The organism is Pseudomonas sp. GCEP-101, from assembly GCF_025133575.1.
GTDB lineage: Bacteria > Pseudomonadota > Gammaproteobacteria > Pseudomonadales > Pseudomonadaceae > Pseudomonas > Pseudomonas nitroreducens_B.
In genome coordinates this window covers 2,038,128-2,939,654 of the sequence record NZ_CP104011.1, presented here as the reverse complement: position 1 = coordinate 2,939,654, position 901,527 = coordinate 2,038,128, and the positions used below count along the sequence as shown (strand labels likewise).

At 66.5% G+C, this 901,527-nt stretch carries 833 protein-coding genes, 13 tRNA genes, 3 rRNA genes, 1 other RNA gene, 4 pseudogenes and 5 riboswitches (2 of these 859 running past the window's edge); of the genes and pseudogenes, 387 read left to right on the top strand and 467 right to left on the bottom strand.

From position 1 onward, the window contains the following. The 3 genes from N0B71_RS13460 to N0B71_RS13450 form a co-directional block, all read left to right on the top strand. Positions 1 to 873 carry the 3' portion of an ABC transporter ATP-binding protein gene (locus tag N0B71_RS13460; RefSeq protein WP_259759329.1) on the top strand. It extends 105 nt beyond the left edge of the window, so 873 of the gene's 978 nt are visible here — the last part of the coding sequence; its start codon lies beyond the left edge, outside the window; the stop codon is at positions 871 to 873. After that, positions 870 to 1,841: a peptide ABC transporter ATP-binding protein gene (locus N0B71_RS13455; RefSeq protein ID WP_259759328.1), complete on the top strand. Its 972-nt coding sequence runs from the start codon at positions 870 to 872 to the stop codon at positions 1,839 to 1,841. Before N0B71_RS13460 ends, N0B71_RS13455 begins: the two co-directional genes overlap by 4 nt. Positions 1,842 to 2,001: 160 nt before the next feature. Further along, the gene (locus N0B71_RS13450; RefSeq protein WP_259759327.1) at positions 2,002 to 2,664 is read left to right on the top strand and encodes a hypothetical protein; all 663 of its coding nucleotides are present in this window, start codon (positions 2,002 to 2,004) and stop codon (positions 2,662 to 2,664) included. Positions 2,665 to 2,751: 87 nt separating this feature from the next. On the opposite strand, the gene N0B71_RS13445 is transcribed toward N0B71_RS13450, so the two are convergent. Then, on the bottom strand, positions 2,752 to 3,345 hold the full coding sequence (locus N0B71_RS13445; RefSeq protein ID WP_259759559.1) for a LysE family translocator: 594 nt from the start codon (positions 3,343 to 3,345) through the stop codon (positions 2,752 to 2,754). Between the two features lie 166 nt (positions 3,346 to 3,511). On the opposite strand from N0B71_RS13445, the gene N0B71_RS13440 reads away from it, so the two are divergent. From N0B71_RS13440 to prfH, 3 genes are all read left to right on the top strand, one after another. Further along, positions 3,512 to 3,994, top strand: a complete 483-nt coding sequence (locus N0B71_RS13440; RefSeq protein WP_259759326.1) for an Lrp/AsnC family transcriptional regulator — start codon at positions 3,512 to 3,514, stop codon at positions 3,992 to 3,994. A gap of 210 nt (positions 3,995 to 4,204) precedes the next feature. After that, positions 4,205 to 5,341, top strand: a complete 1,137-nt coding sequence (locus N0B71_RS13435) for an RNA ligase RtcB family protein (RefSeq protein WP_259759325.1) — start codon at positions 4,205 to 4,207, stop codon at positions 5,339 to 5,341. After that, on the top strand, positions 5,341 to 5,952 hold the full coding sequence (gene prfH / locus N0B71_RS13430; RefSeq protein ID WP_259759324.1) for a peptide chain release factor H: 612 nt from the start codon (positions 5,341 to 5,343) through the stop codon (positions 5,950 to 5,952). Before N0B71_RS13435 ends, prfH begins: the two co-directional genes overlap by 1 nt. A gap of 2 nt (positions 5,953 to 5,954) precedes the next feature. Here prfH and N0B71_RS13425 read toward each other — a convergent pair whose 3' ends face one another. From N0B71_RS13425 to N0B71_RS13415, 3 genes are read right to left on the bottom strand one after another with little or no spacing between them, the layout of a single operon-like run. After that, a complete protein-coding gene (locus tag N0B71_RS13425; protein ID WP_259759323.1) occupies positions 5,955 to 6,872 on the bottom strand; it encodes a biotin-dependent carboxyltransferase family protein in 918 nt (305 codons plus the stop codon). Then, positions 6,869 to 7,546 carry a 5-oxoprolinase subunit PxpB gene (gene pxpB, locus N0B71_RS13420; protein ID WP_259759322.1) on the bottom strand — a complete coding sequence of 226 codons (678 nt, stop codon included), beginning with the start codon at positions 7,544 to 7,546 and terminating at the stop codon, positions 6,869 to 6,871. The genes N0B71_RS13425 and pxpB overlap by 4 nt, the downstream gene beginning before the upstream one ends. Further along, a complete protein-coding gene (locus N0B71_RS13415; RefSeq protein WP_259759321.1) occupies positions 7,543 to 8,298 on the bottom strand; it encodes a 5-oxoprolinase subunit PxpA in 756 nt (251 codons plus the stop codon). The genes pxpB and N0B71_RS13415 overlap by 4 nt, the downstream gene beginning before the upstream one ends. A 132-nt stretch (positions 8,299 to 8,430) precedes the next feature. Here N0B71_RS13415 and lpxO point away from each other — a divergent pair, with 132 nt between their 5' ends. After that, complete coding sequence (gene lpxO / locus N0B71_RS13410; protein WP_259759558.1) at positions 8,431 to 9,330, top strand: lipid A hydroxylase LpxO; 900 nt, start codon at positions 8,431 to 8,433, stop codon at positions 9,328 to 9,330. A 388-nt stretch (positions 9,331 to 9,718) separates the two neighbouring features. Here the strand turns inward: lpxO and N0B71_RS13405 are convergent, their stop codons facing one another. Beyond that, positions 9,719 to 12,268 (bottom strand): sulfite reductase flavoprotein subunit alpha, encoded by a 2,550-nt coding sequence (locus N0B71_RS13405; protein WP_259759556.1) that lies wholly within the window; start codon positions 12,266 to 12,268, stop codon positions 9,719 to 9,721. 185 nt (positions 12,269 to 12,453) lie between these two features. Continuing rightward, on the bottom strand, positions 12,454 to 14,715 hold the full coding sequence (locus N0B71_RS13400) for a TonB-dependent receptor (protein WP_259759320.1): 2,262 nt from the start codon (positions 14,713 to 14,715) through the stop codon (positions 12,454 to 12,456). Positions 14,716 to 14,916: 201 nt separating this feature from the next. On the opposite strand from N0B71_RS13400, the gene N0B71_RS13395 reads away from it, so the two are divergent. The 3 genes from N0B71_RS13395 (at position 14,917) to N0B71_RS13385 (ending at position 18,296) form a co-directional block, all read left to right on the top strand. Further along, positions 14,917 to 15,597, top strand: a complete 681-nt coding sequence (locus N0B71_RS13395) for a Fe2+-dependent dioxygenase (protein WP_259759319.1) — start codon at positions 14,917 to 14,919, stop codon at positions 15,595 to 15,597. Positions 15,598 to 15,603: 6 nt separating this feature from the next. Beyond that, positions 15,604 to 16,398 carry a tetratricopeptide repeat protein gene (locus tag N0B71_RS13390; RefSeq protein ID WP_259759318.1) on the top strand — a complete coding sequence of 265 codons (795 nt, stop codon included), beginning with the start codon at positions 15,604 to 15,606 and terminating at the stop codon, positions 16,396 to 16,398. Positions 16,399 to 16,496: 98 nt separating this feature from the next. Further along, on the top strand, positions 16,497 to 18,296 hold the full coding sequence (locus N0B71_RS13385; RefSeq protein ID WP_259759317.1) for a phosphoethanolamine transferase CptA: 1,800 nt from the start codon (positions 16,497 to 16,499) through the stop codon (positions 18,294 to 18,296). 900 nt (positions 18,297 to 19,196) lie between these two features. On the opposite strand, the gene N0B71_RS13380 is transcribed toward N0B71_RS13385, so the two are convergent. The 5 genes from N0B71_RS13380 to N0B71_RS13360 form a co-directional block, all read right to left on the bottom strand. Continuing rightward, positions 19,197 to 20,360, bottom strand: coding sequence for a type III PLP-dependent enzyme (locus N0B71_RS13380; RefSeq protein ID WP_088421176.1), 1,164 nt, complete (start codon positions 20,358 to 20,360; stop codon positions 19,197 to 19,199). 604 nt (positions 20,361 to 20,964) lie between these two features. Beyond that, complete coding sequence (locus N0B71_RS13375; protein ID WP_259759316.1) at positions 20,965 to 22,131, bottom strand: osmoprotectant ABC transporter ATP-binding protein OsmV; 1,167 nt, start codon at positions 22,129 to 22,131, stop codon at positions 20,965 to 20,967. A gap of 2 nt (positions 22,132 to 22,133) precedes the next feature. Continuing rightward, positions 22,134 to 22,799: an ABC transporter permease gene (locus N0B71_RS13370; RefSeq protein WP_259759315.1), complete on the bottom strand. Its 666-nt coding sequence runs from the start codon at positions 22,797 to 22,799 to the stop codon at positions 22,134 to 22,136. A 1-nt stretch (position 22,800) separates the two neighbouring features. Further along, the gene (locus N0B71_RS13365; protein ID WP_259759314.1) at positions 22,801 to 23,739 is read right to left on the bottom strand and encodes a glycine betaine ABC transporter substrate-binding protein; all 939 of its coding nucleotides are present in this window, start codon (positions 23,737 to 23,739) and stop codon (positions 22,801 to 22,803) included. Positions 23,740 to 23,750: 11 nt separating this feature from the next. After that, the gene (locus N0B71_RS13360; protein WP_259759313.1) at positions 23,751 to 24,467 is read right to left on the bottom strand and encodes an ABC transporter permease; all 717 of its coding nucleotides are present in this window, start codon (positions 24,465 to 24,467) and stop codon (positions 23,751 to 23,753) included. Between the two features lie 424 nt (positions 24,468 to 24,891). On the opposite strand from N0B71_RS13360, the gene N0B71_RS13355 reads away from it, so the two are divergent. From N0B71_RS13355 to N0B71_RS13345, 3 genes are all read left to right on the top strand, one after another. After that, entirely contained in the window at positions 24,892 to 26,163 is a 1,272-nt protein-coding gene (locus tag N0B71_RS13355; RefSeq protein ID WP_259759312.1) for a cation:proton antiporter, read from the top strand. Between the two features lie 128 nt (positions 26,164 to 26,291). After that, positions 26,292 to 27,875: a peptide chain release factor 3 gene (locus tag N0B71_RS13350; RefSeq protein ID WP_259759311.1), complete on the top strand. Its 1,584-nt coding sequence runs from the start codon at positions 26,292 to 26,294 to the stop codon at positions 27,873 to 27,875. Positions 27,876 to 28,054: 179 nt separating this feature from the next. Continuing rightward, positions 28,055 to 28,498, top strand: coding sequence for an REP-associated tyrosine transposase (locus N0B71_RS13345; protein ID WP_259759310.1), 444 nt, complete (start codon positions 28,055 to 28,057; stop codon positions 28,496 to 28,498). A 107-nt stretch (positions 28,499 to 28,605) separates the two neighbouring features. Here the strand turns inward: N0B71_RS13345 and N0B71_RS13340 are convergent, their stop codons facing one another. Continuing rightward, entirely contained in the window at positions 28,606 to 29,619 is a 1,014-nt protein-coding gene (locus tag N0B71_RS13340) for a succinylglutamate desuccinylase/aspartoacylase domain-containing protein (RefSeq protein ID WP_259759309.1), read from the bottom strand. Between the two features lie 104 nt (positions 29,620 to 29,723). Between N0B71_RS13340 and N0B71_RS13335 the strand changes: the two genes are divergently transcribed. After that, positions 29,724 to 30,347, top strand: a complete 624-nt coding sequence (locus N0B71_RS13335; RefSeq protein WP_259759308.1) for a TetR/AcrR family transcriptional regulator — start codon at positions 29,724 to 29,726, stop codon at positions 30,345 to 30,347. Positions 30,348 to 30,419: 72 nt separating this feature from the next. Here the strand turns inward: N0B71_RS13335 and N0B71_RS13330 are convergent, their stop codons facing one another. From N0B71_RS13330 to N0B71_RS28160, 4 genes are all read right to left on the bottom strand, one after another. Beyond that, positions 30,420 to 31,169: an ABC transporter permease gene (locus N0B71_RS13330; protein ID WP_259759307.1), complete on the bottom strand. Its 750-nt coding sequence runs from the start codon at positions 31,167 to 31,169 to the stop codon at positions 30,420 to 30,422. Positions 31,170 to 31,182: 13 nt separating this feature from the next. Next, the gene (locus N0B71_RS13325) at positions 31,183 to 31,893 is read right to left on the bottom strand and encodes an ABC transporter permease (protein WP_259759306.1); all 711 of its coding nucleotides are present in this window, start codon (positions 31,891 to 31,893) and stop codon (positions 31,183 to 31,185) included. An 84-nt stretch (positions 31,894 to 31,977) separates the two neighbouring features. Further along, positions 31,978 to 32,763 (bottom strand): transporter substrate-binding domain-containing protein, encoded by a 786-nt coding sequence (locus tag N0B71_RS13320; protein WP_259759305.1) that lies wholly within the window; start codon positions 32,761 to 32,763, stop codon positions 31,978 to 31,980. Between the two features lie 68 nt (positions 32,764 to 32,831). After that, positions 32,832 to 34,874 carry an aminotransferase class I/II-fold pyridoxal phosphate-dependent enzyme gene (locus tag N0B71_RS28160; RefSeq protein ID WP_311197239.1) on the bottom strand — a complete coding sequence of 681 codons (2,043 nt, stop codon included), beginning with the start codon at positions 34,872 to 34,874 and terminating at the stop codon, positions 32,832 to 32,834. A gap of 278 nt (positions 34,875 to 35,152) precedes the next feature. On the opposite strand from N0B71_RS28160, the gene arnB reads away from it, so the two are divergent. Genes arnB through N0B71_RS13270 form a run of 8 tightly spaced genes read left to right on the top strand, consistent with a single transcriptional unit; the run spans position 35,153 to position 44,036 of the window. Further along, positions 35,153 to 36,292, top strand: coding sequence for a UDP-4-amino-4-deoxy-L-arabinose aminotransferase (gene arnB / locus N0B71_RS13305; RefSeq protein WP_259759304.1), 1,140 nt, complete (start codon positions 35,153 to 35,155; stop codon positions 36,290 to 36,292). A 7-nt stretch (positions 36,293 to 36,299) separates the two neighbouring features. Next, the gene (gene arnC / locus N0B71_RS13300) at positions 36,300 to 37,304 is read left to right on the top strand and encodes an undecaprenyl-phosphate 4-deoxy-4-formamido-L-arabinose transferase (RefSeq protein ID WP_259759303.1); all 1,005 of its coding nucleotides are present in this window, start codon (positions 36,300 to 36,302) and stop codon (positions 37,302 to 37,304) included. After that, a complete protein-coding gene (arnA, locus tag N0B71_RS13295; protein ID WP_259759302.1) occupies positions 37,301 to 39,319 on the top strand; it encodes a bifunctional UDP-4-amino-4-deoxy-L-arabinose formyltransferase/UDP-glucuronic acid oxidase ArnA in 2,019 nt (672 codons plus the stop codon). Before arnC ends, arnA begins: the two co-directional genes overlap by 4 nt. Then, positions 39,316 to 40,203 carry a 4-deoxy-4-formamido-L-arabinose-phosphoundecaprenol deformylase gene (gene arnD / locus N0B71_RS13290; RefSeq protein WP_259759553.1) on the top strand — a complete coding sequence of 296 codons (888 nt, stop codon included), beginning with the start codon at positions 39,316 to 39,318 and terminating at the stop codon, positions 40,201 to 40,203. Before arnA ends, arnD begins: the two co-directional genes overlap by 4 nt. Next, positions 40,200 to 41,846: a lipid IV(A) 4-amino-4-deoxy-L-arabinosyltransferase gene (gene arnT / locus N0B71_RS13285; RefSeq protein WP_259759301.1), complete on the top strand. Its 1,647-nt coding sequence runs from the start codon at positions 40,200 to 40,202 to the stop codon at positions 41,844 to 41,846. Before arnD ends, arnT begins: the two co-directional genes overlap by 4 nt. Further along, positions 41,843 to 42,187, top strand: coding sequence for a 4-amino-4-deoxy-L-arabinose-phosphoundecaprenol flippase subunit ArnE (gene arnE / locus N0B71_RS13280; protein ID WP_259759300.1), 345 nt, complete (start codon positions 41,843 to 41,845; stop codon positions 42,185 to 42,187). Before arnT ends, arnE begins: the two co-directional genes overlap by 4 nt. Further along, positions 42,184 to 42,612: a 4-amino-4-deoxy-L-arabinose-phosphoundecaprenol flippase subunit ArnF gene (gene arnF, locus N0B71_RS13275; RefSeq protein ID WP_169888331.1), complete on the top strand. Its 429-nt coding sequence runs from the start codon at positions 42,184 to 42,186 to the stop codon at positions 42,610 to 42,612. Before arnE ends, arnF begins: the two co-directional genes overlap by 4 nt. 41 nt (positions 42,613 to 42,653) lie before the next feature. Beyond that, entirely contained in the window at positions 42,654 to 44,036 is a 1,383-nt protein-coding gene (locus N0B71_RS13270; protein WP_259759299.1) for a UDP-glucose dehydrogenase family protein, read from the top strand. 304 nt (positions 44,037 to 44,340) lie between these two features. Here the strand turns inward: N0B71_RS13270 and N0B71_RS13265 are convergent, their stop codons facing one another. From N0B71_RS13265 to ptsP, 3 genes are read right to left on the bottom strand one after another with little or no spacing between them, the layout of a single operon-like run. Beyond that, a complete protein-coding gene (locus N0B71_RS13265; RefSeq protein ID WP_259759298.1) occupies positions 44,341 to 46,068 on the bottom strand; it encodes a PTS fructose-like transporter subunit IIB in 1,728 nt (575 codons plus the stop codon). A gap of 26 nt (positions 46,069 to 46,094) precedes the next feature. Further along, positions 46,095 to 47,030 carry a 1-phosphofructokinase gene (gene pfkB / locus N0B71_RS13260; protein WP_259759297.1) on the bottom strand — a complete coding sequence of 312 codons (936 nt, stop codon included), beginning with the start codon at positions 47,028 to 47,030 and terminating at the stop codon, positions 46,095 to 46,097. Next, positions 47,030 to 49,924: a phosphoenolpyruvate--protein phosphotransferase gene (gene ptsP, locus N0B71_RS13255; RefSeq protein WP_259759296.1), complete on the bottom strand. Its 2,895-nt coding sequence runs from the start codon at positions 49,922 to 49,924 to the stop codon at positions 47,030 to 47,032. Before ptsP ends, pfkB begins: the two co-directional genes overlap by 1 nt. A gap of 203 nt (positions 49,925 to 50,127) precedes the next feature. On the opposite strand from ptsP, the gene cra reads away from it, so the two are divergent. Then, the gene (gene cra, locus N0B71_RS13250; protein ID WP_169888347.1) at positions 50,128 to 51,120 is read left to right on the top strand and encodes a catabolite repressor/activator; all 993 of its coding nucleotides are present in this window, start codon (positions 50,128 to 50,130) and stop codon (positions 51,118 to 51,120) included. 4 nt (positions 51,121 to 51,124) lie between these two features. Then, positions 51,125 to 51,904, top strand: a complete 780-nt coding sequence (locus N0B71_RS13245) for a TatD family hydrolase (RefSeq protein ID WP_259759295.1) — start codon at positions 51,125 to 51,127, stop codon at positions 51,902 to 51,904. A gap of 436 nt (positions 51,905 to 52,340) precedes the next feature. Here N0B71_RS13245 and N0B71_RS28275 read toward each other — a convergent pair whose 3' ends face one another. From N0B71_RS28275 to N0B71_RS13225, 4 genes are all read right to left on the bottom strand, one after another. Then, complete coding sequence (locus N0B71_RS28275; RefSeq protein ID WP_416376160.1) at positions 52,341 to 53,045, bottom strand: methyl-accepting chemotaxis protein; 705 nt, start codon at positions 53,043 to 53,045, stop codon at positions 52,341 to 52,343. Between the two features lie 1,551 nt (positions 53,046 to 54,596). Then, positions 54,597 to 55,439, bottom strand: coding sequence for a regulatory signaling modulator protein AmpE (gene ampE, locus N0B71_RS13235; protein ID WP_259759294.1), 843 nt, complete (start codon positions 55,437 to 55,439; stop codon positions 54,597 to 54,599). After that, positions 55,436 to 56,008 carry a 1,6-anhydro-N-acetylmuramyl-L-alanine amidase AmpD gene (gene ampD, locus N0B71_RS13230; protein ID WP_259759293.1) on the bottom strand — a complete coding sequence of 191 codons (573 nt, stop codon included), beginning with the start codon at positions 56,006 to 56,008 and terminating at the stop codon, positions 55,436 to 55,438. Before ampD ends, ampE begins: the two co-directional genes overlap by 4 nt. Positions 56,009 to 56,177: 169 nt before the next feature. Further along, the gene (locus N0B71_RS13225; protein ID WP_259759292.1) at positions 56,178 to 58,469 is read right to left on the bottom strand and encodes a DUF1631 domain-containing protein; all 2,292 of its coding nucleotides are present in this window, start codon (positions 58,467 to 58,469) and stop codon (positions 56,178 to 56,180) included. Positions 58,470 to 58,748: 279 nt separating this feature from the next. Here N0B71_RS13225 and nadC point away from each other — a divergent pair, with 279 nt between their 5' ends. After that, positions 58,749 to 59,597 carry a carboxylating nicotinate-nucleotide diphosphorylase gene (gene nadC, locus N0B71_RS13220; RefSeq protein ID WP_259759291.1) on the top strand — a complete coding sequence of 283 codons (849 nt, stop codon included), beginning with the start codon at positions 58,749 to 58,751 and terminating at the stop codon, positions 59,595 to 59,597. 126 nt (positions 59,598 to 59,723) lie between these two features. Next, complete coding sequence (galE, locus tag N0B71_RS13215; protein WP_259759290.1) at positions 59,724 to 60,740, top strand: UDP-glucose 4-epimerase GalE; 1,017 nt, start codon at positions 59,724 to 59,726, stop codon at positions 60,738 to 60,740. A gap of 59 nt (positions 60,741 to 60,799) precedes the next feature. Here the strand turns inward: galE and N0B71_RS13210 are convergent. Both N0B71_RS13210 and N0B71_RS13205 read right to left on the bottom strand, forming a co-directional pair. Further along, a tRNA-Thr gene (locus tag N0B71_RS13210) sits at positions 60,800 to 60,875 on the bottom strand. 96 nt (positions 60,876 to 60,971) lie between these two features. After that, a complete protein-coding gene (locus N0B71_RS13205) occupies positions 60,972 to 61,373 on the bottom strand; it encodes a pilin (protein WP_259759289.1) in 402 nt (133 codons plus the stop codon). A 226-nt stretch (positions 61,374 to 61,599) separates the two neighbouring features. On the opposite strand from N0B71_RS13205, the gene pilB reads away from it, so the two are divergent. From pilB to yacG, 5 genes are all read left to right on the top strand, one after another. After that, the gene (gene pilB / locus N0B71_RS13200; RefSeq protein ID WP_259759288.1) at positions 61,600 to 63,300 is read left to right on the top strand and encodes a type IV-A pilus assembly ATPase PilB; all 1,701 of its coding nucleotides are present in this window, start codon (positions 61,600 to 61,602) and stop codon (positions 63,298 to 63,300) included. Positions 63,301 to 63,303: 3 nt separating this feature from the next. After that, entirely contained in the window at positions 63,304 to 64,521 is a 1,218-nt protein-coding gene (locus N0B71_RS13195; protein WP_259759287.1) for a type II secretion system F family protein, read from the top strand. Between the two features lie 2 nt (positions 64,522 to 64,523). Further along, positions 64,524 to 65,396 (top strand): prepilin peptidase, encoded by an 873-nt coding sequence (locus N0B71_RS13190; protein WP_259759286.1) that lies wholly within the window; start codon positions 64,524 to 64,526, stop codon positions 65,394 to 65,396. A gap of 61 nt (positions 65,397 to 65,457) precedes the next feature. Continuing rightward, positions 65,458 to 66,069: a dephospho-CoA kinase gene (gene coaE / locus N0B71_RS13185; protein ID WP_259759285.1), complete on the top strand. Its 612-nt coding sequence runs from the start codon at positions 65,458 to 65,460 to the stop codon at positions 66,067 to 66,069. Next, entirely contained in the window at positions 66,066 to 66,269 is a 204-nt protein-coding gene (gene yacG / locus N0B71_RS13180; protein ID WP_226046023.1) for a DNA gyrase inhibitor YacG, read from the top strand. Before coaE ends, yacG begins: the two co-directional genes overlap by 4 nt. Before the next feature lie 165 nt (positions 66,270 to 66,434). On the opposite strand, the gene N0B71_RS13175 is transcribed toward yacG, so the two are convergent. From N0B71_RS13175 to N0B71_RS13165, 3 genes are all read right to left on the bottom strand, one after another. Further along, positions 66,435 to 66,650 (bottom strand): hypothetical protein, encoded by a 216-nt coding sequence (locus N0B71_RS13175; protein ID WP_226046022.1) that lies wholly within the window; start codon positions 66,648 to 66,650, stop codon positions 66,435 to 66,437. 106 nt (positions 66,651 to 66,756) lie between these two features. Then, positions 66,757 to 67,446 (bottom strand): energy-coupling factor ABC transporter permease, encoded by a 690-nt coding sequence (locus tag N0B71_RS13170; protein ID WP_226046021.1) that lies wholly within the window; start codon positions 67,444 to 67,446, stop codon positions 66,757 to 66,759. Then, the gene (locus tag N0B71_RS13165) at positions 67,443 to 67,907 is read right to left on the bottom strand and encodes an FAD/FMN-containing dehydrogenase (protein WP_442964659.1); all 465 of its coding nucleotides are present in this window, start codon (positions 67,905 to 67,907) and stop codon (positions 67,443 to 67,445) included. Before N0B71_RS13165 ends, N0B71_RS13170 begins: the two co-directional genes overlap by 4 nt. 91 nt (positions 67,908 to 67,998) lie before the next feature. Here N0B71_RS13165 and N0B71_RS13160 point away from each other — a divergent pair, with 91 nt between their 5' ends. From N0B71_RS13160 to N0B71_RS13150, 3 genes are all read left to right on the top strand, one after another. Further along, positions 67,999 to 68,628, top strand: coding sequence for a DUF1780 domain-containing protein (locus tag N0B71_RS13160; protein ID WP_259759284.1), 630 nt, complete (start codon positions 67,999 to 68,001; stop codon positions 68,626 to 68,628). A gap of 94 nt (positions 68,629 to 68,722) precedes the next feature. Next, a complete protein-coding gene (locus N0B71_RS13155; protein ID WP_065084249.1) occupies positions 68,723 to 68,893 on the top strand; it encodes a DUF3094 domain-containing protein in 171 nt (56 codons plus the stop codon). A 53-nt stretch (positions 68,894 to 68,946) separates the two neighbouring features. Beyond that, positions 68,947 to 70,245: an NAD(P)/FAD-dependent oxidoreductase gene (locus tag N0B71_RS13150; RefSeq protein ID WP_259759283.1), complete on the top strand. Its 1,299-nt coding sequence runs from the start codon at positions 68,947 to 68,949 to the stop codon at positions 70,243 to 70,245. Between the two features lie 301 nt (positions 70,246 to 70,546). Here N0B71_RS13150 and cyoE read toward each other — a convergent pair whose 3' ends face one another. The 9 genes from cyoE to N0B71_RS13100 form a co-directional block, all read right to left on the bottom strand. Further along, positions 70,547 to 71,434, bottom strand: a complete 888-nt coding sequence (gene cyoE, locus N0B71_RS13145) for a heme o synthase (RefSeq protein WP_065084247.1) — start codon at positions 71,432 to 71,434, stop codon at positions 70,547 to 70,549. An 11-nt stretch (positions 71,435 to 71,445) separates the two neighbouring features. Further along, positions 71,446 to 71,808: a cytochrome o ubiquinol oxidase subunit IV gene (gene cyoD / locus N0B71_RS13140; RefSeq protein WP_169890160.1), complete on the bottom strand. Its 363-nt coding sequence runs from the start codon at positions 71,806 to 71,808 to the stop codon at positions 71,446 to 71,448. Then, the gene (cyoC, locus tag N0B71_RS13135) at positions 71,808 to 72,437 is read right to left on the bottom strand and encodes a cytochrome o ubiquinol oxidase subunit III (RefSeq protein ID WP_015475724.1); all 630 of its coding nucleotides are present in this window, start codon (positions 72,435 to 72,437) and stop codon (positions 71,808 to 71,810) included. Before cyoC ends, cyoD begins: the two co-directional genes overlap by 1 nt. Positions 72,438 to 72,440: 3 nt before the next feature. Then, entirely contained in the window at positions 72,441 to 74,420 is a 1,980-nt protein-coding gene (gene cyoB / locus N0B71_RS13130; RefSeq protein WP_169890159.1) for a cytochrome o ubiquinol oxidase subunit I, read from the bottom strand. 6 nt (positions 74,421 to 74,426) lie between these two features. After that, positions 74,427 to 75,407, bottom strand: coding sequence for a ubiquinol oxidase subunit II (cyoA, locus tag N0B71_RS13125; protein ID WP_169890157.1), 981 nt, complete (start codon positions 75,405 to 75,407; stop codon positions 74,427 to 74,429). 922 nt (positions 75,408 to 76,329) lie between these two features. Next, a complete protein-coding gene (locus N0B71_RS28270; RefSeq protein WP_442964658.1) occupies positions 76,330 to 78,498 on the bottom strand; it encodes an Ig-like domain-containing protein in 2,169 nt (722 codons plus the stop codon). Between the two features lie 585 nt (positions 78,499 to 79,083). Further along, positions 79,084 to 79,159, bottom strand: a tRNA-Lys gene (locus tag N0B71_RS13110). Positions 79,160 to 79,165: 6 nt separating this feature from the next. Then, a tRNA-Pro gene (locus N0B71_RS13105) sits at positions 79,166 to 79,242 on the bottom strand. 9 nt (positions 79,243 to 79,251) lie between these two features. Then, positions 79,252 to 79,327, bottom strand: a tRNA-Asn gene (locus tag N0B71_RS13100). Between the two features lie 215 nt (positions 79,328 to 79,542). On the opposite strand from N0B71_RS13100, the gene N0B71_RS13095 reads away from it, so the two are divergent. Beyond that, on the top strand, positions 79,543 to 81,843 hold the full coding sequence (locus N0B71_RS13095) for a DUF1631 domain-containing protein (protein WP_259759282.1): 2,301 nt from the start codon (positions 79,543 to 79,545) through the stop codon (positions 81,841 to 81,843). An 11-nt stretch (positions 81,844 to 81,854) separates the two neighbouring features. Further along, positions 81,855 to 82,208 carry a PilZ domain-containing protein gene (locus tag N0B71_RS13090; RefSeq protein ID WP_169888755.1) on the top strand — a complete coding sequence of 118 codons (354 nt, stop codon included), beginning with the start codon at positions 81,855 to 81,857 and terminating at the stop codon, positions 82,206 to 82,208. Positions 82,209 to 82,321: 113 nt separating this feature from the next. Here N0B71_RS13090 and clpB read toward each other — a convergent pair whose 3' ends face one another. The 3 genes from clpB to rluD all read right to left on the bottom strand — a co-directional run bounded on the left by clpB (position 82,322) and on the right by rluD (position 86,832). After that, a complete protein-coding gene (gene clpB, locus N0B71_RS13085; RefSeq protein ID WP_259759281.1) occupies positions 82,322 to 84,886 on the bottom strand; it encodes an ATP-dependent chaperone ClpB in 2,565 nt (854 codons plus the stop codon). 264 nt (positions 84,887 to 85,150) lie between these two features. After that, a complete protein-coding gene (pgeF, locus tag N0B71_RS13080; RefSeq protein ID WP_259759280.1) occupies positions 85,151 to 85,876 on the bottom strand; it encodes a peptidoglycan editing factor PgeF in 726 nt (241 codons plus the stop codon). Then, positions 85,873 to 86,832: a 23S rRNA pseudouridine(1911/1915/1917) synthase RluD gene (rluD, locus tag N0B71_RS13075; RefSeq protein WP_259759279.1), complete on the bottom strand. Its 960-nt coding sequence runs from the start codon at positions 86,830 to 86,832 to the stop codon at positions 85,873 to 85,875. The genes pgeF and rluD overlap by 4 nt, the downstream gene beginning before the upstream one ends. 147 nt (positions 86,833 to 86,979) lie before the next feature. Here rluD and N0B71_RS13070 point away from each other — a divergent pair, with 147 nt between their 5' ends. From N0B71_RS13070 to N0B71_RS13055, 4 genes are all read left to right on the top strand, one after another. Further along, complete coding sequence (locus tag N0B71_RS13070) at positions 86,980 to 88,005, top strand: outer membrane protein assembly factor BamD (protein WP_259759278.1); 1,026 nt, start codon at positions 86,980 to 86,982, stop codon at positions 88,003 to 88,005. 139 nt (positions 88,006 to 88,144) lie between these two features. Further along, positions 88,145 to 88,381, top strand: coding sequence for a PP0621 family protein (locus N0B71_RS13065; protein WP_259759277.1), 237 nt, complete (start codon positions 88,145 to 88,147; stop codon positions 88,379 to 88,381). Beyond that, positions 88,371 to 89,960 carry a sensor histidine kinase gene (locus tag N0B71_RS13060; protein ID WP_259759276.1) on the top strand — a complete coding sequence of 530 codons (1,590 nt, stop codon included), beginning with the start codon at positions 88,371 to 88,373 and terminating at the stop codon, positions 89,958 to 89,960. Before N0B71_RS13065 ends, N0B71_RS13060 begins: the two co-directional genes overlap by 11 nt. 15 nt (positions 89,961 to 89,975) lie before the next feature. Then, the gene (locus N0B71_RS13055; protein WP_259759275.1) at positions 89,976 to 91,313 is read left to right on the top strand and encodes a sigma-54-dependent transcriptional regulator; all 1,338 of its coding nucleotides are present in this window, start codon (positions 89,976 to 89,978) and stop codon (positions 91,311 to 91,313) included. A 13-nt stretch (positions 91,314 to 91,326) separates the two neighbouring features. Here the strand turns inward: N0B71_RS13055 and thiO are convergent, their stop codons facing one another. Then, positions 91,327 to 92,436 (bottom strand): glycine oxidase ThiO, encoded by a 1,110-nt coding sequence (gene thiO, locus N0B71_RS13050; RefSeq protein WP_259759274.1) that lies wholly within the window; start codon positions 92,434 to 92,436, stop codon positions 91,327 to 91,329. Positions 92,437 to 92,630: 194 nt separating this feature from the next. Here thiO and N0B71_RS13045 point away from each other — a divergent pair, with 194 nt between their 5' ends. From N0B71_RS13045 to N0B71_RS13010, 7 genes are all read left to right on the top strand, one after another. Further along, entirely contained in the window at positions 92,631 to 93,143 is a 513-nt protein-coding gene (locus N0B71_RS13045) for a GspH/FimT family pseudopilin (protein WP_259759273.1), read from the top strand. Between the two features lie 151 nt (positions 93,144 to 93,294). Beyond that, positions 93,295 to 93,822: a GspH/FimT family pseudopilin gene (locus tag N0B71_RS13040; RefSeq protein ID WP_259759272.1), complete on the top strand. Its 528-nt coding sequence runs from the start codon at positions 93,295 to 93,297 to the stop codon at positions 93,820 to 93,822. Further along, a complete protein-coding gene (pilV, locus tag N0B71_RS13035; RefSeq protein ID WP_259759271.1) occupies positions 93,813 to 94,301 on the top strand; it encodes a type IV pilus modification protein PilV in 489 nt (162 codons plus the stop codon). Before N0B71_RS13040 ends, pilV (N0B71_RS13035) begins: the two co-directional genes overlap by 10 nt. After that, positions 94,298 to 94,975 (top strand): PilW family protein, encoded by a 678-nt coding sequence (locus N0B71_RS13030; protein ID WP_259759270.1) that lies wholly within the window; start codon positions 94,298 to 94,300, stop codon positions 94,973 to 94,975. The genes pilV (N0B71_RS13035) and N0B71_RS13030 overlap by 4 nt, the downstream gene beginning before the upstream one ends. Further along, on the top strand, positions 94,972 to 95,451 hold the full coding sequence (locus N0B71_RS13025; protein WP_259759269.1) for a pilus assembly PilX family protein: 480 nt from the start codon (positions 94,972 to 94,974) through the stop codon (positions 95,449 to 95,451). The genes N0B71_RS13030 and N0B71_RS13025 overlap by 4 nt, the downstream gene beginning before the upstream one ends. 18 nt (positions 95,452 to 95,469) lie before the next feature. Next, positions 95,470 to 100,188, top strand: coding sequence for a PilC/PilY family type IV pilus protein (locus N0B71_RS13020; protein ID WP_259759268.1), 4,719 nt, complete (start codon positions 95,470 to 95,472; stop codon positions 100,186 to 100,188). Continuing rightward, positions 100,185 to 100,613, top strand: a complete 429-nt coding sequence (locus tag N0B71_RS13010; protein WP_311197237.1) for a type IV pilin protein — start codon at positions 100,185 to 100,187, stop codon at positions 100,611 to 100,613. The genes N0B71_RS13020 and N0B71_RS13010 overlap by 4 nt, the downstream gene beginning before the upstream one ends. Before the next feature lie 66 nt (positions 100,614 to 100,679). Here the strand turns inward: N0B71_RS13010 and ispH are convergent, their stop codons facing one another. The 6 genes from ispH to murJ form a co-directional block, all read right to left on the bottom strand. Then, positions 100,680 to 101,624, bottom strand: a complete 945-nt coding sequence (gene ispH, locus N0B71_RS13005) for a 4-hydroxy-3-methylbut-2-enyl diphosphate reductase (RefSeq protein WP_259759267.1) — start codon at positions 101,622 to 101,624, stop codon at positions 100,680 to 100,682. Between the two features lie 97 nt (positions 101,625 to 101,721). Continuing rightward, positions 101,722 to 102,174, bottom strand: coding sequence for an FKBP-type peptidyl-prolyl cis-trans isomerase (gene fkpB, locus N0B71_RS13000; protein WP_259759266.1), 453 nt, complete (start codon positions 102,172 to 102,174; stop codon positions 101,722 to 101,724). Next, positions 102,167 to 102,676: a signal peptidase II gene (lspA, locus tag N0B71_RS12995; protein WP_259759265.1), complete on the bottom strand. Its 510-nt coding sequence runs from the start codon at positions 102,674 to 102,676 to the stop codon at positions 102,167 to 102,169. Before lspA ends, fkpB begins: the two co-directional genes overlap by 8 nt. Continuing rightward, entirely contained in the window at positions 102,669 to 105,503 is a 2,835-nt protein-coding gene (gene ileS / locus N0B71_RS12990; protein ID WP_259759264.1) for an isoleucine--tRNA ligase, read from the bottom strand. Before ileS ends, lspA begins: the two co-directional genes overlap by 8 nt. A 21-nt stretch (positions 105,504 to 105,524) precedes the next feature. Further along, the gene (gene ribF, locus N0B71_RS12985) at positions 105,525 to 106,463 is read right to left on the bottom strand and encodes a bifunctional riboflavin kinase/FAD synthetase (RefSeq protein ID WP_259759263.1); all 939 of its coding nucleotides are present in this window, start codon (positions 106,461 to 106,463) and stop codon (positions 105,525 to 105,527) included. A 106-nt stretch (positions 106,464 to 106,569) separates the two neighbouring features. Then, positions 106,570 to 108,108, bottom strand: a complete 1,539-nt coding sequence (gene murJ / locus N0B71_RS12980; protein ID WP_259759262.1) for a murein biosynthesis integral membrane protein MurJ — start codon at positions 108,106 to 108,108, stop codon at positions 106,570 to 106,572. Positions 108,109 to 108,360: 252 nt separating this feature from the next. Between murJ and rpsT the strand changes: the two genes are divergently transcribed. After that, positions 108,361 to 108,630: a 30S ribosomal protein S20 gene (gene rpsT, locus N0B71_RS12975; protein WP_009617555.1), complete on the top strand. Its 270-nt coding sequence runs from the start codon at positions 108,361 to 108,363 to the stop codon at positions 108,628 to 108,630. A gap of 145 nt (positions 108,631 to 108,775) precedes the next feature. On the opposite strand, the gene N0B71_RS12970 is transcribed toward rpsT, so the two are convergent. The 5 genes from N0B71_RS12970 to rplU form a co-directional block, all read right to left on the bottom strand. Next, a complete protein-coding gene (locus N0B71_RS12970) occupies positions 108,776 to 109,231 on the bottom strand; it encodes a CreA family protein (RefSeq protein WP_236175519.1) in 456 nt (151 codons plus the stop codon). Between the two features lie 11 nt (positions 109,232 to 109,242). After that, complete coding sequence (proB, locus tag N0B71_RS12965; RefSeq protein WP_259759261.1) at positions 109,243 to 110,361, bottom strand: glutamate 5-kinase; 1,119 nt, start codon at positions 110,359 to 110,361, stop codon at positions 109,243 to 109,245. A gap of 122 nt (positions 110,362 to 110,483) precedes the next feature. After that, entirely contained in the window at positions 110,484 to 111,704 is a 1,221-nt protein-coding gene (gene cgtA, locus N0B71_RS12960; RefSeq protein WP_259759260.1) for an Obg family GTPase CgtA, read from the bottom strand. Positions 111,705 to 111,863: 159 nt separating this feature from the next. After that, positions 111,864 to 112,121: a 50S ribosomal protein L27 gene (gene rpmA, locus N0B71_RS12955; protein WP_017521622.1), complete on the bottom strand. Its 258-nt coding sequence runs from the start codon at positions 112,119 to 112,121 to the stop codon at positions 111,864 to 111,866. 22 nt (positions 112,122 to 112,143) lie between these two features. Further along, on the bottom strand, positions 112,144 to 112,455 hold the full coding sequence (gene rplU, locus N0B71_RS12950; RefSeq protein WP_017521623.1) for a 50S ribosomal protein L21: 312 nt from the start codon (positions 112,453 to 112,455) through the stop codon (positions 112,144 to 112,146). A gap of 242 nt (positions 112,456 to 112,697) precedes the next feature. On the opposite strand from rplU, the gene N0B71_RS12945 reads away from it, so the two are divergent. Both N0B71_RS12945 and N0B71_RS12940 read left to right on the top strand, forming a co-directional pair. Then, positions 112,698 to 113,666: a polyprenyl synthetase family protein gene (locus N0B71_RS12945; protein WP_259759259.1), complete on the top strand. Its 969-nt coding sequence runs from the start codon at positions 112,698 to 112,700 to the stop codon at positions 113,664 to 113,666. A gap of 170 nt (positions 113,667 to 113,836) precedes the next feature. After that, positions 113,837 to 114,061: a PA4570 family protein gene (locus N0B71_RS12940; RefSeq protein ID WP_015475681.1), complete on the top strand. Its 225-nt coding sequence runs from the start codon at positions 113,837 to 113,839 to the stop codon at positions 114,059 to 114,061. 243 nt (positions 114,062 to 114,304) lie between these two features. On the opposite strand, the gene N0B71_RS12935 is transcribed toward N0B71_RS12940, so the two are convergent. From N0B71_RS12935 to N0B71_RS12910, 6 genes are all read right to left on the bottom strand, one after another. Further along, on the bottom strand, positions 114,305 to 114,922 hold the full coding sequence (locus N0B71_RS12935) for an FKBP-type peptidyl-prolyl cis-trans isomerase (protein WP_259759258.1): 618 nt from the start codon (positions 114,920 to 114,922) through the stop codon (positions 114,305 to 114,307). A gap of 102 nt (positions 114,923 to 115,024) precedes the next feature. Continuing rightward, positions 115,025 to 115,321, bottom strand: coding sequence for a DUF6482 family protein (locus N0B71_RS12930; protein ID WP_259759257.1), 297 nt, complete (start codon positions 115,319 to 115,321; stop codon positions 115,025 to 115,027). A gap of 125 nt (positions 115,322 to 115,446) precedes the next feature. Continuing rightward, positions 115,447 to 115,941, bottom strand: coding sequence for a TIGR00645 family protein (locus N0B71_RS12925; protein WP_259759256.1), 495 nt, complete (start codon positions 115,939 to 115,941; stop codon positions 115,447 to 115,449). Positions 115,942 to 116,112: 171 nt separating this feature from the next. After that, positions 116,113 to 116,454: a PA4575 family protein gene (locus tag N0B71_RS12920; protein ID WP_233300022.1), complete on the bottom strand. Its 342-nt coding sequence runs from the start codon at positions 116,452 to 116,454 to the stop codon at positions 116,113 to 116,115. A 148-nt stretch (positions 116,455 to 116,602) separates the two neighbouring features. Further along, on the bottom strand, positions 116,603 to 119,110 hold the full coding sequence (locus N0B71_RS12915) for a Lon protease family protein (protein WP_259759255.1): 2,508 nt from the start codon (positions 119,108 to 119,110) through the stop codon (positions 116,603 to 116,605). Between the two features lie 96 nt (positions 119,111 to 119,206). Next, positions 119,207 to 119,530 carry a TraR/DksA family transcriptional regulator gene (locus N0B71_RS12910; RefSeq protein WP_259759254.1) on the bottom strand — a complete coding sequence of 108 codons (324 nt, stop codon included), beginning with the start codon at positions 119,528 to 119,530 and terminating at the stop codon, positions 119,207 to 119,209. Positions 119,531 to 119,760: 230 nt separating this feature from the next. On the opposite strand from N0B71_RS12910, the gene N0B71_RS12905 reads away from it, so the two are divergent. Further along, complete coding sequence (locus N0B71_RS12905) at positions 119,761 to 120,249, top strand: DUF3015 domain-containing protein (protein ID WP_259759253.1); 489 nt, start codon at positions 119,761 to 119,763, stop codon at positions 120,247 to 120,249. Positions 120,250 to 120,310: 61 nt separating this feature from the next. Further along, positions 120,311 to 122,176: an Lnb N-terminal periplasmic domain-containing protein gene (locus tag N0B71_RS12900; RefSeq protein ID WP_259759252.1), complete on the top strand. Its 1,866-nt coding sequence runs from the start codon at positions 120,311 to 120,313 to the stop codon at positions 122,174 to 122,176. Positions 122,177 to 122,189: 13 nt separating this feature from the next. On the opposite strand, the gene rtcR is transcribed toward N0B71_RS12900, so the two are convergent. Continuing rightward, complete coding sequence (rtcR, locus tag N0B71_RS12895) at positions 122,190 to 123,791, bottom strand: RNA repair transcriptional activator RtcR (RefSeq protein ID WP_259759251.1); 1,602 nt, start codon at positions 123,789 to 123,791, stop codon at positions 122,190 to 122,192. A gap of 284 nt (positions 123,792 to 124,075) precedes the next feature. On the opposite strand from rtcR, the gene N0B71_RS12890 reads away from it, so the two are divergent. From N0B71_RS12890 to N0B71_RS12855, 8 genes and pseudogenes are all read left to right on the top strand, one after another. Further along, positions 124,076 to 124,148: transfer RNA gene (locus tag N0B71_RS12890), tRNA-OTHER, on the top strand. Between the two features lie 348 nt (positions 124,149 to 124,496). Further along, positions 124,497 to 125,639, top strand: a pseudogene (locus N0B71_RS12885) (slipin family protein). A 31-nt stretch (positions 125,640 to 125,670) separates the two neighbouring features. Next, the gene (locus tag N0B71_RS12880; RefSeq protein WP_259759250.1) at positions 125,671 to 126,069 is read left to right on the top strand and encodes a zinc-ribbon domain-containing protein; all 399 of its coding nucleotides are present in this window, start codon (positions 125,671 to 125,673) and stop codon (positions 126,067 to 126,069) included. Beyond that, entirely contained in the window at positions 126,066 to 127,286 is a 1,221-nt protein-coding gene (locus N0B71_RS12875; RefSeq protein ID WP_259759249.1) for an RtcB family protein, read from the top strand. The genes N0B71_RS12880 and N0B71_RS12875 overlap by 4 nt, the downstream gene beginning before the upstream one ends. Positions 127,287 to 127,338: 52 nt before the next feature. Beyond that, complete coding sequence (locus N0B71_RS12870; RefSeq protein ID WP_259759248.1) at positions 127,339 to 128,139, top strand: nucleotidyltransferase domain-containing protein; 801 nt, start codon at positions 127,339 to 127,341, stop codon at positions 128,137 to 128,139. Next, a complete protein-coding gene (rtcA, locus tag N0B71_RS12865) occupies positions 128,136 to 129,161 on the top strand; it encodes an RNA 3'-terminal phosphate cyclase (RefSeq protein WP_259759247.1) in 1,026 nt (341 codons plus the stop codon). Before N0B71_RS12870 ends, rtcA begins: the two co-directional genes overlap by 4 nt. 102 nt (positions 129,162 to 129,263) lie before the next feature. Then, positions 129,264 to 129,623 carry a hypothetical protein gene (locus N0B71_RS12860; RefSeq protein ID WP_259759246.1) on the top strand — a complete coding sequence of 120 codons (360 nt, stop codon included), beginning with the start codon at positions 129,264 to 129,266 and terminating at the stop codon, positions 129,621 to 129,623. Positions 129,624 to 129,747: 124 nt separating this feature from the next. Then, positions 129,748 to 130,782: a cytochrome-c peroxidase gene (locus N0B71_RS12855; protein ID WP_259759245.1), complete on the top strand. Its 1,035-nt coding sequence runs from the start codon at positions 129,748 to 129,750 to the stop codon at positions 130,780 to 130,782. 163 nt (positions 130,783 to 130,945) lie between these two features. Here the strand turns inward: N0B71_RS12855 and gdhA are convergent, their stop codons facing one another. Continuing rightward, positions 130,946 to 132,280 carry an NADP-specific glutamate dehydrogenase gene (gene gdhA, locus N0B71_RS12850; RefSeq protein ID WP_259759244.1) on the bottom strand — a complete coding sequence of 445 codons (1,335 nt, stop codon included), beginning with the start codon at positions 132,278 to 132,280 and terminating at the stop codon, positions 130,946 to 130,948. Between the two features lie 219 nt (positions 132,281 to 132,499). Between gdhA and N0B71_RS12845 the strand changes: the two genes are divergently transcribed. Further along, positions 132,500 to 132,796, top strand: a complete 297-nt coding sequence (locus N0B71_RS12845) for a hypothetical protein (protein WP_259759243.1) — start codon at positions 132,500 to 132,502, stop codon at positions 132,794 to 132,796. 68 nt (positions 132,797 to 132,864) lie between these two features. Here the strand turns inward: N0B71_RS12845 and ettA are convergent, their stop codons facing one another. Beyond that, positions 132,865 to 134,529, bottom strand: a complete 1,665-nt coding sequence (gene ettA, locus N0B71_RS12840; RefSeq protein WP_259759242.1) for an energy-dependent translational throttle protein EttA — start codon at positions 134,527 to 134,529, stop codon at positions 132,865 to 132,867. A 396-nt stretch (positions 134,530 to 134,925) separates the two neighbouring features. Here ettA and N0B71_RS12835 point away from each other — a divergent pair, with 396 nt between their 5' ends. After that, a complete protein-coding gene (locus N0B71_RS12835; RefSeq protein ID WP_442964657.1) occupies positions 134,926 to 139,128 on the top strand; it encodes an EAL domain-containing protein in 4,203 nt (1,400 codons plus the stop codon). Positions 139,129 to 139,573: 445 nt separating this feature from the next. Further along, positions 139,574 to 140,827, top strand: a complete 1,254-nt coding sequence (glyA, locus tag N0B71_RS12830) for a serine hydroxymethyltransferase (protein ID WP_259759241.1) — start codon at positions 139,574 to 139,576, stop codon at positions 140,825 to 140,827. 375 nt (positions 140,828 to 141,202) lie between these two features. Here the strand turns inward: glyA and N0B71_RS12825 are convergent, their stop codons facing one another. Next, positions 141,203 to 141,709 (bottom strand): SecDF P1 head subdomain-containing protein, encoded by a 507-nt coding sequence (locus tag N0B71_RS12825; protein WP_259759240.1) that lies wholly within the window; start codon positions 141,707 to 141,709, stop codon positions 141,203 to 141,205. Between the two features lie 278 nt (positions 141,710 to 141,987). On the opposite strand from N0B71_RS12825, the gene N0B71_RS12820 reads away from it, so the two are divergent. From N0B71_RS12820 to N0B71_RS12810, 3 genes are all read left to right on the top strand, one after another. After that, positions 141,988 to 143,283 carry an NCS2 family permease gene (locus N0B71_RS12820; protein ID WP_045217177.1) on the top strand — a complete coding sequence of 432 codons (1,296 nt, stop codon included), beginning with the start codon at positions 141,988 to 141,990 and terminating at the stop codon, positions 143,281 to 143,283. A gap of 124 nt (positions 143,284 to 143,407) precedes the next feature. Next, the gene (gene trmA / locus N0B71_RS12815; protein WP_259759239.1) at positions 143,408 to 144,493 is read left to right on the top strand and encodes a tRNA (uridine(54)-C5)-methyltransferase TrmA; all 1,086 of its coding nucleotides are present in this window, start codon (positions 143,408 to 143,410) and stop codon (positions 144,491 to 144,493) included. Positions 144,494 to 144,575: 82 nt separating this feature from the next. After that, a complete protein-coding gene (locus N0B71_RS12810; RefSeq protein ID WP_259759238.1) occupies positions 144,576 to 145,073 on the top strand; it encodes a DUF4136 domain-containing protein in 498 nt (165 codons plus the stop codon). Positions 145,074 to 145,076: 3 nt separating this feature from the next. On the opposite strand, the gene N0B71_RS12805 is transcribed toward N0B71_RS12810, so the two are convergent. Together N0B71_RS12805 and N0B71_RS12800 are read right to left on the bottom strand one after the other, a co-directional pair. Continuing rightward, positions 145,077 to 145,379 carry a DUF1883 domain-containing protein gene (locus N0B71_RS12805; protein ID WP_259759237.1) on the bottom strand — a complete coding sequence of 101 codons (303 nt, stop codon included), beginning with the start codon at positions 145,377 to 145,379 and terminating at the stop codon, positions 145,077 to 145,079. A gap of 101 nt (positions 145,380 to 145,480) precedes the next feature. After that, positions 145,481 to 145,939 (bottom strand): DUF4345 domain-containing protein, encoded by a 459-nt coding sequence (locus N0B71_RS12800; protein ID WP_259759236.1) that lies wholly within the window; start codon positions 145,937 to 145,939, stop codon positions 145,481 to 145,483. Between the two features lie 204 nt (positions 145,940 to 146,143). Here N0B71_RS12800 and N0B71_RS12795 point away from each other — a divergent pair, with 204 nt between their 5' ends. Next, the gene (locus N0B71_RS12795) at positions 146,144 to 146,578 is read left to right on the top strand and encodes a DUF411 domain-containing protein (protein ID WP_259759235.1); all 435 of its coding nucleotides are present in this window, start codon (positions 146,144 to 146,146) and stop codon (positions 146,576 to 146,578) included. Between the two features lie 156 nt (positions 146,579 to 146,734). Here N0B71_RS12795 and alaC read toward each other — a convergent pair whose 3' ends face one another. Further along, on the bottom strand, positions 146,735 to 147,952 hold the full coding sequence (gene alaC / locus N0B71_RS12790; protein ID WP_259759234.1) for an alanine transaminase: 1,218 nt from the start codon (positions 147,950 to 147,952) through the stop codon (positions 146,735 to 146,737). 172 nt (positions 147,953 to 148,124) lie between these two features. On the opposite strand from alaC, the gene N0B71_RS12785 reads away from it, so the two are divergent. Both N0B71_RS12785 and ypfJ read left to right on the top strand, forming a co-directional pair. After that, complete coding sequence (locus N0B71_RS12785) at positions 148,125 to 148,985, top strand: PhzF family phenazine biosynthesis protein (protein WP_259759233.1); 861 nt, start codon at positions 148,125 to 148,127, stop codon at positions 148,983 to 148,985. A gap of 67 nt (positions 148,986 to 149,052) precedes the next feature. After that, positions 149,053 to 149,952, top strand: a complete 900-nt coding sequence (gene ypfJ / locus N0B71_RS12780; RefSeq protein ID WP_259759232.1) for a KPN_02809 family neutral zinc metallopeptidase — start codon at positions 149,053 to 149,055, stop codon at positions 149,950 to 149,952. Positions 149,953 to 150,055: 103 nt separating this feature from the next. Here the strand turns inward: ypfJ and N0B71_RS12775 are convergent, their stop codons facing one another. Together N0B71_RS12775 and N0B71_RS12770 are read right to left on the bottom strand one after the other, a co-directional pair. Then, on the bottom strand, positions 150,056 to 150,490 hold the full coding sequence (locus N0B71_RS12775) for a response regulator (RefSeq protein ID WP_259759231.1): 435 nt from the start codon (positions 150,488 to 150,490) through the stop codon (positions 150,056 to 150,058). Positions 150,491 to 150,639: 149 nt separating this feature from the next. After that, the gene (locus tag N0B71_RS12770) at positions 150,640 to 152,535 is read right to left on the bottom strand and encodes a propionyl-CoA synthetase (protein WP_259759230.1); all 1,896 of its coding nucleotides are present in this window, start codon (positions 152,533 to 152,535) and stop codon (positions 150,640 to 150,642) included. Between the two features lie 304 nt (positions 152,536 to 152,839). Here N0B71_RS12770 and N0B71_RS12765 point away from each other — a divergent pair, with 304 nt between their 5' ends. Further along, a complete protein-coding gene (locus N0B71_RS12765; RefSeq protein WP_259759229.1) occupies positions 152,840 to 153,019 on the top strand; it encodes a hypothetical protein in 180 nt (59 codons plus the stop codon). Here N0B71_RS12765 and N0B71_RS12760 read toward each other — a convergent pair whose 3' ends face one another. The 3 genes from N0B71_RS12760 to N0B71_RS12750 all read right to left on the bottom strand — a co-directional run bounded on the left by N0B71_RS12760 (position 153,020) and on the right by N0B71_RS12750 (position 158,743). Beyond that, the gene (locus tag N0B71_RS12760) at positions 153,020 to 154,195 is read right to left on the bottom strand and encodes a multidrug effflux MFS transporter (RefSeq protein WP_259759228.1); all 1,176 of its coding nucleotides are present in this window, start codon (positions 154,193 to 154,195) and stop codon (positions 153,020 to 153,022) included. Between the two features lie 198 nt (positions 154,196 to 154,393). Continuing rightward, positions 154,394 to 157,546, bottom strand: a complete 3,153-nt coding sequence (locus N0B71_RS12755; RefSeq protein WP_311197235.1) for an efflux RND transporter permease subunit — start codon at positions 157,544 to 157,546, stop codon at positions 154,394 to 154,396. 12 nt (positions 157,547 to 157,558) lie between these two features. Then, positions 157,559 to 158,743: an efflux RND transporter periplasmic adaptor subunit gene (locus tag N0B71_RS12750; RefSeq protein ID WP_259759227.1), complete on the bottom strand. Its 1,185-nt coding sequence runs from the start codon at positions 158,741 to 158,743 to the stop codon at positions 157,559 to 157,561. A 154-nt stretch (positions 158,744 to 158,897) separates the two neighbouring features. On the opposite strand from N0B71_RS12750, the gene N0B71_RS12745 reads away from it, so the two are divergent. Next, positions 158,898 to 159,530 carry a TetR family transcriptional regulator gene (locus N0B71_RS12745; protein WP_259759226.1) on the top strand — a complete coding sequence of 211 codons (633 nt, stop codon included), beginning with the start codon at positions 158,898 to 158,900 and terminating at the stop codon, positions 159,528 to 159,530. 36 nt (positions 159,531 to 159,566) lie between these two features. Here the strand turns inward: N0B71_RS12745 and N0B71_RS12740 are convergent, their stop codons facing one another. After that, positions 159,567 to 159,764: a heavy-metal-associated domain-containing protein gene (locus tag N0B71_RS12740; RefSeq protein ID WP_259759225.1), complete on the bottom strand. Its 198-nt coding sequence runs from the start codon at positions 159,762 to 159,764 to the stop codon at positions 159,567 to 159,569. 153 nt (positions 159,765 to 159,917) lie between these two features. Between N0B71_RS12740 and N0B71_RS12735 the strand changes: the two genes are divergently transcribed. From N0B71_RS12735 to N0B71_RS12720, 4 genes are all read left to right on the top strand, one after another. Continuing rightward, positions 159,918 to 160,400, top strand: a complete 483-nt coding sequence (locus N0B71_RS12735) for a hypothetical protein (protein ID WP_259759224.1) — start codon at positions 159,918 to 159,920, stop codon at positions 160,398 to 160,400. Positions 160,401 to 160,503: 103 nt separating this feature from the next. Further along, entirely contained in the window at positions 160,504 to 162,906 is a 2,403-nt protein-coding gene (locus N0B71_RS12730) for a heavy metal translocating P-type ATPase (protein ID WP_259759223.1), read from the top strand. Positions 162,907 to 162,951: 45 nt separating this feature from the next. Next, positions 162,952 to 163,353, top strand: coding sequence for a Cu(I)-responsive transcriptional regulator (gene cueR / locus N0B71_RS12725; RefSeq protein ID WP_024763041.1), 402 nt, complete (start codon positions 162,952 to 162,954; stop codon positions 163,351 to 163,353). Between the two features lie 28 nt (positions 163,354 to 163,381). Beyond that, positions 163,382 to 163,699, top strand: a complete 318-nt coding sequence (locus N0B71_RS12720; protein WP_259759222.1) for a type II toxin-antitoxin system HicB family antitoxin — start codon at positions 163,382 to 163,384, stop codon at positions 163,697 to 163,699. A 97-nt stretch (positions 163,700 to 163,796) separates the two neighbouring features. On the opposite strand, the gene N0B71_RS12715 is transcribed toward N0B71_RS12720, so the two are convergent. The 5 genes from N0B71_RS12715 to N0B71_RS12695 form a co-directional block, all read right to left on the bottom strand. Then, entirely contained in the window at positions 163,797 to 164,687 is an 891-nt protein-coding gene (locus N0B71_RS12715; protein WP_259759221.1) for an EamA family transporter, read from the bottom strand. 603 nt (positions 164,688 to 165,290) lie between these two features. Continuing rightward, the gene (locus tag N0B71_RS12710; RefSeq protein ID WP_259759220.1) at positions 165,291 to 165,791 is read right to left on the bottom strand and encodes a nucleotidyltransferase family protein; all 501 of its coding nucleotides are present in this window, start codon (positions 165,789 to 165,791) and stop codon (positions 165,291 to 165,293) included. A 56-nt stretch (positions 165,792 to 165,847) separates the two neighbouring features. Further along, positions 165,848 to 166,744 carry a PA4780 family RIO1-like protein kinase gene (locus N0B71_RS12705; protein WP_259759219.1) on the bottom strand — a complete coding sequence of 299 codons (897 nt, stop codon included), beginning with the start codon at positions 166,742 to 166,744 and terminating at the stop codon, positions 165,848 to 165,850. Positions 166,745 to 166,816: 72 nt separating this feature from the next. Next, positions 166,817 to 167,998, bottom strand: a complete 1,182-nt coding sequence (locus N0B71_RS12700; RefSeq protein WP_259759218.1) for a two-component system response regulator — start codon at positions 167,996 to 167,998, stop codon at positions 166,817 to 166,819. A gap of 86 nt (positions 167,999 to 168,084) precedes the next feature. After that, on the bottom strand, positions 168,085 to 170,436 hold the full coding sequence (locus N0B71_RS12695; RefSeq protein WP_259759217.1) for an ATP-binding protein: 2,352 nt from the start codon (positions 170,434 to 170,436) through the stop codon (positions 168,085 to 168,087). A gap of 135 nt (positions 170,437 to 170,571) precedes the next feature. Here N0B71_RS12695 and ada point away from each other — a divergent pair, with 135 nt between their 5' ends. The 12 genes from ada to N0B71_RS12635 all read left to right on the top strand — a co-directional run bounded on the left by ada (position 170,572) and on the right by N0B71_RS12635 (position 182,457). After that, entirely contained in the window at positions 170,572 to 171,633 is a 1,062-nt protein-coding gene (ada, locus tag N0B71_RS12690) for a bifunctional DNA-binding transcriptional regulator/O6-methylguanine-DNA methyltransferase Ada (RefSeq protein WP_259759216.1), read from the top strand. Between the two features lie 70 nt (positions 171,634 to 171,703). After that, entirely contained in the window at positions 171,704 to 172,318 is a 615-nt protein-coding gene (locus N0B71_RS12685; protein WP_259759215.1) for a phosphatase PAP2 family protein, read from the top strand. A 239-nt stretch (positions 172,319 to 172,557) separates the two neighbouring features. Then, the gene (locus N0B71_RS12680; protein WP_259759214.1) at positions 172,558 to 173,466 is read left to right on the top strand and encodes a glutamate/aspartate ABC transporter substrate-binding protein; all 909 of its coding nucleotides are present in this window, start codon (positions 172,558 to 172,560) and stop codon (positions 173,464 to 173,466) included. A gap of 329 nt (positions 173,467 to 173,795) precedes the next feature. Then, positions 173,796 to 174,542: an amino acid ABC transporter permease gene (locus N0B71_RS12675; protein ID WP_259759213.1), complete on the top strand. Its 747-nt coding sequence runs from the start codon at positions 173,796 to 173,798 to the stop codon at positions 174,540 to 174,542. Further along, positions 174,539 to 175,207 (top strand): amino acid ABC transporter permease, encoded by a 669-nt coding sequence (locus tag N0B71_RS12670; protein ID WP_259759212.1) that lies wholly within the window; start codon positions 174,539 to 174,541, stop codon positions 175,205 to 175,207. Before N0B71_RS12675 ends, N0B71_RS12670 begins: the two co-directional genes overlap by 4 nt. Beyond that, complete coding sequence (locus tag N0B71_RS12665) at positions 175,204 to 175,938, top strand: amino acid ABC transporter ATP-binding protein (RefSeq protein ID WP_259759211.1); 735 nt, start codon at positions 175,204 to 175,206, stop codon at positions 175,936 to 175,938. The genes N0B71_RS12670 and N0B71_RS12665 overlap by 4 nt, the downstream gene beginning before the upstream one ends. A 93-nt stretch (positions 175,939 to 176,031) precedes the next feature. After that, positions 176,032 to 177,705, top strand: coding sequence for a gamma-glutamyltransferase (ggt, locus tag N0B71_RS12660; RefSeq protein WP_259759210.1), 1,674 nt, complete (start codon positions 176,032 to 176,034; stop codon positions 177,703 to 177,705). Positions 177,706 to 177,785: 80 nt separating this feature from the next. After that, complete coding sequence (locus N0B71_RS12655; RefSeq protein WP_259759546.1) at positions 177,786 to 179,687, top strand: sensor histidine kinase; 1,902 nt, start codon at positions 177,786 to 177,788, stop codon at positions 179,685 to 179,687. Beyond that, positions 179,684 to 181,018 carry a sigma-54-dependent transcriptional regulator gene (locus N0B71_RS12650; protein WP_259759209.1) on the top strand — a complete coding sequence of 445 codons (1,335 nt, stop codon included), beginning with the start codon at positions 179,684 to 179,686 and terminating at the stop codon, positions 181,016 to 181,018. The genes N0B71_RS12655 and N0B71_RS12650 overlap by 4 nt, the downstream gene beginning before the upstream one ends. A gap of 175 nt (positions 181,019 to 181,193) precedes the next feature. After that, positions 181,194 to 181,643, top strand: coding sequence for a hypothetical protein (locus tag N0B71_RS12645; RefSeq protein ID WP_259759208.1), 450 nt, complete (start codon positions 181,194 to 181,196; stop codon positions 181,641 to 181,643). 207 nt (positions 181,644 to 181,850) lie between these two features. Continuing rightward, positions 181,851 to 182,093, top strand: a complete 243-nt coding sequence (locus N0B71_RS12640; protein ID WP_259759207.1) for a hypothetical protein — start codon at positions 181,851 to 181,853, stop codon at positions 182,091 to 182,093. 106 nt (positions 182,094 to 182,199) lie between these two features. Further along, positions 182,200 to 182,457 carry a hypothetical protein gene (locus N0B71_RS12635; RefSeq protein ID WP_259759206.1) on the top strand — a complete coding sequence of 86 codons (258 nt, stop codon included), beginning with the start codon at positions 182,200 to 182,202 and terminating at the stop codon, positions 182,455 to 182,457. Here the strand turns inward: N0B71_RS12635 and N0B71_RS12630 are convergent. Further along, positions 182,436 to 183,047, bottom strand: coding sequence for a class I SAM-dependent methyltransferase (locus N0B71_RS12630; protein ID WP_259759205.1), 612 nt, complete (start codon positions 183,045 to 183,047; stop codon positions 182,436 to 182,438). The genes N0B71_RS12635 and N0B71_RS12630 overlap by 22 nt on opposite strands. Positions 183,048 to 183,276: 229 nt before the next feature. On the opposite strand from N0B71_RS12630, the gene N0B71_RS12625 reads away from it, so the two are divergent. The 5 genes from N0B71_RS12625 to prpF all read left to right on the top strand — a co-directional run bounded on the left by N0B71_RS12625 (position 183,277) and on the right by prpF (position 190,229). Then, positions 183,277 to 183,999, top strand: coding sequence for a GntR family transcriptional regulator (locus N0B71_RS12625; RefSeq protein ID WP_259759204.1), 723 nt, complete (start codon positions 183,277 to 183,279; stop codon positions 183,997 to 183,999). Further along, entirely contained in the window at positions 183,996 to 184,883 is an 888-nt protein-coding gene (prpB, locus tag N0B71_RS12620; protein ID WP_259759203.1) for a methylisocitrate lyase, read from the top strand. The genes N0B71_RS12625 and prpB overlap by 4 nt, the downstream gene beginning before the upstream one ends. 196 nt (positions 184,884 to 185,079) lie before the next feature. Further along, positions 185,080 to 186,240 (top strand): bifunctional 2-methylcitrate synthase/citrate synthase, encoded by a 1,161-nt coding sequence (gene prpC / locus N0B71_RS12615; RefSeq protein WP_259759202.1) that lies wholly within the window; start codon positions 185,080 to 185,082, stop codon positions 186,238 to 186,240. Then, the gene (acnD, locus tag N0B71_RS12610; protein WP_259759201.1) at positions 186,240 to 188,849 is read left to right on the top strand and encodes a Fe/S-dependent 2-methylisocitrate dehydratase AcnD; all 2,610 of its coding nucleotides are present in this window, start codon (positions 186,240 to 186,242) and stop codon (positions 188,847 to 188,849) included. Before prpC ends, acnD begins: the two co-directional genes overlap by 1 nt. 192 nt (positions 188,850 to 189,041) lie before the next feature. Next, the gene (gene prpF, locus N0B71_RS12605) at positions 189,042 to 190,229 is read left to right on the top strand and encodes a 2-methylaconitate cis-trans isomerase PrpF (RefSeq protein ID WP_259759200.1); all 1,188 of its coding nucleotides are present in this window, start codon (positions 189,042 to 189,044) and stop codon (positions 190,227 to 190,229) included. 358 nt (positions 190,230 to 190,587) lie between these two features. Here the strand turns inward: prpF and N0B71_RS12600 are convergent, their stop codons facing one another. From N0B71_RS12600 to N0B71_RS12590, 3 genes are read right to left on the bottom strand one after another with little or no spacing between them, the layout of a single operon-like run. Further along, the gene (locus N0B71_RS12600) at positions 190,588 to 191,178 is read right to left on the bottom strand and encodes an LON peptidase substrate-binding domain-containing protein (protein ID WP_259759199.1); all 591 of its coding nucleotides are present in this window, start codon (positions 191,176 to 191,178) and stop codon (positions 190,588 to 190,590) included. 18 nt (positions 191,179 to 191,196) lie between these two features. Then, positions 191,197 to 191,910 (bottom strand): LrgB family protein, encoded by a 714-nt coding sequence (locus N0B71_RS12595; RefSeq protein ID WP_259759198.1) that lies wholly within the window; start codon positions 191,908 to 191,910, stop codon positions 191,197 to 191,199. After that, positions 191,910 to 192,272 (bottom strand): CidA/LrgA family protein, encoded by a 363-nt coding sequence (locus N0B71_RS12590; RefSeq protein WP_045217069.1) that lies wholly within the window; start codon positions 192,270 to 192,272, stop codon positions 191,910 to 191,912. Before N0B71_RS12590 ends, N0B71_RS12595 begins: the two co-directional genes overlap by 1 nt. A gap of 179 nt (positions 192,273 to 192,451) precedes the next feature. Here N0B71_RS12590 and N0B71_RS12585 point away from each other — a divergent pair, with 179 nt between their 5' ends. The 3 genes from N0B71_RS12585 to N0B71_RS12575 all read left to right on the top strand — a co-directional run bounded on the left by N0B71_RS12585 (position 192,452) and on the right by N0B71_RS12575 (position 195,400). Continuing rightward, positions 192,452 to 192,907 (top strand): MaoC family dehydratase, encoded by a 456-nt coding sequence (locus N0B71_RS12585; RefSeq protein WP_045217066.1) that lies wholly within the window; start codon positions 192,452 to 192,454, stop codon positions 192,905 to 192,907. A 90-nt stretch (positions 192,908 to 192,997) separates the two neighbouring features. Then, positions 192,998 to 194,728 (top strand): C13 family peptidase, encoded by a 1,731-nt coding sequence (locus N0B71_RS12580; protein ID WP_259759197.1) that lies wholly within the window; start codon positions 192,998 to 193,000, stop codon positions 194,726 to 194,728. Between the two features lie 30 nt (positions 194,729 to 194,758). Then, positions 194,759 to 195,400 (top strand): oxidoreductase, encoded by a 642-nt coding sequence (locus tag N0B71_RS12575; RefSeq protein WP_259759196.1) that lies wholly within the window; start codon positions 194,759 to 194,761, stop codon positions 195,398 to 195,400. Between the two features lie 786 nt (positions 195,401 to 196,186). Here the strand turns inward: N0B71_RS12575 and N0B71_RS12570 are convergent. From N0B71_RS12570 to N0B71_RS12555, 4 genes are all read right to left on the bottom strand, one after another. Next, positions 196,187 to 196,474 carry a YceK/YidQ family lipoprotein gene (locus N0B71_RS12570; protein ID WP_259759544.1) on the bottom strand — a complete coding sequence of 96 codons (288 nt, stop codon included), beginning with the start codon at positions 196,472 to 196,474 and terminating at the stop codon, positions 196,187 to 196,189. Then, complete coding sequence (gene ubiX / locus N0B71_RS12565) at positions 196,464 to 197,093, bottom strand: flavin prenyltransferase UbiX (protein WP_017521701.1); 630 nt, start codon at positions 197,091 to 197,093, stop codon at positions 196,464 to 196,466. The genes N0B71_RS12570 and ubiX overlap by 11 nt, the downstream gene beginning before the upstream one ends. 2 nt (positions 197,094 to 197,095) lie before the next feature. Beyond that, positions 197,096 to 198,448: a UDP-N-acetylmuramate:L-alanyl-gamma-D-glutamyl-meso-diaminopimelate ligase gene (gene mpl / locus N0B71_RS12560; RefSeq protein ID WP_259759195.1), complete on the bottom strand. Its 1,353-nt coding sequence runs from the start codon at positions 198,446 to 198,448 to the stop codon at positions 197,096 to 197,098. Between the two features lie 1,006 nt (positions 198,449 to 199,454). Further along, positions 199,455 to 201,371 carry a sigma-54-dependent Fis family transcriptional regulator gene (locus N0B71_RS12555; protein WP_259759194.1) on the bottom strand — a complete coding sequence of 639 codons (1,917 nt, stop codon included), beginning with the start codon at positions 201,369 to 201,371 and terminating at the stop codon, positions 199,455 to 199,457. 324 nt (positions 201,372 to 201,695) lie between these two features. Here N0B71_RS12555 and exaC point away from each other — a divergent pair, with 324 nt between their 5' ends. Beyond that, complete coding sequence (exaC, locus tag N0B71_RS12550; RefSeq protein WP_259759193.1) at positions 201,696 to 203,216, top strand: acetaldehyde dehydrogenase ExaC; 1,521 nt, start codon at positions 201,696 to 201,698, stop codon at positions 203,214 to 203,216. Positions 203,217 to 203,670: 454 nt separating this feature from the next. Here the strand turns inward: exaC and qhpR are convergent, their stop codons facing one another. Continuing rightward, positions 203,671 to 204,723 carry an AraC-like transcriptional regulator QhpR gene (gene qhpR / locus N0B71_RS12545; RefSeq protein WP_259759192.1) on the bottom strand — a complete coding sequence of 351 codons (1,053 nt, stop codon included), beginning with the start codon at positions 204,721 to 204,723 and terminating at the stop codon, positions 203,671 to 203,673. A gap of 361 nt (positions 204,724 to 205,084) precedes the next feature. On the opposite strand from qhpR, the gene eat reads away from it, so the two are divergent. The 31 genes from eat (at position 205,085) to N0B71_RS12390 (ending at position 235,935) form a co-directional block, all read left to right on the top strand. Next, positions 205,085 to 206,449, top strand: coding sequence for an ethanolamine permease (gene eat, locus N0B71_RS12540; protein ID WP_259759191.1), 1,365 nt, complete (start codon positions 205,085 to 205,087; stop codon positions 206,447 to 206,449). A gap of 11 nt (positions 206,450 to 206,460) precedes the next feature. Further along, a complete protein-coding gene (locus N0B71_RS12535) occupies positions 206,461 to 207,855 on the top strand; it encodes an ethanolamine ammonia-lyase subunit EutB (protein ID WP_259759190.1) in 1,395 nt (464 codons plus the stop codon). 15 nt (positions 207,856 to 207,870) lie between these two features. Beyond that, complete coding sequence (eutC, locus tag N0B71_RS12530; protein WP_259759189.1) at positions 207,871 to 208,677, top strand: ethanolamine ammonia-lyase subunit EutC; 807 nt, start codon at positions 207,871 to 207,873, stop codon at positions 208,675 to 208,677. Positions 208,678 to 208,941: 264 nt separating this feature from the next. Beyond that, positions 208,942 to 209,379, top strand: a complete 438-nt coding sequence (locus tag N0B71_RS12525) for a GspH/FimT family pseudopilin (RefSeq protein WP_259759188.1) — start codon at positions 208,942 to 208,944, stop codon at positions 209,377 to 209,379. Beyond that, positions 209,370 to 209,975 carry a type IV pilus modification protein PilV gene (gene pilV, locus N0B71_RS12520; RefSeq protein ID WP_259759187.1) on the top strand — a complete coding sequence of 202 codons (606 nt, stop codon included), beginning with the start codon at positions 209,370 to 209,372 and terminating at the stop codon, positions 209,973 to 209,975. The genes N0B71_RS12525 and pilV (N0B71_RS12520) overlap by 10 nt, the downstream gene beginning before the upstream one ends. Further along, on the top strand, positions 209,972 to 210,718 hold the full coding sequence (locus N0B71_RS12515; RefSeq protein WP_259759186.1) for a PilW family protein: 747 nt from the start codon (positions 209,972 to 209,974) through the stop codon (positions 210,716 to 210,718). Before pilV (N0B71_RS12520) ends, N0B71_RS12515 begins: the two co-directional genes overlap by 4 nt. Next, positions 210,715 to 211,260 (top strand): hypothetical protein, encoded by a 546-nt coding sequence (locus N0B71_RS12510; RefSeq protein ID WP_259759185.1) that lies wholly within the window; start codon positions 210,715 to 210,717, stop codon positions 211,258 to 211,260. Before N0B71_RS12515 ends, N0B71_RS12510 begins: the two co-directional genes overlap by 4 nt. Then, positions 211,247 to 214,684 (top strand): pilus assembly protein, encoded by a 3,438-nt coding sequence (locus N0B71_RS12505; RefSeq protein WP_259759184.1) that lies wholly within the window; start codon positions 211,247 to 211,249, stop codon positions 214,682 to 214,684. Before N0B71_RS12510 ends, N0B71_RS12505 begins: the two co-directional genes overlap by 14 nt. Then, a complete protein-coding gene (locus N0B71_RS12500) occupies positions 214,681 to 215,142 on the top strand; it encodes a type IV pilin protein (RefSeq protein ID WP_259759183.1) in 462 nt (153 codons plus the stop codon). The genes N0B71_RS12505 and N0B71_RS12500 overlap by 4 nt, the downstream gene beginning before the upstream one ends. 122 nt (positions 215,143 to 215,264) lie before the next feature. After that, positions 215,265 to 215,729 carry a GNAT family N-acetyltransferase gene (locus tag N0B71_RS12495; protein WP_017521716.1) on the top strand — a complete coding sequence of 155 codons (465 nt, stop codon included), beginning with the start codon at positions 215,265 to 215,267 and terminating at the stop codon, positions 215,727 to 215,729. An 88-nt stretch (positions 215,730 to 215,817) separates the two neighbouring features. After that, positions 215,818 to 216,702 carry a substrate-binding periplasmic protein gene (locus N0B71_RS12490; protein WP_259759182.1) on the top strand — a complete coding sequence of 295 codons (885 nt, stop codon included), beginning with the start codon at positions 215,818 to 215,820 and terminating at the stop codon, positions 216,700 to 216,702. A 196-nt stretch (positions 216,703 to 216,898) separates the two neighbouring features. Further along, positions 216,899 to 217,558 carry a DedA family protein gene (locus N0B71_RS12485; RefSeq protein WP_259759181.1) on the top strand — a complete coding sequence of 220 codons (660 nt, stop codon included), beginning with the start codon at positions 216,899 to 216,901 and terminating at the stop codon, positions 217,556 to 217,558. Positions 217,559 to 217,565: 7 nt separating this feature from the next. Next, the gene (locus N0B71_RS12480) at positions 217,566 to 218,384 is read left to right on the top strand and encodes a zinc-dependent peptidase (protein ID WP_259759180.1); all 819 of its coding nucleotides are present in this window, start codon (positions 217,566 to 217,568) and stop codon (positions 218,382 to 218,384) included. An 80-nt stretch (positions 218,385 to 218,464) separates the two neighbouring features. Continuing rightward, a complete protein-coding gene (gene ppa, locus N0B71_RS12475) occupies positions 218,465 to 218,995 on the top strand; it encodes an inorganic diphosphatase (protein WP_017521720.1) in 531 nt (176 codons plus the stop codon). Between the two features lie 323 nt (positions 218,996 to 219,318). Next, positions 219,319 to 219,948, top strand: a complete 630-nt coding sequence (locus N0B71_RS12470; protein ID WP_259759179.1) for an START domain-containing protein — start codon at positions 219,319 to 219,321, stop codon at positions 219,946 to 219,948. 127 nt (positions 219,949 to 220,075) lie between these two features. Continuing rightward, complete coding sequence (locus N0B71_RS12465; protein WP_259759178.1) at positions 220,076 to 220,321, top strand: exodeoxyribonuclease VII small subunit; 246 nt, start codon at positions 220,076 to 220,078, stop codon at positions 220,319 to 220,321. Next, entirely contained in the window at positions 220,318 to 221,205 is an 888-nt protein-coding gene (gene ispA, locus N0B71_RS12460) for a (2E,6E)-farnesyl diphosphate synthase (protein WP_259759177.1), read from the top strand. Before N0B71_RS12465 ends, ispA begins: the two co-directional genes overlap by 4 nt. Before the next feature lie 131 nt (positions 221,206 to 221,336). After that, positions 221,337 to 222,011 (top strand): GntR family transcriptional regulator, encoded by a 675-nt coding sequence (locus N0B71_RS12455; protein ID WP_259759176.1) that lies wholly within the window; start codon positions 221,337 to 221,339, stop codon positions 222,009 to 222,011. Between the two features lie 112 nt (positions 222,012 to 222,123). Next, positions 222,124 to 223,068: a 4-hydroxyproline epimerase gene (locus N0B71_RS12450; protein WP_259759175.1), complete on the top strand. Its 945-nt coding sequence runs from the start codon at positions 222,124 to 222,126 to the stop codon at positions 223,066 to 223,068. Then, a complete protein-coding gene (locus N0B71_RS12445) occupies positions 223,065 to 224,177 on the top strand; it encodes an NAD(P)/FAD-dependent oxidoreductase (protein WP_259759174.1) in 1,113 nt (370 codons plus the stop codon). Before N0B71_RS12450 ends, N0B71_RS12445 begins: the two co-directional genes overlap by 4 nt. Further along, positions 224,170 to 224,406 (top strand): (2Fe-2S)-binding protein, encoded by a 237-nt coding sequence (locus tag N0B71_RS12440; protein WP_259759173.1) that lies wholly within the window; start codon positions 224,170 to 224,172, stop codon positions 224,404 to 224,406. Before N0B71_RS12445 ends, N0B71_RS12440 begins: the two co-directional genes overlap by 8 nt. After that, positions 224,403 to 225,650 (top strand): NAD(P)/FAD-dependent oxidoreductase, encoded by a 1,248-nt coding sequence (locus tag N0B71_RS12435; protein WP_259759172.1) that lies wholly within the window; start codon positions 224,403 to 224,405, stop codon positions 225,648 to 225,650. Before N0B71_RS12440 ends, N0B71_RS12435 begins: the two co-directional genes overlap by 4 nt. A gap of 166 nt (positions 225,651 to 225,816) precedes the next feature. Then, the gene (locus N0B71_RS12430; RefSeq protein WP_259759171.1) at positions 225,817 to 226,596 is read left to right on the top strand and encodes an AraC family transcriptional regulator; all 780 of its coding nucleotides are present in this window, start codon (positions 225,817 to 225,819) and stop codon (positions 226,594 to 226,596) included. Between the two features lie 531 nt (positions 226,597 to 227,127). Further along, positions 227,128 to 227,934 (top strand): ABC transporter substrate-binding protein, encoded by an 807-nt coding sequence (locus N0B71_RS12425; protein ID WP_259759170.1) that lies wholly within the window; start codon positions 227,128 to 227,130, stop codon positions 227,932 to 227,934. A gap of 70 nt (positions 227,935 to 228,004) precedes the next feature. Next, entirely contained in the window at positions 228,005 to 229,723 is a 1,719-nt protein-coding gene (gene lhpI / locus N0B71_RS12420; RefSeq protein WP_259759169.1) for a cis-3-hydroxy-L-proline dehydratase, read from the top strand. Beyond that, a complete protein-coding gene (locus N0B71_RS12415; RefSeq protein WP_259759168.1) occupies positions 229,723 to 230,388 on the top strand; it encodes an amino acid ABC transporter permease in 666 nt (221 codons plus the stop codon). The genes lhpI and N0B71_RS12415 overlap by 1 nt, the downstream gene beginning before the upstream one ends. Positions 230,389 to 230,399: 11 nt before the next feature. Beyond that, entirely contained in the window at positions 230,400 to 231,050 is a 651-nt protein-coding gene (locus tag N0B71_RS12410; protein WP_259759167.1) for an amino acid ABC transporter permease, read from the top strand. Next, complete coding sequence (locus N0B71_RS12405; RefSeq protein ID WP_259759166.1) at positions 231,043 to 231,765, top strand: amino acid ABC transporter ATP-binding protein; 723 nt, start codon at positions 231,043 to 231,045, stop codon at positions 231,763 to 231,765. Before N0B71_RS12410 ends, N0B71_RS12405 begins: the two co-directional genes overlap by 8 nt. A gap of 160 nt (positions 231,766 to 231,925) precedes the next feature. Next, on the top strand, positions 231,926 to 232,957 hold the full coding sequence (locus N0B71_RS12400) for a trans-3-hydroxy-L-proline dehydratase (RefSeq protein WP_259759165.1): 1,032 nt from the start codon (positions 231,926 to 231,928) through the stop codon (positions 232,955 to 232,957). A gap of 95 nt (positions 232,958 to 233,052) precedes the next feature. Further along, entirely contained in the window at positions 233,053 to 233,970 is a 918-nt protein-coding gene (locus N0B71_RS12395) for a dihydrodipicolinate synthase family protein (protein ID WP_259759164.1), read from the top strand. Positions 233,971 to 234,354: 384 nt separating this feature from the next. Further along, complete coding sequence (locus tag N0B71_RS12390; protein WP_259759163.1) at positions 234,355 to 235,935, top strand: aldehyde dehydrogenase (NADP(+)); 1,581 nt, start codon at positions 234,355 to 234,357, stop codon at positions 235,933 to 235,935. A gap of 181 nt (positions 235,936 to 236,116) precedes the next feature. On the opposite strand, the gene N0B71_RS12385 is transcribed toward N0B71_RS12390, so the two are convergent. Beyond that, complete coding sequence (locus N0B71_RS12385; RefSeq protein WP_259759162.1) at positions 236,117 to 237,121, bottom strand: Ldh family oxidoreductase; 1,005 nt, start codon at positions 237,119 to 237,121, stop codon at positions 236,117 to 236,119. A gap of 247 nt (positions 237,122 to 237,368) precedes the next feature. On the opposite strand from N0B71_RS12385, the gene dxs reads away from it, so the two are divergent. After that, complete coding sequence (gene dxs / locus N0B71_RS12380; RefSeq protein WP_259759161.1) at positions 237,369 to 239,279, top strand: 1-deoxy-D-xylulose-5-phosphate synthase; 1,911 nt, start codon at positions 237,369 to 237,371, stop codon at positions 239,277 to 239,279. Between the two features lie 54 nt (positions 239,280 to 239,333). Beyond that, positions 239,334 to 239,497, top strand: a riboswitch (cobalamin riboswitch). Positions 239,498 to 239,602: 105 nt separating this feature from the next. After that, positions 239,603 to 241,459 carry a TonB-dependent receptor domain-containing protein gene (locus N0B71_RS12375; protein ID WP_259759160.1) on the top strand — a complete coding sequence of 619 codons (1,857 nt, stop codon included), beginning with the start codon at positions 239,603 to 239,605 and terminating at the stop codon, positions 241,457 to 241,459. Between the two features lie 285 nt (positions 241,460 to 241,744). On the opposite strand, the gene N0B71_RS12370 is transcribed toward N0B71_RS12375, so the two are convergent. Genes N0B71_RS12370 through N0B71_RS12355 form a run of 4 tightly spaced genes read right to left on the bottom strand, consistent with a single transcriptional unit; the run spans position 241,745 to position 245,400 of the window. Continuing rightward, positions 241,745 to 242,353, bottom strand: a complete 609-nt coding sequence (locus N0B71_RS12370) for an HAD family hydrolase (protein ID WP_259759542.1) — start codon at positions 242,351 to 242,353, stop codon at positions 241,745 to 241,747. Between the two features lie 8 nt (positions 242,354 to 242,361). Beyond that, the gene (gene tesB, locus N0B71_RS12365) at positions 242,362 to 243,231 is read right to left on the bottom strand and encodes an acyl-CoA thioesterase II (RefSeq protein ID WP_259759159.1); all 870 of its coding nucleotides are present in this window, start codon (positions 243,229 to 243,231) and stop codon (positions 242,362 to 242,364) included. Between the two features lie 13 nt (positions 243,232 to 243,244). Then, entirely contained in the window at positions 243,245 to 244,861 is a 1,617-nt protein-coding gene (locus tag N0B71_RS12360) for a nitroreductase family protein (protein WP_259759158.1), read from the bottom strand. Then, positions 244,858 to 245,400, bottom strand: a complete 543-nt coding sequence (locus tag N0B71_RS12355) for a GNAT family N-acetyltransferase (protein ID WP_259759157.1) — start codon at positions 245,398 to 245,400, stop codon at positions 244,858 to 244,860. The genes N0B71_RS12360 and N0B71_RS12355 overlap by 4 nt, the downstream gene beginning before the upstream one ends. Before the next feature lie 209 nt (positions 245,401 to 245,609). Between N0B71_RS12355 and N0B71_RS12350 the strand changes: the two genes are divergently transcribed. Further along, complete coding sequence (locus tag N0B71_RS12350) at positions 245,610 to 246,815, top strand: MFS transporter (protein WP_259759156.1); 1,206 nt, start codon at positions 245,610 to 245,612, stop codon at positions 246,813 to 246,815. 77 nt (positions 246,816 to 246,892) lie between these two features. Continuing rightward, positions 246,893 to 247,816 (top strand): histone deacetylase family protein, encoded by a 924-nt coding sequence (locus N0B71_RS12345; RefSeq protein WP_259759155.1) that lies wholly within the window; start codon positions 246,893 to 246,895, stop codon positions 247,814 to 247,816. On the opposite strand, the gene N0B71_RS12340 is transcribed toward N0B71_RS12345, so the two are convergent. Further along, the gene (locus tag N0B71_RS12340) at positions 247,801 to 248,301 is read right to left on the bottom strand and encodes a hypothetical protein (RefSeq protein ID WP_259759154.1); all 501 of its coding nucleotides are present in this window, start codon (positions 248,299 to 248,301) and stop codon (positions 247,801 to 247,803) included. The genes N0B71_RS12345 and N0B71_RS12340 overlap by 16 nt on opposite strands. A 207-nt stretch (positions 248,302 to 248,508) precedes the next feature. Between N0B71_RS12340 and N0B71_RS12335 the strand changes: the two genes are divergently transcribed. From N0B71_RS12335 to N0B71_RS12325, 3 genes are all read left to right on the top strand, one after another. Then, positions 248,509 to 249,750, top strand: coding sequence for a TIGR03862 family flavoprotein (locus tag N0B71_RS12335; RefSeq protein WP_259759153.1), 1,242 nt, complete (start codon positions 248,509 to 248,511; stop codon positions 249,748 to 249,750). A 60-nt stretch (positions 249,751 to 249,810) separates the two neighbouring features. Then, complete coding sequence (locus N0B71_RS12330; RefSeq protein WP_259759152.1) at positions 249,811 to 250,416, top strand: GNAT family N-acetyltransferase; 606 nt, start codon at positions 249,811 to 249,813, stop codon at positions 250,414 to 250,416. A gap of 88 nt (positions 250,417 to 250,504) precedes the next feature. Continuing rightward, positions 250,505 to 250,873, top strand: a complete 369-nt coding sequence (locus N0B71_RS12325) for a VOC family protein (protein ID WP_259759151.1) — start codon at positions 250,505 to 250,507, stop codon at positions 250,871 to 250,873. Positions 250,874 to 251,183: 310 nt separating this feature from the next. Here N0B71_RS12325 and N0B71_RS12320 read toward each other — a convergent pair whose 3' ends face one another. The 9 genes from N0B71_RS12320 to N0B71_RS12280 form a co-directional block, all read right to left on the bottom strand. Beyond that, positions 251,184 to 252,656, bottom strand: a complete 1,473-nt coding sequence (locus N0B71_RS12320) for an aldehyde dehydrogenase family protein (RefSeq protein ID WP_259759150.1) — start codon at positions 252,654 to 252,656, stop codon at positions 251,184 to 251,186. Positions 252,657 to 252,681: 25 nt separating this feature from the next. After that, on the bottom strand, positions 252,682 to 253,500 hold the full coding sequence (locus N0B71_RS12315) for an ABC transporter permease (protein ID WP_259759149.1): 819 nt from the start codon (positions 253,498 to 253,500) through the stop codon (positions 252,682 to 252,684). Position 253,501: 1 nt separating this feature from the next. Next, entirely contained in the window at positions 253,502 to 254,413 is a 912-nt protein-coding gene (locus N0B71_RS12310; protein ID WP_259759148.1) for an ABC transporter permease, read from the bottom strand. A gap of 139 nt (positions 254,414 to 254,552) precedes the next feature. Then, on the bottom strand, positions 254,553 to 255,695 hold the full coding sequence (locus tag N0B71_RS12305; RefSeq protein WP_259759147.1) for an ABC transporter substrate-binding protein: 1,143 nt from the start codon (positions 255,693 to 255,695) through the stop codon (positions 254,553 to 254,555). Between the two features lie 50 nt (positions 255,696 to 255,745). Next, complete coding sequence (locus tag N0B71_RS12300) at positions 255,746 to 256,861, bottom strand: ABC transporter ATP-binding protein (protein ID WP_259759146.1); 1,116 nt, start codon at positions 256,859 to 256,861, stop codon at positions 255,746 to 255,748. 759 nt (positions 256,862 to 257,620) lie between these two features. Next, entirely contained in the window at positions 257,621 to 258,439 is an 819-nt protein-coding gene (locus tag N0B71_RS12295; protein WP_259759145.1) for a helix-turn-helix transcriptional regulator, read from the bottom strand. Positions 258,440 to 258,608: 169 nt separating this feature from the next. Further along, positions 258,609 to 259,988 (bottom strand): DEAD/DEAH box helicase, encoded by a 1,380-nt coding sequence (locus tag N0B71_RS12290; RefSeq protein WP_259759144.1) that lies wholly within the window; start codon positions 259,986 to 259,988, stop codon positions 258,609 to 258,611. Positions 259,989 to 260,038: 50 nt separating this feature from the next. Further along, complete coding sequence (locus tag N0B71_RS12285) at positions 260,039 to 260,515, bottom strand: LabA-like NYN domain-containing protein (RefSeq protein WP_259759143.1); 477 nt, start codon at positions 260,513 to 260,515, stop codon at positions 260,039 to 260,041. A gap of 93 nt (positions 260,516 to 260,608) precedes the next feature. After that, positions 260,609 to 261,349 carry a DUF2076 domain-containing protein gene (locus N0B71_RS12280; protein WP_259759142.1) on the bottom strand — a complete coding sequence of 247 codons (741 nt, stop codon included), beginning with the start codon at positions 261,347 to 261,349 and terminating at the stop codon, positions 260,609 to 260,611. A gap of 154 nt (positions 261,350 to 261,503) precedes the next feature. On the opposite strand from N0B71_RS12280, the gene N0B71_RS12275 reads away from it, so the two are divergent. Together N0B71_RS12275 and N0B71_RS12270 are read left to right on the top strand one after the other, a co-directional pair. Next, positions 261,504 to 262,154, top strand: coding sequence for a YciC family protein (locus N0B71_RS12275; RefSeq protein WP_259759141.1), 651 nt, complete (start codon positions 261,504 to 261,506; stop codon positions 262,152 to 262,154). An 87-nt stretch (positions 262,155 to 262,241) separates the two neighbouring features. Further along, on the top strand, positions 262,242 to 262,673 hold the full coding sequence (locus N0B71_RS12270; protein ID WP_259759140.1) for a VOC family protein: 432 nt from the start codon (positions 262,242 to 262,244) through the stop codon (positions 262,671 to 262,673). Positions 262,674 to 262,950: 277 nt separating this feature from the next. On the opposite strand, the gene N0B71_RS12265 is transcribed toward N0B71_RS12270, so the two are convergent. After that, positions 262,951 to 263,787, bottom strand: coding sequence for an SDR family oxidoreductase (locus N0B71_RS12265; protein ID WP_259759139.1), 837 nt, complete (start codon positions 263,785 to 263,787; stop codon positions 262,951 to 262,953). Between the two features lie 152 nt (positions 263,788 to 263,939). On the opposite strand from N0B71_RS12265, the gene N0B71_RS12260 reads away from it, so the two are divergent. Both N0B71_RS12260 and N0B71_RS12255 read left to right on the top strand, forming a co-directional pair. Next, positions 263,940 to 265,022 (top strand): endonuclease/exonuclease/phosphatase family protein, encoded by a 1,083-nt coding sequence (locus N0B71_RS12260; RefSeq protein WP_259759138.1) that lies wholly within the window; start codon positions 263,940 to 263,942, stop codon positions 265,020 to 265,022. Between the two features lie 103 nt (positions 265,023 to 265,125). Further along, positions 265,126 to 265,890 carry a substrate-binding periplasmic protein gene (locus N0B71_RS12255; RefSeq protein WP_259759137.1) on the top strand — a complete coding sequence of 255 codons (765 nt, stop codon included), beginning with the start codon at positions 265,126 to 265,128 and terminating at the stop codon, positions 265,888 to 265,890. Between the two features lie 494 nt (positions 265,891 to 266,384). On the opposite strand, the gene hrpB is transcribed toward N0B71_RS12255, so the two are convergent. Next, on the bottom strand, positions 266,385 to 268,916 hold the full coding sequence (gene hrpB / locus N0B71_RS12250) for an ATP-dependent helicase HrpB (RefSeq protein ID WP_259759136.1): 2,532 nt from the start codon (positions 268,914 to 268,916) through the stop codon (positions 266,385 to 266,387). A gap of 192 nt (positions 268,917 to 269,108) precedes the next feature. Here hrpB and N0B71_RS12245 point away from each other — a divergent pair, with 192 nt between their 5' ends. From N0B71_RS12245 to N0B71_RS12235, 3 genes are read left to right on the top strand one after another with little or no spacing between them, the layout of a single operon-like run. Next, positions 269,109 to 269,525 carry a polyribonucleotide nucleotidyltransferase gene (locus tag N0B71_RS12245; protein WP_259759135.1) on the top strand — a complete coding sequence of 139 codons (417 nt, stop codon included), beginning with the start codon at positions 269,109 to 269,111 and terminating at the stop codon, positions 269,523 to 269,525. Position 269,526: 1 nt separating this feature from the next. Next, complete coding sequence (locus tag N0B71_RS12240) at positions 269,527 to 270,039, top strand: DinB family protein (RefSeq protein WP_259759134.1); 513 nt, start codon at positions 269,527 to 269,529, stop codon at positions 270,037 to 270,039. Then, positions 270,039 to 270,935 carry a cation diffusion facilitator family transporter gene (locus N0B71_RS12235; protein ID WP_259759133.1) on the top strand — a complete coding sequence of 299 codons (897 nt, stop codon included), beginning with the start codon at positions 270,039 to 270,041 and terminating at the stop codon, positions 270,933 to 270,935. The genes N0B71_RS12240 and N0B71_RS12235 overlap by 1 nt, the downstream gene beginning before the upstream one ends. On the opposite strand, the gene N0B71_RS12230 is transcribed toward N0B71_RS12235, so the two are convergent. Then, positions 270,928 to 272,034 carry a DUF6515 family protein gene (locus N0B71_RS12230; protein WP_259759132.1) on the bottom strand — a complete coding sequence of 369 codons (1,107 nt, stop codon included), beginning with the start codon at positions 272,032 to 272,034 and terminating at the stop codon, positions 270,928 to 270,930. The genes N0B71_RS12235 and N0B71_RS12230 overlap by 8 nt on opposite strands. Before the next feature lie 441 nt (positions 272,035 to 272,475). Here N0B71_RS12230 and N0B71_RS12225 point away from each other — a divergent pair, with 441 nt between their 5' ends. Both N0B71_RS12225 and N0B71_RS12220 read left to right on the top strand, forming a co-directional pair. Then, positions 272,476 to 272,955: an Lrp/AsnC family transcriptional regulator gene (locus N0B71_RS12225; protein ID WP_259759131.1), complete on the top strand. Its 480-nt coding sequence runs from the start codon at positions 272,476 to 272,478 to the stop codon at positions 272,953 to 272,955. 797 nt (positions 272,956 to 273,752) lie between these two features. Next, entirely contained in the window at positions 273,753 to 273,956 is a 204-nt protein-coding gene (locus tag N0B71_RS12220) for a DUF2788 domain-containing protein (RefSeq protein WP_015475469.1), read from the top strand. A gap of 20 nt (positions 273,957 to 273,976) precedes the next feature. Here the strand turns inward: N0B71_RS12220 and N0B71_RS12215 are convergent, their stop codons facing one another. After that, complete coding sequence (locus N0B71_RS12215) at positions 273,977 to 274,543, bottom strand: pseudouridine synthase (protein ID WP_259759541.1); 567 nt, start codon at positions 274,541 to 274,543, stop codon at positions 273,977 to 273,979. 156 nt (positions 274,544 to 274,699) lie between these two features. Here N0B71_RS12215 and N0B71_RS12210 point away from each other — a divergent pair, with 156 nt between their 5' ends. After that, on the top strand, positions 274,700 to 275,746 hold the full coding sequence (locus tag N0B71_RS12210; protein WP_259759130.1) for an MBL fold metallo-hydrolase: 1,047 nt from the start codon (positions 274,700 to 274,702) through the stop codon (positions 275,744 to 275,746). Positions 275,747 to 276,130: 384 nt separating this feature from the next. On the opposite strand, the gene N0B71_RS12205 is transcribed toward N0B71_RS12210, so the two are convergent. The 3 genes from N0B71_RS12205 to amn all read right to left on the bottom strand — a co-directional run bounded on the left by N0B71_RS12205 (position 276,131) and on the right by amn (position 279,246). Continuing rightward, positions 276,131 to 276,694, bottom strand: a complete 564-nt coding sequence (locus N0B71_RS12205) for a hypothetical protein (RefSeq protein ID WP_259759129.1) — start codon at positions 276,692 to 276,694, stop codon at positions 276,131 to 276,133. Between the two features lie 116 nt (positions 276,695 to 276,810). Next, positions 276,811 to 277,587 carry a deoxyribose-phosphate aldolase gene (gene deoC, locus N0B71_RS12200; RefSeq protein WP_259759128.1) on the bottom strand — a complete coding sequence of 259 codons (777 nt, stop codon included), beginning with the start codon at positions 277,585 to 277,587 and terminating at the stop codon, positions 276,811 to 276,813. Positions 277,588 to 277,761: 174 nt separating this feature from the next. Beyond that, a complete protein-coding gene (gene amn, locus N0B71_RS12195; protein ID WP_416789190.1) occupies positions 277,762 to 279,246 on the bottom strand; it encodes an AMP nucleosidase in 1,485 nt (494 codons plus the stop codon). Positions 279,247 to 279,394: 148 nt separating this feature from the next. Here amn and N0B71_RS12190 point away from each other — a divergent pair, with 148 nt between their 5' ends. Together N0B71_RS12190 and N0B71_RS12185 are read left to right on the top strand one after the other, a co-directional pair. Further along, positions 279,395 to 279,670: a type II toxin-antitoxin system Phd/YefM family antitoxin gene (locus tag N0B71_RS12190; RefSeq protein ID WP_259759540.1), complete on the top strand. Its 276-nt coding sequence runs from the start codon at positions 279,395 to 279,397 to the stop codon at positions 279,668 to 279,670. Continuing rightward, a complete protein-coding gene (locus N0B71_RS12185; RefSeq protein ID WP_259759126.1) occupies positions 279,667 to 279,999 on the top strand; it encodes a type II toxin-antitoxin system RelE/ParE family toxin in 333 nt (110 codons plus the stop codon). The genes N0B71_RS12190 and N0B71_RS12185 overlap by 4 nt, the downstream gene beginning before the upstream one ends. A gap of 31 nt (positions 280,000 to 280,030) precedes the next feature. Here the strand turns inward: N0B71_RS12185 and N0B71_RS12180 are convergent, their stop codons facing one another. Together N0B71_RS12180 and N0B71_RS12175 are read right to left on the bottom strand one after the other, a co-directional pair. Then, positions 280,031 to 281,680: an acyl-CoA dehydrogenase family protein gene (locus N0B71_RS12180; RefSeq protein ID WP_259759125.1), complete on the bottom strand. Its 1,650-nt coding sequence runs from the start codon at positions 281,678 to 281,680 to the stop codon at positions 280,031 to 280,033. After that, a complete protein-coding gene (locus tag N0B71_RS12175; RefSeq protein ID WP_259759124.1) occupies positions 281,677 to 282,339 on the bottom strand; it encodes a TetR/AcrR family transcriptional regulator in 663 nt (220 codons plus the stop codon). Before N0B71_RS12175 ends, N0B71_RS12180 begins: the two co-directional genes overlap by 4 nt. A 386-nt stretch (positions 282,340 to 282,725) precedes the next feature. Between N0B71_RS12175 and N0B71_RS12170 the strand changes: the two genes are divergently transcribed. After that, the gene (locus tag N0B71_RS12170; protein WP_017521793.1) at positions 282,726 to 283,748 is read left to right on the top strand and encodes a branched-chain amino acid aminotransferase; all 1,023 of its coding nucleotides are present in this window, start codon (positions 282,726 to 282,728) and stop codon (positions 283,746 to 283,748) included. A 365-nt stretch (positions 283,749 to 284,113) separates the two neighbouring features. Here N0B71_RS12170 and N0B71_RS12165 read toward each other — a convergent pair whose 3' ends face one another. After that, a complete protein-coding gene (locus N0B71_RS12165) occupies positions 284,114 to 286,504 on the bottom strand; it encodes a hybrid sensor histidine kinase/response regulator (RefSeq protein WP_259759123.1) in 2,391 nt (796 codons plus the stop codon). Positions 286,505 to 286,711: 207 nt separating this feature from the next. On the opposite strand from N0B71_RS12165, the gene N0B71_RS12160 reads away from it, so the two are divergent. From N0B71_RS12160 to N0B71_RS12145, 4 genes are all read left to right on the top strand, one after another. Next, positions 286,712 to 287,509, top strand: a complete 798-nt coding sequence (locus N0B71_RS12160) for a hydroxymethylpyrimidine/phosphomethylpyrimidine kinase (protein WP_259759122.1) — start codon at positions 286,712 to 286,714, stop codon at positions 287,507 to 287,509. 16 nt (positions 287,510 to 287,525) lie between these two features. After that, complete coding sequence (thiE, locus tag N0B71_RS12155; protein WP_259759121.1) at positions 287,526 to 288,155, top strand: thiamine phosphate synthase; 630 nt, start codon at positions 287,526 to 287,528, stop codon at positions 288,153 to 288,155. A gap of 42 nt (positions 288,156 to 288,197) precedes the next feature. Further along, entirely contained in the window at positions 288,198 to 289,484 is a 1,287-nt protein-coding gene (hemL, locus tag N0B71_RS12150) for a glutamate-1-semialdehyde 2,1-aminomutase (protein ID WP_259759120.1), read from the top strand. Between the two features lie 228 nt (positions 289,485 to 289,712). Next, positions 289,713 to 290,255, top strand: a complete 543-nt coding sequence (locus N0B71_RS12145) for a tetratricopeptide repeat protein (RefSeq protein ID WP_017521798.1) — start codon at positions 289,713 to 289,715, stop codon at positions 290,253 to 290,255. Positions 290,256 to 290,372: 117 nt separating this feature from the next. Here the strand turns inward: N0B71_RS12145 and N0B71_RS12140 are convergent, their stop codons facing one another. Beyond that, a complete protein-coding gene (locus N0B71_RS12140) occupies positions 290,373 to 290,702 on the bottom strand; it encodes a DUF1820 family protein (RefSeq protein WP_088421405.1) in 330 nt (109 codons plus the stop codon). A gap of 137 nt (positions 290,703 to 290,839) precedes the next feature. Between N0B71_RS12140 and miaB the strand changes: the two genes are divergently transcribed. From miaB to lnt, 5 genes are all read left to right on the top strand, one after another. After that, positions 290,840 to 292,177: a tRNA (N6-isopentenyl adenosine(37)-C2)-methylthiotransferase MiaB gene (miaB, locus tag N0B71_RS12135; protein WP_259759119.1), complete on the top strand. Its 1,338-nt coding sequence runs from the start codon at positions 290,840 to 290,842 to the stop codon at positions 292,175 to 292,177. Positions 292,178 to 292,281: 104 nt separating this feature from the next. Next, entirely contained in the window at positions 292,282 to 293,283 is a 1,002-nt protein-coding gene (locus N0B71_RS12130) for a PhoH family protein (protein ID WP_259759118.1), read from the top strand. Next, a complete protein-coding gene (ybeY, locus tag N0B71_RS12125) occupies positions 293,276 to 293,737 on the top strand; it encodes an rRNA maturation RNase YbeY (protein ID WP_259759117.1) in 462 nt (153 codons plus the stop codon). The genes N0B71_RS12130 and ybeY overlap by 8 nt, the downstream gene beginning before the upstream one ends. A 21-nt stretch (positions 293,738 to 293,758) precedes the next feature. After that, the gene (locus N0B71_RS12120; RefSeq protein WP_015475436.1) at positions 293,759 to 294,598 is read left to right on the top strand and encodes an HlyC/CorC family transporter; all 840 of its coding nucleotides are present in this window, start codon (positions 293,759 to 293,761) and stop codon (positions 294,596 to 294,598) included. Between the two features lie 261 nt (positions 294,599 to 294,859). Further along, complete coding sequence (gene lnt / locus N0B71_RS12115; protein WP_259759116.1) at positions 294,860 to 296,392, top strand: apolipoprotein N-acyltransferase; 1,533 nt, start codon at positions 294,860 to 294,862, stop codon at positions 296,390 to 296,392. A gap of 192 nt (positions 296,393 to 296,584) precedes the next feature. On the opposite strand, the gene N0B71_RS12110 is transcribed toward lnt, so the two are convergent. Together N0B71_RS12110 and N0B71_RS12105 are read right to left on the bottom strand one after the other, a co-directional pair. After that, positions 296,585 to 297,346 carry a YdcF family protein gene (locus N0B71_RS12110; RefSeq protein ID WP_259759115.1) on the bottom strand — a complete coding sequence of 254 codons (762 nt, stop codon included), beginning with the start codon at positions 297,344 to 297,346 and terminating at the stop codon, positions 296,585 to 296,587. A gap of 45 nt (positions 297,347 to 297,391) precedes the next feature. Next, positions 297,392 to 297,823, bottom strand: coding sequence for a hypothetical protein (locus tag N0B71_RS12105; RefSeq protein WP_259759114.1), 432 nt, complete (start codon positions 297,821 to 297,823; stop codon positions 297,392 to 297,394). A 235-nt stretch (positions 297,824 to 298,058) separates the two neighbouring features. Between N0B71_RS12105 and leuS the strand changes: the two genes are divergently transcribed. The 3 genes from leuS to holA all read left to right on the top strand — a co-directional run bounded on the left by leuS (position 298,059) and on the right by holA (position 302,449). Continuing rightward, positions 298,059 to 300,680, top strand: coding sequence for a leucine--tRNA ligase (gene leuS, locus N0B71_RS12100; protein WP_259759113.1), 2,622 nt, complete (start codon positions 298,059 to 298,061; stop codon positions 300,678 to 300,680). An 80-nt stretch (positions 300,681 to 300,760) separates the two neighbouring features. Continuing rightward, positions 300,761 to 301,375, top strand: a complete 615-nt coding sequence (locus tag N0B71_RS12095; RefSeq protein WP_259759112.1) for an LPS-assembly lipoprotein LptE — start codon at positions 300,761 to 300,763, stop codon at positions 301,373 to 301,375. 36 nt (positions 301,376 to 301,411) lie between these two features. Next, positions 301,412 to 302,449 carry a DNA polymerase III subunit delta gene (holA, locus tag N0B71_RS12090; protein ID WP_259759111.1) on the top strand — a complete coding sequence of 346 codons (1,038 nt, stop codon included), beginning with the start codon at positions 301,412 to 301,414 and terminating at the stop codon, positions 302,447 to 302,449. Positions 302,450 to 302,489: 40 nt separating this feature from the next. Here holA and N0B71_RS12085 read toward each other — a convergent pair whose 3' ends face one another. Continuing rightward, positions 302,490 to 303,722 (bottom strand): MFS transporter, encoded by a 1,233-nt coding sequence (locus N0B71_RS12085; RefSeq protein WP_259759110.1) that lies wholly within the window; start codon positions 303,720 to 303,722, stop codon positions 302,490 to 302,492. Positions 303,723 to 304,169: 447 nt separating this feature from the next. After that, the gene (locus N0B71_RS12080) at positions 304,170 to 304,520 is read right to left on the bottom strand and encodes a YciI family protein (protein WP_259759109.1); all 351 of its coding nucleotides are present in this window, start codon (positions 304,518 to 304,520) and stop codon (positions 304,170 to 304,172) included. A gap of 177 nt (positions 304,521 to 304,697) precedes the next feature. Between N0B71_RS12080 and arfA the strand changes: the two genes are divergently transcribed. The 3 genes from arfA to N0B71_RS12065 all read left to right on the top strand — a co-directional run bounded on the left by arfA (position 304,698) and on the right by N0B71_RS12065 (position 306,738). After that, complete coding sequence (gene arfA / locus N0B71_RS12075; RefSeq protein ID WP_045215115.1) at positions 304,698 to 304,850, top strand: alternative ribosome rescue factor ArfA; 153 nt, start codon at positions 304,698 to 304,700, stop codon at positions 304,848 to 304,850. 71 nt (positions 304,851 to 304,921) lie between these two features. After that, positions 304,922 to 305,221: a hypothetical protein gene (locus tag N0B71_RS12070; RefSeq protein WP_259759108.1), complete on the top strand. Its 300-nt coding sequence runs from the start codon at positions 304,922 to 304,924 to the stop codon at positions 305,219 to 305,221. A gap of 257 nt (positions 305,222 to 305,478) precedes the next feature. Continuing rightward, the gene (locus tag N0B71_RS12065; protein ID WP_259759107.1) at positions 305,479 to 306,738 is read left to right on the top strand and encodes a lytic murein transglycosylase; all 1,260 of its coding nucleotides are present in this window, start codon (positions 305,479 to 305,481) and stop codon (positions 306,736 to 306,738) included. An 89-nt stretch (positions 306,739 to 306,827) separates the two neighbouring features. On the opposite strand, the gene lipA is transcribed toward N0B71_RS12065, so the two are convergent. From lipA to N0B71_RS12005, 12 genes are all read right to left on the bottom strand, one after another. Continuing rightward, positions 306,828 to 307,823, bottom strand: coding sequence for a lipoyl synthase (gene lipA, locus N0B71_RS12060; protein ID WP_259759106.1), 996 nt, complete (start codon positions 307,821 to 307,823; stop codon positions 306,828 to 306,830). 5 nt (positions 307,824 to 307,828) lie between these two features. Further along, positions 307,829 to 308,473, bottom strand: coding sequence for a lipoyl(octanoyl) transferase LipB (gene lipB / locus N0B71_RS12055; RefSeq protein ID WP_259759105.1), 645 nt, complete (start codon positions 308,471 to 308,473; stop codon positions 307,829 to 307,831). Then, on the bottom strand, positions 308,473 to 308,784 hold the full coding sequence (locus N0B71_RS12050; RefSeq protein ID WP_259759104.1) for a DUF493 domain-containing protein: 312 nt from the start codon (positions 308,782 to 308,784) through the stop codon (positions 308,473 to 308,475). The genes lipB and N0B71_RS12050 overlap by 1 nt, the downstream gene beginning before the upstream one ends. A 190-nt stretch (positions 308,785 to 308,974) precedes the next feature. Beyond that, entirely contained in the window at positions 308,975 to 310,132 is a 1,158-nt protein-coding gene (locus tag N0B71_RS12045; protein WP_259759103.1) for a D-alanyl-D-alanine carboxypeptidase family protein, read from the bottom strand. Between the two features lie 98 nt (positions 310,133 to 310,230). Next, positions 310,231 to 311,259: a septal ring lytic transglycosylase RlpA family protein gene (locus tag N0B71_RS12040; protein ID WP_259759102.1), complete on the bottom strand. Its 1,029-nt coding sequence runs from the start codon at positions 311,257 to 311,259 to the stop codon at positions 310,231 to 310,233. Continuing rightward, entirely contained in the window at positions 311,256 to 312,278 is a 1,023-nt protein-coding gene (gene mltB / locus N0B71_RS12035; protein ID WP_259759101.1) for a lytic murein transglycosylase B, read from the bottom strand. The genes N0B71_RS12040 and mltB overlap by 4 nt, the downstream gene beginning before the upstream one ends. An 8-nt stretch (positions 312,279 to 312,286) precedes the next feature. Further along, positions 312,287 to 313,390: a rod shape-determining protein RodA gene (rodA, locus tag N0B71_RS12030; RefSeq protein WP_259759539.1), complete on the bottom strand. Its 1,104-nt coding sequence runs from the start codon at positions 313,388 to 313,390 to the stop codon at positions 312,287 to 312,289. A 44-nt stretch (positions 313,391 to 313,434) separates the two neighbouring features. Further along, positions 313,435 to 315,324, bottom strand: a complete 1,890-nt coding sequence (gene mrdA / locus N0B71_RS12025) for a penicillin-binding protein 2 (protein WP_259759100.1) — start codon at positions 315,322 to 315,324, stop codon at positions 313,435 to 313,437. A gap of 15 nt (positions 315,325 to 315,339) precedes the next feature. Continuing rightward, a complete protein-coding gene (gene rlmH / locus N0B71_RS12020) occupies positions 315,340 to 315,807 on the bottom strand; it encodes a 23S rRNA (pseudouridine(1915)-N(3))-methyltransferase RlmH (RefSeq protein WP_015475414.1) in 468 nt (155 codons plus the stop codon). Between the two features lie 7 nt (positions 315,808 to 315,814). After that, the gene (gene rsfS, locus N0B71_RS12015; RefSeq protein WP_259759099.1) at positions 315,815 to 316,168 is read right to left on the bottom strand and encodes a ribosome silencing factor; all 354 of its coding nucleotides are present in this window, start codon (positions 316,166 to 316,168) and stop codon (positions 315,815 to 315,817) included. 20 nt (positions 316,169 to 316,188) lie between these two features. After that, complete coding sequence (gene nadD / locus N0B71_RS12010) at positions 316,189 to 316,845, bottom strand: nicotinate-nucleotide adenylyltransferase (RefSeq protein WP_259759098.1); 657 nt, start codon at positions 316,843 to 316,845, stop codon at positions 316,189 to 316,191. Then, positions 316,845 to 318,110, bottom strand: coding sequence for a glutamate-5-semialdehyde dehydrogenase (locus N0B71_RS12005; protein ID WP_259759097.1), 1,266 nt, complete (start codon positions 318,108 to 318,110; stop codon positions 316,845 to 316,847). Before N0B71_RS12005 ends, nadD begins: the two co-directional genes overlap by 1 nt. Before the next feature lie 345 nt (positions 318,111 to 318,455). Here N0B71_RS12005 and N0B71_RS12000 point away from each other — a divergent pair, with 345 nt between their 5' ends. After that, complete coding sequence (locus N0B71_RS12000) at positions 318,456 to 319,682, top strand: alpha/beta fold hydrolase (protein WP_259759096.1); 1,227 nt, start codon at positions 318,456 to 318,458, stop codon at positions 319,680 to 319,682. A gap of 277 nt (positions 319,683 to 319,959) precedes the next feature. Here the strand turns inward: N0B71_RS12000 and N0B71_RS11995 are convergent, their stop codons facing one another. Then, entirely contained in the window at positions 319,960 to 320,826 is an 867-nt protein-coding gene (locus N0B71_RS11995) for a class I SAM-dependent methyltransferase (RefSeq protein WP_259759095.1), read from the bottom strand. Positions 320,827 to 320,889: 63 nt separating this feature from the next. Here N0B71_RS11995 and N0B71_RS11990 point away from each other — a divergent pair, with 63 nt between their 5' ends. Together N0B71_RS11990 and N0B71_RS11985 are read left to right on the top strand one after the other, a co-directional pair. Beyond that, positions 320,890 to 321,609: a DNA-3-methyladenine glycosylase gene (locus tag N0B71_RS11990; RefSeq protein WP_259759094.1), complete on the top strand. Its 720-nt coding sequence runs from the start codon at positions 320,890 to 320,892 to the stop codon at positions 321,607 to 321,609. Then, positions 321,609 to 322,922, top strand: coding sequence for a bifunctional DedA family/phosphatase PAP2 family protein (locus N0B71_RS11985; RefSeq protein WP_442964679.1), 1,314 nt, complete (start codon positions 321,609 to 321,611; stop codon positions 322,920 to 322,922). The genes N0B71_RS11990 and N0B71_RS11985 overlap by 1 nt, the downstream gene beginning before the upstream one ends. Here N0B71_RS11985 and N0B71_RS11980 read toward each other — a convergent pair whose 3' ends face one another. Beyond that, complete coding sequence (locus N0B71_RS11980; protein WP_259759092.1) at positions 322,923 to 323,837, bottom strand: LysR family transcriptional regulator; 915 nt, start codon at positions 323,835 to 323,837, stop codon at positions 322,923 to 322,925. A 104-nt stretch (positions 323,838 to 323,941) separates the two neighbouring features. Here N0B71_RS11980 and N0B71_RS11975 point away from each other — a divergent pair, with 104 nt between their 5' ends. Both N0B71_RS11975 and N0B71_RS11970 read left to right on the top strand, forming a co-directional pair. Next, positions 323,942 to 324,229 carry a putative quinol monooxygenase gene (locus N0B71_RS11975; protein WP_259759091.1) on the top strand — a complete coding sequence of 96 codons (288 nt, stop codon included), beginning with the start codon at positions 323,942 to 323,944 and terminating at the stop codon, positions 324,227 to 324,229. A gap of 27 nt (positions 324,230 to 324,256) precedes the next feature. Further along, positions 324,257 to 325,270 (top strand): zinc-binding alcohol dehydrogenase family protein, encoded by a 1,014-nt coding sequence (locus tag N0B71_RS11970; RefSeq protein ID WP_259759090.1) that lies wholly within the window; start codon positions 324,257 to 324,259, stop codon positions 325,268 to 325,270. Between the two features lie 168 nt (positions 325,271 to 325,438). On the opposite strand, the gene N0B71_RS11965 is transcribed toward N0B71_RS11970, so the two are convergent. The 13 genes from N0B71_RS11965 to nrdR all read right to left on the bottom strand — a co-directional run bounded on the left by N0B71_RS11965 (position 325,439) and on the right by nrdR (position 335,293). Next, positions 325,439 to 326,245 carry a cobalamin-binding protein gene (locus tag N0B71_RS11965; protein ID WP_259759089.1) on the bottom strand — a complete coding sequence of 269 codons (807 nt, stop codon included), beginning with the start codon at positions 326,243 to 326,245 and terminating at the stop codon, positions 325,439 to 325,441. Beyond that, positions 326,245 to 326,661 carry an MFS transporter gene (locus tag N0B71_RS11960; RefSeq protein ID WP_259759088.1) on the bottom strand — a complete coding sequence of 139 codons (417 nt, stop codon included), beginning with the start codon at positions 326,659 to 326,661 and terminating at the stop codon, positions 326,245 to 326,247. The genes N0B71_RS11965 and N0B71_RS11960 overlap by 1 nt, the downstream gene beginning before the upstream one ends. Beyond that, a complete protein-coding gene (gene ribA / locus N0B71_RS11955) occupies positions 326,658 to 327,287 on the bottom strand; it encodes a GTP cyclohydrolase II (RefSeq protein ID WP_259759087.1) in 630 nt (209 codons plus the stop codon). The genes N0B71_RS11960 and ribA overlap by 4 nt, the downstream gene beginning before the upstream one ends. 121 nt (positions 327,288 to 327,408) lie before the next feature. Continuing rightward, a complete protein-coding gene (locus N0B71_RS11950; protein ID WP_259759086.1) occupies positions 327,409 to 328,053 on the bottom strand; it encodes a retropepsin-like aspartic protease family protein in 645 nt (214 codons plus the stop codon). 4 nt (positions 328,054 to 328,057) lie between these two features. After that, the gene (locus tag N0B71_RS11945; protein ID WP_259759085.1) at positions 328,058 to 328,831 is read right to left on the bottom strand and encodes a substrate-binding periplasmic protein; all 774 of its coding nucleotides are present in this window, start codon (positions 328,829 to 328,831) and stop codon (positions 328,058 to 328,060) included. A gap of 9 nt (positions 328,832 to 328,840) precedes the next feature. Then, complete coding sequence (locus N0B71_RS11940; RefSeq protein WP_259759084.1) at positions 328,841 to 329,356, bottom strand: phosphatidylglycerophosphatase A family protein; 516 nt, start codon at positions 329,354 to 329,356, stop codon at positions 328,841 to 328,843. Positions 329,357 to 329,358: 2 nt separating this feature from the next. Then, complete coding sequence (gene thiL, locus N0B71_RS11935; protein ID WP_259759083.1) at positions 329,359 to 330,318, bottom strand: thiamine-phosphate kinase; 960 nt, start codon at positions 330,316 to 330,318, stop codon at positions 329,359 to 329,361. Positions 330,319 to 330,420: 102 nt separating this feature from the next. Continuing rightward, positions 330,421 to 330,843 (bottom strand): transcription antitermination factor NusB, encoded by a 423-nt coding sequence (gene nusB / locus N0B71_RS11930; RefSeq protein WP_259759537.1) that lies wholly within the window; start codon positions 330,841 to 330,843, stop codon positions 330,421 to 330,423. Between the two features lie 50 nt (positions 330,844 to 330,893). Continuing rightward, positions 330,894 to 331,370 (bottom strand): 6,7-dimethyl-8-ribityllumazine synthase, encoded by a 477-nt coding sequence (gene ribH, locus N0B71_RS11925; RefSeq protein ID WP_259759082.1) that lies wholly within the window; start codon positions 331,368 to 331,370, stop codon positions 330,894 to 330,896. Between the two features lie 130 nt (positions 331,371 to 331,500). Then, positions 331,501 to 332,607, bottom strand: coding sequence for a bifunctional 3,4-dihydroxy-2-butanone-4-phosphate synthase/GTP cyclohydrolase II (gene ribBA / locus N0B71_RS11920; RefSeq protein ID WP_259759081.1), 1,107 nt, complete (start codon positions 332,605 to 332,607; stop codon positions 331,501 to 331,503). 16 nt (positions 332,608 to 332,623) lie between these two features. Further along, a complete protein-coding gene (locus N0B71_RS11915) occupies positions 332,624 to 333,292 on the bottom strand; it encodes a riboflavin synthase (RefSeq protein ID WP_259759080.1) in 669 nt (222 codons plus the stop codon). 154 nt (positions 333,293 to 333,446) lie between these two features. Beyond that, positions 333,447 to 333,609, bottom strand: a riboswitch (FMN riboswitch). 122 nt (positions 333,610 to 333,731) lie between these two features. After that, on the bottom strand, positions 333,732 to 334,832 hold the full coding sequence (gene ribD, locus N0B71_RS11910; RefSeq protein WP_259759079.1) for a bifunctional diaminohydroxyphosphoribosylaminopyrimidine deaminase/5-amino-6-(5-phosphoribosylamino)uracil reductase RibD: 1,101 nt from the start codon (positions 334,830 to 334,832) through the stop codon (positions 333,732 to 333,734). After that, positions 334,829 to 335,293 carry a transcriptional regulator NrdR gene (gene nrdR / locus N0B71_RS11905; RefSeq protein WP_259759078.1) on the bottom strand — a complete coding sequence of 155 codons (465 nt, stop codon included), beginning with the start codon at positions 335,291 to 335,293 and terminating at the stop codon, positions 334,829 to 334,831. Before nrdR ends, ribD begins: the two co-directional genes overlap by 4 nt. 149 nt (positions 335,294 to 335,442) lie before the next feature. Here nrdR and N0B71_RS11900 point away from each other — a divergent pair, with 149 nt between their 5' ends. The 3 genes from N0B71_RS11900 (at position 335,443) to trxA (N0B71_RS11890) (ending at position 337,638) form a co-directional block, all read left to right on the top strand. Then, a complete protein-coding gene (locus N0B71_RS11900; protein ID WP_416789268.1) occupies positions 335,443 to 335,898 on the top strand; it encodes a YbaY family lipoprotein in 456 nt (151 codons plus the stop codon). Further along, positions 335,895 to 336,551, top strand: coding sequence for a class I SAM-dependent methyltransferase (locus N0B71_RS11895; protein ID WP_259759076.1), 657 nt, complete (start codon positions 335,895 to 335,897; stop codon positions 336,549 to 336,551). The genes N0B71_RS11900 and N0B71_RS11895 overlap by 4 nt, the downstream gene beginning before the upstream one ends. A 217-nt stretch (positions 336,552 to 336,768) precedes the next feature. Next, positions 336,769 to 337,638: a thioredoxin gene (gene trxA, locus N0B71_RS11890; RefSeq protein ID WP_259759075.1), complete on the top strand. Its 870-nt coding sequence runs from the start codon at positions 336,769 to 336,771 to the stop codon at positions 337,636 to 337,638. 110 nt (positions 337,639 to 337,748) lie between these two features. Here the strand turns inward: trxA (N0B71_RS11890) and N0B71_RS11885 are convergent, their stop codons facing one another. After that, positions 337,749 to 338,102, bottom strand: coding sequence for a hypothetical protein (locus N0B71_RS11885; RefSeq protein WP_259759074.1), 354 nt, complete (start codon positions 338,100 to 338,102; stop codon positions 337,749 to 337,751). A gap of 130 nt (positions 338,103 to 338,232) precedes the next feature. Between N0B71_RS11885 and N0B71_RS11880 the strand changes: the two genes are divergently transcribed. From N0B71_RS11880 to N0B71_RS11855, 6 genes are all read left to right on the top strand, one after another. After that, a complete protein-coding gene (locus N0B71_RS11880; protein WP_259759073.1) occupies positions 338,233 to 338,811 on the top strand; it encodes a DUF2796 domain-containing protein in 579 nt (192 codons plus the stop codon). Between the two features lie 15 nt (positions 338,812 to 338,826). After that, positions 338,827 to 339,534, top strand: a complete 708-nt coding sequence (locus N0B71_RS11875) for an ABC transporter ATP-binding protein (RefSeq protein WP_259759072.1) — start codon at positions 338,827 to 338,829, stop codon at positions 339,532 to 339,534. Between the two features lie 2 nt (positions 339,535 to 339,536). Further along, positions 339,537 to 340,802, top strand: coding sequence for an ABC transporter permease (locus N0B71_RS11870; RefSeq protein ID WP_259759071.1), 1,266 nt, complete (start codon positions 339,537 to 339,539; stop codon positions 340,800 to 340,802). A 23-nt stretch (positions 340,803 to 340,825) separates the two neighbouring features. After that, positions 340,826 to 341,344, top strand: a complete 519-nt coding sequence (locus N0B71_RS11865) for a DUF3299 domain-containing protein (RefSeq protein ID WP_259759070.1) — start codon at positions 340,826 to 340,828, stop codon at positions 341,342 to 341,344. Positions 341,345 to 341,479: 135 nt separating this feature from the next. Further along, positions 341,480 to 342,199 carry an OmpW/AlkL family protein gene (locus N0B71_RS11860; RefSeq protein WP_259759069.1) on the top strand — a complete coding sequence of 240 codons (720 nt, stop codon included), beginning with the start codon at positions 341,480 to 341,482 and terminating at the stop codon, positions 342,197 to 342,199. Between the two features lie 57 nt (positions 342,200 to 342,256). Next, the gene (locus tag N0B71_RS11855; RefSeq protein ID WP_259759068.1) at positions 342,257 to 342,613 is read left to right on the top strand and encodes a SirB2 family protein; all 357 of its coding nucleotides are present in this window, start codon (positions 342,257 to 342,259) and stop codon (positions 342,611 to 342,613) included. Here N0B71_RS11855 and N0B71_RS11850 read toward each other — a convergent pair. The 4 genes from N0B71_RS11850 to N0B71_RS11835 form a co-directional block, all read right to left on the bottom strand. Then, on the bottom strand, positions 342,594 to 343,541 hold the full coding sequence (locus N0B71_RS11850; RefSeq protein ID WP_259759067.1) for an NAD-dependent epimerase/dehydratase family protein: 948 nt from the start codon (positions 343,539 to 343,541) through the stop codon (positions 342,594 to 342,596). The two genes, N0B71_RS11855 and N0B71_RS11850, sit on opposite strands and share 20 nt — an antisense overlap. Then, a complete protein-coding gene (locus tag N0B71_RS11845) occupies positions 343,534 to 344,418 on the bottom strand; it encodes an NAD(P)-dependent oxidoreductase (RefSeq protein WP_259759066.1) in 885 nt (294 codons plus the stop codon). Before N0B71_RS11845 ends, N0B71_RS11850 begins: the two co-directional genes overlap by 8 nt. A 140-nt stretch (positions 344,419 to 344,558) precedes the next feature. Then, a complete protein-coding gene (locus N0B71_RS11840; RefSeq protein ID WP_259759065.1) occupies positions 344,559 to 345,137 on the bottom strand; it encodes a DUF934 domain-containing protein in 579 nt (192 codons plus the stop codon). After that, entirely contained in the window at positions 345,134 to 346,798 is a 1,665-nt protein-coding gene (locus N0B71_RS11835; protein WP_259759064.1) for a nitrite/sulfite reductase, read from the bottom strand. The genes N0B71_RS11840 and N0B71_RS11835 overlap by 4 nt, the downstream gene beginning before the upstream one ends. Before the next feature lie 345 nt (positions 346,799 to 347,143). Here N0B71_RS11835 and ccoG point away from each other — a divergent pair, with 345 nt between their 5' ends. Both ccoG and mapR read left to right on the top strand, forming a co-directional pair. Continuing rightward, complete coding sequence (ccoG, locus tag N0B71_RS11830; RefSeq protein ID WP_259759063.1) at positions 347,144 to 348,553, top strand: cytochrome c oxidase accessory protein CcoG; 1,410 nt, start codon at positions 347,144 to 347,146, stop codon at positions 348,551 to 348,553. 86 nt (positions 348,554 to 348,639) lie between these two features. Next, the gene (gene mapR, locus N0B71_RS11825; protein ID WP_259759536.1) at positions 348,640 to 350,049 is read left to right on the top strand and encodes a GntR family transcriptional regulator MpaR; all 1,410 of its coding nucleotides are present in this window, start codon (positions 348,640 to 348,642) and stop codon (positions 350,047 to 350,049) included. Between the two features lie 268 nt (positions 350,050 to 350,317). Here the strand turns inward: mapR and N0B71_RS11820 are convergent, their stop codons facing one another. From N0B71_RS11820 to N0B71_RS11780, 9 genes are all read right to left on the bottom strand, one after another. Next, on the bottom strand, positions 350,318 to 351,568 hold the full coding sequence (locus N0B71_RS11820) for an OprD family porin (RefSeq protein WP_259759062.1): 1,251 nt from the start codon (positions 351,566 to 351,568) through the stop codon (positions 350,318 to 350,320). 170 nt (positions 351,569 to 351,738) lie between these two features. Then, a complete protein-coding gene (gene mhpT / locus N0B71_RS11815) occupies positions 351,739 to 352,983 on the bottom strand; it encodes a 3-(3-hydroxy-phenyl)propionate transporter MhpT (RefSeq protein ID WP_259759061.1) in 1,245 nt (414 codons plus the stop codon). A 71-nt stretch (positions 352,984 to 353,054) separates the two neighbouring features. Beyond that, positions 353,055 to 354,062 (bottom strand): 4-hydroxy-2-oxovalerate aldolase, encoded by a 1,008-nt coding sequence (gene mhpE, locus N0B71_RS11810; protein ID WP_259759060.1) that lies wholly within the window; start codon positions 354,060 to 354,062, stop codon positions 353,055 to 353,057. Beyond that, positions 354,059 to 354,991 carry an acetaldehyde dehydrogenase (acetylating) gene (locus N0B71_RS11805; protein WP_259759059.1) on the bottom strand — a complete coding sequence of 311 codons (933 nt, stop codon included), beginning with the start codon at positions 354,989 to 354,991 and terminating at the stop codon, positions 354,059 to 354,061. Before N0B71_RS11805 ends, mhpE begins: the two co-directional genes overlap by 4 nt. Positions 354,992 to 355,002: 11 nt before the next feature. Next, positions 355,003 to 355,824, bottom strand: coding sequence for a 2-keto-4-pentenoate hydratase (mhpD, locus tag N0B71_RS11800; RefSeq protein ID WP_259759058.1), 822 nt, complete (start codon positions 355,822 to 355,824; stop codon positions 355,003 to 355,005). Positions 355,825 to 355,839: 15 nt separating this feature from the next. Continuing rightward, entirely contained in the window at positions 355,840 to 356,700 is an 861-nt protein-coding gene (locus tag N0B71_RS11795) for an alpha/beta fold hydrolase (RefSeq protein WP_259759057.1), read from the bottom strand. Between the two features lie 4 nt (positions 356,701 to 356,704). Beyond that, positions 356,705 to 357,262: a flavin reductase family protein gene (locus tag N0B71_RS11790; RefSeq protein WP_259759056.1), complete on the bottom strand. Its 558-nt coding sequence runs from the start codon at positions 357,260 to 357,262 to the stop codon at positions 356,705 to 356,707. Between the two features lie 16 nt (positions 357,263 to 357,278). After that, positions 357,279 to 358,472 (bottom strand): acyl-CoA dehydrogenase family protein, encoded by a 1,194-nt coding sequence (locus N0B71_RS11785; RefSeq protein WP_259759055.1) that lies wholly within the window; start codon positions 358,470 to 358,472, stop codon positions 357,279 to 357,281. Between the two features lie 43 nt (positions 358,473 to 358,515). After that, the gene (locus tag N0B71_RS11780) at positions 358,516 to 359,454 is read right to left on the bottom strand and encodes a 3-carboxyethylcatechol 2,3-dioxygenase (RefSeq protein WP_259759054.1); all 939 of its coding nucleotides are present in this window, start codon (positions 359,452 to 359,454) and stop codon (positions 358,516 to 358,518) included. 380 nt (positions 359,455 to 359,834) lie between these two features. Here N0B71_RS11780 and N0B71_RS11775 point away from each other — a divergent pair, with 380 nt between their 5' ends. Then, entirely contained in the window at positions 359,835 to 360,725 is an 891-nt protein-coding gene (locus tag N0B71_RS11775; protein WP_259759535.1) for a DNA-binding transcriptional regulator, read from the top strand. Positions 360,726 to 360,845: 120 nt separating this feature from the next. Continuing rightward, complete coding sequence (locus N0B71_RS11770) at positions 360,846 to 362,627, top strand: ATP-binding response regulator (RefSeq protein WP_259759053.1); 1,782 nt, start codon at positions 360,846 to 360,848, stop codon at positions 362,625 to 362,627. 185 nt (positions 362,628 to 362,812) lie between these two features. On the opposite strand, the gene cobM is transcribed toward N0B71_RS11770, so the two are convergent. The 4 genes from cobM to N0B71_RS11750 all read right to left on the bottom strand — a co-directional run bounded on the left by cobM (position 362,813) and on the right by N0B71_RS11750 (position 365,107). Then, positions 362,813 to 363,559 (bottom strand): precorrin-4 C(11)-methyltransferase, encoded by a 747-nt coding sequence (gene cobM / locus N0B71_RS11765; RefSeq protein WP_259759052.1) that lies wholly within the window; start codon positions 363,557 to 363,559, stop codon positions 362,813 to 362,815. Next, entirely contained in the window at positions 363,556 to 363,972 is a 417-nt protein-coding gene (locus N0B71_RS11760) for a cobalamin biosynthesis protein (RefSeq protein WP_259759051.1), read from the bottom strand. Before N0B71_RS11760 ends, cobM begins: the two co-directional genes overlap by 4 nt. A 76-nt stretch (positions 363,973 to 364,048) precedes the next feature. Then, on the bottom strand, positions 364,049 to 364,753 hold the full coding sequence (locus N0B71_RS11755; RefSeq protein ID WP_259759050.1) for a CbtA family protein: 705 nt from the start codon (positions 364,751 to 364,753) through the stop codon (positions 364,049 to 364,051). A 165-nt stretch (positions 364,754 to 364,918) separates the two neighbouring features. Continuing rightward, the gene (locus N0B71_RS11750) at positions 364,919 to 365,107 is read right to left on the bottom strand and encodes a CbtB-domain containing protein (protein WP_259759049.1); all 189 of its coding nucleotides are present in this window, start codon (positions 365,105 to 365,107) and stop codon (positions 364,919 to 364,921) included. 104 nt (positions 365,108 to 365,211) lie between these two features. Next, a riboswitch (cobalamin riboswitch) is annotated at positions 365,212 to 365,425 on the bottom strand. A gap of 71 nt (positions 365,426 to 365,496) precedes the next feature. Next, a riboswitch (cobalamin riboswitch) is annotated at positions 365,497 to 365,691 on the top strand. Positions 365,692 to 365,926: 235 nt separating this feature from the next. On the opposite strand from N0B71_RS11750, the gene cobW reads away from it, so the two are divergent. Together cobW and cobN are read left to right on the top strand one after the other, a co-directional pair. After that, entirely contained in the window at positions 365,927 to 366,979 is a 1,053-nt protein-coding gene (gene cobW / locus N0B71_RS11745) for a cobalamin biosynthesis protein CobW (protein WP_259759048.1), read from the top strand. A gap of 189 nt (positions 366,980 to 367,168) precedes the next feature. Next, the gene (gene cobN / locus N0B71_RS11740) at positions 367,169 to 370,900 is read left to right on the top strand and encodes a cobaltochelatase subunit CobN (RefSeq protein WP_259759047.1); all 3,732 of its coding nucleotides are present in this window, start codon (positions 367,169 to 367,171) and stop codon (positions 370,898 to 370,900) included. A 212-nt stretch (positions 370,901 to 371,112) separates the two neighbouring features. On the opposite strand, the gene N0B71_RS11735 is transcribed toward cobN, so the two are convergent. Together N0B71_RS11735 and N0B71_RS11730 are read right to left on the bottom strand one after the other, a co-directional pair. Further along, positions 371,113 to 372,210 (bottom strand): 3-deoxy-7-phosphoheptulonate synthase, encoded by a 1,098-nt coding sequence (locus N0B71_RS11735; protein WP_259759046.1) that lies wholly within the window; start codon positions 372,208 to 372,210, stop codon positions 371,113 to 371,115. A 305-nt stretch (positions 372,211 to 372,515) separates the two neighbouring features. Next, the gene (locus N0B71_RS11730) at positions 372,516 to 372,650 is read right to left on the bottom strand and encodes a hypothetical protein (protein ID WP_259759045.1); all 135 of its coding nucleotides are present in this window, start codon (positions 372,648 to 372,650) and stop codon (positions 372,516 to 372,518) included. Positions 372,651 to 372,793: 143 nt separating this feature from the next. On the opposite strand from N0B71_RS11730, the gene N0B71_RS11725 reads away from it, so the two are divergent. Beyond that, a complete protein-coding gene (locus N0B71_RS11725; RefSeq protein WP_259759044.1) occupies positions 372,794 to 373,801 on the top strand; it encodes an ATP-binding protein in 1,008 nt (335 codons plus the stop codon). Beyond that, entirely contained in the window at positions 373,783 to 374,472 is a 690-nt protein-coding gene (locus tag N0B71_RS11720; protein ID WP_259759534.1) for a vWA domain-containing protein, read from the top strand. The genes N0B71_RS11725 and N0B71_RS11720 overlap by 19 nt, the downstream gene beginning before the upstream one ends. A gap of 215 nt (positions 374,473 to 374,687) precedes the next feature. Here the strand turns inward: N0B71_RS11720 and N0B71_RS11715 are convergent, their stop codons facing one another. The 4 genes from N0B71_RS11715 to cbiE form a co-directional block, all read right to left on the bottom strand. After that, positions 374,688 to 375,311 (bottom strand): glutathione S-transferase family protein, encoded by a 624-nt coding sequence (locus N0B71_RS11715; RefSeq protein ID WP_259759043.1) that lies wholly within the window; start codon positions 375,309 to 375,311, stop codon positions 374,688 to 374,690. Between the two features lie 349 nt (positions 375,312 to 375,660). Beyond that, entirely contained in the window at positions 375,661 to 376,386 is a 726-nt protein-coding gene (locus tag N0B71_RS11710; protein ID WP_259759042.1) for a cobalt-precorrin-6A reductase, read from the bottom strand. Beyond that, a complete protein-coding gene (locus N0B71_RS11705; RefSeq protein WP_259759041.1) occupies positions 376,383 to 377,480 on the bottom strand; it encodes a cobalt-precorrin-5B (C(1))-methyltransferase in 1,098 nt (365 codons plus the stop codon). Before N0B71_RS11705 ends, N0B71_RS11710 begins: the two co-directional genes overlap by 4 nt. A 2-nt stretch (positions 377,481 to 377,482) precedes the next feature. After that, positions 377,483 to 378,694 (bottom strand): precorrin-6y C5,15-methyltransferase (decarboxylating) subunit CbiE, encoded by a 1,212-nt coding sequence (gene cbiE / locus N0B71_RS11700; protein WP_259759040.1) that lies wholly within the window; start codon positions 378,692 to 378,694, stop codon positions 377,483 to 377,485. 67 nt (positions 378,695 to 378,761) lie between these two features. Then, positions 378,762 to 379,001, top strand: a riboswitch (cobalamin riboswitch). Between the two features lie 86 nt (positions 379,002 to 379,087). Here cbiE and cobG point away from each other — a divergent pair. Genes cobG through cobJ form a run of 4 tightly spaced genes read left to right on the top strand, consistent with a single transcriptional unit; the run spans position 379,088 to position 383,442 of the window. Further along, positions 379,088 to 380,434 carry a precorrin-3B synthase gene (gene cobG / locus N0B71_RS11695; protein ID WP_259759039.1) on the top strand — a complete coding sequence of 449 codons (1,347 nt, stop codon included), beginning with the start codon at positions 379,088 to 379,090 and terminating at the stop codon, positions 380,432 to 380,434. Then, the gene (locus N0B71_RS11690) at positions 380,427 to 381,053 is read left to right on the top strand and encodes a precorrin-8X methylmutase (RefSeq protein ID WP_259759038.1); all 627 of its coding nucleotides are present in this window, start codon (positions 380,427 to 380,429) and stop codon (positions 381,051 to 381,053) included. The genes cobG and N0B71_RS11690 overlap by 8 nt, the downstream gene beginning before the upstream one ends. Next, positions 381,053 to 381,793, top strand: coding sequence for a precorrin-2 C(20)-methyltransferase (locus tag N0B71_RS11685; protein WP_259759037.1), 741 nt, complete (start codon positions 381,053 to 381,055; stop codon positions 381,791 to 381,793). Before N0B71_RS11690 ends, N0B71_RS11685 begins: the two co-directional genes overlap by 1 nt. After that, entirely contained in the window at positions 381,793 to 383,442 is a 1,650-nt protein-coding gene (gene cobJ / locus N0B71_RS11680; RefSeq protein ID WP_259759036.1) for a precorrin-3B C(17)-methyltransferase, read from the top strand. The genes N0B71_RS11685 and cobJ overlap by 1 nt, the downstream gene beginning before the upstream one ends. A gap of 131 nt (positions 383,443 to 383,573) precedes the next feature. On the opposite strand, the gene N0B71_RS11675 is transcribed toward cobJ, so the two are convergent. From N0B71_RS11675 to N0B71_RS11665, 3 genes are all read right to left on the bottom strand, one after another. After that, positions 383,574 to 383,762, bottom strand: coding sequence for a hypothetical protein (locus tag N0B71_RS11675; protein ID WP_259759035.1), 189 nt, complete (start codon positions 383,760 to 383,762; stop codon positions 383,574 to 383,576). A gap of 175 nt (positions 383,763 to 383,937) precedes the next feature. Beyond that, positions 383,938 to 384,435: a single-stranded DNA-binding protein gene (gene ssb, locus N0B71_RS11670; protein WP_259759034.1), complete on the bottom strand. Its 498-nt coding sequence runs from the start codon at positions 384,433 to 384,435 to the stop codon at positions 383,938 to 383,940. An 18-nt stretch (positions 384,436 to 384,453) separates the two neighbouring features. Continuing rightward, complete coding sequence (locus tag N0B71_RS11665) at positions 384,454 to 385,842, bottom strand: MFS transporter (RefSeq protein WP_259759033.1); 1,389 nt, start codon at positions 385,840 to 385,842, stop codon at positions 384,454 to 384,456. 213 nt (positions 385,843 to 386,055) lie between these two features. On the opposite strand from N0B71_RS11665, the gene uvrA reads away from it, so the two are divergent. Further along, positions 386,056 to 388,890 carry an excinuclease ABC subunit UvrA gene (uvrA, locus tag N0B71_RS11660; RefSeq protein WP_259759032.1) on the top strand — a complete coding sequence of 945 codons (2,835 nt, stop codon included), beginning with the start codon at positions 386,056 to 386,058 and terminating at the stop codon, positions 388,888 to 388,890. Positions 388,891 to 389,085: 195 nt separating this feature from the next. On the opposite strand, the gene bfr is transcribed toward uvrA, so the two are convergent. From bfr to tyrS, 56 genes are all read right to left on the bottom strand, one after another. Next, entirely contained in the window at positions 389,086 to 389,550 is a 465-nt protein-coding gene (gene bfr / locus N0B71_RS11655; protein ID WP_259759031.1) for a bacterioferritin, read from the bottom strand. 134 nt (positions 389,551 to 389,684) lie between these two features. Continuing rightward, entirely contained in the window at positions 389,685 to 391,133 is a 1,449-nt protein-coding gene (gene katA, locus N0B71_RS11650) for a catalase KatA (protein WP_259759030.1), read from the bottom strand. 272 nt (positions 391,134 to 391,405) lie between these two features. Next, on the bottom strand, positions 391,406 to 391,795 hold the full coding sequence (gene rplQ / locus N0B71_RS11645; RefSeq protein ID WP_015475338.1) for a 50S ribosomal protein L17: 390 nt from the start codon (positions 391,793 to 391,795) through the stop codon (positions 391,406 to 391,408). Between the two features lie 43 nt (positions 391,796 to 391,838). Beyond that, entirely contained in the window at positions 391,839 to 392,840 is a 1,002-nt protein-coding gene (locus tag N0B71_RS11640; RefSeq protein WP_009617182.1) for a DNA-directed RNA polymerase subunit alpha, read from the bottom strand. Positions 392,841 to 392,862: 22 nt separating this feature from the next. Beyond that, complete coding sequence (gene rpsD, locus N0B71_RS11635) at positions 392,863 to 393,483, bottom strand: 30S ribosomal protein S4 (protein WP_259759029.1); 621 nt, start codon at positions 393,481 to 393,483, stop codon at positions 392,863 to 392,865. Between the two features lie 16 nt (positions 393,484 to 393,499). Further along, entirely contained in the window at positions 393,500 to 393,889 is a 390-nt protein-coding gene (gene rpsK, locus N0B71_RS11630; RefSeq protein WP_003093689.1) for a 30S ribosomal protein S11, read from the bottom strand. Positions 393,890 to 393,907: 18 nt separating this feature from the next. Next, positions 393,908 to 394,264: a 30S ribosomal protein S13 gene (gene rpsM / locus N0B71_RS11625; protein WP_015475336.1), complete on the bottom strand. Its 357-nt coding sequence runs from the start codon at positions 394,262 to 394,264 to the stop codon at positions 393,908 to 393,910. A gap of 130 nt (positions 394,265 to 394,394) precedes the next feature. After that, the gene (gene rpmJ / locus N0B71_RS11620; protein ID WP_002555468.1) at positions 394,395 to 394,511 is read right to left on the bottom strand and encodes a 50S ribosomal protein L36; all 117 of its coding nucleotides are present in this window, start codon (positions 394,509 to 394,511) and stop codon (positions 394,395 to 394,397) included. A gap of 24 nt (positions 394,512 to 394,535) precedes the next feature. Continuing rightward, positions 394,536 to 395,867: a preprotein translocase subunit SecY gene (secY, locus tag N0B71_RS11615; RefSeq protein ID WP_017521895.1), complete on the bottom strand. Its 1,332-nt coding sequence runs from the start codon at positions 395,865 to 395,867 to the stop codon at positions 394,536 to 394,538. Next, positions 395,868 to 396,302 carry a 50S ribosomal protein L15 gene (gene rplO, locus N0B71_RS11610; protein ID WP_017521896.1) on the bottom strand — a complete coding sequence of 145 codons (435 nt, stop codon included), beginning with the start codon at positions 396,300 to 396,302 and terminating at the stop codon, positions 395,868 to 395,870. Positions 396,303 to 396,305: 3 nt separating this feature from the next. Continuing rightward, a complete protein-coding gene (gene rpmD / locus N0B71_RS11605) occupies positions 396,306 to 396,482 on the bottom strand; it encodes a 50S ribosomal protein L30 (protein WP_009617174.1) in 177 nt (58 codons plus the stop codon). A gap of 2 nt (positions 396,483 to 396,484) precedes the next feature. After that, positions 396,485 to 396,985: a 30S ribosomal protein S5 gene (gene rpsE / locus N0B71_RS11600; protein WP_009617173.1), complete on the bottom strand. Its 501-nt coding sequence runs from the start codon at positions 396,983 to 396,985 to the stop codon at positions 396,485 to 396,487. A 3-nt stretch (positions 396,986 to 396,988) separates the two neighbouring features. Continuing rightward, positions 396,989 to 397,339, bottom strand: coding sequence for a 50S ribosomal protein L18 (gene rplR / locus N0B71_RS11595; protein WP_259759028.1), 351 nt, complete (start codon positions 397,337 to 397,339; stop codon positions 396,989 to 396,991). 10 nt (positions 397,340 to 397,349) lie between these two features. Further along, positions 397,350 to 397,883, bottom strand: coding sequence for a 50S ribosomal protein L6 (gene rplF, locus N0B71_RS11590; RefSeq protein WP_259759027.1), 534 nt, complete (start codon positions 397,881 to 397,883; stop codon positions 397,350 to 397,352). An 11-nt stretch (positions 397,884 to 397,894) separates the two neighbouring features. Next, entirely contained in the window at positions 397,895 to 398,287 is a 393-nt protein-coding gene (gene rpsH, locus N0B71_RS11585; RefSeq protein WP_015475331.1) for a 30S ribosomal protein S8, read from the bottom strand. Positions 398,288 to 398,476: 189 nt separating this feature from the next. Next, on the bottom strand, positions 398,477 to 398,782 hold the full coding sequence (gene rpsN, locus N0B71_RS11580; protein ID WP_259759026.1) for a 30S ribosomal protein S14: 306 nt from the start codon (positions 398,780 to 398,782) through the stop codon (positions 398,477 to 398,479). 13 nt (positions 398,783 to 398,795) lie between these two features. Further along, positions 398,796 to 399,335 (bottom strand): 50S ribosomal protein L5, encoded by a 540-nt coding sequence (gene rplE / locus N0B71_RS11575; RefSeq protein WP_017521899.1) that lies wholly within the window; start codon positions 399,333 to 399,335, stop codon positions 398,796 to 398,798. 19 nt (positions 399,336 to 399,354) lie between these two features. Beyond that, positions 399,355 to 399,669 (bottom strand): 50S ribosomal protein L24, encoded by a 315-nt coding sequence (rplX, locus tag N0B71_RS11570; protein WP_045215317.1) that lies wholly within the window; start codon positions 399,667 to 399,669, stop codon positions 399,355 to 399,357. Positions 399,670 to 399,681: 12 nt separating this feature from the next. After that, positions 399,682 to 400,050, bottom strand: a complete 369-nt coding sequence (gene rplN, locus N0B71_RS11565; protein WP_017521901.1) for a 50S ribosomal protein L14 — start codon at positions 400,048 to 400,050, stop codon at positions 399,682 to 399,684. A gap of 16 nt (positions 400,051 to 400,066) precedes the next feature. Then, the gene (gene rpsQ, locus N0B71_RS11560; RefSeq protein WP_009617165.1) at positions 400,067 to 400,333 is read right to left on the bottom strand and encodes a 30S ribosomal protein S17; all 267 of its coding nucleotides are present in this window, start codon (positions 400,331 to 400,333) and stop codon (positions 400,067 to 400,069) included. Between the two features lie 2 nt (positions 400,334 to 400,335). Beyond that, a complete protein-coding gene (gene rpmC, locus N0B71_RS11555; protein WP_003093720.1) occupies positions 400,336 to 400,527 on the bottom strand; it encodes a 50S ribosomal protein L29 in 192 nt (63 codons plus the stop codon). Next, positions 400,527 to 400,940: a 50S ribosomal protein L16 gene (gene rplP / locus N0B71_RS11550; protein ID WP_009617163.1), complete on the bottom strand. Its 414-nt coding sequence runs from the start codon at positions 400,938 to 400,940 to the stop codon at positions 400,527 to 400,529. Before rplP ends, rpmC begins: the two co-directional genes overlap by 1 nt. A gap of 11 nt (positions 400,941 to 400,951) precedes the next feature. Further along, positions 400,952 to 401,638: a 30S ribosomal protein S3 gene (gene rpsC / locus N0B71_RS11545; protein WP_015475326.1), complete on the bottom strand. Its 687-nt coding sequence runs from the start codon at positions 401,636 to 401,638 to the stop codon at positions 400,952 to 400,954. A gap of 13 nt (positions 401,639 to 401,651) precedes the next feature. After that, the gene (rplV, locus tag N0B71_RS11540) at positions 401,652 to 401,984 is read right to left on the bottom strand and encodes a 50S ribosomal protein L22 (RefSeq protein WP_015475325.1); all 333 of its coding nucleotides are present in this window, start codon (positions 401,982 to 401,984) and stop codon (positions 401,652 to 401,654) included. A gap of 12 nt (positions 401,985 to 401,996) precedes the next feature. Continuing rightward, on the bottom strand, positions 401,997 to 402,272 hold the full coding sequence (gene rpsS / locus N0B71_RS11535) for a 30S ribosomal protein S19 (RefSeq protein WP_015475324.1): 276 nt from the start codon (positions 402,270 to 402,272) through the stop codon (positions 401,997 to 401,999). Between the two features lie 16 nt (positions 402,273 to 402,288). Further along, the gene (gene rplB, locus N0B71_RS11530) at positions 402,289 to 403,110 is read right to left on the bottom strand and encodes a 50S ribosomal protein L2 (RefSeq protein ID WP_024767388.1); all 822 of its coding nucleotides are present in this window, start codon (positions 403,108 to 403,110) and stop codon (positions 402,289 to 402,291) included. An 11-nt stretch (positions 403,111 to 403,121) separates the two neighbouring features. Next, positions 403,122 to 403,421, bottom strand: coding sequence for a 50S ribosomal protein L23 (gene rplW, locus N0B71_RS11525; protein WP_015475322.1), 300 nt, complete (start codon positions 403,419 to 403,421; stop codon positions 403,122 to 403,124). Continuing rightward, the gene (gene rplD, locus N0B71_RS11520) at positions 403,418 to 404,020 is read right to left on the bottom strand and encodes a 50S ribosomal protein L4 (protein WP_017521904.1); all 603 of its coding nucleotides are present in this window, start codon (positions 404,018 to 404,020) and stop codon (positions 403,418 to 403,420) included. Before rplD ends, rplW begins: the two co-directional genes overlap by 4 nt. Positions 404,021 to 404,034: 14 nt before the next feature. After that, complete coding sequence (gene rplC / locus N0B71_RS11515; protein WP_254471383.1) at positions 404,035 to 404,670, bottom strand: 50S ribosomal protein L3; 636 nt, start codon at positions 404,668 to 404,670, stop codon at positions 404,035 to 404,037. An 82-nt stretch (positions 404,671 to 404,752) separates the two neighbouring features. Further along, a complete protein-coding gene (rpsJ, locus tag N0B71_RS11510) occupies positions 404,753 to 405,064 on the bottom strand; it encodes a 30S ribosomal protein S10 (protein WP_003243886.1) in 312 nt (103 codons plus the stop codon). A gap of 155 nt (positions 405,065 to 405,219) precedes the next feature. Further along, entirely contained in the window at positions 405,220 to 406,413 is a 1,194-nt protein-coding gene (gene tuf / locus N0B71_RS11505) for an elongation factor Tu (RefSeq protein WP_065327628.1), read from the bottom strand. 29 nt (positions 406,414 to 406,442) lie between these two features. Then, positions 406,443 to 408,572: an elongation factor G gene (gene fusA, locus N0B71_RS11500; protein WP_259759025.1), complete on the bottom strand. Its 2,130-nt coding sequence runs from the start codon at positions 408,570 to 408,572 to the stop codon at positions 406,443 to 406,445. A gap of 30 nt (positions 408,573 to 408,602) precedes the next feature. Next, complete coding sequence (gene rpsG / locus N0B71_RS11495; protein WP_138526794.1) at positions 408,603 to 409,073, bottom strand: 30S ribosomal protein S7; 471 nt, start codon at positions 409,071 to 409,073, stop codon at positions 408,603 to 408,605. Positions 409,074 to 409,157: 84 nt separating this feature from the next. After that, positions 409,158 to 409,529 (bottom strand): 30S ribosomal protein S12, encoded by a 372-nt coding sequence (rpsL, locus tag N0B71_RS11490; protein ID WP_015475317.1) that lies wholly within the window; start codon positions 409,527 to 409,529, stop codon positions 409,158 to 409,160. 154 nt (positions 409,530 to 409,683) lie between these two features. Next, positions 409,684 to 413,883, bottom strand: a complete 4,200-nt coding sequence (gene rpoC / locus N0B71_RS11485; RefSeq protein WP_259759024.1) for a DNA-directed RNA polymerase subunit beta' — start codon at positions 413,881 to 413,883, stop codon at positions 409,684 to 409,686. 65 nt (positions 413,884 to 413,948) lie between these two features. Beyond that, positions 413,949 to 418,022, bottom strand: a complete 4,074-nt coding sequence (gene rpoB, locus N0B71_RS11480) for a DNA-directed RNA polymerase subunit beta (RefSeq protein WP_259759023.1) — start codon at positions 418,020 to 418,022, stop codon at positions 413,949 to 413,951. Positions 418,023 to 418,245: 223 nt separating this feature from the next. Next, positions 418,246 to 418,614 (bottom strand): 50S ribosomal protein L7/L12, encoded by a 369-nt coding sequence (gene rplL / locus N0B71_RS11475; RefSeq protein ID WP_015475314.1) that lies wholly within the window; start codon positions 418,612 to 418,614, stop codon positions 418,246 to 418,248. Positions 418,615 to 418,690: 76 nt separating this feature from the next. Continuing rightward, positions 418,691 to 419,191: a 50S ribosomal protein L10 gene (gene rplJ / locus N0B71_RS11470; protein ID WP_017516429.1), complete on the bottom strand. Its 501-nt coding sequence runs from the start codon at positions 419,189 to 419,191 to the stop codon at positions 418,691 to 418,693. Positions 419,192 to 419,393: 202 nt separating this feature from the next. Further along, positions 419,394 to 420,089, bottom strand: coding sequence for a 50S ribosomal protein L1 (gene rplA, locus N0B71_RS11465; protein ID WP_017516428.1), 696 nt, complete (start codon positions 420,087 to 420,089; stop codon positions 419,394 to 419,396). Beyond that, positions 420,089 to 420,520, bottom strand: coding sequence for a 50S ribosomal protein L11 (gene rplK / locus N0B71_RS11460; RefSeq protein ID WP_017516427.1), 432 nt, complete (start codon positions 420,518 to 420,520; stop codon positions 420,089 to 420,091). Before rplK ends, rplA begins: the two co-directional genes overlap by 1 nt. Positions 420,521 to 420,639: 119 nt before the next feature. Next, positions 420,640 to 421,173 carry a transcription termination/antitermination protein NusG gene (nusG, locus tag N0B71_RS11455; protein WP_015475310.1) on the bottom strand — a complete coding sequence of 178 codons (534 nt, stop codon included), beginning with the start codon at positions 421,171 to 421,173 and terminating at the stop codon, positions 420,640 to 420,642. A 9-nt stretch (positions 421,174 to 421,182) separates the two neighbouring features. Further along, positions 421,183 to 421,551, bottom strand: a complete 369-nt coding sequence (gene secE, locus N0B71_RS11450) for a preprotein translocase subunit SecE (RefSeq protein WP_088421640.1) — start codon at positions 421,549 to 421,551, stop codon at positions 421,183 to 421,185. A gap of 44 nt (positions 421,552 to 421,595) precedes the next feature. Next, positions 421,596 to 421,671: transfer RNA gene (locus N0B71_RS11445), tRNA-Trp, on the bottom strand. A gap of 53 nt (positions 421,672 to 421,724) precedes the next feature. Further along, entirely contained in the window at positions 421,725 to 422,918 is a 1,194-nt protein-coding gene (tuf, locus tag N0B71_RS11440; RefSeq protein WP_065327628.1) for an elongation factor Tu, read from the bottom strand. 83 nt (positions 422,919 to 423,001) lie between these two features. Then, positions 423,002 to 423,077, bottom strand: a tRNA-Thr gene (locus N0B71_RS11435). A 19-nt stretch (positions 423,078 to 423,096) separates the two neighbouring features. After that, positions 423,097 to 423,170, bottom strand: a tRNA-Gly gene (locus tag N0B71_RS11430). 25 nt (positions 423,171 to 423,195) lie between these two features. Further along, a tRNA-Tyr gene (locus N0B71_RS11425) sits at positions 423,196 to 423,280 on the bottom strand. Positions 423,281 to 423,421: 141 nt separating this feature from the next. Beyond that, on the bottom strand, positions 423,422 to 424,102 hold the full coding sequence (locus N0B71_RS11420; protein WP_259759022.1) for an SPOR domain-containing protein: 681 nt from the start codon (positions 424,100 to 424,102) through the stop codon (positions 423,422 to 423,424). Between the two features lie 9 nt (positions 424,103 to 424,111). Beyond that, positions 424,112 to 424,861 carry a pantothenate kinase gene (locus tag N0B71_RS11415; RefSeq protein ID WP_259759021.1) on the bottom strand — a complete coding sequence of 250 codons (750 nt, stop codon included), beginning with the start codon at positions 424,859 to 424,861 and terminating at the stop codon, positions 424,112 to 424,114. Next, positions 424,851 to 425,795 (bottom strand): bifunctional biotin--[acetyl-CoA-carboxylase] ligase/biotin operon repressor BirA, encoded by a 945-nt coding sequence (birA, locus tag N0B71_RS11410; protein ID WP_259759020.1) that lies wholly within the window; start codon positions 425,793 to 425,795, stop codon positions 424,851 to 424,853. Before birA ends, N0B71_RS11415 begins: the two co-directional genes overlap by 11 nt. A gap of 134 nt (positions 425,796 to 425,929) precedes the next feature. Next, positions 425,930 to 426,045, bottom strand: a 5S ribosomal RNA gene (gene rrf, locus N0B71_RS11405). Between the two features lie 133 nt (positions 426,046 to 426,178). Further along, a 23S ribosomal RNA gene (locus tag N0B71_RS11400) occupies positions 426,179 to 429,070 on the bottom strand. A 229-nt stretch (positions 429,071 to 429,299) separates the two neighbouring features. Continuing rightward, a tRNA-Ala gene (locus tag N0B71_RS11395) sits at positions 429,300 to 429,375 on the bottom strand. Positions 429,376 to 429,404: 29 nt separating this feature from the next. Continuing rightward, positions 429,405 to 429,481: transfer RNA gene (locus N0B71_RS11390), tRNA-Ile, on the bottom strand. Between the two features lie 64 nt (positions 429,482 to 429,545). Continuing rightward, positions 429,546 to 431,081, bottom strand: a 16S ribosomal RNA gene (locus N0B71_RS11385). Together the 16S, 23S and 5S rRNA genes with 2 tRNA genes alongside form the textbook arrangement of a ribosomal RNA operon. A 545-nt stretch (positions 431,082 to 431,626) precedes the next feature. Continuing rightward, positions 431,627 to 432,826 carry a tyrosine--tRNA ligase gene (gene tyrS / locus N0B71_RS11380; protein ID WP_259759019.1) on the bottom strand — a complete coding sequence of 400 codons (1,200 nt, stop codon included), beginning with the start codon at positions 432,824 to 432,826 and terminating at the stop codon, positions 431,627 to 431,629. Between the two features lie 182 nt (positions 432,827 to 433,008). Here tyrS and N0B71_RS11375 point away from each other — a divergent pair, with 182 nt between their 5' ends. Together N0B71_RS11375 and N0B71_RS11370 are read left to right on the top strand one after the other, a co-directional pair. Then, the gene (locus N0B71_RS11375) at positions 433,009 to 434,454 is read left to right on the top strand and encodes a peptidoglycan DD-metalloendopeptidase family protein (protein WP_259759018.1); all 1,446 of its coding nucleotides are present in this window, start codon (positions 433,009 to 433,011) and stop codon (positions 434,452 to 434,454) included. Positions 434,455 to 434,457: 3 nt separating this feature from the next. Further along, positions 434,458 to 435,549 carry an anhydro-N-acetylmuramic acid kinase gene (locus N0B71_RS11370; RefSeq protein ID WP_259759017.1) on the top strand — a complete coding sequence of 364 codons (1,092 nt, stop codon included), beginning with the start codon at positions 434,458 to 434,460 and terminating at the stop codon, positions 435,547 to 435,549. A gap of 57 nt (positions 435,550 to 435,606) precedes the next feature. On the opposite strand, the gene erpA is transcribed toward N0B71_RS11370, so the two are convergent. The 3 genes from erpA to N0B71_RS11355 form a co-directional block, all read right to left on the bottom strand. Beyond that, complete coding sequence (gene erpA / locus N0B71_RS11365) at positions 435,607 to 435,957, bottom strand: iron-sulfur cluster insertion protein ErpA (protein ID WP_236172588.1); 351 nt, start codon at positions 435,955 to 435,957, stop codon at positions 435,607 to 435,609. Between the two features lie 135 nt (positions 435,958 to 436,092). After that, positions 436,093 to 437,127 carry an N-acetyl-gamma-glutamyl-phosphate reductase gene (gene argC, locus N0B71_RS11360; protein WP_259759016.1) on the bottom strand — a complete coding sequence of 345 codons (1,035 nt, stop codon included), beginning with the start codon at positions 437,125 to 437,127 and terminating at the stop codon, positions 436,093 to 436,095. A gap of 89 nt (positions 437,128 to 437,216) precedes the next feature. After that, positions 437,217 to 438,581, bottom strand: a complete 1,365-nt coding sequence (locus tag N0B71_RS11355) for a chloride channel protein (RefSeq protein WP_442964656.1) — start codon at positions 438,579 to 438,581, stop codon at positions 437,217 to 437,219. 158 nt (positions 438,582 to 438,739) lie between these two features. Between N0B71_RS11355 and hemJ the strand changes: the two genes are divergently transcribed. The 7 genes from hemJ (at position 438,740) to N0B71_RS11320 (ending at position 444,268) form a co-directional block, all read left to right on the top strand. Further along, on the top strand, positions 438,740 to 439,165 hold the full coding sequence (gene hemJ / locus N0B71_RS11350) for a protoporphyrinogen oxidase HemJ (protein WP_259759015.1): 426 nt from the start codon (positions 438,740 to 438,742) through the stop codon (positions 439,163 to 439,165). 19 nt (positions 439,166 to 439,184) lie between these two features. Continuing rightward, on the top strand, positions 439,185 to 440,153 hold the full coding sequence (locus N0B71_RS11345; RefSeq protein WP_259759014.1) for an NAD(P)H-dependent flavin oxidoreductase: 969 nt from the start codon (positions 439,185 to 439,187) through the stop codon (positions 440,151 to 440,153). Positions 440,154 to 440,258: 105 nt separating this feature from the next. After that, the gene (locus N0B71_RS11340) at positions 440,259 to 441,371 is read left to right on the top strand and encodes a DUF805 domain-containing protein (protein ID WP_259759013.1); all 1,113 of its coding nucleotides are present in this window, start codon (positions 440,259 to 440,261) and stop codon (positions 441,369 to 441,371) included. Positions 441,372 to 441,426: 55 nt separating this feature from the next. Then, positions 441,427 to 442,215, top strand: a complete 789-nt coding sequence (locus tag N0B71_RS11335; protein ID WP_259759012.1) for an SDR family NAD(P)-dependent oxidoreductase — start codon at positions 441,427 to 441,429, stop codon at positions 442,213 to 442,215. A gap of 71 nt (positions 442,216 to 442,286) precedes the next feature. Then, positions 442,287 to 442,625 (top strand): histidine triad nucleotide-binding protein, encoded by a 339-nt coding sequence (locus N0B71_RS11330; RefSeq protein WP_259759011.1) that lies wholly within the window; start codon positions 442,287 to 442,289, stop codon positions 442,623 to 442,625. Positions 442,626 to 442,722: 97 nt separating this feature from the next. Next, entirely contained in the window at positions 442,723 to 443,370 is a 648-nt protein-coding gene (gene coq7 / locus N0B71_RS11325) for a 2-polyprenyl-3-methyl-6-methoxy-1,4-benzoquinone monooxygenase (protein ID WP_259759010.1), read from the top strand. Positions 443,371 to 443,512: 142 nt separating this feature from the next. After that, positions 443,513 to 444,268 (top strand): carbonic anhydrase, encoded by a 756-nt coding sequence (locus tag N0B71_RS11320; protein ID WP_259759009.1) that lies wholly within the window; start codon positions 443,513 to 443,515, stop codon positions 444,266 to 444,268. A gap of 67 nt (positions 444,269 to 444,335) precedes the next feature. Here N0B71_RS11320 and speD read toward each other — a convergent pair whose 3' ends face one another. Together speD and N0B71_RS11310 are read right to left on the bottom strand one after the other, a co-directional pair. After that, positions 444,336 to 445,130, bottom strand: a complete 795-nt coding sequence (gene speD, locus N0B71_RS11315; protein WP_259759008.1) for an adenosylmethionine decarboxylase — start codon at positions 445,128 to 445,130, stop codon at positions 444,336 to 444,338. 226 nt (positions 445,131 to 445,356) lie between these two features. Next, a complete protein-coding gene (locus N0B71_RS11310) occupies positions 445,357 to 445,779 on the bottom strand; it encodes an OsmC family protein (RefSeq protein WP_015475289.1) in 423 nt (140 codons plus the stop codon). Between the two features lie 373 nt (positions 445,780 to 446,152). On the opposite strand from N0B71_RS11310, the gene crp reads away from it, so the two are divergent. Further along, positions 446,153 to 446,800 carry a cAMP-activated global transcriptional regulator CRP gene (crp, locus tag N0B71_RS11305; RefSeq protein ID WP_024763566.1) on the top strand — a complete coding sequence of 216 codons (648 nt, stop codon included), beginning with the start codon at positions 446,153 to 446,155 and terminating at the stop codon, positions 446,798 to 446,800. Positions 446,801 to 446,938: 138 nt separating this feature from the next. On the opposite strand, the gene trpC is transcribed toward crp, so the two are convergent. From trpC to N0B71_RS11185, 24 genes are all read right to left on the bottom strand, one after another. Further along, on the bottom strand, positions 446,939 to 447,775 hold the full coding sequence (gene trpC, locus N0B71_RS11300) for an indole-3-glycerol phosphate synthase TrpC (protein ID WP_259759007.1): 837 nt from the start codon (positions 447,773 to 447,775) through the stop codon (positions 446,939 to 446,941). Beyond that, positions 447,772 to 448,821, bottom strand: coding sequence for an anthranilate phosphoribosyltransferase (trpD, locus tag N0B71_RS11295; RefSeq protein WP_259759006.1), 1,050 nt, complete (start codon positions 448,819 to 448,821; stop codon positions 447,772 to 447,774). Before trpD ends, trpC begins: the two co-directional genes overlap by 4 nt. Beyond that, a complete protein-coding gene (locus tag N0B71_RS11290; protein ID WP_259759005.1) occupies positions 448,818 to 449,414 on the bottom strand; it encodes an aminodeoxychorismate/anthranilate synthase component II in 597 nt (198 codons plus the stop codon). Before N0B71_RS11290 ends, trpD begins: the two co-directional genes overlap by 4 nt. Before the next feature lie 317 nt (positions 449,415 to 449,731). Continuing rightward, entirely contained in the window at positions 449,732 to 449,983 is a 252-nt protein-coding gene (locus N0B71_RS11285; protein WP_259759004.1) for a hypothetical protein, read from the bottom strand. Continuing rightward, positions 449,980 to 450,336, bottom strand: a complete 357-nt coding sequence (locus N0B71_RS11280) for a hypothetical protein (protein ID WP_259759003.1) — start codon at positions 450,334 to 450,336, stop codon at positions 449,980 to 449,982. The genes N0B71_RS11285 and N0B71_RS11280 overlap by 4 nt, the downstream gene beginning before the upstream one ends. Beyond that, positions 450,333 to 450,962, bottom strand: a complete 630-nt coding sequence (locus tag N0B71_RS11275; protein WP_259759002.1) for a glycoside hydrolase family 19 protein — start codon at positions 450,960 to 450,962, stop codon at positions 450,333 to 450,335. Before N0B71_RS11275 ends, N0B71_RS11280 begins: the two co-directional genes overlap by 4 nt. A 1-nt stretch (position 450,963) precedes the next feature. Further along, positions 450,964 to 451,968, bottom strand: a complete 1,005-nt coding sequence (locus N0B71_RS11270; protein ID WP_259759001.1) for a phage late control D family protein — start codon at positions 451,966 to 451,968, stop codon at positions 450,964 to 450,966. Positions 451,969 to 452,023: 55 nt separating this feature from the next. Next, the gene (locus tag N0B71_RS11265) at positions 452,024 to 452,233 is read right to left on the bottom strand and encodes a tail protein X (RefSeq protein ID WP_259759000.1); all 210 of its coding nucleotides are present in this window, start codon (positions 452,231 to 452,233) and stop codon (positions 452,024 to 452,026) included. Further along, positions 452,205 to 453,071, bottom strand: coding sequence for a phage tail protein (locus N0B71_RS11260; protein ID WP_259758999.1), 867 nt, complete (start codon positions 453,069 to 453,071; stop codon positions 452,205 to 452,207). The genes N0B71_RS11265 and N0B71_RS11260 overlap by 29 nt, the downstream gene beginning before the upstream one ends. A gap of 9 nt (positions 453,072 to 453,080) precedes the next feature. Continuing rightward, positions 453,081 to 455,186: a hypothetical protein gene (locus N0B71_RS11255; protein ID WP_259758998.1), complete on the bottom strand. Its 2,106-nt coding sequence runs from the start codon at positions 455,184 to 455,186 to the stop codon at positions 453,081 to 453,083. A gap of 146 nt (positions 455,187 to 455,332) precedes the next feature. Then, positions 455,333 to 455,674, bottom strand: a complete 342-nt coding sequence (locus N0B71_RS11250) for a phage tail assembly protein (protein ID WP_259758997.1) — start codon at positions 455,672 to 455,674, stop codon at positions 455,333 to 455,335. Between the two features lie 11 nt (positions 455,675 to 455,685). Beyond that, a complete protein-coding gene (locus N0B71_RS11245) occupies positions 455,686 to 456,189 on the bottom strand; it encodes a phage major tail tube protein (RefSeq protein ID WP_017517328.1) in 504 nt (167 codons plus the stop codon). A gap of 12 nt (positions 456,190 to 456,201) precedes the next feature. Next, positions 456,202 to 457,362 carry a phage tail sheath family protein gene (locus tag N0B71_RS11240; protein ID WP_259758996.1) on the bottom strand — a complete coding sequence of 387 codons (1,161 nt, stop codon included), beginning with the start codon at positions 457,360 to 457,362 and terminating at the stop codon, positions 456,202 to 456,204. 91 nt (positions 457,363 to 457,453) lie between these two features. Beyond that, entirely contained in the window at positions 457,454 to 457,975 is a 522-nt protein-coding gene (locus N0B71_RS11235) for a DUF4376 domain-containing protein (RefSeq protein WP_259758995.1), read from the bottom strand. An 8-nt stretch (positions 457,976 to 457,983) separates the two neighbouring features. After that, positions 457,984 to 459,762 (bottom strand): phage tail-collar fiber domain-containing protein, encoded by a 1,779-nt coding sequence (locus N0B71_RS11230; RefSeq protein ID WP_259758994.1) that lies wholly within the window; start codon positions 459,760 to 459,762, stop codon positions 457,984 to 457,986. Beyond that, positions 459,753 to 460,367, bottom strand: a complete 615-nt coding sequence (locus N0B71_RS11225; RefSeq protein ID WP_017517325.1) for a phage tail protein I — start codon at positions 460,365 to 460,367, stop codon at positions 459,753 to 459,755. The genes N0B71_RS11230 and N0B71_RS11225 overlap by 10 nt, the downstream gene beginning before the upstream one ends. Next, positions 460,360 to 461,250, bottom strand: a complete 891-nt coding sequence (locus N0B71_RS11220; protein ID WP_259758993.1) for a baseplate assembly protein — start codon at positions 461,248 to 461,250, stop codon at positions 460,360 to 460,362. The genes N0B71_RS11225 and N0B71_RS11220 overlap by 8 nt, the downstream gene beginning before the upstream one ends. Then, positions 461,247 to 461,573: a GPW/gp25 family protein gene (locus tag N0B71_RS11215; protein WP_259758992.1), complete on the bottom strand. Its 327-nt coding sequence runs from the start codon at positions 461,571 to 461,573 to the stop codon at positions 461,247 to 461,249. The genes N0B71_RS11220 and N0B71_RS11215 overlap by 4 nt, the downstream gene beginning before the upstream one ends. A gap of 110 nt (positions 461,574 to 461,683) precedes the next feature. Then, positions 461,684 to 462,247 carry a phage baseplate assembly protein V gene (locus tag N0B71_RS11210; RefSeq protein WP_259758991.1) on the bottom strand — a complete coding sequence of 188 codons (564 nt, stop codon included), beginning with the start codon at positions 462,245 to 462,247 and terminating at the stop codon, positions 461,684 to 461,686. Then, a complete protein-coding gene (locus N0B71_RS11205) occupies positions 462,244 to 462,774 on the bottom strand; it encodes a hypothetical protein (protein WP_259758990.1) in 531 nt (176 codons plus the stop codon). The genes N0B71_RS11210 and N0B71_RS11205 overlap by 4 nt, the downstream gene beginning before the upstream one ends. A gap of 17 nt (positions 462,775 to 462,791) precedes the next feature. Beyond that, positions 462,792 to 463,136, bottom strand: coding sequence for a phage holin family protein (locus N0B71_RS11200; protein ID WP_169942383.1), 345 nt, complete (start codon positions 463,134 to 463,136; stop codon positions 462,792 to 462,794). A gap of 316 nt (positions 463,137 to 463,452) precedes the next feature. Beyond that, entirely contained in the window at positions 463,453 to 463,926 is a 474-nt protein-coding gene (locus N0B71_RS11195) for a GNAT family N-acetyltransferase (protein WP_259758989.1), read from the bottom strand. Positions 463,927 to 464,008: 82 nt separating this feature from the next. Beyond that, complete coding sequence (locus tag N0B71_RS11190) at positions 464,009 to 464,368, bottom strand: PA0613 family protein (RefSeq protein ID WP_259758988.1); 360 nt, start codon at positions 464,366 to 464,368, stop codon at positions 464,009 to 464,011. Between the two features lie 19 nt (positions 464,369 to 464,387). Then, a complete protein-coding gene (locus tag N0B71_RS11185) occupies positions 464,388 to 464,597 on the bottom strand; it encodes a TraR/DksA C4-type zinc finger protein (protein WP_259758987.1) in 210 nt (69 codons plus the stop codon). Positions 464,598 to 464,992: 395 nt separating this feature from the next. Here N0B71_RS11185 and N0B71_RS11180 point away from each other — a divergent pair, with 395 nt between their 5' ends. After that, positions 464,993 to 465,763 carry an XRE family transcriptional regulator gene (locus tag N0B71_RS11180; protein WP_259758986.1) on the top strand — a complete coding sequence of 257 codons (771 nt, stop codon included), beginning with the start codon at positions 464,993 to 464,995 and terminating at the stop codon, positions 465,761 to 465,763. 121 nt (positions 465,764 to 465,884) lie between these two features. Continuing rightward, on the top strand, positions 465,885 to 466,211 hold the full coding sequence (locus N0B71_RS11175; protein ID WP_259758985.1) for a pyocin activator PrtN family protein: 327 nt from the start codon (positions 465,885 to 465,887) through the stop codon (positions 466,209 to 466,211). 444 nt (positions 466,212 to 466,655) lie between these two features. Here the strand turns inward: N0B71_RS11175 and trpE are convergent, their stop codons facing one another. The 10 genes from trpE to N0B71_RS11125 all read right to left on the bottom strand — a co-directional run bounded on the left by trpE (position 466,656) and on the right by N0B71_RS11125 (position 478,886). Next, positions 466,656 to 468,149 carry an anthranilate synthase component I gene (gene trpE, locus N0B71_RS11170; RefSeq protein WP_259758984.1) on the bottom strand — a complete coding sequence of 498 codons (1,494 nt, stop codon included), beginning with the start codon at positions 468,147 to 468,149 and terminating at the stop codon, positions 466,656 to 466,658. Positions 468,150 to 468,265: 116 nt separating this feature from the next. After that, on the bottom strand, positions 468,266 to 469,084 hold the full coding sequence (locus N0B71_RS11165) for a phosphoglycolate phosphatase (RefSeq protein ID WP_259758983.1): 819 nt from the start codon (positions 469,082 to 469,084) through the stop codon (positions 468,266 to 468,268). Continuing rightward, positions 469,084 to 469,758: a ribulose-phosphate 3-epimerase gene (gene rpe, locus N0B71_RS11160; protein ID WP_259758982.1), complete on the bottom strand. Its 675-nt coding sequence runs from the start codon at positions 469,756 to 469,758 to the stop codon at positions 469,084 to 469,086. The genes N0B71_RS11165 and rpe overlap by 1 nt, the downstream gene beginning before the upstream one ends. Before the next feature lie 190 nt (positions 469,759 to 469,948). After that, a complete protein-coding gene (locus tag N0B71_RS11155; protein WP_054908041.1) occupies positions 469,949 to 470,776 on the bottom strand; it encodes an ABC transporter permease in 828 nt (275 codons plus the stop codon). 13 nt (positions 470,777 to 470,789) lie between these two features. Further along, positions 470,790 to 472,037 carry an ABC transporter permease gene (locus N0B71_RS11150; RefSeq protein WP_259758981.1) on the bottom strand — a complete coding sequence of 416 codons (1,248 nt, stop codon included), beginning with the start codon at positions 472,035 to 472,037 and terminating at the stop codon, positions 470,790 to 470,792. Positions 472,038 to 472,158: 121 nt separating this feature from the next. Next, entirely contained in the window at positions 472,159 to 473,208 is a 1,050-nt protein-coding gene (locus N0B71_RS11145; RefSeq protein ID WP_259758980.1) for an ABC transporter substrate-binding protein, read from the bottom strand. A gap of 69 nt (positions 473,209 to 473,277) precedes the next feature. Next, entirely contained in the window at positions 473,278 to 474,387 is a 1,110-nt protein-coding gene (locus N0B71_RS11140) for an ABC transporter ATP-binding protein (RefSeq protein ID WP_259758979.1), read from the bottom strand. A 180-nt stretch (positions 474,388 to 474,567) separates the two neighbouring features. Further along, entirely contained in the window at positions 474,568 to 475,605 is a 1,038-nt protein-coding gene (locus tag N0B71_RS11135) for an ABC transporter substrate-binding protein (protein WP_259758978.1), read from the bottom strand. Between the two features lie 164 nt (positions 475,606 to 475,769). Then, complete coding sequence (locus tag N0B71_RS11130; RefSeq protein ID WP_081520786.1) at positions 475,770 to 476,399, bottom strand: response regulator; 630 nt, start codon at positions 476,397 to 476,399, stop codon at positions 475,770 to 475,772. Positions 476,400 to 476,474: 75 nt separating this feature from the next. After that, positions 476,475 to 478,886 (bottom strand): PAS domain-containing sensor histidine kinase, encoded by a 2,412-nt coding sequence (locus N0B71_RS11125; protein WP_259758977.1) that lies wholly within the window; start codon positions 478,884 to 478,886, stop codon positions 476,475 to 476,477. A gap of 156 nt (positions 478,887 to 479,042) precedes the next feature. Here N0B71_RS11125 and N0B71_RS11120 point away from each other — a divergent pair, with 156 nt between their 5' ends. Next, entirely contained in the window at positions 479,043 to 480,095 is a 1,053-nt protein-coding gene (locus N0B71_RS11120) for an alpha/beta hydrolase family protein (protein WP_259758976.1), read from the top strand. A gap of 10 nt (positions 480,096 to 480,105) precedes the next feature. On the opposite strand, the gene N0B71_RS11115 is transcribed toward N0B71_RS11120, so the two are convergent. Genes N0B71_RS11115 through N0B71_RS11105 form a run of 3 tightly spaced genes read right to left on the bottom strand, consistent with a single transcriptional unit; the run spans position 480,106 to position 482,574 of the window. Beyond that, positions 480,106 to 480,879, bottom strand: coding sequence for a DnaJ domain-containing protein (locus N0B71_RS11115; protein ID WP_259758975.1), 774 nt, complete (start codon positions 480,877 to 480,879; stop codon positions 480,106 to 480,108). Position 480,880: 1 nt separating this feature from the next. Then, positions 480,881 to 481,555 (bottom strand): N-acetylmuramate alpha-1-phosphate uridylyltransferase MurU, encoded by a 675-nt coding sequence (gene murU / locus N0B71_RS11110; RefSeq protein WP_259758974.1) that lies wholly within the window; start codon positions 481,553 to 481,555, stop codon positions 480,881 to 480,883. Then, entirely contained in the window at positions 481,552 to 482,574 is a 1,023-nt protein-coding gene (locus tag N0B71_RS11105) for an aminoglycoside phosphotransferase family protein (RefSeq protein WP_259758973.1), read from the bottom strand. Before N0B71_RS11105 ends, murU begins: the two co-directional genes overlap by 4 nt. A gap of 129 nt (positions 482,575 to 482,703) precedes the next feature. On the opposite strand from N0B71_RS11105, the gene N0B71_RS11100 reads away from it, so the two are divergent. From N0B71_RS11100 to N0B71_RS11045, 12 genes are all read left to right on the top strand, one after another. Next, positions 482,704 to 485,472 (top strand): LPS-assembly protein LptD, encoded by a 2,769-nt coding sequence (locus tag N0B71_RS11100; RefSeq protein WP_259758972.1) that lies wholly within the window; start codon positions 482,704 to 482,706, stop codon positions 485,470 to 485,472. Then, the gene (locus N0B71_RS11095; protein ID WP_259758971.1) at positions 485,453 to 486,745 is read left to right on the top strand and encodes a peptidylprolyl isomerase; all 1,293 of its coding nucleotides are present in this window, start codon (positions 485,453 to 485,455) and stop codon (positions 486,743 to 486,745) included. Before N0B71_RS11100 ends, N0B71_RS11095 begins: the two co-directional genes overlap by 20 nt. A gap of 132 nt (positions 486,746 to 486,877) precedes the next feature. Then, positions 486,878 to 487,876: a 4-hydroxythreonine-4-phosphate dehydrogenase PdxA gene (gene pdxA / locus N0B71_RS11090; RefSeq protein ID WP_259758970.1), complete on the top strand. Its 999-nt coding sequence runs from the start codon at positions 486,878 to 486,880 to the stop codon at positions 487,874 to 487,876. 106 nt (positions 487,877 to 487,982) lie between these two features. Next, a complete protein-coding gene (gene rsmA, locus N0B71_RS11085) occupies positions 487,983 to 488,813 on the top strand; it encodes a 16S rRNA (adenine(1518)-N(6)/adenine(1519)-N(6))-dimethyltransferase RsmA (protein ID WP_259758969.1) in 831 nt (276 codons plus the stop codon). Beyond that, positions 488,810 to 489,190 carry a Co2+/Mg2+ efflux protein ApaG gene (gene apaG / locus N0B71_RS11080; protein WP_259758968.1) on the top strand — a complete coding sequence of 127 codons (381 nt, stop codon included), beginning with the start codon at positions 488,810 to 488,812 and terminating at the stop codon, positions 489,188 to 489,190. The genes rsmA and apaG overlap by 4 nt, the downstream gene beginning before the upstream one ends. Continuing rightward, positions 489,190 to 490,014, top strand: coding sequence for a symmetrical bis(5'-nucleosyl)-tetraphosphatase (locus N0B71_RS11075; protein WP_259758967.1), 825 nt, complete (start codon positions 489,190 to 489,192; stop codon positions 490,012 to 490,014). The genes apaG and N0B71_RS11075 overlap by 1 nt, the downstream gene beginning before the upstream one ends. A 41-nt stretch (positions 490,015 to 490,055) precedes the next feature. Continuing rightward, positions 490,056 to 490,385, top strand: coding sequence for a thiosulfate sulfurtransferase GlpE (gene glpE, locus N0B71_RS11070; RefSeq protein WP_259758966.1), 330 nt, complete (start codon positions 490,056 to 490,058; stop codon positions 490,383 to 490,385). Between the two features lie 288 nt (positions 490,386 to 490,673). Next, complete coding sequence (locus N0B71_RS11065) at positions 490,674 to 492,596, top strand: PrkA family serine protein kinase (protein ID WP_259758965.1); 1,923 nt, start codon at positions 490,674 to 490,676, stop codon at positions 492,594 to 492,596. A gap of 105 nt (positions 492,597 to 492,701) precedes the next feature. After that, positions 492,702 to 493,973: a YeaH/YhbH family protein gene (locus N0B71_RS11060; protein ID WP_259758964.1), complete on the top strand. Its 1,272-nt coding sequence runs from the start codon at positions 492,702 to 492,704 to the stop codon at positions 493,971 to 493,973. Further along, the gene (locus N0B71_RS11055) at positions 493,970 to 495,523 is read left to right on the top strand and encodes a SpoVR family protein (protein WP_259758963.1); all 1,554 of its coding nucleotides are present in this window, start codon (positions 493,970 to 493,972) and stop codon (positions 495,521 to 495,523) included. The genes N0B71_RS11060 and N0B71_RS11055 overlap by 4 nt, the downstream gene beginning before the upstream one ends. A gap of 59 nt (positions 495,524 to 495,582) precedes the next feature. Further along, positions 495,583 to 496,092: a DUF4136 domain-containing protein gene (locus N0B71_RS11050; protein ID WP_259759532.1), complete on the top strand. Its 510-nt coding sequence runs from the start codon at positions 495,583 to 495,585 to the stop codon at positions 496,090 to 496,092. Between the two features lie 338 nt (positions 496,093 to 496,430). Continuing rightward, on the top strand, positions 496,431 to 497,672 hold the full coding sequence (locus N0B71_RS11045) for a multifunctional CCA addition/repair protein (protein WP_259758962.1): 1,242 nt from the start codon (positions 496,431 to 496,433) through the stop codon (positions 497,670 to 497,672). Positions 497,673 to 497,787: 115 nt separating this feature from the next. On the opposite strand, the gene folK is transcribed toward N0B71_RS11045, so the two are convergent. After that, positions 497,788 to 498,324 (bottom strand): 2-amino-4-hydroxy-6-hydroxymethyldihydropteridine diphosphokinase, encoded by a 537-nt coding sequence (gene folK, locus N0B71_RS11040; protein ID WP_259758961.1) that lies wholly within the window; start codon positions 498,322 to 498,324, stop codon positions 497,788 to 497,790. Then, positions 498,315 to 498,668, bottom strand: coding sequence for a dihydroneopterin aldolase (gene folB / locus N0B71_RS11035; protein WP_138525588.1), 354 nt, complete (start codon positions 498,666 to 498,668; stop codon positions 498,315 to 498,317). The genes folK and folB overlap by 10 nt, the downstream gene beginning before the upstream one ends. Positions 498,669 to 498,748: 80 nt before the next feature. Between folB and plsY the strand changes: the two genes are divergently transcribed. Continuing rightward, positions 498,749 to 499,318 carry a glycerol-3-phosphate 1-O-acyltransferase PlsY gene (plsY, locus tag N0B71_RS11030; RefSeq protein ID WP_259758960.1) on the top strand — a complete coding sequence of 190 codons (570 nt, stop codon included), beginning with the start codon at positions 498,749 to 498,751 and terminating at the stop codon, positions 499,316 to 499,318. A gap of 93 nt (positions 499,319 to 499,411) precedes the next feature. Here plsY and tsaD read toward each other — a convergent pair whose 3' ends face one another. Then, entirely contained in the window at positions 499,412 to 500,437 is a 1,026-nt protein-coding gene (gene tsaD, locus N0B71_RS11025) for a tRNA (adenosine(37)-N6)-threonylcarbamoyltransferase complex transferase subunit TsaD (RefSeq protein WP_259758959.1), read from the bottom strand. A gap of 200 nt (positions 500,438 to 500,637) precedes the next feature. On the opposite strand from tsaD, the gene rpsU reads away from it, so the two are divergent. The 5 genes from rpsU to N0B71_RS11000 all read left to right on the top strand — a co-directional run bounded on the left by rpsU (position 500,638) and on the right by N0B71_RS11000 (position 508,950). Beyond that, entirely contained in the window at positions 500,638 to 500,853 is a 216-nt protein-coding gene (gene rpsU / locus N0B71_RS11020; protein WP_003085057.1) for a 30S ribosomal protein S21, read from the top strand. A 199-nt stretch (positions 500,854 to 501,052) separates the two neighbouring features. Next, entirely contained in the window at positions 501,053 to 503,089 is a 2,037-nt protein-coding gene (dnaG, locus tag N0B71_RS11015) for a DNA primase (protein WP_259758958.1), read from the top strand. 78 nt (positions 503,090 to 503,167) lie between these two features. Then, positions 503,168 to 505,018: an RNA polymerase sigma factor RpoD gene (gene rpoD, locus N0B71_RS11010; protein WP_259758957.1), complete on the top strand. Its 1,851-nt coding sequence runs from the start codon at positions 503,168 to 503,170 to the stop codon at positions 505,016 to 505,018. A gap of 104 nt (positions 505,019 to 505,122) precedes the next feature. Further along, complete coding sequence (locus N0B71_RS11005; RefSeq protein ID WP_259758956.1) at positions 505,123 to 508,857, top strand: bifunctional diguanylate cyclase/phosphodiesterase; 3,735 nt, start codon at positions 505,123 to 505,125, stop codon at positions 508,855 to 508,857. 16 nt (positions 508,858 to 508,873) lie between these two features. Further along, positions 508,874 to 508,950 (top strand) — tRNA-Ile (locus N0B71_RS11000). Positions 508,951 to 508,987: 37 nt separating this feature from the next. Here N0B71_RS11000 and N0B71_RS10995 read toward each other — a convergent pair. Continuing rightward, positions 508,988 to 509,776 (bottom strand): hypothetical protein, encoded by a 789-nt coding sequence (locus tag N0B71_RS10995; protein WP_259758955.1) that lies wholly within the window; start codon positions 509,774 to 509,776, stop codon positions 508,988 to 508,990. Between the two features lie 134 nt (positions 509,777 to 509,910). Here N0B71_RS10995 and hsdR point away from each other — a divergent pair, with 134 nt between their 5' ends. The 9 genes from hsdR (at position 509,911) to N0B71_RS10950 (ending at position 523,535) form a co-directional block, all read left to right on the top strand. Beyond that, positions 509,911 to 513,387, top strand: coding sequence for a type I restriction-modification system endonuclease (gene hsdR / locus N0B71_RS10990; protein ID WP_259758954.1), 3,477 nt, complete (start codon positions 509,911 to 509,913; stop codon positions 513,385 to 513,387). A gap of 86 nt (positions 513,388 to 513,473) precedes the next feature. Further along, positions 513,474 to 514,634: a Fic family protein gene (locus tag N0B71_RS10985; protein WP_259758953.1), complete on the top strand. Its 1,161-nt coding sequence runs from the start codon at positions 513,474 to 513,476 to the stop codon at positions 514,632 to 514,634. After that, the gene (locus tag N0B71_RS10980; protein WP_259758952.1) at positions 514,631 to 516,178 is read left to right on the top strand and encodes a class I SAM-dependent DNA methyltransferase; all 1,548 of its coding nucleotides are present in this window, start codon (positions 514,631 to 514,633) and stop codon (positions 516,176 to 516,178) included. Before N0B71_RS10985 ends, N0B71_RS10980 begins: the two co-directional genes overlap by 4 nt. Then, on the top strand, positions 516,171 to 517,520 hold the full coding sequence (locus tag N0B71_RS10975; protein WP_259758951.1) for a restriction endonuclease subunit S: 1,350 nt from the start codon (positions 516,171 to 516,173) through the stop codon (positions 517,518 to 517,520). The genes N0B71_RS10980 and N0B71_RS10975 overlap by 8 nt, the downstream gene beginning before the upstream one ends. Positions 517,521 to 517,606: 86 nt before the next feature. Further along, entirely contained in the window at positions 517,607 to 518,536 is a 930-nt protein-coding gene (locus tag N0B71_RS10970; RefSeq protein ID WP_259758950.1) for a restriction endonuclease, read from the top strand. Positions 518,537 to 518,705: 169 nt separating this feature from the next. Beyond that, positions 518,706 to 519,029, top strand: coding sequence for a hypothetical protein (locus N0B71_RS10965; RefSeq protein WP_259758949.1), 324 nt, complete (start codon positions 518,706 to 518,708; stop codon positions 519,027 to 519,029). A 165-nt stretch (positions 519,030 to 519,194) separates the two neighbouring features. Beyond that, positions 519,195 to 521,375, top strand: a complete 2,181-nt coding sequence (locus N0B71_RS10960; protein WP_259758948.1) for a putative bifunctional diguanylate cyclase/phosphodiesterase — start codon at positions 519,195 to 519,197, stop codon at positions 521,373 to 521,375. Further along, positions 521,372 to 522,940 carry a methyl-accepting chemotaxis protein gene (locus N0B71_RS10955; protein ID WP_259758947.1) on the top strand — a complete coding sequence of 523 codons (1,569 nt, stop codon included), beginning with the start codon at positions 521,372 to 521,374 and terminating at the stop codon, positions 522,938 to 522,940. The genes N0B71_RS10960 and N0B71_RS10955 overlap by 4 nt, the downstream gene beginning before the upstream one ends. 124 nt (positions 522,941 to 523,064) lie before the next feature. Next, positions 523,065 to 523,535, top strand: coding sequence for a hypothetical protein (locus N0B71_RS10950; RefSeq protein WP_259758946.1), 471 nt, complete (start codon positions 523,065 to 523,067; stop codon positions 523,533 to 523,535). A gap of 12 nt (positions 523,536 to 523,547) precedes the next feature. Here the strand turns inward: N0B71_RS10950 and N0B71_RS10945 are convergent, their stop codons facing one another. The 5 genes from N0B71_RS10945 to N0B71_RS10925 form a co-directional block, all read right to left on the bottom strand. Next, positions 523,548 to 523,706: a YqaE/Pmp3 family membrane protein gene (locus tag N0B71_RS10945; protein WP_259758945.1), complete on the bottom strand. Its 159-nt coding sequence runs from the start codon at positions 523,704 to 523,706 to the stop codon at positions 523,548 to 523,550. Between the two features lie 323 nt (positions 523,707 to 524,029). Next, positions 524,030 to 525,379, bottom strand: coding sequence for a glutamine synthetase family protein (locus tag N0B71_RS10940; RefSeq protein ID WP_259758944.1), 1,350 nt, complete (start codon positions 525,377 to 525,379; stop codon positions 524,030 to 524,032). Between the two features lie 172 nt (positions 525,380 to 525,551). After that, positions 525,552 to 526,103: a helix-turn-helix domain-containing protein gene (locus N0B71_RS10935; protein WP_259758943.1), complete on the bottom strand. Its 552-nt coding sequence runs from the start codon at positions 526,101 to 526,103 to the stop codon at positions 525,552 to 525,554. A gap of 13 nt (positions 526,104 to 526,116) precedes the next feature. Beyond that, on the bottom strand, positions 526,117 to 527,406 hold the full coding sequence (locus tag N0B71_RS10930; protein ID WP_259758942.1) for an NAD(P)/FAD-dependent oxidoreductase: 1,290 nt from the start codon (positions 527,404 to 527,406) through the stop codon (positions 526,117 to 526,119). A gap of 105 nt (positions 527,407 to 527,511) precedes the next feature. Beyond that, positions 527,512 to 528,231 carry a COG4705 family protein gene (locus tag N0B71_RS10925; protein WP_259759531.1) on the bottom strand — a complete coding sequence of 240 codons (720 nt, stop codon included), beginning with the start codon at positions 528,229 to 528,231 and terminating at the stop codon, positions 527,512 to 527,514. Between the two features lie 325 nt (positions 528,232 to 528,556). Here N0B71_RS10925 and fnr point away from each other — a divergent pair, with 325 nt between their 5' ends. Further along, on the top strand, positions 528,557 to 529,258 hold the full coding sequence (gene fnr / locus N0B71_RS10920; protein ID WP_416782509.1) for a fumarate/nitrate reduction transcriptional regulator Fnr: 702 nt from the start codon (positions 528,557 to 528,559) through the stop codon (positions 529,256 to 529,258). Between the two features lie 374 nt (positions 529,259 to 529,632). On the opposite strand, the gene N0B71_RS10915 is transcribed toward fnr, so the two are convergent. Both N0B71_RS10915 and N0B71_RS10910 read right to left on the bottom strand, forming a co-directional pair. After that, a complete protein-coding gene (locus tag N0B71_RS10915) occupies positions 529,633 to 531,606 on the bottom strand; it encodes a PhoX family protein (RefSeq protein ID WP_259758940.1) in 1,974 nt (657 codons plus the stop codon). A 208-nt stretch (positions 531,607 to 531,814) separates the two neighbouring features. Beyond that, a complete protein-coding gene (locus tag N0B71_RS10910) occupies positions 531,815 to 532,522 on the bottom strand; it encodes an MOSC domain-containing protein (protein ID WP_259758939.1) in 708 nt (235 codons plus the stop codon). A gap of 100 nt (positions 532,523 to 532,622) precedes the next feature. On the opposite strand from N0B71_RS10910, the gene N0B71_RS10905 reads away from it, so the two are divergent. Continuing rightward, entirely contained in the window at positions 532,623 to 533,501 is an 879-nt protein-coding gene (locus N0B71_RS10905; protein WP_259758938.1) for a LysR family transcriptional regulator, read from the top strand. 541 nt (positions 533,502 to 534,042) lie between these two features. Here N0B71_RS10905 and N0B71_RS10900 read toward each other — a convergent pair. From N0B71_RS10900 to bioB, 10 genes are all read right to left on the bottom strand, one after another. Beyond that, entirely contained in the window at positions 534,043 to 535,821 is a 1,779-nt protein-coding gene (locus tag N0B71_RS10900; protein ID WP_259758937.1) for an acyl-CoA dehydrogenase C-terminal domain-containing protein, read from the bottom strand. Positions 535,822 to 536,123: 302 nt separating this feature from the next. Further along, positions 536,124 to 537,920 (bottom strand): acyl-CoA dehydrogenase C-terminal domain-containing protein, encoded by a 1,797-nt coding sequence (locus tag N0B71_RS10895; protein ID WP_259758936.1) that lies wholly within the window; start codon positions 537,918 to 537,920, stop codon positions 536,124 to 536,126. A gap of 117 nt (positions 537,921 to 538,037) precedes the next feature. Then, entirely contained in the window at positions 538,038 to 539,318 is a 1,281-nt protein-coding gene (locus tag N0B71_RS10890; protein WP_259758935.1) for a GGDEF domain-containing protein, read from the bottom strand. Positions 539,319 to 539,483: 165 nt separating this feature from the next. Further along, entirely contained in the window at positions 539,484 to 541,289 is a 1,806-nt protein-coding gene (locus tag N0B71_RS10885) for a phenylacyl-CoA dehydrogenase (RefSeq protein ID WP_259758934.1), read from the bottom strand. Between the two features lie 311 nt (positions 541,290 to 541,600). Beyond that, positions 541,601 to 541,831, bottom strand: coding sequence for a hypothetical protein (locus tag N0B71_RS10880; RefSeq protein WP_259758933.1), 231 nt, complete (start codon positions 541,829 to 541,831; stop codon positions 541,601 to 541,603). A 74-nt stretch (positions 541,832 to 541,905) separates the two neighbouring features. Continuing rightward, positions 541,906 to 542,589, bottom strand: a complete 684-nt coding sequence (gene bioD, locus N0B71_RS10875; RefSeq protein ID WP_259758932.1) for a dethiobiotin synthase — start codon at positions 542,587 to 542,589, stop codon at positions 541,906 to 541,908. A gap of 96 nt (positions 542,590 to 542,685) precedes the next feature. After that, on the bottom strand, positions 542,686 to 543,489 hold the full coding sequence (bioC, locus tag N0B71_RS10870) for a malonyl-ACP O-methyltransferase BioC (protein ID WP_259758931.1): 804 nt from the start codon (positions 543,487 to 543,489) through the stop codon (positions 542,686 to 542,688). Further along, entirely contained in the window at positions 543,482 to 544,207 is a 726-nt protein-coding gene (locus tag N0B71_RS10865) for an alpha/beta fold hydrolase (RefSeq protein ID WP_259758930.1), read from the bottom strand. Before N0B71_RS10865 ends, bioC begins: the two co-directional genes overlap by 8 nt. Next, positions 544,200 to 545,405 carry an 8-amino-7-oxononanoate synthase gene (bioF, locus tag N0B71_RS10860; protein ID WP_259758929.1) on the bottom strand — a complete coding sequence of 402 codons (1,206 nt, stop codon included), beginning with the start codon at positions 545,403 to 545,405 and terminating at the stop codon, positions 544,200 to 544,202. The genes N0B71_RS10865 and bioF overlap by 8 nt, the downstream gene beginning before the upstream one ends. Positions 545,406 to 545,529: 124 nt before the next feature. Continuing rightward, a complete protein-coding gene (gene bioB / locus N0B71_RS10855; protein ID WP_259758928.1) occupies positions 545,530 to 546,588 on the bottom strand; it encodes a biotin synthase BioB in 1,059 nt (352 codons plus the stop codon). Positions 546,589 to 546,830: 242 nt separating this feature from the next. On the opposite strand from bioB, the gene N0B71_RS10850 reads away from it, so the two are divergent. The 6 genes from N0B71_RS10850 (at position 546,831) to rarD (ending at position 551,476) form a co-directional block, all read left to right on the top strand. Next, on the top strand, positions 546,831 to 547,124 hold the full coding sequence (locus tag N0B71_RS10850; protein ID WP_081519671.1) for a hypothetical protein: 294 nt from the start codon (positions 546,831 to 546,833) through the stop codon (positions 547,122 to 547,124). Positions 547,125 to 547,163: 39 nt separating this feature from the next. Continuing rightward, positions 547,164 to 547,886, top strand: coding sequence for a ComF family protein (locus N0B71_RS10845; protein ID WP_259758927.1), 723 nt, complete (start codon positions 547,164 to 547,166; stop codon positions 547,884 to 547,886). 94 nt (positions 547,887 to 547,980) lie between these two features. Then, on the top strand, positions 547,981 to 548,745 hold the full coding sequence (locus tag N0B71_RS10840) for a TOBE domain-containing protein (protein WP_259758926.1): 765 nt from the start codon (positions 547,981 to 547,983) through the stop codon (positions 548,743 to 548,745). A gap of 120 nt (positions 548,746 to 548,865) precedes the next feature. Next, positions 548,866 to 549,246, top strand: a complete 381-nt coding sequence (locus N0B71_RS10835) for a hypothetical protein (RefSeq protein ID WP_259758925.1) — start codon at positions 548,866 to 548,868, stop codon at positions 549,244 to 549,246. Positions 549,247 to 549,314: 68 nt separating this feature from the next. Continuing rightward, positions 549,315 to 550,289, top strand: coding sequence for a serine/threonine protein kinase (locus tag N0B71_RS10830; protein WP_259758924.1), 975 nt, complete (start codon positions 549,315 to 549,317; stop codon positions 550,287 to 550,289). 299 nt (positions 550,290 to 550,588) lie between these two features. Then, on the top strand, positions 550,589 to 551,476 hold the full coding sequence (gene rarD, locus N0B71_RS10825; protein ID WP_259758923.1) for an EamA family transporter RarD: 888 nt from the start codon (positions 550,589 to 550,591) through the stop codon (positions 551,474 to 551,476). Between the two features lie 646 nt (positions 551,477 to 552,122). Here the strand turns inward: rarD and N0B71_RS10820 are convergent. Together N0B71_RS10820 and N0B71_RS10815 are read right to left on the bottom strand one after the other, a co-directional pair. Beyond that, positions 552,123 to 552,641 (bottom strand): glycine cleavage system protein R, encoded by a 519-nt coding sequence (locus N0B71_RS10820; RefSeq protein ID WP_259758922.1) that lies wholly within the window; start codon positions 552,639 to 552,641, stop codon positions 552,123 to 552,125. A 19-nt stretch (positions 552,642 to 552,660) separates the two neighbouring features. Next, the gene (locus tag N0B71_RS10815) at positions 552,661 to 553,110 is read right to left on the bottom strand and encodes a GNAT family N-acetyltransferase (RefSeq protein WP_259758921.1); all 450 of its coding nucleotides are present in this window, start codon (positions 553,108 to 553,110) and stop codon (positions 552,661 to 552,663) included. A gap of 294 nt (positions 553,111 to 553,404) precedes the next feature. Between N0B71_RS10815 and N0B71_RS10810 the strand changes: the two genes are divergently transcribed. Together N0B71_RS10810 and N0B71_RS10805 are read left to right on the top strand one after the other, a co-directional pair. Next, positions 553,405 to 555,582, top strand: coding sequence for a malate synthase G (locus N0B71_RS10810; protein WP_259758920.1), 2,178 nt, complete (start codon positions 553,405 to 553,407; stop codon positions 555,580 to 555,582). Positions 555,583 to 556,026: 444 nt separating this feature from the next. Beyond that, positions 556,027 to 557,556, top strand: coding sequence for an NCS1 family nucleobase:cation symporter-1 (locus N0B71_RS10805; RefSeq protein WP_259758919.1), 1,530 nt, complete (start codon positions 556,027 to 556,029; stop codon positions 557,554 to 557,556). Positions 557,557 to 557,591: 35 nt separating this feature from the next. Here N0B71_RS10805 and pcaD read toward each other — a convergent pair whose 3' ends face one another. Then, positions 557,592 to 558,389, bottom strand: coding sequence for a 3-oxoadipate enol-lactonase (gene pcaD, locus N0B71_RS10800; RefSeq protein WP_259758918.1), 798 nt, complete (start codon positions 558,387 to 558,389; stop codon positions 557,592 to 557,594). A gap of 94 nt (positions 558,390 to 558,483) precedes the next feature. Between pcaD and N0B71_RS10795 the strand changes: the two genes are divergently transcribed. Next, the gene (locus N0B71_RS10795; RefSeq protein ID WP_259758917.1) at positions 558,484 to 559,359 is read left to right on the top strand and encodes a LysR family transcriptional regulator; all 876 of its coding nucleotides are present in this window, start codon (positions 558,484 to 558,486) and stop codon (positions 559,357 to 559,359) included. Here the strand turns inward: N0B71_RS10795 and N0B71_RS10790 are convergent, their stop codons facing one another. Further along, entirely contained in the window at positions 559,360 to 560,112 is a 753-nt protein-coding gene (locus tag N0B71_RS10790) for a glutathione S-transferase family protein (RefSeq protein WP_259758916.1), read from the bottom strand. A gap of 185 nt (positions 560,113 to 560,297) precedes the next feature. On the opposite strand from N0B71_RS10790, the gene N0B71_RS10785 reads away from it, so the two are divergent. From N0B71_RS10785 to N0B71_RS10775, 3 genes are all read left to right on the top strand, one after another. Beyond that, positions 560,298 to 560,801 carry an RNA polymerase sigma factor gene (locus N0B71_RS10785; RefSeq protein WP_416782989.1) on the top strand — a complete coding sequence of 168 codons (504 nt, stop codon included), beginning with the start codon at positions 560,298 to 560,300 and terminating at the stop codon, positions 560,799 to 560,801. Next, positions 560,798 to 561,760 (top strand): FecR domain-containing protein, encoded by a 963-nt coding sequence (locus N0B71_RS10780; protein ID WP_259758914.1) that lies wholly within the window; start codon positions 560,798 to 560,800, stop codon positions 561,758 to 561,760. Before N0B71_RS10785 ends, N0B71_RS10780 begins: the two co-directional genes overlap by 4 nt. A 191-nt stretch (positions 561,761 to 561,951) precedes the next feature. Beyond that, positions 561,952 to 564,360: a TonB-dependent siderophore receptor gene (locus N0B71_RS10775; protein WP_259758913.1), complete on the top strand. Its 2,409-nt coding sequence runs from the start codon at positions 561,952 to 561,954 to the stop codon at positions 564,358 to 564,360. A 565-nt stretch (positions 564,361 to 564,925) separates the two neighbouring features. Here the strand turns inward: N0B71_RS10775 and N0B71_RS10770 are convergent. Beyond that, on the bottom strand, positions 564,926 to 565,792 hold the full coding sequence (locus N0B71_RS10770; protein WP_259758912.1) for a protein phosphatase 2C domain-containing protein: 867 nt from the start codon (positions 565,790 to 565,792) through the stop codon (positions 564,926 to 564,928). An 81-nt stretch (positions 565,793 to 565,873) separates the two neighbouring features. Here N0B71_RS10770 and N0B71_RS10765 point away from each other — a divergent pair, with 81 nt between their 5' ends. Further along, positions 565,874 to 566,824: a Vgb family protein gene (locus N0B71_RS10765; protein WP_259758911.1), complete on the top strand. Its 951-nt coding sequence runs from the start codon at positions 565,874 to 565,876 to the stop codon at positions 566,822 to 566,824. A 31-nt stretch (positions 566,825 to 566,855) separates the two neighbouring features. Beyond that, positions 566,856 to 567,479, top strand: coding sequence for a glutathione S-transferase family protein (locus tag N0B71_RS10760; RefSeq protein WP_259758909.1), 624 nt, complete (start codon positions 566,856 to 566,858; stop codon positions 567,477 to 567,479). Between the two features lie 314 nt (positions 567,480 to 567,793). Here N0B71_RS10760 and N0B71_RS10755 read toward each other — a convergent pair whose 3' ends face one another. The 5 genes from N0B71_RS10755 to rloA2 form a co-directional block, all read right to left on the bottom strand. Beyond that, a complete protein-coding gene (locus tag N0B71_RS10755; RefSeq protein ID WP_259758907.1) occupies positions 567,794 to 568,093 on the bottom strand; it encodes a hypothetical protein in 300 nt (99 codons plus the stop codon). A gap of 11 nt (positions 568,094 to 568,104) precedes the next feature. After that, on the bottom strand, positions 568,105 to 569,547 hold the full coding sequence (creD, locus tag N0B71_RS10750; RefSeq protein ID WP_259758905.1) for a cell envelope integrity protein CreD: 1,443 nt from the start codon (positions 569,545 to 569,547) through the stop codon (positions 568,105 to 568,107). A 646-nt stretch (positions 569,548 to 570,193) separates the two neighbouring features. Continuing rightward, entirely contained in the window at positions 570,194 to 571,609 is a 1,416-nt protein-coding gene (creC, locus tag N0B71_RS10745) for a two-component system sensor histidine kinase CreC (protein ID WP_259758903.1), read from the bottom strand. Beyond that, entirely contained in the window at positions 571,609 to 572,298 is a 690-nt protein-coding gene (creB, locus tag N0B71_RS10740) for a two-component system response regulator CreB (protein ID WP_259758901.1), read from the bottom strand. The genes creC and creB overlap by 1 nt, the downstream gene beginning before the upstream one ends. A 65-nt stretch (positions 572,299 to 572,363) precedes the next feature. Then, positions 572,364 to 572,900 (bottom strand): retropepsin-like aspartic peptidase RloA2, encoded by a 537-nt coding sequence (gene rloA2 / locus N0B71_RS10735; RefSeq protein WP_259758899.1) that lies wholly within the window; start codon positions 572,898 to 572,900, stop codon positions 572,364 to 572,366. Between the two features lie 135 nt (positions 572,901 to 573,035). Between rloA2 and N0B71_RS10730 the strand changes: the two genes are divergently transcribed. After that, entirely contained in the window at positions 573,036 to 573,935 is a 900-nt protein-coding gene (locus N0B71_RS10730; protein WP_259758897.1) for an acyltransferase, read from the top strand. Between the two features lie 5 nt (positions 573,936 to 573,940). Here the strand turns inward: N0B71_RS10730 and N0B71_RS10725 are convergent, their stop codons facing one another. After that, positions 573,941 to 574,501, bottom strand: coding sequence for a DUF2780 domain-containing protein (locus N0B71_RS10725; protein ID WP_259758895.1), 561 nt, complete (start codon positions 574,499 to 574,501; stop codon positions 573,941 to 573,943). A gap of 97 nt (positions 574,502 to 574,598) precedes the next feature. Beyond that, complete coding sequence (locus N0B71_RS10720) at positions 574,599 to 575,141, bottom strand: DUF2780 domain-containing protein (protein ID WP_259758893.1); 543 nt, start codon at positions 575,139 to 575,141, stop codon at positions 574,599 to 574,601. A gap of 287 nt (positions 575,142 to 575,428) precedes the next feature. On the opposite strand from N0B71_RS10720, the gene mdtD reads away from it, so the two are divergent. Further along, positions 575,429 to 576,865 carry a multidrug transporter subunit MdtD gene (gene mdtD / locus N0B71_RS10715; protein WP_259758891.1) on the top strand — a complete coding sequence of 479 codons (1,437 nt, stop codon included), beginning with the start codon at positions 575,429 to 575,431 and terminating at the stop codon, positions 576,863 to 576,865. Here the strand turns inward: mdtD and rloA3 are convergent, their stop codons facing one another. Then, positions 576,866 to 577,378 (bottom strand): retropepsin-like aspartic peptidase RloA3, encoded by a 513-nt coding sequence (gene rloA3, locus N0B71_RS10710; protein WP_259758889.1) that lies wholly within the window; start codon positions 577,376 to 577,378, stop codon positions 576,866 to 576,868. Positions 577,379 to 577,483: 105 nt separating this feature from the next. Continuing rightward, positions 577,484 to 577,696 (bottom strand): cold-shock protein, encoded by a 213-nt coding sequence (locus tag N0B71_RS10705; protein ID WP_015475193.1) that lies wholly within the window; start codon positions 577,694 to 577,696, stop codon positions 577,484 to 577,486. A 322-nt stretch (positions 577,697 to 578,018) separates the two neighbouring features. Here N0B71_RS10705 and dbpA point away from each other — a divergent pair, with 322 nt between their 5' ends. Both dbpA and yccS read left to right on the top strand, forming a co-directional pair. Continuing rightward, the gene (gene dbpA, locus N0B71_RS10700) at positions 578,019 to 579,395 is read left to right on the top strand and encodes an ATP-dependent RNA helicase DbpA (protein ID WP_259758888.1); all 1,377 of its coding nucleotides are present in this window, start codon (positions 578,019 to 578,021) and stop codon (positions 579,393 to 579,395) included. Between the two features lie 325 nt (positions 579,396 to 579,720). Next, positions 579,721 to 581,916: a YccS family putative transporter gene (gene yccS, locus N0B71_RS10695; RefSeq protein WP_259758886.1), complete on the top strand. Its 2,196-nt coding sequence runs from the start codon at positions 579,721 to 579,723 to the stop codon at positions 581,914 to 581,916. A 93-nt stretch (positions 581,917 to 582,009) separates the two neighbouring features. On the opposite strand, the gene N0B71_RS10690 is transcribed toward yccS, so the two are convergent. The 6 genes from N0B71_RS10690 to rpmE form a co-directional block, all read right to left on the bottom strand. Next, entirely contained in the window at positions 582,010 to 582,744 is a 735-nt protein-coding gene (locus tag N0B71_RS10690; RefSeq protein ID WP_259758885.1) for a substrate-binding periplasmic protein, read from the bottom strand. Between the two features lie 62 nt (positions 582,745 to 582,806). Further along, positions 582,807 to 583,580, bottom strand: a complete 774-nt coding sequence (locus N0B71_RS10685) for a phosphatase PAP2 family protein (protein ID WP_259758883.1) — start codon at positions 583,578 to 583,580, stop codon at positions 582,807 to 582,809. Positions 583,581 to 583,757: 177 nt separating this feature from the next. After that, positions 583,758 to 585,026 (bottom strand): malic enzyme-like NAD(P)-binding protein, encoded by a 1,269-nt coding sequence (locus N0B71_RS10680; RefSeq protein WP_259758882.1) that lies wholly within the window; start codon positions 585,024 to 585,026, stop codon positions 583,758 to 583,760. Between the two features lie 103 nt (positions 585,027 to 585,129). Then, complete coding sequence (locus N0B71_RS10675; protein WP_442964655.1) at positions 585,130 to 586,581, bottom strand: M48 family metalloprotease; 1,452 nt, start codon at positions 586,579 to 586,581, stop codon at positions 585,130 to 585,132. Further along, complete coding sequence (locus N0B71_RS10670; RefSeq protein WP_259758880.1) at positions 586,578 to 587,330, bottom strand: thermonuclease family protein; 753 nt, start codon at positions 587,328 to 587,330, stop codon at positions 586,578 to 586,580. Before N0B71_RS10670 ends, N0B71_RS10675 begins: the two co-directional genes overlap by 4 nt. A gap of 75 nt (positions 587,331 to 587,405) precedes the next feature. Continuing rightward, positions 587,406 to 587,621, bottom strand: coding sequence for a 50S ribosomal protein L31 (gene rpmE / locus N0B71_RS10665; RefSeq protein ID WP_017520174.1), 216 nt, complete (start codon positions 587,619 to 587,621; stop codon positions 587,406 to 587,408). Positions 587,622 to 587,795: 174 nt separating this feature from the next. Between rpmE and N0B71_RS10660 the strand changes: the two genes are divergently transcribed. The 10 genes from N0B71_RS10660 (at position 587,796) to N0B71_RS10615 (ending at position 601,558) form a co-directional block, all read left to right on the top strand. Further along, complete coding sequence (locus tag N0B71_RS10660) at positions 587,796 to 590,057, top strand: primosomal protein N' (protein ID WP_259758878.1); 2,262 nt, start codon at positions 587,796 to 587,798, stop codon at positions 590,055 to 590,057. Between the two features lie 203 nt (positions 590,058 to 590,260). Beyond that, a complete protein-coding gene (argS, locus tag N0B71_RS10655; RefSeq protein ID WP_259758877.1) occupies positions 590,261 to 592,000 on the top strand; it encodes an arginine--tRNA ligase in 1,740 nt (579 codons plus the stop codon). Positions 592,001 to 592,006: 6 nt separating this feature from the next. Next, the gene (locus N0B71_RS10650) at positions 592,007 to 592,828 is read left to right on the top strand and encodes an SPOR domain-containing protein (RefSeq protein ID WP_259758876.1); all 822 of its coding nucleotides are present in this window, start codon (positions 592,007 to 592,009) and stop codon (positions 592,826 to 592,828) included. A gap of 144 nt (positions 592,829 to 592,972) precedes the next feature. Further along, positions 592,973 to 593,509 (top strand): ATP-dependent protease subunit HslV, encoded by a 537-nt coding sequence (hslV, locus tag N0B71_RS10645; protein WP_259758874.1) that lies wholly within the window; start codon positions 592,973 to 592,975, stop codon positions 593,507 to 593,509. 29 nt (positions 593,510 to 593,538) lie between these two features. Continuing rightward, the gene (hslU, locus tag N0B71_RS10640) at positions 593,539 to 594,879 is read left to right on the top strand and encodes an ATP-dependent protease ATPase subunit HslU (protein WP_259758873.1); all 1,341 of its coding nucleotides are present in this window, start codon (positions 593,539 to 593,541) and stop codon (positions 594,877 to 594,879) included. Positions 594,880 to 594,969: 90 nt separating this feature from the next. Next, a complete protein-coding gene (locus N0B71_RS10635; protein ID WP_259758871.1) occupies positions 594,970 to 595,341 on the top strand; it encodes a DUF971 domain-containing protein in 372 nt (123 codons plus the stop codon). 693 nt (positions 595,342 to 596,034) lie between these two features. Continuing rightward, positions 596,035 to 597,714 (top strand): class II poly(R)-hydroxyalkanoic acid synthase, encoded by a 1,680-nt coding sequence (gene phaC / locus N0B71_RS10630; RefSeq protein WP_259758869.1) that lies wholly within the window; start codon positions 596,035 to 596,037, stop codon positions 597,712 to 597,714. Beyond that, positions 597,711 to 598,715 (top strand): poly(3-hydroxyalkanoate) depolymerase, encoded by a 1,005-nt coding sequence (gene phaZ / locus N0B71_RS10625; RefSeq protein ID WP_259758867.1) that lies wholly within the window; start codon positions 597,711 to 597,713, stop codon positions 598,713 to 598,715. Before phaC (N0B71_RS10630) ends, phaZ begins: the two co-directional genes overlap by 4 nt. A gap of 334 nt (positions 598,716 to 599,049) precedes the next feature. Next, entirely contained in the window at positions 599,050 to 600,732 is a 1,683-nt protein-coding gene (gene phaC, locus N0B71_RS10620) for a class II poly(R)-hydroxyalkanoic acid synthase (protein ID WP_259758865.1), read from the top strand. A 211-nt stretch (positions 600,733 to 600,943) separates the two neighbouring features. After that, positions 600,944 to 601,558, top strand: coding sequence for a TetR/AcrR family transcriptional regulator (locus N0B71_RS10615; RefSeq protein ID WP_259758863.1), 615 nt, complete (start codon positions 600,944 to 600,946; stop codon positions 601,556 to 601,558). A 78-nt stretch (positions 601,559 to 601,636) separates the two neighbouring features. On the opposite strand, the gene N0B71_RS10610 is transcribed toward N0B71_RS10615, so the two are convergent. From N0B71_RS10610 to N0B71_RS10600, 3 genes are all read right to left on the bottom strand, one after another. After that, the gene (locus tag N0B71_RS10610) at positions 601,637 to 602,608 is read right to left on the bottom strand and encodes a phasin family protein (RefSeq protein WP_259759528.1); all 972 of its coding nucleotides are present in this window, start codon (positions 602,606 to 602,608) and stop codon (positions 601,637 to 601,639) included. Positions 602,609 to 602,618: 10 nt separating this feature from the next. Then, a complete protein-coding gene (locus N0B71_RS10605) occupies positions 602,619 to 603,029 on the bottom strand; it encodes a phasin family protein (protein WP_259758861.1) in 411 nt (136 codons plus the stop codon). Between the two features lie 166 nt (positions 603,030 to 603,195). After that, on the bottom strand, positions 603,196 to 603,471 hold the full coding sequence (locus N0B71_RS10600; RefSeq protein ID WP_259758860.1) for a polyhydroxyalkanoic acid system family protein: 276 nt from the start codon (positions 603,469 to 603,471) through the stop codon (positions 603,196 to 603,198). Positions 603,472 to 603,621: 150 nt separating this feature from the next. Between N0B71_RS10600 and ubiE the strand changes: the two genes are divergently transcribed. From ubiE to N0B71_RS10540, 14 genes and pseudogenes are all read left to right on the top strand, one after another. Further along, complete coding sequence (ubiE, locus tag N0B71_RS10595; RefSeq protein ID WP_259758858.1) at positions 603,622 to 604,404, top strand: bifunctional demethylmenaquinone methyltransferase/2-methoxy-6-polyprenyl-1,4-benzoquinol methylase UbiE; 783 nt, start codon at positions 603,622 to 603,624, stop codon at positions 604,402 to 604,404. Further along, entirely contained in the window at positions 604,401 to 605,027 is a 627-nt protein-coding gene (locus tag N0B71_RS10590; protein ID WP_259759526.1) for a ubiquinone biosynthesis accessory factor UbiJ, read from the top strand. Before ubiE ends, N0B71_RS10590 begins: the two co-directional genes overlap by 4 nt. Beyond that, complete coding sequence (gene ubiB, locus N0B71_RS10585; protein WP_259758857.1) at positions 605,024 to 606,634, top strand: ubiquinone biosynthesis regulatory protein kinase UbiB; 1,611 nt, start codon at positions 605,024 to 605,026, stop codon at positions 606,632 to 606,634. Before N0B71_RS10590 ends, ubiB begins: the two co-directional genes overlap by 4 nt. A gap of 95 nt (positions 606,635 to 606,729) precedes the next feature. Then, entirely contained in the window at positions 606,730 to 607,143 is a 414-nt protein-coding gene (hisI, locus tag N0B71_RS10580) for a phosphoribosyl-AMP cyclohydrolase (RefSeq protein ID WP_259758855.1), read from the top strand. Then, a complete protein-coding gene (locus N0B71_RS10575; RefSeq protein WP_065086256.1) occupies positions 607,133 to 607,471 on the top strand; it encodes a phosphoribosyl-ATP diphosphatase in 339 nt (112 codons plus the stop codon). Before hisI ends, N0B71_RS10575 begins: the two co-directional genes overlap by 11 nt. A 27-nt stretch (positions 607,472 to 607,498) precedes the next feature. Further along, positions 607,499 to 607,747 (top strand): twin-arginine translocase TatA/TatE family subunit, encoded by a 249-nt coding sequence (locus N0B71_RS10570; RefSeq protein WP_259758851.1) that lies wholly within the window; start codon positions 607,499 to 607,501, stop codon positions 607,745 to 607,747. Positions 607,748 to 607,758: 11 nt separating this feature from the next. Beyond that, a complete protein-coding gene (tatB, locus tag N0B71_RS10565) occupies positions 607,759 to 608,274 on the top strand; it encodes a Sec-independent protein translocase protein TatB (protein WP_259758849.1) in 516 nt (171 codons plus the stop codon). Then, positions 608,271 to 609,065 (top strand): twin-arginine translocase subunit TatC, encoded by a 795-nt coding sequence (tatC, locus tag N0B71_RS10560; RefSeq protein ID WP_259758847.1) that lies wholly within the window; start codon positions 608,271 to 608,273, stop codon positions 609,063 to 609,065. The genes tatB and tatC overlap by 4 nt, the downstream gene beginning before the upstream one ends. After that, positions 609,062 to 609,769, top strand: a complete 708-nt coding sequence (locus N0B71_RS10555) for a 16S rRNA (uracil(1498)-N(3))-methyltransferase (RefSeq protein WP_259758845.1) — start codon at positions 609,062 to 609,064, stop codon at positions 609,767 to 609,769. Before tatC ends, N0B71_RS10555 begins: the two co-directional genes overlap by 4 nt. Positions 609,770 to 609,952: 183 nt before the next feature. Continuing rightward, positions 609,953 to 610,945 (top strand): annotated as a pseudogene (locus N0B71_RS28265) (methyl-accepting chemotaxis protein); the annotation flags it as partial. 48 nt (positions 610,946 to 610,993) lie between these two features. Further along, positions 610,994 to 611,866, top strand: coding sequence for a methyl-accepting chemotaxis protein (locus N0B71_RS28260; RefSeq protein ID WP_442964678.1), 873 nt, complete (start codon positions 610,994 to 610,996; stop codon positions 611,864 to 611,866). Positions 611,867 to 612,172: 306 nt separating this feature from the next. Further along, positions 612,173 to 613,213 (top strand): annotated as a pseudogene (locus N0B71_RS28255) (methyl-accepting chemotaxis protein); the annotation flags it as partial. Between the two features lie 33 nt (positions 613,214 to 613,246). Beyond that, positions 613,247 to 614,119 (top strand): methyl-accepting chemotaxis protein, encoded by an 873-nt coding sequence (locus tag N0B71_RS28250; RefSeq protein WP_442964677.1) that lies wholly within the window; start codon positions 613,247 to 613,249, stop codon positions 614,117 to 614,119. A gap of 100 nt (positions 614,120 to 614,219) precedes the next feature. Continuing rightward, the gene (locus N0B71_RS10540) at positions 614,220 to 614,648 is read left to right on the top strand and encodes a UPF0158 family protein (RefSeq protein WP_259758839.1); all 429 of its coding nucleotides are present in this window, start codon (positions 614,220 to 614,222) and stop codon (positions 614,646 to 614,648) included. Positions 614,649 to 614,983: 335 nt separating this feature from the next. On the opposite strand, the gene N0B71_RS10535 is transcribed toward N0B71_RS10540, so the two are convergent. The 3 genes from N0B71_RS10535 to mexA are packed head-to-tail and all read right to left on the bottom strand — an operon-like array spanning position 614,984 to position 620,747. Further along, positions 614,984 to 616,432 (bottom strand): AdeC/AdeK/OprM family multidrug efflux complex outer membrane factor, encoded by a 1,449-nt coding sequence (locus N0B71_RS10535; RefSeq protein WP_259758837.1) that lies wholly within the window; start codon positions 616,430 to 616,432, stop codon positions 614,984 to 614,986. A gap of 1 nt (position 616,433) precedes the next feature. Continuing rightward, positions 616,434 to 619,574, bottom strand: coding sequence for an efflux RND transporter permease subunit (locus tag N0B71_RS10530; protein WP_259758835.1), 3,141 nt, complete (start codon positions 619,572 to 619,574; stop codon positions 616,434 to 616,436). Between the two features lie 15 nt (positions 619,575 to 619,589). Next, positions 619,590 to 620,747, bottom strand: a complete 1,158-nt coding sequence (gene mexA, locus N0B71_RS10525) for a multidrug efflux RND transporter periplasmic adaptor subunit MexA (protein WP_259758833.1) — start codon at positions 620,745 to 620,747, stop codon at positions 619,590 to 619,592. A gap of 269 nt (positions 620,748 to 621,016) precedes the next feature. On the opposite strand from mexA, the gene N0B71_RS10520 reads away from it, so the two are divergent. Beyond that, positions 621,017 to 621,451 (top strand): MarR family winged helix-turn-helix transcriptional regulator, encoded by a 435-nt coding sequence (locus tag N0B71_RS10520; protein ID WP_259758830.1) that lies wholly within the window; start codon positions 621,017 to 621,019, stop codon positions 621,449 to 621,451. Between the two features lie 51 nt (positions 621,452 to 621,502). On the opposite strand, the gene N0B71_RS10515 is transcribed toward N0B71_RS10520, so the two are convergent. From N0B71_RS10515 to N0B71_RS10505, 3 genes are all read right to left on the bottom strand, one after another. Next, positions 621,503 to 622,078 (bottom strand): YceI family protein, encoded by a 576-nt coding sequence (locus tag N0B71_RS10515; protein WP_259758828.1) that lies wholly within the window; start codon positions 622,076 to 622,078, stop codon positions 621,503 to 621,505. Positions 622,079 to 622,106: 28 nt separating this feature from the next. Then, positions 622,107 to 622,661 (bottom strand): cytochrome b, encoded by a 555-nt coding sequence (locus N0B71_RS10510; protein ID WP_259758826.1) that lies wholly within the window; start codon positions 622,659 to 622,661, stop codon positions 622,107 to 622,109. A 177-nt stretch (positions 622,662 to 622,838) separates the two neighbouring features. Next, on the bottom strand, positions 622,839 to 624,326 hold the full coding sequence (locus N0B71_RS10505; RefSeq protein WP_259758824.1) for a flavin monoamine oxidase family protein: 1,488 nt from the start codon (positions 624,324 to 624,326) through the stop codon (positions 622,839 to 622,841). 180 nt (positions 624,327 to 624,506) lie between these two features. Here N0B71_RS10505 and N0B71_RS10500 point away from each other — a divergent pair, with 180 nt between their 5' ends. Together N0B71_RS10500 and N0B71_RS10495 are read left to right on the top strand one after the other, a co-directional pair. Further along, positions 624,507 to 625,910, top strand: coding sequence for an adenosylmethionine--8-amino-7-oxononanoate transaminase (locus tag N0B71_RS10500; RefSeq protein ID WP_259758822.1), 1,404 nt, complete (start codon positions 624,507 to 624,509; stop codon positions 625,908 to 625,910). 114 nt (positions 625,911 to 626,024) lie between these two features. Further along, complete coding sequence (locus N0B71_RS10495) at positions 626,025 to 626,744, top strand: 16S rRNA (uracil(1498)-N(3))-methyltransferase (RefSeq protein ID WP_259758821.1); 720 nt, start codon at positions 626,025 to 626,027, stop codon at positions 626,742 to 626,744. Positions 626,745 to 626,945: 201 nt separating this feature from the next. On the opposite strand, the gene N0B71_RS10490 is transcribed toward N0B71_RS10495, so the two are convergent. The 10 genes from N0B71_RS10490 to pilG form a co-directional block, all read right to left on the bottom strand. Beyond that, complete coding sequence (locus N0B71_RS10490; RefSeq protein ID WP_259758819.1) at positions 626,946 to 627,557, bottom strand: LysE family translocator; 612 nt, start codon at positions 627,555 to 627,557, stop codon at positions 626,946 to 626,948. A 73-nt stretch (positions 627,558 to 627,630) separates the two neighbouring features. After that, positions 627,631 to 628,431, bottom strand: coding sequence for an AraC family transcriptional regulator (locus N0B71_RS10485; protein WP_259758817.1), 801 nt, complete (start codon positions 628,429 to 628,431; stop codon positions 627,631 to 627,633). A gap of 7 nt (positions 628,432 to 628,438) precedes the next feature. Beyond that, complete coding sequence (locus N0B71_RS10480; RefSeq protein ID WP_259758815.1) at positions 628,439 to 628,945, bottom strand: chemotaxis protein CheW; 507 nt, start codon at positions 628,943 to 628,945, stop codon at positions 628,439 to 628,441. Positions 628,946 to 628,956: 11 nt separating this feature from the next. Further along, positions 628,957 to 629,991 carry a chemotaxis protein CheB gene (locus N0B71_RS10475; RefSeq protein ID WP_259758813.1) on the bottom strand — a complete coding sequence of 345 codons (1,035 nt, stop codon included), beginning with the start codon at positions 629,989 to 629,991 and terminating at the stop codon, positions 628,957 to 628,959. Then, positions 629,984 to 638,326, bottom strand: a complete 8,343-nt coding sequence (locus tag N0B71_RS10470) for a hybrid sensor histidine kinase/response regulator (RefSeq protein ID WP_259758811.1) — start codon at positions 638,324 to 638,326, stop codon at positions 629,984 to 629,986. The genes N0B71_RS10475 and N0B71_RS10470 overlap by 8 nt, the downstream gene beginning before the upstream one ends. A gap of 24 nt (positions 638,327 to 638,350) precedes the next feature. After that, the gene (locus N0B71_RS10465; protein ID WP_259759525.1) at positions 638,351 to 639,214 is read right to left on the bottom strand and encodes a protein-glutamate O-methyltransferase; all 864 of its coding nucleotides are present in this window, start codon (positions 639,212 to 639,214) and stop codon (positions 638,351 to 638,353) included. A gap of 62 nt (positions 639,215 to 639,276) precedes the next feature. After that, positions 639,277 to 641,325: a methyl-accepting chemotaxis protein gene (locus N0B71_RS10460; protein ID WP_259758809.1), complete on the bottom strand. Its 2,049-nt coding sequence runs from the start codon at positions 641,323 to 641,325 to the stop codon at positions 639,277 to 639,279. An 83-nt stretch (positions 641,326 to 641,408) separates the two neighbouring features. After that, on the bottom strand, positions 641,409 to 641,945 hold the full coding sequence (locus tag N0B71_RS10455) for a chemotaxis protein CheW (protein ID WP_259758808.1): 537 nt from the start codon (positions 641,943 to 641,945) through the stop codon (positions 641,409 to 641,411). Between the two features lie 53 nt (positions 641,946 to 641,998). Continuing rightward, positions 641,999 to 642,364, bottom strand: a complete 366-nt coding sequence (gene pilH / locus N0B71_RS10450; RefSeq protein WP_024766237.1) for a twitching motility response regulator PilH — start codon at positions 642,362 to 642,364, stop codon at positions 641,999 to 642,001. A 45-nt stretch (positions 642,365 to 642,409) separates the two neighbouring features. Then, positions 642,410 to 642,817: a twitching motility response regulator PilG gene (gene pilG / locus N0B71_RS10445; RefSeq protein WP_015475142.1), complete on the bottom strand. Its 408-nt coding sequence runs from the start codon at positions 642,815 to 642,817 to the stop codon at positions 642,410 to 642,412. A gap of 282 nt (positions 642,818 to 643,099) precedes the next feature. Between pilG and gshB the strand changes: the two genes are divergently transcribed. From gshB to N0B71_RS10410, 7 genes are all read left to right on the top strand, one after another. Next, positions 643,100 to 644,062 (top strand): glutathione synthase, encoded by a 963-nt coding sequence (gene gshB / locus N0B71_RS10440; protein WP_259758807.1) that lies wholly within the window; start codon positions 643,100 to 643,102, stop codon positions 644,060 to 644,062. A 56-nt stretch (positions 644,063 to 644,118) separates the two neighbouring features. After that, a complete protein-coding gene (locus N0B71_RS10435; RefSeq protein WP_259758806.1) occupies positions 644,119 to 645,012 on the top strand; it encodes an energy transducer TonB in 894 nt (297 codons plus the stop codon). Positions 645,013 to 645,086: 74 nt separating this feature from the next. Next, on the top strand, positions 645,087 to 645,656 hold the full coding sequence (locus N0B71_RS10430) for a YqgE/AlgH family protein (protein WP_259758805.1): 570 nt from the start codon (positions 645,087 to 645,089) through the stop codon (positions 645,654 to 645,656). Further along, positions 645,653 to 646,090: a Holliday junction resolvase RuvX gene (gene ruvX / locus N0B71_RS10425; protein WP_259759523.1), complete on the top strand. Its 438-nt coding sequence runs from the start codon at positions 645,653 to 645,655 to the stop codon at positions 646,088 to 646,090. Before N0B71_RS10430 ends, ruvX begins: the two co-directional genes overlap by 4 nt. A 151-nt stretch (positions 646,091 to 646,241) precedes the next feature. Beyond that, a complete protein-coding gene (pyrR, locus tag N0B71_RS10420) occupies positions 646,242 to 646,754 on the top strand; it encodes a bifunctional pyr operon transcriptional regulator/uracil phosphoribosyltransferase PyrR (RefSeq protein ID WP_259758804.1) in 513 nt (170 codons plus the stop codon). Positions 646,755 to 646,799: 45 nt separating this feature from the next. Then, positions 646,800 to 647,804: an aspartate carbamoyltransferase catalytic subunit gene (locus tag N0B71_RS10415; RefSeq protein ID WP_259758803.1), complete on the top strand. Its 1,005-nt coding sequence runs from the start codon at positions 646,800 to 646,802 to the stop codon at positions 647,802 to 647,804. Then, positions 647,801 to 649,072, top strand: a complete 1,272-nt coding sequence (locus N0B71_RS10410) for a dihydroorotase (protein ID WP_259758802.1) — start codon at positions 647,801 to 647,803, stop codon at positions 649,070 to 649,072. Before N0B71_RS10415 ends, N0B71_RS10410 begins: the two co-directional genes overlap by 4 nt. A gap of 381 nt (positions 649,073 to 649,453) precedes the next feature. Here N0B71_RS10410 and N0B71_RS10405 read toward each other — a convergent pair whose 3' ends face one another. From N0B71_RS10405 to pilT, 5 genes are all read right to left on the bottom strand, one after another. Next, positions 649,454 to 650,623 (bottom strand): trans-sulfuration enzyme family protein, encoded by a 1,170-nt coding sequence (locus N0B71_RS10405; protein ID WP_259758801.1) that lies wholly within the window; start codon positions 650,621 to 650,623, stop codon positions 649,454 to 649,456. Beyond that, positions 650,620 to 651,993, bottom strand: coding sequence for a cystathionine beta-synthase (locus N0B71_RS10400; RefSeq protein WP_259758800.1), 1,374 nt, complete (start codon positions 651,991 to 651,993; stop codon positions 650,620 to 650,622). The genes N0B71_RS10405 and N0B71_RS10400 overlap by 4 nt, the downstream gene beginning before the upstream one ends. A gap of 217 nt (positions 651,994 to 652,210) precedes the next feature. After that, positions 652,211 to 652,615 (bottom strand): NINE protein, encoded by a 405-nt coding sequence (locus N0B71_RS10395; protein ID WP_259758799.1) that lies wholly within the window; start codon positions 652,613 to 652,615, stop codon positions 652,211 to 652,213. 78 nt (positions 652,616 to 652,693) lie between these two features. Next, positions 652,694 to 653,839, bottom strand: coding sequence for a type IV pilus ATPase PilU (pilU, locus tag N0B71_RS10390; RefSeq protein WP_259758797.1), 1,146 nt, complete (start codon positions 653,837 to 653,839; stop codon positions 652,694 to 652,696). A gap of 306 nt (positions 653,840 to 654,145) precedes the next feature. After that, on the bottom strand, positions 654,146 to 655,180 hold the full coding sequence (pilT, locus tag N0B71_RS10385) for a type IV pilus twitching motility protein PilT (protein ID WP_017520118.1): 1,035 nt from the start codon (positions 655,178 to 655,180) through the stop codon (positions 654,146 to 654,148). A gap of 73 nt (positions 655,181 to 655,253) precedes the next feature. Here pilT and N0B71_RS10380 point away from each other — a divergent pair, with 73 nt between their 5' ends. The 13 genes from N0B71_RS10380 to N0B71_RS10320 all read left to right on the top strand — a co-directional run bounded on the left by N0B71_RS10380 (position 655,254) and on the right by N0B71_RS10320 (position 666,089). Further along, positions 655,254 to 655,943: a YggS family pyridoxal phosphate-dependent enzyme gene (locus tag N0B71_RS10380; RefSeq protein WP_259758794.1), complete on the top strand. Its 690-nt coding sequence runs from the start codon at positions 655,254 to 655,256 to the stop codon at positions 655,941 to 655,943. Between the two features lie 17 nt (positions 655,944 to 655,960). Then, positions 655,961 to 656,794: a pyrroline-5-carboxylate reductase gene (gene proC / locus N0B71_RS10375; protein WP_259758792.1), complete on the top strand. Its 834-nt coding sequence runs from the start codon at positions 655,961 to 655,963 to the stop codon at positions 656,792 to 656,794. Positions 656,795 to 656,799: 5 nt separating this feature from the next. Then, on the top strand, positions 656,800 to 658,014 hold the full coding sequence (locus tag N0B71_RS10370; RefSeq protein WP_259758790.1) for a hypothetical protein: 1,215 nt from the start codon (positions 656,800 to 656,802) through the stop codon (positions 658,012 to 658,014). A 142-nt stretch (positions 658,015 to 658,156) separates the two neighbouring features. Continuing rightward, positions 658,157 to 658,750, top strand: coding sequence for a YggT family protein (locus N0B71_RS10365; protein WP_259758788.1), 594 nt, complete (start codon positions 658,157 to 658,159; stop codon positions 658,748 to 658,750). Between the two features lie 142 nt (positions 658,751 to 658,892). Further along, a complete protein-coding gene (locus N0B71_RS10360; protein WP_259758786.1) occupies positions 658,893 to 659,183 on the top strand; it encodes a DUF167 domain-containing protein in 291 nt (96 codons plus the stop codon). Between the two features lie 119 nt (positions 659,184 to 659,302). Next, entirely contained in the window at positions 659,303 to 661,270 is a 1,968-nt protein-coding gene (locus N0B71_RS10355; RefSeq protein ID WP_259758784.1) for a dynamin-like GTPase family protein, read from the top strand. 88 nt (positions 661,271 to 661,358) lie between these two features. Continuing rightward, on the top strand, positions 661,359 to 662,498 hold the full coding sequence (gene metX, locus N0B71_RS10350) for a homoserine O-succinyltransferase MetX (RefSeq protein WP_259758781.1): 1,140 nt from the start codon (positions 661,359 to 661,361) through the stop codon (positions 662,496 to 662,498). 8 nt (positions 662,499 to 662,506) lie between these two features. After that, positions 662,507 to 663,127 (top strand): methionine biosynthesis protein MetW, encoded by a 621-nt coding sequence (metW, locus tag N0B71_RS10345; protein ID WP_259758780.1) that lies wholly within the window; start codon positions 662,507 to 662,509, stop codon positions 663,125 to 663,127. 34 nt (positions 663,128 to 663,161) lie between these two features. Beyond that, positions 663,162 to 663,584 carry a DUF4426 domain-containing protein gene (locus N0B71_RS10340; protein ID WP_259758778.1) on the top strand — a complete coding sequence of 141 codons (423 nt, stop codon included), beginning with the start codon at positions 663,162 to 663,164 and terminating at the stop codon, positions 663,582 to 663,584. After that, on the top strand, positions 663,581 to 664,174 hold the full coding sequence (gene rdgB / locus N0B71_RS10335) for an RdgB/HAM1 family non-canonical purine NTP pyrophosphatase (protein WP_138519705.1): 594 nt from the start codon (positions 663,581 to 663,583) through the stop codon (positions 664,172 to 664,174). Before N0B71_RS10340 ends, rdgB begins: the two co-directional genes overlap by 4 nt. Then, a complete protein-coding gene (gene hemW, locus N0B71_RS10330) occupies positions 664,171 to 665,382 on the top strand; it encodes a radical SAM family heme chaperone HemW (protein WP_442964654.1) in 1,212 nt (403 codons plus the stop codon). The genes rdgB and hemW overlap by 4 nt, the downstream gene beginning before the upstream one ends. A gap of 84 nt (positions 665,383 to 665,466) precedes the next feature. Further along, a complete protein-coding gene (locus N0B71_RS10325; RefSeq protein WP_017520106.1) occupies positions 665,467 to 665,790 on the top strand; it encodes a DUF3392 domain-containing protein in 324 nt (107 codons plus the stop codon). Between the two features lie 44 nt (positions 665,791 to 665,834). After that, entirely contained in the window at positions 665,835 to 666,089 is a 255-nt protein-coding gene (locus tag N0B71_RS10320) for a hypothetical protein (protein ID WP_017520105.1), read from the top strand. Between the two features lie 181 nt (positions 666,090 to 666,270). Here N0B71_RS10320 and N0B71_RS10315 read toward each other — a convergent pair whose 3' ends face one another. From N0B71_RS10315 to N0B71_RS10295, 5 genes are all read right to left on the bottom strand, one after another. Further along, complete coding sequence (locus N0B71_RS10315) at positions 666,271 to 667,617, bottom strand: DUF1329 domain-containing protein (RefSeq protein ID WP_259758774.1); 1,347 nt, start codon at positions 667,615 to 667,617, stop codon at positions 666,271 to 666,273. A gap of 168 nt (positions 667,618 to 667,785) precedes the next feature. Further along, positions 667,786 to 668,457, bottom strand: coding sequence for a tRNA (guanosine(46)-N7)-methyltransferase TrmB (gene trmB, locus N0B71_RS10310; protein WP_259759522.1), 672 nt, complete (start codon positions 668,455 to 668,457; stop codon positions 667,786 to 667,788). Positions 668,458 to 668,720: 263 nt separating this feature from the next. Then, positions 668,721 to 669,527 carry a thiazole synthase gene (locus N0B71_RS10305; protein WP_259758772.1) on the bottom strand — a complete coding sequence of 269 codons (807 nt, stop codon included), beginning with the start codon at positions 669,525 to 669,527 and terminating at the stop codon, positions 668,721 to 668,723. A gap of 54 nt (positions 669,528 to 669,581) precedes the next feature. Then, a complete protein-coding gene (gene thiS, locus N0B71_RS10300) occupies positions 669,582 to 669,782 on the bottom strand; it encodes a sulfur carrier protein ThiS (protein ID WP_205338666.1) in 201 nt (66 codons plus the stop codon). A gap of 101 nt (positions 669,783 to 669,883) precedes the next feature. After that, positions 669,884 to 670,252 carry a DUF423 domain-containing protein gene (locus N0B71_RS10295; protein ID WP_259758769.1) on the bottom strand — a complete coding sequence of 123 codons (369 nt, stop codon included), beginning with the start codon at positions 670,250 to 670,252 and terminating at the stop codon, positions 669,884 to 669,886. A 66-nt stretch (positions 670,253 to 670,318) separates the two neighbouring features. Between N0B71_RS10295 and mtgA the strand changes: the two genes are divergently transcribed. After that, a complete protein-coding gene (gene mtgA, locus N0B71_RS10290; RefSeq protein ID WP_259758767.1) occupies positions 670,319 to 671,005 on the top strand; it encodes a monofunctional biosynthetic peptidoglycan transglycosylase in 687 nt (228 codons plus the stop codon). A gap of 105 nt (positions 671,006 to 671,110) precedes the next feature. On the opposite strand, the gene N0B71_RS10285 is transcribed toward mtgA, so the two are convergent. The 5 genes from N0B71_RS10285 to ftsY form a co-directional block, all read right to left on the bottom strand. Further along, positions 671,111 to 671,725, bottom strand: coding sequence for a hypothetical protein (locus tag N0B71_RS10285; protein ID WP_259758765.1), 615 nt, complete (start codon positions 671,723 to 671,725; stop codon positions 671,111 to 671,113). Between the two features lie 82 nt (positions 671,726 to 671,807). Then, entirely contained in the window at positions 671,808 to 672,662 is an 855-nt protein-coding gene (gene rpoH / locus N0B71_RS10280; RefSeq protein WP_259758763.1) for an RNA polymerase sigma factor RpoH, read from the bottom strand. Between the two features lie 111 nt (positions 672,663 to 672,773). After that, the gene (ftsX, locus tag N0B71_RS10275; protein ID WP_259758761.1) at positions 672,774 to 673,784 is read right to left on the bottom strand and encodes a permease-like cell division protein FtsX; all 1,011 of its coding nucleotides are present in this window, start codon (positions 673,782 to 673,784) and stop codon (positions 672,774 to 672,776) included. After that, positions 673,784 to 674,455: a cell division ATP-binding protein FtsE gene (gene ftsE, locus N0B71_RS10270; RefSeq protein WP_259758759.1), complete on the bottom strand. Its 672-nt coding sequence runs from the start codon at positions 674,453 to 674,455 to the stop codon at positions 673,784 to 673,786. Before ftsE ends, ftsX begins: the two co-directional genes overlap by 1 nt. Next, entirely contained in the window at positions 674,452 to 675,942 is a 1,491-nt protein-coding gene (ftsY, locus tag N0B71_RS10265; RefSeq protein WP_259758757.1) for a signal recognition particle-docking protein FtsY, read from the bottom strand. The genes ftsE and ftsY overlap by 4 nt, the downstream gene beginning before the upstream one ends. 191 nt (positions 675,943 to 676,133) lie before the next feature. Here ftsY and N0B71_RS10260 point away from each other — a divergent pair, with 191 nt between their 5' ends. The 4 genes from N0B71_RS10260 to N0B71_RS10245 all read left to right on the top strand — a co-directional run bounded on the left by N0B71_RS10260 (position 676,134) and on the right by N0B71_RS10245 (position 680,289). Continuing rightward, positions 676,134 to 677,504, top strand: coding sequence for a M16 family metallopeptidase (locus N0B71_RS10260; protein ID WP_259758755.1), 1,371 nt, complete (start codon positions 676,134 to 676,136; stop codon positions 677,502 to 677,504). Continuing rightward, the gene (locus tag N0B71_RS10255) at positions 677,497 to 679,008 is read left to right on the top strand and encodes a M16 family metallopeptidase (RefSeq protein ID WP_259758753.1); all 1,512 of its coding nucleotides are present in this window, start codon (positions 677,497 to 677,499) and stop codon (positions 679,006 to 679,008) included. The genes N0B71_RS10260 and N0B71_RS10255 overlap by 8 nt, the downstream gene beginning before the upstream one ends. Next, complete coding sequence (rsmD, locus tag N0B71_RS10250; RefSeq protein WP_259758752.1) at positions 679,008 to 679,619, top strand: 16S rRNA (guanine(966)-N(2))-methyltransferase RsmD; 612 nt, start codon at positions 679,008 to 679,010, stop codon at positions 679,617 to 679,619. Before N0B71_RS10255 ends, rsmD begins: the two co-directional genes overlap by 1 nt. A gap of 106 nt (positions 679,620 to 679,725) precedes the next feature. Then, positions 679,726 to 680,289: a hypothetical protein gene (locus N0B71_RS10245; protein WP_259758749.1), complete on the top strand. Its 564-nt coding sequence runs from the start codon at positions 679,726 to 679,728 to the stop codon at positions 680,287 to 680,289. 6 nt (positions 680,290 to 680,295) lie between these two features. Here the strand turns inward: N0B71_RS10245 and N0B71_RS10240 are convergent, their stop codons facing one another. Beyond that, positions 680,296 to 680,649 carry a hypothetical protein gene (locus N0B71_RS10240; RefSeq protein WP_259758747.1) on the bottom strand — a complete coding sequence of 118 codons (354 nt, stop codon included), beginning with the start codon at positions 680,647 to 680,649 and terminating at the stop codon, positions 680,296 to 680,298. Between the two features lie 101 nt (positions 680,650 to 680,750). Between N0B71_RS10240 and N0B71_RS10235 the strand changes: the two genes are divergently transcribed. Next, a complete protein-coding gene (locus N0B71_RS10235) occupies positions 680,751 to 681,746 on the top strand; it encodes a hydrolase (protein WP_259758745.1) in 996 nt (331 codons plus the stop codon). Between the two features lie 82 nt (positions 681,747 to 681,828). Then, a complete protein-coding gene (locus N0B71_RS10230; protein WP_259758743.1) occupies positions 681,829 to 682,245 on the top strand; it encodes a GNAT family N-acetyltransferase in 417 nt (138 codons plus the stop codon). 258 nt (positions 682,246 to 682,503) lie between these two features. On the opposite strand, the gene N0B71_RS10225 is transcribed toward N0B71_RS10230, so the two are convergent. After that, positions 682,504 to 683,157 (bottom strand): TetR/AcrR family transcriptional regulator, encoded by a 654-nt coding sequence (locus N0B71_RS10225; protein ID WP_259758741.1) that lies wholly within the window; start codon positions 683,155 to 683,157, stop codon positions 682,504 to 682,506. A 231-nt stretch (positions 683,158 to 683,388) separates the two neighbouring features. On the opposite strand from N0B71_RS10225, the gene N0B71_RS10220 reads away from it, so the two are divergent. The 6 genes from N0B71_RS10220 (at position 683,389) to N0B71_RS10195 (ending at position 690,094) form a co-directional block, all read left to right on the top strand. After that, positions 683,389 to 684,819, top strand: coding sequence for a coniferyl aldehyde dehydrogenase (locus N0B71_RS10220; protein WP_259758739.1), 1,431 nt, complete (start codon positions 683,389 to 683,391; stop codon positions 684,817 to 684,819). A gap of 48 nt (positions 684,820 to 684,867) precedes the next feature. Then, positions 684,868 to 685,413: a twin-arginine translocation pathway signal protein gene (locus N0B71_RS10215; RefSeq protein WP_259758738.1), complete on the top strand. Its 546-nt coding sequence runs from the start codon at positions 684,868 to 684,870 to the stop codon at positions 685,411 to 685,413. A 40-nt stretch (positions 685,414 to 685,453) separates the two neighbouring features. Then, the gene (locus tag N0B71_RS10210) at positions 685,454 to 687,049 is read left to right on the top strand and encodes a GMC family oxidoreductase (RefSeq protein WP_259758736.1); all 1,596 of its coding nucleotides are present in this window, start codon (positions 685,454 to 685,456) and stop codon (positions 687,047 to 687,049) included. 347 nt (positions 687,050 to 687,396) lie between these two features. Further along, positions 687,397 to 687,876 carry a pantetheine-phosphate adenylyltransferase gene (coaD, locus tag N0B71_RS10205; RefSeq protein ID WP_024767001.1) on the top strand — a complete coding sequence of 160 codons (480 nt, stop codon included), beginning with the start codon at positions 687,397 to 687,399 and terminating at the stop codon, positions 687,874 to 687,876. Between the two features lie 139 nt (positions 687,877 to 688,015). Continuing rightward, a complete protein-coding gene (locus N0B71_RS10200; protein ID WP_207885708.1) occupies positions 688,016 to 688,267 on the top strand; it encodes a YfhL family 4Fe-4S dicluster ferredoxin in 252 nt (83 codons plus the stop codon). 123 nt (positions 688,268 to 688,390) lie between these two features. Next, a complete protein-coding gene (locus N0B71_RS10195; RefSeq protein WP_259758732.1) occupies positions 688,391 to 690,094 on the top strand; it encodes a gamma-glutamyltransferase family protein in 1,704 nt (567 codons plus the stop codon). 28 nt (positions 690,095 to 690,122) lie between these two features. On the opposite strand, the gene N0B71_RS10190 is transcribed toward N0B71_RS10195, so the two are convergent. The 6 genes from N0B71_RS10190 to nudE form a co-directional block, all read right to left on the bottom strand. Beyond that, positions 690,123 to 691,970 (bottom strand): Na/Pi cotransporter family protein, encoded by a 1,848-nt coding sequence (locus N0B71_RS10190; RefSeq protein WP_259758730.1) that lies wholly within the window; start codon positions 691,968 to 691,970, stop codon positions 690,123 to 690,125. A 64-nt stretch (positions 691,971 to 692,034) separates the two neighbouring features. After that, a complete protein-coding gene (locus N0B71_RS10185) occupies positions 692,035 to 692,373 on the bottom strand; it encodes a multidrug transporter (RefSeq protein WP_192432261.1) in 339 nt (112 codons plus the stop codon). 84 nt (positions 692,374 to 692,457) lie between these two features. Beyond that, positions 692,458 to 693,036: a lysophospholipid acyltransferase family protein gene (locus N0B71_RS10180; RefSeq protein WP_259758727.1), complete on the bottom strand. Its 579-nt coding sequence runs from the start codon at positions 693,034 to 693,036 to the stop codon at positions 692,458 to 692,460. Positions 693,037 to 693,120: 84 nt separating this feature from the next. Then, positions 693,121 to 693,933: a bifunctional DNA-formamidopyrimidine glycosylase/DNA-(apurinic or apyrimidinic site) lyase gene (gene mutM, locus N0B71_RS10175; RefSeq protein ID WP_259758726.1), complete on the bottom strand. Its 813-nt coding sequence runs from the start codon at positions 693,931 to 693,933 to the stop codon at positions 693,121 to 693,123. 119 nt (positions 693,934 to 694,052) lie between these two features. Beyond that, positions 694,053 to 694,871 carry a 3'(2'),5'-bisphosphate nucleotidase CysQ gene (gene cysQ / locus N0B71_RS10170; protein ID WP_259758724.1) on the bottom strand — a complete coding sequence of 273 codons (819 nt, stop codon included), beginning with the start codon at positions 694,869 to 694,871 and terminating at the stop codon, positions 694,053 to 694,055. Beyond that, positions 694,871 to 695,437: an ADP compounds hydrolase NudE gene (gene nudE, locus N0B71_RS10165; RefSeq protein ID WP_253442314.1), complete on the bottom strand. Its 567-nt coding sequence runs from the start codon at positions 695,435 to 695,437 to the stop codon at positions 694,871 to 694,873. Before nudE ends, cysQ begins: the two co-directional genes overlap by 1 nt. Positions 695,438 to 695,563: 126 nt before the next feature. Between nudE and yrfG the strand changes: the two genes are divergently transcribed. Further along, positions 695,564 to 696,226, top strand: coding sequence for a GMP/IMP nucleotidase (gene yrfG, locus N0B71_RS10160; protein ID WP_259758721.1), 663 nt, complete (start codon positions 695,564 to 695,566; stop codon positions 696,224 to 696,226). A gap of 52 nt (positions 696,227 to 696,278) precedes the next feature. Here the strand turns inward: yrfG and lysM are convergent, their stop codons facing one another. Next, positions 696,279 to 696,725, bottom strand: coding sequence for a peptidoglycan-binding protein LysM (gene lysM, locus N0B71_RS10155; RefSeq protein WP_259758719.1), 447 nt, complete (start codon positions 696,723 to 696,725; stop codon positions 696,279 to 696,281). 146 nt (positions 696,726 to 696,871) lie between these two features. Here lysM and N0B71_RS10150 point away from each other — a divergent pair, with 146 nt between their 5' ends. The 5 genes from N0B71_RS10150 (at position 696,872) to N0B71_RS10130 (ending at position 702,542) form a co-directional block, all read left to right on the top strand. Beyond that, positions 696,872 to 697,771, top strand: a complete 900-nt coding sequence (locus tag N0B71_RS10150) for a LysR family transcriptional regulator (RefSeq protein ID WP_259758717.1) — start codon at positions 696,872 to 696,874, stop codon at positions 697,769 to 697,771. 93 nt (positions 697,772 to 697,864) lie between these two features. Further along, on the top strand, positions 697,865 to 698,701 hold the full coding sequence (gene fdhD, locus N0B71_RS10145; protein WP_259758715.1) for a formate dehydrogenase accessory sulfurtransferase FdhD: 837 nt from the start codon (positions 697,865 to 697,867) through the stop codon (positions 698,699 to 698,701). Positions 698,702 to 698,727: 26 nt separating this feature from the next. Then, positions 698,728 to 701,049, top strand: a complete 2,322-nt coding sequence (locus N0B71_RS10140) for an FdhF/YdeP family oxidoreductase (protein WP_259758713.1) — start codon at positions 698,728 to 698,730, stop codon at positions 701,047 to 701,049. Between the two features lie 439 nt (positions 701,050 to 701,488). After that, on the top strand, positions 701,489 to 701,986 hold the full coding sequence (locus tag N0B71_RS10135; RefSeq protein ID WP_259758711.1) for a glycine zipper domain-containing protein: 498 nt from the start codon (positions 701,489 to 701,491) through the stop codon (positions 701,984 to 701,986). A gap of 121 nt (positions 701,987 to 702,107) precedes the next feature. Continuing rightward, a complete protein-coding gene (locus N0B71_RS10130) occupies positions 702,108 to 702,542 on the top strand; it encodes a glycine zipper domain-containing protein (protein ID WP_259758710.1) in 435 nt (144 codons plus the stop codon). A 59-nt stretch (positions 702,543 to 702,601) separates the two neighbouring features. On the opposite strand, the gene N0B71_RS10125 is transcribed toward N0B71_RS10130, so the two are convergent. Beyond that, a complete protein-coding gene (locus N0B71_RS10125; protein WP_259758708.1) occupies positions 702,602 to 703,141 on the bottom strand; it encodes a DUF2087 domain-containing protein in 540 nt (179 codons plus the stop codon). Positions 703,142 to 703,412: 271 nt separating this feature from the next. On the opposite strand from N0B71_RS10125, the gene N0B71_RS10120 reads away from it, so the two are divergent. After that, positions 703,413 to 703,769: a hypothetical protein gene (locus N0B71_RS10120; protein ID WP_259758706.1), complete on the top strand. Its 357-nt coding sequence runs from the start codon at positions 703,413 to 703,415 to the stop codon at positions 703,767 to 703,769. Positions 703,770 to 704,125: 356 nt separating this feature from the next. Here N0B71_RS10120 and N0B71_RS10115 read toward each other — a convergent pair whose 3' ends face one another. The 3 genes from N0B71_RS10115 to N0B71_RS10105 all read right to left on the bottom strand — a co-directional run bounded on the left by N0B71_RS10115 (position 704,126) and on the right by N0B71_RS10105 (position 706,824). Next, entirely contained in the window at positions 704,126 to 704,560 is a 435-nt protein-coding gene (locus N0B71_RS10115) for an acyl-CoA thioesterase (protein ID WP_259758704.1), read from the bottom strand. A gap of 7 nt (positions 704,561 to 704,567) precedes the next feature. After that, positions 704,568 to 705,725 carry an iron-containing alcohol dehydrogenase gene (locus N0B71_RS10110; RefSeq protein ID WP_259758702.1) on the bottom strand — a complete coding sequence of 386 codons (1,158 nt, stop codon included), beginning with the start codon at positions 705,723 to 705,725 and terminating at the stop codon, positions 704,568 to 704,570. Between the two features lie 304 nt (positions 705,726 to 706,029). Further along, the gene (locus N0B71_RS10105) at positions 706,030 to 706,824 is read right to left on the bottom strand and encodes a thymidylate synthase (protein WP_259758700.1); all 795 of its coding nucleotides are present in this window, start codon (positions 706,822 to 706,824) and stop codon (positions 706,030 to 706,032) included. Positions 706,825 to 707,034: 210 nt separating this feature from the next. On the opposite strand from N0B71_RS10105, the gene N0B71_RS10100 reads away from it, so the two are divergent. The 6 genes from N0B71_RS10100 (at position 707,035) to N0B71_RS10075 (ending at position 713,793) form a co-directional block, all read left to right on the top strand. Further along, a complete protein-coding gene (locus tag N0B71_RS10100; RefSeq protein WP_259758698.1) occupies positions 707,035 to 707,541 on the top strand; it encodes a sorbitol dehydrogenase family protein in 507 nt (168 codons plus the stop codon). A gap of 2 nt (positions 707,542 to 707,543) precedes the next feature. Next, entirely contained in the window at positions 707,544 to 709,133 is a 1,590-nt protein-coding gene (locus N0B71_RS10095; protein WP_259758696.1) for a GMC family oxidoreductase, read from the top strand. Then, positions 709,130 to 710,410 carry a cytochrome c gene (locus N0B71_RS10090; RefSeq protein WP_259758694.1) on the top strand — a complete coding sequence of 427 codons (1,281 nt, stop codon included), beginning with the start codon at positions 709,130 to 709,132 and terminating at the stop codon, positions 710,408 to 710,410. The genes N0B71_RS10095 and N0B71_RS10090 overlap by 4 nt, the downstream gene beginning before the upstream one ends. 169 nt (positions 710,411 to 710,579) lie before the next feature. Next, positions 710,580 to 712,964 (top strand): tetratricopeptide repeat protein, encoded by a 2,385-nt coding sequence (locus tag N0B71_RS10085; RefSeq protein WP_259758692.1) that lies wholly within the window; start codon positions 710,580 to 710,582, stop codon positions 712,962 to 712,964. Positions 712,965 to 713,038: 74 nt separating this feature from the next. After that, entirely contained in the window at positions 713,039 to 713,356 is a 318-nt protein-coding gene (locus N0B71_RS10080) for a DUF2388 domain-containing protein (RefSeq protein WP_259758690.1), read from the top strand. Positions 713,357 to 713,466: 110 nt separating this feature from the next. Then, on the top strand, positions 713,467 to 713,793 hold the full coding sequence (locus N0B71_RS10075) for a DUF2388 domain-containing protein (RefSeq protein ID WP_259758688.1): 327 nt from the start codon (positions 713,467 to 713,469) through the stop codon (positions 713,791 to 713,793). 498 nt (positions 713,794 to 714,291) lie between these two features. Here N0B71_RS10075 and gcvP read toward each other — a convergent pair whose 3' ends face one another. From gcvP to N0B71_RS10055, 4 genes are all read right to left on the bottom strand, one after another. Then, on the bottom strand, positions 714,292 to 717,168 hold the full coding sequence (gene gcvP / locus N0B71_RS10070) for an aminomethyl-transferring glycine dehydrogenase (protein WP_259758686.1): 2,877 nt from the start codon (positions 717,166 to 717,168) through the stop codon (positions 714,292 to 714,294). Positions 717,169 to 717,255: 87 nt separating this feature from the next. After that, on the bottom strand, positions 717,256 to 717,645 hold the full coding sequence (gene gcvH, locus N0B71_RS10065) for a glycine cleavage system protein GcvH (protein ID WP_259758684.1): 390 nt from the start codon (positions 717,643 to 717,645) through the stop codon (positions 717,256 to 717,258). A 67-nt stretch (positions 717,646 to 717,712) separates the two neighbouring features. Further along, the gene (gene gcvT / locus N0B71_RS10060; RefSeq protein ID WP_259758682.1) at positions 717,713 to 718,795 is read right to left on the bottom strand and encodes a glycine cleavage system aminomethyltransferase GcvT; all 1,083 of its coding nucleotides are present in this window, start codon (positions 718,793 to 718,795) and stop codon (positions 717,713 to 717,715) included. A gap of 112 nt (positions 718,796 to 718,907) precedes the next feature. Further along, positions 718,908 to 720,527, bottom strand: a complete 1,620-nt coding sequence (locus N0B71_RS10055) for an ABC transporter permease (RefSeq protein WP_259758680.1) — start codon at positions 720,525 to 720,527, stop codon at positions 718,908 to 718,910. 176 nt (positions 720,528 to 720,703) lie between these two features. Between N0B71_RS10055 and N0B71_RS10050 the strand changes: the two genes are divergently transcribed. Beyond that, positions 720,704 to 721,042 carry a hypothetical protein gene (locus tag N0B71_RS10050; RefSeq protein ID WP_259758678.1) on the top strand — a complete coding sequence of 113 codons (339 nt, stop codon included), beginning with the start codon at positions 720,704 to 720,706 and terminating at the stop codon, positions 721,040 to 721,042. Positions 721,043 to 721,057: 15 nt separating this feature from the next. Here N0B71_RS10050 and N0B71_RS10045 read toward each other — a convergent pair whose 3' ends face one another. The 5 genes from N0B71_RS10045 to N0B71_RS10025 all read right to left on the bottom strand — a co-directional run bounded on the left by N0B71_RS10045 (position 721,058) and on the right by N0B71_RS10025 (position 726,681). Further along, complete coding sequence (locus N0B71_RS10045; protein ID WP_259758676.1) at positions 721,058 to 722,059, bottom strand: Fe(3+) ABC transporter substrate-binding protein; 1,002 nt, start codon at positions 722,057 to 722,059, stop codon at positions 721,058 to 721,060. A gap of 295 nt (positions 722,060 to 722,354) precedes the next feature. Next, a complete protein-coding gene (locus tag N0B71_RS10040; RefSeq protein WP_259758674.1) occupies positions 722,355 to 723,572 on the bottom strand; it encodes a 2-octaprenyl-3-methyl-6-methoxy-1,4-benzoquinol hydroxylase in 1,218 nt (405 codons plus the stop codon). A 25-nt stretch (positions 723,573 to 723,597) separates the two neighbouring features. Beyond that, positions 723,598 to 724,782, bottom strand: a complete 1,185-nt coding sequence (gene ubiH / locus N0B71_RS10035; protein ID WP_259758672.1) for a 2-octaprenyl-6-methoxyphenyl hydroxylase — start codon at positions 724,780 to 724,782, stop codon at positions 723,598 to 723,600. A gap of 1 nt (position 724,783) precedes the next feature. Beyond that, positions 724,784 to 726,118, bottom strand: a complete 1,335-nt coding sequence (gene pepP, locus N0B71_RS10030; RefSeq protein ID WP_259758670.1) for a Xaa-Pro aminopeptidase — start codon at positions 726,116 to 726,118, stop codon at positions 724,784 to 724,786. 8 nt (positions 726,119 to 726,126) lie between these two features. Then, entirely contained in the window at positions 726,127 to 726,681 is a 555-nt protein-coding gene (locus N0B71_RS10025) for a UPF0149 family protein (RefSeq protein ID WP_259758668.1), read from the bottom strand. Positions 726,682 to 726,864: 183 nt separating this feature from the next. Between N0B71_RS10025 and N0B71_RS10020 the strand changes: the two genes are divergently transcribed. The 4 genes from N0B71_RS10020 to N0B71_RS10005 all read left to right on the top strand — a co-directional run bounded on the left by N0B71_RS10020 (position 726,865) and on the right by N0B71_RS10005 (position 728,250). After that, positions 726,865 to 727,074 carry a TIGR02449 family protein gene (locus tag N0B71_RS10020; protein WP_017521390.1) on the top strand — a complete coding sequence of 70 codons (210 nt, stop codon included), beginning with the start codon at positions 726,865 to 726,867 and terminating at the stop codon, positions 727,072 to 727,074. Further along, positions 727,071 to 727,400: a cell division protein ZapA gene (locus N0B71_RS10015; protein ID WP_259758665.1), complete on the top strand. Its 330-nt coding sequence runs from the start codon at positions 727,071 to 727,073 to the stop codon at positions 727,398 to 727,400. Before N0B71_RS10020 ends, N0B71_RS10015 begins: the two co-directional genes overlap by 4 nt. 32 nt (positions 727,401 to 727,432) lie before the next feature. Beyond that, positions 727,433 to 727,611, top strand: a non-coding RNA gene (ssrS, locus tag N0B71_RS10010) — 6S RNA. 9 nt (positions 727,612 to 727,620) lie between these two features. After that, the gene (locus tag N0B71_RS10005) at positions 727,621 to 728,250 is read left to right on the top strand and encodes a 5-formyltetrahydrofolate cyclo-ligase (protein ID WP_259758664.1); all 630 of its coding nucleotides are present in this window, start codon (positions 727,621 to 727,623) and stop codon (positions 728,248 to 728,250) included. Positions 728,251 to 728,274: 24 nt separating this feature from the next. On the opposite strand, the gene N0B71_RS10000 is transcribed toward N0B71_RS10005, so the two are convergent. Further along, positions 728,275 to 728,409 (bottom strand): hypothetical protein, encoded by a 135-nt coding sequence (locus N0B71_RS10000; RefSeq protein ID WP_128082560.1) that lies wholly within the window; start codon positions 728,407 to 728,409, stop codon positions 728,275 to 728,277. Positions 728,410 to 728,715: 306 nt separating this feature from the next. Here N0B71_RS10000 and N0B71_RS09995 point away from each other — a divergent pair, with 306 nt between their 5' ends. After that, entirely contained in the window at positions 728,716 to 729,177 is a 462-nt protein-coding gene (locus N0B71_RS09995; protein WP_259758662.1) for an EVE domain-containing protein, read from the top strand. A gap of 44 nt (positions 729,178 to 729,221) precedes the next feature. Continuing rightward, positions 729,222 to 731,081, top strand: coding sequence for a sensor domain-containing diguanylate cyclase (locus tag N0B71_RS09990; RefSeq protein ID WP_259758660.1), 1,860 nt, complete (start codon positions 729,222 to 729,224; stop codon positions 731,079 to 731,081). A 262-nt stretch (positions 731,082 to 731,343) separates the two neighbouring features. On the opposite strand, the gene N0B71_RS09985 is transcribed toward N0B71_RS09990, so the two are convergent. The 4 genes from N0B71_RS09985 to N0B71_RS09970 all read right to left on the bottom strand — a co-directional run bounded on the left by N0B71_RS09985 (position 731,344) and on the right by N0B71_RS09970 (position 736,864). Beyond that, positions 731,344 to 732,468, bottom strand: a complete 1,125-nt coding sequence (locus tag N0B71_RS09985) for an ABC transporter permease (protein ID WP_259758658.1) — start codon at positions 732,466 to 732,468, stop codon at positions 731,344 to 731,346. 1 nt (position 732,469) lies between these two features. Continuing rightward, a complete protein-coding gene (gene rbbA, locus N0B71_RS09980; RefSeq protein WP_259758656.1) occupies positions 732,470 to 735,205 on the bottom strand; it encodes a ribosome-associated ATPase/putative transporter RbbA in 2,736 nt (911 codons plus the stop codon). Then, a complete protein-coding gene (locus N0B71_RS09975; protein ID WP_259758654.1) occupies positions 735,202 to 736,275 on the bottom strand; it encodes an HlyD family secretion protein in 1,074 nt (357 codons plus the stop codon). Before N0B71_RS09975 ends, rbbA begins: the two co-directional genes overlap by 4 nt. Before the next feature lie 226 nt (positions 736,276 to 736,501). Next, a complete protein-coding gene (locus N0B71_RS09970; RefSeq protein ID WP_259759521.1) occupies positions 736,502 to 736,864 on the bottom strand; it encodes a flagellar basal body-associated protein FliL in 363 nt (120 codons plus the stop codon). A 213-nt stretch (positions 736,865 to 737,077) separates the two neighbouring features. Between N0B71_RS09970 and N0B71_RS09965 the strand changes: the two genes are divergently transcribed. Beyond that, the gene (locus tag N0B71_RS09965) at positions 737,078 to 738,055 is read left to right on the top strand and encodes an NADPH:quinone oxidoreductase family protein (protein WP_259758652.1); all 978 of its coding nucleotides are present in this window, start codon (positions 737,078 to 737,080) and stop codon (positions 738,053 to 738,055) included. A gap of 270 nt (positions 738,056 to 738,325) precedes the next feature. Here N0B71_RS09965 and N0B71_RS09960 read toward each other — a convergent pair whose 3' ends face one another. The 7 genes from N0B71_RS09960 to N0B71_RS09930 all read right to left on the bottom strand — a co-directional run bounded on the left by N0B71_RS09960 (position 738,326) and on the right by N0B71_RS09930 (position 746,854). After that, positions 738,326 to 739,849, bottom strand: a complete 1,524-nt coding sequence (locus tag N0B71_RS09960) for a malonate--CoA ligase (protein WP_259758650.1) — start codon at positions 739,847 to 739,849, stop codon at positions 738,326 to 738,328. Between the two features lie 9 nt (positions 739,850 to 739,858). Next, entirely contained in the window at positions 739,859 to 741,178 is a 1,320-nt protein-coding gene (locus N0B71_RS09955; protein WP_259758648.1) for a malonyl-CoA decarboxylase, read from the bottom strand. 29 nt (positions 741,179 to 741,207) lie between these two features. After that, positions 741,208 to 742,668, bottom strand: a complete 1,461-nt coding sequence (locus tag N0B71_RS09950) for an amidase (protein WP_259759520.1) — start codon at positions 742,666 to 742,668, stop codon at positions 741,208 to 741,210. 174 nt (positions 742,669 to 742,842) lie between these two features. Beyond that, positions 742,843 to 743,838 (bottom strand): ABC transporter substrate-binding protein, encoded by a 996-nt coding sequence (locus tag N0B71_RS09945; RefSeq protein WP_442964676.1) that lies wholly within the window; start codon positions 743,836 to 743,838, stop codon positions 742,843 to 742,845. Positions 743,839 to 743,990: 152 nt separating this feature from the next. Then, positions 743,991 to 744,797, bottom strand: a complete 807-nt coding sequence (locus N0B71_RS09940; protein WP_259758645.1) for an ABC transporter permease — start codon at positions 744,795 to 744,797, stop codon at positions 743,991 to 743,993. Further along, positions 744,797 to 745,723: an ABC transporter permease gene (locus tag N0B71_RS09935; RefSeq protein ID WP_259758644.1), complete on the bottom strand. Its 927-nt coding sequence runs from the start codon at positions 745,721 to 745,723 to the stop codon at positions 744,797 to 744,799. The genes N0B71_RS09940 and N0B71_RS09935 overlap by 1 nt, the downstream gene beginning before the upstream one ends. Positions 745,724 to 745,735: 12 nt before the next feature. Further along, on the bottom strand, positions 745,736 to 746,854 hold the full coding sequence (locus N0B71_RS09930) for an ABC transporter ATP-binding protein (RefSeq protein WP_259758643.1): 1,119 nt from the start codon (positions 746,852 to 746,854) through the stop codon (positions 745,736 to 745,738). Between the two features lie 232 nt (positions 746,855 to 747,086). On the opposite strand from N0B71_RS09930, the gene N0B71_RS09925 reads away from it, so the two are divergent. Further along, a complete protein-coding gene (locus N0B71_RS09925; protein ID WP_259758642.1) occupies positions 747,087 to 747,992 on the top strand; it encodes a LysR substrate-binding domain-containing protein in 906 nt (301 codons plus the stop codon). An 89-nt stretch (positions 747,993 to 748,081) separates the two neighbouring features. On the opposite strand, the gene N0B71_RS09920 is transcribed toward N0B71_RS09925, so the two are convergent. The 4 genes from N0B71_RS09920 to trxA (N0B71_RS09905) all read right to left on the bottom strand — a co-directional run bounded on the left by N0B71_RS09920 (position 748,082) and on the right by trxA (N0B71_RS09905) (position 752,781). Then, on the bottom strand, positions 748,082 to 749,050 hold the full coding sequence (locus N0B71_RS09920) for a CDP-6-deoxy-delta-3,4-glucoseen reductase (protein ID WP_259758641.1): 969 nt from the start codon (positions 749,048 to 749,050) through the stop codon (positions 748,082 to 748,084). 257 nt (positions 749,051 to 749,307) lie between these two features. Then, a complete protein-coding gene (gene ubiD / locus N0B71_RS09915) occupies positions 749,308 to 750,774 on the bottom strand; it encodes a 4-hydroxy-3-polyprenylbenzoate decarboxylase (protein WP_259758640.1) in 1,467 nt (488 codons plus the stop codon). A gap of 179 nt (positions 750,775 to 750,953) precedes the next feature. Next, positions 750,954 to 752,216, bottom strand: coding sequence for a transcription termination factor Rho (rho, locus tag N0B71_RS09910; protein ID WP_138519777.1), 1,263 nt, complete (start codon positions 752,214 to 752,216; stop codon positions 750,954 to 750,956). Between the two features lie 238 nt (positions 752,217 to 752,454). Next, on the bottom strand, positions 752,455 to 752,781 hold the full coding sequence (trxA, locus tag N0B71_RS09905; protein WP_259758639.1) for a thioredoxin TrxA: 327 nt from the start codon (positions 752,779 to 752,781) through the stop codon (positions 752,455 to 752,457). Positions 752,782 to 752,971: 190 nt separating this feature from the next. Here trxA (N0B71_RS09905) and ppx point away from each other — a divergent pair, with 190 nt between their 5' ends. Continuing rightward, on the top strand, positions 752,972 to 754,474 hold the full coding sequence (gene ppx, locus N0B71_RS09900) for an exopolyphosphatase (RefSeq protein WP_259758638.1): 1,503 nt from the start codon (positions 752,972 to 752,974) through the stop codon (positions 754,472 to 754,474). Between the two features lie 358 nt (positions 754,475 to 754,832). Here the strand turns inward: ppx and ppk1 are convergent, their stop codons facing one another. Then, positions 754,833 to 757,037 (bottom strand): polyphosphate kinase 1, encoded by a 2,205-nt coding sequence (gene ppk1, locus N0B71_RS09895; RefSeq protein ID WP_259758637.1) that lies wholly within the window; start codon positions 757,035 to 757,037, stop codon positions 754,833 to 754,835. 20 nt (positions 757,038 to 757,057) lie between these two features. Further along, positions 757,058 to 758,071 (bottom strand): porphobilinogen synthase, encoded by a 1,014-nt coding sequence (gene hemB / locus N0B71_RS09890; RefSeq protein ID WP_259758636.1) that lies wholly within the window; start codon positions 758,069 to 758,071, stop codon positions 757,058 to 757,060. 233 nt (positions 758,072 to 758,304) lie between these two features. Here hemB and N0B71_RS09885 point away from each other — a divergent pair, with 233 nt between their 5' ends. After that, positions 758,305 to 758,865 carry a DedA family protein gene (locus N0B71_RS09885; RefSeq protein ID WP_259759519.1) on the top strand — a complete coding sequence of 187 codons (561 nt, stop codon included), beginning with the start codon at positions 758,305 to 758,307 and terminating at the stop codon, positions 758,863 to 758,865. Here the strand turns inward: N0B71_RS09885 and N0B71_RS09880 are convergent, their stop codons facing one another. After that, positions 758,866 to 760,104 carry a sterol desaturase family protein gene (locus N0B71_RS09880; RefSeq protein ID WP_259758635.1) on the bottom strand — a complete coding sequence of 413 codons (1,239 nt, stop codon included), beginning with the start codon at positions 760,102 to 760,104 and terminating at the stop codon, positions 758,866 to 758,868. A 153-nt stretch (positions 760,105 to 760,257) separates the two neighbouring features. Here N0B71_RS09880 and elbB point away from each other — a divergent pair, with 153 nt between their 5' ends. Further along, complete coding sequence (gene elbB / locus N0B71_RS09875) at positions 760,258 to 760,911, top strand: isoprenoid biosynthesis glyoxalase ElbB (protein WP_259758634.1); 654 nt, start codon at positions 760,258 to 760,260, stop codon at positions 760,909 to 760,911. A gap of 311 nt (positions 760,912 to 761,222) precedes the next feature. Here elbB and N0B71_RS09870 read toward each other — a convergent pair whose 3' ends face one another. From N0B71_RS09870 to N0B71_RS09845, 6 genes are all read right to left on the bottom strand, one after another. After that, the gene (locus tag N0B71_RS09870; RefSeq protein WP_259758633.1) at positions 761,223 to 761,693 is read right to left on the bottom strand and encodes a YaiI/YqxD family protein; all 471 of its coding nucleotides are present in this window, start codon (positions 761,691 to 761,693) and stop codon (positions 761,223 to 761,225) included. 74 nt (positions 761,694 to 761,767) lie between these two features. Further along, positions 761,768 to 763,669, bottom strand: a complete 1,902-nt coding sequence (locus N0B71_RS09865; RefSeq protein ID WP_259758632.1) for a cytochrome c/FTR1 family iron permease — start codon at positions 763,667 to 763,669, stop codon at positions 761,768 to 761,770. A 128-nt stretch (positions 763,670 to 763,797) separates the two neighbouring features. After that, positions 763,798 to 764,427: a LysE family transporter gene (locus N0B71_RS09860; protein ID WP_259758631.1), complete on the bottom strand. Its 630-nt coding sequence runs from the start codon at positions 764,425 to 764,427 to the stop codon at positions 763,798 to 763,800. A 242-nt stretch (positions 764,428 to 764,669) separates the two neighbouring features. Then, positions 764,670 to 765,428: a TerC family protein gene (locus N0B71_RS09855; protein ID WP_259758630.1), complete on the bottom strand. Its 759-nt coding sequence runs from the start codon at positions 765,426 to 765,428 to the stop codon at positions 764,670 to 764,672. 16 nt (positions 765,429 to 765,444) lie between these two features. Next, positions 765,445 to 766,005 (bottom strand): mechanosensitive ion channel family protein, encoded by a 561-nt coding sequence (locus N0B71_RS09850; RefSeq protein ID WP_259758629.1) that lies wholly within the window; start codon positions 766,003 to 766,005, stop codon positions 765,445 to 765,447. Further along, positions 766,005 to 767,915, bottom strand: a complete 1,911-nt coding sequence (locus N0B71_RS09845) for an ATP-binding cassette domain-containing protein (RefSeq protein WP_259758628.1) — start codon at positions 767,913 to 767,915, stop codon at positions 766,005 to 766,007. The genes N0B71_RS09850 and N0B71_RS09845 overlap by 1 nt, the downstream gene beginning before the upstream one ends. A 47-nt stretch (positions 767,916 to 767,962) precedes the next feature. On the opposite strand from N0B71_RS09845, the gene N0B71_RS09840 reads away from it, so the two are divergent. After that, positions 767,963 to 768,427, top strand: coding sequence for a TIGR02444 family protein (locus tag N0B71_RS09840; protein ID WP_259758627.1), 465 nt, complete (start codon positions 767,963 to 767,965; stop codon positions 768,425 to 768,427). Between the two features lie 180 nt (positions 768,428 to 768,607). On the opposite strand, the pseudogene N0B71_RS09835 reads toward N0B71_RS09840, so the two are convergent. The 3 genes and pseudogenes from N0B71_RS09835 to N0B71_RS09825 form a co-directional block, all read right to left on the bottom strand. Next, positions 768,608 to 769,633, bottom strand: a pseudogene (locus N0B71_RS09835) (AlgP family protein); the annotation flags it as partial. A 667-nt stretch (positions 769,634 to 770,300) separates the two neighbouring features. Then, positions 770,301 to 770,768, bottom strand: coding sequence for a sigma D regulator (gene rsd, locus N0B71_RS09830; protein ID WP_259758624.1), 468 nt, complete (start codon positions 770,766 to 770,768; stop codon positions 770,301 to 770,303). Between the two features lie 255 nt (positions 770,769 to 771,023). Next, positions 771,024 to 771,509 carry a disulfide bond formation protein B gene (locus N0B71_RS09825; RefSeq protein WP_169935081.1) on the bottom strand — a complete coding sequence of 162 codons (486 nt, stop codon included), beginning with the start codon at positions 771,507 to 771,509 and terminating at the stop codon, positions 771,024 to 771,026. Positions 771,510 to 771,625: 116 nt separating this feature from the next. Here N0B71_RS09825 and N0B71_RS09820 point away from each other — a divergent pair, with 116 nt between their 5' ends. Continuing rightward, entirely contained in the window at positions 771,626 to 772,711 is a 1,086-nt protein-coding gene (locus N0B71_RS09820) for a PQQ-dependent sugar dehydrogenase (protein WP_259758623.1), read from the top strand. 48 nt (positions 772,712 to 772,759) lie between these two features. Here N0B71_RS09820 and N0B71_RS09815 read toward each other — a convergent pair whose 3' ends face one another. The 6 genes from N0B71_RS09815 to N0B71_RS09790 all read right to left on the bottom strand — a co-directional run bounded on the left by N0B71_RS09815 (position 772,760) and on the right by N0B71_RS09790 (position 778,757). Continuing rightward, positions 772,760 to 773,992 carry a heme biosynthesis HemY N-terminal domain-containing protein gene (locus tag N0B71_RS09815; RefSeq protein WP_259758622.1) on the bottom strand — a complete coding sequence of 411 codons (1,233 nt, stop codon included), beginning with the start codon at positions 773,990 to 773,992 and terminating at the stop codon, positions 772,760 to 772,762. Further along, positions 773,989 to 775,101 (bottom strand): uroporphyrinogen-III C-methyltransferase, encoded by a 1,113-nt coding sequence (locus N0B71_RS09810; RefSeq protein WP_259758621.1) that lies wholly within the window; start codon positions 775,099 to 775,101, stop codon positions 773,989 to 773,991. The genes N0B71_RS09815 and N0B71_RS09810 overlap by 4 nt, the downstream gene beginning before the upstream one ends. 27 nt (positions 775,102 to 775,128) lie before the next feature. Next, entirely contained in the window at positions 775,129 to 775,887 is a 759-nt protein-coding gene (locus tag N0B71_RS09805) for a uroporphyrinogen-III synthase (RefSeq protein WP_259758620.1), read from the bottom strand. After that, entirely contained in the window at positions 775,884 to 776,822 is a 939-nt protein-coding gene (gene hemC / locus N0B71_RS09800; RefSeq protein WP_259758618.1) for a hydroxymethylbilane synthase, read from the bottom strand. The genes N0B71_RS09805 and hemC overlap by 4 nt, the downstream gene beginning before the upstream one ends. A 113-nt stretch (positions 776,823 to 776,935) precedes the next feature. Continuing rightward, the gene (gene algR / locus N0B71_RS09795) at positions 776,936 to 777,682 is read right to left on the bottom strand and encodes an alginate biosynthesis regulator AlgR (RefSeq protein ID WP_259758616.1); all 747 of its coding nucleotides are present in this window, start codon (positions 777,680 to 777,682) and stop codon (positions 776,936 to 776,938) included. Between the two features lie 4 nt (positions 777,683 to 777,686). Further along, complete coding sequence (locus N0B71_RS09790) at positions 777,687 to 778,757, bottom strand: sensor histidine kinase (RefSeq protein ID WP_259758615.1); 1,071 nt, start codon at positions 778,755 to 778,757, stop codon at positions 777,687 to 777,689. A gap of 234 nt (positions 778,758 to 778,991) precedes the next feature. On the opposite strand from N0B71_RS09790, the gene argH reads away from it, so the two are divergent. Both argH and N0B71_RS09780 read left to right on the top strand, forming a co-directional pair. Next, positions 778,992 to 780,386 (top strand): argininosuccinate lyase, encoded by a 1,395-nt coding sequence (argH, locus tag N0B71_RS09785; protein WP_259758613.1) that lies wholly within the window; start codon positions 778,992 to 778,994, stop codon positions 780,384 to 780,386. 12 nt (positions 780,387 to 780,398) lie between these two features. Further along, a complete protein-coding gene (locus N0B71_RS09780; protein ID WP_259758612.1) occupies positions 780,399 to 781,109 on the top strand; it encodes a hypothetical protein in 711 nt (236 codons plus the stop codon). 4 nt (positions 781,110 to 781,113) lie between these two features. Here N0B71_RS09780 and N0B71_RS09775 read toward each other — a convergent pair whose 3' ends face one another. The 3 genes from N0B71_RS09775 to gabD all read right to left on the bottom strand — a co-directional run bounded on the left by N0B71_RS09775 (position 781,114) and on the right by gabD (position 785,488). Continuing rightward, positions 781,114 to 782,310, bottom strand: coding sequence for a response regulator (locus N0B71_RS09775; protein ID WP_259758610.1), 1,197 nt, complete (start codon positions 782,308 to 782,310; stop codon positions 781,114 to 781,116). Between the two features lie 243 nt (positions 782,311 to 782,553). Continuing rightward, the gene (gene gabT, locus N0B71_RS09770) at positions 782,554 to 783,834 is read right to left on the bottom strand and encodes a 4-aminobutyrate--2-oxoglutarate transaminase (RefSeq protein WP_259758609.1); all 1,281 of its coding nucleotides are present in this window, start codon (positions 783,832 to 783,834) and stop codon (positions 782,554 to 782,556) included. A 202-nt stretch (positions 783,835 to 784,036) separates the two neighbouring features. Next, a complete protein-coding gene (gene gabD, locus N0B71_RS09765; protein WP_259758608.1) occupies positions 784,037 to 785,488 on the bottom strand; it encodes an NADP-dependent succinate-semialdehyde dehydrogenase in 1,452 nt (483 codons plus the stop codon). Between the two features lie 658 nt (positions 785,489 to 786,146). On the opposite strand from gabD, the gene N0B71_RS09760 reads away from it, so the two are divergent. Both N0B71_RS09760 and N0B71_RS09755 read left to right on the top strand, forming a co-directional pair. Then, positions 786,147 to 786,223: transfer RNA gene (locus tag N0B71_RS09760), tRNA-Arg, on the top strand. Between the two features lie 204 nt (positions 786,224 to 786,427). Beyond that, the gene (locus N0B71_RS09755) at positions 786,428 to 787,021 is read left to right on the top strand and encodes a transglycosylase SLT domain-containing protein (RefSeq protein ID WP_259758607.1); all 594 of its coding nucleotides are present in this window, start codon (positions 786,428 to 786,430) and stop codon (positions 787,019 to 787,021) included. 23 nt (positions 787,022 to 787,044) lie between these two features. On the opposite strand, the gene N0B71_RS09750 is transcribed toward N0B71_RS09755, so the two are convergent. Continuing rightward, the gene (locus tag N0B71_RS09750; RefSeq protein WP_259758606.1) at positions 787,045 to 787,770 is read right to left on the bottom strand and encodes a hypothetical protein; all 726 of its coding nucleotides are present in this window, start codon (positions 787,768 to 787,770) and stop codon (positions 787,045 to 787,047) included. Between the two features lie 75 nt (positions 787,771 to 787,845). Further along, positions 787,846 to 788,031, bottom strand: a complete 186-nt coding sequence (locus N0B71_RS09745) for a hypothetical protein (RefSeq protein ID WP_259758605.1) — start codon at positions 788,029 to 788,031, stop codon at positions 787,846 to 787,848. A gap of 175 nt (positions 788,032 to 788,206) precedes the next feature. On the opposite strand from N0B71_RS09745, the gene N0B71_RS09740 reads away from it, so the two are divergent. Further along, the gene (locus N0B71_RS09740) at positions 788,207 to 788,641 is read left to right on the top strand and encodes a CBS domain-containing protein (RefSeq protein ID WP_259758603.1); all 435 of its coding nucleotides are present in this window, start codon (positions 788,207 to 788,209) and stop codon (positions 788,639 to 788,641) included. Between the two features lie 16 nt (positions 788,642 to 788,657). Here the strand turns inward: N0B71_RS09740 and N0B71_RS09735 are convergent, their stop codons facing one another. Continuing rightward, positions 788,658 to 789,395 carry a metallophosphoesterase gene (locus N0B71_RS09735; protein WP_259758602.1) on the bottom strand — a complete coding sequence of 246 codons (738 nt, stop codon included), beginning with the start codon at positions 789,393 to 789,395 and terminating at the stop codon, positions 788,658 to 788,660. A 368-nt stretch (positions 789,396 to 789,763) separates the two neighbouring features. Here N0B71_RS09735 and N0B71_RS09730 point away from each other — a divergent pair, with 368 nt between their 5' ends. From N0B71_RS09730 to N0B71_RS09715, 4 genes are all read left to right on the top strand, one after another. Continuing rightward, on the top strand, positions 789,764 to 791,980 hold the full coding sequence (locus N0B71_RS09730) for a TonB-dependent receptor (RefSeq protein WP_259758600.1): 2,217 nt from the start codon (positions 789,764 to 789,766) through the stop codon (positions 791,978 to 791,980). Between the two features lie 14 nt (positions 791,981 to 791,994). Then, entirely contained in the window at positions 791,995 to 793,071 is a 1,077-nt protein-coding gene (locus N0B71_RS09725) for an ABC transporter substrate-binding protein (protein ID WP_259758598.1), read from the top strand. Positions 793,072 to 793,268: 197 nt separating this feature from the next. Continuing rightward, positions 793,269 to 793,493: a type II toxin-antitoxin system HicA family toxin gene (locus N0B71_RS09720; RefSeq protein ID WP_259758587.1), complete on the top strand. Its 225-nt coding sequence runs from the start codon at positions 793,269 to 793,271 to the stop codon at positions 793,491 to 793,493. Then, a complete protein-coding gene (locus N0B71_RS09715; RefSeq protein ID WP_259758585.1) occupies positions 793,490 to 793,834 on the top strand; it encodes a type II toxin-antitoxin system HicB family antitoxin in 345 nt (114 codons plus the stop codon). The genes N0B71_RS09720 and N0B71_RS09715 overlap by 4 nt, the downstream gene beginning before the upstream one ends. Before the next feature lie 525 nt (positions 793,835 to 794,359). Here N0B71_RS09715 and N0B71_RS09710 read toward each other — a convergent pair. Then, entirely contained in the window at positions 794,360 to 795,091 is a 732-nt protein-coding gene (locus N0B71_RS09710; RefSeq protein WP_259758584.1) for a class II aldolase/adducin family protein, read from the bottom strand. 339 nt (positions 795,092 to 795,430) lie between these two features. Here N0B71_RS09710 and N0B71_RS09705 point away from each other — a divergent pair, with 339 nt between their 5' ends. From N0B71_RS09705 to N0B71_RS09675, 7 genes are all read left to right on the top strand, one after another. Next, positions 795,431 to 796,585 (top strand): LLM class flavin-dependent oxidoreductase, encoded by a 1,155-nt coding sequence (locus N0B71_RS09705; protein WP_259758583.1) that lies wholly within the window; start codon positions 795,431 to 795,433, stop codon positions 796,583 to 796,585. 17 nt (positions 796,586 to 796,602) lie between these two features. Next, on the top strand, positions 796,603 to 797,658 hold the full coding sequence (locus N0B71_RS09700) for an ABC transporter substrate-binding protein (protein WP_259758582.1): 1,056 nt from the start codon (positions 796,603 to 796,605) through the stop codon (positions 797,656 to 797,658). 86 nt (positions 797,659 to 797,744) lie between these two features. Further along, positions 797,745 to 798,800, top strand: coding sequence for an ABC transporter substrate-binding protein (locus N0B71_RS09695; protein ID WP_259758581.1), 1,056 nt, complete (start codon positions 797,745 to 797,747; stop codon positions 798,798 to 798,800). After that, the gene (locus tag N0B71_RS09690) at positions 798,787 to 799,998 is read left to right on the top strand and encodes an MFS transporter (RefSeq protein WP_259758580.1); all 1,212 of its coding nucleotides are present in this window, start codon (positions 798,787 to 798,789) and stop codon (positions 799,996 to 799,998) included. The genes N0B71_RS09695 and N0B71_RS09690 overlap by 14 nt, the downstream gene beginning before the upstream one ends. A gap of 3 nt (positions 799,999 to 800,001) precedes the next feature. Continuing rightward, positions 800,002 to 800,760 (top strand): ABC transporter permease, encoded by a 759-nt coding sequence (locus tag N0B71_RS09685; RefSeq protein ID WP_259758579.1) that lies wholly within the window; start codon positions 800,002 to 800,004, stop codon positions 800,758 to 800,760. Continuing rightward, the gene (locus N0B71_RS09680; protein WP_259758578.1) at positions 800,757 to 801,518 is read left to right on the top strand and encodes an ABC transporter permease; all 762 of its coding nucleotides are present in this window, start codon (positions 800,757 to 800,759) and stop codon (positions 801,516 to 801,518) included. The genes N0B71_RS09685 and N0B71_RS09680 overlap by 4 nt, the downstream gene beginning before the upstream one ends. 26 nt (positions 801,519 to 801,544) lie before the next feature. Beyond that, entirely contained in the window at positions 801,545 to 802,339 is a 795-nt protein-coding gene (locus N0B71_RS09675; protein WP_259759518.1) for an ABC transporter ATP-binding protein, read from the top strand. A gap of 338 nt (positions 802,340 to 802,677) precedes the next feature. On the opposite strand, the gene N0B71_RS09670 is transcribed toward N0B71_RS09675, so the two are convergent. Beyond that, positions 802,678 to 804,315: a SulP family inorganic anion transporter gene (locus tag N0B71_RS09670; protein ID WP_259758576.1), complete on the bottom strand. Its 1,638-nt coding sequence runs from the start codon at positions 804,313 to 804,315 to the stop codon at positions 802,678 to 802,680. A gap of 473 nt (positions 804,316 to 804,788) precedes the next feature. Here N0B71_RS09670 and N0B71_RS09665 point away from each other — a divergent pair, with 473 nt between their 5' ends. Together N0B71_RS09665 and mdtI are read left to right on the top strand one after the other, a co-directional pair. Then, entirely contained in the window at positions 804,789 to 805,160 is a 372-nt protein-coding gene (locus N0B71_RS09665) for an SMR family transporter (RefSeq protein ID WP_259758575.1), read from the top strand. Beyond that, positions 805,154 to 805,483 (top strand): multidrug/spermidine efflux SMR transporter subunit MdtI, encoded by a 330-nt coding sequence (mdtI, locus tag N0B71_RS09660; RefSeq protein ID WP_024766311.1) that lies wholly within the window; start codon positions 805,154 to 805,156, stop codon positions 805,481 to 805,483. The genes N0B71_RS09665 and mdtI overlap by 7 nt, the downstream gene beginning before the upstream one ends. Before the next feature lie 687 nt (positions 805,484 to 806,170). On the opposite strand, the gene N0B71_RS09655 is transcribed toward mdtI, so the two are convergent. The 12 genes from N0B71_RS09655 to flgB all read right to left on the bottom strand — a co-directional run bounded on the left by N0B71_RS09655 (position 806,171) and on the right by flgB (position 816,724). Next, the gene (locus tag N0B71_RS09655) at positions 806,171 to 807,217 is read right to left on the bottom strand and encodes a hypothetical protein (protein ID WP_259758574.1); all 1,047 of its coding nucleotides are present in this window, start codon (positions 807,215 to 807,217) and stop codon (positions 806,171 to 806,173) included. Positions 807,218 to 807,358: 141 nt separating this feature from the next. Further along, positions 807,359 to 808,273 carry a flagellar hook-associated protein FlgL gene (gene flgL, locus N0B71_RS09650; RefSeq protein WP_259758573.1) on the bottom strand — a complete coding sequence of 305 codons (915 nt, stop codon included), beginning with the start codon at positions 808,271 to 808,273 and terminating at the stop codon, positions 807,359 to 807,361. A gap of 17 nt (positions 808,274 to 808,290) precedes the next feature. Then, on the bottom strand, positions 808,291 to 809,658 hold the full coding sequence (gene flgK / locus N0B71_RS09645; RefSeq protein WP_259758572.1) for a flagellar hook-associated protein FlgK: 1,368 nt from the start codon (positions 809,656 to 809,658) through the stop codon (positions 808,291 to 808,293). Beyond that, positions 809,655 to 810,695, bottom strand: a complete 1,041-nt coding sequence (locus tag N0B71_RS09640; RefSeq protein ID WP_259758570.1) for a lytic transglycosylase domain-containing protein — start codon at positions 810,693 to 810,695, stop codon at positions 809,655 to 809,657. Before N0B71_RS09640 ends, flgK begins: the two co-directional genes overlap by 4 nt. Positions 810,696 to 810,698: 3 nt before the next feature. Beyond that, a complete protein-coding gene (locus N0B71_RS09635; protein ID WP_259758568.1) occupies positions 810,699 to 811,802 on the bottom strand; it encodes a flagellar basal body P-ring protein FlgI in 1,104 nt (367 codons plus the stop codon). Positions 811,803 to 811,817: 15 nt separating this feature from the next. Next, positions 811,818 to 812,480, bottom strand: a complete 663-nt coding sequence (gene flgH, locus N0B71_RS09630; RefSeq protein WP_259758566.1) for a flagellar basal body L-ring protein FlgH — start codon at positions 812,478 to 812,480, stop codon at positions 811,818 to 811,820. Positions 812,481 to 812,482: 2 nt separating this feature from the next. Continuing rightward, a complete protein-coding gene (flgG, locus tag N0B71_RS09625; RefSeq protein ID WP_259758564.1) occupies positions 812,483 to 813,268 on the bottom strand; it encodes a flagellar basal-body rod protein FlgG in 786 nt (261 codons plus the stop codon). A gap of 27 nt (positions 813,269 to 813,295) precedes the next feature. Beyond that, a complete protein-coding gene (gene flgF / locus N0B71_RS09620; RefSeq protein ID WP_259758563.1) occupies positions 813,296 to 814,024 on the bottom strand; it encodes a flagellar basal-body rod protein FlgF in 729 nt (242 codons plus the stop codon). A gap of 9 nt (positions 814,025 to 814,033) precedes the next feature. Continuing rightward, positions 814,034 to 815,221 carry a flagellar hook protein FlgE gene (gene flgE / locus N0B71_RS09615; protein WP_259758562.1) on the bottom strand — a complete coding sequence of 396 codons (1,188 nt, stop codon included), beginning with the start codon at positions 815,219 to 815,221 and terminating at the stop codon, positions 814,034 to 814,036. 36 nt (positions 815,222 to 815,257) lie between these two features. Then, complete coding sequence (locus tag N0B71_RS09610) at positions 815,258 to 815,926, bottom strand: flagellar hook capping FlgD N-terminal domain-containing protein (RefSeq protein ID WP_259758561.1); 669 nt, start codon at positions 815,924 to 815,926, stop codon at positions 815,258 to 815,260. Continuing rightward, positions 815,926 to 816,354 carry a flagellar basal body rod protein FlgC gene (gene flgC, locus N0B71_RS09605; RefSeq protein WP_259758560.1) on the bottom strand — a complete coding sequence of 143 codons (429 nt, stop codon included), beginning with the start codon at positions 816,352 to 816,354 and terminating at the stop codon, positions 815,926 to 815,928. Before flgC ends, N0B71_RS09610 begins: the two co-directional genes overlap by 1 nt. A 4-nt stretch (positions 816,355 to 816,358) precedes the next feature. Continuing rightward, positions 816,359 to 816,724: a flagellar basal body rod protein FlgB gene (gene flgB / locus N0B71_RS09600; RefSeq protein ID WP_259758559.1), complete on the bottom strand. Its 366-nt coding sequence runs from the start codon at positions 816,722 to 816,724 to the stop codon at positions 816,359 to 816,361. 262 nt (positions 816,725 to 816,986) lie between these two features. Here flgB and flgA point away from each other — a divergent pair, with 262 nt between their 5' ends. Further along, positions 816,987 to 817,598 carry a flagellar basal body P-ring formation chaperone FlgA gene (gene flgA, locus N0B71_RS09595; RefSeq protein WP_259758558.1) on the top strand — a complete coding sequence of 204 codons (612 nt, stop codon included), beginning with the start codon at positions 816,987 to 816,989 and terminating at the stop codon, positions 817,596 to 817,598. A gap of 104 nt (positions 817,599 to 817,702) precedes the next feature. Here flgA and N0B71_RS09590 read toward each other — a convergent pair whose 3' ends face one another. The 7 genes from N0B71_RS09590 to N0B71_RS09560 form a co-directional block, all read right to left on the bottom strand. Next, a complete protein-coding gene (locus N0B71_RS09590; RefSeq protein ID WP_259758557.1) occupies positions 817,703 to 818,743 on the bottom strand; it encodes an ATP-grasp domain-containing protein in 1,041 nt (346 codons plus the stop codon). 203 nt (positions 818,744 to 818,946) lie between these two features. Next, complete coding sequence (locus N0B71_RS09585) at positions 818,947 to 819,876, bottom strand: phosphatidate cytidylyltransferase (protein WP_259758554.1); 930 nt, start codon at positions 819,874 to 819,876, stop codon at positions 818,947 to 818,949. Position 819,877: 1 nt separating this feature from the next. Further along, the gene (locus N0B71_RS09580) at positions 819,878 to 820,507 is read right to left on the bottom strand and encodes a lysophospholipid acyltransferase family protein (RefSeq protein WP_259758552.1); all 630 of its coding nucleotides are present in this window, start codon (positions 820,505 to 820,507) and stop codon (positions 819,878 to 819,880) included. A gap of 14 nt (positions 820,508 to 820,521) precedes the next feature. Further along, positions 820,522 to 820,968 carry a hypothetical protein gene (locus N0B71_RS09575; RefSeq protein ID WP_259758550.1) on the bottom strand — a complete coding sequence of 149 codons (447 nt, stop codon included), beginning with the start codon at positions 820,966 to 820,968 and terminating at the stop codon, positions 820,522 to 820,524. Beyond that, the gene (locus tag N0B71_RS09570; RefSeq protein ID WP_259759517.1) at positions 820,958 to 822,298 is read right to left on the bottom strand and encodes a phosphatase PAP2/dual specificity phosphatase family protein; all 1,341 of its coding nucleotides are present in this window, start codon (positions 822,296 to 822,298) and stop codon (positions 820,958 to 820,960) included. The genes N0B71_RS09575 and N0B71_RS09570 overlap by 11 nt, the downstream gene beginning before the upstream one ends. 11 nt (positions 822,299 to 822,309) lie before the next feature. Then, a complete protein-coding gene (locus N0B71_RS09565; protein WP_259758548.1) occupies positions 822,310 to 824,067 on the bottom strand; it encodes a bifunctional alpha/beta hydrolase/class I SAM-dependent methyltransferase in 1,758 nt (585 codons plus the stop codon). A 63-nt stretch (positions 824,068 to 824,130) separates the two neighbouring features. After that, positions 824,131 to 824,751, bottom strand: coding sequence for a CDP-alcohol phosphatidyltransferase family protein (locus tag N0B71_RS09560; RefSeq protein WP_259758547.1), 621 nt, complete (start codon positions 824,749 to 824,751; stop codon positions 824,131 to 824,133). Positions 824,752 to 825,056: 305 nt separating this feature from the next. Here N0B71_RS09560 and lafA point away from each other — a divergent pair, with 305 nt between their 5' ends. The 3 genes from lafA to N0B71_RS09545 all read left to right on the top strand — a co-directional run bounded on the left by lafA (position 825,057) and on the right by N0B71_RS09545 (position 827,546). Continuing rightward, entirely contained in the window at positions 825,057 to 825,938 is an 882-nt protein-coding gene (lafA, locus tag N0B71_RS09555) for a lateral flagellin LafA (protein WP_259758545.1), read from the top strand. Positions 825,939 to 826,230: 292 nt separating this feature from the next. Beyond that, positions 826,231 to 827,070: a winged helix-turn-helix domain-containing protein gene (locus N0B71_RS09550; protein ID WP_259758543.1), complete on the top strand. Its 840-nt coding sequence runs from the start codon at positions 826,231 to 826,233 to the stop codon at positions 827,068 to 827,070. Next, positions 827,058 to 827,546 carry a hypothetical protein gene (locus N0B71_RS09545; protein WP_259758541.1) on the top strand — a complete coding sequence of 163 codons (489 nt, stop codon included), beginning with the start codon at positions 827,058 to 827,060 and terminating at the stop codon, positions 827,544 to 827,546. Before N0B71_RS09550 ends, N0B71_RS09545 begins: the two co-directional genes overlap by 13 nt. A 5-nt stretch (positions 827,547 to 827,551) precedes the next feature. On the opposite strand, the gene N0B71_RS09540 is transcribed toward N0B71_RS09545, so the two are convergent. From N0B71_RS09540 to N0B71_RS09460, 17 genes are all read right to left on the bottom strand, one after another. Continuing rightward, complete coding sequence (locus tag N0B71_RS09540; RefSeq protein WP_259758539.1) at positions 827,552 to 828,607, bottom strand: OmpA family protein; 1,056 nt, start codon at positions 828,605 to 828,607, stop codon at positions 827,552 to 827,554. Beyond that, positions 828,604 to 829,476, bottom strand: a complete 873-nt coding sequence (gene motA, locus N0B71_RS09535; protein WP_017521297.1) for a flagellar motor stator protein MotA — start codon at positions 829,474 to 829,476, stop codon at positions 828,604 to 828,606. The genes N0B71_RS09540 and motA overlap by 4 nt, the downstream gene beginning before the upstream one ends. Before the next feature lie 13 nt (positions 829,477 to 829,489). Next, positions 829,490 to 830,242, bottom strand: coding sequence for a FliA/WhiG family RNA polymerase sigma factor (locus N0B71_RS09530; RefSeq protein ID WP_259758538.1), 753 nt, complete (start codon positions 830,240 to 830,242; stop codon positions 829,490 to 829,492). A 6-nt stretch (positions 830,243 to 830,248) separates the two neighbouring features. Further along, entirely contained in the window at positions 830,249 to 830,737 is a 489-nt protein-coding gene (locus N0B71_RS09525; RefSeq protein WP_259758536.1) for a flagellar basal body-associated FliL family protein, read from the bottom strand. 44 nt (positions 830,738 to 830,781) lie between these two features. Continuing rightward, the gene (locus tag N0B71_RS09520) at positions 830,782 to 831,939 is read right to left on the bottom strand and encodes a flagellar hook-length control protein FliK (protein ID WP_259758535.1); all 1,158 of its coding nucleotides are present in this window, start codon (positions 831,937 to 831,939) and stop codon (positions 830,782 to 830,784) included. Positions 831,940 to 831,942: 3 nt separating this feature from the next. Then, complete coding sequence (locus tag N0B71_RS09515) at positions 831,943 to 832,260, bottom strand: hypothetical protein (RefSeq protein ID WP_259758534.1); 318 nt, start codon at positions 832,258 to 832,260, stop codon at positions 831,943 to 831,945. After that, complete coding sequence (gene fliS / locus N0B71_RS09510) at positions 832,244 to 832,642, bottom strand: flagellar export chaperone FliS (RefSeq protein WP_184586270.1); 399 nt, start codon at positions 832,640 to 832,642, stop codon at positions 832,244 to 832,246. Before fliS ends, N0B71_RS09515 begins: the two co-directional genes overlap by 17 nt. Then, positions 832,639 to 833,988 carry a flagellar filament capping protein FliD gene (gene fliD, locus N0B71_RS09505; RefSeq protein ID WP_259758533.1) on the bottom strand — a complete coding sequence of 450 codons (1,350 nt, stop codon included), beginning with the start codon at positions 833,986 to 833,988 and terminating at the stop codon, positions 832,639 to 832,641. Before fliD ends, fliS begins: the two co-directional genes overlap by 4 nt. A gap of 348 nt (positions 833,989 to 834,336) precedes the next feature. Continuing rightward, a complete protein-coding gene (gene flgN, locus N0B71_RS09500) occupies positions 834,337 to 834,777 on the bottom strand; it encodes a flagellar protein FlgN (protein WP_259758532.1) in 441 nt (146 codons plus the stop codon). Beyond that, positions 834,774 to 835,058, bottom strand: a complete 285-nt coding sequence (gene flgM / locus N0B71_RS09495) for a flagellar biosynthesis anti-sigma factor FlgM (RefSeq protein WP_259758531.1) — start codon at positions 835,056 to 835,058, stop codon at positions 834,774 to 834,776. The genes flgN and flgM overlap by 4 nt, the downstream gene beginning before the upstream one ends. 177 nt (positions 835,059 to 835,235) lie before the next feature. Then, positions 835,236 to 835,658 carry a flagellar FliJ family protein gene (locus tag N0B71_RS09490; RefSeq protein ID WP_259758529.1) on the bottom strand — a complete coding sequence of 141 codons (423 nt, stop codon included), beginning with the start codon at positions 835,656 to 835,658 and terminating at the stop codon, positions 835,236 to 835,238. Continuing rightward, the gene (gene fliI, locus N0B71_RS09485; protein ID WP_259758527.1) at positions 835,658 to 836,989 is read right to left on the bottom strand and encodes a flagellar protein export ATPase FliI; all 1,332 of its coding nucleotides are present in this window, start codon (positions 836,987 to 836,989) and stop codon (positions 835,658 to 835,660) included. The genes N0B71_RS09490 and fliI overlap by 1 nt, the downstream gene beginning before the upstream one ends. A gap of 1 nt (position 836,990) precedes the next feature. Then, a complete protein-coding gene (fliH, locus tag N0B71_RS09480) occupies positions 836,991 to 837,689 on the bottom strand; it encodes a flagellar assembly protein FliH (RefSeq protein ID WP_259758525.1) in 699 nt (232 codons plus the stop codon). A 6-nt stretch (positions 837,690 to 837,695) separates the two neighbouring features. After that, positions 837,696 to 838,736, bottom strand: coding sequence for a FliG C-terminal domain-containing protein (locus N0B71_RS09475; protein ID WP_259758524.1), 1,041 nt, complete (start codon positions 838,734 to 838,736; stop codon positions 837,696 to 837,698). After that, complete coding sequence (gene fliF / locus N0B71_RS09470) at positions 838,714 to 840,414, bottom strand: flagellar basal-body MS-ring/collar protein FliF (RefSeq protein ID WP_259758523.1); 1,701 nt, start codon at positions 840,412 to 840,414, stop codon at positions 838,714 to 838,716. The genes N0B71_RS09475 and fliF overlap by 23 nt, the downstream gene beginning before the upstream one ends. 9 nt (positions 840,415 to 840,423) lie before the next feature. Then, positions 840,424 to 840,759 carry a flagellar hook-basal body complex protein FliE gene (locus N0B71_RS09465; RefSeq protein ID WP_259758522.1) on the bottom strand — a complete coding sequence of 112 codons (336 nt, stop codon included), beginning with the start codon at positions 840,757 to 840,759 and terminating at the stop codon, positions 840,424 to 840,426. A gap of 23 nt (positions 840,760 to 840,782) precedes the next feature. Then, positions 840,783 to 842,162, bottom strand: a complete 1,380-nt coding sequence (locus tag N0B71_RS09460) for a sigma-54-dependent transcriptional regulator (protein ID WP_259759516.1) — start codon at positions 842,160 to 842,162, stop codon at positions 840,783 to 840,785. 485 nt (positions 842,163 to 842,647) lie between these two features. On the opposite strand from N0B71_RS09460, the gene N0B71_RS09455 reads away from it, so the two are divergent. Genes N0B71_RS09455 through N0B71_RS09425 form a run of 7 tightly spaced genes read left to right on the top strand, consistent with a single transcriptional unit; the run spans position 842,648 to position 848,929 of the window. After that, on the top strand, positions 842,648 to 843,487 hold the full coding sequence (locus tag N0B71_RS09455) for a FliM/FliN family flagellar motor switch protein (protein WP_259758521.1): 840 nt from the start codon (positions 842,648 to 842,650) through the stop codon (positions 843,485 to 843,487). Further along, positions 843,484 to 843,855, top strand: coding sequence for a FliM/FliN family flagellar motor switch protein (locus N0B71_RS09450; RefSeq protein WP_259758520.1), 372 nt, complete (start codon positions 843,484 to 843,486; stop codon positions 843,853 to 843,855). Before N0B71_RS09455 ends, N0B71_RS09450 begins: the two co-directional genes overlap by 4 nt. Beyond that, positions 843,855 to 844,604, top strand: a complete 750-nt coding sequence (fliP, locus tag N0B71_RS09445; protein ID WP_259758519.1) for a flagellar type III secretion system pore protein FliP — start codon at positions 843,855 to 843,857, stop codon at positions 844,602 to 844,604. Before N0B71_RS09450 ends, fliP begins: the two co-directional genes overlap by 1 nt. Positions 844,605 to 844,626: 22 nt before the next feature. Beyond that, entirely contained in the window at positions 844,627 to 844,899 is a 273-nt protein-coding gene (locus N0B71_RS09440) for a flagellar biosynthetic protein FliQ (RefSeq protein ID WP_045213351.1), read from the top strand. Between the two features lie 4 nt (positions 844,900 to 844,903). Next, positions 844,904 to 845,704 carry a flagellar biosynthetic protein FliR gene (gene fliR / locus N0B71_RS09435; RefSeq protein ID WP_259758517.1) on the top strand — a complete coding sequence of 267 codons (801 nt, stop codon included), beginning with the start codon at positions 844,904 to 844,906 and terminating at the stop codon, positions 845,702 to 845,704. Then, the gene (flhB, locus tag N0B71_RS09430) at positions 845,697 to 846,830 is read left to right on the top strand and encodes a flagellar biosynthesis protein FlhB (protein WP_259758515.1); all 1,134 of its coding nucleotides are present in this window, start codon (positions 845,697 to 845,699) and stop codon (positions 846,828 to 846,830) included. The genes fliR and flhB overlap by 8 nt, the downstream gene beginning before the upstream one ends. A 2-nt stretch (positions 846,831 to 846,832) precedes the next feature. Next, a complete protein-coding gene (locus N0B71_RS09425; RefSeq protein WP_259758513.1) occupies positions 846,833 to 848,929 on the top strand; it encodes a flagellar biosynthesis protein FlhA in 2,097 nt (698 codons plus the stop codon). 212 nt (positions 848,930 to 849,141) lie between these two features. Here N0B71_RS09425 and N0B71_RS09420 read toward each other — a convergent pair whose 3' ends face one another. Further along, entirely contained in the window at positions 849,142 to 849,504 is a 363-nt protein-coding gene (locus N0B71_RS09420; RefSeq protein ID WP_259758511.1) for a PilZ domain-containing protein, read from the bottom strand. A 353-nt stretch (positions 849,505 to 849,857) separates the two neighbouring features. Between N0B71_RS09420 and N0B71_RS09415 the strand changes: the two genes are divergently transcribed. The 6 genes from N0B71_RS09415 to N0B71_RS09390 all read left to right on the top strand — a co-directional run bounded on the left by N0B71_RS09415 (position 849,858) and on the right by N0B71_RS09390 (position 857,042). Continuing rightward, entirely contained in the window at positions 849,858 to 850,979 is a 1,122-nt protein-coding gene (locus N0B71_RS09415) for a PAS domain-containing protein (protein ID WP_259758509.1), read from the top strand. Between the two features lie 10 nt (positions 850,980 to 850,989). Next, positions 850,990 to 852,432: a sigma-54 interaction domain-containing protein gene (locus N0B71_RS09410; protein ID WP_259758508.1), complete on the top strand. Its 1,443-nt coding sequence runs from the start codon at positions 850,990 to 850,992 to the stop codon at positions 852,430 to 852,432. 360 nt (positions 852,433 to 852,792) lie between these two features. Beyond that, the gene (locus N0B71_RS09405; protein WP_259758506.1) at positions 852,793 to 853,392 is read left to right on the top strand and encodes a dimethylamine monooxygenase subunit DmmA family protein; all 600 of its coding nucleotides are present in this window, start codon (positions 852,793 to 852,795) and stop codon (positions 853,390 to 853,392) included. Further along, complete coding sequence (locus N0B71_RS09400) at positions 853,389 to 854,357, top strand: PDR/VanB family oxidoreductase (RefSeq protein ID WP_259758504.1); 969 nt, start codon at positions 853,389 to 853,391, stop codon at positions 854,355 to 854,357. The genes N0B71_RS09405 and N0B71_RS09400 overlap by 4 nt, the downstream gene beginning before the upstream one ends. Before the next feature lie 14 nt (positions 854,358 to 854,371). After that, positions 854,372 to 855,388, top strand: a complete 1,017-nt coding sequence (locus N0B71_RS09395) for a heme-dependent oxidative N-demethylase family protein (protein WP_259758502.1) — start codon at positions 854,372 to 854,374, stop codon at positions 855,386 to 855,388. 124 nt (positions 855,389 to 855,512) lie between these two features. Further along, on the top strand, positions 855,513 to 857,042 hold the full coding sequence (locus N0B71_RS09390; RefSeq protein ID WP_259758501.1) for an APC family permease: 1,530 nt from the start codon (positions 855,513 to 855,515) through the stop codon (positions 857,040 to 857,042). A gap of 288 nt (positions 857,043 to 857,330) precedes the next feature. Here N0B71_RS09390 and N0B71_RS09385 read toward each other — a convergent pair whose 3' ends face one another. The 3 genes from N0B71_RS09385 to N0B71_RS09375 all read right to left on the bottom strand — a co-directional run bounded on the left by N0B71_RS09385 (position 857,331) and on the right by N0B71_RS09375 (position 860,284). Beyond that, positions 857,331 to 858,266: an AEC family transporter gene (locus N0B71_RS09385; RefSeq protein ID WP_259758499.1), complete on the bottom strand. Its 936-nt coding sequence runs from the start codon at positions 858,264 to 858,266 to the stop codon at positions 857,331 to 857,333. A 79-nt stretch (positions 858,267 to 858,345) separates the two neighbouring features. Continuing rightward, positions 858,346 to 859,026, bottom strand: a complete 681-nt coding sequence (locus tag N0B71_RS09380; RefSeq protein ID WP_259758497.1) for an SDR family NAD(P)-dependent oxidoreductase — start codon at positions 859,024 to 859,026, stop codon at positions 858,346 to 858,348. Between the two features lie 307 nt (positions 859,027 to 859,333). Then, positions 859,334 to 860,284: an adenosine deaminase gene (locus N0B71_RS09375; RefSeq protein WP_259758496.1), complete on the bottom strand. Its 951-nt coding sequence runs from the start codon at positions 860,282 to 860,284 to the stop codon at positions 859,334 to 859,336. Between the two features lie 180 nt (positions 860,285 to 860,464). Here N0B71_RS09375 and N0B71_RS09370 point away from each other — a divergent pair, with 180 nt between their 5' ends. Together N0B71_RS09370 and N0B71_RS09365 are read left to right on the top strand one after the other, a co-directional pair. Beyond that, positions 860,465 to 861,547 carry a calcium:proton antiporter gene (locus tag N0B71_RS09370; RefSeq protein WP_259758495.1) on the top strand — a complete coding sequence of 361 codons (1,083 nt, stop codon included), beginning with the start codon at positions 860,465 to 860,467 and terminating at the stop codon, positions 861,545 to 861,547. 2 nt (positions 861,548 to 861,549) lie between these two features. Then, positions 861,550 to 862,059, top strand: a complete 510-nt coding sequence (locus N0B71_RS09365) for a nucleoside 2-deoxyribosyltransferase (RefSeq protein ID WP_259758494.1) — start codon at positions 861,550 to 861,552, stop codon at positions 862,057 to 862,059. A 139-nt stretch (positions 862,060 to 862,198) separates the two neighbouring features. On the opposite strand, the gene N0B71_RS09360 is transcribed toward N0B71_RS09365, so the two are convergent. Both N0B71_RS09360 and N0B71_RS09355 read right to left on the bottom strand, forming a co-directional pair. After that, on the bottom strand, positions 862,199 to 863,221 hold the full coding sequence (locus N0B71_RS09360) for an energy transducer TonB (RefSeq protein WP_259758493.1): 1,023 nt from the start codon (positions 863,219 to 863,221) through the stop codon (positions 862,199 to 862,201). An 85-nt stretch (positions 863,222 to 863,306) separates the two neighbouring features. Further along, on the bottom strand, positions 863,307 to 864,269 hold the full coding sequence (locus tag N0B71_RS09355; protein WP_259758492.1) for a CobW family GTP-binding protein: 963 nt from the start codon (positions 864,267 to 864,269) through the stop codon (positions 863,307 to 863,309). A gap of 76 nt (positions 864,270 to 864,345) precedes the next feature. Here N0B71_RS09355 and N0B71_RS09350 point away from each other — a divergent pair, with 76 nt between their 5' ends. Next, positions 864,346 to 864,702 carry an NADH:ubiquinone oxidoreductase gene (locus N0B71_RS09350; protein ID WP_259758490.1) on the top strand — a complete coding sequence of 119 codons (357 nt, stop codon included), beginning with the start codon at positions 864,346 to 864,348 and terminating at the stop codon, positions 864,700 to 864,702. Between the two features lie 176 nt (positions 864,703 to 864,878). On the opposite strand, the gene N0B71_RS09345 is transcribed toward N0B71_RS09350, so the two are convergent. The 3 genes from N0B71_RS09345 to dksA form a co-directional block, all read right to left on the bottom strand. Then, entirely contained in the window at positions 864,879 to 865,358 is a 480-nt protein-coding gene (locus N0B71_RS09345; RefSeq protein WP_259758488.1) for an REP-associated tyrosine transposase, read from the bottom strand. Positions 865,359 to 865,455: 97 nt separating this feature from the next. Then, entirely contained in the window at positions 865,456 to 866,658 is a 1,203-nt protein-coding gene (gene zigA / locus N0B71_RS09340) for a zinc metallochaperone GTPase ZigA (RefSeq protein ID WP_259758487.1), read from the bottom strand. Between the two features lie 15 nt (positions 866,659 to 866,673). Continuing rightward, a complete protein-coding gene (gene dksA, locus N0B71_RS09335) occupies positions 866,674 to 867,078 on the bottom strand; it encodes an RNA polymerase-binding protein DksA (protein ID WP_259758485.1) in 405 nt (134 codons plus the stop codon). A gap of 77 nt (positions 867,079 to 867,155) precedes the next feature. Between dksA and N0B71_RS09330 the strand changes: the two genes are divergently transcribed. Next, entirely contained in the window at positions 867,156 to 867,608 is a 453-nt protein-coding gene (locus N0B71_RS09330) for a hypothetical protein (protein WP_442964653.1), read from the top strand. Positions 867,609 to 867,685: 77 nt separating this feature from the next. Continuing rightward, positions 867,686 to 868,573, top strand: a complete 888-nt coding sequence (gene folE2, locus N0B71_RS09325; RefSeq protein ID WP_259758483.1) for a GTP cyclohydrolase FolE2 — start codon at positions 867,686 to 867,688, stop codon at positions 868,571 to 868,573. Here the strand turns inward: folE2 and N0B71_RS09320 are convergent. Beyond that, entirely contained in the window at positions 868,570 to 869,028 is a 459-nt protein-coding gene (locus N0B71_RS09320) for a GNAT family N-acetyltransferase (RefSeq protein ID WP_259758482.1), read from the bottom strand. The two genes, folE2 and N0B71_RS09320, sit on opposite strands and share 4 nt — an antisense overlap. Positions 869,029 to 869,180: 152 nt before the next feature. Next, on the bottom strand, positions 869,181 to 870,365 hold the full coding sequence (cfaB, locus tag N0B71_RS09315; protein WP_259758481.1) for a C17 cyclopropane fatty acid synthase CfaB: 1,185 nt from the start codon (positions 870,363 to 870,365) through the stop codon (positions 869,181 to 869,183). 448 nt (positions 870,366 to 870,813) lie between these two features. Between cfaB and N0B71_RS09310 the strand changes: the two genes are divergently transcribed. Beyond that, positions 870,814 to 872,232, top strand: coding sequence for an MDR family MFS transporter (locus N0B71_RS09310; protein ID WP_442964675.1), 1,419 nt, complete (start codon positions 870,814 to 870,816; stop codon positions 872,230 to 872,232). Between the two features lie 13 nt (positions 872,233 to 872,245). Here N0B71_RS09310 and N0B71_RS09305 read toward each other — a convergent pair whose 3' ends face one another. The 3 genes from N0B71_RS09305 to N0B71_RS09295 form a co-directional block, all read right to left on the bottom strand. After that, entirely contained in the window at positions 872,246 to 873,550 is a 1,305-nt protein-coding gene (locus tag N0B71_RS09305) for an MFS family transporter (RefSeq protein ID WP_259758479.1), read from the bottom strand. A 648-nt stretch (positions 873,551 to 874,198) separates the two neighbouring features. Next, positions 874,199 to 875,245 (bottom strand): fimbrial protein, encoded by a 1,047-nt coding sequence (locus N0B71_RS09300; RefSeq protein ID WP_259758478.1) that lies wholly within the window; start codon positions 875,243 to 875,245, stop codon positions 874,199 to 874,201. Positions 875,246 to 875,259: 14 nt separating this feature from the next. Further along, positions 875,260 to 879,039: an Ig-like domain-containing protein gene (locus N0B71_RS09295; protein WP_311197248.1), complete on the bottom strand. Its 3,780-nt coding sequence runs from the start codon at positions 879,037 to 879,039 to the stop codon at positions 875,260 to 875,262. Here N0B71_RS09295 and N0B71_RS09290 point away from each other — a divergent pair. Next, the gene (locus tag N0B71_RS09290) at positions 878,969 to 879,331 is read left to right on the top strand and encodes a hypothetical protein (protein ID WP_259758477.1); all 363 of its coding nucleotides are present in this window, start codon (positions 878,969 to 878,971) and stop codon (positions 879,329 to 879,331) included. The genes N0B71_RS09295 and N0B71_RS09290 overlap by 71 nt on opposite strands. A gap of 293 nt (positions 879,332 to 879,624) precedes the next feature. Here N0B71_RS09290 and glmS read toward each other — a convergent pair whose 3' ends face one another. The 7 genes from glmS to N0B71_RS09255 all read right to left on the bottom strand — a co-directional run bounded on the left by glmS (position 879,625) and on the right by N0B71_RS09255 (position 887,178). Then, the gene (gene glmS, locus N0B71_RS09285) at positions 879,625 to 881,460 is read right to left on the bottom strand and encodes a glutamine--fructose-6-phosphate transaminase (isomerizing) (RefSeq protein ID WP_259758476.1); all 1,836 of its coding nucleotides are present in this window, start codon (positions 881,458 to 881,460) and stop codon (positions 879,625 to 879,627) included. Between the two features lie 15 nt (positions 881,461 to 881,475). After that, positions 881,476 to 882,246, bottom strand: coding sequence for a DeoR/GlpR family DNA-binding transcription regulator (locus N0B71_RS09280; RefSeq protein WP_045213398.1), 771 nt, complete (start codon positions 882,244 to 882,246; stop codon positions 881,476 to 881,478). Positions 882,247 to 882,578: 332 nt separating this feature from the next. Beyond that, positions 882,579 to 884,531: a diguanylate cyclase gene (locus N0B71_RS09275; RefSeq protein WP_259758475.1), complete on the bottom strand. Its 1,953-nt coding sequence runs from the start codon at positions 884,529 to 884,531 to the stop codon at positions 882,579 to 882,581. Continuing rightward, the gene (locus N0B71_RS09270; RefSeq protein WP_259758474.1) at positions 884,528 to 885,400 is read right to left on the bottom strand and encodes an endonuclease/exonuclease/phosphatase family protein; all 873 of its coding nucleotides are present in this window, start codon (positions 885,398 to 885,400) and stop codon (positions 884,528 to 884,530) included. The genes N0B71_RS09275 and N0B71_RS09270 overlap by 4 nt, the downstream gene beginning before the upstream one ends. 12 nt (positions 885,401 to 885,412) lie before the next feature. Further along, positions 885,413 to 886,054: a thiol:disulfide interchange protein DsbA/DsbL gene (locus N0B71_RS09265; protein WP_259758472.1), complete on the bottom strand. Its 642-nt coding sequence runs from the start codon at positions 886,052 to 886,054 to the stop codon at positions 885,413 to 885,415. Positions 886,055 to 886,236: 182 nt separating this feature from the next. Continuing rightward, complete coding sequence (locus N0B71_RS09260) at positions 886,237 to 886,842, bottom strand: c-type cytochrome (protein ID WP_017521245.1); 606 nt, start codon at positions 886,840 to 886,842, stop codon at positions 886,237 to 886,239. Positions 886,843 to 886,887: 45 nt separating this feature from the next. Further along, complete coding sequence (locus tag N0B71_RS09255; protein WP_259758471.1) at positions 886,888 to 887,178, bottom strand: c-type cytochrome; 291 nt, start codon at positions 887,176 to 887,178, stop codon at positions 886,888 to 886,890. 180 nt (positions 887,179 to 887,358) lie between these two features. On the opposite strand from N0B71_RS09255, the gene yihA reads away from it, so the two are divergent. Continuing rightward, entirely contained in the window at positions 887,359 to 888,021 is a 663-nt protein-coding gene (gene yihA, locus N0B71_RS09250; protein ID WP_259758470.1) for a ribosome biogenesis GTP-binding protein YihA/YsxC, read from the top strand. A gap of 420 nt (positions 888,022 to 888,441) precedes the next feature. Here yihA and polA read toward each other — a convergent pair whose 3' ends face one another. Continuing rightward, complete coding sequence (gene polA, locus N0B71_RS09245) at positions 888,442 to 891,183, bottom strand: DNA polymerase I (RefSeq protein WP_259758469.1); 2,742 nt, start codon at positions 891,181 to 891,183, stop codon at positions 888,442 to 888,444. Between the two features lie 74 nt (positions 891,184 to 891,257). Here polA and N0B71_RS09240 point away from each other — a divergent pair, with 74 nt between their 5' ends. Continuing rightward, on the top strand, positions 891,258 to 891,545 hold the full coding sequence (locus tag N0B71_RS09240) for a DUF2782 domain-containing protein (RefSeq protein WP_259758468.1): 288 nt from the start codon (positions 891,258 to 891,260) through the stop codon (positions 891,543 to 891,545). Between the two features lie 34 nt (positions 891,546 to 891,579). After that, positions 891,580 to 892,530: a homoserine kinase gene (locus tag N0B71_RS09235; protein WP_259758467.1), complete on the top strand. Its 951-nt coding sequence runs from the start codon at positions 891,580 to 891,582 to the stop codon at positions 892,528 to 892,530. Between the two features lie 679 nt (positions 892,531 to 893,209). On the opposite strand, the gene N0B71_RS09230 is transcribed toward N0B71_RS09235, so the two are convergent. From N0B71_RS09230 to N0B71_RS09220, 3 genes are all read right to left on the bottom strand, one after another. Then, entirely contained in the window at positions 893,210 to 893,896 is a 687-nt protein-coding gene (locus N0B71_RS09230) for a TSCPD domain-containing protein (RefSeq protein ID WP_017521239.1), read from the bottom strand. 17 nt (positions 893,897 to 893,913) lie between these two features. Further along, on the bottom strand, positions 893,914 to 896,061 hold the full coding sequence (locus N0B71_RS09225) for an adenosylcobalamin-dependent ribonucleoside-diphosphate reductase (RefSeq protein WP_259758466.1): 2,148 nt from the start codon (positions 896,059 to 896,061) through the stop codon (positions 893,914 to 893,916). 464 nt (positions 896,062 to 896,525) lie between these two features. Further along, a complete protein-coding gene (locus tag N0B71_RS09220) occupies positions 896,526 to 897,455 on the bottom strand; it encodes a zinc ABC transporter substrate-binding protein (protein ID WP_259758465.1) in 930 nt (309 codons plus the stop codon). A 70-nt stretch (positions 897,456 to 897,525) separates the two neighbouring features. Between N0B71_RS09220 and zur the strand changes: the two genes are divergently transcribed. From zur to N0B71_RS09190, 6 genes are all read left to right on the top strand, one after another. After that, the gene (zur, locus tag N0B71_RS09215) at positions 897,526 to 898,032 is read left to right on the top strand and encodes a zinc uptake transcriptional repressor Zur (RefSeq protein WP_259758464.1); all 507 of its coding nucleotides are present in this window, start codon (positions 897,526 to 897,528) and stop codon (positions 898,030 to 898,032) included. Next, positions 898,032 to 898,832: a zinc ABC transporter ATP-binding protein ZnuC gene (gene znuC, locus N0B71_RS09210; protein WP_259758463.1), complete on the top strand. Its 801-nt coding sequence runs from the start codon at positions 898,032 to 898,034 to the stop codon at positions 898,830 to 898,832. Before zur ends, znuC begins: the two co-directional genes overlap by 1 nt. Next, a complete protein-coding gene (gene znuB / locus N0B71_RS09205) occupies positions 898,825 to 899,613 on the top strand; it encodes a zinc ABC transporter permease subunit ZnuB (protein ID WP_169935180.1) in 789 nt (262 codons plus the stop codon). The genes znuC and znuB overlap by 8 nt, the downstream gene beginning before the upstream one ends. Before the next feature lie 37 nt (positions 899,614 to 899,650). Then, complete coding sequence (locus tag N0B71_RS09200) at positions 899,651 to 900,034, top strand: hypothetical protein (RefSeq protein ID WP_259758462.1); 384 nt, start codon at positions 899,651 to 899,653, stop codon at positions 900,032 to 900,034. A 193-nt stretch (positions 900,035 to 900,227) separates the two neighbouring features. Continuing rightward, positions 900,228 to 901,238: a methionine ABC transporter ATP-binding protein gene (locus N0B71_RS09195; RefSeq protein ID WP_259758461.1), complete on the top strand. Its 1,011-nt coding sequence runs from the start codon at positions 900,228 to 900,230 to the stop codon at positions 901,236 to 901,238. Beyond that, positions 901,235 to 901,527 carry the beginning of a methionine ABC transporter permease gene (locus tag N0B71_RS09190; protein ID WP_259758460.1) on the top strand. The gene runs 373 nt beyond the window's last position, so the window shows 293 of its 666 coding nt (coding positions 1-293); its start codon is at positions 901,235 to 901,237; its stop codon lies beyond the right edge, outside the window. The genes N0B71_RS09195 and N0B71_RS09190 overlap by 4 nt, the downstream gene beginning before the upstream one ends.

The window sequence follows — 901,527 nt, the reverse complement described above, 5'->3', positions numbered from 1 at the left end:
GCCATCGTCGGCGAATCCGGCTCCGGCAAGTCGGTGACCATGATGGCCCTGATGGGCCTGATCGACGCCCCCGGCATCATCACCGCCGACACCATGCAGTTCGACGGAACCGACATGCTGCGTCTCAAGGGCCGCGACCGGCGGCGCATCGTCGGCAAGGACATCGCCATGGTCTTCCAGGACCCGATGACCGCCCTCAACCCCAGCTACACCGTCGGCTACCAGATCGAGGAAGTGCTCAAGCTGCACCTCGGCCTGCGCGGCAAGGCCCTGCGCCAGCGCGCGCTGGAGCTGCTCGAACGGGTGGAAATCCCCGGCGCCGCCCAGCGCCTGGACGCCTACCCGCACCAGCTCTCCGGCGGCATGAGCCAGCGCGTCGCCATCGCCATGGCGATCGCCGGCGAGCCCAAGCTGCTGATCGCCGACGAACCCACCACCGCGCTGGACGTGACCATCCAGGCGCAGATCATGGAGCTGCTGCTGAACCTGCAGCGCGACCAGGGCATGGCGCTGATCCTCATCACCCACGACCTCGCCGTGGTTGCCGAGACCGCCCAGCGGGTCTGCGTGATGTATGCCGGGCAAGCCGTGGAGATCGGCCAGGTGCCGGCATTGTTCGACCTGCCGACCCACCCCTATACCGAGGCGCTGCTCAAGGCGATCCCCGAACACAGCGCCGGCGAGGAACGCCTGGCCACCCTGCCCGGCATCGTCCCGGGCAAGTACGACCGCCCGCAGGGCTGCCTGCTGTCGCCACGCTGCCCCTACGTGCAGGACAACTGCCGCGCCGTGCGGCCAACCCTGGACGCCCATGAGCGCGGCGCGGTGCGCTGCTTCTACCCGCTCAACCTGAACACCGAGGTGGCCCGATGAACGCCGTTCTGACCGCCCGCGACCTGACCCGTCACTACGAAATCTCCCAGGGCCTGTTCAAGCCGCACGCCCTGGTCCGCGCGCTCAACGGCGTGTCCTTCGAATTGCAGGCCGGCAAGACCCTGGCCGTGGTCGGTGAATCCGGCTGCGGCAAGTCCACCCTCGCCCGTGCGCTGACGCTGATCGAGGAGCCCACCTCCGGCTCCCTGCAGATCGCCGGGCACGAGGTGAAAGGCGCCGACCACGACACCCGCAAGCAGCTGCGCCGCGACGTGCAGATGGTCTTCCAGAACCCCTATGCCTCGCTCAACCCGCGGCAGAAGATCGGTGACCAACTGGCCGAACCGCTGCTGATCAACACCGACCTGTCGCGCGCCGAGCGCCGCGAGCGTGTGCAGGCGATGATGAAGCAGGTCGGCCTGCGTCCCGAGCATTACCAGCGCTACCCGCACATGTTCTCCGGCGGCCAGCGCCAGCGCATCGCCCTGGCCCGCGCCATGATGTTGCGACCCAAGGTGCTGGTGGCGGACGAGCCGACCTCGGCGCTGGACGTGTCGATCCAGGCCCAGGTGCTCAACCTGTTCATGGACCTGCAGCAGGAGTTCGGCACGGCCTACGTGTTCATCTCGCACAACCTCGCCGTGGTCCGCCACGTCGCCGACGACGTGCTGGTGATGTACCTCGGCCGCCCGGCGGAAATGGGCCCGGCGGACAAGCTCTACGAACGCCCGCTGCACCCCTACACCCAGGCGTTGCTGTCGGCGACCCCGGCCATCCACCCCGATCCGGACAAGCCCAAGATCAAGATCCAGGGCGAACTCCCCAACCCGCTCAACCCGCCCAGCGGCTGCGCCTTCCACAAGCGCTGCCCCTATGCGACCGAGCGTTGCAGGAGCGAGGTGCCGGCACTGCGCCTGCTCGACGAACGCCAGGTGGCCTGCCACCACGCGGAGCAGTTCCTGAACTGATGCGAAACGGGCCGGTCATAGGCCGGCCCTCTTTCGGATACAGCTGCGTCCTACAACGCAGCCGGAACAGGCCTATCGCCTGATCCCCCGTTTTCCGACAGGGTGGCGTCCCGCCACTGCCTGCGCGCCGTGGCCGTTATCCACAGGGCCACGGTCTTCCATGCTGCTGTTCTTCCTCCTGCTCATCCTCGTCGCCGCCATCATCGCCAACATCCAGCTGCACCGGTGGAAACGCCAGCGGCGGATGGACGTGCGCGCCGCGGTGACGTCATCGAGAAGACCCGCGCGGCGAAAGAGGGCGGCGGAGCCGGCGGACCTCGACGAGATAGACTGGGACGGTCTCGACCTGGACGAAGCGGACGTCAGCGCGCCCGCACCGGCCCCGCTACCGCCCCCTGAACAGCCTCGCGCCAAGGCGCCCGCCGCGCCGCCTGCGGCCAAGCCGAAAGCCGAGCGGAAGGCCGAGCCGACCGACGAATTCTTCCCGCTGGAACGGGCCCTGCCGCCAGGCCAGCTGTCCGCCGCCCAGCGCGATGCCGCCATGGCGCACCTGCTCAAGGCCCGCCTGCACCTCCCCGCCCCCGAACCGGGCGAGACGCACGTCGTGCTGGACATGGACGACGGCAGCTACGTGCCCGTCGCCACCCATCCGGCAGCAGCGACCATCGCCCTCGGGCACCTCGCCGACAACCTGCAACAGCGCCAGGGCGCGCAATTGCTGCGCGAACTGCGCGGCAAGGAACTGGGCCTGCTGGTGGTCGCCCGCAACCCGCAGAAACCCTCGGTGGCGCGCCTGTGGAAGATCCAGCCGGAAGACCTCTGAAGCTTCTCACTGTGCGTATGGCATACAACGCGGCGGAGCAGACCTGTAGGAGCGGGCCATGCCCGCGATCGCGCGCAAAGCGCGCTGCTACACGTCGCGTATCAGCGCCAGGCGCACGCCAAAGCCCAGCAGAATCCCGCCGAAGCCCCACTGCTGCATGCGCTGCATCGCCCGGTGCCGCGCCAGCCAGCGGCCCATGCGCTCGCCACTGACCGCGTAGCAGCTGTCGAAGCCCAGCCCGACCACCACCAGCAGGCCGCCCAGCAGCGCGAACTGCAGCGCCAGCGGGCCGTTCTGCGGATGGATGAACTGCGGCAGCAGCACCGAGCAGAACAACAGCGCCTTCGGGTTGAGCAGATTGGTCAGCAGCCCACGACGGAACGCACGCCCGTAGCTGACCGTGGAAACCGGCGCCTCGCCCGTGGCCACCGGCAACCCCGCCGGCGCCCGCAGCAGGTGCAGGCCAATCCACGCCAGGTAGAGCCCACCGCCAATGCGCACCACGTCGAAGGTCCACGGCGCGCTGCGGAACAGCAACGCCAGCCCGGTCGCCGCCAGCACGACGTGGCAACCCCGCGCGACACCCAGCCCCAGGGCCGTGGCCAACGCCGCACGCGAGCCGTCGCGGGCACCGGTGTGCAGCAGGAGAATCATGTCCGGCCCCGGCAGCAGGTAGACCATCGCCAGGGCGCAGGAACACACCCATATCCACAAGCACTACTCCACAGCAGTCATTGCGGATAGGGATTCTATGCCTGAAGGCCGAGGCAGGTGCTTGCGTATTCGACCAGCAATCAGCGCTGAACTGGCATACCCTGCCAATAAGATCACCGCAGAGACTTCACTCATGCCAATTCCGAAACTCGACGCCTACGACCACCGCATCCTCGCCGCCCTGCAACGCGATGGCCGCCTGACCAACGTACAGCTCGCCGAGGAGATCGGCCTATCGCCCTCCCCCTGCCTGCGCCGCGTGCGCCTGCTGGAGGAAGCCGGGATGATTCGCGGCTACCACGCGGCGCTGGGCCGCGACGAAGTCGGCCTGGGCCTGACCGTGTTCGTCGGGGTGAAGGTGGAGCGCCACAGCGACACCAGTGCCGCCGCCTTCCGCCAGGCGGTGATCGACCTGCCGGAAGTCATCTCGGTGCACCTGGTCAGCGGCGAGTCGGATTTCCTCCTGCAAGTCGTATTGCCCGACCTGCGTGCCTACGAGCAGTTCCTCACCGGTACCCTGCTCAAGCTGCCGGGCGTCAGCGATATCCGCAGCAACTTCGCGATCCAGACGGTGAAGGAGTCGGCTCCGCTGCCGTTGCGCCACCTGCCGAAATAGCAGGATTGCGCGCGGGCCACCGTGCGCCGATCATTCGCCACCTTCCCACCCACCGACAGCAAAGGAGAGACATCATGCAAGCACTGATCACCCTTTGCAGGTCGCGTCTGGCGTAATCGCTTCCCCGCCGCCCCTCTGGCGGCATCGCATTGCCCGGCTCCGGCCTGCCCCCATCCTCTTTTTTCGTTTCATTCCTCCTGGGATTGGACAATGGGCAATTGCATCCAAAATCTGTCCGACGGCATCACCCTGATCGCCGCGGACGACACCTGGATCGAAGGTAAAGCGATCCAGCAACTTGAAACCACCGCCCGCCTGCCGGGCATGCAGCGTGTCGCCGGCATGCCGGACCTGCACCCCGGCCGGGGCTACCCGATCGGCGCGGCGTTCTTCTCCACCGGTCGCCTGTATCCGGCGCTGGTGGGCAACGACATCGGTTGCGGCATGGCGCTGTGGCGCACCGATATCGCCACCGCCAAGCTGAACCTGGACAAGCTGGAAAAGCGCCTGGGCAACCTCGACGGCCCGCTGGACGACGACTGGAGCGAGCGCATCGCCGGCTTCGGCCTGCCGCCCTGCGGCCACGAGCATTCGCTGGGCACCATCGGCGGCGGCAACCACTTCGCCGAGCTGCAGCAACTCGATCAGCTCTACGACGAAGCCGCCGTAGCAGCCCTCGGCCTCGACCGCCGTCACCTGCTCCTGCTGGTGCACAGCGGCTCGCGCGGCCTGGGCGAAGCCATCCTGCGCGAGCAGGTCGATCGTTTCAGCCACCAGGGCCTGGCACAAGGCACCGACGACTGCGCGTACTACCTGGCCCGCCACGATGGCGCGCTGCGTTTCGCCGAAGCCAACCGCCAGCTGATCGCCCTGCGCATGCTCGAGCGCCTGCGGGCGGACGGTGGGCAGGTGCTGGACGTGAACCACAACCTGGTCAGCCCGGCCCAGGTCGACGGCGTCGACGGCTGGCTGCACCGCAAGGGCGCGACGCCGGCGGACCGCGGGGTGATGGTCATCCCCGGCTCGCGCGGCGACTTCAGCTACCTGGTGGAACCGGTCGCCGATCCGCGCAGCCTCTTCTCCCTCGCCCATGGCGCGGGGCGCAAGTGGATGCGCAGCGAGTGCAAGGACCGTCTCTCGGCGCGCTACCGCGTCGAGCAGCTGGCGCGCACGGCGCTGGGCAGCCGGGTGATCTGCGGTGATCGCGCGCTGATCTACGAGGAGGCGCCGGAAGCCTACAAGGCCATCGACTCGGTGGTCGGCGCGCTGCGTGAAGCGGGGCTGCTGCGGGTGCTGGCGCGACTGAAGCCGGTGCTGACCTACAAGACCCGCGGGGAGTGCTGCTGATGATCCTGCTGCAACTGTCTGCGGCCCAGGGGCCGGACGAATGTGCGCTGGCCGTGGCCAAGGCCCTGCAGCGTCTGCTGCGTGAAGCGGAGGCCAGCGGCACCGAGGCGCGCGTGATCGAGGAGGAAGCCGGCCCGCGCCGGGGCACGCTGCTCTCGGTGCTGCTGGCACTGGAGGGCGACTCGGCGGCAAGGCTGGCCGAGGGCTGGAACGGCACCCTGCAATGGGTCTGCGCCAGCCCTTACCGGCCCAACCACGGGCGCAAGAACTGGTACTTCGGCGGCGCACGATTCAGCGCGCCGCCGGCCAGCCTCGAAGGTGAAGTGCGCTTCGAAACCCTGCGCTCTTCCGGCCCCGGCGGGCAACACGTCAACACCACCGATTCGGCGGTGCGCGCCACTCACCTCGCCAGCGGGCTGAGCGTGAAGGTCCAGAGCGAACGCAGCCAGCACGCCAACAAGCGCCTGGCGCTGCTGCTGATCGCCCGCAAGCTGGAGGAACGCGCGGAGCAGGCGAGCAGCGAATTGCGCGCCGAACGCCGACTGGCCCATCACCATCTGCAACGCGGCAATCCGCGCCGGGTGTTTCGCGGTGAACGCTTCGAAGGTTGAGATCAGCCTGAGAAAAACTGCAGGAACGCGCGCAGGTTCGCCTGCGCCTGTTCCACGCTTGCCGGGGCGAATTGCACTTCGCTGTGCGCCGGGCATTGCGCCAGGCGGCCGATGTCCAGCGGGTGCAGCACGCCCAGCAGCGGATAGCCGCCCATGCTCTGGCGGTCGGCCAGCAGGACAATCGGCTGGCCGTCCGGCGGCACCTGGATGGCGCCTTCGACGATCCCCAGTGACCATTGCCGGCACGGGGCGCTCAGCGCCGCGCCGCGCAGTCGCATGCCCATGCGGTCGGATTGCGGGCTGACCTGCCAGCGCTGCGCGAAGAAGGCCCGCCGCTGTTCCTCGCTGAAAGCATCCGGGCCGGGCAGCACGCGCAGGGTCGGGATCGCGCGGTAGTCCGGCCGATACGGCCAGGGCACGCTGGCGCCACGCGCGAAGCGCTGGCCGTCGGCTGCGCATTCCAGCCGATCGTTGACGGCCAGGGGCAGGCCATTGCCGCCAGGACCACCGAGCTTTTCCCGCGTCTGGGTCGCGACGCTACCCAATACCGAATTCGCCCGGAAGCCGCCCGCCGCGGCCAGATAGGCCCGTTGCCCGGCACGGGCGAAGCCCAGCTTCAGGCGCTGGCCGACCCGCACGGGAAAGCGTGACCAGCTCGGCAATGCCTCGCCATCCAGGGTCGCCGGCAGCTCGGCGCCGGTCAGCGCCAGCCAGGTGTCCACCTGCGCTTGCAGCTCCAGCCCGCCCAGCGCGATTTCCAGCAGCGGCAAGCCCTGCGCGTTGTGCAGCAGGCGATTGGCCCAGGCCGCCGCGTGTTTATCCACCGGGCCACCGGGCGAGACGCCCAGATGCTGCCAGCCCAGGCGGCCGCCATCCTGCAGCAGGCACAAGGGCCCGCAGGCGATGACCTTCAGGCTCATGGCTGGCCCCCGGCCGCACGATAAGCCGCCTCATCGATGGGTACGAAGCGCACACGGTCGCCCACCGCCAGCGGGCACGGCGGCTGCCGATGGGGATCGAACAGGCGTTGCGCGGTGCGGCCGAGCAGATGCCAGCCCCCGGGCGAGGCCTGTGGATAAACCGCCGTCTGCCGCTCGGCAATCGCCACGCTGCCGGCGGGCACTTGCGTGCGCGGCGTGGCCCGGCGCGGCAGGGCGAGGCCTTCGTGCAGTTCGCCGAGGTAGGCGAAGCCAGGGGAGAAACCGATGGCGCCGACGCGATAGTCGCGGCCGGTGTGCAGGTCGATCACCTGGGCAGACGTCAGCCCGCAGTGCCGGGCGACGTCGCTGAGGTCTTCGCCGGCGTACCACACGGCGATTTCATGCAGGCGCCCGGCCTCGTTCGCCGGGTAATCGCCGGGCCAATCCTGCAGCGCAGCCTGCACGCGTTTATGCAACTGCGGCAGGTCGATGCGCATCAGGTCGTAATGCAGCAACAGCGTGGTCCAGCCGGGGACGCAATCCGTCAGCGCCTCCCCCAGCTCGACGCGCAGGCGCTCGGCCAGTTGGGCGATGCGCAACGGCAGGGCGTCGTCGGGTTGCTCCGCGAGCGTGATCAGCAGCGCCGTGGCGCCGAAGGGTTCGACACGGATCATGCCTGGTCCAGCAGGCCACGCAGGCGCCGCAGCACCGCCAGGGATTCGGGGTTGTCGCCATGCACGCAGAGGCTGTCGGCGCGCAGGCGCAGGGGGTTGCCGTCGATATCCGGGAAGGCTTCGCCACGGGCGATGGCCAGGGCCTGGTCGAGGATGCGCTGGGGATCGTGGTGCACGGCGTTGGGCAGGCGTCGCGGGGCGAGCTGGCCGTCGGGCAGGTAGGCGCGGTCGGCGAAGGCCTCGAACATCAGCGGCACGTCGGCGACGTCGGCCAGCTGTAGTTCGCGGGTGTTGTCGGCCAGCGCCAGCACCATCAGCGGCAGGCGTTTGCGGTAGGCGGCGCAGGCGTCGAGCACCGCGGCGAGCAGCGCGTCATCGCGCACCAGGTCGTTGTACAGCGCGCCGTGGGGTTTGACGTAGGCCACCTGGGTACCGGCGGCGCGGCAGAAGGCGTCCAGCGCGCCGATCTGGTAAAGCACCAGTGCATGCACCTCTTCCGGCGAGCAGCTCATGTGCCGACGACCGAAGCCGGCGAGGTCCGGGTAGGCCGGGTGCGCGCCGATGCTGACGCCCTGCTCCACCGCCAGGCGCACGGTGCGCTGCATGGTCAGCGGGTCGCCCGCGTGGTAGCCGCAGGCGAGGTTGGCCTGGTCGATCAGGGGCATGGCGTGGGTGTCGTCGCCCATGCGCCAGGCGCCGAAGCTTTCGCCCATATCGCAGTTGAGCAGGATTCGCGCGGTGGGCTCGGTCATCTATTTCGCCGTCCTTTCCAGATTTCCTACAGGTTAAGGCAGCAACAGGCCTTTGGCCTTTGGAGAATACTCAGTCCCGCCCAGGAGGAGTACCATTGCGCCATTAGACCCGTGGAAATATCCCCCCGAATGATCAAAGCTGCCATCCTGGCCGCCTTCGGCCTGAGCATCGTTTACGTCCACCTGCGTGGGCGGGTGCGCCACAAGTTCATGCGCCAGTTGAGCGACCACTCCAGCTTCCTGGCGCCGATCAACTGCATCATGTACCTGTTCTCCAAGGTGCCGAGCCGCCCCTACCTGGCGACCGACGAGTTCCCCGAGATGCGTCTGCTCAGCGACAACTGGGAGACGATCCGCAGCGAAGCCCTGCACCTGCGCGACGCCGGCAGCATCAAACGCTCCGAGCAGCTCAACGACGTGGGGTTCAATTCGTTCTTCAAGACCGGCTGGAAGCGCTTCTACCTGAAATGGTACGACGACAGCCACCCGTCCGCCGACGCCCTGTGCCCCAGGACGACCGAGCTGCTGCGGCAGATTCCGTCGGTGAAGGCGGCGATGTTCGCCGAGCTGCCGCCGGGCTCGCGCCTGGTGCGCCACCGCGACCCCTACGCCGGCTCGCTGCGCTACCACCTGGGCCTGCTGACGCCGAACGATCCGGGCTGCTTCATCGAGGTGGACGGCGAGCGCTACCACTGGCGCGACGGCGAGGCGGTGGTGTTCGACGAGACGTACATCCACTATGCCGAGAACACCACGGCGCATGACCGGGTGATCCTCTTCTGCGACATCGAGCGGCCGCTGAAGTACCGCTGGGCGACGGCATTCAACCGCTGGTTCAGCCGCAACGTGATGGCCGCGGCGGCTTCGCCCAACGACGACGGCGACAAGACCGGCGGCATCAACCGCGCCTTCGCCTCGCTGTACAAGATCCGCCTGCAGGGCAAGGCCCTGAAGAAGCGCAACCGTACCCTGTATTACCTGCAGAAGTGGGGCTTCTTCGCGGCGGTACTGGCGCTGTTCCTGTGGATCTGAGCTACTCCTGAATCCGGGCTGCACCGGAAACCGAAAAGGCCTCCGCATTCGCGGGGGCCTTTTTGTTTTGGGTCAGTGGAAGCGTTGCAGGCGGCGGTAGGAGCGGACCTTGTCCGCGAAATCCCGTGCGGCGGATTCCGTTGCTGCCGGTCATCGCTGCTCGCGACGCCAACGCCGGCCCTGCCGGCGGATCGCGGGCAGGGCCCGCACGTACAGGAGAAAGCCCGCGCGAGGCTCTTGACCTTGTAGGAGCGAGCTTGCTCGCGAACCCGCCCAGCTGTTGAGCCGACGGGGAGTTCGTTCGCGAGCAAGCTCGCTCCTACGAAAGGCCTGTCACACCGAGCGTAGGAGCGGACTCCGTCCGCGATCAGCTACGCCCGACTCCCGATCAATACACATCGCGCCGATAGCGCCCGCTCTCCAGCAGCGCTTCGACCTCGGCATCGCCGAGCATCTCCCGCAAGGCGCGGTCGACGCCTTCGGCCATGCCCTGCAGGCTGCCGCAGACGTAAATCGCCGCGCCGTCGTCGAGCCACTGGGCGAGGACTTCGCCGCTGGCGCGCAGGCGGTCCTGCACGTAGACCTTCTGCGCCTGGTCGCGGGAGAAGGCGACGTCCAGGCGCTGCAGTTCGCCACGCGCCAGCAGGCCTTCCAGCTCCTCGCGGCAGTAGAAGTCGTGGGCGATGTTGCGCTCGCCGAACAGCAGCCAGTTGCGCGAGCGCCCCTCGGCCACGCTCGCCTGCAGCAAGGCGCGCAGGCCGGCGATGCCGGTGCCGTTGCCGATCAGGATCAGCGGGCGATCATCCTCGGGGAGGTGGAAGCTGCGGTTGCGGCGCAGGCGCAGCAGCAGGCTGCCGCCCTCGGGCAGGTACTCGGTCAGCCAGCCGGAGCAGATGCCCAGCGAGCCGTCGGCGTGTTGCTCCTGGCGCACGATCAGCTCCAGGGCGCCTGCGCTGCGCAGCGAGGCGATGGAATACTGGCGCACCGAGAGTTTGATCAGCGCATCCACCACCGCCTGGCCGTGCTGGCCGACCAGGTGCTCCAGGTTGCCCGGCAGCAGGCAACCGGCGAGCGCATCCTTCAGCGGCAGGGTCAGGCCATCCACCTGGACCTTGGTCGCGCCATCGAGGCCGAGGCGTTCCAGCCAGCGGGCCACGAGGAAGTCCGGTTGGCGTGGGACGATTTCCACCAGATCGCCGGCGGCCCAGTCGATCTGCGACTGGCTCGGCGCGGTCAGGCGCAACAGCCAGGTGGATTCGCCCTGGCTGCCGGGGTTGAGGTGGATGCGCTCGCTCAGCGTCCAGACCTCGAAGGCCGGCGCGCTGAAGGCCACCTGCGGCGCCGTACCGGAGAGTTCGGCCAGGCGCACCTGCCAGTCATGCAGCGCGGCGGCGTCGCCGTTGTCGACTTCCACGCCATCGAACAGCGGGCGCGCGCCCTGCCCTTGCAGCCAGCCCTGCATGCGCCGGGCGAAGCCGCAGAAGTGCTCGTACTGGCGATCGCCCAGGGCAAGGATGGCGAAGCGCAGATCGTTCAGGCCCAGCGTCTGGCCAAGCACCTGGCGCTCGAAGCCGCGGGCGCTGTCCGGCGCTTCGCCTTCGCCGAAGGTACTGACCACGAACAGCGCATTGCGGGCCTGCTCCAGCTGCGCGCGGTCCAGCTTGCCCAGCGGCTCGACACGCACCGGCAGCCCGGCGGCCTGCAACTGGCCGGCGCTCTGCCAGGCCAGTTGCTCGGCGAAGCCGCTCTGGCTGGCATAGCCGATCAGCCAGGCGTCGGCGCCACCGGCGCTGTTGTCCAGTTCACCGCGGGCGGCCTGCGCAGCGCGCTTCTTGCGCCGGCGGTCGAGGTAGAGCAGCCAGCCGGTGATGAAGAACAGCGGCATGGCGAGGCTGGCGAGCATCATCAGGATGCGCCCGGTGAGGCCGAAGTAGCTGCCCACGTGCAGGGCGTAGACGCTGGTGAGCAGTTGCTTGCCGGCGCTGCTGTCGTTGTAGCGGCGGTCCTTGAGCAGCTTGCCACTGGCCGGGTCGATGGTCATCTCGTTGAAGGCGCGCTCGTGGGCGGCGTCATCAAGGAGGTAGAACACGGTGGCCGGCTGGCCCTGCACCGGCGGCAGGCGCAGGTTGTAGGCGGTCATGGCGGCGCCCCCGGTCTGCTGGATGGTGCTCCAGATGGCCGTGGCGTCCACCACCGGCAGCGGGCCTTGCGGCGCCGGGCCACGCTTGCCGCCGCCGCGCTGGCCACTCTTGGCCTGGCCGGCAGGGGCGTCGTCGAGCAGCCTGAACAGGCCGTTGCGGTACCACTCGTAGGACCAGTACAGGCCGGTCAGCGCGGCGAGCAGATAGAACACCAGGCACCAGGTGCCGGCCACCGCGTGCAGGTCCCAGTTGAAGGCGCGGCCTTGCTTGCGCCAGTCGAAGGTCAGCCAGGTGCGCCAGCTCAGCGCCTTGCGCGGCCAGCGCAGGTAGAGCCCGGAGAGGCAGAAGAAAATCAGGATCAGGGTGCAGGCGCCGGTGATCTGCTGCCCGGTTTCGCCGGCAGCGAGGAAGCGGTGCAGTTGCATGATGAACTGGAAGGCGCCCTCGCCCACCGGCGCGGGCAGCGCCTGGGCGGTGTACGGGTCGACATAGCGCGATTCGCCACGGCGCTGGCCCGGCGGCGGGGTGAAGAAGATCCGCGCGGATTCCACGCCTTCGGTCTTCAGCCAGAGAAAGGCGACCTTCTTGCCCGGCTCGGCGCTTTCCACCCGGCGGATCAACTCGTCCATCGGCAGCACGGCGCCAGCGCGCTTTTCCACCACCAGGCTCTCGGGGTTGATGGCGCGCAGGATTTCATCCTGGAACGACAGCATCGCCCCGGTGATGCCCATCAGCGCCAGCACCAGACCTGCGCTGATGCCGAACAGCCAATGCAACTGGAACAGGACTTTCTTCAACACCGCAGCTTCACCTTCGACCAGCCATCACGCAGGGCGGGCATTTTAATGAGAATTGATCGCAAGCGCAGCCAATTTAACACTCTTAACCCTGGGCCCGACTTCGCCGGAGCGGCCAGGCCCGGATATTGAAAAACCCCGGCCGAGGAGCATCGGCCGGGGCGGGTCGCCAGCGGGGCGCGACCTCAGAAGTGGACGTTGACGCCCAGCAGCGCGGTACGGCCTGGGGCCACATGCGCCATGTGGGTGCTGAAGACCTGGTCGAAGTAGCGCTTGTCGGTCAGGTTCTGCACGTTGAGCTGCAGGTCGACGTTCTTGCTGATCACGTACTTGGCCATGGCGTCGTAGCGCCAGTAGGACGGGATCATGGTGCTGTTGGCGGTGTTGCCGAACTGCTCGTCGACGTAGGTGGCGCCGCCGCCCACGGTGAAGTTCTGCAGCACGTCGTAGGTCGACCAGAGGGTGAAGTTGTTCTGCGCGGTCTGCGGCATGCGGTTGCCTTCGTCGCTGGCCACGCTGGACTTGAGGATCTCGCTGTCCAGGTAGGTGTAGCCGCCGAAGACCTTCCATTGGGGCGTCAGTGCACCGCTGAAGCCCAGCTCGATGCCCTGCACGCGCTGCTCGCCGTCGAGCACCTGCACGGTGGAATCATCCGGCGAGGCGACCCGGGCATTGGTCTTGTCGGTGCGGAAGATCGCCGCGTTGAGCGACAGCGCTTCGTCGAAGAACGCCCACTTGGTGCCGATCTCGTAGTTGCGGTTGCGTTCCGGATCGAGGTTCTCGTTGGCCAGGGCGAGGTCGCCGCCGCCTTCACCGGCGGTCTCGCCACTGGGGTTGCTGGAGGTGGACCAGGCGGCGTAGACGCTGCCGTTGGGCGCCGGCTTGTAGACCACGCCGACCTGGTAGTTCCAGAAGTGGCTGTTGTTCTGGCGGTCGAAATCGCCGGCGGGCGAGCCGCGGCCGCCGGTGGAGTAGCCGCTGGAGCGGGTCTCGAAGTCGTCGTAGCGCAGGCCGAGGTTCAGGTCCCACTGCTCGCTGAGCTTCAGGGTGTCGAACACGTAGGCCGAGGCGGTCTTGGTGTCGGTGTCGGTGAAGGCGGCGCTGTCGGTGATGCGGCCGGTCCAGTGGTCACTGGGGGTGGGCCTGTTCAGGCTGGTGCAGTCACCGCTGGCGATCAGCGACGGGGTGCAGAGGTTGCCGCTGCCGCCGCCCGGGGTGATCACATAGGGACGGTTGTGCACGTCCTCGTAGCTGAACTCCATGCCGGTCACCAGGGTGTGGCCGACGAAGCCGGTGTCGAAGCTGGCCTTCAGGTCGGTCTGGTTGACCCAGCCCTTGGAAGTGGAGTTGCGGTTCTTCGAGGAGCGATACACCAGCCCGTTGGCGACGTTGCCGCGGCTGTCGTCGGGGTTGGTGGCAATGTAGTCGAGGGTGGTGCGCACCAGACGGAAGCTGTTGGACAGGGTCAGGTTGTCGTTCAGGTCGTGCTCGATGCGGAAGGTGCCGGTATCGGTGGTGCTCTTGCGGTAGTCGCGGTCGTTCAGGCCGTAGAAGTTGCTCTTGTCCACGGACACCGGCTTGCTCGGGTTGCGCTCGCTGCGCCCGGCCAGGGTCAGCGGGATGCCGTAGTCGGGCATGTCGTCGGTGGACAGGTGGTAATACGACAGCGTCGCGCGGGTCGGCGTGTCGAAGCCGAAGGTGACGGTCGGCGCGACGCCCCAGCGGCTGACGTTGACCTCGTCGCGGCCGGCGACGTTGGCGTCGTGCTTCATCAGGTTCAGGCGGAAGGCCGCGTTGTCACCCAGGCGGTGGTTGACGTCCAGCGTGGTGCGACGGGTCTGGTCGGAGCCCAGCACGATGCTGGCGTCGTTGAAGTCGGCCTGCTTGGCGGTCTTGCTGATCAGGTTCAGGCTGCCACCGGTGGAACCGGCGCCGGTGTAGGCGGAGCCCGGCCCCTTGCTGACTTCGATCTGCTCGATGTTGAAGACTTCGCGGGTCTGCGAAGCCACGTCGCGCATCCCGTCGAGGAAGGTATCGCTCTCGGCGTTGAAGCCGCGGATGAACGGACGATCGCCCGCCGGGTTGCCGCCCTCGCCCGCGCCGAAGGTGATGCCGGGCGTCGTGCGCAGGGTGTCCTGCAGGGTCAGCGCGCCGGTGTCCTTGATCACCTGCTGCGGGATCACGGTCACGGTCTTGGGCGTGTCCAGCAGCGGCGCGGTGTATTTCTCGTTGGAGGACGTCTCGACGTTGTAGGTAGTCGGGTCCTGCTGCTGCGTCCCCACGACGGTATCGGCCTCCAGGGACAGCACGTCCTCGCCGGACTTCTTCGGCGACGCCTCGGCAGCGTGGGCCAGGTGAGTGCCCGACATGGCGGTGATCGCCACGCCGACGGCGGAAACCAGCAGGCGCGGCGTGCTGCCGGCGAACTCGGTGGATTGACGCGACATCGAGACTCCCTCCCCAGGGGTTCATGAAGGCCGCGCAATTTATTGCAATTGAGAACTTGTATCAATTCACATTCATTACCATACGCACATGATTTACAACTTTTACATTTTCCCCCGGTCGGAAGCGGGAACAGGCCGGTTGTGCCGCCATGTTGCAAATCATTATCATTGGCAAACTATCGAAGCTGTTGGAATCGGCCCATGCTGCTGCACATCCCTGGCGTGTTCACCCGCGATGAAGTGACGCGCATCCGCGTCGCGCTGGAACAGGCCGAGTGGGCCGACGGCAAGGTCACCGCCGGCTACCAGTCGTCGCGCGCCAAGCACAACCTGCAACTGCCGCAGGACCATCCGCTGGCCCGCGAGATCGGCGAGGCCATGCTGCAGCGCCTGTGGAGCAACCCACTGTTCCAGTCCGCCGCGCTGCCGAACAAGGTGTTCCCACCGCTGTTCAACTGCTACACCGGCGGCGGCTCGTTCGACTTCCACATCGACAACGCCGTGCGCGACGCCCAGGGTGGCCGCGAACGCGTGCGCACCGACGTCTCCTCGACGCTGTTCTTCAGTGACCCGCAGGACTACGACGGCGGCGAGCTGGTGATCCAGGACACCTACGGCACCCAGCAGGTGAAGCTGCCGGCCGGCGACCTGGTGCTCTACCCCGCCACCAGCCTGCACAAGGTCAACCCGGTGACCCGCGGCGCGCGCCTCGCCGCGTTCTTCTGGACCCAGAGCCTGGTGCGCGAGGACAGCCAGCGCGCCCTGCTGTTCCAGATGGACCAGTCGATCCAGGCGCTGACCCGCGACGTGCCGGACCACCCGGCGCTGGTCGAGCTGACCGGCACTTACCACAACCTGCTGCGCCGCTGGGTGGATGTCTGATTCGCCATGAGTTTCATCCTGCGTCGCACCGAAGAAATCCACGTCGAGGACCTCACCGGCCAGCTTGCCGATGACCCGCGGCAAACCGCCCGTCTGATCGTCGCCGGCGCCCGCGACGGCGACCTGGAAGCCCAGGCGCTGCTCGGCCAGATTCTCCTCGACGGCCACGGCATCGAGCAGGACGAACGCCTTGCCCTGGCCTGGTTCGGCATCGCCGCCGAGCGCGGCCACGCCATGGCCCGCAACATGCTCGGGCGCTGCCTGGAACACGGCTGGGGCTGCCCGCAGGACGAAGCCGGCGCCGCCCGCCATTACGCGCAGGCCGCCGGGCAGAAGCTCGACTGGGCCATGTACAACCTCGCCAACCTGCTCGCCACCGGCCGCGGCGTGCCGCGCGACGACGCCCGCGCCCTGGCGCTGTACCAGAGTGCCGCGGCGCTGGGGCATGCCAAGTCGATGAACCTGGTCGGGCGCTTCCATGAGGAAGGCCGGGCAGTGCCGCGCGACCTGGCCCTGGCGCACCAGTGGTACCGCCGGTCCGCCGAGGCCGGCGACTTCCGCGGCCAGTTCAGCCACGCCACGGTGCTCGCCGAACGCGGCGACCTGGCGGGCGCGCGTATCTGGCTGGAACGCGCGCTGGAAGGCGGCAACCTCAACTTCCTGCGTGTGGCCCGCCAGCAACTCGCCGCCTCCCTGCCCCCCAGCCTGAACGAGCTGACCCTGGCCTACTTCCAGCGCGCCGCCGAACTGGGCGATGAGTCGGACCTGCGTCACCTCGCCGAACACCTGGGCGCCGCATGAAGCTCATTTGACGTAATTTTCACGCGCGTCCTGCTACCTTTGCCGGCTACCCTGGCTGCCGGAGTGTTCGGCAGCCGCCTGGCAACGACGAGGCGCAAGTGTCGAACACCACACCCCCCGCAGCGCGCAAACGCGTGGACTGGGCCGCCCTGGGCTGGCTCCTGCTGTTCTTCTGGTACTTCTCCGGCGTTACCCAGGCGCTGATCCTGTTCAGCGGCACCACCGGCTTCGCCGGCTTCCGTGATGCCTTCTTCCTCAGCAGCCTGTGGCTCGCGCCGCCGCTGCTGCTGCCGCGTTTCACCAAGGGCATCGCCGCCATCATCGGCCTGGTGCTGTGGGGCGCCTCGCTGGTAGGCCTGAGCTACTTCGGCATCTACCACCAGGAATTCTCGCAGAGCGTCATCTTCGTGATGTTCGAGTCGAACACCGCCGAGGCCGGCGAGTACTTCAGCCAGTACTTCAGCCTCTGGCTGTGCCTGGCGCTGCTGGCCTACAGCGTGGTCGCGGTGCTGCTGTGGAAGCGCATCCGCCCCATCAACATGCCGGCCTACGCCCGCGTGCCGCTGGCCGTGCTGCTGGTGGTGATGAACCTGTTCTACCCCTTCTACAAGCAGATGGTCACCCAGGAGCGCACCTTCGCCCAGGCGCTGGAAAAGGTGCAGTCGCGCATGGAGCCGGCGGTACCGTGGCAACTGGTGGTGGGCTACGTCCAGTACCGCCAGCAGCTGGACAACATGCAGAAGCTGCTGCAACAGAACGCCTCCCTGCCGCCCCTGCAGAACCTCAAGGACAGCAGCGGCGACGAACCGCGCACCCTGGTGCTGGTACTGGGCGAATCCACCACCCGCCAGCACATGCACCTGTACGGCTACGGCCGCGATACCACGCCGAACCTCGACGCCCTCGCCGCCAGCGGCCAGGGCCTGACGGTGTTCCAGAACGTGGTGGCGCCGCGTCCCTACACCATCGAGGTGATGCAGCAGATCCTCACCTTCGGCGATGAGCAGAACCCGGACAGGTTCCTCACCGATCCGTCGCTGATCAACCTGATGAAACAGGCGGGCTACAAGACCTTCTGGATCACCAACCAGCAGACGATGACCAAGCGCAACACCATGCTCACCACCTTCTCCCAGCAGACGGACGAGCAGGCGTACCTGAACAACCAGCGCAACCAGAACGCCAGCCAGTACGACGGCGTAGTGCTGGACCCGTTCGAGAAGGCCCTGAAGGACCCGGCGCAGAAGAAGTTCATCGTGGTCCACCTGCTGGGCACGCACATGGACTACCGCTACCGCTACCCCGAAGAGTTCGCCTACTTCAAGGACCGCCAGGGCGTGCCCTCGGCGCTGTCGGATGACCAGGTGGAGACTTACAACTTCTACGACAACGCGGTGCGCTACAACGACTTCGTGGTGTCGAGCCTGATCAAGCGTTACGCCGAGTCCAGCGCCAACGGCTTCATGGTCTACCTCTCCGACCACGGCGAGGACGTCTACAGCTCGGGCAACCACGACCGCCTGGGCCGCAACGAAATGGCCCCGACCCGGCCGATGTACACCATTCCGTTCATGGTCTGGACCTCGCCGAGCTGGCAAGCCGCCCACCCGCGCGACCTGAAGGCGGTAGCCGACCGGGCGTACAGCAGCTCGCACCTGATCCACACCCTGTCCGACCTCGCCGGCCTGAGCTACGACCGTTACGAGCCGGCCAAGAGCCTGGTGAGCCCGCAGTTCGTCGTCGCCCCGCGCTGGATCGGCGACCCGTACAAGAAAGACGGCCTGCACGAGTTCGACAAACTGCCGCAGGACCAGCCCGCGCCGCAGGAAATCGCCAAGGACGCCAAGGCCCCGGCCACCGCACAGACACCGGAACCGGCGCAACCCAAAGAGGGTTGAGTCGGCCCGGATGTCCTGAAAAACGCCCCGCCATTGCGGGGCGTTTTTCATTGGGCCCGACGGTGCAGTGACAGCCTCGGTATCACCAGGGTAAAGGCGGCAGAGTGCGGTTCGCGAGCAAGCTCGCTCCTACGGGTGGCGTGCTACCTCGATGGATTCCTGATACTCCGTGGGCCGCCGCGTGGGGTTTCGCGGACAAGGTCCGCTCCTACGCGTACCGGAAAGCCGGAGTTGACCTGTAGGAGCGCGCCATGCGCGCGATCGCGGGCATGGCCCGCTCCGACACCGCAACGCCGGTGCCTGGGAATGCCCGGCTTACACCTGAAACCTCGGCGTCAGTGCGGTGGATTTCGCGGACAAGGTCCGCTCCTACGACGAGCCGTCCGTCGTTGGCTTTGGCTTTGGCTTTGGCTTTGGCTCATTAAGGTTTCCAGAGAAACGTCCGCGCGCTCCGCATCGCCCCGTTCAGGAGGCCGAGTGGAAGCGGAGTTTAAGGGGTTGAGCGGCATGGATGCCGCAAGAGCCGCGATGGGCCAGGGATGGCCCACCGCGGCGTGCCCCTGGAACTTCGCTGGAGCGAGGGAATTTTTCGCCTGAGCGAAAAACCGGATGTCCGGGGCAAGACCTTTGGTTACTTTCTGTCGTTTGAGAAAGTAACTCGCCCGAGGGGGCGAAACAGGAAGCCCGCGCGCACGCCGAAGCGGCGCTGGAGCCCCCACGCCAACGCAGCAAGCAGCAAGCAGCCCCAAAACGCCAGTAAAAAAGAAAGCGCCGGCCTTGCCGGCGGATCGCGGGCATGGCCCGCTCCTACAGGGGGACCGCGCGGGTTTCGCGGACAAGGTCCGCTCCTACCCAAATAAAAAGCCCCGCGGATGCGGGGCTTTTTCAGTGCAGCAAGGCTTACAGGTAGAACGCCTTCAGCGGCGGGAAGCCGTTGAACTCCACCGCGCTGTAGCTGGTGGTGTAGGCGCCGGTGGACAGCCAGTACAGGCGGTCGCCGGCAGCCAGGTTCAGCGGCAGGCCGTACTTGTAGTGCTCGTACATGATGTCCGCGCTGTCGCAGGTGGGGCCGGCGATGACCACTTCTTCCAGCTCGCCCGCCTTCTCCACGTGGATCGGGAACTTGATGGACTCGTCCATGGTTTCGATCAGGCCGGAGAACTTGCCCACGTCGGTGAACACCCAGCGCTCCACCGCGGTGCGCGACTTGCGCGCCACCAGCACGACTTCGCTGACCAGGATGCCGGCGTTGGCGATCAGCGAGCGGCCCGGCTCGAGGATGATTTCCGGCAGGTCGTCACCGAAGTCCTCCTTGAGGAAGCGGATGATTTCCTCGGCGTAGGTTTCCAGGCTGTTGGTCTTGGCGATGTAGTTGGCCGGGAAGCCGCCACCCATGTTGATCAGCTTCAGCTCGATGCCGTCTTCTTCCTTCAGGCGCTCGAAGATGACCTTGACCTTGGCGATGGCCGCATCCCACACGCCGATGTCGCGCTGCTGCGAACCCACGTGGAAGGACACACCGTAGGGCACCAGGCCCAGGTCGCGGGCCAGCACCAGCAGGTCCATGGCCATGTCGGACTGGCAGCCGAACTTGCGCGACAACGGCCAGTCGGCCGAGGTGGAGCCTTCGGTGAGGATGCGCACGTAGACCTTGGAGCCCGGCGCGGCCTTGGCGATGTTGCGCAGGTCGGCTTCGGAGTCGGTGGCGAACAGGCGCACGCCCTTCTCGTAGAAGTAGCGAATGTCGCGGGCTTTCTTGATGGTGTTGCCGTAGCTGATCTGCTCGGCGCGCACGCCGGTCTTCATCACCTTGTCCAGCTCATAGATGGAGGCGATGTCGAAGTTCGACCCCTTGTCGCGCAGCAGCTCGGTGATCTCGGTGGCGGGGTTGGCCTTCACCGCGTAGTAGATCTTGGCGAAGGGGAAGCAGTCGGTCAGCTGGTCGTAGGCGTCGGCGATGGTCTGCTTGTCGATGACGACGAAGGGGGTTTCCTGCTTGTCGGCAAAAGCCTTCATGCGCTGGAAGGTTTCGGGGGCGAAGTAATCCTCGACCTTGATGGACATGGTTGGGACTCCAAATGGCAGAACAGGTTATTCGTAGGGGTGAAGCTGAACGTCGAATCCGTTTCCCCACTTTGGTTCGCCTACTTCCCAAGGCATGTCGCCGAGTATCACCTGAGCTCAATAGTCAGGCTGACTCTCGTCGTCAGTACTTGAGCCGGATGGATCGTTTCCAGCATGGACGTTCGGGCGCGAACTTTAGGACCTGAAGTTCATGAGTTCAACCCTGGATTGCCGCTTTTTTACATCCCTTTGTCGCACTGCCGGTTGACTGTTTCGGATACTCAACAAAATGCACGGAATACCGCACAGGACGGGGCTTTCGACGATCTTTTGCATCATCGTCCTACTGGGTTAACGACCGGTGACAGAGGGGGGAGTTCAGCTGATAAGGATGGGTGGGGCGGGAGAGGATTTTTTCGGGAATTTCGGAGCGGACGCCATCCCCTCACCCCTGCCCTCTCCCAAAGGGAGAGGGGGTAACCCGAGCAGGCCGGAAGTCTGTCGCGGATGGACAGGCTGACGCTGGCCCGCCAACAAACTCCGGACGGTCCCTTCTCCCTCCGGGAGAGGGTTAGGGTGAGGGGCACGCGCCCACAGGAAACCCTCAGGAAGCCTGCGCCACCTCCGCCGGCGACACGATGATTCCCTTGCTGCCGCGCGAGCGCCCCGAACTCAGGTAATCGGCAATCGACTCCTGCGTCACCTCGCCAAGGAATTGCCCCTCGGCATCCAGCACCGGAAGCCAGGAGCTGTTGAACTCGTACATGCGCGACAACAGGATGCGCAAATGCTCGTCGTGGCTGGCGGTGACGCGGAACTCGTTGAGGAAGTTGCCGCACACACCGTCCTGCCGACGCAGCTCCTTGCGGCGCACATAGCCCAGCCCCTTGCCGTTGGCGTCCACCACCACCAGGTAGCGGCGGTCGTCTTCCTCCATCTTCTCCAGCGCCTCGGCCACCGGCGTCTCCGGGCTGGCGGTGACGATGCTGCTGTCGGCGGCATCCTCGGCGCGCACCAGCAGCAGGCGCTTCAGGGTGCTGTCCTGGCCGGTGAAGGCGCTGACGAATTCGTCCGCCGGGTGCGCCAGCAGGGTGTCCGGATGGTCGAACTGGAGCAGCCGGCCGCTCTTGAACACCGCCACCTTGTCACCGAGCTTGATCGCCTCGTCGATGTCGTGGCTGACCATGATCACGGTCATGCCCAGCTTGCGCTGCAGCTCGAAGAACTCGTTCTGGATCGACTCGCGGTTGATCGGGTCCACCGCGCCGAACGGCTCGTCCATCAGCAGCAGCGGCGCGTCGGCCGCCAGCGCGCGGATCACGCCGATGCGCTGTTGCTGCCCGCCGGAAAGCTCGCGCGGGTAGCGCGACAGGTACTGCTTGGGTTCGAGCTTGACCATGGCCATCAGCTCGCGGGCCTTGTCCTTGCACTTCTGCTTGTCCCAGCCGAGCAGGCGCGGCACGACCATGATGTTCTCCTCGATGGTCATGTTGGGGAACAGGCCGATCTGCTGGATCACGTAGCCGATGTGCCGGCGCAGGGTCACCTCGTCCAGCTCGCGGGTGTCCTGCCCATCGATCAGCACGCGGCCGGACGTGGGCTGGATGATGCGGTTGATCATCTTCAGCGTGGTGGTCTTGCCGCAACCGGAGGGCCCGAGGAACACGCAGATCTCGCCCTTCTCCACGGTCAGGCTGACCTTGTCCACGGCGCGGAACTCCTTGCCGTCCTTGAGGGTGAAGGTCTTGGTCAGTTGGTCGAGTTCGATCATGTTCAGTCTCCTGTCTGCGGGCGCAGGCCCTTGGGGGTGAGCGCACGCTGCAGCCATTGCAGCAGCAGGTCGGCGGCGATCGCCAGGAGGCTCACCAGCACGGCGCCGACCACCAGCATGGGCATGTTGGATTGGCTGATGGAATTGAGGATGAGCACGCCCAGGCCGCCGGCGCCGATCACTGCGGCGATGGTCATCACGCCGATGTTCATCACCACGGCGGTGCGCACGCCGGCGAGGATCACCGGCACGGCGATGGGAATGTCGACCATCCGCAGGCGCTGCCAGAAGGTCATGCCGATGCCCTTGCCGGCTTCGCGGATGCCGGGCTCGACGTTGGTCAGCGCCAGGTAGGTGTTGCGCAGGATCGGCAGCAGTGAATAGAGGAATACCGCGGTGATCGCCGGCAACGGGCCCAGGCCCTGGCCGATCTTCGAATACAGCGGCAGCATCAGGCCGAACAGCGCGATGGACGGGATGGTCAGCACCACGGTGGCGGCGCCCTGCAGCGGCCCGGCGAGCCACTTGAAGCGCGTCATCAGCACGCCCAGCGGCACGCCGACGAGGATGGCCAGGCCCACGGCGATGGACACCAGCATCAGGTGCTCAAGAGTGAGTTGGCCGACCTGGGACCAGTCCAGGCGCGAGATCACGGTCATGAAGTCCATGTCAGTTCTCCTCCTGTGCAGGTTGTTCCTCGACAGGCCTGGCCTTCTCGCCCAGCAGGCCATGCTCGCGCAGGAACTTCCGGGCGACGCGCTGCGGCGGCTCCTGCTCGATGTCGACCTGGGCGTTGAGCGCCTGCATGGTCTTGTCGTCGAGCAGGTCGGAGAGGGGCTCGAACAGGGTCTTCAGTTCCGGATGCTTCTCCACCAGGTCGGCGCGCATTACCGGGGCGGCGTTGTAGAAGGGGAAGTACTGCTTGTCGTCCTTGAGCACGCGCAGCTTGAAGTCCTTCAGGCGGCCATCGGTGGTGTAGACAAGGCCGACGAACACCTGGCGATTCTTCAGCGCGGTGTAGACCAACCCGGCATCCATCTGGCGCACGTCGTCGCGGGTGAAGTGGAAGCCATACAGCTGGCTCATCGGTCCCAGGCCGTCGGGGCGCCCGGCGAATTCCGGGTCCATGGCGAACAGGTGGGTCTTGCCCTCGCCCTGCTCCTTCATCACCCGGGCCAGATCGCTCAGGGTGTGGACGCCGAGTTCCTCGGCCTTCTCCTCAGGCATCGCCAGCGCGTAGGTGTTGTTGAACGGGGCGGGCTTGGGCCAGACCAGGCCCTTCTTGGCGTCCAGCTCGCGCACCTTGGCCAGGGACTGCTGGGCATCGAGCTTCTCGGTGACCTTGTTGTAGACGATCAGCGACGAGCCGGTGTACTCCCAGACCAGGTCCAGCTGGCCGCTCTCCTGGGCACTGCGCGCCAGGGTGCTGCCCAGGCCGTTAGTGACCTTCACCGCGTAGCCCTTGCTCTGCAGGTACTGCGCGGTCAGGGCCGTGAGGATGCGCTGTTCGGTGAACGGCTTGCCGCCGATGCGGATCACATCGGCCGCGTGGGCAGTGGCGGTGGCGGCGAGAAGCAGCACGCCCAGCGCGCCGAGTAATGGTTTCATGGCGAGTCCTTTCATCGTGTCAGCCCCCGCTCCAGCAGCGTGCGGCTGAACAGCACCACCAGGCCGTCGAGCACCAGCGCCAGCAGCGCGGTGCACACGGCGCCGAGCAGCAGCTTGGATTGGTCGTCCAGGGCGATGCCGGGGAAGATCAGGCTGCCGAGGCTGTTGGCGCCGATCAGGAAGGCCAGCGGTGCCGAGCCGACGTTCAGCGCCAGGGCGATGCGCACGCCGCCCATGATCAGCGGCACCGCGTTGGGCAGTTCGACGCGCAGCAGCACCTGGCGCGGTGTCATGCCGATGCCGGTGGCGGCTTCCTTCAGCGAGGCGGGCACGGCGCGCAGGCCTTCGTAGGTGTTGCGCACGATGGGCAGCAGCGAGGCGAGGAACAGCGCGAGGATGGCCGGGCCGTTGCCGATCCCGACGATCGCCAGGGCGATGGCCAGCACGGCCAGCGGCGGGATGGTGTTGCCGACGTTGAACACCTGCATCAGGCGCTCGGCCTGCCCCTGCAGCGCGGGCCGGCTGAGCAGGATGCCGGCGGGAATACCGACCGCGACGGCGGCCAGCATGGACGCGAACACCAGCACCAGGTGCGCCTGCAGGTAGAACAGCAGGTCTTCGCGGTACTGCCACAGGGTGGCGGGGGTGATCCAGTGGATCAGCAGGGCCAGCACAACGACTGCGAAGCAGACGCCGAACAGGGCCTTGCCCGTGGTGGTTTTCACCATGGTTGGGGGACTCCCTTCGGGTGCGCGGCGACTGGCATCGCCACGCTCACTTGACGCTCGATCCCGTCCAGAATGCTAGTGGGGACCGTGATTAAAGGTGACGGGAATCAAGCACTTGCGGATTGCCGACACGAAGGGATGGACCCTCCTGCGTGCCGTTGCGTTCAATAAAACTGCCATCCTTCTGCCATTGCGCAGCGGCTGAATCGGCGGCAGCGCCCGTGATCCGGGGGCTGTGGGCGACACGTTTTCTTTCAAAAAAAACGCGGATGGCGCTGAACCATCGGCATTCGCGCCTTGCCCAACGCCGAATGCGCCCGGCGGCCGCCCCCAGCGGTTATCATCGGGCTTCCTTTCGCGTGCCCCCGACCCATGGATAGGTCACTCGGGGCCGGCGTCTTGCCTACCAAGGAGATTCATCGCCATGCTCGATCTGGCCGCGGCGTTCATCGCGCTGACCACCCTGCTCACCTACGTCAACTACCGCTTCATCCGCCTGCCGCCGACCATCGGCGTCATGGCCACCGCCCTGGTGTTCTCCTTCATCGCCCAGGGCATGTCGCTCTTGGGCTATCCGGTGCTGGAGGTCGAGATGCAGCAGATCATCAGCCGCATCGACTTCTCCGACGTGCTGATGACCTGGTTCCTGCCCGCCCTGCTGTTCGCCGGCGCGCTGCACGTGAACCTCGCCGACCTGCGCAACTACAAGTGGCCCATCGGCCTGCTGGCCACCTTCGGCGTGCTGATCGCCACCACCGTGATCGGCTACCTGGCGTACTACACCTTCGCCCTGTTCGGCTGGCACGTGGACTTCATCTACTGCCTGCTGTTCGGCGCACTGATCTCGCCCACCGACCCCATCGCCGTGCTGGGCATCCTCAAGTCCGCCGGCGCGCCCAAGCCGCTGGCCACCACCATCGTCGGCGAGTCGCTGTTCAACGACGGCACCGCCGTGGTGGTGTTCACCATCCTGCTGGGCATCCTGCTGGCCGGCGAGACGCCCACCGTGTCCTCCATCGCCTGGCTGTTCGTGCAGGAAGCCATCGGTGGCGTGCTGTTCGGCGCGGCGCTGGGCTATGGGGTATTCCTGATGATGCGCGGCATCGACCAGTACCAGGTGGAGGTGATGCTCACCCTGGCCCTGGTGATCGGCGGCGCGGCGCTGGCGGCGCGGCTGCACGTGTCCGCGCCGATCGCCATGGTGGTGGCCGGCCTGATCATCGGCAACCAGGCGCGCCACTACGCCATGTCCGACGAGACGCGGCGCTACATCGACAAGTTCTGGGAGCTGATCGACGAGATCCTCAACGCCCTGCTGTTCGCCCTGATCGGCCTGGAGCTGCTCCTGCTGCCGTTCAACTGGCTGCACGTGGTGGCCGCCTTCGCCCTCGGCGGCGCGGTGCTGATCTCGCGCCTGCTCACCGTGGCCCCGGCCATCCTAGTGCTGCGCCAGCGGGAGAACGGCCGCCGCCAGGTGCCCGCCGGCACCATCCGCATCCTCGTCTGGGGCGGCCTGCGCGGCGGCGTGTCGGTGGCACTGGCGCTGTCCCTGCCCCTGGGCGAGCAGCGCGACCTGATCCTCAGCCTGACCTACGTCGTGGTGCTGGTGTCCATCCTGTTCCAGGGCCTGTCCATCGGCCCCCTCGTGCGGCGCCTCTACCAGGGCACCGAGCCGGCCGCCGACAGCCAGCACTGACGGCGCCCGACAGGGTCCGCAAGCCTTGCGTCGCCGGGTCTGCCGGCGACGCTGCGGTTTACGCTATAATCCCGCGCTTTTCGGGCCGCTTGCCGCCCGTCTTCACCGAATCGACCAGGCACCCATCCATGAGCATCCAAGCCGCCGAAGTCGCGAAGCGCCGCACGTTCGCGATCATTTCCCACCCCGACGCCGGTAAGACCACCATTACCGAGAAGCTCCTGCTGATGGGCAAGGCGATTGCCGTCGCCGGTACCGTGAAGTCGCGCAAATCCGACCGCCACGCCACCTCCGACTGGATGGAAATGGAGAAGCAGCGCGGCATCTCCATCACCACCTCGGTGATGCAGTTCCCCTACCGCGAGCACATGATCAACCTGCTCGACACCCCCGGCCACGAAGACTTCTCCGAAGACACCTACCGCACCCTGACCGCGGTGGACTCGGCGCTGATGGTCCTCGACGGTGGTAAGGGTGTAGAGCCGCGCACCATCGCCCTGATGGAAGTCTGCCGCCTGCGCGACACGCCCATCGTCAGCTTCATCAACAAACTCGACCGCGACATCCGCGACCCCATCGAGCTGCTCGACGAGATCGAAGCGGTGCTGAAGATCAAGGCCGCGCCGATCACCTGGCCGATCGGCTGCTACCGCGACTTCAAGGGCGTGTACCACCTCGCCCAGGACAAGATCATCGTCTACGTGCCGGGCCACGGCCACGAGCGCATCGAGACGAAGATCATCGACAAACTCGACTCGGACGAGGCGCGCGCGCACCTGGGCGACCTCTACGACAACTTCCTCGAAGAGCTGGAACTGGTGCAGGGCGCCTGCCACGAGTTCGACAAGGACGCCTTCCTGAAGGGCGAGATGACCCCGGTGTTCTTCGGTACCGCGCTGGGCAACTTCGGTGTCGACCAGGTGCTCGACTGCATCGTCGACTGGGCCCCACAACCGCTGGAGCGCGGCGCCCACGAACGCACCGTGGCACCGACCGAGGAGAAGTTCTCAGGCTTCGTGTTCAAGATCCAGGCGAACATGGACCCCAAGCACCGCGACCGCATCGCCTTCATGCGCATCTGCTCGGGCAAGTACGAGAAGGGCATGAAGATGCGCCACGTGCGCCTGGGCAAGGACGTGAAGATCGCCGATGCGCTGACCTTCTTCTCCAGCGAGCGTGAGCAACTGGAAGAAGCCTATGCCGGCGACATCATCGGCCTGCACAACCACGGCACCATCCAGATCGGCGACACCTTCACCGAAGGCGAGGCGCTGGGCTTCACCGGCATCCCGCACTTCGCCCCGGAACTGTTCCGCCGCGTACGCCTGAAGGACCCGCTCAAGTCCAAGCAGCTGCGCCAGGGCCTGCAGGAACTGGCAGAGGAAGGCGCCACCCAGGTGTTCTTCCCCGAGCGCAACAACGACATCATCCTCGGCGCCGTCGGCGTGCTGCAGTTCGACGTCGTCGCCAGCCGCCTGAAGGAGGAATACAAGGTCGAGTGCGCCTACGAACAGATCAACGTCTGGTCCGCGCGCTGGATCGAGTGCAAGGACGAGAAGAAGCTCAAGGAGTTCAAGGACAAGGCGTTCGAGAACCTCTCCGTGGACGGCGGCGGCCACCTCACCTACCTGGCCCCGACCCGCGTCAACCTGAGCCTGATGGAAGAGCGCTGGCCGGACATCACCTTCCGCGCCACCCGCGAACACCACTGAGTTCGCCGCTCACCGAAACGCCCGCCTTGTGCGGGCGTTTTCATTTGCGCCGCACTGCTTTTCGTAGGAGCGAGCTTGCTCGCGAACAGGACCCCGCAAGTTCGCGAGCAAGCTCGCTCCTACAGTCAGCCCCTGCCTCCTCTGCAAACCTTGGCGCTGGTTTGCGAGAGGGTTTGGCGATGGGATTTCACGGCAAGCATTTGCGCAACGGACGTCATTCGCTCGAAGGGCAGATATATCTGGTGACCACCGTTACCTATCAACGTGAACCGCTATTCGTGCAATGGAACGCATGCTGTTCGGTCGCCCGCGGGCTTCACCAGCTGACACACGCCAAACTCCTCGCCTGGGTGTTGATGCCAGATCATCTGCATTGCCTGGTCCAACTCGAGAGCGGCTCATTGAGCGACTTCATGCAACAGCTGAAATCCCTCACTGCCGTCTCGTTCAACAGAGCCCTGAAGCGCACAGGCAAAGTCTGGCAATCCGGCTATCACGATCACGCCTTGCGCCGTGACGAAGATCTGAAAACCGCAGCCCGCTACCTGGTCGCCAATCCCGTTCGCGCTGGACTTGTCCGCTCTGTTCGAGACTATCCCTTCTGGAACGCCGCCTGGCTGTGACGTATAGCCTTGTAGGAGCGAGGGGGACGCCGTCGTTATTGCTCGCGAACAGTCCCTGCCGCGGAGCCTGGGTTCGCGAGCAAGCTCGCTCCTACGAAAAGCAGCCCTCACGGATCGAGCGCCCCCGAACTCCAGGTGCTGGACATCGTGCCGCCCGTCAACTTGGCGGCGATGGCGCCCTGGGGGATCAGCCGGTCGCGATAGCGGGTGGCGAGCAGCCCGCTCTGCGGCGCGCGCAGGATGTGCTCGCTGCCGGCATCGCCGGGACGGGCGATGATCCGGGCGAAGCGTTCGCCCGCCTCGATCCACTCGCCCAGCTCCCGCTCGAACACCAGCACGCCCGCCGCCGGGGCGAACACGGTTTCCATGAAGCCCATGGGCGTGGCGACACCTTTCCACTCCGGCAACGGCCCCGCGTCGCTGACCACGCCGCGGGCGCCAAGAAAGCGATAGAGCCCATCGGCATCCTGCTGCGCCAGCGCATCGCTGACGTCGCCCTGCCCGCGCAGTTCCACCGTCGCCACCAGGCGCCCGGCGAAACGCTGCTCGGCCAGCCACGGCGCAATCACCACCTCTTCGAAGGCGCCGTCGCCGTCGCCTTCCCAGATGATCGCCAGCTCCGCGCGCAGCGCCGCGGCCAGGTCCTGGGCGGCGGGCCAGAAGCACTCGTGCACGTACAGGTATTGCAGCGCCTCGTCGTCGGTGTGCAGGTCGAGCACGATGTCCGCCGGCGCGGCCAGTTCGGCCAGGCGCTTCTGCCACAGTGTGAGGTTGTCCAGCGTGCCGCTCGCGGCCGCCGAAGCGATGAAGCCGCGATTGAAATTGCGCGCGGTCGCGTCGTGATGTCGGCCGAGAATCCGTCCCTGGCGGAACTGCCCGGTGCCCAGGGGATTGGCCTGCGGCACCACCGTCACACTGCCGTTGAGCACACCGCGCGAGGCGGCATCGCGCAGGCGCGGCAGCAGTTCGTGAAGCACCAGCATCCCGGCGATTTCATCGGCGTGCACGCCGGCCTGCAGGTGCACCGCCGGCCCCGGCTTGCCGCCGTCGATACGCCAGGCGCGCACGCGAAGCTCAGCGCCGGAATCACCGGGCACGCTGAACGATACGTCATCGATCATCCATCCTCTCCTCTGTCCGAATCGCCCGTGGAAATCTTCCCCCACGCCTCCTAGTATCGAAGCCGTTCGCCGCACACCGGCCCCGCCACACAGGACAACCGCCCGTGGATATCCCCCGCCAGAAAGCCCAGCGCGCCACACCCGAGGAACGCCGCGACCATCTCGTGCGCGCCTGCCTCAAGTGCCTGGTCGCCGATGGCCACGCGGGCATCTCGGTGCGCCGCATCGCCAAGGAGGCCGGCGTCGCCGTGGGCCTGGTGAACCACCATTTCGGCAGCATCGACGCGCTGGTCGCCCAGGCTTACGAGACCCTCGCCAGCGAGGTCACCCAGGCGCTCTACCAGCAGGTCGACGCCGTCGGCAACGACCCGGCCGCGCGCATGGAAGCCTTCCTCACCGGCTCCTTTTCGCCCCAGGTGCTGGACCCCGACCTGCTTAGCCCCTGGGTGGTGTTCTGGAGCCTGATCCGCCACTCGCCGCCGGTGAACGAGGCGCACGAACGCGGGTACCACAGCTACCTCGCCATCCTGGAAAAACTCATCAGCGAGCTCGCCCACGCCGAAGGCTTCAGCGTGGCGCGCCCGCGCCTGGCCGCCATCGGCCTCTCCGCCATGCTCGACGGCCTGTGGCTGGAGTGGTGCCTGAACCCGACCAACTTCAGCGCCGCCGACGGCCTAGAACTCAGCCGCTGCTGGGTGGAAGGGCTGCGCCGCGGCGCCTATGCATGAGGCACGGCAACGATCTGCGGCGCGTCGGTGGGATGCCGTTGGGCGCCGCTCCAGCACGCGAGCCCTGAAATCTCAAACTGCCGTCCTCGCACGGCGCCTGGCCAGCCATGAGCGCTGCGTCGGCTTCTGCGCCTCGCGGCGCACCGGCGTGGCGCGCTCCAGCACGGCGAACAACGCCTCGATGATGAAGGTCAGGCAGATGTAGATGGCCGCCACCAGCAGCAGCGGCTGGTAGACCTGGAAGGTCTGCGCGCGCACCACGTTGGCGGCGCCGAGCAGGTCGACCACGGCGATGGTGGAGGCCAGCGCGGTGGACTTGAGCAGCATCACGCTCTCCCCCGCCAGGGTCGGCAGCAACAGGCGGATCGCCCGTGGCAGCCACACCCGGTAGAGCACCAGCGTGCGATTCATGCCGAACGCCGAGGCGGCCTCCAGTTCGCCGCGCGGCACGGCCTTCAGGCCACCGCGCACCACCTCGCCGACGTAGGCGCCGACCGAAAGCACCAGGGCGATGACGATGTACCAGAAGCCATCGCGCAGGTAGGGCCAGAGGAAGCTGCCGCGGATCAGCGGGAACTGCGCGAACAGGCTGCCCAGGCCATAGTAGAAGATGTAGATCTGCACCAGCAGCGGCGTGCCACGGATCACGCTGGTGTACGCCAGCGCCAGGCGCGAGACCAGGAAGTTGCGCGACATCCGCGCCAGCGCTACCCCCAGCGCCAGCACGAAGCCCAGCGAGGCGGAAATCAGCAGGATGATCAACGTGGTGCCCAGGCCCTTGAGCAGCAGGGCACCGTAGACGAATAGCCAGTGTTCGTTCATTGCCGCGCCTCGCTCAAACCGCCGGAATCCAGCGGCGGAAACGCCGCTCCAGGTAGCCCGCGAACAGGTTGGACAGCACGGTGAGCACGTAATAGAGCGCCGCCGCGGTGAGGTAGAAGGTCAGGTAGTGGCGGGTCGAACCGGCGGCCTGCTTGGCGGTGTAGAGCAACTCGTTGGTGCCCACCACGCTGATCAGCGCGCTGTCCTTGATCAGGTTGACCCACAGGTTGGCCATGCCCGCCAGGGCGTTGGGCGCCATCATCGGCAGGGTCACCCGGCGGAACAGGCCGAAGCCGTGCATGCCATAGGCGCGCGCCGCTTCGATCTGGCCGTAGGGAATCGACTGGATGGCGCCGCGGAAGATCTCCGACGCGTAGGCGCCCTGCACCAGGCCCAGCACGACGATGGCCACCATCATGCCGTTGAGCTTCACCTGGCCGTAGCCGAGCCATTCGAAGAACTGGTTCAGGCCCATGGAGCCGACGTAGAACAGCAGCAGGATCAGCAGCAGCTCCGGCACCGCGCGGCACAGCGTGGTGTAGCCGCGCGCCAGCGCCGCCAATGGCCGCGGCCCGCTGATCTTGGCGCTGGCGGCGGCCAGGCCGATGAGCAGGCCAACGAGGAAGGCGCCGACGGAAATCTGCAGGGTCACCAGCAGTCCCTTGAGCAGGGCCGGGCCCCAGCCGGTAGGGCCGAAGCCGATCAGGTCGAAGATGCTTTGCATGGCCGTCTCCGGGATGGGAGGCTCAGGGTCGTACCCGCGCGCCTGTTCAGCGGCGCGCGGGCGCGGGAGTGGCTCGCGCCGGGGTCACTGCTTGGGCGCGACGCTCATGCCGAAGTACTTGTCCGACAGCGCCTTGTAGTCATCGCTGGCGAGCAGCTTGCCGATGGCCGCGTCCATCTTCGCCTTCAGCTGCGTATCGTCCTTGCGCAGGCCGGCACCGACGCCGCGCCCGAAGATCGGGTCGTACTTCACCTCGCCCTTGTTGACGATGCCGGCGGCCTGGGCATCCGGGGATTTGACGAAGGACGCCACGGCGATGCCGTCGGCCATCATCAGGTCGATGCGCCCGGCCACCAGGTCGGCGTTCACCGAATCCTGGGTGTCGTAGTAGCGCACGTCGGCGATCTTCTCGTAGTACTTCTTCAGGTAGTTGGAGCTGACGGTGGAGATCTGCACGCCGATGGTCTTGCCCTTCAGGCCCTCGGGGCTGACCTGCACGTCCACCGCCTGCGGCGCGGCGATGGCCACTGGGGTGTCGTAGTAGGGGCGGCTGAAGGCGATCTGCTTCTCGCGCTCCTCGGTGATCGACAGGGAGTTGAAGATCACGTCGATCTTCTTCGCCAGCAGCGCCGGGATGATGCCGTCCCAGGCCACTTCGTCGATCTCGCAGGTGGCCTTCATCTCGGTGCAGACCTTGCGGATCAGGTCCGGCTCGAAGCCGACCCAGCTGCCGTCAGGCTGCTTCTGCGAGAACGGCGGATAGGGTTCGGCGGCCAGGGCGAAGCGGATCGTCTCGGCCTGGGCGCTCGCCACGCCGGCCATCAGCATCGCCGCACCCACCATCAGATTGCACAGACCTTTCTTGTTCATCGTGATCCCCTGCCTTGTTTTAGTCGTGTTGGGTCACGCTCATCGATGCGCCGATTGCGCGGCATCGGTCAGCGATTCTGGTGCGCGTTGACGAACTGCCGGCAGCGCTCGCTGCGCGGCCGCTGGAAGACGTCCTCGGCGGTGCCCTCCTCCTCGATCAGCCCCTTGTGGAGGAACGCCACATGGCTGGACACATCGCGGGCGAAGGCCATTTCGTGGGTCACCAGGATCATGGTGCGCCCCTCTTCGGCCAGCGAGCGGATCACCTTCAGCACTTCGCCCACCAGTTCCGGGTCCAGCGCCGAGGTCGGCTCGTCGAACAGCATGACTTTCGGCCGCACGGCCAGCGCCCGGGCAATGGCCACGCGCTGCTGCTGGCCACCGGAGAGGAAGGCCGGGTACTCGTGGCGCTTCTCGGCCAGGCCGACGCGCTCCAGCAGCGCCTCGGCGCGCTCGCGGGCCTCGGCCTTGCTCTCGTGGAGGACGAAGGTCGGCGCCTCGATCAGGTTTTCCAGCACGGTACGGTGCGGCCACAGGTTGAAGCTCTGGAACACCATGCCCAGCTGCGAGCGGATGCGGGTGAGTTGCTTCTGGTCGGCCACCGCCGGCTCGCCGTGACGGTTGCGGGTCAGCGCGATGGTTTCGCCGCTGACGGTGACCGAGCCCTGGTTGGGAATCTCCAGCATGTTGATGCAGCGCAGCAGGGTGCTCTTGCCCGAGCCGCTGGCGCCGATCAGCGAGATCACCTCGCCCTCGCGCGCCGACAGCGACACGCCCTTGAGCACCTCGAACTCACCGAAGCGCTTGTGGATGTCGCGCACTTCGATGACCGGCTTGTTCGTGGGCTGCGTCGGCTCTTGTAGGAGCGGGCCACGCCCGCGACCCGCCGCGGTTGGTGAGATATCGCGGACGGAGTCCGCTCCTACGCTACTGGCCTTCGCCGGAAGGGATTCGACGAAGCGGATGATCCGCGCACACGCCTCCGCCATGCTCTCGTCGCTCAGGCCGAACGACAGCCGCACGAAGCCCTCCGCCTGCGGGCCGAAGGCCGCCGCGTCGAGCACCGACACGCCGGTGGCGTGGAACAGTTGCCAGGAAAACTCCAGCGAACTGAGGCCGGTGGCGCGCACATCGACCATGACGAACATGCCGGCTTCGGGCGACAGCACCCTCAAGCGCGGGCAATCGCTCAGCGCGGCGACCACCAGGTCACGTCGGCGCCGGTAGATCTCGCGCATCGCCGCCACCACCTCGTCGTGGCGTTGCACCGCCGCGAGCGCCGCCTCCTGCACGAAACCCGGCAGGCCGTAGAACATGTTCAGGGCAAGATTTTCCAGGTGCCCGACCAGGGTTTCGTTGGCGACGATCCAGCCGGCGCGCCAGCCGGTCATGGCGTGGGATTTCGACAGGCTGCCGATGCTCAGGGTGCGCTCGGCCATCCCCGGCAGCGCGGCGAAGCTGTGGTGTTCGCGCTCGAAGGTCAGGCCCTCGTAGACCTCGTCCACCACGACCCAGAGATCATGGGCGCGGGCCAGCTCGGCGATACCGAGCAACTCGTCGCGGCTGAGCACCACGCCGGTGGGGTTGCTCGGGTTGGCGAGGAAGATCGCCTTGCTGCGCGGGGTGATGGCCGCGGCAATGTCGGCGGCCAGCGGACGAAAGCCGTTTTCCGGGCGGGTCGGCACGCCGACCAGCACCGCGCCGGTGGCCTTAAGCGTGGCTTCGTAGGTGACGTAGATGGGATCGAAGGTGATGACCTCGTCGCCCTTCTCCAGCAGGCACATCGCGGCGGCGAACAGGCCGTTCTGCGCCCCGGCGACGACGATGACGTTCCCGGCACCGACCTGCTGGCCGAAACGCCGCTCATGCAGGGCGGCTATCGCCTGGCGCAAAGCGGGTTTGCCAGCTACATCACTGTAATGGGTGTCGCCGTCGCGCAAGGCGGAAACGGCGGCCTCGGTGATGAAGTCCGGAGTTGCGAAATCGGGGTCGCCGACGCTGAGCACGATAACGTCGCGGCCGGCACGCTGGGCGGCGATGGCGGCGTAGTGAATGTCCCAGGCGGCAACGCCGGGTCCGACCATCCTGTCCACAAGCGACGAATAACGCATGCAAGGGCCTCATCCGAATGACGGAGTGTCCTGCGAAGGGTGCGCAGGAGCGTTGGGCCACCATAGCCAAGGATGAACGAGTGTTCAACAGCGATTCGCGACAACTCCTACGTCGTTTTCAGACAGTTCGTCCACCACTCCACCCATCTTCGGGTGCTTCATGTCGCATGTTCGGCCGACCAACGGAAACCCGACATCCACTTAACGCCTTCTTAACGAACTTCCCAGTAGCGTTCTCTTACCCCCTGACAGAGCCGGCACGGCCTTTGGAACACCACATGGAAATGCCCTTCCTTCCCTTCTCCCGCCCCAGCATCGGCGACGAGGAGATCCAGGCAGTCAACGACGTCCTGCGCTCGGGCTGGATCACCACCGGGCCGAAGAACGCGGAACTGGAACAGCAATTCGCCCAGTCCATCGGCTGCCGCCACGCCGTGGCGCTGTCGTCGGCCACCGGCGGCATGCACCTGGCGCTGATGGCCCTGGGCATCGGCCCGGGCGACGAGGTGATCACCCCGTCGCAGACCTGGGTGTCCACCGTCAACATGATCACCCTGCTGGGCGCCACGCCGGTGTTCGTCGATGTCGACCGCGACACCCTGATGACCGACGCCGCGCGCATCGAGGCCGCGATCACCCCGCGCACCCGCGCGATCATCCCGGTGCACTACGCCGGCGCCGCCTGCGACATGGACCCGATCGACGAACTCGCCCTGCGCCATGGCATCGCCGTGATCGAGGACGCCGCCCACGCCGCCGGCACCTTCTACCGTGGTCGTCCGGTAGGCCAGCGCGGCACCGCGATCTTCTCGTTCCACGCCATCAAGAACCTCACCTGCGCCGAAGGCGCCATGTTCGTCACCGACGACGAACTCCTCGCCAACCGCGTGCGCACCCTGAAGTTCCACGGCCTGGGCGTCGACGCCTACGACCGCCTGACCCACGGCCGCAAGCCGCAGGCCCAGGTGGTGGAGCCGGGCTTCAAGTACAACCTCACCGACATCAACGCCGCCATCGCCCTGGTGCAGTTGCCGAAGCTGAAAGCGATCAACGCCCGCCGCGCCGAGCTGGCCGGCGCCTACGCCCAGCGCCTGGCGCACCTGCCGGTGCAACCGCTGGCACTGCCGGACTACCCGCAGCACCACGCCTGGCACCTGTACATCCTGCGCATCGACGAAGAGCGCTGCGGCATCGACCGCGACGCCTTCATGCAGGGCCTGCAGCAACGCGGCATCGGCACCGGCATCCACTTCATCGGCAGCCATCTGCACAGCTACTACCGCCAGCGCTACCCGCACGTGCAGCTGCCCAACACGGAATGGAACTCCTCGCGAATCGTGTCCATTCCGCTGTTCCCCGACATGACCCAGGCCGACCAGGACCGTGTGGTCGACGCCATCGAAACCCTGATTCGGTAAGCCTCTCGTGAAACCCTATCCGATCCATCGCGTGTCCATCGTCATCCCGGTGTACAACGAACAGGCCAGCCTGCCCGAGCTGCTGCGCCGCACCACCGCGGCCTGCGAGCAGCTGGGCCGCGACTACGAGATCGTGCTGATCGACGACGGCAGTCGCGACAGCTCCGCCGACCTGCTGCAGGAAGCCGCCGAGGCGCCGGGCAGCCACGTGGTGGCGGTGATCCTCAACCGCAACTACGGCCAGCACGCCGCGATCATGGCCGGTTTCGAGCAGTGCCAGGGCGACCTGGTAATCACCCTCGACGCCGACCTGCAGAACCCGCCCGAAGAAATCCCGCGCCTGGTCGCCGAGGCCGCCAAGGGCTACGACGTGGTCGGCACCGTGCGCCAGCAACGCCAGGATTCGGCCCTGCGCCGCTGGCCGTCGAAGCTGATCAACCTCGCCGTGCAGCGCTCCACCGGCGTCGCCATGAGCGACTACGGCTGCATGCTGCGCGCCTACCGCGCGAGCATCGTCAAGGCGATGCTGGCCTGCCGCGAGCGCAGCACCTTCATCCCGATCCTGGCCAACAGCTTCGCCCGGCACACCAGCGAGATCATGGTCGCCCACGCCGAGCGCGAGCACGGTGAGTCCAAGTACGACTTCCTGCGCCTGATCAACCTGATGTTCGACCTGGTCACCTGCATGACCACCTCGCCGCTGCGCCTGCTGTCCTTCGTCGGCGGCGGCATGGCGGCGGCCGGCTTCGCCTTCGCCCTGATGCTGCTGGTGCTGCGCCTGCTGTTCGGCGCCGCCTGGGCCGGCCACGGGGTGTTCGTGCTGTTCGCCGTGCTGTTCATGTTCACCGGCGTGCAGCTGGTCGGCATGGGCCTGCTCGGCGAGTACCTGGGCCGCATGTACAACGACGTCCGTGCCCGCCCCCGCTTCTTCATCGAGCGCATCGTCCGCAACGAGGCGCCGCTCGCGTCGATTCCCTCTTCCTCCCCTTCTTTCGAGTCCATCCAGCCATGACCCAGCAGACCATCGTCTTCGCCTATCACGACTTCGGCTGCGCCGGCATCGAAGCGCTGCTCGCCGCCGGTTACCAGATCGACGCCGTCTTCACCCATGCCGACGATCCCAAGGAAAACCGCTTCTACGGCTCCGTCGCCCAGCTCTGCGCCCGCCGTGGCATCCCGGTGCATGCGCCGGAAGACGTCAACCACCCGCTGTGGGTCGCGCGCATCCGCGAACTGCAGCCGCAGTACATCTTCTCCTTCTACTACCGCCACCTGCTCAGCGAAGAGCTGCTGGCCTGCGCCGCCAAGGGCGCCTACAACCTGCATGGCTCGCTGCTGCCGCGCTACCGCGGCCGCGCCCCGGCGAACTGGGTGCTGGTCAACGGCGAGACCGAGACCGGCGTGACCCTGCACCGCATGGTCAAGCGCGCCGATGCCGGCGGCATCCTCGCCCAGCAGAGCGTCGCCATCGGCGCCGACGACACCGCCCTGGAGCTGCACGGCAAGCTGCGCGAGGCCACCCGCGAGCTGCTCGCCGCCGCCCTGCCGCGCCTGGCGCGCGGTGAGCTGCAGGAAGTCGCCCAGGACGAATCCCGCGCCAGCTATTTCGGCCGCCGCACCCCGGCCGACGGCCTGCTCGACTGGAAGCGCCCGGCCCGCGAACTGCACAACCTGGTGCGCGCCGTGACCCAGCCCTACCCCGGCGCCTTCGCCCCGGTGGGTGATCGCAAGCTGATCGTCTGGAGCTCGCGCGTCGCCGCCGGCAACAACGGCAAGGCGCCCGGCTCGGTGCTCTCGGTCGATCCGCTGCGCATCGCCTGTGGTGAAGACTCGCTGGAAATCCTCTCCGGCCAGCAGGGCGACAGCGGCCTGTTCCTCGCCGGCCCGCAGCTGGCCCGTGAAATGGGCCTGGTGGAGGGCTCGCGCCTGCACGGCGCCACCGGCAAGCCCAAGCGCAAGACCCGCGTGCTGATCCTCGGCGTCAACGGCTTCATCGGCAACCATCTCTCCGAGCGCCTGCTGCGTGACGGCAACTACGAGGTCTACGGCCTGGACATCGGCTCAGACGCCATCGAGCGCCTGAAGGGCAACCCGGACTTCCACTTCGTCGAAGGCGATATCAGCATCCACACCGAATGGATCGAGTACCACATCAAGAAGTGCGACGTGGTCCTGCCGCTGGTGGCCATCGCCACCCCGATCGAATACACCCGCAACCCGCTGCGCGTGTTCGAGCTGGACTTCGAGGAAAACCTCAAGCTGGTCCGCTACTGCGTCAAATACAACAAGCGCGTGATCTTCCCGTCCACCTCCGAGGTGTACGGCATGTGCACCGACGCCAGCTTCGACGAGGACACCTCCAACCTCATCGTCGGCCCGATCAACAAGCAGCGCTGGATCTACTCGGTTTCCAAGCAACTGCTCGACCGCGTCATCTGGGCCTACGGCCAGAAGGGCCTGAAGTTCAGCCTGTTCCGTCCGTTCAACTGGATGGGCCCGCGCCTGGACCGCCTGGACTCCGCGCGCATCGGCAGCTCCCGCGCCATCACCCAGCTGATCCTGCACCTCGTGGAAGGCACGCCGATCCGCCTGGTCGACGGCGGCGAGCAGAAGCGCTGCTTCACCGACGTGGACGACGGCATCGAAGCGCTGGCGCGCATCATCGACAACGAAGGCGGCCGCTGCGACGGGCAGATCATCAACATCGGCAACCCGGACAACGAAGCCAGCATCCGCCAGCTGGGCCAGGAGCTGCTGCGCCAGTTCGAGGCCCACCCGCTGCGCGACCAGTTCCCGCCCTTTGCCGGCTTCCGCGAAGTGGAGAGCCGCAGCTTCTACGGCGACGGCTACCAGGACGTGTCGCACCGCAAGCCGAGCATCGAGAACGCCCGCCGCCTGCTGGACTGGCAGCCCACCGTCGAGCTGTCCGAGACCATCGGCAAGACGCTGGACTTCTTCCTGCGCGAAGCCCTGGCCGAGCGTGTCGGCGGCCAACCGCATGCCGTCCCGCTGAAAAGCATCGCCTGATGCGGGCAGGACTGCGCATCGACGTGGACACCTACCGCGGCACCCGTGACGGTGTGCCGCGGCTGCTGGACATGCTCGAGGAAGCCGACGTCAAGGCGACCTTCTTCTTCAGTGTCGGCCCGGACAACATGGGCCGCCACCTGTGGCGCCTGATCCGTCCGCAGTTCCTGTGGAAGATGCTGCGCTCCAACGCCGCCGGGCTCTACGGCTGGGACATCCTCCTGGCCGGCACCGCCTGGCCGGGCAAGCCGATCGGCCGCGACCTGGGCCACCTGATGCGGCGCGCCCAGGACGCCGGCCACGAAGTCGGCCTGCACGCCTGGGATCACCACGGCTGGCAGGCCAACGCCGGTCGCTGGAGCGCGCCGCAACTGGAGCAGCAGATCCGCCGCGGGGTCGACACCCTCGCCGACATCCTCGGCAACCCCGTGGAATGCTCGGCCGTGGCCGGCTGGCGCGCCGACGAGCGCACCGTGGAGGCCAAGGAGCGCTTCGGCTTCCGCTACAACAGCGACTGCCGCGGCCGCTCGCTGTTCCGCCCGCGCCTGGCCGACGGCCGCGCCGGCACCCCGCAGATTCCGGTGGACATGCCCACCTTCGATGAAGTGGTCGGCCCGCAGGTGGCGCCGTCCGCCTTCAACGACTACATCCTTTCCCGCTTCGACATGGACGCCTTGAACGTGTACACCATCCACGCCGAGGTCGAGGGCATTCTCATGGCCCACGACTTCCGCCGCTTGCTGGCCCAGGCACGGGCCGGCGGCATCCGCTTCGTCCCGCTGGGCCGGCTGCTGCCGGACGACCCGACCTCTCTGCCCGTTGCCCGCCTGGTGCGCGGCGAACTGGCCGGCCGCGAAGGCTGGCTGGGGGTGCAGCACGCATGAAGCGCCTGGCCTACCCGTCGCTGCTCGCCGCCCTGGTGCTGTGCATCCTGCTGCCGACGGCCTTCCACGGCCTGTGGATTCCCGATGAGTCGCGCAACGCGCAGATCGCCCAGGCCATGCTGCAGAGCGGCGACTGGGTGTCCCCGCACCTGCTCGGCCTGCGCTATTTCGAGAAGCCCACCGGCGGCTACTGGCTGACCGCAATCAGCCAGGCGGTGTTCGGCCAGAACCTGTTCGGCGTGCGCGCCGGCTCCGCGCTGGTGACGGCGCTGAGCACCCTGCTGGTGATCCTGGTGGCGCGCCGGCTGTGGAACGATCCGCGCCGCACCTGGGCCGCGGGCGCGCTGTACCTGAGTTTCGGGCTGATCGCGGGCCAAGCCGGCTATGCCAACCTCGACCCGCAGTTCACCCTGTGCGTGAACCTCAGCCTCGGCGCGCTGTGGTTCGCCTTCGACGCCAGCACCGCGCGGGGGCGCTTCGCCGCCTGGAGCCTGCTCGGCGCAGCCTGCGCCTTCGGCCTGATGACCAAGGGCTTCCTCGCCTTCCTGCTGCCGGTGATCGTCGGCGTGCCCTACGCGCTGCTGCAGAAACGCCTGGGCGACCTGCTGCGCTACGGGCCGCTGGCGGTGCTGGTGGCGGTGCTGGTCAGCGCGCCCTGGGCACTGCTGATCCACGCCCGCGAACCGGAGTTCTGGGACTTCTTCTTCTGGAACGAACACATCCGCCGCTTCGCCGCCGAGGACGCCCAGCACGGCCGGCCGATCTGGTTCTTCGTGCCGCTGCTGTTCGCCAGCGCCCTGCCCTGGGCGGTGCTGATCTTCCCGGCGCTGCGCAACGGGGTGAAAGGCTGGCGCGACTCGAAGCAGCTGTTCCTGGTGCTGTGGTTCGCCATGCCCTTCCTGTTCTTCAGCCTGTCCAAGGGCAAGCTGCCGACCTACATCATGCCCTGCTTCGCCCCGCTGGCCCTGCTGATGGCCGACGCCATCGGCCGCGCCCTGCAACAGGGCAAGCCGCTCGCCCTGAAACTCAACGGCGCGCTCAACCTGCTGCTGGGCAGCAGCGCGCTGGCCGGCCTGCTGTTCCTGCAGGCGCGCCACCCGCAGTACCACGACGAACTGCCCAGCGTGCTGATGGTCGCCCTGGTCTGCGTCGTCTGGCTGCTCACAGGACTGCTGCAACTGCTGCAGCCCACTCGCTACTGGGCCGCCCCGGCCTTCGCCGCCTGGCTGCTGGTGGCGCTGGTGCCCAACGCGATGCCGAACAAGATGGTCAACAGCAAGATGCCCGACCAGTTCATTGCCGAGCACCTGGAGCAACTCAAGGGCGCGCGCAGCCTGCTGAGCAACGACCTGGGCGCCGCCACTGCCCTGGCCTGGCGCACCCAGCGCAGCGACATCACCCTGTTCAACACCGAAGGCGAGCTGAAGTTCGGCCTGGGTTACCCCGAAGGCCAGGGCCGCAGCATCGCGCCCAAGGACATCCATGCCTGGCTCGAACGCAACCGCGCCGCGGGCACCATCGGCGTGGTCATGCGCGTCAACAGCGCCAGCGACGAAGCGGAACTGGCGATGCTGCCCAGCGACGCCATCAGCTACCGGCAGAACCACCTGGTGGTCCTGCTGATCCCGCAGGCCTCGCCATGACCGCCCTGCTGCTGGCCGGCGTCTGCCTGCTCACCTGCCTGGGCCAGCTGGCGCAGAAGTTCGCCGTGGAGAGCTGGCGCGATGGGCCGGCCGGCATCGCGGCGAAACTCTTCTCGCCCTGGTTGCTGCTGGCCATCGCCAGCCTGGGCGGCGGCCTGCTGCTCTGGCTGTTGGTGCTGCAACGCCTGGAAGTGGGCGTCGCCTACCCCATGCTGAGCCTGAATTTCGTCCTGGTGACGCTGCTGGCCAGCCGCCTGTTCGGCGAGCGCATCGACGCCCGCCACTGGTTCGGCGTGGCGCTGATCGTCGGCGGCGTCGCCCTGCTGGGGATGCACGCATGAAGCGCGGCATCGCCTTCGCCCTGGGCAGCGTCCTGCTGGTCAGCAGCGCGCAGCTGGGCATGCGCTGGAGCATGACGCGCCTGCCCGCGCACTGGCCCTTCGACCTGGCGCAGCTCGACCTCGCCGCCCTGCTGGCACTGGCCGGCGCGGTGCTGGCCTACGCCCTGTCGATGCTCTGCTGGCTGCTCGCGCTCAACCACCTGCCGCTCAGCCGCGCCTATTCGCTGCTGAGTCTCAGCTATGCCCTCGTCTACCTCGGCGCCGCCGTGCTGCCGGGCTTCGGCGAACCCCTGAGCCTGCCGCGCACCCTGGGCGTCGCCCTGGTGATCGCCGGCGTGATCGCGATCAACGCGCCCCGCCGTCCCGACAGAACAACCGTCATCAAACCCAGTGACGCTCCCTCCGAGCGCGCGCAGTTCGACTGACTCCATCTCGTTTCACGTCCCTTTGCGGGAGAGCGAACACCATGAAAATCAGCGTATTCGGAATCGGTTATGTCGGCCTGGTGCAGGCCGCGGTGATGGCCGAAGTGGGCCACGACGTCCTGTGCATGGACATCGACGAGGACAAGATCGCCAAGCTCAAGCGCGGCCAGATCAGCATCTTCGAACCGGGCCTGGCCGAGCTGGTGAAGGACAACCTCGAAGCCGGACGCCTGCGCTTCACCAGCGACGTCGCCGAGGCGGCCGCCCATGGTCGCGTACAGTTCATCGCCGTGGGCACGCCCCCGCAGGCCGACGGCTCCGCCGACCTGCGCGCCGTGCTGGCCGTGGCGGAAGGCATCGCCCGCCACCGCACGCAGCCGGTGATCCTGGTCGAGAAGTCCACGGTGCCCGTGGGCACCGGCGATCGCGTGCGCGCACGGGTGCAGCAGGTGCTCGCCGAAGAAGGCCGCAGCCTGGACTTCGATATCGTCTCCAACCCCGAATTCCTCAAGGAAGGCTCAGCCCTGGCCGACTGCCGCAAGCCCGACCGCATCGTCATCGGCTGCGAACGCCCGGACAGCATGGCGCTGATGCGCGAGATCTACGAGCCGTTCAACCGCAACCATGACCGCATCATCGCGATGAACCTGCGCAGCGCCGAACTGACCAAGTACGCCGCCAACTGCATGCTCGCCACCAAGATCAGCTTCATCAACCAGATGGCCGAGCTGGCCGAGCACCTGGGCGCCGACATCGAGGCGGTGCGCCAGGGCATGGGCGCCGACCCGCGCATCGGCTACCACTTCATCTACCCGGGCTGCGGCTACGGCGGCTCGTGCTTCCCCAAGGACGTGCAGGCGCTGATCCAGAGTGCCGAGGAAGCGCACTGCTCGAACGACCTGCTGCGCGCCGTGGAAGCGGTCAACCAGCGGCAGAAGAACAAGCTCTTCGAGCGCATCCACAGCTACTACGGCGGCAACCTGAAGGGCCGCACGTTCGCGCTCTGGGGCCTGTCGTTCAAGCCCAACACCGACGACATGCGCGACGCACCCAGTCGCACGCTGATGGAAGCCCTGTGGGCGGCCGGCGCGCAGGTGCGTGCGTTCGACCCCGAGGCCATGCCCGAAGCGCAGCGCTTGTACGGCCATGATGAACGCCTGACCCTGATGGGCACGCCGGAAGCCACCCTGGGTGGCTCCGACGCGCTGGTGATCTGCACCGAGTGGCGGCAATTCAAGGCGCCGGACTTCGAGCTGCTGGCCAGCCGCCTGAAAGCCCCGGTGATCTTCGACGGGCGCAACCTGTTCGATCCCGAGCGCGTGGCGCGCTACGGCTTCGAGTACTTCCCCATGGGCCGCGGCGACTCGCACCGCCTGCCGGTACCGGCGCAGGCCGTCGAAGAACGTCACCGACGCAGCGCCTGATTGCAGCCTTGAGCTGTAGGAGCGCGCCGGTTTCGGAGAGGCATGGGGCGCGCTCGCGGGCATGGCCCGCCTCTGCGCTGGGCGGTTCGCGAGCATGGCTCGCTCCTACAGGCGAACTCCGCTGTCTTCCTGTAGGAGCGAGCCATGCTCGCGAACATCGACCCACGGCCCCGTAGGGCGCATAACCCGGAACGGGTTATCCGCCACCTCGGTGCTGAGGATGCGCAGGAGCGGACTCCGTCCGCGATAGGTCCGCATCGCGCCGGTGCCACTCGCGGAGTCCACAGCCACGGCAAATCCCGCTCTACACCTGCCCCATCGCCATCATCGGCGCCGCCTCGCCGCGCTTGAGCAGCGCATACAGCACCCCGGTCACCACGCTGCCGGCGGCAATCGCCAGCAGGTACAGCAGCGCGTGGTTCATCGCGTTGGGGATCAGCAGCACGAACAGCCCGCCATGGGGCGCCAGCAGCTTGCAGCCGAACAGCATCGACAGCGCGCCAGTCAGTGCGCCACCGGCGATGCTCGCCGGGATCACCCGCAGCGGGTCCTTGGCGGCAAAGGGGATCGCGCCCTCGGAGATGAAACACAGCCCCAGCACCAGCGCGGCCTTGCCGGCCTCGCGCTCGCTCTGGGCGAACTTGCGTCGCGCCAGCAGCGTGGCGATGCCCATGCCGATGGGCGGCACCATGCCGCCGGCCATCACCGCCGCCATCGGCGCATAGCTCTGCGAAGCGAGCAAGCCGACGGAGAAGGCGTAGGCCGCCTTGTTGATCGGCCCGCCGAGGTCCACGCACATCATCCCGCCCAACAGCAGGCCGAGCAGGATGGCATTGGTGGTGCCCATGCCAGCGAGGAAGTCGGTGAGCGAACTCATCATCGCCGCCACCGGCGAACCCACCACGTAGATCATCACCAGCCCGGTGAACAGGCTGGCCAGCAGCGGAATGATCAGGATCGGCTTGAGCGCCGCAACGCTGGCCGGCAGCGGCAGCCACTGGGCAATCGCCCGCGCCGAGTAGCCCGCGAGCAGGCCGGCCACGATGCCGCCGAGGAACCCCGCGCCCAGCGTACTGGCCAGCAGGCCGCCGATCATCCCCGGCGCCAGGCCCGGGCGGTCGGCGATGGACCAGGCGATGTAGCCCGCGAGCATCGGCACCATTAGCTTGAAAGCCGCGTCGCCGCCGATCTGCATCAGCGCCGCCGCCAGGGTGCCCGGCTGCTTGAAGGCCTCGATGCCGAAGACGAACGACAGCGCGATCAGCAGGCCGCCCGCCACCACCATCGGCAACATGAACGACACGCCGGTGAGCAGGTGCTTGTAGACGCCGCGCGCTTCATTTTTTGTCGGCGCCGCGCCGCCGCCAGCAGAAGAGGCGGACTCGGTCGTCGCTTCCTTCAACGCCCGCTCGAGGGTCGCCTGCGGCTGCTTCAGCGCAACGCCCGTGCCGCAGCGGAAGATGCGCTTGCCAGCGAAGCGCTCGGGATTCACCTCGATGTCCGCCGCCAGCAGCACCACGTCCGCCGCGGCGATTTCTGCCGCGCTCAACGGCTGGCGCGCGCCTACCGAGCCCTGGGTTTCCACCCGCAACGCGATGCCCATCTGCTGCGCCGCCTGCTGCAGTGCTTCGGCGGCCATGAAGGTATGCGCCACGCCGGTCGGGCAGGCCGTCACCGCGACGATCTTCGCCGCGCGCGGCGCCTCCGATGGCTCGCCGGGCTGCCAGAGCGTCGCCTCCTGCGCGGCACGCTGGAGGAACACCGCCGGCTCGGCCAGCGCCTCGGCCGGGCGCGCCTGCACCAGGCGCTTGCCGGCGAAGCGCGACAGCTCCAGCGGCTGCGTGCTCACCACCAGTACCCAGTCGGCGGCGGCGATCTGGCCGTCGCTCAGGCGGCGTTCCGGATGTTGCGGGTCGATCTGTTCGACACACACCGACCAGCCCAGGCGCTCGGCCGCCGCACGCAGCAGGCGGGCGCTGAGCACGCTGGAAATCTGGCCGTTGGGGCAGGCCGTGATCAAGGCAAGGTTCATCGTCATACCTCGTAGTGTTCTGTCGCTCAGGCCAGGGCCCGAACCTGCACCGCGTCCTCGATGCGCTGCAGCCGCTGCGCGTCGCCGATGCCGAACTGGAATTGAGTCACCGCCAACGCCGCCACGGCCGTGGCCTGGCGCAGCACACGCTCGGGCGGCCAACCGGCCAGCAGGCCGTGGACCATGCCGGCCAGCAGCGAGTCGCCGGCGCCCACCGTGCTGGCCACTTCCACCGTCGGCGGCACCGCCTGCCAGACACCCTGCGGGCCGAACCAGCGCACCCCCTCGGCGCCCTGGGACAGCACCACCTGCTCGATGCCACGGTCCCGCAGCGATCGGACCTGCGCGGTCAGTTCCCCGGCGCTGCCGGCCAGTTGTCCACAGGCTTCGCCCAGTTCCTGGTCGTTGGGCTTGATCAGCCAGGGCGCGGCCTCGATGCCTGCGCGCAACGCCGCGCCGCTACAGTCGAAGGCCACCTTCAGGCCATGGCCCTGCAGGCGCAGCAGGAGTTCGCGCAGCCATTGCGGGTCGACGCCACGCGGCAGGCTGCCGGCCACCACGGCGATCTCGACATCGGTGGCGATCCGGTCGAGGCGATCCAGCAGCGCGTCCTGCTGCGCCTCGCCCACCTCGGGGCCGGGTCCGTTGATATCGGTGATGCGCCCGCTGCCCTCGGCGAGCTTGAGGTTGCTGCGGGTTTCCCCGGGCACGCGGACGAAGGCATCGGCGAAGCCGCGATGGCGGAACAGCGCGTCGAAGGGTTGCGCGTTGTCCGCCCCGAGAAAGCCGGCGACGGTGAGCGAGTGGCCGAGGTCCGCCAGCACCTGGGCGACATTCAGCCCCTTGCCGGCCGCCTGGCTGAGCACCGACTCGCTGCGGTTCACCTCGCCCAGCACCAGCTGCGGCAGGCGCACGGTGAGGTCCAGCGCGGGGTTCAGGGTCAGGGTCAGGATGCGGGCCATCAGTGCACCTCCGGCAGCGCGAGGGCGACGCTCTGGCGCACGTCCGCCGCCGAGCACAGGGTCAGGGCGGCCTGCGCCAGCGCGCGGGCCGTCGGCAGGTCGAGTTCGCGCACCCGCGCCTTGACCAGGGGAATGCTGCGCGCCGAGACGCTCAATTCATCCACACCCAACCCCACCAGCAGCGGCACGGCCAGCGGGTCGGCCGCCAGTTCGCCGCACACGCCCACCCACTTGCCATGGGCATGGGCGGCGCGCACGGTCATGTCGATCAGTTGCAACACCGCCGGGTGCAGGCCGTCGGCCTGGGCGGACAGGCTCGGGTGGCCACGGTCGATGGCCAGCGCGTACTGGGTCAGGTCGTTGGTGCCGACGCTGAAGAAGTCCACCTCGCGCGCCAGCACCGGCGCGAGCAGCGCGGCCGACGGCACCTCGACCATGATGCCCAGTTGCAGGTCATGCTCGCCGCCCAGTTCGGCGCAGAGTTCCAGGGTGAGGTCGCGGGCCTGGCGCCACTCCTCCACCTGCCCGACCATGGGGAACATGATGCGCAGCGGGCGGCCGGCGGCAGCGGTGAGCAAGGCGCGCAGCTGGGTGCGGAAGATCTGCGGCCGCTGCAGCGTGAGACGCACGCCGCGGATGCCCAGGTAGGGGTTGGTTTCCTCGGGGATCGGCCAGTACGGCAGCGGTTTGTCGCCGCCCACATCGAGGGTGCGCGCCACCAGCGGGCGGCCTTGCAGTGCATCGAGCACGCGGCGGTACTCGATCTCCTGGGTCGCCTGGTCGGGCGCCTGAGGGTTGTCCATGAAGACGAACTCGGTCCGCAGCAGGCCGACGCCTTCCGCCCCCAGCTCCACGGCTTTCGCCGCTCCGGCGGTGTCGCCCAGGTTGGCGCAGACTTCCACGGCATGGCCGTCGCGGGTTACCGCGGGTTCATGGCGGCGCGCCTCGGCCTGCTCGGCGCGGCGCTGGCGCAGGTCGCGCTGACGCTGGGCGTCCTGCAGCGTTTGCGCATCCGGCGCGACGGTCAGCTCGCCCTTCTCGCCATCGATCAGCAGGGCAGTGCCGGAGGCCAGCGCCAGCACGCTCTCCCCAGCGCCCACCAACGCGGGAATGCCCAGCGCGCGGGCGATGATCGCGCTGTGGGAGGTGGCGCCGCCGCGTGCGGTGACGATGCCGGCCACGCGCGCCGGGTCCAGCCGCGCCACATCCGACGGGCCGACTTCATCCATCACCAGGATGTAGGGCTCCGCCGGCTCCACGGCGCTCTCGACGCCACACAGCCGCGCCAGCACGCGCCGGCCGACGTCGCGCAGGTCCGCCGCGCGCTCGGCCAGCAGCGCGTCGCGCAGGGCCTCCTGCTGGCCAGCCACGCGCTCGATCACCTGGCTCCAGGCGGCTTCCGCGCTGGCGCCTTCGACCAGGCGCGCCTGCACCTCGTCGAGCAACTCCGGGTCATCCAGCAGCGCCTGGTGCGTGACGAAGATGTCGCGGATCGCCTTGACCTGGCTGCGCGCCACCAGCGCGTCGATTTCCCGGCTGATGGCGGTGCGCGCCTCGTCCAGGCGCGGGCGCTCGGCTTCGGGCGATTCGCCGCGGGCGGCGAACTCGAAGGCGCGGGCCACCTGCACATAGGCCGGACCATGGGCGATGCCCGGCGACGCCGGGATGGCCTGGAGCTGCGCGCCTGCGTCGGGTGCCCGCACGGCCTGCAGTTCCTGCTCGTCCGGCTGGACGCTTTCGACGACCAGCTCGACGGCGTCCGGCAGCGGCTCGACCTCCTCGCCCAGTCCTTGCTCCACCGCTGCCCGCACGGCGGCCAGCGCGGCCTCGGCGATCTCCGGTTCGGCGAAGAACTCGAGGGTCTGCCCGCGCCGCGCGCCGAGGCTGAGCAGCTTGCTGAGGCTGCGGATCGACACCGGCGCGCTGTCGCCCTCGGCGATGCGCACGCGAATCTCCCCGCTGAAGTCCCGCGCCAGCACCATCAGCACCTGGGCCGGGCGCGCATGCAGGCCATGGGGGTTGGCCAGCGGCACGCGGATGCTCGGCCAGTCCACCGGCAGTTCGCCGCCCAGGGCCTCCAGCACCGCACGCACGGAGGTGGCGCTCGCCAGCTCGCCGGCGCGGCCATCCACCAGCAGGTCGCCCAGGCGCGCCACCAGCTCGGCCTGCGCATCGCCCTGGCGAGCCAGGCAGAACAGGCCGCGCACCGGCTGGCCGGCATGGCTCAGCTCGCGGGCTGGGGTGACGAACACCAGGCCGGGGCGGGTGACGCACTGCGTGCTGTCCTGCCACCAGAGGCCGGCGCCCAGCGGCAGGGCTTCCTGGTCATGCAGCGCGGCGGCGAAGCCGGGGACGACGCAGCCGGCCTTCTTCAGCCGGCGCGCGCCCGCCAGCGCCAGCTCGTCGAAATCTTCGGCAGCGACGCCCAGCCCCACCAGGCGCTCATCGAACAGCAAGGGCTGCGGCGCGCCGCCCTGCAGCAATTGCAGCAGGTCCTCGGGCTTTTGCGCCGTACGCAGCGCCGCGCCCACCTCGCCGTCACCCAACGCGCGGGTGAGCAGTTGCAACAGGCGCAGGTGTTCGTCGGACTTGGCGGCAATGGCGATGGCCAGATGCACGGTCTGCCCGTCGCCCCAGTGCACGCCGTCGGGGAAGTGCATCAGGCGCACGCCGGTGCGCTGCACCAGGTGGCGCGTGTCCGGCGTGCCATGGGGGATGGCGATGCCCTGCCCGAGGTAGGTGGAGCCCTGCGCCTCGCGGGCCTGGATGCCGGCGAGGTAGCCCGGTGCGACCAGGCCGTCGTCTTCGAGGGCGGCGCCGAGCATGGCCAGGGCGGCCTGCTTGTCGGCAGCGCGCTGGCCCATGCGGACCTGCTGCGCGTTGAATTCGAGCATCGCGTTCTCCTCACCGGCGTTCGCGCGCGCCGGCGCTGGGGCGGTTATCCGCTTGTACGGTGATCAGCTTAGAAGTTGCGGCGCAGGTACAGGGTTCAGGCAAGACTGCGCATGCAATGCTGAATCGTTTCACCTATTGAGACTGGCACGTTACTCGATAATGCGTGATCCTTGAAGCCCCCAATTGTCGGCAGCATCCCGCGTTGAAACTCAGTGATATCGCCCGCCTGGCCGGTGTTTCGGTCACCACCGCCAGCTACGTGATCAATGGCAAGGCCGTCCAGCGCCGCATCAGCGCCGCCACGGTGGAGCGCGTGCGCGCGGTGATCGAGGAGCACGGCTACCACCCCGACCAGCAGGCCGCCAGCCTGCGCCGCGGGCAGACCCGCACCCTGGGCTTCGTCCTGCCGGACCTGGAGAACCCCAGCTACGCCAAGCTGGCCAAGCTGCTCGAACAGGGCGCCCGGGCGCGCGGCTACCAGTTGCTGATCGCCTGCTCCGACGACGAGCCGGACACCGAGCGCCAGGTACTCAACCTGTTCCGCGGGCGACGCTGTGACGCGCTGATCGTCGCCAGCTGCCTGCCCGCCGGCGACGACAGCCATGCGCGCCTGCAGGCCGACGGCGTGCCGATCATCGCCGTGGACCGCCAGCTCGATCCGCAACGCTTCTGCTCAGTGGTCAGCGACGACCGCGACGCCAGCCAGCGGCTCACCGCCAGCCTGCTCAAGCCGGCGCCGCGCAGCATTGCCCTGCTCGGCGCGCGGCCGGAGCTGATCATCTCCCAGGAGCGCGCCGCGGGCTTCCGCAGCGCCCTGCGCGAGTTCAAGGGCCAGGTGCTGATCGAGCACGGCGAGACCTTCAGCCGCCCCTGCGGCCGTCGCCTGATGGAGGAGCTGCTGGCCGGCCAGGGCCAACTGCCCGACGCGCTGATCACCACCTCCTACGTGCTGCTCGAAGGGGTATTCGACGTGCTCCAGGCGCTGCCCAGCGGTTGGCCGGCGGACCTGCGCATCGCCACCTTCGGCGATACCCAGTTGCTGGACTTCGTGCCGCTGAAGGTCAATGCGATTTCCCAGCAGCACGCGCTGATCGCCGAGCGCGCGCTTGACCTGGCGCTGGCCGCCATCGAGCGCAACGACTACACCCCGGGCGTGCACCCGATCCCGCGCAACCTCACGCTGCGCACGGAGTGAGCCGATGCGCCTGATCGACACCCACAACCACCTCGACTGCGCGGACTTCGCCCAGGACCGCGCCGCCGTGCTGCAACGCAGCCGCGCGCGGGGGGTGGAGCGCCAGGTGCTGCTGGGGGTGTTCCGCGAGAACTGGGAGGACGTCTGGGCGCTGGTCGAGCAGGAGCCGGACCTCTACGCCGCCCTGGGCCTGCACCCGATCTACCTGGCGCGGCACAGGCCGGAACATCTGCAGGCGCTGCGCGCGTGGCTGGAGCGCCTGGCCGGCCACCCGAAACTCTGCGCGGTGGGCGAGATCGGCCTGGACTATTACCTGGAAGACCTCGACCGCGACGGCCAGCAGGCCATCTTCGAGGAACAGCTGCGCATCGCCATCGATTTCGAGCTGCCGGTGCTGCTGCACGTGCGCCGCGCCCATGCCGCGATGATCGCCACGCTCAAGCGCTACAAGCCCACGCGCCAGGGCATCGTCCACGCCTTCGCCGGCAGCCGCGAGGAGGCCCGCGAATACCTCAAGCTGGGCTTCCGCCTGGGCCTGGGCGGCGCGCCGACCTGGCCGCAGGCCAACCGCCTGCGCAAGGTGGTGCCGGAGATTCCGCTGGAAGCCATCGTGCTGGAAACTGACTCGCCGGACATGGCGCCGTCTATGTACCCCGGCGTACGCAACAGCCCCGAGCACCTGCCGGAAATCTGCACGGCGCTGGCGGAGCTCAAGGGCATCAGCCCGCAGGAGCTGGCCAGCGCCAGCACGCGCAATGCGATGGAGTTGTTCGGCTGGCGCTGAGCCGTGCCTTTTCGTAGGAGCGGACTCCGTCCGCGATTGGCGTCCGGCTGGCACCTGATCGCGGAGGAATCCGCTCCTACGTGAAATTCTGCGCAGGGGCAGCCCTCTCCCTAACCCTCTCCCTGAAGGGAGAGGGAAGTCTCCGGCACAAACTCTCAGGGAAAGGCAATTGCTCCTACAAGATCATGCTCGGCTGGGAGAGCTTTTCGTAGGAGCGAGCTTGCTCGCGAACAGAGGTAGCCGATTAACGCGTTCGTGGGACGTTCGCGAGCAAGCTCGCTCCTACAGGGAGGGGTAGCTGCGCCGTCGCGATCGTGAGTTCACCGACAAACCGATGCCCGTGAGATGGGGTGCTTCCGTGCGACCCACGGACATCGGTCTGCTGGCGAAAACCCGGTGAGGGGCGGACCGCAGCGTCCGCCCCGGGTCCTGCGGATCAGACGCGGAACGCGCCGATCAGTCGTTTCAGCTCCACCACCTGCCCGGCCAGTTCGCGGCTGGCGCGCTCGGTCTCGCTGGCCCCTTCGGAAGTACGCTCGCCGGCCTGGTTGATCTCGACGATGTTCTGGTCGATATCATGGGCCACGGCGGTCTGCTGCTCGGCGGCGGCGGCGATCTGCTGGTTCTGGTCGACGATGGCGCCCACCGCCTGGAGGATGTTCTCCAGCGCCTGCTGCACCTGGGCCGACTGGCTGACGGTGCCATCGGCGGTCTGGTGGCTGCTGCCCATGGCCTTCACCGCGGCGCCCACGCCGTTCTGCAGGCGCGCGATCATCTGCTCGATCTCTTCGGTGGACTGCTGGGTGCGCTTGGCCAGGGTCCGCACTTCGTCGGCCACGACCGCGAAGCCCCTGCCCTGCTCGCCGGCGCGCGCGGCCTCGATGGCGGCGTTGAGCGCCAGCAGGTTGGTCTGTTCGGCGATGCCCTTGATCACGTCCAGCACGCGGCTGATGGAAGCGCTGTCGGCGGCCAGCTGGTTGATCACCGCCACCGACTCGTCGATCTCGCCGGCCAGGCGCTGGATGCTGCCCACCTGGGACTCCACCAGGGCACGGCCGCTGGTGGTTTCCTGGTTCACGTTGCGCGCGCTGCCCACTGCCACGGCAGCGCTGCGCGCGACCTCCTGGGCGGTCGCGGCCATCTGGTTCATGGCCGTGGCGACCTGCTCGATCTGGTTGCGCTGGCCGGCCACCGCCTGGTTGCTCTCGGCGGACACCGACTCCACGCGCACGGTCTGCCGCTCCACTTCGCTGACGGTGCGGCCGACCTGCTCGATCAGGTCGTGGATCTTCGACACGGTCTGGTTGAAGGCATCGCCCAGTTCGCCCAGTTCGTCGCGGCTCTGGGCCTGGAAGTTGACGGTCATGTCGCCGGACGCGACGCGCTCCATCATCTTGCCCAGGCTCTTCAGCGTGGTGCGGGTGGAAACGTAGAAGCCGCCGTAGAGGTAGACGATGCCGAGGAACACCACCAGCAGCGCCACCACCAGCAGCACCATCTGCCGCTGCTTGCTGGCCAGGCGCCCCTGCAGCTCGCCATCGACGAACTGCAGAACGTGGTCATCCAGCCGATAGGTCTGTTCCATCGCCTTGCTGACCTGGTCGAAGAATTCCGCCCAAGGCATGTCGAGGGTGTCGGCCATCACCACCTTGTCCTCGAACAGCTTGCCCATGCTCTTGATGGTGTCGCGGCTGGCCTGGGCATCGGCGGACAAGGCGCTCTGCGCGGCCGGGCTGGCGCCCAGCGCGTCCTGCAACTTGAGGCCGTACTCGGCGTGGAGTTTCTCCAGGTCCTGCAGCAGGTCATCCAGCTTGCCGCTGGTGGAGGAATTGAGGAACCCCTGCCCCAGCGCGCCGGCGCCCATGGTGCGGCCCTGGCTGAGGGTCTGGGTGACATGCGGGGTGCCGGCGGTGATCAGCTCGGCGAGCTGGCGCAGGTCGCGGGCGTCGTCCTGGCTCAGGCCGGACTGGGACACCAGCAGCTTGATGAACACCTGCACTTCGCTGAGCAGGCGCCCGGCCATGGCCGACTTGCTTTGCAGCGAACCCTCGGCGTCGACGCCCTTCAGGCTGGCCAGCAGCTCATCGCGCTTGGCGTTGAATTCGGCGATCTGCTCGGCATCCTGGGTGACCGGCTGCAGCGCACCGATGCGCGCCTGCAGGTCCTTGTGCAATTGACCGATGCGCGCGTCGATGCCGGCGGATTTACTCGACTGGCCGAGAATCCCGTTGATCTGCAACAGGTCGTTGTAGGACTCGAGGTGACGGCGCACCTGCAGACCATCGCCGATCAGCTGCAGGCTCTGCAGTTCGGCGCGCGTGCTGACGAACTGCCCGTAGGAGTCGCGCACGAGGTAGAAGTTGGTGATCAGCATCGGCAGAAAGAACAGCACGCTGATCAGGCTGAACTTCATACCGAAGCTCAGACGGTTCATCAGCGCGATGGCCGGATAGAGCACGGTCCTCACAAAGACGTCTCCTGTTCCCGTTATTGTTATGTCGCTTGTCGGGGATGGTGCGGCGCGCCCCTGGACGGGTCGTCGCCCTGCGCGCTCAGCGGCGCGGCCACTGTCGGGTAGCAGCCGTCGCCTTGCACTTCAGGTTCGATGTGTACCTGATATCGGCGGGGAGTTCTGTAACTTAAGGTTAAAATGCCATCATCGGACCGGCGGTCGCCGGCCCGATCGTCTGCCTCAGAGCAGCAGCGTCCAGATGGCGAAGACGGCGTACCAGAGCACCGCGGAGCGCACCAGCAGCTGCCAGAGCGCGTCGAGGCTGGCGACGCCCTTGGCGCCCAGGCCGCCTTCGTTGAAGTCTTCGGCGACGTAGCCGGCACGGGCCAGCAGACGAGCGGCAGGCACGTCCCAGGCCAGCAGGTCGTGCAGCAGCATGCGGGTCACCGCGACGAAGTTGCCGACCAGGGCGAAGCTCAGCACCAGCGCACGCGAGGGCAGCCAGTCGAAGGCGTGCCGCAGCTGCGCGGCGCGCTCGCGCAGTTCCGGCTGGCGGCTCTGTTCGGCAGCGATGGCCAGCAGCCGATAGGCCAGCGCAGCCACCGGGCCGAGCAGCGCGTACCAGAAGATCACCGCGAAGAAGGCCTGGTAGGCCTCCCACACCAGCGTGCCCTGCACCACGGCGAGCAGGTCGTCGTCGCCATCGGCCTGCACCTGCACGCCCAGGTCGCGCTCGGCGACGTGATAGGCGGCCTGCGCGTCCTCGCGGCGCCAGGCGTCGCGGAAGGGCCCGATGGCGCGCAGCACGTCGCCGCGCCCCAGGCTCCAGACCACCACCAGCAGTTGCACCGGCAGCGCCAGCAGGCCGTAGGCCACCGGTTCCAGCACGGTCAGCAACAGCGCCAGCAGTAGCAACGGCGGCAGGATCGCCACCAGCAGGCCGAGCCAGGGCTGCGCCATCAGCGACTGGATGCCGCCCACGGTATCTAGCCAGCCCAGCCACCAACCATCACGCTGCACCTTGGCACGCCAGCTGGAAAACTTCTCGACCAGCAGGACCAGCAACAGCACCAGGAAACTCATGTCGACTCCTTCTTCACGCCGGCGCCGATATCGGCCAGGTAGCGCGCCCAGTCGAAGGCCTCGCCGGGGTCGGTCTTGCGCTCGGGGGCGATGTCGCAGTGACCCTGGATGCGCTCAGCAGTGATCGCCGGGTACACCTTGCGCAATTGCCGGGTCAGCTCCGCCAGCACTTCATACTGCCGCTCGCTGTAGGGTTCGGTATCGGTACCCTCCAGCTCGATGCCGATGGAGAAATCATTGCAGTTTTCGCGCCCGTCGAAGCGCGACACGCCGGCATGCCAGGCGCGCGCGTTGCACGAGACGAACTGGAACAGCGAACCGTCGCGCTCGATGAGGAAATGCGCGGACACCGTCAGGCTGCAGATGCTGGCGAAGTAGGGATGCTCGTCGGCGTCCAGGCGGTTCTGGAAGAACTCCTGCACCTTGCACGTGCCGAACCGGCCGGGCGGCAGGCTGATGTTGTGGATGACCAGCAGCGAGACTTCCTCGCCCTCGGGGCGGGCGTTGAAGTTCGGCGAGGGACAGCGCTGGGCGTCGAGGCACCAGCCGGATTCGGGGTCGATCTGCATGGAAGCTCCTTGGCAGAGCCCCACTCTAAAGCAGGCGACGGGGGAAATGAACTCGCTGGCGAGCGGCCAGCGGGCTCGGCATCGGCTTAGGATTTCGCGACCTAGCGCAGGACAAGGCGAAATCGGATGAGGCAGCGGCGTTTACGCGCAGCGGATCGTAAGCAGATTCTCAGGCGTTCTTCAGGCGGCGCAGGTTGCCGATCACCGACTCCAGCGCGCGGTCGAACAGCAGCGCGTCGTCCAGCAGGCGCACGGCGTTGCGGCGGAACTCCACGGCCAGGCTCATGCGGGTCTTTTCCAGCACCTTCATGCCGGTGCGGTTGACGAAGATGTAGCGGCCGCTGGGGCGGATCACCGCGGCCAGCTTGCAGCGCAGCTTGTGCTCTTCGTCTTCCTGGATTTCCACCCAGCTGCCGACGCGCAGTTCATCGACCTTGCGCAGCGACTCGTCATCCTCGGCGAAGACCTCTTCGGGCTCCACGGCGCGGCCCTGCTCCGGCGAGGCGAGGACGATTTCCTCGACCACCGCGACCATGGCCGGCTGCGCGGCCGACGGGGCCACGGCCGCCGGCGCTTCCAGCGGATCGTCCAGCAGGGGCAACTCGTCGTCCGGGTCGAGCAGCGGGGCTTCCTCTACCTGCTTGTAGCGCTGGAAGGCCTGCACATGCAGCCCTTCCAGGCGGCTGAAGAATTCACCGGTGGAGAACGGATCGAAGGCGGCGGAGGCCAGGCCTTCACGCAGCGACTTGAGAAGTTGCGGCACCATCTCCAGCAGGCGCAGGCGGGAATCCGGGTCTTCGTGGGGTTCCACGCTCCAGATCAGGTCGTCCATGGTCGCCAGGGCGGCTTCCCACTCGGCGGAGTGCGTGCCGTGCTTCAGGCAGGTGAGCAGCAGGACCTGGCTCCAGGCCTCCTGCAGCAGGCGCACGACCACTTCGGGCAGGGTGCGGCCGAGCAGGCGCTCGTTGAGCACGCCTTCCACGTCCTGGCGGGCCAGTTCGGCGCGGGCGCGGCCTTCCTCGGCATCGCGGGTGCGCTGTTCCAGCAGGTCGCTGCGACGGCGCTCGTCACCGGTGAAGGCAATGAATTCGTCGAGCAGCTCGGAGAAGATCGCCGGATCGTCGACGAAGTCGTTCAGCAGGCGCATCACTACCTGCTCGATCTTCTGGTACAGGTGGTCGCGCTGGCCGTCGGACTGCTCGGCCCAGCCCAGGGCGGCCGAGGCGATCTCGTTGAGCAGGCGACGCGCCGGGTGGCTGCCGCGGCTGAAGAAGGTCTTGTCGAGCACTGCGACCTTGAGCATTGGGATCTGCATGCGGCCGATCAGGGCCTTGAGCGAATCCGGCAGGGTGCGGTCATCGAGGATGAATTCGAAGAGCATGGAGACGAGGTTGATGACGTCCTCGTCCACCTGGCCGACCACGCGGGAGCGGCCGCTCTTGCTGCTGACGCGGGTCAGCAGGTGATCCAGGTGCTGGCGCACGTCGATCTCGTCGATGCTCTGCGCCGGCAGGTGCGACTGCAGATGGGAAAGCAGGCGCATCAGATCATTGCTGGAAATCGGTACCGCGTCGGCCGGCAGGGTGCGAGCCGGGGCGGCGCTGCCGCGCACCTGGGAGAGCAGATCGCGCAGGGCGGCGAAGGCGGCCTGGCTGTCGGCGTCCATGTACTGGCCGCCGCCCTGCTCGCCGACGTCGGCGGCAGTTGCGGCAGGGGCCGTGCCCTGGCTGGCGGCGACGGTGCGTTGCGGCGGGCGGCGCAGCGGAACGGATTTGAGCTCCGGCAGCACGCCCAGGGCGATCAGGGTCTGGTTGGCTTCCGCGTAGAGGTGCTCGGCGTCGGCCAGCACATACTTCTCGAACAGCTTGAGGATGATCAGCTTGACCTTGATCTCCACGCCCAGGCCACGGCAGGCCTCGAGGAAGGCCTCGCACAGCTGGCGCGGACCGAGCGGGTTGCTCTTGTCCTCGACCTTCTTGCTGACCAGGGTGTTGAAACGGGTGGTGAGGTGCGTGAGGGCGACGCCGTCGCGGCTCATCACCTTGGCGACCATGGCGTCCAGGGCGACGGCTTCTTCCAGCTCGTCGTTCTGCACCAGGGTCAGGTTCTCGTAGGAGACCGTGTCCAGCGCCGGCGCACGGCCGATTTCATACTGGTTCAGGTTGGCGAAGTTCTCGAAGACCTTCTGCAGGAAGCCGCGCTCGATGCCCTTGCGCTTGAGGCGCAGGTCGCGCATGGCTTCGAAGTAGGCGCTCTGCTCGGCGTTGTTGGCGGCGCGATCGGCCATCTCGAACAGGGTGTCGTCGGCGTTGTCGAACAGGGCCTGCATGGCGTGACGCAGTTGGACGGCGACCTTGTCGCGGACAGCGACGAGCCCCGCCGGAACGCGTCCAGCGAACGAAGTCTGCGAGGTTTGCGTGGCCGACTTGTTCAGCGGCACTACGTTCGCGTCGTTCTGCATCGCAAGTCTCCTGCCGACAGACCCAAGCTGGCGGCACCAACAGTCATCGAGGCGTCATCCGTAACGTCAATTTAGTGGCGTCAAAAAGTGGAAAGGTTCAACGTCATTATAGGGAAGCTTCTTACACAACCAAGAGACATTTCACGCATTCTTGAAGAAATTCACAGCGAAGTACCCGCCGTCCGTCCGACAGAGCGCACGACGGTCCAAAAACCTGCCCGCCCTGCACGTCACCCGCCGTCGCCCGTATAATCGCGCCACTGCGAACAGGAGCTTTCCATGCCCAACCTCAACCTCGCCGAGCTTTCCGGGGAAATCCAGGCCAACGTCCGCGCCGCGCTGGCCGAAGACGTCGGCAGCGGCGACATCACCGCCCAACTGATCCCCGCCGAGCGCGTCGCCAGCGCTCGCATCATCACCCGCGAGAACGCCACGCTCGCCGGCACCGCCTGGGTCGACGAAGTGTTCCGCCAGGTCGATCCGCGCGTGCAGGTGAAATGGCAGGTGCGCGACGGCGAGCAGGTCAGCGCCGACCAGACCCTGTTCACCCTGGAAGGCCCCGCCCGCGCCCTGCTCACCGGGGAGCGCAGCGCACTGAACTTCCTGCAGTTGCTCTCCGGCACCGCCACCCGTGCCCGTCACTACGCCGACCTGGTGGACGGCACCGGCGTGAAGCTGCTCGACACCCGCAAGACCCTGCCCGGCCTGCGCCTGGCGCAGAAATACGCCATCACCTGCGGCGGCTGCCATAACCACCGCATCGGCCTGTACGACGCCTTCCTCATCAAGGAAAACCACATCGCCGCCTGCGGCGGCATCGCCCTGGCCATCGCCGCCGCCCACCAGATCGCCCCTGGCAAGCCGGTGGAGATCGAGGTGGAAGACCTCGACGAGCTGCGCCAGGCCCTGGACGCCGGCGCCGACATCGTCATGCTCGACGAGCTGAGCCTGGACGACATGCGCACCGCCGTCGCCCTCACCGCCGGCCGCGCCAAGCTGGAAGCCTCGGGCGGCATCACCGAGGCCACCCTGCGCACCATCGCAGAGACCGGCGTGGACTACATCTCCATCGGCACCCTGACCAAGGACGTCAAGGCGCTGGACCTGTCGATGCGCCTGAGCCTGTAAACCGGCGTACGACGCTTCGGACCTGCCGACACGGTCACGCCGCCCTCGATAGTGCCGATTCGTGCGCCTCTGACATACTCAGACGCTCACGAATCGGCGAACAGCGAAGGGAGCAAAGGCGCGATCATGACGAAAAGGATTCTGTTGACCGGCGGCTGCGGCTACATCGGCTCCCACATCTGCCTGGAACTGATCGAGCAGGGCTTCCATCCCGTCGTCCTCGATAACCTCAGCAACAGCTCGCCTATCCCGCTCCAGCGCATCGAGCAACTCACCGGCCAGGCGATCCCCTTCATGGAAGGCGACGTCCGTGACGAGGCAGCACTCGACCGCCTGTTCCGCGAGCATGACATCGACGCCACCATTCACCTGGCCGGGCTGAAATCCGTCGCCGAATCGGTGGCCGACCCCATCGCCTACTACCAGACCAACTTCGCCGGCACCGTCACCCTCTGCCAGGTCATGCAGCGCCATGGCGTGAAGCGCTTCATTTATAGCTCCTCGGCGACCGTTTACGGCCTGGCGGCACAGAGCCCGATCCGCGAAGACGCCCCCACCGGCCCGGCCAGCCCCTACGGCCAGTCCAAGCTGATGGCGGAAATCGCCCTGCGCGACATCGCCCAGGCCGATCCGCAGTGGACCATGGCCATCCTGCGCTACTTCAACCCCGTGGGCGCCCACGCCAGCGGCCGCATCGGCGAAGACCCCAACGGCATCCCCAACAACCTGATGCCGTACGTGTCGCAGGTCGCCACCGGCAAGCAGCCGTTCATCCGCGTATTCGGCAACGACTACCCCACCCCGGACGGCACCGGCGTGCGCGACTACCTGCACGTCGTCGACCTGGCCAACGCCCACCTCAGCGCCCTGCGCTGGCTGGACGGCGCCAGCGGCGCAAAGACCTTCAACATCGGCACCGGCCGCGGCTACAGCGTGCTGGAAATCATCCGCGCCTATGAAAGGGCCTGCGGCCGCGAACTGCCCTTCCAGTTCCTCCCCCGCCGCGACGGCGACATCGCCAGCTACCACGCCGACCCGACCCTGGCCGGCCAGGAACTGCACTGGACCGCCACCCGCGACATCGAAGACATGTGCCGCGACGCCTGGAACTGGCAGAGCCAGAACCCTGGGGGGTACGCCTGACGTTTCTTCGACTCGGAAAACAAAAAGCCCCGCTCGAAAGCGGGGCTTTTTGCTGAAGATGGTGCCGGTAAGAGGAATCGAACCCCCGACCTTCTCATTACGAATGAGCTGCTCTACCGACTGAGCTACACCGGCGGCGGGGGCGAATCTAGCACCGCGAGGCAATAAGTTGCAACACGGCCACCCACTCCCACCGTCTTTAAGAAGCTCATGCAGGCATGAGTTTGATTGTTACTTGCAGTAGCCTGCGGCCAGGCAAGTGCCAGTCTGCGGGAAGCGAGTCGCACCACCGTCTACAACCGGCGCTACGCTCCAAGTGTAGCCACCAGCGGCGGCAGTACCGGTAACGAGAATCACACCATCAGTCACGGACATGGAAGCGATGTTTGCAGGCAGAGTTGCCGGAATAGCAGGAATGCCATTCGCACCAGCGGTGCAGCCAGTCGCGCCGTTGTTTTCCTGAATGCATTGGGCAACCGGAGTCTTATAGCCTTCGCCAACCGACATGACTTCGGAGAAACGGGCCTTTTTGGTGTAATCGTTGTAGGCCGGCAGGGCGATGGCGGCCAGGATGCCGATGATGGCAACCACGATCATCAGTTCGATCAGGGTGAAGCCTTTTTGAGCCTTCATAATTCTCTCCAGAATTTTTAGGAAAGGTCTTAGGACCTGACTGTGATAAAGCAGATTCCATGCCAGATTCCCTTACCACTGCAGAAAGCCTGTTTAGTGGGCTGATGAAAAAGCTCAACGCATAAAACCGCAGGAAGTGACATTTTTGGGCAGCTTCAATTTGTCAATTTGGCTCGCAGGAGCAACTACGATATAAGGCACGTAACTCCTATTTCGGCCTATATCGATGAACGATCAAGTCATCCTGTCCGGGCTTGCCCGCCAATTGGTGCTTTCGCAGTTGCTTGATGAGAAAAGCGCTCAGCAAGCCCAACAGCAGGCCCAGCGCAACAAGCTTTCGCTGGTGACCTATCTGGTGCAGAACAAGCTGGTCAAAAGCAGGCCTCTGACTGAGCTGGCGGCCGAGCAGTTCGGCGTAGCTTTCTGTGACTTGGGTAGCCTGGATCGCGATGCTTTTCCCAAGGAGCTAATCAGCGAAAAGCTGGTTCGCCAGCATCGGGTAATTCCCCTATGGCGGCGTGGAAACAAGCTGTTCGTGGGAGTTTCCGATCCAACCAATCACCAGGCCATCACCGACGTCCAATTCAGCACAGGGCTGACCACGGAAGCCATTCTGGTCGAGGACGATAAGCTCGGCGAAGCCATCGAGAAGTTGTTCGAAAGCGCCAACGATGCGCTGAGTGAATTGGGCGATGTCGACCTTGATGGTCTCGACATCGAAAGCGCCTCCGAACAAAAGGATGAAGCAGCTTCTAACGACGCCGATGACGCTCCCGTCGTTCGCTTCGTCAATAAGATGCTGCTGGACGCTATCAAGGGCGGATCCTCGGACTTGCACTTCGAACCATATGAGAAAGTCTACCGAGTGCGTTTCCGCACCGACGGCATGCTCCATGAGGTGGCCAAACCACCTATCCAGTTGGCCAGCCGTATTTCTGCGCGCCTGAAGGTCATGGCGGGCCTGGATATTTCCGAGCGCCGCAAACCTCAGGACGGCCGCATTAAAATGCGTGTGTCGAAAACCAAATCTATCGATTTCCGCGTGAACACCATGCCCACCCTGTGGGGTGAAAAGATTGTCATGCGAATCCTCGATTCCGCCAGCGCGCAGATGGGAATTGACGCGTTGGGGTACGAGGACGCGCAGAAGCAGCTGTACCTCGATGCCCTTAAGCAACCTCAGGGCATGATTTTGGTGACCGGCCCCACGGGGTCAGGCAAGACAGTATCCCTGTATACAGGTCTGAACATCCTCAACACCCCCGATATCAATATCTCCACAGCCGAAGATCCGGTAGAGATCAATCTCGAGGGCATTAACCAAGTCAATGTAAACCCTCGTCAGGGAATGGACTTCTCTCAGGCGCTTCGCGCGTTTCTCCGCCAGGACCCCGATGTGATCATGGTCGGGGAAATCCGCGACTTGGAAACCGCGGAAATTGCCATCAAGGCGGCGCAAACCGGACACATGGTGATGTCGACGCTGCACACCAACAGCGCAGCGGAAACTCTTACTCGTCTGCTCAATATGGGTGTAGCCGCGTTCAACCTCGCAACCTCGGTCAACCTGATCATCGCTCAACGACTTGCCCGTAAACTTTGCCCCCACTGCAAGAAGGAGCACGATGTTCCCCGAGAAGCATTGCTGCATGAGGGCTTCCCGGCCGAGCGGATTGGCTCCTTCAAGCTTTACTCCCCGGTCGGATGCGAAAATTGCAAGGGCGGTTACAAAGGACGTGTGGGCATTTATGAAGTAGTTAAAAACACGCCCAGCCTGCAGCGCATTATCATGGAGGAAGGCAACTCCATTCAGATCGCCGATCAAGCCCGCAAAGAAGGCTTCAACGATCTGCGCACTTCGGGACTGATGAAGGCAATGCAAGGCATCACCAGTCTCGAAGAAGTCAACCGCGTGACCAAGGATTAATCCATGGCGGACAAAGCATTAAAGACGAGTGTCTTTCTCTGGGAAGGCACCGACAGAAAGGGCGGGAAGATCAAAGGGGAGTTGTCAGGAGCCAGTACTGCACTGATCAAGGCGCAACTGCGTAAGCAGGGCATCAACCCGACTAAGGTCCGAAAGAAGGGCATATCCCTGTTCAGCAAGGGCAAGAAGATCAAGCCTCTGGACATCGCCCTGTTTACTCGCCAAATGGCGACTATGATGGGCTCGGGCGTCCCGCTGCTCCAGTCCTTCGATATCATCGCGGAAGGCTTCGAAAACCCGAACATGCGCAAGCTGGTCGAGGAAGTCAAACAGGAAGTTGCAGCGGGTAATAGCTTGGCGAACTCACTGCGCAAAAAGCCGCAATACTTCGATGACCTGTATTGCAACCTCGTCGACGCTGGTGAGCAATCAGGTGCATTGGAAACCTTGCTCGACCGGGTTGCGACCTACAAGGAAAAGACCGAGTCGCTCAAAGCCAAGATTAAGAAGGCAATGACCTACCCTATTGCCGTCATCATCGTCGCAATCGTGGTTTCCGCAATCCTTCTAATCAAGGTTGTTCCCCAGTTTCAGTCAGTATTCGAAGGGTTCGGCGCCGAGCTCCCCGCGTTTACCAGAATGGTCGTTAGCCTTTCCGAAGTGCTCACTGCATGGTGGTTCATCGTGCTGCTAGGACTTTTTGGCGTCGCCTTTGGTTTTCGCGAGTTCCACCGTCGCTCGGAAAACTTCCGAAACTCTGTCGATCGCGGCCTGCTGAAAATCCCGGTTGTCGGGGACATCATTTACAAAGCGGCAGTCGCAAGATATGCACGTACGCTATCGACGACTTTTGCTGCGGGTGTACCACTCGTCGAAGCTCTGGACTCGGTTTCCGGAGCAACGGGCAACGTGGTTTTTCGTAATGCCGTCTCCCGTATCAAGCAGGACGTATCTAGCGGGACCCAATTGAACTTCTCGATGCGCACCACTGGGGTTTTTCCGAGCATGGCAGTGCAAATGGCAGCCATCGGAGAAGAGTCAGGCTCACTGGATGCCATGCTCGATAAGGTCGCAACATACTACGAAGAAGAAGTGGATAACGCCGTCGATAATCTGACCACCCTGATGGAGCCGATGATCATGGCGGTCCTAGGTGTACTGGTCGGCGGCTTGGTCATCGCCATGTACCTTCCCATTTTCCAGCTCGGCAAAGTCGTCTAAGCATGCCAGTGCTCGATTTCCTGGCCAGCACCCCGCTGGCCTTTGTTTTATGCGTCACCCTCCTCGGCCTGCTGGTGGGCAGCTTCCTCAACGTGGTGATCCATCGCCTGCCGCGGATGATGCAGCTCGATTGGCAGCAGCAGGCGCGGGAAACATTGGGGCTGCCGGAGGGCGAGAAGCAGCCGACGTATAACCTGGTATTGCCGAACTCCCGGTGCCCGCACTGCGCCCACGAGATCAAGCCCTGGGAGAATGTCCCGGTGGTCAGTTGGCTGGTTTTGGGCGGAAAGTGTTCGGCCTGCAAGGCGCCGATCAGCAAGCGTTATCCGCTGGTGGAGCTCGCTTGCGGTGCGCTGTCAGCCTTCATTGCCTGGCATTACGGCTTTGGCTGGCAGGCGGGGGCGATGCTGTTGCTGACCTGGGGCTTGCTGGCGATGAGCATGATCGATATCGATCATCAGCTGCTGCCGGACGACTTGGTGTTGCCGTTGCTGTGGCTCGGTCTCATCGTCAACCACTTCGGCCTCTTCACCAACCTGGGCGACGCGCTCTGGGGCGCGGTGTTCGGTTACCTGAGCCTGTGGTCGGTGTACTGGTTGTTCAAGCTGATCACCGGCAAGGAAGGCATGGGCTACGGCGACTTCAAGCTGCTGGCCATGCTCGGCGCCTGGGGGGGCTGGCAGGTGCTGCCGCTGACCATCCTGCTGTCGTCGCTGGTGGGCGCGGTGCTGGGCGTGATCATGCTGCGCCTGCGCAACGCGGAAACCAGTACCCCTATCCCCTTCGGCCCCTATCTGGCCATCGCCGGCTGGATTGCATTGCTCTGGGGTGATCAAATAACCGCGACCTATCTGCAGTTCGCCGGTTTCCGCTAGCCTTCTCCTGCGCCGAGTTTCATCGGCGCTTCTGGACGGCCACCGGGCCGGCTGAAGGAGAATGATGAAACCCTGGATTCTGGGCCTCACCGGCGGCATCGGCAGCGGCAAGAGCGCCGCTGCCGAGCATTTCGCCTCGCTGGGCATCCATACGGTCGACGCCGACCACGCCGCGCGCTGGGTGGTGGAACCCGGCCGCCCTGCCCTGGCGAAGATAGTCGAGCGCTTCGGCGACGCCATGCTGCTGCCGGACGGCCAGCTCAACCGCGCCGCCCTGCGCGAGCGCATCTTCAAGGCCGAGGACGAGCGCCGCTGGCTGGAGCAACTGCTGCACCCGCTCATCGGCCAGGAAATCGCCAGCAACCTGGCGCAGGCGCAATCGCCCTACGCCATCCTGGTCTCGCCGCTGCTGGTGGAGTCCGGGCAGCACCGCATGACCCAGCGCGTACTGGTGGTGGATACCCCCGAACACCTGCAACTGGAGCGCACCATGAGCCGCGACCAGGTGTCGGAAGATCACGTCCGTTCGATTCTCAAGGCCCAGGCCTTGCGCGACGACCGGCTCAAGCACGCGGACGACGTGCTGCTCAACGATGGCGACCTCGGCCACCTGCATCAGCAGGTCGAGCGTCTGCATCAGTTCTATCTCGGCCTGCGTGGAGGACAACCATGAGCCAACCCCTGACCGTGGAATGCCCCACCTGCGGCGCGCCCGTGGAGTGGAGCGCCAAGAGCGAGTACCGCCCCTTCTGCTCGCACCGCTGCAAGCTGATCGACCTGGGCGCCTGGGCGGCGGAAGAGCACGCCATTCCCGGCGACAATCTGGAAGACGAGCTGTTCTCCGGCGATCTCGAGAAGCCGCGCGGGCATTGAGCCCCCCCCCCTCGAGGTGGCTTTTTCTGCGCCAAGGATTGGCTTTTCGTAGGAGCGAGCTTGCTCGCGAACCGCCCGAGCTGCGGGTTTCCCTACGAAAGAGCGTTCGCGAGCAAGCTCGCTCCTACAGAAGAGAAAAGGCCCGCGGATGCGGGCCTTTTTCGTTCAGGGACGCATGAAGGTGTAGTCCCGATCCTCGTCCAGGTTATCGGCGAGGAAGTGCAGTTCGTGCTCCAGATCCTCCTGCGTGCGCACTTGCGCATTGGCCCGCACCACCGCGCTGAGCAGTGCGCGCACGACCAGTTGCGGGTCCTGCCCGCCGGCTTCGGCTTCGATCAGCAGCTCTGAAAGACGCTGCTCGGCCCAGCTGTGAATGCTCATAGGCAATCTCCTGCGAATGGGGGAGAAAGCTTCCCTGATCGCCCGAGCTTCGCGAACTGACCTGGATCAATCGACGGCGGCGATGCACCTGGACGATGTACGAACATCAACGCGGCTCATCGTCGTCCTTCCACGGCGCCTGCAGGTAGCGCGTGCGGTTGAAGGTTTCCAGCCAGTCCGGGTAGAAGACCACCAGCCCGGTGACGATGGTGCCGTTGATGAAGGCCTCGGGGAACATGATCAGCCAGAGGTAGCCGATGAAGTCCTCGATCCACGGCGGCATGGGGAACAGCCCGTCCATCCACAGCAGGCCTAGGCCCAGCAGCAGGCTGCACACGGCCGCCAGCGCCGCCGGGAAGAAGCCCGAGCAGAAGATGTAGACGAACAGGTTTCGAGGCTGGCGGCGCTCGACGAAGATCGCCGCCAGTTCGGTGATGACCACCGGAATCAGCACCAGCAGGATGCCGTTGACGCCGAGGGCGGCCCAGTCCTGTCGGCCGATGGCGCACAGGCCGAGCTGCGCCACGAGGCCGACCAGAATTGCCAGTGGCCAGTCCAGCAGCAGGGTCACGGCGGTCATGCCGATGAAGTGGAAGGACACGCCAGAGGCGAAGTCCCGCCGCACCAGCCATAGCAGGAATAGCCCGAGCATGGTGCCGAACACCAGGTGCTGGCGGCGAAAGTCGCTGACCAGTTCCAGCCACGGCGCGCGCCAGATGGCCCAGGCGACGATGGGCAGGTAGATCGCCCAGCCGATCTCCAGGGTTTCGGCCGACAGCAGCTGTGCGGCGATCACGGCGTGCCCCGCTCCAACACCTGGCGCAGGGCCTGCACCGAGTCGAACTGATGGGTCGAGACGACCTTGCCCTGGTCCAGCTGCAGCCAGGTCACCGCATCGGCCTGGCCGGGGAAGCGGCTGGCCACGCGCGGCCCGCGGTCGAGCAGCACGCGGTAGGGGTAGTCGCGCATGGCGGGGATGGCGAACAGCTTGGAGATGGCGGCCGGCATGCGGCTGATGTCGGCGACGAAGGCGGCGTGCCGCGCTTCGAGATAGCCCTGCGGACGATCGGCCAGCGCTGCCTTGACCAGCTTGGAGCCGGCCATGTCGTGGGCGATCAGCAGGACGTTCAGGTCAGCGTCTGCGGTATAGGGTTTGTCGAACTGGTCCAGCAGCGTCCAGCCGATGGCGGGCGACTCCTGCGCCACCGCCGCGCTTGCCAGCACCATCAACAGCCATCCGCCCAGCAATCGTTTCACGCGTCCCCCTTGCCTGGACCCGACAATGATTGGCAACAGTCTACACCGCCATCGGCGCTCGCCTCCGGCCGCCAGCAACTATGCTTGAGTCATGAACGAGACCGACTATCTGCGCCTGCTGACGCGCCAGGCGGAACAAGCCAATGACTTCCTCTCCAACGCCCGCAAATGGGAGCGGGAGTGCTGGGCCTGCCAGCGGCTGCTGCAGGCGCTGAAGGTGCCGTATCGCCAGGAAGATTTCATCGCGCCCACGCAGCAGCCACCGGACGTGCTGTTCCGCGATGCCGCCTTCGAGGTCTTCTTCGTGCTCGACCAAGGGCGCCGGCTCAACGAGGAATGGAAGGAGGAGCTGCTGCGCCGGCGCATGGCCCAGAGCCTCAACCAGTTGATCCGCCGTGAGCAGCGACCGCGCCGGATTCCCTGCGCGGAACTGCAGGCGCGCCTGGCGCCGACGCTGCGCAAGAAAGCGCACAACTACACCGAGCGCGGCATCGACCCGCGCGAGCTGGACCTGCTGGCGTTCGTCAGCCTCAAGCGCGAGACGCCGGACTTCAATACGCCCTTCCCACCCCCCACCGAATACCTGCGCCAGGGGTGGCGCTCGTTGTCGGTGGTCGGCCCGACCTTCGCCCGCGTGCTCTTCGCCCACAGTGACGCGCCGGACTTTCTGCGCGGCAGCCTGGGCCGCAGCATCCTCTTCGACATGGGCGTCGGCCTGTAAATAGGCGCCGGTGCAATGCGGCATTGATCGGCGGCGCATTGAGAGGCCGCCCGAGCCCTACTAGAATGCAGGACATTATAAACGGAGGCCGCCCATGCCCAGTCGCCTGAGCCCCGAAGACCAGCAGAAGGTCGATCAGTACCTCAGCTCCCCCGTCCACCAGGTCCAGCGTGCGCCGTTCAAGCCCTGGCTGATGATGGGTGGCTTGCTCGCTGTGGTCATCGCCCTGGGTTTGCTGAGCCGCCTCCTGGCCTACCTTGCGTGAGCGCCGTGCCGCCACGGGCCGATACAGGATTCCTTAAGCTATGAGAATGCACCATGTCCCATCGTATCGTGATCGTCGGCGGCGGCGCCGGCGGGCTGGAGCTCGCGACCCGTCTCGGCCGCACCCTGGGTAAACAAGGCAAGGCGCGTATTACGCTCGTCGACGCCAACCTCACCCACATCTGGAAACCCCTGCTGCACGAAGTGGCCGCCGGCTCGCTCAACTCTTACGAGGATGAGCTGAACTACGTCGCCCAGGCGAAATGGAACCACTTCGAATTCCAGCTCGGCCGCCTCACCGGCCTGGACCGCGCGAGCCAGCGCATCCAGCTCGCCGCCACGCTCGACGAGCAGGGCGAGGAGCTGATGCCGGCGCGCGCGCTGGACTACGACACGCTGGTCCTGGCCATCGGCAGCACCACCAATGACTTCGGCACCCAGGGCGCTGCGGATCATTGCATCTTCCTGGATACCCGCGAGCAGGCCGAGCGCTTCCACAAGCTGCTGCTGACCCATTATCTGCGCGCCCACGCCGGGCAGGACAAGGACGATCAGATCAGCGTCGCCATCGTCGGCGCCGGTGCCACGGGGGTCGAGCTGTCGGCGGAACTGCACCACGCCGCGCAGGAGCTGGCGGCCTACGGCCTGACCGGCATCCAGCCGCAGAACATGCGCATCACCCTGATCGAGGCTGGCCCGCGCGTACTGCCGGCGCTGCCCGAGCGCATCAGCCGCCCGGTGCACCAGACGCTGGAGAAGCTCGGCGTGCGCGTGCTCACCGGTTCGGCGGTGCAGGAGGTGACTGCGGACGGGCTGCGCACGGCGGTGGGCGAGTTCATTCCGGCGAGCCTGAAAGTGTGGGCGGCGGGCATCCGCGCGCCGAGCCTGCTCAAGGAGATCGACGGCCTGGAAACCAACCGCATCAACCAGTTGGTGGTCCGCCCTACCCTGCAAACCACTCGCGACGACAACATCTTCGCCTTCGGCGATTGCGCCGCCTGCCCGCTGGGCGATGGCAGCGAACGCAACGTGCCGCCACGCGCCCAGGCGGCGCACCAGCAGGCGTCGCTGCTGGCCAAGGCCATCGTCGCGCGCTTGGAGGGCGAGCCGCTGCCGGAGTATCGCTACACCGACTATGGCTCGCTGATCTCGCTGTCGCGCTTCAGCGCGGTGGGCAACCTGATGGGTAACCTGATGGGCAGCGTGAAGCTCGAGGGCTGGCTGGCGCGGATGTTCTACGTGTCGCTCTACCGCATGCACCAGATGGCGCTGTACGGGCCGTTCCGCACCGCGCTGCTGATGATCGCGGACCGCATCGGGCGGAGCACCGAGCCGCGCCTGAAGTTGCACTGAAGCTTGAACACATCGGCGGATAACGGCCTCGCCGTTATGCTCCCTACGCCAGGGCTGATCTCAGTGTAGGGCGCATAACGCGCAGCGTTATCCGCCATGATGGGTATCGCTTCGCTCCACGCCATCCTACGGACCTGCGCAGCGGTGCCCCCTGTAGGAGCGAGCTTGCTCGCGAACCACCCTGGCACTGGAGCCGCCGGAAAGTACCGTTCGCGAGCAAGCTCGCTCCTACGAAAAACCCATCCGACAGGCACAAAAAAGCCGCCCCGAAGGGCGGCTTTTTCGTTGCAGCGAAGCAGCCTTACAGCGCCGCCAGCATCGACTGGGCCGGGATGGCCTGGAAGTCGATGGACATCATCAGGCTCAGCACGCTGATCGCGATGATGGAGAAGGCGAACAACTGGCGGGCCCAGCGGCGGTCGTCTTCGGCGCTGAAGCCTTTCACCGCGATGAATAGCCACCAGGCGCTGACGGCCAGCGCCACCACCAGGTATCCGTAGCCGGCGAAGCCGGTCACGGTCAGCAGCAGGGTCGCAAGACCAAAGGCCAGCACGTAGTAGAGGATCTGCTTCTTGGTCGCTTCGATGCCCCGCTCCACCGGCAGCACGGGAATCCCGGCGGCGCGGTAGTCATTGAGGCGGAAGATCGCGATGGCATAGCTGTGCGGCATCTGCCAGAGGCAGAAGATCAGCAGCAGCACCGCCGCGCCCATGTCGAAGTGACCACTGGCGGCGCAGTAACCCACCACCGGCGGCATGGCTCCGGAGAGACTGCCGACCAGCGTGCCGTAGACCGAGCTGCGCTTGAGCCAGAGGCTGTAGAGCACGACGTAGACGAAGAAGCCGAACGCGGCGAGCAGGGTCGCCTGCACGTTGGTTTTCCACGCCAGCAGGCCGAAGCCCGCCGCGCCGAGCACCACACCGTGGGCCAGGGCGGCCTTCAGCGAGATCTGCCCGGTCACGGTGACACGGCTACGGGTACGCTCCATGAAGCGATCGATGTCGCGGTCGATGCAGTTGTTGAACACACAACCGCTGGCAACGACCAGGGACAGGCCGATCACGGTAGCCAGCAGCAGCATCGGGTCAACGCTGCCGCGGGCGGCGAGGAAGTATCCCCCCGCCACCGCGATCAGGTTGCCGAAGATGATGCCCGGCTTGGCGACCAGGAGATAACGCTTGAGTTTCACGGCATCGGCCCTCAGGGCATCGGCATCATCAGGCTGTCTGCGGTGTAGATGATCCACAGCGACAGGCCGACCACCAGCAGGATGATGATGGCGGTGAAGATGAATGCCATCACGTTCCAGCGGCCTTCGGAGCTGAAGTTCATGTGCAGGAAGCAGATCAGGTGCACGACGACCTGGACCAGGCCCAGGATCACCATGGTCAGCAGGGTGGCGTGACGCGAGAAGCCGCCGTCGATGACCATGTAGAACGGAATCGCGGTCAGGATCACCGAGAGCACGAAGCCGATGGCGTACGAACCCAGGCTGCCGTGACCGGCGCCGTGGTTGTCGTGGCCGGCACCGTGGGAGTCGTGATGATGTGCAGCAGCGGTCATTACAGAGCCCCCATCAGGTAGACGACGGTGAAGACGCAGATCCAGACGATGTCCAGGAAGTGCCAGAACAGGCTCAGGCACATCATGCGGGTGTTGTTCTGCGCGGTCAGGCCACGGGTGCCGATCTGCGCCATCAGCACCAGCATCCACAGCAGGCCTGCGGACACGTGCAGGCCGTGCATGCCGACCAGGGTGAAGAAGGACGACAGGAAGGCGCTGCGGCTCGGGCCGAAGCCTTCGACGATCAGGTGATGGAACTCGTTGAGTTCCATGCCGATGAACGCGGCGCCGCACAGGAAGGTCACGCCCAGCCAGGCGATGGCCTTGCCCTTGGCACCCTTGTGCGCAGCCAGCATGGCCAGGCCGTAGGTGCAGGAGGAGATCAGCAGGATCGCGGTTTCGACGGCCACGTAGGGCAGCTCGAAGATGTCCTTGCCGCTCGGGCCGCCGGCCGTGTGGTTGACCAGCACGGCGTAGGTGGCGAAGACGCTCGCGAACAGAATGCAGTCGGTCATCAGGTACAGCCAGAAGCCGAAGACCGTCATGCCGCCGCTGTCGTGGGCGTGGTCATGGTCGTGCGCCGCTTCGTGCGTATCGACCAGGTGTTGATTCAGTACTGCCGTAGACATCGCTTATACCTGCGCAGTGGCGAGTTTCTGGAAGTTGGCGTTTTCGATGCGCTCGATCTCATCGGGCTGGACGTAGTAGTCCAGGTCGGTGACGTAGCTGCGCACGATGACCGAGGCGATCATGCCGACGAAGCCAACGCCCACCAGCCACCAGATGTGCCAGATGGCGGCGAAGCCGAAGATGAAGGCGAACAGCGCGATGGAGAAACCAGCGGCGGTGTTCTTCGGCATATGGATCGGTGCATAGGCCGGCAGCTTGCGGTACGCGGTACCGGTCTGCTTCATCTCGTGGAACGCGTCGATGTCGTTGACCTTCGGCAGTTCGGCGAAGTTGTAGTACGGCGGCGGCGAGGAAGTGGACCACTCCAGGGTACGGCCGCCCCACGGGTCGCCGGTCACGTCGGCCAGCTGCTTGCGGTTCTTGATCGACACGAGCAGCTGGATCAGCTGGCAGGCGATACCGAAGAAGATCAGCACGGCGCCGAAGAACGCCACCACCAGGTACGGCTTCCACATCGGGTTGTCGTAGTGGTTCAGGCGACGGGTCATGCCCATGAAGCCGAGGATGTACAGCGGCATGAAGGCCATGTAGAAGCCGACCAGCCAGCACCAGAAGGAACGCTTGCCCCACTTCTCGTCCAGGGTGAAGCCGAAGGCTTTCGGGAACCAGAAGACGAAGCCGGCCAGGTAGCCGAACACCGCGCCACCGATGATGGTGTTGTGGAAGTGGGCGATCAGGAACAGGCTGTTGTGCAGCAGGTAGTCAGCGCCCGGGATGGCCAGCAGAACGCCGGTCATGCCACCGATGGTGAAGGTGACGATGAAGCCCAGGGTCCACAGGATCGGGGTGTTGAAGCGCAGGCGGCCACGGTAGATGGTGAACAGCCAGTTGAACAGCTTCACCCCGGTCGGGATGGAGATCAGCATGGTCGCAACGCCGAAGAAGCCGTTGACGTCGCCGCCCGAACCCATGGTGAAGAAGTGGTGCAGCCACACGGTGAAGCCGAGGAAGGTGATCGCGGCGCTCGCCCACACCATCGAGGTGTAGCCGAACATGCGCTTGCCGGCGAAGGTGGCGGTGACTTCGGAGAAGATACCGAAGGCCGGCAGGATCAGGATGTACACCTCAGGATGGCCCCAGGCCCAGAAGAGGTTGATGTACATCATGGCGTTGCCGCCCAGCTCGTTGGTGAAGAAGTGCATGTCGAAGTAGCGGTCCAGCGACAGCAGGCCCAGGGCCGCGGTCAGGATCGGGAACGACGCAACGATCAGGATGTTGGCGAAGGTGCAGGTCCAGGTGAAGATCGGCATCTGCATCAGCTTCATGCCGGGGGTGCGCATCTTGAACACGGTCACCAGGAAGTTGATACCCGTGAGCAAGGTACCCATACCCGATATCTGTAGCGCCCAGATGTAGTAGTCCACACCCACGCCCGGGCTGTAGGCCAGCTCGGACAGCGGCGGGTAGGCGACCCAGCCGGTACGGGCGAATTCGCCCAGGCCCAGCGAGACGTTCACCAGCATGGCGCTGACGACCAGCAGCCAGAAGCTCAGGGAGTTCAGGAACGGGAACGCCACGTCGCGCGCTCCGATCTGCAGCGGCACGGCCAGGTTCATCAGACCGGTCATGAAGGGCATGGCCATGAAGATGATCATGATCACGCCGTGAGCGGTGAAGATCTGGTCGTAGTGTTCCGGCGGCAGGTAGCCGTGGTTGGCGCCTTCAGCCAGCGCGAGCTGGCCGCGCATCATGATGGCGTCGGCGAAGCCGCGCAGGAGCATGACCAGAGCGACGATGATGTACATCACGCCGATTTTCTTGTGGTCGATGGACGTCAGCCATTCGGTCCACAGGTAGGTCCACTTGCGGTAGTAGGTGATCGCGCCGACTACGCCGAGGCCCAACAGGGCGACGACGGCCAGCGTGATGACGATGATCGGCTCGTGATACGGCACGGCCGACAGTGTCAGTTTCCCGAACATCTGCGGTTACTCCTGGCTCGGATTCATTTGCATGCCCTGCATGCCTTGCATGTTGCTCATGTCGTGGCCCGCCATGGCGGCCTCGTCATGGGCTGCTTCGCCGTGCTCGCCCTTGGCCTGCTCGGCTTTCGCCATGGCGTGGCCGGCGTGTTCCCACTTGTTCAGCACGTGGGAGAACAGCTCGGGGCTGACGGTTGCGAAGTAGGTCGCCGGGACGTTCTCGGTCGGCTTCACCAGCTCCGGGTACTGATCCAGGTTCAGGGTCTGCGGCGAAGCCTTGACCTTCGCAACCCACTCCTGGAAGCCCTGCTCGGAGGTGGAGATGGCCTTGAACTTCATGCCCGAGAAGCCGCCGCCGCTGTAGTTCGCGGAGATGCCGTCGAACACGCCTTCTTCGTTGGCGATCAGGTGCAGCTTGGTGAGCATCCCGGCCATGGAGTAGATCTGGCTACCCAGCTGCGGGATGAAGAACGAGTTCATCACCGAATCCGAGGTGATCTGGAAGTTCACCGGGGTATCTTTCGGGAAGGCGATTTCGTTGACGGTGGCGATGCCCTGTTCCGGGTAGATGAACAGCCACTTCCAGTCCAGCGAGATGGCCTGGATGGTCACCGGCTTGACCTCGGAGTCCAGCGGACGGTACGGATCCAGCTTGTGGGTGCTCTCCCAGGTGATCCAGCCGAGCACGGCGATGATCAGGCAGGGAACCAGCCATACCACCAGCTCGATCTTGGTCGAGTGCGACCAGTCCGGCATGTAGGTGGCCTTGGTGTTCGAAGCCCGGTATTTCCAGGCGAACCCGAGGGTCATCAGGATCACCGGCACCACCACGATCAGCATCAGCAGGGTTGCCGTGATGATCAGGGACTTCTCGTCGGCGCCAACCTGCCCTTTCGGGTCGAACAGCGCCATGTTGCAACCACCGAGCATCAGCATCGGCAGCAGCGCAAGTCTCTTCAAAATTCCTGTGTACTGCTCTTTTTTCATCTTGCGGCCTTAGTGGATGAAAATCGCCTCACCGCCCATGAGCCTTCGCCACGCATTGCTCGACGACTCGTTACCCGCGACTTTTCCAAGCCGCCTGCCAGGGCTGTCATGGATTCACGAACGCGGCCGCAAGGATTCCAGGCAAAGGGAGGTCGCCCGGTCTTCGCGATGCGAAACCGATTTCGTCAGCTGATTCGTTCCGTGTTATTCAGCGTGTGGTGTCTGGACTGGCGGCTCGTTGAAGCGCGCGCGTCGCACACCGGATGCACGAGCGGATTGCCCGACTCGTCTTATGACAGGAGCCCACCGATGGCAGCCCCCTGTTGTTATGCCGCTGCACCACAGGGTGAACACTGGCAATGATCTGCGTCAGTGCGACTCAGCGATTTGGGGGTAGGAAATGGACGGCGGATATTACAAAGCATTTCAGAAACCCCTTTCAAGGCCCCGCCCTTTCATTTTTAACAAGATATTTTCTCAGCCCACGAAACAGTCACAGTTCTGACTGGTCGCAAAATGATCAATTCACCGAGTCTTTGTGAGGCTAAGTCCTGCCGTCCGGTGCTCCCATCGGCGAGCCATCTGGCAGCGTCGAAGCGGCGAAGGACGCGGCTTACAGCCAGCCACGGGTAGCCCGAGACAGACCGCCAACACCTTCGGCAAAGACCTTGCCATGATGGTGATCAAGAACCCTTGCGAATGTGACGAACTGCCGCTGCGCACCCTGCGACACATCGACGCACAGGAGCATTCGCAAGAGAGAAAGTCATTCAATTTATGACGCGCGTGCAGGAAAAATCGGCGTCTTCTCGGCATGCCCGCCCTGGCTTCAGGGACGAGTTCCACCACCATGACCGCCAGGGCGGGCATGCCGGAAGTAACGCAATGGATCAAGCGGGAACGGTCACAGGACCGCGAACGATCAGCGAGCGCTGGCCTCGCTGCCCGGCGCCAGCCAGGCCATCAGGCCGCTGGTTTCCGCGCGGATGCGCAGATCGCTGGCCTTGGCGTTGTAGTAGGTATCGCACGCGGCGATCTGGGCGGAGTAGTACTCGTTCTCGGCGATCAGCACATCCAGCAGGGTGCGCTTGCCCAGGTGGTACCACTGGTCATAGAACATCTTGCGCACGCGGTCGGACTCCACCAGCAGCGACTTGTAGTCATCGACGCGCGAGGCGGACAAATCGCGTTGCTCGACCAGGTTGCGGATGAGGTATTCGGACTCGCGACGCGTCGACTCCATCTTCTCTTCTGCCGCGTTGGCCCGCGCATACGCCGCGCGCTGAACCGCCTGCACGTCCGGCGGGAAGCTCAGCGGTTTGCCATAGGCTTCCGAGCGCAGGCGAGCCAGTTGGCCCTTGAGCGCCAGCACCTTGGACTCGGTCTCGCGGAAGCTCGCTCCAGCGCGGGTCGGGTCGATCTTCAGCAGCACCTGCCCGGCCTCGACCACGTCGCCCTCGCGCACATTCATCTGTTCGAGGATGCCGCCTTCCAGGCTTTGAATGACCTGCTCGCGGCTGGACGGGATGACCTTGCCCTCGCCGCGGGTACCGGTGCCGCTGATCACCGGGTGGGCATCATCGGTTTCGCCGCCATTGGCGATATTGCCGGTGATCTCGCCGACGCTGTCGAGCACGCCGGTAATGGCGAGGTCATGGTAGTTCGGCGGGGTGGTGTCGATGGTCAGGTCGAGGGTGCCCGGCTGGCTGGTGTTGCCGGCGGCGTCAGTGGCGACGGCCTCGATATGGATCGGGCCTTCGGGCAGTACGCGGGTGGGCATCACGGACCAGTCGCCATTCTGGTCGGCTTTCACCTGGATGACTTCGCCGGTTTCCTTGATGGTGACGGTGACCTGCGAGTTCGCCTCGGCCTTGCCGACGATCTTCGGCTTGGTGTCGTTGGTAATGTTGTCGCCCTTCACGCCACTGTCGGAGGCTGGATCCAGCCATACCTGCGGCGCATCCGGGGCGATGGTGTCGACGATGGCCGGTAGCTTGACGGTGGTTTCGTTACCGGCCGGGTCACGCTCGGTAATGATGATGTCCACCGGGCCCTCGGGCAGCCCCTGGCTGGGCGGGTTGGCCGTCCACTTGCCATCCGGGCCGACCGTGGTGGTGACCTTCTCGCCAGTGGGGAACTCGATGATGATGGTGTCGCCCGGTTCACCGGTGCCGGTCAGGGTCGGCGTATTGCTCGGCGAATAGAGATCGCCACCGTTTTCGACGCCGCCGACGATGGTGGCGACCGGGTCGGCAGGCGGGACCGTATCGACGGAGAAGTCGAGCACATCCACCGGCGCGCTCGGCTTGCGCCCGGAGACTTCCTGGATCACGGTGAACTTGTGCTCACCATCGGGCAGATCAGCGGTGGGCGTGAAGGACCAGGTGCCATCCGCGCCGACCTGGGTGCTGCCGATCTCGGTGCCGTTGTCGTAGAGGCGGATCACCGCGCCGGCCATGCCGCTGCCGGTAACGGTCGGGCGGGCGTCGTCGGTCACGTCACCGTTGGCCAGTTGCCCCTGGATCGGGCCGACGTCGTCGATCACCTTGATATTGGTGGGTGCAGGGCTGGTGCGGGTCTTATGGTCGTCGGGCCGGTTGTGCTCGATGATCGCGGCCGTGGCGGCGCCAATGCCTGCCAGGCCGAGCAGCCAGGGCCACAGTACGAAACCCGCGGTCTCATCGAAATTGGAGGCCAGATAGGGGGCACCATCGCCCAGGGAATCCCCGCCCAGAGCGATGGGCGCCGACTCGCCTTCATTCAGCAACAGCGGGCCGTAGTAGCCTTCGCCGTCGGTACGCACGTAGGCGTACAACTGACCGTCTTCCGCGACGCCGTAGAGCTGGCTGTCCATGCCCTCGGCGAAGAAGTCCTGGATGGTCAGGTCGGGTTTATCGCTGCCCTCGAAGAAGACCTGCAGGTCCTTGCCGTCCCGCTGGACGGTAGCGTTCTCGGGCGAGACATCGCTGTTGATCACCTGCAGCAGGTACTTGGTGCCCGCTGCCGCCTTGATCTTGCCCCCCGTCTTGACCGTCACTTTCTCGGCTGCATTCGCGGTAACTGCGACCAGAGCGACTTTTTCGACTTCCATATGGATCTCCCCCTCAAGTAACTCAATGTGAGAGGGGCAGAGTAAATTTCCTAAACGCGCGGGAAGATCGGACCACGCCGACGAAGCCAGGGCACGTTGCGCTAAAAAAAGTAAAAATTTCCTAGGCTCGGAAATGGCTCAGGAAAAATGCCGTTGAATGTGAGAAATCGGCGCGGAAAACCGTTCACTTACATCAACTGGACATCCAGACGTTGGCCATCACGCCTGTTGTTTTTTCTGAGGAAGAACGACAAAACCCGAAACCGTCTGACGGGTTTTCCGAGCGGTACCGCAGATATCTACCGCCCGAACCATGGCTTTTCCCACCGAATCGCCTGACTGAACAGATGCCGCTACGCCCATATCGGTCTGGGCGCCACGGCCAGCCTGCCCACAGCGGCAGTTCGCTCTCCGCAGGTCAGCGTCACCGGAGGAGAATGGCGCCCTCCAAATGAGGGAGTGTTAGCGGGGAGGAAGGCATCGGCCGAAAAATGAGCAAAAAAAAGCCCACCATGAAGGCGGGCTTTTTTACTGAAGTGGCATTGCGTCCACTTCCTGCATCGGGCGAACCAGACGTCTTGAATATGGTGGGTCGTGTAGGATTCGAACCTACGACCAATTGGTTAAAAGCCAACTGCTCTACCGACTGAGCTAACGACCCAAATTTTGGTCGGGGTAGAGAGATTCGAACTCCCGACATCCTGCTCCCAAAGCAGGCGCGCTACCGGACTGCGCTATACCCCGCTTGGAAGTTGGCTCCGCGACCTGGACTCGAACCAGGGACCCAATGATTAACAGTCATTTGCTCTACCGACTGAGCTATCGCGGAACGACGAGCCTTCCAATCTCCTCTACTTTCTTCCGGCTTCACCGGATTCCCGTATCAGAGGCGCGCCATTTTACGTATATCGAAACGCCTGTCAACACTCTGATCCAAAAAGTTTTTCTCTGCTTTGCAGGCGACCGGGCTGGTTGCTATATCTGCATGGAAACCATGAGTGATCCACCGCGGGTGCAGACGGGGCGATCACGCACAGGATGGCCATGAGCAACAAGGACACCCCACCGCCCTCCCCGATCGCCAGCCGGGTCATACAGCCCCGCTTCGGCGAACTGGTGCAGGGTTGCCGCCAGTTGGCGATGAATCATCTCGCCGAACTGCTGGGGCATGTCTTCGCGCAGGTGGACGACACGTTGTTCGAATGCGCCGAGAAGGCCGAGAACAATCAGGTCCAGGCGTTGTTCTTCGACGCCATGCGCGAAGTCCGCCGCGAGCGGCCGAATCTCGAACGCTCCTATCACCAACGCATCGCCAAGGGCCTGAACGACTTCCTCGAGGGCAAGCTGCCGGCAGTGGCGCCGCTGGAGGAGCTGGACGTAGACCAGTTGACCCTGGTCGGCAACGATGAATACGAAGAGACGCTGCTGGTGACCAACATGGTCAACCAGGTGCGCGCCCAGTGCGCTCAACTGCTCTTCGCCCTTGATCAGCGCCTGGCACTGCTGAACAACGGCAGCAAGCTGGGCGAGGAGCGCAACCCGTTCGGCCCGCAGGCGATTGCCCAGGCGTTCCGCGACACCCTGGCAGGCAGCGCCTTTGCCCTACGGGTCAAGACCATCCTGTATGTGCTTTTCGATCAGCAGGTCATGCAGCATCTGCAGCCCTTGTATGAGCAGCTGAACAAACGCCTGGCCGACGGCGGCATCCTGCCGAACCTGAAATACCGGCCCCAGGGCCAACGCCAGGCGGCCGCGCCCGCGCCGCGCACGACCGAGGCCCGGGAAAGCCCTTCGGCGGCAGACGGCGGCCGCTTCGCGCCATCGCCCTATACCGCCAGCGACCTGCCGGACATGCCTCCCGGCGACCGTAATGCGCTGTTCAGCGGCCTCGCCGTATTGCTTGCCGAGCACCGCCGGCGGGGCAACAAGGCCACGCTGTTCGGCAACACCCAGAGCATTGTCAGCTTCGGCCCGAGTTCTGCCAGCACGACCTACAGCGCCAATGAACTGCTCGAGGCGCTGAACCGGCTGCAACGGGAGTCCGCCCAGGAGCTAGCCCAGCGTCTGCGCCGGCCGCAGCCGGTCGATGCGCTGAAGGCCGACCTGCAGCGCCAGCTCGAAGCCGGCAGCGCACAGCCGAAAAGCACTCGCCTTACCGACCAGGAAGCCGACGTCATCGACTTGGTGGGCATGGTCTTCGACTTCATCCTGGATGACGAGAACCTGCCCGACAGCTGCAAGACCACCCTCTCCCACCTGCACACGCCGTTCCTCAAGGTGGCGCTGCTGGACAAGCAATTGTTCACCCAGCACCACCACCCCGCGCGCAAGCTGCTCAACGCCATGGCCCAGGCCGGCGTGCTGTATGGCGGCGAGGGCGAGGAGCGCGCGCTGCTGGCGAAGATGCACTGGGTGGTCGAGCGGGTGATCCAGGATTTCGCCGGCGACCTGTCGTTGTTCGACAACCTGCTGGGCGAGTTCAACGAGTACGTCGCCAACCTGCGGCAGAAGGTCGAGCTGCGCGAGCGCCGCGCCATGGAGGCCGCCCGCGGCCGCGACCGTCTGCTGGCCGCACGGGAACAAGCGCTGGAAGCCATCGCCCGCGTGACCCAGGGCCGCGAGCTGCCGGAACTGGTACGCCACTTCCTGGAAATGAGCTGGTGCGATGCCCTCACCTTTATCGTGCTGCGCAGCGGTGAGCACAGCGACGAATGGAAGCGCGCCTGCGAAGTGGCCGAACAACTGGCCTGGAGCGTGACGCCGCTGGACCCAGCCGGCCGTGAACACCTGCAAGCGATCCGCCTGGCCCTGCTGGAAGAGTTGCGCAAGGGCCTGGAGGTCCTGGGCGGCTACCACGAGGCCGGCATCCGCCGCCTGCTGCAGGATCTGGTGGCCTGCCAGCAGGCGATCCAGGCGCAGCAGCCGCAGATCGCGGCCCAGTTCAAGCAGGAACTACCGCAGAGCCCGCTGGGCGCAATGCTCGGGGCAGAGGGCCATACCCTGGTCAAGCCCGACGGCGAAGTCCTGTCAGAACGTGCGAAGAGCTTGATGAAAGAGCTGAGCCACCTGGAGTTCGGCGCCTGGTTCGAGTTTCACGACACCACGCCGGCGCGCCGGCTCAAGCTGTCGTGGTTCAGCCCCACCACCCACAACTACATGTTCGTCGACCACACCGGGCAACGGGTGGCGGTCAAGCCGCTCGTGCAATTGGCTCAGGAGATGGAAGCGGGCAAGGTCCGCCTGGTGCCGCCGGAACAGTCCGCCCCGCTGATGGATCGCGCACTGGGCGCGATCTACCGGGTTCTGCAACGCTTGATGACCGGGCGCACCCCGGCACAGACCTGAAGGAGCCGTCGATGAGTGAGCGTCGCCAGCATAGCCGGCAGCAGACCGGGCTGACCGTGGAAGTCTTCGACCGCCACTCCGGGCGCAGCCTGGGCCGGCTCGCCGACCTGTCCGCCGAGGGCTTCATGCTCTGCGGTGTGGACGTGCCGGACGCCGATTCCGTCTGGGACTGCCAACTGGTGCCGGCGCCGCCGCTGGACGAGATCGGCGAAATCCACCTGGGTGCGGACTGTCTGTGGAGCCGCGCCGGCGCGGATGGGCAGCTGGGCTGGGCGGGATTCCACATCATCGATATCGCCGAGGACCAGGCGGAGTTGATCGAACAACTGCTGGTCCTGCTGGGTGGAGCCCGCGACACCGGCTGACCGCCGAAACATCTGTAGGAGCGGGCCATGCGCGCGATCGCGGGCATGGCCCGCTCCTACAAGGAGCCAACGAAAAAGCCCGCCGATTGGCGGGCTTTTTCGTGGAGCATGGATCAGGCGAAGACGATCTCGTCGTTCTCGACCTTGGCGTGGATCTTCGCGCCTGGGTTGAACCTGCCGGCCAGGATCAGCTGCGCCAGCGGGTTCTCGATCCAGCGCTGGATCGCGCGCTTGAGCGGCCGCGCGCCATACACCGGATCGAAACCGACGGCGATCAGCTTGTCCATGGCGTCGTCGCTCAGCTCCAGGCTCAGCTCGCGCTCGGCCAGGCGCTTGCGCAGGCGGCCCATCTGGATCTGCGCGATGCCGGCGATCTGCTCGCGGGCCAGCGGTTCGAAGACCACGACTTCGTCGATCCGGTTGATGAATTCCGGACGGAAGTGGGAATTCACCGCATCCATGACCGCCGCATGCTGGGCTTCACGATCACCGACCAGCTCCTGGATCTGCGCCGAACCGAGGTTCGAGGTCATCACCACCACGGTGTTGCGGAAGTCCACGGTACGCCCGTGGCTGTCGGTCAGACGGCCATCCTCGAGCACCTGCAGCAGCACGTTGAACACGTCCGGGTGGGCCTTCTCCACTTCGTCCAGCAGCACCACGGAGTATGGCTTGCGGCGCACGGCTTCGGTCAGGTAACCGCCCTCTTCATAGCCGACGTAGCCCGGCGGCGCGCCGATCAGGCGAGCCACGGAGTGCTTCTCCATGAACTCGGACATGTCGATGCGCACCAGCGCTTCCTCGGTGTCGAACAGGAACTCGGCCAGGGCCTTGCACAGCTCGGTCTTGCCCACCCCGGTCGGGCCGAGGAAGAGGAACGAGCCGCTGGGGCGATTGGGGTCCGCCAGGCCTGCACGGGAGCGGCGCACGGCGTTGGAAACCGCCACCACGGCCTCGTTCTGGCCGATGACGCGCTTGTGCAATTCGTCTTCCATGCGCAGCAGCTTCTCGCGCTCGCCTTCGAGCATCTTGGACACCGGGATGCCGGTCCACTTGGCGACGACCTCGGCGATTTCCTCGTCGGTCACCTTGTTGCGCAGCAGCTGCTTCTCGGTCTGGCCGTGCTGGTCGACCATCTGCAGGCTGCGCTCCAGGTCCGGAATGGTCTGGTACTGGATGCGCGCCATGGTTTCCAGGTCGCCCTTGCGCCGCGCGGTTTCCATTTCCTGCTTGGCCTGCTCGATCTTCTGCTGGATCTGCGCGGAACCCTGGACCTCGGCTTTCTCCGACTTCCAGATCTCCTCGAGATCGGCGTACTCACGCTCGAGCTTGGCGATGTCTTCTTCCAGCTTGGCGAGGCGCTTCTTGGTGGCCTCGTCGTCTTCCTTCTTCAGCGCCTCGCGCTCGATCTTCAGCTGGATCAGGCGGCGGTCCAGGCGATCGAGTTCCTCCGGCTTGGAGTCGATCTCCATGCGGATGCGGCTGGCGGCCTCGTCGATCAGGTCAATGGCTTTGTCCGGCAGCTGGCGGTCGGTGATGTAGCGGTGGCTGAGCTTGGCCGCGGCGATGATCGCGCCGTCGGTGATGGTGACGCCGTGGTGCACCTCGTAGCGCTCTTTCAGGCCACGCAGGATGGCGATGGTGTCTTCCTCGCTCGGCTCGTCCACCAGGACTTTCTGGAAGCGGCGCTCCAGGGCGGCGTCCTTCTCGATGTACTGGCGGTATTCGTCCAGCGTGGTGGCGCCGACGCAGTGCAACTCGCCACGGGCCAGGGCCGGCTTGAGCATGTTGCCGGCGTCCATGGCGCCTTCGGCCTTGCCGGCGCCGACCATGGTGTGCAGTTCGTCGATGAACAGGATGATCCGCCCTTCCTGCTTGGACAGCTCGTTGAGGACCGCCTTCAGGCGTTCCTCGAACTCGCCGCGGAACTTGGCGCCGGCGATCAGCGCGCCCATGTCCAGCGCCAGCAGGCGCTTGTCCTTCAGGCCGTCGGGCACTTCGCCATTGACGATGCGCTGGGCCAGGCCTTCGACGATGGCGGTCTTGCCGACACCGGGCTCGCCGATCAGCACGGGGTTGTTCTTGGTACGGCGCTGCAGGACCTGGATGGTCCGGCGGATTTCGTCGTCACGGCCGATCACCGGGTCGAGCTTGCCGTCCTCGGCGCGCTTGGTCATGTCGACGGTGTACTTGTCCAGCGCCTGGCGCGAGTCCTCGGCGTTCGGGTCGTTCACCGCTTCGCCGCCGCGCAGGTTGGCCACGGCGTTTTCCAGGGCCTTCTTGGAAACGCCCTGGCTGGTCAGCAGCTTGCCGAGCTTGGTGCTGTCGTCCATGGCCGCCAGCAGCACGAGCTCGCTGGAGATGAACTGGTCGCCTTTCTGCTGGGCCAGGCGGTCGGCCTGGTTGAGCAGACGGGCCAGGTCCTGCGACAGGTTAACGTCGCCGGTGGGGTTCTGGATCTTCGGCAGCGCGTCCATCTCCTTGTTGAGCGAGGCGCGCAGCGCAGGGATGTCGAAGCCGACCTGCATCAGCAGGGGCTTGATGGAGCCGCCCTGCTGCTCGATGAGCGCGGACAGCAGGTGCACCGGCTCGATGGCCGGGTGGTCATGTCCAACGGCCAGGGACTGGGCATCGGAGAGTGCAAGCTGGAGCTTGCTGGTCAAACGGTCGATTCGCATGAGGGTCGTCCTTCCTTTCTATAGCGGGCCGGAGCGATGAGTGCCCCTGGTCACGACTAACCCGCCGGGATGCCAGATAGATAAGGACGATTTTGGTCGGTTCAAGCCATTTGGCCATGACACCCGTCAGTTAGTGCCTACAGAAAGGCCATAAGGAGCGAGTCTCGGACCTCGACGGTGGAAGGACTTTGTAGGAGCGAGCTTGCTCGCGAACCGCTTATGACCGTGAGGTTCGCGAGCAAGCTCGCTCCTACGAAAAGCCGATCAGCTCAGCCAGATGAGGCTGGCCAGGCGGCCGGTGCGGGAACTACGGCGGTAGGAATAGAAGCGCTCGGTATCGCTGAAGGTGCAGAAATCGCCGCCGTAGACGGCCGTCACGCCCTTCGCCGCAAGACGGATGCGCGCCAGCGCATAGATGTCGGCCATGTACTTGCCAGCATTGGCGCTCGGCACGAAGGCGCGCTCGGCTTCGGCATGGTCCGCCAGGAAGGCTTCGCGCACTTCCGGGCCGACCTCGAAGGCCTGCGGGCCGATGGACGGGCCGAGCCAGACCAGCAGTTCGGCCGGCGCGACGCCCAAGGCGTCCACGGTCGCCTCCAGCACGCCGCCAGCCAGCCCGCGCCAACCGGCGTGGGCGGCGCCGACGCGAGTGCCGGCGCGGTCGCAGAACAGCGCCGGCAGGCAGTCGGCGGTCATGATGGTGCAGGCGACGCCCGGCGTGGCGCTCCAGCTGGCATCGGCGGTGGCGACGCTGGCGGGGTCGGCCTGGACCACGTCGATTCCGTGCACCTGGCTCAGCCAGGCCGGGCGGCAGCCCAGCGCCTCGGTCAGGCGGCGGCGGTTCTCGGCCACGGCGGCCGGCTCGTCGCCGACATGGTCACCGAGGTTGAAGCTGTCGAACGGCGGAGCGCTGACGCCACCGGCACGGGTGGTCACGCAGGCGCGGACATTCGCCGGGGCCGGCCAGTCGGGCGTCAGCCAGGAGGTCATACGAAAGACTCGTTGTCCTGCCGCAGCAGGCTCAGCAGCCAGGTGAAGTCGTCCGGCAGCGGCGATTCCCACTTCATGCGCACGCCGGTGGCCGGGTGGTCCAGCTCCAGGAAACGCGCGTGCAGCGCCTGGCGCGGGAAGTCGCGCAGGGACTCGACGAGGGTCGGGCTGGCCCCCGGCGGAATGCGGAAACGCCCGCCGTAGGTCGGGTCGCCCACCAGCGGATGGCCGATATGCGTCATATGGACGCGGATCTGGTGGGTGCGGCCGGTTTCCAGCTTCACCCGGGTGTGGGTGTGCGCACGGAAGCGCTCCAGCACGCGGTAATGGCTGATGGCGACCTTGCCGGTCTCGATCACCGCCATTTTCTGCCGCTGCACGCCGTGGCGACCGATGGGCGCGTCGACGGTGCCACCGGCAACGATCACGCCGGTGACGATGGCCTCATAGATGCGGCTGACGCTGCGCGCCTGCAACTGGGCGACCAGGTTGGTGTGGGCTTCCAGGGTCTTGGCCACCACCATCAGGCCGGTGGTGTCCTTGTCCAGCCGGTGGACGATGCCGGCGCGCGGCACGTTGGCCAGGTGCGGCACGTGGTGCAGCAGCGCATTGAGCAGCGTGCCGTCCTGGTGACCGGCGGCGGGGTGAACCACCAGGCCGGTCGGTTTGTCGATGACCAGGATGTGATCGTCTTCATAGACGATGTCCAGCTCGATGTCCTGGGCGACCCATTCGCCCTGGGCCTCCAGCTCGACGGCAAGCTCCAGGCGCGAGCCGGTGTGGACGATGTCGCGCGGGCGCAGCACGGCGCCATCGACCTTGAGACGGCCGTCCTTGATCCAGCCCGCCAGGCGGGACCGGGAGTGGTCGGAGAAGAGCTGGGCGGCGACCTGGTCGAGACGCTGACCACCGAGGTCGAACGGCACTTCTGCCGCGAGTTGGATGATATCGGACATGACGGGACACGAAGGGCGCACGGCCTTTTGGTTCGGCTGCGCGCTGTGGTTAAATACGGGGCCTTTGTCCCAGGGGTATCCCTGGGGCGCCAATCATAACAGACGGTTGCGGCCGCGACAGCCGACCGTCCAGGGACGCAAGCCGCCATGCAAGTGAAACACCTGCTGCTGATCGCCATCCTCGCCTTCGTCACCGCCTGCTCCTCCAAGGGCGAGAAGGTGGATGAGAACCTGAGCGAAAGCCAGCTGTACCAGCAGGCACAGGATGACCTCAACAACAAGAGCTACACCAACGCCGTCGCCAAGCTGAAAGCGTTGGAGTCCCGCTATCCGTTCGGCCGCTACGCCGAGCAGGCCCAGTTGGAGCTGATCTACGCCAACTACAAGAACATGGAGCCCGAGGCAGCCCGCGCCGCCGCCGAGCGCTTCATCCGCCTGCACCCGCAGCATCCGAACGTCGACTACGCCTACTACCTCAAGGGCCTGGCCTCCTTCGACCAGGACCGCGGCCTGCTGGCGCGCTTCCTGCCGCTGGACATGACCAAGCGTGACCCGGGCGCCGCCCGCGACTCCTTCAACGAGTTCGCCCAGCTGGTCAGCCGCTACCCCAACAGCCGCTACGCACCGGACGCCAAGGCGCGCATGATCTACCTGCGCAACCTGCTGGCCGCCTACGAAGTGCACGTCGGCCACTACTACCTCAAGCGCCAGGCCTACGTCGCCGCCGCCAACCGCGGCCGCTACGTGGTCGAGAACTTCCAGGAAACCCCGGCCGTCGGCGATGGCCTGGCAATCATGGTCGAGGCCTACCAGCGCCTGGGCCTGAACGACCTGGCCGATTCCAGCCTGGAAACCCTGAAGGCGAACTACCCGGACAACCCCAGCCTCAAGGATGGCCAGTTCGTTCCGCGTGAAGACGAAGCCGACAACCGCTCCTGGCTGGCCAAGGCCACCCTGGGCCTGATCGAAACCAACGATGCCCCGCCGCACATGGAAACCCAGGCATCCAAGGACGTGATCAAGCAGTACGAAGACGCCGAGCAGCAGATCCCGGCCGAACTCAAGCCGGAAAACCAGAGCGACGTGCAGGAAGAACAGCACGAGTCCGAAGGCAACGCCGGCGGCAGCGACCGCTCCTGGTTCAGCTACATGACCTTCGGCATCTTCGACTGATCCCGACAGACGGGCTCGATAAAAGGGAGGCTTCGGCCTCCCTTTTTATTGGGACGCTGATGGGGACTCGCGTACCGGCTCACTGTGCGGCACCGCGCGGCTTGGATAAACTGCCGCTCTTTATGCAAAAGGGATTGCCATGACCCGTCTGCTGTTCTGGATCGCTCTCTTCGCCTTCGGCTGGTGGTTGTGGCGCAAGGCCACCCGCCCGGCACGCCCCGTGGAGAAGCCCAAGGGCGACGATCAGGCTGCGCCGATGGTGCGCTGCGCCCAGTGCGGCGTGCATGTACCGCAGACGCACGCCCTGCAGCACGAGAACCAGTGGTACTGCAGCCGGGCGCACCTCGAACAGGACCGCACCGACCGTGATCGCTGAAGGCATCTCGCTCACGGGCCAGGGCCTGCGGGTCCTGCGCCTGTATCACCTGTACCGCCTGGCCATCGGGCTGGTGCTGGTGCTGCTGATCTCCAGCAGCCTGGACGATGATCTGCTCAAGCTCGCCCACCCCGAACTGTTCCACATCGGCTGCTGGGTCTACCTGATCCTCAATATCCTCATCGCAGTGCTGATGCCCACGCCGCGCCAGCTGCTGCCGCTGTTCATCCTGGCGGCGCTGGATGTGCTGCTGCTCAGCGCGCTGTTCTATACCGCCGGCGGCATCCCCAGCGGCATCGGCAACCTGATGGTGGTCGCCGTCGCCATCGCCAACATCCTGCTGCGCGGACGCATCGGCCTGCTGATCGCGGCCATTGCCGCCATCGGCCTGATCTACCTGACCTTCTACCTCAGCCTCAGCCAGCCCACCGCCCTCAACCACTACGTACAGGCCGGCGGCCTGGGCGCCCTGAGCTTCGCCTCGGCACTGCTGATCCAGGCCCTCGCCCGGCGCCAGCAAATCGTTGAGAGCATTGCCGAGCAGCGCGCTACCACGGTCGCCAACCTCGAAGAACTCAACGCGCTGATCCTGCAGCGCATGCGCACCGGTATCCTCGTTCTGGGCGACCGTCACCGCGTGCTGCTGGCCAACCAGAGCGCCACCACCCTGCTGGGCGGCCATGAATTGCCCGGCCACTCGCTGGCCGAATACAGCCCGCAACTGGTCTCCAGCCTGCAGCAGTGGCAACAGAACCCCGCCCTGCGCCCGCCGAGCCTGCAGCCGACGGAGTCCGGCCCGACCGTGCAACCGAGCTTCATCCCGCTGCGGCGCGACAACGAGCAACACATCCTGATGTTCCTCGAGGACATCTCGCAGATCGCCCAGCAAGCGCAGCAACTCAAGCTGGTCGCCCTCGGCCGGCTGACCGCCGGCATCGCCCACGAAATCCGCAACCCGCTCGGCGCCATCAGCCACGCGGCGCAACTGCTGCTGGAATCCGAGGAGCTGGACAAACCCGACCGACGCCTGGCGCAGATCATCCAGGACCAGTCGCGGCGCATGAACCTGGTCATCGAGAACGTCCTCCAGCTCTCGCGCCGGCGCCAGTCCGAGCCGCAGCTGCTCGACCTGAAGTACTGGCTGCACCGCTATGCCGGCGAAATGCGCGAGAGTCTGCGCGAGGGCCAGCAGATCCACGTCGAGACCGGCCAGGGCACGGTGCAGACGCGCATGGACCCGCACCAGTTGACCCAGGTACTGACCAACCTCGTGCAGAATGGGTTACGGTACAGCACTCAGAAAAACGGCACTGGCCAGGTCTGGCTGCGCCTGTTCCGCGACAGCGAAACGGACCTCCCCGTGCTGGAAGTACTCGATGACGGCCCCGGCGTCGCCGCTGAACAGCGCAGCAAGCTGTTCGAGCCGTTCTTCACCACCGAAAGCAAGGGCACCGGCCTTGGCCTGTACATCTCCCGCGAACTGTGCGAAAGCAACCAGGCTCGGCTGGACTACAAGACGCGTGACGAAGGCGGCAGCTGCTTCCGCATCACCTTCGCCCACCCGCGCAAACAAAGCTAAGAAGACGCAAACACCATGAGCCGTCAAAAAGCCCTGATCGTCGACGACGAACCCGACATCCGCGAGCTGCTGGAAATCACCCTCGGCCGCATGAAGCTGGACACTCGCAGCGCCCGCAACGTCAAGGAAGCCCGCGACTTCCTGGCCCGCGAGCCCTTCGACTTCTGCCTCACCGACATGCGCCTGCCCGACGGCACCGGCCTGGACCTGGTGCAGTACATCCAGCAACGCCATCCGCAGATGCCGGTGGCGATGATCACCGCCTTCGGCAGCCTGGACACCGCGGTGCAGGCGCTCAAGGCCGGCGCCTTCGACTTCCTGACCAAGCCGGTGGACCTCGCGCGCCTGCGCGAACTGGTGAACTCCGCCCTGCGCCTGCGCTCGCCCGACGCCGAGGAAGCACCGGTGGACAGCCGCCTGCTCGGCGACTCGCCGCCCATGCGCAACCTGCGCAACCAGGTAGCCAAGCTCGCCCGCAGCCAGGCCCCGGTGTACATCAGCGGCGAATCCGGCAGCGGCAAGGAACTGGTCGCGCGGCTGATCCACGAGCAAGGCCCGCGGGAGAGCCAGACCTTCGTCCCGGTGAACTGCGGGGCGATCCCTTCCGAGCTGATGGAAAGCGAATTCTTCGGCCACAAGAAAGGCAGCTTCACCGGCGCCGTGGAGGACAAGCTCGGCCTGTTCCAGGCAGCCAACGGCGGCACCCTGTTCCTCGACGAAGTGGCCGACCTGCCGCTGCCGATGCAGGTCAAGCTGCTGCGCGTCATCCAGGAAAAAGCCGTACGTGCCGTGGGCGGCCAGCAGGAAGTGGCAGTGGACGTGCGCATCCTCTGCGCGACCCACAAGGACCTGGCCGCCGAAGTGGCCGCCGGGCGCTTCCGCCAGGACCTCTACTACCGCCTGAACGTCATCGAACTGCGGGTTCCACCGCTGCGCGAACGCCGTGAAGACATCCCACTGCTGACCGACCGCGTGCTCAAGCGCCTTGCCGGCGACAGCGGGCTGGCGGCCGCCTCGGTCAGCCCCGAGGCCCTGGAGAAGCTCAAGAGCTACCGCTTCCCCGGCAACGTGCGCGAGCTGGAAAACATGCTGGAGCGTGCCTACACGCTCTGCGAAAACGACGTCATCCAGCCCCACGACCTGCGCCTGGCCGAAACCAGTACCCCGGACAGCGGCGGCGAAGCCAGCCTGGCGCAGATCGACAACCTCGAGGACTACCTCGAAGACATCGAACGCAAGCTGATCATGCAGGCCCTGGAGGAGACCCGCTGGAACCGCACCGCAGCGGCGCAGCGCCTGGGCCTGACCTTCCGCTCCATGCGCTACCGTCTGAAGAAACTGGGGATCGACTGATCCCCAGCCCGACCTAGACGATCGGCGTCGCCACCAGCCGCCCTTCCGGCGCATAGGGCGCCGCCTCGATGATCGGCTGACGCTTCCGCATCAGGTCCGCCAGCAACTGGCAGGATGCCGGCGCCAGCACCAAGCCGTTGCGGTAGTGCCCGGTGTTCAGCCACAGCCCCCGATGGCCCGGTACCTCGCCGATGAAGGGAATACCCTGGGGCGACCCCGGACGCAACCCGGCCCAGTGCTTCACCGGCTCCATGCCCTTGAGCGCGGGGAGCAGCTCTTCGGCCGACGCACGCAGACTACTCAGCGCCTCATCCGACGGGGTCTTGTCGAACCCGGCATGTTCCAGTGTGCTGCCCACCAGGATGTGCCCATCCCGACGCGGAATCGCGTAGCGACCTTTCGCCAGCACCATGCTGGAGAGGAAGTCCGGCGCACAGCGATACAGAATCATCTGGCCCTTCACCGGCTCCACCGGCAACTCCAGGCCCAGTTTTGCCAGCAATTGGCCGCTCCAGGCGCCGGCGGCCAGCACCACCGAGTCGGCGGTTACATCGCCCTGTGCCGTGCGGACACCTTTCACGGCGTCGCCGTCGCGCAGGAATCCCGTCACTTCGACCTGCTCCCGCACCTGGACGTTGGGCAGGCGCACCAGCGCCTCCCGCAGCGACTTGGCCAGGCGCGGGTTGCGCACATTGGCCACGCCGGACATGTATACCGCCCGCTCGAAGCCCTGCCCCAGCGCCGGAACAGCCTCGTGCACCGCACCGATATCCACGGCCGAAAGCGGGCGGCCATGGGCCTTGGCCCACGCCAGGGCCTCGTCCTGGTCGTCGAGGTCGAGCCAGTAAAGCCCGGTGACGTGTACTTCCGGGTCGAGCCCGGTATCGGCGAGCAGGCGCTCGCCCAGTTGCGGATAGAAATCCTGCGACCAGTGGGCCAGGTTGGCGACCGCCGCGCTGTAGCGCCACGGATAGAGCGGCGAGACGATGCCGCCTCCGGCCCAGGACGCCTCGCGCCCCGTTTCGCCCCGCTCCAGCAGCAGCACCTCGGCGCCCGCCTGCCCCAGAGTCCAGGCAGTCAGCATCCCGACCACCCCTCCGCCCACCACGATCATGTCCGGCATACCACGCCCCACATCCCAGGAAAATCAACGGCCCATCGCCGGCCGCACACTATACCGGGCCTCGGCCGACGACGGAGCAAGACAGAAGTCGATGCGGCATCGGACCGCTCCTACGGACCTCATCCAACTTGACGACAAGCGTGCCGCCGTTGCCGGCCAATACTTCCTGCACCTCCACTGCATGGAAGCCAGGCATGGCCAGGGAATCGGGCTTTACCCTCGTCGAATTGCTGTTCACCCTCGCTTTGGTCGCCGTCGCGCTGTCCATCGCGGCACCGTCCTTCAGCGAACTGCTGCACAACCAGCGAACGACTATCGCGGCCCAGGAACTGCGCAATGCGCTCGACTTCGCCCGCGAATCGGCCGCGCACAGCGGACAACCGATCAGCATCGCCGCGACCAACAGCGACTGGGCCATGGGCTGGGAGGTCTTCGTCGACCCGACCAATCGAGGCGTGCGCGACCCGCAACAACCACCCCTCGTCGCCCGCGGCGCCCTGAACGACGTCAGCATCCGCACCGACAGCACCTCGCGCCGCTACATCCACTTCACCCCGCGCGGCAATGCCATCCAACCCAACGGCGCGTTCCACGCCGCCACGCTGACGCTCTGCGGCGAGGGCCGGACGAGTTACCGCGTCGTGTTCAACAAGATTGGGCGCATCCGCAGCGAATCCGGCAATACCGCGGATTTCTGCCCCCGCTGACCGACTTCTCACCCCCGGCGCGACAGGGTTCACAGAACCCCGAAAGGCATGACCGAACATCCCCTTAATACGAACGGTCATCCATAGAAAAAAGACATTTCCTACACAGCTAGGCAGCATTGCCGCCATCGAAAATGTGAGGAATGCGTCTATGTCGCGCCCCAGGGAATCGGCGGGGTTTACGCTGGTCGAGTTGATGGTCGTAGTGGCGGTCGCCGCCATCCTGGCGACCATCGCCATACCCAGTTTCCGCACCTTGATGTTGAACAACCAGATCTCCAGCCAGACCAACATGGTGATCGGGTTGCTCCAATCAGCGCGCAGCGAAGCCATTACCCAGCGCAGCATCGTACGCGTCTGCGGAAGCAGTGACGCTGGCTCGAGCCAGGCCAACTACAGCTGCAACAGCAATAACTGGGAAGCCGGCGCCATCGTTTTCCGCAGCCCGGACGCCACCACGACGTCAGTCGCACAAGCTGCCGTGATCCGGGTGCTGCCCCCCAACACCAGCGGTCTGACCCTGCGCAGCAGCGGCACCCTGACCTTCAACCCCAACGGGACCTTGACCACAGCGGGGACACTTCGGGTCTGCGACTCGCGCGGCGCCGACAGTTCGCGCGCCGTCACCCTGAATATTGCTGGCGTTGCCACGAGTGGAGCGAACGGAACATGCCCATGATCCCGCGTCGCCAGGGCGGCTTCACCCTTATCGAAGTCCTTATTGCCCTGCTGGTCCTGGCCATCGGCCTGCTCGGCATGGCCTCACTGACCATGACCAGCCTGCAGGGCAACCAGGGAGCCTACCTGCGCGGCCAGGCCAGCATGCTCGCCTACGACTATGTGGAGCGGATGCGCGGCAACTCGGCTCAAGCGCTGCTGGCGACCTCGCCCTATGTGATCAGCCTGACACCCGGCTCCACCCGGACCAACCCGGATTGCCGCACCAAGACTGCCGGCTGCACGGCCACGGAGCTGGCCAACCAGGACATCTTCGATTGGTGGGGCAACCTGCAGGCCGCGATCCCTGGCTCCAGCGTCACCGTCACAAAGGCGAACACCAACGAGTATCAGGTCGTCATCAGTTGGACCGAATCGGATGCGCAGCAACGCAGCACCGGCACTCAGGCTCAGGACTTCACGCTGCGGGTAAACCTATGACTACCAGCCACTACTTCTATCGGCAGCGTGGCCTGTCGATGATCGAGCTGATGATCGCACTGCTCCTGAGCACCCTGTTGCTGCTGGGGGTACTGCAGATGTTCAGCAACAGTTCCGCCTCGGACAAGACCAGCAGCGCGCTGACCCGGGTGCAGGATAGTGGCCGTGTCGTCCTCGACCTGGTGGCCACGGATGCCCGCCGTGCGGGCTATCAGGGCTGCCAGTTGCCAAGCAGCGTCGTGACCGTCAGCAACGGCGTCAAATTCCCCCGCGACGCTGTCACGACAACCAATGGCGTGAACACCAGCGTGACCTTCAACTACGCCACCACGACAACAACCTCGGTGGCCATGCCCGGCATCAACAAGACCTGTACCAACCAAACGCTGTACCTCTATTCGGTCACCTACAGCAACTGTGCCAACGGCACCTCGATCTGCATGAACTCCAGCACCAGCGGTGGCAACCAGACGGTGGTCGACAACGCGACCATCAACGCCATCACCCTGGGCTTCGAGTCGGCAGGCAAGACCGTCTGGAAAACAGCCGGCAGCATCAGTGCCGCAGAGGCCCAGAGCGCGGATCGCGTGCAACTGAGCATTACGGCGCGCGACGCCGCACAGAACATTTCCCGCAACTTCACCGGCACCGTCGAGCTGAGGAACCGGCTATGACTTCATCCAAGACCCAGCGCGGCATGGCGCTGCTCGTGAGCCTCGTGCTGCTGCTGATCCTGACCGTGCTGGCCATTGCCATGGCCAGCAACTCGACCCTGCAGCAGCGCATCTCGGCCAACGCCCAGCAACAGAACATCGCCTTCCAGGCGGCGGAAAGCGGGCTGCAGTTCTGGGTGAACCGATTCGCCCAGAGCGGCACAGCTCCCACCAACGGCACCTCCATCACAGTGGCGCCAACGTCGGGAAGCTCCGGTTCAGCACAGGTGAGTCTGAACGCCAGCTTCATCGAGTGCGCCAAGTTCATTCCGGCACAGAGCCTGAGCGTCGCTGCCGGCACCCTCACTTATACCTGCTACCAGGTGAGCAGCCAGGCCAAGGCTTGCAAGAACCTGAACAGTTGCAACGTCACCAGCTCGGATGGCCAAGCGCGGGCACTGCATCGTCGCAGCTACATCCAGGCCACCCACCTCTAATTGCATCAGGTGCAAAGAATGAATCGTCCCCAGCCCTTCCTTCGCAGCCTGATGAGCGGTGCCCTGCTGACCACGGGCATTGCCTGTGCGACGCACAGTTACGCCGACGACACCGAGATTTTCTTCGGCGGCCAGTCCATCGACCAGAACGTGCGCCCCAACGTACTGTTCGTGCTCGATAACTCCGGCTCCATGGCGTGGCGCACCGATAGCAACAGCAACCCCTCGAGGGGGCAGCAATCCCGGATGACCCTGCTCAAGCAGGCGTTCTCCGACATCATCCAGAACACCAGCGGCATCAACGCCGGCCTGATGGTGCTCAATGGCGACAACCGGCTGCTCTATCCGGTGACCAACATCGACTCGGTGCTGCCCAGCTCCGCGACCCAGTACGCCGGCAATCCAGAAATCGCCCAAGGTAGCGACGACGCTACCCAGAACATTGCCAACAGCACTGGCGATATCGGCGAGTCCAGCCTGCCCATGGGCTACACCAGCACCACTACCACCGTCGTCGGCACGCCCAGCTCGACCCTTGCCCAGAACGATGCCTTCTTCATCGTCACGCAGAACGGCACCGACTACTCATGCCGCATGCGCACCAATGGCCTCAATCGTCCGAGCAAGCCGGTCTGCACCAACGGCAGCATCACCGAGTTGAACATCAACTCGACCAACAACAGTAACTACCAGACAGCACTTTTCGACTTCCGCTCGCTGGGCGTCCCGGCCAGCGCAACGATCCAGAGTGCATACCTGACCTTGCTGCCCACCAACGGCAACAGCAGGACGACGCCCCCGACGCTCAATGTAAAAATGGAGCTGTCGAAAACGCCAGCCGCGCTCAATGACAACAGTCCGGTAGGTACCCGCACCTTCAATACCGCGTCGGCCACCGCTTCGAGCTGGATCAACGGCTACACGACCCAGATCGACATCACCAACCAACTAAAGGCGCTGCAAAGAGTCGCCCCCACCACCAGCGACATCGGTGACGTGGTGATGAGCTTCCGCGCGACCCAGGCGGCGGACTACACCTTCTGTGCCCGCAGCTGCGGCAGCAATGCCCCCGCCCTGGTGGTGAACTACTCCACCACCTCGACCGTGGCACAGACCCGCGTCGGCGCCCTGCGTTTCCAGAACCTGGGCATTCCGCAAGGAGCCACCGTCACCAAGGCAGTGCTGTCCTTCGTTCCGGCGACCTCCAACAGCGACCCGGTGACCTTCCGGATCAAGGGCCAGTTGGTGAGCGATGCCTCGACCTTCTCCGCCACCGAGAATCTCCCGGCACGCGCCACCACATCGGCCTACTTCGACTGGGTAGCTCCCGAATGGACGGCACAGAACCCGCCCGTACCAGTGGAAGGCCCGGACATCAAGAACGTGGTGCAGCAAATCGTCAACCAGGGCGGCTGGTGCGGCAACAACGCCGCCGCCATCATCCTCACGCCTTTGAGTGGCTCCGGCTCACGGACGGCCACCAGCATCGAGGGTGGCGTAGGTCTGCAACCGTCGCTGTCAGTGACCTATACCGGTGGCAGCGGCGGATGCCTCAACCCGATCATCGAAACCCGTGTCTCCGACGCCAAGAACGACGGTTTCGAAACCGCCCCGGGGCGCAACTACTACACACCGACCTTGGGTGACAGCACGCTGCCGCTGAACTCGGGCTCCATCGCCGCGCGCTACGAGAACCTGCCGGTCGTCCAGGGCGCGACCGTGCTGGATGCCAGGCTGTACGTTACCCCGAACAACACCGTTGCCGGCCCGAACGTCAGCACATCGATCAGCTTCGAGAACACCGACAGCTCGGCGGCCCTGCAGGCCACCAGTGGCAACATCGGATCACGCAGCAGTACTTCCGGGGTCAGTTGCACCATCAACAATGCCAATGGTGGCTGGGCCGCCGGCACCAGCTTCGCCTGCGGCGGCCTCGCCTCCTCGCTGCAGACGGTGTTCAACCGCAGTGGCTGGGCGCCCGGCAATGCGCTGACGGTGTTCATGACCCAAAGCGCGAACTCCAGCCTCAACGCCCAGGCCTATGAGACCAACCCGGCGCAATCCCTGCGCCTGCGCATCAAGCTGGCCAACGGTGGCTTGACCACCAGCCCGTTCACCGTGCGCAACCAACTCAACAGCCTGGCACAAACCATGACGCCGTCGGGCAACACACCCATCGTGCCGACTCTGTACGACGCGGTGCAGTACCTGCGTAACGGTGCCGATGGCTATGCCAGCCCGATCAACAGCGCCTGCCAGACCACTCACCTGGTGCTGCTGACCGACGGACAGGCCAACCAGAACACCACGGCAGCCAAGAATGGCATCGCCGCATTGGCCGGCGCCTGCACCAGCGACGCTACCGACGACGGCGAGAAGTGCGCCCGCACCCTTGCCGGCTGGATGGCTGCCAACGACCAGGCCTCCAGCATCGACGGCGACAACGAGGTGACTACTCACACCGTGGGCTTCGCGCTCGATGCCAGCAGTGCGACCGATAGCGCCAACATCAAGAAATTCCTCGCCGACCTGGCTTCCCGCGGCGGCGGCTCGACCTACACCGCGACCACTGCCGGTGACCTGTCCAAAGCGTTCAACGACATCATTCAGCAGGTTCTGGCGACCGACAGCACCTTCGTCAGTGCCAGCGCCCCGGTGAATACCTTCAACCGCCAGGACAACAAGGACGAGCTGTACTTCTCGGTGTTCAAGCCGCAGGAGACCGATACGTGGCCGGGCAACCTGAAGCGTTATCGTCTGGACACTGCCACCGCGCAGATCGTCGATGCGGACAATACCGCCGCCGTGGATCCGCTGACCGGCTTCTTCAAGAGCTCCGCCCGCAGCTTCTGGAGCTCCAGCGCCGATGGCAACAACACCGCCAATGGTGGCGCGGCCTCGAACCTTCCGGACGCGGCAGCTCGCTCGCTCTATACCTTCATCGGCGCCTCGCCCAGCGCAGCAGTGAACCTGAATCAGAACAACTACCTGCTCAACACGGCGAACACCAACATCACCAACGCCAAGCTGGGTATCAGTGACGCAAACGACACCGCTGCACGCACTGCGGCTATCAACTACATCCGCGGCCTCACTGCGGCCGGAGCTCAGCGCAAGGGTCTGGGCGACCCGCTGCACTCTTCGCCGCGCCTGGTCACCTATGCATGCAACACCTACACCGACAGCACCTACAAGACCTGCAGCAGCGAAGACCAGAGCGTGGTCATGTCGACCAACGAGGGTTACCTGCACCTGTTCGGTACCAGTAATGGCCAGGAGCAACTGGCCTTCATGCCCGAGCCTCTGCTGGCGCACGTCCCGCAACTGGCTGCCAACCAGAAGTCGACCAGCGCCAAGCCTCGCTCCTACGGCATGGATAACACCGTGACCCTGTGGGTGAACGACGCCAACAAGAACGGCGTACTCTACGGCGGCCTCGACACCAGCGCCGCCACGCCGACCCTGCTCTCCGGGCTGAACACCGGTGAGTTCGTCTACGCCTACGGCACCATGGGCCGGGGTGGTCGCGATATCTACGCGCTGGATCTCACCGACCGCTCCAATCCGAAACTGCTGTGGCTGATCAAGGGTGGTACCACCGCTGGTTTCGAGCAGCTGGGGCAAACCTGGTCGCCGCCTGTGAAAACCCGCATCGATGTGGGCGGCACCATTACCGACGTGCTGATCTTTGCCGGCGGCTATGATCCGAACCAGGACAGCGTCAGCGTGCAGACCGCCGACACGATGGGCAACGCCATCTACATCGTCAACGCCCGCACCGGCCAGCGCATCTGGTCCGCCAGCAGGACCAGCGGCACGCTGCAACTGAGCAAGATGAAGTACAGCATCCCGTCTGCCGTGCGCGTCATCGACCTGCAGCAGAACTCCGACGGCACCCTGGCCAACGACGCCAACCAGTTGGCAGACCAGTTCTTCGTCGGCGACATGGGCGGCCAGGTGTGGCGCTTCTACATCAACAACGGCAGCAGCGGCGCCGGCCTGGTAACTGCGGCGGGCAGCAGCAACGACGGCGTGTTTGCCAACGTGGTCCCCGCGGATACCGCAGACACCACGGATGCACAGCGCAAGGCCAAGATCCGCCGGTTCTACAACGAACCGGACGTGGCGATCCTCAACGTCAACGGCACCCTGGTCCTGACGGTCAACATCGGCTCCGGCTATCGCGGCCACCCGCTCAACAAGCTGACGGAGGACCGCTTCTACTCCTTCCGTACGCCGGTGCTGACCAAGCCGTCGACCAGCGAGACCACGCTGACTGAAAGTAGCCTCTACGACGCGACCAACAACCTGCTGCAAGCAGGTACCGACACCGAGAAGGCCGACGCTACCACCGCCTTCAGCGCTACCACTGGCGGCTGGATGATCAAGATGAACAGTTCGGGCGGGGAAAAGGTCCTGACCCGCTCGCTGACGGTGAACGGTTACCTTTACTTCAACACCTACGAGCCCACGGCGGCAGCGAACTCCTGCCAGGCCAGCGTCGGCGTGAACCGCTCCTATGTCGTGCACCTGGCGGATGCAACGCCAGTCAGCACCACTGGCAGCTCCACTTCGCCGTCCGCCCGCTACAACGTGGTCAAGACCACCGGCTTGCTGCCCGACCCGACCCTGGTCAGCATCGGCGGCACCAGCTTCGTGATCAATGGCACCCAGGTGAGCAAGCCACCGCAACTGGATCTCAACGAATACTACTGGATTGATGAGGACAACCTTTGAGCATCGAGGCCAAGAAATCCCAGCAGGGCTTCACCCTGCTGGAACTGATGATCGCGGTCGTGGTGGTGGGGATACTCGCTGCCATTGCCCTTCCTTCCTATTCAGCCTATGTGCGGCGAGCAGCTTGCGAAGACGGCAAAGGAACCCTGACCGGTGCCGCCGGCTTACTGGAAAGGTACCGTGCCCAGCAGAACACCTACACTGGCGCAACCCTGGGAGCCTACGCACAGAGCCCCGTCGACGGCAGTGCGGTCCTCACCATCGCCGCCAACATCGACGCATCCGGCACTAGCTATACGCTTACCGCCACTCCGGTGAACGGCGGTGTCCTGGCTGGCCGAGGCACTATCACCCTCACTTCCACCGGCGTACGCGGCGGTTCCGGAGCCTTGGCCGGTGCCTGGGGTAGTTGCCGAGGTATTTAGGTCGACGTTCTGACGTAAAAAAACCCGCCTTGGCGGGTTTTTTATTAGTGGCTCATCACGGTGAGGTCAAACCGCCTTCACCCGCAACTCCTTGGGCATCGAGAAGGTGATGTTCTCCTCCCGCCCATCCAGCTCGACCTCGGGCTCGGCGCCCCACTCGCGCAGTTGCTCGATCACCCCGCGCACCAGCACTTCCGGGGCCGAGGCGCCGGCCGTGATGCCGATGCGCTGCACGCCATCGAACCACTCCTTCTGCAGGTCTTCGGCGCCGTCGATCAGGTAGCCGGGAGTGCCCATGCGCTCGGCCAGCTCGCGCAGGCGGTTGGAGTTGGAGCTGTTCGGGCTGCCGACCACCAGCACCAGGTCGCACTGGTCCGCCAATTCCTTCACCGCGTCCTGGCGGTTCTGGGTGGCGTAGCAGATATCGTTCTTGCGCGGGCCCTGGATGTGCGGGAATTTCGCGCGCAGGGCGTCGATCACCTTGGAGGTGTCGTCCATCGACAGGGTGGTCTGGGTGACGAAGTGCAGCGCCTCGGGGTTGCGCACCGCCAGCGCGGCGACGTCGGCCTCGTCTTCCACCAGGTAGATGTCGCCGCCATTGGAGGCGTCGTACTGGCCCATGGTGCCTTCGACTTCCGGGTGGCCTTCGTGGCCGATGAGGATGCACTCGTGGCCGTCGCGGCTGTAGCGCACGACTTCCATGTGGACTTTGGTCACCAGCGGGCAGGTGGCGTCGAACACCTTCAGGCCGCGGTTCTCGGCTTCCTTGCGCACGGCCTGGGATACGCCGTGGGCACTGAAGATGACGATGGTGTCGTCCGGCACCTGGTCGAGCTCCTCGACGAACACGGCGCCGCGGTTGCGCAGGTTCTCCACCACGAACTTGTTGTGCACCACTTCATGGCGCACGTAGATCGGCGGGCCGAAGACGTCGAGGGCGCGGTTGACGATCTCGATCGCCCGGTCGACGCCGGCGCAGAAGCCACGGGGATTGGCGAGTTTGATTTGCATGGTGGCCTCGAGTGCTACGCAAGCCGGCCCACGAGGGGCCGGTAGGAATACAGTGCCAGGCGCTGGCGGCCCGAACGAATCCGGGCCATCAGCAAGATCAGGCTTGTGTCACATCAATGATATCGACTTCGAAGGCGAGCGTTTTGCCAGCCAGCGGATGGTTGAAGTCGATGGTGACGTGCTGCTCGTCGAATTCCTTCACGATGCCCGGCAGCTCGGTCTTGGCGGCGTCGTTGAAGATCACCAGCAGCCCTTCGGCCAGTTCCATGCCGTCGAACTGGTCGCGCGGCATCACTTGGACGTTGGCCGGGTTCGGCTGGCCGAAGCCCTGCTCCGGCTCGATGGTCAGGGTGCACTTGTCGCCGGCCTTGAGGCCGAACAGCGCCTGCTCGAAGCCCGGCAGCAGGTTGCCGTCGCCAACCGTGAAGGTGGCCGGCTGCTTGTCGAAGGTGCTGTCGACGACGTTGCCGTCGTCGAGCTTCAGGGCGAAATGCAGGGTGACCTTCGAGTCGCCGCCGATGCGCTGAATGGTGTCAGAGGAATCAACCATTGGCGGTCTCTCCGGAGTTCTTCGATTTGAACATGTCCAGCGCCAGCATGATGGCGCCGACGGTGATGGCGCTGTCGGCCAGGTTGAAGGCCGGGAAGCGCCAGCGGTCCTGCCAGTGCACGAGGATGAAGTCCACCACGTGCCCCAGGACCATGCGGTCGTACAGGTTGCCCAGCGCGCCGCCCAGCACCAGGGCCAGGGCGATGGCCAGCCAGGTCTCGCCGCGCTTGAGGCGCTTGAGCCAGACCACCAGCACGACGCTGACCACGATGGCGATCAGGGCGAACAGCCAGCGCTGCCAGCCGGAGCTGTCGGCCAGGAAGCTGAACGCGGCGCCGGTGTTGTAGGCCAGCGTCCAGCTGAACAGGTCGGGGATGACCACGATCTGCTGGTACATGGTCAGCTCGGACTGGAAGAAGGCCTTGCTGATCTGATCCAGCACGAACACGACCACGGTGATCCACAGCCAGGGCAGGCGGCCGAAACGATCGGCGTTAGGCATAGTGACGCACCTCACCCGCGCCATCGATGTTCTCGACGCAACGGCCACACAGTTCCGGATGCGCGGCATGGCTGCCGACGTCCGCGCGGAAGTGCCAGCAACGGCCGCACTTGGCGTGGGCGGACTTGACCACTTTCAGCTTCAGGCCCGGCAGTTCGCTCTCGACCGCATCGGCCGGCGCATCGGCCAGCGGCGCGACGGTGGCGGCGGAGGTGATCAGCACGAAGCGCAGCTCGTTGCCCAGTTTCTCCAGGCGCTTGGCCAGGGAGTCTTCGGCGTAGAGGGTGATCTCGGCCTGCAGGTTGCCGCCGATGGTCTTGGCGCTGCGCTGGTTCTCCAGCTCCTTGTTCACGGCAGCCTTGGCGGCCATGACTTCGTCCCAGTAGGCGCGGTCCAGTTCGGCATCGGCCGGCAGTTCGGCGAGGCCGTCGTACCAGGTGCTGAGCATCACGGACTCGGCGCGCTCGCCCGGCATGAAGCTCCAGATTTCCTCGGCGGTGAACGCCAGGATCGGCGCGATCCAGCGCACCAGGGCCTCGGCGATGTGGAACAGCGCGGTCTGGCAGGAACGGCGGGCGACGCTGTCCGCCTGGGTGGTGTACTGGCGGTCCTTGATGATGTCCAGGTAGAAGCCGCCCAGCTCCTGCACGCAGAAGTTGTGCACCTTGGAGTAGACGTTCCAGAAGCGGTAGTCGCGGTAGGCTTCTTCCAGCTCGCGTTGCAGTTGCAGCGCGCGGTCGATGGCCCAGCGGTCCAGGGCGAGCAGCTGGTCGTTGGGCAGCAGGTCCTTGGCCGGGTCGAAGCCGGACAGGTTGGACAGCAGGAAGCGCGTGGTATTGCGGATACGCCGGTAGGCGTCGGCGCTGCGCTGCAGGATGGTCTGGGAAACCGCGATCTCGCCGGAATAGTCGGTGGACGCGACCCACAGGCGCAGGATGTCGGCGCCCATGCTGTCGATCACGGTCTGCGGCACCACGGTGTTGCCCAGGGACTTGGACATCTTGCGGCCGGACTCGTCCACGGTGAAGCCGTGGGTCAGCAGCTGGCGGTACGGCGCATGGCCGTCGATGGCGCAACCGGTCAGCAGCGACGAGTGGAACCAGCCGCGGTGCTGGTCGGAGCCTTCCAGGTAGAGGTCGGCGGCCGGGCCGCTGGCATGACCCAGCTCGGCGTGGGAGCCGCGCAGCACGTGCCAGTGGGTGGTACCGGAGTCGAACCAGACGTCCAGGGTGTCGTTGATCTTGTCGTACTGCGCGGCTTCGTCGCCCAGCAGTGCGGCGGCGTCGAGCTTGAACCAGGCCTCGATGCCTTCCTGCTCGACGCGCTGGGCGACGGCTTCCATCAGCTCGACGGTGCGCGGGTGCAACTCGCCGGTGGCCTTGTGCAGGAAGAACGGGATCGGTACGCCCCAGTTGCGCTGACGCGAGATGCACCAGTCCGGACGGCCGGCGATCATGCCGTGCAGGCGCGCCTGGCCCCAGCTGGGGACGAATTCGGTCTGGGTAATGGCTTCCAGCGCACGTTCGCGCAGGGTGGCGCCGCTCTGCGGCTGCTTGTCCATGCCGACGAACCACTGCGCGGTGGCGCGGTAGATCAGCGGGGTCTTGTGACGCCAGCAGTGCATGTAGCTATGGCTGATGCTGGTGTGCTTGAGCAGCGCGCCGACTTCATCGAGCTTGGCGACGATGGCCGGGTTGGCCTTCCAGATGAACTGGCCGCCGAAGAACGGCAGGTCGGTGACGTAGACGCCATTGCTCTGCACGGGGCTGAGGATGTCGTCGTTGCTCATGCCGTACTGCTTGCAGGTACGGAAGTCGTCCTCGCCGTAGGCCGGGGCGGAGTGAACCACGCCGGTGCCGGCGCCCAGCTCGACGTACTCGGCCAGGTAGACCGGCGAGAAGCGCTCGTAGAACGGGTGGCGGAAGCGGATCAGGTCCAGCGACTCGCCCTGGGCGGTAGCGATGACCTGGCCTTCCAGGCCGTAGCGTGCAAGGCAGGACTCGACCAGCTCCTCGGCCAGCACCAGCAGGCGCTCGCCGGTATCGACCAGCGCGTAGGTGAACTCGGGGTGGACGTTCAGCGCCTGGTTGGCCGGGATGGTCCAGGGGGTGGTGGTCCAGATAACGATGGCGGCGGGCTTGGGCAGGCTGGCCAGGCCGAAGGCGGCGGCCAGCTTGTCGGCGTCTTCCACCGGGAAGGCGACGTCGATGGCGTCGGACTTCTTGTCGGCGTACTCGACCTCGGCTTCGGCCAGGGCGGAGCCGCAATCGAAGCACCAGTTCACCGGCTTCAGCCCCTTGAACACGAAGCCCTGCTTGACCATCTCGGCGAGGGCGCGGATTTCACCGGCCTCGTTGGAGAAGTTCATGGTCTTGTAGGGGTTGTCCCAGTCGCCCAGCACGCCCAGGCGGATGAAGTCGGCCTTCTGCCCTTCGATCTGCTCGGCGGCGTATTCACGGCACAGTTCGCGGGTCTTGTCCGCCGGCAGGTTCTTGCCGTGGGTGGTCTCGACCTTGTGCTCGATGGGCAGGCCGTGGCAGTCCCAGCCCGGCACGTAGGGGGCGTCGTAGCCGGCCAGGGTCTTGGAGCGGACGATGATGTCCTTGAGGATCTTATTGACCGCGTGACCGATGTGGATGCTGCCGTTGGCGTAGGGCGGGCCATCGTGCAGGATGAATGTCGGGCGACCTTCGCCAATCTTCCGCAGCTTCTGGTACAGGCCAATGTCGTTCCACAGCTTCAGGGTCTGCGGCTCGCGCTGGGGCAGGCCGGCTTTCATCGGGAAGTCGGTTTCGGGAAGGTTCAGAGTGGCTTTGTAATCGGTCATCTCAGGGCCTGTTCAGGATCTTCAATCAAGCGGTTGGCCCAGCCAGTAGGCCCGGGCGGCGGCGATGTCGGCGAGGATGGCCGCCTTGAGTGCCTCGAGCGAGGCGAAACGCTGCTCATCGCGCAGCTTCTGGTGGAAGGTGATGTCCAGATGCTGGCCGTAGAGGTCGCCAGCGAAATCCAGCAGATGCACTTCCAGGTGGGGCCGGCCGTCGCCATTCACAGACGGTCGGGTGCCGATGTTGGCAACCCCGTTTTGGTGCTGGCCAGCCACCATCGTGCTGACCAGGTACACGCCATTGAGCGGCGCCTTGCGGCGCTTGAGCTGGATGTTCGCGGTGGGCGAACCCAGCGTGCGCCCCAGCTTCTGCCCGTGCAGCACGCGGCCGCTCAGGCGATACGGACGGCCCAGCAGGCGCTCGACCCGGTGCAGGTCGCCGTCGGCCAGATCCTTGCGGATGCGCGAGCTGCTCACGCGCATGCCGTCGACTTCCACGGTGGTGGCGGCTTCGACGGTGAACCCCTGCTCCGCGCTGGCATTGACCAGGAAGGCGAAGTCGCCGGAGCGATCGCAGCCGAAGCGGAAGTCGTCGCCCACTTCCAGATGGCGGACCCGCAGGCCTTCCACCAGCACCTGGCGGACGAACTCGGCGGCCGACAGCTCGCGCAGACGGCGGTTGAAGGCCAGGCAGAGGACGAAATCGACCCCGTACTGGCGCAACAGTTCGAGCTTCTCGCGCAGGCGGGTCAGGCGCACCGGGGCGGCATCGGGCGCGAAGTACTCGCGCGGCTGCGGCTCGAAGATCACCACGCAGCTGGGCACGCCCAGCTCCAGCGAACGCTCGCGCAGACGCCCCAGGATCGCCTGGTGGCCAAGATGGACGCCGTCGAAGTTACCGATGGTGGCGACACAGCCCCCGGACAGGGGCCGCAGGTTGTGAAGGCCTCGAAGCAGCTGCATAGCGCGCGTATTGCTCAGAAAGTGGTCGATTATACCTGCACCCGTTGCCGTGCGACAGGCAAAATGCCGTCGCCGCAAACGGATGCAATGCTTTGCCCGGCGAAGGTTACAGCACCGCGCGACGGGAGAAGTCCCGCAAGCGGAAGCCCAGAAGCGCCAGCATACCGAAATAGGCCACCACACCGGCCACCACCAGCGCGCCCAGGCGCACCAGACGGATCGGCATGCCGCCCTGGTCCCAGGCCGGCATGAAGTGCATCATGCCGATCAGCACGGCGCACATCACCAGTACAGAGACGACTAATTTGGCGACGAACGTGCCCCAGCCCGGCTGCGGCTCGAACAGCCGGTGCTTGCGCAACTGCCAATACAGCAGCCCGGCGTTCAGGCAGGCCGCCAGGCTGATCGCCAGGGCCAGCCCGGCATGCTTGAGCGGGCCGATGAACACCAGGTTCATCAGCTGGGTGGAAACCAGGGTGAACAGCGCGATCTTCACCGGGGTCTTGATGTTCTGCCGCGCGTAGAAGCCCGGCGCCAGCACCTTCACCAGGATGATGCCGAGCAGGCCGACCGCATAGGCTACCAGCGCATGCTGGGTCATCAACGCGTCGTGGGCGTCGAACTTGCCGTACTGGAACAACGCGACGGTCAGCGGCTCGGCGATCACCGCCAGGGCCAGCGAGCACGGCAGCACCAGCAGGAAGCACAGGCGCAGGCCCCAGTCCAGCAGCCGCGAATATTCGTGGCGGTCATCGCTGGCGTAGGTCTTGGCCAGCGATGGCAGCAGGATGGTGCCCAGCGCCACGCCCAGCACGCCGGACGGCAGCTCCATCAGGCGATCCGCGTAGTACATCCAGGACACGGAGCCGGCCACCAGGAAGGACGCGAAGATGGTGTTGATGATCAGCGAAATCTGGCTGACCGAGACACCGAGGATCGCCGGGCCCATCTGCTTGAGCACGCGCCAGACACCGGAATCGCGCAGATTGAGGCGCGGCAGCACCAGCATGCCGATCTTCTTCAAGTGCGGCAGCTGGTAGAGCAGCTGCGCCAAGCCGCCGGCCAGCACCGCCCAGCCCAGTGCCATGATGGGCGGGTCGAAGTAGGGAGTGAGGAACAGCGCGAAGACAATCATGCTGACGTTCAGCAGCGTCGGCACGAAGGCCGGCACCGAGAAGCGGTTCCACGTATTGAGGATCGCCCCTGCCAGGGATGCCAGCGAAATCAGCAGGATATAAGGAAAGGTCACCCGCAGCAGGGAGCTGGTGAGCGCGAACTTCTCCGGCGAATCGACGAAGCCGGGGGCCGTCACCCAGATCACCCAGGGCGCGGCGAGCATGCCCAGCGCCGTCACCAGCGCCAGGATCAGGGTCAGCAGGCCGGACACATAGGCGATGAAGGTACGGGTCGCCTCCTCGCCCTGCTGGGTCTTGTACTCGGCCAGGATCGGGACGAACGCCTGGGAGAACGCGCCCTCGGCGAAGATGCGGCGCAGCAGGTTGGGCAGCTTGAAGGCGACGAAGAAGGCGTCGGTCGCCATACCGGCGCCGAACATGCGCGCGACAATGGTGTCGCGCACGAAGCCGAGCACCCGCGAGATCATGGTCATCGAGCTGACCGCGGCCAGCGACTTGAGTAGGTTCATAGCGTCCAGAGCTGGTAGAATGGCCGCCCTGCCGGGCGCGGCACTGGCCTGCAGCGATTGCTCGACCGCCAGGCGAAGCGCAGCAGTGTAGGGCCGCAGGGGGAATAAATCACCCCATCCCGCGGAGAGCGTGCGCCCGTCGCACCACTCGTCGGCAGCCGCTCATACCCTTGACAAGGCCTTGATGCAACGGCATTATTCGCGGCCTTAATTTATTCGCAACATCCCAAGTTTTTTTCGAGGAGCTCGACGGTGGCCAACACACCTTCCGCCAAAAAACGCGCCAAACAGGCTGAGAAGCGTCGCAGCCACAACGCCAGCCTGCGTTCCATGGTTCGTACCTACATCAAGAACGTAGTCAAAGCAGTCGACGCCAAGGACCTGCCGAAGGCCCAGGCCGCTCTGGTTGCCGCCGTACCGGTCATCGACCGCATGGCTGACAAAGGCATCATCCACAAGAACAAGGCCGCTCGCCACAAGAGCCGCCTGAACGCCCACGTGAAGGCCCTGGCCACCGCGTAAGCGTTCCGTTCTTGAAAAACCGGCCCCAGGGCCGGTTTTTTATTGCCTGCAATTTACCCTTCGAATGAGTTATCCACAGACTCACCTTCTCTGCCGGTGAAAACTTGCAGGCAAAAAGAAAGGGCGGTCACCCGCCCTTCTCTTTCTACTTCTCAGGCCACGGCATGATCGGAATCGCCGTCACCGCATTCTGCGGACTGCCCTCGATCACGCGATCGCTGTAGACGAGATAGACCAGCGCATTGCGCTTCTTGTCGAAGAAGCGCACCACCTGCATGGTCTTGAAGACCAGCGAGGTGCGCTGCTGGAACACCACCTCGCCATCCTTGAGGTCGCCGGTAAACTGAATCGGCCCGACCTGACGACAGGAGATCGACGCCTCGGCGCGATCCTCCGCCAAGCCCAGACCACCTTTCACACCGCCGGTCTTGGCGCGGGACAGGTAGCAGCTGACGCCTGCCACCTTCGGATCATCGAAGGCCTCGACGACGATCTTGTCGTTCGGCCCTACCCACTTGAACACGGTGGACACCTCGCCGACCACATCGGCCCGGGCCAGCGCCGGCAGCAGCATCAACGCCGCCATCCATCCCTTACGCATGAACACTCTCCTCAGACGAGCACCAGGTTGTCGCGGTGCACCAGCTCCGGACCATCGACATAGCCCAGCAGGCCTTCGATGGCGTCGGTCGGCTGACCAATGATCTTCTGCGCTTCCAGAGCACTGTAATTGGCCAGGCCGCGGGCGATTTCGCGACCCTGCTGATCCACGCACACCACCATTTCGCCGCGACGGAAGCTGCCCTGTACGGCCTTCACGCCGACCGGCAGCAGACTCTTGTGATCCTGGGCAACCGCCTTCACCGCACCATCGTCCAGCACCAGGGTGCCGCGCATCTGCAGGTGCCCCGCCAGCCATTGCTTGCGCGCCGCCTTGCGGCTCTGCTCAGGGGTCAGCAACGTGCCGAGGCGCTCGCCGACACGCAGGCGATCCAGCACACGCTCGATACGGCCACCCACGATGACGGTGTGCGCACCGGAGCGCGCCGCCAGGCGCGCCGCGCGCAGCTTGGTCTGCATGCCACCACGCCCCAGCGCACCACCGGTGCCGCCAGCGACGGCATCCAGAGCAGGATCATCGGCGCGCGCTTCGAAGATCAGCTCGGCGTCCGGATTGTGGCGCGGGTCGGCGTCGAACATGCCGTCGCGATCGGTGAGGATCACCAGCAGGTCCGCCTCGACCAGGTTGGCCACCAGCGCCGCCAGGGTGTCGTTGTCGCCGAAGCGAATCTCGTCAGTGACCACGGTGTCGTTCTCGTTGATCACCGGGATCACGCCCAGATCCACCAGCGTGCGCAGGGTGTTGCGCCCATTCAGGTAGCGCTTGCGGTCGGACAGGTCATCATGGGTCAGCAGCACTTGCGCAGTCTGCAGGCCATGCACGCCGAAGCTGGACTCCCAGGCCTGGACCAGGCCCATCTGCCCCACCGCGGCAGCCGCCTGCAGCTCATGCATGTCACTCGGCCGGGAAACCCAACCCAGGCGACTCATGCCCGCCGCCACGGCGCCCGAGGACACCAGCACCAGCTCGACGCCCGCGCAATGCAGCGCGACCATCTGCTCGACCCACACCGCCATGGCGTCACGATCCAGACCGCGCCCATCGGCGGTCAGCAACGCACTGCCAATCTTGACTACCCAGCGCTTGGCGCCAGTGACCTTCTCACGCATAGCCTCAACCTTAACAATCAGGCGGTTCGGTTCATCCCCGCATCCACGGGGAACACTGGAGGACCCGGCAGCCTGGGCCGCCGGGCTACACGCTACAAACAGAGAACTGACCACGCGCCCTATCAGGGCACGTAGAAGATTTCCGGACCGTCGCCGTCGTCTTCGTCATCCTCGAAATCATCGTCATCCGCATCGTCGGCATTCCTCAGGCCGGCGCGACGCAGGGCGCGAGCATCGTCCAGCGCCTGCAGACGGGCGCGGGCCTCATCTTCGATGCGCTGATCCAGCGCCGCCAGGGCTTCGCCATAGGCCGGATCTTCTTCGATGCGCAGGGTGCGCTCGTCGAGGTATTTCATGATGTCCTGGCTCAGGGCCTCGGTGCCCTCGCGCTCCAGGGCGGAAATCACGTAGACCGGACCTTCCCAGCCCAGGCGATCCACCACTTCCTGCTTGCGGCGCTCCTGCTCCTCGGGCTCGAGGATCTGGTCCATCTTGTTCAGCACCAGCCAGCGATCGCGCTCGGTCAGCGCCGGGCTGAACTTCTCCAGCTCGTGGACGATGGTTTCCGCGGCATCGGCCGGGTCGCTCTCATCCAGCGGCGCCATGTCGACGATGTGCAGCAGCAGGCGGGTGCGCGCCAGGTGCTTGAGGAAGCGAATACCCAGGCCGGCGCCCTCGGCGGCACCTTCGATCAGGCCGGGAATATCAGCGACCACGAAGCTCTTGAAGCGGCCGACACTGACCACGCCCAGGTTCGGCACCAGGGTGGTGAAGGGGTAGTCGGCCACCTTCGGCTTGGCGGCGGACACCGCGCGGATGAAGGTGCTCTTGCCGGCGTTCGGCAGCCCCAGCAGACCGACGTCCGCCAGCACTTTCAGCTCCAGCTTGAGGTCGCGCGCCTCGCCCGGCTTGCCCGGCGTGGTCTGGCGCGGCGCACGGTTGGTGCTGGATTTGAAGCGGGTATTACCCAGACCGTGCCAGCCGCCCTGGGCCACCATGATGCGCTGACCGGCAGTGGTCAGGTCGCCGATGATTTCCTGGGTGTTGGCATCGATGATGGTGGTACCGACCGGCACCGGCAGGACGAGATCCTCGCCCTTAGCGCCGGTGCAGTCCTTGCTGCCGCCGTTCTCGCCGCGCTGGGCGTCGAAACGGCGGGTGTAGCGGTAGTCCACCAGGGTATTGAGGTTCTCGTCGGCCTCGAGGAACACCGAGCCGCCGTCGCCACCGTCACCGCCGTTGGGACCGCCTTTCTCGATGAACTTCTCGCGGCGGAAGCTCATGAGGCCGTTGCCGCCGTCACCGGCTTTCACGTGGATGGATACTTCGTCGACGAATTTCATTGCGAACGCCTCCCGCCGAGCCGGCGGGTTGAAAATAAGAAAAGGAGCATAGGATACAGCCAAGTCCGCGCAAACGCCCGAACCGACGGCACCTCGCCTGGAAACGCCAGAAACAAAAAAGCCCCGTCGCGAGACAGGGCTTTTTCAGTGAGAGCTCGCTTAGGCAGCGACGACGCTTACATAGCGACGGCCAAAGGCGCCTTTCACTTCGAACTTGATCACGCCGTCGACTTTAGCGAACAGGGTGTGATCCTTGCCCATGCCAACGCCGTAGCCAGCGTGGAACTGGGTGCCGCGCTGACGCACGATGATGTTGCCTGCTTTGACAGCCTGGCTACCGAACAGCTTCACGCCAAGGCGTTTGCTTTCTGAGTCGCGGCCGTTGCGGGTACTACCGCCAGCTTTTTTGTGTGCCATGAGTCAATTCTCCTAAAAGGAATTAGGCCTGGATGCCGGTGATTTTGATTTCAGTGAACCACTGGCGGTGGCCCTGGCGCTTCATGTGGTGCTTGCGGCGGCGGAACTTGATGATGCGCACTTTGTCGTGACGACCGTGGGAAACCACTTCTGCGGTCACTTTCGCGCCTTCTACCACCGGCAGGCCGATCTTGACGTCATCGCCGTTGGCGACCAGCAGAACGCGATCCAGGTTGATCGCTTCGCCGGTGGCGACGTCGAGTTTCTCGACCTTGAGGAATTCGCCTTCGGTGACTTTGTATTGCTTGCCACCAGTAACAATTACTGCGTACATCTGGATGTCTCCGTTAGACCTGCTCACCCGACGCTTTATAGAAAGAGGAATCGGTCGGCATGGCTGCATGGGGCCGGAAAGGACGCCCGTGCAATTGCGTAAGGCAGGATATGCCAGGGAAGTTCGGGGCCGCGATTGTACGCAAAGCCCCGGTGCGGATCAAGCCCCATGGGGCCTTGCCTTGACAGCCCAAACAGCGGCACCTAGCATGCCGCGGCAATCTACGAGGAGCGCTGTCTTTAATGCAACCCCAGGCTTTCTATCGCGTGGTGGCGGACGACTTCACCGCCGTCGACGGCATCATCCGTCGCCAACTCACTTCCCGCGTTCCCCTGGTGGAAAAGATCGGCGACTACATCATCTCCGCGGGGGGCAAGCGCCTGCGCCCGCTGCTGGTGCTCCTCTCCGGCAAGGCCCTGGGCTATTCGGGCGACGACCTGAAGCTGCTGGCCGCCACCATCGAATTCCTGCACACCTCCACCCTGCTGCACGACGACGTGGTCGACGCCTCCGGCCTGCGCCGCGGCCGCGCCACCGCCAATGCCCAGTGGGGTAACGCGCCGAGCGTGCTGGTGGGCGACTTCCTTTATGCGCGCTCCTTCGAAATGATGGTCGAGCTGGGCTCCATGCCGGTCATGCGCATCATTTCCCAGGCCACCCGCGTGATCGCCGAAGGCGAAGTGCTGCAGCTGTCCAAGGTCCGTGACGCCAGCACCACCGAAGAAACCTACATGGAAGTCATCCGCGGCAAGACCGCGATGCTCTTCGAGGCCTCCACCCACAGCGCCGCCGCGCTGGCCAACGCCCAGCCGGAACAATCCGAAGCGCTGCGCCTGTTCGGTGACGCCCTGGGGATCGCCTTCCAACTGGTGGACGACCTGCTCGACTACCGTGGCGACGCCGCCAGCCTGGGCAAGAACGTCGGCGACGACCTCGCCGAAGGCAAGCCCACCCTGCCGCTGATCGCCACCATGCGCGATGGCACCCCGGAACAGGCCGCGCTGGTGCGCAAGGCCATCCAGCAGGGCGGCAGCCAGGACCTGGAAGGCATCCGCGCCGCCGTGGAAGCCGCCGGCGCCCTGGACTACACCGCCAACCTGGCCCGCGAGTACGCCGCCCGCGCCATCGACTGCCTCAAGGCGCTGCCGGACAACGAGTACAAGGCCGCACTGATCGAGCTGGCCGAGTTCGCCGTCGCCCGCACGCACTGATCTGCCGTTTCGCAAGAGCCCGCCCCGGTCCGCCGCGGCGGGCTTTTTGTTGCCGCTCCATTGACCGGGGACAACAGATCGTCGCCTGCGCGAAAAATTATCCCATTAAGGCTTGCTATTGAGATAATAGGAATTATTCTCATTAAACGGTCTGCACGGAGGAACTCGCCATGACCTACATGATCGACGCCTGGCTGGATCGCCCGCACCCCTACCTGCGCATCCTGCACCGGGACACCGGGGAAGTCTGCGCGGTGCTGGAGGAGGACGCGCTGGACGAGCTGCGCGAACAGGGCGGCCTCGAGCTGTCCGAGCTCAGCACCAGCGAGCCGCTGGTGCTCAAGGAGCTGGTGCGCAACCTGTTCCTGTTCTGTTACGCCCGCGCGCTGCGCTGAGAGCGACGCAGCCGACGGTAAGGGTAGGAGCGAGCTTGCTCGCGAACAGCACAGCGCCAGAGCTGAGAGGTTCGCGAGCAAGCTCGCTCCTACAAGAGCCGATACGCCTGAGTGATTGTGGCGGTGCAGGATGCGCCGCCGGTGCTCCGCCGCCCGGGAGGCGGATGCACAAAGGGGCGCCTGAGCGCCCCTTTCTTCCTGCGCAGTCGCCAGGGATGGCGCTGCGCAGCGAACCGTCGGGAATCAGAGGATATCCAGCAGCTCGACGTCGAACACCAGCACGCTGTGCGGCGGGATGCTACCGACGGCCTGGCCGCCGTAGGCCAGCTCGCTCGGCACGTGCAGGCGCCACTTGCTGCCGGCGTTCATCAGTTGCAGGGCCTCGACCCAGCCGGCAATCACGCCACCGACCGGGAATTCCGCCGGCTGGCCACGCTCGTAGGAGCTGTCGAACACGGTGCCGTCGACCAGGGTACCGTGGTAGTGGGTGCGCACGGTGTCCTCGCGGGACGGCTTGGCGCCTTCGCCGGTGGTCAGCACTTCGTACTGCAGGCCGGACGGCAGGACGGTCACGCCTTCGCGCTTGGCGTTTTCCACCAGGTAGTCACGGCCAACGGCGGCGGCGGCTTCGGCTTTCGCCTGGGCTTCGGCCTGCATGCGCTCGCGGATCACCTGGAAACTGGCGGACAGGGCTTCGCCCGGCACGCGGCTTTCGGCACCGGCGTAGGCGTCGGACAGGCCAGCCAGGATGGCGTCGAGGGTCATGCCCGGAACGGGGTTCTCGCGCAGCTGGTCGCCCAGCTGACGGCCGATGCCGTAGCTGACGCGGGCTTCGTCGGTGGAAAGGTTGAGTTCGCTCATGGCGGGCGCTCCGCTGGGGGTTCGAAAAAGGGCCGCCAGCCTAGCACAGATGCTCCGCCTCCCCCACCGCGCATGCCTCGCGCGGCGGGAGTCCTGGCCACGCTAGTGCAGCGGGATGGTCACGCCCGCGCCGATGTCGCGCTCATCGTCCATGCCGCACATCTCGTCATGCACCACCGCATGCACCAGATGGAACGGAACGCTGGGCAGCGCCTTGAGCACCTCCCGCGCGTGGGCGACCGAACGCACGCTGATGACGTGCCCGGCCTCGTCCTGCACCGGGTAGAAGCGCGCGCCCATTCGCGCCTCCAGCACATAGATATCGCCTTCCAGCGACACCAGGTTGATTTCGTCGATGTCACCGGCGACGGAACGTCTGGTCAGTTCCTGCAGATTCATATGCTGCACCTCCTGCGGGTTGATCCACGCAGAAGTCTTGACCAGCCGGGGCCCACCGCAAGCCGAAAACGCAACCGCCCGTCCGTTTTGCAACGGCCGGGCGGAGGGGATAGCGCGGGGGAACCTCAGTGATCGTGGCGCGTGGCCTTGTCCAGGTAACCCATGGCAAACGCCGAGAGGACGAACGTGAGGTGCATGATCACGTACCACATCAGCTTGTTGTCATCGATGTTCTTGGCATCCATGAAGATGCGCAGCAGGTGGATCGAGGAAATCGCCACGATGGAAGCAGCCACCTTGTTCTTCAGCGAACTGGCGTCCATCTTGCCCAGCCAGCTGAGCTTTTCCTTGCCTTCGTCGATGTCCAGCTGCGACACGAAGTTCTCGTAGCCGGAGAACATCACCATCACCAGCAGGCCGCCGACCAGCGCCATGTCGATCAGCGACAGCAGCACCAGGATCAGGTCCGCTTCGGCAATCGTGAAGATGCTCGGCAGGATGTGGAAGATTTCCTGGAAGAATTTGATGGTCAGCGCCAGCAGGGCCAGCGACAGGCCGATGTAGATCGGCGCCAGCAGCCAGCGCGCCGCGTACAGGGAGTTTTCGACGAATCGTTCCATGGTGTTCGTAGGAAAGGTCTTGGGAAAAGGGCGGCCGCAGTATAACGGATGAGGTTTACAAGTTATCCCGGATTTCTGTGGATAAATATGTGGGCGGCCACGGTATGAAACCGCAGCGTCCAGGCGCCCCGCGGGCTTCAGCGGATTGTGCAGGGGCTGCGCAATCGACCGTCAACCTTCCGGGCGGAACTGGAAATTGCCCACATGGCGCGAGCGTTCGCCGTTCAGGCGGCGCAGTTCGCCTTGCAGGTGCAACTGCCAGATGGGCGGGTCGTCTGCCACGATGTAGCCCTGCTGGGCCAGGCAGTCGGAGATCGCGTCGAGCACGCCTTCCGCCACGAAAGGCCCGCAGAACGGGCCCTGCGCCTTGATGGCGGTGGGCTGCGCGCCGGACATGCCGGCAGCGCACAACAAGGTCCAGAGTCCATTCTCTCCGGCCAGCGGCCTGATCTCGCACTCGATGCGCGTGGTCAGCCCCAGACAGGGGCGGATGAGGCAGAGGTTACGCGGCATGGCGGCACCCTCGCGGTTGTCCTGAGTTCGAGACTACACCCAGGTTCCGACACGCGAAAGCGCGGATTTATCCCCGTATGTTGCAGGCAACGGTGTGTAAAACCAGCGGACAGGAGCGCCGCGGCGGCGCCCCTGCCCCGCCCGACGGTCAGTCGGCGTCCTTCTTCCGGCGGGCGCGTTCTTTTTCCACTGGCGGCTTCTCCGCCGGCACCTTCTCGGTTTTCGGCTTGCTGGCCGGCTTGGCGGCGGCAGGCTCCTTGGCCGGCTTTTCCTTGTCCTCCTCGTCCATGCCCAGCTCGGAGATTTCCTTCAGGCGCTCCACCACGCGGGCGTTGACGCTGCCCGTGGGGAAATGGCCCTTGGCGTCCGGCGCACCGGCCGGCTCGCCGACCAGCAGGCTCAGCGCCTCGTCGGCCTGGCGCACGGCGTAGATGTGGAACTGGCCGTTGCGCACCGCCTGCAGCACGCGCTCGTCGAGCATCAGGGTGGCGACGTTGGCGCGCGGAATGATCACCCCCTGCTCGCCGGTCAGGCCACGGGCCTCGCAGAGGCGGAAGAAGCCTTCGATCTTCTCGTTGACCCCGCCCACGGCCTGCACTTCACCGAACTGGTTGATCGAGCCGGTGATGGCGAAGCACTGCCGCAGCGGCGTGCGCGACAGGGCGGAGATCAGCGTGCAGACCTCGCCCAGCGAGGCGCTGTCGCCGTCCACGTAGCCGTAGGACTGCTCCAGGGCGATGCTGGCGGAGATCTCCAGGGGGAATTCCTGGGCGTAACGGCTGCCGAGGTAACCGGTGAGGATCATCACGCCCTTGGAGTGGATCGGCTGGCCGAGGTTGACCTCGCGCTCGATGTCGACGATGCCGCTGCCGCCCGGATAGACGGTGGCGGAGATGCGCGCTGGCATGCCGAAGGCGGAATCACCCACTTCCAGCACGGTCAGGCCGTTGCACTTGCCTACGGCGGCGCCTTCGGTGTCGATCAGGATGATGCCGGCGAGGATGTCGTCGAGAATCCGCGCCGACACCCGGCCGGTGCGGGTTTCCTTGGCCTTCAGGGCACGCTCGATGTGGCCCAGGTCGGTCACTTCCTGGCCGGCCAACTGGCGGATGAAGTCCGCTTCGCTGACCAGCTGGAACAGATCACCAATCCGCGCCGACAGGCGCCCCTGGTGCTCGGCCAGGCGGGCGCTGTAGGTGGCCAGGCGCGCGACGGCCTCGCGGGTGAGCGGCGCCAGGCCCTCTTCCGAGGTGCGGGTCTTGAGCAGTTGGGCGAACTGCTCAAGGCTGTCCTCGGCGAGCGGGATGTCCTCGTCGAAGTCCACCAGCACGCGGAACATCTCCTGGAAGTCCGGATCGAGGTCCTGCAGCGTGTAGTAGATCTGCCGCGAGCCGATGATGATCACCTTGATATTCAGCGGGATCACCTGGGGCGTCAGGCTCATGGCGGTCAGGCGGCCCAGCTCGGCCAGCGGCGACTCCATCTTCAACTGGCGCGATTGCAGCGCACGCTTGAGGGCGTCCCAGACGAACGGCTCGCTGAGCAACTTCTCCGCCTCCAGCACCAGGAAGCCACCGTTGGCGCGGTGCAGCGCACCGGGGCGCAGCTGGCGGTAGCTGGTGTAGAGCGCGCCCTGGTCGGAAGCGTATTCGATACGGCCGAACAGGTTGTCGTAGGTCGGGTGCGACTCGAACACCACCGGCGCACCGCTGGTGGCGTGGTGGGCTATGGCCTGGTTCGGCGCGTACTGCTCTTCCAGGCTCTGCTTGCGCTGCGGGTCGGTGCGCTCGGCGTCCACCAACTGGTCGACCACGGTCTTCAGCAGGTTGAGCTGCATGGCCTGCAGGTAGGCGCTGACCCCGGAATTGTTGTTGTACTTCTCCACCAGCGGCGCCAGCAGCGGCTGCAGCGCCAGGGTGATGGTTTCCTCGTTGAGCTGGCGCAGCTGGTTGCTCGATTCGCGCTTCCACTGCGGCAGGCTGGACAGCTCCTCGTTGAGGTGCTCCTCCAGGTCGGCGATGTCGGCGTGGAAGCGCTCGCGCTCCTCTTCCGGCAACTGGGCGAATTCGGCTTCATCCAGCGCCTTGCCGTCCTTCATCGGGGTGAAGGCGATGTTGGCGCTGTCGCGATAGAGGGCGACCTCCTTCTCCAGCGCCAGGCGCTCGACGGTATCCAGGGCCTTGTCGTAGCGCTGATTGAAGGCGCGGTCGATGGCGCTCTTCTTCTGCTGGTAGGCCGGGTTCTCGAACACCGAGGGGAAGGTGGACAGCAGGTTGTCGATCAGGTGATCGATATCGGAACCGAACTCGGCGGCGCTGCCCGGCGGCAGCTCGATCACCCGCGGCTCGCGGGAATCATCGAAATTGTTGACGTAGACCCAGTCGGCCGGCGTCGGCAGGCGCTTGCCCTCGGCCTTCAGGTAACGCTGCACGAACGAGAAGCGACCGGTACCCGGCTCGCCCATGACGAACACGTTGTACCCCGGACGCGGCATCGCCACGCCGAACTGCAGCGCCTCGACCGCGCGCTCCTGTCCAAGCACGCCCAGGAAAGGCTCCAGTTCTTCGGTGGTCTTGAAGGGAAACTGTTCGGGGGTGAAGGGGCGGGTCAGTTCATCGGGCGCCAGGCGCAGGCCGGCAGCAACGGAATCGGGCATTGGAGGTCCTTGCTTCGGGCGGCGCGAGGCCGCGGAGATTCGTCCGCATTCTCGCGCCGCCCGCGCGCCACTGGCAAGGCAGTATTGGTGACAGTTTCAGTCCACCGCATCGGCGCAGCGCAGGCAGTGCTCGGCGGCCGGCAGGGCGCGCAGGCGGCGCTCCTCGATGGCCTCGCCACAACGCGCGCATTCGCCATAGGTGCCCTCGACCAGGCGCAGGCGCGCCAGGCCCACCAGGCGCATGCCCGCCTCCGCCTCGGCCAGCAGGGCGCGCAGCACGTCGTCGTTCTGCCGCTGCTGGGCCTGCTCGGCGAAGTCCGGCGAATGGCTGCGACCGAGGTCGCGGCGGATGGCTTCGGCGCGTTTGGAATACTCGGCCGCCAATTGGTCCAGCGCTGGCCGTGGATCGAAATCGACCATGACTACTTCCTCGCAAGGGGAACTGATTCAAGTGTGGTCGGTTCCAAGACTTCCGCCGCTGATACCGATCAACTACCGGTCATTCGCGACGCCTGCGCAGGCCCGGCCGGAGCGGCTGCGGCAGCGCCTGCCTTGACACCCGCCAGGCAATGGAGAAAAGCTCTGGCCTGGCGCTGTTCTGCTGTCAGCGGCTGTTCAATGGTCCCCGACCTCAAAAAGAGAGAAAAAAGATGAAAAGGATTCTGCTCGGTACCCTCCTCGCCACCGCCTCCGTGAGCGCCCTCGCCGATGCACCCGGCAGCGACGGCTGCGGCTGGGGCAACATGCTGTTCAAGGGCCAGCGCGGCACCGCCACCCACGTCCTGGCAGCGACCACCAACGGCACCAGCGGCAACAACACCTTCGGCATGACCACCGGCACCAACGGCTGCCACACCAACGGCGCGCTGACCTACGGCGGCAAGCCGATGATCGTGCTCAGCAGCATGATGGACGAGCTGTCCGAAGACATGGCCAAGGGTGACGGCGAAGCGCTGACCACCTACGCCGTGGTACTGGGCGTGAAGCCCGAGGACCGTGCGCACTTCGCCCAGGTCACCCACGAACACTTCGCCCAGATCTTCAACAAGTCCGACGTCACCGCTGAAGACGTCTACGCCAACACCCAGGCCGTCCTGAAGCAGGACAGCACCCTGGCCAAGTACGCCGAACAGGCCTGATGGCCGACGCGAGCCCGCCCGCTCCGGGCGGGCTCCCCCTTTCCTTCCAGTAGCCCACTCGATGCCCAAACGCCTGTTGCCCTGGATGGCGCTGTGCGCCTGCACGCCACTGATCGCGGCCCCGCAGATCGACCCGCAACGCCTGCAATCGCTGGCTGACGAACCCTACTGGCTGGCCCTGGGTCACTACGAACACGCCAAGCTCGGTGGCTGGCGCAGCTTCGTCGACGACCCGAAGTTCTTCCTCGCCGCGGACGGAGACCGCCACCCCGACGCGGAACTGGCCGCCACCGTGAACGCCCTCTACGCCCCGGCGAGCCTCGGCGACAAGCACGCCCAGTGCGTCTATCCGGCGCGCACCCGCTGGCTGCGCCAGCAATTGCAGCTCGATGACCTGCCGGCGGTGGAGTGCAAGGAATTCACCACCTGGTACCACGACATCAACCCGCACAGCGCCGTGCTGGTGTTCCCGGCCGCCTACCTGAACAGCCCGTCCTCGATGTTCGGCCACACGCTGCTGCGCATCGACCAGGCCGACGTCGACTCCGACCACACCGCCCTGCTCAGCTACGCGCTCAACTTCGGCGCCTACATCGAGGGCATGGACAACAGCATCCTCTACGCCTGGAAAGGCCTGATGGGCGGCTACCCCGGCCTGTTCGCCCTGGTGCCCTACCGCGAGAAGCTTTCCGAATACAGCCGCCTGGAGAACCGCGACCTCTGGGAATACCGCCTGAACCTGACGCCGGAAGAAACCGCGCGCATGGTCGAGCACGTCTGGGAGCTGAAGCAGATCCGCTTCAAGTACTACTTCTTCGACGAGAACTGCTCGTTCCGCCTGCTGGAGCTGCTGGAGATCGCCCGCCCCGGCACCGAACTCACCGATCACTTCCCCCTCACCGCCATCCCCACCGACACGGTGCGCGCGGTGAAGGACGCCGGGCTGATCGAGCGGATCGACTATCGCCCGTCCCGCGAGCGCGAGCTGCTCGCCCGCGGCGAGCCCCTGAGCCATGACGAGAAGGTGCTGGCACGCCAGATCGCCGACGACGACAGCCAGCTGCAGAGCCCCGCATTCGCCGCCCTGCCCGCCGATCGCCAGGCGCTGGTGCAGGACACGGCCTTCCGCCTGGTGCGTTACCGCGCCACCGGCCAGGAGCGCGACCAATCCACCGCCTCGCGCAGCTACAACCTGCTCAAGGCGATCAACCGCAATCCGCCGCCGGCACTGGCCGTGGAACGCCCCGGCCAGCCGGAGGACGGTCACGAGTCGCGCACCTGGCAGATCGGCGCCGGCAGCCGCGACGGCGAAGCCTTCGCCCAGTATGGCCTGCGCATGGCCTACCACGACCTCGACGACAACGCGTACGGCTTCCCCCTCGGCGCGCAGATCGAACTCGGCCAGCTCAAGCTGCGCCAGTACGAAGGCAACCGCTGGCAATTGCAGCAGCTGGACCTGGTCACCATCCGCTCCATGACGCCGCGCAACGAGCTGCTCAAGCCGCTCTCGTGGCAGGTCGCCGGCGGCTGGGAGCGGGTGATCGGCAAGCACAGCGACAATGACCACGATACCCTCGTCGGCCACCTCAACGGCGGCGCCGGCGGCAGCTGGAAGCTGACCGACGACCTGCAAGCCTATGCCCTGGGCACGGCCCGCATCGAGAACAACCCCGACTTCGCCGCCACCATCGCGCCGGCCATGGGCTTCGACACCGGCATGCTGTGGAGCAACCCGCTGGGCAACCTCAGCCTGGAAGGCAAGGGCGACTACTTCCACAACGGCGAAGTGCGCCGCACCCTGAGCTTCGGCCAGCAGGTGGAACTGGGCCGCAACCTCGGCCTGCGCCTGTCGGCCCAGCGCGAGTTCAGCCACGAGGCCAGCCCGCGCAGCGAAGTGATGCTGGAGCTGCGCTGGTACCACTACTGAGGCGCGTGGCGCCTCAGTCCCGCAACGACGCCCAGTCCAGCCCGAAGCGCGCCAGGTATTTGCGCAGGCGGTCGGCGTCGTTGGGGTTCTGCTTCTCCTGTCGCGAGACGGCGAACAGCTGGCGACCGGCATCGGACAGGCTCCGCGCCTGCCGGCAGACGTCGATCACCGCTTCCAGTTGCAGGCGATCGAACAGGTCCAGCGCCTCGGCACCCTCCCCCAGCCATCGATCCAGCGGCCCCTGGGCCTGCGCGGCGCCCCAGGAGCGGCGCAACCGGCCGATCTCCTCCTCCACCAACGCCTCGTCGATCCGCCCGCTGTCGGCCAGGGTCGCCATGCGCGTGATGGACGCCGACAGCTCGCGGAAGTTGCCGCTCCACAGCGCTTGCGCCGAGTTGGCGAATGCCAGGTAGCGCGTCCGCGCTTCGCGGTTGAAGCGCACCAGGCGACCCTGCTCGCGGGCATGGCGCTCCAGTTCGAAGTCGATGTTCGGCTCGATGTCCTCTCGACGCCCGGCCAGCCCAGGCAGGTCGAAGGTCCAGAGGTTGATGCGGGCGAACAGGTCCTCGCGGAACAGCCCTTCGGCCACTCGTTCGCGCAGGTCGCGGTGGGTGCCGGCGATCAACTGGAAGTCGCTGCCCACCTCGCGGTCCGCGCCCAGGGGGAAGAAGCGTTTTTCCTCGATGGCCTTGAGCAGCATGGCCTGCTCGTCCAGGCCCAGTTCGCCGATCTCGTCGAGGAACAGCATGCCGCCGTCCGCCGCGCGCAGCAGCCCTTCGCGGGCGTTCTGCGCGCCGGTGAAGGCGCCCTTGATGTGGCCGAACAGCGCGGACATGGCGCCGTCGCCGCGCAATGTTGCGCAGTTCACCTCGACGAAGCGGCCCTGGAACTGGTGCCGCGCGCGCTTGAGCTCGTAGACGCGGCGGGCGAGAAAGGATTTGCCCGCGCCCGTCGGGCCGATCAGCAGCATGGGCGCGCGGGAACGCCCGGCGACCCGCTCGATCTGCTCGATGGAACGGTTGAACTCGGCGTTGCGCGTGGCGATGCCGGACTTGAGGAAAGCGAGACTCTCCTCCTGCTCGCGGCGAAAGCGCGTGGCGATGCGGTCGTAGCGCGACAGGTCGAGGTCGATGACCGCGACGGTTCCTTCCGGCTGCCGCGCCTCGTCCTTGCGCCGCGACGGCGATGCCTGCACCAGCCGCGCGGGCAGGTAACGCGCCTCGGTGAGGAGGAACCAGCAGATCTGCGCGACGTGGGTCCCGGTGGTGATATGCACCAGGTAATCCTCGTGCTCGGTATCGAAGGCATAGCCGCCGACGAAATCATGCAGCGCGCCGTAGACCTCCTCGAAGTCCCACGGGTTGCGCAACGCCATGGGCTGCAGGCGCACCTCGGTTTCCGGGGACACGTGGCGCACGTCGGCAGCGATACGCTCGGCCAGGCTGAGGTCCCGCGCATCCAGCCCGTGGATCAGCTCCAGACGGTCGATCAGCAGGTCCTGCTGCTGGCACAGGCCGACCGTCGGCCGCCACTTCTGCCAGCGCGCCGCGCCCTTGCCGACGCGGTCCAGGGTGGAACCGAGGAAGCCGATGGCGACGGTTTTCTTGGCTTTCATCTTTTATCCATAAAGATAAACAACGATCTCAGCATATCCATAAATCCCAGAACCGGCCAATCCTCAAACTCGGAAATTTACACCGCAAATAAAATTAAATCGTTATTTATCAATAATTTGAAAACACACCACACCCATCGAAAGCCAACCTGGCACGCCCCTCGCTATATCTCCCTCGACCGCATCGCTGATGCAGCCCACGGGCAGGGGTTCCAACCCCGCCGGTGCCCAAGCCCACCCCTGGTGTCGGCTTCGGGCATGCCGCTGCAGCAGTCACGGTCGATGGCGCGGTAGCTCAGCCCGGTAGAGCACTCCACGTTGCTGGAGCCGTCGCAGGTTCGAATCCTGCCCGCGCCGTTCGATAGCTCAGTCCGGTAGAGCAGCCATCCAAGAAATGGCCTGTCGCGGGTTCGACTCCCGCTCGAACACTGCCCAGTTAAGGCAGCTACTCATGAAGGCAACACCCCGCCGGTGGGCGACGGGACAGGCGCAAAGAGGCCAGGAAGGCCGGATACGCCAGGGACCCGAAGCCACCGCCGACCCGCCCGGTGCGAGGACCGGGCCCGCGACAAGGCAGATGCTGGCCGAAGGATTCGGCGCAATGGACAGGCAGTCCGCAGCACCTGGCTCTCGCGAGCCCCCGCCTCGCCACCCGACGGGCCGGCGGACACCGGCACCCAGGACAACAGAAGAAGGACGAAAAAGATGAAACTGCTGAAGCGCTTTACCGTGAAGAAGAACGAACGCGGCCTGCTGTACTCCGAGGGCGATTTCCTGGCGATCCTCGAGCCGGGCATTTACCGCCACCTGGACCTGTACAACCGCCTGAGCGTGGAAACCTTCAGCCTGAACACCCCGCTGTTCGAACACCGCCTGGCCGGCTACCTGCGCCAGTCCGAGCCGGCGCTGGTCGAGCGCCATTTCACCCGCATGGACCTGGCCGAGAACGAGGCCGGGCTGCGCTTCGAGGACGGCGTGCTGGCGGAAATCCTCGCGCCGGGCAGCCGCCGGTTGTACTGGAAAGGCCAGACCGAGCAGCGCCTGGAGCGCATCGACCTGAGCCAGGAGTACCGTGTCGCTCCGGCGTTGCTGTAGCAGATGCAGGGCAACCTGCGCGGCCGCAGCGTGATCGGCGCCGAGGCGCTGCTGGTGACCCTGGTGCCGGCCTACCAGGTCGGCGTGCTGAAGGTCGACGGTGCGGTGGTCGAGTTGCTGCCGGCGGGCCAGTACGGCTTCTGGCGCTACAACCGCCAGGTGAGCGTGGAGCTGATCGATACGCGGATCCAGGCGCTGGAAGTCAGCGGCCAGGAAATCCTCACCCGTGACAAGGTGAGCCTGCGCCTGAACCTGGCCGCCAACTGGCGTTACAGCGATGTGCTGACGGCGTTTTCCAGCCTGTCCAAGCCACTGGAGCACCTTTACCGCGAGTTGCAGTTCGGCCTGCGCGCGGCGGTGGGCACCCGTTCGCTGGACGAGTTGCTGGAGAACAAGCAGCTCATCGACGACTCGGTCAGCGCCTACCTCAACGAGCGGCTGCCGGGCACCGGCATCGAAATCAGCGGCCTGGGTGTGCGCGACATCATCCTGCCCGGCGAGATGAAGACCCTGCTCGCCCAGGTGGTGGAGGCGGAAAAGGCTGCGCAAGCGAACGTGATCCGCCGTCGCGAAGAGACCTCGGCGACCCGCTCGCTGCTGAACACGGCCAAGGTGATGGAGGACAACCCCACCGCCCTGCGCCTGAAGGAACTGGAGACCCTGGAGCGGGTCGCCGAACGAATCGACCGTATCTCGGTATTCGGCGGCCTGGATCAGGTATTGAATGGACTGGTGACGCTGAAGCAGGCCTGACAAAGGCCTGCACGGCGCAGGAGTCGGCAACGTGAAGAGCAACAAGCAGCGCCGTCAGGAAATCCGCCAGAAGCGCGAACGGCGCAAGGCATGGAAAGCCGAGCAGGCCAGGCGCCCCGGGCACCGCCCCGGACCGCCCGGCAGCTTCCCGGTCACGCCCTCGAACCTGGCACCCTACAACAGCTACGGCGACCCATTGTTCGTGCGCCGTGGCTGGTACGAGGACCAGGAGTTCACCTGCCGGGACTGCGGTGTCCGGCAGACCTGGACCGCCGCGCAGCAGAAATGGTGGTACGAAGACTGTCAGGGACAGGTGTATTCCACAGCGATACGCTGCCGCGCCTGTCGATTGAACAAACGCATTCGCGATGGCCGGGCGCAGCGCGCTGCCGGCCAGGTCGCCACGCAACAAGAGAGCATCGAAACATGAGCACCCAAACCTTCCAACTGCTGGAAGTCGCCAACGGCAAACCGATCAAGCTCTGGACCCAGGGCGTGCCGGTGGAGGACGACGCGAAGCAGCAACTGATGAACACCGCGAAGATGCCCTTCATCTTCAAGCACCTGGCCGTGATGCCGGACGTGCACCTGGGCAAGGGCTCGACCATCGGCAGCGTGATCCCTACCCAGGGCGCCATCATCCCGGCCGCCGTGGGTGTGGATATCGGCTGCGGCATGATCGCCGCGCGCACCTCGCTGGTGGCCGCGGACCTGCCGGACAACCTGCACGGCCTGCGCACCGCCATCGAAAAGGCCGTGCCCCACGGCAAGACCTTCGGCCGCCGCGACCAGGGCGCCTGGGAAGATGTACCCGGGCATGCCGATGACGCATGGAAGGCGCTGGCGGGGCGTTTCAAGGTGATCACCGACAAGTACCCGAAGCTGGAGAAAACCAACAACCGCAAGCACCTGGGGACCCTCGGCACCGGCAACCACTTCATCGAGGTCTGCCTGGACGAGGCCAACCGCGTCTGGTTCATGCTGCACAGCGGATCGCGCGGCGTGGGTAACGCCATCGGCAACCTGTTCATCGAACTGGCCCAGGCCGATATGCGCCAGCACATCGCCAACCTGCCGGACCGTGACCTGGCCTACTTCGAGGAAGGCAGCCGGCACTTCGACGACTATGTGGAAGCCGTGGGCTGGGCCCAGGACTTCGCCCGGCAGAACCGCGAACTGATGATGCGCGCGGTGATCGCCGCGGCGCGGCAGGTCATTCGCAAGCCGTTCGAAGCGAGCCTGGAAGCGGTGAACTGCCACCACAACTACGTGCAGAAGGAGCGCCACTTCGGCGAAGAAGTGCTGGTGACGCGCAAGGGGGCGGTGTCCGCGCAGAAGGGCCAGCTCGGCATCATTCCGGGTTCGATGGGCGCCAAGAGCTTCATCGTCCGCGGACTGGGCAACGAGGAAGCGTTCTGCTCGTGCAGCCACGGCGCCGGCCGCACCATGAGCCGGACGAAGGCGAAGAAGCTGTTCAGCGTCGAAGACCAGGTGCGCGCCACCGCCCACGTCGAATGCCGCAAGGATGCGGATGTGATCGACGAGATCCCGATGGCCTACAAGGACATCGACGCCGTGATGGACGCCCAGCGCGAGCTGGTGGAAGTGCTGCATACCCTGCGTCAGGTGGTGTGCGTGAAAGGATAGAACGGCGCGGGCCGGACGGGCCCGCGCCGACAGCAAGACAAGGAAACGGAACATGAACAAGGAAGAACGCCATCCCCTCCCCGCCGCCATGCGCGAACGGGTACTGGAGGAACTGGCAAGACTGGAACAGGAGCACGGCGTGACGGTGCTCTATGCGTGCGAGTCGGGCAGCCGCGCCAGGGGCTTCGCCTCGCCGGATAGCGACTACGATGTGCGCTTCGTCTACGTGCATCAACCGGAGTGGTACCTGCGCGTGGACGAACCGCGCGACGTGCTGGAACGCCCGCTGACCGACGAACTGGACCTCAGCGGCTGGGAACTTCGCAAGACCCTGAGGCTGCTGCGCAAGTCCAACCCGACACTGCTGGAATGGCTGGACTCGCCGCTGGTGTACCGCAGCGAACCGGCGGCGGCCGAGGCACTGCGCCAACTGGCACGGGACTTCTACTCCCCCGCCGCTGCGCGAGCGCATTACCTGTCGATGGCCAGGAAGAACTTCCGTGGCTATCTGCAGGGCGAGGAGGTTCGCTACAAGAAGTACCTCTACGTGTTGCGCCCGCTGCTGGCCGTGCGCTGGATCGACCAGGACCTCGGCATGCCGCCGATGGTCTTCGAGACGCTGATGGAGGCCACCCTCGACAACGCCGCACAGCGTGCCGAAGTCGAGGAACTGCTGGCGCTCAAGCGCCAGGCGGTGGAGGCGGAATACGGCCCGGCGCGCCCGGCACTGCACCGGCTGATCGAGGTAGAGCTGCAACGCGCGGAAGACCTCGGCGCACCCTGTGGCGGCTGCCGCGACACGCAGCGCCTGGACCACTTCCTGCGCGATCAGGTGAGGACGTATGCCCGATGAACAAGGACCTGATCGAACTCGACGGCGCCGACGGCGGCGGGCAGATCCTGCGCAGTGCGCTGAGCCTGTCGATGATCACCGGCAAGGCGCTGCGCATCGTCAACATCCGTGGCCGGCGTTCGCGGCCGGGGCTGCTGCGTCAGCACCTGACGGCCGTGCGCGCGGCGGCGGAGGTCTGCGGCGCGACGGTGCAGGGCGATGAGCTCGGCGCGCGCAGCCTGACCTTCCGCCCCGGTGCGGTTCGCGGTGGCGACTACCGTTTCGCCATCGGCAGCGCGGGCAGCGCCGTGCTGGTGTTGCAGACGCTGCTGCCGGCCCTGTTGTTCGCCGATGGGCCGAGCAGCCTGGCGATCACGGGGGGCACGCACAATCCGTTGGCGCCGCCGGCGGACTTCATCGAGCGCAGCTGGCTGCCGCTGTTGCGGCGCATGGGCGCGACGGTCGACTTCGACCTGCTGCGCCATGGCTTCATGCCGGCCGGAGGAGGTGAACTGCGGGTGCGCGTCGCGCCCGGCGAGCTGCGGCCACTGCATCTGCCGGAAGCGGGGGCGATTCTGTCGCGTTCAGCCCGCGCCCTGCTGGCGGCCATTCCCGGTCACGTGGGGGATCGCGAGCTGGAGAAGGTGAAGCGGCACCAGGATTGGCGCGCGGCGTCCGTTCAGGTCGTCCGCCTGCCGGAAGACCAGGGGCCGGGCAACGCCTTGCTGCTGGAGATCGCGTGCGAGCAGTTGACCCTGGCGTTCTGCGCCTTCGGCCAGCCCGGGGTCAGCGCCGAGCGCGTCGCCAGCCAGGCGCTGCGCCAGGCCGATGACTGGCGCCGCAGCGGTACGAGCGTCGAGGAGCATCTGGCCGACCAGTTGCTGCTGCCCCTGGCCCTGGCCGGCGGCGGCAGCTTCACCACGCCGGTGGCGAGCGACCATCTGCTGAGCAACCGCACGGTGATCGAAGCCTTCCTGCCGGTGCGCATCGCATTCGAGGCGCGTCACGCCGGCGGCCAGCACATCCGCATCACGCCGGCTTGACGCTTTTCTCACCAGCCGCTGGCTAGAGTCGCGCCATGCCACCTCGAGTGGCGCTTCCTCTGCCGGCGCGTGTGCCCGCCTTATCGGTACACGGGAGCTCCCATGGCGCACCGCGCCACCCTCATCCTGTTCTGCGCCGCGCTGCTCGCCGGCTGCGAAACCACCCACGAAAGCCTGATTGCCCAGGGCTACCCGCCCGCCTATGCCGACGGCTATGACGACGGCTGCGGCAGCGGTCGCCAGGCGGCCGGCGCCATCGGCGGCGAATTCCGCAAGAACGTGCCGCGTTACCTGGACGAGCCCAGATATGCCCTGGGCTGGAACGACGGCTTCCAGCAATGCCAGGCCATGCGCGTAAGCCAGGAACGCCAGCAGTACGAGGAACAGCGCAACAGCGACCGGGACCGCGACTGGGAACAGGAAAAGGACCGCGCCCTGTCGCGCGCACTGCGCGCCAACTGAGACTGCGGCATCATTGCGCGGCCGACAAAGTCCCGCGCTTGACGTCGATCAAGCCCTCCCCCGCCCCACTGACCTCTCCTTGAACTCAGACAACAACCAATAGCCTGAGACAAGGAGACCCCACATGCAGCCCTTCAGAAAACTCGCCCTGGGCAGCCTACTGCTGGCCCTCGGCGCGGCATCGGCAGCCGCGAATGCCGACGCCCTGCGTGACCAGGCCAATGGCATCTTCAAGCCCATCCCCGAGAAACCCAGCGACACGCTGAACCCTGACCAGGTGACGCTGGGCCGGCAGTTGTTCTTCGAACCGCGCCTGTCCGCCAGCCACGTGATCAGCTGCAATACCTGCCACAACATCGGCACCGGCGGCGCCGACAACGTGCCCACCTCCAGCGGCCACGAATGGCAGAAGGGTGCGCGCAACTCGCCCACGGTATTCAACGCTGTGTTCAACGTCGCGCAGTTCTGGGATGGCCGCGCCAAGGACCTGGAAGAACAGGCCAAGGGTCCGGTGCAGAACCCGGTGGAAATGCACAACACGCCGAAGAACGTCGAGCTGACCCTGCAGAGCATGCCCGAGTATGTCGCGGCCTTCGGCAAGGCCTTCCCGAAAGACCCGCAACCGGTGAGCTTCGACAACATGGCGCGGGCCATTCAGGCCTTCGAGTCGACCCTGATCACCCCGGACTCGCGCTTCGACCTCTACCTCAAGGGCGACGACAAGGCGATGAACGAGCAGGAGAAAAAGGGCCTGCAGACCTTCATGAGCGCCGGCTGCATCGCCTGCCACAACGGCGTGAACCTGGGTGGCCAGGCGTACTTCCCGTTCGGCCTGGTGAAGAAGCCCGACGACAAGATCCTGCCCAGCGGCGACAAGGGTCGCTTCGAAGTGACCAAGACCGAGAACGACGAATACGTCTTCCGCGCCGCGCCCCTGCGAAACGTCGCGCTGACCGCGCCCTACTTCCACAGCGGGCAGGTCTGGAGCCTGGACGAAGCGGTGAAGATCATGGGCAACGCGCAGTTGGGCAAACAGCTCAACGACGAAGAAGTTGGCGATATCGTCGCTTTCCTCAAGACCGTCACCGGCAAGCAGCCCACGGTGGAATACCCGCTGCTGCCGCCGAGCACCGCGACCACGCCCAAACCCGTGGATTGATAGCGGGCAGGTAGGAGCGCACTTGCTCGCGAAACAACCTCCCGGCGACTTCGGCGTTGGGCGGGTTCGCGAGCAGGCTCGCTCCTGCGAAGGGCAGCCCGCGCCAAGCCGGGTGACATGAAAAACGGGCCCATCGGGCCCGTCTTTCATTTCCGGGGAGCGATCAGACCACGCCCTGGGCCAGCATGGCGTCGGCAACCTTGACGAAGCCGGCGATGTTGGCGCCCTTCACGTAGTTGATCCGGCCGTTTTCCTCGCCATAGGCAACGCAGGCATGGTGGATGTTCTGCATGATGCCGTGCAGGCGTTGGTCCACTTCACCTGCGGTCCACAGCAGGCGCATGGCGTTCTGGCTCATCTCCAGGCCGCTGGTGGCGACGCCGCCGGCGTTGGAGGCCTTGCCCGGCGCGTAGAGGATGCCGGCCTCGAGGAAGATATCCACCGCCTCCAGCGTCGACGGCATGTTCGCGCCTTCGGCCACGCAGATGCAGCCGTTGGCCAGCAGGGTGCGCGCGTCGTCGGCATCCAGCTCGTTCTGGGTGGCGCAGGGCAGCGCGATGTCGCAGGCCAGCGACCACGGGCGCTGGCCCGCCAGGAAGCGCAGGCCCGGGCCTGCCATCTCGCTGAGGCGACCGCGACGGACGTTCTTCAACTCCATCATTTCGTCCCACTGCGCCAGGGTCAGGCCGGCCTCGAAGAACAGCGTGCCCTCGGAATCGGACAGCGAGATCACCTTGCCCCCCAGTTCCATGACCTTCTGCGCGGCGTACTGCGCCACGTTGCCGGAGCCGGAGATGGCCACGCGCTGGCCGTCGAAGCCGCTTTCGCGGGCCTTGAGCATTTCCTGGGCGAAGTACACGCAGCCGTAGCCGGTGGCTTCCGGGCGGATCAGGCTGCCGCCGTAGGACATGCCCTTGCCGGTCAGCACCGAGGTGAACTCGTTGGACAGGCGCTTGTACTGGCCGAACAGGTAGCCGATCTCGCGCGCGCCAACGCCGATGTCACCGGCCGGCACATCGAGGTCCGCGCCGACGTGACGGAACAGCTCGCTCATGAACGACTGGCAGAAGCGCATGACCTCGAGGTCGCTCTTGCCCTTGGGGTCGAAGTCCGAACCGCCCTTGCCGCCGCCCATGGGCAGCGAGGTCAGGGAGTTCTTGAAGACCTGCTCGAAGGCGAGGAATTTCAGCACGCCCAGGTTCACCGAGGGGTGGAAGCGCAGGCCGCCCTTGTACGGGCCGATGGCGCTGCTCATCTGGATGCGGAAGCCCCGGTTGACCCGCACTCGCCCGGCATCGTCCATCCACGGCACGCGGAACAGGATCGCGCGTTCAGGTTCGACGATGCGCTCGACGATGCCTGCCTGCAGGTAACGCGGGTTGGCTTGGAGGAAGGGCCACAGGGAGCGCAGCACCTCTTCCACCGCCTGGTGGAATTCGGGCTGGTCGGGGTCGCGCCGCTTGAGGCGCTCGAGAAACGAATCAACGGATTGCATCATGTCTACACCGGTACTTTTCTGGTTATGTAACGCTTTTTTTGCCGGCAGACTCTAGCAACCCACACCGCACTGAGATAGTGCAGCGTGACGCTTTTCTGAATCTTTATGGTGCAAAAAATATAATTCCCACGTCTGCCAGAGCGGCAGAAAACCAGATTCCTGTATACAAAATCAATAGATCATTGCATCCATCCGCTCACATCTTCCAGGATCATGACCATGCCCAGCCGCCCCCTCGTCGCCCTTGCCGCCCTCACCGCCTGCCTCGCCCTGCCGGCTCTCGGGGCCATGAAACTGGGCAACTTCACCGAGTCTGGCGCGCTGCTGGTGGCGGATACATTCGACAGCGAAGTGATCCACAAGTCGAACTTCAGCACGGACGACCTGCAGCGCATGGCGCGCCAACTGGAAGACCAGCAACGCACCCTGCAGGACCAGGCGCGGCAAATCGACACACTGCAGCGCCAGCTGGAGGAACAGCGCCGCGCGCTGGATGATCTCAAGCGCAGCCGCTGAGCCGGCCGTAAAGGCCGCAGCAGAAACGAAAACGGGGCCCGAAGGCCCCGTTTTCCTGCAGAAGCGGCTTACGCCAGCTTCTTGTAACGCACGCGGTGCGGCTGCGAGGCCGCGTCGCCCAGGCGTTTCTTACGGTCGGCTTCGAACTCGGTGTAGTTGCCTTCGAAGAAGACCACCTTGCCGTCGTCCTCGTAGGAGAGGATGTGGGTCGCGATGCGGTCCAGGAACCAGCGATCGTGGGAAATCACGATGGCGGCGCCGGGGAAGTCCAGCAGCGCTTCTTCCAGCGCACGCAGGGTTTCCACGTCGAGGTCGTTGGACGGTTCGTCGAGCAGCAGCACGTTGCCGCCCTGCTTCAGGGTCAGGGCCAGGTGCAGGCGGCCACGCTCACCACCGGAGAGGTCCTTGACGAACTTCTGCTGGTCGCCGCCCTTGAAGTTGAAGCGGCCGACGTAGCTGCGCGACGGGACTTCGTAGTTGCCGATCTTGATCTGCTCGAAGCCGTCGGAAACCTGCTCCCACACGGTCTTGTTGCCTTCGAGGATTTCGCGGCTCTGGTCGACGCTGGCGATCTGCACGGTTTCGCCGATCTCGATGGTGCCCGAGTCCGGTTGCTCCTTGCCGGTCAGCATGCGGAACAGGGTCGATTTACCCGCGCCGTTGCCGCCGATCACGCCGACGATGGCGCCCTTGGGAATGCTCAGCGACAGGTTGTCGATCAGCACGCGCTCGCCGTAGCCCTTGGTGACGTTGTGCAGCTCGATGACCTTGTCGCCCAGGCGCGGGCCGGCCGGAATGTAGATCTCGTTGGTCTCGCTGCGCTTCTGGAATTCCTGCGATTGCAGTTCCTCGAAGCGTTGCAGACGGGCCTTGGACTTGGCCTGGCGACCCTTGGCGCCCTGGCGTACCCACTCCAGTTCGGCCTTCATGGCCTTGGCGTGGGAGGCTTCCTGCTTGGCTTCCTGGGCCAGGCGGTTGGCCTTGGATTCCAGCCAGCCGGAGTAGTTGCCTTCGAACGGGATGCCGTGGCCACGGTCGAGTTCGAGGATCCAGCCGGCAACGTTGTCGAGGAAGTAGCGGTCGTGGGTGATCGCCACCACGGTGCCCGGGAAGTCGTGGAGGAAGTGCTCCAGCCAGGCGACGGAGTCGGCGTCCAGGTGGTTGGTCGGTTCGTCGAGCAGCAGCATGTCCGGCGCGGACAGCAGCAGGCGGCACAGCGCCACACGGCGCTTCTCGCCACCGGAGAGGTGTTCAATCTTGGCGTCCCACGGCGGCAGGCGCAGGGCGTCGGCGGCGACTTCCAGCTGGCGCTCCAGGTTGTGGCCGTCGGAAGCCTGGAGGATGGCCTCCAGCTTCGCCTGCTCGGCAGCCAGGGCGTCGAAGTCGGCGTCCGGCTCGGCGTAGGCGGCGTAGACCTCGTCCAGGCGAGCCTGGGCTGCCTTGATCTGACCGACGGCCTCTTCGACGATCTCGCGCACGGTGGCCTGCGGGTCGAGCTTGGGCTCCTGCGGCAGGTAACCGACGTTGATGCCGGGCATCGGGCGGGCTTCACCTTCGATCTCGGTATCGACGCCGGCCATGATGCGCAGCAGGGTGGATTTACCCGCGCCGTTCAGGCCCAGCACGCCGATCTTGGCGCCAGGGAAGAACGACAGGGAGATGTCCTTGAGGATTTCACGCTTGGGCGGCACGACCTTGCCGACCCGGTGCATGGTGTAGACGTATTGAGCCATGGATACCTGACTTCTGGGATGAATGGATGATCGGGATAGCCGGAACGGACGACGGCAGGTTCCGGAACGCCGGCCCGGTGGGCCGGAGCGGCAGCGCTCAAACACTCGGGAGCAGGCTGGCCGCGGGCGCAAACGGCCGATGGACGGCCCTTCGCGCAGGACTCGCTGCGGATGTACTTTATGCAGCGCACTTTCGCCGCATTTCAGACGCGCGCGTGCGGCAAAGCTACCGGAATGAGCCAGGAAGGGCAAACGACGCTCGTCGGCCATACTGGCACTTCGCCGGCTTTCCGGGCATCCTAGCCTGCGCCGAATTCAGCCGTATCGCCCCAGGTCCTTAAGTCCTTGCCTATCTTTCCCCCCACTCCTCGGGACGCCCTGGTCAGGCCTGGCCGCGTGGCGACCCGGACCGCGCTGGTGCTGCTGGTGCTGTTCATGCTCGGCCTGCTGGGCTGGCAACTGCACCAGGAGCTCCGCAGCCAGGAGCGCTTCGAGCGTGAGCGGGTCATGCTGCATGGCGAACAGATGGCCCAGCGCATCGCCCTGACCCTGGAGCTCAAGGCCGTGGCGGCGCAAGCCCTGCTGCAGCAGGAGCAGGACCGCGAACCCGGCGACGTGCACGCGCCGCTGATCGCCGGCCTCAGGCACATCTACCCGGCCTTCCACAGCCTGGTCCGCCTGGATGCCGACGGCTGGCCCATTCGCGATACCGCCAGCGGCATCAAGGATGCGGCGTTCATCAGGGCCTTGCGCCAGCGCAGCGCGCAGCAGGGCTACCACTATGCCTTCAGCGAGGACAACGGCGGCCACTTCTATGTCTGGCTGAAGGCCACCGAGGAAGGTGAAGGCGACAGCGTCATTCGCCTCGACGAGAAGGTCGCCCGGCAGGGCTGGGCGAAGCAGATCCATCCCGAGTCGCCGGCCTGGATCCTGGTCGACGACGTTCAGCAGAAGGTCCTCGGCCGCTCCAGCGGCTACCGTCCCGGCCCGCTGTCGGCCGCCTCGCCGCTGGAACAGGCGCAGAGCCTGAACGGCCTGGCCATTGCGAACACCGACTGGCAGTTGCACCCGCAATTCGACGACCGCCAGGTTCGCGCCACGCTGCTGCCGCGCCTGGGCGGCGAACTGGCGCTGCTGTTGGTGCTGGGCGGTATCGCCGGCGCCGCCCTGCTGCGCCTGCAACGTGAACAGCAGAACCTGCGGGCCTTGACCGTGGAGTCGCAGCAGGGGCTGCGCCAGGCCGCGCAAGCGCTGGGCGCCATCGACGAGCGCGTGCTGGTGACCCACGCCGACGGCCGCCTCGCCTACCTCAACCCCCAGGCCGAGCAACTGTTCGGCATCGCTGCCGACAAGGCCGGCGATCATCACCTGCTGGAACTGCTGCCCGGCCTTGGCGGCGCGCTCAACAATGCCGACGCCTCGGCCGACAGCACCGCGGAGCTGGTACGCGTGAACGACAGCGGCCAGGCCCGGCTGTTCGCCGTCAGCCACCACTCGCTGGACGACAGCCCCGTCTCGGCGGAGCGCAGCTGGGTGCTGCGCGGCAACCTGCCCCAGGGCAGGCAGGTCTGGGTGCTGCGCGACGTCACCGAGGAGCAGCAGGCGCTGCACATCCTCGAGGAAACCCGCCGGCGCTACCAGGACATCTTCGATGGCGTCGGCGTCGCGCTCTGCGTGCTCGACCTGTCCGCCCTGCGCCAGAGCCTGGTGGATCTCAACCTGCGCCGCCAGAGCGACCTGCACGACTGGCTGGCGACACAACCCGAGCGCCTGCACTGGCTGCTGCGCCAGGTGCGCATCACCGAGATCAACAATGTCGCCAAGCGCCTGATGGGCGTGAGCACCACCGAACAGGCCTGGCAGATCCTCGTCGGCGGTGCGGGCATGCGCCCGGACGGCGTGCGCAGCAAGGTGCTCGAAGCCGTGCTGCACGGCCACGGCATGGTCGAGCTGGAAGCCTGCATCCATACCCGCCAGGGCGAGCAGCGCCACCTGTGGCTGCAGCTGCGCGTGCCGGAGATGATCCAGGACTTCCACGCCGTCACCCTCAGCTTGTCGGACATCACCAGCCGCAAACAGGTCGAGCTGTCGCTGATCGAGCGTGAGAAGTTCTGGTCCGACGCGGTGCGCGCGGTGCCCGACACCCTGTACATCCACGACATCGCGGCGCGCCGGGTGATCTTCAGCAACCACAACCTGGGCCACCAGCTCGGCTACAGCAGCGACGAGCTGCGCGAGATGGGCGAGCGTTTCTGGGAGAAGGTGCTGCACCCGGACGACGTCGAATACTACTGGCGCGTGCGCAACCTGCAGCAGGTGGTGGGCGACGGCCTGCTGCTGGACAGCCAGTTGCGCTGGCGCCACCGCGACGGCAGCTGGCACTGGTTCGACATCCGCGAGCAGGCCTTCACCCGCGACGCGGGCGGCCGCGTGGCGCGGCTGATCGGCGTGGCCAAGGACATCACCGACACCGTCGAGGCGCACAACTCCCTGCGCGAGAGCGGCCGCCGCTACCGCATGCTCGCCGAGAGCATCAGCGACGTGATCCTCTCCACCGACGCCCAGGTCAAGCTCAACTACATCAGCCCGTCGATCCAGCAGGTGTTCGGCTACAGCCCCGAATGGGTGCTCGCCAACGGTTTCCAGCAGGTGGCCGCCAACCCGGCGCAGCTCGAACGCCTGGAAGAACTCCTGCACCGTGTGCGCACCGCCATCGGCGAGCCCAAGCGCCTGGCGGAACTGCGTGAGAACGCCGAGCCGCAACTGTTCAGCCTCGACTGCCTGCACGCCGATGGCCACAAGATTCCCGTCGAGCTGCGCATCGCCCTGATGTGGGACGACCATGGCCGCTTCGAAGGCCTGCTCGGCGTCGCCCGCGACGTCAGCCAGCAACGCCGCGCCGAACGCGAGATGCGCATGGCGGCGACGGTATTCGAGCATTCCACGGCGGCGATCATGGTCACCGACCCGGCCGGCTACATCGTGCAGATCAACGATTCCTTCAGCCGCCTCACCGGTTACTCCGCCGAGGAAGTGCTGGACCAATTGCCGCGCCTGCTCACCGCCGACCGCCAGGAAGCCAACCAGCTCAAGCACGTGATGGAAAGCCTGCTCAAGAGCGGCAGCTGGGAAGGCGAGATCCTGCAGAAGCGCAAGAACGGCGAGCTGTACCCGAGCTGGGTCGGCATCACCGCGGTGCACGACGAGGAAGGCGACCTGGTCAGCTTCGTCTGCTTCTTCAGCGACATCAGCGAGCGCAAGGCCAGCGAGCGGCGCATCCACCGCCTGGCCTACTACGACGCCCTGACCCACCTGCCCAACCGCACGCTGTTCCAGGACCGCCTGCACACCGCGCTGCTGCAGGCCGAACGGCACCAGCAGTGGGTGGTGCTGATGTTCCTCGACCTCGACCGCTTCAAGCCGATCAACGACTCCCTCGGCCACGCCGCGGGCGATCGCATGCTCAAGGAAGTGGCCGAGCGGCTGAGCCTGTGCGTCAGCGACGACGACACCGTGGCGCGCATGGGCGGCGACGAGTTCACCCTGCTGCTGCCCGGCCAGAAGGACCGCGAGAAGGCGCTGAAACAGGCGATCCAGGTCGCCGAGCAGATCCTCTCCAGCCTCGCCCGCCCCTTCACCCTGGAAGGCCGCGAGTTCTTCGTCACCGCCAGCATCGGCGTGGCGCTGTCGCCGCAGGACGGCGCCGAGCTCAGCCAATTGATGAAGAACGCCGACACGGCGATGTACCACGCCAAGGAAATGGGCAAGAACAACTTCCAGTTCTACCAGGCCGAGATGAACGCCCGCGCCCTGGAGCGCCTGGAACTGGAAAGCGACCTGCGCCGCGCCATCGAGCAGGAAGAATTCATCCTCCACTACCAGCCGCAGTTCACCGGTGACGGCCGCCGCCTGACCGGCGCCGAGGCGCTGCTGCGCTGGCAGCATCCCAAGCGCGGGCTGATCCCGCCGGCCGAGTTCGTGCCGGTGCTGGAAGAGCTCGGCCTGGTCGCCCAGGTCGGCGACTGGCTGCTGGAGCAGGCCTGTCTGCAACTGCGTGCCTGGCACCGCGACAAGGTGCGGGTGCCGAAGATTTCCGTGAACCTCTCGGCCCGGCAGTTCGCCGACGGCCAGTTGGGCGAACGCATCGCCGGCATCCTCGCGGACACCGGCATCGCCCCGGCATGCCTGGAGCTGGAGCTGACCGAAAGCATCCTGATGAGCGACGTTTCCCAGGCGATGCAGATCCTTCAGGGCCTTAAACGCCTGGGCCTGGCGATTGCGGTGGACGACTTCGGCACCGGCTATTCGTCGCTCAACTATTTGAAGCAGTTCCCCATCGACGTGCTGAAGATCGACCGCAGCTTCGTCGACGGCCTGCCCCACGGCGAGCAGGACGCACAGATCGCCCGCGCCATCATCGCCATGGCCCACAGCCTGAACCTGATGGTGATCGCCGAGGGCGTGGAGAGCCACGAGCAGCTCGAATTCCTCCGCGAGCACGGCTGTGACGAAGTGCAAGGCTTCCTCTTCGGCCGCCCGGTGCCGGCCGACCAGTTCGCCGCGCTGTTCGCCAGCAACGCCATCTTCCTGCTGGGCTGATCGCCCGGCTCGATGGCGGGCTGTGCGTAGCAGCAGCCGTCTTCCTCCGGGGAATCCGTGCCGATGCATCCCCTCACCCCAGCCCTCTCCCGGAGGGAGAGGGGGCAGATCCTGCCGGCTGGTAGATTGGCTTCATCCTGCGCCGAACGGTCCCCTCTCCCCCTGGGAGAGGGTTAGGGTGAGGGCCAACCCGAGCACCGATATATCTCGTAGGAGCGGGCTCCGCCCGCGATGTACCACCGGCCGTCTCCAAGCCGCCGGGAATCGATCGCGGATGAAGTCCGCTCCTACGCCCGGCACAGCGTGCCAACCGCTCGCCAATCCGCGCCCCTCGATGCCTTGAACCCCGCTTGTCAGCCACATGACCGCCTTTCATGTGCCAGCACCGGCGCCTTGGGTTAGAATGCGCGCCTTTCCCCAGCACCCGATCCTTAAGAGGACCGCCATGTTCAGCCGTGATTTGACCCTCGCCCGCTACGATGCCGAACTCTTCGCCGCGATGGAGCAGGAAGCCCAGCGCCAGGAAGAGCACATCGAGCTCATCGCCTCCGAGAACTACACCAGCCCGGCGGTGATGGAAGCCCAGGGTTCGGTGCTGACCAACAAATACGCCGAAGGCTACCCGGGCAAGCGCTACTACGGTGGTTGCGAGTACGTCGACGTCGTCGAGCAACTGGCCATCGACCGCGCCAAGGAACTGTTCGGCGCCGACTACGCCAACGTCCAGCCGCACGCCGGCTCCCAGGCCAACGCCGCTGTCTACCTGGCCCTGCTGTCGGCCGGTGACACCATCCTGGGCATGAGCCTGGCCCACGGCGGCCACCTGACCCACGGCGCCTCCGTCTCCTCCTCCGGCAAGCTGTACAACGCCGTGCAGTACGGCATCACCGACGCTGGCCTGATCGACTACGACGAAGTCGAGCGCCTGGCCGTCGAGCACAAGCCGAAGATGATCGTCGCCGGCTTCTCCGCCTACTCCCAGGTCCTGGACTTCGCCCGCTTCCGCGCCATCGCGGACAAGGTCGGTGCCTACCTGTTCGTCGACATGGCCCACGTGGCCGGTCTGGTCGCCGCTGGCGTCTACCCGAACCCGGTGCCGTTCGCCGACGTGGTCACCACCACCACCCACAAGACCCTGCGCGGCCCGCGCGGCGGCCTGATCCTCGCTCGCAAGAACGAAGAGATCGAGAAGAAGCTGAACTCCGCCGTCTTCCCGGGCGCCCAGGGTGGCCCGCTGGAGCACGTGATCGCCGCCAAGGCCGTGTGCTTCAAGGAAGCCCTGCAGCCCGAGTTCAAGGCCTACCAGCAGCAGGTCCTGAAGAACGCCCAGGCCATGGCCAGCGTGTTCATCGAGCGCGGCTTCGACGTGGTGTCCGGCGGTACCCAGAACCACCTGTTCCTGCTGTCCCTGATCAAGCAGGACATCACCGGTAAGGATGCCGACGCCGCCCTGGGTCGTGCCTTCATCACCGTGAACAAGAACAGCGTACCGAACGACCCGCGTTCGCCGTTCGTCACCTCCGGCCTGCGCATCGGCACCCCTGCCGTGACCACCCGCGGCTTCAAGGAAGCCGAGTGCCGCGAACTGGCCGGCTGGATCTGCGACATCCTGACCAACATGGGCGACGAGTCCGTGGTGGACGGCGTGCGCGAGAAGGTCAAGGCCATCTGCGCCAAGTTCCCGGTGTACGGCAACTAAGCCGAACCGCGAACGCGACATGAAAAGCCCGGCAGATGCCGGGCTTTTCATGGGCGCTATCCTGAACATTCAAGCCTGACGTGTAGGAGCGAGCTTGCTCGCGAACGGTGTCCAGGTCAGCGCCTTGTCATGCGGTTCGCGAGCAAGCTCGCTCCTACAAAAGACGTTCCTTGCAGGTACGTAGGGCGCATAACGCGCCAGCGTTATCCGCCGCCAGGGCATCGACGCAAAACCTGCTCCTGGTTTCTCCCCACATGCCGACCCAACCGGTAGGAGCGAGCTTGCTCGCGAACGGATTCCAGCCCAGCACCGCCGTTGAGCGGTTCGCGAGCAAGCTCGCTCCTACGAAGAGCCGCTCTGCCTTTTATGGGGAAGCTAGGGCTGCCCGCCCGACCTCTGCTCCGGCTGTACCGGTGCACCCCGCAGCTCGTTGAGCCGGCGCACCAGTGTCTGGGCCTCCGCCGGGCTGGCGAAGCCCTTGAGCATCACCTGGCCGTCGGTCACCACCCGCGTCACCTTGGGCAGCAGGCGCAGTTGTCCGTCGATGACCACCGCCAGGGCCTTGCCCTGCTCCTCTTGGGTCAATGTCGCCAGGCGCTGGCTGGCTTCGGGCGTGAACAGCACGCGCACGGCGGGTTTGCCGTCGGCTACGCTGGCCAGTTCGGCGCGCTGCACGTCGCGCTGGGTCAAGGCGGGATGGGTGGCCACCAGCACCGCCTTGCCCTGCGGATCGGCGAGCGTGCGGGTGCTGGCGGTGGGCTTCTCGGCCACGGCGTGCACGTCGAAGCTGTGCTGCGGCGCCGACGGCGGCGCACCGGCGCAGGCGCCCAACAAGGCGGCGACCAAAAATGAGGCGACGTGAATCGGAATAGAGCGTTTCATCGACGGGGAATCAGACAGAGCGGCGCAGTCAGGCCGGGGTCATACAGAGTCAGACCATCGCCAACGCACAAGTTGCACACCCTTGGTCGGCGCCCGCGACTAAGCTTGCAGACGAACGGATGCTGGCGGTCCGGTCAGAAATTCTCCGGCTCAGGGCAAGCTGGTATCATGCGCGCCTTTTGCCGGTCACAAGAAAAGGCGCAGGGCCCACCTGGGCATGCACCTTGCTTTTCCCGGCCAGAACGATAACGGCGCAAGCGCGTCACGGGGAGCCAAACATGCTGGAAAAGCTGTTCCAACTCAAGGCACACAACACCAATGTGCGCACCGAGATCCTGGCGGGTATCACTACCTTCCTGACCATGGCCTACATCCTCTTCGTCAACCCGAGCATCCTCGGCGAGACCGGCATGGATAAGGGCGCGATCTTCGTCGCCACCTGCCTGGCCGCGGCCATCGGCTCGGCGGTGATGGGCCTGATCGCCAACTACCCGATCGCCCTGGCGCCCGGCATGGGCCTGAACGCCTTCTTCACCTACACGGTGGTCCTGCACATGGGCCACACCTGGCAGGTGGCGCTCGGTGCGGTATTCCTCTCCGCGTGCATGTTCTTCGTGATTTCGATCTTCCGCATCCGCGAGTGGATCATCAACAGCATCCCGCTGGCGCTGCGCTCGGCGATCGCCGCCGGCATCGGCCTGTTCCTCGCGCTGATCGCGCTGAAGGAATCGGGCATCGTCGTCGCCAACCAGGCCACCCTGGTGGGCATGGGCGACCTGGCCAAGCCGGCGCCGCTGCTGGCGATCCTCGGTTTCATCCTGATCGTCGCCCTGGAAGCGCGCCGTGTGACCGGCGCCGTGATGATCGGCATCCTGGTGGTGACCTTCATCTCCATCGCCATCGGCGTCTCCCAGTTCGGCGGCGTGGTGTCGATGCCGCCGTCGCTGGCGCCGACCTTCCTGCAGCTGGATATCAAGGGGGCGCTGGATATCGGCCTGTTCAGCGTGATCTTCGCCTTCCTCTTCGTCGACCTGTTCGACAACTCCGGCACCCTGATCGGCGTGGCCAAGCGCGCCGGCCTGATGGGCAAGGACGGGCACATGCCGAAGATGGGCCGTGCGCTGATCGCCGACAGCTCCGCCGCCATGGTCGGTTCCCTGCTGGGCACCTCCACCACCACCAGCTACATCGAGTCGGCGGCGGGCGTTTCCGCGGGCGGTCGCACCGGCCTGACCGCCATCGTGGTCGCCGTGCTGTTCCTGCTGGCGCTGTTCTTCGCCCCGCTGGCGGGCAACGTGCCGGCCTTCGCCACTGCGCCCGCGCTGTTCTTCGTCGCCGTGCTGATGGCCTCGGGCCTGGCCGAGATCGACTGGGACGACCTGACCGTCGCCGCCCCGGTGGTGGTAACCGCCCTGGCCATGCCGCTGACCTTCTCCATCGCCAACGGCATCGCCTTCGGCTTCATCACCTGGACCGCCTGCAAGCTCCTGTCCGGCCGCTTCCGCGAGCTGAACCCGGCGCTGGTCATCCTCTCGATTCTGTTCGTGATCAAGCTGGGCTGGTTCAACGCTTGATCTGATTCTCCCGGCATGGGTATCGCTGCGCTCCACCCATCCTACAGGTGACACTGATGTAGGATGGTGTGGAGCGAAGCGATACCCATCAAATGCCGCCGCCTCCACACGAGTTACCCGCCCCATGAGCAGTCCGCGTTTCGATCCCTCCCTGTACGACAGCCAACTGGCCGAGAAGGCCGCGCGTCTGCGCGAGCTGCTGGCGCCCTTCGCCGCGCCGGAGCCTGCGGTGTTCGATTCGCCCCGCGAGCATTACCGCCTGCGCGCCGAATTCCGCCTGTGGCGCGAGGGCGAGGCACGCCATTACGCGATGTTCGAGCAGGGCGACAAGCACACGCCGATCCTGATCGAGGAGTTCCCCATCGCCAGCCGGCGCATCAACGAACTGATGCCGCGCCTGAAGGCTGCCTGGGCCGAGCCGACGCTGGGCCACAAGCTGTTCCAGGTGGAGTTCCTCACCACCCTGGCGGGCGACGCGCTGATCACCCTGTGCTACCACCGCCCGGTCGATGCTGCCTGGCAGGCCGCCGCCGAGAAGCTGGCCGCCGAGCTGGGCGTCAGCATCGTCGGCCGCTCCCGCGGCAAGCGCCTGGTCGTCGGTCGTGATTACGTGAGCGAGGAACTGACCGTCGCCGGCCGCACCTTCCGCTACCGTCAGCCGGAGGGCGCTTTCACCCAGCCCAACGGCGAGGTCTGCCAGAAGATGCTCAGCTGGGCGTACGAAGCCCTGGGCCAGCGCGAGGACGACCTGCTGGAGCTGTACTGCGGCAACGGCAACTTCACCCTGCCGCTGGCCACCCGCGTGCGCAAGGTGCTGGCCACGGAGATCAGCAAGACGTCGGTGAACGCCGCCCTGGCGAACCTCGCCGACAACGCCGTGGACAACGTCACCCTGGTGCGTCTCTCCGCCGAGGAGCTGACCCAGGCGTTGAACGACGTGCGGCCGTTCCGCCGCCTGGCCGACGTCGACCTGAAGTCCTACGCCTTCGGCAGCGTGTTCGTCGACCCGCCGCGCGCCGGCATGGACCCGGACACCTGCGAGCTGACCCGGCGCTTCGACAACATCCTGTACATCTCCTGCAATCCGGAGACCCTGGCGCAGAACATCGCCCAGCTGCACGACACCCACCAGGTGAGCCGCTGCGCACTGTTCGACCAGTTCCCCTACACGCACCACATGGAAGCCGGCGTACTGCTGACCCGCCGCTGACCGACGCGTGCCCAACCAAGGGTTGGGCAACCTGCGGCCACAGGGCGGCTACGCTTGCGGGACAATGACAAGAGGCACGTCCATGTCCCGCCTGATCCTTCCCCTGTTCTGCCTGCTGCTGGCCGCCTGCGCCGGCAGCGATCCCGCCAACATCAGCGTGTCGCCCGCCGCCAACGGCCGGCAAAGCACCTTCTTCATCCAGGCCGTGCGCGCCCCTGGCCACCGCGAGGACCTGGAAGATCGCTTCGATCTCGCCGTGCGCCGCGCGCTGGAAGCCAAGGGCTACCGCTACCAGGAACGTTCAGGGGAGCTGCGGGTGATCTACGCGGTTGGCCTGGACAGCCAGACCGGCATCGTCCAGCGGCCGGTGGTGACCGGCGCCGGAGTGATGACCCAGACGCAGATCACCGACCAGGAACAGGCGCGCCTGGCGCTCCAGATTCTCGACGAGGCGAGCGGCGCGGTGCTCTACCAGGCGCAGGTGGCGCGCCAGCTGCACGATCCGACAATCACCCAGCAGGCCGTGGACGACGGCATCGCCCGCCTGCTGAAGGATTTCCCCGCGCATGCGGGGCAGTGAGGATCAGCTGTAGTTCGACGGCGACTTGCGCACGAACTTGATGCTGTATTTGAAGTCGGCCTTGCGCGTCACGCTGATGGCGCGACGGGTGACGGTGTCGATGGTGATGTTCCAGTTGCCGGTGCTGGGCACCTTGATCTTCGCCGGGAAGCGGTCGAAGGCGCCGCCGTGGTAGGCATGGCGGCCGCCATTCTTGAAGCTGCGGAAGTTCGCATCGGTCATCAGGCGGATGTTGCAGGTCATGGAACACTCGATGACGACCAGGTCGCCTTCGTTGAGGTGTTCCCGTTGATGTACGAACTTCATGCTGGCTCCGCCTGGCTTCTACCGCTAAATCAATACGATAGCACGGCGCGGGGCTGGCCCGGCAGCGGCGCTGACCGCGCGGGCCGCCGTTTATCCGACGCTCACAGCCCTTCGAAGTCCGCCTTGCGCTCCTCCGGCTCGTCCTCTTCGCGCACCACGATGTGTCGGTGGCGTGACTGCCGCTCCAGCCAGTACAGGGCGAAGATCGCCAGGGCCGAGATCGCCCCGCGGTAGACCACGCCGGCCAGTTGCGCGTCCCACTCCATGCCGCCCTCGGTCCAGGCGATCAGCAGGCGCGACAGGGTCAGGGTCAGTTGCACGAGGATCACCAGGATCAACGCCGGGCGCACCAGCAGGCGACGGCGCAAGGCGAAGACCAGGAACAGCGCGAGGGCGAACTGGTGGCCGCCGTAGAAGACGCGTGCGTCGCTCACCGACGACGGCTCCATCAGCAACATGCCGCTGAGGTTGGCCATCTCATAGGGGCGAATCCAGTAGAGCAATCCCAGGCCACCCCAGACCAGGGCCTGGACCAGCAGGACGAGACGGGCGAAGAGCATCCGATTTTCTCCTTGGCCATGCAGCCATTGCCGAGCGTCCGCCCCTGCGACCGACAGTCGCGGACGCACCACCGATCAGCTACAGACCCCGTATGGCGCGGCAAGTTCGGGGCTGCGCGTCATATGGGGAAACAAACCGCGGGTGGGGCCGCCACCGTCGCGGGAGTATCCTCGGGCGCGTCCACATTTCCAAGGTTCCCGACCATGCGCACCCTGCTTCTGCTCACCGCCCTTGTCGCCGGCGCCGCCCAGGCCGCCGAGCCGCTGACCATCGACGTGCACCGCGATGCCAACTGCAGCTGCTGCAAGGACTGGATCAAGCACCTGGAAAGCAACGGCTTCACCGTCAACGACCACGTCGAGGCGGACATGAGTGCAGTGAAGACCAAACTCGGCGTGCCTTACAGCATGGGCTCGTGCCATACCGGGGTCATCGACGGCAAGTTCGTCGAAGGCCACGTGCCGGCGGCCGACGTGCTCAAGCTGCGCGAGCGCGCCGACCTGGTCGGCGCCGCCGTACCCGGCATGCCGGTGGGCTCGCCGGGCATGGAAATGGGCGACCGGCACGACGCCTACCAGGTGGTCGGCCTGAACAAGGCCGGCCAGCGCGAGGTCATCGCGGACTACCCTGCTCACTGACGCGGCTTTTCGTAGGAGCGAGGGAACGCCTGGTTATTGCTCGCGAACGAGCCATCTCCATCAGAGGTTCGCGAGCAAGCTCGCTCCTACGGAAAGAGCAACGTGCCCAATGAAAAGGGCGGCCAGTGGGCCGCCCTTTTCGTTATCGACGCGGTGTTACTCGGCCTTGGCCGGCAACAGGCCGTCGGCGCGGAACATCGCCTTGATCCCGCGCACCGCCTGGCGCAGGCGGTCGCGGTTCTCGATCAGGGCGAAGCGCACGTGGTCATCGCCATAGTCGCCAAAGCCGATGCCCGGCGACACCGAGACCTTGGCATCCTTGAGCAGCTTCTTGGCGAACTCCAGCGACCCGAGATGGGCGTAGGCAGGCGGAATCTTCGCCCAGATGTACATCGAGGCCTTGGGGTTCTCCACCATCCAGCCGGCCTCGTGCAGGCCCTTGACCAACACGTCGCGGCGCTTCTGGTACTGCTCGGCGATGTCGCGCACGCACTGCTGGTCGCCTTCGAGCGCCGCAATCGCCGCCACCTGCAGCGGGGTGAAGGTGCCGTAGTCGTGGTAGCTCTTGATCCGCGCCAGGGCCGAGACCAGCTCCGGGTTGCCGACCATGAAGCCGATGCGCCAGCCGGCCATGTTGTAGCTCTTGGACAGGGTGAAGAACTCCACCGCGATGTCCTTGGCGCCCGGCACCTGCATGATCGACGGCGCTTTCCAGCTGTCGAAGGTGATGTCCGCGTAGGCCAGGTCGTGCACCACCAGCACGTCGTAGCGCTTGGCCAGGTCGACCACGCGCTCGAAGAAGTCCAGCTCCACGCACTGCGCCGTGGGGTTGGAGGGGAAGCCCAGGATCATCATCTTTGGCTTGGGAATCGATTCGCGGATGGCCCGCTCCAGCTCGTTGAAGAAGTCGATCCCCGGCACCAGGGGCACCGAGCGCACCTGGGCGCCGGCGATCACCGCGCCGTAGATGTGGATCGGGTAGCTGGGGTTGGGCACCAGGATGGTGTCGCCGTGGTCCAGGGTCGCCAGCATCAGGTGCGCCAGGCCTTCCTTGGAACCGATGGTGACGATGGCCTCGGATTCCGGGTCGATCTCCACCTGATAACGGTCGCGGTACCAGTGCGAGATGGCCCGGCGCAGGCGCGGAATACCACGGGACGTGGAGTAGCCGTGGGTGTCTTCGCGCTGGGCGACCTGGCAGAGCTTCTCGACGATGTGCGGCGGCGTGGCCCCGTCCGGGTTGCCCATGGACAGGTCGATGATGTCCTCGCCACGGCGGCGGGCGGCCATCTTCAGGTCGGCGGTGATGTTGAAAACGTAGGGGGGTAGGCGATCGATGCGCGCAAAGCGACGAGCTGAACGGGGTTCAGTCATGGTGTCCTCTGGTTAACGTAGGCGCCCGGAACCGTCCGAGCGACGCCGGCCACTGCGGTGGCCTGGAAAGCGTGGCGCTGTGACCTGCGCTTTCTTGTCGGCGAACATATAGCTCGCTAGGCTGGCTGTCGAGTTTTTCTTTGCACCGCTCAAGGGCGGCATCTGGAGGCCCATGTCCCCGCAACACTATTGGCAAGTCGACGTCTTCGCCGACCAACCACTCACCGGCAATGGCCTGGCGGTGTTTCCCGACGCCCGCGGCATCCCCGCCCAGACGCTGCAGGCGCTGACCCAGGAGCTGCGCCAGTTCGAGTCGATCTTCCTGTTTCCGTCCGCGTCGCTGGACACCTACTCCGCGCGCATCTTCACCCTCGACGAGGAGCTGCCCTTCGCCGGCCACCCGGTGCTGGGCGCCGCCGCGCTGCTGCACCACCTGCACCAGCGCGGCGAGGAGGAACTCTGGACGCTGGAACTGCCGGCCAAGGCGGTGAAGGTCATCACGCGCCGACGCGGCGCGGGCTTCCACGCCGAGATGAACCAGGGCAGCGCCGACTTCGGCAGCGTGCTCGATGAGGCCACGCGCCGGTGGTTCGCCGAGGCCTTCTCGCTGACGGCCGCCGACCTCGCCGACTACCCCGCCGCCATCGTCAGCACCGGCCTGCCCTATCTGCTGCTGCCGGTGCGCAGCGAGGCCCTGGGGCGCGTGCGCCAGCGCACGGATCTGACGGCAGAGCTGGCAAAGCTCAACGCCGCGTTCGTTTTCGTGCTGGATGTGGATAATCGCGAAGGCCGTACCTGGGACGCCGCGGGGATCATCGAGGACGTCGCCACCGGCAGCGCCGCCGGCCCCGTCGCCGCCTACCTGGTGGAGCTGGGCAAGGCGCGCCGCGGCGAGCTGTTCCACCTGGCCCAGGGCCGCTTCGTCGGCCGCCCCAGCCGGCTCGACGTGCAGGTCGGCCAGGATGACGAGGTCCGCGTCGGCGGCGACGTGCAACTGCTTGCCCGCGCCGAGCTGCTGCACCGATTCGCCTGACGACCGGGCTGGCGGCCAGCCCTGCCCACGACGACACTGAACCCACCTGTTCGATGGAGATGCCGCCATGCAATGGCGCAAAGGACGACGCAGCGACAACGTAGTGGATGCCCGCGATGACGACGGCGGCGGCATGGGCGGCGGCGGTATGCGCATTGGCGGCCGCGGCCTCAGCCTGGGCGGCGTGGCCATCGTGGTGGTGATCGGCCTGCTCTCCGGGCAGGACCCGATGACCATCCTCGGCTCCCTGCTCGGCCAGATGGACGTCTCCCAGCAGCAGGCGCCGGCCCGCCCGCCCCAGGGCAAGCCGGCCAGCGGCAACGATCCGCAGGTGGACTTCGTCCGCTCGATCCTCGGCGACACCGAGGACACCTGGGGCGAGATCTTCGCCCGCAGCAACCAGCAGTACGAGCAGCCCAAGCTGATCCTGTTCAACGGCGGGGTGAACTCGGCATGCGGCTTCGCCTCGTCGGCGGTCGGGCCGTTCTATTGCCCGGGCGACCACCGGGTGTACCTCGACCTCGGTTTCTTCCGCGAAATGGAGCAGAAGTTCTCCGCCGCCGGCGACTTCGCCCAGGCCTACGTGATCGCCCACGAAGTCGGCCACCACGTGCAGAACCTGCTGGGCATTTCGGCCAAGATCAACGCCGCCCGCCAGCGCGGCGCGCGCATGGAAGGCGCCAACGGCCTGTCGGTGCGCCAGGAGCTGCAGGCCGACTGCTTCGCCGGCGTCTGGGCCAACCGCGCCCAGCAGCGCCTGAACTGGCTGGAACCTGGCGATGTGGAAGAGGCGCTGAACGCCGCCAACGCCATCGGCGATGACCACCTGCAGCGCCAGGCGCGCGGCACGGTGATGCCGGATTCCTTCACTCACGGCTCATCCGCACAGCGCGTGCGCTGGTTCAAGATCGGCTTCGAGAGCGGCGCGCCGGGCAAGTGCGACACCTTCAAGGCGCAGACGCTTTGATGTTTCGACCCGGTTCGCGAGCAAGCTCGCTCCTACAGCCCCACCCAGCGCTGGAGTGCTTTTCGTAGGAGCGAGCTTGCTCGCAAAGCGCTGGGCGCAAGGGCTACAGGTGACGCCTTAGCAGATCGAGGAAATACCCCGGGTCCAGCGGCTTGACCATGAAATCCAGCACGTTCAGGCGCATCGCCTCGATCACGTCGCGGGCGTTCGCCTGGCCGGAGAGGACGATGATCGGCAGGAAGGTTCCGACCTCGTTCAGCTCGCGGATCAATTCCAACCCCGCCCCTTCGTGTTCCATGCGCAGGTCGGTCACCAGCAGGTCGATATCGGATTCGTCGCGGCGGATGCGCCGCAGCGCTTCGGCGGCGCTGCCGGCAGTCAGGCAGCGGAAGTTCGCGCCCTCGATCAGCTCGCGCATCTCGGCCAGCACGTCGCGGTCATCGTCGACCACCAGCACCAAAGGCTTGTGCGGCGCCTGCGCGGTGACTTCGCGCAACGCTTCGAGCTCCTCCTCATCGAGGACGACAGGACTGATCATGGATGCCACACCGCAGATAGAGGCCCGATGCCAGCAGTCTAGATGGCAATGAGCCTTTAGTCCCCCCGCCTCCGCGCGCGCTGCGCAAAAAAAGGGCCGCAACGCGTGCGGCCCTGGAAATACGCCGGCGGGGCCGGCGTCGTGGGATGTCAGCCAGCCTTGGCCAGGCCGGCCTGGCCAAGGCGCTCGGCGATCTCGCCGAGAATGGCCGGGTCGTCGATGGTGGACGGCGGCGCGTACGGTTCGCCGTCGGCGATCTTGCGCAGCACGGCACGCAGGATCTTGCCCGAGCGGGTCTTGGGCAGGCGCTTGACCACCACCGTGCGCTGGAAACAGGCCAGCGCGCCGATGCGCTCGCGCACCAGGGCGACCAGGTCGCGCTGCAGGTTGGCCTCGCTGATCTGCGCGCCGTCCTTGAGCACTACCAGCCCCAGCGGCACATGGCCCTTGAGGTCGTCCTGCACGGCAATCACCGCGCACTCGGCAACGGCCTCGTGCAGCGCCAGCAGTTCCTCCATCTCGCCGGTGGACAGGCGATGGCCGGAGACGTTAATCACGTCGTCGGTGCGGCCCATGATGTAGACGAAACCCTCCTCGTCCACGTAGCCGCCGTCGCCGGTGTGGTAGTAGCCGGGGAAGGCCTTGAGGTAGGCCTGCAGGTAGCGCGGGTGATCGTTCCACAGCGTCTGCGCACAGCCCGGCGGCAGCGGCAGGGCGATGACGATGGAGCCTTGCTCGTTGGGCCCCAGCAGCCGCCCTTCGTCGTCCACCACCTGCACGTGGTAGCCGGGCACGGCGCGGTTGGTGGAGCCGGCGCGCAGGTCGTGGTCGCCCAGGCCGGTGCAGGGCGCGGTCACCGGCCAGCCGGTCTCGGTCTGCCACCAGTGGTCGTGCACCGGCTTGCCGGTGTGCTCCTCCAGCCAGTGCTGGGTGCTGCTGTCGAGCTTCTCGCCGGCCAGGAACAGGTGGCGCAGCGAGCTCAGGTCGTAGCGTTCGAGTAATTCGCCCTGCGGGTCCTCCTTGCGGATCGCCCGGATCGCCGTGGGCGCGCAGAACAGGCTGTTGACCTGGTGCTCCTCGATCACCCGCCAGTAGCTGCCGGCATCGGGCGTGCGCACCGGCTTGCCCTCGTAGAACACCGTGGTGCAACCGTGCATCAACGGCCCGTAGACGATCAGCGAATGACCGACCACCCAGCCGACGTCGGATACCCCCCACCAGACGTCCCCCGGCTGCAGGCCGAAGATGGTCGGCAGCGCGTAGCTCAGCGCCACCGCGTGGCCGCCGTTGTCGCGCACGATGCCCTTGGGTTTGCCGGTGGTGCCGGAGGTGTACATGATGTACAGCGGGTCGCCGCTGGCGACGTCAACCGGGTCGGCCGGTTGCGCGTGGGCCAGGGTCTCGCGCCAGTCCAGGTCGCGGCCGGCCGTAAGCTCCGCCATCGCCTGCGGGCGTTGCAGCACCAGTACATGGGCCGGCTGGTGCGTGGCCAGTTCCAGGGCCTTGTCCACCAGCGGCTTGTATTCGATTACCCGCTCGAACTCCAGGCCGCAGGACGCGGTGAGCACCAGCTTGGGCCTGGCATCGTCGATGCGCAGCGCCAGCTCATGGGGCGCGAAGCCGCCGAAGACCACCGAGTGGACGGCGCCGAGCCGCGCGCAGGCCAGCATGGCCATGGCCGCCTGGGGCACCATCGGCATGTAGATGATCACCCCGTCGCCCTTCTCCACGCCCAGCGCGCGCAGGGCGCCGGCCAGGCGTGCCACGTCGTCGCGCAGCTGCAGGTAGCTGAAGCGCTGCTGGGTGTTGGTCACGGGGGAGTCGTAGATCAGCGCGGTCTGGTGGCCGCGGCCCAGCTCGATTTGCCGGTCGAGGGCGAGGTAGCAGGTGTTCAGGCGGCCGTCGGCGAACCAGCGATGGCTGCCATCGGGCAAGGCTTGCAGGATCTCCTGCGGGGCGCGGTACCAGGCCACGCGGGCGGCCTGCTCGGCCCAGAAGGCGGAAGGCTCCGCGATGGAGCGGTCATGGGACTGCCGGTAACTCATCGTCACTGCCTCTTATTGTTGTTATCGAGGTCGAACAACGAGTATGGACGGGGATTGCCACCCCACCATCAACCTTTGGTCGTAGTCCTGTCGTCGCTGTTGCCAGCGCCAACAGGGCGATTGCTTTGCAGGATTTTTCGGGCAGACGCCGCCGTTGCGGTGCGAGCCCTCTGGGACGGGCATGGCGTCCAGGAACGGCGGGCGGGCCACCGCATGTCGGCGACCACGGGTCGCACCTTCTACCGACACGGGACAGGACTACACTGAAGGTCCCTTTTAACCTGACCGCGCAGGGGTGAGCACCATGAACATCCTCGTCCGTCCGTCCCGTCTGAGCAAAGACCAGCCGTGGGAAGTCTGCCTCGACCAGCAGGCCGTGGGCTTCCGCAGCGAGACCGAGGCGCGCAGCTTCGTCGCCACCCTCGAAGCCCGCCTGAAGGCCCCGCACCGGCTACCGGAACAGGCGCAGCGCGCCGCCGGCTGATCAGGCCGCGCGGTCGGTGATCTGCCCGCTCGACCAACCGAGCGCCGCGGCCACCAGGCCGCAGGCAGTGATGACCAGCGCCATGGGCAGCGCCGTACCGTCGTGCAAGGCACCGACCAGCGCGGACGCACCGGCGGCAACGGTGAACTGCAGGCTGCCCATCAGCGCCGAGGCGCTGCCGGCATGCCGGCCCTGGCTGGCCATGGCGCAGGCCGAGGAGTTGGGCAGCAGGAAGCCCAGGCTGGCGATGGCGCCGAACAGCGGTATCAGCAACGGCCACAGGTGCGCCGGCTTGGCCAGGGTGATCGCCAGCAGCGCCAGCCCGCAACCGAAGTACACCCAGACCGCTCGCCGCAGCCAGAAGCCCGGCCCGCGGTAGCGCAGCAGCCGCGCGTTGACCTGCGCCATCAGGATGAAGCCCGCCGCGTTGCTGCCGAAGATCCAGCCGTAGTGCTCCGCCGGCACGCCATAGAGTTCGATGAAGACGAACGGCGAGCCGGCGATGTAGGAGAACATCCCGGCGATGGCGACCCCGCCGGTCAGCGCGTAGGTGATGAAGGAGCGGTCGCGGAACAGCGCGCGGTACTGCTTCAGCGCGCCGCGCAGCCGTGGGCGCGGGCCGCTCGGGATGGTCTCGGGCAACCACAGCGCGATGGCGCCGCCGGCCAGCGCACTGAACAGCGTCAGGGTGTAGAAGATCGACTGCCAGCCCGACAGGCTCAGCAGCAACCCGCCGCCCAGCGGCGCCAGGATCGGCGCCAGGCCCATGACCAGCATCAGTTGCGAGAAGGCCTTGGCGGCGGCGATGGGGTCGCACAGGTCACGCACCACTGCGCGCGAGACCACCATGCCCGCGCAGCCGCCCAGGGCCTGGACGAAGCGCGCGGCGATCAGCCATTCCAGGCTCGGCGCAAAGGCGCAGGCGATGGACGCCAGGGTGAAGATGCCCACGCCCACCAGCAGCGGGATGCGCCGGCCGATGCGGTCGGCCAGCGGCCCGTAGAGCAGTTGGCCGATGGCCAGCCCGGCGAAGTAGGCCGACAGGCTCAGCTGGATGTGCTCGACGTCGGTGCCGAAGGCCAGCGCCAGCGCCGGGAAGCTGGGCAGGTAGAAATCGATGGCCATCGGCCCGAAGGCGCTCAGCGAGCCGAGGATCAGCAGGATGCGGAAGTTCATGGATCACCTGGTCACACGCGGCCACCACAGGCGGTGCAGACCGCGGGCAGGCCAGTGTGGAATACGGATTGGCGCGCGAGGAAGGCGCCGCGAAGCCTTGCATTGTGGCGAGCGCCGGAAAATTAGCAAGCTCCCTAAGCAACTCCCCACATAATGGGAGAAGCGGGCCCGGCCGCGCCGGCCGGGCCCGTTGTCGCATCAGGCCTCGTGCACGCCCTCTGGGGCGGGCTTGGCCTTGGCCTTGCGGCCGCTGAGCTTGTCCGCGGCCGATTCCACCAGCATGTAGAACATCGGGATGAGGAAGGTCGCCAGCAAGGTCGCAGCGAGCATCCCGCCGATCACCCCGGTGCCGATGGAGTGACGGCTTGCCGAGCCTGCGCCGGTGCTGATGGCCAGCGGCACGCAACCCAGGATGAAGGCCAGCGAGGTCATCACGATCGGGCGGAAGCGCAGCTTGGCTGCCTCCAGCGCCGCCTCGACCGGGCCCATGCCCTGCTCTTCGCGGCACAGCACGGCGAACTCGATGATCAGGATGGCGTTCTTCGCCGCCAGGCCGATCAGGGTCACCAGGCCGACCTGGAAGTACACGTCGTTATCCAGCCCGCGTAGCCAGATCGCCAGGATCGCCCCGAATACCGCAAACGGCACCGCGGTGACCACCGCCAGCGGCAGGGTCCAGCGCTCGTACTGGGCCGCGAGGATAAGGAACACCAGGATCAGGCCGAAGATGAACGCGGTGCTGCCCGAACCCTGGGTCGCCAGCTCCTGGTAGGCCGAGCCGATCCAGGCCAGCGAGTATTCCTCGCCCAGAACTTCATCCGCCACCGCCTGCATGGCCGCCAGCGCCTGGCCGGAGCTGTAGCCCGGCGCCGGGCCGCCGAGCAGCTTGGCCGCCGGGAAGACGTTGAAGCGCGCGTAGGAGTCCGGGCCGAGGATGCGCTTGACGGACACCAGGGTGGTCAGCGGCACCAGGTCGCCGGTGGACGAGCGCACGAAGACCTGGCTGAGGTCTTCCGGCTTGCGGCGGAACTCCGGCTCCGACTCCAGGGACACCTGCCAGGTCCGCCCATAGAGGGTGAAGTCGTTGACGTAGTAGCTGCCGAAGGTGGACTGCATGGCGGTGAACACGTCGTTGATCGCCACGCCCAGCGAGCGCGCCTTGGTGCGGTCGAGGTCGACGTAGTACTGCGGCACGTTGGCGTTGAAGGTGGTGTTCAGCCCCGCCAGTTCCGGGCGCTTGGCCGCGGCGGCGAGGAACTTCATGGTCACCTCCTCCAGTTGCTCGGAGGTGCCGCCGCTGCGGTCCTGGATGTAGGCCTCGAAGCCGCCGGTGGTACTCATGCCGGTGATCGGCGGCGGGTTGAAGGACATCACCACGCCGTCTTCCTGGCCCGCGCCCATTTTCATGAACTCATGGGTCAGGTTGCGTGCATCCAGCTCGGGCGTGTTGCGCTCCTTCCAGTCCTTGAGCGTGACGAAGGACACCCCGGCGTTGCTGCGGGTGCCGAAGGTGAGGATGTCGAAGCCGGCGAAGGTCACAACGTCCGCCACCGCCGGATGCTTCATCAGCTGGTGGGTGACGTCGCTGGTGAGCTTTTCGGTGCGGCTGAGCGATGCCGCTGGCGGCAGGAAGTAGGCGTTGAGCACGTAGCCCTGGTCCTCGTCGGGCACCAGCGAGCCGGGCACCCGGCCGAACAGGATGACCAGCAGCGCGATCATCCCGCCAAACAGCAGCAGGCCCAGCGCCGCGCGCTTGAGGAAGAACTGCACCCCGGCGCCGTAGCCGTTGGTGATGCGTTCGAAGGTGCGGTTGAACCAGCGGAATGGCGCGGCCGGCTCCTTGTGCTCAGCCTTGAGGATCAGCGCGCAGAGCGCCGGCGACAGGGTCAGGGCGACGATGCCGGAGATCACCACGGATACCGCGATGGTGATCGCGAACTGCTTGTACATCTGGCCCGCCAGGCCGCCGAGGAAGCCCACCGGGATGAACACGGCGCAGAGCACCAGCACGATGGCAACGATCGGCCCGGTCACCTCCTCCATGGCCTTGATCGCCGCTTCCTTGGGGCTGAGCTTCTCGGTGCGCATCACCCGCTCGACGTTCTCCAGCACCACGATGGCGTCGTCCACCACGATGCCGATGGCCAGCACCATGCCGAACAGCGACAGCAGGTTGATCGAGAAGCCCATCAGGTACATGCCGGCGAAGGTGCCCACCAGCGACACCGGGATCGCCAGCACCGGGATCAGCGTGGCGCGGATGTTCTGCAGGAAGATGAAGACCACCACCATCACCAGGATCAGCGCCTCGACGAAGGTGTGCACCACCTCCTCGATGGACACCTTCACGAAGGTGGTGGTGTCGTACGGGATCTTGTAGGTGATGCCCTGCGGGAAGCGCTTGGCCAGCGCCTCCATGTGGTCACGAACGGCCTGGGCGGTGTCCAGCGCGTTGGCGCCCGGCTGCAGGTAGATACCGAAGGCGGCGTTCTGCTGGCCGTTGAGCGAGGTCACCAGGGAGTAGTCCTGCGCCCCCAGCTCGACCCGCGCCACGTCCTTGAGCAGCAAACTGGCGCCGGTGGAATCGCTGCGCAGGATGACGTTCTCGAACTCCTTGGGATCGGTGAAGCGGCCCTGGGCCGTGGCCATGTAGGTGAAGTCCTGCGGCTCCTTCATCGGCTGCTGGCCGAAGCTGCCGGCGGCGAACTGCGAGTTCTGCTCGCGGATCGCGTTGACCACGTCGGTGGGCGTCAGGTTGTACTGCGCCAGCTTGTCCGGGCGCAGCCAGACGCGCATGGAGTAGTCCTTGGAACCGAACTGGCTGACGTCGCCGACGCCGGGAATCCGCTTGAGGTCGTCGATCACGTTGATCAGCGCGTAGTTGCTGATGAAGATCGGGTCGCGGGAGTTGTCCGGCGAGAACAGCGTCACCACCTGGAGGATGTCGGAGGATTTCTTCTCCACCTTCACGCCCTGCCGGCGCACTTCCTCGGGCAGCTTGGCGAGCGCCGCCTGCACCTTGTTGTTGACGTCGATGGTGGCCTGGTCGGGGTCGGTGCCGACCTCGAAGTACACGGTCAGGCTCATGGCGCCGCTGGCGTCGGAGTTGGACAGCTGGTAGATCATGCCCTCCACGCCGTTGATTTCCTGCTCCAGCGGAGCGGCCACGGTTTCGGCGATGACCTGGGAGCTGGCGCCCGGGTAGGAGGCCGTCACGGACACTTCCGGCGGCACGATTTCCGGGTACTGGGCAATGGGCAGCGCGCGCATGGCCACCAGGCCCGCGAGCAGGATCACGATGGAAATCACCATCGCGAACACCGGACGTTCGATGAAGAAGCGCGAAATCACGATGGGCGCTCCTTAGGACTGGGTAGAGGCGGTGTCGGCTGCAGACTCCTGCGCGCCACCTTCCACGGCCTTGACCGGCTGGTCGGGGCGCACCTTGAGCACGCCATCGACGATCACCCGATCCCCGTCATCCACGCCGGCGTCGATGATCCAGCGGCCGTTCACGGTCTTGGTGGTGGTCACCTGGCGCACGCGCGCGAAGCCGTCCTTGTCCACCACGTAGACGAAGGTGCCACGCGGCCCCTGGGCCAGGGCGCGCTCGGGCAGGGTGACGGCGTTGTTCTGGGTGATGCCGGTGATCAGGATGCGCACGAACTGGCCGGGAATCAGCAGGTTGTGCGGGTTGGGCACCACGGCGCGGGCGTTCACGGTGCCGGTGCCGGTGTTGACGAAGCTGTCGGTGAAGTCGACGACACCCTCGATGGGGTATTTGCTGCCGTCGCCGAAACGCAGCTCGGCGGTCAGCTTGCCGTCCTTGGGCAGGATGTAGCGGCCGCTCTTGACCCCGTCGTTCATTTGCGAGGCCTGGGTATCGGGGTAGGCGAAGTTGACGTACACCGGGTCGAGCTGGGTGAGCTTGGTCAGCAGGCTGGAGTTCGGGTCGCTGGCCACCACCAGGCTGCCCTCGGAGCGCACTTCCTTGCTCGCCATGCCGGAGATCGGCGCGGTCACGGTGGTGTAGTTGAGGTCGATCTGCTTGGCCTGGACGTTGGCGCGGGCAGCCTCGACGTCCGCCTTGGCCTGCTCGAAATCGGAGGTGTAGCGGTCCAGTTCGCTTTCACTGGCAAAGCCCTTGGCCTGCAGTTCACGGATCCGTTTGAGGTCGCGTTCGGTCTGGCGGTAACGCGCCTGGGTCTGCGCCAGCGAGCCCTTGGCCTGCCCCAGCGCCGCCTGGTAGGGGCGCGGATCGATGCGGAACAGCACCTGGCCTTCCTTCACCGGACGACCTTCCTCGTAGGTCCGGCGCTGCAGGATGCCGCTGACCTGGGCGCGCACTTCCACTTCGCGGTAACCGGCGGTCCGCGCGGCATACTCGAAGGTCAGCGGTACCGGCGCACTCTTGGCCACTTCAACCGTGACCGCCGGAGGAGGCGGCGCCGCCGTGGCGGGTTTGTCCTCTGCCTGGGCCCAGCTAGCGAACAGGAATGGCAACCCAGCGACAACTAGCGCGACGGGCAAACGGCGGGCAAACGGCATGTAACCTCTCCATGGAAATGACTGACTGCGTACGCGGGGGATGACGACTGTGCGACATTTACCTACGCCAGTGTCTGTAAAGCACTGTTAGCGTTGTAAAATCAGTAAACTGCCCGTCACCCCAGTGATCCTAGCCTGTATACCAGCAAGCGTCATGCGAAGAACTAAAGAAGATTCGGAACGAACTCGCCAGACAATTCTTACGTCAGCTGAAGGCCTTTTCTTTGCGAAAGGCGTCTCGAATACCAGCCTGGAAGAGATCGCCCGCGCCGCCGGCGTGACCCGCGGAGCGGTGTACTGGCACTTCCAGAACAAGGCGCATCTGTTCAACGACATGCTCAACCAGGTCCGCCTGCCGCCCGAGCAACTGGCGCAGCGGCTGTCCGGTTGCGACGGGCATGACCCGATCGAGTCGTTGTTCCAGCTCAGCGTGGAAGTGGTCGAGAACCTCGCCCGCGACGAACAGCGCCGGCGCATCCTCACCATCCTTCTGCAACGCTGCGAGTTCACCGATGAACTGCGCGACGCCGAGGAACGCCACAACCAGTTCGTCCGCCAGTTCATCGAGCTGAGCGAGCAGCTGTTCCGCCGCGAGGACTGCCAGTCGCGCCTGATGCCGGGCGTGACGCCCAAGGTGGCGTCGCGCGCGGTGCACGCGATGATCTTCGGCCTGCTCAGCGACTGGCTGCGCGACCCCGACCTGTTCGACCCGCTGGAGGAAACCCGCGCGCTGTTCGATGCCGTGTTCCGCGGCCTGGTGCGCGACTGGCACGCGGCCCAGGCATGAGGGCCGGCAGAGCGCCGGCCCGGAAGGAATGAAGGCTCAGGCCGCCTCGGCCTCGTAGCCTTCCTCGCGAATCGCCGCCAGGATCGCGGCATCGTCCAGCCGGCTGGCGACACGGACTTCGCCGCTGCCCAGGTCGACCTGCACGTCCGCTGCGGCGTCCAGCGCCTGGACCGCCTGGGTGATGGCCCGCACGCAGTGGCCGCAACTCATGCCTTTGACAGTGAAGGTGTGCATGGGATCTCTCCTCTCGTGGTGGATGCGTTGGCGACAGTCTCGACCTTGACACCGTGGCAAGGTCAAGCGTCTCGCGTTGCACCCGTCCTGGGCTTGTCCTACGTCAGCCTCTCAGCCAAGCTGCGGAAATAGCTGACTCATCGGAGAACGCCCATGCGCCGTTCCCTATTACTGGCCGCCAGTTTCGCCGCCCTTCTGCCTTTCGCCGGCCTGCCTTCGTGCTGGGCCGACGGCATGCCCGAGGCACCCTCGGCGCCACCCTCCCCCTCGCCCGCCTCCCCGGCCGCGCCACCGAGCACGCCCGGTTCCTGGCCGGTACCCGACGCGCAGCCGGTGGCCTACGCGGTGTTGGTCGTCAGCCGCGAACGGCTGGATACCGGCACGGCCTGCGATATCGACCTGTACGTGCAGGACGAAAAGGTCTCGCGGATGCAGCCGGAAGCCGAAGTCGCCCTCAACCTGCCGCCGGGCGAAGTCTCTTTGCGCCTGCAGATCGCCAACTCGGGCCTCTGCCGCAGCGGCATCCAGCCCCTGCGCGCGCAATCGGTGCAGTTGCACGCCGGCGAGGTGCGCAAGTTCCGCATCGCCAACAGCGAGAGCGGGCTATACCTGATGCCGGTCGCCAGCGGCAGCTGATTTCGCGGCCTGCCTGACCTGCGACACGATGGCAGCACACGAGGGTTGACCTTACCCTCGTGTCAAGGTTGATGCTAGCGGGGAACTTCAGGGAGAACGCCCCATGAGCAGCGCCAACCCCATCGAACTCGACCTGCCCGTTTCCGGGATGACCTGCGCCAGCTGCGCCGGCCGGGTCGAACGCGCCCTGCGCAAAGTCCCCGGCGTACAGGACGCCAGCGTCAACCTCGCCAGCGAACAGGCCCGCGTGCAGCTCGCCGCGCCCTCCAGCGCGGCCACCCTGCCGGCGCTGGTCGCCGCCGTCGAGCAGGCCGGCTACCAGGTGCCGGCCCACAGCCTGGAGCTGGCCATCGAAGGCATGACCTGCGCCAGCTGCGTCGGCCGCGTCGAACGCGCCTTGAGCAAGGTCCCCGGGGTGCGCTCGGCCAGCGTCAACCTGGCCAGCGAACGCGCCCACGTCGAACTGCTCGGCGCGGTGGAGACCGCCGCGCTGATCGCCGCCGTCGACAAGGCCGGCTACCAGGCCCGCCCTATCGAACCCGACCAACCCGCCGTGGACCCGGCCGTGGCCCGCCTGGCGCGCGAGCGCTGGTGGCTGGCCGCCGCCATCCTGCTATCGCTGCCGCTGGTGCTGCCGATGGTCGGCGACTGGTTCGGCCAGCACTGGATGCTGCCGGCCTGGGTGCAATTCCTCCTGGCCACGCCCGTGCAGTTCCTCATTGGCGCACGCTTCTACGTGTCCGCCTACAAGGCCGTGCGCGCGCGCAGCGGCAACATGGACCTGCTGGTCGCCCTGGGCACCAGCGCCGGTTACGGCCTGAGCCTGTACCTCTGGTACGCCGCAGCGCCTGGGCAGATGCCACACCTGTATTTCGAAGCCAGCGCCGTGGTGATCACCCTGATCCTGCTCGGCAAATACCTGGAAAGCCGCGCCAAGCGCCAGACCGCCGCCGCCATCCGCGCCCTCGAAGCCCTGCGCCCCGAGCGGGCCACCCGCGTGCGCGACGGTGTCGAGGAAGACGTCGCCATCGCCGCCCTGCGCCTGGGCGACGAAGTACTGGTGCGCCCCGGCGAACGCTTCCCGGTGGATGGCGAAGTGCTCGCCGGGCAGAGCCACGCCGACGAAGCGCTGATCACCGGTGAAAGCCTGCCGGTTCCCAAGGATGTCGGCGACCCGGTCACCGGCGGCGCCATCAACGGCGAAGGCGTGCTGCGCGTGAAGACCACCGCGTTGGGCAGCGAGACCGTGCTGGCGCGCATCATCCGCCTGGTGGAGGACGCCCAGGCCGCCAAGGCGCCGATCCAGAAGCTGGTGGACAAGGTCAGCAACGTGTTCGTCCCGGTGGTGATCGGCATCGCCCTGGTCACGCTGGTGGGCTGGCTGCTCGCCGGTGCCGGCTGGGAACAGGCGCTGATCAACGCCGTGGCGGTGCTGGTGATCGCCTGCCCCTGCGCCCTCGGCCTCGCCACGCCGACCGCGATCATGGCCGGCACCGGTGTGGCGGCCAAGCACGGCATCCTGATCAAGGACGCCGAAGCCCTGGAAGTCGCCCACGGGGTGACCGCCGTGGCCTTCGACAAGACCGGCACCCTCACCTCGGGCCAGCCGCGCATCACCAACCTCGCGACGGACGGCGACGAGGCCGACGCCCTCGCCCTGGCCGGCGCCCTGCAGCGCGGCAGCGAACACCCGCTGGCCCGCGCCGTGCTCGACGCCTGCGCCGAGCGCAACCTGGACCCGGCCGCCGCCGAGGCCACCCAGGCCCTGACCGGCCGGGGCATCCAGGGCCGCATCGATGGCCGTCTGCTGGCCCTGGGCAACCGCCGCATGCTCGACGAAGCCCAGCTGCAACCCGGCGCGCTGGCCGGCTCCGCTCAACAATGGGAAGCCGAAGGCCGCACCCTGTCCTGGCTCATCGAGCGCGAACCGCAAGCCCGCGTGATCGCCCTGTTCGCCTTCGGCGACAGCCTCAAGGACGGCGCGAAAACCGCCATCGACGGCCTGCGCGAGCGCGGCATCGCCAGCCACCTGATCACCGGCGACAACCGCGGCAGCGCCCAGGTCGTGGCCGCCGCCCTGGGCCTGGACGACGTACACGCCGAAGTGCTGCCCGGCGACAAGGCCGCCGTCGTCGGCGCGTTGCGCCAGCAAGGCAAGGTCGTGGCCATGGTCGGCGACGGCATCAACGACGCCCCGGCCCTGGCTGCCGCGGATGTCGGCATTGCCATGGGCGGCGGTACCGACGTGGCCATGCACGCCGCCGGCATCACCCTGATGCGCGGCGACCCGCGCCTGGTTCCGGCGGCGCTGGACATCTCCCGGCGCACCTACGCGAAGATCCGCCAGAACCTGTTCTGGGCCTTCATCTACAACCTGGTGGGCATCCCGCTGGCCGCCTTCGGCCTGCTCAACCCCATGGTGGCCGGCGCGGCGATGGCCGCCTCCAGCGTCAGCGTGGTGAGCAACGCCCTGCTGCTCAAGCGCTGGAAGCCTCGGGACCAGTAAGCATCACGCCCCGCCCAGGCGGGCGTTCATTCAGGAGTCATCGGCATGAACATCGGCGAAGCGGCGAAAAAGAGCGGCCTGACCGCGAAGATGATCCGCTACTACGAATCCACCGGCCTGCTCGCCCCCGCCGGCCGCAGCGCCAGCGGCTACCGCCACTACAGCGAGCAGGACCTGCACACCCTGGCCTTCATCCGCCGCTCGCGGGACTTCGGCTTCTCGCTGGAGGAAGTCGGCCAACTGCTCGCCCTCTGGCAGGACCGCCAGCGCGCCAGCGCCGACGTGAAGGCCCTGGCCGCCCGGCACATCGACGAACTCAACCGCAAGATCGCCGAACTCAGCAGCCTGCGCGACACCCTGCAGGAGCTGAGCGACCACTGCCAGGGCGACCACCGGCCGGACTGCCCGATCCTGAAGGACCTGGAGTCGGGGGCGTGTTGCCACTGAGGACTGTTCACACGGCGTTTGGCCCCCCATGAAATACCGAGGCTACGCCGCCCGCATCGAATACAGCGACGATGACGGACTGTTCATCGGCCATATCGCCGGCATCCGCGACGTGGTCGGATTCCACGGCGAGTCGGTCAGCGAACTGCGCGAGGCGTTCGAAGAGGCGGTGGACGACTACCTGGCGACTTGCGAGAAGCTGGGTCGCGAGCCGCAGCGGCCGTTCTCCGGCAAGCTCAGCCTGCGCCTCGACCCGCAACTGCATGCGCAGGTGGCGATCAAGGCCGAGCTGAGCAACCAGAGCATCAACCAGTCGGTCGTGGATCGCCTCGGCGAGGCGGTCTGATTCGCTAGCTCTTCGTAGGAGCGAGCTTGCTCGCGAACAGCCTTGCCCACTGAGCCAGCCGATGTTCGCGAGCGAGCTCGCTCCTACAGATATCGCTTCAGCCTTGTGCGCTGGCCGTCGCGCGGCGGCGCCAGATTGAGGCCGGGAGCACCGTCACGGCCAGGCCAATGAAGACCAGCACGCAGGCCATCCAGTCCTGGGTGGTGAGGTCTTCGCCGAGGAACAGCCAGCCCGACAGCAACCCGGACACCGGCACGGCGAGGGCGAAAGGCGTGACCTGGCTGGCCGGGTAGCGGCGCAGCAGGAAGCTCCACAGGCCGAAGCCGACGGTGGTGGCGAGGAAGGCGATGTACAGCAGCGCGCCCGCACCGCCCCAATTGATGTTCAGCACGGCGTGTTCGATGGCCTCCTGGCCTTCGAAGATCCACGACAGCACCAGCAGCGGCAGCGGCGGAATCAGGCTGACCCAGCTGATCAGGCGCAGCATGTCGCTGGCGCCGGAGCGCTTGGTGGCGATGTTGGAGAAAGCCCAGGCCAGCGCGGCGGCGATCACCAGCAGGAAGGCCAGCAGGCTGTCACCCATTGGCCGTTCCAGGCCGATCAGCAGCAAGCCGCCGGCAGCCAGCGCCAGGCCGAGCAGTGCGCGCGGGCTGGGGCGCTCGCCGAGGAAGGCGGCGGCGACCAGCACGGTGAAGAACACCTGGCTCTGCAGCACCAGCGAGGACAGGCCGGCGGGCATGCCGATGTGCATGCCGACGAACAGCAGGCCGAACTTGACCACGCCCAGCAGCACGCCGATCTGCACGATGCGCCAGAACGGCGCCGGCAGCGGGCCGCGCAGGAAGATCAGCGGCAGCGCCGCCAGGGCGAAGCGCAGGGCGCAGAACAGCAGCGGCGGGAAATCGTGCAGGCCGACCTTGATCACGACAAAGTTGACGCCCCAGATCAGGGTGACCAGCAGGGCAAGGAGTACGTGGCGAAGGGGCATGGCAGAGCGCTCGGAGTGGGATGTCAGGAAAACTAACAGCCCGCGTCTGAAATGTATGGATACAGTTGGGTGAGTACAGTTTGAAAGGAACCTGATGGTAGGAGGAGCAACTGTCTATCCCGGGATAAATCGTGCCCGGGTGTTCCCTCACCCCAGCCCTCTCCCAGAGGGAGAGGCAGTCTTTGCGCAGGCCATCATGTACAAGCCGGTCATGCCCGCGAGCGCGCCCATGGGCGCCTACCGTGAGCGGAGGGCTTCGGATTGCGCCTGCGACAGCCGTGCCCGCCGCGAAGGATTTTGCGGACAAGGTCCGCTTGAACTGGAAAGTCTTGCACGGATACCGGCCCTCTCCCCCCGCCCTCTCCCTGAAGGGAGAGGGAGCTCTCCGTGCCGGCTGATGCTGAGGTTTCATCCTGCACCGTACGGTCCCCTCTCCCTTCAGGGAGAGGGTTAGGGAGAGGGAAGCTCGCGGCACGGACTTTCAAAGAAAAACGGCAGCCCCCAGGAGGCAAAGCACTTGGGCCGACCTGTAGGAGCGAGCTCGCTCGCGAACGCGCACGCCGGCAAGCACGGTGCGAGGCAGGTTCGCGAGCAAGCTCGCTCCTACAAGGTCTCGATGCTCAGCTTCGGCCAGCGCGCCGGCCAGTTCTTGGCGGCGATACGCTCGCGGTAGAGGTGCGGCTTGCTGCGGAAATGCTCGGTGGGCCGGACGCGCAGCGCCCAGAGGTCGTCGATGCCCAGCGGTGCCAGCAGTTCCAGCGATTCCGCGCGCAACCGCAGCGCCACCGCCGTGCAGACTTCCGGCCAATGGAACATTGCATCGGCGCAATCCCGGTAGGCTCGATCAGCGTTGCGAAAATGCATCCGCGCCTGGTTGCGCACGGACCAGGGCGCTTCCGGGCAAACCTCGGCCAGCCGACGCTCCCAGGCGAAATCCGCCTCGGGCTGCAGGCAACCGGCATCGAAATACAGCACGTCGATATCGCTGAGCGGCGTGGGTTCGCGGTAGCCATGCAAGGCATCCCACACCGCGTTGCGCACGAAGCCGGCGGCGATCCAGGCGCCGTCCGGGCCGTGATCGCGCACCACGCGAAGCAACCGCATACGTTCGGGTTGCGCGGCGATCAGCGCGATAAGCGCCGGCTCGCCGCGCGCCTGGCTCAGGCCTGTTCCCACGGCGGGGGCGGCGGCTCGTCGCGCTGCTGCGGGGCGTCCTGGGCGGCGCGGCCAGCTTCGCGGCGCTCCTGCTCGCGCAGGGCGTCGGCGATTTCACGCAGCACCGAGTCCACGTCGGCCTCGTCTTCCGGGTCGTCGAAATGCCCGGTGAGCACGGTGTCCGGTTGCAGCTTGCCGTCCTCGTAGAGGGCCCACATTTCCTTGGCGTAGTGGGTGTACTTGAGCTCCGGGGCGAAGCGGCCGAAATAGGCGGCCATGTTGCCCACGTCGCGCTCGAGCATGCGGAAGGCGTGGTTGTTGCCGGCAGCGTCCACCGCCTGCGGCAGGTCGATGATCACCGGGCCGTCCGGGCCGACCAGCACGTTGAACTCCGACAGGTCGCCGTGCACGAGGCCGGCGCAGAGCATCATGACGATCTGGCGGATGAGGAATTCGTGGAATTCACGGGCCAGCTCGGGCTCCATCACCACGTCGTTCAGGCGCGGCGCGGCATCGCCCTCCTCGTCGGCGACCATCTCCATCAGCAGCACGCCGTCGAGGAAATCGTAGGGCTTGGGCACCCGCACACCGGCGTTGGCCAGGCGGAACAGCGCGGCCACCTCGGCATTCTGCCAGGCATCCTCCTGCTCCTTGCGGCCGTACTTGGTGCCCTTGGCCATGGCGCGGGCCTGGCGGCTGTTGCGCACCTTGCGGCCTTCCTGGTACTCGGCGGCCTGGCGGAAGCTGCGTTTGTTGGCTTCCTTGTAGACCTTGGCGCAGCGCAGTTCGGTGCCGCAGCGCACCACGTAGACCGCTGCTTCCTTGCCGCTCATCAGCGGCCGCAATACTTCATCGATCAGGCCGTCTTCGATCAACGGCTCCAGGCGTTTCGGGGTTTTCATCAGGCTTCCTGGCGTACCTCTCTGGGGCGCTGCGCTCCTTATACGGCAATCCTCGACAACCGCCCAGCACGATCAGGGTTCGGGCGGCGTCAACTCGATACTTTCGGTCACCGCGTCTTCCAGGCGCTGCAGTTCCAGCCCCAGCGCCTCGTCGCTGTCGGCGTAGCGCTGGGCGATGTTGGCGAACCCTTCGGCGACTTCGCTGAAGGCCTCCACCACGCGCGGGTCGAACTGGCTGCCGGCGCCCGCCTTGATGCGCACGGCGGCGTCCTCCGGGGTCAGCGAGGAGCGGTAGGCGTGGCGGCAGGTGAACTCGTCGTAGCAGTCGATCAGCGAGAGCATCCGCGCGCCGAGGGGAATCTGCTCGCCGCAGAGCCCCTCGGGGAAGCCGCTGCCGTCCCAGTGCTCATGGTGGCTGTAGGCGATTTCCTTGGCGTAGCGCAGAAATTCCGCCGGGGAACCCAGCTTGCGTTCGGCCGCCGCGAGCGCATCGCGGCCCACGGTGGTATGGCTCTCCAGCACCCGCTGGTCGGCCTCGTCCAACTGGCCGGGGCTGTGCAGGATACGGTCGGGAACGGCGACCTTGCCGATGTCGTGCAGCTGCGCCGAGCGCACCAGCAGCTCGATGTTCTCCACCGACAGCTCGGCGGCGAATTCCGGGTGCAGCGACAGCGCGCTGCCCAGCAGGCGCATGTAGTGCTCGATGCGCACCAGGTGGTTGCTGTGGGGGTTGTCGCGCAGGTCGCAGAGGGTCGCCATGGCTTCCAGGGTGGCATCCTGGATGGCCTGCAATTCGCGGGCGCGGCGGCGCACCTCCAGCTCCAGGTATTCGCTCTTGTCGCGCAGGAAGTCGGCGTTGGCCTTGAGGTTCAGGTGGGCGCGGATGCGCGCCAGCGTCACCGGCGGGCTGATCGGCTTGGTCAGGTAGTCCACCGCGCCCAGGTCCAGGCCCTTCTGCTCATCGGCAGCGCTGACCATGCCGGTGAGGAAGATCACCGGGATGTCGCGGGTCAGCGGGTCGGCCTTGAGCTGGCGGCAGACTTCGTAGCCGTCCATCTCCGGCATCATGATGTCGAGCAGCACCAGATCCGGGCGCGGTTCGTTCTGCATCAGGCGCAGCGCCTTCTCGCCGCTGGCGGCCACGCGCACCTGGTAGCGGTCCATCAGCAGCTCGCTCATGAGCATCAGGTTGTCGGGCTGATCGTCCACCACCAGGATCATTTCCTGCTCCGGCCGGTCCAGCATGCTATCCATCGCAACTCCTCGCATCGGTCAGATTCGTGACATGCCATGGGGAATCGGACCACGCCCCTGTCCGCGTGTTCCTACGCCCGCCTTCTCTATATGCGGATATCGCGCTCCCTCGCGAGATTCACCAGACTTTCCAGGGCCCGTTCGAACTCGAACCGCCGCACCGCGGTCGCGATGCCCTCGTAGCCCTCATTGAAGACGCTGCGCAGCAGGCTTGCACGCTCGCCGAGCAACCGCCCGGCGCGCGGATCGTCCGCCGCCAGCAGGTGCGCCAGGCGCCGGCAGACCTGCTCGATCTCGGCGACGTTGCCGCTCTCCAGCAAGGCCGGTGCGGCCGCCGCCGCGGTCAGCATCGGCACCGGCAGCGGTTCGTGGCTGATGTTCTGCAGGCTCAGGCTGGCCGCATCGTCGACCCGCCCCATGGGCAGCCGGCACCAGAACAGGCTGCCGCGGTTCGGCTCGCTGTCCACGCCGACACTGCCGCCCATGGCCTCGGCCAGCTTGCGGCAGATCGCCAGGCCCAGGCCCGAGCCACCGTAGCGGCGGGTGATGGAGCTGTCAGCCTGCTGGAAGGACTCGAACAGACGCTCCTGCTGCGCCTCGGAGATGCCGATGCCGGTGTCGCGGAAGGCGAAGTACAGCTGCAGGCTGTCTTCGTCCTCGTCCTCCAGGCGGACGATCAGCACCACCTCGCCCTGTTCGGTGAACTTCAGCGCGTTGTTGCCGTAGTTCATCAGGATCTGCCGCAGGCGCAGGGAGTCGCCCACCACCTGGGCCGGCACCCGCGAATCGATTTCGCAGCGCACTGCCAGGCCCTTGCTGGCCGCGCGGATGTTGAACAGGTCGAACAGTTCGCCGAGCAGGCGCTCGAGGTCGAAGGCGATGTGCTCGAACTCCAGCTTGCCGGCCTCCACGCGGGACAGGTCGAGGATGTCGCTGATCAGTTCCAGCAGGTACTGGCCCGACCCCTGGATCTTGCCCAGGTAATCCACCTGCTGCGGGTCGAGGGTGGTTTCCTGGAGCAGGTGCGCCAGGCCGATGATGATGTTCAGCGGCGTGCGGATTTCGTGGCTCATGTTGGCGAGGAAGTCGCTCTTGAGCTGCGCCGCCTCTTCGGCCAGGTCCCGCGCCTGGGCCAGCGCCAGCTCGGTGGACTTGCGCGCGGTGACGTCGCGGCTGACGCCCACCAGCCCCAGCAGCCGGCCGTGGTCGTCATGGAAGGCGCTGCGCAGGGTGTCGAACAGCACCCGCCGGCCATCCGGGTACACCACCCAGCCTTCGCTGGCGTAGGGCTCGCTCGCGGTCAGCGCCTGGCGGTCGCGCTCCTGGCGGCCGGCGCTGGCGGCGCGGCTGAACAGTTGTGCATCGCTGCGGCCGACGATGTCCTGCGGGGCGCGCCCCAGGCAATCGGCGAAGGCCTGGTTGACCCCCAGGTAGCGGCCGTGGGTGTCCTTGAACCAGATCGGATCGGGGATCGAGTTGATCAGCGCCAGCAGGGTGCTGCGCTGGCGCCGTTCCTCGGCTTCGGCGCGGGCGCGCTCGGCCACCTGGATCGACAGCCGGCGGTTCCAGACCAGGACGAAGGTCAGCAACGCCAGGACGCCAACCGCCCAGGGCCAGGCGATCTGCAGCAGGTGCATCCAGTCGAAGACATCCAGCGAAGGCAGCCAGCGCGCCTGGATCGCCTCCTGCTCGTCGCGGGTGATATCGCCCAGCGCGCGGTCCAGCAGCGGGATCAGCGGCTCCAGTTCCTTGCGTGTGGCGAAGCGCACCTGGCTGTTGCCCAGCCCGCTCTCGCCACGCACTTCCATGTTGGACAGGCCAAGCTGCTCGATCAGGAACGTGGTGCTGATGAGGTTGCCCACATAGGCGTCGGCGCGCCCGGTGGACACCGCCTTGAGCGCGCTGGGGGAATCCTCCACCAGGACGAAGTCGATGCCCGGCACGGCCTTGGTCAGCAGCTCGTGGACGGCGTAGTCATGCTCCACCGCCACCCGCCGGCCGGAGAGATCGTCCAGCGAACGGATGGTGCTGTCGCGGCGGGCGAAGATCAGGCTGCTGGTGGTGACATAGGGCTCGGTGAAGCTCAGGAAGCGCTGGCGATCCTCGGTGGCCGCCATGGACGGCAACAGGTCCACTTCGCCGGCCTTCACCGCCGCCAGCACCTCTTCCCAGGTGTTGTAGAGCACCGGCTGGACCTTCATGCCCAGGCGCTCGGACAGCAGTTGCAGGTAGTCCGCGCTGATGCCGTGGAACTGGTCGAACTCGTCGATCACCTCGAACGGCGGCCAGCCGGCACGGAACAGGCCGACTCGGATCGGCTCGTGGGCCGCGATGAAGGCGCGCTCCGGCTCGCTCAGGGCCAGGCTCGCAGCCCGGGTCTGGGCGCTCAGCGCGAGGAGCAGCAGCAGGCAGCACAGGCAGAATCGGCGCAAGGGCATGGGATCTTCTTCTGGGATTACCCAGCAAGCGTAGCCCCTGCCGCCGCGCTTCGAGTTTGAAAACGCGATGCGGATTGCTGCGCATCCAGCCGGGACGGACAATCGCCCCAACAGCCATTGCCCCGGAGAGCTGCCATGACGACCACCCACCTTGACCCCGAGCGCTGCTGGCAGGCGGTCTGCGAGCGCGATGCGCGCTACGAGGGGCGTTTCGTCTTCAGCGTGCGCTCCACCGGCGTCTACTGCCGGCCGAACTGCCCGGCGCGCCGCCCCTCGCGGGACAACGTGGCCTTCCACGTCGCCCCCGAGGCCGCCGAGGCCGCCGGTTTTCGCCCCTGCAAACGCTGCTCGCCGCGCGGCCCGAGCCCGCGCGAGCAGATGGACGCGCTGGTGGCCGCGGCCTGCGAGCTGCTCGACCAGGCCGACAAGCCACTGACCCTGGACGAACTGGCCGGGCGCATCGGCCTTTCCGCCTCGCACCTGGCTCGCGCCTTCAAGGCCCGCACCGGTCTCACCCCGCGGGCCTGGGCGGAATCCCGCCGCGAGCAGCGCCTGGCCGCCGCCCTGCCGCAGTCACGCTCGGTACTCGATGCCGCGCTGGAGGCAGGCTACTCCGGTACCCGCGCCCTGTATGAGAGCGCCGCACCGCTGAGCCCCGCGCAACGCCGGCTGAAAGGCGCCGGCGAACGCCTGCGCTATGCCATCGCGCCCTGCCCGCTCGGCCAGGTGCTGCTGGCAGCCACCGACAAGGGCGTGTGCGCGCTGCTCTTCGCCGATGACGCCAGTGAACTGGAGCAGCAACTGGCCGAGCGCTTCGCCGCCGCCGAGCGCGAGCGCGACGACGCCGGCCTGGGCGACTGGCTGCGCGAGGTGATCACCCAGCTGGAACAACCCGAACAGGCCGCGCACCTGCCGCTGGACCTGCACGGCAGCGCCTTCCAGCTGCGCGTCTGGCGAGCGCTGACGCGCATTCCCAGCGGCGAGACGCGGCGCTACGGCGAGCTGGCCGAACAACTGGGCACCCACCCGCGGGCCATCGCCCGCGCCTGCGCCAGCAACAGCGTCGGCCTGCTGGTGCCCTGCCACCGCGTGGTCGGCGGCACCGGCGAAGGCGGCTATCGCTGGGGTTTGCCACGCAAGCGCGAACTGCTGCGGTGTGAAGAGCACGCCGCCGGTCAGGGCGCCGAGGCAGATTGACCTCGGTCACGCACGGCGCGCGGGGGCGCCGTGCTATGGTTTCGGCCTCGCCCCGCTCCCCCGGAACACCATGGATTTCTGGCCCCTGATCACCCGCCTCGGCGACAGCTCCCTGTTGGCGCCGGCCGCCGCGTTCGTCTTCTGCTGGCTGCTGTACCGCGGCGAAACCGCCAAGGCCGGGCTCTGGGCGACGCTGTTCGGATTCTCGACCGCGCTGGTGGTGGCATCGAAACTGGCCTTCATGGGCTGGGGCATCGGCATTGCGGAGCTGAACTTCACCGGCATTTCCGGCCACAGCATGATGGCCGGGGCGGTGCTGCCGACCCTGGCGGCGCAGTTGTTCGCCTCGCGGCGCGCCAGCCTCGCCGCTGCCGCGCTGGCGGCGGGCATGGCCGTGCTGGTGGGCGTGTCGCGGTTGGCGATCAACGTGCATTCGCCGGCCGAAGTCTATGCCGGCCTGGCCCTGGGCCTGGGCACCAGCGCACTGTTCCTGGGCGCCACCCGCGCCAGCCTGCCGGCCTTCCAGCCCGCCCTCCTGCTGCTGGTGATCGCCCTGGGCGTGGGGCAGACGGCCACCGGCGTGCGCGCCCCGACGCACCAGATGCTGGAGCGCATCGCCGCCCACCTGGCTGATCGGGATCGCCCCTTCCAGCGCGGCCAGTGGGCTGGCCAACCGGACGTCTGAGCCGATATTTCGTTCGGTTTTCCGAACGATGATCCCCTGAAAATCCGGACAACCGAACGACGGGCACTCTCGCGCCTCGCCGATCAAGAATAATTAATCTTTTATATTCAGTAAGTTACAAAAACAGGCAGGCCTTGGCACGGAGCCTGCTCTGCTCCACCTCGAACAGGCGACCGGCCTGGAGTGAGCCTCGCCGGCGCTGGACTGAATAACAAACACAACCAGTCGAGGTAGTTTCCATGCGTTTCGCACCCCGTGCGCTGGGCGTCGCCATCGTTGCCGCTCTGCTCGCTACTCCCGTCGTCGCCGAAGAACTGACCGGTACCCTGAAGAAGATCAAGGAATCGGGCACCATCGTCCTCGGCCACCGTGACGCCTCCATCCCCTTCTCCTACCTCGGCAGCGATCCGCGCCAGCCCGAAGGCTACTCCCATGACCTGCAGATCAAGGTCGTGGAAGCGCTGAAGAAAGAGCTGAACCTCCCCGACCTGAAGGTTCGCTACAACCTGGTGACCTCCCAGACCCGTATCCCGCTGGTGCAGAACGGCACCGTGGACATCGAGTGCGGCTCCACCACCAACAACCTCGAGCGCCAGAAGCAGGTCGACTTCTCCGTCGGCATCTTCGAGGTCGGCACCCGCCTGCTGACCAAGACCAGCTCGGGCATCAACGACTTCCCGGATCTCAAGGGCAAGAACGTGGTGACCACCGCCGGCACCACCTCCGAGCGCCTGCTCAAGCAGATGAACGCCGACCAGAAGATGGGCATGAACATCATCTCGGCCAAGGACCACGGCGAGTCCTTCCTGATGCTCGAATCCGGCCGCGCCGTGGCCTTCATGATGGACGACGCGCTGCTCTACGGCGAAATGGCCAAGGCCAAGAAGCCCGACGACTGGCATGTGGTCGGCAAGCCGCAGTCCTACGAGATCTACGCGTGCATGGTGCGCAAGGGCGATGCACCGTTCAAGCAGGTGGTCGACAAGGCCATCACCGACACCTTCGCCTCGGGTGAAGTGAACAAGATCTACGACAAGTGGTTCATGCAGCCCATCCCGCCGAAGAACCTGAACCTCAACTTCCCGATGAGTGATGAGCTCAAGAAGCTGATCGCCAATCCGACCGACAAGTCTGCCGAGCAGATGTAGGAGCCTGTCCAGGGTCTCGCGAGCTAGAGCAGAGCAAGGCGAAAACAAGTAAGGGTGCGGAGTTAACAGCTGTTAATGCGCACCCCCAAACCTGTCTTCAACGCCGCTCTGCCGATGCGCAGAAGATCCTGGCCAGCTCCGCAGGTCGCGTGCGGCTGCGCTCACAAGGCACAGCCACGCGGGGGATCGGGAGCGCCAGCCACGCGCTCCCGACCCACACTCCTAATCTGACGATGCCGGAACACCCGCTACCCGCGGGTGGCGGGGCGCTTCACGCCCGCGTCCGGCCTCGAACACCGTGAAATGTCATACCCGAGGGGAAACCCGTCATGGATTACAACTGGGACTGGGGCGTGTTCTTCAAGTCCACCGGGATCGGCGACGAACGCTACCTGGACTGGTACATCACCGGCCTGGGCTGGACCATCGCCGTGTCGCTGGCGGCCTGGGTCATCGCCCTGGCGCTCGGCTCGCTGCTGGGCGTGATGCGCACGCTGCCCAACCGCTGGTTGTCGGGCATCGCCACCGCGTATGTGGAGCTGTTCCGCAACGTGCCGCTGCTGGTGCAGCTGTTCATCTGGTACTTCCTGGTGCCGGACTACCTGCCGCAGCCGCTCCAGGACTGGTTCAAGCTGGGCATCGCCCCGGAAACCTCCGCCTTCCTCAGTGTGGTCGTGTGCCTGGGCCTGTTCACCGCCGCGCGGGTCTGCGAACAGGTGCGCACCGGCATCCAGGCGCTGCCCAAGGGCCAGCTCGCCGCCGCCAGCGCCGTGGGCTTCCGCCTGCCGGCGATCTACCGCCACGTGCTGCTACCGCAGGCGTTCCGCATCATCATTCCGCCGCTGACCTCGGAATTCCTCAACGTCTTCAAGAACTCCTCGGTGGCCTCGCTGATCGGCCTGATGGAGCTGCTGGCGCAGACCAAGCAGACCGCCGAATTCAGCGCCAACCTGTTCGAGGCCTTCACCCTGGCCACCGCGATCTACTTCACCCTGAACATGAGCCTGATGCTGATCATGCGCATGGTCGAGAAGAAAGTCGCCGTGCCGGGCCTGATCTCCGTGGGAGGTAAATGATGGACTTCAGTCAGATCGTCCCCGCCCTCCCCGGCCTCTGGGAAGGCATGTTCACCACCCTGCAGCTGATGATCCTCGGCGTGCTGGGCGGCGTGGTGCTGGGCACCATCCTGGCGCTGATGCGGCTGTCCAACAGCAAGCTGCTGTCGAACATCGCCGGCTTCTACGTGAACTACTTCCGTTCGATCCCGCTGCTGCTGGTGATCACCTGGTTCTACTTCGCGGTGCCGTTCATCCTGCGCTGGATCACCGGCCAGGACACCCCCGTGGGCGCGTTCACCTCGTGCCTGGTGGCCTTCATGATGTTCGAGGCGGCGTACTACTGCGAGATCGTCCGCGCCGGCATCCAGGCCATCCCCAAGGGGCAGATCGGCGCGTCCTACGCCCTGGGCATGACCTACGGCCAGTCCATGCGACTGATCATCCTGCCCCAGGCGTTCCGCAAGATGACCCCGCTGCTGCTGCAGCAGAGCATCATCCTGTTCCAGGACACCTCGCTGGTGTACTCGGTGGGCCTGATGGACTTCCTCAACGCCGCCCGCTCCCGCGGCGACATCATCGGCCAGCCCCATGAGTTCCTGATCTTCGCCGGTCTCGTCTACTTCGTCATCAGCTTCGCCGCCTCCCTCGGCGTGAAGCGCCTGCAGAAAAGGTTAACCGTATGATCTCCATCGACAACGTCAGCAAGTGGTACGGCGACTTCCAGGTTCTCACCGACTGCAACACCCGGGTCGCCAAGGGTGAAGTGGTGGTGGTCTGCGGGCCGTCCGGTTCAGGCAAATCGACCCTGATCAAGTGCGTCAACGCGCTGGAGCCCTTCCAGAAGGGCGACATCACCGTCGACGGCACCTCCATCGCCAACCCCAAGACCGACCTGCCGAAACTGCGCTCGCGCGTCGGCATGGTGTTCCAGCACTTCGAGCTGTTCCCGCACCTGACTATCACCGAGAACCTCACCATCGCCCAGCGCAAGGTGCTGGGGCGCAGCAAGGAAGAGGCGATGGACAAGGGCATGAAGCTGCTCGACCGCGTCGGCCTCAAGGCCCATGCGCACAAGCACCCCGGCCAGCTCTCCGGCGGCCAGCAGCAGCGCGTCGCCATTGCCCGCGCGCTGGCCATGGACCCGATCGTCATGCTGTTCGACGAGCCGACCTCGGCGCTCGACCCTGAGATGGTCAACGAGGTGCTCGACGTGATGGTCCAGCTCGCCCAGGAAGGCATGACCATGATGTGCGTGACCCACGAGATGGGCTTTGCGCGCAAGGTTGCCGACCGGGTGATCTTCATGGACCGCGGCCAGATCGTCGAGGACTGCCCGAAGGAGGAATTCTTCGGCGACCTGCAGAACCGCGCCGAACGCACCCAGCAGTTCCTCGCCAAGATCCTGCCGCACTGATCCGACCGCTCCGCTCCAGCGTTCCACCTGAAGTCCCCGGCCCGCCGGGGACTTCGACCTCACCGTAACTACAAGAACAAATAAGGAAGTCCCATGCGCGTGTTCCACTTCAGCAAACTGCCCCTGGGCGTCGCGATCCTAGCGGCGAGTTCTTCGGTGTTCGCCGTCACCCTTGACGGCGGCGCGGTCGCCTCCCCCGACCAGTACGGTGCGAAGGTCGCCGCCGACATCCTCAAGAAGGGCGGCAACGCCGTCGACGCCGCGGTCGCCACCGCCTTCACCCTCGCGGTCACCTACCCCGAAGCCGGCAACATCGGCGGCGGCGGCTTCATGACCCTGTACGTGGAGGGCAAGCCGTACTTCCTCGATTACCGCGAGATCGCCCCCAAGGCGGCGACCAAGACCATGTACCTGAACGACAAGGGCGAGGTGATCGAGAACCTCAGCCTGGTCGGCGCCAAGGCCGCGGGCGTGCCAGGCACCGTGATGGGCCTGTGGGAAGCGCACAAGCGCTTCGGCAAGCTGAAGTGGAGCGAGTTGCTGACCCCGGCCATCGGCTACGCGCAGGGCGGTTTCAAGGTCGCCGACCAGCAATACCAGTACCGCCAGGACGCCATCGCGCTGTTCAATGGCAAGACCAACTTCGGCGACTACTTCGGCACCATGAAGCCGGGCGAGGTGTTCAAGCAGCCGGAACTGGCCAGGACTCTTGAACGCATTGCCGACAAGGGCCCGGACGACTTCTACAAGGGCGAGACCGCCAGGCTGCTGGTGGCGCAGATGAAGCAGGACGGCGGTCTGATCACGGCCGACGATCTGAGCACCTACGAGGCCAAGTGGCGCGAACCGATGCGCATCGACTGGCAGGGCAACACCCTGTACACCGCGCCGCTACCCAGCTCCGGCGGCATCGCCCTGGCCCAGCTGATCGGCATCAAGGAACAGCGCGCCGCCGATTTCAAGGGCGTGGAACTGAACTCCGCCAAGTACATCCACCTGCTCTCGGAGATCGAGAAGCGGGTGTTCGCCGACCGTGCCGACTACCTGGGTGACCCGCAGTTTTCCAAGGTGCCGGTGGCCCAGCTGACCGATCCGAAGTACATCGCCAAGCGCGCGAAGGAAGTGAACCCGGACGCCATCTCGGCCACCGAAAAAGTCCGCCCGGGCCTGGAAACGCACCAGACCACGCACTTCTCCATCGTCGACAGGGACGGCAACGCCGTCAGCAACACCTACACCCTCAACTGGGACTTCGGCAGCGGCGTGGTGGTCAAGGGCGCAGGCTTCCTGCTCAACGACGAGATGGACGACTTCAGCGCCAAGCCCGGCGTGGCCAACGCCTTCGGGGTCGTCGGCAGCGACGCCAACGCCATCGAACCGGGCAAGCGCATGCTCTCCTCCATGAGCCCGAGCATCGTCACCCGCGACGGCCATGTCAGCCTGGTACTGGGTACCCCCGGCGGCTCGCGGATCTTCACCTCGATCTTCCAGGTGCTGAACAACGTCTACGACTTCCACCTGCCCCTGGAGAAGGCAGTCGCCGCGCAGCGCGTGCACCACCAACTGCTGCCCAAGGACACCCTCTACTACGACGCTTACGCACCGCTCACCGGCAAGGTCGCCGACGAGCTCAAGGCCATGGGCTACACCCTGGAAGACCAGGGCTGGAACATGGGTGACATCCAGGCCATCCGTGTGAACGGCAAGGCCTTGGAAACCGCCTCCGATCCGCGTGGCCGCGGCGTCGGCATGGTGGTTACCCCCTAAGCCCGAGGACGCGCACCGTGTGGTACCCGAGCCAGTCCATCGCCGCCCCCCGGCGCTGGGCTGGCTCGGCCCCGGCGACTGTGCTGCAATGCGCTTCCAGCCCATTGCCGCCGCCGCTCAACGTGAAGCCACGCCTCGTGCGCAACTACCTGTTGCCCTTCCTGCTGCTCCTGCTCACCCTGGGCTTCGGCTACGGCGGCTACCTGATCAGCGAAGGCGCCGGCACCCGCAGCCTGATCGAGAGCGGCGAGCGCCAGCTCGAACTGCACGCCCGCGGCGTGGAAAGCGAGATCAGCCGCTACACCTACCTGCCCAGCCTGCTGGAGCTCGAAGGCAGCGTCAGCCGCCTGCTGGTGGACCCGACGCCGCTGCACCGCGACCGCGTCAACCATTACCTGGAAGGCCTCAACCGCCGCGCCGGCAGCCGCGCCGTGTACCTGCTGGACACCTCCGGGCGGGTACAGGCCACCAGCAACTGGCAGGACGCCGACAGCTACCTGGGCGAGGACCTGTCCTTCCGTGCCTATTTCCAGGAAGCGGTGAACGGCCGCCCCGGCCGCTTCTACGGCATCGGCAGCACCACCGGCGAGCCCGGCTACTACCTCGCCCACGGGCTCGTGCACGGCGGCAAGATCGTCGGCGTGGCGGTGGTGAAGGTGCGCATGGAATCCCTCGAGGAACGCTGGGAGAAGGCGCGCCTGCAAGCCTTCGTCAGCGACGAGAACGGCATCATCATCCTCTCCAGCGACCCGACCCTGCGCCTGAAGGCCGTGCGCCCGCTCAGCGACCAGGACAAGGAACGCCTCGCCCGCAGCCTGCAGTACTACTGGTGGGCGCTCAACGAATGGCAGCCGCTGGCGCGCCAGCCACTGGGCGACGACGTCGAGGAAATCAGCTTCCCGCCGCCCGCCGGCGAAGGACACGGCGACAGCCACAAGCCGCTCAGCTACCTGATGCAGACGCGCCGCCTGAGCGACACGCCGTGGAACTTCACCCTGCTCACGCCGCTGGCCGACCTGCGCCGCGAAGCGCTGATGCACGGCGTTCTCGCCGCCGTCGGCTTCGCCCTGTTCGCCTTCCTGCTGATCGCCTGGAACGAACGGCGCAAGGTCATCGCCACCCGCCTCGCCGCGCGCGAGGCGCTGGAGCAGGCCAACAATGCCCTGGAGCGGCGCATCGCCGAGCGCACCGCCGACCTGCGCGCCAGCAACCAGCACCTGCGCGAGCAGATCCGCGAGCGCCGCCAGGCCGAGGACACCCTGCGCAAGGCCCAGGACCGCCTGGTGCAGGCCGGCAAGCTGGCGGTGATCGGGCAGATGTCCACCAGCATCGCCCACGAACTCAACCAGCCGCTGGCGGCGCTGCGCACCCTGTCGAGCAACAGCGTGCGCTTCCTCGAACGCGGCAAGCTGGACGTCGCCAGCAGCAACCTCGACGCCATCGCCGAAATGGTCGACCGCATGGGCCGCATCACCGCCAGCCTGCGCGCCTTCGCCCGGCGCGCCGACGACCATGGCCAGGCGACCCTGAGCAAGGCGGTGGACGCCGCGGTGATGGTACTGCAAGTGCGCCTGGCCGCCGTGCCGGTGACCCTGCACCGCGACTTTGCCGACGCCCAGCTGGCCATCGACCAGACGCGCCTGGAGCAGATCCTGGTCAACCTGATCGCCAACGCCCTCGACGCCATGGGCCCGCAGGACGACCGCCAGCTCTGGCTGGAGGGCCGCGTCGAGAACGACGGCCACTACCGCCTGGTGGTCCGCGACAATGGCCCCGGCATCCCGCAGGACGCGCGGGCGCACCTGTTCGAACCCTTCTTCACCACCAAGCCCGGCGAACTCGGCCTTGGCCTGGGCCTGACCCTGTCGGCCAGCCTTGCCACCGCCGCCGGCGGCAGCCTCGGCGTGGCCTACCCGGAAGCCGGCGGTACCGCCTTCGAGCTGCACCTGCCGCTGCTGCCCGCCATGGAGACACCCGCATGAGCGACCCATCCCTGCGCGTCCTGATCGTCGAGGACGACCCCCATGTACGCCTCGGCTGCCAGCAGGCGCTGGCCCTGGAAGACATCGAGACCGACAGCGTGGGCAGCGCCGAGGAAGCGCTGAAGAAGATCGGCGCCGACTTCCCCGGCATCGTCGTCAGCGACATCCGCATGCCCGGCATGGACGGCCTGCAACTGCTGGAGAAACTCAAGGCGCTCGACCCCAGCCTGCCGGTGGTGCTGATCACCGGCCACGGCGACATCGCCATGGCGGTCAAGGCCATGCGCGACGGCGCCTACGACTTCATGGAAAAACCCTTCTCCCCCGAGAAGCTGGTGGACACCGCGCGCCGCGCCCTCGCCCAGCGCGCCCTGACCCGCGAAGTCAGCCAGCTGCGCCGCCAGCTCGCCGGCCGGCAGGCCCTGGAGAGCCGGCTGATCGGCCGCTCGCCGGCCATGCAGGCGCTGCGCGAGCTGATCGCCAACGTCGCCGACACCTCCGCCAACGTGCTCATCGAAGGCGAGACCGGCACCGGCAAGGAGCTGGTCGCACGCTGCCTGCACGACTACAGCCGGCGCCAGCCCAAGCCCTTCGTCGCGCTCAACTGCGGCGGCCTGCCGGAAAGCCTGATCGACAGCGAAATCTTCGGCCACGAGGCCCACGCCTTCACCGGCGCCGGCAAGCGGCGGATCGGCAAGATCGAACACGCCGACGGCGGCAGCCTGTTCCTCGACGAAATCGAGAGCATGCCGCTGAACCTGCAGATCAAGCTGCTGCGCGTGCTGCAGGAACAGCAGCTGGAACGCCTGGGCTCCAACGACCTGATCCGCGTGGACTGCCGGGTGATCGCCGCGACCAAATCCGACCTCGCCGCCATGGGCCGCGAGGGCACGTTCCGCAGCGACCTGTATTACCGCCTCAACGTCATCACCCTCAACCTGCCGCCGCTGCGCGAGCGCCGCGAAGACATCCTCATGCTCTTCGAGCACTTCCTGCAGCAGTCCTCGCTGCGCTTCGACCGCCCGGCGCCGCCCATCGACAACGCCACCGCCGCGACGCTGATGGCCCACGACTGGCCGGGCAACGTGCGCGAGCTGCGCAACGTCGCCGAACGCTTCGCCCTCGGCCTGCCGGTGCTGGCCGGCGGCAACCTCGGCCCGGACGCCGGCGAGCCGCGCTTCGCCGAGGCGGTGGAAGCCTTCGAGAAAAGCCTGCTGTCCACCGCCCTGGAGCGCCACGCCGGCAACCTCAGCCAGGCCGCAGCAGCCCTGGGCATGGCCAAGACGACGCTGTTCGACAAGGTGAAGAAATACGGCCTGAAGAGCGATTAATTCCATCTGTAGGAGCGAGCTTGCTCGCGAACGCTTTTTGACCGGAGATACATGGCGTCAGGCGGGTTCGCGAGCAAGCTCGCTCCTACAAGGCAACGCCACCCGCCCATTGATCTGGCACGAAGTGTCCCGGACACTATCGACCTTTGAACCGGCCGCACGAGCGGGAGCCAACATGTCCACCCAAGCCGAAACCCTCTGGAACCAGCTCTGCGCCGACGCCGGCGTCGACCCGCAACAGCGCATGGCCGCGCGCCAGGCCATTCTCGCCGACAGCAGTGCGCTGGACGCCACCGTCTACCGTCCGGACGACAACGACCCGGACGCCGAAGAACTGGATATGGGCGACGCCAGGGTGCTCTTCCTCGGGCCTTTCGAAGCCCCCGTCGAATGGGACGCCGCCGAGCGCGAGGACTTCTTCGACGACGCCGACCCGGCGCTGTTCTTCAGCGCACGTATCGAATGCGAAGCCGAGCCGGGCAGCGCCGGGTTCTTCGTTCCGGAAGTGGGCGACTACCTGGCGGTGATGGATGGCGGCAAGATCCAGATGTACTTTCTCCACGACTGGCGCGAAGACGAAGACGGCTGCACCTGCGTGCTGATCCGCGACGACATCCAGCTCTGAGCCCGCGATAGCGCCCGCCCCTGCAGGAGCGGGCCATGCCCGCGACCGCGCGTACTGCGCCGCCCAACCGTTTCGCCCCCTCGCCCCACCGCTACCGCCGGTCAGCACCACATAAATTCCTACAAATATGTGGGAAGGCTCCGATGAATTCGCCGCGGTTCCGCTGTCTAGAGTACTCGCCCCTTTTCAAACGGCCGGACCGCCGCCATGAACCACACTCCCGACACGCTCTGGGTCGATGTGGAGACCTGGTCTCCCTATCGCCCGCAACGCATTCTCCACGGGCGCATCAGCCGCGCGGACTACCTTGCCCTGCGCGACGGCCATGCACCCTTCGAGGTGCGACTCGGCGATTGCCAGAGCCGCCATTGCCCCACCGGTCCGGTGCAGGACCTGTTCCTCAGCGGCTCGCACATCCTCAACGTCACGCCGGCCGAGCGGGTGGCCTGACGCACGTGGCAGAGTCCCACGGGCTAATCAGAAGAACCTGACAGAGACCGCGCGGGGTAGACGCTATGGTTCGCCCCCCCAATATCCTCCGTCGGGAGACGTGGCAATGAACGAACAACTGAAGGTCGAAGTGGTGGTTCGCGCCCATGATCGCGAATCCTCCGTACTCCATGGCTCGATCAGCCAGGGGGACTACCGCGCGCTCTGTGCCGGCGCGGCACCTTTCGTGGTCCGCATCAACGACTGCCAATCCGACATGGGGCTGCTCGACACCCCCGAAGACCTGTACGTGCGCAGCGCCTACATCCTCAGTATCGAGGTGCTCGAGCGCCCCGCCGCCCGTCAGTCGGCCATGCCGCGGTAGACGTAGGTCATCGGCCGCGGCCCCGGCAGGTAGTCCTGGATCAGTTCGCGCAGGTGGAAGCCGCCGGATTCGATCAACGCCGGCATGTCGCGGTCCAGGTGGCAGCCGCCCGCCAGCGGCTTCCATACCGGCGTGAGCCGCTGCTGCCACGCGCGCACGCCGGCATCCGGCGCCAGGCCGTGTTCGCAGAACAGCAGTTCGCCGCCGGGCTTGAGCACCCGGCGCATCTCCTTCAGCGCCGCCACGGCATCGGGGATGCTGCACAGGGTGAAGGTGCAGACGATGCTGTCGAAGCTGCCGGCCTCGGCGCGGATCTGCCCCAGCTCCAGCGCCACCATGTCCACCGGAATACCGATGGCCGCGGCGCGCTTGCGGGCGAGCGTCTGCATCTGCGCCGCCGGGTCGACGCCAACGATTGTCGACACTTTCGCCGGATCGTAGAACGACAGGTTCAGCCCGGTGCCCATGCCGATCTCCAGCACCCGCCCGCGCGCGCGGGGCACCAGCAGCGAGCGCTGCTTCATGACGTCGCCCATGCCGCAGGCGAAGTCGATCAGGTGGGGCAGCACATAACGGTCATAGAGTTGCATGGGCGTTCTCCCTCGATTCAGCCGATCCTAGCGGGCCGGCGCAGCTTGGGCACGGCGGCCGACGAGGGGATACCCGCCATTCTCGCGCACATCGACGCCGGGCCAACCGACCACCTGGGCATAATCACCCTCCCCCATTAGACGATTGTCGACAATTCATCAGATCTTGATTGACCGAAGGCTTTTCCAGGGGTAGCTTTCGCCGCACACCAAGAAGATTGTCGACACCATGAGCGATAGCCTGATTCTGCCCACCCCTGTCAGCGACGACGGCGAGACCCTGTCGGAACACGTGTTCCGCAAGATCCAGTCGGCCATCGTCAAGGGCGAAATCGCCCCCGGCAGCAAGATTTCCGAGCCGGAACTGGCGCGTACCTACGGCATCAGCCGCGGCCCGCTGCGCGAGGCGATCCACCGCCTGGAAGGCCAGAAGCTGCTGGTGCGCGTGCCGCACGTCGGCGCGCGGGTGGTTTCGCTGAGCCACGAGGAGCTGCTGGAGCTTTACGAAATCCGCGAATCCCTCGAGGGCATGGCCTGCCGCCTGGCCGCCGAACGCATGAGCCCGGCGGAAATCGACGAGCTGCGCCGGGTGCTCGACACCCACGAGCGCGACGAGGCGTTCCAGGCCGGGCGTGGCTACTACCAGCAGGAAGGCGACTACGACTTCCACTACCGGATCATCCAGGGCAGCGGCAACCGCACCCTCACCCGCATGCTCTGCGGCGAGCTGTACCAGCTCGTGCGCATGTACCGCCTGCAGTTCTCGGCGACGCCCAACCGTCCGCGCCAGGCTTTCTCCGAGCACCACCGGATTCTCGATGCCATCGCCGATCGTGACGGCGAACTGGCCGAGTTGCTGATGCGCCGTCACATCGGCGCCTCGAAACGCAATATGGAGCGCCACTACCTGGACGCCCAAGCCAAGACAGCCAACGAACGAGGTGAACAATGAGCTACAAGACCGCCGGCCAACGTTTCCGCGACGCCCTTGCCGAAGAAAAGCCGCTGCAGGTGATCGGCGCGATCAACGCCAACCACGCCCTGCTGGCCAAGCGCGCCGGCTTCAAGGCCATCTACCTGTCCGGTGGCGGCGTGGCGGCAGGTTCCCTCGGCCTGCCGGACTTGGGCATCAACACCCTGGATGACGTGCTCACCGACGTGCGCCGCATCACCGACGTCTGCGACCTGCCGCTGCTGGTGGACATCGACACCGGCTTCGGCCCCAGCGCCTTCAACATCGAGCGCACCGTGAAGAGCCTGATCAAGGCCGGCGCCGCCGCCGCCCACATCGAGGACCAGGTGGGCGCCAAGCGCTGCGGCCACCGTCCGGGCAAGGAAATCGTCTCCGTGGACGAAATGGCTGACCGCGTGAAAGCCGCCGCCGACGCCAAGACCGACCCGAACTTCTTCCTCATCGCCCGCACCGACGCCATCCAGGCCGAGGGCGTGGACGCCGCCATCGAGCGCTGCCTGCGCTACGTCGAGGCCGGCGCCGATGCGATCTTCGCCGAAGCCGCCTACGACCTGCCGACCTACAAGCGCTTCGTCGAGGCGCTGAACGTGCCGATCCTGGCCAACATCACCGAGTTCGGCGCCACCCCGCTGTTCACCCGCGACGAGCTGGCCTCGGTCGGCGTGGCCATCCAGCTGTATCCGCTGTCCGCCTTCCGCGCCGCCAACAAGGCCGCCGAAGCCGTGTACACCGCGATCCGCCAGGAAGGTCACCAGCAGAACGTGATCGACCTGATGCAGACCCGTGCCGAGCTGTACGACCGCATCGGCTACCACGCCTTCGAGCAGAAGCTCGACGCGCTGTTCGCCGCCGGCAAGAAGTGAGCCTGAACCTTATGTAGGGTGCATAACGCCCCAAGCGTTATCCACCATCGGCTGTGACGGCGGATAACGCTTCGCGTTATTCGCCCTACGCCAGGGCCGGCTACCCGCGCTGGAGCCGGCCAACCAGATTCGAACCGAAACCTCGGCCCTGCCGGGGGACAAGAACAAGCAACCGGATTTGATGAGGAGACACGCGATGAGCGCTACCGCAGAAACCACCACCGGCTTCAAGCCGAAGAAATCCGTGGCCCTGAGTGGCACCGCCGCTGGCAACACCGCCCTGTGCACTGTCGGCCGCACCGGCAACGACCTGCACTACCGTGGCTATGACGTCCTGGACTTCGCCAACCGCTGCGAATTCGAGGAAATCGCCCACCTGCTGGTCCACGGCAAGCTGCCCAACGTCGCCGAACTGGCCGGCTACAAGGCCAAGCTCAAAGCCCTGCGCGGCCTGCCGGCCGGCGTGAAAGCCGCCTTGGAAACCCTGCCGCCCTCGGCCCACCCGATGGACGTGATGCGCACCGCCGTGTCCGTGCTCGGCTGCCTGTCGCCGGAGAAGGACGACCACAACCATCCGGGCGCCCGCGACATCGCCGACAAGCTGATGGCTTCGCTGGGTTCGGCGCTGCTCTACTGGTACCACTTCAGCCACAACGGCAAGCGCATCGACGTCGAGACCGGCGACGACTCCATCGGCGGCCACTTCCTGCACCTGCTGCACGGCGAGAAGCCTCGCGAGTCCTGGGTGCGCGCCATGCACACCTCGCTCAACCTGTACGCCGAGCACGAATTCAACGCCTCCACCTTCACCTCCCGCGTGATCGCCGGCACCGGCTCGGACATGTACTCCTGCATCGCCGGCGCTATCGGCGCGCTGCGCGGCCCGAAACACGGCGGCGCCAACGAGGTGGCCTTCGAGATCCAGAAGCGCTACGACAACCCGGACGAAGCCGAGGCCGACATCCGTGCCCGCGTCGAGAAGAAGGAAGTCGTGATCGGCTTCGGCCACCCGGTCTACACCGTGTCCGACCCGCGCAACAAGGTGATCAAGGAAGTCGCCCAGCAGCTGTCGAACGAGCAGTCCAACACCAAGATGTATGACATCGCCGAGCGCCTGGAAAGCGTGATGTGGGAAATCAAGAAGATGTTCCCCAACCTCGACTGGTTCAGCGCCGTCAGCTACCACATGATGGGCGTGCCCACCGCGATGTTCACCCCGCTGTTCGTCATCGCCCGCACCGCCGGCTGGTCCGCCCACGTCATCGAGCAGCGCATCGACGGCAAGATCATCCGCCCGAGCGCCAACTACACAGGTCCCGAAGACCTCAAGTTCGTGCCGCTCAAGGACCGCAAATGATGAACACTCAATTCCGCAAACGCCTTCCCGGCACCGCGCTGGATTACTTCGACGCCCGCGAGGCGGTCGATGCGATCCAGGCCGGCGCCTGGGACAAACTGCCCTACACCTCCCGCGTGCTGGCCGAACAGCTGGTGCGCCGCTGCGAGCCCGAGGACCTAACCGCCTCCCTGGAGCAGCTGGTCTACCGCAAGCGCGACCTGGACTTCCCCTGGTACCCGGCGCGCGTGGTCTGCCACGACATCCTCGGCCAGACCGCGCTGGTCGACCTCGCCGGCCTGCGTGACGCCATCGCCGAGAAAGGCGGCGACCCGTCCAAGGTCAACCCGGTGGTGCCGACCCAGCTGATCGTCGACCACTCGCTGGCCGTGGAAGCCGCGGGCTTCGACCCGGATGCGTTCGAGAAGAACCGCGCCATCGAGGACCGCCGCAACGAGGATCGCTTCCACTTCATCGACTGGACGAAAACCGCGTTCAAGAACGTCGACGTGATCCCGGCCGGCAACGGCATCATGCACCAGATCAACCTGGAGAAAATGAGCCCGGTGATCCAGGCGCGCGGCGGCGTGGCCTTCCCCGACACCTGCGTCGGCACCGACTCGCACACCCCGCACGTGGATGCCCTGGGCGTGATCGCCATCGGCGTCGGCGGCCTCGAAGCCGAGACCGTGATGCTGGGCCACCCGTCGATGATGCGCCTGCCCGACATCGTCGGCGTGAAGCTCACCGGCCAGCGCAAGCCGGGCATCACCGCCACCGACATCGTCCTGGCGATCACCGAGTTCCTGCGCAAGGAGCGCGTGGTTGGCGCCTACGTCGAGTTCTTCGGCGAGGGCGCGGACAGCCTGTCCATCGGCGACCGCGCGACCATCTCCAACATGTGCCCGGAATACGGCGCCACCGCCTCGATGTTCTACATCGACGGCCAGACCATCGATTACCTCAAGCTCACCGGCCGCGAGCCCGAGCAGGTGGCGCTGGTGGAGACCTACGCCAAGACGCTCGGCCTGTGGAGCACCGCGCTGGAAACCGCCGAGTACGAGCGCGTGCTGGAGTTCGACCTGGGCAGCGTCGTGCGCAACATGGCCGGCCCGTCCAACCCGCACCGCCGCCTGCCGACCTCGGCGCTGGCCGAGCGCGGCATCGCCGACGAAGCCAAGCTGCAAGCTGGCAAAGGTGAAGAGGCCCAGGGCCTGATGCCCGACGGCGCGGTGATCATCGCCGCCATCACCAGCTGCACCAACACCTCCAACCCGCGCAACGTCATCGCCGCCGGCCTGGTGGCGAAGAAGGCCAACGCGCTGGGCATGGTCCGCAAACCGTGGGTGAAGACCTCCTTCGCGCCGGGCTCCAAAGTCGCCAAGTTGTACCTGGAAGAAGCCGGCCTGCTGCCGGAGCTGGAGAAGCTCGGCTTCGGCATCGTCGCCTACGCCTGCACCACCTGCAACGGCATGTCCGGCGCGCTGGACCCGGCGATCCAGAAAGAGATCATCGACCGCGACCTGTACGCCACCGCCGTGCTCTCGGGCAACCGCAACTTCGACGGTCGCATCCACCCCTACGCCAAGCAGGCCTTCCTCGCCTCGCCGCCGCTGGTGGTCGCCTACGCCATCGCCGGCACCGTGCGCTTCGACATCGAGCAGGACCCGCTGGGCACCGACCAGCACGGCAACCCGGTCACCCTGAAGGACCTCTGGCCGTCCGACGAAGAGATCGACGCCATCGTCGCTTCCAGCGTCAAGCCCGAGCAGTTCAAGCAGGTGTACATCCCGATGTTCGACCTGGGCAGCGTGCAGGAAGCCGAAAGCCCGCTGTACGACTGGCGCCCGATGTCCACCTACATCCGTCGCCCACCGTACTGGGAAGGCGCGCTGGCCGGCGAGCGCACGCTCAAGGGCATGCGTCCGCTGGCGATCCTGCCGGACAACATCACCACCGATCACCTGTCGCCGTCCAATGCCATCCTGGCGGACTCGGCCGCCGGTGAGTACCTGGCGAAGATGGGCCTGCCGGAGGAGGACTTCAACTCCTACGCCACCCACCGCGGCGACCACCTGACCGCCCAGCGCGCCACCTTCGCCAACCCGCAGCTGGTCAACGAAATGGCCGTGGTGAACGGGGAAGTGAAGAAGGGCTCGCTCGCCCGCGTCGAGCCGGAAGGCAAGGTGATGCGCATGTGGGAAGCCATCGAAACCTACATGAACCGCAAGCAGAACCTGGTCATCGTGGCCGGCGCCGACTACGGCCAGGGCTCGTCCCGCGACTGGGCGGCGAAGGGCGTTCGCCTGGCGGGCGTGGAAGTGATCGTGGCCGAAGGCTTCGAGCGCATCCACCGTACCAACCTGGTGGGGATGGGCGTGCTGCCGGTGGAGTTCAAACCGGGCACCACCCGCCTCACCCTGGGCCTGGACGGCACCGAGACCTACGACATCAAGGGCGACATCTCGCCGCGCAGCGACCTGACCCTGGTGGTCAATCGCCGCAACGGTGAAGTGCTCGAAGTCCCGGTCACCTGTCGCCTGGACACCGCCGCCGAAGTGAAGGTGTACAACGCCGGCGGCGTGCTGCAGCGCTTTGCCAAGGACTTCCTCGAGTCGTCCGTGGCGTGATGTAACGGCTCCGGCCTGCCGAGTGCGGGCCGGGTTGAAAGCCCCTCTCCCCCGCCCTCTCCCTGAAGGGAGAGGGAGCTGTCCGTGCCGGCTGATGCCATGGTTTCAACCTGCACCCAACGGTCCCCTCTCCCTTCAGGGAGAGGGTTAGGGAGAGGGCAGCCCACCACCGAATTCCCAGGGACCCGACCCATGCCCCACGTACCCCAAGTGAAGATCCCCGCCACCTACATCCGCGGCGGCACCAGCAAGGGCGTGTTCTTCCGCCTGCAGGACCTGCCCGAGCGCTGCCAGGTGCCGGGCGAAGCCCGCGACCAGCTGTTCATGCGCGTGATCGGCAGCCCCGACCCGTACGGCGCGCACATCGACGGCATGGGCGGCGCCACCTCCAGCACCAGCAAGTGCGTGATCCTGTCGAAGAGCACCCAGCCGGACCACGATGTCGACTACCTCTACGGGCAGATCTCCATCGACAAGGCCTTCGTCGACTGGAGCGGCAACTGCGGCAACCTCTCCACCGCCGCCGGCTCCTTCGCCATCCACGCAGGTCTCGTCGATCCGTCGCGCATCCCCGACAACGGCACCTGCGTGGTGCGCATCTGGCAGGCCAACATCCAGAAGACCATCATCGCCCACGTGCCGATCACCAACGGCCAGGTGCAGGAGACCGGCGACTTCGAGCTGGACGGCGTGACCTTCCCCGCCGCCGAGATCGTGCTGGAGTTCCTCGACCCGTCCGACGACGGCGAGGACGGCGGCGCCATGTTCCCCACCGGCAACCTGGTGGACGACCTGGAAGTCCCCGGCATCGGCACCTTCAAGGCGACCATGATCACCGCCGGCATCCCCACCATCTTCGTCAACGCCCAGGACATCGGCTACACCGGCGCCGAGCTGCGCGAAGCGATCAATGGCGACCCCGAGCAACTGGCGCGCTTCGAGAAATTCCGCATCGCCGGCGCCCTGCGCATGGGCCTGATCAAGACCCCGGAAGAAGCCGCGACCCGCCAGCACACGCCGAAGATCGCCTTCGTCGCGCCGGCCAAGGACTACGTCACCTCCAGTGGCAAGCAGGTGAAAGCCGGCGACGTCGACCTGCTGGTGCGCGCGCTGTCCATGGGCAAGTTGCACCACGCCATGATGGGCACCGCCGCCGTGGCCATCGGCACCGCGGCCGCCATCCCCGGCACCCTGGTGAACCTCGCCGCCGGCGGTGGCGAACGCAGCGCCGTGCGCTTCGGCCACCCCTCCGGCACCCTGCGCGTAGGCGCCGAGGCGAAGCAGGTGAACGGCGAGTGGACCGTGACCAAGGCCATCATGAGCCGCAGCTCGCGCATCCTCATGGAAGGCTGGGTACGGGTGCCGGGCGATTCGTTCTGATCGCCACGTCTCCCTGTGTGCAACAAGGCCCGCATGCGCGGGCCTTGTCGTTTTTCGTGGAGGGATCGTGCCTGGGTTTCCCTCACCCCAGTCCTCTCCCGGAGGGAGAGGGGGCTGTTCGGAGCAGGCAAAGAACACGACGCAGCCTGGAGACTCGATACAGCAGGCGCGAAGGGGCCGGAGGGCAGGGCCACGATGTATCCCTGTAGGAGCGGGCCATGCCCGCGACCGCGGACAAGGTCCGCGTTTTCATGAACACACCGCGCCTGGGCATTCCCCGGCAACGGCGCCTGTCGGCGCCTTCGCGGGCATGGCCCGCTCCTACAGGGAGAGCCGGTGTGCAGGGTGAGCTGGCGCGTCAGGCGACGAAATCCCCCTGCAACTGCTCCAGCAGCACCTGGATGCGCGCCAGGCGCACGGTGGGGTCGTCCATCTCCAGCAGCACCTGTTTCTGGTCGCGCTCGAAGGGCAGCAGGTAGGCAAGCTGGCAGGCCAGTGCCTGCTGGCCGTTGACCTCCCCGCCCATCTCCAGCGCAGACACCATCGGGTGCATCGACAGCGCCTCCAGCAGCGCGGCGAGGTCGTCGTGCTCCTTGGTCAGCGGCTGGTCGGGCTGCTCGTCCAGCCATTGCACCTCGGCCACGGTCAACTGGTCCGGCTGCACGTTGGCCGAGAGCACGCGGAAGCGCCGCCCGCCCTCCACACGGATGCCCAGCAAGCCGTTGGGCCGCTGCTGCCAGTCGCGGATGTGCGCCTCGCAGCCGACCAGGCTGTAGCGCTCCGGCGCATCGCCGAATTCCTCGCCCTCGACGATGGCCACCACGCCGAACCCGCCGTTCTGCTTCATGCAGCGGCCGATCATGTCCAGGTAGCGCGCCTCGAAGATCTGCAGGTCGAGGCGGCAGCCCGGAAACAACACGGTGTTGAGGGGGAACAGCGGAAAACTCATGGACACTCCGTCATCTCGTTAGGAGAGCAATGCTACCGCCAACGGTAGCAGCACAGCGGTGGCCACGCCCATCAGGCTCATGGCCAGGGCGGCGAAGGCGCCGCACTCCTCGCCCTCCTGCAGGGCGCGGGAGGTGCCCACGGCGTGGGCGGTCATGCCCAACGCCATGCCTTGGGCTGCCGGGTGATGCACGCCGAAGCGGCGCAGCAGTTCCGGCCCGAGGATGGCGCCGAGCACGCCGGTGATCAGCACGAACACCGCCGCCAGCGCCGCCACGCCGCCGATCTGGCTGGCCACCAGCATGGCAATCGGCGAGGTCACCGACTTGGGCGCCAGGCTCATCAGCAGTTCGTGGTCGACGCCGAACAGCCAGCCCAGGCCGATGCCCAGCCCGGTGGCGAACAGCCCGCCGAGCAGCAGGGTGATCAGCGTCGGCCAGAACAGCTGGCGGATGCGCTTGAGGTTGAGGAACAGCGGCACCGCCAGCGCCACGGTGGCGGGGCCGAGGAGGATGGTCAGCACCTTGGCGCTGTTGCTGTATTCGGCGTAATCGATGCCGCAGGCCAGCAGCACCGCGATGACGATCAGCATTGACACCAGTACCGGCTGCAGGAACACCCAGCGCGTGCGCTCGTAGGCGGCCAGGGCCAGCTGGTAGGCGCCCAGGGTGACGCCGACGCAGAACAGCGGATGGTGGATGACGGCGTTCAACGCGCCTTGCCAGTCGAACATCACGCGCCCTCCTTCTGCTTGCGCTGGCGGTCGATGAGCTTCTGCATCAGCCAGCCGGCGAACACGAAGGACACCAGCAGCGACAGCGCCAGGGCGCCGGCAATGGCCCAGAAGTCCGCGGCGATCTGCTTCGCGTAGGCCATCACGCCCACCGCCGCCGGCACCAGCAGCAAGGGCAGGTAGCGCAACAGCGAGGCGGCCGCCTCGTTCACCGGTTTGCTCACCTCGCCGTTCCACACCAGGAAGGCGAACAGCAGCACCAGCCCAATGATGGGGCCGGGAATCATGTGCAGGATGAGAGCATTCAGGCCCGTGCCGAGCAGTTGGAACAGCACCAGCCAGGTCAGTCCGCGTAACAGCATCAGGGAACATCTCCAGCGCAAGGAGCCGCCATTATGCCCGCCCGGCGCCCGCTATGGCTCGGCATTCGCCCAAAGCATGAATGCCGCTGCGGCTTGACCGGCCGCGGCCCCCATGCTGATCTGTTGACGGACCGTTACGCAGGCCGCACTAGAAGAACAACGATATCCCCGGAGGAAACATGGCATTCGTACCCGTAAGCGCACTGAAGGACTACATCGGCAAGGACCTGGGGCATTCGCAGTGGATCACCGTCGATCAACAGCGCATCAACCAGTTCGCCGAGTGCACCGAGGACCACCAGTTCATCCACGTCGACCCGGAGAAGGCGAAGAAGACGCCCTTCGGCGGTACCATCGCCCACGGCTTCCTCTCGCTGTCGCTGATCCCCAAGCTCTGCGAGGGCCTGCTGGTCCTGCCGGAGAACCCCAAGATGGTGGTCAACTACGGCCTGGACAGCGTGCGCTTCATCCAGCCGGTGCCGGTGGACTCGCGCGTGCGCCTGCAGGTGACCATCACCGACATCACCGAGAAGAACCCCGGCCAGTGGCTGATCAAGGCCCGCTGCACGCTGGAGATCGAAGGCCTGCCCAAGCCCGCCTACATCGCCGAATCCCTGAGCCTGTGCTTCGTCTGACCGCGCCTGCTCAGCGCTGAGAAAAAAGCCCGCGTCCGCGGGCTTTTTTGCGTCACACTCAAACGGCGTCCCGCTGATTCGAGAGTCCCGATGCCACGCCACCTCCTGCCCTTGAGCCTCGCCCTGCTCCTTGCCGCCTGCGGCGAAGGCGAACCGCTGTCGCCCCCGGACGCCCGCCTGCCTGACGGCGCCCGCTACCGCGGCGAGGTGGTGAACGGCCAGTTGCAGGGACCGGGGCGGCTGGATTACAGCAACGGTGCCTGGTACGAGGGCGCCTTCGACAAGGGCCTGCAGAGCGGCCAGGGCACCTGGAGCGACGGCAACGGCACGCGCTATGACGGGGAGTTCCACGACGGCCTGTTCGAAGGCCGCGGCCGCCTGCAGTATGCCGACGGCAGTGTCTACGAGGGTCAATTCAAGCGCGGCGAATTCGACGGCGAAGGCAGGCTCTCCCAGGGCGGCAGCACCTACAGCGGCGGCTTCCGCAAGGGCCGCTACGAGGGCATAGGCAGCCTCGAACAGGCCGACGGCACTCGTCACCAGGGCTATTTCGCCAAGGGCGAGGCCAACGGCGAAGGCGCCCGCCGCGACAGCCTGGGCAACCAGTACAGCGGCTCGTTCAAGAACGGCGTGCTCGAAGGCAAGGGCATTTTCCGCGACGACGCTGGCGATCAGTACAGCGGCGAGTTCCGCAACGACCAGTTCGACGGCAACGGACGCTTCCAGAATGCCGATGGCGATGTCTGGTCGGGCCGCTTCAAGGCCGGCGCGCTGAGCGGGCCGGGCGAGTTCATCGGCAGCGATGGCAGCCACTACAAGGGCGACTTCCGCTTCTGGCGCTTCGACGGCCAGGGCACCCTGAGCAAACCCGACGGCCAGACCTACACCGGCGGTTTCGCCCGCGGCGAATACGCCGGCGAAGGCACCCTCACCCGCCGCGATGGCAGCGTGCAGAAAGGCATCTGGCGCGCCGGCCAGTTGCGCCAGGACGCCGCCGGCAAGCGTCTGCCCGATCCGCTGGAAGTGGGCCTGCTGGAACAGGGCGCGCTGCTCGATCAGGCGCTCGCCGCCATCCCGCCGTCCACCCCGGCCATCGAGCTGTACGGTGTCAGCCTGGGTGGCGACGGCAAGCAGAGCGTGTTCCTGCGCGAGGCCGACTATGTCGCCAACCTGCTCGGCGAACGCTTCGGCGCGCGCAGCGTGGTGCGCCTGGTGAACCACCGCGACCACCTCGCCGACCGCCCCATGGCCACCCGCGAAACCCTCGCCCGCACCCTGCGCACCATCGCGCAGCGCAGCGGCCCGGAAGACCTGGTGTTCATCTACCTCACCAGCCACGGCTCCCACGACCACCAACTGGTGCTGGACATGCCGGGCCTGAAGCTCGACGACCTGCCGGCCAGCGAACTGGCCGACCTGCTCGCCCCGCTCAAGGACCGCACCAAGGTGCTGGTGATTTCCGCCTGCTACAGCGGCGGTTTCATCCCCGCGCTCAAGGATGACAAGACCCTGATCATGACCGCCGCGCGCAGCGACCGGCTGTCCTTCGGCTGTTCCGAGGAGGCCGACTTCACCTACTTCGGCGACGCGCTGTTCGCCAAGGCCTTCCGGCAGACCGACGACCTCCGGCAGGCGTTCGCCCTGGCCAGCGCCACCGTGGCGGCGCGCGAGAAGGAGGAGGAATTCGAGCCCTCGGAGCCGCAACTCTGGGCGCCGCCAGGGGTCATTACTCGCTGGCAGGCCCTGCGCGCGCAGCAGACGCACAGCACATTGGCGCAGCGCGACAGCGATGCGCAGGCAAAACGACAGGGCGACAACTAAGCTGGAACATGTGTCAGAGGGGAAACACAGATGTACTCGAAACCGACGAACATCCTGCTAGCTGGCGCCACCGGCCTGACCGGTGAGCATCTGCTCGATCGCATGCTCAACGAGCCCACCGTCCAGCGCGTCATCGCTCCGGCCCGGCGGAAGCTGGCCGAGCACCCACGCCTGGAAAACCCGGTCGGCCCGCTGGCCGAACTCATCCCGCACCTGCTCCAGCCGGTGGACACGGTGTTCTGCTGCCTGGGCACCACCCTCAAGGAAGCCGGCTCGGAGGAGGCGTTCCGCAGCGTCGACTTCGACCTGCCGCTGGCCCTGGGTGAGCGCGGCCTGGCCCTCGGTGCGCGGCACTACATCGTGGTCAGCGCGCTGGGCGCGGACAGCAAATCGTCGATCTTCTACAGCCGGGTCAAGGGCGAACTGGAAGACGCCCTGCGCCAGCAGGGCTGGCAGCAACTGACCATCGCGCGGCCGTCGCTGCTGCTGGGCCAGCGCGAGGAGGTCCGCCTGGCCGAACTGCTCGCCGCGCCCTTCGCCCGCATCCTGCCGGGCAAGCTGCACGGCATCGAAGCCATCGCCCTGGCCCGTGCGCTCTGGCGCCTGGCGCTGGAAACCGGCAAGGGCACCCGCATCGTCGAGTCGGACGAACTGCGCAAGCTGGGCAAATAACCCCACCACACACCGAAGGCGTACAACCGTTCGCGGCTGCACGCCGATGTTGCTCTTCGTAGGAGCGGGCTTGCTCGCGAATCAGCGCAACGGCGAATGCCGGTGCCGCCGGGAGTTTGGGAGGTTCGCGAGCAAGCTCGCTCCTACAATGGCCCCTCCACTCACCGACGCCCAGTGTAGGAGCGGGCCATGCCCGCGAAGGGCGCCTGCAAGGCGCCCTGCCCGGGAGCGCCCAGGCATCCGGTAGGCAACGCGTGTATCGATGAGCGCGGACCTTGTCCGCGGTCGCGGGCGTGGCCCGCTCCTACAGGATGAGTCCTCCGGCCATCCGGACATGCGGGAACCGCCGCGCCTTTGTAGAAGTGTCTTTCTCTGACAGTCCGTGCCGAGAACTTCCCTCTCCCTAACCCTGGCTGCGCGCCCCGCTCCGAAGGGAGAGAGGACCGGTCGGTGCAGGAGGAATCCAGATCGCCAGCCGGCACGGACAGCTCCCTCTCCCTTGAGGGAGAGGGCGGGGGAGAGGGCAGCCCCAGCCGCTCTCACCTCTGATCCTGGCGAGACCGACTGACACAAGCGGGCCATGCGCCTGAAGGGCGCCCCTGCCTGGGAACGTCCCAGCATCCGTTAGGCAACGCGTGTATCGATGAGCGCGGACCTTGTCCGCGTTCGCGGGCGTGCCCGCTCCTACAGGGAAGTCTACGACCATCCGAACAGGGAGCGCCGCCCCAGTGCCGGAGCGGGCCAGCCGAACAGGCAGGAAACACTAGTACCGAGAGGGAGGCTGGGCTAGTTGCCGCCCCACACCTGCAGGCCGACGCCCAGTTCCGCGGCGATGGACAGCGGCAGCAGCAAGGTATCCAGCAGCGCGCTGCCGGGCAGGTCGAGGGCCGGGTAGGCCGGTGCGTCGGTGCCGAAGTGGTCTTTCGGGCAGCAGCCGCCATTGAGCGAATACCAGTCCAGCCGCGTGCCGGCGTAGATCAGCGGATCACCCGGCCGGCTGTCGTTGAGGGTCTTCACGGTGGCGCAGCCGCCCAGTTGCAGCAGCAACAGGGCGGCAAGGAGCTTATTCGTCACTGACAAGATGGTGTTCGCCCCAGCGCGGCAGCATGTCCTGGGGGATGCCCAGCTGATTGAGAATCCGCGCGACGACGAAGTCGATCAGGTCGTCCACCGTCTGCGGCTGGTGATAGAAGCCCGGAGCGGCCGGGAGGATCACCGCGCCCATGTTGGACAGCTTGAGCATGTTCTCCAGGTGGATGCTGGAGAACGGCGCCTCGCGCGGCACCAGGATCAACTGCCGGCGCTCCTTCAGGGCCACGTCGGCGGCGCGTTCGATCAGGTTGTTGCAGGCGCCGGTGGCGATGGCCGAGAGCGTCCCGGTCGAACAGGGCACCACCACCATCGCGCTCGGCGCGCCGGAACCGGAGGCCACCGGGGCCATCCAGTCTTCCTTGCCGTACACGCGGATCTGCCCCGGCGCGGCGCCGGTGTATTCGCTCAAGAAAGCCTGCATCGCCTGCGGCTTGCTCGGCAGGGTCACGTCGGTCTCGGTGGCCACCACCAGTTGCGCGGCCTTGGAGATCAGGAAGTGCACCTCGCGGTCTTCCTGCACCAGGCAGTCGAGCAGGCGCAGGCCATACTGCGCGCCGGAGGCGCCGGTCATGGCGAGGGTGACGCGTTCGGCTCCGGCCATGCTCAGCCCTCCAGCGCCTGGGCCAGCTTGCCGTGCAGGCCGCCGAACCCGCCGTTGCTCATGATCACCACCTGGGTGCCCGGCGTGGCGATCGCCTTCACGCCCTCGATAATGGCATCCAGCGAATCGCAGACCTGCGTGGGCACGGTGGAGCTGGCCACGGTGGCGGCCAGGTCCCAGCCCAGGTTCGGCGGCGCGTACCAGAACACGTTGTCGGCCTGCACCACGGACTCCGGCAGGCCGTCGCGGTGGGCGCCGAGCTTCATGGAGTTGGAGCGCGGCTCGACCACGGCGATCACCGGCGCATCGCCAACGCGCTTGCGCAGGCCGTCCAGCGTGGTGGCGATGGCGGTCGGGTGATGGGCGAAATCGTCGTAGATGGTCACGCCGTTGACCTCGGCGACCTTCTCCATGCGCCGCTTGACGCTCTTGAAGGCCGACAGCGCGGCGCAACCCAGCTCCGGCACCACGCCGACATGCCGGGCCGCCGCGAGGCAGGCCAGGGCGTTGGCGACGTTGTGCTGGCCGGTCAGCTCCCAGTCCACGGTGCCCTGCGGCTTGCCGTCGAACAGCACCTCGAAGTGCGAGCCGTCTTCACTGAGCAGGCGCGCCTGCCACTGGCCGCCTTCGCCGGTGGTCTGCACCGGGGTCCAGCAGCCCATGTCGATCACGCGCTTGAGCGCGGTCTCGGCGGTGGGGTGGATGACCAGGCCTTCGCCGGGGATGGTCCGCACCAGGTGGTGGAACTGCCGTTCGATGGCGGCGAGGTCGGGGAAGATGTCCGCGTGGTCGAACTCCAGGTTGTTCAGGATCGCCGTGCGCGGGTGGTAATGGACGAACTTGGAGCGCTTGTCGAAGAAGGCGCTGTCGTACTCGTCGGCCTCGACCACGAAGAACGGCGTGCCGCCCAGGCGCGCGGAGACGCCGAAGTTCTGCGGTACGCCGCCGATCAGGAAGCCTGGGCTCATGCCGGCGTGTTCCAGTACCCAGGCCAGCATGCTGCTGGTGGTGGTCTTGCCGTGGGTGCCGGCGGCAGCCAGCACCCAGCGGCCCTGCAGTACGTGGTCGGCCAGCCACTGCGGGCCGGAGACGTAGGGCAGCCCCTTGTTCAGCACGTATTCCACCGCCGGGTTGCCGCGCGACAGCGCGTTGCCCACCACCACCAGGTCCGGAGCCGGCTCCAGGTGGGCGGGGTCGTAGCCCTGCATCAGCTCGATGCCCTGGGCCTGCAGCTGGGTGCTCATGGGCGGGTAGACGTTGGCGTCGGAGCCGGTCACGCGGTGGCCCAGTTCCTTCGCCAGGACGGCCAGCGACCCCATGAAGGTGCCGCAGATGCCGAGGATGTGGATATGCATGCAGACTCCTGCAATCAAGCCTGTGAAGGCGCTTCGAATGGGCGGCAGAGTAGCACAGCGCGCCCCCGCGCGGCCCGCCGCCGGGGCATCAGACGACGAGGTGGGGAGGCGGTTCCCGGTGGAGGGGGAAGGCGTTCACTTTTCCATCATCGCCGTGCGTTTCAAGTCGGCGGTGGTCGACGGGGATATCCGTGCTTGCGCGTCCCCCTCACCCCAGCCCTCTCCCTCAGGGAGAGGGGGCAGATCGTGCCGGCTGATGCCGAGGCTTCATCCTGCACCATACGGCCCCCTCCCCCTTCAGGGGGAGGGTTACGGAGAGGGAGCGGAGTCAATCGAAGCGCCTGCCCCACGCCCAAGCACCATTCGCGAGCAAGCTCGCTCCTACAGGCTCGGCGAACGCGCTCTTCGTAGGAGCGAGCTTGCTCGCGAACCGCACGGCACCGGGCCGAGCGCGGCCCCGGATAGCCCTGCGCATGTTTCGCCCTCTCCCCCTCTCCCTGAAGGGAGAGGGGGCCGTCTGCGCCGGCTGATGCCGAGGTCTCATCCTGCACCATGCGGTCCCCTCCCCCTTCAGGGGGAGGGTTAGGGAGAGGGAGCGGAGTCAATCGAAGCGCCTGCCCAACGCCCAAGCACCGTTCGCGAGCAAGCTCGCTCCTACAGGCCCGGCGAACGCGCTCTTCGTAGGAGCGAGCTTGCTCGCAAACCGCATAGCACCGGGCCGAGCGCGGCCCCGGATAGCCCTGCGCATATTTCGCCCTCTCCCTGAAGGGAGAGGGGGCTATCTGTGCCGGCTGATGCCGAGGCCTCATCCTGCACCATGCTGTCCCCTCCCCCTTCAGGGGGAGGGTTAGGGAGAGGGGGAGGAGTCAATCGAAGCGCCCGCTCAAGACCCAAGCACCGTTCGCGAGCAAGCTCGCTCCTACAGGCTCGGCGAACGCGCTCTTCGTAGGAGCGAGCTTGCTCGCGAACCGCATGGCACCGGGCCAATGGCGGACGGAGTGCGCTCCTACGACAGCTGCTTCCTGCTCAACCCGTGGCGGTTGAGCTTGCGGTACAGCGTGTTGCGGCTGATGCCCAGGTGCTGCGCCACCCGGCTGACATGCCAGTGATGCGCCTCGAGCACCTCCAGCAGCGCATTGCGTTCGGCCGCGCCGAGGGTGTCGCCGCCGTCCTCGGCCACGGTGGCCGGTGGGGCAGCAGGCGCCGGCGCGCGGCGCAGGTCCGGCGGCAGGTCGGCCATCTGGATGCGGCCGCCCTCGCACAACGCACACAGCGTGCGCAGCACGTTGCGCAGCTGGCGCACGTTGCCCGGCCAGGGGAAATCCAGCAGGTGTCGGCGGACGTCGTCGTCCAGGCGCACGCTGCGGCCCTTGCTTTCCTCGGCCAGCAGGTGGTCGAGCAGCGCGCCGCGGTCGCTGCGTTCGCGCAGCGGCGGGAGCGCCACGACCAGGCCGTTGAGGCGGTAGTAGAGGTCTTCGCGGAACTGCCCGGCGGCCACCAGCGCCTCCAGGTCGCGGTGGCTGGCGCTGATCAGGCGGATATCCACATCCTGCGGCTCGCCGCCGATGGGCACCACCTGGCGCTCTTCCAGCACGCGCAGCAGGCGGGTTTGCAGCGCCAGCGGCATGTCGCCGATCTCGTCGAGGAACAGCGTGCCGCCGTCGGCCTGCTGCAGCTTGCCGCGCATGCCTTCCTTGCGCGCGCCGGTGAAACTGCCGCCGCGGTAGCCGAACAATTCGCTCTCGATCAGGGTTTCGGGAATCGCCGCGCAGTTCAGCGCGACGAAGCTCTTGCCGGCGCGCTCGCCGCCAAGGTGCACGGCGCGGGCGAACGCCTCCTTGCCGGTGCCGGTCTCGCCTTGCAGCAGCAGCGGTACGTCGTGGGCGTAGACCTTCAACGCGCGGCGGAAATCATGGGCCAGTTGCGCATCGTCGATGCACAGCCCCTTGGCCAGCGGCGCGCGCGGCAGCACCGGCGCGGCGGCGATGGGGCGCTTGCCGCGCAGCAGCGCATAGAGGGTGCGCCCGGCGTGGGTGCGCAGCGGCCAGCTGGCATTGGGCTGCGGGTCGGCGCGGCCGAACAGGTCGTCCAGCCGGCACTCGAAGAACTGGTCGAGGCAGCGGCCGATGAGGCTTTCCCGGCGGCTGCCGAGCAGGTTGATGGCGCTCTGGTTCGCCGCGCGGATGCGCCCGTCGGCGCCGAAGGCCAGCATGCCTTCGCTGAACAGCCCGAGGCCGTCCGGTTGCAGGTGGAAGCGCAGCAGCCACTGGTCCTCGAAGTGACGCAGGAAGTAGCAGCTCTCGATGGCCTTGGCCGAGAGGTTGACCAGCGCCATCGTGTGGAACTGGCTCTGCCGCGAGACATCACGACGGGCGGAGGACACATCGAGCACCGCCAGCAGCTCGCCCTGAGGGTCGAATACCGGGCTGGCCGAGCAGGTCAGGCCGGTGTGGCGGCTGCGGAAATGTTCGTCCTGGTGGATGGTCAGCGCCTGGCGCTCCACCAGGCAGGTGCCGATGCCGTTGGTGCCTTCGCGGGCCTCGCTCCAGTCGGCGCCGAGCCACAGCCCGGCCTGTTCGAAGGTGCGGCGTTCGGCGGCTTCGCTGACACAGTTGAGGATGACTCCGCGGGAATCGGTGAGCAGCACCGCGTGGCCGGCGCCGGACAGCTGCTGGTGCAGACTGTTCATCTCGCCGCTGGCGATCTCCAGCACCTGACGATGGCGCTCGCGGACCTCGAGCATGCGCGCGTGCTCCAGCACGGCCGGCGCCATGGGCTGCGCAGGGTCCAGGTGGTACTGCTCCAGGCAGCGCATCCAGGAGCGGGCGATCGACGGGTCCGCGCCGGGGGCACCGGCGGGGGCCTTGCCCTCGGCCACAGTCATGACCTGGCGGGCGTGGCGGCTCAAATCGTTGGCGCGCATTCTTGTTGTTCTCCGCATGGGGGACGGGGAGGCAGCCCCGGATTCCGTCGCAGTCCTGTCGGACAATTCGTCGGAACACGAGACAGCATCCCCCACGCGCCGGGCCAATGCAACGTCTGGCCGACCGTCAGGTCACGACTGTCACGGATACGGGACAAAGTGTCACCCGGCGCTGTGCCAGGGGCGTCACAGCGGGCCTTCCGCCCCATCGCCGCGTACCCGTCCAGGCCACGGGCGGCGCGCCTTTCACTGGCATGGCCCAGCCCTTGCTCTACGCTGAATCAACGTCCTCCCCAACAAGCACAAGACCCAGGAGATCCGACCATGCGTTATGCCCATCCCGGTAGCGAAGGCGCCATCGTTTCGTTCAAGGCGCGCTACGGCAACTACATCGGCGGCGAATTCGTCCCGCCGGTGAAGGGTCAGTACTTCACCAACACCTCGCCGGTGAATGGCCAGCCCATCGCCGAATTCCCCCGCTCCACCGCCGAAGACATCGACAAGGCGCTGGACGCCGCCCATGCCGCCGCCGATGCCTGGGGCCGCACCTCGGTGCAGGACCGCTCGCTGGTGCTGCTGAAGATCGCCGACCGCATCGAACAGAACCTGGAGCTGCTGGCCGTCACCGAGACCTGGGACAACGGCAAGCCGATCCGCGAAACCCTCAATGCCGACATCCCGCTGGCCGCCGACCACTTCCGCTACTTCGCCGGCTGCATCCGCGCCCAGGAAGGCAGCGCCGCCGAGATCAACGACACCACCGTCGCGTACCACATCCACGAGCCGCTGGGCGTAGTCGGGCAGATCATCCCGTGGAACTTCCCGCTGCTGATGGCCGCGTGGAAGCTGGCCCCGGCCCTGGCCGCCGGCAACTGCATCGTGCTCAAGCCGGCCGAGCAGACCCCGCTGGGCATCAGCGTGCTGATGGAGCTGATCGGCGACCTGCTGCCCAAGGGCGTGCTCAACGTCGTTCAGGGCTTCGGCAAGGAGGCCGGCGAGGCGCTGGCCACCAGCAAGCGCATCGCCAAGATCGCCTTCACCGGCTCCACCCCGGTGGGCTCGCACATCCTCAAGTGCGCCGCCGAGAACATCATCCCGTCCACCGTGGAGCTGGGCGGCAAGAGCCCGAACATCTACTTCGAAGACATCATGCAGGCCGAGGAAACCTTCATCGAGAAGGCCGCCGAGGGCCTGGTGCTGGCCTTCTTCAACCAGGGCGAGGTGTGCACCTGCCCGTCGCGGGCGCTGGTGCAGGAATCCATCTACCCGCAGTTCATGGACGTGGTGCTGAAGAAGGTGAAGGCCATCAAGCGCGGCGACCCGCTGGACACCGACACCATGGTCGGCGCCCAGGCCTCGCAGCAGCAGTACGAGAAGATCCTTTCCTACCTCGACATCGCCCAGCAGGAAGGCGCGCAGATCCTGGCCGGTGGCTCGGTCGAGAAGCTCGATGGCAGCCTCTCCACCGGCTATTACATCCAGCCGACCCTGCTCAAGGGCAGCAACAAGATGCGCGTGTTCCAGGAGGAAATCTTCGGCCCGGTGGTGGGCGTGACCACCTTCAAGGACGAAGCCGAAGCCCTGGCGATTGCCAACGACACCGAATACGGCCTGGGCGCTGGCGTCTGGACCCGCGACATCAACCGCGCGTACCGCATGGGTCGTGGCATCAAGGCCGGCCGCGTGTGGACCAACTGCTACCACCTGTACCCGGCGCACGCCGCGTTCGGTGGCTACAAGAAATCCGGCGTGGGCCGCGAGACCCACAAGATGATGCTCGACCACTACCAGCAGACCAAGAACCTGCTGGTGAGCTACGACATCAACCCGCTGGGCTTCTTCTGAGTTCCGCTGCTCCACCGCCCGGCGCGAGCCGGGCATTCTCTCCAATCGATCTTTGCGCGGCCTGCGGGCCGCGCTTTTTTTATGCCTGTGGGAAACTGCCTTCTCATGAAAGCCCGCGCCAGGGCCTCCCCTCACCCCCGCCCTGGCTGCGCGCCCCGCTCCGAAGGGAGAGGGAGCAGATCGTGCCGGCTGACGGCGTGGTTTCACCCTGCACCGAACAGTCCCCTCTCCCTTCAGGGAGAGGGTTAGGGAGAGGGCAGCCTTTGTGCACGTGATCAGGTAGGAGCGGACTTCGTCCGCGATAGATTCGCGACGCGCCGGATGTCATCGCGGACGGAGTCCGCTCCTACGTGTCGCAGGGACTCTGTAGGAGCGGGCCATGCCCGCGATCCGTATGCAGGCCGCCGGCATGGCCGGCGATCGCGGGCATGGCCCGCTACTACAGTGGGAAACCTCAGCCGGCGTCGCTGCGCCACTGCCGCGGGCTCACGCCGAACCAGCGGCGGAACGCGCGGGAGAAGGCGCTGGTCTCGGAATAGCCCAGCAGAGGCGCCAGTTCGGAGATCGGTCGCTGCGGCTGGCGCAGGTAGTGCAGCGCCAGCTCGCGACGGGTGTTTTCCACCAGTTGGCTGAAGCTCAGCCCCGCCTCGCGCAGGCGGCGTTGCAGGCCGGCGGTGGTGAGTTCCAGCTGCTCGGCGATGACCTCCAGCGACGGCTCGCCGTCCGCCAGCGCGAGGCGGATCTGGGTGCCGGCATCCTCCACCAGGTTCGGCGCGCCGCCCTGCTCGCCCAGGCGGCGAATCACGTCCTGCACCAGGAACAGCAAATTGGCGTCGCGCTCGGGCATCTGCCGGCCATACAGGTCGTGCTTGGGAATCAGCATCGAATTGCAGCCGCGCTGGAACAGCACCGGCGCGTCGAACACCCGACCATGCTCCTGCCAGCCTTCCGGCCGCGCGTGTTCGAAGCTCACCGCGCGCGGCGCCCATTGCGGGCCGAGCACGTGGCGCATCAGGTTCAGCGCCATGCCCAGGGTCAGTTCGGCGTCCTGGCGGCGGTCGAGGATCGCGCCGTGGCGCACCTGGTAGTCGAAGCGGTAGCACTCGCCGCAATCCACCAGGCGGATCAGGGTGTCGTGCTGGTGATAGGGGAAGGCGGCGGCGAAGTTCTTCAGCGCCTCCTCCAACGTCTCCGAACACAGCCCGACATACCCCAGCAGGCCAAGCTCGCGCGGGCGGAACTGCTCGCCGTAGCGCAGCCCGAAGTTGTCGCAGCCCGATTGCCGCGCGGCCTCCTCCAGTACCTGGCAGTAGTTGGTCAGCGCCAGGCTCAGGGTCGGATGCAGCAGGCGCTCCGGGTCGATGCCGGCGCGGCCGAACACGCGGTCGATGTCGCCGCCCTGGTCGCCGATGAAGCGGCCCAGGCCGCTGGCGGCGGCGGACAGTACGCCGATGTTGCTGGCCAGGGGCAGGCTCAGGCCGGAGGGAGAAAACAGAGGCTGGCTCATGTCGGTTACCGATCTTGTTATCAGGCACACAAGGCACGTCGTTCCCCGCTCGGGGGAGGGAATAAACAAAGCAAATCCCGTGCCTCGCCGCGCCCTTTCCGAAAATCGCCCACCCCGCGTCGCGCCTGGCGTGCAGCTGCCACAGCAGAGGGCAGGCAGGCGATTTTGGGCACCACAAGCGAGCATCGCGCTCACGGTGGGGCAATGGGTAACAACCAGTTGACCGCGGGCGGCGAAAGCCGGTTCCAGCGGTCAAGTCTTGCGCGGCAGTGCGCCACTACCATCGAGGCTCAGGTATCCGTCCACGCCCGTGCGGCCCGCACCCTGCGGCTCACTCCTTGAGAGAAGAGGAATAACAACAATGAGCGCATCACAACTCAAACCCACGCTTGGCACGCTTCACCTCTGGGGCCTCGCCGTGGGCCTGGTGATCTCCGGCGAGTACTTCGGCTGGAGCTATGGCTGGGCCGCCGCCGGCACCCTGGGCTTTCTCGTCACCACGTTGATCGTCGCGGTGATGTATACCTGCTTCATCTTCAGCTACACCGAGCTGACCACCGCCATTCCCCACGCCGGCGGGCCCTTCGCCTATAGCTTGCGGGCCTTCGGCAAGACCGGCGGGATGATCGCCGGCATCGCCACGCTGATCGAATTCGTCTTCGCCCCGCCGGCCATCGCCATGGCCATCGGCGCCTACCTCAACGTGCAGTTCCCCGGCCTCGACCCGCGCTGGGCGGCCACGGGCGCCTACGTGATCTTCATGACGCTGAACATCCTGGGCGTGAGCATCGCCGCCACCTTCGAGCTGGTGGTGACCGTGCTGGCGGTCGCCGAACTGCTGGTGTTCATGGGCGTGGTGGCGCCGGGCTTCAGCTTCAGCAACTTCGTGCTCAACGGCTGGGCCGGCTCGGATGTCTTCGGCTCCACCGCGATGGCCGGCATCTTCGCCGCCATCCCGTTCGCCATCTGGTTCTTCCTCGCCATCGAGGGCGCGGCCATGGCGGCGGAAGAAGCGAAAGACCCGAAACGCACCATCCCGCGCGCCTACATCGCCGGCATCCTGACCCTGGTCACCCTGGCCATCGGCGTGATGATCTTCGCCGGCGGCGTGGGCGACTGGCGCGCCCTGTCGAACATCAACGACCCGCTGCCGCAGGCGATGAAGGCCGTGGTGGGCAACAACTCCACCTGGATGCACATGCTGGTGTGGATCGGCCTGTTCGGCCTGGTGGCCAGCTTCCACGGCATCATCCTGGGTTACTCGCGGCAGTTCTTCGCCCTGGCGCGCGCCGGCTTCCTGCCGCGCAGCCTGGCCAAGCTGTCGCGCTTCCAGACCCCGCACCGCGCCATCCTCGCCGGCGGCGCCGTAGGCATCGCGGCGATCTTCAGCGACAGCCTGATCAGCCTGCAGGGCATGACCCTGACCGCGGCAATGATCACCATGAGCGTGTTCGGCGCCATCGTCATGTACATCATGAGCATGTTCAGCCTGTTCAAGCTGCGCCGCAGCGAACCTCAACTCGAGCGCAGCTTCCGCGCGCCGGGCTACCCGGTGGTGCCGGGCATCGCGCTGGCCCTGGCGCTGGTCTGCCTGGCCGCGATGCTCTGGTTCAACAGCGTGATCGCCTCGGTGTTCCTGGTGCTGATGATCGGCGGCTGCTCCATCTGCAGCATCGTCATCAGCCTCAATCGCGGCACCGATGCCTCGTTCGCCAGCCAAGGTTGAGGAGTAGCGCCATGTCCGGATTCGTCCACAGCGTCGGTGGCCAGACCTGGCGCTTCGACAGCCTGCGCGAGGTGATGGCCAAGGCCAGCCCGGCGCGCTCCGGCGACCGCCTTGCCGGGGTCGCCGCCGGCAGCGATGCCGAGCGCGTCGCCGCGCAGATGGCGCTGGCCGACATTCCGCTCAAGCGCTTCCTCGACGAGGCGCTGATCCCCTACGAAAGCGACGAGGTCACCCGCCTGATCATCGACACCCACGACCGCCAGGCCTTCGCACCGGTCAGCCACCTCACGGTGGGCGGCCTGCGCGACTGGCTGCTCGGCGAGGCCGCGGACGAAACCAGCCTGCGCGCCCTGGCGCCCGGGCTGACGCCGGAAATGGCAGCGGCGGTGTCGAAGATCATGCGCGTGCAGGACCTGGTGCTGGTCGCGCAGAAGATCCGCGTGGTCACGCGCTTTCGCAACACCATGGGCCTGCGCGGGCGCATGTCCACGCGGCTGCAACCCAACCACCCCACGGACGACCCGGCCGGCATCGCCGCCAGCGTGCTCGACGGCCTGCTCTACGGCAACGGCGACGCCATGCTCGGCATCAACCCGGCGACCGACAGCCTGCAATCGATCTGTACCCTGCTGGAAATGCTCGACGCGATCATCCAGCGCTACGAGATCCCCACCCAGTCCTGCGTGCTCACCCACGTCACCAGCTCCATCGAGGCGATCAACCGTGGCGCGCCGCTGGACCTGGTGTTCCAGTCCATCGCCGGCACCGAAGCGGCCAACGCCAGCTTCGGCGTGAGTTTGTCGATCCTCCAGGAAGGCTACGAGGCCGGCCTGTCGCAAAAGCGCGGCACGCTGGGCGACAACCTCATGTACTTCGAGACCGGCCAGGGCAGCGCGCTGTCGGCCAATGCCCACCACGGCGTCGACCAGCAGACCTGCGAGACCCGCGCGTATGCGGTGGCACGGCACTTCAAACCGTTCCTGGTGAACACCGTGGTCGGCTTCATCGGCCCCGAGTACCTGTACAACGGCAAGCAGATCATCCGCGCGGGCCTCGAAGACCACTTCTGCGCCAAGCTGCTCGGTGTGCCCATGGGCTGCGACATCTGCTACACCAACCACGCCGAGGCAGACCAGGACGACATGGACATGCTCCTGACCTTGCTGGGCGTGGCCGGCATCAACTTCATCATGGGCATCCCCGGCTCCGACGACGTGATGCTCAACTACCAGACCACCTCCTTCCACGATGCGCTCTACGCGCGGCAGACGCTGGGCCTGCGGCCGGCGCCGGAGTTCGAGGCGTGGCTGGCGCGCATGGAAATCCTCCGCCAGCAGGACGGCCGGGTGCAGATGGCCAGCCAACTGCCCGGCGCCTTCCGTCATGCGCTCGCGCAACTGTCCTGAGTGGAGGAGTCTTCGATGAGCGACAGCTTCACCCCCAACCCCTGGCAGGAACTGCGCCGCCTCACCGCGGCGCGCATCGCCCTGGGCCGCGCCGGCACCAGCCTGCCGACCCACGCCCAGTTGGACTTCCAGTTCGCCCACGCCCAGGCGCGCGACGCCGTGCACCTGCCCTTCGACCGCGACGGGCTCGCCGCGCAATTGGCGGAACGCGGCCGCGAAACCCTGCTGCTGCACAGCGCCGCCGCGGACCGCGACACCTACCTGCAACGCCCGGACCTGGGCCGCCGGCTGGACGAGGCGTCGGCAGACCTCCTGCGCCGCCACGCCGACCGTCATCCGCAGGGCTACGACCTGGCCGTGGTGATTGCCGACGGGCTCTCCTCGCTGGCCGTGCAGCGCCACAGCCTGCCCTTCCTCGAACGCATGGAGGAGCAGGCGCGCAACGAAGGCTGGAGCCTGTCGCCGGTGGCGCTGGTGCAACAGGGCCGGGTCGCGGTGGCCGACGAGGTGGCCGAGTTGCTGCGGGCGAAGATGGTGGTGATCCTGATCGGCGAACGCCCTGGCCTGTCCTCGCCGGACAGCCTGGGCCTGTACTTCACCTGGGCGCCGAAGGTCGGCCTGAACGATGCCTACCGCAACTGCATCTCCAACGTACGCCTGGAAGGCCTGAGCTATGGCCTCGCCACGCACCGGCTGCTGTACCTGATGCGCGAAGCGTGCCGCCGGCAGCTGTCGGGGGTAAACCTGAAGGACGAAGCAGAATTGCCGACCCTGGAGGGCGAGCGCGCAGGTGTGCATGGCAACTTCCTCATCAGCGGCTGAGCCCGGCCGCCGCACCGCCCGCCGCGTGAACGCGACCACATGCCGCGCAGCGGGCGGCCGTCTTTAAGAATCGTCTTAAATCGCCCTCGCCATTCATCGCGATAAAAACCACGCCATCAAGGACCGTGCCCGGCGCACGAAAGCAAGCGCCAGCGCCCGGCGCTTCATGACGATGGCGAGACGATGGATTCATCCAGGACTCAATGGCAGGCTCCGGACCTCCTCCGGCACATTCAGCAAGGTTTCACCCTGATCGAGGCGATGGTGACCATCGCGATCCTGGCGATCCTGCTGGGCATCGCGGTGCCCTCCTTCGACCTGCTGATCAATCGCAACCGCGCGCAGAGCACCGGCAAGCAATTGATTGCGGTGCTGCAGTACGCCCGCGCCCAGGCGCAGATCGGGCACCAGCCGGTACGGGTGACGCCGCAGCGCAGCGGCGACTGGACCTCGGAGCTGAGCGTCGGTCGGCTGCGCGGCGGCGACCTGCAGGGCCACCGGGAGATCGAGTTGCGCAGGACCCGGCTCGACGAGTCCGGCCAGGTGCTCATCACCCAGGAGCCGGCCGCTGCGCTGGAGTTCGACGGCAACGGCATCGCCACCGGCAGCGGCAACTTCCCGCGGGTGTTCACCCTCACTGCCGGCCGCTACTCGAGCAAGATCTGCCTGCAGCGCGGCGGAGCGGCGCTGCCATGCGACTGACCCGCCGACCCCAGGCTGCCCAGCGGGGCTTCTACCTGATCGAGGTCATGGTGGCGGTGATGCTCACCAGCGTCGCCCTGCTCGGCCTGCTGGCCCTGCAGAGCCGCAGCATCGCCTACAGCCACGACAGTCAGCAGCGGCAGAATGCCCTCCTGCTCGCCGCCGACCTCGCCCGCAGCATCCAGGCCAATCGCACAGCGCTGGTCAGCAAGGGCAAGCTCAGTGCCGACGCGGCCTACCTGGTCCCGGCCGGCAGCAGTTTTCCCAGCCTCGGCAGCGGCCAGAGCTGCGCCACCAGCGGCCTGGGCAAGGCCGACCGGGCCCGGCGCGAACTGGCCTGCTGGGTCGAACAGGTGCGTCTGAAGCTCAACACCGACGACGCGCTGTTGAGCGAAAACACCTTCATCTGCCCCAGCCGCGACGGCAAGACCTGCGACGGTGCCTCGCGCCAGCCGCTGCTGCTGATTCAGCTGGCCTGGCACAGCCGCAATTGCCAGGCCGGCAGCCCGACCACCGCGGACGATGACGACGCAGCCTGCCTTTCCGGCAGCGATGCCGGCGGCGTCGAACGCTACCGACTGAGCTTCCAGCCATGACTGCGCATCGTCAGACCGGCCTCTCCCTGATCGAGCTGATGGTCGCCATCGCGCTGGGCGTGATGGTGCTGCTGGGCGTGCTGCAGATCTACCTGTCGGGCAGCGATCACGCCGCCTTCAACCACGCCCAGCAGCAGAACCAGGCCAACGCACGCTTCATCCTCGACCTGCTGCAGCGCGAGAGCGGACAGGCCGGCTACAGCGCCTGGGTGCGCCACGCCAGCGATGCCGATGAGCAGCAGTACGACTTCGTCATCGACCGCGAGGGCCCCTTCCCGGCCCTGACCGACACCGCCACCGGCTGCACCTTCGGTGCCGGCAAGGTGGCCAGCCTGGATGCCGGTGGCCGCGGCCTGTGCCTGCGCCACCAGCGCCCCCAGCGCAGCGATGCGCAGGTACACCAGGATTGCACCGGCGCCTCGCTCTACAGCGATGACGATGCGGGCAATCCAGCGGTATTGGTCAGCCACCTGCGCCTGGTCGACGGCGAGCTGCGGTGCAAGACCAACAACGCCTTGTCCGCCGGCGAAGTCGCCCTTGCCGACGGTATCCACGACCTGATGTTCGCGGTCGGTTCGACCAACCAGATCCGCGTCGGCCTGGTGCTCGGCTCCAGCCGCGCGCTGCTGCCCGAAAACTGCGCCTATCAGGACCCGCTGAACCCCGCGACCACCAGGAGCACCGGCGCACGAGGCCTGTGCAGTGCCTTTGCGCAGACGCTCTACCTGAGGAACCAGCCATGAACCGGCAACGTGGCCAGACCCTGCTGATCGCCCTGCTCATGCTGCTGGCGCTGAGCATCCTGACCCTGGGCAACCTGCGCAGCGGCTTGCTGCTGGACAACAGCCTGGCCGAGTCGAGGGACTACCAGGCGGCGCTGGGCGGCGCCGACTCGGCGATCAGCGAAGCACTCGACCGGACCCGCTACAGCCCGACGATGGCCGTGGGCGAGGCCGCCACCTGCATCAGCACCGCGCAGGACCAGCAACAGATACTGCTGTGCGACCGACTCTGGCTCGAACCCGACAATGCCGCCAGCAGCGCACTGCTGACACGGGCGCGCACCTACAAAGGCAACGACCTGGCCAACCCCGACCAATTGGCGGAACTGAGCAGCGCGCCGCGCTGGTACGTCGCCGCGCAATGCGAGAGCCGATCCTCCAGCGCCATGGCCGACTGCCTGGCGGGCAACGGCACCTTGCTGCTGCAGATGAACGCCCTGTCCACCGGCATCACCGACCAGGCCCTGGTCCGACTACAGGAGTACGCCCGTGTCCAGCGCTGACCCGTTCCGCCCGCCGCTCCGTCTCGCCGCGCTGGCCGGCCTGGCGATTCTGCTCACCGGCACGGAAGTGCACGGCGCCGTCCCCAGCCAGGCGCCGCTGTTCCTGGTGGAAGGCGTCTCGCCCAACCTGATCGTCACCCTCGACGACTCCGGCAGCATGACCAGCGCCTACACCCCGGATGGCATGAGCTCCTACACCATCGCCAACCGTTCCACCGCCTACAACCCGATGTACTACAACCCCGACATCACCTACGAGGCGCCGTGGAAGGTCGGCTTGAGCGGCGGCCGGATCGTCAGCGAGCGTTACGCCACCTCGTTCGACAAGGCCTACTACGACGGCTTCCTCACCAACCAGACCGGCACCGTCGACCTGAACCGCTATACCGGCAACGGCTACAGCCAGAACGCGACCCAGGCGGTCAACAGCACCGACAGCTACCGGCGCTACGCCCACTACTACCAGTTCGACGCGTCCTGCCCGCACGCGCGCAACGTTGCGACCAGCACCCTCAGCGCCGTGCAGAACTGCGCGGCAGACTCGTCCTACACCAGCGCCAGTGCCTGCACCCGCACCTGCTTCACTCCGCACTGGGTCACCACGGCGGAGGAGAAGCAGAACTACGCCAACTGGTTTTCCTTCTACCGTACCCGCCAGCTCGCCACCCGCACCGCCGCCAACCTGGCGCTGTTCGATCTGCCCGAGCACATCCGGGTGACCTGGCAGGCACTCAACAGCTGCTACAGCACCAACTTCAGCATGAGCTCCACGGTCTGCGGCAACCAGACCCTCGCGGCCTTCACCGGCCAGCACAAGGCCGACTTCTTCAACTTCACCAGCCGCCTCGCCGCCAGTGGCGGCACCCCGCTGGGCACGGCGCAGAACCGGGTCAACAACTACCTGGGCAACACCACCGCCTATAACCCCTATGCCCGCGCGCCGGGCAGCCCCCGCGACGTGAAGACCGAATACGCCTGCCGGCCGAGCTACCACCTGCTGATGACCGATGGCTTCGGCGACGGTGCGGGCGGCGGCAACGCCGACGGCACCGCGCGAACCCTGCCCGACGGCACCGCCTTCGCTGCGAAGGCGCCGTACCAGGACAAATGGTCGAACACCCTGGCCGACAACATCTTCCTCGGCTGGGCCACCGATGCCCGTCCCGACCTGGAAAACAAGGTTCCACCGCGCTTTCGCGACGGCAACGACTACTGGAACCCGAAGAACGACCCGGCCACCTGGCAGCACATCACCACCTACACCGTGGGCCTTGGGCTCGGCCCGACCCTGAAGTACCTGCAGTGGGATGGCGACACCTATTCCGGCTCCTACCCGCAACTGCTCGACGGCACCCGGAGCTGGCCCAACCCGAGCGCCAGCACCAGCCTCGATGGCATGACCGTCACCGCCAACGAGGGCAAGGTGGCCGCGCTCTGGCACGGCGCGCTGAACTCCCGTGGCGAGTTCTTCAGCGCCGACTCCACCAGCGAGCTGGTGAAAGCCTTCCAGTCCATCGTCAGCAGCATCTCCAGCAACCAGCTGGCGGTAGCCGCCGCCGGCGCAAGCTCGACCTCGCTGAGCACCGACACCCACCTCTATCGCGCCAGCTACCAACCCACCGACTGGAGCGGCGACCTCTTGCAGTACCGTCTGGACGCCCAAGGCAATGCCCAGGCGAACTCCGCGCTGTCGTTCCGCAACCAGCTCGACCAGCGTTCACCGGCCAGCCGCAGCCTCTACGCCAATACCGCACCGGAGAGCGCGAAGGGCAGCCTGCAGCCCTTCACCTGGGGCAACCTCGCTGCCGGGCAGCAGGAGCTGCTCAACCGCGCGCCGGGTACCCAGCGCGAGGACCACCTGGGAGAGAAGCGTGTCGCCTGGCTGCGCGGCGATCGCAGCGACGAAGGCGACACCTTCCGCGCCCGCAACCACCTGCTGGGCGACATCATCTACTCCTCCCCCACGGTCGTCGGCCCGCCGTCCGCCGTCACCTACTACCTGGAAAAGGCCTCCGGTGCGACCGGCTATGACGCCTTCCGGCAGGCCAATGCCGACCGCGAGCGGCGCATTTACGTCGGCGCCAACGACGGCATGCTGCACGCCTTCGACGAGACCGGCCGGGAGCGCTGGGCCTTCATTCCCGCCGCCGTGTTCGGACAGCTCAACTATCTCTCCGACACCCGCTACGCGGCGCGCTCGGAAGAGGAAAACACCAACAGCCTGCACCGCTTCTACGTCGACGGCAGCGCCGTTACCCGAGATGTGTACATCGGCGGCAGCTGGCACACCGTGCTGGTCATGGCACCCGGACGCGGCGGGCGCGGCCTGTTCGCCCTGGACATCACCAACGCCGACCAGCCTCGACTGCTCTGGGAGTACTCGGGAAGCGCCAGCAGCGAAAACGGCAAGGACATCGAGTTCGGCTACATACTCGACAGGCCGGTGATCACCATCTCCAACGGTGAGGCCTACGTGCTCACCGGCAATGGCTATGACACTGCCAAGGGCTACTCGCTGTCGATCCGCCTGGAGGACGGGCGCATCAGCGCTGCCAGCCAGTCCGCCGCCGGCGACGGCGAGGTGGGCAGCACGGTCGCCTGGACCCGCGCCGACAGTCCCGGCGAACTTGCCCAGCGCTATTACGGCAGCCTGCAGGGCCAGCTCTACCGGCAGGCCGGCCTCGACGTCGCCTCCAGCCTGCTCTCCAGCATCCCGGCCAACCGCAACCAGCCGCTCAGTGCCGCCGCCGAGGTCACCCAGCACCCACGCGGCGGGCAACTGGTGATAGCCGGCACGGGCAAGTACTTCGAGGGCGGCGACAAGGAAGGCCCCGTCCGCCGGCAGTCTCTTTACGGCTTCTGGGACCAGACGGATTACCTCGCCCACATCGATGGCGCCGGCGCGCCGGCCCCCTTGACCGGGCTAGCCGACCTCCAGGCCCAGACCCTGACCCGGACCACCGTCACCCACAGCGCCGGCAGCAGCGAGGTGCGCCAACTGAGCAGCGCCCCCATCGTCTGGGACAACAGCGGCAAGCGTGGCGTCGGCATCCGCGGCTGGTACTTCGACCTGGCCGATGGCGAGATGATCCTCGACCAGCCGTTCATGCTCGGCGACGTTCTGTTCGTCACCGTCGGCCAGCCCAGCGCCGACCCCTGCAATGCCGGCATCACCTACTGGCTGCTGGCGGTGAACCCCAGGACCGGCGGGGCGCTGGACTTCAACGTGTTCGACCTGGTGGGCGACGGCTCCTTCAGCGAAACCGCCAGCGGCGTGCGCATCGACGGCCCGGTGACGCGCATCGGCGACAGCCTCTACACCCCCGACGGGAGCCGCCTGCCCGTGCAATTGTTCGACCCGGTGAATCAGGGCCGCTTCAACTGGCGGATCATGAACTACAACCTGCCCGTGAGTTACCCATGAAAGCCCTGCCCCGTCGCCCCACGCCGCGCCTCCTGAAAAACGGCGGCTTCACCCTGGTCGAACTGATGGTGGTGGTTTCCATCCTGGCCCTGCTCGCCGGCATCGCCATTCCCAGCTACCGGCAGTTCGTGCTTCGCGCCAACCGCAGTGAGGCCCAGACCCTGCTGCGCGATGCCGCCGCCCAACAGGAACGCTACCTGGCGCAATACAGCAGATACACCGACGATCCCACGAAGCTGGCGTTCACCTACCCACTCACGGCGGACGGCAAGCGCCTCTCGACGCACCAGCTGTACGAGCTGGCCGCCGAACATCCCGACGGCGATACCCGCCGTTACCGGCTGACCGCCCAGCGCCGGGGCGCCCAGTTGCGCGACCCGGACTGCGGCGACTTCACCCTGGACGAGCGCGGCACCCGCGGCGTCAGCGTTGGAAGCGTCGACAGCTGCTGGCGGTGATCAAACGCTCGCTTGGATTGCGCTTTCAACAATTTCTGGTGCAGCATCGGACCAATGGCTATTCGCTGGCATAGCCCCTGCATCGCCATTCCAGCCCATTCACCTCCCGCCGAGGCCCGCTTATGCGCATCGTGCAAGCCACGCTCGACCACCTCGATCTGCTCGCGCCGCTGTTCGTCAAATATCGCGAGTTCTACGGCATGCTCCCCTACCCCGAATCCTCGCGAAAATTCCTCGAAAAGCGCCTGCGCCGCAAGGAATCGGTGATCTACCTCGCCCTGCCCGATGACGACGACGGCAAGCTGCTGGGCTTCTGCCAGCTCTACCCGAGCTTCTCCTCGCTGTCGCTCAAGCGCGTGTGGATCCTCAACGACATCTACGTCGCCGAAGAGGCGCGCCGCCAACTGGTCGCCGACCACCTGCTGCAGACCGCCCGGCAGATGGCCCGCGAAACCCAGGCCGTGCGCATGCGCGTGTCCACCAGCGTGAACAACGAAGTGGCGCAGAAGGTCTACGAGTCCATCGGCTTCCGCGAGGACAGCGAGTTCAAGAACTACATCCTGCCGATCAGCGACGACCTCAACTGAGATCGCGCGCAGCCCGCTGGCATCGGCGGGCCCGGCGCATTAAAGTGCCATCAGCGGACTTGTCGCGGCCTCCGCTTGAAGGGACCCCATGCGTACTTCCCTGCTCGTTCTGCGCACCGCCTGCCTCAGCCTCGCCTTCCTGGGCGCCATCGCCCAGGCGCAAACCCTGCGCGTCGCCACCCTGGAGTGGGCGCCCTACGTCGGTAGCGACCTGCCGGGCAACGGGCTGGCCAGCCGTATCCTCACCGAAGCCCTGGCGCTCAATGGCGACAAGGCCGAACTGGTATTCCTGCCCTGGCAGCGGGCCCTCAACGAAACCCGTGAAGGCCGCTTCGACGCCCTGATGCCGGCCTACCTGTCGCCGGACCGCAGCCAGGACTTCTACACCTCCATGCCACTGCTGGACTCCCAGCTCGGCTTCTTCCGCCGCCGCGACCGCGCGCTGCCGATCAACCCCCGCGATCTCGATACCCTGCGCCCCTATCGCATCGGCGTGGTGCGCGGCTACGTCAACCAGGAAGGCTTCGACGCCGCCGACTTCCTCAACAAGGACGTGGTCAGCAGCGACTGGCAGAACCTGGAAAAACTCCTGCGCGGGCGCATCGACCTGGCCGTCGTGGACCGCTACACCGGCTACCAGTTGCTCAGCCAGAACGCCCCGGCGCTGCGCGAGCAACTGGAGTTCGTCGACCCGCCGCTGGAGGTGAAGCCGCTCTACGTGCTGGTGCCCAGGAAGCTCGCCGAAGGCGAAGCCCTCGCCGCCAGCCTCGACCGCGGCCTGCGCACCCTGCGCCGCAGCGGCCGCCTGCAGCAGCTGATCGCCGAGGCGCACCTGGAAACCGCGCTGAACAGCCGCGAAGTCGCCGCGCACCCGCTGGCCGAGCAACCTCCGGCGGCCGGCGAGCAGCACGGCGCGGCGCTGTCGCCCAGGACCACCCCCGAGCTGCTCAGCTGGCAGGCGAGCCTGCTGTAAGGCCGTGCGGCGCGCTGCGGCGGCCATTTGTCACAAGGCATTGCGGCGTTCGCAGCGACATGATTTTCACGCAGAAGCTGTAATATCCTGCCGCGGGACTCCCGTCGCAGGATACGACGGAGCGCGCCCCCGGCAGCCACGCCGAGCCCTATAATGGCCGGCCCGGCCGTTCCTCTCGTTGTCATACAGGCTTCTCATGGAATTCAACCCGATCGACCTGATTCTCCACCTCGACAGCTACCTGTCGCTGGCGGTGGCCAACTATGGCACCTGGATCTACGCCATCCTCTTCCTGGTGATCTTCTGCGAAACCGGCCTGGTGGTGACGCCCTTCCTGCCGGGCGACTCCCTGCTCTTCATCGCCGGCGCCATCTGCGCCACCGGCGGCATGGACCCGTGGATGCTCGGCGGCCTGCTGCTGCTCGCGGCCATCAGCGGCGACAGCACCAACTACGTGATCGGCCGAACCCTGGGCAAACGCCTGTTCAGCAACCCGAACTCCAAGGTCTTCCGCCGCGACTACCTCGACCAGACCCACGCCTTCTACGAACGCCACGGCGGCAAGACCGTGACCCTGGCGCGCTTCCTGCCCATCGTCCGCACCTTCGCGCCCTTCGTCGCCGGCATGGCCTACATGCCCTATGCGCGCTTCCTGTTCTTCAGCGTGGCCGGCAGCATCGCCTGGGTCGGCGGCCTGGTGACCCTGGGCTTCTTCTTCGGCAACGTGCCGTTCATCAAGCAGAACCTGTCGGTCATGATCATCGGCATCATCGCCTTCTCCCTGCTGCCCATGGTGATCGGTTTCATCCGCCACAAGCTGCGCCCCGCCGCCAAGGCCCAGCCCGGCGAGCGCTGATCCGCCCATGTGGTCCTTCAGCGCCTGGCGCCGCCGGCGCTTCCTCGCCCGCCACCCGCTCGACGCCCAACTGTGGGCGCAGGTGCGCCGCAGCCTGCCGATTCTCGACGGGCTGAGCGACGAGGAACTGCAACGGCTGGGCGAACGGGCGCTGCTGTTCCTGCGCGACAAGCGCCTCACACCGCTGCCCGGCATCGAGCTGGACGACTACCGCCGCCTGCTCCTGGCCGTCCAGGCCGAGTTGCCGCTGCTGCACCTGCCGGACCTCAACTGGTACGGCGGCTTCCATGAACTGGTCCTCTACCCCGACGACTTCGTCAGCCCGCAGAAGCACCGCGACCCGGCCGGCGTCATGCACGAATTCGACGACGAGCGCGCCGGCGAAACTTCCCTGCAAGGCCCGGTGATCCTCGCCTGGCCCGGCGTGGAAAGCGGCGGCGGCTGGGATGCCTACAACCTGGTGATCCACGAACTGGCGCACAAGCTCGACATGCTCAACGGCGACGCCAACGGCCTGCCGCCGCTGCACCGCAGCATGCGCGTCAGCGACTGGGCCGCCGCCATGCAGGCCGCCTACGACGACCTCAACCGCCAGCTCGACCACGACCCGCAAGCCCACACCGCCATCGACCCGTACGCCGCCGAGAATCCCGCAGAGTTCTTCGCCGTCACCAGCGAGTACTTCTTTACCGCTCCGGACCTCCTTCAGGCGGCCTATCCCAAAGTCTATGAACAGCTTTCGCTGTTCTACCGGCAAGATCCGCTCTCGCGCCTGCAGCGGCTTCAGGCCGAGCACCCCGAATATCAGGAAACTCAGGCGCACTAGGCGATGTCTGTGGCTTGGCCACGGCAATCTGCCTATAATCCGCCGCACTTTTTCGGCCCGACCACTATCTGGAGTCGTCCATGAGCTACAGCAGCATCCCGGCTGGCAAAGACCTGCCGAACGACATTTACGTCGCCATCGAGATCCCGGCCAACCACGCGCCGATCAAGTACGAAATCGACAAGGACACCGACTGCCTGTTCGTCGACCGTTTCATGGCCACCCCGATGTTCTACCCGGCCAACTACGGCTTCATCCCCAACACCCTGGCTGACGACGGTGACCCCCTGGACGTGCTGGTCGTGACCCCGTACCCGGTCGCGCCGGGCTCCGTGATCCGCGCCCGTCCGGTGGGCGTGCTGAACATGAGCGACGAAGCCGGCGGCGACGCCAAGCTGATCGCCGTGCCGCACGACAAGCTGACCGTCCTGTACAAGGACGTGAAGGAATACACCGACCTGCCGGCCCTGCTGCTGGAGCAGATCAAGCACTTCTTCGAGAACTACAAGGATCTCGAGAAGGGCAAGTGGGTGAAGGTCGAAGGCTGGGGCGACGCCGCCCAGGCTCACGACTACATCACCAAGGCCGTCGCCGCCTTCCAGGCCAAGTGATGGTCGCGGGCTGACCCCCGCCACGAAGAAGCCCCGCCTGCGCGGGGCTTTTTTATGACCGGGATTAGGCTTTTCGTCCCGACTTTGCTACCATCTGCGCCCCCGCACGCAGCCCGCTGCGTTGCCACAGAATCAAGGCGGTCCGCCCTACCAGAAGTAAGGTTGGACCACCCCCTGAAAGCCGGCCACAAGCCGGCTTTTTTAATGCCTGCGATTTGCCTGTGCATGCGCCGCGGAATACCCGCCCAGACCGCTCGCCGGCCAATGCGCCGCGCTCATGCGTCAGGCATAAGATCGAACTGATTCCCCGCCGGTTCGCTGCCATGACACGCCCCTCGCTCGCCCTGCTCGCCCTGCTGCTCGCAGCCCCGATGCTCACCCCTGGGCAAGCGAATGGCTGGACGCTAGCCAAGGACAAGGACGGCGTGCAGGTCTACCTCAGCCAGGTGCCCGGTTCGCGCTACAAGAGCTTCCGTGGCGTCACCCTGGTGAAGGCCGACGTCGCCACCCTCGGCCACCTGCAGGAAAACCTGCGCGTCTCCTGCGCCTGGCTCTATGCCTGCGCCCAGATGCGCCTGCTCAACTACAGCGACGAGGCCATCTGGGTCTACCTCGACACCAAACTCCCCTGGCCCGCCGCCCCGCGCGACCTGGTACTGAAGGTGAGCACCGAGCAAACCCCGGACGGCGGCATGATCCGCCACCTCCAGGCCGCGCCGGACTACATCCCCCCAACCAGGGACCGCATCCGCGTCCCTATGCTCACCGGCACCTGGCAGATGATCCCCAAGGGCCCGACGCTCACCGAAGTTACCTACGAAATGCGCGGCGAACCCGGCGGCAGCGTGCCGTCGTGGCTGGCGAACCAGTTCGTGGTGGATGCGCCGTTCGAGTCGCTGCGGATGCTCAAGATCGTGGCAGAGCATCAGGGCGGGCAGGTCAGCGGCTATTGAAGAATTCGCTCAACAATCCTGCTCGCAGTGCTTGCATGGACACGCGCCGCGTGACCGAAGATTTGCCCACACCCCCCGTCTCTGCTAGTGTCGCGGGGTTTCCGAATACCCCCGCCGAGATGTCCGCATGGCCCGCAAGAAAGCTTCCCTCGACTTCGAACAGTCCCTCGCCGAGCTGCAAACGCTGGTGGAGCGCCTGGAAAGCGGCGAGCTGTCGCTGGAGGACTCGCTGGGGGCCTTCGAGCAGGGCATCCGCCTGACCCGCGACTGCCAGGCGGCGCTGACCCAGGCGGAGCAGAAGGTGCAGATCCTGCTGGAGCGCGACGGTGAACTGAGCGAAGCGCCCTTCGATCCGGAAGGCGAAGAGGCATGATCTCGGCCTACCAGGCGCGCTGCCAGGCGCGTGTCGATGCTGCGCTGGAAAAACTCTTCGTCGCCCCCCGTGAAGAACTCACCCGCATCTACGCCGCCATGCGCTACAGCGTGGTCAACGGCGGCAAGCGCGTGCGCCCGCTGCTGGCCTATGCAGCCTGCGAAGCCCTCGGCGGCGAGGCCGAGCGCGCCGACGGCGCGGCCTGCGCGGTGGAGCTGATCCACGCCTACTCCCTGGTCCACGACGACCTGCCGGCGATGGACGACGACGCCCTGCGCCGCGGCCAGCCGACCACCCACATCGCGTTCGACGAAGCCTGCGCCATCCTCGCTGGCGACGGCCTGCAGGCGCTGGCCTTCGAGGTGATCGGTAACGCCCAGCTCAATCCGCAGGATGCCCAGACCCGCCTGGACATGCTGCTCGCCCTGACCCGCGCCTCCGGCTCGGCCGGCATGGTCGGCGGCCAGGCCATCGACCTCGAATCGGTGGGCCGCAAGATCGACCAGGCGGCGCTGGAAACCATGCACCGGCACAAGACCGGCGCGCTGATCGAAGCCAGCGTGCAGCTCGGCGCCCTGGCCAGCGGCCGCGCCGACGCTGCGTCCCTGGAGGCCCTGCGCCGCTATGCCCAGGCCATCGGCCTGGCGTTCCAGGTGCAGGACGACATCCTCGACGTGGAAAGCGATACCGCCACCCTCGGCAAGACCCAGGGCAAGGACCAGGCCCACGACAAGCCGACCTACCCCGCCCTGCTCGGCCTCGACGCCGCAAAGGCCTACGCCCTGGCCCTGCGCGACCAGGCGCTGGCGGCGCTGGAACCGTTTGGCGACAGCGCCGAACCGCTGCGCGCCCTGGCCCGTTACATCGTCGAACGCCGCCACTGATTCCCGGCACGCGCATTGCGTGTGCAACGCCTGTGGTTGCTCCTTTTGCGATGACGCCTTGGCGGTGCTTCACTGCATCGTAGGGATTTCGTATACCATATTCGACAACCCTTCCCTGACCGGACTGCATCGTGCCGCTACGCAACGCCCCCAACCTGGGTATCGTCCCTTCCGCCTCCGAGACCATCGCCAAGCACCTGCGCGAAGCGATCATTTCCGGGCAGATGGCGGAAAACGAGCCGATCCGCCAGGACGACATCGCGCAGATCTTCAACGTCAGCAAGATCCCCGTGCGCGAGGCGCTCAAGCGCCTGGAGGCCGAGGGGCTGGTGGAGTTCCAGCGCAACAAGGGCGCACTGGTCACGAAGATTTCCGAGCCGGAACTGGCGCAGATGTTCGAGGTGCGCGTGGTGCTGGAGGTCCAGGCGCTGCGTTTGGCGATCCCCAACATGAACGCGGAAACCTTCGCCCGGGCCGAACGCATCTGTGCCGAGTTCGTCGGCGAGGATGACATTGGCCGCTGGGCCGAGCTGAACTGGCAATTGCACGCCTGCCTCTACGAGCCGGCGCAGCGGCCGTACCTGGTCGGGCTGATCCGCTCGATCCACGACAAGGTGGAGCGTTACCTGCGCCTGCAGATGAGCATGTCCGACGGCAAGGAGCGCGCCGACCACGAGCACCACGACATCCTCGACGCCTGCCGCGCCGGTGATGCCGAGCGCGCCGCGCGCCTGCTGGAAGAGCACATCAACGGCGTCTGCCGCACGCTCTACGAGCACCTGCCGAATCGCCTCACGCCCAGTTAAGCGACGTGCCCCGCTGTGCCGATTTCATCATCGGCCCGGCGGAAAACCCTCAAGCTGCAATCCCTCTCCCGCGCCACCCTAGGGTCTACAACAAGACACCCCAGGGGGCAGCATGAAACGCATCCAGGTTCTCGATTCTCACACCGGCGGCGAACCCACGCGCCTGGTGCTCGACGGCTTTCCCGATCTGGGCAAGGGCAGCATGGCCGAGCGCCGCGCGCGGCTGGCGGAGCAGCACGACGACTGGCGGGCGGCGACCGTGCTGGAGCCGCGCGGCAGCGACGTGCTGGTCGGCGCGCTGCTCTGCGAGCCGGTGGACCCGAGCGCCTGTGCCGGGGTGATCTTCTTCAACAACACCGGCTACCTGGGCATGTGCGGCCACGGCACCATCGGCCTGGTGGTCTCGCTGGCACACCTGGGGCGCATCGGCCCCGGCACGCACAGGATCGAAACGCCGGTGGGCACCGTCGAAGCCACCCTGCACGACGACCGCTCGGTGAGCGTGCGCAACGTTCCCTCCTACCGCTACCGCAAGCAGGTGCCGGTGCACGTGCCCGGCCATGGGTTGGTGCACGGCGACATCGCCTGGGGCGGCAACTGGTTCTTCCTCATCTCCGATCACGGCCTGCGCGTGGCCGGCGACAACCTCGACGCGCTGACTGCCTACACCGTCGCCGTGCAGAAGGCGCTGGAAGACCAGGGCATCCGTGGCGAAGACGGCGGGCTGATCGACCACATCGAACTGTTCGCCGACGATCCCGAGGCGGACAGCCGCAACTACGTGCTGTGCCCCGGCAAGGCCTACGACCGCTCGCCCTGCGGCACCGGCACCAGCGCCAAGCTGGCCTGCCTGGCCGCCGACGGCAAGCTCGCCGCCGGCGAGGTCTGGCGCCAGGCCAGCGTGATCGGCAGCCAGTTCGAAGGCCGCTTCGAGTGGGTCGGCGAGCCGTCCGCGGGGCGTATCGTCCCGACCATCCGCGGACGCGCCAATATCAGCGCCGAGGCCACCCTGCTGCTGGAAGAGGACGATCCCTTCGCCTGGGGCATCCGCCCGTGAGCGATGCCGACATCATCGTCATCGGCGCCGGCATCGTCGGCGCCGCCTGCGCCCACGCCCTCGCCCGCCGCGGCCTGGACGTGCTGGTGCTGGACGCGCGCCTGCCCGGCGCCACCGCGGTCGGCATGGGCCACCTGCTGGTGCTCGACGACAACGCTGCCGAGCTGGCGCTGAGTGACTATTCGCTGCAGCGCTGGCGCGAGTGGGGCAACGCCATGCCCGCCGAGTGCGCCTACCGCAGCAACGGTACGCTGTGGCTGGCCGCCAACGACGAGGAGATGGCCGAGGCCGAGCGCAAGTTCGCCGTATTGCGCGAGCACGGCGTCGCCGCGAAGCTGCTGAACAGCGCCGAGCTGCTGCGTGAAGAACCCGAGCTGCGCAAGGACCTGCACGGCGGGCTGGAAATCACCGGCGACGGTATCCTCTACGCGCCGCGGGCCGCCGCCTGGCTGCTGGAATCGGCGCCCAAGCCGATCCGCCAGCGTCAGGCGAAAGTCGTGGAAATCGACGAGCCCCGCGTGCGCCTCGACAACGGCCAATGGCTGAGCGCCAGCGCCGTGGTGCTGGCCAACGGCATCCAGGCCGGCGAGCTGTGCCCCGGCCTGCCCATCGAGCCGAAGAAGGGCCACCTGCTGATCACCGACCGCTACCCCGGCAAGGTGCACCGCACCCTGGTCGAGCTGGGCTACGTGACCAGCGCGCACAACGCCAGCGGCCCATCGGTGGCCTGCAACATCCAGCCGCGTCCCACCGGCCAACTGTTCATCGGCGCCTCGCGGCAGTTCGGCACCACCGACCCGCAGGTGGAAGGCTGGATGCTGGCGAAGATGCTGCGCCGCGCCGTGGATTACATGCCGGGCCTGGCCAACCTCAACGTGATCCGCAGCTGGGCGGGCTTTCGCGCCGCCAGCCCCGACGGCCTGCCGCTGGTGGGCGAACATCCGCAGCGCCCCGGCCTATGGCTCGCGGTCGGCCACGAAGGGCTGGGCGTGACCACCGCCCCCGGCACCGCCGACCTGCTCGCCGCGCAGCTGTGCGATGAGCCGATGCCGCTGCCGGCCGAAGCCTATTCCCCGCACCGCTTCCTTGGAGCCCATGCCCATGCCTGAGCTGATCCTCGACGGCCGCCCGCTGCGCGTCGCCGCCGGCACCACGGTCGCCGCCGCGCTCGCCCTGGGCGGCGACGGCACCACGCGCACCTCGGTCAGCGGCCAACGCCGCGCGCCGCTGTGCGGCATGGGCATCTGCCAGGAGTGCCGGGTGACCATCGATGGCCAGCGCCGCCTGGCCTGCCAGACCCTGTGCCGCGACGGCATGCAGGTGGAGACCCGCCCATGAATGTCGCGGCCGATATCGTCATCATCGGCGCCGGCCCGGCCGGACTGTCCGCCGCCCTCGCCGCCGCGCCGAGCGGCGCCAGCATCGTCATCCTCGACGACAATCCGCTGCCGGGCGGGCAGATCTGGCGCGACGGCCCCAACGCGCACCTGCCACGTGCTGCTCTCGAGCTGCGCGAGCGAGTGGCCGCCTGCACCAACATCCAGACTCACAGCGGCACGCGGGTGGTCGCCTTGGCCGGCGAGCGCGGCCTGTTGCTGGAAGATGTCGAGCGCGGCTGGCGGCTGGATTACCGCACGCTGATCCTCTGCACCGGCGCCCGCGAATTGCTGCTGCCCTTCCCCGGCTGGACGCTGCCCGGCGTCACCGGCGCGGGCGGATTGCAGGCGCTGATCAAAGGCGGCATGCCGGTCGATGGGCAACGCGTGGTGATCGCCGGCAGCGGCCCGCTGCTGCTCGCCAGCGCCGCCACCGCCCGCGCCAATGGCGCAAAAATCCTGCGCATCGCCGAACAGACCTCCTGGCCGGCCCTCGCGCGTTTTGCCCTGAAACTGCCGCGCTGGCCGAACAAGCTGCTGCAGTCCTTCGGCCTGTACGACCCGGCCTACCGCGCCGATAGCCATGTGGTCGCCGCCCTGGGCAGCGAGCACCTGGAAGGCGTACGCATCAGCCAGGGCGGCAGGCTCACGGAAATCGCCTGCGACCGGCTGGCCTGCGGCTTCGGCCTGGTCCCCAACGTACAGCTCGGCCAGGCGCTGGGCTGCACGGTGGACGACGGCGCGATCCGTGTCGATGCCTGGCAGGCGACCGGCCGCGCGGGTGTCTACGCGGCGGGCGAATGCACGGGTTTCGGCGGATCGGAAAAGGCCCAGGTGGAAGGCCGCATCGCCGGTCACGCGGCGGTGGGCGAGCATCACCGCGCCCGCGCGCTGTGGCCGCAGCGCCAGCGTTGGCAGGGTTTCGCCGACGCCTTGCGGCGCGACTTCGCCCTCGACCCGCGCCTGAACCAACTGGCCCAGCCGGACACCCTCGTCTGCCGCTGCGAAGACGTGCCCTATTCCGCGCTCGCCGGAAAACCGGACTGGACCGCCGCCAAGCTCGCCAGCCGCTGCGGCATGGGCGCCTGCCAGGGGCGCGTGTGCGGCGCGGCGGCGAAGCAGCTGTTCGGCTGGCAACCGCCGGCACCGCGCCCACCGTTCAGCCCGGCACGGGTGGAAACCCTGTTGCAGCTGGCCGACGACTGACGGATGGCGGATAACGCTTGAGGCGTTAGGCGCCCTACGTCTGCCTCACACATCCCCCAAAGCGGCACGCTTTATCCGCCGTATTTGCCGGCGCGTATTGACGATGACGGATAACACCCGAGGCGTCATTCGCCCTACCACGAAGGCCCTTCGCCCCGTATTCTCCATGTTCCGACAGCCGACCTCCTTCCCGATGCACGACCTGATCCCCCAGGGCGCCCGCGACCTGGACAGCCTGCTGCAGACGTTCCGGCAGATCGCCCCGCTGCTCGACGCCATGCCCGGCGTAGTGTTCTTCGTCAAGGACACCGCGGCGCGCTACGTGCTGGTCAACCAGACCCTGGCGCGGCGCTGCGGCGTGAAGGATGCCAGCGAGCTGCTCGGGCGCACCGCCGAGGAGGTCTTCCCCTCGCGCTTCGGGCCGATCTACACCGAGCAGGATCGCCGCGTGCTGGAAACCGGCGGCCAGCTGAGCGACCAGTTGGAGCTGCACCTCTACCCCGGGCGCCTGCCCGGCTGGTGCCTGACCCACAAGCTGGCGCTGCGCGATGCGAACGGCGCGGTGATCGGCATGGCGGGCATTTCCAGCGACCTGCAGGCGGCGCAGTCCACGCACCCGGCGTACCAGCGCCTGGCGGCGGTGGACGCCTACATCCGCGAGCACTACGACAAGCCGATCAACCTCGGCGAACTGACCGAGCTGGCCGGGCTGTCGGTCGCCCAGCTGGAGCGCCACTGCAAGCGCATCTTCCAGCTCACCCCGCGGCAGATGATCCACAAGGCGCGCCTCGGCGCGGCCACCCGGCTGCTGGCCGAAGACCTGCCGATCACCGAGATCGCCCTGCGCTGCGGCTATACCGACCACAGCGCCTTCAGCCGGCAGTTCCGCGCGCTCACGGGTTTGTCGCCGACGCAGTACCGCGAATCGCAAGCGGCCTCCGACTGACGAGCCGTCCGTAGGGCGCATGGCGAACCCGGCGTAGGAGCGGACTGCGTCCGCGATCGGTATGGGCCGCCAAAGAGCACTGCGGATGAATCTGCTCCTACGGCGCATAACGGTCCAGCCCCAGCCCGATGCCACTTGTAGGAGCGCGCCATGCGCGCGATCGCGGGCATGGCCCGCTCCTACAGGAACGGCGGACAGCCAGGGCTAGGCGCTCCCTCGGCCCTACGAAAGCCGGCTCCCTGTAGGAGCGAGCTTGCTCGCGAACGCTCTTCAACCCCAATCAGCAAACACCCGCCAAGTGCTCCCATAAGGGGCAGCGAAACACGCTGGTGCTTCATTCGGTAACAGCATCCGGAGCCCGCCTACGACTGTTCCGGAAGGCTTCGGATAACCAATCCCCGCAACACCGGGCTCCTGCGACCCATAGGTCACGCACCGAGGGGTTCTGGCACATGCCTTGCTCTAAGAAATATCGTATACGAAATCCATAATACAAAAACTGCTGCACAACACTGACTCAGAGAGGCCCCCATGAAATTCACCCGAATTGCTCTAGCCCTCACCGCTGTGTTCCTCGCCAGCCAGGCCCAGGCCGACAAGCTCGACGACATCATCGAATCCGGCAAACTGCGCTGCGCCGTGACGCTGGACTTCCCGCCCATGGGTTCGCGTGATGCGCAGAACAACCCGGTGGGCTTCGACGTGGACTACTGCAACGACCTGGCGAAAGTGCTGGGCGTGACCGCCGATGTCGTCGAGACGCCGTTCCCGGATCGTATCCCCGCGCTGGTTTCCGGCCGCGCCGACGTGATCGTCGCGTCCACCTCCGACACCCTGGAGCGCGCCAAGACGGTCGCCATGACCATCCCTTACTTCGCCTTCCAGATGGTGGTGCTGACCCGCGAGGACACCGGCATCACGAAATACGACGACCTCAAGGACCGCCCGGTGGGCAACACCAGCGGCACCTATGAGGCCATCGCCCTGGAGAAGGACGTGAAGAAGTGGGCTGGCAAGGGCAGCTTCCGCGCCTACCAGAGCCAGAACGACACCATCCTCGCCGTCGCCCAGGGCCACATCGACGCCACCGTGGTGACCAACACCGTCGCCGCCTCCACCCTCAAGTCCGGCAAGTACAAGGGCCTGAAGGTCGTGGGCAACGCGCCCTACGTGATCGACTACGTCTCGCTGGCCGCCGCGCGCAACGAATACGGCCTGATCCACTACCTCAACCTCTTCGTCAACCAGCAGGTCCGTACCGGTCGCTACGCCGAGCTGTACGAGAAGTGGGTCGGCGGCACCCCGGTCGATCTCACCGTTCCCCACGTGTACTACTGACGGCGGGGGCGACATGTCTTCGATGCAGGCTTCACGAGTGCGGGACTCACGCCTCACAGGGCGGGTCCTGATGGGGGGTAGCGCCGAAGGGGCGCTGCTGCCCGCCGCCACCGGGCTGAGCTTCTGGGGAGGCGTCGAGCCCTCCAGCGGCGAAATCATCGACCGTCACCACCCGTTGTCGGGCAGCTTCCTGCCCGGCCGGGTTCTGGCGATTCCCAGCGGACGCGGCTCCTGTACCGGCAGCAGCGTGATGCTGGAACTCCTGCTCAACGGCCACGCGCCGGCAGCCCTGCTGCTGGCCGAGCCGGACGAAATCCTCACCCTCGGCGTGCTGGTGGCGCAGGTGCTGTTCGGCCGCGCCATCCCGGTGCTGTGCCTGGGTCGCGAGGGCTTCGAGCAGGTGGCCGCGGGCGGCTGGGCCCGCATCGAAGACGGTCAGGTCACACTCAGCGCCGAGCGCCCTGCCGATGGCTGGCGGGGTGTGATGGCCGCCGATGCCGGCCCGTTGCCGGAAGGCCTGGCACTGACTGCCGGCGACCACTCGCTGCTCGACGGCACGCATGGCAAGGCCGCCCAGGCTGCGATGCAGATCGTCCTGCGCATGGCCGCGCTGCAAGGCGCGAAAGACCTGCTCGATGTCGCCCAGGCGCACATCGACGGCTGCATCTACACCGGCCCCGCGAGCCTGCGCTTCGCCCGCCAGCTGGCGGACTGGGGCGGCCAGGTGAAGGTGCCGACGACCCTCAACTCCATTTCCGTGGACCACCGCCGCTGGCGCGAGCTGGGCGTCGACACGGCGTTCGGCGAACCCGCCGCCGCGCTGGGCGATGCCTACATGGCGATGGGCGCGCAGCTGAGCTACACCTGCGCGCCCTACCTGCTGCACAGCAAGCCGGGCCTGGGCGAACAGGTGGTCTGGGCCGAGTCCAACGCCGTGGTGTACGCCAACAGCGTGCTCGGCGCGCGCACGCTGAAATACCCGGATTACCTCGATATCTGCATCGCCCTCACCGGCCGCGCCCCGAACGTCGGCTGCCACCGCGACGAAGGCCGGCTGGCCACGCTGCGCATCGATGTCGAGTTGCCGGCCGAACACGACGATTCGCTCTTCCCGCTGCTCGGCTACCACATCGGCGCACTGTGCGGCTCGCGCATCCCGGTGGTCGACGGCCTGCAGCCACTGGCGCCGGACAGCGACGCGCTGAAAGCCTTCGGCGCGGCCTTCGCCACCACGTCCGCCGCGCCGATGTTCCACATCGCCGGCGTCACCCCGGAAGCGCTGGACGCAGCCACTGCCCTGGGCAACAACGCGCCGCTGCAACACCTGCGCGTCACTCCGGCGGACCTCATCGCCTCCTGGCGCGAGCTGGACCACGCCAGCGAGCCGACCGTGCAGCTGGTGTCCCTGGGCAATCCGCATTTCTCCGCGACCGAGTGCGCGGAGCTGGCGAAACTCGTCGCCGGGCGCCGCAAGCATCCGGACGTCGCGCTGGTCATCACCCTGGGCCGAGCCGTGCAGGAAGAGGCCCGCGCCGCCGGTGATGTGCAGGTGCTGGAAGACTTCGGCGCGCAACTGCTCAACGACACCTGCTGGTGCATGATCGGCGAGCCGGTGATCCCGCCCGCCTGCACCACGCTGATGACCAACTCGGCGAAGTACGCCCATTACGGTCCGGGCCTGGCGGGCCGCGCGGTGCATTTCGGCAGCCTCGCCGCGTGCGTCGAGGCGGCCTGCAGCACGCGCGCCGATGGCGGCGTGCCGCGCTGGCTGAGCGAGGGGGTGCGCTGATGTTCAACTACAGCTTCCACTGGCGCTCCGCGTTCAAGGCCCTGCCGGACATGCTCGGCGGCGCCTGGGTGACCCTGGAGACGGCGGCGCTGTCGATGGTCCTGGGCGTGCTCATCGCACTGCTGCTGACCGTCATGCGGCAGATGAAGAACCCATTGCTGAAGGGCTTCGCCGATACCTGGGTATCCATCGCCCGCAACACCCCGTCGCTGTTCCAGATCTACATCCTGTACTTCGGCCTGGGCTCCTTCGGCCTGCACGTCAGCTCCTGGGTGGCGCTGCTGGCGGGGATCACCTTCAACAACGCCGGCTACCTCGCGGAGAACTTCCGCGGCGGCCTAAAGGCCGTGCCGGATACCCAGATGCGCGCCGCGCGCTCGCTGGGCATGAGCGCCTTCCAGGCGTACCGGATGATCATCGTTCCGCAGCTGTTGCGCATCGTCTATTACCCGCTGACGAACCAGATGGTCTGGGCGGTGCTGATGACCTCGCTGGGCGTGGTGGTGGGCCTGAACAACGACCTCACCGGCGTCACCCAGGACTTCAACGTGCGCACCTTCCGCACCTTCGAGTACTTCGCCCTGGCCGCGGTGCTCTATTACCTCATCGCCAAGGTCATCGTGGCGGTCGCCCGCCTGTTGAGCTGGCGGCTGTTCCGCTACTAGGAGAAGCGCGCATGTTTACCACGAGCTTCACCGCAAACGACCTGCTGTTCCTCCTGCAAGGGGCCTGGGTCACCGTCAAGCTGACCCTCGGCGCCATGCTCATCGGCACCCTCGCCGGCATCGTGCTGGGCTGGCTTCGCGCCGCCCTGCCCCGGGCGACCATGCCGGTCGGCTGGTTCCTCGACATCTTCAGAAGCGTGCCGCTGCTGATCCAGTTCGTGCTGTTCAACTCGCTGAAAAGCATCGTCGGCCTGAACTGGAGCGCCTTCACCGTCGGCTGCCTGGTGCTGGGCGTGTACGCGGCGGCGTTCTGCACCGAGATCATCCGCAGCGGCATCCTCGCCGTCGGCCCGAACATCCGCCGCGCCAGCCGCTCGCTGGGCCTGACCTACTGGCAGGACCTGCGTTACATCGTGCTGCCGCTGGCGGCGCGGGTGGCCTTCCCCGGCTGGCTGAACCTGGTGCTGGGGGTGATGAAGGACACCGCGCTGGTCATGTGGATCGGCATCGTCGAACTGCTCCGCGCCTCGCAGACCATCGTGACGCGCATCCAGGAACCCCTGCTGGTGCTGTGCATCGCCGGGGTCATCTATTACCTCATGAGTTGGGTCGTGGCGCGTCTCGGCGCCCGGCTGGAACAAAGGTGGCAGGAAAATGATTGAAATCGACAACGTGCACAAAGCCTATGGCGACCTGGAAGTGGTCAAGGGCGTGAGCCTGACCGTGAAGAAGGGCGAAGTGGTCTCGATCATCGGCGGCTCGGGGTCGGGCAAGTCCACCCTGCTGATGTGCATCAACGGCCTGGAGCCGATCCAGCGCGGCAAGATCCGCGTCGACGGCATCGAGGTCCACGCCAGGACCACCGACCTGAACAAGCTGCGGCAGAAGATCGGCATCGTCTTCCAGCAGTGGAACGCCTTCCCGCACCTCACCGTGCTGGAGAACGTCATGCTCGCCCCGCGCAAGGTCCTCGGCCTGTCCAAGGAAGAGGCCGAGGCGATGGCGGTGAAGCAGCTCAGGCACGTCGGCCTGGGCGACAAGCTCAAGGTGTTCCCGCAGAAGCTCTCCGGCGGGCAGCAGCAGCGCATGGCGATCGCCCGCGCGCTGGCCATGTCGCCGGACTACATGCTGTTCGACGAAGCCACCTCGGCGCTCGACCCGCAGCTGGTGGGCGAGGTGCTCGACACCATGCGCCTGCTCGCCGAAGAGGGCATGACCATGGTCCTGGTGACCCACGAGATCCGCTTCGCCCGCGACGTGTCCGACCGCGTGGCGTTCTTCCGCGAAGGGTTGGTGCACGAGATCGGCACGCCGGAGCAGGTGATCGGCAACCCGCAGCGGGCGGAGACGGCGGAGTTCCTTCGCTCGGTGAACTGACAGACAAGAGCCCCTCTCCCTAACCCTCTCCCGCACGCGGGAGAGGGGATGGAGCGGTGCAGGATGAAACCACAGCGTCAGCCGGCACGACCTGCCCCCTCTCCCTCTGGGAGAGGGCTGGGGTGAGGGAAGGCAGGCGGCACAGATCGAGGAGACAGCAATGCGTTCAAGCAAGATCATCCACGTCGTCAGCTGCCACGCCGAGGGCGAGGTCGGCGACGTCATCGTCGGCGGCGTCGCCCCGCCGCCGGGCGACACCGTGTGGGCGCAGTCGCGCTTCATCGCCAGCGACAACGTGCTGCGCAACTTCGTCCTCAACGAACCGCGCGGCGGCGTGTTCCGCCACGTGAACCTGCTGGTGCCGCCCAAGGACCCGCGCGCGCAGATGGCGTGGATCATCATGGAGCCGGCCGACGTGCCGCCCATGTCCGGCTCCAACTCGCTGTGCGTCAGCACCGTGCTGCTGGACAGCGGCATCCTGCCGATGCAGGAACCGCAGACCCGCCTGACCCTGGAAGCGCCGGGCGGGCTGATCGAAGTCGTGGCCGACTGCAAGGACGGCAAGGTGCAGCGCGTGGAAGTGCGCAACCTGCCCTCCTTCGCCGACAAGCTCGACGCCTGGATCGAGGTGGAGGGCCTGGGTTCGTTGCAGGTGGATACCGCCTATGGCGGCGACAGCTTCGTGCTCGCTGACGCCCACGCGCTGGGCTTCACCCTGCACGCCTCGGAGGCTGCCGACCTGGTCGCCACGGGACTTAAGATCACCCAGGCGGCGAACCAGCAGCTGGGCTTCCGCCACCCGGAAAACCACGACTGGGCACACATCTCCTTCTGCCAGCTGACCGCGCCGGTGGAGCGCATCGACGGCGTGCTGCACGGCCGCAACGCGGTGGTCATCCGCCCCGGCAAGATCGACCGTTCGCCCTGCGGCACCGGCTGTTCGGCGCGCATGGCAGTCCTGCACACCAAGGGCCAGCTGAAGGACGGCGAACGCTTCGTCGGCCACTCGATCATCAATTCCCAGTTCCACTGCCGCATCGACGGGCTCACCCACGTCGGCGACAAGGCGGCGATCCACCCGTGCATCTCCGGTCGGGCCTGGATCACCGGCACCCACCAGCACCTGCTCGACCCGAGCGATCCGTGGCCCGAAGGCTACCGGCTCTCGGATACCTGGCCGAACGGTTACTGACTTCCCCCTGCAACCCTGATTCGCCGCGTAGCGGCCCCCGACGACGAAACTTCCTTACGAAGCTTCGTATACGAAATACGACAATGGAGACAACCATGAGCAAGAAGGTCAATTGGAGTGGCGTTTTCCCCGCGGTGACCACCCAGTTCAACGACGATTTCTCGGTCAACCTGGAAGCGACCCACCAGGTGATTTCCAACCTGGTGCGCGACGGCGTCTCGGGCCTGGTGGTGTGCGGCAGCGTCGGCGAGAACACCTCGCTGTCCATCGAGGAGAAGATGGCCGTCACCGAAGTCGCCAAGGACGCTTCCGGCGGCCGCGTGCCGGTGATCTGCGGCATTGCCGAGTTCACCAGCCACGGCGCCTCCCAGGTGGCCAAGGCGGTGCAGAAGGTCGGCGTCGACGGCATCATGGTGATGCCCGCGCTGGTCTACTCCTCCAAGCCCCACGAAACCGCCGCGCACTTCCGCAGCGTGGCCACCAGCACCGACCTGCCGGTGATGGTCTACAACAACCCGCCGATCTACAAGAACGACGTCACCCCGGACATCCTCATCTCCCTGGCCGACTGCGAGAACATCGTCTGCTTCAAGGACAGCTCCGGCGACACCCGCCGCTTCATCGACGTACGCAACGAAGTGGGCGACCGCTTCATCCTCTTCGCCGGCCTCGACGACGTGGTCCTGGAAAGCATCGCGGTGGGCGCCGAAGGCTGGATTTCCGGCATGTCCAACGTCTTCCCGCAGGAAGGCGAGACCATCTTCCGCCTGTGCAAGGCCGGCCGCTTCGCCGAAGCCATGCCGATCTACGAATGGCTGATGCCGATCCTCCACCTCGACGCCCGCCCGGACCTGGTGCAGTGCATCAAGCTCTGCGAAGAGATCGCCGGCCGCGGCACCGCCCTCACCCGCCCGCCGCGCCTGGCGCTGCAGGGGGCTGATCGAGAGCACGTGGAGACGATCATGGCCAAGGCCCTGGCCAATCGGCCGAAGCTGCCGGAGGTGGGGCTTTGAGTCGCCGCCCGTGAGAGGAGCGAACGTCCGTGCGAGGCGAAGCTTCATGACTCGCCTACGCGCTCGTCGCCCTCTCCCTAACCCCGGCTACGCGCCCCGCTCCGAAGGGAGAGGGGACGGGTTCGGCGTGAAGAGGCAACGCGTACTCCACCTGATGCCACCGATGAAGGAGAGCACAGCCGTCCGAGCCACTCGAACACGTCTTTTCCCTTCAAAAAGAGAGGACTGGTTCGGCGTCACGGGAAACAACGTGCTCAGCCTGCCACCCAGGCATCAGGAGAGCACGGCAGCCCGCGCCACTCGGACACTCCCTCTCCCTTCAGGGAGAGGGCTGGGGAGAGGGGCTCTTCGCCGCACCGACATCCAGCACCAGAGAACCCGCCCATGACCATCGCCCAGAACTTCATCGCCGGCCAGCGCGTCGGCTCCGGCACCGTCCGCCTGCAGAGCCTCGACGCCAGCACCGGCGACGCCCTGCCCCGTGAATTCCTCCAGGCCACCGACGCCGAAGTGGACGCCGCCGCGCGCGCCGCCGAAGCCGCCTTCCCGGCCTACAACGCGCTGTCGCCGGAGCGCCGCGCGCAGTTCCTCGACGCCATCGCCGGCGAACTCGAACGCCTCGGTGACGACTTCATCGCCACCGTCTGCCGCGAGACCGCCCTGCCCGCCGCGCGCATCCAGGGCGAGCGCGGTCGCACTGCCAACCAGATGCGCCTGTTCGCCAGAGTCCTGCGCCGGGGCGACTTCCTCGGCGCGCGCATCGACCGCGCGCTGCCCGAGCGCCAACCATTGCCCCGCCCGGACCTGCGCCAGTACCGCACCGGCGTCGGCCCGGTGGCCGTGTTCGGCGCCAGCAACTTCCCGCTGGCCTTCTCCACCGCCGGCGGCGACACCGCCGCCGCGCTGGCCGCCGGCTGCCCGGTGGTGGTCAAGGCCCACAGCGGCCACATGGCCACCGCCGAACTCGTCGGCGAGGCGATCATTCGCGCGGCCGAGTCCACCGGCATGCCGGCCGGGGTGTTCAACATGATCTACGGCGCCGGCGTCGGCGAGCCGCTGGTCAAGCACCCGGCGATCCAGGCGGTCGGCTTCACCGGCTCGCTCAAGGGCGGCCGTGCGCTGTGCGATATCGCCGCCGCACGCCCGCAGCCGATCCCGGTATTCGCCGAGATGAGCAGCATCAACCCGGTACTGGTACTGCCCGCCGCCCTGCACGCCCGCGGCGAGACGATCGCCCGCGAGCTGGTGGACTCCGTGGTCCTGGGCTGCGGCCAGTTCTGTACCAACCCCGGCCTGGTGATCGGCATCGCTTCGCCGGCGTTCAGCCTGTTCGTCGCCAACCTGATCGCCGAGATCGGCCAGCGCCCGGCGCAGACCATGCTCAACGCCGGCACCCTGAGGAGCTACGAAAAAGGCGTCGCACGCCTGCTCGCGCATCCCGCCGTACGCCACCTTGCCGGCCAGGCGCAGGAAGGTAGCCAGGCGCTGCCGCAGCTGTTCCAGGCCAACGCCCGCCTGCTGCTGGAGGGCGAGGAGCTGCTGCAGGAAGAAGTCTTCGGGCCGACCACTATCGTCGTCGAAGTGGCCGACGACGCCGAGCTGCGGCGCGCCCTGGACGGCCTGCACGGCCAGCTCACCGCCACACTGATCGCCGAGCCCGACGACCTGTCGCGCTTCGCCGCGCTGGTGCCGGTGCTGGAGCGCAAGGCCGGGCGCCTGCTGGCCAACGGCTACCCGACCGGCGTGGAAGTCTGCGATGCCATGGTCCACGGCGGCCCCTATCCGGCCACCTCGGATGCGCGCGGCACCTCGGTGGGCAGCCTGGCCATCGACCGCTTCCTGCGCCCGGTGTGCTACCAGAACTACCCCGACGCCCTGCTGCCCGAGGCGCTGAAGGACGCCAACCCGCTGGGTATCGCGCGTCTGGTGGATGGCGAGACGACGCGCAACGCGCTGACCCGCTGAGGGTTCGTCGGCGCGGGGCTGCACTGTCGGCCAGCCCCACGCCGCTGCTCCGCCCCGGCTTCGTGCCGGGGCTTTTTTATGCGCCGCGTTTGCTCTTCGTAGGAGCGAGCTTGCTCGCGAACCGCCCAAGTAGCGGAGCCAAGCTGTTCGCGAGCAAGCTCGCTCCTACAAGGGCGTCGCGCTATTCCAGCAGCCTGCGCAGGTCGGCATGCAACGAATCGCTGATCTCCACGCCTTCGGCGAGGCTGCGCCGGCGGGCCGCGAAGCGCCGCTGGGAGGGCAGGCGCGCGCCCATGTCGACAATGGATTCGAACAGCGTCTCGGCGCGCGCCAGGTGCTGCGCCGCGTCCGCCCCCAGGAAGCGAGCCGGGTCGAGCGCGAGCAGCATCTCCCCGTGGTAGGGCGAGGACTTGGTCCCCTCGTCGAACACCGACGACTCGGCACTGGTCAGGTCGCCGATCAGGGGGCCGGCGATCAACTCCACCATGGTCGCCAGCGCCGAGCCCTTGTGCCCGCCGAAGGTCAGCATGGCGCCGTCGAGTACGGCGCTCGGGTCGGTGCTGGGGTTGCCCTGGGCGTCGATGCCCCAGCCCAGCGGAATCGCCTTGCCCTCGCGCTCGTGCAGCTGGATTTCCCCGCGCGCCACCACCGTGGTGGCGAAGTCGAACACATAAGGATCCTTGCCCTCACGCGGCCAGCCGAAGGCGATGGGGTTGGTGCCGAACAAGGGCCGGATGCCGCCGGCCGGCGCCACGTAGGCCTGGGCCGGGGTGACCGCCAGCGCCACCAGGCCCTGGGCGGTGATCCGCTCGATCTCCACCCACAGCGCCGAAAAATGCACGCAATGGTTGATCGCCAGTGCCGCCAGGCCCTGGCTGCGTGCCTTCGCCACCAGTGCCGGCAGGCCCAGGTCGAAGGCGCACTGGGAAAAGCCGCCCCGGGCATCCACCCGCACGATGGCCGGCGCCGGCTCTGACAATTCCGGCACGGCGTCGCGAACCACCTTGCCGGCGCGCACCGTGTGGATGCAGCCCAGCAGCCGCCACACGCCGTGGGACGTACAGCCATCGCGCTCGCCGGCCAGCACGGTGTCGGTCACCGCCTGCACGTGGGGTTCGCTGAAGCCGTGGTGGCGCAGGATCGCCACCGACAGTTCGCGCAGTTCATCCAGGCTCAGTCGGGCCACGCCATTCTCCTCAGGTCGCTGCGAATGCCTGCGGCAAACCGCCGCCGGTCGGTAGTGCCGTCTACCATGGCGTCTCGCGCCGGCGACCGCTTGCGCGCAATCGCCAGTGCCGACGACGATTTCGGCACAGCCCGTGGGCCATTTCCCGACTATCCGGTCGTCCGAAGGATTGGCCCTACGTTGCTTGGGCCATTCCAGCGCATCAGGTAAACTTCCGCATCTTTGCCTTCTCATAACGATCAGCCTGATGCCCACGACGTTTCACGAGATTCCCCGCGAGCGCCCTGCCACGCCCCTGCTCGACCGCGCCAGCACGCCGGTCGAGCTGCGTCGCCTGGGCGAAGCGGAGCTGCTGACCCTCGCTGACGAACTGCGCCAGTACCTGCTGTACAGCGTCGGCCAGACCGGCGGCCACTTCGGTGCAGGCCTGGGCGTGATCGAACTGACGGTCGCCCTGCACTACGTCTTCGATACCCCGGACGACCGTCTGGTGTGGGACGTGGGCCACCAGGCCTACCCGCACAAGATCCTCACCGGCCGCCGCGAGCGCATGGCCAGCCTGCGCCAGAAGGACGGCCTGGCCGCCTTCCCGCGCCGCTCCGAAAGCGAGTACGACACCTTTGGCGTCGGTCACTCCAGCACCTCCATCAGCGCCGCCCTGGGGATGGCCATCGCCGCCCGCATGCAGGGCTCCAGCCGCAAGTCGGTGGCGGTGATCGGCGACGGCGCACTGACCGCCGGCATGGCCTTCGAGGCGCTCAACCACGCGTCGGAGGTCAAGGCCGACATGCTGGTGATCCTCAACGACAACGACATGTCGATCTCCAACAACGTCGGCGGCCTGTCCAACTACCTGGCCAAGATCCTCTCCAGCCGCACCTACAGCAGCATGCGCGAAGGCAGCAAGAAGGTGCTCTCGCGCCTGCCCGGCGCCTGGGAGATCGCCCGCCGCACCGAGGAATACGCCAAGGGCATGCTGGTCCCCGGCACGCTCTTCGAGGAGCTGGGCTGGAACTACATCGGCCCCATCGACGGTCACGACCTGCCGACCCTCATCGCCACCCTGCGCAACATGCGCGACCTCAAGGGCCCGCAGTTCCTCCACGTGGTGACCAAGAAGGGCAAGGGCTTCGCCCCGGCGGAAATCGACCCCATCGGCTACCACGCCATCACCAAGCTCGAACCCGAGGGCGCGCCGGCCCACGCCGTGCCGAAGAAGGCCGGCGGGCCGAAGTACTCCAGCGTGTTCGGCCAGTGGCTGTGCGACATGGCCGCGCAAGACCCGCGCCTGGTCGGCATCACCCCGGCGATGAAGGAAGGCTCCGACCTGGTCGCCTTCGCCGACAAGTTCCCGGACCGCTACTTCGATGTCGCCATCGCCGAGCAGCACGCCGTGACCCTGGCGGCCGGCATGGCCTGCGATGGCGCCAAGCCCGTGGTGGCGATCTACTCCACCTTCCTGCAGCGCGGCTACGACCAGCTGATCCATGACGTCGCGGTGCAGAACCTCGACGTGCTGTTCGCCATCGACCGCGCCGGCCTGGTGGGCGAAGACGGCCCGACCCACGCCGGCAGCTTCGACCTCTCCTACCTGCGCTGCATCCCCGGCATGCTGGTGATGACCCCCAGCGACGAGAACGAACTGCGCAAGCTGCTCACCACCGGCCATCACTTCGAAGGCCCGGCGGCGGTGCGCTACCCGCGCGGCACCGGCCCCAACGCCACCATCGAGGCGGCGCTGGAACCGGTCGAGATCGGCAAGGGCGTGCTGCGCCGCGAAGGCAAGGCCGGCAAGGTCGCCTTCCTGGTGTTCGGCGTGCAGCTGGCCGACGCGCTGAAAGTCGCCGAGCAGTTCGACGCGACGGTCGCCGACATGCGCTTCGTCAAGCCGCTGGACGAGGACCTGGTGCGCCAGCTGGCCGCCAGCCACGAGCTGCTGGTGACCGTCGAGGAGAACGCGGTGATGGGTGGCGCCGGCGCCGCCGTCAGCGAATTCCTCGCCCGCGAGAACCTCCAGCAGCCGATCCTGCACCTGGGCCTGCCGGACTACTACGTCGAGCACGCCAAGCCGGCGCAGATGCTCGCCGAGTGCGGGCTGGACGCCGCCGGCATCGAAGCGGCGGTGAAGGCACGGCTGGAGGCGCTGGGCAAGCGCTGAGACCGATCGGCGCATCCCTCCTCCGGAGTATTGCCAGTGACGGGCGCACCGACTAAGGTGCGCCCGTTTTCGTTCGAGGTAACGGGAAGCAGGTGAGAGACCTGCGCTGCCCCCGCAACGGTAACCGACGCGCCCCTCGCGGAGCGCAGCATCGCCATGAGCCACTGCACGATTGCGGGAAGGCGGCGATGTGACGTCGGCAGCCCGGAGACCGCCCTCGACACGCCCCGACAGGTGTTGCGGAGGGCCGCACCGTCAAGTGCGGCCCGCCGCCCTTGCCACGCCCTCCTCGAAAGTCATCCGACCGCTTTTGAGGACGCTCCATGAAACTGACCCGACTCGCCCTGGCCACCAGCCTGCTGCCCGGCATGGCCTTCGCCGCTGGCGACATCTACACGCTCTCCGACCAGGTGATCACCTCCGCCCGCCAGGCCCAGCCGCGCGCCGAAGCCACCTCGGCCAACAGCGTGTTCACCCGCGCCGACATCGAACGCCTGCAGGTGCGCAGCGTCCCCGCCCTGCTCGCCCGCGTGCCCGGCGTGCAGATGGGCAGCTCCGGCGGCGTGGTCTCCTACTCCGTGCGCGGCGCCAGCACCGCGCAGACCCTGGTGCTGGTGGACGGCCAGCGCATCGCCTCGGCCAGCAGCGGCATCGCCCGCCTGGACTACCTGAGCATCGACAGCATCGAGCGCGTCGAAGTGACCCGTGGCCCGCGTTCCGCGCTGTACGGCGCCGACGCCATCGGCGGGGTCATCCAGATCTTCACCCGCCGCGGCGAAGCCGGCCTGCACCCGGAAGTGCGCCTGGCCGCCGGCAGCCACGGCACCTTCGAGCGCAGCCTGAGCCTCTCCGGCGGCAACGAGCAGACCCGCTACAACCTCGGTGGCAGCCTCGACGAAAGCCAGGGCTGGGACCGCACCAGCGATAACGTCGGCGCCGACAGCGACGACGACGCCCAGCGCAACAAGGCCGTGCACCTGAACCTGGACCACCGTTTCAGCGAAGACTGGAAGGCCGGCCTGAACCTCAACGACCAGCGCGGCAAGAACGAATACGACGACGCCTACAACGTCGAACCGGGCTCACCCCGCGACGAATTCCGCGTCAGCAGCTACAGCGCCTACCTCGACGGACAGCTCACGGCGATGTGGAACAGCCGCCTGGAGCTGGGCCGCAGCTTCGACCGCAACAAGGCCGTGGGCGCCGCCGACAGCTGGAACAACGGCCTGCTGGAAACCACTCGCCACTCCGCGAGCTGGATCAACCGCCTGCAACTGGACGACGCCAACCAGCTGGCCCTGGGCACCGACTGGTACGAGGACAAGGTCGACGGCAGCACCGCTTTCGCCGACGACCAGCGCAGCAACCGCGCCTTCTTCGCCCAGCACAGCTTCAAGGGCGACAGCTTCGGCACCGAACTGGGCCTGCGCCACGACAACAACCAGGCCTATGGCAGCCAGAACAGCTGGAACGCCGCCTTCAGCCTGCCGGTGGGCGACAGCCAGACCTGGATCGCCAGCTACGGCGAAGGCTTCCGCGCGCCGACCTTCAGCGACCTCTACTACCCCGGCGCGAGCAACCCGGACCTCAAGGCCGAAACCTCGAAGACCTACGAGCTGCAATGGCGCGGGAACATCGAAGGCACGCACCTGGAGGCCTCGCTGTACCGCACCGAGATCGACGACCTGATCGCCTGGGACAGCACCCGCAACCAGCCGGAGAACATCAACAAGGCGCGCATCGACGGCTTCGAGGCCAGCGTCGCCCGCGACGTCCTGGGCTGGCAGGCCGCCCTCGGCCTGAGCCTGATCGATCCGCGCGACCGCGACACCGGCCACACCCTGCCCTACCGCGCGCGGCGCACCCTGAGCCTGGACCTGGACCGCCAGTTCGGCGCCTTCGGCGTCGGCGGCACCTGGCGCGCGGTCAGCCAGCGCTACGACGATGCGGCCAATACCCGCGAGCTGTCCGGCTACGGCGTACTCGACCTGCGCACCAGCTGGCTGGCCAGCAACGAGATCCGCTTCGACCTGAAGCTGGATAACGCCCTGGACCGCGACTACACCCTGGGCGACTACCTGCGCCCGACCAGTGCCGACTACAGTACCAGCGAAGCCCGCCCCTACCGCGAGCCCGGCCGTACCGCCCTGCTGGCGGTGACCTGGACGCCGGAGCTGTAAGGCCCACGCCAGGCCTGCGACGGGCACGCCGAAACCCGGCACGCGCGTAGGAGCGGATTTATCCGCGATGTCCCGTGAGCAGATGATGATCGCGGACGAAGTCCGCTCCTACGCAACGCCCACCCCGTGTAGGAGCGGGCCACGCCCGCGATCGCGCCCATGGGGCGCTCTTACACGGCGTCCGGAGCCGTTCGCGAGCAAGCTCGTCCCTACGAAGAATCGCGCGGCCAGTGCCGGACTGTAGGAGCGAGCTTGCTCGCGAACCCGCACGGCACGGCAGCGGCCTCAGAGCACTCCCGCCAGCCGCCCCAGCTCCGCGCAATCGCGCGCGTGCCAGTCGGTCAGCTCCGGCCAGGGGTTCTCCTGCAGATGGTCCGCCAGGTTCACCAGCGCGCTGTGCGCCCCCGCGGCACGGGCGCACTCGAGGTCGAAACGGTAATCGCCCACCATCAGCATCCGCTGCGGCGCCACGTCCCAGCGCGCGGCCAGGCGTAGCAGGCCGTCCGGGCTGGGCTTGGGATCAGCCTCGCCACGGCCGAGGACGTCCTCGGTGCGGAAGCAATCATCGATGCCAATCGCCGCCAGCGTGATCAACGCCAGCTCATGGGCATTGCGGGTGAGGATGCCCAGCCGGTAGCCGGCGCCGTGCAGCGCGCGCACCAGCGCCACGGCGCCCGGCGCGGCGGTGGAGGCCACCGCCAGCTCGCGTTCGTGCTCCAGCAGCCAGGCATGCTTGGCCGCCGCCTCGTCTTCCGGCAGCGCGGCCAGGTGGCTGAGGATGTCGTGCTCCTGGGGGATCCCCAGGGCCCGCTTGATCGCCGGGAAGTCGTGCACCGCCAGGGTCAGGGTGCCGTCCATGTCGAACACCCAATGACGGATCTCGCCCAGGCTCATGGCGGGTGTCATGCCCAGTCCTCGCGGCGGCGGATCAGGCCTTCCTGGGTCGAGGAAGCGACCAGCTGGCCGTCACGGTTGAAGATGCTGCCGCGCACGAAGCCGCGGCCGTTGCCGGCCCACGGGCTGTCGATGGCGTAGAGCAGCCACTCGTCCGCGCGCAGGTCGCGGTGGAACCACACGGAATGGTCGATGGTGGCGACCTGCATGTCCTTCTGCCACACCGAGCGGCCGTGGGGCAGCAGCGAGGTAGTGAGGAAGCCGAAGTCCGAGGCGTAGGCGAGGATGTACTTGTGCAGCGCCGGGATGTCCGGCAGCTTGCCGTCGGCGCGCAGCCAGAGGTACTTGATCGGCTCGCCGACGGTGGGTTCGTAGGGGTCGTTCTGGGTGACCGGGCGAATCTCGATGGGCTTGGGATAGAGCAGCTTGTCGCGGATGCGCTCGGGGAATTTCTCCGCGCCGGCCTTCTTCAGTTCGAGGTCGGTGGGCAGGTTTTCCGGGCCGACCACGTCGGGCATGGCGATCTGGTGCTCGAAGCCTTCCTCGTCGGTCTGGAAGGAGGTGCTCAGGGCGAAGATCGGCTGGCCCTTCTGGATCGCGGTGACGCGGCGGGTGCTGAAGGTGCCGCCATCGCGCACGCGGTCGACCTGGTAGACGACAGGCTTGCTGGCGTCGCCCGGGCGCAGGAAGTAGCCGTGCATCGAGTGCACGTGGCGCTCCGGGTCCACCGTCTGGCTGGCCGCCGACAGCGCCTGGCCGAGCACCTGCCCGCCGTACAGCTGGCGGAACCCGAGGTCCTGGCTCATGCCGCGGAACAGGTTCTCTTCGATCTGTTCCAGGCTCAGCAGAGCCACCAGGTTGTCCAGGATCTGGGTCATGCGCGTTGTTTCCTCAATTGCGGTCTTGCTGAAGTGGGAGTCGGCGTGGCGACGGATAGGCGGGAAGGCTGCTGAGGCGTTCGTCCCACACGGCGCGGCCGATGGTGAAATGATAGAGGCTGACCGGGCAGTCCGGACCGCCGCCGAGCAATTCGTCCAGTGCCGGGTCGAAATAGCAGCCGATGCCGGTGCCCGACAGACCCGCCGCTTCGGCTTCCAGGTAGAGCAGTTGGCCGACCTGCCCGGCTTCCCAGTACAGGCGCGGATAGGTCCAGGCGCCCTCGCCGAGCGCGGCGTCGAGATCGGCGAGCATGGCGAAGGCCACGCAGCCATCGCTGGCGATGTCCTGCCCGCAGGAGAGGAACGCCGAGAGCCCGCGCGCATCGCCGGCCAGCAGGCGATAGAGCGGCACGCCGCTGTCCGCCACGTGCTGCCACAGGTAGTCCTCGCGCAACCCGCCCGCCTCGCGGCCGCTGCGGCCTAGCCAGTAAAGCCCCGGCTCCAGGCCCTGGACACGGTGGACGAACAGCAGCAGATCGAGGCGCGCCGGCTCGCCGGTGCAGGCGAAGGGCACCGGCGAGTGCTGCGGCATCAGCCGGCGCAGCCAGGCGTAGAGCAACTCCGCATGAATGCCGCTGCGGCCGTCCATGGATTGCGCGCTGCGCCGGCGATGGAGAATCGGGCGCAGCGGCAGGCCGGGGTTATCCACAGCCGTCTCGGCTTTCGGTGCCGACCCGTCACGAGCCGGCAACATGGGCGCGCGGCACAGCGAGTGGACACGTTCCAGCTCCGGCCAGTGGCGATAGTCCCGCGACAGGCGATTGGGCGTGCCGGCCAGCGGCAGCTCGGCGAGGCCCTTGAGCAGCGCGTCGGGCAAGGGGAATTCATTGGGCTGCGGCGGCCCGATCCAGAGCAGCGCGTCGGCAAACTCGTGCTCGCTGAAGCCCTCCCGGTCGAGACCGACCAGCGTATCCAGTCGCGCTTCGGCCACACCCCGCAGCAGGCGCACCTCCCAACCCTGGATCGCCGCGGCGATGCCGAGGCAGGCCAGCGCGTGGCCCGCGTCGTGGTTGCAATAACGGTAGGCACGCTCGCCGTACTTCCAGGCCTCGCGCCAGGGAATGCTGGCCAGCGCCAGCAGGAAGCCGCCGGCGGGCAGTGCGTCGCGGAGCTGTTCGGCCAACGGCGCGGGCAGCTCGGCGCGCACCTCCAGCACGTGCTCGTCCGCGCTGTAGTGCGCCAGCAACGCTGCGTTATCCACAGCCCCGGCGGGCAACAGCAGGTAGGCCTCGGTGGGGTGCAGGTTGCCGCTGGAAGGGTTGACCCGCAGCGCCCAGCGACTGCCGCCGGCGTCTTTCCAGGCCGACAGCGCCAGGCTGTCGTAGAGCAGCTGCGAGACGCTGGCAAGGTTCAGCGGCGCGGGCACACCGAGCGGGCCGGCGAACACCTCGTCATACCCCGGCGATTCCTCCTGCGGCCGGTGCAGCAGCTCGATGCAGCGCGCCCCGGCATAACGGCGAAAGGCAGCCGGCTGGGTCGCCCAGTCGAGCTGGCCGGGGCCGGGAGCGAAGCGCTCCGGGCGGTGGCTGCTCAGCGCGTGATAGGCGCGCACGCCCTCGATCGGCGTCATGGCCGGCGGATCCGGTAGAGCACGTGGCGGCGCAGCGGATGACCTTGCGGCAGGCGCGGATGCTCGAAGTCGCCGGCCTCGTCACGCTGCATGCCCAGGCGCTGCATCAGCCCCTGGGACGGCAGGTTGGCCGGCACGGTGAAGGCCACCACCTCCTCCAGCTGCAACTGCTCGAAGGCAAAGGTCAGCGCCGCGCGGGCGGCCTCCAGCGCATAGCCCTGGCGCCAGTAGGCGACGTTGAAGCGCCAGCCGATTTCCACCGCCGGGGTGAACGGCGCATCGAAGGACACGCGGGCCAACCCGAGCACGCCGATGAACGCGCCGTCCTCGCGACGCTCGACCACCCACTGGCCGAAGCCGTGCTCGTCGAAATGCTGGAGGATGCGCGCGGCCAGCAGGTCGCTGTCCTCGCGGCTCAGGCAGGCGGGGAAGTGCTCCATCACCCGGGCATCGGCATTGAGCGCGGCGAAGGGCGCCAGGTCGTCATGGCGCCACGGCCGCAGCAGCAGGCGCTCGGTGGTCAGGCTGGGAAAATCCATGGGAATCTTCGTAGGTCCTCAAAGGTCACCATGATACCCGGCGACGGGCCTGTAGGAGGCAATCCGTCAGACGAGGCGCAATCGATTCAGCACAGGAGCGCCTTCATCTGGTATTTTTCGCCTACCTTCGCTGTCGGTCACTGCCTTGACCGTGCTCACGCAGACAGCCGCGCCGCCCGGGCGCACTCAAAAAAGACCAAGGAACCTCCATGACCACCTCCACCACCGGACTGCCCCGCAGTACGGCCCTGGTGCTTTTCGCTTTGGCTGTCGGCGGCTTTGCCATCGGCACCACCGAATTCGCCACCATGAGCCTGCTGCCCTACTTCGCCCCGGCGCTGGGCATCGACGCCCCCACCGCCGGCCATGTGATCAGCGCCTACGCCCTCGGCGTGGTGGTCGGTGCGCCGCTGCTGGCGGTGCTCGGCGCACGCCTGCCCAGGCGCACCCTGCTGGTGCTGCTGATGGCGCTGTTCGCCCTGGGCAACGGCCTCAGCGCCCTGGCGCCGACCTACCACTGGATGCTGCTGTTCCGCTTCATCAGCGGCCTGCCCCACGGCGCGTATTTCGGCATCGCCGCGCTGGTCGCCGCGTCCATCGTGCCGCCGCACCGGCGCACCGTGGCGGTCGGGCGGATGTTCCTCGGCCTCACCGTCGCCACCATCATCGGCGTGCCGCTGGCCAACTGGCTGAGCCAGGCGGTGGGCTGGCGCTGGAGCTTCGCCCTGGTGGCCGCGCTGGGCGTGCTGACCATGGTCTGCGTGCGCCTGCTGGCACCCCATTCGCCGGCCGAGCCGGACTCCAGCCCGCTACGCGAACTGGGTGCGCTCACCCGCGGCCAGGTCTGGCTGACCCTGGGCATCGGCGCCATCGGCTTCGGCGGCCTGTTCGCGGTGTACACCTACCTCGCGGACATCCTCGGCGCGGTGACCCACGTCTCGCCGAGCATCGTGCCGCTGGTGATGGCGGTGTTCGGCATCGGCATGACCCTGGGCAACCTGTTCATCCCGGTGCTCGCCGACCGCGCCGTGATGCCCACCGCCGGCGGCCTGCTGGTGTGGAGCGCGGTGGTGCTGGCGATCTTCCCGTTCACCGCGGGGAACATCTGGACCATCTCCCTCTGCGTGTTCTTCATCGGCTTCGGCGGGGCTCTGGGCACCGTGCTGCAGACCCGCCTGATGGACGTCGCCGAAGACGCCCAGGGCCTGGCCGCGGCGCTCAACCACTCGGCATTCAACTTCGCCAACGCCCTGGGCCCCTACCTCGGCGGCCTGGCCCTGGCGGCCGGCTATGGCTGGACCTCGCCCGGCTGGGTCGGCAGCCTGCTGGCCATCGGCGGCTTCGTGCTGTGGTCCATCTCGCTGGCCACCAGCCGCAGCGCGCGCCGCAACGCCGCCCTGTCCAACGAAGGCTGAGTCGGCGGTTACCCTGAGAACGGCCGGCGCACCGCCGGCCCTTTCGTTCATGCACGACCTCGGCGTACCCTGACCCCATGCCACTGCCCCTGGTCTACCACGACGACTACAGTCCGCCCTTCCCGGACAACCACCGCTTCCCCATGGAGAAGTTCCGCCTGCTGCGCGACCACCTGGTGGACAGCGGCCTGGTGGAGGACGCGCAACTGCTGCGCCCGGAACTCTGCCCCACGGACATCCTCGCCCTGGCCCACGACCGCGACTACATCGAGCGCTACTGCAGCGGCGAGATGAGCCGCGAGGAACTGCGTCGCCTCGGCCTGCCCTGGAGCGAAGCCCTGGCGCGGCGCACTGTGCGCGCGGTGGGCGGCTCGCTGCTGACCGCGGAGCAGGCCCTGCGGCACGGCCTGGCCTGCCACCTCGCCGGCGGCACGCACCACGCGCACCACGACCATGCCTCGGGCTTCTGCATCTTCAACGACCTGGCGGTGATCAGCCTCTACCTGCTGGAAAGCGGCAAGGCCAACCGGGTGCTGATCTTCGACTGCGACGTGCACCAGGGCGACGGCACCGCGCGCATCCTGGAGAACGTGCCGGACGCGGTGACCGTGTCACTGCATTGCGAGAAGAACTTCCCGGCGCGCAAGGCGCACAGCGACTGGGACATTCCCCTGCCGCTGCACCTGGGCGATGTGGAGTACCTGAAGGTGGTGCAGCAGGCGCTGGACTACCTGCTGCCGCTGTACCAGCCGGACATCGTGCTCTACGACGCCGGCGTGGACGTGCACAAGGACGACGCCCTGGGCTACCTGCAACTCACCGACGCAGGGCTGGCGGCGCGTGACGAGCACGTGATCCGCCGCTGCCTGGCCAGCGACATCCCGGTGGTCGGCGTGATCGGCGGCGGCTACGACAAGGACCGCCTCGCCCTGGCGCGCCGCCATGGCATCCTCCACCACAGCGCCGCGCGGGTGGCGGCGGAGTTTCAGTTGGCGCGGTAGCGCGAGTTGTTGGTATCCATGCGCGACGGCAGGCGCTGCTGTTCCCAGCGCATCATCTCGTGCTCGGAGAAGCCCAGCAGCGCGGCGGCACGGGACCGGTAGTCCGCCGCGTAGTGCTTCTCGCAGAAGCGCGTCACCTGCTCCGGCACGTGGTGCTGCAGCAGTTCCTGGGCGCGCAGCGGCCCCGCGTACTGCAGGTAGCGCGGCAGCAGGCGGCTCCAGTTGGTGAACACGTAGAGGTTGTGCAGCGCGATCTGGATCGACAGCAACTCCAGCACCCGCTGCTCGAACTTCACCTTCGAACCGGTGAGGTTCTTGTTCAGGCGCACCACCATGTGGGCCACTGCCTCGTTGAGCAGCGTGCGGATTTCCTCGCTGGGGAGGCTGCGAATGACAATATCGAGGCCATTCACCCGGACACGGGTGTCGCTGCCTTCCACCCAAAGGTGGGCCTCGTGGGAGCGCAGGTAATCACGGACTTTCATCGACAGTTGGACCGGAGTTGCAAGAGGCCCGCATGCTGATGGATTCACAAAAGCACCAACATCGGCGGAATCTCGATCCGCTGTAAGAATTATCGCATCCCCCGGCTGGCGAGGGCTTCAGACGTGGCCTGGAAAATCAGCAACCGGCGCCAGGCGCCGCTGCGCTAGAATTGCGCCCTTTCCGCACTCCTTCGCCTGGCCTTTCGCATGACCGACTCCCGCCCGCTCGCCTCCCGCACCGCCATCGTCATCGGCGGCGGCCCCGCCGGCCTGATGGCGGCCGACGTACTGGCCGGCGCCGGCGTGCAGGTGCAGCTGTTCGATGCCATGCCCTCGGTAGGGCGCAAGTTCCTGCTGGCCGGCGTGGGCGGGATGAACATCACCCATTCCGAGCCGCGCGAGCCGTTCCTCGCGCGCTACGGCCAGCGCGCGCACAGCCTCGCGCCGCTGATCGACGCCTTCGACAACCAGGCGTTGTGCGCCTGGATTCACGGCCTGGGCATCCAGACCTTCGTCGGCACCTCCGGCCGCGTGTTCCCCACCGACATGAAGGCGGCGCCGCTGCTGCGCGCCTGGCTCAAGCGCCTGCGCGAGGCCGGCGTGGTCATCCACACCCGCCACCGCTGGCAGGGCTGGGACGACCAGGGCGCGCTGCTCATCGACGGGCCGGACGGCCAGCGCCGCCTCGTCGCCGACGCCACCGTGCTGGCTCTGGGCGGTGGCAGCTGGCAGCGCCTGGGCTCGGACGGCGCCTGGGTGCCGCTGCTGGCCGAACGCGCGGTGGCTGTCTCGCCGCTGCGCCCGGCCAACTGCGGCTTCGAGGTGGCGGGTTGGAGCGAGTTCTTCCGCGACAAGTTCGCCGGCGCGCCGGTCAAGCCGGTGGCGCTCTCGCTGGCCGGCGGCACGCCGCGCCAGGGCGAGTTCGTCGTTACCGCCGGCGGCATCGAAGGCAGCCTGGTCTATGCGCTGTCCGCCGCCATTCGCGAACGCATCGAGCAGACCGGCAGCGCCACCGTACACCTGGATCTGCTGCCCAACCGTAGCCTTGAGCAGGTCGCCAAGGCCCTCGCCCAGCCGCGCGGCTCCAAATCCATGGCCAACCACCTGCGCGGTCGCCTGGGGCTGGACGGCGTGCGCGCCGGGCTGCTGCGCGAGTTGTCCACTGCCGCCGACTATGCCGACCCGCAGCGTCTGGCCCAGCTGATCAAGGCGTTACCGCTGACCGTGGTGCGTACCCGCCCACTGGACGAAGCCATCAGCAGCGCCGGCGGCGTGACCTTCGAGGCGCTGGACGCCCAGCTGATGCTCAAGGCCCTGCCGGGGGTGTTCTGCGCCGGCGAAATGCTCGACTGGGAAGCGCCCACCGGCGGCTACCTGCTCACCGCCTGCTTCGCCAGCGGCCGCGCCGCCGGGCTTGGCGCACTGAAGTGGCTGCAAGCGCAAAGCTGACCACTGCTCTTTATGGAACCATGGTGCTAGATTGCCGATTCCCACCCAGGAGTCGCCTGCATGCCGCTGACCTTCCGCCGCGCCCGCCCTGCTGATGTCGATGCCGCCGTCCCGCTGATCTACAGCTCCGGCCCCGACGCCTTCGACTACGCCTTCGCCCGCCCCGGCCGCAACAGCGCCCAGGACTTCCTGCGCTACGCCTTTCTCCAGGGTGGCGGCCAGTTCGGCTGGCGCCAGCACTGGGTCGGCGAGCAGGACGGCCAGGTCGTCGCGGCCGGCACGGTGTTCGGCGGCGAAGCGAACCTGGGCTACCTGCTGGCGGCCACGCGGCAGATTCTTGGCTTCTTCGGGCTCGGGGCAGTCGGCGTGATGCGCCGCGGCCTGCAGCTGGAACGGATCATTTGCCCGCCGCCGCGCAAGACCCTGTACCTGGCGCACCTGGGCGTGGCGCCGACGCTGCGCGGCGAGGGGCTGGGCAGCCAGTTGATCGATCACTTCCTGCAGATCGGCCGCAGCAGCGGCCTACCCATGGCGGCGCTGGATGTCTCCACGGCCAACCCCAAGGCCCAGGCGCTGTATGAACGACTGGGCTTCAGCGTGCAGGTGGAACGCCGCTCGACGCTGCCGGGCGTCGCCGGCAGTCGCTACATGCAGCGCCAGCTCTGAGGTAGACTCGCGGCCAGCCGCCCGACAGAGGCGGCCCGCCGTTTGCCGTCGTGAATGCCTGCTCACGCAAGAACCAGGAAGGTTGCCCATGAGCACTGCCAGCATCGAACTGAAAGTCTTCGTCCCCGCCCGCGATTTCGCGCTCTCCCAGCAGTTCTACCAGGACCTGGGGTTTCTCAGCCCCTGGCAGTCCGAGGAGCTTGCCTACTTCCACCATGGCGAGCGCTGCGCCTTTTTGCTGCAGAACTACTACGTCAAGGAATTCGCCGAGAACCTGATGCTGCACCTGCTGGTGGAAGACGCCGACGCCTGGTACGCCAGGGTGAGCGACGCCGGCCTGGCCGAGCGCTACGGCGTTCGCCTCGGCGCGCCGCAAGACCAGCCGTGGAAGATGCGCGACTTCACCCTGCACGACCCCAGCGGTGTGCTCTGGCGGATCGGGCATAACCTCGATTGAGGCGCTCGCTCAGGTGGTTCGTGTAGGAGCGGATTCATCCGCGATCCGGCCGCGAAGCCGGCCGGCAACCATCGCGGACGAAGTCCGCTCCTACACCACGGGAGATACAGGTGCCGACTTGTCGGAGCGCGCCAGGCGCGCGGTCGCGGGCATGGCCCGCTCCTACATGGAGGCGCGCCGCCCCGCAGGGGCGGACCTTGTCCGCGAAATCCGAGTCTGGCCTGACCTGTAGGAGCGAGCTTGCTCGCGAACAGGACTGGCACGGCGCGGCCTGAAACGCCGCTCGCTCCCACCCTAACGGCCGCACCGCTTATTTCAGGTACCAGCCCCACGGCTGGTCCGAGATGTACTCGGTCACCTGCTTCACCTCCAGGTAATTCTCCAGCCCCCACACGCCCAGTTCGCGGCCGATGCCGCTGTGCTTCATGCCGCCCCAGGGCGCCTGGGTGAAGGTCGGCTGCGAGCAGTTGACCCAGACGATGCCCGCGCGCAGCCCATCGGCCACCCGCGCGGCGCGCTGCGGGTCGCCGGACATCACCGCGCCGGCCAGGCCGAAGCGGCTGTCGTTGGCCAGGCGCAGGGCCTCGGCCTCGGTCTTGAAGCGCTTCACGCAGAGCACCGGGCCAAAGATCTCCTCGCGCCAGATCAACGCGTCCTCGGCGGGCTCGTCGAAGATCGCCGGCTCGATGAACCAGCCCTCCTCCAGCCCCGCCGGCCGCTTGCCGCCGGTGAGCAGCCGCGCACCGCCAGCCCGGCCACGCTCGACGAAGCCGAGCACCTTCTCATGCTGCCCCTGGCTGACCAGCGGCCCGAGCAGCACGCCCGGCTCCAGGCCATTGCCGATGGTGATGGCGCGGGTTGCCTCCACCAGCCGCTCGATCAGGCGCGGGGCGATGCCCTCCTGCACCAGCAGGCGCGAGGTGGCGCTGCACACCTGGCCCTGGTTCCAGAAGATGCCGAAGAGGATCCACTCCACCGCCGCCTCCACGTCGCTGTCGTCGAAGACGATGAAGGCCGACTTGCCGCCCAGCTCCAGGCTGACGTTCTTGATGTCCTGGGCGGCCGCCGACATGATCCGCGAGCCGGTCGGCACGCTGCCGGTGAAGGCCAGCTTGTCCACGCCCGGATGCTGGCTCAGCGGCCCGCCGGCCTCCGCACCGAGGCCGGGCAGCACGTTGAGCACGCCGGCGGGCAGGCCGATGGCGTCCGCCGCGGCAGCCAGCTCCAGCGCACTCAGCGGCGTCAGTTCGGAGGGCTTGAGCACGCAGGTGGCGCCCGCCGCCAGGGCCGGCGCGACCTTCCACGCGGCCATCAGCAGCGGGTAGTTCCAGGGGATGATCTGCCCGGCCACGCCCACCGGCTCCTGGCGGATGCGGCAGCGGAAACGCTCGTCGGGCAGCGGCAGCACCTGGTCCTGGCGCTCGTCCAGCTCCCGCGCCAGGTCAGCGTAATAGCGGAAGCAACCGATGGCGTCGGCCACGTCCCACTGCGCCTCGGGCAGCGGCTTGCCGTTGTCGCGCACTTCCAGTTCGGCCAGGGCGTCCTGGTTGCGTTCCAGTTCGCCGGCCAGCGCCACCAGCCATTCGGCGCGCTCGGCGCCGCGGCTCTGCCCCCAGCCGCGATTGAACGCGGTGCGCGCCGCGCGCACCGCATGGTCGACGTCTTCCTCGGTGGCCGCCGGGACCTCGCGCAGGGGCTGGCCGGTGGCCGGGTCGAAGCTGGTGAAGCGGCCGCCCAGGTCCGGCCTGACCCACTGCCCGTTGATGTAGAGCTGGTCGCGCATCCTTCAGTCTCCTTGAAGTCGGCCCTCAGGCGGCCTGAACGCCGGTGCGGCGGTTCTGCAGGTAGCGGGAGGTGAACAGCAGCGCCAGCGAGGCGCAGATGATCACCGTGGAGATGGCGTTGATCTCCGGCGTGATGCCCCGGCGGATCGACGAGAAGATGTAGATCGGCAGCGTGGTCTCGGAGCCGGCGACGAAGAAGGCGATGATGAAATCGTCGAAGCTGAAGGTGAACGCCAGCAGGAAGCCGGCGAGGATGGCCGGGGCGATCTGTGGCAGGGTCACCCGCCAGAAGGTGTCCAGGGGCGGTGCGTAGAGGTCGGCGGACGCCTCCAGCAGCGACTTGTCCATGGCCTCGACGCGGGTGCGGACGATCACCATCACCAGCGCCATGGTGAACAGCGAATGCGCCGCCACCACGGTGCCGAAGCCCATGTTGAGTTTCGGCAGGCCGATGTCCAGCAGCGCCAGCAGCGGGTTGAGCACGTCGAACAGGGTGATGAAGGCGATCAGCGTGGCGATGCCGATGACGATCCCCGGCACGATGATCGCGCAGTAGGTCAGCGCGTCGAACAGCAGGCGCACGCGCTTGCCAACCCGCTGCAGGCCGAACACCGCGAGGGTGCCGAACAGCGTGGCGATCAGCGCCGAGGACAACGCGATCAGCGCGCTGTTGCCCAGCGCCTCCATGATGAACGGGTTGTCGAAGGCGCGGCCGAACCATTGCACCGAGCAGCACTGGAAGCTCAGCCCGCTGCGCCCGGCGTTGAAGGCGAAGAGCATGATCAGCGCGATGGGCGCGTAGAGGAACAGGTAGACCGAGGTGGAGTAACTGCGCAGCCACATGTCAGAGCACTCCGTCGTTGCGCGAGCCGCCGTAGCGGGCCACGAGTTTCAGGTAGACGCCGATGATCACCAGCATCATCGCCACCAGGGTCATCGCCACCGCGCTGCCGAACGCCCAGTTGCGCGATTGCAGGAACAGGTCGACCAGCGCGTTGCCGACGAAGAACACCTTGCCGCCGCCGAGGATCGCCGGGATCAGGAACTCGCCCATGAGCAGGATGAACACCAGCATCACGCCGGTGATCACCCCCGGGGCGGACAGCGGCAGGGTGACCCGGCGGAAGGTCTCGAAGGCGCTCGCGCCGAGATCGCCGGAAGCCTCCAGCAGGCGTTTGTCGAGCTTCTCCAGAGTCACGTAGATAGGGAACACCATCAGCGGCAGGTAGCCGTAGACGATGCCGATCAGCACCGCGTAGGGCGTGTTGATCAGGCGCACGTCGGCGATGCCGAAGGTCTCCAGCAGCGCCGGGATGCCACGGCCGCTGAGCAGGAAGATCCAGGCGTAGGTGCGGATCAGGAAGCTGGTCCAGAACGGCACGATGACCAGCGTGAGCAGCAGCGACTTGTTGCGCCGCACCTTCACCGCCAGGAAGTAGGCCAGCGGGTAGGCCGCCAGCAGGCACGCCAGGGTGCCCAGCGGCGCCAGGGTCAGGGTGTTCCAGAAGGCCTGGGCGCGGGAGCCGAGGTTCAGGTAGTTCGCAAGCGTCAGCCCGCCGCCGTAGCCGCCGACGGCGCTGCGCTCGCCGACGCTGAAGACCAGGATGATCACCAGCGGCATCAACAGCAGCAGCAGGAACCACAGGGTGGACGGCAACAGCAGCAGAAGCGTGACGCGCCGGCCGAGGCTTTTCGCGCGCGAGGGTGCCGGCGTTGCCTGGGTCTGCGGCAACGGGGCGCTGACAGCGATGTTCATGTTCGATTCCCTACGCATGGGATGGCACGGACCTGTAGGAGCGAGCTTGCTCGCGAACGAATTTTCCGGCAGCTCCGAGGCTGGGCGGGTTCGCGAGCAAGGGCTAGGCGCCCCCCTCGCTCCTACAAGAGCATCGTCCTCAGGCGGCCTTGAAGCGCGCCATCAGTTCGGCGCGCGCCGGGCTGGTGAGGGTCGCCGCGGCGCCGAACTCCAGCGGCGACAGGCGCTCGGCCGCCGGGTACATGATCGGGTCGTCGAGCATTTCCTTGGAGAGCAGCGCATCGACGCGCTTGTCCCCGCTCGGGTAGCCGTGGGAGAGCACCTCCAGCTTGTTGTGTTGCGGGTCTAGCAGGTAGTTGATGAACGCGTAAGCGGCATCGCGGTGCTCGGCGCTCTTGGGAATGGCGAAGAAGTCGCTCCAGATCTCGCCGCCTTCCTTGCCCAGCACGAAGGTCATGTCCGGGTTGTCGCGGTGCAGCTGGGAGGCGTCGCCGGTCCAGGCCATGGCCATCCAGGCGTCGCCGTTGCGCAGCGAGGGCTGGATGTCGGAGTTGATCGCGAACAGGTGCGGCTTGGCCTGGATCAGCAGCTTCTCGGCCTCGGCCAGCTCCTTGGGGTCCAGCGAGTTGAAGCTGTAGCCGTAGTACTTGAGCGCGTTGCCGATGGCGGTGAGCTGGTAGTCGTGGACGATGGTGCGGCCCGAGGCGCTGGTGAGGGTCAGGTCCCAGAACTGCTTCCAGGAATCCGGGCTGCCCTTCACGCGGCTGGCGTCATAGACGATGCCGGTGGTGCCCCAGTTCTTCGGCACCGCGTAGACCTTGCCGTCCACGGTGCCCTGGGCCATGAAGCGCTCCTCGAAGGCCTTGGGGTCGAAGTTGGGAATGCGCGAGAGGTCCAGCGGTTCGATCAGGCCGAGCTGCACGTAGGTGCTGATGGTGTAGTTGGTCGGCACGAAGACGTCCCAGCCGCTGCCGCCGGCCTGCAGCTTGGCGAGCATCTCCTCGTTGGAGCCGAACACGTTCATCTGCACCCGCGCGCCGGTGGCCTTGGCAAAGGCGTCGAAGTTCTCCTGGCTGTGGTAGTTCGGCCAGGTGGCCAGGGCCAGACGATCGCCGATGTTGCTGCCTTCGGCCGCGTAGGCCTTGCCGCTGAGCAGGCCGGGAGTGTTGGCGGCGAGCACTGCCATCGCCAGCCCGAGACCGGTCTTGCCGAGAAAGTCGCGCCGCGTGATGGAGCCGTTTTCCCAGCTGCGCATCGTCTTGATGAAACTCTTCTTGTCCATCGTCACTCCCCGCCTGTGTGCTGATTTTTCTGGTTAGGGTTGGATCGTTTTCACAGCGCCATCGCCAGGCCGCTGGCCTGGTTCCAGCCGACCTGCACCGGCGCGCCATGCTCGAAGCCCTGGTCGGTGCCGCCGGCCTGGCGCGGCACGCGCACGCAGACGATGCCGAAGGCGTCGGTGCGCACGCGGTATTCGGTGAGGTTGCCCAGGTAGATGCGGTCCTCCACGCGGCCCTTCAGGCGGACCTCGCGCGGCAGCTCCGTATCGGCGGCGGCGATGCCGACCAACTCGGGGCGCACCGCGATGCAGCCCTCGGCCTGGGGCGCCAGCGCGGGGCCGGTGGGCGTCGGCGGGCTGCTCAGTTCCAGCCCGGCCGGGGTGCCCAGCACCACGCGTCCGGAGTCGAGGCGACGCACAGTGCCGGAGAACAGGTTGGATTCGCCGATGAAGTCGGCCACGTAGCGGCTCGCCGGGGTCTCGTAGAGCGCTTCGGGGGTGGCGGTCTGGATGATCAGGCCGTCCTTCATGATGCTGATGCTGTCGCTCATCGACAGCGCCTCTTCCTGGTCGTGGGTGACCAGCACGAAGGTGATGCCGACCTCGCGCTGCAGGCGCAGCAGTTCCGACTGCATCTCCTTGCGCAGCTTGCGATCCAGCGCGGCGAGCGGTTCGTCGAGCAGCAGCACGGTGGGCTTGTTGACCAAGGCACGGGCCAGCGCGACGCGCTGCTGCTGGCCGCCGGAAAGCTCGTGGGGCTTGCGCGTGCCGAAGCCGGACAGGCGCACCATCTCCAGCGCCTCGTCGGCCATGCGGCGCTGCTGCGCGCGGTCCGGGCGCGGCGTGCGGTAGCGCAGGCCGTAGGCGATGTTCTCGGCCACGCTCAGGTGCGGGAACAGCGCGTAATGCTGGAACACCATGTTCACCGGGCGCTGGTGCGCCGGCACCCCGGCCACCGCCTGGCCGGCCAGCTGCACCTCGCCTTCGCTGGGCTGCTCGAAGCCGGCGATCATCCGCAGGGTGGTGGTTTTGCCGCAGCCGGAGCTGCCAAGGAAGGAATGGAAGGCGCCGCGCTTCACCTTGAAACTCAGCCCATTGACCGCCGGCACGCTGCCGTAGCGCTTGACCACGTTACGGAATTCGATATCGAAGTCCTGACCGCTCTCCATCACCGCGCGCTCCCGCTTTGTTCTTGTTGGGACTTACGCTAGCAACGGGGCTTTCGGGGTGTATATATCCCTCGGGGGATAGATGCCGGGATTGGGGTTCCACATGATCGGGAGCCCCTCTGCCTTTGCAGAAGGAAAAGACAGCAGCACGGAACCTGTAGGAGCGGGCCATGCCCGCGATCGCGGACAAAGTCCGCTCCTACAAGGGATCCCGGGCTGTAGGAGCGAGCTTGCTCGCGAACAGAATTCCCCGGCGGCTCCAGCGTTGGGCGGTTCGCGAGCAAGCTCGCTCCTACAGCCGACGTTGCAGGTCGAAACCATGACGTCAGCCGGGACGGACTGGCTGCATGCGGGACGCCGTGTGACTCACGTCTGGGAAGACGGCGCTCCCTGTAGGAGCGCGCCATGCGCGCGATCGCGGGCATGGCCCGCTCCTACAACGGGCCCCGGAGCTGAGGGTGATGGTAGGAGCGAGCTTGCTCGCGAACAGAATTCCCCGGCGGCTCCAGCGTTGGGCAGTTCGCGAGCAAGCTCGCTCCTACGAACAGCCGACGTTACAGGTCGAACCATGCCTCAGCCGGGACGGACTGGCTGCATACGGAACACCGTGTGACTCACGTCGGGGATGACGGCGCTCCTACAATGGGCCCCGGAGCTGGGGGGCTGTAGGAGCGAGCTTGCTCGCGAACAGAATTCCCCGGCGGCTCCAGCGTTGGGCGGTTCGCGAGCAAGCTCGCTCCTACGAACAGCCCGCAGGCATCAGCCGGCTGCGCGCATCCCGCCCGTGCCATCTCGGCCCGCCAGTTCGCGGATGAACAGGCCGAGCAACTCAGACTGGCTGCCGATGCCGAGCTTGGCGTAGAGATTCTTGCGGTGGATCTTCACCGTGCCGGGGCTGATGTCCAGTTGCTCGGCCACCGAGGCGCTGGAGTGGCCGCGCAGCAGCAGCTGGACGATCTCCTGCTCGCGGGGCGTGAGCAACTGCGCACCGAACTGGTCGAAGGCCTCGCGGATCTGGTAGTCCAGGTCCTGCGCCGGTCGCGGTTGCCCGCGGCGCAGCTCCCAGGCCTCGCGCACCACCTGCTCGACCACAGGCCGGGCGCACTCCAGCAACTGCATCTCGTCGCGACTGAAGGCCGGGCTGGATGTCTTGCGCATCAGCGACAGCACGGCGGTGGCGCCATCGGCGAGGTCGATGAAGAAGGCGATCTCCTCGGTCAGGCCGGTCTGCTGGTAATAGGTCTGGTAGTACTCGCCCAGGTAGAAGTGGTCCGGCGCGAACTGCCGCAGGCGCCACAAGCCCGGCGCCTGTTGGCGGGTGCAGGCGAGGTAGAAGGGGTCCAGCAGATAGGGGCCGACCTGGTAGTCCTCCACGTAGACGTGGCGGATGTCGGCCGGGAAGGTGTCGAACAGGTCCAGCGGGCGGTGGTTGCCTTCATAGACGAAGAGCACGAAGTTATCCACCGCGCAGACCTGCTGCAGCCACTGGCTGAGGCCGAGCAGGCGCGGGCGACCGGGGGCCAGCGGGAGCAGGTGGGCGACTCCGCCGGTCCAGGCTTTGAGTTCCTTGTGGCGCATGGGCTGTCGTTCTTGTTGTGTGCGCAATGGACACACTATAGGCGTTCGGGATTCCACACGGAAATGCAGCTTTTGCGCCACACCCCGCCAGGCCCCGTCGCGCCTGGGGACAGCCGTCGATTCAGCCTCCGGCGCGCACCGCGATGAGGCAGGCGCGCGCCTTAACGGCTCAGGGGCGCCGGCCGCCCTTGCCGCCCGGCTTACCGGAGGACCTGCCCGCAGCGGGCTTGCCACCCATCGGCTTGCCGCCCAGGCCAAAGCCCGGCGCCTTGCGCACCGCCTTGACCTGCGGCGTGTCGTCCAGCAGCGAGCCGAGGTGCACCTTGCCCGGCTTGCCTTCCGGCACCTTCGGTTGCTTGGGCTTCTTCGGCTTTTTCAGCACCTGGCCACCGGCCGTGGTGGCAGGCACCCGGTGCTCCGCCTCGAAACCGTCTTCTTCCTTGCGCTGCAGGGTCTGGCCGATCAGCGTCTCGATGGCCGCCAGTTGCTGTACTTCATCGGCGCAGACCAGCGAGATCGCCTGGCCGCTGGCGCCGGCACGGCCGGTGCGGCCGATGCGGTGCACGTAGTCCTCGGGGACGATGGGCAGGTCGAAGTTGACGACCAGGGGCATCTCCTCGATGTCCAGGCCGCGCGCGGCGACGTCGGTGGCGACGAGGAAGTCCACCTCGCCGGCCTTGAACCGCGCCAGGGCGCGCAGGCGCGCGGGCTGCGGCTTGTCGCCGTGGATCGAGTCGGCGCGGATGCCTTCGTGCTGCAGCAGCCCGACCAGTTCATCGACGCCCTTGCGGGTCTTGGCGAACACCAGCGCCTGGCCCCAGCCCTGCTCGCGCAGCAGGTGCAGGAAGAGTTCGGCCTTGCGCTTCTTGTCCACGGTCACCAGGTGCTGCTTCACCGATTTCGCCGCCGTGTTGCGCGGCGCGACGTCGATGGTCAGCGGGTCGCGCAGCAGGCCGCGGGCCATCTGGCGGATGGCGTCGGAGAAGGTCGCGGAGAACAGCAGCGTCTGCCGGCGCTTGGGCAGCGCCGCGAAGACCTCGTCCAGCTCGCGGGCAAAGCCCAGGTCGAGCATGCGGTCGGCCTCGTCCAGCACCAGGACCTGCAGCTGGGTGAACTTCAGCGCGTTCTGCCGGTACAGGTCGAGCAGACGGCCCGGGGTGGCCACCAGCACGTCGACGCCCTTGCGCAGCTTCATCATCTGCGGGTTGATGCTGACCCCGCCGTACGCCACGGCAGTGCGCAGCGGCACGTGCTGGCCGTAGGCGCGGAAGCTCTCGTGCACCTGCTCGGCCAGCTCGCGGGTCGGCACCAGCACCAGCGCGCGGATGGAGTTGGCGGCCACCTGCGGGCCTTCCTGCAGCAGCCGCTGCAGCAGCGGCAGGGCGAAGCCGGCGGTCTTGCCGGTGCCGGTCTGGGCAGCGGCGAGCAGGTCGCGGCCCTTGAGCACCGCCGGGATGGCCTGGGCCTGGACCGCCGTCGGGTTCTGGTAGCCAAGCCCGTCGAGGGCGCGCAGGAGGGGATCGATCAGGCCAAGGGTGGCGAAAGTCATGGAGCGCTCGCGAAAACGAATCGGAATGGGCGGCATTGTAGCCGCAAGGGTCAGGAACGCAGCAGCAGCGCGCCCTCGATGGGCACGTAGCGGCTGGCCGCGCGGATCAGCGCCTGGGCGGTAAGACCCGGCACGCCGTAGGCGGTGGCATCGGTGCCGCCGGCGCGGACGCGGTCGAGCAGCAGGTCGAAATCGCCATCGCCGGAGGCCAGGACGATCTCGTCCACCTGGGGCGCAGCATCGAGGATGTCGATGGTGATGCCGACGTCCCAGTCACCCTTGGCCGAACCGTCGGCGCGCTGGATGTAGGGCTTGAGCTTCACGGTGAAGCCCAGCTTGCGCAGGATCTGCTGGAACTGCTGCTGCTTCGCGTCGCCCCGGTCGATGGCGTAGGCATAGGCCTGGACGATCGTGCCCTGGGCGCTCAGCTCGGCCCACAGGGCGGCATAGTTGAAGTGGCAGCCGTAGGCCTGACGCACGGTGTAGTAGAGGTTCTGCACGTCGGCGAACAGGGCGATGGTCTTCAACGAATACTCCGGGACACGGACAGCGGGGGCGCATTATCGGCACAGCGCGCAGCCCCCGCCAGCCCCGGCGGACGGGATGACCTGATGACGGGCTCAGCTGAACAGGTCGCCGTCGTCGTCGCCGAAGAAGCTCGAATCGTCGCCGAAGCTGTTGCTGTCGTCGTAACTCGTATCGGCAAAGCCATTGTCGGCGTAGCGATCGCCGCCCAGGGAGTCATCGCCGTGCCCGTCATCGAAGCTCGACAGCTCCGGTTGCAGCGGCTGCTCCTGGATCACCTCGACGATCTCCTGCGGCTGGCTGTGGTGGAACATGCTGGTCAGCAGGTCCGCCACCATCACCCCGCCGGCCACGCCAGCGGCCGTCTGCAGGGCCCCGCGCATGAAGCCGCCGCCCTGGGGCGCGGCAGGCGACGCCTGTGCCGGGCGGAAGTCGTTCGGGTTGCTGGCGCCGGGGTTGTTGGCGTAGGACGCGCCGCCAGGCTGCGAGAAGCGCGTCTGGCCCCAGCAGTCGGGGCGCTGCTGCGCTGGCGCCGGGCGCGGCTCCTGGCTCTGCCCGCCGCCGAACAGCCCGGCGAGGAAGCCGCCGCTGCTGGGACGCTGCTCCTGCGCCCGCGCCTGCTCCGCCTCCAGCTCCTTGACGCGCTGGTCCAGTCGCTTGATCGCCGCTTCCTGGATCAGCATCGCCTGGGCCATGTAGTACGGCGCGGCCGGCTGCTGCACCAGGTGCTTGTTGATCTGCGCCTCGGCCTGGGCATCGCGCGGCGCGGTCTGCGCCTCGGCGTCGCGCAGGCGGGTGAACAGACCATCGATCAGGGATTGCTCTTCGGAATTCATGACAGGCCTCGGATGGATCGCTGCGGGTGGATCATTGCTGACTGAGATTGGAACGAGTCGGAAAAAAACAAGTTCCACGCGCAGAATTCTGGCGCCTTCAGCTGAGGGTTTGCTTAAGTTAGAGTCGAAGCCCTCGGACAGTATCGGGTTACTGATGAATCCCCTTTCCATCCTCCGCGACACCTGGTTTTTCTTTTCCCGTCATCTGGGCACCCTGGTGCCGCTGTGCCTGCCCTGGATCGTCATCGAGACGCTGGTGCAGCAGCAGATCAACGTCGCCGCCGGCTCGCAGAACTTCGCCCCCTGGGGCATGGCCGCCGGCCTGGTGTTCTACCCGATCTACACCGCCAGCCTGATCCTGTTCATGATCGACGCCGGCGAGGGCGTGGAGCGCGGCGTGCGCGAACTGTGGAGTGCCGCCCTGCGCCTGTGGCCGGCCTTCGCCCTGCTCTCGGCGATCACCTCGCTGCTGATCGTGCTCGGCCTGTCGCTGATGGTGCTGCCGGGCATCTTCGTGATGATCAAGCTGGCCTTCGCCGAATTCCTCCTGGTGCAGCGCGGCCGCGCGCCCATCGACGCGATGCGCGAGAGCTTCGCCCTGACCACCGGGCATTTCTTCCTGCTGCTGATGACCTCCCTGGCGATTCTCGCCCCGGTGTGGATCGCCGAGGGCTGGATCACCGAGGCCGGCCAGGATGCGCCGGTGCTCAGCGTCGCGCTGCATTCGCTGAGCGGGTTCTTCCAGCTGCTGCTGACGGTGGCGGCCTACCGCATCTTCATCCTGCTGGAGCGCCAGACCGCCTGAGCGGCATCACGTCGCAACACATCCCCCGGCACGACCCGCGCCGGGGTTCTACGCTGGAGTCTCCTTTTTCGAGTATGGAGACTCGCCATGAACGACTTCCCGCCCAGCTGCCTGTCGCACATTTCCATCGGCACCAACGACTTCCCGCGCGCCCAGGCGTTCTACGACGCGGTGCTGCCGACCCTGGGTTGCCAGCCGATCATGCAACACCCCGGCGCGGTGGCCTATGGGCGCCTGTTCCCCGAGTTCTGGGTGCAAACGCCCATCGACGGGCGCCCGGCCAACGTCGGCAACGGCACGCACATCGGCTTCCTGGCCAATTCCCGCGAGGAAGTGGACGCCTTCTACCGCGCCGCGATTGCCGCCGGCGCGACCGACGAGGGAGCACCAGGGCCACGCCCGCAGTATGGCGAGCCTTACTACGGCTGCTTCGTCCGCGACCTGGACGGGCACAAGATCGAGGCATCGTTCTGGGACATGGCGCTGGCCGGCGGCGGGTTCGATACGCACTCGCACTGATGACTGGTAGGGCGCATAACCCGGAACGGGTTATCCTCCATTGCGGCGGATAACGCCGCAGGCGTTATGCGCCCTACGTTGCTAAGCGGTATTTCTGCGCTCGGCCCAACCCTCACCCTAGCCCTCTCCCAGGGGGAGAGGGAACCGCTCGGCGCAGGATGAAATCATGGTGTCAGCCGGCACATTCGGCCCCCTCTCCCACCGGGAGAGGGCTGGGGTGAGGGGAAAGCACGGGCACAGAGCTCCCCGAAAGAAAACATTGCCCTAACAACAAGAGTCAGTGCCCCGGCCTGAGCCCCGACATCTTCGGCACCAGCAGCTTCTCGAACAGCCGCGGGAAGAACCGCGCCAGCAAGCGTGCGCGCCAGTTGACGTTGGACAGCACCAGCAAGCGCCGACGCTTCAGCGCGCCCTGGTAGATCGCCTCCGCCACGTCCCGCGGCGACGCCACTTCCGCCCCAAGCACCACGGCCGGCTGGCGGATCACCGAGCCATCGCCCACCAGCGCATTCTTGCGCAGGTCGGTGGCGGTGAAGCCCGGGCACGCCAGGGTGATGGCCACGCCGGTGCCGTCCAGCTCCATGCGTAGCGTGTCGAACAAACCGTGCAACGCATGCTTGCTGGCGTTGTACGCGCTGCGATAGAGCAGCGGGGCGAAACCGGTGAGCGAGCTGAGCACCACGATCTGCCCGTGCCGCGCCAGCAGGCTGGGCAACGCCGCCTGGGTGCAATGCAGCGCGCCGTAGAAGTTCACCGCCATCACCCGCCGAAACACCGCCAGCTCGGTCTCGATGAACAGGCTGCGATGGGTGATGCCGGCGTTGTTCACCAGCACGTCGATGCCGCCAAAGCGCTCGATGGCCAGCGCCACCGCGCGCTGCACCGCTTCCGCTTCGGCGATGTCGCAGCGCAGGCCCAGCGCCTCGACATTCAGGTGCTCGCGCAGGTGCTGCACCAGGCTGTCCAGCGCCGCCTGGTCCAGATCGAGGATCACCGGATGGGCGCCGGCCCGGGCGAAGCGCAGCACCAGGGCGCGACCGATACCGGAACAGCCGCCGCTGACCAGCACCACCTTGTGGCGGTAGGTCGACGGAGAGAACGGAGTGCGGGGCATGACGGTCTCCTGAGGCACGCAGGGCGTGATGTCGACGTCTTGCGAACTACATCTCACATGGTTTCAGGATAATTCCCACAACAAACACGGAGGTGAAATACAAAGTCGCAGCCACTATCCTCTGGACCAACAAGCATAGCCCCTGGTCACCCATGAGCCTCTCGCTTCGCCGCCGCGTCCTGTTCCTGCTGTTCATCGTCCTGCTGCTCGCCGTCACCGCTGCCGCCTGGCTGCTGGCCTGGCACCCCGCCGAGCGCGAAGCCGTCGCCGCCCAGTGCCGTGGCCCGGCGCCGCAATTGCAGCCCGGGCAGGCGCTGAAGGTGATGACCTGGAACGTCCAGTACCTGGCCGGCAAACGCTACATCTTCTGGGACGACCTGCCGGACACCACCGGCCCGGACGACAGCCCCAGCCCCGAGGACATCGCCTACAGCCTCGACGAAGTCGTGCGGGTGATCCGCGACGAAGCGCCGGACGTCGTGCTGCTGCAGGAGGTGGACGACGGCGCCGCCGCCACCGGCAAGCAGGACCAGCAGGCGCTGATCGGCGACCGCCTCACCGACCTCTACCCCTGCTCCACCGCCGCCTTCGACTGGAAGGCGCGCTTCGATCCCAACCCCCACGTCTTTGGTAGCGCCGGGCGCAAGCTGGTGACCTTCAGCCGCTTCCAGATCACCCGTGGCGAGCGCATCGCACTGCCGCAGCGCTCCTCCATCCCGCTGCTGCGCCTGTTCGCGCCGCAGCCGGCGATGCTGCAGAGCGATTTGCCGATACGCGGCGGCGGCCAGCTCAGCGTGATCAATACCCGCCTGGAACGGCCCAACGGCGACGACACCCCGCAGCGCCAGGTGGAAGCGCTCGAAGCCCACCTCAACGCCCTGCAGGCGTCCGGCCGCCCCTGGCTGCTGGGCGGCGACCTCGGCCTGCTGCCGCTGGGCCAGTACCCCTACCTGCCGGAAGTGCTGCGCGCACCGTACCGCGCCAACAGCGAGCTGAACCTGCTGGCGGCGCGCTTCCCGGTCATCCCGGCGGTGGAGGAATCCAGCGGCGCCGACCAGGCCACCTGGTACACCCACTTCCCCAACGACCCGCGCGTGCACAAGCCCGACCGCACCCTCGACTACCTGTTCCACAGCCCCAGCCTCAACCGCCTGCAGGCCGGCGTGCGCAGTCATGACACGCTGCGCATCTCCAATCACCTGCCGCTGTCCGCGCGCCTGCTGCTGCCCCACTGAGCGCTGCGGCACATCGCCGCCGAGCCACGCTGGACAAGCACGGCGCGGCGGCCCCATGCTCGGCCGGCGCCGCATAACAACGACAACATGCCCCCGGTTCTCCATGCACTTTCGCCGCCTGATCGGATTGATCGTCGCCCTGCTCTGCCTCAACGCCCTCGCCGTCGACCGGCCCACACTGGCCGACCGGCTGCCGCATCCGCTGCCGACGCTGAGCGTGGGGTATTACGAATTCCCGCCCTACACCTACACCGCCGCGGACGGCACCGCCCAGGGCAGCGGCACCGAGATGGTCCGGCTGATCCTGCGCAAGGCAGGCTACCGCGCGGACTTCCGCCCGCTGCCCAGCGCCCGTTTGTACCTCGGCCTGCAGGACGGCAGCGTGCAACTCTGGGCCGGCGCGCCGGGCAAGCCCGAACTGGCGGGCAGCACACTGGAATGCGAGCGCGTACTCGGCCACGTCGAGCTGAACCTCTATCGCCTGGCCTCGCGCCCCTCCCCGTCCCTGCCCGCGGGGCTGGCCGGCAGCCGGGTGATCCTGATCAGCGGCTACAGCTACTGGCGGCCGATCACGCAGATGCTCGAGGACCCGCGGCTGAAGCTGGAAGTGCACCGCACCAGCACCCACACGGCTGCCCTGCAGATGCTCGAACGCGGCCGTGGCGATTACCTGATCGACTACCAGACGCCGGTGGAACAGGCGCGCCGCGAGCTGAACATGCCGCCGCTGGCCTTCGACAACCTGTACAGCGTACCGACCAAGCTCATCGTCTCCCGCCACGCCCCCGACGCCGAAGGCCTGCGCGCACGGCTGGACCACGCCTACGACGAACTGCAGGCGGCCGGCTACGAGATGAAATTGCCCTGAGCGACAGGGCCGGGTCGCCCCCTGTAGGAGCGAGCTTGCTCGCGAACCCGCCACACTCCGATGCTCGGAGGGTTCGCGAGCAAGCTCGCTCCTACGAAAAGCGGTCGCCCTTCGAAACCGTGCGCAGCCTGATCCAGGGGTAGGAGCGGACTCTGTCCGCGATTGGCCACCTGCCACTCCCGACCATCACGGATGAATCGCACCTACGGAATCGCCACCCGTTTCACCGACTGAGGCCGGCTCCACCTGTAGGAGCGCGCCATGCGCGCGATCGCGGGCATGGCCCGCTACGACCTGATATTTCGTGCCGGGGCCTGCCCTCTCCCCCGCCCTCTCCCTGAAGGGAGAGGGAGCTTTCCGTGCCGGCTGACGCCATGGATTCCTCCTGCACCGACCAGTCCCCTCTCCCTTCGGAGCGGGGCGCACAGCCAGGGTTAGGGAGAGAGGAAACCCTCGGTACAGGCCTGCAAGTTGTTGCTCTAAACAGGCTCTGCTCAGCTCTTGCGCGGCTTCGCCCGCGCCGTCGGCTCGGCGATCAGCGGGTCGTCCGGCCAGTAGTGCTTGGGGTAGCGGCCCTTCAGGTCCTTTTTCACCTCGGCGTAGGTGCTGCGCCAGAAGTTCGCCAGGTCCTGAGTCACCTGCACCGGGCGCTGGGCCGGGGACAGCAGGTGCAGCTTCACCGCCACCCGCCCACCGGCGATGCGCGGCGTATCGGCCAGGCCGAACAGTTCCTGCAGGCGCACGGCCAGTACCGGCGGAAACTCGCTGTAGTCCAGGCGGATATTCGAGCCTGAGGGCACCTGCAACGTGCGCGGCGCCAGCTCGTCCAGGCGTTGCGGCAGCGGCCAGGGGAGCAGCCCGTGGAGAATCGCGCTCAACTCCAGGTTGGCGAAGTGCGACAGCCGCGACACCTTGCCCAGGTAGGGCAGCAGCCAATCCTCCAGCGAAGCCAGCAGCGCGGCGTCACTGACGTCCGGCCACTCGCTGGCGCCCTTGCTTTCGCTCTCCAATCGGCGCAGCAAGGCGATGCGCGCCTGCCATTGGCGCAGCTCCGGCGTCCACGGCAGCAGCTCCAGGCCCTTGCGCCGCACCAGCCCGAGCAGCGCACGGCTGCGGGCCTCCGCGTCGAGGTTGGGCAGCGCCTCGGTGGACAGCACCAGCTCGCCAACCTTGCGCTGACGCTCGGCGCGCAGCACGCCCTCGCGTTCATCCCATTCCAGCTCGTCGTGGACGCTGACCTGCTCGGCCAGGATGCTGTCGAACAGCGCCGGCTCCAGCGCAGCCGCCAGGTAGATGCGCTCCTCGCGCTGGCCCTGGCGGCTGCCCAGGTCGGCGATCACCAGCCAGGCTTCCCTCATCAGTGCATCCGGCTCGCCGAACAGCGCGGCGCGGCCGTTGGCCAGGCGGTATTCACCGCCGCCGGCGCGTCGCTGGCGGGCGATGCGGTCCGGGTAGGCGAAGGCTAGCAGGCCGCCCAGCCAGCGCGGATGATCCGGGTCGGCGACCGGCTCGCGGGCCGGGCCGCGCAGGTAGCCCTTGAACTGCCGCGCCAGCTGGCGCACCCGCTGCACCGCGCCGCGGCTGGCCCGCGGGCCGCTCTGCTCGCCAGCCAGCAAGGCGATGCGGTGATGCAGGTCGGCGTCGTTGCCGCGCAGGATGTCGCGCTCGCCGAGCAAGGCGGCCAGGTCACAGGCCAGCGGCCCCAGCCCCAGCGCATGGCCGCGCAGCAGCAGGTGGGCGATACGCGGGTGCGCCGGTACCTCGGCCATGGCCTGGCCGTGGGGCGTGAGGCTGCCGCCGCCAGCACGGGAGGCCAACGCGCCGAGGCGCTCCAGCAGGTCCTGAGCCTGTGCATACGCGGCAGCGGGCGGGAGGTCGAGCCACGCCAGCTCCTGCGGGGCGACGCCCCAGCGCGCCAGTTGCAGGGCCAACCCGGCGAGGTCGGCCTGGAGGATTTCCGCCGCGCCATAGGCCGGCAACTGGTCGTGCTGCGCCTCCGACCACAGGCGGTAGCAGGCGCCCGGCTCCAGGCGCCCGGCACGGCCGGCGCGCTGGGTGGCGGAGGCGCGGGAGATGCGCTGGGTTTCCAGGCGCGTCATGCCGCTGCCCGGGTCGAAGCGCGGCACCCGCGCCAACCCCGCGTCCACCACCACGCGCACGCCGTCGATGGTCAGGCTGGTCTCGGCGATGTTGGTCGCCAGCACCACCTTGCGCGTGCCCGTCGGCGCGGGCTCGATGGCGGCGCGCTGGGCATCGAGGTCGAGTTCGCCGTGCAGCGGGCACACAAGAATGTCCGAACGGCCGGCCAGCGCCTCGCCCAGTTGCTCGGCCACCCGGCGAATCTCTGCCTGGCCGGGCAGGAATACCAGCAGGCTGCCGGGCTCGTCGGCCAGCGCCTGCTGCACCGTCTGCACCACGCGGGGCTCGATGAACTCGCCGGCCTGCCAGGGCCGGCCCCAGCGGATATCCACCGGGAACATGCGCCCCTCGCTGCGCACCACCGGCGCATCGTCCAGCAGCGCGGAAAGCCGCTCGCCCTCCAGCGTCGCCGACATCACCAGCACCTTCAGCGGCGGTTCGTCGCGCAGCAGCGCGCGGCCGTTGAGGGTCAGCGCCAGCGCCAGGTCGGCATCGAGGCTGCGCTCGTGGAACTCGTCGAAGATCACCAGGCCCACGCCATCCAGCGCCGGGTCGTCCTGCAGGCGGCGGGCGAGAATGCCCTCGGTGACCACTTCGATGCGCGTCGCGGGGCCGACCCGGCTGTCGAGGCGGATGCGGTAGCCGACGGTTTCGCCGACCTTCTCGCCCAACTCCGCCGCCAGCCGCTCGGCAGCGGCGCGGGCGGCGAGCCGGCGCGGCTCCAGCATCAGGATCGTCTGCCCGGCCAGCCACGGCTCCTCCAGCAGCGCCAGCGGCACGCGGGTGGTCTTGCCGGCGCCCGGGGGCGCCTCCAGCACCACTTCGTGGCGCGCAGCCAGTGCCTGGCGCAGGGCGGGAAGGACGCTGTCGATGGGAAGGGCGTTCATGCCGGCTCCTGGAACTCGAATGTCGATGGCGGTCACCCGGTCTTCACGGGGGGCGGCGATTATAGCGGGCGAACCGCAATGCCAACCGGACGGTCATAGGAGCAACGAGCGCGCTGCCTAATGCGAAACTGCCAGCAGCGGTTCAGAACTCGTTGTTATAGTTATCCGCATCGTCCTCCCGGAGGTTATTTCATGCGTCTTGCCACCCGAGTCTCCTGTGCAGTTCTGAGCGCCGCCCTGTTCAGCCAGCTGACGGCTTGCGGCACCCTGTTCTACCCCGACCGCCGCGGCCAGATCGACGGCCGCGTCGACCCGGCCATCGTCGCTTTCGACGCCATCGGTCTGTTGTTCTACATCATCCCGGGGCTGATCGCCTTCGGCGTAGACTTCGCCACCGGCGCGATCTACCTGCCCGACGCGAAATACTCGGTCGCCCCGGAAAAACTCAAGGATGCGGTGAGTGAAGACGGCAGCGTCGACAAGGCTAAACTCAAGGCGATCCTCGAGCGTGAAACCGGCCGCAGCCTGCCCCTGGACGACCCGCGTCTGATCCAGCGCAGCGGCAGCCTCCAACAACTCGCCAGCCTGGGCCTGCGCCCGGAGGCCTGACATGCACGGCGCTCTCGCTTCACACCTTCAGCAACTCCTGGCGTACCACCAGTGGGCCTATGCGCGCATCCTGGAGGCCGTCGCGCCCCTGGATGAAGAGGCCTACCGCGCACCGCGCGGGCTGTTCTTCAGCAGCCTGCACGGCACGCTCAACCACCTCGCGGTGGTCGATCGCATCTGGTTCGCCCGTGTGCAGCGAGAGCCCTGGCAATTCGAACGCCTCGACGCCGAGGCCGCGCCGGATCGCGCCGGCCTCGCCGACTTCCTCAACGACGGCGTCGGTGCCTGGCGCCTGTGGCTGAGCAAGCAAAGCGACGCCACCCTCGGCACCCAGCTGGACTACCGCAACATGGCCGGGCAGGAACACCGCCAGAGCCTGGCGAACATCGTCCAGCACCTGGTCAACCACGGCACCCACCACCGCGGGCAGATGAGCGCCGCGCTCACCGCGCTGGGCCAGAAGGCGCCGCTGCTGGACTACATCTACTTCCTGCCCGATCGCCTGGATACCTGATGCTCAAATATGCCAGCCACGCCCACTTGATGAGGCTGGCGACGTTCGCCTCGCTCGGCGTGGCCACCACCCTGATCGTGGCCAAGGCCATTGCCTGGTGGCTCAGCGGCTCGGTCAGCCTGCTGGCCGGCCTCACCGACTCCCTGCTCGACGGCGCCGCCTCCTTCCTCAACCTGCTGGCGGTGCATTACGCCATCCGCCCCGCGGACGACGATCACCGCTACGGCCACGGCAAGGCGGAATCCCTGTCGGGGTTGGCGCAGGCGCTGTTCATCGCGGTCAGTGCGCTGCTGGTCGGCGCGCAGGCCTTCGACCGTCTGCAGCACCCGGCGCCCGTGGAAGCGGTCGGCTGGGGTATCGGGGTGATGATCCTGTCCCTGGTGCTCACTGCCGGCCTGCTGGTGCTGCAGGGCCACGTGGTGAAGATCACCGGCTCCAACGCCATCCGTGCCGACTCCCTGCATTACCGCTCGGACATGCTGCTCAACAGCAGCATCCTTGTGGCATTGCTGCTGGCAGAGTTCGGCTGGCAGCAGATGGACGCCCTGTTCGGTCTGGGCATCGCGCTGTACATCCTCTGGAGCTCCTTCCAGATCGCCCGCGAATCCGTCGCCGTGCTGATGGACGAGGAACTGCCGGCGGACGTCAGCACGCGCATGCTCGAACTGGTGAAGGAGGTGCCCGGCGTGCTCGGCGCCCACGACCTGCGCACGCGGATTTCCGGCACCCACTGGTTCGTCCAGCTGCACCTGGAACTGCCCGGCGAGTTGCCCTTGTCGAAGGCGCATCAGCTGTGCGACGAGGCGGTGCTGGCGATCCACAAGGAATTCCCGCGGGCCGAGGTGCTGGTGCACGCCGACCCGCAGGAAGTGGTGGGCAAGGAAACGATCAGTTGACGCTGTAACCGCGTCCGCTCAGGCAGGCGCCCAGCGCGCGGCGGTAGTTGTCGGCGACGTAGGCCGGCGGCGCATAGCTCGCCATCGCCGGGTCGAAGCCGCTCTGGTCGGCCGCCCAGCGGTGGCACTCGTAGCGGTCGCGGTTCTGCTGGTCCGGGCCCTGGTTGTACATCGGGTAGGCCATCACGTCGTAGGCCGACTGCGCCACCGCGACCGGCGCCTGCTGCGGCGGCTCCACCACCTGGTAATCCTGCGTGCTGGCCTGCCACAGGTAGTAGGTACCGGCAGCGAGGAAATAGCCGATGCTGCCGATCCACACCTGTTCGGCATAGGACGGCAGGTAGCGCACGCGCACCCCATAAGGCGGCGTCACCACCACGTAGCGCGAGCCGTACGGGCGATACCAGTAGCCGTCATTGAAGTAGTAGTCGCTGCCGCGGTACGGCACGCGGTAGTGCCCGCTCGGCATGCTGTCCACCACATAGCCTGGCCGCCAGTAGGACGGATGGGGGCCCCAGTTGCCGTGGGAAGCCGGCGGGCGAGCCTGCCAGCCCGCCGACGGGGGACGCACGCCGCCCTGCCAGCCGGGGCTGCCGTGGTCATTGCCCTGCGGACGCCCCTGCCATTGCCCGGCATTGCCGCCCTGCCACTGGCCAGCCGTACTGCCCGGCGGGCGGCCCTGCCATTGGCCGCCGTCATTGCCCTGGGGACGGCCTTGCCATTGCCCATTGGCGTTGCCCTGTGGATGGCCCTGCCATTGTCCGTTGGCATTGCCCTGCGGACGATCATGTTCCTGGCCGCCGTTGTTACCCTGCGGACGCCCCTGCCATTGCCCGCCATTGCTGCCTTGCGGACGGCCCTGCCACTGCCCGCCGTTGTTACCTTGCGGATGCCCCTGCCACTGGCCGCCAGCATTGCCCTGCGGGCGTCCGTGCTCCTGGCCGCCGTTGTTACCCTGCGGGCGCCCCTGGGGCTGACCGCCACCACCGTTCGCCGGCGGGCGGCCTTGCGGATCGGGGCCATCGGCCGCCAGCGCCTGGACCGCGACGGCCAGTGAAAGCACAACGAACGAGGCGCACCGCGCGAAACCCGACTTCATGGAATCCTCACTTCGGCGACGGCCGAAAACAGTGATGCGACATTGCCATAGACCACGCTGCAAAGCCGGCATTGCGGGGCGCTGGGTAAAGTCAGGGTAAAGATGGCGGGGTAAATCACAGGCAAGAAAAAAGGGAGGCTCGTCAGCCTCCCTTCCGGAATCTCGTCCTGCTCGTCGCTGTTGGCGCCGGCTCACCTCGCTCCGCCTTCTGGGCAGTGCGTAGCCCGGTGGCCGGCGCGATCCTGTAGGGTCGGCGGGCCGCGAAGCGCCTGATTGGGCGGATCGCAGGGGGACGTTATGTCCGGGCTGTGAATCTGGAAGAAATAGTACGGCGACAGAGCGGGGAAATGATTGCTAAGATTGCTCACACAGGCACCACCTGAGCAATAAATCACCAAAAATTACGCCATAAGCGCAATTCATTCGAAAGACGAGGCTTTCATGGACAAGCTGGACCGTTACGATCTGCGAATTCTCGCCGAACTGCAGCGCGATGCGCGCATCTCCAATCAGGAGTTGGCCGAACGCATCGGCCTGTCGCCTTCGCCCTGCTCGCGGCGGGTCAAGCAGCTCGAGGACGACGGCTACATCGTCCGCCAGGTCGCCCTGCTGGACAGCCGCAAGCTCGGCCTGAGCCTCACCGCCTTCGTGCTGATCGGCATGGACCGCCACACGCCGGAGCGGTTCGAGCACTTCCAGCAGATCATCGGCAAATGCCCCGAGGTGCTGGAGTGCAGCCTGGTGACCGGCATGGACGCGGACTACCAGCTCAAGGTGATGGTGCCGGACATGGACCATTACCAGCAGTTCCTGCTGGGTACCGTGACCCGCATCGAGGGCGTCACCAGCGTGCGGTCGAGCTTCGTACTGCGCAACGTGCTGGCGAGCACCGAGCTGCCGCTGGATCACCTGCGGGTCTGAGCCGGGAGGTTTTTTTGTAGGAGCGGAGCTTCTCCGCGATGCTTTTGGCCTGGGTGTTATGCGCCGCTTCGGCGTCCTCGCGGACTCCGTGCTTCGCCCCCTCGGGCGACCTCCTTTGGCAAACGCCCCAAAGGAGGCAAAGGTCTCGCCCCTGCCATCCGGCTTTTCGCTTCGCGAAAAGTACCCTCGGTTCTTCGGAGTTCCAGGGGCCCGCCGCGACATCCATGTCGCTCAACCCCTGAAACTCCGATCACCTTCGGCCTCCTGAAAGGGGATTCCGGAGCGTGCGGATATCTCGCTGGAAGACCTCAAGATCCAGAGCCCGAGCCGGTGGCTGTAAGTAGGGCGCATAACCCGGAACGGGTTATCCGCCGATACCTCGACGGCGGATAACGCTGGCGCGTTATGCGCCCTACGGACTGTTCGCGAGCAAGCTCGCTCCTACAATCCAGTCAAACTCCGGAGCTTCGTAGGAGCGAGCTTGCTCGCGAACCGCTTCACTCTGAACGGCCTCGCAGGAACAGGCCAGGCCCACGGTCCGTCGGCAAAGCCGACGCCCTCCTGCGACACATCACCGCACCCAGCCTCCCGCCCAACGAAGCCGACACCGCAGATTTCCTCGCCAACCCCGCGCCCGCGGGAATTTCCAGGGTGATCCACCCGTCCCACAGCAGGAACTGATCATTTTATGAACGGTTCTGAACACCACAGCGCCGCATGCGTATAATGCGCGCCTTCTTCACCACCACCGCGCCCCGGCGTCCCTCGGACACCTTCCGCACCGGGCAGGAGCTGCAATGAACGAAAGTTTCGAAGACTGGATGATGTATGGCCTGGTGACCGGCCTGATCCTGTTCATGGCCTTCATCGTCTGGGACCTCGCCAAGAAGTCCAAGGCCGGCCGCATGGGCACCATGGTGCTGTTCTTCGCCCTGGGCCTGGGCGTGCTTGGCTTCCTGATCAAGTCCGTGGTCGTCGCCGGCCTCGAAGGCGGCTTCTGACGCGCGCCTCGCCCTGAGCCTCACAGCTCGGGGCTGACTTCCCGCCACTGCCCCGGCTGCAGCCCATCCAGCTGCCACGGCCCGATGCGTACGCGCACCAGGCGCAGGGTGGGCAGGCCGACCGCCGCCGTCATCCGCCGCACCTGGCGGTTGCGTCCCTCGCGGATCACCAGTTCCAGCCAGGCGGTGGGCACCGACTTGCGGAAACGCACCGGCGGGTCGCGCTCCCACAGCTGCGGCTCCTCCAGGCGCCGCGCCTCGGCCGGCAGGGTCGGGCCATCGTTGAGCTGCACGCCCTGGCGCAACTGGTCGAGCTGCTCGTCGCTCGGCTCGCCCTCCACCTGCACCCAATACGTCTTCGGCAGCTTGTGCCTGGGGTCGGCGATGCGCGCCTGCAGGCGGCCGTCATTGGTCAGCAGCAACAGGCCTTCGCTGTCGCGGTCCAGGCGCCCGGCCGGGTAGACGCCCGGTACATCGACGAAATCCTTCAGTGTCGCGCGGCCTTCGCTGTCGTTGAATTGCGTCAGCACGTCGAACGGCTTGTTCAGCAGGATCAGCTTGGGCTGCGCCGGCGGCGCCTTGGCCACGCGGCGAGGCGCGGGACGGGCGGCGGGACGGCGATTGGCAGGGCGCGGAGGACGGGGCATGGCGAAAAGACTAGTAACCGAGGTAGGCGTACGGCAAATTCCCGGCATGCTAGGTTGTGCCGAGTCCCCACTGCAATAGCAGGCACGAGCACGCCCATGAGCCACCCCACCTGGCTGATCACCTTGCAGAACCTCAGCGGCCGTCTCGGCGCGCGCTATCGCGGCCCGCGCAGCGCGCACTTCGACGGGCAGCGCTTCCACAACCTCGACCGCCAGCCGCACCACGGCTTGCGCGCCTTCCTCAAGTGGCAGCGCGAGCGCGGCCGCCAGGCGGCGTGGGTCGTCCAGCCCGGCCCGCAGACCCGCCCGGAAACCCCGGCGCACGTCGAAGGCGACGAACTGCGCGTCACCTACATCAACCACGCCACCCTGCTGATCCAGCACCGCGGCCTGAACATCCTCACCGACCCGTTGTGGTGCGAGCGCACCAGCCCGTTCAGCTTCGCCGGGCCCAAGCGCGTGCATCCGCCGGGCCTTGCGCTGGACGAGCTGCCGCCGATCAACCTGATCCTGGTCAGCCACAACCACTACGACCACCTGGATATCCACAGCCTGCGCGAGCTGGCCCGGCGTTTTCCGGCGGCCAGGGTCGTGACCGGCCTGGGCAACGGCGAGCTGATCCGCGCGTGCGGCTTCCATGACGTGGCGGAGCTGGACTGGTGGCAGAGCCTGCCGATGCCCGAGGGCCTGCTGCTCACCGGCGTGCCGGCGCAGCACTGGTCGGCGCGTTCGCGGCGCGACACCAACCGCACGCTATGGATGGGCTTCGTACTGGAGTCGCCGGACGGCCCGCTGCTGTTCCCCGGCGATACCGGGCTGGGCGAGGAATTCCGGCTGATGCACGAGCGCTTCGGCCCCATGCGCTTCGCCGCCCTGCCCATCGGCGCCTACGAGCCGCGCTGGTTCATGCGCCACCACCACATGAACCCGGACGACGCGGTGCAGGCGCACCAGCACCTCGACTCGCAGTGCAGCATGGCCATTCACTTCGGCACCTTCCGCCTTAGCGACGAAGGCCAGTTCACGCCGGTCAGCGACCTGGCGGCGGCCCTGCAGCAACGCGGCGTGGCGCCGGAGCGCTTCCGCGCGCCGAAGCCGGGTGAGCAGTGGCTCGTTCCCCCGATGCCGGATGCGTCACTGTAGGAGCGCGCCAAGCGCGCGATCGCGGGCGTGGCCCGCTCCTACAAGGAAACACCAGCGCTTGCCGGCTGGCGTAGGAGCGGACTCCGTCCGCGATAGATTGCCGGCAGCGCTGAGCCGGCCTGTGGCACATCGCGGACAAAGTGCGCTCCTGCCTGAAATATCGCGCCGCTGCCTGCCCCGTCCCCGGCCTGACTGCGCGCCCGCTCCGAAGGGAGAGGCAGTTGTCCGTGCCGGCTGACACTTCGGCTCCAACTTGCACCAAACAGTCCCCTCTCCCTTCAGGGAGAGGGTTAGGGAGAGGGGAGGCCCTCGCGCAGGAGTTCATGCAGGAGCGGACGGCGCCTCAACAGATCGAGAGCCAGCTCGCGCCTACCACGACCGGCGTCAGTTCTCCCGCACCCGCTTGCTGCAGCAGTTGCGATAGCGCTTGCCGCTGTGGCACGGGCACGGCTTGTCGCCCCGGCCGCCCAGCTCCAGCCAGCTTTCCAGGCGCTGGCGCATGGACTCGCGGACTTCCCGACGCTCGTCGTCCAGGTGTGGCTTGCCCAGCTCGCGACTGAGCCACAGGTAGTCCTCCAGCAGCTCGTCCCGCGCCAGGGCGTGCAGTTGCTCGGCCAGCGGCACGCCTTCATAGCGGCGCGCCGGGTCGGGCAGGAAGGCAATCGCCTCGCCACCCGGCAGCACGTTCCACAGGCGGCCCTGGCCGTCGCGCCAGCAGGCGCTGAAGCGCGCGCGCAAGGCCAGCCCCGGCCACTCCTCCAGGCACCAGCCATCCACCCGTTCCCCGCCCAGGCCCTCCACCGCCTTGCCCACGGAGAACCAGGGTTCGCCAGCGATGCTGTCGGGCAGCGGGAGCGGCGCGGCGACTTCCGGCGTGGCGTTTTCCACCAGGCGACGGGCGAAGCGACGCAGCGGATTGGTGAGGTGCGAGGGGGCGCGAAATGGCATCGGATCACCAGCGGAAGAGGTCGGCGAAGGTCCGACCGGAGGGACGCGCCACTGTTCCCCGTGGCGCGAAAGGCGAGCATTCTAGGCCCGAGGGGAGCGGCGTCAACGCGGGCCGTTCAATAGTCCCGCGTGGAGACCGGCCGCGCCTGCCCGCCGAGCTCGCGCAGCAGATCGTCGAGCAGTGCGGACGCCCCGAAACGCAGGTGTTCCGGCTGGATCCAGCCCGCGCCGAAGCGCTCTTCCACCAGCGTCACATAGACCTGCGCGTCGGCCAGCGTGCGCAGGCCACCGGAGACTTTCAGGCCGACCTTGCCGCCCGCCTCCGCAAGGCATTCGAGCATGACCTTCACGGCCTCCGGCGTGGCGTTCAGCGTCGCCTTGCCGGTGCTGGTCTTGAGAAAGTCGGCGCCGCCGGCGATGGCTTCGCGGCAGGCCGTGCGGATCAGTTCCGGGTCGGCCAGCTCGCCGGTTTCGAGGATCACCTTGAGCCGGTGATACGGCCCGCACAGCGTCTTGCAGGTGCGGATCAAGTCCACCGCGCCGGTCGCACGGCCGGCCTTGAGCGCGCGCCAGGGGTACACCAGGTCGATCTCGTCGGCCCCCTCGGCGAGGGTCTTGCGCACCTCCTCCACCACCTCGGCCAGCGGCGCATCGCCGGCGGGGAAGTTGCACACACTGGCAACCCGCACATCGCGCCCGCCCAGGGTATTGAGTGTGCGCCGGGCCACATGCACCAGCTTGGGCGACACGCACACCGCCGCCACTTCGCCGTAGGGCGTCAAGGCCCGGCGGCAGAGGTCCACGGTGCTTTGCAGATCATCGCCGGGGTTCAGCGACGTCAGGTCCAGCAGGGCGAGCACGCGGCCCGCCGGGGTCTTGCGAGGATCGGTCATCGGCAACGCTCTCCATCGACTCTTTTCCGCACCGCAGGGCGCACAACCTGAAACGGGTTATCCGCCGCGACCTGCACGGCGGATAACGCTGGCGCGTGACGTCCTGCGCTGCGGCCTTGATGCAGCTGAGGCGACCACCATCGCTCCGGAGGCCACCCCGTGTGCTGTCGCAGATCAGCGGAACGGTGGCTCGTCGAAGCTGCGCAGCTTGCGCGAGTGCAACGAGTTGAGCTGCGTGCGCAGCAGGTCCACGGCCGCGATGCCAATGGACAGGTGCTGGCTCACCGCACGCTGGTAAAAGGCCGTCGCGGCCCCGGGCAGCTTGATCTCGCTGTGCAGGGGCTTGTCCGACACGCACAGCAGCGTGCCGTAGGGCACCCGCAGGCGGTAGCCCTGGGCGGCGATGGTGCCGCTTTCCATGTCCACCGCAATCGCCCGCGCCAGGTTGATCAACGGGCGCTCCTGGGCCCAGTGCAGCTCCCAGTTGCGGTCGTCGTAGGTGAGCACGGTGCCGGTGCGCAAGCGGCGCTTGAGCTGGTCGCCGCGTTCACCGGTCACCAGCGCGGCGGCCTCCTGCAGCGCCAGCTGCACTTCGGCCAGCGCCGGAATCGGGATGTGCGGCGGCAGCACGCGGTCGAGGATGCCATCGCGGCGCATGTAGGCGTGGGCCAACACGTAGTCGCCGATGGTCTGGGACTGGCGCAGGCCGCCGCAGTGGCCGACCATCAGCCAGCAGTGCGGGCGCAGCACGGCCAGGTGGTCGGTGATGTTCTTCGCATTGGACGGGCCGACGCCGATGTTCACCAGGGTCACGCCGTCGCCGTCCTCGGCGATCAGGTGATAGGCCGGCATCTGGAAGCGGTGCCACTCGACGCTGGCGACGATGGCGTTGGCCTCGCCTTCGTCCGTGCCGCGTTCGATGATCACGTTGCCCGGCAGCACCATGCGCACGAAGCGCGGGTCATCGCGCAGGCGCTCCAGGCCCAGGTGGATGAACTGGTCGACGTAGCGGTGGTAGTTGGTCAGCAGGATCCACGGCTGCACATGGCGCCAGTCGCTGCCGGTGTAATGCACCATGCGGCGCAGGGAGAAGTCGGTCCGCGCGGCATCGAACAGCGCCAGCGGCATCGGGTCGGCGTTCTCCCATTCGTACAGGCCGTCCGCGACGCCGTCGGAGGTCGCCGACAGATCGGTGCTGGGGAACACCCGCGCCAGCTCGGCGGCGGTCACACCAGAGCCGCCCAGCTCGTCGCCACCCTCCACGACGTAGGGGTAGGGAATGTTCTGCTGGCTGACGCCGACCTCCACCCGCACGGTGAAGTCTTCCATCAGCGGTCGCAGCTGCTCCAGCAGGTATTTGCGGAAGGCCTTGGGCTGGGTGATGGTCACCGCGTAGGTGCCGGGCACCTGGACCTTGGCGTAGGCGCGGGTCGTGGAGGGCACTTCGCCCTGGCACAGGTAGGTCACCCGCAGCAGCGGGTAGCGGAATTGTTCGCGCTGCTGCGCGTCGGGGACTTCGCGGTCCTTGAGGTACCGCTTGAGCGCCTGGTTCAGGGCGCCGGTGGCGCGCTCGTGAAGCAAGGCCAGTTGATCGACGGCCTCCTCGGCCGTCTGCGCGACGAAGAACTCGTCGCCAGTCGTAAGACTCATGGTGGGCATCCTGTCTGAACGATCAGCTCCATCTTGCCTGCTTCCGGCACGGAAAGGGATGACAGATTTCGCCCTTGATCTTCAGCCTGACCAGCGACACCATAGGCAAATCGGACTTTATAAAGTCTTTATTCGATCCTCACCACAGGTGGTCATCGTGCGCTATTCCAGCCAGGTCAAACCCATCAGCTACCTGAAATCCAACGCCGCCGAAGTGCTCAAGCAACTGGCCGAACAACAGGAGCCCCTGATCATCACCCAGAATGGCGAAGCCAAAGCGGTGATTCAGGACGTGCGGTCCTATGAGGAAACCCAGGAAACGCTGGCGCTTCTGAAAATTCTCGCGTTGGGTAATCAGGAAATTGCCACTGGCCAGACCAGCACGCTAGGTGATGTCACGGAGCGCTTGCGCAAGCGTCGCCTGCAACCGTGAGCGACGTGACCTATGAGGTTCTGATCACGCGCGGCGCAGAGCGGGACCTGGAAGGGATCTATGACTACATCGCCGATTTCGACTGCCGCGAGAACGCCGACTACGTGCTCGACCAATTGCTGCGAACCATTGCCGAACTGGTCCAACAACCCCAGCGCGGCGGTCACCTGCGGGAATTGATGAAGCTAGGCATCCAGGAGTACCGCCAGGTCTTCTTCAAGCCATACCGTGTCATCTACCGGATCAGCGACAAGACCGTTCATGTCCATCTGGTCATCGATGGGCGGCGCGATTTCCAGCAATTGCTGAGCAAACGCCTGCTCAGCTGAAAGCGGGGCAACATCGCCCCGCTCTCCCACCTCACGCCAGATGCGGCGTCGCCCGAGCCACCAGCGCTTCCACATCCACCCCGCGCGGCAGGGTGCCGTAGACGCGGCCGCCGTCGTCCAGGCGGCTGGCGATGAAGGCGTCGGAAACCACCGAGTTGCCCGCCTCCAGCAGCAGCTTGGCCTGCAGGGCGACGGCGACGTTCTCGGTGAGCTGGCGGGCGCGGTACTGGATGTCCTGGGTGTCGGCGAAGGAGGCCTTGAGGTTGCCGATGAACGAGGCCAGGCGCGCGTCCCCGTGGCCGTCGCCCAGTTCGGTGAACAGCGCGTCGAGCACGCCCGGCTCCTTCGACAGCGCGCGCAACACGTCCAGGCACTGGACGTTGCCCGAGCCTTCCCAGGTGGAGTTCACCGGCGCCTCGCGGTACAGACGTGGGAGAATGGTGTCCTCGACGTAGCCAGCGCCACCCAGGCATTCGGCGGCTTCGTTGATCATCGCGGGGGCGCGTTTGCAGATCCAGTACTTGCCCACGGCGGTGACCAGGCGGGCGAACTTGTCCTCCTGCTCGTCGTGCAGGTGATCCAGCGCGCGGCCCATGCGCATCGTCAGCGCCAGCGCGGCTTCGCTTTCCAGCGCGAGGTCGGCCAGGACGTTCTGCATCAGCGGCTGCTCGGCCAGCACGCGGCCGCCGACCTGGCGGTAGGCGCAGTGGTGCGCGGCCTGGGTCAGTGCCTGGCGCATCAGCGAGCTGGAGCCGACCATGCAGTCGAAGCGGGTCATGGCGACCATCTCGATGATGGTGGGCACGCCGCGGCCTTCTTCGCCGACCATCCAGGCCAGCGCGCCGCGGTATTCCACCTCGCTGGAGGCGTTGGACCAGTTGCCCAGCTTGTTCTTCAGGCGCTGGATGTAGAACTCGTTGCGGCTGCCGTCCGGGCGATGGCGGGGCAGCAGGAAGCAGGTCAGGCCCTTGTCGGTGTAGGCCAGGGTGAGGAAGGCGTCGCACATCGGCGCGGAGCAGAACCACTTGTGGCCGACCAGTTCGTAGGCCTGGCCCGGCCCCGGGATGCCCACCGGGTAGGCGCGGGTGGTGTTGGCCCGTACATCGGTGCCGCCCTGCTTCTCGGTCATGGCCATGCCGATGGTGGCGCCGGCCTTCTGCCCGATGGGCAGGTTGCGCGGGTCGTATTCGGTGGAGAGGATCTTCGGCAGCCACTGCTCGGCGAGGTCCGGTTGCAGGCGCAGGGCCGGCACGCTGGCGAAGGTCATGGTCAGCGGGCAGCCGCTGCCGGCTTCGGCCTGGCTGTGCAGGTAGCTCATCCCGGCGCGGGCGACGTGGGCGCCGGCGCGCGGGTCGGTCCAGGGCATGGACGGGATGCCGGCTTCGATGGCCGCGCGCATCAGCTCATGGTAGGCCGGGTGGAACTCCACCAGGTCGACGCGGTGGCCGAAGCGGTCGTGGGACTTGAACACCGGCTTGTTCTCGTTGGCGAGGAAGCCCGCCGCCATCAGCGGCCCGCCGGCCAGCGCACCATAGGCATCGAGCTTCTGCTCGGCCCAGCCGCCGCCGTAGCGGCGTACCCATTCCTGCAACGGGACATCGACGCGATAGAGGTTGGCGCCGTCCAGCGGCGGTACCTGGTTGGTCACTTCGTGGGTTTCGGCGTACTGGTGCGGGATCATGGCGGGTCCTCCGTAACAGGCGTGGCAGACGTGTGCGCCCCGACGGCGCGCAGGCAGAAGCTGGCGAGGGCGTCGCTGACGTCCTCCAGGGAAGCGCTGGGTTGCCCGGCATCCCGCGCGGCGCGGGCCGGCGGCGACAGCGGGCCAACCAGCGCTTCAGCGATAGCGCCCACCAGGCAGGCGGCGGTGAGTTGCACCGGCTGGGGCTGGAATTCGCCGGCGGCGATGCCCTGCTCCAGCAGGGTGACGAACAGCGCGGCGTAGGCTTCGCGGTAGATCAGGCGCTGCTCGTCCACTTCCGGGTCGACCGGTTCGGCGATCAGCGCAAAGGCCAGCCGGCGGCTGCCCCAGGCGCGCGCGGCGAACTGATGCAGGCCGCGCCGCAGGCGCTCGGCGGGGCTGCCGGGCGCCTGCAGCAGCGCTGCGAGGGTATCGACCTCGCGCTGGCTGGCGCGGGCGAAGACCTCGGCAGCCAGCTCGCCCTTGCCGCTGAAGTGCCGGTAAAGGCTGCCGGTGGCGATGCCGGCGTCGTCGGCCAGGCTCTGCATGGTCAGCGCGGCGAAACCACCGTCGGCCACCCGTGCCAGCGCCAGCCTGAGGATGCGCTCGCGCAGTTCGCCGTCCTTCTGCAACCGCGCCGGGGAGTGTCGGTAGGCCATGGTCTGAATCCGAATTCATTGCATGAAAATCAGTGAATCATGCTTCAGACCTTGGCTAAAAGGGGCAAAAGCGCCAGCGGCAGGGCCAATCAGGACAACGCGCCGCACCACCCGCGGGCGCGTGTCGCCCGTTTCTCCAGACGACTGATGGCAGCGATATTCGCAGGCAGGCCCCCACAGCCGCGAATATCGCCGGTATCATGGCAAGTCTTGATGGAGTCCTGGCGGTGACCATCCCGCGGAGAACGCCGTTCCCGCCGCGCCACCCAATCGCTGGTCGATTCGGGCAGCCCGCCGCCAGAGCCCGCCAAACCCTCTGCCCGGATGCTCGCCTGCCTTGCTCGGCGCGCGGCAACCGCAGGTAATCCCATTGAATTGAGGCAACCATGGAACAGAAAGACATCGATTGGGGCACGCTCGGATTCGATTACATCAAGACCGACTTCCGTTACATCTCCCACTGGCGCGATGGTCTGTGGGACGACGGCAAGCTGACCGAAGACAACACCCTGCACATTAGTGAGGGCTCCTCGGCCCTGCACTACGGCCAGCAGTGCTTCGAAGGCCTGAAGGCCTACCGCTGCAAGGACGGCTCGATCAACCTGTTCCGCCCGGACCAGAACGCCGCGCGCATGGCCCGCAGCTGCGCCCGCGTGCTGATGCCGCAGGTGTCCGAACAGCAGTTCATCGATGCCTGCAAGCAGGTCGTGCGCGCCAACGAGCGCTTCATTCCGCCGTACGGCTCCGGCGGCGCGCTGTACCTGCGCCCGTTCGTGATCGGCGTCGGCGACAACATCGGCGTGCGCCCGGCCCCGGAGTTCATCTTCTCGGTGTTCTGCATCCCGGTCGGCGCCTACTTCAAGGGCGGCATGAAGCCCCATGACTTCGTGATTTCCACCTACGACCGCGCCGCCCCCAACGGCACCGGCGCCGCCAAGGTCGGCGGCAACTACGCCGCCAGCCTGATGCCGGGCGCCCAGGCCAAGAAAGACGGCTTCGCCGACTGCATCTACCTCGACCCGGCCACCCACAGCCGCATCGAGGAAGTGGGCTCGGCCAACTTCTTCGCCATCACTCACGACAACGAGTTCGTCACCCCGCGCTCGAGTTCCGTGCTGCCAGGCATCACCCGCCTGTCGCTGATGCAACTGGCCGAGCAGCGCCTGGGCCTGAAGGTGATCGAAGGCGACGTGCAGATCGACGATCTGGCCCGCTTCAAGGAGGCCGGCGCCTGCGGCACCGCGGCGGTGATCACGCCGATCGGCGGCATCCAGTACAAGGACAACCTGCACGTGTTCTTCAGCCGCGAAGACGTCGGCCCGGTGACCCGTCGCCTGTACGAAGAGCTGACCGGCATCCAGAAGGGCGACGTGGAAGGCCCGGAAGGCTGGGTGGTCAAGGTCGACTGAGACTGACAGCTCGCTCAGAGAAACGCCGCGCTACCGCAAGGTACCGCGGCGTTTTTCATGGGCTCACGGAGTCGTAGGAGCGGACTTCGCCGGTGATGGTTTCCAGCTAGCAGCGTGGCCAAGCGCGGACAGACTCCGCTCCTGCGGCTCGGCAGGCGTGGTGCAACATTGTAGGAGCGCGCCATGCGCGTGATCGCGGGCATGGCCCGCTCCTACAGGGGTAAGCCGCTGCCGCCTGCCGGCCCTAAGAGCTGTTCGCGAGCAAGCTCGCTCCTACGAAGAGCGCGCCGACCTGTAGGAGCGAGCTTGCTCGCGAACAGAACGGCATGGATTCCGCGGCACATGCAGGCCTGGCGCGCTTCCTGTCAGGCCTGGCTCGGCAACGCCGGCTGGCACAGCAGCCAGTCGTGCAGCAGCGTCTGCAGCTCCTCGAACTTCACCGGCTTGGCCATGTAGTCGCTCATCCCGGCAGCCAGGCAGCGCTCGCGGTCGCCGCTGTGGCTATGGGCGGTAATGGCCAGTACGGGCAGGTCCGTGCAGCCCGGCAGGGTGCGGATCGCGCGGCAGGTGGCGAAGCCGTCCATCACCGGCATCTGGCAGTCCAGCAGCACGGTGTCGATGGTCTCCCGGCGCAGCAGCTCGATGGCTTCGGCGCCGTTGTCGGCGGTGCGCACGCGGTAGCCGAGCTTGAGCAGCATGCCGCGGATCACCAGCTGGTTGATGGCGTTGTCTTCCACCACCAGCACGGTGCACTGGTCCGGGCTGCGCAGCGCCTGGCCACCGGCGCGGCGCGGCGGCGGGGCAATGCTCTGGGCCGGCTGGCCGACCTGCAGTTCCAGCGCGAAGCGGCTGCCCTGCCCCGGCACGGACTCGTGGCTCAGGGTGCCACCCAGCAGCGCCACCAGCTTGCGGCACAGCGCCAGGCCAATACCGAGGCCGCCGTACTCGCGGGTGAGTGAGCCGTCGAGCTGGAAGAAGCGCTGATACAGCGCACCGTCCGACGGCGTCGAGAAGCCGATGCCGCTGTCCTGCACCTCGACGCGCAGCGCCAGCCCTTCTGCATTCGTCGTTCCCCCCACGCGCAGGTGCACGCCGCCCTGGTGGGTGAACTTGATGGCGTTGTCGATCAGGTAGCCCAGCGCCTGGGTCAGCTTGCCGGCGTCGCCTTCGAGGGTGTCGGGCAGGCTCTCGTCCAGTTGCAGGACGAAGCGCAGCCCGCGTTCCTCGGCGCGCGGCGCGTACTGCGCGCGCAGCCCGTCGCACAGCCCGCGCAGGCTGAACGGCTCGCGGCGCGGGTAGAGCTTGCCGGCCTGCAGTTCGATCAGCGCGAGGATGTCGTTGACCATGCGCATCATGTCCCGCGCCGAACCGCTGGCGGTCTTGTGGTACTGGGTCAGCTCGATATCCATCGGCACCGTCTGCATCAGTTCCAGCGAACCGATGACGCCGCTCATCGGCGTGCGCAGCTCGTGGGTGACGGTGGCGAGGAATTCGTCCTTGAGGCGGTTGCTGCTGGCCAGTTCCAGGTTCAGTTGTTCCAGCTTGCGGCTGGTTTCCTGGAGGATGCGCGTGCGTTCCTCCTTCATGGCGTTGATGCGGTCCGCCAGCGCCAGGGACAGCAGGCCGACCTCCAGCGCCGAGCCGATCTGGCTGGCGTACATGGTGAGGAAGACGTTGGGCAGCAGGCCCAGCACCATCAGCGTGTTGATGATCCCGCCGAGCAGGAAGGCGCTCCAGGCGAAGATGAAATAGCGCGCCACGCGCATGCCGCGCAGCCAGGCAACGATGCCGGCGGTGAAGATCACCACGGTGAAGGCCAGCGCCAGGTAGGTGGCCAGGCGCAGGGCGATGGCGTAGCTGACGGTCAGCGCCAGCACCATCACCAGCGCACCGACGCCCATCAGCACCCGCAGGATGCGGTCGATCCACAGGCTGTGCTCGCGGGTGTGCAGGAAGCTGCGGGCGAACTGGCAGCCGAACAGCCCGGCCGAGCCGATCAGGAAGGGCGTGGAGGCGTTGGCCCACCAGGGGTTGTTCGGCCAGAAGTACTCGATGCCCGCGCCGTTGACCGAGATCTGGTAGAAGCCGAACGAGGCTATATAAAGGATGTAGTAGAGGTAGCTGGTGTCGCGGACGCTGAGGAAGATGAACAGGTTGTAGATCATCATCACCAGCAGCACGCCATAGATGATGCCCAGCACGTAGATGCGTCCCGGCTGTTCTTCCAGGTACGCCTTGGGCGACCAGAGCGTCAGCGGTGCCTGGATCGAGCCCTGGCTTTCCAGGCGCAGGTAGACGCGCAGCGGTTGGTTCGGCTCCAGCTTGAGATCGAACAGGTAGTTGTTCTGGCGAATCGGCCGGCTGTCGAATGGCAGGGTATCGCCGGTGCGCTGGGCCAGCGCGAAGCCGCCGCGGCCGTCGGGCAGGTACAGGTCGAGCTTGTCCAGCGGCGGGTAGGCCAGCTCCAGCAGCCAGTTGGCCGGGTCGCTGGAAGCCTTGGGCTGGTAGTCCAGGTCCAGGCGCAACCAGAACACCGAGCGCGAATAACCGGCGTTGAGCACGTCGCGCTCATGGCGCCGGAAGCTGGCGGCCAGCGCCGGCGAGCTGATCTCGGCGATGTCGGCCGTGCCGCGCACGTCCTCGAAGACATCCATCGCCCGCCCCAAGGGCAACTGCCCGACGTGCTCGTCGAAGCTGATGGCGCTCGCCACTGGCGAGAGGATGAGAAGGATCAGGAAGATCAGCCAGTGCCGCATGGTGCCCCGCAGTGCCGCCGACAGCCACGCCGGAGATCCCCATCTCCCGCTTTGGCGCACCGTGGTGGCGTTGTGTTGGAATCGGCGAACTCTAGCACAGCCCTTGTGGCCCGTGGCATTCGACGATTCGCGCAGAGCGCGGCACGGTGATTGCCGTGGACCGTTCGGTCAGCTCAGCGGCGCGTTTTGGTGATAAGCTCCCGCGCCATGAAAACACCTGCCTCCCGTCCCGTAGTGCTCTGCCTGTCCGGCCACGATCCCAGTGGCGGTGCCGGCCTGCAGGCCGATATCGAAGCCCTGATCGCCCAAGGCTGCCACGCGGCGCCTACTGTCACCGCGCTGACCGTTCAGGATACCGTCAACGTTTCCGACTTCCGCGTGCTCGACCGCGAGTGGGTGCTGGCCCAGGCCAACGCCGTGATCGCCGACCTGCCGGTGGCCGCGGTCAAGCTGGGCATGCTCGGCTCGGTGCAGATGGTCGACACGGTGGTCGAGATCATGCAGTCGCTGCCGGGCATCCCGCTGGTCTGCGACCCGGTGCTGCGCGCCGGCGGCGGCGGCTCGCTGGGCAAGGACGACGTCGGCTATGCCATGCGCGAGCGCCTGCTACCGATCGCCGCCGTGGCGACGCCGAACCTGCCGGAGGCGCGCATCCTCGCCGAACTGCCCGAAGGCAGCGCGGACGAGTGCGCCGAGAAGCTGCTGCCGTTCATCCAGACCCTGCTGATCACCGGCGGCCACGGCGACGAATCCGAGGTGCACAATCGCCTGTACACCCGTGACGGCCAGCGCCACACCTTTACCTGCCAGCGCCTGCCGGGCAGCTACCACGGCTCGGGCTGCACCCTGGCCAGCACCCTCGCCGGCCGCCTGGCCCTGGGCGAAGAACTCGTGAGCGCGGTGCGCAGCGCCCTGGACTACACCTGGCGCACCCTGCGCGACGCGGAAGCGCCCGGCCATGGCCAGTACGTGCCACGCCGCCTGCCGCTGGACTACTGCAACTGATCTGATCGAGGCCCTGATGAAACTGCGCGGACTCTACGCCATCACCGACAGCCAGCTGCTCGACGGCGGCCGCCTGCTGCCCTACGTCGAAGCCGCGCTCAAGGGCGGCGCCAGGCTGCTGCAGTACCGCGACAAGTCCGACGACGCCTCGCGCCGCCTGCGCGAAGCCGAGGCCCTGCGCGAGCTCTGTGCGCGCTACGGCGCCACGCTGCTGATCAATGACGACGCCGAACTGGCCGCGCGCCTGGGCGTCAGCGTGCACCTGGGGCAAACCGACGGCTCGCTGGCCGCCGCCCGCGCCCTGCTGGGCCGTCAGGCGGTGATCGGCGGCACCTGCCACGCCAGCCTCGAACTGGCCGAGAAGGCCATCGCCGAAGGCGCCAGCTACGTCGCCTTCGGCCGCTTCTTCGCCTCCCAGACCAAGCCCGGCGCCTCCGCCGCCAGCGTCGAACTGCTGGAGCAGGCCAAGGCCCGCTTCAACGTGCCGCTGGTGGCCATCGGCGGCGTCACCCTGGACAACGCGCCCGAGCTGATCGCCCGCGGCGCCGACATGATCGCCGTGATCCACGCCCTGTTCGCCGCCGACTCCCCGGCCGAAGTCGAACAGCGCGCGCGCGCCTTCAGTCAACTCTTCGAAACCCGCTGAGCGCCCGCGCGCCCAGCCCTTCACAGCTTCGCGAGGTACACCATGTCCCGTTCCGAAACGCTTTTCGCCAATGCCCAGAAACACATCCCCGGTGGCGTGAACTCGCCGGTGCGCGCGTTCAAGAGCGTCGGCGGCACCCCGCTGTTCTTCAAGCACGCGGAAGGCGCCTACGTGGTGGACGAGGATGACAAGCGCTACGTCGACTACGTCGGCTCCTGGGGCCCGATGATCCTCGGCCACAGTCACCCGGACGTGCTCGACGCCGTGCGCAAGCAGCTCGACCACGGCCTGTCCTACGGCGCGCCGACCGCGCTGGAAGTGGAAATGGCCGACCTGGTCTGCTCCCTGGTGCCGTCCATGGACATGGTGCGCATGGTCAGCTCCGGCACCGAAGCGACCATGAGCGCCATCCGCCTGGCCCGTGGCTATACCGGCCGCGACAGCATCATCAAGTTCGAAGGCTGCTACCACGGCCACTCCGACAGCCTGCTGGTGAAAGCCGGCTCCGGCGCCCTGACCTTCGGCGTGCCGAATTCCCCGGGCGTGCCGGCGGCCTTCGCCAAGCACACCCTCACCCTGCCTTACAACGACATCGCCGCAGTGGAGAAGACCCTGGGCGAAGTCGGCAAGGACGTGGCCTGCATCATCGTCGAGCCGGTGGCCGGCAACATGAACTGCGTGCCGCCGGCGCCGGGCTTCCTCGAAGGCCTGCGCAGCCTGTGCGACCAGCACGGCGTGGTGCTGATCTTCGACGAAGTGATGACCGGCTTCCGCGTGGCCCTGGGCGGCGCCCAGGCGCACTACGGCATCACCCCGGACCTGTCGACCTTCGGCAAGATCATTGGCGGCGGCATGCCGGTCGGCGCCTTTGGCGGCAAGCGCCAGATCATGGAGCAGATTTCCCCGCTCGGCCCGGTCTACCAGGCCGGCACCCTGTCGGGCAACCCGCTGGCCATGGCCGCCGGTCTGACTACCCTGCGCCTGATCAGCCGCCCCGGCTTCCACGACGAGCTGAACAGCTACACCACCCGCATGCTGCAAGGCCTGCAGGACCGCGCCGACGCCGCGGGTGTGCCCTTCGTGACCACCCAGGCGGGCGCCGCGATGTTCGGCCTGTACTTCAGCGGCGCGGACGACATCGTCACCTTCGAGGACGTGATGGGCAGCGACGTGGAACGCTTCAAGCGCTTCTTCCACCTGATGCTGGACGCTGGCGTCTACCTGGCGCCGAGCGCCTTCGAGGCCGGCTTCACCTCCATCGCCCACGGCGAAACCGAGCTGAAACTGACCCTGGACGCCGCCGAGCGCGCCTTCGCCGCGCTCAAGTAAGCCCTTCTCGCCAAGGCGCCCGACCGGGCGCCTTGCGCTGGGTTCCGCGGCTTCCGGGACTTTATCCCCGCGTTACGCCCACCCCGCCCCAGTTGCCGTTTCCAGCAAAAAAACAGAAAAGAAGGTAAAGACTTTGTAAGGAAGCGCCTGCTTATTTCATAATGTGAAGGCTGGCGCATTTCGCTGGCCGGGTTTTACCCGCCCCGATCCTGGAGGCCGTTTCTCCCCATGTACCGTTCCGGTCGCACCCTGCTGGGTTGCCTGTTGCTCGCACTGCCCCTGTTCACTCAGGCGGGCGGCAACTCGCTGCTGATTCCAGCCACCGGACGCTGCACCTTGAATACCGTGCCCGAACAGCTGCAACAGGCCCTGGCCAGTTGCCAGCAGGCCGCCAATGCCGGCGACGCCCAGGCACAGTTCGAACTGGGGGAATTCTTCTACACCGGCGAACGCGCCCCGCGCGACTTCCAGGCAGCCCTGCACTGGTACGAGAAGGCCTCGCTGCAAGGCCACGCCGACGCACAGCTGCGCCTGGGCACCATGTTCTTCCGCGGCGAAGGCGTGAAGGCCAATAACGTGCAGGCGTACATCGTGCTGAAGATGGCGGCGGTCAACGGCGCCGAAGACGCCATGGACAGCGCCGACCTGGTCGCCGAGCAGATGAACAAGGACGAGCTGGACATCGCCACCAAGGTCCTCGGGCAAATCTTCCGCAACTACCTGATCGAACTGCAGACCGCCGGCAACTCGCCGTTCTCGCCGCTGCCCTGATTCATTGCCAGACACCCTGTAGGAGCGAGCTTGCTCGCGAACAGAGCTGGCCGGCTGATCTCGGTGCAGGGCGGTTCGCGAGCAAGCTCGCTCCTACACAAGAGCAAGAACTGAGCGTCAGTCCTTGCTCGGCATCGGCATGGGGAACGGCATCACGTTGCCGCTGGGCTTTGCCTCGCTGATCTTGGCGGTGCCCAGGCGCTCCACCTCGTCGATGCGGATGATCGAGTGCAGCGGCACGAAGCTGCGGATGACGCCGTCGAATTGCGCCTTGAGCTTCTCCTCGCTGGGGTCCACCACCACCTGGGTGCGCTCGCCGAAGACGAACTCCTCGATCTCCAGGAAGCCCCACAGATCGCTCTGGTAGATCTGTTTGGCGTACATCTCGTACACCTGGCCCTGGTTGAGGAAGACCACCTTGTAGATCGGGTTCTCGCGCTTGCTCATGAACGAAGGATGACAGCCGTACAAAAAGGGCACGCAGCATAGCACAGACAGCCGCCCCTCATGCGCCGCCGCTGGTAGACACCGGCGTCGAGGCATATAATGCGCGGTCATTTTTTAACCAGCTCAAGACAGATTCCATGGCCAAGAAGCTTTTCATCCAGACCCACGGTTGCCAGATGAACGAGTACGACAGCTCGCGCATGGCCGATCTGCTGGGTGAACACCAGGCCCTGGAGATCACCGAGAAGGCCGAAGAAGCCGACGTCATCCTGCTCAATACCTGCTCGATCCGCGAGAAAGCCCAGGAGAAGGTGTTCTCCGAGCTGGGCGCCTGGCGCGTGCTCAAGCAGCAGAACCCGGACTTGGTGATCGGTGTCGGCGGCTGCGTGGCCAGCCAGGAAGGCGCGGCGATCCGCGAGCGCGCGCCCTACGTCGACGTGGTGTTCGGCCCGCAGACCCTGCACCGCCTGCCGGAGATGATCGACGCCGCCCGCGCCACCCGCAAACCGCAGGTGGACGTGTCCTTCCCGGAAATCGAAAAGTTCGACCGCCTGCCCGAGCCCCGCGTCGACGGCCCCACCGCCTTCGTCTCGGTGATGGAAGGCTGCAGCAAGTACTGCACCTTCTGCGTGGTGCCCTATACCCGTGGCGAGGAAGTCAGCCGCCCGTTCGACGACGTGCTGGCCGAGGTGATCCACCTGGCCGAGAACGGCGTCAAGGAAGTCACCCTGCTGGGCCAGAACGTCAACGGCTACCGTGGCCATACCCACGACGGCCGCCTCGCCGACTTCGCCGAGCTGATCCGCGTGGTCGCCGAGGTCGATGGTATCGAGCGCATCCGCTACACCACCTCGCACCCGCTGGAATTCTCCGATTCGCTGATCGCCGCCCACGCCGAAGTGCCGCAGTTGGTGAAGTTCGTCCACCTGCCGGTGCAGGCCGGTTCCGACCGCATCCTGGCCGCGATGAAGCGCAACCACACCGCGCTGGAATACAAGTCGCGCATCCGCAAGCTGAAGGCCGCCGTGCCGGACATCTGCATCAGTTCGGACTTCATCGTCGGCTTCCCCGGCGAGACCGAGAAGGACTTCGAACAGACCATGAAGCTGGTGGAAGACGTCGGTTTCGACTTCTCCTTCTCCTTCATCTACAGCTCGCGCCCGGGCACCCCGGCCGCCGACCTGGTCGACGACACCCCGGACGAGGTGAAGAAGCAGCGCCTGCTGATCCTCAACAGCCGCCTGAACCAGCAGGGCTTCGAGATCAGCCGACGGATGGTCGGCAGCATCCAGCGCATCCTCGTCACCGATTACGCCAAGCGCGACCCCGGTCAGTTGCAGGGGCGCACCGAGAACAACCGCGTGGTCAACTTCCGCTGCGACAACCCGCGCCTGATCGGCCAGTTCGTCGACGTGGAAATCTACGAGGCGCTGCCCAATTCCCTGCGCGCGACCCTGGTGGACACACGTCACTGACAACCCACCGATGACGACTCCGATAGCGGCCGAACTTTCGTACTCAGTCGCCTGGGGTTATTCTTCGACCATCCCCCTTTGCAGCACGGCGACTTAGACAGCCCTTGAACGCCCCCCTGGATATCCATCGTTTCATGCTCGAGCCCTTCGAGGCCCGCAGCTTCGCCAACCTGTGCGGCCAGTTCGACGAACACCTGCACCAGATCGAGAAGCGCCTCGGCATCGAGATCCGCAACCGCGGCAACCAGTTCGAACTGGTCGGTGAGCCCGAGCGCACCCAAGCGGCCGAGAACCTCCTGCAGCGCCTCTACCGTGAAGTGCAGAACGGCACCGAGCTGACGCCCGACATGGTCCACCTGTTCCTGCAGGAATCCGGCCTGGAAGACCTGGCCAGCGAGCCGGCCGCCCCGCTGGTGACGCTCAAGACGCGCAAGGCGCACATCCGCCCGCGCGGCGCCAACCAGCAGCGCTACGTCAAGGCGATCCTCGACCACGACATCAACTTCGGCATCGGCCCGGCCGGCACCGGCAAGACCTATCTCGCCGTGGCCTGCGCCGTGGACGCCCTGGAACGCGAGCAGATCCGCCGCATCCTGTTGGTACGCCCGGCGGTGGAAGCCGGCGAGAAACTCGGCTTCCTGCCCGGCGACCTGTCGCAGAAGATCGACCCCTACCTGCGCCCGCTGTACGACGCCCTGTACGAGATGCTCGGCTTCGAGACCGTGGCCAAGCTGATCGAACGCCAGGTGATCGAGGTCGCGCCGCTGGCCTACATGCGCGGCCGCACGCTGAACAACAGCTTCATCATCCTCGACGAAAGCCAGAACACCACGATGGAACAGATGAAGATGTTCCTCACCCGCATCGGCTTCGGCTCCACCGCGGTGATCACCGGCGACGTCACCCAGGTCGACCTGCCCAAAGGCACGCGCTCGGGTCTCAAGCACGTGATGGAAGTGCTGCGCGACGTTCCCGGCATCAGCTTCACCCACTTCAAGTCCAAGGACGTGGTGCGCCACCCGCTGGTGCAGCGCATCGTCGATGCCTACGACGCCTACGAGAATCGCCTGACCGGCGTGGAAGGCCAGGGCAACAAACATGCTTGAACTGGACCTGCAGGTCGCCTCGCAAACGCCTGGCCTGCCGAGCGAGGCGCAGTTCCGTCACTGGTGCGAACTGGCCCTGCGCCAGCGCCAGAACGATTCTGAACTCACCATCCGCCTGGTGGACGAAGCCGAAGGGCGCGAACTGAACAAGACCTGGCGACACAAGGACTACGCCACCAACGTACTGTCCTTCCCCGCCGACGTTCCCGATGAGCTGCTGGACATCCCGCTGCTCGGCGACCTGGTGATCTGCGCCCCCGTGGTCACCCGCGAGGCCGCCGAACAGGGCAAGTCCGCCGAGGCCCACTGGGCCCACCTGGTCATCCACGGCTGTCTCCACCTGCTCGGCTACGATCACATCGACGATGCCGAAGCCGAGGAAATGGAAGGCCTGGAACGGGAATTGCTGGCCGAACTGGGTCACCCCGACCCGTACGCGGCCGATGAAGAATAAAAGCCACCGAGCAAGGAAAAGATGAGCGAAGACCGATCGAGCAATGGGCACAAGTCATGGTTGGACAAGATCACCCAGGCTTTTGCCCATGAGCCGAGAAACCGCCAGGAGCTGCTTGAGCTGCTGCGCGAAGCCCACGACAACAAGCTGCTGGACAGCGAAGCGCTGTCCATCGTCGAAGGTGCGATCCAGGTGGCGGACCTCCAGGTTCGCGACATCATGATCCCGCGCTCGCAGATGATCTCCATCAAGTCGACGCAGAAACCTGCCGACTTCCTCCCCGCCATCATCGAAGCGGCGCACTCGCGATACCCGGTGATCGGCGAGAGCCTGGACGACATCATGGGCGTGCTGCTGGCCAAGGACCTGCTGCCGCTGATCCTTCACGACCAGAACCATGCCTTCAACATCAAGGACCTGCTGCGCCCGGCCACCTTCGTGCCCGAGTCCAAGCGCCTGAACGTGCTGCTGCGCGAGTTCCGCGCCAACCGCAACCACATGGCCATCGTCATCGACGAATACGGCGGCGTGGCCGGGCTGGTGACCATCGAGGACGTGCTGGAGCAGATCGTCGGCGACATCGAGGATGAGCACGACGTCGAGGAAGACAGCTACATCAAGCCGCTGCCCAGCGGTGACTTCATCGTCAAGGCACTGACCCCGGTGGAAGCCTTCAACGATTTCTTCGGTGCGGAATTCTCCGACGAGGAATTCGACACCGTCGGCGGCGTGGTGATGAGCGCCTTCGGCCACCTGCCCAAGCGCAACGAAACCACCGAACTGGGCGGTTTCCGTTTCCGCGTGCTGAACGCGGACAGCCGCCGGCTGCACCTGCTGCGCCTCACCCCGCTGCAGGACTGAGCCGAACTGCTGGGCGTACTACCGTTCGCGGTGGTACGCCGCAGAAACCGATCCTGTAGGAGCGAGCTTGCTCGCGAACCGGCCTGATAGCTGACTCGCCGGTAAATCTGTTCGCGAGCAAGCTCGCTCCTACAATCAGCCCCGACCTTTCCTGCAACATCCCGCCGCAGTCAGCTCATGGCTTTTGGCTTTCATCCCCATAGCCTACCGTTCGTCTCTCCATTACTCTTGCGCATCGCTTAACCGCCACAAGGATTCCCGATGCGCTGGATCACCCGCCCCGGCCTGCCAGGCCATCTGCTCGCCCTGGCCGCTGGCGCGCTCACCCCGCTGACCCTGGCTCCGTTCGGCTACTGGCCGCTGGCGGTGTTGTCACTGGCCCTGTTCTACCTCGGCCTGCGCGGCACCACGCCCGGCTCGGCGCTCTGGCGCGGCTGGTGGTACGGCTTCGGCGCTTTCATCGCCGGCACCAGCTGGATCTACTTCAGCATCCACAACTTCGGTGGCGCCTCCGGCCCCCTGGCCGGCTTCCTGGTGGGCGGTTTCAGCGCCGGCGTCGCCTTCTTCTTCGCCTTGCCCGCCTGGGTCTGGGCAAAGTTCTTCCGCCGCAACAACGCGCCGGTCAGCGATGCGCTGGCCTTCGCCGCGCTGTGGGTGGTGCTGGAGCTGTTCCGCAGCTGGTTCCTCACCGGCTTCCCCTGGCTCTACGCGGGCTACAGCCAGCTGGACGGCCCGCTCGCCGGCCTCGCCCCGCTGGGCGGCGTATGGCTGGTGTCCTTCGCCATCGCCCTGACCGGCGCGCTGATCATCAATATCCCGGCCCTGACCCAACGCCCCTCGCGCCTGGTCACCGGGCTGATCCTGCTGATCGCGCCCTGGGCCGCTGGCCTGGGCTACAAGGGCCACGCCTGGACTACCCCGGCCGGCGCGCCGCTGAAGGTCGCCGCCCTGCAAGGCAACATCGCCCAGGAAATGAAATGGGACCCGAAGGCCATCACCCACCAGCTGGAGCTGTACCGCGACCTGACCGCCGAGCAGAACGGCGTGGACCTGATCGTCTGGCCGGAAACCGCCGTGCCGGTGCTCAAGGACCAGGCCACCGGCTACCTGGAGATGATCAACGGCGTCGCCACCGCCAAGAAAGCCGCGCTGATCACCGGCGTGCCGGTGCGCGAGAAGACCGCCGAGGGCATTCGCTACTACAACGGCATCACCGTGCTCGGCGAAGGCAGCGGCAACTACCTGAAGCAGAAGCTGGTGCCCTTCGGTGAATACGTCCCGCTGCAGGACCTGCTGCGCGGCCTGATCGCCTTCTTCGACCTGCCCATGTCCGACTTCGCCCGCGGTCCGGCCGACCAGCCACTGCTCAAGGCCAAGGGTTACGCCGTGGCGCCGTACATCTGCTACGAAGTGGTCTATCCGGAGTTCGCGGCCGAACTGGCGGCGCAAAGCCAGCTGCTGCTGACTATCAGCAACGACGCCTGGTTCGGCACCTCCATCGGCCCGCTGCAGCACCTGCAGATGGCGCAGATGCGCGCCCTGGAAGCCGGGCGCTGGATGGTGCGCGGCACCAACAACGGCGTGACCGCGCTGATCGACCCGTTCGGCAAGCTGGCGGTGCAGATTCCGCAGTTCCAGCAAGGCGTGCTGCGCGGCGAAGTCGTGCCGATGCAGGGCCTGACGCCCTACCTGCAATGGCGCGTCTGGCCGCTGGCGATCCTCAGCGCGGTGCTGCTGGTGTGGGCGCTGGTGCGCCGCCGCACCCACCCCGAAGAACGCCGGCTGTTCGGCTGACTCCGACGAAAAAGGGCCTCATTGCGAGGCCCTTTTTCATTGCCGCTATCGGGTTCGCGAGCAAGCTCGCTCCTACAGGAGCTTTCTCGCTCTGGCAGATCGTAGGTATTCCTGTAGGAGCGGACTTCGTCCGCGATAGGCCGCATCGCGCCGGAAACAATCGCGGACAGAGTCCGCTCCTACAAGAACCTGCTAGCGATAGAACAACCGATACCCGACCAACCCGATCGCCTCGTTGAGCAGCTGCCCGCTCTGCCAGATCGCTCGTCCTTCGGGCAGCCAGCCGCCCAGGGGCACCTCGTCATCCGTGCCGAGATAGCCCGCCGGCGCCGGCACCACCTGCAGGCCGGCCTTCTCGAAACTCCAGATCGAACGGGGCATGTGGATGGCACTAGTCACCAGCACCACCCGCTGGATCCCTGCCTCGCGCAGCATTTGCGCGCTGAACTGCGCGTTCTCCCAGGTCGTGCGGCTGCGGCCTTCTTCCCAGCGCACCGGCACGCCGTAATCGTCCAGCAGGCTCTGCGTCATGATCCGCGCCTCGGAAGGCGGCGTGCCGTAATGCAGCCCACCGGAGGTCAGCACGGGCAGCCCGCTGGCCTTGGCCAGGCGGGCGGCGTAGCGAATGCGCTCGCGGGCCATGAGGCCGGGCTGGTCGTCCTGCCACGCCCGATCCCCGCGCACCCGGCCGGCGCCCAGCACCACAATGGCGTCGGCGCGCTGCGCGAGCCCCGCCCAGTCCGCCTGCCTGAGCGGTGCCTGCTGCTCCAGCTGGCGCGCGCCCCACTCCACCGTCACCGGCAGGCTCATCAGCAGCAGGCCGAAGAAACCGGAAAAGAAGCACCATGCCGACACGCGCGGGTAGCGCCGACGCAGCAGGAAACCCAGCAGCAGCAACAGGAGCAGCAGCCCCGGCGGCATGAAAATCTGTTTGAGGATGAAGCGGATAGGCATTGGCGACTCCTTGTCGAGCGCCAAGCCTAACGGATCGGGAAGTTCTCAGCGTGCCTTGGCGTTGCGGAACAGCTGCGATCCGCACGACGTGCACGGCAGCACGCCCTGATGGCGACTCCAGGCCACCGGCGAGCCGCACAGCGCGCACTGCAATTGCTGCGGGCGCGGCACCAGACGCGGCCGACTGGGCGGCACCGGGTGGCGCACATGGCGCGGCGCACGGGCCGGCGCGCGCTCCAGCAGGGCGAGTTCCTCCGCCGCGGCATGCCAGCCGCGCAGCCAATTCACATCCTGGTCCAGATACGCCCTGATCAACTCCATCTCGGCACTGCTCAAACCGCGCAACTCCAGTTCCACGGGGCATTCGTCACGTAGTCGCTCTGCGGTGTCGGCCTCATCCAGGGCCAGCGCGAGCCGTTGCAACAACCGTTCATACAGACCGGAACCCGACGCACTTGCGCGATGCAGCTCAGCCATCAGTCACCTCAAGACAGGCGGAAACCTCCCGCCCTCAGGCAAAGCTTAGCGGCACACCCCGCGCCACACCGAGCGTGCGACAAACGGCGCGGGCTACCGGCTCGGGTGGGGGTCATGTATGCTACGAGGCTTTCTGTAGCCGCCCGACCCAGGTCTTCTCAGGGGTCGGTTCAGCGGAGGGCCACTCGACCTCCCCGGCTGCACACTTCTTTTCCGTACAGGTTCAAATCGCGCCATGCACGAGCAATATCAGCCCCTCGAGATCGAATCCCAGGCCCAGAAATTCTGGAACGAACACAACTCCTTCCGCGTCGACGAAGTCGCCGGCAAGGAGAAGTTCTACTGCCTGTCGATGTTCCCGTATCCGAGCGGCAAGCTACACATGGGGCACGTGCGCAACTACACCATCGGTGACGTGATCAGCCGCTACCACCGCATGCAGGGCAAGAACGTCCTGCAGCCGATGGGCTGGGATGCGTTCGGCATGCCGGCGGAAAACGCCGCGATGAAGAACAACGTCGCACCGGCGGCCTGGACCTACGACAACATCGCCTACATGAAGTCCCAGCTCAACAGCCTGGGCCTGGCGATCGACTGGTCCCGCGAGGTCACCACCTGCAAGCCGGACTACTACCGCTGGGAGCAGTGGCTGTTCACCCGCCTGTTCGAAAAGGGCGTGATCTACCGCAAGAACGGCACCGTGAACTGGGACCCGGTGGACCAGACCGTACTGGCCAACGAGCAGGTCATCGACGGCCGCGGCTGGCGCTCGGGCGCGCTGATCGAGAAGCGCGAAATCCCGATGTACTACTTCAAGATCACCGCCTACGCCGACGAGCTGCTGTCCAGCCTCGACGACCTGCCGGGCTGGCCGGAACAGGTCAAGACCATGCAGCGCAACTGGATCGGCAAGTCCCGCGGCATGGAGATCGCCTTCCCCTATGACCAGGCTTCCATCGGCGAAGCGGGCCAGCTGAAGGTCTTCACCACCCGTCCGGACACCCTGATGGGCGCCACCTACGTCGCCGTGGCCGCGGAGCACCCGCTGGCCACCCTGGCCGCCGAGCGCGATCCGTCGCTGCAGGCGTTCATCGACGAGTGCAAGCGCGGCGGCGTCGCCGAAGCCGACATCGCCACCCAGGAGAAGAAAGGCGTCGCCACTTCCCTGTTCGTGGAGCACCCGCTGACCGGCGACAAGCTGCCGGTGTGGATCGCCAACTACGTCCTGATGACCTACGGCGAAGGCGCCGTGATGGCCGTTCCGGGCCACGACGAGCGCGACTTCGAGTTCGCCAACAAGTACGCCCTGCCGATCCAGCAGGTGATTGCCCAGGTCGGCGCCGACAACGACTTCGAGCCGACCACCTGGAAAGAGTGGTACGGCCTGAAGGACGACAGCGTCATCACCGTCAACTCCGGCAAGTACGATGGCCTGGGCTACCAGGCAGCCTTCGACGCCATCGGCGCCAACCTCGCCGCCAAGGGCCTGGGCCAGCAGCGCACCCAGTTCCGCCTGCGCGACTGGGGCATCAGCCGCCAGCGCTACTGGGGCTGCCCGATCCCGATCATCCACTGCGACGCCTGTGGCGACGTGCCGGTCCCGGCCGACCAGCTGCCGGTGGTCCTGCCCGAGGACGTGGTGCCGGACGGTGCCGGTTCGCCCCTGGCCAAGCTGCCGTCGTTCTACGAGTGCAGCTGCCCGAAATGCGGCCAGCCGGCCAAGCGCGAAACCGACACCATGGACACCTTCGTGGAGTCCTCCTGGTACTTCGCCCGCTACGCCTGCCCGCAGTTCGAAGACGGCATGCTGGACAAGAAGGCCGCCAACTACTGGCTGCCGGTTGACCAGTACATCGGCGGCATCGAGCACGCCATCCTCCACCTGCTCTACGCGCGCTTCTTCCACAAGCTGATGCGCGACGAAGGCCTGATCGACTCCGACGAGCCGTTCAAGAACCTGCTGACTCAGGGCATGGTGGTCGCCGAGACCTACTACCGCACCAACCCGAACGGCAGCAAGGACTGGTTCAACCCGGCCGACGTCGAAGTCGAGCGCGATGCCAAGGCCAAGGTCATCGGCGCGCGCCTGAAGACCGACGGCCTGCCGGTGGAAATCGGCGGCACCGAGAAGATGTCCAAGTCCAAGAACAACGGCGTGGACCCGCAGGCCATGATCGATGCCTACGGCGCCGACACCTGCCGCCTGTTCATGATGTTCGCCTCGCCGCCGGACATGAGCCTCGAGTGGTCCGACTCCGGCGTCGAAGGCGCGAGCCGCTTCCTGCGCCGCGTCTGGCGCCTGGCCCAGAGCCACGTCAACGCGGGCCCCGCCGGCAGCGTCGACAAGTCCGCCCTGGACGACGCGCAGAAGGCCATCCACCGCGCCATCCACCTGGCCATTCGCCAGGCCAGCCAGGACGTGGGCCAGCACCACAAGTTCAACACCGCCATCGCCGCCGTGATGACCCTGATGAACGTGCTGGAGAAAGCCCCGGCCGAATCCGCCACCGACCGCGCCCTGCTGCAGGAAGGCCTGGAAACCGTCACCCTGCTGCTCGCTCCGATCACCCCGCACATCTGCCACGTGATCTGGCAGGAGCTGGGCAAGGACGGCGCCGTGATCGACGCCAGCTGGCCGCAGGTCGACGAAGCCGCCCTGGTGCAGGACAGCCTGCAGTTGGTGGTACAGGTCAACGGCAAGCTGCGCGGCCACATCGAAATGCCCGCCAGCGCCAGCCGCGAGGACGTCGAAGCGGCCGCCCGCGCCAACGAGAACGTGCTGCGCTTCACCGACGGCCTGACCATCCGCAAGGTCATCGTGGTGCCGGGCAAGCTCGTCAATATCGTCGCCAACTAACAGCAACGCTGGAAAAGACCCATTCGCCCGTGGCACCTTCGCCACGGGCATACCGGATCAACAGGAGTGAGGGAAGCTTGATGAAACGTATCCTGACCAGCCTCGCGCTGATCGGCCTGGCCAGCGTGCTGAGCGCCTGCGGTTTCCAACTGCGCGGCCTGGGCGATACGAACTTTGCGCTCAAGGAAATCGACGTGAGCGCGCGCAATGCCTATGGCGAAACCGTCACACAGCTCAAGCAGGTGCTTGAAGGCAGCGGCGTGAAAGTCGTCTCCCGCGCGCCGTATCACCTGATCCTTGCCCGTGAAGAAACCACCAGCCGCTCGGTAAGCTACACCAGCTCCGCGCGCAGTGCGGAAAACGAGCTGACCAACACCCTGAGCTACGAGATCCGCGGCAGTGACAACCTGCTGCTGCTCGCCAACCAGGTGCAGGTGCGCAAGGTCTACGTGCAGGACGAGAACAACCTGATCGGCTCCGACCAGGAAGCCCAGCAGATCCGCAACGAGATGCGCCGCGACCTGGTCCAGCAGATGGTCACCCGCCTGCAGTTGATCACCCCGGCCCAGCTCGACGACCTGCAAGCCAAGGCGGAAGCCAAGGCCAAGGCCGAAGCCGAGGCGCTCAAGGCCGCGGACGAGGCTGCCAAGTCTCAGCCGCAGCAGTCGCCGATCGAATTCCCGAAAGCACAGTAAGCGACAAGGGGCCGGCCAACCGGCCCCTTTCTCATTATGAAGCTCAATCCCGGACAACTCGCGAAGCACCTGCAAGGCAACCTCGCGCCCGTCTACGTGGTCAGCGGCGACGAACCGTTGCTCTGCCAGGAAGCCTGCGACGCCATCCGCGCCGCCTGCCGCCAGCGTGATTTTGGCGAACGCCAGGTGTTCAACGCCGAAGCCAACTTCGACTGGGGCCAACTGCTCGAAGCCGGTGCCAGCCTCTCGCTGTTCGCCGAAAAGCGCCTCATCGAACTGCGCCTGCCCTCGGGCAAGCCCGGTGACAAGGGCGCGGCGATCCTCCAGGAATACCTGCAGCGCCCGCCGGAGGACACCGTCCTGCTGGTCAGCCTGCCCAAGCTCGACGGCAGCACGCAGAAGACCAAGTGGGCCAAGGCCCTGATCGACGGCGATGCCGCGCAGTTCATCCAGATATGGCCGATCGACGTGCACCAGTTGCCGCAGTGGATTCGCCAGCGCCTGTCCCAGGCGGGCCTTGCCGCCAGCCAGGACGCGGTGGACCTGATCGCCGCACGGGTCGAAGGCAACCTGCTGGCTGCCGCCCAGGAAATCGAGAAACTCAAGCTGCTCGCCGACGGCCAGCAGATCGACGCCGACACCGTGCAGGCCGCCGTGGCTGACAGTGCGCGCTTCGATGTATTCGGCCTGATCGACGCGGCCCTCAACGGCGAAGCCGCCCACTGCCTGCGCATGCTCGAAGGCCTGCGCGGCGAAGGGGTGGAACCACCGGTGATCCTCTGGGCCCTGGCCCGGGAGATCCGCGTGCTGGCGAGCCTCGCCCAGCAGTTCAGTCAGGGCGTACCGCTGGACAAGGCCTTCAGCCAGGCCCGCCCGCCCATCTGGGACAAGCGCCGACCGCTGATGAGCAAGGCCCTGCAACGCCACACCGCGCCCCGCTGGAACCAGATGCTGCAGGATGCCCAGCTGATCGACGCACAGATCAAGGGCCAGGCGGTGGGCAACGTCTGGAACAGCCTCGCCCGCCTCGCCCTGCTGGTGGCCGGGCAGCGCATCAGCCTGCCGTCAGCCTGACACCGACGCGCCCGCGGCCCCTGCACGGGCCGCCGGCTTGTCAGGGCCGCGCCGGCTGCGCCCGATGGGCTTGACCTTCCCCGCGGTCCAGCGCTACCCCGCGCGTATCCCGCCCGGTGCTGATCAACGCGCAGATGAGCACCGCCACCACGCCGGCCACGATGGCCATCGCCGTGCCATAGCTGTAGCTCTTGGCGATCTCCGCCTGCAACGGTGCGTTGACCGAGGCGATCAGGTTACCCAACTGATAGACGAACCCCGGCAGCACCGCGCGGGTGCCCACCGGTGCCAGTTCGTTGAGGTAGGCGGGAATGACGCCCCAGGCGCCCTGCACCATGAACTGCATCAGAAATGCGCCGATGCCCAGCGCCACCGCACCGTGACTGAAGGCCCAGAGCGGCAGCACCGGCAACGCCAGCAGCGCGCCGCAAATGATCGCCTTCTTCCGCCCGATCCGTTCGGACAGGCTGCCGAACAGGATGCCGCCGAGGATCGCAGCGATGTTGTACGTCACCGCGATCAGGCTGACGGTGTGCGTATCGAAGCCATGCTGCACCTTCAGAAAGGTCGGGTAGAGATCCTGCGTGCCATGGCTGAAGAAGTTGAAACAGGCCATCAGCAGCACCGCGTAGAGGCACAGCTTCCACTGGCTGCGCAGCACCGGCCACAACGGCGTCGACTCCTTGCGCTCGCGCGCCGCCTGCCAGATCGGCGACTCCGGCACCTTGAACCAGATGAACGCCACCAGCACGACCGGCAGGCAACCGACGATGAACATTCCGCGCCAGCCGAGCACCTCGAACAACAGGCCGTAGACGATCGAAGCGATCAGGTAGCCCGCCGGGTAACCGGCCTGGAACAACCCGGAGACCATGCCACGGGACCGCTCGGGGATGGTCTCCATCGCCAGCGAGGAAGCCACGCCCCAGATGCCGCCCATGGCCACGCCGTAGACCACCCGCAGGACTAGGAAGGTCGTCAGGTTCGGCGAGAACGCCGAGGCCAGTTCCAGCAAGGAGTAGATCAGGATATTGATCATCAGCACCGGCCGCCGGCCATAGCGCTCTGCCGCGCGGCCGAACAGCAACGCGCCGATCGGGCGCACGGCCAGGGTCAGGAGGATCGCCAGGGACACCTGTGGCAGGTCGACATGGAACGTCTGCGCGATATCCGTGAGGACGAAGACCAGGAGGAAGAAATCGAAGGCATCCAGCGTCCAGGCGAGCACTGAAGCGATCACCACATTGCGTTGGGTAGGGGACCATTGCTGCATCACACATCTCCAGCCGGGGCGTCGCCGTCGCTGTACACCGAGGCACTCGTGAGTCAGCTATCACGCTAACCGAGCCCGGAAGCCAACCACAGCTGCGCGCCTGAAAATATCTGTTACAGAAATAGCGACAATCCGCCACAGGTCCCGGTTCGATCAGATGCGACCGAGGCATGAGCGCATGCCCCTTGGCGAGACATTCGGCATCCCCCTGTAGGAGCGGGGCATGCCCGCGATCGCGCGCATGGCGCGCTCCTACCTGGAAAATCCTGCGCTGACCCCAGCCCTCTCCCTGAAGGGCGAGGGAGCTGTCCGTGCCGGCTGATGCTTAGGTTTTATCCTGCACCGTACGGTCCTCTCTCCCTTCAGGGAGAGGGAAAATACACGCACATATTTTCAGATGAAGACAGTTGCTCATACAGGGGAGCGACTTCTTTCTTGCCAGCCCGATCACTCCCACTCCCGCACCTGGCGCACCTCCACGCAGCCCAGCCGACCCGGCGGGATCTTCGCGGCGATGCGCTCGGCCTCGTCCAGGCTCTGCGCCTCGATCAGGTAGAAACCGCCCAACTGTTCCCGCGTCTCGGCAAACGGCCCGTCGGTCACGGTGAGTTTGTCGCCCTGGCCGCGCAACGTGCGCCCGGTAGGCGTCGGCAGCAGGGCATTGGCCGCGATGTAATGGCCGCTGCGCCGCAGTTGCTCGCTGTAGGTCATGCACTCGTCGACGATGCCGCGCAGCTCGGCCTCCGGCAGTTCCGCCGCCTTGCGCTCGTCGAAATAGATCATGCAGAGAAATTTCATCGCCTTCTTCCTCGTTATTGTCCGGGGTGTCGGAAAGATTCGTCGCCCCAGCGTAGCCCCGATTGCCGCGCGGTGACCTTGGCCCGCCCGGCGGTGACCAACGGCATGGACAAACGTCCCAGATAGGCAGAAGATGCGCGCGCCGGCAACGGCGCCGGCCTCAACGAGGAAAGACTGATGGCGAAGAAATCCAAACGGCCGAACAAGGCCAAGTCCCTGGTTGCTCAACCGCTGTTCCGCAGCCGCCAGGAACAGCCGCTCAAAGGCAAAGGCAGCTACCGCCGCGAAGCCTCCCGAAACTGGGAGGCTTCTTCGCTTCTGGCGGCCTGAAAACCTCAGAAAACCTGAACCACTCCCGCCCTTTTGCTTTCAACCGGACAACCCTGCCTTGGAGGTCCGCCATGAAAGCGCCGCTCATCCTCGCCATCCTCGCCCTGCCCTTCAGCCTGTCCGCCCATGCGTTCTGCTCCGACCAGGAAGCCGAAGCCAAGGGCAAGCAAGTGGCCGCCAAAGTCACCGAAGTGACGCGCAGCGATCCGCAACGTGCACAGAAGCTCAACGAAAAGCTCGCCGAGATGAAGAAGTCCCGCTCCAGCGAACAGCGCCCGGACGACTGCGCGGCGTACGACGACATGCTCAAGGAGCTGAACCAGAGCGCGCCCAAGGTCGACCAGGAAACCGGCAGCCAGCCCAAGCAGTAGCGGCGCCGCGCGCAGCCGGTACGGCGGAGATCCCACCGGGACATCTGCGCGTACTTCGCCCGTCCCCTGAAGGGAGTGGAGCCCAGGCACCTATAGGCCTGCCAGCCGATGTGCCACTCGACGGGTATCCAGACGGAAGGGGAATTTTCCCCCGCCCGCGCCATCGAATCTGCAAACCCGTCATCCGCGCCCGACGCAGACGCGTCACAGAGGCCATGCTAAGGTGGCCCCTCGCCTGCCCGTTCCCGAGGAGAGCAATGCGCAAGCCCGTTTCACCTGTTGTCGGCCAACGCTGCCTGCTCGTCGCCGCCTTGTCCCTGGCCAGCTTCGGCCTGCTGACCTCCTGCACCGAGCCGCCGCCCAAGGGTGCCGCCGCGGAACACGCGCGCCCCACGCAGAGCTTCGCCCAATGGCGTGACGGTTTCCGCGTGCAGGCCCTGGCCGCCGGCATCACGGCGCAGACCTTCGACCGCGCCTTCGCCGGCATCGAACCGGATGACTCGGTGGTGACCGCCGACCGCAGCCAGCCCGAATTCACCCGCCCCGTCTGGCAATACCTGGACAGCGCCGTGTCGGCCGCCCGCGTGCGCAATGGCCAGGATCGCGCGCTGGAAAACGCCGACGTGCTGCAACGCATCGAGGCCACCTATGGCGTCGACCGCGAGGCGGTGGTGGCGATCTGGGGCATGGAAAGCAATTTCGGCCAGCAGATGGGCAGCAAGAACGTTATCCGTTCCCTCGCCACCCTCGGCTACGAAGGCCGCCGCCCGGACTTCGGCCGCGAGCAGTTGATCGCCGCGCTGCAGATCATCCAGCACGGTGATGTGCCGGCCAGCAACATGATCGGCTCCTGGGCCGGCGCCATGGGGCAGACGCAGTTCATCCCCACCACGTACAACCGCTACGCCGTGGACTTCGACGGCGACGGCCGGCGCGATATCTGGGGTTCCTCCAGCGATGCGCTGGCCTCCACCGCCAACTACCTGAAGAGCTCCGGCTGGCGGCGTGGGCAGAGCTGGGGCTTCGAAGTCCGCCTGCCGCAGGGCTTCGACTATGCCCAGGCGGACATGGACATCCGCAAACCGATGAGCGAATGGCTGCGCCAGGGCGTCAGGGTGGCCAGCGGCAACCTGCCGAGCGCCCCGCAAGCCAGCGTCTCGCTGCTGTTGCCCGCCGGGTACCGTGGGCCGGCTTTCCTGATCACCGACAATTTCCGCACCATCCTCAGCTACAACAATTCCACCTCCTATGCGCTGGCGGTGGGCTTGCTGGCGGACAGCTTCAAGGGCGGCGGACAGCTGGCCGGCAGTTGGCCGGTGGGTGACACGCCGCTGAGCCGCTCCGAGCGCATCGAGCTGCAGCAGTTGCTCGCCACCCGCGGTTACCAGCCCGGCACGGCGGACGGCATCATCGGCGCCAATACGCGCAAGGCGATCCGTTCGTTCCAGCAGTCCATCGGCGTGCCCGCCGACGGCTACGCCTCCACGCAGCTGCTGTCCCGCTTGCGCGCCACCTGAAGCAGAGACGGCGCCGCCCATACGGGCCCAAACGAAAAAGGCCGCTTCCTGCGAAGCGGCCTTTTTGCGAGTGCGGCAGCGGCGATGGATCAGCCGATCTTGCTGCCGTGCGCCTGTTGGTCGGCGTGGTACGAGGAGCGCACCAGCGGGCCGGAGGCGACGTTCTTGAAGCCCATCTTCTCACCTTCCTCGGCGAACCAGGCGAAGGTGTCCGGGTGGACGAAGCGCTGCACCGGCAGGTGGTTGCGCGAGGGCTGCAGGTACTGGCCAAGGGTCAGCATGTCGATGTCGTGCTCGCGCATGCGGTGCATGACTTCGATGACTTCCTCGTCGGTCTCGCCCAGGCCGAGCATCAGGCCGGACTTGGTCGGTACGTGCGGGACCATCTGCTTAAACTTCTGCAGCAGGTCCAGCGACCACTCGAAGTCGGACCCCGGACGGGAGGACTTGTACAGGCGCGGCACGGTTTCCAGGTTGTGGTTGAACACGTCCGGCGGCTCGTTGGCGGTGATTTCCAGGGCAATGTCCATGCGACCGCGGTAGTCCGGGACCAGGGTTTCCAGCTGGATGCCCGGGGACAGCTTGCGGATCTCGCGCAGGCAGTCGGCAAAGTGCTGGGCGCCGCCGTCACGCAGGTCGTCGCGGTCCACCGAGGTGATCACCACGTACTTCAGGCGCAGGTCGGCGATGGCGATGGCGAGGTTGGTCGGCTCGTCGACATCCAGCGGCTTCGGCCGGCCGTGGCCGACGTCGCAGAACGGGCAGCGACGGGTGCAGATGTCGCCCATGATCATGAAGGTCGCGGTGCCGCCGGAGAAGCACTCGCCCAGGTTCGGGCAGGACGCTTCCTCGCAGACGCTGTGCAGCTTGTGCTTGCGCAGCAGTTGCTTGATGCGATCGACCTCGGGGGAAACCGGGATGCGCACGCGAATCCAGTCGGGCTTCTTCGGCAGCTCCTCGGTGGGAATGATCTTCACCGGAATGCGCGCGACCTTCTCTGCGCCGCGCAGCTTGACGCCGACTTCCACCTTGCCCGGCTTGGCGGCCGGGGCGGCCTGGCCGGAATTCTCCACAACAGTGCTCATCTAGGTTAGATCCCGCCCGTTAGGGTCTTCTGTCCCGCGTAGCCAAGGCGTTCGACGAGTTCGCCACGCAGGCGCTCGCGCACATCGGCCAATGCGATGGGGCCGGCCAGCTGACTCAGCTGGGTCATGGCCATGCCTGCGTAACCGCAGGGATTGATGCGTCGAAAGGGTTCCAGGTCCATGTCCACGTTCAGTGCCAGGCCATGGAAGGAACGGCCGTTGCGGATGCGCAGGCCGAGGGATGCGATCTTCGCGCCGTCCACATAGACGCCCGGCGCATCGGGTTTGGACACAGCGGTCACACCGTAGCTGGCGAGCAGGCCGATCAGGCTCTGCTCGATGCGCGAGACCAGGTCGCGCACGCCGATGCCGGAGCGGCGCACATCGAGCAACAGGTAGGCCACCAGCTGGCCGGGGCCGTGGTAGGTCACCTGGCCGCCGCGGTCCACCTGCACCACCGGGATGTCGCCGGGGAACAGCACGTGCTCGGCCTTGCCGGCCTGGCCCTGGGTGAATACGCGCTCGTGTTCGAGCAGCCAGACTTCATCGGGCGTAACGGCGTCGCGCTCGGCGGTGAAGCGCTGCATGGCGTGCCAGGTCGGCTCGTAAGGAAGGATTCCCAGCTCACGAAAGCCCAGCGTTTCGCCCATCAGAGCACCATGTGGACGCGGCCGGTGGCGCGCAGGTCTTTATGGATGTTCTGCAGTTGGTCGACGCCGGTGGCGGTGATCAGCACCTGCACGGACAGGAAGCGGCCGTTGCGGCTGTCGCGGGTGACCAGGGTGGTGATGTCCAGGTCCGGCGCGTGGCGCTGGATGACTTCGATCACCAGGTCGGAGAAGCCTTCGCCAGCATCGCCGATGACCTTGATCGGGTAGCGTTCGCAGGGGAACTCGATCTTCGGCGCGGGCTGTTCGTTCTCGGTCTTGAGAGGATCGACGGTATCAGGGGTATCAGTCATGGCTCTCGCGGGCGGGTGGCCCGCCTCCGCATGAGCGTCCGGGATGGGGACGCTCCGGGTGGATCGGACGACGAATGCCGGGCCACGCAAGGGCCGGGCAGTCGCAGGCGGGCATTTTACCCGAGTTTGCGACCGCGCGGGCAGGTCAATCCCGGTCTTGTATACAAAAGTGCAAGACCGGGACGGACGGTCAGTTGAACAGACCGTAGAAGAACAGGCGGATGCTGTCCCAGACGCGGCGGAAGAAGCCGCCTTCTTCCACGGCGTTCAGCGCGACCAGGTCGGAGGTGCGCACCACCTTGTCACCCAGCTTGACCTCGACCTTGCCGATCACCTGGCCCTGCTGGATCGGCGCCATCAGATTGGGCTCGACCACCATGTTGGCCTGCAGCTGCTTGAGCTGGCCGCGCGGCACGGTCATGGTCAGGTCTTCGGACAGGCCGGCTTTGACTTCGTGATCGGAGCCTTTCCAGACCATGGCCTTGGTCAGCTCGGCGCCCTTCTTGTAGAAGGTCTGCGATTCGAAGAAGCGGAAGCCGTAGGTCAGCAGCTTCTGGGTCTCGGCGGCACGCGCCTGCTCGCTGTTGGTGCCGAACACCACGGCGATCATGCGCTGACCGTCACGCACGGCGGACGCCACCAGGCAGTAGCCGGCTTCGTCGGTGTGGCCGGTCTTCAGGCCATCGACGGTCTTGTCGCGCCACAGCAGCAGGTTGCGGTTGGGCTGCTTGATGTTATTCCAGAAGAACTCTTTCTGCGCGTAGATCGCGTAGTGGGTCGGCTCGCCGTAGATGATCGCGCGGGCCAGGGTCGCCATGTCCTTGGCGGAGGAGTAGTGCTCCGGGTTGGGCAGGCCGGTGGCGTCCATGAAGTGGGAATTGGTCATGCCCAGCTTCTGCGCGGTGGTGTTCATCATGTCGGCGAAGGCGTCTTCGCTGCCGGCGATGTGCTCGGCCAGGGCGACGGAGGCGTCGTTGCCGGACTGGATGATGATGCCGTGCAGCAGGTCGCTGACCGAGACCTGGGAGCCGAGCTTGATGAACATGCGCGAGCCGCCGGTGCGCCAGGCGTGCTCGCTGACGGTGACCAGGTCGGATTCGGCGATGCGGCCGCCTTCGATTTCCTTGGTGGCGATGTAGGCGGTCATCAGCTTGGTCAGGCTGGCGGGCGGCAGGCGCTCGTCACCGTTGTTCTCGACCAGGATGTTGCCGCTGGCGCCGTCCATCAGCACCCAGGCCTTGGCCGCGAGCTGCGGGGCGGCGGGAACGACTTCCGCTGCCCAGCTGGCCACGGGGGCGCTGAACAGCACGAGCAAGGACAGGCGTTTGGCGAAGTTGAAGATGTTCATCCGTCTCTCTGGGGTTCACTAATGGTCAAACAATCCCCTTGGGGGGAACTCGGGTGCTGCGGCCTCTGCCGGGCCGCTGCGGCACGTGCGGTGGAATCTCAGTCCAGGCGCACGAGCTTGGGTTGGCCAAGGTTGGCCACGCGGATGCTGTCCTGCATCCGGCTTGCTTCATCCTGCGTTCCGATCGGTCCCAGGCGTACCCGGTACAAGGTCTGCTGGTTGACCACGACCGAGCTGATAAAGGATTTCGCCCCCGTCAGGCCGCCGACCTTCTCCTTGAGAAGCTCCGCAGCGTCCGGGTTGGCGAAGGCACCCACCTGGAGATACAGGCCATCGGCTGGTAATGAAGCGTTTTTTTTTGAGTCGATCTGTACCGGCGCCACGGGCACGGCGTGCTGTGCGGGCGGCGGGGTGTAGGTTTCGATGGGCTGGGCCATGGCGACCGCCTGCGGCTGCGCGGCGGCGGGCTGGGCGGCCATCTTCGGCAGGGCCATGATCATCGGCGGTTGCTTGCCCTGGGCGGCCCACCAGCGGTCGGGGTCAATGCCCTCGACCTTGACGTGGGCGGTGCCGGTCTCGGCGTAGCCGAGCTTCTTGGCGGCAGCGAAGGACAGGTCGATCACCCGGTCGGAGTAGAACGGGCCGCGGTCGTTGACGCGGACGATGACGCTCTTGCCGTTGTCCAGGTTGGTCACGCGCACGTAGCTGGGCAGCGGCAGGGTCTTGTGCGCGGCGGTCATGCCGTACAGGTCGTACTGCTCGCCGTTGGCGGTGGCCTGGCCGTGGAACTTGGTGCCGTACCAGGAGGCGGTGCCCACCACGCTGTAGGTGCTCGCGTTGTTGAGCGGGTAGTAGGTCTTGCCCAGGACGGTGTAGGGGTTGTTCTTGAACGGCCCGTTGTGCGGCATCGGCACGGCATCGGGGATGCGCGAGACGTCCACGTCCCACCAGGGCGCGCCGTCGCGGTGCGGACGGTTGTAGTCATACGGCCCGGAAATCCCGCTGCTGGCCACCGGCTGCTGCGGCTGCGGCGTGCGGTTGCCGGTGCAGCTGGCGAGGAACACGGTGCTCAGGCCAACGCAGGCGGCCAGCGACCAGAGGCCGGGACTTGCGATTCGCTTGCTCAATGGACACCTCTCGCCTTGGCGATCTCGCCAGCCAGCTGATGCACCGCCATAGCGTACATGGCGCTACGGTTGTAACGGGTAATCACGTAAAAGTTCGGCAGGCCGACCCAGTACTCGGTGCCCTGGGCGCCTTCCAGGCGCATGGCGGTCACCATCAGGTCGTCTCGGATCACATCATGGGTACGCCAGCCCTGGGAGCGTAGCTGGCCAAGGTTCAGCTGCGGCTCCAGGCCCTGGGTGAGCGCGTCTTCGGCGGTGGAGGTGGCGACTTCCGCCTGCGACACCACCGGCTCGCCGGTGTGCCAGCCGTGCTGCTTGAAGTAGTTGGCGACGCTGCCGATGGCATCGGTGGGGTCGCTCCAGATATTGATGTGGCCGTCGCCGTCGAAGTCCACCGCGTAGGCGCGGAAGCTGCTCGGCATGAACTGCGGCAGGCCCATGGCGCCGGCGTAGGAGCCGGTCAGGCTGAGCGGGTCGACCTGCTGCTCGCGGGCCAGCAGGAGGAACTGCTTGAGTTCCTTGCGGAAGAAATCGGCGCGCGGCGGGTAGTCGAAGCCCAGGGTGGACAGCGCGTCCATCACCTTGAAATTGCCGGTGTTGCGGCCGAAGAAGGTCTCGACGCCGATGATGGCCACGATGTACTGGGCCGGCACGCCGTATTCCTGCTCGGCGCGGGCCAGGGCCTCGGCGTTCTGGTTCCAGAAGTCCACGCCGCGGTTGATGCGCGCGTCGGTGACGAAGATCGGGCGGTATTCCTTCCAGGTCTTCACCCGCTCGGCCGGGCGGGAGATGGCATCGAGGATGGACTGCTTGCGCTCCACGTCGTGGAAGAGGGCCATGAGCTGTTCGCCGGCGAAGCCGTAGTCGCGGGTCATCTCGCTGACGAACTCGGCGACCTGGGGCGAACCATCGTAGTCGCCCGCGTGGGCCGCGCCGGACATGCCGATCGCCCCCGCGATTCCGACCCAATGCACCCCCCTGGCAGCCCAGGCGCGCAGTACTTGCATTCCTTTCTTCACTCTTGTCATCAAACCTGGGCGATCCACTTGCGATGGGTGTGGATCGACATCAAAACGCCGAACCCTGACATCAGGGTCACCAGCGAAGTTCCACCGTAACTAATGAAGGGCAGCGGCACCCCCACCACTGGCAACAACCCGCTGACCATACCAATGTTGACGAACACATACACGAAGAAGGTCATGGTGATGCTGCCGGCCAGCAATTTGCCGAACAGCGTCTGCGCCTGCGCCGTGATCACCAGCCCCCGGTAGATCACCAGCAGGTACAGCACCAGCAGCAGGCACACGCCGACCAGGCCGAACTCTTCGCCGAGCACGGCAATGATAAAGTCCGTGTGGCTTTCCGGCAAAAAATCCAGATGGGATTGCGTGCCCAGCAGCCAGCCCTTGCCGAACACGCCGCCCGAACCGATGGCCGCTTTTGACTGGATGATGTTCCAGCCGCTGCCCAGCGGGTCGCTTTCCGGATCGAGGAAGGTCAGCACGCGCTGCTTCTGGTAGTCGTGCATGACGAAGTACCACATGCCCACCGCCACCGGCACCGCGGCCGACACGGCCATGATGATCCAGCGCCAGCGCAGGCCGCCGACAAACAGCACAAAGGCGCCGGACGCCAGCACCAGCATGGCGGTGCCCAGGTCCGGCTGCTTGAGGATCAGCACGAAGGGCACCACGATCAGCGCCAGGCCGACCACGCTGTGCTTGAAGCCGGGCGGCAGGGCGCGCTTGGACAGGTACCAGGCGATGGTCATGGGCATCAGCAGCTTCATGAACTCCGCCGGCTGGAAGCGGATCACCCCGGGGATATTGATCCAGCGGGTGGCGCCCATGGCGTTGTGGCCCATCACGTCCACCACCACCAGCAGCGCCACGCCGATCAGGTAGCCCAGCGGCACCCAGCGAGCGAGGAAGCGCGGTTCGATCTGCGCCAGCACGAACATCGCGCCAAGGCCCATGCCGAAGGACGATGCCTGCTTGATCAACAGGTCCCAGCTCTTGCCGCTGGCGGAATACAGGACGAACAGGCCGACCGAACCGAGGGTCAGCAGCAGGAGCAGCAGCAAGCCGTCGATGTGCAGGCGCTGGAGCAGCGTGGAGCGCCGCTTCATCACGTCTTCGCTGGACAGCGTGCGGTCGAAGTTACCGTTCATGGTCATGGTTTGGGCGCCTCCGCCGTCGCCTGCGGTGCGTATTCGGGCTTGAGCCTGCCACTCTCGTCGAGCAACCAGGCATCGGTCACGGCCTTGAGCACGGGGGCGGCGACGCCGGAGCCGGACTCGCCGTTCTCCACCATCACCGCCACGGCGATCTGCGGGTTGTCGGCCGGCGCGAAGCCGACGAACAGTGCGTGGTCACGGTGGCGTTCGAGCAGCTTGGAGCGGTTGTACTTCTCGCCCTGCTTGATCGCCACCACCTGCGCGGTACCGGACTTGCCGGCGATGCGGTAGACCGAGGTGGCGCCGACCTTGTGCGCGGTACCGCGGGCGCCGTGCACCACCTGCTGCATGCCGTAGTCCACCAGGTTCCAGTTGTTGGGGTCCTTGAGGACGATATCGGGCATCGGCTCCCCGTCGACCGGCGGCTTGCCGTCGATGGTCTTGGCCAGGTGCGGGCGGATCCACTTGCCGCGGTTGGCGATCAGCGCGGTCATCTGCGCCAGCTGCAGCGGCGTGGCCTGCATGTAGCCCTGGCCGATGCCCAGGATCAGGGTTTCGCCGGGGAACCAGGCCTGCCGGCGCAGGGCGCGCTTCCACTGGCGGGACGGCATCAGGCCCTCGGCCTCGCCGTACATGTCCAGGGCGACGCGCTGGCCGAAGCCGAACTCGCTCATGTAGTCGTGCAGGCGGTCGATCCCCAGCTTATGCGCCAGGTCGTAGAAGTAGGTGTCGTTGGAGCGCATGATCGCGGTCTCCAGGGTCACCCAGCCGTCGCCCGTGCGGTTCCAGTTGCGGTACTTGTGGTCGTAGTTCGGCAACTGGTAGTAGCCGGGGTCGAACACGCGGCTGGTGGGCGTCACCACGCCGGCATCGAGACCGGCGATGGCCACCGCCGGCTTCACCGTCGAACCCGGCGGGTACAGGCCGCGCAGCACGCGGTTGTACAGCGGGCGGTCCTCGGAATCGCGCAGCGCGGCGTAATCCTTGAAGCTGATGCCGGTGACGAACAGGTTGGGGTCATAGCTTGGCTGGCTGACCATGGCCAGCACGTCGCCAGTGGACGGCTGGATCGCCACGATGGCGCCGCGCCGCCCGGCCAGCGCCGCTTCGGCGGCGGCCTGCAGCTTGCTGTCGATGCTCAGCACGATGTCGCGGCCGGACACCGGTTCGGTGCGCTTGAGCACGCGCAGGACGCGGCCACGGGCGTTGGTCTCGACTTCCTCGTAGCCCACGGTGCCGTGCAGCGCATCCTCGTAGAATTTCTCCACGCCGGTCTTGCCGATGTGGTGGGTGCCCGAATAGGCCACCGGGTCGAGCTTCTTCAGCTCCGCCTCGTTGATCCGCCCGACGTAGCCGACCGAGTGCGCGAAGTGCTCGCCCAGCGGGTAATGGCGGACGAACTGCGCGGTCACGTCGACGCCGGGCAGGCGGTACTGGTTCACCGCGATGCGGGCGATCTGCTCTTCGGACAGCTCGAACATGATCGGCGCCGGCTCGAACGGCCGGCGCCCCTGCTTCATGCGCTTCTCGAAGATGGCCTTGTCTTCCTCGGTCAGACCGAGGATGTCCACCAGCGCCTTGAGCGTGTCCTGCAGGTTCTCGGTGCGCTCGCGGGTGATGGTCAGGCTGAAGCTGGGACGGTTGTCGGCGATGATCACCCCGTTGCGGTCGAAGATCAGCCCGCGATTGGGCGGAATCGGCTGCACGTGGACGCGGTTGTTCTCCGACAGCGTCGAGTGGTAGTCGTACTGCGTCACCTGCAGGTGATACATGCGCGCCACCAGCACCAGGGCGAGCAGGAAGATCGCCACCCCGCCGACGATGACGCGGGCGCGGACCAGACGGGCGTCCTTCTCGTGGTCCTTGAGCTGTATCGGCTGCGGCATCGAAAACGGCTACGACTACTTGTGGTAGGGGTGCCCGGACAGAACCGTCCAGGCGCGGTAGATCTGCTCGCCGACCAGGATCCGCACCAGCGGGTGCGGCAGGGTCAGCGGCGACAGCGACCAACGCTGCTCGCTGCGCGCGCAGACCTCCGGCGCCAGGCCTTCCGGCCCGCCGACCATGAGGTTGACGGTGCGCGCGTCCAGGCGCCAACGGTCGAGTTCCTGCGCCAGCTGGGGGGTGCTCCAGGGCTTGCCTTCGACTTCCAGGGTGACGATGCGTTCCCCAGGCTGGACCTTGCTCAGCATGGCCTCGCCTTCCTGGCGGATCAGCCGCGCCACGTCGGCGTTCTTGCCGCGCGTGTTCAGCGGGATTTCCACCAGTTCCAGGGACAGCTCCGAGGGCAGCCGCTTGACGTACTCGGCCCAGCCCTCTTCCACCCAGCGCGGCATGCGCGAGCCGACCGCGATCAGACGCAGACGCACGACAGACTTACTCGGCGCTGTGCTGGGCGCGGCTCTGCTCGGCGCCCTGCCACAGGCGCTCGAGGTCGTAGAACTGGCGGGTGGCCGGCTGCATGACGTGGACCACGACGTTGGCGAGGTCGATCAGGACCCACTCGCCGCCTTCCTGGCCTTCGCTGCCGATTGGGCGCACGCCCTGTTCCTTGACCTTCTCCAGGACGTTGTCGGCCAGCGACTTGACCTGACGGCTGGAGGCGCCGGTGGCGATGACCATGGCGTCGGTGATGCTGGTTTTCTCGCGCACGTCGATGACGACGATGTCCTGCGCCTTGAGATCTTCCAGAGCGGCGATGGCCAGCTCGACCAGTTGTTCGGTTTGCATTGAATGACTCTCTGACTCGTTCAGTGGGGCGCCTGGTACAGGCCGTGCGCCTCGATATAGTTCAATACCGCGTCCGGCACCAGGTAGCGCACCGAGCGCCCCTGCGACAGGAGTTGGCGGATCTGGGTGGCCGAAACCGCCAGCGGCGTCTGCCAGACGAAGGTGATCTGCCCGGCGGGGCCGGTCATCGCCTTCGGGTCGGCAACACTGCGCGCCGCCAGCAGGTCGCGCAGGTCTTCCGGCGGCTCGCTGTCGGCATCCGGGCGCTGCAGCACGACGATATGACAGTGCTCCAGCAGCGCTTCCCAGCGATGCCAGGTCGGCAGGCCGCAGAATGCGTCCCAGCCAACCAGCAGGAACAACTGGTCCTGCTCATCCAGCTCCCCACGCAGCGACTCCAGGGTGTCGATGGTGTAGGAGGGTTTGTCGCGCTTCAGCTCGCGGTCGTCGACCACCAGCGGGGCCACACCGGCTACTGCCAGTTCGACCATCGCCAGCCGCTGCGCCGGTTTCACCTGCGGGGTGTCACGGTGCGGCGGGCGGAAGTTGGGGATCAGGCGCAGTTCGTCGAACTCGAACTGCTCGGCCATCTCCAGCGCACTGCGCAGATGGCCGATGTGCACCGGGTCGAAGGTGCCGCCGAACAGACCGACCCGACGGGAACGCGCCTTGTTCATCAGGTCCGCACGTGCCCGTCGCCGAACACCACGTACTTCTCGCTGGTCAGGCCTTCCAGGCCAACCGGGCCGCGGGCGTGCAGCTTGTCGGTGGAGATGCCGATCTCCGCGCCCAGGCCGTACTCGAAGCCATCGGCGAAACGGGTGGAGGCATTGACCATGACCGAGGCCGAGTCCACTTCGGTGAGGAAGCGCCGGGCGTCGGTGAAGTTCTCGGTGACGATCGCGTCGGTGTGCTGCGAGCCATAGGTGTTGATGTGCTCGATGGCGGCGTCGAGGCCGTCGACGATGCGGATCGACAGGATCGGCGCGTTGTACTCGGTGCGCCAGTCCTGCTCGGTGGCTTCCAGCACGTCGGCGCCCAGCAGCGCGCGGGTGGCGGCGTCGCCGCGCAGCTCCACGCCCTTGTCGCGGTAGATGGCGGCCAGCGGCGGCAGCACGCGGTCGGCGATGCCGGCATGCACCAGCAGCGTTTCCATGGTGTTGCACGGCGCGTAGCGCTGGGTCTTGGCGTTGTCCGCGACGCGGATCGCCTTGTCCAGGTCGGCGGCGACGTCGATGTAGACGTGGCAGATGCCGTCCAGGTGCTTGATCACCGGGACCTTGGCGTCGCGGCTGATGCGCTCGATCAGGCCCTTGCCGCCGCGCGGAACGATGACGTCCACGTACTGGGGCATGGTGATCAGCGCGCCGACGGCGGCGCGGTCGGTGGTTTCCACCACCTGCACGGCGCTGGCCGGCAGGCCGGCTTCGGCCAGGCCCTTCTGGATGCACGCAGCGATGGCCTGGTTGGAATGGATCGCCTCGGAACCGCCACGCAGGATGGTCGCGTTGCCGGACTTCAGGCACAGGCTGGCGGCGTCGATGGTCACGTTCGGACGGGATTCGTAGATGATCCCCACCACGCCCAGCGGCACGCGCATCTTGCCCAGCTGGATACCGGACGGCACGTAGCGCATGTCGCGGATTTCACCGATCGGGTCCGGCAGCGAGGCGACCTGGCGCAGGCCCTCGATCATGTCGTCGATGCGCGCCGGGGTCAGGGCCAGGCGGTCGAGCATGGCTGGCTCAAGACCATTGGCACGGCCATTGGCCAGATCCTGTTCGTTGGCGTCGGTCAGTTGGGCGCGGGCGGCGTCCAGGGCATCGGCGGCGGCCAGCAGGGCTTTGTTCTTCTGCGCGGTCGTGGCGCGCGCGACAACGCGCGACGCTTCACGGGCGGCGCGGCCCAGGCGGCTCATATAGTCGAGAACGGACTCGGTCATGATCTAACGCGTCTGCGTGAGGGAAATGCGCAAGTATAGCGGGAGCGCCCCCTCAGCGGCCAGCCACAGCAGCCGGCCGGTCGGCGACGCGCTTCACGTAACGCTGCCGCCCGCCATCCCCCGCCGCCGGTTACACCCGGCCCTCCCCTCCCCTCTCTGCCGCCCGAAGGTTGGGTAAACAATTTCGTATCGGCTGGTTACCTTGCTCGGGGGCCGTTGCCACTTTTCCTTGGCCATGCACCACGAGCAACGGACCGCGCGGCCAGCTGCCCCCGCAGTGCTCGCATGCCAGGGACTCACGCCAGGGAAGAACAACAAGAGGCGGCCCACCGCCGGAGAACTGCCATGCGCTATCGCACCGATTACAGCGCCCAGTCCCTGACCGCCGCCCCGGCGGTGCTGGAACTGGACGGTTGGCAACTGCACTACCAGGCCTTTTCGTCGCGCGAGGATGACAGCCGCCCGCCGGTCCTGCTGCTGGGCGGCGCGTTCCAGAGCTTCCGCTCCTTCGCCAGCGAGGTCTCGGAGCTGCTCGCCGGGCACCCGGTGATCCTGCTCGACCTGCCCAGCCAGGGCGGCAACCTGCAACTGGCGCCGCAGCTGAGCCTGGAAGACCTGGCCGACCTGATCGCCGCCTTCGCCGAGACCCTGCAACTGCCGCCACTGATGCCCATCGGGCTGTCCTATGGCTCGGCCCTGGCCGCGCTGTTCGCCGCCCGGCACCCGGCGCGCTGCGGTCGCCTGCTGCTGGCCGGCATCACCGCCTTCGGCCGCCCCGGCGCCCGCGCCCTGCTGGTGGAAGCCCTGGCGCGGCTGGAACTGGGCGAGCAGACGCCGTTCGCCCACGGCGTGCTCACCGGGCTGATCAATCCGCTGCGCCTGGCCGATACCGGCGTCTCCCCGGTGTTCCGCAAGGCCCTGCTGCGTCAGTTGCAGCGGCTGACCCCGGCGGAAATCGAGCGCTACCGGCAGAACAGCCAGCGCCTGCTGGCCTTTGGCGGCTTCGACCGCCATCCGCAATGCCCGACCCTGGTGCTGGCCGGCGAGTACGACCATTTCACCCAGCCCTGGGAACACGCCGAATTCGCCCATGCCTGCGCGAACGCCGAGTTCGCGCTGATCCACAACGCCGACCACCTGGCCCAGTTCGAACGCCGCGATGCCTGCGCGCGGCTGTACAACCCCTTCCTGCGTGGCGAAGCATTGCCGCGCAGCGCCGCCGGCAGCACGCGCTTTCAGCGCCAGCAACTGCTGCACCTGGAACGCCGCTTCGAACCGCGCCTGGCCCCGGCCGACAGCCGAGCCGTGCTGCGCAACGGTGACGGTGGCCAATGGCGCTGCGAACTGACGGAGCTGGGCTATTTCGGCGGGCTGCTGCGCGTCGAGCTGCCGGCCGAGCGCCCGGCGCGCGGCTGGAAACTGAGCGCCGCCGGCCTGCCGGAACTGGACATCCTGCCGCTGCGCTACAGCGGCGAAGGCCTGGCGTTCATCTTCGCCCACGGCGACCCGCAGGCCAGCGCGGCGCTGGCGGCGATGGTGGTGCCGATGCAGCGAGGGGCGTGGGCGGCGTGATCGGTTGATCATCGAGGCCCTGCGCTCGGGTTGCCCCTCACCCCAACCCTCTCCCATGGGGAGAGGGGGCCATTCGGTGCGGGATGAAACGGCAGCATCAGCCGGCAGGACAGCTCCCTCTCCCTTCAGGGAGAGGGCGGGGGGAGAGGGAAGCCCCGGTACCGTCATGCAGACATGAAGCCCGACTGTTCGCGAGCAAGCTCGCTCCTACAGGTGCCCGCACTCGCCGAAGCCGCCTCGTGTAGGAGCGAGCTTGCTCGCGAACCGCCCAGCCACCTCAGCTCAAGCCCTGCACCCGCGCCTCGATCACCCGCACCAGGCTCGGCATCCGCCCCTTGGGCAAGCCCAGCCCCGCGCCGTCCACCTGCGGATCGAGCACCTCCACCCGGCCAAACCCGCAGCCCGTGAAGGCCTGTTCGATCTCCGCCGCGCTGCGGTAGTGCAGCGGATAGCCGCCGCGGGTCAGCCGCCCGATCAGCCCGACGCCCCAGCGGATCTGCCGGTAGCGCGGGTGCTCGCGCAAGTCCGGGTAAAGCTCGGTCAGGTAGGTCGCCTCCGGGAACAGCCGCAAGGCCGAGGCCAGCCGGCGCCAGAAATCCTCGATCACCGGACGCTGGAAGTAGTTCACCAGCCCTTCCGTGATCACCACCACGGGGCGATCCGGGTCCAGCTCCGACAGCAGCGCCGCCAGGCTCTGTTCGCCCTGCTCGGCGAGGATATCCACCGCCCGCACGCGGTGCTTGCCGTCCAGCCAGCCCTGCTCCTGCAGCAGCGCGGACTTGCGCGCGGCCATCGGCGGCAGGTCGGCCTCCAGGTAGGTCAGGTGTGGATAGCGCTCGCGGAAGCGCCGGCCGCGAGGCGACAGACCGCAGGCGATCTCCACCACCTGGGCGACGCCGCGCGACTCGATGGCCTGGGTCAGCCGGGCATCGATGAGCAGGTGACGTTGTAACAGGAAATCTTCGATATTCAGCCCGAAACCGATCCGCGCGCCCCAGTTGATCGGCGCCACGCAGCCGTGCACCCAGCGCCCGAACGCCGTGGCGAAGGCCGGGTCGGCCAGGTGGTGCCGGTACCAGACGTAACCGGTGTAGTGCGCGCTGGGGGTGATGTGGGCGCTGTCGGCCCGGATCCGTTCAGCCATGCTTAAGAATCTTGTTGTTATGATTCCCCAGCCTAAGACCGGCCCGAGAACCGCGACAATCCAATGCCCGCCGAACCCAACCTAAGTTTGCCCTGGCCCGAGGCCAACCCGCTGCCGGACGCCTTCTTCAACCGCGACGCGCTCACCGTCGCCCGCGAGCTGCTGGGCAAGGTGATCCGCCACCGCGTCGGCGACCTCTGGCTGTCGGCACGGATCATCGAAACCGAGGCCTACTACCTGGACGAAAAGGGCAGCCACGCCTCCCTCGGCTACACCGAGAAGCGCAAGGCGCTGTTCCTCGATGGCGGCCACATCTATATGTATTACGCCCGCGGCGGCGACTCGCTGAACTTCAGCGCCGGCGGGCCGGGCAATGCGGTGCTGATCAAGTCCGGCCACCCCTGGCTGGACCGTATCTCCGGCGACGCCGCCCTGGCCCGCATGCGCCAGCTCAACCCGGCGGCAGACGGCAGCGAACGCGCGCCGGGCAAGCTGTGCGCCGGCCAGACCCTGCTCTGCCGCGCCCTGGGCCTGAAGGTGCCGGAGTGGGACGCCCGCCGTTTCGACCCGCAGCGCCTGTTCGTCGACGATATCGGCGAACGCCCCGCGCAGGTCATCCAGGCCGCACGCCTGGGGATTCCCCACGGCCGCGACGAACACCTGATGTACCGCTTCGTCGACGCCGCCTTCGCGCCCTTCTGCACGCGCAACCCCTTGCGCCGCGGGCAGGTCGAAGGTCACGACTACTATCTGCTCGAACCCCAGGACGACTCCCGCCGATGATCGATCTCGCCGCCTTCAACGCCTGGATGGCGACCCACCCGCAATGGCTCGCCCTGGTCCTGTTCCTGGTCGCCTTCCTCGAATGCGCCGCCGTCATCGGCATCATCCTGCCCGGCGTGGTGATGCTCTTCGCCATCGCCGTGCTGGCCGGCAGCGGCGCCCTGGGGCTGGGGGAAACCCTGGCGCTGGCGTTCTTCGGCGGGCTGCTGGGCGACCTGTCGTCGTACTGGATCGGCCGCCACTTCCACCAGGACATCCGCCGCCTGCCGGTACTGCGCCATCATCCGGAATGGATGGCCAGCGCCGAAGGCTTCTTCCACCGCTACGGCGTCGCCAGCCTGCTGGTCGGCCGCTTCATCGGCGCGCTGCGGCCGTTCCTGCCGATGATCGCCGGCATGCTCGACATGCCCTTCGGCCGTTTCCTGGCGGTCTCCATCGTCGCGGCCGCCGGCTGGTCCATCGCCTACCTGGTGCCCGGCTGGGCCACTGGCGCGGCCATGCGCCTGCCGCTGCCGGACGGTTTCTGGCCGGAGGCCGGGGTGGTCGCCGCCTGTATCGCCGCGGTGTTCGCCCTGATCATCCACGCCGAACTGAGCAAGGAGCGCAACGCCCCGCTGATCGGCGCCGCGGGCTGTTTCGCCCTGCTGATCGCCCTGCTGGTCGGCTGGCCGCACCTCGATGCGCTGGACAAGGGTCTGATGGCCCTGGTGCAGGAACATCGCCAAGCCTGGCTGGACCACGTGGCGGTGGCCGTGACCCGGGTCGGCGACTTCCGCACCCAGTTCATTGCCGGCGCGCTGCTGGCGGTGCTGCTGGCCGCACTGCGGCTGTGGCGCCATGCCATCTTCGCCGCCGGCACCATGGTCGGCACCGCGCTGCTCAACACCACGCTCAAGCACCTGTTCAGCCGCGCCCGCCCGGAGGTAATCGCCGACCCGCTGTCCGCCTTCAGCATGCCCAGCGGCCACGCCTCCGCGTCCTTCGCGTTCTTCCTGGTGCTCGGCGTGCTGGCCAGCCGGGAGAAATCCCCGCGCGTGCGCCTGGCCTGGATGCTGCTGGCGGTCATCCCCGCCGCCTGCATCGCCCTGTCCCGCGTGTACCTGGGCGCGCACTGGCCCAGCGATGTCATCGCCGGCGCGCTGCTCGGCGCCTCGGTGTGCGCCGCCAGCCTGTGGATAAGTCAGCGCCGCAGCGAGTTGCCGGCCCTGGCGCCGCGCATCTGGTGGAGCCTGCTGCCGACCGCCATGGTGCTGCTGGCAGTGGCCAGCGCCTGGGGCCTGTCGGCGGCGATCCACCGCTACACGCCGCTCTGATCAGGCCCAGGGGCAGCCGCGCATGTGCTCGGCGCAGCGCAGCTGGACGAATTCGCGCAGCTGCGTCACCGCCCGGCTGAGCTGGGCGCGGTGGGTGCAGAACAGGTTCATCGGGGTGGCCTCGCCCAGGTAATCCGCCAGCGCCACCTCCAGCCGGCCGGCGCGCACGTCGGCCGCCACGTCCAGCCAGGACTTGTACACCAGCCCCTGCCCCGCCACGGCCCAGCGCCGCACCACGTCGGCGTCGTCGCAGAGGCGGTCGCCGCTCACCGTCACCTCGTGCTGCTTGCGGCTGTCGCTGAAGCGCCAGCGTTCGTGGGCGCGGCCGCCGAGCATGTAGAGCAGGCAGTTGTGCCGTTGCAGGTCGTCCGGGTGCGTGGGCTTGCCGTGGCGGGCGAAATACTCCGGCGCGGCGCACAGCACCCGGCGGTTGTCCGGCGCCAGCGGCAGCGCCACCAGGTTCGAGTCGCCCGGCAGGCCGAGGCGGAAGGCCACGTCCACCGGCTGGCGGTAGAGATCGACCTGGCGATCGCTGATCAGCAGGCGCAGGTTCATCCGCGGGTGCAGCGCCTGGAATTCGTCGAGCCAGGGCAGCAGCACATTGCGGCCGAAATCCGACGGCGCCGAGACCTGGAAATTCCCGGCGATCTCGCTCTTGCCACCGGCGAGCAACTGGCGTCCGTCGTCCAGGCTCTGCAACGCGGCGCGGGCGTGGGCCAGGTACAGCTCGCCCTCGGCGGTCAGGCGCAGGCTGCGGGTGGAGCGGGCGAACAGGCGCACATCCAGCTCGCTTTCCAGGCGCTTGAGCGCCGCGCTGGCCACAGCTGGCGACAGCTCCAGCTCGCGGGCAGCCGCCGAGAGGCTGCCGCGCTCGGCGGTGCGGACGAAGATCTGCAGGTCGTCGAAACGCAGCATTTTCAAAAATCCTTTGAAAGAGACTCTCTACTTACGCGGTTTTTCTTGCCAGCGAAAGAGAGCAGCATGCCCTCACCTTCCCCGCCTCACCTGGAGATACACGGATGAGCCTGACCCTGATTGCCATCATTCGCGCCAAACCCGGCCGCGCCGACAGCCTGCAGGAGCGCCTGCACGGCCTGCTCGCACCGTCCCGCGCCGAGGCCGGCTGCCTGCAGTACGACCTGCACCGCGACCTCAAGGACGCCGACCTGATCTACATGATCGAGCAATGGCGCGACGAGGAGGCCCTGGCCGAGCACGAGGCCACGCCGCATTTCCAGGCCTTCGTGAAGGCCGCCGAAGCGGACCTGGCGGAACTCGACATCCGCCTGATGAACCGCATCGACTGATCGTTTCCACCCCATAGGAACACGCCCATGAAAGCCATCGGCTACACCCAGAGCCTGCCCAGCAGCGACGCCAACTCGCTGATCGACATCCAGCTGCCCGAGCCCACGCCCGGCCCGCGCGACCTGCTGGTGGAAGTCCGCGCCATCTCCGTCAACCCGGTGGACACCAAGGTCCGCCAGCGCGCCCAGCCCGCCGAGGGCCAGTACAAGGTGCTCGGCTGGGACGCCGCCGGCGTGGTCCGCGCGGTGGGCAGCGAGGTCAGCCTGTTCAAGCCCGGCGACAAGGTCTGGTACGCCGGCGACCTGACCCGCCCCGGCAGTAACGCCGAGCTGCAGCTGGTGGACGAGCGCATCGTCGGCCCCATGCCGCAGAGCCTGGACTTCGCCCACGCCGCCGCCCTGCCGCTGACCACCATCACCGCCTGGGAACTGCTGTTCGACCGCCTGCAGGTGGCCGAGGGCCAGGGCAGCGCCGGGCAGAGCCTGCTGATCGTCGGCGCCGCCGGCGGGGTCGGCTCGATCCTGACCCAGCTGGCACGCCAGCTCACCGGCATGACCGTGATCGGCACCGCGTCGCGCCCGGAAACCCAGGAGTGGGTCCGCAACCTCGGCGCGCACCATGTGATCGACCACCGCAAGCCGCTCAGCGAAGAACTCAAGCGCATCGGCGTCGGCGAAGTCACCCACGTGGCCAGCCTGAACCAGACCGAGCAGCACCTGCCTGAAATCGTCGCCAGCCTGCGCCCGCAAGGCCGCCTGGCGCTGATCGACGACCCGGACAACCTTGACGTGCGCCTGCTCAAGCAGAAGAGCCTGTCGCTGCACTGGGAGTTCATGTACACCCGCTCGATGTTCCAGACCGACGACATGATCGAGCAGCACAACCTGCTGCAGCGCGTGGCCGGGCTGATCGACAGCGGCGTGCTGAAAACCACCCTGGGCGAGCACTTCGGCAAGATCGACGCCGCCAACCTGCGCCGCGCCCATGCGCTGCTGGAAAGCAACACGGCCAAGGGCAAGATCGTGCTGGAAGGGTTCTGACCCGCCGCTGCCTGTAGGAGCGGGCCATGTCCGCGATGGCGCCCACGGGCGCCCCTACAGGGGGCGGCAGTGCAGGGGCTGTTCGCGAGCAAGCTCGCTCCTACGAAGAGCCGCTCCGGCGTTTCCGGTGATCTGTAGGAGCGAGCTTGCTCGCGAACCCCGGCCCGCTCAGTTGCCGGCCTTGGCCCCCGCCAGCAACCGGCAGAGCTTTTCCGTGGCGTCGAGCATCGCGAAGCTCGGCCTCTCCAGGTTGCGATCCGGCACCACCCAGAGCTGCTTCAGCCGTGTGGCGCGAAGTTGCTGCATGCTGGCCCAGCCCCTCAGCTGGTCGTCACTGGCCGCCAGGATCACCGGCGGGTCGCGCGCCAACACGGCCTCCTGGCCAACCTGAGGCGCCGGCAGGTCGAGATCGGCGAACAGGTTGCGGCCACCGCAAACCTCCAGCGCCTCGCTGATGATCTGCCGCCCACCGACCGTGTACAGCGGGCGATCCCACACCTGGTAGAACACCTTGAGCGGCGGCTCGCGGCGGTACTGCGCGCGCAGCTGCGCCACGCGTGCATCGAAGGCCTGCGCCAGCTCACGACCCTTCTCCGCCTGGCCCAGGCGCTCGCCCAGTTCGCGCAGTTGCCGGGAGATATCCTGCAGATGGTGCGGGTCGGCCACATAGAGCGGAATGCCGACGCCCTTCAGGCGCTGCAGCTGCGCCTCCGGCACGGCACCGGGCCAGACCAGCAGCAGGTCGGGTTGCAGGGCAAGGATCTGTTCGAGGTTGACCTGACCGTAGCGACCGACGGATGGCAGGGCCTGCAGGGAATCCGGACGCGGCGCGCCATCCAGAAGGCCGACCAGCCGGTCGGCGGCGCCCAGTTCGAGGACCATGTCGGTGAGCGAGGGCGCCAGACTGACCACCCGCTCCGCCGCCGCAGCAGGCAGGCCGGCGAGCAGCAGGAGCAGGCAGAGGAGACGGCGCATCAGGCCAGTTGGCGCGGCAGGCGGTACAGCCAGAGGATGATCAGGCTGGCGAAGCCCAGCAGCAGGACCGGCACGCCATGCAGGTCGACCAGCACCGCCAGCGCGCCAATCCAGGCCGGCAGGCTGCCGACCAGCGCACCGCGGCGCTGCGCGCTACCCAGCGCCTGCCAGGCGGCGGGCTCGTCGGCGCTGTCGCGGGCCTTGCCGGTGGCAATCAGCGCATGCTTGTAGCGGCGGAACAGCGGCAGCGTGAGGAACATCGACAGCAGGCCGACGACGAACACCGGCGTGGCGAGGGATTCTGGCCCGGGCGCATCGCCCACCAGCGCCAGCATCAATTGCTGCGGCGCCAGCGCGAGCGCCAGCAGCAGCCACCAGAGCAGGTTCAAGCGGCGCCGGGCGGCGGCGCGGTTCACGACGCAGAGACCTCGGCCTCGGCTTCGCCCTGGTGCATGTTGCCCAGCATGTGGCCCAGCTTGCCGGCCTTGGTCTGCAGGTAGCGCTTGTTGTGCGGGTTCAGGCCCTTCTGCAGCGGTACGCGCTCGGCGACGGTCAGGCCGTAGCCTTCCAGCGCCTTCACCTTGCGCGGGTTGTTGGTCATCAGCTTGAGCGAGCAGACGCCCAGGTGCTGGAGCATCGGCAGGCACATGGCGTAGTCGCGCTGGTCGGCGCCAAAGCCCAGGGCCAGGTTGGCTTCCACGGTGTCGGCGCCTTCATCCTGCAGGGCGTAGGCGCGGATCTTGTTGAGCAGGCCGATGCCACGGCCTTCCTGGCGCAGGTACAGCAGCACGCCGCGGCCTTCGTTGGCGATGGCCGAGAGCGCGCCCTCGAGCTGGAAGCCACAGTCGCAGCGCAGGCTGAACAGCGCATCGCCGGTGAGGCACTCGGAATGCAGACGCCCCAGCACCGGCTGGCCGTCGTCGAGCGTGCCCATGGTCAGGGCGACGTGTTCCTTGCCGGTTTCCTCGTCGAGGAAGCCATGCATGGTGAATTCGCCGAAGGGAGTGGGCAGCTTGGAGGCGGCGACGAAAACGACAGACACCGGAAACTCCTGAAAGATTTATCTAAGGAAGGAGGACCGGCATTGTAACAGCAGCACCGGCCGCGCCGTCATTGCGAATTCTGCAAGATAAGCATCGACGCGGTTGATAGAAGCCGCGCGGTCATTGCTTGGCCTGGATGTACATGATGCCCTGCTCTTCACGCCAGCCCACGCGGTTGAGGTAACTCATGCCCAGCAGGATGTCGGTGGGGAACTCGCCTTCGAGCACCACCGCCTCGACGCCCAGGACCTCGACGCCGCCGAGCTTGACGCTGTTGAGCGTCACCCGCCAGCCCTTGGCCGTGCCGCTGGCGGTGGACGCCATCATCGGCGTGCCGCTGGCGCGGTAGTCCAGGCCCAGGCGGCGGGCCTGGCCTTCGTTCATCGCCACCGAGGTGGCGCCGGTATCCACCAGGAACTGCGCGCTCTGGTTGTTGATGGTGCCCGCCACCCAGTAGTGGCCGCCGGTGCCGCGGGCGATGCTCATCTGGGTGCGCGCGGCCGGCGCGGCATAGCCTTCGGTGTTGTATTCACGGCTCAGCTCGTAGGTCTGCTCGACGCCCCCCACGCGCAACACCGCCTTGTGGCTGTCGGCGCTGACCACCTGGATGCCTTCCGGGCCCGTCTGCCCGACCTTCACCAGCTTGCGCTGGCCGTCGACGCTGAGCACCGCGGCGCCGGGAAACAGACCGACCACCTGCACCTGGGGCGCCGCCACGGCGGCGAGGGAGCAGAGGGACAGGCAGATCAGGGCAGACAGGCGCATGCGATCACTCCTTGGGCGGCAGCAACGGTTTCAGCGGGGCGTAGGGCCAGTGCCAGCGGGCGAAGAGGCGCTCCAGCTCGCCGCTGCGGTAGAGGGCCTGCATGCGCGAATCGTAGAGTTTCGCCAGCGCACGCCCACGGTCATTGTTGGCGAAACCAAGATACAGCGGAATCGAGCCGACATCGGTGATGCGGTACGCGCTGGCGTCGACACCCGTCGCCGCGATCATCTCTTCCAGCTCCGGCCGCGCATCGATGAAGTAGTCGATGCGGTGGCCGTCGAGCATCGGCAGCGCGGAGCTGCGGCGTTGCAGTTCGTTGCGCTGCTTGAGGTGGTCCAGGTAGCGATCGAAGGCATAGCCGCGCATCCACGCCAGGCGGTAGCGGTCCAGCGTGGCCAGGGTCGGGGCGGCCGACGTCTTCAGGCCCAGCGCGCCGATGGGGTCGACGTCATAGGGCCAGTGCGGATAGATGACGTGGTCGATTTCATTGCGGTAGGAGCCGACCCAGGCATCCGCTTCGCCGCGCTGCACCAGCCCGACCGAGCGCACGTAGGGTTCGCTGCGCAGGCTCAGGCGCACGCCCGCGGGCTCGTAGATCGCCCGCAGCAGGTCCCAGGCCAGGCCACGGCCGTCGGCCTGGCTGTAGTTGATCCAGACCTCGCTGACCACGCGGATCTCCGCCGGCAGCCCGGCGGGCGTTTCGGCGGCCAGGGCCGAGGGGGTGGAAAGCGCCGGCAGCCAGCACAGGCAGAGGAGCAGGCACAGCAGTCGGCGCATCGCTCGTCCTCAGATCAGCCAGTGGGCCCAACCCCATGTCAGGCCTTGCATCACCAGCCAGGCGAAGACACCGGCCAGCACGTCATCGAGCATGATGCCGACGCCGCCGTGGACGTTGCGGTCGATCCAGCTGATCGGCCAGGGCTTGGCGATGTCGACGATGCGGAACACCACGAAACCCACCAGCAACCACCACCAGCCTTCCGGCACCAGCCAGAGGGTGATCCACATGCCGACCATTTCGTCCCAGACGATGCCTTCATGGTCGTGCACGCGCAGATCGTCGGCGACCTTGCCGCACAGCCAGAAGCCGAACAGCATGGTGACGCCCAGCATCAGCCAGTAACCCCAGTCCGGCAGCATCTGCCACAGTGGTATGAAGGGTAGCGCAACCAGCGAACCCCAGGTGCCTGGCGCCTTGGGCAAGGTGCCCGAGCCGAAGCCGAAGGCCAGGAAGTGCCAGGGATTGCGCCATACCGAATGGGGCACGGGTTGGGCCGGGGCCTGATCGGGGTGTTCTGTCACGGTCACTCCATGAAATGCAGATAGCCGCCCTGACGCGGCGTGATGTCGGCGCCAGCGCCATCGAGCACGCGCACGCCCGAACCGGCTTCCACCCTACCGACCATGCGCAGGGCCGGCCAGTTCGCCGAAAGCGCCGGCAGGTGCTCGGCGGGCAGGGTAAAGGCCAGCACGTAATCGTCGCCGGCGCCCAGCTTGAGTTGCAGCGCGCGTTCCGCGCCGAGCAGGGCGTGCAGCGCCGGGCTTTCCGGCAGCCTGTCGGCCTCCACCACGAGCGCCACGCCGGAGGCGCGGGCGATATGGCCGCAGTCGGCCAGCAGCCCGTCGGAAATATCCAGCGCCGCCGTGGCCTTGCCGCGCAATGCCTGGCCGAAGTCCAGTTGCGGCTGCGGCGACCAGTAGCGCGCCAGCAGCGGCTCGGCAATCCAGGGCTCGGCGCTCATCTCGCCCAGCACCAGCGGCAACGCCCCGCCCGCCTCGCCCAGCGGGCCGCCGACACAGAGCAGGTCGCCCGGTCGCGCGCCGGCGCGGGTCAGCGCCTGCCCGGCGGGCACGCCGCCGAATACCGTGACGGTCATCGCCAGCGGGCCACGGGTGGTATCGCCGCCGATCAGCGCCAGCGCGCATTCCTGCGCCTTCTGGTTCAAACCACGGGCAAACCCCTCCAGCCAGGCCGGGTCGGCCTCGGGTAGGGTCAGGGCGAGGGTGAAGCCGATGGGCGCGGCGCCCATGGCCGCCAGGTCGCTGGCGGACACCGCCAGGGCGCGCTGGCCGAGCAGGAAGGGATCGCAGACGTCCGGGAAATGCACGCCGACGACCAGGGTATCGGTGGAGATTGCCAGCTGTTCGCCGGCCTTGGGCGCAAGGAGCGCACAGTCGTCGCCGATCCCCAAGGCCACTGCCTCGCCGCCGGCCGCACAGGCGGCCGAGGCGAAGTAGCGACGGATCAGCTCGAACTCACCCATGCTCAGAACCGGTCCAGGCTCTGTAGCGAGAGGCCGCCAGCGGAACGAAGAGCAGCGCATGAGTTCCGATCACGGTCTCGCAGTAGGAGCATGGACAGGGTCTCAGCGCTTGGCGCCGCGCAGTTCCGCTGCCCGCAGGCGCGGAGCGAGCTTGTCCAGCACGCCGTTGACGAACTTGTGTCCGTCGGTGGCGCCGAAGGTCTTGGCCAGCTCGATACCTTCGTTGATGACGACCTTGTACGGCACGTCCAGGCGGTTGCGCAGCTCATAGGTAGCCAGGCGCAGGATGGCCAGTTCCACCGGGTCGATTTCATCCAGCGGGCGATCCAGGCACGGGGTGAATTCCTCGTCCAGGTCGCTCTTCAGGCGCGGCACGCCGTGCAGGATCTCGTGGAAGTAGGCGCCGTCGACATCGCTGAAATCGTTGTCGGTGCGGAAGGTCGCCTCGATCTCGTTGAGCGGCTGGCCAGCCATCTGCCAGGAGTACAGGGCCTGCACCGCGAGGCTGCGGGCCTTGCGGCGCATGGCGATCTTGTTCGGCTTGGCGGGCTTTGCCGGAGTGCCGCTGTCCTGGCTCACTTGGCCTCCAGCTGCGACAGCAGGCTCACCATTTCCAGGGCGGACAGGGCAGCTTCGGCGCCTTTGTTGCCGGCCTTGGTGCCGGAGCGCTCGATGGCTTGTTCGATGGAGTCGACAGTCAGCACGCCGAAGGCGACCGGCACGCCGAACTGCAGGGAAACCTGCGCCAGACCTTTGGTGCACTCACCGGCTACGTATTCGAAGTGCGGGGTGCCGCCACGGATCACCGCGCCGAGGGCGATGATGGCGTCGAACTCGCCGCGCTGGGCGACTTTCTGCGCCACCAGCGGGATTTCGAAGGCGCCCGGCGCGCGGATCACGGTGATGTCGTCCTGGGCAACGCCGTGGCGCACCAGCGCGTCGATGGCGCCTTCCACCAGGCTTTCCACCACGAAGCTGTTGAAGCGGCCAACCACCAGGGCGAAGCGGCCTTTGGGGGCGATGAAGGTACCTTCGATGGTCTTCAGGGTCATGGGCAAGTCTCACTGTTAAAGAGCCGGAGCGTCAGCGTGGCGCTCCGCAAATAGGGTAGAAGAACGGCGCCGCCGTGCCAGGGCACGGCGGCGAGGTTCATTCGGGGAGTACCGAGTGCGTCGTGCGCAATCAGTGCTGCCCGTCAGCGGGCAGATATTCTACAACTTCCAGGTCAAAACCGGATATCGCGTTGAAGCGCATCGGCGCCGACATCAGGCGCATCTTGCGCACGCCCAGGTCGCGCAGGATCTGCGAACCGGCACCCACGGTGCTGTAGGTGGTGGTCGGCTTCTGCACCGGCGCCGGGGTGTTGGTGATCTCGCGGACATGCGCCAGCAGGTCGTCGCCGCCCACCTGGTGGCCCAGCAGCAGGACCACGCCGGAGCCGGCCTCGGCCACCTTGGCCATGGCCGCGCGCAGGCTCCAGCGGCCCGCCTGGTTGACCATCAGCAGGTCGCGCAGCGGGTCGGGGTTGTGCACGCGCACCAGGGTCGGCTCTTCGGGGCAGACGTTGCCCAGGGTCAGCGCCAGGTGCACGTCGCCTTCCACGGAGTCGCGGTAGGTGATCAGGTTGAACTGGCCCAGCTCGGTGTCCAGCTTCTGCTCGGCCAGGCGCTCGACGGTGCGCTCGTGGATCAGGCGGTAGTGGATCAGGTCGGCGATGGTGCCGATCTTGATGTTGTGCTGCTTGGCGAACTCTTCCAGTTCCGGGCGACGGGCCATGGTGCCGTCGTCGTTCATGATCTCGCAGATCACCCCGGACGGCTCGAACCCGGCCATGCGCGCCAGGTCGCAGGCTGCTTCGGTATGGCCGGCGCGAGCCAGCACGCCGCCGGGTTGCGACATCAGCGGGAAGATGTGGCCGGGGCTGACGATGTCGGCGGCGACGGCGTTCTTCGCCGCGGCGGCCTGCACGGTGCGGGCGCGGTCGGCGGCGGAGATGCCGGTGGTGACGCCTTCGGCGGCCTCGATAGAGACGGTGAACTTGGTGCCGAAGCCGGAGCCGTTGCGCTGCACCATCAGCGGCAGGCCCAGGCGCTCGCAGCGCTCGCGGGTCATCGGCATGCAGATCAGGCCACGGGCGAAGCGGGCCATGAAGTTGATGTCTTCGGTGCGGACGCACTCGGAGGCGATGATCAGGTCGCCTTCGTTCTCGCGGTCCTCGTCATCCATGAGGATGACCATCTTGCCCTGACGCATGTCGTCGAGCAGTTCTTCAATGCTGTTGAGTGCCATACGGGGACGAGCCTTATCAGTGTTTCAGAAAGCCGTTTTCGGCCAGGAATGCTTCGGTGATGCCGCCAGCGCCAGCGGCGGGTTCCGCCGCCTTGTCGCCCAGCAGCAGACGCTCCAGGTAGCGCGCCAGCAGGTCCACTTCGAGGTTGACCAGGCGACCACCGCGGTAGTCGGCCATGATGGTCTCCTGCACCGTGTGCGGGACGATGGTCAGCTCGAACTCGGCGCCGTTGACCGCGTTCACCGTCAGGCTGGTGCCGTCCACGGTGATCGAGCCCTTGAGCGCGATGTACTTGGCCAGCTCGCGCGGAGCGCGCACGGTGAACTGGATGGCGCGGGCGTTTTCCTCGCGCTTGACGATCTCGCCGACGCCGTCGACGTGGCCGCTGACCAGGTGGCCGCCCAGGCGGGTGGTCGGGGTCAGGGCCTTTTCCAGGTTCACCCGGCTGCCGATCTTGAGCTGGGCGAAGGCGGTGCGCGCCAGGGTCTCGCGGCTGACGTCGGCCCAGAGGCCGTCGCCGGGCAGGTCCACCGCCGTCAGGCAGATGCCATTGACGGCGATGCTGTCGCCGAGCTTGACGTCGGCGAGGTCGAGCTTGCCGGTCTTCACGTACAGGCGTACGTCACCGCCCTTGGGGGTGATGGCCGCAATGGTGCCGATGGATTCGATTATGCCGGTGAACATGGGGCCTCCCGCACGGCGAAGGCCGCTGGCCGGCAGGGCCGCGTAGCCAACTGGGAACGATGGTGCATGTGGCGAACTCCTGTTTTGGTTAAAAAACAGGGCGTCTCGATCGAAGGGATTTCACGGGCGCGCGCAGGCACGCCCCGATGGCTCATCCCGTTCTCTCTTCATCCGGACTATTACCGTCGGCCCCGGAATCACACCGGGTCTGCTGACCCTGGCCATCCGGCGAACCGGTCTGGACAGGCGCTCGCGGGCTAGACGCGTTGCGCGCCATTACCGCCGGTGGGGACTTGCACCCCGCCCTGAGAACGTCAATCGCGGTCGTTACAGCATCGACCGCGTGTGGCGTTTTACCACAGGCGGGCGCAAGTCGGAAGCTTCCTATTGATCGCTCCGCGCCCGCCGGCAAGCCAGGCACCCAAGCCCCGCCGCGCCATCACAGCGGTCTGGCGGTGACCAGCCAGTCGTCCCCCACCGCACGGATGTCGACGATCTTCAGCTCGCGGGATTCGCTCATCCGCTCCAGCGGCAGCTCCAGCAGCGGGCGCGCGGAGGAGCCGAGCAGCTTGGGCGCCATGAAGATGCTGTATTCGTCCACCAGCCCGAGGCGGGCGAAGGCGCCGGCCAGGCGCGGGCCGGCTTCCACCAGCACTTCGTTGATGCCACGGCGGCCGAGTTCGCTCAGCAGCGCCGCCAGGTCGACCTGGCCATCGAGGCCGGCGAGGTTCAGCAGTTCGTGGCCGACCACGGCGTAGTTCGGGTCGTCGCGGGTGCTGATCACCAGGGCAGGGCCAGCCTGGAAGAAGGTGGCGGTCAGCGGCACGCGCAGGCGACCATCGATCAGCACGCGCAACGGCTGGCGCTGCGCGGCCAGCCCGGTCTGTTCGGCGTCCAGGCCCAGCTCGGCCGGGCGCACGGTCAGGCGGGCATCGTCGGTCAGCACGGTATCGGCGCCGGAAAGCACCACGCTGGACTGCGCGCGCAGACGCTGCACGGCGCGGCGCGCGGCGGGGCCGGTGATCCACTGACTCTCCCCGCTGGCCATGGCGGTGCGGCCGTCCAGGCTCATCGCCAGCTTCACGCGGACGAAGGGCAGACCGGTTTCCATGCGCTTGAGGAAGCCCACGTTCAGCGCGCGGGCTTCGCTCTCCAGCACGCCGCAGCGAATCTGGATGCCCGCCTCGGCGATGCGTGTCATGCCGCTGCCGGCGACCTGCGGGTTCGGGTCCTGCATGGCGGCGACCACGCGGGCGAGACCGGCGCCGATCAGCGCGTCGGCACAGGGCGGCGTGCGGCCGAAGTGGCTGCAGGGCTCCAGGGTGACGTAGGCGGTGGCGCCACGAGCCTTGTCGCCGGCCTGGCGCAGGGCGTGGACTTCCGCGTGGGGCTCGCCGGCGCGCACGTGCCAGCCTTCGCCGACCACCTCGCCATCGCGGACGATGACGCAGCCCACACGAGGGTTGGGATGGGTCGTGTACCAGCCCTTGCGCGCCAGCTCAATGGCGCGGGCCATCCAGAACTCGTCCACCTCGCTCATTCCTTGGACGGCTCGCGGGCCAGGCGCTCGATTTCCTCGCGGAACTCGTTGAGGTCCTGGAAGCGGCGGTACACCGAGGCGAAGCGGATATAGGCGACTTCATCGAGCTTCTGCAGCTCGGCCATGACCAGCTCGCCCAGCACCCGCGACTTGATCTCGCGCTCGCCGGTGGCGCGCAGCTTGTGCTTGATGTGGGCCAGCGCCTCCTCCAGCCGCTCGATGCTCACCGGGCGTTTTTCCAGCGCGCGCTGCATGCCGGCGCGCAGCTTGTCTTCGTCGAAGGGCTGGCGGCTGCCGTCCTGCTTGATCAGGCGCGGCATGACCAGCTCGGCGGTCTCGAAGGTGGTGAAACGCTCGCCGCAGGCCAGGCACTCGCGGCGCCGGCGAACCTGGTCGCCCTCGGCGACCAGGCGCGAATCGATGACTTTGGTGTCGTGGGCGCCGCAGAAAGGACAATGCATGGCGAGTCTTGGGCAGTCTTGTCGGAGGAATAGATAAGAGCCTCATGGTAGCGCATCGCTTGATCGAATAAACCCCGCTCCCACGAGACAAGCCGCAGGCATTAGGCTATACAGGCGCCCGCCTGGAACCTGCCGCGATGGAGTCCGCCATGTTTGCCCGCCTGCTCTGCCTGTCCCTGACCGTACTGCTGGCCGCCTGCGCCAGCGAGAAGCCCGCGCCGGCCACGCCGCCGGCTGCCGTCTCGAAGCGATCGTCATCGCCGCTGGACGCGCCGGTGCCGGCCAATATGCGCGCCCTCACCGGCCAGCTCAGCAGTGCCCAGGGCTTCCTGCCGGCGGGCAGCGAAGTGGAGCTGGCGCTGCTGGTGATCGACCAGCGCGACCGCCCGCAACAGTTGCTGTCCAGCGAGAAGATGATCGCCACCGGCCAGGCCCTGCCGTTCCGCGTGGTGTTCAACCCGCAATCCTTCCCCGCCGGCGCCCGCGTCGAACTGCACGGCCGCGTCTCGCAGTCAGGGCAACTGGCCTGGCGCCTGCCACCGGTACGCATCACCCAGCCGGAAACCCGCGCCCTGGGCGAACTGCGCGTGGAACGCGCGCCGTGACGCCGCCGCTGTCCCTGCAGCGGGCCCTGGGCGAACTGCTGGGCGATGCACGCCTGAGCGCGGAAACCCTGCCCGGCACCGACATCCGCCTCTGGCTGATCGACGCGCAGAACATGGACCGCGCGTTCAGCCCCGACGAAACCCGGCGCATCCTCGAAGAGCCGCCCTACTGGTGCTTCTGCTGGGCCAGCGGCCTGGTGCTGGCGCGCTGGCTGGCGGAACGGCCCGACTGGGTGCGCGGCAAGCGCGTGCTGGATTTCGGCGCGGGCTCCGGCATCGCCGCGATCGCCGCGGCCAAGGCCGGCGCCGCCGAAGTGGTGGCGTGCGACCTCGACCCGCTGGCGCTGGACGCGTGCCGCGCCAACGCCGAGCTCAATGGCGTGGAGCTGACCTACTCGGCGGACTTCTTCCAGGAGGAGGACCGCTTCGATCTGATCATCGTCGCCGACGTGCTCTACGACCGCGCCAACCTGCCGCTGCTGGACGAGTTCCTCAGCCGCGGCCGCGAAGCCCTGGTGGCCGACTCGCGGGTCCGCGACTTCAGCCATCCGCTCTACCAGCGCCTGGGGATACTCGACGGCTGCACCTGGCCGGACCTGGCCGAGCCGGCCGAATTCCGCCATGTGAGCCTGTACCACGCGCAACGTGGCTGACCTCGGCGCAGCGGGTGGATCGATCGCGGACGCAGTCCGCTCCTACGCTCAGTGCCTGACCGGTGTGCCCTTGTAGGAGCGGGCCATGCCCTCGATCACGTCCATGGGACGCTCCTACAGGGAATGCCGGCGCCAGCGTGTGGGTTGTTTCCGTCAGGCCGCGCCCCCACTTATAGTGGCAACCACCTTCATCGCCCCACTCGATTCGAGACTCCCCATGAGCGATACGCCCTACATCTTCGACGCCAGCATCGCCAACTTCGATCAGGTCGTCATCGAGAACTCCTTCCACAAGCCGGTCCTGGTGGACTTCTGGGCCGACTGGTGCGCGCCGTGCAAGGCGCTGATGCCGCTGCTGGCGCAGATCACCGAGTCCTACCAGGGCGAATTGCTGCTGGCCAAGGTCAACTGCGACGTCGAGCAGGACATCGTGATGCGCTTCGGCATCCGCAGCCTGCCCACCGTGGTGCTGTTCAAGGACGGCCGGCCGGTGGACGGCTTCGCCGGCGCGCAGCCCGAATCGGCGATCCGCCAGATGCTCGAACAGCACGTCCAGCCGCCCGCCCCGGCCGCCGGCAATCCGCTGGAGCTGGCGCAGGCCGCCTTCAACGAGGGCCGCTTCGCCGACGCCGAAGCGCAATTGAAAGCGCTGCTGGGCGAGGACAACACCAACGCCGCCGCTCTGATCCTCTATGCCCGCTGCCTCGCCGAGCGCGGCGAGCTGGGTGAGGCCGAGACCGTGCTCGACGCGGTGAAGAGCGACGAACACAAGCAGGCGCTGGCCGCCGCCAAGGCCCAGCTGACCTTCTTGCGCCAGGCGGCCGACCTGCCCGACGCCGCCGCGCTGAAGACCCGCCTGGCCGCCGACGCCAATGACGACGAAGCCACCTACCAGCTGGCCATCCAGCAACTGGCCCGCCAGCAATACGAGGCGGCGCTGGACGCCCTGCTCAAGCTGTTCGTGCGCAACCGCAGCTACGGCGAGGACCTGCCGCGCAAGACGCTGGTCCAGGTATTCGACCTGCTGGGCAACGACCACCCGCTGGTGATCACCTACCGGCGCAAGCTAGCGAACGTGTTGTATTGATCGATCCACCGTCGTTCGCGGCGGGAAATCGACCTTGTAGGAGCGAGCTTGCTCGCGAACCCAATCCCGCAGCGGCTGTTCGCGAGCAAGCTCGCTCCTACGAAAAGCTTCTACTCCTCGACCCAGTTGAAGACCTGCACGCCCTCGCGCACCTCGATCTTCACCTTCGGGCTGTGCCGCAGGCGCACCAGCAACCCCTTCGCCGCACCTGAACTGCCCGCCAGCGCCGCCAGCTCGTCCAGCAGCTGCGGCCCCTCGCTGCTGCCGCTGCGGCGCAGCAGGTCCTGTGCCGCCAGCCACAGCTGATCCACCGGCGCGCCGGCAGCCGCTGGCGGCTCAGCAGCGGCCGCAGGCGCCACGGCGGCAGCCGGCAGGCTTTGCGCCAGCCGCGCCCAGTCGGCGTCGTCCATCTCCACGGTGAGGTCCACCGGCCAGTCGCCGATGGTGCCCTTGATTCTCAGCATCGCCCTTCTCCTCGCGGCCTTTCGCGCATGCTCCCATGCCATCGGCGCGACGCCAAACGAACGCTAAGCTGGCGTTAATATTTAATCTGTTATAACGTAACAAAATCATTCACCACTCCGGAGTTTCCCCATGCGCCCCCTGCTCCTCGCCGTCGCCCTGCTGCCCATCGCCGCCCACGCCCACGACGAACATGAACACGGCAGCCTCGGCAAGCACGAGCATGGCGTCGCCCAACTCAACGTGGCCCTCGACGGCAAGACCCTGGAGCTGGAGATGGACAGCCCGGCGATGAACTTCGTCGGCTTCGAGCACGCCGCCACCAGCGACGCCGACAAGGCGACCGTCGCGGCCGTGCAGGCGCAGCTCAAGCAGCCGCTGCAACTGCTCGCCCTGCCCGCGTCGGCCAAGTGCGCCGTGCAGTCTGTGGAACTCTCCAGCCCGCTGTTCGGCGACGCGCCCAAGGCCGAGGACGACCATGACCATGAGCACGCGGACGGCGACCACGACGAGCACGAAGGCCATCACCACGCCGACATCGACGCTCATTACCAGTTGACCTGCGCCCAGCCGCAGGACCTGGCCAGCCTCGATTTCGCGCCGCTGTTCAAACGCTTCCCGGCGACCCAGAAGATTCAGGTACAACTGATCGGCCCGAGCGGCCAGCAAGGTGCAGAATTGACCGCCGCCAACCCGACCCTGAACTTCTGATACCGACTCGTTGAAATGACCGCACTGCTCGAACTCGACAACCTCGGTTTCGCCTGGCCCGGCCAGGCGGAGCTGCTGGACATCCCCGCCTTCGCGCTGGCCCGTGGCGAAACCCTGTTCCTCAAGGGCCCCTCCGGCAGTGGCAAGACCACCCTGCTCGGCCTGCTCGGCGGCGTGCAGCGCCCGCAGCGTGGCAGCGTGAAGTTGCTGGGCGAGGACATCGCGCAGATGAAGCCGGCGCGCCGCGATCACTTTCGCGTCGACCACACCGGCTACATCTTCCAGCAATTCAACCTGCTGCCGTTCCTCTCGGTGCGCGAGAACGTCGAGCTGCCCTGCCACTTCTCGCGCAGCCGGTCCGAGCGAGCGACGCTGCGCCATGGCAGCGTCGCCAGGGCTGCGGAAACCCTGCTCAGCCACCTGGGCCTGGGCGACGCCACGCTGATCGAGCGCCGCGCCGACAGCCTGTCCATCGGCCAGCAGCAACGCGTTGCCGCCGCCCGCGCACTGATCGGCCAGCCGGAACTGGTGATCGCCGACGAGCCGACCTCGGCCCTGGACTCCGACGCCCGCGAAGCCTTCCTCCAGCTGCTGTTCGCCGAATGCCGCGAGGCTGGCGCCAGCCTGCTGTTCGTCAGCCATGACCAGAGCCTCGCGCCGCTGTTCGACCGCAGCGTCTCCCTCGCCGACCTCAACCGCGCCACCCGCGCCCCGGGAATCTGAGCATGTACCTGTTGCGCCTGGCACTCGCCAGCCTGTCCAACCGCCGCTTCACCGCCTGGCTGACCATCTTCGCCATCGCCCTCTCCGCCTGCCTGCTGCTGGCGGTGGAGCGCGTGCGCACCGAGGCCAAGGCCAGCTTCGCCAGCACCATTTCCGGCACCGACCTGATCGTCGGTGCGCGCTCCGGGTCGGTGAACCTGCTGCTCTACTCGGTGTTCCGCATCGGCAACGCCACCAACAACATCCGCTGGGAAAGCTACGAGACGGTCACCCACAGCCCGCTGGTGAAATGGGCGATCCCGATTTCCCTGGGCGACTCGCACCGCGGCTACCGCGTGATGGGCACCGACACGGGCTATTTCGAGCACTACCGCTTCGGCCGCGGGCAGACACTGGAGCTGGCCGAGGGCCGGCCGTTCGGCCAGGACCTGTTCGACGTGGTGCTCGGCGCGGAGGTCGCGCAGGCACTGCATTACAAGCTCGGCGACAGGATCGTTCTCGCCCATGGCGTCAGCACCATCAGTCTGGTGCAGCACGACGACAAGCCGTTCACCGTGGTCGGCATCCTCAAGCGCACCGGCACGCCGGTGGACCGCACCCTGCACATTTCGCTGCAGGGCATGGAGGCGCTGCACGTCGACTGGAAGAACGGCGTCCCGGCGCGCGGCGCCGACCGCGTCAGCGAGGACCAGGCACGCACCATGGACCTGCAGCCCAAGGCGATCACCGCCTTCCTGCTGGGCCTCAAGAGCAAGGTGGCGACCTTCACCCTGCAGCGGCAGATCAACGAGTACGACGGCGAGCCGCTGATGGCGATCCTCCCGGGCGTGGCGCTGCAGGAGCTGTGGGGGCTGATGGGCACGGCGGAGAAGGCGCTGTTCGTGGTCTCCCTGTTCGTCGTCCTGACCGGCCTGATCGGCATGCTCACGGCGATCCTCACCAGCCTCAACGAGCGCCGCCGCGAAATGGCCATCCTGCGCTCGGTGGGCGCGCGGCCCTGGCACATCTTCAGCCTGCTGGTGGCGGAAGCCTTCGCCCTGGCGCTGGCTGGCGTGGTGCTGGGCGTCGGCCTGCTGTACGCCGGCATCGGCGGCAGCCAGGCCTATGTGCAGGCGAACTACGGCATCTTCCTGCCTTTGGCGCTGCCCAGCGCCTATGAATGGACGCTGCTGGGCGGCATACTCCTGGCCGCGCTGCTGATCGGCTGTGTACCGGCGTGGCGCGCCTATCGGCAGTCGCTGGCCGATGGCTTGTCGATCCGCCTCTGAGCCGGCCCTTGCGAGGAAGCCCCATGCGTCGCCTGCTGTTTCTGCTGTTGCTCGCCACCAGCGCCACCGTCTGGGCGGCGCCGCGCGAGCTGACCTGGCCCGAGCTGATTCCCGAGGGCGCGCCGCCGCCCCCACCGCCCGTGCCGCTGCACGATATGTCCAAGCTCTCCGACGTGCTCAATGCGGAGAGCGGCCCGGCGGTGAAGCAGCAGACGCCCCATGCCCCGGTGGTGCAGAAACTCGACGGCCAGGAAGTGAAGATGCCCGGCTACATCGTGCCGCTGGAGGTGGAAGAGGACGGCCAGACCGTACGCGACTTCCTGCTGGTGCCCTACTACGGCGCCTGCATTCACGTGCCGCCGCCGCCGTCTAACCAGATCGTTTATGTTCGAGGCGGCAAGGGGGTAAAAGTCGACGAGCTTTACCAGCCGTTCTGGATCATCGGCACGCTGAGCGTGAAGGCAGTGGAGAGCGACCTCGCCGAGGCCGGCTACCAGATGCAGGCCAGCAGCATCGAACCCTACGAATACACCGGACAGTGAAGGTGCGGCACTTCGCCGCACACCTTGCCCGGGTGCCGTCTGTGGACTTTATTGAGCCAGGTCAAAAGTGCGCTTTTAGTGCTCTCTACTATTCTGAGCACCAACACTTATACCAAAGAGATATTGGAGCTCATCATGCGTAAGTCCTGGCTCACCGCCTCTCTGCTTTCCCTGGCCGTTGCGGCCCCCATCGCCGCCCAGGCCGCTGACATCCGTGGTCACCAGGCTGGCGATTTCCTGGTACGCGGCGGTATTGCCACCGTGGCACCCGATGACAGCAGCTCCGACATCAAGCTCGACGGCGCCAAAGTCAGCGGCACCAAAGCCACCGTCAACAGCGACACCCAACTGGGCCTGACCTTCGCCTACCTGCTCACCGACAAAATCGGTGTCGAGCTGGTCGCCGCCACTCCGTTCAAGCACCAGGTTGACGTGAAAGGCCTGAACCGCGCCACTGGCCTGACTGGGCTGGACGGCAAGCTCGCCGACATCAAGCAACTGCCGCCGACCGTCCTGCTGCAGTACTACCCCATGGGTGGTACCAGCTCTGCCTTCCAGCCCTACGGCGGCCTGGGCGTGAACTACACCACCTTCTTCGACGAAGACCTGGCCAGCAACCGCAAGGACCAGGGCTTCAGCAACCTGAAGCTGCAGGACTCCTGGGGTCTGGCCGCCGAACTGGGCATGGACTACATGCTCAACGAACACGCCTTCGTCAACGCCGCGGTCTGGTACATGGACATCGACACCAAGGCCAGTGTCAACGGCCCGACTGCACTGGGCGTGCAGAAAACCAAAGTCGACGTTGACGTCGACCCCTGGGTTTACATGGTTGGTTTCGGCTACCGTTTCTGACGGAGCAAACAGGAAAAAGGCGCCCAAGGGCGCCTTTTTCACTTTCAGGGAACCGGTATGTACCTCGAACTCAAAGCACTGCACGTCAGCCTGGCGATCATCAGCACCCTGCTCTTCCTGCTGCGCCTGGGGCTGAGCTGGTGGGGCAAGCGCTCCTCGGGCTGGCAACGCGGCCTGCCCCATCTGGTCGACACCCTGCTGCTGCTCAGTGCGCTGGGCCTGGTACACCTGGCCATGCCCTGGCCGCTGCCGGTGTGGCTGCAGGTCAAGATCGGCCTGCTGGTGCTCTACATCGTGCTGGCGGCCTTGGCGCTGCGCAGCGCATCGAAACCGCGCAAGGCCGTGCTCAGTGCGCTGGCATTGAGTTCGCTGGCCAGCGTCTTCTATCTGGCGGTCAACAAACCCTGGTGGTGATCAACTGCGCCAGGCCCTCGGCCAGGGGCGTCGGCGCATCCAGGTTGTAGCGCGCCAGCAGGCGGCGATTGTCGGCGCGGGAGTGGCGGATGTCGCCGTGGCGCGCCGGCTGGTAGGTAATGGCCGGCAGCCCGCCCGTCAGCTTGCCGATCTCGGCGAGCAACTGGTTGAGGCTGGTGGACTGGTCGAGGCCGACATTGATCGCCGACTCAGCCACCTCATCCGCCAGCAGCGCCGTCACCAGCAGCTTGACCAGGTCGCCGACATAGATGAAATCGCGGGTCTGCTCGCCATCGCCGAACACGGTGATCGGCAGGCCCTGCTCGGCGCGCCGGGCAAAGATGCTGATCACCCCGGAATACGGCGAGGACGGATCCTGGCGCGGGCCGTAGACGTTGAAGAAGCGGAAGATCGCCGGCTCCAGGCCATGCTCGCGGCGGTAGAAATCGAGGTAGTACTCGCTGGCCAACTTGTCCGCGGCATAGGGCGTCAACGGAGCCTTGACCACGTCCTCGTCGATGGCGGTGCCTTCGCCGTTCTGCCCGTAGACCGCCGCGCTGGAGGCGAACAACACCCGCTGGATGCCCTCCTGACGCATGGCCTCGCAGAGGTTCAGGGTGCCGATGAAGTTGGCGCGGTGGGTGCCCACCGGGTCTTCCACCGAGGCCTGCACCGAGGCAATGGCCGCCAGGTGCACGACGCCCTGGCAACCGTGCAGCGCGCCGCGCAGCGCGGCTTCATCGGCGACATTGCCGACAATCAGCTCGACGCGGGGATCGAGGTTCTCGCGCTTGCCGGTGGACAGGTCGTCCAGTACGCGCACGGCAAAACCCTGCGCCAGCAGCGCGTCCGCCAGATGGGAACCGATGAACCCCGCGCCGCCGGTGATGAGGATGGGCTGCGCGGAGGGGGATAGACGATCAGACATGGCGGTAGTAACGGTCCAGCAGGGCGGGCAGGCCGGCGCGCCAGGCGCGCGGCTTGATACCGAAGGTATGGAGGATCTTCTTGCAGGCGAGCACCGCATGTTGCGGTTCGTCGCCGGCGTCCGGGCGCGCGGCGTGGGCCTGCGGGCTCGGCTCCTGAACGGCCAGGGTATGGAAGGCGCGGGCTTCGCCGAGTACCACCTGGCCCAGGGACAGGGTGGTGGTGGCTTCCAGGCCGCCGTAGTGGTACGTGCCCCACAGCGGCGCCTGGCAGTCGAGCTGCTTGAGCACGGACAGGATCACCCGCGCGGCGTCGTCCACCGGGGTCGGGTTGCCGCGCCGGTCATCGGCGAGGAACAGCACCTGCTCCTTCTCGGCGCGCTCGAGGAAGCGGCCGAGCACGCCGTCGGCGCTGTCGTCCAGCAGCCAGCCGAAACGCAGCAGCACGTGCCGCGGGCAGGTCGCCCGCACCCACTGCTCCATGCGCCACAGCGCCTGGCCACGTGGGCCCAGCGGCAGCGGCTCGTCCTTCTCGCTGTAGGCGGTGGCGCGGGCGCCATCGAACACGCGGTAGCTGGACGGCTGGATCAGCAGGATCTCATGGTGCTGGCACAGCTCGGCCAGACGCTCCACCGCGCGCTCCTGGCTGGTCAGGCGGGCGGCGTCGACCGACTCGGCCTGGAACCAGTCGTAGTAGTAGGCGAGGTTGATCACCGCGTCGGGGCGGGTTTCGTCCAGCAGGACGGTAAGACTGGACGCGTCCCAGCCCTGTTCGGGCGGCCGGGGGGCGAGGAAGCCGATGTCTTCCTCGGCGCCAAGGCGGATCAGCGCCTGTCCAAGGGCATTACCGCCACCCAACAGCATCAGGCGCATGCGCATATTCGGGGGGTCACTCGAATCCGTGGGTTACCGCCGGCGCGCACGGCGCCGGGGATGATGCCCGCATTTTTCCTGCGCCCCGGCACAGCGTCAAGCTTGGCCGACCCGCTGCAGCCCTGGACGCACGAAGCGGTGACCCGCTAGGTGCGTCGGCGGAACAGCGGACGCGGCTCGATCGCCGAGCGGCCGTAGAGCACGCTCAGGCCCGCCAGCCCCTTCAGCGCGTCCTCCACGGACTTGTCCTCGCGCACCGCAAAGGCGTCGAAACCGCACTGGCGCAAGTGGGCCAACTGGTCGCGCAGCACATCGCCCACCGCACGCAACTCGCCGCACCAGCCCAGGCGGCTGCGCAGCAGATAGGCCAGGCTGTAGCCGCGGCCGTCGCGGAAGCTGGGGAAGTCGATGGCGATCAGGGGCAACGGGTCCATCAGCCCCTCCAGTTGGTAAGGATCATCATCCGGCGATAACCAGACGCCATGCTTTTGCAGGAGCGAGTTTGCTCGCGAACCGCCCAGCTGCGCAGTTGCCGGGGAGTTCTGCTCGCGAGCAATAACGATGGCGTCCCCCTCGCTCCTACAGGGAGCACCAGCCAGCCACTCCTTCAGCGGCAGGATCAGGTGACCGGTCGGAAGTTCGCCTGATACCTCGCGCAGCAGCTGCCAGGGATCGTCCGCCGCCACTTCCGCCACGCCATCGCGCAGGCGAATCACATTCTTCATGCCGGCACCTCCGCCTGGCGATAGACCCGCGCCTTGAAGGGCTCCAGACCGATGCGCTCCACCGTCTCGACGAAGCGCTCGCCGGCGCCGCGCTGTTCCACGTAGGTCTGCACCAGCGCCTCGATCACGTCCGGCACCTCGGCGGCGCTGAACGACGGGCCGATCACCTTGCCCAGCGCACTCTTCGCGCCCTGCGCGCCGCCCAGGGTGATCTGGTACCACTCGCTGCCGTTCTTATCGACGCCGAGGATGCCGATGTTGCCGATGTGGTGGTGGCCGCAGGCGTTCATGCAGCCGGAGATGTTCAGGCTGAGTTCGCCCAGGTCGTGCAGGTAGTCCAGGTCCTCGAAGCGCTGCTGGATGCCCTGGGCAATGGGGATCGACTTGGCGTTGGCCAGGGCGCAGAAGTCGCCGCCGGGGCAGGCGATGATGTCGGTCAGCAGCCCCTGGTTCGGCGTGCCCAGCCCCGCGGCGCAGGCCTCGCGCCAGAGGGCGTGGAGGTCGGACTTGCGCACGTCCGGCAGCACCAGGTTCTGCTCGTGGGCCACGCGGATTTCGCCGAAGCCGAAACGCTCGGCCCAGTCGGCCACGCACTCCATCTGTTCGGCCGTGATGTCCCCCGGCGGCGCCTCGGCGCCCGGCTTGGTGGACAGCACCACGCTGGCATACCCCGGCACGCGGTGCGGACGCACATTGCGCGAGGCCCAGCGGGCAAACGCCGCGTCGGCGGCCAGCGCGCAGCCGTAGGCCAGCTCGTCGGAATGGGCATAGACTGGAGGCTCGAAGGCGGCGGCGACCCGCTCGTATTCGTCCCGCGTCAGTTGCGCCTCGCCATCGCGCAGGTGCTGCCACTCCTCCTCCACCTCGCGGGCGAACGCCTCGATGCCCAGCGCCTTCACCAGGATCTTGATCCGCGCCTTGTACTTGTTGTCGCGCCGGCCGTGGCGGTTGTACACGCGCAGGATGGCTTCGACATAGGACAGCAGGTGTTGCCAAGGCAGGTCGTCGCGGATCACCTGGCCGAGCATCGGCGTGCGCCCGAGCCCGCCGCCCACCAGTACCTTCAGGCGCAGCTCGCCGTCCTCGGCGCGGCGCAGGTAGAGACCGATGTCATGCATCATCACCGCCGCGCGGTCTTCCTCGGCGGCGCAGAGAGCGATCTTGAACTTGCGCGGAAGGAAGAGGAATTCGGGGTTCACCGTCGACCATTGGCGGAGGATTTCCGCCAGCGGCCGCGGGTCGAGGACCTCGTCGGCGGCGACGCCGGCGAAGGCTTCGGTGGTGATGTTGCGCACGCAGTTGCCGGAGGTCTGGATGGCGTGCATCTCGACATCCGCCAGGCGCTCGAGGATGTCCGGCACGCGCGCCAGTTCCACCCAGTTGAACTGGATGTTCTGCCGCGTGGTGAAGTGGCCGTAGCCGCGGTCGTGCTCGCGGGCGACCCAGGCCAGGGTGCGCATCTGCGCGCTGGACAGGGTGCCGTAGGGAATCGCCACCCGCAGCATGTAGGCGTGCTTCTGCAGGTACAGGCCGTTCTGCAGGCGCAGCGGCAGGAATTCCTCCTCGCTCAATTCGTCGTTCAGGCGCCGCTGCACCTGGTCGCGGAACTGCGCCACCCGTTCGCGCACCAACGCGCGGTCGTAATCATCGTATCGGTACATCGCCAGGCCACCTTCGGCACGTTGCGTAGCGGCCTGCTTCTGTCGTCGAGCGCGCTACTTCAGGGTTGACCGAACTATGGCCGGGGCCTGCTGTGCAAAACAGCGGCAGATCGCGCGGGAAAAACCGGATCAGATACGGCGCGGCCCTGCCGCGGCGGGCCTGCGACCGGTTGCCGCAACAGGCCCGATCAGTCGCTGCGGGGCGCAGCGCGCCAGCCCCGTGGCGTCGCGGGCCACGGCGTTTTTCGGCATCTGATATGGTTTTTTCCGGCGAACCTGAATCTGTTTCGGGTGCAGACGGATTCGTACAGTCGCGGCGCCTCTTCTGCCTGATGGGCCACGACAATGAGCGAAAGAATCCCCGCGAAGGTCATCGAGATCGACGCACCGCAACGTTTCACCCCGCCGTCCAAGCCGCTCTCCGCGGTCACCCCGACGGTCTACACCAAGCGCTTCGCCGGGCGCTTCCGCGACCTGCGGCGCCTGGGCGGCGGCCTGCTGTTCCTGCTGTTCTTCGGCACTCTGTGGCTGAACTGGAACGGCCGCCAGGCGGTGCTCTGGGACCTGCCCGAGCGCAAGTTCTACATCTTCGGCGCGACCTTCTGGCCGCAGGACTTCATCCTGCTCTCGGCGATCCTGATCATCGCCGCCTTCGGCCTGTTCTTCATCACGGTGTTCGCCGGGCGCGTGTGGTGCGGCTACACCTGCCCGCAGAGCGTGTGGACCTGGATCTTCATGTGGGCCGAGCAGGTCACCGAGGGCGACCGCAACCAGCGCATGAAGCGCGACGCCGGCCCGGCCAGCGTCGAGAAGGTCCTGCGCAAGAGCGCCAAGCATGGCCTCTGGCTGCTGATCAGCCTGGTCACGGCGATCACCTTCATCGGCTACTTCACGCCGGTACGGCCGCTGGTGGCGGACCTGTTCACCCTGAAGCTGGACCTGGAAAGCACCTTCTGGGTCGCCTTCTTCGCCGCCGCCACCTACGCCAACGCCGGCTGGCTGCGCGAGCAGGTGTGCATCCACATGTGCCCGTACTCGCGCTTCCAGAGCGTGATGTTCGACAAGGACACCCTGATCATTTCCTACGATGCGGCGCGCGGTGAATCCCGTGGCGCGCGCAAGAAGGACGCCGATCCCAAGGCCCTCGGCCTGGGCGACTGCATCGACTGCTTCCAGTGCGTGCAGGTCTGCCCCACCGGCATCGACATCCGCGACGGCCTGCAGATCGCCTGCATCGGCTGCGCCGCCTGCGTCGACGCCTGCGACTCGGTGATGGACAAGATGGGCTATGACCGTGGCCTGGTGCGCTATACCTCCGAACGCGCGCTCGAAGGCGGCAAGACCCACCTGCTGCGCCCGCGTCTGGTCGGCTACGCGGCGGTGCTGCTGGTGATGATCGGCACCTTCGTCTGGGCGCTGGAAGCACGGCCGCTGATCAACCTCGACGTGGCCCGCGACCGCGGCCTGTTCCGCGAGAATGCCGCCGGCGAAATCGAGAACATCTACAACCTCAAGCTGATCAACAAGACCCAGCAGCCGCAGCACTACCAGCTGAGCCTCGCCGACGGCGCCGGCTACCGCCTGCAGGGCGTGCCGGAGCTGAGGCTGCAACCGGGCGAGATCCGCGACTTCGCCGTGTCGGTGGCCCGTGAAGCGCAGAGCAGCGCCGGTGGCTCGGTGCCGCTGCATTTCAGGGTCAGTGACGGCAACGAAGCCATCGACGCCGCCAGCACCTTCGTCTCGCCGAGACGCTGAGCATGGCCAGGGAGCTTGGCGTGACCTCGGCGCAGCGCCTAGAGTGGGCGGATTCTTCCGCCCCCCAGGCCGCCGTGCAGGACAAGATGAAGCGCTACGAGAAATTCGCCGACGAGATCGCCGGCCTGATCCGCAGCGGTGTGCTCGCTCCCGGGCAGAAGGTCCCCTCGGTGCGGCATGCCAGCCGCACCTACGGGGTCAGCGCCTCCACGGTGTTCCAGGCCTATTACCTGCTGGAGGACCGTGGGCTGATCGTCGCCCGCGCGCGCTCGGGCTACTTCGTCCGCGAGCACGTGCAGCGCGCCCTGGCCGAGCCGGACATCGCCCGCCACGACGCACAGACCACCGAGGTGGACGTCAGCGAACTGGTGTTTTCGGTGCTCAGCTCGATCAAGGACCCGGACACCGTGCCCTTCGGCTCGGCCTTCCCGGCGCCGGAGCTGTTCCCCCTGCCGCGCCTGGCGCGCTCCATGGCCCACGCCGTGCGCGACATGAACCCGCGTTCGGTGGTCGCCGACCTCGCTCCGGGCAGCCACGCGCTGCGCCGGCAGATCGCCCTGCGCTACATGGTCGGCGGCATGCCGCTGCCGGTGGAGGAGCTGGTGGTCACCAACGGCGCGCTGGAAGCGCTGAACCTGTGCCTGCAGGTGGTCACCCAGCCGGGCGACCTGGTCGCCATCGAGGCGCCGGCCTTCTATGCCAGCCTGCAGGTGCTCGAACGCCTGAAGCTCAAGGCGGTGGAAATTCCCGTGCACCCGCGCGAGGGCATCGACCTGGACGTGCTCACCGACAGCCTCGCGCGCCTGCCGATCAAGGCCTGCTGGTTCATGAGCAACTTCCAGAACCCGCTGGGAGCGAGCATGGCCGAGGACAAGAAGCGCGCCCTCGCCGCCCTGCTGGCCCGGCACCAGGTGCCGCTGATCGAGGACGACGTCTACGCCGAACTGTACTTCGCCGCCCAGGCGCCCAAGCCGGTGAAGGCCTTCGACAGCGAGGGGCTGGTGATGCATTGCAGCTCCTTCTCCAAGAGTCTCGCGCCGGGCTATCGGGTCGGCTGGGTCGCCGGCGGGCGCTATGCCGAGCCGATCGAGCGGCTCAAGCTGATGACCAGCCTGTCGGCCTCGGTGCCGGCCCAGGCGGCCATCGCCGACTACCTGCAGCACGGCGGCTACGACAGGCACCTGCGCAAACTGCGCCACGCGCTGGAAAGCCAGCAGCACGCGATGCTCGCCGCGGTGGCCCGGCACTTCCCCGCCGCCACCCGCGTCACCCGGCCCAGCGGCGGCTACTTCCTGTGGCTGGAGCTGCCCGAGCACATCGACGCGCTCAAGCTGTTCCAACTCGCCCACGCCCAGGGCATCAGCCTCGCGCCGGGGCCGATCTTTTCCGCCACGCGACGCTTCGGCCACTGCCTGCGGCTGAATTACGGCCACCCCTGGACGACCGCCAGCGAACAGGCGATGGAAACCCTCGGGCGGATCATCCACTCGCTGTAGCGCGATGTGCGGACACTGATCCGCACATTCAGCAACGCTCTGTACCTATGCGGCGCTTTGTCGCAGGCCTACCCTATGAGCCAGGAAACCCGGACGAGGGAGGCTGCCATGGATGCCGAAGGCCTGATGATTCTGCTCACCGTGTGCGCCGCACTTGGCGTGCACCTGTGGGTGCGCTGGTACTTGCGCCGCGGCCTGGCGCCGCGCGCGGAGCAATGGCTGGCATGACGGGCCCGCCCGCGACGGAGGTCACCGGCGGGCCGCCTGCTCACCAGAGGCTCAGGGTGTAATCCAGGTTGACCCGCGTCTCGTCGAAATCGCGGGAAAAGTCGTTGCGATAGGACGCCTGCCGCACGCGCATTCCCAGCCCCTTGAAGGTGCCCGACTGGATCACGTAGGCCAGCTCGACGCCCGCCTCGCGCTCCTTGCCTGAGCCATTGGTGATAGGCAGGTCGATATCCGAGCCCCTGATGTAGCGCCCCATGGCCCGCAGCCCGGGAATGCCCAGGCCGGCGAAATCGTAGTCGTAGCGCACCTGCCAGGTACGCTCATGGGGGTTGACGAACTCGGAGGTCAGCGCGCCCTCGGTATTGACGTTGACGTCGGTGCCGGCGAGATAGGGAAGCGCCGTGTCACCGCTGAGGTGCATGTAGGCGACACCGAGCGAATGGGCGCCCCACAGGTAGGTGAACATGGCGTTGGCGGTGCGGTTGTCCACCTGTCCGGCGCGGGCGCTGCCCTGCTCGCTGCTGTCGAAGAAGCGCAGGTCGCTCTTGAGCTTGCCCGGTCCCAGCGGCTGGTAGTGCAGCAGTGCCAGGTAGTGCTGGCGGTAAAGGTCGTTCAGTTGCGCGTAGTAGTAGGTGCCCGTCAGGTTTTCGCTGAAGGCGTAATCGGCGCCGACGAAGTTGAACGAGTTGGATTCGGCGCTGGCCTTGAAGCGCCCGTTGGGGCTGCTGATGCGCATGGGCTCGTAGTCGGTGGAGTCGCGCAGCTTGATGCGGTCCATGTGCCCGGCATGCAGGGTCAGGCCCTCGACCTCCTGCGAGCGCAGGTAGGTGCCGCGGAACAGCGGCGGGAACAGCCGCGAAGGGACACCCAGAATCACCGGCAACATCGGTTGCAGGGTGCCCGACTGCAACTCGGTGGCCGAGAAGCGCGCCTTGGCGGCCAGGCCGAACTTGCTGTACTCGTCGGCCGGCTCCTTGGTCAGCGGGTCCCTCGGCAGCAGGCCGGTGCCGCTGCGGCCAGGGCCGGAATCGAGCTTGTAGCCGGCCATCCCCGTGGCATCCAGGCCGAAGCCGACCGGGCCGTCGGTGTAACCGGACTTCATGCGCAGGATGAAACCCTGCGCCCATTCCTGCGCCTGGGACTGGCCCGGGCCGTCGTGGAAGTCGCGGTCGAAGTAGAAGTTGCGCATCTGCAGGTTGGCCGAGCTGTCCTCGACAAACGCCGCGCTGGCGCCGGTGCTGAGACCGGCGGCCAACAGCGCCATGGTGACGCGGTGAGTGATTGCTCCCATTGATCAGTTCTCCGATCATTATTTTTATGTGGTTGAGTCGCCAAAGGCATGCGGCGGCTACCGCGTGGGGACTCGTCACGCGGAGCGCAGAAACCATTCGGGTTTGCTGGATGAGGTCAGGCACCAGCGCCGGGTTCGGCGCTGGTGTCCATGGAAAGGCCCCGGTTCGATCAGGCCTGGTGGCGGCGATGGAACAGCCAGTAGACCGCGAGGCCGGCGGCGACCAGCCCCGGTGCCGAGGCCAGCATCACGCCGGCGGCGCCAGTGCCCAGCGCCAGCATCTTGCCGGCTACCAGCGGGCCGCTCATGGCGCCCAGGCGGCCGACCGCCACCGCGGAGCCCACGCCGGTGGCGCGCACTTCGGTGCGGTAGAACAGCGGCGCCAGCGCATACAGCACGCCCTGGCCGCCGGTGGCGAACAGGCCGGCGGCGAAGCCCGCCAGGAGCATGCTGGCGAATGCCTCGGCCAGGCCCAGACCGGCCAGCGCGCAGAGCAGCCCCAGGTAGATCAGTACGGAGATCGCCAGCGGGCGCAGGCGATTCATCAGCACGCCGAGCATCAGCGTGCCCACCAGGGCGCCGATCTGCAGGGCGAACATCACCCAACCGGTCTGCGCGTGGCTGAAGCCCTGGCCCACCAGCAGGCTCGGCAGCCAGCTGATGAGCATGTAGACGACCATCAGCGTGAAGAAATAGGCCAGCCACAGCAGCAGGGTCGGCGCCGCGTTGCCGTCCTTGAACAATCCTTGCGTCACCGAGACCGCGGGCGCCTGCTGCGCCGGGCTTTTGCGTTCGCGGCGGCGCGCCAGGAACACGGCCGACTCCGGCAGCCAGATCGCCAGCAGCGGCAGGACCAGCAATGGCAGCAAGCCGCCGACGTAGTAGACCAGCGTCCAGTCGGCAGAAACCCCGGCGATGCTGACCAGTGCGGCCATCGCCGCGCCCAGCGGCACGCCGCAATACATCATGCTCACGGCGATGCCGCGCAGGCGCTCGCCGGCCGCTTCGGAGCACAGTGCGATCAGGTTCGGCAGCGCGGCGCCCAGGCCCGCGCCGGTCAGCAGGCGGGCGCCCAGCAGGCTGGGCAGGTCCCAGGCGTGGGCGGTGGCGATGGAGAAGATGCCGAACAACGCGACCGAGCCGATCAGCACCCATTTGCGGCCGATGCGGTCAGCCAGCCAGCCGCCGCACAGGGCGCCGGGCAGCAGCCCGAGAATGCCGGCGCTGAGCACCCAGCCCATCTGCAGCTTGTCCATGGCGAAGGCCTGGGCCATGCCGGGCGCGGCGATGCCGGGTGCCTGGAAGTCGATGCCTTCGAGCACGGCGACGATGAAGCACAGGGAAATGGTCAGCCAGGCGCTGTGGCCGGCGCTATCTCGCTCGGGGACGAGCGCGGACGGGGAGGCAGTTTTCATCGGTCATTCCTTATTCTTGTAATGATCAACCGGCCGGCTTCCTTGAGGAGCCGGCCGGGCGGTGCGGGCTGTCAGCGCTTGAGCAGGTCCAGGGCGACGTCGACGATCATGTCCTCCTGGCCGCCGACCATGCGGCGTTTGCCCAGTTCGACGAGGATGTCCACGGCCTTGATGCCGTACTTCGCCGAGGCCACCTCGGCGTGGCGCAGGAAGCTGGAGTAGACGCCGGCATAGCCCAGGGCGAGGGTCTCGCGGTCGCCCCGCACCGGGCGATCCTGCAGCGGGCGCACCAGGTCATCGGCGGCGTCCATCAGCGCGTAGAGGTCGGTGCCGTGGTTCCAGCCGAGCTTGTCCGCCGCGGCGATGAACACCTCCAGCGGCGCGTTGCCGGCGCCGGCGCCCATGCCCGCGAGGCTGGCGTCGATGCGGTCGCAGCCCTCCTCCACCGCGGCGATGGAGTTGGCCACGCCAAGGCTCAGGTTGTGGTGCGCGTGGATGCCGGTCTCGGTTTCGGCCTTGAGCACCGACTTCACCGCCCGGAAGCGCGCGCGGATGTCGTCCATGTTCATCGCCCCGCCCGAATCCACCACGTAGATGCAGGTGGCGCCGTAGCTTTCCATCAGCTTGGCCTGGCCGGCGAGGCCCTCGGGCGTCTGCATGTGGCTCATCATCAGAAAGCCGACGGTGTCCATGCCCAGCTCGCGGGCGTACTCGATGTGCTGCCGGGACACATCCGCCTCGGTGCAATGGGTCGCCACGCGGACCACCCGCGCGCCGGCGTTGTAGGCGGCCTTCAGGTCATGGATGGTGCCGATGCCCGGCAACAGCAGCGTGGCGATCTTCGCGTGCTTGACCACATCGGCGGCCGCTTCGATCCACTCGAGGTCCGTGTGGGCGCCGAAGCCGTAGTTGAACGACGAACCTTGCAGGCCGTCGCCATGGGCTACTTCGATGGAGTCGACTTTCGCCAGGTCCAGCGCGGCGGCGATGGCGCGCACGTCCTCCAGCGAGTACTGGTGGCGGATGGCGTGCATGCCGTCACGCAGGGTGACGTCGGAGATATAGAGTTTCTTGCTCATGCCGAGGCTCCCATCGCCTGCGCCATGCGCTCGGCAGTGGTCAGCGCGGCGGAGGTCATGATGTCGAGGTTGCCGGCGTAGGCCGGCAGGTAGTGGGCGGCGCCTTCGACTTCGAGGAACACCGAGGTCTTCAGGCCGGAGAAACGACCGTGGCCGGGGATGTTCAGGTCGCGCACGTCGTCGAACTGCACCTTCTGCTTGAGGCGATAGCCCGGCACGTAGGCCTGCACCGCGGCGGCCATTTCCTCGATGGAGGCTTCCACCTTGGCGCGGTCCACCGACTCGCTGAGCACGTAGACGGTGTCGCGCATGATCAGCGGCGGCTCGGCCGGGTTGAGGACGATGATCGCCTTGCCCTTGGCCGCGCCGCCGATCACTTCGATGGCCTTGCTGGTGGTCTCGGTGAATTCGTCGATGTTGGCGCGGGTGCCAGGGCCGGCGGACTTGCTGGCGATGGAGGCGACGATCTCGGCGTAGTGCACCTTGGCGACGCGGGACACCGCGGCGACCATCGGGATGGTCGCCTGGCCGCCGCAGGTCACCATGTTCACGTTCAGCGCGCCCAGGTGCTGCTCCAGGTTGACCACCGGCACGCAGTACGGGCCGATGGCCGCCGGGGTCAGGTCGATCATGCGCAGGCCGGGCTTGTGGCGACGCAGCAGGGCGTCGTTCTTCACGTGGGCGGAGGCGGAGGTGGCGTCGAAGACGAAATCGATCTCCGCGAAGACCGGCAGGCGGGTCAGGCCCTCCACGCCTTCATGGGTGGTCGCCACGCCCAGGCGCGCGGCACGCGCCAGGCCGTCGGAGGCCGGGTCGATGCCGACCATCGCGGCCATTTCCAGGTGCTGCGCATGGCGCAGGATCTTGATCATCAGGTCGGTGCCGATGTTGCCGGAACCCACGATGGCGACTTTGCGTCGGGTACTCATGCTCAGCTCACTCACGTCGGGAGAAGGGCGGCGTCGGGCGCCGCGCGGTAGAAGTAGGTGGACACGCTGCCGATGCCTTCGATGGTGGCGCTGAAGCGATCGCCGGCCTTGGCCGGGACCATCGGGCCGAGGGCGCCGGTCAGCACCAGGTCGCCGGCCCGCAGCGGGGTGCCCAGCGCGGCCATCTTGCGCGCCAGCCACACCGCCGCATTGAGCGGGTGGCCCAGGCATTCGCGACCGCGCCCGGCGGACACTTCCTCGCCGTCCAGGGTCATGCGCATGGCGCAGTCGAGCAGGTCCAGGCCGTCCAGCCGGCGCGCCGGCCCGCCCAGCACGTAGGCGCCGCAGGAGGCGTTGTCGGCGACGGTATCGACGAAGCGGATGTTCCAGTCGCGGATGCGGCTGCCGACGATTTCCAGCGCCGGCAGCACCCAGTCCACCGCCGCGCAGAGTTCGTCGAAGGTGGTGTCGGCATGGGGCAGATCACGGCCCAGGACCAGGGCGATTTCCGCCTCGACCTTGGGCTGCATCACCTGCTCGATGGCGATGCCCTGCTGGTCGCCGTAGCACATGTCGGCGAACAGCGTGCCGAAGTCCGGCTGGTCCACGCCCAGCTGGGCCTGAACCTTGGGGTTGGTCAGGCCGATCTTGCGGCCGACCACGCGGCGCCCGGCGGCTTGCCAGTGCTCGACGTTGAGCTGCTGGATGGCATAGGCGGCCTCGCCGTTGCCCAGGCCCAGCGTGTCGCGCAGCGGCTCGATGGCCTCGCCGTGCTGCTGCGCCTGGCGCAACGCGGCGGCCAGGCGTTGGAGCGTGTCGTGGGACAGACTCATGGAGTACCTCGGGAGTCAGTGGCGAAGAAAATCCAGCACCAGGCGGTTGAAGGCGGCGGCGTGCTCCCACTGCGCCCAGTGGCCACAGTTGTTGAACACGTGCAGCGTGGAGTTCGGGATGCCGGCCAACAGGCGCAGCCCGGCGTCCATCGGCACGAAACGGTCGTTGCGGCCCCAGACGATCAGGGTCTGCGCGCGGATTTCGCCCAGGCGCGGGCCGAAGTCGGGGAACTGCTTCGGGTTGGCGGCCAGGCTGGCGACGAAGTTCTCCAGGTGGTCACGGCGCGCGAGCATGTTGTCCAGGCGGGTCTGGAACAGTTCCTCGGTCAGCTCGCTGGGGTCGAAGACGAAGACGTTCATCATCTTCTTCAGGTTGTCGATGGTCGGCTCGCGGTACAGGCCGTTGAGCAGCTTGATGCCCTCGGTGGGCATCGGCACGAACGGGCTGGCGCCGCCGGTGCCGCCCCCCATCAACACCAGCTTGCCGACCCGCTCGGGGTAGGTCAGGGCGAAGGCCACGGCGCTATGCCCACCCATGGAGTTGCCGATCAGGTGCACGCGGTCCAGCTCCAGGGCATCGACCAGGCCCTTGAGCGCGGTGGCGTTGAGGTCCGAACGCGAGCCCTTGCAGACGATGGGATCGCTTTTGCTCCAGCCGGGGCAGTCGAGCAGGATCACCCGGTAACCGGCCTCGAGCAGCGGCTCCAGGTTGCGGTTGAAGTTGGCCCAGCCACTGGCGCCGGGACCGGAGCCGTGCAGCATGACCACGGTCTGTGCGCCCTGGCCCAGGTCGTTGTAGTGCAGTTGCAGGTCCAGCTCGCCCTCGCGGATGCGGACGAAACGGCTGCTGGCGGATTCGCTGAGTACTTGGCTCATGGCATCACTCCTGGGCGGCGACACGGCGGAACGCGCCGTTCATGTAGAGCAGCGGCTCACCCGCCGCGGGCGCCTCGCTGGCCAGCACTTCGCAGAGGAAGGCGTTGTGCGTGCTTTCGTCGTAGACCTTCACCACCCGGCAATCGAAGTTCGCCAGGGCGCCGTCGAGTACCGGCGAACCGGTCACCCGCTCACTCCATTGCCCGTGCTCGAAACGGGCGGGGCCGAAGACCCCCTCGACCATCCCGGCGAAGACCCGCGCCATGTGCTCCTGGTCCTCGGCGAGCACGTTGATGCACAACGCGCCGCTCTCCAGGATCGCCTCGCTGGCGGCGACCTTCTTGTTCACCAGCACCACCATGCGCGGCGGTTCCACGGTGACCGAGCAGACCGCCGTGGCGGTCAGGCCCACCGGGCCCTGGGCGGTGCGCGCGGTGATGATCGACACGCCGGAGGCGAAGTGGCGCATGCCGGCGCGCTGCACATCCGCACCGACCATCGGCAGCGTGCTCAGCTCGGCGTTCCAGTCCCAGTCCAGGCGTTGGTTGATGGCTGTATTCATCACGTTCACCTCGCCGTCACACGCGCACGCCGAACGGGTTGCCCGCCGGCAGCGGATTGCCCAGCAGCTGCCCGCCCAGCAGATCGCCGATGTTGTCCTGGTTCTGGGTGATGTGGTTGGCACCCACGAGGATGTCGCGCAGCTGGCGCTGCATCGGGTTGTTCAGCCAGACACCGCGGGTGGAGGTCTTCTTGAAGATCATGTGCGCGGCATCGAAGCACTCGCCGCCGGTGAACTGGTTGGTGGCGAAGTGACGTACTCGGACCGGCAGCGGCACCAGCTGACCTTGCGAGGTGTAGCTCCAGGCCTCCTCGGTGTTGTGCAGGATGCGCGTGGCGGCGCCGAGGATCTTGGCGTGGGCCTCGCCCAGGCGAGCCTTGATGAACGGATCGTTGACCGCGGCGCCCACCGCCTGGTTGAGGTTCTGCCGCGGCACCATGTGCTCGATGTAGAGGTCGGCCATGCCGCGGGCCATGCCCACGATCACCGACGACACCGCGGCGTAGAACACGTAGAAGAACGGCATCTTGTAGAGGTTCTCGACCTGCCCGTGGGTTTGCTCGCCATAGGCGGCGATGACGTGGCAGCGGTAGCTGGGCACGAAGGCTTCGCGCACCACCAGCTTCTTGCTGCCGGTGCCGGCCAGGCCGACCACGTGCCAGTCGTCGACGATCTCGAAGTCCTCGGCCTGCACCCAGAAGGAGCGGAACACCATCTCGCCGTTCTCCATCACCCGGCCGCCGAGGAAGGCGCCGCCGGCGGCATGGTCGCAGCCGCTGGAGGTCAGCCATTCGCCCTTGAGCACATAGCCGCCGTCGACCGCCGTGACGGTGCCGAACGGCGCGTAGGACGACGACACCAGGCGGGTGTCGTCCTGGCCCCACAACTCATCGCCGCAGCGCGGGTCGAGCAGCCCCAGCTCGAAGGGGTGCACGCCCAGCACCATGACGTTCCAGGCGCTGGACGGGCAGCCGCGGGCCAGTTCCATCAGCACCTTGTTCAGCACGTTGGGGCTCATCTGGTAGCCGCCCCAGCGGCGCGGCTGGAGGATGCGGAAGAAACCGGCATCGTGGAACGCCTGGATGGTGTCGCGCGGCACCATGCGCGCTTTTTCCACGGCATCGGCTTTCTCGCGCAGCCAGGGGATCATCGCTTCGGCGCGGGCGACCAGTTCGGCTTCGGTAGGCATCGGGGTAGGCATGAGGGTCATTCAAATTCTCCTTCGGTGACGCAATGTCGTCAGGGCAACTGGCTCAGCACAGGTCGGCGCTGAGCACGCCATAGCCGGTGATCCATGGGTTGATTGGCCGGTAGTAGTCGCAGCGCGCGCGATAGGGGCCGATGGCCGCGAGGGCGGAACAGGCCGCCACCCAGGTGCGCACTTCGTGGGTCGAGCGGCCGGCGATGCGCGAGATGTCGTCGATGTTGAAGTCGTCGACCTCGGCCAGGCGGCCCTCGACCAGCAGTTGCATGAAGGCGCGGTCCCATTCGGCGTTCAGCGGCGTCAGGGCGCTCTGCTCGGTGCCGTAGATCTGCCCGGCGGCCAAGGTGCGCGCCTGGCGCGCGGCCCGCGCCTCCGGCGTGGGGTTGCGCCCGCAGATGAGGAATTCGCTGATCGCCGGTTCCGCGCCCGCCAGCAGCGGCACGGGCGGCTCGTGGGACAGACCGCCGGTGCCGAGGATCAGCACGCGCTTGTTCAGCCCCGCGACGAAGCGGCCGACGGCCTCGCCGAGCTTGCGGATGCGGCGATACGGACAGAACGGCGGGGCCACCGAGTTGATGATGATCGGGATGACCGGGTAGCGGGTCAGGCTGCCGGTGGTTTCTTCCAGCGTCTGGGTGCACCCGTGGTCGACCTGCAGGCGGTGCGACAGCGCAATGTCGATGTCCTGGTCGAGGACGTAGCGGGTCAGTTGCAGCGCCAGGTCTGAGGGGATCGACAGCGGCCCGGGCAGGGTCTTGTAGTCGGCCACCGACTCCGCCGCCGTGGCGATCACGAAGGGCGGCATCAGGTCGTAGAACAGGCCGTTGTAGTGATCGGGGGCGAAGATGACGATCAGCTCGGGATCGAACGCCTCGACCTCGGCGCGGGCCTGGGCGAGTACCGCGGCCACTTCCGCGTCGATCTCGGGGCCGGGGCTGTTCAGCCCGCGCAGCGGGGTGTGCGACAGGCACTTCAGGTGTATAGCCATGAGAATTCCCTTGCTTCGGAGATATCCGGCCCGCACCTGGGGAGCAGTTCCGGATCGGGCGCTGCCGACGGCTGTGCGTGGCGGCCTGACTCCTGATGGTTGTTGTTCGAATCTGCCGGGGACCGATTCTAGGGTTGGCTTTTCGAAGGCCTCAAAAACTATCTGCACCTGCGTGCACTGCATGCACTTGATTGATTTATAAGGATTTTTATTCATCAAACGCCGCGACAAAAAAGCGCGTAAGCGGCTCTATGGCGAGACTTCTGAAGGATTTTTCCGGTAACCCGGAAGGGAAGACGGGGGTGGACGGATGGGCCTGTGGCGAGGGGAAAAAGCGTGCTTGAATGCCCCCAAGAACAATACGGACAAGCCAGCCCATGCTGCCCAACCGACGAGATACCGAATACAAGAACGTCCGCGGCCTTGCCCGCGGCATGCAGGTGCTCAACACCCTCAATCGCCTCGATGGCGGCGCCACGCCGACGCAACTGGCCGAGCTCACCGGCCTGCACCGGACCACCGTGCGACGCCTGCTGGAGACTCTCCAGGACGAGGGCTACGTGCGCCGCAGCGAGTCCGACGACAGCTTCCGCCTGTGCCTGAAGGTGCGCGAACTCAGCGAGGGTTTCCGCAACGAACAGTGGATATCCGAACTGGCCGCGCCGCTGCTGGCCGACCTGCTGCACGAGGTGGTCTGGCCGACCGATCTGTGCACGCTGGACGTCGACGCCATGGTGGTGCGCGAAACCACCCACCGTTTCAGCCGCCTGTCCTTCCATCGCTCGATGGTCGGGCGCCGCCTGCCCATGCTGCTGACCGCCACCGGGCTGGCCTACCTCGCCTTCTGCCCCGAGACCGAGCGGCGCTGCATCCTCGAACTGCTGGCCAGCCGACGCGACGAGGAGAACACCCTGGCGCGCGAGCCGCTGGCGCTCGACAACCTGCTGCGCAAGACACGCAACCGTGGCTACGGCGAGAACTACATGAACTGGAACAAGGAGGAGCGCATCGCCTCGATCGCCGTCCCGGTCCATGGCCAGGGGCGCGTGCTGGGCTGCATCAACCTGGTCTACGTGGCCAAGGCGATGACCATCGAGCAGGCGGCGGCGCGCTACCTGCCGGCCCTGCGCCGCACCGCCGGGCAGATCGAGCAGGCCATCAGCCTGCCGGGCAACCAGCTCGCGCGGGAATTCGGCCCGGGCGGCGACACGCTGCTGCCGGCCACCGGTGCGGAGCCGGGCAGGCCCTGCGAACCCGGCGTGCCGCGCTGAGCGCAACGGGCCAACGCGGCGCGGGATGACGGGCAAGCGCTGATTCCTGCACAGCGGGCTGGGCGCTGTGGGCGGCAGTTGCTATACAGACAGCGATCACCGCCCACCATGGAAGGCCCGATGAACCTCTGGCAGCGCGACCTCAGCCACTCCCCCTACGCCGATGCGGTACGCGCCGAGCAGTTCGACGTGCTGCGGCGCAACTCGCCGTTCTCCATCATCGCCGCCTATCTGGTGGCCGGACTGACCACCTGGGTGCTCAGCGACGCCCAACCGCTGACAGCGCTGCTCGCCTGGTTCGCCGCGCAGACCCTGCTGGGCGCCCTGCGCCTGTGGCTGCTGCGCCGCTACGACCAGTTGCAGGACGGCGACGCCGTGGCCAGGCGGCGCTGGCTGATCCAGGTGATGCTCACCACCGGCCTGTCCGGGCTGCTCTGGGGCTTGCCCGCCGCCTACTGGGTCACGGTGCTCCCAGCGTCATTGCAGATGTACGTGGTGGTGGTCCTGCTCGGCCTGGGCACCGGCGTGATGAACGCCTACAGCATCGTCCTGCCGCTGTTCTACCTGTTCATCGCGCCAGCGTTCACCCTGCCCTTCGCCAGCCTGCTGGTGCTGTTGCCCGACGCGCTGAGCAAGACCCTCGGCGCGGCGGCGCTGGTCTATGCCGTCACCATCTGCGCCTTCGCCTACCGCTTCCACGCCACCCTGGTGGACTCGTTGCTGCTGCGCTTCGAAAACATCGAGCTGCTGCAGAAACTGAGCATCGAGAAGGAAGCCGCCGAGCGCAGCGACCAGGCCAAGACACGCTTCCTCGCCTCCGCCAGCCATGACCTGCGCCAGCCCACCTACGCCCTGGGCCTGTACCTGGGCGCGCTGCAGAAGCGGCCGCTGGACGACGCCAGCCGCAACCTGGTCGAGCACATATCCCGCGCGCTGGCGGCGCAGGGTTCGCTGTTCGACGCGCTGCTGAACATCTCGCGGCTGGATGCCGGCATCGTCCAGCCCAACCTGCAGGCCTTCTCCCTGGCCGAGCTGCTGGAGCGCATCGCCGAAGACTGCAACGTGCAGGCGGCCGACAAGGGCCTGCGGCTGCGCGTGCGCGCCGGCGCGCCCTTCGTGACCTCCGACCCGGCGCTGCTGGAGCGCATCCTGCGCAACCTGGTGGAAAACGCCCTTCGCTACACCGAGCGCGGCGGCGTGCTGATCGGCTGGCGGCGCCGGGGCCGGCGGGTGCGGGTGGAAGTCTGGGACAGCGGCCCGGGAATTCCCGCCGCCGAGCGGCAGAAGGTGTTCTGGGAATTCCACCAGCTGAACAACCCCGAACGCGACCGCAGCAAGGGCCTCGGCCTCGGGCTGGCCATCGTCCAGCGCACCGCCAGGCTGCTCGACCATCCGCTGGCGTTGCACTCGCGCGAGGGCCGCGGCAGCGTCTTCATGCTCAGCCTGCCCCGCGCCACTGCCCAGCAACCGCGCGCGCCCGAGCCCGCCGTGCCGCGCACCGCGGTGGGCAGCAACAAGCTGATCTACGTGATCGAGGACGACGCGGAAAACCGCGAGGGCCTGCGCCTGCTGTTCCAGAGCTGGGACTACCGCCACCGCATCGTCGCCGACGTCGCCGACCTGCTCGAGGACCTGGCCGCGGCGCGGGAGAAACCCGACCTGATCATCAGCGACTACCGCCTGCGCGACCACCAGACCGGGCTCGACGCCATCGAGCGCCTGCACCGCCACTACGACGACGACTGGATCGCCGCCATGCTGGTCACCGGCGACACCGACCCACGCCTGCTCGCCCAGGCCGCCGCCCACGGCTGGCCGCTGCTGCACAAACCGCTGGCGGCCGAGCAGTTGAAGGCGCTGATCGATGAACAGTTGAGCGAGCTGGAGCCGGAGGAGCGCTGAAACTCCAGAATACTCCGTGCTCGAAAGACCCTCACCCTAACCCTCTCCCAGGGAGAGAGGGGACCGTTCCGTGCAGGAGGGCACCCGGGTATCAGCCGGTACGCATTGCCCCCTCTCCCTCCGGGAGAGGGCTGGGGTGAGGGGGGGCAGCAGCACGGGTTTCACGGGATGAAAACAGGGCCAGACTACCGCCGATACAGATGCGCGTGCCCCACGCTGTACAGCGACGAATCGGCAAAGCCCTCCGCGCCCAGCACCCTGCCCACCAGGATCAGCGCCGTGCGCTTGAAACCCTTGGCCTCGGCCCTGGGCAGGATGTCGCCGAGGGTGCCGGTGACCTGGTCCTGGTCCGGCCAGCTGGCGCGGTGGATCACCGCGACGGGGCAATCGGCGCCGTAGTGCGGCAGCAGCTCGGCGACGATGTTCGACAACTGTCCCACGCCCAGGTGGATGGCCAGGGTCGCGCGGTGCTGCGCCAGCTCGGCCAGCGACTCGCCCTCGGGCATGCGCGTGCGGCTGGCGTAGCGCGTGAGGATCAGTGTCTGGGAAATATCCGGCAGGGTCAGCTCGCACCCCAGGATCGCCGCGCAGGCCGAGGTGGCGGTGACGCCGGGGATGATCTCGTAGGCGATGCCGCGGGCCCGCAGGTGGCGGATCTGCTCGCCGATGGCGCCATACAGCGAAGGGTCGCCGGAATGCACCCGCGCCACGTCCTTGCCCTCGGCGTCAGCCTGCGCCAGCAGCGCGACGATCTCGTCCAGGTTCAGCTCGGCGGTGTTCACCACGCGCTCGGCGCGATGCCCTTCCAGCACGGCCGGCGGCACCAGCGAACCGGCGTAGAGGATCACCGGGCAGCAGCGGATCAGCCGCTGGCCCTTCACCGTGATGAGTTCCGGGTCGCCCGGGCCGGCGCCGATGAAATAGACCGTCATGGCTGCTCCTGTGCGGATTCGACGGGAATGAAGGCCAGCGCGCAGGTGGCCTGCTCGCTGCGCCGCTTGCCCACCAGCAGGCGGGCCGGTGCGCCGGCCTGGGCCTCGGCCTGCAACAGCGCGGCGGCTTCGGCCACGCTGGCCGTGCCGGTGGCGGCGCGTACGCTGTCGGAAGGGTCGCCCAGGCGCGCTTCGCAGGCCGCCAGCTGCTGTGGCGTGAACAGCACCAGCGGCAGGTCAAGGGCCGCCGCCAGGGCGCTGAGCCCCGCTTCGTCGGCCTTCAGCGTGGCGCTGGCCAGGGCAGTGAGCATCGACTCGTCGAGCCCCGCCTCGGCCAGCGTGGCCTGCAGCAACGCGCGCAGTTCATCGAGCGGGCAGCCACGGCGGCAACCGAGGCCGGCAACCAGCGTCATGGTCGCTCTCCTTGAAGATGACAATAAAAACCCCGCAGCGGCCGGGCCGGCTGCGGGGTCGAGCATAGCCCCCGGATCAGGCCTGCGGCGTGAATCGGCGGAACAGCCAGGCGGCGACCAGCCCCAGCGCCACCCAGAACACCGCGTTGGTGACCAGCGAGGCGAGGATGAACTCGTGGGCCAGGCTTTCCGGCGCGAGGCTGGAGTGCACCTCCGGTTGCGGCGCGCCGATCACGTGCGGCACCACCAGCAAGGCCAGGCCAACGCTGCGCAGCGCCCAGTGGCGGCCGAACACCAGCAGAGCGAGGCCGGCGGCGGTGGCAGCGGCAGTGCCGATCCACCAGGTCTGCCGCAGGCTCAGGTCGGCGGCGGCGGTGCCGGGGACTTCCGGAGGCAGGCCGAGGGACGGCGCCAGGGTGAACACCGCAAAGCCGGCCAGGCCCCAGAACAGGCCCTCGGACGTCTTGCCCGGCTCGCGCAGGGTGAACAGGCCGGCCAGCATCAGCGCAAAGCCCACCGCGACCACCAGGTTGCCGCCGGTGGTGGAGAGGATGCGCTGCCAGCCGTCTTCCGGCTCCCAGGCTTGCGAATCATGGTGATGGTCGGCGACGGCACCTTCAGCGTGCTCGTGGCTGTGCTCGGCCATTGCCACCGGTTCGGACTTTTCGTAGGTCTCCGCCTTGAGGATCAGCGGGGACACCCACAGCAGCTGGACCACGGTCAGCACCAGCGCCGCGATCAGACCGGCGAAACCGGCGGTCTGGGCGATACGTTTGATCATTCGCTCTTTCCTTCTTTCTTCTGCGAGCCATCGAATCGAGCGAGCTAGAGCCAGTCAAGGCGGAGGATCGCCGGGGACGCGCAGTGGACTGCTGTCCATGAGCAGTCCACGGCGATTTTCCAGCGCAGCCCGGCCGACGCGCAGCCGATTGAACTCAGAACCGCGTCAGTGGCAGGGGAAGCCCGCACTATGACGGGTATCGTGGGCGGCGTTGTGCACCGCTTCCAGATGCGAGAAGCCGGCGAAATACACCAGCAGCGCACCGAGCAGGCTGGCGCCGATGGCCAGGCTGATGCGCTTGGAAAGGGGGATGGAAGTGCTCGACGCCTGTTGCGCCAGGATGCTGCTGGACATGAACGTTCCCTCTGAAACTTGAGTAGAGAACGCAGAGGTTGAACGCATTCGAACGCGCCGGATCGGTCGCGCCACGGCCTGCGCCCGCCCACCGCGGGTTTGCCAAAAACGAAGGATTCCAGGCCGGTCTCCGGGCTTGCGATGACAGCCGGCTGGCTGGGCGGGTCAGCCTTCCCATGCGCGAGCACAGTGGCTACCGATGACCCTTCATTCGCTTACCGTTGCGGGGGCAGCGCCGGACTGGTCCTTGCGGACGCACCGGCTTCCCGTTTCACCTCGCGCGCGTCGGCGCGAGACACCTGGAACCGCGCTAGCTGACCACGACCGCCCGGCAGCGTCAACCACGGCCGAACCGATCCCCGGCGATTGACCGCCCCGCTCACGCTGCGTAGCCTTCCTCCCTTCGAGGTTCTCCGGCGCTGGCCGGAGCTAAGAGGGAACGTGGAAATCTTCGGATGCGCCACGGCTGCCCCCGCAACTGTGAACAGCCTGTTCTTTCACACGCCACTGCCGACCACGGCGGGAAGGCGAAGGAACACGACAGGGCTGTGAGCCAGGAGACCTGCCTCGTGACTGGTTTTCGATCTGCTGCGCGTCGGCCATGCTGCGTGGGAGGATCGTCGTGGACTGCTCATTGACTACAGTCAACTCCGCGTCCCCGACGACCCTCCGCCTTGCCTGGCTCTAGCTCGCGAGATCCGGAACCGGTTCGTTATGAACAGACAACCGGGCGGGGTGATCCGGTGGCGACCTTCGTTGCGCGGCGAACCCGCGCGCGCGCCCTTCATCCGCCTTCCAACTCCCGCTTGCGAGGCGCGCATGAAAACCCTGGCCAAACTCCCCGTCACCATCGTCACCGGCTTCCTCGGCGCCGGCAAAACCACGCTGCTCCGCCACATGCTGGACAACGCCGAAGGCCGCCGCATCGCGGTGATCGTCAACGAATTCGGCGAGCTGGGTATCGACGGCGACATCCTCAAGCAGTGCTCCATCGGCTGCAGCGAAGAAGAGGCGGTCGGCCGCGTCTTCGAGCTGGCCAACGGCTGCCTGTGCTGCACCGTGCAGGAAGAATTCTTCCCGGTGATGCGCGAGCTGGTGGCACGTCGTGGCGACCTCGACCAGATCCTCATCGAGACCTCGGGCCTGGCCCTGCCCAAGCCGCTGGTGCAGGCCTTCCAGTGGCCGGAAATCCGCAACGCCTGCACCGTCGACGCGGTGATCACCGTGGTCGACAGCCCGGCCGTGGCCGCCGGCACCTTCGCCGCCCACCCCGAGCAGGTGGACCAGCAGCGCCAGCAGGACCCGAACCTGGACCACGAATCGCCGCTGCACGAGCTCTTCGAGGACCAGTTGGCGAGTGCCGACCTGGTGGTACTGAACAAGGCCGACCTGCTGGATGCCGAGGCGCTGGCCCGCGTGCGCGCCGAAGTCGCCGAGGAGCTGCCGCCGGCGGTGAAGATCGTCGAAGCCAACTCCGGCCAGCTGCCGCTCTCCGTGCTGCTGGGCCTGAACGCCGAGGCCGAGCTGCACATCGACAGCCGCCCCACTCACCACGACCACGAAGGCCATGAAGACCACGACCACGACGAGTTCGACTCCTTCCACGTCGACCTGCCGGAAGTGGAAGAGCGTGCCCTGCTCGATGCGCTGAGCGCGCTGGTCGAGCGTCACGCCATCCTGCGCATCAAGGGCTTCGTCGCCATTCCCGGCAAGCCCATGCGCCTCCTGGTACAGGGCGTCGGCAAGCGCTTCGACAAACACTTCGACCGCGCCTGGCGCAGTGATGAGCCCCGCGGCACGCGCCTGGTGGTGATCGGCCAGGAGCTGGATCAGGCCGTCATCGCCAACGAGCTGCGTACCGCCCTGACTTGATGACGTCGTAGGGTGGCGTGGAGCGCAGCGATACCCACCGCCAATGATGGTTATCGCTGCGCTCCACCCATCCTACGACCGTGCAATCCCCCTGTAGGAGCGAGCTTGCTCGCGAACCGCAGCCCCGCTGCGGAGGTTTGTTCGCGAGCAAGCTCGCTCCTACGAAAAACCGAAAACCGAGCAAGCCTCATGCACCTGCTGCGCACCCAACCCGGCGGCTTCGTCCCCGACGACGGCATCGCCCACCTGGCCCAGACGCCCGCCGAGCTGGTGATCCTCTGCAGCGGCGACTCGCACCTGGCGCTGCTCGCCGAGGCCGCACGCGCGCTGCCGGAGGACTACCCGAGCCTGCGCCTGGCCAACCCCATGCAGTTGCAGAACCACGCCTCGGTGGACCTCTACGTCGACGAGGTGCTGCAGCACGCGAAGGTCATCCTGATCTCGGTGCACGGTGGCGTCGGCTACTGGCGCTACGGCATGGAGCAATTGGCGGCGCTGGCCGAGCGCGGCGCCACGCTGATCGCGGTGCCGGGCGACGACAAGCCCGACCCGGAACTCAGCGCGCTGTGCAGCGTCGCGCCGCAGGATGCCGAGCGCCTCTGGCAGTACCTGCGCCAGGGCGGCATGGACAACGCACGGCAGTTCTTCGCCTGCCTGGCCGACCGACACCTGCAACGCGACTATGCGTGGAGCGAACCCCGGACGCTGCCGCGCGTGGCGGTCTATCACCCGCACGTCGGCAGCTGCGACCTCGCCCGCTGGCAGGCGGACTGGAACCCCGCCTGCCCGGTCGCCGCGCTGCTGTTCTATCGCACCCACCTGCAGGCAGCGAACACCGGCTTCATCGACACCTTCTGCGAACGCCTGCAGGCCCAGGGCATCAACCCGCTGCCCATCGCCGTGGCCAGCCTCAAGGAAGCCGCCTGCCTGGACGCGGTGGAAACCCTGCTCGACAGCGCGGACGCCGAGCTGATCATCAACACCACCGGCTTCGCCCAGTCGAACCCGGAGGCGCCGCAGGACCGGCCGTTCAGGCGCGACGTGCCGGTGCTGCAAGCCATCTGCTCGCTGGACAACCACGACCTCTGGCGCGCCAACCCACAAGGCCTCGGCCCGCGCGACCTGGCCATGCACATCGCGCTGCCGGAGCTGGACGGTCGCCTCATCACCCGGCCGATCAGCTTCAAGGGCCTGGCCTGGCGCAGCGAGCGCAGCCAGAGCGACGTGGTCTGCTACCTGCCGCACCTACCGGGCATGGACTTCACCGCCGAACTGGCGCGACGCTGGATGCTGCTCTCGCGCAAGGCCAACGCCGACAAGCGCGTGGCGCTGATCCTGGCCAATTACCCGACCCGCGACGGGCGCATCGGCAACGGTGTCGGCCTCGACACGCCGGCCGCCGCGCTGAACATCCTGCGCGCGCTGGAGGCGCAGGGCTACCCGGTCGCCGGCCTGCCCGATTCCGGCACCGCGCTGATCCAGCAACTGCTCGGCGGCGTCAGCAACGACCTCGACAGCCTCGACCTGCGCCCCTGCGCGCAGAGCCTGGCGCTGGACGACTACCTAGCCTGCTTCGCGCGCTTGCCCGAAGCCAACCAGCAGGCCGTGCGCGAACGCTGGGGCGAGCCGCAGCAGGACCCGATGTTCCGCAGCGGGCGGATGATGGTCGCCGGCCTGCGTTTCGGCCTCGGCTTCGTCGGCATCCAGCCGGCGCGTGGCTACCAGCTCGACGCGGCGGCGATCTACCACGACCCGTCGCTGGTGCCGCCCCACGGCTACCTCGCCTTCTACTTCTGGCTGCGCGAGGTGTTCGGCGCCGACGCGGTGGTCCACGTCGGCAAGCATGGCAACCTCGAATGGCTGCCGGGCAAGGGCGTCGGGCTCTCCGAGGAATGCTGGCCGGACGCGATCCTCGGCCCGCTGCCGAACCTCTACCCGTTCATCGTCAACGACCCGGGCGAAGGCGCGCAGGCCAAGCGCCGCGCCCAGGCGGTGATCATCGACCACCTGATGCCGCCGCTGACCCGCGCGGAAAACTACGGCCCGCTGCGCGACCTCGAACGCCTGGCCGACGAGTACTACGACGCCTCCCTGCTCGACCCGCGCCGCGCCAGCGAACTGCGCGGCGACATCCTCATGCTGGTGCGCGACACCGCACTGGACCGCGAGCTGGGCCTGCAACTGAGCGACGACCCGGAAAGCTGGTTGCCGCAGCTGGACGCCTACCTGTGCGACCTCAAGGAATCGCAGATTCGCGACGGCCTGCATGTGTTCGGCGAGTCGCCCGTGGGCGAATTGCGCCGCGATACGCTGCTTTCCCTGGTGCGCATCCCGCGTGGTGATGGACGCGGCGGCAATGCCAGCCTGCTGCGCGCGCTGAGCGAAGACCTGCAGTTGGGCCGCGACCCGCTGGATGAAGCCTTCGCCGAGGCCTGGGAGGGCCCGCGCCCGGACGTGCTGCTCGCCGTCAGCGACGAGCCGTGGCGCAGCAACGGCGACACCCGCGAACGCCTGGAACTGTTCGCCCTGCGCCTGATCGACGGCCATGCCAGCGCCCCCGGTAACGCCAGCGCGGCGGTCCTCGCCCACCTGCACCAGCAGATCGCGCCGACCCTGGATGCCTGCGGCGCCAGCGAAATCGGTCACCTGCTCGCCGGCCTCGACGGCCGCTTCGTCCCACCCGGCCCCAGCGGCGCGCCCAGTCGCGGGCGGCTGGACGTGCTGCCCACCGGTCGCAACTTCTTCACCGTGGATGTGCGCAACCTGCCCACACCCACCGCCTTCCGCCTCGGCTTCCAGTCCGCCAGCCGGCTGCTCGAACGCCACCTGCAGGACCACGGCGACCACCTGCGCCAGCTCGGCCTGTCGGTGTGGGGCACGGCGACCATGCGCACCGGCGGCGATGACATTGCGCAAGCGCTGGCGCTGCTCGGCGTGCGCCCGGTGTGGCAGGCCGGCAGCCAGCGCGTGGAAGACTTCGAGATCCTGCCGGTCAGCCTGCTCGACCGCCCGCGGGTGGACGTGACGCTGCGCGTCTCGGGCTTCTTCCGCGATGCCTTCGCCAACCTGATCCGCCTGTTCGACGCCGCCGTGCAAGCGGTCGCCGCCCTGGATGAGCCGGACGACCTGAACCCGCTGGCCGCACGCGTGCGCGCCGATCAGGCACGCCTGCAAGCCGAGGGACTGCAGCGTGATGACGCCCGCCGCCAGGCCGGCTGGCGCATCTTCGGCGCCCAGCCCGGCGCCTACGGCGCTGGCGTGCAGGGCGTGATCGAATCGCGCCAGTGGGACAGCCGCGCCGACCTCGCGGAGGCCTACCTGAACTGGGGCGGCTACGCCTACGGCGCCAGCGACGACGGCACGCCGGCGCGCGAGCGCTTCGCCCAGCGCCTGTCCGGCCTGCAGGCGGTGCTGCACAACCAGGACAACCGTGAGCACGACATCCTCGATTCCAACGACTACTACCAGTTCCAGGGCGGCATGCTCGCCGCCGCCGAGGTCATCCAGGGACAGCCGCTCGCCAGCTACCACGGCGACCACAGCCAGCCGGACAACCCGCGCATCCGCACCCTGAAGGAAGAACTCGGCCGCGTGGTGCGCGCCCGCGCGGTGAACCCCAAATGGATCGCCGGCATGAAGCGCCACGGCTACAAGGGCGCCTTCGAACTGGCCGCGACGGTGGACTACCTGTTCGCCTTCGACGCCACCAGCGAACTGGTGGACGACCACCAGTACCGCCTGCTGGCCGACGCCTACCTGCTGGACGACGACACCCGCGAGTTCATCCGCCAGCACAACCCTGAGGCCCTGCGCGACATCGCCGAACGCCTGGTGGAGGCGCAGCAGCGCGGGTTGTGGGAAGAGCCGGGGGAGTACCGGGAGACGCTGGAAAACCTGCTGGTGGACAGCGAGGAGCAGTGAGGGGGTTCGCGCTTGCGTAGGAGCGGACTCCGTCCGCGATGGCATCCGGCGCGATGCAAACCTATCGCGGACAAAGTCCGCTCCTACACCAGGTCCGCACTCAGCGCCCCGGGTGGGGTTGTGTGTAGGAGCGAGCTTGCTCGCGAACCCGGCCAGCTTCGGTACTGCCGGGAAACTTGTTCGCGAGCAAGCTCGCTCCTACAGGAAAAGCATCAGCCCCGGCGCAGGCGCTCCGCCGTGTTCAGCAGCAGCGCCTCGGTGCCGCTCCAGCCCAGGCAGCCGTCGGTGATCGAGACACCGTAGCGCAGCTCGCCAGACAGCGGCTGGCACCCGTCGAACAGGTGACTTTCCAGCATCACGCCGCGCAGCGAGGCATCGCCGGCCAGGCGCTGGTCGAGCACGCTGGCCAGCACCGCCGGCTGGCGCAGCGGGTCCTTGCCGCTGTTGGCGTGGCTGCAGTCCACCATGATGCTCGGCTCGAGCCCCAGCTTCTCCAGCCCCTGGCGGATCTGCTGCACGCTGGCCGCATCGAAGTTCGGCCCGGCGTGGCCGCCGCGCAGCACCAGATGGGTGTCCGGGTTGCCCTGGGTCTGCACCAGCGACGGGCGCCCCAGCGCATCGATGCCGAAGTGCTGGTGCGGGTGCGCCGCCGAGCGCATGGCGTCGGTGGCGATGCCGATGCTGCCGTCGGTGCCGTTCTTGAAGCCCACCGGCAGGTCGAGGCCGCTGACCATCTCGCGATGCACCTGGGATTCACTGGTGCGCGCGCCGATGGCGGCCCAGCCCAGCAGGTCGTCGAAGTAGCCGGCCACCAGGGGTTGCAGCAGTTCGGTGGCGATCGGCAGGCCGCGTTCGAGCATGCCCAGCATCAGCCGGCGCGACAGCTCCAGGCCACCGGCCATGTCGCCGCTGCCGTCGAGCTGCGGGTCGTAGACCAGGCCTTTCCAGCCGACGGTCGTGCGCGGCTTCTCGACGTAGGCGCGCATCACCAGCAGCAGCTGGTCGCTCACCTGCGGCGCCAGTTCGACGAGGCGGTCGGCGTATTCGAGGGCGGAAACGGGGTCGTGCAACGAGCAGGGGCCGATCACCACCAGCAGGCGCGGGTCGCGGCCATCGAGGACGGCGCGGATCGCCTCGCGGCCTTCGCGCACGCGATGGGCCATGGCGGCGGACAGGGGCAGGTGCTGGCGCAGTTGGGCGGGGCTCGGCAGCGGTTGTTCGCGGCGGCGGGCGGAAGGCAGCGGCAGGTCGAGGACTTCGGCGGTGGCTGCGTGTTCGGGGCGGATCAGGGCGGAGGTGGAAGCGTTCATCTGACTGGCATCCTTGGCCGGCGCGGTGGTTTTTCCGCGCTCGGCGCTCTATCTAAGTGTTCGTGGCAAGGCTCGTTGGGTGGCGCGCAGCGCGCTGCTAAATCGCCAGTCGGAGTTGCGGTAATAGCGGTAATAGGTGGTGTTCATGTGTCGATCCTCTGTCCGGGCGTTTTGGCCCGATTCAATTGGGTGGCGATGCGTTGGCCTTGTGGGCCGGAAAAACAAAAACCCCGGTCGGGTTGCCGACCGGGGTTTGAAGAATCTGTCTGGTTGGCGACCCTGCTTGCTAGGGCGCCTGTGGGGTATCAGGCGCGCCGTTGGCTAAACCAATACCCATAGAAGAAATAGCCGGCAGCAGCAGCCAGAACCTGCACGCGAGCAGCGACGGAGCCAATGGCACCGAGGCGGGCGAGGGACTGAATGGACAGGCTGGACGGCATGATGTTCTCCGTGGACGTGGGGCCAAGGTACTGCATCGCGCAGCGCCGATCAATGACTTGAAGCTATCGATCCGATGGAGACGGGTCGCACCTCCTACGCCCGGTTCGCTACCATGCACGGACGAAATCCGCAGGACATCCCCATGAGCGCCCTTCTCCATTTCCCACTGGCTGCCGTCGTCGGTGCCGATGAGCTGAAGCTGGCCCTGTGCCTGGCCGCCATCGACCCCGCCATTGGCGGCGTGCTGATCGAAGGGCCGCGCGGCATGGCCAAGTCCACCCTGGCGCGCGGCGTGGCCGACCTGCTGGACGGCGGGCGCTTCGTCACTCTGCCGTTGGGTGCCAGCGAGGAACGCATCGTCGGCACCCTCGACCTGGACGCGGCGCTGGGCGAAGGCCGCGCGCAGTTCTCCCCCGGCGTGCTGGCCCACGCCCACGGCGGCGTGCTCTATGTGGATGAGGTGAACCTGCTGCCCGACCACCTCGTCGACCTGCTGCTCGACGTGGCCGCCAGCGGGGTCAACCTGATCGAGCGCGACGGCCTGTCCCACAGCCACCCGGCGCGCTTCGTGCTGATCGGCACCATGAACCCCGAGGAAGGCGAGCTACGCCCGCAGCTGCTGGACCGCTTCGGCCTCAAGGTGCAATTGGAAGGCGCGCCCGCGCCGACCGCGCGCGCCGAGATCGTCCGCCGCCGCCTGGCCTTCGATGCCGATCCGCAGGCGTTCCTGGCGCACTGGCAGGGCGCGCAACTGGCCCTGCAACAGCGCTGCGCTGACGCGCGCCAGCACCTGGCTGCGATCCCCCTGGACGACGCCGCGCTGGAGACCATTGCACAGCGCTGCCACGCCGCCGGCGTCGACGGTCTGCGCGCGGACCTGGTCTGGCTGCGCGCCGCCCGTGCCCATGCCGCCTGGCGTGGCGCCAGCGCCATCGAGGCGCAGGACATCGATGCCGTGGAGCACTTCGCCCTCGCCCACCGCCGCCGCCATGCGCCGTCCCAACCGACCACGCCGCCGCAGTCCGCTTCCAGCCAGCCGCACGCACCGTCCTCTGCCTCCAACGGCGAAGGCCACTGGGGCGAACTGCCCGCGCAGAGCGTGGCCATGGGGGAGCGCCGGCAATTGACGGGCTGGCCAAAAAAGCCCTGAGCATCCGCCCGCGCCCGGCCCCAGGCGCGGATGCCACCCCCCGACCCGGCCAGCTCGCCGGCGGCCGCAGCGGCGCCCGCCAAGCGGGCGCGCACGGCCGCATCGACTGGCCCGCTACCCTGCGCAACGGCCGCCCGCAACGGCGCGCCGACCTGGTATTGCGCGCGCGCAGCCGCACGCCCGGCGAGCTCTGGCTGGTGATCGTCGACGCCTCTGCCAGCACCCGCCGCCACGGCGCCCTGGCCCAGGCCAAGGGCCTGCTCGCCGACACCTTCGAACAGGCCTACCGGCAGCGCGCGCGCCTCGCCGTGCTGCACGCCACCGGCGCGCAACCGCGCTGGTTGTGGCAAGGCCAGAAGGCTTCTGGCCAGCTGCAGCAATGGCTGGCACAACTCGGCGCCGGCGGTGGCACCCCGCTGATCGAAGCCCTCGGGCAAGCCCGCGAATGGCTGGACCAGCGCCAGCGCCAAAAGCCGGCCGAACACCAGCGCCTGCTGGTGCTGACCGATGGCCGCCTGCGCGACTGGCCGACGCTGCAGCCGCTGAACTGCCCGACGGTGCTGGTGGATATCGAAGGCGGCGGCGTGCGACTGGGCAGGGCCAGGAAGCTGGCGGTAGAGCTTGAGGCGGACTATCGGCCGATCAGCGAGCTTTCAGCGAAAACTCGCTGAAAGCTCCCTCACCCTAACCCTCTCCCGGAGGGAGAGGGGACTGCCCCGAGCGATTCATCTACCCCGAACAAGCCGGCTGACGTCCATAAAAACACGTTACGCCGAACGTCCCCCTCCCCCCTTGGGGAGACGACTGCATGGAGGCAGGAGATAGAGCAACGCTGGATGCCAAAGCCGAGGGCTGGGGTGAGGGGTTGATGCGTCAGGGCATTGCCTCAAGGCTCCCCATTGCGCCCATGCACCTGGAACCCCGGGCGCTCGCTCAGCCGCTCGTAGTAGGCCGCCACCGCCGGCAGCTCCGGGCGCTGCATGGGCGTCAGGTACCAGCGGTTCACCGACAGGCCGAGTACCACATCGGCGAGGCTGAAGCAGGCGCCGGCGACGAAGGCACCGGTGCGCTCCAGCTGCCGATCCAGCAGCGCCATGCAGTGATTCCACTGCGCCTCGCTCAAGGCGATGGCGGATTCGTCGGTGTGGCTCGGGCTGTTGCGCACCCGGGCCATGAATGCGTAGCGCCAGGCAGTGTTCAGTTCGGTGGCCTGCCAGCCCATCCACTGCTCCACCAATGCCCGCTCGCGCGGTGCGGTGGGCAGCAACTCGTCCAGCGGGTACTGGGTGGCGAGGTAGCCGCAGATGGCATTGGACTCCCAGAGCACGAAGTCGCCGTCGATCAGCACCGGCACCATCGCATTGGGATTGAGCGCGATGAATTCCGCCGAGGCGGTGGAACGAAAACCCGTGCCCCAGTCTTCCCGTTCGTAGGGCAGGTTCAGCTCGGCGCAGGTCCAGAGGACCTTGCGCACGTTGATGGATGAAGCGCGGCCGAGGATTCGCAGCATTGGTGTCACTCCCTGTGAAAACCGGGGCCCAGCTTAGAGGCCAGCGGGGCGCCGGAAAAGCATCGCGACAACGTTCGTAGGATCGAGGGGGACGCCGAGTTCGTGCTCGCGAACCACTACGAAGCTGTGAACACCGCCGCGCCGGGTCGTTCAATGGAACCGTCCGGGTGGCTCGGTGGCAGAGGGGCGACCTGCGGCAATGCGCGACACGAGGGTTCGCGAGCACGCTCGCTCCTACCTGAAGCATCGCACCTGCGCTCTCCCCCGCCCTGGCTGCGCGCCCCGCTCCGAAGGGAGAGGGTTAGGGAGAGGGAAATACACGCACGGATTTTCAGATGAAGACAGTTGCCTACGACAGGCCGCGCTCCAGCGCCGCCCACAGCGACTCGACGCTGTCGAACTCCCGGTCCACCGCGGGCAACACCGGCCGCGCCAGGATCAGCACCGGCACGCCGCGCTCGCGGGCGACCTGCAGCTTCGGCTCGGTGGCCTGGCTGCCGCTGTTCTTGCTCACCAGTACGTCAGTGCCCAGGCGGGTGAACAGGTCGCGCTCGCCGTCGAGGGAGAACGGCCCGCGCGCGCCCAGTACGTCGGCGCGCGCGTTGCCGGGCAGGCTTTGCAGGCAGCGCACGGTCCAGTGCTGGTGGGCGGGAATCTCGTCCAGGTGTTCCAGCGGCTCGCGGCCCAGGGTGAACAGCGGGCGCCTGAATGGTTCCAGCGCCTGGATCAGCGCTGGCCAACCGGCCACCTCGCGCCAGTCATCATCGGCGCCCGCCTGCCAACCCGGGCGCCGCAGCGCCCAGCAGGGCACGCCGGCCAGCTGCGCAGCACAGGCGGCGTTGGCGCTGATCTGCGCGGCGTAGGGATGGGTGGCGTCCAGCAGCAGGTCGAAGCCGCGCTGGCGGATGAAGTCCGCGAGGCCTTCGGCGCCGCCGTAACCGCCCACCCGCACCTCACAGGCGAGGTCGTCCGGCACCTTACCGAGGCCGGCGAGGCTGTACAGGTGCTGCGGCCCAAGACGGCGCGCAATGGCCAGCGCCTCGCCGATGCCGCCCAGCAGCAATACTCGCTTCATCGCACCTCCAGGGCCTCGCCCACCAGGTTGCCCTGGCGGTCGATGGCGAAGACTTCCAGCGTCACTTCGGCGGGCACGATGCGCCGGGCAAAAGCCAGCGCGCGGGCGCAGACGGCATCGCCCAGCGCTATGCCCTCGGCGCGGCACAGCGCCAGTGCCTGCTGGCTGGTATTGGCGTCGCGCATGCGCTGTTGCAGTTGCGCCGACGCGCCGATGTCCGCCGCCCACTGGGCCAGCTGCGGCAGGTCGATGCTGGAGTGGCGGCTGTGCAGGTCCATGTGGCCGGCGGCGAGCTTGCTGATCTTGCCGAAGCCGCCGCAGACGCTGAAGCGCTCCACCGGCACCTTGCGCAGGTGCTTGAGCGCGGCGCCGGCAAAATCGCCCATCTCGATCAGCGCGGTGTCGTCGAAGCCGTAGCGACGGCGCATGGCGTCCTCGCTGGCGTTGCCGGTGCAGGCGGCCAGGTGGCGGAAGCCGTTGGCGCGGGCGACGTCGATACCCTGCTGGATCGAGGCGATGTAGGCCGAGCAGGAGAACGGCCGGACGATGCCGGTGGTGCCCAGGATCGACAGGCCGCCGAGGATGCCCAGGCGCGGGTTCATGGTCTTGAGCGCCAGCTCGGCGCCGCCTTCGATATTGATCGTGACGTCGAAGCCGCCGGTGTAGCCGCACTCCGCCGCCAGCGCGGCGAGGTTGGCCTGCATCATCTGCCGCGGCACCGGGTTGATCGCCGGCTCGCCCACCGCCAGCACCAGCCCCGGCTTGGTGACGGTGCCGACACCTTCGCCCGCCCGGAAGCGTACGCCCGGCTCGGCGCTCAAGGTGACGCGGGCAAAGACCAGCGCACCGTGGGTCACGTCCGGGTCGTCGCCGGCATCCTTCAGCGTGCCGGCTTCGGCACCCTCGGCGATGAGCCGGCAGAACGCCAGGCGCAGCGTCGCGCTGCGCTCTTTGGGCAGGGATATCTGTACCGCGTCGAGCGCCTCACCCGTCAGCAGCAGGCGCGCCGCCGCCAAGCTGGTGGCCGTGGCGCAGCTGCCGGTGGTGTAGCCGCTGCGCAGCGGGCGGGGTGCTTCGGAAGTCTCTTCGCGCATCGTCAGTCGGCCAGAGGCTTGCACACGTCCAGCAGGGTGATCGGCAACGCCGCACGCCAGGTATCGAAGCCGCCCAGCGGCTGGGCCTGAGACACCGACAGCCGGGTCAGCTCGCCACCGATGCGGGCGCGCCAGCTCAGCAGCAGGGACTCGCTCTGCAGCGTGACGGCATTGGCCACCAGCCGGCCGCCGGGCTTGAGCTGCTCCCAGCACTGTTCGAACACGCCGGGCAGGGTCACGCCGCCGCCGATGAAGATCGCATCGGGCCGCTCCAGCCCCTGCAAGGCTTCCGGCGCCGCGCCGCAGACCAGTTGCAGCGCCGGCACGCCAAGCGCATCGCGGTTGAAGCGGATATGTTCCTGACGCCCTTCGTTGGCTTCGATGGCCAGGGTGCGGCAGCTCGGGTGCGCGCGCATCCATTCGATGCCGATGGAGCCGCAACCGGCGCCGACGTCCCACAGCAGCTCGCCCGGCCGGGGCGCCAGCCGCGCCAGGGTGACGGCGCGCACGTCGCGCTTGGTCAGTTGGCCGTCATGGCGGTAGGCGTCGTCCGGCAGGCCGGTGGTCAATGGCAGGCGAATCGCCTCGGCGCCCGCCGCGCACTGCACCGCGACCAGGTTCAGCGCAGCGGTCTCGCTCGTCGACCAGTCGCTGGCGAGCCCGTCGATGCGTCGTTCGGCATCACCGCCCAGGTGCTCCAGCACGCTGAGGCGGCTGGCACCGAACCCCCGCTCGCGCAGCAGCGCGGCGATGGCGGCCGGGCTGCTGCCATCGTTGCTGAGGATCAGCAGCTTCGCGCTATCGTGAATCTGCGCATGGAGGGCGGCCAAGGGGCGTGCCACCAGCGAGAGCAGCGTGCAGTCCTGCAATGCCCAGCCCAGCCGCGCCGCGGCCAGGGAGGCGGAGGACGGCGCGGGAAGCACGAGCATTTCCTCGGATGGTACCTGCCGGGCGAGGCTCGCGCCGACGCCGAACAGCATCGGGTCGCCGCTGGCCAGCACGCAGGTGGGCTCACCTCGCCGGCGCAGCACCGGCTCCAGGCTGAACGGGCTCGGCCAGGCCTGGCGGCGGGCGCCCAGGCAAGGCGGCAGCAGGTCCAGCTGGCGCGGCGCGCCGATCACTTCGCTGGCGGCGAGCAGGGCGCGGCGCGCGGCCTTGCCGAGGCCGGCATAGCCGTCCTCGCCGATGCCGACGATGGTCAGCCAGGGCGTCATGAAATGTCCTCTGGGGTGCGACGATCGATCCGACGGGCAGGCTTTTCCTGACGTCGGGCAAAGCAGGCATAATACCCGCTTCGTCGGTGCTCGTAGGACGCTTCGCCTTTCACGGTGGGTTTCCCAGAGCCGAAGAGGGAACACGGTTAAGCCGTGGCTGCCCCCGCAACTGTAAGCAGCGAGTCCGCGCAATGCGGCGGCACGAGAACGATGTTCCGTGCCGCCGGCCAGGCCACTGGGCAACCGGGAAGGCCGCGCTGGATGAGGACCTGCCAGCCAGGAGACCTGCCGACGAAACCAGTCGCGCGTGCAGACATCGAGCGGGGTGTATCGGTGTCGTGAAATCCCCTGTGGGGATTCGCAGGTCACCGCGACCCAGCCCTGGTGACCACCGTGCACGACTCCTCCGCTCTGCCCGTCCGCCCGCATGCCTGCCCCGGCCTGCTGCGTATCGTGGCCTCCCGCGATGGCGGCATCTGCCGCATCAAGCTGCCGTGCGGGCAACTCGATGCCACCGCCGCGCGCGCCATTGCCCTGGCCGCCGAGCGCCACGCCGGCGGCGTTCTGGAAGCGACCAACCGCGCCAACCTGCAGATCCGCGGCGTGCACGCCGGCGCCGAAAGCGCGCTTAGCCGTGACCTGCTGGCGGCCGGCCTCGGCCCCCGCGAGCTGGCGGCGGACGACGTGCGCAACCTGCTGGTCAGCCCGGCGCTGGGCCTGGACCCTGGCAGCGCTTTCGATGCCAGTCCGCTCGCCCGCCAGTTGCTCGACCTGCTGGAACGCACCCCGCGCTTCCACGGCCTGTCGCCCAAGTTCGGCATCCAGCTGGACGCCGGCGAAGCGCTGGCGATGCTGGAGCATCCCAACGATATCTGGCTGTCGGCCATGTCCGCCGACGCCGCGCCGCTGTTCGCCGTCGGCCTGGCCGGCTGCCCGCCGCAGCGCGCCACCGATCGCCCTGCCCTCGCCGCTGTGACCGCCGCACAGGTGCCCGTGCTGGTGGACACCCTGCTGCACCTGTTCCTCGATCTCGCCGGCGACGGCCAGACGCGCCTGCGCCACCTGCGCGAGATGCTGCGCGACGACCTGCTGCTGGAGCGCCTGCAACAGCGCCTGCCGTTCGAACTGCAGCTCGGACCGGCTGTGGATAACTGGCGGCGTCCTGCACCACGGGCGTTCGGCCACCTCGGGATTCATCCGCAACGCCTGCCGGACCACGCCATGATCGGCGCGGGATTCGTCCTCGGACGCCTCGACAGCACCACCCTCTTCGGCCTGGCCGATCTCGCCGAACGCTTCAGCGGCGGACAGCTGCGCCTGACACCGTGGCAGAGCCTCATCCTGCCCGATGTGGCGCAGGCCGACGCTGCCGTGGTGCTGGGTGCGCTGGCCAACCTCGGCCTGCTGGTGGATGCCGCGCAGCCGCTCTCGCGCCTGGTCGCCTGCAGTGGCTCCAGCGGTTGCGCCCGCGGGCTGGCCGACACCAAGGCCGACGCCCTGCGCCTGGCCGAACGCCTGCGCCATGCGCCGCCCGCCGGCGTGCACCTGTGCGGCTGCCCGCGCTCCTGCGCCGCCGCCCACGTGGCCCCCTACACCCTGCTGGCCGTCGCCGACGGCCGCTATGACCTGTTCCGTCGCGCCGATGGCCTGGCCGGCTTCGGCCACCCGCTGGCGCGCAACCTGTCCCTCGAGGCCGCCGGCGATCTACTGGCCGCCCCCGGAGTCTCCATCGATGCTTGATTACATTCGCGACGGCCTGGCGATCTACCGCCAATCCTTCGCCACTATTCGCGCGGAAGCCGATCTGTCCGCCATCCCCGCGGACCTTGAGAAACTCGCCGTGCGGGTGATCCACGCCTGCGGCATGGTCGACGTCGTCCAGGACCTGCGCTTCTCCGCGGGCGCCGGGGCCATCGGCAGGGCGGCGCTATCCGCCGGCGCGCCGATCCTCTGCGATGCGCGGATGGTCGCCGAGGGCATCACCCGTGCGCGCCTGCCGGCGCACAACGAGGTGATCTGCACGCTCAACGATCCGGATGTTCCGGCGCTGGCCCGCGAGCTGGGCAACACGCGCTCGGCAGTGGCGCTGGAGCATTGGCGCGAACACCTGGAAGGCAGCGTGGTAGTGATCGGCAACGCCCCGACCGCCCTCTTCTACCTGCTCGAAATGCTCGACGCCGGCGCACCGAAACCGGCGCTGATTCTCGGCTTCCCGGTGGGCTTCGTCGGTGCCATGGAGTCCAAGGACGCCCTCGCTGCCGACAGCCGCGGCGTGCCCTACGTGATCGTGCGCGGCCGCCGTGGCGGCAGCGCGATGGCCGCCGCGGCCGTCAACGCCCTGGCCACGGAGGTGGAGTGATGACCGGCCGCCTCATCGGCCTGGGCGTAGGCCCCGGCGACCCGGAACTGCTGACCCTCAAGGCCCTGCGCCTGCTGCGCGCGTCCCCGGTGATCGGCTACTTCGTGGCCAAGGCCAAGCACCATGCCGGCCAGGGTGGCAACGCCTTCGCCATCATCGAGCAACACCTGCTCGATGAGCAGCAGCGCCTGCCGCTGGTCTACCCGGTGACCACCGAGAAGCTGGAGCCGCCGTTGACCTACGAAGGGGTGATCAGCGACTTCTACGACACCGCCGCCCAGCAAGTGGCGATGCACCTGGATGCCGGCCGCGACGTGGCGGTGATCTGCGAGGGCGATCCGTTCTTCTACGGCTCGTACATGTACCTGCATGACCGTCTTTCAGAGCGGTATGACACCGAAGTCGTACCCGGCGTCTGCTCGATGCTCGGCAGCGCGGCGGTGCTCGGCGTGCCGCTGGTGTATCGCAACCAGAGCCTGTCGGTGCTGTCCGGCGTCCTGCCGGAAGAGGAACTCAAGCGCCGCCTGGCCGACGCCGACGCGGCGGTGGTGATGAAGCTCGGCCGCAACTTCGACAAGGTCCGCCGCGTGCTGCACGAGCTGGGCCGCGACGGCGGCGCGCACTACGTCGAGCGCGCCACCATGCGCGAGCAGCGCATCGTTGCGCTGGACGAGGTCGACCCGATGGCCTCGCCGTACTTCTCGATGATCGTCATCCCCGGCCAGCGGTGGAACGGCTGATGCGCGCGGCCATCGTCATTCTCGGCCAGGGCGCGCTGGCCACGGCGCGGCGCCTGCAGGGCATTTATCCACAGGCGCGTGTGCTGGGCCTGAAGGACCGCGTCGAAGGTGCCGACGAGTCCTACGCGAACTTCGGCGACACCCTGCGCCAGCTCTACCGCGACGGCACCCCGATCATCGCCCTGTGCGCCGCCGGCATCGTCATCCGCACCCTCGCCCCGTTGCTCATCGAGAAGGGCGGGGAACCGCCGGTGCTGGCCGTCGCCGAAGACGGTAGCGCCGTGGTGCCGCTGCTTGGCGGGCTCGGCGGGGTGAACCGCATGGCTCGCGAGATGGCCGCCGCGCTGGAGGTGCCCCCGGCCATCACCACCAGCGGCGAACTGCGCTTCGGCGCCTGCCTGCTCGATCCGCCTCCGGGCTACGCGCTGGCGGACATCGAACAAGGCAAGCGCTTCGTTTCCGACCTGCTGGGCGGCGATAGCCTGCGCATCGAAGGCGACGCGCCCTGGCTGGACGAGCTGGACCTGCCACTGGCCGACGATGCCGCGCATACCCTGCGCATCGACGCGCGCGCCGAAGGCATCGCGTACAACGAGCTGCGCATCCACCCGCGCCTCGTCCTCGCCCATGTCACCCTGGTGGATTCGCAACTGCCCGAGCGCATCCGCCAGGGCCTGGCCCAAGCCGGGCTGGCCGAAGCGTCGCTGGCCGCGCTGGTGGCGCCCCGCTGCCGCATGGCCGATCCGGCCCTGGCCGATGCCGCCGGCGAGCTGGGCGTGCCGTTGCGCTTCATCGACGGCGACGACGAGCTGCCGCCAGCCGTGCTGCAGGGCGACTCCTTCCACCTGCACCGCGCCGCCAGCCCGGCCGACGCCGAGGGTATCGGCCAGCCGCGCGGGCGACTCAGCGTGATCGGCCTTGGCCCCGGCGCCAGCGACTTCATGATTCCCGCCGTGCGCCGCGCGCTGGACGAAGCCCAGGACCTGCTGGGCTACGAGACCTACGTGAAGATGGCCGAGCCGCTGCGCGATGATCAGGTGCGCCACTGCACCGACAATCGCGAAGAAATGCAACGCGCCCGCCACGCCTTCGAGCTGGCCGCCAGCGGTCGGCGCGTGGTGGTGATTTCCTCCGGCGACCCGGGCGTGTTCGCCATGGCCGCCGCGGTAATGGAGGCGCTGCACGAGAGCAGCGACCCGCACTGGCATGGGGTCGAACTGGAGGTGCTGCCGGGGGTGTCCGCCGCGTTGGCCGCCGCCGCCAAAGCCGGCGCGCCGCTGGGGCATGATTTCTGTCTGATTTCGCTGTCGGACAACCTCAAGCCCTGGGAGACCATCGAGCAGCGCCTGGACCACGCCGGCGCCGCCGACCTGGCCATGGCCTTCTACAACCCGATCTCCAAGGCGCGGCCCTGGCAACTGGGGCGCGCGCTGGACATCGTTCGCCGCCATCGCACAGCGCACACGCTGGTCGTGCTCGGCCGCGACATCGGCCGCCCGGCCGAGGCGCTGCGCGTCGTCACCCTCGGCGAGCTGGTGCCGGACATGGTGGACATGCGCACCCTGGTGATCGTCGGCTCGTCGCTTACCCGACGCTTCCCCCGCGCGGGCGGCGGCGACTGGGTGTACACGCCGCGCTGGTATCGCTGACCGTTTTCTGTAGGAGCGAGCTTGCTCGCGAACAGATTTCCCGGCAGCGCTGGTGCCGAGAGGTTCGCGAGCAAGCTCGCTCCTACCGGAAACGCCCCGTGGCGCGGCCGGCGCCACGGGACCTTCTTGCCTTAGTACTCCGCCGCGTGGCGGTAACGTGCTTCCAGCTCCAGGGAAATACGGTAGGCCTGCGCCTCGCCTTCGGTATGGAAGATGCCGACCAACTGGCCTTCCTGGTGCACATCCCAGCAACGCCCGCCGTGGGCGCGGAACTCGCGGGATTTATGGTCGTCGTCACGCTCGGTCACTGTAATGCTCATGTCTTTCTTCTCCGGTTTTGCCGTACATCAAGGCAATGCCAGAATCATTTAATTAGCTAGCTAATTAAATACTCGCCCGCGAGAAAGACTCTTACGAAGTTTCGCCAAAACGAGCGTCCCAGAAACGCAAAAGCGCAGCTCGAAGGCTGCGCTCTGGGTGACGATTCCGTTCGACCTAGAACGGAATGTCGTCGTCGAAGCTGTCGTAGTCCGGAGCCGGTTGCGGCGCGGGCTGGGACTGCTGCTGCGGCGCAGGGCGCTGGGCCTGCTGCGGACGCTGCTGCGGCTCACGGGGAGCGCGCGGAGCGTCGTCACCACCGGCGCCCGGACGGCCGCCCAGCAGCTGCATGTTGCCGTTGATGTCCACCACGATTTCGGTGGTGTAACGGTCCTGGCCGTCCTGACCCTGCCACTTGCGGGTACGCAGGCTGCCTTCGACGTAGATCTGCGAACCCTTGCGCACGTACTCGGCGACGATTTCCGCCAGGCGACCGAAGAACACCACGCGGTGCCACTCGGTACGCTCCTGCTGCTGGCCGGTCTGCTTGTCCTTCCAGCTTTCGCTGGTGGCCAGGGTGACGTTGGTCACCGCGTTGCCGTTGGGCATGTACCGGGTTTCCGGATCGCCACCGACGTTACCCACCAGAATGACTTTGTTAACCCCACGGGCCATGACGCTCTCCTAAAGGCTTCAGCACGTCGCCTGCTCGGCGCCGGCGAGGCGCGCGAGGGACGTGCGATCAACTTGTTGGGAATCCACTTTGACATAAGCGGCCGCTTCTTCCACGACCACCATCACATCGCTCACACCGGGCAATGCCTTGAAACGCTCAGCCAACGAAGCATCGCGCAGCGCCTCGTCGGACAGAGGCAGGCGGATACTCGTTACATAAGGCGGTTCACGCATGGTAACAGCAATCGCCAGCCAGAGGGCAGCCAGCACGGCGCAGCCGATGAACACCCCGTCCAGCCCGCCGTGCTGGAACATCCAGCCGCCCAGGATGCCGCCCACGGCGGCGCCGAGGAACTGGCTGGTGGAATAGACGCCCATCGCCGTGCCCTTGCCGCCGGCCGGGGACACCTTGCTCACCAGCGACGGCAGCGAGGCCTCCAGCAGGTTGAACGCGGTGAAGTAGACGATGATGCCGAACACCAGTTCCTTGAGGCTGTTGCCGAACTCCCAGAAGAACAGTTCGCAGAGCATCAGGGTCGCCACGGCGCCGGTGAGCACGCGCTTCATCTGGCGCTTCTTCTCGGCGTAGATGATGAAAGGGACCATGCCGAAGAAGCCCACCAGCAGCGCGGTCAGGTAGACCCACCAGTGTTCTTCCTTGGGCAGCCCGGCGCGCTCCACCAGCGCCAGCGGCAGCGCGACGAAGCTGGCCATGAGGATGGCGTGCAGCACCAGGATGCCGGCGTCCAGGCGCAGCAGTTCGCCGTTCTTCAGGGTCGGCAGCAGCGACTGCTTGGCCACGCTGGATTCGCGGTGCTGCATGCGGTGGTCGGGGGTCGGCACGAAGAACAGGATGATCAGCATGCCCACCAGGGCCATGCCGGCGGTGAACCAGAACAGGCCGTGCAGGCCGAACCAGTGGGTCAGCACGGGGCCTGCGACCATCGCCACGGCAAAGGACACGCCGATGCTCATGCCGATCATGGCCATGGCCTTGGTGCGGTGCTGCTCGCGAGTGAGGTCGGAGAGCATCGCCATCACCGCCGCCGAGATCGCTCCGGCGCCCTGCAGGACGCGGCCGGCGATGATGCCCCAGATGGAATCGGCGTTGGCCGCCAGGGCGGCGCCGGCAGCGAACACCAGCAGACCGACGATGATGATCGGCCGGCGGCCGATGCGGTCGGACAGAGTGCCCAGCGGAATCTGCAGGATCGCCTGGGTCAGGCCATAGGCGCCGATGGCCAGGCCGATCAGGGCAGGCGTGGCGCCGGCCAGGTCCTGGCCGTAGGTGGCGAGCACCGGCAGCACCATGAACATGCCGAGCATGCGGAACGCGAAGACCAGGGACAGGCCGGCGGCAGCGCGGGTTTCGGTGCCGCTCATGCGCTCAGTGTGGGAATCGTGCATAGGCCCCTCATGGAAAGACGAAAAACGGGAATGCGCTACATTGCCCCCGTGGCGAGGCGTCATCCGGGCCTTGCAGAGCCGGTTGTCGCCCACGCCGAAAAATAGCCGCGCATTCTACCAGTCCTGCGGTCCAACGACACGTACGCGCCACTTTGCCGCGTGCCGACCCCGCCCCGTATACTCATCTGTTTTCGCCCGCCAAGCGAGGCCGTAGTGGACAAGATCCTCATCCGTGGGGCCCGTACCCACAACCTGAAGAACATCGACCTGACCCTGCCGCGCGACAAGCTGATCGTGATCACCGGCCTGTCCGGTTCCGGCAAGTCTTCCCTGGCCTTCGACACGCTGTACGCCGAGGGCCAGCGTCGCTATGTGGAATCGCTGTCGGCCTATGCCCGGCAGTTCCTCTCCATGATGGAAAAGCCCGACGTCGACACCATCGAAGGTCTGTCGCCGGCGATTTCCATCGAGCAGAAATCCACGTCGCACAACCCGCGTTCGACCGTGGGCACCATTACCGAGATCTACGACTACCTGCGCCTGCTCTACGCCCGCGTCGGTATTCCGCGCTGCCCGGACCATGACATCCCGCTGGAGGCGCAGACCGTCAGCCAGATGGTCGACCAGGTACTGGCGCTGCCCGAAGGCCGCAAGCTGATGCTGCTGGCCCCGGTGATCCGCGAACGCAAGGGCGAACACCTGGCGGTGTTCGACGAAATGCGCGCCCAGGGTTTCGTCCGCGCCCGCGTCGACGGCAAGCTCTACGAGCTGGATGACGTGCCCAAGCTGGACAAGAAGCTCAAGCACTCCATCGACATCGTGGTGGACCGCTTCAAGGTGCGCGGCGACCTGCAGCAGCGCCTGGCGGAGTCCTTCGAGACGGCGATCAACCTGGCCGACGGCATCGCGCTCGTAGCGCCGATGGATGATGAAGAAGACGAAGAGATGATCTTCTCCGCCCGCTTCGCCTGCCCGATTTGTGGCCACTCCATCAGCGAGCTGGAGCCCAAGCTGTTCTCCTTCAACAACCCGGCCGGCGCCTGCCCGACCTGCGATGGCCTGGGCGTGAAGCAGTTCTTCGACGCGCGACGGGTCGTCAACGGCGAGCTGACCCTGGCCGAAGGCGCGATCCGCGGCTGGGACCGGCGCAACGTCTACTACTTCCAGATGCTCGGCTCGCTGGCCGGGCACTTCGGCTTCAGCCTGGAAGAGCCGTTCCAGAACCTCGACCCGGAACACCAGAAGTTCATCCTCAACGGCTCGGGCCGGGAGAATGTCGAGTTCCGCTACCTCAACGACCGTGGCGACATCGTCAAGCGCGCGCACCCCTTCGAGGGCATCCTGCCGAACCTGGAGCGCCGCTACCGCGAGACCGAGTCGACCACCGTGCGCGAGGAGCTGGCCAAGTTCCTCAGCACCCAGCCCTGCCCGGACTGCCACGGCACCCGCCTGCGCCGCGAAGCGCGGCATGTGTGGGTGGGCGACAAGACGCTGCCGGCGATCACCGCGATGCCGGTGGGCACGGCCTGCGAGTACGCCGAGAGCCTGACCCTCACCGGCCGCCGCGGCGAGATCGCCTCGAAGATCCTCAAGGAGATCCGCGAGCGCCTGCAGTTCCTGGTCAACGTCGGCCTCGACTACCTGACCCTGGACCGCAGCGCCGACACGCTCTCCGGCGGCGAGGCCCAGCGTATCCGCCTGGCCAGCCAGATCGGCGCCGGCCTGGTGGGCGTCATGTACATTCTCGACGAACCCTCCATCGGCCTGCACCAGCGCGACAACGAACGTCTGCTGGGCACCCTCACCCACCTGCGCAACCTGGGCAACACGGTGATCGTGGTGGAGCACGACGAAGACGCCATCCGCCTGGCCGACTACGTGGTCGATATCGGCCCGGGCGCCGGCGTGCATGGCGGGCAGATCGTCGCCGAGGGCACGCCGCAGCAGGTCATGGACCATCCTGACTCGGTCACCGGCGCCTATCTGTCCGGCCGCACCAAGATCGTCGTGCCTGCCGAGCGCACCCCGCGCAACAAGAAGCAGTTGCTCAAGCTCAAGGGCGCACGCGGCAACAACCTGCAGAACGTCAACCTGGAAATCCCGGTCGGCCTGTTCACCTGCATCACCGGCGTCTCCGGCTCTGGCAAGTCGACGCTGATCAACAACACCCTGTTCCCGATCACCGCCACCGCGCTCAACGGCGCCACCACCCTGGAAGTGGCGCCCTACGACTCGTTCGACGGGCTGCAGCACCTGGACAAGGTGGTGGACATCGACCAGAGCCCGATCGGCCGCACCCCGCGTTCCAACCCGGCCACCTACACCGGGCTGTTCACGCCGATCCGCGAGCTGTTCGCCGGCGTGCCGGAAGCCCGTTCGCGTGGCTATGGGCCGGGGCGCTTCTCGTTCAACGTCAAAGGGGGCCGCTGCGAGGCCTGCCAGGGCGACGGCGTGATCAAGGTGGAGATGCACTTCCTGCCGGATATCTACGTCCCCTGCGACGTCTGCAAGGGCAAGCGCTACAACCGTGAGACGCTGGAGGTCCGCTACAAGGGCAAGAGCATCACCGAGGTGCTGGACATGACCATCGAGGACGCCCGCGCGTTCTTCGACGCGGTGCCGGCCATCGCCCGCAAGCTGCAGACGCTGATGGACGTGGGCCTGTCGTACATCAAGCTGGGCCAGAGCGCGACCACGCTCTCCGGTGGCGAGGCGCAGCGGGTGAAGCTGTCCCGCGAGCTGTCCAAGCGCGATACCGGCAAGACCCTGTATATCCTCGACGAGCCGACCACCGGCCTGCACTTCGCGGATATCCAGCAACTGCTGGACGTGCTGCACCGCCTGCGCGACCACGGCAACACCGTGGTGGTCATCGAGCACAACCTGGACGTGATCAAGACCGCCGACTGGCTGGTCGATCTCGGCCCTGAGGGCGGCTCCAAGGGCGGCCAGATCATCGCCACCGGCACGCCGGAGCAGGTCGCGGCGATGGCGGTGTCGCACACCGGGCACTTCCTCAAACCGCTGCTGGAGCGCGATCGGGCCTGATCCGCACCGGGATGAAAAAAGCCCCTGCCGCCAATCGGCGCAGGGGCTTTTTCTTGGGCCCTTCTGTAGGAGCGAGCTTGCTCGCGAACGGAGCTTCCCGGCGACAGCGGCGTTGGGCGGTTCGCGAGCAAGCTCGCTCCTACTAAAAGCAAAAGCCCCCGAAGTCGGGGGCTTCTGTGTGAGCGATCTGGCCGATCAGATCTGCGACTGCAGGTAGTTCTCCAGGCCGATCTTCTGGATCAGACCCAGCTGCTGCTCCAGCCAGTAGGCGTGGTCTTCCTCGGTATCGGTCAACTGCACACGAAGGATGTCGCGCGTGACGAAGTCCTTGTGCTGCTCGCACAGGGCGATGCCCTTGGCCAGCGCGGCACGCACGTGGCGCTCGAGCTTCAGGTCGGCCTCCAGCATCTCCGGCACGGTCTTGCCCGGGTGGATGTCGTCCGGGCGCATGCGCGGGGTGCCTTCGAGCAGCAGGATGCGGCGCAGCAGTGCGTCGGCATGCTGGGTCTCTTCTTCCATCTCGTGGTTGAGACGCTCGTAGAGCTTGGTGAAGCCCCAGTCCTCATACATGCGCGAGTGGATGAAGTACTGGTCGCGAGCGGCCAGCTCACCGGTCAGCAGCGTGTTGAGATAATCGATAACCTCGGCGTGGCCTTGCATCAGCCTTCTCCCTGGGACGTGACAGCGAATTAAACGGCGCTATGGTCGCGACTGGCCATGACCGCGGTCAAGCCCGCTTTGCCCCGCAAACGCCACCGCCCTCCGAAGAGGGCGGTGGGTGAAGCGATTGCAGATCAGTCGAGCGTCAGGCCCAGCGCCTTCGCGACACCTTCGCCGTACGCCGCATCGATCTTGAAGAACAGCGCGAGCTGACGACGCTGGATGGCTTCCGGCACGCCTGCCATGTCACCGGCGATGTTCTCGTACAGACGCTGCCGCTGGGCCTCGTCGAACAGGCGGAACAGTGCGGCCGGCTGGCTGTAGTAGTCGTCATCCACGCGGTGGTTCCAGTGATCGGCACTGCCTTCCAGGGTCAGCGGCGGCTCGGAGTAGTCCGGCTGCTCCTGCCACTGGTTGAAGCTGTTCGGCTCGTAGGTGACGGTCATGTCGCCGTTGTTGCCGTCCACGCGCATGGCGCCGTCGCGGTGGTAGATGCGCGGGTTGTTGCGCGCGGCGTTCACCGGGATCTGGTGGTGGTTCACGCCCAGGCGGTAGCGGTGCGCGTCGCCGTAGGAGAACAGGCGGCCCTGGAGCATCTTGTCCGGCGAGAAACCGATGCCGGGAACGATGTTCGCCGGGGTGAAGGCAGACTGCTCGACCTCGGCGAAGTAGTTCGCCGGATTGCGGTTGAGCTCGAAGTAGCCCACCTCGATCAGCGGGTAGTCGCCGTGCGGCCAGACCTTGGTCAGGTCGAAGGGGTTATAGCGATAGGTCGCGGCTTCCTTCTCCGGCATCACCTGCACGTACATCGTCCAGCGCGGGAAATCACCGCGGTCGATGGCGTCGTAGAGATCACGCTGCGAACTTTCGCGGTCCGCGCCCACCAATTTCGCAGCGTCCTCGTTGCTGAGGTTCTCGATGCCCTGCTGGGTTTTGAAATGGAACTTCACCCAGAAGCGTTCGTTGCTGGCGTTGATGAAACTGAAGGTGTGGCTGCCGAAGCCATGGACGTGACGGTAGCTGCGCGGCAGGCCGCGATCGCTGAAGTCGATAGTCAGCTGGTGCAGCGCCTCGGGCAGGTGCGAGAAGAAGTCCCACTTCATCGTGGCGTTGCGCAGGTTGGTGCGCGGGTCGCGCTTCACCACGTGGTTGAGGTCGGGGAATTTCAGCGGGTCGCGGAAGTAGAAGACCGGGGTGTTGTTGCCCACCAGGTCCCAGTTGCCTTCCTCGGTGTAGAACTTCAGGGCGAAGCCGCGGATATCCCGCTCGGCATCCGCCGCGCCCCGCTCGCCGGCAACGGTGGAGAAACGCAGGAACAGCGGCGTCTGCTTGCCGACCTGGGAAAACAGCTTGGCGCGGGTGTAGCGCGTGATGTCGTGGGTCACGGTGAAGGTGCCGTAGGCGGCGGACCCTTTGGCATGCATGCGGCGCTCAGGAATCACTTCGCGGTCGAAATGCGCCAGCTTCTCCAGGAACCACACGTCCTGCAGCAGCATCGGGCCCCGCGGGCCAGCAGTCTGGACGTTCTGGTTATCGGCGACCGGCGCTCCGGCAGCGGTCGTCAGACGGGTGTTGTCGCTCATCGTTACTCTCCTCAACGGCGGGGTGGACGAAGACCGGCACTTCACGAAGGCTGTGAGCGCGGCCCGCCATCCCGAACGGACAATTAGGCGCCTCCACTGGCGACCTGGCTGTTGATCCAGCTCAGCAAGCAGTAGAAGTCGACGCCGTTAAGGATCGGTGACACAGGGCATGATCAGCCAATTTATTGATTCGAGCTGATCGATAGAGAAAAACTTTTCGATAGGCGATAAAAAACCGGGCACAAGGCCCGGTTTCTTATAAGGCGTGAGCCTTACTCTGCAGCTTCTACTGCTTGGCCGCCAACAGCGCGGTCAATCAGTTCGACGTATGCCATGGGGGCATTGTCGCCGGCGCGGAAGCCGCACTTCAGGATGCGCAGGTAGCCGCCCGGACGGTTGGCGTAGCGCTTGCCCAGTTCGTTGAACAGCTTGCCTACGGCTTCTTTCGAACGGGTACGGTCGAAAGCGAGACGACGGTTGGCAACGCTATCCACTTTAGCCAGGGTGATCAGCGGCTCGGCAACGCGACGCAGTTCCTTGGCCTTGGGCAGGGTGGTTTTGATCAGTTCGTGTTCGAAGAGCGACACAGCCATGTTCTGGAACATAGCCTTGCGGTGCGCGCTGGTGCGGCTCAGGTGACGACCACTTTTACGATGGCGCATGGTTCAATTCCTTTCCAAACTTTACGTTCGGTAGCTACGACGATCAGGCAGTAGCCTTGTCGTCTTTCTTGAGACTTGCCGGCGGCCAGTTGTCGAGGCGCATACCGAGGGACAGACCGCGAGAGGCCAGAACGTCCTTGATTTCGGTCAGGGACTTCTTGCCCAGGTTCGGCGTTTTGAGCAGCTCTACTTCGGTGCGCTGAATCAGGTCGCCGATGTAGTAGATGTTCTCTGCCTTCAGGCAGTTGGCCGAACGGACGGTCAGCTCCAGGTCATCGACCGGACGCAGCAGGATCGGATCGATCTCGTCTTCCTGCTCTTCAACGACGGGTTCGCTGTCGCCTTTGAGGTCCACGAACGCTGCCAGCTGCTGTTGCAGGATGGTAGCGGCGCGACGGATAGCCTCTTCAGGGTCCAGGGTGCCGTTGGTTTCCAGATCGAGGACCAGCTTGTCCAGGTTGGTACGCTGTTCGACACGGGCGTTCTCGACCACGTAGGCAACACGACGTACGGGGCTGAACGAGGCGTCGAGCTGAAGACGGCCAATGCTGCGGCTTTCGTCTTCATCGCTCGAACGGGCATCAGCCGGCTCGTAGCCACGGCCACGAGCGACTTTCAGCTTCATGTTCAGCGCGCCGTTATCGGCCAGGTGGGCGATAACATGGTCACCGTTGACGATCTCGACATCATGATCCAGCTGAATATCGGCAGCGGTCACCACACCCGAGCCCTTTTTCGCCAGGGTCAGCGTCACTTCGTCACGGCCGTGCAGCTTGATGGCCAGGCCTTTCAGGTTGAGCAGGATCTCGATGACATCTTCCTGCACACCTTCGATGGCGGAGTACTCGTGGAGTACGCCGTCGATCTCGGCCTCGACTACTGCACAGCCAGGCATGGAGGACAACAGGATGCGACGCAGCGCGTTGCCCAGGGTATGGCCGAAACCACGCTCGAGGGGCTCGAGGGTGATCTTGGCGCGGGTTTGGCTGACCACCTGCACATCGATGTGGCGGGGGGTCAGGAACTCATTTACCGAACTCTGCATGGATGCACCTATTTTCTAGCCCTTACTTGGAGTAGAGCTCGACAATCAGGTTTTCGTTGATGTCGGCGGACAGATCGGCACGAGCCGGAACACTTTTGAAGGTGCCGGACTTCTTGTCGGTATCCACTTCGACCCACTCAACGCGACCGCGCTGGGCGCACAGGTCCAGAGCTTGGGCGATACGCAGCTGGTTCTTCGATTTCTCGCGAACAGCAACCACGTCACCAGCTTTGACCTGGTAGGACGGTACGTTTACGGTCTGACCGTTGACGCTGATGGTCTTGTGGGACACCAGCTGACGGGATTCGGAACGAGTGGAACCGAAGCCCATGCGGTAGACGACGTTGTCCAGACGGCACTCAAGCAGCTGCAGCAGGTTTTCACCCGTGGAGCCCTTGCGGCGGGACGCTTCCTGATAGTAGCCACGGAATTGACGTTCCAGAACGCCGTAGATGCGGCGCACTTTCTGCTTCTCGCGCAGCTGCAGACCGTAGTCGGACAGGCGACCACGACGCTGACCGTGCTGGCCAGGAACGTTTTCTGCTTTGCACTTCGAGTCGAGGGCGCGGACGCCGCTCTTCAGGAACAGATCAGTGCCTTCGCGGCGGGACAGTTTGCACTTGGGACCAATGTAACGAGCCATTTCTCACTGTCTCCTATTACACGCGACGCTTTTTCGGCGGACGGCAGCCGTTGTGCGGGATCGGGGTTACGTCGGTGATGCTGGCGATCTTGTAACCGCAGGCATTCAGCGCACGAACAGCCGACTCGCGGCCCGGGCCCGGGCCCTTGACGTTGACGTCGAGGTTCTTCAGACCGTATTCCAGAGCAGCCTGGCCGGCACGCTCGGCCGCTACCTGGGCAGCGAACGGGGTGCTCTTACGCGAGCCGCGGAAGCCCGAACCACCGGAGGTAGCCCAGGACAGAGCGTTGCCCTGACGGTCGGTGATGGTAACGATGGTGTTGTTGAAGGATGCGTGGATATGCGCGATCCCGTCGACCACCGTCTTTTTGACTTTCTTACGAGGACGAGCAGCAGGTTTTGCCATGACTAAATTCCTAAGCGATTACTTGCGGATCGGCTTACGCGGGCCCTTACGGGTGCGCGCGTTGGTCTTGGTACGCTGACCGCGAACCGGCAGACCGCGACGATGACGCAGACCGCGGTAGCAACCGAGGTCCATCAGACGCTTGATGTTCATGTTGATTTCGCGACGCAGGTCACCTTCGGTGGTCAGTTTGCCCACCTCGGTACGCAGCGAATCAATCTGCTCTTCGCTCAGGTCTTTGATCTTTGCAGCCGGGCTGATGCCGGTGGCTGCACAGATGCTCTGTGCGGTAGTGCGACCAACACCATAGATGTAGGTCAGCGAGATAACAGTGTGCTTGTTATCCGGAATGTTTACGCCTGCAATACGGGCCATTCAGAAAAACTCCAATTGACAGCTACCCGGCGCCCAGGAAGCCAAGAAAGGGCGCGGATATTAGCGCTGTAAAAACAAATAATCAACCCGGCAGCACACTAGCTGCCGGGTTATAACGCGTGGTTCACACTCAGCCTTGGCGCTGCTTGTGACGCGGCTCCGCGCTGCAGATCACACGAACGACGCCTTCGCGACGGATGATCTTGCAGTTACGGCACAGCTTCTTTACCGATGCACGAACTTTCATCAGTGACTCCTCGAACCTTACGGGTCAGCGCAGCAGACCGCTGCCATAGCCCTTCAGGTTGGCTTTCTTCATGAGGGATTCGTACTGGTGAGAAACGAGGTGCGATTGTACTTGGGCCATAAAGTCCATCACAACCACGACCACGATCAGCAACGAGGTCCCGCCAAGGTAGAACGGTACGTGGGCAGCTACGACCAGGAACTGGGGCAGCAGGCACACAGCCGTCATGTACAGGGCACCGAACATGGTCAAACGGGTCAGCACGCCATCGATGTAGCGAGCAGACTGTTCACCCGGACGAATACCCGGAATAAATGCACCGGACTTCTTGAGGTTTTCCGCCACGTCCTTGGGGTTGAACATCAGCGCTGTGTAGAAGAAGCAGAAGAAAACGATCCCTGCACTAAACAGCAGAATGTTCAGCGGCTGACCAGGGGCGATCGCTTGCGCGACGTCCTGCAGCCAACCCAGGCCTTCCGACTGACCGAACCAGGCACCCAGGGATGCCGGGAACAGCAGGATGCTGCTGGCGAAGATCGCGGGGATGACACCCGCCATGTTCACTTTCAGCGGCAGATGGCTGGTCTGGGCGGCAAACACCTTGCGACCTTGCTGGCGCTTGGCGTAATGCACGGCGATACGACGCTGACCACGCTCGATGAACACCACGAACGCGATGATGGCCACGGCCAGCAGGCCGATGGCGATCAGGGCGAAGATGTTGATGTCACCTTGACGCGCGGACTCGAAGGACTGGCCGATTGCTCGGGGCAGGCCTGCGACGATACCGGAGAAGATCAGCATGGAGATGCCGTTGCCGACACCCCGCTCGGTGATCTGCTCACCCAGCCACATCATGAAGAGCGCACCCGCCACGAAGGTGGTGACCGACACGAAGTAGAAGCCGAAGTCGTTGGAGAAGGCCACGCCCTGACTACCCAGGCCAATGGACATGCCAATGGCCTGGACGAGTGCCAGGGCGAGGGTTGCGTAGCGGGTGTACTGGCTGATCTTGCGACGCCCAGACTCACCCTCTTTCTTCAACTGCTCCAGCTGCGGGCTGATAGCGGTCATGAGCTGCATGATGATCGACGCCGAGATGTACGGCATGATCCCCAGTGCAAAAATACTCATGCGCTCCAGCGCGCCGCCGGAAAACATGTTGAAGAGGCTAAGAATGGTCCCCTCGTTCTGCCGGAACAGTGCCGCCAAGCGATCGGGGTTGATGCCCGGGACTGGGATGTGCGCGCCGATCCGATAGACGATGATCGCCAGGAACAGGAAACGCAGACGTGCCCAGAGCTCGGACAAACCACCACCGTTGCTCAGCGCAGAGAGAGCACCTTGCTTAGCCATTTAGTCCTCGATTTTGCCGCCAGCTGCTTCGATAGCCGCACGAGCGCCCTTGGTGGCGCCGATGCCTTTCAGGGTGACCGCGCGAGTAACGTCGCCGGACAGCATGACTTTCACACGCTGTACGTTCTGGTTAATCACGTTGGCATCCTTGAGGGCCTGCACGGTTACGACATCACCTTCGACCTTGGCCAGTTCGGAGGTACGCACTTCTGCGCGATCCATGGCCTTCAGCGAGTTGAAGCCGAACTTCGGCAGACGACGGTGCAGCGGCTGCTGACCACCCTCGAAGCCCGGAGCAATGGAGCCACCGGAGCGGGAGGTTTGACCTTTGTGACCACGGCCACCGGTCTTGCCCAGACCGCTACCGATGCCACGGCCCGGACGGTGCTTTTCGCGACGGGCACCCGGCGCGGAACGCAGATCGTTCAGTTGCATGGATTAACCCTCCACACGCAGCAGGTAGTAGGCCTTGTTGATCATGCCGCGGTTTTCAGGAGTGTCCTGAACTTCGACGGTATGATTGATGCGACGCAGGCCGAGACCTTTGACGCAAGCCTTGTGATTGGCCAGACGGCCGTTCAGGCTCTTGATCAGGGTAACTTTGACAGTTGCCATGGTTAGAGAATCTCCTCGACGCTCTTGCCACGCTTGGCCGCTACCGACTCAGGGGACTGCATGTTCTTCAGGCCCTTGAAGGTTGCGTAGACTACGTTCACCGGGTTGGTGGAGCCGTAGCACTTCGCCAGAACGTTCTGCACACCGGCTACTTCCAGGACGGCACGCATGGCGCCGCCGGCGATGATGCCGGTACCTTCGGAAGCCGGCTGCATGTACACCTTGGAGGCGCCATGGGCGGACTTGGTCGGGTACTGCAGGGTGGTGCCGTTCAGATCAACCTGGATCATGTTGCGGCGAGCAGCTTCCATTGCCTTCTGGATAGCGGCCGGCACTTCACGCGCCTTGCCACGACCGAAGCCAACACGGCCTTTGCCATCGCCAACCACGGTCAGCGCGGTGAAGGCGAAGATACGGCCACCTTTTACGGTTTTGGCGACGCGGTTCACTTGAACCAGCTTCTCGATGTAGCCTTCGTCGCGCTTTTGATCGTTGTTTGCCATAACTTAGAACTCCAGACCGCCTTCACGAGCGGCATCAGCCAGGGCCTTGATACGACCGTGGTACTTGAAGCCAGAACGGTCGAACGCCACCTGAGTGACGCCGGCAGCCTTGGCGCGTTCCGCGACCAGTTGACCAACTTTCTTGGCTGCGTCGACGTTGCCGGTGGCACCTTCGCGCAGTTCTTTGTCCAGGGTCGAGGCGCTGGCCAGGACCTTGCCGCCGTCGGCTGCAATGACCTGGGCGTAGATGTGCTGGGCGGAGCGGTACACACAGAGGCGTACGGCTTCCAGTTCGCGCATCTTCAGGCGAGCCTTGCGAGCGCGGCGCAGACGGGTTTCTTTCTTGACGCTCATTTGCTATGCCCTACTTCTTCTTGGCTTCTTTACGAAGGACGACTTCGTCGGCGTAACGCACGCCCTTGCCTTTGTACGGCTCCGGCGGACGGAAGTCGCGGATTTCCGCGGCAACCTGGCCAACCAGCTGCTTGTCGATACCCTTGATCAGGATGTCGGTCTGGCTGGGGGTTTCCGCGACGATGCCGGCAGGCAGTTCGTAATCAACCGGGTGGGAGAAGCCGAGAGCCAGGGACAGCACTTGGCCTTTGGCCTGCGCCTTGTAACCAACACCAACCAGCTGGAGCTTGCGCTCGAAGCCCTGGCTGACGCCGACTACCATGTTGTTGACCAGAGCACGGGTGGTACCGGCCATGGCACGGGTCTGCTGGTCGCCGTTACGCGCAGCGAAACGCAGCTCACCGTTGTCCTGAATGACTTCGACGGACGGATGGACTTTCAGCTCGAGAGCGCCTTTGGCACCCTTGATCGAAAGCTCCTGACCAGCCAGCTTGACTTCAACGCCGGCGGGCAGTTTGACGGGGTTCTTAGCAACGCGAGACATGCTGATTCCCCTTAGAACACAGTGCAGAGCACTTCGCCACCAACGCCAGCGGCACGGGCAGCACGATCAGTCATCACACCTTTGTTGGTGGAAACGATCGACACACCCAGGCCACCGCGAACTTTCGGCAGCTGGTCTACGGATTTGTACTGGCGCAGGCCAGGACGGCTGATTCGCTTCACTTCCTCGATGACAGGCTTGCCTTCGAAGTACTTCAGCTCGATGGACAGCAGAGGCTTGGCCTCGGCGGTCACTTGGAAATCCGCAATATAGCCTTCGTCCTTGAGGACTTTGGCGACTGCCGCTTTCAGCTTGGAAGACGGCATGCTCACGACGGTCTTCTCAGCCATCTGGGCATTACGGATGCGAGTTAGCATGTCTGCTAACGGGTCCTGCATACTCATGGGCTTAATGCTCCTGATACAAAAGATAAGCCTTCAACTTCATAACTCGCCCTCAAAACGCCAGGCGAACTAAAACCCAGGCTCAGGGGAGCCGGGTATTCTAGAGATCGCTCAAAAACGAATCAAGCCCCACGAGGGGGCTTGATGCGTAAAGCGATCAACGGAGCCGTTGCCAGCTCCGCCTACGACTTACCAGCTGGCTTTCACCAGACCCGGTACGTCGCCGCGCATTGCAGCTTCGCGCAGCTTGTTACGGCTCAGGCCGAACTTGCGGTAGAAGCCGTGCGGACGACCGGTCAGACGGCAACGGTTACGCAGGCGGCTGGCGCTCGCGTCACGCGGTTGCTTCTGCAGGGCGACCTGGGCGTTCCAACGATCTTCCGCGGAAGTGTTCGGATTAGCGATGATCGCTTTCAGCTCGGCACGCTTCTTGGCGTACTTGGCTACCGTTTGCTGACGCTTCAGCTCACGGTTCTTCATGCTCTCTTTAGCCATGGTCCTACTCCAATCAGTTGCGGAACGGGAATTTGAAGGCGCGCAGCAGGGCACGACCTTCATCATCCGAACGCGCGGTGGTGGTCAGAGTGATATCCATACCGCGGAGGGCATCGATCTTGTCGTAATCGATTTCCGGGAAGATGATCTGCTCTTTGACGCCCATGCTGTAGTTGCCACGGCCGTCGAAGGACTTGGCGTTCAGACCGCGGAAGTCACGAACGCGCGGCAGGGAGATCGACAGCAGACGGTCCAGGAACTCGTACATGCGATCGCCACGCAGGGTGACTTTGACGCCGATCGGCCAGCCTTCACGAATCTTGAAGCCTGCGATGGACTTACGAGCGTAAGTCACGACCGGCTTCTGACCCGCGATCTTTTCCAGATCAGCTACGGCGCTCTCGATGACTTTCTTGTCGCCGACAGCTTCGCCAAGACCCATGTTCAGGGTGATTTTGGTAACGCGCGGAACTTCCATCACGTTCGCCAGCTGAAGCTCTTGCTTCAGCTTGGGAGCGATTTCCTTCCGATAAATTTCTTTCAATCGTGCCATGGTGATCTACCTAGCTCCCTCAAGCCTGAACCGGTTTCTGGGTCGACTTGAAGACACGAATCTTCTTACCGTCTTCGACTTTGAAACCAACGCGGTCAGCCTTGTTGGTTTCAGCGTTGAAGATGGCGACGTTGGAGACGTGCAGAGGCGCCTCCTTCTCGACGATCCCGCCTTGCTGGTTGAGCATGGGGTTGGGCTTGGTGTGGCGCTTGACCAGGTTCACACCGCCAACGACCAGACGGTCGTCAGCCAGAACCTTGATCACTTTGCCACGCTTGCCCTTGTCCTTGCCGGCAATGACGATGACTTCGTCGTCACGACGAATTTTTTGCATGACGGCTACTCCTTACAGCACTTCAGGGGCAAGGGAGACGATCTTCATGAACTTCTCGGTACGAAGTTCACGAGTCACCGGCCCGAAGATACGGGTGCCGATCGGCTCCTGCTTGTTGTTCAGCAGGACGGCGGCGTTGCCGTCGAAGCGAATGATGGAACCGTCGGTACGACGTACGCCGTGCTTGGTGCGAACGACCACGGCAGTCATTACCTGGCCCTTCTTCACCTTGCCACGCGGAATTGCTTCCTTGACGGTGACCTTGATGATGTCGCCAATGCCGGCGTAACGACGGTGGGAACCGCCGAGTACCTTGATGCACATTACGCGACGCGCGCCGCTGTTATCAGCGACTTCGAGCATGGATTGAGTCTGAATCATCTTCTATCTCCGACCCTTAGACTTCAACCGCGCGCTCGACGATATCAACCAGGGTCCAGGCCTTGGTCTTGGCCAGCGGACGGGTCTCGCGAATGGTGACCAGGTCACCAATGCGGCACTGATTGGTTTCGTCGTGTGCGTGCAGTTTGGTCGAACGCTTCACGTATTTGCCGTAGATCGGGTGCTTGACGCGGCGCTCGATCAGAACGGTAACGGTCTTGTCCATCTTGTCGCTGACGACACGGCCGGTCAGCGTACGGACGGTTTTCTGAGCTTCAGCCATGATTACTTACCTGCTTGCTGGTTGAGCACAGTTTTAACGCGAGCGATGTCGCGCTTCACTTGCGAGAGCAGGTGAGACTGCCCCAACTGGCCAGTTGCTTTCTGCATGCGCAGATTGAACTGGTCGCGCAGCAGGCCGAGCAGTTGCTCGTTCAGCTGCTCAACGGATTTTTCACGAAGTTCATTCGCTTTCATCACATCACCGTCCGCTTAACAAAGGAGGTGGCGAGCGGCAGCTTTGCAGCAGCCAGGGCGAATGCCTCACGCGCCAGCTCTTCGGATACACCCTCGATCTCGTACAGGACCTTGCCCGGTTGAATCTGGGCTACCCAGTACTCGACGCCGCCCTTACCTTTACCCATACGTACTTCCAGGGGCTTCTTGGTAACAGGCTTGTCGGGGAATACGCGAATCCAGATCTTGCCGCCACGTTTTACGTGACGGGTCAGCGCACGACGTGCGGACTCGATCTGACGCGCGGTGAGACGGCCACGGCTGGTTGCCTTGAGGGCGAACTCGCCGAAGCTGACTTTGGAACCGCGATGAGCCAGGCCACGGTTGTGACCGGTCATTTGCTTGCGGAACTTCGTACGCTTAGGTTGCAGCATTTGCGTACTCCTTACTTAGCAGCTTTTTTACGAGGAGCGGGCGCTACAGGCTTCAGCTCTTCCTGGCGGCCACCGATGACCTCGCCTTTGAAGATCCAAACCTTCACACCGATCACACCGTAGGTGGTGTGCGCTTCGTAGGTTGCATAGTCGATGTCGGCACGCAGGGTGTGCAGGGGCACACGACCTTCGCGATACCACTCGGTACGAGCGATTTCAGCGCCGCCCAGACGACCGCTTACCTGGATCTTGATGCCTTTGGCACCAATGCGCATGGCGTTCTGTACAGCGCGCTTCATGGCGCGACGGAACATAACGCGACGCTCCAGCTGCTGAGCTACGCTTTGCGCAACCAGCATACCGTCGAGCTCCGGCTTGCGGATCTCTTCGATGTTGATGTGCACCGGCACACCCATTTGCTTGGTCAGGTCCTGACGCAGCTTCTCAACATCTTCACCTTTCTTGCCGATCACGATGCCGGGACGAGCGGTGTGGATGGTGATACGTGCAGTCTGAGCCGGACGATGGATGTCGATACGGCTTACGGACGCGCTTTTTAGTTTGTCTTGGAGATACTCACGTACCTTCAGGTCGGCGAACAGATAATCGGCGTAAGTGCGCTTATCTGCGTACCAAACGGAGGTGTGCTCCTTGACGATACCCAGGCGGATGCCATTGGGATGTACTTTCTGACCCATCTGATCGACTCCGTTACTTGTCCGCAACCTTGACAGTGATATGGCAAGACCGCTTGACGATGCGATCAGCACGGCCTTTGGCACGCGGCATGATGCGCTTGAGCGAACGACCTTCGTTGACGAAGACGGTGGAGACTTTGAGGTCGTCCACATCGGCGCCTTCGTTGTGCTCGGCGTTGGCAACAGCCGACTCCAGCACTTTCTTCATGATCTCGGCGGCTTTCTTGTTGCTGAAAGCCAGGAGGTTGAGCGCGTCGCCCACCTTCTTCCCGCGGATCTGGTCGGCGACCAAGCGGGCTTTCTGGGCGGAGATACGAGCGCCCGAGAGCTTAGCGGCTACTTCCATCTTCCTTACCCCTTAACGCTTGGCTTTCTTGTCCGCAGCGTGCCCACGATAAGTGCGGGTAGCAGCGAACTCGCCGAGTTTGTGACCGACCATGTCTTCGTTGACCAGAACGGGCACGTGTTGACGGCCGTTGTGGACAGCGATGGTCAGACCAACCATGTGCGGCAGGATCATCGAACGGCGCGACCAGGTCTTGATCGGCTTGCGGTCGTTCTTTTCCACCGCCACTTCGATCTTCTTCAGCAGGTGAAGATCGATAAAAGGACCTTTTTTCAGAGAACGTGGCACTGTCGTATCCCTCTATTTACTTGCGGCGACGGACGATCATGTTGTCGGTACGCTTGTTCGCGCGAGTCTTCTTACCCTTGGTCTGAAGACCCCACGGCGATACCGGATGACGACCAGCAGAGGTACGACCTTCACCACCACCATGCGGGTGGTCGACCGGGTTCATGGCAACACCACGAACGGTCGGGCGAACGCCACGCCAGCGCTTGGCACCGGCTTTACCCAGCGAACGCAGGCTGTGCTCGGAGTTCGAGACTTCGCCCAGGGTCGCACGGCAGTCAGCCAGGACTTTGCGCATTTCGCCGGAACGCAGACGTACGGTGACGTAGGCACCTTCACGGGCAACCAGCTGAGCCGAAGCGCCAGCGGAGCGAGCGATCTGAGCGCCTTTGCCAGGCTTCAGTTCGATACCGTGGATGGTGCTACCAACCGGGATGTTGCGCAGCGGCATGTTGTTGCCGGCCTTGATCGGAGCGCCGATGCCGGAGATCAGCTGATCACCAGCCACCACGCCTTTGGGGGCGATGATGTAACGACGCTCGCCGTCCGCGTATTTCAGCAGAGCGATGTGAGCAGTACGGTTCGGATCGTATTCGACGCGTTCAACGATGGCAGGGATGCCATCCTTGTTGCGACGGAAGTCGACCAGACGATAGTGCTGCTTGTGGCCACCACCGATATGACGGGTGGTGATACGACCGTTGTTGTTACGGCCGCCCGACTTGGACTTCTTCTCGAGCAGGGGAGCGAACGGAGCACCTTTGTGCAGGTCCTGGTTCACTACCTTGACGACGAAACGACGACCAGCGGAAGTCGGTTTGCATTTAACGATTGCCATGATGCACCCCTTTACTCAGCGCCAGCTGCGAAATCGAGATCCTGGCCCGGCTGGAGAGCGATGTACGCTTTTTTCCAGTCGTTACGCTTGCCCAGGCCGCGAACGGTACGCTTGGTCTTGCCCTGAACGTTCAGGGTGGTGACGCGACGTACTTTCACGCCGAACAGGCTTTCTACGGCCTTCTTGATTTCCAGCTTGGTTGCATCAGTGGCAACCTTGAAAACGAATTGGCTGTTGCCGTCCGCCAGGCCAGTGGCCTTCTCGGAGATATGCGGGCCCAGCAGCACTTTGAATACGCGTTCCTGGTTCATGCCAGCAGCTCCTCGAACTTCTTCACGGCAGACACGGTGACCAGCACCTTGTCGTAGGCGATGAGGCTGACCGGATCGGAAGCCTGGACGTCACGTACATCGACGTGGGCCAGGTTGCGAGCTGCCAGGTACAGGTTCTCATCGACGCCTTCGGTGACGATCAGTACATCTTTCAGGCCCAGGCCTTCCAGCTTGCTGACCAGACCCTTGGTCTTCGGTGCGTCGACAGCGAAGTCGGCAACGACAACCAGACGATCCAGACGAACCAGCTCAGAGAGGATGGAGCGCAGAGCAGCGCGGTACATCTTCTTGTTGAGCTTCTGGGAGTGATCCTGGGGCTTGGCTGCGAAGGTCGCGCCGCCGCCACGCCAGATGGGGCTACGAATGGTGCCAGCACGAGCACGACCGGTGCCCTTCTGACGCCACGGCTTCTTGCCGCCACCGGAGACTTCGGAACGAGTCTTCTGAGCCTTGGTGCCCTGACGGCCGCCAGCCATGTAGGCGACGACTGCCTGGTGAACCAGGGTCTCGTTGAATTCGCTACCAAAGGTACGCTCGGAAACTTCGATCGCCTGAGCGCCATTTACATTCAGTTGCATCTCAGCTTCCTCTCTTAACCGCGAGCCTTGGCTGCCGGACGCACCAGCACATCACCACCGGTAGCGCCGGGAACGGCACCTTTGACCAGCAGCAGATTGCGCTCTGCATCGACACGTACGACTTCCAGGGATTGAACGGTTACACGCTCAGCACCCAGGTGGCCGGACATTTTCTTGCCCTTGAACACTCGACCAGGAGTCTGGCACTGGCCGATAGAACCCGGGACGCGGTGGGAAACGGAGTTACCGTGGGTGTTATCTTGACCACGGAAGTTCCAGCGCTTGATGGTACCGGCGAAGCCTTTACCCTTGGACTCACCGGTAACGTCTACCAGCTGGCCTGCCTGGAACAGATCGACAGAGATGGAATCGCCTGCCTTGAACTCCTCTTCGCCCAGACGGAATTCCCACACGCCGCGACCGGCGGCGACATTCGCCTTGGCAAAGTGACCGGCCTGAGCCTTGGTCACGCGAGAAGCACGACGCTCGCCAGCAGTTACCTGCACAGCGCGATAGCCATCAGTCTCTTCGTTTTTGAATTGGGTGACGCGATTCGGCTCGACTTCAATGACCGTAACCGGAATAGAGACACCATCTTCGGTGAAAATGCGGGTCATGCCGCACTTACGACCGACAACACCAATTGTCATCTTTAGAACCTCTTTAGTGTACGGGGCTTTCACCCGCTATGGCCGCCCATTTCAGAGCGTTACACGACCAATGCCGAGGGCATTAGCCGAGGCTGATCTGTACTTCGACGCCAGCAGCAAGGTCGAGCTTCATCAGCGCGTCGACGGTTTTGTCGGTCGGCTGAACGATGTCGAGAACACGCTTGTGGGTACGAATTTCGTACTGGTCACGAGCGTCCTTGTTGACGTGCGGGGAAATCAGCACGGTGTAACGTTCCTTGCGGGTCGGCAGAGGAATCGGACCACGCACCTGAGCGCCAGTACGTTTCGCGGTTTCCACGATTTCCTGGGTAGATTGGTCGATCAGGCGATGGTCAAAAGCCTTCAACCGAATACGGATTTGTTGATTTTGCATTTGACCTCAGACTCCAAGTTGCCATTCCCAACGGACGGACTCCGCCCGTTAAAAGGAGGCGCAATTGTACGGATGCGCCTGGAGGGTGTCAATATTTAACCAACTCAACAAAAAAGGGACCCCGAAGGGTCCCTTTTTCTGGAGCGGATCAGCGATTACTCGATGATCTTGGCAACCACGCCGGCGCCAACGGTACGGCCGCCTTCGCGGATCGCGAAGCGCAGGCCATCTTCCATGGCGATCGGAGCGATCAGGGTGACAACCATTTTCACGTTGTCGCCCGGCATGACCATCTCAACGCCTTCCGGCAGTTCGCAGTTGCCGGTTACGTCGGTGGTACGGAAGTAGAACTGCGGACGGTAGCCTTTGAAGAACGGGGTGTGACGACCACCTTCTTCCTTGGACAGCACGTACACTTCGCACTCGAACTTGGTGTGCGGCTTGATGGTGCCCGGCTTGGCCAGAACCTGGCCACGCTCTACGTCTTCACGCTTGGTGCCACGCAGCAGGACGCCGACGTTCTCACCAGCACGACCTTCGTCGAGCAGCTTGCGGAACATTTCAACGCCGGTGCAGGTGGTCTTGGTGGTCGCCTTGATGCCGACGATTTCCACTTCTTCCTGGACCTTGACGATGCCACGCTCAACACGGCCGGTTACCACGGTGCCACGACCGGAGATCGAGAACACGTCTTCGATCGGCATCAGGAACGGCTGGTCGATTGCACGAACCGGCTCAGGGATGTAGGAGTCCAGGGTTTCTACCAGCTTGCGCACGGCGGAAACGCCCATCTCGTTGTCGTCCTGGCCGTTCAGAGCCATCAGAGCGGAACCGATCACGATCGGAGTGTCGTCGCCCGGGAAGTCGTAGGTGTTCAGCAGATCGCGAACTTCCATTTCGACCAGTTCCAGCAGCTCGGCGTCGTCAACCATGTCGGCCTTGTTCAGGAACACGACGATGTAGGGAACGCCTACCTGGCGGGACAGCAGGATGTGCTCGCGGGTCTGCGGCATGGGGCCGTCAGCAGCCGAGCAAACCAGGATCGCGCCGTCCATCTGGGCAGCACCGGTGATCATGTTCTTCACGTAGTCGGCGTGGCCCGGGCAGTCTACGTGAGCGTAGTGGCGTACCGGGGAGTCGTATTCAACGTGAGAGGTGTTGATGGTGATACCACGAGCCTTCTCTTCCGGCGCGTTGTCGATCTGATCGAAAGCGCGAGCGGAGCCGCCCCAGGTCTCGGAGCAGACCTTGGTCAGAGCAGCGGTCAGAGTGGTTTTGCCGTGGTCAACGTGACCGATGGTGCCGACGTTGACGTGCGGTTTGTTACGTTCAAATTTTTCTTTAGCCACGAGAGTAACCTCTTACTAAAAGAGCTGAATCAAGCTTGTTTTTTGGCCAGAGCTTCGACGACGTTCGACGGAGCTTCAGCGTACTTGGAGAATTCCATGGAGTAGCTAGCGCGACCCTGGGACATGGAACGCACGTCGGTTGCATAACCGAACATCTCGCCCAGCGGAACCTCGGCACGGATAACCTTACCGGAAACCGAGTCTTCCATCCCCTGAATCAGACCACGACGACGGTTCAGGTCACCCATCACGTCACCCATGTAGTCCTCAGGAGTCACCACTTCCACCTTCATGATCGGTTCCAGAACCTTGCCGCCGCCCTTCTGGGCCAGCTGCTTGGTCGCCATGGAAGCGGCGATCTTGAACGCCATCTCGTTGGAGTCGACGTCGTGGTAGGAACCATCGAAGACGGTCGCCTTCAGGCCGATCAGCGGATAGCCGGCAACAACGCCGTTCTTCATCTGCTCTTCGATGCCTTTCTGGATGGCCGGGATGTATTCCTTCGGAACCACACCGCCCACGACTTCGTTGGTGAAGACCAGGCCTTCAGTGATGTTGCCCTTCTCGTCCACGTCGGGAGCGGAGAAGCGGATCCAGCAGTGACCGAACTGGCCACGGCCGCCGGACTGGCGAACGAACTTGCCTTCGATCTCGATGTTGTCCTTCGAGATGGTTTCGCGGTAGGAAACCTGCGGCTTGCCGATGTTCGCCTCAACGCCGAATTCACGCTTCATGCGGTCGACGAGGATGTCCAGGTGCAGCTCACCCATACCGGAGATGATGGTCTGGCCGGTTTCTTCGTCGGTCTTGACGCGGAACGACGGGTCTTCCTGAGCCAGCTTGCCGAGGGCAATGCCCATCTTCTCCTGGTCAGCCTTGGTCTTCGGCTCAACAGCTACCGAGATCACAGGCTCCGGGAAGTCCATACGCTCGAGGATGATCGGCTTCTCGATGTCGCACAGGGTGTCACCGGTGGTGACGTCCTTCATGCCGATCAGAGCAGCGATGTCACCAGCGCGTACTTCTTTGATCTCGTCACGCTGGTTGGCGTGCATCTGCACCATACGACCAACGCGCTCTTTCTTGCCTTTCACGGAGTTGACGACCGATTGGCCGGACTCCAGAACGCCCGAGTAGACGCGAACGAAGGTCAGAGTACCTACGAACGGGTCGGTGGCGATCTTGAATGCCAGAGCGGAGAACGGCGCGTTGTCGTCAGCCGGACGCTCGTCGTGGATTTCGTTCTCGTCAGTGCTGTCCGGGTGGACGCCCTGAATCGCCGGAATCTCGGTCGGAGCAGGCAGGAAGTCGATAACGGCGTCGAGAACCAGGGGCACGCCCTTGTTCTTGAACGAGGAGCCGCAAACAGCCGGTACGATTTCGCAGGCGATAGTACGCTGACGCAGGCCGGCCTTGATCTCTTCGATCGACAGCTCACCCTCTTCCAGGTACTTGTTCATCAGCTCTTCGTTGGCCTCGGCAGCAGCCTCGACCATGTTGTTGCGCCACTCGTTGGCCAGGTCAACCAGCTCAGCGGGAATCTCTTCCTCGCGATAGGAGGTGCCCTTGTCGTCTTCGTTCCAGTAGATGGCCTTCATCTTCAGCAGGTCGACTTGACCCTGGAAGTCATCTTCTGCACCGATGGCGAGCTGGACCGGAACCGGGGTGTGACCCAGACGGTTCTTGATCTGGCCGATAACGCGCAGGAAGTTGGCGCCGGCGCGGTCCATCTTGTTCACGTAGACGATACGCGGAACGCCGTACTTATTGGCCTGACGCCATACGGTTTCGGACTGCGGCTCAACGCCGGAGGTGCCGCAGAACACCACGACAGCGCCGTCCAGTACGCGCAGGGAGCGCTCAACTTCAATGGTGAAGTCTACGTGGCCGGGGGTGTCGATGACGTTTACGCGGTACTTGTCGTACTGGCCGCGCGAACCTTCCCAGAAGGTGGTGATCGCAGCGGACGTGATGGTGATACCACGCTCTTGCTCCTGCACCATCCAGTCGGTGGTAGCAGCGCCGTCGTGTACTTCACCCATCTTGTGGCTGAGACCGGTGTAGAACAGGATCCGCTCGGTAGTGGTGGTCTTGCCCGCGTCAACGTGGGCGCAGATACCAATGTTCCGGTAGCGGTTGATTGCTGTGTTACGAGCCATAAAGCCCTCGCAGAAGTGTTGTTGCCGTAATTAGAAGCGGTAGTGCGAGAACGCTTTGTTGGCCTCGGCCATACGGTGCACGTCTTCACGCTTCTTGACGGCAGCGCCTTTGCCTTCAGCGGCATCCAGCAGCTCGCCAGCCAGGCGCAGAGCCATGGACTTCTCGCCACGCTTGCGGGCGAAGTCCACCAGCCAACGCATGGCCAGTGCATTACGACGGGACGGACGTACTTCGACCGGAACCTGGTAGGTAGCACCGCCAACACGGCGGGACTTTACTTCGACCAGCGGAGCGATGGCGTCGAGTGCTTTTTCGAAGAGTTCCAGGGGGTCGCCTTTACCGCGCTCTTTGACCTTGTCCAGAGCACCGTAAACGATACGCTCGGCAACGGCTTTCTTGCCGCTTTCCATCACGTGGTTCATGAACTTCGCCAGAATCTGGCTTCCGTATTTCGGATCGGCCAGGATCTCACGTTTGGCCGCTACACGACGTCTTGGCATTGATAAGCCCTCAAACGGTCTTCAGGTTAGCCCGGGACGATGCCCGACCTTACTCTTATCGACTCAGAAAATAGGAAAACAAAATTACTTCGGACGCTTCGCGCCGTACTTCGAACGACCCTGCTTACGGTCTTTAACGCCGGAGGTATCCAGCGAACCGCGCACGGTGTGGTAACGCACACCCGGGAGGTCCTTTACACGACCGCCGCGGATCAGCACTACGCTGTGCTCTTGCAGGTTGTGACCTTCACCACCGATGTACGAGGAAACCTCGAAACCGTTGGTCAGACGAACACGGCACACTTTACGCAGTGCGGAGTTCGGCTTCTTCGGGGTGGTGGTGTATACGCGGGTGCATACGCCGCGACGCTGAGGGCAGTTCTGCAGGGCAGGAACGCCGCTCTTGTCTACCAGGCGCTTGCGCGGTTTGCGCACCAGCTGGTTGATAGTTGCCATCTATAGCTCCACTGATTGTCTTACGACACTTAAAAACGAAAATGGGCAGAGCATGCGCCCTGCCAATTTTCGGGGTACAAGATACTAAAGAGCTTACGGAATCCAGTCAAGACAAAGCCCCGGTTGTCAAGACAACCGGGGCTTTGCAGGAGGCTTAGTTACCGCTCAGGTTGAGCGCTTCGGCCAGTGCTGCTTCGGCCTCGCTCGCGCTCACGCGCTGCGGTTTGCCGAGGTCACGCTGACGCTTGCGCTCGCTGTGGTAAGCCAGACCGGTACCTGCCGGGATCAGACGACCCACGACCACGTTCTCCTTCAGGCCGCGCAGGAAGTCGCGCTTGCCGGTGACCGCCGCCTCGGTGAGGACGCGGGTGGTCTCCTGGAAGGAGGCCGCCGAGATGAACGACTCGGTGGACAGCGAGGCCTTGGTGATACCCAGCAGGACGCGCTCGTACTTGGCCGGGAACTTGTCCTGGGTGCCCAGTACTTCGTTCTCTTCCAGCACGTGAACCAGTTCGACCTGGTCGCCCTTGATGAAGGACGAATCGCCCGACTCGGCCACTTCGACCTTGCGCAGCATCTGGCGCAGGATGGTCTCGATGTGCTTGTCGTTGATCTTCACGCCCTGCAGACGGTAAACGTCCTGGATCTCGTTGACGATGTACTTGGCCAGCGAGCTGACACCCAGCAGACGGAGAATGTCGTGCGGGTTGCTCGGGCCGTCGGAGATCACTTCACCACGGCTTACCTGTTCACCTTCGAACACGTTCAGGTGACGCCACTTCGGAATCAGCTCCTCGTACGGATCGCTACCGTCGGTGGGAGTGATGACCAGGCGACGCTTGCCCTTGGTTTCCTTGCCGAAGGAGATGGTGCCGCTGATTTCCGCCAGGATCGAAGGCTCTTTCGGACGACGAGCTTCGAACAGGTCGGCAACGCGCGGCAGACCACCGGTGATGTCGCGGGTCTTCGAGGTTTCCTGCGGGATACGCGCGATCACGTCACCGATACGCACTTTGGCGCCATCGTTGAGGTTGACCAGGGCGTTCGCCGGCAGGAAGTACTGGGCCGGTACGTCGGTACCCGGCAGCAGCAGATCCTTGCCTGCGGCGTCGATCAGCTTCACGGCCGGACGAATGTCCTTGCCGGCAGCCGGACGATCCTTCGGATCCATCACCTCGATGTTGGTCAGACCGGTCAGTTCGTCGGTCTGGCGCTTGATGGTGATGCCCTCTTCCATGCCCACGAAGGCCACGGTACCGTCCATCTCGGTGACGATCGGGTGGGTGTGAGGGTCCCACTTGGCGACGATGGCGCCCGGGTCGACCTTGTCACCTTCCTTCACGGAAATCACCGCACCGTACGGCAGCTTGTAGCGCTCGCGCTCACGACCGAAGTCGTCGGCGACCGCCAGCTCACCGGAACGGGAAACCGCTACCAGGGCGCCGTCGGCACGCTCTACGTGCTTCAGGTTGTGCAGGCGGATGGTGCCGCCGTTCTTGACCTGGACGTTGTCCACGGCGGAGGTACGGCTGGCCGCACCACCGATGTGGAAGGTACGCATTGTCAGCTGGGTACCCGGCTCACCGATCGACTGGGCAGCGATAACGCCGACAGCCTCACCGATGTTCACGCGGTGGCCACGGGCCAGATCGCGGCCGTAGCACATGGCGCAGATGCCGTGACGGGTTTCGCAGGTGATCGGCGAACGCACAACGACTTCGTCGACGCTCATCTGCTCGAGGTAATCGACCCACTTCTCGTCGATCAGGGTACCGGCTTCGACGATCACGTCGTCGCTGCCCGGCTTGAACACGTCGCGAGCGATCACGCGGCCGAGTACACGCTCACCCAGCGGCTCTACCACGTCGCCGCCTTCGATGTGCGGGGACATGACCAGGCCGTGCTCGGTGCCGCAGTCGATCTCGGTCACCACCAGGTCCTGGGCCACGTCGACGAGACGACGGGTCAGGTAACCGGAGTTCGCGGTCTTCAGTGCGGTATCCGCCAGACCTTTACGAGCACCGTGAGTGGAGATGAAGTACTGGAGTACGTTCAGGCCTTCACGGAAGTTCGCGGTGATCGGGGTCTCGATGATGGAGCCGTCCGGCTTGGCCATCAGGCCACGCATACCGGCGAGCTGACGGATCTGGGCCGCGGAACCCCGCGCACCGGAGTCCGCCATCATGTACATGGAGTTGAAGGACTCCTGGTCGACCTGCTTGCCTTCGCGATCGGTCACCTTCTCTTTCGAGAGGTTGGCCATCATCGCCTTGGAGACTTCGTCGTTGGCCTTGGACCAGAGGTCGATCACCTTGTTGTACTTCTCGCCCTGGGTTACCAGGCCGGAGGCGTACTGGCTCTCGATCTCCTTCACTTCCTCGGTGGCGGCATCGATGATGCGAGCCTTCTCGTCCGGGATGACGAAGTCGTTCACGCCGATCGACACACCGGAGATGGTCGAGTAGGCGAAGCCGGTGTACATCAGTTGGTCAGCGAAGATGACGGTGTCCTTCAGACCCACCACGCGGTAGCAGTGGTTGATCAGCTTGGAGATCGCCTTCTTCTTCATCGACTGGTTGACCACGTCGAAGGGCAGGCCAGCCGGGACAACCTGGAACAGCAGCGCACGGCCGACGGTGGAGTCGACGATACGGGTGTTCGCGGTCAGCGAGCCGTCTTCGTTCTTGATCTTCTCGTTGATGCGCACTTTTACGCGGGCGTGCAGGGACACCTGGCCGCTGCGGTAGGCACGGTCAACTTCCTGCAGGTCGGCGAACGCCATGCCCTCGCCCTTCGCATTGATCGCTTCACGGGTCATGTAGTACAGACCCATTACCACGTCCTGCGACGGAACGATGATCGGCTCGCCGTTGGCGGGCGACAGGATGTTGTTGGTGGACATCATCAGCGCGCGCGCTTCCAGCTGAGCCTCGAGGGTCAGCGGAACGTGCACGGCCATCTGGTCACCGTCGAAGTCGGCGTTGTACGCGGCGCAGACCAGCGGGTGCAGCTGGATGGCCTTACCTTCGATCAGTACCGGCTCGAACGCCTGGATGCCCAGACGGTGCAGGGTCGGCGCACGGTTCAGCAGTACGGGATGTTCGCGGATGACTTCAGCGAGAACGTCCCACACTTCCGGCAGCTCGCGCTCGACCATCTTCTTGGCGGCCTTGATGGTGGTGGCCATGCCACGACCTTCCAGCTTGCCGAAGATGAACGGCTTGAACAGCTCCAGAGCCATTTTCTTCGGCAGACCGCACTGGTGCAGACGCAGGGTCGGACCAACGGTAATAACCGAACGGCCGGAGTAGTCCACGCGCTTGCCGAGCAGGTTCTGACGGAAGCGACCTTGCTTGCCCTTGATCATGTCGGCCAGGGACTTCAGCGGGCGCTTGTTCGAGCCGGTGATGGCACGGCCGCGACGGCCGTTGTCCAGCAGGGCGTCGACGGCTTCCTGCAGCATGCGCTTTTCGTTGCGCACGATGATGTCCGGAGCGGCCAGGTCGAGCAGGCGCTTCAGACGGTTGTTACGGTTGATCACGCGGCGATACAGATCGTTCAGATCCGAGGTCGCGAAGCGGCCGCCATCCAGCGGAACCAGCGGACGCAGGTCCGGCGGCAGTACCGGCAGGACGGTCAGCACCATCCACTCGGGATGGTTGCCGGAGCCCTGGAAGGCTTCCATCAGCTTCAGGCGCTTGGACAGCTTCTTGATCTTGGTTTCCGAGTTGGTCTGCGGAATTTCTTCGCGCAGGCGGCCGATCTCGTGCTCCAGATCGATAGCGTTGAGCAGCTCGCGAACGGCTTCCGCACCCATGCGGGCGTCGAAGTCGTCACCGAACTCTTCGAGGGCTTCGAAGTACTGCTCGTCGTTCAGCAGCTGGCCCTTTTCCAGGGTGGTCATGCCCGGATCGATCACCACGTAGCTCTCGAAATAGAGCACGCGCTCGATGTCACGCAGGGTCATGTCCAGCAGCAGGCCGATACGGGACGGCAGGGACTTCAGGAACCAGATGTGGGCGACCGGCGAGGCCAGCTCGATGTGGCCCATGCGCTCGCGGCGCACCTTGGCCAGCGCGACTTCCACGCCGCACTTCTCGCAGATCACACCGCGGTGCTTCAGGCGCTTGTACTTACCGCACAGGCACTCGTAGTCCTTCACCGGGCCAAAGATCTTGGCGCAGAACAGGCCATCGCGCTCCGGCTTGAAGGTGCGGTAGTTGATGGTCTCCGGCTTCTTGACTTCGCCGAAGGACCAGGAACGAATCATCTCGGGCGAGGCCAGGCCAATACGGATGGCATCGAACTCTTCGATCTGACCCTGGTTTTTCAACAGATTAAGCAAGTCTTTCAAGGCCTTTCCTCCTCACGGACCCGGTGCGACCGGCTTTGACCAGCCGCACCGTCTGACGTCACGTGTTATTCGGTTTCCAGTTCGATATCGATGCCGAGCGAGCGGATCTCTTTGATCAGCACGTTGAAGGACTCGGGCATGCCGGCCTCCATGCGGTGATCCCCGTCCACGATGTTCTTGTACATCTTGGTACGGCCGTTCACGTCGTCCGACTTCACGGTCAGCATTTCCTGCAGGGTGTAGGCGGCACCGTAGGCTTCCAGCGCCCAGACCTCCATCTCCCCGAAACGCTGGCCACCGAACTGCGCCTTACCACCCAGCGGCTGCTGGGTAACCAGGCTGTAGGAGCCGGTGGAACGTGCGTGCATCTTGTCATCGACCAGGTGGTTCAGCTTGAGCATGTACATGTAACCCACAGTGGTCGTACGCTCGAACTGGTTGCCGGTGCGGCCGTCATACAGACGCATCTGACCGCTCTCCGGCAGATCGGCCAGCTTCAGCATGGCCTTGATCTCGCGTTCCTTGGCACCGTCGAACACCGGGGTAGCCATGGGCACGCCGCCCTTGAGGTTGTTGGCCAGAGCGAGGATCTCGTTATCGTTCAGCTCGTCCAGGTTCTCCTGGCGGCCGCCGATCTCGTTGTAGATCTCGTTCAGGAACACACGCAGCTCGGCGATCTTGCGCTGCTCTTCGAGCATGCGGTTGATCTTCTCGCCCAGGCCCTTGGCCGCGAGGCCCAGGTGGGTTTCGAGGATCTGGCCGACGTTCATACGCGACGGTACGCCCAGCGGGTTCAGAACGATGTCGACCGGAGTACCGTTGGCATCGTGCGGCATGTCTTCGACCGGCATGATCACGGAGACCACACCCTTGTTACCGTGGCGGCCTGCCATCTTGTCGCCCGGCTGGATGCGGCGCTTGATAGCGAGGTAGACCTTGACGATCTTCAGTACGCCCGGAGCCAGGTCGTCGCCCTGCTGCAGCTTGCGCTTCTTGTCTTCGAACTTGTCGTCCAGCAGCTGACGGCGGTCGCTGATGTAGGCCTGGGCCTTCTCCAGCTGCTCGTTCAGAGCATCTTCCGCCATGCGCAGCTTGAACCACTGGCCGCGCTCGAGGCCGTCCAGGTACTCGTCGGTGATCTCTGCGCCTTTCTTCAGGGCAGGACCGCCGTCGGCCTTGGCACCGACCAGAGCGGAGCGCAGACGCTCGAAGGTTGCGCCTTCGACGATGCGGAATTCTTCGTTCAGGTCCTTGCGGATCTCGTCCAGCTGCATCTTCTCGATGGACAGGGCGCGGCTGTCGCGCTCAACGCCATCGCGGGTGAAGACCTGTACGTCGATCACCGTGCCCTTGGTGCCGGTCGGCACGCGCAGGGAGGTGTCCTTCACGTCGGACGCCTTCTCACCGAAGATCGCGCGCAGCAGCTTCTCTTCCGGAGTCAGCTGGGTCTCGCCTTTCGGAGTGACCTTGCCGACCAGGATGTCGCCGGCCTGTACTTCGGCGCCGACGTAGACGATGCCAGCTTCGTCCAGCTTGTTCAGCGCAGCCTCACCCACGTTCGGGATGTCCGCGGTAATTTCTTCTGGGCCGAGCTTGGTGTCACGGGCAACGCAGGTCAGTTCCTGGATGTGGATCGTGGTGAAACGATCTTCCTGGACCACGCGCTCGGACAGGCAGATGGAGTCTTCGAAGTTGAAGCCGTTCCAGGGCATGAACGCGACGCGCATGTTCTGACCCAGAGCCAGTTCACCCATGTCGGTGGACGGGCCGTCGGCCAGGATGTCGCTGCGCGAAACCTTGTCACCCTTCTGCACCAGCGGACGCTGGTTGATGCAGGTGTTCTGGTTGGAACGGGTGTACTTGGTCAGGTTGTAGATGTCGACGCCGGCTTCGCCAGTCTCGACTTCGTCATCGTTCACGCGGACCACGATACGGCTGGCATCGACGGAATCGATCACGCCGCCACGACGGGCAACCACGCAGACACCGGAGTCACGGGCGACGTTGCGCTCCATGCCAGTACCTACCAGCGGCTTGTCGGCGCGCAGGGTCGGTACAGCCTGGCGCTGCATGTTCGAACCCATGAGTGCACGGTTGGCGTCGTCGTGCTCGAGGAACGGAATCAGCGAGGCAGCGACGGAAACGACCTGCTTCGGCGAAACGTCCATGAGGGTGACGTCTTCCGGCGCCTTCACGGTGAATTCGTTCAGGTGACGTACGGCAACCAGTTCGTCGATCAGTTGACCCTTTTCGTTCAGGGTCGCAGAGGCCTGAGCGATGACGTGGTCAGCTTCTTCGATGGCGGACAGGAAGACGATATCGTCGCTGACCAGACCGTCCTTCACCACGCGGTACGGGCTTTCCAGGAAGCCGTACTTGTTGGTGCGGGCATAGGTCGCCAGGGAGTTGATCAGACCGATGTTCGGACCTTCAGGGGTTTCGATCGGGCACACGCGGCCGTAGTGGGTCGGGTGTACGTCACGAACCTCGAAGCCCGCGCGCTCACGGGTCAGACCACCTGGGCCGAGTGCGGAGACGCGGCGCTTGTGGGTGATCTCGGAGAGCGGGTTGTTCTGGTCCATGAACTGCGACAGCTGGCTGGAACCGAAGAACTCCTTGATCGCGGCAGCCACCGGCTTGGCGTTGATCAGGTCCTGCGGCATCAGGCCTTCGCTTTCGGCCATCGACAGGCGTTCCTTGACCGCGCGCTCTACACGCACCAGGCCAACACGGAACTGGTTCTCGGCCATCTCGCCCACGCAACGGACGCGACGGTTACCCAGGTGGTCGATGTCGTCGACGATGCCTTTACCGTTACGGATGGCAACCAGGGTCTTGAGGACCTCGACGATGTCTTCCTTGCTCAGGACGCCCGGGCCTTCGATCTCGGTGCGACCGATGCGGCGGTTGAACTTCATGCGGCCAACAGCGGACAGATCGTAACGCTCGGCGCTGAAGAACAGGTTGCCGAACAGCGTTTCTGCGGCTTCCTTGGTCGGCGGCTCGCCGGGACGCATCATGCGATAGATCTCGACCAGCGCTTCCAATTGGTTGCTGGTGGAGTCGATCTTCAGCGTGTCGGAGATGAACGGACCGCAGTCGATGTCGTTGGTGTACAGGGTTTCCAGGCGCACGACCTGAGCCTTGGCGATCTTGGCCAGGGCGTCGACAGTCAGCTCGGTGTTACACTCGGCGATGATCTCGCCGGTGGCCGGGTGCACGACGGCCTTGGCCACGGTGCGGCCAATCAGGTAGTCGAACGGCACTTCCAGCTGGGTGATGCCAGCCTTCTCGAGCTGGTTGATGTGACGTGCGGTGATACGACGACCCGCTTCGACGATGACCTTGCCGCTGGCATCCTTGATGTCGAAGCTGGCGATCTCGCCACGCAGACGCGAGGGCACCAGTTCCAGGTTCAGGGTTTCGCCCTTGATCTGGAAGACGTTGGTGTCATAGAACGCGTTGAGGATTTCCTCGGTGCTGTAGTTCAGCGCGCGCAGCAGGACGGAAGCCGGCAGTTTGCGGCGACGGTCGATACGAACGAACACGCAGTCCTTCGGGTCGAACTCGAAGTCCAGCCAGGAACCGCGGTACGGAATGATACGAGCGGAGTACAGCAGCTTGCCGGAGCTGTGGGTCTTGCCACGGTCGTGGTCGAAGAACACACCCGGGGAGCGGTGCAGCTGGGAAACGATGACACGCTCGGTACCGTTGATGATGAAGGTACCGTTCTCGGTCATCAGGGGGATTTCCCCCATGTAGACTTCCTGTTCCTTGATGTCCTTGATCGCTTTGTTCGACGATTCTTTGTCGAAAATGATCAGGCGCACTTTCACACGCAGCGGGACGGCGAAGGTCACACCACGCAGTACGCATTCCTTGACGTCAAATGCCGGCTCACCCAGACGGTAGCCGACGTATTCCAGGGCAGCATTGCCGGAATAGCTGATAATCGGGAAAACGGACTTGAAGGCCGCATGCAGGCCGATGTCTCGAACCTGGTCCTTGCTCGCGCCGGCCTGCAGGAATTCGCGATAGGAATCCAGCTGGATGGCCAGCAAATACGGCACATCCATGACGTCCGGCAACTTGCTAAAGTCCTTGCGGATACGTTTTTTCTCAGTGTATGAGTAAGCCATCAGCGTTCCCCAGCTTGGTCACCTGCTTGATTGGCCTCTCCCGCGCGGGGAGCAGCCCAAAAATCGTGCAAACCCTAGGTTTGCGCCGCCAGTCGTGGCGGGATTTTCCCGTTATGGAAGGGCACCCACGGTACCCCACCCATAACGGAAAAAGGCCGGTGGCATTTGCCACCAGCCATCAGCCTGTCGCTTAACGCTCGGGCTGTAGACGCAAGGTCCGAACTTACTTGAGCTCGACCTTGGCGCCTGCTTCTTCCAGGGCTTTCTTGGCAGCTTCGGCTTCTTCTTTCGAAGCGCCTTCCTTGACCACGCCCGGGGCGCCGTCAACGACAGCCTTGGCTTCTTTCAGGCCCAGGCCGGTCAGTTCACGGACGACCTTGATCACGTTCACTTTCTTGTCGCCAGCTTCGGCCAGAACGATGGTGAACTCGGTCTGCTCTTCAGCAGCGGCAGCGGCAACAGCCGGGCCAGCAGCAACAGCGGCAGCAGCGGTAACGCCGAACTTCTCTTCCATCGCCTTGATCAGTTCAACGATCTGCATGACGGACATTTCGGATACGGCGGAGATGATGTCTTCGTTGGTCAGAGCCATGACTCTAATTCCTGTATTGGGTGACGGCCTAAGGCCATCGAATTAAACAAAAAAGGGTGAAAGCAGATGCCGAGCCTTAGGCTGCGGTAGCTTCTTTCTGATCGCGAATTGCCGCCAGAGTACGAGCCAGCTTGCTGGTAGCGCCTTGGATCACGCTCATCAGCTGTGCAACAGCTTCGTTGTAGGTCGGCAGGGTCGCCAGCACGTCGATCTGATTGGCTGCGAGGAACTGACCCTCGAACGCGGCCGCCTTGATCTCGAACTTGTCCTGACCCTTGGCAAACTCCTTGAAGATACGAGCGGCAGCGCCCGGATGTTCGTTGGAGAAAGCAATCAGGGTCGGGCCCTTGAACGTGTCGTTGAGCACTTCAAACTGAGTGCCTTCAACGGCGCGCTTGAGCAGGGTGTTACGTACGACTTTCACGTACACACCAGCTGCGCGGGCCTCTTTACGGAGTCCGGTCATTGCGCCGACAGTCACGCCGCGTGCATCAACCACGACAGCGGACAGACCGGCTTTGGCAGCCTCGTTGACTTCAGCGACGATGGCCTTCTTGTCTTCGAGTTTAATTGCCACGGGTTTACTCCTGGATGTTACCGATTCGTCCAGCCGGAGCCGGACGGCGTTTTGGTGTCTGATTCGGTAAACGAATCGGGAGCACCATCTGCGTAGGCTTGAGGTTTAAGGCTTGCGCCGCCTACGGTCTTGGATAGCCCCCGCCAGGCAGGGACCCCAATACCTGCGAACAGTGGGCGAACCCACTGTTCGACTTAGTTCATCAGCCTTCCAGCGAAGCCTGATCGATCTGCAGACCCGGGCCCATGGTGGTGCTCAGGGTAACGCGCTGAACGTACACGCCCTTCGAGGAGGACGGCTTCAGACGCTTCAGATCGCTCAGCAGCGCTTCCACGTTCTGCTTCAGCTTGACCGGCTCGAAGTCGATCTTGCCAACGGAAGCGTGGATGATGCCGTTCTTGTCGGTACGGAAACGTACCTGACCGGCCTTGGCGTTCTTGACGGCGGTAGCGACGTCCGGGGTCACGGTGCCGACTTTCGGGTTCGGCATCAGACCACGCGGGCCAAGAACCTGGCCCAGCTGGCCTACAACACGCATCGCGTCCGGGGAGGCGATAACGACGTCGTAGTTCAGGTCGCCGGCTTTCATTTCGGCAGCCAGTTCGTCCATGCCAACCTTGTCTGCACCAGCAGCCAGGGCAGCTTCAACACCAGGACCCTGGGTGAAGACGGCAACGCGTACGGATTTGCCGGTGCCGTTCGGCAGAACGGTGGCGCCACGTACGACCTGGTCGGATTTACGCGGATCAACGCCCAGATTGATGGCGATGTCCACGGACTCCTTGAACTTGATGGTCGACAGCTCGGCCAGCAGTTTGGCGGCGTCTTCGAAGCCGTATTGCTTGCCGGCTTCAACTTTCTCGGCGATAGCCTTTTGACGCTTGGTCAGCTTAGCCATTACACACCCTCCACGTTCAGGCCCATGCTGCGCGCGGAGCCAGCGATGGTACGTACGGCAGCGTCCAGGTCAGCAGCGGTCAGGTCAGCCTGCTTGGCCTTGGCGATATCTTCCAGCTGAGCACGGGTAACGGTGCCCACTTTCTGGGAGTTCGGACGAGCGGAGCCGCTGGTGATGCCGGCTGCTTTTTTCAGCAGAACGGATGCCGGGGTGCTCTTGGTTTCAAAGGTGAAGCTGCGGTCGCTGTAAACGGTGATGATCACAGGAGTCGGCAGACCAGGTTCCATGCCCTGGGTCTTGGCGTTGAACGCCTTGCAGAATTCCATGATGTTCACGCCGTGCTGACCCAGAGCCGGGCCGACGGGCGGCGACGGGTTGGCCTGGCCGGCCTTTACTTGCAGCTTGATGTAAGCCTGGATTTTCTTAGCCATTTGCTACTCCAAATTCGGGTCAAGCGCCCTGACGGGCTCCCCGGTTGCTTTCGCGTTTATCCCAATGACGACAAAACCCCGCAGCCTAGGGCTGCGGGGTGTGGGATTCATTGTGCCAGTTAAACTTTCTCTACCTGGCTGAACTCCAGCTCTACCGGGGTAGAGCGACCGAAAATAAGCACAGCGACCTGGATCCGGCTCTTTTCGTAGTTAACTTCTTCGACGACGCCATTGAAGTCAGCGAACGGACCGTCGATCACGCGAACAGTCTCGCCCGGCTCGAACAGGGTCTTCGGCTTCGGCTTGTCGCCGCTATCGGCAACGCGACGCAGGATGGCATCAGCTTCTTTGTCGGTGATCGGCGCCGGCTTGTCGGCAGTACCACCAATGAAACCCATGACGCGAGGAGTATCCTTGACCAGGTGCCAAGTACCCTCGTTCATTTCCATCTGCACCAGGACATAGCCCGGGAAGAATTTGCGCTCACTCTTGCGCTTCTGGCCGTTCCGCATCTCCACCACTTCTTCGGTGGGGACGAGAATCTCACCAAACCCATCTTCCATGCCGGCCAGTTTGACCCGCTCGATCAGCGAGCGCATGACATGCTTCTCGTAACCCGAGTAGGCATGCACAACGTACCAACGCTTAGCCACGGAACACCCTTAACCTACAATCATGGAAACCAGCCAACCCAGCAGGGAGTCGAGCCCCCACAGCACCAGCGCCATTACCAGCACTACTGCCACTACGATCAGCGTGGTCTGAGTTGTCTCTTGACGAGACGGCCATACAACCTTGCGAATCTCGGCGCGAGCCTCTTTAGCCAAGGTAAAGAATGCACGCCCCTTGACGGTCTGCAGCGCGATGAAGCCAGCGACAGCCGCCATGACGAGAATACCGAGAACGCGATAGAAGATCGGTTGCGCCGAGTAATACTGGTTGGCAACCACAGCCACCACCACCAGCACTGCAACCACAAGCCACTTCAAGAGATCAAGACGCGACTCTTTGGCTTCTACCTTCGCATTCATCTGCTAGGAATCCCGTTTAAAGAAATGCCAGATCTTGAGAAATCTGGCAGGCCAGGAGGGAATCGAACCCCCAACCTGCGGTTTTGGAGACCGCCGCTCTGCCAATTGAGCTACTGGCCTAGAACAAAGTCAGGCCGACCATTATGCCGGCCCGAGAGGGAAAGATCAATCGATTATTCGATGATCTTGGCAACCACGCCGGCGCCAACGGTACGGCCGCCTTCGCGGATCGCGAAGCGCAGGCCATCTTCCATGGCGATCGGAGCGATCAGGGTGACAACCATTTTCACGTTGTCGCCCGGCATGACCATCTCAACGCCTTCCGGCAGTTCGCAGTTGCCGGTTACGTCGGTGGTACGGAAGTAGAACTGCGGACGGTAGCCTTTGAAGAACGGGGTGTGACGACCACCTTCTTCCTTGGACAGCACGTACACTTCGCACTCGAACTTGGTGTGCGGCTTGATGGTGCCCGGCTTGGCCAGAACCTGGCCACGCTCTACGTCTTCACGCTTGGTGCCACGCAGCAGGACGCCGACGTTCTCACCAGCACGACCTTCGTCGAGCAGCTTGCGGAACATTTCAACGCCGGTGCAGGTGGTCTTGGTGGTCGCCTTGATGCCGACGATTTCCACTTCTTCCTGGACCTTGACGATGCCACGCTCAACACGGCCGGTTACCACGGTGCCACGACCGGAGATCGAGAACACGTCTTCGATCGGCATCAGGAACGGCTGGTCGATTGCACGAACCGGCTCAGGGATGTAGGAGTCCAGGGTTTCTACCAGCTTGCGCACGGCGGAAACGCCCATCTCGTTGTCGTCCTGGCCGTTCAGAGCCATCAGAGCGGAACCGATCACGATCGGAGTGTCGTCGCCCGGGAAGTCGTAGGTGTTCAGCAGATCGCGAACTTCCATTTCGACCAGTTCCAGCAGCTCGGCGTCGTCAACCATGTCGGCCTTGTTCAGGAACACGACGATGTAGGGAACGCCTACCTGGCGGGACAGCAGGATGTGCTCGCGGGTCTGCGGCATGGGGCCGTCAGCAGCCGAGCAAACCAGGATCGCGCCGTCCATCTGGGCAGCACCGGTGATCATGTTCTTCACGTAGTCGGCGTGGCCCGGGCAGTCTACGTGAGCGTAGTGGCGTACCGGGGAGTCGTATTCAACGTGAGAGGTGTTGATGGTGATACCACGAGCCTTCTCTTCCGGCGCGTTGTCGATCTGATCGAAAGCGCGAGCGGAGCCGCCCCAGGTCTCGGAGCAGACCTTGGTCAGAGCAGCGGTCAGAGTGGTTTTGCCGTGGTCAACGTGACCGATGGTGCCGACGTTGACGTGCGGCTTGTTACGCTCAAACTTTTCTTTAGCCATCTTGACCGCCTCCCGTAAGGAATTGAGAAAGTCACGTCACCATTAAAACAAAGGCAGATATTTTCATATCTGCCTTTGCGAGATGGAGCTCATGAGCGGATTTGAACCGCTGACCTCACCCTTACCAAGGGTGTGCTCTACCAGCTGAGCTACATGAGCAAGACATAAGCAACAAACTTGGAGCGGGTAGCGGGAATCGAACCCGCATCATCAGCTTGGAAGGCTGAGGTTCTACCACTGAACTATACCCGCGGAGCTTGCGGCTCACGCTTGAAACTGGTGGAGGGGGAAGGATTCGAACCTTCGAAGTCTGAGACGTCAGATTTACAGTCTGATCCCTTTGGCCGCTCGGGAACCCCTCCGAGTGAGGCGGCATTCTACAGCCTGCCACCGCGTTGTCAACTGTTTTTCTTTAAAAAACTTGAGCTTAGCTCTTCGACAACGGCTTCCAGTGTTCGGCCTTTTCAGGCCACCCCTGTGAAGCGGGCGCCATTCTATTCAAACTACTGAGGGCTTGCAACGTTTTTGCACGGCATTGTTTGTTTTTGCAGTTCCGGGAAATCCGGGGCCAGTTGACGCACCAGCGAGTCATCCACCAGACGCGCGCTTTCGGGCGTTACCTGCGCCCAGTAGTCATGCTGCGAGCGAGCCAGCTCGCGCACTAACGCGTCGTAACCTGCCGATTTCAAACGCTCCACGACGCTGTCCGCGGAATCCTTGCGCTGGAATATCCCCAGGGAGATGCCGTCAGTGAGATCCCCTTCCGTGATGATGTAGCTGTCGATCTTGCGTGCCTGCAGCTCGCGCAGCTGCCATAGAGAAGCCTGGCGCGAAGCCAGCGGCGGCAGGTACACCCAATAGTCGACGCCGGCGGCGGCATCCACCGCCTGAACCGACGCCTGAACATCGAGGCTCAGCAAACGCTGCACCAACTGCCGGGCACGCTCCTCAGCGGGGAAACTGCCCAGGTACACGCAGGCGGAGGCCTGGGCAGCCGCCGGCTTCTCTTCTACCGAACGGCGCTTCGGCGCCTCGGCCGACTCACTGAGCAGCCGAATATTCTTCTGCTCGCTGTGGAACAGGCTGAGCGGCGCTATCTCCTTCGGCCGAAGCGGCGTCTGCTGTTGATGCCAGACGAAATAGAAGACGTTGAGGGCAAGCAGGAAGAGGAAGAACCAACGCATCGATGAGACTCACTCGATCGGACAGGCAAGCGCCAGGCCGAGAAACACCAGATCCGGAAGCACGACTGCACGAGCCGACTCGTCCTTGACGAGCTCGGCGTCGCCGCCAGTGAGGTACACGGCGCAATCTTCGCCCAGCAGCCTGTTGGCAAGCTCGATCTGCTCCCGTACAAAACCGCGCAGCATCAGCACACAGCCACGCTCCACCGCTTCGGACGTTTCCTGGCCCGGCAGCAGATTCTGCAGCGCCTCATGGGCAGCGTCGTCGTCATAGCGAATACGGCGTGTATGGGTTCGCAGCTGGCTACGCATCAGCGGCATGCCGGGAGCGATGTAGCCCCCGAGATGCTTACCGGCGCCATCCACCAGATCCGACGTCACCGCAGTACCGAGGTCGAGCACGAGGCATCCACGGCCCGCCAGGCAGTGCCCCGCCACCAAAGCCAGCCAGCGATCCATGCCAAGGCGTTGATACTCACGATAGCCATTCGTCACGCCGCTGAGTTCAGTCGCCGGCGTGGCAATCTGCACCTTAATGGGGAAGGCGCCTTCCAGGCCGACCCGTAGCGCATCGGTCTCCTGCTCGCTACGCACACTGACCATGCGGCAATAGCGAATATCCACCACATCGTTCGCCTGCAGCTGTGCGAGCAGCGCCTGATCGGAATCAGCCACGCCCCCGGCGATGGTCACCAGGTCATGCTTTCTGACGACCCGCCACTTGATCAGGCTATTTCCGCAATCCAACTCAAGAATCATCCGACAACCTCAGACTCAGCTCGCCTCCGCTGTAGCTCTGCTCCTTGCCATCGACCAGTAGACGCAGCGCGCCTCTCTCGTCGATGCCGAGCGCACGCCCAACGATATTATTGGCGACAGTGGACAGCGTGACCTGTTTCCCCTGCCATAGATGAAGGGATTCCCACTCTTCGCGAGTGGCAGCAAAACCGTCTTCGCGATGGCGAGAGAGCGCATGCGCGAGCTCGGACTCCAGCGCCTGCAGCAGATCATTGCGGTCGACCAGACGCCCCAGCGCCTCACGCACCGACGTCCAGGGCTGGTCGATCGCTTCGGCCTTACGCATATTCACGTTGATGCCGATGCCTATTGCGACACTGCAGATATCAGCAGGATCACCCGTGAGCTCCAGCAGGATGCCGGCAATCTTCTTGCCGCCCACCAGAACGTCATTGGGCCATTTGAGACCGACATCCTTCACGCCGAGCGCCTGGATGGCTTTTGCAACGGCAAGGCCGACAACCAGGCTCAGCCCCTCCAGTTCCTGGGCACCGCCGCGCACCGTGATACCGAGGGTGTAATAGAGGTTGGCACCAAAGGGGCTTTCCCATTGACGCCCTCTCCTACCCCGCCCGGCAGTCTGCCGCTCAGCCAGAATGGCAAACGGCGCGATAGCTCCGGCGGACAGGCGTCGCAGCACCTCGGCATTGGTGGAGTCGATGGAGAACAGAACATCGAGCGGCCACGCACCGTCGTGAGCCCGCGGCGCGATGATACTCAGCGGCTCTTCCAGGCGATAACCACGGCCGCGCACTCGCTGCACGACGATACCGTAGTCACGCTCGAACCCCTCAAGGCGCTTCCAGACAGCGCTGCGACTTACTCCGAGCAGAGCACCCAGCTCCTCTCCGGAATGAAAGCGGCCATCGCTCAGCAATTTCAGCAAGGTCTGCATATCACCCCCGCAACAGTCAGGCACGCATCATATAGACGCACGCCTGGCTTGCCTACGCGGCAATGGCTCCAGTTTTTCGCGCGCAAAAGCAAAACCCCCGGCCAGCGATGCTGACCAGGGGTCTTGGGATAGGAGCTTGACGATGACCTACTCTCACATGGAGAAACTCCACACTACCATCGGCGATGCGTCGTTTCACTACTGAGTTCGGGATGGGATCAGGTGGTTCCAACGCTCTATGGTCGTCAAGCAATTCTTTAGGACGCTCGTGGCAGTTGCGCACGCTCATCCGAATTCGGGTATGTGACAGGTATTTGCGGTTCACACGAACTTTCGGTTCGTTACGTCTTCACCGTACAACACACAAATTGTTTGGGTGTTATATGGTCAAGCCTCACGGGCAATTAGTATCGGTTAGCTCAACGCCTCACAGCGCTTACACACCCGACCTATCAACGTCGTAGTCTTCGACGGCCCTTCAGGGGAATCAAGTTCCCAGTGAGATCTCATCTTGAGGCTAGTTTCCCGCTTAGATGCTTTCAGCGGTTATCTATTCCGAACATAGCTACCCGGCAATGCCACTGGCGTGACAACCGGAACACCAGAGGTTCGTCCACTCCGGTCCTCTCGTACTAGGAGCAGCCCCTCTCAAATCTCAAACGTCCACGGCAGATAGGGACCGAACTGTCTCACGACGTTCTAAACCCAGCTCGCGTACCACTTTAAATGGCGAACAGCCATACCCTTGGGACCGGCTTCAGCCCCAGGATGTGATGAGCCGACATCGAGGTGCCAAACACCGCCGTCGATATGAACTCTTGGGCGGTATCAGCCTGTTATCCCCGGAGTACCTTTTATCCGTTGAGCGATGGCCCTTCCATACAGAACCACCGGATCACTAAGACCTACTTTCGTACCTGCTCGACGTGTCTGTCTCGCAGTCAAGCGCGCTTTTGCCTTTATACTCTACGACCGATTTCCGACCGGTCTGAGCGCACCTTCGTACTCCTCCGTTACTCTTTAGGAGGAGACCGCCCCAGTCAAACTGCCCACCATACACTGTCCTCGATCCGGATAACGGACCAGAGTTAGAACCTCAAGCATGCCAGGGTGGTATTTCAAGGATGGCTCCACGCAGACTGGCGTCCACGCTTCAAAGCCTCCCACCTATCCTACACAAGCAGGCTCAAAGTCCAGTGCAAAGCTACAGTAAAGGTTCACGGGGTCTTTCCGTCTAGCCGCGGATACACTGCATCTTCACAGCGATTTCAATTTCACTGAGTCTCGGGTGGAGACAGCGCCGCCATCGTTACGCCATTCGTGCAGGTCGGAACTTACCCGACAAGGAATTTCGCTACCTTAGGACCGTTATAGTTACGGCCGCCGTTTACCGGGGCTTCGATCAAGAGCTTCGCTTTCGCTAACCCCATCAATTAACCTTCCGGCACCGGGCAGGCGTCACACCCTATACGTCCACTTTCGTGTTTGCAGAGTGCTGTGTTTTTAATAAACAGTCGCAGCGGCCTGGTATCTTCGACCGGCATGGGCTTACGTAGTAAATACTTCACCCTCGCCGGCGCACCTTCTCCCGAAGTTACGGTGCCATTTTGCCTAGTTCCTTCACCCGAGTTCTCTCAAGCGCCTTGGTATTCTCTACCCAACCACCTGTGTCGGTTTGGGGTACGGTTCCTAGTTACCTGAAGCTTAGAAGCTTTTCCTGGAAGCATGGCATCAACCACTTCATCATCTAAAAGACGACTCGTCATCAGCTCTCGGCATTAAGACCCCGGATTTACCTAAGATCTCTGCCTACCACCTTAAACTTGGACAACCAACGCCAAGCTGGCCTAGCCTTCTCCGTCCCTCCATCGCAGTAACTAGAAGTACAGGAATATTAACCTGTTTCCCATCGACTACGCTCTTCAGCCTCGCCTTAGGGACCGACTAACCCTGCGTCGATTAACGTTGCGCAGGAACCCTTGGTCTTTCGGCGTGGGAGTTTTTCACTCCCATTGTCGTTACTCATGTCAGCATTCGCACTTCTGATACCTCCAGCAAGCTTCTCAACTCACCTTCACAGGCTTACAGAACGCTCCTCTACCGCGCATCTTGCGATGCACCCGTAGCTTCGGTGTGTGGTTTGAGCCCCGTTACATCTTCCGCGCAGGCCGACTCGACTAGTGAGCTATTACGCTTTCTTTAAAGGGTGGCTGCTTCTAAGCCAACCTCCTAGCTGTCTAAGCCTTCCCACATCGTTTACCACTTAACCACAACTTTGGGACCTTAGCTGACGGTCTGGGTTGTTTCCCTTTTCACGACGGACGTTAGCACCCGCCGTGTGTCTCCCACGCTGACACTTCCAGGTATTCGGAGTTTGCATCGGTTTGGTAAGTCGGGATGACCCCCTAGCCGAAACAGTGCTCTACCCCCTGGAGTGATACGTGAGGCGCTACCTAAATAGCTTTCGAGGAGAACCAGCTATCTCCGAGCTTGATTAGCCTTTCACTCCGATCCACAAGTCATCCCCTACCTTTTCAACGGGAGTGGGTTCGGTCCTCCAGTCAGTGTTACCTAACCTTCAACCTGCTCATGGATAGATCGCCCGGTTTCGGGTCTATACCCAGCGACTAAATCGCCCTATTAAGACTCGCTTTCGCTACGCCTTCCCTATACGGTTAAGCTCGCCACTGAATATAAGTCGCTGACCCATTATACAAAAGGTACGCAGTCACCTAACAAAGTAGGCTCCCACTGCTTGTACGCATACGGTTTCAGGTTCTATTTCACTCCCCTCTCCGGGGTTCTTTTCGCCTTTCCCTCACGGTACTGGTTCACTATCGGTCAGTCAGTAGTATTTAGCCTTGGAGGATGGTCCCCCCATATTCAGACAAAGTTTCTCGTGCTCCGTCCTACTCGATTTCACTTCAAAGAACCTTTCACATACGGGGCTATCACCCACTATGGCCGCACTTTCCAGAGCGTTCTGTTAGATTCAAAGAAGCTTAAGGGCTAGTCCCCGTTCGCTCGCCACTACTAAGGGAATCTCGGTTGATTTCTTTTCCTCAGGGTACTTAGATGTTTCAGTTCCCCTGGTTCGCCTCTTACACCTATGTATTCAGTGCAAGATACCCGAGTTATCTCGGGTGGGTTTCCCCATTCAGAGATCTCCGGATCAAAGTCTGTTTGCCGACTCCCCGAAGCTTATCGCAGGCTACCACGTCTTTCATCGCCTCTGACTGCCAAGGCATCCACCGTATGCGCTTCTTCACTTGACCATATAACCCCAAGCAATCTGGTTATTGTCTCGAACGTGAAGACGACATTCGCCGAAAATTCGCGCTTGAACTCGCAAATTTTACCTTGACTTGAATAATCACCAGTGAAAGAGATTATTCAGTCTACTTCTATCACATACCCAAATTTTTAAAGAACGGTTCTGGCACAAAGACCAGACATCAATGTTCGTTCAACCTGAACATTCATGTCTGAGCTTTCGACGATTAATGGTGGAGCCAAGGAGGATCGAACTCCTGACCTCCTGCGTGCAAAGCAGGCGCTCTCCCAGCTGAGCTATGGCCCCTTATCGGATCAGCAGCACACCACAACAATTGGTGGGTCTGGGCAGATTCGAACTGCCGACCTCACCCTTATCAGGGGTGCGCTCTAACCAACTGAGCTACAGACCCAATCGTCTAACCAGTGAATCAAGCAATTCGTGTGGGAGCTTATGAAGAAGCTGAGATCTTCGATTAAGGAGGTGATCCAGCCGCAGGTTCCCCTACGGCTACCTTGTTACGACTTCACCCCAGTCATGAATCACTCCGTGGTAACCGTCCCCCTTGCGGTTAGACTAGCTACTTCTGGAGCAACCCACTCCCATGGTGTGACGGGCGGTGTGTACAAGGCCCGGGAACGTATTCACCGTGACATTCTGATTCACGATTACTAGCGATTCCGACTTCACGCAGTCGAGTTGCAGACTGCGATCCGGACTACGATCGGTTTTATGGGATTAGCTCCACCTCGCGGCTTGGCAACCCTCTGTACCGACCATTGTAGCACGTGTGTAGCCCTGGCCGTAAGGGCCATGATGACTTGACGTCATCCCCACCTTCCTCCGGTTTGTCACCGGCAGTCTCCTTAGAGTGCCCACCCGAGGTGCTGGTAACTAAGGACAAGGGTTGCGCTCGTTACGGGACTTAACCCAACATCTCACGACACGAGCTGACGACAGCCATGCAGCACCTGTGTTCCGATTCCCGAAGGCACCCTCGCATCTCTGCAAGGTTCCGGACATGTCAAGGCCAGGTAAGGTTCTTCGCGTTGCTTCGAATTAAACCACATGCTCCACCGCTTGTGCGGGCCCCCGTCAATTCATTTGAGTTTTAACCTTGCGGCCGTACTCCCCAGGCGGTCGACTTATCGCGTTAGCTGCGCCACTAAGATCTCAAGGATCCCAACGGCTAGTCGACATCGTTTACGGCGTGGACTACCAGGGTATCTAATCCTGTTTGCTCCCCACGCTTTCGCACCTCAGTGTCAGTATCAGTCCAGGTGGTCGCCTTCGCCACTGGTGTTCCTTCCTATATCTACGCATTTCACCGCTACACAGGAAATTCCACCACCCTCTACCGTACTCTAGTCAGGCAGTTATGGATGCAGTTCCCAGGTTGAGCCCGGGGATTTCACATCCATCTTACCAAACCACCTACGCGCGCTTTACGCCCAGTAATTCCGATTAACGCTTGCACCCTTCGTATTACCGCGGCTGCTGGCACGAAGTTAGCCGGTGCTTATTCTGTTGGTAACGTCAAAACAGCAAGGTATTAACTTACTGCCCTTCCTCCCAACTTAAAGTGCTTTACAATCCGAAGACCTTCTTCACACACGCGGCATGGCTGGATCAGGCTTTCGCCCATTGTCCAATATTCCCCACTGCTGCCTCCCGTAGGAGTCTGGACCGTGTCTCAGTTCCAGTGTGACTGATCATCCTCTCAGACCAGTTACGGATCGTCGCCTTGGTAGGCCTTTACCCCACCAACTAGCTAATCCGACCTAGGCTCATCTGATAGCGCAAGGCCCGAAGGTCCCCTGCTTTCTCCCGTAGGACGTATGCGGTATTAGCGTTCCTTTCGAAACGTTGTCCCCCACTACCAGGCAGATTCCTAGGCATTACTCACCCGTCCGCCGCTGAATCCAGGAGCAAGCTCCCATCATCCGCTCGACTTGCATGTGTTAGGCCTGCCGCCAGCGTTCAATCTGAGCCATGATCAAACTCTTCAGTTCAATACTGCTTGGGTTTTGAGAAAACCCTAAACTTGGCTCAGCAATCGCATGCTCAACTTAATGAGCTAAAACTCTCGAATTCACGAGTGTTACTTGCGTTGCTGATAATCAGTCGATCATCAGTCTTACATCACAAGCACCCACACGAATTGCTTGATTCAACTTGTTAAAGAGCGTTTGGCTGAGTCTTTCGTCTCAACCGAGGCGCGCATTCTACGCTAACCTCATCTTTCGTCAAGCTTTATTTTTCGAAAATTTCTTTTCTACTCAATCGCTTGTGCTTCAGCGAAGGAAACCTTCTCATCAGCGGGAGGCGCATTCTACAGCGATCAATGTCGCTGTCAACCACCTCGGCGACCTTCTTTTCAGCTCGCTGCCGGAGCAGCCAGTGAAGAGCGGCAAGTGAATCACCTGCCTGATCACCACTCTCAACTTCTAACCTCTGTAAGTACTTGATTTTCAAGTTCTTTCAGCGCTTCGTCGCTGGGAGTGGTGCGCATTATAGGGAGTTTAAATTGGCCGTCAACGGCTAATTTAAACTTTCTTCACTCGGCGACCAGGGAAACGCGAGCGAACGCCTTCTTGCCGGCCTGCAGGACGTGAGTCGCGCCCAGCTTGAAGACAAAGCTGCGATCAACGACTTCACCATCCACACGCACACCGCTGGAAGACAGCAGGTCACGGGCAACGGCGGAGTTCTTTACCAAGCCTGCCTTATTAAGGACGGCGCCGATGGGCAGATCTTCCGCAGCAGCCACTTCGACTTCCGGCAGGTCTTCCGGCAGCTCGCCATCCTTGAGGCGGTTACCGGCGGACTTGTGCGCAGAGGCTGCCGCCTCTTCGCCATGGAAGCGAGCGACGATTTCCTCGGCCAGCTTGATCTTGATGTCGCGCGGATTCGCACCGGCCTCCACATCCTTCCTGAAGCCTTCGATCTCCTCCATGGAGCGGAAGCTCAGGAGTTCGAAGTAACGCCACATCAGGGTATCGGGGATGGAGACCAGCTTGCTGTACATGACGCCAGGCGCTTCCTGGATGCCAATGTAGTTGCCCAGGGACTTGGACATCTTCTTCACGCCATCCAGACCTTCGAGCAGCGGCATGGTCAGGATGCATTGCGGCTCCTGCTCATAGGCGCGCTGGAGCTCACGCCCCATCAGCAGGTTGAATTTCTGATCGGTGCCGCCGAGCTCGACATCGGCGCGCAGCGCCACCGAGTCGTACCCCTGCACCAGCGGGTAGAGGAACTCGTGAATGGCAATGGACTGATTGCTGGCATAACGTTTGCTGAAATCATCGCGTTCCAGCATACGAGCAACGGTGTACTGGGAAGCCAGACGAATGAAATCAGCGGGGGAAAGCTGGTCCATCCAGGTGGAGTTGAAGGCCACCTCGGTTTTCGCGGGGTCGAGAATCTTGAAGACCTGGGCCTTGTACGTCTCGGCGTTGTCGAGAACCTGCTCGCGGGTGAGGGGTGGGCGGGTAACACTTTTCCCGCTAGGGTCACCGATCATCCCAGTGAAGTCGCCGATCAGGAAGATCACCTGATGGCCCAACTCCTGGAACTGACGCAGCTTATTAATGAGGACAGTGTGCCCCAGGTGCAGGTCGGGAGCGGTCGGGTCGAAGCCGGCCTTGATACGCAGGGGCTGGCCGCGCTTGAGCTTTTCGATCAGCTCGGCCTCCACGAGAATTTCGTCTGCTCCGCGCTTGATCAGCGCCAGCTGCTCTTCGACCGACTTCATTGCAGGTTCCTGTACGTTGCGAATTGCGAAAGGGAACCAACGATACAAGAACAGGCACTAAAAACAAGTTTTGCCCAGCGCCAGAGGACAGGACGCCAGAAGCCCGACATCAGGGTTGCTTCAGAGGGAATTTGGTTATATTTTAGGCAGTTATTTCACATTCCAAAAACACCACTCACGCCATGACGCAATCCGATCAGAAAGCGCCGTACTACCCGAAGAGCCATCTGCTGGCCGCAAGCGGTGTAGCAGCGCTCCTCAGCCTGGCTCTGCTGGTGTTCCCCTCGGCCGAGGTCGAGGCGAAGAAGACCACGCTCAATCTCGAGCTGGAAAGCGGTACCGAGCAGATCCTCCAGGAAAAAGACGACCTCCGACCCAACCCGGTCACGGAAGACGACGGCTCTTCGCCTTTTGCCCAGATAGAAGGCCAGCCGGACAACCAGAACAGCGCCGGAAAAGACGCGGAAAAGAACCACGATCTCGCCGATTCGAACAAACCAGCCTCCCCCTCCGCTTCCGCAGAACCTGCGTGGAAAAGCGTGACCGTGGGCAAGGGCGACACCCTTTCTACCGTGTTCGCGAAGGCCGGCCTGCCGGCGAACGTCGTGCACGACATGCTGGCTTCCAACAAGGATGCCAAGCAGTTCACCCGTCTTGATATCGGCCAGGACGTGGACTTCCTCATCGACACCAAGGGCGAACTGCAAGGCCTGAAGGTCAAGCGCAGCGATCTTGAGACCATCAGCCTGAACAAGTCGGCCAAGGGCTATGACTTCACGCGCGACCTGGTCAAGCCGTCGGTGCACGCGAACTACGCCCACGGTCGCGTCGACAGCTCGCTGTTCGTTGCCGGCCGCAACGCCGGGCTGTCCCACGACCTGATCATGTCGATGGCCAACATCCTCGGCTACGACATCGACTTCGCCCAGGATATTCGCGAAGGCGACGAATTCGACGTGATCTACGAGTCCCAGCAGGTGAAAGGCAAGCAGGTTGGCACCGGCAGCATCCTCGCGGTGCGCTTCGTCAACCGCGGCAAGGAATACACCGCCGTGCGCTATACCACCAAGCAGGGCAACACCAGCTACCTGCGTGCCGATGGCAGCAGCATGCGCAAGGCGTTCATCCGCACTCCGGTGGACTTCGCCCGCATCAGCTCGCGCTTCTCGATTGGGCGTTTCCACCCGATCCTGAACAAGATTCGTGCACACAAGGGTGTGGACTACGCGGCGCCGATCGGCACGCCGATCAAGGCCACCGGCGACGGCAAGATCCTCGAAGCCGGTCGCAAGGGTGGCTACGGCAACGCCGTGGTCATTCAGCACGGCCAGCGCTATCGCACGGTGTATGGCCACATGAGCCGCTTCGCCAAGGGCATTCGCTCCGGCGTGGCGGTGAAGCAGGGCCAGATCATCGGATACGTCGGCATGACTGGCCTGGCCACCGGCCCGCACCTGCACTACGAGTTCCAGGTCAACGGCCAGCACGTCGACCCGCTGAGCGCCAAGCTGCCCACCGCCGACCCGCTGAGCGGCCCGGAGCGCAAGCGCTTCCTGGCGCAGACCCAACCGCTGATCGCGCGCATGGACCAGGAGAAGGCAACCTTCCTGGCCCTGAACAAGCGCTGAGTCATGCCGCTCTATCTGGGGGTGATGTCCGGCACCAGCCTCGACGGACTGGACATCGCCCTGATCGAGCAAGGCGAGCAGACCACGCTGCTCGCCTCACACTACCTGCCCATGCCCGCCGGGCTGCGCGCCGATCTCCTCGCGCTGTGCTCCTCCGGCCCTGACGAAATTGCCCGCTCCGCCCTGGCGGAAAACCACTGGGTGCGCCTGGCAGCCCAGGGCATCACTGAGCTCCTGGCGCGCGAGAAGCTCGCCCCCGGCGCCATCCGCGCCATCGGCAGCCACGGCCAGACCATTCGCCACGAGCCGCACCAGGGCTTCACCGTGCAGATCGGCAACCCGGCGCTGCTCGCCGAACTGACCGGCATCGACGTCGTGGCCGACTTCCGGCGCCGCGATGTCGCGGCCGGCGGCCAGGGCGCGCCGCTGGTGCCGGCGTTCCACCGCGCACTCTTCGGCGGTGATCGCCGCGAATGCGCGATCCTCAACGTGGGCGGGTTCAGCAACGTTTCACTGCTCAGCCCCGGCCAGCCGGTTCGCGGTTTCGACTGCGGCCCCGGCAACGTCCTGCTGGATGCCTGGATTCAGGAGCAGCGCGGCGACGCCTATGACCGCGATGGCGCCTGGGCTGCCAGCGGCAGTATCGATCAAGGGCTGCTGCAGGCGATGCTGGCTGACGACTTCTTCGCCGCCAAGGGGCCGAAAAGCACCGGGCGCGAGCGTTTCAACCTGAACTGGCTCAACACCGTGCTGGCCAGCCATGCGCCAGCGAAGGCCGAGGACGTGCAAGCCACCCTGCTGGAACTCACCGCCCGCAGCATTGCCGCTGCGCTACTGGATGCACAGCCGGGTTGCGAGGAAGTGGTGGTGTGCGGTGGCGGCGCGTTCAACAAGACATTGATGCAGCGCCTTGCCGTGCACATGCCCGGCGCCAGCGTGATCAGCAGCCTGGACCGCGGCGTGCCGCCGGAATGGATGGAAGCCATGGCTTTCGCCTGGCTGGCCCATCGCTTCCTCGAGCGTGAACCCGGCAACTGCCCGGAAGTCACCGCCGCCCAGGGGCCACGCATTCTCGGGGCGCTCTACCCCGCCTGAACCCGCGCCACCAACAAAAACGCCGCGCATCAGCGCGGCGTTCTTGTTTCTAAGCGATCAGATCGAGAAGGACTGACCGCAGCCGCAGGTGGTCGCTGCGTTCGGGTTCTTGATGACGAACCGCGAACCTTCGAGGCCTTCCTGGTAGTCCACTTCCGCACCGGCGAGGTACTGGAAGCTCATCGGATCGACCACGAGGCTGACGCCGTCGCGCTCGACGATGGTGTCGTCGTCCGCGGTGTCTTCATCGAAGGTGAACCCGTACTGGAAGCCCGAGCAGCCACCGCCCGTGACGAACACCCGCAGCTTGAGGCGCGGATTGCCTTCTTCGTCGATCAGGTTCTTCACCTTGTTCGCAGCGCCGTGCGAAAACATCAGCGGAGTGGGGGTGAAGGTTTCGATGGTCATGGTGAACACTCTCCCGGCCGAAGCCGTACGTTACAACATTGCGGACCATTATCCGCTTACCCCAGAAAAACGGTCAACTAATCCGACTCATCCATTGGTCCAGATCACTCGGCCGCCTTCCGGGGCAGTCTTTCCTTACGGCAGCAGTGCGACGTTGGACAGACCCAGGTGCTCGTCCAGGCCGAACAGGATGTTCATGTTCTGGATCGCCTGGCCGGAGGCGCCCTTCACCAGGTTGTCGATCACCGACAGGATCACCACCAGGTCACCGCCCTGTGGACGGTGCACCGCGATGCGGCAGACGTTGGCGCCGCGCACGCTGCGGGTTTCCGGGTGGCTACCGGCCGGCATCACGTCGACGAACGGCTCGTTGGCGTAGCGCTCTTCATACAGCTTCTGCAGATCGACGCCACGATCAGCGACGCGCGCGTACAGGGTCGCGTGGATGCCGCGGATCATCGGGGTCAGGTGCGGCACGAACGTCAGGCCGACCTCACCCTTGGCCGCACGGCGCAGGCCTTGGCTGATTTCCGGCAGGTGGCGGTGACCTTTTACCGAATACGCCATCATGCTCTCGCCGGCCTCGCAGAACAGCGAACCGACCTTGGCGCCACGCCCGGCGCCGCTGACGCCGGACTTGCAGTCGGCGATCAGTTGGCTGGCATCCGCCAAGCCGTTCTCCAGCAGCGGGATGAAGCCAAGCTGAGTGGCGGTCGGATAGCAGCCGGGTACGGCGATCAGCCGCGCGGTCTTGATGGCCTCGCGGTTCACTTCCGGCAGGCCGTAGACGGCCTCGGGCAGCAGATCGGGCGCGCCGTGGGGCTGGCCGTACCACTTGGCCCACTCCTCGGCGTCCTGCAGGCGGAAGTCCGCGGACAGGTCGATCACCCGCGTTCCGGTCGCCAGCAGCTCGCCGGCCAGGGCGTGTGCCACGCCGTGGGGCGTGGCGAAGAACACCACATCGCAGTCGCCCAGACGCTTCACGTCCGGCACGCTGAAGGCCAGGCCGTCATAGTGGCCTCGCAGGTTCGGGTACATGTCGGCGACTTTCACGCCCTCCTCGGAGCGCGAGGTAATCACCTCGACGCGCGCCTGGGGATGTTGTGCCAGCAGGCGCAGCAGTTCCACGCCCGTATAACCCGTACCACCTACGATACCGACCTTGATCATCTGCCTGTCACTCCACCTATGGGGCCAAATTCAGGGGCGACCATGATATGAGCCGCTGCCCGGGCTGAACAGAGCGAATGTGCCGGTGTTCATGCCCCTTTTGTCGGACCCAGGCTTTCCTGCATCTGGCGGGCGAGGGCGTGGTAGATCGGCAGCGGGTTCAGGCGCGCCGATACGCCACTGGCCAGTAGTGTGGCCGCGAGGATCGGAATCAGCATGTCCGGGCTGTGCGACATCTCCACCGTGATCACCGTGGCGGTCAGCGGCGTACGCGTCACGCCGGCGAGGTAGGCGGACATCCCCAGCAACCCGACTGCCGGCAGGCTCGCGCCGGGGATCAGCGGCGCCAGCCAGGGCGCCAGGCTCGCGCCCACGGTGAGCGAAGGCGAGAACAGCCCGCCGGGAATCCCGGCGATGAAGGAAATCACGTTGGCGATGAACTTCAATAGCAGGAAGTCGTGTCCCACCACCGGCTGTCCCTCGAGGATCGAACGCGTCTCGGCGTAGCCGGTGCCGAACACATGGTGCCCGGACAGCAGACCGAGGAGCGCCAGCAGCAGCCCGCAGGCTGCGGCGAAGCGGATCGGCCAGCGCCCGCGCCAGCGGCTGATGAAGCTCAGCGGGCCGCGGTCGGTCGGCAGCACCAGCCGGCAGTAGAGGCCGCCGAGCAAACCGCCCAGCAGCCCGCACGCCACCACGGCAATCCATGCGGGCCCCAGGGGCATGCTTTCCGAGAGCCGGCCGAAGTAGCTGTAGCTGCCCATCAGGCCGAGGGTGACCATGCCGCCCAGCAGTACAGCGGTGAGCACCAGGCCGCTGAAGCGCTGCTCGAAGGTACGGCTCAACTCCTCGATGGCGAACACCACCCCACCCAGCGGCGTATTGAACGCTGCCGCGATGCCCGCCGCGCCCCCGGCAATGATCAGCCCGGAGACCGTGTGCTTCTCGTAAAGCCCCAGGCGACGGCCGAAGGAATACATCAGCGCCGCACCGATGTGCACGGTGGGCCCTTCGCGGCCGGCCGAAGCGCCCACCAGCAGTGCGAGCAGCGTCATCACCAGCTTGCCGACGGCGATTCGCACCGACAGCAACGCGTTGCGGGTCGGGCTGCTGCGCTGCTCCAGCGCCACGATGACTTGCGGAATGCCGCTGCCCCGGGTGTTCTTCAACGCGCCCTGGGTCAGCCAGACCAGCGCGGCGAAGCCCAGCGGGCAGATCAGCCAGGGCCACCACTGGCTGTGCGCGACGACACCGCGGAAGGTCGCACTGGCCAGATCCGCCAGGTGCGCGAAGGCCAATGCCACCAGCCCCACCAGCAGGGCGCCCAGCCAGAACGCCAGATTGCGCCGCCACTGGCGCAGCAGCGGATGCCGTGCCAGCGGGCGCTTGGGCGTCAGGTGCTCAGCGGCCTCAGCGGGCGGCGGGGGCGTCTTGGAAGGGTCGGCTGCGGACATAGGCGGGCGGGCCAGGCATCTGCCGGATGCCATGCGGCACACGCGGCACGTCGCCACGCGTGGAATCTCGATGACCCACCACAGTGTAATGAGAACCAGGGATGACGCCATTGCACCGCGCCACTACTATCGGCTCACCGTGATTCGAGGACGTCCCGATGCTCTATCTCTGGCTCAAGGCCTTTCATATCGTTGCCGTGGTCTGCTGGTTCGCCGGCCTGTTCTACCTGCCGCGCCTGTTCGTCTACCACGCCATGAGCGAGGACGCCGCCAGCCGCGAGCGCTTCTGCGTCATGGAGCGCAAGCTGTACCGCGGCATCATGGGCCCGTCGATGATCCTCACCATCGTCCTCGGCGCCTGGATGCTCTACCTCAACCCGGCCTGGCTGACCCAGGGCTGGATGCACGCCAAGCTCACCCTGGTGGTGCTGCTGATCGGCTACCACCACGCCTGCGGCGCCATGCTCAAGCGCTTCGCCCGCGGCGAGAACGGCCGCAGCCACGTGTTCTACCGCTGGTTCAACGAAGTGCCGGTCCTGTTCCTGGTCGCCATCGTGATCCTGGTGGTCGTCAAACCCTTCTGACCCCTACAAGGAGACTGCCATGTCCCTGCCCGCCCTGCTCGACCGCCGCCTGCGCATCCCCCTGGTGGCGGCCCCGATGTTCCTGGTCTCCAACCCGCAACTGGTGCTGGCCTGCTGCAAGAGCGGCATCGTCGGCAGCTTCCCGGCGCTGAACCAGCGCGAGAGCAGCGGCTTCAAGGCCTGGCTGGAAGAGATCGAAGCCGGGCTGGCAGCCGACCCGCAGGCCGCGCCCTATGCGGTCAACCTGATCGTTCACAACACCAACCCGCGCCTGCAGGCGGACCTCAAGCTCTGCGTGGAGCACCAGGTGCCGATCGTCATCACCAGCCTGGGCGCGGTGCGCGAAGTAGTCGATGCCGTGCACAGCTATGGCGGCCTGGTGTTCCACGACGTGACCACCCGCCGCCATGCGGAGAAGGCAGCCGAGGCCGGCGTCGACGGCCTGATCGCCGTCGCGGCCGGCGCGGGCGGCCATGCCGGCACCTGGAGCCCGTTCGCGCTGATCGCCGAGATCCGCCAGTTCTTCGACAAGACCCTGCTGCTGGCCGGCTGCATCAACCACGGCCACGAAATCCTCGCCGCCCAGGTGCTGGGCGCCGACCTCGCCTACCTCGGCACACGCTTCATCGCCACCCGCGAGAGCGCCGCGTCCGAGGACTACAAGCACATGCTGCTCGACGCCCGCGCCGCCGACATCATCCACACGCCCGCCGTTTCCGGCGTGCCCGCCAGCTTCATGCGCCAGAGCCTGGAAGCGGCCGGCTTCGACATGCAGCGGCTGAACGACAAGGGCTCGCTCAATTACGGCGAGAAGCTCAAGCCGGTCAGCGACGAGGCCAAGGCCTGGAAGACCGTGTGGTCCGCCGGCCAGGGGGTCGGTGACATCCGCGACCTGCCGGCAGTGGGCGAGCTGATCGCCCGCCTGGATCACGAATACCGCCAGGCCCTGACCCGCAGCGCCGGCTTGTCCAACCAACTGCTGGTCTGAGCTGCGGCACCGCTCACGATATATCCGCCAGGGCCGCTTGTTGGCCCCTGGCGGCCCGATTACGCTGTAGCGATTCCACCATAGCCAGAAGACAAGGATGCCCCGATGGATCAATCCCGCTTCAAGATCGTCTTTGACGGCGCGCTGATGCCGCAGACGCCTCTGGAAACCGCCAAGGAAAATCTCGCCCGCCTGTTCAAGAGCGATGCCTCGAAGATCGACGCACTGTTCAGCGGCCAGCCCGTCGTGCTCAAGCGCGACCTGACCGGGGACGAAGCCGACAAGTACCTGCGCGCCCTCCACGGCGCCGGCGCCAATGCCCGCAAGGAGGCCGAAGGCGCTGCCGGATTCAGCCTGGTGGAAACCGACGACCATCCCAGCGAAGCGACCCTGGCAGCCCGTTCCGCCGGTGAAGCGGCCGGCAGCGAGCGGATGACCTGCCCCAAATGCGGGCACGAACAGGCGACCGCCATCGAGTGCAGCGCCTGCGGCATCGTGATCGAGAAGTACCTGGCGCGCCAGGCGGAACTGGCGGCCAACCCGGTTGCCGCCACGCCCGTTGCGGCGCCCACGGCGAGTGCCTCGCCCTATGCCCCGCCGCAGGCTCAGGTGGGCGAGCAACTGCCCGAATACGGCGATCTCAAGGTCCTCACCACCGACGGCCGGATCGGCCGGGTACGCTACCTGGGCTGGAGCATGGCGGTATCGCTCATCGCCATCCCGGTGTTCCTGGTGGTGGCCGGTCTGTTTGCCGTCTCCAACCTCCTCGGCATTCTCGTCGGGGCGATCGCGCTGATCGGCTTCGTGGTGGTCAGCGTCATGATCGGCGCCCAGCGCCTGCATGACATCGGCTGGTCCGCCTGGCTGCTGTTGCTCAACCTTGTCCCCGTCGTCGGCAGCGTGTTCCCCCTGCTGATGCTGCTGGTGCCCGGCACCGCCGAAGCCAACCGCTACGGCCCGCCGCCGCCGCCCAACAGCCGTGGCGTGGTGATCTTCGCCTGGACCGCCCTGCTGGTGCCGATTATCGGTATTCTTGCCGCCATCGCCATTCCTGCGTACCAGGGCTATCTGGAGCGCGCGCAAAGCGCCCAGTACGAGCAGTACCAGCAGGACGACTCCAGCGCACCGGCCGCCAGCGCCGAACCGTCGGACGAACAGTTCAACAGCGGCGACACCGAAGGCGCTGACTCCGACGACGGCGACAGCAGCGACCAGTAATGCAACAACCCGTGGCGGGCGTGGTCGAACGCCACCCCGCCACAGAGACTCCTGAATGCCTCGTTTTGCCCTCATCACCGGCGCTTCCAGCGGTATCGGCCTGGCCTTGGCCGAAGCCCTCGCCCGCCGTGGCCAGGCCCTGATCCTGGTGGCGCGCCAGCGCGACGCGCTGGACAGCATCGCCTGCGAACTCTCGCAACGCTTCGGGGTGGAGGTGCTGTTCCGTGTCTGCGACCTGTCCGAGCCGCTGCAGATATCCGGGCTGCTGCACGAGCTGGAACAGAGCGGGCGGCAGATCGAGTTGCTGGTGAACAATGCAGGCGTCGGCACCTCTGGCGCCTTCGTCGACCAGGACTGGTCCCGCGAACAGGAATTGCTGGAGCTCAACGTCCTGGCCCTGGCGCGCCTGTGCCACGGTATCGGCGCGATGATGGAGCGCAGCGGCGGCGGGCGGATTCTCAACGTCGCCTCCGTGGCCGGCCTGCTGCCCGGCCCCTGGATGAGCAGCTACTACGCCAGCAAGGCCTTCGTGCTGCACTTTTCCGAAGGCCTGCGCGAGGAGTTGAAAGGCCGCGGCATCAAGGTGTCCGTGCTGTGCCCGGGGCCGACCCGCACCGCGTTCTACCGCAACGCCGACCTGCGCCTGGGCAAGCTCGACGACGGCAAGCGCGTCATGTCCGCCGAGGAGGTCGCCTTCCTGGCCGTGAAAGCCCTGCGCCGGGCGCCAGCCCTGATCATCCCTGGCTGGCGCAACCGCCTGTTCGCCTATGGCGTGCGCCTGCTGCCACGCTGGCTCATGCGCAAACTGGCCGGCCGCATCAATCGCCTGGCGCTGGCCGGTTGAGCCGGCACTGGGCGTAGCCTGAGCGCGGGCGCTAAACTCCTGCTCCTGCCCACACGCTGGAGGAGCCTTTCGTGGACTGTCTGTTCTGCAAGATCGTTGCCGGGGAAATACCCGCGCGCACGCTGTACGAGGATGACCAGGTGATCGCCTTCCATGACATCGGCCCGCAGGCGCCGGTGCATTTCCTGGTGATCCCCAAGCAGCACATTGCCACCCTCCATGACCTGAGCGAAGCGGACAAGCCGCTGGCCGGGCACATCCTCTTCACCGCCCAGCGCCTGGCCAAGGAACAGGGATGCGACGAGGGCTTCCGCGTGGTGATGAACTGCAACGACCTGGGCGGCCAGACGGTGCACCACATCCACATGCACGTGCTGGGTCAGCGCCAGATGCACTGGCCGCCGGGCTGATCCGTTCCCGACCAGAAGACGCTGCGCGCACCTCGGCAAGACCTGTCATCCGCCATCCGGTAAACTGCCGGCGAATGTTCCTTATCGGAGGTGCGCCATGTCCGCCGACCGTCACTACTCCCCCGCCGACCGCTTCCTGCTGCAGGCCGATGCCGCTCTGCGCACTCTGCTGCCGTTCAGCGGCCATCCGGGGCGCCCGTCCCCCGCTATCGTCCAGCCCGACGCCGAGCTCAGCGAGAGCGATGCCCGTCACGTCGCCGGCCTGATGCGCATCAACCACACCGGCGAGGTCTGCGCCCAGGCGCTGTACCAGGGCCAGGCACTGACCGCCAAGCTGCCCAAGGTACGCAAGGCCATGGAAGAAGCCGCCGACGAGGAAGTCGACCACCTTGCCTGGTGCGAACAGCGTATCCGCGAGCTGGGCAGCCGCCCGAGCGTGCTCAATCCGATCTTCTACGGCCTCTCGTTCGGTGTCGGCGCTGCCGCCGGGCTGATCAGCGACCGCGTCAGCCTGGGCTTCGTCGCTGCCACCGAAGATCAGGTGTGCAAGCACCTGGACGAACACCTGGCGGAAATTCCCGCCGAAGACCAGAAGTCCCGCGCCATTCTCGAGCAGATGCGCGAGGACGAGGAGCACCACGCCACCAGCGCCATCGAGGCCGGCGGCCTGCGCTTCCCGGCGCCAGTGAAGTTCGGCATGACGCTGCTGTCCAAGGTGATGACCAAGTCCACCTACCGGATCTGATCCCGTCCTGGGGCGATGCAGTGGCATGGCCCCAGGAGATTTCCTGGCAAAACGGGAAAATTTCCCAAGCTTTTTTCGCCATCTTTCGTCGCAGTTTCGCAGCGAGGATGCTGCTCCGGCTGATTACCCATCCGGAGTTTCCATGCGCTTCATCCCCCGCGTTTCCTGCCTGCTCGCCCCGCTCTGCCTGGCCCTTTCCACCGCCCACGCTGCCGATGCCCATTGGTCCTACAGCGGCGATCAGGGCCCTGCGCACTGGGGTGAACTGGGTAGCGCCCTCTGCGCCAGCGGTGCCGAGCAATCGCCGATCGACATCGAGAAATCCAAGGTGGAGCCGAAGAAGGTGCCGGCGAGCGAGCTGAAACTGCATTACGGCAAGACTGCCCTCACGCTGCTCAACAACGGCCACACCCTCCAGGCCAGCGCGGCCGATGGCGATACCCTGACCTACAAGGGCACCGAATACCGCCTGCTGCAATTCCACTTCCACACGCCCAGCGAACACCAGTTCAACCACCAGCCGTATCCGATGGAGATGCACCTGGTGAACCAGGACAAGGACGGCCACCTGCTGGTGCTGGGCCTGATGATCCAGCAAGGCCACGAGAACAAACAGCTGGCGCAGCTGTGGAAGCACCTGCCGACCCAGCAGGGACAGGAGGCGCCGCTCGCCGCCGCGCTGGCTCCCGACCTTGCCCGGCTGGTCCCGGCGGCCAGTCATCACCGGTTCTACCACGGCTCGCTCACCACCCCGCCGTGCACCGAAGGCGTGCAGTGGGTGCTGTTCGAAAAGCCCATCGAGCTGTCGAAGCAGCAGATCCGGCAGTTCCAGGCGCTGTTCCCGGACAACCATCGCCCGACGCAGTCCGATACCGGCCGCGAGGTGGACGAGGACTGATCGCCCCCAACGAAAAAGGGCGCCCAATGGGCGCCCTTTTTCGTTTCTGCTATCGAGCGTTGCGAGATCAGCGCGGCATGTTGCGCGCGTAGAAGATCTCCAGCATCTCGTGCCGCACGCGCTCTTCCACCTGCTTGCGCTGCTCGGGCGACAGGTTGCGGGTCGCGTCGCCGAACAGGTAGTTGTCCAGGTCGAACTCCTTGAGCAGCATCTTGGTGTGGAACAGGTTCTCCTGGTACACGTTCACGTCGGTCATCTGATAGGCCTCGTACGTGTCGTCGGAGAGATAGTTCTGGATCGAGTTGATCTCGTGGTCGATGAAGTGCTTCTTGCCTTCCACGTCGCGGGTGAAGCCGCGCACGCGGTAATCCACGGTGACGATGTCCGAGTCGAACTGGTGGATGAGGTAGTTGAGCGCCTTGAGCGGCGAGATGACGCCGCAGGTCGACACATCGATGTCCACCCGGAAGGTCGCAATGCCTTCCACCGGATGGATCTCCGGATAGGTGTGCACGGTGATATGGCTCTTGTCGAGGTGCGCCAGGATGGTGTCCGGCAGCGGCCCCGGGGATTCCTCGATCTGGCTGTCGGTCGGGGTGACCGGCTGCTCGGAGATCAGGATGGTCACGCTGGCGCCTTGCGGATCGTAATCCTGACGGGCGATGTTCAGGATGTTCGCGCCAATGATGTCGACAACATCGGTGAGGATCTGCGTGAGACGCTCGGCATCGTACTCTTCGTCGATGTACTGCACGTAGGCCTGCTGGTCTTCAGGCGTCTCGGCATAGCAGATGTCGTAGATGTTGAAGCTCAAGGTCTTCGTCAGGTTGTTGAACCCGTGGAGCTTGAGTTTGCTTTTCACCGTGGGAAAACTCTCATCAAATGCGGCTCTGCCGCGTGGTTGAGCATGCCCGTCAGATGCGTACGGCAGCACCTGCGTAGGACGGTTTACACCTCTTCGCGATGGCGATTGTGGTTGCTTGGTTTCGGGCCGGGGGGCCCTGAAAAAAGGTGGCGCATTATGCAGAGGTCAGACGACCTCTGCCAGACTTTGCCCACCTTTGATGATGAAAGGATGAATCCGGCTGTCAGCCCAACTCTACGATCTCGTAGTCATGGGTGATCTCGACGCCCGCGCGGCCGAGCATGATCGACGCGGAGCAGTACTTCTCGGCCGACAGTTCGACCGCGCGCTTGACCTGCGCTTCCTTCAGACCACGCCCCTTGACCACGAAATGCACGTGGATCTTGGTGAAGACCTTCGGGTCCTCGTCGGCGCGCTCGGCTTCCAGGAAGGCTTCGCAGCTTTCCACCGGCTGGCGACCTTTCTTGAGGATGCTGACCACGTCGAAGTTGGTGCAGCCACCCAGGCCGAGCAGGAGCATCTCCATCGGCCGCACGCCCAGGTTGCGGCCACCGGCGTCCGGCGGACCGTCCATCACCACGACGTGGCCACTGCCGGATTCGCCGAGGAACATCGCCTCGCCCGCCCACTGGATTCGCGCTTTCATTGCAAGGAACTCCGCCGGAAAAAAGGGGCGACAGCTTATCACAGCCCTCTAACACGCCCAGCGGGCGCGGTGGCTGTTACCCACGTCTCATTTCCACACGGCCAGTATGCATTTATCACTTAAGCTGGCGCCGGATTACTGGCACACTCTCGGAAATTGCCTACACGAACGTTCCAGCTTTCCGATTGTTGGTAACACGACGTCTGTTAAGCTCTTGCAGATTTACGTACATGCAAGACTGCTCAGCCAGGCAATTGCCGCCCTGGGGATCGAGGGGGATCGCGCCAGGGACGCACGGCACCACAGCTGAACATAAAAAATCATTAGCGCCTGTTGTGCAAAGGCCACTCTTTCTACTTTCCGGGACTCGGGCATGGTAGCTATTACCCTCACACCCAAAATCAAGAACCTCGACAAGCTGCTCGCGCACTGTCATCGCCGCCGCTTCACCGCCAAGAGCACCATCATCTACGCCGGCGACCGCTGCGAGAGCCTGTTCTTCATCATCAAGGGGTCGGTGACCGTCCTGATCGAGGACGACGACGGCCGCGAGATGATCATCGGGTACCTCAATACCGGCGATTTCTTCGGGGAGATGGGGCTCTTCGAGAAGGAAGGCAGCACCGGCCAGGAGCGCAGCGCCTGGATTCGCGCCAAGACCGAATGCGAAGTCGCCGAGATCAGCTACGCGAAATTCCGTGAACTGAGCCAGCAGGACCCGGAGATTCTCTTCACCCTCGGCAGCCAGATGGCGGACCGCCTGCGCAAGACCACGCGCAAGGTCGGCGACCTGGCCTTCCTCGACGTCACCGGCCGCGTGGCCCGCACCCTGCTGGACCTGTGCCAGCAGCCGGACGCCATGACCCACCCCGACGGCATGCAGATCAAGATCACCCGCCAGGAAATCGGCCGCATCGTCGGCTGCTCCCGCGAGATGGTCGGCCGCGTGCTCAAGAGCCTGGAAGAACAGGGCCTGGTGCACGTCAAGGGCAAGACCATGGTGGTCTTCGGCACCCGCTGAAGACTGCAGGACGCAAAAAAGCCGGCAATCGCCGGCTTTTTTTTGCCCTACCTGCAGGAGCGAGCTGGCTCGCGAACAACCTTCCGGAAACTCCAGCGCTGTTCGGTTCGCCGGCAAGCTCGCGCCTGCCAGACGGATTCAGTCCGGATCGGCGCCCAGCTTGGTCTTGCTGCGCTCGGGGAAGAACAGGCGCTTGAGCTCGGTGCCCGGCTCGTCCGCCCGCATGAAGGCTTCGCCCACCAGGAAGCCGAACACGTCGCTGACTTCCATCAGCTCGACATCGGCGCGGTTGAGGATGCCGCTCTCGGTGATCACCATGCGATCGCGCGGGATGTCCGGCAGCAGATCCAGGGTGGTCTCCAGGCTCACCTCGAAGGTGTGCAGGTTGCGGTTGTTGATGCCCACCAGCGGGGTATCCAGAAGCTTCAGCGCGCGCTCCAGCTCCGGGGCATCGTGCACTTCCACCAGTACGTCGAGGCCAACGTCCTTGGCGACCGCGGCCAGCTCGGCCATGCGCACGTCATCCAGCGCCGAGACGATCAGCAGGATGCAATCGGCGCCGATGGCCCGGGCTTCCACGACCTGGTACGGATCGATGAGGAAGTCCTTGCGGATCACCGGCAGCTTGCAGGCCGCACGGGCTTCCTTGAGGTAGGCATCGCTGCCGAGGAAAAAGTCGATATCGGTCAGCACCGAGAGGCAGGCAGCGCCACCCTCTTCGTAGCTGCGGGCGATGTCGGCCGGGTCGAAATTCTCGCGAATGATGCCTTTGCTCGGCGACGCCTTCTTCACCTCGGCGATCACCGCCGGCTCGCGGCGCTTGGCGCGCTCCAGCAGGGCGCTGGCGAAACCGCGCGGGGCGTCGGCTGCACGGGCAAGCTGCTCCAGCTCGGCGATGCTGACGCGGGTGCGGCGTTCGGCGACTTCTTCGGCCTTGCGGGCCAGGATCTTCTGCAGAACCGTCGGCACACTCACTGTGCGTTCTCCTCTCGGTAAACGGCGGTGAAGGCCGCCAGCTCTTCCATCTTCTCCCGCGCAAGCCCGGTGTGCAGGGCGTCGTGGGCCAATTGCATGCCTTCGTGCAGGCTGGTGGCCAGGTCCGCGGCGTACAGCGCGGCGCCGGCGTTGAGCACGATGAGTTCGGCGGCCTTCTGCCCGGCTTCGGTCTTGCGCCGGCCCAGCGCGTCGCGGATCAGCTCCAGCGACTGCTGCGGGCTGTCCACCGTCAGGCCGATCAGGCTCTGGCTCTTGATGCCGAAGTCTTCGGGCTGCACGTCGTATTCGGTGACCACGCCGTCCTTCAGCTCGGCCACGTGGGTCGGCGCGGCGAGGCTGAACTCGTCCAGGCCGTCGCGGGAATGCACCACCAGGATGTGCTCGCTGCCAAGGCGCTTGAGCACCTCGGCCAGCGGGCGGCACAGCGCCTGGCTGAACACGCCGACCACCTGGTGCTTCACGCCCGCCGGGTTGGTCAGCGGGCCGAGCATGTTGAACAGGGTGCGCAGGCCCAGCTCGCGGCGCGGGCCGGCAGCGTGCTTCATGGCCTTGTGATGGACCTGGGCGAACATGAAGCCGACGCCCACGGTCTCGATGCAACGTTTCACCTGCACCGGCTTGAGGTCCAGGTAGATGCCGGCGGCTTCCAGCAGGTCGGCGCTGCCGCTCTTGCCGGAGACCGCACGGTTACCGTGCTTGGCGACCTTGCCACCCGCCGCGGCGACCACGAAGGCCGCCGCCGAGGACACGTTGAAGATGTTCGCGCCATCGCCACCGGTGCCGACCACGTCAACCACGTGCTTGAGGCTATCCAGCTCGACCTGGTCGGCCAGCTCGCGCATCACCGCCACGGCGCCGACGATCTCGTCGATGGTCTCGCTCTTCATGCGCATGCCCATGAGGAAGGCGCCGATCTGCGCGTCGGTGCACTGCCCGGTCATGATCTCGCGCATGACGTCCTGCATTTCCTCGGTGGTCAGGTCCAACTGGTTGACCACGCGGCCGAGGGCTTCCTTGATGTTCATGCGCGCACCCCGCCGGTCTGCTTGAGGAAGTTGGCCAGCATCTCGTGGCCCTGTTCGGAGAGGATCGACTCGGGGTGGAACTGCACGCCCTCGACGTTCAGCGTCTTGTGGCGCAGGCCCATGATCTCATCGACCGAGCCGTCTTCCAGCGCCGTCCAGGCGGTGATTTCCAGGCAGTCGGGCAGCGTCTCGCGCTTCACCACCAGGGAGTGGTAGCGGGTCTGGGTCAGCGGATTGTTCAGGCCGGCGAAGACGCCCAGGTCCTTGTGGAACACCGGGCTGACCTTGCCGTGCATGACCTGGCGCGCGCGCACCACGTCGCCGCCGAAGGCCTGGCCGATCGACTGGTGGCCCAGGCACACGCCCAGCAGCGGCAACTTGCCAGCGAAGCGCTCGATGACTTCCAGGGACACGCCCGCCTCGTTCGGCGTGCACGGGCCGGGGGACAGGACGATACGTTCGGGGTTGAGCGCGGCGATCTCCTCGACGCTCAGTTCGTCATTGCGAATGACGTGGATGTCGGCCTTCAACTCGGCGAAGTACTGCACCAGGTTGTAGGTGAAGGAGTCGTAGTTATCGATCATCAGCAGCATGTCTGCTCGAACCTCATGATTGCACTGCTTTCGGATCGCGCCATCGTCGACACCCGTTGCGGCCTCGCAGGCTGCGCGAATCTGGCGATTATGCCAGCGGATGGGAGAAATGGACGCGTAAGAAGAGACCGGCGCTATGCCGGGAAAGAAGGAATCAGGCGCGCCAGCGCCAACGGGCGAATGCCTTGAGGAGGGAGGTGATGATGCGGGTGCTGTGGATCACGGTTGCGGTCTCGCCTAGCGATGGCCGAACAGTAGCCCAAGGCCGGGCGCCAGCGCAATACGCGCGGCGCCCCGGCCGACGAAGCTAGGAAGCTTCAGCGGCACGCATCGAGCGCGGCACGCAGACGGGTTTCGTAGGCGAGGTGCTGCTGCCGCTCGGCCAGCAGCGCGCGGACCTTGGTTTGCAGGTCGTCCGAAGGGCGCACGCCGGCAGTGGCGAAGCGAGGAGTTTCGACAGTCGGCGCCTGGCACGGCACCGGGAGGGGAATGCGCACTTGCGCGGGGGTTGGCTGCGTAGTGGCACAACCGGCCAGCAGCAGCGCGAGGATCAGCGCCGGCAGTTTCATGGCAACAGCTCCCGGTCGATCAACTGACGGACCACGGCGCACTCCTCGCCCTCGCTGCGCTCCAGCAGCAGCCGGCGGGCAGCGGCTTCATGGCTCTGCGCCTGCTCGCGAGCCTGGGCGAGCGCGCGCTCAGCGGATTCCGCACGCTGGCGGGCAGCCTGTTCCAGCGCCTCGACCTGGGCGTTCTGCAGCGCCAGCGTCGACTCCAGGGCTTTGCCGGCGTCGCTGCAGCGCGCCTGCTCCAGACGCACGGTCTGGAGCTGCCCTTCATAGAAGCACGCCGCCAACCAGGCGCCGCCAATTCCCCCGAGCAGAACCCCGCCCACGCCCAGCGCCAGCCAGAAGCGGTTCATCCCAGCACCTCCTGCGCGCGGCGCCAGATCTGCACCCGTGCCTCCAGGCCATTCAAACCGCCGTTGATGCGCCGGGTGATGTCCTCGAAGCGCTGCGCATCGGCCAAGGCGTTGAGCCCGTTGCGTTGCCACCACCAGGCCGCCGACCGGCAAGCCCAGCGCGGCTCCGCCAACAACTGAGGGCGGGCAACGAAAGGCTGCTCGAGCCCCTCGCCCACCGACCGATAGTTGCTGCGCCCGGTGACCTGCAGCAGCCCGCGCCCCCGAAAGCGCCAGCCATCGCCCGACGCTTCATCGCCATTGCCGTTGCGTCCGGCATAGACGAGGTTGGCAATGCGCTCCGGCTGGTACGCCACCTCCCGCGCCAGTGCCGTGGGCGAGCCGTCGGCGCTGCGAAAGCGTCGGGGCCAGACCGCGGCCAGGCGCTGGGCGCTGTAGGTCAGGCTTTCCACGCAGCGGGTCAGCTGCGCACTTTCGTGCCCTACCTGGGCGAGGAAGGCAGCGACGCGCGGGGAGGTGTCGATGTCGAAGTCGCACATCGCCCTCTCCAGCACGGGCAGAAAAACGCCCGCGACGGGGCGGGCGTTGGGCAGGATCAGCAGTAGCTGGTGTTCGTCGATGAGCATGTCAGCCGCCCTCCCCCGCCAGCGCCTTGCCATCGTTACCGCCATTGCACAGCACGCGGGTGGTCCAGCCGTTCGCGTCGTAGTGCTGGGTAACGGTGTCGACCAGGTAAATGCCATCGACCCCTGCCTTGAAGCCGCTCAGCTCAACCCGGCACTCGGCGAACAGATCGGTGCGGCCGGGCATCCCCAGGCGTACGCCAGCGGTCTGCCGGTTGAAGTCCGCCAGGCGCGACCTGGCCAACTGTTGTGCCGCCGCTTCGTTGGCCTGGACATGGCGCTCGATGTACTCCGCCTGCACCGTCTTCGGCGCGTTCGGATTGGCTAGCTTGACGGTGCGCAAGGCTCCATCGGGCCCCTGGTAGGGCACGCTCACCTGCGCGACCACCTTACGATCATCTAGGGTGAAGCTGAAGGAGCTGCAGTCCCCACGCCTGAGCAGCACCGAGTCCAGCGGCTGCCCCGACGCGCTGCGGCCAGCCTGGCGCGGCATGACCAGCAGCTTCAGGTCGGCGATCTTCGCCGTGCAGTCGTATTGCCGGGCCAGGCGGGTGATGAAGTGATAGTCGGACTCGTTGATCTGGTCCGCGCGGACGATCCGCGTCTGCACCTCGCACTGGGCCTGCCAGCCATTGCGGCCCGCGATCCGCTCGACGATCTGCGCCAGTGTCACGTTCTCCCAACTGTCGCTGCGGATGGATTTCGCCACGTTGCGCGCGTCCGCAGACTTGGCCTTGATCACCAGCGTATCCGGCGCGCCGCTGAAGGTGATCGTATCGACCTTGTAGCGGCCCATCGGCGCCACGCCCGTTTCCTCGTAGCCCAGGTACAGCGCCAGCTCCGCGCCGCGCCGGGGCAACACCACGCTGCCTGCGCGGTCGTCGAGGGTGAGCGACAGCGTGTCCGATTCCAGGCCGTGCTTATCCAGCACTTCCAACTCGAGCACGCGGTCGTTGACCTGTGCCGTGATGTCGCGCCCATCGGCGACGATGCGAAAGACCGGTTTCATGGGGCCCCCGAATAAAAAGGCCCCGCTTTTGCGGGGCCTGGTTGGAACACACGGATCAATCCCACAGGCGCACCTGCGGATGGTCCGGAGCCGGCAAATCGGGCATACGGATCAGCACGCCGGCGCGCAACGGTTGCGGCTCGTCGGCCAGGCCCGGATTGGCATCGAGCACCGCTTCCACGCACCCCTTGAGATGGCCGTAGCGCTGATAGCAGAGCTGGTCCAGCACGTCGCCATTACTGCTGCGATAGATGGTCGTCGCCATAGCGATTGAACTCCAGGTCGAGGGCTTGCTTGCGCGGGGCCCCATTGGTGAGCAGAGCACTCTGCGTCTCGGTCACCTTGGTCAGGCACCAGGTCCCCAGGGGGTCCCCATAGCCGCTGATCAGGCTCACCGGTTTGCCGCTCAAGGCGATTTCGCGCAGCTGGTTCGGAATCTTCCATCCCACGCGCTTACCCGATACCCGCGACAGGGCCGGCATGAGCGTCGCCTTCAGATTTAGCGTTTCCGAGCCGACGCCGACGTATTGCAGGGCGCCCCGACGGCCCAGCCGCGGCTGCTCCTTCCAGGTGAGCTGGCTCGTGCGAGTCGCTGATTCGAAAGGCACCGTGTCGATGTTGAAGAAGAACTGCGTCTGCGAGTCCAGCACGGTCATGATCAGCAGGTGCTGCTGTGGAATGGCGCACATGAAATCACCGGGCGTCAGCTGGGGCGTCAGGACCGAACTGGGCAGTATCGAACCCAGCGATTCACCGACCTTGCCGACCACCTTGTCCACCGCCTTTCGCGCTCGGTCGACCTGCTCGCCCAGCGCCTGCACGCGCTCATCGATGCCCTTCAGGGCCCGCGCTGCGCTGTTGTAGGTGTTGACCACCTTGTTGACCTTGATCTGCGCGCGCTCGATGCCCTGCATCAAGCGCTGCACCTTGCCCGCCATGTCCGGCGAGACGCCGGGCAAACCCTCCAGCTCAGCCGCCGCGCCACGGATGTCGCTGACGGCGCCGTTCACCGGCGCGATCACCTCGTCCAGGTCGCGACGGCCATCTTCGGCCGCCCGGGCCAGCTGCGACAGGCCGTTCTGCATCTGTTCCCAATACGCCATAACGCCTCCTTACACCACGACCATGTCGAACAGCGCATCGCGTTGCCGATCCTGGGAGAAATCCGCCAGCATCCGCCGCAGGCGCGGCAGCAACTCGCTGGCCAACTGCTCGGGGTCGCTGACGTTGCCGGCCACGTTGATGCTGATCTGGGGGGAAAACGTCCAGGTTTCGGACGTCGGCGCCAGCGGAGCGGCCGATGCAGATGCGCTGGGAGAAGGCCGCGACGCGTCCGTGACGCCCGCATCGGGCGAAACGGCATTGCCGAGGTCGAATGCCCTCGCCGAGGACGAATCACCTTCGTCCGAATCGTTGCTGAACGTGCGATACAGCCCGTCCCCCAGCGACTTTCCGACCTCACCACCACCCCAGGCGCCCAGAGCCCCGCCCACCAGCCCGCCAACCACGGCGCCCGCGGCCGTTCCGACGATCGGGACCAACGATCCAACGGCCGCGCCGGCCCAGACTCCCGCCTCAGCCCCGGCAAGCCCCCCGACCAGAGAGCCCGCCGCATCGCCGTAGCCCTTGGCTTTTTCCTGGGCAGAGCCATTGCCGGTGTAGGTTTCGTAGGCCGTGAGGGCAGGCCCGACGGCTACGAGTGCCCCCCGGCCCATCGCACGGCCGACGCCACTGCCCATCACACGGGCCATCCATTCGCCGGCGCTACGCCCCCCACGAGCTGCGGCATTCCACGCGGTGCCGAGATAGGCTCCTACCTTTTGACTGGCCGCCCCCGTCCAACTGGAGACTCCTTGCCAGGCATCCTTCGCCAGGCCGCCTAGGGCAGCAGCGCGCAATCCGGCCCCCTGACGAACATTGGTCACGGCATTGCCCACCCAGGTACCGGCGCGGCTGCTCCAATCGACGGTCCGCTGCCAGGCGGCGCCGGCCATGCTGCCCGCGGCCTGGTATGCCCGCCCCGCGCCCTGCCGGATCGCCGAGCCAACACCCGAAGCGATATCCGCACCGCGTCCCAGAGCGCGACCGCCCCACGACTTCGTCGCGCCGAAGACATCCTTCACGTCCTTGTAAACGCCGCGAACATCACTCAGGGCCTTCAATCCCCCTGCCACCGCGATCAGCGCAGTCAGGCCGGCGGTCAGGCCGGGGTTTTCCTCGACCACCGCGGTGGCCTGGACGAGCTTCTGCGTGACAGGCCCGATCATCGGGCGGTACACATCCTGATTGGCGTCGCTGACGCTGCGCCATAACTGTTGCCAGGCACTCTCAAGCGACTCGCTCTGCCCCTGGCGCGTGGCCATGCGCGTCGTCGCGTCATCCTGCAGCCGGCGCCGGCCATCCATCTGTGCGCCTTCGACCAGCTGCTGTTGTACCCACTCGCGATTGCCTTTCGCATCCGACGGATCGCGCTCGTCCAACTGTCGCGACAGGCGACGGGCAAGCAACTCGACCGCCCCTTCCCCCTGGTCGTGGCGCTGCGCCAGCGAGGCGTACTGCGCCCGCATATCGCCCACGCTGGTCACGCCGCCGATCTCGTGGAGGCGTTGGGTCAATTCGGCGGTACGCTCCAGCGGCACACCTTGCCCGTAGGAGAACGTCGCCGCATCCGGAAGAAAGGCCAGGGAGGTTTGCAGGTCCATTCCCTGGTTCATCATCAGCCGGATCAGGTCGAGCACATCGTCACTCGACAGCCCGCTGTCATTGGCAACCTGCCGCACGTTGCGCGCAAGATCACGCTCGCTCTGCTCCGCGGACAGCCCACCGCGCGCCGTCAGCTCTTGCACCTTTCCATTGAACTGCAGGCTGCGGAACATCGTGCCGACCACGCCACTGGAAGGCAGCGCGGATTCACCGCGTTGCCACCCGCCCTGGCGCGCGGGCGTATCGCCGCGCATGGCCGCCGGACTCCCCAGCAGCCCGATGATTCGTTGCAGGCCGGTACGCACCTCGCCGGCGCCCCGCTCCAGCACCTGCAGCTGTCGGCCAAGGGTGTCGCGGATAAGCCGCGACTCATCGCGCAGGCCCTCCAGCGCGACGCTCCAGGTGCCGAGAAACTCCAGGCCGCGCATGCGCACCGTCGCATCGGCGAGCGCCTGCCCGAGGGACGTGTCGAGCACTCCACCCACGGTCGCCACCCTCTCAGTAGATTCATTCATCGTTCATCACTCGCCCCTCTGACGAAAAAAGGGGCGCCGGTCATCCAGCGCCCCTTTCCAGGGCAAACCAGCCCGCCTAGTCCCCCAGCCACCAACGCAGGTCGCTCAAGGTCATGCGCTCCAGTTCGCCGGCCGTGAAGCCCGACTCAGTCGCCAGCCGCCGCGCCAGCTGGCGCATCAGCGCGAAGCTCATCCGCGTCCTCTCGCACCAGGCGAAAGTAGGCGTGCTGCAGGCGCTGGTAGTCGCTGAGCTTCAAGCCCTCCAGATCCTGACGGCTGACCTGCACCAACGAGGCAAACAGTTGCAGCTCACGCTCCTCGTCATCGCTGGCGACCTTGCTGGCCAGGCGGATATCACGCACCGTCGGCGCGCGCAGGGTGAGGGCGTCAACCTCGACGCCGTTGCAGGAGGTCGGGCGGGACAGCTTCACCACGGCCGCGTCCTCGGACAGGCTCAGCCACGCGGGCTGTTTGACGGAGTCTTGCATCAGGGTTCTCCTCAGGCGCCCAGGTCAGCGCGCAGCGCGGCGAGCTGATCGACGCCATTGATCTTGCGCACGGAATTGACCGGGTCGATCTCGAACATCTCGCGGCCTTCGATTTCCAGCTTGTAGTAGGTGACCGCCACGCTGTAGGTGCAGGCGGCCAGCTCATTGGCCTTCCACTCGCCCGGATCGACTTCCTTGAGCAGGCCACGCACGGTGGCGACCACCGGCACGGTGCCGCCCTTCTGGGTCTTGAAGGAGCCGCGGAAGGTGCCGTTGAAGGAACCCTGGTCACTCAGTCCGAAGAACTTCATGGCCTCACGGCGCGCGCCGTTGGTGGTGAACTTGGCTTCCATGGCCTCCAGGCCCATGTCGAGCAGGATCGGCGCATCCATGCCGCCGGCGCGGTACTCCTGGGTCTTCACCTTGAGGGCAGGCAGGGTCAGGGAGGGCACGTCACCGGCGAAGCTGACGCCGTCGACGAACAGGTTGGTGTTGGTGAGGATCTGCGGAATCATCTGGGGTTCTCCTTAAGCTGCGTCCAGGACTTCGGTGAGCCACTGATCGGTCACCTCGACGCGGAAGTTGGGGTTCTCGGCCGGCGGTACGTCGGTGAAGCGGATGTTCCAGTACACCTTGCCCTGGGCCAGTTGGCTGGCGGTGTTGAGGTCCGGGTCGGCGTAGACCTCGAAGTCGATCACCGCGCCCTGGTTCTTCAGGTCGCGCATGAAGGCCTGCAGGCCCTCGGTGACGTCCTTCACGTAGGTCTTGGTGATGCCGCGGTCGACCGCCCACTTGTGCCCGGCGAGGATCGCGTCCATCACCATGTCCATGGTCCGCACGCGGGTCACGAAGGCCCACTTGGCGTCGCTGGAGAGCGTACGGTTGCCCCACAGGCGATAGCCGTCGTCGCGGATGATGGTGGTGATGTTGGCGTTGTTGAGCAGGTTGGCGCGGCAGGTCTCGTCGCCGTCGAGGAACTCGATGGGGCGGCCGGTACCGGTGATGCCGAGCAGTTCCTTGTTCGACGGCGAGGACCAGAAGCCGTACTGGCTGTCGGTCCAGGCGAACAGCGCGGCGGCGTTGGCCGAGGCCGGCGCGTTGACGGTGGCGCTGCTGGCGGTATCCCAGTACTGCACCCCCGGATCGACCAGGTAGATACGCTTGTTGCCGAACTCGCCGGCATAGGCGATGGCCGCCTCGTCGGTGGTGTTCGGGCCGTCGACGATGGCGATGGCGCGCAGCTTCTCGGCCAGTGCGCCCATGGCGGTGGCGACCGCCTGGGTGGCGGAGTGCTTCGGTGCGACCAGCAGGCGCGGCTGGGCGTTGAAGCGCGACTTGCCATCGAGCAGCGCCTGCAGGCCGGTCCGCTGGCCGGCTTCGGTGACGGTGCCGATGATCGCGGAGGTCAGCTGCGCCGCATCCTCGACCTTGGCCACACCCACCGCCACGACCACCGCGGCGGACTGGGTGAAGATGGCGGTGCAGGACTTGTAGATCGCCGACGCGGTGCCAAAGGCGGCAGCCGCTTCGCGCAGGCTGGTGAGCAGCACCGGCACATCGGCCTGCGCGGTCAGCTTGGCCTCGGGGGTGAAGGTATCCACCAGGCCGATGATCGAGGACGACGGCAGCGCAATGGTGCGCGCACCGACGTCGACATTGGTCACGGTGACGCCGTGAAAGAAGCTCATAGGTTTTCTCCAGACATAAAAAAACCGCCGGGAGGCGGTTGGGTGGTTTGCCCTGGCTGTAAGGGCAGCGGGCAGGGTTAGATGGGTGGGATCAAGAGGGCCAGCCTTGATCAAGCATGTGTTCAGTCAAGGTGCCAGCTTTTAGGTGATCGAGAAGAGCGGCTTCCCGATCGAAACACGCCTGAACGTGAGATCGAACCACGCCCAGGACCGAACGCAGTTCAGCCACGCTCATCTCCTTGAATCCGCTGGCCGTTTTCCAAAGACAGGTGTAATCAGGATTGTCCATTGCATGTACCAAAGCGCTGCCCATGAGGCTCTGACTTTCTCGGGTGGTCTCGAACTTCGTGCCTGCGACTTCGACTCCAGACACCTCTTCGGCATAGCGCCTATGAGCAATGCTCCGTTCCCACTCCTCGGTGGTTCTCTCGGCAGCCTGTTTTTGCAGCACCAGTTTGCCGTCAACGACTACGATAGAGCCCCCCTCCTGTTGGCCCACCAACAATTCCCAGTGCTTATCCTCGGAGACCTCGATCCGGTCATCCGGAATAGATTCGCCATGAATACTATCAACGTAAAAACCCCGCGTTTGGGGCGAGTAAAATATCGTCATCTAACACCTCAATAGCCAATGGCAATCCAACGAAACCCCACGTTGGCGATGGCACCGGCCAACGTGTATCCCTCGATGGTGTATTGCGTCCTGCTGATACCCTCACCGTTGAGGATGTAGTTGTAGCCTGGGCTGGAAACCACTAACGCAACACAAGCAACCGGGAATGCTATGGGGAAACTTCCAGTGAATTTCCCGTTTTCCGAGATCAGGAAAGCACCGTACTGCAACATGGTTCCCCCAGGCAGGGCCTGGTAACCGCCGTAGACGCTCTTGCTGGATGCGAAAGCCAGCGCGTTCTGAACAAACGAAGTGTTAGCGACCTGCGAAGAATTCGATCCAGCTGCCGCTGTCGGAGCCGTAGGCACGCCCGTGAGAGCTGGGCTTGCCAAAGGAGCCTTGAGCGCAAGCGCGTTGTTCAGATTCGTGGCCAATGCCGGGTCGTTGTTCAACGCCGTCGCCAGTTTGGCTAAGGTATTTAGCGTCGCGGGAGCAGCCCCGAGCAACGTATTGACTGCAGACTGAACAAATGCGGTTGTGGCCAGTTGTTGAGTGTTGCTCCCCACAACTGCAGTTGGAGCGATTGGTGTCCCAGTGAAAGCAGGAGATGCTAGAGGTGCCAGAGGCCCAACAGCAGCCTGCACGAAAGCTGTCGTAGCCAGCTGTGGTGTATTGGTGCCTGCAGATGCCGTCGCGGCAGTCGGAACTCCGGTAAATCCGGGCGATGCTAGCGGAGCTAGCGGAGTCACCGCTGTCTGAACAAACGCTGTGGTAGCAAGCTGCTGAGTATTGCTACCGACAGCGGCTGTCGGGGCAGTCGGCGTTCCGGTGAATGCAGGCGAAGCCACAGGCGCAAGAGGAGCAATCGCTGCTTGCGTGAACGCCGTGGTCGCCAGTTGCTGGGTGTTGTTGCCCACTGCCGCCGTTGGTGCCGTCGGAACGCCACTGAAGGCCGGCGACGCCAGCTTCGCCAACCCATTGGTAATGTTCTGGAACGTCAGCGCTGTAGTCCCCAGGACAATCGCCCCATCGGTCACCAACTGCCACACGCTGTCCGCCTGCGCGGTGCCGCTTTCCACCGTCACGGTGAGGCCCGGCGTCACCTCGCTGTTCTCGTCGGCATCGGTCGCACGTTTCCAGGCGCCGGTAGCGACGACATACAGCCCATTGTCCACGGCATTGGTTTGGTTCTTCACCAGCACCCGGTCGCCCGCGGCCAGCGCCACACCATCCACCGTCTGCAGGCCGCTCAGGCTGACACTCGCCGTGGTCGCTGCTCGCACCGACTGCTTGTAGTCCAGCCGGTTCAGCGCTGTGACAATGGAGTTATCCACATACTCCCGCGTCGCCAGCACCACGCTCGGGTCGATCTTCAGTTCCACCGACGCTGCATTGCTGACAATCAGCACGATGCGCACGGTCTGGGTGCGGCCGCTGCCTTCGGCCAGTTGCGGTTTGTAGGAAGGCGCGCAGTTGGCGTAGGCGATCAGCGCGCCGGCTTCGTCGTACAGGCCCATCTCGCGGATCCACCAGCCGCCCACGTCCTCGGGGATGACCTGTTCGGCGATGATCTGCGAGCTGTTCGCCGGGTCGACGCTCAGACGGTTCAGCGGCGCGCGACGGACTTCGTTGACCAGCTGGGTGCGGCTGGCGTCGGGGGTCGGCACGTTGCCGCCACCATCGCCCACCGCGAGCTGGGTGATTTTCAGGGTGGTGCCCAGCGCGGTGGCGTTCGCCAGCTTGCCGGCACCGATCGTGGTGAGAAGTGCGTAGTAGGTTACTGCCATGGGTAGACACTCAAGCTATCGATGGTGTGTTCCCGGCCCGGCAAGCCGTGGCTGCCGATCGCTTCGATCACGTCCGGGAGGTAGGGGTAGACGGTGACAATGTCGCCGTCGTATTGCCCGGAGCCGACGGTGATCCGCCCCTGGGATTCCAGGCTGATATCCAGCCCGATGAGGTGCCGCGTGAGCGGTTTGGCGTCGTCGATCAGGCGCTCCACCTCCTGGTACATTTCCTCGCTGATGCCACTGTCGAGCACGCCGATGCGCAGGCGAAAGGTGCCCGGCTCGCCCATGGGCGCGCCCTGCCACCACTCGATGATCTCGATCAGGTAACCCAGCGGCTCGATCACCCGCCGCAGCGCGGCGATGGTGCCCTTGTGCTGGTGGATGCGGAACGCCGCAGCCACTGCCTTGCGCTTGACCGTCTCGCTCCAGGCCGGGTCCCAGCGGTCCACCGACCAGGCCCAGGCCAGGTACGGCAGCAGCGCGACCGGGCAGCGTTGCGGGTCCATCAGCTCGCGCAGGGGGACCGGCAGATCGGCGACCTGCACGTCGGCCAGGGCTCGCTCCAGCGGCGTCGAGTTGATCGGCAGCAGGCGGCTACTCATCCGAACCTCCGACGCGGATCTGGTAGCCGCTGCAGTACGCCGCCTGGGTGGCATCGAGCACCACGTCGGCCGCAGGCTTGGCCAGTTCCACACGCTGCACGCCTTCCACATGCAGCGCGGCGAACAGCGCGCTGCGGCGGATGTCGCGGCCGATGCGGCGCTGGGTGGCGATATAGGTCTGCAGCGACGCCTCGGCGGCCTGCTGGATCAGCTCGGCTTCCGGACCCGGGTAGATGTAGAGCACGGCGTCCACCTGGTAGGGCACGATGGCGGCGGACTGCACCGTGAGGCGGTCCCCCACCGGGCGCACGTCCTCGTCGTTCAACGCGCGGCGCACCGCATCCAGCAGGTCGGTGGAGGCAGCGCCGTTGCCCTCGGACGACAGCACGCTGACCAGCGCCTCGCACGGCTGCGGGCTGATCGCCGAGACATCGGCGATGCGTCCGTCGGCGCCGAGGGCGAAGGCCACGTAGGCATTACGCGGGCCGGCCACAGAGAGCTGGTCGAAGGCCAACTGGGTGCGGTTGCGCAACGAGTCATCGCCCTCCAGCACGGCCGGGGTCGGCGGCGACGTGGTGGCGTCGGCCTCCTGGATCACCAGGCGCTTGACGTTGTAGCCGGCGGCCAATTGGTCCAGGTCGCCCTGGGTCGCGTAGCCGAGCATCACGGCGCGAGCGGCGTCGTTGATCCGGGCGCGCAGCAGCAGCTCGCGGTAGGCCGCCAACTCCAGCAACTTGAGCACCGGGTCGGACTCCACCGCGGCGGTCCAGCCCTCGCCCATGGCGTTGCGAAAATCGGCCAGCAGCTCTTCATAGAGCGTTTCGTAGTCGAGGCTCTCGACCACTTCGGGCGCTGGCAATTGGGACAGGTCGATCAAGCTCATGCCGCCACCTCCAGGCCGATTTCATCGCCCAGGTAGACGCCGCGCAGGCGCAGCGACACGCTGCCCGCGACCACCGCCACCACCTGTACCGAACTCAGCCGCAGGCGGGGCTCCCAGCGGCCGATGGCGCGGGCCACTTCCGCCTGCACCGCGCCCTTCCAGCCCTCGGTCACCGGCAGGTCGACCATACGCCGCAGGCGGCTGCCGTACTCGGGGCGCATGCGCCGGCTGCCCAGCGGCGTGGTGAGGATGTCCTCGATGGATTGTTTCAGGTGCGCCAGCCCACTGAGCGGCTGGCCGGTGCGTCGATCCATGCCGATCATGGCCGCGCCCTCCGTCGCTCGGGGTGCGCACGGGAAAATGTGCCCATGGCAGGTCTCCAGAAATGCAGAGGCCCGCACGCGGCGGGCCAGGATGGGAAATCGAAGTGTTTTCAGTGGGTGTGGTGGTTGCTGTTGCCGGCGGTGTCCATGATCGAGCCGGTACTGCTGATGTTGCCGTTCACCGTCAGCGCTCCCTTGATGCTCACCGGCCCGTTCAGCTGGATACTGGCGGCGGTGACAGTCACCGCACCGGGGTCGATCACCACCTGCGTGCCGCCCACTTTCACCGTGGCGGTGCCGGCGGGCAGTTGCAGGTCATAGCGATGCGCCTGCCAGTCGTAGCTGAGCACCGCGCCATCGGGGAAATGCCAGCTCTCGACCTCGCCGCGATTGTTCGGGGGCGCCGAGGCGGCACCGAACAGCCCCGGCACGAAGGTGCCCATGGCGGCCATGCCGGACGGGCTCAGCAACACGCCCTGCTCGCCCAGGCTCGGTGCGCGCCAGTGGCGGGCGGCACCGGCGGCTTGTGCGTGCCAGCGCACCCAGGCACTGGTCCACTGGCCCGAGCGCACCCGCACCCGCGCTGTCGCCAGGTCCACGGCCACCACTTCGCAGGGCATGACCAGGGCGGCGAGCATGCGGTCGTGTTCGGCGCTCACATAATCCGGGTTCATTGCAGGGCTCCGGGATCGAAGTAATCGTCCTCATGACCGGGCCCGGTCTGCGGATCGAAGCCGATCACCAGACTACCCGGCGGCTGGTCTTCCCACGGCCATTCGGCGTCGCCCAGCAGCACCGGCTGCTGCCACTCCACCCGCCACACGCGGCAGGCCGCGAGCGCCGGATTGTCGAGTTCCGGCTGCGCCTGGATGAAGCTCACCGGCGCAAGGTCCAGCCCCCAGTTCTGCGCGCGCAGCGTTACCGCCAGCGCCGCGACAGTGCGCAGCGCCAGCTCCTCGGCTTCGGCGTCATCGCGCATCACCAGCACGCGCGCCTGCAGGCGGCAGAGCAGCGCCGTCTGGCCGTTGCCAGGGTCCTGCCCCGGCAGCAGGCCGGCGTATTCCAGCGCCAGCGCGGGGAGCGTCGCCGGCACCTCGTGGAGCGGGCCGCGCAGGAAGGTACCGACCTCGGTCAGTCGAGCACTCAGCGTTTGCTCCACCGCATCGAGCAGCCGCGCCAGGGTCAAAGGTTGTTCGGACATATCGTCTCCTTGCAGCTTCACTCTTGCCCGCGCTCGCTCGGCGGCAGTTCGCAGACACCCAGGCGTTTCGCCGCCCAGCGTTCATACAGGCCGACGGCGATCTCCGCGCCGGCCGCCGCGGTCAGGCTGCCGATGGCGGCGGCCAGGGTCAGCGAGGCGCCGCAGGACATGGCCAGGAACATCACCGCCATGCCGCAGACGATGGAGGCGCCCGAGCGCAGCGCCAGGCGCCGCAGCAGCCGCCAGCCGCCCAGGCCCGCCTTGTCGGCGCGCCACATTTCACCGCTGATGCCGCCCGCCACCGCGAGCAGGATCAGCCCCCACAAAGGCACGTCGGCCAGGGTCTGAGGTTCGTTGCCCATTGGCTCACCTTGAATAAAGACGCCCGCGAACGGGCGAAACCGGCGGCTATCAGCCAGCCGGGGATGACTGCCGGCGCACTCGCCGGCAACCCGCCGCGACGGCGGGTCGAAAAAACGCGGGCATGAAAAAGCCCGGCTCAGTGGCCGGGCTTTTCGGGGTTTCGCGTTGTGCTCCCTGGGGACGCACCTTTACAAGAATGACTACTTTGTACCCCTCGATTCCCGCCGGAACAAGGCTTCTTGGGGAATGCGCTGCAATACACCGATGACGCGCCGCAATGTGCTGTCGAAACGCCGAAATCTGGCGTCCGAAATTTCAGAAGCTCTTGCGCATCAGCACGGTGGTAAAGCCGCTGTGCCATTCCTCGTCGGGATAGAAGTCGATCTCGGCATAGCCGTGCTTGCCATAGAACGCTCGCGCCTGCTGGTTGAAGGTGTCGGTCTCCAGGCGCACGCCTGCGTGCCCGGCATCGGCGATGGCGGTTTCGGCGTGGCGCAGCAATGCGGCACCGACTCCCAGGCGTTGATGGCGCGGGGGCACGTGCAGGGCATCAATGAAATCGTCGCGCCAGTCGAGCAGGCCGACCACGTCGCCAGCGATGCAGGCGACCTGGAAGAACGGCAGCCGCTCGTGCACGTAAGCGGCGGTATGCGCGGAGGACTCGAAGCGCGCGATGGCGTCGGCGGTCAGCTCGGGCTTCCAGGTGGTTTCGTAGGTTTCACCGAGGATGCGCAGGATGGCATCGGTATCGGCGGGTTCGGCGCGGCGAATGAGGATAGGTGTCGTCATGGGACGCGAGCATAGCGCAACGCACTCCATGAACAGCACGAAGCCCGGCGCAAGGCCGGGCTTCGGAAAGAGCGAGGAAAGGTCAGGCGGCGCGGCGCATCAACCGCGACTGGATGCTCTGGTGCGCCACATGCAGGCGCAGGTAGAAGGTGTTGCGGCTGCAGCGGCAGTGCCGGTACTTCTGCGAGGCCTCGCTGTCGCGGTTGAGGTAGTGCTCGATGACCACATCCTTCTGCTCGTCGGGCAGTTGGTTGATGATCAGGTCCAGCTCGGCGACGCGGTCGAGGATCACCTTGCTGCCCCGCGTGCCACGGATCATCTCGCCCCTGTTGGCGATCATCATGGCCAGCAGGTTGCCGCCGGCATAGCCGCCGCCGGCGCTGCCGGGGTTGTGCATTTCTTCGGCCCAGAGCTTCAGCATTTCATCAATGGGTTTGATCACGGTGCTCCTCCCCTGCGGCTCAGTGCCGCCGCTCCAGTTCATCCAGGGCCTGGCAATCGATGCAGCGGGTGCAGCCCGGCGCGGCCAGGCGGCGCGCCAGTGGAATGTCGTCGCCGCAGTCCTCGCAGTATTCGGCGGAGCTGACGGCCGCCGAGGCACGGCGGCTGTGCAGCATCTCCTCGATGCGCTCCAGCATCAGGTCATTGGCGTAGTCGGCGATATCAGCCACGGCGCACCTCCACAGGGGCGGCGTATTCGGGCTGCGGGGTGCAATGGGGTCGGTGGTTCATGAATGTCCTCCTGGCGACGTGCCCGCCGTGGTCGCCGAACCTTCGGCCGCCGGGTGGTCAGTCGCGATCTATTCGTCGCGGATGCCGACACGTCGACGGCATCCCTTGCCGGTACACGGGCGGCGCCTCCCTGGCCCGCCCGCGTCCTCCAGCCTGCAGCGCAGGCAACCCACGACCTCCTTGCCGCGGTGAGGGGGAAGCCATCTGCCTCCCTTCAGCCGACCCGGTTTTCGTCTCACCGGTGGGCTGCTGGCCTTTATGATTACAACCATAGCTATATTTAGTCAACACCAAAGCTATTTACACGCTACAACCCAGGAGGTAGAGTGCCGCCATGGACAAGACGCCCTCATCGACGCTGGCCGATCGCCTGAAACAGGCGATGGCCTCGCGTAATCTCAAGCAGGAAACCCTGGCCGAAGCCGCCGGGGTTTCGCAGAACACCATCCACAAGCTGACCTCGGGGAAGGCGCAGAGCACGCGCAAGCTGATCGAGATCGCCAGTGCGCTGGGGGTCTCGCCGACCTGGCTGGCCACCGGCGACGGCTCGCCGGCTCAGGGCAGCGACGCACCCGCGCCGCGCCCGGCCGATGGCAGCCCGCTGCGCCTGGAACCGTTGCACCCATGGGATAGCGACACACCGCTGGACGAGGACGAAGTGGAACTACGCCTGTACAAGGAAGTGGAGCTGGCGGCCGGCGCCGGACGCACCGCAGTGCGCGAGATAGAGGGGCGCAAGCTGCGCTTCTCCTACGCCACCCTGCGCGCCGCGGGGGTGGATCCGGCGGCGGCGATCTGCGCCCAGCTCACCGGCAACAGCATGGAGCCGCTGATCATGGATGGCTCCACCATCGGCATCGACACCGCCACCACGCACATCACCGACGGCGAGATCTATGCCCTGGAACACGAGGGCATGCTGCGGGTGAAATTCGTCTACCGCCTGCCGGGCGGCGGCATCCGCCTGCGCAGCTTCAACCGCGACGAATACCCGGACGAGGAGTACCCGCCGGAGCAGTTCGACAATGGGCAGATCCGCATGATCGGCTGGGTGTTCTGGTGGTCCACGGTGCGTCATCGCCGGGCGCCGACCCTGGTGCGCTGACCCCGTTTCGGACAGGTACGACCCCGCTTCGGCGGGGTTTTCTTTGCGCAGCGATTGAAGCGAAATACAACCTTTGCTATATTTACACCTGTCGCCACCACCATCGGAACAGGAGAGTCCCATGCAGTCGACCGTAGATGTCCGCCCCGCCCCGCGCCCGGAGACGGTGAGCCTGGTCTATCAGATTTTCGGGGATGTGCTGGTGCCGCTGGAGCAGGTGCGCGAGCGCTGGTTCCGCAACCTGAACCGGGAGAACTTTAGCAAGGCGCTGTCCTGCGGGCGCATTGCCCTGCCGGTGACCACGCTGGATGACAGCCACAAGGCGATGCAGTACGTCGCGGTGGATCACCTGGCGGCCTATGTGGAGGAACGTTCGCAGCAGGCGGACGCCGCGCTGGCCCGGCGCAAGGCGAACCTGCAGGTGGTGGAGGCGCGGCAGGCCGGTTGAGTCCCGGTGCGCGACACGTCATGTGCTTTAGGAGCGAGCTTGCTCGCGAACCCGCCCAGCGATGGAGGAGCCGGCAGACTCAGTTCGCGAGCAAGCTCGCTCCTACCAAGGGCTGTATCCTTTGATACTCCTGCGCTGGGCGTTCCCCTCACCCCAACCCTCTCCCACAGGGAGAGGGGGCTGATTGTGCCGGCTGAGGTAATGGATTCATCCCGCTCCGAACGGTCCCCTCTCCCTTCAGGGGGAGGGTTAGGGAGGGGGAATGGTGCCAAGCCGAACGCCAGGGTCAGGCCAAACACCCTCTCCCCCGGCCGCGGCTGCGCGCCCCGCTTTGAACAGAGAGGGAGCCGTCCGGCATCGGCGGATACCACTCAGCCCACTGCCAACGCAAAGCCCCCATAAAAAAGCCCCGCCGAAGCGGGGCTTTTCTATCGGGTCACAGACTCAATCTCGGCCATGCACCTTGGCCGTGTGTTCGGCCAGCGCGACGGCGCGGAACATTGCGCGGCGTTTGTTGATGGTTTCTTCCCACTCCGCCGCCGGCACCGAGTCGGCGACGATGCCGCCGCCGGCCTGCACGTGCAGTTCGCCGTTCTTGATCACCGCGGTGCGGATGGCGATGGCGGTGTCCATGTTGCCGTTCCAGGCGAGGTAGCCCACGGCGCCGCCGTAGACGCCACGCTTGACCGGCTCCAGCTCGTCGATGATCTCCATCGCGCGGATCTTCGGCGCGCCGGACAAGGTGCCGGCCGGCAGGATCGCGCGCAGGGCGTCCATCGCGCTCATGCCGTCCTTCAGCTGGCCGTTCACGTTGGAGACGATGTGCATGACGTTGGAGTAGCGCTCGATCACCATCCGCTCGGTGACCTTCACGCTGCCGGTCTGCGAGACGCGGCCGACGTCGTTGCGGCCCAGGTCGATGAGCATCAGGTGCTCGGCGATTTCCTTGGCATCGGACAGCAGGTCGTCTTCCAGCGCGCGGTCGGCTTCCTCGGTGGCGCCACGTGGGCGGGTGCCGGCGATTGGGCGCACGGTGACTTCGCCGTCCTCGACGCGCACCAGCACTTCCGGCGAACTGCCGACGACGTGGAAGTCGCCGAAGTTGAAGAAGTACATGTAGGGCGTCGGGTTGAAGCAGCGCAGCGCGCGGTACAGGTCGATGGGCGCGGCGGCGAAGTCGATGGACATGCGCTGCGATGGCACCACCTGCATGCAGTCGCCGGCCAGGATGTATTCCTTGATGGTGCCGACGGCGCGCTCGTAGTCCTCGCGGGTGAAGCTGGCGCGGAACTGCGGTTCCGGGGCATTGACTGCGCTGAAGTCCAGGCCGCGGCGCGGGGTGATCGGCTGGCGCAGGCGCTCCAGCAGTGCTTCCAGCTGGGCCAGGCCCTGGTCGTAGGCGTCGGCCTGCGCCGGGTCGGCGAGGACGATGGCGTGCATCTTGCCGGCGAGGTTGTCGAACACGACCACCGCGTCGGAGACCATCAGCAGGATGTCGGGGTTGTTCAGCGGGTCGGGGTTCGGGCACTGCGCCAGGCGCTGCTCGACGTAGCGCACGCAGTCATAGCCGAAGTAGCCGACCAGGCCGCCGTTGAAGCGAGGCAGACCGGCGATGGTCGGCACGCGGTAGCGCTCCTTGAACGCCTCGACGAAGGCCAGCGGGTCGGCGCATTCGAAGCTCTCGGTCTCGACGCCGTCGACCTTGATGCTCGCCTGGTGGCCGTAAACGCGCAGCACGGTGCGGCTGGGCAGGCCGATGATCGAGTAACGCCCCCACTTCTCGCCGCCCTGCACGGATTCGAGCAGGTAGGTGTTGGGGCCGTCGGCGAGCTTCAGGTAGATCGACAGCGGGGTGTCGAAGTCGGCCAGGGTTTCGCAGGTCAGCGGGATGCGGTTGTAGCCCTGGGCGGCCAGGCGCTGGAATTCTTCGCGGGTCATGATCAGCCTCGTAAGAGGAGCCTGTTTCGCGCAGTGCGGGTCTGCCGGCAGTTAACAGGCTCTGAGGGGGGAACGGTCTTGGGTGCACACACGCCGGGCGTACCGGCCAAAGGATGTCAGGCGCGCCAGCGCCAGCGGGCCAGGGCCTTGATGACTTTCATCCAGAGTGTGTGGGGGGCCGTTTCCACGGTGCTGTCTCGCTGAGCGGGAGTTGAGGCGGAGTCGGGCAACACTATCGCTTTGCCCGAGTCGAAGCAAGGCAGCAGATGGCGCAGGTCGTCGAGCACCAGCGTCGGGGTTTCCTCGGCGATGGGGCGACCATGGTTGTAGCCGTAGCTCAGCCCCACGCTGCGCACGCCGGCGGCCTTGGCCGCAAGGATGTCGTTGCGCGAATCGCCGACGAACAGGGACTGCTCCGCCGACACACCGGCCATCTTCATCACGAACAGAAGCGCCGCCGGGTCGGGCTTCTGCTGCGGCAGGGTGTCGCCGCCGATGATCCAGCGGAAGAACTTGCCCAGCTTCATCTCGTCCAGCAGCGGGCCGACGAAGCGCTCGGGCTTGTTGGTGATCAGCGCCAGCTCCACGCCGCGCTTCTTCAGCCACTTCAGGGTCTCGATGACGCCGGGGTAGACCACGGTCAGTGCGTGGCTGTCGGCGTAGAAGTCCATGAACAGTTCGAGGGCGCGCTCGGTGTCTTCCTCGCTGACGTCATCGTGCTCGATGTCGCCAGCCAGGGCGCGGCGCACCAGCACCCGCGCGCCGTTGCCGACCCAGTGCCGCACGGCCTCCAGGCCGGCCGGCTGGCGCCCGAGCGCCAGCAGCATCTTGTCCACCGCCGCAGCGAGGTCGGGCACCGAGTCCACCAGGGTGCCGTCCAGGTCGAACATCACCAGACGCGGCAGCCCGGCGAACGGCAGCTGTGCAGCACTCATCACGTGCGCGCCTGCGCCAGCTCAGCGTGCATGGCGCGGATGACCTCGGAGTAGTCCGGTGCGTTGAAGATGGCGGAGCCGGCGACGAAGGTGTCGGCGCCCGCTTCGGCGATTTCGCGGATGTTCTTCACGTTCACCCCGCCGTCGATCTCCAGGCGGATGTCGCAGCCGGAGGCGTCGATCAGCGCGCGGGCCTCGCGCAGCTTGTCGAGGGTGCCGGGGATGAACTTCTGCCCGCCGAAGCCGGGGTTCACGCTCATCAGCAGGACCATGTCGATCTTGTCCATCACGTACTTGAGCGCGTCCAGCGAGGTGGCCGGGTTGAACACCAGGCCGGCCTTGCAGCCGCCGTCCTTGATCAGTTGCAGGGAGCGGTCGATGTGCTGCGAGGCTTCCGGGTGGAAGGTGATGTAGGTGGCGCCGGCTTCGATGAAGTCGCCGATGATGCGGTCCACCGGGGAGACCATCAGGTGCACGTCGATGGGCGCGGTGACGCCATACTTGCGCAGCGCCGTGCAGACCATCGGGCCGATGGTCAGGTTGGGCACGTAGTGGTTGTCCATCACGTCGAAGTGGACGATGTCGGCACCGGCAGCGAGCACCTTGTCCACATCCTCGCCCAGGCGGGCGAAGTCGGCGGAAAGGATCGACGGAGCGATGGCGTAGGGTTGCATGGCGCACCTCTGTGGGCGGAAATCACGGATGGCGCGCATTGTAGCCGCTCGAGCGGCTCGAAGGGGATCGGGCCGATAGTCGAAGCGAAACGTGGAGGATTGGGGTGGGAAAACGGGCAAAAAAAATCGCGGATCGATCCCGCCCCCGTGGGTGAGCACGGGGACGGAGCCGTCCGCGAAACACTGTGAATCAGGACGTCGGTGCGGTGCGCAGTTTCTCGCTGCGGCCGCGCAGCCACTCGAGGGTCAGCAGGAGCAGGACGGAGAAGCCGATCAGCAGGGTCGCCGCGGCGGCGATGGTCGGGCTGAGGTTCTCGCGGATGCCGCTGAACATCTGGCGCGGCAGGGTGGCCTGCTCCGGGCCGGCGAGGAACAGCGTCACCACCACTTCGTCGAAGGAGGTGGCGAAGGCGAACAGCGCACCGGAAATCACCCCGGGAGCGATCAGCGGCAGGGTGACCTTGAAGAAGGTCAGCACCGGCGGCGCGCCCAGGCTGGCGGCGGCGCGCACCAGGTTGTAGTTGAAGCCCTGCAGGGTCGCCGACACGGTGATGATGACGAACGGCACACCCAGCACCGCGTGGACGATGATCAGCGAGATGTAGCTGTTGCCCAGGCCCAGCGGGGCGAAGAACAGGTAGCTGGCCACGCCGATGATCACCACCGGTACGACCATCGGCGAAATCACCAGGCTCATGATCAGCGCCTTGCCGCGGAAATCGCCGCGGGTCAGGCCGATGGACGCCAGGGTGCCGAAGACCATGGCCAGCACGGTGGCCGCCGGGGCGACGATGATGCTGTTGGTCAGTGCGCGCATCCACTCGGCGGAGTTGAAGAAGTCGGCGTACCAGCGCAGGGAGAAGCCCTGCAGCGGGTAGACCAGGAAGGTGCCGGAGTTGAACGACAGCGGCACGATGACCAGCACCGGCAACACCAGGAACAGCAGGATCAGGCCGCAGAGGATGCGCAGGGTGTAGAACCACACGCGCTCGACCGGGGACATATAGGGGCTCAGCATCTTGTTCTCCTTATCAGCCCAGGCGCAGGCGGCTCGCGCCCACCAGCCAGCCGTAGATCACGTAGAGCACCAGGGTGGCGAACAGCAGCAGGCCGCCCAGGGCCGTGGCCATGCCCCAGTTGATGGTGGTGTTGGTGTAGAAGGCGACGAAGTAGCTGACCATCTGGTCGTTCGGGCTGCCCAGCAGCGCCGGGGTGATGTAGTAGCCGATCGACAGGATGAACACCAGCAGGCAGCCGGCGCCGACACCGGCGACGGTCTGCGGGAAGTAGACCTTCCAGAAGCTGGCGAACGGGTGGCAGCCCAGCGAGATCGCGGCGCGCATGTAGCTGGGGGAAATACCCTTCATCACGCTGTAGATCGGCAGGATCATGAACGGCAGCATGATGTGGACCATGGAGATGTAGACGCCGGTGCGGTTGAACACCAGCTGCAGCGGCTGGTCGATCAGGCCCATCTTCAGCAGCGCGCCGTTGATCAGGCCGCCCGACTGCAGCAGCACGATCCACGCGGCGACGCGCACCAGGATCGAGGTCCAGAACGGCAGCAGCACCAGGATCATCAGCAAGTTGGACTTGCGCGCCGGCAGGTTGGCCAGCAGGTAGGCCAGCGGGTAGGCCAGCAGCAGGCAGATGACGGTGATCACCGCGCCCATCCAGAAGGTGCGGGCGAAGATGTCCAGGTAGATCGCCTGGTCGGGGGTGGCGCGGGCGATCTCGCCCAGGTCGTCGATGCGGTGATCGAGCGCCGCCAGCAGGTAATACGGGGTGACGGAGCTGGCGTTGCGGCGGATCGCCTGCCAGTAGGCCGGGTCGCCCCAGCGCTCGTCCAGGCCTTCCATCGCGTCCTTGTACGAGGCCGGCTGCTCCTTGAACGGCAGCGCGCGGGCGGTCTTGGAGAGCAGGCTGCGGTAGCCGGCCAGCTCCATGTTCAGGCGCTTGGAGAGATCACCGATGGTCTGGTTCTTGCGCGCGGCAACCAGGTCGTCGCTCAGCGCCTTGTACACCGCGTCCGAGGGCAGCGACTTGCCGTCCCAGTCGGAAATGGCATTGACGGTCAGCGGCAGCGCGCCGACGACCTCGGGGTTGTTCACGCTCTTGTAGAGCAATGCCGCGATGGGCACGAGGAAGGTCAGCAGGAGGAAGACCAGCAGGGGCAGCACCAGCGCCTGGGACTTCAGACGGTTCATCCGCTCCGCGCGCGCCAGGCGCTGCTTGAGGGTGGGGCCGGCGACCTCGTTCATCGACACAGCGGTGGCCATAGCGAACTCCGGTAAAACAGGCCGCCCGAAAGCGGCCAAGGTGTGGTGTCAGAAGGAGCCGCCGCGTGAGGGACGGCTCCGGTCCGCCACGGTCCGGGCGACCGTGGCGGTGGGGGCTTGCTTACTTGGCGGCCCAGGCGTTGAAGCGCTGTTCCAGCTGCTCGCCGTAGTCAGCCCAGAAGGTCACGTCCATGCCCACCTGGCCCTGCATGTTTTCCGGGGTGGTCGGCATGTCCTTCAGCAGGTCCTTGCCCAGCAGCGGTACGGCGTTCTTGTTGACCGGGCCGTAGGCGATGTTCTCGGAGTAGGTCTTCTGCTGTTCGGGCTGAACCGAATAGGCGATGAACTTCAGGCTTTCATCGACCTTCTTGGCGCCCTTGGGGATGGCCCAGGCGTCGAAGTCGTAGATGCCGCCGTTCCAGACGATCTTCAGGTTGCTCTCCTTCTGCACGGCGGCGATGCGGCCGTTGTAGGCGGAGCTCATGACCACGTCGCCGGAGGCGAGGTACTGCGGCGGCTGGGCGCCGGCTTCCCACCACTGGATGTTCGGCTTGATCTGGTCGAGTTTCTTGAAGGCGCGGTCCTGGCCTTCCTTGGTGGCCAGCACCTTGTAGACGTCCTTGGGCGCGACGCCGTCGGCCATCAGGGCGAATTCCAGGGTGTACTTGGCGCCCTTGCGCAGGCCGCGCTTGCCCGGGAATTTCTGGGTGTCCCAGAAATCGGCCCAGCTGGTCGGTGCGCTCTTGAGCTTGTCGGCGTTGTAGGCCAGGACGGTGGACCAGACGAAGAAGCCCACGCCGCAATTGGTCACCGCGCCCGGTACGTAGTCGTCGGCCTTGCCGAGGATGGCCGGGTCGATGGTTTCGAACAGGCCTTCGTCACAGCCGCGGGCCAGTTCCGGCGACTCGACTTCCACCAGGTCCCAGGAGACGCTGTTGGTGTCGACCATGGCCTTCACCTTGGCCATTTCGCCGTTGTACTCGCCGGCGACGATCTTGTTGCCGGTGGACTTCTGGTAGGGCTCGTAGAACGCCTTCACCTGGGCGTTCTTGTTGGCGCCGCCGAAGGACACCACGGTCAGGTCGGTGGCGGCCATGGACTGCGCCGCGCAGGCCAGGCCGACGCTCAGCGCCGCGAGCTTCAGGCCCGCTGCTTTCAGGGACTTCGACATTATTGTTCTCTCCACAGTGTGCAGGTTTGTTTTTCTTGGAGGCGTCCGGGAGTGGCCGGGCCGCTTTCGTTACGCCGCGGGCAGCGGGTCGAGCGCGCGGACGTGCTCGACTTCCCAGCCCAGCGGAACCACATCGCCGACGCTGAGCGCGGGATCGAGCTCGGCAATCGGCTGTTTGACGAAGAAATCGGTACGGCCGCAGACCTCAAGGCGAATGCGCACGTGGTCGCCCAGGTAGATGAACTCGGCGACACGGCCGGAGAAGCGGTTCACGCAGTTTTCGCTGTGGCCGTTCAGGCGCACGCGCTCGGGGCGGATCGACAGGCTGACGGTGTCGCCGACGTTGCCGACATTGATCGCCAGCGCCTCGACCTTCTCGCCGCGCGCCAGGCCCACGGTGCAACGGTCGCCGTCGCGGGCCTGGAGCTGGCCGGCGATACGGTTGTTCTCGCCGATGAAGTTGGCGACGAAGGAATTGCGCGGGTGCTCGTAGAGCTCGGCGGGCGGGGCGATCTGCTGGATCTCGCCCTGGTGGAACACGGCCACGCGGTCGGACATGGTCAGGGCTTCGCCCTGGTCGTGGGTCACGTAGACCACGGTCACGCCCAGGCGCTGGTGGATGTGCTTGATCTCCATCTGCATGTGCTCGCGCAGTTGCTTGTCGAGCGCACCCAGGGGTTCGTCCATCAGCACCAGTTGCGGTTCGAACACCAGCGCACGGGCCAGGGCCACGCGCTGCTGCTGGCCGCCGGAGAGCTGGGCGGGATAGCGACCGGCGAAGGTGTCGAGCTGGACCATCGACAGCGCGCGCTTCACCCGCTCGCTGACGTCGGTCTTGCTCATGCCGCGCACTGTGAGCGGGAAGGCCAGGTTCTCGGCCACCGTCATGTGCGGGAACAGGGCATAGTTCTGGAACACCATGCCGATGTCGCGCTTGTGCGGGGGAACGTGGTTGATGGCGCGGCCGGCGAGTTGGATTTCACCGGCGGTAGGAGTTTCGAAACCGGCCAGCATCATCAGGCTGGTGGTCTTGCCGGAACCCGAAGGCCCCAGCAGTGTCAGGAATTCGCCTTTGCGAATGTCCAGATTGAGGTCCTTCACGATGAGCGATTCGCCGTCGTAGCTCTTCTGCACGCCACGGAAACTCACCAGCACATCGTTTGCCTGATTCTCGGCCATCACCGCACCTTTGTTTTTTTGTAAATGCCGTTGATTTCAAGACTAGAGAAGCCGAAGCGGCGCGCAAATCGGGCGGTATGAGAGATTGCTATAAGGCTTAGAGAGGATGCGTTGTAGGGCGATCCCTACACGATTTGCCGAAGCAGACTGCCGACCACCGAGTGGTCGGCAGCCGGTGGATCAGCGCTTGGCCCAGGCCTGGAAGCGCTGCTCCAGCGCATCGCCATGCTCGGCCCAGAACGCCACGTTCATGCCCACGGCGTTGGCGATGTTCTGCGGCGCGGTGGGCAGGTTGGCGGCCACGTCCGGCGCCAGCAGTTCCACGGCCTTGCGGTTGGTCGGCCCGTAGGCGATGTTCTCGGCGAAAGCCTTCTGCTGCTGCGGCTGGCCGGCGAAGTTGACGAACTGCTCGGCCAGTTCCTTCTTGAACACGCCCGAGGGCAGCGCCCAGAAGTCGAAGTCGTAGATGCCGCCCGCCCAGACCATGCGGAAGCCCTTCTGCTCGGCCTGCGCGGCGGCGATCCGGCCGTTGTAGGCGGAGCTCATCACCACGGTGCCGTCGGCGAGATCACGCACCGGGTCCTGCCCGGACTTCCACCAGTTGATGTTCGGCTTCAGCTCGTCGAGCTTGCGGAAGGCGCGGTCGACGCCGTCATTGGTGGCGAGCACCTTATAGACGTCCCTGGGCGCGACCCCATCGGCCATCAGGGCGAATTCCAGGCTGTACTTGGCGCCCCAGCGCAGGCCGCGCTTGCCGGGGAATTTCTTCGTGTCCCAGAAATCCGCCCAGCTGCTGGGCGTGCCCTGCAGCTTGCTCTGGTTGTAGGCCAGCAGGGTCGTCCAGACGAAAATGCCGACGCCGCACGGCTGCACCGCGCCGGGCACGAAATCGGCGGTGTTGCCCAGGGTCTTCGGGTCGAGCTTCATGAACAGCCCTTCCTCGCATCCGCGCGCGAGCTCCGGGGCTTCGACTTCCACCACGTCCCAGGACACATGGCTGATCTCCACCATGCGCTTGAGCTTGGCCAGGTCGCCGTTGTAGGAACCGTGGACGACGGCGTTGCCGGTCACTTCCTTGAACGGCTTGTAGAAGGCCGCTTCCTGGGCCTGCTTGTTGGCGCCACCGAAGGAAATCACCGTGACGTAATCCGCCAGCGCCGGCATCGCCGCGCTCCCCAGCAGGCCGAACAGCAGCCCTCCCCTTACCGCTCGCAACATCTTCTTCTCCTTGTTATCACGACGTACCGCATGAAGCGGGCAATCATTCCCTGCCTCACGCCCGCTAGATAGACGGTTCGTTACAGAAATCGGACACGTCGCACAGAGTGAGGGGAAAATTCAGCGAGCCTTCTGCCGCAGATCAAGGAGGCAATTCGGATAGATCAGACGAGCTTGTGCTCCATGGCGTAACGCACCAGGTCCGCCACCGAGTTGGCATTGAGCTTCTGCATCAGCCGCGCCTTGTGGGTGCTGATGGTCTTGCTGCTGACCGCCAGTTGCTGGGCGATCTCGTTGACGCCTTCGCCCTGAACCAGGCGTTCGAACACCGAGAACTCGCGCTCGGACAGCAGCGCGTGGGGCGGCCGCGAATCGGTGAGCCCGACCTCGAAGACCATGCGGTCGGCCAGGTCCGGGTCGATGTAGCGCCCACCGCTGGCAACCTTGCGGATTGCGGTGAGCAGCAGCGCCGGGTCGCTGTCCTTGGTGGCGTAGCCGGCGGCGCCGACCTTCAACGCACGGGCGACCATCTGCACCTCATCGTGCATGGACAGCATGAGGATCGCCGGCGGGTTGTTCAGCGCGCGGATCCGCGGGATGGCCTCCAGGCCGTTGACGCCGGGCATGGAGATGTCCAGCAGGACCACTTCGCAGGGCGTCTGGCGCAGGGTGTCGAGCAACTGCTCGCCATTGGTGGCCTCGCCCACCACCTGCAGGTCCTTGGCCATACCGATCAGTTGCTTGATGCCCTCGCGCACGATCGTATGGTCTTCCGCCACCAGCACTCGAATCACCGCCCTTCCTCCCGCTTCGCACGTGTCATTGTCGTTGTCACTGCCGTCATCGATGCCGATAGCGCTGGCGCGTGCTCACGCGCTCGCCGAGCGCAGCGGCACCCGGATCAACAGCGTGGTGCCCTCCCCGGGCTGGCTGTCGATCTGCAGCGTGCCGCCGAACATCAGCACCCGCTCGCGCATGCCCACCAGGCCGAAGGACGCTCCCTGGCGCGTGGCGTTCGGGTCGAAGCCCACGCCGTCATCGGCGATGCGCAGGCACAACTCGCGCCCCTCGACGCTCAACTGCAGTTCCACAGTATGCGCCTGGGCATGGCGCATGACATTGGTCAGCGCCTCCTGGAGGATGCGGAACAGCCCGATGGCCTTGGCGTCGGACAGCGCCGGCGGGTTCTCCGGTACCTGCACCAGGCAGGGAATCTGCGTCCGCGCCTCAAAGCGGCGCGCCTGCCATTCCAGCGCCGAGCCGATGCCGGCATCGAGGATCGGCGGGCGCAGCGCGGTGGCCACGTCGCGCACCAGCTGGAACAGTTGGGCGATCAGGCGCTTCATGTTGTCCAGGCGCTCGCGCAGGCCGCTATCCAGCTCGGCGTAGGCCAACTCGCACATGGAGGTTTCCAGCTTTAGCACGGTGAGCACCTGGCCCAGCTCATCGTGCACTTCGCGGGCGATGCGCGCCTTCTCCTCCTCCCGCACGCTTTCCAGGTGCGCCGACAGCTCGCGCAGCTGCGCGCGGGAGTCCTGCAGTTCGCGCTCGATCTGCTTGTGCTCGGTGACGTCCCAGACTACGCCGTCCCAGGCCGGGCGACCGTCGTCCAGCGTGCGCACGGTGGCCTTGATGTCGACCCAGCGCGGTTCGTTGCTGCGGGTGAGGATGCGCCCCTGCCATTGCCAGTTGCGCTGGCCCTCCACCGCTTCCAGCTGACTGGCGAGGTAGCCCTCGCGTTCGGACGGATGCACCAGGCCCATGATGCCCAGGCCGCTCTCGCGCAGGTAGCCGGGCGAATAGCCGAGCGAGGTTTCGCTGCCGCCGGTGATAAAGCTGATGTAGGCGAAGTCGGAGTCGTCGTCCGGCGCGTTGGGCTCCAGGCGGAACACCAGGCCCGGCACGTTGGCGGCGATCCCCTGCAGGCGCGCCTCGCTCTCTTCCAGCGCGGCGCGGGCCCGGCGGCGTTCGGTGACATCGTTGAGGAACACCAGCAGGTATTCCGAATCGCCGAAGCGCAGGAAGCTCAGCGACACGTCGGCCGGCAGCCATTGGCCGTCGGCGCGCAGGCACTGGGTCTCGAAGCTCAGCGGCGCCTCGTCGGCATTGCGCGCGCGGCGCCAGAGGTTGAGCCAGCGGTCCATGTTCAGGGTCGGTTCGAAGTCCGACAGCGGGCGGTCCACCACGGCGCCCGGCGGGTAGCCGAGCAGCTCCTCGGCGGCGCGGTTGGCATAGCGCACGTGGCTGTCCCAGTTGACCCAGAGGATGCCGACGGTGCTGCTGTCGATAGCGAACTGGGTCAGGCGCAGCGCCTGTTCCGCGGCCTGGCGCAACTCGATATCGCGGCGCGCGGCGAGCAGGCGCGACTCCAGGGCGCGGTGCTGGCGCCGCAGCCACAGCAGCGCGGCGACGGCGAGCACCAGCAGCAGGCCGAGCAGGATGCAGAGGTTCTGCCAGAAGCCGGGCGAGGAACCCAGGCGCGGATAGGTCGGTTGCAGCCAGCGTTCGTGCAGTTGATCGAGGTCCTTGGGCGGCACCGCGCGCAAGGCGGCGTCGATGATCCCGGCGAGCTCGGGCAGGCCGCGCCGGGTCGCCACGCGCAACAGTTGCGGATAGCCGATATCGGCGACCACGGAGAGCCCGGTGAACTCGGTCTCGCGGGTCAGGCGCGCCAGTTGCGCCTCGTCGATCACGGCGTAATCGGCTTCGCGGCCAAGCACTTTGCGCAGCACTTCGCGGTCGCTGTCGACGACCTGCAGGGTCAGCCCGGAATAGGTGCTGCGCAGGTAGTCCACCACGGGCCCGGGGCCGCGCACGGACACCGATTCGCCTTCGCCCAGGTTATCCAGCTCCACCGAGGTGCCGCTGCGCCGATCACCCACGACCAGCCGCGGCACGCGCAGGTAAGGGTCGGAGAACAGCCAGTCGCGCAGGGTCGCGGGTGTCTGGCTGATGCCGGGGGCGAGGTCGATGTCGCCGGCGCGCACCGCCTTCTCCAGCGCCGCCTGGTCGGCAAAGGTATGCCACACCAGGCTCACGTGCAGCGCCTTGGCCAGCCATTCCAGCAGCTCGACATTGGCCCCGGAGAGCTGCTGCAGGCGACGGTCCTGCTGCACGTAGGGCGCTTCGAGCACGGCGCCGACGTGCAGCTGCGGATGCTCGGCGAGCCAGGCGCGCTGGGCGTCGTTCAGCGTCAGCGGCGGCGCAGCGGTTTCCGCCAGCACCACCAGAGGCAGGCAGCAGAACCAGGCCAGGCAGGCTTTCCACAACAGACGACTCATGCCGACAGCACCATGGATTTCACTCGGGTCAACGCAAATGGCCGGCATACCTTACAGCAACCTCGGTTGAACCCGGCAGGCCGCCGCCTGACAAAGCTAGTACAAGCCGCTAGGCTGGCCGCACTCGCGCCACCCGCCAAGACTGGGATATCACCGATGCCGCACCTGCCTCGCCTGACGCCTCTAGCCCTCTGCCTGTCCCTCGGCCTTGCACCGCTGGGCGTGAGCGGGGCCGAGGACGCCACGCCCACCGCCGAGAAAAAAACGGCTGCCGAGCCGGTGGCGCGCCCGGCCGTGAGCGAGCGCAGCCAGGACGAAGCCAGCGGCCTGGTGCGCCAGTTGCCCGAAAGCGAGCGCCAGGAGCTCAAGGCCGGCGACGAAACCTTCCTGGCCCTGTGGCTGCCGGCCAACACCGCCGACACCGAGGGCGCGGTAATCCTCATCCCCGGCGATGGCGAAAGCGCCGACTGGCCGGTGGCGATCGGCCCGCTGCGACGCAAGCTGCCCGATGCCGGCTGGCAGACCTTGGCCGTGACCCTGCCCGACCCGCAGAGCACCGCGCCGATTCCGCGGCCCAAGGAATCGCCGGACAAGGCCAGCGCCGACACCGACGCCACGGCCACCGACAGCGCCAGCAAGCCGGAGGTGAAAGGCAGTGGAGGCAGCGCCACGCCGACACCGGAAAGCACCGCCGAGGCCGGCAGCGCCGAGCCGGCCCAGGCCAGCCCCGAGGCTCCGCCGCCGCCCACCGACCCGGTGGAGCTGCGCAAGGCTCACGCCGAACGGGTGCTGGCACGGATCCAGGCGGCGGTGGAACTGGCCCAGCAGCACAAGCCGAAAACCATCATCCTGCTCGGGCACGGCACCGGCGCCTACTGGACAACCCGCTACCTGGGCGAGCGCACCCCGGCCGATATCCACAACCTGCTGCTGGTGGCGCCGGACATGCCGCGCGACTTCAAACCGTCGCTGGAGGAAACCGTGCCGCTGCTGAACCTGGCCACCGGCGACTTCTATTACAAGGACAAGGCGCCTGACGTGGCGGCGGCAAAATTGCGGCTGCAGGCCAGCAAGCGGCAGAAGGCGCCCAACTACGTGCAGATCGGCATGAACGCCCTGCCCGCCGACCTGGGCACCGAGCAGGAGCAGCTTTACCGGCGCATTCGCGGCTGGCTGTCGATGCACCTGGAGCCCAACGCGCAACCGTGAATCGGCGCCGCTAGCGGAACCCCTTGCGCTGGCGGACCAACAGGTAGGCGTCCTGGATTTCGCGGGTCTTGTGGGTGGCCGCGGCGATCCGTTCGGGGCTCGCGCCCATGCCTTCGAGCTTGTCCGGGTGGTTCTGGCTGATCAGCTTGCGGTAAGCGCGCTTGATCTCGTCCGGCTCGCTGTCCACCGTCACGCCCAACAGGCGCAGGGCACCGAGGTAGGAATCGCGCGGCTTGCTCGACGGCATCGAAGACCTGAGTGGTTCGGCATCCGCCGACAGCGCCTGGACGCGCGCCCGCGACAGCCCCAGCGAAGCCCCCCACGCCACCAGCAATTTGCCCTGTTCGGCAGTCGGCGCACCTGGCGCCCGGGCCATGCGCCAGCACGCCTGGATCAGGCCTTCGGCGACGGCTTCCTGGCCGCGGCGCTGGCGCAGGCCAAGCTCCAGCAATTGGCTGCCACCCTTGCCTTTGCCGAAGGATTCGATGGCGCGACGGCAACCGCCGTCGTCCAGCCGCAGGCGCTGCATCTCGACCCGCGCCTGCTGGATGTGCGCCTCCACCACCCGGCCGCGGCTCTTGGCCAGACGGCCGAGCAGGAGGAACAACAGGTCCTGGTCGGCGACCCGCGGACCGCCACGCAGTTGCTCCAGCAAGCCCCGCCAGGAGCGCGCCTGCATGCGCCGGTCGAGCACCTGGCCGAGCAATGCCCCGAGCATGGCGCCCGGAATACTGGCCAATGCCCAACCCGCGACGATCCCCAGCAGGGTGCCCGGCCAGAACATCTCAGCCCTCCGCCAACTGGCGTTCGACTTCGGCCAGGCGCTCATGGGTGCCGACATCGATCCAGCGGCCCCGATGATGCACGCCGCTGACGCGGCCAGCCTGCATCGCCTGGCGCAATAACGGTGCCAGCTTGAATGCCCCAGGCGCGCAGTCCTCGAACAGTTCGGGGCGGAGGATGGCGATGCCGCTGTAGGTCAGGCTGGGCTGGCCCTCGCGGTAGTCGCTAACGCGGCCGTCAATGAGGCAGAAATCGCCGCGCGCGTGGTGGCCGGGGTTATCCACCAGCACCAGATGCGCCAGGTCACCCTCGGCCAACGCGCCGTGCAGGCTCGCGTAGTCGAAGTCGGTCCAGATATCGCCGTTGGCGATGACGAAGGCGTCATCGCCCAGCAGCGGCAGTGCCTTGAAGATGCCGCCGCCGGTTTCCAGCGGCTCACCTTCGGGGGAGTAGGCAATGCTCACGCCACGGGACGAACCATCGCTCAGGTAGTCCTCGATCTGCTGGCCGAGCCAGGCGTGGTTGATCACCAGGCGATCGAACCCGGCCCGGCGCAGGGCCTGGATCTGGTAGTCGATCAGCGCCACACCGCCGGCGCGCACCAGCGGCTTGGGCGTGTGCAGGGTCAGCGGGCGCAGGCGTTCGCCCTTGCCCGCGGCAAGAATCATGGCCTTCATGCAGGGTGCGTCTCGTCGTGGGGCAGCTCGGCCAGCAGCGCAGCGAGGTCAGCCAGCTCCGGTCGGCGCGCGATGACGCTTTCCAGGTAGCGGAAGAAGCGCGGCACGTCGCCCAGGTAGCGCGGCTTGCCGTCGCGGTGGCAAATGCGCGCGAAGATGCCGATCACCTTCAGGTGGCGCTGGACGCCCATCAGGTCGCTGGCGCGGAAGAAGTCCTCGAAGCTGTCCGGCAGCGCGATGCCGGCGGCCTGCGCCTTGCGCCAGTAGCGCGACAGGCCGTCGTGCACGCGCGGCTCGGGCCAACTGAGGAAGGCATCCTTATAAAGGCAGGTCACGTCGTAGGTCACCGGGCCGTAGACCGCGTCCTGGAAGTCCAGGATGCCGGGGTTCGGCTCACTGAGCATCAGGTTGCGCGGCATGTAGTCGCGGTGCACGAATACGCGGGGCTGCTCCAGGGCGCTGCGCACCAGCAGGTCGCAGGTGCGCTGCCAGCGGGCCAGTTGCTCGCCGTCCAGGGTCACGCCCAGGTGGCGCTGCAGGTACCAGTCGGGGAACAGTTGCAGTTCGCGGCGCAGCAGGGCTTCGTCGTAGGCCGGCAGGCGCTGGGCGACATCCACCTGCTGGAAGGCCACCAGCGCATCGAGGGCATCCTCGAACAGCGTCTCGGCGTTCTGGGGGGTGAGCACGTCCAGGTAGGTCTGGCGTCCCAGGTCATCGAGCAGCAGGAAGCCCTGCTCGACGTCCTCGGCCAGAATCTTCGGAACGTGCACCCCGGCCTCCGCCAGCAGGCCGGCGACCTTGATGAAGGGGCGGCAGTCCTCCTGGGGCGGCGGCGCATCCATCACGATCAGGCTGCGGCCCTCGCTCTGCCAGCGGAAATAGCGGCGGAAACTGGCGTCGCTGCTGGCCGCCGTCAGGCTCGCCTGGGGCACCGGGCCCCAGCCTTGCGCGTTGAACACAGCGGGCAAACTCAAGTCCAACCAGCCGATCATCTGCTGGTAACGGGCATCCTGTGACATCTTTATGGGTTCTCCACGGCCCTAGCCGTTGCGCGGGTCATGCTTTATTATCCAGCATCTTTTTGAGCCCATCGAGAGGCGTGCGGTCCGCTTTGGGCCGATGGCTCGCAGGAAGCCCGGATTAACAAGATGGCAGTGAATTTCCCCGTGTTCCGTAGAAAATTCCCCTTACTGGTGACCGGTGGCCTGCTGGCTATCCAGCCGCTCGCCTCTGTGACCGCGGCACCCGGCGAGCAGTTCGCCTGCCAGCCCTCCGCGTCCGGCACCTGGGACTGCTCCTCGCAGAGCAGCGCCAGCAGCGTACCGCGCCCGCAGCACGGCGCCAGCTCGGTCAGCGCCGGCGGCACCGTCGCCAGCGGCTCGAAATCCTCGGGCAGCTCCAGCAGCAGCGCCGGCGAAGAGCCGAAACAACTGGTCACCGAGTCCGGCGGCCGCGGCCTGAAGTCGCGCAGCAGCGACTACAGCCACCTCGACTGGATCCCCCGCGACAAGCTCACCCCTGCCCAGCAGGCGGAAATGGGCCCGTACTGCAGCGGCGCTTATGTCGAGCCGATCCGCCCGGGCATGAACGACAAGACGCCGAACGACGAGGCGCCGACCTACGTTTCGGCCAAGGTGTCGCGCTACGAGCAGGAAAAACAGATCGCCACCCTCGCGGGTAACGTGGTCCTGCGCCAGGGCAGCATGCAGGTGGAGGCCGACGAGGCCAACCTGCACCAGGCCGAGAACCGCGGCGAGCTGGTCGGTAACGTCAAGCTGCGCGACAACGGCGCGCTGATCGTCGGCGACCACGCCGAGCTGCAACTGGACAATGGCGAGGCGAAGATCGAGAACGCCGAGTACGTCATGCACCAGGCGCAGATCCGCGGCAGCGCGCTGTACGCCAAGCGTCAGGAAGACGCGATCATCCAGCTCAAGGACGGCACCTACACCCGCTGCGAACCGAACAGCAACGCGTGGGTGCTCAAGGGCAATAACATCAAGCTGAACCCGGCCACCGGCTTCGGCACCGCGACCAACGCGACCCTGCGGGTGAAGGACATTCCGGTCTTCTACACCCCGTACATCTATTTCCCGATCGACAACCGTCGTCAGTCCGGCTTCCTGGCGCCATCCTTCGCCAGCTCGAGCGATACCGGCTTCACCCTGACCACGCCGTACTACTTCAACCTGGCGCCCAACTACGACGCCACGTTGTACCCGCACTACATGGTCAAGCGCGGCCTGCTGATGGAAGGCGAGTTCCGCTACCTGACCCACAGCAGCGAAGGCCAGGTCAACGCCGCCTACCTGAACGACAAGAACGACGACCGCAAGGACTTCCCGCAATACACCGACACCCGTTGGCTGTATGGCTGGAAGAACGTCAGCGGCCTGGATTCGCGCCTGATGGCGCAGGTGGACTACACCCGCATCAGCGACCCGTACTACTTCCAGGACCTGGACACCTCGCTGGGCATCGGCTCGCCGACCTACGTCAATCAGCAAGGCATCCTGACCTACCGCGGCGACAGCTACATCGCCCGCCTGAACGCGCAGTCCTACCAGTTGGCGACCGTGACAGACGTCACCCCATATGATCGTCTGCCGCAACTGACCCTGGATGGCCAATTGCCGTTCAACCCGGGCGGCTTGAACTTCACCTACAGCACCGAGGCCGTGCGCTTCGACCGCGACCTGGATGAAGGCTTCTATCGTCGTAACGAAGACGACCCGAACCTTTACGCCCGTCCGGACACCAACATTCAGGGATTGGCTCGCGCCACCGGTGATCGCTTCCATGCCGAGCCGGGCATCAGCCTGCCGATGAACCGCAGCTGGGGCTTCCTGACTCCCACCGTCAAGGCCATGTACACCAAGTACGACCTGGACCTGGACGGCAAAGGCAAGGCTACGCTGCCGTCCTACATCGACTACGACAGTAGCCCTGACCGTTCCCTGGGCCTGGCCAAACTCGACTCCGGCCTGTACTTCGACCGCGACACCACCTTCGCTGGCACCAAGTTCCGCCAGACCTTGGAGCCGCGTGCGATGTACCTGTACGTGCCGTACAAGGACCAGGACAATCTGCCGACCTTCGATACCGGCGAGTTCACCTTCAGCTACGACTCGCTGTGGCGTGAGAACCGCTTCACCGGCCGCGACCGCATTGGCGATGCCAACCAGCTGTCCCTGGGCCTGGGATCGCGCTTCATCGAGGACGATGGCTTCGAGCGCGCCTACATTGCCGCTGGCCAGATCTATTACTTCAGCGACCGCCGCGTCCAGCTGCCAGGCCTGACCGAGGACGACCTGCGCGTCAGCGGCAAACAGAATCCGGACGCGGATACCTGGCGCTCGCCTTACGCGCTTACCGGCATCTATCGCTTCAACCACGACTGGTACGCCAGCTCGGACTTCAACTGGAACCCGAACATCAACCATACCGACAACGGTAACCTGATGTTCCACTACCAGCCCGAAGCCGACCCGCGCAAGGTGCTCAACGCCGGCTACCGCTACCGCGCGGACAGCAAGCGCTTCAACCCGAACACCGGGCAGTTCGAATACGGCAGCGACGAGTACAAGATCGAACAGCATGATTTCTCGTTCATCTGGCCGGTCCTGCCGCAGTGGGCCGCCATCGGCCGCTGGCAGTTCGACTACAACCAGAGCCGCACACTGGAAGCCTTCGGTGGCTTCGAGTACGACAGCTGCTGCTGGAAGCTGCGCCTGATCAATCGCTACTGGGTCGACTACGACGACGACGAGTTCATCACCTCGACGTCCAAGTCCGACCGCGGTGTATTCCTTCAAATCATCTTGAAAGGCCTTGGCGGCGTGGTTGGCAACCAGGTGGAAGGCTTCCTCGACCAAGGTATCCAGGGTTATCGTCAACGTGAAGACAATGCTATGTAAGGCCCTGCGCCCGCTGATGCTGGGCGCGCTGTTGGCAAGTTCCGTCGTGCACGCCGAAGTGGTTCCGCTGGATCGCGTGGTCGCCATCGTCGATAACGACGTGGTGATGCAGAGCCAGCTGGACCAGCGCCTGCGCGAAGTCCGTGCAACCATCCAGAAGCGCGGCGCACCGCTGCCGCCCGAGCACGTGCTGACGCAGCAGGTGCTCGAGCGTCTGATCATCGAGAACATCCAGCTGCAGATCGGCGACCGCTCCGGCGTGCGCATCACCGACGAAGAGCTGAACCAGGCCATGGGCACCATTGCCCAGCGCAACAACATGAGCCTGGATCAGTTCCGCGCCGCCCTCGCCCACGACGGCCTGTCCTACGACGAGGCCCGCGAGCAGGTGCGCCGCGAGATGATCATCAGCCGGGTGCGCCAGCGCCGCGTGGCCGAGCGCATCCAGGTCAGCGAGCAGGAAGTGCAGAACTTCCTCGCCTCCGACCTGGGCAAGATCCAGCTCTCCGAAGAGTATCGCCTGGCCAACATCCTCATACCGGTACCCGACAGCGCTTCGCCGGAAACCGTGCAGGCCGCAGCGCGCCAGGCCCAGGAGATGTACCAGCAGCTCAAGCAGGGCGCCGACTTCGGCCAGTTGGCGGTGTCCCGCTCGGCCGGCGACAACGCCCTGGAAGGCGGCGAGATCGGCTGGCGCAAGGCCGCCCAGCTGCCCTCCCCGTTCGACAGCATGGTGGGCAGCCTGGCCGTGGGCGATGTGACCGAGCCGGTCCGCACCCCGGGTGGTTTCATCATCCTCAAGCTGGAAGAGAAACGCGGTGGCAGCAAGATGCTGCGTGACGAAGTCCACGTCCGCCACATCCTGCTCAAACCCAGCGAAATCCGCAGCGACGAAGAAACCCAGCGCCTGGCCGAGAAGCTCTACGAGCGCATCCAGGCTGGCGAAAGCTTCAGCGAACTGGCGAAGAAGTACTCCGAAGACCCGGGCTCCAAGCTCAACGGCGGCGACCTCAACTGGGTCGACCCGGAATCCCTGGTACCGGAGTTCCGCGACGTGATGAACAACGCGCCGCAAGGCCAGGTCACCAAGCCGTTCCGCTCTCCCTTCGGCTGGCACGTGCTGGAAGTCCTCGGCCGTCGCGCCACCGACAGCAGCGACAAGTTCCGCGAGCAGCAAGCCGCCCAGACCCTCCGTGCGCGCAAGTACGACGAGGAACTGCAGGCCTGGCTGCGGCAGATCCGCGACGAAGCCTACGTCGAGATCAAGCAGTAAGCCGCTTGAGTCGCTGACGAAGAAACCCGGCCCAGGCCGGGTTTCTTTTTGCCCGCCGAACGCTTCGTACATCCCCGGCTTCGTCGTAGAGTAGGCCCATTCGCCGCACAACCTGATTCGAGAACCCCACTGATGAGCACCTCCCACCTGTTCGCGCTGACTCCTGGCGAGCCCGCCGGCATCGGCCCGGACCTCTGCCTGCTGCTGGCCCGCGAGGCGCAACCCCACCCGCTGGTCGCCGTCGCCAGCCGCGAAATGCTGGCACAGCGCGCCGCCCAGCTGGGCCTGGCCATCGCGCTGCAGGATGTCGGCCCCGGCAGCTGGCCGACCGACGCCGCGCCGGCCGGCACCCTGTATGTCTGGGATACCCCGCTGGGCGCGCCGGTCGAACCCGGCAAGCTGGACCCGGCCAACGCCGCCTACGTGCTGGAAACCCTGACCCGCGCCGGCCAGGGATGCGTGGACGGGCACTTCGCCGGGATGATCACCGCCCCCGTGCACAAGGGCGTGATCAACGAGGCCGGCATCGCCTTCTCCGGCCACACCGAATTCCTCGCCGACCTGACCCACACCGCCCAGGTGGTGATGATGCTCGCCACCCGCGGCCTGCGCGTTGCGCTGGTGACGACCCACCTGCCGCTGCGGCAGATCGCCGACGCCATCACGTCGGTGCGCGTGGAGCGGGTCACCCGCATCCTGCACGCGGACCTGCGCGACAAGTTCGGCATCGCCAATCCGCGCATCCTGGTCTGCGGCCTGAACCCCCACGCCGGCGAAGGCGGCCACCTCGGCCACGAGGAAATCGACGTGATCGAGCCGACCCTGGAGCGCCTGCGCGGCGAAGGCATGCAACTGATCGGCCCGCTTCCGGCCGACACGCTGTTCACCCCCAAGCACCTGGAGCATTGCGACGCCGTGCTGGCGATGTACCACGATCAGGGCTTGCCGGTGCTCAAGTACAAGGGGTTCGGCGCGGCGGTGAATGTCACCCTGGGCCTGCCGATCATCCGGACCTCGGTGGACCACGGCACCGCGCTGGACCTGGCCGGCACCGGCCGGATCGACAGCGGCAGCCTGCAGGTTGCTCTTGAAACCGCCTATCAAATGGCGGCGGCTGCCGCCAGCCGGTAGCTGCACGCGACAAGCGGCACGCGGTGTCAGCTGGTAAACTTTCTCACTTTGAACATCGCTTTGGCTCTGGCTTGTCGCTTGCAGCTTGAAGCCTGGAGCCGCATTCATGTCGTCCGAACTCTTCCAGCACCGCGCCCGTAAACGCTTTGGGCAAAACTTCCTGCATGACGCCGGGGTGATTCACAAGATCCTCCGGGCCATCGCCGCCAAGGAAGGCCAGCACCTGCTGGAAATCGGCCCGGGCCAGGGCGCCCTGACCGAGGGACTGGTGGACAGCGGCGCCAAGCTCGACGTCATCGAACTGGACCTCGACCTGATCCCGCAACTGAAGTGGCGCTTCGGCCTGAAGCCCAACTTCAGCCTGCACCAGGGCGATGCCATGAAGTTCGACTTCGCCACGCTGGTCGCTTCCCCCGAGGACAAGCTGCGCGTGGTGGGCAACCTGCCGTACAACATCTCGACCCCGCTGATCTTCCACCTCCTGGACCATGCCTCGCTCATCCAGGACATGCACTTCATGCTGCAGAAGGAAGTGGTGGAGCGCCTGGCCGCCGAGCCGGGCAACGGCGACTGGGGTCGCCTGTCGATCATGGTGCAGTACTTCTGCCGCGTGGATTACCTGTTCACCGTCGGCCCCGGCGCGTTCAACCCGCCGCCCAAAGTCGACTCGGCGATCGTGCGCCTGGTGCCCTATACCGAACTGCCGCACCCGGCCAACGACCACCACGTGCTCGAACGCATCGTCCGCGAAGCCTTCAACCAGCGCCGCAAGACCCTGCGCAACACCCTGCGCACCCTGATGAGCGTGGAAGACATCGAAGCCGCCGGCGTCGACCCGACCCTGCGCCCCGAACAGCTGGACGTGGCCGACTTCGTTCGTCTGGCCAACCGCTACAGCGAAACCCACCCGCAAGCCTCGCCAGGAGCCTCCGCATGAGCGATCCGCGCTACCAGGTGAGCGTCAGCGTCACCACTCGCCACCTGCCCGAGCAGTCCCAGCCGGAACAGCAGCGCTACGTGTTCGCCTACACCGTGACCATCCATAACCACGGCGAGCTGGCTGCCAAGTTGCTCACCCGCCACTGGATCATCACCGACGGCGACGGCCATGTGCAGGAAGTGCGCGGCGCCGGCGTGGTGGGCGAAAAACCGCTGATCGAGCCGGGGGCCAGCCACACCTACACCAGCGGCACGGTCATGACGACCAAGGTTGGCAGCATGCACGGCAGCTACCAGATGGTCGCCACCGACGGCCATCACTTCGACGCCGAGATCCCGGCGTTCCGCCTGGCCGTCCCAGGAGCGCTGCACTGATGGCCACCTACGCCGTGGGCGACCTGCAGGGCTGCCTGGAACCGCTCAAGTGCCTGCTGGAGCAGGCGCAGTTCGACCCGGCCGCGGACACGCTCTGGCTGGTGGGCGACCTGGTCAACCGCGGGCCGGCGTCGCTGGAGACGCTGCGCTTTCTGTATGCCATGCGCGATTCGCTGGTCTGCGTGCTGGGCAACCACGACCTGCACCTGATCGCGGTAGCCTACAACGCCGAGCGCCTGAAAAAGAACGACACCCTGCGGGAGATCATCGAAGCGCCGGACGGCCCGCAACTGATCGAATGGCTGCGGCAGATGCCGCTGATCCATCACGATGCCCAGCGCGACATCACCCTGGTGCACGCCGGCATCCCGCCGCAATGGTCCGTCGAGAAGGCCCTGCTGCGCGCCGCCGAGGTCGAAAAGGCGCTGCGCGACGACACCCAGCTGCCGCTATTCCTTGACGGCATGTATGGCAACGAGCCGGCCAAGTGGGACAAGAAGCTGCATGGCATCGAGCGCCTGCGGGTGATCACCAACTATTTCACGCGCATGCGCTTCTGCACCCCCGACGGCAAACTCGACCTGAAATCCAAGGAAGGCCTGGACACCGCGCCGCCCGGCTACGCGCCCTGGTTTAGCTACGCCGAGCGCAAGGCCGCCGGGCGCAAGATCATCTTCGGCCACTGGGCAGCATTGGAAGGCCGGTGCGACGTCCCCGGCCTGTTCGCCCTGGACACCGGCTGCGTGTGGGGCGGCAGCATGACGCTGATGAACGTCGATACCCTCGAGCGCATCCACTGCAGCTGCGCCGATCAACCAGAATGATTGCAGCGCAGCCACAGGCTGCGCGCCTTGCGAGGTAACCCATGAGCGACTTCAAACGCATCGCCCCCGACCAGGCCCAGCAACTGCGCGAAAGCGGCGCCCAGGTCGTCGACATCCGCGACCCGCAGAGCTACGCGCTGGGCCACATCAGCGGCGCCCGGCACATCGACAACTACTCGGTGGCCGACTTCATCCGCGAGGCGGACATGGACGCACCGCTGGTCGTGGTCTGCTACCACGGCAACTCCAGCCAGAGCGCGGCAGCCTATTTCGTCCAGCAGGGCTTCTCCGAGGTCTACAGCCTCGACGGCGGCTTCGAACTGTGGCGCAGCGTCTATCCCGCGGATACCAGCGCGGGCGGCGCTGACTGAAAGCCCTTACGAAAGGGGCGGAATAGCCCCTTCAAAAAATCTGTAACTTCTCGCGCTTTCGTCCTTTACACATCAAAGAACGAACTATCCTTTCCCTCAGGCCATCCAAAAAAGGGAGAGCCGGCACACCGGCTTCCGGTTAATCGGCAGTGACCATTGGGGGCGGATCAGGGCAGAGGCCAGGTTCCGTTGGAGTTCTGGGGGATTCTCGCCGGCAGCGCTGGCAGCCCGACCGCACCCGCACAGACCGATCCGGCGCCGGCTCCATGCATCGAGCGAGGAGACGTCATGAGCATTTTCAGTCACTTCCAGGAACGCTTCGAAGCGACCCGCCAAGAGGAGTACTCCCTCCAGGAGTACCTGGACATCTGCAAGCAGGACAAGATCGCCTATGCCACCGCCGCCGAGCGGATGCTGATGGCCATCGGCGAGCCTGAACTACTCGACACATCCGTCGATTCCCGCCTGTCGCGGATCTTCTCCAACAAGGTGATCCGCCGCTACCCGGCCTTTGCCGACTTCCATGGCATGGAAGAGTGCATCGACCAGATCGTCTCGTTCTTCCGCCACGCCGCCCAAGGCCTGGAAGAGAAGAAACAGATCCTGTACCTCCTGGGCCCGGTCGGTGGCGGTAAATCCTCCCTCGCCGAAAAGCTCAAGCAACTGATGGAGCACGTGCCCTTCTATGCCATCAAGGGCTCGCCGGTGTTCGAATCGCCCCTGGGCCTGTTCAATCCCGACGAAGACGGCGCCATCCTCGAGGAAGACTACGGCATCCCCCGGCGCTACCTGCGCTCGGTCATGTCGCCCTGGGCGACCAAGCGTCTCAACGAATTCGGCGGCGACATCAGCCAATTCCGCGTAGTCAAGCTGCACCCCTCGATCCTCAACCAGATCGCCATCGCCAAGACCGAGCCGGGCGATGAGAACAACCAGGACATCTCCGCGCTGGTCGGCAAGGTGGATATCCGCAAGCTGGAAGAATTCCCGCAGAACGACGCCGACGCCTACAGCTACTCGGGCGCGCTGTGCCGGGCCAACCAGGGCCTGATGGAATTCGTCGAGATGTTCAAGGCGCCGATCAAGGTCCTCCACCCCTTGCTCACCGCGACCCAGGAAGGCAACTACAACAGCACCGAAGGCCTCGGTTCGCTGCCCTACAGCGGCATCATCCTCGCCCACTCCAACGAATCGGAATGGCACAGCTTCCGCAACAACAAGAACAACGAGGCGTTCATCGACCGTATCTACATCGTCAAGGTGCCGTACTGCCTGCGCGTCTCCGACGAGATCAAGATCTACGACAAGCTGCTGGTCAACAGCTCGCTGGCGCACGCCCACTGCGCGCCGGATACCCTCAAGATGCTCTCGCAGTTCTCCGTGCTGTCGCGCCTGAAGGAGCCGGAAAACTCCAACATCTACTCGAAAATGCGCGTCTACGACGGCGAAAACCTCAAGGACACCGATCCCAAGGCCAAGTCGATCCAGGAATACCGCGACGCCGCCGGGGTCGACGAAGGCATGGCCGGGCTCTCCACCCGCTTCGCCTTCAAGATTCTCTCCAAGGTGTTCAACTTCGACCCCCATGAAGTCGCTGCGAACCCGGTGCACCTGCTCTACGTGCTGGAACAGCAGATCGAGCAGGAGCAGTTCCCGCCGGAAACCCGCGAGCGCTACCTGCGCTTCCTGAAGGAATACCTCGCGCCGCGCTACGTCGAGTTCATCGGCAAGGAAATCCAGACCGCGTACCTGGAGTCCTACAGCGAGTACGGCCAGAACATCTTCGACCGCTACGTGCTGTACGCCGACTTCTGGATCCAGGACCAGGAGTACCGCGACCCGGAAACCGGCGAGATCCTCAACCGCGCTGCCCTCAACGAGGAACTGGAGAAGATCGAGAAACCCGCCGGCATCAGCAACCCGAAGGATTTCCGCAACGAAATCGTCAACTTCGTGCTGCGTGCCCGCGCCGGCAACAACGGCAAGAACCCCAGCTGGCTGTCGTACGAGAAGCTGCGCGTTGTGATCGAGAAGAAGATGTTCTCCAACACCGAGGACCTGCTGCCGGTCATCAGCTTCAACGCCAAGGCGAGCAAGGAGGATCAGCAGAAGCACAACGACTTCGTCAAACGCATGGTCGAGCGCGGCTACACCGAGAAGCAGGTGCGCCTGCTGTCGGAATGGTATCTGCGGGTTCGCAAGTCGCAGTAGTCTGCCATCGGCGCGGCGGCATTCCCCGCCGCGCCGGTCGCCGTCGCATTCGGACCTGTCCGTGGCGGCTCCACGCCGCTGCGCAGCAGGCCCTGAGGAGCATTCATGAGCTACGTCATCGACCGGCGTCTGAACGGCAAGAACAAGAGCACGGTGAACCGCCAGCGTTTCCTGCGGCGTTACCGTGAGCACATCAAGAAGGCCGTCGAAGAAGCCGTCAGCCGCCGTTCCATCACGGATATGGAACATGGCGAGCAGATCAGCATTCCTGGCCGCGATATCGACGAGCCGGTCCTGCACCATGGCCGTGGCGGCAAGCAGACGGTCGTTCACCCCGGCAACAAGGAATTCACCACCGGCGAACATATCCCGCGGCCCCAGGGCGGTGGCGGCGGCCGTGGCGCCGGCAAGGCCAGCAACCAGGGCGACGGGATGGACGACTTCGTCTTCCAGATCACCCAGGAGGAATTCCTCGACTTCATGTTCGAGGACCTGGAGCTGCCCAACCTGGTCAAGCGCCACCTCACCGGCAGCGACACCTTCAAGACCGTGCGCGCCGGCATCAGCAACGAAGGCAACCCCTCGCGAATCAACATCGTGCGCACCCTGCGCTCGGCCCACGCGCGGCGCATCGCCCTGTCCGGCTCCACCCGCGGCAAGCTGCGCGCGGCGCTGGCGGAGCTGGACCGCCTCAAGCGCGAGGAACCGGACAACCTGGGCGACATCCAGGAGCTGGAACAGAAGATCGCCGCCATGCGCGCGCGCATCGACAAGGTGCCGTTCCTGGACACCTTCGACCTCAAGTACAACCTGCTGGTGAAGCAGCCCAACCCGACCTCCAAGGCCGTGATGTTCTGCCTGATGGACGTGTCCGGCTCGATGACCCAGGCGACCAAGGACATCGCCAAGCGCTTCTTCATCCTGCTCTACCTGTTCCTCAAGCGGAACTACGAGAAGATCGAGGTGGTGTTCATCCGCCACCACACCAGCGCCCGCGAGGTGGACGAGGAAGAATTCTTCTATTCCCGCGAGACTGGCGGGACCATCGTCTCCAGCGCCCTGAAGCTGATGCAGGAGGTGATGGCCGAGCGTTACCCCACCAATGAATGGAACATCTACGCCGCCCAGGCCTCGGACGGCGACAACTGGAACGACGACTCGCCGGTCTGCCGCGACATCCTCATGAAGCAGATCATGCCGTTCGTCCAGTACTACACCTACGTCGAGATCACCCCGCGCGAGCACCAGGCGCTGTGGTTCGAGTACGAGAAGATCCGCGACACCTTCGAAGACAGCTTCGCCCAGCAGCAGATCGTCTCCGCCTCGGACATCTACCCGGTGTTCCGCGAGCTGTTCCAGAGGAGGCTCGTCGCATGAGCAAGCGCCAGCCCATCGCCACCGGCTCGGAGTGGACCTTCGAGCTGATCCAGCAATACGACCGCGAGATCAGCCGTCTCGCCGAGCGCTATGCGCTGGACACCTACCCCAACCAGATCGAGGTGATCACCGCCGAGCAGATGATGGATGCCTACGCCTCCGTCGGCATGCCCATCGGTTACAACCATTGGTCCTACGGCAAGCACTTCCTCAGCACGGAAAAGAACTACAAGCGCGGTCAGATGGGCCTGGCCTACGAGATCGTCATCAACTCCGACCCGTGCATCGCCTACCTGATGGAAGAGAACACCCAGTGCATGCAGGCGCTGGTGATCGCCCACGCCTGCTACGGGCACAACAGCTTCTTCAAGGGCAACTACCTGTTCCGCACCTGGACCGACGCCACCTCGATCATCGATTACCTGGTGTTCGCCAAGTCCTACATCAACAAGTGCGAGGAGCGCTACGGCATCGACGCCGTGGAAGACCTGCTGGACTCTTGCCATGCGCTGATGAACTACGGCGTGGACCGCTACAAGCGGCCCTACCCGATCTCCGCCGAGGAAGAGAAACAGCGCCAGAAGGAGCGCGAGGAGCAGATCCAGCGCCAGGTCAACGACCTCTGGCGGACCATTCCCAAGGCCGCCGGCAAGGACAAGGAGCAAGGCCTGTCGCGCTACCCCAGCGAGCCGCAGGAAAACATCCTCTACTTCATCGAGAAGAATGCCCCGCTGCTCGAACCCTGGCAGCGCGAAGTGGTGCGCATCGTGCGCAAGGTCGCGCAATACTTCTACCCGCAACGCCAGACCCAGGTGATGAACGAAGGCTGGGCGACCTTCTGGCACTACACACTGATCAACGACCTCTACGACGAAGGCCTGGTCAGCGACGGCTTCATGATGGAGTTCCTCCAGTACCACACCAGCGTGGTCTACCAGCCCGGCTTCGACAGCCCCTACTACAGCGGCATCAACCCCTACGCGCTGGGCTTCGCCATGTACCGCGACATCCGCCGTATCTGCGAGAACCCCACCGAGGAAGACAAGCGCTGGTTCCCGGACATCGCCGGCAGCGACTGGCTGGCCACCATCAAGTTCGCCATGAAGAGCTTCAAGGACGAGAGCTTCGTCCTGCAGTTCCTCTCGCCCAAGGTGATCCGCGAGTTCAAGCTGTTCAGCATCCTCGACGACGACCAGAAGGACGACATGCTGGTCGACGCCATCCATGACGACGACGGCTACCGCAAGATCCGCGAAACGCTGGCCGCGCAGTACAACCTCGGCAACCGCGAGCCGAACATCCAGATCTGGGACGTCGACCGCAGAGGCGACCGCTCGCTGACCCTGCGCCACCAGCAGCACGACCGCAAACCCCTGGGCGAATCCACCGACGATGTGCTCAAGCACCTGCACCGCCTGTGGGGCTTCGACATCCACCTGGAGACCCTGCAGGGCGAGAACATCGTCAACACCTTCCACATGCCCCCAAAGGGTGAACGCGACAGCGAGGAGGGCTACCCGCGGCTCGACCTGATCATCCCACCCATTTGATCGGTTGACCGGCGCGAACGAGGACCACGAGCATGGCGGCAAGATCGGTGGAGACCGCCATGCGCCTGTTCGCCATTCTCCTGCTCTGCCTTGCTGTCGCGACCTGCAGCAACCCCGTCCCCCACGCTCAGGTAGCGCATCCCGCCGATGCGCGCCTGGCCGGGTTGCGCGACTTCCAGCTGATGCCACCGGAAAACGCCGTCGACGCCCTGCCCTACCGCAGCCGCTATCCGCTGATCAACGCCCAGGTGCGCCAGGGCCTGATCGAACGCGGCTACCGCGAAAGTGCCGCGCCACAGCTGCGCGTCTACTACTGGCTGGCGCTGCAGGACGCGCCGCTGGAATTCAAGGTCGACACGCCGCCGCCGAACCCGCTCGGGCCTTACCTCGCCATCCACCGCCTGCGCGATGAAACCGGCACGTTGCGCCTGCGCCTGACCGATGCGCAGGAACAGACGCTCTGGGAAGGCACCGTCAGCACCGGCCTGAGCCCCGCCCACGCCAGCGCCGCCCTGCTGCAGGACGCCGTCGGCGCGCTGCTCCAGCAGATTCCCGCCGCCGCTCCTTAATCACCCCGTAGGAGCGGACTCCGTCCGCGATGCCATAGGCGCGATGCGAACCTATCGCGGAGGAAGTCCGCTCCTACGAGATATATCTGCGCTCGGGTTGGCCCTCACCCTAACCCTCTCCCAGGGGGAGAGGGGACCGTTCGGCGCAGGATGAAAGCTTGGCGTCAGCCGGCTCGGACTGCCCCCTCTCCCCTCGGGAGAGGGCTGGGGTGAGCATGCATCGGCACAGACTCCCCCAGAAGAAGACAGTTGCTCCTACGCGCGCGCCCAAACTCCCGCCGCGCTTGCCCCACCCGCCGCAAACCCCGAAGCTATCCCCCAGAACAGGAGACAGCTTCATGCAGATCTACAAGGTGGGCGGCGCCGTGCGCGATCGCCTGCTCGGCATCCCCTTCAGCGACACCGACTGGGTGGTGGTCGGCGCCAGCGCCGACGACATGCTTGCCCAGGGCTATCGCCCGGTGGGCGCCGACTTCCCGGTGTTTCTCCACCCGCAGACCGGTGAGGAATACGCCCTCGCCCGCACCGAACGCAAAAGCGGGCGCGGCTACGGCGGCTTCACCTTCTATGCGAGCCCCGACGTCACCCTCGAAGACGACCTGATCCGCCGCGACCTGACCATCAACGCCATGGCCGAGGACGACCACGGCCACGTCGTCGACCCCTACCATGGCCAGCAAGACCTCGAAGCGCGCCTGCTGCGCCACGTCTCCCCCGCCTTTGCCGAAGACCCGCTGCGTGTGCTGCGCGTCGCCCGCTTCGCCGCCCGCTATGCCCCGCTGGGCTTCTCCGTGGCGCCGGAAACCCTGGCGCTGATGCGCGAGCTGTCGGAATCCGGCGAGCTGGAAGCGCTGACGGCGGAACGCAGCTGGAAGGAAATCTCCCGCGCGCTGATGGAATCGCGCCCGGATGTGTTCATCCAGGTCCTGCGCGCCTGTGGCGCCCTGGCCGTGCTGATGCCGGAAGTGGATGCACTGTTCGGCGTGCCGCAACCGCCGCAGCACCACCCGGAAGTGGATACCGGCGAGCACGTGCTGGCCGTGCTGCGCGAATGCGCCAGATTCGATCAGCCGCTGAGCGTGCGCTGGGCCTGCCTGGTGCACGACGTGGGCAAGGGCGAAACCCGCGCGGAAGAATGGCCCAGGCACCACGCGCACGAGCACCTGGGCCTGCCGCTGATCGACGCGATCAACGCGCGATTCAAGGTCCCGCGGGACTGCCAGGAGCTGGCGCGGCTGGTGGGCGAGTACCACACCCACTGCCACCGCGCGCTGGAGCTGCGCCCGAACACCATCCTCGAGCTGCTGCAGTCCTTCGATGTCTATCGCCGGCCGCAGCGCTTCGAAGAGTTTCTCGCCGCCAGCGAAATGGACGCCCGAGGCCGGCACGGCCTGGAGGATCGGGCTTATCCACAGGCCGACTACCTGCGCGGCGCCGCCCAGGCCGCCCGGGCGGTAGCGGTGCAACCGCTGCTGGAGAAGGGATATAAGGGCGCCGAGCTGGGCGAAGCGCTCAAGCGTGAGCGACTGACGGCCCTGAAGGCCTATAAGGAGAACTCTGCAGGCGGAGCCACCCTGTAGGAGCGAGCTTGCTCGCGAACCCGCCCAGCGCTCGCTTGGCCGGTGACCTCTGTTCGCGAGCAAGCTCGCTCCTACAAAAGGCTGGCCAGGTGCCCAGACGGGCACCGCTGCAAGCTCAAGCCGCCGGATGCGCCTCGATCAGCGCCTTCGGCGTCAGCTCCACGCCCCGCCACTGGAAAGGCACCGGCCAGAGCTTCTGCCCGATCTGCGAATCCGCCCACAGTTCAGCAAACGAACGCTGCGCGCCCGGATGCTTCACCCCGGGCGCCAGCAACGCCAGCGGCCAGAGCACGAAGGCATTCTTCAGCACCTCGGCGCGCGGCAGCGTCAGGCCGTCGAACTCACCGTGCAGGTCGCCATACAGCAACACATCGATATCCAGAGGCAGCCCCTTGCGCTCCGGCGCGTAGCGGCCGTTGTCCGCCTCGATGTGCTTGAGTCGCAGGCTCAACTCCGCCAGCGGCAGGTCGGTGCGCGCGACGACCACGAAGTTGTAGAACGGACCGCTGCGAATCCCCACCGGCTCGCTCTCGAACACCGGAGAACAGCGGATGTCCTGCAGGAACTCGCCCAGCGCTTCCAGCCCGGCGAGCAGATGGCGCTCGCGCTCGACGTTGCTGCCCAGCCCGAGGTAGACCGTGGTCAGCGGCATCCGCGTTCGATCTCCACACCCACGCCGATGGCCGCCGCAACGGCGCCAGGCTTGGTGACTTTCAGGCGCAGCCACTGGATGCCGAACTCCGCCATCAGCAACGCGGCCAGGCGCTCGGCGAAGGTTTCCACCAGCTGGAAGTGCGCGTCACGGGCAAACGCCATAACCCGCTCGGAGAGCACGGCGTAGTCCAGGGCCTTGGCGATGTCGTCGTCGGCCGCCGCCGGGCGGTTGTCCCAGCCCAGCGTCAGGTCCAGGCGCAGGCACTGCCGGATACCCCGTTCCCAGTCGTAGACACCGATCACGGTATCCACTTCCAGCCCCTCGATGAAAACTCTGTCCACTGACTGCATGCTCCAAGGCGACACGACAAGCGGCCGGCACCCCGTTAGAATCGGAAACGACCTCGTCTCCGGTGGAAACCATGTTCTGGTTCTTGGCGATCCTCGCCTACCTGCTCGGATCACTGTCCTTCGCGGTACTCCTCAGTCGCCTGTTCGGCACCGCCGACCCGCGCGCCAGCGGCTCGGGCAATCCCGGCGCCACCAACATGCTGCGCCTGGCCGGCAAGAAGATCGCCATCCTCACCCTGCTGGGCGACCTCGCCAAGGGGTTGCTGCCCGTGCTGATCGCCCGCCAGATCGGCCTGACCGACATGCAGCAGGCCTGGGTCGGGCTGGCAGCGGTGATCGGTCACCTCTACCCGTTGTACTTCAATTTCCGTGGCGGCAAGGGCGTCGCCACCGCCGCCGGCATGTTGCTGGCACTCTACCCGCCCGCCGCGCTGCTCGCGGCAGTGGCCTGGCTGGTCACCTTCAAGCTGTCGCGCACCAGTTCGCTGGCTTCCCTGGTGGCCACTCCGCTCACCCTGCCGCTGTTGGCCTGGCAGGAACCCTCGGCACTCTTGCCGATGACCGTGCTCACCGGCCTGATCGTCTGGCGTCACCGCAGCAACCTGCGCGACCTGATCGCCGGGCGCGAGCGTCATTTCTAGGAAAAGCAGCTTCAAGCCATAAGCGGCAGGCTGCAAGCGAAAGCCGCAAAGTGCCGCTTGCAGCTTCAAGCTTGTCGCTTTCAGCTTCCGGCTTTAGACGGCAGGCAACGACTCCATTGGCCAACGCGCCTGCACGCCGATCGACGGGCCGTCCTGCTGCCCGGCCACCAGACGCTGGCAGCCAGCATAGGCGATCATCGCGCCGTTATCGGTGCAGAAGCGCGGACGGGCATAGAACACCTGGCCCTTCATTTCGCCGAGCATCTTCTCCAGGTGCTGGCGCAGCGCCTGGTTGGCGCTGACGCCGCCGGCGATCACCAGGTTCTTCAGGTGCGTCTGCTTGAGCGCGCGCTTGCACTTGATGGTCAGGGTCTCGACCACCGCGGTCTGGAACGCCAGGGCGATGTCGCAGCGGGTCTGTTCGCTGTCGTCACCCTCGGCGACACAGCGCTGCCAGGTATTCAGGGCGAAGGTCTTCAGGCCGCTGAAGCTGAAGTCGAGCCCCGGGCGGTCGGTCATCGGCCGCGGGAAGACGAAGCGACCGGCGCTGCCGCGCTCGGCCAGGCGGGCGATCTCCGGGCCACCGGGGTAGCCCAGGCCGAGCAGTTTGGCGGTCTTGTCGAAAGCCTCGCCGGCGGCGTCGTCCACCGACTCGCCGAGTACTTGGTAATGGCCGATGCCATCCACCCGCACCAGTTGAGTGTGGCCGCCGGACACCAGCAAGGCGACGAACGGGAACTGCGGCGGCTGCTCTTCCAGCATGGGCGCCAGCAGATGGCCTTCCATATGGTGCACGCCGACGGCCGGTATGCCCCAGGCGAACGCCATGGCCTGGGCGCACGACGCGCCGACCAGCAGCGCGCCCACCAGGCCGGGGCCGGCGGTGTAGGCGATGGCGTCGATGTCCTCGGCGGTGCGGCCGGACTCGTCCAGCACCTGGCGAATCAGCGGCAGCATGCGCTTGACGTGATCACGGGAAGCCAGTTCGGGGACCACGCCGCCGTATACACGGTGCAGGTCGATCTGGCTGAACAGCGCGTCGGCCAACAGGCCCTTCTCGCTGTCGTACAGGGCGACGCCGGTCTCGTCGCAGGAGGTTTCCAACCCCAGCACTAGCATGGGTTTGAGCCTTTACTCTGGGCAAAATTGAAGCCGCGCATCATAATCGCCGGCTGGGCTTCGGACCAGTGCTTTTCGATCGGAGGCTTTGCATTCCTCCTTCCGAACGTTTAATATCCGCAACCCTTGAAAACCGCCGACTCCGAACAACCGTCAGGAGCGCGATAAATCCTCCGGTAATCATTGAAGGTACGACCTGGATGCCCGCCGTCAAAGTTAAAGAGAACGAACCCTTCGACGTAGCTCTGCGTCGTTTCAAGCGCTCCTGCGAAAAAGCAGGCGTACTGGCCGAAGTCCGTAGCCGCGAGTTCTACGAAAAGCCGACCGCCGAACGCAAGCGCAAGGCCGCTGCCGCTGTTAAGCGTCACGCCAAGAAAGTGCAGCGCGAGCAGCGCCGCCGCGAGCGCCTGTACTGAGTTACAGCGCTTCGTCGCACGCTTTCCGCATCGCCCGGCCCACTCGCCGGGCGAGTGCCTGAAACACGGCACCCCACTCCGATTCGCGCCAGCGGACTTCGGAGTTTTTGCTTTTCAAGCCCATGCTTAGTCTCAAGCCTCGCTCGCGGCCTCACCGCCGGGCGCTATGCTTGGGTCCACCCTGCGTCCCGATGAGTCTATGGCCGGCCTGATTCCACAATCCTTCATCGATGACCTGCTCAACCGCACCGACATTCTCGATGTGGTGAGTTCGCGCATCCAGCTGAAGAAGACCGGCAAGAACTACAGCGCCTGCTGCCCGTTCCACAAGGAGAAGACTCCCTCCTTCACCGTCAGCCCCGACAAGCAGTTCTATTACTGCTTCGGCTGCGGCGCCGGCGGCAACGCGCTCGGCTTCATCATGGACCACGACCAGCTGGACTTCGTCCAGGCGGTCGAGGACTTGGCCAAGCGCGCCGGCATGGACGTCCCCCGCGAGGAAGGCCGGCGCGGCAACAAGCCGCGCCAACCGGTCGACTCGCCGCTCTACCCGCTGCTGGCCGCCGCCGCCGACTTCTACCGCCAGGCACTGAAAAGCCACCCGGCGCGCAAGGCCGCGGTGGAATACCTCAAGGGCCGCGGCCTGACCGGCGAGATCGCCCGCGACTTCGGCCTGGGCTTCGCCCCGCCGGGCTGGGACAACCTGCTGAAGAACCTGGGCGGCGACAACCTGCAGCTCAAGGCCATGCTCGACGCCGGCCTGCTGGTGGAAAACCCCGACAGCGGCAAGCGCTACGACCGCTTCCGCGACCGGGTGATCTTCCCTATCCGCGACAGCCGCGGCCGAGTGATCGCCTTCGGCGGCCGGGTGCTGGGCGACGACAAGCCGAAATACCTGAACTCGCCGGAAACCCCGGTCTTCCATAAAGGCCAGGAGCTCTACGGCCTGTACGAAGCGCGGAAGAACAACCGGGATCTTGACGAGATTATGGTGGTCGAAGGCTACATGGACGTCATCGCACTGGCGCAGCAGGGCATCCGCAACGCAGTGGCCACGCTGGGTACGGCCACCAGCGAAGAGCACATCAAGCGGCTGTTCCGCATCGTGCCGAACATCCTCTTCTGCTTCGATGGCGACCAGGCCGGCCGCAATGCCGCCTGGCGCGCGCTGGAGTCGGCGCTGGGCAACCTGCAGGACGGGCGCAAGGTGCGCTTCCTGTTCCTGCCCGAAGGCGAAGACCCGGACAGCCTGGTCCGTGCCGAAGGTCCCGACGCCTTCCGCGCCCGCCTCGCCCACCAGGCCCAGCCGCTGGCGGATTACTTCTTCCAGCAACTGACCCAGGAAGCCGACCCGAGCACACTCGAAGGCAAGGCGCACCTGGCGACGCTGGCCGGGCCGCTACTGGAGAAGATCCCCGGCAATACCCTGCGCCTGCTGATGCGCCAGCGCCTGGGCGAAATCACCGGCCTGTCCGCCGAGGCGCTCAGCCAGATCAGCGCGCCGCGCTCCGGCCTGACCGGCCAGGGAAAACCCAGCCACGCCCCCGCCTCGGCACAGGCGCACGGTTGGGACCAGCACGCCCACGAATACGCCGACTACGACATGGGCCAGTTCGCGGGCCAATTCGCCGAGCAGGGTGACAGTCATTACCAGGACGCCTCGAATTACTTCGAAGCGCCGCAGGAATTTTCCGCCGGCAACGGCGGCGCCAAGCAGGGCAAGAAACCCTGGAAGGGCGATCGCAAATGGGACGGCAAGGGCAAGAAAGGCGATTTCACGCCACGCCAGCCACGCACCGAGATCAGCGTCGAATCGCCGACCCTGACCGCGCTGCGCACCCTGCTGCACCATCCGCAACTGGCGCAGAGCGTCGAGGATGCGAGCCACTTCTCCAACGAAGGACAAACCTACTCGCAGCTGCTCGCCGCACTGGTCGAAGCGTTGCAGAAGAATCCGAAACAGAGCTCGATGCACCTGATCGCGCGCTGGCACGGAACCCCGCAAGGGCGCTTGCTGCAGGTGCTGGCGGGGAAAGAATGGCTGATCGACGACGGCAATCTTGAAAAGCAGTTCATCGACACCATTACTACACTTGCACACAACCAGCTGCTCAGCAGCCGCGAAGCCCGCCTGCACAGCGTGCTGCGAAAGAATCCCAGTGAACTGACCGACGAAGAGAAAGCGTTACTGCGCGAGCATTACCGCCCCCCCTCTTCAACAGGCAGCCAGAGCTGAACTGGCGCCTGAAGCCTCGAATCTGGTATAATCCTCGGCTTATTTCAGCCCGCCAAGACCTTCAGTGGATAGGGTGTTATGTCCGGAAAAGCGCAACAGCAATCTCGTCTCAAAGAGTTGATCACCCGTGGTCGTGAGCAGGGTTACCTGACTTACGCGGAGGTCAACGACCACCTGCCGGAGGATATCTCTGATCCGGAACAGGTAGAAGACATCATCCGCATGATCAACGACATGGGGATCAACGTATTCGAGACAGCCCCGGATGCGGATGCCCTGTTGCTGGCGGAAACCGATACCGACGAAGCTGCCGCCGAAGAAGCCGCTGCCGCCCTTGCCGCGGTAGAGAGCGACGTTGGCCGCACCACCGACCCGGTGCGCATGTACATGCGTGAAATGGGTACCGTGGAACTGCTGACCCGCGAAGGCGAGATCGAAATCGCCAAACGCATCGAGGAAGGCATCCGCGAAGTGATGAGCGCCATCGCCCAGTTCCCGGGCGCGGTGGACGGCATCCTCGAAGAGTACAACCGAGTGGTCGCCGAAGGCGGCCGCCTGTCGGACATCCTCAGCGGCTACATCGACCCGGATGACGGCAGCCTGCCGGCCGAGGAAGTCGAGCCGGTCGGCCTGAAGGATGACGCCGAAGCCAAGGAAAAGGACGAAGAGGACGAAGAGTCCGACGGCGAAAGCTCCGATGAAGACGAAGGCGATGGCGGTCCGGACCCGGAAGAAGCCGCCCGTCGTTTCGGCGCCGTGTCCGAGCAGCTGGAAAAGACCAAGAAGGCCCTGAAGAAGCATGGCCGCGGCAGCAAGCAGGCCAACGAGGAAATGCTCGCCCTGGCCGAACTGTTCATGCCGATCAAGCTGGTGCCCAAGCAGTTCGACGTGCTGGTGGCCAAGGTCCGCGATTCCCTGGACAGCGTCCGCCGCCAGGAACGCGCCATCATGCAGCTGTGCGTGCGTGATGCGCGCATGCCGCGTGCCGATTTCCTGCGCCAGTTCCCCGGCCACGAAACCGACACCGCCTGGGTCGACACCGTCCTCAAGGGCAAGCCCAAGTACGCCGAAGCCATCGAGCGTCTGCGTGACGACATCCTGCGCAACCAGCAGAAGCTGGTCGACCTGGAAACCAGCTCGCAGCTGACCGTCGCCGAGATCAAGGACGTCAACCGCGCCATGTCCATCGGCGAGGCGAAAGCCCGTCGTGCGAAAAAGGAAATGGTCGAGGCGAACCTGCGTCTGGTGATCTCCATCGCCAAGAAGTACACCAACCGCGGCCTGCAGTTCCTCGACCTGATCCAGGAAGGCAACATCGGCCTGATGAAGGCGGTGGACAAGTTCGAATACCGTCGCGGCTACAAGTTCTCGACCTACGCCACCTGGTGGATTCGCCAGGCGATCACCCGCTCGATCGCCGACCAGGCCCGCACCATCCGTATTCCGGTGCACATGATCGAGACCATCAACAAGCTCAACCGTATCTCCCGCCAGATGCTGCAGGAGATGGGCCGTGAACCGACCCCGGAAGAGCTGGGCGAACGCATGGACATGCCGGAAGACAAGATCCGCAAGGTCCTGAAGATCGCCAAGGAACCGATCTCCATGGAAACGCCGATCGGTGACGACGAAGATTCGCACCTGGGCGACTTCATCGAGGACTCCACCATGCAGTCGCCGATCGAAGTGGCGACCAGCGAGAGCCTCAAGGAAGCCACCCGCGAAGTCCTCGCCGGCCTCACCGCTCGCGAAGCCAAGGTCCTGCGCATGCGCTTCGGCATCGACATGAATACCGACCACACCCTCGAGGAAGTCGGCAAGCAGTTCGATGTGACCCGTGAGCGTATCCGCCAGATCGAAGCCAAGGCACTGCGCAAGCTTCGCCACCCGTCGCGAAGCGAGCATCTGCGCTCCTTCCTCGACGAGTGACGAAGAACCCCCGGCCAAAACCGGGGGTTTTTCTTTGGGCCTTCCAATGGGCAAAGTGCCACGTCTACACTTCGGCGTAGTCCCCGGTTGGAATGAGGCCCTTCATGCCGCGTCTGCAGGCAGTTCTACTGTGGTGCCTCGCATTCTGGGCGGGACAGGCATTCGCCCTGAGCCTCACGCCCGAGGAAGAGCAGTGGCTGCACGCCCATCCCAGCCTGCGCCTGGGCGTCGACGCGTCCTGGCCCCCCTTCGAGTTCCGTGACGCCGAAGGCAATTACCAGGGCCTCGCCCCGGTGTACGTGAAGTACATCAGCGAGCAGTTGAAGGTGAAGCTGGAGTCGGTCGAACCCAGGGACTGGAACGACCTGCTGCAACAGGCCCGCGCCGGCAAGGTCGACCTGCTGCCCGGCGTCATGGCCACCCCCACGCGCCTCGACTACCTGAGCTTCACGCGTCCCTATCTCGACTTTCCGATCATCATCCTCGCCCGCCGCACCGGCCCGGAACCGGCGAACGTGGCGGAGCTGTACGGCCTGAAAGTCGGCGTGGTGGCTCACTATGCGCCGCACGAGCTGCTGGTCATCAACCACCCCGATCTCAACCTGCAGCCGCTGCCCAGCATCGCCGCCGGGCTGCAGGCATTGGCCACCGGTCAGGTCGACGCCTTCGTCGGCGACCTCGCCTCCAGCGTCTGGAACCTGCGCCAACTCAAGCTCGAAGGCCTGCAGATCAGCGGCGAGACGCCCTACCGCTACCAGTTGGCGATGGCCGTGCCGAAGGACCAGGCGATCCTCGTCGGCATCCTCGACAAAGTCCTCGCCGACATGAAGCCCGAACAGATCGAAGCCCTGCAGGCGCCCTGGGTCGGCGGCCTGGTGGATCGCCGCAGCGTCTGGCCGGAAGTGTTCCGCTTCGTCCTCCCCATCGCCCTGCTGACCGGCCTTGTCCTGCTGGTGCTGTTCACCATGAATCGTCGCCTGCGCGGCGAGATGCAGCGCCGGGAAAAGCTCGAACAGGCCCTGCGCGACAGCGAGCAGCACTACCGCGGCCTGGTGGAAAGCCTGACCGCGATTGCCTGGGAAATGCGCCTGGCGGAGAACCGCTTCACCTACGTCTCGCCCCATGCCCAGCGGCTGCTCGGCTACCCGATCAAGGACTGGCTCGAGCCCGGCTTCTGGCAGCGCACGCTGCACCCCGACGACGCCGAGCACGCCATCCACTACTGCCTGACCGAGAGCCAGGCCGGGCGCAACCACAGCTTCGATTACCGCATGCTCGCCGCCGATGGCCGGGTGGTGTGGATCCGCGACATCGTCACGCTGATCCATCACGGCGACGACCTGATCCTGCGCGGGCTGATGATCGACATCACCGATGCCAAGTTCACCGAACAGGCCCTGCGGCTGTCCGAGCAGAAGTTCGCCTCGGTGTTCCACCACTGCCCGGACATCATCGTCCTCGCCCGCCGGGTCGACGGGCGGTTGCTGGCGGTGAACAGCACCTTCGAGCAGCAGATCGGCATCCCCGCCAGCGAGGCGCTGGGCAAGACCTCCACCGAATTGGGCATCTGGGGCGAACCGGGCATGGGCCCGGCGATGCTCGCGCGCTTGCAGGGCGAGCCGCTGAACAACGTCGAGATCCCGCTCAACCGCCGCGACGGCACACGCTTCACCGCCCTGCTCTCGGCCCAGCACATCGTTCTCGACGACGTCCCGGCGCTGGTGGTGGTGGTGCGCAACATTTCCCAGGTCAAGGAAACCCAGGAACAGCTGCGTGTCTCCGAAGAGAAATTCGCCAAGGCCTTCCACGCCTCCCCCGACGGCATGCTCATCTCGCGCATCAGCGACGGCCGGCTGGTGGAAGTGAACCAGGGCTTCACCCGCATCACCGGCTACAGCCGCGAGGAGGCCGCCGAGCGCTCCACCCTCGACCTGCGCCTGTGGGCCAACCCCGCTGACCGCAGCACCCTGCTGGGCATACTCGACAACGCCGCCAGCGCACCGGACTTCACCGCGCAGATCCGCACCCGCGACGGCAGCCTGCGCCTGTGCGAGCTGTCCGCCCACCGCATCACCATCGGCAACGACGACTGCATGCTGACCATTGCCCGGGACATCACCGAGCAGCAGCAGATGCAGGAAAAACTCCGCCTCGCCGCCACCGTGTTCGAGAGCACCGCCGAGGGCGTGATGATCACCGACGCGCGCCAGCAGATCGTCGCGGTCAACCGTGCCTTCAGCGAAATCACCGGCTACAGCGAACAGGAAGCCCTCGGCCGCTCCCCACGCCTGCTCGCCTCCGGCCAGCACGACAGCAGCTTCTATGTCGCCCTCTGGCACCAGCTCAACGCCGACGGCCACTGGCAGGGCGAAATCTGGAACCGGCGCAAGAACCAGGAGCTGTACCCGGAATGGCTCACCGTCAGCGCCGTGCGCAACGCCGACGGCGACCTGTCGCACTATGTCGGGGTGTTCGCCGATATCTCCACGCTAAAGTACGCCCAGGCGCGGCTGGACTACCAGGCCCACCACGACCCGCTCACCGGTCTGCCTAATCGCCTGCTGTTCGAAAGCCGCCTGAACGGCGCGCTCAAGGACGCGCAGGAAAACCATCAGCAGGGCGCGGTCCTCTTCCTCGACCTCGACCGCTTCAAGCACATCAACGACAGCCTCGGCCACCCGGTGGGCGACCTGCTGCTTAAATCCATCGCCACGCGCCTGCGCGAACAGCTGCGCGACGTCGATACCGTCGCCCGCCAGGGCGGTGATGAATTCATCATCCTGCTGCCCGGCCTGCACCACGCCCTGGATGCCGAGCACGTGGCGAACAAACTGCTGCTCTGCTTCGAAAAACCGTTCATCGCCGGCGAACAGGAGTTCTTCGTCAGCGCCAGCATCGGCATCTGCCTCTACCCTGGCGACGGCGGCGACGTCGCCACCCTGGTAAAGAACGCCGATGCCGCCATGTACCGGGCCAAGGCCCAAGGCCGCAACCGCGTCGAGTTCTACACCCGCGAGCTGACCTTCCAGGCCACCGAGCGCATGGCACTGGAGCATGAACTGCGCCGCGCGCTGGAAAGCGACCAGTTGCAGCTCTACTACCAGCCCAAACTCTCCCTCGCCAGCGGCCAACTGGTGGGCGCCGAAGCACTGATCCGCTGGAAGCACCCGCAATTCGGCGCGATCTCGCCGGATCGCTTCATCCCCCTCGCCGAGGAAAACGGCCTGATCCTGCCACTCGGCGACTGGGTGCTGCGCGAAGCCTGCCGGCAGATGAGCCGCTGGCAGGACAGCCACGCCGCCTTCGGCCCGCTCTCGGTCAACCTCGCGGGCGCCCAGCTGCGCCAGACCGCCCTGGTCGAACGCATCCGTGAACTGCTCGGCCAGTACAACCTGCAGCCGTCGCGCCTGCAGCTGGAGATCACCGAAAGCTTCCTCATGCACCAGACCGAGGAAGCGTTGAGCATCCTGCACAGCCTCAAGCGCCTGGGCGTGCAGCTGGCCATCGACGACTTCGGCACCGGCTACTCCTCGCTCAGCTACCTCAAGCAACTGCCGCTGGACACCCTGAAGATCGACCAGTCCTTCGTCCACGGCCTTCCGGACGACCCGCACGACGCCGCCATCGCCCGCGCCATCATCGCCCTGGGCCGCAGCATGAACCTCACGGTGATCGCCGAGGGCGTGGAGCACGAAGCCCAGGAGCGCTTCCTCGAAGCCGAAGGCTGCGACCAGATCCAGGGCTACGCCCTCAGCGCACCGCTACCAGCCGACGCCTTTGCCAACCGCTTCCTGGTCCCGCTGCATCCGGTTGGCGCCAGCCAGAACGCCCCGGTATAATCCGCCCGCCTTCTGGGGGCCTATAGCTCAGTTGGTTAGAGCAGAGGACTCATAATCCTTTGGTCCACGGTTCAAGTCCGTGTGGGCCCACCATCCTTTCAGCAAGAAGCCGCGCGGATGCGCGGCTTTTTCATTTGTCCGGCGGGTATCGCAGCGTTTCGAAAAAGCTTTCGGCGTTCCGCTCGTAGTACTGGGCTATGGAGTGGATCACATCGAGGGACGCCTCATCGTTGTATTCAGCTGAGCGCCCCAACGGTAACCAGTGCCCCTGACCACCAATGTAGGTCGATAACAACCCGATACGCTGATCGTGGCAGTTGCCGCGTAGACGCCCATAACTGCGATTGATCAAGTCGGACGGCAGCATATCGACTTGAATCTCACGTAACTCATCGACAAGGCCAGTCTCGGCATCCAGCAGCGTTGTGTACATCACCTTCCGCCACGCTGACTCCGGACTGCGATCAGAAACAATTAAATGCGCCACTGCAACCAGCGGAAATCCCAACGATAGAAGAGCCGAAGCCTGCGAAAGACCGAACGAATTGGGCGAGCGATGTTGCCGTGCATAAGATGCTCTGACCGCTTTCAGCTCAATCGCCAGGGCGCGCGATGCTAGTAACTCGTCCCCTTCGAAAGGGATGACCAGCAAATCGATGTCCCCCGGCAATATGCGGCCAGGACAAATCTTCTCGATAGGCACAAGCCCCCTGATCATCACCCCGCTATCCCTAGGCATGGCATCGAAGTAACGGGAATCCAGTTGTTGGTAGCCCATGCCGAAAAGTCGCCGATCCAGGACGAGCCTAATACCCAGGTAACGTTCGTCCGCCTTCCGGATCATCCATTCCGGCAACAGCACCCGCTCCCCTTCCAACACTCTTCTTGGGCGTCGTTTGATTGGAAAGCGACAATCCATCGACAGGGTTCTCCTCCCGAAGCAAGCCATCACTCGGCCACCAACGTCCAATGACCACCGTTGTTTCAAGCTGCTAGCATAGGAGCCGATCTTCGCTCGCGTTGATTGCGCGACTCATCGGCAAGGATGGAACCATGGCAGAAAGCTGCAACTTCGCTTTCCTCAAGGAACACGACCCGGTTTTCCTGCAACTCGCGACGACTGCCGAGCATGTCTTCGCCAGCGACCCGAACACCACACTGATCAAGCTACGCCAGCTCGGCGAAGCACTGGCTCAGGATCTTGCGGGGCGTGCCGGCATCGAGTTTGACGAGAGAACCAGCCAGGCTGATCTGCTCTTCAAATTGAGCCGTGAAATCCAGCTTGATCGCAGCATCGTCAGCCTGTTCCACACCCTGCGCGTCGAGGGCAACAAGGCCACCCACCAGTTCCGCACCCAACACCGAGAGGCCCTGGACGGACTTAAAGTCGCACGCGGACTATGCATCTGGTACCACCAGGCTTTCGGCAAGAGCGGCAGCACCTTCGCGCCCGGCGCCTTCACCAAGCCAAGCGACCCTAGCGAACCGCTGCGCGAGTTGCAGCAGGAGATCGAACAGCTCAGGAGCCAGTTGCACGCCTCCAGCGAGAAGCTGGACAGCAACCAGCAACTGACCGACCTGCTCAAGCGCGAATCCGAGGAATACGCCGTACTCGCCGAACAGATGGACGCCGAATCGCGCCTCTATCAGAAGCAGGCCGCCGCCCACGAGCAGGAACTGGCGAAACTGCGCGCCGAGCATGAGCGCAGCATCAAGGCGCTGCAGCAGGAGCTTGCCGCCAAGCCACAATCCACCCAGCAGGTACAGCTGAAGACCCAGCAAGCCGCCAGCCCCTTCGACCTGGATGAAGACCTCACTCGGATCATCATCGACCAGCAGTTGATCGAAGCCGGATGGGAAGCAGATTCCCTGGACCTCATCTACGCCAAGGGCGTGCGCCCGGAGAAGGGGCGCAACCTCGCAATTGCCGAATGGCCAACCAGCAGCCCCTTGGCACGCGCGGACTACGTGCTGTTCGCCGGCCTTGTGCCCATCGCCATTGTCGAAGCCAAGCGTAAGCGTATTAACGTGGCCGACCGAATTACCCAGGCAGAACGCTACGCCGAGGCTTTCCCGCTGCAGCCCGAGCACCAGCCTGCCTGGCAACTGGCGGGCAGCAGTCAGCCCTGGAGCGATGGCAAGGGCGGGCGCTATCGCGTTCCTTTCGCCTTTTCCTGTAATGGACGCCCCTACATCAAACAGTTGGCCGAACAATCGGGCACCTGGTTCCGCGACCTGCGCAGCCCCGCCAACCTGCGCCGTCCGCTTCAGGACTTCTATACCCCGGATGGCCTGCTCAACCTCCTCAAACGCAGCCGCGAAGACGCAGAGGCCAAGCTGAAGCAGGAAGGATTTGCCTACCTGAAACTGCGTGATTACCAGGAAAACGCCATCCGTGCGGTCGAGCTGGCCATCGCCAACAACCAGCGCGAATGTCTGCTGGCCATGGCGACCGGCACCGGCAAAACGCGCACCATCATCGGCCTGCTCTACCGTTTCCTGAAAGCCGAGCGCTTCAAGCGCATTCTCTTCCTGGTCGACCGCAGCGCTCTGGGCGACCAGGCGGTGGAAGCCTTCCACGACATGCCTTTGGAACAGAACCAGACGCTGGCGCAGATCTACGACGTCAAGGAACTCGGCGACATGGCCGCCGAAGCCGCCACCCGCGTGCAGGTGGCCACTGTGCAGGCGATGGTCAAACGCATCTTCCAGTCCGACACGCCGCCACCCATCGATCAGTTCGACTGCATCATCGTCGACGAAGCCCACCGCGGTTACACCCTCGACCAGGAGATGAGCGAGGGCGAGCTTGCCGTGCGCGATGTCGCGCAGTACCTCTCCCAGTACCGCCGCGTCCTCGATTACTTCGACGCCAGCAAGATCGGCCTCACCGCCACACCGGCCAAGCACACCACCGAAATCTTCGGCAAACCGGTGTACACCTACAGCTACCGTGAGGCGGTGGCCGACGACTGGCTGATCGACCACGAGCCGCCCATCCGCTACGTCACCCAACTGGCCAAGAACGGCATCCACTACGGTAAAGGGGAAACAGTGGAGGTGCTGGACACCGCAACCGGCGAGATCGAAAGCGCCGAATTGGAAGACGAACTGGATTTCGGCATCGAATCCTTCAACCGCCGGGTGATCAGCGAAGACTTCGACCGCGTCATCTGCAATGAATTGGCCAAGGAACTCGACCCCTTCGGCGAAGAGAAGACCATGATCTTCTGCGTCAACCAGGCCCACGCCGTACGCGTCAAACGCCTGCTTGATGCCGCCTTCTCCGAGCAGTACGAGGATACTTACAACCAGGCCGCGGTCAGCGTCATCACCGGCCAGAGCGACCAGGTGGACAAGCTCATCCGCCTGTACAAGAACGAACGCTTCCCCAACATCGCCATCACCGTCGACCTGCTCACCACCGGTATCGATGTCCCGCGCATCTGCAACCTGGTGTTCATGCGCCGCGTGCGCTCGCGCATTCTCTACGAGCAGATGAAAGGCCGCGCCACCCGCCGCTGCGACGATATCGGCAAGACGGTCTTCCGCATCTATGACCCGGTGGACCTCTACGCAGCCCTCGAAGCGGTGGACACCATGAAGCCCCTGGTAAAGAACCCCGATATCCCCCTCGCGCAGTTGGTTGCCGAACTGGGCAACAGCGCCAGCTTCGAGGCGCCCGGGAATCGCGAGGGCACCAGTCATGCCGACGACGTGCTCGATGAACTCAGCCAGCGTGTCATGCGCATCCTGCGCAAGGCCCAGCACAAGGCCGAATCCAAGCCCAGCCTGAAGGCCCGGCTGGACGAACTGCAGACCGTCTGGGGCGTGGCACCTGCCGAGTTGCACAAACACCTGCACGAGATCGGCCCGCTGCAGGCGGCGCAGTTCATCGCCACCCACAGCCGGCTCCTGGAGCAACTCGAAGGCGTACGCGCGCTGCTCGCCTCGGAAAACTATCCGGTGATTTCCACCCACACCGACGAGTTGATGGTTCGCGAACAGAGTTACGGCGACAACCAGAAGCCGCAGGACTACCTGGAAAGCTTCAACGACTTCGTCCGCAACCAGCTCAACCAATCCGTGGCCTTGGGCGTCGTGGTAAATCGGCCCAGGGACCTCACCCGCGAGCACCTGCGCGAGGTTCGCCTGCTGCTGGACAACGCCGGCTACAGCGAAGCCAACCTGGTCAGCGCCTGGCGCAACGCCACCAACCAGGAAATCGCCGCCAGCATCGTTGGCTATATCCGCCAGGCCGCGCTGGGCGAAGCCTTGTTGCCCTTTGACCAGCGCGTTGCCAACGCCATGCAGCAAATCTACGCGCAGCGGCACTGGACCCAGTCGCAACGCAAATTGCTCGAACGTCTGGCCAAGCAGTTGGTGAACGAAGTGGTACTCGACAGCTCCCAGCTCAATAACGCCTTCCGCGAAACCGGTGGGCTCAAGCTGCTCGACAAGAACCTGGACGGCAACCTGGACAGCGTCATCCAGGCCCTCAACGACAATCTCTGGCCGCAAGTCGTCTAGCCGATGAGCCGAATAGGCCGCATAATCGGCTCATATCATGAGCCGATTAGAGGATTTATTCGGCTCAGCACGCCTTGAGACGCCCTATGCAAACACCCCAGTGGATCTGGCAACAGCCCGATTGGCCGCACTTCACCTGGCAGACTGAACGTCTAGCCGCGCCGCTGCGTGCCTGCGCCCAGGCTCAGGGCCGGCTGCTGGGCATGGCAGGCGCCGTGGATGCGGATACCGAGGCAAAAAACAGCCTCGATGCCCTGCTGCAGAACATCGTGACCTCCTCCGCCATCGAAGGCGAAATGCTCAACGCCGGCTCCGTGCGCTCCTCTCTCGCCCGCCGCTTGGGCTTAGCGGTCGAAGGCCGCCCCAGCGCCCGCAGTGAAGGCCTCGCCGAGCTGCAACTGGACGCCACCGGCAACCAGGATCAACCGCTGACCTTCGAACGCCTGTGCACCTGGCACCGCTGGTTGTTTCCGCAGCAGGACCAGCCGTTGGGCAACGCCATCCACATCGGCGCATTACGTGGCGACGAACCAATGCAGGTCGTCTCCGGCCGGCTGGATCGCCCTACCGTGCATTTCGAGGCGCCGCCAAGGGAAGGCCTGGAGCAGCAGCTCGACGCCTTCCTCGCCTGGTTTACCAGCAGCCGCAGCGACGACACCCTTGACCCGATCCTGCGCGCCGGCATCGCCCACTTCTGGTTTGTCACCTTGCACCCGTTCGACGACGGTAACGGCCGCCTCACCCGCGCCCTCACCGACCTCGCCCTGGCTCAGGGCGAACGGCAGGCCGTGCGCCTCTACGCCATGTCCGCCAGCATCCTCGACGACCGCAGCGGCTACTATCGCATCCTGGAAAGCAGCCAGAAAGACGGCCTGGACATCACCGCCTGGCTGGAATGGTTCCTCGCTACCCTGCTGAAAAGCCTCGAACAGGCCCTCCAACGCATCCAGCGCGTGCTGGGCAAGGCGCGCTTCTGGCAGGCCCATCGCAGCGATGGCCTTTCACCCGAACAACTCAAGGTGCTCAACCGCCTGCTCGACGGCGGCGAAAAAGGCTTCGAAGACGGCATCAGCGCCGGCCAGTACCAGGCCGTCGCCCAGGTCTCCAAGGCCACCGCCACCCGCCACCTGAGTGACCTCCTCGCCAAGGGCTGCCTCGTGCGCCTGCCCGGCGGCGGGCGCAGCACCCGTTACCAGATCAACCAGCCCGGCAGCCCCGGCCCGGCCACGACTCCGAGTGAAGCATGACCAACAACGACATCGTCCAGAAACTCTGGAACCTCTGCGACGTCCTGCGCGACGACGGCATCAACTACAGCGACTACGTCACCGAACTGGTGCTGCTGCTGTTCATCAAGATGGAATACGAGCAGGTCCAGAACGGCACCGGCTTCGAGCACAAGCTACCCGCAGGCGCGCGCTGGCCCGACCTCACCGACAAATCCGGTCTGGTGCTGCTCAACCACTACCGGCGGATGCTGCTCGACCTCGGCCAGAACAGCGACCCGCTGATCGCCGCCATCTACGCCGACGCGCAAACCCGCCTCAAGGAGCCGCGCCACCTCGAGCAACTGATCAAGAGCCTGGACGCCATCGACTGGTTCAGCGCCCGCAAGGACGGTCTCGGCGACCTCTACGAAGGCCTGCTGGAAAAGAACGCCAGCGAAACCAAATCCGGCGCCGGCCAGTACTTCACCCCGCGCCCGCTGATCGACAGCATCATCCGCGTCATCCGCCCGCAGGCCGGCGAAACCGTCCAGGACCCCGCCGCTGGCACCGCCGGCTTCCTCATCGCCGCCGATGCCTACATCAAGCAGCACACCGACGACCTGTTCGACCTCAACGACCGCGACCGAGCCTTCCAGCGCAACGAAGCCTTCATCGGCGTCGAACTGGTCCCCGGCACCCGCCGCCTGGCGTTGATGAACTGCCTGCTGCACGGCATGGAGGGCGACGCCGAAGGCGTGGTGCACCTGGGCAACGCCCTGGGCCAGACAGGCGCCAACCTGAAGAAGGTCGACCTGATCCTCTCCAACCCTCCCTTCGGCACCGCCAAGGGCGGCGGCGGCCCAACCCGGGACGACCTCACCTACCGCACCAGCAACAAACAGTTGGCCTTCCTCCAGCACATCTACCGCGGCCTCAAACCCGGCGGCCGTGCCGCCGTGGTGCTTCCGGACAACGTGCTGTTCGAAGCCGGCGTCGGCACCGACATCCGCCGCGACCTGATGGATAAGTGCAACCTGCACACCATCCTTCGGCTGCCCACCGGCATCTTCTATGCCCAGGGCGTGAAGACCAATGTGCTGTTCTTCCAGAAGGGCACAGCGGATAACCCACACCAGGAAGAAGGTTGCACCCAGCGCGTGTGGGTGTATGACCTGCGCAGCAATATGCCTAGCTTTGGTAAGCGCACTCCCTTTGGTGCAAGTCACCTGCAGCCTTTCGAGCAAGCCTATGGCGAAGATGCCAATGGCAACAGCCCGCGGGCCGAGAATGTGGAAGGCATTGGTGAGGAGAGCCGTTTCCGGTGCTTCACCCGAGACGCCATCCGCGAGCGCGGCGATTCGCTGGATATCAGCTGGCTGAAGGATTCAGATAGCGTCGATGCCAATCACCTGCCTGCACCGGAAGTGCTGGCGGGTGAGGCCATGGCCGAACTGACCGAGGCCCTGCATGAGCTGGAAGAGCTGATGAAGGCGCTGGGTGCTGGTGATGAAGTGGCAGCGCAGAAGCAATTGATGGCGGAGGTTATGGGATTGACGGTAGCCCAGGAGGCGGCAGATGAGTGAGCTACCGAATGGTTGGGTGCTCGCACGCCTAGACGAATTGGCCGACTTGAATCCGAAGCAGAGTTTCGATGATGAACTCTCGGCAGGATTCGTACCCATGTCCCATGCGCCAACTAACTTCCTTAACAAGCTGCGCTTTGATGAGCGCCCATGGGGCGAGATTAAAAAGACTTATACAAACTTCAAGGACGGCGACGTTATTTTTGCCAAAGTCACTCCCTGCTTTGAAAACAGCAAGGCTGCATTAGTTGAAAACCTCCCCAACGGTATCGGCGCTGGCAGCAGCGAGTTCTATGTTCTCCGGCCGAGCAGCATTGAGGTCTCTGCAAAGTATTTACTGGCTGCAGTGAAAAGCCTCGACTTTCTTCGACAAGGCGCTGCCAATATGACGGGGGCGGTCGGCCTACGTCGTGTACCAAAGCAATTTGTCGCGGGCTACGAAGTGCCCGTCCCGCCGGCACACGAACAAACCCGCATCGCCCAAAAGCTCGATGAACTGCTGGCCCAGGTCGACACCCTCAAAGCCCGCATCGACGCCATCCCAGCCCTACTCAAACGCTTCCGCCAATCCGTCCTTGCCGAAGCGACCTCTGGAGCTTTGACTAAAAATGAGCAGGAGACGGGCAGCAAAAAATCAGTTCCTTTCTCGTCAGTGATAAATGACCTGCGGTACGGAACTGCGCAGAAATGTGATTACAACGGAGGGACCATTGGGGTCCTTCGCATCCCCAATATTGGAGAAAAGGGAATTGATCTTAGCGACCTAAAATCTTCTAATTTCTCCAATACAGAGATTGAAAAACTTTCACTACAAAAAGGCGACATTTTACTTATTAGATCAAATGGCAGCGTAGACCTTGTTGGAAAATCTGCAGTTATTACTGACAAAGAGGCAGGCCTTCTTTTTGCTGGCTATCTAATCCGCGTGCGACTGGATGCAATGCGAGCACTTCCGAAGTATGTCAATCTCTGGCTAAAATCACCAGCAGCCCGCCAAGCAATAGAGCAAACCGCCAGATCAACCAGCGGCGTCAACAACATTAATAGTGAAGAAATAAAGTCACTGATTCTCACGCTGCCATCAATTTCCGAACAAACCGAAATCGTCCGCCGCGTCGAACAGCTCTTCGCCTTCGCCGACCAACTGGAAACCAAGGTCCAGAACGCCAAAGAACGCATCGACAAACTGACCCAAAGTATCCTCGCCAAAGCCTTCCGTGGCGAACTGGTGCCGCAGGACCCGAACGATGAGCCCGCCTCCGTGCTGCTGGAGCGCATCAAGGCACAGCGGGCGGCGGAGCCGAAGGCCAAGCGTGGGCGGAAGAAGGCGGAAAGCGCCTGAGTGAATGGGCACCCGGCTCCGGGTGCCCTCCGTATCGAGGAGTGGGCGAAGGTGCCGAGGCACTCGCCCTGCAAGGAGTTGCCAGCATGTCCGTACCGACTTACGACCAGTTCATCGAGCCCGTGTTGCGCTTCCTCGCCACCAAGCCGGAGGGCGTGCCCACCCGCGAGGTGCAGGAGGCGGCCGCCAACTCGCTGCAACTGACGCCGGAGCAGCGCGAAGAGCTGGTGCCAAGTGGCACCCAGCCGACCTTCCGCAATCGCACTGGCTGGGCCCATGACCGCTTGAAGCGCGCGGGGCTTTCCAGCAGTCCGAAGCATGGCTTCTGGAAGCTCACGCCACAGGGCATGGATTACGCGCAGAAGCAGACAGCGCCGCTACCAGCCGATGAAGTGGAAAGACTGGCCATCGGCTACATGGATGTGAAACTGAAAGCGCCGGCCGATGCCGCTGCGCTGGACAAGGAGCTGGAAGCCGCGCCGTCGCTGGATTCCGCCACACAAAGCCCGGAAGAGCGGCTGAACCAGGCGGTGAAGGAGCTGCGCGATTCGGTGGCGGCGGATTTGCTGGACAACCTCAAGCAGGTTTCGCCGGGCCGCTTCGAGGTGATCGTGCTGGATGTGCTGCACCGTCTCGGCTACGGCGCCAGCCGCAGCGATCTGCAGCGGGTCGGCGGCTCCGGCGATGGCGGCATCGATGGGGTGATCTCGCTGGACAAGCTGGGTTTGGAGAAGGTCTACGTGCAGGCCAAGCGCTGGCAGGGCACAGTGGGCCGGCCGGAGCTGCAGGCCTTCTACGGCGCCCTGGCCGGACAGAAGGCCAAGCGCGGCGTGTTCATCACCACCTCCAGCTACACCCAGCAGGCCATCGACTTCGCCCACTCGGTGGAAGGTATCGTGCTGGTGGATGGCCTGCGCCTGGTGCACCTGATGATGGACCACGAAGTCGGCGTGTCGTCGCAGACCGTACGCATACCCAAGCTGGACACCGATTACTTCGACGAAGAAGCCAGCTAAGGCAAGCTGGGGGCACTTGGCTATGAGTCCGATGAATTCCGCCCCGCAGAAAGCCACCTCACACCACCCGTCGGTGCCCAGGCGAGAGACGACGCGGCCATGACAAAGATCAATATCAAATAGCCATTACCCAGTACATTGGCGCCTTCCTGATATTGAGCACCCCCTCATGACTCTCCATCGGTATCCGGTCCAGTTGTTGGTCACGTCCCAGGACCCGGCGCTGGCGCGCCAGGTTCGGGCGCTGCTGGCGGCCTATGAGCTGCCCTGCGCGGTGATGGAAGGGCCGCGCGACTGCGAGCAGGCGCCACTGTGCCGATGGTTCAAGGACGCGCCGTTGAGCGATTCGGCGCGCATGCTCGCGCTGCTGGCCGACGCCATCGGCGTGCTGGAGCGGACCCGCCACGCCTTTCGCTCCCGCGAGCTGGGCGAACTGCGGCAGCGCCTGACTGGCGCGCTGCAGGAGTTGTCGGGGCCCCGGCCCCTGGTGTAAAAAGCCAACCACCCGCGTTCCGCGTTGCGGAAGCTGGCTTTGCCGGGCAGGACGACAGGACCTGCAAGACAAAGCGCCGCGTTGCTCGCCGTCGACTTCGACCCGGCGAGCGGCCGGCGCTTTTTTCATGCCCGACAAAAACAGCAGACCCGCAAGGAGCCGAACATGGGCCTGGGACCCAAGCTCGATAGCGTGCTCGAGCGCATCGGCCTGTCGACGATGGAAGTCGATCAGCGCCTGAGTTACCTGGAATGGCGCGAGGAAGACGGCCGCCGTCTCCACGGCCGCGCCGCCGAACTGGAAGGCTGCCACCAGCGTTTCATCGAGCAACTCTACGACCACCTGCGCAACTACCCGCCGCTGGGCGCGATCCTCGCCGAGCCGGCAACGCTGGCGCGGCTCAAATGCAGCCAGCTCGAATACTACCGCCAGCTGTGGGATGCCCCGCAGGACGCCGAGTACGTGCGCGACCGCCTGCGCATCGGGCTGGTGCACCAGCAGGTCGGCGTGGAGCTGAAGTGGTACCTGGGCGCCTATCGTCTGTACCTGGACCAGATGCTCGCCGACCTGATGGGCGATGCGCCGCAAGCCAGGACCTACGCCAGCCTGCTCAAGCGGGTGTTCTTCGACATGTCGCTGGCCATCGACACCTACGGCGCCGCCCAGCGCCAGGCGCTGGAGGACAGCGAGGCCCGCTACGCCCGCGCCCTGCGCGGCGCCAACGACGGTATCTGGGACTGGGACCTGGGCAACGACCGCCTCTACGTCTCCGAGCGCTGGGCGCGCATGCTCGGGCTCAGCCGCGACAACCTGGGCGAAGGCAGCACCAGCTGGTTCGCCCGCGTGCACCCGGACGACCTGCCCGGCCTGCGCAAGGCCATCGACGCGCACCTGCGCGGCAGCAGCGCGCTGCTCAGCCACGAGTACCGCATCCGCCAGCGCGACGGCAATTACCTCTGGGTGCTGGCGCGCGGCGTGATCACCGACGGGCGCATGGCCGGCTCGCAGACCGACATCAGCCAGCACAAGGCCAGCGAGCACCAGCTCAGCCACGCCGCGCGGCACGATCCGCTGACCGGCCTGGGCAACCGCCTGCGCCTGGACGAACTGCTGCAACAGGCGCTGCTGCGCCAGCGCCGCCCCGGCGCGCGCGAGGCCGGCCTGCTGTTCATCGACCTGGACCGCTTCAAGCTGATCAATGACAGCCTCGGCCACGCGGTCGGCGACCGCGTGCTGGTGGAAGTGTCCCAGCGCCTGCTCCGCTGCCTGCGACCGGGCGACCACCTGGCGCGCTTCGGCGGCGACGAATTCGTCGTGCTGCTGGACGACCTGGCCAGCCTGGTAGACGCCGAACAGGTGGCGCAGCGCATGCTCGACTGCCTGCGCCAGCCGCTGCATGTGGATGGCCGCACCCTGGTGGTCAGCGCCAGCATCGGCATCACCGGGCTGATGACCGACGGCCAGGCCATCGACACCTTGCAGGCCGCGGACCTCGCCCTGTATCGCGCCAAGGAGGCCGGCAAGGCGCAATACGCGCGCTTCAGCCTGGAGCTGCAGGCCGAGGCGCAGCGCCGGCTGGACCTGGAAAGCGCACTGGCCCAGGCACTGCGCCGCGAGGAATTCAGCCTGCACTACCAGCCCATCGTCCGCCTGGACCGCGACTCGCCGAGCTGGGAGGCGGTGGAAGTGCTGCTGCGCTGGACGCACGACGGCCAGTCGATCTCGCCGCTGGACTTCATCCCGGCGCTGGAGGAGTCCGGTGAGATCGTCCCGGTCGGCGACTGGGTGCTGCGCCAGGCCTGCCGGCAGACTGCGCTGTGGCAGCGCCAGGGACATCATCGGCTGTACTGCTCGGTGAACCTGTCGAGCCGGCAGTTGCAGCAGCCAGGCTTCGCCGCGCGGGTGCAGCGGATCCTCGCCGAGAGCGGCCTGTCGCCGCGCAGCCTGGTGCTGGAGATCACCGAAAGCCTGCTGATGCAGGACGGCGCGGAAACCCTCGCCTGCCTGCGCGAACTGGCCGCCGAGGGCGTGCGCCTGGCGCTGGATGATTTCGGCACCGGCTATTCCTCGCTGGGCTACCTCAAGCGCTACCCGCTGCACATCCTCAAGGTCGACCGCAGCTTCATCACCCGCGTGCCGGACGACCCGGAGCTCAGCGCCATCTGCCGCGCCATCATCGGCCTGGGCCACAGCCTCGGCCTGGACGTGGTGGCCGAGGGCGTGGAGCGCCAGGAGCACCTCGACTTCCTGCGCCAGGAAGGCTGCCGCCACGCCCAGGGCTTCCTGTTCAGCAAGCCGCTGGCGCCGGAGCAGCTGTTCCAGGGCCAGCTGGAGCGCCAGCGATGAAGCACAACCTGCCCATCACCGGGCGCCAGGTGGAGGTGCCGGCCAACGCCAACATTCTTTCCACCACCGACCTCAAGGGTGCGGTCACCCATGTGAACCCCGACTTCCTCCAGATCAGCGGTTTCGCCGCCGAGGAACTGGTGGGCTTCAACCACAACCGCGTGCGCCACCCGGACATGCCGCCCGCCGCCTTCGCCCATCTCTGGCAGACGCTGCAAGCCGGGCGCAGCTGGATGGGCCTGGTGAAAAACCGCTGCAAGAACGGCGACCACTACTGGGTCAGCGCCTTCGTCACGCCGATCCGTCACGGCGGCAAGGTGGTGGAGTACCAGTCGGTGCGCACCCGCCCCGGCGCCGAGCAGGTCGCCGCCGCCGAGCGGCTGTATGCGCGCCTGCGGGCGGGGGAGCGGCTGGACCGGCCGCGCCTGACACTGGTGGCGCAGCTGCTGTTGGGCCTGCTGGCGGCGCAGGCCAGCGGCGCGCTCATCGCGCTGGCGTGGCCCCCGCTGATGCCCCTGGCGTTCCTGCTGGCGCTGGGGGCCTCCGGCGCCTGGCTGGTGCTGCGCCTGCAACCGCTGGGCGCGCTGCTGGCGCGGGCGCGGAAGATCGCCAGCAACCCGCTGAGCCAGCAACTCTACGCGGGCCGCGCGGATGAGTTCGGCGAGCTGGATTTCGCCTTGCGCATGCTGGAGGCGGAAACCGCCGCGGTGGTCGGTCGCATGGCCGACGCCTCGCGGCAACTGGCCGAACACGCCGCCGCGCTGGCCGACGCCATGGCCGGCGGCAGCGCCGCGTCGCAGGTGCAACAGCGCGAGACCGAACAGGTCGCCAGCGCCATGCAGCAGCTGGCGCAGAGCGTCCAGGAGGTCGCCCGGCATGCGCAGCACAGCGCGGTGGCCGCCCAGTGCAGCGAACGCATCACCCAGGCCGGGCATGCGGACGTGCATGGCACGCGCGGGCAACTCGCCGCGCTGGAAGCCGGCGTGCGCGCGGCGAGCAACGCGGTGGAACAACAGCAGGAACACAGTGCGGCGATCTCACGGATGCTCGAGGTGATCCGCGACGTTGCTGGGCAAACCAACCTGCTGGCGCTCAACGCCGCCATCGAAGCCGCGCGCGCCGGGGAAAGCGGACGCGGTTTCGCGGTCGTCGCCGACGAGGTGCGCGCGCTGGCCTCGCGCACGGAAAACTCGGCGCGGGACATTCAAACGCTGGTCGGCAACCTTCAGCAGGGCGCGCAGGAGTCGGTGCGGGCGCTCTGGCACTGCTGCGAGCAGGCGGTCGCCAGCCTGGCCCAGGCCGGCCAGGCGGCGGGCACGCTGGAGCGCATCAGCGAACAGGTCTCGGCGATCCAGCGGATGAGCCTGGAAATCGCCGAGGCCATCGAGGAACAGGGCGTCGCCAGCGAGGACGTGCAGCGCAGCCTGCACGCCATTCGCGGCTCGGCCGACAGCAACGCGGCGCAGGTCGGCACCTGCCAGCGCAGCGCCGCGCGCATGGCGGAAGTGGCGGCGGAACTGCGCATGCTGGCGGAGCACTTCTGGGAGGGCAGTCGGGCGCTCTAGGGCACTGTGCCGGATGTCCGTAACCGACCGTGACTTGGCGCTCGGGTCAGGCTCGGCAAGAATGCCGCCTACCCACTCCGCGCGACGCGCCAGCAGTTCGCGCCCTGCACAGCGAGTTCGACAGATGATTCCCTACGGCCTGACTCCCGACCAGTTCTGCCGACGCTACCGTCGCTACCTGCAACGCTCGACGCCGACGACCATCGCTGCGCTGCGCGCGCTGCTGGTGCGCCCGCTGCCCGATCAGCCGCTAAGGGGGGACGTGCAGCTTTTCCTCGGCGAGAACGGTCTCGACACACCCGACGCCTGGCTCTACCTCAGCGGCGAGAACAACAAGGTGGATGCCTCGGACCCCACGCTGTTCGCCGGCAAGGCGCTGGACTTGCAGTTGGGCCTGGAGGACGCTCCCGAGTTCGATCCGGCCTACTTCGAGGAGGACTTCCAGGGTGTCGCGCTCATTGCCAACACCCTCAAGTCCTGGTTCGCCGAATGCTGGTGGAAAGCCGGCGGATGGAGCTGGCCGGTTGCGCTGACCCTCGCCGTACACGATGGGTTCGGCGACGGCGAGCGCATCCCCCTGACCGAATCGGCGTGAGCTTCGGGCGCTCTAGCGCTTGGCGATGATGTACACGGCGTGGACGATGCCGGGGATATAACCGAGCAGCGTCAGCAGGATGTTGAGCCAGAACGCGCCGCCGAAACCGACCTGGAGGAACACGCCCAGCGGCGGCAGGATGATGGCGATGAGGATGCGGATGAAGTCCATGCGGTGGCTCCTTGTGAGATTGCCGGATGCATGGAATGGACCGCCGGGAAGCGCAGCGGGTTCAGAGAATCTGGCGCGGGTGCGTGGCGGGTGGGCGATCGCGGACGGAGTCCGCGATGATTTCACGCTCGCAGCCGGCGGGTGGTCGCGGGCATGGCCCGCTCCTACAGGTGAGCCCGAGCGTGGGCGGCCCTATCCCCGGCCGTACGCCGGGCGTTGCGGCTTTTCGTAGGAGCGAGGGGGACGTCTAGTTCTTGCTCGCGAACCCGCCCCGCTGCGGAGCGGTTCGCGAGCAAGCTCGCTCCTACAAAAAGCAACACGCGTCAGAGGAACCAGCGGTACTCCCGCGCGCTGACTTCGTTCATGAAGTCCAGGTGGTCGTGGCGCTTGTTCTCGCAGTAGACGAAGACGAACTCGCTGCCCAGGCCGTCCTTCACCACCGGGTGGTTTTCCATGGCGGCGACGGCGCCGAGCATGTCGCGGGGGAAGTCGATGCCGCTGGCGCGGTCGTCGTTCAGCGGCGGAATCGGCTCCTGGCGGGTTTCCAGGCCGTGCTCCATGCCGGTGAGGATCGCCGCGAGCACCAGGTAGGGGTTGGCGTCGGCGCCGGCCAGGCGGTGCTCGATGCGCAGATTCTTGCCGTCGGACTCCGGAATGCGGATGCACGCATCGCGGTCCTCGAAGCCCCAGCTGGCCTTGCTCGCCGCGTTCACGCGGGAGCCGTAGCGGCGGTAGGCGTTGTGGTTGGCGGCGAAGATCGGCATGCAGTGCGGCAGCAGCTCCAGGCAGCCGGCCACGGCGTGGCGCAGCGCCTGCTGGTGATCGCGGTCGAGCAGGTTGTTGCCGTCGCGGTCGTACAGGCTGACGTGCACGTGCATGCCGCTGCCCGGCGCATGCAGGTACGGCTTGCTCATGAAGCTGGCGCGGTAGCCGTGCTTGAGCGCCACGCCACGGGTGGCACGGGTGAACAGCGCGGCCTGGTCGGCAGCATGCAGGCCGTCGTCGCAGTGGGCGAAGTTGATCTCGAACTGGCCCGGGCCGATTTCGGCGGTGATGACGTTGGCGTCCACGCCCTGCTCACGGGAAGCGTCGACGATCTCGTGGAGCACGTCGGAGAAGCGCGACAGGCGCTCGATGTGCATGTTCGGCTGGTCGTCCTCGTCATCGCACAGCGGGTCGCGGGGGTATTGCGGCAGGCCGGCGTCGAGCTTCCTGTCGAACAGGTAGAACTCCAGCTCGAAGGCCACCACCGGGCGGATGCCCTTGGACTCCAGGCGCTGCATGACGCGGGCGAGCACTTCGCGCGGTTCGAATTCGATGGGCGCCTCGGTGCCGTCGGAGCTGATCAGCATCTGCCCCAGCGGCTGGTTCTCCCAGCGCACCGGCTTGAGCGAACCGGGGATCAGGCGGCGCGGCGCATCCGGGTCGCCGTCGTTGAAGCAGTAGTCGCCGATGGGGTGCAGGCCCCCTTGTGCGCCCAGCAGCACGCAGTTCTGCGGCAGTTTCAGCGGGCTGCCGGCGGCGACCTTCTCCAGCATGTCCACGGGGTAGCGCTTGCCGTAGAAGTGGCCGGGAATGTCCAGGCAGATCAGGTCGACGTAGCGGATGTCCGGGTATTGCTGGCGGAAGGCGCGAACTTCGCTGAGCAGGTCGGGATAGGTCGGGCGGTTCATTGGGTTTGCCTTTTGTTTTCGGGCGCTTGGAGCAATTTCGAGGCGGGACCGTGGCGAGCGAAGGCCAGGCAAGGCGGAAGTCGGCTCGGATGCGGCGTTTAGGCCGCCAAATGAGCAATCCGAGCCGACTTCCAACGCCGCATGGGCGAGCGCAGCAGGTACCGGTTGAAATTCAGGTGAAGATCCAGAGCACCCTTGTCGGTTTGTCGGTCAGGTTGCCGTAGCGGAACTGGCTGTGCGGCGGCAGCTGGAAACTGTCGTTGGCGTACAGGGTGACGGTGTCGTCCTCGTACCAGATGGTCAGTTCGCCTTCAAGAACGAAGCCGCCCTGCTCCGAGCTGTCGTCCAGGTGGCCGTCGCCGCTGGTGGCGCCGGGGGCGAGGATGCTGTCGAGCAGGGAGAAGCCGCCGGACATGTTCGGCGAGGCGAGGATGTCGGTGATGCCGCCGGCGTAGTAGAGGGTGCGGCGGTCGTTCGGCCGGGTCACCCAGTCGCGCTCGCGGCGGGTGTCGCCGGCGTAGAAGTAGGTGGTCGGCACGCCGAGGGCTTCGCTGATCGCGGTGAGGTCGGCGACGGTGGGTTGCGACAGGCCGCGCTCGACCTGGGAGAGGAAGCCCACCGAGCGGCCGATCTGCTCGGCCAGCTCGCCCAGGGTGAGGTTCTTGTGCTTGCGCAGGTCGCGGATCAGCGTGGCAAGGTGTCCGTTGGTGGCCGTCTGGGTCATGGCAGGTTCCGAATTAGACAAAGTCCCGCAATCGATACCAGGCCTTGCCCACGGCTTCCAGGGGCGCGGCGAAGCGCTGGCCGCCGGGGAACCCGGGATTGCGGATGCGTTGATAGAGATCAAGCTCGTCGCTGCGGCCGAACAGGGCTTCGCTCACCGCGTGGGCGGCGGCCAGGCTCGGCAGCACGCCGTGGCCGGAATAGCCCTGCAGCCAGTAGAGATCGCCGCGCCGGCCGATGTCCGGGGTGCGGCGCATGCTGCAGTCGATGTGCCCGCCCCAGGCGTATTCCAGTTCCACACCCTTGAGCTGCGGGAACACGCGCTCGACGTAGGGACGCGTGGCGGCGCGGATGTCCCTGGGCATGCCGCCCAGGTAGGTGCAGCCGCCGCCGAACAGCAGGCGATGGTCGGGGGTCAGGCGGAAGTAGTCGAGGACGAACTGGTTGTCGGTGACGCAGCAGTTCTTCGGCAGCAGCGAACAGGCCAACTCCTCGCCCAGCGGCGCGGTGGCAACCTGGTAGGTGCCCACCGGCAGGATGCGCTCGGAGACGTCGCGGTCCAGCCCGTCGATGTAGGCATTGCAGGCCAGCACCAGGGCGGCGCAGCGCACGGTGCCATGCTCGGTGGTCACCTCATAACCGGAGCCGGTCTCGCGCAGGCTCAGCGCGCGGGTCTGCTCGAAGATGCGCCCGCCGGCGCGCTCGATGGCGCCGGCCAGGCCGTAGGCGAGCTTCAGCGGGTTGAGGTGCGCGGAGTTCGGGTCGTACAGGCCCGCCTGGTAGCGGTCGCTGGCGATCCACTGCGGCAGGTCTTCACGGGGGATGAATTGCAGGCCTTCGTAGCCCCAGCGACGGTTGGCTTCGGCCTGCCAGTCGTAGAGTGCACCGACCCGGCGCGGCAGCACCGCGGTCCACAGGTGGCCGATGCGGTAGTCGCAATCGAAGCCGTGGCGTTGCGGCAGGTCGCGCAGCTCAAGGGCAGCCCAGAGCATGCCCTGCCACAGGCGCAGCGCGCCTTCGTGGCCGAGGTCGTCCTCGATGGGCCCCAGGTCGCTGGACCAACCCGGCAGGGCCTGCCCGCCGTTGCGTCCGGAAGCGGCCCAGGCGATGCGGCTGGCCTCGATCATGCAGACCTGGCGGCCGCCTTCGATCAGTTGCAGCGCGGTGTGCAGGCCGCTGAAGCCGGCGCCGATCACCAGGACGTCGCAGTCCAGCGGTTCGCGAAGGGCTTCGCGGGGCTGGATCAGCTCGGGGTTGGCGCCGGCGTAGTAGGTGCCGACCGGCTCGGTCGAACGCAGGAACATCGCTACCTCGTGAAATTGTTCTGATTATTTTTCATGAAAAATAACAGAACAAATTTCACAAGGCTAGCCCGCCGCGCAGTCGCGGACGAGCTGCAGGTCAGCTCGTCAGGACGACAGCACCGCGGCGCTGCCCTGCTCTTCGCGCTTCTGCCGCACGCTGACCACCACCACCAGCGCCACCAGGATGCCGGCGAGAATGGCCGAGGAGCCGATGGTACCGAAGTCCAGCCCGCCCTTCTCGTGGGACTTGGTCAGTACGTCGCCCAGGGTGGCGCCGAACGGACGGGTCAGCACGAAGGCCACCCAGAACAGCAGCACCGAGGACAGCCTGGTGAAGTAGTGCAGCAGCACCACCACGGCGATCAGGCTGCCGATCAGCAGCGCGCCGCCGGCGAAGCCCAGGCCCGAGTCGTCGGCGAGGAAGTCGCCCAGGGCGGTGCCCAGGGTGTTGGAGAAGAGGATGGCGACCCAGTAGAACATCTCGCCCTTGAAGCTGCGGATGTTGTCCACCGACAGCGAGGTGCCGCTGAAGCGCCAGGCCGCGAAGATGGCCGCCAGGATGCTGATGAGGATCGCCGAGCCGGTGGCATAGCCGAGTTCCAGGGTGCGGTCCATGAAGTCGGACATGGTGGTGCCGGCGGTGCTGGTGGAGAGGATCACCAGCCAGTACAGCCAGGGCACGTAGCGCTTGCTGGCGAGCTGGCCGACCAGGGTGACGAGGAACACGCTGATGAGGATCAGCGAGCTGACCGCATAGCCGACGTTGAGGGTCATCGACAGCAGGTCGCCGGCGGTTTCCCCCAGGGTGGTGGCGCAGATCTTCATCACCCAGAAGGCCAGGGTGATCTGTGGCAATTTGTTGTTCACGGGCGTGTCTCCGGAAATGAGCGGGATCGACGCGTATCGCTCGCGCCGCTGCACCCCGGAGTTGGCGGTCTCCCCCGATAACCCCCTGGCGCATGGTCGTGGAGACTGACGGTGGCGCAGTGAAGAAAGGGTCAAGCCGGTATGAAAAATCCATTGGCGAACGACGCGTCCGACCCGCCGACGGGTGACAGATCACATTCCATTGCTATGGTTTTACGTGGGGGCGATGCGCCCGAGGACCGCTTGACTACGCGCGTGGCGCATGGGGATAGGGATGAATCAGATGATCAAACCGCAACCGTACTGCAAGAACTGCCGCCTGGCGCCACCGACGCTGAGCGACGACAAGGTCCAGGAGCTGGAGGCGATCATCAAGCCGGGGCACCTGCTGCACAAGGGCGATTTCGTGTTCCGCCAGGGCGACCCGTTCCATAGCGTGTTCCTGGTGCGCTCCGGTTCGATCAAGACCTTCACCACCAACGAGCAGGGGCTGGAGAAGATCACCGGCTTCTACTACGCCACCGAGATCTTCGGGTTTTCCGGCATGGGCGAAGGCGCCTACCCGGTCTCGGCGCAGGCGCTGGAGAGCACCTTGTGCAGCGAGATTCCGTTCAGCCAGCTGGAGGAGTTGTCGAGCCAGATTCCGGGGCTTTCGCACCAGATCATGCTGATGATGAGCCGCAAGATCCGCGAGGACCAGCAGATGAAGCTGCTGCTCTCGCGCCTGAACTCCGACTCGCGCATTGCCGCCTTCCTGCTGAATATTTCCGCGCACTTCCGCGAGCGCGGCTTCTCCGCCACGCGCTTCCGCCTGAGCATGTCGCGCAACGAGATCGGCGACTACCTGGGCCTGGCGGTGGAGACGGTGTCGCGCAGCTTTACCCGACTGCAGAAGCACGGACTGATCCGCGTGGATGGACGGGAAACCGAGATCGTCGACTTCACCGAGCTGTGCGCGCTGGCCGGGGGTGAAGTCGAGCTGTGAGTGTTTCGCGGGGGGCGGGGTTCGCGAGCAAGCTCGCTCCTACGAAGAGCGGATCGGCGCTCCCCCTGTAGGAGCGGGCCATGCCCGCGACCAGCCAAATCTCCGCACGCCCCCACGGACATTTCCCCGTAGGAGCGGAGCTTCTCCGCGATCACCGCGATAGCGGTGCATGGGCCGGCATGAGCCACGGCGTCATGCCCTTACCGCACAGCCGAAAGCTCCCTCTCCCTAACCCTCTCCCGCAAGTGGGAGAGGGAACTGATCGGCGCAGGCTGACACGACACCGCCAGCCGGCACGAACGGCTCCCTCTCCCTCCGGGAGAGGGCTGGGGTGAGGGGAAAGCCCCGGCACCGGGCCTCCCACTCAGCCGCCGTCAGGTCCCGATCACGCCCCCATCGTCCTTGGTGATCACCAGCGTCGTGGAACGCGGGATGCTCTTGCCGTCGCTGGCGGGGAAGCTGAGCGTCGGGTGCTGGATGTTCACCCACAGCGTCTTGCCGTCCGGCGTCTGGGTGATGCCGGTCAGCTCGCAGCCGCGCGGGCCGACCAGGAAGCGGCGCACCTCGCGGCTGTGCAAGTCGGCACAGAGCAACTGGTTGCAGCCCATGGCCTGCATCGGCGCCTCGGCGTCATCGTAGTCGGTCTCGATCCACAGACGGCCGGCGGTGTCGAAGTAGAGCCCGTCCGGCGAGGAAAAGATGTCGCCGTTGATGGTGCCGATCAGGTTCTGCGGCGCGCCGGAGCCTTTCTGCTCGCCGGCCAGCAGGAAGATGTCCCACTGGAAGCTGGTGGCGGTGGGGTCTCCGCCGGCCTCGTTCCAGCGCAGGATCTGCCCGTGGAGGTTTTCCTTGCGTGGGTTGGCGGCGTCCACCGGCTGCTTCTTGCCGCGGGCATCGTTGTTGGTGAGGCTGACGTACACCTCGCGGGTGGTCTGCTGCACGGCCACCCACTCGGGGCGGTCCATGGGCGTGGCGCCCAGCTTGTCGGCAGCGGCGCGGGCGTTGACCAGCACCTCGGCCTGGCTGGGGAAACCGTTCTCGGCCGTCAGGCCGTTCTGCCCATGCACGAGCGGCAGCCACTGGCCGCTGCCGTCGGCGTTGAAGCGCGCGACGTAGAGGGTGCCTTCGTCCAGCAGATCGGCGTTCGCCGCGCGGTTGTCCGGGTGGTACGTGCCTGCGGGGACGAACTTGTAGATGTACTCGCCCTTGGTGTCATCGCCGTAGTAGAACGCCATGCGGTTGTCGGCGCCCAGCGACAGGGTCGAGCATTCGCGGCAGAAGCGGCCGACGGCGGTGCGTTTCTTCGGCGTGGACGTCGGGTCGAACGGGTCGATCTCCACCACCCAGCCGAAACGGTTCGGTTCGTTGACGTGGCCGCCGTGGGGCTGGTCCGCCTTGGGCGTCGCATCGAAGCGCTCATCCACCGCTTCCCACGCGTAGTAATTGCTGAACTGGCCGTTGGAAAGTCCGTAGCGCTTGTGCGAAACGCGCTTGGCGAAGTCGTCCTTGTCGCGGTTGACGAAGTACTGGTGCCAGTTCTCCTCGCACGCGAGGTAGGTGCCCCAGGGCGTGACGCCCATGGAGCAGTTGTTCAGGGTGCCGAGTACCCGCTTGGCCTCGGGGTCGCTGGCGGTGCGCAGCAGATCGTGGCCAGCCAGGGGGCCGGACAGGTCCAGCGGCGAGCTGCCGGTGATGCGGCGGTTGTAGCTCGACCCCTCGACGCGCTGCCACTGGCCCCCGGCGTCCTTCTTCACCTCGATGACGCTCAGACCGTGGGCCGCGATTTCCTTGCGCACCTCGCCTTCCGGACGACCGCGCGAACCATCGGGACGGTCCTCGAAGGTCTGGCCCTTCGGATGCAGCGTCGGGTTGATGTATTCGTGGTTGATGACCAGCAGGCCGTGGCTGTCCGGCGCATCGGGGAAGGGGAAGTAGTGCATGCCGTCATGGTTGTCGCCGGCCTGCAGCTCCTGGGCTTTCCAGTCTTCGCTGGCGTCGCCTTTCCAGGCCGGCGCGCCGGTCACCACGGTGTCGCCCCAGGAGAAGAACGGCCGGGCGGTATAGCCCTCGGCGACGATCACCCGGTCGAATTTCGGGTCCTGCTGTACCGGCACGCCCTTGAAGCCGAGCAACGCGGTGGGCACCGGCGCGTCGGCGGCGAACAGCGAGCGGCCCGGGAACAGGCCGCCGCCGAGGAAACCGACGGCGCCCAGCACCAGGCTGTTCTTCAGCAGGCGACGGCGCGAGGCGTCGATCAGTTCGCTCATCGGCACATTGCCGGAGGGGTTGATCGACTGGTCGTCGAAAGCGGCCAGTCGGTCGTGGAAATCCTGGAAACGCTCGCTCATCAGAAGGTTCCTTCCGCGCGGCCGCCGTGTGACGGCTCGGGTTGTCAGTAGAAGCTATCGGCGGAAGGTTAGGAACGGGGTGTTACGTCGGCATGACAACGCCGCCGAACCCGGTGACGAGTTCGGCGGCGAGGGAATAAAAGCCGCCCCACAGGACCAAGACGACGTCCGGGGGCGGGCGCGAGGGCATTTGCGGAAACAGCGCGGCTCAGCCTGGCAGGCCGCCCTGCTCCGAACATTCGGGGCCCGCCAGGCGGGCCGTCCAGTCTTCCAGCACGCCACTGGTGAGGCGTTGTGCAGCGGTCTTGCGCCAGCGCAGGGACAGCGCGTCGCAGGCCATCATCAGGCGCAGCCCGGTACGTTCCAGCGGGTGGCCGAAGTACCAGTCCAGCAGGCTCGCCACGGTGAGCTGCGGGTAGTGCCGCTGCACCAGTTCCAGCGGCGCGTCAGCCGCCACCATGCCGGCACGGCGCACCCGGTAGAACCAGCCGCAGCGCCCCTGCTGCTGCACTTCCAGCGGCAGCTCGGGGAGGTTCCAGCGCCGCGCCAGCCGATAGCTGGGCGAGCGCGGCTGGCTCACTTCGATCAGCGCCTCTCCCCAGCGGAACAGGTCGCCGATGCAGACCTCCTGTTCGTTGAGGCCGAAGGTGGACAGGTTCTCGCCGAAGGCCGGCTGTCGCCAGCGCGTCTGCGGGTGCAGCTTGCGCCAGTGCCGGTAGTGCTCGGCCGGGTAGTGGTGCAGCGCGCGGTCCAGGCCGCCGTCGCGGCGCAGGTCGGCCCGCGCGTCCCCCGGCAACCCCTGGGCGCCGAGCCAGACTTCCTCGTGCGTTTCCAACTGGTCGATATCGCTGAGCAGACCACCCCAGCTCTCTTCGACTTTGCCTATGAAAACGCCCTGGATGACGATGCTTTCCACCTTTGTCTACCCATCTGAGACAGCGGACAAGCGCTAGAGTAGAGGGCCTGACCGGCAACACTCCATTTCGATTTTCCAGTTTCGTTGATAAGTAGACCTTATGGATTTTCGCCAGCTCCGCTATTTCGTCGCGCTGTACGAGGAAGGCCATGTCGGGCGTGCCGCCGAACGGCTGGCGATTTCCCAGCCGGCGCTCTCGCAGCAGATCCGCCAGTTGGAGCAGAACCTCGACGTGGCGCTGTTCCAGCGCAGCGGCAAGCGCCTGCTGCCCACTGCCGCCGGACACACGCTGTACAACCATGCGGTGCCGCTACTCGAAGGCCTGGAGCGGGCCCGCGAGGCGCTGCGTGCGTTCCGCGGGCAGAGCGCGCGCAGCCTGGCCATCGGCGTGCTGCAGACGGTCAACGCGAGCCTGGTGCCGCACCTGGTGGAATGCCTGCACGCCGCGCAGCCGCATGTGCAGGTGCGCATCTACGAACTCTCCGGCGTGGAGATCGAGCGTCGCCTGCTGATCGGCCAGCTGGACATCGGCATCGGTTTCCTGCCGCCGCGCCAACCGGCGCTGCACGGCGTGGAGCTGTACCCGGACGAGCTGCAACTGGTCATCCCGGCGGACCATCCGCTGAAGGACTTCAAGAAGGTGTCGCTGGCGCAGGCGGCGGAACTGCCGATGCTGCTGCTCGGCGAGGAATTCCGCGCCCGGCAGATCTGGCAGGAGCAGTTGGCGGCCATCGGCCGCCGGCCGCGGGTACAGGCCGAGCTGAACCACATGGGTGGCATCCTCGACAGCCTGCCGCAGAGCCGCTTCGCCACCGTGCTGCCCGGGCGCGCACGACAGATGCACGGGCACAAGGATTTGCTGTGGAAGCCGCTGAGCGAGCCCCGCATTCCGCTGAGCGTGGGGCTGGTGTACCGCGATGCGCAGCGGCAGCAACCAACGGTGGAGCTGTTGCGCTCGCTGCTGGATGGGGCAGTGTAACGACCCGCTTTTTGTAGGAGCGAGCTTGCTCGCGAACCGGACTCCGCGCGGGATCATTCGCGAGCAAGCTCGCTCCTACAGGTCCAGTCCGCGAAACGCCGCTTCATGCGGTACGCGGTAGGGCGCCTGAACCGGATCAGGTTATCCGCCACCTGACCCAGCGGCGGATAACGCGGACACGTTATTCGCCCTACGGTGACGTTCGAGCGTTTCTGCGCAACGGTAGATTTTTGAGACGCGAGGAAATCGCAGGCAAGAAAAAACCCCGCTTCTTGCGAAGCGGGGTTTTGCAGACCGATATCCTCACGTCCGTGCTAGCCACCGTCCTTGGTGGATTCCCTTGTTTCCGTATTGTCGTTGGCGCTTCCTGCGCAATGTCCTGACTGAGGAGAAGGTTACCGCCGCAGGACGTTGTCAGAAAGACGCCGATCACCACCGCTGTTTGTAAGCTTAGGCTTACACGGATTAGTACTAGCGTCCTTCGGATGGGGAATAACCCACAAAAAGCCCCGCCGAAGCGGGGCTTTTGGGTATCGCCCGCTTAGAACTGCGCGGCGTCCAGCAGGTACAGCGACTCGCTGCCGGCCTTCACCGAGGCGGTCAGGGAGTGGATACGCGGCAGCAGGCGGGCGAAGTAGAAGCGCGCGGTGCCGAGCTTGCTGGCGTAGAACTCGTCCTGGCCTTCCTTACCCAGCGCAGCGCGCGCCATCAGGGCCCACATGTACGCATAGGCGGTGTAGCCGAAGGCGTGCAGGTACTCGACCGAGGCGGCGCCGATTTCATTCGGGTTGCCCTTGGCACGGTCCAGGACCCAGGCGGTCAGCTCGTCCAGGTTCTGCACGGCGGCGTTCAGCGGGCCGGTGAATTCGGCCAGCTCGGCCGACGCCGAGGCGGTGAAGGCACGGATCTCGTCGGTGAACAGCTTGGCGTAGGCGCCGCCGCTGCCGACGATCTTGCGGCCCATCAGGTCCAGCGCCTGGATGCCGTTGGTGCCTTCGTAGATCTGGGTGATGCGGCAGTCGCGTACCAGCTGCTCCTGGCCCCACTCGCGGATGAAGCCGTGGCCACCGAAGATCTGCTGGCCGTGAATAGTGGTTTCCAGGCCCATGTCGGTGAGGAAGGCCTTGGCCACCGGGGTCAGCAGGGCGACCAGTTCCTCGGCGCGCTTGCGGGTGGTCGGCTCTTCGCTGTACTTGGCGGTGTCCAGCTGCATGGCGACGTAGCTGGAGAAGGCGCGGCCGCCCTCGTTCAGCGCCTTCATGGTGAGCAGCATGCGACGCACGTCCGGGTGGACGATGATCGGGTCGGCGGCCTTGTCCTTGGCGACCGGGCCGGTCGGCGCGCGGCTCTGGATACGCTCGCGGGCGTATTCCACGGCGCTCTGGTAGGAGCGCTCGCCGGTGGCCAGGCCCTGGATGCCCACGCCCAGGCGCTCGTAGTTCATCATGGTGAACATGGCGGCCAGGCCCTTGTTCGGCGCATCGACGATCCAGCCGGTGGCGCCGTCGAAGTTCATCACGCAGGTGGCGGAGGCCTTGATGCCCATCTTGTGCTCGATGGAGCCGCAGGACACGGCGTTGCGCTCGCCCAGCGAGCCGTCGGCGTTGACCATCACCTTCGGCACCAGGAACAGCGAGATGCCCTTGGAACCGGCCGGCGCGTCGGGGAGCTTGGCCAGCACCAGGTGGATGATGTTCTCGGTCAGGTCGTGCTCGCCGCCGGTGATGAAGATCTTCGTGCCGGAAATCTTGAAGCTGCCGTCGGCCTGCGGTTCGGCCTTGGTGCGGATGATGCCCAGGTCCGTGCCGGCGTGCGGCTCGGTCAGGCACATCGAGCCGGCCCAGGTGCCGGCGTACATGTTCGGCAGGTACTTGGCCTTGAGTTCTTCGCTGGCGTGGTTGAGCAGCGACAGGCAGGCACCGGCGGTCAGCATCGGGTACAGGCCGAAGGACAGGTTGGCGGAGTTGACCATTTCCTCGACCTGGGCGCCGATCACCTTGGGCATGCCCATGCCGCCGAAGGCCGGATCGCCGCCCACGCCCACCCAGCCGCCTTCGGCGTAGGTGCGGTAGGCCTCGGGGAAGCCGGCCGGGGTTTTCACGCCCTCGGCGCTCCAGCTGCAGCCTTCTTCGTCGCCGCTGCGGTTCAGCGGGGCGATCACGCCGCCGGTGACCTTGCCGGCCTCTTCGAGGATCGCCGACGCGGTCTCGGCATCCACGGTCTCGGCCAGGGCGGGCAGTTCGGCCCAGAGATTGGCGACCTCGAAGACTTCATTGAGGACGAATTGCATGTCGCGCAGGGGAGCTTTGTAGTCAGCCATGATGGATCCTCGAACGAAAACGACGGCTGATGAGGCAGCCAGCGGTATCAGAATAGGAGGTACACGAAGGTACGCCGCCGGAGTTTACTCCAACAACTTTTCAGACTTTAAGCGTCATGTTGTGACCACACAACTATAGATTGGTCACAAACTGTAGCCGTGCCGGAATGTACGCGGGGTGACTGACCAGGCGGACCGCCCGGCCAGCGGAAGCGCAGGGCGGATACAGCGGAACGCTTTATCCGCCGGCCCAGCGGCGGATGACGCCGCTGGCGTTATCCGTCCTGCGCAGCCTTCAGGGATTACAGCGCGAACTGCTCGGCCGACAGGCGCATCAGCACCTCGGAACCGGCCTGCGCCGCTGCCACGTGGGCATGGGCGCGGGGCAGCAGACGGCTGAAGTAGAACTCCGCGGTGGCCAGCTTCGCCTGGTAGTAGGCCGCCTCGCCGGCGCCCTCCTCCAGTTTGCGCTGGGCGACCAGGGCCATGCGCAGCCAGAAGTAGCCGAGGGTGACGTAGCCGGAGAACATCAGGTAGTCCACCGAAGCGGCGCCGACTTCGTCCGGGTTCTTCATGGCGGCCATGCCGACCTTCTGGGTCAGCTCGCCCCACTGGGTGTTCAGCGCCGCCAGCTGGGCGACCTGCGCTTTCAGCTGCGGGTGCTCGGCATGCTGCTGGCAGAGCTGGTGTACCAGCTTGGTAAAGCCCATCAGCAGCTTGCCCTGGCTGCCGAGGACCTTGCGGCCCAGCAGGTCCAGCGCCTGGATGCCGTTGGTGCCCTCGTAGATCGGCGCGATGCGGCAATCGCGCACCAGCTGCTCCATGCCCCACTCGCGAATGAAGCCGTGGCCGCCGAACACCTGCATGCCGATGTTGGTGACTTCCAGGCCGGTCTCGGTCATGAAGGCCTTGCAGATGGGCGTCAGGAAGGCCAGCAGGTTGGCGGCGCGCTCGCGCTCCTCGGCGTCCTGGGAGAGGTGCTCGATGTCCAGCAGTTGCGCGGTGAAGTAGGCCAGCGCGCGGTTGCCTTCGTTGAACGCCTTCATGGTCAGCAGCATGCGGCGCACGTCCGGGTGGACGATGATCGGGTCGGCCGGCTTGTCCGGCGCTTTCGGGCCGGTCAGCGAACGCATCTGCAGGCGATCCTGAGCGTAGCGCACCGCGCCCTGGTAGCTGGTCTCGCCGAGGCAGAGACCCTGCATGCCAGTGCCCAGGCGCGCGTGGTTCATCATGGTGAACATGCAGGCCAGGCCCTTGTTGGCTTCGCCGATGAGGAAGCCGCGGGCGCCGTCGAAGTTCATCACGCAGGTGGCGGAGGCCTTGATGCCCATCTTGTGCTCGATGGAGCCGCAGGCCACGGCGTTGCGCTCGCCGACGTCACCGTTCGCGTCGAGGTTGAACTTGGGCACGATGAACAGCGAGATGCCCTTGGTGCCGGCCGGGGCGTCGGGCAGCTTGGCCAGTACCAGGTGGATGATGTTCTCGCTCAGGTCGTGCTCGCCGGCGGAGATGAAGATCTTGGTGCCGGTGATCGCGTAGCTGCCGTCCGCATTGGGCACGGCGCGGGTCTTGATGATGCCCAGGTCCGTGCCGCAGTGCGGCTCGGTGAGGCACATGGTGCCGGTCCACACCGCGCTGGTCATGCGCGGCAGGTAGGTGCTCTTCTGCTCGGCGGTGCCGTGGGCGTGGATGGCGGCCATGGCGCCCTTGGTCAGGCCGGGGTACATGCCCCAGGAGCAGTTGGACGCGCCGATCATCTCGCTGACCAGCAGGCCGAGGGACGGCGGCAGGCCCTGGCCACCGTATTCCGGGTCGCTGGAGACGCCGTTCCAGCCGGCCTCGACGTACTGCGCGAAGGCTTCCTTGAAGCCCTTGGGCGTGGTCACCACACCGTTGTCGAAGTGGCAGCCTTCCTCGTCGCCGGAGCGGTTCAGCGGGGCGATGACCTGCTCGCAGAACTTCGCGCCTTCCTCGAGGATGGCGGCGAACATGTCCGGGGTGGCGTCGGTGGCGCCGAGGGCTTCGTAGCGACCGGTGAAGTCGAAGACTTCGTCGGTGAGGAAGCGCACGTCGCGCAGGGGGGCCTTGTACTCGGGCATGGCGAATCTCCGTTCGGTTCAGGGCGCCAGCATGGCGCAAAGCCTGAACCTAACGGCCCGCGAGGCGCCGGACAATCACGCTGCACGGGCTGAATGCGCGGTCATAACGCAGGCCGCTCAGGCGGTGCGCACCGCGCCGCGTCGCGATTGCCCGTGCACCGCCACGCGGTTGCGCCCGCCGCTCTTGGCCGAGTACAGCGCCTCGTCGGCGCCCTTGATCACTTCTTCCGGGTTGCGCCGCTCGCCGTCGCGCTCGGCAACCCCGACGCTGATGGTCACCGAGACCGTCTGCGCGTCCTTGCCACCACGCCGGTTGCGACCCTGGCGGTCGTCCCGCGGTCGGTTGCCACGGTCGCGCAGATGCATGGCGTACCCCTCGATGGCCTGGCGGACGCCATCGAGGTACGGCAGACACTGCTCCACCGTCTTGCCGGCGAACACCAGGGTGAATTCCTCGCCGCCATAGCGGTACGCCTTGCCGCCGCCACCGGTGCGGCGCAACTGGCTGGCGACCATGCGCAGCACCTGGTCGCCGACATCATGGCCGTGGCTGTCGTTGAATTTCTTGAAGTGGTCCACGTCGATCATCGCCAGCACGTATTGCTGGCCCAGGCGCTGGAAGCGCTCGTTCAGCGCGCGCCGGCCGGGCAGCCCGGTGAGTTCGTCGCGGAAGGCCATCTGATAGGCCTCGTGGGCCACCGCGCCGGCCAGGGTGAGCATCACCAGGCTGGTCATCACGGTCAGCGCGTGGGGCAGGATGAACACCTTGGGCAGCATCCACAGCAGCCCGAGCAAGCCCAGCAGTTGCGCGGCGTGCAACGGACGAGGCTGGCGCACGTAGGCGGCCACCAGGGCGATGAAGGCCATCAGGAAGCCGAGGTAGGACAACTGGGCCAGGTTCATCCACTGGCCGTGCAGGGACGGCCAGTAGGTGTCGCTGAGCAGCTCCGCCAGGCCCTGGGGGAAACGCCGGGCCAGCGCCGTGGCAACGCCGACCACGGCGATCAGCCCGGCGCTGCGGGCGAGCAGGTCCTGCAGCATGTGCATGCGTTCCTGCCAGATGCCGTACAGGCCGTAGAGCAGCGGCAACAGCACGCAGCACAGGTGAAACACCAGCGCCGCCTCGGGCATCACCACCCGGTGCGCCTGGAAGTAGTCGACCTGGGTGTCGAGCAGGAAATAGGCGATGTACACCACCGCTAGCATGAACAACTGGCGCTGGCGGCCGTAGACCAGGCACAGCGCGCCGCCGAGCAGGAGCAGCAGGGTCGGCAGCACGTTGAACAGGGAAATGAAGAAGTCAGACAGTTCGCCCAGGGAGCCGGCGGCGATGCCGGCCGGAATCAGCAACAGGGGCGTGAGGAAATGGCTGATCCGGTAAGGGGCCGTGGGTCGCACAGGGGGTTCCGCAAAGTGGGTGCCGGGCTCGCCATTGGTGGATCGGCAAGTGGCGTAATGATGGCATTTTCTGCGGCGATTTGTGTGACTTCGAAGACGAAAAAGCCCGCCTTGCGGCGGGCTCCTTGCTGGTCAGCAGACGGACGGCGAACCGTCCGTGCGCGATCAGTAACCGAGGGCGAAATCTTCCTCGGCCAGGTCCATCAGGTTGTTGGCGCCCGACAGCATGGCACCGACGTGCGCGCGGGTGCGCGGCAGGATGCGCTGGAAGTAGAAGCGCGCGGTCTTCAGCTTGGCCTGGTAGAAGGCCTCTTCGCTGGTACCGGCAGCCAGCTTCTCGGCAGCCAGGCGAGCCATGTCGGCCCAGAAGTAGGCCAGGCAGGCGTAGCCGGAGTACATCAGGTAGTCCACCGACGCGGCACCGACTTCCTCGCGGTCCTTCATGGCGGCCATGCCGACCTTCATGGTCAGCTCGCCCCACTCCTTGTTCAGCGCGGCCAGCGGTGCAACGAACTCCTTCACGGCGTCGTTGGCTTCGTTGGCCTGGCAGAACTTGTGCACGATCTTGGTGAAGCCCTTGAGCGCTTCGCCCTGGGTCATGAGGATCTTGCGGCCCAGCAGGTCCAGCGCCTGAACGCCGGTGGTGCCTTCGTACAGCATGGAGATGCGGCTGTCGCGGACGTTCTGTTCCATGCCGTGCTCGGCGATGAAGCCGTGGCCGCCATAGATCTGCACGCCGTGGTTGGCGGCTTCGAAGCCCACTTCGGTCATGAACGCCTTGGCGATCGGGGTGAGGAAGGCCAGCATCGAGTCAGCGGCTTTCTTCTCTTCTTCGTCCTGGCTGCGCTGGACGATGTCGACCTGCTTGGCGGCGAAGTACAGCATGGCGCGGTTGCCTTCGGCGAAAGCCTTGGCGGTCAGCAGCATGCGGCGTACGTCCGGGTGCACGATGATCGGGTCGGCGGCTTTTTCCGGCGCTTTCGGGCCAGTCAGCGAACGCATCTGCAGACGCTCGCGAGCGTAGGCGATGCCACCCTGGAAACCGATTTCGGCGTGGGCCAGGCCTTGCAGCGCGGTACCCAGGCGAGCGGTGTTCATGAAGGTGAACATGCAGTTCAGGCCCTTGTTCGGCGGGCCGATCAGGAAGCCGGTGGCCGCGTCGAAGTTCATCACGCAGGTCGCGTTGCCGTGGATGCCCATCTTGTGCTCGATGGAGCCACAGGACACGGCGTTGCGCTCGCCCACGTTGCCTTCGGCATTGGGCAGGAACTTCGGCACGATGAACAGCGAGATGCCCTTGGTGCCCTGCGGGGCATCGGGCAGGCGGGCCAGCACGATGTGGACGATGTTGTCGGCCATGTCGTGTTCGCCAGCGGAGATGAAGATCTTGGTGCCGGTGATCTTGTAGGTGCCGTCAGCCTGCGGCTCGGCCTTGGTGCGCAGCATGCCCAGGTCGGTGCCGCAATGCGGTTCGGTCAGGCACATGGTGCCGGTCCACTCGCCGGATACCAGCTTGGTCAGGTAGGTGTGCTGCTGCTCCGGGGTGCCGTGGGCGTGCAGGGTGTTCATGGCGCCGTGGGACAGGCCCGGGTACATGCCCCAGGACCAGTTGGCCTGGCCGACCATCTCGCTGATGGCCAGACCCAGGGATTCGGGCAGACCCTGGCCGCCGTGCTCGACGTCATGGGCCAGGCTCGGCCAGCCGCCTTCGACGAACTGCTGGTAGGCCTCTTTGAAGCCGGTCGGCGTCTTCACGCCTTCGGGGCTCCATTTGCAGCCTTCCAGGTCGCCGGTGCGGTTCAGCGGAGCGATCACCTGTTCGCAGAACTTCGCACCCTCTTCGAGGATGGCGTTGACCATGTCGGGAGTCGCGTCTTGAGCGCCCGGCAGGTTCTGGTAGTGCGCTTCGTAGCCCAGCAGCTCGTCGCGAACGAAACGGATATCACGCAAGGGGGCCTTGTAATCAGGCATAGCGGTAAACCTCTACGAAGGGTTCTGGTTAATGGGCGACCGGTCGCTGCGGTCGCAGTGCGGGAGCATTCCCGGCCGCCCAGTCGGTGCGCGCACGCATCCGGACAGTCAAACAGGCGTTTGAAACATACGTTTACGCCATACCCTTGTCAAGCGTGCAAACCGACCGCCCGGTCACGCTCGCCGGGCGGGTTGCGGGGTCCGCTGGCGGCGACGTCCTGAGGCTAATTAAAGCCCATGGCAGAGCGGCCGGCGTGTCGTGAAGACAGCCGGCCGCTGCGCAGGAGTCAGGGGTAGAAAAGGGGGTGGGATCAGGCGCGGATATCGATGAGGGTGCCCAGCGTTTCGTCGGCGGCCTGGATGACCTTGGCGTTGGCCTTGACCTCGTGCTCGCCACGGCGCAGGTCGATCAGGCGATCGTTGAGCACTTCGCTGGGCGCATTGCCGGCGGTAGCGATGTCAGTGCTGGCACGGTCGACGCGGCGCTGGCCGTTCTGCACGCCATACAGGCCCGCAGAGAAAGCATTACCGGAGATTTCCATCGCAACGCCTCCACGGCAAAAAGCAGCAAGTGGCCACTATTCAAGCAGACGCCGCCTGCCAGGCCAAGGGCCGGTTACAAATCCAGGATGCCCAGGTCCAGGTGCGCAGCCACCGCCGCCGGCGTCGCCCGGGCCAGGCGCGGCACACGCCCCACGCAGGGTGCGGGCAGGCGCTCGGCGAGGGTGGCGAGGTTTTCTTCCAGGCGAGACGTCTGCGGATCGACGATATTCGCCACCCAGCCGGCCAGCGGCAGGCCGTCGCGCTGGATCGCCTCGGCGCTGAGCACCGCGTGGTTGATGCAGCCCAGGCGCACGCCCACCACCAGGATCACCGGCATTTGCAGGGCGATGGCCAGGTCGGAGAGGTTTTCTTCCCCGGCCAGCGGCACCCGCCAGCCGCCGGCGCCTTCCACCAGGGTGAAATCGGCGCCCAGGTCCAGCACCGAACGCACCGGGGCCTGGAGTGCTTCCACCGTCAGCTTCACGCCTTGCTCGCTGGCGGCGAGGTGCGGGGCGATGGCCGGCTCGAAGGCGAAGGGGTTCACCTGCTCATAGGCCAGCGGCAGGCTGCACTCGCCCAGCAGCGCCAGCGCGTCGGAGTTGCGCAGGCCATCGGGGCTGCGCTCGCAGCCGGACGCCACCGGCTTGGCCGCCGCGGTGGACAACCCGGCCAGCCGCGCCGCATGCAGCAGGCCGGCGGCGATGGTGGTCTTGCCGATTTCGGTGTCGGTGCCGGTGATGAAGTAGGCGTGGGGCATGGTTTTCCTCTGGTGCTCTTCGTAGGAGCGAGCTTGCTCGCGAACGGGACTCGCCGGCAGCACCAGAGCTGGGCGGGTTCGCGAGCAAGCTCGCTCCTACACGGGACAGTTCTTGCGCAGGACGGCGTAAACCACCCGGTAGGTCGCCGGCAGCCCCGCGGGCTGGCGGAAGCGCTCGTAGGCGGCGATCAGCGCGCGCACCCGCTCGCGCCCGGTGAGGCCATCGGGCCGGCCGGGGTTGAGGTTGTGCGCGCCGAGCGCCTTGAGTTCATGGGTCAGGCTGCGCAGGTCGGGGAAGTGCAGGACACGGTCCTCGGTGCGCAGCTCCAGCACTTCCAGGCCGCTGGCCGCGCAGTGCTGCTGGTACTGTTCGAAGGCGCGGAAGCGGTTCACGTGGACGAAACCGTCCACCGCCTCCCAGCTCTGCCGCAGTTCGCCCAGGGTGCCGATGCACAGGCTGCTGAAGGCCGCGACGCCCCCGGGGCGCAGCACGCGGCGCGCTTCGCCCAGCACCGCTGGCAGGTCAGCGCACCACTGGATCGCCAGGCTGGAGAACAGCAGGTCGCTGGCGCCATCGCGCAGCGGCAGCCGCTCGGCGTCGCCACCGATGAAGTGCTGCGCGCCGCCCTGCTCGCGGGCGTGGCGCAGCATGCCCTCGGCGATGTCGACGGACAGGCCCAGCGCCTGTGGATAACGCGCCGCCAGGGCGCGGGTGAAATAACCGGTGCCGCTGCCAAGGTCGATCCAGCGCTGCGGCGCAGCCTGCGCCGGCAGCAGCTCGAGCAGCCGGCTGCCGACGGCGCGCTGCAATTCCGCCACCGCGTCGTAGGTCGACGCTGCGCGGGAGAATGAGGCGGCTACCTGGCGTTTGTCGGGCAGCGCGCTGCTGCAATCAGCCATCGTCGCCCTCGTGGATGAACCTCAGGATCGCGCTCGCCACGTCGTCCGGCTGCTCCAGCGGCAGGCCGTGGCTGGCGCCGGGGAGCACGCTCACCTCGACGTCCGGCAGCCACTCGAGCAACGCCTCGGCGGCGCTGGCCGGCACCAGCGCATCGTTGGCGGCGAACAGGTGCAGCTGCGGGCCGGGATAGCGGCTGAGCGCGGCGCGGGTGTCGAGCTGCCCCAGCAGTTGCAGGCCGGCGGTCAGGCCTTCGACATTGAGTTGCGGCAGCGCCACCTGCAGTTGCCGCGCCAGCGTGCGGGCATCGCGCGCGCCCTGGCTGACCAGCATCGTGAAGCGCTTGCGCACCAGGTGCGGCTCCAGCAGGAAGGCCTCGAAGAAATCCTCGAAGACGTCTTCGGCCATGGCCTGCGGCCAGTCCTCGCGGCGGCGGAAACACGGGTTGCTGGCGAGCGTCACCAGCCCGCGGCAGGACTCGCCGCGGCGCGCCGCCAGTTCGGCGCCGAGCATGCCACCCAGCGACCAGCCGGCAATCCAGGCGTCGTGGGCGACGTTGTCGTCCAGCTCGTCGAGCCAGGCGTTCGGCTCGGCATCCGCCGGCAGCGGCTCGATCTGCACGTTCAAGTGCGGCGCCTGTTCCAGCAGCGCATCGCGCAGCGGTTCCAGCGGCGCACTGCCCAGGCCCCACCCCGGCAGCAGGATCAGTTGGTCACGCATCATCGCCCTCCTCGGCATCGATCTCTGCCAGAAGGCTAGACGACACGCGCTGCCAGCTGTCGGCGAGCGCCTGGAGCAGGCGGTCCACCTGCGCCTCGGTGTGCGAAGCGGACAGGGTCACGCGCAGGCGCGCCGTACCGGCCGGCACGGTGGGCGGGCGAATCGCGCCGACGAGGATGCCGCGCTGGCGCAGCTCGGCGGATAACGCCATGGCCTGGGCGCTGCCGCCGATGAGGATCGGCTGGATCGGCGTCGGGCTGTCCATCAGGCTCAGGCCGATGGCGCGGGCGCCGGCGCGGAAGCGCGCGATCAGCGCGTTCAGGTGGTCGCGGCGCCAGCCCTCGGCGCGCAGCAGCGCCAGGCTTCTGAGCGTGGCGCAGGCCACGGCGGGCGGCTGGCTGGTGGTGTAGATGTAGGGTCGAGCGAACTGGATCAGCGTTTCGATCAGCTCCTCGCTGCCGGCCACGAAGGCGCCGGCGGTGCCGAAGGCCTTGCCGAGGGTGCCGACCAATACCGGCACGTCGTCGAGCCCCAGGCCGAAGTGCTCGACGATCCCGCCTCCGTTCGCGCCCAGCGGGCCAAAGCCGTGGGCGTCGTCGACCATCACCCAGGCGTTCTTTTCCCGGGCCGCGGCGCACAGCGCAGGCAGGTCGGCGAGGTCGCCGTCCATGCTGAACACGCCATCGGTCACCACCAGCGTGTTGCCGTCGGCCTTGTCCAGGCGCGACGCGAGACTGGCGGCGTCGTTGTGCAGGTAGCGAGAGAAACGCGCACCCGACAGCAGGCCGGCGTCCAGCAGCGAGGCATGGTTGAGGCGGTCTTCCAGCACGCTGTCGCCCTTGCCGACGAGGGCCGTGACGGTGCCGAGGTTGGCCATGTAGCCGGTGGAAAACAGCAGCGCGCGCGGGCGGCCGGTGAACTCGGCGAGGGCCAGTTCCAGCTCGTGGTGCGGGCCGCAATGGCCGTTGACCAGGTGCGAGGCGCCACCGCCGACGCCCCAGCGCTGGGCGCCGGCACGCATTGCGGCGATCACCTCGGGGTGATTGGCCAGGCCCAGGTAATCGTTGGAACAGAAGGCCAGCATCGGCTGGCCATCGATGACCACCTCCGGCCCCTGCGGCGATTGCAGCAGCGGGCGACGGCGGTAGAGATCGTCCGCCTGGCGCTGGGCCAGGCGGGCGGCGAGATCGAAAGACATACGCAACCCCGTGTCGGCGGTAGAGCTTTTGCAGGAGCGAGCTTGCTCGCGAACCGCCCCGTACTGTGCAGCCGGAAAAGCGTTCGCGAGCGAGTTCGCTCCTACAGGAAGACGAGCCGCTCTATCAGGCCGAAGCGGCGTTATAGAACAGCTGGGAATCGCGTTGCTCCACCAGCGCCTGCTCGATGGCGGCCTGGTGCACCTCGTCGGCGTGCTCTTCGCGCTCCTCGGGCTTGATGCCTAAGCGGGCGAACAGTTGCATGTCCTTCTCGGCCTGCGGGTTGGCGGTGGTCAGCAGCTTCTCGCCGTAGAAGATCGAGTTCGCGCCGGCCATGAAGGCCAGGGCCTGCATCTGCTCATTCATCTGTTCGCGGCCGGCGGACAGGCGCACGTGAGACTTCGGCATCATGATGCGGGCGACCGCCAGGGTGCGGATGAAGTCGAACGGATCGACGTCCTTCTCCTCGGCCAGCGGGGTGCCCTTGACCTTGACCAGCATGTTGATCGGCACCGATTCGGGGTGCTCGGGCAGGTTGGCCAGCTGGATCAGCAGGCCGGCGCGGTCGTCCACCGACTCGCCCATGCCCAGGATGCCGCCGGAGCAGATCTTCATCCCCGCCTCGCGCACGTACGCCAGGGTCTGCAGGCGCTCGCCGTAGGTACGGGTGGTGATGATGTTGCCGTAGAACTCCGGCGAGGTATCGAGGTTGTGGTTGTAGTAGTCCAGGCCCGCTTCGGCCAGCGCCTGGGTCTGCTCCTGGTCCAGGCGCCCCAAGGTCATGCAGGTTTCCAGGCCGAGCTTCTTCACGCCCTTGACCATTTCCAGCACGTACGGCATGTCCTTGGCGGACGGGTGCTTCCAGGCGGCGCCCATGCAGAAGCGCGTCGAGCCGATGGCCTTGGCTTGGGCTGCGGCTTCCAGCACCTTCTGCACCTCCAACAGCTTTTCCTTGTCCAGGCCGGTGTTGTAGTGGCCGGACTGCGGGCAATATTTGCAGTCTTCGGGGCAGGCGCCGGTCTTGATCGACAGCAGGGTGGACACCTGCACGCGGTTCGGGTCGAAATGCGCGCGGTGCACGGTCTGTGCCTGGAACAGCAAGTCGTTGAAGGGCTGTTCGAACAGGGCACGGACCTCGGCAAGGGTCCAGTCGTGGCGGGTTACGTGGGCTGCGGTGGCACTCATCGGCAAAGTCCTTCGACGCTTGGGGGCGCCTCTTGTCCAGGGTGCCCCGGCGGCGCGCCACCGGGGGAAATCAGGCTCAAGGCATCATATGTGGAGCTGTGACGCTGTCAACCTCTCTCGCGACACAGGTCGACAAGTGATCACTTATTAATCAAACGATAGATTCCCTCAGCGCGCACGGCTGAACCGATACGGCCCGTTGCCGCTCCAATCAGACAGAACACTCAGGAGTCATACCCCAGATGGGAACCGAAGGATTCTTCGACGGCCTTGGCCAGATGGTCGGCAAGGCCATCCGCTTCATCGTCGATCTGCTGTCGGGCGTGCTCGGCGGCCTGTGGCGCGCCATGGACGACTTCTTCCACGGCCTGGCGCGGGCTGTGGGAATCGACGTCTCGATCTTCAGCTTCGTCCTGCTCTTCATCGGCCTGCTGCTGCTCTACAGTGGCATCCGCGCCTTCCTGCGGCGCTCGATCTTCGGTGGTCTGATCTGGACGGTGCTGGGTCTGGTGGTCCTGAGCTGGCTGATTCACTGAGCCGCTCACCCCGAGCGGCACCGCCCCTGGAGGGGCGGAATGCGGTGGCTGGATTGGCGTCCGGTCTGGTGGCGCCCTCGCGTGCAATGCCTGTTGTGCGGCGCGGCGGCCGAGCAGGCCGCGCTGCCGCTCTGCGCCGGTTGCGATGACGACCTGCCCTGGCTCGCCGGGCACTGCGCGAGGTGTGCGCTGCCCCTGCCCGCCCCCGGGCTGACCTGCGGCCAGTGCCTGCGCCGGCCACCGGCCTTCCATCGCGTCGAAACGCCCCTGCGCTACGCCTTCCCCGTCGACGCACTGATCACCCGATTCAAGCACCAGGCCAATGCGCCGCTGGGGCGCTTGCTCGGCCAGTTGCTCGAACGCCACCTGCTGCATGCCTATGAAGAAGGGCTGCCGCGCCCCGACCGGCTTATTCCCGTGCCCCTGTCCCGCCGACGCCAGCGCCAGCGCGGCTTCAACCAGGCGCAGCTGCTGGCGGACTGGCTCGCCGCGCCACTGGGCCTGCCGGTGGACGCCCGGCTCGTGGTGCGCACCCAGGACACCCCGGCCCAGCAGGGCCTGGACGCCGCCACGCGCAAGCGCAACCTGCGCAGCGCCTTCGCCCTGGCCGCCGGCGCGGAGGTAGCCGGCCTGCACCTCGCGCTGGTGGACGACGTGCTGACCACCGGCGCCACCGCCGAACGCATCGCCCGCCTGCTACGCCGCGCCGGGGCGCGACAGGTCGACGTGTACTGCCTGGCGCGCACGCCCGCCCCGCAATAGTCGACCGCTGGGCCACAATCCCGGCATCTGCCCCTTGCGTTTTGCACGCTAGCGACGGAGCCTCGGGCGATACCAATAAGCACCCGCGAAACCAATGACCACCCTGAGCCTGTTGACCCAACACGTTACCCGCCGCCCCCAGCGCATCGCCCTCCTGGCGCAGATCGCCCAGCTCGGCTCGATCACCCACGCGGCCAAGGCCGCCGGGATGAGCTACAAGACCGCCTGGGACGCCATCGACGAACTGAACAACCTGTCCGAGCGGCCGCTGGTGGAACGCAGCGTCGGCGGAAAGGGCGGCGGCGGCGCGCGCCTGACCGCCGAGGGCGAGCGCCTGCTGGCGCTGTACCAGCGGCTGGAGGCCCTGCGCGAACACATCGTCGAGCACGTCGAGCACCAGGCCGACCTGGAGCTGATCGGCCGCCTGATGATGCGCACCAGCGCGCGCAACCAGCTGCACGGGCGCGTCGTTGCGGTCGAGCCGTCGGGCCTCAACGACCTGATCGGCATCGAATTGCCCGGCGGCTCGCGCATCCAGGCGCGGGTCACCCGGGAAAGCACCGAGAAGCTGGAGCTGACTGCCGGCATGCCGGTGGTGGCCCTGATGAAGGCCGGCTGGCTCTATGTCGATCTGCCGCACATTCCGTGTCCGGATGGACTTAACGCGCTGGAAGGCCATATCGACGACATCCGCGAAGCCGACGACGGCCCCAGCGAAGTGCGCATCCAGTTGCCCAGCGGGCAGATGCTCTGCGCCCTGACCGACCCGGAGCGCATCGCGATTCTCGGCCTGAAAGCCGGCTCGGCGGTGCGCGCGCAGTTCTCGCCGGCGCAGGTCATCCTCGGCACGCCGCTTTAAGCTGCTGCCACTGGAGTTTCCCTGCCTCATATCAAGCCCGGCGGCGCTGCGCCGCGCTCCAATAAGCGCCGGAGCCCCGCCCGGGTCGGACGGGGCCGTCGGTCAACCGGAGCTCCCGCCATGCGCCGTCCCCTCGCGATTCTCGCCCTGCCGTTTCTGCTTTCCCTGCCGCTAGCCAGCCAGGCCGGCCCCGACGTGCTGCGGGTCGGCGCCAGCCAGGAGCTGATGCCGACGCTGGAAACGCTGGTGGACCAGTACCAGATCGACACCCACAACAAGGTCCTGCTGATCGGTGGCACCGAGACTGAGCTGGCCGAACAGGTCCGCCAGGGCACCCCCTACGACCTGTTGCTGACGCCGCTGCACAGCACCGAAAAGCAGGCCCAGCCGCTGACCTGCAACGGCCGCGCGATGCAGAAGCTGACCCTGGTGAAGGGCGAACGCCGGGCGCTGGCGACGGACTTCGTCGACTACCTGGGCAAACACTGCACCGACCGCTGAGGCGGCAGCGCACCCAACGGGGGCGGACTGGGTACACTAGACAGCTTTACCACTGCCGGAACGTCGCCATGTCCCATCCCTTTTCCGACCTCACCCCCGATCTGGTGCTGGATGCGGTGGAAAGCATCGGTTTCCTCAGCGACGCCCGCGTACTCGCGCTCAACAGCTACGAGAATCGCGTATACCAGGTCGGTATCGAGGACAGCGAACCGCTGATCGCCAAGTTCTACCGCCCCGGGCGCTGGACCACCGAAGCGATCCTCGAGGAACACGCCTTCTCCGCCGAATTGGCCGAGTGCGAAGTCCCGGTGGTCGCGCCGCTGGTGCACGAGGGCAGGACGCTTTTCGAGCACGCCGGTTTCCGCTTCACGCTGTTCCCCCGCCGCGGCGGCCGCGCGCCGGAGCCGGGCAACCTCGACCAGCTCTATCGCCTCGGCCAGTTGCTCGGCCGCCTGCACGCCGTGGGCGCCAACCGCCCGTTCGCGCACCGCGAGGCGCTGACCCCGCAGAACTTCGGCCATGAGTCCCTGGCCACCCTGCTGGAAGGCAACTTCGTTCCCAAGAGCCTGCTGCCGGCCTATGAATCCGTGGCGCGCGACCTGCTGAAAAAGATCGATGAGCTCTACGCCCGCGTGAAGTACACGCCCATTCGCCTGCATGGCGATTGCCACCCCGGCAACCTGCTGTGCCGTGACGACACCTTCCACGTCGTCGACCTCGACGACTGCCGCATGGGCCCGGCGGTGCAGGACCTGTGGATGATGCTTGCCGGCGAGCGCCAGGAGCGTCTCGGGCAGCTGTCGGAACTGGTCGATGGCTACCAGGAATTCCACGACTTCGACCCGCGCGAACTGCCACTGATCGAGGGCCTGCGCGCCCTGCGCCTGATGCACTACAGCGCCTGGCTGGCGCGGCGCTGGGACGACCCCGCGTTCCCGCCGAGCTTCCCCTGGTTCGGCAGCGAGCGGTACTGGGGCGAACAGGTGCTGGTGCTGCGCGAGCAACTGGCGGCGCTGGATGAGGAGCCGTTGCGGCTGTTCTGACCCACGCATTTTCATTGCCGACCGGGCGGCCGGACCGCGAACGGAATCCGCCCCCGTTTGCTCCGCGCAGGAGCGAGGGGGACGCCATCGTTATTGCTCGCGAACCCGCCCGACTCCGACACAGCCGGGGACCCGTTCGCGAGCAAGCTCGCTCCTACAGACTCGGCCTTCTCCGTAACGGCATCGTTACGCACATTCGCCCGCACCGCCGCGACATCCACCGCGGCGGCACAGACAATCCCACCCGAGCGCCCTAGAATTGTGCAGCCACTCATTAGCTGCCTAACCAAGGATGTTCCATGGCCACCGCCAATCCCCGCCGGGGCTACGCCCTGGGCTTGACTGCCTATGTCATCTGGGGACTCTTCCCGATCTACTTCAAGCTGCTCGAACGCATCCCCGCACTGGAAATCATCACCCACCGGGCCATCTGGTCGGCGGTGTTCGGCGCCCTGCTCCTGCTGGTGTGGAAGCACCCCGGCTGGTGGCGCGAGCTGCGCGAGAACCCCAAGCGCATCGCCGTGCTCACCGCCAGCGGCCTGCTGATCGCCAGCAACTGGCTGGTGTACGTCTGGGCGGTGAACAACGGCCACATGATCGAGGCCAGCCTGGGCTACTACGTCAACCCGCTGGTCAACGTATTGCTCGGCCTGGTGATCCTGCGCGAGCGCCTGCGCCCGTTGCAGTGGCTCGCCGTCGCGCTGGCGGCGCTAGGCGTGGCGCAGCAGGTATGGCAATTGGGCAGCCTGCCCTGGGTATCGCTGGCGCTGGCGCTGACCTTCGGCTTCTACGGCCTGATCCGCAAGCAGGCACCGGTGGCCGCCCTCCCGGGGCTGGTGGTGGAGACCTGGATCCTGCTGCCGCTGGCGATCGGCTACCTCGTGCTGTTCGCCGACGGCCCCAGCGTGCATGCGGACTTCTGGACCACCAAGGACGCGATCTGGCTGGCCGCTGCCGGCCCGATCACCCTGGTGCCGCTGGTCTGCTTCAACGCCGCCGCGCGGCACCTGCCCTACGCCACGCTCGGCTTCCTCCAGTACCTGGCGCCGACCCTGGTGCTGTTGCAGGCGATCCTGCTGTTCGGCGAGCACCTGGACAGCGCGCGGCTGATCTCCTTCGGCTGCATCTGGCTGGGCCTGGTGGTGTACAGCGTGGACATCTGGTATCGCCTGTCCCGCGGCGACTGATCATTAACTGATCCACTGCCTGCACGCCTCGCCATCCGTGGCCTGCAGGCAGTCACCCGCAGTTTGTCCACAGCTCTATCCCGCGATTGCGGGGATAACGGCCGTTTCGTCCACAGGCCGCCGGCCGGCGCCGCTCTCCCTGCAGCCTGGGCCGCCCGCGCAGGGCGACTGATCAATATTCAATCAAACCAACCGAAGCCCCGCCAACTCTGGCCTGAAGAGACTTTCCCCGAGCTTTTCCACAGGCTGATCCCCGCTGAGTGTGGATGGCGCGACGTCACCCGCTCAGAAAGTGGACAACCCGCTGAAGGCCAGAGTCAGTCTGGCCTGTAGCGTTCCATCAACGGCTTCTCCACAGGCTCCTCCAGTGATTTTGTGCACAGCGCCTGTGACGCTCGGAACCTTGAATTCGCCCCGGTCAGGCTGTACAGAAAACGTCCAGATCAATCTAAGCCACGGCACCAGAAGGCTTCAGCCACTTATCAACAGAATGCCCACGGTGCGATCCCCGCTATCTGTGCACAGCGGTGATGAGGTAAGTGGATAACCGGACGAGCCTGTATCCTAGATAAAATGGGCCCTCTGTCGAACCATCAACAGAGAGCCCACAGGTTTTTCCACAAGACACGCGTTCACAGGGGAAGGATCATTCCCCGCTGTGGAAATTCAGCTCGACCATCAGGTCGTCCGCCAAAGCCTCGAGCTTCTGCTGCAGGGTGTCCAGCGGCAGGGTCAGGGGCACTGCGAGCAACGCTTCGGCATGGAACAGCGGCTCGCTGCTCATCGGCGCCGGCAGCACCTCGGTGGTCAGGCTCTCCAGGTTCACGCCGTGCTCGGCCAGTAACTGGGTGATGTCACGGACGATGCCGGGGCGATCGTTCCCTACCAGGTCGAGGTGGATCGGCTTCCAGTTGCAGGCCGGCTCGATGCCGCTTTCGGCCAGCAGCACGCGGATGCCGTGCTCGCTCAGCTCCTGCAGGCCTTCCACCAGTTCGTCATAGCCCTCGGCGGGCACCGCCACGCGGAGAATCCCGGCGAACTGTCCGGCCATGCGCGACATGCGGCTTTCCAGCCAGTTGCCGCCGTGGGCGGCGATGCATTTGGCCACGCGCTCCACCAGACCGGGCTGGTCTTGGGCGATGACGGTCAATACGAGGTGGTCCATGAGCAGTCTCCGCGAAGAGTTAGGCCGTGAGGTCCAGCCAGTAGGTGTAGAACGTGTCGTCCCGCTTGTAGCCCAGGCGGTCGTAGAGCGACTGGCCGGCGTGGTTGGTCTTCGCCGTCTCCAGCATCAGGCCGCAGGCGCCGCTGCTCTGGGCATGGGCGCGGGCGGCGTTCATCAGCGCTTCGCCATAGCCGTCGCGGCGCGCGGCGGGCAGCACGTAGAGGTCGCTGACCAGCCAGGCCGCCTGCAGCGCCAGGGACGCGAAGAACGGATACAGCTGCACGAAGCCGACCGCCAGCCCGTCGATGCTGCGGGCGATGTACACCGTGGATTCGCCGCTGCCGATGCGCGCGCCGAGGAACTCGCGGATCTTCGCGTGGGGTGCGGGCACCTCGTAGAAATCGAGGTAGCCGGAAAACAGCAGCACCAGATCGTCCAGATCGGTGGGGGTGGCAAGCGTCACGGACATGCGGGATTCTCCAACAGGGAAAACGCAGTATAGGCACGGCATGGTCAGCCGGCTGCGACGGGCTGCCACAGGTACCCGGCGCAGCAATACGTGTACAGTTTTAAGATTTATCTGGAACAATCCAGATAATATTTGCGAACATATGACCTGCTACGTGACTGATATGCGTACTTTGGTCTAACCGCGACGCTAGCCCACTGATTTTTCCCACGGCATCATGTAGTATTCCGCGGCTCGGACTACAAGGCGTTTTGCCTGTGTCCAGAGCTGGTCCTGAGCAGAGTGAGGCAAGCAATGACTGAACGCGTTCAAGTCGGTGGCCTGCAGGTCGCCAAAGTCCTTTTCGACTTCGTCAACAACGAAGCCATTCCCGGCACCGGCATTGACGCTGGCAAGTTCTGGGCAGGTGTCGAAACCGTAATCAATGACCTGGCCCCCAAGAACAAGGCCCTGCTCGCCAAGCGCGACGAGATTCAGGCGAAGATCGACGGCTGGCACCAGGCCCGCGCCGGCAAGCCGCATGACGCCGCCGCCTACAAGGCCTTCCTGCAGGAAATCGGCTACCTGCTGCCCGAGCCGGCCGACTTCCAGGCCAGCACCCAGAACGTCGACGAGGAAATCGCCCGCATGGCCGGCCCGCAGCTGGTGGTGCCGGTGATGAACGCGCGCTTCGCCCTGAACGCCGCCAACGCCCGCTGGGGCTCGCTGTACGATGCCCTCTACGGCACCGACGCGATCAGCGAAGAGAACGGCGCCGAGAAGGGCAAGGGCTACAACAAGGTCCGCGGTGACAAGGTGATCGCCTTCGCCCGCGCCTTCCTCGATGAAGCCGCCCCGCTGGAAACCGGCTCCCACGTCGACGCCACCGCCTATGTAGTGAAGAACGGCGCGCTGGCCGTGACCCTGAACAACGGCAGCGAGACCGGCCTGAAGAACGCCGCGCAGTTCCTCGCCTTCCAGGGCGAAGCCGCCAAGCCCAAGGCCGTGCTGCTCAAGCACAACGGCCTGCACTTCGAAATCCAGATCGACCCCACCAGCCCGATCGGCCAGACCGACGCCGCTGGCGTGAAAGACGTCCTGATGGAATCCGCGCTGACCACCATCATGGACTGCGAAGACTCCGTGGCCGCCGTCGATGCCGACGACAAGGTCGTGGTCTACCGCAACTGGCTCGGCCTGATGAAAGGCGACCTCGCCGAGCAGGTTTCCAAGGGCGGCACGACCTTCACCCGCACCATGAACCCGGACCGCGTCTACACCCGGGCCGATGGTTCCGAGCTGAGCCTGCACGGCCGCTCCCTGCTGTTCGTGCGTAACGTCGGCCACCTGATGACCAACCCGGCGATCCTCGACGCCCAGGGCAACGAAGTACCCGAAGGCATCCAGGACGGCCTGTTCACCAGCCTGATCGCCATTCACAACCTGAACGGCAGCGCGACCCGCAAGAACAGCCGCACCGGCAGCGTGTACATCGTCAAGCCGAAGATGCACGGCCCGGAAGAAGTCGCCTTCGCCGCCGAGATCTTCAGCCGCGTCGAGGACCTGCTGGGCCTGCCGCGCAACACGCTGAAAGTCGGCATCATGGACGAGGAGCGCCGCACCACCGTCAACCTGAAGGCCTGCATCAAGGCCGCCGCCGAGCGCGTGGTGTTCATCAACACCGGCTTCCTCGACCGCACCGGTGACGAGATCCACACCTCCATGGAAGCCGGCGCCATGGTGCGCAAGGGCGCCATGAAGACCGAGAAGTGGATCGGTTCCTACGAGAACAACAACGTCGACGTGGGCCTCGCTACCGGCCTGCAGGGCAAGGCGCAGATCGGCAAGGGCATGTGGGCCATGCCCGACCTGATGGCCGCCATGCTCGAGCAGAAGATCGCTCACCCGCTGGCCGGCGCCAACACCGCCTGGGTGCCGTCGCCGACCGCCGCCACCCTGCACGCGCTGCACTACCACAAGGTCGACGTGTTCGCCCGCCAGGCCGAGCTGGCCAAGCGCGCACCGGCGTCGGTGGACGACATCCTGACCATTCCGCTCGCCCCCAATACCAACTGGAGCGCGGAAGAGATCAAGAACGAGCTGGACAACAACGCCCAGGGCATCCTCGGCTACGTGGTCCGCTGGATCGACCAGGGCGTCGGCTGCTCCAAGGTGCCGGACATCAACGACGTCGGCCTGATGGAAGACCGCGCCACCCTGCGTATCTCCAGCCAGCTGCTGGCCAACTGGCTGCGCCACGGCGTGGTGACCCAGGAGCAGGTGCTGGAAAGCCTCAAGCGCATGGCCTCGGTGGTGGATCGCCAGAACGCCGGTGATGCCCAGTACCGCCCGATGGCGCCGAACTTCGACGACAACGTGGCCTTCCAGGCCGCGCTGGAACTGGTCCTCGAAGGCACCAAGCAGCCCAACGGCTACACCGAGCCGGTCCTGCACCGCCGCCGCCGCGAGTTCAAGGCCAAGAACGGCCTGTAAGCACGTCGCGCCGCGTTGAAGAAACCGCCCTCCGGGGCGGTTTTTTTATGTCCGCAGGAGGGGGCCCGCCCCATCGCCGACGGTGCTCATTTCCGCGCCGGATTCAACCTGTAGGAGCGCGCACGCGCGCGATCGCGGGCATGGCCCGCTCCTACAAGGATGTAGCAGAGCAAGGCGTAACGCATGTGCACAATTATTGTGTACAAAGCCCCCACCCCCGCACATCCGAGGGGCGCCACTAACTTGACTCCTAAGTCAATGATTGCAATGGAGAATTGATTTCTCGAACACCTGGACAGCCGCGCACGCCCCACCCAACAAGGGCTGCAGCAGATTCGTCGGCTTAGCGAATGGAAGCTGGCGGCAAGAGAGCTGCCGCGCTGGCACGCTTCTAGCTTTGCACACAAACCACAAAAAGCCGTGCATACAAAAGCCGAGTAGCCCATGAACTCCAGCCCTACCCACCTGTCCGGCGTTTCCCCTGTCCAACCAGCCGACAACGGCACCTGCGCGAAACCCCTCGCACCGACCCTCAGCCCGCGCCTGTACAGCGCCGACCTGGCGCCGACCAAGGCGGCCGGTCGCAGCTGGGGCCGCTACAGCCTGTTCGCACTGTGGACCAACGATGTGCACAACATCGCCAACTACTCCTTCGCCATCGGCCTCTTTGCCCTGGGCATGAGCGGCGCGCAGATACTCGCCGCCTTCGCCCTGGGCGCGCTGGTGATCTACGGCCTGATGAACCTCTCCGGCTACATGGGCCAGAAGACCGGCCTGCCCTACCCGGTGATGTGCCGCATCAGCTTCGGCATTCATGGCGCGCAGGTGCCGGCGCTGATCCGTGCGGTGATCGCCATCGCCTGGTTCGGCATCCAGACCTACCTCGCCTCGGTGGTCCTGCGCGTGCTGCTCACCGCCATCGCGCCGAGCCTGGCGGCCTATGACCAGGACGCGATCCTCGGCCTGTCGACCCTGGGCTGGATCACCTTCCTCGGCATCTGGTGCGTGCAGCTGGTCATCTTCGCCTATGGCATGGAGATGGTGCGCCGCTACGAATCCTTCGCCGGCCCGATCATCCTGGTCGCCTTCGCCAGCCTCGCCGGCTGGATGTACTGGCGCGCCGGCCTGTCGATTTCCTGGTCCAGCGGCAATGCCCCGAGCGGCTCGACCATGTGGCTGAAGGTGTTCGGCGCCGCCGCGCTGTGGGTGTCGCTGTACGGCACCATGATCCTCAACTTCTGCGACTTCACCCGCAATTGCGCGGACCGCCGCACCATCAGCGTCGGCAACTTCTGGGGGCTGCCGGTGAACATGCTGGGCTTCGCGCTGATCGCCGTGGTGCTGGCCGGCGCGCAGTTCAGCATCGACGGCAAGCTGGTGCAGAACCCCACGGAAATCGTCGCCGCCATCCCCAGCACCTTCGGCCTGGTGCTGGCCTGCCTGGCGTTCCTCATCGTCACCGTGGCGGTGAACATCATGGCCAACTTCGTCGCCCCGGCCTACGTGCTCACCAACCTCGCGCCGAACCTGCTGAACTTCCGCCGCGCCGGCCTGCTCAGCGCCACCATCGCCGTGCTGATCCTGCCCTGGCACCTGTACAACAGCCCGGCGGTGATCGTGTACTTCCTCGGCGGGCTGGGCGCACTGCTCGGCCCGCTGTACGGGATCATCGTCACCGACTACTACCTGGTGCGTCGCAGCCGGGTGAACCTCCCCGAGCTGTACAGCGAGAGCCGCGAGGCCGCCTACCACTACAGCGGCGGCGTGAACCTGCGCGCGGTGGCAGCGTTCGTCCCGGCCGCGCTGATCGCCATCGTGCTGGCCCTGGTGCCGGCGTTCGATGCGCTGTCGCAGTTCTCCTGGTTCTTCGGCGCCGGTCTCGGCGCGCTGATCCACTACACCCTGGCCGACCGCAAGCGCCCCTATGCGGACGTCTGCGGCGAGGCCATCGCGGTGGATGCCGCGCACCATTGAGCCCCACGAGGCCGCCCCCGGGCGGCCTTGTTCATTCAGGGCGCCAGCAGGAAATCCAGCACCGCGCCTTCGAATTCGCGGGGAAACTCGATGTTCGACAGGTGCACCGCCGGCAGCGTGAGCAGGCGCGCGCCGGGGATGGCCTGGGCGATCAGCTCGCTGTGACTGGCGGCGGTCACCGTATCGAACTGCCCGGCAATCACCAGCGTAGGCAGGCGGACGTCGCGCAGCGCGGTGCGCAGGTCGGTCTCCTGCACGGCGGCAAACGAACCGGCCAGCCCGTGCCGGTTGGTCGCCAGCAGCGTGGCGCGGAAGGGTTCCACCTCCGGCCGCCGCGCCTGCAGCCAGGCCGCCGGGAACCAGTTGGCGAGGAAGGTCTGCGCCGTGCCCTGCATATCCTCCGCCGCCAGCACCTCGGCGATGCGCGCATCCCACTGTTCCTGCGGCCCGAGCCAGGCGGACGTGTTCGCCAGTACCAGGCGTTCGATGCGTTGCGGTGCGTTCAGCGCCAGCCACTGGCCGACGAAGCCGCCGAGGGAAAGCCCGAGGAAATGCGCGCGCTGCACGCCGAGCGCATCCAGCAGCTCGATCACGTCCTCCGCCAGGCGCGCCAGCGGATAGCGACCGGAGGGAACGCTGGAGGCGCCGTGCCCGCGCGCGTCGTAGCGCAGCACGCGGAAATGCTCGCCGAACGCGGCGACCTGCCCGTCCCACATGTGCAGGTCGGTGCCGATGGAGTTGGACAGCACCAGCAGCGGCCCGTCGGCGGGGCCGTCCAATCGGTAGGCGATGCGGGCGTTGTCGCGGGTGGTCAGATAGCGCAGTGGGCTCATGGCGGCCTCTCCTCAGGGGAATGACGCGAGGCTAGTTGCGGCGCCGCTTCAGAGAAATTACAAAGAATGGACGATCTCTGTCAGGAACGCTGACATGCATGATTTCACCCTGCACGACCTGCAGTGCTTCGACGCCGTGGTCGAATCCGGCGGCTTCCAGGCCGCCGCCCAGCGTCTGCACCGCTCGCACCCAGCGGTGTTCGCCGCTATCGCCCGGCTGGAGCGGCAGCTCGGCTTCGAGCTGCTGGACCGCAGCGGCTACCGCGTCGCCCTGACTGCCGCTGGCGAATCCTTCCACCGCCGCGCCCAGGGCCTGCTGCGCGAACTGGGGCATCTGCGCGACCACGCCGCGCACCTGGCCGCCGGCGAGGAGAGCACATTGCGCGTCGTGCTCGGCGACTTCTGCCCGCGCCCCGCCCTGCTGGAAAAACTCGCGCGCTTCTTTGCCACGCAGCCGCACACCCGCCTGCAGCTGTATTTCGAAAGCGTCAGCGGGCCGCTGGAACGGCTGCTCGATGGCGACGTCGAGCTGATCCTGCACCGCGTGGACAAGGCCGACCCGCGACTGGAATGGCTGGACATGGGCAGCGTGGACTTCCTCCCGGTGATCGCCCCGACCCTGCTGGCGGGCAGGCGGGACATCGGCCCTGCGCAACTGCGCGCGCTCACCCAGTGCGTCATGCGCGACAGCGCCCGGCATTCGCCGCCGGTGGACTACTTCACCCTCGACGGCGCCCCGCAATGCACGGTGCCGGACCAGGCCATGAAGAAGGAACTGGTGCTGCATGGCCTGGCCTGGGGCCACCTGCCGCGCCACCTGATCGAAGAAGAATTGGCCGCCGGCCGTCTGCAGGACCTCAGCGGCCCGCAGTTGCCTGGCCGCCGCGAGGAATGGGTCGCCGCGCGCCTGCGCGACCGTGCCCACGGCCCGGTGGCGCAGCGGCTCTGGCGCTTTTTGCAGGAGGCCTGATCAGCTGCGGCTCATCGGCCCGCGCACCGGCTGTTCGCGCATCAGGCTGACGTCGCTGACCGGGGCGCCCGCGGCAATCAGCGCCTCGCGCTGCTGAAGGATGGGCGCGCGGGCGATGGCCAGCTCGAATCGATGCAGCTTCTGGAAGGCTGGCAAGGCGAAGGCGCTTTCCAGCATCGCTGCCAGTTTCGGCCAGCGCTGGGTGTCCAGCGGGTAGCGGGCGAACTGCGCATTGCGCATGAAACAGGCGACGCTGATGTCGGCAATGGACAGCTCGCCGAACAACCAGCCGCTGGCCGGTAACTGCGCCTCCAGGTACTCGAACACCGCCGGCAGGTCGTGCTGGTAGGTCTTCTCCAGCAGCGCCGCGTCCGGCTCGCGACCCCAGACGCCGCGGCCGATCACCAGCTGATCGAACAATTGCCAGATCACCACCTGGCCCATGCGGCTGTCGGCGAACTCCTCGATCCAGCGCGCACGGGCACGCTCGGCGATGTCCGCAGGGTACAACGCGGGCTGTGGATAACGTTCCTCCAGGTACTGGCAGATCACCGAGGAGTCGTTGAGCACCAGTTCGCCGTCCACCAGCACCGGCACCTGGCGCAGGGGGCTCAGGCGTTCGAACGCCTCGTTGCCGAAGAACGGCACGACGGAGTCGACGCGGTAGTCCACGCCCTTCATTTCCAGCAGCACCAGCGCCTTGCGCACGTAGGGCGAAAGGAAGGAACCGATGATCAGCACGGGGTCGGACATGGCGAGGTTTTCCGCGAAACAGGTCGCTCGAGTGTAGAACGGCCGCGAAAACCCGGCGACCGGCGGTCAAGCCGACGGGTGCCGATTGCGCGCGTGACTGCACTTTGCGATCATTTGCGAATAGTTATCGTTTTTGAACTTGATCCCATTTGGGTCATTGGGGGAGTAGCGTGTCGGCCATCCAGATGGGTAGCGGCGAACTCGTTGGCGCTTTGTATCGCGATCACCGCGACTGGCTGACTGCCTGGCTGAACCGCAGCCTGGGGTGTCCGCAGCGCGCCGAAGACCTCAGCCAGGACACCTTCGTCCGGGTGCTCGGCCGCCGCGAGCTGCCCTCCCTGCGCGAACCGCGTGCCTTCCTGGTGACGGTCGCCAAGGGCATCCTGGTGGACCACTGGCGCCGCGTGGCGCTGGAGCAGGCCTACCTCGACGCGCTGAAATGCCTGCCCGAAGCCGTGCAACCCTCCGCCGAGGAGCACTGCCTGATCCTGGCCGACCTGCGCGAGATCGACCGCCTGCTGGGCACGTTGTCCACCCGCGCGCGCAGCGCCTTCCTGCTCAATCGCCTCGACGGCCTGGGGCACGCCGAAATCGCCGAGCAACTGGGCGTTTCCGTGTCGCGCGTGCGCCAGTACATCGCCCAGGGCCTGCGCCAGTGCTACATCGCGCTGTACGGCGAGCCGACGTGAAAGGGCCGGTTTCCCTGCGGGTGCTGGACGAGGCGATCGGCTGGCAACTGCGCCTGGGCTCGGGCGAATCGCGCCCGGATGACGAAGCCGCGTTCGCCCGCTGGCACGCGGCGCACAGTGAACACGCCCGCGCCTGGAGCCAGCTGGGCATGCTCGACCGCCGCCTCGCCGGCGCCGCGCCCAAGGCCGCGCGCAACGCCCTGTTGCGCTCGCCGGGCGAGTCGCGGCGCAAGGTCCGGCGCCTGGCCGGCACCGGCTTGAGCCTGCTCCTGGTCGGCGCGCTGGCGCTGGGTATCGGCAACCGCTACCTGCCGGTGCGCTATGCCTTCGCCGACCTCGTCACCGCCACCGGCGAGCAACGCGAGCTGCGCCTGCCGGACAACACATTGTTGAAGCTGGACAGTCGCACCGCCGTCGACGTGCGCTTCGACGCCACGCAACGGCGCATCGTCCTGCTCAGCGGCGAAATCCTGGTGGAGACCGCCCATGGCGACAGCCGACCGTTCCTCGTCGAAACCGACGACGGGCGGCTGCGCGCCCTCGGCACGCGCTTTTTGGTGGAGCGCGACGACGGCGATGGCACGCGGCTGAGTGTCCTGCAATCCGCCGTGGCCGCGCGGCCCGCGCAGCTGGCGGACGAACGCGTGATCCCGCAGGGCCAGCAGGTGCGCATGCGCGCCGACGGCTTCGACGCGGTGGCGCCCAACCGCGCCGGCGCCGATGCCTGGACCCGCGGCATGCTGGTGGTGGACAACGTGCGCCTGGCCGACCTGATCGACCAACTGGCGCGCTACAGCTCCGGCTACCTGACGCTGGACCCGGCACTGGCGGACCTGCGCATCACCGGCAGCTTCCCGCTGACGAACATCGACCTGGCGCTCGGCGCACTGGAACCCACACTGCCGGTGCGCATCGAGAAGCACGGGCGGTGGTGGTCCCGCGTGGTGCCGCGCGGCTGAAACCAGATACCCCGTAGGAGCGGACTTCGTCCGCGATGGTATCCGGCGCGATGCGGGCCTATCGCGGACGGAGTCCGCTCCTACGACACGCCGGCCCCTGATGCAGGCTCAAAAATTTTTTCACCCCTGCCCTATCACTTTTCCATTCTCGTTCGGCAAGGAGGCATCGAGAACCGTAGGAGTCGTTTTCAATGCGCCGCCCGTTCGAACTGTCCCTCCGCCCCTGCCTGCTGGCCATCGCGATCCTGCTGGCCACCTCGTCGGCCATCGCCGCCGAAACCGTGCGTGACTACCAACTGCCCGCCGGCCCGTTGGCCGGTACGCTCAACCGCATTGCCGCCGAAGCCGGCATGACGCTGAGCCTGGATCCGGCGCTGGCCCAGGGCCGCAACGCACACGCCGTGCAAGGCCGCTTCGACGGCGCCGGCGCGCTGCGCCAGGCACTGCAGGGCAGCGGGCTGGAACTGGTGGAAAACGCATCGGGCAGCTTCAGCCTGCGCCCGGCACCGAGCGACACCCTGTCGATGTCCGCCACCACCATCAGCGCCACCCAGGAAGACCCGGACGGCCCGGCGGTGGGCTACCTGGCCACCCGCACCCGCGCCGGCACCAAGACCGACACCCCGCTGCTGGAAGCGCCGCGTTCCATCTCCGTCGCCACCCGCGAGCAGATGCAGGACCGCAACGTGCAGAGCCTGGACGACGCGGTGCGCTACATGCCCGGTGTGATCGCCAGCAGCTACGGCAACGACACCCGTGCCGAGTGGCTCAAGGTACGCGGCTTCGAACCGACCCAGTTCCTCGACGGCCTGCCGCTGCCAAAGGGCGCCTACGTGATGCCCAAGCTGGAAACCTGGGACCTGGAGCGCGTCGCCCTGCTGCGCGGCCCGGCCTCCTCGCTTTACGGCCAGACCCCGCCCGGCGGCCTGCTGGACATGACCAGTCGCCGCCCGGAAGCGCAGAGCAGCCATGAAGTGCAGTTGCAGGTCGGCAGCTACGAGCACAAGCAGATCGCCTTCGACAGCACCGGCAAGGTCGACGACGCCGGCAACCTGCTGTACCGCGTCAGCGGCGTGGTGCGCGACAGCAACACCCAGGTCGAACACGTCGACAACAAGCGCTACAACATCGCGCCGAGCCTGACCTGGAACGTCGACGACGACACCAAGCTGACCTTCCTCTCGCAGTTCAACCGCGACGATACCGGCATCACCAGCCAGTTCCTGCCGCTGCAGGGCACCAAGCTGTCCACCCCGGCGGGCGAGGTGCGCTACCACAAGAACCTCGGCGACCCGGACTGGGAGTTCTACGACAAGACCTACTACGCCCTGGGTTATGCCTTCGAGCACCGCATCAACGACGTCTGGCAATTCCGTCAGAACCTGCGCTACACCAAGAGCGACCTGTCGTTCCAGGGCATCACCGCCGGCGGCACCGCCACCTCGGTCAGCGACGACGGCACCCTGGCCCGTGGCGCCAACGTGGTGAACGAGGACATCAGCCAGTTCGCCATCGACAACAACCTGCAGGCCGATTTCGCCACCGGTCCGCTGCAGCACACCCTGCTGCTGGGCCTGGATCACCAGCGCGCCAATACCAACTACCAATGGCTGTACGGCACCGCGCCGACCAGCAACATCAGCAAGCCGATCTACGGCCAGGACTTCAGCAACGTCGTCTACACCGCGTACAACGACTACAACCAGAAGATGCGCGACACCGGCCTCTACGCCCAGGACCAGATCGCCCTCGACAACTGGCGCCTGACCCTCGGCGGCCGCCAGGACTGGGCGCACACCGGCTCGAAGTTCTACAACGCCGGCGGCGCCACCGATACCCGCCGCGACAGCCAGTTCAGCGGCAACGCGGCGCTCAGCTATGTGTTCGAGAATGGCGTGGCGCCCTATGTGTCCTACGCCGAGTCATTCCAGACCGAGGCCGGCGGCACCAACGGCGCGGCCTTCGAGCCGAGCACCGGCAAGCAATATGAGCTGGGCGTGAAGTACCAGCCGGTGGGCACCGACCTGATGCTCAGCGCCGCGGTCTACGACCTGACCCGCAAGAACATCGTCCTCACCGGCAGCGACTTCATCAGCCGCCCGGTAGGCGAGGCGCAGGTGCGCGGCTTCGAGCTGGAAGCGGTGGGCAACGTCACCGAGAACCTCAAGGTGACCGCCGCCTACACCTACGCCAACAGCAAGATGACCAAGGTCGCCAACCCGCTGGACAAGAACCGTCCGCTGCCGCTCACGCCGGAGAACCAGGCCTCGCTGTGGGCCGACTACACCTGGCACGACGGCCTGCTCGACGGCTTCGGCCTGGGCTTCGGTACCCGCTACGTCGGCGAGACCCACAACATCGCCATCGGTAGCATGGGCTACGTTCGCGACAAGTCCGACGGCGACACCGGTTCCTACACCCTCTACGACGCCGCGGTGCACTACGACCTCGGCCGCCTGGACAACAGCCTCGACGGCCTGAACGTCGCGCTCAATGCGAACAACGTATTCGACAAGGAATACATCTCCACCTGCGACGGCTTCTACTGCTACTACGGCGACCGTCGCAACGTGGTGGCGAGCGTCAACTACAAGTTCTGACGGCCAGCAGCTACCTGTAGGAGCGCGCCATGCGCGCGGTCGCGGGCATGGCCCGCTCCTACAGGAGCAAGCCGCTCCGTTGTTTCAGGAGCGTAGGAGCGGACTCTGTCCGCGATTGGCCCGCCTCGCGCCGGATACCATCGCGGACGAAGTCCGCTCCTACACAATGGCCGCCGCTCAGCTCGTAGGGCGCATAACGCGCCAGCGTTATCCGCCAACACAACGGCGGATAACCTGTTCCAGGTTATGCGCCCTACGCTCCTCCTACGGCGACCGTCGCAACGTGGTGGCACAGGTTCTGACGCCCAGTAGATACCTGTAGGAGCGCCGGGGGGGGGGGGGGCGGCGGGGGGGGGGGGGGGCGCGGGGGGGGGGGGGGGGGGGGGGGCGGGCCCCGCCCCCCCCCCGCCCCCCCCCGGGGGGGGCGGGCCCCCCCCCCCCCCCCCCCCCCCCCCCCCGCTCCTACAGTGGAGCAGCCCGCTCCGGTGTTTCAGGGGCGTAGGAGCGAACTCCGTCCGCGATAGGCCGGCATCGCGCCGGATGCCATCGCGGACGGAGTCCGCTCCTACGCAACGCCCACCTTCACCTCTCCCCACACCACGCTCGCGTCGTCATGGATCTTCAGGCGCGGATAGGCCAGCGCCTGGTCGTCGGCGCCTTCCAGCGCGCGCAGTTCGTCGATCAATGCTTCCACCCCGCGCTCGGGCAGGGCCGCGAACAGCGCATCCAGGTCGTAGCGGCGGAAGTCCAGCAGCCGGTCGAAACCATCGCTCACCAGCATGAAGGCCCTCAGCCCCGCCGCGTCGAGCACCCGGCGCTGCACATGGGGAATCCAGCGTTCGCTCGGGTCGAGGCACCAGTAGCCTTCCGGCGTATTGGCCAGTGCGCGGTTGCGCCGGACCCATTCGCGGCTGGCTTGCCAAAGTTGCGCATGGCTCCAGTCCGGGTTCGCCTCGCGCAGCGCCAGCAGGCGTTGCACCGATTGGCGATCGATCTCTTCCAGCGGCGTATCGCCGAAGCTCTCCACGCGGCCGTCGTCCCAGGCCAGGTGGATGGAGGTGTCGCACAGGTTGAGCAGCTCCAGCGAACCATCGCCCAGCACGCGCAGCAGGCTCAGGCACGCGGTGGGCAGGTTGAGATCCAGGCTCACCGCCACGCCGGAGTCGCGCTGGAAATCAGAGGCAATGCCCGCCTGCAATTGCGCCAGCAGATCGTCCGTGGGCCGATGCGGCTGCTCCTCCAGCAACCGCTGCAGGTGCGCATTGGCGCTCTGCGCCAGCCAGCGCGCATCGCTGTCGTCGCCCACCAGGCCGCGTCCGAGGCTGGTCGCGCCATCGAGCACCCAGGCCGCCTGCGCGGTGTAGCCGATGGCATCGTCGTTCACCGGCGAACCCTGGCGGCAGGCAGCCCCCCGTACGGAAATCGTCGTCACAAGCGGTTCTCCTTCATTTCGTCGGCCACACTGACCGGCGTACAGTCTCATCACCGTCCGGACTCTGCCAAGGAGAGCCCCATGCTTCGCGCCCTGCCCCTGCTGCTCGCCGGCCTGCTGCTGGCCACCGGCGCCGCTGCCGCCCAGGTGAAATACTTCGATCTGCCCAAGGGCTCCGGCCCCCACGACGTAGCGCCCACCGAGGACGGCAAGGTCTGGTACACCGCGCAGAAGCTCGGCGTGCTTGGCCGGCTCGACCCGCAGACCGGGCAGACCGAGCAGGTCAGCCTGGGCAAGGGCTCCAGCCCCCACGGCGTGATCGCCGACGGCAACGGCGACGCCTGGATCACCGACAGCGGCCAGAACGCCATCGTCCATGTGGACGCCCAGCGCCTGGGCGTGGAAGTCATCGCGCTGCCCAAGGAAGCGGCCAACGCCAACCTCAATACTGCGGTATTCGATGACGACGGCGTGCTGTGGTTCACCGGGCAGAACGGTTTCTACGGCCGCTACGATCCGGAGAGTCGCGACCTGAAGGTGTGGGCGGCGCCGCGCGGCAAGGGGCCGTACGGCATCGCCGTGGCACCGGACGGCGGCATCTGGTACGCCTCCCTGGCGGGCAACTACATCGGCCAGGTCGACGGCATCGCAGGCAGCGCCACCGCCGTCGATGCCCCCAGCAAGGACGCCGGGCCGCGCCGCCTCTGGGCCGACTCCGTGGGGCGCTTGTGGGTCAGCCAGTGGAGCGCCGGCAGCCTCGCGCGCCTGGACCCCAGCGACAACCAGTGGAAAACCTGGAAGCTGCCGGGCGATCATCCGCAGCCCTATGCGCTGTATGTCGATGCCATGGACCAGGTATGGCTGAGCGACTTCGCCAGCAATGCGCTGCTGCGCTTCGACCCGCAGAGCGAGCAGTTCACCGCCTTCCCCAGCGACCACGACCACGCCAACGTCCGCCAGCTGGCGGGCCGGCCCGGCGAGGTGTGGGGGGCCGAATCCGGCACCGACCGCCTGGTGCTGATCCACGATTGAACCCAAGACCGAACCCCAGGAGTTGCTGTCGATGAGTACCCGTCCCGTCCTGTTCCACGCCGCCGCTTCGCCCTTCGTGCGCAAGGTCATGGTCCTGCTGCACGAGACCGGCCAGGTCGACGGCGTGGAGCTGTACGCCGCCGTCCACACCCCTATCGCGCCGGACGCCGGCGTGCTGCACGACAACCCCGCCGGCAAGATTCCCGCCCTGCGCCTGACCGACGGCCAGACCCTGCACGACAGCCGGGTGATCCTCGACTACCTCGACCAGCAGCACGACGGCGAGCCGCTGATTCCCCGCGACGGCGCGGCGCGCTGGCGGCGCCTCACCCTGGCCTCGCTGGCCGACGCGGTGCTCGATGCCGCCGTGCTGATCCGCTACGAAACCGCCATGCGCCCGGCGGAAAAGCACTGGGACCAATGGCTGGACAACCAGCAGTTGAAGATCACCCGCACCCTCGCCTACTTCGACGGCCCGGCCCATGCCGAGCTGGCCGGGCGCTTCGACATCGCCGCCATCGGCGTGGCCTGCGCCCTGGGCTACCTGGACTTCCGCCAACCCCACTGGGATTGGCGCGCCGACTACCCGCAGCTGGCGACATGGTTCGCCGAGGTCAGCCAGCGGCCGTCGATGCAGGCCACGGTTCCGGCCTGAATCATCGATGGGTATCGCTGCGCTCCACCCATCCTACGCCGAGCACGCCTGAGGTCGCGCCGGCTGCTGCCAGACCTGCCAGCCGGCACCGCCCAGCTCACTCTCCCTCTGAGCGGGGCGCGCCGCCAGGATTGGGGTGAGGGGGACAGCCCCGCGCCAGAAGCCGCGGGGCGCCTCCGACCGCCGCACCACTCCGCGCTGGAATCGCTCATCGCGCACCGGGCGCCGCTCCGGCCCTTGCTCGAACAACCCGGCAATCCGCCGCGCCAGCCGCCGCCCCAGTTCGCGCTCCTCGCGCAATCCGCGCCAGGCACTCATGACGGCTTGCCCAGCTGGTAGATCGGCAGCGCCAGCAACAGGCCGAGCTGCGCCACGCCCATGCACATCTCCAGGAAGGAGCGGACATGGGGGTTGTGCGCCGCGTCCTCGACGCCGGTGAGCTGCGTCCACAGCTCGCCCGGCAGCAGCAACGCCAGGTGCGCCAGCGGCTTGCCGGTGGCGACCAGCAGGGCGATCCAGTCGAAGCGGCCGAGCAGCATCAGCACCGGCAGGCACAGGCCGCTGAGCAGCAGGCCGACGAACAGGCTCAGGGAAAAACGCATCAGGTTCGGCATCTCCAGTCTCCTCAGCGCTGCACGCGCACCTCGTCCAGGGAAAACTCCAGGTCATCGCCACGGGGCTTGCCGATGCCGTACCAGTCCAGGCGACGGGTCAGCACCATCACGCCGCCGAGCACGCCGAACAGCAGCAGCGAGCCCATCAGCAAGGCGTAGTCCTCGGCACTGAGCAGCGCGTAGAGCATCCCGTAGAGCCCGGCCAGGCCCAGGCTGAAACCGGCGCCGCGCCACAGGCTGCGCAGCACGTGGCAGAGGTAGAAGCCGATCAGCCCGACGCAGGCGCCCGCGGACAGCAGGTACGCCAGTTCGAAGCCGACATGCTCGCTAAGCGACAGCAGCAGCAGGTAGAACAGCGCCAGCGCCATGCCCACCAGGGCGTACTGGATGGGGTGCACCGCCAGGCGCTTGAGCACTTCGAAGAGGAAGAAGCCGGCGAAGGTGAGGACGATGAACAGCAGCGCGTACTTCACCGCCCGGTCGGTCTTCAGGTACTGGTCCACCGGGTCCACCAGCGCCACGCCGAAGCGGTGCTGGCCGAACTCGTTGCACTGCGCGGAACTGGCGCCGGCGGTATCCGGATCGACCGCGTCGACCGCACGGGCCACGTCGGCCTGGGCCGGCGCGGTGCAGGCGCGCAGCTGGTCCTCCAGGTTGGTGGCGAAGAAGCTGGTGCGCCAGCGCGCACTGAAGCCGGCGTCGCTGATGCTGCGTTCGGTGGGCAGGAACTCGCCGCCGAAGCTGGGGTGCGGCCAGTCCGACACCAGGTTGACCTGGCTGTCGCGCCCCACCGGGGTGATGTCCAGACGGCTGCTGCCCAGCAGCGAGAGCTCGAAGGCGTAGTCGAAGCGCTGCTCGCGGTCGCTGGCCTTGAACGGCAGCACCGCGTGCACGCCATTGCCGAGGAACCGGCTCTGGGTGCCCGGCTGGAAGTCGCGCAGCTCGTCACCGACCTTCAGCTTGGGCGCGTTCTCGATGCCGCGCACATCGCTGATCCCCACGGCCAGCAGCGGGTCGTCGAAGCGGTAGCTGTCCAGGTCGCTGGTGATGCCGTAGTGGGCCGGCAGCACGAAGCTGCCGCTGACCTGGCCATCGACATGGTACAGGCGCGCCTCGTAGATGCCGCGGTGGCGCAGCTCGGTGCGCATCTGTCCGTCGAGGCTGAAGACCTCCGGCAGGAAGTACAGCCGCCCGCGCACCTCGCGCTCCTGCAGCACGCGCTGCTGGCTCGTCTTGTCCAGGCGCCAGCTGCGGATCGTGCGGGTGTAGGGCACCACCACCAGCGGGCCGGTGAGCTGCTGGCTGTAGCTGGCGCTGCGGGCGATGTCCTGCAGGACCTCGTCGCGGTAGTTCTGTCGCTCGTCGACGAGGCCGTCGATCATCAGCAGGGGGATGAGCAAGAGGATGATCAACAGCGCGATGGCGCCGAGCTTGAGGCCGAGGTGGCGATTCATCGAAGGCTTCTCCGTGGTTGGACGACGGAGCAAGCCTGCGCCCCTCGCGTGGGGGCGCTTGGGCGGGAATGTGGAGACTGTGTGGGATTTGTGTGGCGTTTGATGGCTGTAAGAGCGTATGCGTCCGCGAGCCGGCGGTGACCTACCGCGAACAACGTCCGCCACCAGGTCGTTCGACGTTCCAATCGGCCCTCACTCTAACCCTCTCCCGGAGGGAGAGGGAACCGTTCGGCGCAGGATGAAAATATGGCGTCAGCCGGCACGGCCTGCCCCCTCTCCCTCCGTGAGAGGGCTGGGGTGAGGGGAAGCGCGGGGCACTGCACGTGCCGGAAAAGACAGCTGCTTCTACGCAAGAAGCAGCACACCCGCCGCGCCACCCGCAACTCACCGCCATGCGGCACCGCCACCTCGGCGAGGCTTTTCGTAGGAGCGAGCTTGCTCGCGAACCGATTCCGCAGCGGGGATTGTTCGCGAGCAAGCTCGCTCCTACAACGGCAAGAGCAGGCTTGCGCGAACGCCGCCCGCCACGTTCTCCACCCGCAGCTCACCGCCATGCAATGCCGCCACCTCGGCGACGCTTTTCGTAGGAGCGAGCTTGCTCGCGAACCAACTCCGTAGCTGGGGCTGTTCGCGAGCAAGCTCGCTCCTACAACGGCAAACGCAGGCTTGCGCGAACACCGCCCGCGACGTTCTCCACCCGCAACTCACCGCCATGCAGCGCTGCCACTTCGGCGACGAAATTCAGGCCAAGCCCGGTGCTCTTGCGTCCACTGACCGGCCGCGGCAGCGAGTAGAAACGCTCGGTCAGGCGCGGCAGGGCGAACGCCGGGATGGCGTCGCCCTCGTTGAACACCTCGACCCGCCAGCCGTTGCCATCGGGCTGTGCGTCGAAGCGGATCAGCCCGCCGGCCGGGGTGAAATCCAGCGCGTTGTCCAGCAAGTTGCCCAGCGCCTGGCGCAGCAGGAAGCGCTCGCCCACCACGCTCGCCTGGGGCGCAATGGCATTCTCCAGACGCACGCTCTGCACCCGCGCCAGACGTTCGTCGACCAGTTGGTCCGCCAGTTCATGCAGGGCCACCGGCACCGGCTCCTCCAGCCCCTGGCGCTGTTCCACCTGGGCGAGATTGAGCAGCCGTTCGATCAGTTGCTGCAGGCGCTCGCTCTCCCCGGCGATGTTGCCGACGAAGCGCGCGCGCTGCTCGGCGGGCATCTCGCCTTCGAGCAGTTCCGCCGCGCCGCGGATCGCCGCCAGCGGGCTCTTCAGTTCGTGGGTCAGGGTATGCACGTAGCGTTCGACGTAGTCCTTGCCCTCCAGCTGCACACGCATGCGCTCCACCGCCCCGGCCAGCTGCGCCATCTCGCCGCCCCGGTAGCGTGGCAACTCGGCGCGGCGGCCTTCGCTGACGGCCTGGGCGTAGCGGGTCAGGCGATCCAGCGAGCGGCTCAACCACCACGACAGCCCCGCCCCCACCAGCAGACCGAGCACGATCAGCCCGGCGCCGAGCCAGGCCAGGCGCCGCTGCGAGCGGTCGATGTAGGGCTGCAGGGTGCGGTTGGGCTTGGACACCGAGACCACGCCGATGATCTTCTCGCCATCGCGGATCGGCGCGGCGACGTACATCACCGAGGATTCCGGGTCGTCCGCCGACTCGCGGCTGGAGCGGGCACCGTACTGGCCCCTGAGCGTCCGGTAGACGTCGTTCCAGCGCGAATAGTCCTGGCCCACGGCCTGGCCGAGGGAATCCAGCAGGACGATGCCACGCGCGTCGGTGACGTAGATGCGGTGGTTCACCGCGGTCTTGTTCACGCCCCAGATGTCCGCCTGCGGACTGCGCGCGCCATAGGCGCGGAGCATGGCGGGCAGCTGGCTCTGGTCGAGGGTGCCGCGCTTCACGTCGGCCTGGAGGATTTCGGCCAGCAGGTTGGCGGTATCCACCAGCGTCTCTTCGCTGGACTGGCGCACGCCGGGGCGGATCTCGTCCATCACCGTGCGCAGCACGAACCAGCCGGTCAGCCCGACGAAGAAGAAGTAGACCAGGAAGATCCGCAGCGACAGACGCATCAGCGCTTGTCCGGCGCGTAGCTGTAGCCCAGGCCGCGGTGGGTCTGGATCGGTTCGGCAGCCGGGGCGACCTGGCGCAGCTTGGCGCGCAGGCTCTTGATGTGGCTGTCGACGTTGCGCTCGTAGCCGGCATCGGCGGCGACGCCCAGGGCGTCGAGCAACTGCTCGCGGCTGAACACCCGCTCGGGGCGCGCCAGCAGCGTTTGCAGCAGGCGGAATTCGTGACGGGTCAGGGCCAGCGCGTGGCCGTGGTAGCGGATCTGGACGCGCTCTTCATCCACCTCGAACGGGCCGTTGCCGGCGGAAGCCTGCGCCGCGACGTCGCGCGGGGCGGTGCGCTTGAGGATGGCCTTGACCCGTGCGGCGACCTCGCGCGGGCTGAAAGGCTTGACCACGTAGTCGTCGGCGCCGATCTCCAGGCCCACCACACGGTCGATTTCGGCGTTGCGCGCGGTGAGGAAGATCACCGGCACCTCGGAGAAGCGCCGCAGTTGCTTGCAGGCCTCGAAACCACTGATGTCGGGCAGGCCGACGTCGAGGATGACCAGGTCGAAGGGTTCGCGCTGCAAGCGCTCCAGGGCGAGGCCGGCGAGGTTCAGCCAGGTGGCCTGAAAACCTTCGGCCTGCAGCGCGTAGAGCAGCGTGTCGGCGATGGCGGCTTCATCTTCGACGATGAGGATATGGGGCATGGGATTCCGATTCCCGGGACAATCCCGGAAGGGTCCATCATGCCCCGCGCCGCGTCAATCGAGGATCAGGAGCAGTCCGGCTTGCCGGCGACGAAGCGCTCGCCCGCGTCGACCGCGACGTGGAACTTGCGCAGGCCCTTGGCGCCCATGAGGAACGGGTAGTTGAAGTGGCTGCGGTCGGTGAGGTTGACCTCGATGGTGCGCTGGTCGCCGCCTAGGCAGACCGGCAGCTCGATCACCGGGCGCTGGCTGAGGCCGGGGCTGGCTTCTTCCTCGTCGTCCTCGCCGGCGCCTTCGGAGCGGTTCTTGATCTTGGAGATGCGTGCGAGCTTGTGCTCGTACACCGAGTCGCCGCCGTCCTTGGTGGCCAGCTTGAAGCGCACCCAGTCCTCGCCGTCGCGCTGGAAGATCTGGATGTCCTTGGCCGACAGCGAGGAGGTGTAGGCGCCGGTGTCCATCTTGGCCTGCAGGGTCTGGTCGAGTTCGGGCAGGCTGACCCATTCGTAGCGGCCGTAGGTTTTGGTGTCGCCGGCCTGTGCCAGGCCGGGCAGGGCCGCTGCGCCAAGGGTGAGCAGCGAAAGCAGAGCGAGGGCGCGTTTCACGCGGAATCTCCGGGGGTGGAATACGTCGCATAGGACTAGCACGGCAGCCATTGGTTCGCCATATCCCCGCCGCTTGGGCCGGAACCATTGTCTGCGTATCATGACCGCGCCACCGTCGCACAAGGAATGTAATCCATGCGGGCACGCCCCCTGCAAACGCTGGCCGGTGTCATCGCCAGCCTCCTGCTGTTGCTCAACACCCTCATCCTGATCGGGCCGATGATGCTGATCGCCCTGCTCAAGCTGGTGGTCCCCGGCCAGACCGCGAAGGACGCCTGCTCGCGCGGGGTGATGTGGATCGCCGAGACCTGGGCGGAGATCGACAAGGCCATCTTCGCCCTGATGACCCCGACCGTCTGGGACATCCGCGGCGGCGCGCAACTACGCGGCGACACCTCCTACCTGGTGATCAGCAACCACCAGTCCTGGGTCGACATCCCCGCGCTGGTGCAGGCCTTCAATCGCAAGACGCCGTATTTCAAGTTCTTCCTCAAGAAGGAGCTGATCTGGGTGCCCTTCCTCGGCCTGGCCTTCTGGGCGCTCGACTACCCCTTCATGAAGCGCTACAGCAAGGCGTTCCTGGAGAAGCACCCGGAGCTCAAGGGCAAGGACCTGGAAATCACCAAGGCCGCCTGCGAGAAGTTCAAGCGCATGCCGGTGACCGTGGTGAACTACCTCGAAGGCACGCGCTTCACCCCGGCCAAGCAGGCCCAGCAGCAGTCGCCCTACCAGAACCTGCTGCGGCCCAAGGCCGGCGGCGTGGCCTTCGTGCTGGCCGCCCTGGGCGAGCAGCTCGATACCCTGCTGGACGTCACCCTGGTCTACCCCAAGGGCCCGCGCCCGGGCTTCTGGGACCTGCTGTGCGGGCGCGTGCCGCGGGTGATCGTCGACATCCAGGCACGGGAAATCGACCCCGCGCTGTGGCAGGGCGACTACGAGAACGACGCGGAATTCCGCCAGTACGTGCAGAACTGGGTGTCGCGGTTGTGGGAGCAGAAGGACGCGCGCATCGAGCAGCTGCGCCAGGAGTTCTGACGCGCCTACGCGCCCCGCCCGGCGACCGGCGCAGCCGGCGTCAGCGGGGCCTTGGGCGTGCCCCAGAGTCCGCCGAGCGTGCCCAGCAACTGGTTGCTCAGGCCCTGCTCGGTGAAGTAGTCGAGGATCACCCCGGCGAAGCGGCCGATCATCGACTGGTCCATGCCCAGCACGCCGAAGATCTGGTCGACGTCCTGCAGGTTGTTGATCCCGCCCAGCAGCGCCGCGGCGTTGCCCAGCCCACCGAAACCGCCCAGCGCCCCGCCCAGGTCGCCCAGCGAACTGTTGCCGGCGAGCTGGTCGAGGTTCGGCAGGGATTTCTGCAACTGCGCGGTGTCGGTGTCCTTCAGGCTGTTCATCGCCATGGCCAGCAGGGCGCCCGTCCCGCCGATGGCCTGCTGCTCGCTCACCCCCAGCTGCCGCGTCAGGTTGCCCAGCAACACGTTGGCCGCTGGCGGCACCTCCTGCGTCTGCCCGACGGGCTCGCTGGTGTCGGTGAAGGTGGCGGCGAACACGGGGGAGATGGCCAGGCAGGCGGCCAGGAAGACGACGGAACGGGTGGGCATCGACGGCTCCGGAAAGCGGTTGTCCGGCCCCAGGGCAGAGCCGGATCGTCGATAGGACCGGGGCGCGGTGCGGCGGTTCCGCACCGCCCGGCGGATATCAGGCGCCGCTGCCCCAGAGGCTGCCCAGGGTGCCGAGCAGGTTGCTGTTCAGGCCCTGCTTGCCGAGGTAATCGAGCAGCACGCTGGAGAATTTGCCGGTCATGCCCTGGTCCATGCCCAGCGCGCCGAAGGCCTGGTTCACGTCGCCCATGCTGCTGACGTTGCCCAGCAGGCCGCTTGCGGCGCCGCCGCCGAGATTGCCGAGCTGCCCGCCCAGACCGCCCAGGGCGTTGCTGCCGGTGAGCTTGTCGAGGCCGGGAACGGTCTTCGCCAATTGTGAGTAATCGGCGGTGCTCAGCTTGTTCTTCGCCAGGCCCAGCAGTGCGCCGGTGCCGCCGAGCGCCTGTTCGTCGCTGACGCCGAGCTGGCCGGTGAGGGCATCGAGCAGGCCGCTGGTCTGCGGCGTGGAGGCGACGCGGGAGGTGTCGTTGCCGGTCGCGCCGGACACCGCCTTGGCGGCATCGCCCAGGTTGAAGGCAAATGCGGAGGAAGCCGCCAGCAGGGCGGCCAGTGCGAGGGTGACGCGGGGTTTGACGGACATCGCTGGCTCCAAGGGAATACCGGACGCCATATCGACCGGGCGCCGGGTGGGTTGTTCCGCCGTGGCCGGCGACAACCGGGAAAAGCACGGCGCGTTCACAGCGCCGCCACGCGACGCCGTTCACCGATGGCGCCGGGGAACTTCCCCGGCGCCGTGGGCGACGTGGTCATTCGGAACAATCACATCGGACGGTTCCGCAGCCGCTGTCGTACTTCACGCGCACCGATTTCTCCCGCAATCGCCAAAGTTTCCCTAAGCTAGAGCCATCCCCGCCCGACGGACCGACCATGAGCGAACCCTTCATCCTCACGCCCCGCGTGGCCCGCCTGCTGCCCTGGCTGGTGGCCATCGCCTTCTTCATGCAGGCCCTGGACGGCACCATCCTCAACACCGCGCTGCCGAGCATGGCCCGCTCCCTGGCAGAGGACCCGCTGCGCATGCAGGGCGTGGTGATCGCCTACCTGCTAACCGTGGCGCTGCTGATCCCCTCCTCCGGGTGGATTTCCGACCGCTTCGGCACGCGCCGGGTGTTCCTCTTCGCGATCTTCCTGTTCAGCCTGGGCTCGCTGCTCTGTGCGCTGTCCACCAGCCTCGGCACCCTGGTCGCCGCCCGCGTGGTGCAGGGGATCGGCGGCGCGCTGATGATGCCGGTCGGGCGCCTGGTGATCCTGCGCGTGTACCCGCGCACGGACCTGGTGCGCATCCTCAGCTTCGTCACCATCCCCGGCCTGCTCGGCCCGCTGGCCGGCCCGACGCTGGGCGGCTGGTTGGTGGAGTACGCCAGCTGGCACTGGATCTTCCTGATCAACCTGCCGGTGGGCCTGGTCGGCTTCATCGTGGCCCTGCGCCTGATGCCGGACCTGCGCGGCGTACGCGCAACGCGCTTCGACTCGATCGGCTTTTTGCTGTTTGGCGGCGCCATGGTGCTGATCACCATCGCCCTGGAGGGCCTGGGCGAACTGCACATGCCCCACGTGCGCGTGGTCCTGCTGCTGGTGGGCGGGCTGGTACTGCTGGCGGCGTACTGGCTGCGCGCGCTGCGCATCGAGGCGCCCCTGTTCCCGCCGGCGCTGTTCCGCACCCGCACCTTCGCCGTGGGGGTGCTGGGCAACCTGTTCGCGCGCCTGGGCAGCGGCTCCCTGCCCTTCCTCACGCCGCTGCTGCTGCAGGTTGGCCTGGGCTTCTCGCCCTCGCGCGCGGGGATGACGATGATCCCGATGGCGCTGTCGGCCATGGTCATCAAGTCGCTGGCCCGGCCGCTGCTGGACCTGTTCGGCTACCGCAAGCTGCTGGTGAGCAACACACTGCTGCTGGGGGCGATGATCGCCAGCCTCGGGCTGGTGGACCAGAACACCTCGTACATCCTGCTGCTGGTGCAACTGGCGGTGCTGGGCGGGATCAACTCGCTGCAGTTCACCGCGATGAACACCCTGACCCTGATCGACCTGCGCGACGACAATGCCAGCGCCGGCAACAGCCTGCTGTCGGTGGTCATGCAGCTGTCCATCGGCATGGGCATCGCCTGCGCGGCGGCGCTGCTGGGCGGCTTCACCGGGGATCAGGAAAGCGTGCAGGACGACGTGCTGTCAGCCTTCCACGCCACCTACTTCAGCGTCGGCATTCTCTCGATGCTGGCGGCGGCGATCTTCTTCCAGCTCAACGCCGAAGACGGCCGCACCACGCCACGCCGGGTCGAACCGGAGCATGGCGTGGAGGAGCACTGATCAGGGCTTGCAGGTGGGCGCGACGGTCTGGGTCTTCGAAGCGTCCACCGCGCCCAGGTGTTCCAGGGTGCGACGCCCGAGCAGTACCGGGTAGTCCAGGGTCTGGCGGTCACGCAGGGTGAACTGCTCGCGGTAGACCTTGCCGCCCAGGCACACGTCCATCAGCACCACCGGGCTGCGCTCGACGCCGCCCTCGGTCTTGAACTTGAGCACCCGCTCGACGCGCCGCTCGAAAGGCAGGCGCTGCTCCTTGCCGGTGGCCGGGTCGGTGAGCATCACGTCGTACTGCACCCAGCGCTCGCCGTTCTTCTTGATCCGGGTGATGTTGCGCGCATCCATCACCGAGGTCTGCGCGCCGGTATCCAGCTTGGCCTTGAGGGGCGCCTGCTCGGGCATCAGCGTGAGCGTCTCGACCCAGCCCCAGGTCGTGGGCTGCGCAGGCGCGTCGGCGGCCACGGCGCTGCCGGACACGAGCAGGCCGGCGAACAGCAGGCGAAAGGCGGAAAAAGGCATGGATGGCGGCTCCGGAAGTTCGATGGCAGTAACGTGGCATTGCCATAGGCAATAAAAAACCCCGGATGTTTCCACCCGGGGTTCTTTGGCTGACGCCAGGGGATCTTAGTTGATCACCTGTACGCGCTCGGCCTGCATGCCTTTCTGGCCCTGCACGACTTCGAAGCTGACTTTCTGGCCTTCGGCCAGGGTCTTGAAGCCGTTACCTTCGATAGCGCGGAAGTGAACGAATACGTCCGGGCCGCTTTCCGGGGTAATGAAGCCGTAGCCTTTGGTTTCGTTGAACCACTTGACGGTGCCGTTCTGACGATTCGACATGGTGTTCTCCTTGGAACATATTTTGAAAATTAGCCACGAGTGGCCAGGAACTGAGTTGCAAGGAGTTACAAGGAGTCGAGCAGGACGGGGTGGAATAACCGACCGCATCAGGTCACGATCGACGGCGACCCATGCAAACACAGTCCGGGAACTCTACGACAAAAATTCGCGGAAAGCGAATCTCTTGAAAAAACCGTTTATCGGCACTTCGGGAAATTCGGACGAGTGGCCTCAAACCCTTGCCATATCGGCTTCTCAGCCCTGCTGAGGGTGCTCTTCCTGCTACACTGCGCGGCCATATGGATTCACCCGGGCTCCCTTCGTGACCACCTCTGCATTTTCCAGCCTCGCGCTGTCGGCCGACCTGCTAGCCAACCTCGACTCCCTCGGCTACCGCGAGATGACGCCGATCCAGGCCGCCGCGCTGCCGGCGATCCTCAAGGGCCGCGATCTCATCGCTCAGGCCAAGACCGGCAGCGGCAAGACCGCCGCCTTCGGCATCGGCCTGCTCAGCCCGCTGAATCCGCGCTACTTCGGCTGCCAGGCGCTGGTGCTGTGCCCGACCCGCGAGCTGGCCGACCAGGTGGCCAAGGAAATCCGCCGCCTGGCCCGCGCCGCCGACAACATCAAGGTGCTGACCCTCTGCGGCGGCGTGCCCTTCGGCCCGCAGATCGGCTCGCTGGAGCACGGCGCCCACGTCGTGGTAGGCACGCCCGGGCGCATCCAGGAACACCTGCGCCGCGGCACCCTGAAGCTCGACGGCCTCAACACCCTGGTGCTCGACGAAGCCGACCGCATGCTCGACATGGGCTTCTACGACAGCATCGCCGACATCATCGGCCAGGCGCCGGCGCGTCGGCAGACCCTGCTGTTCTCCGCCACGTACCCCGAGGGCATCGGCCAACTGGCGGCGAAGTTCCTGAAGAACCCCGAGCGCGTGGAAGTGGAAGCGCTGCACGACGACAGCCAGATCGAGCAGCATTTCTACGAGATCGACGCGAAGCAGCGCCTGGATGCCGTCGTGCGCCTGTTGCAGCATTTCCGCCCGCAGTCCTGCGTCGCCTTCTGCCATACCCGCCAGCAGTGCACGGAAGTGGTCGAGCAACTCACGGCGCGCAAGATTTCCGCCCTGGCCCTGCACGGCGACCTGGAGCAGCGCGAGCGCGACCAGGTGCTGACCATGTTCGCCAACCGCAGCTGCAGCGTGCTGGTCGCCACCGACGTGGCCGCGCGCGGGCTGGACATCGCCGCGTTGGAAGCGGTGATCAACGTCGAGCTGTCGCGCGATGCGCAGGTCCACGTGCACCGCATCGGCCGCAGCGGCCGCGCCGGCGAGAAGGGCCTGGCGCTGTCGCTGGTGACGCCGGCCGAGGCCAGCCGCGCCCAGGCCATCGAAGACCTGCAGGGCGCGCCGCTGAACTGGGAGCGCATCGACTTCCTCAAGGCCAACGACGCCCCGCTGCTGCCGCCGATGACCACCCTGGCCATCGCCGGCGGGCGCAAGGACAAGCTGCGCCCCGGCGACATCCTCGGCGCCCTGACCGGCGATGCGGGCCTCAAGGGCACGCAGGTCGGCAAGATCGCCATCTTCGACTTCCAGGCCTTCGTCGCCGTCGAACGCGACGCCGCCAAGCAGGCGCTGAAGCACTTCAACGAAGGCAAGATCAAGGGCCGCTCGTTCAAGGCGCGGATTCTCTGATCCCACCCAAGGCGATCGATCAGGTAGCCCTGTAGGAGCGAGCTTGCTCGCGAACGGGCTATCCGGCAGCGCCAGTACGGGGCGGTTCGCGAGCAAGCTCGCTCCTACAGGTTGGTGCCCGCCCTGCCGCTCCCACAGGTTGGCGCTCGCGCTGCCGCTCGCGTAGGAGCGGACTCCGTCCGCGATGGTCTCCGGCGCGAGGCGAATCTATCGCGGACGAAGTCCGCTCCTGCGCAGGCGACATCCAACCTGTCGCGCTCGCGATAGCAGCGCGGCAGACGTTCCGCTAGTCTGAGCAGCAGACATACGGAAGTCCCGCACGCGCATGTTCTCCTCCCCTCTGCTCCAGTCTCTGCGGCGCCTCTGGGCGCTGGACAAGTTCGCCTACAGCCTGCGGGTGTTCGTCGCCCTCAGCGGGGTCATGCTCGCCTGCTGGCTGCAAGGGCAGCCGGCGCTGGTGATCCCGCTGTTCCTCGGCGTCATCGCCAGCGCCCTGGCGGAAACCGACGACCACTGGCTGGGCCGGCTGCAGGCGCTGCTGGTGACCCTGGCGTGCTTCACCATCGCCGCCTTCGCCGTGGAGCTGCTGTTCCCCTATCCGCCGCTGTTCGTCGCCGGCCTTGCGCTCTCGACCTTCGCCATGACGCTGCTCGGCGCCCTGGGCGAGCGCTACGCCGCCATTGCCTCGGCGACCCTGATCCTGTCGATCTACACCATGATCGGCGTCGACCAGCGCGGCGGCACGCCCACCGACTTCTGGCGCGAGCCGCTGCTGCTGGTCGCCGGCGCGCTCTGGTACGGCCTGCTTTCGGTGCTGTGGAACGCGCTGTTCGCCAACCAGCCGGTGCAGCAGAGCCTGGCCAAACTGTTCCTGGAGCTGGGCGAGTACCTGAAGATCAAGTCGACCCTGCTCGAGCCGCTGCGCCAGCTCGACGTCGAGGCCCAGCGCCTGGCCCTGGCGCGGCAGAACGGGCGGGTCGTGGTGGCGCTCAACCAGGCCAAGGAAACCATCCTCGCGCGCCTGTCCCACGGGCGCCCGAGCCCGAAGATCAGCCGCTACCTGAAGCTCTACTTCATCGCCCAGGACGTCCACGAACGCGCCAGCTCCTCGCACTATCCGTACAACCAGCTGGCCGAGGCCTTCTTCCACAGCGACGTGCTGTTCCGCTGCCAGCGTCTGCTCAACCAGCAGGGCAAGGCCTGCAAGGCGCTGGCGAAGGCGATCCAGCTGCGCCAGCCGTTCGACTACAACGACAGCGAACTGGCCCTGGCCGACCTCAATGCCTCGCTGGACTACCTGCGCCAGCAGGGCAACCCGGCCTGGCGCGGCCTGCTGCGCTCCCTCGGCGCGCTGGCGGCCAACCTCACCACGCTGGATAGAAAGCTCACGGGGGCGAGCAACCCCGACATGCTCGACGACGAGCAGGACAGCACCCTGCTGGACCGCTCGCCGCGCTCCCTGAAAGATGCGCTGGAGCGCATCCGCCTGCAGATTTCGCCGACCTCGCTGCTGTTCCGCCATGCCCTGCGCCTGTCGCTGGCGCTGGCCGCCGGCTACGGGGTGCTGCACCTGATCCACCCGACCCAGGGCTACTGGATCATGCTCACCACGGTGTTCGTCTGCCAGCCGAACTATGGCGCCACGCGCATCCGCCTGGTGCAGCGGATCCTCGGCACGCTGGTCGGCCTGGTGGCCGGCTGGGCGCTGATCGACCTGTTCCCCAACCCGCTGATCCAGTCGCTGCTGGCGGTGGTCGCGGGGGTCGCCTTCTTCGCCACGCGGAGCACGCGCTACACCCTGGCGACGGCGGCGATCACGCTGCTGGTGCTGTTCTGCTTCAACCAGGTGGGCGACGGTTACGGGCTGATCCTGCCGCGCCTGTTCGATACCCTGCTCGGTGCCGTGATCGCCGGCATCGCGGTGTTCCTGGTGCTGCCCGACTGGCAGGGGCGCAGCCTGCACCGGCTGGTCGGCGGCACCCTGGCCTGCAACAGCCGCTACCTGCGCGAGATCATGCAGCAGTACGCCAACGGCAAGCGCGACGACCTGGCCTACCGCACCGCCCGGCGCAACGCGCACAACGCCGACGCGACGCTCTCCACCACGCTGTCGAACATGCTGCTGGAGCCCGGCCACTTCCGGAAGGACGCGGAGATCGGCTTCCGCTTCCTGGTGCTCTCGCACACCCTGCTCAGCTACCTTTCCGCCCTTGGCGCGCACCGCCACCAGCTGCCGCCGGACGTCAACGACGAGCTCATCGCCGAGGCGGCCGAACGCCTGACCCACAGCCTCGACGACATCGCCGCGCGCCTCAACGAACGGCGCCCGGTGGACATCTACAGCGACGCGGAAGAGGCCCTGGCCAAGCGCCTGGAAGAGCTGCCCGAGGAGCAGGACGACGCCCACCGTCTGGTGCAGACCCAACTGGCGCTCATTTGCCGCCAGCTCACCCCGCTGCGCACCCTGGCCGCGCACCTGCTGAAGAAGGACATCGGCCCGGAGCAGGCCGACGCCGCCTGACGCGCCTTCCTGCAGGACCGGGCACCTAGCCCTTGCTCGTGAACAGAGGCAACCGAGTGCGGTTCGCGAGCAAGCTCGCTCCTACGAAAAGCCTTACAACCCATGCTCGCGCATCAGCGCCTCGTAGCTGCCGTCCTCGCGCATCTCGCGGATCGCCTTGTTGAACCCGGTGACGATCGCCGCGTGATTCGGCACATGCCGGCCGACCAGGATGTGCAGGCCGTTCTCGGTCAGCGGCACCGGCAGGAATTCCAGCTGGTCCTTGAGTTCGGCCAGGTCGCCGTTGAAGTGCACGCGGGCGGTGATCTCGTCTTCCAGGGTCAGGTCCACGCGCCCGGCCTGCAGCATCAGCGCCGCGTTGACGAAGCTGAACACCGCCACCCGCTGCAGCTTCGGGTCATTGTTGAAGGCGTCGGAATAGGCGTAGCCGCGCACCATGGCGATGCGGTACGGGTAGAGGTCCGCCAGCTTGCTGAAGGTGATCGGCGAGCCGTGGCGCTTGATCAGGCGCACACGGTTGACCAGATACGGCTCGGAGTACACGGCGAAGGCTTCGCGCTCGGGCGCATACCAGGCGTCCGCCACCAGGTCGTATTCGCCATTGGCCACCCCGTGCAGCACGCGCGGCCAGGGCACCTCGATGTATTCGCTGGCATAGCCGGCGCGCTGCAGCGCCGTCTGCACCAGGTGCACCGCCACGCCGTTGCCGGGCAACTGGCGGTCGGCATAGGGCGGCCAGCGGTCGGCGGCGATGCGCAGCACTTCCCCGGCCCGTGTCGCGCTGGCAATGCACAGGAACAGGAAGATCAGCAGCACGCGCAGCGGCATCGGGGGCGTCGTCCAGGGAGAAGCACTGAAGACTAGACGCTGCTCCCGGCGCCACGCCAACTTCAGAACAGCATCGCTGCGCGCAGGCTCATGCCGCCGCCGGTTTCGGGCACCACCGCGACGTTGTAGCGCTCGCTCGGCGGCCCCTCGAGGAACAGGTTGTAGGTGAAGTTGGCGAAGAAGTTGCCCACCGCCATCCCCACCAGCACATCGGTGGGATAGTGCTTGTCGCCTTCCACGCGTGACAGCGCGGTCAGCCCGTCGAGGGTGTAGAGCCCGGCCTTGGCGGTGTAGCGCCAGGTCGGGTCCATGTCGATGTAGTCCAGGTTGCGGCGGGTGAAGCTGGTGTGCACGGCCGTCACGGCGGTGTGCTTGGACGGGAAGGAGTCGTCGGGAATGCCGTCCGGCCGTTCGCGCCCGGACCATTCCTTGGCCTCCTCGACGAAGCCGGTCACCGCGTAGCGGTCCGCCGTCAGCAGCGCCAGGTTGCGCCCGCGCCAGCTCCACGTTTCCTCGCTGCCCGTGTCCTTGGGAGCGGCCACCAGGGCGGTGACGACGCTCAGGCCGGTGGCCAGGTTGAGCATGCGGTCGGCAGCCTGGTTGGCGTCGCCGCCGAAGAACCAGTCGTGGTTGCTCGCCGATTTCTGCCAGGAGTGGTCCCAGCCGCCAGCGGCGATCACCGCCGCGCCGGCCACCGGAGCCCAGACGTCGGCGCTGGTCACGGCGCGCTGCGCCGAATCCCCTACCCGCTCCCAGCTCATCGATGGCGCGCCGGCGCACCCGATGAGCCCGGCGCCGGCCGCCAGGGCGGCGACTGCCAGCAATGTGCGATTCATGATGTCCCCCATGCGCCCGGCCCGCTCCGGGGCAGCGGACGCGTCAATGCATGAGCGGGGAAGGATAGTCCGGCACTTTCTGAAGGCCCCTGCCTTCAGTCAGTAATAGGTAACTCTTCGTTTCGTACGCTGAAAAAAGAAAACCCCGCCGAGGCGGGGTTTTCATGTCAGACGGAATCAGCCTTTGAAGACGTCTTCCACCGACTGCAGCGGGTAATGCTTCGGATACGGCAGGGTCGCCACGCCGGTCTCGATGGCAGCCTTGGCCACGGCATCGGAGACGATGGTGATCAGGCGCTTGTCCATCGGTTTCGGAATGATGTACTCGCGGCCGAACTCAATGGCGCTCACGCCGTAGGCGTCGCACACGTCCTTGGGTACCGGCAGCTTGGCCAGGTCACGCAGGGCCAGGGCGGCGGCGATCTTCATTTCTTCGTTGATGCGGGTGGCGCGCACGTCCAGGGCACCGCGGAAGATGAAGGGGAAGCCCAGCACGTTGTTGACCTGGTTCGGGTAGTCCGAACGGCCGGTGGCCATGATCACGTCGTCGCGGGTGGCGTGGGCCAGTTCCGGCTTGATTTCCGGGTCCGGGTTGGAGCAGGCGAAGACGATCGGGTTCGGCGCCATGCGCTTGAGGTCTTCGGCGCTCAGCAGGTTCGCGCCGGAGAGGCCGACGAACACGTCGGCGCCGTCGAGGGCGTCGGACAGGGTGCGCTTGTCGGTTTCGGTGGCGAACACCGCCTTGTACTGGTTCAGGTCGTTGCGGCCGGCGTGGATCACGCCCTGGCGGTCGATCATGTAGATGTTCTCGACCTTGGCACCCATGCTCACCAGCAGCTTCATGCAGGAGATGGCGGCGGCGCCGGCGCCCAGGCAGACGATCTTCGCGGTTTCCAGCTGCTTGCCGGCGATTTCCAGGGCGTTGAGCATGCCGGCGGCGGTGACGATGGCGGTGCCGTGCTGGTCATCGTGGAAGACCGGGATGTCGCACTGCTCGATCAGGGCGCGCTCGATCTCGAAGCACTCGGGTGCCTTGATGTCTTCCAGGTTGATGCCGCCGAAGGTGATGGAGATGCGCTTGACGGTATCGATGAAGGCCTGCGGGCTCTCGGCGTCGACTTCGATGTCGAACACGTCGACACCGGCGAAGCGCTTGAACAGCACGCCCTTGCCTTCCATGACCGGCTTGGAGGCCAGCGGGCCGAGGTTGCCCAGGCCGAGAATGGCGGTGCCGTCGGAAATGACCGCGACCAGGTTGCCCTTGCCGGTGTACTTGAAGGCCAGTTCCGGATCACGCGCGATTTCGCGCACCGGCTCGGCGACGCCCGGGCTGTACGCCAGCGACAGGTCGCGGGCGGTGACGGTCGGCTTGGTCAGCTCGACGCTCAGCTTACCGGGGCGGGGTTGGGCGTGATATTCGAGGGCAGCGGTCTTGAGATCAGACATTTGGGCACTTCCGCTTTTGTTGCTTGTTGGACAGACGGGGGTCCGAGCATACGCACAAACCCCGCACCTGCCAAGGTAGCCCAAGCCCCTGCTGTCAAGACCTCTAGCGTACGACTTTCAGCCAATCGCCAGCTTTTGGCTGACCAGTTGGATACAAGTCATTCAATAAACGTATACGATTTATCGAGTCAGATTCCGGACCGGATTCGGCCTTCGCGAACTGCTCGACAGTCTGCCCGGATTTGACCTGAATGACGGCGATCCGGCGCGGTTGCGCAAGCTTCTGTTCGTCCGCGCGCATCGGCCGGAAGCTGCGGATGACCCGCATGAAGTTGTCGTCTTCGCTCTCCAGCGAGGCGCGACCTTTGACCACACCGATGAACAGGTAGGCGTGGTCCTTCTGGTAGATCACCGCCGCGCGGCGTGCCGGCGAGCCGGGCACCACGCCGGTGGCGACGTCGAGGCCGGCCTGCTGGAAGCTTTCTTCGTTCGATAACCGCCCACCCGCGCCCTTGCGCAGGAATTCCGCCGGGGTCAGCTGGCCGTCGCGCGGCACCAGCTTCATGCCGATGTAGGCCTGCTGGTCGGCGGTGTAGCCCACCAGCGCGGTGGGCTGGTTGAGGATGCCCCAGCCGGCCGGATAGGTCAGGGTGAAGTCCAGCTCGGCATGGTAGAAGCTCTGGCCGCGGCGCACGCCGCTGGCGGCGGAGTCGCCGAAGGGCATGCCGTCGATGGCCTTCAGGTAGCGCTCGGCGCCGATCTCATGCTGGCTGTTGCCAGCCAGGGCCTGGGCGGGGCCGATCACCTGCTTCAGGCGCTGGTCGTTGTCCGGGTGGGTATCGAAGAGCCCGTGGTAGCCCACTGGCTGGGCTGCCTGGCCCTTGCGCGCGGCCTCGTCGCGGGCGAAGTCTTCCTGGTTCTTCAGCACTCGCACCACCTGGATCATGGCGGTCGGGTCGTAGCCGGCGCGGGCCAGGTACTTGGCCCCAAGGCCGTCGGCCTCCAGTTCCATGTCGCGGCCGTAGCCACGCACGAAGGCGGTGCCGAGCACGTTGGTCAGGTCCGCCGCCGCGCCGACCCCGGTGCCGATGGCCACGGCCTGGCCGAGAATGTTCCAGGCGCTGGACTGGCTCTGCTGGCGCACGCTGTGGCGCGCGGTGACGTGGCCGACCTCGTGGCCGAGCACGGCGGCCAGCTCCGCTTCGGAGCCCAGGTACGCCATCAGCCCGCGGTGGATATAGATGTAGCCGCCGGGCAGGGCGAAGGCGTTGATGTCGGGGGTGTCGATGACGGTGAAGTGGTACTGCAGGGTTGGCCGGTCACCGGCGCGGGCGACGCGCTCGCCGACCTGCTGGACATAGGCCTGCAGCCTGGCGTCCTCGTAACGCGGGTACTGCTTGAGGATCTCCTGGCTGTACTTCTGGCCCATCTCCAGCTCGCTCTGCTCGCTCATCATCACGAAGTCAGACTTGCCGGTGGCCGGGTTGGTGGCGCAGCCGCCGAGGACACTCAGCAGCGCCAGCAGGGCCAGGATTCCGAACGAGCGCACGCTCATGGCAATACCTCCATCATCGCCGGGTCGGTCACAGGCAGCATCCAGCGCGCCTGTCCAGGTTTCACGCCACCGCGCTCGGCGCGGTCGATGACCCAGCCGCGCGCCTCTACCTGTCGACCCTCGAGGTCGCGCAGGGTTGCATCGTCAAAGCCCCTCACCAGCCTGGCCTCGATCCGCAGCACCAGCGGGCCGTCGAGATCGATCCACAGGCCGCCGCGGTTGCGTTGCACCTGCCGGACCCGCCCGCGCACCACGGCAAACCCGCTGTCGTGAAGCTGCTCGGCCGTCTGCACCGGGGACTTCTTCCACAGCCCCCGCTTGGCGCCGCGGGCCTCGCGCTCGGCCGCCTGCTGGCAGGCCGCGAGATCGGTGTTGGGAGCGATAGCTACAAGGTAGCCCAGGCCTTCGGCGAGCAGGCGGGATTCGAGGTTGTTGCCGCGGGCGTCATAGGTGTGCGCGAGGGTGCGGCCGTACTTGTCCTTGCCCTGCCGACCGATGACCAGGCCGACCTCGCCGTCGTTGGCCGCCACCAGTTCCTGCAGGCGGCGCTGGGCGGCCACGGCGAAGGGCTCTTCGGAGCGGCCGTGGTGGGCCAGTTCCGGGGCGTTCACGCCGATCAGGCGGACGCTGCGGCCGTCGGCCAGCTTGAGCGTGTCACCGTCCACCACCCGCGCCACGCGCACCGTTTCTGGCGACGAAGGCGTCGGGCAGGCAGCGGCGCTGGCGTCCAGGGTAAAAAGGACGGCCATAAAAAAGGCGCCCACGAGGGACGCCTTTTTCGAGATGCCGTAAGAAACCATGAAGGCTCTTTCCGGAAATCGATCTTACTTCTTGCCGCCGAACATGGCGAAACGCTGGTTGAAGCGATCGATACGGCCGCCGGTGTCCAGGACTTTCTGCTTGCCGGTGTAGAACGGGTGGCATTCGGAGCAGACGTCCAGGTGGATAGCCTTGCACAGGGTCGAACGGGTCTTGATCACGTTGCCGCAGCTGCAGGTGGCTTCGATTTCTTCGTACGCGGGATGGATTTCCGGTTTCATGCTCTTTTCCTCTGGTGGTGTGCCGCCACCCAGTCTCTGGCAGAAGCCGAGCCACGGCCATCAAGGACCGCGGGCGGGATCTTTTACCGGGCACCGCACGCAAATTAAGGGCGTGGATCATACCAGAGATCGCCTTCAACGCAAGATCAGGCATGACCGACCGTCGCATCGCCCATGCTACCATCCGACGCTCCTTGCCGCCCCGGAATCCGTCGCGTGCCCTCACCCGCCATCCTGCGTCTTGCCCTGCCCTCGCCGCTGCGCCGCCTGTTCGATTACCTGCCTCCGCGCGGGGTCGATGTGCAGCGCCTGCAGCCGGGCGTGCGCCTGCGCGTGCCGTTCGGCCGCCGCGAGATGGTCGGCGTGCTGGTGGACAAGGTGGACACCTCCGACGTACCGGCAGACAAGCTGCGCCCGGCGCTGGCGGTACTCGACCGCGAGCCGCCGATGCCGGCGCACCTGCTGGAGCTGTGCCGCTGGACGTCGCAGTATTACCAGCACAGCCTGGGCGACACGCTGTCCTGGGCGCTGCCCAACCTGCTGCGCCAGGGCGACCCGGCCGAGGCGCGACAGCAGCGCTTCTGGCACGCCGAACCCGGCGCCCGCGAGGAAGACCCGCGCCTGGCCCGCGCACCGCGCCAGCGCGAGACGCTGAAGATCCTCAAGCAGCACCCCCACGGTGTCGCCCACGACCTGCTCAGCCAGTTGCAGATCAACAAGGACAGCCTCGACCTGCTGCAGGAAAAGGGCCTGGTCAGCCTGGAGGTGCGCGTGCACAGCGTGCCGCCGCACCACGGACCCTGGCTGGCGCAGGCGGAGCTGCCGCTGAACCCGGAGCAGCGCGCCGCTTTCGAGGCGGTGCGTGCCGGCTTCGGCAGCTTCCACAGCTTCCTCCTGGCGGGCGTCACCGGCAGCGGCAAGACCGAGGTCTACCTGCAGCTGATCCGCGAAACCCTGGAAGCCGGCAAGCAGGCGCTGGTGCTGATCCCCGAGATCAACCTCGGCCCGCAGACGCTGTCGCGCTTCGAGCGCCGCTTCAACGCGCGCATCGCCCTGCTGCACTCCGCGCTGACCGACCGCGAGCGCCTCGACGCCTGGCTGGCGGCCCGCGACGGCGAGGCGGACATCGTCATCGGCACCCGCTCGGCGCTGTTCACCCCGCTGAAGAACCCGGGGCTGATCATCATCGACGAGGAACACGACGCTTCCTATAAACAGCAGGAAGGGCTGCGCTACCACGCCCGCGACCTGGCCATGGTGCGCGCGCGGCTGGAGAACGTGCCCATCCTGCTGGGCTCCGCCACGCCGGCGCTGGAAAGCCTGCACAACGCCCAGAGCGGCCGCTACGGCCTGCTGCGCCTGACCCAGCGCGCCGGCGGCGCGCACCAGCCGACGTTCCACCGCCTGGACGTGAAGAGCCTGCCGCTGGATTCGGGCATTTCCATGCCGCTGCAGCGCTCGATCAAGGAAACCCTGGCCGCCGGCCAGCAGGTGCTGGTCTACCTGAACCGCCGCGGCTTCGCCCCGACCCTGCTGTGCCACGATTGCGGCTGGATCAGCCAGTGCCCGCGCTGCGACGCGCGGATGACCGTGCACCAGGGCAGCGGCGAGCTGCGCTGCCACCACTGCGACCACCGCGAGCGGCCGCCGCGCAATTGCCCGAAATGCGGCACCGTGGACCTGCGCCCGGTCGGCGCCGGCACCGAGCGTGCCGAGGAACGCCTGCGCATCCTCTTCCCCGATTACCCGGTGCTGCGCATCGACCGCGACAGCACCTCGCGCAAGCACGCCATGCGCGACCTGTTCGCCACCATCAACAAGGGCGAGCCGTGCATCCTGGTGGGCACGCAGATGCTCGCCAAGGGGCACCATTTCCCGCGCGTAACCCTGGTGGCGATCCTCGACGCCGATGGCGGGCTGTTCTCCGCTGACTTCCGCGCCAGCGAGCGCATGGCCCAGCAGATCGTCCAGGTTGCCGGGCGCGCCGGGCGGGCCGAGGAGCCGGGCCGCGTGCTGATCCAGACCCACCTGGCCGACCACCCATTGCTGGTGCAGCTCACCGAACAGGGTTATTTCGCCTTCGCCGACCAGGCCCTGGCCGAACGTCGCGCCGCCGGCCTGCCGCCCTTCTCGCACCTCGCCCTGCTGCGCGCCGAGGCGCACAAGCCGGGGCAGGCCGAGGGCTTCCTCGACGAAGCCTGCGCCGAGGCCGAGCGCCTGCAGGCCGCACTCGGCCATGACGTGGAACTCCTCGGCCCGGTACCGGCTCCCATGGAGCGCCGCGCCGGCCGCTACCGGGCCCAATTGCTGCTGATGTGCCCGGCCCGTGCGCCGTTGCATCGCCTGCTCACGCCGTGGCTGCAACTGCTCGAAGGCATGCCCAGCGGGCGCCAGGTACGCTGGTCGCTGGATGTGGACCCGATTGACCTCTTCTGACAGACGCGCCGCACGGATAAAACCCTCCGGGCCTGTGCATCCGTCCTACATTGACTTCCATCAGCCGCGACGGATGGCACAGCGGCGAGACTGAACTTGGAGCGCTCCGCGGTTGGCAAGCCATGCCCGGCCACGGATAATGCGCGGTTCTGAGCCCGATAACCGGTCGCGCGCGCCGGATGCACGCGAGCACGGAGAAAACCATGAAAGACACGATTCGCCACCTGATCCAGCAAGCCCTTGTCCGCCTCACCGAGAACGGCACCCTGCCGGCCGGCCTGACGCCCGACATCCAGGTGGAGAACACCAAGGACCGAACCCACGGTGACTTCGCCAGCAACATCGCCATGATGCTGGCCAAGCCCGCCGGCATGAAGCCGCGCGACCTCGCCACCCAGCTGGTGGAGGCGCTGCCGCAGAGCCCGGAAGTGGCCAAGGTCGAGATCGCCGGCCCCGGCTTCCTGAACTTCTTCCAGGACCAGGCCTGGCTCGCCGCCAGCCTCGACAAGGCCCTGGCCGACGGCCACATCGGCGTGCGCAAGGCCGGCCCGGCCCAGCGCGTGGTGGTCGACCTGTCCTCGCCGAACCTGGCCAAGGAAATGCACGTCGGCCACCTGCGCTCGACCATCATCGGCGACGCCGTCAGCCGCGTGCTGGAATTCCTCGGCGACACGGTGATCCGCCAGAACCACGTGGGCGACTGGGGCACCCAGTTCGGCATGCTGCTGGCCTACCTGGAAGAACAACCGGTGGATGCCCAGGCCGAACTGCACGACCTGGAAGTCTTCTACCGCGCCGCCAAGAAGCGCTTCGACGAGTCCGCCGAGTTCGCCGACCGCGCCCGTGAGCTGGTGGTGAAGCTGCAGGCCGGCGATCCCAAGTGCCTGGCCCTGTGGACCCGCTTCAACGACATCTCCCTGTCGCACTGCCAGAAGGTCTACGACCTGCTGGGCGTGAAGCTGACCATGGCCGACGTGAAGGGCGAGAGTGCCTACAACGACGACCTCGCCCAGGTGGTGGCCGACCTCACCGCCAAGGGCCTGCTGGTCGAGAGTGACGGCGCCCTGTGCGTGTTCCTCGACGAGTTCAAGAACGCCGAAGGCGAGCCGCTGCCGGTGATCGTGCAGAAGGCCGGCGGTGGCTACCTCTACGCCACCACCGACCTCGCCGCCATGCGCTACCGGCACAAGGTGCTGCACGCCGACCGCGTGCTGTACTTCGTCGACCAGCGCCAGGCCCTGCACTTCCAGCAGGTGTTCGAAGTCGCCCGCCGCGCCGGTTTCGTCCCGGCCGGCATGGAACTGGAGCACATGGGCTTCGGTACCATGAACGGCGCCGACGGCAAGCCGTTCAAGACCCGCGACGGCGGCACCGTGAAGCTGATCGACCTGCTGATCGAGGCCGAGGAGCGCGCCTACGCCCTGGTGAAGGGCAAGAACCCCGACTTCAGCGAGCAGGACCTGCGCCAGATCGCCCACGCAGTGGGTATCGGCGCGGTGAAGTACGCCGACCTGTCCAAGCACCGCACCAGCGACTACAGCTTCAACTTCGACCTGATGCTGAGCTTCGAGGGCAACACCGCGCCGTACCTCCTGTATGCGTACACCCGCGTGGCGAGCATCTTCCGCAAGCTGGGCAAGGGCTATGACGAAGTCGGCGGCAAGATTGTCCTGCAGCAACCGCAGGAAATCGCCCTGGCCGCACAGCTGGCGCAGTTCACCGACCTGCTCAACAACGTCGCCGTGAAGGGTGTCCCGCACATCCTCTGCGCCTACCTGTACGAGCTGGCTGGGCTGTTCTCCAGCTTCTACGAGCACTGCCCGATCCTCACCGCCGAGGACCCGGCGCAACAGGAAAGCCGCCTGCGCCTCGCTGCGCTGACCGGCCGCACCCTCAAGCAGGGCCTGGAGCTGCTGGGCCTGGAAACCCTGGAGCGCATGTAAGCACCCATGGCGAAGAAGAAACCCGCTCCCAAGCGCGGCGCCAGCCGCTACCAGGCCCCGGCCAAGAAGACGTCGGTCCCCGGCTGGGTCTGGCTGGTCGCAGGCCTGGCCATCGGCGGCTTCATCATGTTCCTGATGAAGCTGGAGCCGGGTCGCAACGACGTCAAGCGCGAGAAGCCGGAGGCGCCCAAGACCGTGGTCGGCTCCAACAAGCCCTCCGGCACCGTGCAGCCGCAACAGCCGGCCACCCCCACCGGGGTGAAGCCCAAGTACGACTTCTACACCCTGCTGCCGGGTTCGGAAGTCGCCGTGCCGCCCGAAGCTGTGCCGCCGCCCACCAAGCCGCAGCCGGCGCAACCGCCGCAGACCGTGGTGGCGACCAAGGAAGAAGCCGAGAAGATCGACACCCAGCGCGCCCTGGCCGCGCTGAGCGGGCAGAATCCGCCGCCGCCCGCGGTGGTCAAGCCGGCGACGCCCGCCACGCCGCCCGCGACCCAGGTCGCCAGCGCGCAGAAGCAGGCCCTGCCGCAGGCACCGGCCAGCGACACCGCGCCGGCCAAGCCGACGCCGCCGCCGGCCGTCGCCGCGACGCAGTACTACCTGCAGGCCGGCTCGTTCCGTAAACAGACCGACGCCGACCACCTGCGCGCGCAGATCATCATGATGGGCCAGAACGCCCGCGTGGAATCGGGCACCGTGCGCGACGAAACCTGGTACCGGGTGATGGTCGGCCCGTACGGCGACCGCGCCAAGGCCTCCGCCGCGCAGAAGCAGCTCGCCGGCAACGGCTTCAGCAACCTGCTGTTACAGCAGCGCCAGACCCGCTGATCCTGCGCTGCAGCAAGGCTTGCGCCGACGGGCGGCGCGCGAAATGCGCGCTACTCGTCCGGCGCAGGACTTGAACCCCGCCTTCCCAGTCCCCATCTGACTCTGCATTCGGGCACAACGCCCCGCTAGTGTGGAGTAAGACCCTTGACCACCATCGTATCTGTCCGCCGCAATGGCAAAGTCGTCATGGGCGGCGACGGCCAGGTTTCCCTGGGCAACACCGTGATGAAAGGCAACGCGAAGAAAGTCCGCCGCCTGTACCACGGTGAAGTGCTGGCCGGCTTTGCCGGCGCCACCGCCGATGCCTTCACCCTCTTCGAACGCTTCGAGCAGCAGCTGGAGAAACACCAGGGCCACCTGGTGCGCGCCGCTGTCGAGCTGGCCAAGGACTGGCGTACCGACCGCTCCCTGAGCCGCCTGGAAGCCATGCTGGCAGTCGCCAACAAGGACGCCTCGCTGATCATCACCGGCAACGGCGACGTGGTCGAACCCGAGCATGGCCTGATCGCCATGGGTTCGGGCGGCGGCTTCGCCCAGGCAGCGGCACTGGCCCTGCTGCAGAAAGGCACCGACGAGATGAGCGCCCGCGAAATCGCCGAGACCGCCTTGAACATCGCCGGCTCCATCTGCGTGTTCACCAACCAGAACCTGACCATCGAGGAGCTGGACAGCGCGGTCTGAGACCCGCTGTCCCTCCGGAGCACCCGTACATGTCCATGACTCCCCGCGAGATCGTCCACGAACTCAACCGCCACATCATCGGCCAGGACGACGCCAAGCGCGCCGTCGCCATCGCCCTGCGCAATCGCTGGCGGCGCATGCAGCTGCCGGCCGAGCTGCGCGCCGAGGTGACGCCCAAGAACATCCTGATGATCGGCCCGACCGGTGTGGGCAAGACCGAGATCGCCCGTCGCCTGGCCAAGCTGGCCAACGCGCCCTTCATCAAGGTGGAAGCGACCAAGTTCACCGAGGTCGGCTACGTCGGCCGCGACGTCGAATCGATCATCCGCGACCTCGCCGATGCCGCGATCAAGATGCTCCGCGAGCAGGAAGTGCAGAAGGTGAAATACCGCGCCGAAGACGCCGCCGAAGAGCGCATCCTCGACGCCCTGCTGCCGCCGGCGCGCACCACCGGTTTCGGTGACGAGCCGCCGCGCGAGGATTCCAACACCCGCCAGCTGTTCCGCAAGCGCCTGCGCGAAGGCCAGCTGGACGACAAGGAAATCGACATCGAGGTCGCCGACATCCCCTCGGGCGTGGAAATCATGGCCCCGCCCGGCATGGAAGAGATGACCAACCAGTTGCAGAACCTGTTCTCCAACATGGGCAAGGGCAAGCGCAAGACCCGCAAGCTGAAGGTCGCCGAGGCGATGAAGCTGATCCGCGACGAGGAAGCCCAGCGCCTGGTCAACGAAGAAGACCTCAAGGCCCGCGCCCTGGAGGCGGTGGAGCAGAACGGCATCGTCTTCATCGACGAGATCGACAAGATCGCCAAGCGCGCCAATGCCGGCGGCGCCGACGTCTCCCGTGAAGGCGTGCAGCGCGACCTGCTGCCGCTGATCGAGGGCTGCACGGTGAACACCAAGCTGGGCATGGTGAAGACCGACCACATCCTGTTCATCGCCTCGGGCGCGTTCCACCTGTCCAAGCCCAGCGACCTGGTGCCGGAACTGCAGGGCCGCCTGCCGATCCGCGTCGAACTCAAAGCCCTGAGCCCGAGCGACTTCGAGCGCATTCTCAGCGAGCCGCACGCGTCGCTGACCGAGCAGTACACCGCGCTGCTGAAGACCGAGGGCCTGGACATCGAGTTCGCCGCCGACGGCATCAAGCGCCTGGCGGAGATCGCCTACCAGGTCAACGAGAAGACCGAGAACATCGGTGCCCGTCGCCTGCACACCCTGCTCGAGCGCCTGCTCGAAGAGGTGTCGTTCGATGCCGCCGACCTCGCCAGCGAGCACAGCGACAAGGCCATCGTGATCGACGCGGCCTACGTCAACGGCCACCTGGGCGAGCTGGCCCAGGACGAAGACCTGTCGCGCTACATTCTCTAAGCGAGCCGCCGACGCAACGGGGCGCCTCAGGGCGCCCCGCTGCGTTTGCGCCAGCGCTACAATGCCGCCATCGCCGTCCAGGAGCTGCCCATGCGCATCCCGTCCGCCATCAAGCTGCACAAGGCCTCGAAAAAGCTGTCGCTGACTTACGGGGAGCAGTCCTTTGATCTGTCCGCCGAGTTCCTGCGCGTGCATTCGCCGTCGGCGGAAGTCCAGGGCCATGGCAACCCGGTATTGCAGGTGGGCAAGCTGAACGTCGGCCTGAGCAACCTGGAGCCGGCCGGGCAGTACGCGCTCAAGCTGACCTTCGACGACGGCCACGACAGCGGCCTGTTCACCTGGGATTACCTGTACGAATTGTGCGTGCGCCACGACGAGATGTGGGCCGACTACCTGGCGCAGCTGGAGAAGGCCGGCCAATCCCGCGACCCGTCGGAATCTGTCGTCAAGCTGATGCTGTAAGCCGCTAACGCCGAAATTCCGCCTGCGTAGGAGCGGACTCCGTCCGCGATCGGTCCGAGGCTACGCCAGGCCCATCGCGGATAAATCCGCTCCTACAATTGCTCCGCACCTCGCTCTACCGTGTAGGGCGCATAACGCCCAAGGCGTTATCCGCCATGGATGCCATCGGCGGATAACCCGTTCCGGGTTATGCACCCTACGCGCTGATCTCCCCACGCCACCGCATTTCTGTAGGAGCGAGCTTGCTCGCGAATAGCCCCGCAACAGGGGTGGGTTCGCGAGCAAGCTCGCTCCTACGAAAGAGACCCTCCGCACCAACCTTCGTCGGGCAATCCTTCCAGGGCACGCCATTTGCAACATTCCCGTTGCAGACTGTCGCGTGCGTGGCTGCCGTCAGGGGATTGGCGAGATGCCCCCGCTCTAGGGCGCGTTTTCTAACTTTTCCCGACATACTCCTAGGAGTTGGCCCACGCTGCACCAGCTTGCGCGGCGAAGGAAACTCGGGTAACCAAGGCAGTGCAATGTACGGAGCTACAGTGCATAGAGCGTGGTTTCCTGATCTTCCAGTGATGCCGCCAAGTAGATGAATCGCGTGGAGCCCTCTCCACGTTCCGCAACCCCGAGCAGTACTTGGCCACATGTCACCAAGGTGAGCCCCGCCAGTATGCGTCTCAGGACAATGGAGCGTCGCCGATGACCCAGAAGAACAACAGCGATCTACCCCAGCAAGCCGCGGAAAACACCCTGAATCTCAGCCCGGTGATCGGCATTCAGGGCAAGGACCTGCTCACCTCTGCCCGGATGGTGCTGCTGCAGGCAGTCAAGCAGCCCTTCCATAGCGCCAAGCACGTCGCCCACTTCGGACTTGAACTGAAGAACGTGCTGCTCGGCAAGTCCGAGCTCAAACCCTCGGACGACGACCGCCGGTTCAATGATCCGGCCTGGAGTCAGAACCCGCTGTACCGTCGCTACCTGCAGACCTACCTGGCCTGGCGCAAGGAGCTGCATAGCTGGATCGGCGACAGCGACCTGTCCGCCCAGGACATCAGCCGCGGCCAGTTCGTCATCAACCTGATGACCGAGGCCATGGCGCCGACCAACACGCTGTCCAACCCGGCGGCGGTCAAACGTTTCTTCGAGACCGGCGGCAAGAGCCTGCTCGACGGCCTCACCCATCTGGCCAAGGACCTGGTGAACAACGGCGGCATGCCCAGCCAGGTCAACATGGAAGCCTTCGAGGTCGGCAAGAACCTGGCCCTGAGCGAGGGCGCGGTGGTGTTCCGCAACGACGTGCTGGAACTGATCCAGTACAAGCCGATCACCGAGAGCGTGCACGAGCGCCCGCTGCTGGTGGTGCCACCGCAGATCAACAAGTTCTACGTCTTCGACCTTTCGCCGGAGAAGAGCCTGGCGCGCTTCTGCCTGCGCAACCAGGTGCAGACCTTCATCGTCAGCTGGCGCAACCCGACCAAGGCGCAGCGCGAGTGGGGCCTGACCACCTACATCGAGGCACTCAAGGAAGCCATCGATGCGGTCCTGGCCATCACCGGCGCCAAGGACCTGAACATGCTGGGCGCCTGCTCCGGCGGCATCACCACCGTCACCCTGCTGGGCCACTACGCCGCGCTGGGCGAGAACAAGGTGCATGCCTTCACCCAGATGGTCAGCGTGCTGGACTTCGAGCTGAACACCCAGATCGCCCTGTTCGCCGACGAGAAGACCCTGGAAGCCGCCAAGCGCCGCTCGTACCAGTCCGGCGTGCTCGAGGGCAAGGACATGGCCAAGGTGTTCGCCTGGATGCGGCCCAACGACCTGATCTGGAACTACTGGGTCAACAACTACCTGCTGGGCAACGAACCGCCAGCCTTCGACATCCTGTTCTGGAACAACGACACCACGCGCCTGCCGGCCGCGCTGCACGGCGAGCTGGTGGAGATGTTCAAGACCAACCCGCTGACCCGCGCAGGCGCCCTGGAGGTTTCCGGCACGGCCATCGACCTCAAGCAGGTCACCTGCGATTTCTACTGCGTGGCCGGCCTCTCCGACCACATCACGCCCTGGGAAGCCTGCTACCGCTCCGCGCGCCTGCTGGGCGGCAAGTGTGAATTCATCCTGTCCAACAGCGGGCACATCCAGAGCATCCTCAACCCGCCGGGCAACCCCAAGGCCCGCTTCATGACCGGCCCGGAACTCTCGGCCGATCCGAAGGCCTGGCAGGAAAACGCCAGCAAGCACGCCGACTCCTGGTGGCTGCACTGGCAGAACTGGCTCGCCGAGCGCTCGGGCAAGACGCGCAAGGCCCCGACCGTGCTGGGCAACAAGGCCCATCCGGCCGGCGAAGCCGCCCCTGGAACCTACGTACACGAACGATGAAAACAGAACTCCTCCCGCAAGCCGGCGCCGTGGACGACGCCACCACTCCAGAAGCGTCGCCAGCCGTGGAACCGGCAGCGCCGACGAGCCGGCGCGCGCGCAGCAAACGCAGCGACGAGGAGATCCTGCCGAGCAAGGCGCCGGCGGCGCAGCCCTTCGAGTTCCGCACCATCGAGCTCGACGGGCAGACCATCCGCACCGCCGTGCGTCCGGGCAAGAAGCACATGACGCCGCTGCTGATCTTCAACGGCATCGGCGCCAACCTGGAGCTGGTCTTCCCCTTCGTCGCCGCGCTGGACCCGGACCTGGAGGTGATTGCCTTCGACGTCCCCGGCGTCGGCGGCTCGTCCACGCCCAGCACGCCGTACCGCTTCCCGGGCCTGGCCAAGCTGGCCGCGCGGATGCTCGATTACCTGGACTATGGCCAGGTGACGGCCATCGGCGTGTCCTGGGGCGGCGCCCTCGCGCAGCAGTTCGCCCATGACTACCCCGAGCGCTGCAAGAAGCTGATCCTCGCCGCCACCGCCGCCGGTGCGGTGATGGTGCCGGGCAAGCCCAGGGTGCTCTGGCGCATGGCCAGCCCGCGGCGCTACATCCAGCCGTCCTACGGCGTGCACATCGCCCCGGACATCTACGGCGGCGCCTTCCGCCGCGACCCGAAGCTGGCCATGGCGTTCGCCAGCAAGGTGCGCTCCTCCGGCAAGATGGGCTACTACTGGCAGCTGTTCGCCGGCCTCGGCTGGACCAGCATCCACTGGCTGCACAAGATCCGCCAGCCGACGCTGATCCTGGCCGGTGACGACGACCCGATCATCCCGCTGATCAACATGCGCATGATCGCCTGGCGCATCCCCAACTCCGAGCTCCACGTGATCGACGACGGCCACCTGTTCCTGGTGACCCGCGCGGAAACCGTGGCGCCGATCATCATGAAGTTCCTCCAGGAAGAACGGCAACGCGCGATCATCCACCCCCGGCCTTTCGCCCCGAAAGCCAGCTGAAGCATCACCGCTTCGTCACAGTCGGTGGGCATCCTGCCTTGACCGATCACTCGGCAGGCACTTTTTTTAAAGAGCCGAACAACAAACAGGCGTGTTCACGGGTATCGACACGTAGCGCCTGACTCGGGAACAGCGCTGCGGGCACCTTGCAGGTGACCGCAGAGCAACCCGGCTGCTGATCCACTGCCCTGTTTTCGGGCAGTCGCCCTCTCGCGTCGATACCCGTGCACACCCCTCGAACCGGCGGCAGGCGTCTGGAACGGGGTCTTCCCGACTCCGGTACAGCCCTTGCTTCGCCCTTCAAAGCAGATCGGACCTTTACGGAGTGCTGTTCATGCGAGAGAAAGCAGAGCCGGGTAGCGTTCCCGCCCCCACCCAGTACATGAATGCGCAGAGCGCGATGGTCGGCCTGCGCGGCAAGGACCTGCTATCCACCCTGCGCATGCTGGCGCTGCAGGGCGTGCGCCAGCCGGTGCATTCGGCCAGGCACCTGGCAGCCTTCGGCAAGCAGGTGGGCAAGGTGCTGATCGGCGACTCGCCGCTGCAGCCCAACCCGCAGGACGCGCGCTTCCAGGACCCGTCCTGGCGCCTCAACCCCTTCTACCGGCGCACCGTGCAGGCCTACCTGGCCTGGCAGAAGCAGTTGCTGGCGTGGATCGACGAGAGCGACCTGAACGTCGACGACCGCGCCCGCGCACGCTTCCTGCTGTCGATCCTCTCCGACGCCGCCTCGCCGTCGAACACCCTGCTCAACCCCCTGGCGGTCAAGGAGCTGTTCAACACCGGCGGGCAGAGCCTGGTGAAGGGCGTGCAGCATCTGCTCGACGACCTGATGCACAACGGCGGCATGCCCAGCCAGGTCAACCGCAGCGCCTTCGAGATCGGCCAGAACCTGGCCACCACGCCCGGCGCGGTGGTGTTCCGCAACGAGGTGCTGGAGCTGATCCAGTACAAGCCGATGGGCGAGCACCTGCACGCCAAGCCGCTGCTGATCGTGCCGCCGCAGATCAACAAGTTCTACATCTTCGACCTGACGACGGAAAAGAGCTTCGTCCAGTACGCCCTGAAGAACAATCTGCAACTGTTCATGGTGAGCTGGCGCAACCCCGACGCCCGCCACCGCGAGTGGGGCCTGTCGACCTACGTCACCGCCCTCGACGAGGCCATCGAGGTGTGCCGCTCCATCAGCGGCAGCCGCAGCGTCAACCTGATGGGCGCCTGCTCCGGCGGCCTGACCATCGCCGCGCTGCAGGGCCACCTGCAGGCACGCCGGCAACTGCGCAAGATCGCCAGCGCCACCTACCTGGTCAGCCTGCTGGACAGCCAGGTGGAAACCCCCGCCGCGCTGTTCGCCGACGAGCAGACCCTGGAGACCAGCAAGCGCCGCTCCTACCAGCACGGTGTGCTGGACGGCCGCGACATGGCCAAGGTGTTCGCCTGGATGCGCCCCAACGACCTGATCTGGAACTACTGGGTCAACAACTACCTGCTGGGCAAGCAGCCGCCGGCCTTCGACATCCTCTACTGGAACAACGACAACACCCGCCTGCCCGCCGCGCTGCACGGCGACTTCCTCGACTTCTTCAAGCACAACCCGCTGGCCCGCCCCGGCGCGATGGAAGTCAACGGTACCGCCATCGACCTGAAGAAGGTGGCGGTGGACAACTTTCACGTCGCCGGCATCACCGACCACATCACCCCGTGGGATGCGGTGTACCGCTCGGCCCAGCTGCTGGGCGGCGACACCCGCTTCGTGCTCTCCAACAGCGGGCACATCCAGAGCATCCTCAACCCGCCGGGCAACCCCAAGGCCTGCTACTTCGAGAACGGCAAGATCAGCTCCGACCCGCGCGCCTGGTACTACGACACCAAGCGCCAGGAAGGCAGCTGGTGGCCGCTGTGGCTGGAGTGGATCCAGGAGCGCTCCGGCGAACGCCGCCCGGTGAGCTTCGAGCTGGGCAATGCCGAGTACCCGCCCAAGGAAGCGGCGCCGGGCACCTACGTGCATGTGCGCTGAGTGCGCCAACCCGTTGGCACTATTCTGATTTTCGTAGGAGCGAGGGGGACGCCTAGTTCTTGCTCGCGAACCTCTTCGAGGGCGCCGAGCGTCAGGCAGTTCGCGAGCAAGCTCGCTCCTACAGCTCCTCGAAAGTTTGTGCGTGGGCAATTGCGGGCCGCCGCTCACCAACGCTATCGTCAGCCCCACTGCGGCTGGAACCTGAACACGGATGAAAACGCGCGACCGGATTCTCGAATGCGCCCTGCTGCTGTTCAACGAGCAGGGCGAGCCCAACGTGTCCACACTGGAGATCGCCACTGAACTGGGCATCAGCCCGGGCAATCTCTATTACCACTTCCACGGCAAGGAGCCGCTGGTGCTGGCGCTGTTCGAGCGCTTCCAGGATGAACTGGCGCCGCTGCTCGACCCACCCGAGAACGTGCGGCTGGGCGCCGGGGACTACTGGCTGTTCCTGCACCTGATCGTCGAGCGCCTGGCGCATTACCGCTTCCTCTTCCAGGACCTCTCCAACCTCGCCGGCCGCCTGCCCAAGCTGGCCCGCGGCGTGCGCGCCTGGCTCAACCAGCTCAAGCGCACCCTGGCCACCCTGCTGGCGCAGCTCAAGGCACAGGATGAACTGGCCAGCGACACCGAAGCCCTCGGCCAGCTGGTAGAGCAGATCACCCTGACGCTGCTGTTCTCCCTCGACTACCAGCGCATCCTCGGCCACGAGGGTGACGTCCGCCAGGTGGTGTTCCAGGTGATGATGCTGGTGGCGCCGCACCTGCGGCCGGACTCGCAGCTGATCGCCGAGCGGCTCGCCAAGCGCTATCTCGCGCCCTGACCGTCCCCTGCCAGCTTTTTGCGTGGGGGAATGAAAACGCCCGGCGCAAGGCCGGGCGTGGGTGTTGCAGCAGACCGATCAGGCCTGGGACGGCGGCGGCGTTGCCGGAGCAGCGGCGGACGGCGTCACGGCCGGCGCGGCGGCGGGAGCCGACGGAGCCGGAGTGGCGGCCGGAGCGGCAGCCGGTTTCGCAGCAGCCGGCTTGGCGGCGGCCTTGGGCGCAGCGGGTTTCTTCACGGCCGGCTTCTTCGCCGCGGCAGGCTTGGCTGCAGGTTTCGCAGCGGCAGGCTTGGCGGCCGCAGCCGGTTTTGCAGCGCTTTTCGCAGCGGGCTTGGCAGCCGGCTTCGCGGCAGCTTTCGCAGCAGCGGGCTTGGCGGCCGGTTTCGCAGCGGGCTTGGCCGCAGCCTTGGCAGCCGGCTTCGCAGCAGGCTTGGCAGCGGGTTTGGCGGCCGCCTTGGCAGCCGGTTTGGCGGCGGCTTTAGCAGCAGGCTTGGCGGCCGGCTTCGCTGCAGGTTTCGCAGCGGGCTTGGCGGCAGCCTTGGCCGCCGGCTTGGAGGCCGCGGTCTTCACAGCGGGTTTCGCGGCCGGTTTGGCGGCGGCTTTCGCTGCGGGTTTGGCGGCGGCCTTGGCGGCCGGTTTGGCGACGCTGACGCCGGTGAGTTTCTCGATCTGCCTGGTGAGGCTGTCGACCTTGCTGTGCAGGTCCTTCACTTCACGGCTGCTGGGCACGCCCAGGCGCGAGATCGCGCTGTTCAGGCGTTTGTCGAAGGCCTCTTCCAGCTCGCCCCACTTGCCGATCGCGGCGCCCTTGACGGCATCGACGCGCGACTTCGCGGAACGGGCGGAGGTTTTCACCGCACCTTCAACCTCGGTCTTGGCTTGTTTTTCGGCCTTCTCGCCATCCTTCACGAGGGACTCGAACACCTTGCTGCCGTCCTTGCTGACCTTCGAGTAGGCCCCCAAGCCAGCCAGCCAGATCTGCCGCGAGTATTTCTCGATCTCGCCGATCCAACTGGACTCTTTTTTATCGGTAGTTTTTTTGCCAGCCATCCTGCTCTCCTTATTGGGTTCTCGCGACACGCTCGAGCACTGCGCTCAGCTCATCCAGCTTAGCAGAGAGCGCCTCCACATCACGCCTGGAGGGAATTCCGATTCGGTTGAGGGCGGAGGCGACGCGCGCATCGAACGCCGCTTCGATCTTCTCGAAGTTCAGCTTGGCCTTCACGCTGTGCAGGCGGCCCTTGACGCTGTCGTTGGCGGCGTCGATCTGGGTGCTCACCAGGTCGCGGCCCTTCTTCTCCACGGACTCGCCGGACTTGACCAGTTCCTTGAAGTATTCGCTGCCTTCGGCGCCCACGCGGGCATAGGTGCCCAGGCCGGCGAGCCAGATCTGCCGGGCGTAGTGCTTGGCATCGGCGTAGAGGGAGGATTCGAGTTCCGCGACTTTCTTCTTGCTGACAGCCTTGGCCATGGTGGCACCTCACAGGTTCAGATTCGATGATGTCGAATAGCGGCCCGCATCAGGCGGGACTGTGAGCCAAGGTATCGGGGAAAATTAGAAAACACATACCAGCTTCGCAGTGGAGCTGGCGCCGCAACAAAGCGGCAGGGCCCCGCAGGGCGCGGGGCCGCGAAAATCACGCCAGCGCCTTATCCAGCGCGCGTTCGATCTCGCCCTTGAGCAGGCCGCCCATGGCGGAGAGCATCAGGCCCAGCTTCACCTCCACTGCGACCTTGTCCGCGCCCACTTCGATGCGCCCGTCCACGCCGCTGCGCTTGAACAGCAGGGTGTCGCCCTGCCACTCGCTGCTCACGCCATGCTCGCGGGTGAGCTTGTCGGCGAGCTTCTGCGCCTTGGCGCGCGCGGCTTCCAGGCCCAGAGAGTGATTACGTTCGACGTGGATACGGGACATTCTTGAACTCCGCGAGTGACTGACCTGCCAAATGATACGCGCCGCGCCGTATCGCCGCACCCAGGAAGCCCCGACCGGGTCGCGAGCAGGGCGGCGTTTTCTCTGCTTCCTGTTAGAATGCCCGCCACTGACTTCCAGGGTAGAAATGCCATGAGCGAACCGCGCAAGCCCCAAGCCGGCCAGGACGGCGCCGACCCCACCACGCACTTCGGCTACAAGACCGTGCGCGAGAGCGAGAAGGCCGAGAAGGTCGCCGAGGTCTTCCACTCGGTCGCCGCCAAGTACGACCTGATGAACGACCTGATGTCCGGCGGCATCCACCGTCTGTGGAAGCGCTTCACCATCGAGCTGTCCGGCGTGCGCGCCGGCAACCGGGTGCTGGACATCGCCGGCGGCACCGGCGACCTGACCCGCCAGTTCTCCCGCCTGGTCGGCCCGACCGGCGAGGTGGTGCTGGCCGACATCAACGCCTCGATGCTCAAGGTCGGCCGCGACAAGCTGCTCGACAGCGGCGTCGCCGGCAACGTCAGCTTCGTCCAGGCCGACGCCGAGAAGCTGCCCTTCCCCGACAACTACTTCGACGCGGTGACCATCGCCTTCGGCCTGCGCAACGTCACCCACAAGGACGAAGCCATCCGTTCGATGCTGCGCGTGCTCAAGCCCGGCGGCCGCCTGCTCGTGCTGGAGTTCTCCAAGCCCACCAGCAGCCTGCTGTCCAAGGCCTACGACGCCTATTCCTTCACCCTCCTGCCGCTGATGGGCAAGCTGGTGACCAACGATTCCGAGAGCTACCGCTACCTCGCCGAATCGATCCGCATGCACCCCGACCAGGAAACGCTGAAGTCGATGATGGTGGAGGCCGGCTTCGACCGCGTCACCTACCACAACATGACCGGCGGCGTGGTCGCCCTGCACCGCGGCATCAAGCCCTGATGAGCCTGCTCCTGCAGGCCGCCCTGGCCAGCGCCGAAGCCACCGTCAACCGCGTGCTGCGGCTCGACGGCGTGGCCCTGCGGCGGCTTGGCCGGCTCGCCGGCAAGGTGCTGGAAGTGGACTGCCAGGCGCCCGCGCTCAAGCTGTTCATCCTGCCCGACGCCGACGGCCTGCACCTGGCCGCGCACCATGAGGCGCCGGCCGACTGCACCCTCGTCGCCCCCGCCGGCAGCCTGCTGCAACTGGCCCTGGCCAAGGACAAGACCCGCGTCCTGCACAGCCCGGACGTGACCATGGGCGGCGACAGCGCGATGCTGCTGGAGCTGGCCGATATCCTCCAGAGCCTCGAGCTGGACTGGGAGTACGAAGTCTCCCGCTGGCTTGGCCCGGTGCCCACGCAGCTGCTCGGCGCGCGCCTGCGCGGCGGGGTGGCCTGGGCTGGCGACAGCCTGGAAAGCCTGCGCCTGAGCCTCGCCGACTACCTGGCCGAGGAAAGCCGCACCCTGGTCGGCCAGCATGAAGCCGAAGCGCGCTTCGCCGAGCTGGACCAGTTGAAGATCTCCCTCGACCGCCTCGACGCGCGGATCACCCGCCTGACCCAGAAGATCAAACCCGACGCATGAAGCTGCTCGCCTTCCGCCGCCTGCTGCGCATCCAGCGCGTAGCCATCCGCTACCGCCTGGACGACATGGTCCTCGAACTGCCCTTCCTGCCCTGGTGGCTGCGCCTGGCGGGCGGTCTGCTGCCGTGGCGCTGGCTGCCGCGCAAGCCACTGGCGCTCAGCCGTGGCGCACGCCTGCGGCTGGCGCTGGAAGACCTCGGGCCGATCTTCATCAAGTTCGGCCAGATCCTCTCCACCCGCCGCGACCTGCTGCCCGACGACATCGCCCTGGAGCTGGCCTTCCTGCAGGACAAGGTGCCGCCCTTCCCGCCCGAACAGGCCGTGGCGCTGATCGAGCAGCAGCTGGGCGCGACGATCGAGCAGGTGTTCGCCCGCTTCGAGCGCGAACCGCTGGCCTCCGCCTCGGTGGCGCAGGTGCACACCGCGCAGCTGAAGACCGGCGAAGAAGTCGTGGTGAAGGTCATCCGCCCGAACCTGGAACCGGTGATCCGCTCCGACATCGCCTGGCTGCACATCCTCGCACGCACCGCCGAGCGCATCTCCGCCGACGCCCGCCGCCTGCACCCGGCCGAGGTGGTCAGCGACTACGAGAAGACCATCTACGACGAGCTGGACCTGCTGCGCGAAGCGGCCAACTCCTCGCAGCTGCGGCGCAACTTCGAAGGCTCGCCGCTGCTCTACGTGCCCCAGGTCTACTGGGACTGGTGCCGCCCCAAGGTACTGGTGATGGAACGCATCTACGGCATCCCGGTCACCGACCTTGCCACCCTTCGCGACCAGCGCACCGACTTCAAGGCGCTGGCCGAGCGCGGCGTGGAGATCTTCTTCACCCAGGTGTTCCGCGACAGCTTCTTCCACGCCGACATGCACCCCGGCAACATCTTCGTCAGCACCCGCACGCCCTGGAGCCCGCAGTACATCGCGGTGGACTGCGGCATCGTCGGCAGCCTCACCGACGAGGACCAGGATTACCTGGCGCGCAACCTGATCGCCTTTTTCAAGCGCGACTACCGCAAGGTCGCCCAGCTGCACATCGACTCGGGCTGGGTGCCGGCGGAAACCAAGGTCAATGACTTCGAAGCGGCCATCCGCACCGTATGCGAGCCGATCTTCGAGAAGCCGCTCAAGGACATCTCCTTCGGCCAGGTGCTGCTGCGCCTGTTCCAGACCGCGCGGCGCTTCAACATGGAAGTGCAGCCGCAGCTGGTGCTGCTGCAGAAGACCCTGCTGAACATCGAGGGCCTGGGCCGCCAGCTCTACCCGGAGCTGGACCTGTGGACCACCGCCCAGCCCTACCTGGAGCGCTGGATGCGCGAGCGCATGAGCCCCGGCACCCTGCTGCGCAACGCCCAGCAACACATCGAGCAGCTGCCGCACCTGGCGCAGATGACGCGCGAGACGCTGGAGCGGCTGTCGCGCGATCCCGATCCGGACAAGCGCCTGGTCATCGAGACCCACGACTCCGGCACCGGTGCCTGGCCGGCGCGGCTGATCGGCGCGGTGCTGGTCGCCGGCGCCGCCGAGACCGGCCTCGCCACCCACACCCTCGCCGCCTGGCCGGCCTGGGCGATGCTGGCCGGCGGTCTGTATCTGATTCTGCGCCGATAGCCAGTCGCCGCCCTGGCTGGCACACTTGACCGTTGGACGAAGTGGCTTACAAAGTGGCTCTGGGCACCGCGCGTGCCCGCTGTACGGAACCCGAGATGAAAGACTGGCTGGACGAAATCAAGTGGAATGCCGATGGACTGGTGCCGGCGATCGCCCAGGACCATCGCACCGGCCGCGTGCTGATGATGGCCTGGATGAACCGCGAGGCCCTGGCCCTGACCGCCGCCGAAAACCGCGCCATCTACTGGTCGCGCTCGCGCGGCAAGCTCTGGCGCAAGGGCGAGGACTCCGGCCACGTGCAGAAGCTGCACGAGCTGCGCCTGGACTGCGACGCCGACGTGGTGATCCTGATGGTCGAACAGCTGGGCGGCATCGCCTGCCACACCGGCCGCGAGAGCTGCTTCTACCGGGTGTTCGAGAACGGCGCCTGGCAGACCGTCGACCCGGTCCTCAAGGACCCGGATGCGATCTACTCCCACGCAGGTACAGGAAAACCCCATGAGCACTGATACCCTCGCCCGTCTGGCGGAAGTCCTCGAAGCGCGCAAGAATGCCGCACCGGACAGCTCCTACGTGGCCAGCCTGTATCACAAGGGCCTGAACAAGATTCTGGAGAAGGTCGGCGAGGAATCGGTGGAAACCATCCTGGCCGCCAAGGACGCCGCCACCAGCGGCGATTGCACGGACCTGATCTACGAAACGGCCGATCTCTGGTTCCACTCCCTGGTAATGCTCGCCGCGCTCGGCCAGCATCCGCAGGCGGTACTGGACGAACTGGACCGCCGCTTCGGCCTTTCCGGGCATGACGAGAAAGCCGCGCGCCAACCGTCTGCCTGAACCCGACAACGTTGCGAGGAATACAAGATGGGCATCTTTGACTGGAAACACTGGGTCGTCATCCTGATCGTCGTGGTCCTGGTGTTCGGCACCAAGCGCCTGAAGAACCTGGGCTCGGACGTCGGCGAAGCCATCAAGGGCTTCAAGAAGGCGATGAACACCGAGGAAGACGACAAGAAGGACCCGAACGCCGCTGCCGGTACCCCGCCGCTGAACCAGCCGCACACCATCGACGCCCAGGCGCAGAAGGTCGAAGAGCCGGCACGCAAGGACTGATGGGATAAACCATGTTCGGTATCAGCTTCAGCGAACTGCTGCTGGTGGGCCTCGTCGCCCTGCTGGTGCTCGGCCCCGACCGCCTGCCGGGCGCTGCGCGCACCGCGGGCCTGTGGATCGGCCGGCTCAAGCGCAGCTTCAATGCCATCAAGACGGAAGTGGAGCGAGAGCTGGGCGCGGATGAAATCCGCCGCCAGCTGCACAACGAGCACATCCTGCAGATGGAGCAGGAAGCCAAGAAGCTGATGGCGCCGCTGACCGACCTGCAGGATCAGGCGCGCGACGCGCTCACCCCGCAGCAGCCACCGGCCCAGCCCGACGGCCAACGCGCCAGCGCCGAACCGCCGGCAGCACCGAGCATCGCGCCCCATAGCCGCCTGAACAGCCTGCCGGGCGCGGGCATTGCGCCGGCCACCCCACCAGCGCCAGCCGCTGCGGCGCCGGAAGCCGGCCAGCCGAGCCAACCGACCGAACCGACTGGCGCGAGCCAGCCGCCCGCTTCGTCCGAGACGCCGCGTACCCCATGAGCGCCGAAAAGCCCGACCAGCCCGAACACGATCAGGAAATGCCCCTGGTCTCGCACCTGACCGAACTGCGCACGCGCCTGCTGCGCTGCGTGGTGGCGATCTTCGTGATCTTCATCGGCTTGCTGTACTTCTCGCAGAAGATCTACGCGCTGGCCTCCGAGCCGCTGCGCCGCTTCCTGCCCGAAGGCGCGACCATGATCGCCATCGACCCGGCGTCGGCCTTCCTGGCGCCGCTGAAGCTGACCATGATCGTCGCCGTGCTGATCGCCATGCCGATCATCCTCGCCCAGGTCTGGGGCTTCATCGCGCCGGGCCTGTACAAGCACGAGAAGCGCGTCGCCCTGCCGCTGCTGGCCTCCAGCATCGTGCTGTTCTACGCGGGCATGGCCTTCGCCTACTTCCTGGTGTTCCCGTTGATGTTCCACTTCTTCCTCGGCCAGGCCCCGGAAGGGGTGACGCCGATGACCGACATCAACAGCTACCTGGACTTCCTCACCCTGCTGTTCGCCTTCGGCGTGGCCTTCGAGATACCCGTGGCCACCGTGCTGCTGGTGTGGATCGGGGTGGTCGACGTGGCCTACCTGAAGAAGATCCGCCCCTACGTGATCATCGGCTGCTTCGTCGTCGGCATGGTCCTTACCCCGCCGGACCCGCTGTCGCAGACCCTGCTGGCGGTACCGATGTGGATGCTGTTCGAGGCCGGCGTGCTGTTCAGCCACCTGATCCGCAAGCGCGGGCCGGAAACCGAAGACGAATCCAAGGGCGACCAGCCGCCGGCTACCCGTCCGTGAACCTGCTGCTGCTCGACGACGCCGACTTCGTCGCGGCGGACCGCGTGATCCTGCGCGACCGCCGCCTCACTCACCTGCAGGACGTGCATCGCGCCGAAAGCGGCGACCGGCTGCGCGTCGGCCGCCTGGGCGGCCTGATGGGCGAAGGCCACCTGCTGCGCCTGGAGGCCAACGAGGCCGAGCTGCAGGTCAGCTTCGACCAGGCGCCCCCGGCCAAGCTGCCGCTGACCCTGCTGCTCGCCCTGCCCCGCCCGAAGATGCTCCGCCGCGTGCTGCAGACCGTCGCCGCCATGGGCGTACCGCGCCTGGTGCTGCTCAACAGCTACCGGGTGGAAAAGAGCTTCTGGCAGACGCCTTTCCTCGAACCCGGGGCCATTCGTGAGCAACTGATCCTGGGCCTGGAGCAGGCCCGCGACACCGTGCTGCCCGAGGTGATCATCGAGAAGCGCTTCAAGCCCTTCGTCGAGGACCGCCTGCCCGCCCTGGCCGCCGGCAGCCTCGGCCTGATCGGCCACCCCGGCCCCTGGCCGGAATGCCCCCGGGCGCTGAGCGAGCCGGTGACGCTGGCCATCGGCCCTGAAGGCGGCTGGATTCCCTACGAGGTCGACAAGCTGCGCGAAGCCGGGTTGAACCCCGTGCAACTGGGCGAGCGCATCCTGCGCGTCGAGACCGCGGTGACCGCTCTTTTGGCACGACTGTACTAACGAGAAATGGCTACAGGCCAGTAACCACGCGGCCTCCAGCGTGAACCACCAGTCAGAAAAATAACCCGAAACGCTTCAGTTCCTGCCGGCGAAGCCGATATCTGGACTACCGGTCGTCCCCACTCTGCGCATTTCCTGCTCAGCCATGCGTACCGGCCCTGTTCAACGCTGGAGCGCCTCCTCATGTTTCGCTGGTTCAACAACCTGACTGTCAGACTCAAACTCGCCTCCGGCTTCGGCCTGGTGCTGCTGCTCACCCTGCTGATCGCCCTCACCGGCTGGATCAACCTGGGCAACGTGATCAACCGGGGCGACAAGCTCGGCGAGATCTCCGAGCTGATCGCGATCGCCAAGGACCTGCGCATCGCCCGCCTGAAGTTCCAGTCCACGCGCGCTCCGGAAGACGCCAAGGCGGTGCTCGACACGCTGGACAACCTGGATCAGCGCCACCGGGCGCTGAACGAGAAGTTCACCGAGGCCGAGGACCGCCGCGTCATCGACCAGCAACATGACCTGAGCGTGGAATACCGCAAGCTGTATGCGCAGTTGCTGAAGTCCTACGAAGAGCGCGACGCCGCCAAGCAGGTACTGATCCAGGCCGCCGGCGCGGTCGGCGAGGGCATGCAGAAGGCCGAGCAGAAGCTGGTGAACAGCAACAGCGCGGAAAGCCTGCAGCACCTGCAGGACCTCGCCGGCCTCGGCCGTGCCGTGATGCAGGCGCGCCTGCAGGTCATGGCCTACACCAGCACCGACGCGCAGAACCTGGAGCAGCCGGCCTTCGCCGGTCTGCAGAAGCTGATCGACGGCGTGAAGAGCGACATGAGCACCTCCCCGGCCGAGCTGAGCGCCGAGTTCCGCGCCACCCTCGACGCGCTGGAGAGCTACCGCAACGCGCTGACCAACTACCGCAACGAGGTCAACGACAGCCAGGCGGCCCGCGACCGCATGCGCGACGCCGGGCAGCAGATCGAGAAGCTCAGCGCCGACCTGACCGCCACCCAGACCGCCAAGCGCGATGAGGGCGTCGCCCAGGCCAAGACCCTGCTGGGCCTGGCCGCGCTGGTCGCGCTGGTGCTGGGCACCATTGCCGCCTGGGTCATCACCGGGCAGATCGTCAATCCGCTGCGCGAGGTGCTGGGCCACGCCGAGCGCATCGCCGACGGCGACCTCAGCCGTGATATCCCCACCAACCGCCACGACGAGCTGGGCCAACTGCAGAAGAGCATGCAGCGCATGAACCTGTCGCTGCGCGAGCTGATCGGCCGCATCCACGACGGCGTGACGCAGATCGCCAGCGCCGCCGAGGAGCTGTCCGCGGTGACCGAGCAGACCAGCGCCGGGGTGAACAACCAGAAGGTCGAGACCGACCAGGTCGCCACCGCCATGAACGAGATGGCCGCCACCGTGCAGGAAGTCGCGCGCAACGCCGAGGAGGCCTCCGAGGCCGCCTCCGCCGCCGACCGCCAGGCCCGCGACGGCGAAGGCGCGGTGAACGAGGCGGTGACCCAGATGGACCGCCTGGCCGGCGAAGTGGGCCGTACCAACGAGTCGGTGCTCAAGCTCAAGCGCGAAAGCGAGAAGATCGGCAGCGTGCTGGACGTCATCAAGGCGGTGGCCGAGCAGACCAACCTGCTGGCGCTCAACGCCGCCATCGAAGCCGCCCGCGCTGGCGACGCCGGCCGTGGCTTCGCCGTGGTGGCCGACGAGGTGCGCGGCCTGGCGCAACGCACCCAGTCCTCCACCGAGGAGATCGAAGAGCTGATCGCCGGCCTGCAGAGCGGCACCCAGCAGGCCGTGCAGATGATGGAGACCAGCCGCGACCTGACCGTCAGCACCGTCGACCTGACCCGCCGCGCCGGCGAGCGCCTGGGCGCCATCACCCGCACCGTGTCGACCATCCAGTCGATGAACCAGCAGATCGCCGCCGCCTCCGAGCAGCAGAGCGCCGTGGCCGAGGAGATCAACCGCAGCGTGATGAACGTGCGCGACATCTCCGAGCAGACCGCCGCCGCCAGCGAGGAAACCGCTGCGTCCAGCGTGGAGCTGGCGCGCCTGGGTAACGAGCTGCAGGTACTGGTGAGCCGCTTCCGCGTCTGATCCATCCCCGCCACGAAAAGGCCCGCGCAACGCGGGCCTTTTCTTTGACCTTACACGGACCTGTAGGAGCGAGCTTGCTCGCGAACAGGCCCCGCAGCGGAATCGGTTCGCGAGCAAGCTCGCTCCTACAAGATCACGCGCGCGGGAAACATCGCGACAAGATACCGCCTTCAGTTTCCCGTTTCGCCGCCGATAGCCTCTGACGCACGAAGATGCGTCCCGATAATTTCGCCTCGCCACCGCACATTGGTTCTTGCCAGCCACGGGCCGTCGATCCCGTGGCGACGCCTGCCTGGAGCATTCGACATGTACGATTGGCTAGTGGTACAGCTGGGACGCCTGAACGTCAGCCTGAAGCTGGTGGTGGGCTTCGGCATTCTCCTCTTCCTCACCCTGCTGGTGCTGCTCGGCGGCCTGCACAGCCTGGACAACCAGGCCGCGCGCGGCGAGCAGTTGGCGACCATCACCGAGCTCAATGACTTAAGCCAGCAGGCCAATCTTGCCCGCCTGCAATTCGAACTGGGCGGCGACCGGTCCCAGGCCGAGCGCGTCGAACAACACAGCACGAAGATGCTGGCCGTCATCGAACAGCGCCTGACGGGCAGCGATATCGACGCCCGGCAGCTGGACGCCGCGCGCCAGGCCGTCAGCCAGTACCGCGAGGCGTTCAGCGCCCTCACCCGCGCTGTCGACCAGCGCACCCAGGCCCGCGGCACGCTGGTGGGCAGCGCGCAGAGCGCCCTGCAGGCCTTCGAGGCGCTGGACAAGCAGCTCTTCGACCTGCTCGCCGAGCAGCCCGGCGACGCCCAGCTGCTGCACAGCGCCCAGGCCGTCGGCCGGTTGCACCAGCAATTGCTCGCCGTGCGCTACCAGGTGAGAGGCTACGTCTTCGAACAATCCGCCAGCGCCGAGCAGGCGGCCTTCAACGCCTTCGACACGCTGCGCGACGCCGGCAACGCCCTGCACGGCCAGTTGCCGGCCCTCGCCGCTGATGGCCTGAGCAACGCACTGAAGGACCTGCAGAGCTACCGCAGCGGCATCGAGCACTTCCGCGACGGCGTGAATGCCACCCAGCAGGCGCGCACCCGCCTGGGCAGCGCCAGCGACGCGCTGCTCGCCGCCGCCACCCACCTCTACCAGGACACCCTGGCGCGCAACGAGGCCGAGACCGCCGCGGCCAAGACCCGGCAGATCCTCATCGCCGTGCTGGCCCTTGCCTTTGGCCTGCTCTCGGGGTGGGCAATCAACCGGCAGATCGTCCGCCCGTTGCTGGAGGCCCTGGAGCTGGCCGAGCGCATCGCCCAGGGCGACCTGTCCCAGGGGCTCTCCCGCGACCTCAACCTGCAGCGCAGCGACGAATTGGGCCAGTTGCAGCGGGTGATGCTGCGCATGCGCGAAAGTCTGGCGCAGCTGCTCGGCCATATCGGCGGCAGCGTCAGCCAGCTGGCCACCGCCGCCGACGAGCTGTCCGCCGTCACCGAGCAGACCCGCGCGGGGGTGAACAGCCAGCGCGTGGAGACCGAGCAGGTCGCCAGCGCCATCCACGAAATGGCCGCCACCGTGCAGGAAGTCGCGCGCAACGCCGAGCAGGCCTCCGCCGCTGCCCGCCAGGCCGACCAGCAGGCCCGCGAGGGCGACCTGGTGGTGCAGGACGCCGTGCAGCAGATCGACCGCCTGGCCAGCGAGGTGGATCGTTCCGCGCAGGCCATGGAGCTGCTGCGCCAGGAAAGCGAGAAGATCGGCAGCGTGCTGGACGTGATCAAATCGGTGGCCGAGCAGACCAACCTGCTGGCGCTCAACGCCGCCATCGAGGCCGCCCGCGCCGGGGAGGCAGGGCGCGGCTTTGCCGTGGTAGCGGACGAGGTTCGCGGCCTGGCACAGCGCACACAGTCGTCCACCGCCGAGATCGAGGGCCTGATCGCCGCCTTGCAACGCGGTGCCCAGGACGCGGTGTCGCGCATGGACGACAGCCGCCGGCTGACCGGCAGCTCGGTGCAGCTCACCCGCCGCGCCGGCGAAGCGCTGGGGGCCATCGCCCGCACCGTGGCCGACATCCAGGGCATGAACCTGCAGATCGCTTCGGCCGCCGAGGAGCAGAGCAGCGTCGCCGAGGAAATCAACCGCAGCGTGGTGCAGGTGCGCGAGATCGCCGACCAGTCGGCCGCCGCCAGCGAACAGACCGCCAGCTCCAGCACCGAACTGGCGCGCCTGGGCAGTGAGCTGCAGCTGCAGGTGGGGCGCTTCCGCCTGTGAGCCGCGAAACGGTCGGTGTGCCCGCGCCGGCCGACATAAGCAGGACAGCTGTCATGCGCATGGCGTAGGATCGGTCACTCGCCATATAGGGAGAGTGACCATGCGCCCGCTGACCATCGACCTCGACGAACTGGCCTTCGCACTCGACACCCAGGGTATCGATCACTACCTCGACCTCTTCAGCGGCCAGGTGCTGCTGATTCCTGAAGACGATCCCGACCCGGAACTGGCCGAACTGCTGCACCGCGAACCGGAGCGCCTGCTGCCCATCGAACCGCTGAGCAGCGGCCAGTCCCTGGACCTGATGCGCGACTTCCTGCGCGAAGTCCCCGAGCCCCACGCCTATTCCGCCCTGGCCAATGCGGTGGAGGGGCGCAAGCCGTTCAAGGCCTTCCGCCATGTGCTGATGGGCTACCCGGAGCTGCTCCAGGCCTGGTACGACTACCAGGGCGAGCGCCTGCGCGAATGCGCGCTGGACTGGCTGGCGGACAACCAGATCCAGCCGGCTGGGCGCGGCGCGATGCTGTAGCTCGGCGGTTCGCGAGCACGCTCGCTCCTACGAAGAGCACGCCGTGCTGGCGTATAACCCGCCACATTATCTGCCACGTCGGTGGCGGATAACGCCTTCGGCGTCATGCGCCCTACACGTCAGCGCGGTTCACAGCCTGTAGGAGCGAGCTTGCTCGCGAACCCGCCATGATCCGGTAGGAGCGCCCCTTGGGCGCGGTCGCGGGCATGGCCCGCTCCTACACTCGCGCCGTGCTCACGGCGGCGTCCGTTCGCGAACCGCAACCGGACCGCCACGGACGCACCAACAAAAACGCCGCCCCGAAGGGCGGCGTTTTTCGTTCCAGCCGGTGAGGATCAGCCCTTGGGCGCCTCGCTGGAGATCGGCTTGGCGTCTGCTGCCGTCGCCTGCCAGCCGCCGCCGAGGGCCTTGTACAGGTTGACCTCGCTGGTGAGCTGGTTGAGGCGGTCGGTGATCAACTGCTGCTGGGCACTGAACAGCGAGCGCTGCGCGTCGAGCAGGGTGAGGTAGTTGTCCACACCGGTGCGGTAGCGCTTGTCGGCCAGGCGGTAGTACTCGCTGCTGGCGTCCACCAGCGCGCGCTGCGCCTGCAACTGCTCGTTGAAGGTGCCGCGCGCGGCGAGACCGTCGGCCACCTCGGAGAAGGCCGTCTGGATGGCTTTCTCGTACTGCGCCACGTTGATGTCCTTCTGCACCTTGGCCAGGTCCAGGCTCGCCTGCAGGCTGCCGGCGTTGAAGATCGGCAGGGTGATCGACGGCTTGAACAGCCAGCTGCCGGAACCGCCGTCGAACAGGCCGGACAGGTCCGGGCTGAGGCTGCCGGCGTTGGCGGTCAGGCTGATGCTGGGGAAGAACGCCGCCCGCGCCGCGCCGATGTTGGCGTTGGCCGCCTTGAGCTGGTGCTCCGCCTGGAGGATGTCCGGGCGGCGCTGCAGCAGGTCGGAGGGCAGGCCCGCCGGCACGGTGGCCAGCAGTTCGTCACCCAGGCCGCGGCCCTGCGGCAGGTCCGCCGGCAGGCCGGAGCCGAGCAGCAGCACCAGCGCGTTCTGGTCCTGCGCCACCAGGCGGGTGTACTGCGCCAGGGTCGCCCGCGCGCTTTCCACCGAGGTCTGCGCCTGGCGCAGGTCCAGCGCCGAGGCCACGCCGACGTCATAGCTGCGCTTGGTCAGGTCGTAGCTCTTCTGGTAGGTTCCCAGGGTGTCGCGGGTCAGCTGCAGCTGGGCCTGGTCGGCGCGCAGCGTCAGGTAGGCGTTGGCGACGTTGGCCACCAGGCTGGTCTGCGTGCTGCGACGAGCCTCTTCGCTGGCGAAGTAGGTTTCCAGCGCCTGGTCACGCAGGGCCCGCAGGCGGCCGAACAGGTCGAGCTCCCAGGAGGTGACGCCCAGGGTCGCGCCGTACTGGCTGCTGATCATCGAGCTGCCGGTGGTCGACAGGTCGGCCGGCAGGCGCTGGCGCGAGCCGGTGACGCTGGCGTCCACCGCCGGGAACAGGTCGGCCCGCTGGATGCGGTACTGCGCCCGGTAGGCTTCGATGTTCAGCGCGGCGACGCGCAGGTCGCGGTTGTTTTCCAGCGACACTTCGATCAGTCGCTGCAGTTGCGGGTCCTTGAAGAACTCGCGCCAGCCGATGTCGGCGCCGGCCGTCGCCGGTTGCGCCGCAGCGTAGGCCTCGCCCTGGGGGTAGGCCGCGGCCACGGGCGCCTCGGGGCGCTCGTAGTCGGGGATCAGCGAGCAGCCGGACAACACGACAGCTGCAACTGCCAGGGACAGTAAGGACTTTCTCATATCAATGCCCCTTCTCGGTGGATTCCTGTTCCCTGGACGCCGGGTCCTTGAACAGGGTACTGACCACCACGTAGAACAACGGCACCCAGAAGATCGCCAGGACGGTCGCGGTGACCATGCCGCCGATCACGCCGGTACCGATCGCATGCTGGCTGCCCGAGCCGGCGCCGGTGGAAATCGCCAGCGGCACCACGCCGAGGATGAAGGCCAGGGAGGTCATCACGATGGGGCGCAGACGCATCCGGCAGGCCTCGATGGCCGCCTCGACGATGCCCTTGCCCTGCTCGTGCAGTTCCTTGGCGAACTCGACGATCAGAATCGCGTTCTTCGCCGACAGGCCGATGGTGGTCAACAGGCCCACCTGGAAGAACACGTCGTTGGACAGGCCGCGCATGGAGGTCGCCAGCAGCGCACCGATGACGCCCAGCGGCACCACCAGCATCACCGAGAACGGGATCGACCAGCTCTCGTACAGCGCCGCCAGGCAGAGGAACACCACGATCAGCGACAGTGCGTAGAGCGCGGGCGCCTGGGAGCCGGACAGACGCTCCTCGTAGGACAGGCCGGTCCAGGAGTAACCGACGCCCTTGGGCAGTTGCTTGACGATGTCCTCGACCGCCGCCATGGCCTCACCGGTGGATCGGCCCGGGGCCGGTTCACCGAGGACTTCCATGGCCGGCACGCCGTTGTAGCGCGCAAGCTTGGGCGAGCCGTAGCTCCATTCGCCGGTGGCGAAGGCGCTGAACGGCACCATCTCGCCGGCGCTGTTGCGCACGTACCACTTGTCCAGGTCTTCCGGGCTCATCCGCGCGTTCGGGCGGCCTTGCAGGTAGACCTTCTTCACGCGACCGCGGTCGATGAAGTCGTTGACGTAGTTCGAACCCCAAGCGATGGAGATGGTGCTGTTGATGTCCGCCAGCGAGATGCCCAGCGCACTGGCCTTCTCGTCGTCGATCAGCAGCTTGTACTGCGGCTCGTCGTTCAGGCCGTTGGGACGCACGCGTTGCAGCACCGGGTTCTGCGCGGCAAGACCGAGGAACTGGTTGCGCGCCTGCATCAGTACGTCGTGGCCGACGCCCGCCTGGTCCTGGAGGAAGATGTCGAAGCCCACGGCGTTACCCAGTTCGAGTACCGCCGGCGGGGCGAAGGCGAACACCATCGCATCCTTGAAGCTGAAGAAGTGCTGCTGTGCGCGCTGGGCCAGCGCGAACACGCTGTTCTCCGCGCCCGGACGCTCTTCCCAGGGCTTGAGCATGATGAACGCCATGCCCGAGCTCTGGCCGCGGCCGGCGAAGTTGAAGCCGGTCACGGTGAACACCGAGGCCACCGAGCTGCTTTCCTTGTCCAGCAGGTACTCGCGCATCGAGTCCACCACCACCTGGGTGCGCTCGGCGGAGGAACCGGCCGGGGTCTGCACCTGGGCGAACAGCACGCCCTGGTCCTCGTCGGGGAGGAACGCGGTGGGGATGCGGGTGAACAGGTAGACCATGCCGCCCAGGATCAGCACGTACATCAGCAGGTACGGCACGCGGTGCGAGAGGATCGACTTCACGCCGCGCTCGTAGCCGTGGGTGGTGGAGAGGAAGGCACGGTTGAACCAGCCGAAGAAGCCGCGCTTGTGCTCGCCGTGGTCGCCCTTCTCGATGGGCTTGAGCATGGTGGCGCAGAGCGCCGGGGTCAGCACCAGGGCCACCAGCACCGACAGGGCCATGGCCGAGACGATGGTGATGGAGAACTGGCGGTAGATCACCCCGGTGGAGCCGCCGAAGAACGCCATCGGCAGGAACACCGCCGAGAGCACCAGCGCGATGCCCACCAGCGCGCCCTGGATCTGGCCCATGGACTTGCGCGCCGCCTCGCGGGGCGACAGGCCTTCCTCGGCCATCACCCGCTCGACGTTTTCCACCACCACGATGGCGTCGTCCACCAACAGGCCGATCGCCAGCACCATGCCGAACATGGTCAGGGTGTTGATCGAGAAGCCGAAGGCGGCGAGTACGCCGAAGGTGCCCAGCAGGACCACGGGCACGGCGATCGTCGGGATCAGCGTGGCGCGGAAGTTCTGCAGGAACAGGTACATCACCAGGAACACCAGCAGGATCGCTTCGCCCAGGGTCTTCACCACCTCATGGATGGAGGCGGAGACCACCGGCGTGGTGTCGTACGGGTAGACGATCTTCATGCCCTGCGGGAAGAACGGCTCCAGCGTGCTCAGGGTCGCGCGGATCGACTTGGCGGTGTCCAGCGCGTTGGCGCCGGTGGCCAGCTTGATCGCGATACCCGAGGCCGGCTTGCCGTTGAACTGGGCATTGATGCTGTAGTCCTGGCCGCCCAGGGCGACGTCGGCGACGTCCTTCAGGCGAACCTGGGAGCCGTCGGCGTTGACCCGGAGCAGGATGTTCTTGAACTGCTCGGCGCTCTGCAGGCGGGTCTTGCCGATGATCGTGGCGTTGAGCTGCTGGCCCTTGACCGCGGGCAGGCCGCCCAGCTGGCCGGAGGAGATCTGCACGTTCTGCGCCTGGATCGCCGTCTTCACGTCGCCCGGGGTCATCTGGTAGCTGTTGAGCTTGGCCGGGTCGAGCCAGATGCGCATCGCGTACTGCGAACCGAACACCTGGAAGTCGCCCACACCGGCGGTCCGCGACAGCGGGTCCTGGATGTTGGAGACGATGTAGTTCGACAGGTCTTCCTTGGTCATGCTGCCGTCGGTGGAGACGACGCCGACCACCATCAGGAAGTTCTTCACCGCCTTGGTCACGCGGATGCCCTGCTGCTGTACTTCCTGCGGCAGGAGCGGGGTGGCCAGCTGCAGCTTGTTCTGCACCTGGACCTGGGCGATGTCAGGGCTGGTGCCCTGGTCGAAGGTCACGGTGATGGTCATGCTGCCGTCGGAGTTGGACTCCGAGGAGATGTAGCGCAGATGGTCGAGACCGTTCATCTGCTGCTCGATCACCTGCACCACGGTGTCCTGCACCGTTTCGGCGGAGGCGCCCGGGTAGCTCACCTGGATGGCGATGGCCGGCGGCGCAATGGCCGGGTACTGGTTCACCGGCAACTTGAGGATCGACAGACCGCCCGCCAGCATGATCACCAGGGCGATCACCCAGGCGAAGATGGGCCGGTCAATGAAAAACTTCGACATGACGAATCCCCTTGATTAACCCTGCTTGGCCGGTTGTGCGGCGGCGGGTTGGTCGGCAGCCCCGGCGGTGGGCGCCACGTTCTTCGCGGGTACGGCCTTGGCCTGAGCGCCCGGCTGGACGTACTGCAGGCCTTCGGTGATCAGGCGATCGCCCGGCTTCAGGCCATCGCTGACCAGCCAGTAGGCACCCACGGTGCGCTCGGCCTTGATGGTGCGCAGCTCGACCTTGTCTTCGCCGTTGAGCACCAGCGCCGTCGCCATGCCGCGGAAGTCGCGGGTGACGCCCTGTTGCGGCGCCAGGATGGCCTGCTTCTTGATGCCCTCTTCCAGCTGCGCATGCACGAACATGCCCGGCAGCAGTTCCTTGTTCGGGTTGGGGAAGATGGCGCGCACGGTCACCGAGCCGGTGCCCTGGTCCACCGAGACCTCGGAGAACTCCAGCTTGCCCTCGATCGGGTATTCGGAGCCGTCTTCCAGGTACAGCTTGACCTTGGCGGCGTTGTCGCCGGCCTTCTCCAGCTGCCCGGCGGCCAGCTCGCGGCGCAGGCGGATCAGCGCAGTGGAGGACTGGGTGACGTCGACGTAGATCGGGTCCAGCTGCTGCACGGTGGCCAGGGCAGTGCTCTGGCCGTTCTGCACCAGGGCGCCCTCGGTCACGCTGGAACGGCCGATGCGGCCGGAGATCGGCGAGTAGACCTTGGTGTAGCGCACGTTGATCTTCGCGTTGTCGACGGTGGCCTTGGCCTGCAGGTAGGCGGCCTGGGCGTCGGCGTATTGCTGCTTGCTCACCGCCTCGTCCTTGACCAGCTCCTTGTAGCGCTCGGCCTGCTGCTGGGTGGACACCAGGTTGGCCTGGGCACTCTGCAGGGTCGCTTCGTAGGTGGCCGGGTCGATCTGGTACAGCTGCTGGCCTTCCTTGACGTCGCTGCCTTCCTTGAACAGGCGCTTGAGGATGATGCCGTTCACCTGCGGGCGAACCTCGGCAATCCGATACGCAGTGGTGCGGCCCGGCAGTTCGGTGCTCAGGGTCACCTCCTGCGGCTGCAGGGTGACCACCCCGACCTCGGGAATCGGCTTCTCCTGCGGAGCCTGGGGTTTATCGCAGCCGGCAAGAGTGGCCATGGCGACGAGCAGGGCCGGAACCAGGGCGCGCATGGCTGGCTTTCGTTGCATATCGTTGTCCTCGTGAGCAAAGCATCCGGTGTGGCGGTGGGCTTGCCGGTCCGGAAAGCTGGCAAAAATACTTACATTCAGCTCTGTTTGTAAACGTCCGAAAGCCCTGAGGGAAAACTACTGAAACGTTTTAGCCAATGGCCGATATCGCAGTAGGTTTCCCGCAAGGCAGTCGCGGCGACGCACAAAGTTGATAACATCAACTAAAATACGAAAAAATGGTTGATCTGATCAACCGGATTTACACAAGGTTTACCGTGAGCGAGCCGATGACCCACACCGTGAATCCCGACCTGCCAACGACGCTGATGGAGGTCTTCGACCACTTGCGCGTGAGCCTGCAGGACGAACTGTGCGCGGAAGGCATCGCCCTCACGCCGCCGGACATCCGCCTGCTCGAACTGATTGGCGCCGATGCCGGGCAAAGCCTGCAGAGCCTGGGCCGCAAGATGTGCCGCGACAAGGCCCTGGTGACCCGCAAGATCCGCGAGATGGAGACGCTCGGCCTGGTTCGCCGCGAGCGCAACCCTGACGACCAGCGCAGCTTCCAGCTGTTTCTCACCGACGCCGGGAGCCGCATCGACGAACGCACCCAGGCGATCCTCGCACGCACTCATGACAGTCTGTTCGCACCGCTCAATGATGAGGAACAGCGTACCCTCGCCCGCCTGCTTCGCCAGTGCCTGCACGGTCGCAGTGACTAGGATCACAAACGAAAACGCCGGCATTCGCCGGCGTTTTCGCATTCCTGCGTCTTACTGACGCACCCCTTCGACCGACAGGGTCAACTCGACTTCCTGGGAAGCCGGGCCGAGGTCGCGCTGGATGTTGAAGTCCTTCAGCTTGAGGGTGGTGGTGCCGAGGAAGCCGGCGCGGTAGCCGCCCCACGGGTCATCGCCCTGACCGATCAGTTCAGCCTTGATGGTGACCGGCTTGGTCACGCCATTGAGGGTCAGGTTGCCGGTGATTTCGGCATTCTTGCCATCGGCCTTCACGGCGGTGGACTCGAAGGTCGCGGTCGGGTTCTTCGCGACGTTCAGGAAGTCCGGGCTGCGCAGGTGCTTGTCACGCTCGGCGTGGTTGGAGTTCACGCTGTTGGTGTTGATGGTGACCTTGACCTTGTCCGCGGACGGGTTCTTCTCGTCGAAGGTGAAGGCACCGTCGAAGTCGTCGAAGCGGCCGTACAGCCAGCTGTAACCCAGGTGCTTGATGCGGAACTCGATGAAGGCGTGCTGGCCTTCCTTGTCGATCTTGTAGTCCGCGGCCATGGCCTGGCCAGCGGAGAACAGGGCGGTACCCAGCGCCAGAGCGGCGAACGTCTTCTTCAGCATTGAAGCAATCTCCCTTTGAGGTGAGGTGTTATTTCGCGGCACGGCCGAGCATGCGCACCAGGGTCGCGTCGCGGTCGAAGAAATGGTGTTTGAACGCCGCCAGGGCGTGCAGCACGGCCAGCACCACCAGGGTCCAGGCCAGGTACAGGTGGATCGCGCCGGCAACGTCGGCCTGGTCGGTGAGGCCGCTGAGGGTAGCGGGCACGTCGAACCAGCCGAACACGCTGATGGGTTTGCCCTCGGCGGTGGAGATCAGGTAGCCGGCGATGATCACGGCGAACAGCAGCGCATACAACGCCAGATGGCCGAGCTTGGTCGCCAGGCGGGTCGCCTGGCCGTGGCTGGCTGGCGCTGGCGGCGCCGGGCTGATGAAGCGCCAGAGCACGCGGACGATCAGCGCGATGGCCAGGAGGATACCGATGCCCTTGTGGATTTCCGGCGCGCGGTGGTACCAGGTGTCGTAGTAGTCCAGTTCGCGCATCCACAGGCCCAGGCCGAACAGGCCGAAGACCACCAGCGCGCTGCCCCAGTGCAGGAACAGGCTGACCAGTCCGTAGCGAGCGGGGGTATTACGCCATTGCATCGATCGACATCCTTGAAAACGGGAATTCAAGACTAGCGGTTAATCCATCGAATAAAAGCAGAAAAATCTGCTTTGAAACATCGACTGACAAGATAGATCCCTGGCCTGAAACGCCCGTCCCAGAGCCAGAAACGACAATGCCGGCTGACGCCGGCATTGTCGATGGAACGGGTTCGATCAGAACGGCAGCCAGGACATGATGCCCTTCTTCTCGCCCTTCTCGGCCGGCTTGTCGCTGGCGGCCGGCTTGTTCTCGGCGATCATCGCCTTGCCTTCGAGCACCGGCGTCTTGCCGGCGTACAGGTCGCGCACCTGGGCGGCAGCGCGCTTGCCGCTGCGCAGCGCGCCTTCGATGGTGCCCGGATACAGCGCGTCGGTGTGCTCGCCGGCGAAGGCGACGCGGGACACCGGGGTCTCCCAAACGCGCCAGAAGCGGCTGATCTGCCCCGGGCCGTAGGCCAGGTAGGAACCGCCGGTGCCGGCGTCGGTGCTGTAGCGACGCATTTCATAGCCGTCGTAGGCGCCGCGCATCTTCGGGTAGTACTTGTTCATACGGATCAGCACCTGCTCGGAGAGCTGGCGGTCACCGAAGGCCTGCATGACGCGGGCGTTGTCGCCGGACAGGTTGATCAGCACGTTGGCGCCGCCCTTGGTCGCGGGCTCGACCCAGATCATGCCCAGGCCCTGGTCGCTGTAGATCTCGCCGGACAGGCGCGACTTGTCGTCCCACACCGGGCGCTTGAACTTCATCAGGATCTGGTCGCGCCAGCCGTAGTTGGTGCCCTTGAGCGCCGCCAGCTGCTTCTCGTTCAGGCCTGGGGTCAGGGTGATGTTGCCCAGCGCGCGCAGCGGCACGGCCAGCACCAGGTAGTCGGCGGTGTAGCCGGTGGGGCCGACCTTCACGGTCACGCCGTCCTTGTCCTGGTTGATCGCGGTGACCTTGGCGTTGGTCTTGATGGTCTTGATCTGCTTGACGAAGGCCTGGGCCAGCACCTGGCTGCCGCCGGGCAGGCGCGCGGCGCGCAGGTCGCGGTCGTCGACGCCACGGTACACACGGCCCTGCTGGGCGAGGTAGAGCAGCGACAGGCGCGACGGTTCGTCGTAGTGCGAGCGGATGCGCTGGTTGACCAGCAGGCGCGCGGTGGGCGACAGGTTGAGCTTGTCCAGCCAGCGTGCGGCGGTGAGCTGGTCGAGGGCGAACAGGGTCTTGTTCGCCAGCGGGTTGAGCGGGTCGTCGATGGACGCGGACAGCTCGTTCAGGGACTTCTCGAAGCGTTCGAGGTCCGCGGCGACGGCCGGCATCTTGGTCTTCAGGTCGGCGCTGGTGTAGTAGACGCCGTCGATCAGGTAGCTCGGGGTACGGACGAACTCCGGCGCCGGCACCGAATTCACCTTCAGGGCATCAAGGTAGCCGTTGAGGGTCGGCTGGGCCTTCTTGTTGCCGATCCACTCGCTGGTGGCCAGGCCCGAGCGGCCGCCCACCTGCGGCTTGGCTTCGAGCAGGGTGACCTGCCAGCCCGCCTGCTGCAGCTCATAGGCCGCGGAAAGACCGGCGAGCCCGCCGCCGACCACAATGGCGGTCGGCTGTTTGTCCTTGCCCAGCGCCACTGCGCTGAACACCCCCAGAGCAAGCAACGCGGCAGCGCGCAGCCATCCCATTTTCATCGCCGGAATTCCCCGAATTGGTGCAAAAGCGCGAAGCATACGTGAGCGCCTGAAAGCCGAATAGCCATGTTGGTCGGCTGCCAGCGGGATGTGTCGTAGGACGCGTCCTTGTTCATCTCAAGTGCATTGCATAGGCTTGCCGCCCAGAGCGAGCCGACAGTGACGAAGAGGAGTACCGCCATGGGCCTGAATGCCGAGTGGATGCAGCGCGATCTCGAGGTGCTGTGGCACCCCTGCACCCAGATGAAAGACCACGAACGCCTGCCGGTGATCCCGATCCGCCGCGGCGAAGGCATCTGGCTGGAGGACTTCGAAGGCAAGCGCTACCTGGACGCGGTCAGCTCCTGGTGGGTCAACGTCTTCGGCCACGCCAACCCGCGCATCAACCAGCGCATCAAGGACCAGGTGGACCAGCTGGAGCACGTGATCCTCGCCGGTTTCAGCCATGCGCCTGTGATCGAGCTGTCCGAACGCCTGCTGCGCCTGGCGCCGGCCGGTTTCTCCCGCGTCTTCTATGCCGACAGCGGCTCGGCCGGCATCGAAGTCGCGCTGAAGATGAGCTACCACTACTGGCACAACCTCGGCCAGCCGGAGAAGAAGCGCTTCATCACCCTGACCAACAGCTACCACGGCGAAACCGTGGCGGCGATGTCGGTGGGCGACGTGGCGCTGTTCACCGAGACCTACAAATCGCTGCTGATGGACACCATCAAGGTGCCGACGCCCGACTGCTACCTGCGCCCCGAGGGCGTGAGCTGGGAAGAGCACTCGCGGACGATGTTCGCCGCCATGGAGCAGGCGCTGGAGCAGCATCACCAGGAGGTGGCGGCCGTCATCGTCGAACCGCTGGTGCAGGGCGCCGGCGGCATGCGCATGTACCACCCGGTCTACCTCAAGCTGCTGCGCGAGGCGTGCGACCGCTATGGCGTGCACCTGATCCACGATGAAATCGCCGTGGGCTTCGGCCGTACCGGCACCATGTTCGCCTGCGAGCAGGCCGGTATCACCCCGGACTTCCTAGTGCTGTCCAAGGCGCTCACCGGCGGCTACCTGGCGATGAGCGCGGTGCTCACCACCGACAAGGTCTACCAGGCCTTCTACGACGACTACGCCACCCTGCGCGCCTTCCTCCACTCGCACACCTATACCGGCAACCCGCTGGCCTGTGCCGCCGCCCTGGCGACCCTGGACATCTTCGAGCAGGACAACGTCATCGAGGCCAACAAGGCCCTGGCCGCCAGGATGGCCAGCGCCACCGCGCACCTGGCCGACCACCCGCACGTCTCGGAAATCCGCCAGACCGGCATGATCCTCGCCATCGAGATGGTCCAGGACAAGGCGACGAAAACCGCCTATCCCTGGCAGGAGCGCCGCGGCCTGAAGGTCTTCCAGCACGGCCTTACGCGCGGCGCGCTGCTGCGCCCGCTGGGCAGCGTGGTGTACTTCCTGCCGCCGTACATCATCACCCCCGAGCATATCGACTTCCTCGCCGAGGTCGCCAGCGAAGGCATCGACATCGCCACCCGCGACGGCGTCAGCGTGGCCGTCAGCGAACGCTTCCCCGAGCACCGCGATCCGGGTTGAGGCGCCTGCGGCGAGCAACGAGCCGCAAGCCATACGCCGACAGCAAAAGCTTCGAGCTGGCGCTAACTGGCTTTATGCTTGCGGCTTTCCCCTTGCAGCTTGTAGCGATCAGCCATGCGCCTTTCCCGCTTCTTCATCGACGCCCCGCTCTCCCTCGGCCAGCACGAACTGCCCGAAGCCCAGGCCCACTACATCGGCCGCGTGCTGCGGCACACCGCTGGCGACGCCGTGCAACTGTTCGACGGCTCGGGCCGCGAGTACCTGGGCGAACTGATCGAGGTGGGCAAGAAGAACGTCCGCGTGGAACTGCGCGAAGCCTTCGACGGCCAGGCCGAATCGCCGCTGCGCGTGCACCTGGGCCAGGGCCTGTCCCGCGGCGAGCGCATGGACTGGGCGATCCAGAAGGCCACCGAACTGGGCGCCAGCGAAATCACCCCGATCGTCAGCGAACGCTGCGAAGTGCGCCTGAAGGACGAACGCGCCGACAAGCGCATGGCCCACTGGCGCCAGGTGGCGATCAGCGCCTGCGAGCAATGCGGCCGCTCGGTGCTGCCGGTGCTCAACGCGCCGATCACCCTCGCCGACTGGCTGGAAAGCTGCGAAGCGCAGCTCAAGCTGGTGCTGCACCCGGTCGCCGAGCCGCTCACCAGCCACGACAAACCATCCAGCCTGGCCTTCCTGATCGGCCCGGAGGGCGGCTTGAGCGAGGCGGAAGTGGAACAGGCCAAGGGCGCTGGCTTCCACGCCGCACGACTGGGGCCGCGCGTGCTGCGCACCGAGACGGCGCCGGTGGTGGCGTTGAGCGTGGCGCAGCAGCTGTGGGGCGATTTCTAAGGTCACAATTAACGCCACCCCCTGAGCCCCTCACCCTAACCCTCTCCCGCAGGGAGAGGGCTGGGGTGAGGGCAACCGGCAACGCCGATGCCAGACAGGTTCGCGAGCAAGCTCGCTCCTACGAAAAGCACTCCGAGCTGGCCGGCGAGCTGTAGGAGCGAGCTTGCTCGCGAACCACACAGCGCTGGCGTATCCGGCGAATCAGATCCCCCGCAACGCCAACCCCGCCAGCACCAGCAGCACGACCCCGCACAACGCATGGCTCACCCGGTGCCAGCGCGGCGAGGCGTTGCGTCGGAGCCAGTCCACCAGCGCGGCACAGAGGAAGCAGCAGAGCACCGAGGCGGTCATGAAGCCGGCGAAGAACACCAGCGAGTCCGCCAGCGTCGGCACGCCGTCCACCAGCCCGGCCATGGCGCCGCCCAGGGCGCCCCAGTAGACGATGTTCTTCGGGTTCGACAGCGACAGCATGGCCCCGGAAGCGAAGGCGCCGGCGTGGTGTTCGGCGCTGTCGCCCTCCTCTACCCCGCCAACCTGGCGCGCATCGCGCAGGCTCTGCACACCTAGCCAGGCCAGGTAGGCTGCGCTGGCCAGGGTCAGCGGCAGGCGCAACGTCTCGTGGCCCAGCAGCAGCGCCAGCCCGGTCAGGCCGATCAGCGCCCACACCGCGTCACCGATCAGCGAGCCGAACTGCACCAGCAGCGCCGGGCGGAAGCCGCCCTTCAAACCGCGGCGCAGGGTATCGGCGAGGACCGCGCCGGGCGACAGGCAGAAGACGATGCCGAACAGCAGCGCGGCGAAAAACAGGGTCATGGAGCGGCTCCGGACAGGATGGCGATGGGGCGATTCTGCCCGGGCGGCGGCCGCCGGACTTGAACCGGATTGCTCAGCGCAGGGCGCGCTGGAAGTGCCCTGGCGACACGCCGTAGGCCGCGCGGAAGTGCCGGTTCAGGTGGCTCTGGTCGGCGAAGCCCAGCTCATGGGCCACCGCGGTGGCCGGCAGGCCGGCGCGCAGCAGCGCCTGGGCGCGGCGGGTGCGCAGTTGCATCGCCCATTGCCGGGGGCTCAGGCCCACCTGTTTCTGGAAGCTGCGCAGCAGGTGGAAGCGCGACAGTCCAAGGTAGGCCGCCATCTCGTCGAGGCTGGGCTGGCGCGCCAGGTCGGCGGCCAGCCAGTCCTGCAGGTCGGTGATCCGCCCGCCCTGCTCCACCGCCTCCTGCGGCAGGCGTACGCCCGTGGCGCGGGCGATCTCGGCCAGCAGCAGGGTCAGGCGCTCTTCGCCCCGCTGGCGAACGAAGCTGTCCTCGCCCAGCACGCGCTCCACGGCGTCCGCCAGGGCAGCGGCCAGGGTCGGCAGGCGGCGACTGGGGCATTCGAATTCCAGGCGTTGCAGGCCGAGCATCGCCGCCAGCGGATCGGGCGCGACGTAGAGGCTGACGAATTGCCAGGGCTGGCCCTCGGCAACGCCGCCGCCCTGGATCTGGCCGGGGTTGTAGGTGGTGACGGCACCGGGGCCGGCCTCGAAGGTGCGGCCGTCCAGCCAGACGCTTTCCTCGCCGCGCAGGTTGGCGCTGATGACGAATTCGTCGTGGCTGTGGCGTTCGAAGCGATGGCCGCCGAGGGTGGCGCCGGCCACCTCGAAGCCGGGTTGCTCCCCCAGCTGGGCGAGGCGCAGGCCAGCGCTCATGGCGGGCTCAGATCAGGCCGGAGTCGGCCAGCTTCTGTTCCAGCGCGACCAGGTCGGGGATGCGCGCCTGGGCGTCGCCCAGGTCCACCGCGTCCAGCTCCAGCGGCGCCAGCGCCACGTCGGCGCGCTTGAGGTCGCCGCCAACTTTCACCGAGCGCGGGATGCCCTGCACCAGCAGGGCGAAGAACTTCACGTTGGGCCGCCCGCCCAGGGCGTTGACCACGATCACCCGTGCACCGGGGCTGACTTCGGCCTGACCGTCGGAGGCCGCCTCGAAGGACAGCAGCGGCAGGCGCAGGTCGCGCCAGGCCACCTGGCCCAGGTACCACGACGGCAGGCCGTCCACCGGGTGCGGCGCGCGGTAGGTGATCAGCTCGGCCACCGCCACGTTGGGCAGCAGCAGGTTGCGGTCGGCCAGCGGCACCAGCAGGGCCGTCAGGCTGCCGGGGGCGGCGTTGGCCGCGGCGCCATGGGCAACGGCGGTGCTGGCATTGGCGATGGGAAGATCACTCATCGGGCCTTATCTCACTGCGTGACTGCGCCGACGCATTGCTCGGCGAGGTGATTGACCAGCGCCGCCGCGAGTTCGCGCGGGTCGCCGGAGAAGGTGCTGTAGCCGCCCTCGCGCAGGCTGTCGGGCATGCTCGAACAGGCGCAGCTGTCGGCGCGCTGGGTCCAGATCGGCGCGCCCTGGCGGCGCACGTAGGCCGCGGCGGCACTGCCGTCGCTGCACATGCCGCTGAACACGATCACGCCGCAGCGCTCGCCGTACTGCTGGGCGAGGTTGAGCATCATCTGGTCGATGGACGGGCTGTAGGGTTCCGGCCAGCCACGATCCTGCACGTGCATCCGCGCCGAATCGTCGAAGCCCAGCTCGCGGGCGATCGGCACCACGACGACTTCGCCGCAGCGCACCGGGTCACCGTCGCGCACGGTGTTGACGTGCCACTGGCTGTGGCGGCCGACCGCTTGCGGCAGGTTCGCCTCGAACGACGCATCGATGTGCTGGGCATACAGGAAGCCCACCGGCAGGCCGCCGGGCAGCGCATCGAGGAAGGTCTTCACCGCCGCCGGGCCACCCAGCGAAGCAGCCAGCAGCCAGACCTGCGCCGCCGGTTCGCCGGCCTTCAGTGGCGAAGCGGCGAGATCCTCGGGCAGCGCCACGCGGTTCGGGCGCTGCGCTTCGTCGAGCAGGGCGGCCAGGCTGCGGCCGACGCCGGCGCTGGGGTCGCCCACCAGCTTGCGCAGCTTGGACACCAGCCGGCGCTCCCAGCGCGGGTAATGTTCGGAATGCCGCTCCGGTGCATGCCCCTCGCCGAACAGCACGGGGACCCGCGACTGTTCCAGCAGGTTGTCCACCAGCGGCGAGTCTTCCTGCTGTGCCAGGTCCACCAGCCACAGGTCGGTCTCGCAGGCGTCCAGCTGCTCGCTTTCCAGGCGCGCCGGGTCGGCGTTGAGCACCACCTGGTAGCCATGGCCGGCCAGGGCCTGGGCCAGCACGTGGCGCTGCAGGGAGGTGTCGGCAATCACCGCGATCCGCGGCGTGCTCTGCTCAGACATGGGCCTTCACCAGCTTCTGGATGTTCTCCAGCAGCTCGGATTCCTGGTACGGCTTGCCCAGGTACTGGTTGACGCCGATGGCCAGGGCACGGTCGCGGTGCTTCTCGCCGGTACGGGAGGTAATCATGATGATCGGCAGGTCCTTCAGCTGTTCATCGTGGCGCACCAGAGTGGCCACCTCGAAGCCGTCCATGCGCGGCATCTCGATGTCCAGCAGCATGATGTCGGGCTTGTGTTCCTGCAGCTGGGCGATGGCGTCCACCCCGTCCTTGGCGGTGAGCACGTTCATGCCGTTGCGCTCCAGCAGGCGGCTGGTGACCTTGCGCACGGTGACCGAGTCGTCCACCACCATGACCAGGGTCGGGCGCTGGTGCTCGACGTCCGCCGCGGCCGGGCCGGCCAGTTGGCGGCGCGGAGCGTGCTGGACATGCTGCGCGTGCAGCACGCGGATGGTCGCCAGCAGGTCGAGAATCACCACCACGCGACCGTCACCGAGGATGGTCGCACCGGAGATGCCGCTGACGCCGGCGAACTGCGCGCCGAGGCTCTTCACCACGATCTCGCGCGAGCCGGCCAGGGCATCCACCTGCACCGCCACGGCGTGGTCCGCCGAGCGCACCAGGATCACCGGCAGCGGCAGCGACTGGCCGACCAGCTTGGGATGCTGGCCGTTGTTGAGCAGGTCGCCCAGGTATTTCAGTTCGTAGCTCTGGCCGGCGTACTCGAAGCGCGGCGCGGCGCCGGATTCGTCGGCGGCGGCCTGCTCGTAGAGGGCTTCCAGCTCGTACGGCGAGACGCGCACGATACCTTCGATGGTGTTCAGCGGCAGGGCGTACAGGTCCTCGCCGGAGAGCACCATCAGCGCGCGGTTCACCGACACGGTGAACGGCAGGCGGATGTCGAAGCGGGTGCCTTCGCCGACGCGCGAATGGATGCTCATGGAGCCGCCGAGCTGCTTCACCTCGGAGTTCACCACGTCCATGCCCACGCCACGGCCGGAAATCTGCGTGACCTTCTCGGCGGTGCTGAAGCCGGCCTCGAGGATGAACTGCAGCACCTCGTGGTCGTTCAGCTCGCTGTCCTCGGCCATCAGCCCGCGCTCGATGGCCTTGCGGCGCACGGCGTCCAGGCGGATGCCGGCGCCGTCGTCGGCCAGGGTCAGGAGGATGTCGCCGCCCTCGCGGCCCAGGGTCAGGCGGATGGTGCCCTGCTCGGGCTTGCCGGCGATGCGGCGCGCCTCGCCGGACTCGATGCCGTGGTCGACCGCGTTGCGCAGCATGTGCTCCAGCGGGGCGACGATCCGTTCCAGCACGGTGCGGTCCATCTCGCCTTCGGCGTTGCTGACGACGAACTCCACCTGCTTGCCCAGTTCGCTCGCCACCTGGCGGACGATCCGCCGCAGGCGCGGCACCAGGCGGTCGAAGGGCACCATGCGGGTGCGCATCAGGCCTTCCTGCAGCTCGGTGTTGACCCGCGCCTGTTGCAGCAGCAGGGTCTCGGCATCGCGGTTCTTCGCGGCCAGGGTTTCCTTGAGGTCGAACAGGTCGGACGCGGACTCGAACAGCGCGCGGGAGAGCTGCTGCAGTTGCGAGTAGCGGTCCATTTCCAGCGGGTCGAAGTCCTCGTAGCCGGCGCGCTCGGCGTCGGCCTGGTGGCGCGAGAGGATCTGCGCCTGGGTTTCGGTATCGAGGCGGCGCAGTTGGTCGCGCACCCGCTCGATGGTGGCGTCCATCTCGCCCAGGGTCGAACCGACGTCGCTCACCTGCTGCTCGACGCGGCCACGGAAGATCGAGGTCTCACCGGCGAGGTTGACCAGGCCTTCGAGCAACTGCGCCGGCACCTTCACCAGTTCCTGCGGCGCGCGGCGCGCGGCGGCTTCCTGGGCGGCTTCCTGGGCACGGCGGACGAAGGGCAGCACCACCGGCGCGTCGACGCGCTGGGGCACGGCGGCGGCCATGATGGCTTCGGGCAGGGCCGGCAGGTTCAGCGGCGCGGCGTGCTCGGCGACGGGCTCCTCAACGAGGGGCTCGTCGGGCTGGCTGTCGGCACTCTCGACCTCGCCCAGGTGCAGGCGCAGCTGGTCGACTTCCGCTTGCAGGCCGTCGAAGCCGGACTGCGCGTCCATGAGCAGGCTTTCCGGCCAGGGCGCGCCCTGCTGCTGGGCTTCACCCAGGTGCTGTTCGAGGTCGTGGGCCAGGTCGCCCAGGCTGGTCTGGCCCGCCAGGCGGGCACCGCCCTTGAGGGTGTGAAGGATACGCAGCAGCTCGTCCAGCGCACCGTTCTCGCGCTCGGCGTCCCAGCGGCCGAGGGCCTGCTCCATGCCTTCGAGCAGATCGTCGGCCTCTTCCAGGAAGATATCCAGGATGTCGGCTTCCGGGCCTTCCGACGCGGCGTGGCCGGAGCCGATGGCGTGCAGGCTGACGCTGCTGGGGATGCTCAGTTGTTCGTCGGGGTTGGCGCGAAATCGGCGGATCGCGTCAATCAGCGATTCACCTCCCGGCACCCGGCGATGCTGTTGGACGGCTTCGAGCATCTCGGCGAGACGGTCGTGGCAACGCTGCAGCAGTTCGAACAGTGTCGGGCTGGCGCGCAAGCGACCGCCGCAGAGACCTTCGTAGAGGAATTCCAGTTCGTGGGCGAGGTCGCCGATGGGGCGGATCTCGGCCATCCGCGCGCCGCCCTTGAGGGTGTGCAGGTCGCGTTGCAGCGCTTCCAGCTCGACGCTGTTGTCGGGGTTTTCCATCCAGCGGTGCAGGGCGCCGCTGGAGCTTTCGAGAATGTCGAAACCTTCCTCGAGGAAGATCTCCACCAGTTCCTGGTCGCGGTCCTCGTCCAGCTCGTACTCGCTGTCCTGCACGCCCGAGGCGGGGGCAGCAGCGGCGACCGGCTCGACGATTTCAGGCTCGGCGGGCGACGACTCGGCGACCTCGGCCTCGGCTTCGTCGAGGAAGGCCTGCAGGTCGATGTCCTCCGGCGCGGCATCCGGCGCCGGCTCGGCCACTGCCGCGTCATCGAGGGGCTGAAGTTCGCCGCCGTCCAGGCTGGTGCTGTCCAGGTCTGCGCCGTCGAGATCGACCGCGCCCAGCGCTGGGGCGACGTCCGGCTGCGGCAGCGCCTCGGCGGGCAGCGCCAGTTCCAGGTCGTCTTCGCTGACCTGCGGCAGCACCAGGGTCTCCTCCTGCTCGGCCGCGGCGTCGTCCTGCTGCGGCTGGGCGGCAAGGGCCTGGGGCGAGTTCAGCCCGGCGGCCGGGTTCTGGCGGAAGGTGCGGATGGTCTGCACCAGGTCCGCCGGGTCGGCCAGCGCCTGGCCGGCCTGCAACTGGTCGAGCTGGGTCGCCAGGCGGTCGTGACAGGTGCGCAACAGGTCGCCCAGCGGCTGGCTGTGCTGGAAGCGATGGTCCAGCAGGCCTTCGTAGAGCGATTCGAGTTCGTGGGACAGGTCGCCGATCTCGCGGATCTCCGCCATGCGCGCACCACCCTTGAGGGTATGCAGGTCGCGCTGCAGGGTGGAGAGTGCGGCGAGGCCGTCGGGCGAGGCCAGCCACTGGTCCAGCGCCTGGCCGGCGTTATCCAGGATGTCCACCGCCTCTTCGAGGAAGATCGCCACCATTTCCTCGTCCAGCGCGCGCGGCGGCTGCGGCGGGGCGGGATGGGCATGCGGCGTCTCGGCGGTGATGACGTCATCGTCGTCATCGTCGGCGGCGCCGCGCGGGGCGCCGTCGTTGTCGCCCCGTGCCGGCCAGCTGAGGCCGTCGGGCAGGTTGTCGTCGTCCACCGGACGGCCGCCCAGGAGGTACTCCTCGTCCTCGGCCGGGAAGTCGTCGGCGGTCAGGCTTTCCAGATCGACGAACTCGATGGCCGCGGCGTCGTGCTGATCGTCCTGGGGCGCCGGAGCGTCAAGCAGGCGGTGCAGCGCCTCGACCTGTTCGGGGCGGGCGCTGACCTGCAGCGCGGCCGCCACCTGGTCCATCATGCCGATCAGCGCTTCGTGGGCGGTTTCGGCGGCGGTGAAGAAAGCCTCGCCGGTCTCAAGGCGGCCCTCGCGCACGGCGCCGTAGACCGCCAACAGCGCGTCGGCGAGTTCGGCCATCTGCGGCAACTCGGCCATCTGCGCGCCACGGCTGAGGGTTTCCAGCTCGTCGTGGAGCGCGCCCAGCTCCTGGCGTTCCTGCGGGTGTTCGCGCCAGCGGCGCAGCAGGTCCTCGGCGTCCAGCAGGATGTCCATGCCTTCGGCGAGGAACATGCCGATCAGCTGCGGATCGCTGCCGCTGCCCTCGCCGCTTTCGCCGCGGCGCTTGGCCTCGGCGGCTTCCAGGCGCTCCTGGTGGATCTGCGCGATGCGTGCCAGCAGCTCGGCGCTGCCCTCGATGGGCGCCAGCGGACGGCCGGCGACCAACTGGTCGAGACCGACGCGGAACAGGCCTTCGGCGGCGTGCAGCAGCTCGGCCTCGCGCAGATCGACCTGCAACAGGTTGGTCTTGAATTCCTTCACCAGCCGCTCCAGCGGCGTGGCGATTTCGGCGATCGGCAGGATGCCGGCCATGTGCGCGCTGCCCTTGAGCGTGTGCAGGGCGCGCTGCAGGTCGTCGGTCACCGGCTGCGGCAGCTGCTGCGCGCAATCGGCGAGGAAGCCGACCAGGGTTTCCAGGTGGGTTTCCGCCTCGTTGCGGAAAATCTCCAGCAGTTGCGGGTCGAGGCTCTCGTCGAGACTGTCGATGCCCTCGCCCGCCTGGGGCGCCTGCTCGATTTCGCTCGCGGCGCTGGCTTCTTCCGCCAGTGCGGCCTCGCTTGCCGGCTGCCCGCCGCTGGGCGGCGGCACCGGCTGCCCCTTGGCCAGGGCATGGGCGGTAGCGGCCAGGCGGTCGACGTCGTCGCGCTGGCGCTGGGCGTTGGCGGCGTACTCACCGACCAGCTCGGGCATCAGCGCCACCACGTCCTGCACCACCAGTTGCACCGCCGGCGAGTCGCCGATGCTGCGGTCGAGCACACGGTTGAGCAGGTTCTCGATGGACCAGGCCAGTTCGCCGATCACCAGCGCGCGGACCATCCGGCCACTGCCCTTGAGGGTGTGGAAGGCGCGGCGGATCTCGGTCAGCGATTCACGGTCGTCGGCGCTGCCCAGCCACACGGGCAGGTATTCGCCGATGGTTTCCAGCACCTCGCCGGCTTCTTCGATGAAGACTTCGCGCAGCTCTTCGTCGATCGGCTCTTCGTCGGCGGGCGGCGGCAGCAGGCTGGGCGGTACGTCCTGGGCCGGCGGGTTGATCGCCTGCACCGGAGCGGCCATGACCTCGGCCAGCGACAGCGGTTTGGCCGGCGCCTCGGCCACCGGCTCGGGCTCGGCCGGCGGGCTGGGCAGCTCGACCTCCGGCAGGTCGAGATCGGCGATGTTCGCGTCGCTCCATGCCTCGGCCTGCAGGCTCGGCGCCTCAGCGTCGCTCAGCGGTTCCAGCGGTTCCAGCGGCTCCAGGTGCAGCGGGGCGTCGAGGCTGAGGTCGACGCCCGCATCCAGCACGGTCGGCTCGCTCAGCTCGCCCAGGGTCCAGTTGTCGTCGCTGACCAGCGCGGCGTCCGGGGTGGGCAGCTCGAGGCTGTCCGGCTGCGCATCCAGGCTCAGGTCGTCCAGGGTTTCCAGCGTCACCAGCGGCGCGGCTTCGAGGCTGGCGAAGTGTTCATCCAGTTTCAGCGACGGCGCCGGCGTTTCGGCGGCCGGCTGGCTGAGGTCGATGCTGAACCAGTCTTCCTCGGCGGTCTTGTCGTCCGCCGGGGCAAGGGTTTCCATGTCCCAGCTCAGCTCGTCCAGCGGGGCCGGCGTGGCCTCCAGCGACGGCAGGCTGGCGAGGTCTTCCGTCACCGCCGCAGCGGGCGGCACTTCGGCCAGCGGCGCGGCATCGTCCAGGCTCCAGCTCAGTTCGGCGGGCTGCGAGGGGGCGGGCGTCTCGTCCAGCGTTTCGAGGCTGAAGTCGATGCTCTCGGCCTTGTGGCTGTCGTCCAGCGCCCAGCCTTCGTCGGCCAGGGTGGTGTCGGTGATCGGGGCGGCCGGCTCCAGCTCGATGTCCCAGCTGAGGCTCTCCGGCTCCAGGGTCGCAACCGGCGCGGCGGCCAGGGGCTCGCCCTCGTCCAGGGTCCAGGCGCCCAGGTCGGCGCTGGGCTCTGCCGCCGGCACGCCGGCGTCCAGCGCCAGGGGCTCGAAGGTGAAGGTCGGTTCGGCTTCGCCGGCAGGCAGGGTGCCTGGCTCGCCGGCAAGGTCGAAATCGGCCGGCAACGCGGACTCGTCCGCCTTCGCCGGCTCGACGACCGGCTCCAGGGATTCGAAGGTGAAGCTGTCTGCACTTTCCTCGGCCGTGGGCGGCGTGTCGAGGTCGGCGAGTTCGAACGGCGACGCGTCGGCTAACGCCTCCTGCTCCACGACAACCGGCTCGGCCGGCACGTCGAACGACGGCTCGTCGAACGGCGCCGCGTCCAGGCTGACCGGCTCGAAGCTGTCGGCGATTTCCACCGGCGCGGCCAGTGCCGGGACGTCATCCACCGGCACCGCTTCGGTCGGCTCGGCCAGCGGCTCGGCGGCCAGCACGTCGATTTCGTCCAGCGGATTGTCCAGCGGCGCCGGCACATGGGCTGGCGGCGGGGCGTCGAGGATCGACGGGCGCGGCGTGAGCGAGTAGCCCAGGCTGTCCAGACTCTCCTCGGCGACGTCGAGGATCATGTCGCCCTGGGTGTTGTGGTCCTCGGACAGGCGCTCGAGGTAGTACTCGACGCTGGTGATGGCGTCGGCCAGGGTGTCCAGGCTGTGCCAGTCCGGCACGGCCTGGCGCACCAGCAGTTGTTCCTGGATGTAGCGGTTGCAGTTTTCCAGCAGTTTCGCCGCACGTTCCTGGGAGATCATCGCCAGGCCGCCGCGAACCTGCGTCAGCAGCTCCGGCACGCGGGCCAGGTGCTCGTGGTTCCATTGCGAGGCGATGAACTCGATGATCGCGTCCTTGGCCAGCTCCAGGCCGTTGCGCGCTTCCTTGATCACCACCTGGTGGATCTGCTCGACGTCGGTGGTCGGCAGCACATTCTCTTCGCTGCCCGGCTCCTCGCTCGGGCCGACCATGCCGGCCAGGGTGGCCTCGACATACAGCAGCGCACCGGCGACATCCATCAGCGTGGCGTCGTTAGGCTGGCGCTGGCCACGGGCGAGCGCGCTGACCACCTCGATCTGGTCGAGGATGACCTTGCGCGGCTGGCCGAAGCCCAGCACGGCGAGGGTATCGGCGATCTGCTTGAGCGGCGCCAGCAGGCTGCCCAGCTCGTTCACACCGCTGCGGTCGCTGCGCACGAAGAGGTCGAGGCTGTCCTTGACCCGCACCAGCTCCTCGCACAGCGCGCCGACGACCGAGCGCATGGCGTCGCGGTCGGGGCCGGCGAGACGGGCACGCTCCTCGTCCACCAGCGCGGCGCCCGGCAGGGCGTCATCGAGGCGGTATTCGTCCTTCACGGCGCGAACGCGCGGGGACTGGTCGGAGGCCTTGGCCACGTAGAACAGCAGGTTCTTGATCAGTTCGTCCGGCGCCGGCTGGTTCATGGCGTCGGCGCCCTGGTCGACCAGGCGCTTGAATTCGCGGTCGACCTGGCGCAGCAGGTTACGCACGGAGGTGCCGTTGGCGATGCTGCCGTTGGCCAGGCCTTCGATCATCGCCGAGGCGATCACCCACAGGCGGCCCAGCGGGGCGTCCTTGCACAGGGACTCCAGGCGGGCGAAGACGCGCGCCAGGTAGCCCAGGTTGGTCGGCAGGTCCTGGTTGCGGATGACGCCGACCAGGGCGACCTGCAGCATCTGCCGCAGCTTGCGCAGCAGCGCCGGCAGTTCGGCGGTGCGCAGGCGCGCCAGGGCGTCCACCGGCAGCACCGGGGACTGCTGGGACAGGTCGGGGGAGAACAGGCTGGTTTCCGATAGCAGCTTCTCGCCGCGGGCGGTGCGCAGGTCGTTGAGCAGCGGCAGCACGACCATCGGCAGGTCGCGGCGGGCACTCTGGATGCGTTCCAGGTACGCCGGCAACTGCAGGATGGCCTGCATCAGCACTTCCAGCGCTTCGCTCTGGCTGGCCACCTTGCCGTCGATCAGGGCCTGGGTCAGGTATTCCATTTCTTCGGCGAGCAGCGCCGCGCCGTAGAACTCCACCATCTGCAGGGTGCCGCGCACCTGGTGGATATAGGCCAGGCAAAAGCCCATCCGCGTCGGGTCCTGGGGATTCTCGACGTAGGATTCGAGGGCTTGCCGCGCCTGCTTGAGCGTTTCGGCAATCTCGCCTTTTACCCATTCCAGGGCGACATAATCGTGCCGATCACCCATAGCCACTCCACTCATGTGTCTGTGTCATCCCTTCCGGGTAAAGGCCAGAACGCGCTCATCGGCGACCGGTTCGAGCAGCGGGTGGTGCCAATCGGCGACCTCGCCCACTCCGATCACCAGCAGTCCCCCCGGCGCCAGGCGCTCGGCCAGGCGATTGAGGATGTCCCGCCGCCGCCAGCGGCGGAAATAGATCAGCAGGTTCTGGCAAAAAATCACGTCCATGCCGGACATTGGCGCCTTGGCCAGTTCCAGCACATTCAGCCTTGCGCAACACACGCGCGCGGCGAGATCGGGTATCACACGGTATCGACCGTCATCCTGCGCGCTGAAATAGCGCGTGGCCAGTTCCGGGTCGATATCGTCCAGCTTGCGTGCCGCATAGCTCGCCTCGCGCGCCCGGTTCAGGGCATTGAGGCTGATGTCGGTGCCGGTCACGCCGAACAGCGGCGCAAGACCTGCGTCGTCGAGTACCTTGGCGGCCACCATGGCGAGGGAGTAAGGCTCCTCGCCGCTGGAACAGCCGACGCTCCACAGGGCCAGCGGCCGGCTCGGGCCGACCTGTTCCAGACGCTGGCGCAGGTAACGCTCCAGCACCTCGAAGGAGGCCTTGTGGCGAAAGAAACGGGTTTCCTGGACGGTGAGGCGGTCCAGCAGGTTCGACCACTCGACGGCGCCGCGCGGGCCATCGGTGACCTGGCGGTAGTAGGTGCCATAGTCGGCGATGCCCAGTTCGCGCATCCGCGCGCCCAGGCTGGTCTGCAGGAAGGCGCGGCGCTGTTCGTTGACGACGACGCCGGTCCGGTCTTCCAACAGTGCCTGCCAGTCGCGGAAGTCCGCGGCCGACATGTCGGCCAACGGCTGCAACGACCAGACGCCACTTGCCTGCATGTCGCGCCCCTCGCTCAAGATTGTCGTGCGCTACCCGGTCAGGAGCCGCGCACCTCCTCTGCTCAGGCCTGTTCGGCGGTGTCCGGCAGTTTGAAGCCGGATACGGAGTGGCGCATCTCGCCGGCCATCTTGGCCAGGTTACCAATGCTGCGCGCGGTGGCGGTGGTACCGGCGGAGGTCTGCGAGGTGATCTCCTGGATCACGTTCATGGTGTTGGAAATGTGGCCGGCAGAGGAGGCCTGCTGACGGGCGGCGTTGGAGATGTTCTGGATCAGCGCCGCCAGGGTCTTGGATACCTTCTCGATCTCTTCCAGGGACACACCGGCGTCCTGCGCCAGGCGCGCACCGCGCACCACCTCGGAGGTGGTCTGTTCCATCGAGATCACCGCTTCGTTGGTGTCGGTCTGAATGGTCTTCACCAGCGCCTCGATCTGCTTGGTCGCGGCGGAGGAACGTTCCGCCAGGCGCTGTACTTCGTCCGCTACCACGGCGAAGCCGCGGCCTGCGTCGCCCGCCATGGACGCCTGGATCGCGGCGTTCAGGGCGAGGATGTTGGTCTGGTCGGCGATGTCGTTGATCAGGCTCACGATGTCACCGATCTCCTGGGACGATTCGCCCAGGCGCTTGATCCGCTTGGAGGTGTCCTGGATCTGCTCGCGGATGTTGTCCATGCCGGTGATGGTGTTGTGCACCACTTCGTTGCCCTTGTTGGCGATGGCTACGGAACGTTCCGCTACCGCCGAGGACTCGGAGGCGTTCGCCGATACCTGGTCAATGGACACGGCCATTTCGTTGATCGCGGCGGAGGCGCCGGCGATTTCCTGGGCCTGGTGCTCGGACGCCTCGGCCAGGTGCATGGCGGTGGCCTGGGTTTCCTGGGCGGCGGCGGCCACCTGCACGGCGGTCAGGTTGATGGTTTCCACCAGCTCGCGGAGCTGGTCGATGGAGTAGTTGATGGAGTCCGCGATCGCACCGGTGAAGTCCTCGGTTACCGTCGCGGCCACCGTCAGGTCACCGTCGGCGAGGTCGGCGATTTCGTCGAGCAGTCGCAGAATCGCCGCCTGGTTACGTTCGTTCTTCTCGGCGGTCTCGGCCAGCCGGCGGTTGGTTTCACGCACCATCACCAGGCCGATGAGGATGATCGCGCCCAGGGCGAGGATACCCAGCGCGGCGCTGGCGACCTGGTTGAACACACGGCCTTCGGCCAGGTTCTCGAAGCCGGCGGCGAGGTTGGAGGCCTTGTCCAGCAGGGTCTGGGAGCCACCGAAGATGGTGTTGGCGGCTTCACGGACCTGGAACAGTTCCGGCGAGGTCTCGAGGATCTCGTCCACCGAGCCGGAAACGAATTCGAAGAGTTCGGCGATCTCGTTGAGGCGGTCCACCGCTTCGGCGTTGGTCACCTTGGAGATGCTCATCGCCGCGTTGCCTTCCTTCATGCCCTTGAGTACGCGGCCGAAGAGGCTGGCGTCACGGCCGAAGCTGTCGGCGGCCTGCACGGAGTTCTCGTCGCCGGCGAGCACCTTGTTCACCGAGCCGAGGATACGTTCGGCCAGCAGCGACTGGCGCTGGGCAACCGCGACCTGGTCGGCCGGGGCGCCGTTTTCCAGCAGGATGTCGACGACTTCCTCGTACTCCACCTGCAGCTGCGGGATGGTCTCGGCGAGGGTCGCGGCCACCTGGTGTAGGGACAGTACGGTCTGTTCGCTGGCGAGGATGGAGTCGGCGTTCTTGCGCAGGGTGTCCCAGTCCTTCTGCACGTCCGCCATCTGCGGCTGTACCGAATCCGGGCTCGGCGGCAGGCCGGTGCTCTCGTCACCCTTGGTGAGGATGTTCCAGCGCTTCTCGAAGTCGTTGCGCGCTTCCTTGAGCAGCTTGAACGCCTCTGCCTTGCCCGCGGCGGCTTCCGTGGCGTTCTTGGCGATACGCTGGGACAGCACGCGCAGTTCGCCGGCGTGGCCGATGTACTGCTTGTCGTGGTTCGCCTGGGTGTTGAGGTAAGCGAAGTTGGCGAACAGCAGGACGATCGCCACGATCAGGACCACGAAGAGTCCGAGGATCAGCGAGCTGCTGCGCGCACCCGAGAAAAGACTGCCTGCCTTTATATTTTTCATATTCGGCCCCCGCCTGGACCCACCACGATTTACGGTTTCCATGTCACAACAAGGGCCGGCGAGCCGGCCCAACCGGTCAAACTCTAGCTGGCGACGTCCAGGAACCCGGGGTGCTGAGCCAGCGCATGCGGGCTGAACACGAGCCAGGGTTGCTCCCGGTGGAAGACGCCATGGATAAAGGGCTGCAGGACCGCTTCCAGCGGCGGCAACTGCTCGGAGAAGGTGTCCACCGGGAAGTGCTGCATGCCGAACACCTCATCCACGATGAGGCCGGCGAAGACTTCCTGGTGTTCCACGACGAGCACGCGCCGCTGTTTGCGCAGAGGCGAAAGCTCCGCACCGAGGAAACCGCACAGGTCCATGATCGGCAACAGGCGGCCGCGCACGTTGGCGACCCCCTTCACCCAGTCACGGACGCCGGGCAGCAGTGTGTAGCGCGGCTCGTGAAGAACCTCGCCGACCTCCCCCATGGGCGCCACGAACAGGCGCCCAGCCATGCGAAAGCCGATGCCGTTCCAGCTCTGCACCATCTCGCGCTGGGCGGGCAGACCCGCCGCCAGCTGCCGACAGCGCTGATCGATCTGGACGAGAACCTCGAAAGGACTCTTGACTTCCGCCATGCCGGCCCTGGCCTTCTCTAATAATTATGTTCAGGTGTGCACAGACGGCTGAATCAGCCGGCGAGCACCGAATTGATGGTCTTGAGCAGCGTTTCCTCGTCCACCGGCTTGGTCAGGTAGTCGCGAGCGCCCTGGCGCTTGCCCCAGACCTTGTCGGTCTCCTGGTCCTTGGTGGTGACGATGATCACCGGAATCGCGCTGGTTTCCGGGTCCTTGGACAGCTGACGGGTCGCCTGGAAGCCGTTCAGGCCGGGCATGACGATGTCCATCAGGACGACGTCGGGCTTTTCCTGGCGCGCCAGGGCCACGCCATCGGCGCCGTTCTCGGCCTTGAGTACCTGGTGCGAGTGCTTCTCCAGCATCGCGGTCAGCTTGTACATCTCGGTCGGCGAGTCATCAACAATCAGAATTCGAGCCATTGTGGTCCCCATACGGAATAGGCGTCACCGGCGCTGGGCCGGACTTCAGGAAGCGTGCTCCACCGGGGTGAAGTCGGGCACATGGGTCTTGATCGCGCCGAGCAGTTCTTCCTTGCTGAAGGGCTTGGTGAGGTACTGATCGGAACCGACGATGCGACCCTTGGCCTTGTCGAACAGACCGTCCTTGGAGGACAGCATGATCACCGGCGTGGATTTGAAGGCACTGTTGTTCTTGATCAGGGCGCAGGTCTGATAGCCATCCAGGCGCGGCATCATGATATCGACAAAGATGATGCTGGGATGGGTATCGGCGATTTTGGCCAACGCGTCGAAGCCGTCGATGGCTGTGATGACATCGCAGCCGACTTTCTTCAGCAGGGTTTCAGCCGTGCGACGAATCGTCTTGGAATCGTCGATCACCATTACTTTCAAACCGTCGGAATGCTGTTCCATGTTCGCCCTTACCATCTCGGTGAGTCGTTTTTTCCGCTTTTTATTTCAGTGCGCTAGCGCCCTGCCACCGTCGGGCTGCGACCCAATCGTGGGAACCTTTTACCACAATCGTCAGAATCTTTACCACGCCCAGCAAATTCAGGCCATAAGACCCGGAACACGCAGGCTTTTTCCTTGACCGAGCGCACATCCAGCGCCACCCTGAGCGTCCATTTTCAGCCTTTGCGGCGCGGTGTGATGCCGCAGCCCCAAGCCCACCGATTTCTCCCAGGAGGACATCCCATGAGCGTACGCCTCGGGATCGTGATGGACCCCATCGCGCAGATCAGTTTCAAGAAGGACAGCTCCCTGGCCATGCTGCTCGCCGCCCAGGCCCGTGGCTGGCAGCTCTTCTATATGGAACAGCAGGACCTGTACCAGAAGGAGAACGTCGCCCGCGGCCGCATGCGTCCGCTCAAGGTCTTCTACGATCCCGCCCACTGGTTCGAACTGGAAGAGGAAGTCGACCAGCCGCTGTCGGACCTGGACGTGATCCTGATGCGCAAGGACCCGCCCTTCGACAACGAATTCGTCTACTCCACCTACCTGCTGGAACAGGCCGAGAGCGCCGGCACGCTGGTGGTCAACAAGCCGCAGAGCCTGCGTGACTGCAACGAGAAGTACTTTGCCACGCTGTTCCCGCAATGTGCGCCGCCGACGGTGGTGAGCCGCCGGTCCGACATTTTGCGCGAGTTTGCATCACAGCATCGTGACATCATTCTCAAACCCCTGGATGGCATGGGCGGATCGATGATCTTCCGCCACCGCGAAGGCGACCCTAACCTCTCGGTGATCCTCGAGACGCTGACCCGCCACGGCCAGGAACAGGTCATGGCGCAGCGCTACCTGCCGGCCATCAAGGACGGCGACAAGCGCATCCTGATGATCGACGGCGAGCCGGTGGAATACTGCCTGGCGCGCATCCCCGCCCAGGGCGAGACCCGCGGCAACCTGGCCGCCGGCGGCCGCGGCGTGGCCCAGCCGCTGACCGAGCGCGACCGCTGGATCGCCGCGCAGGTCGGCCCGGAACTGCGCAAGCGCGGCCTGCTGTTCGTCGGCCTGGACGTGATCGGCGAGAACCTCACCGAGATCAACGTCACCAGCCCGACCTGCATCCGCGAGATCGATGCGGCCTACGACACGCGCATCGGTGAGAGGTTGATGGCAGTCATCGATGAAAAGCTCAAGGCGCGCAGTGCGTCATAGACTTTTATAAGCCTCGTCGGCAGACTTCCGCCCCACCCTGGCCCGTGCGATCCGCAATGAACGCTGCAACCCACCAAGACTTCCCCGTGTCCTCCGGCGTACGCCCGGCGGACCGTCTGGGTTTCACCCTGTTCGTGGCGGCCATCCTGCACGTGGCCGTGCTGCTGGGGGTGGGCTTCACCATGCCCACGCCCAGCCAGCTGAGCAAGACGCTGGAAATCACCCTGGCCAGCTTCAAGAGCGAGCACGCGCCGGAGAAGGCCGACTACCTCGCCCAGATGAACCAGCAGGGCAGCGGTACCCTGGAACACAAGGCGATTCCCAAGACCACCGAGCAGGCGCCCTTCCAGGACACCGAGGTCAAGAAGGTCTCCCCGCCCGCCACCCCGCGCCAGGCCAAGAGCCCGGAAGCGCCCAAGGCCGCCGTCGCCACCCGCACGCCGCGCCCGGACAAGGTGCAGACCAAGCAGCAGACGCCCAAGGCCGAGACCGTCGCCAAGCCCGCGCCGCAGTTCGACTCCAGCCAGCTCTCGGCGGAAATCTCCAGCCTGGAAGCCGACCTCGCCCGCGAGCAGCAGGCCTACGCCAAGCGCCCGCGCATCCACCGCCTGAGCGCCGCCTCGACCATGCGCGACAAGGGCGCCTGGTATAAGGAAGAGTGGCGCAAGAAGATCGAGCGCATCGGCAACCTCAACTACCCGGACGAAGCCCGGCGCCAGCGCATCTACGGCAGCCTGCGGCTGCTGGTGTCGATCAACCGCGACGGCTCCCTCTATGAGGTGCAGGTGCTGGAATCCTCCGGCCAACCCCTGCTCGACCAGGCCGCCCAGCGTATCGTGCGCCTGGCCGCCCCCTTCGCGCCCTTCTCGGGCGACCTGAACGACATCGACCGCCTGGAAATCATCCGCACCTGGCGCTTCGAGCGCGGCGACCGCCTCTCCAGCAACTGAGCCTGCGCGCCAGAGACGTCCCCTGACGTTTTCAAGTCTTGTCCCTTTGGCCCCCAGGCCTGAAACTAGCCGGCATGAAAAGCACAGCCGCCAGCTACCTCAAGCACCACTTCCTGATCGCCATGCCGCACATGGCGGATGCCAACTTTGCCCAGACGGTCACCTACCTCGTGGAACACAACGAGCAGGGCGCCATGGGCCTGATCATCAATCGCCCCAGCGGCCTGAGCCTGGCCGACGTCCTCGAGCAACTGCGCCCGGACGAACTGCCACCGGTGCGCTGCCAGGGCATGACCATCTACAACGGCGGGCCGGTGCAGACCGACCGCGGCTTCGTCCTGCACCCCGCCGGGCGCAGCTACCAGGCCACCCTGGAGCTGGGCGAGCTGTCGCTGTCCACCTCCCAGGACGTGCTGTTCGCCATCGCCGACGGCAGCGGCCCCGCGCAGCACCTGATCACCCTCGGCTACGCCGGCTGGGAAGCCGGCCAGCTGGAAGCGGAGCTGGCCGACAACGCCTGGCTGACCTGCCCTGCCGACCCGGCCGTGCTCTTCGAGGTGCCGGCCGAGCAGCGCCTGTCCGCAGCGGCCGAGCGCCTGGGGGTCAACCTCAGCCTGCTCACCGCCCAGGCCGGGCACGCCTGATGAGCAGCAAACCCCTGCGCCTGCTGCTGGGCTTCGACTACGGCACCAAGCAGATTGGCGTCGCCGTCGGCCAGGCCATCACCGGGCAGGCCCGTGAACTCTGCGTGCTCAAGGCGCAGAACGGCGTGCCGGACTGGAACCGCGTGGAAGCCCTGATCAAGGAATGGCAGCCCGACGCCATCGTCGTCGGCCTGCCGCTGAACATGGACGGCACCCCCAGCGAGATGAGCGAGCGCGCCGAAAAGTTCGCCCGCCGCCTGCACGGTCGCTACAACCTGCCGGTGCACACCCATGACGAGCGCCTGACCACCTACGCCGCCAAGGGCGAGCGCCTGGCCCAGGGCCAGCGCGATGGTTACCGCGAGCGCCCGGTGGACGCCCTGGCCGCCGCCCTGCTGCTGGAGGGCTGGCTGGCCGACAACGCCCCCGCTTGACCCGAGCTGCCCGGCCGGCCGCAGCGTCCTTGACTTGAGGCAGCGCCAGCGCAGCGAAAGCCACTAAGCTTGCCGGACCACTCCTTCCCGGAACGGTCCGCCCCGATGGCCGCCCGCGCCGGGTGGCCTCGCCAACCGAATCGGAGACGTCATGACCCTGCCCAGCCCCGCCGAACTCATTTCCCGCATGGCCACCGACCTGCGCAACTACCTGGCGCAGCGCGGCATCGACTCGCCGCGCTTCGTCGGCATTCACACCGGCGGCATCTGGGTCGCCCAGGAACTGCTCAAGGCCCTGGGCAGCGACGAGATCCTCGGCATCCTCGACGTGTCCTTCTACCGCGACGATTTCACCCGCAGCGGCCTGCACCCGCAGGTCCGTCCGTCGGAACTGCCCTTCGAGATCGACGGCCAGCACCTGGTCCTGGTGGATGACGTGCTGATGAGCGGCCGGACCATCCGCGCCGCGCTCAACGAGCTGTTCGACTATGGCCGCCCGGCCAGCGTGACCCTGGTCAGCCTGGTGGACCTGAACAAGCGCGAACTGCCGATTCGCCCGGATGTCGTCGGCGAAACCCTGTCGCTCGCCCCCAACGAGCGGGTAAAATTGCGCGGTCCCGCACCACTCGTCCTCGAGCGCACGCTTCTCAGCACCGCGCTGTAACTTCGCGCGCCCGGACCTCCACCTTCTACTTTCAGGGCCTGCCACATGCCGACCGACGCCAAGCGCCCGCTGCAGCTCAACGACCTGGGCCAGCTGCGCCACTTCCTCTCGCTCGACGGGTTGTCCCGCGAACTGCTGACTGAAATCCTCGATACGGCCGACTCCTTCCTCGAAGTCGGCGCCCGCGCGGTGAAGAAAGTCCCGCTGCTGCGCGGCAAGACCGTCTGCAACGTGTTCTTCGAGAACTCCACGCGAACCCGCACCACCTTCGAACTGGCGGCCCAGCGCCTGTCCGCCGACGTCATCTCGCTGAACGTGTCGACCTCCTCGACCAGCAAGGGCGAGACGCTCACCGACACCCTGCGCAACCTCGAGGCCATGGCCGCCGACATGTTCGTCGTGCGCCACAGCGACTCGGGCGCGGCGCACTTCATCGCCGAGCACGTCAGCCCCAATGTCGCCGTGATCAACGGCGGCGACGGCCGCCACGGCCACCCGACCCAGGGCATGCTCGACATGCTCACCATCCGCCGCCACAAGGGCAGCTTCGAAAACCTCTCGGTGGCCATCGTCGGCGACATCCTGCACTCGCGGGTGGCGCGCTCGGACATGCTGGCGCTGAAAACCCTCGGCTGCCCGGACATCCACGTCATCGCGCCGCGCACCCTGCTGCCGGTCGGCCTGGAAGAACAGTACGGGGTGAAGGTGTTCACCGACGCCAACGAAGGCCTGAAGGACGTCGACGTGGTGATCATGCTGCGCCTGCAGCGCGAGCGCATGGCCGGCGGCCTGCTGCCCAGCGAAGGCGAGTTCTTCAAGCTCTACGGCCTGACCCAGAAACGCCTGAAGCTGGCCAAGCCTGACGCCATCGTCATGCACCCCGGCCCGATCAACCGCGGCGTGGAGATCGACTCCGCCGTGGCTGACGGCGAACAGTCGGTGATCCTCAATCAGGTCACCTACGGCATTGCCATCCGCATGGCCGTGCTGTCCATGGCCATGAGCGGCCAGAACGCCCAACGCCAGCTGGAACAGGAGGACGCGCAATGACCGTCAGTATTCGTGGCGCCCACCTGATCGACCCGGCCAGCGGGCTGGACAAGGTCTGCGACCTGCACATCGAGGCCGGCCGCATCGTCGCCATCGGCGACGCCCCGGAGGGCTTCCATGCCGCCCAGGACATCGACGCCGCCGGCCTGATCGCCGCGCCCGGCCTGGTGGACCTGAGCGTCGCCCTGCGCGAGCCGGGCTACAGCCGCAAGGGCAGCATCGAGAGCGAAACCCGCGCCGCCGCAGCCGGCGGCGTGACCAGCCTGTGCTTCCCGCCGCAGACCAAGCCGGTGCTGGACACCTCGGCCGTCGCCGAGCTGATCCTCGACCGCGCCCGTGAAGCGGGCAATGCCAAGGTCTTCCCCATCGGCGCGCTGACCAAGGGCCTGGCGGGCGAGCAGCTGTCCGAGCTGGTCGCCCTGCGTGACGCCGGCTGCGTGGCCTTCACCAACGGCCTGGCGCCGATGGCGAGCAACCGCGTACTGCTGCGCTCGCTGGAATACGCGGCGACCTTCGACCTGACGGTGATCTTCACCTCCCAGGACGCCGAGCTGGCCGAGGGCGGCCTCGCCCACGAAGGCCCGACCGCCAGCTTCCGCGGCCTGGCGGGCATTCCGGAGACCGCCGAGACCGTGGCCCTGGCGCGCAACCTGCTGCTGGTGGAACAGTCCGGCGTGCGGGCGCACTTCAGCCAGCTGACCAGCGCCCGTGGCGTCGAGCTGATCGCCCAGGCCCAGGCCCGCGGCCTGCCGGTCACCGCCGACGTGGCGCTGTACCAGTTGATCCTCACCGACGAGGCCCTGGCGGACTTCTCCAGCCTGTACCACGTGCAGCCGCCGCTGCGCTCGCACAAGGACCGCGACGCCCTGCGTGACGCGGTGAAGAGCGGCGTGATCCAGGCCATCGCCAGCCACCACCAGCCCCATGAGGCGGACGCGAAGAACGCCCCGTTCGCCGCCACCGACCCGGGCATCAGCAGCGTGGAACTGCTGCTGCCGCTGGCGATGACCCTGGTGCAGGACGGCCTGCTCGACCTGCCGACCCTGCTCGCCCGCCTGTCCAGCGGCCCGGCCGCCGCCCTGCGCCTGCCGGCCGGCAAGCTGGCGGTGGGCGCCGCGGCGGACGTGGTGCTGTTCGAAGCCGACGGCCAGACCCTGGCGGGCGAAACCTGGCACTCCCGCGGCCAGAACTGCCCGTTCCTCGGCCACTGCCTGCCGGGCGTGGTGCGCTGCACCCTGGTGGACGGGCATATCGTCCACGCGGTGTAACGCGCCGTCGCCCCATGAAAAAGCCCGCCGATTGGCGGGCTTTTTCATGGCTCCCGTGTAGGAGCGGGCCATGCCCGCGAACGCGCGCATGGCGCGCTCCTGCAGGTGCACCGGCGCCAACTGGCGGGCGTAGGAGCGGACCTTGTCCGCGATGTCCTTAGCGGCGGACGCTCCATTACTCGGGAAACACCAGAGTCCTGCGCCAACTCCTGCCACCCTCCTGAACGCTCCAAGGGGTGGGCAAGACGTCGCGGGCATGGCCCGCTCCTACAGGTTGCTCAGCAGATGGGGTTGCTGCAGGAGCGAGCTTGCTCGCGAACATCCCGGGCGACGGAGTGATGCGGGTTCGCGAGCAAGCTCGCTCCTACGAAAAGCCGTGCCTCAGATCATCGCCAGCGCCTTGGCCAGGTCGGTGCGCAGGTCTTCCACGTCCTCCACGCCCACCGACAGGCGGATCAGCGAATCGCCGATGCCCAGCGCCGCGCGGTTTTCCGGCGGGATGCTGGCGTGGGTCATTATCGCCGGGTGCTCGATGAGGCTCTCCACGCCGCCCAGGCTTTCCGCCAGGGCGAACAGTTGCACGTTCTCCAGGAAGCGCTTCGAACCGGCTAGGTCGGTGTCCAGGTCCAGCGAGATCATTCCGCCGAAGCCCTTCATCTGCGTGCGTGCCAGCGCATGCTGCGGGTGGGACGGCAAGCCGGGGTAATAGACGCGCTTCACCTGCGGCTGCTGCTCCAGCCACTTCGCCAGTTCCAGGGCGTTGGCGCAGTGGCGCTCCATGCGCAGGGCGAGGGTCTTCACCCCGCGCAGGGTGAGGAAGGCGTCGAACGGCCCGGCAATGGCGCCCACCGAGTTCTGCAGGAAGCCAAGGCGCTCGGCGAGGTCGGGGTTGTCGCCAACGATGGCGATGCCGCCGATGACGTCGGAGTGGCCGTTGAGGTACTTGGTGGTGGAGTGCACGACGATATCGAAGCCCAGGTCCAGCGGGCGCTGCACGTAGGGGCTGGCGAAGGTGTTGTCGGCCACGCAGAGGATGCCGCGCTCGCGGCAGGTGCGGGCGACGGCGGCGAGATCCGTCAGGCGCAGCAGCGGGTTGCTCGGGGTTTCCACCCAGACCATGCGCGTCTTGTCGGTCAGCGCCGCGTCCAGCGCACCGGGCTGGGCCAGGTCGGCGAAGTGGAAGTCGTGTCCGGCGCTGCGCCGGCGCACGCGTTCGAACAGGCGGAAGGTGCCGCCGTAGAGGTCATTGCCGGACACCACGTGCGAGCCGGCGTCGAGCAGCTCCAGCACCGCCGAAATCGCCGCCAGCCCCGAGGCGAAGGCGAACGCCTTGCTGCCGCCTTCCAGGTCCGCCACGCAGCGCTCCAGCGCCCAGCGCGTGGGGTTGTGCGAGCGGCCGTAGTCCAGCCCTTTGTGCACGCCGGGGCTGTCCTGGCGGTAGGTGGAGTTGGCGTAGATCGGCGGCATGATCGCCCCGGTGGACGGGTCCGGCTCCTGCCCGGCGTGGATCACGCGGGTGGCGAAACCGAGGCGGTCGTGGTGCTGGCTCATGCGAGGGTCCTCCGCAAATGGTTGAGCAGATCGAATCGGGTGATCAGGCCATGGAAGCCCGAGGCGTCGGCGATGATGGCCACCAGGCCGCGGCCGAGCACCGCTTCCAGTTCGGCGAGGCTGGCGCCGGGAGCGAGGGTTTCCGGGGCGTCGCTCATGGCGCTGGCGACGTCGCAGCGAAAATGCGCCGGGTCGTCGTGCACGCCCATGAGGATGTCGGACTCGTCGATCACGCCCACCAGGCGCTTGCCGTCGAGCACGGGAAGCTGGGAAATGTCCGCCAGGCGCATGCGCTGGAAGGCGGTAAGCAGGGTGTCGCCGGGGCCGACGCTGACCACCCGACCCTCCTCGAAACGCCGCGCGATGATGTCGCGCAGGTCGCCGTAGCGCTTGCGCTGCAGCAGGCCCTGGTCGGTCATCCACTGGTCGTTGTAGACCTTCGACAGGTAGCGCGTGCCGGTGTCGCAGACCAGGCTGACCACGCGCTTGGGCTCGGTCTGCTCGCGGCAGAAGCGCAGCGCCGCGGCCAGCAGGGTGCCGGTGGACGAGCCGGCGGCGATGCCTTCGTTGCGCAGCAGCTCGCGGGCGGTGGCGAAGCTTTCCTCGTCGCTGATCGAGTAGGCGTGGCGCACGCTGGAGAGGTCGGCAATCGAGGGCACGAAGTCCTCGCCGATCCCCTCCACCGCCCAGGAGCCGGGCGTGCCGATGGCGCCGGAGCGCGAGTACTCGGCCATGATCGAGCCGACCGGGTCGGCCAGGACCATTTCCAGGTCGGGCTGGACCTTGCCGAAGAAGCGCGTGAGGCCGGTGAGCGTGCCGGCGGAGCCGACGCCGACCACCACGGCATCGACGTCATGACCGGTCTGCGCCCAGATTTCCGGGCCGGTGCCGGTTTCGTGGGCCAGCGGGTTGGCGGGGTTGTTGAACTGGTCGGCGAAGAAGGCGTTGGGCAGGTCCTTGGCCAATCGTGCGGCGACGTCCTGGTAGTACTCGGGGTGGCCCTTGCCGACGTCGGAGCGGGTGATGTGCACCTCGGCGCCCATGGCGCGCAGGTGCAGGACTTTCTCGGTGGACATCTTGTCCGGCACCACCAGCACCACCCGATAGCCCTTGGCGCGCCCCACCAGCGCCAGGCCCAGGCCGGTATTGCCGGCGGTGGCTTCGACGATCACGCCGCCGGGCTTGAGGCGGCCGTCACGCTCGGCGGCTTCGATCATCGCAACGCCGATGCGGTCCTTGATGGAGCCGCCGGGGTTCTGCGATTCGAGTTTGAGGAACAGGGTGCAGGGTCCGGTATCGAAGCGCGTCACGCGGACCATGGGGGTATTGCCGATCAGGTCGAGTACGGCAGGTCGGGATTCGTTGCTCATGGCAGCCACTCCTTCTGCGGCGCGCCGGGGATCGCCCGATGGCGCCTGCTACTGTCCCCCTGACCTTAGGCGGCGGGCACCGCTCGCGCCAGGCGGCGCGACGAAAGACGGCGGATTGGCTTTTCGTAGGAGCGAGCTTGCTCGCGAACCGCTCAACGTCGACGCTCGGGATGTTCGCGAGCAAGCTCGCTCCTACAAGAGAAGACTCGGCGCGGGGTCAGATCCGCTGCGGCCCGTTGCGCTCGGAAATCTGGCTGTTCAGCGTCCAGAAGTCGTACAGCACGCCGATGAAGAACAGCCCACCGGTGAACAGGTAGAGGATGCCGGTGAGCCACTTGCCCATGTACATGCGGTGCACGCCGAACACGCCGAGGAAGGTCAGCAGGATCCAGGCGACGTTGTAGTCCACGCCGCCGGCGCGGAAGCGCTGGTCCGCGGCGTCGTCCATGGACGGGATGAGGAACAGGTCGATGATCCAGCCGATGAAGAACAGGCCGAGGGTGAAGAACCAGATGGTGCCGGTGATCGGCTTGCCGTAATAGAAGCGGTGCGAACCGGTGAAGCCGAAGATCCACAGCAGGTAGCCGATGACCTTGCTGTGGGTGTCAGGGTTGGCGGACATGCCTTTCTCCCGTGGTGTGACAAGGCCCCCAGCATAAACGAAAAGCCCGCACGGGGCGGGCTTCTCGGGCGTTGCGTCTCAACGGAAGCGGCGGCTGGGGTCGTCGTCACCCATCTCCAGGGTGAGGCCCTGGGTCATGGTGGTGAGGTGGTCGGCATCGGTTTCCGAACCCAGCTTGATCATCAGGCGCAGGTCGTTCGCCGAGTCGGCGTAGGCCAGCGCGTCTTCGTAGGTGATCTCGCCCTGGGTGTAGAGCTGGTACAGCGCCTGGTCGAAGGTCTGCATACCCTGCTCGGTGGAGCGCTTCATCAGCGGCTTGAGCTCGTGCACTTCGCCCTTGCGGATCAGGTCGGCGGCCAGCGGGGTGTTCAGCAGCACCTCGATCACCGCGCGGCGGCCCTTGCCGTCAGGGGTCGGCACCAGTTGCTGGGCGACGATGGCCTTGAGGTTGAGCGAGAGGTCCATCCACACCTGGCCGTGCCGGTCGGCCGGGAAGAAGTGGATGATCCGCTCCAGCGCCTGGTTGGCGTTGTTGGCGTGCAGCGTCGCCAGGCACAGGTGGCCGGTTTCGGCGAAGGCCACGGCGTGGTCCATGGTCTCGCGCGAGCGAACTTCGCCGATCATGATCACGTCCGGCGCCTGACGCAGGGTGTTCTTCAGGGCGACTTCGAAGGAATCGGTGTCCAGGCCCACTTCGCGCTGGGTGACGATGCAGCCCTGGTGCTGGTGGATGTATTCGATGGGGTCTTCGATGGAGATGATGTGGCCGGTGGAGTTCTTGTTGCGGTAGCCGATCATCGCCGCCAGCGAAGTGGACTTACCGGTGCCGGTGGCGCCGACGAAGATCACCAGGCCGCGCTTGGTCATCGCCAGCTTCTTGAGGATTTCCGGCAGCTTCAGGTCGTCGATGGTCGGGATGTTGGTCTCGATGCGGCGCAGCACCATGCCCACCAGGTTGCGCTGGTAGAAGGCGCTGACCCGGAAACGACCGACGCCCCGGGCGCTGATGGCGAAGTTGCACTCGTGGTTCTCGGCGAAGTCGCGGCGCTGCTGCTCGTTCATCACCGACAGCACGGTCTCGCGGGTCTGTTCCGGCGACAGCGCCGTCTTGGTCACCGGCAGCACCTTGCCGTTGACCTTCATCGAGGGCGGCACGCCCGCCGTGATGAACAGGTCGGAGGCACCCTTTTCCACCATCAGGCGCAACAGCTTCTCGAATTCCATGATCTTTCTCGCGCAGGTTCACGCTGACTACGACGGGGCTGTCGGATCACGAAGCGAGTGCGTGTGGCGCGCTCCGTGCGCCGGGCCACAGGGGCCCGGTCGGGTATAGAGCCTGCTTACGATCTTGCGAGCTAGCGCAGAACAAGGCGAAATCGGTCGAGGGAGCGCAGTTTACACGCCGTAAATGAGCATGACTCGCTACGCTCGCCCCTCCGGGGCCGCACTGATGTGCGTTAGCCGCAAGCGGCTTTCCGAGACCGATTTCAACGCCGTTCTGCCGACGCGCAGCAGATCGAAAGCAGGCTCTTAGAAGTTTTCCGGAATCTTGGCTTTTTCCTTGGCTGCATCGCGGGTCACCAGACCCTTGGCGACCAGGCCCTTGAGGCACATGTCCAGGGTCTGCATGCCGATCGCGCCGCCGGTCTGGATGGCGGAATACATCTGCGCCACCTTGTCCTCGCGGATCAGGTTACGGATCGCCGGGGTGCCGATCATGATCTCGTGGGCCGCGACACGACCGCCGCCGATCTTCTTCAGCAGGGTCTGGGAAATCACCGCCTGCAAGGATTCGGAGAGCATGGAGCGGACCATGGATTTCTCCTCGGCGGGGAACACGTCGACGATACGGTCGATGGTCTTGGCCGCGGAGGTGGTGTGCAGGGTGCCGAACACCAGGTGGCCGGTTTCCGCGGCGGTCAGCGCCAGGCGGATGGTCTCCAGGTCGCGCATCTCGCCCACCAGGATGATGTCCGGGTCTTCACGCAGGGCCGAGCGCAGGGCCTCGTTGAAGCCCAGGGTGTCGCGGTGCACCTCGCGCTGGTTGACCAGGCACTTCTTCGATTCGTGGACGAATTCGATCGGGTCCTCGACGGTGAGGATGTGGCTGTACTTGGTGTTGTTCAGGTAGTCGAGCATCGCCGCCAGCGAGGTGGACTTGCCCGAACCGGTGGGGCCGGTGACCAGCACCAGGCCGCGCGGCACGTCGGAGACGCGCTTGAACACTTCGCCCATGCCCAGGTCTTCCATGGTCAGGACCTTGGAGGGAATGGTCCGGAACACGGCGCCGGCGCCGCGGTTCTGGTTGAAGGCGTTGACCCGGAAGCGCGCCACGCCCGGCACTTCGAAGGAGAAGTCGGTTTCCAGGAACTCTTCGTAATCCTTGCGCTGCTTGTCGTTCATGATGTCGTAGATCAGCGCATGGACCTGCTTGTGCTCGAGCGGCGGCAGGTTGATGCGGCGCACATCGCCGTCGACGCGGATCATCGGCGGCAGGCCGGCCGAGAGGTGCAGGTCCGAAGCGCCCTGCTTGGCGCTGAAGGCGAGCAGCTCGGTAATATCCATGGGACTCCCCAATCAAGAGCAAGCAGGTAGAATGCCGCAGAACTCGCAGCAGCCGGGCGGAAAAGCGACGGTAATGTCCACGATAGCAGAGAATATTGCAAAGGTTCGCGTACGAATCCGTGAGGCGGAACAAGCGAAAAATCGCACGCCAAATTCGGTGCAGTTGCTGGCCGTGAGCAAGACCAAACCCGCCGCCGACATCCGCGAGGCGTTCGCCTGCGGCCTGTCCGACTTCGGCGAAAACTACCTGCAGGAAGCCCTGGCCAAGCAGGCCGAGCTGGCGGACCTGCCGCTGACCTGGCATTTCATCGGCCCCATCCAGTCGAACAAGACCCGGCCCATCGCCGAGCACTTCCACTGGGTGCACTCGGTGGACCGCCTGAAAGTCGCCCAGCGCCTCTCCGAACAGCGCCCGGCGACCCTGCCGCCGCTGAACGTGCTGCTGCAGGTGAACGTCAGCGGCGAAGACAGCAAGTCCGGCTGTTCCCCCGCGGAACTGCCCGCGCTCGCCCAGGCGGTGGCACAACTGCCCCACCTGAAGCTGCGCGGCCTGATGGCGATTCCCGAACCCACCGATGACGTCGCCGCGCAACACGCCGCCTTCGCCCGCCTGCGCGAGCTGATGCAGGGCCTGAATCTGGGCCTGGACACCCTGTCCATGGGCATGAGCCACGACCTCGAAGCCGCCATCGGCGAAGGCGCCACCTGGGTGCGGATCGGCACCGCCCTGTTCGGCGCCCGCGACTACGGCGCCTCCCACTGAATAAAGGAAGAGACTTCATGAGCAGCACCCGCATTGCCTTCATCGGCGCCGGCAACATGGCCGCCAGTCTCATCGGCGGCCTGCGCGCCAAGGGCGTCGCCGCGAGCGACATCCGCGCCAGCGATCCGGGCGCCGAGCAACGCGCGAAGATCGCCGCCGAGCACGGCATCGAAGTGGTCGGCGACAACGCCAGCGCCGTGGCCGGCGCCGACGTGGTGGTCCTGGCGGTCAAGCCGCAGGTCATGAAGGACGTCTGCCTGGCCCTGGCGCCGGCGCTGACCGACAACGCGCTGATCGTCTCCATTGCCGCCGGCATCCCCTGCGCCAGCCTCGAGCGCTGGCTGGGCGAGGTGAACGGCCAGCCGCGCGCCATCGTCCGCTGCATGCCCAACACCCCGGCGCTGGTCGGCCTGGGTGCCAGCGGCCTGTACCCCAACGCCAGCGTCAGCGCCGCCCAGCGCGAGCAGGCACAGCAACTGCTCAGCGCGGTGGGCATCGCCCTGTGGCTGGACGAGGAGCGCCAGATCGACGCGGTCACCGCCGTCTCCGGCAGCGGCCCGGCGTACTTCTTCCTGCTGATGGAAGCCATGACCGCCGCCGGCGAGAAGCTCGGCCTGTCCCGTGAAGTCGCCGGCCAGCTGGCCCGCCAGACCGCCCTGGGCGCCGCGCAGATGGCGACCACCAGCGATGTCGACCCGGCCGAACTGCGCCGCCGCGTGACCTCGCCCAAAGGCACCACCGAAGCGGCGATCACCACCTTCCAGGCCAACGGCTTCGAGGCACTGGTGGAAAAAGCGGTCAACGCCGCCGACCACCGCTCCGCCGAGCTGGCCGAACAATTGGGCCGCTGATTGCGATGACGCACGCCGCCCGGCGACCACGGAAGGTCGCACTGCCCCTCGCTGCCTGTGCGCTGCTGGCCTGCGCCGCCACCCAGGCGGCGCCATGCCCGGTTGCCGCCACGATCGACCAGGCCACCCTGACGGCCAACCAGGCCTTGCAGCAGGCCATGGCCAGCGGTCTTGACGACGATGCGGACAATAGCGTCTCGCCAGCCCTCAGCCAGGCCATCGAGCACTATAAACAGACGCTGGCCGATGCCTTCGACGCCCATCTCGCCTGCACCCCGGCGACGCCGGACGTCGCCGCGCTGCAGGCCGACCTGCGCCAGCGCCTGCTGCCGGCGCCCACGCCCGTCAGCGAAGGTGACGTGGCGCTGCCGGAGCAGGACGAGATCAGCGTCACCCTGAGCGACAGCCCTACCCCGCTGCTGCTGGTCAGCGGCGGCTTCGCCATTCCCTGCGGCTCGGACAACGTCCTGCGCGCCTACCGCCGCGAGGGCGACGCCTGGGTCCGTGCGCTGGACTGGCAGAGCGGCCCCTATACCGATATCTCCGGCGCCTACGGCGACCTGTTCATGGTCAGCCGCCTGGGCAGCGGCGACCTCGCGCTGATGCACGGCACGCCCTGGTGCACCTCGCGCTGGAGCCACCTGGCGGTGCAGGTGATCCGCCCGGCCACGGCCGACCAGGCCCAGCGCACGCTGCTGCAGACCGAGCACGATTACGTTCGCGATGAGCATGAGGTGCAACTCAAGGCCCGCCCCGACGGCTTCGAGTGGCGCGCCGAAGTGGGCAGCCTGGACGGTGACCTGCTGACCCGGCCGGGCATCTTCCGCTACCGCCAGGACGGCGAAAGCTTCCAGCGCATCCAGCCCGCCGCGTCCAACGGCCGCGGTTTCGTCGACGAATGGTTGCGGGTGGATGCAGGCCTCGCCCGCGCCTGGGCCGACCCGGCCGCCGCCGACACGGCACTGGCGGCACGGGACGAGCTCAACGGCCTGAACCAGCGCACCGGCGTCACCCTCACCTACACCGCCGTGCGCGCCTGCAAGCAAGACCCGGCGCGCTTTCAGGTGGACATCGAGCTGGACAGCCCGCAGCCCCTGGCCGAGGGCAACCAGCGCCATGCCAGCATCCGCCAGGAAGCCAACGGTTTCACCCTGCTGGACCTGAGCCGAGCCGCCGACCCGGCCTGCAACGGCCCCGACCTGATGGCCAAGCGGGGTTGAATTTGCACGCGACGAAACACACTTACACGCGACCGGCGACGACGAATTCCGTACTGTATGGCGTCATAGCGCCGTCGTCGACCGACCGCCAGACTCGCCCGGCCCTGTGCGCCGGCGCCCAACGTTCACCAAGGACCGCCCCATGACCGGACTTTCCACAGCCGCCATCTATGTGATCCAGACACTTGGCAGCCTGTACCTGCTGATCGTGCTGCTGCGCTTCATCCTGCAGCTGGTCCGCGCCGACTTCTACAACCCGCTCAGCCAGTTCATCGTGCGCGCCACCAAGCCGCTGCTGAACCCACTGCGCCGCGTCATCCCCGGCTTCGGCGGCATCGACTTCGCCTCCCTGGTGCTGGCCATCCTGATCCAGCTGGTGCTGATGGTCGTCACCCTGACCCTCATGGGCTACGGCGTCGGCGGCTACATCCTGCAACTGCTGGTGTGGTCGATCATCGCGGTGACCTCGCTGTTCCTGAAGGTGTTCTTCTTCGCCCTGATCATCAGCGTGATCCTCTCCTGGGTCGCCCCGGGCAGCTACAACCCCGGCGCCCAGCTGGTGAACCAGATCTGCGAGCCGTTCCTGGCGCCGTTCCGCAAGCTGCTGCCGAACCTGGGCGGGCTGGATATCTCGCCGATCTTCGCGTTCATCGCGCTGAAACTGATCGACATGCTGGTAATCGGCAACCTGGCGGCCATGACCGGGATGCCGCAGATCCTTTCGCCCTTCATGTAATTGCAGAGGAGCGGCTGCGCGTCGGCGATACTGCGTTGCAAACAGCCGGGGATTGCTCATTTTCAGATCGTAAACTGCGCATCCCCGGCCGTTTTCGCCTTGTCTTGCTCTAGCTCGCCAGCTCCAAGAGTCCGCCAGGCAGATGAGCTTTTATTTCTGGGACGGCGAGGACCTGATCCTCGACTGCCACCTGCAGCCCAAGGCGAGCCGCGACGAGTTCGCCGGGCTGCACGGTGAGCGCCTGAAAATCCGCCTCACCGCGCCGCCGGTGGAAGGCAAGGCCAATGCCCACCTGCTGGCCTTCCTCGGCAAGGCCTTCGGCGTGCCGAAAAGCGCGGTGCAACTGGTGAGCGGCGAGCTCAATCGCCAGAAACGCGTGCGCATTCCCCGTCCGACGAAACTTCCGGCAGAACTCGACATAGCCGCTCGGTAGCCTTGGCCGACCTTACGTGTAGGAATGTGCTGTAGGCCAATTGCTATTCCTACAGTCCGCCGCATAATCCACGCCATCCACTTCCCCGCGCAGGACGCGCCAGCCCAAGGAACGCCCGGATGAGCATGGAACGTCTCAGTCAGCAGATCGACGCCTACGTCACCTGGAAGCGCGAGCTGGTTCGCGAGATCACCCGCTACCGCAGCTGGCTGGAGCGCGCCCGGCTCAATACGCCGGACATCGAGCAGCGCCTGGAGCGCACCCTGCGCCTGCTGCGCGTCGACCACATCACCCTGGCCTTCGTCGGCGAGTATTCGCGCGGCAAGACCGAGCTGATCAACAGCCTGTTCTTCGCCGGATTCGGCCGGCGCATGCTGCCGTCCCAGGCGGGGCGCACCACCATGTGCCCCACCGAGCTATTCTTCGACCCGCGCTCGGAGCGCCCCTACATCCGCCTGCTGCCCATCGAGACCCGCGTCGCCGATGCCAGCGTGGCGCAGTTCAAGCGCATCCCGCGGCACTGGGTGAACATCCCGCTGGATACCTCGGACCCGGCCAACATGGCCGAGGCCTTCGCCCAGGTCGCCAAGACCAAGCCACTGCCGGTGGAGCAGGCGATCCAGCTGGGCTTCCACCCGGACATGCTCGAAGCCACCGACAAGCCCGGCATCGTGCTGGTGCCGGCGTGGCGCCACGCGCTGGTCAACTTCGACCATCCACTGCTGCGCCAGGGCCTGCGCATCCTCGATACGCCCGGCCTGAACGCCCTGGGCAGCGAGCCGGAACTGACCCTGTCGATGCTGCCCAGCGCGCAATCGATCCTCTTCCTGCTGGCGGCCGACACCGGCGTCACTGCCTCCGACATGGCGATCTGGCGCGACCACGTGCGCCAGCTCGGCGAGGACGGCCACACCACGCTCTACGCGGTGCTGAACAAGATCGACGTGCTCTGGGACGACCTGGCCGGCGAGGCCTTCGTGCAGAACGCCATCCGCCATATCCAGGACACCACCGCGCGCCAGCTGGGCATCGCCCGCGAGGACGTGCTGCCACTGTCGGCCAAGCAAGCGCTGCTGGCCAAGGTGCGCGGCGACCGCGAGCTGTTGGCGCGCAGCCAGATGGAAGCCCTGGAAGAGCTGCTCTGCGAGCGCATCGTCGCGCAGAAGGAGCGGCTGCTGGAGGACGCGGTGGTCGGCCAGGTGCTGGCGCTGGTCAACAACAGCCAGCACAGCCTGCGCGTGCGCCTGGACAAGGTGAAGGAGCAGCAGGCGCAGCTCAACGACCAGCAGCAGGACAGCGGCCAACTGCTGTTCGAGCTGACCGCGCGGACCAAGGACGAGCACAACCTGCACCACAAGCGCCTGCTCAGCCTGAAGACCAACCAGCGCCTGCTGCGCCACCAGGGCGAGCAGTTGCGCGAGGCGGTGCGCGCGGAGCGCCTGGAGCAGCACCTGAAGAAGGTCCACGATAAGCTGCGCGGCAGCTGGACCACGGTGGGCATCCACCAGGCCATCCTGCAGTTCTTCCGCACCGTGGAAGGCGACCTGGTCGCCCTCGGCCACGAGGCGGAGACCGCCAACCGCATGGTCGCGGCCATCTACCGGCGGCACAACGAGGAAAACCCGCTCAACGCCCTGGACGCCCCGCAGTTCCGCGTCCAGCGTTACCTGCGTGAGCTCGCCCAGTTGCAGGAAAAGGCCGACCGCTTCCGCCTGCACCTGAAGACCCTGCTCACCGAGCAGCGCCTGCTGACCCGGCGCTTCTTCGCCACCGTCGCCCAGGAAGTCATCGGCCTGCACCAGCGCCTGCGCGAAGAGGCCGAGCAATGGGCCGCTGACGCCCTGATGCCGCTGATGCAGTACAGCCTGGAGCACAAGCAGATGCTGGAAACCCACATGCTGCGGCTCAAGGCCCTCGCCCAGGAAACCCAGCAGGCGCGGCAGCGCTCGCTGCTGCTGGGGCGCTACACCGAGGAACTGGAACAGCAGCTTGCCGAGGCCACCGACATCCTTCGCCAGCTGCGCCGCCCGGCACCGCTGCAACGCCAGGCCAAGGTGGTCACCCTGCCAACCTCCCAGCGCGCCTGAACCCCGCGCCACGCCCGCCCCCCGACGCTTGCCGCAGGGGGCGGCGCTCTTTAGACTGGCCGTCCTTTTTTATTCATGAGCTGGGTCGATGCCAACAGTCTTCCCCGAAGATTCCGTCGGTCTGGTCACCCCCCAGACGCTGCAGTTCAACGAACCGCTGCCCCTGGCCTGCGGCAGGACGCTGCCCGAATACCAGCTGGTGATCGAGACCTACGGCGAGCTGAACGCCACGGCGAGCAACGCCGTGCTGATCTGCCACGCGCTCTCCGGCCACCACCACGCCGCGGGCTACCACAGCCTCGATGAGCGCAAGCCGGGCTGGTGGGACAGCTGCATCGGCCCGGGCAAGCCCATCGACACCCGCAAGTTCTTCGTCGTCGCGCTGAACAACCTCGGCGGCTGCAACGGCTCCACCGGCCCGACCAGCCTCAACCCCGCCACCGGCAAGGCCTACGGCGCGGACTTCCCGGTCGTCACCGTGGAAGACTGGGTGCACAGCCAGGCACGCCTGGCCGACCGCCTGGGCATCACCCAATGGGCGGCGGTGATTGGCGGCAGCCTGGGCGGCATGCAGGCGCTGCAGTGGACCATCAGCTACCCCGAGCGCGTGCGCCATTGCCTGTGCATCGCCAGCGCGCCAAAGCTGTCGGCGCAGAACATCGCCTTCAACGAAGTCGCCCGCCAGGCGATTCTCTCCGACCCGGACTTCTTCGGCGGCCACTTCCAGGAACACGACGTGATTCCCAAGCGTGGCCTGCGCCTGGCGCGGATGGTCGGGCACATCACCTACCTCTCCGATGACGCCATGGGCGCCAAGTTCGGCCGCGACATGAAGTCGGAGAAGCTCAACTACGACCTGCACAGCGTCGAGTTCCAGGTGGAAAGCTACCTGCGCTACCAGGGCGAGGAGTTCTCCACCCGCTTCGACGCCAACACCTACCTGCTGATGACCAAGGCGCTGGACTACTTCGACCCGGCCGCCGCCCACGGCGACGACCTGGCGCGCACCCTGGCCGGGGTGAAGGCGGACTTCTGCCTGATGTCCTTCACCACCGACTGGCGCTTCTCCCCGGCGCGCTCGCGAGAGATCGTCGACGCCCTGCTGGCGGCGAAGAAGAACGTGAGCTACCTGGAAATCGACGCACCGCAAGGCCACGACGCCTTCCTGATGCCGATTCCCCGCTACCTGCAAGCCTTTGGCGGTTACATGAACCGCATCAGCGTATAAGGATCACCATGCGCGCCGACCTGGAAATCATCCAAGACTGGATCCCCGCCGGCAGCCGCGTGCTCGACCTGGGCTGCGGCGATGGCGAACTGCTCGCCTGGCTGCGCGACCACAAGCAGGTCGGCGGCTACGGCCTGGAAATCGACCCGGACAAGATCGCCAAATGCATCGAACGTGGCGTCAACGTCATCGAACAGGACCTGGACAAGGGCCTGGGCAACTTCGCCAGCAACAGCTTCGACGTGGTGGTGATGACCCAGTCGCTGCAGGCCCTGCGCTACCCGGACAAGGTGCTGGCGGAGATGCTGCGCGTGGGCAAGACCTGCATCATCACCTTCCCCAACTTCGGCCACTGGCGCTGCCGCTGGTACCTCGCGCGCAATGGCCGCATGCCGGTCTCGGATTTCCTTCCGTACACTTGGTACAACACGCCGAACATCCACTTCTGCACCTTCCGCGACTTCGAGGCGCTCTGCCACGAGCAGCACGCCAAGGTGCTGGACCGCCTGGCGGTGGACCACGAACACCAGCATGGCTGGGCCTCGCGAATCTGGCCTAATCTGTTGGGTGAAATCGGCATCTACAGGGTCAGCGGTGCCGGCGTGCAGGATCACCGCATCGCCGTGTGATCGCGGCTATCTGAGACAGCACGGGAGAAACATCATGCGCCGCCTGCTTACGTTCATCGCCTGCCTGGTCCTCGCCCTGCCCGCCTTCGCCGAACAGGTGAAGCGCCTGGGCGACCTGCAGGTGCACTACAGCGTGTTCAACTCCAGCTTCCTCCAGCCCAACGTCGCCCAAGCGGTGGGCGTGGTGCGCAGCAAGGCCCAGGGCGTGGTCAACATCGTGCCGCTGGACGCCAGCGGCAAGCCGGCCAACGTCACCGTCGCAGGCTCGGCGAAGAACCTGATGGGGCAGAACATCCCCCTGACCTTCAAGCGCGTGGTCGAGGAAGGCGCCATCTACAACCTGGCGCAGTTCCCCATCGAAGGCCGCGAAACCCTGACCTTCTCCATCCAGGTCCAGTCCGGAAACGAAGCCCCGCAAAGCTTCGATTTCATGCAGGAAATCTTCCCAGACGAATGATCAAGCTCGAACAACTGGTGCTGGCCAGTCACAACGCCGGCAAGCTCAAGGAACTCCAGGCCATGCTCGGCGCCCACGTGAAGGTGCGCTCCATCGGCGAGTTCAGCGACGTGGAGCCGGAAGAGACCGGCCTGTCGTTCGTCGAGAATGCCATTCTCAAGGCGCGCAATGCCGCGCGCATCTCCGGCCTGCCGGCGCTGGCCGACGATTCGGGTCTGGCGGTGGACTTCCTCGGCGGCGCGCCGGGCATCTATTCCGCGCGCTATGCCGACGGCAAGGGTGACGCAGCGAACAACGCCAAGCTGCTGGACGCCCTGAAGGACGTGCCGGACGAGCAGCGCGGCGCCCAGTTCGTCAGCGTGCTGGCCCTGGTCCGCCACGCCGACGATCCGCTGCCGATCCTCTGCGAGGGCCTCTGGCACGGCAGCATCCTGCGCGAAGCCCGCGGCGAACACGGCTTCGGCTACGACCCGCTGTTCTGGGTGCCCGAAGCCGAGTGCTCCAGCGCCGAACTGCCACCCGAGCGCAAGAACCAGATCAGCCACCGCGCCCGCGCGATGGCCCTGCTGAAACAGCGGCTGGGGCTATGAAGGCAGCTGCAAGCCTCACGCCGCAAGCGACAAGCAAGAGCACGGACAGCTTGCAGCCTGAAGCTTGCAGCTTCTCGCTACCGCCCCTGGCGGCGTACGTGCACATCCCCTGGTGCGTGCGCAAATGCCCCTATTGCGACTTCAACTCCCACGCCGCCGGGCCGGAGTTGCCGGAGGACGCCTACGTCGAGGCGCTGCTGGCTGACCTGGCGGCGGATCGCGGCTACGTGCACGGCCGCAAGCTGACCTCGATCTTCTTCGGCGGCGGCACGCCCAGCCTGTTCTCGGCCAAGGCGCTGGGCCGCATCCTCGAGGGCCTGGAGCGGCAGGTCGGGTTCGAGCGCGACATCGAGATCACCCTGGAAGCCAACCCCGGCACCTTCGAGCAGGCCAAGTTCGCCGATTACCGGGCGCTGGGCATCAACCGCCTGTCCATCGGCATCCAGAGCTTCCAGGCCGCGAAACTCAAGGCCCTGGGACGCATCCACGATGGCGACGAAGCCGTGCGCGCCGCCGAAATGGCCCGCCGCGCCGGCTTCGACAACTTCAACCTGGACCTGATGCACGGCCTGCCGGAGCAGAGCGTAGCCGATGCGCTGGCTGATCTGCAGCAGGCCATCGACCTGGCGCCCACGCACCTGTCCTGGTACCAGCTGACCATGGAGCCGAACACAGTGTTCTGGAGCCAGCCGCCTGAGCTGCCCGAGGACGACCAGCTGTGGGAGATCCAGGAGGCCGGCCAGGCGCTGCTCGCCCAGGCAGGCTACGTCCAGTACGAGACCTCGGCCTACGCCCGCGACGGCCTGCGCGCGCGGCACAACCTGAACTACTGGACCTTCGGTGACTTCCTCGGCATCGGCGCCGGCGCCCACGCCAAGCTGAGCACCCCGCAAGGCCGCATCCTGCGCACCTGGAAGACCCGCCTGCCGAAGGACTACCTGAACCCCGAGAAGCCCTTCCAGGCCGGTGAGCGCAGCCTCGAATCGGACGACTTGCCCTTCGAGTTCATGATGAACGCCCTGCGCCTGACCGACGGCGTGCCGGCCACGACCTTCACCGAACGCACCGGCCTGGCGCTGGCGTCCATCGAAGACGCCTGCCGCCAGGCGCGCCAGAACGGCCTGCTGCTGGACGACCCGCAGCGCCTGGCCCCCACCGAGCGCGGCCAGCTGTTCCTCAACGACCTGCTGCAGCGCTTCCTGCCCTGAGCTCCTCACACGAGCAGCAGCGGGCGACGCTGCCGTCGCCCGCCGTGTACACTCCCCGGCGACTCTGAACCCCAAGGAGCCCCCATGGACTTCGCGCTCGACCTGATTGCCAACGTCTCCCGCTGGTGCCGCGGCCATCTGTCCGACATCGCCCTGGCGATCATGGCCACGGTGCTGGTGCTGTTCGGCCCGGCGATCAACGCCTGGGTCCAGCAGCGCATCGGTAGCCTGAACTTCGTCTTCCGCACCCTGCTGTTCGTGCTGATCTGCGCCGTCGGCTACGGCCTGGCGATGGTCTTCGTCACCCCGTGGCTGGCCAAGGGGCTGGGTTATTTCAACAACTACACCCTGGCCCCCGTCCTGCTGCTAGTGTTCTTCGTGATTGGCATGATCGCCGACCGCAGCTGACCTGCGTTCCTCCGGCGGTTGGCCAGCAACCCGCCGGAGGGCACATGAAGCCGATCAAGCATCTCTACCTGCACTTCTCCGATGGCCAGCGCCTGGCGCTGCGCTTCCCGCAACAGAGCGACGACCCCGCCGAGGTGGCCCGCGGCATCCGCAAGCAGATGGAATCGCCGGTCATCAGCATCGAGGTGGACGGCGACCTGCTGATCATCCCGCGCACCAGCATCAAGTACCTGCAGATCAGCCCGGCGCCGATGCGCATGCCGGAGACGACGGTGCTGGGCGCCGAGCTGATCGAGTGACATGCGCTATCGAAACCGGGACGCCGCCGAGAAAGGAGCTTTTCGTAGGAGCGAGCTTGCTCGCGAACAGGCTCCCTGACCGCGCCGAGGTCGGGGCGGTTCGCGAGCAAGCTCGCTCCTACAGTCCCTCACCCCATCGTGCGGATAGACAAAGGCCGCCTTTCGGCGGCCTTTGCGGGGCTCAGTTACCCTCGCGGCGCAAGGCCTGCGGGGTGAAGTCGCGCGGGCCCAGCGGGGCCTTGAAGTCGTACATCGGCTCGTTGTTGTCCAGGCCGTCGACGAAATAGCGCGCCCCCTCGAAGTCGTACAGCGCCTCCAGGGTGCTGAGCACCATGGGCACGTCGTAGTAGTTGATCGGGTGCACTTCCTGGGCGCGGATCAGCTTGCCGTCGGCGTTGTAGATGTCCGAGGCGAGGATCTGCCAGCTGTCCTCATCCAGGTAGAACCGGCGCTTGGCGAACGGATGGCTCATGCCCTTGCGCAGGGTCGCCTCGACCACCCAGACGCGGTGCGGCTCGTAGCGCAGCAGCTCGGGATTGAGGGTCTTGGTCTTGAGGATATCCGCATAGGGAATGCCCTTCTGGTGCACCGCGTAGCTGTTGTAGGGCACCAGCATCTCGCGCTTGCCCAGCAGCTGCCACTCGTAGTGGTCCGGCGCGCCGTTGTAGACGTCCACGGTGTCGGCGGTGGCCAGGCCGTTGGTGTCCGGCTGCAGGGTGTCGTAGGCCAGGCTCGGCAGGCGGCGCACGCGGCGTTCGCCGCTGTTGAAGCGCCAGGCCTTGCGGATCGACAGCACCTGGTCGATGGTCTCCTGCACCACCAGCGCGGAGCCGGCGAGCTTCGCCGGGGCGACGATGTTGTACTTGTAGTAGAACAGCGTGTTGTTCAGGTCCTGCGGGGTCATGCCCTCGCGGCCGTAGTTGAAGTACACGTAGCGGTCGAGCTTGAGCAGGTTGTAGCTGCCGTTGGCGAGCACGGCGGCCTGGTTGGTCACCATGTGAATCTGCTCGCCCCGGTAGCGCATGATGTGGTTCCAGATGGCTTCCAGCCCCGTCCTGGGCATCGGGAACGGCACGCCGGCGGCGGCGCCCTGCACACCGTTACCGTCGGCGATAAGCTCGGCATTCTCGGCGTTGAGGCGGGTGGCGTCATAGATGCGCTGGGGCAGCGAGGCACTGCGGCGGCTGGGGAAGACGCGCAGGTAATAGTCGGGGTTTTCCTGCAGCAGCGCCTGGGTGCCGGGCGTGAGCAACGCCTGGTACTGCGCCAGGTTCCGGCTGTCGACCTTGTACTGCACGGCATCGGCGGCATAAGGATCGAGGTGGTGGGTGCCGGGCTGGTAGCCCGCCGGGGCGGTGGTGATGCCGCCGGTCCATGCGGGGATGGTGCCACTGGCGTTGCCGGCCATTTCCGCCCCCATCGGCGTCAGGTCGCGGCCCAGTCGAGCGGCCTGGGTGGCATCGACTTTCGCCTGCGCCGGCAGGGCCCACGCCCCCGCCATCAGCAGTACAGCAAGTTTCTTCAACACAGCAGACTCCTTTGCGACGGACTCCTGTCCGTCACTCTTATTTTCGTCCGCGGCGGTTGCCGCTTTTTATTCAGGAGGTGAGGGTGGCCCTGCGGGCCTGCCGGGTGGTCCCGGTCTATAGGGTGTTCATCCGTGAAAAAGGCCTGCGGTGCAGGCCTTTCTTGCAGATCAGTCGACGCGCTCGAACTTGAGGTCCCAGACACCATGGCCGAGCCGCTCCCCGCGGCGCTCGAACTTGGTGACCGGGCGCTCTGGCGGGCGCGGTACATAGGTATTGTCCGCCGACAGGTTGCGATAGCCGGGTGCGGCATTCATCACTTCCAGCATGTGCTCGGCGTACTGCTCCCAGTCGGTGGCCATGTGCAGCACGCCGCCGACCTTGAGTTTCTGCCGCACCAGTTCCGCCCAGGCCGGCTGAACGATGCGACGCTTGTGGTGGCGCGACTTGTGCCACGGGTCCGGGAAGAACAGCAGCAGACGGTCGAGGCTGGCATCGGCGACGCAATCGCGCAGCACTTCGATGGCATCGCAGCTGTAGACGCGAATGTTGGTGAGGTTCCGCGTGAGCATGCCGTTGAGCAGCGCGCCCACCCCGGGACGGTGCACTTCCACGCCGATGAAATCCTGCTCCGGCGCGGCAGCGGCCATTTCCAGGGTGGCGTGGCCCATGCCGAAACCGATCTCGAAGGTGCGCGGCGCCTGGCGGCCGAACACCTGGTCGAAATCCCGCAGACCGTCGGCCAGCTCCAGGCCGAATCTCGGCCAGCCCTGATCGAGGCCGCGCTGCTGGCCTTCGGTCATGCGCCCGGCGCGCATCACGAAGCTCTTGATGGCGCGCATCGGACGGTTGTCGGCGTCGGCCTGGCTCTCTGGCTGATTCTCGGAAATGTCACTCATGACTCGAACCTTGGAGGTAAATGCACACGCGGACCGGCTGCTTCTGGCAAACCGGCCCGCGTGTCGGTGTCTATTAAATGCCTGCCAACGATCTCGCGAGCTAGCGCGGAACTAGGCGAAAAGTGGAGCGGGAGCGGAGTTTACACGCAGTAAATGAGCATCCCGCATCACTTTTCAACGACGCTCCGCCGACGCGCAGCAGATCGTTAGTTGATCAGGCCCGTCATCGGCGACGACGCGCTCGCATACAGCTTGCGCGGCATGCGGCCGGCCAGGTAGGCCAGGCGGCCCGCGACGATGGCGTGCTTCATGGCCTCGGCCATCATCACCGGGTTCTGCGCGTGGGCGATCGCGGTGTTCATCAGCACGGCCTCGCAGCCCAGCTCCATGGCGATGGTGGCGTCGGAGGCGGTGCCCACCCCGGCATCCACCAGCACCGGGACGCTGGCTTCCTCAAGGATGATGCGCAGGTTGTACGGGTTGCAGATGCCCAGGCCCGAGCCGATCAGGCCGGCCAGCGGCATCACGGCGATGCAGCCGATCTCGGCCAGTTGGCGGGCGATGATCGGGTCGTCGCTGGTGTACACCATGACATCGAAGCCGTCCTTGACCAGCACTTCGGCGGCCTTGAGGGTTTCCACGACGTTGGGGAACAGGGTCTTCTGGTCGGCCAGGACTTCCAGCTTGACCAGGTTGTGGCCATCGAGCAGCTCGCGGGCCAGGCGGCAGGTGCGCACGGCTTCGACCGCGTCGTAGCAGCCGGCGGTGTTCGGCAGGATGGTGTAGCGATCCGGCGGGATCACGTCCAGCAGGTTCGGCTCGCCCGGGTTCTGGCCAAGGTTGGTGCGGCGCACGGCAACGGTGACGATCTCGGCGCCCGAGGCCTCGATGGCGACGCGGGTCTCTTCGAGGTCCTTGTACTTGCCGGTGCCGACCAGCAGGCGCGAGTTGTAGGTGCGACCAGCCAGGGTGAAGGGCTTGTCGACCGGCAGGTGGGAGGAAGCTTGGCTCATCGGATCACTCCTGAAGGGAAGGCGGGCGGGGCCTGAAAGTCTGGGAGGCGGCTGCTAGCCGCCGCCGATGGCATGCACCACTTCCACCTGGTCGCCTTCGCTCAGCGCGGTGGCGGCGTGCTGGCTGCGCGGCACGATGTCCAGATTGAGCTCGACCGCGACACGCTTGCCGGTGAGGTCGAGACGCTCGAGCAGATTGGCGACGGTGTGGCCGTCGGGCAGCTCGAAAGGTTCGCCGTTCAACTGAATACGCATGGACGGGACGGTCGTTGCTGGAGGGGGTCGGCATTCTAGCCCGATCACGGCGGATGACCAAGGTTCCGCGGCGCCGCACTCGGGCTTTTCTGACGTCCGGGTCAGCCCAGCTGGAAGGCCGCCACCAGCAGCAACGCCCAGCCGATCAGGAAGAACAGCCCGCCGATCGGCGTGATGATGCCGACGCCAAGCCCAGCCAGGGTCAACAGGTACAGGCTGCCGGAGAACAGCAGGATGCCGACGGTGAAGGCCCAGCCGGCGAGGCTGACCAGGGTGCCGCCGATGTGCGCCGAGAGCAGCGCCACGCCGAACAGCGCCAGGGCGTGCAGCATCTGGTAGTGCACGCCGGTCTGAAACACCGCCAGGTACTCGGGCGTGAGCTTGCTCTTCAGGCCGTGGGCGGCAAAGGCACCGAGGGCGACGCCGGTGAAGCCGAAGAACGCGGCGAGCATCAGGAAAGTACGCAGCATCGGGAAGCTCCAGACAGGTGAGTGCCGCTATAATGGCCCGCTCATCCGCCCCGGGCAAAGCCTCGCATGCGAAACCTGCTCCGCCGCCTGTTCAAGATCGCGCTCTGGTTCGTCGCCATCAGCGTGGCGCTGGTCATCGTCCTGCGCTGGGTGCCGCCGCCGGGCACCATGGTGATGGTGGAGCGCAAGGTCGAATCCTGGTTCAACGGCCAGCCCATCGACCTGCAGCGCAGCTGGCGCCCCTGGGAGGAATTGCCGGACAGCCTCAAGCTCGCGGTGATCGCCAGCGAGGACCAGAAGTTCGCCGAGCACCACGGCTTCGACGTGCCGGCGATCCAGAAGGCGCTGGCGCACAACGAGCAGGGCGGCAGGGTGCGCGGTGGCAGCACCATCAGCCAGCAGGTGGCGAAGAACGTCTTCCTCTGGACCGGCCGCAGCTGGGTGCGCAAGGGCTTCGAGGCCTGGTTCACCCTGCTGATCGAAACCTTCTGGTCCAAGCAGCGGATTCTCGAGGTGTACCTCAACAGCGTGGAATGGGATGCCGGCGTGTTCGGTGCCCAGGCCGCCGCCCAGCACCACTTCGGCGTCGATGCCAAGCGCCTGTCGCAGCAGCAGGCCAGCCTGCTGGCCGCCGTGCTGCCCAACCCGCGCAAGTGGAGCGCCGGCAAGCCCGGCCCCTACGTGCGCCAGCGCGCCGCGTGGATTCGCCAGCAGATGTGGCAGTTGGGTAGCGAGTATTTGCAGCGGCTGTAGATCGCTGGTGTGGCCGCTGGAGACTCCTGAGCACGGCTATTTCCCTCTCCTTGAGGGGAGAGGGCTGGGGAGAGGGGCTCTTCCTGGCCTAGTCAGCAGAAAAAGTCAGGGCGCCTCACCAGCCTTGAACGTATTGCGCGGCACCACCCGTACCCATTGCAACGTGCCGTCGCGATGCAGCAGTGTCAGGCCCTTCTCCGGATAGACCCAGGCCTCGCCGCCATCCACCTGCAGGCGCAGGCGCGGGTCGCCCAGGCTCACGGCAAGACGACCGATCGCCAGATCCTGCTGGGGCGCCAGCGCCAGCTCCGACACCGGCTTGTTGCCCAGTTGCGCCATCAGTTCGGCACTCAGGGGCTGGTCCTTGCTGGACGGCTGCATGCCGGTGGCCTTGGCCAGGCTGGCGTGCTCGGCATCGCTCAAGGCCAGCTCCGCCTCCACATGCCAGAGCCCCTCCTCCGTGGCCAGCTTGCCGCGGTAATGCAGCTGCGGGCCATCCTGGCTCGCGGTCAGCCACAGCTCGCCGGGTTGCTGGCCCTGCAGGTCGTCGAGGGTGAGCGTGTCGTCGGCCAGCGGCTCGAAGACCTTTTCCTTCCAGTCGTTGAACCACTGCGGCGGCTTGGGCGGCGCGGAAGTGCGGGCGACCCAGGAACCGAGGCCGAAGGCCAGCAGGGCGATGACCAGGAAGAACATCCCGTGGACGGGACGCAGGCGCGGCATGGGATTCTCCAGACGCTGAATGCGGACAGAAAAAAACCGCACCAGGGTGCGGTTCGCGACTCGCAGGGCGCGTCGAAGCCGATCAGGCCTCGATGCGACCCTTGAGTTTGTTCATCGCGTTCTTTTCCAGCTGACGAATCCGCTCGGCGGACACGTTGTACTTGGCCGCCAGGTCGTGCAGGGTCGCCTTCTCCTCGGCCAGCCAGCGCTGGTAGAGGATGTCGCGGCTGCGCTCGTCCAGGCCTTCCAGCGCCTCGTGCAGGCTGGCGGTGGAGCTGTCGCTCCAGTCCGCTTCCTCCAGCTGGCGCGCCGGGTCGTAGCGATGGTCTTCCAGGTAATGCGCCGGGGACTGGTAGGCGCTCTCGTCGTCGGCATCCGCCGCCGGGTCGAAGGCCATGTCCTGCCCGGTGAGACGGCTTTCCATCTCGCGGACTTCGCGGGCCTCGACGCCGAGGGTTTCCGCGACACGGTGAACTTCGTCGTTGCTCAGCCAGGCCAGTTTCTTCTTCTGGCTGCGCAGGTTGAAGAACAGCTTGCGCTGCGCCTTGGTGGTCGCGACTTTCACGATCCGCCAGTTGCGCAGGATGAACTCATGGATCTCCGCCTTGATCCAGTGGACGGCGAACGACACCAGGCGCACACCCATTTCCGGGTTGAAGCGCTTCACGGCCTTCATCAGGCCGACGTTGCCTTCCTGGATCAGATCGGCCTGGGACAGGCCGTACCCGGAGTAACTCCGGGCGATGTGCACGACGAAGCGCAGGTGCGCCAGAACCATTTGCCGTGCCGCTTCCAGATCTTGCTGATAGAAGAGGCGTTCGGCCAGTTCGCGCTCCTGCTCCGGCGTCAGCAGCGGAATGCTGTTCACCGAGTGCACGTAGGCTTCCAGGTTCGCACCGGGAGCCAGGGCATAGACAGGTTGCAGAGAAGTGGTCATGCGAATCCTCCGATTCACGAAACTCGCGCAGTGTAGCACTGCGAAATCTGACTGCAAGCGGGTGTAAAAGTTCCTTTACACCCGCCTAAGCCCCCGGAAAATCAGGGGGTTTCAGCGCGGCGCCAATTCGCGCAGGTGGCGTGCCACGGCCAACCAGGCACCGATCCAGCCCAGCAGCACGGCGCCGACAGTGAGCGACAGGCCATCGTCGATGGGCACGCCCGACAGGCCGAAATCACTGCCGTACAGCCCGGCCAGGTTGACCACGGAGCTGTTCAGCCAGTCCAGGCCAAAGGCCAGCAGGGCCCAGGACAGGATGCCCGCACCGAGGCCGTACAGCGCGCCCATATAGAGGAAGGGACGACGCACGTAGCCATCGGTTCCACCCACCAGCTTGATGACCTCGATTTCGTTACGGCGATTTTCGATGTGCAGACGGATGGTATTGCCGATGACCAGCAGCAGGGTCAGGACCAGCAGGATGGTCAAGCCGAAGACGAAGCGGTCGCCCAGCTTGAGGATCGCCGACAGCCGCTCGACCCACACCAGGTCCAGCTGCGCCTGTTGTACACCGGGCAGCTCCGAGAGCCGTTGACGCAGGGCATCCAGCTGGGCCTTGTCGATCTGCTTGGGCGTTACCGAGATCACGGCCGGCAGCGGGTTGTCAGGCAATTCCTTCAATGCTTCACCGAGACCGGACTGTTCCTGCAACTCTTTCAGCGCATCGTCGCGGCTGATCAGCTGCGCCTCGATCACGTCGGGCATTTTCTCGATCTGCTCGCGCAGTTCCTGGCCCTGGGTCTCGCTGGCCTTGAGGTCGAGGAACAGAGAGATCTGCGCGGCGCGCTGCCAGGAGCCGCCAAGGCGCTCGACATTGTTCAGCAGCAGCGACAGCCCCATGGGCAGGCTCAGGGTGATGCCCATCACCAGGCAGGTGAAGAAACTGCCGAAGGGGTGGCTGACCAGGCGGTGCAGACTGTCCAGCAGGCTGGCGCGGTGGTTCTCCACGTAAGCCGCGAGGGACGCGCTGTGGTCCTGGTGTTCGTTGTCGTCGGGCCGCTCGCGCGTGTTGCGCTGCGGGGTGCCTTCTTCCTCGCCGCGAGGCAGGTCATTGGCGCTCATCAGGCGTTCTCCTCACGGTCGGCGATGATGCGGCCGCGCTGCAGGGTGATCATCCGGTGGCGCATACGCGCGATCAGCGCCAGGTCGTGGCTGGCGATCAGCACGGTGGTGCCCAGGCGATTGATGTCTTCGAACACGGACATGATTTCCGAGGCCAGGCGCGGGTCGAGGTTACCGGTGGGTTCGTCGGCGAGCAGCAGGGCCGGGCGGTGCACCACGGCGCGGGCGATGCCGACGCGCTGCTGCTGGCCGGTGGAGAGGTCGGAGGGCAGGTCCCCGGCCTTTTCCTTGAGGTTCACCCGGTCCAGCGCCGCTTCGACGCGGTAGGCGATGTCCGCCTTGGGTAGGCCGAGGATCTGCATCGGCAGGGCGACATTGTCGAACACGCTGCGATCGTTGAGCAGCTGGTGGTTCTGGAACACCACGCCGATCTGCCGGCGCAGGAAGGGAATCTGCGCGGTGGAGATGCGCGAAACGTCCTGCCCGCCGAGCAGCAACTTGCCGGTGGTGGGGCGCTCCATCGCCAGGATCAGCCGCAGCAGGGTGCTCTTGCCGGCGCCGGAGTGGCCAGTGACGAACATGATCTCGCCGCGGTGCACGCGGAACGAGATCTCGTGCAGGCCGACATGGCCGTTGGGGTAGCGCTTACCAACCTGCTCGAAACGGATCATGCGATTTCCCGGGTCTCGAAGAGGGCACGGACGAAGGCATCGGCTTCGAAGGTTCGAAGGTCGTCGATCCCTTCGCCGACACCGATGTAGCGGATCGGCAGGCCGAACTGCTTGGCCAGGGCGAAGATCACCCCGCCCTTGGCGGTGCCGTCCAGTTTGGTCAGGGCCAGGCCGGTCAGTTCCACGGCATTGTTGAACTGCTTGGCCTGGTTGATGGCGTTCTGCCCGGTGCCGGCGTCCAGCACCAGCAGGACTTCGTGGGGAGCCGTCTCGTCCAGCTTGCCGATCACCCGGCGCACCTTCTTCAACTCTTCCATCAGGTTGTCCTTGGTGTGCAGGCGACCGGCGGTGTCGGCGATCAGCACGTCCACGCCACGGGCCTTGGCGGCCTGCACGGCGTCGAAGATCACCGAGGCGGAATCGGCGCCGGTGTGCTGGGCGATCACCGCGATGTTGTTGCGCTCGCCCCAGACCTGCAGTTGCTCGACGGCGGCGGCGCGGAAGGTGTCGCCGGCGGCCAGCATGACCTTCTTGCCATCCTGCTGCAGCTTCTTGGCCAGCTTGCCGATGGTGGTGGTCTTGCCCACGCCGTTCACGCCGACCACGAGGATCACGTAGGGCTGCTTGTCGCGGGTGATGGTCAGCGGCTGCTCGACCGGGCGCAGCAGGGTCGCCAGCTCTTCCTGCAGGGCCTTGTACAGCGCCTCGCTGTCGGCCAGTTCCTTGCGCGCCACGCGCTTGGTCAGGTTCTGCACGATGGTGGTGGTGGCCTCGACGCCGACGTCGGCGGTCAGCAGGCGGGTTTCGATCTCGTCGAGCAGGTCGTCGTCGATGGCCTTCTTGCCCAGGAACAGGCTGGCCATGCCCTCGCCCAGGCTGGCGCTGGTCTTCGACAGGCCCTGCTTGAGGCGCGCGAAGAAGCCCAGCTTGGCCGGTTCGCTGGCGGCAGGCCTGGCCTGCGGCTCGGGCTCCGCTGCGGGTGGCGCGGCAGGCTCGGGCTCAGGCTCAGGCTGGGCGATCACGACAGGCGCTTCGGCAACCGGCTCGGGCTGCGCGGGCGCGGCAATGGGGGCCGGCGCGACCGGCGGGGCGACTGGCTGCGGCGCCTCGGCAATGACCGGCTGCGCAACGGGTGGCGGCTCAGGTTGTACGGCGGGCTGCGGTGCGGGTTGAGCAACAGGCTGCGGCTCAGGTTGAGGAACCGGCTGCGCCAACGGCTCGACCGGCACGCTGGCCGGGACCACATCGACTATCGGTTCGGGCGTGGGCTCGGGAGTCGGCTCGGCGCGCGGCGCGACCGGCTCGGCCTGGGCGGCAGGAGCCTGCTCGGAAGCGACAGCCGGCTCGGCGGCGGCTGGCTGTTCGGCCTGCGGCGCGGCGTCGGCTACGGGCTGCTCCTCGGCCTGGGGCTTCTTGCGCCACCAGCCGAACAGACCCTTCTTCTCCCCGGCAGGCGGGGCCTTCTTGTCGTCGTTGGAACCAAACATGTAGGGATCGAATCTCTAGGGGACGCCACGGAAACAGGCAGCTAAAACGCCTCGAAACAGCTTTGAGAAGCCCTGAACGTGGCCGCCCGGAAAACGGATGGGTATCCTAGCATCTCCTCGCCCGCCGGGGTTAAGAGGCTGGCCGCCAGCCTGCATAGACCCCGCGGACAGCCCGAAAGGTTCAGTCCACGATGAAAACCCTTGCACGCCGTCACGCCGGCCTGCTGCTTGGTTCCCTGTTGCTGCCGCTGATGGCGAGCGCCGCAGAGCCACAGCCCACCCACGAATACACCCTGGATAACGGCCTGAAGGTCGTCGTCCGCGAGGACCACCGCGCCCCGGTGGTGGTCTCCCAGCTCTGGTACAAGGTCGGCTCCAGCTACGAGACGCCCGGCCTCACCGGCCTCTCCCACGCCCTGGAGCACATGATGTTCAAGGGCAGCCGCAAGCTCGGCCCCGGCGAGGCGTCGCTGGTGCTGCGCGACCTTGGCGCGGAAGAGAACGCCTTCACAACTGACGACTACACCGCCTATTACCAGGTACTCGCCCGCGACCGCCTGCCGGTGGCGCTGGAGCTGGAAGCCGACCGCATGGCCCACCTCGCCCTGCCGGCCGACCAGTTCAAGAGCGAGATCGAGGTCATCAAGGAAGAACGCCGCCTGCGCACCGAGGACAAGCCCAGCGCGCTGGCCTTCGAGCGCTTCAAGGCCGCCGCGTACCCCGCCAGCGGTTACCGCACGCCGACCATTGGCTGGATGGCCGACCTGCAGCGCATGACCATCGACGACCTGCGCCACTGGTACCAGGCCTGGTACGCGCCGAACAACGCCACCCTGGTGGTGGTCGGCGACGTCACCGGCGACGAGGTGAAGGCCCTGGCGCAGAAGTACTTCGGCGAGATCCCCCGGCGCGACCTGCCCGCCGCGCGCAAACCGCTGGAACTGGCCGAGCCGGGTGAACGTCGTCTCACACTGCACGTGCGCACCCAGCTGCCCAGCCTGATCATGGGCTTCAACGTGCCGACCCTGGGCAGCAGCGACGACGCCAAGTCGATCAACGCCCTGCGCCTGATCTCGGCGATCCTCGATGGCGGTTACAGCGCCCGGCTGTCGGCGCGCCTGGAACGCGGCGAGGAAATCGTCACCGGTGCCTCGGCGTCCTACGACGCCTTCTCCCGTGGCGACGGGCTGTTCTTCCTCTCGGCCACTCCGAACGTGCAGACCGGCAAGACCCTCGACCAGGTCGAGGCCGCGCTGTGGAAGCAACTGGAGGACCTGAAGCAGAACCCTCCCAGCCAGGAAGAAATGGAGCGCGTGCGCGCCCAGGTCATCGCCGGGCTGGTCTACGAGCGCGACTCCATCGCCGGCCAAGCCAGCACCATCGGCGAGCTGGAAAGCGTCGGCCTGGGCTGGCGCCTGGCGGACAAGGACCTGGAAGCCATCCAGGCGGTTACTGCCGACGACATCCAGCAAGCCGCCCGCACCTACTTCACCCGTTCCCGCCTGACCCTCGCCCAGGTCCTGCCGGAAGTCGCCACCGACAAGGAGCCGAGCCATGAGTGAACGCAATGGCCTGCGCTACGGCCTGGTCGGGCTGATCGTCATCGCGCTGATCGCCGGACTGGTGCTGTTCGTTTCCCGCCCTGCCGCCGACACCGCGGCAGCCGCGCCCGCCGCCACGCAACCGGCCCCCGCCGGGACGGCCGCCCCCACCGGCCTGCAATCGCTGGCCGAAGCCGCCGGCAAGGCACCCAGCCACCGCACATTGAACATCCAGCAATGGCAGACCGCCGAGGGCGCCCGCGTGCTCTTCGTCGAAGCCCATGAGCTGCCGATGTTCGACCTGCGCCTGACCTTCGCCGCCGGCAGCAGCCAGGACGGCGAGCACTTCGGCCTGGCCATGCTGACCAACGCCATGCTCAACGAAGGCGTGCCCGGCAAGGACACCAGTGCCATCGCCGCCGGCTTCGACGACCTGGGCGCCAACTTCGGCAACGGCTCCTACCGTGACATGGCGGTGGCCAGCCTGCGCAGCCTGAGCGAACCTGCCAAACGCGATGCCGCGCTGGCGCTGTTCGACCAGGTGATCGGCCAGCCGACCTTCCCCGAGGAAGCCCTGGCGCGCATCAAGAACCAGATCATGGCCGGCTTCGAGTACCAGAAGCAGAACCCCGGCAAGCTGGCGGGGCTGGAGCTGTTCAAGCGGCTCTATGGTGACCATCCCTACGCCCATTCCAGCGACGGCAACGAGCAGTCGGTGCCGAAGATCACCGTCGCCCAGCTGCGCGCCTTTCACCAGAAGGCCTACGCCGCCGGCAACGTGGTCATCGCGCTGGTCGGCGACCTGACCCGCGAGCAGGCCGAAGCCATCGCCGCCAGCGTCTCCCGGGCCCTGCCCAAGGGCCCCGCCCTGCCGGCGCCGGGCGAGCCGCAGACGCCCAAGGCCGGCATCACCCACATCGAGTTCCCGTCCAAGCAGACCCAGCTGATGCTGGCGCAACTGGGCATCACCCGTAACGACCCGGACTACGCCGCCCTCTACCTGGGCAACCAGATCCTCGGCGGCGGCGGCTTCGGCACCCGCCTGATGGACCAGGTGCGCGAGAAGCGCGGCCTGACCTACGGCGTGTACTCCGGCTTCACCGGCATGCAGTCGCGCGGGCCGTTCACCATCGGCCTGCAGACCCGCGCCGAAATGAGCGAAGGCACCCTAAAGCTGGTCCAGGACATCGTCCGCGACTACCTCGACAAGGGCCCGACGCAGAAGGAACTGGACGACGCCAAGCGCGAGCTGGCCGGCAGCTTCCCGCTGTCCACCGCAAGCAACGCCGACATCGTCGGCCAACTGGGCGCCATCGGCTTCTACAACCTGCCGCTGGATTACCTGGAGACCTTCCTCAGCCAGGTCCAGGGCCTGAGCGTGGAACAGGTGAAAGAGGCCATGCGCCGCCACCTCGACCCGGACGCCTTCGTCATCGTCACCGCCGGCCCCACCGTGCCGCAGCAACCGCTGCCGCCGCCCACCGACAAACCCGCCGCGCAGCCCGCCGGCGTACCGGAGCACTGATGAGCAAACGACCCGGCGGCGCCCCGCGCGCCGCACACAAGCCCCACGGCGGCCTGGGCCAGCTGCGTATCATCGGCGGCGAGTGGCGCAGCCGGCGCTTCGCCTTCCCCGACGGCCCGGGCCTGCGCCCGACGCCGGACCGGGTGCGCGAAACCCTGTTCAACTGGCTGGCCGCCTACGTCCCCGGCGCCCGCGTGCTCGACCCCTTCGCCGGCAGCGGCGCGCTGTTCCTCGAGGCGCTGTCCCGCGGTGCCAGCGCGGGTCTTGCGCTGGACACCAACGGCGAAGCCGTGGCCGCCCTGCGCACCACCCTCGATACGCTCAAGTGCGGCAACGGCCAACTGCTGATGACCGACTCGCTGCGCTACCTCGACGCCCCGGCCTCCCAGGTTTTCGACCTGGTCTTCCTCGACCCGCCGTTCCACCAGGACCTGCTGCAGAACACCTGCCGCCTGCTGGAGGAACGCGGCTGGCTGGCCAAGGACGCCTGGATCTACACCGAGAGCGAAACCGTCCCCTCCAGCCTCGGCCTGCCCGGCAACTGGCGGCTGCACCGGGAGAAGACGGCAGGGTCGGTGCATTACGCGTTGTGGCAGCGGGAAGGTGTCTGAACGGGACTCGAACCGTTGCAGAACAGGCAACGGTTCGCCTCCTGAAGGACCCCGGTGTTCCGAAGAAAAACCTCACCACCCACCTACGGCTAAGGACAGCTGACGCATGACCCCCACCCACCTCTCGATCCGCGAACAACTGCTGGCGCTGGACGAACCCTGTTTCGAACAGCCCGCCAGTGACTGGGCCGGCGACATCGCCCTGCCCGGCGAGCTGGAGCGCTTCTACCGCGAAGTCGGCCCGAGCGACTGCACCCTGGATACCGCCGGCAACCCCTTCTTCATTCCGGCGCTGGCACGGCTGTGGCAACAGCAGGCCGGCTATCGCTGGCACGGCCTTACCGGCGAGCGCCTGGCAGGGTGGAGCGATGACTGGATCGTGGTGGCGGACCAGGGGGCCGACCCTTTCATCCTCGAATGCTCCAGCGGGCGCATCCTCTTCGACCAGCACGGCGGCCCGTGGGCGCCGGTGCCGATGTTCGACGATCTCTGGCAGATGACCGCCTGCCTCGCCACCTTCGCCCGCGTCTGGCGCGGCGCAGGGGAGGACATCTTCGCGGAGGATTACAGCGTCAATCCGGTCTACCGCCGCGAGCTAGTCGATCAACTGGCGCAGGTGCTGGGCGACGCCCGCCGCGCGGAAGGCCTGGCCGACGAATTTGGCTGGTGAGCCGGCTCAGATCGACTTGCCCACGTCGACGGTGCTGGTGCGCACCAGCTCCACGCCATCGACCACCATCTTCCATTGGTTGCCGTCCTGGTAGGGCGGCTTCGATACCTTGAAGCGGGTGTCGAACGGGCCGAAGCCCACCGTGAAACCGTCCGATTCGTAACGCTTGATCGGCGCCTCGATGGACTTCGACGTGCTTCCGGACACGCGCTTGTAGGCGACTCGACCGTCGGCGGTGATCAGCAGGCTCATCTGCGGCGCCGTCCACAGGCCGACATACGACTGCTGCGCCTGGGGCACCGGTTCGCCGCAGGCGGCCAGCCAGAGCGCCAGGCTCAAGGCCGCGATTCTCTTCCACATCGTGCTCACTCCCTTTTCCGTGCATTGGCTATGCACAACACATCCATGGCGGGGCCGACTTGGCGTTACTATCGCAGCTTGTCCGCCCCATTCGATCCGTGATGACTATACCCTCCCCGTTCAAACCCGCCTGGTGGCTGCCCGGCCCGCACCTGCAGACCCTCTACGGCTCGCTCCTGCGCAAGGCGCCCAGCCTGGAGCGCAGCCGCGAGCGCCTGTGGCTGGAGGACGGCGATTTCATCGACCTCGACTGGCACGGCCCGCACGAGGCGGACGCGCCGCTGGTGCTGGCGCTGCACGGGCTGACCGGCTCGTCGTCCTCGCACTACATCCTCGGCCTGCAGCAACAGCTGGCGGCGCAGGGCTGGGCCAGCGTGGCGCTGAACTGGCGTGGCTGCTCGGGCGAATCGAACCTGCTGCCGCGCGGCTATCACTCCGGCGTCAGCGAGGACCTGGCCTCGGTGGTCGCCCACGTCCGCGCCAAACGGCCGATGGCGCCGCTGTACGCGGTGGGCTATTCGCTGGGCGGTAACGTGCTGCTCAAGTATCTGGGCGAATCCTCGGAGAACTGCCCCTTGAAAGGCGCGGTGGCGGTGTCGGTGCCCTTCCGCCTGGACCAATGCGCAGACCGCATCGGCATCGGCTTTTCCAGGGTCTACCAGGCGCACTTCATGCGGGAGCTGACGGCCTACGTGCAGACCAAGCGCCAGGCCTTCGCCAGTGCCGGCCACGCGGAAAACCTCGCTGCGCTGGAGCGCCTCGGGCCGCTGGACGGCATGCGCACCTTCTGGGACTTCGACGACCGGGTGACCGCGCCGCTGCACGGCTTCGCCGATGTCCACGATTACTACCGGCGCGCCTCCAGCCGCTATTACCTGGGCGGCATCCGCGTGCCGACGCTGATCATCCAGTCCAGCGACGACCCGTTCATCCATGAACGCAGCGTGCCGCAGCGGGACGAACTGTCCGCCTCGACGCAGATGGAGCTGCTGCCCCATGGCGGCCACGTCGGCTTCATCGGTGGCTCGCCGACGCGCCCGGACTACTATCTGGAGCGCCGCATTCCGCACTGGCTGCTCGAACGGCACGAGGCCTGACTGCGCTGGATCAGCCCCTGGGCATGGCGATGCGGCAGACTGGAACTGCACCCGGATGGAAACGCCAGGAAGGAGCGCCGCCATGCACGACACGCCGCTGACGATTCTGCACAACGAACCCTTGAGCGATGCCCGGTGCGCCGGTATCGCCGCGTTGTACCGCGCCGTGGGCTGGGGCTCGCCCGGCACCCTGGCGGAACTGCGCGACCTCTACGAATTCTCCAGCTACTTCCTGCTGGCTGTGGACGGCGAGCAGGTGCTCGGCCTGCTGCGCGCGGAAAGCGAGACGGCGCAGACCACCTGGCTGGCGGAAATCGCCGTGCTGCCGGGCTTCCAGTCCCGCGGGATTGGCTTGGCGCTGATGGCGCGCTTCCTCGCCGACCACCCGAACCGCACCCTCTATACCGACGCCACCGAGGGCGTGGAGGCGTTCTTCCAGCGCCACGGCATCGCTCTGCGCCGGCCACGAGTGCCGGGGCCGCGCCAGGCGGATGCCTGACGGTTGGACGGGGTGATCGACGGATAACGCTGGCGCGTTATGCGCCCTACGTAACCAGGGCACCTTGCCAAGATAGCCCTGGCTGCGCGCCCCGTTCCTGAGGGAGAGGGAACCATTCGGCGCAGGATGAAACCGATGTATCAGCCGGCAGAATCTGCCCCCTCTCCCTCTGGGAGAGGGCTGGGGTGAGGGACGTGGACCTGCGCAGAAGCTGGGCGTAGGGCGCATAACCGTTCACGGTTATCCGCCAAGTGAGGATCAATCTTCCAGCGGCACGTACAGCCGGTCGAACACCGCCGCCACCGCCTCGCGGAATGCCGGGGCGATGTGCCCGCTTTCCAGCGCCAGCACCTGGTAGATACCACGGCGCATCAGCGCTTCGCTGAGGTCGCCGGCCACCTCGCGGGTAGTGCACAGGTAGCGCACCCAGGACGTGAGGATGATCCAGGCGTTGAGGGTCAGGGCTTCGAGCTGCGGCTCGTCCATCTGCAGGATGCCGGCGTCGACGAAGCCGCGGTAGATCGCCTTGGCGTTGCCCATGGCGCGGCGGGCGAACGAGCGGTAGGCGGCGGCCAGCGCCGGGTCGGAGTCCAGCAGGTGCTCCAGGTCGCGGTGCAGGAAGCGGTAGTGCCACATCGCGGCGAGCAGCGCTTCCAGGTAGAAGGTCTTGTCTTCCACCGTCAGCGCGCGGCCTTCGGGCAGGTGCAGGAACTGGTCGACGTGGCTTTCGTACTCGGCGAACAGCTGGGCGATGATCACCTGCTTGTTGCGGTAGTGGTAGTACAGGTTGCCCGGCGAGATGCCCAGGTGCGCGGCGATGTGGTTGGTGGTGACGCTGCGTTCACCCTGGGCGTTGAACAGCTCCAGGCTGGCCTGGGCGATGCGGTCACGGGTGTTGATGCGTGGTGCCATGCCAAAACTCGTCGAAGCGGATTGCGCGGACGCAAAGGTACACCGATTGCTACCGCCTGACACAACCCCGGGGCGCGCCCAACTTTTCGTTGGCTGGGCCTGGCGGCGCGGAAACGGCATGCTGATTGACACTCTAGAGCAATTGCTCTAAAAATCCAGCGACAGCATAAAAACGCGAAGCATCCCGCACGCCGGCGAGCTTCCCCACCCGCATCCCGCCAGGAGCCCGTCATGGTTGCCGATATCGCCTACCTGCAGCAGACCCAGCAGCAGATCAGCCAGCTGGATACCCTTCTCGACCGCCAGCGCCAGGCCTACCGCGCCAACCCGATGCCCGAGGCCGGCCAGCGCATCCAGTGGCTGAAAAGCCTCGCCAACCTGCTGGTGACCGAGCAGAAGGCGATCATCGAGGCGATCAACCGCGACTTCAGCAACCGCTCCGCCGACGAGACCCTGCTCGCCGAGGTGCTGCCCAGCCTGCACGGCGTACATTACGCGGCCAAGCGCGTGAAGAAGTGGATGAAACCGTCCCGGCGCAGCGTCGGCATGCAGTTCATGCCGGCCTCGGCCAAGGTCATCTACCAGCCGCTGGGCGTGGTCGGCGTGATCGTGCCGTGGAACTACCCGCTGTTCCTCGCCATCGGCCCGCTGACCGGGGCGCTGGCCGCCGGCAACCGGGTGATGATCAAGATGAGCGAATCCACCCCGGCCAGCGCGCAGATGCTCAAGGACCTGCTGGGCAAGATCTTCCCGGAAGACCTGGTCGCCGTGGTGCAAGGCGAAGTGGACGTCGGCGTCGCCTTCTCCAAGCTGCCCTTCGACCACCTGCTGTTCACCGGCGCCACCAGCGTCGGCAAGCACGTGATGCGCGCCGCCGCCGAGAACCTCACGCCGGTCACCCTGGAGCTGGGCGGCAAGTCGCCGGCGATCGTCTCCGCCAGCGTGCCGATGAAGGACGCCGCCGAGCGCATCGCCTTCGGCAAGTCGCTCAACGCAGGGCAGACCTGCGTGGCGCCGGACTACGTGCTGGTGCCGCAGAACCGCGTCGACGAGTTCGTCGAGAGCTACCGCCAGGTGGTCCAGGGCTTCTTCCCGACCCTGGAGAACAACCCCGACTACACCGCGATCATCAACGAGCGCCAGCTGGCGCGCCTGAACGGCTATATCGCCGATGCCCAGGCCCGCGGCGCCACCGTCGTGCCGCTGTTCCCGCAGGCGCAGGGCCGCCGTCTGCCGCAGGCGCTGGTGCTCAACGCGACCGACGAGATGAAGATCATGCAGGAAGAGATCTTCGGCCCGCTGCTGCCGGTGATCCCCTACCAGAGCCTCGACCAGGCGCTCAGCTACATCAACGAGCGCGACCGCCCGCTGGCGCTGTACTTCTTCGGCTACGACAAGCGCGAGCAGGACCACGTGCTGGCCCATACCCACTCGGGCGGCGTATGCCTGAACGACACCCTGCTGCACGTCGCCCAGGACGACATGCCCTTCGGTGGCGTCGGCCCGTCCGGCATGGGCCACTACCACGGCCACGAAGGCTTCCTGACGTTCTCCAAGGCCAAGGGCGTGTTCAGCAAGCCGCGCTTCAACGCCGCGCGGGTGATCTACCCACCCTACGGCAAGTCGCTGCAGAAGCTGGTCTACAAGCTGTTCATCCGCTGACCCACCCGCTCCATCACAGGTGCCATCCACATAGGTGACAGAACAAGAATGACAGACACCTCCCTGAACGCGCCGGGGCTTTCCCGGCGCGGCGTGCTCAAGATCGGCCTGCTGGGCGGGGCCTTCCTCGCCACGGCGGGCGTGACCGCCAGCCTGAGCGGCTGCTCGGCCAGCACCCCGGCCAACGGCTTCGCGGTGCTGCGCGATTCCGACATGCCCTTCCTGCGCGCACTGATCCCGGTGATGCTGGCCGGCGCCGTGCCCGCCGAGCGCATGGCCGAGGCGGTCAAAGGCACCCTCTCAAGCCTGGACAGCAGCCTCAATCACCTCTCCCCGGAAATGCTCAAGCTCACCGTGCAGCTGTTCGACGTGCTCGCCCTGCCGATCACCCGCGGGCCGCTCACCGGCATCTGGGGCAGCTGGGACAACGCCAGCGCGGACGACGTGAAGCACTTCCTCTCGCGCTGGCAGAACAGCTCCATCTCCCTGCTGAAGATGGGCCACAGCTCGCTACTGCAACTGGTGATGATGGCCTGGTACGGCCGCACGGAATCCTGGGGCCATTGCGGCTACCCCGGCCCGCCGAAGATCTGATTTCGCCAGAACAACAAGAATTCGCCGAAAGAGAATCCCCATGCCTGTACCCGATCTGTTCGCCGAGGGCCTGGCCCGCGGCTGGAAAGTCCACAACGGCTCGCGCCTGGACAAGGACCTGACCCTGGAAGCCGACGTCGTCATCGTCGGCACCGGCGCCGGTGGCGGCACCACCGCCGAAGCCCTGAGCGCCGCCGGCTACAAGGTGCTGCTGGTGGAAGAAGGCCCGCTCAAGACCAGCAGCGACTTCAAGATGCAGGAATCCGACGCCTACCCCAGCCTGTACCAGGAAGGCATCGGCCGGATGAGCAAGGATGGCGCCATCACCATCCTCCAGGGCCGCGCCGTGGGTGGCACCACCCTGGTCAACTGGACCTCCAGCTTCCGCACCCCCGAGCCCACCCTGGAACACTGGGCCAAGGAACACGGCGTGAAGGGCCACAGCGTCGCCGAAATGGCGCCCTGGTTCGAGAAGATGGAGCAGCGCCTGGGCGTCGCGCCCTGGATCATGCCGCCCAACGCCAACAACGACGTGATCCGTAACGGCTGCGAGAAGCTCGGCCTGCACTGGAAGGTCATCCCGCGCAACGTCCGCGGCTGCTGGAACCTCGGCTACTGCGGGATGGGCTGCCCGACCAACGCCAAGCAGTCGATGCTGGTGACCACCATCCCGGCGACCCTCGACAAGGGCGGCGAACTGCTGTTCCTCGCCCGCGCCGACCGCCTGCTGCACGACGGCAGCAAGGTCAGCGGCCTGGAATGCTCGGCCATGGACGAGCGCTGCGTCGCCCCCACCGGCCGCAAGATCACCATCAAGGCGCGCCACTACGTACTCTCCGGCGGCGGCATCAACACCCCGGCGATCCTCCTGCGCTCCAAGGCGCCGGACCCGAACGGCCGCGTCGGCCAGCGCACCTTCCTGCACGTGGTGAACTTCAGCGCGGCGACCTTCGACGAGGTGATCAACCCCTTCTACGGCGCGCCACAGTCGATCTACTCCGACCACTTCCAGTGGGACGACGGCGCCGCCGGGCGCATGTCCTACAAGCTGGAAGTCCCGCCGCTGCAACCGGCGCTCAGCGCCACCCTGCTCGGCCGCTTCGGCGAGGACAACGCGCTGCGCATGGAGCAGCTGCCGCACACCAACGTGATCCTGGCGCTGATGCGCGACGGCTTCCATCCCGACAGCGCGTCCGGCTCGGTCAGCCTGCGCGGCGACGACACCCCGGTGCTCGACTACCAGATGACCGACTACACCTGGGACGGTATCCGCCGCGCCTTCCACACCATGGCCGACATCCAGTTCGCCGCCGGCGCCAAGGCCGTGCTGCCGCTGCACGCCGATGCCGGTTATGTGAAGAGCGCCAAAGAAGCCCACGAACTGATCGACGGCCTGAGCCTGGAGCTGTACCGCACCCGCCTGGGCAGCGCCCACGTGATGGGCGGCTGCGCCATGGGCGAGGATCCCAAGCAGTCGGTGTGCGACAGCCTCGGCCGCCACCACCAGCTGGAGAACCTGTCGATCCACGACGGTTCGCTGTTCCCCACCAGCATCGGCGCCAACCCGCAGCTCTCGGTCTATGGCCTCACCGCGCAACTGGCCGATGCCCTGGGCAAGCGGCTCGGCAAGGCCTGACGCGCCATCCGGGCGCCATGCCGGCGCCCTACCAGACCGACGCGCCGAAGCTGAAGGTTCGGGGTAGGAGCGAGCTTGCTCGCGAACAACGTCTCGCCGATACATCGTCGGTGAGCGGTTCGCGAGCAAGCTCGCTCCTACAACGGGAAACCGGGAGAAACCGGGAAAACCGCACGCGCACCCTCTGGCACGGGCGCTGCGCGTGACTCACCGGTCTCCCGCCGGTTTTCGCAGGTAGTCCGTTCACGGAAGCACTACCAAGGTCGCTTGGCCCCACGGACATGCTGCGTTACCATCCGCCCGCTATTGCACCCCGCCTGCCAACAAGAGCCGACCAGGACGCCGCGATGAATCGAGTGTTGTACCCGGGTACCTTCGACCCCATCACCAAAGGCCATGCCGATCTGGTGGAACGCGCCTCGCGACTGTTCGACCAGGTGATCATTGCCGTCGCCGCCAGCCCCAAGAAGAACCCCCTGTTCCCGCTGGAACAGCGTGTGGAACTGGCCCGCCAGGTCACCTCGCACCTGCCCAACGTGGAAGTCGTCGGCTTCTCGACGCTGCTCGCCCATTTCGCCAAGGAACAGAACGCCAACATCCTGCTGCGCGGCCTGCGCGCGGTGTCGGACTTCGAGTACGAGTTCCAGCTGGCCAACATGAACCGCCAGCTCGCTCCCGACCTGGAAAGCATGTTCCTCACCCCGTCGGAGAAGTACTCCTTCATCTCCTCCACCCTGGTGCGCGAGATCGCGGCGCTGGGCGGCGACATCACCAAGTTCGTCCATCCCGCGGTGGCCAGCGCCCTGGCCGAGCGCTTCAAGCGCTAATCGCGCGCCACGAGCCGCCAAGGATGGCGGTTTGCGTCGGCTGACTCCCTGATTGCGTGCACTGCGCGCGCCGATACGGCACAATTTCACCCTTGTTGCTACCGATCGCCACGGCTGCCGCCTTGGTTGGAGTTGTTCGATGTCCCTGAAAATCACTGACGATTGCATCAACTGCGACGTCTGCGAACCCGAGTGCCCCAATGCCGCGATCTCCCAGGGCGAGGAGATCTACGTCATCGACCCGAACCTGTGCACCGAATGCGTCGGCCACTACGACGAGCCGCAATGCCAGCAGGTCTGCCCGGTCGACTGCATCCCCCTCGACGAAAACAACGTCGAGAGCAAGGAACAACTGATGGAAAAGTACAAGAAGCTCACCGGCAAAGCCTGACGTCGCGCGTTTCGACACTTTTTCATTGAGTTCTCACAAACCCGCGGCGTTGTGGATTGTCTATCCTCCACCTTCGCCCCGTTTGGTTTTCCAGCCGGCCCTGCCGGCGGTTCGTGAGATGCCATGTCCCTGTTGAACTCCCGCTCCCGCGCCTCCCTGCTCGGCCTGTGCAGCCTCCTGCTGCTGAGCTTCGCCCTGCATGCCGCGGAACATCCGGCCCAGGCCAGCGTCGCCAGCGCGCACCCCTCGGCTACCGTGGCCGGCCTGGAGACCCTCGCCGACGGCGGTAACGCCTTCGACGCCGCCGTGGCCATCGCCGCCGCGCTGGCGGTGGCCGAGCCCTATGGCTCGGGCCTGGGCGGTGGCGGCTTCTTCCTGCTGCGCAAGGCCGGCAGCCCACCGACCTACCACTTCATCGATGCCCGCGAGCGCGCGCCGCTGGCCGCCCACGCGCGGATGTACGAGCGCAACGGCAAGGTCGACCCGCAGCTGTCGCTCAACGGCCCGCTGGCCGCCGGCATCCCCGGCCTGCCCGCCGCCCTGGCGGACATCAGCAGCCGCTATGGCCGCAAGACCCTGGCGAACAACCTCGTGCCGGCGATCCGCCTGGCCACCGATGGCGTGTCCATCGACCGCGTCTACATCGACCGCGCCTCCTGGCGTCTGGACGCCATGCGCAAGGACCGCGAGACCGCGCGCATCTTCCTCGACCAGGGCAACCTCCCCGAGGAGTACAGCCTGATGCGCCAGCCGCAGCTGGCCAACACCCTGGAGAAGCTGGCGCGCTACGGCCGCATCGGCTTCTACGAAGGCGAGACCGCACAGAAGCTGGTGGACGGCGTGCGCGCCGCCGGCGGGGTGTGGAGCCTGGAAGACCTCGCCAGCTACCGCACCGTGGAACGCCCCGCGCTGCGCTACCCGCTGGCCGACGGCCGCGAACTGATCAGCGCCCCGCCGCCCTCCGCTGGCGGCGTGGCCCTGGCGCAGAGCCTGGGCATGCTGCAGCAACTGCCCTGGCAGAAGGCCGAGCCGGTGCAGCGCGCGCATTACGTGGTGGAAGCCCTGCGCCGCGCCTACCGTGACCGTGGCCTGCTGGGCGACCCGGATCGCGTCGCCAACCCGGTCAACCAGCTGCTCGCCCCGGACTACCTCAAGCGCCTGGCCGCCGGCATCGACCCGCAGCGCGCCACGCCCAGTTCCTCCCTGCCGCCGGCGCCGGCCTGGCGCGAGGGCGACCACACGACCCATTTCGTGGTCATGGACGCCGACGGCAACGCCGTGGCCGCCACCCTCTCGGTCAACCTGCCGTTCGGCGCCGCCTTCACCGTGCCGGGCACCGGCGTGCTGCTCAACGACGAGATGGACGACTTCGCCACCGACGTCAGCGGCGCCAACGCCTACCAATTGGCCGGCAGCCAGGCCAACGCGGTGGCCGCGGGCAAGCGCCCGCTGTCGAGCATGAGCCCGAGCTTCATCGAAAGCCCCAGCGAACTGGCCGCTTTCGGCACGCCGGGCGGCAGCCGGATTCCCAGCATGGTGCTGCTGGCGATGCTGGAGTACCTGGAAGGCAAGCCGGTGCAGCGCTGGGTCGCCGCGCCGCGCTACCACCACCAGTTCCTGCCCGACGTGATCGAGCACGAGCCGCGCGCCTTCAGCGCCGCCGAGATGGCCGACCTGCAACGCCGTGGCTACACCCTCAAGGACGTCGGGCGCGCCTACGGCAACCAGCAGGTGCTGCTGTGGAACAAGAAATCCGGCGAGGTGCAGTCCGCCAGCGACCCGCGCGGCATCGGGCTGGCAACCGAGCTGGCGGCGCCGCTGCGCTGAGCAGGAGTGGCTGATCGAGATGTGCTGATCAGGAAAGAATGAGCGCCGGCGCGTCATCCCCGGGGGCATCGAACAGACCATGTTCGGTGCCCAGCTGCAGCACGTTGCGCAGGCTCTGGATGATCCGGCTGACGTAGCCCAGGTCGTTCATCAGCGAGCTCATCTGCAGGCCATCCAGTTCCTGCCGGCGCACCGCGGCGAACAGGCGCTGGCGGAACGCCGCGTCGAATGCCGCCGCGCTCTCGTCGAGCAATTGCAGGCGCGCCACCAGCGCCTCCTCCGGCAGGTCCCCGCCCAGCAACGATCCGAGCGCGCGCACCTCCCGCAGCATGGCGATCAGGTGCCGGCGCAGCTCGACGTAGGTGTCGCGCAGCCCGGAGGGCTCGCCGTGCAGCGCCTGGCCGAGGTTCTTCTGCAGGTGCTTGGCATCCTTCACCGCATCCACCAGCTGCAACGCCGCCACCTGGCACGACAGCCAGAAGCGCTGGTGCTCCTCGTCCAGGGGCACTTCCAGGCGGCTCATGAAGCTCAGCAGGTCACCGTAGACGCCCTTGATATGGCGCTGGTAAAGCACCTCGGCGCCCAGCGCATGGCGGTCCGGCGCGGCGTGCAGCTCGCCTTCGTCGATGCGTGCCTGGGTGAGCATGTCCACCGGCAGGTACAGCGCGTGGCAGATCACCTCGATGCTCAGCCGCGCCAGGTGCCGCAGTTCCTGCAACACCGCGCTGGCGGCGGCATCGGCGGAGTCCAGCGCGCGCTCGTTGAGGTAGCGCGCATGGGTGCGCTCGATGACCGGCAAGGCCGGCGCCATGTCGGTGATCAGCACGGCCGGCTCTTCCACTTCCGGCAGCCAGCGCACCAGTGCATTGGCCAGCGCGCCCTGCAGCGGCCAGAACAGCGCCACGCCCATGCCATTGAACAGGGTGTGGAACAGCGCCAGCTGGATCATCGGGTTGTCCGCCAGCCCCAACGGCGTCACCAGCCAGTGCACCAGCCAGGTCAGCGGCGCGAGCAGGAAGAACGCCAGCACGCCCGTCACCACGTTGAACAACACGTGCGCGAGAGCCAAGCGCTGCCCGCTGCGGTTGCCGCCCAGGGAGCCGACGAACGCCGTGGTCACGCTGCTGCCGACGTTGGAGCCGATGGCGATCGCCAGGCTCTGGCCCAGCTCCAGCTGGCCGCCGGCGAGGGCCGCGAGGGTCAGCATCAGGGTCGCGTGGCTGGACTGCAGCACCACGGTGATGAGGATGCCGAAGGTGACGAAGAGCAACGCGCCGAGCATGCCGTCATAGCGCAGCTCGCTCATGTCCATGGCGTCGCCGAAGCTGCCGAAGCCCTCCTTGATCTGGTCGATGCCCAGGAAGATGAAGGCGATGCCCAGCAGGATGCGCCCGGCAGCCTTGCTCTTGGGGCCGTTGAAGCCCATCAGCACGCCGAACACGAGTAGCGGCAGCGCCAACGGGCTGAGGCTGAGATTCTGCCCGGCCAGCGCCAGCAGCCAGATGCCGCTGGTGGCGCCCAGGTTGGCGCCGAACAGGATGGCGATGCCGCCCGCCAACTGGATCAGCCCGGTGCTGATGAAGGCGATGGTGAGCAGGGAAACCAGGGTGGAGGATTGCAGCAGGAAGGTGCCGACCAGGCCGAACAGCAGGCTTTTGCCGCGGGTGGCGGTGCTTTTCTCCAGCCAGCGTTCGAGCTGGCTGCCGGCCAGGTCACGCAGGCCCTCTTCCAGGCACTGCATGCCGAACAGGAACAGCGCCAGGCCCGCCCCCAACTGCAGCAGACCGGCGCTGGACCAGAAGGTATAGCCCAGGACGAGGGCGACCAGCAGCAGAAGCAGCGGACGCAGGTGCTTCTTCAGCGCGGTCAGGTTCATCGGCTACCCACGGCGTTTTACCCGGCAAACCGGGCGGGCGAGGCGGCCATGCCGCCGCGGCCGATCAGTCCTTCTTGTAGCCGCTGGTGGTGCAGCCCAGGCAGCGCACGAAGGCGGCCTTGCCCGGATCGACCACGAGCGCCTGACCGGCCTCCTTGACGTTGCCACCGGCCGCGCTGAACGGCAGGGTGACCACGAAGGCCGCGGTGCCGACAACGGTGGCGGCGATCAGCAGCGGGCGCGCGATCAGCAGGTCACCGAGCATCGAATAGAACGGCGGGGCCGAGACGACGTAGGTCGGGTCGCCACTGACGTTGCTCACTTCTTCCTGAGCAACAGCCGGCAGCACCGAAAATGCACAGACCAGTGCCATTGCAGTGGCGGCGGTGCGGAACAGGGTCATGGAGGGAAGTCCTTTTTTGTGTAGTTGGGGCAGGCAGACTGCCATAACTATAACAGCGCTCCATGACTTGTCGCGTGACAGCCTTCAATCGCCGAAGAATGCGTATTCCGGCTTTTTCGGCACGAACGGCCGGTAGAACGCCAGCATCCGGCGCAGGTCGGCGGCTTCGTCGCCGGTGGGCCAGAACGGCTCGCCGATGACGATGCGCCGGCCGGGGTAGTCCAGCGCCGCCAGCACGATGGGCACGCCCGCGCCACGGGCGATGTGGTAGAAGCCCATTTTCCAGCGCTCGACCTTCTTGCGCGTGCCCTCCGGCGAGAGGATCAGCATCATCTCGCGGTTGCCGGCAAAGGCCTGGATTGCCTGGTCCACGGTGTTGAGCTTGAGGTGGCGCTGGATCGGGATGCCGCCCCAGCGGCGCAGCAGCCCGCCGAAGGGCGCGCGGAAAATGGTGTGCTTGCCGAACCAGCGGGCGTTCAGGCGCAGGACGAACTTGGCTGCCAGGAACAGGACGAAGTCCCAGTTGGAGGTGTGGTGCGCGCCGATCACCACGAACTTGTCCAGTGGCGGCAGCGCGCCGTCGATGCGCCAGCCGGCCACGCGCAGCATGCAGTGGCCGAGCGCCTCGGCGAACGGATTACGGGGCAGATAATTGCCGGACATGGGTCACCTGAAAGGCCCCTCGTCTGGGGCCATTGTTGTTATGGGCATATTGGGGGCGCAGCGTACCGGCGCGCGCCGGCGGCGTCAGCGCTGGCAGCGTGGACAGTAGACGCTGGCGCGCTGGCCGAGACGCACCTCACGCAGGATCGAGCCGCAGACCTTGCACGGCTCGCCGCCACGCCCGTAGGCGAACAACTCCTGCTGGAAGTAGCCCGGCTGGCCGTCGCCGCCGACGAAGTCGCGCAGCGTGGTGCCGCCGCGCTCGATGGCGATGGCGAGGATGCGCTTGATCTCCTGAGCGAGCTTCACGTAGCGCGCCCGCGAGATCGTCCCGGCCTCGCGGCGCGGGTCGATGCCGGCGGCGAACAGCGCCTCGGTGGCGTAAATGTTGCCCACCCCGACCACCACCGCGTTATCCATGATGAAGGGCTTCACCGCCATGCTGCGGTTGCGTGACAGCTGAAACAGGCGCTCGCCCTCGAACGCATCGGTCAGCGGCTCGGGGCCCAGGTGGCGCAGCAGCTCGTGCTCCAGGGGCGTCAGGCTCCAGAGCAGCGCGCCGAAGCGACGCGGGTCTGTGTAGCGCAGCGCCATGCCCGATTCCAGCTCGATATCCACGTGCTCGTGGCGCGCCGCCGGCGTGCCGCACTCCACCAGGCGCAGGCTGCCGGACATGCCCAGGTGGCTGATCAGCGTCCCCACCTCGGCATTGAGCAGCAGGTACTTGGCGCGCCGTTCCACCTGCACGATGCGCTGCCCGGACAGGCGCACGTCCAGATCCTCCGGGATCGGCCAGCGCAGGCGGCGCTCGCGGACGACCACGCGGCTGACACGCTGGCCTTCGAGATGGGGCGCAATGCCCCGGCGGGTGGTTTCGACTTCAGGTAATTCAGGCATGGATCACAACTGCGTAGGAGCTTTGCTGTAGGAGCGAGCTTGCTCGCGAAAGAGTTGACCGGCAACTCCGATGCACAAGAGCGTTCGCGAACAAGCTCGCTCCTGCAAAGGGGATAAGGTCAATCCAGTGTGCGGGCAAGCTGGATCAGGTCGCCGCGCCAGGCCGCATCCTTGGGCAGCGCGAGGAAGGACGTGTTGAGGAAACCCTCGCGCGCCTCGTAGGTGAAAGGCTCGCCCTGTACGTCCAGCACCTCGCCGCCGGCGCCTTCCAGCACGCCCTGGGCGGCGGCGGTGTCCCACTGGCTGGTCGGCGCCAGGCGCGGGTAGCAGTCCGCCGAGCCTTCGGCCAGCAGGCAGAACTTCAGCGAGCTGCCGATGTTGGCCAGGTTCAGGTCGCCGAAGCGCTGCGCCAGGCCGGCCAGCAGGCTTTCCTGCTGCGGACTGGAGTGGCGCTTGCTGGCCACTACGGTGAAGACGTCGTCCGGCTCACTGCGCACTTCGATGGCTTCGGGCTCGCCGCCGCGCTCCTCGCGCCAGGCGCCCAGGCCGTTGCCGCCGTAGTAACAACGGCCGCTGGCGGGAATCCCGACCACGCCGAAGACCACGCGGCCCTGCTCGATGAGCGCGACGTTGACGGTGAACTCGTCACTGCCGGAGATGAACTCCTTGGTGCCGTCCAGTGGGTCCACCAGCCACCAGCGGCTCCATTGGGCGCGACGCTCCAGCGGAATGTTGCAGTCCTCCTCGGACAGCACCGGCACGTCCGGCGCCAGCGCACGCAGGCCGTCGGCCAGCAGGCGGTGGGCGGCCAGGTCGGCGGCGGTCACCGGCGACTCGTCGGACTTGCTCTGCACGTCCAGGTCACCGCGCCAGAACGGCAGGATGACATCGCCCGCCTTGTGCACCAGGTCGATCACGGCAGGCAGAAATGCATTCATCACGGCTGGAATTCCCCTCGTTGGGTCAGCAGGTCGCGCACCAGGTAGAGCGCGGCCAGGGCCCGTCCTTCACTGAACTGGGCATTCTGCGCGAGGCTGGAAAGCTCGCGCAGGTTGATCTTGTCCACGCCCATCGGCTCCGGCTCGTCGCCGGGCAGCGATTCCTCGTAGAGGTCGCGGGCGAGCACCACCTGGATGCGCTGGCTCATGTAGCCGGGCGAGAGCGACAGCTCGGTGATGTGTTCGAGCTGGCGGGCGCCGTAGCCGGCCTCTTCCTTCAGCTCGCGGTTGGCGGCGTCGAGGATGTCCTCGCCCGGCTCCACCAGGCCCTTGGGCAGCGACAGCTGGTACTCGTCGACCCCGGCGCAGTATTCCTCGACCAGCACGGCGTGCTCGGCATCGAGCATGGCGATCACCATCACCGCGCCATAGCCCTGCCCCTTGCCCACCAGGCGCTCGTAGGTACGCTCGACGCCATTGGAGAAGCGCAGCTGCAGCTCCTCGACGGCGAAGAGCCGGCTTCTGGCAACGATCTCTCGGGCGAGGACCGTAGGTTTCTGACGCATGGGGCGACTCCTGGGGGTGGCCGGGTCGGCTATGATAACCCGCCTTTTCCGATTCTCCGTGTCAGATATCGCGCCGATTCCTTCCGCGAACGGCGCAATTGCGACACCCTTTTGCGAAAGCCCAGCATGCCACGCCTGCCCTGGAACCAGATCGACACCGTGCTGCTCGACATGGACGGCACCCTGCTCGACCTGCATTTCGACAACCACTTCTGGCTCGAACACCTGCCCCGGCGCTACGCCGAGCACCACGGCATCAGCCGCGCCCAGGCCGACGCCGAGCTGCTGCCGCTGTTCCGCGACCACGCCGGCCAGCTCAACTGGTACTGCCTGGACTTCTGGAGCCGCGAGCTGAAGCTGTCGGTGCTGGATCTCAAGCATGAGGTCGCCGACCTCATCGCCCTGCGTCCGGACGCCGACCTGTTCCTCGCCGAGCTGCGCCGCCACGGCAAGCGCGCGGTGCTGATCACCAATGCGCACCGCGATTCGCTGTCGCTGAAGATGCAGCGCGTGGAGCTGTCGCCCTGGTTCGACCGGCTGATCAGCTCCCACGACTATGGCTTCCCCAAGGAAGACCAGCAGTTCTGGCAGGCGCTGCAGGCGGACGTCGGTTTCGACCCGGCGCGCAGCCTGTTCATCGATGACAGTCTGCCGATCCTGCGGGCCGCGCGCACCTTCGGCGTTGCCCAGTTGCTCGCGGTGCGCCAGCCGGACAGCCGCCAGGGGCCGAAGGACACCGAGGAATTCGCCGCCCAGGAAGACTACCGGGCGCTGCTCGAGGGATTGTGACGCACGGGAATGCAGAAACAGCGAGCCCGGCACTGGGCCGGGCTCTCTGGCGTTATTCCGGAATCCGCAGCACCTGGCCGGGATAGATCTTGTCCGGATGGCTGAGCATCGGCTTGTTCGCCTCGAAAATCTTCATGTAGGCGTTGGCATTGCCGTACTCGGCCTTGGCGATGGCGCTGAGCGTGTCGCCCTTCTTCACCGTGACGAAACGCGCTTCGGCCGCCGGCGCTGCGGAAGCCGCCACCGTGATGTGGTCTTCGACGCCGGACACGCCGGCAACGTTGCCCAGGGTGAGGAGGATCTTCTCCTTCTCTTCCTGGCTGGCCACTTCACCGGTGGCGATGACCTTGTCGCCCTCGACGCTGAGCTGGATGTTCGGGTTGCCCAGGCCGACATTGGCGATGTGGTCCTTGAGCGACTCGGCCGCTTTGGCCTCGTTGCCCACAATGCTGTCCCACAGCTTCTCGCCGGCTTCCTTAACGAACGCAAAAATGCCCATTTCCAACCTCCCTACGGTTACAGTGACAGGCGGCCGGCATTGGGCAGACCGCGCGCCCCTGGAGTCTAGACGGGGTCTTCCGCGGCGCCTGACGGAAAACTCCTAATCCGCCGCCACCCGACAGAACGCCCCGGAGCTTCCCGCCGATGGACATCAAGCAGCTGAAATTCCTCTGCGCCCTGGACGAGACGCGTCACTTCGGCCAGGCGGCGGCACGCTGCCATGTCACCCAGCCGACCCTGTCCATGCGCCTGCGCGGCCTGGAGGACGAACTGGGCCTGGAGCTGGTGCGCCGCGGGCAGCGCTTCGAAGGGTTCACCGAGGCCGGCGAGCGCGTGCTGGCCTGGGCCCGCAGCCTGCTGGCGGCCCATGACGGGCTGTATGCCGAGGCGGCCGCCTGCCGCGGGCAACTGGTGGGCACCCTGCGCCTGGGCCTGGTGCCACTGGCAGGGTTCGACCCGATGCGCCTGATCGAGCTGTTCGCCCAGCGCCACCCTGAGCTGCGCTTCCAGCTGTTCGCCCTGAGCTCGGAGAACATCCTCGAAGGCCTGGGGCGCAACCAGCTGGACCTCGGCCTGTCGTACCTCGACCGCCTCGACCGCGAGCACTTCGACAGCCTGGAACTGGCCGCCACGCGCATGGGCCTGCTGCACGACCGCCGGCACTTCCAGATCGACAGCCCGACCCTGAGCTGGGACGCCCTCGCCGAACTGCCGCTGGGGCTGTTGGCCTCCGGGATGCACTTCCGCCAGTCCATCGACCATGGCTTTCGCAGCCGCGGCCTGGCGCCCCAGGCCCGCCTGGAGACCGACGCAGTGCACCAACTGGTGCAGGCCGTGGAACGCGGCCTGTGCTGCGCGATCATGCCGCTGGGCAGCGGGCTGGATGCCCAGGGCCAGCACTTTGCGCTGACCCCGATCGACGACGCCCGCACCTTGGCGCCGCTGGGGCTGATCCTGCGTCGCAGCGAGCCGCGCTCGGCGCTGGCCGAAGCCTGCTTCCGCGAAGCGGCGGCCTTGCTGGGCAGCGCCGAGAGTGACCGATAGAGCGCGTCGATCACAACATCGACAGCAGTCATTAGACGCTGTCGCGGCATCGGCATAGTCTGGTCGCATTACTAGAACCATAGGGCTCAGCCCATGCCTTGCCTGATCCCCCGCCCGGCCGGCGCCGAGGTTCGGGACGCCGTCGCGCCTGCCGATGGCTACCACTACGCCGAACTCTCCCCGGAGAGCGCCGCCGGTCGCGCCGCGCTGGCCGGGGAAATCGCCCTGGCGATCGCCTACAACGGCCTCAGCCAGGCGGTGATGATGGTCTCGCCCCATGACCTGGAAGACTTCGTCCACGGCTTCAGCCTGGGCGCAGGTCTCATCCAGTCCATCGACAACATCTATGACGTGCGCCTGACGCCCCATGGCGACGCCATCGCCGCCGAGGTGCAGGTCAGCAACCGCGCCTTCTGGGCCCTCAAGGACCAGCGCCGGCAACTGGCCGGCAACACCGGCTGCGGCCTGTGCGGCGTCGAGGCGCTGGACCAGGCGCTGCCCGAGCTGCCGGTGCTGCCGGCGGCGCCGCTGCCACCGGCCGCGCACCTCGAACACCTGCGCGAACGGGTCAATGCCGTGCAGGAACTCGGTCGCCGCAGCGGCGCCCTGCACGCCGCGCTGTTCGTCGATGCCGCCGGCGAGATCCGCCTGTGCCGCGAAGACATCGGCCGCCACAACGCCCTGGACAAACTGATCGGCGCGCTCAAGCGCCAGCGCCTGGAGCTGGCCGGCGGCTTCGCCGTGGTCACCAGCCGCTGCAGCCTGGAACTTATCCACAAGGCCGTGCGCGCCGGGTTGTCCACCCTGGTCAGCTTCTCCGCACCCACCGCGCTCACCGTGCAGTGGGCCCGCGAACACCAGCTGAACCTCATCCATCTGCCCCACCGCAGCGCGCCCCGGGTCTACAGCCCGGCGCCGCCCGCCGCCTGATCGCCCGCTTGCCCGAAAGAGACCCCATGAGCCTGCAGCAAGACAATCCCCGCTACCAACCCTACAAGGGCGCCGCCGCCGGCTGGGGCGCGCTGATCAGCGTCACGCGCTTCTGGCTGGACAGCAAACAGCCGTTCAAGAACCTGCGCGCCCTGCTCAAGACCAACCAGAACGGCGGCTTCGACTGCCCCGGTTGCGCCTGGGGCGATTCCCCGGAAGACGGCCGGGTGAAGTTCTGCGAGAACGGCGCCAAGGCGGTCAACTGGGAAGCCACCAAGCGCCGCGTCGATCCGGCCTTCTTCGCCCGCCACAGCGTCAGCTCGCTGCGCGAACAGAGCGACTACTGGCTCGAATACCAGGGCCGCCTGACCGAGCCGATGCGCTACGACCCGGCCACCGACCGCTACCAGCCGATCGCCTGGGACGACGCCTTCGCCCTCATCGCGCAGCACCTGAACGCGCTGGAAAGTCCCCACCAGGCCGAGTTCTACACCTCCGGCCGGGCCAGCAACGAAGCGGCCTTTCTCTACCAGCTGTTCGTCCGCGCCTTCGGCACCAACAACTTCCCCGACTGCTCGAACATGTGCCACGAGGCCAGCGGCGTCGCCCTGGGCCAGAGCGTGGGCATCGGCAAGGGCACCGTGACCTTCGACGATTTCGAGCACGCCGACGCGATCTTCGTCTTCGGCCAGAACCCCGGCACCAACCACCCGCGCATGCTCGAACCGCTGCGTGAAGCAGTGAAGCGCGGCGCCCAGGTGGTCGCCTTCAACCCGTTGAAGGAACGCGGCCTGGAACGCTTCCAGCACCCGCAGCACCCGCTGGAGATGCTCACCAATGGCTCCGAGCCGCTCAACACCGCGTTCTTCCGCCCCGCACTGGGCGGCGACATGGCCGCCGTGCGCGGCATCGCCAAGTTCCTCCTGCAGTGGGAACGCGAGGCCCAGGCCAAGGGCGAACCGGCAGTGTTCGACCATGCCTTCATCGCCGAACACACCCGGGGCGTGGATGCCTATCTGGCGGTGGTGGATGACACAAGCTGGGACCACATCGTCCAGCAGTCGGGCCTGAGCCTTGCGGAGATCGAGCAGGCGGCGCTCATGTACCGCCGTGCCGAGCGGGTGATCGTCTGCTGGGCCATGGGCATCACCCAGCACCATCACTCGGTGCCGACAATCCAGGAACTGGTCAGTCTGCAACTGCTGCGCGGCAACGTCGGTCGCCCCGGCGCCGGCCTGTGCCCGGTGCGCGGCCACAGCAACGTGCAGGGCGACCGCACCATGGGCATCAACGACCGCCCGCCGGCGGCGCTGCTGGACGCCATCGAGCGCCGCTTCCAGTTCAAGGTGCCGCGGGAGAACGGCCACAACACCGTCGAGGCGATCAACGCCATGCTCGCCGGCGAGGCCAAGGTGTTCATCGGCCTGGGCGGCAACTTCGCCCAGGCGACCCCGGACAGCCCGCGCACTCACCAGGCCTTGCGCAATTGCGCGCTGACCGTGCAGATCAGCACCAAGCTCAACCGCAGCCACCTCACCGTCGGCCGCGACGCGCTGATCCTGCCGTGCCTGGGCCGCACCGACATCGACCGCCAGGCCGAGGGCCCGCAGGCGGTCACCGTGGAAGACTCCTTCAGCATGATCCACGCCTCGTTCGGCCAGCTGGAGCCGTCGTCGAAGCAGATGCGCTCGGAGCCTGCGATCATTGCCGGGATCGCCAAGGCCACCCTGGGCAACCGCCTGGTAGACTGGGACGCGCTGATCGCCAACTACGACCGCATCCGCGAGCTGATCGCCGACACCATCCCCGGCTTCGCCGACTTCAACCGCCGCGTGGCCAACCCGGGCGGCTTCCACCTGGGCAACTCGGCCGGCGCGCGGCGCTGGAACACCGCCAGCGGCAAGGCCAACTTCCACCACCACCCACTGCCGGCGGACCTGGTCCACGCGAAGATCCGCGAGACTGGCCAGGAGCCGCACCTGATCCTGCAGACCTTGCGCTCCCACGACCAGTACAACACCACCATCTATGGCCTGGACGACCGCTACCGCGGCGTGCGCGGCCACCGCGAGGTGGTGTTCGCCAACGAGGCGGACATCCGCCGTCTGGGCTTCGAGCCCGGCGAGAAGGTGGACATGGTGTCGCTCTGGTCCGATGGCGTGGACCGCCGCGTCAGCGGCTTCACCCTGCTGGCCTACGACATTCCCGCCGGCCAGGCCGCCGCCTACTACCCGGAGACCAACCCGTTGGTGCCGCTGGACAGCCACGGCGTGGGCAGCCACACGCCGACCTCGAAGTTCGTCGCCATCCGCTTCGAGAAGGCGCGGCCGAGTCTGCGGATCGTCTGATGACCTGACGCTTCAATGCGCCTTACTAGGAGCGGGCCATGCGCGCGATCGCGGGCATGGCCCGCTCCTACAGCTCCGGCTGACGTGCTCTTCGTAGGAGCGAGCTTGCTCGCGAAGCGTTTCTGCGGACGCGCCACTGCGCGTCCTGCGAAAAATCCGCCGGATTTGCATCACGTAGGAAGGGGATGAAGGCTACACTCCGAGGGGCCAGGGTGATTTCCGTGAAAAGCCATCATTTCAATGGCTATTTGTGGCGAAAACACCGCAAAAACGGAACCCTGGAATAACACTCAGACCGCCTGAAATCGAAAAAGTTCTGACCACAAATCAAATACTTGCAATATTTGATGAAAGTCGTGTTACTCGTCGGAACCCCCTTGTCAGAGCCTTCGCACGAACCGAGGATCGCTTCCAACATCCCCACAGAGAGATCCTCTCTATGAAGTACTCCTCGATGCTCCTGTTGTCCTTTGCGCTGGTCGGTGGCACCGCCTACGCGGACGGCGACACCCGTGCCGGCGTCGGTGGCGCCCTGGGCGGGGTATTGGGTTCGGTCATCGGCCAGTCGGTCGGTGGCAGCACCGGCGCCGCCATTGGTAGCGGTATCGGCGGTGCGGCCGGTGGCGCGGTCGGTGCCCGTCACGGCAACAAGACGGAAGCCGCCATCGGCGGTGGCCTGGGCGCAGCCGGCGGCCAGGTGATCGGCAACAAGATGGGCGGCACCACCGGTGGCCTGATCGGCGCGGCCCTGGGTGGCGGTGCCGGCGGCGCGCTGGGCAACCATTACGCCGACAACAACCGCGATGACGACGATGATGACTACCGCCACGGCTACCGCCGCGCGCGCTACGACGATCGCTACGACCGCCGCTGGCACGACAACGGTCGCCACCGTGGCTGGTACAAGCACAAGCATCACCATCGCGACTGGGATTGATCTGCGGCATTGCTGACCGCGATCAGTCCACGGAAACGACGACTGACAGCCGGGCCTGATTGCCCGGCTGTTTCGTGTGCGGGACAATTCCCCCGATAACTCCTACCTTCAGGTTCGCAACATGCGTAAGACTCTCTCTGTTCTGGCCCTGGCCCTGCTGGCCAGCCATGCCCTGGCCGACGACACCAAATCCGCCATCGGCGGCGGCGTCGGCGGTGCCCTGGGCAACGTCGTCGGCGGCGCCCTGGGCGGTTCCACCGGCGCGGCCATCGGAGCCGGCGTAGGCGGTGCAGCGGGCGGCGCGATGGGCGCGAAGAACGGCAACAAGACCGAGGCCGCCATCGGCGGCGGCCTGGGTGCAGCCGGCGGCTCGGTGATCGGCAACAAGGTCGGCGGCTCCACCGGCAGCGCCATCGGCGCGGGCCTGGGCGGCGCAGCCGGCGGCGCGCTGGGCAACCACATGGCCGATGACAACAACGACGATCACCACAGCGGCGGTGGCCACCACAAGGGCAAAGGCCACTACAAGAACAAGCACAAGCATCACGACGACTGACCGATGCCCGTGTGAAAAAGCCCGCCTATTGGCGGGCTTTTTCGTTCAGGGTTCAGGGTTCAGGCGCAGGCAGGCAGACAGGACAGCAACGCGCTCAATTCCGCCGGCGGGCGCCGCTCGATACGGCGGTACTCGCCGCCGTCGTCGGTGCGCGCAAGCCAGCCGCCATCCACCAGCGCCCGGCGCAACAGCAGGTGGTCGCCGAGGCGCTCCTGGGCGCGCAGACGTGCGTTGAGCTCCTTTTCGCTCCAGCGCTGGCGCGCCGGCAGCCGCGACCACAGCACCCACAGGCAGGCCTCGCGGTGGCTGTGCTTCTTTGGCCAGCGCTGCAGGCAGCCGGCGTCATCGAAGTAGCGCCGCCATTGCTCGACGCGGCGAAAATCCACCACCGCCTCGGGCTCGGCCTCGCGGGCCAGGCGGGATTGGGCCTGGTGGCTGGCGCGCAGCGCCTGATAGTTGCGAAAGCCCACCGCGCGGGCGAGCAGGTTGAGCAGTTCGACGTGGCCTGGGCGTTCGGGCGCTTCGTCGAGCTGGCGCGCCAGGGATTTCGCCAGGGCGGTGATGTCGGGGGCGTGGTAGGGCAAGCGTTGCCTGGACACAGTGCAATCCTCGTTGCGTGCCAAGACCTCGCAGGGAGGTAATCGGGGGTCGCCGTTCCGATGCGGCACGGGGAACGTGTGTCGGATCGTCAACGATGCGGGGAACCGCGCGGCAGGTTTAGCGCTCTCCATACGGAGCGGCGACGCCTGGGTGAACTGCCGACCGAGGGCCAGCATAGGCCGGACGCCGCGCCCGGGACAAGCCCCGTGCCATTTCGCGAGCCTGGTATAGGCTTGCCGGGGAAGGATCACTGCCAACAAGGAGTTGCTCGTGAAAGCTCTCGCTGCCGCCGCCCTGCTGCTGACGCTCTGCGCCGCGTATGCCGGGGACTGGCAGGTGTGCCAGCTGGAAGTGGAAATCACCGCGGCGCTCAAGCTGCCCGTGCGCGGGCTGGAGGGCCAAGTGAAATCAGCCAAGCCGCGCGCCGCGGGCACCGAGTGCCCGAGCCCAGGGGAGATGATCGCCTTCGAACCGGAAAGCGCCGACTGGCAGAGCCGCATCCCGCGCCAGCATTGGCCGGCGCCTGGGCAACGGGTGTGGATGCGCTACCAGTACCTGGACGGCATCTGCAAGGGCGACGGCAACAGCCGGCCGTGCCGGATCGAGCATTATCCGATGGGCTGGTGAGAAGAGGCCCGCTGCTGCAGGAGCGGGTCATGCCCGCGATGCGGGTGTTTGTGTCGGCTGTGCGGGAACGATGAAGCCAATGTAGGAGCGAGCTTGCTCGCGAACCGCATGGCACCGATGTTCACCTGCAGGCCGGCCACACCGGGCGGGGGCGCTCTCCGAATGTCCGGCCTGGTGGCAGGGCACCTGATACGCCGGCCCTGCCGGCGCATCGCGGGCATGGCCCGCTCCTACAGGGCGGCCGGGACTTCCGTTTACGTAGGAGCGGACCTTGTCCGCGAAGTCCTTGACGTCAGAACTCCCAGTTGCCGGCGAGCGCCCGCTCCCAAGGGTGGTGCCGCCCAAAGCGGTGCGAATCAGCCGCGAACCAGCACTTCCATCGCCCCGCGCAGCGCCGGGGGAATCGACACGGGTCGATTGCTCGCGCGGTCCACGAACACATGCACGAACTTGCCGGCCGCGCAGGCCAGCTCCTCGTTTTCGCGGAAGATCGCCAGCTCGTACTGCACCGAGCTGTTACCCAGCTTGCCGACCCGCAGGCCGACCTCGATGCGTTCGGGGAAGGCCACCGGCGCGAAGTAGTCGCAGCTGGAGCTGACCACGAAGCCCACCACCTCGCCGTCGTGGATATCCAGGCCACCGCGCTCGATCAGGTAGGTGTTCACCGCCGTGTCGAAGAAGCCGTAGTAGGTCACGTTGTTCACGTGGCCGTAGATGTCGTTGTCGTGCCAGCGCGTGGTGATCGGCTGGAAGTGCGCGTAGTCGGCGCGGCTGGGGTGCTGTTCGCTCATCGGGTTCTCAGAAGGCGGCTCGGTAGATGGCCAGCGCGTCGCGCTCGCTGACCTCGCGGGGATTATTCACCAGCAGGCGCTGTTGCAGCATCGCATCGGCGGCCAGGCGCGGCAGGCTGTCCTCCGGCACGCCGGCATCGCGCAGGCGCGACGGCAGGCCGCTGCGCGGACTGAGGGCGGCCAGTTCGGCGATGAACTGCTCGGTGCGGTCGGCGTCGCTGCGCAGGCGCTCGCCCAGCAGCAGCGGCGCCAGTTCGGCGTAGAGCTGGCCGGCATTGGGCGCATTGAAGCGGATCACTTCCGGCAACACCAGCGCGTTGCTCAGGCCATGAGGAATGTGGAAATGCCCGCCCAGTGGATAGGCCAGCGCGTGCACGGCCGCCACCGGGGCGTTGGCGAAGGCCTGGCCGGCCAGGCAGGCGCCCAGCAGCATGGCCTGGCGCGCCTCGCGGTTGCCGCCGTTGTGTACCGCCTCGTCGAGATTCAGCGCCAGCAGGCGCAGCGCCTCGCGGGCCAGCAGGTCGGAGAGCGGATTCTTCTTCAGCTTGCTGGTGTACGCCTCGATGGCGTGGACCATGGCATCGATGCCGGTGGCTGCGGTGACCGCCGGCGGCAGGCCGAGGGTGAGGTCGGCATCGAGCACGGCGAGATCGGGCAGCAGGTGCGGGCTGACCACGCCCATCTTGGTGGTTTCCCCGGTGGTGACGATGGCGATGGGGGTCACTTCCGAGCCGGTGCCGGCGGTGGTCGGCACCTGGATCAGCGGCAGGCGCGGGCCGCGGGCATTGCCCACACCGAAGATGTCCTTCAGGCCCTGGGTCGCCCCGGGGTGAGCCAGCAGCGCCACCAGCTTGGCGACGTCCATCGAACTGCCGCCGCCGAACCCGATCACCAGTTGCGCCGCCATCCTGCGCGCCTGCTCGGCGGCTTCCAGCACCACGCTTTCCGGCGGGTCCGCGAGCACCTGGTCGAACACCTCCACCGCCACGCCGGCCGCAGCGAAGCCCGGCAGCACGCCGTCGAGCATGTTCAGGCGGGTGATGCCGGGGTCGGTGACGATGAGCACGCGATGGGCGCCGCGCTCGCGGCAGAGCTCGCCCAGGCGGGCGGCGGAGCCACTTTCACAGAGGATCTGCGCGGTGGTGGCGAAGCTGAAAGGCTGCATGACGGTCCCCGGTCTTGTCGTTGTTCGGCGGAAAATCCGTGGGCCGCTGCACGCGGCCAGCCGGGGGAGCATAGCAATGCCGGGCGGACTCATGAAACCTCGTACCGCCAGGCGAAACAGTTATTCACGAGATGAATGCTGCGGTAGGAAATTTCGTAGGCGTAGGAGCGGATTCATCCGCGATCGATTTCCGGCCGCTCCGAGCCAGCCGGTTGCACATCGCGGACAGAGTCCGCTCCTACGAAATCGGCTCGCAGAAACGAGAAAGGCCGGCATTGCGCCGGCCTTTTTCATCGAGGAGAGGTCAGACGGCGACCGGGGCCTTGATGTGCGGGTGGGCCTGGTAGCCGACCAGTTCGAAGTCTTCGAAACGGAAGTCGAACAGGTCCTTCACTTCGGGGTTGATCTTCATGGTGGGCAACGGCAGCGGCTGGCGGGTCAGCTGCAGGTCGGCCTGTTCCAGGTGGTTGGCGTACAGGTGGCAGTCGCCGCCGGTCCAGATGAACTCGCCCGGTTGCAGCCCGGCGACCTGCGCCACCATCAGCGTCAACAGCGCGTAGCTGGCGATGTTGAAGGGCACGCCGAGGAAGATGTCGGCCGAGCGCTGATAGAGCTGGCAGCTGAGCTTGCCGTCGGCCACATAGAACTGGAACAGCGCGTGGCACGGCGGCAGGGCCATTTCGTCGATCAGCGCGGGGTTCCACGCGGAGACGATCAGGCGGCGCGAGTCCGGGTTCTTCTTCAGCATGGCCATCAGGTTGGCGATCTGGTCGATGTGGCGGCCGTCCGGCGCCGGCCAGGAGCGCCACTGGTAGCCGTAGACCGGGCCCAGGTCGCCGTTCTCGTCGGCCCATTCGTCCCAGATCGAGACGCCGTTTTCCTTCAGGTAGGCGATGTTGGTCGAACCTTTGAGGAACCACAGCAGCTCATGGACGATCGATTTGAGGTGGCACTTCTTGGTGGTCACCAGCGGGAAGCCATCGGCGAGGTCGAAGCGCATCTGGTAGCCGAACACGCTGTAGGTGCCGGTGCCGGTGCGATCGCTCTTGAAGGTGCCGTGTTCGCGCACGTGGCGCATGAGGTCGAGGTACTGTTTCATCGCTGCGGTTTCACCCAAAAGCCGGTCGGTGAGGCTCTGCGGCGCGGCTCCGGGGTGGGCCGCCGGCAGAACGATTCGCCCGGCAGAATCTGAACAAGCGGCAATACTAAGGGCCTGGGCCCGGTATCGCCACCCTGGCCGACCAACACCCGATTCGAGCGGCGACAGACCGCGCTTTCCAACCGTTCGCCTGTTGCAAGAGAGGTCGTCATGTCCGAGGCACCACTGCCCGCCTTCCCCCTTTCACGCCGCCGCCTGCTGGCGGTGGCCTGCGCCAGCGCCGCCCTGGGCGGCGTCCTGCTCAGCCCCGCCGGGCGCACCTGGGCCGCGTTGACGCCGCAGGCCGAGGCGGAGCTGGAGGACTTCATGACCCTGTCCCAGCGCCTGACCGGTCGCAGCAACCTCGACCCGCGCATCGGCCAGCGCCTGTTCCAGACCCTGGCGCAGCGCGACACCGCGCTCAAGCAGAGCCTGGCCGAACTGCTCGAACGTCTGGGCGACGCTCCGGACAGCTGGAGCGAGCGCCAGCAATGGCTGGCCCGGCAGATTCTCGGCGGCTGGTACCTGGGGCAGATCGGCGATGACAGCAACGCCACGGTGGTCACCTACGAGCAGGCGCTGATGTTCCGCGCGGTGGACGATGTGCTGGTGATCCGCAGCTATTGCCCGAACCAGCCGGGCTTCTGGGCGGCGCAGCCCGTCGAGCGGGGGGCCTGAGCATGGCACAGACGCAACGCGCGGATTTCGTGGTGGTCGGCTCCGGCGTGGCCGGCGCGCTGGTCGCCCATCAGTTGGCGCTCGCCGGCAAGGACGTGCTGATCCTCGAGGCCGGCCCGCGCATGGGCCGCTGGGAGATCGTCGAGCGCTTCCGCAACCAGCCGGACAAGTCCGACAACCAGGCGCCCTACCCCTCCAGCCCGCACGCCCCGCACCCGCAGTTCAAGCCGGACAACCATTACCTGATCCAGAAGGGCGAACACCCCTACGACGTGCAGTACATCCGCGCCGTGGGCGGCACCACCTGGCACTGGGCGGCGTCCGCCTGGCGCTTTCTGCCCAACGATTTCAAGCTGCGCAGCCTGTACGGCGTGGGCCGCGACTGGCCCATCGAGTACGCCGAGCTGGAGCCCTGGTACCAGCGCGCCGAGGAGGAACTGGGCGTCTGGGGCCCGGCGGACGAAGAACTCGACTCGCCACGCAGCCAGCCCTACCCGATGCCGCCGCTGCCGCTGTCGTGGAACGAGCAGCGCATCAAGACCCTGCTCAACGCCAACGGCTACCGCGTGGTCACCGAACCGGTAGCGCGCAACAGCCGCCCCTACGATGGCCGCCCGACCTGCTGCGGCAACAACAACTGCATGCCGATCTGCCCCATCGGCGCCATGTACAACGGCATCGTCCACGTCGACAAGGCCGAGGCCGCCGGCGCCCGGCTGATCGAGAACGCCGTGGTGTTCAAGCTGGAAAAGGGCGAGGCCGGCAAGATCGTCGCGGCGCTGTACAAGGACCCGCAGGGCAACGAAGTACGCGTCGAGGGCGATACCTTCATCCTCGCCGCCAACGGTATCGAGACGCCCAAGCTGATGCTGATGTCGGAGGTCGGCAACAGCTCGGACATGGTCGGCCGCAACCTCATGGACCACCCCGGCACCGCGGTGCAGTTCTATGCCGACGAGAAGCTCTGGCCGGGGCGCGGGCCGCAGGAGATGACCTCCATGGTGGGCTTCCGTGACGGCGCCTTCCGCAGCGAGTACGCCTCGAAGAAGATCCACCTGTCCAACCTCTCGCGCACCGACCAGGTGGCCACCGAGCTGATCCGCCACGGGCCGTTGCTGCTGGGCCACGAACTGGAGGCGAAGATCCGCGACCGCGCTGCGCGCTTCGTGCGCTTCGACAGCTTCCACGAGATCCTCCCGCACCCGGAGAACCGCATCGTGCCCAGCGCCACCGAGCGCGACGCGGCGGGCATTCCCAAGCCGGAATTCACCTACGCGATGGACGACTACGTGCGCAAGAGCGCGGTGCACACCCGCGAGGTCTATGCCCACGCCGCGAAGCTGCTGGGCGGGGAAGACATTCAGTTCATCGACAACTTCGCCAACAACAACCACATCACCGGCACCGTGCTGATGGGCGCAGACCCGAAGGACTCGGTGGTGGACACCCAGTGCCGCACCCATGACCACCCCAACCTGTTCATCGCCGGCAGCGGCGTGATGCCCACCGTCGGCTCGGTGAACTGCACCTTGACCATCGCCGCCCTGGCCCTGCGCCTGGCCGAGCACCTGAAGCGGGAGGCCACGGCATGAAACGACTGATCCTCCTCGCCCTGCTGGCCACGCCGCTGGCCGGCCAGGCGGCCAAGGCCCTCGATCCGGCGCCGGCGGACCTGCTGCAGCGCGGCGAATACCTGGCCCGCGCCGGCGATTGCGCGGCCTGCCACACCGCGCCGGGCGGCAAGCCCTTCGCCGGCGGCCTGCCGCTGGCCACGCCGCTAGGCGCGGTGTACTCCACCAACATCACCCCCGACCCGAAGACCGGCATCGGCAGCTACAGCTACGACGACTTCGCCCGCGCCGTGCGCGAAGGCGTGGCCAAGGGCGGCACACGGCTCTACCCGGCGATGCCCTACACCGCCTACGCGAAGATCACCGACGAGGACATGCGCGCGCTCTACGCCTGGTTCCTCGAAGGCGGCGTGCAGGCCGTGGCCCAGCCCAACCAGGACTCCGACATCGCCTGGCCGCTGAACATGCGCTGGCCGCTGGCGATCTGGAACCTGCTGTTCCACGACGACACGGTCTACCAGGACAACCCGAAGCAGAGCCCGACCTGGAACCGCGGCGCCTACCTGGTCCAGGGCCTGGCTCACTGCGGCACCTGCCACACGCCGCGCGGCATGGCATTCCAGGAAAAGGCCATGGACGAACGCGGCACCGGCTTCCTCGCCGGCGCCGCACTGGGCGGCTGGTACGCCTTCAACATCACGCCGGACACCCACAGCGGCATCGGCGGCTGGAGCGACGCGGACATCGTCCAGTACCTCAAGACCGGCCGCGTACCGGGCAAGGCCCAGGCCGCCGGGCCCATGGCGGAAGCCGTGGAACACAGCTTCCAGTACATGACCGACGCCGACCTGCAGGCCATCGCCAATTACCTGCGCAGCGTGCCGGCGGTCAGCGATGGCGAGCGCAAGGCGCGCTTCGCCTGGGGCACGCCGGCGGACGACGTGGTCACCCTGCGCGGCCAGGACTTCGCTGCCCAGAAACACGACGACGGCGCGCGCCTGTACCTGGGCAACTGCGCCAGCTGCCACTCCTGGAGCGGCGAAGGGGTGAAGGACGGCTACTACCCGATGCTGCTGAAGAACAGTGCGGTCGGCGCCCTGCAACCGGACAACCTGGTGCAGGTGGTGCTCGGCGGCGTACACCGCAAGGTGGGCAACGAGGACGTGTTCATGCCCGGCTTTGCCGGCACGCTCAACGACGAACAGATCGCCACCCTGGTGAACTACCTGACCGCGCAATTCGGCAACCCCGAGGTGAAGGTGGACAGCGCGCGGGTCGCGGAGATTCGCCAGCCTTGAGGTGAGATGCGCCTGCCCTCGCTTGACGGCGGACAGGCGCGCCCTGGCTTCCCCTCACCCTGACCTTCGCCCGGAGGGCGAGGGTCAACGCCTGCAAAGCGCTTCGCGTTGACAGGCCGGCGCCCCTCGCCGAAGCTGCGCCGGCTTGCCAGCGAACAACGGAAGTCCCATGCCACAGCCGAAGCCGCCCGCCTCCCGCCCGACGCCCCGCCTCCGCGGCGGCTGGTTGGTGGCCTGCGCCGCGGCGCTGCTGGCGCTGACCCTCGGCCTCTGGGGGTGGATGCAGCGGGACAGCGCGCCGCTGCCGCCCCCGCCCACGGTACTACAGCCCACCGCCAAGCCCACCGCCAAGCCCGCGGCCACCTCTGTCGCCGCACCACCGGCAGCGCCCAGCCTGGTGAACGAACAGCAGTGCCAGGCTTGCCACGCCGAGCAGTCCACGGCCTGGCAGGGCTCGCATCACGCCCAGGCGATGAAGCCGGCCAGCGACGGCGCTGTGCTGGGCAACTTCGAGAACGTCACCTTCAAGGGCGACACCGAGACCACCCGCTTCTACCGCAAGGACGGCGACTACTGGGTCAATACCCCCGGCGCCGACGGCAAGCCGGCGGACTTCAAGGTGGCCTATACCTTCGGCGTCGATCCGCTGCAGCAGTACCTGATCGACTACCCCGGCGGGCGCCTGCAAGCCCTCGGCGTCGCCTGGGATAGCCGCAAGCACCAGTGGTTCCAGCTGCCTGCCAGCCAACGCATCGACTTCCGGGACGACCTGCACTGGACCCGCCCGGCGCAGAACGCCAACTTCATGTGCGTGGAGTGCCACACCACCGGCTTCACACGCAACTACGACGCCGCCACCGACCGTTTCGCCAGCCACTGGAACAGCCTCGGCGTCGGCTGCCAGGCCTGCCACGGGCCGGCATCCAGGCACCTGGAATGGGCGCAGAAACCCGACCGCAGCGCCGACAAGGGCTTCGAAGTGCCGTTGCAGAGCGCCAGCCAGACCACCCTCGTCGAAACCTGCGCGCGCTGCCACGCCCGCCGCGCACCGCTGGGCGATGGCTCGCGGAACACTCACCGCTTCATGGACGACTACCTGCCCAGCCCCCTGACCCGCGAGCTCTACGAGATCGACGGCAAGATCAAGGACGAAGTCTTCGAATGGGGCTCCTTCACCCAGAGCACGATGTTCGCCAAGGGCGTGCAGTGCACCGACTGCCACAACCCCCACAGCGGCGAGCTGAAGGCGCCGGGCAATGGCGTCTGCCTGCAATGCCACAACAGCACCGGCAGGGCGATCCGCCCGCAGATCGACGGCAAGGGCCTGCAGGCGAAGCACTACGACGCGCCCGAGCACCATCACCATGCGCCCGGAAGCCCCGGCGCCCAGTGCACCGCGTGCCACATGCCCGGTCGCTATTACATGGGCAACGACTACCGCCACGATCATGGCTTCACCTTGCCCGACCCGGTGCACGCGCGCCGCATCGGCGCACCGGACGCCTGCCAGGCCTGCCACCGCGACATGCCCGGCAAGCAGCTGGGCTCGGCCTTCCGCCAATGGTTCGCCAACGAACTGCCGGCCAAGCCCAACGCCTCCAGCAACCCGCCACCGCGCTACGACGACACCCTGTGGAAAGCGCGCAACGGCAAGCCCGGCGCCTCCCGCGCGCTGCACCTGCTGCTGGCCACCACGGACCTGCCGGCGATCCGCCGGGCCACGCTGCTCGCCGAGTTGCCCAGCTACCCCAGCCCGCGCTCGCTGGAGCTGGTCGCCCTGGGCTTGAAGGATGCCGATCCGCTGGTGCGCCACAGCGCCATCGAGGCGCTCCCCGCGCTCGCCGCGCCGGCGCAGCAACTGCCGTTGCTCGCCCCGCTGCTGCGTAACCCGATCCGCGCCGTGCGCCTCGCAGCGACCTGGCAACTGGCGCAGCTGCCGCCGGCGCTGCGCGCCGACATCGACGCTGAACTGCAGGCCGCCCTGGCGGAGTACGAGCAAGTCCAGCAGGACCTTGCCGAACGGGCGGACGCCAACCTCAACCTGGCCAACCTCTACGACCTGACCGGCCGCGCCGAGCGCGTCGAGGCCGCCCTGCGCGCGGCACTGGCGCGCGACGCCGGCTACCTGCCGGCGCGGGTCAGCCTCTACCAATGGCTGGAATCCGCCGGCCGAGCCAGCGAGGCCCGCCAGTGGCTGGACGAGAGCCTGCGCCTGTATCCCGCTGCCGGCCTGCTGCACCACGTCAACGGCCTCGCCCTGGTCCGCGCGGGGCAGAAGGCCCAAGCCCTGAAGGAGCTGCGCGAAGCCGTGCGGCTCGCCCCGGACGACGATCAGTTCCGCTATGTGCTGGCCATCGCCCTGCACGACAGCGGCGACCTGGACGGCGCCTGCCACGAGCTGGAAACCCTGCTGCAGAAGCACCCGGCCAACCGCGCCGCGCGCCTGGCGCTGCTCGACTACCTGCGCCAAGCCGGGCAGTTCCAGAAGGTGCAGCAGTTCACCGCGGAGCTGGAGCAGCAGAACCCCGATGATCCATCCCTCAAGCGTGAGTGACATTTCCGACGACAGGTGGGAACCGCGGAATCTTCCGACGTTCTGAGTGGCGCGCAATCACTCAAGGAACCATCATGCGTCGCCGTTCTGCCCCTCTTGTCGTAGCCCTCACCCTGCTCCCCATCACCTGCGCCATGGCCGAAGACAGCGGCTTCTGGCGCAGCGTGCTGACCTCTGGCGCCACCACCGCCTCCAGCTACCTGACCAGCCGTGACGATCACAAACTGATCGGCCCGGCCCAGGATGACGCCGCCAGCTTCATCGCCACCGACGGCGCCATCCGTGGCCCCTACCTGGAAGCCATGCTGCAGCAGATGCGCAGCGCCGACCCGGCCCTGGCGCAGGCCAGCGACGCCGAACTGGCCTCGGCGATCCTTGCTGCCCAGCAGTGATCGCCCCTGGTGTGCGCGACGACCGCTCGCGCACCCCCCCCAGAAAAGTTGGAACTCCGCCACGGCGCAGCGGCTCTCACCTGTACACGGACCTTGCGGAGGTGTACTCGATGCGTACCGCGAAACTGGCCACAGCCTTTGCCCTGATCGCCCTGCCCGTTGCCTCGGCCATGGCCGACGGCGACTTCTGGCGCGACATCATCTCGTCCGGCGCCACTACCGCGTCGACCTACCTGACCTTCAAGCACGACAAACTGATCGTCGCCGCCCAGGACGACGCCAGCGCCTTCGTCGCCAGTGACGGCGCCATCCGCGGCCCCTACCTGGAAGCCGCCCTCACCCGCCTGCGCAGCGACGACGCCGCCCTGCAGGATCGCAGCGACATGGAACTGGCCAACGCCATCCTCGTCCGCCGCGATGACCCATCCGCCCAGTGACACCCACCGGCGCGGCCCGTGGCGCGCGCCGCGGGTCCGCGAACCGCTCCGGCTGCGCCGCGCGGTGAAGCCGATCGCGGATGAAATCCGCTCCTATGCCGCCGGCGCTGTGAGCACGCCCCTGTAGGAGCGGACTCTGTCCGCGATGGGCAGCCGGTCAGCTGGGGTTGCCCTGTAGGAGCGAGCTTGCTCGCGAACCCGCCCAGCTTCAGCGCCGCCGGGAAGTCCGTTCGCGAGCAAGCTCGCTCCTACGAAAAGCCCCCGACAGCGGCTCGTTCGTTCAGCGCACTTTCATTTCAACGCACAGCCCGCCCGCTCCTACGCCAACCGGGCAGCACCGGGCCCCCTGTAGGAGCGAGCTTGCTCGCGAACCCGCCCAGCTTCAGCGCCGCCGGAGAATCCGTTCGCGAGCGAGCTCGCTCCTACGAAGAGCCCCAATGAAAAAGCCGCCCGAGGGCGGCTTTTTCAATTCGGCGCAGAATCACTGCGGCGCACGGGTCACTCGCGGTAGTCGTCAACCGGCACGCAGGCGCAGAACAGGTTGCGGTCGCCGTAGACGTTGTCCACGCGGTTCACCGCCGGCCAGTACTTGAAGGCGCGGGTGTGTTCGGTCGGGGTCACCGCGTCGGCGATGGGATAGGGCCGATCCCACAGTCCGGTGACGTCCGCCAGGGTGTGCGGCGCGCGCTTGAGCGGGTTGTCCTCGGCGGGCCATTCGCCGGTTTCCACCTTGGCGATCTCCGCGCGGATCGACAGCATCGCCTCGATGAAGCGGTCCAGCTCGTGCTTGGACTCGCTCTCGGTGGGCTCCACCATCAGCGTGCCGGGCACCGGGAAGGACATGGTCGGCGCGTGGAAGCCATAGTCCATCAGGCGCTTGGCGACGTCTTCCTCGCTGATCCCGGTCTGCGCCTTGAGCGGGCGCAGGTCGAGGATGCATTCGTGGGCGACGCGCTCGTTGCGGCCACGGTAGAGCACCGGGAAGGCGCCATCGAGCTGCTGGGCCAGGTAGTTGGCGTTGAGGATCGCCACTTCCGTGGCATCGGCCAGTTGCGGACCCATCATGGCGATGTACATCCAGCTGATCGGCAGGATGCTCGCACTGCCCCAGGGCGCAGCGCTCACCGCGCCGTTCAGCGGGTTCGGGCCTTCGATGCGGATCACCGGGTGGTTGGCGACGAAGGGCGCGAGGTGCTTCTTCACGCCGATCGGGCCCATGCCCGGGCCGCCGCCGCCGTGGGGGATGCAGAAGGTCTTGTGCAGGTTCATGTGCGACACGTCGGCGCCGATGTCCGCCGGGCGCGCCAGGCCGACCTGGGCGTTGAGGTTGGCGCCGTCCATGTAGACCTGGCCGCCGTGGGCGTGGATGACCTCGCAGATCTCGCGGATGCCCTCTTCGTACACGCCGTGGGTGGACGGGTAGGTGATCATCAGGCAGGACAGCTGCTCGCCGGCTTCGGCCGCCTTGCGCTTGAGGTCTTCCAGGTCGACGTTGCCGCCCTTGTCGCACTCGACGATGACCACGCGCATGCTCGCCATGATCGCCGAGGCCGGGTTGGTGCCGTGGGCCGACGACGGGATGAGGCAGATGTTGCGGTGCGCATCGCCCCGGCTCTCGTGGTACTTGCGGATCGCCAGCAGGCCGGCGTACTCGCCCTGGGCGCCGGAGTTGGGCTGCATGCAGATGGCGTCGAAGCCGGTGATCGCGCAGAGCCAGCGCTCCAGCTCCTCGATCATCAGGCGGTAGCCCTCGGCCTGCTCGCGCGGCACGAAGGGGTGCAGGCTGGCGAATTCCGGCCAGGTGATGGGGATCATCTCGCTGGTGGCGTTGAGCTTCATGGTGCAGGAGCCCAGCGGGATCATCGCCTGGTTCAGCGCCAGGTCCTTGCCTTCGAGCTGGCGCAGGTAGCGCAGCATCTCGGTTTCGCTGTGGTGGCGATTGAACACCGGGTGGCTCAGGTAGCCGCTGCTGCGTTGCAGGGCGGCGGGGATGCCATCGGCGACCTTACCGGCGTCGAGCTGGGCGACGTCCAGGCCGTGGCCGGCACCGAGGAGGATGTCGAACAGGCTGGCGAGGGTGTCGGCACTGGTGGTTTCGTCCAGGCTCACGCCCAGGCGGTCCTCGCCGACGATGCGCAGGTTCACGCGGGCGGCGCGGGCGCGCTCGATGATGGCCTGCTGCTGCGCGCCGACGTCCAGGGTCAGGGTGTCGAAGAAGTGCTGGTTGACCCGCTTTACGCCCTTGGCGGCGAGGCCGGCGGCCAGCACGGCAGTCAGGCGGTGCACGCGCTGGGCGATGCGCTTGAGGCCCTGCGGGCCGTGGTAGACGGCGTACAGGCTGGCGATGTTGGCCAGCAGCACCTGCGAGGTGCAGACGTTGGAGTTGGCCTTCTCGCGGCGGATGTGCTGTTCGCGGGTCTGCAGCGCCATGCGCAGCGCGGTGTTGCCGCGGGCGTCCTTGGACACGCCGATAATGCGGCCGGGCATGGCGCGCTTGTAGTCGTCGCGGCAGGCGAAGAACGCCGCGTGCGGGCCGCCGTAGCCCATGGGCACGCCAAAGCGCTGGGCGCTGCCCAGGACCACGTCGGCGCCCAGCTCGCCCGGCGGGGTGAGCAGCAACAGCGCGAGCAGGTCGCTGGCGACGCAGGCGATGGCCTGCTGGGCGTGCAGGGCATCGATCACCGAACGCAGGTCACGGATTTCGCCGCGGGTGTCGGGATATTGCAGAAGCGCGCCGAACACCGCGTGCTGGCCGAGGTTGTCCACCTCGTCGACCACCACGTCGAAGCCGAAGGCCTCGGCGCGGGTCTGCACCACGGAGATGGTCTGCGGGTGGCAGTGCGCATCGACGAAGAACAGGTTGCTCTTGGCCTTGGCCACGCGCTTGGCCAGGGCCATGGCTTCGGCGGCGGCGGTGGCTTCGTCGAGCAGCGAGGCGCTGGCGAGGTCGAGGCCGGTGAGGTCGATGGTCATCTGCTGGAAGTTCAGCAGCGATTCGAGACGGCCCTGGGCGATCTCCGGCTGGTACGGGGTGTAGGCGGTGTACCAGCCCGGATTTTCCAGCACGTTGCGCAGGATGACGGTCGGGGTCAGGGTGCCGTAGTAGCCGGTGCCGATCAGGCTGGTCCACAGCTCGTTCTTCTGCGCGTACCCCTTCAGCTTGGCCAGCGCGCCCTGTTCGTCGAGGGCGGCCGGCAGATCCAGTGGCCGGTTCAGGCGGATCGCCGGGGGCACCGTCTGCACGATCAGGTCGTCGCGACTGCCGAGCCCGAGGGTGTCGAGCATGGCGTGCTGCTCGGCGGCGTCGGGGCCCAGGTGGCGGGCGAGGAAGGCATCAGGCTGGTGCAGCTGGGAAAGCGAAGGGGTGTTCGACATGGCCACGGTCTCGAAAAGTCGGTCCGTAATCGGTCCGTAAAAAAGAACAGGCCCCGACGAGTCGAGGCCTGTGTGTACAGCAGCGTGTTACGCGTCGGAATCGCTGGCAGCGCGATAGCCGGCGGCGTCGAGGAGCTTGTCCAGCTCGGCCGGGTTGCTCGGCTTGAGCTTGAAGAACCAGGAGCCGTACGGGTCGTTGTTCACTTCTTCGGGGGTGTCGGCCAGCACGTCGTTGACCGCGATGACTTCGCCGCTCACCGGGGCGTAGATGTCCGAGGCGGCCTTCACCGACTCGACGACACCGGCTTCCTGACCGGCGGCAAGGGTCTTGCCGACTTCCGGCAGTTCGACGAAGACCACGTCGCCCAGGGCTTCCTGGGCATGGTCGGAGATGCCCACGGTCACGCTACCGTCGGCTTCCAGGCGCGCCCACTCGTGGCTGGCGGCGTAACGCAGGTCGGCGGGGATATTGCTCATCTTGTTTTTCCTCGAGGACGGGGCGACGGGCGGCGGTACCGCCCTCTTCTAAGTTAGATCATGCAATTTAGATCAGGGCTTTGCCATGACGCACGAAATTCGGCTGAACGACGCGAACCGGATACCACTTGCCGCGGATCTCCACCTCGGCGCGGTCGCCGGTGGCCGCCGGCACGCGGGCCAGGGCGATGGATTTGCCCAGCGTCGGGGAGAAGCTGCCACTGGTGATCTCGCCCTCGCCGACACCGGCGACGCGGACGACCTGGTGGGCGCGCAATACGCCGCGCTCCTCCAGCACCAGCCCGACCAGCTTGGGCGCATCGCCGGCGGCCTTCTGCGCTTCGAGGGCCTTGCGGCCAACGAAGTCGCGGCCTTGCGGTTCCCAGGCGATGGTCCAGCCCATGTTGGCGGCCAGCGGGGAGACGTCCTCGTCCATGTCCTGGCCGTAGAGGTTCATCCCGGCTTCCAGGCGCAGGGTATCGCGCGCGCCCAGGCCCGCCGGGGCGATGCCGGCGCCGACCAGGTCGTTGAGGAAGCCTTGCGCCTCGACGGCCGGCAGCATGATTTCCAGGCCGTCCTCGCCGGTGTAGCCGGTGCGGGCGATGAACCAGTCACCGTCGGCCTTGCCCTGGAAGGGCTTAAGCTCGCGGATCAGCGCGGCGCGCGAGGGGGTGACCAGCTCGGCGGTCTTTTCGCGGGCGTTGGGGCCCTGCACGGCGAGCATGGCGAGGTCCGGGCGTTCGCTCAGGGTGACGTCGAAGCCCTCGGTGTGGGCCTGCATCCAGGCCATGTCCTTGTCGCGGGTGGAGGCGTTGACCACCACGCGGTAGCCGTACACGCCGAGGTAGACGATCAGGTCGTCGACGACACCGCCGCGTTCGTTGAGCATGCCGCTGTACAGCGCCTTGCCCGGAACCTGCAGTCGTTCGACGTCGTTGGCCAGGAGTCGCTGCAGGTATTCCTTGGCCTGCGGACCGGTGACGTCGACCACGGTCATGTGGGAAACGTCGAACACGCCGCAATCGCGACGTACCTGGTGGTGCTCTTCGACTTGCGAACCGTAGTGCAACGGCATGTCCCAACCGCCGAAATCGACGATCTTGGCGCCGAGGGCGACGTGCAAATCATAGAGCGGCGTGCGCTGTCCCATGGGTGTTCTCCTTCCGGGCGAGGCGGGTGCGGAGCGCGAGTACGGCCCGCACGAAACGCGCGCATTGTAGTCGCAAGGCCGGCCGCTGGACAGCTTGTCCGACGGCCGATTCTCAGGGCCGGGAAGAACCGCTCTGGCGCGCGGAGCGGCGAATCAGGCCGATCACCGGGAACAGCCCGACCAGCACCAGGGTCAGCGCCGGCAGCGCGGCGCGGGCCCATTCGCCCTCGCTAGTCATCTCGAACACGCGCACGGCCAGGGTGTCCCAGCCGAAGGGGCGCATCAGCAAGGTGGCCGGCATTTCCTTGAGCACGTCGACGAACACCAGCAGCGCGGCGCTCAGCGCCCCTGGCAGCAGCAGCGGCAGGTAGACCCGCAGGAACAGGCCGGCGCCGCCGACGCCCAGGCTGCGCGAAGCCTCCGGCAGCGACGGACGAATCCGCGCCAGCGCGCCCTCCAGCGGGTGGTAGGCCACCGCCATGAAGCGGATCAGGTAGGCCACCAGCAGCGCGCCAAGGCTGCCCAGCAGCAGCGGCTTGCCGGTGCCGCCCAGGGCGCTGGAGAGCGGAATCACCGCGTGATTGTCCAGCCAGCTGAAGGCCAGCATGATCGCCACCGCCAGCACCGAGCCGGGCAGCGCATAGCCGAGGTTGGAAATACCCACCGCCGAGCGCACCGCCGGGGTCGGCGACAGGCGCCGGGCGAAGGCCAGCAGCAGCGCCACGGCAACCGTCAGCAGCGCCGCCAGGCCGCCCAGGTAGAGGCTGTGCAGGATCAGCCCGGCGTAACGCTCATCCAGGTCGAAGCGGCCCTTCTGCCAGACCCATACCAGCAGCTGCAGCAGTGGGATGACGAAGGCGCAGGCGAACACCAGCAGGCACCAGGCGCTGGCGGCGAACGCCTTCCAGCCGCGCAGCCGGTACAGCGCCGCGCCGCGCGGGCGCTCGCTGGGCACGCCGCTGCGGCCGCGGCCGTAGCGCTCGCCCAGCAGCACCAGCATGACGAACAGCAGCAGCAGGCTGGCCAGCTGGGTAGCGCTGGACAGGCTGTAGAAGCCATACCAGGTCTTGTAGACGGCGGTGGTGAAGGTATCGAAGTTGAACACCGCGACGGTGCCGAAATCCGCCAGGGTCTCCATGATCGCCAGCGCCAGCCCGGCGCCGATGGCCGGGCGCGCCATGGGCAGGGCGACGCGCCAGAAGGCCGCCAGCGGCGACAGGCCGAGCACCCGCGCCGCTTCCATCAGGCCGCGCCCCTGGGCGAGGAAGGCGGTGCGCGCGAGCAGGTAGACGTAGGGGTAGAACACCAGCACCAGCACCGTGATCACCCCGCCGGTGGAGCGCACCCGCGGCAGCCGCAGGCCGCTGCCGAACCACTCGCGCAGCAGCGTCTGCACGGGGCCGGAGAAGTCCAGCAGGCCGACGAAGACGAACGCCAGCACGTAGGCCGGCACGGCAAAGGGCAGCATCAGCGCCCAGTCCAGCCAGCGCCGGCCGGGGAACTCACAGAGGCTGACGAGCCAGGCGAGGCTGACGCCCAGCACGGTCACCCCCACGCCCACGCCCGCCACCAGCACCAGGGTATTGCCCAGCAGGCGGGTCATCTGCGTGTCCCACAGGTGCGCCCAGATTTCCCGGTCGATCTGGCCCCAGCTCAGCAGCAGGACGCTGATCGGCAGCAGCACCAGGGCGGCGATGGCGAAGGTGATGGGAGTCCAGCGAGTGGCGCGCATGCGGGGCGTGTGTCCAGGGCATCAAGGGGTGTTTGCAGGAAATACCGTCGATCAACTGACGGAAATTTCCTTCATTGAAATCGAATTCGCCTGATCCTCATGGGAAAGGGATAAAGCGCAAGGTACCGCGGTCGAATCGCCCACTCTGCCACTGCCGCCCCCAAGGAAAAAGTCCCATGTCATCCCTCTTCCGTCTGTCCGGCCTGCTGCTGTTGCCGTTCTGCAGCCTGGCCCTGGCCGACGCTCCCACGCCCGTCGAGGCCTGCGTGGCCATGGCCATGAGCAAGGTCGCCGCGGACCCGGCCTTGCAGGAACGCTGGCAGAAGACCTGGATCGAGCCCAGCTCGATTCGCGAGGAAGCCTACGAGGGGTCGGTGAACGGCCAGCCGGCCAGCAAGCGGCTGGTGGCGCAACTGCGCCGGGGCGAGCAGTCGGACGGCGAATTCATCTGCCTGCTCGACGGCGACGGCAAGGCACTTGCCGTCAGCCACCAGGACGACGCCGGCGCCCGTTGAGGCGCCGGGCTCCGCTCAATTCCAGCCGGCGCGGTCCATCAGCCTGATCGCCTCGGCCTGGCGCTTGCCGGCCACTTCCACGGGGATGCTGTCGGCCTTGAACGTGCCCCACGCAGCGACTTCCGGCGACGGCGCCACCGCCGGGTTGGCCGGGAACTCCTGGTTGATGCCGGCGAACAGCGCCTGGGCATCCGGCCCGGTCATCCACTCCACCAGCTTCTTCGCCGCCTCCGGGTGCGGCGCGTACTTGGTCAAACCGATGCCCGACAGGTTGACGTGCACGCCCCGGTCGCCCTGGTTCGGCCAGAACAGCTTCACCGGCAACTGCGGTTTATCCTTGTGCATGCGCCCGTAGTAGTAGGTGTTGACGATGCCGACGTCGCACTGGCCGGCGGCGATGGCCTGCAGCAGGGCGTTGTCGTCGGAGAACACGTCGGTGGCCAGGTTGTTCACCCAGCCCTTGAGGATGTCCTCGGTCTTCTGCGCGCCGTGGGTCTCGATGAGGGTGGCGGTGAGCGACTGGTTGTAGACCTTCTTCGCGGTGCGCAGGCACAGGCGGCCTTCCCACCTCGGGTCGGCCAGCGCTTCGTAGGTGGACAGCTCCTCGGGCTTCACCCGCTGGGTCGAATAGACGATGGTCCGCGCGCGCAGCGACAGGCCGGTCCAGCTATCGGTGCCGGAGCGGTACTGCGGCGGGATGTTGGCATCCAGGGTCGGCGAGTCGAAGGGCTGCAGGATGCCCATCTGCTCGGCCTGCCAGAGGTTGCCGGCGTCCACGGTGAGCAGCAGGTCGGCCGGCGTGTTGGCGCCCTCGGCCTTGATCCGCGCCATCAGGGGCGCTTCCTTGTCGGTGATGAATTTGATCTTCACCCCGGTCTTCTCGGTGTAGGCATCGAACACCGGCTTGATCAGCTCGTCGATGCGCGAGGAGTAGACCACCACCTCGTCGGCGGCCTGGGCGGTGCTCCCGAAGGCGACCAGCAGGAGGGTGGCGAGAAGACTTTTGCGCACGAGCATGGGCGTTTCCTTTGCAGGGAAGAAATCCCGCAAATGATAAGGAACCGCATTTGATAACGAGCTGCGCGTTTGTGTCGGGGTGTTTCGATGGGGTGCGGTGTGGGGTCGCGTGGGATATTGGTGATGCAGGCCAGGAGCCCCTCACCCCAGCCCTCTCCCAGAGGGAGGGGGGGGCAGTTCGGAGTGTGCGGTCATCGCGGAGGCAGCCGGCGAGATCTGAGCGTTCAGCCTGCGCCGATCAGTCCCCTCTCCCCCTGGGAGAGGGTTAGGGTGAGGGGGCCTCAGGCCGCCCTTATCAAACCCGCGCCAGCTCCGGCAAATCCCCCGACAGCCCCAGCGCCTGGCGCACGAACACGCCCTTGGCCTCGTGGTGTTTGTCCACCAGCCGCAGGCCGGCGTTACGCAGCCAGCGCAGCGCCAGCGGGTCCGCCTGGAACAGGCGCTGGAAGCCTTCCATCGCTGCCATCATCGCCAGGTTGTGCGGCATGCGCCGACGTTCGTAGCGGCTCAGCACGCGCTCCTCGGCGATGTTCTCGCCACGGGCATGGGCGTGCTCGAGCACCTCGGCGAGCACGGCGGCATCCAGGAAGCCCAGGTTCACGCCCTGCCCGGCCAGCGGGTGGATGGTGTGCGCGGCGTCGCCGATCAGCACCAGCCCCGGCTCCACGTAGCGCTTGGCGTGGCGCTGGCGCAGCGGGATGCACAGACGGCGGTCGGCGTGTTCGATGGTGCCCAGGCGATGCTCGAAGGCCACCCCAAGCGCCTTGCGGAAGCCGTCGTCGTCCAGCGCCATGAGCTTCTCGGCCTGCTCTGGCGTGGTCGACCAGACGATCGAGCACCAGTGCGCATCGCCCGCCTTCGCCAGTGGCAGGAAGGCCAGCGGGCCGTCGTCGGTGAAGCGCTGCCAGGCGGTGGCCTGGTGCGGCTTCTCGCAGCGCACGCTGGTGACGATGGCGTGATGCAGGTAATCCCACTCGCGGGTGGCGCAGCCGGCCAGGCGGCGCACGGCGGAGTTGGCGCCGTCGGCGGCGACCACCAGCGGCGTGCGGACTTCGCGGCCATCGGAGAGGGTCAGCAGCCAGTCGTCGCCGGAGTGGCGCAGTTGTTCGAGGCGCGCATTGGGCAGCAGGCCGAGCGCGGAGTCGTGCAGACGCTCCAGCAGGGCGTCCTGCACCACGCGGTTCTCGACGATATGGCCGAGCATCTCGGCATGTACGCTGGCGGCGCTGAAGTGAATTTGCCCGGTGCCCGAGCCGTCCCACACCTGCATCTCGCTGTAGGGCTCGGCGCGGCGTGCGGCGATGCCGTCCCAGGCGTGCAGGCGCTGGAGGATGCGCCGACTGGCCTCGGACAGCGCACTGACGCGCGGCTCGAAGGGTGCTTCGCGGTCGAACGGCGTGACGCTCAGCGGCGAGCCGTCCAGCAGCAGGATGTCCAGCCCGCTGCCTTCCAGGGCCAGGGCCAGCGCGCTGCCGACCATTCCCGCCCCGACGATAACCAGATCCGCGTGCATCGAATTTCCTTTTGGCTGAGGCGTGTTAAACCGGGCGGGCGCCCAGGCCCATGGCCTGGCGGGCGAACCAGCGCTTGGCCGGCGGCAACAGGTCGAGCCCCAGCAGGCCGAGGTTGCGACCGGTGGCCAGCAGCGGCTGGGCATTGGAGAACAGCCGGGTGACGCGGTCGGAGAAGCCGACGGTCATCTGCTGGTCCAGCCGCTGGCCGTCCAGGTAGCGCTGCAGCACGGCGAAATCGCCCGGCGCGGCGTCTTCCAGCAACAGGCGGTCACCCAGTGCCTTGGCATCGCGCAGCGACAGGTTGAAGCCCTGCCCGGCAATCGGATGCAGGCTGTGGGCGGCGTTGCCCAGCACCACCAGGTGCGGGCGAATCTGCTCGTCGGCCTCGGTCAGGCTCAGCGGGTAGCCGTAGCGCACACCGACCTGGCGCAGGGTGCCGAGGCGGTAGCCGAAGGCCTCCTGCAACTCGGCGAGGAACGCCGCGTCGGGCAGCTCGCGCAGGCGCTCGGCGTCGCTGCCATTGCGGGTCCAGACCAGCGCGCAGCGGTTTTCCGGCAGCGGCAGCAGGGCCAGCGGTCCGTTCTCGGTGAAGCGTTCGAAGGCTTGCCCGCGGTGAGCCTCGGACGGGCTGATGTTGGCGATCAGCGCGGTTTGCCCGTAGGACGAGGAACGCACGTTGATGCCCAGCTGCTCGCGCAGGCCGGAGCGGCCGCCATCGGCGAGCACGGCGAGGTCGCAGTCCAGCTGCGAATCGTCGTCCAGGGTCAGGCGGTAGCCGTCGCCCAGGGCGTCCATCCGGCGCACTTCGGCCGGGCAGCGCCAGCTGACCACGGTCGGGTCGAGCGCATGCCAGAGGCACTGGCCGAGCCAGGCGTTTTCCACCACGTAGCCCAGCGCGGGAACGCCCTCCTCCACTGCCGTCAGGCGCGCGGCGCCGAAGCGGCCGCGGTCGGAGACGTGGATCTGGGTGATCGGCTCGGCACGCTGGGCGATCTGCTGCCACAGCCCCAGGCGTTCGTAGATCTGCCGGCTGCCGAAGGACAGCGCCGAGGAGCGCGCGTCGTAGCTGGGCTGGTAGGCATCGCCGGGGGCGAACGGCTCGACCAGCACGATCTGCCAGCCGCGCGCGCGGGCGCCGGCCTGGAGGATCAGCGCAAGGCTTGCGCCAACGAGCCCGCCACCGATGATGGCCAGTTGCGTACGTTGCATGTCAGGCGGCCTGGGCGCGGGCCTGCGCCATCAGCGCTTCGATCTCGGCGACGGTCTTAGGCACGCCGTTGGTCAGCACTTCGCAGCCGGTTTTCGTCACCACCACGTCGTCCTCGATGCGCACGCCGATGCCGCGCCACTTCTTGGGCACGTCGGTGTTGTCCGGGGCGATGTAGATGCCCGGCTCGACGGTCATCGCCATGCCCGGTTCGAGCACACGCCATTCGCCGCCGACGCGGTACTCGCCGACGTCGTGCACGTCCATGCCCAGCCAGTGGCCGGCACGGTGCATGTAGAAGGCCTTGTAGGCTTCGCGCTCGATCAGCTCGTCGACCTCGCCCTTGAGCAGGCCCAGCTCCACCAGGCCGGCGGTGATGACCCGCACGGTGGCCTCGTGGGCTTCGTTCCAGTGGCGGCCCGGGGCGATGTAGTCGAAGGCCGCCATGTTGGCGTCCAGCACCAGCTGGTAGATGGCTTTCTGCTCGGGGCTGAAGGTGCCGCTGGCGGGGAAGGTGCGGGTGATGTCGCTGGCGTAGCAATCGATCTCGCAGCCGGCGTCGATCAGGATCAGGTCGCCGTCCTTGATCTGCGCGTCATTCTCCCGGTAGTGCAGGATGCAGGCGTTGCGGCCGGTGGCGACGATGGAGCCGTAGGCCGGCATCTTCGCGCCACCCTGGCGGAAGGCGTATTCCAGCTCGGCTTCCAGGTGGTACTCGTAGAGCCCCGGGCGGCAGGCCTGCATGGCGCGGATGTGGGCGCCCGCGGAGACTTCCGCGGCGTAGCGCATCACCTTCACCTCGCCGGCGCTCTTGTACAGGCGCTGGTCGTGCAGCAGGTGGTCGAGGGCGACGAACTCGTTCGGCGGCTGCGCACCCTGGCGCGCCTTGGAGCGGATCACGTTGATCCAGTCCATCAGCCGGCGGTCGAATTCCTGGTTGGCGCCCAGCGCGTAGTACACGCGGTCGCGGCCCTCGATCAGGCCGGGGAGGATGTCGTCGATATCGCCGATGGGGAAGGCATCGTCGGCGCCGAAGGTGCTGATCGCGCCGTCCTGGCCGGCGCGCAGGCCGTCCCAGAGTTCACGTTCCGGATCGCGCTCGCGGCAGAACAGCACGTACTCGCCGTGCTCGCGGCCGGGGATCAGCGCCATCACCGCTTCCGGCTCGGGGAAGCCGGTGAGGTACTGGAAGTCGCTGTCCTGGCGGTAGACGTGCTCGACGTCGCGGTTGCGGATGTACATCGGCGCCGCCGGGAGAATGGCGATGCTGTTGGGTTCCATCTGCGCCATCAGCGCCTTGCGACGACGGGCGTATTCCGACTTGGCGATACGGATCATGCGCGACCTCAATGCAGGGAGGGTTTCTCGGCCGGTGCCGGCACCTTGCCGAATTCGGAGAACAGCAGCAGCGGGGCGACGCGCAGGTATTCCTGCACTTCCATGTAGTCGGCCTCGCCGTCTTCGGATTCTTCCAGCTGCCCGCCGACCTGGGCGATGGCGGCGATGTCCTGCAGCACTTCGTCGGCTTCGTCCGACAGGCTGGGGGAACGCAGCGCCAGGCCGAAGCCGGCGAGGAAGCCCTGGCACCACTGGCCCAGGGCCACGGCACGCTCGGCCAGCGGCGCGTCGTCGTTGGGCAGCATCAGCACCACGGCCATCTCGCCCTGGCTGAAGTCCTGCTGGACCATGCCCAGCAGGCCGCCCAGGGCCGCGCCCAGGCGCTCGCCCGGCTCGCCGCCGAGCAGCTCGGCAGCGGCCTGCAACCACTCGTCCTGGTCGAAGCCGGCCCCGGCGCAGACGCGGCCGAGCAGGTGGCCGTGCAGTTCGGCGGGGGAAATCGGCAGGGCGGCCTCGGCGAGCAGGGTGGCGAAGGCGGTGTAGGCGGAGCTGGAAGTGGACATGATCGAACCCGGGTGACGGCTAGGCGCCATCAGGCGCCGCGCAATAGAATAGGGTCCGTTATCCTAGCACCGGCGCACACCGCAAGACCATGCGACCCCGCGCCGGGCAGCCGTGCGTTGACCCACCCCCACGGCAGTCCTATATAGTTCTCGATTACTTAAGCAACTCCCAAGCGAGAGCCCATGGAAGACGCCGACCTGCACGCGCTGATCGCCAAGTTCGACCTGCTGCTCCAACGCCTGGAACAGCTCAAGGCCGAAAACCGGCTGCTGCGGGCGAACGAGAAAAGCTGGCGGGAAGAACGCGCCCATCTGATCGAGAAGAACGATTTGGCTCGGCAGAAGGTCGAAGCGATGATTTTGCGTCTTAAAGCCCTGGAGCAGGACTCATGAGCCAGTCGAATACCCTGAACGTCCAAATCCTCGACAAGGAGTACTGCATCGCATGCCCCCCGGACGAGCGCGTCAACCTGGAAAGCGCCGCGCGCTACCTGGACAGCAAGATGCGCGAGATCCGATCCAGCGGCAAAGTGATCGGTGCCGACCGCGTAGCGGTGATGGCCGCGCTGAACATCACCCACGACCTGCTGCACAAGCAGGAGCGCGTGGAGCATGACAGCAGTTCCACCCGCGAGCGCGTGCGTGAACTGCTCGAGCGAGTGGATCGCGCACTGACAACCGATACCCTTACCACCGATAAGGGCCAGGGTGAAGTCTGACCAGGGAAATTTCCTTGGGGTATAATCAGCCCCGCTCCCTGGTGTGTTGGCCAGTCGGTGATGTCCCTGAGCCGATAATTGCAACAACGGGGGTTGCCAGTTGGGCTGGTGTGCATGTCCGCACGACGGAAAGCCTTAAAGCCTACTGCAACCACCACCTTGAACTCTCGGGTTCAAGGGCTAACCCGACAGCGGCATGTCCGGGGAGCTTTACCCTTCGATGATCCACTCAGACGGTCTCTCCCGCCCTGCCCTGCGCCGCCAGCTGCGCCAGGCCAGACGCGCGCTCACTCCCCTGCAGCAACGCCTCGCCGCCCAGGCCCTGTATCGCCAGCTCGCGCAGCATCCGCTGTTCCGCCGGGCCAGGCACATCGCTTTGTACCTGCCGGCCGACGGCGAAATCGACCCGCGCCCATTGATGAAGGCTGCGCAGAAACGCGGCAAGGCGACCTACCTGCCGGTGCTCTCGGACTGGCCGCGCACGCACATGACCTTCCAGCAGGTGGGCATCGGTGAGCGCTGGGTGCGTAACCGTTTCAACATCGCCGAACCCTTGGCCGACCGACGGCGCCAGCGCCCGGCCTGGGCGCTGGACCTGCTGTTGCTGCCGCTGGTGGGCTTCGATGCGCAAGGCGGCCGCCTGGGCATGGGCAAGGGCTTCTATGATCGGACCCTGGCCTACCTGGGCATGCGCAAAAATTGGCAGAAACCGACGCTCCTGGGCCTGGCGCATGAATGCCAGAAGGTCGATAGGCTGGAGCTGGCGAGCTGGGATGTGCCGCTGATGGGCATCGTGACGGACGGCGGCTGGTATGGCCGTCTGGCAACGGAATCGCGTTCCTTGCGATAACCGTGGCGCGAGCAGACCGCTGGATCAGGGCTGCTGGGTGACCTGCACCGGGGCGTTGCCCTGGCGTTGTTCCCACAGGCTCTGGGTGTAACCGGTAGTGACGACCCCCAGACCGAAAAGTATTACCAACACCCACAAAAGATCAGGCTTGCGTTTCATCGATTGCCTCCCCCTTCCAGGCAATTGTCCACGACAGCCGGCGGTGGTTTTTGATCCGTCCGGCAGGCCACGCTTAAAAACGGCGGCATTCTCCGACAATGAAAAGCTTCTCGCAATTCTGACGCCAACCGATCGTCGGAGGAGCTGTCGCCCCGAAAACTTCCGGCACTTTCAGGCAATCTTCATGCCGTAAGTCCTACATCTTCTTCCTACAGTTTGTTTCCGGCGAGCCGACAGCTTGTCGCAGGGAAACGCCTACCCTTATGGAAAAATCATCACCCGCCACGCACAAGGAGACCCTCGCGGATGGCACGCGCTTACTGGCTGATGAAATCTGAGCCCGATGAACTCTCGATCCACGACCTGCAGCGCCTGAAGACCGCGCGCTGGGACGGCGTGCGCAATTACCAGGCGCGCAACTTCCTGCGCAGCATGCAGCCGGGCGACCTGTTCTTCTTCTATCACTCCAGCTGTCCGGAGCCGGGTATCGCCGGGATTGCGCAGATCGAGGGCGAGCCTTATGCCGACCCGACCGCGCTGGACCCTGCAAGCCACTACCACGACCCCAAGGCCCGTGACGACAAGAATCCCTGGACGGCCCGCGACGTGAGCTTCGTCGAGGCCTTCCGTTCGGTGCTGCCCCTGGGCACATTGAAAGCCCAGGCAGGGCTGGAAGAAATGCCGCTTGTGCAGAAGGGCAGCCGCCTGTCGGTGATGCCGGTGACCGCCGAACAGTGGGCGATCGTCGTCAGCCTGGCGCACAAGTAGAGGCATTGTGCTATTAGGTTACTGAAGCCCCCGGAATTCGCCGTATGCACCGCCTCCAGTCCTCATTCGCTACCTACCTCGGGCTTGGCGGTCTGCTGTGCGTGCTCCTGCTCGCCAGCGCCTGGCTCGGCGAGGAGCTGGCCAGCAACGAACGGCAGCGCGTACAGGAGCGCCTGACCTACCAGGGCCGCAGCCTGGCGCACCAGCTGGAAGCCAATCTGCACGAACAGGTCCAGGGGCTGGATCTGCTCGCCCAGTTGTGGACCCACCACGGCCGCATGCCCCGTCCCGAGTGGGAACTGGACGCGCGCTTCTACGTGCGCAGCTTCCCCGGCTACCAGTCGATCCAGTGGGCCGATCCCGATCTGCGCATCCGCTGGCTGGAGCCGCTGCAGGGCAACGAGGCGGCGCTGAACTTCCACCTCACCGAGCAGCACCCCAACTACGCCACCGCCATGGCCGCTCGCGACAGCGGCACGGCACGCCTGAGCGACAGCGTGGAACTGCTGCAGGGCGGGCGCGGTTTCGTGCTCTACACCCCGGTCTACGTGCGCGACAGCGGCAACCAGCTGCGCTTCGACGGCTTCATGCAGGGGGTCTTCCGCGTCGGCCCGCTGATGGACAACCTGCTCAAACAGGCCGACAACCACCTGTTCAGCGTGCGCCTGCTGGAGCACGGGCGGCCGCTCTATGTGCGCGACCAGCCCGACAGCGACGCCGACCAGCCGCTGCGCGTGCCGCTGCGCCTTCTCGACAACCGCAGCTTCGAGCTGGAGCTGCGCCCCACTGCGACGCTGGTGCAATCGCTGTCCACGCCCCTGCCGATGGTGGTGTTCAGCGGCGGCGTCGCGATCAGCCTGCTGCTGGTGGCGGCGCTGTTCCTCGCCCGCGAGAATGCGCGCCGCGCCACGGCGCTGAGCGCCAGCAACCAGCTGCTCAACCAGGAAGCGCAGCAGCGGCAGTCCGTCGAGGCAAACCTGCGCGACAGCCGCGAGCGCCTGCAACTGGCGCTGGACCTCACGGACTCCAGCCGCGACGCGCTGTTCATCTTCGACCTGCAGCAGCGCGAGCTGCTGCACATGAACCGCGCCACGTACCACAGCCTGGGCTACAGCGCCGAGGACTTCCGCCACCTGCTGCGCGATGATCCGGAGCGGCTGATTCCCGGCTTCCACGCCTGGATCCAGCTGGTGCAGCAGGCGCACCGGCTGAACCTGTCGATGATCTTCCAGCGCGAGATGCAGCGCCGCGACGGCAGCCTGCAACCGGCGGAGATCAACACCCAGCTGATCCACCAGGGCGACCGCGACTACCTGATCGCCGTCGCCCGCGACAACAGCGAACGCCTGCTGCTGGAGGCGCAGCTGCACAAGCTGTCGCAGCAGGATGGCCTGACCGGGCTGTTCAACCGCCGCTACTTCGACCGCCAGCTGCAGAGCGAATGGCGCCGCCTGCGCCGGGCCGACGCACCGCTGGCGGTGCTGATGCTCGATGTCGACCACTTCAAGCGCTTCAACGACTGCCTCGGCCACCTGGCCGGCGACGACGCGCTGCGCCGCCTCGCCAGCTGCCTGCAGGAGTGCCTGCAGCGCGAGGGCGACGTGGCGTGTCGTTATGGCGGGGAGGAATTCGTCATCATCCTCACCGACACCGGCCTGGAGGGCGCCAGCCACGTGGCCGCGCGTATCCACCAGCGGGTGGCGGAGATGGGCATCGCGCATCCGGGCGGCGAACTGGGCCGGCTGACGGTGAGCATCGGCCTGGCCATCGCCACGCCGGGGCAGGACACCGAGCCGGACCAGTTGATCGCCCAGGCCGACCAGGCGCTGTACGCGGCCAAGCACAAGGGACGCAACCAGACCTGCGTGTGGCCGGCGGACATGGCCGAGCGCTCGTTTTCCTGATAGTCCGCGCGAGGGACTCCCTCACCCCAGCCCTCTCGCAGAGGGAGAGGGAGCCGTACGTGCCGGCTGAGGCCATGGTTTCATCCTGCGCCGACCAGTCCCCTCTCCCTTCAGGGAGAGGGTTAGGGAGAGGGCCGTCCCCTGTCACCGACGTTCAGACAAAGACAGTTGCTCCTACGCCAGAGGCGCAGTGCCTGGGCTGTAGGAGCGAGCTTGCTCGCGAACCCGCCTGATGCGGAAGCTGCCGGCGAGCCCGTGGCCGCTAGGCCATCTGCCCGATGGTCCGGCGGAAGCGCCACAAGGCGCCGAAGAAGAACGCCGCGCCGATGCCGACGATGGCGAGCAGTTGCGGCCAGACGATGGACAGGTCCGCACCCCGATAGAGGATCGCCTGGGCCAGGCTGACGAAGTGGGTGGTCGGCGCCGCCAGCATGATGTTCTGCACCAGCTCCGGCATGCTTTCACGCGGCGTGGTGCCGCCGGAGAGGATCTGCAGCGGCATCAGCGTGAGGATGACCAGCAGCCCCAGCTGCGGCATCGAACGCGCCACGGTGCCGAGGAAGATGCCCATCGACGTGGTGGCGAACAGGTGCAGCGCCGCGCCCAGCAGGAACAGTCCCACCGAGCCGCTGATCGGCACGTCCAGCCAGCCGCGCACCACCAGTTGCAGCGAGACCGCCGCCGCCACCAGCACCACCGTGCCCATGGACCAGACCTTGGCCATCATGATCTCGAAGGCCGTCAGCGGCATCACCAGCAGGTGCTCCACCGTGCCGTGCTCGCGCTCGCGGATTAGCGCCGCGCCGGTGAGGATGATCGACAGCATGGTGATCTGGTTGATCACCTCCATCACCGCGCCGAACCAGGCCTGGGTCAGGTTCGGGTTGAACTCCATGCGCACCGCCAGCTCGGCCGGCATCGCCGGCTCGGCGCGGTAACGGCTGACGAACTCGCGCACCTCGGTGCCGACGATGTTCTGGATGTAGCCGGCACCGGAGAAGGCCTGGCCGGTCTGCGTCGCATCGACGTTGACCTGGATCGCCGGCTGCCGCCCGGCCAGCACGTCGCGCTGGAAGTCCGGCGGGATGTCCAGGGTGAAGGTGTACAGACCGACGTCCATGCCGCGGTCCATCTGCGCGTGGCCGATCATTTCCGGCACCCGGAAATACGGTGGCTGGAAGGCATTGACGATGCGCGAGGAGAGCTGCGACTGGTCCTCGTCGACGATGGCGATGGGCGCGTGGTGCAGGGTCTCCGGCACGCCGGTGGCCGAGCTGTAGACGCCCAGGGTGAAGGCCCAGGCGATCAGGATCAGCATCGCGTAGTCGCGGCCCAGGCTGCGGAACTCCTTGATGCCGAGGTTGAAGATGTTCGCCAGCGTGTTCATCTCAGACCTCCTGCTTCTTCAGGCACGCCACGCTGAGCAGCGTCAGCACCACCACCATGGCGGCCAGCGGCAGGTAGTAGACCCACAGGTCGGCGAACCCCAGCGCCTTCGAGAAGGCCCCGCGGCTGATGATCAGGAAGTGCGAGGTCGGGTAGAGCTGGCCGATCACCGCCGCCGCGCCCTCCAGCGAGGACACCGGGTGGATCAGCCCGGAGAACTGGATGGCCGGGATCATGGTGGCGATGGCGGTGCCGAACACCGCGGCGATCTGGCTCTTCATGAAGGTCGACAGCAGCAGCCCCAGCCCGGTGCTGGTCACCACATAGAGCAGCGCGCCGACCAGCAGCGCCAGGAAGCTGCCCTTGAGCGGCACCTGGAACAGCAGCACGGCCATGGCCAGCATCAGCACGAAGTTGATCATGCCCATGCCGATGTACGGCAGCTGCTTGCCGAGCAGAAACTCCAGGCGCGTGACCGGCGTGACGTAGAGGTTGGTGATCGAGCCCAGCTCCTTCTCGCGCACCACGCCCAGGGCGGTAAGCATCGCCGGGATCATGATCAGCAGCAGCGGGATCACCGCCGGCACCATGGCCTTGAGGCTCTCCACGTCCGGGTTGTAGCGGAAGCGCACCTCGGTGCTCGCCGCCGCGCTGGCGGCGCTGCTGCCACTCTGCCGCGCGAGGTCGGCCAGGTAGCTGGCGTGCAGACCCTGCACGTAGCCGAGCACGGTGTTGGCGCGGGTCGGCATCGCGCCGTCGATCCACACGCCGACGGCCGGGTCGGCGCCGCGCTTGAGGTCGCGGCCGAAGTTCGGCGGGATCTCCACCGCCAGGCTGATGTCGCCGCTGCGCAGGCGCCGCTCCAGCTCTTCGGGGTTCTGGATCGGCGCCTTCTCGATGAAATAGCGCGAGCCGGCGATGTTCAGCGCATAGGCCTGGCTGGTGGTGGTCTGGTCGCGGTCGAGGACGGCGAAGGTGAGGTCCTCGACGTCCATGTTGATGCCGTAGCCCATGATGAACATCAGCAGCGCGGTGCCCACCAGCGCCAGGGTCAGGCGGATCGGGTCGCGGCGCAGCTCCATGGCCTCGCGGCGGGCGTAGCTGAACAGGCGCAGCCAGCTGAAGCGGTCGCTGCCCTGGTAGCGGCCGAGCTCGGCCGGCGTCTGCGCAGCAGGCGCGGCGTCGGGCACCGGCGCGCTGCCGGCGGCCTCTTCCAGGTAGGCGATGAAGGTGGCTTCCAGGGTCGGCAGGCCGCGCTTGTCCATGAGGCCCTGCGGGGTATCGCTGTCGAGCACCTTGCCGGCATGCATCAGCGAGATGCGGTCGCAGCGCTCGGCTTCGTTCATGAAGTGGGTGGAGATGAAGATGGTCACGCCGTCGTTGCGCGAGAGCTCCACCATCAGCTCCCAGAAGCCGTCGCGGGCCACCGGGTCGACGCCCGAGGTGGGCTCGTCGAGGATGAGGATTTCCGGCTTGTGGATCACCGCCACGGCCAGCGACAGACGCTGGCGAATGCCCAGCGGCAGGCTGTCGGGCAGCTCGTCCCGGACCTTGCCCAGGTCGAAGCGCTGGAGCATTTCCTCCACACGCGGGGCGATCTGCTCCTGCGGCAGGTGGAACAGCCTGGCGTGCAGTTCGAGGTTCTGCAGCACCGTCAGCTCGGCATACAGCGAGAAGGCCTGGGACATGTAGCCGACGCGCCGGCGGGTCGCCATGTCGTTGGCGTTCACTGGCTGGCCGAACAGTGCGCAGGTGCCTTCGCTGGCTGGCAGCAGGCCGGTGAGCATCTTCATGGTGGTGGACTTGCCGCAGCCGTTGGAGCCGAGGAAGCCGAAGATTTCCCCACGCTCGATGCGGAAGCTGACGTGGTCCACCGCGACGAAATCGCCGAAGCGGCAGGTCAGCCCTTCCGCCTCGATGGCGATCTGTGGCGCGCCATCGTTCTGCGGACGCGGCGGAATCACCAAGCGGTGGTGACCGGCGCGCTTGCTCTCGGGCAGCAGCGCGATGAAGGCCTCTTCGAGGTTCTGCGTACCGGTGTGCGCGCGCAGCTCGGCGGGCGTGCCGGTGGCGAGCACCTTGCCGTCGTCCATCGCCACCAGGTGGTCGAAGCGCTCGGCCTCCTCCATGTAGGCGGTGGCCACCAGCACGCTCATGCCTTCGCGGCCGGCACGGATGCGTGCGATCAGCTCCCAGAACTGGTTGCGCGACAGCGGGTCGACGCCGGTGGTGGGTTCGTCGAGGATCAGCAGGTCGGGGTCGTGGATCAGCGCGCAGCACAGCCCGAGCTTCTGCTTCATGCCGCCGGAAAGCTTGCCCGCCGGGCGGTCGGCGAAGGGCGCAAGGCCGGTGCTGTGCAGCAGGTCGGCGATGCGCCGCTCGCGCTCGGCCTTGTCGTGGCCGAACAGGCGGCCGAAGAAGTCGACGTTCTCGAACACCGAGAGCGTCGGGTAGAGGTTCTTGCCCAGGCCCTGGGGCATGTAGGCGATGCGAGGGCATACCGCGCGGCGGTGGCGCGCATCGCGCATGTCGCCGCCGAGCACCTGGATGTCGCCCTCCTGCATCTTCCGCGCGCCCGCCAGCAGCGCCAGCAGGCTGGACTTGCCGACGCCGTCCGGGCCGATCAGGCCGACCATGCGGTTGGCCGGGATCTCCAGGCTGACGTCATCCACTGCGCGGGTCTGCCCATAGCGCAGCGAGACGCCAGCCAGACGGGCCACGCAGTCGGCGGCGTTCATTGCGGGACCTTGATCTGCAGAGCGGCCGGCCATTCAACCTGCGGGTCGAGGCGCAGGTAGGCCATGCCCGGCACGCCGGTCTTCACGTAGGTGATGTATTTCTCAAGCAGACCGGGATCGAGGCGCGCCTTGACGCGGAACATCAGCTTCTCGCGTTCGTTGGCGGTCTCCACGGTCTTGGGGGTGAACTGCGCGACGCTGGCGACATAGGACACCTTGGCCGGGATTACGTATTCGGGCACCGCGTCGATGACCAGGCGCACCTCCTGGCCCAGCTCGACCTTGCCCGCCTGACCCGAAGGCAGGAAGAAGGTCATGTAGACGTCGGCCAGGTCGACCATGTTGAGCAGCTTGCCGCCGGCCGCCAGGACTTCGCCCGGCTGCGCCACGCGGTACTGCACGCGGCCGTTGCGCGGCGCCTTGAGCAGGCTATCGTCGATATCCGCCTGCAGGCGCACGGTGCTGGCGGTGGCGGCCTCGATGGCCGACTGCGCCTCGACGACCTGGGAGCGCGCGGCGGCAATCCCGGCCTGCGCCGACACCACCTGGGAACGCGCGGCGGCCAGCGCCGCCTGGGCGCTTTGCATCACCGCACGGTCGTCATCCAGTTGCTGCTGCGGCAGGGCGTTGCGCTTGACCAGTTGCTCGGTGCGGGTGAAGCGCTTCTGCGCGGCGGTCAGTTCCGCCTGACGTTGCGCGACCACGGCCTCGGCGGTGGACTTCTCGCTGCTGCGCTGGGCCACCAGGGATTCGGCGGTGAGCTGGGCGTTCTGCGCCCGCCGCACTTCCGCCTGGGCCTGGGCCAGCTGGGCCTGGAGCACCTGGGTGTCCATCTTCGCCACCACTTCGCCGGCTTTCACGAAGTCGCCTTCGTCCACCAGGATTTCCGCGACGCGGCCGGGCAGCTTGGTGGCCACGTCGACCTCGGTGGCTTCGATGCGCCCATTGCCGCTGGCGAAACCGTCAGGGAGCCCGTTGGGCTTGAACGTCTGCCAGGCCAGCGCGGCGAGCACGGCCAGCGCCAGTACCGCCAGACCGCGGTTGCGCCAGCTTTTTGCGTTTCCGGTCATCCGATTTCCCTCGTCCAGGCGCTCGAATTCGAGCGGATCATGCAGGGATGTTCGGCGAGCCGTGGCGATTGGGGTTTGATACAAGTCAGGCGCGACGAGGAAAATTCCGATGCGCCTTGCTGGGCGGGGCTTTCAGACCGGCATCGCGGCAAGCAGCCGCAGCCGGTCGACGCGGTCGCCTGATGAGCGTAGATGAATCACGCTCATGCAGGCGAGCCAGGAAGGGTCAGGGCTGGACGATCAGGTTGTTGAACAGCAGGTCATCCACCAACGGCTTGCCCTCTTCCTGCTGGAGCACCGTCTGCACCTGCTTGAGGGCTTCCTGGCGCAGCTTCTCCTTGCCCTCGACGCTGCCGAGGGAATCGTCGGTCTGCTGGGCAAAGAGCATCACCAGTTGGTTGCGGATCAGCGGCTCGTGGTGCTCGACCTTCTCGGACGCTTCCTTGCCGGTGACCTTCAGCGCGATGTCGGCCTTGAAGTACTTCAGCCGCGGGCCGCTGCCGTAGTTGCCCACCAGCGCCGGGGTGAGGTCGATGAACACGGGCTTGTTGGCGTCTTCGGCCTTGCCCTCTTCGGACTCGGAAGCCATGACGAAGGGGCTGAAGGAAAGGACTAGCAACAGGGCGAGGAAAGCTCTCAAGGCGATGTCTCCGGATTCGATGGGCAAAGGATAGCCACACTCGCGCCGCCGCCCAAGCTATATCGGGGCATAAGCCCAGGCCATGGTGATTTGCCCCCTGTGCCCGCGCTCCTACACTGGGCCACTCCTCCCAAAGAAGAACCGCCAACGGAGTCCGTCCTGATGAAAGCCGTGCTGTGCAAAGCCTTCGGCCCCGCCGAATCCCTGGTGCTGGAAGACATCGCCAGCCCCGAGCCGAAGAAGAACGAAGTCCTGCTGCAGGTGCACGCCGCCGGGGTGAACTTCCCCGACACCCTGATCATCGAGGGCAAGTACCAGTTCAAGCCGCCCTTCCCGTTCTCCCCGGGTGGCGAGGCCGCTGGCGTGGTCGGCGCCGTGGGCGAGAAAGTCAGCCATGTGAAGCCCGGCGACCGGGTGATGGCGCTGACCGGCTGGGGCAGCTTCGCCGAGGAAGTGGCGGTGCCCGGCTACAACGTGATGCCGATTCCCGACGGTATGGACTTCCCCAGCGCCGCCGCCTTCGGCATGACCTACGGCACCTCCATGCACGCCCTCAAGCAGCGCGCCAACCTGCAGCCGGGCGAGACCCTGCTGGTGCTCGGCGCCTCCGGCGGCGTGGGCCTGGCAGCCGTGGAAATCGGCAAGGCAATGGGCGCGAAGGTCATCGCCGCCGCCAGCAGCGAGGCCAAGCTGGAGGTCGCCAGGGCCGCCGGCGCCGACGTGCTGATCAACTACAGCGAAGGCAGCCTGAAGGACAAGCTCAAGGAAATCACCGGCGGCCAGGGCGTGGACGTGATCTACGACCCGGTGGGCGGCGACCTGTTCGAGGAAGCCTTCCGCTCCATCGCCTGGAACGGCCGCATGCTGGTGGTGGGTTTTGCCAGCGGCACCATTCCGGCCCTGCCGGCCAACCTCACCCTGCTCAAGGGCGCCTCGCTGGTCGGCGTGTTCTGGGGCTCCTTCGCCCAGCGCCAGCCGCAGGACAACGCGGCGAACTTCCAGCAGCTGTTCGCCTGGTTCGCCGAGGGCAAGATCAAGCCGCTGGTGTCGCAGACCTACCCGCTGGAAAAAGCCGCTGACGCGATCAATCACCTGGGCCAGCGCAAGGCGGTGGGCAAGGTGGTGGTGACGGTGCGTTAACGAGTTCGTGGGCGCGGATTTCATCCGCGTTTCGCGGAGAAGCTCCGCTCCTACGAAAGCCAAAAGCCCCGCGTGAGCGGGGCTTTTTCGTTACGGCGCAGACCTGTGGAAACGCGCCAGGCGCGCGATCGCGGGCATGGCCCGCTCCTACAATGAGATATCGGCGTTGGGCGGTTCGCGAGCAAGCGCGCTCCTACGAAGAGCGCTAAGGCGCCAGGCCTGACCTGTAGGAGCGAGCCATGCTCGCGAACCACCGACCAGCGCGGACTATCAGGTATACAGCCCCTTGAACTGCTCGCGCAGCACGTTCTTCTGCACCTTGCCCATCACGTTGCGCGGCAGCGCGTCGACCACCAGCACCCGCTTGGGCTGCTTGAAGCGCGCGAGCCTGCCGTCCAGCGCGGCGAGTACCTGCGCTTCGCTCGGCGCCTGGCCCTTGCCGGCCACCAGCACCGCCGTCACGCCCTCGCCAAAGTCCGGGTGCGGCACGCCGATCACCGCCGATTCGGCCACGCCCGGCAGGGTGTCGAGGATTTCCTCCAGCTCCTTGGGGTACACGTTGAAGCCGCCGCTGATGATCATGTCCTTGTTGCGCCCAACGATCTGCACGTAGCCACGCTCGTCGACGAAGCCGATGTCGCCGGTCATGAAGTAGCCGTCGGCGCGCAGTTCCTCGGCGGTCTTCTCCGGCATCCGCCAGTAGCCCTGGAACACGTTCGGCCCGCGCACTTCGATCATCCCCGGCTCGCCCTGGGGCAGCAGGGTCGGCTCGGCCCTGGCCGGGTCGGTGATGCGCAATTCGACGCCCGGCAACGGGAAGCCGACGGTGCCGGCGATGCGCTCGCCATCCAGCGGGTTGGAAGTGTTCATGCCGGTCTCGGTCATGCCGTAGCGCTCGAGGATGGCCATGCCGGTGCGTTCGGAGAACGCCTTGTGGGTCTCGGCGGTGAGCGGCGCGGAGCCGGAAATGAACAGGCGCATGTGCGCCACCGCCTCGCGGGTCAGGCCGGGTTGATCAAGCAGGCGGGTGTAGAAGGTCGGCACGCCCATCAGCAGGTTCACCTGGGGCAGCAGCTGGAGCATCTGCGCGGCGTCGAACTTGCTCAGGAAGAGCATCGAGCCGCCGGCCATCAGCAGGCTGTTGCAGGCCACGAACAGACCGTGGATGTGGAAGATCGGCAGCGCATGGAGCAGCCAGTCCTCGCTGGTGATCTGCCAGGCATCCACCAGCGCGCGGGCGTTGGAGACCAGGTTGCCGTGGCTGATCATCGCGCCCTTGGAGCGGCCGGTGGTGCCGGAGGTGTAGAGGATCGCGGCGAGGTCGCTGGAGGCACGCGGCACGTCGGCGAAGCGCCCTGGCTTGCCGTGCACGCGCTGCATCAGCGAGCCGTCGCCGGCATCGCCCAGAGTCTCCACGTGGGCGACGCCGCTGGCTTTCGCCAGGTCGCGGGCCTGGGCTTCGAAGGCCGGCGCGCAGACGAACAGCGAGGGCTCGGCGTCGTCGAGGAAGTAGCGCAGTTCGTCGCCGGTGTAGCCGCTGTTGAGCGGCAGGTAGACCGCGCCGACGCGCAGCACGGCGAGGTAGAGCATCACCGTCTCGGGGCTCTTGTCGACCTGCACGGCGACGCGGTCGCCCGGCTGCACGCCAAGCTCCACCAGCGCATGGGCGAACTGCGAGGTGCTGCGCAGCATGTCGGCGTAGCGGTAGCCGCCGCCGTCCGGAGTACGGATGAAGGGCTTGGACAGGTCGCTGGGCAGGTGTTTGCCGACTTCGGCGAAAAGGCTCTGGTTCATGGTGAGGTCCTAGCGTTTTGTTTTCGCCGACAGGGTGGCCAGCTTGCGTACCTCGGGTGAGGCGGTGACCGCGCCCTGGTTGGCGTAGGCTTCGTGGTTCTTTTCGATCTGGCGCAGTTCGTAGCGGTAATTGACCATCAGCCCGGCAGCCTGGCGCAGGCCGCTGGCGGAGAGGTCGCCGCGCCAGTTCAGGCGTTCCAGGCGGGCGCCGTTGCCCAGGTGGAAGCGCGCCACCGGGTCCAGCGGGAAACCCGCGCCGTTGCGCGCATGCAGGAAGTACTCGGCTGCCAGCGCGAGCATCGGCTGCTCCGTGCGCGGCGGCGGCGGGGCGTCAGGCTTGAGCGCCTTGAGCAGCTCGGCGGCGGCCGCACCCAGTTGCGGGTCGTCGCCCAGGCTGTCGAGCCAGCGACGGAAGCCGGGCACCGGCGACAGGGTGACGAACTGGCGCAGGCCGGGAATCTCCCGCGCCAGTTCCTCCACCACCTGCTTGATCAGGAAGTTGCCGAAGGAGATACCGCGCAGGCCGTCCTGGCAGTTGCTGATGGAGTAGAACACCGCGGTGTCCGGTTCCTCCGCCGGCTGGGCTTGCGCAGCGGGCTGCAGGATGTCCGCGATGGCGCCGGGCATGGCACGGGTCAGCGCCACCTCGACGAAGATCAGCGGCTCGTCGGCCAGGGCCGGATGGAAGAAGGCGAAGCAGCGGCGGTCGGCCGGCTGCAGGCGGCTGCGCAGGTCGTCCCAGTCCTTGATGGCGTGGACGGCCTCGTACTGGATGATCTTTTCCAGGATCGACGCAGGCGTCGACCAGTCGATGCGCCGCAGTACCAGGAAGCCGCGGTTGAACCAGGACGCCAGCAGGTGCTGCAGGTCGTGGTCCACGGCGGCCAGCTCCGGCCTGGCCTTGAGTTCCTGCAGCAGCCGGCGGCGCATGGCGATCAGCTCGGCGGTACCGCCGGGCGCCTGGTTGAGGCGGCGGAACAGTTCCTGGCGCGGCGGTTCGCTGGCCTGGAACAGCGCCGTGGTGTTGGCCGACGACGGATCGTCGAGGTAGCGCTGGCAGGCCTGCGCCAGTGCGTCATGGGGCGGTGCGAAGTCCGTCAGCAGGGTGTCGAAGAAGGCCTTCTGCTGCTCCAGCGGGCAGTCCCGGTAGGCGCACAGGACCTGCCGCGCCAAAGCCACGCCCGAGGCTTCGCCGTGGCTGGAAATCAGCTTGTGGCAGGCCTGCGCCAGCGCCTGGGCATTGCCCGGCGCCGGCTCGCGCGACTCCAGCAGTTGCCGGCCTCGCTCGCTGATGCTTTGCAGCAGTTCCTGGAAGAAGCTGATGTTCATGCGTCCCCCTCACGGTATGGATAACGGTATTACACCCGCGCCAGCATCGGCGGCGGGCAGCGCTGGTACCAGCGCGAAGCCTGCTCGTAGGCGTGGGCCAGTTGCAGCACGGCCATGTCGGCCTGGTGCCTGCCGATGATCTGCAGGCCCATGGGCAGGCCCTGCTCATTGAAGCCCACCGGCACGTTGGCCGCCGGGCATCCGGACAGGGTGGCCGGGATCACCACTTCCATCCAGCGGTGGTAGGTGTCCATGGTCTTGCCGGCAATTTCCTTCGGCCAGTCCCAGCTCTTGTCGAACGGGAACACCTGGGCGCTGGGCAGCAGCAGGTAGTCGTAGCGCTCGAACAGCCGGCTGATGGCGCGGTACCAGTCGCTGCGCGCGACGGAGGCGTGGAACACGTCCATGGCGGAGAGCTTCAGGCCGTTCTCCACTTCCCAGATGGCCTCGGGCTTGAGCAACTCGCGGCGGGCCGGGTCGTTGCAGGCGGCGCCGAGAGAGCCGGCGACCATCCAGTGGCGCAGGGTGCGCCAGGTGTCCCACAGGCGCTCGGGCGAGAAGCCCAGGGCTGCGTCTTCGATATGGCAGCCGATGGCTTCGAAGTCGGCGAAGGAACGCCGGCACAGCTCCAGCACGCCCTTCTCCATGGGCAGATAGCCGCCCAGGTCGCCGAGCCAGCCCAGGCGCGCGCCCTGGAAGTCTCGCTCCAGCGAACCGGCGAACTGCTCGCCGCTCTCGGCGATGGACAGCGGTGCACGGGCATCGCCGCCGGCCTGCACCGACAGCAGCAGCGCCACGTCGCGCACGCTGCGGCCCATGGGGCCTTCGTAGCCGAGCTGGTCGATGAACAGGTCGGCGCTGTCGTCGAAGGGCACACGGCCCTGGGACGGACGCATGCCGATAATGTTGTTGAAGGCCGCCGGGTTGCGCAGCGAGCCCATCATGTCGCTGCCGTCAGCCACCGGGACCATCTGCAGCGCCAGCGCCGCCGCCGCGCCACCACTGCTGCCGCCGGCGGTGCGCTCGGGCGCGTAGGCGCAGCCGGTGGCGCCGAAGATCGGGTTGTAGCTGTGGGAGCCGAGGCCGAATTCGGGGGTGTTGGTCTTGCCGATGATGATCGCGCCGGCCGCCTTGATGCGCTCGACCATGATGCCGTCGCGCTCGGGTACATAGTCGCGGAACAGCGGCGAGCCGAGGGTGGTGCGGATGCCCTGGGTCAGCGACAGGTCCTTCACCGCGTGGGGTAGGCCGTGCATCCAGCCGCGGTACTGCCCACGGGCCAGTTCGGCGTCGCGCTGGTCGGCTTCGGCCAGCAGCAGGTCGTCCGGTTGCTGGCTGACGATGGCGTTGACCGCCGGGTTGTAGCGCTCGATCTGCTCGAGGTGGGCCTGCATCACTTCACGGCAGGAAACGTCGCGCTGGCGGATGCGCTGGGCCAGCTCAAAGGCCTGGAGCTGGACGAGTTCGTTGTGCTGGTTCTTCTGGCTCATGGAACGAGGCCTTTTCATCAGGATTTCCCGCAAGGGGAAGGTTCAGTCGGGTTCAACGACCCCATCCGCGAACGGGGCTTATGGCGAATATCGCGTTTGCCGGGCCGAACGCTGCCAGCACGCCCACGCAGGTGGACGCGAGCAGCGTCGGTCGGCGGCGTTCCCGGTCCGGGATCAGCGCATCAGGTTGGTCCAGATGCGGTCGGCCAGGCGGATCGCGCCTTCGCCACAGGTCTTGCTGAACACCACCTTGGTGCCCTCGGGGATGTGCAGTTCCGGCGCATCCTTCAGGCTGGCATCGAGGAAGGGTTCAACACCCTTGATCGGGCTCTGGTGCTTGAGGAAGTTCTGGGTCATCGCCGAGTTTTCCGGCTGGCTGAGGAAGGCGATGAACTTCTTCGCATTCTCCGGGTGCTTGGCGCCGGCCGGGATCACCAGGTTGTCCACCCAGGCCATCACGCCCTCTTTCGGGTAGAGGTACTTCAGGCTGGGTTTCATCTCACGCGCACGCATCGACGAGCCGCCCCAGAACATCGACATGTCGACTTCACCCGAGGCCAGGTTCTCGCGGATCGAGCCGGCCTTGGAGCTGTAGGTCTTCACGAAGGGCTTCTGGTTCTTCAGCAGGGTCAGCACCTGTTGCATCTGCTTGGGGTCCTCGCTGCACAGCGGGATGCCCAGGTAGAGGCTGGCGGTGTCGATCACCTCGCTCGCCGAGTCGAACATGTTGATCCTGCCCTGCAGCTCCTTGGGCGGGGTGAACAGCACCGAGTAGCTGTCGGCCGGGCCGCTGTACCTGGCGCTGTCCAGCACCACGCTGGTGGTGCCCCAGATGAAGGGCACGGCGTAGGCGCCTTCCGTGTCCCAGGTGGGCTTCTTCAGGTTGTCCTCGACGTTGGCGTAGTACGGCTGGCTGGCCGGGTCGAAGCGCTCCAGCAGCTTCTCCTGGATCAGGATCGGCACGAACTGGTGCGAGGGAATCGCCACGTCATAGCCGGTGCCACCCTGCTTGAGCTTGGCCAGCAGCGTTTCGTTGGAGTCGTAGGAATCCACGGTCACCTTGATGCCGGTTTCCTTCTCGAACTTCTCCAGGATCTGCGGGGTGAAATAGCCACTCCAGCTCACCACGTTCAGTTGTTCGGCGGCGTGCACGTTGGCCACCAGCCCCATGGCCAGCGAGGCCCCTACAGCAGCGATCAGTTTGCTCATCTTCTACTCCGGTATGTGGGCGGAGAGTCCGCTCGATGACTGGCCGAGCGCAGCCCGGACGAGGCTGTTTCCAACGACGTATGGGCAAGCTCGGACAGGCACGGGGCGGGCTCTCAGGCTTTCTTCTTGCCAAGCAGGAAGGACAGGGTTACGAACAGCACGGAAACGCCGAGGATCAGGGTCGACACCGCGTTCACATCGGGCGTCACGCCCATGCGCAGCAGGCCGAAGATGAAGATCGGCAAGGTGGTGGTGCCGGCCTGGGAGACCATCATCGAGATCACGAAGTTATCCAGCGAGACGATGAAGGCCAGCATCAGCCCGGAGAAGATCCCCGGCATCAGCAGCGGCAGGGTCACCTTGCGGAAGGTCCGCCAGGGGCCGGCGTAGAGGTCGGCGGCGGCCTGCTCCAGGGACAGGTCCATGTCGTTGAGGCGGGCACGGATCGGCAGGTAGGCAAACGGGATGCAGAACACCGTGTGGGCGATGATCAGGTTGCCGTAGCCCAGCGACAGGCCGAGGGTGGAGAACAGCGCCAGGGTGGCGACGCCGACGACGATCTCGGGCAGCACCAGCGGCAGCATGATCGCCCCCATGGACAGCCGCAGGCCCTTGAACTTGGCGCCGCGCGAGGTGCCCAGCGCGGCCAGGGTGGCGATCACCGTGGCGATCACACTGGCGCACACGGCGATCAGCAGGCTGTTGCCGGCGGCCTGGCGCAGCGCCTGGTTGGCGAAGGCGCTGCGGTACCAGTCGAGGCTGAAGCCGGTCCACACGGTGGCGGACTGGTTGGCGTTGAACGACAGCACCACCAGCACCACGATGGGCGCATAGAGGTACAGGTAGAACAGGAAGCTCAGGACGCCGAAGCCACGGAAATCCTGCACACCCAAGCGGCGTTTAGTCAGCAGCGACAGCATCATTCACCTCCCCGGGCGATGCGCAGGCGCTCGGCGCGCATCGCGTAGAACATCAGCACCAGCATCACCGCGCCCATCAGCACCAGCGACAGCGCCGCGCCGAAGGGCCAGTTCCGCGAGTCGCTGAACTGCCGGAAGATCAGGTTGCCGAGCATCATCTTGGTGCCGCCGCCGAGCAGCTCGGGGGCGATCATCGCGCCCAGGCACGGCACGAAGGTGAGGATGGCGCCGGCCAGGATGCCCGGACGGGCGATCGGCAGGACCACCTTGCGCAGGGTGCGGATACGCCCGGCGTAGAGGTCCTGGGCGGCTTCGAGCAGGCGCATGTCCATCTTCTCGAGGGTGGCGTAGATCGGCAGCACGACGAAGGGCGCATAGGTGTAGACCAGGCCCAGCAGCACGGCGCCGTCGGTGTAGAGCAGGTTCAGCGGCTGGTGGATCAGCCCCAGGCTCATCAGCGTGCCGTTGACCACGCCGGTGCCGCGCAGCAGCAGGATCCAGGCGTAGGTACGGATCAGCAGGTTGGCCCAGAACGGCACGGTGATCAGGAAGATCAGCAGGCCGCGCCGGTGCGTCGGCTGCATCGCCAGCCACACCGCCACCGGGAAGCCCACCAGCAGGGTGATGACGGTGGTCGCCGCGGCGATGCCGATGGAGCGCAGCGCGATCATCACGTAGGAGTCGGCGAAGGCCAGGCTGTCGTCGAGCTGGCGCTCGAACAGCAGCGAGACGTAGGCGTCGATGCTGAAGTGCGGGTTCACCCCGCCATAGGGGTTGGCCTGCATCAGCGAGTAACCGACCACGATGAAGATCGGCACGATCAGGAACAGCCCGATGGAGACCAGCGCGGGCGATACGCCGAGGAAGCTGCGCAGCGCCTGGCGCCGCTCCAGCGAATGGCCGGCGGTTGTGGATAACCGATTCATGCTCACCTCCGCTCAGTCCACCAGGACGCTGGCGCTGCCTTTCTCGAACAGCAGCCCCGCGCGTTGCCCGGCCGCCAGGCGCCCACGCTGGCCGGCGCTGTTGGGCGCACGGACCGTCAGGCGGGTGCCGTCGGCGAGGCTGACCTGGTACTGCAAGTCGGTGCCCAGGTAGATCTGCGTGACGACGGTGCAGGGCGTGGCGGCCAGGGTGTCTTCGGCCACCAGCTGCAGGCGCTCGGGGCGGATCGACAGGGTGACCTCGGCGCCGACCTTCAGGCCTTCGCGGGCTGGGGCCTCGATCAGTTGGTCGCCGGGAATGCGGTACTGCGCGCCGTCGCCGATGAAGTTTTCCACCCGCGCGGGGAGGAAGTTGGTCTCGCCGATGAAGTCGGCGACGAAGCGGTTGCGCGGGTGCTCGTAGATGTCGTCCGGGCGGCCGACCTGCTGCACCTCGCCCTCGGAGAGCACGGCGATGCGGTCGGACATGGTCAGGGCTTCTTCCTGGTCATGGGTGACGAAGATGAAGGTGATGCCGGTCTTGGACTGGATCGCCTTGAGTTCTTCGCGCATGGCCTGGCGCAGCTTGAGGTCGAGCGCCGAGAGCGGCTCGTCGAGCAGCAGCACCTTGGGGTGCGGCGCCAGCGCGCGGGCCAGGGCGACGCGCTGCTGCTGGCCGCCGGAGAGCTGGGTCGGCTTACGCTGGGCGAAGCGTTCCATTTGCACCAGGGCGAGCATCTCGCGGACGCGCTCGGCGACCTGCGCCCGGCTCATGCGCTGGCCCATCGGGTGGGATTCCAGGCCAAAGGCGAGGTTCTCGGCAATGGTCATGTGCGGGAACAGGGCGTAGTGCTGGAACACGGTGTTCACCGGGCGCTCGAAGGGCGGCCGGTCGGCGATGTTCTCGCCATAGAGCTGGATTTCCCCCGCCGTGGGGAACTCGAAGCCGGCGATCATCCGCAGCAGGGTGGTCTTGCCGCAGCCGGAGGGGCCGAGCAGGGTGAAGAACTCGTTGTCGCGGATGTCCAGGTCGACGCATTTGAGCGCGACGGGACCGCTGGCCGGGTCGCCGTAGACCTTGCGCACGGAGCGGATCGAGACCGCCGCCGTCTGCAGGCTGTGCAGGGCATTCATGGTGAAACCTCCGCATCCTTCCCGTCCGCCGCACGCTGGCGGTCGGGGGATCTTGTAGTTGTTCTGGCAGGGCTGGAGTAAACGCTGGATGCAGCGCTGGCCGTGGGTCCGGCTCGATATTGTGGTGATGCTGCTGGAGCGGATATTCGAAGAAAGGTGGTTGAGCGAAAAGCTCAATTTTCTTACAGTCGATATTAAATAATTTAACAGCTGAAATCCCGAGGCTGAGCCCATGTCCATCCAGCGTCTTCCGCCGCTCAATGCCGTGCGCGCCTTCGAGGCCGCCGCCCGGCTGGGCAGCTATGTCGCCGCCTCGAAAGACCTGCATGTGACACAGCCGGCCATCGGCCGGCACGTCAAGCTGCTGGAAGACTGGCTGGGCGTGCAGCTGTTCGAGCGCACCCCGCGCGGGGTCAGCCTGACCCCGGCCGGGCAGCGTTACTACGCAAAGATATCCACAGCCCTGCAGCAGATCGCCGACGCCGGCTTCGAGCTGGCCCCCGGCGGCACCGCGCGCTGGCTGAAGATCCTGGTGGTGCCGGCCTTCGCCAAGCGCTGGCTGATGCCGCGCCTGGAGTCCCTGCGCCAACAGCGCCCCGGCTTGAAGGTCGCGGTGGAGCCCAACCCCACGTTCACCGAAGTAGACGGCAAAAGCGCCGATCTGGGGATTGTCTACGGGCTTCCCGGCGTCTATCCGCAATGCCACAGCACCCTGGTGCGGCCGGCGGTGTTCCCGGTGTGCTCGCCCGCCTATCTCGACGAGCACGGTCCGTTGGCCAGCGTGCACGAGCTGGCGCAGCACAAGCTGATCCACGTCGACGACGGCGAATGGTGGAACCTGTGGCTGTCCACCATCGGGCTGGACCTGCGGGTGAACTCCGACGTGCTCTACGTCAGCAACGACCACGCACTGTCGATGGCCGAGGCCGGCCACGGCATCGCGCTGGCCAACCTGGTGCTGGTGAAGCACCAGCTGGCCGCCGGCACGCTGGTGCGCCCGCTGCCGGAGGAAGTACCGCTGGAAAGCTACCAGCTGCTGCTACCGCCCGGCGCGGTCAGCGCCGACGTGGCCTGGTTCGAGGAATGGATCCGGGCGGCGTTGCAGGAGGAGTTTGCCACCGGATCACCGCGCGACTGAACCTGTAGGAGCGAGCTTGCTCGCGAACCCGGCCCCCGCTGCGGAGTTTGTTCGCGAGCAAGCTCGCTCCTACAACAGCCCCCTTAGGTTCAGCCCCGCGGCGCGTAGGCGAACACGTCGGCGCGCATCTGATGCGCGTCCATGCCCGCCGCCACCAGCGCGTCGAGGGTGCCGTAGACCATCGCCGGCGAGCCGCTGGCGTAGACACGCAGGCCGGAGAGGTCGGCGAAATCCTCGCACACCGCCTCGTGCAGCAGGCCGCAGCGCCCCTGCCAGCCACACAGGTCGCTGACGATCCTGTGCAGATGCAGGTTGGGCACGCTTTCCCACTGCTGCCAGTGCGGCAGCTCGTAGAAATCTTCCGGTCGGCGCACGCCCCAGTACAGGTGCACCGGGTGGGCGAAGCCGGCGGCGCGGCAGAATTCGATCAAGCTGTGCATCTGCGCCATGCCGGTGCCGGCGGCGATCAGCACCAGCGGGCCGTCCGGCAGGTCGGCCAGGTGCGCGTCACCGAAGGGCATCTGCACACGGGCGAAGCGGTCGCGCTGCAGCTGCGCCAGCAACTCGATGGCGCTGTTCTCGCGGGCCAGGATATGCAGCTCCAGGTCACGCCCTTCCTGCGGCGCGGAGGCCAGGGAGAAGGCCGCCGGGTCGCTGCCGTCGCGCTCGATCAGCACATACTGGCCGGCGTGGTAGCGCGGCGGCTTGCCGGCCGGGGCGCGCAGGCGCACGCGCCAGACATCGCCGCCCACCGCCTCGCAGAGGGTCAGTTGGCAGGACAGCGTGCGCACCGGCAGCTCGCCGGGGGCCAGCACGCCGTCCCAGTGCAGCACGCAGTCTTCCAGGGGCTCGGCCAGGCAGGTGAAGAGTTCGCCGTGGTCGCGGACCTCGCCGTCCTGGCGCACGCGGCCCTCCACCAGCAGCGCCGCGCAGATGTGGCAGTTGCCGTTGCGGCAGCTCTGCGGGCACTCGTAGCCCAGGCGCCGCGCACCGTCGAGGATACGTTCCCCGGGCTGCAGCTCGAGCTGGGCGCCGGAGGGTTGCAAGGTCACTTTCACGCGCTGTTCTCGTTCTTCTGATTTTCTGTGGGAGCGACTGGCCTTCGCGGATACTCCGTGCCGGCACTTTCCCCTCACCCCAACCCTCTCCCGCAAGCGGGAGAGGGGGCAGTCCGTGCCGGCTGACACCATGGCCTCATCCTGCACCGAACGGTCCCCTCTCCCGCTTGCGGGAGAGGGTTAGGGTGAGGGCCTCTTGATCTGTCAGGAGCATGCATGTTCGCGAGCAAGCTCGCTCCGACAAGGTTACCCGGCCATCAATCGATGCCCAGGCTCGCCCAGATCTCGTCGACGCGGCGGGTCACCGCCGGGTCCTTCTCGATCACCCGGCCCCATTCGCGACTGGTCTCGCCCGGCCACTTGTGGGTGGCGTCCAGGCCCATCTTCGACCCCAGGCCCGAGACCGGCGAGGCGAAGTCCAGGTAGTCGATCGGGGTGTTGTCGATCATCACCGTGTCGCGCTTGGGGTCCATGCGCGTGGTGATGGCCCAGATCACGTCGTTCCAGTCGCGGGCGTTGATGTCGTCGTCGGTGACGATAACGAACTTGGTGTACATGAACTGTCGCAGGAACGACCACACACCCAGCATCACGCGCTTGGCGTGGCCGGGATACTGCTTCTTCATGGTCACCACCGCCATGCGGTACGAGCAGCCTTCGGGCGGCAGGTAGAAGTCGGTGATCTCGGGGAACTGCTTCTGGAGGATCGGCACGAAGACTTCGTTCAGCGCCACGCCGAGAATCGCCGGCTCGTCCGGCGGGCGGCCGGTGTAGGTGCTGTGGTAGATGGGTTTCTGCCGGCGGGTGATGCGCTCGACGGTGAACACCGGGAAGCGGTCCACTTCGTTGTAGTAGCCGGTGTGGTCGCCGTAGGGGCCTTCATCGGCCATCTCGCCGGGGTGGATCACCCCTTCGAGGACGATCTCGGCGCTGGCCGGTACCTGCAGGTCGTTGCCGATGCACTTGACCAGCTCGGTCTTGTGCCCGCGCAGCAGGCCGGCGAAGGCGTATTCGGAGAGGTTGTCCGGCACCGGCGTCACGGCGCCGAGGATGGTCGCCGGGTCCGCGCCGAGGGCCACGGCCACCGGGTAGGGCTGGCCGGGGTGCTTCTGGCACCACTCGCGGAAGTCCAGCGCGCCGCCGCGGTGGCTGAGCCAGCGCATGATGACCTTGTTGCGGCCGATCACCTGCTGGCGGTAGATGCCCAGATTCTGCCGTTCCTTGTTCGGACCGCGGGTGACGGTCAGGCCCCAGGTGATCAGCGGCGCGACGTCGCCGGGCCAGCAGGTCTGCACCGGCAGCCTGGACAGGTCGACGTCATCGCCCTCCTCGATCACTTCCTGGCACGGCGCGTCCTTGAGGACCTTGGGCGCCATGTTGATGACCTTCTTGAAGATCGGCAGCTTCGACCAGGCGTCCTTCAGCCCCTTGGGCGGCTCGGGCTCCTTGAGGAAGGCCAGCAGCTTCCCGATCTCGCGCAGTTCGGAGACGTCCTCGGCGCCCATCCCCAGGGCGACACGCTCGGGCGTGCCGAACAGGTTGCCGAGCACGGGGATGTCGTAGCCGGTGGGCTTTTCGAACAGCAGGGCTGGGCCCTTGGCGCGCAGGGTGCGGTCGCACACCTCGGTCATTTCCAGCACCGGGGATACCGGCGCCTGGATGCGCTTGAGCTGTCCGCGCTGCTCCAGGGCAGCGATGAACTCGCGCAGGTCGCGATACTGCATGAGGGTCTCGATGGCGGCAGGATGATGCGACAGTCTACCGCCTATCAGCGCCATGCAGAAACACGAAGGCCGGGTTTCCCCGGCCTTGTGGCATCACTCAAGCGCGCAGAGGCGCTGGCAAATCCGAGCGAAGCGGTTCTGACCAGGCAACAGCGCCAGAACGGATGTGCCGGCGACTCTTACTTGCTGCGCTTCATCGAGTCGAAGAACTCGTCGTTGGTCTTGGTCTGCTTGAGCTTGTCGAGCAGGAATTCGACCGCGGCGATCTCGTCCATCGGGTGCAGGATCTTGCGCAGGATCCACATGCGCTGCAGCTCTTCCTCGCCGGTGAGCAGCTCTTCGCGACGGGTGCCGGAGCGATTGATGTTGATCGCCGGGAACACGCGCTTTTCCGAGATGCGGCGGTCGAGGATGAGTTCCGAGTTACCGGTACCCTTGAATTCCTCGTAGATCACTTCGTCCATCTTCGAGCCGGTTTCGATCAGCGCGGTGGCGAGGATGGTCAGCGAACCGCCTTCCTCGATGTTGCGCGCGGCGCCGAAGAAGCGCTTGGGCTTTTCCAGGGCGTGGGCGTCGACACCACCGGTGAGCACCTTGCCGGAGCTGGGGATCACGGTGTTGTAGGCACGGGCCAGACGGGTGATGGAGTCGAGCAGGATGATCACGTCCTTCTTGTGCTCGACCAGGCGCTTGGCCTTCTCGATCACCATCTCGGCGACCTGCACGTGGCGGGTCGGCGGCTCGTCGAAGGTGGAGGCGACCACTTCGCCGCGCACGGTGCGCTGCATCTCGGTCACTTCTTCCGGGCGCTCGTCGATCAGCAGGACGATCAGGTGGCACTCGGGGTTGTTGCGGGTGATGTTCGAGGCAATGTTCTGCAGCATGATGGTCTTGCCCGCTTTCGGCGGGGCGACGATCAGGCCGCGCTGGCCCTTGCCGATCGGCGAGCAGAGGTCGATCACTCGGCCGGTGAGGTCCTCGGTGGAGCCGTTGCCGGCTTCCATGGTCAGGCGCTTGGTCGGGAACAGCGGCGTCAGGTTCTCGAAGAGAATCTTGTTCTTCGCGTTCTCCGGACGATCGAAGTTGATCGAGTCGACTTTCAGCAGGGCGAAGTAACGCTCACCTTCCTTGGGCGGCCGAATCTTGCCGATGATGGTATCGCCGGTGCGCAGGTTGAAGCGCCGGATCTGGCTGGGCGAGACATAGATGTCGTCCGGGCCGGCCAGGTACGAGGAATCGGCGGAGCGCAGGAAGCCGAAGCCATCCTGGAGAATCTCCAGCACGCCGTCACCGGAGATTTCCTCGCCGCTTTTCGCATGCTTTTTCAGCAGTGCGAAGATAATGTCCTGTTTGCGCGAACGAGCCATGTTTTCCAGGCCCATGGCATCGGACATTTCCAGCAATTCGGCAATCGGCTTTTGCTTGAGTTCGGTCAGATTCATAGAAGGGACGTAAATACGCTGAAAGGGGAAAAGGGAACAAGCGTGATGCTTGAAGAGCCGCGCCGTAGATGACGGACAGGATCGCTTGGAATTCGAATGGGAAGTGCGTCGGCGACGGCTTGCAGGGGACAACGAAATAATCGTTGTGCGCCCGAATTTAACACCCGAGTTTCGGAGCGTCTAGGGGCAATAACGAAAAAACCCCGCATATTGGCGGGGTTTTTCGGGGCTTCTCGACTTAGATATTGCTGTCGAGGAAGGCAGCCAGCTGCGACTTGGACAGCGCGCCGACCTTGGTCGCTTCGACGTTGCCGCCCTTGAACAGCATCAGGGTCGGAATGCCACGCACGCCGTACTTGGGCGGGGTGCCCTGGTTCTCGTCGATGTTCAGCTTGCAGACTTTCAGCTTGCCCTGATAGTCCTTGGCGATCTCGTCCAGTACCGGGGCGATCATCTTGCACGGGCCACACCATTCGGCCCAGTAGTCGACCAGCACGGGACCGTCGGACTTCAGGACGTCCTGCTCGAAGCTGGCATCGGTAACATTGACGATATGTTCGCTCATGTATTCTCTCCGTCAATCGGATGCGAAAAAGTGTCCGCCATCATATCCCGCCTCGGCCCACACCGAAAGGCGCAGCTGATTGAGTGTATCTATCGCTGCCGCGGTGACTTCTGATCGGTGACAACCCCTTCATTGGCACTCCCCGCCTAAAATGGCAGGATGTCTCCCGTATTTGTCCGGACCTGCCCCTATGCCCCATACCCCAGCCAAGACCTTCCCCATGATCGCGGCCATCGACCTTGGCTCGAACAGTTTCCACATGGTTTTGGCGAAGGCCGATCACGGCGAAATCCGCATTCTTGAGCGGCTGGGCGAGAAGGTCCAGCTGGCGGCGGGTATCGGCGAGGACCGCCTGCTCACCGAAGAAGCCATGCAGCGCGGCTACGACTGCCTGAAGCAGTTCGCCCAGTTCATCAACGGCATGCCGCCGGGTTCGGTCCGCGTGGTGGGCACCAACGCCCTGCGCGAAGCGCGCAACCGCGCCGAATTCATCCGCGTCGCCGACCAGATCCTCGGCCATCCGGTGGAAGTCATTTCCGGCCGTGAAGAAGCGCGCCTGATCTACCTGGGCGTCTCCCACACCCTGCAGGACAACCCCGGCAAGCGCCTGGTGGTGGATATCGGCGGCGGCAGCACGGAGTTCATCATCGGCCAGCAGTTCGAATCGCAGCTGCGCGAAAGCCTGCAGATGGGCTGCGTGAGCTTCACCCAGCGCTACTTCAAGGACGGCAAGATCACCCCGGCGCGCTATGCCCAGGCCTACACCTCGGCCCGCCTGGAGCTGATGAGCATCGAGAACAGCCTGCGCCGCCTGGGCTGGGACGAGGCCGTCGGCGCCTCGGGCACCATCCGTGCGATCTGCCTGGCGATCCAGGCCGGCGGCCACGGCAACGGCGAGATCAACCCCGAGGGCCTGGCCTGGCTCAAGCGCAAGATGTTCAAGCTGGGCGAGGTCGAAAAGCTCGACATCGACGGCATCAAGCCTGACCGCCGGCCGATCTTCCCGGCCGGCATGGCGATCCTCGAGGCGCTGTTCGACGCCCTCGAACTGACCCGCATGACCCACTCCGAGGGCGCCCTGCGCGAGGGCGTGCTCTACGACCTGCTGGGCCGCCACCACCACGAGGACGTGCGCGAACGCACCATCAGCGCCCTCATGGAGCGCTACCACGTCGATCCGGAGCAGGCCGCGCGCGTCGAGGCCAAGGCGCTGGAATCCCTGGACCAGGTCGCCAAGGCCTGGGACCTGAACGACGAGGGCCACCGCGAGCTGCTGATGTGGGCCGCCCGCGTCCACGAGCTGGGCCTGGACATCGCCCACTACCACTACCACAAGCACGGCGCCTACCTGCTGGAGCACTCGGACCTGGCCGGCTTCTCGCGGCTGGACCAGCTGACCCTGGCGCTGCTGGTGCGCGGCCACCGCCGCAACATCCCGGTGGACAAGTTCAACGAGCTGGGCGACGAAGGCGACAAGCTGATCCGCCTGTGCATCGTGCTGCGCTTCGCCATCCTCTTCCACCACATCCGTGGCACCCAGGAAATGCCGGCCGTGACCCTCAAGGCCTCCGGCAAGTCGCTGGACGTGCGCTTCCCCGACGGCTGGCTGGCCGCCAACCCGCTGACCCAGGCGGACTTCGAGCAGGAAGCCGAATGGCTCAAGCGCGTGGGCTATTCGCTCAGCGTGAGCTGATCGGCCCGCACGAACGACAAAAGCCCCGGCACGCAAGCGCCGGGGCTTTTTCATTTCGCGCACCAGCCCTGGCCTGACCTGTAGGAGCGAGCTTGCTCGCGAACCCTGCCTCGCTGCTGGGGAATGTTCGCGAGCAAGGACTGGGCGTCCCCCTCGGTCCTACGAAGAGCATTCTGGCAGGCATGAGACGCATACCCCGGAATGGGTGATGCGCGGATGAGGATCGGCGTAGGAGCGGACTTGGTCCGCGATGGTATCCGGCTCGGTGCGGCGCTATCGCGGGCATGGCCCGCTCCTACACAAGTGGCGGCCATGAAAAAGCCCTGCCGAGGCAGGGCTTCCACGCAGCGCAGACGGATCAGCGCACGCTGATCACCGGTGTGCACAGGCGCTCCAGCAGCGTCGCCTGCGCGTTGCGGGCGTTCTGGTTGCCGCTGGGGCTCTGGCGCACATAACTGCCGTCGGACTGCAGCACCCAGGCCTGGGTGTTGTCGGTCAGGTAGGACTCCAGCTCTTTCTTCACCCGCAGCACGAGCTTCTTGCCTTCCACCGGGAAGCAGGTCTCCACGCGCATGTCGAGGTTGCGCTCCATCCAGTCGGCGCTGGAGAGATAGAGCTTCTCCTCGCCGCCATTGAGGAAGTAGTAGATCCGGCTGTGCTCCAGGAAGCGGCCGATGATCGAGCGCACCTGAATGTTGTGCGACACGCCCGGCACGCCCGGACGCAGGCAGCACATGCCGCGCACCACCAGGTCGATCTTCACGCCGGCCTGGCTGGCCTTGTACAGCGCGCGGATGACCTTGGCGTCAGTCAGCGAGTTGACCTTGGCCATGATGTGCGCCGGCTTGCCCTCCGCTGCCTGGGCGGCCTCGCGGTTGATCATCTCCAGCAGGTTCTTCTTCAGGGTGAAGGGCGCGTGCAGGAGCTTCTTCATGCGAAGGGTCTTGCCCATGCCGATCAGCTGGTTGAACAGCTTGTGCAGGTCCTCGCAGAGGGCCACGTCGGCGGTCAGCAGGCTGTAGTCGGTGTACAGGCGGGCGTTGCCGGCGTGGTAGTTGCCGGTGCCCAGGTGCGCGTAGCGGCGCAGCTCGCCGTCCTCGCGCCGCAGGATCAGCATCATCTTGGCGTGGGTCTTGAAGCCGACCACGCCGTAGATCACCACCGCGCCGGCCTGCTGCAGGCGGCTGGCCAGCTGCAGGTTGGATTCCTCGTCGAAGCGCGCCCGCAATTCGATCACCACGGTGACTTCCTTGCCGTTGCGCGCGGCTTCCACCAGCGCGTCGACGATCTCCGAGTTGGCGCCGGAGCGGTACAGCGTCTGCTTGATCGCCAGCACGCTGGGGTCCTTGGCGGCCTGGCGCAGCAGGTCGATTACCGGGGTGAAGGACTCGAACGGGTGCATCAGCAGCACGTCGAGCTTGCCCAGGACGTTGAACAGGTTTTCCTTCTTCTGCAGCAGCTTGGGAATCGTCGGGGTGAACGGCGGCGACTGCAGCTCCGGATGGCTGGCCAGGCCGGTGACGCTGAACAGACGGGTCAGGTTGACCGGGCCGCTGACCTTGTACAGCTCGCTCTCGGACAGGCCGAACTGCTTGAGCAGGTAGTTGGACAGGTGCGTCGGGCAGGTGTCCACCACTTCCAGGCGCACCGCATCGCCGTAACGGCGCGAGAACAGCTCGCCACGCAGCGCGCGGGCCAGGTCTTCGACGTCCTCGGCGTCCACCGAGAGGTCGGCGTTACGGGTCAGGCGGAACTGGTAGCAACCCTTCACCTTCATGCCGTGGAACAGGTCGTCGGCGTGGGCGTGGATCATCGACGAGAGGAAGACGTAGTTGTCGCCGGGGCCGGCGACGTCTTCCGGCAGGCGGATGATCCGCGGCAGCGAACGCGGCGCCGGGATGATCGCAAGGCCGGAATCGCGGCCGAAGGCGTCCAGGCCTTCGAGCTCGACCATGAAGTTCAGGCTCTTGTTCACCAGCAGCGGGAACGGGTGGGTCGGGTCGAGGCCGATGGGGGTGACGATGGGCGCAATCTCGTCGCGGAAGAAGCGACGGACCCAGGCCTTGATCTTCGGCGTCCAGTAGCGGCGACGGATGAAGCGGATGTCGTGCTTGGCCAGCTCCGGCAACAGGATGTCGTTGAGGATGCTGTACTGGCGCGCGACCTGCTCGTGCACCTGCTCGCTGATGCGCGCCAGCGCCTGGTGCGGCAGCAGGCCGTCGGCGCCGGCCTGTTCGCGGGCGAAGGTGATCTGCTTCTTCAGGCCGGCGACGCGGATCTCGAAGAACTCGTCGAGGTTGCTGGAGAAGATCAGCAGGAACTTCAGGCGTTCCAGCAGCGGGTAGGACTCATCCAGCGCCTGCTCCAGCACGCGGATGTTGAACTGCAGCTGCGAGAGCTCGCGATGAATGTAGAGGGCACTGTCATCCACGTTGATCGCCGGAACCGCCGGCTCGGCGGGCGGCGGCGTCGCCTCGGCGACCTCCGTCACGACGACGTCGGAGATTTCAGCGGTGGTGTCAGCTTCGATAACTTCGTTTTCGCTAATGCCTTCGGTATTCATCGCGGTCTCATCAGTGGGGGTCAGCCCCCGCTTTTCAATTGTTGTGCAGCGCGCTTGGCGAAGTAGGTCAGGATGCCATCTGCGCCCGCGCGTTTGAAGGCCAGCAGCGATTCGAGGATCACCGCTTCGCTGAGCCAGCCGTTGTTGATCGCGGCCATGTGCATCGCGTACTCGCCGCTGACCTGGTAGACAAAGGTCGGCGCGCGGAATTCGTCCTTGGCGCGGCGAACGATGTCGAGATACGGCATGCCCGGCTTGACCATGATCATGTCGGCGCCTTCGGCGAGGTCAGCGTAGATCTCGTGCAGCGCTTCGTCGCTGTTGGCCGGGTCCATCTGGTAGGTGGCCTTGTTGCCCTTGCCCAGGTTGGCGGCGGAGCCGACGGCGTCGCGGAACGGGCCGTAGTAGGCGCTGGCGTACTTGGCGGAGTAGGCCATGATGCGGGTGTTGACGTGCCCGGTGGACTCCAGGGCCTCGCGGATGGCGCCGATACGGCCGTCCATCATGTCCGACGGCGCCACGACCTGGGCGCCGGCCTCGGCGTGGGAAAGTGCCTGTTTGACCAGCACATCAACGGAAACGTCGTTTAGAACGTAGCCATCCTCGTCCAGGATGCCGTCCTGGCCGTGGCTGGTGAACGGGTCCAGCGCCACGTCGGTGATGATCCCCAGCTCCGGGAAGCGTTCGCGCAGGGCGCGGGTGGCGCGCTGGGCGATGCCCTCGGGGTTGAAGGCTTCGGCGCCATCGAGGGATTTCTTCTCCGGCGGGGTCACCGGGAACAGCGCCAGCGCCGGAATGCCCAGCTCCACCAGTTCCTCGGCTTCCTTGAGCAGCAGGTCGATGGACAGGCGCTCCACCCCCGGCATCGAGGGCACCGCTTCACGCTGGTTCTTGCCGTCGAGGACGAACACCGGAAGGATCAGGTCGTTGGTGGTCAGGACGTTTTCGCGCACCAGGCGGCGGGAAAACTCGTCACGACGGTTGCGACGCAGTCGAGTGAAGGGGAAGGCACGATCGGCGGGAATGAAGCTCACGGCGTACTCCAGGGCCTGATGCAGCAGGCACAGTCTGACAGTTATAGCCCTGAATTATGACCGATTGGTAACAACCGGTAACAGTGACCCTTGGTCGCGGCATCCTGCCGCAGCGTCACGCCGCCGCTCTGGGCCGGCACGGACTTGTTCCAGGTCAGTTGTGCTGACTGGGGTGCCTTCCCTGCGGGCCGCAACCGGGTTAGGCTTCGCGTTCATTTCGCTGCGTTGCCTCGATAATGCTCCAACAATTCCTGCAGGATTTCGGCTACCTCGCGCTGTTTCTCGGCACGTTCTTCGAGGGTGAGACCATTCTGGTACTGGCCGGCTTCCTGGCTTTCCGCGGCTACATGCAGCTGGAGTACGTCATCGCGGTGGCCTTCTTCGGCAGCTACGCCGGCGACCAGCTCTGGTATTTCCTCGGCCGTCGCCACGGCCGCAAGCTGCTCGCGCGCAAACCGCGCTGGCAGAAGATGGGCGACAAGGCGCTGGAGCACGTGCGCAAGCACCCCGACCTGTGGGTGCTGAGCTTCCGCTTCGTCTACGGCCTGCGCACCGTGATGCCGGTGGCCATCGGCCTGTCCGGCTACCCGCCGGCGCGCTACCTGCTGCTCAATGGCATCGGCGCCATCGTCTGGGCCGCCGTGCTGGGCGGTGCGGCGTTCTACTTCGGCAGCGTGCTCGAAGGCGTGCTGGGCAACATCAAGAAGTACGAACTCATGGTCCTCGGCGGCCTGGTGGTGATCGGCCTGCTGTTCTGGCTGCGCCGTCGCTTCAAGGCCGCCAAGGCCGACTGATCAGGCCGCCTGCGGCAGGCGCTCGGCGCGACGCAGGCCCAGCAGACCGATCAGGCTGAGCAGCGAGTACACCGCCAGCGCCCAGGGCGCCCACTGCGGCAGCTCAATCCCTCCCACCAGCGTGAGCGCCGCCATTGCCGGCACGTTCAGCGCCAATCGCAGCCATTCAAGGCGTGGCGCCCAGGTGCGGTTCTCCAGCCAGCAACCGATGGCGTAGAGCCCGAAGGCCATCCAGCTCCAGCCGACCAGCAGCGGCAGCACCTGCCAGTGCTCGCCCACGCCCAGCAGCCAGGTACCCACCACCACGTAGGTGGCGAACTGTACGCCGGCATACACCTGTCGGCCACGGCTCAGCGGTACGTCGAACTTGCGGAAGGCCGCCAGGTCCGGCTTGGCCATGGGGTAGCGCTGGGCGACATCCGCCGGGCGCCAGCCGGTACGCATGAACCAGATGCGCACCTTGTCCCACAGGCTGCTGGCGCGGCGCGCATCGCTCCACAGGTGCGCGTAGACCTGCAGGTTGGCCCACAGCGGGTTCCAGCTGGCCAGCGGCACGGTGACGCCGAAGACCACCGGCTCCGCGTCCAACTCCTCCTGGAAGGTGCCGAACAGGCGGTCCCAGAGGATGAACACGCCGCCGTAGTTGCGGTCCATGTAGACCGCGTTCTGTGCGTGGTGCACACGGTGGTTGGACGGGGTGATGAAGATCCACTCGAACCAGCTCAGCTTGGGGATGTGCCGGGTGTGTACCCAGAACTGGTAGAGCAGGTTCAGCGCGCCGACCGTGAGGAACACCAGCGGGGGCACGCCGGTGATGGCCATGGGCAGGTAGAAGACCCAGCCGAAGAGGAAGCCGGTGCTGGTCTGCCGCAGTGCGGTGGAAAGGTTGTAGTCCTCGCTCTGGTGGTGCACCGAATGCGCGGCCCAGAGCACGTTGCGCTCATGGCCCAGGCGGTGATTCCAGTAGTAGCAGAAGTCGTAGAAGACGAAGGCGAACACCCAGACCCACAGGCTCTGCGCGGAGAGCTCGCAGAGCGCCAGGTGCTGCCAGGCGAGGGTGTAGGTCACGACTGCCAGGCCCTTGGTCAGCAGGCCACTGGTCGTGGAGAGCACGCCCGCGCTGAGACTGTTCAGCGCATCGCTCAGGCGATAGGTGGACAGGCCACGCCAGCGGTCGGCGAGCAGTTCGATCGCGATCAGCAGGAAAAAGAAGGGTACGGCGAAGAGGATGTAGTTCATGGCGCGGCCGAGTCGTTATGCTTATGGGAAGGCCTCAGGGCGCAGCGCCCTGACGATTGATCCTAGCCCCTACTCCCACGCCGGCCCCGGCCGCCGGCGACAACCCGGGCGGCATATCGCGACACGCCCGGCATCTTCGAACAGGAGCAGTACATGCAGAAGAAAGTTGCCGTCATCCTCTCCGGCTGCGGCGTCTATGACGGCGCCGAGATCCACGAAAGCGTGATCACCCTGCTGCGCCTCTCCCAGCGCGGCGCCCAGGTGCAGTGCTTCGCCCCCGACATCGCCCAGCACCACGTGGTGAATCACCTCACCGGCGAGGAGATGGCCGAGAGCCGCAACGTGCTGGTGGAATCGGCGCGCATCGCCCGCGGCGACGTGAAAGACGTGCGCGATGCCAAGGTCGAGGACTTCGACGCGCTGGTCGTGCCCGGCGGCTTCGGCGCGGCGAAGAACCTGAGCGACTTCGCCTTCAAGGGCGACCAGTGCGAGGTGCAGCCGGACGTGCTCGCCCTGGCCAAGGCCTTCGCCGCGGCGAAGAAGCCGGTCGGTCTGCTCTGCATCGCCCCGGCGATCGCCGCGCGCATCTACGGCGCCGGCGTGGAATGCACCATTGGCACCGACGAGGGCACGGCCCAGGCGCTGACCCGCATGGGCGCCAAGCACGTCGACTGCGCCGTGGAAGATATCGTCGAGGACAAGGACCACAAGCTGGTCACCACCCCGGCCTATATGCTCGCGCAGTCCATCGCCGAAGCTGCCAGCGGCATCAACAAGGCGGTGGATCGGGTGCTGGAGCTGGCCTGAGGGAGAACTCGCAGGAGCAACTGTCCTCCCCGGAAGGTCTGTGCCTGCGCATCCCCCTTACCCCAACCCTCTCCCTCAGGGAGAGGGGGCAGATTGTGCCGGCTGACGCCCCGGCTTCATCCTGCGCCGAACGGTCCCCTCTCCCCCTGGGAGGGGTTAGGTTAGGGTGAGGGCTGACCCGAGTACTGATGTATCTGTCCGTCAATGGCTTGCCTTACAGACAAGCGTCGCGGAGAAGCTCCGCTCCTACGAAAGCGCCATGCTGAAACGAAAACGCCCGGCAATGCCGGGCGTTTTCGTTTCAGGCCGAATCAGGCCTTGCGCGCCTCTGCCTCGCGCATCAACCGCGTCAGCAGCCGGTCCAGGCCATTGGCGAAGGCCTGCCGGTCCTTGTCGCCATAGGGTGCCTGTCCGCCGCCCACCTGCCCCTGCTCGCGCAGGTCGGTGAACAGGTTGCGCACCGCCAGGCGCTCGCCCATGTTCTTTTCGTCGAACTCGCGGCCGCGCGGGTCCAGCGCATCGACGCCCTTCTTCACCAGCCGATCGGCCAGCGGCACGTCGCTGCAGATCACCAGGTCGCCGGGCTCGGCCTGCTCCACCAGGTAATCGTCGGCGGCGTCCATCCCGCTGGGGACCACTATCAGGCTGACGCAGGCGAACGGCGGCTTGGCCACGGGCTGGCCGGCGACCATCACCACCTCCAGCTTGCGCTTGAGGGCGAACTTCGCCACCAGCTCCTTGGCCGCGCGCGGGCAGGCGTCGGCGTCGATCCAGATACGCATCGGGGGAAAACCTTCCTTCGAAAAGCACGACGGCCAGTATCGCACTGGCCGTCGTGTGTCGCTTGGCTATTGCCTCAAGACGCGGCGATCTCCGCCGCCTTGCGGCGCTCGGAGACGAAGCTGCGCCCGTAGAGCACGGCCACCGCCAGCAGCGCCAGGGCCTGGGCCGACAGCGAGTAGGCGTCGGCCTTGATGCCGAGCCAGTCGAAGTCGAAGAACGGCACAGGGCGGGTACCGATCACGCCGGCTTCCTGCAGGGCGACCACGCCATGGCCGGCGAAGACCACCGACAGGGCGCAGAGCAGCGCGGCGTTGACGGTGAAGAACAGCTTCAGCGGCAGCTTCGCCGAGCCACGCAGGATGACGAAGGCGATGGCGATCAGGATCACCACGGCGGTGCCCGCCCCGGCGATCACCGCGTTGTGCCCGGCCGGGCCGGCCTGCAGCCAGAGGGTCTCGTAGAACAGGATGACCTCGAACAGCTCGCGGTAGACCGAGAAGAACGCCAGCACGGCGAAGCCGAAGCGGCCGCCGCCGCCCACCAGGCTGCTGCGGATGTAATCCTGCCAGGCGGCGGCGTGGCGGCGATCGTGCATCCACACGCCGAGCCAGAGCACCATCACGCAGGCGAACAGGGAGGTGAAACCTTCCATCAGCTCGCGCTGGGCGCCGCCGATGTCGATCACGTAGGCGGCGACCGCCCAGGTGGCGAAGCCGGCGACGAAGGCCAGGCCCCAGCCGATGTGCACGCCGCGCGCGGCCTTCTCCTGCCCGGTGTTGCGCAGGAAGGCGAGGATCGCGGCCAGCACCAGGATCGCCTCCACGCCTTCGCGCAGGAGGATCAGCAGGGCCGAGACGAAGCTGATGGAGAAGCTCAGCGAATCGCCGCTCAGGGCCTTGGCGGCATCGGCCAGCTTGGCCTTGGCCAGCTCCAGCTGTTGCGCCACGTCGGCTTCCGGGAGGCCATCGCGCAGCGCCTGGCGGTAGGCCATCAGCTGCTTCTCGGTGGCCTTGCGCAGGTCGGCGTCGACGTTGTCCAGCGAGCTTTCCACCAGCTCGAAGCCTTCCAGATAGGCCGCCACGGACAGGTCATAGGCCTGATCGTGGTCGCCGGAGCGGTAGACGGCGAAGCTCTTGTCCAGGGTCGCAGTGGTGTAGTCGATCTGCTGGGCCGGGCCGCGGTGCTCCAGCGGCGGATGCGCGCGCAGGGCGCGGAAGCTGTCGGCCGCGGCCTCGCCATCGCGCTCGGCGACTTCCGCCGGGGTCTGGGTCGCCAGGTTCGCCAGCGGGTAGGCGTGGGCCGGATCGACCTTGGCCTGGGCCGCGCTGAGGCCGGCGATGTAGGCAGCCAGGTCCCAGCGTTGACGCTCGTCGAGCTGGTCGGCGAAGGCCGGCATGTCGGTGCCCGCCACGCCCAGGCCGATGACGTTGCGCAGGTCGTACAGGCTCAGGTGGTCCAGGCGCGCCCGGTCGGTCAGGTTGGCCGGCGGCGGATCCAGGCCGATCCCTGCGGGGCCGTCGCCCTTGCCGGCATCACCGTGGCAGATCGAGCACTGCTGGGTGTAGATCTCGGCGGCGCGGGTCGGGTCCGGGGTGATCGAAGGGGTCTGCACCACCTGGTACAGGTCGACCACGCGCGCTTCAAGGTGACGGGCCTGCTGGGCAACCTGCTTGCCCGGCAGACGCTGCTCGATGGCCTGCTTGAGGCCAGCGGCGTCCTTCTCCAGGTCCGCGCGGCCCGGGACGGCCGGCAGGGTGGCGATCAGCGCCTGCAGATTGCCGACGAACTCCAGTTGCTCCTTGTATTCGCTCTCGTCCACGACCTTGCCGTCGGTGACGGTGGGCGGGTAGTCAGCAGCGAGATAGCTGAGCAGGTGAAGGGCTTGGGAGGGGTCGACAGCCGTGTCGGCTTGAGCTCCAAGGCTGAAAAGGCCGACCAGCGGCAACAGCCAGATGAACAGTTTGGAGGGGCGCATACGGAAAGTTAAATGAGAATGAAAGAGATTAAATTGTCACCTCAGGTTTCCGTCGATGCAAGGACAATGTCCTGCCCGGTCGCATCCCGGACGTCCAAAGCGACGTCCGGACCCCCGGGAAACACCGCTCAGGCCGGCGCGCGGCGAACGGTGGCGAGCAGCGCGGCAGCCCCCACGAAGAGGGTGGCGAAGGTGCGATTCATCACCCGCTGCTGGCGCTGCGAGCGCAGGGCGCGCAGCACGCGGGCGGCAAGACCGGTGTAGCCGGCCATGACGATCAGGTCCACGGTGATCATGGTCGCGCCCATGATCACGTACTGGATCGCCATCGGCCGGTGCGGGTCGACGAACTGCGGCAGCACCGCGAGCATGAAGATCACCGCCTTGGGGTTGCTGGCGTTGACCAGGAAGCCGCGCAACACCAGGGTCAGCGGCCGGCCGATGGGGCGCTCGCCGCTGGCGGTCATGACCTGCGGCGCGGCGGTCCACTGGCGATAGGCGAGGTACACCAGGTAGACCACGCCGAACCATTTGATCGCGCTGAAAGCCACCGCGGACGCCGACAGCAGCGCGCCGACGCCGGCGGCGACGATGGCGATCTGCAGCGCCAGGCCGATCTGCAGGCCCAAGGCATTCCAGTAGCCGCGCCAGAAACCGTATTGCAGGCCGCAGGACATCGAGGCAATGGCCCCGGCGCCGGGCGACAGGCTGATCACCCAGCAGGCGATGAAGAAGGCGAACCAGGTACTGGCGAGCATGGCGGACCTCATGGCGCCCAGGCAGGCGCAATCATTTGTTACGGGTGGCCAGTGTGCCTCAGTCGCGCGATGCCGCCCAGCCTGCCCGACGAAGGTCGGATGAACCTGTAGGAGCGAGCTTGCTCGCGAACTGCCCAGCGCTGGTGTCGCCGGGAGCCTCTGTTCGCGAGCAAGCTCGCTCCTACAAAAGCCAAAGCAAAAGCCCGGCACTGGGCCGGGCTTTTGCGTTCACGACAGCTCGATCAGCTCGGGATGTCCTTGCGCAGCTTCACCGGCTCCTCGCCGCGCTTGCGCGCGAGAGCGCCGCGCAGGCGGATGTTGATCGCCTCCACCGCCAGCGAGAAGGCCATGGCGAAGTACACGTAGCCCTTGGGCACGTGGATCTCGAAGGCCTCGGCGATCAGCACGGTGCCGACCACGATGAGGAAGGACAGCGCGAGCATCTTCAGCGACGGGTGCTTCTCGATGAAGGCGCTGATGGTGCCGGCCGACAGCATCATCACGCCCACCGAGATGACGATGGCCGCGACCATCACCGGCACGTGCTGCACCAGACCCACGGCGGTGATCACCGAATCCAGGGAGAAGACGATGTCGATGATCGCGATCTGGATGATGATGCCCATGAAGCCGCGCGACTTGCCGCCCTGCTGCTCGCCCTCTTCCGCGCCTTCGAGGCTGTGGAAGATTTCCATGGTGCTCTTGAACAGCAGGAACAGGCCGCCGAAGAACAGGATCAGGTCGCGCCCGGAGATGCCGTGGTCGAACACGGTGAACAGGTCCGCGGTCAGGCGCATCACCCAGGTGATCGAGAGCAGCAGCAGGATGCGCGTGCCCATCGCCAGCGCGAGGCCGAAGAAGCGGGCCTTGGGTTGCTGGGCAGCGGGCAGGCGGCCGACCAGGATCGAGATGAAGATGATGTTGTCGATGCCCAGGACGATTTCCAGGGCAGTCAGGGTCAGAAAGGCAACCCAGATCTCAGGGCTTGTGAGCCATTCCATAGTGGGGGACGTCCGTTCAGGTGGTGGGGAAATTCGGTCCGCGCCAGCGGCGGATGGCCTTCTGGAAGAACAGGTTGTTCGGCACCTGCAGCAGGGCGCCCGGCGTGCCGTCTTCGTTGACCTCTTCCAGGGTGGTGTAGAGCAGGTTGATGGCGATCACCCGCCCCTTCACGCCCGGCTTGTCGGCGGACTCGATGACCTCCACGCGATCCCCCAGGCGGAACGGCCCCATGGTGAAGATCATCAGCGCGCAGAACAGGTTGGAGAGCACGCTCCAGATGGCGAAGAAGGCCACCGCCGCCACGGCGGCGAAGCCGGTGAGCGCGGCCCAGAGCACATCGGCGGAGACGCCCAGGCGCTCCAGCACCAGCATCACTGCCGAGCCCATGATCAGCCAGCGCAGGCCGCCGCGCAGCGGCAGCAACAGCTCCGGCGGCATCGGGTAACGCTCGCCGAGGCGGCTGATGGCGCGCGTCACCACACGTTGCACCAGCCACGCCAGCAGCAGGATGAGGATGATCTGCCCGCCGCGCAGCAGCGGTTCGCTCCACGCCACCAGCAGATTCACGTCATCCATCACTCGCTGGCCTCAAGCTGGCGCTGCAGCTCCTCGAGGGTTTCCAGCGCCATCAGCCAGGACTCCTCCAGCTCGCTCTCGCGACCCTTCAGGGTCGCCTGGCGGGCCAGCAGGTCGCGCAGCTCGTCCTTGCGCGAGGCCTCGTAGAGCGCGCTGTCGCCCAGGCGTTGCTCCAGTTCGGCGAGCTGCTCGTGGACCTTGCCCAGTTCCTTTTCCAGCTTGTCCGCCTCGCGCTTGTGCGGGGCGAGTTGCTGGCGCAGCGCGGCAGCGGCCTGGCGCTGGGCGCGCTTGTCGGTCTTGTCGCCTGCCGGCGTGGCGGGCGACGACGGCGCCTGCCGCGCGCGGAAATCCACCAGCCAGCGGGCGTAATCGTCGAGGTCGCCATCGAACTCCTGGATACGCCCATCGGCCACCAGGAAGAATTCGTCGGTGGTGCTCTTGAGCAGGTGGCGATCGTGGGACACCACGACCACGGCGCCGGAGAATTCCTGCAGCGCCAGGGTCAGCGCCAGGCGCATTTCCAGGTCGAGGTGGTTGGTCGGTTCGTCGAGCAGCAACAGGTTGGGCTTCTGCCAGGCGATCAGCGCCAGGGCCAGGCGCGCCTTCTCGCCACCGGAGAAGTTCAGCACCGGCTCGTCGCAGCGATCGCCGCGGAAGTCGAAGCCGCCAAGGAAGTCGCGCAGGGTCTGCTCGCGCTCCGCCGGGGCGATGCGCGCCAGGTGCAGCAGCGGGCTGGCCTTGGGGTCCAGCGAGTCGAGCTGGTGCTGGGCGAAGTAGCCGATGGCGAGGTTCTCGCCACGGGCGAGTTCGCCAGACAGCAGCGACAGGTCACCGGAGAGGGTCTTGATCAGAGTCGACTTGCCGGCGCCGTTGGGGCCGAGCAGGCCGATGCGCGCGCCGGGTACCAGTTGCAGCTTGACCTTCTCCAGCACGGTCTTTTCACCGTAGCCGAGGCGGGCCTCGGAGAGACTCAGCAGCGGGCTGGAAATCTTGTCGGACTCGCGGAAGGCGAAGTCGAACGGCGAATCGACGTGGGCCGGCGCCAGTTCTTCCAGGCGTTCCAGCGCCTTGATCCGGCTCTGCGCCTGGCGGGCCTTGGTGGCCTGGGCGCGGAAGCGGGCGATGTACTTTTCCATGTGCGCGCGCTGCGCCTGCTGCTTCTCGTACGCCTGTTGCTGCTGGGCGAGGCGTTCGGCGCGGGTGCGCTCGAAGGCCGAGTAGCCGCCTCGGTACAGGGTCAGCTTGCGCTGTTCGAGGTGGGCGATGTTGTCCACCACGGCATCGAGGAAGTCGCGGTCGTGGGAGATCAGCAGCAGCGTGCCCGGGTAGCCCTTGAGCCACTCTTCCAGCCAGAGGATGGCGTCGAGGTCAAGGTGGTTGGTGGGTTCGTCGAGCAGCAGCAGTTCGGAGGGGCACATCAGCGCCTGCGCCAGGTTCAGGCGCATCCGCCAGCCACCGGAGAAGTCGCCGACGCGGCGATCCATCTGCTCGGGCGTGAAGCCCAGGCCGGCCAGCAGCTTGCGCGCGCGGGCATCGGCGGTGTATCCGTCGGCGCTATCCAGTTCGCTGTGCAGGCGCGCCAGGGCGGTGCCGTCGTGGGCTTGTTCAGCCGCGGCGAGGTCCGCCTGGATGGAGCGCAGGTGCACGTCGCCGTCGAGCACGTAGTCGACGGCGAGGCGGTCGAGGGTATCGACCTCCTGGCGCATGTGCGCGATGCGCCAGTCCGCCGGCAGGTAGCAGTCGCCGGCATCCTGGCCGAGCTGGCCGCGCAGCAGGGCGAACAGGCTCGACTTGCCGGCGCCGTTGGCGCCGATCAGGCCGACTTTCTGTCCGGCGTGCAGGGTGAGTTCGGCACCTTCCAGCAAGCGCTGGGGGCCACGCTGTAGCGTAAGATTTTGTAGTCGAATCATGGCGGCGGAGTTTATCAGCTTCGCCTGGCAATCGCTGTGGGTGCTCTATGTCTGATGATGTCTGGTCGTATGCGCTGCAACTCTACGCCCGCCCTGGGGTTGAGGCGGCTTGCCTGTCGCTTCAGGAAGGCGGCGCGGATGTCTGCCTGCTGCTCGCTTCGGCGTGGCTGGGCAGCACCGGCGTGGCCTTTTCCCCACCGCGCATGGACGCGCTGGACAGCACGGCGCGGGTATGGCGGGAAACGGTGATCGTGCCACTGCGCTCGCTGCGTCAGCGCTGGCGCGAAGCGGCGAACGAGGAGGCTGAGCTGGGGCCGCTGCGCGAGCAGATCAAGCAGCTCGAGCTGGAGGCGGAGAAGGTGCTGCTGGGAAGACTGGAAGCAGTGGCGCGGGATTGGCCACGGGGTGAAGCAGAGGACCTGGCGCGCTGGCTGGACGCCGCGGCAGGTGAAGCGGGCGGCTTGCGCCGCGATGCGCGGGAAACCCTGCGCACCGCGGCGAGCCACTCCTGAGCCTTAGGAAGCGCTGGAGGAGGTGCTGCTGGCCGGAGCGACCGGTGCCGGAGTAGCGCTGGCCACCGGAGTAGCGGCCGGCGTGCTCGGCTGGGCAGCCGGTGCGCTGGGAGTCGCCGGAGCAGCGGGCTTGGCAGCAGTTGCAGGCTTGGCAGCAGCGGGCTTGGCAGCAGCCGGTTTGGCTGCAGGCTTGGCCGCCGGCTTCGCGGCAGGCTTGGCAGCTGCTTTCACTGCCGGTTTGGCAGCGGGTTTAGCAGCCGGTTTCGCTGCGGCAGCGGGCTTGGCGGCAGCCGGCTTGGCAGCAGCTTTCGCGGCAGGCTTGGCAGCCGGTTTGGCAGCGGGCTTGGCAGGCGCTTTGGCGGCGGCGGGCTTCGCAGCGGGTTTGGCTGCAGGCTTCGCGGCGGCTTTCGCGGCGGGCTTGGCTGCCGGTTTGGCGGCAGGTTTAGCGGCCGGCTTGGCTGCTGCGGGTTTGGCGGCAGCAGTCTTGGCCGCCGGCTTCGCCGCTGGCTTGGCAGCCGGTTTGGCAGCAGCAGGCTTGGCGGCAGCAGTGCGCGCGGCGGGTTTGGCGGCAGCCTTCGCGGCAGGCTTGGCAGCCGGTTTGGCAGCCGGTTTGGCAGCGGGTTTAGCGGCCGGCTTCGCAGCAGCTTTCGCGGCAACGGGTTTGGCCGCGGCCACTTTGGCAGCCGGCTTCGCAGCAGGCTTGGCGGCGGCTTTCACGGCAGGCTTGGCCGCCGGTTTGGCAGCGGGCTTCGCGGCCGGTTTGGCAGCAGCCTTGGCCACCGGCTTGGCAGCGGCAGCAGCCGGTTTGCGGGTAGCGAGGGATTTGCCAGCGGCTTCCTTCACCTTGGTCACGCCCTGGGCGAGCTTCAGGCTCTCCTGCACATCGCGCTTGAGGTTGGCGATGTAGGCACGGGTCTCGGTCTGACGGGCCTTCAGAACATCCAGCGCACCATCCAGATCAGCGATGCTGGATTTGGCCTTGGCCTGGGCCTTCGCCTTGCCGGCCTTGGTCGCGTCCTGCAGCTTGGTGCGAGCCTTGTGCAGCTTCTCCTGTGCCTTGCCGCGTTGTTTCTCGAGCTTGGCGAGCAGCTTTTCGGAATCGACGAGCGCCTGCTTGCAGGCACCTTCGAGGTGTTCGATCAGACTGTTGGACAACTGGTGCAGCAGATGCAGAGGGGTAGTGACAGGTTTCTTGTTGGCCGACATGACGTGCCTCCTGGCGGACGTGGTTGCGCCCATACTAGCCCCGCTGATGGCCTCTCGCCAATGTCCCGATTGTGCTGCAGGCCGCAGCAGGCATTGGCTTCAGGGGTTTTCAACAGTGCGCGACGGCGCGTTTTTTTACTCCCTCAGTGACGCTGCCGCACGCACTTGGTTCCCTCGACGCAATCGGCCCGAAAGCGCAAAGGCCCGTGGCGCGCGCGTTTGACGATGAAAAAAATATTTTCCCGACAGGCTGGAAAGCCCCGTCGCAGAGCCTTCCGCACAGATGGCGAGGCAACCGATGAAGGCAATGACGCGCCACTTCCCCACGCGCCAGCAGGATGCGAAAACCGCGATCACGACACAGTGGAAATGCTCGCGCCACTGCGCCTTCGCCCTCACCGGAACGGCCGGATTTCAGCGGCGATTCATCGCGCGAAAAAGACCGCGATAGCGTCAGTACAAGCTGCCGAACGGCGTGGGTTTTTCAACGTTCTGCGTTACGAGTACGAGGCTCGAAACATCGCGGCCGGAGTCCGCTTCGACGCGGAATTGAAGCTTAGGTAGGAGCGGACTCCGTTCGCGATAGGCATGAATGGCTCGGACTCCACACAAACGAAAACGGCGCGATCGCTCGAAGCGCTCGCGCCGTTAGCGGGCAACTCGACGCTCAGGCCGTCACGGCTTTCTGCTCGTGGGAGTTGTGCAGCACTTCGATCAGGCAATCTTCCAGCTCGAAGCGTTCGTGCAGTTGCTGACGCAGGCTCTTCAATTCGCTGGTCAGGCAGGTGCCTTCGCGGCAGTCGCCGTTGTCGCAGCGGTCGTTGAAGTTCAGCGCATTGGCGGTGATGGTTTCCAGCCGCGGGTAGATCTGCTTGGCCAGTTCCAGGCCGCGCGTATCGCCGAAGGCTTGCGCCTCGTTCATCAGCTGTTCGTAGACTTCGAAGTGTCCCGCCGACACGTAGTCGAGCAGGAGCTGGCAGAAGTTCTGCAGGTTTTCGGCGTTGGTCTTCGGCGCCTGGACACCGTCCAGGGAATCGAATGCCCGGACCAATTCATGTCGATCCCGCAACCAGCGGTCGATCAGCTGGTGTACGCCTCCCCAACGTTCCTGGGCATTACGGCAGCTCTCGAGCATGTTGTCCTCACTTCCCTTTTCGCCGTCCCGGCAAAGTCCGCCCCGGGACAATATTCTGTCGAACCTCGACATCCGCGATGTGTGAAGCTTGTTCGGCGGCGGCTTTCCGACGGAGTGGAAAACCAGAGTATGCCCGCCCGTTATCGCCTTCAAGACACCGGCAACGGAAAATTCATACGAGCGTTTAATCGACAGACCGCGACGCCTCTGGCCTGCGCCGCTGGGCGCAGGACATGGCGATTTGAGATGCGACGCTCAGCCGCGGCGGCGGAAGAACTGCACGATGGCGAACAGGGCAAAGCCGATGAAGGCCAGCAGGCTCCACTCCGGAATGCTCAGGCCGAGCAGGGTCCAGGAGACCTCTGCGCAGTCGGCGGAACCGTGGAACATGGTCCAGATGATGTCGGCATAGGGCATGCTTTCCATCATGTATTCCAGCGGCGGCAGGCAGGACGGCAGCTGGTCCGGCGGCAGGGTCTGCAGCCAGACCTGGCGGCCGGCGGTACCGGCGCCCCCCAGGGCGCAGAGCAGGATCAGCAGCGAGTACACGCGCGGCGCACGTCCGTGCAGCGCGGCAATCAGGGAGAACAGGCCGCAGCCGGCGAAGAAGATGCGCTGCAGGATGCACAGCGGGCAGGGCTCCAGTCCGACCATGTACTGCAGGTAGAAGCCAGTGCCGAGCATGGCGACGCAGGCGAGGAAGGCAAGGAAGAACAGGGAACGAGGGCTGGCCAGGTTCATGGCGGCTCCACTGAAAAGCGCTGTTGCACGAAAGGCCGCTACGGTAGAGGAAACACGGCGAACAGTTCAAGGCGAGTGTCTAGACTGGCCATGGCACTCATCCGGGAATTCCTGCCATGCGTCGTCATTTCCTACTTTGCTCGCTGCTTTCCCTGACGGCAGCGCCGGCAATGGCCGATACCGATCTCAGCCATATTCGCCTACCCGAAGGCTTCCACATCAGCCTTCTCACCGATCAGGTCCCCGGCGCCCGCGCCATGGCCTGGGGCGACAACGGCACGCTGTTCGTGGGCAGCCGCTCTTCCGACAAGGTCTACGCGGTAACGCCCGACGGCGCGGTCAGACCCGTCGCCAGCGGTTTGCAGATGCCGGTGGGCGTGACTTTCCACAAGGGCGATCTGTACGTTTCCTCGATCAGCCGCATCGTCGTGCTGCGCAACATCGAAGCGCACCTCGACGCGCCGCCCAAGGCCGAGGAACTGCCTGCAGCGTTTCCGAAGGAGACCGCCCACGGCTGGAAATTCATCGCCTTCGGCCCCGACGACAAGCTCTACGTGCCGGTGGGCGCGCCGTGCAACATCTGCCGACCCGACCGCGAGCACTACGCCAACCTGCAGCGCATGAATGCCGATGGCAGCGAGCGGGAAGTGGTCGCCTACGGCATCCGCAACACCGTCGGTTTCACCTGGCATCCGCAGACCGGACAGCTGTGGTTCACCGACAACGGCCGCGACATGCTGGGCGACGACAAGCCCAACGACGAGCTGAACAAGCTCAGCACGGTGGGCGAAGACTTCGGCTATCCCGATTGCCACCAGGGCGACATTGCCGACCCCGAGGAGGGCAAGACGCCCTGCTCCGCCTTCACCCCGCCGGTGGCCAAGCTCGGCCCGCACGTAGCTGCGCTGGGGCTGCGCTTCTACACCGGCGAGCAGTTCCCCGCCGTGTACCGCAACAACCTGTTCATCGCCGAGCACGGCTCGTGGAATCGCACGCAGAAGATCGGCTACCGGGTGAAGCGGGTCGAACTCAACGACGACGGCACGCTCAAGCGCCAGAGCGTCTTCGCCGAAGGCTGGCTGGACCAGGGCGGCGGCGTTAATGGGCGGCCAGCGGACGTGCTGGTGGCGCCCGATGGCTCGTTGCTGGTCAGCGATGACCAGAACGGCGCGATCTACCGCATTCGCTACGGCAAGCCCTGACAACGAAAACGGCGCCCGAAGGCGCCGTTTTCAGATCCCGCTACGCGATCAGGCGCGCACGGCCACCGGCAGCGATGCCGGCGGCGCCAGCAGGCCCAGGCCTTCCTGGAACAGCTGGTTGCTGCGCTCCACCTCCCCCAGCTGCGCCAGCAGGCGCGCCAGTTCGGCGCAGGTTTCCGCGCTGCGCTGACGGGCCAGGCTGGCTTCCAGGTACTCGCGCGCCTTGCCCCACAGCTTGTTCTGCAGGCACAGGCGACCGAGGGTCAGCAGCAGTTCGGGATCGTCGCCCTGCTGCTTCAGCCAGCCTTCGGCGGTCTTCAGCTGCTGAGCGGCGTCGCGGCCACGAGCGCGGCCATACAGGTGCACCAGGCGGCTGTCGTAGCCTTCCTTGAGGGCCTTGCGCAGCACCTCCTCCGCCTCTTCCGGCGCACCCAGGCGCAACAGCTGCTCGGCGTAGGCGGCCACCAGCGGCGGCTGAGCACGAAGGTTGGACGGCACGTTCTGCCAGCGCTGAGTCAGCGGCTGCAGGCTGCTTTCGCCCTGGCCGATGCCCTGCTCGCCGGCGTCACCGAGCGCCGCCATCCAGGTGCGGCGCTCCAGGTCCGCCAGCTCGGCGTTCTGCAGCACGCGCTCCTTGCGCAGCTCGGGCAGCAGCACGCACAGCGCCTGCCATTCGTGAAGGCTGACGTAGAGCTGCTGGAGCAGGCGCAGCACCGTCGGGTGACGCGGATGGTCCTGATGCAGCTTGTCCAGCACCACGCGGGCGCGGGTGAAGTCGCCACGGTTGATCAGCAACTGCGCGCGGGTCAGGCCCACGGCCAGTTCGGCGCCGGGTTCGCGTGCCTGTGCGCGGTCCAGCAGCTCATCGCACTCCTCGGTCTTGCCCAGCTCGTTGGCCGCGCGGGCGGCGCCCAGGTAATGCGGCAGCGGCTGATCGCTCAGCTCGGCAGCGCGACGCAGGTGACGCAATGCCTGCGCCCAGTGACCTTCGGCGAGGTCGCGCTGGCCATGTTCCTCGGCCAATTGCGAGCGGCGGCGACGGTTGAAGCGCGACCAGGGATTCACCACGCGCCCGGAAACGCCCAGCAGGCGCAGCACCAGGCGCACCACGAGGTAGATCACCCAGAGCAGCACCAACAGGGCGAGGAAGGTCCACAGGCTGGATTCGTAGCGGAAACTCTTGTAGGCGATCAGCACGTAGCCGGACTGTTCGGCGATGGCCAGCCCGACCAGGGTGGCCGCCAGGACCACGGCGAGGATCAGGACGTAGACACGGCTCATGGCTGGGTCCCCGCGTCCGGCGCCACCGCCTCCTGCTGCTGCACCGCGTTTTCGCGGCGCGACAGGTAGGCCTGCAGCGAACTCAGGGCCGGGCTGAGGTCCGGGGTCTGTACGTTGACGGGTTGCCCGCTGAGCTCATCCAGGCGCGCGACCAGTGCGCGGCTGTCGGCGAGGTCGGCATTGAAGAAGTCGGCGACGATCTGCTTGGCCTGCTTGAGCGCCTGCACGTAGACGTCCTGCTTGCCGTTGAGCGCCGCCCATTGCGCCTGCTCCAGGGCAAGGCTCAGGGCGAGGCGGACGCGGTCCAGCTGCTGGCCGGAGAGCAGCGGGCGGATGTCCTGCCCGGCATTGAAATCGATGCGCACGTACTGCGAGAGGCGATCCCACCATTCGCTCCAGCGGTCATTGCCGTCGCTCCAGGCGGTGTTCGGCCCGGTGCCGGTTTCGGAAGGCTTGAAGGCAGGGTTCAGCGGTTGCAGCTGCGCGGCCTGGTCGCGCAGCGCGCCCAGTTGCAGGAATAGCCCGGTGCGGTCCGGACGCGGCAGCGCGCGCAGCGCTTCGAGGCTCTTGGCCAACTGCGCGCGCGCGGCGAAGGCACCCGGGTCGTTGTTCACCCGCAGGATGTCGTCGGCGCCCTGCACCAGATCGGTGGCGCTGTCGATATCCTGTAGCGCGGAGAGCCGCAGCGCGGCCAGACGCAGCAGATGCTCGGACTCGGCAAGGCGCCACTGCTGGCGGCCCTGGCCCAGCACCTGCTTGAGCTGCTTGGCCAACTGCTGCTGGTCGCCCTGCAGCTCCACCACCAGACGGCGGCGGGCTTCGAGTTCCTCGGCGTTGGGCAGGGTGTCCAGTCGCTTGTTCAACTCCGCGTTGGCGCTCTGTACGCCTTGCGCCTGGGCGCGGGCGTCTTCGAGCTGTGCAGCGCGCTGCTGCTCGGCGCTCTTGAGCTGCTGGACCTGCCAGAGCCCCCAGCCACCGGCGGCGAGGCCGGCAGCGCTAACCAGCAGGGCCAGCAGGGCGATGCCCGTGCCGCCCTTGCGCGGGGCCGACGCGGCGGCCGGGCTGGACGATGTTGATGAAGTCTCTTGGGGAGTGACGGCTTCGCTCACAGATCCATCCTTCGCTCGAAAATTGTTCTAGTCGGCGCTTCTCAACGCTTCCATTAATGCCGCCGGGCTTGCGCCCCGGCAATCGATTACGTGCAGCGCTCCCATCTCCCGCGCCTGCTCAGCCACCCGCGGGCTGGGCACGAACAGCGGCATGGCGCTGACGTGCGGCCAATCCTCCGCCGCCAGTTGCCGCAGATGCTCGAGCCCCTGCCCACTACTGACCGCGATGGCGTTCAAACGCTCCCCCTGGATTCGCCGCAGCAGTTCCCCCGGGGGATAAGCCGGCATCTCGCGCCGGTAGAGTTCCAGATAGTCCACCGCCACGCCTTGGCCGCGCAGGCGCTCGGCGAGGAATTCTCGGCCACTCTCGCCGCGCATGATCAGTACCTTGGGATCATGCACCTGCAGGGCCTGTTCGAATGCCGGCAGGGCCAGCAGGGCTTCGCTGTCGTCGCCGTCCTGCGGGCACACCACATCCAGGCCGTAGCTGTCGAGGATAGCCGCCGTGGCGGCACCGACGGTGAACCAGCGCTGGGTCAGCGGCGGTTGCGGCCAGTAGCGGTCAAGCCGCTCCAGCCCCAGGCGCGCCGCGGGCTTGCTGACCACGATAACCGCGCAGTAGCGGTCCAGGTCAAGAATCAGGCTGCGTTCGGCCGGCGTCTCTTCGCAGGGCGTGATCGCCAGCAAGGGTAGGCAATCGCCATGGATGCCGTGCTCGGCGAGGGTGGCGGCGAGCGCCGCGCAGTCCTCTTCGGGCCGGGTCAGCAGCAGCCGCCAGCGGCTCACGGGTGGCCGGCCTCACCGTAGACCGCGGCGAGAATTTCCTGGGCGCCCTGCTCCAGCAGGTCTTCGGCGACCTTCACGCCCAGGCCTTCGGCGTCGGCGAAGGGCGCGCGGGCTTCGGCGCGCAGCAGCTGGGTGCCGTCGGGCTGGCCGACCAGGCCGCGCAGCCACAGCTGGTCGCCTTCGAGGAGGGCGTAGCAGGCGATGGGCACCTGGCAGCCACCATTGAGGCGCTTGTTCAGCGCGCGCTCGGCGGTGACGCGCAGGGCGGTCTCGCGGTGATGCAGAGGTTGCAACAGCGCGTGGATTTCCGTGTCGGCAGTACGGCACTCGATACCCACCGCGCCCTGGCCGCCAGCCGGCAAGCTGGCTTCGACGCTGATGGAGGAGCGGATGCGGTCTTCGAAGCCGAGGCGGATCAGCCCGGCGGCGGCAAGGATGATGGCGTCGTACTCGCCGGCATCGAGCTTGGCCAGGCGGGTATTGACGTTGCCGCGCAGGAAGCGGATCTGCAGGTCCGGGCGGCTGGCCAGCAACTGGGCCTGGCGGCGCAGGCTGGACGTGCCCACCACGCTGCCGGCGGGCAGGTCGTCGAGGCTCGCGTAGGCATTGGAGACGAAGGCGTCCCGCGGGTCCTCACGCTCGCAGATGCAGTACAGGCCCAGGCCTTCGGGGAAATCCATCGGCACGTCCTTCATGGAGTGCACGGCGATGTCCGCTTCGTTGTCCAGCAGGGCGGTTTCCAGTTCCTTGACGAACAGGCCCTTGCCGCCGATTTTCGCCAGCGGCGCGTCCAGCAGCTTGTCGCCGCGGCTGGTCATCGGCAGGAGGGTCACGACCAGGCCGGGATGGGCCTGCTCCAGGCGGGCCTTGACGTATTTGGCCTGCCAGAGTGCCAGGGCGCTCTGGCGCGTGGCGATACGGATTTCGCGAGACATGGGCATTTCCAGGCAAAGAAAGCGTGCAAGAAAGTGCCCGCATGATAACAGCTCACGCAAACGAAAAGCCCGGGGGCCGTCCCCCGGGCTTCAGCTGCTGCGGCACTGTGTCGCTACAGGTTATGCATGAGTCGCCGTACGCCGGCGACATGACGACGGCTGACGGTCAGCGCATCGCCGTTGAGTCCTTTCAGGTACAGCTGGAAGTGCCCCAGCGGCGTTCGCTGCAGGCGCTCGATGCGTTCGCGGGAGACCAGCGCGTTGCGGTGGATGCGCACGAAGCGCTCACCGAACTCGTCTTCCAGCGCCTTCAGCGGCTCGTCCAGCAGCACTTCGCCGCCGGCGTGGCGCAGCGTCACGTACTTGTGGTCGGCGATGAAGAAGATCACGTCTTCCAGCGGAATCAGCTCGATACCTTTGCGGGTCCGCGCGCTGATGTGGCTGCGCGGGCCGGGGCCGCCCGCGGCCGGGGGCTTGGTCAGCGCCGCCAGCTGCACGCGGTTGGGCCGCGAGGCTTTCTTCAGCGCATCGGCCAGGTCTTCGCTGCGCACCGGCTTGACCAGATAGCCGACCGCGCTGACCTGGAACGCCTCCAGGGCGAATTCGTCATGGGCGGTGCAGAAGATCACCGCCGGCGGGGCTTCGCGCTCGCACAGCTTGGCGGCCACCTGAAGCCCGTCCAGGCCGGGCATGCGGATATCCAGCAGGACGATATCCGGCTTCAGGCTGTCGATCAGCGTCAGCGCTTCTTCGCCGTTGCTGGCAGAAGGCTCGAGGACGCGATAGCCGTCCAGTTGCCCCACCAGCCGGGCCAGGCGCTCTCGCGCCAGGGGTTCGTCATCGACGATCAGGACATTCATAAGCTCAGGCTTCCTGCATGAGACGCGCACATGGATAGCGTAGACAGGTGAAGTGCCGTCCGTCACGGCGCTCGACGCTGAGACTAGCTTTTGGCCCGAAAAGTGCCGCAAGTCGCGCTGCAATATTTTGCAGGGCCTGCTTGGTCCCCTTCGTGGGCAGGGTCTCGGTCGATTCGTCGTACGGGTTGCTCACGCAGAGCTGGAACACACCGTCACGGTAGTCCGCCTCAACTTTCACCAGACCGCCTTCGATGCGCGGCTGGATGCCATAAATCAATGAGTTCTCCAGCAACGGCTGAAGGGTCAGCTGGGGAATCGGCACGCCATCGGGAACGCCGCTCACCTGCCAATCCATCTGCAAACGGTCGCCAAGACGGAACTGTTCAATGGAAAGATAGCGTCTGGCCAGCTCAAGTTCCTCTCCCCAGGAAATTAATGTTCCAGGTTTGGCCAGGCTGGCGCGAAAAAGATCCGAAAGATTCAGCACCGCCAGCTCGGCCTTGCCCGGATCGATCTCGATCAGGCTGGCGATGCTGTTGAGGCTGTTGAACAAAAAATGCGGGCGGATGCGCGCCTGCAGCGACTCGATCCGCGCCCGCAATTCAGCCTGTTGCTGCCGTCGCCATTGGCTCTGGAGATAAAAGTAGCGTAGCAACAGGGTGGACATGATGAGCGCAATCAACGCATGCCGCAGGTACAGGTTGACCTCGCCGGTGCGCGACATCGGCCCGCCGAGGGAGAAATAATCCGCCACCCAGGTGCAGGCCAGGGTCAGCAGGATGACCAGCGCGCAGCTGACCACCCCGGAAACCCAGGCGCGCCAGCGCGCCATGAACGGGCGCAACTGGCACAGCAGGCCGGCCGAGAGCAGCACGATCCACTGCACGAACAGCGAGGACAGCGCCAGGCGCACCCAGTTGAAGCTGGGCGTCATCGGCTCGGCGAGCACCAGCACGAGCACCAGCAGCTCGGCGAGCAGCACCAGGCTGAACAGCGCTTCGGGCTGGCAGAGTTCGGGGATGAAGAAGTCTTCGTTGGGCGCCGGCTGGTCGCCGGTCTTCGTCAGTCTGGGCATCGACGCAGTTTCCGCAAGCGCCTGCACGGCGGCAAGCGCCGCGTGATGGCAAAACGCTGGAATTGTCGGCCAGCGCAAGGATCGGCTCGGTCTGCCGCGGCAATCGCCCCGCCGCCCACCCGCCGCGACCCGCCAAAGCGCCGCCGGTTTTGTGCTTCAGCCTGCTATTATCGTCGCACTTTGCCCTTCATGCAGGCCGCGCGCCGCGCCTGCCCGTTTCCGGAAGAGAGATCCATGAGCGTAGAGAAGACCAACCAGTCCTGGGGCGGCCGTTTCAGCGAGCCCGTCGATGCCTTTGTCGCCCGCTTCACCGCCTCCGTCGACTTCGACAAGCGACTCTACCGCCACGACATCATGGGCTCCATCGCCCACGCCACCATGCTGGCCAAGGTCGGCGTGCTCAGCGACGCCGAGCGCGACACCATCATCGCCGGCCTTGCGCAGATCCAGAGCGAGATCGAGGCGGGTACCTTCGACTGGCGCGTCGACCTGGAAGACGTGCACATGAACATCGAGGCACGCCTGACCGACCGCATCGGCGTCACCGGCAAGAAACTGCACACCGGCCGTTCGCGCAACGACCAGGTGGCCACCGACATCCGCCTGTGGCTGCGCGACGAGATCGACCTGATCCTTGCCGAGATCACCCGCCTGCAGCAGGGCCTGCTGGGCCTGGCGGAAGCCGAAGCGGACACCATCATGCCCGGCTTCACCCACCTGCAGACCGCGCAGCCGGTGACCTTCGGCCACCACCTGCTGGCCTGGTTCGAAATGCTCAGCCGCGACTACGAGCGCCTGGTCGACTGCCGCAAGCGCGCCAACCGCATGCCCCTGGGCAGCGCCGCGCTGGCCGGCACCACCTACCCGATCGACCGGACCATCACCTGCGAACTGCTGGGATTCGAAGCGATCTCCGGCAACTCGCTGGACGGCGTCTCCGACCGTGACTTCGCCATCGAATTCTGCGCCGCCGCCTCCGTGGCGATGATGCACCTGTCGCGCTTCTCCGAAGAGCTGGTGCTGTGGACCAGCGCGCAGTTCCAGTTCATCGACCTGCCCGACCGCTTCTGCACCGGCTCCTCGATCATGCCGCAGAAGAAGAACCCGGACGTCCCCGAGCTGGTCCGTGGCAAGTCCGGCCGCGTGTTCGGCCACCTCGCCGGCCTGCTGACCCTGATGAAGGGCCAGCCCCTGGCGTACAACAAGGACAACCAGGAAGACAAGGAACCGCTGTTCGACGCCGCCGATACCCTGCGCGACAGCCTGCGCGCCTTCGCCGACATGGTGCCGGCGATCAAGCCCAAGCGCGAGATCATGCGCGAGGCGGCCCGCCGCGGCTTTTCCACCGCCACGGACTTGGCCGATTACCTGGTGCGCCGTGGCCTGCCGTTCCGCGATTGCCACGAAATCGTCGGCCACGCCGTGAAGTACGGCGTGGACAGCGGCAAGGATCTGGCCGAGATGAGCCTGGACGAGCTGCGCCAGTTCAGCGACCAGATCGACGACGACGTGTTCGCCGTGCTGACCCTGGAAGGCTCGGTGAACGCCCGCGACCACATCGGCGGCACCGCGCCGAACCAGGTCCGCGCCGCCGTGGTGCGCGGCAAGGAACTGCTGGCCGCGCGCTAAGCGCATCGCGCCATGCACTACTGGAACCAGGACAACTTCGAGGGACTGGAACGGCTCGCTGACGCATTGGCGAGCCAGCCCGGCCTGCAGGCGCTGGGGGAATACGCCCGCGCCCGCAGTCGAGGGCTGCGCCGGGAAGCCTTCACCGCCCTGGATCACTTCCTGCGCAACGCTCCGGCGCCCGACACCCTGTCGGCACGCGAACAGGCGCTGCAGATCGTCGAGCTGCACAGCCGGACCCGCGACGCCCACCAGTTCCTCGCCCAGCCGCTGCTGGCACGCTTCCTGTTCCCGACGCTGCAGGCCTGGATCGACGACGAACCGACAGCGCATGCCCCCTTGCGCTGGCTGGGCCTGTTGCAGAGCGATGGCGATCTCCTGCGACGGGCGCTGGCGGTCAGCCCGGGGGATGTCGCCGTTCGCCACCGACTGATCGATTTCGCCCTGGGCGCCGTGGAGTATGCGACGCACCATCTGGATGAAGGCTTCTTCATCGGCGAGCCGGCCGAGGCGCGCGACGCGCTGGAACGGGTGGCGACACTGATCGCCGAAGCGCCGGACGCCCGTCCGTTCGAGCGCCCGACCGACGAAGCTGCGCAACTCCAAGCCCTGATGGATGACTGGCAGGCCTACTCGGCGCGTCCCGAAGGCAGCTTCGCGGACTGGTGCGCCGACAGGCAGCGCCCCTACGCCTGGGCGAAGAAGTACTACTACACCCCCTGAAGACTCAACTGCGCCCGAGGTAGCCCAACTGCGCCGGCGTCAGCTGCAGCATGCGCGCCGCCTTGTGATCCTTGAGCCCGGGCAGCTCCTCTTCCGGCAGCCGCGCCGCGCTGGCGGCCAGGTTGACGATCAGCGCCTCGCGGCTGAACACGCCACGGTCGATGGCGTAGGCGGCGGCGATCAGGTTGCGCAGTTCCAGCGGCAGGCGCCAGCGGGTGCGCAGGGCGGAACCGAAGCTCGCGCCGTGCTCTATCAGGGCTTTTTCCGCCTCGGCTTCGCTCAGCTCGCCGCCCGCGCTGTGCCAGTCCTGCAGGCTGCGCAGCAGCGCGAGGTCACCCAGGCAATGCAGCAGGCCGGCGGTGAAGCAGCGGTCGGCATCGGCGCCCAGCGACTCGGCCAGGGCAAAGGCTGCATCGGCGGTATGCCGGGACAGCTCCCAGAAGCGCTCGGCACGCGCCGTGAGCAGCGGATCGTCGAGGGTCGCGGCGCGCTGCAGCGCCACCGCCAGCATCAGGTTCAGCGCCTGCGCCACGCCCAGGCGCGACAAGGCCTGCATCAGCGTCTGGCAGGGCATGCCGACGTGCCGCGCGGCGCTGTTGGCGGCGGAGATCAGGCACGCGGTGATCTGCGGATCGTGGCCGAACTGCTGCTCGAGCATTTCCAGGTTGATATCACAGGCTTCCATGCAGCGGTTCACCGCCGCGCCCACCTCGCCCATCAGCGGCGCGCCCTCGGTGGCGTCGCGCTCGGTCTGCAGGAAGCGCTGCAGCGACAGGCTGTCCTCCAGGGGCGGCAGCTCGCAGACGACGCTTTCCCCCGGCGCCAGCAGCAGCGCGCGCAGGCGTTCGCGCAGGCTTTCCGCGTTGAAGGGTTTGACCAGGTAAGCCGTGGGCGCCAGCGGCAAGGCGGCGCGCACGCTGGCGGTGTCGGCCTTGGCGCTGATCAGGATGAAGGGCTGGGCGAGCGGCCCGCGACGGCCCAGACGCACCTGGCGCAGCAGCTCCAGGCCATCGCTGCCCGGCAGTTCGCGTTCGGCCAGGATCAGGGCGAAGGGGCGTCGGCGGCAGGCGTCGATGGCGGCGTCGCCGTCTTCGCAGAATTCGACGGTGGCGTCGCAACGTACGCTCAGCACCAACTGGCCAAGCAGCTCGCGACTCCAGGGGTCGCCGGCAGCCACCAGCACGCCAGGAGATTCGCTCATGGCTCACACCTCGCTCGGGACAACTGCCGTCGCGGGCGGAAACAGCCGATCCAGAGCCTTCCCTGCCGAGTGCCCGGTCCTTCGGATGCCTCCGGCCAACGGCCTTCGGATACAGCGCAGCGTAGTCCAAAGCCTGCAGGCTTTCCCTAGGCGCCATCAAATCCTTCGGGCATTGCTCACAAAAACCATAAAAAAAGGCCCGCTTGCGCGGACCTTTCTCTTGAACCGTTAGAGCGGTGAGGCTCAGGCCAGTTCGTCGAAGCACTCGGCCAGGATGGCCAGGCCTTTTTCCAGCTGTGCGTCCGGAATGGTGACCGGCATCAGGAAGCGGATCACGTTGTAGTAGGTACCACAGGAGAGCAGGATCAGACCTTTCTCACGGGCACGAACCACGATCTTGCTGACCAGTTCAGCGGCCGGCTTGTGGTGATCGCCGCCTTCGAACAGCTCGATGGCGATCATCGAACCCAGGCCACGAACGTCACCGATCACCTTGTGCTTGGCCTGGATGTCGCGCAGGCCAGCCTTCAGGCGCTCGCCAACGGCTTGCGAACGCTCCAGCAGCTTCTCTTCGTCGAACACCTTCAGCACGGCCAGGGCCGCGGCGCAGGCGATCGGGCTACCGGCGTAGGTGCCGCCCAGGCCGCCCGGAGCGATGGCGTCCATGATCTCGGCCTTGCCAGCCACGCCGGAGATCGGGAAGCCGCCGCCAACGGACTTGGCGAAGGTGGTCAGGTCCGGAACGATGCCCAGTTGCTCGGTAGCGAAGAAGGTGCCGGTACGGCCAGCGCCGGTCTGCACTTCGTCGGCGATCAGCAGGATGCCGTGCTCGTCGCACAGGGCGCGCAGGCGCTGCATGAAGGACTTGGAGTTGACGTAGAAGCCACCCTCGCCCTGCACCGGCTCGATGATGATCGCGGCGATGTCGCGCGGCTGAGCGTCGTTCTTGAAGATGCGCTCGATGCTGGCGATGGAATCGTCTTCGCTCACGCCGTGCAGCTCGCACGGAGCCAGGGCGCGGAAGATGCCGCCCGGCATCAGGCCCATGCCGGCGGAGTACGGAACGACCTTGCCGGTCAGGCCCAGGGTCATCATGGTACGGCCGTGGTAGGCGCCGGTGAAGGCGATCACGCCAGCGCGGCCAGTGGCGGCACGGGCGATCTTGACGGCGTTTTCAACTGCTTCGGAGCCGGAGGTGACCAGCAGGGTCTTCTTCGGGAAGTTGCCCGGAACGCGCTTGGCGATCTCTTCGGCCAGCTCGATGTAGGGCTCGTACGCCAGGACCTGGAAGCAGGTGTGGGACAGCTTGGTCAGTTGCTCCTGAACGGCGGCGATCACCTTCGGGTGCAGGTGGCCGGTGTTCAGTACGGCAATGCCGCCGGCGAAGTCGATGTACTCACGACCTTCGACGTCCCACACGGTGGAGTTCTCGGCGCGCTCGGCGACCACCGGGTGGATCTGGCCTACACCGCGCGGTACGGCGGCCTGACGACGTTGCAGCAGGGATTCGTTGGTTTTGCTCATAGCTTCCTCAGTGGCCGCTCATCGGGCGACCGGATCAAAGGATGAAAGCGGGGAGAAGCCACACACGACAGCATACGATGATCGACTGTCGCGGCACTTGCGGCCCGCCGGACGGGTTGTCCGGTGCTACCACCGGAAAACGCCGGCGCGAAGGTGGCTGTCAGCTCTTGCCTGCCACCTTGGCGCCCACGGAAAAAACGGATCAGATACCGCCGAGGCAGAGGTATTTGACTTCGAGGTAGTCCTCGATGCCGTACTTCGAACCTTCACGGCCCAGGCCCGAGGCCTTGATGCCGCCGAACGGCGCGACTTCGTTGGAGATCAGGCCGGTGTTGATGCCCACCATGCCGTATTCCAGCTGCTCGGCGACGCGGAATACGCGTGCCAGGTCGCGGGCGTAGAAGTAGGAGGCCAGGCCGAACTCGGTGTCGTTGGACATGGCGATGACTTCGGCCTCGTCCTTGAAGCGGAACACCGGCGCCAGCGGGCCGAAGGTCTCGTCCTTGGACACCAGGGCGGACTTCGGCACGTCGACCAGAATGGTCGGCTCGAAGAAGGTGCCACCCAGGGCGTGCGGCTTGCCGCCGGTGAGGACCTTGGCGCCCTTGGAAACGGCGTCGGCGATGTGCTCTTCGACCTTGGCCACAGCCTTGGAATCGATCAGCGGGCCGGTGGTGACGCCCTGCTCCAGGCCGTTGCCGATGTTCAGCTTGGCCACGGCGGCCTTGAGCTTCTCGACGAAGGCGTCGTACACGCCGTCCTGCACGTACAGGCGGTTGGCGCAGACGCAGGTCTGGCCGTTGTTGCGGTACTTGGAAATCAGCGCGCCTTCGACGGCGGCGTCCAGGTCGGCATCGTCGAACACGATGAACGGAGCGTTGCCGCCCAGTTCCAGGGACACTTTCTTGATGTCCTTGGCGCATTCGGCCATCAGCTGGCGACCGATCTCGGTGGAGCCGGTGAAGGTCAGCTTGCGCACGATCGGGTTGCTGGTCAGCTCACCGCCGACTTCGCCGGCGCTGCCGGTGACGACGCTGAACACGCCCTTGGGAATGCCGGCGCGCTCGGCCAGCTCGGCCAGGGCCAGTGCGGAGTACGGGGTCTGCGAAGCGGGCTTGAGCACCATGGTGCAGCCAGCGGCCAGGGCCGGGCCGGCTTTACGGGTGATCATCGCGGACGGGAAGTTCCACGGGGTGATGGCCGCGGTGACGCCGATCGGCTGCTTGATCACGATGATGCGCTTGTCGGGCTGGTGGCCCGGAATGGTGTCGCCGTAGATGCGCTTGGCTTCTTCGCCGAACCACTCGAGGAAGGACGCGGCGTAGGCGATCTCGCCCTTGGCTTCGGCCAGCGGCTTGCCCTGCTCGATGGTCATCAGGCGCGCCAGGTCGTCCTGGTTGGCGATCATCAGGTCGAACCACTTGCGCAGCTTGTTGGCGCGCTCCTTGGCGGTCAGCGCACGCCAGGCCGGCAGGGCCTTGTCGGCAGCTTCGATGGCGCGACGGGTCTCGTCGGCACCCATCTTCGGCACGGTGCCGATGATCTCGTTGGTAGCCGGGTTGTTCACGTTGATGGTCTTGCCGCTGTCGGCATCGACCCAGGAACCGTCAATGTAAGCCTGTTGGCGGAACAGCTTGGCATCATTGAGTTGCATGACCTGTCTCCTTTCGAGGAAAGCCTGTGGACGGCGGGTCTACCTCGAGTCCCCGCCTGCCTTGTTGTCTGGATGGGAGAGACCGCGGTCTCTGCCGTTCATTCGGCCCGGCCGGTCAGTATCGGCGTGCGGGACGAATGGCGCCTCGGCTGGGAGGCGACGCCAGGCGAACGGCTCTTAGTTCGCTCGGCATGCGGACACGAAAAAACGCAGACCGGGGTCATTGCCCGGTCTGGTTGAACTCGCTCACGCACAGGTTCCCGGGCTCGGCCCAGGAGTACGACTGCCCTACAACCTTCCGGTACGCTGATCGACGGAAGCCGCACGGAGACCTGTCACAAGGGACATGCGGTGGGTGCAACGGAAGACTGTCATCCCGCAGGCTGATGGCCGGCTGGTGTGATGCCAATTCTCCGGTCTCCTGTTGTTGTGATGGGGAGGCGTTTGAAATCTCAAACGAATCCTAGGGCCCTCGACTGCAAAGGGCAATAGCTCGTTCGACAAAACCAACGAAGGTATCAGGTTGCAGCGGGTTTTCGGAGGACTTCTACCGACGGGCGGCTGTTTTCGTTCGATATCATGAACGAACGTACCTGCATTGGACGCCCGCGCGCGAGATGCGTATGATTGCCGCCTGCCGCGCCAGCCGCGGCATTACGCACCAGTAGCTCAGCTGGATAGAGTACTGCCCTCCGAAGGCAGGGGTCGTGGGTTCGAATCCCGCCTGGTGCGCCATCTGCTGCGTTTCGAGCTGCCGTGCGGCAGTCTGCGAAACCGCCTGAAAAGCCCGCCTTGAGCGGGCTTTTGCATTTCTGCGAGCAGCCGCTACCGCCTGCAGACCGCAGGATGAGGCGCGCCCTCGACAGCCGACGATTTCGCTTCGCCATCAGAGCCTGTATAAGCCTCTCGCCCATCGCGCGAGAAAAGGACCACCCGCCCATGCTTCGGCTCCTGCTGCCAGCCCTGCTCCTGGCCCTTGCCGGGTGCGCTACCAAACCGCCGGCGAACCCCGAGAACCTCTGCGAGATCTTTCGCGAGAAGCCGAAATGGCACGAGGCGGCGTTGAAGATGCAGAAGCGCTGGGGCGGGACCATCCAGGTGCCGATGGCGATGATGTACCAGGAATCCTCGTTCAAGCACGACGCGCTACCGCCGCGTTACTACTTCCTCGGCTTCATCCCCTGGGGCCGGGTCAGCTCCGCCTACGGCTATGCCCAGGCCAAGGACGAGACCTGGGCGGACTACAAGAAGGAGGCCGGAGGCTGGGGCGCCGACCGCGACGACTTCGCCGACGCGCTGGACTTCATGGGCTGGTACATGAACAAGACCTACAACCTCAACCGCGTGTCCAAGTGGGACGCCTACGGCCAGTACCTGAACTACCACGAGGGCTGGGGCGGCTACCGCCAGCGCAGCTACGAGGCCAAGCCGTGGCTGAAGACGGTGTCGCAGAAGGTCCAGGCCCGCGCCTCGCTGTATGGCGCGCAGTACAAGAGCTGCCAGCAGGAGCTGTCGGGCGGCGGCTGGTTCTAGCCGTTGCCGGCGGGACGGCGCGCTCAGCGCCCCATGATCCGCCGGTACTCGTCGCGGTACTCCTCGTACGGCAGGTTACGCCGCTGCAGCTCCATGAGCTGCTGCTCCTGGGTCAGCGGGCGGGAGACGCGGGCGACGGTTTCCGCTGCCGTCGGCGACACGGGCTGCGGAACGGCTTCGGGCGGCTGCACCGGGGTGCCGGTGGGCCTGGGCGCCGGCAGGCTGCGGGACGGGCGGGCCACCAGCAGGGCACCGGTGATTTCCTCGACGATCTGCTCCGAGACGGCACTGACCTCGGACGAGCCCATGGAGGTGAACAGGTCGCCGTCGGCCTCGCTTTCATAGCGACGCGAGGCGAGCAGCTGGCCGGTCAGGCCGTCGTGGTAGCGCACGGTGGAGCTGATCCACTGGTCGCCGTCGTTGCCGGAGCGGTTGTTGGCGCTGTGGCCGGCGCCGACCTCGATCACCACGAGGGTGGACAGGGTATCGGTGGCACGCGGCTCGCCGTCCTGTTCGCTGAGCTGGTAGTCCGCCGACCCTGCCTCGCTGCGCAGCGCCTCGCGCCAGCTGGCCTTCAGTGCGCCCCAGCGCGGGTTGGCCGCCACCGTGGGATCGGGCTGGAAGTTCACCACCAGCACATGGCGGGTGTCGCGGTACAGGGAGATGGGCGCGGTGCGGTCATCCCGGCGGACGTCCGAGGAACATCCACAGAGCAGGGAAACCGCCAGGGCGAGCGTGACGTTGCGCATGGTGCTTTCTCTTTATTGTCTGGCCGGCATTCTGCCAGCCCATCATGACACGCGGATATCGTTCGAAGCTCAGCCCTACCAATCCTCGTCGTCGTCGAGGCCGGGCTGGTACTCCTCCGCGTCCCCGTCCTCTTCGTCATGATCGCCCGGCGCGTCCTCGAAGAACGCCGCGTCCTCCTCCAGCAGGCCGTCGAGGTCGTCGTCGAGGTCCAGCAGGTGGTCGTGTTCGGGCTCGTGGAGGTCGAGGTCTTCGTCAGTCATGGCCGGTCTTTCGTGGGGGGATTCGGGGATGGGATTCACAGTATAAGTCGCGCCACAAGAAGATGACGCTGGCGTGACGGCGGACGCCGCTTTGCGGCCTTGCCGGATCGCGATTCGTCCACGATTCTCTATGGACCACGGACATCGGGCCGTGAACGACGAACAGGGGGTAGCAATGAAGACTGTGGCTCAGCTGTTGAACGCCAAGGCGGACCAGCAGGTTTACACCATCGCCCCGGATGCGCTGGTGATCGATGCGTTGCGCCTGATGGCCGAGAAGAACCTCGGCGGCCTGCCGGTGGTGGAAGCCAACCGTCTGGTCGGCTTCTTCAGTGAGCGCGATTACGCCCGGCGCCTGGCGCTCAAGGGGCGCAACTCGGAGAGCACGCCGATCAGCTCGGTGATGACCGCCCCGGTGATCACCGTGGACACCCACCTGAGCGTCGACAAGTGCATGGGCATCATGACCGAGCGCCACCTGCGTCACCTGCCGGTGGTGGAGAACGGCGAGCTGCTCGGCCTGCTGTCCATCGGCGACCTGGTGAAGGCGGCCATCGCCGAGCAGGCCGAACTGATCCAGCAACTGGAACAGTACATCCGCGGCGAGTGATCGCCCCGGCGGCCGATCAGCGTACGGCCGCCGTTTCCACCGCGCCGCTGTGCATGTCGACGAGGCTCAGGCAACCATCGGCGTAGCCGCTGCCGGTGTCGACGTAGTGGGTATTGCCCAGCGGGCGCACGGCGCTCTGGGCGGTATGGCCGACGTACAGGCGCTCCAGTCCGGCAATGAGCGTGGCGTCTTCCTTCTCGATCCGCGTGCGCGCCCACATGGCCAGGCCAACGGCAGTGCGCCGGGCGGTTTCGCCCAGTTCGCCGGCCAGCGCGGCGACACCGCTGTCCCAATCGGGGAACGCCGGCGAGACCGGCGCCTCGGCGTGCACGATGCCGACGCGACGGCCCTCGCCCAGCTCGACCTCGATCACCAGCGGCAGCTGCTGAAGGCGCCGGGCGATGCGCTCGCGGGTGACCGGGGTGAGCTTGTACAGCCAGGTGCCGCCATTGCGGAAGTGCAGGTCGCGGTCATCGCCGGCCAGCACCACGTCGATCACCAGTTGCTCGTGATTGCCGCGCACCGAGGCGAACCAGGGCTTGGCCAGCCAGTCCAGCACCTGCGGTGAAAAGGGGCCGCGATCCACCAGGTCGCCGGCGGCGAACAGGCGGTCGGCGCCGGCGTCGAACCCGACCCGATCGAGCAGGCGCTGCAGCAGTTCGAAATGGCCGTGCACATCCCCCACCACGAAATCGCGGCCGCGCCGATTGCGCGGGAAGCGTTGCAGGGGTTGCTCCGGCAGAAGCGTGTTCATTGCCAACTCCGAGTCGTTCGAGGACACAGCTTAACAGCTGCCTGTTTAACAGCAGCACATTGCGTTCCAGCGGCATGGCGAGGAAAGCACCAAGGCCTGCTGACTCGCTGCTGCCCAGGCAGCGACGGGCCAGCATGGACTGCTTCCCCAGCAGCACAGCGCCCGCAGCCGCTCATAAAAATCCTTTTATATCAGCCGCTTAACTTCTGCCTGGAAAGCGGTACGGAGTTTGCGATGTTCCCCGCAAGCCTTCCGGCCTTCATCACGCGTGAGCCAGTACAAGAGCAACGCAATAACAGCTTCATGCCTTGCGGCGACGACCGAGCACCACAGAGCCAGCCGTCCTTTCGCCGCCCCCTGGGGACACCATGTTCAAACGCACCACCCTTTCCCTCGCCATCCTGGCGAGCCTCGCCAGCCTCAATGTCCATGCCGCCGATGGCGACACCCCGAACACTGAAGAGACCAGCGCCGCGCCGACCCTCGGCAAGGTGGTGGTCACCGCGCAGAAGCGCGAAGAGTCGGTACAGGAAGTACCGGCGCCGATTACCGTGCTGAGCGGCGAAAAGATCCGCGACGCCTCCCTGCAATCGGCCAGCGAAGTCACCCGCTACACCCCCAACGCCTCCGCCGGCACCACCGACGGTCATGGCCGCCCGCGCTGGTGGATTCGCGGCCTGGGCACCGGCGACCAGGGCGCCAACACGGTCAGCCCGATCGGCATCTATGTCGACGACGTGTACATCGCCAACATCAGCGCCACCGGCTTCCCGCTGTTCGACCAGGAGCGCGTGGAAGTACTGCGCGGCCCGCAGGGCACCCTGTGGGGCAAGAACACCACCGGTGGCGCGATCAACTTCATCTCGCGCAAGCCGACCTTCAGCCCCGAGGGCTACTTCAAGGTGGACCTGGGCAACTACGCCAACCGCATCGTCGAAGGCGCGGTGAGCGACGCGCTGGTGGACGACAAGCTGGCCGGGCGCCTGTCCTTCCACCACCAGGGCCGCGACGGCTACACCGAGAACATCCACGACGGCGACGACCAGGGCGCGCTGGAAGACGACGCCGTGCGCCTGCAGCTGGCCGCGCGGGTGAACGACAACCTGGACGCCAACCTCAACGTCCACGCCCGCCATTACCACGACACCGCCAGCTACAACACCGTCAGCTACGGCACCCGCCCGGACGGCACCAACCAGTTCGGCTATTCCATCGACCCGGAACTGGGCAAGGCCAACTTCAACGCCAAGTACCAGGCCGAAATCGACCAGGCCGGCAGCAACCTCAACCTGGTCTGGCAACTGGGCGAGCTGGAGCTGACCTCCATCACCGCCTTCGAGCACTTCACCCGCGACGGCTGGACCGACAGCGACAACACCCCGCTGGAACTGCAACGCAGCTACAGCTACGCCGACAGCCAGCAATGGTCGCAGGAACTGCGCCTGGCATCGCCGCGCACCGACCGGCTGAACTGGGTGCTGGGCTTCCACTACTTCAACGAAGACCTGGAATCGAAGAACGCCAACGCCGCGCTGACCAACCCCTACATCCCCAGCTACTACAACAACGTCAGCTACGACCAGCAGACCGAGAGCTACGCCATCTTCGGCAGCACCACCTACAACTTCACCGAGGACTTCAGCCTCACCGCCGGCCTGCGCTGGACCCGCGAAACCAAGGACATCGACCTGCAGCGCCTGGTCAACCGCGGCGCCGCGCGGTTCGGCGACGGCAACTGGTGGCAGCCGGGCAACGTCGAATCCCCGCTGATCGTCAACGCCACCCAGGACGAGAGCAACACCTGGAGCGACTACAGCTGGGACCTGACGCCCGAGTACCGGATTTCCGATAACGCCCGCGCCTACTTCCGCTACGCCCGCGGCTTCCGCTCCGGCGGCTACAACGCCGGCGTCACCAGCCAGGCCACCGTCGCCAAGGTCGACCCGGAATACCTCACCTCCTATGAGCTGGGCCTGAAGTCGGAATGGTTCGACGGCCGCCTGAACGCCAACGCCAGCCTCTTCTACTACGACTACGAGGACATCCAGCTCAACATCGTCACCGCGGTGAACAACCAGACCGTCTCGCGCCTGGCCAACGGAGCCCAAGGCGAGGCCTACGGCGCCGAGTTCGAACTCGAAGCCATCCCGGTGCAGAACCTGCACGTGAACTTCGGCCTGGGCCTGCTGCACACCGAGTTCACCGACTACACCTCCGGCCCGAACGACTACTCCGGCAACCACTTCGTCCGCGCGCCGAACGTCTCGGCGGTGATCGGCGCCGACTACCGCATCCCGCTCAACGTCGGCGGCGCGGTTGTGCTGGGCACCGACTGGAACACCCGCAGCCGCCAGTACTTCTTCACCAACGACCAGAGCCAGAACATGCGCACCGGCGGCTACACCCTGGGCAACGCGCGGGTGACCTACGAACTGCCGGGCGAGACCACGCGCGTCACCGCCTACGTGAACAACCTCACCGACAAGGAATACCGCAACCACACCCTGCCCACCGGCTACCAGACCGCCGCCGTCATGTTCGGTGACCCGCGCACCTTCGGCGTCTCGGTCACCACCGACTTCTGAGCGAGGTAATGTCCATGAACCGTCTGCATCGCGCGCTGCGCCGGCTGTTGCCGGCCGCCGCCGCGCTGCTCGCCAGCCATGCACTGGCCGCCGAGCAGCCCACCACCCTGCGCATCGCCACCGTGGCCTACGCCAACGCCGGGCAAATCACCTTCAACGGCCCGGCCTACGTGATCGACCGTGACAAGTGGCTGGAACAGCAGCTGGCCCAGCGCAATATCAAGCTGGAATGGGTGCCCGCCGCCACCGCCTCGGTGGGCACTTTCGTCAACGAGGAGTTCGCCAACAAGCGCATCGACTTCGCCTTCTACGGCGACCTGCCGTCGATCATCGCCAACGCCTCGGGCGTACAGACCCAGCTGATCGTCCCCGGCGGCATCGGCAACAACGTCTACCTCGTGGTGCCGCCGGGCTCCACGGCGAAATCCATCGCCGACCTCAAGGGCAAGCGCATTGCGCTGCACCGCGGCCGGCCGTGGGAGCTGTCGTTCGCCAAGCTGCTGGAAGCCAACCACCTGGGCTTCGAGGACTTCCGCATCTTCAACCTCAATCCCCAGGCCGGCGCCGCCGCGCTCAGCGCCGGGCGGGTGGATGCGTTCTTCACCCTCAGCGATGCCTTCCTGCTGGAAGACAAGCAGGTCGGGCGCATCATCTGGTCGAGCAAGCAGGCCCCGGCGGACTGGAAGATGCGCGCTGAGATCTGGGGCGCGAAGGACTTCGTGAAAGACCATCCCGACCTCACCCAACTGGTGGTGGACGCCTACCTGAAGGCCGCGTGGTGGGTCTCCCAGGACGCCAACCAGGCGGCCTACCAGGACGCCCAGAGCCGCTCCGGCGTACCGCTGAGCGTGTTGCAGCGCGAGGTGGCCGGCGAGCCGTGGTCGGCGCATTTCTCCCCGCTCTACGATGACGCCCTGCGCCAGCACTACACCGACGGAATCGCCTACAGCCTGAAGGCGAAACTGATCCGCAACGAGGTGAAGGTGGACGACCTGCTGGAGCCGAAGTTCGTCGAGCAGGGCTTGAAGAACCTGCAGCTGGAAAGCTTCTGGCAGCGCAGCACCGGGCCCTCGGTTGCCGCCAAACCCTGACCGAAGCATAGGAGCGGACTCTGTCCGCGATGGATTGTCGGCTACTCGGAGCTGGCCTGTTGCACCTCGCGGACGAAGTCCGCTCCTACAGGGTGAACCGACGTTTCGGCCTGAATCGACGCGGAATGCGGACAGGAAATGCTATCATCGCACGATAGCATCGACGGATGCAGAATCGTCACCGCAGGACCCTCGTCATGATCTTCCGCACGCCCACGCCTGCGGGGATCGTATTTGCCGACATCGAAGCCCTGATCCTGCATCTGGGTGGCAACGTCGAAGAGCGTGAAGGTTCACGAGTGAAACTGACGCTGCACAATCAGACCTGGCGCTGCCATCGTCCGCATCCGGGCAAGGAAGCGAAGCGCTACCAGGTCGAAGAGGCCCGTGAATTCCTGCGCCGGGCTGGAGTGGAAACATGAGCCGCATGTCCTACAAGGGCTACACCGCCCGCATCGAATTCGACGAGCGCGACGACCTCTTCGTTGGCCGCCTGCTGGGGGTGAATGACATCATCAGCTTCCATGCCGACAGCGTGGGCGGATTGCACGCCGCCTTGCAGGACGCGGTCGACGACTACCTCGCTGATTGTGCCGAGCGTGGCGTGGAACCGGAGAAGCCCGCGTCCGGGAAAATCATGCTGCGAATCCGGCCGGAGGTGCACGCCGCCGCCGCGATTGCGGCAAAGGCGTCCGGCAAGAGCCTGAATCAATGGGCGGAGAACGTCTTCGAGCGTGCGGCCCGCAAACGCTCCGCTGGATGACGCGCGTTTTAGGAGCGGACCTTGTCCGCGAAGTAGCTCGCCTTCTGCCAGGTAGTCGGGTGCTTGGTCGGGATTTCGCGGACAAGGTCCGCTCCTACATGGGGTGTCGCGCCGGAGCCCACCCTCTCCCCCGCCCTGGCTACGCGCCCCGCTCCGAAGCGAGAGAGAGCCATCCGAGCCGGCTCGGCGTCGTAGTTTCAGCCGGCACTGATCCAGTCCCCTCTCCCTTCAGGGAGAGGGTTAGGGAGAGGGAAGAACCCAGGCACAAACTTTCAGAGAAAGACAGCTGCTCCTTCGCCAGCAGGCACGGATGCGCCGGCCTGGCGGCGCGCGGTCGCGGGCATGGCCCGCTCCTACAGGGAGCCTCCGCGTGAGCTTGTAGGAGCGAGCCATGCTCGCGAACGAACCCCACTGCGGATGCGGTTAGGGAGCAAGGTCTGGTCATCTCTTCGGGGCCACGAAAAGCGCAGCCCCCACCCACAAAAAAAGCCCTCGCAAGAGGGCTTTTTCATGCCGGGACGAAACTCAGGCCGCCGCTTCCAGCAGCTTCTGCCCCTGCTCCCACAGGCCGGTCATCTTCCATTGCTGTTCCAGCACGCCGGGGCCGAATTCCTGGGAGCCGCCGAGGCTTTCAGCGAGGCCCTGGAAGTAGGCGCCCTCCTCGATCAGCAGGATCAGCTTGGATGCCTTGATCAGGTCCTCGCCCCAGAAGGTCGCGCCACCGTTGGCTTCGAGGATGGCGGGGGTGTTCGCGTTTTCGGCGAGGCGGTCGAGGATGAACAGCGGCTCGGGCTGGCGGCGGTCGATGTAGATCGGCAGCTCACGGGCCAGGGTCACGCGCTGGGAGGCGGCGTAGCGGATCGGCAGCACGCGGTGGGCGCTGGCCCAGCCGCCCAGGTAGGGCGTGTGCACGTGGATCACCACGTTCACCTCCGGGCGCGCCTGGAAGATCGGCGCGTAGCGCTTGCCGTTGCCGCCGGCGCCACGGCCGCTGAGCGGCGTCGCGCCGGGGATGCTTTCGTCGAGGATCACCTCGCCGTCCCAGGTGGCGATTACGGCGCGGATTTCCTGGTCGTCCGCCCAGGGGCTGGGCGCGTGGACGGCAATCACCTTGTCGCTGTCCGGCACGCGCACGTAGGCCTGGTAGGTGTTGGTGGCGGTGAGGGTGCGGCTTTCCTTGAGTACGCGGAAGGCCTTGGCGAAGTCGCGGCGGACCTGTTCGAGCTGACGGGCGAGTTGCGGGTCGAGGGTGGACATGGGATGCCTCCTGGCAGTCGGGGATGGATGAACCGCATGGCGGTGTTCCACTGACTGAGCAGGAGTTGTGCCACTAAAAAATATTCCATCGAATCAATAAGTTGCCAGGAAGAACAGGCACCAGAAGCCCTTCAACCCCGGCTGAAGCGGCGAAATTGCTGCGCGCCCAGCATCCCCTGCTGACCCACTGCTGCTGTACAGACAAACGCCCTGCTGCCACAGCAGCACACCGCCCTGCAAGCCACGCCCCGCCTGGCTTGCAGCCTTTGGGCACAGCCCTTGCTCAAGACCTTGCACGAGCAGCACGACGCTGCCCCCGCAAAGCAAAGGAGCACAGCCATGAGCACCGAATTCTTCTGGCGACTGCCGCTGGGCAGCGACGGTCCCTATCTCGCCTCGGACAAGAACAACCGTGGCAGCCACCTCTGGCGCCCCGGCAACATCGCCCCGGGCCGCCTGCCCAACGGCGAGCCGGACGGCTTCACCTACATCGACTACATCGCCCAGGTGGCCAAGGCCGCCGAGATCGCCGGTTTCGAGGGCGCGCTGCTGCCCACCGGGCCGGAGCCGTGGATCGCCGCCGCGGCGCTGGCCCGCGAGACCCGCCGGATCAAGTTCCTGATCGCCTTCCAGGCCGCCTGGACCCTGCCGGCCTATGCCGCGCAGCAGGCCGCGATCCTCCAGCACCTGTCCCGCGACCGCCTGGAGTGGAACATCATCACCGGCGGCAACCCGGCCGGCCAGCGCGCCAATGGCGACTTCCTCGAACACGACAAGCGCTACCAGCGCACTGGCGAGTTCCTCGACATCATCGACGGCCTGTGGAAGAACGAGCAGTTCTCCTACCAGGGCGAGATCTACCAACTGGAGAACGGCTCGCTGCCCATCGCGCTGCGCAACGTGCGCAAGCCGGGCGTGTACTTCTCCGGGTTCTCGGACCCGGCGCTGGACGTCGCGGCGAAACACGCCGACGTCTACCTGAACTGGGCCGAGCCCATCGACAAGCTCAAGTCGCACCTGGAGCGGGTGCGCGAGCTGGCCGACAAGCAGGGCCGCGAGATCCGCTTCGGCATCCGCATCGACCTGTTCGCCCGCGAGACCGAAGAAGCCGCCTGGAGCGAACTGCGCCGCCAGTACGAGCGCATCGACGCGCGCACCAGCGCGTTCATCAAGAACTTCGCCACCGGCTCGGATTCGGTCGGTGCCGCGCGGCAGACCGCCTACCACCAGAACGTCGAGCGCTTCGACGACCTGATCATCGGCCCCAACCTCTGGGCCGGCTTCGGCAAGGCCAAGCCGGGGCCGACCATCGGCCTGGTGGGCAGCCACGAGAACGTCGCCGAACGCCTGGCCGAATACCGCGACGCCGGCTTCTCCACCTTCATCCTGGCCGGCAACCCGCACCTGGAAGAAGCCCTGCGCATCGGCCAGGAAGTCCTGCCGCTGGTGCAGGACGAACGCGCCGACATCCACGAACTCAAGGCCCGCGCCTGAGCCACAAGGAGCTGAACATGTCCCGTCCCCTCGATACCCTCTGGTACACCCGCTGCCCGGTGCCCACCGGCCTCGGCATCGCCGTGCAGAAAGGCTGGCTGGAAGAAGCCCTGGCCGAGCAGGGCACCCAGATCAAGTCGCTACGCGAATCCGCCGACCAGGCGGTGCGCGAGTCGCACTTCGACCACACGCTGCAGAATTCGGTACGCCACGGCGGCAACATCCCGGCCATCTGGGCCCGCGCCAGCGGCCGCGAAACCCGCGTGATCGGCCTGTCCTGGGCCGACGAGGCGCAACTGATCCTGACCACCGAACAGAGCGGCATCCGCACCGTTCGCGACCTCAAGGGCCGGCGCTTCGGCCTGCCGGACTGGAGCGCCGCGCAGATCGACTTCACCCGCGCCCAGGCCATCCGCGGCCTGGAGAACGCCCTGCGCCTGGAAGGCCTGGAAGTGCGTGACGTCGAGCTGGTGGACTTCGGCCTGAAGGGCACCTTCAGCGACGAGGCGCCGGGCAACATCGTCGGCATCACCGGTCACGGCGGCCGCCGTCGCGGCGGGCAGAACCCCGAGCTGGTCGGCCTGCTGCGTGGCGACGTGGACGCGATCTTCCTCAAGGGTGCCCACGCCGTGCAGCTGGCGCACCAGTTCGGCCTGCACACGGTGATCGACACCGGCGCGCATCCCGAGCCGCTGATCCGCGCCAACAACGGCACGCCGCGCACCCTCAGCGTCGACCTCAACCTGCTGCAGCAGCACCCCGACGCCGCCACCGCGATCCTCGCCTCGGTGCTGCGCGCCGAGGACTGGGCGCACCAGCACCCGGACGACACCCGCCGCTACCTGGCGCGGGAAACCAACAGCAGCGAGTTCTGGGTCGCCACCGCCTATGGCGAGGACGCCCACCTGCGCCTGCGCACCAACCTGGACGAAGGTTCGATCCTCGCCCTGCAGGACTTCACCGACTTCCTGCATCGCTGGAACTTCATCCCGGCACGCTTCGACGTGCGCCAGTGGATCGATCCGAACCCGCAGGAAGCGCTGCGCAGCCGCCTGGCGCAAAAGACCGGCTGACCAACGTCACGAGGGCGATTCCCTCTGTTTTCAGACCTGGGCTCCCGCGCGACGGCGCGGGGGCTTTCATCTCCTGACGGACACCCATGAGCACACCGCTGGAAACCCTCTGGTACACCCACAGCCCCGTCCCCACGGGCCTCGGCATCGCCGTCGAATCCGGGCGCCTGGCCCAGGCCTTCCGCCCGTTCGGCACGCGCATCCAGTCGCTGCGCGAGTCGTCCGAACGCGAGGTGCGCGAGGCGCACTTCGACCATCACCTGCCCTATTCCGTCCGCCACGGCGGCAACATCCCGGCCATCTGGGCCCGCGCCAGCGGCGCGCGCACGCGGGTGGTCGGGCTGTCGTGGAGCGACGAGGTGCAGCTCATCGTCAGCGCGCCGGACAGCGGCGTGCGCAGCATCCGCGACCTGCGCCACCGGCGCTTCGGCCTGCCGAAATGGGCCAACGTGCAGATCGACTTCACCCGCGCCCAGTCGCTGCGCGGCCTGGAGAACGCCCTGCGCCTGGAAGGCCTGGAGGTGCGCGACGTCGAGCTGGTGGACTACCCCTACGGCGGCACCTACAGCGACGACCCGGTGCGCCACGTGTTCGGCGCCCAGGTGGCACTCAAGGGCAACCGCGTGGTGCAGCGCAACAACGAGCTGATCGGCCTGCTGCGCGGCGACATCGACGCCATCTTCCTCAAGGGCGCCCATGGCCTGCAGCTGGCCCATGAGTTCGGCCTGCACGTGGTGCTGGACGTCGGCTCCCACCCCGAGCCGCTGGTGCGCTCGAACATCGGTACGCCGCGCACCCTGACCGTCGACCAGCAACTGCTGGACGAACACTTCGATGCCGCCGTGCTGGTGCTCGACACCGTGCTGCGCGCCGAACAATGGGCCTGGGCGCACCCGGACGAAACCCGCCGCTTCCTCGCTCGCGAGCTGAACACCAGCGAGTTCTGGGTCGCCAGCGCCTACGGCGAGGACGCCCACCTGCGCCTGCAGACCAACCTGGCGGAGCGCTCGGTCAACGCCCTGCGCGACCTCACCGCGTTCCTGCAGCGCTGGGACTTCATCGGCGCCGACTTCAGCGTCGACGACTGGATCGACCCGCGCCCGCTGGAAGCCCTGCTGGGGAAGATCGATGTCGCCATCTAGCTCGGCACGGCCCGCCGCCTTCCTGCTCAACTTCATGCTGCTGGCGGCGTTCAGCGGCGCCACCATCGGCATGGCGAAGATCGTCACCACGCTCTACGCCATCAGCATCGGCGCCAACGCCATGCAGATCGGCATCATCTCGGCCATGGAGGCCCTGGGCATGGTGATCCTCACCCTGCCCGCCGGTTTCGTCATCGCCCGCTTCGGCGCGCGCCGGGTGTACTTCCTCGCCAGCCTGGGGCCGATGCTGCTGAACCTGGCCATCCCGCTGTTCGGCGGCTGGTTGTGGCTGGCCTTCGCGCGGCTGCTGATCGGCCTGTGCATCCCCTTCCGCATCGTCGCCATGAACAGCGCCTTCCTGCGCCAGCTCAAGCGCATCGGCAACGACAAGGCCGGCTGGTACCGCGGCTCGCTGACCCTGGGCATGGGCCTGCTCGGCCCGCTGCTGGGCAACTGGCTGAGCGGCGCGGCGAGCTTCACCTGGGGCTTTGCCGCCATCGGCCTGTGCTTCGGCCTGATGGCCTTCTACAGCCTCGGCTTCTGGGAAGGCGAGGCGCCCAGCGACGATGTGCCCGTCGCCGCCGCCACCGGCGGCCTGCTGCAGCAGGTCGGCGCCATGCTGGCCAACGTCGAGATCGCCGAGAGCTGCCTGATCGAATTGCTCAGCGCCGCCACCAGCGCGCTGTTCGGCACCTTCATCCTGCTACTGGCGATGGAGGTCGTCGGCCTCTCCCAGGGCCAGGCCGTCAGCCTGGTGATGATCCAGGGCCTGGCCTCGGTGCTCGGCCTGTTCGGCTTCGGCTACCTGATCGAACGCAGCGGCCGGCGCCTGGCCTACATCGGCAGCCTCACGGCGGCGCTGGCCGCCCTGCTGCTGCTCGGGGTCGCCCGCGACTACTGGCTGCTGGCGCTGGGCGGCGTGCTGCTCAGCGCGGCGGCGGCGCTCATCCACCTGGTGAACATGGCCCAGCTGGGCGAGCACGCCATGGACAAGAGCAAGATTTCCGGGCTGTTCAACCTCGCCTCCATGTCCGGCAGCTTTTCCGGCGCCTTGCTGGGCGGGGCGATCAGCCACCTCGTCGGGCTGGGCAACCTGTTCCTCTGCTGGATTCCCCTGGTGCTGCTGGCCGCGCTGTTCTGCTGGCAACGCAAGCTGCGCCGTCAGAACGCCGGGCCACTGCTCGGCCAGGAGGGCTGAGCCATGAACAGAACACTCGATCGCCTGAGCTGGTTCGCCTCGCCGCTGCTCCTGCTGCTGGCCTGGTTCGTCGTGGCCCGCGCCGGCTGGTTCCCGCCGCAACTGCTGGTGCCGCCGACGGAGGTCTGGGCCAGCTTCCGCGACCTGCTGGCCAGCGGCGAGCTGCGCGAACACGTGGTCAACAGCCTGTCGCGCCTGGCCGTCGGCTTCTCCATCGGCGCCATCGGCGGGTTGCTGCTGGGCACCGCCATGGCCCTGTCGAAAACCGTGGACGCCTACTGCGCGCCGCTGTTCCACACCCTGCGCCAGGTGCCGTCGATCGCGCTGATCCCGATGTTCATCCTGTTCTTCGGCGTCGAAGAAACCTTCAAGGTCCTGATCGTCACCAAGGCCGCCTTCTTCCCCGTGGCGCTCGCCGCCAGCGAAGGCGTCAAGGGCATCCCGCGCGGCTACTTCGAAGTCGCCAGCGTGTACCGCCTGCCGCTCTGGAGCCTGCTGCGCGACGTCGCCTTCCCCGCCGCCGCGCCGCCCATCGTCACCGGCCTGCGCATCAGCCTGAGCCGCGCGTGGATGGTACTGGTGGCCGCCGAACTGCTCGCCGCCGACAGCGGCCTGGGGCAGATGATCGAGCTGAGCCGGCAGATGCTGCGCATCGACATCGTCATGGTCGGCGTGGTCGTCACCGGGGCCATCGGCTTCATCCTCGACTTCGCCTTCCGCCTGCTGGAGAAGCGCCTGCTGCGCTGGAGACCGACGCCATGATCCATCACCTCAGAAAGCTGCGCGGGCTGGTGTTGCCGGCGCTGCTGATCGCCGCCTGGCACTGGCAGTCGCAACAGGGCGCCAGCGCGGCCTACGCCTTCGTGCCGCTGGAGCGCATCGGCGCCGGCTTCCTCGAACTGATCGACACCGGCGAGCTGTGGCTGAGCGTCGCCGCCAGCCTGCAACGCACCTGCCTGGGCCTGCTGCTGGGCGTGCTCGCCGGCTTCGCCCTCGGCGCCGGCATGGCGCTGTCGCGGCCCCTGGAGCGGCTGTTCGCGCCGCTCTACCACACCCTTCGCCAGGTGCCGATCCTCGGCCTGATCCCGCTGATCGCCCTGTGGTTCGGCAGCGGCGAGCCGTCCAAGGTGCTGATCGTCAGCCTCGCCGCCTTCTACCCGATGACGCTGAACGCCTTCGAGGGCTTCCGCGACGTGGAGAAGCGCTACCGCGAGGTCGGCCGCCTGTATGCCTTCGGCCCCTGGCAGCAGTTCCGCGACGTACTGCTGCCTGGCGCGCTGCCCAGCCTGAGCAATGGCGTGCTGCACGCGCTGGCCTTCGCCTGGGTCAGCTCGGTGGGCTGCGAGCTGTTCCTCTCCACCGGCATGGGCCTGGGCAACCTGATGATGAACGCCGAGACCGGCTCGCGCATGGAGATCGTGGTGATCGGCGTGCTCAGCATCGGCCTGCTCGGCTACGCCATGAACCAGCTGTTCGCCCGCGCCGCGCGCCACCTGCTGCGCTGGCGCAACCTGCGCTGAAACCATTCGCTATGAGTGCCCAGACCATGAACGCGATCCTCGACCCCGCCATCCTGCCGGCCCAGCAGGCGCAACCCGGCGCGCTGGCCATCCAGGGCCTGAGCAAGGCCTACTCCATCGACGGGCGCAGCCTGCCGGTGCTGGAGAACATCGACCTGGCGGTGCGCCCCGGCGAGTTCGTCAGCATCGTCGGCGCCAGCGGCTGCGGCAAATCCTCGCTGCTGCGGCTGATCGTCGGCCTGGAGAACGACTACAGCGGGCGCATCCTGCTCGACGGCAAGGCGGTCACCGGCACCAGCCTGGAGCGCGGCATCGTGTTCCAGGACCACCGCCTGTTCCCCTGGAAGACCGTGGAAGAAAACGTCGCCCTCGCGTTGAAGCAGCAGAAGCTCAGCCGCGCCGAGAAGCGCGAGCTGGTCGCCGACCACCTGGAGCTGGTGGGCCTGACCGGCTTCGAGCAGGCCTACCCGCACCAGCTCTCCGGCGGCATGGCGCAGCGCGCCGCCATCGCCCGCGCGCTGATCACGCGGCCGAAGGTACTGCTGCTGGACGAACCCTTCGGCGCCCTCGACGCCCTCACCCGCGTACGCCTGCAACATGAGTTGCAGCGCATCTGGGTGCAGCAGCGCAGCACCATGATCATGGTCACCCACGACGTGGAAGAGGCGCTGTACCTGGGCGACCGGGTGGTCGTCATGGACGCGCGCCCGGGGCGGATCCGCCACGAGGTGCGCGTGGACCTGCCGCACCCGCGCGAGCGTGGCCACGCGCTGCTGGCGAAATTGAAGGATGAACTGCTGGCGGAGCTGATGCAGGGGTGAACCTTGGGTAGGAGCGGGCCGTTGTTCCGCAGCCATGATGACCCTCTCTCGCTTGCGGGAGAGGGTTGAGGCGAGGGGCTTTTGATTGTGTAGGAGCGGACTCCGTCCGCGATTGGGTTGTGGCGCGTTGCGGAGCTATCGCGGACGGAGTCCGCTCCTACGTCGTCTGTTAATCCGACGCGGGGGTTGCCCTCTCCCCCGCCCTGGCTACGCGCCCCGCTCCGAAGGGGGTGGGAGCAGTTAGGCGATGCCGAGACGTCCGGAGTTTCGCTTGCTGCCACTCAGTCCCCTCTCCATTCAGGGAGAGGGTGCCCCAACCAACGCACCCAACTCTCCTGTTACTGCGCCAAACCCGCCCCCAACGCCGCCGAAAAGTCGGCGTGGTACCCCGCCCCGATATCCCCCAGCACCCCCGCCTTGCGCAGCTTGCCGAGCACCCGCGCGTTGGCCTCGCACAGGCGCACCTCGATGCCGCGGCGCTGCAATTGCTCGATCACTTCCTGCAGGGTCTGCAGGCCGGTGATGTCCATGAACGGCACGTGGCGCAGGCGGATGATCAGCACCTGCGGGTCGGTGTGGGTCGTGGCCAGGGCGCGTTCGAAGGTTTCCGCGGCGCCGAAGAACAGCGGCCCCTCGATGCTGTAGACCAGCACACCGGGCGGCAGCTCACCCAGGCCGCGGCCGCGCAGTTCCACGTCCAGCTCCGGGCCCTCGTCGGCATGCACTTCCACCGAGGACGCCATGCGCCGCAGAAAGTGCAGCATGGCGAGGATCACGCCGATGTTCACCGCGATCACCAGGTCGCTGAACACGGTGAGCAGGAAGGTCACCAGCAGGATGGCGACATCGGCGCGCGGCGCGCGCTTGAGCATGAACAGGAAGTGCCGCGCCTCGCTCATGTTCCAGGCCACCACGAAGAGGATCGCCGCCAGCGCGCAGAGCGGGATGTTCGACGCCAGCGGCGCGAGGAACAGCAGGATCAGCACCAGGGTCGCGGCGTGGGTCACGCCGGCCAGCGGGCTGTTGCCGCCGTTGCGGATGTTGGTGGCGGTGCGGGCGATGGCACCGGTGGCGGCAAAGCCGCCGAACAGCGGAGTGACCAGGTTGGCGATGCCCTGGCCAATCAGCTCCTGGTTGGAGTCGTGGCGGGTGCCGGCCATGCCGTCGGCGACGACCGCCGACAGCAGCGACTCGATGGCGCCAAGCATGGCAATGGCGAAGGCCGGGCCGATCAGTTCCAGCACGCGCGGCAGCGTCACCTCCGGCAGGCTGAAGCTGGGCAGGCCCTGGGGAATGCCGCCGAAGGCGCTGCCGATGGTGGCCACGCCGTCGAAATGGAACAGTGACTGGATGGCGGTCACCGCCACCATCGCCACCAACGGGCCGGGCACCCGGCGCAGCGCGGCGATGCGTGGGGTCGACAGCACCAGCGCGAGGCTCAGCAGCGCCAGCAGGGTGGTCGCCGGGTGCATCTGCGGCAGTGCCTGCAGCAGGTGCCAGAGCTTCTGGTGAAAGTGCTCGCCGGTCACCGCCGGCAGGCCGAAGAAGTCCTTCCACTGGCCGACCCAGATGATCACGCCGATCCCGGCGGTGAAGCCAACGATCACTGGCGCGGGGATGAAGCGGATGATGCTGCCCAGGCGGCTCACGCCCAGCAGCACGAGGATCGCGCCAGCCATCAGCGTGGCGATCTGCAGCCCGTCCACGCCGTACCGGGCGGTCACGCCCGCGAGGATGACGATGAAGGCGCCGGTGGGCCCGGCGATCTGCACGCGGCTGCCGCCCAGCAGCGAGACCAGCACGCCGGCGAAGATCGCCGTGTAGATGCCCTGCTCCGGCTTGACCCCGCTGGCGATGGCGAAGGCCATGGCCAGCGGCAGCGCGACCACGCCGACGATGACACCGGCCACCAGGTTGCGCGTCCAGTGCTCGCGACCGAACAGTCCGGCCTTCCAGGCTTCTCGCAGGGCGATCATCGCGGTCTCCGACAGGATGTGGAGCCAGGATGCTAGCAGGAAGGGGTTTGCTGCAACCCGGCGCACGTCATGGCTGTGGCGCGCTGTCGCAGGCGAAACAGGGTGAACAGAATATTGCACAACCCTGATGACGCGCAGCTTCCCGCGCTGTTTCAAGATGCCTTCCCCTGGGCGCTAATGCCTGAAATCGACCCCCTCGATTTGCCAGTGGAGCGAAAAATGGGCACAATGTGTTCATTATGTTGAACATCAAGGCGTTACCTCTCCCCACTTCCCGCCTGGTGTCGCGCGAGCGTCACTGGACCGGCGATCTGTAGCTCCTCCCTTCGGCCACCACTTTCTGGTGGCGCCAAACGCGGCAACCCTTCAAGGGTGATTGCCGCCCGAGTCGGCGCCGCCGAACCCGAACCGAAAACCGCCGCAAGGATGCTCTTAGCGAGACTGCGCGCGGCTGCCCGTGGGAGGGCTTTACCATGCGTTCCTGGATCTATCTGTTAGCCGCCATCGGCTTCGAAGTCGTTGGCACCACCTCGATGAAATTCACCCATGCGCTGTTCCCGGTCGCCGGGCTGCTGCTGATGTATGTGATGATCGGCCTGTCGTACTACTTCCTCTCGCTGGCCATCAAGCGCGTGCCGGTCGGTGTGGCCTACGCCCTGTGGGAAGGCATCGGCATCGTGCTGATCACCCTGGTCAGCGCCTTGTTCCTCGGCGAGCAGCTGAGCCTGGACAAGGCCCTGGGCCTGGCCGTGATGATCGCCGGCATCCTGCTGGTGAAGTCCGGCACCCGTACCGGCCGGCGTGACGCGCGCCGCTCCCTGAAAGGGGAGGCCGTGACATGCTGAACCATGACCTGATTCCGATGGCCTGGCTGGGCCTGGCCATCGTCCTGGAAGTGATTGCCAACCTGCTGCTCAAGTACTCCGACGGCTTCCGCAAGCGCCTGATCGGCGCGGCCTCGATCCTCTGCGTGCTGGGCGCGTTCACTGCGCTGGCGCAGGCGGTACGCGGCATCGAACTGTCGGTGGCCTACGCGATCTGGGGCGGCTTCGGCATCCTCGCCACCGTCGCCATGGGCTGGGCCCTGTTCGGCCAGCGCCTGGTGTGGCGCGGCTGGGTCGGCCTGGCGATGCTGGTGCTGGGCATGGGGCTGCTGAAGCTGGCGTGATCACTGCGATCCGAAACGAAAAAGGCGGAGCTGGGCTCCGCCTTTTTTTGTGCCTGGGGATTGGGTGCCGTGCGGTTCGCGAGCAAGCTCGCTCCTACAGGTCGCGCGCAGTGTGCTCTTCGTAGGAGCGAGCTTGCTCGCGAACGGTCTTTGCACCGTGGCCGATCGGGAGCTGCGGCTGTCGCGGGCATGGCCCGCTCCTACACGGGCGTATCCCTGTAGGAGCGGGCCATGCCCGCGATCGACGTCCGCAGGACGCCCCGCCCGGCGGATAACGCTACCGCGTTATCCGCCCTACGTTCCTTCCATTTGCCTGGAAAATGGGCGCCGTGCGGCTCGCGAGCAAGAACAATGGCGCCCGCTCGCTCGTGCTGCGCTCTTTGTAGGAGCGAGCTTGCTCGCGAACGGCCTTTGCTCCGTGGCCGATCTGGAGCTGCGGCTGTCGCGGGCATGGCCCGCTCCTACACTGGCGTATTCCTGTAGGAGCGGGCCATGCCCGCGATCGGCGTCCGCAGGACGCCCTGCACGGCGGATAACGCTACCGCGTTATGCGCCCTACGTTCCTTCCATTCGCCTGGAAAATGGGCGCCGTGCGGCACGCGAGCAAGAACGATGGCGTCCCCTCGCTCGTGCTGCGCTCTTTGTAGGAGCGAGCTTGCTCGCGAACGGTCTTTGCGCCGATGCGGCTCAGGCCAGCAGGCTCACCACCGCGAAGCGGCTCAGGTTGGCCTGGGCCACCACCGTCTGCGCCGCCGCGCTGTAGTGCGTGGCGCTGCGGCCCATGCGGTCGAGCATGGAGGCGGCGAAGTAGTGCGCCCACTCGCGCTCGTCCTCGCTGGCGTGGCGGTCGAGGAAGTCGCGGATGTCGTCCTGGCGGTGGCGCAGCTGGTCGCGCAGGCCGCCGATGCGGTCCAGCGCGGAGACCACCGAATCGAGCAACTGACGCTGCTCGCGGAAGGCGTCGCTCTTGATCTCGGTGGGGAACGCCAGCAGGCCGTCCTCCTGGCTTTTCAGCCGGGTGTTCTTGCCCTTGGCGAACAGCTTGCCCTCGCCCTGCACCGCCAGTTGTCCCTTGAGCTGCTGCCAGTCGGCCTCGGGCGCGGAGAACTTCAGCGCGCCATCGCTATCGAGCTCGGCGCGAATGCCCGCCTGGCCCAGCGTGGCGTTGAAGCGGCGCAGCACCTGCTCGGTGCTCATGCCATCGTCCAGCACGACCGCGGCCGGCTCGGCGAGCTGGCGGCCGGCGCTGAACAGCAGGGTTTCCTTGCCCGAACGCTGGATGGCTTCCACCGATTCCAGGCCCTCCAGGCTGAAGCGGCTGCGCACCGGCTCGTTCAGGCGCAGGCGGAAGTTGGCGTCGAGGCTGCCGTCCGAGCGCTGGGCGCGCTGCTCCAGCAGTTCGTTGACCTGGCGGATGGCCTGGCGCACGCCTTCGCGGTCCTGGGACTGCGGCGCGCTCAGCTCGCGGCTGAGGTTGAGCTTGAGGCCGCCGAGGCGGTCCTGCAGGTCCCCCAGGTAGCTGTCGGCCGACTGCATGGAGGACAACTGCTGGTTGAGCTGCAGGTTGAAGCTGCCGCTCTTCTGCGCCCCGCGTGCCATCTGCGCGGCGTTCTCACCCTTCTCCTCGCCCTTGCGCAGGGCGTTCTGGCGCTCGCCGGTGGAGGGCAGGATGACGTCGCGGCGGGCGCTGGGATCGAAGACGGCGGCGGACGGCAGTTGCTTGATGACCTTCATGGTGACCTCTGCACCGGATGTGCTTCCGCCCGGCGCAGGGGCCGGGCGGAGGCGGGATAAAACGTAGGGGATGCGGGCGGAGCGCCGCCGATTGGCGTCCAGACCTCCTTGCGGCGCGGCCCGGCTCCCCTACGGAGAAACTTACAGGCGGCTGAACAGCGACAGGTCGTTGAGCTTCAGGTAGGTCTTCTGCGTGGCCTGCAGCGCCAGCTGGTAGGTGTTCAGGTCGATGCTCGCGCCGGCGTAGTCCAGCTGCGACAGTTCGCCGTTGATCTTCTGGTTCACCAGCGACACCTCCTCGTTGCTCGAATTGAGCATGGTCAGGGTGTTCTGCCGGCCGCCCAGTTCGGTGATGGCACCGAGCACGCCGTCATGGGCACTGTCGAGGCTGTCGATGGTCGCGGCGATCTGCGCGTGGACCGCCGGGTCGGTGACGTCCAGCGCTGGGTCCTTGAGCATCTTCACGGTGGCGTGGAGCTGGTTGAGGAAGTCCATGTTGCTGCCGAACACGCCCAGCGCGGTGACGTTTTCTTCCACCTGCACGCCGTTCGCCACGGCGGCCTGGCGCGACTTGTCGTTGCCGGTGGCGACATAGGTGTCGGTCAGCGGTTCGTAGGTCACCGCGGCGGTGTCGCTCAGGGTGCCGGAGAACAGGTAGCGGCCTTCCTCGTCACGCACGTTGACGAAGCTCACCACGGTCTTCTCGATGTTCTCCAGTTCCCCGGCCATGGCGTTGAGGTCGCCGCCGGTGTTGGAGCCGTTGGCCGCCCAGAGCAGCAGGTCGCGCACGTTGAGCATGGCGTCGGAGGTGGCCTGCAGGTTGGTTTCCTGGGTCGACAGGTTGCCCGACACGTTGCCGATGTTGGTGCGGTACTGCGCAAGGCTCGCTTCCTCGCGCTGGATGCGCAGCATGCGCACGCTGGCGATGGGGTCGTCGGAGGGCTGGAGGATGCGCTGGCCGCTGGACATCTGCTGCATGAGCTTGCCCAGCGCCGTCGAGTTGCTGTTCATCGAGCCGCTCATCAGCGCGGTGATCTGTGCGTTGGTAATGCGCATGGTGCTGTCCTCTGTCCTTAGAAGGCCGCGAGCATCGAGTCGAACAGCTCCTTGGCGGTGCTGATGACTTTCATGTTGGCCTGGTAGGCCTGCTGGTAGGTGATCAGGTTGACCGCCTCCTCGTCCAGGCTCACCGCGCTCACGCTGTCGCGCTGGGCCTGCGCCTGGGAGGCCACGGTAGTGGCGGTCTTCTGGTCGGCCTGGTTCTGCCGGCTGGCGCTGGCGACCTTGCCGAGCAGGCCGGCGAAGGCGTCGTTGAGCGTCACCTGGCTGCCGGAGAGGGTGATCGACTGGCCCTTGAGATCGAGCAGCGCCAGCAGGTTCACGTTGTTGCCGGATTCGCCCGCAGTGTCCGACAACGCCAGTTCCTCGGGCTTCAGCGCATTCACGCTGAGCATCGCCGTGGTGCTGCCGGCGTTGTAGGTCAGCAGCGCCTGGCCGGCATTGCCGTTCAGGTCGAAACCGCTGGCCAGGGTGTCGTTGACCATCTGCGCGAACTGCCCGGCCATCTCGTGCAGGGCGGTCTGGTTCGGCCGCAGGGTGTCGTACTCGGTGTCGTACAGCGCGCCGAGGGAGCCGCCCATGCCGTCCTGGGCGAGCGGGAAGCTGGTGCCGGCGAAGGTCAGGGCGATTTCCTGCTCGCCGCTGGCGGTGCGGCTGATCGCCAGTTGCCCGGCGGAGTTGCCGGCCACCAGCGGCTGGCCGTTGGCCAGGGACACCGTGAGCGAGCCGTCGGCCACTTCGTTGACGCGGATCGAGGCGTACTTGGAGAGGTCCTGCACCAGGCTTTCGCGGTGGTCGCGCAGCGCGGTGGTGTCGCCGCCGGAGGAGCCGACCTCGACGATCTGCTTGTTCAGCGCGGCGAGGTTGGCGGTGAGCCCGTTGATCTCGCCGACCATGGAGCCACGCTGCTCCTGCAGGGCGCGCAGCTGGCTGTCGATGTTGCCGGACAGGCCGTTGAAGCGCTGGGCGAGGTTCTTCGTCTCGTTGATGATCTGCTGGCGCAGGGCGACCGAGCCGGGGGTCGCGGTGGCCTCGCTGAGGGCGGCGAAGAAGTTGTCCAGGCCGACGCTGATGCTCGAACCGTCACCGCTCATCAGGCCTTCCAGTGCGGAGAGATACTGCTGGCCGCTGTCGTAGTAGCTCTGCTCGGTGGTGGCGCGCCACAGCTGCTGGTTCTGGAAGTCGTTGGCCATGCGGCGGATGCTGGTCACCACCACGCCGCCGCCGACGTTCAGGCCGCCCTCGCCGGCTAGCGAGGCGAGCACCGGGCTCAGCCGGCTGAAGCCGGGGGTGTTGGCGTTGGCGACGTTCTGGCCGGAGGTGGCCAGGGCGATCTGCGCCGCGCGCAGGCCGCTGTAGCCGATCTGGCTCAACATACTCAAGAGGCACTCTCCTTCGACTCGAGGCGAATCGGCTGGGCAAACGCCGCCGAGGCCGGTCGGGAAACAAATTCGGGCTGTTGTCCCTGATAGGCGACGGAATCGGCGTGACGCTTAAATCCGTCCTGGGGGGCGTGCTTCAGACCACGCTCGGGCGACAGGCCGCTGCCGGGGATGCGCGCCGGCGCCTGGGCCTCGCGCACGCGGCGCAGCACGCCGAGGGTGTAGTCACGGGTTTCGTCATAGGGAATGCTGCGCACCCAGTCGGCCATGCCGATCTGCCCGCTGCGCGGGTCGCCGTTGTTCTTCAGCCACTCGTCCACCTTGCCGGGGCCGGCGTTGTACGCGGCCAGGGCGAGCACGTGCTGGCCATCGTAGCGGTCGAGCAGCTTGCCCAGGTAGGCGCTGCCCAGGGCCTTGTTGTAGGCCGGGTCGCTGGTCAGGCGCTGCTCGTCGTAGGGCAGGCCGAGCTCGCCGGCCACTTCGCGGGCGGTGTCGGGCATCAGCTGCATCAGGCCGCGCGCGCCCTTGGGCGAAACGGCGGCGGCGTTGCCGCCGGATTCCTGGCCGATCACGCTGTCCACCAGGGTGCGGAAGCCCGCCGTGCCCTGCTGCCAGGCGTGGGACAGGCGCTCGACGCCGCGCTGCCAGGTGTCCACCAGCGGGTTGCGGCTGGAGACGGAAGGCCGGCGCAGGGCCTCGCCACCGTCGGCCAGCGCCACCGGCGCGGTGGTGTCGGTCGGCTCAGCCGAGAGCTGGCGCACCAGCAGGTCGGCGATGCCGGTCTGCTTGCGCGAGGCCAGGTGCTCGGCCAGCGCCTCGTCGTAGAAGTCGCGCATCGTGTCGAGGTCGCGGCTGCGCAGCGGGCTGCCGGCGGAGAGCACGTCGCCGGCCTTGCGCATCTGCTTGAGGATCTGCTGCAGGAACATCGCCTCGAACTGCTCGGAGGCGGCCTGCAACTGTTCGCGGCGGACCTGCTCGGGCGCTTCGCCCGGCTGGCCGGTGGGGACGATGGGGCGATTCAGCGAAGTGATGCTCATGCGTCAGATCACCACCAGCTCGGCGTTCAATGCGCCCGCCTGCTCCAGCGCCTGGAGGATGCTCATCACGTCGTCCGGGGTCGCGCCCAGGCTGTTCACCGTGTTGATGATGCTTTCCAGGCTGGTGCCCTCGGGCCACTTGAACATCGGCTTCTTGTCCTGGCTGACCGAGACGTCCGACTGCGGCGTGACGGCCGTGGTGCCATTGGAGAACGGGCCAGGCTGGCTGACCTGGGGGTTCTCGCTGATGGTCACGGTGAGCGTGCCGTGGGCCACGGCGGCCGCCTTCACGCGCACGCCCTGGCCGACCACCACGGTGCCGGTGCGGCTGTTGAACACCACCTTGGGCCGCGTGCGGCCTTCCTGCACCTCCATGCCTTCGAGCATAGCCATGAAGCTGGTGCGCTGGGCCAGGCTGACCGGCGCGCGCACGGACACCTTGGTGCCGTCCAGCGCGGTGGCGGTGCCGGAGCCAAAGCGTTCGTTCACCGCGTTCATCACCTGGGTGGCGGTCTGGAAGCTCGGTTTGCGCACGTTGAGCATCACGTCCGGGCGCTGGGCGAAGTCGCTGGGGATCATCCGCTCGATGGTCGCGCCATTGGGAATCAGGCCGCTGTTGGCGCTGTTGATCGACACGCTGGAGCCGCTCTGCCCCTGGGCATGCAGGCCGCCGACCACCAGGTTGCCCTGGGCCAGCGCATAGACCTCGCCGTCCACGCCCTGCAGCGGGGTCATCAGCAGCAGGCCGCCGCGCAGGCTCTTGGCATCGCCCAGCGAAGACACCGTGACGTCGATGGTCTGCCCGGCGCTGTACGAGGGCGGCACGCTGGCGGTGACACTCACGGCGGCAACGTTCTTCAGCTTCGGGTCGACGTTCGGCGGCAGGTTCACGCCGAACTGCTTGAGCATGTTGGCCACCGACTGGTTGGTGAACTTCACCTGGTTCTTGTCGCCGGTGCCGTCGAGGCCGACGACCAGGCCGTAGCCGATCAGCTGGTTCTCGCGCACGCCTTCGATGTCGACCAGGTCCAGCAGCGGGATGGCCAGCGCCTCGGCCTGCCAGAACAGGCAGAGGGTCGCCAGCAGGCGGGAAAGGGTTCTACGCATGGAATGCTCGCCTGCTTACATCGGGAACAGCGGATGGGTGAAGAAGCGCGTCAGCCAGCCGGCCGAGTTGCTGTCGTTGAGCACGCCGCGGCCGGCGTAGGAAATCTTGGCGTTGGCGACGTTCTGCGAGGACACCTGGTTGGCGCGGTTGATGTCGTCGATGCGCACCAGCCCCGTGAGGCGGATGAACTCGTCGCCCTGGTTCAGGCGCAGGGACTTCTCGCCCTTCACCAGCAGCACGCCGCCGGGCAGCACCTTGTGCACGGTCACCGCGATGGAGCCGGAAAGGGTGTTCTGCTGCGAGCTTTTCGCCGAGCCGGTGAAGTCGCGGTTGGCCGTGGCGGAGCTTTCCAGGCCGCCGTATTCCTTGGTCAGGATGGTCGGCACCGGCACATCCAGGCTGGACTGCTTGCCGAAACTGGTGCCCGCGCTCTTGCTCGACTGGGTGGACTCGCTGAGCACCACGGTGACGATGTCCCCGACGCCGATGGCGCGCTTGTCGCGGATCAGCGAGCCGCCGTAGCCGGAACGGAACAGGCCGCCGCTGGTGGTGGGCGGCAGGCTGTAATCCAGCTCCGGCGGCTGGTAGACCGAGGAGTCCTCGTCCGGCAGCATCTCGTCGAAGCTCTGGCAGCCGGCGAGCAGCGCCAGGGCGAGCAGCAGGGCAAGGCGCGTCATGGTCAGACCGTCTGGTTGAGGAACTGCTGCATGCCCGACGCGGCGTCGAGCACCTTGGCGTTAGCCTCGTAGGCGCGCTGGATGGCGATCATGTTCACCATCGCCTCCACCACCTGCACGTTGGAACCTTCCAGCACGCCCTGCTTGAGGGTGCCCAGGCCTTCCTCACCCGGCGTGCCTTCCTGCGGCTCGCCACTGGCGGCGGTTTCCTTGTAGAGGTTGCCGCCGATGGCTTCCAGGCCTGCCGGGTTGGTGAAGTTGACCAGGGTGATCTGGCCCAGCTCGGTGGGCAGCGTCTCGCCCGGCAGCACGGCGGTGACGATGCCGTCGCTGCCCACGGTGAAGCGGCTGGCGCCGGCCGGGACTTCGATGTTCGGCGTCAGCGGCAGGCCCTGGGCGTTGACCACGATGCCTTCGTTGTTCAGCTGCAGTTGGCCGTTCTCGGTGTAGTAGGTGTCGCCGTTGGGCGCCTCGACCTGGAAGAAGCCGCTGCCGACGATGGCCAGGTCCATGGGCTGGCCGGTGGTCTGCATGCTGCCTTCGGTGAACACCTTCTGCGTGCCGACGACGCGCACGCCGCTGCCCAGCTGGATGCCCGAGGGCACGGTGTTGACCTGGTCAGCCTGGGCGCCGGGTTGCAGCTGCACCTGGTAGAACAGGTCCTCGAACACCGCGCGGTCGCTCTTGAAGCCGACGGTGTTGACGTTGGCCAGGTTGTTGGCGACGGTGGACATCGCGGTGTCCTGTGCCGCGAGGCCCGTCTTGCTGACCCAAAGTGCCGAACTCATGTTGTGCTCCTGTCTGCGCCCCGCGCGTTAGCCGCCACGGATCATGCGGTCGCCGGCCTCGGCGAGATCCGAGGCGGCCTTCATCATCTTCACCTGGGTCTCGAACCGCCGGTTCAGGCTCATGGTGCCTACCAGCTCGTCGATGGCCGAGACGTTGCTCTGCTCCAGGTGGCCGGACACCAGGCGCACGTCCTCGCTGGCGGCGACGTTCTGGCCGTCCTTGCTCACCAGCAGGCCCTGGGCGTTCTTCACCAGGGAGGACGCCGGTGCGTCCACCAGTTTCAGGCGGTCGACGTCGGTCATCATGAAGTCGCCGCGCGGCATCACCGAGATGGTGCCGTCGTTGCCGATGGCGATGGCGTCGTACTCGGGCAGGGTGATCGGGCCGCCCTCGCCGAGCACGGCGCGGCCGTTGATCATCAGCTGGCGGTCGGCGTCGATCTCCAGGTTGCCCTGGCGCGTGTACGCCTCGCCGTTGCCGCTCTGCACGGCGAACAGGCCCGGGCCCTGGATGGCGACGTCGAGGTCGCGACCGGTGGCCATCAGGGTGCCGGCGCTCATGTCCACGCCGCTGCTCTCGATGCGCGCGAGGTGGCGGCTGTCGTAGCCGGCGCCGCTCACGTCCACCGCGGTGGCGTGTTCCAGGTCGGCGCGAAAGCCGGGCGTGTTGACGTTGGCGAGGTTGTTCGCGCGCACGTCCAGCGCCGCCATGCTGCGGCTGGCGGCGGTCATTGCGGTGTAGCCGAGGCGATCCATGACGAGTCCTTAGATGGCCGAGAACAGGACCTGGGTGAGTTCCTTGTCGGTGGTCATCACCTTGGTGTTCGCCTGGTAGTTGCGCTGGCCTTCCATGAGGCCCACCAGTTGCTGGGTGATGTCGACGTTGGAGCCTTCCAGGTTGCCGGCCGAGAGCGAACCGAACTGGCCGATGCCGGGCACGCCGATCAGCGGTGCGCCGGAGGCGGAGGTCTCGGTCCAGGCGGTGCCGCTCTGGTTCTGCAGCCCGCCGGCGTTGATGAAGTTCGCCAGGGCGACCTGGCCCTGCAGCATGCGCTGGCCATTGCTGTAGTTGACGTAGACCTTGCCGTCGTTCTCCACCGCGATGCCGGTCTGCTCGCCGGCGGCGTAGCCGGTGGTGCGGTTGGTGGTGACGACGAAGTCCGAGCCGTACTGGCTGGTCCCGGTGTAGTCCAGCGCGATGTTCATCGGGTCCACGCCCGGCAGGGTGAAGCCCACCGGCACCGACGCGATCGGCGAGGACAGCGAGCCGTCCGGGGCGAAGGTCAGCGACTGGGTGGCGCCCACGGCGTTGCCGTCCACGGCGTAATGCGCGTCCCAGGTGTTGGTGCCGGTCAGCACGAAGTACTGGGTCAGGGTGTGTTCCTTGCCCTGGGAGTCGTAGATCTTGCTGGTGTAGGTGGAGTTGTAGGTCGCCACGTTCTGCGGGTCGAACGGTGCAACGGTCGGCGCGGTCTCGTTGGAGTCGAGGTTGGCGACGAACTCGAGCTTGTCGGTGGCCTTGGCCGGCAGGTTGGCGGTCTTCACCTGCAGGTCGGAGACGGTGCCCACCAGCAGGTTGCCCGCGGCGTCGGTGGGGTAGCCCTGCAGGCGCTGGCCGGTGGCGCTGATCAGGTAGTTGGCGTTGTCCTGGCTGAACACGCCGGCGCGGGTGTACTGGGTGTCGCCGTTGCCACTCTTCACCACGAAGAAGCCGCCGCCGGAGATGGCCAGGTCCAGCGCGCGGTTGGTGGACACCAGCGAGCCGCCCTGGCTGATGCTCTGGGTGGTGCCGGTGACTTCCACGCCCATGCCCTTGCTGTCGGCGTAGACGCTGCCGAACTCGGTGCGCGAGGACTTGAAGCCCACGGTGCCGGAGTTGGCGATGTTGTTGCTGATGGTGTCCAGCTGCTGGGTGACGGCGTTCAGGCCGGTCAGGGCGATGTTGAAGCTCATGGCGTTAGCTCATCCTAGGAAGGGGGCAACAGGCGCTCAGGCGGCCTGGCCCTGGCTGAATTCGACGATCTTGTAGAAAGGCACGGAACCGGCGCCCTCGACCTCCAGCACCGGGCCATCGGCGCTGACGCGGACGTTGTGCACCAGGCCGGAGACCTCGATGCCCGGTGTCTCGCCGCTCTCGGTCTTCACCGCCAGGCTGTAGTGGCCGGGCTTCAGGCCCAGCGCCTGGGGGTCGACGGTGAAGGGCACGGAACCGGCTTCCTGCGGGCCGAGGGTGATGTCGGTGCGCACGCCGTTGGCATCGGTGAGCTGCAGCACGGTGGTGGCCGAGGCGTGTTCCAGGATGACCTGCCCGCTGACCTTGTCGCCGCCCAGCTGCAGGCTGTCGGCGCTGACCTTCACTTCCTGGCCGACCAGGCCTGCGGCAGTGAGGGTCTGCAGGTTGTCCATCAGCACCAGGTTGTTCTGCTGCAGGGTGGTCATGTTCTGCATGCTTTTGACCTGCGCCATGGCCGAGTACTGGTTGATGAACTCGGTGCTGTCCACCGGCTTGGTCGGGTCCTGGTATTGCACCTGGGCGACCAGCAGGGTGATGAAGCTGTTCTCCATGTCGGTCAGCTCGCCGAGGTTCACCGCCTGGCTGGGCGTGTCCGACGCGGTGCCGCTGGCGGAGCTGCGGGTGTCGTTGTTGACCGTGCTCATCAGGCGTCTCCCAGTTTCAGCAGGCTGGACTGCATGCTCTTCACGCGGTTGAGCACCTCCACGCCGGTCTCGAAGCTGCGGGTGGCGGACATCATGTCGGTCATCTCTTCGATCTCGTTGACGTCGGGGTAGTAGACGTAGCCGGTGGCGTCGGCCAGCGGGCTGCCCGGCTCGTAGCGGCGCTGCGGGGCGCGGCCGGAGGTCACCACGTCGAGCACCTGCACGTGGGCGCCGCCCATGCCGGTGCCACGGGTGAGCTGGTCGTTCTCGTAGACCGCGGCGAACATCGGCTTGCGCGCCTGGTACACGGCGTCCGGGCTGTTGGCGGCGGAATCGGCGTTGGCCAGGTTGCTCGCCACGGTGTTCAGGCGCACGGTCTGCGCGTTCATCGACGAGCCGGCGATGCGGTAGATGGAGTCGAATGCCATGGCGTCAGCGTCCCTCGATGGCCTGCTTGAGGCCGCGGAATTTCATGGTCAGGAAGGTCAGGCTGGTCTGGAAATCCATCGCATTGCGCGAGAACTCCGCCTGCTCGGTGGACAGCTCCACGCTGTTGCCGTCCTGGGAGGGCTGGTTGGGGATGCGGTATTTCAGATCCGGGCGCGCCGCGCCGGTGCTGGCCAGCAACACGCTGACGCTGTCCTGGCGCTGCATTTCGGCGGCGAAATCGATATCCCGCGCCTTGAAGCCGGGCGTATCTTCGTTGGCCAGGTTGGAGGCCAGGATTTCGCTGCGCTGCATGTGCAGCGAAAGGGCTCTCTCGTGGATACCCAGGGTTTCGTCAAACCGTATACTCATTCGTCCCCACCCACTCTCGTCGTTCGGCGTGCGAGGCGATAGAGCACGAACCATGCCGACCCTTGAAGGCCGCTTCATGTCGTTGATTTACAAGGCTTTACTCGCTCTATCCAGAGGCGCGGGCAACGCGGCTTTTCCGCTTTCGACGCGCCGTGCGAGGGAATGCGGAAAGGCCCTTTCCGCCTGCTTCCTCCTGCTGCCGGCAACGCTCGTCCAGGCCGATGATGCGCGCACGCAACTGGATGCCGCGGCGCAGCGACAGGTGGCCGCCGAGCTGAAGATCAGCGCCCGGAAGGCCGGCTGGAACGGCATGACCTTCACGCTGAACAACAACCTGCCCAACAGCCTCGCCAAGCTCGCCCCCTGCGCCGGCGAGCCGCAATTGCGCCTGCTCGAAGCGCCTTCGGCGCCCACCGCGCGGCGCCGCTTCGAAGCCAGCTGCGCGGGGCAACCCGGCTGGCCGGTGACCTTCATCAGCCAACCCACGCTGTACCTGCCGACGGTGGTGGCCAGCGGCGAGATCGAGCGCGGCCAGACGCTGGAGGCGGCGCAACTCAAGCTTGCGCCGGTGGAACTGGGCAAGAGCGCGCGGGGTTATTTCACCGACATCGCCGAGGTAGCCGGCAAGACCGCCCGCCGCCGTATCCGCGCCGAGCAGCCACTGACGCCGGCGCTGCTGGATGGCGCGCTGCTGGTGCGCCGCGGCCAGCAGGTGAAGATCGTCGCCAGCCAGGACGGCATCCAGGCCAGCGCGGTCGGCGAGGCACTCGCCAACGGCAAGCAGGACGAGGTGATCCGCGTGAAGAACCTGCGCAGCCAGAAGGTCATCGAGGCGAAGGTGATGGCATCAGGCGAGGTCAGCAGCCTCTTCTGATGCCCCCACGCGCCCTGTAGGAGCGGACTCCGTCCGCGATCGCCCACGCGGCGGGCTTCGAGCCAACAGAGGGCGATTGCCCACTCCCGCAAGGAGCTCCTCGCTCAGCGCTGCAGCGGCGTCAGGACATCGCGGACAGAGTCCGCTCCTACGCTCACCGGCAGTCCGCTGTGAGTCGTCACCTCCACCAGCCGCCGCGCATGGATGCTCGGCACCGGCAGCAGCGGTGCGTCCAGCGGCGCCTCGCGGAAGCAGCGCAGGTGGTTGGCCACCATGTCGTAGCCGGACAGGTGACTGAAGGCGATGCCACCGGAGAAGCGCGGGTTCACGTCCATCAGCAGCGCCTCGCCGTCCTGCACCAGGAACTCCATGTTGATGCAGCCGTTCACCCCGAGCACGCGAGCGACCTGCCCGGCCATCTCCACCAGCTGCGGGTCGGCCAGCATCTGCACGGTGAGGCCCGCGCCCGTGGGGGTGCGCACCAGCTCCTGGCGGGCCATGGCCGCCCAGGCGCCGGTACTCTGCTGGCGCACCACGTCCACCACGCAGACGTCCCCGGGCAGCAGCGGCTGCACGATGTAGTCGCGGCCGCTGAACCGCTGGCGCACATAGTGCAGGAAGTCCTCGTCGCGAACCTGCATCAGCCCTTCGCAATTGCGCCCGTCGCGCGGCTTGGCGATCAGCGGCAGCGAAAGCTCCGGACTGTCTTCCAGACGCCAGGTGGGGATGGTGCGAATCAGCGGATCGCCCTGGAAGGCCTGGTGCACCAGCCATTTGTCACGGGCGACGCGGATGGTCTCCAGCGGCTGCATGCACAGGGTGATGCCGCGTTCGGCGAACGCCTGGTGGTGCAGCGCGAAGGCGTCCACCTCGGGGTCGATCAGCGGCAGCACGTGGGTGACCTGCTCGGCATCGCAGATATCCAGAACCCGCTCGACGTACTCGGTGACATTGCGCGCCGGCGGAACCTGATGAAAGGCATCCAGCAGCGCGGAAGTGGCGCACCAGTCACGCGGCTGGGTATTGCTGCCCACCACTCGCGCGCCCCAGTGCTCCCGCAGCGAGGCGATCACTGCCTCGGCGGAGTAGGAGCCGATGGCCGTGACCAGGCAGGTGAAGGGGAAATCGGCGGCGGGACTGTTCAAGACGCCGCCCCGCCGGTGAGTTGCACGGTGTTCATCGCTTCATGGCTCCGCACGGGTTCGACTGCCCCGAGCACCCGCCGCCCTGCAGGAGTGGCGCAGCGGGTCGGCGCTCGGGAACCTTCATCACAAACCAGACAAGCGTAGCCTTGAAGCGGCGCTCCGGAGGGCCGACTGCGGAGCGCCAGGCGGATTTCCGACGGAAGTCAGGTCCACCAGTAGCGGACGAAATGGAAGAACACCGGCGCGGCGAAACACACCGAGTCCAGGCGGTCGAGCATGCCGCCGTGGCCTTCGATCATGTGGCCCCAGTCCTTCACCCCGCGGTCGCGCTTGATGGCCGACATCACCAGGCCGCCGAAGAAGCCGAGGATGTTGATCATCAGGGCGATCAGCAGCGCCTGCCAGAAGCTGAAGGGCGTGATCCACCACAGCGCGCCGCCGATCAGCGTGGCCAGCGTCACCCCGCCGACGAAGCCTTCCAGGGTCTTGGACGGCGACAGGTTCGGCGCGATCTTGCGCTTGCCCATCAGCTTGCCGCAGACGTACTGCAGCACGTCGGACAACTGCACGACGATCACCAGGAAGGCGATCAGCAGCAGGTTGCGCCCCTCGTAGCCCGCGATATCCAGGGTCAGCAGCGCCGGCACGTAGGAGATGCAGAACACCGCCAGCATCAGCGCCCACTGCACCTTCGAGGCACGCTCGAGGAAGTGCTTGGAGTCGCCGCCCAGCGAGGCGAGGATCGGCAACAGCAGGAAGGTGTAGACCGGGATGAAGATGGAGAACAGCCCGTACCAGCCAATGCCGATCAGCAGGTACTGCATGGGCAGCACGAAGTAGAACGCCGCCACCAGCGCCGGGTAGTCGCTGCGGCGCGTCGGCATCAGGGTGAGGAATTCGCGCAGGGCGTAGAAGGACACCCCGTAGAACAGCACGATCACCGCCCAGTAGCCGAGGGCGAAGGCGCAGCCGATCACCGCGACCATCACCCACCAGGCGTTGATCCGCGCGTTGAGGTTGTCGATGACCGCGTGCGGTCCGGGCGGCGCCTTCCAGCGCAGCACCGCGCCGACCAGCGAGGCGAGGACGAGGATGGCTCCGATGCCACCGAAGAGCAGCCAGGTCTGGTTCATCTCAACGACCCTCCGCCGTGGCCAGGGACAGCAACGCCTGGCGCGCGCGTTCAAGGAAGGCGTCCTTGTCCTCGCCCTCCTCGGCGACCAGCGGCGTGCCGAAGCTCAGGGTGCACAGCAGCGGCAACGGCAGCGCACGGCCCTTGGGCATCACGCGGTTGAGGTTGTCCAGCCACACTGGCACCAGCTCGACCTGCGGGTGCGCCCGGGACAGGTGGTAGATGCCGCTCTTGAACGGCAGCAGGCGCACTTCCTCGTCTAGGTTGCGCGTGCCCTCGGGGAACAGGATCAGCGAGTCGCCGTCGGCCAGGGCGCGTTCCACCGGCTCCAGCGGGTTGCCACCCTCGGTGCCGCGGGTGCGGTCGATCAGCACGCCGTTGAACACGCGGTTGATGATGAAGCCGCGCAGGCCGCCCTTGCCCCAGTAGTCCATGCCGGCGACCGGCCGGGTGCGCGCGCGCACCTCCGGTGGCAGCGAGGCCCAGAGCAGGACGAAGTCGCCGTGGCTGCTGTGGTTGGCGTAGTAGATGCGCTGCTGCTGGCTCGGCGTGGTGCCGATCCACAGGCTGCGCAGGCCGGTCACCGCACGGGCGCCGGCGATGATCGCGTAGGCGAAGAGTCGTTCCAGCATTCCGGGTACGTTCCTCAGGATTGGAAGGTCAGGGAGATCAGGCACAGCAGCGCCAGGAGCCACTGTGCCGCACAGAGCAGCGCCTGGCGGCGCAGCAGGGCGAGCGCGCCGCGGCTGCGCTCGCTCCAGGGGCGACCGGCGTGGGCCGCTGGCACACCGGCGTAGGTGGCCAGGGCGTCGTCCAGTTGCCGGGTTTTCTCGGCCAGCGCGTCGCCGGCATTGGCCATGGCCGCGAACAGGTCGGCGTCCAGCGCCACGCGCATGGCGTAGAACTTCTGCGCCAGGCCCAGCAGCACCAGCACCGCCATGCTCAGGCTGAACGCCAGGGTGGCGCTGGCCATCAGCACGCCGTAGAACCCCAGCGCCAGGGCCAGCACGGTCAGTGCCGAGGACAAGCCGTTGAGGCTGCTGCCGCGGCGCAACAGGCTGGCCACCAGAATCAGGCCCGGATCAACCGACATGGCTCACCTCCTCGGGGATGTGCGGCTGGCCGGCGATCTGCGCCAGCACCGCCAGGTGTTCGGCCTTGAGCACCACCTGCGGGCGCGCCCGGCGGATCTGCGCCAGCGCGTCCTCGACGGTTGTTGCGTGGCCGGCGCTCAGCAGCCAGGCCGCCACCAGCGTGGCGCTGCGCGAGTAGCCCAGCGCGCAGCACACCAGCAGCGGCCCCTCGGCATGCAACTGGCGGATCCGCTCGGCGCCCTGGCGGCACTGCTCGACGCTGGGCGCCACCAGGTCGAGCAGCGGCAGGCAGTCGTAGCGGCGCGTCAGCGCGGTACAGGGCAGCTCGGCGCACAGGTCGAGGATCGCCAGGCTCGGCGCATGCTGCGGCCGGCGCCAGTCCGGCAGGCGCCCCAGCCAGAGCCCGGGCAGCACTTCGTCCGGCTGCGGATGGCGGCGGGTCCACCAGCGCGCGTTGAGCCAGGCCACGAGCCAGTACGGCGCAAGCAGCCAGGCGACGGCCGTGGAGTGTCGCCCATCCAGGCGTTTCTGGAAGCCCACCGGGCCGATGCCCAGGTAGCACAGCGCAACCAGCGCCAGCGACACCGCCGGCCAGCACAGCCAGAGCCACGGGCCGGTGCCGCCCAGGGCCAGCAGCAGGCACAGCAGCGCCCCCGCGCCATACAGCCCGGCCAGTCGCCGCCGCTGCGGATCGTCGCTCAGGCGCCAGGCCTGCAGCGGCGAGCGGACTTCCCGCGGCCATAGCCAGACGCAGAAGAAGCCCAGCAGCGCGCCGGTGGGCACGTCGATGAAGTGATGCTGCCAGGTGGTCAGCACCGACACGCCGATCAGCGCGAACCAGCCATGCAGCAGCCAGCGCCAGGCGCCGCTGGCGTAGCGCCCGTAGGCGACCCAGAGGATCACCAGCAGGGCGATGTGCAGCGACGGCGCCTGGTTGAACGGCTTGTCGAAGCCCATCAGCAGGTCGAACAGCAGGCCGAAGAAGCCGTCGAGCATCGGCCGCTCGAAGCTGAAGCGCAGCGGGAACAGCAGGAAGCAGGCCACCGCCAGCACCTGCGCGGTGAGCAGGCGCAGGGCGTGGCAGTCCAGTCCGCGACGGGTGCGCGGCAGCAGGAACGACAGGCCATAGAGCAGGTCGATGGACCAGTACGGGATGATCGTCCAGGGCCACAGCGGCATGCCGTGCTCCCAGTCGAACACCAGCACACCGACCGACGCGCGCTGCCCGGCCACCCAGTTGGCGAAACCGTAGCTGAGGAAGAAGAACGGCCCCAGGCACAGCAGCCAGATCACCGCCCGGCGCAGGACACCGGGATCGCGCGCCGGCATCCGTGCAGCCATCAGCGGTGCTCCCGGCGCGCCAGGGAAACGGTGAAGATGCCGTCCTCGTCGATGCGCTGGGCGAGCTTGCGGAAGCCGGCAGCGGCCACCAGCTGGTCCATCTCCAGTTGCGTGCGGCGGCGCATGACCCAGGCCTGGCCGGCGCGGTGGCTGGTCAGGGCACGGGCGATCAGCTCCAGCTGCGGGTGCCAGGGCTGGCCGGTGTAGATCAGGTAGCCGCCCTCCTCCACCGCCTCGCCCAGCCCGGCCAGCGAGCCGCTGACCATGGCGTTGTCGGCGAACAGCTCGTAGAGGCCGGACACCACGGCCAGCGTCGGCTTCGGCGCCACGGCGGCCAGGTCGGCGCCGTCGAAGGCGTCGCCCTGGACGAAGCGTGCACGCTCCTTCAGGCCCAGGCGCTCGATCAGCGCCGAACCTTCGCGCACGTTCAGCTCGCTGTAGTCGCGCAGCAGCACGCTTTCGGGCAGCGGTTCGACGCCCTGCAGCGCTTCGAGGATGTAGCGCCCGTGGCCGGCGGCGATATCCAGGATGCGCACCTCGCGGCCCTGCTCGCGCAGGCTGGCCATGGCCAGGCGCAGCAGTTCCTCGATGTGCACCTTGCGCTGGCGGATGCCGCGCCAGCCGGCGGATTCCAGGTAGGTGCGGTCGATCATCCGGCCCACCGGCCCGGCCCCGGTGGGCTGGTTGCGGTAGACGTAGTCCAGGGTGCTGCCGGAGTCGAAGCCGGTCTGGAAGCCCAGGTTGATGCCGTCGGAGAGCAGCCGGCCCAGGCGCATGTTGGCGCGGGTGGCACGCCAGTAGAGGTCACGGATCGACCCGGTCGGCAACGGCGTGGCTAGGGCTTCGGCCTCGGCGCAGGTGTAGCCGAAGCGATCGGCGTCGCGCAGGTCCGCGCGTTCCGGTTCGCGGGCGAAACACTCGCGGATGAAGCGCCGCGCGCGGCTCACCGCCTGCTCGCGGTTGCGCTCGCCGAGGGTGTCGTGGAAGAAGCCGGGCAGGATGTGCAGTTCCTTGCGCGCCGTGCCGAGGTTGTCGAAGAAGCGCTGCTGCGGCTTGCGGTGCACCACGAAGTCGGCGCCGGAAATCAGCAGCTGGGTCGGCACCTGGATCGCCTGGGCATCGGCCACCACGCGGTCGGCGGCTTCGTACAGGCCCAGCAGCACGTTCACCGAAATGGCCTTGGCGATCAGCGGGTCGCTGTCGTAGGAGGCGATGCGCTCGGGATCGTGGGAAAGGAACTTGGCCTTCACGTAGCTGTTGACGAAGAAGTTGCCGCGCCACCAGCGGGCCAGTTTCAGCCCTGTGCGGGCGAAGGGCACGTAGAGCTTGACCTTGAACGCCGGCGAGGCGAGCACCAGGCTGCGGATGGGCGGTGCATAGTCGTGCACCCAGGTGGAGACGAGCACCGCGCCCACGCTTTGCGCCACCACCGCCATGTCGCTGATGGCGATGCCATGGACGGCGGCGATGTGCTCGACGAAGGTCTGCACGTCGCGCACGCTGGTGCCGAAGCTCGGGCTGTCGCCGCGGGCGCCGGGCGACTGGCCATGGCCGCGGGCGTCCCAGGCGAACACGTCGAAGCCGGGCAGGTCCAGCTCGTCGGCCAGGTGGCCGATGCGCCCGGAGTGCTCGTGGCCGCGATGGAACAGCAGCACCGCGCGGCGCGGCTCGTCGCTGGCGTCGGCAGCCGGCCAGTGGCGGTAGAACAGCTCGACGCCGTCATGGGTAACGAAATGGTGATTCGAAGACTCGCGCATAACTTCCTCTGTTCGATGGCTTGCGGGACTGTCCGGTCCCTGTCCTGAGATGACGGCGCGGGCTCAGCCGGCCGTTGGCTGCTTCAGTTCGGCCAGACCCTGGCGCACCCGGTTGACGATAGTCAGCACCAGCAGCAGCGCCACCAGCGCCAGCAGTGGATTCAGCCAGGCCAACGGCAACTGCCCGACCGCCACGCAGACACCGAACACGCCGAAGCACAGCGCGCGGTCGCTCTTGCCCATGGGCCCGTCGTAGCGCCGCGAGGCGCCGACCATCACGCCGAGCACACCGGCGTATTCGCTGATGATCGCCAGCACCACCACCAGCACCACCAGCCCCGGCGACACGCCAGCCAGCAGCGCGAACGGCAGGTACAGCGCGCTGTCGGCGATCACGTCGGTGAGTTCGTTGAGGTAGGCGCCAAGCTTCGACTGCTGGCCGAACTCGCGGGCGAGCATGCCGTCCATGGCGTTGAGCGCCATGCGCAGGAACATCCACAGGGGGATCAGCAGGAACATCCAGGCGTGGCTGGCCAGCAGCGCCACGGCGAGGGCGACCAGCAGCGAGAGGCCGCAGGCGCCCAGCGTCACCTGGTTGGCGGTGACGCCACGCTCGTACAGGCGGGTGACCAGGGGGCGGAGCAGGTTCTGGAAGCGCGACTTGAGCTGGTAGACGGAGATCATGGAGATCCTTCTCGAAATGCGTGACGGGCCGTTCAGCTGAACGATCCACAGCCTTGTGGACCCAGGGAGCTTAGCCGCACCCGGGCACGAAGGCTGTCAGATACGTCTCAACAACATAGATGACCGATCCTGGGCAAAAGGACACATGCCGTAGGCCACAACTGTCAGTCAGGCGCTGGCCGGTATCGCCGGAATCCCCGCGCCAAATTTTTTTCGTCCGCCCTTAATCCTTCCCCGCGAGCTGTCGCCTTACCCCTTCAGCAGGCACAACGCCGGCTTCATTCAGCTCATACAGGAAGTCCACCATGGCCTTGTCGATTCAAACCAACTACTCCTCCCTGATCACCCAGACCAACCTGGGCAAGACCAACGGCCTGCTGGCCACCAACCAGCAACGCCTGGGCACCGGCCTGCGCATCAACTCCGCCGCCGACGACGCCGCCGGCCTGCAGATCGCCACCCGCCTGAACGCCCAGTCCCGCGGCATGGACGTGGCCATGCGCAACACCAGCGACGCCATCTCCCTGATGCAGACCGCCGACGGCGCATTCAGCGAGCTGACCGACATCACCCAGCGCATGAAGGACCTGGCCACCCAGGCCGCCAACGGCACCAACTCCACCGACGACGGCAAGGCCCTGTCCGCCGAGTTCAACGAGCTGGGCAAAGAGCTGACCAACATCATCGCCAACACCAAGTTCGCCGGCGACAACCTGTTCAGCGTTACCGGCACCGCCGGCAAGTTCGGCACCGCTGGCGGCGTGACCTTCCAGATCGGCGCTGACAAGGCCGAGACCCTGAACGTAGACGTCACCACCCAGCTGGGCGCCGTGACCACCGCCCTGGGCGCGCTGACCACCCAGTTCGCCGCCACCCCGGCCGCCGGCACCGAGCTGGAAACCATCACCGGCGCCAACGGCTCCATCGACAAGGCCAACGATGCCCTGGACGCCATCGGCGCCCTGCGTGCGCAGTTCGGTGCGAACATCAACCGCCTGCAGCACACCTCCAACAACCTGGCCAACATGAAGGACAACACCGACCTGTCCAAGGGCCGCATCATGGACGCCGACTTCGCCGTCGAAAGCGCCAACATGAGCAAGAACTCCATGCTGATGCAGTCGGGCATCTCCATGCTCAAGCAAGCGGGCCAGATGCCCAGCATGATCATGGGCCTGCTGGGCTAAGCCTTGGCTCGCGCGAAGCGCCCCCCGCTTCGCGCACCCTGATCCCGCGACGCCCCGCTTCGGCGGGGCGTCGTGCTGTCTGCGGGTACGCTGACAGACGGCGCGGCGCCCCCGGCCGGCGCTACGGCCCCTCTGCCCCGGCGCTTTCGTCGCGATTGTGAAAAGTGCAAGCACGGGTGTGCAAAATTCAGAACTTGCACGCACATTTTTCTGACGCCAAAATAATGCCTCTGCCTCCATGAACCCATGGAGTTTCCCCGCGACCGTCTAGGGAGCGGCTCGCAAGGGCACGATGAACACACTCACTTCCACGCTACCGGACAGTCGGCCGATCACCTGCCTGACCCTGCGCACCGGGCGTTCCGATTGCGTCGCACAGTTCTATCCCGCGCTCTACCAGCTCGACCTCGACCGAGACGGCCAGGTGGAACGCATCGACCTGGGCTTTTCCGGCAGCCGCGTGCTCGAACGCTTGCTGCAGAGCCCGGGTGACGTGGTCGCGCGCGACGAACTGCTGACCCATGCGTGGTCCGACCGGGTGGTCGGCCAGGGCAGCCTCAACCAGCAGATCTACACCCTGCGCCAGGTGCTGGCGGACGAGAAGCAGCGGCAGATCATCCAGACGCTGCCGCGCCGCGGCTACATGTTCAACCCGCAGTACCTGGTCAGCCCGCCCGACGAGGCGCAAGAGAGCGTCACCGATGCCAGCCCGGACGCTGCCGCACCGCAGCCAACCTACGCTGCACCGACGATCAGAACGCCGAATCCCCGGCGCCTGAAAATCGCCGCGGCGAGCCTCTGCATCCTTGGCCTGCTGGGTCTTTCCGGGGCGTTCTACTACACCCAGGTCCGCAGCCCGGTGCTCACCGCCGAACAGAACGTCGGTACGGTGCAGATCACCTATGTCGAAGACAACGAACAGGATCTGCAGCGCCTGATGAGCAACACCCGGCCGCTGGCCCGCCAGCTGGCCGACCTGGCGACCCGCCCGATCGGCCTCATGCTGCACATGACCTCGGGTTTCTACGAGCTGGTCTGCGTGCAACCCGAAGGGCATTCCAACTGGCTGCTGATCCACGAGAGCCAGGTCGCCCGGATTCCCCAGGAGCAGCTGCGCAAGTGCCTGAACTGACCCTACGCCGCCAGGCCGGCGTGGCCCGCCGCTGCCTGCTGATCTCGCTGTTCGGGATCACCTGCCTGACCCTGGCGCTGGGCATGCTGTGGAAGCATGCGCGCAACACCTCGGCCATCGACGGACGCTACGTCTCCTCCGGCCAGGTCCTGCTGGGCAACGGCAAGGTGCTGGAGATCGCGCAGACCACCATGTTCCATGAGGGGCGCTTCTACTCGATGATCCAGCAGGACGCCAACATCCTGGAAGTCTCCGGCCTGGTCGGCAACGACCTGGGCGGGCGCTACCAGCTGCAGGTGGAAGAGAACAGCATCAGCAACCTGCAGGCCGACAGCGGCCTGGACAGCGAGCTGATCTTCAACCTGCTCTACGGCCGCCAGCGCGGCGCGCGCATCACCCTCGAACCCCTGGGCAGTTGCCTCTACGGCGTGGAAACGCGCCAGGTGTTCTGCCCGCGCCAACTGCGCCAGCGCTGATCGTTTCACAGCTTCAAGGTCGACGGCGGCGCGGCGGCAGGCGCGGCCGGCTCGGCCGCTGCTGATACCGGCGGCTGCGGCTGCGGCTGCGGCTGCGGCTGCGGCTGCGGCTGCGGCTGCGGCTGGATGAGCTTGGCGCCCGACGCCGAGTAGTGCACCTGGGCGTAGCTTTCGCCGAAGATTTCCCGGTACAGGCTCTCCGCACGCTGGGTCAGCAGGAGGATTTCGATGCGCCGGTTGGCGCCGTTCTGCGGGTCTTCCGGGCGCAGCGGCATGACGTCGGCCTGGGCCGCCACCTGCAGCACGTGGGCAGCCGGCAGGCCGCTGTCGACCATCACGTTGCGCGCGCGCAGGGCGCGGTCGCCGGAGAGGTTCCAGTTGTTGTAGCCGTCGGCCCGGCGGTACTGCACGGCGTCGGTGTGGCCGCTGAGGATCAGCTTGTTCTGCACCTTCGCCAGCACGCCGGAGAGCGCGCCGAGCAGGGTCTGGAAGTGCGGGTCGAGGGTGGCCTGGCCGCGGGCGAACATGAAGCGCTGCTGGTCGTCCTTGATCAGGATGCGCAGCCCCTGCGGCACCACCGTCACCTCGATGTTGGCCAGCGCATCGACCGTGCCCGACACCTGGCGGATCAGTTCGGCCAGCTCGCGCAGGTCCTCGGTGCTGTCGTACTGGCGGCCGTCGGCGTCGTGCAGCGCGGACGAATCCTTCGCCTGCTCGCCCGCCTTGCCCTGCTTTCCCACGTCCAGCGCGAGCTGCGGCGCGGGCTTATCCGGGGTCTTGATCGGCTGCGGCATGCCGTCCAGCTCGATGGGCGTGCGGCTGGCGCCATCGAACACGCCGGCGCCGCCATCCACCACCGGGTTGGCGTCCTGGTCGCCCACCGCCACCGGTTGCGGCTCGGTCTGCGGGTGAACGATCCACAGCACCATGAACAGCGCCATCATCGCCAGGGTGAAGTCGGCGAAGGCGACCTTCCAGGCGCCGCCGTGTTCATCATCGTGGCCCTTCTTGCTGCGGCGCTTGATGATGACTTCGCTGTGCTTGTCGGCGCGCTTCTTCATGCTGCGTCCCGCTCTTCCTCATAGCGGGTGACCCAGGTTTCCAGCTGCTTGAAGGCCGGCTTGACGTCCTGCTCGATCAGCTTGCGGCCGGCGTCCACCGCCAGCAGCGTGGGCTTGCCGGCGACGTGGGCGACCAGCGTGGTGCGCACGCACTCCAGCGCCGACAGCTCGGTCTTCACACGCTGCGACATGGCGTTGGACAGCGGGTCCATCAGGCAGTAGCAGACGAAGATGCCGAAGAACGTGCCCACCAGCGCGGCGGCCACGTGGGCGCCGATCTCCGCCACCGAGCCGCCGATGTTGCCCATGGTGATGATGATGCCGAGGATCGCCGCGAGAATGCCGAAGCCGGGCATCGCCTCGCCGACCTTGTGCAGCGACTTGGACGGCTGCAGCAGGGCGTGCTCCATGGCATCCAGCTCCTGCTCGAGGAAGCCTTCGAGCTCGTGGGCGCTGATCTTGCCCATGGCCATCAGGCGGAAGTTGTCGGCGATGAACGCCATCAGGTTCTTTTCCTGGAGGATCAGCGGGTAGCGGGCGAACAGGTCGCTCTGCTCCGGCTCCTCGATGTGCGCGTCGAGCACCTTCAGGCCGCCGACGTCGACCATCTCCAGCAGCTCGTAGAGGAGCATCAGCAACTGGCGCTGGAATTCCTCGCCACGGCGCTTGAAGACGAACACGCCCTTGATCTGCGAGCACATCTCCAGCAGCACTTCGCGCGGGTTGGCGACGACCAGGGTGCCCAGGCCCGCGCCGAGGATGATGACCATTTCCGCCGGCTGCCAGAGCGCGCGCATGTCGCCGTGGGCCATGGCGTAGCCGCCGAGCACGCAGGCGATGATGATCAGGGCGCCGATGATTTTCTGCATGGTGATGGGTTCTTCAGAGGGTGTCGGGGTCGTTGAGGAAACGGCTGCACTTGCCGATCGCCTGCTTCATCAGCTGGCAGATGCGCGCATCGGTCAGCTCCAGCACCAGGGCGATTTCCTTGAGGTTCAGCTCGTGCTGGTAATACAGGTTGAGGATCAGCCGCTCGCGTTCGTTGAGGCGCTCCAGCGCCTGGGCCAGCAGGCGCTCCTTGAGCACCCGCTCCTCCAGCGCATCGCCGCTGCCCTGCACGCCGTCATGGCCGTTCTGCAGCAGCGCATCGAAGCTCTCGATGGCTTCGGAGGACTCGGCGCGCAGGTAGTCCTGGTAGCCCGCCTCGTCGAGGCCGGTGGCGGCCAGCACCTCCTCGTCGCTGGGGACGCGGCCCAGCTGGCGGGCCAGCGCGCGGATCGCATCGCGCACCTTGTGTGCCTGCTGCCGCACCTGGCGCGGGCGCCAGTCCTGGCGGCGCAGCTCGTCGAGGATGGCGCCGCGGATGCGCAGCGCGGCGAAGCGGCCGAACTGTTCGTCCGGCTCGCCGTAGCGACGCAGGCCTTCGAGCAGGCCCATCAGGCCGATCTGCTCCATGTCTTCGCGGTCCAGCACCTGGTTGGCCTGCAACGACAACTGGCTGACGATGCGCCGCACCAGCGGCAGGTACTGCATCATCCAGCGCTGTTCGGCCGCCGGCGACAGGCGCGCGTGGCCGCCGTGCTCGCCGGCGTAGTCGTAGGCAGGGTCGACGGCGGGGCCGCGAAGCGCGTGCATGGCGGCCTACTGGACGATCATCTTGCTGAGCATCACGTGCTCGAACGGCACCACCACCTTGCGCGCGGCAAAGTCGTCGATCACCGCCTTCTCCAGGCGCGCCTGCACCTCGGAGATGGGCATCGCGCGCAGCACCTCGAACTTCTCCGGGGTCAGGTTGGCGACCACCGAGCTGCGCACCATCGGCGCCACGCTTTCCAGCTTCTTGCGCTCCTGCTCGGCCTTGGCCTGCAGCACCAGGTCGATCACGAAGTAGTGCTCGCGGTCTTCGCCACGGGAGCTGACGATGATCTTCTCCACCGGCACGAAGAGGTATTCGGCGCTCTCCTGCTCATCCTCTTCCTGGGCGTCTTCCTTGCCGCCGTCCTTGTCGGAGGCTGCGGCGACGGGGGCGAGGCTGGCGGACTTGATCATCTTGTAGTTGACGAACACGCCGCCCAGCACGACGGCGATATTCACGATGAGCATCAGTAGAACGAGACGCGGCGTGGACATGGGCTTTCTCGAAAAATCCTGTGTGGGTACGGGCCGCGGGCGGCCTACACGGTAATCAGTACGTCACGCTCGCCACGCGGCGCGGAGCGCTCGCCGGGCTGTGCGTCACGGGGGTTGGCGGCGACCGCCTGCTGTTCCTCGGGCACGCGCTGGCGCTGCGGCTGGCCCTGCTGGCCCGGCTGCGAATCGGACGACACCTGCACGTTGACCTGCAGGAAGTTCTGCCCGACCAGCTCCTGGCGCAGACGCTCGCTGGTGTTCTGCAGCAGGCGCGCGACATCGCCGTTGGAGGCCGAGATCTGTACGTTGAGTTGCCCGGCCTCGTGGCGGACGAGGATTTCCATGGCGCCCAGCTCCGGCGGATCGAGACGGATGGTGGCGTTCTGCACGCGCTGGCTGAGCTGCAGTTCGACGTTGTCGCGCAGCGCCGTGACCATCTGCTCGCCCCAATGGGCGTCGTTGTTGCCCTTGAGGTGCAGCGGCCGGTCGAACAGCGGTGCGGCCGGCGGCGTGGCGGCGGCCTGGGGGCTGCCGTCGGTGGCCGGCAGGCGCGGCTCGAGGGCCGCGGCCGGCAGCGTCGGCACGCTGGCATCGGGTGCCTGAGCGGCGGTCGCCAGGTGCTGCTGGAGCAGGGTCTGCGCCTGGCTCTGGGTCGCTTCGCGGGGCGCCGGGGCGGCGGGCCTGGCCGGCTCCTCGGGCAGTTCGGCCGGGGGCAGCAGCACATCCTCCGGCTTGACCGCGGCAGGCGCCGGCTGCGCGGGCGTAGCGAGCGCCTGGGTGGCGAAACCGGCGACACGGGCGCTGGTCTGCGCCGGCGGGTTGTCCCGCGCCTGCACCACCAGCCCGGCCTGGCTGAGCATGCCGGCGAGCCAGCTCTCGGCGCCGGAAGGCGATGCGTCGCCAGGGGCGGCCGCCTGGGCCTCGCTGTCGCGTCCTTCTTCGACGGGCAGCGCCTGCGCCGGCAACGGTAGCGCGGCGTCCGTCGGCAGCGGCTCCTCGGCCCGGGCGGTATCGAACTGGGCAAGGAAGGATGGCACGCTGAGGGTTCGCTCGACGACGTTCGACGGCGCCGGTTGCGGCGCGCGCAGGCTCGTCACGGCGGCAGCGCCGGCATCGTCGCGGCGCGCCTCCTGCGGGCGCGCCTCGGCCAGCGGCGCGTCGCGCCCGGAGGCAGGCAGGGGTTGGGTCGGCAGTTGGATCACGGTCTATCGACCCTCCTGGTACGTATCCACCTGCATGTACGCCGAGCGGCCCTCGGCATACTCCAGGTGCGAGAGCAGGAGGCGGCGCAAGCGCTCGCACTCCTCGGCGCAGGCTTGCGAGGCCTGCTCGTGCAGGCGCTTGAGGTGCTTCTTGGCCAGCAGGACATCGGCCGCCAGGCTCGCCTGCGACGACATCGCCACCAGTTGCGCGCGAATCGCCAGGTCAACCTGCCCCATGGCTTTCCAGTCCTTGCGCTGCAGCGCCGCGCCGAGCTGTTCGTACAGCTCGAGCAGGCGCTGGCGATCATCCACGTGCGGCACTCACGCCCTCCCAGCCTTCACGCAGAATGCCCAGCAGGCGCACGACTTCATCGATGCCGGCGACCTCCAGCGACACGCTGACGTCGGAGAGCCGGTAGATGCAGTAGTCGTACAGCCGCGCCAGGCCCTGCACGGTCTCGCCGCCGTTCTCGTAGTCGAGCGCGCCGTTGAGGCCGTTGAGGATGTTCAGGCACTTCTCCAGGGAGCGGCCCTTCTGCTGGTAGCGCTTGTGCTCGATGTGCCCGCGGGCGCGGGCCAGTTCGTCGAGCAGGCCGTCGAACAGCACCAGCACCAGTTCGTAGGGCGAGGACGAGGCGGCCTTGGATTCCAGGTCGATCATCCGGTAGCTGTCGTAGCTTTCGTTCATGCCGTAGGCGCTCATCCGAACATCCCGCTGGTCTGGTCCATCGACTGCATGGTCTGCATCATCGAGGTGTATTGCTTGAGGTAGCGCGCGTAGTAGGTGTCGTACTGCTTCTGCAGGTTGTCGTAGTCGTCGTTGACGCGGCTGAGGCTGTTGTTCAGGGCGTCCTTGCGGTTCTTCATGACGCCATTGACGCTGTTGGTGTACACGGCGACGCCCTTGTCGAGGCTGTCGAGCAGGTTGCCCTTGCCCATGAACAGCTTGTCCAGAGCCTCGGGGTCGCTGGCGATGGCCTTCTCGAAACGGGTCGCATCGAGGGTCAGCTTGCCGCTGCGGTCGGCGCTGATGCCCAGGGTGATCAGGTTGGCGCCGCCGAAGCTGGTGCGGACCATCTGGTTCAGCGCGTTCTCGATGGCGCGCACGCTGGAATCGCCCGCCAGGGCGCCGCGGGCGTTGCCGTTCTGGTCGCCGGCGGCGGTGAGGCTGTCGATGGTGCCGGCCAGGGCGTTGAAGGCGTCGATGAAGGTCTGCACCTTCTTCTTGGTCTCGCTCTGGTCCTGCGCGACGGTCAGACGGATCGCCTGTTCGCCGGACTTCTGCGCCTGGGTGAAGGTGGCGCTGACGCCGTCGATGATGTTGTCGAAGGTGTTGCTGGCGTTGGTCAGCAGCATGCCGTTCTCGCCCCCCAGGCGAACGCGGGCGTCCTGCGCCTTGGACAGCTCCTGGGGGTTGCCGATGGCGTTCTCGAAGGCGCCATTGGCGCTGTCGGTGCCGCTCAGCGACAGGCTGATGGCGTTCTGCGCGCCGGACTTCTCGGCGCCCAGCACCAGCGAGACCTGGCCGTTGCTGCGCACCAGGGTGGCCTTCACGCCGGTGTTGTCGGTGGCCTTGTTGATGGCCGCGGCCAGCTCGTCCAGCGAGTTGGCGCCGTCGCCGTCGGTGTCGATCTTGCTCAGGTCAATGTCGAAGGATTTGCCGTTCTGGGTCAGGGTCAGGGTGCCCTGGGTGTCGATATCGCTGGTCTGCAGGCCGGAGAACGACAGCTGGTGGCTGGTGGCGAGCTGCTCGACGAAGAAGTCGTAGCTGCCGGGCACGGCGTTCTTGTCCACCTTGGCGGTCAGGTAGCCGTCCTTGCTGGTGGTGGCGCTGTTGACCAGCATGCTGCTGTTGCTGCCGGTCACGCCCTGCAGGCTCTTTACCGCCGAGGAGAAGGTCTTGAGCGCCGACTCGAGCGAGGTCACCGCGGTCAGCTGGGACTGGTACGACGTCTTGTTGCGGTCGGCCTTGTTCAGGCCGTTCTGCACTTCGTACGTGGCCAGCTGCTGGGCCATGCTTTTGACGTAATCGGAATCTATGGTCGCCATCTGAATCCACCTCTTTCATCCGGGCAGAGCAATTACGGTGCCAATGCCGGAGGGCCCGTCACTCGGGGCTTTGCGGGTTGACCAGGGAGAAGTCCAACTTCCGCCCGGCGTGGTTTGGCGCGCAGCGGGAAGCGGTATTTCCGCCTGCCGCCCACGCGCGCCCTGATGCAGGGAAAGGGCGACCGTGGGACGGGATTCGTTAAGGGGATCTGGCGGGGTGTTTTTGCGGGTGACGGGAGAGTGGGTTGCCGTGCGGTTCGCGAGCAAGCTCGCTCCTACAAGTAATGCCGGCGCGCTCTTCGTAGGAGCGAGCTTGCTCGCGAACGATGTCCGGCCCAACGGCGCCCGTCAGTACAGCTGGCGCGAATACACCGGCTGCTGGCGCGGATCGCCCATGAGCTGGCTGAGGATGTCGTGGTGCATCGCCAGCAGCTTGCCGTTGCGCTCGTTGAGGCGCTTGCACTGGGCGGTGAGCTGGCCCAGTTGCTGCCACTCCTGCTGCAGTTCCTCGCGGCGCGGCGGCGTGTAGTTGGACAGCAGCGTGCGCATGCCGTCGGCGTCCATCGGCAGGTGGAAGGCGCGCAGCACACGGCTGCGGCGCTGGGCGCGGCCGGCGATGGCATCGAGCAGCGCCTGGATGTGCGGGTTCAGCGCCTCGATCTGCGCACTATCGCGCGCCAGCAGGTGGCGATACAGCTCCTGCAGGCGCTCGCGCAGCGCCAGGCAATCGCGGCCATCCTGCTGGATGTCCTGCTCGATCACCTGCAGCAGCCGCGCGCGCTGGGTCATGCGTCGCTGCCGCGGTGGTAGGAGAGGATGCTGGTGGCGAGCACGCTGGTGTCGTTCTGCAACTCGCCATTCATCAGCGCGCGGCGAATTTCCGCGACGCGGCTCTGGTCCACGTCGGGCATGGCGCGCAGGGTTTCCTGCATCTCGTCCAGGCGCAGCGAATCGTTGACCGGCGCGCTGGCGCTGGCCTCTGCCGCCGGGGCGGCGCGCTCGCTGCGCGCGGGCTTGGCGGACTCGCTGGTGGCCAGCGCGACGCTGGTCAGTTGCCGGGTGATTTCCATGGTGGGTATCCGAAATTCTTGGGCTTTGACTCAGAGGGCGACCGCCTCGCCGGAAAACTTAAATGCCAATGTCGCGCAAGAGCCGGCGGATAACCGCACGCGGTTATTCGCCCTGCGGAACACCTGCGTAGGGCGCATGACGCGGAACGCGTTATCCGCCACTTCCGCCGCCCACACTCAAGCCCGCGCCCGCCACCACGATTGCGCGGCGAGGCCATCCTGGATTTTCTGTTCCTGCTGGGCCAGCTGCAACTGCCATTGGCCGACCTTGGCCTCGATCACCTGGGCCAGCACCTTCTCGCTGCGCATGGCCGCCATCAGCTCGCCCTGGATGCGCGCCAGGGTCTGCTCGGCGACCTCCAGCTCGCGGCGCTGCAACTGCAGCATCTTGTGCAGGGTGGCCTTGTACTGTTGCTGGTTGTGCCGCTGCAGCGGCGTGCTGGTGGCCACGCTGAAACCGCACAGGCGGTCCAGCCCGGTGATGTTGTTGCGGTAGCGCTGGCAGAGGTTCTGCTGGTAGTTGACCCGGCCCAGCAGTTCGCGAACCTTGCCGCCGCGCACGTCGGCCAGGCGCCCGAGCATGTCGATCTGCGCCTTCATCAGCGGCCCCCGACGATGCTTTGCAGGGTGGCGACGCTGGCGCCCAGCTCGGCGCCATCCGCGGTTTCCTGGCGCAGGTAGCGCTCCAGCATGGGCGCCAGCTGTACCGCGCGGTCGGTCTTCACGTCCATGCCCGGCGTGTAGCCGCCCAGCGGGATCAGCTCCTTGATGCGCTCATAGGTGCCGCTGAATTCCTTGAACTGCCGCGCCGCGGCGAGGTGCGCAGGGTCCGCCACCTGGCTCATGCAGCGGCTGACCGAGGCGCCGATGTCGATGGCCGGGTAGTGCCCGACGTCCGCCAGCCGGCGCGACAGCACGATGTGCCCGTCGAGGATGGCGCGGGCGCAGTCGACGATCGGGTCCTGGTGATCGTCGCCCTCCGCCAGCACCGTGTAGATGGCGCTCAGGCTGCCTGTCTCGCCCTCGCCATTGCCGGCGCTCTCCACCAGCTCCGGGAGCATGCCGAACACCGACGGCGGGTAGCCCTTGGTGGCCGGCGGCTCGCCCAGAGCCAGGGCGATCTCGCGCTGGGCCATGGCGTAGCGGGTCAGCGAATCCACCAGCAGCAACACGTCCTTGCCCTGGTCGCGGAAGTAGGCGGCGATGCTGTGGCACAGCTCGGTGGCCTTCAGGCGCATCAGCGGCGATTCATTGGCCGGCGCCACCACCACCACGGCCTTCTGCAGGCCTTCCGGGCCGAGGGAATGCAGGATGAACTCCTGCACCTCGCGGCCGCGCTCGCCGATCAGCCCGACCACCACCACGTCGGCCTTGGTCTGCCGGGTGATCATCCCCAGCAGCACGCTCTTGCCCACGCCGCTGCCGGCGAACAGGCCGACGCGCTGGCCCTTGCCCAGGGTCAGCAGGCCGTTGATGGCGCGCACGCCGACATCCAGCGGCTCGGACACCGGGCGCCGGCGCAGCGGGTTCACCTGCGGCAGTTCGGTGGGCAGCGGGTGGCGGCCGGCGAGCTTGCCGAGGCCGTCCAGGGGTTCGCCGAGGCCGTTGACGACGCGCCCCAGCCAGGAATGATCGATGTTCAGCACGGCTTCGTCCGGCGCCGGGAAGACCCGCGAGCCGGAGGTCAGGCCGACGGGCTTCTTGAAGGGCATGAGGTAGGTGATGTCGCGGTTGAAGCCGACCACTTGCGCCTCCAGGCGCTCGCCGTCAGCGACTTCCACGTAGCAGCGCTGCCCGGTCATGCGCCGGCAGCCGAGGCTTTCCAGCAGCAGGCCGGAGACGCGCACCAGGCGACCGCTGACCCGCGCCAGCTGGACCGAATCCAGCGCGCGCAGGGCCTCTTCCAGCTTGAAGCCGTCGCCCAGGGCCATCTCAGTCGGCGTCCTGCAGGTGCGCGCTCAGGGCTTCCATGCAGCTGTCCAGGCGCTGCTGGCAGCCGATGTCGGCCTCCGCCTGGGCGGTGACCACACGGCACTCGCCCAGCGCCAGGCGCTCGTCCGGCACCAGGCGCCACTTGGCGGCGCGCTCCGGGTTCAGCTCGCGGATGCGCGCGCATTCTTCGGGGTTGAGCAGGATCTGCACCTCCACCGGCTCGTCCGGCATGGCGGCGAGGGCTTCCTCGGCCAGGGTCAGCAACTGCGTGGGGTTGAGCGTCAGCTCGACGCGGATGACCTGCTTCGCCACCTTCTGCACCAGCTCCAGCAACTGCTGCTGGCGGCTGCGCTGGAAGGCCTGGTGGTAGTCGGCAAAGGCCTCGACGGCGGCCGACAGCGGCGCGCTGGCCTCGTCGAACGCCTGGCGGCCGGCGGCGCGGCCTTCTTCGCGGCCCTTGCGCAGGCCATCCTGGCGGCCGGCGTCGAAGCCTTCGCGCAGGCCGGCTTCGCGGCCTTCGGCCACACCGTCCTGGTAGCCCTTCTCCAGGCCTTCCTGGAAGCCTTCGGAGATGGCGCGCTGGCGCGCCGCCGGGTCGCTGTCCCAGCCGTGGCTGTCGGCGCTGGCGGTGGCGCAGCGCGGCGGGAAGCGGTACGGGCGCCAGGCGCGGCTGTCGGCCTTGATGATTTTGATCGCCATGGGCGGTTACTCCACCGTCTGCTCGCGGAACAGCTGCACCTGCAGGTCGCCCTCGGCGGCCAGCTCGCGCACCACGCCCATGATGTCCTTGCGCACCTGCTCCACGCGGCTCAGCGGCACCGGGCCCTGGCGGCGGTTGATGGACTCCATCTGCTGCGCCTGGCGCTTGGGCATGGCGCCCTGGATGGCGCGCACCAGCTCGGGCTCGGCGCCCTTGAGGGCGACCACCCATTCGTCCAGCGGGATGACTTCCAGCAGGGTCTGCAGCACTTCCTGGTTCTGCCGGGAGAGGATGAAGAAGTCGTACATCTCGTCTTCGATCTTGCCCACCAGGTCGTCGTTGTGGGCGCGCAGCAGCTCGAACATCTGGTTACGGTCACCCTTGAAGCGGTTCATGATGTCCGCCGCCTGCTTCACCCCGCGCACCTGCGAGCCCTGCGTGGAGAGCACGCGCAGGCTGCGGTCGATCAGTTGCTCCAGCTCGGCGATCACGTCGCTGTTCACCTCGCTCAGGTTGGCGATGCGGAATAGCAGCTCGTCCTGGCGCTCGGCGGGCATCGCCTCGAGCACGTCGGTGGCCATGCCCGGCGGCAGGAAGGCGAGGAACACCGCCTGCATCTGCGCGTGTTCCTTGGCGATCAGCGCGGCGAACTGCTTGGGATCGATCCACTCCATGCGTGCCATCTTGGCGCGGATCTCCTCGCCGTAGATGCTGTCCAGCAGGTTGCGCGTGATGTCGCTGCCCAGTGCCTTGCCGAGCATGCCGGCGAGGTAGGAGCGCGAGGCGCCCTTGATGCTGGACTGCAGCTTGTAGTCTTCGAAGAAGCGCCCGATGACGTCGGAGACGGTGTTCTGCTTGACGTTGGACAACCGCGCCATCGCCTGGCTGATGCTGACGATCTCCTCGCGACTGAAGTTGCGCAGGATGCCGGCGGAGGCTTCGTCGCCCATGCTCAGCATGAGGATCGCCGCCTGTTCCAGGGAGCTCACGGCGCGCATCTGCGGGCCGCGCTTTTTCGTTTCTTCAGGCAGGCTCGTGTCGGTCATTGCGGCCAATCCAGTGCTTGATCACTTCCGAGACCCGTTCCGGGTCGTTCTTCGCCAGCATCTGCAGATGCTCGATCTGGTGCTCCAGCCCCGAGCCCGGCGCCGGCAGGCGGATTTCCGAGAGCGGGTTCAGCTCGCCGAGCACATTGAGCCCGCCGACGCTTTCACTGCCCAGCGCCAGGCGCCGCTCGGCGTCCACGGCCAGAGGGTATTCGGCCTTGCCCTCGGCCGGCTCGGCGGCCAGCGCCGGTTGCGCGCGCTGGGTCAGGCTGCGCACGGCCGGGCGCACGCCAAACAGCAGGAACAGCAGGGCGATCAGGCCGAGCACGGTGTAGCGCACCAGGGATTGCAGGGCGCTGCTCTCCCACCAGCTGGCGCTGGACTCCTCCACCGGCGTGGCAGCGAAGGGGAACACGCTGACGGTAATCAGGTCGCCGCGCGCCGCGTTGAAGCCCACGGCGCTCTTGACCATGGTTTCCAGGTCGGCGCGGGCCTTGTCGGTCCAGCCGCCTTCGGGCGCGGTGGAGGCGTTGATCACCACGGCGACGCTCTGCTGGCGGAGGGCGAAGGCCGGGTACTTGATGTGGGTGACGCGCTGGTCGAAGTCGTTCTGCCGGGTGGCTTCCTCGCGGGTCGAGGTCGCGGCCTTGTTGTCGGTGCTGGCGACCTTGCCATTGCCCGGCGGGTTGCCAGCGGGGTTGGTGCCCTGGGCATTCTGTCCCTGCTGCGGCGGCGCAGGCTCCGGCGGGCGGTTGCTCAGCGAGCCGGGCACGCCGAGGGCGAGCTGGTCCAGCGTGCTCTCGTTGCGCAGGACTTCGCTGCGCAGGCGCGGCGCTTCGCCGTAGGCCTGCTGGGTTTCTTCCTTCTGGCTGAAGTCGATGTCGGCGGACACGCTGATGCGGTAGTTGCCCAGGCCGAGCACCGGCGCCAGGACTTCCTCGACATTGCCCACGGCCTTGCGCTGGTACTCATCCACCGCCTGCCAGTTCTGCGAGGGGCCGCCGACGCCGCTGATGCCACGCGACAGCAGCACGCCGTTCTGATCCACCACGCTGACGTCGTCGGGCTTGAGCTGCGGCACGCTGCCGGCCACCAGGTTGACGATGGCGCCGACCTGCTCGGGGCTCAGGCGCTGGCCGGGCGCCAGTTGCAGCAGCACCGAGGCCTTGGCCGGATCGCGCCGGCCGACGACGAAGGAATTGCTGTCCTCGCGGGCGATGTGCACGCGCGCCTGCTCGATGCCCTTCAGGCCCATGATGGTGCGGGCCAGCTCGCCTTCCAGGCTGCGCTTCAGGCGCACGTCCTGGAGGAAGTGGCTGGTGCCCAGCGGCTCGTCCTTGTCGAACAGCTCATAGCCGGCCGGCACGGACACCTTCACGCCCTTGGCCGCCAGCAGCATGCGGGCGCGCGCGAGGTCTTCCTCGCGCACCAGCACCTGGCCGCTCTGCGGGTGCAGGCGATAATCGAGGGCCTCGGCGTCCAGCACCTGCATGACGTCGGCGGCCGGGTACGCCTCGCCGGCGCCGTACAGCGGGCGATAGGCACCCTGGTCGCGCCACAGGTAGAAGACCACGGCCGCCGCCAGCAGGGCGGCGCCCAGCGCGATGCCGAGCAGCCCCAGGCGCGGGTCGAGCTTGAGTTTGTCGAGCGGCAGGCGCCCTTTGAGATTCTGCAGCACTGTCAGTCCTTACAGCGGCATGCGGATGATTTCGTCGAAGGCGCCGGTGAGCTTGTTGCGCACCTGCAGCAGCGCGGAGAACGACACGCTGGCCTTCTGGCTCTGGATCATGGCGCCGACCAGGTCTTCGCTCTGGCCGCTGTCCACGGCGGCCATGGCGTCGCTGGCCTTGTGCTGCTCGGCGTCCACCGAGCGCAGTGCCTGCTCGAAGCTGGCGCCGATGCCTGGAGCCTGCGCATTGGCCGAGAGCGGCGCGGCGGGGCGCACGGCCGGGCCGCTGGCCAGGTCGGCGTAGCGGTTCATCCGGTCCAGCATGTCCTGCTGCACCTGCATGATCGAACTCATGGAAGTCTCCCCCGGAAACGAAATCAGAACTGCACCTGCACGCCCTGCTCGCGCATCGCGTTGAGCCGGTAGCGCAGTGCGCGGGTGGTCATGCCCAGGCTCTGAGCGGCCTTGGTCTTGTGCCCGCCGAAGCGGCGGATGGTGTCGATGACATGCTGGTACTCGGCGAGCTTGCCGCTGGCGCGCAACGCGGCGCGGCCGCCTTCGGCCGCCAGCGGGATCACCGCGGCGACGGTGGCCAGCGGCACGTCCGGCGCGGCCAGGCCGAGGTCGCGGGGCTGGATGAACAGGCCGTTGCGCAGCACCAGCGCGCGTTGCAGGGTGTTCTCCAGCTCGCGCACGTTGCCGGGCCAGTCATGCTGCAACAGCGCGCGGCTGGCGGCTTCGGTGAGCAGGTCGTGCTCGGCGTCCTGCGGGGCGTACTGGCGGATGAAGCGGCGCGCCAGCGGCAGGACGTCTTCCTTGCGCTCGCGCAGCGGCGAGATATGCAGCGGCAGCACGTCGAGGCGGAACATCAGGTCGGCGCGGAAGCGCCCTTCGCCGACTTCGGCCTGCAGGTCGCGGTTGGTGGCGGCGATGATGCGCACGTCCAGTTCGATCTCGCGGCGCCCGCCCAGGCGCTCCACGCGCTGCTCCTGCAGCACGCGCAGCAGCTTGGCCTGCAGCGCCAGCGGCAGCTCGCCGATCTCGTCGAGCAGCAGGGTGCCGCCGTTGGCCAGCTCGAACTTGCCCGGCTGGGCCGTCACCGCGCCGGTGAAGGCGCCGCGTTCGTGGCCGAAGAGGATGGATTCGAGCATCGCCTCGGGAATCGCCGCGCAGTTCACCGCGATGAAGGGTGCGTCGGGGCTGGCGATGCCGTGGATGTAGCGGGCCAGCAGTTCCTTGCCGGTGCCGGTTTCGCCGGTGATCAGGATCGGCGCGCGGGTCTGCGCCACGCGTTGCGCCATGGCCAGCAGGCGGCGGCCAGCCTGGGAGCGCGAAACGAACAGCTCCTGGGCGGCGCTGGAGGCTTCCTGGCGGCGCAGCAGCGCGGACAGCTGGCCGGCACCGAAGGGCGAGAGGAGGTAATCGACGCAGCCGAGGTCGAGCAGGGTGGCGGCCTTGTCCTGCTCGTCATACCCGACGATGGGCACCACGTCGCGCTCGCGGCCGTCGCTGAGCAGCGCGCCGACCTGGGCATACAGGTCAGGGGCGGGAAAGGCGCCGGCCAGGATGAACAGCAAGGCCGCGTCGCTGCGCGCGCGGGCCAGTTCGGCGAAGCCGGAGAAGCGCTCGACGCGGCAGCCTTCGGCCAGCAGCGTTTGCAACAGCAGGGCGTGAGCGGCGTCCGAGGACGGCCCGATGATCGCAACTTTTTTCTGCGCAGGCCGCTCTTCGAGCAGCGTTTCACATAATTGGTCGATCGACTGGCTTAAACTGTTCACCGCAACTTTCCATTCGCTAGTGCGTCAGAAAAACCTTCCAGCGTTCCACGCCAGCATCCGCCGAAACATTCTTCCGGCGCGGCGGAACTTCTTGTTGAAAGGGTTCTCTTACGGGGGGCATTGCCACAACTTCGTCATATTCGAAGCGGTCGCAACCTGTAACTAACTCGCCCACCCTAACAAGTGCCAGCACTTCGCCATAGCTTCCCGCCGATTAATTTAAATCAATAGACAAAAAGTTCCGTCAAAAACAGCATTTGATATCTATTGATTTAATCGGGCGACCTCAAATCGCTATCATTGCGCCATGTCAGTCGCCCTGACGCCCCGCCCTTGAGGCCCGGCCACGGGCTCTGCGACATACAGAGCATGCCGCGAGCAACGATCAGCCGACCCCGGCGGTCATGACACCTCCCGTGTCCTTGGGCAGATGGCAGATCGAACCTGGAAGTACGACGCTGAGCATGACTGGTAAATCAAAAGTCCATCATGGCGTGCCCGCCGACAGTCTGATTCGACTGAAACCGCAGAAACTCGGCCGGCATTATCACAAGATTCCGCAGTACATCAAAGAGATCTCCGGAAAGTATCCGAGGATTATCAGCGACTATTTCCTGCGACATTATCGAATCAATCTCGAACTGGATAACCTGATCATTCACGAGGAACTTCCCCGTGAACTGGAGTGCCTGTTCGATTCGCCCCTGGGCAAGTTCGGTTTCGCCATGGACCGCGCCCTGCTCACCGAAGTCATCGAGTGCTATTACGGCGGCACTGTGGTCGCCAACCGCGACACCCCGCCGATCAGCAGCTCCGAGCAGCGCATGCTCGACCGCCTCGGCCTGGACGTGGTGGACCTGTTCGGCCGCGCGCTGCTGATGGGCGAATCCGTGGGCCGGCTGCAGCAGATCGACCCCACCTACGAAGAAGTGCAGTGGGAGTACATCGCCGAATTCAGCTACGTCAGCCACCTGACCGGCGAGCGCTCCTCGCTCTACCTCTACCTCGACAACCCGCTGGCGGACGAGCTGACCCGACGCCTCGCCGGGCCGCCGCCGCCGCGCCTGACCGGCAACCCGGTGGAGCACATCAAGCACCTGCCGCTGCGCCTGGACTGCGTGGTGGCCGCCGCGCGCATGCCACTGTCGCAGGTGCTGGCCCTGGAGCCGGGCGACGTGCTGACCATCCGCCCGCTGGAGCGCGTCGAGGTGCGGGTGAACCAGCAGAAGCTGTTCCGCGGCGCCATCTTCGAAGACGACGGCACCCTCTTCCTCTCCTCCCTGGAAAGCGTGAAAAACCCATGACCGGTTCTCTCTCCGACTCCGAGTTCGAGTCGCTGATCAACGACGGCGACCTGGGCCTCACCCAGGACGTCACCGACATCCCCGCCGAGCCCGTGCGCGCGTCGCTGCCGCAGCAGGACCTGAGCTTCTTCGGCAAGATCCCGGTGAACGTCACCCTGGAAGTCGCCTCGGTGGAAATCTCGCTCAAGGAGCTGATGGACGTGGATGCCAACAGCGTGATCATCCTCGACAAGCTCGCCGGCGAGCCGCTGGACGTGAAGGTCAACGGCGCGCTGTTCGCCAAGGCCGAGGTGGTGGTGATGAACGGCAACTACGGCCTGCGCGTGCTCGAACTGTGCGGCGCCAGCCTCGACGCCCTGACCGCGTGATGCTGCGCCGCGCCCTGGCCGCGATCGGCCTGCTCCTGCTGCTCTGCCCGCTCCCTGTGCAGGCGGCCGGCGGCGAGGTCACGCTGTTCAACCTGCACGACACGGCGGACGGCCAGGCCTTCAGCGTCAAGCTGCAGATCCTCATCGTCATGACCTTGCTGGGCTTCCTCCCGGCGATGCTCATGCTGATGACCTGCTTCACCCGCTTCGTCATCGTGCTGGCCATCCTGCGCCAGGCCATCGGCCTGCAGCAGAGCCCGCCGAACAACGTGCTGGTGGGCATCGCCCTGGTGATGACGCTGCTGGTGATGCGGCCGGTCTGGCAGGACATCTACAGCCACGCCTACCAACCCTTCGAGGCCGACCAGATCAGCCTGGAGGACGGCATGGGCCGCGCCAAGCAGACCCTGAGCCGCTTCATGCTGGCGCAGACCAACCGCACCTCGTTGGAGACCATGGTCTCCCTGGCCGGCGAGACCGTGCCGGAGAACCTGAACGACCTGGACTTCTCCCTGCTGCTGCCCTCGTTCGTGCTCAGCGAGCTGAAGACGGCGTTCCAACTGGGCTTCATGATCTTCATCCCGTTCCTGGTGATCGACCTGGTGGTCGCCAGCGTGCTGATGGCGATGGGCATGATGATGCTCTCGCCGATGATGATCTCGCTGCCGTTCAAGCTGATGATCTTCGTGCTGGTGGATGGCTGGGCCCTGATGATGGGCACGCTGACCAGCAGCGTGCAGCCGTTCTAGCGGCCCTGACGGAAACCACGCCATGCTCACGCCCGAAAGCGCCGTCGATATCGTCTCCAACGCCGTGCACATCACCGCGCTGATCGTCTGCGTGCTGATCGTGCCGAGCCTGATCGGCGGCCTGCTGGTGAGCATTTTCCAGGCGGCCACGCAGATCAACGAGCAGATGCTCAGCTTCCTGCCGCGCCTGCTGATCACCTTAGGCATGCTGGTATTCGCCGGGCACTGGATCCTGCGTACCCTCTCGGAGCTGTTCATCGAATCGTTCCACCAGGCGGGCCGACTGGTCGGCTGATGCCATGCAGCACGGCGCATCCTTCCTGCAGGTCTTCGACACCCTGCACACGCTGCAGGCCTGGTGGTGGCCGTTCTGCCGGATCATGGCGGTGTTCGCCCTGGCGCCGATCTTCAGCCACAAGGCGATCCCCCTGCGCCTGCGCATCCTCCTGGGCCTCGCCCTGACCGTCGCCCTGGGCGCCGCGCTGCCGCGCCCGCCGGCCATCGATCCGTTCTCCGCCCAGGGCCTGCTGGTGGCGCTGGAGCAGATCGCCTTCGGCCTGATGCTGGGTCTTGCGCTGATGCTGGTGTTCACCGTGTTCACCCTGGTGGGCGACGTGATCTCCACCCAACTGGGCCTGAGCATGGCGGTGTACAACGACCCCATGAACGGCGTGTCGTCGTCCTCGATCCTCTACCAGCTGTATTTCATCCTGCTGGTGTTCCTGTTCCTCTCCATCGACGGCCACCTGCTGGTGGTGAGCATCCTCTACCAGAGCTTCGTCTACTGGCCGGTGGGCAGCGGCCTGCATTACCTGGGCCTGGAGTCGGTGGCGGGCAGCCTGGCGTGGGTGTTCGCCGCCGCGGTGCTGATCACCCTGCCGGTGGTGTTCTGCATGACCCTGGTGCAGTTCTGCTTCGGCCTGCTCAACCGCATCTCGCCGGCGCTCAACCTGTTCTCCCTGGGCTTCCCCATGGCGGTGCTGGCCGGGCTCGGGTGCATCTGGCTGACCCTGCCGGACATCCCCGAGAATTACCTCAAGCTCACCCGCCAGCTGCTCGACGCCATCGGCGTGATCTTCCGCGAGGGGCGCCATGGCTGAGCAGCACAGCGCCCAGGAAAAAACCGAAGAGGCCTCCCAGCAGAAGCTGAAAAAGAGCCGCGAGGATGGCCAGGTCAGCCGCTCCAAGGACCTGTCCACCACGCTGTCGCTGCTGGCCACGCTGATCGCCCTGAAGTTCTGCGTCGAGCACTTCTACGATGGCCTCAGACAGGGCTTCGCGCTGTCCTTCATCGATCTGCGGCACAGCGAGATCGGCCTGGACGACCTGCCGCTGGTGCTCGGCCATCACCTGGCGCTGCTGATCACCACGCTGCTGCCGTTGCTGGTCACGCCGCTGCTGGTGGTGCTGTTCTCGATGATCCCCGGCGGCTGGATCTTCTCCCGCAAGAACTTCATGCCCCGGCTGTCCAAGCTCAACCCCATCACCGGCCTTGGGCGCATCTTCTCGCTGCAGAACTGGACGGAGCTGGCCAAGTCGCTGCTGAAGATCGCCGTGCTGATCCTGGTGGCCCTCTACCAGCTGCACGCCGCCCTGCCCGGCCTGCTGGCGCTGCAGCGCAGCAACGTGCACGGCGCCATCGCCGCCGCCTTCGGCACCTTCTACGACATCACCCTGTCGCTGCTGGTGGTGTTCATCCTGTTCTCGGTGATCGACATCCCGATCCAGTACTTCTTCTTCAAGAAGAAGCTGCGCATGACCAAGCAGGAGCGCAAGGAAGAACACAAGAACCAGGAAGGCCGCCCGGAAGTGAAGGCGCGCATCCGCCAGTTGCAGCGCCAGCTGGTGCACCGGCAGATCAGCAAGTCGATCAAGAGCGCCGACGTGGTGATCGTCAACCCGGTGCATTTCGCCGTCGCGCTGCGCTACGACCCGAAGAAGGCCCAGGCGCCCTACGTGGTCGCCAAGGGCCTGGACGAGACCGCGCTGTACATCCGCAAGCTGGCCAAGACCCACGCGCTGGAAGTGCTGGAGCTGCCGCCGCTGGCCCGCGCCATCTACGCCACCACCCAGGTGAACCAGCAGATCCCGGCGCAGCTGTACAAGGCCGTGGCCCACGTCCTCACCTACATCCTCCAGCTCAAGGCCTGGCGCTCCGGGCGCCGCGAGCGGCCCGAGCTGATCAGGAACGTCCCCATTCCCGATGAACTGCTGAACAGAGTCTGACCATGCGCCTACTGCAGTCACTATTGCCGACCCTCCAGAGCGGCCGCATCGGCATCCCGCTGATCATCCTGTCGATCCTCTCGATGATCATCCTGCCGCTGCCGCCGCTGGTGCTGGACGCCCTGTTCACCTTCAACATCGTGGTGGCGATCCTGGTGCTGCTGGTCAGCGTGTCGTCGAAGAGCCCGCTGGACTTTTCCCTGCTGCCCACGGTGATCCTGGTCACCACGCTGCTGCGCCTGACCCTGAACGTCGCCTCGACCCGCGTGGTGCTGCTCGACGGCCACACCGGCACGGGCGCGGCGGGCAAGGTGATCGAAGCCTTCGGCCACGTGGTGATCGGCGGCAACTTCATCGTCGGCCTGATCGTCTTCGTGATCCTGATGATCATCAACTTCATGGTCATCACCAAGGGCGGCGAGCGCATCTCCGAAGTGACCGCGCGCTTCACCCTGGACGCGCTGCCCGGCAAGCAGATGGCCATCGACGCCGACCTCAACGCCGGCCTGATCGACCAGAACGAAGCCAAGCGCCGCCGCTCGGAAGTGGCCAAAGAGGCCGACTTCTACGGCGCGATGGACGGCGCCTCGAAGTTCGTCCGCGGCGACGCCATCGCCGGCATCCTGATCCTGCTGATCAACCTGTTCGGCGGCCTGGCCATCGGCGTGTTCGTCTACGACCTGCCCGCCGGCGCGGCCTTCCAGCGCTACGCCCTGCTGACCATCGGCGACGGCCTGGTGGCGCAGATCCCGGCGCTGCTGCTGTCCACCGCGGCGGCGATCATCGTCACGCGGGTCAACGAGTCGGCGGAAATCACCAGCCTGGTGCGCAAGCAGATGCTCGCCTCGCCGTCGCTGCTCTACACCGTCGCCGGCATCCTCGTGGTGCTCGGCCTGGTGCCGGGCATGCCGCACGTGGCGTTCTTCGCCTTCGCCGCGCTGGTCGCCTTCATCGCCTGGCGCCTGTCGCTGGCCGGCCCGCCGATGGAGGCGCAGACGCTGGAGCAGACCCAGGCGCTGACGCACGCGATGGATCAGGAGCGCGCACAGCAACTGGGCTGGGAAGACATCCCGCTGGTGGAGCGGCTGTCGATCTCGCTGGGCTACAAGCTGGTCAGCCTGGTCAACGAGGCCAGCGGGGCGCCGCTGCCGCAGCGGATTCGCGGGGTGCGCCAGACGCTCTCGGAGAACCTCGGCTTCCTCCTGCCGGAAGTGCAGATCCGCGACAGCCTGCGCCTGAAGGCCTCGCAGTACGCCATCCACATCAATGGCGAGCGCATCGACGGCGCGGAGATCCACGCCGACCGGCTGATGGCGATTCCCTCGCCGGAGCTGTACGGCGAGATCGACGGCATCCTCGGCGTCGACCCGGCGTACCGCATGCAGGTGGTGTGGATCCTGCCGGCGGACAAGTCCCGCGCGCTGAACCTGGGCTACCAGGTGATCGACTGCGCCAGCGTGGTCGCCACGCACCTGAACAAGGTAGTGCGCGAGCACCTGCCGGACATCTTCAAGCACGACGACGTCGAGCACCTGATGCAGCGCCTGACGCTGCAGGCGCCCAAGCTGGCCGAGTCGCTGAAGGCGCAGCTGACCTATTCGCAGCAGCACCGGGTGTTCCGCCAGTTGCTGCAGGAGGAAGTGCCGCTCAAGGACATCGTCACCATCGCCAGCGCCCTGCTCGAAGGCAGCGAGACCACCAAGGACCCGGTGCTGCTGGCTTCCGACGTGCGCTATGCGCTGCGCCGCAGCATCGTTTCCTCGATTGCCGGCGACCGCCCGGAGCTGGCCGTGTTCGTGCTGGAGAATGCCCTGGAAAACACCCTGCTCGGCGCCCTGAGCATCGCCCAGCAGGCCGGCCCGGTGAGCCTGGACAACATCCCGGTAGAGCCCAGCCTGCTCAACCAGCTGCAGCACAGCATGCCGGTGGTGAAGGAAAAGCTACGCAAGGAAGGCCACCCGCCGATCCTCACCGTGATGCCGCAACTGCGGCCGCTGCTCGCCCGTTATGCACGGGTATTCAGCCCGGGGCTGCACGTGCTGTCGCAGAACGAGATTCCCGAGCGGGTGGGGGTGCAGATCATGGGGACACTGGGGTAATGGGGCAGGCCGAGCGGGTGCTTTTCGGAACCATTCGCACGGGGCTTTTCCCTCACCCTAACCCTCTCCCAGAGGGAGAGGGGACTGTCTTGTGCAGACGGATATTCTCGTGCTCGCCGGCTAACATCGATACAACGACAGAACACCGAACGGCCCCCTCTCCCTCTGGGAGAGGGCTGGGGTGAGGGCCAGCCTGAGCGCCGAGCTACCCCTCACGACAACCGCGCCCGCCCCAACAGGCTGCGGTTGAAACTCACCGACATCGACGTCACCAGCTCGGTGAACGCGGCGCTCGGCCGGTCCAGCTTGAAACCCTGCTCGAAGCGCGCGTTCTTGGCGTCCTTCTTCGACCACTGGCAAATCGCGGTGATGTCCACCGAGCGGGTGTGGTCCTCGCGCACCGGGATCTCCAGGCGCATGTCGTAGCAGCTGCCCGGCGCCAGCGGCCCGTCCGTCACCAGCCGCAGCCCACCCATCGAAACGTCCAGGACCACCCCCATGGGGTCGCCGCTCAGGCGGTTGGTCACGTTGATCTGGCCAATGTGGCGGAAGGTCAAACGACGGTGCTTGCGCATGGCGGCCTCTTGTAGGGAGCGGGCTCTGGGTTCAGGGAACGAAACGCGCGCGCATCCTAGCAGCGCCAGCACCTCAAACGAACTCAAAAGCTATCAACTGGCCAGTATCGAGCGTAAATCGCCCCCGCCTTCCATCGCCCGGCACGCCGTTGCAGCGCTGCAGCGGATACTCTGCACGCTGCGCTGCAGGTTTGCCCCATGTGCTGCGTTTTTGCCCACACCCCTTCGCCCCACCCCGCGGCGTACGGGCATTCCAGGCTGGCATGCAACCTGCCTTGTTCCTCCGGCGGGCCATTCGATGGCCGCATCGCCCTGTTGGGAAATTGCATTGGAGATCTACGTTGGAGGGACAAATGGACCCGCTGAAACTGCTGCTGGACAGGGGCTTGCTGCTGTCCGACAGCCTGACGTCCCAGGGACGCTTCATCGAAGTCTCGGCCGAGCAGACCGATCAGCTCGGCTATCCGCCCGGTTCGCTGGACGGCCAGGGCGCCGAACTGATCTACACCGCCGACTCGCTGAACGCGCTGATGCAGCTGTTCGCCAGCCCGCCGGCGGACGAGCGCGTGCAGGACCTGGAACTGACCCTGATCCGCCATAACGGCGGCCTGCTGCCGGTGCTCGCCAGCGGCGTGCTGCAATGGCGCGACGGCGAGCCGGCGCGCCTGCACCTGGTGAAGATGCCGCTGGGGCCGATCAGCCGGCGCCTGGGCGAGCTGCAGAGCGCCAACGAGGTGATGAGCCAGATGCTTTTCAGCGCGCGGGTGGCCTACTGGTGCATCGAGTTCGCCGAGTCGGTGGACGTGCGCGAGACGCCCGACGAGATCGTCCGCCAGGTGTTCGAGAACCGCTCCTACTGGCGCCTGTGCAACCGCGCCATGGCCAACATCTACGAGATGCCGGCCGACGTCGACTTCAGCGAACAGCCGGTGCGCCTGTACTGGCCACGCAGCCCGGCCAACGAAGAGTTCGTGCGGCGCCTGATCGAGGCGGACTTCCACGTCGACGGCGCGCTGTCGGTGGACCGCCGCCACGACGGCTCGCCGGCCTACGTGGAGAACGACGTGCGCGCCAGCATCCACAACGGCCGCCTGCTGCGCATGTGGGGCAGCCTGCGCGACGTCAGCCAGGAACTGCGCATGCAGCACGACGCCGAGCAGCGCATCGAGGCGCTGCGCCGGGTGTTCGACGCGGTGCCCGACGCCGTGCTGGTGATCGACGAGCAGGCCCAGCCGCAATGGCGCAACGCCGCCTTCGAACACACCTTCGGCATCACCCGCGCCGCGGGCCTGGCCTCGACGCTGAACCGCATGCCGCTGCCCGAGCGCACCTGGCAGGTGCTCGACCTGCCGGACCAGTTCGGCAACTACCAGTCCTTCAACAGCCACTGCTCGCGCATCCTTATCCGCGAGGGCGAGGCCTGGCGCGTCTTCGTGCTGCGCTTGGCGAACAAGGCGACGGAGCTTCATCCATGAGCAAAGAAGCATGAGCGAAGAAGGCTTCTTCGCGCCGCTGCGCATGGGCATGCGCTCGTCGGTCAGCGCCTCGGCCGAGATGCTATCCGCACTGCTGGAAACCCCGGCGCTGCACGCCCTGCTGGACAGTTTCAGCGAGGCGCTGGTCGTCTGCGACGGCGACTCGCGGGTGCGCTTCATCAACCTCGCGGCGGAACGCGTCAACCGCGTCACCCGCATCGATGTGCTGGGCCTGCCGGACGTGGACTTCTTCCAGCGCTCGGCGTTGCAGTTCGACGACTTCCAGCAGGCCCTGCGGCGCGGCGGCAAGAGCGCGCTGACCCGCTCGCGGGACGGCCGGGTGTTCCTCACCCGCGCCCAGGCGGTGCCCACCACCGCCTACGAGAAGCCGTACACCCTGCTGGTCCAGCGCGAATACGAGCCGGGCACCGCCGGCAGCCTGCGCAGCCCTTCGGGGCGCGCCTCGACCACCGACCTGTCGGGCCTGGGCGACCCGCAGGACAACGCCCTGCACATGTCGCCGCTGCTCTCCTCCATCGCCGACATGGGCGTACGCGCCTTCCGCCGCCGCGCGCGCCTGCTGCTGCTCGGCGAGCCCGGCGTGGGCAAGACCGCCATCGCCCGGCACATCCACCGCGCCGCCGGCTGGGGCGACCGGCCCTTCATCGACGTGAACTGCGCGAGCATCCCCGACACCCTCTTCGAATCGGAGATGTTCGGCTACGAACGCGGCGCCTTCACCGGCGCGTTGCAGTCGGGCAAGCGCGGCTATATCGAGAGCGCCTCCGGCGGCACGCTGTTCCTCGACGAGATCGGCGAAATCCCGCTGCAGGTGCAGGCCAAGCTGCTCAAGTTCCTGGAGGACGGCACCATCCAGCCGGTGGGTTCGCCGTTGTCCAAGCAGGTCCAGGTGCAGGTGATCGCCGCCACCAACAAGGACCTGCGCGCCCAGGTGGCGGCCGGCGAATTCCGCGCCGACCTCTACTACCGCCTGGCCGTGCTGCCGGTGGAAATCCCGCCGCTGCGCGCCCACCGCGACGATCTGCCGGTGCTGATGGACATCCTCCTGGCGCGCATCAACCGCGACCGCCAGCCGCCCCTGCGGCTGGCCTCGGGCTGCCGCGAACGCCTGCTGGGCTACGACTACCCGGGCAACATCCGCGAGCTGGTGAACATCTTCGAGCGCCTCGCCGTGCTGGCCGACGACGTGGCCGAAGAACTGCACCTGCCGCCGGAACTGCTCGGCGCGCCGCCGGCCGGCAGTCCTGTCGCCGCCGTCACCGCCGAGCCGGCCGCGGCCATCGACGACCAGCCGCTCAAGGCCCAGGTGCAGCGCTACGAGCGCCAGGTGATCCTGCGCGCGGTGCGCCTGTGCGGCAGCAAGCGCAAGGCGGCGATCCACCTGGGCATCGACGTCGGCACCTTGATCCGCAAGTTGCAGCGGGACGAGTGAGCGCTCTGCTCACGCCGGACTTTCCCGTATTTGTAGGAGCGAGCTTGCTCGCGAACAAACCCCGCGCGGAAGCTGTTCGCGAGCAAGCTCGCTCCTACGAAAAGCCGGGCGGGCTGCATCCGCGAAACCGACCGGAAACGCCCCTGCGACAATCCACCGCTGCAAGGCTGCCTACAGGCGTTGTCATTTCTGCTTACACCTTCATCCCCGCATTTTGTTTTTATCCTTTTATTTCAATTACTTAACGATTTGGCACAGCCTGTGCTCCGTGACTCCCCGACCCGTGACCGTGCACGGGTCCTCGAATCGCGCCGCCGCTTCTGACGTCAGAGCCGCGGCAGTTCTGGAGGCACAAGAACAATGCTCATCACAGGTATCAAGAGCCGGCCGGTCTACGACCAGTTGCGCCCGCTCGCCGGTGGCACCCACCACATCATCGCCGGGCAGGGCAGCGGCGGCGCCGCCATGCTCCGCCTGCTCGCCGAGATGCCGCGCACCGCGCCCATCCGCGTGCTGTATTCCACCGAATCCTTCTCCGGCCAGGATCACCTCGCCGCGCTGCGCGACATCACCGACGTCGAGCTGGCCATCTACCCGAGCAACCGTGCGCTGGTCGATGACCTGCACGCCCTGCTGGGCCAGTCGCGCATGGGCACCCGCCTGTACCTGGCCGGCTCGGAAAGCTTCATCGGCACCGCCATGCAGGCCGCCGACGCGATCAACCTGAACAAGGACGAAGTGCTGCGCGAGCACGCCGGCTCCTTCGTGCGCCGCGTCTGGTGCGTGCACTGCGACGGCTACACCGAGAACGTCACCCAGCGCGTCTTCGACTGCCCGCACTGCGCCCGCACCCTGGTGGTCCGCGACCACTACTCCCGCCGCCTCGCCGCCTTCCAGGCGGTGAAGGCCGACGCCGAAGTGCCCGGCGAACTGCCCGAAGCCGAGGAGCTCGACACATGAGCCAGTCCAACGGAACCCTGAAGGTCCGCGTCACCCGCATCGAGCAGATGACCCCCGAGATCAAGCGCTTCACCCTGGCCTCCACCGACGGCGCACACCTGACGCCCTTCTCCGGCGGCAGCAACGTCGTGGTGCTGATGCCCCACGCCACCGGCACCTACCGCAACGCCTACTCGCTGATGAGCTCGCCCTACGACGCCAGCGCCTACCAGATCGCCGTGCGTCGCGTGGAAGAGGGCCGTGGCGGTTCGAAGCACATGCACGACGTGGTGAAGGAAGGCGACGAGCTGGAAATCCTCCGCCCGGTGAATCTGTTCCCCCTGAGCAAGCACGCCCGCCTGCACCTGTTCATCGCCGGCGGCGTGGGCATCACCCCGGTGTGCTCGCAACTGGCCGAGCTGCGCCTGCGCGGTACGCCCTTCGAAGTGCACCTGGCGGTGCGCGGCGATGCCCATGCGCGCCTGGGTGAAGAATTGCTGCAGGAGTACGGCGACGCCGTGCGCCTGTACCGGGACGACCGCGGCGAGCGGCTGGATATTTCCGCCGTGCTGGCGGACCGCCCGCTGGGCAGCGACGTCTACGTCTGCGGCCCCGAGGGCATGATCCAGGCGACGATCGACGCCGCCCACGCCCACGGCTGGACCGACAGCCACATCCACTACGAGCGCTTCCTCGAACAGGGCAGCGTCGGCGAGGCGTTCCAGGTCACCCTGGCGCGCAGCGGCGCGACCCTCACGGTGTCGCCCGACCAGAGCCTGCTGGAAGCCGCCGAGGCCGCCGGCCACGAGATCCCGTACCTGTGCCGCGGCGGCGCCTGCGGCATGTGCGAGACCCACGTGCTGGAGCTGGACGGAGAAATCCTCCACACCGACGACTGGCTGTCCGACGAGGACAAGGCCGCCAACACCAAGATCATGCCCTGCGTGTCGCGTGCCAAGTGCTCGCGGCTGGTCATCGACTGCTGAGCCGGAGAACGACCATGACCATCCAATTCCGCCCCGACGAAACCTACCGCGACGACTACACCTACGCCAACAGCCCGGAGTGCATCGCCCGCGCGCCCTGGCCCTTCCCGGACGACGAGTACATGTACTCGATGAACCTGGAGCCGCACGTCAGCGTGGGCGACGGCGCCTTCCGCGCGGTGTTCGACATCGACGAGCACTACATCAGCGAGTGCCGCGACCGTGCGATCACCCTGGAGAAGGACCCGGGCATGCACTACGTCTCCGCGCCGCACATGATGGAGGCGCAGTGGGACCTGCTCGAACTGATCATGGAGTCCTACGCCAAGGATTACCCCGAGTACTTCTCCCTGGAGAAGGACGGTACCCGCTGGCACTGGACCAACAAGCTGCTGGACATCGACGACACCTTCACCTTCGGTGATCCGTCGACCCTGCCCTTTGAACCGATGGAGTACGTCACCCGCCAGGCCCAGGGCGACTGGGTCCTGCAGGAGGAGCGCGACGGCACCCTGTACTGGGGTGCGGGCATCGCCACCCAGCGCGCCGACTACTCGCTGCGCTTCAACCTGGGCATGGCCTGGCACGAGTTCCACGGCCCGGTGCCGCTGGTGAAGGAAACCGGCATGCTCGACCGCGCGCTGAAGTTCCTCCTGCGCCTGCGCAACGGCCACCCGGTGCGCCGCCTGAACTGGTCGCTGACGGTCAACCCGCGCCTGGACGTGTCCGCCGAGTCCCTGCCCGAGTGGGCGCCGGACCGCACCACGGTGACCGCCGAGGACGCCGGTCAAAAGGTCTACTTGCGCATCGAGCTGCAACCGCTGCACCGTCTGCCGCGCAGCAACGCCATCGTGTTCCCGATCCGCACCTACCTGCTGAGCCTGGAAGACATTGCCACCAACCCGGCCTGGGCCAAGCGCATGCACCGCGTGCTCAAGTCCCTCAACCAGGAGCTGGTCGACTACAAGGGCTTCACCCGCTACCACCAGCAAGCGGTGCAGTGGCTCTCGCAGTTCGACGACGGCCAGTAACGCTCCCCAACGAGCGAAGCCGCGCACTACCTACAACTACAAACCCGAAAAGGGAACCGGCGGGCGTCGTGAGGCCCGCCGGCCGATTGCCTTCTGCCCATCAACCCCCCGAGAGGAAACAACGATGAGTGGGTCCCCTGCCAAGCGTGCCGCTGGCGTAACCGATTCCGATGCCGAGCAGCTCGCCGCGCTCGGCTACAGCTCCAACTTCGAACGCAGCATGAGCCTGTGGGAGAACTTCTCCCTGGGCTTCACCTACCTGTCGCCGGTGGTCGGCGTCTACACCCTGTTCGGCCTGTGCCTCGCCGCGGGCGGTCCGCCGATGTTCTGGACCTACCTGCTGATCGGCCTGGGCCAGATGCTGGTGTGCCTGGTGTTCTGCGAAGTGGTCTCGCAATTCCCCATCTCCGGCGGCGTCTATCCCTGGGCGCGCCGCCTGGTGGGCAAGCGCTGGGCGTGGATGGTCGGCTGGGTGTACGCCTGGGCGCTGTGCACCTCCATCGCCGGCATCGCCGTGGGCGCCAGCCCCTACATGGCCGCCATGCTCGGCTTCGAGATGCACGGCAACGCCGCCATCGGCATCGCCCTGGCGCTGATCGCCCTGTCCACCGTGCTCAACCTGTCCGGCACCAAGCTGCTGGCCCGCGTCGCCATGTTCGGCTTCATCTGTGAGCTGGGCGGTGCGCTGCTGGTGGGCGGCTACCTGCTGATCTTCGAGCGTCATCAGCCCTTCAGCGTGCTGTTCAACACCTTCGACATCCGCATCGACGGCAGCTACTGGCCGGCCTTCCTCGCCGCGTCGCTGGCGGGGCTGTTCCAGTACTACGGCTTCGAGGCCTGCGGCGACGTCGCCGAGGAAACCCCGAACCCCGGCAAGATGATCCCCAAGACCATGCGCATGACCATCTACATCGGCGGCGCCGCCGCGATGTTCGCGTGCCTGGCGCTGATCCTCTCGGTGCCGGACATCCAGCGCGTGATCAATGGCGAAGACACCGACCCGGTGACCACCATCCTCGCCAACGCCTTCGGCCCGGTGGGCTCCAAGCTGGTGATGGCGGTGGTGATGGTGTCGTTCGTGTCCTGCGTACTGAGCCTGCAGGCCGCCGCCAGCCGCCTGCTGTTCGCCTACGCCCGCGACGAGATGATCGTCGGCAGCAAGGCCCTGTCGAAACTGAACGCCAACCATGTGCCGGCCATCGCGCTGGTGGTGGCGGGCGTGATGCCGGCGGCCATCGTCTGCCTGGGCCTGTTCATGGGCGACGCCGTGGCCACCATCGTCGGCTTCGCCGCGATCGGCATCTACGTGTCGTTCCAGCTGATCGTCATCGCCTCGCTGATCGCCCGCGCCAGGGGTTGGGTGCCCGGCGGGCAGTTCACCCTGGGCAAGTGGGGCGTGCCGGTGAACGTCGCGGCGCTGGTCTACGGCGTGGCGGCGATCACCAACATGGTCTGGCCGCGCACCCCGGATGCGCCCTGGTACATGAACTACTCGATGATCCTCACCACCGTCGTGGTGCTCGGCGCGGGCCTGGTCTACATGCTGCTGGCCAAGCCCTACGACAAGGGCACCGCACCGGCGGGCGACGCCCACCGGATCTCCGGCCGCCAACTACCCGCGCGCGCTCCGGGCGCGCTGACCGAACCGGCTTGATCGCAACGTTGACGCAATTCGGGCCATACGCCTGAGGGGCTGCGTCTGGTCCGTCATTATCTTCCCCCGTGACGGACCCCTGCGTTTGCGCAACGGACCACCATCCCCGCGATGGCTGGTCCGTTTTTTTATGCCTGCACGGAGGCTTTTCTGTAGGAGCGAGCTTGCTCGCGAAAGGACTCCCCGGCGACTCCGGAGCTGGGCGGTTCGCGAGCAAGCTCGCTCCTACAGAGAGATTCTTGCGCTTGAGGCGAGCCCAGGCGCGGATTTTCCCGAGAAAAGACGACCCTACCGAGCAATCCACAGCAGGCACAGGGACAGGGTCACCAGCGACCCCAGCGTCGACACCAGGATGCTCCGCGACACCACCGCCGCCTCGCGCTGGTAGTACTCGGCGAGCATGAACGGCCCGGTGCCGGTGGGCAGCGCGCTGAGCAGCAGCGCCGAGTCCGCCCACAGCGGCGGCAGGTCGAACACCTGGTAGGCGAGCAAGCCGGTGAGCAGCGGCTGGCCAACCAGCTTGATCGCCACCAGCGGCCAGGCGCCCACCTGCGCGTGCTGCGGCTCCTGCTTCTGCGCCAGGAACAGGCCCAGCGACACCAGCGCGCACGGCGTGGTGGCGGCGGCCAGCATGTCGAGGAAGTGCAGCAGCGGCGTCGGCAGGCCGGCGCCGGTCGTTGCCCACAGGCCACCGATGATCGGCGACACCACCAGCGGGTTCTTGCCCAGCGCCTTGAGCACCACGGCCACGGCGCGGCCCACGTGCTTCTCCTGCTGCAGGCCGACCTCGATGCACACCACGGCGATGGCGAACAGCACGCAGACCACCAGCAGCGAGGCGATCAGCGCCGGCTCCAGGCCGTCCTGGCCGAACACCAGCAGGCACAGCGGGATGCCCATGTAGCCGGTGTTGGCATAGGACGCGCTGAGGCCGTCGATGCTCGCCGCCGGCAAGGCGCGGCCCTGCGCCAGCCGCCAGACGAGGGTGGCGAAGAACACCAGCAGGCACCCGCCGGTGAAGGCGGCGAGGAAGCCCGGCTGCCAGATTTCCGCCCAGGTCGCGGTGGCGGTGACCTTGAACAGCAGCGCCGGCAGGCACAGCCAGACCACCAGCTTGTTGATCTCCGAGGCCGCCTGCGGGCCGAGGCGATTAGTGCGCCGACACAGCCAGCCGACCAGGATCAGCGCGAAGATCGGCAGGACGACGGTCAGGACGTGGGACATGGCGGGGCAACCGGACAGCAAGACAGCTGGCGAGGATAGGGGCCGAGGCCGCCGTCGTCCAATAGACCTGGGTGTGAGTTCAGACCCGCCCGGTGACCGGGATGCAGGCCCCGGTGATCGCCGCCGCGCTGTCCGAGGCGAGGAACAGCAGCGTGGCCGCCAGTTGCTCCGGTTTCACCCAGCGGTCGAATTCCGCGCCGGGCATGTCCGCGCGGTTCTGCGGGGTGTCGATGATGCTGGGCAGCAGCGCATTGACGGTGATGCGCGCGTCCTTGAGTTCTTCCGCCAGCGCCTCGGTCAGGCGCATGACGCCGGCCTTGGACGCCGCGTAGGCGCCCATGCCGAACGCCGCGCGGGTGGCTGCGGCGGCGGCGATGTTGAGGATGCGCCCGCGCCCACGGGCCTTCAGGTGCGCCAGCGCGGCCTGGCTGGAAACCACGGCGGTGCGCAGGTTGATGCGGTACATCAGGTCCCAGGTGTCGATGTCGCCGTCGCCGAGGGTTTCCCAGTGGAAGCCGCCGGCGACGTTGATCAGCGCATCCAGCCCGCCGTAATGCGCGTTGACCTGCTCCAGCGCCGCGCGGGCGGCGGCCGGGTCGGTGAGGTCGATGCCGCCCAGGCACAGCGCGCCAGCCTGTGGATAACGCGGGCCGACGGCGCGGTCGAGCAGGGCGACCCGCCAGCCGGCCTCGGCGAATGCCTGGCCGACCACGCTGCCCAGATGGCCGAAACCGCCGGTGATGGCGACGATTCTGTTCATGCTGCTACCTCGTGACGGTGGGAGAGGCGTCCTTATAGGGGTAGCAGGGGTTGCGCGAAAGGTCGCGCACGCCAGATGAGGGGACGGATCGGGACGGGGTTTCCAGTTCGGAATCTGGCGCTGGGCGATGCCCTCTCCCCGACCCTCTCCCTGAAGGGAGAGGGGGCCGTATGGCATGAAGGGGAACAACGATACTCACCGCAGAGCTCGGAACTGTCAGAGCACTCTGAACAGTCCCCTCTCCCTTCGGAGCGGGGCGCGCAGCGAGGGCTGGGGAGAGGGTGTTACAGGCCGACGCCGGACCTCATTACTTCACCAACCGCGCCTCCAGGCTGTTCTGCGCCAGCCGCTGCGCCTGCTCCTTCGTCATCCCCAGGTGCTCGTGCAGGGCGTGGAAGTTCTCGGTGACGTAGCCGCCGAAATACGCCGGGTCGTCCGAGTTCACCGTCACCTTCACGCCGCGTTCGAGCATGTCGAGGATGGTGTGTTCGCGCATGTGGCCGAACACGCAGAGTTTGGTATTGGACAGCGGGCAGACGGTCAGCGGGATCTGCTCGTCAATGATGCGCTGCATCAGCCGCTCGTCCTCGATGGCGCGCACGCCGTGGTCGATGCGCTCGATCTTGAGCAGGTCCAGGGCTTGCCAGATGTATTCCGGCGGGCCTTCCTCGCCGGCATGGGCGACGGTGAGGAAACCTTCGCTGCGGGCGCGGTCGAACACGCGCTGGAACTTGCTCGGCGGGTGGCCGACCTCGGAGCTGTCCAGACCGACGGCGATGAAGGCGTCGCGGAACGGCATGGCCTGCTCGAGGGTCTTGAACGCCTCATCCTCGGACAGGTGGCGCAGGAAGCTGAGGATCAGCCCGTGGCTGATGCCCAGTTGCTGCTCGCCGTCCTTGAGCGCACCCTGGATGCCGCGCAGCACGACTTCGAAGGGCACGCCACGGTCGGTGTGGGTCTGCGGATCGAAGAACGGCTCGACGTGGATGACATTCTGCGCCTTGCACTTTCGCAGGTAGGCCCAGGTCAGGTCGTAGAAGTCCTGCTCGGTGCGCAGCACGTCGGCGCCGGCGTAGTAGAGGTCGAGGAATTCCTGCAGGTTGTTGAACGCATAGGCCTTGCGCAGGCTCTCGACGTCGCCCCAGGGCAGGGCGACCTTGTTGCGCTCGGCCAGGGCGAAGAGCAACTCGGGCTCCAGCGAACCTTCCAGGTGCAGGTGCAGTTCGGCCTTGGGCAGGGCATTGAGCCAGTCGTACATGGTGAGGTCTCGTTATTCAGGCGATCGGCCCATTATCGCACGGCCCGGCGGGGATGCTGTCGAAGTTGCCGATGACGGGCTGCGCGCCGCGGCCCGTTGTCGCCCGGCGGCGGCTGGTGCCGCCTTCGGGCATTGCCTAAGATGGCGCACTCGCTCACTTACGGAATGGACATCCCCTCGATGCTGCGCGCGCTCAAAGACGAAAAATTCCTCCTCCTCGCCCTGCTGGTGGCCGTCGCGGTCTATCCGCTGGAGCACAGCCTGCTCGGTGGCGGCAAACTGCTCGCGGGGATCACCGCCACCGCCCTGCTGGCGGTGATCATCGGCGTCTCGCTGCGCGTGGCGCACCACGCCGAGGTCCTCGCGGAAAAGGTCGGCGAGCCCTACGGCACGATGATCCTGACCCTGGCGGCGGTGCTGGTGGAGGTGGTGATCCTGGCGATCATGATGGGCCACAACCATTCCCCGACCCTGGCGCGCGACACCATCTACGCCGCGGTGATGCTCGACATGAACGGCATCCTCGGCCTGGCGGCGCTGCTGGGCGGCCTCAAGCACGGCGAGCAGTCGTACAACGACGACTCCGGCAAGACCTACGTAACCATGATCCTCACCGCCGTGGGCATCTCCATGGTGGTGCCGGAGCTGATCCCGGCCGAGCAGTGGAAGCTCTACTCCTTCTTCACCATCGGCTGCATGGTCATGCTCTACGCGCTGTTCCTGCGCATGCAGACCGGCCAGCACAGCTACTTCTTCAGCTACAACTACGCGGGCCACGGCGAGCACGCCGAAGGCCACGAGGCGGCGGGCAACAGCAAGCAGTCCATGGGCCTGCTGGTGGTCGGTGTGGTGCTGATCGGCGCCCTGGCCGAGGTGATGTCCAAGGCGCTGGACGTCGGCCTGGAAGGCAGCGGCGTGCCGCCCATCGTGCCGGCGCTGCTGGTGGCGGCGATCTCTGCCAGCCCGGAGATCCTCACCGCCCTGCGCGCGGCCATGGCCAACCGCATGCAGCCGGTGGTCAACATCGCCCTGGGCGCGTCGCTGTCCACGGTGATCCTCACCGTGCCGGTGATCGAGGCGCTGGCGCTGTTCAAGGGCCAGCCGATCCAGATGGCGATGACCCCGCTGCAGACCGGCATGATGTTCATCACCCTGATGGTCGCCGGCTACAACCTGCACGACGGCAAGACCAACGCCATCGAGGGCATGACCCACTTCGTGCTGTTCGCCACCTTCCTGATGCTGTCGTTCATGGGACTCTGACCATGCTCAAGCTGTACCTCGCCGGCCCCGACGTGTTCCGCCCCGATGCCTTCGAGCAGGGCGAGCGGCTCAAGGCCCTGTGCGCCGAGTTCGGCGTGCAGGGGCTGTACCCGCTGGACCATTCGGTGCCCGTGGGCATCCTCGAGCCGGCGGCGCAGGCGCGCTGGATCTACCAGGCCAACCTCGAGCTGATCCGCCAGGCCGACGCCGTGCTGGCCAACCTCAACCCCTTCCGCGGCGCCGAGCCGGACAGCGGCACGGCCTTCGAACTGGGCTACGCCGCCGCGCTGGGCAAGCCGCTGTTCGGCTACATCGACGAAGGCGGCAGCTGTGCCGAGCGCCTGCCGTGCGAGTGGCTGGGCGAGGAACCGGGCCGCGATCGCGACGGCAACCAGATAGAAAGCTTCGGCCTGCCGCTGAACCTGATGCTCGCGGTGCCGGCGAAAATCGCCGTGGGCGGGGCGCGGGAAGCGCTGGAGCTGCTGCGCCGGGAGCTGACGAGTCACCTGTAGGAGCGAGCTTGCTCGCGAACGGATTCTTCGGCGACTCCGCTGCACGGCCGGTTCGCGAGCAAGCTCGCTCCTACGAAAGCATTCCGCCGGAAACAAAAACGCGCCCTGGGGCGCGTTTTTCGTGGAGCTCGCATGGCCGTCAGCGACGCCCTTCGAGCTTGAAGAAGAACACCTTGGTCGCCTGGCGGGCAACGATCCGGCCGCCGCTGACGCGCGGCTCGAAGCGCCACTTGTCCATGGCGTCGCGCACGGCGTTGTCGAACATCCGCGGCGGTGTGGATTCCAGCACCTGGATGTCGGCGATGCGGCCGTCGCTGGTGATGGTGAACAGCACCTTCACCCGGCCCTCGATGCCACGGTTGAGCGCCATGCGCGGGTAGACCGGCGGGTCCATGCGCAGCGGCTTGATGTCGCTGTCGTTCAGGCTGCCGGTGGGCAGGCCGGCGGGGCCTTGCGAACCGGTGGGCGCGGCCTGGGCGCCCTGGGTGAACTGACCGACGGTCGGCGCGGCGGGCGGCGGCGGTGCGGCCGGGGTCGGCGGCGCGGCGGCCTCCTCGGCGGGTGCCGGGTCCGGCTCGGGCTTGGGTTTCGGCTTGGGCTTGGGCGAAACCTTAGGCACGGCCTTCTCGACCGGCTTGGGTTTGGGCTTGGGCTTTTCCACCGGCTTGGGCGGCTCGACGGGTTTGGGCGGCTCCGGCTCCGGCGGTGGTGGCGTCGGCGCAGCGGCCGGCGGTTGCTGCACCTCGGGCTTGGGCGGCAGGGTGACCACGCTGACCTGCATGGCCTTGGGCATCTCGCCCGCCCCCAGATTCAGCTCGGCGGGCGTGGGCATCACCCAGACCAGCGCGGCGACGATGGCCACGTGCAGGGCAATCGCCAGGCCCGAGGACTTCCACCAGCCACCGGAAGGCGGCGGCTGCTCGCCGTCGTCCACGCCTTCGACCGGCGCGGCGTAAGGGATCAGGACCTCTTCGGGAACCACTTCCTCGTCGCGGCGGGGCCCCGCGCAGCTGACCAGTCGCAGGGTGGCCTCATTGGCGCGCTGGGCGTTCACGCTGGGCAAATGGGCGCCGTCATCCGCCGAGGCGGACGTGAACAGCGGATCCTCAGCGTCCACGGCAGGACCTGCGTCCGCCGCTTTGCGCGGTTGGGGTAACGACATGAGAAAGCCTGCGGGAAGAGTTCACGAAGCAATATCTTCTGATAATTATTATCATTCACTCAGTCCGGGAGGGCAACCTTCTCTGTCAGATAGGGGCGATGGCGCACCGCAACAGGCCGTCTTGCAGGGCCTGCGGATCGTCTTCAGCCGCGAGGATCAGCTCGATCCGGCTGTCCTTGCGCCAGGCGCTGGGCGTCCAGGGCGCCGGACCGGCGGTGCGGTTGCAGGCCAACCAACCCTCCTCCCCGTGCACCACGGCCTTGGCCCGCAGCACGCCAGCAAGCCCCGCCAGCCAGGCGTCCAGCGCCGCGGTGCGGAAGCGCCAGTCGCGGTGGAAGCGCCAGCCGACCGCCTGTCGGCCGTCCTCGACGCGCACCTGGCGCAACGGCGCCTCGCGGCGCAACAGCATCGCCGCTTCGCCGGTCGCAGCGCCCTGCGGCAAATCAGCGCCGGCCGCCTCGACAGGGGTCTGCGGCAGCTCGTCCAGCGAGAGATGGCCCTGGCTGGTCCAGCGCAGCGGCAGCGCCGGCAACTGCGCCGCCAGGGCCGCACGCGCTTCGTCGTCCAGCCCCTCGGACTTGTTCATCAGCAACACGGCCGCCTCCCCCAGCGCCAGACGCTGCGCCTCGGGCAGCGGTTGCCCGGCGGCCAGCGCGGCGGCGTCGAGCACCATCAGTAACGGCTGAACGGCCAACACACCCTGCCAGGGCGCCGCGCGCAGTTGCGCCAGCAACTGTGCGGGGTGGCCCAGGCCGGAGGGCTCGATGAACACCCGCTGCGGCCGGGCCTTGCGCAGCAGGCGGCCGAGACCGACCTGAAATGGCGCACCGTTCACGCAGCACAGGCAGCCGCCGGCGACTTCGCCCAGGGCGATGCCGTCGTCGTCGCGGGACAGCAGCGCGGCGTCCAGGCCGACCTGGCCGAATTCGTTGACCAGCACGGCCCAGCGCTCGCCCGCCGGACGTTGCGCCAGCAGGGCCTGCAGCAGGCTGGTCTTGCCCGCCCCGAGGGGGCCGGCGATGAGATGAGTCGGGATCTGCTTCAACATTCGCCCATGGTGCCGCCTGACGCTCGCCGGGAAAAGCGCTAGAGTCGCCGCTTCGTCACGCCACCCCGGATCGACCATGCGCCTGCTCATGCCTCTTGCCCTCGCCTGCCTGCCCCTGCTCGCCCACGGCGAGGCCTGCGTGGTGCACACCCAGGGCAAGGACGTCGACGTGAAAGTCTGCCAGCAGAACCGCAGCATCCCGGAAAAACTCTTCCGCGAGGGCTTCTGCCAGCCGCAGCTCAAGGACCAGAAGGTCGAGGTGACCTACGCCGAGAACTGCCCCAGCGGCGCCTTCGGCGTCTGCGAGAACGCCCAGACCCAGGGCGTGCCCTACCGCCAGGACATCCACTACTACGGCGTGGCGAGCGACGCGCGCATCCTCCAGCCGTTCTGCGAGAGCCAGAGCAACGGCCACTGGCGCAAGGGCGAGTGACGGTCATCGCCCTGTCACACGGCTCGGGCTTACTGTCAACGGGTACCTCACACCCTCCCGGCACCCCACGCCGGACGTGATCTTGGTGAATCGGGCCGCTCTCTCGGGGTGGCCCATTTTTTTGCCTGCACTTCGGAGTTATACGGTGCGTAGGAGCGGACTCCGTCCGCGATCGCTCACAGCCACTTCGCGCTCCAGAAGGGATAATCCCCAACCCGCCTGACCAACCCCGCGCGTATCGGGTTAGCAACGATGTAACGCGCGGTGGGTAAAACTTCCACCTCATTGCGCAATGCGTGATCGTGATAACCCGCAGCCCATAACGCTCCTCGTCTTCCGTGATGCTCATTGAGGCAACGGGCGCTGACGGCCTTGAGCCGCCCCACGCTGGTGTGCAGGGACTCGCCACTGGCGAGCTGCAGCAACCAATGCGCGTGATCGGGCATCAGCACCCACGCCAGCAATTCGTTTGCTCCCAGAGCAAGCCCCGTCTCGAAGCAGCGTGCAACGCAACAACCCATGTAAAAATCCGAGAACAGCGGCTTCCTCTCGCGCGTCGTCGCGGTCAACAGATAGATTCCGCCGGGAATGGAGGCTCGGCCTTTGCGCAAGGCTTGATGCCCTTCTTGCCAGGAAACCTCTTTGGGTCTGCTCATGGGTCAGCCTCCGTGCGGAGGCATGACTATCGCGGACGGAGTCCGCTCCTACGCGGAGGTCTGGTCCGGAGTAGGTGTCGGCGAATTCAGATGAGCATCACGCCTGGCTCTCCCACGGCTCGAACGGGTCGGGCAGGCGCTTCCACGCGGTCGTGCCGGCGGCCAGTTCCTCGTCATCCAGCAGGCAATCGTCGAGTTCCGCGAACAGCCGGCGGAAATCGAGGTTCTGGCCGATGAAGACCAACTCCTGGCGGCAGTCGCCGCTGTCCTCGTGCCAGTGGCGCAGCACGCCTTGCAGCTCGGTGGTGTCCTGCGGCCAGTGCTCGCGCGGGACGAAGCGCCACCAGCGCCCGGCCAGGCCATGGCGCATCAGTCCGCCGGCCTGGGACCAGCTGCCCGCCTCGCGGTAACGGCTGGCGAGCCAGAAGAAGCCCTTGGAACGCAGCAGCCGGCCATTGCTCCAGGGCTGGGCGAGGAAGTCATGGAAGCGCTGCGGGTGGAACGGCCGGCGCGCGCGATAGACGCTGGAGGCGATGCCATAGGCTTCGGTCTCCGGCAGGTGCTCGCCGCGCAGCTCCTTGAGCCAGCCGGGCGCCCGTTCGGCGCGCTGGAAGTCGAAGCGGCCGGTGTCGAGGAGGGTCGCCAGCGGCACCTGGCCCATGACCATGGGCTGGATATCGGCGTCGGGGTTGAGGCGGCGCAGGATCGCCAGCAGTTCGTCACGCTCGGCGCTGCCGATGAGGTCGATCTTGCTCACCAGGATGACGTCGGCGAACTCCACCTGCTCCACCAGCAGGTCGCTGAGCGAGCGCTCGTCGTCCTCGCCGAGGGATTCGCCGCGTTCGGCGAGGCTGTCGGCGCCCTGGTAGTCGGCAAGGAAGTTCAGCCCGTCCACCACCGTGACCAGCGTGTCCAGCCGCGCCAGGTCCGACAGGCTGCGCCCCTGCTCGTCGCGGAAGGTGAAGGTCTCGGCCACCGGCAGCGGTTCGGAGATGCCGGTGGACTCGATCAGCAGGTAGTCGAAGCGGCCTTCGCTGGCGAGGCGGCTGACCTCTTCCAGCAAATCCTCACGCAAGGTGCAGCAGATGCAGCCGTTGCTCATTTCCACCAGGCGTTCCTGGCCGCGATTGAGACTGACGCCCTGCTGCACCTCGCGGCCGTCGATGTTGATTTCGCTCATGTCGTTGACGATGACCGCGACCTTGAGATCCTCGCGGTTCTTCAGCACATGGTTGAGCAGCGTGCTCTTGCCGGCGCCGAGGAAGCCGGACAGGACAGTGACGGGGAGGGGCTTGTTCACGGGGGCTCCAGGTAGTCAGGCTTCGCGGACGTGCAGTTCGCGCCGTTCCTGGCGCTCCTTGGCCTCGATGCACAACGAGGCGGTGGGGCGCAGCAGCAGGCGGCGCAGGCCGATCGGTTCGCCGGTCTCCGCGCACCAGCCGTAATCGCCCCGGGCCAGGCGCTCCAGCGCCTGGTCGATCTTGTCGAGCAACTTCTTCTCGCGCTCCAGCAGGCGCAATTGCCATTGCCGCGACTCCTCGCGGCTGGCGACATCGGCGTCATCGCTGGCCCGCTCGCTGTCCTGCAACGCCCGGAATTCCTCGTCGATGCGGCCTTGCAGCTGGTCGCGCTGGTCCAGCAGCAGCGCACGGAAATACGCCTGTTGCGCCTCGCTCATGTAGGCCTCGCCGGGCTGGGCGAGCAGTTCCTGTTCGGTCATGACCGTCTCCGGGAAGGGAGTGATCTCTTATGTTATATTATAACAATGCGTACTTCGCAATGGCGTCGACAGCGCCCTTGCGACGTGCGATACCGATGTTCTGCACCGCCCGCCTGCCGAGACCTTCGATGCTGCGCCGTTCCCTGCTGCTCTGCCTGTTCGCGCCCTTCGCCCATGCCAGCGGTTCCGCGCCGCTGCCTTTCCCCGGCGAGGAGCCGGCGCGTTGCGCCTGGTCGGCAACGGTGCTGGCCTGCATGGACGATTCGGGCAATCTCTACAGCGTCGCCACCCAGGGTCACGACACCTACCTGCGCGGTGTCGAGGCGAGCAGCGGACGGCGCTGGGCGCAGACCGGCACGCGCTACGGCAGCCTGACCTTCTTCAGCGGCGTGGCCAGCGACGGCCAGGTGTGGGTGGGCACCAGCCGTGGCATCGGCTGGACCAATATCAGCCGCTTCAGCAGCTCCACCGGTGACAGCGGGCGACTGACCTGCGGTCGGGTAAGCGGGTGCAAGCAGCAGGAGCGCTGAACGCACTGCCAAGCCATTGCGGGATCGTTCGGAAGCAAATACGTTATATTATAACAATTGCCGACCGTGACCCGCCCATGACTGCCCTGCTGCCCGACATCGCCTGCCAATCCACCCGCCTGCCCATTCCGCTCGACTGGGTGGGCATGCAAGGCATCGCCCTACCGCTGCTGATTGCTGGCGAGCGTGTCGCCGCCTTCGCCGACGCCGGGGTCAGCCTCGACGAGGCCGACGCGCGCGGCATCCACATGTCGCGGCTGTACCTGGCGCTGGAGGCGCTGGCCGAGGCGGAACTGTCACCGCACCTGCTGCGCGAGGTGCTCAGACACTTCCTCAGGAGCCACGCGCAACTTTCCCGGAGCGCCAGCCTGACACTGCGTTTCGAACTGCTGCTGCGGCGCCCCGCGCTGGTCAGCCCGCTCAGCGGCTGGAAGCGCTACCCCTGCGAGATCCACGCGCACCTGCAGGACGACGAGCTGCAACTGGCGTTGCGCCTGAGCCTGCCCTATTCGTCCACCTGCCCCTGTTCGGCGGCGCTGGCGCGGCAGCTGATCCAGGAGCGCTTCGACGCCGACTTCGCCGGCCGCCCACTCAACGCGAGCGAAGTCCGCGCCTGGCTCGGCAGCCCGCAGGGCATCGTCGCCACGCCGCACAGCCAGCGCAGCGAGGCGCGGCTGCATCTGGACCTGGAGGCGGCGGCCCAGGCATTCGCCTTCCGCGAGCTGATCGACCAGGCCGAAGATGCCCTCGGCACCGCCGTGCAGACCGCCGTGAAGCGCGCCGACGAGCAGGCCTTCGCCCTGGCCAACGGGCAGAACCTGATGTTCTGCGAGGACGCCGCGCGCCGGCTGCATCGCGCCCTGGTGCAGCACGAGGCGGTGGCGGGCTTCGAGGTGCGTGTGGTGCATGCCGAAAGCCTGCATGCCCACGACGCGGTGGCGGTCAGCCGCTGGCGCCGCGCTTAAAGCACCATATCCAGGCGCACGCGGTCGCGGCAGCGGATGCCGTTTTCGATGATGGGTTCGGGGTAGTTCAGCGCGAAGTAATCGTGCTCGATGCTGGCCAGGCGAAAGCCCATGCGCTGGTACAGCCCGAGCTGCGCCAGGCTGGAATTGCCGGTGGCGATGTCCAGCCGCAGCGCGCCGAGGGCGCGCGCGGTGTCGATGGCCGCCGCCAGCAGGCGACGCCCCAGGCCACGGCCTTGCCATGCCTCGTCCACCGCGAGGTTGGTGATTTCGACGACGCCCCAGCTGCGCGCGGTCAGCACCAGCACGCCGCGCACCGCCTCACCGTCACTGAGCGCCAGCAGGCGGGACTGCGGCAGGTAGCGCTCGATCTGTGCGCGGCTCGGATCGGCCAGCAGCAGAAGCGGCCACGGCGCCTGGGCCGGCGTGAGTTCGACGAGGGACAGTTCAGACACCAAAGACACCATGATTTGCAGGGACAAGCCAAAAGAAGGCGACGGTTTATCCTCTGCCCGCCTTCAATGCAAGCATTTCGACATCATCTTTGGTCGCACACCGAACGCAGCGGGCCCGGCGAACCGGGCCCGATGGCGTGGCGTGCGGCGGCTCAGGCGTAGATGTCCCGGCGGCTCCACGGCACTTCATGACCGCCGTCGGCGTGTGGCTTGCTGGCGAGGATCTGGTGCAGGTTGATCCAGCCCTTCTTGAAGCCGTAGGCACAGCCGGCCAGGTACAGGCGCCAGATGCGCAGGGCCTGCTCGGGCACCAGCTTCGCCGCCTCGGCCAGCTTCGCTTCGAGGTTGGCGCTCCAGAAGTCCAGGGTGCGCGCGTAGTGCAGGCGCAGGCCTTCGACGTCGACCACTTCCAGCCCCGCCTCGCTCATGCGCGCCACCGCCAGGGACAGGTGCGGCAGCTCGCCGTGGGGGAACACGTAGCGGTCGATGAAGTCCCCGGCGCCACGGCCGACCGGCCGCCCTTCCGTATCGCTGGAGGTGATGCCGTGGTTCATCACCAGGCCGCCCGGGCGCACCGCGTCATACAGGTGCTGGAAGTACAGGCCCAGGTTGGCGTGGCCGACGTGCTCGAACATGCCGACGCTGACCACCTTGTCGTAGCGGCCGTCGCGCGGCAGGTCGCGGTAGTCCAGCAGTTCCAGGGTCACCTTGCCTTCCAGGCCGTCGTCCTTGACGCGCTCACGGCCGAGCTTGAGCTGCTCCTCGCTGAGGGTGATGCCGTGCACCTGCACGCCGAACTCCCGCGCCGCCAGGCGCGCCAGGCCGCCCCAGCCGCAGCCGACGTCGAGCAGCTTCTCGCCCGGCTGCAGCCGCAGCTTGCGGCACAGGTGGCGCAGCTTGGCCACCTGGGCGGTGGCCAGGTCCTCGGTGCCGGTTTCGTAGTAGGCGCAGGAGTACACCATCTCCGGGTCGAGCCAGAGCTGGTAGAACGCGTTGGACAGGTCGTAGTGGTAATGGATGGCTTCGGCGTCGGTGGCCTTGTCGTGGCTTTCGCGCACGTAGTCGGTAGTGCCGTCGTCATCGCCCAGGGCGGCACTCAAGGCGTCGGCGGTGGCGATCACCTCACCGATCGGCCCCTCGATGTCCATGCGCTTCTCGACGTAGGCACGACCGAGCATATCGAGGCTGGGGTGGGTGATTTCGGTCAGCAGCGTAGGGTCGCGAACGACGAGAGTTACCTGCGGGTCCGGGCCGAGGTCGAACGCCTGGGCCTCGCCGATGCGAATGCGCAGCGGCAACTGCAGGGACAGCAACTCAGAGGGCAGATTGGCTTTCATGCAAACCTCCTGGTCACAGGGCTGAAGAACTATAGACCAGCGACTCCATAGTCTTCGCCTATGGCCTGGCCCGCGAAAATCTATCGGGCTCCGACCGCAGCGGTTGACCTGCCGATACCTTTGCAGTGGAGCGCAACCGGCGCGAAGCGTTCCAAAAGAATGCGCGGCGGCCCGTCCCCGCCATGTCGACGGAAGACCACCCGCGCAGAAACATAGTTCGCTACGCAAGCGTAGCAGTCGATCCGCTGTACATCGTTGCCAACCCTGAGATAGAGCCTTCACAGACCGGTAACGATGTCGCCGGCGTGACCGCTCGCCCCTTCATTGCACTACACTGTGGGGCCCTCCGCGGGCATTCCGACCGGAGGACCTCTGCCGTCCAAGGGGGGCTGTCTTGACTAACTTCTCCGCGCCGCGTCCGGCGGTCCGCACCGTGCTGGTGGGGCTGATGCTGGCGATTTTCCTCGGCGCGCTCGACCAGACCATCGTCGCCGTGTCCCTGCCGGCGATCTCCGCAGGCTTCGGCGATTTCGACCTGCTCGCCTGGGTCATCTCCGGCTACATGGTGGCGATGACCATCTCCATGCCGATCTACGGCAAGCTCGGCGACCTCTACGGCCGCCGCGTGCTGATGCTGTTCGCCATCGGCCTGTTCACCGTCGCCTCGCTGCTCTGCGGCGCTGCCCAGAGCATGGAGCAGCTGGTGATCGCCCGTGTCCTGCAAGGCATCGGCGCTGGCGGCATGATGTCGGTGAGCCAGGCGATCATCGGCGACATCGTCCCGCCGCGTGAGCGCGGGCGCTACCAGGGCTACTTCAGCAGCATGTACGCGGTGGCGAGCATCGCCGGCCCGGTGCTGGGCGGGCTGCTCACCGAGTACCTGTCGTGGCGCTGGGTCTTCCTGATCAACCTGCCGGTGGGCCTGGTCGCCCTGGCGGTGTCGCGCCGGACCCTGCGCGGCCTGCCGGTGCCGGGGCGCAAGCCGGTGATCGACTACCTCGGCACGATGCTGATGATCGCCGGCCTGGGCAGCCTGCTGCTGGCGATCACCGAGGTCGGCCAGGGTGCGCGCTGGAACGACCCGCAGATGCTTGCGCTGTTCGCCGCCGCGCTGGTGCTGATCGCCCTGTTCGTGCTGCAGGAACGCCGCGCGCCGGAGCCACTGGTGCCGATGCACCTGTTCGGTATTCGCGCCGCCACGCTGAGCTGGCTGATCAGCTTCTTCGCCAGCTTCCAGGTCATCTCGCTGTCGGTGCTGGTGCCGCTGCGCTTCCAGTCGGTGACCGGCGCGGGCGCGGACAGCGCGGCGCTGCACCTTCTGCCGCTGGCCATGGGCGTGCCGATCGGCGCCTATTGCTGCGGCCGGCTCACGGCGATCATCGGCCGCTACAAGCCGCAGATCGTCGGCGGCGCGCTGCTGATGCCGCTGGCGATTGCCGGCCTGGCGCTGACGCCGCCGAGCGCGTTCGTTCTCTCCGGCGTTTGCATGCTGCTGACGGGCATCGCCGCCGGCACGCAGTTCCCCACCAGCCTGGTGGCGGCGCAGAGCGCAGTGGAGACGCGGCACCTGGGGGTGGCGACCAGCAACATCACGCTGTTCCGCTCGCTGGGCGGCGCCGTGGGGATCGCGCTGATGTCCGCGCTGCTGCTGGCGATGCTGCAGCCGTTGGCGGGCGAGGCGGGGCATGGTCTGTCCGCCAGCGCGTTGCTGGCCAGCCTCAGCGGAGCCGGCCACGAGGCGCAGCGGCTCACGCTGGACGGGGTGTTCGGGCACCTGTTCCTGATCAACGCAGGCTTCGGCGCCCTGGCCTTGCTGATCGCCCTGTCGCTGCCCGACCACGCGCTGCGTGGCCGCGGCACCGACTGACGAATCGCGCGGGTCAGTCCTCGTCGTTGAGGTAGCTGACCTTGCGCAGGTCCGGCAGCAGCAGGCAGACCAGCAGCGCCACGCCGCACATGACCGAGACGTAGATGTAGAACACCTCTTCCATGCCCATGCTCTTGAGGCCCAGCGCGGCGTATTCGGCCGAGCCGCCGAAGATCGCGTTACCCACCGCGTAGGACAAGCCCACGCCCAGGGCACGGATTTCCGGCGGGAACATCTCCGCCTTGATCAGGCCGCTGATGGAGGTGTACAGGCTGACGATGGCCATCGCTGCGATGATCAGCACGAACGCCAGGTAGGGGCTGCTCACCGCCTTGAGCGCGGAGAGGATCGGCCAGGTGAAGATCATGCCCAGGGCGCCGAACCAGAGCATCGAGGTCTTGCGCCCGATGCGGTCGGACAGCGCGCCGAACAGCGGCTGCATGCACATGTAGCAGAACAGCGCGAAGGTCATCACGCCGCTGGCCACCTTGGGGTCCATCCCGGCGGTGTTCACCAGGTATTTCTGCATGTAGGTGGTGAAGGTGTAGAAGATCAGCGAGCCGCCGGCGGTGAAGCCGAGCACGGTGAAGAACGCGCGCTTGTGGTGCCTGAACAGCTCGGTGAGGGTGCCCGACTCCTTGCGCTTGAGGTTGGATTCCTTGGCCGTTTCGTTGAGCGAGCGGCGCAGGTAGAAGGCGATCACCGCGGTGATGGCGCCCACCACAAAGGGAATCCGCCAGCCCCACTCCTTCAGCTCGTCGGTGGTCAGCAGCTGCTGCAGGATCACTACCACCAGCACCGCCAGCAACTGGCCACCGATCAGGGTCACGTACTGGAACGAGGCGAAGAAGCCGCGCTGGCCCTTGAGCGCCACTTCGCTCATGTAGGTCGCGCTGGTGCCGTATTCGCCGCCCACCGAGAGGCCCTGGAACAGCCGCGCGATCAGCAGCAGCGCGGGCGCCGCGACGCCGATGCTGGCGTAGGTCGGCATCACCGCAATCGCCAGCGAGCCGCCGCACATCATCAGTACCGAGATCATCATCGCGGTCTTGCGGCCCTTCTTGTCGGCGATGCGGCCGAACAGCCAGCCGCCGATGGGGCGCATCAAGAAGCCCGCGGCGAACACCCCGGCGGTGTTGAGCAGTTGTACCGTCGGGTCGTCCGAGGGGAAGAAGGCGTGGGCGAAATACAGGGCAGTGAAGGCGTAGACGTAGAAGTCGAACCACTCCACCAGGTTGCCCGACGAGGCGCCCACGATGGCAAGGATGCGTGAGCGGCGTTCGTGGTCGGAATACTGCGGTGCGGCAGGTGTGTTCATGGGGATTCTCTTGTCGTGGATTGTCTCGTCGGTACGGCAGCTTCCCGTCTCGTTGGACGGAAATCCCTCTACCGTCCCCTGTTCACGTCTGACTCCAAAGGCGGAGTTTTTCGCGGACATATCCAGAAACAGTATAGACATCTCCGATAGCCGGCTAACGAAAATGCCGGGCGGTAGGACCTTTCAGTTCGAATATCGGACATTTGCGAACGCGCGTTTGTCGTTTCCGATTGACCGGCCAGTAGCCAGCTTCTATCGTTGGCGCGCTCCCCGCCCTGCGGGAGACTTGTCAGGTACCCCTCGCAGGGTAGGAGTCCGACCTTGTCCACAAGACAAGGTCGATTTCCATTCCCCTCGTGTAGCGGCCCAAGCCGCCTGGCCTCGGTGCCCCGTCCATACCCGCGGACGTGCAGGCACCGGGGGAATGTTGATCCGCCCCGCCGCTTCCCTGCCCCAATACGAAAAAAGGCCCCCGATGGGACCTTTCTCCTCACGCGCGCGTTGATGGGCCGATACGAACCGTCATCCGTGGCTGGCCCCGTGAATCTTTCAGACTTGCCCCGTTGCGGGCGCTGAAATGGAAAACGGGCGCCCAGGCGCCCGTTTCAGTGCGTCGCGAACCCGCTTGCGGCAGGCTCGCGTCGGTGTTCATTGGTAATCGAACGTCAGCACCATGGTGCCGTTGACCTTCCCGGGGGTGCCGGTCGCCGAATGCCGGTAGTAACGGAACTGATAGGGATAGGTCGCCTGGGTGTTGGCGGCAAGCGAACCCAGGGCAATGCGCTGCTGCAAGGGCACCGGCGTATTGGTGCTGGCGGATACCAATTGCACGCCCACGCCGGTGGCAACGCCGGAGGTGCCCTCATTCTGGGAACCAAACACGCCGTTGGCAGCACTTTTAATCGGCGTCCCCCCCGTTGCATCGAACGTAACGCCGACCACGACGGTATTGTCACAGCGCAAACCCAAGGCGAACGGAGTGGGATTGGCGGTATCGCCGACGTTCGGGATGTCCCTGAGCTTCACCGAGGCCAGCGAGACATTGGTCGGGTTGGTGACGGTGCAGGTCAGGTTTCGAACAACGACATTGCCGTTGAAGCCAATGTAGTTCTTCCCTGCCCCGCCCAGGCCCGGGCCGTTGTATACGCCAAAGCCGAACCACGTCTGTGCCGAAGCAATCGATCCACCGGTAATGGCACCGGTCTTGACGAACTCGACCGTTACGCTGAATGAATACTTGAGGTTGGCATCCAGCGTACCCAGGCCGGCGTTGCGGGTATCGCAATACTGCCCAGAGGCATTCACCATCGGCTGGCCTTGGGAGTTGCGCAGGCGAATACCCACCCCTGCCAGGCCAGTGGAATACACGCCACTCATGACCTCGGTGCCGCTGCCGTAGTAACACGAGATGATGGGTGCACCGGAGTAGATATACGTGCCTTTTGGAGTACAGGCGCCTGACAGAGTGAAACTGTAGGTGCTATTGGGGATGGTGCTCCCCACCGGCAGATTCGACGGCACCATCATCTGGGCCAACGTCTGCATGTAAGGCATGGCTATCGACGCACTGCAGCTGTCGGCGTTGGCAGTTGGCGATATCAGCGCCAGCAGGCCAAGACAAAACGGAACGGCAAGCAGCTTCGACATGCGATTCCAGACCCGCTGGATCAGAGCACCATCGATTAGAAAGGTCATCGTGAAATCCCTCATCATCTCTGCGCGACCTGGGGGGTACCCAGCACGGCATGGCAAGTCGCATCCGCCTTCAGGAACGGCGCGTCCTTGTTGCTGTTTTCCGGCAGTTGATAGTTGATCTGGCAGCGCTGGCCGGAGCCTTCGCCCCACTTGACCAGCAGTTCACCCTTGGGCTCCAGGCCGCGCAGGAAAATGCGACTGCCCTGGCCCACCATCGACAGGCTGTTGCCCTTGGTATCGAGCACCTCGGCGCCCAGCGGGATGCCCTGGCCATCGTCACGCGTCACGGTCATCAATACCGGAGCGCCACTGACCGTGGGGTACTTGAGCATCACGACGGAGCCATAGCGCGGCGCCACCGTCTGCGAGGTGACCTGCAGTTCGACGTCCTTGGAGGTGCCCTTGGGGTCGATCTCGACGCTGTTCTGGCGGTAAGGGGTCAGGCCACCGACCACGGCGTAGCCGTTGCCGGCAACCTTGGCGCCGACGTTGGAGTTGATCGTCGCCCCTTCGGCCCCCTTGGCTTCCAGCACCGCCAGCGTCTCGCCCTGGTTCTGGCTGAAGTTGATGCCGCCGGGGTGAGCCACCACCGAGCCGCGCACACCGACGCCCACCTGCTTGTAATGGTCGGCGGTGACGCTGCCCAGCGGTTGGCCGTTGTCGTACACGGTGACGGTGGAGCCCGGCTCGGCCTTGCCCGACAGGGTCGGGTTGGAGTCGTCGGTCACGCCGCCGTTGGGGATCGGGCCCTGGATGTCGCCGACGTCGTCGTACACCTGGTCAATGGTCGGCTTGGCCGGCGCGGTGGTGTCGACGGTGAAGTCGAACACGCTGGACGAGCCGGTGTTCCCGGTCAGGTCGACGGCCGTGGCAGTGATGTTGTGCAGGCCTTCGGCCAGGTCGCTGGACGGGGTGAAGCTCCAGTTGCCCTTGGCGTCGATGGTGGTGCTGCCCAGCACGGTGTCGCCATCCTTGATGGTGACGATGGCGCCGGCCTTGCCGGTGCCGACGATGTCCGGACGGGCGTCGTCGGTCACGCCGTGCAGGGCGATGTCGCCGGTGATGCTGCCGACGTCATCAATCACATGGGTGATGCTGACGATCACACCCGAGGTATCGATGATGATGTGCGTCGGGCTGCCCTGGCCGGAGCTGTTGCCCGCCGGGTCCAGCACTTCGGTGCTGAAGTCGTGCGGACCGTCGACCAGCGGGGTGGTGGGGGTGAATTCCCAGTTGCCCGACGGGTCGACTGCCGCCGAGCCGATCGGCTGGCCGTTGTCGTAGACGATGACCTTGCCACCCGGCTCGGCCTGGCCGCTGAAGGTCGGCTGGTTGTCGTCGGTGGTGTCGCCGTTGTGCAGCGGGCCGGTAACCGGGCCGACGTCATCGGTGATGACCAGCGTGGTGTTGGCCGGCGCCGTGGTGTCGACGGTGAACGGCCAGATGCCGGTCGGTGCGCTGACCTGGCCAATGCTGTTGGTCGCGGTGGCGGTGACGTTGTGCAGGCCGTCGGCCAGCGGGTCGGTGGTGATGGTCCACACGCCCTTGGCGTCGGTGGTGCCGCTACCGATCAACGTGTTGTCAGTGTCGTACAGCTTGACCACGCTGCCCGGCTGAGCGGTGCCGCTGAAGGTCGGCTGGTTGTCGTCGGTGACGTCGCCCTTCTGCAGGAAGCCGGTGTACGGGCCGACGTCATCGAGCACGCTGACGATGACCGGCGCGGCCGGCGGGGTGCTGATCAGGTCGATGCTGTAGGTGTTGCTCGGGACGGACGTGTTGCCGGCCGGGTCGGTTTCCACCGCGGTGAAGGCGTTGGAGCCGGACACCAGCGGTGTGCTCGGTTGCAGCTTCCAGGTGCCATCGGCAGCCACGGTGGTGCTGCCCAGAACGTGGGTGCCGGTGCTGTCGGTGGTGGAGACGACGATCAGGTCGCCGGCAGTGCCGGTACCGCTGATCACCGGGCGCGAGTCGTCGGTCTGGTCGCCGTTGCTGACGTTACCGGTGACTTCGCCCACGCTGTCCAGCACACCGGTGATCACCGGGGCGGTTGGCGCGGTGTAGTCGGTGGTGATGCTGAACGGATCGGAGGTCGGGCTGGTGTTGCCGGCCTTGTCGGTCGCATCGACGGTGAACGCGTGCGGGCCTTCGCTGATCGGCGTGGTCGGGGTGAACTCCCAGTTGCCCGACGGGTCGGCGGTGACGCTGCCGAGTTTCTCGCCATTGTCATAGACGGCCACGGTGGAACCCGGCTCGGCCTTGCCCGAGAGAGTCGGGGTCGAGTCGTCGGTCACGCCGCCATTGGGGATCGGCCCCTGGATGCTGCCGACGTCGTCGTACACCTGGTCGATGGTCGGTTTGGCCGGCGCGGTGGTGTCCACGGTGAAGTCGAACACGCTGGACGAGCCGGTGCTACCGGTCAGGTCCACGGCCGTGGCAATGATGCTGTGCTTGCCTTCGGCCAGGTCGCTGGACGGCGTGAAGCTCCAGTTGCCGCTGGCGTCGACGGTGGTGCTGCCCAGCACGGTGTCGCCATCCTTGATGGTGACGATGGCGCCGACCTTGCCGGTGCCCACGATGTCCGGACGGGTGTCGTCGGTCACGCCGTGCAGGGCGATGTCGCCGGTGATGCTGCCGACGTCGTCAATCACATGGGTGATGCTGACGATGACGCCCGAGGTATCGATGGTGATGTGCGTCGGGTTGCCCTGGCCGGAGCTGTTGCCGGCCGGGTCCAGCACTTCGGTGCTGAAGTCGTGCGGGCCGTCGACCAGCGGGGTGGTCGGGGTGAATTCCCAGTTGCCCGAGGGATCGACATCGGCTTCGCCAATCTGCTTGCCATCGTCATACACGATGACCTTGCCACCCGGCTCGGCCTGGCCGCTGAAGGTCGGCTGGTTGTCGTCGGTGGTGTCGCCGTTGTGCAGCGGGCCGGTGACCGGGCCGACATCATCGGTGATGACCAGCGTGGTGTTGGCCGGCGCGCCGGTATCGACGGTCAACGGCCAGATGCCGGTATGGGCGCTCTCGGTGCCGACGCTGTTGGTGGCCGTGGCGGTGATGTTGTGCAGGCCGTCGGCCAGCTTGTCGGTGGTGATGGTCCAGTTACCGGAGGCATCGGTGGCGCCGCTGCCGATCACCAGGCCGTTGCTGTCGTACAGCTTCACGGTGCTGCCCGGCTGCGCGGTGCCGCTGAAGGTCGGCTGGTTGTCGTCGGTGACGGCGCCCTTCTGCAGGAAGCCGACATACGGGCCGACGTCGTCATACACGCTGACGATGGCCGGCGCCGCGGGCGCCCCCACGTCCACGGTGACGTTGTACGGCGCGCTCGGCACGGTGGCGTTGCCGGCCGGGTCGGTTTCCACCGCGGTCAGCGCGTTGAGGCCGGAGACCAGCGGCAGCTCAGGCTTGAGCGACCAGGTGCCGTCGGCGCCGACGGTGGCGCTGCCGATCACGTGGTTACCGGTGCTGTCCTTGGTGTAGACGGTGACGATATCCCCGGCGGTGCCGGTGCCGCTGATGACCGGGTGGGTGTCATCGGTCTCGCCGCCATTCTTGACGTTGCCAGTGATGTCGCCCACGTTGTCCAGCACGCCGGTGATGGCGAGCTTGGAGTAATCCGGCGCGGTGGTGTCGATGGTCAGGTCCAGCGTGCCCGGCTGGCTGGTGTTGCCGGCCGCGTCGGTCGCCGTGGCGTCGACATGGATCGGGCCTTCGGGCAGCGGCTTGGTCGGGGTCACCGACCAGTTGCCGCTGGCGTCGGCGGTGGTGGTCAGGACTTCGCCGGTTTCCTTGATGGTGACGGTCGCCGTCAGTGCGGACGTAGGCGTACAGCTGACCGTCTTCGGCCACGCCGTAGAGCTGGCTGTCCATGCCCTCGGCGAAGAAATTCTGGATAGTCAGATCAGGCTCTTTGCTGCCCTCGAAGAAGACTTCCAGGTCCTTGCCGTCACGCTTGACGGTGACGTTCTCCGGCGCGACATCGCTGCCGTCCACCTGCAGCAGGTACTTGGTACCCGCTACCGCCTTGATCTTGCCGCCGTGCTTGACCGCAACCTTCTTGGCTGCGTGCTCAGTGACGGCGACTAAACCGATGTTCTCAATTGCCATGTAAATACCCACCTCGGGGACGTTATGAGGCGGGGAGATTAATTTTTAACCACGGCCGCGAAGAATCGGTCCGGCACTGAAAAGTGCTGGCGGATTGACGGCATAGGAGGGGGGAAAATTCCGTAAAGATGAAATGCAAGCGAGATCGACTCTTAAACCGATTAAAGCGGTAGGCGCACAAAAAAGCCGCCACCGGATGTCCGGTGGCGGCTTGTTGAGGACTGGGGCGACCTGCGCGTTTTCAGGTGCTGCTGCAGCGCCTCCGGCTTGGCTTACTCGACGGTGACCGACTTGGCCAGGTTGCGCGGCTGGTCGACGTCGGTGCCCTTGAGCACGGCGACGTAGTAGGACAGCAACTGCAGCGGCACGGTATAGAGGATCGGCGCCAGGCAGTCGTGGATCGCCGGCATGCCCACCACGTGGGTATCTTCGCCGTTGGCGATGCCGCTGCCGCCTTCGGCGAAGACCACCAGCTCGCCGCCACGGGCGCGCACTTCCTGCAGGTTGGACTTGAGCTTCTCCAGCAGTTCGTTGTTCGGCGCTACGGTGACCACCGGCATGTCGGCGTCTACCAGGGCCAGCGGGCCGTGCTTGAGCTCGCCGGCCGGGTAGGCCTCGGCATGGATGTAGGAGATCTCCTTGAGCTTCAGCGCACCCTCCATCGCCACCGGGTACTGCGCGCCGCGGCCCAGGAACAGGGTGTGGTGCTTCTCGGCGAACAGCTCGCTGACCTTCTCCACCACCTTGTCCATCGCCAGCGCCTCTTCCAGGTGGGTCGGCAGGCGGCGGAGCTCGTTCACCAGCTCCGCCTCGACACCCTCGCCCAGACGCTTCTGCACCTGGCCGATGCCAAGGGTGAGCAGCAGGAGGGCGACCAGCTGGGTGGTGAAGGCCTTGGTGGAAGCCACGCCGATTTCAGGGCCGGCGTTGGTCAGCAGGGTCATGTCCGACTCGCGCACCAGCGAGCTGGTGGCCACGTTGCAGATCGCCAGGCTGGAAAGGAAGCCCAGCTCCTTGGCATAGCGCAGCGCGGCCAGGGTGTCGGCGGTCTCGCCGGACTGGGAAATGGTGACGAACAGCGAATCCGGGTGCACCGCGACCTTGCGGTAACGGAACTCGCTGGCGACTTCGACCTGGCACGGAATACCGGTCAGGCTTTCCAGCCAGTAACGGGCGACCATGCCGGCGTGGTAGCTGGTGCCGCAGGCGACGATCTGCACGGTGCGCACCTTGGCCAGCAGCTCGCGGGCCTGCGGGCCGAAGTTGTCCACCAGCACCTGCCCGCTGCCCAGGCGGCCTTCCAGGGTGCGCTGCACCACGGCCGGCTGCTCGTGGATCTCCTTGAGCATGAAGTGGCGGTAACCGCCCTTGTCCGCCGCCTCGGCGCCCTCGTGGTAACGCACTTCCTCGCGCTGCACCGGGTTGCCGTTGACGTCCCACAATTGCAGGCCATCGCGGCGGACTTCGGCGATGTCGCCCTCCTCCAGGTAGATGAAGCGGTCGGTGACCTGGCGCAGCGCCAGCTGGTCGGAGGCGAGGAAGTTCTCGCCATGGCCCAGGCCCACCACCAGCGGGCTGCCGCTGCGGGCGGCGAGGATGCGGTCGGGCTGCTTGCTGCTGATCACCGCCAGGCCGTAGGCGCCGTGCAGTTCCTTGACCGCCGCCTTGAGCGCGACGGTGAGGTCGCCCAGCTCGGTCAGGCGCAGGTGCAGCAGGTGAGCGATGACCTCGGTGTCAGTCTGCGAAGTGAACACATAGCCGCGCGCCTTGAGCATCTCGCGCAGGGGTTCGAAGTTCTCGATGATGCCGTTGTGTACAACCGCCACTTCGCCGTGGGAGAAGTGCGGGTGGGCGTTGGCCTCGGTGGGCGCGCCATGGGTGGCCCAGCGGGTGTGGGCGATGCCCAGGCGGCCCACCAGCGGCTGTTCGGCGATGGCCTGCTCGAGGCTGGACACCTTGCCCGCGCGGCGGCGGCGGTCCAGCGCACCGTTGGTGTCGATCACCGCCACACCGGCGCTGTCGTAGCCACGGTATTCCAGGCGCTTGAGACCCTCGACGAGGATCGGGGTGATAGTACGCTCGGCGATGGCGCCTACGATTCCACACATGGCTTGGCTCTCCTGTCAGTCTTCACAGCGCGCGCGGATCACTTTCACGCCGCGCGCCTGGATCAGTTCGAACGCTTCATCGCTCAGGCGTTCGTCGGTAATCAGGGTCTGGACGCTGCTCCACGGCAGCTCCAGGTTGGGAATGCGCCGGCCCAGCTTGTCGGCCTCGGCCATGACGATCACCTCTCGGGCGACCTCGGCCATGACCCGGCTCAGGCCCAGCAGTTCGTTGAAGGTCGTCGTGCCGCGCTCGATATCCAGGCCGGTGGCACCGATGAACAACTGGTCGAAATCGTAGGAGCGCAGCACCTGTTCGGCCACCTGCCCCTGGAACGATTCCGAGTGCGGGTCCCAGGTGCCGCCGGTCATCAACAGCACCGGCTCGCGCTCCAGCTCGCGCAGGGCGTTGGCCACGCTCAAGGAGTTGGTCATCACCACCAGGCCGGGCTTGCGGCCCAGTTCCGGGATCAGCGCGGCGGTGGTGCTGCCGCTGTCGATGATGATCCGCGCGTGTTCACGGATGCAGGCGGCGGCCGCCCGGCCGATGGCCTGCTTGTAGCGCGACAGCGGCTGGCTCGGCTCGGCGATCAGCTCGTGGGGCATGGGCACGGCGCCACCGTAGCGGCGCAGCAGCAGGCCGTTGCCTTCCAGGGCGGCCAGGTCCTTGCGGATGGTCACCTCGGAAGTGGCGAAGCGGCGCGCGAGATCGTCCACGCTGACTTCGCCCTGTTCGGCGAGCAGCGCCAGGATGTCGTGGCGGCGTTGGGGGGTGTTACGTTTCGACATGAACGATCAAGTTTCGATTCGAAAGATAAGTGTGCGAATCAAAACCCATGTTCTTTCGTTCGTCAAGATTTTCCTGCGGGTATGAAAGCGCTTTTCTGTAGGAGCGAGCTTGCTCGCGAACCGGGTTATCGCGGACGAAGTCCGCTCCTACACGGGCTGCGTACCTCGTAGGAGCGGACTCCGTCCACGATGATCGTCGGCAGCGATGGAGTTCGCGAGCAAGCTCGCTCCTACAGATCGCAGGGTGCAAAAGGCGCCAGCGTCATCCGCCGCGAAGCGACCGGCATGCGGGCGATCGCGGGCATGGCCCGCTCCTATCGGGAGAGATGCACTCAGTCGACTTCCAGGCGATTGCGCCCACCACGCTTGGCACGGTACAGCGCCTGGTCGGCGCGCTCGAACGCGCTTTCCGCACGTTCGCCTTCGCGGAAGGCCGTGAGCCCCGCCGAACAGGTGATGTTCAGGCGTTCGCCCTTGAAGTGGAACGGGCACGCCTCCACGGCGCCGCGCAGCACCTCGAGCAGTTGCTGCCCGCCCTCCAGCGGCGTGGCGGGCAACAGGACGACGAACTCCTCACCGCCGTAGCGGGCGATGAAGTCGGCCTTGCGCACGCGTTTGGCCAGCTCGTTGGCGATGATCTTCAGGACCTTGTCGCCGGCGAGATGGCCGAAGTCATCGTTGATCCGCTTGAAGTGGTCGACATCGATCACCGCCAGCAGCAGGTCGCCGCCGTAGCGCTGCCAGCGGGCGACCTCCAGGTCCAGCCGCTCGCTTAACGCGGCGCGGTTGGGCAGGCCGGTCAGGGCATCGGTCATGGCCTTCTGGCGCTGGTCCTCGATGTTCGCCTGGAAGCTGCGGGCCTCCTCTTCCATGCTGGCGACACGGGTCACCAGCGACTGGATGCGCTCGCTCACTTCACGCTCACGGACCTCTCGCTCCTCGCGGAAGCGGTCCATGGTGCCGACCAGCCCCTGCAGGCGCGACTCGACATTGCGCTTGAGGCCTTCCAGGTCGGTGGCCTCGCGCATGCTTTCCTTCAGGCCGCTGACCTGTTCGCGCAGCGTATCGTCGAGGGCGCGGGCGCTGGAGCTGTTGCCGCTATGGCTTTCCTGGACGACCTGCAGCCCGTCCAGGAAGGCGCCGAGGCGTTCGTTGAGCTGGTGCAGATAGCCTTCGAACTCGCGCTGGCCGCTGTCGTTGAGCGACAGCACGAGCACACCCAGGTCATCCAGCACGGGCACCAGTTCGTACCAGTTGAGGCTGCCGTGGATGCGCGAGCGCAGCGCCTCGGCCTGGGGCTGCTGGGCCGCCGGCAGGTGCATCTCGTCCAGCAGGCGCAGCAGGCTGGCCTCGATGTGCGGCGCCACGGCGCTGTAGCCGGGCTCGGGGCGCGGCGGCAGGGCGTAGGGATCACTGGCCTGGCGCGCCTCTTCCGCCGTGCCGAACAGGCCGGGCGGCACGGGCAGGCTGTCCAGCAACCGGCCGGATTGAGCGGGAGCAGGCTCCGGGACGGGCTCTGGTGCAGGACTTTGCGCCAGGGCGACAGGCTCGGGTGGTGCAACCGGCACGGTGGCGGCGACGGGTTCGGTGAGGGGTGCCGCGACGCCTGGCACGGCCAAAACGGGCGGCGGTTCCGCGACGGCAGCCTGGGGCTCGGCCGCGGGCGGCTCGCCCCGCGCCGTTTCGGCCAGCGGCGCGGCCTCCGCCGGAAGCGCTGGCGCGCTGGACGCCGCTTCCGGCTCGTCCGTCGCATCGCTGTCGCGGCTGCCGAACAGCCGTTGCAGGAAGCCGGGGCGCTGCTCGCCGCCGCCACTGCCGAAATGCTCCAGCACCTGGCGCTGCAGGCGGCTCAGTTCGGCCAGCAGGGCCGGCAGTTCGCGGGAGGAGCTGCCGCGGCTGGGGATGTCCTTGGACAGGCGCTTGAGCGGCTTGCGCAGATCGCCGGGCATGTCCAGGGACAACAGTTGCTGGGACAGCTGGCTCAGCGCCGCGACGTTCTGCTCGACGCGCTGCTGGCGGCGCTGCTCGGAATCGAGCACGGCCTTTTCCAGCTGCGGGATCAGCCGCGCCAGGCCGGCATCCATGTCGTCGCGGCGCAACACTTCGCGCAACTCCTTCATGCAGGCGTCCACCGCCTTGTCGCTGCCCTCGGCCGCCAGGCTGCTGCGCACCAGGCCGCGCCGCAACAGGTCAAGGCGGGCGTCCCAGCGGCGTTCGAGCTTTTCCTGCTGCTCGAGGTTATCCAGGTATTTCTGCTTCCAGCGTTGCTCGTCGTCGCGACTCATTCAGGGGCCTCGCCGCGCAAGGCGAGCGACGAGGACGAACGCAGGGCATCCGGCAGGCGGATCTCCACGGCCACCGGCAGGTGGTCGGAAATCGGGTGCGGGAGGACACTGACGCGTTCCAGCGCCAGCTCGGAACTGAGCAGGATATGGTCCAGGCAGCGCTGCGGGCGCCAGCTGGGGAAGGTGGCCTCGACCTGCGGGGCGATGAGCTGGAGGTCGCGCAGCGGCGAGCTTTCCAGCAGGTCGGTGGCATGGGTGTTCATGTCGCCCATCAGCACGTGGTGGCGGTAGTCCTGCAACAGCTCGCGGATGTAGGCGAGCTGGCGGGTGCGAGTCCGCGCGCCCAGGGCGAGGTGCATCATCACCACGGCCAGCGCGTCGTCGCCTTCGCCGAAGCGCATGAGGATCGCGCCGCGTCCCGGCGGGCCGGGCAGCGGATGGTCTTCCAGGGCGGTGGGCTGCAGACGGCTGAGCAGGCCGTTGCTGTGCTGGGCGATGCGCCCGAGGTTGCGGTTGAGCTGCTGGTACCAGTAGGGGAAGGCACCGAGCTGGGCCAGGTGTTCGACCTGGTTGATGTTACCGGAGCGGATGCTGCCGCCGTCGGCTTCCTGCAGGGCGACCACGTCGTAGTCCTGCAGCAGCTCGCCGATGCGCTGCAGGTTGGTGGCGCGCCCCGCGGTCGGCAGCAGGTGCTGCCAGCCGCGAGTCAGGTAGTGACGATAACGTTCGGTGCTGATGCCGACCTGGATGTTGAAGCTGAGCAGGCGCAGCCGGCCGTCATCGGGCAGGCCGGCGGAAGTCCCGTGTGCGGCGTTCACCCGCGGGACGCAGGCCCCCGCGACACGATCACGAGTCCGCCGGCGCAGCATCGTCGTCGGACCTTACTGCGCGGCCTTGGCGCCGGCACGCTCCTTGGCGATCAGCTGGTCAGCCAGCTGCAGCGCCTCGTCCGGGCCACCGGCCGAGCCGATGTCGAAGCGGTACTTGCCGTTGACCACCAGGGTCGGCACGCCGCTGATCTGGTAGGCCATCGCCAGCTTCTTGGCCTTCTCGATCTGGCCCTTGATGGCGAAGGAGTTGTAGGTGCTGAGGAACTTGTCCTTGTCCACGCCCTGTTCGGCGACGAAGTCAGCCATTTCTTCCGGGGTGGTCAGGGCTTTGGGGTTGTTGTGCAGTTTTTCGAAGATCGAATGGTGGACCTTCTTCTCCACGCCCATGGATTCCAGGGTCAGGAACAGCTGGCCGTGGATGTTCCACAGGCCGCCGAACATGGCGGGGATACGCACGAAGTGAACGTCGGCCGGCAGCTTCTCGACCCACGGGTTGATAGTCGGCTCGAAGGCATAGCAGTGCGGGCAACCGTACCAGAACAGCTCCACCACCTCGATCTTGCCGGGCTGGGAGACCGGAACGGCCTGGTTCAGCTCGGTGTAGTTCTTGCCTGCTTCGAAGTCGGCGGCATTCGCGTTGAAGGCGAACAGGCCGGCGAAGGCAAGCGCGGCGGTGAAAATCAGGTTACGCATGGTTCACTCCTTGGCTGAGCGGAACCGCCGCGCTCGCTGTGGCGCGGCGGGATGAAGCGGTTTGACCCGGGGGGCCAGACACGGTTCCAGCATTGTAGTGGGGGTGGACGCAAAAAAGGGTGGCCGAAGCCACCCTTTTTTTCGAAGCAGTATTTCGCGCTGGCGTTTGCGCCAGGCGCTGCTTAGTGCAGGCCTTCGATGTAGCTGGAGATCGCGGCGATGTCCTTGTTGGACAGCTTGGCGGCGATGCTGCGCATGATCATGGCGTCGCCGTCGTTGGTGCGCTCGCCCTCGCGGAAGGCGGTCAGCTGCTTGGCGGTGTAGGCCGCGTGCTGGCCACCCAGGTGCGGGAAGCCGGCTTCGGCGTTGCCCTGGCCTGCCGGGTTGTGGCAACCGGTGCAGGCCGGCATTCCTTCGGCGAGCTTGCCGCCGCGGAACAGGGCTTCGCCCTGGGCGACCAGCTTGGGATCGGCGGCGCCGACGCTGCCGTTCTGGCTGGAGAAGTAGGCGGCGATGTCGGCCAGGTCCTGATCGCTCAGGTTGGTCAGCAGGCCGGTCATTTCCAGCACGGTGCGCTTGCCGTCCTTGATGTCGTGCATCTGCTTGAGCAGGTAACGCTCACCCTGCCCGGCCAGTTTCGGGAAGTTGGGCGCCATGCTGTTGCCATCGGCACCGTGGCAGGCACCACAGACAGCAGCTTTCGCCTGACCGGCCTTGGCATCGCCAGCGGCGTGCGCCACACCGACAAGACCCAGGGTCAACAGCAGACTCACGATCAATTTGTTCATCAGCTAATCCAATAACGGCTAAGGGTGAAAGAGTAAGGCCTGAGGTTACTTCGACATCCACTGGATAATTGTCTGGTAATCCTCGGCGCTGCAGTCGGTGCACAGGCCGCGAGGCGGCATCGCGTTGAAACCGTTGGTCACGTGTTGCACCAGCGTGTCCATGCCCTTGTCCAGGCGTGGCTTCCAGGCGGCTGCGTCGCCCTTCTTCGGCGCCATCGGCAACTGACCATTGTGGCAGGCGCCACAGGCTCTGTTGAAAACGGCTTCCGGATCCTGGGCCGCCATGGCGCTGGAGGCCAACGTGGCAACGATGGCTGCGAACAGCAGTTTCTTCATGATTGTCCTCATCGCAGGGAACATCCACGTTCTTGATTGCGCGGACTCCAACGTTCCCGTGTGGCTCGACCCTGGGGGATAAAGCGCACACAAAATCCGCGGCATTATATACTTCCGATGCCCAAACGGAAACGAAACCGCCCCCCGCGACACCGCGTCGCACCCGCCGCGAAGTTACCCATGTCCTCGAAGAACGCTACGAAAAACCCGATTCTCGGCCTCTGCCAGCAGGCCACTTTCCTCATTTCCGCCGCCAAGGTGAACCAGTGCCCGGAAGACTCCGGCCTGGAAGTCGCCTTCGCCGGCCGCTCCAACGCGGGCAAGTCCAGCGCGCTGAACGCGCTGACCCACGCGAACCTGGCGCGCACCTCCAAGACCCCAGGCCGCACCCAGTTGCTGAACTTCTTCCGCCTGGATGACGAACGCCGCCTGGTCGACCTGCCCGGCTACGGCTACGCCAAGGTACCGATTCCGCTGAAGCTGCACTGGCAGCAGCACCTGGAAGCTTATCTCTCCAGCCGCAATGCGCTAGCCGGCGTGGTGCTGCTGATGGATATCCGCCACCCGCTGACCGATTTCGACCGCCTGATGCTCGACTGGGCCCAGGCCAGCCAGCTGCCAATCCACGTGCTGCTGACCAAGGCCGACAAACTGGCCTATGGCGCGGCGAAGAACGCGCTGCTCAAGACCCGCAAGGAAATTCTCGACGGCTGGGGCGATGTCGCCACCCTGCAACTGTTCTCGGCGCCCAAGCGCCAGGGGGTGGAGGAGGCGCAGCTGGTCCTGGCCGGTTGGCTGGGGCTGCTGGACGAGGAAGACCAAGAGGCCGGCGAGGAGGCCTGAGAGCCTGTTTACGATCTGCTGCGCGTCGGCATCACTGCGTTAAAAACAGGCTCGGACTGCTCATTTACAGCTCGTAAACTCCGCATCCTCACCTGTTTTTGCCTTGTTCTGCTCTAGCTCGCGAGATCGTAAACAGGCTCTGAGGCCAAATCGCAGGCAAAAAAAACCCCGAGCTTCGTATGGGGAGGGGGAAGTTCGGGGTTTAAGTCCGGACCGCTAGGGCGGGGTCCAGTAATCTGCCAACACTAAACACTGCAAAGGAGCATCGAAGGGCTTCACCAGCCATTCACGAGTTCTGACTCGGCTCTTCGCGGGAAAGTTCAGCAGGTCACCAAAGATTTTTTCCGACCGGTGCCACGACCTCGGAACAATCGTGCCAGAAGGCCCGACTGGCGGGCCTTGTGACCGTTCGTCCGGTTATCAGTGGGCCTCATCCCAGTTGGCGCCGACGCCGGCCTCGACGACCAGCGGCACGTCCAGCTGCGCCGCGCCGCTCATCAGCGGGCGGATCCCGTCACGCACCTGGTCGACCAGGTCTTCGCGCACTTCCAGCACCAGTTCGTCGTGCACCTGGAGGATGACGCGGGCATCGAGGCCGCTCGCCTGCAGCCAGTTATCCACCGCCACCATGGCGCGCTTCATGATGTCCGCCGCCGTGCCCTGCATCGGTGCGTTGATCGCGGTGCGCTCGGCGGCCTTGCGCATGGCGCCGTTCTTCGAAGCGATTTCCGGCAGGTACAGGCGTCGGCCGAACAGCGTCTCGACGAAGCCCTGCTCGGCGGCCTGGGCACGGGTGCGCTCCATATAGGCCAGCACGCCCGGGTAGCGGGCGAAGTAGCGGTCGATGTAGGCCTGGGCTTCCTTGCGCTCGACGCCGATCTGCTTGGCCAGGCCGAAGGCGCTCATGCCGTAGATCAGGCCGAAGTTGATCGCCTTGGCGCTGCGGCGCTGGTCACCCGTCACCTCGTCCAGCGGCACGCCGAAGACTTCGGCGGCGGTGGCGCGGTGCACGTCGCGGTCATGGCGGAAGGCATCCAGCAGGCCTTCGTCCTTGGCCAGGTGAGCCATGATGCGCAGCTCGATCTGCGAGTAGTCCGCCGCCAGCAGCTGGTAACCCTTGGGCGCGACGAAGGCCTGGCGGATGCGCCGGCCCTCGGCGGTGCGGATCGGGATGTTCTGCAGGTTCGGGTCGCTGGAGGACAGCCGGCCGGTGGCCGCCACGGCCTGGTGGTAGCTGGTGTGGATGCGCCCGGTACGCGGGTTGATCTGCTCCGGCAGCTTATCGGTGTAGGTGCTCTTGAGTTTGCTCATGGAGCGGTACTGCATGATCACCTTGGGCAGCTCGTAATCCTGCTCCGCCAGCTCGGCGAGGACGTTTTCGGCGGTGGACGGCTGGCCGGTGGCGGTCTTGGACAGCACCGGCAGGCCGAGCTTCTCATACAGGATCGCGCCCAGTTGCTTGGGCGAGCCGAGGTTGAACTCCTGGCCGGCCAGGTCATAGGCCTGGCGTTCGAGTTCGACCATTTTCTCGCCCAGCTCGACGCTCTGCTTGCCCAGCAGGTTGGCATCGACCAGCGCGCCGTTGCGTTCGATGCGCGCCAGCACCGGCACCAGCGGCATCTCGATCTCGGTGAGGACCTTGGCCAGCGACGGGATTGCCTCCAGCCTCTGCCACAGGGTCTGGTGCAGGCGCAGGGTCACGTCGGCGTCTTCGGCGGCGTAGGGGCCGGCCTGCTCCAGGGCGATTTGGTCGAAGGTCAGCTGCTTGGCGCCCTTGCCGGCGATGTCCTCATAGCGGATGGTGCTGTGGCCGAGGTACTTCAGCGCCAGGCTGTCCATGTCGTGACGGGTCGCGGTGGAGTCCAGCACGTAGGATTCGAGCATGGTGTCGTAGGCGATGCCCTGCACGGCGATGGGCGTCGAGGCGTTGGCCAGGACGTTCATGTCGTACTTGGCGTGCTGGCCGATCTTGCGCTTGTTCGGGTTCTCCAGCAGCGGCTTGAGCGCCCGCAGCACGGCGTCGCGGTCCAGTTGCGCCGGCACGCCCATGTAGCTGTGGGCCAGGGGTACGTAGGCGGCCTCGCCTTCCTTGACGGCGAAGGAGACGCCCACCACTTGCGCCTGCTGCGGGTCGAGGCTGGTGGTCTCGGTGTCGAAGGCGATCAGGTCGGCGGCTTCCAGCTTCTTCAGCCAGGCGTCGAACTCGGCCTGCTCCAGCACGGTGTCGTACTTCGCGGTGGCCTGGATCGACACGGCCTCGACGTCGCCGCCGCCCTCTTCCTTGGCCTCGCGCAGCAGGTCGTCGAGCCAGTTCTTGAACTCCAGCTCGCGGTACAGGCCGATCAGCGCCTCGCGCTGCGGCTCGCCGGGAATGAGCGCCTCGACTTCGACGTCCAGCTCGACATCGGTCTTGATGGTGGCCAGCTCATAGGAGAGGAAGGCCATCTCGCGATGCTCCTCCAGCTTGGCCGGCAGGCCCTTGGCGCCGCGGATCGGCAGCTCGGGCACCTTGTCCAGGCTCGCATAGAGCACGTCCAGGCCGCCGCCGACGCCCACCAGCAGGCCAAGCGCGGTCTTTTCGCCGACACCGGGCACACCGGGGATGTTGTCCACCTTGTCACCCATGAGCGCGAGGTAGTCGATGATCAGCTCAGGACCGACACCGAATTTCTCTTTTACGCCATCGGGGTCGAGCACGCTTCCGGTCATGGTGTTGACCAACGTAATGTGCCCGTCGACCAGCTGCGCCATGTCCTTGTCGCCGGTGGAGATCACCACCGGGCGCCCCAGCGCCGCGCTGCGGCGGGCCAGGGTGCCGATCACGTCGTCCGCCTCCACGCCATCCACGCACAGCAGCGGCAGGCCCAGCGCCCGCACGCTGGCGTGCAGCGGCTCGACCTGCACGCGCAGGTCGTCCGGCATGGACGGGCGGTTGGCCTTGTACTCGGCGAACAGCGCGTCGCGGAAGGTCGGCCCCTTGGCATCGAAGACCACCGCGAACGGGCTGTCCGGGTATTGCTTGCGCAGGCTCTTGAGCATGTTCAGCACGCCCTTCACCGCGCCGGTCGGCATGCCGGTGGAGGTCGTCAGCGGCGGCAGGGCATGGAAGGCGCGATACAGGTAGGACGAGCCGTCCACGAGGACGAGGGGTGCTTGGCTCATGAGGGGAATCAACCTTTTCAGAAGGGCTCGGGCTAAAATGTCCGTAGCCAATTCGACAAAGGGACAAGGTTATCATGCGTACGTTGAACCGCCTGTTGCTCGCCGCTCTGCTGGGTCTTGGCGCGACTGCCGTCATGGCGGCGGACGATGCCCCGACGCCGGAACCGGATGTGACCATCCGCCAGGAGGGCGACAAGACCATCCAGGAATACCGCGTGAACGGCTTCCTCTACGCCATCAAGGTCGTGCCCAAGCACGGCAAGCCGTACTTCCTGGTGCGCCAGGACGGCAGCGACGGCAACTTCATCCGCTCGGACCAGCCCGACAAGCTGATCCCGCAGTGGCAGATCTTCAGCTGGTAAACCCTTCCCTCCACGACGCTCCAGAGGATTGAGCATGTCGGTATTCACGCCTCTGGAACGTCCGGTCCTGGAAGCTTTCCTCGCCCCCTACGGCCTCGGCCGCCTGCGCGACTTCCGCGGCATCGCCGAAGGCTCGGAGAACAGCAACTTCTTCGTCAGCCTGGAGCAGGGCGAATTCGTCCTGACCCTGGTGGAGCGCGGCCCGGTTCAGGAGATGCCGTTCTTCATCGAGCTGCTCGACGTGCTGCATGAGGCCAACCTGCCGGTGCCCTACGCCCTGCGCACGAAGGACGGCGCGGCGCTGCGCCAGCTCGAAGGCAAGCCGGCGCTGCTGCAGCCGCGCCTGGCCGGCCGCCATGAGCGCTCGCCGAACAATCATCACTGCCAGGAGGTCGGCGACCTGCTGGCGCGCCTGCACCTGGCGACCCGCGAGCGGATCATCGAGCGCCCCAGCGACCGCGGCCTGAGCTGGATGCTGCATGAAGGCGAGGCGATGCAATCGCACCTTTCCGGTAACGCCGCCACCCTTCTGGGCGATGCCCTGGAGGAAATCGCCCGCCTGCTCGCCGAACAACCGGCGCTGCCGCGCGCCAACCTGCACGCCGACCTGTTCCGCGACAACGTGCTGTTCGATGGCCCGCACCTGGCCGGGGTGATCGACTTCTACAACGCCAGCTCCGGCTGGATGCTCTACGACCTGGCGATCACCGTGAACGATTGGTGCTCCACCGACGACGGCGCCCTCGACGGCCCGCGCGTCCGCGCCCTGCTGGCGGCCTACGCGGCCAAGCGGCCGTTCACCGCGCTGGAAGCGGAGCTGTGGCCCGAGTTGCTGCGGGTGGCATGCGTGCGCTTCTGGCTGTCGCGGCTGATCGCCGCCGAGGCGTTCGCCGGCCAGGACGTGCTGATCCACGACCCGAGCGAGTTCGAACGACGCCTGGCGCAGCGGCAGACGGTGGGGATTCATTTGCCGTTTGCGCTGTGAGCGGCAGTTCTTCGTAGGGACAACTGTCTTCTTCTGGATAATCTGTGCCGACACGTCCCCTCACCCCAACCCTCTCCCTGAGGGAGAGGGGGCAGACCGTGCCGGCTGACACTACGACTTCATCCTGCGCCGAACGGTCCCCTCTCCCCCTGAGAGAGGGTTAGGGTGAGGGCCGTCCCGTGTGCAGATGTATCTCGTAGGAGCGGACCTTGTCCGCGAAATCCCTCGCGGCGGAATTCGCTCCGACCGGGACTGCCGCAGCACAGTGCCCACCTCCAGTGCATTCAACCTGAAACGTCAGGGCGCCGACAGAAATTCGCGGACAAGGTCCGCTCCTACGCGAGCAACCCCGTGCTTGCCGGAAGCTGGTGTTTCCCCTGTAGGAGCGCGCCATGCGCGCGATCGCGGGCATGGCCCGCTCCTACAGGGGGAGCCGGGCCAGGCCGATCCTATGTGGGGTTCTGTAGGAGCGAGCTTGCTCGCGAACGGCCCCGCAGCGGAGTTTGTTCGCGAGCAAGCTCGCTCCTACATAAGAGCAGTACGGTGTGAAGCGGGTGGTGTGAAGATCGAACAAGGAGTCGGCATCCCTGCCGGTGCTCCTCTGCCCAAGTTCAACCCCGGCCTGGCCATCCATGGCCAGTCGTTCGCCGGGCGACGCATGCGTCGCAAAGATTCCGGCTCACCCACACTTGGAATGCCCGCAGTTCAGGCACGTCGCGCAGCCGTCCATCTGCACCACGGCCATGGTGTTGCACTTGCCGCACAGCTGGGCGCCGGCGGGGAAGCCTTCGCCGGGTTCGGCCTTGTTGGTGCCCTGGGCGGCCTCGTAGGCGGCGCGTTTCTCGGCAAGGTACAGGCGCTGCTCCTCGTCCAGCTGCGGGCCTTCCATCAGGCCGATGGCGACCAGGTGGCGCTCCACCACGGCGCCGATCTCGGCGACGATCGACGGCATGTAGATGCCGCCGCGCTTGAGGTAGCCGCCACGCGGGTCGAACACCGCCTTCATCTCTTCCACCAAGAAGGTGCAGTCGCCGCCCTTGCGGAACACCGCGGACATGATCCGGGTGAGCGCGACGATCCACTGGAAGTGGTCCATGTTCTTCGAGTTGATGAAGATCTCGAAGGGCCGGCGCTGCTCGTACGGGGTGTCCGGGTTGAGCACCACGTCGTTGATGGTCACGTACAGCGCATGCTCGAACAGCGGCGACTTGATCTTGTAGGTCGCGCCGACCAGCAGTTCCGGGCGCTGCAGGGTTTCATCCATCTTCACCACGGCAGCGGCCGCGGCGGCTTCCACGCGGGCCTTCTCCTCGGCCACGTCCACCACCTGGAAGCCTTTGATCTTCTGGTTGATCTTGACGCTCATGAGTCTCTCCAGGGGTATCAGTACTTGCCGTAATAGCCTTCTTTCAGGGCGTCGAAGAGGTTGGCGGCGGTATGGATCTCGCCGTCGTACTCCACTTCCTCGTTGCCCTTGAGTTCCACCACGCTGCCATCTTCCAGCTCGAAGCGGTACAGCGTCTTCTCCAGGTCCGACTCCTTCACCAGCACGCCCTGGAAGGCCGCCGGGTTGAAACGGAAGGTGGTGCAGCCCTTCAGCCCCTGGCGCCAGGCGTAGAGGTAGATGTCCTTGAAGTCCTCGAACGGGTAGTCGGTGGGGACGTTGGCGGTCTTGGAGATCGACGAGTCGATCCACTTCTGCGCGGCGGCCTGGATGTCCACGTGCTGCTGCGGGGTGATGTCGTCGGCGGTGATGAAGTAGTCCGGCAGGCGGTGCTTCTCTTCCTCGGCGCCGGGGACGGCGTGGTTGTCCACTTGGTCGCGGTAGGCCAGCAGCTCGTAGCTGAAGACGGAGATCTTCTCCTTGGTCTTGCGCCCGGCGCGGATCAGGTTGCGCGAATAGTGGTGGGCGAAGCTCGGCTCGATGCCGTTGGAGGCGTTGTTCGCCAGGCTCAGGCTGATGGTGCCGGTGGGCGCGATGGAGCTGTGGTGGGTAAAGCGCGCGCCGTGCTCGGCCAGCTCCTCGATCAGCTGCGGCGCATGCTCGGCGACGCGCTGCATGTAGCGCGAGTACCTGGCGTGCAGTACGCGGCCGGCCACCTTGTCGCCCACCTTGAACCCGTCGGCTTTCATTTCCGGACGCTTGCGCAGCATCTCGGCGGTGACGTCGTACTCCTTCACCAGGGCCGGCGCCGGGCCCTTCTCGCGGGACAGCTCCAGCGCCACCTCCCAGCCCACCAGGGCCATCTCGCGCGCCACCTCTTCAGTGAACACGCAGGCCTCCGGGCTGCCGTAGCGCAGCTTGAGCAGGGTCAGCGCCGAGCCCAGGCCGAGGAAGCCCATGCCATGGCGGCGCTTGCCGAGGATTTCCGCGCGCTGCTGTTCCAGCGGCAGGCCGTTGATCTCCACCACGTTGTCGAGCATGCGGGTGAACACGCGGACCACTTCGCGGTAACGCTCCCAGTCGAAGCGCGCATTCTCGCCGAAGGCGTCGATCACGAAGCTGGTCAGGTTCACCGAGCCCAGCAGGCACGAGCCGTACGGCGGCAGCGGCTGCTCGCCGCAGGGGTTGGTGGCGCGGATCGCCTCGCACCACCAGTTGTTGTTCATCTCGTTGACCCGGTCGATGAGGATGAAGCCGGGCTCAGCGTAGTCGTAGGTGGACACCATGATCATGTCCCACAGGTGCCGCGCCTTGACCCGGCCGTAGACCTTGCAGGCCACGCGGCCGTCATCGCCCACCAGGTACTCGTCGTGCAGCGGCCAGTCGCGCCAGACCACTTCCTCGGCGTTGGCCAGGTCGACCTCGTCGCGCTCCTTCTGGTGAATCGGGAACACCAGCGGCCAGTCCTCGTCGTCCTCCACGGCGTTCATGAAGCCGTCGGTGATCAGCAGGCTGAGGTTGAACTGGCGCAGGCGGCCGTCTTCGCGCTTGGCGCGGATGAACTCGCGCACGTCCGGGTGGCTGACGTCGAAGGTGCCCATCTGCGCGCCGCGCCGCCCGCCGGCGGAGCTGACGGTGAAGCACATCTTGTCGTAGATATCCATGAACGACAGCGGCCCGCTGGTGTGCGCGCCGGCGCCGGAGACGTAGGCGCCGCGCGGGCGCAGGGTGCTGAATTCGTAGCCGATGCCGCAGCCGGCCTTGAGGGTCAGCCCGGCCTCGTGGACCTTCTCCAGGATGTCATCCATGGAGTCGCGGATGATCCCGGAGACGGTGCAGTTGATGGTCGAGGTGGCCGGCTTGTGCCCCTGGGCACCGGCGTTGGAGATGATCCGCCCGGCGGGAATGGCGCCATTGCGCAGGGCCCAGAGGAAGCGCTCGTACCAGTGCTCGCGCAGCGCCTTGTTGGCCTCGACGTCGGCCAGGGCGCGGGCGACCCGCTGCCAGGTCTCGTCGACACTGCCGTCGATGGGTTTGCCGCTCTTGTGCTTCAAGCGGTACTTGCTGTCCCAGATGTCCTGCGAGGCAGGCTGCAGGGCGAGCATTCCTTGGTCGGCGCCGCGTTGGCGCGCATCGGTCTTGGCCATCCGGGAAAGAACCTCCTGTCGGTTGGGTGGCAGTCGCAAATGGAGCGCGAGTAGACCCCATATGTAGGCATAGATTCCTGACCGCCATCAATATCTTGTGTTAGAAGCACCCCGACGGAAACGATAGACGGTTGAGCGGCAGGCGCCGCAAAAGATGCGTTCAGCCGACGATTGGCGGGGAGCCAGGGGAGGAAAGGGCGGGAAATTTCAGACAGAGAAGGTGCGGCGATGAGGCGCGGGGATGGCGTTGTGCCGCGCCATCAGGGAACTCAGGTGCGAGCGGAGGCACCCTCTCCCTGAAGGGAGAGGGGACTGTCCTGTGCGAGCTGGCAGCTCAACGTTTGCCGGCTAACCCTGCAGTTTCAAAGCATGCCGAACGGCTCCCTCTCCCTTCGGAGCGGGGCGCGTAGCCAGGGCTGGGGAGAGGGGAAACCCAGGCAGAGGAGTTTCCCGAGAACCCCAACTCAGAGCTTCTCCAGGCACCCCGCGAACTCGTCCGCCAGATTGCCCAGCAGCTTTTCGTACCCCTGGGCATCCACCTTCACGGCGACCCCCAGGTCATCCAGCTCGGCCAGGCGCACCGGCAGGCCCTGGCTCAGGGTGTCGGCCAGGCGCGGGCGGATCGGCGGTTCGCTGAAGATGCAGGACGGGCCGGCCTTCTGCAGTTGCGCGCGCATGGCCGCCACATGGCGGGCGCCGGGCTGCACGTCGGCGGAGACGGCAAAGACCCCGGCATGGCGCAGGCCATAGGCCTCCTCGAAGTAATCGAAGGCCTCGTGGAAGACGAAGAACGGCTTGCCCTTGAGCGGATCGATGCGTTGCCTGAGACGCGCGTCCAGCGTCTCCATGCGCTCGTCGAAGGCCTTCAGGTTGGCCTGGTAGCGGCTGGCATTGGCCGGGTCGGCGATGGCCAGGTCCTCGGCCATGCGTGCGGCGATCACCTGGGCATTGGCGGGCAACAGCCACAAATGCGCGTCGATCATGCCGGGACGATGATCGTGGTCGTGGCCGGTGTCGTCGTCATGGTTCGGATGGTTGGACTCGCTGAAGTCGGCGAACTTGCGCAGGTGCATGCCGGCCTGGTCCTGCACCGCCACGCTCGGGCCCTTGCGGCTTTCCAGCACCTTGGGCAGGAAGTTCTCCAGGTCCGGGCCGACCCAGTAGAACAGCTGCGCATCGCGCACGCGGCGGATGTCGGAGGGGCGCAGCGAGTAGCTGTGCGGCGAGGCGCCCGGCGGCAGCAGCACGTCCGGCGTGCCTTCGCCATCCTGGATGGCGGCGGCGATCAGTTGCAGCGGCTTGATGCTGGTCAGCACGCTGACCTCGGCGCGCACGGGAAGGCTGAGCAGCAGCGCGCAGGCGGCGGTCAGCAGGGCGACGGGACGGAAGGACACGGCGGCACTCACACAGGGGAGACATGAAAGAGTAATATAATAACGTCTCTGAACCCGAGCGTCGCCGCGCATGTACAAGATCGCCCCCAAGACACCCCTCGCCTGCCGCCCGCACGACCACGCCAACTGCGTGGCCAGCGCCCTGGCCGACGCCGACGCGCTGTGCGCGCGCCAGGGCGTGCGCCTGACCGAGCTGCGTCGGCGCGTGCTGGAGCTGGTCTGGGCGAGCCACAAGCCCCTGGGCGCCTACGACATCCTCGCCGTGCTGAGCGAGGAAGACGGCCGCAAGGCGGCGCCGCCGACGGTCTACCGCGCCCTCGACTTCCTGCTGGAAAACGGCCTGGTGCACCGCATCGCCTCGCTCAACGCCTTCATAGGCTGTGCCCATCCGGAGCACGCTCATGAAGGGCAGTTCCTGATCTGCCGCGCCTGCCACACCGCCATCGAGCTGGAACAGCCGGCCATCAGCGCGGCCATCGTCGCCGGCGCCAAGGGCGTCGGCTTCGCCGTGGAGACCCAGACCGTCGAAGTGGTCGGCCTCTGCGGCGCCTGCTCTCCCGCCAAGCAGGCGTCGTAATGAGCGACGCCCTCATCCGCCTGCACGGTGTCGGCGTGAGCTACGCCGGCCAGACGGTGCTGCAGAACGTCGACCTGACCATCGCCCCCGGCGAGATCGTCACGCTGATCGGCCCCAACGGTGCCGGCAAGACGACCCTGGTGCGCAGCGTTCTCGGCCTGCTCAAGCCCGACACCGGCAGCGTCTGGCGCCAGCCGAAGCTATCCATCGGCTACATGCCGCAGAAGCTGCATGTCGACCCGACCCTGCCGCTGACGGTGTTCCGCTTCCTGCGCCTGGTCCCCGGTGTGCAGCGCGCCCACGCACTGGAGGCGCTGAAGGAAGTCGGCGCCGCCCACGTGATCGACAAGCCGCTGCAGAGCGTCTCCGGTGGCGAACTGCAGCGCGTGCTGCTGGCCCGCGCCCTGCTGCGCAAGCCGGAACTGCTGGTGCTCGACGAACCCGTGCAGGGCGTCGATGTCGCCGGGCAAGCCGAGCTGTACCGCCTGATCGGCCGCCTGCGCGACCGCTTGGGCTGCGGCGTGCTGATGGTCTCCCACGACCTGCACCTGGTGATGAGCGCCACCGACAAGGTGGTCTGCCTGAACCGCCACGTCTGCTGTTCCGGGCACCCGGAACAGGTCAGCGGCGACCCGGCCTTCGTCGAGCTGTTCGGCCAGGACGCGCGCAGCCTCGCGGTCTATCACCACCACCACGACCATTCCCACGACCTGCACGGCGAGGTGGTGAAACCCGCCTTCCCCGCCGGCACCCGCTTCACTCCGGTCCACCAGCACGGCCCCGACTGCAACCATGGCTGATTTCCTGCTCAACGCTCTTCTCGCCGGGCTGGCCCTGGCGGTCGTCGCCGGGCCCCTGGGTTCGTTCGTCGTCTGGCGACGCATGGCCTATTTCGGCGACACCCTCTCCCACGCCGCCCTGCTCGGCGTCGCTCTGGGCTTCCTGCTGGACGTCAGCCCGACCCTGGCGGTGACTGTCGGCTGCGTGCTGCTCGCCGTGCTGCTGGTCACCCTGCAGCAGCGCCAGCCGCTCGCCGCCGACACCCTGTTGGGCATCCTCGCCCACAGCACGCTGTCGCTGGGCCTGGTGACCCTGAGCTTCATGAAGGAAGTGCGCGTCGACCTGATGGCCTACCTGTTCGGCGACCTGCTCGCCGTCAGCCAGACCGACCTGTTGTGGATAATCGCCGGCAGCGCCCTGGTGCTGGGGCTGATCTGCTGGCTGTGGCGACCGCTGCTGGCGATCACCGTGCACGAGGAACTGGCGCGGGTCGAAGGCCTGCCGGTCACCGCCATCCGCCTGGCGCTGATGCTGCTGATCGCCATCGTCATCGCCGTGGCCATGAAGATCGTCGGCGTGCTGCTGATCACCTCGCTGCTGATCATCCCCGCCGCCGCGGCCCAGCGGCATGCGCGCAGCCCTGAACAAATGGCCTTCGGCGCCAGTCTGATCGGCCTGGTGGCGGTGTGCGCCGGGCTCTCGCTGTCCTGGTTCAAGGACACCCCCGCCGGCCCCTCCATCGTGGTCAGCGCGGCCGCCCTGTTCCTGCTGAGCTTTGTCCTGCCGCGCCGGACGGTGTAGAATTTGGCGATTTTTTGATCAAAAGAGACCCTGACGCATGAAGTCGTTCGTCATCCGCCTGTTCGCGCTGATGGCCATGGCGCTGGCCCTCGCGGCCTGCCAGAGCACCGCGAGCAATCCGCCCAGCAGCAGTGGCTTCGAGACCGAACTGGCCGCCGGCCGCCTGGAGTCCGCGCAGCTCGCGCTGGGTTCCGAACAGGAAGACGCCGCCCAGCTCGCCGAGCGCCGCCAGCGCCTGGCCGACGCCTACCTGGAGCGCAGCCGCGCCGCCCTGGCCAAGGGCGACGTCAACGGCGCCACCACCGCCCTGACCCGCGCCCGTTCGCTGATGCCCCGCGCCCCGGGCGTCGCTGCCGACGTGAGCGGCCTGCAGAAGCCCGCCACTCCTGCGCCGGCTGCCCAGCCGAACTGCACGCCGTGAGCCCACGGGCGCCCGCCCGGGGCGTCCGTTATTCCCTTTTGTTCCGTGCTTAGCTGAACAAAGATTAATCAGCCATAAAAAAGCAGGTTAAAATGCGCGGTTTTGGCTGACCGCCTACGCTCGTTGCCTACGCCTGTTCATCCGACGGCCCTGGCGGCGAGCGGCGCCTCCCCGTACCCACAAGGTTCGCTACGTGATCGAATTCCACGACGTCCACAAGACCTATCGCGTCGCCGGACGCGATATCCCGGCCCTGCAGCCGACCCGCCTGTTCATCGAGGGCGGCCAGGTGTTCGGCCTGATCGGCCATTCCGGCGCCGGTAAAAGTACCCTGCTGCGCCTGATCAACCGCCTGGAAGAGCCCAGCGGCGGACGCATCGTCATCGACGGCGAAGACATCACCGCCCTGGACGCCGACGGCCTGCGTCGTTTCCGCCAGCGCGTCGGGATGATCTTCCAGCACTTCAACCTGCTGGCCTCCAAGACCGTCGCCGACAACATCGCCATGCCGATGAGACTCGCCGGCACCTACAGCGCCGCCGAGATCAGCGCGCGGGTGGACGAACTGCTCGCCCGCGTGGGCCTCCAGGACCACGCCCGCAAGTACCCGGCGCAGCTCTCCGGCGGCCAGAAGCAGCGTGTCGGCATCGCCCGTGCGCTGGCCTGCCGGCCGACCATCCTGCTCTGCGACGAAGCCACCAGCGCCCTCGACCCGCAGACCACCGGCCAGGTCCTGCAGTTGCTGGCGGAAATCAACCGCGAGCTGAAGCTGACCATCGTCCTGATCACCCACGAGATGGACGTGATCCGCCGTGTCTGCGACCAGGTGGCGGTGATGGATGCCGGGCGCATCGTCGAACAGGGCGACGTCGCCGACGTGTTCCTCCATCCGCAGCACGACACCACCCGCCGCTTCGTCTTCGAGGCCGAGCGCGTGGACGAAGAAGAACAGCACGACGACTTTGCCCACGTGCCGGGCCGCATCCTGCGCCTGACCTTCCGCGGCGAGGCGACCTACGCACCGCTGCTGGGCACCGTCGCGCGCCAGACCGGCGTGGACTACAGCATCCTCGCCGGGCGCATCGACCGCATCAAGGACCAGCCCTACGGCCAGCTCACCCTGTCCCTGGTAGGCGGTGACATCGAAGCCGCCCTGGCGCAGCTCAACGCTGCCGACGTCCATGTGGAGGTGCTGCGCGCATGAGCGACTTCTTTGTGAATATCGACTGGTCGGAAATCCTCCAGGCCAGCCTCGACACCTTCTGGATGCTCGGCGGCTCGCTGCTGTTCACCGTCATCCTCGGCCTGCCGCTGGGCGTGCTGCTGTTCCTCACCGGGCCGAAGCAGCTGTTCGCCAACCGCGGCATCTACGGCGTGCTGGCGTTCATAGTCAACGTGCTGCGCTCACTGCCGTTCATCATCCTGCTGATCGTGCTGATCCCGCTCACGGTGATCCTGGTCGGCACCTCGCTGGGCGTCGCCGGGGCCATCCC

Coding starts and splice junctions, on each gene's coding strand:
- N0B71_RS13455 (WP_259759328.1), top strand. CDS start 870: ATGAACGCCGTTCTGACCGCCCGCGACCTGACCCGTCACTACGAAATC.
- N0B71_RS13450 (WP_259759327.1), top strand. CDS start 2,002: ATGCTGCTGTTCTTCCTCCTGCTCATCCTCGTCGCCGCCATCATCGCC.
- N0B71_RS13445 (WP_259759559.1), bottom strand. CDS start 3,345: ATGGTCTACCTGCTGCCGGGGCCGGACATGATTCTCCTGCTGCACACC.
- N0B71_RS13440 (WP_259759326.1), top strand. CDS start 3,512: ATGCCAATTCCGAAACTCGACGCCTACGACCACCGCATCCTCGCCGCC.
- N0B71_RS13435 (WP_259759325.1), top strand. CDS start 4,205: ATGGGCAATTGCATCCAAAATCTGTCCGACGGCATCACCCTGATCGCC.
- prfH (WP_259759324.1), top strand. CDS start 5,341: ATGATCCTGCTGCAACTGTCTGCGGCCCAGGGGCCGGACGAATGTGCG.
- N0B71_RS13425 (WP_259759323.1), bottom strand. CDS start 6,872: ATGAGCCTGAAGGTCATCGCCTGCGGGCCCTTGTGCCTGCTGCAGGAT.
- pxpB (WP_259759322.1), bottom strand. CDS start 7,546: ATGATCCGTGTCGAACCCTTCGGCGCCACGGCGCTGCTGATCACGCTC.
- N0B71_RS13415 (WP_259759321.1), bottom strand. CDS start 8,298: ATGACCGAGCCCACCGCGCGAATCCTGCTCAACTGCGATATGGGCGAA.
- N0B71_RS13400 (WP_259759320.1), bottom strand. CDS start 14,715: ATGTCGCGTCAATCCACCGAGTTCGCCGGCAGCACGCCGCGCCTGCTG.
- N0B71_RS13395 (WP_259759319.1), top strand. CDS start 14,917: ATGCTGCTGCACATCCCTGGCGTGTTCACCCGCGATGAAGTGACGCGC.
- N0B71_RS13390 (WP_259759318.1), top strand. CDS start 15,604: ATGAGTTTCATCCTGCGTCGCACCGAAGAAATCCACGTCGAGGACCTC.
- N0B71_RS13380 (WP_088421176.1), bottom strand. CDS start 20,360: ATGTCCATCAAGGTCGAGGATTACTTCGCCCCCGAAACCTTCCAGCGC.
- N0B71_RS13375 (WP_259759316.1), bottom strand. CDS start 22,131: ATGATCGAACTCGACCAACTGACCAAGACCTTCACCCTCAAGGACGGC.
- N0B71_RS13370 (WP_259759315.1), bottom strand. CDS start 22,799: ATGGACTTCATGACCGTGATCTCGCGCCTGGACTGGTCCCAGGTCGGC.
- N0B71_RS13365 (WP_259759314.1), bottom strand. CDS start 23,739: ATGAAACCATTACTCGGCGCGCTGGGCGTGCTGCTTCTCGCCGCCACC.
- N0B71_RS13360 (WP_259759313.1), bottom strand. CDS start 24,467: ATGGTGAAAACCACCACGGGCAAGGCCCTGTTCGGCGTCTGCTTCGCA.
- N0B71_RS13355 (WP_259759312.1), top strand. CDS start 24,892: ATGCTCGATCTGGCCGCGGCGTTCATCGCGCTGACCACCCTGCTCACC.
- N0B71_RS13350 (WP_259759311.1), top strand. CDS start 26,292: ATGAGCATCCAAGCCGCCGAAGTCGCGAAGCGCCGCACGTTCGCGATC.
- N0B71_RS13345 (WP_259759310.1), top strand. CDS start 28,055: ATGGGATTTCACGGCAAGCATTTGCGCAACGGACGTCATTCGCTCGAA.
- N0B71_RS13340 (WP_259759309.1), bottom strand. CDS start 29,619: ATGATCGATGACGTATCGTTCAGCGTGCCCGGTGATTCCGGCGCTGAG.
- N0B71_RS13330 (WP_259759307.1), bottom strand. CDS start 31,169: ATGAACGAACACTGGCTATTCGTCTACGGTGCCCTGCTGCTCAAGGGC.
- N0B71_RS13325 (WP_259759306.1), bottom strand. CDS start 31,893: ATGCAAAGCATCTTCGACCTGATCGGCTTCGGCCCTACCGGCTGGGGC.
- N0B71_RS13320 (WP_259759305.1), bottom strand. CDS start 32,763: ATGAACAAGAAAGGTCTGTGCAATCTGATGGTGGGTGCGGCGATGCTG.
- N0B71_RS28160 (WP_311197239.1), bottom strand. CDS start 34,874: ATGCGTTATTCGTCGCTTGTGGACAGGATGGTCGGACCCGGCGTTGCC.
- arnB (WP_259759304.1), top strand. CDS start 35,153: ATGGAAATGCCCTTCCTTCCCTTCTCCCGCCCCAGCATCGGCGACGAG.
- arnA (WP_259759302.1), top strand. CDS start 37,301: ATGACCCAGCAGACCATCGTCTTCGCCTATCACGACTTCGGCTGCGCC.
- arnT (WP_259759301.1), top strand. CDS start 40,200: ATGAAGCGCCTGGCCTACCCGTCGCTGCTCGCCGCCCTGGTGCTGTGC.
- arnE (WP_259759300.1), top strand. CDS start 41,843: ATGACCGCCCTGCTGCTGGCCGGCGTCTGCCTGCTCACCTGCCTGGGC.
- arnF (WP_169888331.1), top strand. CDS start 42,184: ATGAAGCGCGGCATCGCCTTCGCCCTGGGCAGCGTCCTGCTGGTCAGC.
- N0B71_RS13270 (WP_259759299.1), top strand. CDS start 42,654: ATGAAAATCAGCGTATTCGGAATCGGTTATGTCGGCCTGGTGCAGGCC.
- N0B71_RS13265 (WP_259759298.1), bottom strand. CDS start 46,068: ATGAACCTTGCCTTGATCACGGCCTGCCCCAACGGCCAGATTTCCAGC.
- pfkB (WP_259759297.1), bottom strand. CDS start 47,030: ATGGCCCGCATCCTGACCCTGACCCTGAACCCCGCGCTGGACCTCACC.
- ptsP (WP_259759296.1), bottom strand. CDS start 49,924: ATGCTCGAATTCAACGCGCAGCAGGTCCGCATGGGCCAGCGCGCTGCC.
- N0B71_RS13245 (WP_259759295.1), top strand. CDS start 51,125: ATGCGCCTGATCGACACCCACAACCACCTCGACTGCGCGGACTTCGCC.
- N0B71_RS28275 (WP_416376160.1), bottom strand. CDS start 53,045: ATGGCCGCGACCGCCCAGGAGGTCGCGCGCAGCGCTGCCGTGGCAGTG.
- ampE (WP_259759294.1), bottom strand. CDS start 55,439: ATGAGTTTCCTGGTGCTGTTGCTGGTCCTGCTGGTCGAGAAGTTTTCC.
- ampD (WP_259759293.1), bottom strand. CDS start 56,008: ATGCAGATCGACCCCGAATCCGGCTGGTGCCTCGACGCCCAGCGCTGT.
- N0B71_RS13225 (WP_259759292.1), bottom strand. CDS start 58,469: ATGCAGAACGACGCGAACGTAGTGCCGCTGAACAAGTCGGCCACGCAA.
- nadC (WP_259759291.1), top strand. CDS start 58,749: ATGCCCAACCTCAACCTCGCCGAGCTTTCCGGGGAAATCCAGGCCAAC.
- galE (WP_259759290.1), top strand. CDS start 59,724: ATGACGAAAAGGATTCTGTTGACCGGCGGCTGCGGCTACATCGGCTCC.
- N0B71_RS13205 (WP_259759289.1), bottom strand. CDS start 61,373: ATGAAGGCTCAAAAAGGCTTCACCCTGATCGAACTGATGATCGTGGTT.
- pilB (WP_259759288.1), top strand. CDS start 61,600: ATGAACGATCAAGTCATCCTGTCCGGGCTTGCCCGCCAATTGGTGCTT.
- N0B71_RS13195 (WP_259759287.1), top strand. CDS start 63,304: ATGGCGGACAAAGCATTAAAGACGAGTGTCTTTCTCTGGGAAGGCACC.
- N0B71_RS13190 (WP_259759286.1), top strand. CDS start 64,524: ATGCCAGTGCTCGATTTCCTGGCCAGCACCCCGCTGGCCTTTGTTTTA.
- coaE (WP_259759285.1), top strand. CDS start 65,458: ATGATGAAACCCTGGATTCTGGGCCTCACCGGCGGCATCGGCAGCGGC.
- yacG (WP_226046023.1), top strand. CDS start 66,066: ATGAGCCAACCCCTGACCGTGGAATGCCCCACCTGCGGCGCGCCCGTG.
- N0B71_RS13175 (WP_226046022.1), bottom strand. CDS start 66,650: ATGAGCATTCACAGCTGGGCCGAGCAGCGTCTTTCAGAGCTGCTGATC.
- N0B71_RS13160 (WP_259759284.1), top strand. CDS start 67,999: ATGAACGAGACCGACTATCTGCGCCTGCTGACGCGCCAGGCGGAACAA.
- N0B71_RS13155 (WP_065084249.1), top strand. CDS start 68,723: ATGCCCAGTCGCCTGAGCCCCGAAGACCAGCAGAAGGTCGATCAGTAC.
- N0B71_RS13150 (WP_259759283.1), top strand. CDS start 68,947: ATGTCCCATCGTATCGTGATCGTCGGCGGCGGCGCCGGCGGGCTGGAG.
- cyoD (WP_169890160.1), bottom strand. CDS start 71,808: ATGACCGCTGCTGCACATCATCACGACTCCCACGGTGCCGGCCACGAC.
- cyoC (WP_015475724.1), bottom strand. CDS start 72,437: ATGTCTACGGCAGTACTGAATCAACACCTGGTCGATACGCACGAAGCG.
- cyoB (WP_169890159.1), bottom strand. CDS start 74,420: ATGTTCGGGAAACTGACACTGTCGGCCGTGCCGTATCACGAGCCGATC.
- cyoA (WP_169890157.1), bottom strand. CDS start 75,407: ATGAAAAAAGAGCAGTACACAGGAATTTTGAAGAGACTTGCGCTGCTG.
- N0B71_RS28270 (WP_442964658.1), bottom strand. CDS start 78,498: ATGGAAGTCGAAAAAGTCGCTCTGGTCGCAGTTACCGCGAATGCAGCC.
- N0B71_RS13095 (WP_259759282.1), top strand. CDS start 79,543: ATGAGCAACAAGGACACCCCACCGCCCTCCCCGATCGCCAGCCGGGTC.
- N0B71_RS13090 (WP_169888755.1), top strand. CDS start 81,855: ATGAGTGAGCGTCGCCAGCATAGCCGGCAGCAGACCGGGCTGACCGTG.
- clpB (WP_259759281.1), bottom strand. CDS start 84,886: ATGCGAATCGACCGTTTGACCAGCAAGCTCCAGCTTGCACTCTCCGAT.
- pgeF (WP_259759280.1), bottom strand. CDS start 85,876: ATGACCTCCTGGCTGACGCCCGACTGGCCGGCCCCGGCGAATGTCCGC.
- rluD (WP_259759279.1), bottom strand. CDS start 86,832: ATGTCCGATATCATCCAACTCGCGGCAGAAGTGCCGTTCGACCTCGGT.
- N0B71_RS13070 (WP_259759278.1), top strand. CDS start 86,980: ATGCAAGTGAAACACCTGCTGCTGATCGCCATCCTCGCCTTCGTCACC.
- N0B71_RS13065 (WP_259759277.1), top strand. CDS start 88,145: ATGACCCGTCTGCTGTTCTGGATCGCTCTCTTCGCCTTCGGCTGGTGG.
- N0B71_RS13055 (WP_259759275.1), top strand. CDS start 89,976: ATGAGCCGTCAAAAAGCCCTGATCGTCGACGACGAACCCGACATCCGC.
- thiO (WP_259759274.1), bottom strand. CDS start 92,436: ATGCCGGACATGATCGTGGTGGGCGGAGGGGTGGTCGGGATGCTGACT.
- N0B71_RS13045 (WP_259759273.1), top strand. CDS start 92,631: ATGGCCAGGGAATCGGGCTTTACCCTCGTCGAATTGCTGTTCACCCTC.
- N0B71_RS13040 (WP_259759272.1), top strand. CDS start 93,295: ATGTCGCGCCCCAGGGAATCGGCGGGGTTTACGCTGGTCGAGTTGATG.
- pilV (WP_259759271.1), top strand. CDS start 93,813: ATGCCCATGATCCCGCGTCGCCAGGGCGGCTTCACCCTTATCGAAGTC.
- N0B71_RS13030 (WP_259759270.1), top strand. CDS start 94,298: ATGACTACCAGCCACTACTTCTATCGGCAGCGTGGCCTGTCGATGATC.
- N0B71_RS13025 (WP_259759269.1), top strand. CDS start 94,972: ATGACTTCATCCAAGACCCAGCGCGGCATGGCGCTGCTCGTGAGCCTC.
- N0B71_RS13020 (WP_259759268.1), top strand. CDS start 95,470: ATGAATCGTCCCCAGCCCTTCCTTCGCAGCCTGATGAGCGGTGCCCTG.
- ispH (WP_259759267.1), bottom strand. CDS start 101,624: ATGCAAATCAAACTCGCCAATCCCCGTGGCTTCTGCGCCGGCGTCGAC.
- fkpB (WP_259759266.1), bottom strand. CDS start 102,174: ATGGTTGATTCCTCTGACACCATTCAGCGCATCGGCGGCGACTCGAAG.
- lspA (WP_259759265.1), bottom strand. CDS start 102,676: ATGCCTAACGCCGATCGTTTCGGCCGCCTGCCCTGGCTGTGGATCACC.
- ileS (WP_259759264.1), bottom strand. CDS start 105,503: ATGACCGATTACAAAGCCACTCTGAACCTTCCCGAAACCGACTTCCCG.
- ribF (WP_259759263.1), bottom strand. CDS start 106,463: ATGCAGCTGCTTCGAGGCCTTCACAACCTGCGGCCCCTGTCCGGGGGC.
- murJ (WP_259759262.1), bottom strand. CDS start 108,108: ATGAACCTACTCAAGTCGCTGGCCGCGGTCAGCTCGATGACCATGATC.
- N0B71_RS12970 (WP_236175519.1), bottom strand. CDS start 109,231: ATGCGTAAGGGATGGATGGCGGCGTTGATGCTGCTGCCGGCGCTGGCC.
- proB (WP_259759261.1), bottom strand. CDS start 110,361: ATGCGTGAGAAGGTCACTGGCGCCAAGCGCTGGGTAGTCAAGATTGGC.
- cgtA (WP_259759260.1), bottom strand. CDS start 111,704: ATGAAATTCGTCGACGAAGTATCCATCCACGTGAAAGCCGGTGACGGC.
- rpmA (WP_017521622.1), bottom strand. CDS start 112,121: ATGGCACACAAAAAAGCTGGCGGTAGTACCCGCAACGGCCGCGACTCA.
- rplU (WP_017521623.1), bottom strand. CDS start 112,455: ATGTACGCAGTAATTGTTACTGGTGGCAAGCAATACAAAGTCACCGAA.
- N0B71_RS12945 (WP_259759259.1), top strand. CDS start 112,698: ATGCAACCCCAGGCTTTCTATCGCGTGGTGGCGGACGACTTCACCGCC.
- N0B71_RS12940 (WP_015475681.1), top strand. CDS start 113,837: ATGACCTACATGATCGACGCCTGGCTGGATCGCCCGCACCCCTACCTG.
- N0B71_RS12935 (WP_259759258.1), bottom strand. CDS start 114,922: ATGAGCGAACTCAACCTTTCCACCGACGAAGCCCGCGTCAGCTACGGC.
- N0B71_RS12930 (WP_259759257.1), bottom strand. CDS start 115,321: ATGAATCTGCAGGAACTGACCAGACGTTCCGTCGCCGGTGACATCGAC.
- N0B71_RS12925 (WP_259759256.1), bottom strand. CDS start 115,941: ATGGAACGATTCGTCGAAAACTCCCTGTACGCGGCGCGCTGGCTGCTG.
- N0B71_RS12920 (WP_233300022.1), bottom strand. CDS start 116,454: ATGCCGCGTAACCTCTGCCTCATCCGCCCCTGTCTGGGGCTGACCACG.
- N0B71_RS12915 (WP_259759255.1), bottom strand. CDS start 119,110: ATGCCCGATTCCGTTGCTGCCGGCCTGCGCCTGGCGCCCGATGAACTG.
- N0B71_RS12910 (WP_259759254.1), bottom strand. CDS start 119,530: ATGGTCGATTTCGATCCACGGCCAGCGCTGGACCAATTGGCGGCCGAG.
- N0B71_RS12905 (WP_259759253.1), top strand. CDS start 119,761: ATGAAAAGGATTCTGCTCGGTACCCTCCTCGCCACCGCCTCCGTGAGC.
- N0B71_RS12900 (WP_259759252.1), top strand. CDS start 120,311: ATGCCCAAACGCCTGTTGCCCTGGATGGCGCTGTGCGCCTGCACGCCA.
- rtcR (WP_259759251.1), bottom strand. CDS start 123,791: ATGAAAGCCAAGAAAACCGTCGCCATCGGCTTCCTCGGTTCCACCCTG.
- N0B71_RS12875 (WP_259759249.1), top strand. CDS start 126,066: ATGAGCACCCAAACCTTCCAACTGCTGGAAGTCGCCAACGGCAAACCG.
- N0B71_RS12870 (WP_259759248.1), top strand. CDS start 127,339: ATGAACAAGGAAGAACGCCATCCCCTCCCCGCCGCCATGCGCGAACGG.
- rtcA (WP_259759247.1), top strand. CDS start 128,136: ATGAACAAGGACCTGATCGAACTCGACGGCGCCGACGGCGGCGGGCAG.
- N0B71_RS12860 (WP_259759246.1), top strand. CDS start 129,264: ATGGCGCACCGCGCCACCCTCATCCTGTTCTGCGCCGCGCTGCTCGCC.
- N0B71_RS12855 (WP_259759245.1), top strand. CDS start 129,748: ATGCAGCCCTTCAGAAAACTCGCCCTGGGCAGCCTACTGCTGGCCCTC.
- gdhA (WP_259759244.1), bottom strand. CDS start 132,280: ATGATGCAATCCGTTGATTCGTTTCTCGAGCGCCTCAAGCGGCGCGAC.
- N0B71_RS12845 (WP_259759243.1), top strand. CDS start 132,500: ATGCCCAGCCGCCCCCTCGTCGCCCTTGCCGCCCTCACCGCCTGCCTC.
- ettA (WP_259759242.1), bottom strand. CDS start 134,529: ATGGCTCAATACGTCTACACCATGCACCGGGTCGGCAAGGTCGTGCCG.
- glyA (WP_259759241.1), top strand. CDS start 139,574: ATGTTCAGCCGTGATTTGACCCTCGCCCGCTACGATGCCGAACTCTTC.
- N0B71_RS12825 (WP_259759240.1), bottom strand. CDS start 141,709: ATGAAACGCTCTATTCCGATTCACGTCGCCTCATTTTTGGTCGCCGCC.
- N0B71_RS12820 (WP_045217177.1), top strand. CDS start 141,988: ATGCTGGAAAAGCTGTTCCAACTCAAGGCACACAACACCAATGTGCGC.
- trmA (WP_259759239.1), top strand. CDS start 143,408: ATGAGCAGTCCGCGTTTCGATCCCTCCCTGTACGACAGCCAACTGGCC.
- N0B71_RS12810 (WP_259759238.1), top strand. CDS start 144,576: ATGTCCCGCCTGATCCTTCCCCTGTTCTGCCTGCTGCTGGCCGCCTGC.
- N0B71_RS12805 (WP_259759237.1), bottom strand. CDS start 145,379: ATGAAGTTCGTACATCAACGGGAACACCTCAACGAAGGCGACCTGGTC.
- N0B71_RS12800 (WP_259759236.1), bottom strand. CDS start 145,939: ATGCTCTTCGCCCGTCTCGTCCTGCTGGTCCAGGCCCTGGTCTGGGGT.
- N0B71_RS12795 (WP_259759235.1), top strand. CDS start 146,144: ATGCGCACCCTGCTTCTGCTCACCGCCCTTGTCGCCGGCGCCGCCCAG.
- alaC (WP_259759234.1), bottom strand. CDS start 147,952: ATGACTGAACCCCGTTCAGCTCGTCGCTTTGCGCGCATCGATCGCCTA.
- N0B71_RS12785 (WP_259759233.1), top strand. CDS start 148,125: ATGTCCCCGCAACACTATTGGCAAGTCGACGTCTTCGCCGACCAACCA.
- ypfJ (WP_259759232.1), top strand. CDS start 149,053: ATGCAATGGCGCAAAGGACGACGCAGCGACAACGTAGTGGATGCCCGC.
- N0B71_RS12775 (WP_259759231.1), bottom strand. CDS start 150,490: ATGATCAGTCCTGTCGTCCTCGATGAGGAGGAGCTCGAAGCGTTGCGC.
- N0B71_RS12770 (WP_259759230.1), bottom strand. CDS start 152,535: ATGAGTTACCGGCAGTCCCATGACCGCTCCATCGCGGAGCCTTCCGCC.
- N0B71_RS12765 (WP_259759229.1), top strand. CDS start 152,840: ATGAACATCCTCGTCCGTCCGTCCCGTCTGAGCAAAGACCAGCCGTGG.
- N0B71_RS12760 (WP_259759228.1), bottom strand. CDS start 154,195: ATGAACTTCCGCATCCTGCTGATCCTCGGCTCGCTGAGCGCCTTCGGG.
- N0B71_RS12750 (WP_259759227.1), bottom strand. CDS start 158,743: ATGCCGTTTGCCCGCCGTTTGCCCGTCGCGCTAGTTGTCGCTGGGTTG.
- N0B71_RS12745 (WP_259759226.1), top strand. CDS start 158,898: ATGCGAAGAACTAAAGAAGATTCGGAACGAACTCGCCAGACAATTCTT.
- N0B71_RS12740 (WP_259759225.1), bottom strand. CDS start 159,764: ATGCACACCTTCACTGTCAAAGGCATGAGTTGCGGCCACTGCGTGCGG.
- N0B71_RS12735 (WP_259759224.1), top strand. CDS start 159,918: ATGCGCCGTTCCCTATTACTGGCCGCCAGTTTCGCCGCCCTTCTGCCT.
- N0B71_RS12730 (WP_259759223.1), top strand. CDS start 160,504: ATGAGCAGCGCCAACCCCATCGAACTCGACCTGCCCGTTTCCGGGATG.
- cueR (WP_024763041.1), top strand. CDS start 162,952: ATGAACATCGGCGAAGCGGCGAAAAAGAGCGGCCTGACCGCGAAGATG.
- N0B71_RS12720 (WP_259759222.1), top strand. CDS start 163,382: ATGAAATACCGAGGCTACGCCGCCCGCATCGAATACAGCGACGATGAC.
- N0B71_RS12715 (WP_259759221.1), bottom strand. CDS start 164,687: ATGCCCCTTCGCCACGTACTCCTTGCCCTGCTGGTCACCCTGATCTGG.
- N0B71_RS12710 (WP_259759220.1), bottom strand. CDS start 165,791: ATGCGGTTGCTTCGCGTGGTGCGCGATCACGGCCCGGACGGCGCCTGG.
- N0B71_RS12705 (WP_259759219.1), bottom strand. CDS start 166,744: ATGAAAACCCCGAAACGCCTGGAGCCGTTGATCGAAGACGGCCTGATC.
- N0B71_RS12700 (WP_259759218.1), bottom strand. CDS start 167,998: ATGGATAGCATGCTGGACCGGCCGGAGCAGGAAATGATCCTGGTGGTG.
- N0B71_RS12695 (WP_259759217.1), bottom strand. CDS start 170,436: ATGCCCTTGCGCCGATTCTGCCTGTGCTGCCTGCTGCTGCTCCTCGCG.
- ada (WP_259759216.1), top strand. CDS start 170,572: ATGACGACCACCCACCTTGACCCCGAGCGCTGCTGGCAGGCGGTCTGC.
- N0B71_RS12685 (WP_259759215.1), top strand. CDS start 171,704: ATGGATTTCTGGCCCCTGATCACCCGCCTCGGCGACAGCTCCCTGTTG.
- N0B71_RS12680 (WP_259759214.1), top strand. CDS start 172,558: ATGCGTTTCGCACCCCGTGCGCTGGGCGTCGCCATCGTTGCCGCTCTG.
- N0B71_RS12675 (WP_259759213.1), top strand. CDS start 173,796: ATGGATTACAACTGGGACTGGGGCGTGTTCTTCAAGTCCACCGGGATC.
- N0B71_RS12670 (WP_259759212.1), top strand. CDS start 174,539: ATGATGGACTTCAGTCAGATCGTCCCCGCCCTCCCCGGCCTCTGGGAA.
- N0B71_RS12665 (WP_259759211.1), top strand. CDS start 175,204: ATGATCTCCATCGACAACGTCAGCAAGTGGTACGGCGACTTCCAGGTT.
- ggt (WP_259759210.1), top strand. CDS start 176,032: ATGCGCGTGTTCCACTTCAGCAAACTGCCCCTGGGCGTCGCGATCCTA.
- N0B71_RS12650 (WP_259759209.1), top strand. CDS start 179,684: ATGAGCGACCCATCCCTGCGCGTCCTGATCGTCGAGGACGACCCCCAT.
- N0B71_RS12645 (WP_259759208.1), top strand. CDS start 181,194: ATGTCCACCCAAGCCGAAACCCTCTGGAACCAGCTCTGCGCCGACGCC.
- N0B71_RS12640 (WP_259759207.1), top strand. CDS start 181,851: ATGAACCACACTCCCGACACGCTCTGGGTCGATGTGGAGACCTGGTCT.
- N0B71_RS12635 (WP_259759206.1), top strand. CDS start 182,200: ATGAACGAACAACTGAAGGTCGAAGTGGTGGTTCGCGCCCATGATCGC.
- N0B71_RS12630 (WP_259759205.1), bottom strand. CDS start 183,047: ATGCAACTCTATGACCGTTATGTGCTGCCCCACCTGATCGACTTCGCC.
- N0B71_RS12625 (WP_259759204.1), top strand. CDS start 183,277: ATGAGCGATAGCCTGATTCTGCCCACCCCTGTCAGCGACGACGGCGAG.
- prpB (WP_259759203.1), top strand. CDS start 183,996: ATGAGCTACAAGACCGCCGGCCAACGTTTCCGCGACGCCCTTGCCGAA.
- prpC (WP_259759202.1), top strand. CDS start 185,080: ATGAGCGCTACCGCAGAAACCACCACCGGCTTCAAGCCGAAGAAATCC.
- acnD (WP_259759201.1), top strand. CDS start 186,240: ATGAACACTCAATTCCGCAAACGCCTTCCCGGCACCGCGCTGGATTAC.
- prpF (WP_259759200.1), top strand. CDS start 189,042: ATGCCCCACGTACCCCAAGTGAAGATCCCCGCCACCTACATCCGCGGC.
- N0B71_RS12600 (WP_259759199.1), bottom strand. CDS start 191,178: ATGAGTTTTCCGCTGTTCCCCCTCAACACCGTGTTGTTTCCGGGCTGC.
- N0B71_RS12595 (WP_259759198.1), bottom strand. CDS start 191,910: ATGTTCGACTGGCAAGGCGCGTTGAACGCCGTCATCCACCATCCGCTG.
- N0B71_RS12590 (WP_045217069.1), bottom strand. CDS start 192,272: ATGCTGTTACGCGGACTGACCTGGCTGGTGCTGTTCCAACTGCTCGGC.
- N0B71_RS12585 (WP_045217066.1), top strand. CDS start 192,452: ATGGCATTCGTACCCGTAAGCGCACTGAAGGACTACATCGGCAAGGAC.
- N0B71_RS12580 (WP_259759197.1), top strand. CDS start 192,998: ATGCCACGCCACCTCCTGCCCTTGAGCCTCGCCCTGCTCCTTGCCGCC.
- N0B71_RS12575 (WP_259759196.1), top strand. CDS start 194,759: ATGTACTCGAAACCGACGAACATCCTGCTAGCTGGCGCCACCGGCCTG.
- ubiX (WP_017521701.1), bottom strand. CDS start 197,093: ATGGCCGGAGCCGAACGCGTCACCCTCGCCATGACCGGCGCCTCCGGC.
- mpl (WP_259759195.1), bottom strand. CDS start 198,448: ATGCATATCCACATCCTCGGCATCTGCGGCACCTTCATGGGGTCGCTG.
- N0B71_RS12555 (WP_259759194.1), bottom strand. CDS start 201,371: ATGCGCGCCAACGATTTGAGCCGCCACGCCCGCCAGGTCATGACTGTG.
- exaC (WP_259759193.1), top strand. CDS start 201,696: ATGCGTTATGCCCATCCCGGTAGCGAAGGCGCCATCGTTTCGTTCAAG.
- qhpR (WP_259759192.1), bottom strand. CDS start 204,723: ATGAGCCAGCCTCTGTTTTCTCCCTCCGGCCTGAGCCTGCCCCTGGCC.
- eat (WP_259759191.1), top strand. CDS start 205,085: ATGAGCGCATCACAACTCAAACCCACGCTTGGCACGCTTCACCTCTGG.
- N0B71_RS12535 (WP_259759190.1), top strand. CDS start 206,461: ATGTCCGGATTCGTCCACAGCGTCGGTGGCCAGACCTGGCGCTTCGAC.
- eutC (WP_259759189.1), top strand. CDS start 207,871: ATGAGCGACAGCTTCACCCCCAACCCCTGGCAGGAACTGCGCCGCCTC.
- pilV (WP_259759187.1), top strand. CDS start 209,370: ATGCGACTGACCCGCCGACCCCAGGCTGCCCAGCGGGGCTTCTACCTG.
- N0B71_RS12515 (WP_259759186.1), top strand. CDS start 209,972: ATGACTGCGCATCGTCAGACCGGCCTCTCCCTGATCGAGCTGATGGTC.
- N0B71_RS12510 (WP_259759185.1), top strand. CDS start 210,715: ATGAACCGGCAACGTGGCCAGACCCTGCTGATCGCCCTGCTCATGCTG.
- N0B71_RS12500 (WP_259759183.1), top strand. CDS start 214,681: ATGAAAGCCCTGCCCCGTCGCCCCACGCCGCGCCTCCTGAAAAACGGC.
- N0B71_RS12495 (WP_017521716.1), top strand. CDS start 215,265: ATGCGCATCGTGCAAGCCACGCTCGACCACCTCGATCTGCTCGCGCCG.
- N0B71_RS12490 (WP_259759182.1), top strand. CDS start 215,818: ATGCGTACTTCCCTGCTCGTTCTGCGCACCGCCTGCCTCAGCCTCGCC.
- N0B71_RS12485 (WP_259759181.1), top strand. CDS start 216,899: ATGGAATTCAACCCGATCGACCTGATTCTCCACCTCGACAGCTACCTG.
- N0B71_RS12480 (WP_259759180.1), top strand. CDS start 217,566: ATGTGGTCCTTCAGCGCCTGGCGCCGCCGGCGCTTCCTCGCCCGCCAC.
- ppa (WP_017521720.1), top strand. CDS start 218,465: ATGAGCTACAGCAGCATCCCGGCTGGCAAAGACCTGCCGAACGACATT.
- N0B71_RS12470 (WP_259759179.1), top strand. CDS start 219,319: ATGACACGCCCCTCGCTCGCCCTGCTCGCCCTGCTGCTCGCAGCCCCG.
- N0B71_RS12465 (WP_259759178.1), top strand. CDS start 220,076: ATGGCCCGCAAGAAAGCTTCCCTCGACTTCGAACAGTCCCTCGCCGAG.
- ispA (WP_259759177.1), top strand. CDS start 220,318: ATGATCTCGGCCTACCAGGCGCGCTGCCAGGCGCGTGTCGATGCTGCG.
- N0B71_RS12450 (WP_259759175.1), top strand. CDS start 222,124: ATGAAACGCATCCAGGTTCTCGATTCTCACACCGGCGGCGAACCCACG.
- N0B71_RS12440 (WP_259759173.1), top strand. CDS start 224,170: ATGCCTGAGCTGATCCTCGACGGCCGCCCGCTGCGCGTCGCCGCCGGC.
- N0B71_RS12435 (WP_259759172.1), top strand. CDS start 224,403: ATGAATGTCGCGGCCGATATCGTCATCATCGGCGCCGGCCCGGCCGGA.
- N0B71_RS12430 (WP_259759171.1), top strand. CDS start 225,817: ATGTTCCGACAGCCGACCTCCTTCCCGATGCACGACCTGATCCCCCAG.
- N0B71_RS12425 (WP_259759170.1), top strand. CDS start 227,128: ATGAAATTCACCCGAATTGCTCTAGCCCTCACCGCTGTGTTCCTCGCC.
- lhpI (WP_259759169.1), top strand. CDS start 228,005: ATGGGGGGTAGCGCCGAAGGGGCGCTGCTGCCCGCCGCCACCGGGCTG.
- N0B71_RS12415 (WP_259759168.1), top strand. CDS start 229,723: ATGTTCAACTACAGCTTCCACTGGCGCTCCGCGTTCAAGGCCCTGCCG.
- N0B71_RS12410 (WP_259759167.1), top strand. CDS start 230,400: ATGTTTACCACGAGCTTCACCGCAAACGACCTGCTGTTCCTCCTGCAA.
- N0B71_RS12405 (WP_259759166.1), top strand. CDS start 231,043: ATGATTGAAATCGACAACGTGCACAAAGCCTATGGCGACCTGGAAGTG.
- N0B71_RS12400 (WP_259759165.1), top strand. CDS start 231,926: ATGCGTTCAAGCAAGATCATCCACGTCGTCAGCTGCCACGCCGAGGGC.
- N0B71_RS12395 (WP_259759164.1), top strand. CDS start 233,053: ATGAGCAAGAAGGTCAATTGGAGTGGCGTTTTCCCCGCGGTGACCACC.
- N0B71_RS12390 (WP_259759163.1), top strand. CDS start 234,355: ATGACCATCGCCCAGAACTTCATCGCCGGCCAGCGCGTCGGCTCCGGC.
- dxs (WP_259759161.1), top strand. CDS start 237,369: ATGCCCACGACGTTTCACGAGATTCCCCGCGAGCGCCCTGCCACGCCC.
- N0B71_RS12375 (WP_259759160.1), top strand. CDS start 239,603: ATGAAACTGACCCGACTCGCCCTGGCCACCAGCCTGCTGCCCGGCATG.
- N0B71_RS12370 (WP_259759542.1), bottom strand. CDS start 242,353: ATGAGCCTGGGCGAGATCCGTCATTGGGTGTTCGACATGGACGGCACC.
- tesB (WP_259759159.1), bottom strand. CDS start 243,231: ATGACCCAGATCCTGGACAACCTGGTGGCTCTGCTGAGCCTGGAACAG.
- N0B71_RS12360 (WP_259759158.1), bottom strand. CDS start 244,861: ATGACGCCGATCGAGGGCGTGCGCGCCTATCACGCGCTGAGCAGCCAC.
- N0B71_RS12355 (WP_259759157.1), bottom strand. CDS start 245,400: ATGGATTTTCCCAGCCTGACCACCGAGCGCCTGCTGCTGCGGCCGTGG.
- N0B71_RS12350 (WP_259759156.1), top strand. CDS start 245,610: ATGACCACCTCCACCACCGGACTGCCCCGCAGTACGGCCCTGGTGCTT.
- N0B71_RS12345 (WP_259759155.1), top strand. CDS start 246,893: ATGCCACTGCCCCTGGTCTACCACGACGACTACAGTCCGCCCTTCCCG.
- N0B71_RS12340 (WP_259759154.1), bottom strand. CDS start 248,301: ATGAAAGTCCGTGATTACCTGCGCTCCCACGAGGCCCACCTTTGGGTG.
- N0B71_RS12335 (WP_259759153.1), top strand. CDS start 248,509: ATGACCGACTCCCGCCCGCTCGCCTCCCGCACCGCCATCGTCATCGGC.
- N0B71_RS12330 (WP_259759152.1), top strand. CDS start 249,811: ATGCCGCTGACCTTCCGCCGCGCCCGCCCTGCTGATGTCGATGCCGCC.
- N0B71_RS12325 (WP_259759151.1), top strand. CDS start 250,505: ATGAGCACTGCCAGCATCGAACTGAAAGTCTTCGTCCCCGCCCGCGAT.
- N0B71_RS12320 (WP_259759150.1), bottom strand. CDS start 252,656: ATGCGCGACCAGCTCTACATCAACGGGCAGTGGGTCAGGCCGGACCTG.
- N0B71_RS12315 (WP_259759149.1), bottom strand. CDS start 253,500: ATGTGGCTGCGCAGTTACTCCACCTCGGTCTACCTGTTCCTCTACGCG.
- N0B71_RS12310 (WP_259759148.1), bottom strand. CDS start 254,413: ATGAACATCGCTGTCAGCGCCCCGTTGCCGCAGACCCAGGCAACGCCG.
- N0B71_RS12305 (WP_259759147.1), bottom strand. CDS start 255,695: ATGGACAAGAAGAGTTTCATCAAGACGATGCGCAGCTGGGAAAACGGC.
- N0B71_RS12300 (WP_259759146.1), bottom strand. CDS start 256,861: ATGGAGAGCGGTCAGGACTTCGATATCGAATTCCGTAACGTGGTCAAG.
- N0B71_RS12295 (WP_259759145.1), bottom strand. CDS start 258,439: ATGCGCCACAAGGAACTCAAAGCCTGGACCGGCGGAGTCGCCCACCTG.
- N0B71_RS12290 (WP_259759144.1), bottom strand. CDS start 259,988: ATGACTTTCGCCACCCTTGGCCTGATCGATCCCCTCCTGCGCGCCCTC.
- N0B71_RS12280 (WP_259759142.1), bottom strand. CDS start 261,349: ATGAATTCCGAAGAGCAATCCCTGATCGATGGTCTGTTCACCCGCCTG.
- N0B71_RS12275 (WP_259759141.1), top strand. CDS start 261,504: ATGAATCCCCTTTCCATCCTCCGCGACACCTGGTTTTTCTTTTCCCGT.
- N0B71_RS12270 (WP_259759140.1), top strand. CDS start 262,242: ATGAACGACTTCCCGCCCAGCTGCCTGTCGCACATTTCCATCGGCACC.
- N0B71_RS12265 (WP_259759139.1), bottom strand. CDS start 263,787: ATGCCCCGCACTCCGTTCTCTCCGTCGACCTACCGCCACAAGGTGGTG.
- N0B71_RS12260 (WP_259759138.1), top strand. CDS start 263,940: ATGAGCCTCTCGCTTCGCCGCCGCGTCCTGTTCCTGCTGTTCATCGTC.
- N0B71_RS12255 (WP_259759137.1), top strand. CDS start 265,126: ATGCACTTTCGCCGCCTGATCGGATTGATCGTCGCCCTGCTCTGCCTC.
- hrpB (WP_259759136.1), bottom strand. CDS start 268,916: ATGAACGCCCTTCCCATCGACAGCGTCCTTCCCGCCCTGCGCCAGGCA.
- N0B71_RS12245 (WP_259759135.1), top strand. CDS start 269,109: ATGCGTCTTGCCACCCGAGTCTCCTGTGCAGTTCTGAGCGCCGCCCTG.
- N0B71_RS12240 (WP_259759134.1), top strand. CDS start 269,527: ATGCACGGCGCTCTCGCTTCACACCTTCAGCAACTCCTGGCGTACCAC.
- N0B71_RS12235 (WP_259759133.1), top strand. CDS start 270,039: ATGCTCAAATATGCCAGCCACGCCCACTTGATGAGGCTGGCGACGTTC.
- N0B71_RS12230 (WP_259759132.1), bottom strand. CDS start 272,034: ATGAAGTCGGGTTTCGCGCGGTGCGCCTCGTTCGTTGTGCTTTCACTG.
- N0B71_RS12225 (WP_259759131.1), top strand. CDS start 272,476: ATGGACAAGCTGGACCGTTACGATCTGCGAATTCTCGCCGAACTGCAG.
- N0B71_RS12220 (WP_015475469.1), top strand. CDS start 273,753: ATGAACGAAAGTTTCGAAGACTGGATGATGTATGGCCTGGTGACCGGC.
- N0B71_RS12210 (WP_259759130.1), top strand. CDS start 274,700: ATGAGCCACCCCACCTGGCTGATCACCTTGCAGAACCTCAGCGGCCGT.
- N0B71_RS12205 (WP_259759129.1), bottom strand. CDS start 276,694: ATGCCATTTCGCGCCCCCTCGCACCTCACCAATCCGCTGCGTCGCTTC.
- deoC (WP_259759128.1), bottom strand. CDS start 277,587: ATGACCGATCCTCGCAAGACCCCGGCGGGCCGCGTGCTCGCCCTGCTG.
- amn (WP_416789190.1), bottom strand. CDS start 279,246: ATGCCCACCATGAGTCTTACGACTGGCGACGAGTTCTTCGTCGCGCAG.
- N0B71_RS12180 (WP_259759125.1), bottom strand. CDS start 281,680: ATGATCCCGCACCAGTACGCCGAAACCCACGAAGTGACCAACCAGGTA.
- N0B71_RS12175 (WP_259759124.1), bottom strand. CDS start 282,339: ATGGCCTACCGACACTCCCCGGCGCGGTTGCAGAAGGACGGCGAACTG.
- N0B71_RS12170 (WP_017521793.1), top strand. CDS start 282,726: ATGGAACAGAAAGACATCGATTGGGGCACGCTCGGATTCGATTACATC.
- N0B71_RS12165 (WP_259759123.1), bottom strand. CDS start 286,504: ATGCGGCACTGGCTGATCTTCCTGATCCTTCTCATCCTCTCGCCAGTG.
- N0B71_RS12160 (WP_259759122.1), top strand. CDS start 286,712: ATGAAAACACCTGCCTCCCGTCCCGTAGTGCTCTGCCTGTCCGGCCAC.
- thiE (WP_259759121.1), top strand. CDS start 287,526: ATGAAACTGCGCGGACTCTACGCCATCACCGACAGCCAGCTGCTCGAC.
- hemL (WP_259759120.1), top strand. CDS start 288,198: ATGTCCCGTTCCGAAACGCTTTTCGCCAATGCCCAGAAACACATCCCC.
- N0B71_RS12145 (WP_017521798.1), top strand. CDS start 289,713: ATGTACCGTTCCGGTCGCACCCTGCTGGGTTGCCTGTTGCTCGCACTG.
- N0B71_RS12140 (WP_088421405.1), bottom strand. CDS start 290,702: ATGAGCAAGCGCGAGAACCCGATCTACAAGGTGGTCTTCCTCAACCAG.
- miaB (WP_259759119.1), top strand. CDS start 290,840: ATGGCCAAGAAGCTTTTCATCCAGACCCACGGTTGCCAGATGAACGAG.
- ybeY (WP_259759117.1), top strand. CDS start 293,276: ATGCTTGAACTGGACCTGCAGGTCGCCTCGCAAACGCCTGGCCTGCCG.
- N0B71_RS12120 (WP_015475436.1), top strand. CDS start 293,759: ATGAGCGAAGACCGATCGAGCAATGGGCACAAGTCATGGTTGGACAAG.
- lnt (WP_259759116.1), top strand. CDS start 294,860: ATGCGCTGGATCACCCGCCCCGGCCTGCCAGGCCATCTGCTCGCCCTG.
- N0B71_RS12110 (WP_259759115.1), bottom strand. CDS start 297,346: ATGCCTATCCGCTTCATCCTCAAACAGATTTTCATGCCGCCGGGGCTG.
- N0B71_RS12105 (WP_259759114.1), bottom strand. CDS start 297,823: ATGGCTGAGCTGCATCGCGCAAGTGCGTCGGGTTCCGGTCTGTATGAA.
- leuS (WP_259759113.1), top strand. CDS start 298,059: ATGCACGAGCAATATCAGCCCCTCGAGATCGAATCCCAGGCCCAGAAA.
- N0B71_RS12095 (WP_259759112.1), top strand. CDS start 300,761: ATGAAACGTATCCTGACCAGCCTCGCGCTGATCGGCCTGGCCAGCGTG.
- holA (WP_259759111.1), top strand. CDS start 301,412: ATGAAGCTCAATCCCGGACAACTCGCGAAGCACCTGCAAGGCAACCTC.
- N0B71_RS12085 (WP_259759110.1), bottom strand. CDS start 303,722: ATGCAGCAATGGTCCCCTACCCAACGCAATGTGGTGATCGCTTCAGTG.
- N0B71_RS12080 (WP_259759109.1), bottom strand. CDS start 304,520: ATGAAATTTCTCTGCATGATCTATTTCGACGAGCGCAAGGCGGCGGAA.
- arfA (WP_045215115.1), top strand. CDS start 304,698: ATGGCGAAGAAATCCAAACGGCCGAACAAGGCCAAGTCCCTGGTTGCT.
- N0B71_RS12070 (WP_259759108.1), top strand. CDS start 304,922: ATGAAAGCGCCGCTCATCCTCGCCATCCTCGCCCTGCCCTTCAGCCTG.
- N0B71_RS12065 (WP_259759107.1), top strand. CDS start 305,479: ATGCGCAAGCCCGTTTCACCTGTTGTCGGCCAACGCTGCCTGCTCGTC.
- lipA (WP_259759106.1), bottom strand. CDS start 307,823: ATGAGCACTGTTGTGGAGAATTCCGGCCAGGCCGCCCCGGCCGCCAAG.
- lipB (WP_259759105.1), bottom strand. CDS start 308,473: ATGGGCGAAACGCTGGGCTTTCGTGAGCTGGGAATCCTTCCTTACGAG.
- N0B71_RS12050 (WP_259759104.1), bottom strand. CDS start 308,784: ATGACTGATACCCCTGATACCGTCGATCCTCTCAAGACCGAGAACGAA.
- N0B71_RS12045 (WP_259759103.1), bottom strand. CDS start 310,132: ATGAACATCTTCAACTTCGCCAAACGCCTGTCCTTGCTCGTGCTGTTC.
- rodA (WP_259759539.1), bottom strand. CDS start 313,390: ATGAAGCGGCGCTCCACGCTGCTCCAGCGCCTGCACATCGACGGCTTG.
- mrdA (WP_259759100.1), bottom strand. CDS start 315,324: ATGCCGCAGCCGATACAGCTCAAGGACCACGAGAAGGACGCCCGTCTG.
- rsfS (WP_259759099.1), bottom strand. CDS start 316,168: ATGCAAACCGAACAACTGGTCGAGCTGGCCATCGCCGCTCTGGAAGAT.
- nadD (WP_259759098.1), bottom strand. CDS start 316,845: ATGAACAAGGCGCGTTCCCGTCGGGTCGGTCTGTTCGGCGGCACCTTC.
- N0B71_RS12005 (WP_259759097.1), bottom strand. CDS start 318,110: ATGACCGAGTCCGTTCTCGACTATATGAGCCGCCTGGGCCGCGCCGCC.
- N0B71_RS12000 (WP_259759096.1), top strand. CDS start 318,456: ATGCGCTATCGCACCGATTACAGCGCCCAGTCCCTGACCGCCGCCCCG.
- N0B71_RS11995 (WP_259759095.1), bottom strand. CDS start 320,826: ATGGCTGAACGGATCCGGGCCGACAGCGCCCACATCACCCCCAGCGCG.
- N0B71_RS11990 (WP_259759094.1), top strand. CDS start 320,890: ATGCCCGCCGAACCCAACCTAAGTTTGCCCTGGCCCGAGGCCAACCCG.
- N0B71_RS11980 (WP_259759092.1), bottom strand. CDS start 323,837: ATGCTGCGTTTCGACGACCTGCAGATCTTCGTCCGCACCGCCGAGCGC.
- N0B71_RS11975 (WP_259759091.1), top strand. CDS start 323,942: ATGAGCCTGACCCTGATTGCCATCATTCGCGCCAAACCCGGCCGCGCC.
- N0B71_RS11970 (WP_259759090.1), top strand. CDS start 324,257: ATGAAAGCCATCGGCTACACCCAGAGCCTGCCCAGCAGCGACGCCAAC.
- N0B71_RS11965 (WP_259759089.1), bottom strand. CDS start 326,245: ATGCGCCGTCTCCTCTGCCTGCTCCTGCTGCTCGCCGGCCTGCCTGCT.
- N0B71_RS11950 (WP_259759086.1), bottom strand. CDS start 328,053: ATGCGCCTGTCTGCCCTGATCTGCCTGTCCCTCTGCTCCCTCGCCGCC.
- N0B71_RS11945 (WP_259759085.1), bottom strand. CDS start 328,831: ATGCGCCGACTGCTGTGCCTGCTCCTCTGCCTGTGCTGGCTGCCGGCG.
- thiL (WP_259759083.1), bottom strand. CDS start 330,318: ATGGGTGAGTTCGAGCTGATCCGTCGCTACTTCGCCTCGGCCGCCTGT.
- nusB (WP_259759537.1), bottom strand. CDS start 330,843: ATGCGCCGCAAGGCCCGCAGCCTCGCGGTGCAGGCCCTGTACTCCTGG.
- ribH (WP_259759082.1), bottom strand. CDS start 331,370: ATGACCCTGAAGACCATCGAAGGTACCTTCATCGCCCCCAAAGGCCGC.
- ribBA (WP_259759081.1), bottom strand. CDS start 332,607: ATGGCACTCAACAGCATTGAAGAACTGCTCGACGACATGCGTCAGGGC.
- N0B71_RS11915 (WP_259759080.1), bottom strand. CDS start 333,292: ATGTTCACCGGCATAATCGAATCCATCGGCACCATTGCGGCCATCACC.
- ribD (WP_259759079.1), bottom strand. CDS start 334,832: ATGAGCGAGGTGGACGAGTTCTGGATGGCCCGCGCCATTGAGCTGGCG.
- nrdR (WP_259759078.1), bottom strand. CDS start 335,293: ATGCATTGTCCTTTCTGCGGCGCCCACGACACCAAAGTCATCGATTCG.
- N0B71_RS11900 (WP_416789268.1), top strand. CDS start 335,443: ATGTTTGCCCGCCTGCTCTGCCTGTCCCTGACCGTACTGCTGGCCGCC.
- trxA (WP_259759075.1), top strand. CDS start 336,769: ATGAGCGATACGCCCTACATCTTCGACGCCAGCATCGCCAACTTCGAT.
- N0B71_RS11885 (WP_259759074.1), bottom strand. CDS start 338,102: ATGCTGAGAATCAAGGGCACCATCGGCGACTGGCCGGTGGACCTCACC.
- N0B71_RS11880 (WP_259759073.1), top strand. CDS start 338,233: ATGCGCCCCCTGCTCCTCGCCGTCGCCCTGCTGCCCATCGCCGCCCAC.
- N0B71_RS11875 (WP_259759072.1), top strand. CDS start 338,827: ATGACCGCACTGCTCGAACTCGACAACCTCGGTTTCGCCTGGCCCGGC.
- N0B71_RS11870 (WP_259759071.1), top strand. CDS start 339,537: ATGTACCTGTTGCGCCTGGCACTCGCCAGCCTGTCCAACCGCCGCTTC.
- N0B71_RS11865 (WP_259759070.1), top strand. CDS start 340,826: ATGCGTCGCCTGCTGTTTCTGCTGTTGCTCGCCACCAGCGCCACCGTC.
- N0B71_RS11860 (WP_259759069.1), top strand. CDS start 341,480: ATGCGTAAGTCCTGGCTCACCGCCTCTCTGCTTTCCCTGGCCGTTGCG.
- N0B71_RS11855 (WP_259759068.1), top strand. CDS start 342,257: ATGTACCTCGAACTCAAAGCACTGCACGTCAGCCTGGCGATCATCAGC.
- N0B71_RS11850 (WP_259759067.1), bottom strand. CDS start 343,541: ATGTCTGATCGTCTATCCCCCTCCGCGCAGCCCATCCTCATCACCGGC.
- N0B71_RS11845 (WP_259759066.1), bottom strand. CDS start 344,418: ATGCGCATGCGCCTGATGCTGTTGGGTGGCGGTAATGCCCTTGGACAG.
- N0B71_RS11840 (WP_259759065.1), bottom strand. CDS start 345,137: ATGAAGAATGTGATTCGCCTGCGCGATGGCGTGGCGGAAGTGGCGGCG.
- N0B71_RS11835 (WP_259759064.1), bottom strand. CDS start 346,798: ATGTACCGATACGATGATTACGACCGCGCGTTGGTGCGCGAACGGGTG.
- ccoG (WP_259759063.1), top strand. CDS start 347,144: ATGAGCGAAAGAATCCCCGCGAAGGTCATCGAGATCGACGCACCGCAA.
- mapR (WP_259759536.1), top strand. CDS start 348,640: ATGAAGCGCTACGAGAAATTCGCCGACGAGATCGCCGGCCTGATCCGC.
- N0B71_RS11820 (WP_259759062.1), bottom strand. CDS start 351,568: ATGGGAGCAATCACTCACCGCGTCACCATGGCGCTGTTGGCCGCCGGT.
- mhpT (WP_259759061.1), bottom strand. CDS start 352,983: ATGAAAACTGCCTCCCCGTCCGCGCTCGTCCCCGAGCGAGATAGCGCC.
- mhpE (WP_259759060.1), bottom strand. CDS start 354,062: ATGAGCAAGAAACTCTATATCTCCGACGTCACCCTGCGTGACGGCATG.
- N0B71_RS11805 (WP_259759059.1), bottom strand. CDS start 354,991: ATGAGTACCCGACGCAAAGTCGCCATCGTGGGTTCCGGCAACATCGGC.
- mhpD (WP_259759058.1), bottom strand. CDS start 355,824: ATGAGTCTGTCCCACGACACGCTCCAACGCCTGGCCGCCGCGTTGCGC.
- N0B71_RS11795 (WP_259759057.1), bottom strand. CDS start 356,700: ATGAGCCAAGTACTCAGCGAATCCGCCAGCAGCCGTTTCGTCCGCATC.
- N0B71_RS11790 (WP_259759056.1), bottom strand. CDS start 357,262: ATGAATACAGCCATCAACCAACGCCTGGACTGGGACTGGAACGCCGAG.
- N0B71_RS11785 (WP_259759055.1), bottom strand. CDS start 358,472: ATGACCCTCATGCCTACCCCGATGCCTACCGAAGCCGAACTGGTCGCC.
- N0B71_RS11780 (WP_259759054.1), bottom strand. CDS start 359,454: ATGGCTATACACCTGAAGTGCCTGTCGCACACCCCGCTGCGCGGGCTG.
- N0B71_RS11770 (WP_259759053.1), top strand. CDS start 360,846: ATGAACCTCTGGCAGCGCGACCTCAGCCACTCCCCCTACGCCGATGCG.
- cobM (WP_259759052.1), bottom strand. CDS start 363,559: ATGACGGTCTATTTCATCGGCGCCGGCCCGGGCGACCCGGAACTCATC.
- N0B71_RS11760 (WP_259759051.1), bottom strand. CDS start 363,972: ATGACGCTGGTTGCCGGCCTCGGTTGCCGCCGTGGCTGCCCGCTCGAT.
- N0B71_RS11755 (WP_259759050.1), bottom strand. CDS start 364,753: ATGATCAAACGTATCGCCCAGACCGCCGGTTTCGCCGGTCTGATCGCG.
- N0B71_RS11750 (WP_259759049.1), bottom strand. CDS start 365,107: ATGTCCAGCAGCATCCTGGCGCAACAGGCGTCGAGCACTTCCATCCCC.
- cobW (WP_259759048.1), top strand. CDS start 365,927: ATGAAAACCCTGGCCAAACTCCCCGTCACCATCGTCACCGGCTTCCTC.
- cobN (WP_259759047.1), top strand. CDS start 367,169: ATGCACCTGCTGCGCACCCAACCCGGCGGCTTCGTCCCCGACGACGGC.
- N0B71_RS11735 (WP_259759046.1), bottom strand. CDS start 372,210: ATGAACGCTTCCACCTCCGCCCTGATCCGCCCCGAACACGCAGCCACC.
- N0B71_RS11730 (WP_259759045.1), bottom strand. CDS start 372,650: ATGCCGTCCAGCCTGTCCATTCAGTCCCTCGCCCGCCTCGGTGCCATT.
- N0B71_RS11725 (WP_259759044.1), top strand. CDS start 372,794: ATGAGCGCCCTTCTCCATTTCCCACTGGCTGCCGTCGTCGGTGCCGAT.
- N0B71_RS11715 (WP_259759043.1), bottom strand. CDS start 375,311: ATGCTGCGAATCCTCGGCCGCGCTTCATCCATCAACGTGCGCAAGGTC.
- N0B71_RS11710 (WP_259759042.1), bottom strand. CDS start 376,386: ATGAAGCGAGTATTGCTGCTGGGCGGCATCGGCGAGGCGCTGGCCATT.
- N0B71_RS11705 (WP_259759041.1), bottom strand. CDS start 377,480: ATGCGCGAAGAGACTTCCGAAGCACCCCGCCCGCTGCGCAGCGGCTAC.
- cbiE (WP_259759040.1), bottom strand. CDS start 378,694: ATGACGCCCTGGCTGACCATCGTCGGCATCGGCGAGGACGGCTATGCC.
- N0B71_RS11690 (WP_259759038.1), top strand. CDS start 380,427: ATGCTTGATTACATTCGCGACGGCCTGGCGATCTACCGCCAATCCTTC.
- N0B71_RS11685 (WP_259759037.1), top strand. CDS start 381,053: ATGACCGGCCGCCTCATCGGCCTGGGCGTAGGCCCCGGCGACCCGGAA.
- cobJ (WP_259759036.1), top strand. CDS start 381,793: ATGCGCGCGGCCATCGTCATTCTCGGCCAGGGCGCGCTGGCCACGGCG.
- N0B71_RS11675 (WP_259759035.1), bottom strand. CDS start 383,762: ATGAGCATTACAGTGACCGAGCGTGACGACGACCATAAATCCCGCGAG.
- ssb (WP_259759034.1), bottom strand. CDS start 384,435: ATGGCCCGTGGGGTTAACAAAGTCATTCTGGTGGGTAACGTCGGTGGC.
- N0B71_RS11665 (WP_259759033.1), bottom strand. CDS start 385,842: ATGCACGATTCCCACACTGAGCGCATGAGCGGCACCGAAACCCGCGCT.
- bfr (WP_259759031.1), bottom strand. CDS start 389,550: ATGCAAGGCCACGCCGAGGTTATCGATTATCTCAACACGCTGCTGACC.
- katA (WP_259759030.1), bottom strand. CDS start 391,133: ATGAGCGACAACACCCGTCTGACGACCGCTGCCGGAGCGCCGGTCGCC.
- rplQ (WP_015475338.1), bottom strand. CDS start 391,795: ATGCGCCATCGTAAAAGTGGTCGTCACCTGAGCCGCACCAGCGCGCAC.
- N0B71_RS11640 (WP_009617182.1), bottom strand. CDS start 392,840: ATGCAGAGTTCGGTAAATGAGTTCCTGACCCCCCGCCACATCGATGTG.
- rpsD (WP_259759029.1), bottom strand. CDS start 393,483: ATGGCTCGTTACATTGGTCCCAAGTGCAAACTGTCCCGCCGCGAAGGC.
- rpsK (WP_003093689.1), bottom strand. CDS start 393,889: ATGGCAAAACCTGCTGCTCGTCCTCGTAAGAAAGTCAAAAAGACGGTG.
- rpsM (WP_015475336.1), bottom strand. CDS start 394,264: ATGGCCCGTATTGCAGGCGTAAACATTCCGGATAACAAGCACACTGTT.
- rpmJ (WP_002555468.1), bottom strand. CDS start 394,511: ATGAAAGTTCGTGCATCGGTAAAGAAGCTGTGCCGTAACTGCAAGATC.
- secY (WP_017521895.1), bottom strand. CDS start 395,867: ATGGCTAAGCAAGGTGCTCTCTCTGCGCTGAGCAACGGTGGTGGTTTG.
- rplO (WP_017521896.1), bottom strand. CDS start 396,302: ATGCAACTGAACGATCTGCGTTCCGCGCCGGGTGCCCGTCGCGAAAAG.
- rpmD (WP_009617174.1), bottom strand. CDS start 396,482: ATGGCAACTGTCAAAGTTACCCTGATCAAGAGCCTGAACGGCCGTCTG.
- rpsE (WP_009617173.1), bottom strand. CDS start 396,985: ATGGCAAACAACGATCAAAAGCGCGACGAAGGCTACATCGAGAAGCTG.
- rplR (WP_259759028.1), bottom strand. CDS start 397,339: ATGAGCGTCAAGAAAGAAACCCGTCTGCGCCGCGCTCGCAAGGCTCGC.
- rplF (WP_259759027.1), bottom strand. CDS start 397,883: ATGTCTCGCGTTGCTAAGAACCCCGTCAAACTGCCCGCCGGCGTTGAA.
- rpsH (WP_015475331.1), bottom strand. CDS start 398,287: ATGAGTATGCAGGACCCGTTAGCAGACATGCTAACTCGCATCCGTAAT.
- rpsN (WP_259759026.1), bottom strand. CDS start 398,782: ATGGCTAAAGAGAGCATGAAGAACCGTGAGCTGAAGCGTCAGCAAACG.
- rplE (WP_017521899.1), bottom strand. CDS start 399,335: ATGGCACGATTGAAAGAAATTTATCGGAAGGAAATCGCTCCCAAGCTG.
- rplX (WP_045215317.1), bottom strand. CDS start 399,669: ATGCAAAAAATTCGTCGTGACGACGAAGTCATCGTCATTGCCGGCAAG.
- rplN (WP_017521901.1), bottom strand. CDS start 400,050: ATGATTCAGACTCAATCCATGCTCGAAGTCGCTGATAACAGCGGCGCG.
- rpsQ (WP_009617165.1), bottom strand. CDS start 400,333: ATGGCTGAAGCTCAGAAAACCGTCCGTACGCTGACCGGCCGTGTCGTC.
- rpmC (WP_003093720.1), bottom strand. CDS start 400,527: ATGAAAGCGAATGAACTTCGTGAAAAATCCGTTGAGCAGCTGAACGAG.
- rplP (WP_009617163.1), bottom strand. CDS start 400,940: ATGCTGCAACCTAAGCGTACGAAGTTCCGCAAGCAAATGACCGGTCAC.
- rpsC (WP_015475326.1), bottom strand. CDS start 401,638: ATGGGTCAGAAAGTACATCCCAATGGCATCCGCCTGGGTATCGTCAAG.
- rplV (WP_015475325.1), bottom strand. CDS start 401,984: ATGGAAGTAGCCGCTAAGCTCTCGGGCGCTCGTATCTCCGCCCAGAAA.
- rplB (WP_024767388.1), bottom strand. CDS start 403,110: ATGGCAATCGTTAAATGCAAACCGACTTCCGCTGGTCGTCGTTTCGTC.
- rplW (WP_015475322.1), bottom strand. CDS start 403,421: ATGAACCAGGAACGCGTATTCAAAGTGCTGCTGGGCCCGCATATCTCC.
- rplD (WP_017521904.1), bottom strand. CDS start 404,020: ATGCAACTGAATGTAAATGGCGCTCAGGCGATCGAAGTTTCCGAGCGT.
- rplC (WP_254471383.1), bottom strand. CDS start 404,670: ATGACAATTGGTGTTGTCGGTCGTAAGTGCGGCATGACCCGCATTTTC.
- rpsJ (WP_003243886.1), bottom strand. CDS start 405,064: ATGCAAAATCAACAAATCCGTATTCGGTTGAAGGCTTTTGACCATCGC.
- fusA (WP_259759025.1), bottom strand. CDS start 408,572: ATGGCTCGTAACACAGCAATCAACCGCTACCGGAACATTGGTATCTGC.
- rpsG (WP_138526794.1), bottom strand. CDS start 409,073: ATGCCAAGACGTCGTGTAGCGGCCAAACGTGAGATCCTGGCCGATCCG.
- rpsL (WP_015475317.1), bottom strand. CDS start 409,529: ATGGCAACTATCAACCAGCTGGTGCGCAAACCGCGCAAGCGCCTGGTA.
- rpoB (WP_259759023.1), bottom strand. CDS start 418,022: ATGGCTTACTCATACACTGAGAAAAAACGTATCCGCAAGGACTTTAGC.
- rplL (WP_015475314.1), bottom strand. CDS start 418,614: ATGGCTCTGACCAACGAAGACATCATCTCCGCCGTATCCGAAATGTCC.
- rplA (WP_017516428.1), bottom strand. CDS start 420,089: ATGGCTAAGCTGACCAAGCGTCAAAAGGCTATCGCCGAGAAAGTTGAA.
- rplK (WP_017516427.1), bottom strand. CDS start 420,520: ATGGCTAAGAAAATCCAGGCTTACATCAAGCTGCAAGTAAAGGCCGGC.
- secE (WP_088421640.1), bottom strand. CDS start 421,551: ATGAATGCGAAGGTAGAAGCCAAAGAGTCGCGTCTTGATCTCTTGAAG.
- tuf (WP_065327628.1), bottom strand. CDS start 422,918: ATGGCTAAAGAAAAGTTTGAGCGTAACAAGCCGCACGTCAACGTCGGC.
- N0B71_RS11420 (WP_259759022.1), bottom strand. CDS start 424,102: ATGCGTTGGTTCTTCCTCTTCCTGCTTGCCCTCAACGTCTTCTATTTC.
- N0B71_RS11415 (WP_259759021.1), bottom strand. CDS start 424,861: ATGATTCTTGAGTTGGATTGCGGAAATAGCCTGATCAAGTGGCGGGTC.
- birA (WP_259759020.1), bottom strand. CDS start 425,795: ATGCAGACCTTGCTGAAATTGCTGAGCGATGGCCGCTTTCATTCCGGA.
- tyrS (WP_259759019.1), bottom strand. CDS start 432,826: ATGAAGTCGGTCGAAGAGCAGCTGGCGCTGATCAAGCGCGGAGCAGAC.
- N0B71_RS11375 (WP_259759018.1), top strand. CDS start 433,009: ATGACGCAATCCGATCAGAAAGCGCCGTACTACCCGAAGAGCCATCTG.
- N0B71_RS11370 (WP_259759017.1), top strand. CDS start 434,458: ATGCCGCTCTATCTGGGGGTGATGTCCGGCACCAGCCTCGACGGACTG.
- erpA (WP_236172588.1), bottom strand. CDS start 435,957: ATGACCATCGAAACCTTCACCCCCACTCCGCTGATGTTTTCGCACGGC.
- argC (WP_259759016.1), bottom strand. CDS start 437,127: ATGATCAAGGTCGGTATCGTAGGTGGTACGGGTTATACGGGCGTGGAA.
- N0B71_RS11355 (WP_442964656.1), bottom strand. CDS start 438,581: ATGTCCGCAGCCGACCCTTCCAAGACGCCCCCGCCGCCCGCTGAGGCC.
- hemJ (WP_259759015.1), top strand. CDS start 438,740: ATGCTCTATCTCTGGCTCAAGGCCTTTCATATCGTTGCCGTGGTCTGC.
- N0B71_RS11345 (WP_259759014.1), top strand. CDS start 439,185: ATGTCCCTGCCCGCCCTGCTCGACCGCCGCCTGCGCATCCCCCTGGTG.
- N0B71_RS11340 (WP_259759013.1), top strand. CDS start 440,259: ATGGATCAATCCCGCTTCAAGATCGTCTTTGACGGCGCGCTGATGCCG.
- N0B71_RS11335 (WP_259759012.1), top strand. CDS start 441,427: ATGCCTCGTTTTGCCCTCATCACCGGCGCTTCCAGCGGTATCGGCCTG.
- coq7 (WP_259759010.1), top strand. CDS start 442,723: ATGTCCGCCGACCGTCACTACTCCCCCGCCGACCGCTTCCTGCTGCAG.
- N0B71_RS11320 (WP_259759009.1), top strand. CDS start 443,513: ATGCGCTTCATCCCCCGCGTTTCCTGCCTGCTCGCCCCGCTCTGCCTG.
- N0B71_RS11310 (WP_015475289.1), bottom strand. CDS start 445,779: ATGAAAGCGCGAATCCAGTGGGCGGGCGAGGCGATGTTCCTCGGCGAA.
- crp (WP_024763566.1), top strand. CDS start 446,153: ATGGTAGCTATTACCCTCACACCCAAAATCAAGAACCTCGACAAGCTG.
- trpD (WP_259759006.1), bottom strand. CDS start 448,821: ATGAACATCAAGGAAGCCCTCGGCCGCGTGGTCAACCAGTTGGACCTG.
- N0B71_RS11290 (WP_259759005.1), bottom strand. CDS start 449,414: ATGCTGCTGATGATCGATAACTACGACTCCTTCACCTACAACCTGGTG.
- N0B71_RS11285 (WP_259759004.1), bottom strand. CDS start 449,983: ATGAAACTGCCGGCGCTGATCCTCGCGCTGCTGCTGGCCGGTTGTGCC.
- N0B71_RS11280 (WP_259759003.1), bottom strand. CDS start 450,336: ATGAACCGCTTCTGGCTGGCGCTGGGCGTGGGCGGGGTTCTGCTCGGG.
- N0B71_RS11275 (WP_259759002.1), bottom strand. CDS start 450,962: ATGCTCATCGACGAACACCAGCTACTGCTGATCCTGCCCAACGCCCGC.
- N0B71_RS11270 (WP_259759001.1), bottom strand. CDS start 451,968: ATGAAACCGGTCTTTCGCATCGTCGCCGATGGGCGCGACATCACGGCA.
- N0B71_RS11265 (WP_259759000.1), bottom strand. CDS start 452,233: ATGGCGACGACCATCTATCGCAGCAGTAATGGCGACGTGCTGGACCAG.
- N0B71_RS11260 (WP_259758999.1), bottom strand. CDS start 453,071: ATGGCGTATTGGGAACAGATGCAGAACGGCCTGTCGCAGCTGGCCCGG.
- N0B71_RS11255 (WP_259758998.1), bottom strand. CDS start 455,186: ATGAATGAATCTACTGAGAGGGTGGCGACCGTGGGTGGAGTGCTCGAC.
- N0B71_RS11250 (WP_259758997.1), bottom strand. CDS start 455,674: ATGCAAGACTCCGTCAAACAGCCCGCGTGGCTGAGCCTGTCCGAGGAC.
- N0B71_RS11245 (WP_017517328.1), bottom strand. CDS start 456,189: ATGATTCCGCAGATCCTCACCAACACCAACCTGTTCGTCGACGGCGTC.
- N0B71_RS11240 (WP_259758996.1), bottom strand. CDS start 457,362: ATGAGCTTCTTTCACGGCGTCACCGTGACCAATGTCGACGTCGGTGCG.
- N0B71_RS11235 (WP_259758995.1), bottom strand. CDS start 457,975: ATGACGATATTTTACTCGCCCCAAACGCGGGGTTTTTACGTTGATAGT.
- N0B71_RS11230 (WP_259758994.1), bottom strand. CDS start 459,762: ATGGCAGTAACCTACTACGCACTTCTCACCACGATCGGTGCCGGCAAG.
- N0B71_RS11225 (WP_017517325.1), bottom strand. CDS start 460,367: ATGAGTAGCCGCCTGCTGCCGATCAACTCGACGCCGCTGGAGCGAGCC.
- N0B71_RS11220 (WP_259758993.1), bottom strand. CDS start 461,250: ATGAGCTTGATCGACCTGTCCCAATTGCCAGCGCCCGAAGTGGTCGAG.
- N0B71_RS11215 (WP_259758992.1), bottom strand. CDS start 461,573: ATGATCGGCATGGATCGACGCACCGGCCAGCCGCTCAGTGGGCTGGCG.
- N0B71_RS11210 (WP_259758991.1), bottom strand. CDS start 462,247: ATGAACCCGGATTATGTGAGCGCCGAACACGACCGCATGCTCGCCGCC.
- N0B71_RS11205 (WP_259758990.1), bottom strand. CDS start 462,774: ATGTCCGAACAACCTTTGACCCTGGCGCGGCTGCTCGATGCGGTGGAG.
- N0B71_RS11200 (WP_169942383.1), bottom strand. CDS start 463,136: ATGGGCAACGAACCTCAGACCCTGGCCGACGTGCCTTTGTGGGGGCTG.
- N0B71_RS11195 (WP_259758989.1), bottom strand. CDS start 463,926: ATGACGACACCTATCCTCATTCGCCGCGCCGAACCCGCCGATACCGAT.
- N0B71_RS11180 (WP_259758986.1), top strand. CDS start 464,993: ATGGACAAGACGCCCTCATCGACGCTGGCCGATCGCCTGAAACAGGCG.
- N0B71_RS11175 (WP_259758985.1), top strand. CDS start 465,885: ATGCAGTCGACCGTAGATGTCCGCCCCGCCCCGCGCCCGGAGACGGTG.
- trpE (WP_259758984.1), bottom strand. CDS start 468,149: ATGACCCGCGAAGAATTCCAGCGCCTGGCCGCCCAGGGCTACAACCGC.
- N0B71_RS11165 (WP_259758983.1), bottom strand. CDS start 469,084: ATGAGTGCTGCACAGCTGCCGTTCGCCGGGCTGCCGCGTCTGGTGATG.
- rpe (WP_259758982.1), bottom strand. CDS start 469,758: ATGCAACCCTACGCCATCGCTCCGTCGATCCTTTCCGCCGACTTCGCC.
- N0B71_RS11155 (WP_054908041.1), bottom strand. CDS start 470,776: ATGCTGAGCCCCTATATGTCCCCGGTCGAGCGCGTGTGGTTCTACACC.
- N0B71_RS11150 (WP_259758981.1), bottom strand. CDS start 472,037: ATGGCCACCGCTGTGTCGATGAACGAGGTCGCCGGCCCCACCCTCAAG.
- N0B71_RS11145 (WP_259758980.1), bottom strand. CDS start 473,208: ATGTCGAAGTCCCTGAAAGCAGCGGGCCTGAAGCTCGCGGCGCTGAGC.
- N0B71_RS11140 (WP_259758979.1), bottom strand. CDS start 474,387: ATGGCCGAGAATCAGGCAAACGATGTGCTGGTGAGTTTCCGTGGCGTG.
- N0B71_RS11135 (WP_259758978.1), bottom strand. CDS start 475,605: ATGTTGCGAGCGGTAAGGGGAGGGCTGCTGTTCGGCCTGCTGGGGAGC.
- N0B71_RS11125 (WP_259758977.1), bottom strand. CDS start 478,886: ATGAGTCGTCTGTTGTGGAAAGCCTGCCTGGCCTGGTTCTGCTGCCTG.
- N0B71_RS11120 (WP_259758976.1), top strand. CDS start 479,043: ATGCCGCACCTGCCTCGCCTGACGCCTCTAGCCCTCTGCCTGTCCCTC.
- N0B71_RS11115 (WP_259758975.1), bottom strand. CDS start 480,879: ATGTTCTGGCCGGGCACCCTGCTGGGGATCGTCGCGGGTTGGGCATTG.
- murU (WP_259758974.1), bottom strand. CDS start 481,555: ATGAAGGCCATGATTCTTGCCGCGGGCAAGGGCGAACGCCTGCGCCCG.
- N0B71_RS11105 (WP_259758973.1), bottom strand. CDS start 482,574: ATGTCACAGGATGCCCGTTACCAGCAGATGATCGGCTGGTTGGACTTG.
- N0B71_RS11100 (WP_259758972.1), top strand. CDS start 482,704: ATGGCAGTGAATTTCCCCGTGTTCCGTAGAAAATTCCCCTTACTGGTG.
- pdxA (WP_259758970.1), top strand. CDS start 486,878: ATGAGCACCTCCCACCTGTTCGCGCTGACTCCTGGCGAGCCCGCCGGC.
- rsmA (WP_259758969.1), top strand. CDS start 487,983: ATGTCGTCCGAACTCTTCCAGCACCGCGCCCGTAAACGCTTTGGGCAA.
- apaG (WP_259758968.1), top strand. CDS start 488,810: ATGAGCGATCCGCGCTACCAGGTGAGCGTCAGCGTCACCACTCGCCAC.
- N0B71_RS11075 (WP_259758967.1), top strand. CDS start 489,190: ATGGCCACCTACGCCGTGGGCGACCTGCAGGGCTGCCTGGAACCGCTC.
- glpE (WP_259758966.1), top strand. CDS start 490,056: ATGAGCGACTTCAAACGCATCGCCCCCGACCAGGCCCAGCAACTGCGC.
- N0B71_RS11065 (WP_259758965.1), top strand. CDS start 490,674: ATGAGCATTTTCAGTCACTTCCAGGAACGCTTCGAAGCGACCCGCCAA.
- N0B71_RS11060 (WP_259758964.1), top strand. CDS start 492,702: ATGAGCTACGTCATCGACCGGCGTCTGAACGGCAAGAACAAGAGCACG.
- N0B71_RS11055 (WP_259758963.1), top strand. CDS start 493,970: ATGAGCAAGCGCCAGCCCATCGCCACCGGCTCGGAGTGGACCTTCGAG.
- N0B71_RS11050 (WP_259759532.1), top strand. CDS start 495,583: ATGCGCCTGTTCGCCATTCTCCTGCTCTGCCTTGCTGTCGCGACCTGC.
- N0B71_RS11045 (WP_259758962.1), top strand. CDS start 496,431: ATGCAGATCTACAAGGTGGGCGGCGCCGTGCGCGATCGCCTGCTCGGC.
- folK (WP_259758961.1), bottom strand. CDS start 498,324: ATGCCGCTGACCACGGTCTACCTCGGGCTGGGCAGCAACGTCGAGCGC.
- plsY (WP_259758960.1), top strand. CDS start 498,749: ATGTTCTGGTTCTTGGCGATCCTCGCCTACCTGCTCGGATCACTGTCC.
- tsaD (WP_259758959.1), bottom strand. CDS start 500,437: ATGCTAGTGCTGGGGTTGGAAACCTCCTGCGACGAGACCGGCGTCGCC.
- rpsU (WP_003085057.1), top strand. CDS start 500,638: ATGCCCGCCGTCAAAGTTAAAGAGAACGAACCCTTCGACGTAGCTCTG.
- dnaG (WP_259758958.1), top strand. CDS start 501,053: ATGGCCGGCCTGATTCCACAATCCTTCATCGATGACCTGCTCAACCGC.
- rpoD (WP_259758957.1), top strand. CDS start 503,168: ATGTCCGGAAAAGCGCAACAGCAATCTCGTCTCAAAGAGTTGATCACC.
- N0B71_RS11005 (WP_259758956.1), top strand. CDS start 505,123: ATGCCGCGTCTGCAGGCAGTTCTACTGTGGTGCCTCGCATTCTGGGCG.
- N0B71_RS10995 (WP_259758955.1), bottom strand. CDS start 509,776: ATGGATTGTCGCTTTCCAATCAAACGACGCCCAAGAAGAGTGTTGGAA.
- hsdR (WP_259758954.1), top strand. CDS start 509,911: ATGGCAGAAAGCTGCAACTTCGCTTTCCTCAAGGAACACGACCCGGTT.
- N0B71_RS10985 (WP_259758953.1), top strand. CDS start 513,474: ATGCAAACACCCCAGTGGATCTGGCAACAGCCCGATTGGCCGCACTTC.
- N0B71_RS10980 (WP_259758952.1), top strand. CDS start 514,631: ATGACCAACAACGACATCGTCCAGAAACTCTGGAACCTCTGCGACGTC.
- N0B71_RS10975 (WP_259758951.1), top strand. CDS start 516,171: ATGAGTGAGCTACCGAATGGTTGGGTGCTCGCACGCCTAGACGAATTG.
- N0B71_RS10970 (WP_259758950.1), top strand. CDS start 517,607: ATGTCCGTACCGACTTACGACCAGTTCATCGAGCCCGTGTTGCGCTTC.
- N0B71_RS10965 (WP_259758949.1), top strand. CDS start 518,706: ATGACTCTCCATCGGTATCCGGTCCAGTTGTTGGTCACGTCCCAGGAC.
- N0B71_RS10960 (WP_259758948.1), top strand. CDS start 519,195: ATGGGCCTGGGACCCAAGCTCGATAGCGTGCTCGAGCGCATCGGCCTG.
- N0B71_RS10955 (WP_259758947.1), top strand. CDS start 521,372: ATGAAGCACAACCTGCCCATCACCGGGCGCCAGGTGGAGGTGCCGGCC.
- N0B71_RS10950 (WP_259758946.1), top strand. CDS start 523,065: ATGATTCCCTACGGCCTGACTCCCGACCAGTTCTGCCGACGCTACCGT.
- N0B71_RS10945 (WP_259758945.1), bottom strand. CDS start 523,706: ATGGACTTCATCCGCATCCTCATCGCCATCATCCTGCCGCCGCTGGGC.
- N0B71_RS10940 (WP_259758944.1), bottom strand. CDS start 525,379: ATGAACCGCCCGACCTATCCCGACCTGCTCAGCGAAGTTCGCGCCTTC.
- N0B71_RS10935 (WP_259758943.1), bottom strand. CDS start 526,103: ATGACCCAGACGGCCACCAACGGACACCTTGCCACGCTGATCCGCGAC.
- N0B71_RS10930 (WP_259758942.1), bottom strand. CDS start 527,406: ATGTTCCTGCGTTCGACCGAGCCGGTCGGCACCTACTACGCCGGCGCC.
- N0B71_RS10925 (WP_259759531.1), bottom strand. CDS start 528,231: ATGAAGATCTGCGCCACCACCCTGGGGGAAACCGCCGGCGACCTGCTG.
- fnr (WP_416782509.1), top strand. CDS start 528,557: ATGATCAAACCGCAACCGTACTGCAAGAACTGCCGCCTGGCGCCACCG.
- N0B71_RS10915 (WP_259758940.1), bottom strand. CDS start 531,606: ATGAGCGAGCGTTTCCAGGATTTCCACGACCGACTGGCCGCTTTCGAC.
- N0B71_RS10905 (WP_259758938.1), top strand. CDS start 532,623: ATGGATTTTCGCCAGCTCCGCTATTTCGTCGCGCTGTACGAGGAAGGC.
- N0B71_RS10900 (WP_259758937.1), bottom strand. CDS start 535,821: ATGGCTGACTACAAAGCTCCCCTGCGCGACATGCAATTCGTCCTCAAT.
- N0B71_RS10895 (WP_259758936.1), bottom strand. CDS start 537,920: ATGCCCGAGTACAAGGCCCCCCTGCGCGACGTGCGCTTCCTCACCGAC.
- N0B71_RS10885 (WP_259758934.1), bottom strand. CDS start 541,289: ATGCCTGATTACAAGGCCCCCTTGCGTGATATCCGTTTCGTTCGCGAC.
- N0B71_RS10880 (WP_259758933.1), bottom strand. CDS start 541,831: ATGGAAATCTCCGGTAATGCTTTCTCTGCGGGCCTGTATGGCGTGCAG.
- bioD (WP_259758932.1), bottom strand. CDS start 542,589: ATGCCCCACGCCTACTTCATCACCGGCACCGACACCGAAATCGGCAAG.
- bioC (WP_259758931.1), bottom strand. CDS start 543,489: ATGGCTGATTGCAGCAGCGCGCTGCCCGACAAACGCCAGGTAGCCGCC.
- N0B71_RS10865 (WP_259758930.1), bottom strand. CDS start 544,207: ATGCGTGACCAACTGATCCTGCTGCCGGGGTGGGGCCTGGGCAGTGCG.
- bioF (WP_259758929.1), bottom strand. CDS start 545,405: ATGTCTTTCGATCTCGCCGCCCGCCTGGCCCAGCGCCAGGCGGACGAT.
- bioB (WP_259758928.1), bottom strand. CDS start 546,588: ATGAGTGCCACCGCAGCCCACGTAACCCGCCACGACTGGACCCTTGCC.
- N0B71_RS10850 (WP_081519671.1), top strand. CDS start 546,831: ATGGGAACCGAAGGATTCTTCGACGGCCTTGGCCAGATGGTCGGCAAG.
- N0B71_RS10845 (WP_259758927.1), top strand. CDS start 547,164: ATGCGGTGGCTGGATTGGCGTCCGGTCTGGTGGCGCCCTCGCGTGCAA.
- N0B71_RS10840 (WP_259758926.1), top strand. CDS start 547,981: ATGACCACCCTGAGCCTGTTGACCCAACACGTTACCCGCCGCCCCCAG.
- N0B71_RS10835 (WP_259758925.1), top strand. CDS start 548,866: ATGCGCCGTCCCCTCGCGATTCTCGCCCTGCCGTTTCTGCTTTCCCTG.
- N0B71_RS10830 (WP_259758924.1), top strand. CDS start 549,315: ATGTCCCATCCCTTTTCCGACCTCACCCCCGATCTGGTGCTGGATGCG.
- rarD (WP_259758923.1), top strand. CDS start 550,589: ATGGCCACCGCCAATCCCCGCCGGGGCTACGCCCTGGGCTTGACTGCC.
- N0B71_RS10820 (WP_259758922.1), bottom strand. CDS start 552,641: ATGGACCACCTCGTATTGACCGTCATCGCCCAAGACCAGCCCGGTCTG.
- N0B71_RS10815 (WP_259758921.1), bottom strand. CDS start 553,110: ATGTCCGTGACGCTTGCCACCCCCACCGATCTGGACGATCTGGTGCTG.
- N0B71_RS10810 (WP_259758920.1), top strand. CDS start 553,405: ATGACTGAACGCGTTCAAGTCGGTGGCCTGCAGGTCGCCAAAGTCCTT.
- N0B71_RS10805 (WP_259758919.1), top strand. CDS start 556,027: ATGAACTCCAGCCCTACCCACCTGTCCGGCGTTTCCCCTGTCCAACCA.
- pcaD (WP_259758918.1), bottom strand. CDS start 558,389: ATGAGCCCACTGCGCTATCTGACCACCCGCGACAACGCCCGCATCGCC.
- N0B71_RS10795 (WP_259758917.1), top strand. CDS start 558,484: ATGCATGATTTCACCCTGCACGACCTGCAGTGCTTCGACGCCGTGGTC.
- N0B71_RS10790 (WP_259758916.1), bottom strand. CDS start 560,112: ATGTCCGACCCCGTGCTGATCATCGGTTCCTTCCTTTCGCCCTACGTG.
- N0B71_RS10785 (WP_416782989.1), top strand. CDS start 560,298: ATGGGTAGCGGCGAACTCGTTGGCGCTTTGTATCGCGATCACCGCGAC.
- N0B71_RS10775 (WP_259758913.1), top strand. CDS start 561,952: ATGCGCCGCCCGTTCGAACTGTCCCTCCGCCCCTGCCTGCTGGCCATC.
- N0B71_RS10765 (WP_259758911.1), top strand. CDS start 565,874: ATGCTTCGCGCCCTGCCCCTGCTGCTCGCCGGCCTGCTGCTGGCCACC.
- N0B71_RS10760 (WP_259758909.1), top strand. CDS start 566,856: ATGAGTACCCGTCCCGTCCTGTTCCACGCCGCCGCTTCGCCCTTCGTG.
- N0B71_RS10755 (WP_259758907.1), bottom strand. CDS start 568,093: ATGCCGAACCTGATGCGTTTTTCCCTGAGCCTGTTCGTCGGCCTGCTG.
- creD (WP_259758905.1), bottom strand. CDS start 569,547: ATGAATCGCCACCTCGGCCTCAAGCTCGGCGCCATCGCGCTGTTGATC.
- creC (WP_259758903.1), bottom strand. CDS start 571,609: ATGCGTCTGTCGCTGCGGATCTTCCTGGTCTACTTCTTCTTCGTCGGG.
- creB (WP_259758901.1), bottom strand. CDS start 572,298: ATGCCCCATATCCTCATCGTCGAAGATGAAGCCGCCATCGCCGACACG.
- N0B71_RS10730 (WP_259758897.1), top strand. CDS start 573,036: ATGCGGGCACGCCCCCTGCAAACGCTGGCCGGTGTCATCGCCAGCCTC.
- N0B71_RS10725 (WP_259758895.1), bottom strand. CDS start 574,501: ATGCCCACCCGTTCCGTCGTCTTCCTGGCCGCCTGCCTGGCCATCTCC.
- N0B71_RS10720 (WP_259758893.1), bottom strand. CDS start 575,141: ATGTCCGTCAAACCCCGCGTCACCCTCGCACTGGCCGCCCTGCTGGCG.
- mdtD (WP_259758891.1), top strand. CDS start 575,429: ATGAGCGAACCCTTCATCCTCACGCCCCGCGTGGCCCGCCTGCTGCCC.
- rloA3 (WP_259758889.1), bottom strand. CDS start 577,378: ATGCCTTTTTCCGCCTTTCGCCTGCTGTTCGCCGGCCTGCTCGTGTCC.
- N0B71_RS10705 (WP_015475193.1), bottom strand. CDS start 577,696: ATGTCGAATCGTCAGAACGGCACCGTCAAGTGGTTCAACGAAACCAAA.
- yccS (WP_259758886.1), top strand. CDS start 579,721: ATGTTCTCCTCCCCTCTGCTCCAGTCTCTGCGGCGCCTCTGGGCGCTG.
- N0B71_RS10690 (WP_259758885.1), bottom strand. CDS start 582,744: ATGCCGCTGCGCGTGCTGCTGATCTTCCTGTTCCTGTGCATTGCCAGC.
- N0B71_RS10685 (WP_259758883.1), bottom strand. CDS start 583,580: ATGAATCGCACATTGCTGGCAGTCGCCGCCCTGGCGGCCGGCGCCGGG.
- N0B71_RS10680 (WP_259758882.1), bottom strand. CDS start 585,026: ATGTCTGATCTCAAGACCGCTGCCCTCGAATATCACGCCCAACCCCGC.
- N0B71_RS10675 (WP_442964655.1), bottom strand. CDS start 586,581: ATGAGCGTGCGCTCGTTCGGAATCCTGGCCCTGCTGGCGCTGCTGAGT.
- N0B71_RS10670 (WP_259758880.1), bottom strand. CDS start 587,330: ATGGCCGTCCTTTTTACCCTGGACGCCAGCGCCGCTGCCTGCCCGACG.
- rpmE (WP_017520174.1), bottom strand. CDS start 587,621: ATGAAACCGGAAATCCATCCCGCGTACGAAGAAATCGAAGCCACCTGC.
- N0B71_RS10660 (WP_259758878.1), top strand. CDS start 587,796: ATGCTACCATCCGACGCTCCTTGCCGCCCCGGAATCCGTCGCGTGCCC.
- argS (WP_259758877.1), top strand. CDS start 590,261: ATGAAAGACACGATTCGCCACCTGATCCAGCAAGCCCTTGTCCGCCTC.
- N0B71_RS10650 (WP_259758876.1), top strand. CDS start 592,007: ATGGCGAAGAAGAAACCCGCTCCCAAGCGCGGCGCCAGCCGCTACCAG.
- hslU (WP_259758873.1), top strand. CDS start 593,539: ATGTCCATGACTCCCCGCGAGATCGTCCACGAACTCAACCGCCACATC.
- N0B71_RS10635 (WP_259758871.1), top strand. CDS start 594,970: ATGCGCATCCCGTCCGCCATCAAGCTGCACAAGGCCTCGAAAAAGCTG.
- phaC (WP_259758869.1), top strand. CDS start 596,035: ATGACCCAGAAGAACAACAGCGATCTACCCCAGCAAGCCGCGGAAAAC.
- phaZ (WP_259758867.1), top strand. CDS start 597,711: ATGAAAACAGAACTCCTCCCGCAAGCCGGCGCCGTGGACGACGCCACC.
- phaC (WP_259758865.1), top strand. CDS start 599,050: ATGCGAGAGAAAGCAGAGCCGGGTAGCGTTCCCGCCCCCACCCAGTAC.
- N0B71_RS10615 (WP_259758863.1), top strand. CDS start 600,944: ATGAAAACGCGCGACCGGATTCTCGAATGCGCCCTGCTGCTGTTCAAC.
- N0B71_RS10610 (WP_259759528.1), bottom strand. CDS start 602,608: ATGGCTGGCAAAAAAACTACCGATAAAAAAGAGTCCAGTTGGATCGGC.
- N0B71_RS10605 (WP_259758861.1), bottom strand. CDS start 603,029: ATGGCCAAGGCTGTCAGCAAGAAGAAAGTCGCGGAACTCGAATCCTCC.
- N0B71_RS10600 (WP_259758860.1), bottom strand. CDS start 603,471: ATGTCCCGTATCCACGTCGAACGTAATCACTCTCTGGGCCTGGAAGCC.
- ubiE (WP_259758858.1), top strand. CDS start 603,622: ATGAGCGAACCGCGCAAGCCCCAAGCCGGCCAGGACGGCGCCGACCCC.
- ubiB (WP_259758857.1), top strand. CDS start 605,024: ATGAAGCTGCTCGCCTTCCGCCGCCTGCTGCGCATCCAGCGCGTAGCC.
- hisI (WP_259758855.1), top strand. CDS start 606,730: ATGAAAGACTGGCTGGACGAAATCAAGTGGAATGCCGATGGACTGGTG.
- N0B71_RS10575 (WP_065086256.1), top strand. CDS start 607,133: ATGAGCACTGATACCCTCGCCCGTCTGGCGGAAGTCCTCGAAGCGCGC.
- N0B71_RS10570 (WP_259758851.1), top strand. CDS start 607,499: ATGGGCATCTTTGACTGGAAACACTGGGTCGTCATCCTGATCGTCGTG.
- tatB (WP_259758849.1), top strand. CDS start 607,759: ATGTTCGGTATCAGCTTCAGCGAACTGCTGCTGGTGGGCCTCGTCGCC.
- tatC (WP_259758847.1), top strand. CDS start 608,271: ATGAGCGCCGAAAAGCCCGACCAGCCCGAACACGATCAGGAAATGCCC.
- N0B71_RS28260 (WP_442964678.1), top strand. CDS start 610,994: ATGCAGCGCATGAACCTGTCGCTGCGCGAGCTGATCGGCCGCATCCAC.
- N0B71_RS28250 (WP_442964677.1), top strand. CDS start 613,247: ATGCTGCGCATGCGCGAAAGTCTGGCGCAGCTGCTCGGCCATATCGGC.
- N0B71_RS10540 (WP_259758839.1), top strand. CDS start 614,220: ATGCGCCCGCTGACCATCGACCTCGACGAACTGGCCTTCGCACTCGAC.
- N0B71_RS10535 (WP_259758837.1), bottom strand. CDS start 616,432: ATGAGAAAGTCCTTACTGTCCCTGGCAGTTGCAGCTGTCGTGTTGTCC.
- N0B71_RS10530 (WP_259758835.1), bottom strand. CDS start 619,574: ATGTCGAAGTTTTTCATTGACCGGCCCATCTTCGCCTGGGTGATCGCC.
- mexA (WP_259758833.1), bottom strand. CDS start 620,747: ATGCAACGAAAGCCAGCCATGCGCGCCCTGGTTCCGGCCCTGCTCGTC.
- N0B71_RS10520 (WP_259758830.1), top strand. CDS start 621,017: ATGACCCACACCGTGAATCCCGACCTGCCAACGACGCTGATGGAGGTC.
- N0B71_RS10515 (WP_259758828.1), bottom strand. CDS start 622,078: ATGCTGAAGAAGACGTTCGCCGCTCTGGCGCTGGGTACCGCCCTGTTC.
- N0B71_RS10510 (WP_259758826.1), bottom strand. CDS start 622,661: ATGCAATGGCGTAATACCCCCGCTCGCTACGGACTGGTCAGCCTGTTC.
- N0B71_RS10505 (WP_259758824.1), bottom strand. CDS start 624,326: ATGAAAATGGGATGGCTGCGCGCTGCCGCGTTGCTTGCTCTGGGGGTG.
- N0B71_RS10500 (WP_259758822.1), top strand. CDS start 624,507: ATGGGCCTGAATGCCGAGTGGATGCAGCGCGATCTCGAGGTGCTGTGG.
- N0B71_RS10495 (WP_259758821.1), top strand. CDS start 626,025: ATGCGCCTTTCCCGCTTCTTCATCGACGCCCCGCTCTCCCTCGGCCAG.
- N0B71_RS10490 (WP_259758819.1), bottom strand. CDS start 627,557: ATGACCCTGTTTTTCGCCGCGCTGCTGTTCGGCATCGTCTTCTGCCTG.
- N0B71_RS10485 (WP_259758817.1), bottom strand. CDS start 628,431: ATGAGCGCTGGCCTGCGCCTCGCCCAGCTGGGGGAGCAACCCGGCTTC.
- N0B71_RS10480 (WP_259758815.1), bottom strand. CDS start 628,945: ATGAGTGATCTTCCCATCGCCAATGCCAGCACCGCCGTTGCCCATGGC.
- N0B71_RS10475 (WP_259758813.1), bottom strand. CDS start 629,991: ATGTCTGAGCAGAGCACGCCGCGGATCGCGGTGATTGCCGACACCTCC.
- N0B71_RS10470 (WP_259758811.1), bottom strand. CDS start 638,326: ATGGGTGATCGGCACGATTATGTCGCCCTGGAATGGGTAAAAGGCGAG.
- N0B71_RS10465 (WP_259759525.1), bottom strand. CDS start 639,214: ATGCAGGCAAGTGGCGTCTGGTCGTTGCAGCCGTTGGCCGACATGTCG.
- N0B71_RS10460 (WP_259758809.1), bottom strand. CDS start 641,325: ATGAAAAATATAAAGGCAGGCAGTCTTTTCTCGGGTGCGCGCAGCAGC.
- N0B71_RS10455 (WP_259758808.1), bottom strand. CDS start 641,945: ATGGCGGAAGTCAAGAGTCCTTTCGAGGTTCTCGTCCAGATCGATCAG.
- pilH (WP_024766237.1), bottom strand. CDS start 642,364: ATGGCTCGAATTCTGATTGTTGATGACTCGCCGACCGAGATGTACAAG.
- pilG (WP_015475142.1), bottom strand. CDS start 642,817: ATGGAACAGCATTCCGACGGTTTGAAAGTAATGGTGATCGACGATTCC.
- gshB (WP_259758807.1), top strand. CDS start 643,100: ATGAGCGTACGCCTCGGGATCGTGATGGACCCCATCGCGCAGATCAGT.
- N0B71_RS10435 (WP_259758806.1), top strand. CDS start 644,119: ATGAACGCTGCAACCCACCAAGACTTCCCCGTGTCCTCCGGCGTACGC.
- N0B71_RS10430 (WP_259758805.1), top strand. CDS start 645,087: ATGAAAAGCACAGCCGCCAGCTACCTCAAGCACCACTTCCTGATCGCC.
- pyrR (WP_259758804.1), top strand. CDS start 646,242: ATGACCCTGCCCAGCCCCGCCGAACTCATTTCCCGCATGGCCACCGAC.
- N0B71_RS10415 (WP_259758803.1), top strand. CDS start 646,800: ATGCCGACCGACGCCAAGCGCCCGCTGCAGCTCAACGACCTGGGCCAG.
- N0B71_RS10410 (WP_259758802.1), top strand. CDS start 647,801: ATGACCGTCAGTATTCGTGGCGCCCACCTGATCGACCCGGCCAGCGGG.
- N0B71_RS10405 (WP_259758801.1), bottom strand. CDS start 650,623: ATGAGCCAGCACCACGACCGCCTCGGTTTCGCCACCCGCGTGATCCAC.
- N0B71_RS10400 (WP_259758800.1), bottom strand. CDS start 651,993: ATGAGCAACGAATCCCGACCTGCCGTACTCGACCTGATCGGCAATACC.
- N0B71_RS10395 (WP_259758799.1), bottom strand. CDS start 652,615: ATGTCCGCCAACCCTGACACCCACAGCAAGGTCATCGGCTACCTGCTG.
- pilU (WP_259758797.1), bottom strand. CDS start 653,839: ATGGAATTCGAGAAGCTGTTGCGCCTGATGGTGGAAAAGGGTGCCTCC.
- pilT (WP_017520118.1), bottom strand. CDS start 655,180: ATGGATATTACCGAGCTGCTCGCCTTCAGCGCCAAGCAGGGCGCTTCG.
- N0B71_RS10380 (WP_259758794.1), top strand. CDS start 655,254: ATGTCCACGATAGCAGAGAATATTGCAAAGGTTCGCGTACGAATCCGT.
- proC (WP_259758792.1), top strand. CDS start 655,961: ATGAGCAGCACCCGCATTGCCTTCATCGGCGCCGGCAACATGGCCGCC.
- N0B71_RS10370 (WP_259758790.1), top strand. CDS start 656,800: ATGACGCACGCCGCCCGGCGACCACGGAAGGTCGCACTGCCCCTCGCT.
- N0B71_RS10365 (WP_259758788.1), top strand. CDS start 658,157: ATGACCGGACTTTCCACAGCCGCCATCTATGTGATCCAGACACTTGGC.
- N0B71_RS10360 (WP_259758786.1), top strand. CDS start 658,893: ATGAGCTTTTATTTCTGGGACGGCGAGGACCTGATCCTCGACTGCCAC.
- N0B71_RS10355 (WP_259758784.1), top strand. CDS start 659,303: ATGAGCATGGAACGTCTCAGTCAGCAGATCGACGCCTACGTCACCTGG.
- metX (WP_259758781.1), top strand. CDS start 661,359: ATGCCAACAGTCTTCCCCGAAGATTCCGTCGGTCTGGTCACCCCCCAG.
- metW (WP_259758780.1), top strand. CDS start 662,507: ATGCGCGCCGACCTGGAAATCATCCAAGACTGGATCCCCGCCGGCAGC.
- N0B71_RS10340 (WP_259758778.1), top strand. CDS start 663,162: ATGCGCCGCCTGCTTACGTTCATCGCCTGCCTGGTCCTCGCCCTGCCC.
- rdgB (WP_138519705.1), top strand. CDS start 663,581: ATGATCAAGCTCGAACAACTGGTGCTGGCCAGTCACAACGCCGGCAAG.
- hemW (WP_442964654.1), top strand. CDS start 664,171: ATGAAGGCAGCTGCAAGCCTCACGCCGCAAGCGACAAGCAAGAGCACG.
- N0B71_RS10325 (WP_017520106.1), top strand. CDS start 665,467: ATGGACTTCGCGCTCGACCTGATTGCCAACGTCTCCCGCTGGTGCCGC.
- N0B71_RS10320 (WP_017520105.1), top strand. CDS start 665,835: ATGAAGCCGATCAAGCATCTCTACCTGCACTTCTCCGATGGCCAGCGC.
- trmB (WP_259759522.1), bottom strand. CDS start 668,457: ATGCGCGCCATCAAGAGCTTCGTGATGCGCGCCGGGCGCATGACCGAA.
- N0B71_RS10305 (WP_259758772.1), bottom strand. CDS start 669,527: ATGAGCCAAGCTTCCTCCCACCTGCCGGTCGACAAGCCCTTCACCCTG.
- thiS (WP_205338666.1), bottom strand. CDS start 669,782: ATGCGTATTCAGTTGAACGGCGAACCTTTCGAGCTGCCCGACGGCCAC.
- N0B71_RS10295 (WP_259758769.1), bottom strand. CDS start 670,252: ATGCTGCGTACTTTCCTGATGCTCGCCGCGTTCTTCGGCTTCACCGGC.
- mtgA (WP_259758767.1), top strand. CDS start 670,319: ATGCGAAACCTGCTCCGCCGCCTGTTCAAGATCGCGCTCTGGTTCGTC.
- N0B71_RS10285 (WP_259758765.1), bottom strand. CDS start 671,725: ATGCCGCGCCTGCGTCCCGTCCACGGGATGTTCTTCCTGGTCATCGCC.
- rpoH (WP_259758763.1), bottom strand. CDS start 672,662: ATGACCACTTCTCTGCAACCTGTCTATGCCCTGGCTCCCGGTGCGAAC.
- ftsX (WP_259758761.1), bottom strand. CDS start 673,784: ATGAGCGCCAATGACCTGCCTCGCGGCGAGGAAGAAGGCACCCCGCAG.
- ftsE (WP_259758759.1), bottom strand. CDS start 674,455: ATGATCCGTTTCGAGCAGGTTGGTAAGCGCTACCCCAACGGCCATGTC.
- ftsY (WP_259758757.1), bottom strand. CDS start 675,942: ATGTTTGGTTCCAACGACGACAAGAAGGCCCCGCCTGCCGGGGAGAAG.
- N0B71_RS10260 (WP_259758755.1), top strand. CDS start 676,134: ATGAAAACCCTTGCACGCCGTCACGCCGGCCTGCTGCTTGGTTCCCTG.
- N0B71_RS10255 (WP_259758753.1), top strand. CDS start 677,497: ATGAGTGAACGCAATGGCCTGCGCTACGGCCTGGTCGGGCTGATCGTC.
- rsmD (WP_259758752.1), top strand. CDS start 679,008: ATGAGCAAACGACCCGGCGGCGCCCCGCGCGCCGCACACAAGCCCCAC.
- N0B71_RS10245 (WP_259758749.1), top strand. CDS start 679,726: ATGACCCCCACCCACCTCTCGATCCGCGAACAACTGCTGGCGCTGGAC.
- N0B71_RS10240 (WP_259758747.1), bottom strand. CDS start 680,649: ATGTGGAAGAGAATCGCGGCCTTGAGCCTGGCGCTCTGGCTGGCCGCC.
- N0B71_RS10235 (WP_259758745.1), top strand. CDS start 680,751: ATGACTATACCCTCCCCGTTCAAACCCGCCTGGTGGCTGCCCGGCCCG.
- N0B71_RS10230 (WP_259758743.1), top strand. CDS start 681,829: ATGCACGACACGCCGCTGACGATTCTGCACAACGAACCCTTGAGCGAT.
- N0B71_RS10225 (WP_259758741.1), bottom strand. CDS start 683,157: ATGGCACCACGCATCAACACCCGTGACCGCATCGCCCAGGCCAGCCTG.
- N0B71_RS10220 (WP_259758739.1), top strand. CDS start 683,389: ATGGTTGCCGATATCGCCTACCTGCAGCAGACCCAGCAGCAGATCAGC.
- N0B71_RS10215 (WP_259758738.1), top strand. CDS start 684,868: ATGACAGACACCTCCCTGAACGCGCCGGGGCTTTCCCGGCGCGGCGTG.
- N0B71_RS10210 (WP_259758736.1), top strand. CDS start 685,454: ATGCCTGTACCCGATCTGTTCGCCGAGGGCCTGGCCCGCGGCTGGAAA.
- coaD (WP_024767001.1), top strand. CDS start 687,397: ATGAATCGAGTGTTGTACCCGGGTACCTTCGACCCCATCACCAAAGGC.
- N0B71_RS10200 (WP_207885708.1), top strand. CDS start 688,016: ATGTCCCTGAAAATCACTGACGATTGCATCAACTGCGACGTCTGCGAA.
- N0B71_RS10195 (WP_259758732.1), top strand. CDS start 688,391: ATGTCCCTGTTGAACTCCCGCTCCCGCGCCTCCCTGCTCGGCCTGTGC.
- N0B71_RS10190 (WP_259758730.1), bottom strand. CDS start 691,970: ATGAACCTGACCGCGCTGAAGAAGCACCTGCGTCCGCTGCTTCTGCTG.
- N0B71_RS10185 (WP_192432261.1), bottom strand. CDS start 692,373: ATGACCCTGTTCCGCACCGCCGCCACTGCAATGGCACTGGTCTGTGCA.
- N0B71_RS10180 (WP_259758727.1), bottom strand. CDS start 693,036: ATGTCCGGCAATTATCTGCCCCGTAATCCGTTCGCCGAGGCGCTCGGC.
- mutM (WP_259758726.1), bottom strand. CDS start 693,933: ATGCCTGAATTACCTGAAGTCGAAACCACCCGCCGGGGCATTGCGCCC.
- cysQ (WP_259758724.1), bottom strand. CDS start 694,871: ATGAATGCATTTCTGCCTGCCGTGATCGACCTGGTGCACAAGGCGGGC.
- nudE (WP_253442314.1), bottom strand. CDS start 695,437: ATGCGTCAGAAACCTACGGTCCTCGCCCGAGAGATCGTTGCCAGAAGC.
- yrfG (WP_259758721.1), top strand. CDS start 695,564: ATGCCACGCCTGCCCTGGAACCAGATCGACACCGTGCTGCTCGACATG.
- lysM (WP_259758719.1), bottom strand. CDS start 696,725: ATGGGCATTTTTGCGTTCGTTAAGGAAGCCGGCGAGAAGCTGTGGGAC.
- N0B71_RS10150 (WP_259758717.1), top strand. CDS start 696,872: ATGGACATCAAGCAGCTGAAATTCCTCTGCGCCCTGGACGAGACGCGT.
- fdhD (WP_259758715.1), top strand. CDS start 697,865: ATGCCTTGCCTGATCCCCCGCCCGGCCGGCGCCGAGGTTCGGGACGCC.
- N0B71_RS10140 (WP_259758713.1), top strand. CDS start 698,728: ATGAGCCTGCAGCAAGACAATCCCCGCTACCAACCCTACAAGGGCGCC.
- N0B71_RS10135 (WP_259758711.1), top strand. CDS start 701,489: ATGAAGTACTCCTCGATGCTCCTGTTGTCCTTTGCGCTGGTCGGTGGC.
- N0B71_RS10130 (WP_259758710.1), top strand. CDS start 702,108: ATGCGTAAGACTCTCTCTGTTCTGGCCCTGGCCCTGCTGGCCAGCCAT.
- N0B71_RS10115 (WP_259758704.1), bottom strand. CDS start 704,560: ATGAGCGAACAGCACCCCAGCCGCGCCGACTACGCGCACTTCCAGCCG.
- N0B71_RS10110 (WP_259758702.1), bottom strand. CDS start 705,725: ATGCAGCCTTTCAGCTTCGCCACCACCGCGCAGATCCTCTGTGAAAGT.
- N0B71_RS10105 (WP_259758700.1), bottom strand. CDS start 706,824: ATGAAACAGTACCTCGACCTCATGCGCCACGTGCGCGAACACGGCACC.
- N0B71_RS10100 (WP_259758698.1), top strand. CDS start 707,035: ATGTCCGAGGCACCACTGCCCGCCTTCCCCCTTTCACGCCGCCGCCTG.
- N0B71_RS10095 (WP_259758696.1), top strand. CDS start 707,544: ATGGCACAGACGCAACGCGCGGATTTCGTGGTGGTCGGCTCCGGCGTG.
- N0B71_RS10090 (WP_259758694.1), top strand. CDS start 709,130: ATGAAACGACTGATCCTCCTCGCCCTGCTGGCCACGCCGCTGGCCGGC.
- N0B71_RS10085 (WP_259758692.1), top strand. CDS start 710,580: ATGCCACAGCCGAAGCCGCCCGCCTCCCGCCCGACGCCCCGCCTCCGC.
- N0B71_RS10080 (WP_259758690.1), top strand. CDS start 713,039: ATGCGTCGCCGTTCTGCCCCTCTTGTCGTAGCCCTCACCCTGCTCCCC.
- N0B71_RS10075 (WP_259758688.1), top strand. CDS start 713,467: ATGCGTACCGCGAAACTGGCCACAGCCTTTGCCCTGATCGCCCTGCCC.
- gcvP (WP_259758686.1), bottom strand. CDS start 717,168: ATGTCGAACACCCCTTCGCTTTCCCAGCTGCACCAGCCTGATGCCTTC.
- gcvH (WP_259758684.1), bottom strand. CDS start 717,645: ATGAGCAATATCCCCGCCGACCTGCGTTACGCCGCCAGCCACGAGTGG.
- gcvT (WP_259758682.1), bottom strand. CDS start 718,795: ATGGGACAGCGCACGCCGCTCTATGATTTGCACGTCGCCCTCGGCGCC.
- N0B71_RS10055 (WP_259758680.1), bottom strand. CDS start 720,527: ATGCGCGCCACTCGCTGGACTCCCATCACCTTCGCCATCGCCGCCCTG.
- N0B71_RS10050 (WP_259758678.1), top strand. CDS start 720,704: ATGTCATCCCTCTTCCGTCTGTCCGGCCTGCTGCTGTTGCCGTTCTGC.
- N0B71_RS10045 (WP_259758676.1), bottom strand. CDS start 722,059: ATGCTCGTGCGCAAAAGTCTTCTCGCCACCCTCCTGCTGGTCGCCTTC.
- N0B71_RS10040 (WP_259758674.1), bottom strand. CDS start 723,572: ATGCACGCGGATCTGGTTATCGTCGGGGCGGGAATGGTCGGCAGCGCG.
- ubiH (WP_259758672.1), bottom strand. CDS start 724,782: ATGCAACGTACGCAACTGGCCATCATCGGTGGCGGGCTCGTTGGCGCA.
- pepP (WP_259758670.1), bottom strand. CDS start 726,118: ATGATCCGTATCGCCAAGTCGGAATACGCCCGTCGTCGCAAGGCGCTG.
- N0B71_RS10025 (WP_259758668.1), bottom strand. CDS start 726,681: ATGTCCACTTCCAGCTCCGCCTACACCGCCTTCGCCACCCTGCTCGCC.
- N0B71_RS10020 (WP_017521390.1), top strand. CDS start 726,865: ATGGAAGACGCCGACCTGCACGCGCTGATCGCCAAGTTCGACCTGCTG.
- N0B71_RS10015 (WP_259758665.1), top strand. CDS start 727,071: ATGAGCCAGTCGAATACCCTGAACGTCCAAATCCTCGACAAGGAGTAC.
- N0B71_RS10005 (WP_259758664.1), top strand. CDS start 727,621: ATGATCCACTCAGACGGTCTCTCCCGCCCTGCCCTGCGCCGCCAGCTG.
- N0B71_RS10000 (WP_128082560.1), bottom strand. CDS start 728,409: ATGAAACGCAAGCCTGATCTTTTGTGGGTGTTGGTAATACTTTTCGGT.
- N0B71_RS09995 (WP_259758662.1), top strand. CDS start 728,716: ATGGCACGCGCTTACTGGCTGATGAAATCTGAGCCCGATGAACTCTCG.
- N0B71_RS09990 (WP_259758660.1), top strand. CDS start 729,222: ATGCACCGCCTCCAGTCCTCATTCGCTACCTACCTCGGGCTTGGCGGT.
- N0B71_RS09985 (WP_259758658.1), bottom strand. CDS start 732,468: ATGAACACGCTGGCGAACATCTTCAACCTCGGCATCAAGGAGTTCCGC.
- rbbA (WP_259758656.1), bottom strand. CDS start 735,205: ATGAACGCCGCCGACTGCGTGGCCCGTCTGGCTGGCGTCTCGCTGCGC.
- N0B71_RS09975 (WP_259758654.1), bottom strand. CDS start 736,275: ATGACCGGAAACGCAAAAAGCTGGCGCAACCGCGGTCTGGCGGTACTG.
- N0B71_RS09970 (WP_259759521.1), bottom strand. CDS start 736,864: ATGGCTTCCGAGTCCGAAGAGGGCAAGGCCGAAGACGCCAACAAGCCC.
- N0B71_RS09965 (WP_259758652.1), top strand. CDS start 737,078: ATGAAAGCCGTGCTGTGCAAAGCCTTCGGCCCCGCCGAATCCCTGGTG.
- N0B71_RS09960 (WP_259758650.1), bottom strand. CDS start 739,849: ATGAACCAGAGCCTTTTCGCCGAAGTCGGCAAACACCTGCCCAGCGAC.
- N0B71_RS09955 (WP_259758648.1), bottom strand. CDS start 741,178: ATGAACATCAGCTTCTTCCAGGAACTGCTGCAAAGCATCAGCGAGCGA.
- N0B71_RS09950 (WP_259759520.1), bottom strand. CDS start 742,668: ATGAGCCAGAAGAACCAGCACAACGAACTCGTCCAGCTCCAGGCCTTT.
- N0B71_RS09945 (WP_442964676.1), bottom strand. CDS start 743,838: ATGGGGCTGGTGGCCAACGTGCACGCCGCCGAACAACTGAACGTGGTG.
- N0B71_RS09940 (WP_259758645.1), bottom strand. CDS start 744,797: ATGCTGTCGCTGCTGACTAAACGCCGCTTGGGTGTGCAGGATTTCCGT.
- N0B71_RS09935 (WP_259758644.1), bottom strand. CDS start 745,723: ATGAATCGGTTATCCACAACCGCCGGCCATTCGCTGGAGCGGCGCCAG.
- N0B71_RS09930 (WP_259758643.1), bottom strand. CDS start 746,854: ATGAATGCCCTGCACAGCCTGCAGACGGCGGCGGTCTCGATCCGCTCC.
- N0B71_RS09925 (WP_259758642.1), top strand. CDS start 747,087: ATGTCCATCCAGCGTCTTCCGCCGCTCAATGCCGTGCGCGCCTTCGAG.
- ubiD (WP_259758640.1), bottom strand. CDS start 750,774: ATGCAGTATCGCGACCTGCGCGAGTTCATCGCTGCCCTGGAGCAGCGC.
- rho (WP_138519777.1), bottom strand. CDS start 752,216: ATGAATCTGACCGAACTCAAGCAAAAGCCGATTGCCGAATTGCTGGAA.
- trxA (WP_259758639.1), bottom strand. CDS start 752,781: ATGAGCGAACATATCGTCAATGTTACCGATGCCAGCTTCGAGCAGGAC.
- ppx (WP_259758638.1), top strand. CDS start 752,972: ATGCCCCATACCCCAGCCAAGACCTTCCCCATGATCGCGGCCATCGAC.
- ppk1 (WP_259758637.1), bottom strand. CDS start 757,037: ATGAATACCGAAGGCATTAGCGAAAACGAAGTTATCGAAGCTGACACC.
- N0B71_RS09880 (WP_259758635.1), bottom strand. CDS start 760,104: ATGAACTACATCCTCTTCGCCGTACCCTTCTTTTTCCTGCTGATCGCG.
- elbB (WP_259758634.1), top strand. CDS start 760,258: ATGCAGAAGAAAGTTGCCGTCATCCTCTCCGGCTGCGGCGTCTATGAC.
- N0B71_RS09870 (WP_259758633.1), bottom strand. CDS start 761,693: ATGCGTATCTGGATCGACGCCGACGCCTGCCCGCGCGCGGCCAAGGAG.
- N0B71_RS09865 (WP_259758632.1), bottom strand. CDS start 763,669: ATGCGCCCCTCCAAACTGTTCATCTGGCTGTTGCCGCTGGTCGGCCTT.
- N0B71_RS09860 (WP_259758631.1), bottom strand. CDS start 764,427: ATGCTCGCCAGTACCTGGTTCGCCTTCTTCATCGCCTGCTGGGTGATC.
- N0B71_RS09855 (WP_259758630.1), bottom strand. CDS start 765,428: ATGGAATGGCTCACAAGCCCTGAGATCTGGGTTGCCTTTCTGACCCTG.
- N0B71_RS09850 (WP_259758629.1), bottom strand. CDS start 766,005: ATGGATGACGTGAATCTGCTGGTGGCGTGGAGCGAACCGCTGCTGCGC.
- N0B71_RS09845 (WP_259758628.1), bottom strand. CDS start 767,915: ATGATTCGACTACAAAATCTTACGCTACAGCGTGGCCCCCAGCGCTTG.
- N0B71_RS09840 (WP_259758627.1), top strand. CDS start 767,963: ATGTCTGATGATGTCTGGTCGTATGCGCTGCAACTCTACGCCCGCCCT.
- rsd (WP_259758624.1), bottom strand. CDS start 770,768: ATGCTCGAGAGCTGCCGTAATGCCCAGGAACGTTGGGGAGGCGTACAC.
- N0B71_RS09825 (WP_169935081.1), bottom strand. CDS start 771,509: ATGAACCTGGCCAGCCCTCGTTCCCTGTTCTTCCTTGCCTTCCTCGCC.
- N0B71_RS09820 (WP_259758623.1), top strand. CDS start 771,626: ATGCGTCGTCATTTCCTACTTTGCTCGCTGCTTTCCCTGACGGCAGCG.
- N0B71_RS09815 (WP_259758622.1), bottom strand. CDS start 773,992: ATGAGCCGTGTCTACGTCCTGATCCTCGCCGTGGTCCTGGCGGCCACC.
- hemC (WP_259758618.1), bottom strand. CDS start 776,822: ATGTCTCGCGAAATCCGTATCGCCACGCGCCAGAGCGCCCTGGCACTC.
- algR (WP_259758616.1), bottom strand. CDS start 777,682: ATGAATGTCCTGATCGTCGATGACGAACCCCTGGCGCGAGAGCGCCTG.
- N0B71_RS09790 (WP_259758615.1), bottom strand. CDS start 778,757: ATGCCCAGACTGACGAAGACCGGCGACCAGCCGGCGCCCAACGAAGAC.
- argH (WP_259758613.1), top strand. CDS start 778,992: ATGAGCGTAGAGAAGACCAACCAGTCCTGGGGCGGCCGTTTCAGCGAG.
- N0B71_RS09780 (WP_259758612.1), top strand. CDS start 780,399: ATGCACTACTGGAACCAGGACAACTTCGAGGGACTGGAACGGCTCGCT.
- N0B71_RS09775 (WP_259758610.1), bottom strand. CDS start 782,310: ATGAGCGAATCTCCTGGCGTGCTGGTGGCTGCCGGCGACCCCTGGAGT.
- gabT (WP_259758609.1), bottom strand. CDS start 783,834: ATGAGCAAAACCAACGAATCCCTGCTGCAACGTCGTCAGGCCGCCGTA.
- gabD (WP_259758608.1), bottom strand. CDS start 785,488: ATGCAACTCAATGATGCCAAGCTGTTCCGCCAACAGGCTTACATTGAC.
- N0B71_RS09755 (WP_259758607.1), top strand. CDS start 786,428: ATGCTTCGGCTCCTGCTGCCAGCCCTGCTCCTGGCCCTTGCCGGGTGC.
- N0B71_RS09750 (WP_259758606.1), bottom strand. CDS start 787,770: ATGCGCAACGTCACGCTCGCCCTGGCGGTTTCCCTGCTCTGTGGATGT.
- N0B71_RS09745 (WP_259758605.1), bottom strand. CDS start 788,031: ATGACTGACGAAGACCTCGACCTCCACGAGCCCGAACACGACCACCTG.
- N0B71_RS09740 (WP_259758603.1), top strand. CDS start 788,207: ATGAAGACTGTGGCTCAGCTGTTGAACGCCAAGGCGGACCAGCAGGTT.
- N0B71_RS09735 (WP_259758602.1), bottom strand. CDS start 789,395: ATGAACACGCTTCTGCCGGAGCAACCCCTGCAACGCTTCCCGCGCAAT.
- N0B71_RS09730 (WP_259758600.1), top strand. CDS start 789,764: ATGTTCAAACGCACCACCCTTTCCCTCGCCATCCTGGCGAGCCTCGCC.
- N0B71_RS09725 (WP_259758598.1), top strand. CDS start 791,995: ATGAACCGTCTGCATCGCGCGCTGCGCCGGCTGTTGCCGGCCGCCGCC.
- N0B71_RS09720 (WP_259758587.1), top strand. CDS start 793,269: ATGATCTTCCGCACGCCCACGCCTGCGGGGATCGTATTTGCCGACATC.
- N0B71_RS09715 (WP_259758585.1), top strand. CDS start 793,490: ATGAGCCGCATGTCCTACAAGGGCTACACCGCCCGCATCGAATTCGAC.
- N0B71_RS09710 (WP_259758584.1), bottom strand. CDS start 795,091: ATGTCCACCCTCGACCCGCAACTCGCCCGTCAGCTCGAACAGGTCCGC.
- N0B71_RS09705 (WP_259758583.1), top strand. CDS start 795,431: ATGAGCACCGAATTCTTCTGGCGACTGCCGCTGGGCAGCGACGGTCCC.
- N0B71_RS09700 (WP_259758582.1), top strand. CDS start 796,603: ATGTCCCGTCCCCTCGATACCCTCTGGTACACCCGCTGCCCGGTGCCC.
- N0B71_RS09695 (WP_259758581.1), top strand. CDS start 797,745: ATGAGCACACCGCTGGAAACCCTCTGGTACACCCACAGCCCCGTCCCC.
- N0B71_RS09690 (WP_259758580.1), top strand. CDS start 798,787: ATGTCGCCATCTAGCTCGGCACGGCCCGCCGCCTTCCTGCTCAACTTC.
- N0B71_RS09685 (WP_259758579.1), top strand. CDS start 800,002: ATGAACAGAACACTCGATCGCCTGAGCTGGTTCGCCTCGCCGCTGCTC.
- N0B71_RS09680 (WP_259758578.1), top strand. CDS start 800,757: ATGATCCATCACCTCAGAAAGCTGCGCGGGCTGGTGTTGCCGGCGCTG.
- N0B71_RS09675 (WP_259759518.1), top strand. CDS start 801,545: ATGAACGCGATCCTCGACCCCGCCATCCTGCCGGCCCAGCAGGCGCAA.
- N0B71_RS09670 (WP_259758576.1), bottom strand. CDS start 804,315: ATGATCGCCCTGCGAGAAGCCTGGAAGGCCGGACTGTTCGGTCGCGAG.
- N0B71_RS09665 (WP_259758575.1), top strand. CDS start 804,789: ATGCGTTCCTGGATCTATCTGTTAGCCGCCATCGGCTTCGAAGTCGTT.
- mdtI (WP_024766311.1), top strand. CDS start 805,154: ATGCTGAACCATGACCTGATTCCGATGGCCTGGCTGGGCCTGGCCATC.
- N0B71_RS09655 (WP_259758574.1), bottom strand. CDS start 807,217: ATGAAGGTCATCAAGCAACTGCCGTCCGCCGCCGTCTTCGATCCCAGC.
- flgL (WP_259758573.1), bottom strand. CDS start 808,273: ATGCGCATTACCAACGCACAGATCACCGCGCTGATGAGCGGCTCGATG.
- N0B71_RS09640 (WP_259758570.1), bottom strand. CDS start 810,695: ATGAGCATCACTTCGCTGAATCGCCCCATCGTCCCCACCGGCCAGCCG.
- N0B71_RS09635 (WP_259758568.1), bottom strand. CDS start 811,802: ATGCGTAGAACCCTTTCCCGCCTGCTGGCGACCCTCTGCCTGTTCTGG.
- flgH (WP_259758566.1), bottom strand. CDS start 812,480: ATGACGCGCCTTGCCCTGCTGCTCGCCCTGGCGCTGCTCGCCGGCTGC.
- flgG (WP_259758564.1), bottom strand. CDS start 813,268: ATGAGTTCGGCACTTTGGGTCAGCAAGACGGGCCTCGCGGCACAGGAC.
- flgF (WP_259758563.1), bottom strand. CDS start 814,024: ATGGATCGCCTCGGCTACACCGCAATGACCGCCGCCAGCCGCAGCATG.
- flgE (WP_259758562.1), bottom strand. CDS start 815,221: ATGAGCTTCAACATCGCCCTGACCGGCCTGAACGCCGTCACCCAGCAG.
- N0B71_RS09610 (WP_259758561.1), bottom strand. CDS start 815,926: ATGAGCACGGTCAACAACGACACCCGCAGCTCCGCCAGCGGCACCGCG.
- flgC (WP_259758560.1), bottom strand. CDS start 816,354: ATGGCATTCGACTCCATCTACCGCATCGCCGGCTCGTCGATGAACGCG.
- flgB (WP_259758559.1), bottom strand. CDS start 816,724: ATGAGTATACGGTTTGACGAAACCCTGGGTATCCACGAGAGAGCCCTT.
- N0B71_RS09585 (WP_259758554.1), bottom strand. CDS start 819,876: ATGAACCAGACCTGGCTGCTCTTCGGTGGCATCGGAGCCATCCTCGTC.
- N0B71_RS09580 (WP_259758552.1), bottom strand. CDS start 820,507: ATGCTGGAACGACTCTTCGCCTACGCGATCATCGCCGGCGCCCGTGCG.
- N0B71_RS09575 (WP_259758550.1), bottom strand. CDS start 820,968: ATGTCGGTTGATCCGGGCCTGATTCTGGTGGCCAGCCTGTTGCGCCGC.
- N0B71_RS09570 (WP_259759517.1), bottom strand. CDS start 822,298: ATGCCGGCGCGCGATCCCGGTGTCCTGCGCCGGGCGGTGATCTGGCTG.
- N0B71_RS09565 (WP_259758548.1), bottom strand. CDS start 824,067: ATGCGCGAGTCTTCGAATCACCATTTCGTTACCCATGACGGCGTCGAG.
- N0B71_RS09560 (WP_259758547.1), bottom strand. CDS start 824,751: ATGATCTCCGTCTACCAGCTCAAGTCGCGCTTCCAGAACCTGCTCCGC.
- lafA (WP_259758545.1), top strand. CDS start 825,057: ATGGCCTTGTCGATTCAAACCAACTACTCCTCCCTGATCACCCAGACC.
- N0B71_RS09550 (WP_259758543.1), top strand. CDS start 826,231: ATGAACACACTCACTTCCACGCTACCGGACAGTCGGCCGATCACCTGC.
- N0B71_RS09540 (WP_259758539.1), bottom strand. CDS start 828,607: ATGAAGAAGCGCGCCGACAAGCACAGCGAAGTCATCATCAAGCGCCGC.
- motA (WP_017521297.1), bottom strand. CDS start 829,476: ATGCAGAAAATCATCGGCGCCCTGATCATCATCGCCTGCGTGCTCGGC.
- N0B71_RS09530 (WP_259758538.1), bottom strand. CDS start 830,242: ATGCACGCGCTTCGCGGCCCCGCCGTCGACCCTGCCTACGACTACGCC.
- N0B71_RS09525 (WP_259758536.1), bottom strand. CDS start 830,737: ATGTCCACGCCGCGTCTCGTTCTACTGATGCTCATCGTGAATATCGCC.
- fliS (WP_184586270.1), bottom strand. CDS start 832,642: ATGAGCGCCTACGGCATGAACGAAAGCTACGACAGCTACCGGATGATC.
- fliD (WP_259758533.1), bottom strand. CDS start 833,988: ATGGCGACCATAGATTCCGATTACGTCAAAAGCATGGCCCAGCAGCTG.
- flgN (WP_259758532.1), bottom strand. CDS start 834,777: ATGACCCAGCGCGCGCGGCTGCTGCAGGTGATCGAGCAGGACATCCAG.
- flgM (WP_259758531.1), bottom strand. CDS start 835,058: ATGGAAATCACCCGGCAACTGACCAGCGTCGCGCTGGCCACCAGCGAG.
- N0B71_RS09490 (WP_259758529.1), bottom strand. CDS start 835,658: ATGAAGGCGCAGATCGACATGCTCGGGCGCCTGGCCGACGTGCGCGGC.
- fliI (WP_259758527.1), bottom strand. CDS start 836,989: ATGGCCCTGGGCGACGGCTTCAAGCTGGAAGAGGCCCTGCGCGCGCTG.
- fliH (WP_259758525.1), bottom strand. CDS start 837,689: ATGGCGATCAAAATCATCAAGGCCGACAGCCGCGCCTGGCGCCCGTAC.
- N0B71_RS09475 (WP_259758524.1), bottom strand. CDS start 838,736: ATGACCGACACGAGCCTGCCTGAAGAAACGAAAAAGCGCGGCCCGCAG.
- N0B71_RS09465 (WP_259758522.1), bottom strand. CDS start 840,759: ATGAGTTCGATCATGCAGGTGCAGCAGGACATGCTGGACCGGATGAAC.
- N0B71_RS09455 (WP_259758521.1), top strand. CDS start 842,648: ATGACTGGTAAATCAAAAGTCCATCATGGCGTGCCCGCCGACAGTCTG.
- N0B71_RS09450 (WP_259758520.1), top strand. CDS start 843,484: ATGACCGGTTCTCTCTCCGACTCCGAGTTCGAGTCGCTGATCAACGAC.
- fliP (WP_259758519.1), top strand. CDS start 843,855: ATGCTGCGCCGCGCCCTGGCCGCGATCGGCCTGCTCCTGCTGCTCTGC.
- N0B71_RS09440 (WP_045213351.1), top strand. CDS start 844,627: ATGCTCACGCCCGAAAGCGCCGTCGATATCGTCTCCAACGCCGTGCAC.
- fliR (WP_259758517.1), top strand. CDS start 844,904: ATGCAGCACGGCGCATCCTTCCTGCAGGTCTTCGACACCCTGCACACG.
- flhB (WP_259758515.1), top strand. CDS start 845,697: ATGGCTGAGCAGCACAGCGCCCAGGAAAAAACCGAAGAGGCCTCCCAG.
- N0B71_RS09425 (WP_259758513.1), top strand. CDS start 846,833: ATGCGCCTACTGCAGTCACTATTGCCGACCCTCCAGAGCGGCCGCATC.
- N0B71_RS09420 (WP_259758511.1), bottom strand. CDS start 849,504: ATGCGCAAGCACCGTCGTTTGACCTTCCGCCACATTGGCCAGATCAAC.
- N0B71_RS09415 (WP_259758509.1), top strand. CDS start 849,858: ATGGACCCGCTGAAACTGCTGCTGGACAGGGGCTTGCTGCTGTCCGAC.
- N0B71_RS09410 (WP_259758508.1), top strand. CDS start 850,990: ATGAGCGAAGAAGGCTTCTTCGCGCCGCTGCGCATGGGCATGCGCTCG.
- N0B71_RS09405 (WP_259758506.1), top strand. CDS start 852,793: ATGCTCATCACAGGTATCAAGAGCCGGCCGGTCTACGACCAGTTGCGC.
- N0B71_RS09400 (WP_259758504.1), top strand. CDS start 853,389: ATGAGCCAGTCCAACGGAACCCTGAAGGTCCGCGTCACCCGCATCGAG.
- N0B71_RS09395 (WP_259758502.1), top strand. CDS start 854,372: ATGACCATCCAATTCCGCCCCGACGAAACCTACCGCGACGACTACACC.
- N0B71_RS09390 (WP_259758501.1), top strand. CDS start 855,513: ATGAGTGGGTCCCCTGCCAAGCGTGCCGCTGGCGTAACCGATTCCGAT.
- N0B71_RS09385 (WP_259758499.1), bottom strand. CDS start 858,266: ATGTCCCACGTCCTGACCGTCGTCCTGCCGATCTTCGCGCTGATCCTG.
- N0B71_RS09380 (WP_259758497.1), bottom strand. CDS start 859,026: ATGAACAGAATCGTCGCCATCACCGGCGGTTTCGGCCATCTGGGCAGC.
- N0B71_RS09375 (WP_259758496.1), bottom strand. CDS start 860,284: ATGTACGACTGGCTCAATGCCCTGCCCAAGGCCGAACTGCACCTGCAC.
- N0B71_RS09370 (WP_259758495.1), top strand. CDS start 860,465: ATGCTGCGCGCGCTCAAAGACGAAAAATTCCTCCTCCTCGCCCTGCTG.
- N0B71_RS09365 (WP_259758494.1), top strand. CDS start 861,550: ATGCTCAAGCTGTACCTCGCCGGCCCCGACGTGTTCCGCCCCGATGCC.
- N0B71_RS09360 (WP_259758493.1), bottom strand. CDS start 863,221: ATGTCGTTACCCCAACCGCGCAAAGCGGCGGACGCAGGTCCTGCCGTG.
- N0B71_RS09355 (WP_259758492.1), bottom strand. CDS start 864,269: ATGTTGAAGCAGATCCCGACTCATCTCATCGCCGGCCCCCTCGGGGCG.
- N0B71_RS09350 (WP_259758490.1), top strand. CDS start 864,346: ATGCGCCTGCTCATGCCTCTTGCCCTCGCCTGCCTGCCCCTGCTCGCC.
- N0B71_RS09345 (WP_259758488.1), bottom strand. CDS start 865,358: ATGAGCAGACCCAAAGAGGTTTCCTGGCAAGAAGGGCATCAAGCCTTG.
- dksA (WP_259758485.1), bottom strand. CDS start 867,078: ATGACCGAACAGGAACTGCTCGCCCAGCCCGGCGAGGCCTACATGAGC.
- folE2 (WP_259758483.1), top strand. CDS start 867,686: ATGACTGCCCTGCTGCCCGACATCGCCTGCCAATCCACCCGCCTGCCC.
- cfaB (WP_259758481.1), bottom strand. CDS start 870,365: ATGAAAGCCAATCTGCCCTCTGAGTTGCTGTCCCTGCAGTTGCCGCTG.
- N0B71_RS09310 (WP_442964675.1), top strand. CDS start 870,814: ATGCTGGCGATTTTCCTCGGCGCGCTCGACCAGACCATCGTCGCCGTG.
- N0B71_RS09305 (WP_259758479.1), bottom strand. CDS start 873,550: ATGAACACACCTGCCGCACCGCAGTATTCCGACCACGAACGCCGCTCA.
- N0B71_RS09300 (WP_259758478.1), bottom strand. CDS start 875,245: ATGACCTTTCTAATCGATGGTGCTCTGATCCAGCGGGTCTGGAATCGC.
- glmS (WP_259758476.1), bottom strand. CDS start 881,460: ATGTGTGGAATCGTAGGCGCCATCGCCGAGCGTACTATCACCCCGATC.
- N0B71_RS09280 (WP_045213398.1), bottom strand. CDS start 882,246: ATGTCGAAACGTAACACCCCCCAACGCCGCCACGACATCCTGGCGCTG.
- N0B71_RS09275 (WP_259758475.1), bottom strand. CDS start 884,531: ATGAGTCGCGACGACGAGCAACGCTGGAAGCAGAAATACCTGGATAAC.
- N0B71_RS09270 (WP_259758474.1), bottom strand. CDS start 885,400: ATGCTGCGCCGGCGGACTCGTGATCGTGTCGCGGGGGCCTGCGTCCCG.
- N0B71_RS09265 (WP_259758472.1), bottom strand. CDS start 886,054: ATGCGTAACCTGATTTTCACCGCCGCGCTTGCCTTCGCCGGCCTGTTC.
- N0B71_RS09260 (WP_017521245.1), bottom strand. CDS start 886,842: ATGAACAAATTGATCGTGAGTCTGCTGTTGACCCTGGGTCTTGTCGGT.
- N0B71_RS09255 (WP_259758471.1), bottom strand. CDS start 887,178: ATGAAGAAACTGCTGTTCGCAGCCATCGTTGCCACGTTGGCCTCCAGC.
- yihA (WP_259758470.1), top strand. CDS start 887,359: ATGTCCTCGAAGAACGCTACGAAAAACCCGATTCTCGGCCTCTGCCAG.
- polA (WP_259758469.1), bottom strand. CDS start 891,183: ATGAGCCAAGCACCCCTCGTCCTCGTGGACGGCTCGTCCTACCTGTAT.
- N0B71_RS09240 (WP_259758468.1), top strand. CDS start 891,258: ATGCGTACGTTGAACCGCCTGTTGCTCGCCGCTCTGCTGGGTCTTGGC.
- N0B71_RS09235 (WP_259758467.1), top strand. CDS start 891,580: ATGTCGGTATTCACGCCTCTGGAACGTCCGGTCCTGGAAGCTTTCCTC.
- N0B71_RS09230 (WP_017521239.1), bottom strand. CDS start 893,896: ATGAGCGTCAAGATCAACCAGAAGATCAAAGGCTTCCAGGTGGTGGAC.
- N0B71_RS09225 (WP_259758466.1), bottom strand. CDS start 896,061: ATGGCCAAGACCGATGCGCGCCAACGCGGCGCCGACCAAGGAATGCTC.
- zur (WP_259758464.1), top strand. CDS start 897,526: ATGTACAAGATCGCCCCCAAGACACCCCTCGCCTGCCGCCCGCACGAC.
- znuC (WP_259758463.1), top strand. CDS start 898,032: ATGAGCGACGCCCTCATCCGCCTGCACGGTGTCGGCGTGAGCTACGCC.
- znuB (WP_169935180.1), top strand. CDS start 898,825: ATGGCTGATTTCCTGCTCAACGCTCTTCTCGCCGGGCTGGCCCTGGCG.
- N0B71_RS09200 (WP_259758462.1), top strand. CDS start 899,651: ATGAAGTCGTTCGTCATCCGCCTGTTCGCGCTGATGGCCATGGCGCTG.